The organism is Pseudomonas sp. FGI182, from assembly GCF_000511325.1.
Lineage (GTDB): Bacteria > Pseudomonadota > Gammaproteobacteria > Pseudomonadales > Pseudomonadaceae > Aquipseudomonas > Aquipseudomonas putida_Z.
In genome coordinates, this window is the sequence record NZ_CP007012.1 from 3,389,111 (window position 1) to 4,311,856 (window position 922,746).

The window sequence follows — 922,746 nt, forward strand, 5'->3', positions numbered from 1 at the left end:
TGGCACTGACGGTAGCGCTGCTGACATTCCTCGTGGCGCGGGCGACCATCAGTTTCATGCTGCATCGGGTCAGGCGCTGGTCCGAGCATGACGGCGCGCTCAGCCAGGTGCTGGCCAAGGTGCTCGCCGGAACCAGCAATTTTCTGCTGTTCCTTGCCTCGCTGCTGGTGGGCCTGAGCATGCTCGACCTGCCCGAGCGCTGGCTGACCCGGGTCGGTAGCCTGTGGTTCGTGGTGGCGGCATTGCAGATCGGGCTGTGGGCCAACCGCGCCATCGGCCTGGGCCTGAGTCGCTACTTCGCCCGGCATCGCACCGACGGCTTGAACCAGGGCAGCGCGCTGGCCACGCTGTCGGCATGGGGCGCGCGGGTGCTGTTGTGGTCAGTGGTGCTGCTGGCAATGCTGTCCAACCTGGGCGTGAACATCACCGCCTTCGTCGCCAGCCTGGGGGTAGGCGGTATCGCCGTTGCACTGGCCGTGCAGAACATCCTCGGCGACCTGTTCGCCTCGCTATCCATCGCCGTCGACAAGCCGTTCGAAGTGGGCGACTTCATCGTCATCGGCCCGCTGGCCGGCACGGTGGAGCACGTGGGGCTGAAGACCACACGCATCCGCAGCCTGGGCGGCGAGCAGATCGTCATGGCCAACGCCAGCATGATCAGCAGCACCATCCAGAACTACAAGCGCCTGCAGGAACGACGGATCGTGTTCGAGTTCGGCCTGTCCTACGACACGCCAACCGAGGCCGTGAAGAAAGCACCCGCCATTGTCGAGGAAGCGATCAAGGCACAGCAGCAGGTGCGCTTCGACCGTGCCCACCTGCGCGGCTTCGGCAAGGAGGCGCTGGAATTCGAGTGCGTGTATATCGTCAAGGACCCCGGCTACAACCTGTACATGGACATCCAGCAAGCGATCAATTTCCACCTGCTCGAGCGCTTCTCGAAGGTGGGTGCAAAATTCGCCGTACCGGTACGCGCGATCAAGGTCACGGCCTTGCCAGAGGAATCGAAGCGCGGTCCTCAAAGTATTCACGTGGGGTAACCCGCCCCCGTGCATGTCAGCGCTCCAAGCATTCCGTCGCTTTCACGGCACGGCCGTGGGTGATGCAGGCCGAACAGAAGGTGACCAACCCGCAACGGAGTATCGCCATGAAGATCATGAAGCCTCATTCGTTACTGCTCGCGCTGTACCTGGGGGTCAGCGCACCTGTGGTGCTGGCAGCCACCGACATGAACGATCAGCGTGCTCCTGGCACGCAGCCGCACGACAGTGGGCACATGAACGGCCAAGGCGGAGCGACCGGCTCCGGCACGCCTGCGGATGCCATGGGGACGGGCTCTGGCGGCACCGATAGCAATGATACTGACAATACCGGTGGCGATGGCACTACCGACCGATCGGGTAGTGACAGCAATGGATCGGAACGCGGCAACGGAACCGGAGGCTCCGGTGGTTCGGGCTCCAGCGGTAGTTCCGGTAGTTGAAGGTTCGCTCGAACTGCCTACGGCCGACGACGCGTGCTCAGCTCGATCCAGACTGGTGCATGGTCGCTGGCCTTGGGTTCGTTACGCACCCAGGCATCGACACCAGCCCGCTTCAGGTAAGGCGCGAGCTCGGGGTTGAGCAGCAGGTGGTCGATACGCAACCCGGCGTTGCGGGCCCAGTGGTTGCGGAAATAATCCCAAAAGGTATAGATGCGTTCGTCCGGATACAGATGACGAATGGCATCGACCCAGCCTTGATTCAGCAGTTTCTGGTAGCACGCGCGTGATTCGGGCTGCAGCAGCGCGTCCTTCATCCAGGAGCGCGTGTTGTAGATATCCATGTCGGTAGGCACCACATTGAAATCACCCGCCAGCACCGCGGGATGACCACTGTCATGCAGCCCTTTCACATGGGCGATCAAGCTTTCGAACCAGCGGAGCTTGTAATCGAATTTCGGCCCCGGTTGCGGGTTGCCGTTCGGCAGATACAGGCATGCCACCAGCACGCCCTGCACCGCTGCCTCGAGGTAGCGGCTCTGGTTGTCGTCCTCCATGCCAGGCAGGCCACGACGTACTTCCAGCGGTTCGCTGCCCCGCGCCAGAATGGCCACGCCATTCCACGAAGGCTGCCCTTGGTAGAGGCAACCATAACCCGCCGCTTCGAGCGCCTGGCGAGGAAACTGCTGATCCGCCGCCTTGAGTTCCTGCAGGCAGGCGATGTCGGGCTTTTCCCGCTCCAGCCAGGCCAGCAGTGCCGGCAGCCGGCTACGAATGCCGTTGATGTTGAACGTGGCAATCTTCAGCGCTTTCATGCGTCTGGGTCGCTGACGTGGGCCTGCACGGCATCTTCCAGAGCACGCACATGGGCGTCATCGGCCAATGCCTTGAGTGCCAGCCAGTCGTCCCAATCGATGGCGCCATCGTCACGCAAAGCCTCGGCTGTGCGCAGCAGTTCATGGTGGTAGGCATCCGGCGACTCACGCCGGTAACTGATGTCGTCATACTGGGCGTACCAGGCCTCAAGCTCAGGGATGCTGCGTTCAATGCTCATAAGGGAGCCCTCACGGTGTCCTTTGCATTAAGAGCCTCAACCATGCAACGACGTTCAAATCCAACGCTGATCGCTACGTTCTATGATCAAGCGGATCGATATCCTGGATCACTGAGCATCGTTTTTCATTGAATCACCGCGCCGTCACCATTAGCTCCACAAGCAACATCTGGAGCGGGTACATGGCCTCCCCCATTTTCAACTCAATGAGACAAGGCGCTGATGCAGCGGACCTTGGCGATAGCGTTTCCATCGTTTCTTGCGCAGCCATCGACGCCCTGGGGCTTGCACCATGAACTGCGGCCCATTCTGGGTGATCGTTTTCTTCGTGCTCATCAACAACGGCTGCTCGCTGCTGGGCTTCGGTGAAGGCTCGGTGGGAGGTGTGGCGCGGAGTATCGAGTCGCGAACGGAAATCACCATCGCCACCACGCTGCAACGAGCGCAAAAAACCAATGCAGGCGGCCTGCCGCCTGACGATGGGCAACTGCTACCGGCGATATTTCTATTGGTTCGCGCCTGAGCCGTCAGCGGATGGGGAGAACAGCACATAACTCATTGAATCAACGGGGACTCTGTGGGAGCGGCTTTAGCCGCGAACACCGGCGCAGCCGGTGCCATGCACCGCGTTGGATTCTTCGCGGCTAAAGCCGCTCCCACAGGGTACGCGCACTGTTTGCGGATTCAGTTCTCTACGCGACAGCGCAGCCCAAAGGACCGGGCGATATCCCACAGAACTGCGCGGGACCTTGTGGGAGCGGGCGCGCCCGCGAAGAGGCCAGATCAGGCGACACATCACTTCGGGCCTTTACCAACCGCCAGCCGAACCGCCCAGTGGCTGCGCATGAAACGAGCTCGCCGCGAACCAGGTTTCCCGGTTCGCGGCGTAATTGAAGCGTTACTCAGGCAATCAGGTAGGAATGCCTGCCAGTCGCCAGACAGGCGCCGGAACCGGTTCGGCCTGGCTACGGTTGCGTGCCCACTGGGTCAGGGCAGCCATCATGGCAAAGCCAAGCAGGATCAGTACCGGATAAGCCAGCAGCAACTCGGTCAGCGAGTATTTCCAGGCCAGTGGCCGGCCAACACCCAGCATGGCTGCATACAACCAGGACACACCCGACAGTGCGCCGGAGAACAGTGCGAACATCCGCACGCCAAAATTAAGGTCCAGCAAGTTGCCCGCTTTGAGCAGGGCAGGCAATACATAACGATGCAACAACATGCCATTGAAGGTCAGCAACATGACAATAATGACCTTCGCTTGAAGTTTCGGATTGGCAAAATAGTTCATACCTTTATCCAGGTAGTCAATTCCAATCACTGCGGCGCCCGTGAGCCACAAGAATATCAGGGCATTGGCCACGGACTTCTGCAAGCTCGTCATATGCTTACTGTCATGCCCGGCCTCTTTATTACCTTTCAACAAGTTCCTGACCATCTCGGCGTCACTGGCGAATACCAGGCCGATGGCAATGCAACAGGCCAGTAAATGAACGTAAATCACCGACAACCGCACCAGCTCCATGGATTCTTTCTGCCCGAACAGGCTAATAATTGTATTAATCTCCACGACGTTTTCTCCACGTAATGCGTTAGCGCTAGATGACCTTGCAATAGGCGTGCGAACGATTTAATCGCAGCGGCAAAGCCAAATTCGACTCGTTAAATGAAAAAGCAGATCATTATTCAATACACACGGTGGCTCACCCGAAGAGCCTCGGTTGGGCATGGCATTGCTCCACTATTCAGGAAAAAAAAAGCCCCATGAGCATCCCTGCGATGCCGATGAGGTTGAACGTCCATAAGTTCTGGGGGAAAGGCGCGAGGTGCAATCACATTGAAGGCACCTGCTGGCAAATAGGAGTCAGCGTCGCCCAAATCGTTCATTTCTCAAGCAAAACGACCGACAGGCGGTACACTAAATCAAGTTAGTTAGTTTGCTAAGTTGTTGTAATTTGACCGAGTGGAAAGTTTTATCGGCAACTGGATCCAAACTTCGCAAGTGACTTTGAATGCTCTATTCCGCAGTTTCGCAGATCTCGTTTTGCAGGTGGCCGTGGCTGAAGTGCCATCAGTCAGGCCAAGGCCAGCCCCATTCCGATCGCCTCGCGCTGCCAGCAGCCCGTCTGTCGCCTCCAGCCTGCCAACACCCTCAAATTTGTCCTGGGTGATGGCAGGCAGCGCAAATACCCTCAATGACTGCCCAATGCCGCAGACGCCACGCGCCCCGGCACCTCCTCATCGATCTGCGCCATGCTCAATCGCGATGTCTCGCGCAGCATGAGCGAACACACCGCAACCAGTGCAAGTGCCCCCGCGCCATACAGCGCCACGCCCAACGGGTCATGGTTGGTGAGGATCAGGATGGCCGTGGCGATGCTCGATGCGGTGCCGCCGCCCAGCGCGGCGCCGATCTGGTAGCTGGCCGAGATACCCGAGTAGCGCATGCTGCGCGGGAACTGCTCGCCGAGGAAGGCCGGGATAGGCCCTTGGGTCGCGCCCATCAGCAGGCCGGTCAGGCTGTAGGCGCACAAGGCGATGGCGAAGCTCTTCATGCCCACCAGGGAAAAGAACACGAACAGCCCCACGGCCATTGCCACTGCGCCAAAGCACATCACCGTGCGCCGCCCCAAACGGTCCGACAGGTAGCCGAACAACGGTGCCGACAGCACGATGGCGACCGACATCGCCAGGTCGAACATCAACGCCTCGGTGCTGCCAAAGCCCACCTGCGTGGCGTAAGTCAGGAAGAAGGTGCTGCCGATGTAGGCGATGGTGCAGTAACCGAAGGCGATCCCGGTGCACAGCAACAGCTGCCGCGGACGTTGGCGCAGGGCCGCGGCCAACGGTGCATGTTCAGGTTTGGTCACGGGCGTGGTGGCCGCTGCCGGTGCCTTCAGGCGCGCGTACAGGCCGATCAGCACCAAGCTGCCGCCCAGCCAGAACGGGATGCGCCAGGCGAAATCGACCAGGTTGTCGTCAAAGGCCGCGCTGACGATGGCGAACACCCCAGCCCCGAGGATGCCTCCCACGCCAATCCCCATGCTTGTGAAGCTACCCCACAGCCCGCGCCGCCCCGGTGGCGCAGACTCGATGCCGAACAGCGCGGCACCACCCCACTCCCCGCCAGCCGCAAAGCCCTGGACCAGGCGCAGCAGCACCAGCAGGATCGGCGCGGCCACGCCGACGCTGGCATGGCCGGGCAGGCAGCCGATGAGGAAGGTGCTCATGCCCATCAACAGCAAGGTGGCAACCAGCACCTTCTGCCGACCGATGCGGTCACCGAAGTGGCCGAACACCAGGCCACCCAACGGTCGGGCAAGAAAGCCCGCACCGAAAGCGCTGAAGGCCACCAACGTGGCTGTCAGGTGGTCCATCTGCGGGAAGAACACCTGGGGAAACACCAGTGCGGCGGCGGTGCCGTAGATGATGAAGTCATAGAATTCCAGCGCCGTCCCCAGTCCGGAGACGCAGAAGGTTCGCAAGGCGGAACGGGATGACGCAGGGTAGGAATGTTGCGCATGCATTGTTGTTGTTCTCGTTCAGCGGCGCCGCCTTGAGCTGGCGGCACCGGGTTGGCTCAGAAAGTGTCGAAGCCGGCCTTGGCCAGTTGCACAGGCGTGCCGGCCACGTACTGCAGGGCACAGCGTTCGGTGTCGATGCCGACGCTGAGCAAGGTTTCCCAGCGTTCGGTATCGGGCATGGCCATGTCCGGGTGGAAGCAGATTGGCGCCCTGTCGCCCTCGGCGCCGCACATGGCCTCGGCCCGGGCACGCAGGTCAGCGCTGGCCATCTGGCCGACCACCTGCTCGAGGTGGCCCAGACGGCATTGGGTATCGGCACGGTCGGCGACCTGCTCGCCCAGGCTCAGCTGTGGGTCGAGGAAGTGATTGGTGTGCAGCAGCCAGCCGTCTTCCCGTGGCAAAACCAAGGCGGTGCGCGCGGGGCTCAATTCGATGCTGGCCGCGCGCGGGCTGCGGTCCTGGCGGGAGAACACTGTCAGCACGGTGGAGGCACTGACCCGCGCCGAACGGGCAAGCTCGATGGCCTCCTCGACACTGCTGGCCTCCTCCAGCAGACGCCGGGCGATGGCGTGTACCGGCACACCACCACTGTCGTTGTCACTGGTGTGGTGGAGGATATTGAAGTGCAGGCCGAGGCCCGCGCTGTTCACACCAAGCTTGGCGAGCATGCCGAACTCGCAGAACAGCTTGACGTTCATACCGCGCTCGGTGTGCAGCGCCAGCATCAGGCCATGGGGGCACAGGCTGTCATGCCAATCCCAGGTCTGCAGGGTCTGCGGCGCACGTGCGCCACGGGGTGCATGCACGGTGGTGGAGCATTCGCTGTGGCGGGTTCGGGCCGCCAGTACTTCAGTGCGGGCGTTCAGGCTCGCCAGCTGCCACAGCGGCAGCTCGGCACCGCTGGCCATGCCGGCCACTTCAGCGGCCAGGCCCGGGCTCCAGGCTTCCAGGGCTGCCAAGCTGTTTTCGCCGATACGCTGCGCCTCACTCAAGGGCACGCCAACCCGCGGGAAAAAGCCCAGGTACAGTGCAGTGGTGGTACGGATCAGCTCGGCGAAGCGCGCACCTATCTGGTGGCCACGCTCGAGGGGGTTGCGGATGTCGCTGACATGGGTGTGGATCTTCAAGGCGGAGAACTCCTGGTACAGGCCGCGGTGGTCAGGCAAGCACCGCTAGCCTAACGAGGCCTCCCCCAATCGATCATCGCCACAACCCGCACAACTTTTGTGCCCCGATGGAAAAACTCAGCCCCGTGCCAGCGCCTGCGCGCCCTGCCCGTGCAGGTGCTCATGCAGCAAGGCAATGAACGCCTGCACCTTGCGGGTATTGCGCCGGTGCGGCAGGTAAAGCACGTGCACCCAGGGGCCGAATGCGCTCAGCGCCCGCCAGTAGTCGGGCATCACCTCCACCAGCTGCCCGTTGGCCAGGTAGGGGGCGGCACACCAAGTGGGTACGAACTGCAAGCCCTGCCCATCGAGCAGGCAGGCCAGCAGGAAGTCGAAGTTGTCGCTCACCAGTCGAGGGGTGGGCTGACGCACACGCAGCGTCTGGCCGCCGTGTTCGATCCACCAGAAGCTGCGATTGAGCAGCGGGTGGCGCAACAGCAGCCAGTCGTGTTGGGCATAGTTCTCCAGAGTGATCGCCTCGCCTTTTTGGGCCAGGTAGGCAGGGCTGGCGCAAAGGATCACGCGGTTCTCGATCAGCGGCTGGGCGATCAGCTCCGGCTGGTCGGTGGGGCCGTCGCGCAGCGACAGGTCGTAGCCGCCATCGATCAGGTCTTCGTTGGCATCGTTGAGGTTGACATCCAGGCGCACCTGCGGGTGCTCGCGCATGAAGCGGCAACACACCTGGTTGAGAAACGCGGGGCCGAACGACGGTGGCGCGGTAATGCGCAGGGTACCGCGCAGCGCGTGCTGCAACTGCTCCACTTCCTCGGTCACCCGTTGCAGGTGCATCAACGCCTGGCGCGCGCCTTCCAGGTACAAGGTACCGGCCTCGGTCAGCGCCATGCGCCGGGTGGTGCGTTCGAACAGGCGCACGCCCAGTTCGCTCTCCAGGTGCGCAACAGCCTTGGTGATGGCAGACGGCGTCTTGCCAAGTTGCTCGGCCGCACGGCTGAAGCTGCCGTGCTCGGCGGCAGCGACGAAGATGGTCAGGGCCATCATCTTGTCCATGGTTTCTTCCTGTTCGGCACAAACGGCGGGAGTGATGCGAGGGTGGCGAGTATCTGCCCCTCCTATCAAACCCGCAAATGCCGTCGATTTGAATAGGCACGGCAAGGTCCGCTGCTTGCACCCTGGCAAATACGGGCTCGGGATTCTTTCCCCATCACGAAAAAAGTTGTGCCTGCCCTCGCCTTTATCCGCCCTGGCCCCCTGGCTAGGCTGCGGCGCCATCACGACAAGAACGAGGCACAGCATGAAGCAGCTCCTGAAGATGGCAATCAGCGCCGGCCTGGCCTGCACCTGCATGCCGGGTTTCGCGGCAGTGGACCTGATCCTGCACAACGCCAAGGTCTACACCGCCGAGCCCGGCCAGCCCTTGCAGCAGGCCGTGGCTGTCGAGGGCGAGAAAATCGTCGCGGTAGGTTCAGATCAGGCCGTGCTACGCCTTAGGGCCGAAGGCAGCCGGGTCATCGACCTGGGCGGCAAGGTGCTGATGCCGGGCATGCTTGATGCCCACTCGCATGCCATAAAGGGTGGCCTGCAACTGGTGCTGGCCGACCTCGCCGGCGAGCAGGTTGCCCTGGACGAACTGGAACGGCGCCTGCGCCAGTGGCGCAGCGACGGCAAGGCCGTGCGCGGCGAGTTCCTTGTCGTCGGTGGTGTACCGGGCACCTACTGGAATGACATTCCGGCGCTGGAACAGCGCTTCAACCACGGCGAATGGGCCGAGCAACCGATCCTGTTCGCCGCCAACGACATGCACACCGGCTGGGCCAACCAGGCCATGCTCAAGCGCGCCGCAATCGATGCCGACACCATCGCTGCCCTGCCTGCCGAGGCACGCAACACCATCGGCCAACACCCGGACGGAACCCCAAACGGTTTCCTCGCCGATGCCAGCTACTACCCGGTGACCGACCTGCTGCCCGCGCTGCCCCATGCCACCCTGCTGAGCGCAGGGCGCATGGCCCTTGACCACTACAAGCAACTGGGCATCACCGGCTGGATGGACCCGCTGGCCAACGAGCTGCCGGGGGCCGATGTGAACAACCATTCGCTGGGCGTGCTGCCGGTATACAAGGACCTCTCCGCGCGCGGCGAGCTGACCGCCCACGTCGCCGCCCTGCTGATGGCCGATTCCAGGGCACGCCCTGCCGACCTGGACGAACTGGACAAGGTACGCCGGCAATTTCTCGGCGTGCATAACCTCACCCTGCCAGGCATCAAGGTGTTTGCCGACGGCGTTGCCGAAGCGCCAGCGCAAACGGCGGCGATGCTCGAGCCCTACAGCAACTCCGGCAAGCATGGCGAACTGCTGCTGGACCCTAAGCACTTTGGCGAGCTGGTCAGTGCCGCCGACGCCCGTGGCTGGCTGGTGCACGTGCATGCCATCGGCGACCGCGCCGTGCGCGAGGCGCTCAATGGCATCGAGCAGGCACGGCGTGATCGCCACAGCGGCATCCCCCATTCCATCACCCACTTGCAGATGGTCAACCCCACGGAATACGCCCGTTTCAAGCAGCTCGACGTGATTGCAGCAATGCAGCTGTACTGGGCCAGCGCCGACCAATCGAACATGGAGCTGGTCAAGCCGTACGTGAACGCCATGGCCTTCATGCACACCTTCCCGGCCCGTTCGCTGCTCAAGCATGGCGCCACCCTTGCCGGCGCCAGCGACTGGCCGATCACCACCCCGGATCCTTGGCAGGCGATCTACCAGGCCATCAGCCGCAAGGGGCCCAAAGGTGTGCTCAACGCTGCTGAAGCCATCGACCGTCAGGTGATGTTCCAGGCCTATACACTCAACGCCGCCCGCACCATGCGCCTGGAGCAGCAGATCGGTTCGCTCAAGGTCGGCAAGCAGGCCGACATGATCGTGGTCGACCGCGACGTGCTCGACGTCGATGCCGAAACGCTGCGCGATACCCAAGTGCTGCAGACCTGGTTTGCCGGGAAGCTGATCTACGCGCGCTGACCTGCGGGCCTCATCGACGCGGTCTATCAGCTCATCCATTCCATCGATTTGACCGCGTCAAATTGCCTCATGTAGCTTGCCGCCCTCTTCGCAGCTGGCCCAAAGGTGCGCGTTACACCTTTGCGCCAGCTGCGCAGCCTACCCCGTACTGATCAAGCCCCACCACGGCGTGCCTGCCAGTTGCGTCGCCGTCACTGTGTTCGAGTTTGCGAAATGTCCGTCAACAGCCCCACCCGTATCACCGAGCTCGTCATCGAGAGCGGCGTCAAAAAAGCCCATCTATCCACCCATGCGACACTGGTCCTGGGGTTTCTCGCAGGTGCATTCATTTCGCTGGGGTTTCTCCTGGCTATCCACGTCAGCACCATGATCCCGGTACAGTGGGCCTCGTTCGGCACACTGCTGGGCGCCGCGGTATTTCCCATCGGCCTGATCCTGGTGATCCTGGCCGGTGGCGAACTGCTCACCGGCAACATGATGAGCCTGCCCTTGGCGATGTTCGCCCGGCGTATCGGCCCAGGCGCCGTGGCGCGCAACTGGCTGCTGGTGACCGTTGCCAACCTGTTGGGTGCACTGTTCGTTGCCGGGTGCTTCGGTCACCTGCTGGGCCTGACCGAGGGGGCCTACCTGAACAAGATGTTGGCGGCTGCGACCAGCAAGACCAACGCCGACTTCCTCCACGCCTTCGTGTCCGGAATCGGCTGCAACTGGCTGGTGTGCCTGGCAGTGTGGCTGTCGTATGCCAGCCGTGAAATGAGCGGCAAGATTCTCGGCATCTGGTTCCCGATCATGGCGTTCGTCGCCATCGGTTTCCAGCACGTGGTAGCCAACATGTTCCTGATTCCGGCAGCGATCTTTGCCGGCTACCTGAGCTGGGGGCAGTTGGTGGAGAACCTGGTGGCCGTGTTCCTGGGGAATGCGGTGGGTGGGGCGATCTTCGTGGGGTTGGCGTACTACGTGTCCTACGGTGTGCCTTCGCAGGAAGCGTGCGAGGTGCAGTGAAGCATTGCGGTCAGGCACGCTTGTGCAGGTGATGTGCCCTGCACAAGCCTGCTTGACCGTTCGTCACTATCCTTGGGCCACGCTAGGCGACACGATGTTCGGCCGGATGCTGACGGCGGTCATGTCATCGCCGACTCAATGGGGACCGGACGGCGATCAAGGCATCCGCCATCAACCTTGGGCCAGCGACTTGCGCTCCAACCACTCCAGCATCAACTCCCCCCATGCAATATCCGCTTGCAGGGCCGCCTTGGCCTTTGCCGAATCGCGCTTGCGCAAGGCTTCGAGTACTTCGAAGTGCTTGTGCTTGGCGCTGGCCAGTTCCGCTTTGGGCACTTCGGCATGGAAGGTGCTGAGCAGCGGCCCCATCATCACCCACATGTTCTCCAGGGTCTTGAAGATCACCGGCATGCGTGCGGCGGCAATCAAGCCGAAGTGGAACTCGCGGTTGAGCAGCGAAGCCTGCTTGTAGTCGGTGCTGACAGCCGCCTGGAAGGCCGTTTGCACCTCTTCCAGATGCCCCAGCTCGGCGGCGGAAATTCGCTCGGCCGCCATGCCCGCCGCCTCGCCTTCCAGCAAGTGGCGGATCAGCTGGATTTCCCGCAGTTGGCTGACGGTCAGCTCCGGCACATAGATGGAGGTGGCGGCCTTCATGTCCAGTGCATGATCACTGACAAGGCGGAAGATCGCCTCGCGCACCGGTGTGATCGACACCCCGAACTCCTCGGCCAAGGCACTGATGCGCAGGCGGTCACCCGGTTGATACTGGCCGTCCATCAATGCCGTACGGATGATGCTGTAGACCCGCTCGCTCAGGTTGCCTTTATCCAGTGGCTTGTGAACTGTCACGCTTGTTCTCTCTTGTCTGATGAATAGCACAGGGCCGACCGCTGGCGGGAAGCGCCGGGCGACATGGCGAAGACGCATGATACATCATCGCCCATGCCGCGCCATCTCGCCCGAACGGTTCAGATCCGTGCGTCGCGTCGGCCCACCCCCTGCAGCAGCACCGCCACCACGATGATCGCGCCCTTGATGATCTGTTGCGGGTACGCCGGGACGCTGAGCAGGTTCATGATGTTGCCGATCAGCCCAAGCACCAGCACCCCGACCACGGTGTAGAACAAACTGCCCTTGCCGCCGGACAACAGCGCACCGCCGATCACGCAGGCGGCAATGGCATCCAGTTCCAGGGCCATGCCGGCACTGGGCGTGGCGACCCCGGAACGCGAGGCAATGACCACCCCCGCAAGGGCGCTGAGCCCGCCGCAAATCGCATAGGCCGCCAGCTTGTAGCGCTCCACCGCAATCCCCGCCAGGCGCACGGCAGTCTCGTTGCTGCCACTGGCGATGATCAACCGGCCAAAAGCGTTGTAGCGCAGGATCAGGGCGAACGCGCCGATCACCAGCACCGCCAGCCACACCGGCCAAGGCACCCCGAACACTCCATCGGCCTGGCGACCGAAGTCACGTAACAGGCCGGCAGCCGACTGGCTGTCGGCCAGCCGCTGTGGCTGGCCGTTGGAGAGGATGAACGCCAGGCCACGGGCAATGGTCATCATCGCCAGGGTGGAAATGAACGGGGCCATGCGAAAGTAGGCCACGAAGCTGCCGGTGACCAGGCCCATCAATACCCCCGCCCCCACCGCGATGGCCACCGCCAGCAACAACCCGAGGCTGTCCTCCAGCGGCAGCAGATTCAGGCTCATCGCCACGACCACCCCGCCCACTGCTGCTACCGAGGCAACCGACAGGTCGATACCGGCGGTGAGGATGACGATCAGCATGCCGATGCTGACCAGTATCAGCGGCGTCAGTTGCCGCAGCAGGTTGCCCAGGTTCTGCCAAGTGAAAAAGTCCGCCGACAGGCTGCTGGCCACGGCCACCAGCACCAGCAGCATCACCAGTGCGTTGTGTTGCAGGAACAGCCGGCGCACAACACGCCCCAGCGGCTGCCCAGACTCGCCCGGCAGCGAGGTGGCGGCCAGCTTGCTCAAGTTGTTATCCATGGTGTTCGACTCCCATCGCCAGACAGATCATTGCGTGTTCTTCGATTGCATCACCGCCAAGCTCGCCGGCGATGGCACCATCGCGCATCACCAGCACCCGGTCGCACATGCCGATCAGTTCGGTCATTTCCGAGGACACCAGGATGATCGCCACCCCGGCCTCGGCCAGTTCGTTGATGACCCGGTAGATCTCGGTCTTGGCACCGACATCTACACCACGGGTCGGCTCGTCGAGGATCAGCACCCGGCAGCCGGCGTCGACCCACTTCATCAGCGCCACCTTCTGCTGATTACCCCCGGACAGATCGCCCACCGCCTGCTCTATCGAGCCGGTCTTCAGGCGCAACTGCTGACGTAGCGCCTCGACCCCGGCGCGCTCGCGGGCACCATCGATCCAGCCGAAACGACTGGTGTAGGGCGAGCCGGGCCGCAAAGCGGCGTTGACGCGGATCGACATCTCCAGCAGCACGCCCTGCTGCTTGCGGTCTTCGGGCAGCAGGCCGATGCCATTGCCGATCGCCTCGCGCGGGCTGCGGTTGCGCAGTTGGCGGCCGTCCAGGTGAACAGTGCCGGCGCTGCTGCGCTCGGCGCCGAACAGCGCGCGCATGGTTTCGGTGCGCCCCGAGCCGACCAGGCCGCTGAAGCCCAGCACCTCACCGGCGTGAGCCTGGAAACTGACATTGCGTACCAGTGGCCCGGCGCTCAGCCCCTCGACCCGCAGGCGGGCCTCGCCGATGCTTGCCTGGCGTGGCGGGAACAGGTCGCTCAGCTCACGGCCGATCATCATCTGCACCAGCCCGCGCTCGTCGATGGCTGACAGCGGCAGGGTGCCGACGGTACGGCCATCCTTGAGCACCGTGGCGCGGTCGCAGATGCGGAAGATCTCGTCCATACGGTGCGAGACGTAGATGATGCACACGCCCTTGCGCCGCAATTCCCCCAGGATGCGAAACAACTGCTCGGTCTCGTGTGTGGTGAGCACCGCGGTCGGTTCGTCGAACACCAGCACCGAGGCGTTGCGCGACAGGGCCTTGGCGATTTCCACCGCCTGTTGATGGGCCACCGGCAACTCGCCCACTGCCCGGCGTTCGTCGATGTTGGCAAACCCCAGCTCATCGAGTATGCGCCGCGCCTTGTCACGCAGCATCGGCCACTGCACCCGCCACCTGTTCGCGCCCAGGTCGTCGATGCAGATGTTCTCCGCCACCGACAGGTGCGGCGCCAGGGCGAACTCCTGGTAGATCACCGATACGCCAAGGCGCAACGCATCGGCCGGTTTGCCGATACTCACCGGCTGCTCGTGCAACAGCACCTCTCCAGCATCGCGCACGTAGGCGCCGGCGAGGATCTTCATCAGGGTCGATTTGCCCGCGCCGTTCTCACCCATCAGCGCATGCACTTCACCCACGTTGGCACTGAAGCTCGCACCACTGAGCGCACTGATGCCGCCGAACGCCTTGTGGATGTCGCGCAGCTCGACGGCGGTCTTGTGTATTGCATTCATCGGTCTTACCTCTGCAAGCGGCGCGTTGCCCAGGCAGGCGCCGCAACCGTCGGATCAGCGCATGGCTGCCTTGAGCTGGTCGATTGAGCGGAAAGCCGGTAGCCGCTCGACCGTGGCCGGGCCCTTTTCGAGCTGGATGAACTGGTCGACGTTGCCGGGGGTTATCAGCTCCACTGGAAAGTACGACGCCAACGGCAGGTTGTTGGCCTGCAGCCGGCCATCAAGGATCTGGTGGATCAGCTCGATGGCCGCCACGCCGGTCTGCGAACCACTGTTACTGGCACTGACCAACAGCTTGCCCTGCTTGATCAGATCCAGCGCAACCTTGAAGCTGCCAGCTGCCGCAGCAACCCGTACCTGCCCGGCCTTGCCGGCGTTGTCCACGGCGTTGATGGCGCCGATGGCGATGAAGTCGTTCTCCGCCAGGATCAGGTTCAGGCGCTCGCCATGGGCACTGAGGATGTCCTCGCTGGCGGCCAGGCCGCCCTCCTCGGTCCATTCGCCTCGGCCCCAGGCCAACACGTTGAAGCCCCCTTCAGGCCAGCTGAAACTGCCCTTGGTCTTCACTTGCTGGAACAGCTCGAACCCCTTGAGCAGCGCATCCTCCTTCGACAGGCCGAGCTTGCGCTGCTCGGCACGGGCCTGGACGATCCCCGAGATCATGCCGTTGAGGCGGCTCTCGGAGGTCGAGTTGCCCATTACACCGATGACCATGGCAGCGTTGATCTCGCTGCCCGGGTCAGTCTGCTGAACCACATAGCGCCCGGCCTCGACACCACTGCCGTAGGGGTTTCCGGTGCTGGTGGTGATCACCGGTGCACGCGCGTCGGGTGCAGTGCCGACGGTGATTACCGGGATCCCGGCCGCCACCGCCCGTTCGACATCGGCAACGGAACCGAGGATGTCGGTGGGGTCGATGACGATCACATCCACCCCCAGGGTGATGAAGTTGTCGACCTGGGCGCTCTGGCGGGCCACATCGCCGTCGGCCACCTGCACCTGCATGTCATAGCCGTAACGCTCGGCCAGGCTGCGCGCGTCGTCGATCATCGAGACGAACCAGGGGTTGCCCAGGGTGATGTCGGTCCAGCCAATGCGTAACCGATCCCCCTTCTGCTTCAAGGGCAAACCCTTGTCGATGCCGGTACGATCGGCCATTTGCGGGTCCACCAGGCCGGACAACGCCGTGTTGGGTATCAGCTGGTACAGCGGGTGGCGCGCCTCGGCGGCGGCCGGCCCGGCGAGCAGCGTGGCAAGGCCGAAGGTGGCCAGGGTACGGGCAACTGTGCTTTTCATATTTTTGTTCTCCAGGGTTGCCAGGCAAAAGGTCACAACTCGATCCACGTGGACTTGAGCTCCGAATACTTGTCCAGGGCATGCAACGAGCGGTCGCGACCGTTGCCGGACTGCTTGAAGCCACCGAACGGCATGCTGATGTCGCCCCCATCGAAGCAGTTGACCCACACGCTGCCTGCACGCAGGCCCCGGGCCATCTGGTGGGCCCGCGAAAGGTCGCGGGTCCACAGGCTTGCGGCCAGGCCATACGGGGTATCGTTGGCGATGCGCAGGGCATCGAGGTGGTCACGGGCGGTGATGACCGAAAGTACCGGGCCGAAGATCTCCTCTCGGGCGATGGTCATGTCGTTGCTGACGTTGTCGAAAATGGTCGGCGGGATGTAGAAGCCCTCGGCGCCCAGGCCTTGCTTGATCCGTTCACCACCGAGGATCAGCTGTGCGCCCTCCTGCACGCCTTTGTCGATATAGCCCAACACCCGTTGCAGCTGGCTGGCATCGACGATGGCGCCAAGCTGGGTGGTTGGGTCCAGTGGATCTCCGACGGCGATGGTGCGTGCCACCTTGAGCACCTCGGCAACGAACTCGGCGCGGATGCCAGCTTCGACAATCAGCCGCGAGGGCGCCACGCAGACTTCGCCCTGGTTGAAGAACATCGAGCGGGCCGCAGTGGTCGCGGCCTTCTCCAGGTCACGGCAGTCATCGAGAATGATGTTCGGGGTCTTCCCGCCGCACTCCAGCCACACCCGCTTCATGTTCGACTGCCCCGCGTACTGCAGGAACAGCTTGCCGACCTCGCCGGAGCCGGTGAACACCAGGGTATCAACGTCCATGTGCAGGCCCAGCGCCTTGCCCGCGGTGGGGCCAAAGCCCGGCAACACGTTGAACACACCGGCCGGGATACCGGCTTCGGCGGCCAACTGGGCAATACGCAGGGCAGTCAGCGGTGACTGCTCGGCGGGCTTGAGGACCACCGAGTTGCCCATGGCCAGGGCGGGTGCGACCTTCCACATGGCCATCAGCATCGGGAAGTTCCAGGGGGTGACCGCCGCCACCACGCCGATCGCTTCGCGGGTCACCAAGCCCAGGGCCGAGGGCCCCGACGGCGCGACTTCGTCATACAGCTTGTCGCAGCTTTCGGCGTACCACTGCAGGCAATCGAGCACCGCGTGCACATCGAACCCGGCGCTCTCGCTGATGGGCTTGCCCATGTCGAGGGTTTCCAGTAACGCCAACTCTTCCATGTGCTGCTCGAACAAGGCAGCGAAGCTTAGCATGACGCGCTTGCGCTCCTTGGGTGTGCGCTGCGACCACACACCGCTGTCGAAGGCACGCCGCGCGGCCTTCACGGCCATCTCCACATCCTCGGCCTGGCATGAGGCAACCTGGTTGAGCACACGCCCGTCGCGCGGCGAAATGTTGGCGAAGGTCTCGCCACTCAAGGCATCGACAAAACGGCCGTCGATGAAGGCCTGGCCGAGCAGCTGGAGTTCACTGGCACGCTGCTGCACGGTGGTGAGGTCAATGAAACTGGCAAGGCTCATGCAATTCTCCATTGGATACATGATGCATCATAAAAACAGCGAGACGTCGGCCTGACGCCGGCACTGCACTAGAAGCTGATTTCGGTCTTCAGGCCCCAGACCACGACACTGCGGTCATGCTCGAAGCCGCCGGGGTTGCGTACGTACTGCAGGTTGGGGCGCAGGGTCAGTGCCGGTGTCAGCTGCAACCCGTAATAGAGTTCGACCGGGTACTCGACATCGGCCCGCCGGGGCAGGCCGCTGGCCTGCTGCACACGCCGCGCCGAACGCGGGTTAACCTCCAGGCGGCCCAACGCCAGCCCGATCTCGTCCTGCGGGCGCTGGGCCAGGGGCCCACGGATGAACGCGCCCAGGTGCCAGAGCCGCTCGACACTGGAAACGTCCCGGTCGGACTGGATGAAGTTGGTGAAAAGCGTCAGGCCACGCGCAGCATTGTCCGGGTTGCGGTAGACCTGCTGTTCGGCCATGGCGTAGTAGCCGCTGGCCTGGTCGTGCTGCGCGGGTGCCGCGCCGGTCAAGCCGATGGGTTGCCCATCGATGTCCCGGTACAGGTCATCAAAGTCGCCAGTATTGCGCCACACGCCAACCCGGTAGCTGCCAGGCAGGCCACCAAGCACCGGCTTCCAGGCCAGTTCGCCAACCGCCAGGTAACCGGTGGTGCCCGAGGGGCTGCCGAAGTTCAACCCTTGGCTGTTCTCGGTAAAGTGCGGGTTGACCTGGTACACCGAGGTGTTCAGCCACCAGTCATCGGCCAACTGCGCCGCCAGGCTCGCGCCCCATTGGCTGACCGGCCAGGTGAACCAGTTGGGGGTGATGTAGCCAGGCACCGTGCCACAGAAGGTCAGGTTCTGGAACGTGCAGGAAAACGGAAATACATCGCCACTCATGGGCAGCCGGCCGATCTTGAACAGCAAACGCTCATCGAGCAGTGCCTGCTGGTAATAGAACTGCACCAGCCGGGTAACACTGCCATAGCCGTAGATTTCCTGGGCGGCCAGCAGGGTGCCGGTGTCGGCTTCGCGGGTCAGGCTTTCACCGTTGCGGTTGGTGAAGGTGATGCGAAACGCGGCCCCCTGCCAACCCAACAGGCGCTGCAGGTCGAAGCGGGCGTCGGCCATCAGCTGGTCGCTGTAGGTGCCCTTGTGCTGCGCCCCGCCCTGGGTGTTGTAGGCCAGTTCATTGACATAGGTGAACTGCAGGTCCACCCCCTGCTCATGCAGACGGGTGCGCTGCCCCTGCCAGTCACCGAACAGGAAATTGCCGGGTGAGTAGTTGTCGGCCTGGGCCTGCTGCAAGGCGCACACGCCCAGCAACCCGACCCCGATCAAGGTGGTTCTTGTCATTGCGATCTGTTCCCGAAACTGTTTTCTTGTGGTTTTTGTTCAGCTTTGCGAGCGTGCAACGAGGGCGCCTGGCGTCACTGACCTGGCCGCGCGCAAGGCGGCCAGGGCTGGGTGACGCCAACTACAGGCATTGGCGGACGATTTCGGCCACCTCCTGCTGGTCACGAATGGGTTTGGGGTGGCAGGCCAGGTCCTGGTTGAAGCTGGTCCACACCACCTGAGCGAACTCATCCACCTGCTCGGGCTTGAGGCCATAGCTGCCGAACGTGTCCCGTACGCCCAGGCGGGTGAAGTGGGCGCTGACGATGTCAGGCAGGCGCGCGGCGCGCTCGCTTATCGGCAAGGTATGAGTGCCCGGGTCGAGGATCTCGGCCACCCGGGCAAACTTGTCCTCGGCCACCGGTAGGGTCCAGCGGATCACCTGCGGCGTACTGGCTGCCACCGTGCCGCCATGGGGCGCATCGGTCATGGCGCCCAATGGCTGGCCCAGCGCATGGGATACGGTGACCCCGGCGCTGGCAATGGCCATGCCACCGAGGGTCGACGCAAAGGCCATGCGCGCCCTCGCCTCCAGATCGTCCCCATGCTCCACGCAGCGCAGGGCATTGGCGGCAAACAGGCGGATCGACTCCAGCGCGACCATTTCCACCCAGGGTGTGGCATGGATGCTGATGAATGCTTCCAGTGCGTGGCAGAAAGTATCCACGGCAGTCAGCGCCGTCAGCCGTGGCGGTTTGGAAACCAGGATTTGCGGGTCGATCAACGCCACATCCGGGTAGATGTTCGGGTTGACAATGGCACACTTGAGGCCCAGCTCAGGATTGTTGATCACCGCGAATGGTGTCGCCTCGGTCCCGGTCCCAGAGGTGGTCGGCACCACCAGCAGCGGCAGACCACGGGACTGCGGCCTCGTCACCGGCTCACCAAGACGCTCGGTGTAGTCCCAACAGCGGCCGCCATGTACAGCGACGAACGCCACGGCCTTGGCCGAGTCGATGGCGCTGCCGCCGCCGATCGCCACCACAGCCTGGCAGCCGCTGTCACGCACCAGCGCCACTGCGCGGTCAATGGTGGTATGGCGCGGGTTGGGCACGATGTCGTAGAACTCGAGGAAACTGATGCCACGCTCGGCGAAACTGCCGAGCACCTGGGCGACCAGCTCGCTACCTTCAAGGAACGGGTCGACCATCAACAGCACCTTGTTGCCGAACGGCGCTACCTTTTCACCCATGCGGCGGATTGCACCGGCCTCGAAGTCCAGTTTGACCGGCAGGCTTGCCTGAAATGCTTTCATCTACTTACCTCTGCTCGTGGCGAATGACTGATGGCAAACGCGGGCTGGCCGAACTTGCCAGAACCGATCCGCCTTTCTTGTAGAACTCCCCCAGGTCGCTGGCGGCAAGCAGCGCCGCGCGCATCTCCCACTCAGTGACGTCGAAGGGCTCGACGCGGCTGGTCTGCTGCGGCGAGGCCGCCACCTGCACCACCCGTTGCAACTCCTGCTCGCTGAGGTCCGCCAGGCCCAGGTCGGCGAAACACACCGGCAGGCCAACCGCCAGGCACAGTCGCAGCAGGCCATCCAGCTCGCTGGCCGGCGCACCCTCGAGCACCAGCATCACCAGGGTGCCGAAGGCCACGTATTCGCCGTGGTAGGCCGTGGCCCGTGGACCCAGCTCACTGAAGCCGCAATACACGGCATGAGCGGTGGCCACCCCGTTGCTCTCGAAACCGATGCCGCTCATCAGTGCGTTGGCCTCGATCACCCGGTTCAGCGCCTTGGTCACCTGCTGCTGCGCACAGGCCCGCACGGCTTGCACCGCATCGGCCTGCAACACCTGGTGGCACAGTTGGGCGATGGCCATCGATGTGAGGGTCGGCTTGCCGCCGCCCGCGCTCGATTGCAGGCCACCGCCGGCCAGACCAAGGAAGTTGTCGTGATCGCCCTGCACGCAGGTGCGTGCCTCGTAGTAGGTCGCCAGAGCATCGCCGATGCCAGCCACCAACAGGCGAACCGGCGCCTGGGCGATGATCCAGGTGTCCACCACCACCACGTCCGGGTTGCGCTCGTGGAACAGCACATCGTCGAAGGCACCGTCCGGGTGGTAGAGCACCGACAAGGCGCTGGTGGGGGCATCGTTGGAGACCACCGTGGGCACGATGCACAGCGGCAGCCGGCCCTGCTGGGCAACCGCCTTGGCGGCGTCGAGCACCTTGCCACCACCCACCCCGACCACCCCGTCACAGCCCAGTCGCTTGCGCAACGCACACAGCCGCTGCACCTCGGCTCGGGTGACTTCGCCTTCGAATACGGCGTAATGCAGGGCATGTTCAGGTTTGTCGAAGCTGATGGCCAGAGTCTGCTGCAGGCTATCCAGACGGCCCTGGCTGGTGATGATCAGGAAGCGCTGGCCAAACCAGGCGATATGCCGGTAAAGGCGTTCAAGTTCCTTGTAGCCCTGAATGTAGCGACCGGGCGCGGCGAATATCTGGGTCATTCGCACCTCCCGTCACGCAGGGCCGGCAATGCATGAAGCATTCCGTGCATGAGGTCATCCTCGCCTTTCGTAGAAGGCCTTGTTGTTTTTGATATCAGGACGTTCAGCGGCCGCAGCCGACTGGAGGCATGATATATCATGTTTGATTTTCAAATCGCAAGATCAAGTCTTTTGACTTTCATGCAAAAGACTTTTGCGGCACGGATGGGGATTGACTAATGATATATGATGCATTTATGAATCTAATAACGAACGCGGCGCTGGCCCGCGCTCTGCCTTTCCACGCCAGCTTTCAAGGAAATAGCCATGCCTGTCACCGGCACTACCCGGGTGGTGGTACATCTCACCTACCCAGCCAAGCACCTGCGAACACCGTCCTTGTTCAACCCGCTTCTTGAACGCCTGGGGCATGACGGGGTGCTGGTGCCCTGGGAGGTTTCGCCCGACAACCTGGCCTCGGCCTGGGCTGGCCTGCGTGGTATCGAAAACCTCGCCGGGGTGATCGTGACCGTGCCGCACAAGATCGAGGTGGCCCACCTGTGCGACGAGCTGCTGGGCATCGCCGAAGTGCTCAAGGTGTGCAACGTCGCGCGTCGTCTGCCCGATGGCCGCTTCGTCGGGCGCATGTTCGATGGCGAAGGCTTCGTACGTGGCCTGAAGAACCAGGGCCATGACCTGGGCGGCCGGCGTGTGCTGCTGCTCGGCGCCGGTGGTGCCGCCACCGGTATCGCCCATGCCCTGCTCAATGAGCCGATCACCCGGCTGGTGGTCGCCAACCGTTCGCTGGCCAAGGCTGAAGCACTCGCCGCGCAGTTGCGCACGCTGATGCCTGGTCGAGATATCGCTGCGGGTGCGGCCGATGCACGCGGCTTCGATGTGGTGATCAACGCCACCGCACTGGGCCTGAAGGCGGACGATCCGCTGCCGCTGGCGGCCGATACCCTGCAGCCAGGCACGCTGGTGGGCGAGGTGGTGATGAATCCTGATGTCACCCCGTTGCTCGAAGCGGCCCAGGCCCGTGGCTGCCCCATCCACAAGGGCGTGCACATGCTCACCGGGCAGCTCGAGCTGCTGGCCGATTACCTGTTTGGCGCAGCGCCCGGTCGCTGACGCGCCCTGTGCCTTTGTCGGCCTGTTCGCGGGGCGTCTGGGTCAGGCCCCACCCATGTACACATCCCGAAAGGAGCTACACCCATGAGCAAGATTGCAATCATCACCGGCGGCGGCTCGGGCATCGGCCTGGCAACCGCGCAGCGCCTGCTTGCCGATGGCTATCAGGTGCACACCCTGGGTCTGGGCGAACCTGAGGCACGGGTCGAAGGCATCCACTATCAGGTGCTGGACGTGACCAGCGATGCCGAGGTCAACGGCTTCTTCAGCCGCTTCGAGCGGGTCGATGCCCTGGTCAATGCCGCCGGCGTGATCGACCACAACCGGGAATGGCAAATCGACGGTTTCAACCGCGTGCTCGACGTTAACCTGACCGCCGTCCTGCGCATCAGCAATGCCGCCTTGCCGGGCCTGAAAGTGGCGCGCGGCGCGGTGATCAACTTCGCTTCGATGTGGGGCATCTTCGGCTCGGCCAAGACCCCCGCCTACGCCTCGAGCAAGGCCGCGATCAGCGAGCTGACCCGTTGCCAGGCGGTGGCCTGGGCCGCCGACGGTGTGCGCGCCAATGCCGTGGCCCCGGGCTGGATCCTCACCCAGCTGTCGCGCCGAGCCTATGAAGACCCGACCCGCTCGGCCGGCATTCTGTCACGCATCCCGATGAACGCCTGGGGCCAACCCGAGGACGTGGCCAATGCCATCGCCTTCCTGGCGTCTGACAGCGCCCGCTATATCACCGGCACCACGCTGGCCGTCGATGGCGGCTACTCCATCGCCTGATATCCCATTCGACAGACAGATGGCTACCACTGCCCCCGAAGACGCTTGACGGCCATAACGCATGATATATGATGCATCACAAATGACGCAGACCCCTGAGGTCTCGCATAACAACAAGCAGTCATAAAGAGGTGCCGTATGAATCTGGTATTCGGCTCACCCGGGCGCTATGTGCAAGGCCCCGGTGTTCTTGACGAGGCAGGCCAGTACCTGGCCCATTGCGGCCGCCGAGCCGTCGTGGTCATAGACAGCTTCGTGATCGGCCTGGTCAAGGAGCGCCTCGACGCCACCTGCGCCCGCGCCGACGTGCAACTGCACTACATCACCTTCGATGGCGAAATCACCGCCAAGGGCATCGCCGGCCTGCGCCAATCGGCCGCGCGCTTTGACTTCGACGTGGTCCTGGCGGTCGGTGGCGGCAAATCGATCGATGCCGGCAAGGCGCTGGCCCACACCTGCGGTGCGGCGCTGGTGAGCATGCCAACGGTCGCCTCCAACGATGCGCCTACTTCGAAAAACTTCGTGGTCTACGACGAGCATCACCAACTCAGCGAAGTCGGCCACCTGCTCAGCAGCCCACGCTATGTCCTGGTCGACACCCGCCTGATAGCCCAGGCCCCGCGCCCCTTCCTGCTGGCCGGCATCGCCGACGCACTGACCAAGAAGTTCGAAGCCGAGCAGTGCCTCAAAGCCGGTGGCGTGAACATGTTTGGCGCTCGCCCGTCGATTGCCGGGGTCACCCTGGCCCGCGAATGCTATAGCGTGCTGCGCGCCCATGCCGAAGAGGGCCTGGCGCTGGCCGGCAGCGGCCAGGTCAACGAAGCGTTCGAGCGCCTGATCGAAGCCGTGCTGCTGATGAGCGGCCTGGGCTTCGAGAGTGGCGGCCTGTCCATCGCCCACGCGATGACCCGTGGCCTGTCGAAGATCCCCGGTGCCCGCGACCAGGTGCATGGCTGGCAGGTTGCCTATGGTCTGTTGGTGCAACTGGTACTTGAAGACCGCGAAGCGGCGTTCATGGCCGAATTGCTGGCCTTCTACCGACGCATCGGACTGCCCTGCAACCTGGCCGAACTGGGTGTGACGGGCGTCGATGACGCCACCTTGCTCAAGGTCGCCGAACCCACCCTGCAAGCCCCCCACGCACGCAACTTCGTGCGTGGCAACGGCCAACCCCTACACAGCGGTGAACTGATCGAAGCCATGCGCGCGCTCGAATCCCTGACCCGCTGATTTCCCCCGGCAACACCCACCCTGCTATGCCTGCATTTGGAGGTAGAGATGGCTACACCCCGTAAAACCCTCGAGGCCTGGAAAGCCAGCGATTTCGTGCCCAGCGCCGAGACCGTCGCCCACCTGCGCGAACGGGCGAAATTCGTCCGCCTGGAAACCATCCGCCTGATCGAGATCGCCAAGACCGGTCACTACACCTCGGTGTTCTCCGCTGCCGAACTGTTCTCGGCGCTGTACTACGACGTGATGAACCTGCGCCCCGAGGAGCCGGACTGGGCCGGGCGCGACCGCTTCCTGATGGGCAAGGGCCACGCAGCCGTTGGCCAGTTCCCGATACTTGCCGACCTCGGCATGTTCCCCAAGGCGTGGCTGGATGACTACACGCGACTGGGTAGCCCTCTGGGCGATCACCCTGATATGCGCAAGGTACCCGGCATCGACTTCTCTTCCGGCTCCATCGGCCACGCCCTTTCCGGCGGCCTGGGCATGTGCCTGGCCCAGCGTTTCACTGGCGAAAGCTACGACGTGTTCGTCATGCTCGGTGACGGCGAAATGCAGGAAGGCCAGGTCTGGGAAGCTGCCATGGGTGCCGCCCACCACAAGGCCAACCGGTTGATCGCGATCGTCGACCGCAACGGCTTCCAGCTCGACGGCAGCGTCGACGACGTGATCGGCGTCGAGCCACTGGACGAGAAATGGCGCGCCTTCGGCTGGGAGGTGCACGTCATCGACGGCCACGACATCCGCGCGGTTGCCACCACTCTGCGCAAGGTCAAGGCCGACGAAAACCGCGACAAGCCGGTGTGCATCATCGCCAAGACCGTCAAGGGCAAAGGCGTTTCCTATATGGAAACCGAACCGGGCTGGCACCTGGGCTACCTGGACCCTGAAGACGCCAAACGCGCGATCGCTGAAATCGAAGCCAAGGAGATCTGAAACATGAACGCCCCCCTGTCCCCCAACTCCTGGCAATACCGTGGTCTGAATGCCATGAACCCAGGGCTGTCCTACCTCTCCGATGCCCTGATCGAGCTGGCCCGCGAAGGCCACCCGGTGATGGCAGGCTCGGCAGACCTGCAGTATTCCAATGGCCTGAACAAGTTTGCCACTGCATTCCCGGACCGCTACATCCAGTTCGGCATCTCCGAGCAGAACATGGTCACCGCTGCCGCCGGCCTGGCCACCTGCGGGGTGATGCCGTTCGTGGCGACCTTCGCCTCGTTCCTGGGCCTGCTGTGCTGCGAACAGATCCGCATGGACGTGGCCTACTCGGCCCAGCCGGTGCGCCTGATCGGCCACCATACCGGGATCTCGCTGGGCTTCTACGGCACCTCGCACCATGCCACCGAGGATATCGCCACCATGCGCTCGATCGCCGACCTGGCAGTGGTCTCGCCCTCCGACGGCCCGCAATTGGCGGCAGCGATCAAGGCCTCGGCCAGCTACGACAAGCCGGTGTACTTCCGCATCGGCCGCGGCCGCGACCCGATCATCTACGAGCACGGCACAACCTTCGAGTTCGGCAAGGCCACCGAGCACTTGCAGGGTGAGGAGCTGACCATCATCGCCTGTGGCATCACCGTGCACCCGGCGCTTGCCGCGGCCCGAAAGCTCAATGCCGAAGGCCGTTCGGTGGGGGTGATCGACATGGCCTCGATCAAGCCGATCGACCGCGAGACGATCCTCCAGGCCGCTGCGCGCAGCAAGCGGATGATGACCGTCGAGGAGCATAACGTGCTCGGTGGCCTGGGCGCCGCGGTGGCCGAGGTGCTGGCCGACGAAGGCGTCGGGGTCAAGCTCAAGCGTCATGGCATCTACGACGAATACAGCCTGATCGCGCCGCCGACCCACCTGTATCAGCACTACAAGCTCGATGCCGCCGGTATCGAGGAAGTGGCCCTGGCCCACATGGCGAGCTGACCCGTCCCGCAGTACGGGCAGCGCCAGCCTGGGTGCTGCCCGCCCCATTCGCTCGGAGACTACAATGAACAACATGACCGAGACCCTGCCAGGCAGCGTTGCCTACGCCGCGCCTGACGCCACACGCCTGCGTCGCAAGTCCTTGCTTGCTACCGGCGTCGGCAACCTGCTGGAGTGGTTCGACTGGACCCTTTACACCGTTGCCTCCGTCTACATTGCCAGTGCCTTGTTCGACAAGAGCAACCCCACCTCGGCGCTGCTCGCCACCCTGGCGGTGTTCGCCGCAGGTTTCCTGTTGCGGCCATTGGGCGGCATCGTCTTCGGTATCCTCGCCGACCGCCTCGGCCGACGCACCGTGCTGCTCAGCACCATGCTGCTGATGGCCGGCGCCAGCCTGCTGATCGCGTTCATCCCTTCCTATGAATCGATCGGCAGCTGGGCTTCCGGGTTGCTGCTCTGTGCGCGCTTGATCCAGGGCTTCGCCCACGGTGGCGAGACCACCACGTCCTACGCCTACATCGCCGAGATCGCCCCGCCAAAACGCCGGGGGTTGTGGTCGAGCACGGTGTTCTTCGCGGTGGGCAGCGGCTCGCTGCTGGCAACCTTCTACATGGCCCTGCTGACCTCGATGCTGAGCACCGAGCAGATGCAGGACTGGGGCTGGCGCATCCCCTTCGCCACCGGCGGCCTGCTGGCGGTGGTTGCCCTGTGGCTACGCCGCAACATGATGGAAAGCGACCACAGCCCTAGCACCGGCAGCGCAACGCAGCACACTACTTGCTGGAGCCGCGGGCAGGTGCTGCAACACGGTGTGCGGTTGTTCCTGTATGAAGCAGGCGCCACCCTGACCTACTACACCTGGGTCACGTCGGCATCGATCTATGCCATGAGCGTGAAGGGCATGGACCCGCACAACGCCTTCATGATGAGCTGCGTCGCCCAGGTCATCTACCTCGCCTTCCTGCCGGTCTGCGGCTGGGTCTCGGACCAGGTGGGGCGCAAGGTCTGTGCACTGATTTCGCTGCTGGGTATCGCGGCAACCCTGTTCCCTCTGTGGGGCATGATCTCCAGCGAGCCTTGGACCCTGATGGTGGCGCAGACTGCCGGCCTGATGCTGGTGGCCTTCATTACCGGCTGCAAGCCCGCATCGATTTCCGAGCAAGTCCCTACCCGTTATCGCACGCGGATGTTCGGTGTGTGCATTTCGTTGGGTGTGGCGGTGTTCGGGGGTACCGCGTCGTACGTGACGACCTGGCTTCACTCGGAGCAGATTGGCTGGGTGTTCAATGTCTACCTGATCGTCGTGGCACTGATTGCCAGTGGCGTGGTACTGATGTGGAAGAACAACCACGGAATTCCGATCGATCAGGTTTGAGTCGTAAACGCCGGGGCTGCCAGGCAGCCCCCATTACGCTTACCCGCCTAACGCACTGACCAGCGCCGCCTGGTTCTGCCACTGGACAGTGCGTACCGTGGCCAGGGCATCCAGGGCACTGAGCTGGCTGCGCTGGGCCTCCAGCACATCGAGGAACGGCGCCTCGCCAGCCTGCCATGAACGGCGGATCTGCTCGAAGGCCGAGGTTGACTGCTCGCTGGCACGGGCCAGCAGTACCTGGCGTTCCGCATTGCGCTGGGCCGCCGCGAGTGCCGATTCCACCTCCGACACCGCCACCAGCACCGTGCGCCGGTAATTCAGCAACGCCTCCCGCGCCTCGGCATCCCGGACCTGCACCTGCGCCTTGCGCCGGCCACCATCGAACAATGGCGCGCTGGCATTGACGCCGGCCAGCCAGAAGGTCGAGTTGGCCAGCGTGGCCGCGCTCATGCCATTGATCAACGAACCCAACGCCGCCGACAGGCTCAGACGTGGCATCAGCTCTGCCTTGGCCACGCCAACCCGCGCATAGGCGGCAACCACCCGTGCCTCGGCAGCCTTCACGTCAGGACGCCGACGCAGCAGGTCCGCAGGCGTGCCAGCATCCTGCAAGGCCACCTCACGCGCACTCGCCGGGCTGGCATGCATCTGCCCGTACAACTCGGCACTGGGCATGGCCAGCAGCACCGAAAGCCGGTGCACGGTGCGCTGCCACTCCAGGCGCAGCGCCGGCACCCGGGCCGCAGTGCGATCGGCCTGGGCGCGGGCCCGCAGCAGGTCGGCTTCCGGGCTGCTGCCCGCCGCGTACAACTGCTCGCTCAACTGCAAGGTCTCGGCCTGGCTCTGGGCACTCTGGCGGACGATCTCCAGGCGCTGCTCCAGGCCGCGCGCCTGGGCATAGGCCTGGACCACTTCACCCACCAGCGCAACCCGTACTGCACGGGCTTGCTCTTCACTGGCCGTCACCTCTGCGTCAGCCGCGCGGACGCCTTCACGGATGCGGCCAAACAGGTCGAGCTCCCAGCTGGCGCCCAGGCCCAGCGATACCGGCGCATCGATCAGTGCCTCGCTGTAGCCGGTCTGGTAGGCCGAGGTGCGCTGGCGTGCGGCACTGGCGTCGAGGTCCAGGGCCGGGCTGCCGACCGCAGCGCTGACTGTCCTCAGGGCCCGGGCCGCATCGATGCGCGCCAGGGCAACCTGCAGATCGAGGTTATCGTCCAGCGCCCGCTGCACCAGGCGGTCGAGCAGCGGATCCTGATAGCCGCGCCACCACTGCTCGGTCACAGCCAGCGGTGCTTCGGAGCGGGCATTGAGGTAATGCTGCACAGGTGCAGCGCTGGGCGGCGGCAAGCTTGGGGCGGCGCATGCGGCCAGCAGCGCCGCAGTAAAACCCAGTACGGGGAAACGAAGACGCATGTTCATCGCTGGAAGTCCTGTTCGACAGCCCCAGGCTGTGACGATACCTGCCGTTCGCCGCCGGCAAGGCGGCGAACCAGCACATAGAAAATCGGTGTGAACATCAGGCCGAACAGGGTTACCCCGATCATCCCGAAGAACACTGCAGCCCCCACCGCCAGGCGCATCTCTGAGCCGGCACCCTCGGACAGCACCAGCGGCAAGACGCCGAGGATGAACGCCAGCGAGGTCATCAGGATCGGCCGCAGGCGCAGGCGACAGGCCTCCACCACCGCCTCGACGATACCCTGCCCTTCCTTCTCCAGCTGCCGGGCCACTTCGACGATGAGAATGGCGTTCTTCGCCGCCAGGCCCACCAGTACGATGAAGCCGATCTGGGTGAGGATGTTGATGTCCTGGCCCATCAGGCGCACGCCGCCGGCCGCGGCCAGCAGGCACATCGGCACGATCAGCAGGATCGCCAGCGGCAGGCTCCAGCTGCCGTACTGCGCCGCCAGCACCAGGTAGACGAACACCACACAGAGCGGGAAGACCAGCAGGCCCATGTTGCCGGCGGTGGTCTGCTGGTAGCTCAGGTCGGTCCACTGGTAGCTGATGCCCGCCGGCAGATTCGCCTTGGCCAGGCGTTCCATGGTCTCGATGGCATAGGTCGAGCCCAGGCCAGGCAAGGTGTCACCGTTGATCTCGGCGGTCGGGAACAGGTTGTAACGCGGGAAGCGCTCTACCCCCAGGGCCTCGTGCAGCTGCGTCACGCTGGCCAGCGGGACCATCTGCCCGGCCTGGTTGCGCACCTTGACCCGCGCCAGGTCTTCTGGCGTGACCCGGTAGGGCAGGTCGGCCTGGGCAGTGACACGGTACGTGCGGCCGACTAGGTTGAAGTCGTTGATATAGGTCGAGCCGAAGTAGGTCTCGATGGCCTGGTTGATCTGGCTGCTTGGCACGCCCAGCATCTCGGCGCGCTCACGGTCGAGCTCGACGAACACCTGCGGAGTGCTGGCCGAAAACGGCGAGTACACGCCCGTCATGCCCGGTGTGGCGTTGGCGGCGGCAATCAGCTGCGCCGAGGCCTTGGCCAGCGCGTCACTGCCTAGCCCGGCACGGTCCTGCAGACGCAGGGAGAAACCACCGGTACTGCCCAGCCCCTGCACCGGCGGCGGCGTGGCGACGATCACCGACGCACCGCTGACCGCTTTCAGGCGCTCGCGCAGGTCGGCCGCGATCACATCCGATGTCCGGCCCTTCAGCTTGCGCTTGGACCAAGGTTCGAACACCGGGGCCAGGCCCGCCGAGTTGGACGAGTTGGTCCCGGTGACCATCGAGAAGCCCGAGAAGGTCGGCACCCTGTCCACACCCGGCACCTGCAGGGCGATGGCTTCGATCTGCTGGGAAATTGCGTTGGTACGCTCCAGCGATGCACCATCGGGCAGTTGCACGATCACCACCAGGTAGCCACGGTCCTGGGCCGGGATGAAGCCCTTCGGCGTGGACACCATCAGGTAAGCGGTGGCGGCGATCAGTACGGCATATACGGCCAGCATCAGCGGCGTCCTGGCAACCAGGCCGCGGACGCTGCCGGCATAGCCGTCGGAAAGCCGGGCAAAGCCCCGGTTGAACGCTTCGGCAGCGCGCCGCGGCAGGCCTGACAGGCCGGTACGCAGCGGCGCATGGCCACCGTGACGGCGCAGGATCATCGCCGCCAGCGCCGGCGACAGGGTCAGCGAGTTGAACAGCGAAATGGCCGTGGCCACCGCGATGGTCACGCCGAACTGGCGGAAGAACTCGCCGGAAATCCCCGGGATGAACGCCGTGGGAATGAACACCGCACAGAGCACCAGGGTGATCGCCACCAGCGCACCGCCAATCTCCTGCATGGTGACGATGGTCGCCTGTACCGGGCTCTTGCCCTCGCCCAGGTGGCGCTCGACGTTCTCCACCACGACGATGGCGTTGTCGACCACGATCCCTACCGCCAGCACCAGGCCGAACAGGGTCAGGTTGTTGATCGAGTAACCCAGCAGCGCCATCACCGCGAAGGTACCCACCAGTGACACCGGAATGGCCAGGATCGGAATGATCGACGGCCGCCAGCCCTGGAGGAACAACAGCACCACCAGCACCACGAGGATTACCGCCTCGTAGATGGTCTTGCCCAGCTCACCGATACTGTCGGCGATGAACGCCGTGGGGTTGTAGCCGATGCTGTATTCGATGCCCTCCGGGAAGTCCTTGCTCAGTTGCTGCATGGTCTGCTCCACCACCTGCATGGTCGCCAGGGCGTTGGCGCCCGGACGCTGCAGCACCTGCAGGCCGATGGCCGGGTTGCGCAGGTAATAGGTGTTGTTGACGTAGGCCAGCCCGGCGATCTCGGTACGCGCCACGTCCTTCAGGCGCACCAGGCGGCCCGCCTCGCCGGACTTGAGCACGATGTTGTCGAAGTCAGCCGGCTCCTTGAGCCGCCCTTCGAAGATCAGGTTCGGCTGAAACGCCTGGGAGGCCACCGGTGGTTGGGCGATGACACCGCCGGCCACCTGGGTGTTCTGCGCACGCACGGCGGCGATGATGTCGCCCGGGGTCAGGTCGAAGGCGGCGACGCGCTCCGGGTCCAGCCAGATGCGCATCGAATACTCTCGCGCGCCCAGCGGGTTTATGTCGCCAACGCCGTCGATGCGCTTGAGGGTATCGGCAACGGTGCGAATGGCGAAGTTCGACACGTACAGCTGGTCATAGGTGCCCTTGGGCGAGGAAATGAAAATGGTCGACAGCTGGGTCGGCGAGGACTTGCGCACCGACACACCGCTGCGCTGCACCGGTTCGGGCAGACGTGGCGTGGCCAGGGCGACGCGGTTCTGCACCAGCACCTGGGCCTTGTCGACGTCGGTGCCGCCCTTGAAGGTCACTGTCAGGTTCAGGCTACCATCGGAGGTGGCCTGGCTGTACATGTAGAGCATGTCCTCGACGCCGTTGACCTCCTGCTCCAGCGGGATCGCCAGGGTCTCGGCGACGGTCTGTGCCGAGGCCCCCGGGTAGGTGGCCTGGACCACCACCGTGGGTGGCGCGATGTCGGGGTACTCGGAAGTCGGCAGCACCAGGTAGGCCAGGCCGCCGACGATCATCAGCACCACCGAGAGGACGATCGCCAGCACCGGCTGGTCGATCGAGGTGCGTCCCAGGTTCATAGCGGCGCCTCCTGGGCCGGGTTGGCGGCGGCCACCGGGGGCAGGCTACGCTGCTCACCGATCGCGGTATCGCCGGCGCGCACCCGTTGCAGGCCATCGACGATGACCCGGTCGTCGGCCTGCAGGCCGCTGACCACTTCGCGCAGGCCGTCATGCAGCTTGCCCAGCTGTACCGGGCGCAGTTCGACGCGGTTCTGTGCATCGAGCACATACAGCACCTTGCGCGTGGCATCGATGCCTACGGCCGTATCCGGCACCAGCAAGGCCTCGTAGGCCGGGCGCGCGGAAAACTGCACGCGGCCGAACTGGCCCGGGCTCAACGCCAGATCCGGGTTGCTGACCCGCGCGCGCTGGCGCAGGGTGCCGGTGGATGGGTCCAGGCGGTTGTCGATGAAATCCATGCGCCCGCTCAGCGATGGCTGGAGCTCGCCTGGCAGGGCGATGCGCACCTGGCTGCCGGCAATGTTGCCGGCCGACTGGCGGCGGTACTTCAGGTAGCTTTGCTCGTCGATGTCGAAGTAGATGTCGATGGGGTCGAGCGAGACGATGGTGGTCAGCAGCGTGGCATCGTTGCTGCCGCCGTTGACCAGGTTGCCTTCGCTGATCAGCTTGCGGCTGATACGCCCGCTCATGGGCGCGGTGATACGGGTGAACTCGAGGTCCAGGCGAGCGCTGGCCAGCGCGCCTTCGGCGCTGAGCACTTCGGCACGGGCCGCCTCGCGCGCTTGCAGGCGCTGGTCGTACAGGCTCTGCGCAATGGTCCTGGAATCGATCAGCACCTTGGCGCGGGCATACTCCTGTTCGGCCAGGGCCTGTTGCGAACGGGCCTGGGCCAGTTTGCCCTGGGCCTGGGTCACCGCCGCCAGGAAGCTGCGCGAGTCGATAACGAACAGCAGATCGCCCTTCTTCACGATTGCACCGTCCCGGAAGGCCACCTTCTCCAGGTAGCCGCTGACGCGTGAGCGTACCTCCACCGAATCGGTAGCCTCGAACCGGCCGGTAAAGCTGTCCCAGTCACTGATGGTCGACTTCAACGGTTGGCTCACCACCACACTCGGCGCCGCCGGCGCACTCTCTTGCGCCTGCGGGCCACAGCCGACCAGCAATGCCGCCAGCGACAAGGCGAACAGCGCCCTTTTGCCCGTTACGGGCAGTTTCACGTTCATGAACTCCATAACCGGCGTCATTTCCTGAAGGCGTGGGCGTTGAGGGAATGGTTGCGCTCGACGAATGCCGACGACTCCTCGGCGTGAACAGCCAGGGTGGACGACAGGGTGACCAGAGTGGCGAACGCGAGCAGGGCATGCTTGATGGCGGTCATGGTGAAAGCCTCAGTATTTGAAAGTGAGGCGAATTCTTGGGAATTGCGGGTGCAAGAGAAATAGCGCCGCGAACAAATCAATATTGTGCGCTGTTCACGAATATAAACTTTTGAAGATGATGCAGGCCTGGACTTTTGCCCGGAAGGCAAAGGTGATTGTCACCTGAGTTGAATATCATTTTATAGCGGGCGCAGTCGGGCTAATAACCTGACCCGACTGCGTCTGGGTGCACTGCTACTTGCCCGTATATCGGAACGCCAGGATAGCCCCTGGGTTATCGAACTTCGCCGCGGCACTTCCCTGATCGTTCGTGCCCAGGCTGCTTTCAATATCCGTGGCAACGTAGATCACTTCACCCGTGGGATCAACAGCAATGTCCCGGTAGCGATTCAACGACCTGAACAAAGGTACCGCCTCCCCCACCGGCTTGGCTTTCGCCGCATCCAGCTGAACCCGATACACCACCCCACGCTTGAGGCTGGTTATCAGCAGCGAGTTGTCCCACGCTTTGTCACCTGCCGTCGAGCCCGAATAATATGTAACTCCGGACGGCGCAATGGTCGGCCAGCAGATATAGAACAGGTTGTTTTCCTTACAAACCGGCTGATTGTAGACGTAGTCGTTACCGACAGTGAAAAAGGTCTTCAGTGGCTCCACAAACGCTTTGGAGGACCACTCACTTTCCTTTTTGACCGGTATGTTCTCGGCCACTTTCAAACCATTCTGGTACTGATCCTCATCGCCTTTGCAGCCGCCCTTCGCGGCGCTGAAGTTGGCGTAGGCGTAGCCTTTGTCATCCTGATAGCCCGCGACATAGGGCCAACCGTAGTTGCCACCCTTGACCACCACGTTGAGTTCATCATCACTGTTCGGCCCCTGGTCGGTCGCAAACAGCTTGTCGCCGACAAACACCATGCCCTGGGTGTTGCGAATGCCATAGGCGTAGACGTGGCTTTTCACCCCATTGATGACCGGGTTGTCTTCGGGGATGGAACCGTCCAGGTTCAGCCGCAGGATCTTGCCGGCGTAATGCAGCCAATCGCGCTTGCCGACCTCGGCAGCGGTTGGTAGCACCTGTGCCTTGTTTTGCTCGCACAGATAGGTGAGCTGGTTCGCCCCTTGGTCGCCGACGGAATAATAAAGCTTGCTGTCCGGGCCGAAGAGCAGGCGTGCACTCTGGTGATCGCGGGCCGAGGGCAACCCCTTGATCAGGTCGGTACCGTTGCCGAGCGTGTGGGTCTTGGCATCGAAGGTGTACCGGCGAATCAGCGTGCGATTGGGGAATGCCTTCGAATCTCCGCCAGCGTAGGTCAGGGAAACATAGACATAGTCATGCCCTTTGTTCTTCAGCAGGTCCGGATGAAGCGCAATGCCGAGCAGGCCGTCCTGCTCATGATGCCCATTGGCACTCTGGGTGTGCACGGCGTCCGGTATGCTGAGGGCAACTTGCATTTCGCCGGTCTTGGGGTTTACCCGGGTGACTTTCCTGCTGACTTGCTCGGTCAACCACAAGTAGCCATCTGGCCCCATAAGCATGTTATGGGGGTTTGCCAACCCGCTAACCACCACGCTTTTTTCAAAGCCGGGCGTGACGGGAATTGCCGCACCCGGGGCAGGTGGACTATCGGCCACGGCGGTCATCGACATACCCGCCAGGTTGGCAACCAGCAGCAATGCCCACGGCCTGGTCAGTGGATGGCCTTCACCGAGTTGTTTTTCAAGTTTCCGATGTTTGATTTTCATACTGCACCCTCAGCGTCTCGTGCAAGAAACGACAACGCCCCGTTCCCCTTGACTCGCGTGGCCCAGGCGTTTGCGTTCTGGCGGCTCGAACATAAAAAAGCCCCGGCAAAGCGGGGCTCGGTTCTTTAACGGTTGGCGAAGTAAAGGGTTACTTCAAAACCAAGACGCAGATCTGTAAAGCTGGGTTTAGTCCACATCGTTCATCTCCTATACAGGACTTACGGACAATACATGCATCGCTGACTTATCCAACGTAATCGGCCTATGCCGATTCTGCCAGCGCGGAAAACAACACTCAGTGTTCCATTTCAGCAACGATTCATTCGGGCGAACCAGTGCCGATCTAGAAGGGCAACAGATAGCGCAACGTCAGCTGATTGCCCTCGGACCGGTTCCTTGCACCTTGCTCTACATAGAAGTTGGCGTAGAACGCCTGCTTGCCTCTGCTGTACATCACGCCAGGCCCCAGGGCCAGCACGCGCTCCTTGGACGCTGACTGCCGGTGGCCGTCGATCCGGTCGGCCGATACCTGCTCCAGGTGATAACCGGCAAGGCCCACCCGCCAGGCATCGGAGATTGCGTAAGACACCGAGAAGTTGCTGTGCACCGCCTCGCCGGGCTGAATGTCGTCGGCCTGCAAACGCCTGGCCGGGTCTTCGTTGCGGCTCGACCAGGCGTAATGAAGGCGCCCACTGACCTCGAGCCGGTCGGTCAGCTCCCAGGTAAAGGCGTAGTGCGGGCTGACCACCCACAGGTTGCTGCCGACGTTGATGCTGGCATCACGGTCGTAATCCCCGGTGGGCGCGGTGATTACCAGGTTCAAACGCTGCCAGTACGGGCGCCCGAACAGTTGCACCGGCGCCCATTGCAGGAGCAACGGGCTGAAGATCAGGTCGCCCTGACGCGTGCGTGAACCGTCCGGGCCGTTATCGATATCGACTTCCAGGTGCACCAGCGGCAACAGCACTTCCATACCGTAGTTGGCGCCCAGCAGCTTGTGCTCGGTGATGTAGGCCAGGTGCGGCAGCACCGTGGTGCTGTGCACTTTCTGACGCCCCGGCACCGCACTGCCGTGGCTGTCCGTGGCGTCCTGAGCGCGATAGTGCTGGATCGGCAGTTCGAACAGCATGCCTGGCCGTACGACCCCATCCAGGAAGCTGGTGTTGCCCAGCGGCAACGGCGGCAGGCTGACAGCATCGGCCACGACTTCTGCGCTGCCCAGTGCCGTCGCCAGCGACAACAGTGCAGCGGACTTTCTATAAGGCCTCATCCAGGTCTCCTGTGGGCATTCATGTTTCAACGCCAATCTGGAAACGTTAGTGCCCTCACGCTGCATGCGCTAGAGCTGATAGATTGGTCACAGAGTTCCATCTGGTGAACGATCGAACATGGAAGACCTGAACGACCTGTATTACTTCGCCCAAGTCGTCGAGCACGGCGGTTTCGCACCGGCCGGGCGGGCACTGAACATTCCGAAATCAACACTCAGCCGGCGCATCCTGCAGCTGGAGGAGCGCCTGGGCGTACGCCTGCTCCAGCGTTCCACCCGACATTTTTCGGTGACCGAGACGGGCCAGGAGTTCTTCCAGCATTGCAGGGCCATGCTGGTGGAAGCGGAAGCGGCCCGATGGGTGGTCGAACGCACCCGTGCCGAGCCCCAGGGCACCGTCCGCATGAGCTGCCCGACAACCCTGCTGCATTACCGGGTTGGCGGGCTGGTCAGTCGATTCATGGCCGAAAACCCGAAAGTGAAGGTGCATCTGGAACCCACCAACCGCCGTGTGGATGTATTGGGCGAAGGCCTCGACCTGGCGCTGCGGGTGCGCTTCCCGCCGCTGGAGGACAGCGACCTGGTCATGCGCACACTGGCCAGGAGCCCGCAGCGGCTGGTCGCGAGCCCCTCGCTGGTGGAGCGGCTGGCGCTGCAACTGCCCGTCGAACCAGAGCACCTGGGTGAGCAGCCGAGCCTGGATTGGGGGCCACCCAGGGACCACATCTGGCAACTTGAAGGGCCCGACGGCGCGCATGCCGAAATCCGCCACACGCCGCGCTACATCACCGATGACATGAGCGCACTGCGGCAGGCGGCGCTTGACGGTGTAGGCATCGTGCAATTGCCGTTCATGGTGGTTGACCAGGACCTGGAAAACGGCCGCTTGGTGGAGCTCAACCCGCAATGGGAACCGCGCTGCGGCATCGTCCATGCGGTGTTCCCTTCCCGCCGCGGCCTGTTGCCCTCAGTGCGCAGCCTGATCGACTTTCTGGCCGAACATATCTGGGAATGACCGGCGCTATGCCGGCGCCTGGCCGATGTCAGGCCGGGGCCGCCTTGCGGCCCTTCGCGGGCACGCCCGCTCCCACAAGTACGGCTGCGCTGTCGCGTAGAGAACTGAATTCGCAGCAATCCGCGTCACTCTGTGGGAGCGGCTTTAGCCGCGAAGAATCCAACGCGGTGCATGGCACCGGCTACGCCGGTGTTCGCGGCTAAAGCCGCTCCCACAGGGGCCCTGCTAATTCAACGAGTTATGTGCAGTTCTAGGAGAGCTGGCTTGCATGACCAAGCATCATCCCTTCAGCGGGCCTGTGCGTCGTGGCCAACGCACATCACGCGATCAGAACAGGCTGATCGGGTAATCGACGATCAGGCGGTACTCATCGGCACTGGAGTTGCCGCGGGTATTGCCGGGCGCGGTATAGCCATCACCCTCGCGGTGCGTTGCCCAGCGCAGGGTCAGCGACAGGTCCTTCGCCGGGCCGGCTGGCACCTGGTACTTGAGGGCAAGGTCGCGTTCCCAGTGCTTGGCGTGCTTGCCGTCCGGGTTGTAGATATAGCCATAACCGACGCTTGCTGGGTCGACCCGGGTGAGGTCGGCCTCGCCACGGGTGTAGGCCGCGATGAACTGCAGCGAGGGCGCCCCCAGCGGCGCCAGGCTGGTTTCGTACTGCAGGCGCCAGGACTTTTCACCGGGGCCGTTGAAATCGGCAAATTGCTGAGAGTTGCTCAGGTAAAGGAAGACACGGTCGTTCTGCGTGATGTAGTCGAAGGGCGTTCGGCCGTCGACCTTCTGCAAGCCCAGGGTCAGGGTCTGGCCATAGGCTGTCGCGGAGATGCCGGCGCTGTAGGTGTCGTTATCGATGTCACCCAGCTGGCTGCGCCCTTGGTCCCGGGTCTTGAAGTAGTGCAGGTAGGGTTTGAGCAGCAGCGCATCATTGACCCGAAACACCTGCGAAACCCCCAGGTAATACTGATTCCAGATGTCTTCCAGCTGGCCGCCATAAACTGTCAGCTGCAGCCCTTGCGGCCGGCCATACACCGCGCCAAGCCAGCCGATATGAGGGCTTTCGCGGTCCGCCGCCACACCCGCGCTGTTGCGCGCGCCATAGGCGGTGACCAGGTGGGAGTGGCCGCTCTGGTTGCGCAGCCGGGTAGATTCCACGAACCCGGCATCCAGCCACAGGTCGTCGATGCCATGGTTCTTCAGGGTGACGCCACGATACGTCTGCGGGAACAGGCGGCTTGTGCCGCTCGCCACCACCGGGTTCTCGACCAATTGGTCGCCGGCCTTCACCAAGGTGTCGAGGTACCTCAGCTTGAGCGCCGCGCCGGCACTGGAAAACGTGTCACCCGGCTTGAGCGATGAGTCCAGCGGGAGCAAGCCAGCGCCGCCACTTCCACCGCCGCCATCGAGCTTGATGCCGAGGAAGGCGTGCGCATCCACGCCCAACCCGACAGGCGTATCGGTGAAGCCCGAGCGGAACGAAAACAGAAAACCCTGGGCCCATTCGGTCGGGTCGCGGGGTACCAGGTCAGAGTGGTTATCGCGCTGGAAATAGTAGTTCCTCACCAGCGCATCCAGGCGCGCGCCTTCGACCAGACCGGGCGGGATGCCCAGTTCCACGGCCTGCCGGTCATTGACACCGGTGAAGATGTTGTCCTTCTGCCCCAGGGCGTTGTCGGCCTGGGCAGGCGCCGTAAGCACCAGGCCGAGCCCCAACGGGCAAAGCAGCAGGCGCCGTTTCGCGTCGAGGGTCGCCATCGTCGTGCACCTAATGCCCGCCAAGGGATAGATGGCGCATGTACTCATGTGCTGCTCCTCTACCGGCAGCCGGCAGGCGCAACGCTGCGCCTGGCCTCATCCAACCAGCTTGCTGGCGATGATGATTTCGCCGCTCAACACCTTGTGAATGGGGCAGGCATTGGCAACTTCCAGCAAGCGCGTGCGTTGCTCTTCGCTCAGCGGCCCGCTCAAGCGAATGTCACGAGCGATCTGGATCCGAGGTTCGCGCCCCAGTTGTTCCTGCTCGATGCGGATATCCACATCGATGGCTTGCAGCGGCATTTCCTTGCGCTGTGCGTACATGGCAACCGTGATGGAAGTGCAGGCGCCAAGGGATGACAGCAACAGCCCATGGGGTGACGGCCCGACATCCCCGCCGCCTGCCGCCGCATCAACATCGCTGGCCCACTGGTGCTGGCCATCTGTCACGTTCACCTGGTACGCCACGCCTGCAAACGAAGCGCGGATTGCTCGCTCTGACATTGAAACTCCTGATTGACGATTGCCTGTGGCCACCCTGCTGCACAGGCTGCAAAGCTTGAATGATAGGTGCACGACGCAACGGACGGTAGGTGATGAAATGCGCCGCAGCGTTCTGCCTGGTGAACGCTGCGCCCGGTCAAAGGCGCTACGCCGACCGCTCGAACGCCACCGCAAGAAAGTCGATCAACTCCCGCACCGCTGGCGTCAGCCCCCGCCGCGAAGGAAACAGGGCGATTACCTCGCCCATCCTGGGCACCCAGCTCTCCAGCACGTTCAGCAAACGCCCGGCGGCCAGGTCATCCTTCACCATATCCGCTGGCAGCAGCACCACGCCCACGCCCGCGAGCGCGCCCTGGTACAGCACCGCGATATCATCGGAGACCAACCGTGGGCGGAAGCGAATGGACGCCACCCCGCCTTCGGGGCCGTCCAGGTCCCAGACGTACTCCTGAACATTCGCCCCCCAGCCAAGGCTTGGCAGTTCAAACAGGTCGGCAGGCTGCAGAGGGCGGTCGTACTGCGCCAGCAAGCCGGGCGAAGCCACCAGGCACTGGCGGCTCTGCGCCAGTTTGCGCATCACCAGCTCGCTGCTTTCCAGCGGTTGATGGCGCACGCTCAGGACCAGGTCGAAGCCCTCGCCGATCACATCGACCCGCCGGTTGTAGCTCTTCACCAGCAACTCCACCGCCGGGCATTGCACCATGAACTGCCCAAGCATCGGCGCCAGGCGTGCATCCAGCAGCGAGGTGCTGCAGGCCAGCCGGACAATGCCGCTGGGCACGGCGCGACTGCGCTGGATCGCGTCCTCGGCAGCAAATGCCCGATCGACCATCGACATACAGTGATGGTAGTACTCCAACCCCACTTCGGTGACCGCGAACTGCCGGGTGGAGCGCTGGATCAGGCGCACCCCCAGGCGGTCCTCCAGATTGGCGACTCGCCGGCTCAGCCGCGACTTGGGCAAGCCGAGCGCACGCCCGGCCGATGCGAAACCGCCACACTCGACCACCTTGGTATACAGGTACAGCTCATTCAAATCGAACATCATGCTCATCGCCCACCCCCAGCTATTCGAGAATGGTCACGGTGGCAGTGGTCCCCGCACGCAAGGGTGGCGCATCGGCACTGCGCTCCAGGCGCAGCCGTACCGGGATCCGCTGGGCAAGCTTGACCCAGGTGTAGCTTGGGTTGACGTTGGCCAGCAGGCGGTTGCCCGGCTGGTTCTCGCGGTCGGTGATGGCATAGGCGATGCTCTCTACCGTGCCCTCCAGCACCTCGCCACTCATCAGGGCGATGCGCGCACGGCTGCCCACCTTGATTTTCGGCAACTTGGTTTCCTCGAAATAGCCACTGACGTGGAATGACGAACTGTCGACCAGCGCCAGCAGCGGCATGCCCGGCTGGGCATAGTCGCCCTGGCGGGTCAGCAGGTTGGTCACGTAACCGCTGACCGGGGCGCTGACCCGGGTGCGTTCGAGGTCGAGCCGGGCCTGCTGCAGCGTGGCCTCGGCGAGTTGCACGTTGGCCTGTGCCAGGCCGAGGTTGGACTGTTCGCGCAGCAGGTCGGCCTGGGCCACGGCCACGTCGGTGCCGGCCTTTTCCCATTCTTCGGCAGAGATTGCCGACATCGATTGCAGCTTGCGCCGACGTTGCTCTTCGCTGCGCCGCTGCTTGAGCTGCGCCTCGTTGGCGACGATGGCGGCCTGCGATTGCCCCAGCGCCGCACGCGCGACTTCGACGGCTCGCACGGCATGCAGCACGGCCAGCTCGTAGCGCGCCGGGTCGATCTGCAGCAGCAGGTCGCCCTGCCTGACGAACTGGTTGTCCTGCACCGGCAGCTCGATGATGCGCCCTGCCACCTCGGCCGACAGGGTCACCACATCGGCCCGCACACGGGCATCACGGGTCCAGGGCGCACGGGTGTAGTAGTCCCAGGCAAACCAGCCCAGCACCACCGCAAGCGCCAGCACCGCCAGGGTCACGGCTTTGGCAAGAACAGGTTTCAACACAGGCATATTCAGGCACTCGCTCCCATCGACAACACCAGCGCCGCGCAGATCGCGGCATACAAGGCGCCCTGCAACAGCGCCGGGTGCCACACACGCGCCAGCACGCCACTGCGCCGCAACAGGGCGTCCAGCACCAGGAACAACGGCAACCCCAGCAACAACGCCTGGGCAATCGGCGGCAGGTAGACCCCGCCAAACTCGAAATCAACGGGCATAGGCGCCCTCCTCCTCAGGCAACGTCTGCGCTGCCAGCACCAGTCGATAGCGCTGCAGCAACTGGCCGGCAACCGATAGCGCGACCCGCAGGATGAACAACTGCCGCAGCGTCTCGCGGCCCGCCTCGGCGTGTGCCTGGTGCAGCGCATCCAGGGTTTCGGCAAGCTCGGCCAGCTCGCGCAACAGCCCGTCCACATCCACCCGCCGGCGTGCGCCGATCAGATCCGCCATCTCCTGCAACCCTAGGCGCAAACGCGCCCTCGTGCCTTCAGGCAACACCGTGAGGTTGACGCACTGGGCATGCGCCTGGCCCAGCGCAATGGCCAGCGCCGGGCACACCAGGCTGCAATCGAACAGCTCCCGGGAGCGCGCATCAGTGACGGCGGGCAACAGGCCGATCATCGCCGACAGGCGGTCCAGCATGCGGCTCTCGAAATCGAACTGACGCGCCACGCTGGCAGGTGCCGTCACGTACTCATGCACATCCTCGCGGGTCTGGCGGAACAGCCGGGCCATGCGCTTTTGCGGGTTGAACGGGAACACCAGGGCGAACACCGCCATCGCCAGCCCGCCAGCCGCCGCATAGCCACCGGCAAACTCGAACCACTGCATGGCACTGTTGTGGTAGGCGCCGACATTCTGCGGCCCGATCATCAACAGGCTGATCAACCCGATGCCCATGCCGATGCCCGCGGTCATGGGGCTGGCCAGGCCGACGGCCGCCAGGTACAGCAACGGCACCAGGCACACGGCAAGCATTTCGAAATCGGTGAACATCGGCAGCAGGGCAAACTGGTACACGGCGGACAACAGCAGCGCGACCAGCAGACCACGGTTGTAGTTCTGGCTGGCCAGCAACGGCCGCGGCAGCGTCGCCATCAGCGAGCACATGACGCCGATCAGGATCACCCCGGAACGCGCGCCGTCCCAGGCCGTTTCGATCCACAACCAACCGGCGAGAAACAGCGCCAGAAAGGCCCGCACGGCGTTCATGCCGGCCAGGCGGAAGTCCAGATGCAGCGCGCTGGCCTGCCCTTGGGCATGGGGGCAACTGGCGCCCCTGCCCTGCTGGATCGCCTCGTTGAGCTCGATCAGTTCGTTCAGCTGCTGCAGCAGGCGCGCCTGCTCCCAGCGCAGGGCCCAGGCCAGCGAGCGCATGCGCGGGGGCAAGGGCTCGTCGAGAAACTCGACCCGGTCAGCGGCGGCGTCGAAGCGCTGGTACAGGTGGTGGATCGCTTCGCGGCGCTGCGCCGACAACTTCACGCCGTCACGGGCCAGTGCCTCCAGGTTGTCCAGCTCGTCCTGGCGCAACAGCTGGATTTCTTCTGGCAACGGCCCTTGCCAGTGCTGCTTGATCAACTGCCGCTGTTGGCGCAATACCAGCAGGCGCGACACCAGCAGCACCAGTTGGTTGGCCAGCAGCTGCACCAGCCCATCGGCATTGCGCAGGTGCGGCGCGTCGAAATAGAGATGGCGGCGCAGGCCTTCCAGCACACTGATCTCGCTGATCAATTGCGCCTGCCGCTGGTGCAGCGCGGCTTCGTCCTCTTCGCTGCGCACCACCTCGGCGGCGTGCCGGGCGATCAGCTTGACCAGGCTATCGACCTTGCTGAAGTAGCCCTGCGCCACTGCCTGTGGGCGCGCGCTCAACAAACTGACCACGGCCACGCAGGCCACCGCCAGCAGGGTTTCGGTCAACCGAGTGATGGCCAGCAGGAGGATGCCGTCCGGTTCCGGCACGGCCAGCATCGCGACCACCACAGCGGTAAACCCGCTGAGGACGAAGGCATGCGAGTCGGTATAGCGCAGCAGCGTGCCGCCCGCCGTGCAGAACGCCAGCCACAGGGCCAGGCAGACGATGAAAGGCATTGGTGCCTGGGGGAACAAGGCCATGATCACCACCGCCATGGCCGCCCCCGCTGCGGTGCCCAGTACCTGGGCGAAACTGCGTTTGAGGGTCATGCCGGCCAACGGCAGGCTGATGATGATCACGGTCATCAGCGCCCACTTCGGTTGTTCCAGGTCGAAGATGAACGCCAGGTAGAGGCACAACAGGCCTGCAACGATGGTACGCAGCGCAAAGAACAGCACCCCACGGCCAGGGTTCAAGGCCATCTTGAAATAGGAAATCAGTGGAGCCATCCGGCACCTCGGGACACGGCCAGGGAGCCGCGCATGGGCATGGCATTCCGGGCCGGGTTGATTCATGAGCTGGAGGCGTCTCTACGCATCCGCGAGCACACTCACATTACCGTTCAAGTGCGCGAGTCGAGCAACCGTAAGATATATAAGCAGATTAACTGACGACAGGTTGGATTCCGGGACACTGTGTCCCATCTCGCGAACAACGAACCAGGCATGCCATTGGGGCGCCCCTTGCGCAGGGCATGCTAAATACTATGTGCATGCACCTTATCAAGGAGCCTGCAATGATTGCGGTACGCGAAGCCTGGAAAGCCGGCCTGTTCAAGCGTGAACACTGGATGCGCAACCTTGTATCCGGCCTCATCGTCGGGGTTGTCGCGCTGCCCCTCGCCATGGCCTTCGCCATCGCTTCCGGGGTCAAGCCGGAGCAAGGCATCTACACCGCAATCATAGGCGGGCTGCTGGTTTCCTTGCTGGGCGGCTGTCGATTGCAGATCGCCGGACCGACCGGGGCCTTCATCGTGATCCTCGCTGGGGTGACGGCGAAGTACGGAGTGGACGGCCTTCAACTGGCCACGATGATGGCTGGCGCCATACTGCTGGTACTTGGCGTTACCCGCCTGGGCGCAGTCATCAAGTTCATTCCCGACCCGGTGATCGTCGGTTTCACCGCCGGCATCGGCATCATCATCTGGGTGGGGCAATGGCGTGATTTCTTCGGCCTGCCCGAAATCGAAGGCGGGCACTTCCACGAAAAACTGTGGCATCTGTTGCAAGCCCTGCCAGACCTCCACATTGCCACGACGCTGCTTGCAACATGCAGCCTTGCTTTGCTGATCCTGACGCCAAGGTTGCCCGTGCTGAAACGCCTGCCCGGGCCACTGGTCGCCATGGTGTTCGCGACGCTGGTCCAATCCCTGTTCCATTTCGACGGCGTGGCTACCATCGGCACCGCCTTCGGGGCGATCCCACAAGGTTTGCCGTCACTCACCTGGCCCGAGGTCTCCCTGGCGCGGGTGATCGAACTGATCGGGCCAGCGTTTGCGATCGCCATGCTGGGGGCCATTGAATCGTTGCTCTCGGCTGTCGTCGCCGACGGCATGGCAGGGACCAGGCACGACTCGAACCAGGAACTGATCGGCCAAGGGGTCGCCAACCTGGTAGTGCCACTGTTCGGGGGCTTTGCCGCCACAGGTGCGATTGCCCGGACAGCGACCAACATCCGCAATGGTGCTACCGGGCCACTGGCCGGCATCATCCATGCGCTGACACTGGTACTGATCATTCTGTTCCTGGCGCCACTGGCATCGAACATTCCACTCTGCGCACTGGCGGCGATTCTGTTCGTCGTCGCCTACAACATGAGCGAGCTGAAGCATTTCAAGCGCATGCTGCAACGCGCACCGCGAGCCGACATCGCCATCCTGCTCGTCACCTTCACCCTGACGGTGTTCAGCGACCTGGTGATCGCCGTGAACATCGGCGTCATCCTCGCCATGCTTCAGTTCATGCGCCGCATGGCATCGTCCGTCGAAGTCCAGCAGGTGGTCGAAGAGGAACTGGCCAATGAACTGCACAGCAACGGCCAGGCATCGCTACCCCCCGGCGTGATGGTGTACACCATCGAGGGCCCGCTGTTCTTCGGCGCCGCTGAAACCTTCGAGCGCGCGCTGTCACAAACGCATACCGACCCTGAACTGCTGGTGATCTGCCTGAAGCGGGTGCCCTTCATGGATATCACCGGGCTGCAGACCCTGGAGGAAGTGATCCAGCAACTGCATGAACGCCAGATCGTGGTGAAACTGTGCGAAGCCAACGGCAAGGTGCTTGGCAAGCTGGAAAGGACCGGTATCCTGCGGCTGCTTGGTCCCGGGCACTATCACCAAACGCTCGGTACCGCCCTGCTCGAGGCGCAGGCACCGGCGGCACAAAACTGACTTGTGGCACAAGCGATCGGGGAGCCATGCACGCGCATGGCTCCCCGGCCGGATTACTTCGGCAGCTTGCTGAAGCTGGTCATCAGGTTGCGGTAGTCCGGGATGTGGTTGGAGAACAGCGTGCCCAGGCCTTCGATGTCGTTGCGCCAGTCGCGGTGCAGCTCGCAGGCCACGCCGAACCAGGTCATCAGCTGGGCGCCGGCGGCTTCCATCCGGCGCCAGGCCGAATCACGGGTCAGTTCGTTGAAGGTACCGGAGGCATCGGTGACCACGAACACATCGAAGCCTTCTTCCAGGGCCGACAGTGCCGGGAAGGCCACGCAAACCTCGGTCACCACACCGGCGATGATCAGCTGCTTCTTGCCGGTGGCCTTGACCGCCTTGACGAAGTCTTCGTTGTCCCAGGCATTGATGTTGCCCGGGCGCGCGATGTACGGCGCGTCAGGGAACTGCTCCTTGAGTTCGGGCACCAGCGGGCCATTCGGGCCGTTCTCGAAGCTGGTGGTGAGGATGGTCGGCAACTTGAAGTACTTGGCCAGGTCCGACAGGGCCAGCACATTGTTCTTGAAACGGTCGGGTTCGATATCCCTTACCAAAGAGAGCAAACCCGTCTGGTGATCCACCAGCAGTACGGCGGCGTTATTCTTGTCCAGTCGCTTGTATTGAAAGGCCATGATGTTTTCCTTACTCGGGTTGGATGCGTTTGGTATGACTTCGCCCAAACAATGGCGCCCCGGTAAGATAACCAGCCAGGCAGAGCCGTGACAGGCTGGCATCCGCAACACAGAGTCCCATTTCAGGAACAGCCACCTGGCACTGCGCGAACCCCTGTAGGAGCGGCCTTGTGTCGCGATAGGGCTGCGAAGCAGCCCCGGCAATTTGTGCGTTTGCGCTGAAATCCTGGGGCTGCTTCGCAGCCCTATCGCGACACAAGGCCGCTCCTACAAGGGGCCGCGCAAGGCCATGGGATTGAGGCTTCAGCCCAGCAACTGGCTCAACACCGCACGCAACTTCCCCGGTTTGACGGGCTTGTTCAGCAACGGCGCACCGAGCTTGTTCAAGGAGCGTCGGCACTGATCGCTGCGGTCGGCAGTGATGATCACCGCGGGAATGGCGACGCCGAAATGTTCACGCAAGTGCCTGACCACCTCGCAGCCGACAACACCGTGGTCCAGGTGAAAGTCCGCCAGGATCAATTCCGGTGCCCGCCCCTGCAAGGCCAGCAAGGCCCCGGCCTGGTCGGTAGCGGTAACCACTTCGCAGCCCCACTGCCCGAGCAGCGCGCCCATGCTCTCGAGGATGCTCACTTCGTTGTCCAGTACCAGCAGGCGGCGGCCTGGCAACGGGTTGCCGGCGCCCGGCTGCGGCGCGGCCTGGTGGATAGGCAGCGGCATGGCTTCGCCGATCGGCACGTCGATGCTGAACATCGAGCCACGCCCCGGCCACGAACGCACCTCGATGCGGTAGCCGAGAATCTTGGCGATCCGCTCGACGATGGCCAGCCCCAGGCCCACGCCCTTGCGATCGGCGGCGCGGCCTACGTCCAGTTGGTTGAACTCGAGGAAGATGGCCTGCAGCCGATCCGCCGCGATGCCCCGCCCGGTATCCCACACCTCCAGGCGCAAGTGGTCGCCGCGGCGCCTGGCCCCCAGCAGGATCCTGCCCTCGTCGGTATAACGGCAGGCGTTGCTGAGAAAGTTGCGCAGGATACGCGTCATCAGCCGCAGGTCGGTACTGATGGCGTAGTCGCCAATGCGCGCGCGCAGCTTCAGGCCTGCCGCATCGGCCACCGTGCGAAACTCCGAGACCAGTGGCCCGAACAGTTCGTCGAGGCGGTACAGCGCCACGTCCGGCTTGACCGCCGCCTGGTCGAGCCGGGAAATGTCCAGCAGGTCGGTCAGCAGGTCTTCGGCACCCTCCAGGGCCTGGTGGGTACGCTCAACCAGCACCTTTTCCGCGTCTGGCAATGGCCTTTCGCGCAAGGTCGAGATCAGCAGCCGCGCGGCATTCAGCGGTTGCAGCAGGTCATGGCTGGCGGCAGCGAGGTACTTGTCCTTGCTGCGGTTGGCGGTTTCCGCGGCGTCGCGGGCATCGCGCAGGGCGCGGGCGATCTGTTTGCGCTCGGCGATCTGCTGTTGCAGGTTGCGGTTGGCCTCAAGCAGTTCATCGGTGCGGGCGGCCACCCGTTGCTCGAGCTCGTCATTCAGTTGCTGCAGGCGCTGCTGGGCCAGCTTGCGTTCGGTGATGTCGGCGACAAACCCTTCCACCAGCCCTTCCTGGCCGGGCTTGAGCAACAGGTTCATCAGCACATCGAGGTGGCTGCCATCCTTGCGCCGCAAGCGGGTTTCATAGCCGTGCAGGCTGCGTTCACGGGCGAGGGTCGCGGTGATGGCGTGCAACTCTTCGGCCCCGCCGACAAACAGGTTGGCGGCAAGGTCCGTCAGCGGAAACAGCAACGCTTGCGGGTTGTCGTAACCGAGCATGCGTGCCAACGCCGGGTTGGCGGCACGCATGCCGTCTTGCAGGCTGGCCTGGAAAATCCCGTGCACGGCGTTTTCGAACAGCCACTTGTAGCGGTTGCGTTCGGCCTCCAGTTCGTCCAGGCGCGCCGCCAGCTCCGGGTAATGGCTCTTGCGCGCCGAGTGGTCGCCCAGCCCCAGCAGCCCGGCCAGCGCCCGTTGCTGCTCGTCAGAGGGCCTCGCCATAGACCACCTCGACATCACGCTGGCTCGACGCACGCGGGTTGGTGAGGATGCACGGGTCATCCATCGCATGTTGCGACAGGAACGGGATATCGGCCGTGCGCACCCCATGCAGGCCCAGGGTTTCGTGGAAGCCGATGGCATGCTTCAGGGCGATCAGGTGCTCCACCAGGCGCGCGCAGATCTGCCGGTGGTTGAGGCCGCGACAGTCGATACCCAGCACTTCGGCAATCACCTTGAAACGCTCCGGTGCCGAGCTGTAGTTGAACGCCACCACGTGCTCCACCAGCACCGCATTGCACAGGCCATGCGGCAGGTCGAGGAACCCGCCGAGGCTGTGCGACATGGCGTGGACCGCACCCAGGATCGCATTGGAAAACGCCAGCCCCGCCTGCATGCTGCCCAGCATGATCTTCTCGCGCAGGGCGATATCGGTGGGGTTGGCGATCATTTCCACCAGGTTGCCGTTGATCAGGCGCATGGCCTCCAGCGCATGGGGGTCGGTCAGCGGGCCGTGGCCGGTGGAAACGAAGGCTTCGATGGCATGCACCAGCGCATCGATACCGGTGCAGGCCGACAGGAACGGGTCCATGCTCAGGGTGGTTTGCGGGTCGATCAGCGACACGTCCGGCACCACCGCCTTGCTGACGATGGAGAACTTCATGCGCTCCTGCTGGTTGGAAATGATCACGAACTGCGACACATCCGCCGAAGTGCCGGCCGTGGTCGGGATCAGGATCAGCGGCGGGCTGGGCACGCGGATCATGTCCACGCCTTCGAACTCGAGGATGCTGCGCCCATGGGCGACCACGATGCCGATGGCCTTGCCGCAATCCATCGGGCTGCCGCCGCCGACCGCGACGATCACATCACAGTGGTTCTGCCGGTAGATCTCGGCACCGAGCATCACCTCTTCGACCCGTGGGTTGGGTGATACGGCGCTGTACAGGCAGTAGTCGATGCCCTGGGCCTGCAGGCTGGCCTCCACGTCCGCCACCCAACCGGCGGCAATCACACCGGGGTCGCTGACCACCAGCACCTTGCGCGCACCGAAGGTCTTGGCGTAATTGGCGACATTGTGCCGGCAGCCGGCACCAAAGATGATCTCGGGCGAAACGAACTTGCGAAGCGGGCTGAAACTCTGGCTCATCGGTAAGCCTGTTCTTATTGTTCTGGAAGGTAACCGCCAGCGTAAAGCATCCCGTAGCGAAAGCAACCAGACCAAAGCGTGACCACGGCTCATTCGATCCAGTACTTGGCACGGGCCACCTCCAGGAACGCCAGGATGTCCTCGTCGAGCCCCGGCACACCAGGGAAGCGCTGAGCCAGGCGGTCGATGACAGCCGCCACGCTGCGCTGGCCGTCCAGCAACTCGAGCACCCAGCCGGCACTGGCATTGAGCTCGATGATGCCCTCGGGGTACAGCAGCACATGGCACGCCTGACGCGGCTCCCAGCGCAGGCGAAAGCCCTTGCGCAAGGCCAGGGCTTGTTCGCGATCGATCAGGTTCACAACAGGCTTGCTCAGTGAAGAACCGGCCATCGCGCTGATGGCCGGACAGGCATCAACGATTGGCGAAGTACATCGTCACTTCGAAGCCGATGCGCAGGTCGGTAAAGGCGGGTTTAGTCCACATGGGGCATTCCTCTTCTTGGTGCCGGGCGATTCCGGTAGAGGCATTAATGCACGAGGGGCGGCGGGGCCGAATGCTACTTTGGGACAGGTTTGCGGGGTGCGTTGGTAGGGGTAACACGGAGCTGCTGTGGATTTGTGCATGGCAGTGCCGGCCTCTTCGCGGGCTCGCCCGCTCCCACAGGGACTGCACAAGTTTCAAGACCAGTGCAATACCTGTGGGAGCGGGCGAGCCCGCGAAGGCCGCGACGCGGTTTAGAAGAAGCCCAGCGGGTTGATGTCGTAGCTCACCAGCAGGTTCTTGGTCTGCTGGTAGTGATCGAGCATCATCTTGTGCGTCTCGCGGCCCACCCCGGACTTCTTGTAGCCACCGAACGCGGCATGCGCCGGGTACAGGTGGTAGCAGTTGGTCCACACACGCCCGGCCTTGATCCCACGGCCCATGCGATAGGCACGGTTGATGTCACGGGTCCACAGCCCCGCGCCCAGGCCAAACTCGCTGTCGTTGGCGATCGCCAGGGCTTCGGCTTCGTCCTTGAAGGTGGTCACGCCCACCACCGGGCCGAAGATCTCCTCCTGGAACACGCGCATCTTGTTGTTGCCCTTGAGCAAGGTCGGCTGGATGTAGTAACCGCTGGCCAGGTCGCCGTCGAGCCGTTCGGCAGCGCCACCGGTGAGCAGCTGCGCGCCCTCCTCCCGGGCAACCTGCAGGTAGGAAAGGATCTTGTCGTATTGCTGCTCCGAGGCCTGGGCACCGACCATGGTCGCGGTGTCCAGCGGGTTGCCACGGGTAATCCTGGCAATCTTCTTCATCACCTCGGCCATGAACGGCTCGTAGATCGATTCCTGGATCAGCGCCCGCGACGGGCAGGTGCACACCTCGCCCTGGTTGAAGAACGCCAGCACCAGGCCTTCGGCTGCCTTTTCGATGAACGCGGGCTCGGCCTGCATGATGTCTTCGAAGAAGATGTTCGGCGACTTGCCGCCCAGTTCGACGGTGGACGGGATGATGTTCTCGGCCGCGCACTTCATGATGTGCGAGCCCACCGGGGTGGAACCGGTGAAGGCGATCTTGGCGATGCGCTTGCTGGTGGCCAGGGCTTCGCCGGCTTCACGGCCAAAGCCCTGGACGATGTTCAGCACGCCTGCCGGCAGCAGGTCGGCGATCAGCTCGGCGAAAATGGTGATGGACAGTGGCGTCTGTTCCGCCGGCTTGAGCACCACGCAGTTGCCGGCGGCCAGGGCCGGGGCGAGCTTCCAGGCGGCCATCAGCAGCGGGAAGTTCCACGGGATGATCTGCCCGACCACGCCCAGCGGCTCGTGGATATGGTAGGCCACGGTGCCTTCGTTGATCTCGGCGGCGCCGCCTTCCTGGGCACGGATGCAGCCGGCGAAGTAGCGGAAGTGGTCCGCCGCCAGCGGCACATCGGCGTTGAGGGTTTCGCGCACGGCCTTGCCGTTGTCCCAGCTTTCGGTAACGGCCAGTACTTCGAGGTTCTGTTCGATGCGGTCGGCAATCTTCAGCAGCACCAGGGCGCGGTCCTGCACCGAGGTCTTGCCCCAGGCCTCGGCAGCGGCATGCGCGGCGTCCAGGGCCTGCTCGATGTCCTGGGCGCCGGAGCGCGGGAACTCGGCAATCGGCTGGCCGTTGACCGGCGAGCTGTTGGTGAAATACTGGCCGCCCAGCGGCGGCACGAATTCACCGTTGATGAAGTTGCCGTAGCGTGGCTTGAAGGACACGATGGCGCCTGGGGTTCCGGGTTGTGCGTAGATCATGCTGAGCCTCTGCGGGTCGATGCCTGTCCGGCGACAGGCGATGGGCCGATGGTAAAAAGCCCCGCCTGCCGGGCGAATGCATCGTTGGCAGCGGGGCTCTCGTCATTTGGTAGTAGGGCCGCCTGCCGCAGGGTCTGCTGCAGCAAGCGGCGGGTTATCGGCTTAGCGACTGGCGCTTGCCGTTTGCAGCTGCTTGGGCAGCTTGAAGGTCCAGAGCATGCCGCCCTGGTTGAAGTCCTTGACCCGCTTGGCCACTTCGCCGCCCCACAGCGGCACCGCGCCGCCCCAGCCGGAAACCACCGACACGTACTGTTCGCCGTCCATTTCCCAGGTCACTGGCGAGCCGAGCACGCCGGAGCCGGTCTGGAACTCCCAGACCTTGTCGCCGGTCTTGGCATTGAATGCCTGCAGGAAGCCTTCCGGCGTGCCGGTGAACACCAGGTTGCCCTTGGTGGTCAGCACCCCGCCCCACAGCGGCGCGAAGTTCTTGTGGCGCCACACTTCCTTGCCGCTGACCGGGTCGATGGCGCGCAGCACGCCGATGTAGTCTTCGTTGAGCGGCTTGATGGTGAAGCCGGCGCCAAGGAACGCCGCGCCCTTCTTGTAGGCGATGCCTTCGTTCCAGATGTCCATGCCCCACTCGTTGGACGGCACGTAGAACAGCCCGGTGTCCTTGTTGTAGGCCATCGGCATCCAGTTCTTGGCACCGAGGAACGCCGGCGCCACGAACACCGAGCTGCCCTTGGCCTCGCTACCCGGCGCCCCCGGCCGGCTGGCCTCGTTGTAGATCGGCCGGCCGTCCTTGTCCAGGCCGGTGGCCCAGGTGATCTTGTCGACGAAGGGGAAGCCGCGGATGAACTTGCCGTTGGTGCGGTCCAGCACGTAGAAGAAGCCGTTGCGGTCAGCGGTGGCGGCGGCCTTGACCTCCTTGCCGCCGTCCTTGTAGTTGAACGAGATCAGCTCGTTGACGCCGTCGAAGTCCCAGCCGTCATGCGGCGTGCTCTGGAAGTGCCACTTGATGGTGCCATCGTCGGGGTTCAGGGCCAGGCGCGACGAGGAATACAGGTTGTCGCCCGGGCGCAGGTGCGAGTTCCACGGTGCCGGGTTGCCGGTGCCGAACAGGATCAGGTTGGTTTCCGGGTCGTAGTAGCCGCCCAGCCAAGGCGCCGCACCACCGGTCTTCCACAGGTCGCCGGGCCAGGTCTTGCCCGCCTCGCCGCCGGAAATGCCATTCTCGATCGCCTTGCCGTCCTTGTACACGTAGCCCATGTGCCCTTCCACGGTCGGGCGCATCCACAGCAGCTCGCCGTTTTCCGGGTTGTAGGCCTGGATCTTGCCCACCACGCCAAACTCGCCGCCGGCAACGCCGGTGATCAGCTTGCCGTTGACGATCATTGGCGCGGCGCTGATGGAGTAGCCTTCCTTGTGGTCGGCCACCTTCTTGCTCCATACCACCTTGCCAGTGTCCTTGTTCAGCGCCACCAGCTTGGCATCGAGGGTGCCGAAGAACACCAGGTTGCCGTACAGCGCCACGCCGCGGTTGATCACGTCGCAGCACGGGCGGATGTCATCGGGCAGGCGCGCATCGTATTGCCACAGCTTCTTGCCGGTACGGGCGTCCACGGCGAACACCCGCGAGTAGGAGCCGGTCAGGTACATCACCCCGTCCTTGACCAGCGGCTGGGCCTGCTGGCCGCGCTGCTTCTCACCACCGAAGGAAAACGCCCAGACCGGCCGCAGGTCCTTGACGTTGTCGGTATTGAGCAGGTTCAGCGGGCTGTAGCGCTGGCCCTGCACGCCCAGGCCATTGGTCACGATCTGCTGCGGGTTCTTCGGGTCCTGGAGAATTTCTTCATTGCTGACAGCGGCGTGGGCTGCACCGGCAAGCAGCATGGCGCTGAGCACCAGGCTCAAGGCGAACACGGGACGACGTGTGGATCGGGTCATGACGGCTACCTTTGGTTTTTTTGTTGTATCCGGGAAAACTTCCCGGTGTGTCGGGAATTCTTGGTCCCGACCTGCTTGCCAACAATTGCCCGCAGTGCGGAGTTTTCTAGTTCCTTGGTATCAGTGAACTTGCGCGCCCCCCCCCCCTGTGGGAGCGGCCTTGTGTCGCGAAAGGGGCGCGAAGCGGCCCCAGGATTTGTGCCCATGGCTGAAATTGCCGGGGCTGCCTTGCAGCCCTTTCGCGACACAAGGCCGCTCCTACAAGGACCGTGTCAGCCCTTGCTGTCCACGCGCCGCAGCTGCTGGCGTTCGTAGCGGGGGTACAGGTGGCTGACACTGCGAATCAGCTCGTAACGGGTCAGGCTGATACCGGCAAACCGCTCGGGTATCGGGCTGCGGATCATCTCGGCCATGTCATCGCCACGCGCCGCGCCGTCACGCATCACCCCATCCAGCCAACCCAGGTAATCACGCATCTGCGCAAACGGCCGGGCATCGCTGGCCAGCGGGCCGTGACCGGGTACCAGCTGCTTCCAGGGCAGCGCTTGCAAGGTGTCCAGGTCCTTCAGCCACACCTCCAGCCCCGGGCTGTTGGGCGTGGTCAATGCGCGCTCGTGGAACACCAGGTCGCCGGCGAACAGCACGCCGGTGCTTTCATCCAGAATCGCCAGGTCGGCACCGGTATGCCCGCCCAGCGCCAGCAGCCGCAGGCGGTGGCCACCCACCTCGTGAATACCCGGCTCCAGCACCCGGGTCGGCAGCACCACCTCGGTACCGCGCATCCAGTCGCCGACCAGGCGGTACATGTTCTCGGCCATGGCCTCGCCCTGCTGGCGCAACAGCTCGCCGGTACCGGCCAGGGCGCCGATGGGCACATCGGCAAAGGCCTGGTTGCCCAGCACATGGTCGGGGTGATGATGGGTCAGCAGCACTTCGACCACCGGCTTGTCGGTGGTGGCGGCAATGGCCTGGCGCAAGGCTTCGCCGTAGCGTTTCGACGGCCCGCTGTCGATCACCACCACCCCGCTGTCGGTGACGATGAACGCGGTGTTGACGATATTGCCGCCGTTGTCCTTGGCGAAATTGTCGGTGCTGCCCTCCAGCAGCCAGGTGCCCTCGGCGATCTGCCGGGGCTTGAGCCGATAGTCCAGGTCTGCCCAGGCCGGCAGGCCCAGGCACAGCAGCAACAGCAGAATGCAACGCATGACGGGCGCCTCTGGTCAGGGATGGAGTCGGGCAACGCGTTCAGGGCACTGCCGCCTCGAACTGGTTGCCGCTGTTGTCCTGCAACACCAACCGGGTCGGCCCAGGGCCCTGGATGTCGAAGCCCAGGTTGGGGTTTTCGCTGACCGCCGGGTACAGTTCCAGGCTGGCCAGGCGCTGGCCGTCCGCGCCTTGCAGCTCGGCATGGTTGAGGAAGAATTCGGGAATGCCGCTGACCAGGCCGTTGTCCATCGGGTGGGCCACCTGCAGGCGCAAGCGGCTGCTGTCGCCGCGCGGGTAGCGCCCGCCCAGGACTTCACCGAGGTGCTCCTCCCAGCCAGGCTGGGTACGTACCACGCTGGGCGCGGTACAACCGCCGCCAGCGGCATCGATCAGGGCCGAGCCGACGTGCCACAGGCCGTCGCGCGTCAGCACCGCAGCGCGCAGCGGTGTGGCCTGTTCGATGCGGATGCGGATCGACAACCAGGGCAGCACGCGCTCGCCGGGCTGGAAGTCGACAATGCGCGGCAGCGGGTTGAGTTCGGCCCAGGCGAGAATCCGCACCACCTCGCCGCTGAACGCCCGGGCGTCGATCTCCAGCGGCACCTGGCGGGCGTCCTCGGCAAACGGCGGCGCCAGCAGCTTGACCCGGTCATCGAACACGAATGCGGCCTGGCCCAGCAGCTGCTTGTGGTAGAAGTCCCACATCACCGACGGCACCGGGTCCTTGTGGTTACTCGGCTCGCTGGCCTGGGCCTGTGCGGCCAAGGCCATCCAGCAGGCCAGCAGCAAAGTTGCTCGCCAGTTCATCGCCCACTCCTTTTGATCAACGCAAACCTGGCTGACAGTGCACGGTCCTTGTGGGAGCGGGTTCACCCGCGAACACCGGCGAAGCCGGTGCCATATACCGCGTCGCATTCTTCGCGGGTGAACCCGCTCCCACAGGGGGATGTGTTGCTTTTACAAACTCACAAGCCTGCGAAGCTTGTTACTGATACATTTCCGGCACCTGGTAACGCAGGCCGTAACTGGCATAAATCGCCTTCATCCGCCCATCACGAATCAGCGTCTCAAGCGCTTCCTCCAGCGCATAGGCCAACTGCCGGTTGCTTTCATGCACCGCCATGCCGATCTCCCAGGCCTGCTTGCCAAGGTTCGGGTAGGCGTTTTCCGCCAGGGCCAGTTGCGGGTCGACGGCCTGGTGCAGTTGCCAGTCAACCTCGCCGCGCATCGCCATCACCGCGTCCACCTGGCCGGCCTGCATGGCACCGAAGGCCTGCTGCACATTGGGGTAATGATGGGTCCTGGCGCTGAGCATGCCGTTGAACACGGAAGTCAGGTAGAACGACGGCACGCTGTCCACCTCGACCCCGATCGGGTGCTGCTGGAACACCGCGACACTGGCCACCGAGGCCAGGCGGCGGCGATCGTAGGCGACCTGCCAGCGCTCCTCCTGATAGGGGCCGAACATCACCACCTGGGCGTTTTCCAGCTCGCCCACCTCATTGCGCCGCTGCGCGTAGGCATGGTCGTACGGCACCCGCATCATCAGGTCGGCCAGCTGTTGGTGGCGCAGCGGGCTGCCACGCCAGATGTAGTCGCGCAGATCGTCGTCGAGCTTCTCCCCGGGTGGCGCCCAGATCAGCTGCAAGCGCACCCCCAACGCCGTGGCCAGGGCCTGCGCCAGTTCCACATCGACACCGCGCGGCTGGCCGTGGTCCTCGAAGCTGTAGGGCGCAAAGTCCTTGTACACCGCCACCTTCAATTCGCCAGCGGCGATGATCGCGTCGTAGCTGCGCACCTGCGCCTGCGCCGCTGCGCAACACAGCAGCAGGCCGCTCAACAGCACCGCCAACAGACGCATGGCCGTCACTCCTCGACGTGCACGCTGTCCAGGTAGGTGCGAACCGCCCACAGGGCCTCCTGGCTCAGGTAGTCGGCCATTTTCGGCATGTACACCCGGCCGTCGCGGACCGCACCATGGCGTACACGCTCGACGAACCATTCATCCCCGGCCTCGCCGGCATCAAGCATGCGCAAATCCGGGGCGATGCCCCCGGACTTGGCCTCCAGGCCATGGCAGGCGGCGCAGTTCTGGTTGTAGGCCGAGGCACCGATTTCCACGGCCTTGTCGTGCTCGGGAGAGCTGCGGTACGGGTTGACCGCCGCCCAGCCATCGCCGTCCAGGGTTACGCCAGCGTCCTTGATCGGGGTCAGGCCCTGGGTTTCCACGGCCTGGGGCACCACATTGCCATGTGCCCAGGCCGTGCCGGTCAGCACCGCACTGGCAAGCAGCCCGGTAGCCAGCAAGACGTTGCGTTTAGTTGTCATTTTTATGCCCTCACGATTGCACGCAAGGCCTCAACCACAGAGGCCGTGTCGCCATCTTAGAAACAGCCCGCAAGCGGCCGAATGCTGCTTTGGTGGCCGCGCCTTACTCCCTTGGTAGTAGGGCTTGTGGCGAAGGGCCAAATGAGGTGCCCTGCGGGAACTATTCCCGGCAAGGGCGGGACATTTTCCGTATCCGGCGACGCCCGCCCCGTCCCACCCTGTGCAGGCCAAAACCTCCACTGGGAACTGCAACCATGACAACAAGAACGCTACCTGCCCTTTCCCCTCTGGCCCTGAGCGTGCGGGCCTTGCTGCTGGCCGGTAGCCTGGCCCTGAGCAACGCGGCCATAGCCGCCACCGCCCCAGCCGCACCTGCCGGCAAGAACGTGACCTGGGAAGACATCGCCAACGACCACCTGACCACCCAGGACGTGCTGCAGTACGGCATGGGCACCAACGCCCAGCGCTGGAGCCCGCTCGCCCAGGTCAATGACCAGAACGTGTTCAAACTGACCCCGGCCTGGTCCTATTCCTTCGGCGACGAAAAGCAGCGCGGCCAGGAATCCCAGGCCATCGTCAGTGACGGTGTGGTCTACGTCACCGGCTCCTATTCGCGGGTGTTCGCCCTCGATGCGAAAACCGGCAAACGCCTGTGGACCTACAACCACCGCCTGCCGGACAACATTCGCCCCTGCTGCGATGTGGTCAACCGCGGCGCAGCGATCTACGGCGACAAGATCTACTTCGGCACCCTCGACGCGCGGGTCATCGCCCTCGACAAGCGCACCGGCAAAGTGGTGTGGAACAAGAAGTTCGGCGACCACGCCGCCGGCTACACCATGACCGGTGCCCCGGTGCTGATCAAGGACAAGACCAGCGGCAAGGTACTGCTGATCCACGGCAGCTCCGGCGATGAATTCGGCGTGGTCGGCCAACTGTTCGCCCGCGACCCGGACACCGGCGAAGAGGTGTGGATGCGGCCCTTCGTCGAGGGCCACATGGGCCGCCTGAACGGCAAGGACAGCACGCCGACCGGTGACGTCAAGGCACCGTCCTGGCCGGACGACCCCACCACCGAAACCGGCAAGGTCGAAGCCTGGAGCCACGGCGGCGGCGCGCCTTGGCAAAGCGCCAGCTTCGACCCCGAGACCAACACCATCATTGTCGGCGCTGGCAACCCCGGCCCCTGGAACACCTGGGCGCGCACCTCGAAGGACGGCAACCCGCATGACTACGACAGCCTGTATACCTCAGGGCAGGTCGGCGTCGACCCGAGCACCGGTGAGGTGAAGTGGTTCTACCAGCACACGCCCAACGATGCCTGGGATTTCTCCGGCAACAACGAACTGGTGCTGTTCGACTACAAGGGCAAGGACGGCAAGCTGGTCAAGGCCACAGGCCACGCCGACCGCAACGGTTTCTTCTACGTGGTGGACCGCAGCAACGGCAAACTGCAGAACGCCTTCCCCTTCGTCGATAACATCACCTGGGCCAGCCACATCGACCTCAAGACCGGGCGCCCGGTGGAAAACCCTGGGCAGCGCCCGGCCAAACCGCTGCCGGGAGAGACCAAGGGCAAGCCGGTGGAGGTCTCGCCACCCTTCCTTGGCGGCAAGAACTGGAACCCCATGGCCTACAGCCAGGACACCGGCCTGTTCTACATCCCCGGCAACCAGTGGAAGGAGGAGTACTGGACCGAGGAAGTGAACTACAAGAAGGGCTCGGCCTACCTGGGCATGGGCTTTCGCATCAAGCGCATGTATGACGACCACGTCGGCACCCTGCGCGCCATGGACCCGAGCACCGGCAAGCTGGTGTGGGAGCACAAGGAGCAGTTGCCGCTGTGGGCCGGCGTGCTGGCGACCAAGGGCAACCTGGTGTTCACCGGCACCGGCGACGGCTTCTTCAAGGCCTTCGACGCCAAGACGGGCAAGGAGCTGTGGAAGTTCCAGACCGGCAGCGGCATCGTCTCGCCGCCAATCACCTGGGAACAGGACGGCGAGCAGTACATCGGCGTGACCGTGGGCTACGGCGGCGCGGTGCCGCTATGGGGCGGCGACATGGCCGAACTGACCAAGCCGGTGGCCCAGGGCGGTTCGTTCTGGGTGTTCAAGATCCCCAGCTGGGACAACAAGACTGCACAGCGTTGACTGCATGAGTTGACGCATCACTGGGGCTGCGATGCAGCCCCAGGGTGCATACCCGACTTCACATTGAGAGCCTTTCGCCATGAACTACCTGCCACTTGCCTTGCTGATCGTGCTGGCCCCTGCCATGGCCGAGAATGCCGACGACGCTGGCAACGATACCCCCCTGACCATCAACGGCTGCGTGATTGCCGAAGCCAGCCAGTGCCCGGGGGCCGACCTGCGGGGCGCCAACCTGGCCAACCAGGACCTGCGCAAGATGAACCTGGCCGGCGCCGACCTGCGCAATGCCGACCTGCGCCATGCCCGGCTGGACCTGGCCAACCTGGAAAAGGCCAGACTGCAAGGCGCCAACCTGACCCGCGCCAGCCTGCAGCAGAGCAACCTGCGCCTGGCCGACCTGAGCCATGGCCGGCTCGTGGCCATTCAGGGCTGGGGCCTGTTTGCCCAGGGTGCGCAATTTGCCAAGGCCGACCTCAGCGCGGCCTACCTGCAGTTCGCCAGGTTGTCAGGGGCAAAGATGCAGCAGGCCAACCTGCGCGCGGCGGACCTGGAAATGGCCTGGCTGAGCAAGGCTGACCTGCAAGAGGCCGACCTCGGCGATGCCAACCTGCAGGAGGCCAAGTTTGGCCAGAGCAACCTGGCCCGCGCCGACTTGCGCGGGGCGCGGCAGCATTACGGGAATTTTCAGGAGGCCAACATGGAGGGGTGCAAGGGGTGCCCCGAGACCTGGGACAAATGAGCCCGATATCCTGCCTTGCGCAGGCCCCCCCTGTAGGAGCGGCCTTGTGTCGCGATGGGCTGCAAAGCAGCCCCGACGATTGCTGCGTTGACGCTGAAGCGCCTGGGGGCCGCTTTGCGGCCCATCGCGACACAAGGCCGCTCCTACAAGGCTCTGCGCAGAGTCCAGATAGCAGAACACCTCACCCCGCCACCCGCACCACCCCCAGATCAATCCCCAGATGCACCAGCTCGGCATGGGAGCTGACCTGCAACTTGCTCTTGAGCAAGGTCAGGTGGTTGGACACGGTCTTGGCGCTGATGCACAGCTGCTCGGCAATCCCCCGCACCGGTGTGCCCTTGGCCAGCATCATGAAAATCTCCAGCTCACGCTGGGTCATGCGCTGCAGGCGCGGGTCGCTGGCATTGTGCTGTGAGGTGCAGGCCAGCTGGGTGGCCAGGGGCTGTTCGATATAGGCATGCCCGGCCAACACCCGCTGCACCGCCTCGATCAGCACTTCGGGCGCCGAGTTCTTGGTCAGGTAGCCCGAGGCACCGGCATCCAGCGCCTGGCGCACCAGCGGCAGTTCGTCATGCATGCTGAAGAACAGCACCCGCAATTGCGGCAGGCGCTGGCGCAGGCGCCGGGTGGTTTCCAGGCCGCTGATGCCAGGCAGGCCGAAGTCCATGATCACCAGGTTGGGCACCTGCTCCTGAACCCGGGCCAGCGCCTCTTCGCCACTGGCAGCCTCACGCACCTGTACTGTCGGCAGCACTGCCCGCAACAGGCTGGCATAGCCCTGGCGGACCACGGCGTGGTCATCGACCAACACGATATTCATCACACCTCCATGGGAATGTTCAGGTCCAGCGCCCAGCCGGCACCCGGTCGGCTGAGGATGCGCAGTTCACCGCCCAGGCTGCGGGCGCGCTCGGCCATCGAGTGCAGGCCTACCCCGGGGCGCTGGGGCTGGCTGGCACCGCAACCGTTGTCGCGAACCAGCAGGCGCAAGCCCTTGGCGCTGCGTTGCAGGCGCACCCGCACCTGGCTGGCGCCGGCGTGCCGGGCGACGTTGGTCAATGCCTCCTGCAGCAAGCGATACAGATGCGTCCTGCTCGGCCCGGGCAGCGCCGGCAACTGCTCGCCAACCCGCAGGCGGCAATCGATACCCTGGCTGGCCTGCCATTGGCTCACCAGCAGGCCAAAGGCTTCGGCCAGCGGCATGTGCTGCAACGCCAGCGGGTACAGGTCGTGTACCAGGGCGCGGAAACCTTGCTGCAGGCGTTCGCAATCGAGCTCCAGGGTGCGTGTCGTCTGCGCCACCACGGCGGGCTGGTCGGCGACCATGCGCAGCAGGCAGAGCTGGGCCCGAATACCCGCCAGGTATTGCCCGAGGTCGTCGTGCAGCGTCTGCGCCAGCTGGGTGCGCTCCTGCTCCTGCACCGCCAGCAGGGCCTGGGTGAGTTGGGTATTGTCGGCCCGGGCCTGTTGCAGAGACGCGGTCATGCGGTTGAAGTGTTCGGCCAGCTGGCGCGCCTCCGGCAGGCCGGCCTCGCGCAGGCGTGCGGTCAATTGCCCACCCGAGACCTGGCGCAAGGCCTGCAGCAGCTCGTCCAGCAGGCCCATGCCCCGCCGCACCGCCCAGCGGATGGTCAACAAGCTCAGCAACAACGCCAGGCCGCACAGGACCAACAGCTGCTGCAGGGAGTCACGGACTTCGTCGATTTCATCCCGCGCATCCACGGCAATCATTACCCGGCGGCCGTCACCCAGCTCCAGCAGCCGGCTGCTGTCATGGCGCTGGCCAAGCAGCTGGCGGCCCAGCCAGCCATCCAGGCCGGCCTCCTGTGGCAGCTGCGCAGGTTCATCCGCCGCCAGCCAGTGCACCCGCACATGGCGCAGGCTTTGCGTCAGCCGTGGTTGCAGGCTCTGCGGGGCGCGTTCGGCGGTGTCCCCGAGGTACGCCACCACGGCTTGCGCCGATTGCAACTCCCGCTCCACATCAGCCACCGCCTGGCGCAGCAGCACCCCGGCACAGGCCAGCGTCACCAGCGCGAAGCAACAGGTGACCCAGAGGTTGATTCGCCACAGGGCCGACAGGTTGACAAGGCGCATGGGCAATTCTCCTCCAGGGGCTGCGGCTCATCGTAAAACCCGGGCCCTTGTGGTGAATTACTACCTTGGTACCGGCCGAGCGCTACTTTCTGCATATTTCCCCCTCCCGGCGGGCTTCCTATGCTGGCGCCATCTGCCGTGGAGTTGCCTTATGCGCCAGCCTGCCCACCTTGCCCTGACCTGCCTGCTGGCCCTGGCCGCGACGCTTTCTGCGAGCCCGGCGCCCGCTGCGCAGGCGCAGGCCGCGGAACCGTTGCAGGTGCGCATCGGCTACCTCGGCTATCGCCCCGATCCCGGCCCGCTGCTGTCCAATATCCTGCCCGAGCCCACCGATGCCGGGCTGCAGGGCGCCGAACTGGCGATTGTCGACAGCAACAGCAGCGGGCGTTTTCTCAAGCAGGAATTCCACCTGGCCAATGCCAGCGTCGACAGCCCCGAAGCCCTGCTGCAAGCTGCCAAGGCCCAGCATGACCAGGGCCTGCGGCTGTTCGTGGTGAATGCCCCCGCCGCCAGCCTGCGCGCGCTGTCTGCCGCCCTGCCCGACAGCCTGCTGTTCAACGCCGGCAGCCCGGACGACAGCCTGCGCAGCAGCCAGTGCCTGGGCAATGTGCTGCACAGCCTGCCCAGCCGCGCCATGCTGGCCGATGCCTTGGCGCAATTCCTGGTACTGCGCAAATGGCAGCGAGCGCTGTTGATCGTCGGCCAGACCGACGACGACCGCGCCTACGCGGCGGCCCTGCGCCGGTCCATGAAGCGCTTTGGCATGCAGCTGGTCGCGGAGAAAGCCTGGACATTCGACAACGACCAGCGCCGCAGCGCCCAGGCCGACATGCCGCTGTTCACCCAAACCGCCGAGTACGACGTGGTGCTGGTGGCCGACGAGCGCGGCGACTTCGGCGAGTACCTGCCCTACCAGACCTGGTACCCGCGCCCGGTGGCCGGCACCCAGGGCCTGACCCCCACCGGCTGGCACAAGACCGTGGAAACCTTCGGCGCGGCGCAGTTGCAAAAGCGCTTCGAAGCCCAGGCCGGGCGCTGGATGAACGACCGCGACTTCGCCGCCTGGATGGCCGTGCGCAGCATCGCAAGCGCAGTGAGCAAACTGCGCCAGGCCGAGCCCCGCGCCCTGCAGCAACTGCTGCTCAGCGAGCAATTGCCGCTGGACGGTTTCAAGGGCCGCAAGCTCAGCTACCGCCCGTGGAACGGCGAGCTGCGCCAGCCAATCCCGCTGGTGCAGCCGCGGGCCCTGGTCAGCACCTCGCCGCAGGAGGGCTTCCTGCACCCGTTCAACGAAATGGACAGCCTGGGCTACGACAAGCCCGAAGTGACCTGCGGCTACCCCTGACCCGATAACCACAACAAAAAGGATTTCGCCATGCGCCGCTCCCCGTTTCACCGGGCACTGCTTTACCCCAGCCTGCTGTCGGGCGCCCTGGCGCTTGCCGGCGGGCATGCCGTGGCCGCCACCGCCTGGGTGTCGAACGAGAAGGACAACAGCCTCAGCCTGATCGACATGCACACCCTGCAAGTCACCGAGACCCTGCCGGTGGGCCAGCGCCCGCGCGGCCTGCTGCTGTCCCACGACAACACGCTGCTGTACATCTGCGCCAGCGATTCGGACCGAGTGCAAGTGATGGATGTGGCCACCCGCAAGATCATCAAGGAACTGCCCTCCGGCAAGGACCCCGAGCAGTTCGCCCTGCACCCCAACGACCGCTGGTTGTACGTGTCCAACGAGGACGACGCGCTGGTGACGGTAATCGATACCCAGACCGACAAGGTGCTCGGGCAGATCGACGTCGGCATCGAGCCCGAAGGCATGGCAGTGAGCCCGGATGGCAAATGGGCGGTCAACACCAGCGAAACCACCAACATGCTGCACTGGATCGACACCAGCACCCAGACCCTGGCGGACAGCACCCCGGTGGACCAGCGGCCGCGCTTCGTCGAGTTCAGCCAGGACGGCTCGCGGCTGTGGGCCTCGGCAGAAATCGGCGGCACGGTGACCATCCTTGACGTGGCCAGCCGCCAGGTGCTGAAAACCCTGAACTTCCAGATCAAGGGCGTGCACCCGGACAAGGTCCAGCCGGTAGGCATCAAGCTCAGCGCCGATGGCAAGTACGCGTTCGTCGCCCTGGGCCCGGCCAACCATGTGGCGGTGGTCGATGCCAAGACCTACGAAGTACTCGACTACCTGCTGGTGGGCCGGCGGGTCTGGCAATTGGCGTTCACCCCGGACCAGAGCCAGTTGCTGGCCACCAACGGGGTCAGCGGCGACGTTTCGGTGATCGATGCAAAAAACCTCAAGGTGCTCAAGTCGGTGAAGGTCGGCCGCTACCCCTGGGGCGTGGTGGTGACGCCATGAATACCCTCGAAGTCAGTGACGTGAGCTTTGCCTACGGCCAGCGCGAGGCGCTCAGGCAGGTCGGCTTCAGCCTGGCGCCCGGGCGTTTCGCCGCCTTGCTGGGCCCCAACGGCGCCGGCAAGTCGACCTTGATCGCCCTGCTCACCCGGTTGTACGACCTGCAGCATGGCGACATCCGCGTGTGCGGCTGCTCGCTGCGCAACGCCACACGCCCGGCCTTGCGCCAGCTGGGCGTGGTGTTCCAGCAAAGCACCCTGGACCTTGACCTGAGCGTGGAGCAAAACCTGCGCTACCATGCCTCGCTGCACGGCCTGTCGCGGCGCCAGGGCAATGTTCGGGTCGATGCCGAACTGGCCCGCCAGGGCCTCGAAGAGCGGCGTCGTGAGCCGGTCCGGGCACTGAACATCGGCCATCGGCGCCGGGTGGAGATTGCCCGCGCGCTGCTGCATGAGCCGCGTTTGCTGTTGCTCGACGAGGCCAGCGTCGGCCTCGACCCGGCCAGCCGCCTGGCGCTCAACCAGCACCTGCGGCTGCTGTGCCGCGAGCAGCGCCTCAGTGTGCTGTGGACCACCCATCTGCTGGACGAAGTGCAGCCCAGCGATGACCTGCTGATCCTGCATCAAGGGCGCCTGGTGGCCAGCGGCACGGCCGACGCCCTGAGCCTGGAGCACGGCGGTGACCTCGACCATGCCTTTGCCCGCCTGACCAGCACCCCCACAGGAGCCAATGCCCGATGAACGCTTACTGGCAGTGCTTCAACGGCATTCTCCTGCGCGAATGCCTGCGTTTCGTCCTGCAACGCACCCGTTTTCTCAGCGCCCTGGTGCGCCCGCTGCTGTGGCTGCTGGTGTTCGCCGCCGGCTTTCGCGCGGCCCTGGGCATTGCGATCATCGAGCCCTACGACACCTACATCCCCTACGAGGTGTACATCATTCCGGGCCTCGCCTGCATGATCCTGCTGTTCAACGGCATGCAGGGCTCGCTGTCGATGGTCTATGACCGGGAGATGGGCAGCATGCGCGTGTTGCTGACCAGCCCGTTGCCGCGGCCCTTCCTGCTCGGCAGCAAGCTGCTGGCGACCTCGTTGATCTCCCTGCTGCAGGTATACGCCTTCCTTGCCATCGCCTGGTTGTATGGCGTGCAGCCACCGGCTGCGGGCCTGTTGCTGGCGCTGCCAGCGTTGTTGCTGGTGGCGCTGATGCTCAGCGCCCTGGGCCTGTTGCTATCGAATGCGATTCGCCAGCTGGAGAACTTTGCCGGGGTGATGAACTTCGTGATATTCCCGCTGTTCTTCCTGTCCTCGGCGCTGTACCCGTTGTGGAAGATGCGCGAGGCCAGCCAGTGGCTTTACTGGCTGTGTGCAGTGAACCCGTTCACCCATGCCGTGGAGCTGGTGCGCTTTGCCTTGTATGAGCGCTTCAACCCGCTGGCGCTGGCGGTATGCCTGGGGCTGACCGTGCTGTTCACCCTGCTGGCGATCCTCACCTTCAACCCCCAGCATGCGGCGCTGCGTAAGCCGCGCTGATTGGCAGCGATCCATTGCTTAGCGCGAACCCTGTGGGAGCAGGCGCGCCCGCGAACACCGGCGAAGCCGGTGCCATGCACCGCATCGTCTGTTTCGCGGGCACGCCCGCTCCCACAGGGGTTGCATGTGCGTTGCTGCAGGCGCCCGGCTTTCTACTACTTTGGTACTGCCTTTGCTGTCTGATCGTCGCATTCACAATGCACCGCCACTGGCATGTAATGGGCCTATAACAAAAAGGACAAACCCCATGCCACGTGCCCTGCCCCGGCTGCCACGCCCATTGCTGGCGGCGCTTGCCCTGAGCCTGACGCTGGGCATCGCCCACGCCGACACCACGCCGCTATTCTCCGCCGACGGCTACCGCACCACCCTCTACCGCAGCCCGACCCCACAGCAGGTCGAGGGCGGCAAGGTCATCGACACCGCCACCCTGCAAGCCCTGCTGGGGCACACCCCAAGGCCGGTACTGATCGACGTCTACCGCCGCCAATGGCTGCAAGGCCGCTTCATCGAAGATGAACCCCACGCCAACATCCCCGGCAGCCGCTGGCTGGCCAACACCGGCGACGGCGAGCTGAGCCCGGCGTGGCACGATTACTTCGTGCGCAACCTGCAACAAGCCACCGCCGGGCGCACGGAGCAACCGCTGGTCTTTTACTGCCGCTCCGATTGCTGGTTAAGCTGGAACGCGGTAAAACGCGCGAAAGCCCTGGGCTATAAGAATCTGTATTGGTACCGCGACGGCCTGGACGCCTGGCAGCAGGCCAACCTGCCGCTGCAGCCGGCGCAGCCAGAACCCTTCCCCTGAACTCATCGCCTGCAAACGCGTGCCCGCTCCATCCAATAAAAACGAGGTGAAAAGGCCATGTACAAAATTCTGATTGCCGACGATCACCCCCTGTTTCGCGAAGCTATCCACAACGTTATCAGCGATGGCTTCCAGGGCAGCGAAGTCATGGAAACTGCCGACCTGGACAGCGCCCTGGCGCTGACCCACGAGCACGACGACCTCGACCTGATCCTGCTCGACCTGAACATGCCCGGCATGCATGGCCTCAATGGCCTGATCACCCTGCGCAACGAGGCACCGACCACGCCGGTGGTGATCGTCTCGGCCGAGCAGGAAAAGCAGATCGTGCTGCAGGCCATCACTTATGGCGCGGTGGGTTTCATCACCAAGTCCTCGCCCCGCTCACAGATGATCGAGGCGATCGAGCAGATCCTCAATGGCAACGTCTACCTGCCGCCCGACATCATCCGTGCCCAGAAAAGCAGCACCAGCCGGCGCCTTAACGATGCCCCGAGCTTCCCGCCGGAGATGCTCCAGGCCCTGACCCGCAAGCAGCTGCTGGTGCTCGAGCGCATGACCAAGGGCGAGTCGAACAAGCAGATCGCCTACACCCTGGATATCGCCGAGACCACGGTCAAGGCCCATGTTTCGGCGATCCTGCGCAAACTCAACGTGCACAACCGGGTGCAGGCCATCCTCAGTGCCGGTGATATCGATTTCGGTGATTACCTGCGGCGTTGACCTGTTCCGGCCTCTTCGCGGGCTTGCCCGCTCCCACAGGTATTGCGCAACACTGAAACCTGCGGGAATCCTGTGGGAGCGGGCAAGCCCGCGAAGAGGCCGGCGGCTATGCCACGCTGCTGCCCAGCAAATGGCTCATCGCCGCCTTCAGCTTCATCGGCCGCACCGGCTTGTGCATCAGGGTGTGGCCCAGCTCGCGGATCTGTTGCTTGAGCTCGTTGCTGTAGTTGGCGGTGATCATCATCGCCGGCAAGGGCTGGGCGCGGCGGGCATTGATCCGCGCCACGGCGTCGACGCCATTGCAGTCGTTGTCCAGGTGGTAGTCGGCGATCAGCAGGTCGGCCTCGGCATGGTAGTTGTCCACCTGGCGCGCCAGGTCCTCCTCCGACAGCGCGGTGACCACCCGGCAACCCCACCCCTCCAGCAGGGTGCGCATGCCGGCGCAAATCGCCGCATCGTTATCCAGCACCCACACCCGCGCCCCGCGCAGGCGCTCGAGCATCGGTTCGCTGATCGCCAGGCTCGGCTGGGCCTTTGGCGCAGTGGCGCTCAGCGGCACTTCGACCGCGAATACCGAGCCTTTGCCAAGCCATGACCGCACCCGAATCCGGTGGCCGAGGATGCCGGCGATCTTTTCCACGATCGCCAGGCCCAGGCCCAAGCCACGGTCCTGGTCCGGGCGCTGCACATCACCGCGCCTGAACTCCTGGAACATTTCCTCCAGGTGCTCTTCGGCGATACCGATCCCGCTGTCCCATACCTCGATCCGCAAGCCGCCACGCTGGCGCCGGCAGCCCAGCACCACGCGGCCGCTGCGGGTGTAGCGAATGGCATTGCTGAGCAGGTTGCGCAGGATCCGCGCCAGCAGCTGAATGTCACTGCGCACCACGGCGGAACAGCCCACGAAATGCAGCTCAAGCCCTTCGCTGCGCGCCACCTGGGCGTATTCGGCAGCGAGGTTGTCCATCAGTTCGCGCAGGGCGAACGGGGCGACATCGGCCTTGATCACGCCGGCATCGAGCTTGGAAATATCCACCAGGGTACCTAGCAGGTTCTCCACATCCTCCAGCGAGTTGCTGACATTACGCACCAGGTGAGCACTGTTGTGCGGCTCGCGGTGTTCGAGCAAGGCACTGGTGAACAGCCGCGCCGCGTTCAGTGGCTGCAGCAGGTCATGGCTGACGGCGGCCAGGAACTTGGTTTTCGACAGGTTGGCCTGCTCGGCCTCGCGCTTGGCCTCGCGCAGGCGCGATTCTACCCGGCTGCGCTCCTCGATTTCGCGCAGCAGCTGTTCGTTCAGGCTGGTCAGTTCGGCAGTGCGCTCGCGTACCCGTTGTTCCAGGTGCTGATACGCCTGGTGCAGCGCCTGTGCGGTATTGCGCCGCTCGGTGATGTCGCGGATCAACACGAAGATGCCCACCACTTCGCCATTGGCCAGGCGGTTCGGCACGTAGGAGCGCAGCATGTAGCGTTCCTGGCCGTTGATGTTGGTTTCGGCAAACTCGAAGGTTACGCTCTCCCCCGCCAGCGCCCGCGCCACGTAGGCCTCCAGGCGCTGGTAATGCTGCTCGCTGTGGGCCTCGCGCAGGCTCTGGCCCAGCATCACGCCGCGAGGCCAGCAGTACCATTCTTCATAGACCTTGTTGGTGAATTCGTAGACCAGGTCGGCATTCAGGTAGGCGATCAGCGCCGGCACATGGTCGGTGATCAGGCGAATCTGGTGCTGGTGTGCCGTCTCGGCCCGCTGCCGGGCCTCGCTGAGCAGGTGGTTGACGGCCTTGAGCTCGGCCATGGCCTGGTTCAGCGCTTCGGTGCGTTCGCGCACCTGTTCGGCCAGCACCACCGAATGCTGGAACGCGGCATAAGGGTCGTTGCCACGCGTGACGCCAGACTCGATACGCTCGATCAGTGCGCCGTTGATACGCTGCAGCTTGTGGTTCTGGTGCTGCAGCCGGGCGACCTCGGCCTGCAGTTCAGCGACCGACAGGAGGCCGGTTGCGGGCAATGGCGACCCCGGTGAAGGTCTGGTTGATGTGCATGCCATTGAACTGTTCTCCGTAGGTGTTGAAGCCGATCACCCGCTGCTCGCGCAGGAACGCGCCGATCGGCTCCAGGCCGTGCCGGGCTTCGAGCTCCAGCCGCCGCAGGAAGCAATCGCAACCGATGGTCAGCAGCAGCGGGCCGAGGCGCTGCTGCAAGCCGTCGAACAACTGGTGCAGGTTCGGCAACAGCGGGCCCGGGGTCATGGCGGTGAGCACGATGCCGTTCTCCACCGCGCAGTAGAAACTCAGGCTCAGGTCCGGGTGCACTTGCTGGATCGCCCGCACGTAATATTGGTCATGGATGCGCACGGCCAGCGGATGGGCGGCGAACACTTGATGATCGAGCTCGGCCACCGGCACGCCGATGTGCCTGGCGTATTCCTCGGCAGCAGGCTCGGCATTCAGTTCGAAGACCCGGCGCTGTGCACTGTCGGCACCGGTGACCACCAGCTTTTCCTGGCGCGGCAGGATGTGGTGGGTGGTGAACACTTCGAAGTCGAGCCAGGTATTGACCAGCACCACCACCGCGGCGCCGTGGTGGAACGCGCCGCCGAAATACACGTGGGTGCGGGTCAGGTAGTTGTCGTCGCCGGCCGAACCACCGAAATGCGGGATGTCGCCCAGGGCTGCACTGAGGGCGGCGAGCACCATTTCCTCGCGGCTGGACAAGCCGTCGAGCAGGGTCAGGGCAAAGCTGTGGCCCTTGATCGGCGCCAGGGTATTGCTGCGGCAGGTGCCGACCAGGCGCTCGACCATCTGCTGGGCGTCGATCAGGCTGAAGCGCTCCATTTCATCGATCAGCTCGGTGGCGATGGAAAAGTGCCGATGATCGAACCCGACTGCCGTTATGCAATTGCGGCCGTAGCCCAGTGGGGTGATTTCGCCGGCGCTGGTGCAACCGACCAGGCGGATGCCGCCAAAACCCTGCTCCAGGGCTTCGCCCAAGGCTTGCAGGTCGTATTCGGCGGAGCAGAAGAACAGCACGAAGCCCAGGTGCGGGTGCAGCAACTGCGCCGCCAGCTCCTGGGCTGCCTGCCGGGCGTCGGTTGCCTGGGACATGGCGCTGACCACACCGTCGTTGTGAGCCTGCTGCATCGTGGTCTCCGGCGCGGGGTGGCTGAGTGATGAGTGTACGAAGGCGATCATCGACGACGAATGCTACTTGGGTAGCGGGTGGGCGGTTCCATGGACGTAATATCACCGGCATGCGCGAGACCTTGTAGGAGCGGCCTTGTGTCGCGAAAGGGCTGCAAAGCAGCCCCAGCAATTTGTGCATCGCTGCTGAAATCCTGGGGCCGCTATGCGGCCCTTTCGCGACACAAGGCCGCTCCTACAATTGACCGTGTTGCCCGGTCTGGCAAGGCTTACCAGGTGAGCACCGCCCCCACCGCAAAGGTATCGGTGTCTTCGTTCTGGTCACTGGTTTCATGGCCGTCGATGGAAAACTGGTTGTACTCGGCAACCAGCTTGAGGTTGTCGTTGACGTCATGGAACAGCGCCACGCCACGGGTCTCGTAATCCGCACCACTGCCCACCGCGCCGTTGCCATCGTCCTTGGTCTTGCCATAGGACAGCGCCACCCGGTTCTTGCCGACCTTGTAGGAACCCTGCAGCAGGTAGCCATCGCTGTCGACATTGCGCAAGGTCGGTTCGCCAGCGTTGTTGGTGAAGAACGGGTTGATGCCCTTGGCCTGGAACCCCGAGCCGGTCAGCGACAGCCCCCCCATCTTCGCCTGCACACCGTAGCCGACACCTTTGGAGGTGACCGACTGCACCGCCGGGTCGGTGTTGTCGGAGGTCTGGTAGCTGCCGTTGAGCCAGCTGTAGATCTGCGCCCCACCCAGGTCGAACTGGTAGGTGATCTCGCTTTCGGTACGCGGGTTTTCCTGGTAGGCCTTGCCGGTCGGGCTGCTGTCGTTGGTGTCCACCGGGTCCATGATGCCCACCGCCACCCGCAGGCCGTCCATCACTGGCGTGCGGTAGGTGATCTGCGAGGTGGGGAACGGGTACGGGTAGCCGCTACCGATGTTGCCGAACGATACCCCGCCGCCGTCCACCAGCCCCAGGGTGTCACTGACCTGGCCATAACCGGCCAGCAGTTCGTCGAGCAGGATATTGGAACGGGCGAACAGCCCGAAGTCCTTGCCGATCAGCACCTCACCCCACTCGGGGTTGGCCACGGTGCCGTAGAACTGGCGCACATCGATGGCGGTGTCGGTGCCGTTGGTTTCGCTGTCGTTGATGGTCACCCAGAACGAGGCACGCGCGCCGAGCTTCAGGTCATCCACTTGCTTGCCCATGTTGAAGCCCAGGTAGTTGGGCAGAAAGCCCATCTTCACCCGTGACTGGCGGCGATCGAACTGCTCGCCCTGCCGGTCGACATCGCTGTTGACGTAGAAGGCGTTGATATAGCCGTCGGTGGAAAACGTCGTCTGGTCCTTGTCGTACAGCATGATCTCGGCCCGGGCGAGGCTGCTCAGGCAAAGGGTCGAGAGGCTGACGGTAACAGCCGCCAGCAAGCGTGGGGACAGTTTCTTATTGTTGTACATGGCGCGCTCCGAAACGGGGACGGGATGTCGGAGGCGATTATCAGAAGCTGGCAAACAGCCAGAAACGCTGCCTTGGAGGGGGCTGCCAGGTGCTTTGGGCCTGCGCGCGGGGCGTGATGATTCCGGCCCAGGACCGGGTTACGCCCAGAGGCAAGACTTCTGGCGTAACCCGTAGTAGGCCTCAAGCCTACTACCGCCCTTCAGCTGAACACCCAGAGTACGCGGGTGGGCTTGTCGGTGAGGTTGGCGTAACGAAAACTTGCGTGGGGTTGCAGCTGAAAACTGTCACTGGCGCGCAGCGTTACCGGCTCGCCACCATCCAGCCATACGGTCAGTTCGCCTTCGAGCACGAAGCAGCCCTGCTCCGAGCTGTCGTCCAGGTACTCCTCGCCACTGCTGGCCCCAGGCTCCAGGTGGCTGTCGAGCATGGAGAACGCGCCCGTTATCGTGGGGGATGCCAGCACATCGGTGATGCCACCGGCCAGGTGAAGGGTACGACGCTCGTGAGGGCGGGTGACCCACTCGAGCTCGCGCGGCTGGTCCAGCTTGTAGAAATAGGCCGTGGAGACGCCGAGCTCTTCGCTGATAGCCGTGAGGTCGGCCACGGTTGGGCGGGATACGCCCCGTTCGACCTGGGACAGAAAGCCCACCGAACGGCCGATGCGCTGCGCCAGCTCGCCCAGTGTCAGGCCCTTGAACTTGCGCAGGTCGCGAATCAGTACGGCCAGGCCTTCGATCTCTTCGTGCACTTTCATGGTTGAATCGCGACTTTCGGATGGGAAAATTGATGCCCTGAAAAGTACATGATTCATTTCACAAAGCAAGATTCTTCGCGGAATTGCACGAGCCGGCGAAGATATGCCTGGTCGGTTGACGCGGGCCCTTGTAGGAGCGGCCTTGTGTCGCGATGGGCTGCAAAGCAGCCCCAGGGTTTCAGCGCAGATGCACAAATTGCCGGGGCTGCTTTGCAGCCCATCGCGACACAAGGCCGCTCCTACACCTGACCGCGCAACCGGTCAGGTGGGGGCAACTGTCTCGCCCAGACGCTCAGCGAACAGCCTCGTACGTCAAGTCCAGGCACTTGCGGGCTTTTTCCACCAGTTCGTCGATCTCCTCGATGCTGATCACCAGCGGCGGCGCGATGATCATGGTGTCGCCCACGGCGCGCATGATCAGCCCGTTGTCGAAGCAATGCTGGCGACAGATCATGCCGACACCTTTGCCTTCATGACGCGCACGGGTGGCCTTGTCCTTCACCAGCTCGATCGCCCCGAGCATGCCCAGGCCGCGTACCTCGCCTACCAGCGGGTGGTCGGCCAGCTCGCGCAGGCGTTGTTGCAAGTACGGAGCGGTCTTGTCGTGCACCTGCTCGATGATCTTTTCATCACGCAGTATCCGCAGGTTCTCCAGGCCCACCGCAGCCGCCACCGGGTGGCCGGAATAGGTGAAGCCGTGGTTGAAGTCGCCGCCTTCGCTGATGACCTTGGCCACTTCATCTCGCACGATCACGCCGCCCATGGGGATATAGCCGGAGGTGAGGCCCTTGGCGATGGTCATCAGGTCAGGCTTGAGGTCGTAGTAGTCGCTACCGAACCACTCGCCTGTACGGCCGAAGCCGCAGATCACTTCGTCAGCGACGAAGAGGATGTCGTACCTGGCCAGAATCTCCTTCACCTTCGGCCAGTAGGTCTGCGGTGGAATGATCACCCCGCCAGCGCCCTGGATCGGTTCGGCGATGAAGGCGGCAACGTTGTCCACGCCAACTTCGAGGATCTTTTTCTCCAGCTGTTCGGCCGCCCACACGCCGAAGTCGGCCTCGGTCATGTCGCCGCCTTCGCCATACCAGTATGGCTGCGGGATGTGCACGATATCCGGAATCAGCCCGCCCTGCTGGTGCATGCCGCTCATGCCGCCCAGGCCCGCGCCGGCCACGGTGGAGCCGTGGTAACCGTTGATGCGGCCGATGATGACCTTCTTGTTCTTCTGGCCCTTGAGCGCCCAGTAATGGCGGACCATGCGCAGCACGGTGTCGTTGCCTTCGGAGCCGGAGCCGGTGAAGAACACATGGGTCATGCCTTGCGGGGCCACATCGGCGATCGCCTTGGCCAGTTCCAGCGCGGGCGGGTGCGCGGTCTGGAAGAACAGGTTGTAGTACGGCAGCTGCTTCATCTGCTGGCTGGCGACGTCGGCCAGCTCATCGCGCCCATAGCCCACCGCCACGCACCACAGCCCCGCCATGCCATCGAGAATCTTGTGGCCTTCGCTGTCCCAGAGGTACACACCCTTGGCCGAGGTGATGATGCGCGGGCCTTTCTCGGCCAGTTGCCGAACATCGCTGAACGGGGCCAGGTGGTGGTCGCGGCTCATGGCTTGCCAGGCGAGGGTCTGGGAATTCTGCTCACTCATTGACTTCACTCCATCAAGCTGCGCAGCCGTGCCACGCAGGTACTTTTTTGTAATTGGGAAAGATCGCTGTCAGGCGGACTTCAACAGCATCTGGCGCAATACCGAGCGATGCCGGCAGGCCTTGCCAAAGGACTGGAAGATGGTCAGGTAATGCGGGTTGTCCATGACCTGGTACTCGGGGTGCCATTGCACGGCCAGGGCAAAACCCTTGCTGTTCTCGACCGAAATCGCTTCCACCAGGCCATCGGGTGCCAGCGCCTCCACCCTCAGCCCGGGGGCCAGTACATCGATGCCCTGGCCGTGGATGGAATTGACATCGATGACCGCCGGCAAGCCCATGCGGTCGAGCATGCCGCCGGGCTCTATATGCAGGGCGTGACGCGGGCCGTATTGCTTTTCGATGGGCTCACCCTTGCTTTCGCGGTGGTCCATGAACATGCCGGTCTCATGCACCTTCTGGTGCAGGGTGCCACCCAGCGCCACGTTCATTTCCTGGAAGCCACGGCAGATGCCGAGCACCGGCACACCGGCGGCGATGGCCGCACGCATCAGCGGCAAGGTGGTGGCATCACGCAGCGGGTCGTGATGGGTGCCCGCTGCACTGGCCGGGCCGTTGTAGTGCAACGGTTCGATGTTGGACGGCGAACCGGTGAAGATCAGCCCATCCACCACGTCGAGAATATCGGCGCTGTCCATCAGGTCTGCGAGGCTGGGTATCACGATGGGCAGCCCGCACGCTGCCTTGGCCGCCGCGCGCGCGTACTTCTCGCTGATGGTCTGGGTTGCATGCAGCTCGATCATGCTGGTGCATGCGGTAATGCCGATAACGGGCACACGTGGCATATCTTCCTCCGGCAAATCCATATTGCGCGTTGTATTGAAACGGTAGAAAGGCAGGGTGCAGCGGCGCTGCACCAACCCCGGCAGCTACAGGAACCAGCGGTATTCGCGGGCATCGATGTGGCGCATGAAGTCCAGTTGCTCCTGGTATTTGTTTTCGCAGTAGACCATCACGAATTCACTGCCCAGGCCCTCGTTCACCTCCGGGTGGTGACGCATGGCCGCCAGGGCACTGAAGGCATCCTTGGGGAACTCGATGCCGCTCTGGCGGTTGTCGTTCAGCGGGGCAATGGGCTCGACGCCACGTTCCAGGCCATGCTCCATCCCGGTCAGGATGGCCGCCAGCACCAGGTACGGGTTGGCGTCGGCACCGGCGAGGCGGTGTTCGATACGCAGGTTGCGCGGGTCGGACTCGGGGATGCGAATACACGCATCGCGATCTTCGAAACCCCAGCTGGCCTTGCTCGCCGCGTTGACCATGGCGCCGTAACGGCGGTAGGCATTGTGGTTGGGGGCGAAAATCGGCATGCAGTGCGGCAGCAGCTCCAGGCACCCTGCCACCGCATGGCGCAGCTTGCGCTGGTCATCGCCGGCCAGGATGTTGTTGCCGGCGTTGTCGTACAGGCTGACGTGCACATGCATGCCGCTGCCCGGCGCGTCGAGGTACGGCTTGCTCATGAAGCTGGCTCGGTAGCCGTGCTTCATCGCGATACCGCGGGTACTGCGGCAGAACAGCGCCGACCAGTCCGCAGCGCTCATGGCATCGTCGCTGTGCGAGAAGTTGATCTCGAACTGGCCTGGGCCCAGCTCCGCGGTGATGACGTTCGCCGGCACGCCCTGCTCGTTGGCGCCATCGACCATCTCGTGCAGCACCGGTGCGAAGCGCGACAGCCGCTCGATGTGCATGTTCGGCTGGTCGTCGTGGTCGTCGGTCGCCTTGTCGCGTGGGTACTGTGGCAGGCCGTTGTCGAGCTTGCGGTCGAACAGGTAGAACTCCAGCTCGAAGGCTACCACCGGGCGAATGCCGCGACTGGCCAGGCGCTGGACCACCCGGGCCAGCACTTCACGGGGCTCGAACTCGATGGGCTTGGCGGTGCCGTCGGAGGTGATGAGCATCTGCGCGATCGGTTCCTTTTCCCAGCGCACCGGCTTGAGGGTACCCGGCACCAGGCGGCGGGCGGCATCCGGGTCGCCGTCGGCGAAGCAGTAGTCACCGATCGGGTAGAGGCCACCCTGGGTGCCCAGCAGCACGCAGTTCTGCGGCAACTTCAGCGGCGCGCCGGCTGCGACTTTTTCCAGCATGTCCATGGGGTAGCGCTTGCCGTAGAAGTGCCCGGGAATATCCAGTGCAATCAGGTCGACATAACGTATTTCTGGGTGCTGCGCTCGGAACGAGCGCACTTCAGTCAGCAGATCCGGAAAGACGACACTCATCTTCTTGTCCTTGTGAGGTGAACGAATTCAGTTGAAGACCCAGAGCACGCGGGTGGCTTTTTCCGTCAGGTTGGCGTAACGGAACTGCGCGTGGGGGTGCAGCTGGAAGCAGTCGTTGGCCTGCAGGGTCACGGCGTCGCCGTGGTCCAGCCAGACCGTGAGTTCGCCTTCGAGCACGAAACAGCCCTGCTCGGAACGGTCAGTCAGGTACAGCTCGCCACTGCTGGCGCCTGGCTCGAGATGGCTGTCGAGCATGGAGAACGCGCCGCCGATGGTGGGCGAAGCCAGCACATCGGTAATGCCCGACTCGAGGTACAGCGTGCGCCGCTCGTGGGGGCGCGTGACCCAGCTGACGCTGCGCGGCTTGCTCAGGTTGTAGAAGTACGCGGTGGATACGCCGAGCGCTTCACTGATGGCGGTGAGGTCGGCCACGGTAGGGCGCGAAACACCACGCTCGACCTGGGACAGGAAGCCGACCGAGCGGTTGATGCGCTCGGCCAGTTCGCCCAGGGTCAGGTTCTTGAATTTGCGCAGGTCGTGAATAAGGATCGCGAGGGCTTCAACCTCTTCGTGCATCTTCATCGTTTGAGACTGCCGTGAAATTTTTAGAGTTATTTTTCATGAAAAATTACATGAAAAATTTCACGAGTCAAGCCGAAGCTGAAAATGGGAAGCCGCGAATGGAGATGTGGGGGGCAACAAGTAGCGAAGAGGCGTAACGAGAAAAGTACCTTGAAGCCCTCAGGAAGCGAGGGCCTGCGAACGCTGCCGTACCGGCATTTCATAGCGGTGCGGTTGCTGCCAGGCCAGCTGTGCCTGGACATCGACCGCCGCATCCATCACTTTCTGCGCCCAGTTCTCATCCTTGGGGCACACCACCACCACGCGAAAACCGTGGTCGACGCCTTCCAGCCGCACGCCCTCGGAATCATCGACATGCAGGTCGATATCGAAGGCCGACGGCAACTTCGAGGGCGCATTCTCAAGCCCGTTCACGGCCAGGATATGCTGGTGCCGGTCACTGTTGACCACGCCATCGACGCGTATACCGTAGAGCATCAGCCAACGGCGGATGTAAGACGGCGTGCGCCCCGACGAGGTGTAGATCCAGATGCTGCAACCCTGGCGGCGCAGGTCGCGGATCAGCGAGCGCGTGCCACTGCGCAGGGGTTCACCCAACCAGCGGTGGACGAACGCCGGCAGCTTGCTGTGCTCGGCGGCGGCGTGGTCGGCCTGGCAGGCGAGCGTGTCGTCGATATCGAACGAAATGCGTACCTGCGGGCGATTGAACGTGCGCTCGATGGCTTGCCGCCCGCGCTGGAACAGAGAAGGGCTTTGCATCAGCGGCACCTCTCGCGCGCAGGCATGGATGTGCCGCCGAGGAAGAACTTGCCGGGCTCGGGCGCGTGCGCTTCAAGGAAAGCTGCATACTTTTTCTTGATCTTGGGTAGTTCGTACAAAGCCTTGACCCCATGCTTGGCGGAGTTGCGTATGACCGAGGACGGGTTGAAGTAACCCTCGGCGTTGTCCAGCGACAGCACGAATGGTGGTAGCCCCGCGCGCATCAGCAAGTAGCTGACAATGAGCGACCCTGTGCGGTTGTTGCCTTCGATGAACAGCTGCGGCTTGCTGAGAATTCGAACGTAGACACCCGCCGCACGCTTCCAGATCGAGTCGCTGCCATACGAGCAATACCAGTTGTAGAGGTCCTTGATGCCGCCCTCCACATTATTGAAAAAGTGCGCCTCGGTCGCCGCCAGGTGCGGGGCAAATTCCAGCCTGCGTGCCGGGTCGCTGCCGCACAGCACGGTGGCGTTGATCTCCAGCATCAGGTTCAGTTGCTGAAGGTCGAAAAGGTCGACACCCCGGGCGACATAGTCGTCAATCAGGGCATAGCCTTCAACCACATTCAGCAGCACCTCGTCGGTGAATGGATCCCGTGGTTCGGTGAAATGCTGGCTGAGTTCGGTAAAGCGGGCCTGCACCTCACGCAGTGCGCGCTCTACCGCTGGCAGATCAAGACGACGTGTCGCTGGCATTGGAAATCCCTGGTAACACTTGGCGGAAGGTAATGCGGCCGGGTGTTGCAGCCTTCCTGGCTGCAACACCCGGCCCCCTTGGCAGGTACGGCCTCAGCTGAACTTGCCGCTGATGTAGTCGGCGGTCAGCTGCTCACGCGGGTTCTGGAAAATCTGCGTGGTCGGGCCCATCTCGACCAGGTAACCGGTGCGGGTGCCCTTGGAGATGTCGACCGAGAAGAACGCGGTGGTGTCGGCCACACGAATCGCCTGCTGCATGTTGTGGGTCACCAGGGCGATGGTGTAGTCCTTCTTCAACTCGACCATCAGCTCCTCCACCCGGCGGGTGGCAATCGGGTCGAGTGCCGAGCAGGGTTCGTCCAGCAGCAGCACTTCCGGCTCGGTGGCGATGGCGCGGGCGATGCACAGGCGCTGTTGCTGGCCACCGGACAGGGCCAGGCCGCTGACCTTGAGCTTGTCCTTCACTTCGTCCCACAGCGCGGCGCCCTGCAGCGCGTGCTTGACGCGGTCGCCGATGTCGCCCTTGTAGCGGTTCAGGCGCAGGCCGAAGGCGACGTTGTCGAAGATGCTCATCGAGAACGGGTTGGGCTGCTGGAACACCATGCCGATGTAGCGGCGCACCACCACAGGGTCGACGCCCTTGCCGTAGACATCCTGGCCCAGGAAGTGCACATGGCCTTCGAAGCGGAAGCCCTTCACCAGGTCGTTCATGCGGTTGAGGCTACGCAGCACGGTACTCTTGCCGCAGCCGGACGGCCCGATGAAACCGGTGATCTCGTTCTTGCGGATCGGCACATGGCTGTCGCGAACGGCCATGAAATTGCCGTAGAAGATCTTGTCCAGCTTGCAGTCCATGACGATGGGGGCTTCGCTGACCACGGGAGCGGCTTTTGGCGCAGTGGATACGTTCAAGGTCGGATGCTCCCTTTCTCAATACTTGGGCTTGCCGAATACTCGGCTCAGAATGTTGATTACCAGCACGATCATCACCAGCACCAGCGAGGCCGCCCAGGCGAGCTCGAGCTGGTTGTCGAATGGCATGCCGGAGAAGTTGTAGATCAGTACGGCCAGCGAGGCCGTCGGGTTCATGACTGCCAGGTCGCCGTCATGCAGGATCCAGTAGTTGCTGAACAGCGCGGTGAACAGCAGCGGCGCGGTCTCGCCGGCGGCACGGGCCACGGCCAGCATGACGCCGGTCAGGATGGCCGGCAGGCCGGTGGGCAGGACGATTTTCCAGATCACCTGGGCACGGGTGCAGCCCATGCCGTAGGCGGCATCCTTCATGATCTTGGGCACCATCTTCATCGACTCTTCAGCGGTCAGCACGACGATGGGCAGCATCAGTACCGCCAGGGCCACACCACCTGCCGGGGCGGAGTAGGTGCCGGTGGTCATCACCACCAGGGCGTAGGCGAACACGCCGGCCAGGATCGACGGCAGGCCGGTGAGCATCTTGGCGGCAAAGCGCGCGGCGTTGGCCAGCTTGCTGTCCGGGCCGAGTTCGGCCAGGAACACCGCGGCCAGGATACCGACCGGTACGGCGATGGCGGCAGCAATGCCGACCATGACGAAAGTACCGGCCATGGCGTTGCCAAAGCCCCCGCCCATCTCGAAGCCGGTGGGCGGCAACTCGGTGAACACCTCCAGGTTGAGGCGTGCGCCGCCGCGGGTGATCAGCATGTACAGCACGGAAATCAGCGGCACGCTGGCCACCAGTGCCGCGAACCATGCCAGCGTGGTCAACACCAGGCTGCGCAGGGAACGGCCTTCCAGCTTGCGCTGCAGGCTGGGCAACGCGTTTGCAGGGGTGGTGAGGTTGGTCATCATTTGTTACCCCGCTGGGCGTAGAGCATGATCATCGAGCCGAGTACGTTCACCGCCAGGGTGATGAACATCAGTACCAGTGCCGCGTACATCAGCACCTCGATCTCGTTCGGGCCGGCCTCCGGGAAGTTCAGCGCCAGCAAGGCCGCCAGCGTGTTGGCCGGGGCGAACAAGGACAGGGAAATGTTGTTGGCGTTACCCACCAGCATGGCCAGCGCCATGGTTTCACCCAGCGCACGGCCCAGGCCGAGCACCAGCGAACCGAAGATGCCGGTGGCTGCCGATGGCACCATTACCTTGAGGATGGCCTCCCAATGGGTGGCGCCCAGGCCGTAGGCGGCCTGCTTGGTCTTCATCGGCACGCTGGTCAGGGCGTCCTGCGAAACGGCGGCGATGGTCGGCAGAATCATGATCGCCAGTACCAGCGCGGCAGGCAGCAGCCCTGGGCCGCTCAGGGAAGTACCGAAAAAGGGAATCCAGCCCAGCTCGCTGTTCAGCCAGGTGGTCAGCGGGCGAATGGCCGGGATGACCACATAGATCCCCCACAGGCCGTAAACGACGCTGGGGATGGCAGCGAGCAGCTCGACGATGGTGCGGAACACCGCCGCCAGCCGGGCCGGGAGGAAGTCCTGGGTCAGGAAAATGGCCATGCTGACGCCGAAGAAACCGGCGATCAACAGGGCGATCAGGGCGCTGTAAAGCGTGCCCCAGATCGCTGGCAGAATACCGTACTTGCCTTGGTTGACGTCCCAGACACTGCCGAACAGCACGTCAAAGCCGTGCTTCTCGATGCCTGGCAGTGCCTTGCGGCCTACTTCGTAGACCAGCGCGAAGACCAGCGCCAGCACCAGCACCACACCGATGCGTGCAAGCGCACGGAAGGTGCGATCAACCAGGAAGTCTTTCGCAGACGGTGGCTGGCACGCGGAGTCGGGGTTAGCCGGGATGGCAAAAGGAGTGTTCATTGGCAAGTTCCGGGACAGAGGGCAAACACACCCGGCATGGCCGCCAGACCACACCGGGAGCGCCTGGGCGTGTTACTGGATGTTGGCGGACGCTTTGCGTACCTGATCGACAACCGACGCTGGCAGCGGGATGTAGCCCATCGAGTCGGCGATCTTCTGGCCTTCGGTCAGGCTGTATTCGACCATTTCGCGCATGGCCTTGGCCTTGGCCGGGTTACCGTTGTCCTTGCGGAAGATCATCCAGGTGTAGGAAGTGATCGGGTAGGACTTGGCACCGTCCGGGTCAGGCAGCCAGGCCACCAGGTTCTCCGGCATCTGCACCGCAGCCAGCGCCTCGGCACCGCTCTCGGCGTTCGGCACGACATACTGGCCGGCCTTGTTCTGCAGCTGGGCGAAGTCGACCTTGGCCAGCTTGGCGAAGCCGTATTCGATGTAGCCGATGGCGCCTGGGGTCTGGCGGACGGTAGCGGTTACGCCGTCGTTCTTCGGCGATTTGATGAACTTGTCGCTGGCCGGCCAGTTGACGGTGTTGCCTTCACCCAGCGCTTGCTTGAAGTCAGCGTTGATGGCCGACAGGTGCTTGGTGAATACCGCAGTGGTACCGCTGGAGTCGGCACGCACGACCACGGTGATCGGGGTGGCTGGCAGTTTCAGCTCAGGGTTGGCTGCGACGATCTGCGGGTCGTTCCACTGGGTGATCTTGCCGAGGAAGATGTTGGAGTACACATCGCGCGGCAGCTTCAGCCCTTTAGGGTTGCCCGGCAGGTTGTAAGCCAGGACGATTTCACCGGCGGTCATTGGCAGCAACTGCACGCCCTCGCCGACCTTGGCGATTTCTTCGGCTTTCATTGCCGAGTCGCTGGCGGCGAAGTCGACGGTCTTGTTCAGAAAGTCCTGAACACCCGCCCCGCTCCCCTTGGACTGGTAGTCAACGGTGACACCGTCGGTTTCCTTGCTGAAGGCCTTGAACCAGGTCAGATAGATCGGTGCCGGGAAGCTGGCGCCGGAACCGGTCAGGCGGACGTTCTCTGCGGCGAAGGATGCCGAAGTGGCGCAAAGAGAAACGGCAACGGCGAGTGCAGCAGACTTCATCAGGCGTATCATCGAAAAGCGCTCCGTGTGATGGCCGGCACACTTTGCAGCAGCAATGTTACAGCTTTGTGACCAATGAATGGCAAGCCGCACGGTAGAGCCGTCTGGCGGCGCCATCACGGCAACATCAGTGAGCAGAGCCCTGGACGGGTTCCTGTCTCAACCCTAAGGCCTCTATGTGTCGGTTGAATGACTGTTTCGAGTGGGCGACAGGTTTCCTGGCACCGCTGGTCGATTACCGGGCACTCGGGCGTTGCCGCGGCATTCAACCGCTCATGCAAACCAGACGGGAGTGAATGCCATGCCACGCGGCGACAAGGACAAGTACACCGACAAGCAGAAGCGCAAGGCCGAACATATCGAGGAAAGCTACGAGCACAAAGGCGTGCCGAAAGACCAGGCCGAAGCGCGCGCCTGGGCCACCGTCAACAAACAGTCCGGGGGTGGCGAGAAGAAAGGCGGCTCGGGCAAGGCCACCTCTTCCAGCGAGAAGAAAACTGCCCGCTCGGACTCGGCCAAACGGGCGGCGAAGTCACGCCAGGGTCATTCCCGCACATCGGGCAGTTCCCTGGAAACCCAGAGCAAGCAAAGCCTGATGAAGGAAGCGCGCAGCAAAGACATCAAGGGGCGCTCCACCATGACCAAGGCGCAATTGGTGGAAGCGCTCAAACACGCATGACACAAGCCCCCGGCCCGGCGAATGCAACGCGGTGCATGGCACCGGCTACGCCGGTGTTCGCGGGCAAGCCCGCTCCCACACCGACCCGTGCAGGCTTCAAGATCCTTGGGCAAGGCCATGGCCTCTACTGGAATGGCGCCAACCCTGGGCCAGGCGCGATTCCTGTGGGAGCGGGCGAGCCCGCGAAGAATGCAACGCGGTGCATGGCACCGGCTACGCCGGTGTTCGCGGGCACGCCCGCTCCCACAGGGACCACATCGCACTCAAGGTCCGCGAAGCTTCAACTGCATCAACCAATCCCGGCGATATCCGCCGCGTCGGCATCCCGGCAACTGTTGCGGGACGCGCATACGAATTCCGCCTCGGCGCGTGTCGGGTAGTTGAGGGTCAGGCGCAGCTTTTCTTGTGTGTCATAAAGGTCATAACCCTCCCCTAACGTCGCGGGAAAGCCAAGACTACGCGGGTAAATCTCTTTCTTGAGCGGCACAGCGGGAACCACAACAAAGCGCGTCTGCATGTTCATCCCCCTCCCGGCAGTCTCTTAGTATTAGTACCGCTAAGGGAAAGCATCAAGGTGACTCATACAAACAATCGCAACGCCGTGGTTACCCGCGAAAAGGCTGGGGCATCGCTACAGCGTAAACAACAGCTCCTGGCCAAGATACCTGGCGCTAACCTGATGCCCTGTTTCGTTCAGGTCGAATGGCTGGCACATGGCCCCTGTAGTCACCACATCGCCTCCCTTCAGGGTCTGACCACGTTCGGCGGCATGCGCATAAAGGTGGGCCAGCGATGCCAACGGGTCGGTCGCCGCATCGCCAGACAAGCCCCGCGCCCGCAACTGACCGTCTACGTATACCTCGGTGGTTTCGGCCAGGTCAGCCAGCAACGGCACATCGATGCCTGCTGCCAGGCTGTTGCCAATCACCAGCGCTTCAAACCCAACGTTGTCCGCCACGAAGCTTGGCCACCCAACAATCTTGCGATCGACGAAGCGCGAGCGCACCACTTCGAAGGTGACACAGGTAGCGCGAATATCTTCGCTGGCCGGCACCCGCCCAACCTGGGGTGGAATATCGCGATCCAGCACGAAGGCGACCTCGCATTCGATGGTTACCGGCGTAACGGCCGGCAACCGAATGTGCACACCACCAGCATGACAGCGCCCCGCCTCCAACTGGCCAATCAAGGGCCGGGACAAATTGGCCGCCCGCATGGCTGCGGGGCTGCCGACACCCAGCTTCCACCCGGCACGCTGGCCTGCGGCGGCCGCAAACAACTCGTCCTGGCTGTCATAGCCCTGTTTCAACGTCTCGGGTTTGAGGCTGGCGGGCAGTTCCGCCAGCAGCTCACCGCTAAGCCAGTGCTGCAGCAACAATGCCGCGGTACGCTGGGGAATGAAGAGCGAATTGTTCATCAAGACCTCGTGATTGATGGGCGATGGCGGGCAACAGATGCTAGAGCGTGGCATTGATAAGGATAAATATATTGTCATGATGCCTGGCATCACAAACCGTTATGACCCTGCCTGACGCAATCCCGTGTAGGAGCGGCCTTGTGTCGCGATGGGCCGCAAAGCGGCCCCGGCAATGTGTCCATTTGCGCTGAAACCCGGGGCCGCGTTGCGGCCCATCGCGACACAAGGCCGCTCCTACAGGATTACCTGTCAGCAGCAATACGTAGGCCATCGCCGCCACCGCCGCGACCGCCGCACTGATCAGGAACGCCGAGGCAAACGACCCGGTCTGCGGTGGAGCTGGCCATGTTCACGCTGAACAACGCGCAGCACAGCAGGGCCACGCTGAGCATGAAGCCGCTGCCGAACAGCGCGGGGTCGTGATGCGAGCGGCCCTGGCTACTAAACCGGCAGCTCGGTGGTCAGCTTGATCTTCTCCATCGGCACTTCGGTCTTGACGTTCTGCACCACGCTCAGGCTGGTCAGGTGCGCGATCTGAAAGCGCCGATAGGCCTCCAGGTCCGCCGCCACCACCCGCAACAGCAAGTCGCAGTCACCCGCCATCACATGGCACTCCACCACTTCGGGCAACTGGCGCACCGCCTCGACGAACTCGTCGGTGGTTTCCTGGTCCTGGCGCTTGAGCCACACCCGCACGAACAGGGTCAGACCCAGCGCCACCTTGGCCGGGTCCACCAGCGCCACGTAGCGCTCGATCACCCCGGCCTCTTCCAGCAGGCGCACCCGCCTGAGGCACGGCGAGGCAGACAGCCCAACCTGTTTGGCCAGTTCCTGGTTCTGTAGCCTGCCATCGCGCTGCAGTGCTCGCAGGATACGTCGATCGATAGCGTCGAGCTTGATTGGCATTGAAGAACCTCAAATTGCCAGTTGCCAGTAGCAGATGCCAAATCTTCCAAGCTCCGGTGCAACTACGCAAGCCAATTCCAGCAATACATTGGAATAATTTACCTCCACTGGAGGTGCCCATGAATACCCTTGAACCTGTACTGAACGATCCCCCCGCCGCCACGCCGGAAAGCGAACTGCGTCGTGGCGCCACGGCCGCCCTGCCGGTGCTGCTGGGTTTCATCCCCTTCGCCCTGGTGCTCGGCGCCCAGGCTTCCCGGCAGCAGCTCGCGGCAGGCGAAGTGGCGCTGATGACCGGGCTCAACTTCGGCGGTGGCTCGGAGTTCGCCGCCATCGAGCTATGGACCTCGCCGCCGGTGGTCCTGGTGATTGTCGCCATGACCCTGCTGGTCAACAGCCGCCACCTGCTGATGGGCGCGACCCTGGCGCCGTACCTGCGCCACCTGCCGTTGCCAAAAGCGCTCGGTGCCTTGTTCTTCATGTGCGATGAGAGCTGGGCCATGGGGCTGGCCGATGCGCGCCAGCGCGGTAGTTTCAGCCTGCGCTACTTCATGGGGGTGTCGCTGTGCCTGTGGGTGACCTGGGTCGGTTTCACCAGTCTTGGTGCGCAGGTCGGGCCGTTGCTTGGCGACTTGCGCAGCTATGGCTTCGACATGGCCTTCGCCGCCGTCTTCCTGGTGCTGCTGAAAGGCATGTGGAAAGGCGTGCACGCCGCCCTGCCCTGGCTGTTCAGCCTGGTCACCGCGGCGCTGTTCTACCTGCTGATCCCCGGCGGATGGTACGTGCTCGCGGGCACCGTGGCTGGCCTGGTCAGCGCTTACCTGTGGGCCAAGCCATGATCGACGTCGCTACGCTGGTCACCATTGTGGGCATGGCGGTGGCCACCTACCTCACCCGTGCGCTGGGCTTTCTGCTGTTGCGCAACCGAACGCCAGGGCCGCAACTGACCCAGGTGCTGAACGCCGCGCCCGGCTGCGTACTGATCGCCGTGATCGCGCCCAAGTTCGTTTCCGGCCATCCGGCCGACCTGATTGCGCTGGGGCTTACCGTGTATGCGGCTTCGCGGTATTCCATCCTGCCGGTGGTGGTGTTTGCCATTGTCGTGACGGGGGTGTTGCGGGGGCTGTTGCCAGGGTGACTCACCTGGACATGGAAGCGGTCAACTCAAGAGCGGTGACGGTACTCACCTCGTCACCCTCACTCCATTGACGCAAATCAAGCCGCCGGCCCCGGTTCGCGCGACGATGGCTGTCAGCAAGGAACGAATCGAAAACCGCCATGCGCATTGTGCTCAAGGCCATCGCCATCGATCACCGTGCGCGGCTTTGGACAAGGAGCCCCACATGAGCCCGCTGAACCACGTACTGGTAGCCACCGACCTGTCCACGTCTGCCCGCAACGCGGCAGAACGCGCTGCGTACCTGAGCAAGGAGCAACAGGCATCGCTGGACCTGCTGTACGTTGCCAACCCGGCCCCCTTCGAGCGCCTGAAACAGCTGGTGGCACCGGGTGACGACCTGCTTAAGCGCGTGCTGGATACCGCAGGCGAAAAAATTCGCGCACTGGCTGCAATGCTGTTCCAGCGCCATGACATCGCCGCTGGCGTGCAGGTCGCGCACGGCTCGGTGACCACGGAGATCACCCGTGTGGTGCAGGATAAACGCAGCGACCTGCTGGTGTGCGGGGCGAAGGGCCAGAGCATGGCGCGGCGCCTGCTGCTGGGCTCCACTGTGCAGAAGATGCTGAACCGCATGCCCTGCCCTTTGCTGGTGGTCAAGCAGGCGCCACGCGATGCGTACCGGACCTTGCTGGTTGCAGTTGATTTTTCGCCTTCGTCACTGCGCTCCATCGAACTGGCAAAAGCCATTGCCCCACAGGCCGAGATCATTCTGTTGCATGTGTACGAAGCGCCGTTCGAAGGCAGCATGCGCTTCGCCCACATCGACCATGACACGCTTGCACACTACCGCAATGTCATCCGCAAAGATGCGGTGAAGCAGCTCGCGGCCTTGAGCGAAACCGCCGGAGTGGCAGATGCTCGGCAGATCGTGGTGCATGGCGACCCTGGCTGGCGGATTGCCGAGCAGGAACAACAGCTGGAATGCGACCTGATCGTGGTTGGCAAGCAAGGGGAAAGCGCGCTTGAAGAGCTGCTGATAGGCAGCGTCACCAAGCATGTGCTGAACGAATCCCAGTGCGATGTGCTGGTGTCGCCATAGGATGCAGGTGATGTGGAGGACGCTTGCGTGTCCTCCACCGAAGCCCGCGCCATCTACCGCGGCGCCTGCTTCGCGGGCTCGCCCGCTCCCACATGGATCGCGCTGGCCTTCAGGTTGTGGGCACGACTGTTGCGCCCTCAGTTTTTTTCTGGCTTCAAGCGCCACGCAAAACCTGTGGGAGCGGGTTCACCCGCGAACACGGGCGAAGCCCGTGCCATCCACCACGGCGCCTGCTTCGCGGGTCAGACCGGAACAGACAACCCGACCTTGACCTTGTCCAGGACAATCAGCGTCCGATAGGTCAGGATGTCCTCGTTATCCGCAAAATGCAGCCTGACCAGCTTTTCGAAATGCGCCACATCACGGGCAAGCATGACGATGATGAACGAAACCCCGCCGTTGACGAAGTAACACTGCTGTATCTCCTCGACATTGGCGAAGTACCGTTTGGCGCGGTCCATCACCAGGGATCGGTCGTCCCGCAAGCGCGATTCGACAATGGCGGTAATCATCTGGCCGACACTCTCCGGGGCGATCACCGCAGCGTTGGCGACGATCACCTCGCTTGCCTCCATCTGGGCGATACGCCGCTGTACAGCAGGCGTGGACAGACCGATTTCCTCGGCAATCGCTCGCTGGGAGGTTTTGTTGTCGCGCTGAAGCAGCCGCAGAATCGCATGATCGAAGCCGTCAAGCGGGCGGCTGGTGGAGTCACTCATTTTCGGGTTCCAAAGAAAGCAGTTCGCTCATCGGGGGGCTATTTTCACAGCAATTCCTTCGAACGCCGAGCCCTAAAATTGCGTCTCGTATGTCGCTGGAGACGAGCGTGGACTCAAAAAGTGTTGGAGCATTCGCTCCTGTCGGCGCTGCCATCGCCGGCCTGGTGTCTGTGCAGACCGGTGCTGCCTTGGCCAAGACCCTGTTCCCACTGGTCGGCCCAGAGGGCGTGGCCGCGCTGCGGCTAGGCCTGTCAGCCGTGATCCTGCTGGCCGTGTTGCGGCCCTGGCGCATCTGGCAGCAGGCGAACATGCTTCACCTGCTGGGCTATGGCGTAATGATGGGGCTGATGAATCTGCTGATTTATCGGGCATTCCTCTACATCCCGGTTGGTATCGCGGTGTCCATCGAGGTGATCGGCCCTCTGGGGGCTGCCTTGTTGTCTTCCCGACGCCGAATCGACCTGCTCTGGATCGCCTTGTCGGTCGCCGGCCTCACCTTGCTGCCCTGGGGTACGGATAGCCATGGCCTGGACCCGCGCGGGGTGTTGTACTCGCTCGCCGCTGCGCTGGCCTGGGGGCTGTATGTGATGCTCGGCAGCAAAGTGGCGGTTCACGGCAAGCAGGCGGTCGCCACCGGGATGCTGTTCGCAGCGCTGCTGGGGGTACCACTTGGCGTTGATCAGGCAGGTACCGACCTGCTGGCGCCCTGGGTGCTCACGGTAGGCCTGGGCGTCGCCCTGCTCTCCAGCACCGTGCCCTTCCTGCTTGACATGTATGCGATGCGGCACCTGCCGCCTAGCATCTTTGGCGTGCTGCTCAGCGCTTCACCCGCAGCCGGGGCCATAGCCGGCTGGCTGATCCTCAATGAGGTGCTGACGCTGCTCCAGTGGCTGGGCATTGCAGCGATTGCCCTGGCCTGCGCAGGCGCTGCGCTGGTTGGCCAGCGCCGCTGAAAGCTTGCTTGCGGAACCTGCAGCATTACTCTCCCTCCAACAGCGGGCGCTCTGCGCAAGGCGTTTCATCGATTGCGCTGATGATTACTATCGAGCGACCCGCATGTTGGCCTGGCAAAAGCGCCCCCTATAATCGCCAGCAAATTTCCCCCGCTCCTTGCGCCTGCTTCAGGCGACATCCCTCTCTTGGAATCCAATACCATGCCAAGTGCCAGCCAGGCCCCTAGCGGCCTCCCCGAACATGATCAACAAAGCGTCAGCCAGCAGTGGCTGGCAATCCTTTCGGTCGCCGTCGGCGCCTTCGCCCTGGTGACCAGCGAATTCCTGCCGGTGGGTGTACTCAACGATGTCGCCAGCGACCTCGGCATCAGTGCAGGCCACGCCGGCCTGATGGTTACCCTGCCCGGCATCATGGCCGCCCTCGCCGCCCCGCTACTGTCGGTGGGCATTGGCGCCCTGGACCGTCGCTACCTGCTGATCGGCCTGACGCTGATCATGATCATCGCCAACGCGGTGGTGGCCTACGCTAGTGACTTCAACCTGCTGCTGTTCGGCCGCGTGCTGCTGGGCGTGAGTATCGGCGGCTTCTGGGCGACGGCCATTGCCCTCAGCGGCCGCCTGGCGCCCAAGGGCGTGGGCGTAGCCCAGGCCACCTCGATCATCATGGTCGGTGTAACCCTGGCCACCGTGCTCGGCGTGCCGGTAGGCACCTGGTTGAGCGGCCTGATGGGCTGGCGCATGACCTTCCTGATAACCGCGCTACTGGGCGTACCGGTGCTGCTGGCGCAGATCCTGTTGCTCCCGCGGCTCAACCCGGACAAGGCCATTCGCATCAGCGACCTGCCGGCCCTGTTCATCAACCCACAGGCGCGGGTTGGCCTGATCGCCGTGTTGCTGATCGGCCTGGCGCACTTTGCCGCGTACACCTATGTCGCGCCCTTCTTCAAACAAAGCTCCGGCTTCGATGGGCCGACCATTGGCTCGTTGCTGCTGCTTTATGGCGTGGCCGGGGTATTCGGCAATATTTTCGCCGGTTTCGCCGCCAACCGCAGCGTACGTCACACCCTGCTGCTGGTAGCGTTGATGATCGGCACCAGCACTGCCCTGTTCCCTCACTTCGCCACCGGCATGACCGGTGCAGCGATGCTGATCGGGTTGTGGGGCTTCGCCTTCGGTGCGTTCCCGGCCTGCGCCAGTATCTGGATGTTCGTCGTCGCGCCCAAGGATGTCGAACGCGGCATGCCGCTGTTCGTCGCCATGTTCCAGGTGATCATTGCGCTGGGTTCGTTCTTCGGCGGTCGGATCGTCGACCAGCTGGGCAGCTCGGTGCTGCTGAGCCTGGCCACGGCCCTGGTGGGCTGCGGTTTCGCTACGGTGCTGGTGCTGGGGCGTAACGTCAGCAACAGCCTGGCGGCGCAACCTGGCTGAGCAGCCCATCGCCGGCCAGCCAGCTCCTACAAGGACCGTGTAACTCTTGAAGTCTGCGCTGTACCTGTGGGAGCTGGCTTGCCGGCGATGGACCGCAAAGCGGCCCCGAATTGCCTAACTGACAGGCAGTGGGGCGCTGGCTGATTTTTTACGCTCTTTTTACGGCTGAGCCGACAGACAGAAGGAATACTGGGCGCGCGATGCTCAGGGATGGCATGCATTTCTACCCGCCAGTCCAGAGAAGCCCTTCGTGAGCCAGTCCACCGTCATCGCAAATCAATCCGTTCCCGGCAAGTCCAACCCCATCGGCATGCTCGTCGCCGCTGTCGGCGTGGTGTATGGCGACATCGGCACCAGCCCGCTGTACACCCTCAAGGAAGTGTTCGCCGGGCACTACGGCGTGCAGGCCAACACCGCCGGCGTACTGGGTGTGCTGTCACTGGTGTTCTGGTCGTTGCTCTGGGTGGTGTCGCTCAAGTACGTACTGTTCATCCTGCGTGCCGACAACCAGGGCGAAGGTGGCATCATGGCCCTGACCGCCTTGGCGCATCGGGCGGCGGCGCCCTACCAGCGCCTGGGCAGGATACTGGTGCTGCTCGGCCTGTTCGGCGCCGCGCTGTTCTACGGCGACAGCATGATCACCCCGGCGATTTCCGTGCTATCGGCCGTCGAGGGCCTGCAACTGGCCTTCGACGGTATCGAACATTGGGTCGTGCCGCTGTCGGTGGTGGTGCTGGTGGCGCTGTTCCTGATCCAGAAGCACGGCACCGCGCGCATCGGCATCCTCTTCGGGCCGATCATGGTGCTGTGGTTCGTCGTACTGGGTGCGCTGGGCTTGCACGGCATCGTCCAGCGCCCGGAAGTGCTGCAGGCACTCAACCCGCTCTGGGCGGTGAAGTTCTTCGTGCTGCACCCGGGCATGGGGGTGGCGATTCTGGGCGCGGTGGTGCTGGCGCTGACCGGCGCCGAAGCACTCTACGCCGACATGGGGCACTTCGGCCGCAAACCCATTGCCCGGGCCTGGTTCCTGCTGGTGCTGCCCGGCCTGGTGCTGAACTACTTCGGCCAGGGCGCGCTGATCCTCGGCGACCCGCAGGCAGTGCGCAACCCGTTTTATCTGCTGGCGCCCGAATGGGCCCTGCTGCCCATGGTCGGGCTTGCCACGCTGGCCACCATCATCGCGTCCCAGGCCGTGATCTCCGGTGCGTTCTCGTTGACGCGCCAGGCCATCCAGTTGGGTTACGTACCGCGCATGTTCATCCAGCACACCTCCAGCGAGGAACAGGGGCAGATCTACATCGGCATGGTGAACTGGGCACTGATGGTTGGCGTGGTGCTGTTGGTGGTCGGCTTCGAGTCGTCCGGGGCGCTTGCGGCAGCCTACGGCGTAGCCGTGACCGGGACCATGCTGATCACCACGCTGCTGGCTTCGGCAGTGGTGCTGTTGCTGTGGAAGGCACCACGCTGGCTGGCGGTGCCGATGCTGCTGGCGTTTCTGCTGGTCGACAGCCTGTATTTCGCCGCCAACGCGCCGAAGATCCTCCAGGGTGGTGCATTTCCGGTGATTGCCGGCCTGGCGCTGTTCACCCTGATGACTACCTGGAAGCGCGGGCGACGGATGATCGTCGAGCGGCTGGACGAAAGTTCGCTGCCGCTGGACCTGTTCATTACCAGCCTCAAGGCGCAGCCACCTCACCGCGTGGGCGGTACTGCCGTATTCCTGTCCGCCAGACCCGAGGCGGTGCCTCACGCCTTGCTGCACAACCTGCTGCATAACCAGGTACTGCATGAACAGGTGGTGCTGTTGACCGTCGTGTTCGAGGACGAGCCACGGGTCAGCGCTGGCAAGCGCTTTGAGGTCGAGACGTTTGGTGAGGGTTTCTTCCGCGTGAGCCTGCATTTCGGCTTCATGGAGGAACCCGACGTGCCGTTGGCGCTAAGCCGCTGCCAACGTGCGGACCTTGAGTTCGGCCCCATGCGCACCACTTATTTCCTCAGCCGGGAGACGGTCATTGCAGGCAGGCAGATGGGCATGGCCCGCTGGCGGGAGCACCTGTTTGCCTTCCTGCTGAAGAATGCCAACAGCAACCTGAAGTACTTCAAGCTGCCGCTGAACCGGGTGATCGAGCTTGGCACCCAGGTCGAGATCTGAGCAGTCATGGACCACGATCCTTTTGTCAGGACGACAGAACTTGCAAGGCCGCTGCATGTCTTACCAGCACCTGAGCTCTACCTGCGCCGTTGGAGGCGAAACAACATGAGAAAAACCCTGGTGGCCGTCTTTGCGTGTGCTCTGGCATTCGGCGCAACGGCAATGTTACCTGCCGATATCTCGCCGATGGGTTCCGCGTATGCCAAAGGCGGTGGTGGCGGCGGTGGCGGTGGCGGTGGCGGCCACGGTGGTGGTGGTGGTGGCCACGGCGGCGGCAATGGCGGTGGACGTGGCGCCGGCATGGGTGGGCACAATGGCACTGGCAATGGTGCGGGCCTCGCGGGTGATCATGCCGGCAAGGCTACGCGCGATCATGGTGTGAGCGGCAATCATTATGGAAGCTCACGTAACCAGGACAACGGCCATGGGACCACCACCTCAGGCATTGCCCAGTCCAAGGATACTCGCGGCTTGACGAAATCTACCGCTATCTCGGGGACTACGCCCGGTGATCATAATGCCAAGGGGCTGAGCGGCGCGGTACAAAACTCCTCCAAGAATGATCGATGAGCTTAAGGCTGCCAGGTACTGAAAGGGCCTGGCAGCCGCTTCGTCGAAAGGCTGCGCACTGCGGAACTTAAAAGGCAACCTTATGTCGTATCCGCACTCAAATTCCCCCCCCTGCGCCTTTTGGAGGCGAACAAACATGAAAAAAACCCTGGTAGCCGTCTTTACCTGCGCCCTGGCGCTCGGCGCAACTGCATTGTTGCCTGCCGATGTCTCGCCGATTGGTTCCGCATATGCCAAAGGTAATGGCAATGGCGGCGGCAAAGGTGGGTTCAACGGTAATGGCGCCGGCTACGAGAGTGATCATGCAGGCAAGGCCACCCGCAACCATGGCGAGAGCGGCAATCACTATGGAAGCCTGCGCAATGATGACAACGGCCGTGGCACTACCCGATCCGGCATTGCCCATTCCAAGGAACACAACAAGGCCGGGCGCTCCTCTTCGAAGCATGATCGATAACTGAAAGCGCACATGGCGTGCCCTCGAACCGGGCGATGCGGTTGATGGCACCGGCTACGCCGGTGTTCGCGGGCGCGCCCGCTCCCACAGGTACGGCGCATTCCTTCAGCTGGCGGGGTCCCTGTGGGAGCGGGTTTACCCGCGAAGCAGGCGACGCGGTTGATGGCACCGGCTGCGCCGGTGATCGCGGGCGCGCCCGCTGCCACAGTCTGGTGCCCGCCAGACCTCAAACCCTGAACCGCCCTACCAACGCCGTCATCTCCCCCACCAACCCCGACAACGCCTTGCTCGCCTCACTGGTCTGCTGCGCCCCCGCTGCCGAGGATGTCGACAGCTCGCGGATGTTCAGCAGGTTGCGGTCCACCTCTCGCGCCACCTGGGCCTGCTCTTCGGCTGCGCTGGCAATCACCAGGTTACGCTCGTTGATCTCGCCAATCGCACTGTAGATACCCTCCAGCACCTGCCCCGAAGCCAGGGTCACGTCCAGCGTCGATTGGGCGCGGCTGGTACTGGCCTGCATCGAGGCCACGGCCGCTTCGGTTCCCGCCTGCACGCGCCCGATCATCTGCTCGATTTCCTGGGTCGACTGTTGCGTGCGGTACGCCAGCGTACGCACCTCATCCGCGACCACCGCAAAGCCGCGCCCGGCCTCGCCCGCACGGGCGGCCTCGATGGCGGCATTGAGCGCCAGCAGGTTGGTTTGCTCGGACACCGAGCGAATCACTTCCAGCACCTTGCCGATGTCCCGTACCTGCCCGACCAGTTGCTGCAGATGCGCGCTGCTGGCCTGGATCTCCCGAGTCATGGCCTCGGTGCCGTCGATGTTGTCGCTGACTTGCCGGCGGCTTTGCGCTGCCAGCTGGTTGGATTCGCTGGTGGTCTGCGAGGTGGTGATGGCATTGCGCGCAACCTCCTCCACGGCCGTGGTCATTTCGGTGACGGCGGTGGCGGCCTGCTCCAGCTCCTGGCCCTGCTGGCGCAGGTTGTTGGCACTTTCCTCGGTGACGGTATTCAGCGCCGTGGCGGCTGCGTCCAGTTGCCTGGCACAGCTGCTGATCTGCCCCAGGGTGTCGCGCTGGCTCTGCTGCATGCGTTCAAGTTCATGGAACAGCTGGCCAATCTCGTTACCGCCCTGCCCCTGCACCGGCACGCTCAGGTCGCCACCGGCAATGCGCTGAAAGTGCCGGCCAGCTTCGCGCAGCGGGTGCAGCACGCGCTGGGCAACAAAGGCCCAGCACAGCGCCGCCAACAACAGCGTCACGCCCAGAAGCCCCAGGCTCAGCAACTGGGCGCGCGCCAGGCGCCGATCGGATTCCAGCATGATCTGTTGGCCGCGCTCACTCAATGCGCCGACCAGTTGCTGGCGCAGTGCCTGCAGCCGGCCCATGGCGTTGCCGGCGTCGGTGTTGACCTTGAAATACTGCTCGGGCGAACGTTGACGGGTTGCCTCACGCTGCCCGGCGACCGCCTTGGCATACTCGCCATAGGTGGCCTGCAGCGCGGTTGCCAGTGCGTGCAGCGCAGGCTCGCGGGCGTTTTCGACAAACTCGTCCACCAGCTTCTGGCTCTTGTCGTTCAGCTCGACCGACAGCGCCATGCGCTTGTTGGCGCTTTCCTCATGACCACCCAGCTGCTCGATGAAGCCCGAGGACACATTGGCACTGGCGCGAATCGCCATCAGCAACGCATTGTTCAACCGGTCCGACTGGTGCGCAGTCTGGTCCAGTTCGGTGATCTGCTGGTCACTGCCCACCGCCGCCCGCCAGGCACTGACGGTGGAAAACAGCAGGGTCACGCTGAACAGCGACAGCACCCAGAACATTCCGGTGCGGATCTTCAGGTTGGCAAGCATGCGGGCAGTACTCCTTGTTGGCACCACTTCTGATCGATAATTCGACGGTGGGTGTGCTGCTATCGGAGGTACTGCCTCAGGCTTGAGGCGCCGGAGTGCGGTTATGGGCGGTAACCGAACAGATGTTGTCGAGGCAAAGACCGGACAACAGGCAACAAGCCGACCAGGCGGGAACTTCAACGCTCCAATTCGGTCGATAGCATCCCTCGCCCTCCAACCGGGCCTGCCCAAGCCCTGCCGAGTCTACCGCCGATGCCCAGCACACCTGTTCTGTCAGCCCTGCTCCTGTTGTTCAGCGCAATCACGGCACAGGGCGCACTGGCCGGCGAACGCTACGCGCCCGCACGCAGCAACAATGCCTCGACGGTGCTGATCGAAACCGCCTCGCAACAATATGCCGACGGCCAACTGGACCAGGCGGCGGCCACCCTGGAGCGTGCGCTGCACATTCAGCCGAACAACCCGGCAACGCTGCACTACCTTGGCGTTTTGCGCCTTCAGCAAGGGCAGTATGAACAGGCCGAAACCCTGGCGCTTCGCTCCAACCTGCGTGTTGGCAACAATCACGCACTGCGCAGCCGCAACCTGCAGCTGATAGAAGCCGCGCACAAGGCCCAGGGCTCGGGCATGCTGCCGACGGCTGCACACTGACGACGATCAGACGCTGCGCGTCAGGCCACCATCGACCTGCTTTGCCACCGGCTGCGCCGGTGATCACCCGCAAGTCAGCTCTCATGGAACTACCCCTAACTCATTGCATCAGCAGGGACCCTGTGGGAGCGGCTTTAGCCGCGAACACCGGCGCAGCCGGTGCCATGCACCGCGTTGGATTCTTCGCGGCTAAAGCCGCTCCCACAGGGTACGCGGACCGCTTGCGAATTCAGTTTTCTAATCGACAGCGCAGCCCAAAGGGCTGGGTGATCGCCCACAGGGATTGCGCTGGACCGATGTTGCAATCGCCTTCGCCGCTTGCGCCAAACGTTGTGTAGCCAGCCGGATTTCATCCATGTCCAGCGAGGCGAAACCGAGGCGCAGGGCATTTTCCGCATGACCAAACGGCGAAAACTGCCGGCCACTGCGTACCACCAGGTCCAACTCCAACGCCTTGCCAACCAACTGATCCACATCGATCCCGTCAGCAAACCTCACCCACAGCGCCAGCCCACCTTCCGGCTCGCGCACGGTTACCTGCTCGCCAAAGGCATCGTGCAAGCAAGCCAACAGGGTCTCTCGACGCCGGCGATACTCCCGGGTAACCCGACGCAAGTGCTTCTTCAGCTCGCCATCATTGATCAAGTCCGCCAGCATCTGCTGCATCACCGCATCGCCCTGCCCCAGGGTCAGCGTCGCCCTGCGTTCGAGCGCCGCAGCCACCTCCGCCGGCGCCACGATGAAACTGCAACGGAACGTGCTGCCCAGGGACTTGGACAATGAGCCAATGTAGATCACGTGCCGCTGCTGACGGTCGCTGGCCAGCGGCAGGTAAGGCCGACCGGCGAAGTGGTACTCATGGTCGTAGTCTTCCTCGACCACGCAAAAGTCATGCTGCCGCGCCAGCTCCAGCAGCTGCTGTCGGCGCCCGGCAGGCAGGCTGACCGTGGTCGGGAACTGGTGATGGGGAGTGATGTACAGCATGCGCACCTGGTGCAGCCGGCAAAGTGCATCGATCTGCTCGACCCGGCAGCCCTCGTCATCCAGGTCCACGGTGACCAGCCGGGCGCCCAGCTGGCGGAAGATCTCCCACGCAGGCGGATAGCTCAGGCGTTCGACCAGCACAACGTCACCGGGCTTGAGCAGCACGCTGGCCACCAGGTACAGCGACATCTGCACACCCTGGGTCAGGCAGATATGCTCGGCGCCAACGTTCAGGCTGCGATTGTGCCGCAGCATGTCGGCCAAGGCGCTGCGCAGGGAGTGGCTGCTGCACGCGCTGCCATGGCGCACGGTGTTGGCGGCAAAGCTCTTGCGCAAGGCATTACGGTAATAACGGTGCAGAACGGTCTGCGGCAGCAGGCGGTGGTCACAGGCGCCGTTGTCGAAGAACAGCGCACCCGGCCGATCCTGCTGCGCGGCAGCCTGTTCGTTGGCCGCGAAGTAGGCAACGGCAGGCTCCTCCTGTAGCACCAGGGCAAAGGGCTGCGCTGCGTCGGGCTCGGCCAGGGTGCCAGCCGCCAGCTGCCGACTGACGAAGGTGCCACGGCGCTGCACGCTTTCCAGCCAGCCCTTGGTCTCGGCTTCCTCGTAGGCGAGGATCACCGTCTTGCGATTGACGTTCAGCAGTTGCGCCATTTCCCGCGTGCCAGGCAACGGCGTGCCGGGGCGCAGGCGGCCCTCGGAGATCGCGGCTACCAGGCCCTCGACGATCTGCCTGTACGAAGCCTGTGGCTGCGCCCTGTCGAGCTTGAGCAGCGGCTGCCATTTGCGAAGCTGGACCATGTGAATTAACCGAAACTGGAGGTTCTACTGGTCCTGGACTATAGCAACAATCGAACCTCCACTTGCCCCGAGGTGCCCATGCAGAACCGCCACGTGATCGAATTGTCGCCCTCGGGCAAAACCTTCGACGCCAGCCAGGAGCTGCTGCTCGATGCCATGCTCGCCAGCGGCCTGCCGGTGCCCTTCTCCTGCCGCCGCGGCGCCTGCGGGTCGTGCAAGGTCAAGGTGGTGTCGGGGCAGTATCGGGACAAGCAGCGGACGGCAGAAATGCCCGCGCCCTGCTACCCCCTCGCCGCCGACGAAATGTTGCTGTGCCAGAGCCACGCCTGCAGCGACATGCGCCTGGAAATCCCCGGCTGGTCCCTGGAAACCCAGGCGCTGGAAATCCACGCGCAGGTTCATGGCAAACGCGAACTGAGCGCCGATATCATCGAACTGGTGCTGCAGCCTGCACAGCCGTTGGCGGTACGGGCTGGCCAGTACGTACGCTTTCGGCTCGCCAACGGCGACAGCCGCTGTTTTTCCATCGCCAACCTGCCCGCCCAGGACCAGGGGCAACTGGTGTTTCACATCCGCAAGGTAAGCGGCGGCCTGTTTACCGAACGTATGCTGCCAACCCTGCAAGCAGGTGACAGCTTGAAACTTGAAGGGCCGGTGGGTGCCTGCACCTGGCAGCACGAGGACCAGCGGCCCCTGGTGCTGTTCGCCACTGGCACAGGTTACGCCGGCATCAAGCCATTGCTGCTGACCGCCCTGGCAGGTGATGCCGAGGTCACGTTGTACTGGGGCGGCAGATCGGACGCCGACTTCTATGACCGTGAGTTTCTCGACCAGGCCAGCCGTGCACACGCTCACTTTCGCTGGCACCCGGTGCTGTCGGACCAGGCGCGCGTGCAGCAGGTGGCGCTGGCCCAGGCCCATCGCTGGGCCGACACCCAGGTCTATGCCTGCGGCAATGTCACGATGATCAGCCAGGTTCGCGAGCAGTGCCTCGCGGCAGGCCTGCAGCCCCATCGTTTTGTCGCGGAGGCTTTCGTTGCCAGCGGCGCACTGGCGCCCGAGGCTTCAACAGCCAACCCATTGCACCCGGAGCTGGAAAAAGTCGGCCCGCGCTACTCGCTGGACGGCATGCTCGCTGCCCGCGAGCAGTCGGTACGGGCCGTGACAGCGATCGCCAGCCAGCTGAAAGTCGGCATGACCACCGCCCAGGCGCTGGAGATGGCTGCGCAAACCTTGCAGGCGATGGGCGCATCGCACACCTGGCACCCGACCTACATCCGCTTTGGCGACGACACCGTGCGCACGCCGCGCCAAGGCATTGATCTGCAACGTGTATTACGTAACACGGATATCGTCGTGGTCGATGTCGGCCCGGTATGGGATGGCTATGAGGGCGACTATGGCGACACCTTCGTGTTCGGCCAGCACGATCTGCACCACGCCTGCGTCAAGGCACTGCATGAAGTGTTCGACGAAACCCGCCAGGCCTGGGGCCGTGGCCTGACCGGGCGCGAACTGTACGACTTCGCCGAGCGCAGTGCCCAGGCAAAAGGCTGGCAGCTGGAGCGCAATCTGGCCGGGCATCGCATCGCCGACTTCCCGCATGTGCTGTATGGGCAGGACAAACTGGCCGAGGTGGAAATCGTCCCGAGCGAAGTGGTGTGGGTGCTGGAGATCCAGTTGTGCCACCCTACCGAGCCGGTCGGGGCGTTTTTCGAAGACATCCTGATTGGCGAGGCCAGGCCGCTTTCATAGATTCAGAAGCAAGCGATCCGCGTACCCTGTGGGAGCGGCTTTAGCCGCGAAGAATCCAACACGCTGCATGGCACCGGCTGCGCCGGTGTTCGCGGCTAAAGCCGCTCCCACAGGGGCCCTGCTGATTCAATGAGTTATGTGCCGTTCTATCTCAAGCACCGAGCGAATCCAGCACGCCTTGCAGCTTGCCCCGGGTCATCTCGGTGCACGGCTGCATGGGCTCTCGCAGTTCGTCGCTCATCAGCCCCTGCAGCTGCAAGGCCGCCTTGACCACAGCCGGGTTGGGCTCGGCAAAGGCCATCTTCATCCACGGCAGCAACTGGTAGAACGTGCCGCGCGCAGCTACCCAGTCGCCATGGTCGACCTGCTGCAGCATGCGCACGTACAGGTCGGCGCGTACATGCGCCGAAGCCGAAATGGCCCCTGCGCCACCCAGGCACAGGTTGTTGAAGATCTGCACGTCCTCACCGGCCAGCACCTGGGCGTGGCCGTCCTGGATCAGGGCCATGGTGGTCTCGCTGTCGCCGCCGCAGTCCTTCACCGCCGCGATGCGCGGGTGGCGCACGATGCGGCGCAGGGTTTCACGCTCGATGCGTACCCCGGTGCGGTAGGGGATGTCGTAGACGATCACCGGCACGCTGGCGGCATCCGCAACGGTGCTGAAGAACGCCTCGATGCCGGCCTGCGAAGGCCGGATGTAGCACGGTGCAGGGACCAGTAGTCCGCCAATGTCACGCCGCTGGATTTCAGCCTGGAAGGCCAACAGCTCGCGCAGGTTGTAGCCCGACAGGCCCATCACCACCCTGCCCGGTTCCACCAAGGCCAGCACAGCGTCCAGCACGGCCAGTTGCTCGGCCTTGGACAGCGCCGCTGCCTCGCCCGTGGTACCGCATACCACAAAACCGGCCACACCCTCTTCGAGCAGCTTCTTCACCAGTTTTTCCAGGGCGGCGAAGTCGATTTCATTGGCGCGCATGGGCGTGACGAGGGCGATCCAGATACCACGGAAATTCGACATGCAAAAACTCCTGATGTTGACCGAAAGTCAGCGTCAGCAGGGCGAAGAGTCGAAGTGGTCTGGCAGGGATACCTGGCGCCTTCTGTCTCGTCAGCCCACCTGACGAGACAGCGCGCCTCGGTCAGATGAGCGGCTGTTTCTTGGATTTCTTGGCAACGGCAACGCACGCGCCTGCCTGGGCGATGAAGCCCGAAGCGAAAATGGCGTGGTTGGAAATGGACATGCTGGCAAGCCCGTTGCGTGGATATGGCTGGATAATGGTGGCGCGGCGCACTCGGTGTCAACACCGAGATAGCAAACCCATCCGGCTGCGCTGGTGTTCACTGCCAAAGCCGCACACAGATCTGTGGGCCCGATCTTGTACAAGAGGTATTTGATCAATCCAGCATCCACCCTGCATCACCCTCCTCCAGCACACCACCGTGATCCGTCCGGTCACCTTTACGCGCCACGGCCGCGCCCTCGACCAGGAAATGCTCAGCCCCACTCTCGATCACGGCGCCGCACGTGGTCCGATCCCCCACCCTGGCAACCGCCCTGCCATTGAAGGTGTACGTGGCACTGCCGCTTTCTACCTGGTTGATGCCATGCAGCGGGCAGACATGTCGATGGCCTACCAGTACGACAGGGTTCATTGGGCTTCTCCTTCTGATGGTCCGGTACGAGATTCACGGTCCATGTCCTCCGGCCAATGAACCTTGGGTGCCAGGCAATGCATGTGGCTCAGGCCATCGTCATCGTTCCAGTCACGGGGTGGGTGCACGAACTTCGGCAGGGCTTCGGGGCCTTGCTGCATGAATAGCCGGGCGATAGCCCAGTAGGCTTCTCCGTGGTAGAGGTCGTGGGTGAATAACACGCGGTCGATGACTTCGTCGGTGTCCGGGTTGCGAACCGACAGCATGACGTTTTCGATCAGCCCACCGTAGCCGGAGGCGTAGACTCGGTAGACTTCGGCGGTTACGTCGTCCCAATTGTAGGCGACAGGTTTGACGCCCCAGTGTTTGCGGCTGAACAGGAAGAGGTAGTTGCATCTGAATTGATAAACATAGATCTTTCGACGCAAGCGATTAAAACGTATTGGTTCGTCTCGTGGAAGTGCCAAGTCTAGCCGGACAAATGAAAAGACGACCCATATGCAGATTAGAGGCCCGAGTATCAAGATTAGCTTCATAATCCAATCGAAGGCCTGACTGTAATCAATGAGGCCCCAATACACTTGTACAGCTACAAAAAACAAGAACAGCAGCGTCGGAATGCCAAGCAAGGCCAATACACCTCGTAGACGGACTGTAGATCGAGGCAACTCCATGTATACATCATCAGCATGGTTTGGTGGCGGATTAATATCGTTCAAACTCAAGAGAGATGTGGGTGCTTCGTGGGCGCTCGGTAGATCGTAGCGCCAGGCTGGCGCACGTCTCATTAGCACTCTTGGCTCATGCGTCGTCATTTGCCCTCCGGTTACATACCTCAATATACGCACTTTCAATTTCTCGGTCCGGCCAGTACATTACCAGCAATGTTGCTGCGACAATGGAGTGCGCTCCAATTGTCGGCATGAGTTCTATAAGGCCTGAGATAGCCAATTGGGACCGGTCATTACCCTCCGAAAAAGAAGAGTACTTTTTATCAATATTAAAGTCGCTTTTATAGTCGGGCAGCCTAGGCGGAGAAAAGCCAGGGAAGCTGGCCGACTTGGAAGAGCCAGTTGAGCGACGTGCATGAAACTCATCCACAACCAGCGTCTCTCCTCCCGTGTAGTCCGGGAACTGGCCATCACCTCGACGATGGACTGTCAGGCACCACCGATATGCCGACATTCCGTCTTTATACTGAGGTAGGATTATCTTGAATTTTATTTTTTGTTTCCGTTCAAGACCGGTCAACCCTCCGATCCTTGGAGTGGCCGGGTCGCTTACCAGATTCGCTTCGAAGTGGAATTCTGCCTGTACACCTAGCGTGGCGGCGTTGAGCTCCGCAAATGCGATGTCTGCGTATTCCGGGCTTCTCCAGTGAATGACTGGCGTCTCATCTGCCTTTCCAAAACAGCACCGTCGGGCCCACCGTTCCAGAGCGGATGACTCATTCTCTTCAGCGCTTTTGCTAAGCGTATAGGCAGTCAACGCCAGCACTACAGCGAGGCCTACGGGTCCCCATACAGTGGAACTTAATGCTGTTCCAGCGACGGCAATGGCGCTGGCCCCGTAAAAACCTGCAGCCAACCAGTATCGTATCGCTGCTGCACCATCTCCTGCTGCCGATGCACGTTTAGCAGCAGAAACTGCCTGTGCTGCCTCAACAAACCCGACGACAGCGCCTATTACAGCACCGATCTTTATCAAGGTCTCGCCTGTGGCAGTAGCACCTTTGGCCCATGGCATACCCTTATAGGCACTTGCCCGCAACATGAGCCCAACCAGTTCGATATGCCCTCCCAACACTCCCAAGTACGATCCTTGCAACGCCAACTTGGCCTCATACGCCTTCGGCCCAATCTCCGCTTCCGCCTTTTCCTGATTCCTGCCAAGGCTGTCCTGCTGCAAATACAAACCGCCTATCGCCAGCAGAACCTCCCAGCTGCCAGCAATCCCGCGCAACCCGGAAAAACCGGTTTTTACCAATCGGGCCGCCTGCTGCGACGTGATCTTCATCCCCTGCAATAATTTGCGTGCATCGGCTTCCAACGTCCCTGCCGCCACCGAGATATCCACTAGGGCAAGCTGCGCCGCACTGCTCGCCTGCGTTACGCCAATGTTGGCTTCCTGGAACAATCGCCCATGCACCTCTTCCGCCTTGCCCTCGACCCACACCGTCACGCTGATCATCGAATTGGTGAACCGTGGATCGAGTACGGCCAGGCTCATCAGCCCGTGCTGGATGATCGGCCGCACCTTACGCATGGCCTTCATCGAGCCAAACTCGAAGTCATCGATATTACGGCGCATCCGGTCCCGCGCCTCGGCGATCGACGCGTTGGCCTTGTGCTGCAAATCCCGGAGGTGGGCGCTCTGCAAGGCGTAGTACTCGCCCAGCTTCATCTGCACTTCCAGCTCGATCAGGTGCACGCCGTTGTAAAGAAACTGCGTGGCGCTGTTCAGATGCCGCACGGCTTTCTGAATGCCAGGCGACAGACATGGCGCCAGCCGCTGACTGGCTGCATTGAGCGCACCCTGCGTTTCAGCAATGGCCTGCTTTAGGGTATTGCGCATGCGCAAGCCGGCGTCATCGCTGGCGATGATCTTGCTCAGCATGCCGTAGAGCTTGTCGCTGTCGTTCCAGTTGATCGCTTCTGTGGCGGAGAAACTGGGCAGCAGCCCGGCCAGCAGAGAGCGATCCCGCATCAACAACGCGCGGTAGGGCGGGCTGTCAGGGTCCTGCAGCCATTTCAACCAGAGCAGTTCGCTGGTGCCGGAAGCGGGAACATGCGGTTCAAGGCGGGGGACGACAGCTTCCGTAATGCCGCCACCCAGGCACAGGGCCATGGTCTTGGCGTAGGCCACCCCGGACTCACGATCGTTGCCGTCGTAGTCGTACGCCTCGGCCACCTTGAACATGGGTGTATCGAACAAGGCAACGTACGCCCTTGTGTCCTTGTCGATGTAACGCTGAAACTCGCGCTCCTGCTGCTCGTATTCAGCCTGGAACGCGGCCCGCTGCGGTTCGTGGTAGCGCTCTTCAAGCCGCTCGTCACTCTCCTGCTGCGCACGCTCGACCAATAGCTGCCGCTCGACTGCCGGGGCGGTGAACACCGGCGGCCCATCGCCCGTCATCGGCTCCAACGACGGCACCTTCTGCGCCGCCCACTCCCTGTGCGTGGCACGAATGATCTGCAGGATCTGCGAGGTCTGCAGCTGATAGGCCCGCATCGGTTCCTCACGCCAGGCCTGACGCTTCAGTACCCAGTTCAGGCGCTGATGGTTGTACTCCTGAATCAGCCCGACGGTGTCGTCGAGCACCACTGCCAGCACGCCGTTTTCCAGCTGGTGCCGGTTGATCGCATTAACCAGATAGCCGCGCAGGGCGAACCGGCGCAACCAGCGGCTGTGGAAGCCATGCGCACTGTCGAAGGGGGCGCAGCCATGCTGGGCATACTCGAACACCTGCTGGTCGACCCCAAGCTTATCGGGCGTCATGGCGATGCCCAGCAGTTCGGGATTGCTGCGTGCCTGAATCAGATCCAGGCCCTCGAAGCGATGTGCAGGCGACGCGCCGCTCTTGTAGGCGTTCAGCACGCTCACCGGCCAGGGATCGCTGGAGAAGGCCAGCCAGGCGCTGGCGTACCTGCTGGTATCGATGTTGAGAAAGGCCGAAGGAATGTCGTGATCTGCGTTCACGCATTTTTCGGGCAGCGGCGAAGGCGGGCCGTCTGGCGGCTCATAAGGATTAAAGCGGCGCAGATGACCTTGCTCGCTGACGGCATAGGCGTGCCAGACCTGCTGGTCGAGCAGGACATACAGGTAGCCCATGCGCAAGGTGCGCAAGCCGATCTTCGCCGTGATATGCCGGTTATCCGCCACGGTGGAGACACACTCGGGGCGGGTATCCGGCACCAGGGCGCGGCGCAGCGGCAGGATCGGCAGGCCCTGGCGTTCACAGGACATGCACTGGTCGTGTGGCAGCCCGGCTTCGGCGATCGCGAGGGCAATACGTTGGCTGATGGTCATAAGCGACTCTCGGATTTCGGCAGGCATTCGATCAGTTGGCGCCATTGCGCCTCGGAGTAGCGGGCGAGCAATGCGGCAAGAGGCGCCTGACCTCTGGCCGCTGTGTCGATCATTTCGCCCACCGCAGGTACGGTGTGCAGCCTGGGGTGAATGCACAGGTGATGGAGAGCGAAGGCCACGATGTCCTCCATCTCGCTCAGGCCCAACCTGCGTGCATCATCGACATGGTTCGAAGCACGCACCGCAGCAAACGGTGGAATCTGACACTGATTGGTGTGCTGCGAACCCGCTCGCAACACTCTCCAGGTAGCCAGCACACGTTCGATCAGCCCCACATCATCCTGAATTCGCCGCGCAGGGGTCGGCAAAGGGTGTCGCTGCCCGCTCTGCCCTTTCAGGCTTGCCAACCTCCCACCGCTACTCAGGAACAACCAGTCACTGATCGGCCACCATGGGCCTTGTTCAAGCCGCTCGAACGTCGCCGCCAGCAACTCCAGACGGATGGGTTCGTAGACCGGGTAGCAGCCAAATTCCCGATTGGAATCGGGCAACCGACACAAGGCCGTGAGATGGGACGCGACAGCGGCCGAAGGCGCCTCACTGAACAGCCAGCCACACAGGTAACGCCGTTGCTGAAACAACGCCCTCTGCGCTGCCCGGGCGGTCAGCTCCAGCAGACGGCGACTGGGGACAGTGCCGGGCGAAGCCAGGCAGACCAGTACGGGATGCAGTTGGGGGGCATGGGCCAGGTCGGCCCGGTGCACACGGGTCAATGCCTGCTCACCCAGGGCATTGCGCAGCGGGGCAAGCACGGCGTGGTCGCCATCGTGAGCAGTCGCAAGCGGGTCTATCAGCACATGGCAGTACAAGTGCGCCCCATGATGGCTTTCGATGAGCCTGGCCAGGTTATCGGTGCGCATCAGACCTTGGCCTCGCACTTTTTGCTGGCGTCAGGCGTAAGCGAGAGTGGCTGGCTGTTTCCAGCCCCTGACGCAGCCGCACTGGTTTGCCCCAGCAGGTCGAGTTTCAGCCCGTTGATGGTGATGCCCTGCCCGTCCAGCACAATGCTGCCGCCCGCGGTTCTGAACTCGATGCGCTCACTGGCGCGCAGCTGATAGATCGTCGTATGTTGCTCCATGCCCTGCCCGACGGTGACCTTTTGCGCACCTTTGACGACAAGCTCGGCGTCCTTTCCGACAAAGGCCTGGTGATTGGCCCCTGTTGATTCGCTACGGTCGTTGCCTACTTTCTCGAACAGGTCATGCTTGATATCTACACGGCAGTTTTGCCCAATGAGCTGGGTATGGTCGCCCCCGGTTTCCTGGCGGAAGTCATGGCCGATATTCAAGTGCTCATCATTACCGACCTGCTCGACACGATTACGCCCCACACGCGTGGTCTCGTCATTGCCGACTACATTGTTCTGGTCCCGCTGGGCATGGATGAACACTTCTTCCTTGCCGAGTTCGTCCTCGAAGCGCAGCTCGTTGAAACCATCGCCCTTGTGGGTCTGGCTCTTGATGGTCATGCGCGTCTTGTGCTCGGGCAGGTCGTACGGCGGCAGCTGGTCGCCGCAATAGGTACGCCCGGTGATCATCGGCTGGTCGGGGTCGGCGTTGACGTACTGGACGATCACGTCCTGGCCGATGCGCGGGATGGCCATCGAGCCCCAGCTGCCGCCTGCCCAACCTTGTGATACGCGTACCCAGCAGGAGCTGAACTCGTTGCTCTCGCTCTCCCGGTCCCAGGGGAAGCTCACCTTGACCCGGCCCCACTCGTCGCAGTAGATCTCTTCCCCGGGTGGCCCGACGACCGTGGCCATGTGCGGGCCGTCGATGCGTGGCTTGGGCAATGGCGCCGGACGCCATTCGATCCGGCCGGGCACAAGGACGGCTTCCTGCGAGTAGCGTGTTCCTTGTTCGGCCCCGGCAGCTTCTTCTTGCAGGCTGGTGAACTGGCTGCCCTCGTGATGTACACGCATCACACGCCAATGGGCGTTGAGGTCTTTGCGCGGGTGCTCGACGAGGGTGAAGCTCAGCCCCGGTTGCAGGCGTACATCGTCACCCTCGACTTCGGCAATACGGGCGTCATGGCGCAGGGCCGTCAGGCGGGTAGCGGTGAAAGGCACTCCGACCGCATCACGCTTGTAGCGGCCGGGGTAGTCGAAGCGCTCATAGTCCCGGGACTGATGGGTGATGCTACTGTCACCTGCGCGGTGTTCCTGCCGGTACTGCGGGTTGGTGAAGGTGTAGTCCCGCTGCACCTGGCGGGCGGTGCGCACCTGTTCGCTGTAACGCAGGCGGCGCAGGCAAGGCCTGGCCTGGTCGCCACCGCTGTTGGCGCGATACAGCACCTGGTCGGGGCCGATGTCGTCTTCGTCGAAGAAGTCATCACCTTCGTCGTCGGCCTTGAGCGCGCTTCGGCTGATCTGCCCCAGCGCCAGCAGTCGGTCGGTGATGACCAACAGGTGGTGTTTCGGCGTGTGCTCGAAGCGATAGACGAAACCCTCTTCACCCGCCAGGCGGGCGATGAAGTCGAGGTCCGTTTCACCGGCCTGTACGCAGAACTCGCGCACCTGATGCTCGCCCATGCTCTTGATTTCGAAACGGGCAATGCCCTGGCGCTTGAGCATCAATTCGAGAATCTGCGGCACGGTCTTCTGCTGGAAGATGCGCCAGTTCGAACGCAAGCCGGCACGGGCCAGCACGGGCTCGACCAATGCGCGGTAACGGGTGCGATAGAACACCGTTTCACCCTGGCTGAAACCGCTGACCAGGCCGTGCACATAGCGCAGGGGGCGCTCACCGCGCCAGATCGTGAACAGCACTGGTTTGTCGAGCAACTGGCCGAAGTCGACCTCGTCTTCAAAACTGATCAGTTCCAGTTTCAGCTGGAACGGTGAGCTGATCATTTCGTCGAGTTCGAACGAAACCACTTCGAAGTCAAGCTGGCCAGCCAGCGGCTGGAAGGTGAAACGCAAGTCGGATTGGCTAGGCATGCGGATCCCCCTGCTACTGCTGCAAGATGCCGTTAAGCGATTCCAGCACCTCGGCGGTGATCAAGCTCAGGCGGTAGCTGTAGTAGCAGTAGGCGCAGACCATGGCGATGGCGGAGATCACCAACGGGCTCCACCAGGGCCATTCCCGGCGCAGCATGCGGTGGGGGCGATGGACCACGTTGGTATACGGGTCGCCCACGAATTCCGGCGTGGGACCGCGCAGTTCACGAATGACCTTGTGCATCCGCGAAATCAGGGCGTTGATGATTTCATCGCACTTCGGGTCCAGGGCGTACTTGCCCTTCAGGCCCAGGCAAAAGCAGAAGTACAGGAACTCCAGCACATCCTGGAACTCCTTGGGCGACTGCATCAACCGCTCCAGCAACACGAAGATCTTCTCGCCACCCTGGGTTTCGTCATGGAAGATGCTGAGCAGCGGTTCGTGGCTCCAGCACGAATTGTTCCCCCAGGGGCGGCTCATCACGGCCTCGTCCAGGTAAAGGCACAAGGCATAGGAATAGACTTCGAGGTGCACGGCGGAATAACCGTGCTGCTGTATTTCCTCGCGGATGGCGCTGACCTGGGTCTGCAGGGCCTTGTGCACCTGTTCGATGTTGGGCAGGTCATCCAGCGTACGCAGACGTATGACCAGGCCGAACAGCGGGTTGGCCGCGTCGAGCATCAGGTTGGCGAAGCCGCCGCGTAGCTGGAAGTCCGGGTCGGCCGGATAACCCTGATGATCTGCGCGCCTGCCCTGGCCGGGTGGATAGGGTGAATCGGTGCCCCCCGGGACATCGAGCATGGCATGCAGGCTGCTTTCGGTTACGTCATGAGCAGCGTTGGCGGCCTGGGATTTTCCAGGACGAACAGCAGATGGGCCGGGCATGAAGAGGTCCTTGTCTTCCAGTAGGCTGAAGACATGAACACTATCGGGGAATCAATTCTTCGAGGAGCGTAGGGCTTCCCAAAACACTGTAGGAATTTTCGCCTTTTGGCTTGTCTGGACGCTGCAATGCCGGAATTCCGGGGCCGCTCTGCGGCCCTTTCGCGACACAAGGCCGCTCCTGCAACGACTGCGCCAGCCCTTGTGTGGGCGGCGCAGCGTTGCAACCGATCAATCAGCCAAACAATCTGGCCAGGCAACCCAGCTTCTTCTTGTACGAGCGCCGAGCCTCCAGTGCGTCCTCCAGGCTGACTTCCAGGAACCGCGCCTGCTGGTTGGGCTGCATCTGCCCGATCAGGTCCAGGTCAGCGCTGATCACCGTGCCGATCATGGCGTAGCCGCCACCCGACACCGCATCACGGTGCAGGATGATCGGCTCCAGCCCCGCAGGTACCTGGATCGAACCGATCGGGTAGCAGCTGTCAACGATGTTCGATGGATCCGAGCCGGCCCCGAACGGCTGCTCCCGTGGCTGGAAGCTCAAGGCACTGCCGCCCTTGTAGCGGTAGCCGATACGGTCTGCCTCGGAGCCTACCGTCCAGGCTTCGGTGAAAAAGCTTTGCGCCGCAGCCTTGGTCAGGCGATGAAAATAGAGCCCCGGCACCACCCGAAGCACCACCTCGCCACCCAAGGCCTGGCGCAAGGCCATTGGCAGGCTCGCACCGGCGCGGGTCTTGCCGCTGGGTACGCCGACCGGCAACAGGTCACCCGCCATCAGCTTGCGCCCATGGAAGCCACCCAATGCACCCAACGCATAGGTGGAGCGGCTGCCGAGTACCTCGGGTACATCGATACCGCCGGCCACCGCCAGGTAGGCCCGGGCGCCTGCGGTAGGGAAGCCGAAACCCAACACCTGCCCGGCACGTACGGCAAACGCCGTATCCGGGCGTTGCTCGCGGCCATCGAGCAAGGCCGGCATCTGCGCGCCACAAACCGCCACCAGGGCATCCTGCTGGAACTCCAGCTCCGGCCCCACCAGCGCACACTCGAGGCCCGCGGCGCCGGCCGGGTTGCCCACCAGGTGGTTGGCCGCCCTCAGGGCGTACTGATCGAGGGCGCCGGACGGCGGGATGCCCAGGTGGTAGTAGCCTTCGCGGCCCAGGTCCTGCACCGAGGTAGCCAGCCCGGGTTTGAGTACCTTGATCATGCCAGCACCTCCTGCAGGGTCCGTGGATAGCCGACCGGGTCGGCGAGGAACGCGTCCAGGGAGAATTCCACCGGGCGAATGCGCAGGTCGAAGCGGCCTTCTTCGACATCCGCCACCGCCTGGTCGTAGGTGCGGCGGTCGATGGGTTTGAACTGCACGATGTCTCCCGGGCGGAAGAACACCATGTGCTCCTTCAGGTAGTTCAGTGTCTGCTGCGGGTCGTAGATCGGCGCCGGGGTGACGCCGAACATCTGGTAGCCGCCTGCCCCGCGCACCGAATAGATGCAGCCGAAGCAGCCGCCATGGCCAAGGGTGAGTTTGGGGGTGTCCGTACGCGGGCGCAGGTACTTGGGCACCTGCAATTGCCGCTCGCGCTCGACCATCTGGAACATGAACGGCAGGCCGGCAACGAACCCGACCATCGACACGAACCACGGCGCGCCGCTGTGCGCGGCAATGAACGCCTCGACATCGGCCAGGCCGTTGATCCGCGCGGCGTACTCCAGGTCGGTGCTGCCCGGGTCCTGGTGGCGGTCACGAAAACGCATCAGCGTTTCATGGGTCCAGGGGTCGTTGTACAGCACTGGAATCTCGATGATCCGCGTCTGCAACGAGCGCTCGGCCACTGCCTGTGCTTCGGCACCGCGCACCGCCTCCAGCAGTGCCTGCGGCGCGATACGGTCCGGGTCGAAGCGGATCTGGAACGAGGCGTTGGCCAGGCACACATCCAGCACGCCATCCAGGACCAGCCGCTCCACCGCACGGGTGACGGCCATGCCCTTGAAAAAAGCCTCCAGCGACATGCTCTCGCTGACTTCGGCAAACAGGTGCTCGTCGGCGCCAAAGCTGTAGCGGATCGGGGTTGTAGCAAGCGGTTCGGCCATGACTGTTCCTTTTCTTGGAATCTTTATAGAAAGGCAGGCGAAAGCAAATTGCACGGGCTCCGGCGTATACCTGCCGGATGCCCCACGGATTCAGCGTGGCGCACGCACCACGATCCCGGCAGCGTCCAGCGCCTGGCGCGTGGCCTCGACCAGGTCGAGCGCACCCGGGGTGTCACTGTGCAAGCAGATGGAATCGAATTCGATGGCCAGGTCCTGCCCCTCGACCGTGCGCACCACGCCTTGCTGACAAGCCCGCAACACCCGTTCGGCGACCGCCCCGGGCTCATGGCCCCGCACGTTGCGGGTGAACACGATCGACCCGCTCAGGTCGTACTCGCGGTCGGCGTAGAACTCGCGAATTACCGGCTGGCCAAGCTCCTGGGCAATGCGGCAGATCACTGAACCGGGCATGCAGTACAGCAGCAGCTCTGGCTCGATCACCCGCAGGTTTTCCACCAGCAGCCGTGCAGCTTCTTCGTCACGTGCCAGATGCATGTACAGGGCACCGTGCGGCTTGATGTGCTGCAGGTGCACGCCCTGGGCGCGGGCAATTTCACGCAGGGCGCCGAGCTGGTAGAGCATGTCGTCGACCAGTTCCTGGGCCGGGGCATTGATGTGTCGGCGGCCGAAGCCGACCAGGTCACGGAACCCGGGGTGCGCCCCCACTGCGACGCCCAGGGCCTTGGCCCGCTCGACGGTACGGCGCATGGTGCCGGGGTCACCGGCATGGAAGCCGGTGGCAATGTTGGCCGTGCTGATGTAGCCCATCAGCTCGTTGTCGACGCCGTCGCCAATGGTCCACGGGCCAAAGCCCTCACCCATGTCCGAGTTGAAATCCACCACCTGCATGACTGTCTCTCCTGGCGCTTGTGACTGCATGCAAGCCACGTTAGATTCTCTGCACCCCCTTGGGAAGATCTATAAACAGATAGGGTGTCTTCTGAAAATCAGATACCCCAGGAGCCTACCGTGTCACTGACCCTGCGCCAGGTCCGCTATTTCGTCGCCACCGCCGAGATCGGCCAGATTTCCCAGGCAGCAATCCACCTGAACATTTCCCAGTCTGCAGTCACCACGGCGATCAAGGAGCTGGAGGCGATGCTTGGCGTGCTGCTGTTCCAGCGCTCGGCCCAGGGCATGAGCCTGACCGAAGCCGGCCGGCACTTTCTGAACCGCGCCTACGTGATCCTGCGCAGCGTGGACGATGCGCTGAACAGCCCGCTGCCGGACGTGCGCGCCAGCGGCCTGCTGCGCCTGGCGGCAAGTTATACGGTGATCGGCTACTTCCTGCCGCATCACCTGCAGCGGCTGGAGCACTGGCACCCGGACGTGACCCTGGAGCTGTACGAACAGGAGCGCAGCGCCATCGAGCAAGGCTTGCTGGAGGGGCGTTTCGACATGGCAGTGGTGCTCACCGCCAACCTCACCCACCCGGACATCGTCTCGGAAACCCTGTTCAACTCCGAACGCCGCCTGTGGCTGCCCGGCCACCATCCGCTGTGCGAGCGCTCGGCGGTAAGCCTGGCCGATGTGGCCTGCGAGCCGTTCATCCTGCTGACCGTGGATGAGGCCGAGCAAAGCGCCATGCGCTATTGGGAACAGGCCGGGCAGCGGCCGCAAGTGCGGGTGCGGACCAGTTCGGTGGAGGCCGTGCGCAGCATGGTCGCCAATGGCAGCGGTGTGGCGATCCTGTCGGACCTGGTGCACCGGCCCTGGTCGCTGGAGGGCAAGCGAATCGAGACGGTGACCATCAGCGACCCGGTGACACCGATGAGCGTCGGGTTGGCCTGGCACCGGGAACGGGCGTTCAGCCCGGCGATGCAGGCTGTGCGCAATTACTTCCATGATGCTTTTTTGGCACCGCAGCAGTTGTCGGCACGGCGCTGACCGTTCCCTGCAGGCCCGACTCTTCACGGGTAAATCCGCACACAGCGTCTGCATTCGGAATCAACGCCACTCGCTATAGGGCTCCAGCGGCGTCACCGGCAGCGCCAGGTTGCCTCGCCACGGCTCGAACAGGTAGCGCAGGTAGAGCATGCCATGGCTAGGCGCATAGTCATCGCTGTGCTGCCAGTCGAAGCCGCCGCCCAACACCCACTGGTCGCTCAGGCGCCGCTCGAACAGCCCGCGCAGGCGGTAGCCCAGACCGCTACTGTCGCTGGCATCGCGCATCGCATCGTTGTTCGAATCGTCGATATCAAATCGATCCATCAACTTGCGGTTGAGGTGCGTGTCCGGATACAGACGGCTGCGGCCGCTGTGGGCCTGGGACCAGCTTACAGAGCCCTCCAGCAGCACCGACCAGTCGTAGTTGCGCCAGGCATAACTGACCGGCACGCCAACCGATGTGTAACGCTGAGGGCTGTAATAGCCGCCCTGCCCCAAGCTGTAGCCGCCCAGGTCCTTGTCGTGACGCCAGTGCATCAGCGTAAGGCCCACGCGCACACGTTCATCGGCTTTTTCCACCACGCGGTGGTACCAGCCGGCCATGGCCCGGGTGCGCTGGTTGTCGGCGACGTTTTCGCCATACAGCCAGTGGTGCCCGAGGCTGGCCCAGACGCCATTGTCACCGCCCTGGTCCCAGCTCAGGCCGAGCGTGGCGCCATTGGCCGTGACCCCGCCCCAGTGCACGCCTGTCCACGGGTCACGTGCCCCGGCAAAGGACAACAGCGAGTTGCTCATCGGCCGCCGCGAAGCGGTCAGCGACCAGCCAAACTGGCCGAGGTCACCGTTGAACGTGGCGCCACCCAACCAGTTGTTGATCGCATATCCTTGGGTGGTGCCCAGGTCGAAGGCCCAGCGGCTACCCTGCCAGCCCAGCGCCAGCACACTGCCGTCAGCAGTTTGCGAGCCCCCCTTGCACTCGCCAACAACCTGGCAGCTACCGAAATCTGTGGTATAGCGCCCATCATCGTCTTGCTTGAACGACCCCGCATCCATGCCGATGCGCTCCACCCGCGCAAAGGCGGTGCCGTCCTGCCAAGGGGTATCGACATGCAGCAAGGTCGACTGGGTACTCAGTTCGGACGTGCCCGGCGTGCCGTCGTCCTCGCGCCAACCGTAGTCGTGCATCAACGTCACATGGGTATTGCGCTGGCGATACAGCGCATCGACGTCGCTGCGCAGGCTGCGTGCCAGCCAGTCGTCGTCATCCTGCTCACGGCTGGCCAGCGTCAGTGCACGGTCGTCCCGTGGCGACACGGCAGCACGCTCGAGCATCTGCGCATCGGCCATCGCTGCGGCGTAAAGGTCCAGCGCCCGTTGCGGGTCATCCTGCGCCACCAGGCGGGCAGCGTCGCGCCGCAACAAGGGGTCGGGGCGAGCCTGCTGCGCTGCGATCTGGTCGAGCATTCTGGCCGCCTGGTCGTGTTCGCCCAAGGCGACCCAGACAGCCGCCAGGCGCCGCTGGGCGTTGCTGTCATCGGCAGCCAGTTGCGGTACCTGCACAGCCAGCATGTGCCGGGCCTGTGCCAGGTTACCTTCGGCCACCGCGCTTTCGATCACGCCAAGGCGCGCCTGGGGTTGCCCAGGCTGCACGGCAAGCACGCGCTGGTAATAACCGCGCGCCTTGCCAGGCTCACCATTGGCCGCCGCCCAGTCAGCCAGCAGCATCAGGTCGTCGGTGCTGCCTTCGCCACGCGCCAGGCTGGCCTCGAGCAGGCGGGTCGCTTCAGCCGTACGGCCTTGCGCCTGCAGCTGCTGCGCCGAGGCCAGGGTCATGCGGCGGCGGATACGCTGCTCCAGCGCATGCATGTCAGCGTTCCATGCCCCCTGCGGCACCGCGCCCAGGCTGTCCAGGGCCAGCGCATCGCGGTCGCTGGACTCCAGGAACAGGCCATGGGCATAGCGGGTAGATGGGTCGCCCGGCTGGCGCTGCACAATGCTGGCGAATGCCGCGTCGGCTTCGGCGGTGCGCCCCAGGTGGCGCAGGCTGCTGGCCAGCTGGTAGACCAGCCAGGGCTCATCGGGGGCCAAGGCCGTGGCCTGGCCCAGCGCCTGGCTGGCCGCCGCCCAGTCCTCACGCTGCATGGCCTGCTCACCTTGCTGGCGCAGGCGTGCGAGTTCCAGGCTGCGGCGCAGGCTGGCGAACTGCGCTTGCTGCCGAGGCGACAGGCTGTCGAGGTACGCCCGCGCCTTGTCGGGCGATTGCGCCTGGTACACACGCACCAGGCCGCGCACGGCACTTTCGTTATCCGGCGCCATGCGCCGAACCTGCAGGAATTGCCGCTCGGCGGCGGCTGTATCGCCTTCGGCCAGCGAGACATCCGCCAGGCCCAGCAAGGCGTATTCCTCCTTCGGGCGCTGCTGGCGTGCCTGCTGGTAGAAGGCACGGGCAGCGCGCAGGTCTTTCGCCTGCAGTGCCCGCTCGCCTTTGCTGAGCAACGCCCAATACTGGCTGGACGACTCCAGGTCCTTCCACTGGCTGATCCAGTAGGTGTCCTGCTCCTTGGCACTTGCCGCCCGGAACGCCGCATTGGCATCTTCGTAGCGGCTCTGGCGCATCAGCGCATAGCCCAGTGCACCCTGCAGGCTGGCATCATCCGGATACTGGCGCAGCGCCCGGCGCAGTTGTGCTTCGGCTTCAGCGTTGCGGCCCTTGTCGAGCAATGCCAAGCCCCGCTGGCCAGCCTGCCAGGACGGGTCGGCCAGCAGTTTGCGCTGCTGTTGCAGGGTCTCGCTGGCCTGCGCCTGCAACGGTGAGGCCGGGTAACGCTGGAGAAACGCTTGCCAGGCCGCCGCGCTGGCGGCGCTCACCGCTTGCCCGGACAGGTAGTCGAACTCACGCTGGGCAGCGGCATCCCGTGCGCCAGGGTCGCGCGACAGCTGGTCGAGCAAGGCCAAGGCTTCGCGGTCGCGATTTTCGGCGAACAGCCAACCGGCCAAAGTCTGGCGCAGCCCGGCACTGCCCGGGTACTGCTGGTCCAGTTGCTGCAGCTGCCTGATCGCTTCAGGGCGCTGGCCTGGGAGGTTGCCGCGCACGCGCCAGTAGTCCAGGGCCAATTCCAGGCTTGGCGGTTCACCAGCGAACAACTGTTCATAGGCCGCCAGCGCCTCTTCATTGCGCCCGGTGACCGCCAGCAGGCGGGCCTGCTGCAATTGCCGCACGCGCTCCGGCTGCTGTAGCTCGAGCAGGCGCCTGGCCTGGCGTGCCTGCAAGCTGCCAGGCGCGATGGCACTGATCCGCGCACTCAACTGCTCGGCCTCGGTGCTGTTCTTTTCGCGCAATGCCAGGCTCAGGGCCGCCAGCAACACATCCGGGTTGCGCGGCTCGAGCAATTGCAGCCGCCCCAGTGCATCGCGCACCAGGTCGTCACGATGCAGCGCCTCGCCGCGACGCACCTGGTCCAGCAGCCATTGGCGCTGTTCGCCGGCATCCTTGGGTTGTGCCGTGGCCTGGCAGGTCACTGCCGCCAGCATCAGCACGCCGATCATTCGCTGCATGGCGCGCTCCAGGCCGGCAACAGGCGGCCGTGCGGGTCAAAACGGTAACGGCCTTGGTCCCAGCCCTGGCCAAACAGCGCCAGCACCTGGCTGTAATAGGCCTTGGCTTCGACTGGCTGTTCGCGCAGGCGCTGACGCTGGGCCGCCAGGCCCGCGACGTGCTCCGGCAATGCTGCCAGCAACGGCAGCAACGCCGCAGAGAAACCCGCCGGGCCATGGCCACTGGCAACACCGCTGTGCGCATCCACATGTTCTGGCGGCAGCCCCTGGCGCGCGGTCAATGCCGCCATCGGGGCATAGTGGGCCACCAGTTCGGCACGCTGCGCCGCGTCCTTGGCCAGCATGCCGACCCACAGGTAGACGCGGATGGCATCGTAGTCACCCTCACTGCCATGTTGCGGGTCCGCTGCCAGTTCACCGGCTGGCGTCCACAGCAGCCAGTCCGGGGCAAAGCCCTTTGGCGACGAAGCCAGCCACAAACGCCGCGTGTTGGCCGCCAGCTCGCCCCACAACGGGTCGACCAGGCTGAAGCGATCGAACAACTGCAGCGGCAAATAGCTGGGGTTCAAGCGGGCGCCGCGAGCATCCTCGAAGCCGTAGTCCCCCGGCAGCAGCATCACCCCCAGGCCCGGCAGCTTGCGCACGGTCTGCGCGGCGATACGCCACAGCAGGCGCTGGCCCAGCTGCGTGTAGGCCGGCTCGTCCCACAGCCGACCGGCTTCCAGCAGGCTGTAGGCAATCCACAGGTCGGCATCGCTGGCGTTGTTGGCATCCAGCACCTGCCACTGCTGCTGGCCGTTACGGCCCCACAGCCAGGCGGGCAGATGCCGGGCCAGGTCGCCCTCCGCCAGGTTGTTGCCGGTCCAGCGCAGCAACTGTGCGAAGGCTTGCCGGTCATTGCCTACCAGGGCGAAGAACAGCGCATAGCTCTGCCCTTCCGAGGTGGTGATCAGGCGCTCGTCGCTCGGGTCGATGACCCGACCGTCGACACTCACCAGTTCGGCCTTGAAGCGGTCCCAGGCCGGCCATTTGCAAGCCGGTGCGGCACTCGTGACGACGGGCAGGCCCAAGGCGACCAGCCCCACCAGCAACTGACGCATCATCACCCCGCCTCACCCAGGCGGCGCTTGCCTGCCCAGCGCAGTGCCCGCCACAACAGGAAGGCAAACAGCACCACGCAAATGGCCGCGATCGCCGCCAGCAGTACCGGGTGCTCGGACAGGTGGAACCACAGCAGCAGCCACCACGGCAGCGCGCCTACAAAGTAGTGCTCGCCGACGAACTGGCTGGTGACACCGCTGCTGCGCACCAGCGTCACCGAGCCGGCCACCGCATCGAGCTTGCCCACATCGCCGAGCACATCGCGCAGCAACGCTTGGTCGCTATCGCTGTTGGCCAGCAGGGCGACGACGCTGCGCTGCTCATGGAAGGGCGACTTCAGCCCGGTGATGGCCGCAATCGGCGCCTGCGCGCTGACTGCCACTCGGCTGCTCGCGGCCACCGGCGCGGTATCGAAGCGCTGGCTGCCCGGCAGCCCTGTGCTACGGCCTTGCAGCAGCCAGTCCCGCTGGGCACTGAGCAGCAGGCCAAGGTTGGGCGCATCCCCCAGCGCCTCAGGCAGGCTGCCGAGCAGCAGCAAGTCGGCATCGGCCGCTGCGGCCTGCTTCCAGTCATCGACCAGCCGCAGGCCAAGCGCCGGGTAGCCGATCTGCCCGGCCAACCCGCCGACCGCATCGAGCAAGGTGCCCACCTGCATCGCCGTGGGCTTGGCCGGCATGACGACCAGCGTTTCGGAAAGGTCGGCCATGCGGCTGAACGGGAAGCCGCTGCGGGCGAATGCGCGCAGGTCGGGCATGGCGATGTAGTGGTGGTAACCGGACAGGTCGATGGTCGAGTTGTCGTCGATCGCCGCGCGCACATCCACCGGCAACGAGGTCTGGCAGCGGTCGCGCTGGGCGCTGCCCAGGGTGCTGGCAAAGCTGAAATCGAAGCGCAGGCGGTTGCGGTCGCCGATCTTCAACGCCGGTACCAGCGACTTCTCGGTCAATGCGCTGTTGTCGCCGGACAGCACCGCCAGGCGCATTTCCTCGAGCGTACCGCCGCGCCGGTCATTGCCCACCAGCGGCATGCTGGTGATGTACTGGTCGTTGACGCTGATGCTCAGGCGCGATTCGTCGCTCACTGCCGGGGCCGTGTAGCGGTACAGCGTACGCAGCGGAATGCCCTGGTTGCGCCAGACGAACAAGTCCGGCGGCAGGTTCAGCTCCAGCGTTACCGGCCGTGGTTGCAGGCCACTGACCTGCAACTGCTCGGGGTAATCGAGCAGCTCAGCGAAGCGTACCGGGCGGTCGGTGCGTGTCCAGTTCGGCGCATCGTAAGGCTGGCGCGGCTGCAGTGTCGTCATCTGCTCGACCTTCACCCGGGCACCACGGAACAGGTTGTTGCCAACCGCCAGCGCCGAGGCGGCCTTGACCAGGTCATCGTCGTTGCGGCCCAGCACCAGCAGCACCTTGCTGAAACGGTCGTCCGGGTGGTCGATCATCTGCAGTACCGGGCCGTCGACCGGCGGGAATTGCTGCAGGTCGGCAAGGAAGGCCGGGCGACGGTCGTTGCTGGCAAACACGATACTCGGCGTGGGTTTGTCGCCACGGGCCGGCAGGCTGCCGTACAGCACCGGGAAGGTCGCCTTGCGCCAACCGGCCTGGCTGCCGAAGTAGGACGCCAGGATCGCCGCCGCACGCTGCTCGCCCAGGCTCGGCACGCCGCTGAACACCACCGGCAGCGTTACCTTGCCGGTGTCGCGCACATCAAAGAACGGCAGCGGGAAGTACGCCAGGTCGTTGTCCAGGGCCAGGGCCTGTTCGTGCAGCTGCACCTGGCTCTTGCGGTTCAGGTTCAGCCACAGGCCACTGTGCGCTGGGTCTTCGCAGATGTCGGTGTAATGCCCGACGAACTCCAGGCGTACCCGGTTGAAATCGCTGAGCAGCTTCGGGTCCAGCGGCAGCTGACGGCGCACGCGCTGGCCAAGCTGATCCTTTTCCACCGGCACCACGCCCATCAGTTCGTCATTCAGGTACACGCGCAGGTGCGACAGGTTCGGCAACAGCGCGGGCGATGGCGTGTAGTCCAGCTGCAGGCTGGCGTCGGTGGCCAGGCGGTCGCGCCGCAGGCCGAATTCGATATGCTCGCTGTTGCGCACCCCCAGCAACAGGCTGTCGGAGGCATGCCCGAGCTGCTCGAAGGTTTTCGCAACCGGCCAGTTCGGTACCGTGGGTACGGCTGGCTCGGCAAGCGGGGCTACGGAGGCGGCAGCGGCGCTTTGCGACAAGGCAGCAAGCAGCGCCATCGCCAGGCCCCAGGTACGCGCGGGATAACCAGTCATCATGCGTCTCGATCAACAGGGTTCAAGGAAGGGACAGGCTGCGGTGTGCGGGGCCTGTAGCTGGCCAGCCAGTTCGCCAGCGCGTGCAGTGGGCGCAGCCACGCCCGCACCCATGGCGGCAAGTGTTCGACCAGCCGCAGGTAACCGACACCGCCCAGCTTCAGCACGTCGACCAGGCTGCGCAGCGGGCGATCGACCTCGTGCTGCTCGTTCCAGCCAAGCCAGGCATCGGCACGGGCAAAGGTGCAGTGGACCAGGTCGATACGCTGTTGCTGGCCGAGGTCATGGAACACCAGGCCCACGTGTTGCCCGATGGTGCGGGTGACACAGGCCTGGAAGGCGAACTCGCGCTGGCCGCGGTTGAGCAGCAGGCGCACCCGCTCCCCCGCTTGCAACTCGAGGCCCCGGTGCAATTGCAGGCCGACACCGCCGTCGGAGTAGTCGACCAGGGTACAGGGGTAGGCGTGACCGCTGGCCAGCACCAGCCCCGCCGGCAAGCGCATCTGCACCCGGTGGGCGCGGCGCACCTGGCGCACTTCGGCAGCCACGGCGACGGCGGCGCCGATGATCAGCAGGTTGTAGATCACCCACAGCGAGCTGACGATCACCGTGCCGATTTCCGCCGCCGGGCCGGTGAACAGGCGCCACACGGCGAAGCCCAGGCCGGCCACGTTGAGCGCCGCCAGCCACAGGTAGGGTTGGGCGATGCGCCAGTCGAACTGCTCCTGCTCCATCAGGCCGCCCTTGGCGGTGACGTTGAACTTGCCCTTCTTCGGCGCGAACAGCGCGACCGTGGTCGGGCGGGCGATGTACCAGGCCAGCACGGTCTCGTAGACCTCGCCCCAGAAGGTCTGCCGGTACTTGCCCTGCATGCGCGAGTTGGTCAGGCTGGCGTGGATCATGTGCGGCAGCACGTACAGCAGGATCATCAACGCCGGTGCGTAGATGATGTAGGCATGCAGCAGCAGGAACGCCAGCGGCGCGGTCAGGAACACCAGCCGTGGCAGGCCGGCCAGAAAGTGCAGCATGGCGTTGGCATAGCACACCCGCTGGAACAGGCTCAGCCCACGGCCGAACAGCGGGTTGTCGGTACGGAAGATCTGCACCATGCCCCGGGCCCAGCGAATGCGCTGGCCGATGTGCGCCGACAGGCTCTCGGTGGCCAGGCCGGCCGCCTGCGGAATGCTCAGGTAGGCCGATGACCAACCCTGGCGGTGCATGCGCAAGGCGGTATGGGCATCTTCGGTCACGGTTTCGACGGCGAAACCGCCGATGCTCTCCAGCGCGGTACGGCGCAGCACGGCACACGAGCCGCAGAAGAACGCCGCGTTCCACATGTCATTGCCATCCTGGATCAGGCCGTAGAACAGCTCGCCTTCATTGGGGCGACGGCGGAACGAGCCCAGGTTGCGCTCGAACGGGTCGGGCGAGAAGAAATGGTGCGGCGTCTGCACCAGCGCCAGCTTCGGGTCCTTGAGGAACCAGCCCACTGTCATTTGCAGGAAGGAGCGCACCGGCACGTGGTCGCAGTCGAAAATGGCGATCAGCTCGCTGTCGGTCACGCCCAGCGCATGGTTGAGGTTGCCGGCCTTGGCGTGCTTGTTGTCCGGCCGCACGATGTAGCCCACCCCCACTTCGTCGGCGAACGCACGGAACGCCTCGCGCCGGCCGTCGTCGAGGATGTAGATGCGCAGGCACTCGCGCGGCCAGTCCAGGCCCAGGGCGGCCAGCACCGTGGTGCGCACCACCGACAAGTCTTCGTTGTAGGTGGGGATCATCAGGTCGACGGTCGGCCAGTGCGCCGGGTTTGCCGGCAGGTTCGCCGGCTTGCGCTGCAACGGCCAGCAGGTCTGGATGTAGCCCAGGATCAGCACGAACCACGAATAGGTTTCTGCCGCCAGCAGGATCACCCCGCACACAAGGCCCGTGGTGTCGTTCCAGTTCAGGGTCGAGGTGTAGCGCCACCACAGGTAGCGGCAGGAGATGAGCGTCGACAGCACGATCAGCATCAGGGTCGGGAAGCGGCCCGGCATGTGCCGCACCAGCAGGGCAATGCCCAGCAGCAGGCAAATGAACACCAGCTGCGCCAGGTAGCCGAACGGTTCGGTCACGCACAGCACGGCCAGGCCGATGGCGCCCAGGGTCAGCACGCTGTAGAAAACCCACCGGGCGAACACGCTCAAGCCGCGCAGGTGTGCCGAGGCTTGCTGCTTGAAAGCGCTGGCGCGGTAGCGCGCAGGCAGCTGCTGCAGGCGGTCGATCAGCAGGCCATGGTAGCGGCGCAGCACCTGGCGCATACCGCGCAGCTGCGCACGCACTGCCCCCCAGGCACGGCGGGCAAACCCCGGTTCGCGAGGCAGCGGTTGACGCCGGACCAGCAGCCACAGGCTCTGGATCAGCAGGCGCAGCGGGTCGCCCAGGCTTGGGCGCTTGCCCGCCAGTTGCGGGTACAGCCGCTGCCGCTCGGCCAACAGGGCTTGCCAGGCAGGCGACTCCAGGCGCAGGAACAGGAAGGCCAGCCACACGCCAAGGGTAAACAGCCAGGCGACCGGCTGCCGCGCGCCACGTGTGCGGAACCAGGCGTAGGCCGACAGAGGGGTCAGGGTCACGACTGGCGCCTCGTCAGGCAGCGCACCGCCAGGCTCTGCACGTCCCGGCAAGCCAGGCTCTGCGGCGCGTAGTGGCCAAGCGGTGCCTTGCACGCCAGGGCCTCGAGGAAGGCCTCGTCGCGGTGCACCACCTGGATCGGCAGGCGATCACGGAACAGGTCGCGCCACACCATCAGCAAGTCGCTCTGCAAGCGGCTGGCGGGGTCGTAGCGGTTGACCAGCAACAGGTCGTAGTGCTCGACCTGCCGGCGCCCGAGCAGCAAGTGGCTGGCCATTTCGGCCTCGGCCACCAACACCCGCACGTCAGTCTCGACGCTTTGGCCAGCGGCATCGGCCGGCAGTTGCGGCAGGTCGAACAGCAACCAGTCGAAGTGTTCGGCCAGCTCGGCCTGGCGCGCGCGCCAGGCTTCAGCGTCGGGCAACGGCGGCCGCGTGCCGGCAGGCAGATTGCCGAACGGCATCAGGCACAGGCCATCGAGCACCTCGTACATGGCATCGCTGTATGGCCGCCCTTCCCGCTCGGCAAGCGCCCAGCCCTCGTGCGTGTCGAGGGGCAGATTGAAGTGCAGGCCGAGCAGGTTGCTTGGGCACAGGTCGACCAGCAGCACCCGCTCACCTACGCTCTGCAACGCATGCCCCAGCGCGGCCAGCAAGGCACTGCGCCCCAGGCCACCACGAACACCGTGCAACGCCAGGCTGGTCATGGCGACAGCACCTGGCGCCGCGGCGCCGCCGTGTACAAGGTGCCCTGGGCGCTGCTCCGGCAGCTTTCACCCAGCAGTGGCCAGCGCTGCAAGGCCTGCTGGACACCCACCAGCAATGAGATGTCCTGGTAGTTCAGGTCCGGCATGTCCAGGTGCTGGCGCAACTGGGCGATATCGTCGCTGCGGTCGGCAGGGTCTGCCTTGCCAGTGATCATGGGCGCTCCTTCGGGACAGGCTGCCAGTCGGGCTGGCCTTGCAGGCGCATGTAGGCGCGCCCCTGGTAGTTCAGTACTTGTGCACCTGCGGTTTCCGCGACCTGTTCGGTGGTCGGCAGGTCGCTCAGCAGGCTGGGCACATCCAGCACCTGCTGCTGGCCCAGGCCCGCATACACGCGCGAGATCAGCTCGGACAGCGCCAGGTAGCTGGTGGGTGCCGAGACATGCAGCGGCTCGCTGCGGGCAGGCTGGCCCATGCCGATGAACTTCAGGCCCACCGGCACATGGGTAATCGATGGAGTGGGGATTTCACGCATGCCCGACAGCTGCATGCGGTCGCCATGCAGCGCGGCGCCATGTTCCGGGACAATGGCCACGACCACGCGGCGGCCGCTGCGCTCCAGTTCATCGAGGAAGCTGCCAAGCTCGCCGAACAGCCGGGTGGCGCGGGTGGCGTAATCGGCCACACGGGTACCGCCGTCGGCGGTGACGATACGGTTGCCGTCATGCAGGCTGATGCTGTTGTAGAACAGCGACACATGCTCGGCCGGCGCGCCTTTGCGCTGCCCCCACCAGCGGCGCAGCACCTCCAGGTCGCTGGCGATCGGCGAGCCGTCGAAGCCGACCAGTGCCCGCGGGAAGTCGGTGTTGCGCAGGCCGGGTTGAGGCATGTGCTGCTGGGTGATATCGCCGATGAAGTTGTCGAAGCGGCCACTGTGGTTGAGCAAGGTGTTGCTCTGGAAACCGAGCCTGGCCAGGTTCTGAAACAACAGGCACTGCTCCGGGGCCGGCTGATACAGCCCGGCGTGGGACGACTGCCCGCAGCTGGCACGCAGCACGCGGATGGCGGCCGGCCCGCTGTAGGACGTGGCCGAGTTGAACTGGTCGAAGATCACGTCCAGGCGCGAGAACAGCGGGTTGTCACGCAGCCCGACAGCGGAAAGGTCATCCCAGGCCAGCGAGCAGATGTTGATCACCAGCAGGTCGAACGGCTGCTCATCGGCCTTCATGGCCGGGAATGCTGTCACCCGTTCACGCTCACTGGCGAAGAACCGCTCGAGCCAGCTGTCGAGCGTGGCATTGTCGGCAACCGCAGTGGCCTGCGCCTGCTCGGTGGGGCTGGTAGCCGCGGCGCCAGGCGCCTGGCCCGCATTTAGCCCCAGCGCTGGCAGGCCGCCGACCGCCAGCCACGCCAGCCCCAGCAGGCTCAAGGTACTCAGCCGCAGCCAGTGGCGCAGGTACAGGTAACCCACCAACAATAGCGCCAGCGCGCCCAGCAGGTTCCAGTTGATGAAGCGGCCGAGCAGTTCGAGCAGGTAGTCCCACGAGAAATCGAACACCCCCGGCTGCGCCAGCAGGCGGCTGAAGGGCGGCAGCCAGGTGTCCTGGTAGAACAACGCGATGCCGACCGGTACGGCCACCATCTGCCGCGCGATTCGCAGCCACTTGCCCGGCAACGGCACCAGCAGAAACGCGGCGAACAACAGGTTCGGCAGCGCCTGGAAGTCGAGCATGCCAAGGGCGACCAACAGGAACTTGGCCAGGAAATAGAGGTTCCACCCTCCCAGTCCAGGCCAGCGGGCCGGTACCGGGAGGGTGGCGGATGTATTAGTCATTACGGGGTTCCTGGCGTGCAGCGCGGTGGCGTACGCCCAGCGGTTTCAGGTAACGGGGTGGAAGGCGGCGGCGCAACCAGCCGCGCAGCGTGGCGCGCAGGCGCAACAACAGCAGGGCCAGCGCCAAGGTGACCAGCGCCGTGATGCCGACCAATTGCAGCAGCTGCACGAAGTTCATGCCGTACCCCGCTTGCCCAGGGCCACCCGGCGCGGCGCCAGGGCCGGCCTTGCCTGGGCGGGTAGCTGCGCCGCCGCGTCGAGCCGGGGTGGCTGTGGCACGCTGTCGTCGAGGAAGGCCGGGGTGGCCAGGCTGTCGACACCGGCAAGCACCTCCTGGCTGATGAACAACTCTTTCCACGACAACTGGAAGATGTGGTCAAGGGCTTGCTCGACGCCTTCGGAGCGGCAGGCGAACAGGAACAGGAACAGCACATCGCCCACCACGCAGGCGATATCGCCGTCGCGGCGGAACACCGTGCGCGAGCAGGCTTGCAGCGGGGTCAGGCCAGGGGCCGGGCGCAACACCAGCAACTGGTGGGCGATTTCGCCGTTGCGCACCCCGTGCCACATGGTCTGCACCGCTTCGGCGAACGCGCGCGGCGCCACCAGCCCGCAAATGGCCTGCGGCCGCAGGCGTGCGAGCAAGGCATCGAAATCGCTTGGCAGGCGCCGGCGCCAGAGGTAACCCTGGATGCTCTCGACCATGGTCAGGAAGCGCGACAGGCTGGCACCGAACGGCACGATCTGGCTGGCCCCGCAGGCCAGCAGCAGTTGTTCATCCTGATAGCGCAGGGTTGGTGCCATCTCGCGCACCACCAGCTTCAGGGCACTGCCACGCAACTGGCGCAAGCGGTGCAACTGGCGCGCCAGGCTATCCAGGCGCTGCCCGCCGTCCATGGCAAAGATGACCGTGGCGGAAACCGCCCTGCCAGCTTTGGCACCCAATTCCTCGAGGCTCTCGCAGACCTGCCAGTGCTCGGAGAAGGCTGGCGCACCTTCCAGTACCGGGCGCTGAGCCAGGCACAACAGCTCGTCGCCACCGGTGTCGCTGGGGGCCTGCGGCGCCCCGGCGGCGGCGAAGCCCGCTTCAAGCCGCGCCAGTTCCACATCGCGCGTACCGGTCTTGCCGAGCGGGTTGCTCCAGAAATGCTGCAGGTAGCGCACCCCGCCTTTGCCGCGGTACACCTGGGCCAGGCCATCGACGCCCTGGTTGAACGCACGCAGGCGCTCTACCAGCCCGGCACTCTGGCCGCTGCTGATGACCAGCAATAGCGTGGCCTCGGCCAACAGGACCGGGCGCAGCGCGTTGCACCAGCTTTCGACGTTGCCGGCACCCCAGACGTCGGCGGGTGTCAACAGCACCAGCACCCGCCCGGCGGCGTCAATACGCGGCAGGTCATCGACCAGGTGCCGGGCGGCTTGCAGGTCGGCTTCGTACAGCGCCAGTTCGGCGGGGCCCTGCGCGGCATCGAGCGCACCCAGCACATCACCGATGGCTTGCGCATCGGCGACTAGGGCTGCGCGAACGTGCTCGGGCAGCCCCCCGACCACCTGGCGGCATAGCACGGTGGCGTCTTCTGCGTTGTCACAGGTCAACCAATACAGTCCTTGTACATGAAGCTGGCTGCTTTCGGCGCCTAAGCCGGAAATAGCCAACCACGGCATTCCATTCGTCAAAACACTGGCTCTGAAAAGTAGATTGAAACGGCTATGAGAGGTGGCTGCAGGCACATGCGCCGCTGAGGCTCGATGATAAGCGTCAAAAAAACAACAAAATGACTGACGAACAACCGAACCCGTCAATTCTACAGCAGGGAGGCAAAATGAAATCAAGCAGAAATGTAATGAATTGCAAAAAATTGTTAGCAGCAGGTGCAGGTCTGGAAATGTTTGGCGCCTGTGAGATCGAGCGCCGTCCACGCGGCGCTTCGCAGCACAAGGTTGCCTCAGGTACACCGTGAACCCGAAGCCTGCGGAGTACCTGTGGGAGCGGGCATGCCCGCGAAGCAGGCGACGCGGTGGATGGCACCGGCTGCGCCGGTGTTCGCGGCCACGGCCGCTCCCACAGGTACAGCGTGAGCCCGAAGCCTGCGCCGTACCTGTGGGAGCGGGCAAGCCCGCGAAGCAGGCGACGCGGTGGATGGCACCGGCTTTGCCGGTGTTCGCGGCTAAAGCCGCTCCTACAGGTACAGCGCGAGCCCGAAGCCTGCGCCGTACCTGTGGGAGCGGGCATGCCCGCGAAGCAGGTGACGCGGTGCTCAATCTCACAGGCACCATGAGATTTGGTTATCAAAGCGCCCCACTAAAAATTGATTTCGCTGTCATGACCTGCTCTCTAGACTGAATAAAGGCAACGATAAAACTCAACGTTTTCAGCGCATGTTCAACCGCCCCGGTAGTTCATTCGCTGGCGTGCTCGTGCGCGTCGTAGATAAGGTTTGTTGCAAAGCGTTGTTGTTTAAGGAGTACATATAAAAATGCACAATCACACCGCTGGATTAGACTTGATCAAACAACGCAAGCCGCAACACGGTTTGCCGGGCGCCGCCTATATGGACCCGGTGCTCTATCAGCAGGACCTCGAGCACATCTGGTACAAGGAATGGATCTTCGCCGGCCACACTTTCGAAATGGAAAAAACGGGCGAATACCTGACGCTGCAAATCGGTGAATACCCGGTTGTCGTAGTGCGCGGCAAGGACGGCGTAATACGTGCCTTCCATAACGCCTGCCGCCACCGGGGCTCCAAAGTCTGTACCGAAGCCAAGGGCAAAGTGGCCAAGCTGGTATGCCCGTACCATAAATGGACATTCGAACTGGACGGCAAGTTGCTGTATGCCGGCAACATGGGTACCGACTTCGACCCGTCCGAGCATGAGCTTGCTCCTGTGCACTGCGAGATCGTGCACAGTTACATCTATGTCTGCGTCGCCAGGCAAGCACCGGACTTCGAGAAGTTCCGCAGTGCCGTTTCACCGTTCATTGGCCCTCACTACCTTGAAGACTGCAAGGTCGCGTTCGAATCCCACCTGGTGGAAAAGGGCAACTGGAAGCTGGTCTTCGAAAACAACCGCGAGTGTTATCACTGCGACGGCACCCACCCCGAACTGCTGTGCAGCTATACGGAGCTGGCCTCCGTACGCGGCGACGGCAATGCAGAAGACCCGGTATTTGCCGAGTACTGCAATACGCTCGAGGCAGCCGGCCTCGCCAGCCGCCTGGTCATGGACCCCAATGGCCAGTTCCGCATGACCCGCATCCCGCTCAACCCAGGTGCCAGCAGCTACACCATGGACGGCAAGCCGGCCGTGGCCCGGCGCCTGGACCGCAGTGGCGTGGAGAATATTGGCGCCCTGCTCTACTTCAACTACCCCTCTACCTGGAACCACTTCCTCGGCGACCACGCCTTGAGTTTCCGCGTGCTGCCGGTAGGCCCAGGTGAAACCGTCGTCACCACCAAATGGCTGGTGCCGAAGGACGCACAGGAAGGTGTCGACTACGACATTGACCGGTTGACCAAGGTCTGGATGGCGACCAACGACCAGGACCGGCGGTTGGTCGAAGGTACCCAGGTGGGCGTGACCTCCCCCGCCTACATCCCCGGCCCGTTCTCTTCGATCATCGAAAGTGGCGTGTGCCAGTTCGTCGACTGGTACTGCGACCTGATGACCAGGCGGCTGACCGAAGCGGCGTCGAACAGGATCCTCTGACGCCCACGGCGGAGGGTGCTGCCCTCCGCCGGCCCCAGCCGGTCTACCGGATCGACGGTAGCTTCCTGGCGCATCCCCTCGGCACTGGCCGCCAACCATTTCAGAAGTTGGCTACGAAATTTGACGCCGTAATGGCGCAACGGCCGTTGCCCACACTTCGCCCCCACTTTTCAACTTGACCCGCTGTATGGGAGCCAAGCCTTTTCCCCGGGCAAGACAGAAACAAGACCACAACATCTGTCGCGTGCAACCCGGGCACCCCGAACATTGCAACTGCCATGAATTTCAAAGGAGACAAGAATGATAAGTCCTGTACTCACGGTTGAAGATGTACCCCTCAACAAGTTTCACAAGTCGCTGACTGTCCGTTCAGGCGGTGGCGGTTTTGCCGACGGTTATGTGCTGTGCGTGATTGGCGTCGCCCTGGCGCATATATCGGCGACGTTGCAGTTGAGTACGTTCTGGGAAGGCCTGATCGCCGCTGCGTCCCTGATTGGCGTGTTCTTCGGCGGGTTTCTCGGTGGCTGGCTCACCAACCACCTGGGCCGGCGCAAGGTGTATTTCATCGGTCCGCTGCTGTTCATCGGTGCCTCGCTCGCCCACTTGTGGGTCGATACGGCAATGGGCATGTTCCTGCTGCGGTTGCTGATCGGCATTGGCGTAGGCATCGAATACCCGGTGGCCACGTCCATGCTCGTCGAATTCATGCCGCGCAAGTACCGCGGCTCACGCCTGGCCATGCTGACCCTGTTATGGTTCGCCGGGGCTGCGTCGGCCTACCTGTTCGGGGAGTTGCTGCTGCGCACTCTGGGTGCCGATGCCTGGCCGTTGGTGCTGGCCAGCTCCGCGCTGGTGGGGGTGTTCCTGTTCGTGGTGCGCCTGGGCACCCCGGAATCACCTCGCTGGCTGCTGAGCAAAGGCCGCGATGCCGAAGCCGAGGCCGTGATCAAGGCGGTGTATGGCAGCGATTTCGGCCTGCACAACCTGCCCGAGGAGCAAAACACCCGCAGCCTGACCTTCGCCAACCTGCTGCACTCGGGCTACGGCAAGCGGATGCTGTTCATCGTCAGCTTCTGGACATGCTCCATCATTCCGGTCTTTGCGGTGTACTCGTTCGCCCCCAAGGTACTCGGCGCACTCAACCTGAAAGGTGATATCGCCTCCCTGGGCTCGGCACTGATCACCCTGTTCTTCGTCTTCGGCTGCATGATAGCCACACGCATCATCAACCTGATCGACCGTCGCACCATGCTCAACTGCAGCTTCCTGCTCTCAGGCCTGGCCCTGCTGTGCCTGGGCATTTTCCATGCGAGCCCAGGCCTGGTCATTCTCATGCTGTTTGCCGCCTACGCGCTGTTCATCGGCGGCGCCCAGGTACTGGTGCTGGTCTACCCCAACGAAATCTTCCCGACCGAAATCCGTACTTTCGCCGTGGGCGTCGGTACCTCCGTGTCACGCATCGGTGCGGCAGTCGGCACCTACCTTGTGCCCCTGTCGCTGGATTCGCTGGGGATCGCGCAAACCATGTACATCGCCGCACTGGTCTCGTTCGTCGGCCTGTTCATGTCCTGGGCCCTGGCACCGGAAACACGCTCGCTGAACTTGCAGCAGGCGGCATCGCTGGGCTGATCTGAAACAACACTGTCAAAGGGAACACACAATGGCTGATTTGCTGAGCAAGCAACAATACGCGGCCCTCGCCGCCGAACTGCAACTGCGTACCCAGGCGTTCATCGACGGTGAGTTCCGCGATGCCATCTCGGGCAACACCTTCGTCACCACCAACCCGGCCACCGGCAAGCAGCTGGCCGAAGTCGCCGCCTGCGACGTCAACGACGTGAACGTGGCCGTGGCCGCCGCCAAGCGCGTGTTCGAACAGGGCACCTGGTCGAAGATGCAGCCGAACGACCGCAAGCACGTGCTGCTGAAGTTCGCCCAGCTGCTGGAAGACAACGCCCACGAGCTGGCCGTGCTGGAAGCGCTGGACAGCGGCAAGCCGGTCAGCGAGTGCCAGAACGTCGACGTGCCGGAAACCATCCACACCATCCGCTGGCACGCCGAGCTGATCGACAAGATCTACGACGCCACGGCGCCGACCGGCAATGCCGCCGTGACCATGGTGGTGCGCGAGGCCATCGGCGTGGTCGGCCTGGTGCTGCCGTGGAACTTCCCGCTGCTGATGCTGGCCTGGAAGATTGCCCCGTCGCTGGCCGCCGGTTGCTCGATCGTGGTCAAGCCGGCCAAGGAAACCACCCTCAGCGCCCTGCGCGTGGCCGAACTGGCCCATGAGGCGGGTATTCCTGCAGGCGTGTTCAACCTGGTACCTGGCGGTGGCCGTGAAGTGGGCGAGGCCATTGGCCGCCACATGGACATCCCGATGGTCAGCTTCACCGGCTCCACCGACACCGGCCGCCTGTTCCTCAAGTACGCCGCCGAGTCCAACCTCAAGCGCATCGTCCTGGAGCTGGGTGGCAAGAACCCGGCCGTGGTCATGAACGACTGCGAGGACCTGGACGAAGTGGCCCAGTTCGTCACCGCCGGTGCGTTCTGGAACATGGGCGAAAACTGCTCCGCTTCCTCGCGCCTGATCGTGCACAAGGACGTGAAGGACCAGCTGCTGGGCCTGATCGCCAAGCACCTGAAGGACTGGAAGCTGGGCGACCCGCTGGACCCGGACAACCGCCTGGGCGCCATGGTCAGCAAGTCGCACTTCGAGAAGGTCAAGTCGTACCTGGAATACGCCGCCGAGCACAAGCTCAGTATCGTCCAGGGTGGCGAGACCGAGGACGGCGTGTTCGTGCAGCCGACCATCGTCGACAACGTTGGCCGCGACAACAAGTTGTTCGTCGAGGAGATCTTCGGCCCGGTGCTGAGCGTGACCAGCTTCGAGACCATCGACGAGGCGATCGAGCTGGCCAACGACACCGTCTACGGCCTGGCGGCCTCGGCCTACACCGGCAGCCTGCGCAATGCGCTGCGCCTGTCGCGTGAAATCCGCGCGGGCGTGGTTACGGTCAACTGCTTCGGCGAAGGGGATGTCACCACGCCGTTCGGTGGCTACAAGGAGTCCGGCTTCGGTGGGCGCGACAAGTCCATCTGGGCCCATGACCAGTACACGGAGTTGAAGACCATCTGGATCAACGCTTCGTGACCTGAGCAAGACTGGTGCTGTTCTGACGGAGTTCGGCACCTGGCCGCTTTTGTGGTGGCTTTGCTGGCCCTATCGCCGGCAAGCCAGCTCCCACAGGGACCCCACAGTCTTCACGGCCTGTGCAGTACCTGTAGGAGCGGCCTTGTGTCGCGAAAGGGCTGCGAAGCAGCCCCAGGATTTTAATGCAGATGCACGAATTGCCGGGGCCTGCTCAGAACTTCGACAAGATCCAGTCCCGCATGCGGCAACACGCGCTGTCGTCCTTCTTCTGCTCGTTGAAGGTCAGGAAGTGCTGGCTGTCCTTGTGCACCAACTCCTGCGCCACCGGCCGTACCAGCACCCCCTCCTCGATCAGCGGCTCGATCAGGTAATGCCAGCCCAAGGCGACCCCCTGGCCCTTGATCGCCAACTGAACCAGCGAGCCGTAATCGTTGGAATGCAGCAATTGCGCACCTGCCGCCACCCGCGCACTCAAGTCGACATTGTGGTACTCGAACCACATGTACCAGTCGATGTGCTCGGCAATCTGCGAACGGCCGTAAGGGCTGAGGTTCAGCAGTGAGCCCTGGCTGATACCGTCCAGCGTGGCCACTTCGGGGTGCTGTGCCAGGTAGCCCGGGCTGCAGATCGGGTAGATCACGTCATAGGCCAAAGGGTGGCTGCTGTAGCCTTCCCTGATCTTCGACAGCTTGTTGATGAACATGTCAGGCTGGACCCCAGGTTCCATGTTCACGAAATTCTGGGTGATGACCAGGTTCAGGTCGATGTCCGGGTTCGCTGCCAGAAACTCCGGCAACCGAGGCGTCAACCACAAGCCGGAAAACGCCGGTGTACAGCACAGTGTCACCACCCGCTTGCCCTTGTTCTGCCGACGTATGCGGCTCGAGACCTGGGCGATGTTGCTGAGCGACAGCTGTACGGCATCGAAAAAGATCGCGCCTTCGGGCGTAAGCGCCACCGCCCGCCCGTTGCGGATGAACAGTTCGGCGCCCATGAAACCTTCCAGCTCACGTATCTGTTTGCTGATGGCCGCCTGGGTGACGCACAGCGACTCCGCCGCGCGGGTGAAATTGAGGTACTTAGCCGCCGCGACGAACGCCTTTACGGCGCGCAGCGAAGGCATTTGTATAAGCGCCTGATCGGGCTCTGTGTGCTTGACCATTGACCTCTACCAGTTATCAGGAAACAGGGGGCAGTCGCCGCTGGCCCATCATACAAAAAAAGGGCCTCGATCGAGGCCCTTCGGTACTTCATCGACACGACTGGCGCGCGCTATTCATCGCCTGCACGCAGCTCCTTGAACTTCATGTTGGCCTTGGCGCCGATGGTCAGGAACGGCTGTGGCGGCAACGGCTTGGGCTTGTCATAGGCGCTGAGTATCTGCACCAGTTCACTGTCGATGCCCACTGCCAGGTCCGCCGCAGCGATGCCTGCCGCACTCGACTTGGAAGCACCCAGCCCGTTGCAACCACAGGCAGCGATCACTCCGGTATCGACTTCACCGAACGCTGGCACGCTGTTCCAGGTCAGTGCCATGGGGCCGCCCCAGCGGTACTCCATGCGCAACCCCTTGAGCGTGGGGAAACGCGTCGCGAACTTGCCGTCATGCACACGGCCGGCACTGTTCACCTGGCCATCGCCAATGGTCAGGCTCGGGTTGTAGCTGTAGCGCCAGCGCACCAGAATCCGGTCACTGTCACCATCGCTGATCCGCCGCACCGTGGTGCCCATGGGCAACGCCGGGGTGGCGGCCCAGGTACGCTGGCCCGGTAGAAGTCTGGGGTCGAAGCGCTCGGTCAACGAAGCGTAGGTGAACACATGCAGCAGCTTGCCCTTGAAGAAGCCGAAGCTCTGCGCATGGCCGTTGTTGGCAAGGATGATCTTGCCCGCGGAGACCATGCCGTTTGGCGTCTTGATCACCCACGCGCCACCCACCTGCTTGAAGGACAGGGCCGGCGTCTGTTCATACACCTGCACCGGGTCAGCCAGGGCATCGGCAAAACGCCTGACGTAGGCCGCCGGCTGGATCATCACCGTGCCCGGCATGAACATGCCCGAGGTGTAGGCCGGGCTGCCCGTTACCTCGCCAATCTGCCGGGTGTCCAGCAACTCATACCGCTCACCCAGCGCGTCGAGTTGCTTGCCGTAGGACAGGATGTGCTCGTCCCCCTGCGTGCCCCGGGCCACGCTGAAGCGCCCACAGGGGTCGAAGACTTCCTTGCCCCAGCCATGCAGGTCGGCCAGCTCCCTGCCCAGGTCGATGGCCGTGCGGTACAGCTTGATGTCACGCCGGGCGCGCTCGAGCGAACCACCACCCAAGCCCTCGGCGGACACTTCATGCGGCAGGTCGATGATGAAGCCGGAGTTGCGCCCGGAGGCCCCCTCGCCGACCAGCCCGGCCTCGAGCACCACGACCTTCAGCGTCGGGTCACGCCGGACCAGTTGGCGGGCCGCCGACAAACCGGCAAAGCCACCCCCGATGATGGCAACATCCGCCGTGACCGCACGGTTGAGCACGGCCTTGGCCTGGCGGCGTGGCAGCATCTCCACCCAACCCGAGCTGCCATTGTTGCTGGGCAATTTCGAAGCAGTGTACATAGTGAGCGCCCCTGCGAAATCAGGAAGCCGATGCTTCGCGTTCGATCAACGGAGCCAGTGCCTCACGCAACGCACCCAGCTTGCTTTCGGCCAGGCGGGCCAACGGACGGCGCGGGTTGCCTGCGTCATACCCCATGATCTGCGCGCCGGCGTACACCGACTGCACATAGTCACCCTGCCAGATCAGCGACATCACCGGGGCCAGGCTCTTCCAGATCTGCTGCACCTGGGCCCAATTGCCTTCGCTGGCAGCATTGGCCACGGCAACGCAGGTCTTCGGCGCCATGTTCGCGCCACCCCAGATCAGCCCTGCCGCGCCGGCGAACAGCGCGTAGGGCACCAGCGGGTCCGCGCCGTTCATGGTCGGCAGGCCGGTGCGCGACAACGACGCCTGGGCTGCCAGATCGCCGCTGCTGTCCTTGACCGAGACAAAGTTGGGGATCTGGCTCAGTTGCTTGAACAGCGACGGTGTCACTTCGACACCGACGGCCTGTGGCACGTTGTAGCCGATGATCGGCAGGCCGGCCTCGGACACGCTCGAGTAGAAGTCGACAATGCCCTGGTCGTCGGTGGGGCCTTCGAAGAAGGGCGGCAGCACCATCACACCGTCGGCACCGCAGTCCTTGGCGTGGCGGGTGCGCTCGACCACTTCCTCGACCAGCAGCGCCGAAGTCTGCGCGATGACGCGGGCGCGGCCGTTGATGACCTTGGCACCAAAGGCCACCAGCTCCTTCGATTCATCCTTGCTCAGGTAAACGTGCATCCCGGTTCCGGAGCTGAGTACGAAACCATGCACACCTGCAGCGATGTAGCGCTCGATCAGGCTCTCGAAACGCGCGTAGTCGATCTTGCCCTGTGCATCGAACGGGGTGGTGATGGCCAGGTTTACGCCGGAAAACTTGAATGCGGACATTGGGGTAACTCCTTATTGTTTTGAGCTGGACGGTCCAGCCAAGGCATTGAGCGTGCTGCGGCTCCATGCAAAAGGCTAAAGTCTCATCCACTGTGCATACAGCGACATTTCGGGCGACGACTTGATGAGAAAAGGTTATGCCGCACACTGCACGAACCCCCGCAGGCCTGAGTGATCTGTATGGTTAGCGCCAGGCAAAAGCTGATTTTCGGAGACAAGCATGCTGCGTATTTTTGAACGATGGCTCGACCCCTTCCCCCCTGACGAGATACCACCGCCACCGGTTGGTCTGTTGCGCTTCATGTGGGCCTGCACCCGGGGCGCGCGCGGCTACATCCTGGCGCTTGCGCTGTTCAGTGCCGGCGTATCGATCTACGAAGCCTGGCTGTTCGCCTTCCTCGGCCAGGTCGTGGACCTGCTCTCGGACTGGCAGGCCGGCGGTGCCGTCGGCCCCGAAGAAACCCGGGTGCTGTGGGGCATCGGCATCGTCCTGCTGGTCAGCATCGGGTTGGTGGCGCTGCGCACCATGCTTCAGCACCAGGTACTGGCGATCAATTTGCCGCTGCGCCTTCGTTGGGACTTTCACCGGCTGATGCTGCGCCAGAGCCTGTCGTTCTTTTCTGACGAGTTTTCCGGCCGGGTCACCACCAAGGTGATGCAGACGGCGCTGGCGGTACGCGATGTGTTGTTCACCCTCATCGAGATTCTGCCCGGGATCGGCGTGTACTTCATCGCGATCATTGCCCTGGCCGGTGGCTTTGCCCTGAAACTGATGCTGCCATTCATTGCCTGGGTCGTGCTGTTCGGCCTGGCCATGCTGTATTTCGTGCCACGCCTGGGCAAGGTCGGCCAGGAGCAGGCCAACGCCCGATCATCGATGACCGGGCGGGTTTCTGACGCCTACACCAACATCACCACGGTGAAACTGTTCTCGCACGCCAACCGCGAAGCGCACTTCGCGCGCGCAGCCATGGAGGACTTCAAGCAGACCGGTTTTCGCCAGATGCGTCTGGTCAGCCAGTTCGAAATCGTCAACCAGGCGCTGGTGGTGGGCTTGATCATTGCTGCCGGTGGCTATGCGCTGTGGCTGTGGCACCAGGGCCAGGTCGGCACCGGGGCGGTGGCGGCGATCACCGCCATGGCCTTGCGTATCAACGGCATGTCGCACTGGATCATGTGGGAGATAACCTCGCTGTTCGAAAACATCGGCACCGTGCAGGACGGCATGGCCACCCTCACTCGCGGCCCCAAGGTAACGGATGCGCCCGGCGCTGCCGAGCTGGTAACCAAGGGGGGCGCGGTGAGTTTCGACAAGGTCGGCTTCAACTACAACGGCGAGCGTCAGGTACTCGACGACCTGAGCCTGCACATCCGCCCAGGCGAAAAAGTCGGTTTGGTCGGCCGCTCCGGCGCCGGCAAATCCACCTTGATCAACCTGTTGCTGCGCTTCTACGACGTGGACCGTGGGGAAATCCGCATCGACGGGCAGAACGTGGCCAAGGTCACCCAGGACAGCCTGCGCAGCGCCATCGGCATGGTTACCCAGGACACCTCTCTGCTGCACCGCTCGATTCGCGACAACATCGCCTATGGCCGCCCCGATGCCACCGAAGCGCAGATCCGCGCCGCTGCGGCCAATGCCCAGGCCGATGGTTTCATCAGCCAGCTCAGTGACCGCCAGGGCAACACCGGTTACGACACCTTGGTGGGAGAACGCGGCATCAAGCTGTCTGGTGGCCAGCGCCAGCGCATCGCCATTGCCCGGGTGATGCTGAAGAACGCGCCGATCCTGCTGCTGGACGAAGCCACCAGTGCGCTGGACTCGGAAGTGGAGGTGGCCATTCAGGAGAGCCTGGATGAAATGATGCAAGGCAAGACCGTCATCGCCATCGCCCACCGGTTGTCGACGATTGCGGCCATGGACCGGCTGATCGTGATGGATGAAGGGCACATCATCGAGCAAGGCACCCATGCGCAACTGCTGGCGAAGAAGGGTACTTATGCACGGTTGTGGCAGCACCAGAGCGGCGGGTTCCTGGGTGAGGACCAGGGCGTGGCCGAGGCGATGGAATAGGCAGGAGGTGGGATCAGGTACCGCGTCGCCTGCTTCGCGGGCACGCCCGCTCTCATAGAACAACACATAACTCATTGATTTAGCGGGGCTCTGTGGGAGCGGGCGCGCCCGCTCCCACACGGTACGCGGACCGCTTGCGCACTGAGTTCTCTGCGCGACAGCGCAGCCCAAAGGGCTGGGCAATCTCCCACAGGGATGGCGCCACGCTCAAGCCTCGAAAGCATGCGCGTGCCATCCACCTGTTGCCGGGCCTGCAGCTCAACCAAACACATGCGAAGGCCGGCGCAGCACCGGGTCGAACGGGTTGACCCGCTCGCCAATCGCCGCCGCCTCGCGCTTGAGCAGCGCCACCACGGTTGGCATGCGGTTGGGCCCCAGGCGGTCGCTGATGGTCGCCACGCTCAGGGCCGCCACCGCATGGCCGTTACGATCGAGGATCGGCACCGCCAGGCCGGCCATGCCATCGAGCACTCCGGTATTGCGCCCGGCATAGCCGAGGCTGCGCACATTGTCGATTTCTGCGCGCAGCATGACTTCGTCGTAATGGTGGAAATCCTTCAGCCGCGGCAGGTTGTAGCGGATCACCTCGTCGCGCTCCTCCTCCGGCAGGAAGGCCAGGATTGCCAGGCTGCCCTGCCCCACCCCCAAGGCCACACGGCCGCCAATATCGCCGGTGAAGGTACGGATCGGGTATGGCCCTTCGCTGCGGTCCAGGCACACCGCATCGAACCCCGAGCGCGCCAGCAGGAACAGCGAATCGCCCAACGAGGCCGACAGCCGCAGCAGGCTGGGGCGCACCACATCACGCAGGTTGCCGGCTTGCCCGGCCTTGGCCGCCAGGGCAAAAAAATCCAGGCTCAGCCGGTAGCGCTTGCTGGTCGCGCACTGGTCGACCATGCCTTCTTCAATCAGGCTGCGCAGCAGGCGGTGGGTGGTGGGCTGCGCCAGGCCAACCCGCTGCGCCAGTTGGCTGACCTTCTCGCCCTCGCCGCCGCATTCTCCCAGCGCACGCAACACGGCGAACAAACGCGACACCGCACTGACACCTACTTCCTTGGCCTGCCCATTTCGTTTATCGGAATCCATTTTTCGTCAAACCCTTAAAAATTCCATTCAGTGGAATAATTTCAAAATAGATGTCACCCAGTGAAATTACCCTTTGTCGCCATCCTAATCATTGCCCTACTCTCCGGTCCATAGGGCGATATCACAACATCGGCCGCCGCCACAGAAGCGAGCGCCAACGTCCGTAAAAGCATTGCTTTTCGCCGCTGGCGCTCTGCCCACCCTGAAACTGCCGGTTGACCCCGGTTCCGTTTGCGATGGAGCACAGCCATGACCTTTCTGTTGATCGACAAGCTTTGCAAGCGCTATGGCGCCACGGAGGCAGTGGCCAGCTCGTCACTGGCCATCGAGAAAGGCGAGTTCGTCTCCCTGCTTGGCCCTTCGGGCTGCGGCAAGACCACCACCCTGCAAATGATTGCCGGCTTCGTCGAGGTCACCAGCGGCCGCATTGTCCTCGACGGCCGCGACATCACCCACGCCAAGCCGGCCAGCCGAGGCCTGGGCGTGGTGTTCCAGAGCTACGCGCTGTTCCCGCACATGACCGTGCGCGACAACGTCGCCTTTGGCCTGCGCATGCGCAAGGTGGCCAACGCCGACATCACCCGCAGGGTCGACCAGGCCCTGGCGCTGGTGCGTCTGGACAAGCATGCCGAGCGCTACCCGCGCGAACTCTCCGGCGGCCAGCGTCAGCGGGTGGCCCTGGCCCGCGCACTGGTGATCGAACCGCCGGTACTGCTACTGGACGAACCGCTGTCCAACCTGGACGCCCACCTGCGTGAAGAAATGCAGTTCGAGATCTGTCGCATCCAGAACGAGGTCGGCATTACCACCTTGATGGTCACCCACGACCAGGCCGAGGCCTTGTCGATCAGCGACCGGGTGGTGGTGATGGAGGCCGGGCGCATTACCCAGGTAGATGACCCCTACCGCCTCTACGAACACCCGGGTACGCCCTTCATTTCCGACTTTGTCGGCAAGGCCAACCGCCTGCGCGGCATAACCGGCCCCGGCGGGCAACCGCAGGCGAATGCCCAGGGCCCGCTGACCCTCAGCCTGCGCCCGGAAAAAATCAGCCTCGGCCCGGCCGGCAGCGGCAAGCTCGCAGGCCGCATCAGCTGCCGCTACTTCCTCGGCAGCCAGTGGCTGTATCGGGTCGACACCGCTCTGGGCAACCTGGCCGTGGTGCGTGCCAACGACGGCAACACACCGCTGGATGAAGGCACACAGGTCGGCCTGGACTGGAACGATGCCCTGCTGCGGGTACTGAACGCTGGCGAGGTGGCGGCATGAGCGCGGCAAAGCTGCGCAGCAGCGCCTGGGGCTACGGCCTCAGCAGCCCGGCGCTGCTGTTGTTCCTGGCCTTGCTGGTGGTGCCACTGGGGCTGACCGTGCTGCTGTCGTTCAACGCATTCGACTACAGCAGCGGCATCCAGGCCGGCCAGTACACCCTCGGCCATTACCTGAGCCTGGTGACCGACACCTACTACTACGAGATCTTCTTCCGCACCTTCTGGATCAGCGCCCTGGTCACCCTGCTTTGCGTGCTGATCGGCATCCCCGAGGCCTTGGTGCTCAGCCGCATGGGCGCGCCGTGGCGCTCGATCTTCCTGATCCTGGTGCTGACCCCGCTGCTGATTTCGGTGGTAGTGCGGGCCTTCGGCTGGAGCCTGCTGCTGGGCGCCGACGGCCTGGTCAACCAGGGCATCACTGCCCTCGGCGGGCAGCCGGTGAAGCTGCTGTATACGCCCTTTGCGGTGATCATCGGCCTGGTCCACGTGATGCTGCCGTTCATGATCATCCCGGTGTGGACCTCGCTGCAGAAGCTCGACCCGGCTGCCGAGCAAGCCGCGCTGTCACTGGGTGCCTGCCAGTGGACGGTGTTCCGCCGCATCGTGCTGCCACAGATCATGCCCGGCGTGCTGTCGGGCACGCTGATCGTGTTCGGCCTGGCCGCCAGTTCGTTCGCCATCCCCGGCCTGCTGGGCGGGCGCCGGCTGAAGATGGTCGCCACCATGATCTACGACCAGTACCTGGCCGAACTGAACTGGCCGATGGGTGCCACCATCGCCGTGGCCCTGCTGCTGATCAACCTGCTGGTGATGCTCAGTTGGAACCGGCTGGTCGAACGCCGCTACAAACGCGCACTTGGAGTCTGAACCGATGACCCGTAACGGCCCGCTGGCCCTGTCCTTTCACGCCCTGGTGATGCTGTTCATGCTCGCCCCGCTGGTGGTGGTGTGCCTGGTGGCATTCACCCCGGAAAACACCCTGAGCCTGCCCACCGCCGGCTTCTCGCTGCGCTGGTTCAGCGCCGTTTTCGAGCGTGCCGATTTCCTCGATGCGTTCTACAACAGCCTGAAACTCGCGGCCCTGGCTGCCTCGCTGGCCACTTTGATCGCCGTGCCGGCGGGCCTGGCGATCACCCGCTACAGCTTCCCCGGCCAAGGCTTTCTCAACGGCCTGCTGCTGTCGCCGATCATCATCCCGCACCTGGTGCTGGGTGTGGCCTTGCTGCGGCTGTTCGCCTTGCTGGGGGTCAATGGCAGCTTCGCCTGGCTGGTGTTCGCCCATGTCGTGGTGATCACCCCTTACGTGCTGCGCCTGGTACTGGCTGCAGCCATCGGTATCGATCGCAGCGCCGAGCAGGCCGCGCAAAGCCTGGGTGCTGGCCGGGTCACGCTGTTCTGCAAGGTCACCCTGCCGATGATCCTGCCCGGTGTGGCCGGCGGCTGGCTGCTGGCGTTCATCAACAGCTTCGACGAAGTGACCCTGTCGATCTTCGTCACCTCGCCTGCCACCCAGACCCTGCCAGTGCGCATGTACGTATACGCCACCGAATCCATCGACCCGATGATGGCCGCCGTCTCGGCGCTGGTGATCGCCGTCACCGCCCTGACCATGGTCGCCCTGGACCGCGTATATGGCTTGGACCGCGTGCTGGTGGGCAAGCAATGACAAGGAATGCCCCCATGCCTCTGTTCAAGCGCGTGGCCGAACACGACCGCGAGCCTGTGCCCTTCCTGCTCGACGGCCAACCGGCCAGAGGCATGAGCGGCGATACCCTGCTGACTGCCATCCTGACCAATGCCGGGCACCTGCGCGGCAGCGACTTCAGCGCCGAACCACGCGCCGGCTTCTGCCTGATGGGCGCCTGCCAGGACTGCTGGGTACGCCTGCAGGATGGCCGCCGGGTACGCGCCTGCTCGACCTTTCTGGAACCGGGCCAGTGCGTGACCCGCGACCCGGGGCGTCAGCCATGAGTGCGATCGTGATCATCGGTGCCGGCCCGGCCGGCATCCGCGCCGCGCAAACCCTGGTAGCCCACGGCCTGCGCCCGGTGCTGCTGGACGAAGCCAGCCGCGGCGGCGGGCAGATCTACCGCCAGCAGCCGGCCAACTTTCGCCGCTCGGCCAAAGCGTTGTACGGCTTCGAGGCAGGAAAGGCGCAAGCCGTGCACGCCACCCTCGAGCAACTGCGCGGGCAGGTCGACTACCGCCCGGACACCCTGGTATGGAACGCCGAGCAGCAAGTGCTGGACACCTTGCAACAGGGCCAACTGGCCGACCGCCTGGCGTTCGACCGGGTGATCGTCGCCACCGGTGCCACCGACCGGGTGTTGCCGATACCCGGCTGGACCCTGCCTGGGGTCTATACCTTGGGCGCTGCGCAAATCGCCCTGAAGTTCCAGGGCTGCGCGATCGGTGAACGGGTGGTGCTGGCCGGCAGCGGGCCGCTGCTGTACCTGGTGGCCTACCAGTACGCCAAGGCCGGTGCCACGGTCAGCGCGGTGCTCGACACCTCACCGTTCAGCGCCCAGGTGCGTGCCCTGCCACGCCTGCTTCTGCAACCGGGCACCTTTGCCAAGGGCCTGTACTACCGAGCCTGGCTGGCCCGCAAGGGTGTGCCGGTGCACCAGGGCGTGACCCTGCTGGGTATCGACGGCGAGCAACGCGCCAGCGGTGTGCGCTGGCTGCACAATGGCCAGCAACACGACCTGCCATGCGACGCCGTGGCATTCGCCCACGCCCTGCGCAGTGAAACCCAACTGGCCGACCTGCTGGGTTGCCAGTTCGCCTGGAGCGCGCTCAACCGCGCCTGGCTACCGGTACGTGACGCCCAGGGCCGGGCCACCAGCCCCGGCGTGTACCTGGCAGGCGACGGTGCCGGCATCCTCGGTGCCGACGGTGCCGAGATGAGCGGTGAACTGGCCGCCCTGACACTGCTGGCCGACCTCGGCAAGCCCGGCAACCCGCAGCGCCACCAGCAACTGGAAAGGCGCCTGGCCACCTTGCAGCGCTTCCGCCAAGGGCTGGAGCAGGCCTTTCCATTTCCCGAGCAGTGGGCCCGGCAAGCCCCGGACCATCTCACCGTGTGCCGCTGCGAACAGATCAGCGCCGGGGAAATCCGCGCCACCGTGCGTGCCGGGCACTGGGAAATCAACCGGGTCAAGGCCATGTGCCGAGTCGGCATGGGCCGCTGCCAGGGCCGCGTGTGCGGTGCTGCTGCCGCCGAGTTGATCGCCTGCGAAAGCGGTCGGGCCATTGACCAGGTAGGGCGCCTGCGTGGCCAGGCACCGGTCAAGCCCCTGCCCTTTGGCCTGGAGATAAAACCATGAAGTTGATCGAAGTGGACGCCATCATCGTCGGCGGCGGCATCATCGGCAGCAGCGCGGCCTTGACCCTGGCCCGCGCTGGTCGGCAAGTGGCATTGCTGGAACGCGACTTCTGCGGCTCGCACTCCAGCGGGGTGAACTACGGCGGTGTGCGCCGCCAGGGCCGCTCGTTGGACCAGCTGCCGTTGTCGATGCGCGCCCATGCCATCTGGGGGAATCTGCGCGATTGGATCGGCATCGATGGCGAATACGCCCGCAGCGGCCACCTGAAGCTGGCCCGCAGCGAAACCGACTTCGATGCCTTGAAGGCCTATGCCCGGCGTACCCAGGCTTTTGACCTTCGCCTGCAACTGCTTGAACGACGCGAACTGCGCCAGCGCTTCCCGTGGGTGGGCGATATCGCTGTCGGCGCCTCGTACTGCCCCGAGGACGGCCATGCCAACCCACGGCTGGTGTCACCGGCCTTCGCCCAGGCGGCCAGACGCAGCGGCGCCCAGGTGCATGAGCAGTGCAAGGTGCTGGAGGTGGGGCACGACGGCCACCGTTTCAGCGTAAGCACCAGCAGCGGCCAAGGCTTCAAGGCGCCCTGGCTGTTGAATTGCGCCGGCGCCTGGTCGGCGCAACTGGCCGAGCAGTTCGGCGAGCCGGTGCCGCTGACCGCGGCCCACCCCGCCATGCTGGTGACCGAGCCGCTGCCGCTGTTCATGACCGCCAGCACCGGGGTCGAAGGCGGCGGCATCTACGCCCGCCAGGTGGCGCGTGGCAACTGCGTGCTGGGCGGCGGGCGCGGTTTTGCCCTTACCCCGACCACCGCCCGCCCGGGCCAGGCCGCAGTGCTCGACATCCTGCGCAACGCCACCGAGCTGTACCCGGCACTGGCCGGCGCCCAGGCCATTCGTACCTGGAGCGGCACCGAAGGCTACCTGCCCGATGACGAACCGGTGCTCGGCCCCAGCCTGCACCAGCCCGGCCTGCTGCATGGTTTCGGCTTTGCCGGTGCCGGCTTCCAGATAGGCCCGGCTGCCGGTGAAGCGTTGGCGCAATGCATCCTGCACGGCGCGCCGGCACTCAGCCTGGCGGCTTTTTCCATCAACCGCTTTCAGCCCAACCACCACAAGGAAAACCTGTCATGACGCACAAGCAACGTTTGCTCGCCCTGTTCTGCACCGTGCCCGGCCTGTTCGCCTGCCTGCCCGCCATGGCCCAACCCACGCTTTACCTGGGCATGAACGGCGGCACCATGGAACGGCTGTTCAGCGACAATATCCTGCCAAAGTTCGAGCAGGCCAACGGGGTGAAAGTGGTGATTGTCCCCGGCACCTCGGCCGACATCCTGGCCAAGGTCCAGGCCACGCCTAACAAGCCGTCGATCCATGTGATGGTGCTGGATGACGGCATCATGTACCGCGCCATCGGCATGGGCCTGTGCAGCACGCTCAAACCCAACCCGACCTTGGCCCAGTTGCCGGAAAAAGCCCTGATCAAGGACAAGGCCGCCGCAGTCAGCCTGGGCGTGACCGGGCTTGCCTACAACAGCCGCCTGTTCAAGGCCAATGGCTGGGCAGCGCCCACCTCGTGGAACGACCTGGCCGACCCGCGCTTCAAGGACAAGGTGGTGTTCCAGTCGATGGCATCGTCCACCTTCGGCCTGCATGGTTTCCTGATGTACAACCGCCTGCACGGCGGCAGCGATACCGATGTCAACCCGGGCTTCACGGCCTGGCAGAAGAACGTGGGCCCGAACGTGCTGGAGTACATCCCCAACTCGGCCAAGCTCTCGGAAATGGTGCAAACCGACGAAGCCGCGCTGTTCCCGCTCACCCCCACCCAGGTGACGGCGCTGAAGCTCAAAGGCATCCCGGTGGAGTACGCCGCGCCCAAGGAAGGTGCCGTGGTGCTCAACCAGGCCGAATGCGTCACGGCCAACAACGACCAGCCGGAGCTTGCGCAGAAGCTCGCCGAGTTCCTGCTCAGCCCCGAGGCGCAGTCGCCGGCCCTGGAGCTGGGTGACCAGATCCCGTCCAACCCCAACACACCTACCAGTGACAAGACCCGTGGCCAGGTCGAAGCCATGCAGACCTACCTGCAGACTGCCGTGACCATCGACTGGGACCAGGTCAACACCCAGCGCCCCGAATGGAACGCGCGCTGGAACCGCCAGATCGAGCGATAAGCCGAGGGCCTGGGCCGCTCCCGCCCCTTTGGGCTGCGCTGTCGGTCCGCGTACCCTGTGGGAGCGGCTTTAGCCGCGAAGAATCCAGCGCGGTGCATGGCACCGGCTGCGCCGGTCTTCGCGGCTGAAGCCGCTCCCACAGGGTCCCGGCTAGCTCAATGAATCATGTTCAGTTCTATGAGATCGAGTTTCCCGCGAAGAAGGCAACACACCTCCAAACCCTGACACCTCAATCCAGCACCGGCCGCAACAACGCCTGGGCCTCGTACAGGGTCGGCAGATACCGCAAGCGTATTTCATCCACACTCAACCGCGAAGCATGGGTGGTGATGGTCAACGTCGCTTTCAGCCGGCCAGCCCGGTCCAGCAGTGGCACACCCAGCACGCGCATGCCGATTTCATACTCCTGGTCCACGATACAGAACCCCTGCTCCTTCACCCGCAGCAACTCCGCCTCCAGCTGTAACCGGTCCGTCTGCGTATAAGGCGTCAACCCTCGCAGCGGGTTACGCGCAAAGTAGGCATCCCGCTCCCCCTCATCCAGCCAGGCCAGCCAGACGCGCCCGCCGGCGGTGCAATACATCGGCACCCGCGAACCCGGCCGGATCGACAACGAGGCAACATGGCTGTAGCGGCTGCGCACCAGGTGGATGATCTCGTCACCATCACGGGTACCCACCGACACATGCTCCTGCGTCTGCCGCGCCACCTGCTCGACGATCGGCCGCAGCATGCGCGGCAGTTGCGCCGAGTCCACATACGCCTGGCCAAGGCGCAGCGCCTTGGGCGTAAGCCAGTACTCACGGCTGTCGGTTTCGGCAAACCCTTCGTGCACCAAGGTCAACAGAAACCGCCGCGCGGCACTGGGGGTAAGGCCGGACAACCTGGCCGCCTGGGGCACGCTAAGGCGCGGCTGCTCGGCGCTGAACAGCTGCATGAGCGCCAGGCCCTTCTGCAAGCCGGCGATCAGATCACGGGGGTGGATAGCGGGGGTGTTCATCTATTCGACTCGCAAGCAGGGCAAATACAGCCGGTTACCGCGATAACCGGATCAGTGATGCGATTATCGCATTAAACGCCCGATCAACGCATTGTTGCCCACGCCCCCTTGCCTCACCCTTGGCCTGCATAACAACGCCAATAAGGAGGTCAGCATGATTCGTGGTTCCACTGAACTGGTCGCCATCGTCGGTTCGCCCATTGCCCAGGTGAAGTCCCCCGAAAACTTCAACACCTGGTTCGCCAACAACAACTGCAACCTCGCCATGCTGCCCATCGACCTGCATGAGGCCGCGCTGGATACCTTCGCCGGCACCCTGCGCGGCTGGCAGAACCTGCGCGGTTGCGTGGTCACCGTGCCGTACAAGCAGGCTCTGGCCAGCCGCCTTGACGGCCTGAGCGAGCGCGCAGCCGCGCTGGGCTCGGTCAATGTAGTTCGCCGTGAGCAAGACGGTCGCCTGCTGGGCGACAACGTGGACGGCGCCGGCTTCCTCGGTGCTGCGCGCAAACATGGCTTCGAGCCGGCGGGCAAGCGTGCGTTGGTGATCGGTTGTGGCGGGGTCGGCAGTGCCATTGCCTATGCGCTGGGCGAGGCCGGCATCGCCAGCATCACCCTCAGCGACCCCAGCACCGCGCGCATGGTCGCTGTGTGCGAGCTGCTCGGCAATGCCTTCCCCGCGGTCGAACTCGCCACCCGGGTCGTCGGGTTGGAAGGCTTCGACCTGCTGGTCAACGCCTCCCCTGTCGGCATGGGCGGCAGCGCGGAACTGCCACTGCCTGCCGCCCTGCTCGCCACCTTGCAAGCCGAAACCCTGGTCGCCGACGTGGTCACCTCGCCCGAGATCACCCCGTTGCTGAACCGGGCACGCCAGGTTGGCTGCGCGGTCCAGACCGGCCCGGAAATGGCCTTCGCCCAACTCGGCCACCTGGGCGCCTTCATGGGCGTCACGCCGCTGGAGATCTGAAGCCATGCCGACGCATGAACATGCGCAACACAACTTTGACCTGGTCGTGCTGGGCAGCGGCGCCGGTGGCTTTACCGCTGCCGCCACGGCCGCGCGCCATGGGTTGAAAGTGCTGGTGGTGGAAAAGGCCGAACACTTTGGCGGCACCTCGGCGATTTCCGGCGGGGCGGTGTGGCTCTACGGTACCGATCAAGCCCGCGCCGCTGGTGCGGTGGACTCCCCCGAGGCCATTCGCACCTACCTCAGGCAGGTCATCGGCGACGGCTATGACCCCGCCCTGGTCGACGCCTTCATCGAGCATGGCCACCAGGCACTGCGCTGGCTGGAGCAGAACACCGAACTGCGCTACGCCCTGCGCCCGCACTCGCCGGACTACTACCCGGATGCCCCCGGTGCCACCCAGTTTGGCCGGGCGCTGGAGATGGTCGAGTACGATGGCAAGCAGCTCGGCCCGTACTTCAAGGACCTGCAGATGCCGCCGCCCGGCATGTTGCTGTTCGGCGGCATGATGGTCAACCGCGTGGATATCCAGCATTTCCTCAGTATCCGCCGCTCGCCCCGGTCGCTGTGGCATTGCCTCAAGCTGATGGCGCGTTATGCGCGGGACCGTCTGCATCACCCGCGCGGCACGCGGCTTACCACCGGCAACGCCTTGATCGCCCGCCTGGCCAGCAGCGCCTTCGCCCATGGCACGCAGCTGTGGTTACGCAGCGAAGCCCAGGAGCTGATCGTCGAACGCGGCGTGGTCACCGGCGTGGTGGTGCAACGCGAAGGGCGCCGTGAACGGGTGCTGGCCCGGGGCGGTGTGGTGTGCGCCATGGGCGGGTTCGCTGCAGGCGCGCTGGCCGACAGCTACCGGCCGGCCCGGCAAGCGCCGCACCTGACCATGTCACCGCCCAGCAATGACGGCGCTGCCCTGCGCCTTGGCCAAGCCGTGGCCGCAGCCCAGGGTGAGGGCCTGGTGGCCAACTTCTTCTGGGCACCGGTTTCCGAACTGCGCCATGCCAGTGGCGAGCATGAGCGCTTCCCGCACCTGGTCACCGACCGCGCCAAACCGGGTGTGATCGCGGTGGGCCCGGACGGGCGACGCTTCGTCAACGAGTCCGATTCCTACCACCACTTCGTGCAGACCATGTTCGCCAAAGGCATTGCCAGCTGCTGGCTGGTCTGCGATGCCGAGGCGATGAACCGCTACGGCCTGGGCCTGGCGCGGCCAAAGCCGGTGGACAACCAGGCATTGATCGATGCCGGCTACCTGCACCGCGCCGCAACAGCGCAGGCCCTGGCCGAGGCCATTGGCGTCGACCCACAGGTGTTCATGCAGACCCTGGAGCAGTTCAACGTCGACGCCCGCAACGGCATCGACCGTGCGTTCGGCAAAGGCGGCAACAGCTACAACCGCTACATGGGCGACCCGCAACACACGCCCAACCCATGCCTGGCGCCACTGACCAGCGGCCCGTTCTACGCCATCCGCATCCACACCGGCGACCTCGGCTCGGCCCGCGGCCTGGTGACCGACGCCCAGGCCAACGTGCTGAACCGCGATGGCCAGCCGATTGCCGGGCTGTATGCAGTCGGCAACGACATGAACTCGCTGATGAAAGGCACCTACCCCGGCCCCGGTATCACCCTGGGCCCTGCCCTCACCTTCGGCTGGCTCGCTGCCAACCACATCGCCGCGCGCCTGCAGGCGCCAACCACCCACATGGAGAATCCAGCATGTACTACGAACTGAGAACCTACACCCTCGACCCACTGAAAATGGCCGACTGGCTGAGCCTGTACCAAAGCCACGCGCTGGAGGTGCAAAGCGAGCATCTCGGTAACCTGGTCGGCTTTTTCACCAGCGAGTTCGGCGAGGTCAACCAGGTGGTGCATATCTGGGGCTATGCCAGCCTCGACGAGCGCATGGCGCGCCGCGCAGCCATGGCAGCGGACCCGCGTTGGGCCGAGTTCTCACGGCGCAACCGCGAGCTGGGCGCGGTACTGCACTTGCAGTCGCGAATGCTGCGGCCCACCGGTTTTTCGCCGCTGCAGTAAAACCTTCCTCCAACGCCTGAGCGGAACCCCACGATGCAACCCCTCGAATGTGACGTACTCGTCATCGGCTCCGGTGCCTCTGGCCTGGCTGCCGCCGTTACTGCCGCCCATCACGGCCTGCAGGTGATCGTCGCGGAAAAAGCCAGCCAACTGGGCGGCACCAGCGCCTGGTCGGGGGGCTGGCTGTGGATACCGCGCAACCCGCTGGCCATTGCCGAAGGCATCGTCGAAACCGACGATGCCCCGGAGCGCTACCTGCGCGGGCAAACCCATGTCAGCGAACTGGACCCGCGCCAGCGCGCCTTCCTGCACCATGGCCCGGAGATGGTGGCGTTCTTCCAGCAACACACTGCCGTACAGTTCCAGTGCGGCAGCCGCATGCCCGACATGCGCGAAGGCGACGGCAGCGCGCGCGGTGGCCGTTCGTTGTGCGCACTGCCATACGACGGGCGCCTGCTCGGGCCCTGGCTGCACAAGCTGCGCCCACCGCTGGACATCGTCAGCCTGGCCGGCATGGGCATTGCCGGCGGCGCCGACATGGCCGCCTTCTTCAACGCCACGCGCTCGCCCACGGCAGCGCTGCATGTGGGCAAACGCCTGCTGCGCCATGGCCGCGACCTGCTGCTGCACCGGCGCGGCCTGCACCTGGTCAATGGCAACGCCCTGGTGGCACGGCTGCTGCGCAGCGCCCTGAACCTTGGCGTGACGCTACTGACCGACAAGCCGGCCAGTCGCCTGCTGGGCGAAGGCCGGGTCAGCGGCGCACAGTTTGCCGACGGCCAGCTGATCCACGCGCGCCGCGGTGTGGTTTTGGCCTGCGGTGGCTTTGCGCATGATCGCCAGCGCATCGCGCAATTGATGCCGCATGCGCCGGACGGTGACCAGCACTACTCCGCCGCGCCATGGGAAAACAGCGGCGACGGCCTGCGCCTGGGCGAACAGGCCGGTGGCCTGGTCCAGGCGACTGCGACCCATGCGGGGGCCTGGGCACCCGTGTCGCGGGTGCCGCGCAGCGATGGCAGTTTCGGCCATTTCCCGCACTTGATCGATCGCGCCAAACCCGGTTTCCTCGCCGTGCGCCGCGATGGCCGGCGCTTCGTCAATGAGGCCGATTGCTACCACGACTTCATGAACGCGCTGTTCGCCGCCACGCCGCAGGGTGAAGCGCCGGAAGCCTGGCTGATCTGCGACCATGCTGCGCAACGGCGCTATGGCATCGGCTGGGCCAAGCCCTTCCCTTTCCCCACTCGCCACTATCAACGCTGCGGTTACCTGCACAGCGGTCGCACGCTGGCGCAACTGGCACTGCGCTGCGGAATCGACGCCGCGCAGTTGCAGCGCACGGTGCACGACTTCAACCGCCATGCAGCCCAGGGTGAAGATCCGCTTTTCCGGCGCGGTGTATCGGCCTACAACCGGGCGCAGGGCGAGCCGTTGCAAGCCCCCAATCCGTCGCTGCGGCCACTGCTGCACGGGCCGTTCCACGCTGTGAAACTGTTGCCGGGCAGCCTGGGTACCTTCGCCGGCCTGGGCACGGATGCCTCGGCCCGGGTGCTGGACCGAGAGGCGCGGCCGATCCCCGGGTTGTATGCGGTGGGCAACGATATGGACAGTGTGATGGGCGGGTATTACCCGAGTGGCGGTATTACCTTGGGGCCGGGAATGACCTTTGGTTATCTAGTTGGTAGGGTGTTGAGCAGCCTATCCGGAACACCACCAGCCTAAGCTCCCTCCAGCACCTCACCGGCCTGCGGTATCGAGCAACGAAGGGCCACGCCGTCTACCCTGAATATACGTTGCCCTTTGCCTCGCCCGCAGGCCCAACGCAACCGTTCGGTAACCGAACACTAGCCCTTCCCTTCAATTGACGCTGCCGCCTTCACTGCTCACCATGCACCGGCCTTGCGTGCCCCCCTGCCTGGGAACCGGTCACGTACTCGTAGCACCGCAGCTGAATACAATTTCAAGAATCGAGCAGTTTATGAACCACTCCAAGATCACCCCCGCCGCCCCCCGGATGCCCCAGGGTTCGATCGGCGACAAGCTTCGCGGCGCCTTCGGCGTCGGCAAGACCCGTTGGGGCATGCTCGCCCTGGTGTTCTTCGCCACCACCCTGAACTACATCGACCGTGCCGCGCTCGGCATCATGCAGCCCGTCCTGGCCAAGGAAATGAGCTGGACGGCCATGGACTACGCCAACATCAACTTCTGGTTCCAGGTCGGCTATGCGGTCGGCTTCCTGCTGCAGGGCCGGCTGATCGACAAGGTCGGGGTAAAACGCGCGTTCTTCTTCGCCGTGCTGCTGTGGAGCCTGGCCACCGGCGCTCACGGCCTGGCCACCTCGGCCGCTGGCTTCATGGTCTGCCGCTTCATCCTCGGCCTGACCGAGGCCGCCAACTACCCGGCCTGCGTGAAGACCGTGCGCCTGTGGTTCCCGGCTGGCGAACGGGCCATCGCCACCGGCCTGTTCAACGCCGGCACCAACGTCGGCGCCATGGTCACGCCGGCCCTGCTGCCGCTGATTCTGGCCGTGTGGGGCTGGCAGGCCGCGTTCATCGCCATGGGCAGCCTGGGCCTGGTGTGGGTGGTGCTGTGGGTGCTGAAGTACTACAACCCTGAAGATCACCCGCGCGTGCGCCAGAGCGAGGTGGAGTACATCCAGCAGGATGACGAGCCCGAGCCGACCCGCGTGCCGTTCAGCCGCATCCTGCGCCTGCGTGGCACCTGGGCCTTCGCGGTGGCCTACGCGATTACCGCACCGGTGTTCTGGTTCTATCTGTACTGGCTGCCACCGTTCCTCAACCAGCAATACAGCCTGGGCATCAACGTGACCCAGATGGGTATCCCGCTGATCATCATCTGGCTGACGGCAGACTTCGGCAGCATTGGCGGCGGCATCCTGTCTTCCTGGCTGATCGGCCGTGGCGTGCGCGCTACCACGGCGCGGCTGGTGTCGATGCTGATCTTCGCCTGCACCATGGTCAGCGTCACCTTTGCCGCCAACGCCAGTGGCCTGTGGGTCGCGGTGGCGGCCATCTCGCTGGCGGTGGGCGCACACCAGGCGTGGACAGCGAATATCTGGAGCCTGGTGATGGACTACACGCCCAAGCACCTGGTGAGCACGGTGTTCGGTTTCGGCAGCATGTGCGCTGCGATTGGTGGGATGTTCATGACGCAGATCGTCGGTAGCGTGCTGACCGCTACCAATAACAACTATGCCGTGTTGTTCACCATGATCCCGGCGATGTACTTCCTGGCGCTGGTGTGGATGTACTTCATGGCGCCCCGCAAGATCGAGAGCGCCTGAACGCGCTAGCCACTTACCTCTACGGGGCCCTTGCGGGCCCTTTTTTTGGCCAGTCAGCAATCAGTAATTCTTGCCTGCCCGGCCTCATCGCCGGCAAGCCAGCTCCCACAGGTACAGCGTTGCTCTCGAGTTTGTCGCTGTACCTGTGGGAGCGGGCGTGCCCGCGAACACGGGCGATAGCCCGTGCCATGCGCCGCGTTCTATCAATCAGACTCTGGCCAGTACTGCCATGGCCTTCTCCAGCGCCATGCGCGCACGCTGTTCGCCGCTTATGCCCTGTTCCAGCAACTGCCGCGTGGGGATCTCCAGGCTCAACGGCACACTTCTCTGCGGGGCCCTTGCGGGCCTTTCTTTGATCAATCTGATACACGCACTATATGGGGTCGCGCCTGAGTCAAGACATGCGCTGTACCTGTGGTAGCGGCTTCAGCCGTGAAGAATCCAACGCGGTGCCTGGCACCGGCTGCGCCGGTGTTCGCGGCTAAAGCCGCTCCCACAAGGGCTCCACGGGGCTCAAGCCACGCGCTGTACCTGTGGGAGCTGGCTTGCCGGCGATAGGGCCATCAGCCTCACCGCAAATCTGCAGCTCCCACAAGGCCCCTGCCAGGTCAGTGAATCATGTGCAGCTCTGTGGGAGCGGGCGTGCCCGCGAACACGGGCGATAGCCCGTGCCATGCGCCGCGTTCTATCAATCAGACTCTGGCCAGTACTGCCATGGCCTTCTCCAGCGCCATGCGCGCACGCTGTTCGCCGCTTATGCCCTGTTCCAGCAACTGCCGCGTGGGGATCTCCAGGCTCAACGGCACACTTCTCTGCGGGGCCCTTGCGGGCCTTTCTTTGATCAATCTGATACACGCACTATATGGGGTCGCGCCTGAGTCAAGACATGCGCTGTACCTGTGGGAGCGGCTTCAGCCGTGAAGAATCCAACGCGGTGCCTGGCACCGGCTGCGCCGGTGTTCGCGGCTAAAGCCGCTCCCACAAGGGCTCCACGGGGCTCAAGCCACGCGCTGTACCTGTGGGAGCTGGCTTGCCGGCGATAGGGCCATCAGCCTCACCGCAAATCTGCAGCTCCCACAAGGCCCCTGCCAGGTCAGTGAATCATGTGCAGCTCTGTGGGAGCGGGCGTGCCCGCGAACACGGGCGATAGCCCGTGCCATGCGCCGCGTTCTATCAATCAGACTCTGGCCAACACTGCCATGGCCTTCTCCAGCGCCATGCGCGCACGCTGTTCGCCGCTTATGCCCTGTTCCAGCAACTGCCGCGTGGGGATCTCCAGGCTCAACGGCACACTTGGCGGCAAACCGCGCAGCAGGCCGACCAGATCGGCATCGCCCTCGCCCGGGAAGCGCCGCTCGTTGCGTGCCTGGCGCAGGATCTCGTCCATGTCGGCCGGCACCGGGCCGGCAACGTCGCACAGCTGGGCATAACGCATGCGCTGCGGCGCCAGTTGTGCCAGATCGTCCAGCGAAGAGCCGGAGCGGTTGAAGTGGAAGGCATCCACCAGCACACAGCCATTGGCGCGGTCGGCGTTGGCCACCACCCGCATGGCCTGGCGCAGGTCACGCACATCAGTCCAAGGCATGAACTCCAGATGCGGATGAATGCCATACCCCGCCGCCAGGTCACACAACGCAGCAAAGCGCTCGGTCAGCCGCGCTTCATCCGGATCGTTGCCAGCCACCAGCAGCTCCGTGCCGCCCAGCTCGGCGCCCACCGCCAGGATCGGCTCGAAATCGGCTACACAGGTTTCCGGCTTCAGCCTCAGGATCTCGAGGTCGAGCACCTTGATGCCCGTGTCGCGCAGGCGCGCCTGGGTCTGCCGGCGCAGGCCGGCGTCGGCCACCAGCGGGAAGTGCTGTTCCTGCTCGGTGGCGGGCACCAGGCGCAGGCCAACGTGGCTGTAACCGGCGCGGGCTGCTGCCTCGACCATGTCCGGCGGGGACAGCTCGAGTACCGTCAGGGCCGCCAGGGAGAAAATTCGTTCAGTCATTATCGTCACCAGACAAGTCAAGCAATGTGCTCGGGCGCACAGGCCCGGCCAGTTTCCGCGGCCTGGCGGATCGCCTCGATCAGCGCCAGGGTACGGCCACCATCGGCGGCATTGATCAGCGGCGCCTGTTCACCCCGGGCAACCCGCACGAAGTGTTGCAGCTGCAAGGTCAATGCCTCGCCGGCGGGGATGTTTTCCACGCTCTGCAACAACGGCGTGTGCCAGCCCGACCCGACCTCGGCGTAGTGCCAGCGCTTGAGTTGCGGAATGCTCAGGGCCCCTTGGGTGCCGGCCAGCAAGTAGCAAGGCTGGCCATCCTGGCGCGGGTAGACCGGGCTTTCGCCGGAGTCAAGCTCCCAACTCCATGGCGCGGCCACCGCGTCGGAGCCAGTCAGGCTGCCCAATGCCCCATTGGCGAACTGCAGTAGCACCGCGGCGCTGTCTTCGTTGGCAAAACCGCGCACATCGTTGCGGGTGAATGCCTGCACCTGCACCACCTCGCCGCACAGGTGGCGCAGCAGGTCGAGGTCATGGATCAGGTTGGTCAGCAAGAAGCCAGCGCCCGGCTCGCGGCGCCAGGGGGTTTCGAAATAGCTGTCGGGCTTTTGCAATTGCCACAGTGCGGTGACGTTGATCAGCCGGCCCAGCTTGCCGTCGGCAATCACCTGGTGAGCCTTGGCGATCAGCGGGTTGTGCCGGCGGTGATGGCCGACCAGCACCGGCACATTGTGGCGGCGCGAGGCTTCCACCAGCGCGCGGACTTCATCCAGGTGCACGCCCACCGGTTTTTCGACCAGCACCGGTACACCGGCCTCGACGCAGTCCAGGGCCGTGGCGACATGCAGGTTGTTCGGGTTGGCGACGATCACTGCCTCGGGGCACGCGTGCTCCAGCATCTGGCGGTGGTCGGCAAAACAGGGCACGCCGCATTCGGCAGCAAAGGCCTCGGCCTGCGGGCCCGGGTCGGCCACAGCGCACAGCTGGGCCTGCGGCAAATTTAGCAAATGCTGGTAATGCTGGCGGCCCATGCTGCCGGCGCCGATCAAGGCAATACGAAGGGGTGCGTTCAACAGCCTGTCCTCTTGTCATTGTTGTGATGCAGATTCCGGAATCAGATTCCACAATCGACATTGAACAATCTAGAACCAGGTTCAGCTTTTCAGAAGCAGCCGCAGAACAGAGTGTGCGGTAATCGACCGGAAATGCACCTTCAGGCGAACAACTCACTGGCCCGGCTGGCCGCCGACAGCTCCTCCGCCGCCGCCAGCAACAGCGGCGCCAGTTCTGCCAGGCGGCTTTGCGCCAGGCGCGCACTGGGCCCGGCGATACTCAACACACCGATCACCTCGTCACTTTGCGGGCGGCGCACTACCGCAGCCAGGGCCGAGGTGCCAATGGCCGAGGTTTCCTCGACCCAGGCATAACCGCGCTCGCGGGCGCGGCGCAGGTAGGTGAGCAAATCGTCGGTGGAGCGCGGCGCATTCGGGCCGAACTGCGCCGGGTCGGCAATGCCCTGGCGCAATACCATCTGCAGCGCCTGCTCATCGTCCAGGCTGGCCAGCCAGGCATGCCCGGACGCGGTATAGAACAGCGGTGCGTCGCGGCCCATGTCCGGGTCGTAGCGCAGCCCGGAGCGGGCGCCCTGGGACTTGGCGATCCAGGTCTGGCGGGCACCGTCGATCACGCCAAGGCGCACCAGTTCGCCGCTGTCCTGGGCCAGGCGGTCAAGAATCGGCTGAATGATGTCGGCACCGCTGCTGGCCAGGTAACGGAAGCCCAGCGCCACCAGCTTGGCCGACAGCTGGTAGCGGCTGTTGTCCCGGTTCTGCCGCACATAGCCCAGCCGCACCAGCTCGGTGAGCATGCGATGGGTGGCGCTCTTGGGGATGTCCAGGCGCTCGGCCAGGGTTTGCAACGGAAGCCCCTGCGGTTCACCGGTAAGGCTTTCTACAAGACTGAAGGCGCGTTCGATCTGACTACCAGCCATGACACAGGTCCCTGAAATTTTTGCGAATTCTAGAAGATGATTCCATACCGCCGATAGCCGCTGCAGCCAGGGCGGCACGAACTGTCCGGTTATCGCCCATTACTTGCCCGACAGGGCCGCCACACCCTTGCGGGCCGGTTCGCTGCCAATAAGAATGTGGAACCTTGTTCCAATAACAATACAGGAATCCCGCAATGCCTTCCGCTCCCTACGAAACCGAATGCGATGTACTGGTCATAGGTTCTGGTGCCGCCGGGCTGGCTGCGGCCGTGACGGCTGCCTGGCACGGGCAGAAGGTGATCGTGGTGGAAAAGGAGCCAGTGTTCGGCGGCGCCACCGCCTGGTCCGGCGGCTGGGCCTGGGTGCCGCGCAACCCGCTGGCACGCCGGGCCGGTATCGAGGAAGACATCGAGCAGCCGCGTACCTACCTGCGCAATGAACTGGGGGCGTATTACAACGCCGAATGCGTCGACGCCTTCCTCGAAGCCTGCCCGCACATGGTGGCGTTTTTCGAAAAGCACACGGCGCTGCAGTTTGCCGACGGCAACGGCATCCCCGACATGCATGGCGACACACCGGGCGCGGCCCAGGGCGGGCACCAGGTGATTGCCGCGCCCTATGACGCCCGCGAGGTCGGTGCGCTGCTACCACGCCTGCGCAAGACCATGCGCGAAACCTCGTTCATGGGCATGCCGATAATGGCGGGTGCCGACCTTGCCGCGTTCCTCAACATGACCCGCTCGCCCAAGGCCTTGCTGCACGTGTGCAAACGCTTTGGCCGCCACCTTTACCACCTGGCCCGGTATGGCCGGGCGATGCACCTGGTCAACGGCGTGGCGCTGGTGGCCCGCCTGGCCAGGTCGGCGCAGGACCTGGGCGTGCGCCTGCAGGAGTCGGCACCGGCCAAACGCCTGCTGGTCGAGGATGGCCAGGTGCGGGGGGCGCTGGTGGCTACACCGCAGGGCGAGCAACTGATCCGTGCCAAGGCCGTGGTGCTCGCGGCGGGTGGATTCCCCAACGACAACGCCCGCCGCCGGCAACTGTTCCCGCGCGATGCCAGCGGCCACGACAACCTGGCCCTGCCCCCCAAGGGTTGTTCGGGCGACGGCCTGCGCCTGGGCGAATCGGCCGGCGGTGTGGTCGCCACCGACCTGAAGTCGCCGGTGGCCTGGGCGCCGGTTTCGCGAGTGCCGCACCGCGACGGCAGTGTCGGCCACTTCCCGCACATCATCGAACGCGGCAAACCGGGCATCATCGGCGTGCTGGCCGACGGCAAACGTTTCGTCAACGAAGCGCATGGCTATTACGACTATGTGTCAGCGATGATCGCGGCGGTGCCGCAGGGCGAAGAGGTGTGTTCGTGGCTGGTTTGCGACCACCGCTTCCTGCGCCGCTACGGCCTGGGCCATGCCCGCCCGGCGCCACTGCCGGTGTGGCCGCACGTGCGCAGCGGCTATCTCAAGCGGGGTGTCACCCTCGAGCAGCTGGCCGAGGCCTGCGGCATCGACCCGGTAGGGTTGCGCGCCACGGTCAGCGATTTCAACAACCATGCCCGCAACGGCCAGGACCCGGCGTTCGGTCGTGGCTCCACACCGTTCAACCGCAAACAGGGTGACCCGCAGCACAAGGGGCCAAACCCTTGCGTGGCGCCCATCGAGCAGGGGCCGTTCTATGCGGTGAAGGTGCAGCCCGGCTGCTTTGGCACCTTTGCCGGGCTGCGCACCGACGGCAATGCCCGGGTGCTGGATGAGGCTGGGCAGCCGATTGCTGGCCTGTATGCGGCGGGTACCGATATGGCCAGCGTGTTTGGCGGCTGGTATCCGTCGGGTGGCATCAACCTGGGCCCGGCGTTGACCTTTGGCTATGTGGCCGGGCGGCATATTGCCGGGGCGCAGGGGTATGAGTGAGGTGAGATCAGGCCGGCGGTTTTGCAGCGTCTGTGAGACCGGGCGGCGCTTAGCGGCAGGGAATGCCGGGCTCGATGCGGAACTTTACCCGCGAAGATGCCCACTCGATACCGTAGGTCAGAGCTGCACCAACCGCTCGCGCAGGAAGTTCACAAAACCCTGCACCGGCCGCGCCACCTGTCGGTGCTGCGGGTACACCGCCGACAGCTGCAGCGCCGGCGGCCGCCACTCATCCAGCACCGTCACCAGCCGCCCATCCGCCAGTGCCCGGCCCACGATGAAGGTTGGCAGATAAGTCACCCCCATCCCGGCAATCGCCGCATCCCTTAGCAGCTCGCCATTGTTCGCCCGCATCCGCCCGGCCACCTGGATCGCCTGTGCCTTGCCGCCCTGGCTGAACTGCCACTGCACCTGCCGCGAATGCCCATATGGCAGACAATCATGCCCAGCCAACTGCTCCGGTCTGGCCGGCACGCCCCGCGCTTCCAGATACGCCGGGCTCGCGCAATACACCCGCTCGACACTGGCAATGCGCCGCGCAATCAGGCTGGAGTCCTCCAGCGCACCAATCCGTAGCGCCAGGTCATAGCCCTCGCCGATCAGGTCAACGGCGCGGTCGCTCAAATCCACTTCCACATCCACCTGCGGGTGCAACTGCAGAAACTCGGTCAGCAGGCAGCCCAGGTGCGCCATGGCGAACGACAGCGGCGCACTCAGGCGCAAGGTGCCACGCAAGGCCTGGGCCTGGCCGCTGATGTCGTGCTCCACCTGCTGCACTTCGCCGAGCAGGCGCAGCGCCGACTGGTAGTAGTGCTGGCCCAGCGGCGTGGCGTCCAGGCGCCGGGTGGAGCGATTGAGCAGGCGCACGCCCAGGCGCTCCTCCAGCTGCATCAGGCGCCGGCTGACCGATTGCTTGGACATTCCCAGGCGGTCGGCCGCAGCGGTGAAACTGCCGGCCTCCATGACCTGGGCAAAGATGCGCATGTCTTCGTAAGGGTTCATTGTCTCGCTCTTGGTGACAGTCAAACGCTTTATAGCGGCTTTTTCCCATCAGCGCATCTCCCTAATCTACGCACAAGTCGCAGCGATGGCCCTGAAGGCCAGGCAAAACGCCCATTACCAACATTCAACAGAAATGGATTCGCTCATGAACATTGTCCACAAAACCCTTACCGCTTCCCTTCTGGCCCTGTCCGTTTCCAGCGCCTTCGCTGCTGGCAGCCCGGGTATCGAACAGCACACCCAGGCCTTCCTCGAAGCCCTGGAACAAGGCGGCGGCAAGCCACTGGAGCAGCTCAGCCCGAAAGACGCCCGCGCGGTGCTGACCGGTGCCCAGGCCTCGGTAAAGGTCGATCTCTCGGGTATCGAGGTGAAGGAACGCACCATCCAGGCCAACGGCGAGTCGATCAAACTGCAAGTGGTGCGCCCGGCCAACGTGAAGGGTGACCTGCCGGTGTTCATGTTCTTCCACGGTGGCGGCTGGGTGCTCGGCGATTTCCCGACCCACCAGCGGCTGATCCGCGACCTGGTGGTTGGCTCTGGCGCAGTGGCGGTCTACGTCGACTACACCCCATCGCCGGAAGCGCACTACCCGACGGCGATCAACCAGGCCTACGCCGCCACCCGCTGGGTGGCCGAGCATGGCAAGGAAATTGGCGTGGACGGCAAGCGCCTGGCCGTGGCCGGCAACAGCGTCGGCGGCAACATGGCGGCAGTAGTGGCCTTGAAAGCCAAAGAGGCCGGCACCCCGGCCCTGCGTTTCCAGTTGCTGCTGTGGCCGGTGACCGATGCCAGCTTCGAAACTGCGTCGTACAAGCAGTTTGCCGAGGGACACTTCCTCACCACCGGCATGATGAAATGGTTCTGGGACAACTACACCACCGATGCCAAGGCACGGGAACAGATTTACGCCTCGCCGCTGCGCGCCAGCAGTGAACAGTTGAAAGGCTTGCCGCCAGCGCTGGTGCAAACGGCAGAGTTCGACGTGCTGCGCGATGAAGGTGAGGCGTATGCCCGCAAGTTGAATGCGGCAGGTGTGACGGTGACCTCGGTGCGCTACAACGGAATGATTCATGACTATGGGCTGCTCAACCCGCTGAGCCAGGTGCCGGCTGTAAGGGCGGCAATGCGTCAGGCGGGCACCGAACTTAAAGTGCACCTGCAGTAATTCGATGACCAGAAGACCCGCCTAGGCGTAATACCAGTCAGTTAAGCAATTTGGGGCCGCGTTGCGGCCCATCGCCGGCAAGCCAGGCTCCCACAGATAAGACGCATGGCTTGAATTCGATGCGGTCTGGGTGGGAGCTGGCTTGCCGGCGATGGGCTGCGCAGCAGCCCCAGTAGCCTTAACTGACTGGCATTGCGTAGGCGTGCTTTTGCTTCTATTGCGGAAATGGCCCGCAGGCTTCAATGAATCTGCCATCGGTGCGGCTATCGATGGCACCGTCCGCCCCAATGTAGATATCGATCCTGGGCCACTTGGGTTTGGCCCGAATACAGTGCCACTTTCCACGGTTGCTCCAATCGAGTTGCATGAAAAATTGGTCGTTCGGGAAAATATGCCCGCCGCCGCCTGTGGTTTCGCCTGGGTAGATTTCACCTTTTGATATGTCGTGCTGAACATTCAAGATATAACCAAGACGCCCCTGCCCTTTGTCAGAAAAATGAAAACTTACCCGGGGTGTGGCAACATACCAAAAGATAATAGGCGCAAGCATTATCATCACTACCCAGCGCCAGATATGCCGATTCGGTTTATTTGCAGACGTGATCACGTTTGCTATCTCCCGGTTTGAACGTAGCATCGGTGAAGACAAAGCCTGCGTGAGCGGGCTTTGTCGTGTGGCCTTACAACTTGAAGCAGTTCATTACTTCAAATAAGAGGCCGACGGGTCTCTTTATGGCTATTATTTGCCGAGTTCAATGATGGTCCAGGCTGCAATTACCCATGTGCATGCAACAGCATTACACCAAAAGGAGATTTGCAAGCGACGCTTGAGAGGGATAGGACAGTTCCGACAGTCTTCAGCATTCAACAGCCCTCTGCGAACAACCAGCACAGGGAAAACTGCTCCCAGCATAACGCCTGAAACAATCATTGCCCTCGTTCGGATCGATATCGTGGTCCAATATTTCAGATCTTCTTTCAGGCCCGGGCTGTTCTGAAACGCCGAGCAAAGCTCCTCAAAGCGCCTCCCCATCGTTAAACGGTAGTGAACTCCAAGTCCGACAGCCCCGATGACAAAGGGCGCCAATAGAAATGCAAGCCGCAAGTTGATAGGCCACGCTGTGAACTCAGTCATAGAGTTTCTCGAACAGTAACTCACCTGTCGTCTCTCCAAGACCTTCGCCCATTTTGCTCAAAGCAAATGAAGCACTGCCAACCAACAAAACTCCGCAAGCCACTTTGCCATATATGCCAAATGCACAAACCAGTTGGGATGCATCAGCCGCCAGTTTTGCGCCTGCCATTCCCCCGGCTAACCCACCCGAGAAGCTCCCGGTCTCTGTGAATCGGATTTTCTTGCATTCTTCGGTCTCGCCTGCGCGGCAAGCTTCATGAACCTTCAGATAAGAGGAGCCACCGCCAAGCCCGATCCCGATCCAGCCGCCATACTTGAGATACTGTGAAGTCTTCGCCACTTCATCCAGATGTGTTGCATACCCGGGTATCTGCCCCGGCGCACCTGCCTTCTTCCAGTGATGTACAACGCTTTTCGTGGAGATGCCGAGATCTCGGCGCAAGGTGTCATGACTGCCCAGATTTAATGCCTTGTTCAAAAAACCCACCCGCAGTTGCGCCCCGAGTTGCTGATAAAGCTCCCTACGCGCAGCAAAGAAACTCGGACTGTTCAAATGGCCATATACCGCGAACTCTCGTTGATGCAGAGCCTCGATTCCCTTCAACGTATCCTTGACCTGCCCCAACCCTCGTTCGAGCATGTCCTTGCCCACGCCCATCGACTGGCTCGCCCCATTGAGCACTCCAGCAATCTCGCCGATGTGTTCCATCATGAAGTTGGCTTCTTCATGGGAGAGAATCGATAGCGACTCCCGCGCCCTCTCTGCCACCATGATCAGCTGGTTCTCCTCAAAGCTGCAGGCATAGCCACTACTCGGGCTGCCGAGGACAAAAATCTCGCCCGCCTTGAACCCTTCGGGAAAGGTCGGATTCAGGCGTTGCAGCAGCGAGACAGGCAGCAGGCTATTTGTTGCGCCCAGGCTTTGCAGCACCTGCTCGAATGACATGCTGCGCTGCACGATATGGAACCCCGGCTCCAATATTGCCATTGAGTCGCGTTCAAAAGCGCTGAAAGCCTGGGCTGGGGTCTGCTCCGGTGAGGAAGGCGAACTCCGGGTGGTAGGCGACGATGGCGCTGTCTGAGTTGCACGGCCACCCGCAGAGTGAACCGCAGACCTTGCAATGACCCGGTTATTGCCCTCTGGACAGCCACACTTGACCAGCGCCCCGTCTACCACAGCTGGTTTTCCTTCAATGTTGAAGAAAGGCAGTCCTTCAACGATTACACCGGGCTTCTTGCATTCCGGGCACTCTGTCGTGGTGTCCCCCAGGCGCAGAGCACGCTGGTCGTTCCCCCGATAGTTGGTACTGCTGGCTATGCAGACCGCCCCGGTGGTGGTGAGGTCTCCATCGAGTGCCTGTCCTTTGCCATGTATCGATATGCGTGTCATGAGCAACTCCCTGTATGGAAATCCCGACGCTATCACCGGCAAAACAGAAAGAGACCGAGCGGCGTAAAACTCAGAATTGCCCTACAAAAACCTGGGGCAACTGTCACGCATCACAAGACAGTAATTCCTTCCAGACACTATTTTTTAAAGAAAAAGGTGACAGTAAAGTTATCTCCATAGACAGCACGGCAGCCCTTCCGGCCCCGGCATTCAAGGAGAATCACCATGCTCACCGTCCGTAACGCCAAAGACCGCGGCCTGGCCTTTCATGGCTGGCTGAAATCGTTCCACACCTTCTCCTTCGGCCACTACCGCAACCCGGACGAGCAAGGGTTCTCGGACCTGCTGGTGATCAACGACGACCGCGTCATCCCCGGCAAGGGCTTTGGCCAGCACCCGCACCGCGACATGGAGATTTTCTCCTACGTGCTGGAAGGCGCGCTGGAGCACAAGGACACGCTGGGCACCGGTTCGGTGATCCGCCCGGGCGATGTGCAACTGATGAGCGCTGGCCACGGCGTGGCCCACAGCGAGTTCAACCACAGCCAGGTGCAGCCGGTGCACTTCCTGCAGATCTGGATCGTACCGAACGTGCAAGGCGCAACGCCGCGTTACCAGCAACAGCATTTCAGTGCCGAGGAAAAGCGCGGCAAGCTGCGCCTGATCATCTCGCCGGATGGCGCCGAGGGGTCATTGCAGGTACGGCAGAATACGCGGGTGTATGCCGGCCTGTTCGACGGTGACGAGCGTGCCACCCTGACCTTGCCGGAAAACCGCCATGCCTATGTGCATGTGGCCCGGGGCAGCATCGAGCTCAATGGGCAAGTGCTGGATGAAGGGGATGGGGTGCGGGTGAGGCAGGAACAGGTGCTGGAGCTGGGCAATGGGGTGGATGCCGAGGTGCTGGTGTTCGACCTGCGGCCGCATGAATTGCCTGGCATGCCTTGAGTTTCTGCTTCGACAGTAATGGCCCTATCGCCGGCAAGCCAGCTCCCACCTCGACCACATCGACCGAAGCCATGCGCAGTCCCTGTAGGAGCCTGGCTTGCCAGCGAAGAGGTACTGACAGACAACACAAGACAGTTGCTCCCACAGGTACTGCACAGTATTTGAAACCTGTGCAGTACCTGTGGGAGCTGGCTTGCCGGCGATAGGACCATCAGCCATCACTCAGGGCTCGAACCCTTCGACGATGATCACCTCAGCCTTCGCCACCCCCTGGCGATGGCTGCAAGCCTCCTGGTACAGCTCGGACCGGTAACACGCCAGCGCCTGCTCGTACGAATCGAACTCGATCACCACGCTACGCTGAGGGGTAGGCCGCCCTTCCATTGCCTCGCTACGCCCGCCACGGGCCAGGAAACGGCCGCCGAATGCCTTGAAGGCAGCCGGGGCGCGCTGGGTGTACTGCTGGTATTGCTCGGGGTCGGTCACGTCCACATGGGCAATCCAATAGGCCTTCATGCGTTGCTCTCCTGTTACGGCGATATTTGTGTATGATGGTATACCATAATAATCACCCCACCACAGTGAGCGTGCAACATGGCTTTCAACACCATCGAAGAACTTCTCGAGGACTACCGGCAAGGCAAGATGGTCCTGCTGGTGGATGACGAGGACCGGGAAAACGAAGGCGACCTGCTGATCGCCGCCGAGCGTTGCGACGCCCAGGCCATCAACTTCATGGCCCGTGAAGCGCGCGGGCTGATCTGCCTGACCCTGACCGACGATCACTGCCAACGCCTGGGCCTGGAGCAGATGGTGCCGGCCAACGGCAGCGTGTTCAGCACCGCCTTCACCGTGTCGATCGAGGCGGCCACGGGCGTTACCACCGGTATTTCCGCTGCCGACCGGGCGCGTACCGTGGCGGCGGCCATGGCCCCCAACGCCCGCCCCGAAGACCTGGTGCAACCCGGCCACATCTTCCCCTTGCGCGCCCGCGAAGGCGGGGTGCTGACCCGCGCCGGCCACACCGAAGCCGGCTGCGACCTCGCGCGCCTGGCCGGATTCACCCCGGCGTCGGTGATCGTCGAAGTGCTCAACGACGACGGCACCATGGCCCGTCGCCCGGACCTGGAGGTGTTCGCTACCCGGCATGGCATCAAGATCGGCACCATCGCCGACCTCATCCACTACCGCCTGAGCACCGAGCAGACCATCAAGCGCATCGGCGAACGCGAACTGCCGACCGTGCACGGCACCTTCCGCCTGGTCACCTACGAAGACCGCATCGAAGGTGGCGTACACATGGCCATGGTCATGGGCGATATCCGCCGCGAGCAGCCGACCCTGGTGCGGGTGCACGTGATCGACCCGCTGCGCGACCTGGTCGGCGCCGAATACGCCGGCCCTGCCAACTGGACGCTGTGGGCGGCGCTGCAGAAAGTGGCCGAGGAAGGCGCTGGCGTGGTGGTGATCCTGGCCAACCATGAGTCCTCGCAGGCGCTGCTGGAGCGCGTGCCGCAGCTGACCCAGCCGGTGCGGCCTTACCAGCGTGGGCAATCGAAGGTGTATTCGGAGGTGGGTACAGGCGCGCAGATCCTGCAGGACCTGGGCGTGGGCAAGCTGCGCCACCTGGGCCCGCCGCTGAAATACGCGGGGCTGGCGGGGTATGAGCTGGAGGTGGTGCAGAGCATCCCCTTCGAGCCCGGACTGGTGAGCTGATACAGGCCCCTGTAGGAGCGGCCTTGTGTCGCGAAAGGGCCGCGAAGCGGCCCCGACAATTCATGTGTCGACGCTGAAATCCGGGGGCCGCTTTGCGGCCCTTTCGCGACACAAGGCCGCTCCTACAAAGGTTCGCGGCAAATTGCAGAGGACGGAGTGATGGCCGGTAGCCTCATACCTCTTGCCAAAAGTTTGGAATACCATAATATGATATCCCGTAGACCTTGAATCTGCAGGCCGGCACCTACAATCAAAAACGGCCACAAGACACTTTGTTTTAGCTGCTCCCCGAACACTGTTGGCGGGCGCACCACAAGCCCCGCCTCGAATAACAAAAGCAACGAGGGCGTAACCATGCTGTTGAGCAAACGTGTAACCGCAGTGCTGTCCGCCAGCCTGCTGACCCTGGCATGTCAGGCCGCCCAGGCCGCCGACAGCCTGAACTTCGTCAGCTGGGGCGGTACCACCCAGGACGCCCAGAAAGAAGCGTGGGCCGCACCCTTCACCAAAGCCACCGATATCAAGGTCGTCCAGGACGGCCCTACCGACTACGGCAAGCTCAAGGCCATGGTCGAGAGCGGCAACGTGCAGTGGGACGTGGTCGACGTCGAAGCCGACTTCGCCCTGCGTGCCGCCAGCGAAGGCCTGCTCGAACCCCTCGATTTCACCCAGATCAAGCGCGACAAGATCGACCCGCGCTTCGTCTCCGACCATGGCGTCGGCTCGTTCTTCTTCTCCTTTGTGCTCGGCTACAACGAAGGCAAGCTCGGTGCCAACAAACCGGTGGACTGGACCGCACTGTTCGACACCAAGACCTACCCCGGCAAGCGCGCCCTGTACAAATGGCCCAGCCCAGGCGTACTGGAATTGGCCCTGCTGGCTGACGGCGTAGCCCCCGACAAGCTGTACCCGCTGGACCTGGACCGCGCCTTCAAGAAGCTCGACACCATCAAGAAAGACATCGTCTGGTGGGGCGGTGGCGCCCAGTCGCAGCAACTGCTGGCCTCGGGTGAAGCCTCGCTCGGCCAGTTCTGGAACGGCCGCGTCTATGCCCTGCAGCAAGACGGTGCACCGGTGGGCGTGAGCTGGAAGCAGAACCTGGTCATGGCCGACTTCCTGGTCATCCCCAAAGGTGCCAAGAACAAGGACGCCGCCATGAAGTTCCTGGCCAACGCCAGCAGCGCCGAAGGCCAGGCCGAGTTCGCCAACAAGACTGCCTACGCGCCGGTGAACGTCGACAGCGTGGCCAAGCTGGACAAAGACCTCGCGCAGAACCTGCCGACCGCCTACGCCCAGGATCAGGTCACCCTCGACTTCGCCTACTGGGCCAAGAACGGCCAGGCCATCGCAGCCCGCTGGAATGAGTGGTTGGTCAAATGAAAGTCGCCATCAACGCCCTGCATAACGCGCAAGGTGCCCCCACGGGCACCGGCGCCCCGGGAACGGCCCCCCGCCGCGTCAGCCTGAGCCAGCGCTGGAAAGGCAGCCGCAATTTGCTCCCGGCGCTGCTGTTCCTTGGCCTGTTCTTCTTTGCCCCGCTGGCCGGCCTGTTGCTGCGCGGGGTGCTGGAGCCAACACCGGGCCTGGGCAACTACGAGCAGCTGTTCGCCAACTCGGCTTATGCGCGGGTACTGTTCAACACCTTCTCGGTGGCCGGCGTGGTCACCCTGATCAGCGTGCTGCTGGGCTTCCCCCTGGCCTGGGCAATTACCCTGGTGCCCAAGGGCTGGGGCCGCTGGTTGCTGAACATCGTGCTGCTGTCGATGTGGACCAGCCTGCTTGCGCGCACCTACTCGTGGCTGGTGCTGCTGCAGAGCTCGGGGGTGATCAACAAGGCGTTGATGGCCATGGGTATCATCGATGCCCCGCTGGAAATGGTGCACAACCTGACCGGCGTGGTAATCGGCATGAGCTACATCATGATCCCGTTCATCGTGCTGCCGCTGCAGGCGACCATGCACGCCATCGACCCGATGGTGCTGCAGGCCGGCTCGATCTGCGGCGCCAGCCCGTGGACCAATTTCTGGAAGGTGTTCCTGCCGCTGTGCCGCTCGGGGCTGTTCTCCGGGGCACTGATGGTGTTCGTGATGTCGCTCGGTTACTACGTCACCCCGGCCCTGCTGGGTGGTGCGCAAAACATGATGCTGCCCGAATTCATCATCCAGCAGGTGCAGTCGTTCCTCAACTGGGGCCTGGCCAGCGCCGCCGCCGCACTGCTGGTGGTGATCACCCTGGTGCTCTTCTACCTGTACCTGAAGCTGCAGCCGGAATCCCCGGTCGGCAACGCGAGGTAAACCGCCATGCTCCTGTCTCCCAATGCCATGGGCCGCCCGCTGCGTACGGGCCTGTACCTGACCACCGGGGTCATCGCGGCCTTCCTGCTGCTGCCGGTGGTGTTCATCGTGTTGCTGTCGTTCGGCTCGTCGCAGTGGCTGGTGTTCCCGCCACCGGGCTGGACCTTCAAGTGGTACGGCCAGTTCTTCTCCAACCCGGAGTGGATGGACGCCGCGCTGGCCAGCCTGAAGGTGGCCGTGCTGACCACCATCGCCGCCGTGCTGCTCGGCCTGCCCACCGCGTTTGCCCTGGTGCGTGGCCGCTTCCCCGGCCGCGAGCTGCTGTACGGGCTGTTCACCATGCCGATGATCGTGCCGCTGGTGATCATTGCCGTGGCGGTGTACGCGCTGTTCCTCAAGCTCGGCTACACCGGCACGCTGTTCGCCTTCGTGGTCAGCCACGTGATCGTCGCCCTGCCCTTCACCATCATCTCGATCATCAACTCGCTGAAGCTGTTCGACCAGTCGATCGAGGATGCCGCGGTGATCTGCGGCGCCTCGCGCCTGCAGGCGATCTTCAAGGTGACCTTCCCGGCGATTCGCCCGGGGATGATCGCCGGCGGCCTGTTCGCCTTCCTGGTGTCGTGGGATGAAGTGGTGCTGAGCGTGATGATGGCCAGCCCCGATCTGCAGACCCTGCCGGTGAAGATGTGGACCACCCTGCGCCAGGACCTCAGCCCGGTCATCGCCGTGGCCTCGACCCTGCTGATCGGCCTGTCGCTGCTTGTCATGTTCATTGCCGCCGCCTTGCGCCGGCGCACCGAAGCCAACGCCTGAGCGCGCGGAGAAAACAACAATGAGTGCAGTGATCAAAGACAACGCGCACGGCAAGACCCTGGTCAGCCTGCGCGGCCTGAACAAGCACTACGGCGACTTCACTGCCGTGGACAACCTCGACCTGGAAATCCAGGACGGCGAGTTCCTGACCTTCCTCGGCTCCAGCGGCTCGGGCAAGTCCACCACCCTGTCGATGCTGGCCGGCTTCGAAACACCGAGCAGCGGCGAGATCCTGGTCGATGGCCAGTCACTGGTCAACGTGCCACCGCACAAGCGTGACATCGGCATGGTGTTCCAGCGCTATTCGCTGTTCCCGCACCTGAACGTGCGCGACAACATCGGCTTTCCGCTGGCCATTCGCAAGCTCGGCGCCAGCGAAACCAGCAAGCGCGTCGACGCCATGCTCAAGCTGGTGCAGCTGGAGAAGTTCGCCCACCGCAAGCCGTCGCAGATGTCTGGTGGCCAGCAGCAGCGCGTGGCGATCGCCCGGGCGCTGGTGTACGAACCGCGCATCCTGCTGATGGACGAACCGCTCGGCGCGCTGGACAAGAAGCTGCGCGAAGACCTGCAGGATGAACTGCGCCAGTTGCACCGGCGCCTGGGCATCACCATCGTCTACGTCACCCACGACCAGGAGGAAGCCATGCGCCTGTCCCAGCGCATCGCCATCTTCAGCCATGGCAAGATCGTCGGCCTGGGCACCGGTTACGACCTGTACCAGAACCCGCCGAATGCCTTCGTCGCGTCGTTCCTGGGCAACTCCAACTTCCTGCGGATCAAGGCCAGCAGCAATGGCGCGGGCAGCTTCGAGGGCCAGCCGGTAGCCATCCGCCTGACCCCGGGCCTGGCCGCCTCGCAGGATGCACTGATCATGGTGCGCCCGGAAAAGGCCCTGGCCCTGACCGCCGAACAGGCCGCGCGCGAGCCGCTGCCGGCGGGGTGGAACGAGGTCAGCGCCAAGGTTGGCGAAGTGCTGTTCCTGGGCGAGAGCCAGACCTGCCATGTGGTGACCGCGGGCGGTACCGAGCTGACGGTCAAGGCTTTGTCGGCGGCGGGCATGCCGATGCAGCCGGGGGATACCGTGAAGGTGCGCTGGGCGGTGGCGGATGCGTGCATCTATACCGAGTGGGCAGAGAGTGACCTGAGCAAGTCTGCCGGGGCGCATTAGCATCTTGAGTGCTGCGACGCCTGGCAGATCGAGCGCCGCCCGCGCGGCGCTTCGCGGGACAAGCCCGCTCCCACATTTGTTGCAACGTGGCCATGCCCGTAAGAGAGGCGTCGCCCGCCTTGGTGCATTGTTTGAGACAGGTGAGACGGCGGTAGCGCCAGCCGGGAAACCGCGTCAAGGCAACAAGGCTGACAACCATGGGCTGACAGGTTCGGCACGTTGCAACAAATGTGGGAGCGGGCTTGCCCCGCGAAGCGCCGCGCGGGCGGCGCTCGATCTATCAGGCGCCGCACAACCCAAGATGTGAACAACACCGTCACATTATCATCACGCCACTGTCGTAATCTGCCGGCCATCTCTATGCCATAGGCCTTCCGGCATGCCCCGCCTGCTTGTCTTGCTGCTCACCCTGCTGCCGCTGGCGACTCTGGCCGAGCCCGCAAACCTGCGCGTGCAAGGCTCCAACACCATCGGCGCGACCTTGCTGCCAGCGCTGGTGCAAGGGCAATTGCGCGCGCAGCAAGCTACCGCCATCGAACAATACCCAGGCAAGCTGGCCAACGAGACTGTCATCACCGCTCGCGATACGCGTGGCCAGCCTTTGCGCATCGACATCGCCGCACACGGTTCCAGCACCGGCTTCGTCGCCCTGGGCCATGGCGAGGCCGACCTGGCCGCCGCATCGCGGCCGATCAACGACAACGAAGCAAGCCAACTGCAGGCTTTGGGCGACCTGCGCTCCGCTGCCGCCGAACAGGTCATCGGCCTGGATGGCGTCGCCGTCATCGTTCACCCCGACAACCCGCTGCCACAGCTCACCACGGAGCAACTGGCACAGATTTTTGCCGGGCAGATCCAGCGCTGGGAGCAATTGGGCGTTTCCGGCGGGGCCATCCACCTGTACGCCCGTGACGACCGCTCCGGTACCTTTGAGACCTTCAAGGCACTGGTGCTGGAACCTCAGCACGGCGAGCTTTCGCCCAAGGCCCAACGCTTCGAGTCCAGCGACGAGTTGGCCGCGCGAGTGAGCACCGACCGCCAGGCCATCGGTTTCAGCAGCCTGGCGGCGGTGCATGGGGCCAAGGTGCTGGCGGTGGCCGAAGGTGACGCGCCGGCCATGCTGCCGGAGCGTGCACTGGTGGCGAGCGAGGATTACCCGCTATCGCGGCGCCTGTACTTCTACCTGCCGGCCAACCCCAAGCCCCAGGCCAAGGCCCTGGCCGATTTCGCTCAGAGCCCGGCGGGCCAGGCGATCGTCGCCCAGCAGGGTTTCGTTGCGCAGCAGATCGAGGCCCAACCTGTAGCCCCCCAGGCCGACATGCCGCCGCGCTATCGCACCCTGGCCCAGCAGGCGCAGCGGTTGAGCGTGAACTTCCGCTTCCAGGAAGGCAGCGCCAGCCTCGACAACAAGGCCCTGCGCGATGTGCAGCGGGTGGCCGACTACCTGCGCCAAGCGGGCAAGTTGCGGCGCAAGGCGGTGCTGGTGGGCTTTGGCGACCCCAAGGAGACACCCGGTCGCGCCGCCCTGCTCTCCCGCCTGCGGGCCCAGGCGGTGCGCCGCGAGCTGGCGCGCGATGGCGTGGAGGTGCTGGAGGTGACGGGGATGGGAGATGAACTGCCAGTGGCAGGGAACGAACTGGAGCAAGGGCGACTGCGTAATCGCCGGGTGGAAGTGTGGGTTTATTGAACGGTAGGCCTGCTCTGGCCTGACTGGTGTAGGAGCGGCCTTGTGTCGCGAAAGGGCCGCAAAGCGGCCCCGGCAATTCTGTGGCGATGCCAAGACCGTGGGGGCGCTGCGCACCCCGTTCGCGACACAAGGCCGCTCCTACACGGCGCCCTGGCAAAGAAATGTAACAGCTCCCATTCGGCATCACCGGCAAACGGGTCTAGGCTCAAGCCCATGTGATACCGGGCCCCTCTGACGGCTGCCAGGCCGCCATGTCGGATCACTGTTGCCATGCAACGTCGACATTGAAGGAGGGGCTCATGACAGCTCTACAGACATTCCTCACCACCCCGTTCCTCGGTACCAGCACCTGGTTGTGGCTGGTGTTCATGGCCATCGTCATCGGTTTGCTGGTACTTGACCTGGGCGTGCTGCACCGCCACGACCGGGAAATCGAAATGCGCGAGAGCCTGCTGCTGTATTCGGGCTATTTCAGCGTCGGCGTGCTGTTCGGCGCCGGGGTCTGGTACCAGTTGGGCGCGCAGTCGGCGCTGGAGTTCTACACCGGCTTCCTGGTCGAGCAGTCGCTGTCGATGGACAATGTGTTCGTCATGGCGATGATCTTCAGCTATTTCGCCATCCCCCGCCGCTACCAGCACCGCGTGCTGTTCTGGGGCATCCTCGGGGTGGTATTCCTGCGGGCGATCATGATCGGCGTGGGCGCGGCGCTGGTGCAGAACTTCGCCTGGGTATTGTATATCTTCGGTGCCTTCCTGCTGTTTACCGGGGTGAAGATGGCGCTGTCGAAGGAGGACAGCCGCCCCGACCTGGCCAACAACCCGATCCTGAAGTTCGTGCGCCGGCACATGCGGGTCACCGAGCAGATCCACGGCTCGCACTTCTTCGTGCAGCAGACCCCGCCCGGGCAGCACAAGGCGCTACGCCATGCCACCCCGCTGTTCATGGCGCTGGTGCTGATCGAACTGGCCGACCTGGTATTCGCCGTCGACAGCGTCCCGGCAATCTTCGCCATCACCCAGGACCCGTTCATCGTCTATACCTCGAACATCTTCGCCATCCTCGGCTTGCGCTCGCTGTATTTTGCGCTGGCGGCGCTGATGCACCGGTTCGTTTACCTCAAGTACGCGCTGGCGCTGGTGCTGATCTTCATTGGCTGCAAGATCTTCTACCACGGCATGGTGGGCAAGGTGCCAGCGTTGCTGTCGTTGGGGGTGACGTTCGGGTTGTTGCTGGGTGGGGTGGTGGTTTCGCTGGTCAAGACGCGGGGGGAGAAGCCGGAAATCAAGGGTGCTCAATCCAGACAGCCTTCAAATGCCGATCGCACAGTCAGCGAGAAGGAGGAAGACCCGCAGATGCGGGTCTGACCATCCAGAGTGAGCCTTCAAGGGCCTCTTCGCGGGCTTGCCCGCTCCCACAGGTATTGCGCACAGCTTAGGCGGCACAGTACCTGTAGGAGCGGGCAAGCCCGCGAAGAGGCCGGAACAGGCGGGCAAAATCACCGCCCGCTACGCATCATCTCCGCCGGCACGTACTTGCCAATCTCATACTTGCCAATCGCCGCCCGGTGCACTTCATCAGGTCCGTCGGCCAGGCGCAAGGTGCGCTGCATGGCGTACATGTAAGCCAGCGGGAAATCGCCACTTACCCCTGCCCCGCCATGAATCTGGATCGCCCGGTCGATCACCTTCAGTGCCACGTTCGGCGCCACTACCTTGATTTGCGCAATCTCGCTGCGGGCGACCTTGTTGCCGACCGTGTCCATCATGTACGCCGCTTTCAACGTCAGCAGCCGGGCCATGTCGATCTCCATGCGCGAGTCGGCGATCTTGTCGACGTTGCCGCCCAGACGCGCCAATGGCCGGCCGAAGGCGGTACGCTCCACCGAGCGCTTGCACATCAGTTCCAGCGCGCGCTCGGCCATGCCGATCGATCGCATGCAGTGGTGGATACGGCCGGGGCCAAGGCGCCCCTGGGCAATCTCGAAGCCACGGCCCTCACCCAGGATCACGTTCTCATACGGCACCCGCACGTTCTCGAAGAGCACCTCGGCGTGGCCATGGGGAGCATCGTCATAGCCGAACACCGGCAGCGGGCGGACGATCTTCACCCCAGGCGCATCGGTGGGCACCAGCACCATCGAGTGCTGCTGGTGGCGTGGCCCTTCAGGGTCGGATAGGCCCATGAAGATCATTACCTTGCAGCGCGGGTCGCAAGCGCCGGAGGTCCACCACTTGCGGCCGTTGATTACCCATTGGTCACCGTCACGCACTGCGGTGGCGGCCATGTTGGTGGCATCCGAGGAGGCCACGTCCGGTTCGGTCATGGCGAACGCCGATCGGATCTCGCCACGCAGCAGCGGCTCCAGCCACTGGCGCTTCTGCGCTTCGCTGCCATAGCGCACCAGCACTTCCATGTTGCCGGTGTCTGGCGCCGAACAGTTGAACGGCTCCGGACCGAGCAACGAACGGCCCATGATTTCTGCCAGCGGGGCGTATTCCAGGTTGCTCAGGCCGGCACCATATTCCGATTCGGGCAGAAACAGGTTCCACAGCCCTTCAGCGCGGGCCTTGGCCTTGAGTTCTTCCATGATTGCGGTGGGCTGCCAGCGGTCACCCTCGGCGACCTGGCGCTCGAACACCGCCTCGGCGGGGTAGACATAGGCGTCCATGAACGCGCTGACGCGCTCACGCAGTGCCTGGACCTTGGGCGAATAGGCGAAATCCATCTGGGCTACCTTCACGGTTCGGAGTACATGGGCCAGAGCCTAGAGCAGCATGGCCCCATCCACCTAGTCTATTTTCAGCGTGTATAAACATTCATAACCGATATATGATCGACCCATAATTCCAACAAAGAGCGGCGCCCATGAACCTCAGCAAGGTCGACCTCAACCTGTTCATCGTGTTCGATGCGATCTACACCGAAGCCAACCTGACCCGCGCCGGGCAGATCGTCGGCATCACCCAGCCGGCAGTGTCCAACGCCCTTTCGCGGCTGCGCGAAACCTTCAACGACCCGCTGTTCGTGCGTACCGCGCAAGGCATGGTGCCCACGCCCATGGCGCAGAACATCATCGGCCCGGTGCGCAACGCCCTGGCACTGCTGCGCACCTCGGTGCAGGAAAGCCGCATCTTCAACCCGCAACAGGCCAACAAGACCTTCCGCATCAGCATGACCGACCTGACCGAAGCGGTGATCTTGCCGCCGCTGTTCCAGCGCTTGCGCCGCCTGGCGCCGGCGGTGCTGATCGAAAGCTTTTTGTGCAAGCGCCGCGAGACCACCAAGGAACTCGCCGCCGGCCGCCTGGACTTCGCCATCGACGCACCGTTGAACACCGACCCGCAGGTACGCCACGTCAAACTGATGCAAGACCGCTATGTCTGCGCCCTGCGCCAGGGCCACCCGCTGGCCGACAGCAAGCTGACCCTCGACAACTACCTGGGCATGACCCACATCCATATTTCCAGCCGACGCAACGGCCTGGGCTATGTCGACCTGGCCCTGGGCAAGATGGGCGTGCAGCGCAAGGTTGCCTTGCGCTCGCAGCACTACCTGATGGCCTCGCAGGTGTTGCAGCAGACCGACATGGCGATGACCGTCCCCGAGCGCTTCGCCCGCCGTCATCAGTTGCGTTACCAGCCACTGCCGGTGGAGGTGCCTGCGCTGGAAACGCATCTGTACTGGCATGAAAGCACCGATCAGGACCCGGCCAACCGCTGGATGCGCGAGCAGATCACCGAGTTGTGCGAACGTGTGGTGGCCGAGGAAGAGAGGGCCTTGGCACCAGCCTGAAGAGGCTGACGAGGGGGCTTTGCTGAGCCCTTAGCGATGCGGAGAAAAATTTTCCATGAAAACCTCAGTAGAGAGAATTTTTTCTTGAACATCCTGAGAATAGAGCCACTGGAAGCGAAAAATATCTCTCCAGCAGCGGGTACGCTTGCCCCAACGATCGCCGATTTCACGGCGACAGAAACGGACCCGCCCCAATGCCCAGCGCCCCGCTCTACTTCGATTACGCCGCCACCACTCCGGTCGACGACCGGGTCATCGAAACCATGCTCGCCTGCCTTGGCAGCCAGGCCAACTTCGGCAACCCGGCGTCCAGTGGCCATGCCTTCGGCCAGGCCGCCCGCCACGCCGTGGAGCAGGCCCGCCAGCAAGTGGCCGAACGCGTCGGCGCACAGGCCGATGCACTGGTCTGGACCTCAGGTGCGACCGAGTCCAACAACCTGGCGCTCAAGGGCATTGCCCAGGGCCTCGGCCAACCCGGGCACCTGATCACCAGCCAACTGGAACACAAGGCCGTGCTCGACACGGTGGCCGAACTGGAGCGCCAGGGCTGGGCCGTTACCCGCCTGGCACCGGATGCCGCCGGCCTGATTCAGCCTGCGGCGGTGCAGGCAGCGTTGCGCGCCGACACCCGCCTGGTATCGCTGATGGCGGTGAACAATGAACTGGGCACGATCACCGACTTTGCCGCGATTGGCGAACAGGTACGTGCCCACGGTGCCCTGCTGCACGTGGATGCGGCGCAGGCGGTGGGCAAACTGGCCATCGACCTGAGCGCCATGGCCGTGGACCTGATGTCGTTCTCGGCGCACAAGGTGTATGGGCCCAAGGGCATCGGTGCGCTCTACGTGGGGCCACGCGCCCGCACGCTGATGCGTGCGCAGATGCACGGTGGCGGCCATGAGCAAGGCCTGCGCTCCGGCACCCTGGCGACCCACCAGATTGCCGGCATGGGCAGCGCCTTTGCCCTGGCCGGCCAGCCCGGCGACAGCGAACACCAGCGCCTCGAGCAACTGGCCAGGCGCCTGCGCGAAGGCCTGCTGGCCCTGCCCGGCGTCACCCTCAACGGCTGCGCCAACCAGCGCATTCCCCATACGCTGAACCTGTGTATCGACAGCAAGGGTTTCAACAGCGCGGCGCTGGCCAGCGAGCTGGCGTTGTCGACCACCTCGGCCTGCAACTCGGCGAGCAATGCGGCCTCGCATGTGCTGCTCGCGCTGGGGCTGGATGAACGCCAGGCACGCAACAGTGTGCGGCTGAGCATCGGGCGTTTCAGCAACGACGCTGAAGTGGACAAGGCGCTCGAAGTGTTTGGCCGGGTGCTGACAGCGGCATCAGCGGCACTTTGGTGAAGCGGCCCTAGAACAGCCGGCTGTCCGGGGTGAAGTCCTCGACCTTGAGCCTGGCGCTGTTTGCCTGCGGATGGCGCGGGTTGAACAGGTAATTGGTGGTGCTGGGCATGATCGCGCTCGGCACCGGCAACAGCAATGCCGAGCACTCATCCAGAAAGCGGTTGCCCAGGCCCCGGGTCAGTTCGGTCTGGCTCGACCAGCCAGGCTGCAAGGCGGGCAACTGCGCTTGCGAAACGGTATCGGGCAACTCGATACGCAGCAGCCGCATGGTGGTGGGGAAATCCTCAGGGTCGATCTCCAGGTGCACCAGCACCTCCAGCATTGCCCCGGCTGGGCTGGTGGCGGCATACACCACTGGCCGGCCCGCCTGGTGCCAGCGGCCGCTGACACGCAAACCGCCCGTTCCGCTCAAGTCTGCATAGGCGCTGATACGCCACAGAATCACAGGCCGAAGCCCTCGGCGATCTGCAGCAACATCTCTTCGACCTGGGTGGTGCCCTGCTGGGTGGTGAGCATCTGCATCGGCGTCAGCCCCGAGAAGCGCTCCTTGGGCTTGGACAGCCAGCGCTTGGCCTTGCCCGCCTCACCGAACACGGCTTCGGCCATGGCGGTGATATGGGCCGAACGGAACAGCCGGTCGCTTTCTTCCACGGTCAGTGGCTGGTCGCGTTCAATGCGGGTTTTCAGCGTGCGCAGGGGAATGATCTGGTCACGCTCCACAGGGGTGAACACGCCGAGCTCGGTCAGTTTCACCAGCCAGGTGGCAGCGAAGCCATGGGTGATGCGGGTGTGGATTTCGAAGTCACTGGCGAGTTCGGGGATTTCCAGCAGTGCATGCAGGCGCGCCCGGTACTCGTGGTAACCGTTGTCGCGAAGCACTTCGGCAAGCATGGCGCTCTCCTTTCCGGCGTTTGCCGACAAGTATGCGGCATATGCCGGACATATGCCAGTTCATGAGGCCTGTGAAAGCCTTGAAGGCGATGCCATCCTGTGGGAGCGGCCTTGCGTCGCGAAAGGGCCGCAGGGCGGCCCCGGGCAATCTCACAGGAAGGTGAACACCTGCGAAGCCGGCAACCGCGACTTGTTCAAGCCAGCGTTGAAGTCCGTCTCGCTGCGATAGCCCAGGCTGAGAATGACCACACTGGTGAACCCACGCTCGCGCAAGCCCAGCTCGGCATCGAGAATCTTGCTGTCGAAGCCTTCGATCGGCGTGGCATCCAGCCCATGTGCCGCAGCCCCCAGCAAGGCAGTACCCAGCGCCAGGTAGGTCTGCTTTTCCATCCAGTGCTGCACGTCCTTCTGGTCAAAGCGGTGCAGGTCGACGTAATGCCGGCGGCTCTGGTTCTGCCCGGCACGCGCCTGATCATCGCGGAAGCGGCTATCGGCAGCTTCCTGGTCGAGCACGGCATTCAGGTGCGCTTCGGTCATTTCGGTGCGGGTGCAGAACACGATCACATGCGAGGCATCGAGGATCTTCGGCGAATTGTAGGCATAACGCTCTGTGGTGCTCTTGGCCAGGCGGGCCTTGCCTTCAGCGCTGTCGGCAACGATGAAATGCCACGGCTGCGAGTTGACCGAGGACGGGCTGTGACGCAGTTGTTCGAGCAAGGCATCGACAGTGGCCTGGGGAATACGGCGCGAGGCATCGTAGGCTTTGGTGGTGTAGCGGCGCTTGGCCAGCGAGACGGTATCCATGCAACAACTCCGGGAATGAACAGGGGATTTGCCGGGCATCTTATCTTTCCTGCAGAAAAGAAAAACCGGCACAATGCAGCAACACTTTCATCCCAGGAGTGAAAATGCTGCGCATCGCCGACCTCGAACTGTTCGTCCGCAGCAGCGTGCTGGGCAGCTTCACCGCCGCCGCCCACGAAGCCGAACTGCTACCGGGCCAGGTGGCCGCCGCGATCAAGCGCCTGGAGCGCGACCTGGATGTGCGCCTGTTCGCCCGCACCACCCGCAGCTTGCGCCTGACCGCCGAAGGCGAGTTGTACCTGCCGACTGCCCTGAATGTGCTGGAGAGCCTGCGCCAGGGGCGTGAAGACCTGCATGGCAACGCCAACACCCTGCGCGGTACCCTGCAGGTGTCGGCACCGTCCGACCTGGGCCGCAACATGCTGCTGCCGTGGCTGAGCGCCTTCCGCCGCGAGCACCCGGCCCTGCACCTGCGCTTCCTGCTGTCCGACCAGATCGCCGACCTCAACCGCGACCCGGTAGATGTGGCGATCCGCTATGGCCTCAACCAGGACGCCAATTACATTGCCCTGCCGCTGGCCGACTGGAACCGCCGGGTGCTGGTCGCCGCGCCCAACTACCTGGCTCGTCACGGCCGCCCGCTCACCCCCGACGCCCTGCAGCAGCATGCCTGCCTGCTGTACATGCAGCACAACCGGGTCTACGACAAGTGGCGGGTGGGCAACCGCACCGTGCAGGTGCGCGGGCCACTGGTCAGCGACGATGCCGACGTGATCCGCCGCCTTGCCTTGCAGGGCGAAGGCATCGTCTACAAGTCGTGGCTGGACGTAAGCGCCAACATCGCGGCCGGCGAGCTGGAAATCATCCTCCCCGAGCACCTCGGTGAGCCCGCCCCGGTCACCCTGGTGTGCCCGCACCGCAAGCAGCTCACGCCCGCGGTGGCGCAACTGCACCTGTGGCTGCGCGAACGCTTCGAGGCCTTGCGTAACCGGGCGCTGACCAACGGCTGCACAATCGTTCCAGACTGAGCCTGGCCGTTGCGCTAAGGTAGCGATTTCTGCCACGGCACGCCCCCATGAGCAACTGGATCGACCTTAAACAAGACGCCGACACCGGCATCGAGTCGGTCCGTGCGCATTTCGTCGGGCATGCCTACGACCCGCACTGGCATGACAGCTTCCTGGTTGGCGTTACCGAGCAGGGCGTGCAGCAATTCGATTGCCGGCGAGTACGCCATCGCAGCACGCCGGGACACGTGTTCCTGCTGGAGCCCGGTGAAATCCATGACGGCCATGCGCCCACCGAGGACGGCTTCACCTATTCGACCCTGTACCTGGAACCCACCTGGGTGGACAGCCAACTGCGGGCACTGTTCGAACACGCGCCGGGCGACAGCCTGCCCAGCTTCGCCGATACCTTGTGCCACGATGAGCGCCTGGCGCGTGCCACTGCCCTCGCCTTCCAGGCCGTGCATACCCAGGACTTGCGCATTGTCCGGCAGACGGCCATGGACGACCTGCTGGCCTGCCTGACCCGCCACCTGCACTGGCGCCGGCGCCTGAACCCGGACCCGCGCCTGCCGCTGACCGCGCAGCGCGCGCGGGATTACCTGCACGCCAACCTGGAGCGCGACATCGGCCTGGAAGACCTGGCCCAGGCCTGTGGCATCGACCGCTTCCGCCTGACCCGTGCGTTCAAGGCCGCATTCGGCCTGGCGCCACATGCCTATCTGATCCAGCTGCGCCTGGCCCGGGCGCGGCGCCTGCTCGCCCGAGGCCAGACACCCACCGAAGTGGCCATGGCCCTGGGCTTTGCCGACCAGAGCCACCTGGGGCGCTGGTTCCGCCGTGCCTACCAGCTGACCCCGGCCGACTACCGCAGGCGCTGCTCAAACCTTCCAGACTGAAAGGCGGCAGGCAGCGAGCATGGTGCTTCGTTTATCCGGAGCCCTTGATCATGTCGCAGTCGTTGTTGCCCTTCATCCTGTTTGCCCTGGTGTCCAGCATCAGCCCGGGGCCGACCAACCTGTTGATACTCGCCCATGGCGCCCGCGTTGGCCTGCGCGCGAGCCTGGCGCCGATCGTGGCGGCTTGCGGTGCAGCAGCGGCGATCGTGCTGATGGTGGGCCTGGGGCTGGGTGAACTGCTGCTGCGCCACCCGCTGGCCCAGCAGTTGATGAGCTGGGCCGGGGTTTTGTGGTTGAGCTGGCTGGCGTGGAAGATGCTGCGCAGTGCTGCCGCCCCGCTGCAGGCGGCCACGGCGCAAGGCTTCAGTGCACTCAGTGCGGCCTCGTTGCAGGTGGTGAACCCCAAGGTGTGGTTGATGGCCGTGGCGGTGGTCGGGGTGTTTGCCGCGCCGTCGTTGCCGGTATGGCAACTGGCACTGGTGTTCTTGCTGATTGCCCTGCCATGCATGGCGGCGTGGGCGCTGCTGGGGGTGGGCAGCGCGCGATGGTTGCAGGCACCGCGGCGGTTGCGGGTGTTCAACCAGGTGTTGGCGGGGGTGTTGTTGATTTCTGCGTGGGCTGCCGTACTGGCTTGAGCCTGCAACAGGTGTTCCTACAGGCCTGCAGAGGACCTGTAGGAGCGGCCTTGTGTCGCGATGGGGCGCGCAGCGGCCCCGGATTTCAGCGTTACAGCGGATATCGCCGGGGGCCGCTGCGCGCCCCATCGCGACACAAGGCCGCTCCTACAAAGAACGCGCCAGCCCCAGATCAGTGCATCAGCGCCTCGCGGAACCGCCGGGTGCTGGCCACAGCCAGCAGCAACCCGGCCACCGCCACGCTACCGCCCACCAGGCCGATATCCGCCACGTCCAGCTGGCTGCTGACGATACTGCCCAGCAACGCGCCACCGCCAATACCGATGTTGTAGATACCCGAGAACAGCGCCATGGCCACATCGGTGGCATCCGACGCCAGTTTCAGGGTCTTGGACTGCAGCGACAAGCTGAAGCTGAGGATCGCCACACCCCAGAACATGCTCAACGCGGCAAACATGTAGAAGTTGCCCGACAGCGGCAACAGCAGCAACAGGCACGCCGCCAGCAGGCCGATCGACCCTACCAGGAAGCCATGCGGGAAGCGGTCGCTGTAACGGCTGAACAGCAATGAGCCGAACACCCCGGCACCGCCGAACAGCAGCAGCAACAGCGTGGTGCGCTCACCGCCTATCTGCGCCACGTGCAGGGCGAACGGTTCGATGTAGCTGTAGGCAGTGAACTGCGCGGTAATCACCAGCGTCACCAGCACATAGGTGATCACCAGCGCCGGGCGCTTGAACAGGATCGGCAGGCTGCGCAGCGAGCCCGAGTTCTGGCTGGGCAGCAGCGGCAGCGACTTCATCAGGCACAGCATGGTCGCCAGCGCCACCCCGGCAATGCTCAGGAAGGTGATGCGCCAGCCCAGCGCCTCACCCACCACGCGGCCCAGCGGAATGCCCAGGACCATGGCCAGGGTGGTGCCAGTGGCCAAAAGGCCCAGCGCCTTGGCCTGCTGCCCTGGCGGCGCCACGCGCACCGCCAGGGAAGCCGTGATGGCCCAGAACACCGCATGCGCCAGGGCAATACCGATGCGGCTGACCAGCAACATGGCAAAGCTCTGTGACAGCCACGACAGCAGGTGGCTGACGATGAACACAAGGAACACGAACAGCAACAGGCGCCGCCGCTCGATGTTGCGGGTCAGCAGCATCATCGGCAGCGAGGCCAGCGCCACCACCCAGGCGTAGATGGTCAGCATCAGGCCGACCTGCGCGGTGCTCATGTCGAAGCTGCGGCCAATGTCGCTGAGCAGAGCCACCGGGACGAACTCGGTGGTGTTGAAGATGAAGGCCGCCAGGGCCAGGGCAATGACGCTCAGCCAGCTGCCGCTACCCGCCGTGGGTGGCATGTTGGTGGGTGTGGGTCCGTTCATGGGTGCAAACCGCTTCTCCGCAGGCAAGGCAACAGGACGCACGCCAGCCACCCGCTTGCCGGGGTGTGGACGCACGCTTTGTTATTGGAAGGAATGCCCGGCATGGTACGCGTCAAGCCGGGGGCTCACAACCGCGAGGCGGGCAGAAGGAGTAACATGCGCGCTTTGTGCGAACGCGTATGCAACAAGGAGCCCGATCCGCTCATGGACCAGCAGCACTCCCAGCAGCAACAGTGGCAGCAGGCGGTCACCGCCTATGCCCAGGCCGTCAACGACTATGTCGCGCAGGGCCGCGCGCAAGGCTGGGATGACCTCGAAGAGCCCCTGCCGCAAGCCACCGAGCATTTGCTCGATGCCTGGCTGCAAGCCCTGCAAGCAGCCAACCGGCCTGGCGTAGAAGCCTTCGAGCAGCAAGCCTTCCGCGAAGCCTGGCCACCCGCCCACCACCCATTGCTGCCGCTGATCAAGGAGCACGGGCAAGGCATCGGCAACGTCCTGCTGCTGGAGGATGGCAGCCTGCTGGCACGTATCGGCATGCCGCATGACAAAGGCCAGGTGGTGCGCATCGACCCTCTCGGGGTGACCCCGGTGATCGGCGTCGATCACTTCGGCCGCTGCCCGGCCCGCCGCTATTTCGCCCTGGCCAATGCCGAGGGCATACGCGTGACCGATGGCTGGGGCGGCCCGCAGGTGCTGCGCCTGGCCTGGCCCACGGGGTTGGAGGGGTTGCCGCCGGGTTACCCGTTCGAGCCATTCGACCTGCCGCCCACGCCGACCGCGCTGATCCCCTTCCCGGATGGCCAGCGGGTGCTGCTGGTGAGTGCCGAGGGTATCTTCCTGCTGACGCGCCACGGCGCGACCCGCCTGCTGCCGCACCAGGCGCGGGTGCTCGACGAGCTGGACGAAGGCACCGACCCGGACGACATCAGTCTCGGGCTGAGCATGGAGCACGGTGCGGTATCGGCGGATGGCCGGTTGATCGTGGTCGGCGAGCAAGGCAGCCGTCACCTGGTACTGGACGACCAGCTCAGGCCCGTGGCGGCAATCGGCCCGGCCAGCGAGTATCCGCACTTTGCGCTGTTCAACCGCGCGGGTGACCAGTTGATAGTCAATGCCTGCCATTTCTACAGCGGCGCCACGCTGGCTGTCAGGGTGGCCGACTTGCCGGGGCTGGATACCGACTACTACAGCCAGGACCCGCGTACCCCGCTGGTACAGGATGGTGCACGGGTGTATGCCGGCGTGGCGCGCGACGGGGAGTACATCGTGGGGGATGCCTATGGTTACCTGCGGGCGTTTGGCGAAGATGGCATGGAGCATTGGCAGCATTACCTGGGGTCGACCATCAGTGCGCTGGATATCAGTGCGGACGGGCGTACGCTGGTAGCGGCGAGCCATGCCGGGTTCATTTCGGTGATTGCCCTGGACAACGGGCGGCCGGCCTGGCAGATCGGTACCGGGGCGCATGGCGAGGTACGGCGGTGGTTGTTCTGGAAAGGCTGGGACAGGGCATTGGCCTGGTAACAGATCCAGCATTTTCATTGCCTGTCCCGGCCTCTTCGCGGGCTTGCCCGCTCCCACAGGTAAATCACAGCTTACGAAAGCTGTGCAATACCTGTGGGAGCGGGCAAGCCCGCGAAGAGGCCGGGACAGGCAACCAATCAGCCCTGCAAAGTAGCCATATCGATCACGAACCGGTACTTCACGTCCCCGGCAATCATCCGCTCATACGCCTGGTTGATGTTGCGGATATCCAGCAACTCGATATCACAACGAATGGCGTGCTCGGCACAGAAATCCAGCACTTCCTGGGTCTCGGCAATACCACCGATCAACGACCCCGCCAGCACCCGGCGCTTCATCACCAGATTGGCCGCATGCACCGCCGGGTCGATCGGCTCAATCAGGCCGACCAGGATGTGTACGCCATCGAATTTCAGGGTTTCCAGGTACGGGTTGAGGTCGTGCTGCACCGGGATGGTGTCGAGCAGGAAGTCGAAACGGCCCGCCGCGGCCTGCATCTGCTCGGCATCGGTGGACACGATCACATGGTCGGCACCCTGGCGACGGGCTTCCTCGGCCTTGGCCTGGGAACGGGTGAACAGGGTCACTTCCGCGCCCAGAGCCTTGGCCAGCTTGATGGCCATGTGGCCCAGGCCGCCCATGCCGAGGATGCCGATCTTGTGACCGGGGCCGACACCGTGGTGCTTGAGCGGCGAATAGGTGGTGATGCCAGCGCAGAGGATTGGCGCGGCGCTGGGCAGGTCCATGCCGGCCGGGATACGCACCACGAAGTGCTCGCTGACCACGATGCTGCTGGAGTAACCGCCCATGGTGTTGCTACCGTCGACCCGGTCCGGGGTGGCGTAGGTCATGGTCGGGCCTTCCAGGCAATATTGCTCCAGGTCCTTGGCACAGGCTTCGCAGTGACGGCACGAGTCGACCATGCAGCCAACGCCGACCAGGTCGCCGACCTTGTGCGCGGTCACTTTGTCGCCCACCGCGGTGACGCGGCCGATGATCTCGTGGCCCGGCATCAGCGGGTACACGGCAATGCCCCATTCGTTGCGCGCCTGGTGAATGTCGGAGTGGCACACGCCGCAGTACAGGATATCGATGGCGACGTCGTCAGGGCGCGGGCTGCGACGCTCGAAGGTCATGGGAGCCAGAGGGCTGGTGGGGGTCTGGGCGGCGTAACCGATGGCGGTGTACATGCAGGGCCTCGCTATGAAGTGAAACGATTCAGGCGGCGCATTCTGCGCGCCATGCGCCGCCTCGCCCACGGCTGATTCTCCGGCATCGATGCCTGATTCTCCGAAGATGCCATGCAGCACCTGGCGCCGAGCGTTCATTCTGCGATGATCAGACTGTCTGATCCTCTGCCCAGGTCCATCATGCAACTGACCCGCCACGTCGACGCCAATGCGCCGCTTTGCACACTGATCCGCAGCCTCGCCACGCGCCCGGGCTTCGTGCCCACGCACCTGCCCCAGGTGCAGGTGCTGAGCTGGGACCACTATGTGGCCAGCAGCCCGCAGATCTACGAACCCAGCCTGATGATCCTGGCCCAGGGCAGCAAACTGGCACACCTGGGGCCGCGTACCCTGGAGTACGGCGCCGGGCATTACCTGGTGCAGGCACTGTCGGTGCCGTTCATGTGCGAAACCTTCGCCACCCCCGAAGCACCGTTGCTGGGCGTGGCGGTGGACATCGACCGCGGCGTGCTGGGTGAACTGGTGCAAAGCATGGCCCTGGCGCCGGATGCCGCGGTGCAGGCGCAAACCCCGCAGTCGATGACCTCGGCGGCACTCGATGCGCCGATGCGCGAATGCGTGGAACGGCTGCTGCGCTGCCTGCAGGACCCAGTGGACGCCAAGGTGCTGGGCCCGGCGCGGGTACGCGAGGTGCTGTACACCGCCTTGCGCGGCCCACAGGCAGGCGTATTGCGGGCGCTGGTGGAGCAACAAGGGCACTTCGCGCGCATCGGCGCCGCCCTTGCCCACCTGCGCGAACACTATACCGAGCCGCTGAGCGTGGAAGCACTGGCCGCGCGCGCCAACATGAGCGTTTCGACCTTCCACGAGCACTTCAAGCGCTGCACCGACATGGCACCAATGCAGTACCTCAAGCGCCTGCGGCTGCTGAAGGCGCAGCAGATGCTGATCGGCGAAGGCCTGGGAGTGGCGCAGACCGCGCACCGGGTGGGGTACCAGAGCACCTCGCAGTTCAGCCGCGAGTACAAGCGCCAGTTCGACCGCAGCCCGGGGGATGAATTGCCGTACCAGAGCCTGCCAGTGTAGTGGCCTTCACTGGCTCATCGCCAGCAAGCCATGCGTAAACCCTGTGGGAGATCACCCAGCCCTTTGGGCTGCGCTGTCGCGTAGATAACTGAAATTGCAAGCGATCCGCGTACCCTGTGGGAGCAACTGTCTTGCTCAATTTCAAAAAGCTGGCGCGATCCCTGTGGGAGCGGGCTTGCCCGCGAACACGGGCGAAGCCCGTGCCATCCACCACGGTGTTGGCTTCGCGGGCAAGCCCGCTTCCAGGCGGCTCACGCTGCGTTCTGGATTTACGTTGTACCTTCAGGCTGCGGTAGCACTAGATCGAGCCATGATGTACCCGTTCTGAGCATGGCATTTAACCGCACGATGAACGTTCTCATGCAGGCCACGATAGCGACTTTGGGAAGTTTTCCGCGCTCCCGCAGTGACTGATAACGAGCCTTGAGTGCTGGGTTGTATTTCATCGCCACAAGGCATGCCATGTACAGCGATCGCCTGACCGCAAATCGCCCGCCAGAGATAGAGCGCTTGCCCATGAATTTCCCGCTGTCGTGGTTGAAGGGCGCCACCCCAACCAGGGAGGCAATTTCTCTGGACTCAACCCGACCTAGCTCCGGCAGCAGCGCTATTAGTTTGCCCGCTGTCACCATCCCAATGCCTTTCACTTTGATCAGCTGGGCAACCCGTTCGTCGTTCAGCATCGCGATTTGCTGTTCGATCTCACACTCAACCCGTTTGATCTGCGCCTTGAAGTGTTTCAGGTTGGCATTCAGGTAGTTAGCAACTGCAGTCGATTGCACCTGCTTCAGGCGCCGCAGGTCGTCATCTCGCTGTTGAACCATCCGATCACGTTGCTGAAGCAACTCTCGCAGAAGCGCTCGTTCGGGGCTGACTCGCAGAGAGGGTTGATCTGGAATGACTTCGGCATAGTGCGCCAGAACCTCGGCGTCGATGGCGTCAGTCTTGGCCTTGATGCCTAAAGAGTCAGCGAATGACCTGGCTCGCCTGGGATTGACGCGTATGACCTTGTAGCCAGCGTCCTGTAGAAAACACATGACATCTCGCTCGTAGCCACCCGTCGCCTCTAACAGGACGCGCTTGATACTGAGCTTGCGAAGGCTCTCCAGTAGCGCCTCAAACCCTGTTGGATCATTGCTTAAATGCATTTTGATGCCCTGTGGCCGCACCGCAGCATCAAGGGAGAGACTGGAAACATCGATACCCAAGAAGGAAGCCATCACCAAAACCTCCTAAACTCAACACAGTGAGAGGACTTTGGCTTGGCCCACGCTTGTGATTCGAGATCAGAGCCGCATCCAACTGTTCGGGCTCTCGCCAAAGTGGAACGGTGAATGGCAGCTTTTGCTCCCACACGTGCTCAAGGCACCTACGGCATTCAGCTTGCCATTCACCGCTCTCACTCCAAATTCTAATCCCCCATCAAGACACAAGCGGCTTTAGCCGCGAAGAATCCAACGCGGTGCATGGCACCGGCTGCGCCGGTGTTCGCGGCTAAAGCCGCTCCCACAGGGCCCCTGCTAATTCAATGAGTTATGTGCAGTGCCGCTCGACCATCGCCACTATCGCTGCCTGCGATTCGGCCTTGGCCTGCCCGGCCTCCAACTCCCCCGCCGCAGCCGCCTGGCACAAGGCATCCACCGCCCCCACCAGCAGGCGCCTACCAGCAACACCCACAATGCCGGCCGCAGCCTGGATCAGCTCGAAAGCGGCCACTGCGCCAATGGCCAGTAAGCGCCCTTGCGCGACTCGTACAGTGTGAAATGGCGGGCGGCGAGGTAGAAATCCGGCGCGCTGCTGGCCTCTGGCGGCTGGCCGCGGTAGTCCCTGGCCAGCGTTAGGTGCGGGCGATACTCACGGTCGGCCGCTTCCACCCCCAACGGCAGCAGCGCCTGCTGCAAGCTGTACACCAGTTGCAACAGGGCCGGTGGGGTCTGCTGCGCCTCCAGCACCAGGGCGCTGGCCCGCTGCCACACCTGCAAACGGTCCAGTAACAGCCGTGGTGACGTGGCCGGTAGGGCCAGCTGGTCGACCGCCGCACAAATTGCCGGCACCTGGGCGGTATCCACATCGCCAAGGAACAGCATTGTTACATGGAAGTTGGCAGCCGGCACTGGCCTGCCGCTGCGCAGGTTCAAGCCACGCCGCCACTGAGCCAGGGCGCGGCGCTGGGCATCGCTGACCGGCAAGGCAAAGAACAGCCGCTTGAAGGGGGTACCGCTGGGGCGTACGTCCTGAATCATACGAACTCCTGAACATGAAACGTTTGCGCAAGGCTACCGGGCATTAAACCTAAGTCGCCCCGTCGTTTCGTAACAATAAGTACAAACTACCCCCATGATTGTTTATGCTGGCGGGCTAATGCCATGGCGCATGGCCATTTTTCGACAAGTAAACGTCCATGAAAATTGCACTCGTACTCATCTTCGCCCTCTCGATCGCCTATGTTCACCTGCGCGGTCGCGTTCGCCACAAGCTGACCCGTCAGTTGGGCGACCACTCCAGCTTCCTGGCCCCGGTCAACAGCTTCCTGTACCTGTTTTCCAGGCACCCGGCCAAGCCATACCTGCCGGTAGAGGCCTTCCCCGAACTGCAGACGCTGCAGGACCACTGGCAGGAGATCCGCGAGGAAGCCCAACAGCTGCTGCATGTGGGCGAAATCAAGAAGTCCGACAATTACGATGATGTCGGTTTCAACTCATTCTTCAAGACCGGCTGGAAGCGCTTCTACCTGAAGTGGTACGGCGAAAGCCACCCGTCGGCGATGACCCTGTGCCCGCGCACCACCGAGTTGCTCAAAGGCATCGGCACGGTCAAGGCCGCCATGTTCGCCACCCTGCCGCCGGGCGCCAAGCTGGTGCGCCACCGTGACCCGTATGCCGGTTCGTACCGCTACCACCTGGGCCTGGACACGCCGAACGACGACGGTTGCTACATCGACGTGGACGGTGAGAAGTATTCCTGGCGCGATGGCGAGGGCGTGGTCTTCGACGAGACCTACATCCACTACGCGGCCAATACCACCGAGCACAACCGCATCATCCTGTTCTGCGACGTTGAACGCCCGCTCAAGTACCGCTGGGCGACCGCGTTCAACCGCTGGTTCAGCCGCAACGTCATGGCCGCGGCCGCCGCACCCAATGATGCCGGCGACAAGACCGGTGGCATCAACCGGCTGTTCACCCGCATCTACAAGATCCGCGAACGTGGCAAGGCGATGAAGAAGCGCAACCGCACGCGTTACTACCTGGAGAAGTGGGCGTTCGTCGCGGCGTTGGTGCTGGTGTTCATCTACATCTGATCGGTGTGGTTGCGCGCAGCCAAAAGGCCTGCGCGCAACCAACCAAAGTACAAGCCTCACACTTTCCACTCTTCGACTAGCCTGAAAGCTCCACTCGCAACCTCCCCAAGGTGAAGACGATGAGCATGATGGACTGGGACGCCTACCGTAAGCAGTTGATGGCCGGCATCGGCGATCTCAAGCAGCTTTCCCCTGACACCGTGGCCGGCTACATGACCGCCAGCGGCGCAGGGGCCAAGACCAACCACCTGGACGCCAAGACCCGCGAGCTGATCTCCCTCGCCGTGGCCGTGACCACACGCTGCGATGGCTGCATCGCGGTGCATTCGCAGCAGGCCGTCAAGCACGGCGCCAGCCGCGAGGAAATCGCCGAGGCCCTCGGCGTGGCCGTGGCGATGAACGCCGGTGCCGCGCTGGTCTACTCTGCACGTGCCATGGATGCGGTGGGCAAGGCCAACGGCTGAGCGCAAATGGCGTCGCCGCCCTTGCGCGACGGCGCCGCGCCACCCAGACTTGGCGGCCCAGCCCTTGCAGGAACCCGCATGATCCACATCCGCCCCATGACACCGGAAGACTTCGAACGCTTCTGGCCCACCTTCCAGGCCGTCGTACAGGCCCGTGAAACCTACGCATTCGACCCGGCCCTCAGCTTCGATCAGGCCCGCCAACTGTGGCTGGAACTGCCCGTGCGCACATTCGTGACCGAGGAAGACGGCGCGATGCTGGGTTCGTATTACCTCAAGGCCAATGCCGCCGGGCCTGGTGGGCACGTGGGCAATTGCGGCTACATGGTCTGTGAAGCGGCACGCGGCCGCGGCGTCGCGCGCTTGATGTGCGAGCACTCACAGAAACAGGCACGCCAGGAGGGCTTTCTGGCCCTGCAGTTCAACTCGGTGGTGGCCACCAATGAGGTGGCAGTGGCGCTGTGGCACAAGCTGGGCTTCGAAACCGTTGGCCGCCTGCCCAAGGCCTATCGCCATGCTCGCCTGGGGCTGGTGGACTGCCTGGTGATGTACAAGTGGCTGGCGGACGAGCCGGTAGTGGAAAAGCCGCCGCTGCTAATCGGGCGCAAGAACATCGAGGCGCGGGTGTCGCGGCGGCGCGGGCGCTGACTTCTTCAGGCCGCCCTGCTCGACGAAGGTCTATGGTAAAGTCGCGCCCTTTTTGAACATGCTGGGATATCGCTGCACATGACCCCCGTCCTCCGCTTCCTCAACCGCACCAGCCTGGTGACGCAGATCGTCATCGGCCTGATCGCCGGCATCGCCCTGGCCCTGCTCGCGCCCGCCATCGCCCGCGACATGGCCTTCCTCGGGAAGGTGTTCGTCAGCGCCCTCAAGGCGGTGGCACCCGTGCTGGTGTTCATCCTGGTCATGGCCTCGATCGCCAACCACCGCCACGGCCAGGAAACCCATATCCGCCCGATCCTCTGGCTGTACCTGCTGGGTACCTTCGGCGCCGCGGTAGTCGCGGTGGTCGCCAGCATGCTGTTCCCGTCGAACCTGGTGCTGAGCACCGGCGACGCTACGCTGAGCGCGCCGGGCGGCATCACCGAGGTGCTGCAGAACCTGCTGCTGAGCGCGGTCGACAACCCGATCAACGCCCTGCTCAACGCCAACTTCATCGGTGTGCTGACCTGGGCCATCGGCCTGGGCGTGGCCCTGCGCCATGCCGGCGAAACCACCCGCACCGTGGTCGAGGACTTGTCCAATGGCGTGACCCTGATCGTGCGCGTGGTCATCCGCTTCGCCCCGCTGGGCATCTTCGGCCTGGTCAGCGCCACGCTGGCCCAGTCCGGCCTGAACGCCCTGCTCGGCTACCTGCACCTGCTGGCGGTGCTGATCGGCTGCATGCTGTTCGTGGCGCTGGTGATGAACCCGCTGATCGTGTATTGGAAAATCCGGCGCAACCCCTACCCGCTGACCCTGCTGTGCCTGCGCGAAAGTGGTATCACCGCGTTCTTCACCCGTAGCTCGGCGGCCAACATCCCGGTCAACCTGGCCCTGTCGGAGCGCCTTGGCCTGCATGAAGACACCTACTCGGTGTCGATCCCGCTGGGTGCGACCATCAACATGGCCGGTGCCGCCATCACCATTACCGTGCTGACGCTGGCGGCTGTACATACCCTGGGTATTCCGGTGGACCTGCCGACCGCCGTGCTGCTCAGCGTGGTGGCGGCGGTCTGTGCCTGCGGCGCCTCGGGTGTGGCCGGTGGCTCGCTGCTGCTGATTCCGCTGGCGTGCAGCCTGTTTGGCATCCCTAGCGAAATTGCCATGCAGGTGGTGGCGGTGGGCTTCATCATCGGCGTGCTGCAGGATTCGGCCGAGACGGCGCTGAATTCTTCGACCGATGTGCTGTTTACCGCGGCGGCGTGCCAGGCTGAAGAGCGGCGCAACGTTTGAGTTTGCCGGGGCCGCTTTGCGGCCCTTTCGCAGGCAAGCCAGCTCCCACAGGGATAGCGCCGGCCTTACGGCTTGTGCTGTACCTGTGGGAGCTGGCTTGCCGGCGATGATCCCAGTGATTGCTTAAGCCTGGCGCTTTACCTAGGCTAGTGGCCTTTCCCCAGCAATGAGACAGGGCCATGTCAGAACACGAAACCGCCGGCGAAGGCCGCTTCAACAGCATCGAGATCCGTATTCTCGGCTCGCTGATCGAGAAGCAGGCCACCAGCCCGGAAAGCTACCCGCTGACCCTCAACGCCCTGGTCCTGGCCTGCAACCAGAAGACCAGTCGCGAGCCGGTGATGAACCTCACCCAAGGCCAGGTCGGCCAGGCCCTGCGCGCCCTCGAAGGGCAAGACATGACCCGCCTGCAGATGGGCAGCCGCGCCGACCGTTGGGAACAACGGGTGGACAAGGCGCTGGAGCTGGTGCCGGCGCAACTGGTGCTGATGGGCCTGATGTTCCTGCGCGGGCCGCAAACCCTCAACGAACTGCTGACCCGCAGCAACCGCCTGCACGACTTTGACGACACCGAGCAGATCCAGCACCAGCTGGAGCGCCTGATCTCGCGCGGCCTGGCCTTGCACCTGCCACGCCAGGCCGGCCAGCGCGAAGACCGTTACACCCATGCCTTGGGCGACCCGGCGGAAATCGAGGCGATCCTGGCTGCACGGCAGCAGGAAGGCGGGGCACGCAGCAGCGGTGGCAATGTGTCGGAAGAGCGCATCGAAGCCCTCGAAGCGCGCATCGCGGCGCTGGAGGCACGCCTGGCCGAACTGGAAGGCTGAGCCGTCACGGCTCGGGGTCGGGGAAGTTGCGGCAGCTCTTGCGCTCGGCCAGTTCCCGGTCACTGGGGCGCTGGTCGACGAACACGGTGCGGCCGTCGGCGTAGATTTCCAGGTAGCCCCAGTGCAGGTCCTGCTCTTGCTGCCCGGGTTTTGGGGGGACTAGCCACCAGGGTTCGCGGCTGATCAGGGTCATGGGTGTGGTTCCTGAGGGTGTCTGCAGTAATCATAGACATCCTCGGTTATTGCTTTGCTTGTACCGGCCCTTTCGCGGCTAAAGCCGCTCCTACAGGGATCTGCACAGTTTGCAAAATCTGCGCAGTACCTGTGGGAGCGGCTTTAGCCGCGAAGAGGCCGGTACGGGCTTACGCCGGTGCCGAAGTGCGGATCAGGTGGTCAAAGGCCGCCAGCGATGCCTTGGCCCCCTCACCCACCGCAATCACGATCTGCTTGTACGGCACAGTCGTCACGTCACCCGCCGCAAACACACCCGGGATGCTGGTCTGGCCCTTGGCATCAACGATGATCTCGCCTCGCGGCGACAACTCGACGGTGCCTTTCAGCCAGTCGGTGTTCGGCAGCAGGCCAATCTGCACGAAGATGCCTTCCAGCGCCACTTCATGCTGCTGGTCGGTGGTGCGGTCCTTGTAACGCAGGCCGGTCACCTTTTCGCCATTGCCCAGCACTTCGGTGGTCAGCGCACTGGTGATCACCTTCACGTTCGGCAGGCTGTGCAACTTGCGCTGCAGTACCGCATCGGCACGCAGCTGGCTGTCGAACTCGATCAACGTTACCTGGGCGACGATACCCGCCAGGTCGATGGCCGCTTCCACGCCCGAGTTGCCACCACCGATCACCGCCACGCGCTTGCCCTTGAACAGCGGGCCGTCGCAGTGCGGGCAGTAAGCCACGCCACGGGCGCGGTATTCCTGCTCGCCCGGCACGTTCATTTCACGCCAGCGGGCACCGGTTGCCAGGATCACGGTCTTGGCCTTGAGCGAGGCGCCGCCAGCCAGGCGTACTTCGTGCAGGCCGCCATCGGTGGCCGGGATCAGCGCTTCACCGCGCTGCAGGTTCATGATGTCCACGTCGTACTGCTTGACGTGTTCTTCCAGCGCCGTGGCCAGCTTCGGCCCTTCGGTTTCCTGTACCGAGATGAAGTTCTCGATGGCCAGGGTATCGAGCACCTGGCCGCCGAAACGCTCGGCCGCAATACCGGTGCGGATGCCTTTACGCGCGGCATAGATGGCTGCCGAAGCGCCGGCTGGGCCACCACCGACCACCAACACGTCGAAGGCGTCCTTGGCGTTGATCTTCTCGGCCTGGCGGCTGCCCGCGTTGGTGTCGATCTTGCCGAGGATTTCTTCCAGGCCCATGCGGCCCTGGCCGAACACTTCGCCGTTCAGGTAGATGCTCGGCACGGCCATGATCTTGCGCGATTCCACTTCCGCCTGGAACAGCGCGCCGTCGATGGCCACGTGGCGCACGTTGGGGTTGAGCACCGCCATCAGGTTCAGCGCCTGGACCACGTCCGGGCAGTTCTGGCACGACAGCGAGAAGTAGGTTTCGAAGGTGAACTCGCCTTCCAGCGCCTGGATCTGCTCGATCACTTCGGCACTGGCCTTGGACGGGTGGCCGCCGACTTGCAGCAATGCCAGCACCAGCGAGGTGAATTCGTGGCCCATGGGGATGCCGGCGAAGCGCAGGCTTATATCGGCTCCCGGGCGGTTCAGCGAGAACGATGGACGACGGGCATCGCTGCCGTCCGCGCTGAAGGTAATAAGGTTCGACAGGCTGGCAATTTCCACCAGCAGATCGTGCAATTCGCGGGATTTCGCGCCGTCGTCGAGGGAGGCAACGATCTCGATCGGCTGGGTGACCCGCTCCAGGTAGGTTTTCAGTTGCGATTTAAGCGTGGCGTCCAACATACGGGCGATTCCTTTTTCAAAACTCGGATACAAAAACGCCCAGGCGAGGTCGCCCGGGCGCTTTTACGGGGCGGTAGGTACTTCAGCTTTGGCGGCTGGCTACCGCCCGCGTTAAGCGCATGATCGGATTTTCGTTCGAGAAGTGCCTGCGCGGCGATCAGGCAAGGCGAAAACAGGCGAGGAAGCGGAGTTGACAGGTTGTCAATGAGCATTCCGAGCCTGTTTTCAACGCAGCATGGTCGTCGCGCAGGCGCTTATCGGGCGAAAATTAGATCTTGCCGACCAGGTCCAGCGACGGCGCCAGGGTGGCTTCGCCTTCTTTCCACTTGGCCGGGCAAACTTCGCCTGGGTGAGCGGCAACGTACTGGGCAGCCTTCACCTTGCGCAGCAGTTCGGCAGCATCGCGGCCTACACCACCGTCGTTCAGTTCGACGATCTTGATCTGGCCTTCCGGGTTGATCACGAAGGTACCGCGATCGGCCAGGCCGGCTTCTTCGATCAGCACGTCGAAGTTGCGCGAGATGACGTGGGTCGGGTCACCGATCAGCGGGTACTGGATCTTGCCGATGGTGTCCGAAGTGTCGTGCCAGGCTTTGTGGGTGAAGTGGGTGTCGGTGGACACGCCGTAGATTTCCACGCCCAGCTTCTGGAACTCGGCGTAGTTGTCAGCAAGGTCACCCAGCTCGGTCGGGCAGACGAAGGTGAAGTCGGCCGGGTAGAAGAACACGACAGACCACTTGCCTTTCAGGTCGGCTTCGCTGACCTGGACGAACTCGCCCTTGTGGTAGGCAGTGGCGTTGAACGGTTTGACCTGGCTGTTGATGATTGGCATGAGAGACGCTCCTTCATGGGGTTGGAATCAGTTGATGGAGAGAATCCTAACCGCTGGTCCCGATAAAGGCTCATTGGCAAAGCTCATGCTTGTGATTGGTTTTGGCTATAACCAAGGATAATTAATAGAAGGGAATGGGCTGAGCAAAGGATTGCGGGGTCGTACCTCCTGACTCCATGGTCGGATCACTCCTGTAGGAGCGGCCTTGTGTCGCGATGGGCTGCGAAGCAGCCCCTGTGTATCTCACGATTGCAGAAATACTGGGGCTGCTTCGCAGCCCATCGCGACACAAGGCCGCTCCTACAACGGTATGCGTTCCGTTGGGATCAGCGTGTCGCTGTGCGCATGGTCACGAACTCTTCGGCCGCGGTCGGGTGCACGCCAATGGTTTCGTCGAACTGCTGCTTGGTCGCACCGGCCTTCAGGGCAACGCCCAGGCCCTGGATGATCTCGCCGGCGTCGGGGCCAACCATGTGGCAGCCCAGCACCTTGTCGGTCTCGGCATCGACCACCAGCTTCATCAGGGTCTTTTCCTGGATGTCGGTCAGGGTCAGTTTCATCGCACGGAAGCGGCTCTCGAATACCTGCACCTTGTGCCCGGCCTCCAGCGCCTGCTCCTCGGTCAGGCCCACGGTGCCGATGGGCGGCTGGCTGAATACTGCGGTGGGGATGTTCTGGTAGTCCACAGGGCGGTATTGCTCGGGCTTGAACAGGCGCCGGGCCACGGCCATGCCCTCGGCCAGAGCCACCGGAGTCAATTGCACGCGGCCAATCACGTCGCCAATGGCCAGGATCGACGGCGCGGTGGTCTGGTACTGCTGGTCAACCCGAATGTAACCGCGTGCATCCAGCTCGACGCCGGTATTTTCCAGGCCCAGGTTGTCCAGCATCGGGCGCCGGCCGGTGGCATAGAACACGCAATCGATGACCAATTCGCGGCCATCCTTGAGGGTGGCCTTCAGGCTACCGTCCTCGAGCTTGTCGATGCGCTGGATGTCGGCGTTGAACTGCAGGTCGAGGCCGCGCTTTTCCAGTTCTTCCTTCAGGTGCGTGCGCACCGAACCGTCGAAGCCACGCAGGAACAGGTCGCCACGGTACAGCAGCGTGGTAGCCGCCCCCAGGCCCTGGAAGATGCCGGCGAACTCGACGGCGATGTAGCCACCGCCCACCACCAGCACCCGGCGTGGCAGGTCCTTGAGGTAGAAGGCTTCGTTGGAGGTGATGGCCAGTTCCTTTCCCGGAATGTCCGGCACCTGTGGCCAGCCACCGGTGGCGATGAGGATGTGCTCGGCGGTGTAGCGCTGGCCATCCACTTCCACTTCATTGGCACCGGTCAGGCGCGCATGCCCCTGCAGCAGGGTGACCCCGCTGTTGACCAGCAGGTTGCGGTAGATACCGTTGAGGCGCTCGATTTCCCGGTTCTTGTTGGCAATCAGGGTGCCCCAGTCGAAATGCCCTTCTTCCAGGGTCCAGCCGAAGCCTGCGGCCTGCTCCAGTTCGTCGGCGACGTGTGCGCCGTACACCAGCAGTTTTTTCGGCACGCAACCCACGTTGACGCAGGTACCGCCCAGGTAGCGGCTCTCGGCCACTGCCACCTTTGCGCCGAAGCCGGCGGCAAACCGCGCCGCGCGCACACCGCCGGACCCGGCACCAATCACGAACAGATCAAAATCGTAGGCCATGTATTCACTCCCCTAGGCAGGCGCCCAGCATAACGCACTGGGGCCGCTTTGCGACCCTTCGCAGGCCCGCCCGCTCCCACAGTACCGGCGCAACCTTGAAGGCCTGCACAGTACCTGTAGGAGCGGGCGTGCCCGCGAAGGGCTGCAAAGCAGCCCCAGTTATCAGCTTTGATACAAGTAGCGGCTTATCAGTAAGCCTTGCCAGTCTTGTAGTAGTTCTCGAAGCAGAAGTTGGTCGCGTCGATGTAGCCCTCGGCGCCACCGCAGTCGAAACGCTTGCCTTTGAACTTGTAGGCGATCACGCAGCCGTTCTGCGCCTGTTGCATCAGGGCGTCGGTGATCTGGATCTCGCCACCTTTGCCCGGCTCGGTGTTGGCGATGATGTCGAAGATGTCCGGGGTCAGGATGTAGCGACCGATGATCGCCAGGTTCGACGGGGCATCTTCCGGCTTTGGCTTCTCGACCATGTTGGTGACGCGGAAAATGTCGTCACGGATCATGTCGCCGGCGATCACGCCGTACTTGTTGGTTTCCTGCGGATCGACTTCCTGGATGGCGACGATCGAGCAACGGAACTGGTTGTACAGCTTGACCATCTGGGTCAGTACGCCGTCACCTTCCGGGTTCACGCACAGGTCGTCCGCCAGCACCACGGCGAACGGCTCGTCGCCGATCAGCGGGCGGCCAGTCAGGATGGCGTGGCCCAGGCCTTTCATTTCGGTCTGGCGGGTGTAGGAGAACGAGCACTCGTCGAGCAGGCGACGGATACCAACCAGGTATTTTTCCTTGTCGGTGCCCTTGATCTGGTTTTCCAGCTCGTAGCTGATGTCGAAGTGGTCTTCCAAAGCACGCTTGCCGCGCCCGGTGACGATGGAGATCTCGTTCAGACCGGCATCCAGTGCCTCTTCAACGCCATACTGGATCAGTGGCTTGTTGACCACCGGCAGCATTTCCTTGGGCATGGCTTTGGTAGCGGGCAGGAAGCGGGTGCCGTAACCGGCTGCCGGGAACAAGCATTTTTTGATCATATACGTCCTTACAAAAGGCTAGGCCTGTGGAATTCGGCGCAGTCTAATCAGGCGGCAGTCACCTTACAATGCCCTACCTGTGGCCGATCGATGGGAAGATAGAGATAACCCAGTGTAGATAGTTCCGAGGGATCGTAAATATTGCTGTCATCCATGACCGTTGGATGACAGGAAATCGGGGTTGCCTGTACTGGCCTCTTCGCGGGTAAACCCGCTCCCACAAGGATCACCACAGGCTCTGAATGCTGTGCAGTACCTGTGGGAGCGGGTTTACCCGCGAAGAGGCCGGCACAGGCAATACATCAGCTACCCGTGCCCTGCCCGATCAACACCCCATCGACCTTCTGCCCATACAGGTTCACCCCGTCATTGGCGTGGAACTTTACCCGCGTCTTCTCGATGGAGCCTTCCACCAGCCGCGGATCCTGCGGCCGTTCATGGCGGTTGACCCAGGCCGCCACGTCCCAGGCCTGCTGGTCACTCAGGCTGCCCGGCTTGCCCAGCGGCATGTTGTACTTGATGAACGACGCTGCGGTGTTGATGCGGTGCATGCCGGCCCCCCAATTGTAGGAGTCCTTGCCCCACAGCGGCGGCATCACATACTCGCCCGCTACCTTCTGCCCCTCGCCGTTGTCGCCGTGGCAGATCGCACACTGCTCGCGGTAAACCTGCTGGCCGCGCTTGAAGTCGTACCCGCCCTTGGGTTGCGGCACCTCCGGGTAGCCTCGCCCGGCAATCTCCACGCCAGTCGGCGCCTTGGTCGACAGCCAATACGAATACACCGACAGCGCTGTCATCTCCGGGCTGTCTGCCGCAGGCGGCTTGCCGTTCATGCTGAACTGGAAGCAGCCCTGGATACGCTCGGCGTAGGTGTTGACCTTGTCGTTTTTCTTGCGGTACGCGGGGTACATCGGGTACGCCCCCCACATCGGCGCGGAATGCGCCAGCCGCCCCTGGTCAAGGTGGCAGTTGCTGCAGTTCATGCCATTGCCCACGGCCTCAGGCATCAACCTGCGGGTGTCGACGAACAAGGCATGCCCCTCGCGCACCATCTTGCCAAAGGCATTGGCAGGCAACTCGCTTTCCGCTGGCGGCACGAACTGCGGCGCAGCCTGCACGCCAGGCACTTTCAACTGCGACTGGTCTTCCATGGCGATCTGGGCGGCCTGGGCGCTGCCCATGGCCAGCAGCAGCAGGGCTGGAATCATCGGTTTCATGGCTTGACCTCCTGGCTGGCGGGGCGGGCGAAGAACTCGGCAACGGCCTTGATCTCGTCATCGGTCATGGCCTTGGCCACACCGACCATCAGCTGGTTGGGGTCATTGCTGCGGGTGCCGTCACGCCAGGCATTGAGCTGCGCCACCAGGTAACTGGCGGGCTGGCCGGCCAAGGGCGGGAAGTGTTCGCCAACCCCGCCACCGCCCGGGCCATGGCATTGCACGCAACCAGGAATCTGCCGGCTCCAGTCACCGTACAGGGCCATGCGGGTGGTGGGGTCATCGGCAATCTGCTGGCGACGCAGGTCGCCTGCAGGGTCTGCCGGCAGGCTGGCCAGATAGGTGCTGACCGCCTTGATCTCATCCTCGCTCAGGGCCTTGGCAAGCGGCTCCATCACCGGCTGCTTGCGGCTGCCGTTGCGCCAATCATGCAATTGCTTGCTGAGGTAAGTGGCCGGCAGCCCGGCCAGGCGTGGGAAGCCGGCAGCGGCAATGCCCTTGCCGTCCGGGCCATGGCAACCCAGGCAAGCCATGGCGGCGGGGTTGGCCCCGCCCTGGGTGAAGACTTTCTGGCCATCGGCGGCATGCGCCGCGGGCCAGGCCAGGATCAGCAGGCTGCCGATCACGACGCGACTCAACGGTGTCATCACGAATCTCCTTTTCTATTGTTATATGCTTAGGCCTAAAACATATAAGCAAAAGGAGCGTGATCAGTTGCCCTGGATCAACTACCGGAGATGCATTGGGTGGCTGCGGTGCGCACGTCGCCCAGGCGCAGCGGGAAGTTGTTCAGCCGCTCGTGCAGCTTGATGCTGCTGCCGCTGCCACGCTTGTCGATATCCACCAGCGCCGCCGGGCCCACGCCCGAGCTGATCTTCTGCGGCACGATCAGCCGCAGGCCATCGCCGCGCTGCTCTTCCACCAGCGGGTCGCGGGTATCGGCCAGCTTCTGCTTGACGCAATCGGCATACGCGCGCGGGGACTTGCCGGAGATCACATCCAGCGTTTCACGCGACTGTTCCAGTTCCGTAACACTCACACAGCCACCCAGCGTCACCGCCAACGCCGCCACCATCCACTTCATTTGCAGCACCTCTGCCTTCAAGAATCCGCTTCGACCACAGCCAGGCTGTTTTGCTCCCTGCTTTGGCAGATTTATCTACGCCTGGCGGAACAGCGCGGCAGTGTAACCCGACATCGTGGTATCTTTCGCCTTTGCAGAACCAATCCTTGCGGAGCATCACATGAAATTCGTACACCAGCGCGAGCACCTGAACGAGGATGACATCGTCGTCATCGAGTGCTCCCAGCGCTGCAACATCCGCCTGATGAACGACGCCAACTTCCGCAGCTTCAAGAACGGCGGCCGTCACACCTACCACGGTGGCCATTTCGAAAAGTTCCCGGCGAAGATCACCGTGCCCAGCACCGGTTTCTGGAACATCACCATCGATACCGTGACAACCCGCCCGATCTCGGTCACCCGCAAGCCAACCTTGACCCACAAGATCAAGATCGTCCGTCGTTCATCGTCGAAACTCAGATAAGGCCACCATGACCCAGACCACCAAGTACGTCATCAAGTACAAGCTCGACGGCCAGCGCCGTTGGGACTTCGCACTGATGCCCGACGCCTCCCTCGAACAAGCCCTGGAAGCCCTGCGCAAGATTCACGGCGAAGACGCCGAGAAGATCAGCGACATCCAGGTCAGCAAAGCCTTGTAAGCCCCCGCCGCACCGCTCGCCCGCCCGCGCAAGGAGAACCGCATGAGCCACTGGCCCGACCGCCGCATCCTCGACCTGCTGGGCATCGAGTTGCCCATTCTGCAGGCCCCCATGGCCGGTGCGACGGGCTCGGGCATGGCCATTGCCGTGGGCCTGGCGGGCGGTTTGGGCGCCCTGCCCTGCGCCATGCTCACGGGCGACCAGGTGCGCGCCGAGATCGCCGCCTTCCGCGCCGGCTGCCCGGGCCGCCCGTTGAACCTGAACTTCTTCTGCCACCAGCCGCCAGCGCCCGATGCCGAGCGCGATGCACGCTGGAAGCAGGTGCTCGAGCCCTATTACAGCGAAGTGGGCGCAGACTTCGCGGCGCCCACGCCGGTGTCCAACCGCGCGCCTTTCGACGAACAGAGCTGCCAGCTGGTCGAGCAACTGCGCCCGGAGGTGGTGAGTTTCCACTTCGGCCTGCCCCAGGCCGACCTGCTGCAACGGGTAAAGGCCAGCGGTGCCAAGGTGCTGTCCAGCGCCACCACCGTAGAGGAAGCCGTGTGGCTGGAGCACCACGGCTGTGATGCGATCATTGCCATGGGCTATGAAGCGGGCGGCCATCGCGGCATGTTCCTCAGCGACGATATCACCAGCCAGATCGGCACCTTCGCCCTGGTGCCACAGGTGGCCGATGCGGTCAGCGTGCCGGTGATTGCCGCCGGCGGCATTGCTGACCACCGCGGCCTGTTGGCGGCACTGGCCTTGGGTGCTTCGGCAGTGCAGATCGGAACAGCGTACCTGTTCTGCCCCGAGGCCAAGGTCTCGCCGGCGCATCGCCAGGCCCTGGACAGCGCACCCGCCAGCGACACGGCGCTGACCAACCTGTTCACCGGCCGAGCGGCGCGCGGCATCAACAACCGCATCATGCGAGAGCTGGGGCCGATGAGCGACCTTGCGCCACGCTTCCCACTGGCCGGCGGAGCGCTGATGCCTTTGCGGGCGATTACGGATCCGCAGGGCAATAGCGATTTCAGCAACCTGTGGTCGGGGCAGGCGTTGCGGCTGGGCAGGCATACGCCGGCGGGCGAGCTGACCCGGGAGATTGCCGAAAAGGCGCTGGCCGTGGTCGGCCGCCAGGCGTCTGCATAAGCAGGTCTGACCTCTTCGCGGGTGAACCCGCTCCCACAATTCGAATATTGGGGCGACCCTGTGGGAGCGGGTTTACCCGCGAAAGGGCCTGGCCTGCTTACGCATGACCTTGCCCCTTCCCGGCCCATGGCCTATCGCTATATAGTTCAGGCTATAACGATAACCCCCAAGGAACTGTCTTCATGCGTATCCGCCCGTCCCACCTGGCTGCCACCGCCCTGGCCAGCCTGCTCGCCTTCAACACTGCCTGGGCCGATGAAGTCCAGGTCGCGGTCGCAGCGAACTTCACAGCCCCCATCCAGGCCATTGCCAAAGACTTCGAAAAAGACACCGGCCACAAGCTGGTCGCCGCCTATGGCGCCACCGGCCAGTTCTACACGCAAATCAAGAACGGGGCGCCGTTCGAGGTATTCCTGGCTGCCGACGACAGCACCCCGGCCAAGCTCGAGCAGGAAAAGGCCATTGTCCCGGGCTCGCGCTTCACCTACGCCATCGGCACCCTGGCCCTGTGGTCGGCCACGCCCGGCTATGTCGACGCCAACGGCGAAGTGCTGAAGAAGAACCAGTTCAAGCACCTCTCCATCGCCAACCCGAAAACCGCTCCCTACGGCCTGGCCGCCACCCAGGTGCTGGGCAAGCTGAAGCTGACCGAAGCCACCAAGCCCAAGCTGGTCGAAGGTCAGAACATCACCCAGGCGTTCCAATTCGTCTCCACCGGCAACGCCGAGCTGGGCTTTGTCGCCCTGTCGCAAATCTACAAGGACGGCAAGGTCGAAAGCGGTTCGGCCTGGATCGTTCCCTCCTCCCTGCACGAGCCCATCCGCCAGGACGCGGTAATCCTCGAAAAAGGCAAGGACAACCCCGCCGCCAGGGCCCTGGTCGACTACCTGAAAGGCCCGAAAGCCGCGGCTGTGATCAAATCCTACGGTTATGAAATCTGATGCCACTGGACGCCAGTGACCTGGGTGCCATCTGGCTGACCGTGAAACTGGCCAGCCTGACCACCCTGATCCTGCTGATCGTCGGCACGCCCATCGCCTGGTGGCTGGCGCGCACGCGCTCGTGGCTGCGCGGGCCGGTGGGCGCGGTAGTGGCCTTGCCGCTGGTGCTGCCACCCACGGTGATCGGCTTCTACCTGCTGATCGCCCTCGGCCCGCATGGCTGGCTGGGCCAGGCGACCCAGGCGCTGGGCCTGGGCAGCGTGGTGTTCAGCTTCACCGGCCTGGTGATCGGCTCGGTGATCTACTCCATGCCGTTCGTGGTCCAGCCGCTGCAGAATGCCTTCGGCGCCATTGGCCAGCGCCCGCTGGAAGTGGCCGCCACACTGCGCGCCAGCCCCTGGGACACCTTCGTCCACGTGGTGCTGCCGCTGGCCCGCCCGGGCTTCATCACCGCCAGCATCCTCGGTTTCGCCCACACGGTGGGCGAGTTCGGCGTGGTGTTGATGATTGGCGGCAATATCCCCGACAAGACACGCGTGGTCTCGGTGCAGATTTTCGACCATGTCGAGGCCATGGCCTATTCGCAAGCACACTGGCTGGCAGGTGCCATGCTGGTGTTCTCGTTCCTGGTGCTGCTCCTGCTGTACGCTGGGCGCCGCGGCAAGGCTGGCTGGAGCTGATATGAGCGCATCGATTGTGGCGCGCCTGAAACTGGCGCGCGACCACTTCACCCTGGACGTCGACCTGCACCTGCCCGGGCGCGGCATCAGCGCGCTGTTCGGCCACTCCGGCTCTGGCAAGACCAGCTGCCTGCGTTGCCTGGCCGGGCTGGAACGGGCCGCCAGCGCCTACATCGAGGTCAACGGCGAAGTCTGGGAAGACAGCGCCCGTGGCTACTTCCAGGCACCACACCTGCGCCCGGTGGGCTACGTGTTCCAGGAGGCCAGCCTGTTCCCGCACCTGTCGGTACGCGGCAACCTGGAGTTCGGCTGGCGCCGGGTGGCCGCTGCCGAGCGCAAGGTCAGCCTCGACCAGGCCTGCCAGCTGCTGGGTATCGGCCACTTGCTGGCACGCCGGCCGGCAACCTTGTCCGGTGGCGAGGCGCAGCGGGTGGGCATTGCCCGCGCCCTGCTCAGCAGCCCGCGCCTGCTGTTGATGGACGAGCCGCTGGCTGCCCTCGACGGGCCGCGCAAGCGCGAAATCCTGCCCTACCTGGAACGCCTGCACGACGAACTGGACATCCCGCTGGTGTATGTCAGCCATGCCCAGGAGGAAGTGGCGCGGCTGGCCGACCACCTGGTGTTGCTGGAGCAAGGCCAGGCAGTGGCCAGCGGCCCGATCGGCGAAACCCTGGCCCGTCTCGACCTGTCGCTGGCCGAGGGCGAGGATGCTGGCGTGGTGTTCGAGGGCCGGGTGGTGGGGCACGACCCGCACTACGACCTGCTCGAACTGCGCCTGCCCGGCAACGATGGGCCACTGTTGCGCATCGCCCACCCGGCCCAGGCGATGGGCAGCACCTTGCGGGTCAAGGTGCAGGCTCGTGACGTCAGCCTGGCCCTGGCAGCCGACAGTACTTCGAGCATTCTCAACCGCCTGCCGGTGCGCGTGCGCGAAAGCCGCCCGGCCGCCAACCCGGCGCATGTGCTGGTCAGCCTGGATGCCGGCGGCAACGCCTTGCTCGCGCGCATCACCCGCTTCTCGGCAGACCAGCTCGGCCTGCACCCGGGCCAGGTGCTGTTCGCCCAGATCAAGTCGGTGGCGTTGCTGGGCTGAGCATCGGCGCCGTGGCTGGTGTCCATTGATCAGTGACCTGATCGAGGCCTGCCAGCCATGCTTGACTGCCCCCTGCCGCGCACCCTGCACTACGTCGACGACAGCCAGCCGGGCCTGACCCGGCGGCGCTGGCGGGGCCGCTTCATCTACCTGGATGCCGACGGCCAGCGGGTGCGCGACAGCGATACCCTCGCCCGCATCGCTGCACTGGTAATCCCCCCGGCCTATACCGAGGTGTGGATCTGCGCCGACCCGCAGGGCCACCTGCAGGCGACAGGTCGCGATGCCCGTGGCCGCAAGCAATATCGCTACCATGCGCAGTGGCGCGAAGTACGCGATCAGCACAAGTACGGGCGCATGCTGGCGTTTGCCCAGGCCCTGCCGAAACTGCGTGCACAACTGCACGCCCACCTTGCCCGGCCAGGCCTGGACCGGGAAAAGGTAATGGCGCTGGTGGTCAGCCTGCTGGACCACACCCTGATCCGCATCGGCAACCAGCGCTACCTGCGTGAAAACCAGTCCTATGGCCTGACCACCCTGCGCAACCGCCATGTCGAGGTGAAGGGCAGCAGCATCCGCTTCCAGTTCCGCGGCAAGCGTGGCGTCGAGCATAACGTCAGCCTCAACGATCGGCGCCTGGCCAACCTGCTCAAGCGCTGCATGGAGCTGCCCGGGCAAGCGCTGTTCCAGTACCTGGACGACGACGGCCAGCGCCACAGTGTCGGCTCCAGCGAGGTCAACCAGTTTCTGCAGCAGCTGACCGGCGCCGACTTCACCGCCAAGGACTACCGCACCTGGGCCGGCAGCAGCCTGGCCCTGGACCTGCTCAGGCCCTTGGCCTGGGAACCCGAGAGCGAAGCCAAGCGCCAGGTCGCCGCCATCGTTCGCCAGGTAGCATCACGCCTGGGCAACACGCCGGCGGTGTGCAGGCGCTGCTACATCCACCCGGCTGTACTTGAACACTATGCCCTGGGGCGCCTGGCCAACTTGCCGAAGAACCGTGTACGCAAAGGCCTGGGCCGTGAAGAAGTAGCCTTGCTGTTATTTCTTCAGGCACTCGAGGAACAGGATGACCATTAACCCGGTCTATTCAGACCATGATGCGAAGAAATTTCCCATTGGCCGCCAAGCCCCCTATTCTTGCCACCGAGCACCTTGGCCGACAAACCGCTGGCGGTTTGCTTCGGCACCTGCGACTGAAGACACGCAACAGAATTTGTCTGTCGGGGAATTACTATCCGCCGAAAGCGTCTTTAATGAGAAGGAAGAGGGACAAGCTCCCGCCGCCGTGGCAACTAGCCCGACGGACTTTTACATCACCAAGGAGAACTACATGCTGATACTCACCCGCAAGGTTGGCGAAAGCATCGTCATCAACGATGACATCAAAGTCACCATTCTGGGCGTCAAAGGGATGCAGGTGAGGATCGGTATCGATGCACCGAAAGACGTCCAAGTCCATCGCGAAGAGATCTTCAAGCGTATCCAGGCCGGCAGCCCGGCCCCGGAAAAGCACGACGACTCGCACTGAGCGACCTGCCTCAAGCCGCACGGACGCGCTTGATCGCCCCGCGCCTCAGGTGCCCAGCAGTTCGTGCACCTTGGCGATCATACAGTCCATGTCGAACGGTTTGTCGAACACCGCGGCGAACAGTTCCGGGCATCCCTGGTTGGCCTGCGCGCCACTCATGAGGATGACCGGCAACTCGCTCAAGGCCGGGTCTTCACGCATCGAGCGCACCAGCTCTTCACCGTTGAGCAGTGGCATCATGTAGTCGGTGATGACCAGCTGAACGCGCTTTTCCTTCAGTGCCTCCAGCGCCTTGCTGCCGTTGCTCGCCTTTTCCACCAGAAAACCTTCGTCCTCCAGAGCAAAACCGAGGATGTCGGCAATCAGGTACTCGTCATCGACGATCAGGATGGTGTTCATCGCCCGCCCCGTCACCCGCTCCCCTGCGGCACCGGCGTTCCCGAAAGCACACCGCAGGCGCCTTCGAACGCCTTGCGCAGGGTAATGCCTTGCGGCCCGATCAGCAGCTCGTGCAAGGCAGGGTCATGGTGGCTGTCACGCACCTTGAGGATCGACAGCATGCGCCGCAGCTGCGAATCCAACTCGACGAAGCGCATCAGCATCAGGTTGTCGACGATACTCGACAGGTCCGGGGCCGGGGCGCTGATTTCCGCGCCGAAGATGTCGCGCATTTCCCAGGTAAGCATCACGCTGACATCGCGCGCGCGCAGCTCGCCGGCCAGGGCGCGGAAAAACGCATTGAGCCGCGCCGGGTCGATGGCCAGGCGGCTGAACGCCCCCAGGCTGTCGATCAGCACGCGCTTGCTGCCTTGTGCTTCGACTCGCTCGAGCAGGCGCGCACCGACCTGGTCCAGCAGGCCCTCGGTGGTCGGCTGCCAGCACAGCTGCAGGCTGCCGCCCTGCTCCATGGCTGCAAAATCGTAACCCAGCGACGCGGCCTTGATTCGCAGGCGCTCCGGCGTTTCGTAGAAGCCGAAATGCAGCCCCGGCGCCTGCGGGCTGCTGGCACCGAGAAAAGCCAGGCCCAATGACGTCTTGCCAATACCCGAGGGCCCGATCAGCAGGCTGACCGAGCCGGTGGCCAGGCCGCCACCGAGCATTTCATCCAAGGTCGCCACCCCGCTGCTGACGCGCTCCAAGGTGGCGCTGCCCGCCTGGCTGGGGTGGCTGAACAGCGACTCCAGGCGCGGGTATACATGCATGCCGGCTCCATCGATGAGGCATTCATGGCGCCCCGACAACGCCGCACTGCCCCGTGTCTTGCGCAGCTGGATATGGCGCACGGCGCGGCTGCCGAACAGTTGCTCGCCCAGTTCGATCACGCCGTCGACCATGGTGTGCTCCGGGCTGCCTTCTTCCAGCCGGGCGCTGGTCAGCAGCAGCACGGTGCAACCGGCAAAGGCCGCATGGCCCTGTAGTTCGGAGACGAATTTCTTGGTGTCCAGCGCTGTTTCCGCACGCACCCGGGCATTGAGCACACCATCGACGATCAGCAGGCTGGCCTGCTGGCGGGCGATTTCCTGGCGCAGCAGCCGTACCACGGCGTCCAGGCCTTCCTGCTCCAGGGTGTCGAAAGCACTGACGAACTGGATCGGGTCGCCGACCAGCGCCGGGTCAAAGAACTCCAAGGTCGCCAGGTACTGGAACAGCCGCTCGTGCGACTCGCTCAGCAAGGTAGCCACCAGCACCCTGCCACCGCCGCGCACATGCCCGCAGGCCAGCTGGTTGGCGAGGATGGTCTTGCCCGCGCCCGGCGGGCCCTGAATGATGTAGGACGCGCCAGCCACCAGGCCACCCTGGAGCAACGCATCGAGCCCATCGATCCCCGTCACCAGCCGCCTGAGTGCCTGTGCCATGGTGTTCTACCTGTCGAGTTGGCTGTCCGCCTGCTGATAGATTGGCAAGTAAAGTTGCATGCAAGTTCCCCGGCCGGGCTCACTGTCAACGCAAATGGCACCACCGCTCTGCCTGGCAAAACCATACACCTGGCTAAGGCCCAGGCCAGTCCCCTTGCCAAAGGGTTTGGTAGTGAAAAAAGGTTCGAAGATCCGCGGCAGTACCGCTGGCGCGATGCCCTCGCCGCTGTCTTCCACCTCGAAACGCACAAACCCGCCGTGCAGGCCTTCCACCTCGCCGGCCAGTTCGACCACATCGACGGTCAAGCCGATCCGGCCCTGCCCCGTGATGGCATCGCGGGCATTGAACAACAGATTGAGCAGCACCATCTGCAATTGCCCGGCATCCACCTCGATCAGGGGCAGGTCCGGTTGCAGCACAACCTCCAGGTCAATCGAACCGGGCAGCGCATGCTCCAGTAGACCACGGGTGGCGGCAATAAGGTTCGCCGGGGCGACGCAAGCCACATCAAGCTTGCGGTGGCGGGCAAAGCTGAGCAACTGCTGGGTCAGTTCGGTGCCCCGCTGCCCGGCATCCAGAATATGCTGCAGCATGCGCTGGGCGCGTGCCGGGTCCTGTGTGGCCAGTGCCAGGCGCGCCGAGCTGATGATGATGGTAAGCATGTTGTTGAAGTCATGCGCCAGGCCACCGGTCAACTGGCCGAGGGCCTCCAGCTTCTGTGCCTGGAACAGCTGGGCGCGCACCGCGTCCAGTTGCAGCGCCGACTCGCGGCGGTCGGTGATGTCCCGGGTCACCTTGGCCAGGCCGACGACCTGGCCCTGGTCATCGCGAATCACATCCAGCGCGGCCAGCGCCCAGAACTGCGTGCCATCCTTGCGTACGCGCCAGCCTTCATCCTGCGCCACGCCCTGCTCCAGCGCCTGGCGCAGCAAGCGCTCCGGGCGGCCTTCGGTGCAATCCTGCGGGGTGAAGAACAACGAGAAATGCTGGCCGATCACTTCATCGGCACGGTACCCCTTGATGCGTTGCGCGCCTGCGTTCCACGACACCACATGGCCGGACGGGTCGAGCATGTAGATGGCGTAATCCACCACCGACTGAACCAGCTGTTCATAGCGGTGGGCAGGCATGACAGGGTGGTCGAGGCAGTCAGCTGAAACCATGCGAGCTCCACCGGTACGGCAGGAGGGAAGATAGGGCGAGGTTCAACGCTCTGGCTCAACCAGCACCGGGCTGATGCGCCGCGGCATCGCCACTTTCAGCAGCCACAACCCGACCAGCAGGATAAGCCCGCCACCGGCCAGGGCCATCAGGCGCTGCGGTTGAGGGTGTTCGGCATCGAACCCCAGCATCAGCAGGTAACCGCCCAGGCTGATCAGGCTGAGGTAGAGAAACGCCCCCAACACGACTACCAGCACGAACAACAGTCGCCAGAACAGCCGTGGGCGTACGATACGCTCGGAAGTACCGGACTGATTCATCACCGCACTCTTGGATCCAATAAAGGGGCAACAGTGGCGTAATGACAGCAAGGTGTCAATTGCCCATTCGATCGACCCTTCACTCTGTTGATCATAGGTGCTGTGGTTGACTCAACTATAACAATGGGTTATAAAGCGCGCTTGATTGCGAAGCCCTTCTGCTTAGAAGCGAGCTGGTCGTCACGACCCCTTCAAGCGTGCGAGTGTGGTGGAATTGGTATACACAGCAGACTTAAAATCTGTCGGCGTAAGCCTTGCGGGTTCGAGTCCCGCCACTCGCACCAAATTCTTTGCGAAGGCGCCCTTGCGGCGCCTTTTTGCTGCCCGCCAGCAATCCATTGCGCAGCTGCTAGAGTGGAGCTTGTACCCGTCCACTGGAACGCCGCCATGCGCTACTCCCTGTTCGATGGTCAACGCGACATCATTATCCTGATTGCCCGTGTGCTGCTGATGATCCTGTTCGTCTTGTCTGGCTGGGGCAAGCTGACCGGGTTCGAAGGCACGGTCGGCTACATGACCTCACTGGGCGCCCCTGCCCCCATGCTGGCAGCGGCAGTTGCCGTGCTCATGGAGTTCGTTGTCGGCATCCTGCTGATCCTCGGTTTCTACACCCGGCCGCTGGCCTTCCTGCTGGCGCTGTTCGTGCTGGGCACGGCGCTGCTGGGCCACCCGTTCTGGAGCATGGTCGACCCTGAGCGCAGCGCCAACATGACCCAGTTCCTGAAAAACCTCAGCATCATGGGCGGCCTGCTGATGCTGGCAGTGAGCGGCCCGGGGCGTTTCTCGGTAGACGGGCGCTGAGTCAGTCGTCTTCGCAGTCGTCGAACCAGGCTGGGTGATCGCGCTCCTCGTCATCGAGGTCATCCAGCGTTTCCTCGTCTTCCTCAACCTCGTCCTCGGCGCCCTGGGCATCCGCTTCAGGCTCGATATCGTCGTAGAGGAATTCGTGGTCAAGCAGGTGATCGTGCTCGGGTTCGTGCAGGTCGTCTTCGTCGTGCATGCTGGCTCCTGGGCTGGTGGCAGGCCTGTATAGGCTGATCGGCTGCGCAGGTCAATGCGTTACCGCTTAATGCTCGGTTAACCGGCCGGGTCCACTCTGCAGGCTCTCCCTTCAAACGTTGCTTGCCCGCCTCCCATGGCGGGCTTTTTTATCCCCTGGGTTTTCCCTTCGTCCAGCCTTGGCAAATCACAGTGAACTGCGCCCATGCTGGCCAGGCTCGCAAATGATGCAGGACCTGTCGTTTTTCAAGGAGAAAGCCCATGGCTGTGTATATCGACAACCTCATCATCACCACTCCCGTGCCGAAGTCCGCGACCAACCCGGTGGCGCTGGAGTTGACCGGCGCCCAGGCGCTGGCGACCCTGCCCGAAGTCATCGCCCGCCTGAGCGACGGCTCGATCCGCATGACCGCCCCCACCAAGGGCGCCTCCAGCAAAAGCACCCACCGCACCCGCTGCGAGTGGAAGGAGCCCGCGTACTGGGCACTGAACAGCGGCGCCCGGCACCGCAATCACCAGACCATGACACTGCAGAAAGTGAACTTTGCGCAAAAAGTGGTGATTGCCCAGATGCACGTCAAAGACGACGACAACCCGCCCATCAAGGTGTTCTGGAACAAGGGCAAGATCACCGTGGGCTTTCGGACCGATTTCAACCAGACGGCCACGAGCAGCAGCACGGTGCTGGCCGACGTACCGCTCGGAGCCCGTTTCGATGTGAGCATCGACGTGACGAACAACGGCGCCTGCACGGTCAGTGCAAGCTGCAACGGCCGTGTTGGCAGCACATCGCCCCTGCAACTGGGTGCGACCTGGGCGACGCGCACGCTCAAATTCCATGGCGGGGTATACAACCAGGTGGACTACACCGACGACACGCCTGCCGAGGACGGCTCGGTGTGCGTCATCAGCCAACTGGAACTGAGCCATGGATGACATGCTCATGACCTGACCTTCACGAAATACTGACATCCGGGTGGGCACACTGGCCCTGCTCCGTATGTTCTTGCAGCCCGCCGCATTATTGCCGCGGGCTTTTCTTTTTGTGCCGAGCCTTACGCACAACCCTGTAGGAGCGGCCTTGTGTTGCGATGGGCTGCAAAGCAGCCCCAACAACTTATGCGGCATCGCTGAAATCCCGGGGCCGCTATGCGGCCCTTTCGCGACACAAGGCCGCTCCTGCAAGTGCCCGCGCAGGGCAGCTACCTGCTGCGTACAAACCTCCCACCCCAGACCATGACCTGAAGCAGTTTTGCCCCACCCGGCAAGGGCTATGCTAACCCCGGCGATAACCCAAGCTCATTCGGATAGACACGGAGGCTCCTATGAAAGCTGCTGTTGTTGCACCAGGCCGTCGCGTGGATGTGGTGGAGAAAACCCTGCGCCCCCTCGAGCACGGTGAAGCGCTGCTGAAGATGCAATGCTGCGGTGTGTGCCACACCGACCTGCATGTGAAAAATGGCGACTTCGGTGACAAGACCGGTGTGGTGCTAGGCCACGAAGGCATCGGCGTGGTCCAGGCAGTAGGGCCAGGCGTCACCTCGCTCAAACCGGGCGACCGCGCCAGCGTGGCCTGGTTCTACCAGGGCTGCGGGCATTGCGAGTATTGCAACAGCGGCAACGAAACCCTGTGCCGCGAAGTGAAGAACTCCGGCTACACCGTGGACGGCGGCATGGCCGAAGCCTGCATCGTCAAGGCCGACTACTCGGTAAAAGTGCCCGACGGGCTCGACTCCGCTGCCGCCAGCAGCATTACCTGCGCCGGCGTGACCACCTACAAGGCGGTGAAGATCTCCAACATCCGCCCCGGCCAATGGATCGCCATCTACGGCCTTGGCGGCCTGGGCAACCTTGCCTTGCAATACGCCAAGAACGTCTTCAATGCCAAAGTGATCGCCATCGACGTCAACGAAGAGCAACTGCGCTTCGCCAGCGAGATGGGCGCCGACCTGGTCATCAACTCACGCACCGAGGATGCCGCCAAGGTCATCCAGGCCAAGACCGGTGGCGCCCATGCCGCCGTGGTTACCGCCGTTGCCAAGGCTGCCTTCAACTCGGCCGTTGATGCCCTGCGTGCGGGTGGCCGCCTGGTTGCGGTCGGCCTGCCTTCGGAAGCGATGAACCTGAATATCCCTCGTTTGGTGCTGGACGGTATCGAGGTGATCGGCTCGCTGGTCGGTACCCGCCAGGACCTGCAGGAAGCTTTCCAGTTTGCGGCGGAAGGGAAAGTGGTGCCGAAGGTGACCTTGCGGCCGATCGAGGATATCAACCAGATCTTCGATGAGATGCTGGAGGGCAAGATCAAAGGGCGGATGGTGATTCAGTTCGAGGGGTAAAAGCGAACCAATGGTCGCGCCTTGGGCTCTGGTTTCGAGTAAGCGCTATGCTTCATATACGTTTTTGTCCAAGTCGTGGTTTGTAGTTGCTTCGCAAGCCGCAAACTGGCTAGCACATCGGGGTCAATGTATGGGCATCCGCAGCTTGGCGAAAAACCTGCCACCCGATCCGGACAATGACGGCTGGGTGCTTGGATGGGGCGTACTGAGAGACCGGCATCCCTGGCATTTCGTCGATGTTTATGCCGACCAGAAGACTGCCAGGGCCGAGGCGGAGCGCCGCGGGGTTGGCTATGTTGTGGAGTTCGGCTCGCACCGCCTGGGATCGGATGAATTCGTTTGCGGGATATCCCCGCCTGAAGGCTAGCGTTTGAATGGACGGAGCGGCGGGCGATGGATCCTGCGGCCGTAGGCGACAGACAGCTATCGACCCAAAGCGGACGCTAAAAGATAACTGGTTTCGTAAGCGCGACGCGTACTCTGTGGGAGCGGGTTTACCCGCGAAGCAGGCGCCGCGGTGGATGGCACCGGCGGTGCCGGTGTTCGCGGGTAAACCCGCTCCCACAATGATTGCTGTTGGGCAAAATGACAGCCAAGGGTCGAAAGCAGCCTTGCAGCAAAGCCATGAAACCAACAACTTTGATAGTTCTGACTAGTCGACGAAGCCGACATGCCCTGGCCGGCGTTACCCCTTGGTCAGATCAACCAATGGCGTCTGCCGCACCTCGGTTTCGCGCCCTCCTTGTATCTCGCCAACCTGCTTCAAGGCCTTGTCCACTGCCACCTTGTCCGCCAACAAGCTGTAGCTGATGTGGAACTGCCTGTGTTCCTTCGGTCCGATTGTCGGCACCAGGTTCAGTGGCCGCTGGTAACGGCGGTTGTAGGAAAAACTCGTCCCCGGCTCGAGCCCGGTCACATAACCCTGGCCTTGGGTATCGGTATTTTTCCACAGTGAAAATACAGGCAGTGTCCGAGTATTGAAACCGACCGAAACGCCCAGACTGCCAGCCTTGTCATGCAACACGGCCAACGTATTGCCCTGGGCATCGGCATACGGCACCACGTTATAAACCGTTTCGTCATAGTCCTTGGTGGGCGCTCGGTAGGTTTGCCAATCGGCCAGATCTTCCCTTGCCTTGTCGTTGAACGGCGACACCTGTTTCACTGGCGCGGCGAACCGAGCGCCCTGCTCCAGAAACGGGGTGCTGAAGTTACTGTGATACAGCGCCTGGTATTCCTTCGGATAATCGCCGTTGTTGGTCAGGGTATCGTTGAGGGCGAACATCACGCTGCCCGGTTCGGTGACCAATTCGGTCACGACCGAGAAGTCGACCTTCTTGAACGCCTGCTCTTTCAGTTCGCCACGCAGGCTGATGGCGTATGGTGGTTTCTCATCGATGTGCAGCGTGACTTTGTTCGCAGGTATGTTGGCGGCCCGACCGTGCAGGGTCAGCAGCTCGCCATTGTCGACGCCGGGGTGGCCGACCCATTCGTAACCGCAGCGGGCGACCAGTTCGTTGAAGCCCTCCAGCCAGCCCAGACCATTGCGCCCATTGAGCTCGATGAAGGACGGGTTGACCACTTCCTGGACCGGCGAATCCCAGCCCATGCGCACATTGCCGACCGACGCCTGCAAAACGTTCATTCCGCGGGTCGGCACTACCGAAAGTTTCAACGTACCGTTATCGATGTCAACGATGCTGACACCCTCTTGCCGGCCTCCGTGCAAAGTGCGCAAGGTAACGCTGAAGGGCTTGTCGGTTTTTATGCCAAGTTGCTGGCTGGTGATCTGCCAGTTCTGGGCGGCTTTATCGGTGTCGAGAAGAACGTAATCCCAGGCCATGGTGTGGGAGGCTGCGAACAGGGCGCCGAGAGCAACGAAGAATTTGAGGAGGGGCATGACAGGTTGCCTTTCTTGGAGTTGTTCCCCTTTATAGACACGAAGAAACGTTTCAGCAAGCTAGCCTAGCGATGCTTTCGATTGGCACAGGTTTCTTTAGCTAGTTTCAGGGAGTAGCCTCGGCACAGTGAATCTTTCGAGCCCGATCAGGTTATCAACCTTGTGAAAGCATCAGAGAGACAGAACAATTGCCGAACTCGATAGAATCTTCATTGCCATGCCAGACGGTTTCCCTGATTTGCCCTCGCTGAACGCGTTGCGTGTTTTTGAAGTGGTGGCTCGCCGCTTGAACTTCCGTGTGGCTGCCGAGGAGCTGGGTGTGACCCAGGCGGCAGTTGCCCAGCAGATACGCGGGTTGGAGGCGAGCCTGGATCTGCGTTTGTTTGAACGCCTGCCCCGTGGCTTGGCGTTGACTGATGCGGGCCTGGGCTACAGCGGAAGCATTCGCAGTGCACTGGCCATGATAGACGAGGCAACACGCCTGCTTCGGCCACAGACCTCTCACCTGACAGTCAGCGTTACACCTACCTTCGCCTCGAAATGGCTGATTCCCAGGCTCGGCAATTTTGCGCAGAGCCACCCAGACATCGACTTGCGTGTGCTGGCAACCGACCGGCTGTCGCACTTCAGCACCGATGGTGTGGATATCGCTGTCCGCTATGGCAAGCCCGAGTTCGGAGCGGGTTTGAATAGCGAGCTGCTGATGGAGCAGCGAATCGTTGCGGTGGCCAGCCCAAGGCTGTTCGAAGGCAGCGAAATACCTGCCAGCTTTGCGCAGTTGCAGGACTTCGTCATGTTGCACGATGCCCATAATTTCTGGCCTCAGTTCCTTGCAGAGCTGTTCCCGCATCACCTGCAACCCACAGCCAGAAATCTGCGCTTCAATCAGACCTCATTGGCCATTGAAGCGGCAATCAGCGGCCAGGGCATCGCCTTGGCCAGCCCTGCGTTCGTCGGTGATGACATTGCCGCAGGCCGACTGATGCAGGTTTTTACCCAGCAACTCAGGGTCGACAAGTCGTTTTATCTGGTCTGGCCACGCAAGATGAAACAGCCGGACTCATTGAGCGTGGTCCAACACTGGCTCAAGCAACAAGCTGTCGATAGTTAATCTATCGCAATAGTGAAGTTTAGCTGTCTCCCTCGCCAATGGGACTGCTGCTAAGGTGAATGCACCTGAAAAATCAGCATTGAGGGATTGGAGGCAGCATGTCAGTAGAAAAAGTTGCGATTATCACGGCGGGTGGCAGCGGCATGGGCGCAGCGGCAGCACGGCGCCTGGCCGCCGACAGCTTCAAGGTTGGGATTCTCTCCTCTTCGGGCAAGGGCGAAGCGTTGGCTGCCGAACTCGGCGGTATTGGTGTAACCGGTAGCAATCAGTCGGTTGAAGACCTGCAACGCCTGGTCGACGCTGTCGTGGAGAAGTGGGGCCGTATCGATGTGCTGGTCAATAGCGCCGGCCATGGTCCGCGCGCGCCAATCCTGGAAATCAGCGACGAGGATTGGCACAAGGGCATGGATACTTACCTGCTCAATGTCATTCGCCCGACTCGCCTGGTGACGCCTTACATGCAGCGTCAGAAGAACGGAGTGATCATCAACATCTCCACTGCCTGGGCGTTCGAACCCAGCGAGCTGTTCCCGACTTCTGCTGTATTCCGCTCGGGCCTTGCCGCGTTCACCAAGATCTTCGCCGACAATTTCGCCGGCGATAACGTGCGCATCAACAACGTCCTCCCGGGCTGGATCGACAGCTTGCCGAGCACCGAGCAACGCCGCGACAGCGTGCCGCTCAAGCGCTACGGCACCAGCGAAGAAATCGCTGCGACCATTGCGTTCCTTGCTAGCGAAGGCGCGGCCTACATCACCGGGCAGAACATCAGGGTCGATGGCGGCGTAACACGCAGCATTTGATCGTCCGTGGCCGCAGCACTGCTGTGGCCCTCGTTTCATGCAACATGGTTTTTTTCATGCTGGACGATCTGTTTCAGACCATATGGGCGCGGCTGATCAAGGGTTCGCTGATAGGGATGCCATGGGACGATAGCGTCCGGCATCGTTCCCCTCCTCCATCGTAATACTGAACAGCTCTGCGAAAAGAAAAGGCACCCAAAGGTGCCCTCTCGATACCGTTTACGGAATGAATCGAGTGCCACAAGCGTGGCACATCCAAGTGCGGCGCCACTCTTCCAATTTGTCGTACTGTGCGACGTTGAATTTCCAGTGGCGAACGAATCCAATTACACCGACGGTGATAAATATCGCGCCTATGAAGAACCTAGTCCAATCAACGCCCCAGAAGGTGTTCATAAGCTTGAGGCCATCGTACAAGATGATTGCGCCAACCCCTGTAAGGATGACCGGGCCAAGCAAGCGCTTACCTGGTGGTGGACCGACGCTTGCCGCCAAATTGGTCTGATGACGACCTGAAGTTTCAACGGTCACGCTTGGTCCGAATCCGGATTGGGATTGCGCTTGGTGGGTTGCTTGTATGTGAGAAGTGCCAGCAGCATGGATGATAGACAGAAGCTGGACGTTTTGACCTTGGCATTGCGGGCAGCAGATTGCGTTATTGCTCACCACGTATTCATTCCTTTGAGGGGTGAAAGGCGAGTATTCTAAGGCAATTGCATACATCAGCGCACTACGCGACTTTATCCGAACGCTATTCACGACCTACCAGGCCCACAACCAACCCGACCCTCCATCCCATCTGTGTGCCTGCAGTTTCGGAACTCGTAGTTTTTTTCGACCCACAAAGAAAAACCCCGCAGACGTTAATCTGCGGGGCTTTCGAATGGTGGAGGCCGAGGTCGGAATCGAACCGGCGTAGACGGATGTGCAATCCGCGAATTATTTCCTTTAATTTCAATAGCTTACAAGATTTTTATTTCCGCACTGACCTGATTCTAGATGGCCTGCGCCCCTTTAAAATCAAGGGACATGTATCGAGTTGCGGAACTGATTTTGTCCCCTCGTCAGTGGTTTTAAAGCCCACGAATTTTACGTTATAAATCAGATATTTATCTCAATACAATTTCCACTAACCTTCCCCAGAATTTTGGCTGGAGGCCGCATTGTCCGCTGGCCCATTTCGCAATTGCGGACCTGATTTCGCCGTGTTGCGCCCGCTCACTGGCGCCCTCGAGATTAGCTGCCTCGGCCAACATAGAGATTGAAGCCTGTATGACATACTCATCAATCCATTCTGATTCAATAAACGCGGTTATTCTCACTTTAGCTAAGGGCTTTCCAGGGCTTCAGCATCCCCGCAAACTGCCCTATGATTGCCCTAATAATCTATGATAACTGGAAACAGCTATGGACGAGAAAGCCGCGATCACTGCGGACACGATAGAGCTGCTGCTATTGAATCAAACTGCCATCAGAGCAGCCTTGGAAGAGCTGTCGCTCTGGGTATGTCAACGTGGTTCGACTCACGTTCATGAAAACGTCATGGTGGTTTTGACGGCACTGGACACTCATGCAGAGGCAATCTCGATTGGGATAGAGCGCTTACGGTCCTGAATCAGCCGCTGATGACATCTAATGTGCCTCGTCGAACGAGGTAAGCCGAGGCCACCCGAATTTCAGGGCTAGGTGGCCATGATCGTACCGGCTGGCTTCGTCCTTCAACTTCGCTCTTCAAAATCGCTGGCAATCAGCCCGCATGCTCTTACAGTCAGCAGAAAGGAGCGCTCAAATGCCCTCGCTGCAAGTCGCGCATTGCATCGAATATGTCCGACTTCAAACTCAAATCATCTAAATCAATCTGATCCTGTAAGCCTGACAAAACGCTTTCGACTGCACTTGCCCCCCCCTTCACAACACCCGAGATTACTGGTTCAATTATCATAGCGCTTCGCCACTGCTTAGCTAGGTCAGTTTTAGCAGAGCCCATGAAGCCATATAGCGAATTCGCCGTGTCGTGACTGATAATTCCTTGAGCCACCGCAATAACAGCCGCATACCCCTTACTCTCGTCATCCTCGTAAAGTTCCGGTGTAATCCAGCTTGAGAGCACAGTCGGCTTATAGCCTTGAATACAGCAACAACTCATCAACTTAAGAGCCTCTTCGCTCCCCCTATTTGCAGACAAGTATTTTTCAACAGAGCTACACATTTGCTCACTAATATGATTAGCAGATTTATATTTTTTCCCTTTTAAAGACCTTAACACATCATCAATAATCGGCATACCCCATGCTTCAGTTGGAAGCGCCTCAAGCACGGTGATTTGCACCCACGCTTCGTCAGCAGCTTGAATATTAGCAGGCAAGTCTAATAGCTCTCGAGACCCAGTTTTTAGACTTGACGTCCCGGAGCATGTGAGAGTAAATAAATATTTACCAATCAGCGCCTTTTTATTTACAGGGTTACTAGTACTACCAATCAGGCTGAACAGTGTTCCTGATAATGTATCTTTGCTCTCAACATGAAAAATCGAAGCACCTCTCCCTCTGAGCGGTATACCGATTTTATTGACATTAAAATCATAAGGTAAACCTTCCTCAGGGCAATAATTTAAATCCTCAAGTGTGACTTGTTCCTGAGACCACCGAATATTAGCCTCCGCCCAAATCCTATTATCACCCAACCTACCCGCGAGTGCCTGCTCACTATAAAACTCCAATGTATAGTATTCATTCAAACTACAGAGGCAGGAGGCTATCGGCCACGGGAGATGCCACATCCACTCGCTAAACGCCGATCGATGGAAGCTTGGATATATATCCTTCAGGCTTGAGAATATACCTGAGAACTCCAGGAGGCTAAAGTTATCGGATAAAGTGAAACACTTAAAAAACCATTCCCAGAGCGGATGAGCTGTAACTGGCACCTTGGGTACGACATCTCCTGAACGATCTCTATCCATGATTAGCCTGAAACGTTCAGGTATATTCTCTATCGTGACTTCAAGCCTATCAGCCCTTCGCGAACAAGTACTTTCTAAAAACTCAATCCATTTCGGCACAGGAACAGATAACAGCTTAGCCTTATTTACCAACCCCTCAATATCTTTAACAGTAACATCGCTTGGGCTCGACCCCGCAATCGCCTGAGAGAATTTATCAAAAATAAATTTGCTAGGCGAACTTTCTCGCATAGATCGAATAATACGAAGCGCAAGATCAAAATCATTTGGCCAGAACTTATCTGCGGCGTCTTCCGCCCAAGCTACCTTCTTAGATACAAGCTCCAAGATTACGTGCCAAGAGTTGTAATACTTTAGACTTCCACGTTCTTTTATGGAAGGCAGTATAATTTCCTTATACATGTCTTCAAGGCAATCCTCGTAGAGTGCTGCAACCCTGTCATGGTTTAAATTCGGGGGTAATTCGAGAACCCTCAAGGCAAGGCGTAGGAAGACTCTCCGCTGCCCAGGCTGATTTGTGATCGCTCCGTCCTCTAAGATATCTATCGCAAGTTGACTTCCAGCGAGAATCCTGCTTGGCAGTCTACTTTCGTTCAGATTAGCAGAGGCCTCATTCAAATTCATACATATAGCGAGGATGTTATCCCTAAGATGCTGCCTCTCGTAGAAACATCTTCCAGCAGCAAATAAAAACACATTACGCCAATGCGAAGCATGCGCTATTGATTTCAACCTCCTCACTACCACTTCATCTTTACCGTTCATGAGCGCTTGTGCGGCCATAAACTCTTGGAGCGACCGTATTTCGAAGCCCACTCTGTTTTCTTGGGGGGCAACCAAGAACACAAGACGTTCAAGCGCGGCATCAAGAATCTCAGTCCCTAAGCGAATGCGCTCACTTTCAGAGTGCCCTTCAGCATAAAGTCGTGCTTCAATAATCTCTGAAAATTGCTCAATAGTGAGCAAAGCATCTGTAGTTCCACTGAACTCCGATTGCACCTGCAGATTCTTACCAACCTCTTGATGAATCGCATCAATATCAGCTTGATAAGTATTCAACAGTTTCGCAGCAGGAATCTCACGTTCCTTTTCTCTTCTATTGATAACCTGGTAATATTCATTGAATAGCCTCCACCGCTCCTTTGGAGGCTCCCCAAGACTTTCCACTAACAACGTCATAATTGTTACTTGAAGTGGACTCCTCATCAACCTAACAGTCGAAGACTCTTCACTTGCACGATTTATTCGCTGCGAAAAAAGAGCCGTCTTTTCTACGTCACTCCCCCACCGGCGAGCAATGAGTCTACTTGCATAGTGGAGAGCATTCTGACGAGAAAGCGGGGCAAGAACTAAATGACAGTAATACTGCTCGGCGAAATCATCATTATAACCCTGCGGCCGACTTGTAGCGATAATAAAGAGATCCGCATTACACTCTTGGGCATCTATTAGAAAATCGTCAATTTTCTGAAGAACATCAGTTCTATTTGAGGAAGCGGGAACTTCGTCTAATCCATCTAACGCTATCAGCCAAGGATATGATGACAACCACCCTCTCAAGTCGTCTGATAAAATCTCTCTATCGCAGCGACGCTTCATCAAGGCTACGATGTAAGAAAGTAGTGAGGTGGTTTCTCGTTTAGCTAGGGCTGAAGCAAAACGGTTCAGCTCAATCCTGACCGGAAACCTTGGTACTAGCGGCGGAGAAAGGCTTTCTATTCTGCATTGCTCGAGTATAAGCTCATGAGCGCTCTTGACTTCTGGCGTCATTCCACCATTACCGTTCTGCGCTAACAGAGCGGCACGGTGCATTTGGCAGAAAAACTGTGAGAGTGTGCTCTTACCTTGACCTGGCCCACCAATAAATACTACTCGCCCTGGTATTTGACTCGTACCTGCAGTTTCAAAAGAAGGACGCTGCAAGTGCGAACGAGGATCTAATTTTTGATTTGATATGTATAGCAGATTTTTTATTGCACTATAAGCACGAGGAGCTTTACTTCCCGCCATAGGTGCCAGGAGCTTTGCGCTAGCATGATTTTTATGTACCGAGGATATACTAGCCTTCAAAGGCATATGCTCGCCATTAATTGGCACATCTACAAAGACACAGGCCAAAGGCACTTTATCCTCAGTGATACTTCCGGCCTGCCCTAGATTGACATACTGCTCTGAAATGAGCTCTTTTCTTACAAAGTTAAGCATTACACTTTTGAAATCAGGGCGTGACGGCGCCATTCGAGTCAAGACTTCTGCCAATACGTCTCCTGGCGTTATCCAAGCCGTATACGAAACCCTGATATCCGCGTATATGTCTAAGAATGCACATATTTGATCACGATCCCAAACTCGGAAATCTTTAATCCCGATTTTTTCGCTATATTCCTTTAGAAGCTCATGAACTCTATCTTTCCCGCCAACTTCAGCCGCCGGCGTTAATGTCACATTAGTAACAAAAACATAATATTCCGGCCTTCTTAAATTTCGCTCCTTATCCAAGAACTTTTCTAGATCTTTTTTTAGTTCTGCAACCGCCCAATCCCCATCTTTAGGACCCGGTTTCTGTCGAAATTTTGCTTGAATTACACCATATCCGCTCCAAGGATCCGCCACGCTTGGGTACGCCACCTTACCCTCAAAGGTTGCTTCTCTTCCTCCATCTGGCCCGTCTCCAAAAATGCAAACTCCTGGGCCAATAGCCGCCAAAGCGATTGCCTGCGTAAGCTGCTCAAATGAGCGAGTTGAAAGTCTCGAAAAATCATAATCCATTACATTATCTCTTCTATTTAAGGTACGCTTCCGCTGTCTTGAGACGCTAGCTTTGGCACTAGCCTTCTCTAAAATCTGATGCGGGCAGCTCAAGCATCTTGGGAAAATGCAATCATATTGCCATCCCTTCGTCGCCGCCAGTCGATACTTCGATTTCACACGCGCATCCGGCGTTCACTGTTACCCAAAATCACTCGGTCACTTCACGCATGAAATCTTGACAAGCCTGCAGTGCAATCAGCCCCCGGTCGCCGTCGTCGGTGATGGCGACAATTCGTTGAGCATGCGCTCGGTCAAGTCGGGCACGTACGGCGCCATGTACCAGGCCTCCGGCGCTGGCAGTTTCTCGCAACCACCGTCACAACCCGGGGCGGCAAAGGCTCGGGCATCGACAATGACTGACAGCCGCAAGTCAGCAGTAGCCAGCCTGTCACGCAGGCGAGCTTGAATCTGTTGTGCATCGTTCATCTCCTTCCAATGTGTTTTGCCCTGCTCCTGCAGGCGATCCTCCAGGTCTTTGCGCTGACTTTTCGGTTCAGCCAACTGCTGCAGAGCTGTAGCTGCAGCTTCCTCACGCTCATGACCGTAAGCCCGATCCTTATCCGCCAGCTGCTGGACATAATCTGCAGCCTGGTCAGCCAACCGCTTCTCGTAATCGCTGGCTTGCCACACCCAGGCTCCACGCCCGCCGGCACAGAGCCCGACCGCAACGGCCAGAAGTGCGATACGCCAATTCAGCGGCATTACTGCAGCACCTCGAGCGCACGCTTGTAGAGCGCCTGGCGATCCTTCAAGCCATTCAGGCCACCATTGATACGGCGGGTGATCAGCTCGAACACCGAGTCATCGGCCTGCAGCACCTTGTCAGCGAGGCTATTGAGCCCCGCCCGCTGCCAGCCGTGCGAACTAGCCCAAGACATTGTTCACTTTTACATGCGCGCCAAAGGCTTGATAGCGATGATTGAGATGAACAACCGGGACTACGAACAGGCACTTCAACATGCTCGCCAACTGCTGGATTCGCATCTAGCGCAAGACCAAAGTATGCCTCAGCAGTTGCAGCAGGAACTCTTCCAGGACGGTGTCAAATACATGGCTGCCATGCTGGGAATGGGTGATTGCGCGGAAGGAATACGCGGTCTCGCCCGTGAGTTAGCTCCAGTGGTTAAACGCATAACGACTGCCGTCGACGAGCTACTGGTTCCGCACACCAACTGCATGGACTAGGTGCCCACCCCGCTCCTGTAGTTCCGTCAGGGCGACAGCGAGGCCCTGGCCTAAACCTTCAAGCAGGAAGCCGACGCAAAGGGGAATGTAAATAGCACCCGCTTTTGTAGATGCTCTCCTCACCTGAGCAAATGGCCCTTTCGAGCCTCAAGCGTCCCAGATCCTGCCCTAAAGTATCTACGGTACTAGGAGACCATCATGGACGAGAAAGCCGCTGCAATTACAGCAGACACCTTGGAGCTGCTGCTACTCAATCAAACTGCGATCAGAGCAGCACTGGAAGAGCTGTCCCTCTGGGTTAGCCAACGTGGCTCGACCCACATTCACGACAACGTCATGGCGGCCCTGATGACGCTGGACACCAATACGGAAGCAATCTCCATTGGGATCGAGCGCCTACGGGCCTGAATCAGCAAACTGCTTGCGCCTATCTGCCAATACTGCCGTCCAAGGTTTTCGGAACCCCAGAGCGGCAGCAGCCGTAGCAGTTCGTAGCGCTACCAAGATATTAATCAGAAATAGCCCGATAGATCATGGGCTTCACTGAGGTTTAGTGCGCTCATACTCTTCAATCTCCAAAATTCGATTAAAAACCAAGTTAAAATTCGAGAAATCAAAATCCTTAGAAAACTCTGATTCGCCTTCGACTAAGTCTGCAAACCGTGCTTTTGAATGTGCCCCAGACAGTTCAGAAACATTCGTATCGAAAATCTTTTTTATTGATTCATCGGCGCTTTCAGGCTGAGTTCTTAGTTGCGGTACTGGTTTCCCCCTATTCGCAGATGCAGACTGGAAGTAGCATACCTCATTATCAAAGTGCAGACGCTTTCCATCATGCGGCTTTTTCAATTCATCATCCGCATAGTAAAATTCTATGGAGATATTCGAGTAGAACTCCCTTCCGGGCGGTACTGGCAAGCACATTCCGTACACATTATTTCCGTAATTTTTGAAAAGCCTACCATCCCTTTCCACATCTGAAACAATTCTGTCGACATCTCGGTCAAACACCCCAACAACTGTACAACTCTGTTTTAGCTTCGAAAGCTGTTCAAGTAGCTTCTCAAGCTTAGAATCACCCCAGTCTGCAGGGACGTCGAAAAAGCTCAACGAATCATTTCGAGCCAAAGCCTTAGCCGCCGCCTTTAAGTGCTGAATATCAGTCTTACCTTCAGTCACAATCAAAGTTTTGCTGCTCTTTTCGGTCGCTGCCTTAAGTTGATGATATTGCTGCCTGAAATTAACGCTGTCGGCGGTCATCATCTCATAAACCTCGGCGTACAGATCGCTATTATATGGATCCTTAGAAATCCCGAAGTTATCTAAATCTATAATTTTCGAGCGTGCGAGAGCTTCATCTGCCAAACCCATGGCCATAAACGGAGAATGTGAACTCATGATAAATTGCACATTTGGAAATAGAGATAGCAGTTTTGGAAGAACCTCTTTTTGCAACCGTATATGGAGATGCTTGTCAACCTCATCAACGAGAACTATTCCAGTAACCTCACTAACCGGACTATCTCTCACGATATTGTCTGCTTGGCGGATTAGCTCACCAACGAAACATAAAGCCGCAGCTTCGCCTGAGGACATATGAAATATTGAAGGATAAACCCCATCATTTGTCGTACTATTTATTACCTGAATTCTTGTTGCACCAAACCCTCGCGGACCTATCCCAAATCGCAAACTTGATGACTCTTTGCCTTGAAGTATCAATGTAATAACCTGATCCAACAATTGCTTAATGCCCACTACGTTAGATCCTGAATACTGCATATCCAGCACAATATCCATCAACCAATTAGCGAAAGTTCTTAGCCCGGAGATCACCTCAAGTGGATTGGGCAGAGTTCCAGCGAAGCTCGCCTCATTTCGAAACGATAGATTAATATCATAAGGCTTATTAATATAACCAGGAGTCTCAAATCGATAGGCTGGGAAATACGTTACAATATTTGATTTAAATATCGACTCAGCCTTAGCCTTGTCTATCCGCCAGTGTTTAACAGTCTTGGAATCATTGAGACCGTGAGAGAATTCATTATAGCTTATTTTATTTTCAATCATTAAAGCTTGATATTCACCCTCGCTCATATCACCAATCACATCCACGTAATCGACCAAATCCCCACCGACACTTAACCGCAAGTAAAACACTGATGGCAATGAGGGATTCAGCTTATTCAAACCAGAGGTCACACGATAAAATTTATCCTCTTTACCTTCAAAAGATCGGGGAAACCAATTTTTAGCCATCTCATGAAAAGCATCTACTATATGAGATAAAATGGTGGTTTTCCCCCTTCCATTAACTGCTGTTAGAACAGCTATTTCGTTTTCGGAAAAGTTAACCTCAAGCTCGTCAAATGGGGAGCGATTCTGAAAATACAAGCTTTCAATGAAAACCTTCATTAATTCCTCCTACATTTCTTCTTAAACACTGCCTGCAGATTTTTTATGACTGAAGACGGTTGAGCACCATCATTCCTAAAGCGTTGTTCTTACGCGGCTTGCTCAGCGCGTAAGCTACATGCGCTCGGCCTTGGGCGTTCTGATTTGGAACAACGGCCAAGAGCATCCAACCTTCCTGCAACCTTGCATGGGCCTGAGTCTGACCAGCCACCTGCACTACTTCACCTGTATCACTCTTTTGCACCAGACTTGCTCCCTGCGTAGGTGATGGGTAAGTGTAATCATTTCCTGGGTCGAGGTGGCTACGATCTTGCGATAGAATGGTTCGGTTAAATACAGGTGTTTCCAATCAGCGGTTTAGAACAAGCCCCCCAGCGATGATGGTTGCCAGTTCATGCTCACCAACTCACCAGTCACCTCTGCCTTGCACTGCCGCTGGTTTGTGTTGCTGTAGCGAATATCTAGAGACTCGAAATGGAACTCATCGAAGGCCCGCCGGGTACCTGCGTGGTCATTAATGCTAACCATTACCCTAACCTTGCACCGACGCATGAAGTCGGCCATACGTTTGTACTCCTCAAACGCGAAGTCCACGCCATATCCGGCGGTCTGCCAATACGGGGGGGGGCCATGCAGAAGAATGTGTGCGCGCGATCGTAGCGCTCGGCACAGTCGAGCCAGGATAAGTTCTCCTCGATACGCAGTAGGTTGATAGCCGGCCCAGTGGTGGCGGTACCGAACGTCTGCCCGGTGATCTTGCCGCCAAAGGCGCGCTGCTGCAGGTAGAAGAACTGGGCCATACGCTGGATATCTGTCAGCGTCTCGGGAAGGGTTATCTTCTGCCACTCGAAGATCTGGCGAGAGCTGAACGCCCACTAGAACTGGCGAACGAACTCCTCAAGGTGGTTCTGCACAACTCGGTAGAGCGTCACCAAGTCGCCGTTCAGGTCATTGACCACCTCCACCGGCGCGGACTGGGGACGCATAAAGTACAATGCGGCTCCGCCGGCGAAGACTGCGACATAGCATTCATGGGGGGGGAAAGAGAGGGATCAAGCGGTCGGCCAGGCGGCGTTTGCCACCCATCCAGGGGATGATTGGAGAGGTCATAGTATGCAAGTCTTTACTGTATGAATATTGGGCTCGCCGCGCTTTGTGCACAATGCAGAGGGCGTACAGCAGCATGTTGGTCGAAAGACCGCAGGTCACGCAGGCACCAGAGCGCAACGCCAACCGGCGAATCAGCCCCCAACCGCGAGCGCCCGCCATATCCTCCCGCCACATCTCTCCCGAAACACCGCCGACCAGGGACAGCACGATCACCATCCAGATCGGCAGTTCGGCTAACGTTTGTTGCTCGCTGTTCATGTAAGCCTCATTGGCAAAGCACGGCGCCGGAAAAAGAAAACCCCGCCAGTTGGCAGGGTTCTCAATGCGCCGACATATCGGAGCGGGTCGCACAGCACAGTGCTTGTGGGGGAAGCGCCTAAGCGCACTTTTCATATCGTGGCGTCTTTTTACATGCCATCGGAAAAACCGAAAAGAGGCCATTTTCGGTACTCCGTCTTGACGCTACTTCGACGCATCCTCGGCGCACACTCGGCGCATTGTGAACCGACGAACGGTATGTCGTCTGTTTGGCCCAGATCGAGCCATCAGAATGGCCAGCACCTGTAGGTGCAGTGACTTGATCCAGTTCCGGTAGGTCCGGTCGGCACTCTCCGCCAGCCCGACCTCGCGCATTTGCTCACGGATGGTTGCCCCATGCAGATACCTGTAAGTGGCCAGTTTCGCCAGGATTGCCCCGCGCTCGTCACGGCGGTCTAACTCCGCAACTGCTGCATCAATCTCCGCTGCTGAATGATCCAGACCCGCTCCACCAATAAGTACCCTCGCCCCGGCAACTCCGCCACGAGGAGCTGCGCCCTTCCACTCCATGATGCTGCCCATCTGACTACCCAATCCGGCCTGATGCCCGAGAAGTGCCCGCTGCTCCCTCCAGTGCTGCATCAGTCCCTCAACCATTTGTAGGCGCTCGGCTTCGTCATTCATGAGTCTGCTCTCCCAAGATCCCCAACCCAACACAAAAAACCGCAACCCCACACAAACCCAACACAGTTAAAACTCAATAAATTCAGTGCCTTATCAGTTGGTGTGTTGAGTGTGTTGGGTTTGTTGGGTTTGTTGGGTTTTTTAGTCCTCGCATAGGTTTTTTTATAGAGCCGTTGCGCCGAGAGAAATATTTCACGCGCACGCGTGCGCGTGCGCAAACCCAACACACCCAACACAGAGGTACGGGAAGCCTTGATATTCGGGGGTTCAACCTGTGTTGGGTTACACAAACCTACCCAACACAAACCCAACACACCCAACACAGGGGCTTTTGGCTTCATGCAGCCACCCCCTTCACGTGCTCCCAAGCATCTACGTTCCACCCTGCAAGTTTCGCCTTGCTGCGCCAGGTGATAACGGCTTGCCCCAGCTCGGCCGCATTGAACGACGGGGGTAGGGAAGCATCGGGATCAGAGGGGAAGAAGAACGCGGCAAATCGACGGTTGTTTCCGTCCGTCCACGGAATTGAACGCGTCTTCTCCACCGTTGCGCTGAGCATCAGTGAGAACTTCGTCTGACTCATTGAGTGCTCTTTGTTACGCGAACACCATTCAACGAACAACGCGTACAAATCTGTAGCGAGGCAGCAACCCCAAAGACCTTGTCCAAGCTCTCCAGTTTGCCAGAGATTCAGGAAAGTTTGCCATGCCGTTCGGCTTAGCGCGACCAGGCGTTGTCTCGCCTCCGTCTTCGGAGGGCGAGTACGCTGATTGAAATCGCCGAGGTCGTGCGCGAGCAGCCAGCCGTAAAGCGCCGCTACACCGCCGTTGGCCAACTCCCGGCCAATGGCCTTTTGGCGCTCTACCGGCAGCGTTTGCAACGGCCACATCACCAGCATACGACGATCATCATCACTGATAGGCCAAGGCATGATCTCGTTGCTCAGGAAGACCGCATTCATGTGGTTGGCTTCTTCCCATCCATTGATGAACTTAGACTCCATGCGCACGGTCTTGCCAGTGATCATGTGCTTGATCTTACCCACTTGGTTGTAACGCTGGTCGCGGCTGACGACCTCCTCGAATACGGCCCACAGTTTGCGGCTCTGCCAGGCGTTGAAGCTACCTTCCAACTGCGTCTGCCCAACAGTCGCAGAGTACTGGCCGTACAACTGGCCGAAAACATCCGCAAACAGCAGGCTCTTGCCCGATCCCTCCATGATGGAGTGCATTAGCACTGCTGTATCCATCTTGGCCCCCATATTCTGGAGCGGATACGCCAACCACTTCGTCAGCCAGCCCAGCGCTTCCTCGTCATGGTTGCAGAGGAACGAGATCAACCAGCGGAGATTCTCGCAGGCTGCATCATCACGCACCGGCTCCAGTGGCAGCCCTTCGAAGGTGTTGATGTAGATGTTGGGATCCTTGGAGCACAAGACAGCACCTAAGGTGATGGCAACGATGGGTGAGCTATTCGACCGGTACGAGCGTGACATCATCCCGGCAAAAGCGCCACGTACCCAGAAAGACAACAAATACGAACTGGAGCGCCTGCGCACGGCGTTTGCCGACGCTCCCATCGAGGCCATCACGCCGCCGGTCGTCGCGCAGTATCGGGATGCCCGCACCGCGAAGACCCGGGCAAACCGGGAAATTGCCCTGCTCTCGCATGTATTCACCATGGCCATGGAGTGGGGGTTCGCAGATCGAAATCCGTGCCTGGCGGTTCGTCGCAATAAGGAGAAGGTACGCGACTTCTACGCCGCCGACGAAGTCTGGGACGCAGTGTATGCGGAGGCCGACCAGGGCTTGAAGGACGCCATGGACTTGGCCTACCTAGCCGGCCAGCGCCCCGCCGACACATTGAAGTTCAGCACTGTCGACCTCGACGAGGACTACCTGTGGGTCGACCAGAACAAGACCGACAAGAAACTTCGCATCCGCCGGCACGTCAACGGCGAACTCACAGGCCTGGGCCAATTCATCGAGTCGCTCCTGGAGCGGCGCAAGCTGCAAGGTGTGCGCAACTCACGCCTCATCACCAACGACTCAGGCCTGCGCATGAGCTGGGAAATGCTGAGGAACCGCTTCAGCGAGGCGCGGGAGAAGGCAGCACGCAAGCTGATCGCCGATGGCAACAAAGACTTGGCCGCCAAAGTTCGCCAGTTCCAGTTCCGCGATATACGACCGAAGGCCGCGTCGGAGATTGAGGATATCAGCCACGCGAGCCGACTGCTTGGGCACTCCAAGGAGGAAATTACCAAGCGCGTTTATCGCCGGGTCGGTGAGGTAGTCAGCCCGACCAAATAGGGGACTGATGCGGAAACGATGCCCAATGATGCGGAAACGATTGTTGTTTTCTGCGCACAAAGAAAAACCCCGCAGACGTTAATCTGCGGGGCTTTCGAATGGTGGAGGCCGAGGTCGGAATCGAACCGGCGTAGACGGATTTGCAATCCGGAGCATAACCACTTTGCTACTCGGCCTCAAAGGTCGGATCTAGCAGCTTGCGCTTCGCTATCTCCTTGAAACGCTGAACCTTTTTCAAAGTTTGCTGCGTTTCGATGGGCGCCATTATGTCTTCATTCCTTTAACCTTGCAACCCCCTGAACGAAAAAAAATTTCAACGGGTTCAAGGTGTTAGCGCAGGCGGCCGAGTTTACTCCACAAGCCCACCACTGTGTTCTCCACGGTGCCACTGGCAGCCATGCCGATTCGCTCCTGCAGGCTCTTGCGTTCGGCGTAGTGCAGGTGGAACAGGTTGGCGTTGCGCGCGCGTTCGCTGAGGTACTCGTCGCTGGTCTGCAACTCATCCACCAGCTTGCGGTTGAGTGCCGCGACGCCCAGCCAGACTTCGCCGGTGGCCACTTCGTCGATGTGCAGCTGCGGGCGATAGCGGGCAACGAAGTCCTTGAACAGCTGGTGGGTGATGTCCAGGTCTTCCTGGAACTTCTCCCGGCCCTTCTCGGTGTTCTCGCCGAACACGGTCAGGGTGCGCTTGTATTCACCGGCGGTCAGCACTTCGAAATCGATGTCGTGCTTCTTCAGCAGGCGGTTGACGTTGGGCAGCTGCGCCACCACGCCGATGGAACCCAGCACGGCGAACGGTGCGCTGACGATCTTCTCGCCGATGCAGGCCATCATGTAGCCGCCGCTGGCGGCCACCTTGTCGATGCACACGGTCAACGGGATGCCGGCCTGGCGAATGCGCGCCAGCTGCGATGCGGCCAGGCCGTAGCTGTGCACCAGGCCGCCACCGCTTTCCAGGCGCAGCACCACTTCGTCACGCGGGGTGGCGAGGGTCAGCAGCGCAGTGATTTCGTTGCGCAGGCTTTCGGTGGCAGAAGCTTTGATGTCGCCATCGAAATCCAGCACGAAGACCCGGCCCTTTTCCTCGGCCTTGCCCTTCTTCTGCCGCTTTTCCGCCTTGGCCTGCTGCTTGCGCAAGGCCTTGAGCTGGGCCTTGTCGAGCAGGCCGGATTCCAGGCGCTCGCGCAGGTCCTTGTAGAACTCGTTCAGGCGAGTGACCTGCAATTGCCCACCCGATTTGCGCCGCCCCTTGCCGCGCAGCCCGGCGATGGCCGACAGCACTATCAGGATGGCGATGACCAGGGTGGCGGTTTTGGCGAGAAAGCTTGCGTATTCAGCAAGAAACTCCACGTTGACTCCTTAAAGACTTGCGCCACTACGGCGCGTAACTGTAGCAAGCATACCGTTGCGCCTGAGGTGCTGCCAGCCGTGGCAAACGCTGGCAACACCTTTCAAACAACCTTTTCAAACGCTTGTATGTTTTTTCGTTGACAGCCCGTGTGCCGCATCCTAACCTCGCAGCAACCTCCAACAGGCCGGAACCTTTCGTGGGCAACCTCTACCTGATCCGACATGGCCAAGCCTCCTTCGGCGCCGATGACTACGATGTCCTCTCGCCCGTGGGCGTGCGCCAGAGCCAGGCCCTGGGTGAGCACCTGGCCCAGCTCGGTGTAAGGCTGGACCGCTGCGTGGCAGGCGACCTGCGCCGCCAGCAGGATACCGCGCGCCTGGCCCTGGATGCATTGCACGCCAATGGCTGCCCGGTGCCGGCTGTTGAGACCGATGCAGCATTCAATGAGTTCGATGCCGATGGTGTGATCCGCGCCTTGTTGCCCGGGCTGCTGCCGCAGGAGCCCAACGCCCTGCACATCCTGCGCAATGGCGCGCAGCACCGCAGCGAGTTCCAGCGCCTGTTCGCACTGATGGTGCAGCGCTGGCACGATGGCGAACATGCCGACAATGGCCTGGAGACCTGGCAGGCGTTCACCACCCGCGTGCAAGGCGGCCTCCAGCGCGTACTGGATGCCGCCGGTAGCGGCGACAATATCGCTATCTTCACCTCGGGCGGCACCATTGCCGCCCTGCTCCACCTGGTTACCCGTATTACCCCCGGCCAGGCGTTCGCGCTGAACTGGCAGATCATCAACACGTCGCTCAGCCAGCTGAAGTTCCGCGGCCGCGACGTGGCACTGGCTTCCTTCAACAGCCAGGCCCATGTGCAGCTGTTGAGGGCGCCGGAGCTTGTCACCTATCGATGAGCCCGGCTTGTTGTGTCCCTGCGGGGACGTGTAAATCACTCTATAAGGAATGCGCCATGACCTCCGTAGCTGATGCCGTCAAAAAGATGCAAGAGAAGTTCAACCCATCCGCTGCCGCCGGCCTGGACCTGGTGTTCGGCTTCAACATCACCGACGAAGACAAGCACTACGCGCTGATCGTCAAGGACGGCACCTGCGATCTGCAGGAAGGCGAAAACCCGGATGCCAACTGCACCCTGGTAATGGACAGCGAAACCCTGAAGGGTATCGTCAGCGGCGAAACCGACGGCATGCAGGCATTCATGGGCGGCAAGCTGCGCGTTGAAGGCGACATGATGCTGTCGATGAAGCTCAGCGAGCTGTTCCCGTCCTGAGGGCTGGAAATAGCGGATGATCGAAAAACCGAAGCCTGACCGGCTTCGGTTTTTTTTTGCCCGCCTGTTCGGGCCCTATCGCCGGCAAGCCAGCTCCCACAGGTACAGCGTTGCTCTCGAGGTTGCCGCTGTACCTGTGGGAGCTGGCTTGCCGGCGATAGGGCCAGTCGCTTCATCAAGGCAGTTGATCAGGCAGCAACACCCTCACCTATATGGCATCTGGCACGCTTGTCCCATCCCCGGCGGACCATTAGATTAGCCAATAGTCCTTGCGATCGAGAATAAGGAAAACGCATGACGCTCACCGACCAGTCCACCCAGGTACGCCCCGGCGAAGAACTCGACGCGGCTGTCATCGACCCTTACCTCAAAGCCAACATCCCCGGCCTGGATGGCCTGCCGAGCATCAGCCAGTTCCCTGGCGGCGCCTCCAACCTTACCTACCTAGTCAGCTACCCGGGCCGCGACTTCGTGCTGCGCCGTCCACCGTTCGGGCAGAAGGCCAAGTCGGCCCACGACATGGGCCGCGAGTTTCGCATCCTCAACCAGCTGAACAGCGGCTTCCCCTACTGCCCCAAGGCCTTTGTGCATTGCACCGACAGCAGCCTGATCGGCGGCGAGTTCTACGTGATGGAGCGGGTCAAGGGCATCATCCTGCGCTCGGACATCCCGGCCGAGCTGGACCTTGACGCCAACCGCACCGAGGCCCTGTGCAAGAGCTTCATCGACCGCCTGGTGGAACTGCACCAGGTGGACTACAACGCCTGCGGCCTGGCCGACCTGGGCAAACCGGAAGGCTATGTGCAGCGCCAGATCGAGGGCTGGACCAGCCGCTATGAAAAGGCCCTGACCCCTGACGCCCCGCGCTGGGAACAGGTGACCGCGTGGCTGCACGAGAAAATGCCCGCCGACCACCCGCGGCCCGGCATCGTGCACAACGACTACCGTTTCGACAACGTAATCCTCGATGCCGACAACCCCATGCGCATCATCGGTGTGCTGGACTGGGAAATGGCCACCCTCGGCGACCCGCTGATGGACCTGGGCAACAGCCTGGCCTACTGGATCGAGGCCGACGACCCGGCGCCGGTGCAGCTGATGCGTCGCCAGCCGAGCAACGCGCCGGGCATGCTCACCCGCCGCCAGTTCGTCGATTACTACGCCGAGCGCGCCGGCATCCGCCTGGACAACTTCGATTACTACTACTGCTATGGCCTGTTCCGCCTGGCCGGCATCGTCCAGCAGATCTACTACCGCTATTACCACGGCCAGACCCAGGACAAGCGCTTCGCCCAGTTCATCCACATGAACCGCTTGCTGGAGCAGATGACCTTGCAGGTCATCGCCAAGTCCAGCCTCTGAGCCCCGACCTCGACGACGGATAACAAGGAAAACAGCATGTCCAAGACCCACCTGTTCGACCTCGACGGCAAGATTGCCTTCGTTTCCGGCGCCAGCCGTGGCATCGGCGAGGCCATCGCCCACCTGTTGGCCCAGCAAGGTGCCCATGTGATCGTGTCCAGCCGCAAGCTCGACGGTTGCCAGCAGGTGGCCGATGCCATCATCGCCGCCGGTGGCAAGGCATCGGCGGTGGCCTGCCACATCGGTGAACTGGAGCAGATCCAGCAAGTGTTCGCCGGCATCCGCGAACAATTCGGGCGGCTGGACATCCTGGTCAACAACGCCGCTACCAACCCGCAGTTCTGCAACGTGCTGGATACCGACCCAGGAGCTTTCCAGAAGACCGTGGACGTGAACATCCGTGGCTACTTCTTCATGTCGGTCGAGGCCGGCAAGCTGATGCGCGAGCATGGTGGCGGCAGCATCATCAACGTGGCTTCGATCAACGGGGTTTCGCCCGGCCTGTTCCAGGGCATCTATTCGGTGACCAAGGCGGCGGTCATCAACATGACCAAGGTCTTCGCCAAGGAATGCGCGCCGTTCGGGATCCGCTGCAACGCCCTGCTACCGGGCCTGACCGACACCAAGTTCGCCTCGGCACTGGTGAAGAACGACGCCATCCTCAATGCCGCGCTGCAGCAGATCCCGCTCAAGCGCGTGGCCGACCCCAAGGAAATGGCCGGCGCCGTGTTGTACCTGGCCAGCGATGCTTCCAGCTACACCACCGGTACCGCACTCAATGTCGACGGTGGCTACCTGTCCTGATCAGGCTTTTACTGCAACCAGGGTGTAGCTCAGGGGCAGGCGTGCGGGCTGCTCGCGCAGGCGATATTCACCGTCGTCGCCCTTGACCATCTGCCCCGGCAGCGCTTCCCAGGGGATGCTCTGGTGCTCGACCAGGGCGGTCAACTGCAGGCCGTGGGCCAGCAAGGCGCTGATCACCTCGCCCAGGCCGTGGTTCCACTCGTGGGTTTCGGTGTGGGAAAGGCGCTGCTCGGTTTCGACGTAGGTCTGGTCGTTGTGCCATACCGTCGGTTCTTCGTGCTCGAAATAGGGGTATTCGAGTTGCAGGCGGTCCTGGTGGTCTTCGTTGACTGCCATCAGCATCGGGTGCCCATCGCGCAGGAACAACCGCCCGCCCGGCTTCAGCAGGGCCGCGACTGTACGCGCCCACGGCTCGATGCGAGGCAGCCAGCAGAGCGCGCCGATGCCGGTGTAGACCAGGTCGAACGTGCCGGCCGGCAACACCTTGTCGGCGTCGTAAACATCGGCCTCGACATACGCGATGGGTGCCGCACAGCGCTGGGCCAGCGCCCGCGCCTCGGCCAGCGAAGCCGCGGAATAGTCCAGGCCACAGACCTTGGCGCCAAGGCGCGCCAGCGAGAGGGTATCGGTACCGATGTGGCACTGCAGGTGGACGGCGTTGAGCCCGTCGATATTGCCAAGCAACGGCAGGTCGAAGCGTACGGTCTCGGAAAGGTGTTCGGGATGCTGGACGAGCCGTTCGACTTCGTAGTCGTTGGAAGCAGCGTGCAGCGGGGCACGTTCATCCCAGCTGGCGCGGTTGAGTTGCAGTGAGCGGTCCATGGTGTCTTCCTTGATTCGTGGGGGCTCATGCTAGCCTCCACCAATCTCCCTGCGACACAAAAGCCTTGCTAAAAATTGTAATGCTGGTGCGGTGCCTGTGGGAGCGGGCGTGCCCGCGAAGAAACAACGCGGTGGCTGGCACCGGCTACGCCGGTGTTCGCGGGCGCGCCCGCTCCCACCCGACCCCACAGAGCCCCTGCCAAGTCGCCAGCCGTTACAGGCAGGTCGCCGCCGCCGCCCGGCGCTGCAGGGCCAAACCGTCGTTCTTCTGCGCGTAGTAATCCACCCGCGCCCCACCCGCCTGCGGGTACACATCCACGAACGCCTCGGCTTCACGGGTATACACCGTGAACCCACCCTGCTTGCGTGGTTCCAGATAACCACTGGCGTCGTCGCCGAACACCTTCTCCTCCTGCCAGCTGAACTGGATGCACTGGGCCACCAGTTCCGGCGCCTTGTGCGAGTCGAGCTGCGCGGTCGGCTTGCCGCCGCGGGCCGTTTCCATGGTCGCAGAAGCACAACCGACCAGCATCAGCGCCGCGGCCATCGGCAGAATCGCACGCATGTTCCATCCTCAGGGTAAAAAGAAGGCGACTCTAGCACTGGCAAGCATCGCGAGTGAATTGTCACGCGCAGGTGGCTGTCGCAGATAAGGCATTCCGCCACAAGGAGAACGTCATGAAATTGCACTACCTGCTGTTCGCCGCCCTTCCCTGCCTGCCCCTCGCTGCCACCGCAGCCCCCTCCGGCGAAGAAAGCATCACCGCGCCAGAAACCCACAACCGCGAGCTCAAGGTCGGCGACAAGGCACCCGACCAGTACAAACGCGATGACCAGGCAATCAAGGACTGGAAAACCAAGGGCCTGCCAGCGCCGGAAAAGGAAAGCCACTGGGTAAACATGGGGGGGCGCTACGTGCTGGTGCAGATCACCAACGGTGTGGTGCTGGCAATTCAGCCAACCCACTGATTCCACATTTTCCCCGCCGCTCATCGCTGGCACGACAAATTTTTGCCTGCCAGCGAAACCAAATGGATCCTTTCCAGTCTCAGAGGGTGTGCCGTAAACCTTTGCGGATCAAGGACCTATATCGTGATTACCCGTCTTGCAAGCCTTTCGCTGATTGCCGTTGTCCTGCTGACCGCAGGGTGCCATAGCCATCGCTACCATGACGACGACGATGGCTGGCGTGACCGTGATCGCGATCGTGGCCATCGCCACCACCATCGGCATGACCGCGACGACGATGATGACGATCGTCAATACCGTGGTGACCGCTACTACCGCTGAAGCGTCTTTTTCAACCCTGGCCCGCCGCCCGTTGCGCGGCACCTTAACCTGATGATTCCTTTGAGGTTCGTATCATGCGTCTGACTCTGCCTTCCCTTGCCCTCGGCCTGCTGCTGTGCCAGGGCGCTTTCGCCGGTGACGGTACCGCCGCCATTGGCGGTGGCCTGGGTGGTGTTCTGGGTAACGTGGTCGGTCAACAGATCGGCGGCAAAACGGGGGCGGCCATCGGCGCCGGCCTCGGCGGCGCAGCCGGCAGTGCGGTAGGTGCACGCAAGGGCAACCGTACCGAAGCCGCCATCGGCGGTGGCTTGGGCTCGGCCGGCGGTTCGCTGCTGGGCGGCGCGGTAGGCGGCAAGACCGGCTCCACCGTGGGCGCTGGCCTGGGTGGCGCAGCCGGTGGTGCCATCGGCAACCACCTGGGCGACAACAACGGCAAGCACCGCCGTCACCGTCACTGATCCGGTGACCTGAGGGGCTGCTGCGCAGCCCATCGCCGGCAAGCCAGCTCCCACCTCGACCGCATTGACCTCAAGCCATGCGCAGTCATTGTGGGAGCCTGGCTTGCCAGCGATGGGCCGCCTAGCGGCCCTTTTTGTTGCAGCACATCAACACCCCCTTCACCACGATCCTGCACACTGGCTGCTACTGTCTATCGTGCCCCCGTGTGAAGGAACACCCCCTCCCCATGAACCAAGAGCTGCTCTGGGTCCTCGGCCTGCTGGCCATCGTCATCACCCTGTTCGTCATCAACCGCCCGCGCATGGACGTGGTCGCGCTGCTGGTGATCCTCGCCCTGCCGCTATCGGGCATCCTCACCGTGGAGCAGGCGCTGGCCGGCTTCAGTGACCCCAACGTGGTGTTGATCGCCGCCCTGTTCGTGATCGGTGAAGGCCTGGTGCGCACCGGTATTGCCTACCGTATCGGCGAATGGATGAGCGAGCGGGCCGGCAACAGCGAGGCGCGCCTGCTGGTGTTGCTGATGGTGGCCGTGGCGGGGCTGGGTTCGATGATGAGCTCCACCGGCGTGGTGGCCATTTTCATTCCGGTGGTGTTGAGCATCGCCGCACGCCTGCAGCTTTCACCCGCCCGCCTGATGATGCCGTTGGCTTTCGCAGGCCTGATCAGCGGCATGCTCAGCCTGGTGGCCACACCGCCCAACGTGGTGGTGCACAGCGAACTGGTGCGCCATGGCGAAGCGGGCTTCAGCTTCTTCAGCTTCACCCCGTTCGGCCTGGTGGTGCTGGTGCTGGGCATCGGCTACATGCTGCTGACCCGGCATTGGCTGAATGGCGAAGTGCGCAAGGACGGCCGCGTCGAAAGCCGCCGCACCCTGCTGGACCTGGTGCTGGATTACAAGCTCAACGGCCGCGAACGGCGCCTGCGCATCCGCCCCCACTCGCCGCTGATCGGTCATACCCTGGGCGAGTTGGAGCTGCGCACCCGGCATGGCGCCAACGTGATCGGTATCGAACGCCAGCACAAGTTCACCACGCGGGTGATCGCCGCCGACTCCAGCACCGTGCTGCACCAGGGCGATGTGCTGCTGCTCGACCTGTTCGCCAACCGCGACGACCTGCGCAGCCTGTGCCAGACCATGCAACTGGAGCCACTGCACTTCAAGGCCGCCTACTTCATCGACCAGTCCCAGGAGCTGGGCATGGCCGAAGTATTGCTGCCACCAGGTTCGAAACTGCTCGGCAAGAGCATCCTCGAACTGGCTTTCCGCACTCGCTTCGACCTCAACGTGGTGGGCTTGCGCCGCGAGCAGGTGGCGATCGAAGAACAGCTGGTGGAAGAAAAGCTGCGCCTGGGCGACACCTTGCTGGTAGTCGGCCCGTGGAAGGCCGTGCGCCAGTTGCAAGGCAAGCCCAAGGACTTCCTGGTACTGAGCCTGCCCGCGGAAATCGACCTGGTCGCGCCCGCCCGCACCCGCGCACCACAGGCGCTGCTGAGCCTGGCGGTGATGGTCGGGCTGATGGTCAGCGGCGCGGTACCCAATGTGATTGCCGCGCTGATCGGCTGCCTGCTGATGGGCGCAGGCCGCTGCATCGACATGAACAGCGCCTACCGGGCCATCCACTGGCAAAGCCTGGTGCTGATCGTCGGCATGCTGCCCTTTGCCCAGGCACTGCAGAAAACCGGCGGCATCGACCTGGCAGTGGGCGGCCTGGTCAGCGTGCTGGGCGGTGCCGGCCCCGGCGCCATCCTCGCCTGCCTGTTCGCGGTCACGGCGGTGATCGGCCTGTTCATCTCCAACACGGCCACTGCAGTACTGATGGCCCCCGTGGCCGTCAGCACCGCCACGCAGCTGGGCATGTCGCCCTACCCGTTTGCCATGACCGTGGCGCTGGCCGCCTCGGCGGCGTTCATGACGCCGGTGTCATCGCCGGTCAACACGCTGGTACTGGGCCCGGGACAATACCGCTTCGTCGACTTCGTCAAAGTCGGCGTGCCGTTCACCGTACTGGTGATGCTGGTGACCGTGTTGATGGTGCCGTGGCTCTTCGGGCTGTGAGGTAACTCGTCTCGAATGAAGGCAATTTGGCATTATCTCGACCAATCGCGGCAGATTGACATCAAGTCCCCTGACGAAACACACTTATGCGCAATTGCCCCAGGTGCTTCAAGCCGTTGTCCTGGATTTCGTTTCCGCTTTGCCGGTCGAGCCCATGGTTTTTCCAGCCCAATCGCGCTTGTTGCACTACGTCGTTCTACTCGGCCTGACCTTCGCCCTGACGCTGGGCGGCATCCTGGCCCGCCCGATCGAATCCCTGTCGCTGTTCTGGCCGGTCAATGCGGTATTGGCCGGTTTGCTGCTGCGCTACCCCCGCCAGGCCACGCTGACGGGCTTTGCCCTGATCTGGCTGGCCATGGTCGGCGCCGACCTGCTGTGTGGCAGCGCCTGGGTACCGGCCCTGTGGTTCAACCTGTGCAACCTGGGCGTGGTGGTCACACTCTGGCTGCTGCTCTCGCGCTTGCCGCGCCTGCACCGGCGCATGCGTACCCCCCACGGCGTGCTCAGCGTGTTCGGCGCCTGTGCCGCCGGGGCGATTGTGGCGGCCAGCATGGCGGCGGCAATGGCCGCGCCGTGGTTCGAACAGTCCTTGCGCGCCACTTGGCTGGCCTGGTTCAGTGAACAGTTCTCGACCAGCGTGCTGGTGCTGCCAGTGCTGCTGACGGCGCCCTCGGCGCGAGCCCTGGTGCGCGGTGGCGCCCAGGCCATCCGCCTGGCGCCGTTGTTGATGCTGCTGGCCTCGCTGGCGTCCAGCATTGCCTTCGGCGGCCCCGGGGCCATTGCCTTCCCGATTGCCGCGCTGCTGTGGTGCGCCTGGACTTATTCACCGTTCCTGGTCTCACTGCTGACACTCACCGCCGGCAGCACGCTGATCGTGGCGGTGGCGCAAAACCTCATGCATTTCAGCGTGCCGCAAAGCGAGCCCGGGGTAACCACGCTGATGTCAGCGCGCCTGGGCATCGCCATGCTGGTGCTCGGGCCGCTGGTGGTGGCCTGTGTCAGCCAGGCCAACCGCAGCCTGATGGCCCGCCTGGCGCATCAGGCCACCATCGACCACCTCACCGGCGTGCTCACCCGCAGCGCCTTCACCCGCCGCGCCAACGCGCTGCTGGAAAGCCGCCAGCAACACGCCCAGGCGCTGCCGCTGACCCTGATGATGCTGGATATCGACCACTTCAAGTCGATCAATGATGCCCACGGCCATGCGGTCGGTGACCAGGTGCTGCGCCAGTTCGCCGGCACCCTGCAGGACCAGCTGCACGATGGCGAACTGTTCGCCCGCCTGGGCGGCGAGGAATTTGTCGTGATCCTCCCAGGCCTGGCACCAGACCGGGCCAAGTTCACTGCCGAACGCCTGCGCCGCGCCGTGCAGGACCTGCATGTGGTGCAGGCCGACCAACACCTGCAAATTACCGTGAGTATCGGCCTGGCCGGTTGTGCCGCCGACATGCCGGCCCCCACCCTCGACGAACTGCTGGCGCGCGCCGACCAGGCGCTGTACCGAGCCAAGGCCCATGGCCGCAACCGCGTCGAGCAGGCCGAGCCGCAACGCCAGGTGATGTGAGCTAGCCGGCCAGCAAGTCCCACGTCAACTTGGCGATCAGCACGCACAACAGCACCAGGAACAGCCCGCGTACAAAGCCCGCGCCCTTGCGCACCGCCAGCCAGGTACCGGTCAGCGCACCGAGGATATTGCACGCCGCCATGGGCAAGGCGATGGCGTACAGCACGTTGCCCGATGGCACGAAGAACACCAGTGCCGCCAGGTTGGTGGCGATGTTCACCACCTTGGCCGACGCCGAGGCATGCAGGAAGTCCAAAGCGAAGAAGCGGATGAACAGGAAGATCAGGAAGCTGCCGGTGCCCGGCCCGAACAGGCCATCGTAAAAGCCGATCGCGCCACCGATCAGCACCGCCAGGCACTGCTCCTTGCGGCCGATCCTTGTGGGTTTGTGCAGCGTGCCGAAGTCCTTCTTGCAGAAGGTGTAGATGGCCATCAGCACGATCAGTACCAGCACCGCCGGGCGCATCACGCTGGGCGGCACCAGCGACACCGTGGCGGCACCGGCGAATGACATGACGAAGGCACTGAGCGCAGCCGGCACGATCAACCCCCAGTCCAGCGTCACCCTGCGGATGAACGAACGCGCAGCGAAGGCCGTGCCACACACCGACGCCAGCTTGTTGCTACCGAGCAATGCCGCCGGTTGCGCGGTGGGCAGCACGTTGAACAAGGCCGGGATCTGGATCAGCCCACCGCCACCCACGGCGGCGTCGATCAGCCCAGCGGCGAAGGCGAACACGGAAAGCACAGCGATATCCATCATGACGCGGTTCCAGGCAGTGAAGACGCCTGCAAGGCTAATCAAAGTGCCGCGCTTGTGTTGAAATGCCATATTGCAAAAACTGCAACGAGGAGCAGGCAATGGCATTGGACATGCTGCGGGAAATCCAGGCGTTCGTCAGCGTGGCGCACAAGCGCAGCTTCGTCGCCGCCGCACGCGCCCTGGGGCGCTCACCCAGCGCGGTCACCCGCGCGGTACAAACCCTGGAAGACAACGCCGGGAGCAAACTGCTCAACCGCAACGCCAATGCCGTGACCCTGACCGAAGCCGGGGAGCGCCTGCTGCCACACGCCGAACGCTTGCTGGATGTGCAACGTGATGCCGCCGACGAACTGGCCGCGCTCAGCGGCAGTGCACAAGGCTGGATCCGCTTCGCCGTGCCGCAGGTACTGGGCGAACATGTCCTGCCCCAGGTGCTTGCCGATTTTTCCCGCTGCCACCCCCAGGTAACCCTGGACGTGCAGTACAGCGACGGGGCCCTGGACCCGCTGCAAGGCAAGTTCGACTTCGTGGTGCGCGGTGCCTTTCCGCAGTCGAGCGAACTGATCGGCTACCCGCTGTGGGATTACCAGCGCCACCTGTATGCAAGCCCTGAATACCTGGCCCTGGCCGGCACGCCACAACAACCCGAGGACCTCGAAGGCCACGCGCTGATCCTGCACACTGCACCGCGCATCCTCAAGGCCTGGCACTTCTGCCGCGACGGCCAGATCACCAGCCTGCGCCCCAGGCCCAGGCTGCGCCTGGACTCAGGTGACGCGGTGTACCACAGCACCCTGGCCGGCGCCGGTATCGCCCGCCTGGCCGCCTGGGTCGGCGAAGCGCAGGTCAAGGCCGGGCGACTGGTGCGGGTATGCCCGCAGTACCGCCTGACCTCCAGCAACGGCCAGGACCCGCAGATGCATGCCGTGTACCCCGCCGGCGAGCTGCCGGCGCGGGTACGCGACCTGCTGGTTGCCCTGCGCCGCGCCGGCCTGGCCTACTGAAACAACGCCCTGAAACGGCTGTTCAAATTCTGCTCAATTTAACAGAGCCCGCCGCAGGCCTGGCTTGCAGCACTTTATCCACAGACCTACCCACGTTTTTTGTGGACAGTTTTCCCAGTGCAAAGAACGACTTATCGTACAAATCGGTAGGGTGAATCGGCCAACAATGAAGAGGAATGGGCCCGCCCGAAGGACAGGCAGGCCGCGAGGGGATATAGGTGGTTAACGTCAGCTTGGCGGAATGGTGCCAAGAATACCGATCAGAATGGTCAGCAGCAGAAAACCACCCAGGAATAGCGCGAGCTTGCCCATTGGAACCTCTACAAGTGTGATGCGGGAATGGGCATATTGTCGGGCTTGGGCTGATACCGTTACAGATTCAGGTTTATGGAAAAAAAGCGGATCAGATGCGAAGACTGGCACGCTCTCCAATTGAACCGGGTCACGTGTAGGAGCGGCCTTGTGTCGCGATGGGCTGCGCAGCAGTCCCCCCAAGGATCTCAATGTTCAAGCACAAATTACTGGGGCTGCTGCGCAGCCCATCGCGACACAAGGCCGCTCCTACACAAAGCCGTGCCCGGTTGCAGGCCGAGTTTGCGGCATATCAGGTCAGCTGCTGAAGCTTCTGCGCAGGCAACCAGCCGAACTCATCGCTGCCGTGGCGCCTGCACCAGACCCAGCCATTGAGCGGGCGCACCATCTGCACCAACTGCCCCGGGTCGGCATCCAGTTCATGCGCCGAGTAGTGGTCCAGCGCCCTGCCCTGGCACACGCTGAGCCGCTCGATCAATTGGGCCGGCACCCAGCCGGGCTCCTGGCCGGTGCAGGTGCACAGGTACCAGTCCTGCCAACCTGCCTCGCCCTCGTAGCGTGGGCCAATGTTCAGCAAGGTGCCCTTGGCGAAGCGGATGGGCCGCGGGTACTCACTGCGGTGAGGTTCAATCACAACGTAATGCATGGGCCTCTCCTTGGCCGGAAAACTTATCGATCGTAGCAGAAGCGGCAAAACCCGCTGCCAGCCGGTGTTTGTATCTTCATGTGTACAAATTGAGACCTGATACACAAGAACGTTTCCTGCGGGCCGAGCGGACACATCCGCGATACAGCCGTCATCTTTACTGGCACCCATCAACCCGCACCGATGGCTTCGCCAAGGAGATGCCCGATGTCTGCCCGCCACTCGACCACCGCCCTGCCACGCCGCTTCAGCCGTACGCTGCTCGCCTGTGCCCTGCTGCCACTTGGCCTGCTGGCGACCAACATGGCCACGGCTGCACCACAGCAGCCCCAGCCAGCCGCCGCAGCGGCGGATGACTTTGGCCCGCTGAAACACGTCAACGCTGGCGTGCTCGATGTGGCTTACGTAGAGCAAGGCCCGGCCGAGGGCCCGGTGGTGGTCCTGCTGCATGGCTGGCCGTATGACATTCACAGCTTCGAGCAAGTTGCACCCGCCTTGGCGGCAAAAGGCTACCGGGTGTTGGTGCCCTACGTACGTGGTTACGGGCAGACCCGCTTCCTGTCTGCGGCAACCCCACGCAATGCCCAGCCCTCGGCACTGGCCAGCGACGTGATCGCCTTCATGGATGCGCTGCATATCCAGCGTGCCGTGCTCGCCGGCTTCGACTGGGGCGCACGCACCGCCGATATTGTCTCGGCGCTGTGGCCAGAGCGGGTAAAGGCACTGGTATCGGTCAGCGGCTACCTGATCAGCAGCCAGGAAGCCGCCAAAGCCCCCCTGCCCCCCAGTGCCGAGTTGCAGTGGTGGTACCAGTACTACTTCGCCACCGCGCGCGGCCAGGCCGGCTATGAAAAGAACCGCCATGCCTTCGCCAAGCTGATCTGGCAAACCGCCTCGCCCAAGTGGGCCTTCGACGACGCCACCTTCGAGCGCAGCGCCAAGGCCCTGGACAACCCCGACCAGGTGGCGATCACCGTGCACAACTACCGCTGGCGGCTGGGGCTGGCCCAGGGCGAAACACGCTACGACCCGCTCGAGGCCAAACTGGCCAGCTTCCCCAGCATCGGCGTACCGACCATCACCCTGGAGGGCGACGCCAACGGCGCCCCGCACCCACCGGCCGAAGCCTATGCGCAGCGCTTTACCGGCAAGTACGAGTACCGGCTGATCAGCGGCGGCATCGGCCACAACCTGCCGCAGGAAGCGCCGCAGGCGTTCACCCAGGCGGTGGTGGATGCGGACCACCTGTAGCTTGCGGGTCGGCAATTGCTACATAAGGTTTCGAAAGGAACGGCAGGCCCTGGTTTGAGCCGCATCGAGGGCCTGCATTGTCGAAAACCGGTTGTGCCCAGCTACCGCGCGGTGTTGAGGCGAATTTGAAAGACACGATTTGAAATGCGGCTTGTAGGATCTTTTACCTCGCAATGTAGGAAGAATCGAAGCAGTGAGATTTGCCTGTATGAAACATCAGTTTCTCCAGCAAATTCGAGCTGCTACGGTCCAGTTTTCCTACAACGGCACGGAAGCCTACAGCGTGAGAAAAGCATGGATCCGTTCAATACCTCGGCCCTGAAGCTGCAGAAGAATTTGCTTAACCTACGCCTTGAGCGTGATCGCCTGAGAAGGGAGGGCAAGGACAAGGAAGCGGACGAACTCGCGGCACCGATCGCGCGGATGGAGGCAGCTATTCAAAAGCTGCCGGATGGCATGAAGCCGGTAACCCTGCAATAAAACCTGTGGGCGATCACCCTGCCCTTTGGGCTGCGCGTCGCGTAGAGAACTGGATTCGCAAGCGGTCCGCGTACCCTGGGGCTGCGTTGCAGCCCTTTCGCGACACAAGGCCGCTCCCAAAGGGGATCGCGCCAACTTTTAGAATTTGAGCAAGACAGTTGCTCCCACAGGGTCCCTGCCAATTCAATGAGTTACGGGCAGTTCTATTGTCGACGGCGTCAGGTGCAGGGTTTCTGCCTGAAGCCCACCGCCAGGCGATTCCAGCTGCTGATGACATTGATCGCCATGGTCAGGTCGACCCTTTCGGTTTCGCTGAAGTACGCTTCAAGCTGCTGGTAGACCTCGTCGGAAACCTCGCCGTCAGTCAGCGAGGTCAACGCCTCGGTCCAGGCCAGGGCCGCCTTTTCCCGGGGGGTGAAGAAGCCGCTGCTGCGCCAGACCACGATCGAGTACAGCCTGCGGTCGGTTTCCCCTAACCGTCTTGCGTCGATCGAGTGCATGTCGGTACAGAAGGCACAACCATTGAGCTGCGATGCGCGGATCTTGATCAGGTGCAGCAGTGGCTGCTCGATGGTCAAGTTACCGGTCATAGCTTCCAGTATGAGCATCGCCTTCATTGCCCCGGGGGACGCCGCGTAGTAATCGAGACGAGGCTCCATTGTAGGCTCCTGAGTATTTTTTCTGCTGACTGTAGGGTACGGTGCCGGGGCAGACCACCACCAATCCGCGGGAAAAACCGCAGACCAGTGCCGCCCCGGCGCCACCTGTGTCCAGCCGTCAGCACACAGCCAAGGCTTGCGGTGCGGCCAAGGTCAGGCGGCTATCGGCAGGTTTCAGGCTTTTCATGCGTCAACCCTCCACAGAAGCGGCGCGAGCGTCGCGCTGGGCAGCTGGCGCGCCGGCACCACGGGTAAAACGGACCGAGAACTGGCGCAGTAGCACGTAGAACAGCGGCGTGAGGAACAGGCCGAACAGGGTCACCCCGATCATCCCGGTGAACACGGCAATACCCATGGCATGACGCATCTCGGCGCCGGCACCGGTGGCCAGGATCAACGGCACCACGCCGGCGATGAAGGCGATCGAAGTCATCAGGATTGGCCGCAGGCGCAAGCGCGCGGCCTCGATTGCAGCCTGTCGGATCGAACGGCCCTGATGCTCAAGCTCATGGGCGAACTCGACAATGAGAATGGCGTTCTTGCACGCCAGCCCCACCAGCACCACAAAGCTGATCTGGGTGAACAGGTTGTTGTCGCCGCCGGTCATCCATACCCCCGCAATCGCCGAGAGGATGCCCATCGGCACAATCAGCAGCACAGCGATCGGCAACGTCAGGCTTTCGTACTGCGCAGCGAGGACGAAGAACACCAGCAGCATCGCCAGCGGCAGGATGATGACCAAGGTGTTGCCGGCAATCTTGTCCTGGTAGGTGATCTCGGTCCATTCGTAGCCGATACCGCGCGGCAGGGTCTGCGCGGCGATGCGCTCCACCGCCTGCAAGGCCTGACCGCTGCTGTAGCCGGCAGCTGGCGCACCGCTGACATCGGCCGAGGGGAAGCCGTTGTAGCGCATCGCCTGGTCGGGGCCATAGCGCTGCTCGATCTTCAGCACCGAAGCCAACGGCACCATCTGACCCTTGTCGTTGCGAGTCTTGAGCAGGGCGATATCTTCGGCATGGGCACGGAATTGCGCATCTGCCTGGACCTTGACCTGGAAGGTACGGCCGAAGGCGTTGAAGTCGTTCACGTACAACGAGCCCAGGTAGACCTGCAGCGCTTCGAACACCGACGGGATCGACAGGCCCAACTGCTGGGCACGGGTACGGTCGACATCGGCGTACAGCTGCGGCACGTTCATCTGAAAACTGGAGAACATGCCCGCCAGCTCCGGCGCCTTGCGGGCCTCGGCCATGAACGCCTGCAAAGCGTCGTTGAGCGCTGCGTTGCCCAAGGCCGCGCGGTCCTGCAGCTGCAGCTTGAAGCCGCCCACGCTACCCAGGCCCGATACCGGTGGCGGTGGGAACACCGCTGTGTAGGCACCCTTGATATCGGCGAACTTGGCATTGAGCTGCGCGGCGATGGCGTTGCCTGTCATGTCCGCGCCCTTGCGTTCGGCGAAGTCTTTGAGCACGAAGAATGCCACCCCCGAGTTCGGGCTGCTGACGAAACCGTTGATCGACCAGCCCGCATAGCCGGTCACCGCCTCCACTCCCGGCTGGGCCAGGGCGGTGGCGGTCATCTCGCGCAGCACCGCTTCGGTACGGTCCAGCGACGACGCGTCGGGCAGTTGCACGAAGCCCACCAGGTATTGCTTGTCCTGGGGCGGGACGAAGCCGGCCGGTACACGGTTGAACAGCAGCACCGCAGCCATCGCCAGCAGGCCGTATACCAGCAGCGCAGCGGTCTTGCGCTTGAGGATGCGCGAAACCCCAACGCCGTAGCGGTCAGAAGCGCGGCCGAAGAGGCGGTTGAAACGCACGAAGAACCCGCCGAACAGCTTGTCGAAAGCCCGTTGGAAGGCGTCCTTGGGTGCGTCGTGGCCCTTCAGCAATAGCGCCGCCAGCGCTGGCGACAGGGTCAGTGAGTTGAACGCCGAGATCACCGTGGAAATCGCGATGGTCAGGGCGAACTGCTTGAAGAACTGGCCCGACAGGCCACTGACGAAGGCCAGCGGCACGAATACCGCACACAGCGTGAGGGCGATCGCCACGATCGGCCCCGACACCTCGCGCATGGCCTGGTAGGTGGCTTCACGGGCGCTCAGCCCGAGGCCGATGTTGCGCTCGACGTTCTCCACCACCACGATCGCGTCGTCCACCACCACGCCGATCGCCAACACCAAACCGAACAGGCTCAGCGCGTTGATCGAGAAGCCCATCGCCAGCATCACCGCAAAGGTGCCCACCACCGAAACCGGCACGGCCAGCAGCGGGATGATCGAGGCGCGCCAGGTCTGCAGGAACACGATCACTACCACGACCACCAGCAGGATGGCCTCGAACAGAGTGTGGATCACCGCATCGATGGACGAACGCACGAACTCGGTCGGGTCGTACACCACCTGGTAGTCGACACCCTCGGGCATGGCCTGCTTGAGCTCGGCCATGCGCTGGCGAACATCCTTGGAAATCTGCAAGGCGTTGGAGCCGGGCAGCTGATAGATCAGGATCGCAGTGGCCTGCTTGTTGTTGACCAGCGTGCGCAGCGCATACTCGCCCGCTGCCAGTTCCACCCGAGCGACATCGCGCAGGCGAGTGACCAAGCCATCGGCAGACGTGCGCACGATCACATCGCGGAACTCCTCCTCGGTCTTCAGGCGCCCCTTGGCGTTGACCGAGATCTGGTAGTCCACGCCGGGCACCGATGGCGAGGCACCAATCACGCCGGCCGCGGCATCGACATTCTGCTCGCGCAGCGCCTGGACCACGTCGCCCGGCGACAGGTTGCGCGCAGCCAGCTTGCGCGGATCAAGCCAGATGCGCATGGCGTAATCGCCCGAGCCTGCCACCTGGACCTGGCCCATGCCGTTGATGCGAGCCAACTGGTCCTTGATGTTGAGCACTGCGTAGTTGCGCAGGTACTGCATGTCGTAGCGCTCGTTGGGCGAGCGCAGGTGCACCACCATGGTCAGGTCCGGCGAGCTCTTGATGGTGGTAACGCCCAGGCGCTGCACCGGTTCGGGCAGGCGTGGCAAAGCCTGGTTCACGCGGTTCTGCACCATTTGCTGGGCCAGGTCGGGGTTGGTACCCAGGCGGAAGGTCACGGTCAGGGTCAACTGGCCGTCCGGCGTGGCCTGGGAGTTCATGTAGAGCATGCCCTCCACGCCGTTGACCTGCTCCTCGATGGGGGTGGCCACGGTTTCAGCAATGGTCTGCGGGTGCGCGCCAGGGTACTGTGCCCTGACCACCACCGACGGCGGCGCCACATCCGGGTACTCGGACACCGGCAGGTTGAAGATGGCAATCAGCCCGGCGAGAAAGATGGTCGCCGACAGCACGCCGGCAAATATTGGACGGTCGATGAAGAAGCGGGAAATGTTCATGAACTTGTTCCTCGTGACGCGTCAGGACCGACCAGGCCGGGCCGGATCTTGAACGGCAACGGAGGCCTGGACGGGGTGCGGATCGACGCGGTCGTTGGGGTGGATCTTCTGCAGGCCCTGCACCACGATCCGCTCCCCGTTGGCCAGCCCGGCGCGTACTACACGCCAGCCGTCGACCACCGGGCCCAGTTGCACTTCGCGGTACTCCACGCGGTTGTCTGCCGACACCACGAACACGTATTTCCTGGCCTGGTCGGTGCCGACGGCCTGGTCATTGATCAGCAGCGCAGCGCGGGGAGCGCCGTCGCCGATGCGCACGCGGGCATACATGCCGGGCGTCAGCACACCGCTGGCGTTATCGAACACCGCACGCACGCGCAAGGTGCCCGAGTGCTGGTCGAGCTGGTTGTCCAGCGACTTGATGCGGCCGCTGTAGGGGTAGTCGGCCTCGCTGGCCAGGCCCATCAGCACCGGCAGCTCGGCGACCCCGGTGCTGCCTCGGGCGCCATTGCGCGCGTAACGGATGAAACTGGCCTCGTCGAGTTCGAAGTTCACATACACCGGCGAAACCGAGACGATACGGGTAAGCACGGGGGCCGTGGGGCCTGCGCCGACCAGGTTGCCGACTGTAAGTTCGGCGCGCGAAACCCGGCCCGCCACTGGCGCGATGACAGTGGTGTACTGCAGGTTCAACTGCGCCGCCTGTACGTCCGCCTGGGCTGCAGCCAGTGCCGCCTGCGCTTCAAGCTGCTCATTGACATGCTGGTCGTGCTCGCGCTGGGAGATCGCCCGGACCAGGATCAGCTTGCTCGCCCGCTCCAACTCGGTGCGCGCCAGGGACAGCCGCGCCACGGCGCTTTCCCGGGTGGCTTGGGCCTTGGCCAAGGCCGTCTGGTAGGGCCGCGGGTCGATGGTGAAGAGCGCGGCGCCCTTGGCGACCATCTGGCCCTCCTGGAAATGCACCGCGTCAATGGTGCCGGTGACCCGTGGCCGGATCTCGACGCTCTCGACGGCTTCGACGCGTCCGGAAAAGTCGTTCCATTCGATGATCGGTTTTTCGATAACGCTGGCGACATCGACCGGGGTCGTCACGGGCGTCGCCGGGGTCGCCGAGGTCGGGGGCGCCGCCGTCGGCGCCGGGCCAGCGAAGTAGTAGCCGGCGACGCCCAAGACAAGGAGCGTGCCGAGCCCAAGTGCTCGCCTGCCAATGTTTCTGGTCAGCGCTGAAGTATTCATCTTGGTTCTCGTCAAAGGGGCTGTTAGTGTGTTCCGGCCGCCACCTTATGAGCTTGTCAGGCTGTCAGGAACAGCCAATCACTGGTTAAAGCGATATACCAAATGGGTGATTCGCCCATGAATCTTGGTCATATGGTTTTTTCCGTAATTGGATATTCAGCAACCCCCTTCCGGTTTTTAACCTGTTGCCATGGCACACACTTTCCGTGTCCCTTTCAAAACAGGTGAACCCATGAAGAAGTTAATGACCGGCCTCGCCCTGATAGGTGCGATGATGAGCAGTGTCGCCTTCGCCGAAGGTGGCAGTGATCGCTTGGTGGAACGCATGCAAGCACGCGCCCAGGCGCAAGCCCAGGCCAAGGAATTGGCGCAGGAAAAGGCCCGCAAGGAAACCCGCGACACCGCCAAGTCCGAGGGCGGCAGCCAGTCCCGGGGCAGCTGAACTGCTCCTGTCGATGACACGCATAGCCCTTCGCGGGCAGTCGCAGCACCTAGGTGCGCTGCGATCTGCCCGCGAAGGGCTGCCTGCGTCACAGGGCTTTGACCGATAAAAAAAAGGCTCGCCACTGGGGCGAGCCTAAAATCAGACATTGCACTACGCGGCGCACGACACACCGGTTGACTGCAATCCAAGGGAGATGCGCGCGATACCGTCGAACGATAATGTTCAGTTAATCATTCAACACTAAGGTACCGAGCACCAGGCAACTGAATCGTGCAACGCGTGCCTCACTCGCTGCACTTCTCAATCACCCGCGACCACTGTATTGAACAGCCCGATAGCTGTCCAAGACCAATCCAGTCTTTTCTCGCAAGACCAATCGCCGCCCGCAGCAATTGCAAAGTGCAGGGGCAGCCAACACGTTCAGCGCCTTGAACTTGCCAGTTTTGCCCTTGGGCCTTGCCATATGCCACGGCGCGCATTTCTACCTTCCATAAAGAGCCTTGCACAATGGAACTTCATGTTGTCATCAATGGCCGCAAGGACCTCGCCGGCCAGTTGTACAAGCAACTGCGTGGCGCGATCGAGAGCGGTCGTTTGACAGCCGGCACCCAGCTACCACCCTCGCGACTGCTCGCAGAACAACTCGGCATTTCGCGTAAAACGATCTCCGATATCTATGCGCAGCTGACCTACGAAAACATCCTCATCGGCCGTGTCGGCAAGGGTACCTTCGTCAACGCCCGGCCCGTGGCGCAAGCCCGCCGCGCAACGGCCCCGGAGCTGGCCTGCGCCGAGCAGCTCGAGCATTGGCGCAACCTGCCGGCACCGATACCGACGCCGATCCGGGAGGGCACGCTGCGTTTCGAGTTCGTTGGCGGCGCGACCAGCAAGGGCTTGTTCCCCCAGGACGAGTGGCGCCGCTGCGTCCAGCACGCCATGCGCCAGATGCAACGCGACGGTGGGCTCTACTGCCATCCGGCAGGTTTGCCGGCGCTGCGCAGCGCCATAGCCCAGCACATATCGTTCTCACGCGGAGTGGTCTGCAAGGATGATGACGTGGTGGTGTGCAACGGCGCGCAACAGGCGCTGGACCTGATCGCCAGGGTCGTCCTGCAGCCGGGCAGCATCGTCGCAGTGGAGGACCCCGGCTATCCGCCGGCCAGGCTGCTGTTCGCCTCCCAGGGTGCAACCGTCGTCGGTATTCCGGTCGACGACGAGGGCATCAGAGTCGACCTCATTCCTGACCAGACACGGCTGATCTACGTCACCCCGGCGCACCAGTTCCCTCTTGGCATGCCTATGAGCAGCGCACGACGGCAGGCCTTGCTGGCGCGGGCCAGGGCGCTGGGCGCGGTGATCGTCGAGGACGACTACGACAGCGAGTTCCGCTACGAGGGACGCCCCACCGACTGCCTGCAGAGCATGGACGACAGCGGACTGGTGGCGTTCGTCGGCACCTTCTCCAAGACCACCTTCCCCGACCTGCGCCTGGGCTATGCAATTCTCCCGGAAGCGATCCTTTCGGCAGTGATCAAGGCCAAGCAGGTCACCGACTGGAACACGGCATCCCTGGGCCAGTGGGCGCTGGCCAAGTTCATCGCCGATGGCGAGCTGCTCAAGCATATTCGCCGCTGCCACGCGATCTATACCAGCCGTCGCGCACGCCTGCTTTACCGCCTGGGCAGTGACCTCGCCCCTTGGCTGCAGGCCGTCCCCAGCACGGCAGGGTCCCATGTTGGCGCATTGTTCAAGGTGCCCGTCGATACCCGCCTGCTCACCGAGCTTGCGCGCAAGGTCGAGGTCGGCATCTACCCGATCGACGACTACTACTACCAGGCGCCTGTGCGCCCGGGCCTGCTGCTGGGCTTCGGCACAATCGAAACGCTGGACATCGACCCGGCCCTGGACCGTGTGCTGGATATCCTGCGGCAGATCGCCTGAGTTGACCGCATGCAGGCCGGACATTGGTCTTGTGGTTTTCCCTTGCATTGGCTGTCGCCTGCCAGTCGCAGCGCCCTTAGCCTGAGCGCATGCCCTGCGCTACCTGACAAAAGCGCTCGCCAAACGAGGACCAAACCATGAGCAGCGTGAACCCAATCCATCGCCCCTTCACTACGGGCATTCGTTTCCTGGCCAGCCTGCTTGCCGCTGCTGCTCTGTCGGGCTGCGCTCACAACCCGGACATCGGCGCCAGCCACGACCAGGTGAGCGGGCAGACGGCGCGCAGCGAAGCGGCCTTCGTCGGCTGCCTGCAAAGCAACCTTGCCCCGGGCACGCAGGTATTCACCTCGGAAACCGACAGCGGCAGCCGTTTGCTGTTCGGCGCCGCCGACCCCGCCAGGGCCTCGGCAATGCTGGTGTTGTCGAAGACGGGCAGCTACACGGCCTACCAACGCGATGCCTGGTACGACAAGGGCCGCTTCCTCGGATTGGCGAGCGATTGCGCCAGGCTGCCCGGCTGAACCCCATCGACGGATTCGGCCTTCGTAGCGGTGCTCGCGGGTGAACCCCCACAGGTTGGGCTGCCAAATCAATAGTTCAGGGGGACCCCGCAGCGGCCTGGCCGCCGCCGCGGGGCGTGGCTCATTGCCCGGAGTGGTCGATCTTGATGGTTGGATCGCCACCACTGACCAGCGAACTGACCGTGGTGTTCGACCAGTTCACACCTTCGAGCTTGATCGACACGTCAGCGCTGCTGGTGTCACCGCCGGGTGTGAACTTGCCCTGGGTGCTGACCTGCAAGGTCGACTCGCCATCGACCGTGGTGATCTTAAGGTAGCTGTCGATGGCCGACAGCGATTCGCCCTGCAGCAGGGCACTCAGGTCCAGGCGGTCGCCTTCTTCAGCATTGAAGTTCCTGACCACGTCATGGCCGGTATCACCTGCCGTCCACACGAAGGACTCGGCGATGCCGCTGCTGCCGGTGACGGTGCTGTCCCCTGCCCCCACGAACACGATGTGGTCCTCGCTGCCAAGCAGGGACGTGGAGGCGCTGTCCGATGTGTCGCTCGCCATCAGCGACATCGTGCTCATCGACGCCGACGAGGCTGCATCACCATGGGATGTCACCACGAACGAGCTGCTTGCCGAATCACCATCGTGGTCGGTGCCGATGACATGGACCGTGAAGTTCAGGTCGCTGGCAGGTTTCTCCTCTACATAGGTCAGTTTGGTGAAGGTGGTGTCAAGCGTACTCTTGCTCGGTGCAGCCAGGGTAATCGTGTCGAAGGCGTGCCCGGCAAGGCCCGCGAAATCACTGGCCAGAATCTTTATGGACTCGGAGCCAGAGGTGATGGTGTACGTCTTCGTTGCTTCATGCACAACACCATTGGCGTCCTTGTAGGAGGCGATGATATTGACGTCACCGCTGACCTGAAGCCGCGCAATGCCTAGCGTGACCTCTTTCATCGAGACGGCGTGCTGCAGGGCATCGGTGAACGCCACGGAGAACTTTTCGTTGGCAGAGAAGTGGTTGTTACCCACCCCCAGCCCATTGCCGACGTTGATCGTCGGCTTCCCTGTAGCACTGGCCAAGGCTTCGAAGGTGGCCGTTATGCCACTGTTGAAAGTGACGGGCAGGGTTGAGGTATTCCCGGATTTCAAACTTTCCAGGTTGAACGTATCTCGGCTACCTTCGCGCACGGCGTTCTGGGTGACGGTGTAGTGCCCATCCGCTCCCAAGGCAAGCGTGAACACCTTCGTGGTACCGTCGAAGATTTCCACCGTGGTGCCGCTTGCATCCGTTGCCTTGCTGCTCCAGCCCGAAGGCAGGCCAACGATGGTGCCGAACTTCAGCGTGCCCACGCCATCACCGCCCGCCAGGAAATGCGTGTCGCCAACCGCCGTGTACCCGACAGTGTTCCACATGCCGGCATTGTCACTGGTGGCGAAGGTCGGGCTGTCGTCTTCGACGCTGATCGTCAGCGTGCCGGTCGATGAGGTGCTGCCGTCGGAAACGCTGACACCAACGTTGAGGGACAGTACATCCTCGGCCGCCTGGTTCGGATGGTCGAGCGGCCCCTTCAGTTCCACGATGTAGTTGCCGGCGTTGTCGATCCTGATTTCGATCACATCCTTGCCACCGGCCGTGCCGGTCAGGGTCTTGCCGCCATTGGACAACGCCCATTGCACACTCTGGCCAGAGGACGTCAGCGCTGTCGATGGTGCTGCCAGGCTGACCGAGAGGTTGGCCGACGGCGTATCGATATCGCTGACCGTCAGCTTGCCAGCGTACAACTTGCTGTCGCTTTGGTCGGCTGGTGAACCGACGGTATCTTTGTTCCCGCCGATCAGCCCCTCCTCGGACACCAGCGCGGCCCCCGAAGTGATGGTTGGCGTGGCATTGGTCATGCCCACCGCAACGCTGGCGCCCGGGACCAGGTTCTCGAACACCTTGCTACCCGCGCCAGTCTGCGTGATCTGGTCGATGCCCACGGACACACTGCCACCACCCACGAAGACACCGTCGGGAATGGCACCTTTCACCGTGCCGGTGGTGCTGCCCGCCGCCACCATGATGGTCAGGCCATTGTCCAGCTTGATGGTCAGGCCGCCATGGTTGCTTGCGCTCATGCCAGCCGGCGCTTCCAGATTGACCGTGTAGGTCACCTCCTGGCCCTTGGCTGCCGGGTTGGGCGAAGCGCTCAGCACGACCGTCACGGTGTTGATGGTATCGGTGACCGTGAGGGTCGTGGTGGCGCTGGTGTTCAGGTTCTCGAAGTTGTGGGTACCTGCATTCGTCACGCTGATGGTCTGGGTTTCGCCGTCACGGAATACGTCATCGCTCTGGGCCACGAACGGCGCGGTGGTGGCGGTGGTGGCATCCTTGGCGAAGGTCAGGGTCTGGCCGTTGCTCAGGGTGATGGTGAAGGCCTGGCCTGCCGGGTGGCTCAGGGTGCCGGTGATGGTCGTGGTGTGGCCTTCCTGCACGGTATTACCGGTGAGGGTCAGCGTCACTTCATCGCCGCCATTCGGCGTGCCCGGGGTACCAGGGTTGCCTGGGGTACCCGGCTCGTCGGTGATCTGCAGAGTGACCGGGTCGCCTTTGACCAGGTTTTCAAAGACCTGTTTGCCGGTGCCTTGCTCGGTGATCCCAGAGATGGCGATGCTCGGAGCACTGCTGCCGACATAGACGTTATCCGCCAGGTTAGCGGTTTGCGAAGCGCTGACCTGGCCCGCAGGGATGTTGATCACCTCGCCGTTGCTCAGCGCGATGGACAGACCACCGTGCTGACTCAGGTCGGCACCGGCTGGTCCGGTCAGGGTAATGGTGTATGTCACCGCCTGGCCTTCCACCGCCGGGTTCGGCGAAATGCTCAGCTCGGCCTTCACGGTGTCGACGGTGTCGCTCACCGCAACGGTCGTGGTGGCGCTGGTGTTCAAGTTCTCGAAGTTATGGCTACCGGCGTCGATCACGCTGACGTTCTGGGTTTCACCATCCTTGAACACGTCATCGCTCTGCGCCACGAACGGTGCAGTGGTCGCGGTGGTGGCGTCCTTGGCGAAGGTCAGGGTCTGGCCGTTGCTCAGGGTGACGGTGAACGCCTGGCCCGCAGGGTGACTCAGGGTGCCGGTGATGGTCGTGGTGTGGCCTTCCTGCACGGTATTACCGGTGAGGGTCAGCGTCACTTCATCGCCGCCATTCGGCGTGCCTGGGGTGCCAGGGTTGCCTGGCGTGCCCGGCTCATCGGTGATCTGCAGAGTCACCGGGTCGCCTTTGACCAGGTTCTCAAAGACCTGTTTGCCGGTGCCTTGCTCGGTGATCTCGGAGATTGCGATGCTCGGGGCACTGCTGCCGACATAGACGTTATCCGCCAGGTTGGCGGTTTGCGAAGCGCTGACCTGGCCCGCAGGGATGTTGATCACCTCGCCGTTGCTCAGCGCGATGGACAGACCTCCGTGCTGACTCAGGTCGGCACCGGCCGGCCCGGTCAGGGTAATGGTGTAAGTCACCGCCTGCCCTTCCACGGCCGGGTTCGGCGAAATGCTCAGCTCGGCCTTCACGGTGTCGACGGTGTCACTCACCGTAACGGTCGTGGTCGCGCTGGTGTTCAGGTTTTCGAAGTTATGGTTGCCCGCATTCGTCACGCTGATGGTCTGGGTTTCGCCGTCACGGTACACATCATCGCTCTGCGCCACGAACGGTGCAGTGGTCGCAGTGGTGGCGTCCTTGGCAAAGGTCAGGGTCTGGCCGTTGCTCAGGGTGACGGTGAAGGCCTGGCCTGCCGGGTGGCTCAGGGTGCCGGTGATGGTCGTGGTGTTGCCTTCCTGCACGGCATTGCCGGTGAGGGTCAGCGTCACTTCATCGCCGCCATTCGGCGTGCCTGGAGTGCCAGGGTTACCTGGCGTGCCTGGTTCGTCGGTGATCTGCAGGGTCACCGGGTCGCCTTTGACCAGGTTCTCAAAGACCTGTTTGCCCGTGCCTTGCTCGGTGATTCCGTTGATGGCGATGCTTGGAGCACTGCTGCCGACATAGACGTCATCCGCCAGGTTAGCGGTTTGCGAAGCGCTGACCTGGCCCGCAGGGATGTTGATCACCTCGCCGTTGCTCAGCGCGATGGACAGACCACCGTGCTGACTCAGGTCGGCACCGGCAGGACCGGTCAGTGTGATGGTGTAAGTCACCGCCTGGCCTTCCACTGCCGGGTTTGGCGAAATGCTCAGCTCGGCCTTCACGGTGTTGATGGTATCGGTGACCGTGAGGGTCGTGGTGGCACTGGTGTTCAGGTTTTCGAAGTTGTGGGTGCCTGCATTTGTCACGCTGATGGTCTGGGTTTCACCGTCACGGAATACGTCATCGCTCTGTGCCACGAACGGCGCGGTGGTCGCGGTGGTGGCGTCCTTGGCGAAGGTCAGGGTCTGGCCGTTGCTCAGGGTGACGGTGAACGCCTGGCCTGCCGGGTGGCTCAGGGTGCCGGTGATGGTTGTGGTATTGCCTTCCTGCACGGTATTACCGGTGAGGGTCAGCGTCACTTCATCGCCGCCATTCGGCGTGCCTGGAGTGCCAGGGTTGCCTGGGGTGCCAGGCTCGTCGGTGATCTGCAGGGTCACCGGGTCGCCTTTGACCAGGTTTTCAAAGACCTGTTTGCCCGTGCCTTGCTCGGTGATTCCGTTGATGGCGATGCTTGGAGCACTGCTGCCGACATAGACGTCATCCGCCAGGTTAGCGGTTTGCGAAGCGCTGACCTGGCCCGCAGGGATGTTGATCACCTCGCCGTTGCTCAGGGTGATGGACAGACCACCGTGCTGACTCAGGTCGGCACCGGCTGGTCCGGTCAGGGTAATGGTGTATGTCACCGCCTGGCCTTCCACCGCCGGATTCGGCGAGATGCTCAGCTCAGCCTTCACGGTGTCGACGGTGTCGCTCACCGCAACGGTCGTGGTGGCGCTGGTGTTCAAGTTCTCGAAGTTATGGCTACCGGCGTCGATCACGCTGACGTTCTGGGTTTCACCATCCTTGAACACGTCATCGCTCTGCGCCACGAACGGATTGGTGGTCGCGGTAAGCGCACCCTCGGCAAAGGTCAGGGTCTGGCCGTTGCTCAGGGTGACGGTGAAGGCCTGGCCTGCCGGGTGGCTCAGGGTGCCGGTGATGGTCGTGGTATTGCCTTCCTGCACGGCATTGCCGGTGAGGGTCAGCGTCACTTCATCGCCGCCATTCGGCGTGCCTGGAGTGCCAGGGTTGCCTGGAGTACCCGGCTCGTCGGTGATCTGCAGGGTCACCGGATCGCCTTTGACCAGATTCTCAAAGACCAGTTTGCCGGTGCCTTGCTCGGTGATCCCGTTGATGGCGATGCTCGGAGCACTGCTGCCGACATAGACGTCATCCGCCAAGTTAGCGGTTTGCGAAGCGCTGACCTGGCCCGCAGGGATGTTGATCACCTCGCCGTTGCTCAGGGTGATGGACAGACCACCGTGCTGACTCAGGTCGGCACCGGCTGGTCCGGTCAGGGTAATGGTGTATGTCACCGCCTGGCCTTCCACCGCCGGATTCGGCGAGATGCTCAGCTCAGCCTTCACGGTGTCGACGGTGTCGCTCACCGCAACGGTCGTGGTGGCGCTGGTGTTCAAGTTCTCGAAGTTATGGCTACCGGCGTCGATCACGCTGACGTTCTGGGTTTCACCATCCTTGAACACGTCATCGCTCTGCGCCACGAACGGATTGGTGGTCGCGGTAAGCGCACCCTCGGCAAAGGTCAGGGTCTGGCCGTTGCTCAGGGTGACGGTGAAGGCCTGGCCTGCCGGGTGGCTCAGGGTGCCGGTGATGGTCGTGGTATTGCCTTCCTGCACGGCATTGCCGGTGAGGGTCAGCGTCACTTCATCGCCGCCATTCGGCGTGCCTGGAGTGCCAGGGTTGCCTGGAGTACCCGGCTCGTCGGTGATCTGCAGGGTCACCGGATCGCCTTTGACCAGATTCTCAAAGACCTGTTTGCCGGTGCCTTGCTCGGTGATCCCGTTGATGGCGATGCTCGGAGCACTGCTGCCGACATAGACGTCATCCGCCAAGTTAGCGGTTTGCGAAGCGCTGACCTGGCCCGCAGGGATGTTGATCACCTCGCCGTTGCTCAGCGCGATGGACAGACCACCGTGCTGACTCAGGTCGGCACCGGCCGGGCCGGTCAGGGTGATGGTGTAAGTCACCGCCTGGCCTTCGACGGCCGGGTTCGGCGAGATGCTCAGCTCGGCCTTCACGGTGTCGACGGTATCGCTCACGGTGACGGTCGTGGTGGCACTGGTGTTCAGGTTTTCGAAGTTGTGGTTGCCCGCATTTGTCACGCTGACGGTCTGGGTTTCACCGTCACGGAATACGTCATCGCTCTGTGCCACGAACGGCGCGGTGGTCGCGATGGTGGCGTCCTTGGCGAAGGTCAGGGTCTGGCCGTTGCTCAGGATAACGGTGAACGCTTGGCCTGCCGGGTGGCTCAGGGTGCCGGTGATGGTCGTGGTGTTGCCTTCCTGCACGGCATTGCCGGTGAGGGTCAGCGTCACTGCATCGCCGCCATTCGGCGTGCCCGGGGTGCCAGGGTTACCTGGAGTGCCCGGCTCGTCGGTGATCTGCAGGGTCACCGGGTCGCCTTTGACCAGGTTTTCAAAGACCTGTTTGCCCGTGCCTTGCTCGGTGATCCCGTTGATGGCGATGCTCGGAGCACTGCTGCCGACATAGACGTCATCCGCCAGGTTAGCGGTTTGCGAAGCGCTGACCTGGCCCGCAGGGATGTTGATTACCTCGCCGTTGCTCAGTGCGATGGACAGGCCACCGTGCTGACTCAGGTCGGCACCGGCCGGGCCGGTCAGGGTGATGGTGTAAGTCACCGCCTGGCCTTCGACGGCCGGGTTCGGCGAGATGCTCAGCTCGGCCTTCACGGTGTCGACGGTATCGCTCACGGTGACGGTCGTGGTGGCACTGGTGTTCAGGTTTTCGAAGTTGTGGTTGCCCGCATTTGTCACGCTGACGGTCTGGGTTTCACCGTCACGGAATACGTCATCGCTCTGTGCCACGAACGGTGCGGTGGTTGCGGTGGTCGCGTCCTTGGCGAAGGTCAGGGTCTGGCCGTTGCTCAGGGTGACGGTGAAGGCCTGGCCTGCCGGGTGGCTCAGGGTGCCGGTGATGGTTGTGGTGTGGCCTTCCTGCACGGCATTGCCGGTGAGGGTCAGCGTCACTGCATCGCCGCCATTCGGCGTGCCCGGGGTGCCAGGGTTACCTGGCGTGCCTGGTTCGTCGGTGATCTGCAGGGTCACCGGGTCGCCTTTGACCAGGTTCTCAAAGACCTGTTTGCCAGTGCCTTGCTCGGTGATTCCGTTGATGGCGATGCTTGGAGCACTGCTGCCGACATAGACGTCATCCGCCAGGTTAGCGGTTTGCGAAGCGCTGACCTGGCCCGCAGGGATGTTGATTACCTCGCCGTTGCTCAGTGCGATGGACAGGCCACCGTGCTGACTCAGGTCGGCACCGGCCGGGCCGGTCAGGGTGATGGTGTAAGTCACCGCCTGCCCTTCCACGGCCGGGTTCGGCGAAATGCTCAGCTCGGCCTTCACGGTGTCGACGGTATCGCTCACGGTGACTGTCGTGGTCGCGCTGGTGTTCAGGTTTTCGAAGTTGTGGGTGCCTGCATTTGTCACGCTGATGGTCTGGGTTTCACCGTCACGGAATACGTCATCGCTCTGTGCCACGAACGGCGCGGTGGTCGCGGTGGTGGCGTCCTTGGCGAAGGTCAGGGTCTGGCCGTTGCTCAGGGTGACGGTGAACGCCTGGCCCGCTGGGTGACTCAGGGTGCCGGTGATGGTCGTGGCCTGGCCTTCCTGCACGGTATTACCGGTGAGGGTCAGCGTCACTTCATCGCCGCCATTCGGCGTGCCTGGAGTGCCAGGGTTGCCTGGGGTGCCTGGTTCGTCGGTGATCTGCAGGGTGACCGGATCGCCTTTGACCAGGTTCTCAAAGACCTGTTTGCCCGTGCCTTGCTCGGTGATCCCGTTGATGGCGATGCTCGGAGCACTGCTGCCCACATAGATGTCATCCGCCAGGTTAGCGGTTTGCGAAGCGCTGATCTGGCCCGCAGGGATGTTGATCACTTCCCCGTTGCTCAGGGTGATGGACAGACCACCGTGCTGGGTCAAATCGGCACCGGCCGGCCCGGTCAGGGTAATGGTGTAAGTCACCCCCTGCCCTTCCACCGCGGGGTTCGGCGAGATGCTCAACTCGGCCCTCACGGTGTCGACGGTATCGCTCACGATGACGGTCGTGGTCGCGCTGGTGTTCAGGTTTTCAAAGTTGTGGCTACCGGCATCGGTCACGCTGATGGTCTGGGCTTCGCCATCCTTGAACACATCATCGCTCTGGGCCACGAACGGTGCGGTGGTCGCAGTAGTGGCGTCCTTGGCGAAGCTCAGGGTCTGGCCGTTGCTCAAGGTGACGGTGAAGGCCTGGCCCGCTGGGTGGCTCAGGGTACCGGTGATGGTCGTGGTGTTGCCTTCCTGCACGGCATTGCCGGTGAGGGTCAGCGTCACTTCATCGCCGCCATTCGGCGTACCTGGAGTGCCAGGGTTACCTGGAGTGCCCGGCTCGTCGGTGATCTGCAGGGTCACTGGGTCGCCTTTGACCAAGTTTTCAAAGACCTGTTTGCCCGTGCCTTGCTCGGTGATCCCAGAGATGGCGATGCTGGGGGCACTGTTGCCGACATAGACGTCGTTCGCCAGGTTAGCGGTTTGCGAAGCGCTGACCTGGCCCGCAGGGATGTTGATCACCTCGCCATTGCTCAGCGCGATGGACAGGCCACCGTGCTGACTCAGATCGGCACCGGCCGGGCCGGTCAGGGTAATGGTGTAAGTCACCGCCTGGCCTTCCACGGCCGGGTTCGGCGAGATGCTCAGCTCGGCCCTCACGGTATCGACGGTGTCGCTCACAGTGAGGGTAGAAGTTGCACCGGTATTGAGGCTGCTAAAGCCATGGTCGCCCGCATTGGTGACGGTGATGTTCTGGATTTCACCGTCTTGGAACACATCATCGCTCTGGGCAGCGAACTCACCGGTCGTTGCGACCGTTTCACCGGCTTTGAACGACAAAGTCTGGCCGTTGCTCAGGGTCACCGTGAAATCCCTGCCTGCCGGCTGGCTCAGGGTACCGGTGATGCTGGTCAGCCCCCCTTCCTGCACATTGCTGCTGCTCAGGGTCAGCGTGGCCGCAATCGGCTGAGGCTCGGGTGGTACTTCAGGTACTAGCACCGCTGCCTGCTGTGCCGGAGTTGCATTGCCCACGAACTCTCGCGCTTGCTCAACAGCAACGCCAAGTGGCCCGGTGGGGAAACCAATGGTAGGGGCGACCGACCCGCCCACTGCTTCAAGCATCACAAACGAGTGGCCGCCCCCGATGCCACCAGGGTTCGCACCTGCCCCGGTTGGGCCTGCCGCGGTCGCTTCGAGTGCGGTTGTCGGGTCAACACCGGCGGCGATGGCTTGTTGCAGTTCGTCAACGGATGGTGCGGCCTGCGCAGTGGCTGCGCTCAGGTCGGCCACGCTATCTGGGGCATCGGCGCTCCACTGGGTGTCGCGCCCCAGGTCGAGGATGCGTCCATCGGCCAGCTCCAGGCTCACCGCGCCACCAGGGCCGGTCTGGATCTGTTCACCCGCGAACACTCGATCCCCTTCCACAAGCACACGCTGGGTGCCCTCTGGGGAAATGGCGATTACCTGGCCAACAATACTTTTGACTATGGCGATGCTCAAGGCGGCTCTCCCGGGTAACGTGTGCGATTGGCTTCCATGTTCGGCCATGCTTCGAGTGTTGTCGGCTGGCTACAAGGATGGTTTATTTTTATTGGTGCTTGTTTTTTGGCGTCAACTATCAGTCTTTTTAATTCAACCTTTATATAACGCCGCTATTGATCCCAGTTACTCAATAATAAGCAACAAAACAAATAATGGCCTAATGACATTTTGATATTAAAGGCAATATTTTTTGCTCCTACCTGCAAGCTTCGGCCACCCTGCTCGCAATCTGGAACATTGGTACCAGCGCCAATAGAGGAAAGATAAGTGCGAGCGCTACTCGCTTCCTTTATTCCGGTTGTCCTCGCCCCTTCCCTACCTGCACGAAGCCTGCCCGAACTGTCAGGTCTTGAAACAGTTCCATACCTGCCCCGGTAAGCCGACGACCTCAACACACCAGGCGCTCAGCATTGGGCCCTTTGTTTTTCAAAGTCATTGCGAGGCTGCCCTGTCATCTGTAGAAGGTATTTAACCTTCGTGATGCGACAAGATATTGGCTTGTTCCGAGCACAGAATATTGGCGCATGCGAACTGGCACGCCGACTTTACGAAAGCCATCAACAATCCCGAGGAAACTGACGCGTGTAGTTATCGTAAATAGCTCAACGGCAGGTCACCCAAATAGACAATCAATCGCCTACAGATCGATTTACTGGACGATGAGTCTATGCGGGTCTATGAGGGAGCAACGTGTCAGGCTCTTTACATGCAGACACGAAAGGCGAGCAAACGTGAACGAACGGCAAGCTTATCGGCCTGAACCATTCTGCGATTGGAACGCTGATCGTGTGCTCAACCCGATTCGCCCTGCTCGTCCACCTGCCTCGCAAGGGAGGCCAGGGGCTTGCTCCCGGGTGAAGGGGCAAGGGCACAGGAAACAAAAAAGCCCTGAATAATCAGGGCTTTAATGAGGAATGATGGCGGAAGCGTAGAGATTCGAACTCAACGAGATTGCGGCAGGCAGGCTGGAGGTCTTGATTTCTGTGGCCAAGAGAGTGCGTTTGTGAGCGTTTTTGTTCCCAGAGTGTTCCCAAGGTGGTTGTGCAGGTCACCCTGCCAGCGTGCTTCACCATAGGGAACCGCCGTTTAAGGTTGACCCCTCAAAAAAAGGTAATTTTGGTAATTGAGATCTGAAAATGGTCTGGAGGCCACGTAAATCAAAGGCTACAGGGATTTTGGAAAAGGTAATTTTTTGGTAATTGAAAGGTAATTGGATTACCTCCATGACTGGTTGTGTGAGGGAAAAGCCATACCCTTTAAAATCAATCACTTACGGGAAAATTACCTTTCTCCTTACCTTTAATTACCTTTTTTGGTAATCGCTCAAACCCTTGCCCCATAAGGCTTCCAGGGGTGTCACACCCCCCTCCTAACCGAAATTACCTTTTTTTGATGGGTCTCCCTAAAAATGGAAGGAAACGAGCCCTGTGCCCGCAAAAATAGGCCTTGCTGCAGGGATTCGCAGAAGCGCGCCCTCCCCTCTACCTACCCGGTCCCCCAGTAATTGCGCTGAGCGGGCGGTCGTGCAGGTGCGCAGAAAACCCGACACGTTTAGCCCGCAGGCGTGGCGTGGGGACGATTGCGCGCGCCGGGAGCCAGCATAGCAATCTAACCCCGAGAACTACTCATGAGGGCGGATGTACCAACTTTTCTTGCGTGCGATCTGGCGGTTGATATGGCAGTGTTCTGTATTGGCTTGCAGATTCGTCGGAGATCGACTGATGGAAAAGACAACGATTCTCATTGATAACTGCGCATGGGACGAACTTATGCGAAGGGGCGTAGACCTGGTGCATGAACAAAAAGCAGATCTCCGATTCACCATCAGTACCTATGGTCTGCAAGAAGTGCCTTCTGGAGACCATGAACGAGACGAGGCCCGGGCAACCTCCGCTTACGTTGGTAGGCAGATTGAGGCCTTGGAGCTGGAGCCTGTCCAATGGCTGGTGTTAGGAGACCTTGAGTCGAAGGCTAACGAAGGCGCGGGGCTAGGTGACTTGCAGCCAGGCGGCATCGTATCCGGAGGCGGCTACATGACTAGCGTTGAAGGCCGCGAATTCGCTCAAGACAACACAATGCACAAAAAAGTGGGCGGGGAATCTGGTTCCAAACTCATGGGTAGCGGACTGTTGAAAAACCAGACTGATGTAGACTACGGAGAATGGTCGATGGGGCTACCCCTGGTCACGCTGAACGTCAAAGACTTTAGGCACGCAGGCAAGATTATCGACCTAAATCGATGGAAGATCGGGTCTTTCGGCGAATTCATACGTCGAGAGCTAGAAAATCTCTAGTCACTCAAATCCCCGATAGGTCTCCACCGGGGGCGATCATTTTCTAAGCCATAACTCTAATTAGGCTTTAATGAACGATAGGAGACTGGGACCGCTGAACTCGAGATTGGAAACAATGTAGTGGACTGAAGCGCTCAGATTAACTTGGCAAACTGAACCGGATAAGTCCCGCAGAGATGACGTTAGCTCAAGCAAACCAACCTGCTCAATGCCCTTGACTGTCGACAGGCCCTAATGGATATAAACAAACAGGATATAGATCTCTCGGGTAGCTCAACCACAACCTCAATTACCTTTGGGTGGTGGAATACAAGCCTAGCCCCAAAAGGAATAAGCCGAAAGTGCAAGAAAACAAGGGCACATGCAAAAGATATTTTGTCGTACTTGCTTTTTGCAAATCGCGCAGACTTCATAGCCCTGGGTGAAACATCAGAAGAGGACTTTGAGTTTCTTCGCTCAGCAAGCGACTTCGAAGGTTACTCATTCGCAAGCGGGACAAGCAATAATTCAACCCTAAAATTCGATACCTGTTACATCTACAACCCTGAGCGACTATCAGTTAGTGACCCTGAGAACATAATATCCATCAAAGGAACAAAAAAACTCAAAATTGCCCAAAGGCTTGAAGTACGAATAGCCGGGTGCAACAGCATTATCAATATTTTTGCTTCTCACTGGCCAAGCAGGCTTTGGTGCGAGCAGAACCATGCTGACAGAGATGTATTGGGTATTCGCCTAAGAGATGAGATAGATGCACTAATAGAAGATAGCCAAAGACCGCCTCACATAATTTTACTGGGAGACTATAACGACGAGCCCTTTAGTGACTCATTAAGTGAGCAGCTTATGGCATCCCGAGATATCTCACTTGTCAGGTCCAGGCCTCACCTGTTGTACAACCCCTACTGGAACATCCTAGGCAACGGACGCTGTGGCAGCCTTCCTCATGGCGGAAGTTATTTTTATAACAAGGGCCGCCACACAAGGTGGCACACCTTTGACCAGATAATATATTCTCACGCTTTCATTACGGCAAACACATGGAAGCTTTCACAAACATCCGCACACCTTGCAGAAGTCCCAGGACTAAGCGAGCTCATTCTCAGCTCAAAATCAAAAATTGATCACATTCCGGTAATCGGCACGATAGAGAGAGCAATCAAATCATGAACTTCAAAGAGTCTTTTGGAAAAGGCTTGGACGCAGCTGCAAAAGCCCAAGAGCTAACTAACGAGATAGATTCTATTTTTGAGGAGCTTGACCAGCAAATTCAAGAGGCAAGCGATGGAAAAATCTCTATCTTCCGAAAATCCACTTACGAGTCTTTGGATTCAACAGCCAGTGTTGGCTTGGGCACAATTGGCGCAGCTACCGCTGCTGCAACCTTGGCAGCGTCTGGATTGCTTAACCGCAAAAAGGTAACTGGTATATTTGCCAACAGACCAGGATCCAAGAAAGACTCAATACAGCTAGGTACATTTAAAATACATAAAAAGGGCTATCCATGCGAAATTCAGTTCGGAGATGACCGTCTCATCTGTGAAGACAAAAAGTCACTAGAAAAGGCTCTGAACTACCTACTCTCAGACGTCGAAATAGGAAAGTCCCTCGCTAAAATTATGAACAGGATCGAAGAGACTGACCTATAGCTAAATCGGACACCAGATAAAGCCCTCTACGCGGCGTGGGGTTACCCTCGCGCCGTGATGTCAAAGGGCGCGAATCGCACTACTTCATCGCCTATCCAGTCATTGACCTGGGCCAGACGCGTCTGGACCGGCTCAAGTTCGTTCATCACCCAGATCTCCGTCGCTTCCTTGATCGACCCGAACCCGCCCGCGTTCTGGGGTACGATGCCCATCAGTTGCGGCGGAATACGCAAGGCCGCGAGCAGGTCATCCCGGCTGATGTTCTTGATCGCCCCGAAGTCATCTTTGGCCGCTACCTCGCTGATCGGCAGCAACTGAATGCCGTCCTTCTTTCCGTTCGGCGCGTACATGAACAGGTTGCGGAAGTTGCCCGGTCCTTTGCTGTTCTTCATGGCATCCCGCAGGTCGTCGACAAACTTCTCGCTGTGGGCCGGATCGGTCATGTAAAGGATGAAGCCTGCGTGACTGCCGTTCTGGTAGTACCTACGCCGGAACAGGGTGGCGCTCTCGTTCAAAAGGGCACTCTGCAGAGCTGGCAGCCACTCGGGCAACCCGTAAATTTCCTGGTTGATGTCGGCCTCGCGGAGGTGGCAGATGCTGCGGGCCTTGAACGCATGCTCATCCTTCCAGCCTCGCACCTGGTAGTAGGTCTCCAGGTCGGTCCCGCGGCGCATGTATTTGGCCAGGCAGGGCTGCAGCCCCATGGCCTGGCCGAGCATGTTGTCGCGCTTCTCCAGGTACAGGTTCCCGCACCACCCCCAGTCCATTACGATCTGCTCGAACGCCGGCCGGCTCAGCAGTCGGTGGGGGATAAAGCTGCGCATCAGCATGTTGCGCTTGAATGTCAGTCCCGACTGCAGGTAGACGCTGGCCTTGGTCGACCTTGCAAGCCCGTCCAGATTCACCGGAGGTTCATACCACCGGCCGTTGGACCAGCACTCCAGGTAATCGAGGATTTCGCGGCCATCCAGCACCGGAACCGGCTCGCCGAACGTAAACGCCATTGATTCCCCGCCGGCCCCTTTGACCAGCAACTCGCCCTCGCGGGCCGGCTGCGCCAGCGCGTCACCGCGCTGGCGGCGCTTGTTCGGCTTGCTCATGAGTAGATCTCCATGAAGCCGGTGTTAGCCGTGGTCTGGCCCTCCAGCGGCTCGTTTTGCAGTGCGTGAAAGAGCGCCCACGCCAGGTCGGCATGGCCGGTGGTCTCGTTGCGGCCGGCGGTGTAGGTGAACTGCCGCCCGCCAGCGGTTATGGTCTTGCGGATAGCCATGAGCGACTGGGCGACGTCCGTCCAGCCGGCGTCGAACTCCAATCTGCCCTTGCTGATAACGTCCACGGCCTTCATCACCAGGCGTGTCTTGACCTCGGGGCTGTAGGAGAACGTCCGTAGGCCCGGGAAGAACTGGCGCACCAGCTGGGCCACGGCCGCACCCATGCCTGTGGTATCGATGCCGATGTAAGTCACCCAGTAGCGCTGGGTCACCTTGCGGATGGTCTCGGCCTGGGCGTTGAAGTCCATCCCACGGAACTGGTGGCGTTCGAGGATGCGGAACTTGCCGCCCGGCACCAGCGGTGGCGCCACCACGACCAGGCCTGCGCTGTCGGTGGTCTCAGCCGGGTCATACCCGACCCAGACCTGCCGGTCGGCGAACGGCCTTGCCGCAAAGGGCTTGTAGTCGTCCCACACCGTCCAGCTGTCCACCATGCAAGGCTGCAGCATGGCCAATGGGAAAATGCTCGCGCCGTCGTCGACGAACTCACACATCAGCAGGTTCTGGAACGCCGCGGCGTCGTACTCGATGCGCAGGTCGTCCAGGTCGAACAGGTCACAGCCCCGCGCTTCAGCGTCGAGGATCGTCACAATCTGGCGCCAAATCTTGTCCTCGCACAGCCGCCCCTGCTGCAGCGCCTCATGGCTCACATCCAGCTTGATGTGCTGGGCGGTCGGCTTGCCCTTGTTCAGGCGTTCGCCCGTCCACCAGGTGTATGCCGGGTGCGCCATGCTGCTGGGCGTGGAAAAGTAGGTCTTGCGCCATTTCTTGTGCAGGGCCATGCCCGAGGCGACCTTGTTGATCTCCTTGAAGCCATGCACCCAGAAGAATTCGTCAAAGTAGAAGTTGCCGGAGCGCCCCTGTGCCGTGCGGAAGTTGGTCCCCAGGAAATGCAGCTCGGCGTTGTTCCAAAGCACGATTGGGTCACCGGTCAGCTTCACGCCCAGGACTTCGTTGAGGAAGGCCTGCATGTAGGTCTTGAACTGGTGAGCCTGGGCCTTGCTCGCCGACAGGAAGATCTGATTGCGGCCGGTGGTGATCGCATCGATCAGGGCCTCGCGGGCAAAGTAGAACGTCGCGCCGATCTGCCGGCTCTTGAGCACCATGCGGGTGCGCTGATTGCCGGCCCGGTACCAGTCCAGCTGGTAATCGAAGCAGCTGTCGCGGAACGCCTCGACCAGAGTCTCGATTTGCTGCTCGTCCAGCTCGTTGCGCACTGCCTGTTTTTTCGGCCCCTCATTGCGCTTGGCGATGTTGGGGTTGAGGTCGGTTTCGGTGCCGCCGCCCTGGTACCGCTGAATCCGCGCTTGGCGCTCCAGTTGCCGGTGCAGCAGGTCGATCTCCTTGAAGTCCCCGCCGGTCTTGCCTTCCTTCAGGATCAGCTGCACCAAGCGCGCCTCCAGCGCACCGCCGATGCGCTCGACGTTGTCCGCCCGATCCCACTCGTCGCGGGCCTTCCAGCTGTGGACGGTTTTCTCCTTCTCGCCGAGGAAATCGGCGATATCGGTGATGCGCCACCCGGTCCAGTACAAGAACTTGGCTTGGCGGCGTGCGTCGGTGGTTGGTTGGGCGATAGCGTTCATGGCGCAGATGCTGCCAATCGCGCGCGCGAACCCCTACTGGCATCGCCTGTAACCGCCGGGCTTACAACCCCAGTGCATTGCTGCCGACCGGCGCGCTGCGGACCATGCCCTCATCGCAAGGCACACCGCCACCGCAACGAGGATTACCGGCATGGCCGAAAAGACCGACACCCCAGCAAAAAAACTTCGCTCCAAGTGGTTCCGAGTTGCCGTAGAAGGCGGCACCACCGATGGCCGGACCATTGAACGCTCCTGGATCGAGGAGATGGCCGCGCAATACAGCCCGAACACCTACGGTGCGCGCATCAACTGCGAGCACATCAAATGGGCTTGGCCGGGCGGGGAATTCGGCGCCTATGGCGATGTGCTGGCCTGTAAGGCGGAGGAGGTCGAAATCAATGGCGAGACCAAACTGGCGCTGTTCGCTCAGCTGCAGCCCAACGATGCGTTACTCGCCCTGAACGCCATGAACCAGAAAATCTATACGTCGGTCGAGATCGATCCCAAGTTCGCCAAGACCGGTAAAGCGTACCTGGTTGGGCTGGCGATTACCGACACCCCGGCCAGCCTGGGTACCGAAGCCCTGCAGTTCAGCGCTCAGCACGGCACCCTGACCGGCCGCAAGCAGAACAAAGACAACCTCTTCACTGCGGCAGAAGAGGTGCAACTCGAATTCGAGGAAGTGACCGACGGCCCCAGCATGTTCGCGGCCCTGCGCGACAGGGTCGGTGGCCTACTCAACAAGAGCAAGGAAAAGGAAGGCAAGGACGCCGCCAACTTCGCCGCCCTGGGCGAGCTGATCGAACAGCTCGCTAACCACGGCGGCGAGCAAGCCGAGGCGATGACCAAAAGCCTGGCTGCTTTCACCGAGCTGGAGACCAAGTTCGCCAAGCTCAGCAATGACCATGAAGCCCTGGTCACGCGCCTGGGTAATACCCAGGACCATACCCAGAAGGATCGCCCATCGGTTCCCGGTGGCAACGGTCGCGAACTCACCGACTGCTGATCCACGAACGATCAAGGAACACCGGAGACCACCATGCGTAACGATACCCGCCTGCTCTTCAACGAATACCTGGCCCAGTTGGCCAAGCTTCATGGCGTGCCTGACGTCACCACCAAATTCACTGCCAGCCCGGCCGTGGCGCAAAAACTCGAAAGCCGTATCCAGGAGTCCAGCCAGTTCCTGAGCATGATCAACATCTACGGCGTCCCCGAACAGATGGGTGAAAAGATCGGCCTGGGCGTGACCGGCAACATCGCCGGCACCACCGACACCGACGTCAAAGCCCGCGAAACCCGCGACCCGACCGGCCTCGACAACCGCGGCTACGTCTGCACCCAGACCAACTACGACACCCACCTCAAGTACCAGAAGCTCGATGCCTGGGCCAAGTTCCCGGACTTCCAGGCCCGTATCCGTGATGCGATCATCAAACTGATGGCGCTCAACCGCATCTGCATCGGCTGGAACGGCACCAGCCGCGCCGCCTCCTCCAACCCAGCGACCAACCCGCTGCTGCAGGATGTGAACGTCGGCTGGCTGGAGAAAATGCGCCTGGAGAACGCGGCGCGCGTCATGAAGGAAGTAGTCGACGGCAGCGGCAAGATCTCCATCGGCGCCGGCAAGGACTTCGAGAACATCGACGCCCTGGTGTTCGCCATGGTCAACGAGCTGATTGAGCCTTGGTACCAGGAGGACACCGAGCTGGTGGTGGTCTGCGGTCGCAAGATCCTGGCCGACAAATACTTCCCGATCATCAACAAGGCCAATGCCCCGACCGAGATGCTCGCGGCCGACATCGTCACCAGCCAAAAGCGCATCGGCAACCTGCCGGCCGTGCGTGTACCGCACTTCCCGGCCAACGGCCTGTTCGTGACTCGCCTGGACAACCTGTCGTACTACTGGCAGGAAAACAGCCGCCGAAAGACCGTTGTCGACAACGCCGCCCGAGACCGTATCGAGAACTTCGAATCGGTCAACGAAGCCTACGTCATCGAGGACTTGGGCTGCACCGCGTTCGCCGAAAACATCGAGATCGTGTGAGGGATATCGCCATGACCAATCCCTGCCGGCGGCACTTCCAGCGTGTCACTGCGGCCCAAGCCGCGGCGGCCACTGCTCCTGAGCAGACCATGGAGGGGGCCACTCAGTACGAGCTGCAGCTCGCCCAGCTCCACCAGGACCGCCAGCGCCTCTCCGCCATCCAGTCGCGGGAAGGCAAAGGCAAGCTCAAGGTCGAACTGCTGCCCGCCTATGAGCCCTATGTGGCGGGCGTGATTGAGGCCGGCTGTGGCGCCCAGGACGAGGTTCTGACCACCGTGATGGTCTGGCGCTTCGACGCGGGCGAATGGGCCGGTGGCCTCGATGTTGCGGCCTACGTGCTGCAGCATGGGCTGAAGATGCCAGATCGCTTCGAGCGCTCCACCGGCTGCATCGTGGCCGAAGAGATCGCCGAAGCCGCGCTCAAGGCGCAAAAGACCGGTGAAAACTTCCCTATCGATATTCTGACCCGCACCGCCGAACTGACCTCCGAAGAAGACATGCCTGACGAGGCGCGCGCCAAGCTGATGTTGGCCCTCGGCAAAGCCACCCTCACCGGCCTGGACGACGCCAACCACGGCCAGCCAGGCCAGATTCAGGCGGGAGTCGACCTACTGCGCCGCGCCATCGAGTTGCATGACAACTGCGGCGGCAAGAAAGACCTGGAGCGCGCCGAGCGCCTCCTCAAAAAAATCGCCGGCCCTGCCGGCTAACCGAGCGTCCCACGCAACCCGGCGGCTCGGGGTGGATCAGCGGCTTTCTCCTTGGCCCAGCTGTGAAGCCCCGACCACCGCCGACCTATTCAGAGCACCGCGATCATGAGTGGATTCATTCCTGGCGGCCTGGCGCCCAGTCCTTCCGTACCCGGCGTGCACATCAACAGCGAGGCCTTTTGGCCCTCGATCGATCTGGACAAGCTGCGCGAGACCCTGCGCATCGATTCCAGCGTCACCGCTGCCCGGCTTGAGACCGCCGTGATTGCCGCTGTCATCAGCGTAAATCGCGAGCTGTCGGCATGGCGTGAGGCCAAACAGGCGGCGGGCTACGCCTCGCTTGAGGCAGTCCCAAGCGAGAGGGTGAAGGGCCAATCCCAGCTGGTTTACCTGTATCAACGTGCGGTCGAGTGCGCGGCCGGTGCCGAGGTTTGTGAGCGGTACCGCAGCTACGACACCACTCGCAGCGGTGCCGAAGAGGCCGACAGAACCGAGCCGACGATCGACGACTACCGCCGCGATCAGCGCTGGGCTATTCGGGACATCCTTGGGACCTCCCGCACCACCGTGGAGCTGCTGTGATGTCCACTCAACTCCGCACCCAGCAAAACGATACCGTCGACGCGCTGTGCTGGCGTCACTACGGCCGAACTGCGGGTGTCGTTGAGACTGTCCTCGACGCCAACCCTGGCCTGGCCGCCCTCGGCCCGGTGCTCAAGGCCGGCGTGCTGGTCGACCTACCTGATATCCAAACCTCTGCGCCTGAGCGCCAGATGGTGAACCTGTGGGAGTGACTGCCCATGACCAAACCAATCCGAAACCATGGAAGGACTCCCATGCCTGACCGTCCTGAAACCTGGGCCTTTCTCGCAACATGGCTCGAAAACAACTGGCCCGGGCTGTATGCCGGCCTGCTGGCGGCCCTGATTGCCGCCCTGCGGGTTGTCTATGGCGGCGGGAAGCTCCGCCAACTGGTCATCGAGGCACCGCTGTGCGGATTCGTTGCCCTATCGGCCAGCCATGGGCTGTCGTTGATCGGCATCCCACTGACCGCCGCACCTTTCTTCGGGGGCCTGATCGGCCTGCTGGGCATCGAGTTCGTTCGGGCGGCAGCGAAGAAAACTTTCACTCGTAAGGAGGGAACCCTATGACCCTTCGCCACGGCGACCGCTCCCAGGCGGTGCGCGACCTGCAGCGCAAACTCATTGACCGCGGCGCCAAGATCGGCGTCGACGGCGTGTACGGTGACGCCACCGAGGCCGCTGTCCGCACCTACCAGCATCGGGCAGGCCTGGTCGCGGACGGTATCGCAGGCCCGAAAACCTTGGCCAGCCTACAGGGCGCTGATTGCGCCCATCTGCTGAAAAATGTCGACATGGTCCTGGCCGCCGACCGCCTGGGCGTGCCCCTGGCGGCCGTGTACGCGCTGAACGAGGTCGAGTCCAATGGGCGTGGCTTCTTGGATAACGGCAAGCCGGTGATCCTGTACGAGCGACACATCATGTACGCCCGCCTGCAGAAGATCCGCCGGCCCGGTGACGACCAGGACGAGCTGGAGCAGCTGACCGATCAACTTCGCCAGCGTGCCGACGAGCTGGCCAAGCAGTTCCCGGCCTTGGTCAATCCGAAGTTTGGCGGCTATGTCGGCGGTACCGCAGAACACCAGCGCTTGGCCCAGGCCCGGATGATCGACGAGCAGGCCGCCCCGGAATCCTGCAGCTGGGGCGCCTTCCAGGTGATGGGCTTCCACTGGGAGCGACTGGGCTATCCCAGCGTCCAGGCCTTCGTCGATGCTATGAGCCGCAGCGAGTCGGACCAGTTGGAGGCCTTCGTCCGCTACATCGAGGCCGACCCTACCCTGCTGAAGGCCCTCAAGTCGCTCAAATGGGCCAAGGTGGCCGAGCTGTACAACGGCCCGGACTACAAGCGGAACCTATACGACGTGAAGCTGCAACGCGCCTTTGAGCGGCACCAGGACTGCGGCTGCGGACAGGAGGCAGCCTGATGGAACTGCGCGACGGGGTGCTGGCCGGTGCTCTGTTCGCCGCGGTGTCGGCCGGGCTGTGGGGTTGGGGTCAACAGCTCCTGCTCGGGACTGAGAAGGCCAAGACCAAGGGGCTGGAAGGCCAGCTCACAACCGCCCAGGACGATGCCCGCCGCAACCTGGCCACCGCCACCGAGCTGAAATCCACCCTGGAGCGCGAGCGCAACGGCCAGGCCCAACTCCTGAAGACCCAGGGTGAACTGCGCCAGGGCTTGGCCACCCGCCAACGCACAATCGAGGCACTCAAGCATGAAAATGACCAACTCCGGGACTGGGCTCGCCAGCTTCTGCCTGATGCTGCTCGCCGGCTGCGGGAGCGTCCCGCCCTCACCGGCGCCGACGCTTACCGTCAATGGCTGTCCGGTGGTGGTCCCGTGCGTCCTGCCGGCGTCGGCGCCGACGGCCAACGGGGACCTTCTCAATGACCAGGACATTGTTGAACAGGCCTGGGCCGAATGTGCCGCCCAAGTCGACCGTGTCTATCAGCACCAGGTGAACCCATGAACAAGCCCAATAGCCTCCGCGACCATCTGCTCGCGGCCGTCCCTGGCCTCAAGCCAAACCCCGATGCGCTGCTGATGTTCATTGACGCCGGTAAGGTCCGCTGCACTGCGGCTCCAACCCTGTCGTTCGAATACAGCTACACGCTGCAAATCATCCTGACCGACTTCGCGGGCCACCCCGACAGCGTGATGCTGCCGATTCTGGGCTGGCTCCGGGTCAACCAGTCGGAACTGTTGGTCAACCTCGAAAAGTCCGCCAACAGCGTCAAGTTCGAGGTCGACCTTATCGACCGGAGCAAGGTGGACATGAGCATTACCCTGCCGCTGACCGAACGTGTCGTGGTCAAGCGCCAGGCGGACGGGACCTATGACGTCACCCACCCCGGCGAACCGCAGTACGAGCCATACCAGGACTATGGCGAGGTGACCATCTACGCGGATGGCCAGCCGCTGGCCTCTTGGCTGCCGCCGTCGGCGCCGGAAGGCATGGCGTTGTCGGTACCGCATCCAAGGCGACCAGACCATGGCTGATCTTGAAGCCCTGGAGGACTGGGTAAGTCCGCTCCTACAGCGCATCGAGCCGGCGGAGCGCTCCAAGCTGGCCCGCTCAATAGCCCAACAACTCAGGCGCAGCCAGCAGCGGCGCATCACAGCGCAACAGAACCCGGACGGTTCGGCGTATGTGCCCCGCAAACCACGACAAATGCGCGGCAAAAAAGGGCGAATCCGCGCCAAAGTGAAGATGTTCCAGAAGCTGCGCTCCGCGACCTTCATGAAAGCCCGTGGTGACGGCAACGCGGCCACCGTGGGTTTCACCGGGCGGATCGCCAGGATTGCGCGGGTGCACCAGGAAGGCCTACGGGATCGTGCAGCCCGCAATGCCCCCGCAGTCCAATACGATCAGCGGGAACTCCTCGGCCTCACGGACACCGAACTCGACCAGGTTCGCGACACCTTGCTCGCTCATCTGACCCTGTAACAGCCCTCCCTACAAGGCCCTGGTGATGCGCGCACGCGTAGGCGGCGCGACCATCACCAGCATGAACAGCCTCGCCGAACTTGCCCGCCTCATAGAAAACCTTGTCCGCTTTGGCACCATTGCCGAGGTGCAGCACAAGCCGCCTCGCGTGCGGGTGCGAACTGGCGAGTTGCTGACCACCTGGTTGCCGTGGCTCGCCCTCCGCACCGGCGCCGACCGAGAGTGGGACCCACCCACCGTCAACGAGCAGGTCATCCTTCTTTCACCGAGCGGCCAACTCGCCAACGGCGTGGCAATCACCGGGCTCTTCAGCGATCTCATTCCAGCGAATGGAGACCGCCCAGGCCTGCACCGCCGTACCTATGCAGACGGCGCCGTCATCGAATACGACAGCGAAGCTCACCACCTGAGCGCTGCACTTCCGTCGGGTGGAACTACCGAGCTCATCAGTGACGGCGGAATTCGCATCGTCGGCGACATAGTCCATCAAGGGGACTACACCCAAAAAGGCAACCAGAACGTCACCGGCACGGTGATCGTCTCGGAAGACGTCGTGGCCCAGGAAATCAGCCTGGTCAACCACCTGCACGGCGGCGTCATGAGCGGCCCAGGCAAAACAGGGGTCCCCGTGAAATGAACCGACACACCGGAGAAGCCATCGGGGAAGAAGACCACATCATTCAATCGATCGTGGACATCCTCACTACCCGTATCGGGACCAGATTGATGCGCCGCGACTACGGCAGCCTGATCCCCGAACTGATTGACCAACCCCAGAATTCAGCAACGCGGCTGCGCCTTTACGCCGCCTCAGCCATGGCCATCATGAAGTGGGAGCCCAGGATCACCCTCACCAAGGTTCGTCTCGATGTCGATGCCATGTCGGGATCAGCCACCCTTGAAATCGAAGCCAGGCAAATTGACACCAACGCGCCGCTCAGCATTCGCACGCCTCTGCAACTGGGGGCCACCGGATGACCGGCACACGAATGATCGACCTGAGCCAGCTGCCAGCGCCCGACCTGGTCGAGACGCTGGATTACGAGGCCATCCTCGACGCACGCAAGGCACGCCTAGTGAGTCTGTATCCCGTCGATGAGCAGGCTGCCGTGGCGGCACGCCTGGCGCTCGATTCAGATCCAATGGTCAAACTGCTGCAGGAAAGCGCGTATCGCGAACTGGTGTTGCGCCAACGCATCAACGATGCGGCAAAGGCCAGCCTTCTGGCCTATGCCAAAGGCGCTGACCTGGACAACCGCGCCGCCGACTACGGCGTGCAGCGCCTGGTCATCACGCCTGCCGACCTGACAGCCGCTCCACCGGTTGCGGCCGTCATGGAAGGCGATGAGGCCCTGCGCTATCGCACCAGGTTGTCGCTGGAAGCCTTGTCGGTCGCTGGCAGCCGCGGTGCCTATGAGTTCCACGGGCTGAGCGCTTCGGCAAGCATCGCGAGCGTTTCGGTCGATTCGCCGACATTCATTGCCGCCCAGATCTCCCCAGCGCTTCAGGCACAGTTACCGGCCGGGGCCATTGTTCTGGTTTGCGACTACCCGGCGGGCTTGTCCAACCCACTTCCAGGTGATGTTTCGCTGGCTGTGTTGCCCCATCTCAACAGCCAGATTCCCTCTGCTGACCTGGTCCAGCTGGTGCAGCAGGCGCTCATCGCCGAAGACGTGCGCCCCATCACCGATCGCCCGCGTGCCATTGCCGGACAGGCAACAGACTACGCCGTGAATGCTGTGCTCGAACTCGAAAACGGACCCGACCCGGTGGTGGTTAAAGCAGCCTCGCGAGCCAACCTGGACGCCTTGATCGCCAGTTCGCGACAGCTGGAGGGTGAGCTACCGATGTCCGCGATTTATGCCGCGCTGCACGTACCAGGCGTTCGCCGGGTGCGTTTGACCAACCCCACAGCTGATGTCGTTTGCGACAAGCGGCATTTCCCTAACTGCACCAGCATCACGCTCACCACTGAGGTGGCCGCATGAGCCTGCTGCCGAGCAATGCCACCCTTCTGGAAAGGGTCCTGGAGGCAGCCCGAGACTTTGGCATAGAGCCCGAGGAAATCCGGGGGGTTGCCGACTCTGCCAGATGCCCGCCCAACTTCCTGCCCTGGCTTGCCTGGGCGATGAAGGTCGAGGGCTGGGAAGCTGCAGAGACTGAAGCCCAGCAACGTGACCTGGCCAACCAGGCGATCCCGATCCACAAGACCAAGGGCACCGTGGGCGCCGTCAAGCGGGTACTGCGCGCCGTCAACGTCAACTGCGAGTTCAAGGAATGGCAGCAGATCCCAGGTGCAGTGCCATTCACGTTCCAGCTCACCGCCTGGGCGAACAACAACCGCCCAGGTGAAGGCTCGATCATTTCGCCGCAGCTGTATCAGCGCCTACGCGCGCTGGTCGATGCAGCTAAAAACGAACGAAGCCACTACGAATTCCGGCTGGGTGCGCGCTTCGATGGCGGCTTTGTCCTGGCCAATGCCGTGCAAGCACGCTCACTGCAGCGCCGAACGATGGAGCCGGCGCCGGTACCTGCCGATCCATCGGCGCAAACGCTGCAGTTTGCCAATGCCGCCAACATGCTCGGTGTTCACCGGCGTACTGCCGAGGCACAGGGCGTTCCAATCAACGCTGAATCGGGCCTTATCGCCGCCAACGCGGCACAAGGTTACGTCGTCGTGCGCGGCACGATGGAGGCTGTTCTATGAGTACTGCTTTACAACCTGTCATTACCAAGGCCGGCCTGGCAGCGATCTTCAACGCGACCAATTCAGGCTTTTCGGCTGAGATCACCCACATTGTGGTTGGTACCGGAAATTACACCCCGAGCAACGAGCAGAAAACCCTGCGCAACCAGGTGGCCAAGTACCCGATTGCGGGCGGCGAGAAGCTGACCAGCACGTTGCTGCACTTGACCGCCGTTGCGGATGGCCCTTTGGCCTTTTGGGTGCGTGAAATCGGCTATCTGCTGAGCGACGGCACGCTTCTGGCGGTTTGGTCGCACCCCACCGAGGCGCTGAACTACAAGCCCGCTGGTGACCAGTTGCTGCTGGCTTACGACCTGTCGCTGTCGGCCCTGCCGGCCAATAGCGTGACGATCAACACCACGGCGGCCGGGCTGAATCTGTCCTTGGCCGAGCCGATGGCGGCGCTGGCGGCCTCGCTCATGGGCGAGCAGTTGCGCAACTTCCAGCAGCAAGAACAAATCACTGAGCTGACGCGGCTGCAGCGCATCACCAGCGAGCAGCTGGGGCGGCTGCAGGTACGCATGACTGAGGCCGAACGCGTACATGCCGTTGATCATGAGGGCCTGCTGAGCATGGGTATTAGCGCGGCCGATTCGATCCTCTCCACCCAAAACCAACTGACCCAACATATTTACGGAGCATGAGAACCCTATGAGTCTCGAAACCGAAATTGCTGCGCTGACTTCGACAGGCAAGGCCCTGATTGACACGTTCAACGGTAAAAAGGCAGGCATCGATGCGGCGCTGGCCGCTGCTGTAGCCGCCGCTCCGGCCATCAGCCGAACATTCTACGTCGATCAGGACCTGGGCGTGGATACCGCAGCGGGCACCGTTGATGCCCCGCTGAAAACCATCAACCAAGCGTTTGCCAACACCCCCGGCGGCGGGACGGTGGACATCATTCTGGTCAAGGACTACGTGCTTGATTCGGTAATCTCCGCTAGCAACCGGGGTATCGTAATTCGTGGCGATACCGTTGGGGGTAATGTGCGCAAGCTGACACTGAGAGACTTCCCGACGGGTACCGGCACCAAGCGCATGGGGGGCTTCCAAGTGGGGCGCCGGGTTTCCATTACCTTTGCTGATTTGACCTTGGCACTGCCAGACACGGCCGGACTGGCGCTGCCGCTCGACAACTTCTACGCCTTGCTTTATGCCGGCGGTAATAGCATTCCGCCCTTCCTGCCGTTCAACCTGTACAACGTCGCGTTCACCTTGGCCGGCACCTTCGCCGGCAAGCTTGTCGGCCCTGGCATCAACTCCCTCGCTTTTGTGGCGATTGCCAGCACTATCCCGACTGCTCTTGAGGGTTCGCTGATTACCGGCGTGGCTGCCGGCAAGGATCCAAACACCGTCCCTTGGCTGATTACCAACGTCACTAAGCTGTGAGGCACCCATGCGCAAAGAATCCCTGAACATCACGTTTGACGGCTCCAACTACAACGGCTTCGACTACGCCCGTCTGCCGATCGGCGCTGCCCGCCTGGCGGCTGCCCAGCAGATTGACGAAGCGGCGGACTCGGCCCGCACTGCGGTCGTGGGCAATAACCTGCGCGTGATCGAGTACCAGCTGACCGAGCAAGAGGCGACGGCTTTCAAGGCTGCCGGCTTTGAGGGTGAGGTGCCGGCCACTGTCCAGGCCTGGGTCGATGCGGCCGGGTTGACTCCGCAGGCGGCGACCGAGAACATTCTGGCCGAGGCGGCTGAATGGAAAGGCGCGCTCTACACCATTCGCGCGGCGCGCCTCAAAGGGAAGGTTGATGCGCTCAAGGCGGCCACCCATGACGAGGCCGAGGCTATCGCGGATCACGCCATTGCGGCGATCAATGCCAGCGTCGTAGGCGTCGGCAAATCCTGACAAACCTGTGAGAAGGCAGCTTACACCCCCCCGTAATCGTTTCAAACCGTCGCGCGCGGCAGTCTGTGCAGTGTCATCCAACCACTGCACAGGCACTCAACCATGGCCGACGAATACCATCACGGCGTCCGGGTCCTCGAAATCAGCGAGGGCACCCGCCCAATCCGAACCGTTTCCACTGCCGTCGTCGGCTTAGTCTGCACCGCAGACGACGCCGACGCCACGGCTTTCCCGCTCGATACCCCTGTCCTGCTGACCAACGTACAGTCCGCCATCGGCAAAGCTGGTACCACAGGTACCCTGGCCGCCAGCCTTCAGGCGATTGCAGACCAAACCAAGCCTGCGACCGTCGTCGTACGAGTGGCAACCGGTGCGACTCCAGAAGAAACCACCAGCAACCTGATCGGCACCACCACCGAAACCGGCAAATACACCGGTATGAAGGCGCTGCTGGCCTCCAAGACCCGTCTCAAGGTCACCCCGCGCATCCTGGGTGTGCCAGGCCTCGACTCCCTGCCAGTGGCCACCGCCCTGGTATCGATCGCCCAGCAGCTACGCGCGTTCGCGTACGTCGCTGCCTCGGGCTGCAAGACCAAGGAGGAGGCTGTCGCCTACCGGGAGAACTTTGGCGCTCGTGAAGTCATGGTCATCTGGCCGGACTTCGAACAGTGGAGCACGGCCAGCAATGGCACCATCCCTGCACCGGCGGTAGCCCGAGCCTTGGGCCTGCGCGCCAAGATCGACCAGGAGATTGGCTGGCACAAGACCCTCTCCAACGTTCCGGTCAATGGTGTAACCGGCATCACCGCCGATGTGTTCTGGGACCTGCAGAACCCGGCAACCGATGCGAATTACCTCAACAGCAACGAGGTGACCACCCTTATCAACGAGGACGGCTTCCGTTTCTGGGGCTCGCGCACCTGCACCGAAGACCCGCTGTTCGCGTTCGAGAACTATACCCGCACCGCGCAAGTCCTGGCCGACACCATGGCCGAGGCGCACCTGTGGGCAGTCGACAAGCCAATGCACCCATCCCTGGTCCGGGACATGCTGGAAGGCATCAATGCCAAGTTCCGCGAGCTGGTCGCCGGCGGCTACCTGATCGGCGGCAGTGCCTGGTACGACGAGCAGGTCAACACCGAGGCAACCCTCAAGGCCGGCAAGCTCGCCATCGACTACGACTACACGCCTGTGCCGCCGCTTGAGGACCTCTCGCTGCGCCAGCGCATTACCGACCGCTACCTGGCTGACTTCGCCAGCCGCGTCAACAGCTGACGGAGACCATACCCATGGCCATGCCACGCAAGCTCAAGAACCTCAACCTGTTCAACGATGGCGGCAGCTATCTCGGCGTTTGTAAGACCGTCACCCTGCCCCCGCTCAGCCGCAAGATGGAGGGCTACCGCGGCGGCGGTATGAATGGCCCCGTCAAGGCTGACCTCGGCTGGAGCGATGACGGCATCCAGCTGGAGTGGAAGCTCGGCGGTTTCGACGACCAGGTCATTCGCCAGTTCGGTGCCATCAAGGCTGATGCCGTGCTGCTGCGTTACACCGGCGCTTATCAGCAAGACGATACCGGCGAGCACACCGCCGTCGAGATCGTTGTTCGCGGTCGTCACGAAACCATCGGGGCAGGCGAGGCCCAGGCCGGTGAGGACACCGAGAAGAGCATCACCACCACCTGCAGCTACTACAAGCTGACCATCGACGGCGAAGTCCTGGTCGAGGTCGACCTCCTCAACTTCATCGAGATCATCGACGGCGTCGACATGCTCGCCGAACAACGCAAAAACCTGGGCATTTGATCCCACCCCCTGACAGAACACTGGAGCCAACATGGAAATTACCGAAGCCACCACCGCCGCAGCCACTGCCGAAGCCAGACAGCTGAACGACAACCAGGTCGAGCTGGACACCCCGATCCAGCGTGGCAAAACCGAAATTGCCGTCATCACGCTGCGCAAGCCGACCGCAGGCGAGCTGCGCGGTATCCACCTGTCCGAGTTGCTGCAGATGGATGTGGCGAGCCTGATCAAGCTGATCCCGCGCATCAGCGAGCTCAATGAGTACGAGGCCGGCCGCCTGGACCCTGCCGACCTGGTCGCTGTGGGCGTGAAAGTCTCCGGTTTTTTGCTGCAGAAGCGGATGAAGACGGACGCGTCCCTCGTTGCGTAGAAGATGCCATGGCCGATGTGGCCGTGGTTTTCCACTGGACGCCGAGCGACATGGACGGGCTCGGCGTGAAGGAACTGATGGACTGGCGCGAGCGGGCGCGGTTGAGGAGTAGCAACAATGGCCAATGACCTGCGCCTAGAAGTGGTGTTGAGCGCGATCAACAAAGCCACCGCACCGCTGCGCCAGATCAGCCAAGGCAGCCAAGAGACTGCCAAAGCCCTCAAGGCTGCCCGGGACAGCCTCAAGGAACTGAACGCCCAGCAGAAGGATGTGAGTGCTTGGCGTTCCCAGCTCACCGAAGCCCGCAAGACCGCCGATGCCCTGAACGCGACCAAGAGCCGCGTCCAGGAGCTGGCCGGCGCGCTGCGCGACCAGGAGCGTGCAGTCCAACCACTCCAGGCAAGCTATGACAAGCTCCAGGGCGAAACCTCTGCCCTGAACGATCGCCACAAATCCCTTACCACGCAGCTGAAGCAAACCCGCGAGCAGGCGCGAGCGGCCAACCAGGTATGGCAAGAAAACCGCAAGCGCATCAGGGACCTGGGCGAGCAGATTGGCAGGACCAACCAGCCCACAGAGCAACTGCGCAACGAATATGCGGCCCTTGTTACCCAGCAGCAGGCGCAATTGACGCTGGTGCGCCAGCTCAGCGGTAGCCAGAAGGAATTACAGCAGCAACACCGTGCCAGCGCGGCCGAAGCCCGTGAGCATCGCGAGCGCCTGTCGGCGCTTGGCAACGAACTGCAAGAAGCCCGTGCACCAATGCAGGGGCTCAACCAGGAGTTCCGCACCGCCCTGCGCGAGGCGCGGGCCCTGAAATCCCAGCATTCCTCACAAGAGCAGGGCCTCCAGGCTCTGCGCGCCAAGCTGTCGGCCGCGGGGATCAGTACTCGCGACCTGGCAAGCCATGAGCGCAAGCTGCGCGACCAGATCAGCGCCACCAACGAAGCCATCAGCGCCCAGACCAAGCGCATGGACCAGCTGGCGGCCAAGCAGGCGAAGCTGGCCAAGGCCCGTAGCGAGCTGGAAAAAGCACAACGCCTGGGAGCGAGCATGGCCGGTACCGGCGCGGCCGCCCTGGCCACCGGTTACGCCGCAGCACAGCCGGTGAAGGCTGCGATTCAAGCCTTTGCGCCCAACGAGGATTCGGCCACACAGCTGAAGGTCTCGATGATGGGCAGCAACGGCCAGGTGGCCGAAGACTTCCAGAAGATCACCGACCTCGCCACTCGCCTGGGCGATCGTCTGCCCGGTACCACGGCCGACTTCCAGAACATGATGACCATGTTGCGTCGGCAGGGCCTGAGCGCACAGAGCATTCTTGGCGGTACCGGTGAAGCGGCCGCCTACCTGGGCGTGCAGTTGAAGATGCCGGTGGAAGAATCCGCTGAGTTCGCAGCGAAAATGCAGGACGCTACACGCACATCTGAAAAAGACATGATGGCGTTGATGGACACCATTCAGCGCGGGTTCTATGCCGGCGTTGACCCAGGCAACATGCTGCAAGGCTTCAGCAAAATCGCGCCGGTGATGGACGTCATCAAGAAAACCGGCATTGAAGCGGCCAAAGAGCTTGGGCCTTTGCTGATCATGATGGACCAGGCCGGCATGGAGGGTGGCGCTGCCGGTAACGCCTACCGCAAGATTTTCCAGGCTGGCCTGGACAAGGGCGGGGTCGAGGATGTCAACGACTCGACCGCGTTGAAAAGCCGAGGAATCAAGCTCAACTTCACAAACGACGATGGCAACTTCGCGGGCCTGGAGAACCTCTACAAGCAGATCGAGAAGCTCAAGGTACTCAACGACGAAGACCGTACAGCGACGATCAAGTCGCTGTTTGGCGACGACGCTGAGACCGTGGCCGTCCTCAACACCATGATGAACAAAGGCCTGGCCGGGTATCAGGAGGTGCAGCAAAAGCTCCAGGACCAGGCCGACTTGCGTACTCGCGTCAACGAGCAACTGGGAACGCTGAGCAACATCATGGAAGCGGCCGAGGGCAGCTTCACCAACGCCATGGCCGAGTTTGGTGCGGCAGTCGCCCCGGAACTCAAGGGTCTGATTTCCTCGCTGGGCGAAATGGCAGCCAGCGTCGGCGCTTGGGCCCGGGAGAACCCTGGGCTGGCGGGCGGCCTGGTGAAGGTTGTTGCGGCCGTCGCAGTGCTCGCCGCTGGTTTCGGGGCCCTGGCAATCACCATGGCCAGTTTGCTCGGCCCCTTCGCCATGGTGCGCTATGGCATGACGCTGTTCAGCGTGAAGGGCGCCGGCGTGCTGCCGGTGGTCGCGAAGCTGGCCAGCGTGTTCAGCGGTGGACTGCTGACGGCAATTCGCGCTGTCAGCATCGCCTTGTGGGGCTTGGCCACGAACCCTGTAGCGATGGCCATTGCTGCTGTCCTCGCCGTGCTGGCTGGCGGGGCGTACCTGCTCTACCAGAACTGGGACCAGGTCAAAGCGTATTTCGCGAACTCCTGGGCCGAAATTCGCGCGGGCTTCGGTGCTGGAATCGGCGGCATTCTCACCGTTTTGGCCAACTTCAACCCGATCGGACTGATCTATCAGGCCTTCGCGGGGGTGCTGAATTACCTAGGCATCGAGCTGCCGACCCGCTTCACCGAGTTCGGCAGCATGATCGTCAACGGCCTGGTCAATGGACTGCTGGCAGGGCTGGGACAGATCAAGAGCGCCATTGGCAATCTCGGCGATTCAGCAATCGGCTGGTTCAAGGAGAAGCTCGGCATCCACAGCCCATCACGGGTATTTGCCGAGCTGGGTGGTTTTACGACCGAGGGCCTGGCCGTCGGTGTCAATGCCGGCGCAAAAGCTCCGCTGGATGCCGTCGCTCGCATGGGGCAAGACCTGACGAAAGCCGGTCAGTTCGACCTGCAGGCCAACGCGCCAGAAGTCGCGGCGAGTAAGGGTCTGGTTACGAGCGCAAGCAGTTTAGGCGCGCAGTTGGCCCAAGCCGGGACGCTGGACAAAAACTTTGCGGTGGCCGGCGCTGATCAGGCGATTCCAGCGAACGTTGCCGAACTGAATAGCCAGTTGGCCAAGGTCGGTCGCCTGGACATCCAAGGTGCAGTGCCACCGGCCGGATCGGACCAGCAGCGCCCTGCCGAAGTACTCAGCCTGAGCAAGCAACTGGCCAACGTCGCATCACCTGACGTCCAGGTATTGGTGCCCAAGGTCGACACCAGCCGACCAGTTGCCGAGGTCGTCAGCCTGAGCAAGCAGTTTGCCAACATGGGCCAACGGGATCTGCAGGCTGTTGCTCCCCAGGTCGGTACCAGCCAATCCCTAGCAGCGAACGCTGCACCTGGTATCACCCTCGACAGCCGGCCACCTATTGCGGGCGCAGCGCCCAGCATCAGCGACAGCCACGACGTCATCACCATCAACATTCACCCGGAACCTGGTATGGACCCACAAGCCATTGCCCGTGCTGTCAGCGCAGAACTGGATCGCCGCAACAGCGAGAAATCTGCCCGTCAGCGCAGCCGCCTTTCTGACCAGGAGTAACCCACCATGATGCTCGCCCTGGGCATGTTCGTATTCAGCCTGCACACCCTGGCCTACCAGGAAATGCAGCGACAAACCGATTGGCGACACGCTGCGAACAACCGTGTCGGAGCGCAGCCGGCACGGCAGTTCCTCGGCCGCGGCGAAGATGCCATTACGCTCCCAGGATTGCTGCTGCCCGAGCTGGCGGGCACCACCGTCAGCCTTGATGCCTTGCGCCAGATGGCCGATACGGGCAAGGCCTGGCCGCTGGTTGAAGGAACGGGCCGATTGCTTGGTCTCTGGGTGATCGAAAGCCTGAGCGATAACCGAACTATCTTCTTCCGAGATGGCGCTGCCCGGCGCATCGACTTCACCATCAGCCTCAAGCGCATCGATGACGGTCGCATCGACCTGCTCGGTTCCGGATTGAGCGGCGGCCTGAACATTCTGCGAGGCCTGATGTGATTGACGCGGCTATTTCGAAGGTCACCGGCTACCTACGCGATGCAATTGATGGATTGCAGCGAGACGCTGCCTATCCGGTACCGGCGTTTCGCATCACCGTGGACGGGAACGATATCGCCATGCGAATCGCGCCACGCCTCATGAGCCTGCAATTGACCGACAACCGGGGGCTCGAAGCGGATCAGCTGAGCATTACGCTCAGCGACCACGACGGCCTGCTGACGATCCCGCCCCGTGGAGCCGTGATACGCCTCTGGCTCGGCTGGAGCGACACAGGGCTTGTCGACAAGGGCAGCTACATCGTCGATGAAACAGAGCACAGTGGCGCACCGGACGTCCTGAGCATCCGAGCCCGATCGGCGGATCTGCGCAAGGGCCTCAAGACCAAGCGCGAGCGCAGCTGGAGCACCACAACGCTCGGCAAGGTCCTACGCGACGTTGCCCTGGGTAACGGACTCACCGCAAAGATAGCCGGCACGCTGGCCGACCAAACGATCCACCAGCTGGACCAGGCCAACGAGTCCGATGCCAACCTGCTGACCCGTCTCGGCGAGGACTTCGATGCGGTGGCCACCGTGAAAGCGGGTTGCCTGGTGTGCCTGCCGGCAGGTGGAGGCAAGACCGTCAGCGGCCTGAGCCTGCCACACATCACCCTCACCCGCCGTGACGGCGACCAGCACCGCTTCCTCCAGGCAGATCGCAACAGCTACGACGGTGTGCGCGCCTACTTCTACGACGTCAACAGCACGAAAAAGCAGGAAGCGATCGCCGGGGGCGGCGAAAACCTTAAGGACCTGCGGCACACTTATAGCGACCGTCAGTCCGCGTTGCGGGCCGCCAGGGCAGAGCTGAACCGCTTGCAGCGGGGTAGCGCAACGCTCAGCTATACGCTGGCCAAAGGCCTGCCAGACCTGATCCCCGAACTGACGTACACGCTCCAGGGGGTAAAGGCCGAAATCGACGAAATCATCTGGTACGGCGGCAACGTGCAACACAGCCTGACGGACAGTTCCGGTTACACAGTCAGCCTGGAGCTAGAAAGCAAGTTGCCGGAGGACAGCGTTGATGGCCTCTTCGAGGACGGCGTGAAAGGCAAAATCGAATACACCGGCATTATCGCGTTCTACCGAGACACGGCCACCGGGCAACAGAAGTCGGTCAGAGCTGGCGACCAGACGAGGCCGAGGCGACTGCGCCATGTATATGTGAGTGAAAAGAACGCTCGGCGGGCTGCCGAGCGCGAATTGACACGTCTACAACAAGGTTGATTAGCTAATTTTGCTTTATAGATTTGAGCACTAGCTCAATAGGTGTCGAGAAAGCGGCCTCTGCAGCAGCTACGTTGGGATTAGACGCCCTGAATATCCCTTCAAGAACCAAACGCCGATCCTCTGCCGAATCCAATTTATTTTCACCCAGCAAAGCCAGATAAGTCTTTGTAAGAGTGATTTTCTCTGCGGCATCCAACTCCATTTGAGAATGGATATTAAATTGTCGCAACCCCAACCTAATCAGAGTACCGAAAATTGTTAGCAGCAGCACAGCACCCACCATATCAATTACGAAGGTAGCCATAGCCGGAACCGCCGCGTCCTGAGCCAATTTTTCGACAGCACTGCTAGCCTCCTTGCTCTTGGGCACGTTTGTTTCTGGCATATCTGACACAGTAGCCTGCGAAGTCTTGACAGGTTCATTCATATGGAACTGTTTCGAAATCCCACTCATCCCATAATAGAATGCCACCACGACAAACATGAAGAACATTCCAAAAACAACGCCCAAGAAAGCATTCTTCTTGGCTTCCTTATGATACGTTTCCCTAGAAGCCCAGTATGTTACTGAAGCTGCCAAATCAACATTATCATGGTACGCCGCTTTAGCTGCGGCTACATCCTCAACCGCACCTGTAAACTCTCGACGGGCTCCTGCTGTAACACGCGCCAACAATCCTTTATATCGATACAGTCGGCGTTCAAATCTCCGCGCTTGCCTCACGTGTTGATTATTCGACGCCACCCTAGAACTCGCAGCATCGTTTTCAGCTTCCTCAATCATCCGCCTTATGGAACCGACCGAAAGCTGATACTCTTCCTGGAACTTTTCATACAAAGAGAACGCAGCGTCCTTTGCAGCGCTATTTTTCATTCCTTTAACGTCAATCAAGCTATGAGCGATGGTCGCGCCCAATGCACGCTCCCGCTCAAAGCCCAACATCGCTTGAAAGCTAACAGCGTCGCCAGCGGATATTTTTACCAAGCGATTTTCTGACAAATAATAAAGAGCAAAAGCAGCAACTATCGCCCCATGCTCTTTTCGAGCTCTATCAATTAGCTTACCTTCCGGGCTAGACGCTTCAATATAGAAAAAATCATTGCCACCCAACTCATCTTCGAAGGATTCGCCCTCAGGAAGAGCAGAGGCTCTCGAACGCACAGATTCGAGCGGCTTCGTGTAACTAAACCTATAAAGATCCTGCAGCATACTAAATCTAACGTTAGAAGTACTCAGCCACGACCAGTATTCTTTCTCTTCATTCAAAAAGGAAAAAATCCCATTTAGATCGCGAAACTTCTTCGCTTTATTATTAATTTTTACCACATACGTAGGCTGACCCATAGTCTCACCAAATAATTATCACGCCAAAATTTAACCAACTTACCGAAAATGCGCCCCAGCACTTATACAAACATCACCACACTTTCCGCGCTATATCATCGACACCAATTCATCATGTCACTAAACTTTAACTCAGCAACCCACCACTTTCCCCTACTCACTAAAAAGCCCGACTCATGCCGGGCTCTCCTTTTATCTAGCTGCGAGCAACGCATCCAAAAAGCGAATTATATCCTTACGCCCCTGCTCATCTAACTGCCTGAACATTTTAATTACTAGCCACTCGCACTGAGTAAGCTGAAATGCCTCACGCGTTTTAGACTGGTTGCATTGCACCTCATTTTTCACCGACATGTTTCACTCCACTCCACACGTTCGAATGCCCGGTACCAACCTCGGCACCGACCGAAGCATTCGGGGAATGTGAGATGTCCAGCACGTTTCGGTGTGCCACTAGTCAATCTCTCGATCAGGACAGAAAAAATCTAGGACTGGGGGCAAAGCTCAATGGCTTGCTGCGAAATAGTCAGGTAGTCCGCTGGAACGCCCTCGATCCAGCGACTTGGCTTCAAAACCCTCTTGACCTCAAGCCAGCCGCGTTGCTGAGCGAAACGCTTTGCACTAGCGTTTAACGCATAAAAGCTACCATCAGGTGCTTTCATAAATGCTTTCGGGGGATTTGGCTCACAAAATAACTGCACACTGGAAACGGTGAACGGCCAATCATCACCAAAGTCCTTAGCACTTACCTCTTTGCCTTCGTCCTGGCCGCTGCACCCAACCAATGCGAAGGCTGCTAACAATAGGCCCGTGCCCACCATTTCCTTGAGCATTTTTCACTCCTTGTTACTTGCGACTGAATGCGGCGAGTAGCCGTCCAACGGCGCCTCGATCTTCCGCACCGAGAGCACGAATCTGCCGCAGCGTCTCCATCTCGTCAGCTGCGATTGACTCCTCTGGGGAGGGGACTCGCTGCCCTGTAACCACGTAGAGGACGTCAACGCCCTGTTGAGCAGCAGCTGCCAGATAATTTGCGTCCGGGCTCCGCTCGCCTTTCTCATAGTTGTATTGAGTATTTTTTGATGCCCCTGCCAGGGCAGCAAACTCGGTCTGATTGAGACCCAAGCGCTCTCGTTCTTCTTTAAGGCGTTCGCCAATTCCCACAAACGTCTCCATAGACGATTGACTTTCCCTCATTTGAGGGAAATAATCATCACGCCATCACACGAAATCACACGAAACGAGACTATGCCGAACACCTACCCCACCGAGCAAGCATGCCGGGAAGCGCGCGCTCGCCTCGCGCAACAAGGAATTTCAGCGAAAGAGTGGGCTGAGAAGCATGACCTCAACCCATCCACCGTGTACGCGGTCCTGAACGGCCAGAAAAAGTGCCTCCGGGGTGAAGCGCACCGTGCAGCAGTACTGCTCGGCATCAAACCCGGTCCTGAAAATTAAGCCCCCTGGCTCAAGGAGGAAACCAGAACATGAAGCGCCCAGTTCTAGAAACCCTTCGCCAGGTGGTGAGCGCAGTGGTGTGCGCCTACCCCGGCGGTCGTGAATGCGCAGCTCCCCGTCTCGGTTACGAACTCAAGCAATTCGATAACCGCGTTTACGAGAACGCCGGTAGCCGCCCACTAACCTACGACCAGATCCACCTACTGGAAACCGATGCCGGTACCACACACCTGCCCGAGTTCATCGCCAAGATGTACGGCGGCATGTTCGTGCCGCTCATCCAGCCCGAAGACCTGGACAACGTCGAGCTGTACCAGCGCTCAGTGCGGGCTGCCGCCAAGCGTGGGGTAGTCGACCAGATCATCGCCAAGTCCCTGGAAGACGGCGTCATCGAGGAAGACGAAGCCAAATTCATCATGGATGCGCACCACCAGTACCTCTCCGCACGCACGGCCGAGGTCACAGCGACCATCCAGTTGCACACGAAGGGGGATTCGAATTGAGCACCTACAAGCTCGTTTGCCCCCACTGCTCCAGCCGCATGCGCATCCGCACAAGCGAAGGCAAACACATCTTCCTGCGGATCGCTTACCTGCAATGCGCGAACGAGGGTTGTGGCTGGTCCGTACGGGCGCAGTTCGAAATGACCCACGAAATGAGCCCGAGCGGCATGCCGAACCCCACGGTTCGCCTGCCGGTCGCTCCGGTGGCCATGCGCCGCCAAGCGATGAAAACCGCTGCTGCTGACGATCACCCCGACCTGCTGGACCAGCTGGACATGGAGGAAGCTACCGCATGAACGCCATCGCCCTGACCACCAACCCCGAAACCGATTACCGCGCTGCCATGCAGCAGGCCGCCGTGGCCTTCCTGTTCCGCCGGGAGGGCCTTCACCTTGCTGGCGACCACCAGGTGCTGGAGAACTGCAGCCGCTACTTGGCGCAGTCGCTGGAAGTGCCAGCACACCTCGTGCAGCGCATCGCTGAGCTGGCCGTCGCTGAGTTCGAGAGCAAGACCACGGGGCGCTTGAAGCTCCTGGGAGTATGCCCGACCAGCGGGATCTTTCGCGCGCAGTTGATCTTGCTGGATACCACGACCCAGCAACGGCACCTGGTGCCGGCACGCTACCTGCCGCGGCGTATGCGGCAGACCTGCAACATCTCGAAGTAACCCGAACAACCCCCTTCCCGATGCCCCGTTCTGCGTGGGTAAGGGGAAACTGCATTCCATTGGTGGCATATGAGCAAGATCAACCTCCAAATTGAGCTGGACGAGCAGCAGGCCAAGCACTACCTGCAATGGCTCACCAGCCAGTTCAACCTGACCATGGCCGACGTCTGGTATTCCGACCGCTACCGCAATGTACCGGTCGGTAAGCGTGGCCCGAAGGTTCTGGCGGATGTACCCCACCTCTCCGGCATCTGCCGCACCCGCAAAGCGCTTGAGCAACAGCTCGCAGCTACTGGCCCGGAGCGTGCGCAGTGAACCGCAAGCCCATGGAACACAGCCTGCGCGCCGAAGTACTTCGGCGCCTGCAGGATCAGTACGGCCTCAAGCCCATGGCCGGTACTCAATACCTGCGCAAGGGGACCTGCCCCAACTGCGGCAAAAAAGAGCTGTACTCGCGCCAGGACGAGCCCTGGTTCATCAAGTGCGGCCGTGAGAGCAAATGTGGCGAGCAGTGGCATGTCAAAGAGCTGTTCGATGACCTATTCGATGACTACAGCAAGCGCTACCCCGCCACCCAGGAATCTCCTCGAGCATCGGCAAACGCCTATTTGCAGAACGCCCGCGGCTTTGACCTGGACCTCGTCAAAGGCTGGTACACCCAGGAAAACTACTGGGATCGCAATCTCGGGATTGGCAGCGCCACAGTTCGTTTCAACCTGGAGCACGGCGGCTATTGGGAGCGCCTGATCGACCAGCCGCACCGGTTTGGCAAGAAAAAAGCACGTTTTGCGCCCGGCCAATCACCTAAAGGCTACTGGTGGTGCCCGCCAACGGTTGATCTGCTGGAATTGGACGAGTTGTGGATCGTCGAGGGTATTTTCGATGCCATCGGCCTGCTGCATCACGACATGGACGCCGTATCGGCCATGAGTTCGGGCGCGTTCCCGTTCGAATCGCTCAAGGCGCTGGCCGAGCTGCGTCGCGGCCATGGCAAGAAGCTCCCGCGCCTGGTATGGGCCTTGGACAATGAACCAGGCGCCCATCGTTTCACACGCAAGCATGCAGCACTGGCCCGCGAGCTGGGATTCACCTGCGAGGCAGCCCAGATTCCACAGAATGGCCGAAAGGTGGACTGGAACGACCTGCACCAGCGCTGGAACTTCATCGACGCTGACAAGCGCCAAGAGCGGATTGATCGAGACCTGCGCGAGGCGCGTTATCACGGCAGCTTGCTGCTGGCCGACAGCGCAGCCGAGAAAGGCGTACTGATGTACGACTGGCGCGAGCGCCAGGAATTTCACTTCTCCTACGAGAACCGCCTCTACTGGTTCAAGATGGATGTGGAGAAGTTCAACAAGGCGCTCCAGCAGCTGGACGAGTCCGAGCGGCAGGAAGACTTGGTCCTGACTGATCGCCAGCGCCGCGACAAGGCGTTGCGCCAGTGCGGTGCGGTGATCGAGATCGCCAACTGCTACCCGCAAGCGTTGTATTTCCAGCGCAATGAGGTAACGGACGAGTCCTGGTACTACTTCCGCGTCGATTTCCCGCACGACGAGCCGAGCGTGCTGAACACCTTCACCGGTGGGCAGGTCACCACCCCCAGCGAATTCAAGAAGCGTCTGGTCGGCATGGCAGCCGGCGCTTACTTCACCGGCAGCGCCTCCCAGCTCGATCGGATCATGCAGCAGCAGCTGTTCGCCCTGAAGACCGTCAAGACCATCGACTACGTCGGTTACAGCAAGGAATACGGCTGCTATGTGTTCGGCGACCTGGCTGTGCGCGGTGGTGTGCTCGAGCAGGCCAATGCCGAGGACTACTTCGAATTCAAAGGCCTACGCCTCAAGTCGCTGCAGAAGTCGATCAAGCTCGAAATAAACCGGGACGTCTCGGCCTACCGCCCCGAGTGGTTCAAGTGGTTATGGACCTGTTTCAACACCCAAGGCGTTATCGCCCTCGCCTTCTGGTTCGGTTCGTTGTTCGCTGAGCAGATCCGCGCCGAGTTCCAGTCGTTCCCGTTTCTGGAGGTGACCGGCGAGGCCGGCGCCGGTAAGTCCACCCTTCTGATGTTCCTGTGGAAGCTCATGGGGCGCCAGGATGAGGAAGGCGACGACCCTATCAAGATGACCAAGGCGGGCCTGCGTCGTTGGCTGAGCCAAACCTCGGGCATGCCTGTGGTAATGCTGGAGGCCGACCGCAGTGACGCCGAGACAGGGGCGGCCAAGTCCTTCGACTTTGACCAGTTCAAGCCGTTGTTCAACGGCCGCGGCCTGGGCCTGACCGGGGTGAAGAACGGTGGCAACGACACCAACGCCCCGCCCTTCCGCGCAACGCTGGTATTCAGCCAGAACGCCTCGGTCGTTGCGTCCGAGGCCATCCTTACTCGTATCGTCAAGCTGCACTTCGTGCGCCCGGAGGTCACCAGCGACAGCCGTGCGGCCGCTGACAACCTGAACCACCTGCAGGCCAGCGAAGTGAGCCACTTCCTGCTGATGGCAGCCAAGGCTGAGCAGAAGGTGATGGAAATCTTCCGTGCCCAGGTAAAGGTGCATGAGCAGGCACTGCGCGAAATGCGCGAGATCCGCATCGAGCGGATCATCAAGAACCACGCCCAGATGATGGCTCTGGTAGACGCGCTGCGAGTGGTCGTACCGATGACCGACAGCCAGCACGAAGGCACCCTTCGCGAGCTGCGCGCCATGGCTGTTGGCCGCCAGTTGGCCGTCAACTCTGACCCGAAGGAAGTGGCCGAATTCTGGGAAGTGTTCGACTACCTCGAGTCGCTCAGCGACGAGCCAGTGGTCGACCACAGCAAGAACGCGGAACTGATCGCAGTTCACCTGAACGAGTTTTGCGAACGGGCCGCCGAACACAAACAGAAGCTCGCCGACGCAACCACCCTGCGCAACCTACTGCGCAACAGCAAATCGCGCCCCTTTATCGACGCTAACCGAGCAGTCGATAGCGCCGTGCGTGCGGCGTTCAACAGCCGTACCACCAGTGCGAACACACGACCCACCACCGTCAAGTGCTGGACCTTCAAGGCCGGCTGAACAGCTCTGGCGCTGCAACGCCGAGCAAAAACCCAAGGAGAAACGACATGTACCTAAGCAAAATCGAAGGCCCAGCTGGCTCTGGCAAAACCACGAAACTGCGCAAGCTGGCAGAGGAAAAGCGGCTCGAAAATCACATTCTCGTGGCTCCGCAGATGAGCGCGGAGGCGCTCAAGCGAGCTGTGCGCCAGCTGGTGTGGCGCGGGGCAAAGGACCTGTTCATCGATGAGTGCCCGAAAAGCTTACTGGACGAAATCGTTGAGATCGTGGTGGATCTGCCGGGCTCTATGCACATCACTTTGCACGTAGTCGTCGATCCGACTCCACCAGCCCCAAGCAGCCGAATCGTTTTCGATGAGTTTTTCGCCTACCAGGACGAGCGGCCCGGCATTCGCGAAGCGGGCACTCAAGCGCTTGCCCGCCTTGTTCCGGTGGCACTGCGTGACACGGGCCAGAGCCGCACGGTAGGCCGCTTCCTGCTCGGGTTGTACAACGGGCATGAGTTCCCGTTCACCCTCACCGACCTGCGCAGCCTGGATGCAGGCCTGTTCGACGACTGTATCGCCGTACTGCGCCTCGACAACGTCCCCGAGCTTGAAGTCCACGAGTACCTACCGAAGGGCCGGATGATCTTCAACCAGCTGCGCGAGTACTGGGGATGAAGTGGCAGGCGAAGCGCAACCAGGACGGCCAGGTCATCCCGCGTTGCTGGGTAACCGACAGCGGCTACACCGTGGCCGAGTGCCGGCTTCCGCACTCGCGGTACCCGGTGACCCGTCCAGGCTCCTCCCTGCCATTCGCCTATGCCGACAGCCGAGAAGAGGTTGTCCAGGTCATCACGACAGACATGCAGGCCTGCGCGGCCAGCGAATAACCAGAACGCCGGCCAGCTGCAACTGGTCGGCGATCTCCCCAAGGAGAAACGACATGCACCACTACTACAAATCCGAGGCTCCCGAGGTGGTGGCCACAGTCCAGGAGTTCTACCAGGCGAAAGACCAGCTGAATGAGCGCCTGGCCGAGTTGGGCAAAATATTCGGGGGTGCTATCGCCCCGATGCACGACGTTACCTCGCACTTCGCCGGTGGCGTGAAACTCTCCGCCAGTCCTGAACTGGACGTCCACTGGCGCCGCCCTGACGAGTATGGCTACCGGAGCCTGCGTCATAAGGCAGTACCGCCAAAGGGCATTACAAAGGAGCAGCGCGCTGCGATCCGGGGTGAGCACGATCGTCTGTGCGAGCAGTGGAAAGCGAATTGCCCGCCTCCTCTGGACCGCCTTGATTACTGGGACCGACTGAGCGTGAACACCGGCAACCTCTTGCTCTACGGCGGCGCCTTCTTTGTGCACCGGAACATCGCCTATTTCGCCCTTGGCTTCGAGATCAATAAGGCCGACCACGAAGAGAAGGTCGCTGCGGGCAAACCCACATCTGGCTGGATCAGTGGGGCCATCGAGCTCCTGCCCAGCGAGTATGAGGCAGCCCGCTTGGCGAAAGTCGGGGGTGCAGCATGAGCTCGCTGGACAAGCTGAACTTAATGCTGGGGTTCACGGTGTGGGCCGAAGAGCACGGCTATGACCTGAGCGCTGATGCCAATGGAAACCCGACCAACGTGGAAACCCGTGCGGCCTGGCTCGGGTTCGAGGCGGCACATGGCCCCGCCGGCTGCCGCTCCCCTGGCCAGCAGCTCTATGCGCGGATCAAAAGAACCAGCGAATACGCGCACCAGAGCGACAAGTTGTTCCCTGTTCGAGTAGGCAAACCACCCTACGGAAACTTTGCTGTCCACGGCGGACCCGGCGGCGTTTACCCGATCCGTGACGTCGAGTTCTACATCATCGATGACGGTAAGCAGTACCGCCTCAAGTAACCAGGTGGCGCCGAGGAGCTGCAACTCCCCGGCGCCGACCAACCCCAAGGAGAAACGACATGCAAGTAGAAACCCCCGAAGTTGGCGCTGAGCAGGCTACCACACCCGCTTTCAAGCCAGGCGACAAGGTTACCTTCACTGAGATCCGGCGTGGTGCAAAGACAATCCGTATGACCTCCAAGGAGGCCACCATCGTACGCATCCTCGGCACCACAGCCATCGTCAAGTACCGCAACGGCCACAACGTAGCCATCCAGGTATCGGAGCTGACCCCGGCAGGGCAGCGCAATGCGCTGACCCGCGCCTTGCTCGGGGAGGCCTCGGCGTGAACCAACAAATCCGTCCTCGCCTGGCCAGCCACTCGCTGGACCTGCCCAACCACTGCGATATCTGCAAAAAAGCTCGCTCGACCAGGAAGCATCAGCGCTGCAGCAAGATCCGCCAGCAACGTATGTCGGTGGAGTGGGAGGCCTATATGGCCAATGTCGAGGCCAAGAAGGCACAAAAGGGGCGCCGCTATGCTCGCTAAGCGAAAGCTGTATCACTTCCACTTCTGCTGCGGCCTGGGTGGCGGAGCGAAGGGCTTCAACAGGGCCAAGCCCATTGTCGGCAACATGCAGGCCGAGTGGGAATGCATCGGCGGTGTGGACGTTGACCCAGCCGGCCTGGCCGATTTCGAACGACTGAGCGGCGTGAAAGGTACGCTGATTGATCTGTTTACCCGCGACCAGTACATCCGCTTCCACGGCAAAGAGCCACCACCAGGTTGGCGCGAAGCAACGCCGGAAGATATCCGGCGTGCCGCCGGCGGCCGACGCCCCGACGCGGTGTTCATCAGCTCCCCATGCAAAGGTGCCAGCGGCCTGCTGTCCGAAACCATGAGCATGACCCCGAAGTACCAGGCCCTTAACGAACTGACACTGCGGTGCATCTGGCTTTTCGGCGAGGCCTGGCGGGATGACCCGGTACCGTTGCTGGTGTTCGAGAACGTGCCGCGACTGGCCAGCCGTGGCCGGCACCTGCTGGACCAGATCGGAGCGCTGCTCAGCCACTTCGGCTACGCGGTTGCCGAAACTACCCACGACTGTGGCGTTATCGGCGGTCTGGCCCAGAGCCGCAAGCGCTTCCTGCTGGTGGCGCGCAACGTAGAGAAGGTGCCACCGTTCCTGTACGAGCCAGAAAAGAAGAGCCTGCGGGCCGTGGGAGACATCCTCGGCCGCATGCCGCTGGCTGGGGATATCGAGCAGGCCGGCCCCATGCACCGGGTGCCAGCCCTGCAGTGGAAGACCTGGGTTCGTCTGGCCCTGGTCGAGGCAGGCAAGGACTGGCGCAGCTTGAACGACTTGGCGATCGAGGATGGCTACCTGCGCGACCTGATCATCGTTCCCCAGTTCCGTGACGGCTTCCTCGGCGTGAACGATTGGGCCGAGTCTGCCGGTACCGTGGCGGCCCGCAGCGGGCCAACCAATGGCAAGTTCTCCGTCGCCGACCCGCGTGCCAAAGCTGGTGCACTGCAGTACCAGCAGTACGGCGTGCGGCGCTGGCAGGACACCAGCGGCGCGGTGATCGGCGTCAAGAGCCCAGGGCAAGGCACATTCAGCGTTGCGGACCCGCGCCGAGGTGGAGAAGGCTTCGGCAAATACCAGGTGACGCCGTTCGCTGGTACCGCCAACACGGTGATTGCTGGCAGCACCACAGGCCAAGGGGCATATGCCGTGCAGGACCCGCGCTATCACAACTGGCACCCAGGCGCGTCGAGCCGCAAGCTCAATGTGGTAGCCATGAACCAGACCGCTGGCACCGTGACCGGCTCGCAGCAGGTGGCCAGTGGCGCACTGTCGATCGCTGACCCGCGCCCGGGCATGCGCCGCAGCAAGGGCGATGCCTACCTTACTGGTGGCCACTACGGTGTTGTCCCATGGAATGGCCAGGCCGGCGCCGTTTCTGCCAGCGCAATGCACGACAACGGACGGTGGAGCATTGCAGATCCGCGCCTGCCCGAGGCCAACGACCGACTCACCTGCGTCATCGAATCACTCGACGGAACCTGGCACCGCCCCTTCACCACCCTGGAGCTGGCCGCGCTGCAAAGCCTGGTCGAGCCCGAGGAGCAGCTGGAGCTAGATGGCTTGAGCGATCAGGCCTGGCGAGAGCGTATCGGCAATGCGGTACCGCCAGCAGCGGCGGAAGCAATCGCCCATGTAATGGGCACCACCCTGCTCCTGGCCGCCCAGGGCGAAACCTTCATGCTCAGCAGCATGCCGATATGGGTACGCCCTGTGGCAGTTGGCCTGAGCGTTGCGCATAGAGAAATCGCCGGGTGAGTGCGATGAACTTGCATACCAAGAACTGACGCCCCGGACTTCTAGGCCTGGAAACAGGCCTTGATGTCATCACGGCCCATACACTGGGCCGTATCTTCGTTTTCGAGTGAAAAAATAATGGCAGCTGGAGTCGAAGTACGCGGCAATCATGTCCGCGTGTATTTCCGTTACCAGGGCGAGCTTTGCCGGGAGACCATTCCTGGGGACGCCTCGCCCGCAAACCTGGCTAATGCCGAGCGTCTGGTCGGGATTATCAATTACGAGATTGAGGCCGGCACGTTCAACTATGCCCGGCACTTTCCTGACTCGCCGCGAGTCAAGACCAACACCCTCGGCCACTACATCGACCTGTGGCTAGAGATAAAGGGCAACCAGATGGCAGCCAGCGGCTTCGCCATGTACCGCAGCCGCACCGAGAAGCACATTCGCCCACGCTGGGGCGATCAGCAGGCAGATCGCATCGATCATTTGGACATTCAACACTGGGTGCAAAGCGTGCTGATGCCCAAGCTGCACAACAAGACCGTACGCGAGATCGTCAGCCACCTGCGCCAGATCTTCCAGCTGTACCGTACCCGGAACCGCTTCGCGTTCGACCCGACTGATGGGATCACTATCTCGCTGCCAGACGCTGACGACCCAGACCCATTCACCCGGGAAGAAATCAACGCGATCCTGGAGCAGCAGACTGAACGGCAACAAGAAATCAACCTGACGGAATTCATGATCTGGACTGGCCCGCGGGTCAGCGAAGCGATTGCCCTGGCCTGGGAAGACGTCGACCTAGTGGCGGGTACCGTGGAGATTCGCCGCGCGAGGGTGGCCGGTCAGTACAAAGTGACCAAAACCCGGCGCTCTACGCGCAAGGTCAAACTGCTCGCTCCAGCCCTGCGCGCTTTGCAGGCGCAAGCCAAGTTCACCCAGCACATTGCGCCGGAACTGATCGAGGTCGTCGACCGCGACAATCGGACGGTGCGGGAACAGCGCGTGCGCTTTGTATTCCACAACAGTGCCACTGGTGAGCCGTACCGCTCTTCTGATGTTCTGCGGCATGGGTGGTGGATCACGCACCTGGAGAAAGCTGGCGTACGCCAGCGTGGGCCGAACACCTGCCGGCACACCTTCGCCAGCCAGATGCTGAGCAGTGGTATCGCCACGCCGGAGTGGATCGCGGATCAGATGGGGCACACATCGACGGCGATGATCTTCAAGCACTACGCGAAGTGGATCAGCGAGGACGGCCCTGATGTGGTGGGGTTGTTGAATCAGGCGCTCAGGTTGACCTGAACGCACAAAAAAAGGGGCCGCAAGGGCCCCTTTCTTCTGCCTGTCATTCCCAAAGTGTTCCCAAAACGCTCCCATTTGCGGGTTCAGCGGTGGCGAACATCAATGAAATCAAGCACTTGTATGGCGGAAGCGTAGAGATTCGAACTCTAGGATAGTTGCCCATCGACGGTTTTCAAGACCGTTGCCTTAAACCACTCGGCCACGCTTCCAGCTCGTTTTGCGGCCGCCATAATACCGTAATGAAACAAGCTGTCAAACTCTCTGTGTCGCGGGTTGCGGGAGCTCTGATAGACTCCTAGCATCTGAACGTCTGAAAACCACAGGTTTACCAAGGAGTGTCGCCATGCGCGAACAGGATTACGCCGTACACCACGGCCAGCAGGTCGAGCAGCAGGAGATCAGCAAGGTCCTGCGCAACACATACAGCCTGCTGGCGCTCACCCTCGCCTTCAGCGGTGTCATGGCCTTCGTGGCCCAGCAGATGCGCGTCGGCTACCCGAACGTGTTCGTGGTGCTGATCGGCTTCTACGGGCTGTTCTTCCTTACCAACAAACTGCGTGATTCGGCCTGGGGCCTGGTGTCCACCTTCGCCCTCACCGGCTTCATGGGCTTTATCCTCGGCCCTATCCTCAACCGCTACCTGGGCATGGCCGGTGGCGCTGAGGTGGTCAGCTCGGCATTTGCCATGACAGCCCTGGTGTTCGGCGGCCTGTCGGCTTATGTGCTGATTACCCGCAAGGACATGAGCTTCCTCAGCGGCTTCATCACTGCGGGCTTCTTTGTCCTGCTGGGTGCTGTCGTGGCCAGCTTCTTCTTCCAGATCAGCGGCCTGCAACTGGCGATCAGCGCTGGCTTCGTGCTGTTCTCGTCGGTCTGCATCCTGTTCCAGACCAGCGCGATCATTCACGGTGGCGAGCGTAACTACATCATGGCGACCATCAGCCTGTATGTGTCGATCTACAACCTGTTTGTGAGCCTGCTGCAGCTGTTTGGCATCATGGGTCGTGATGACTGATTGATTGCTGCAAGAGAAAGCCCGCTTCGGCGGGCTTTTTTTGTGGGCGCTCAACTCATCGATTTAGCTGGAGCCTTGTGGGAGCGGGCGAGCCCGCGAACACCGGCGAAGCCGGTGCCATACACCGAGTCGCATTCTTCGCGGGCACGCCCGCTCCCACAGGTTCGACACCTGGGAAAAAGCGCCCAATAACTGACCATAAAGTCAGATAACCAGGCAAATGGTCGTCGATCATGCCGCCATCGTGCTTTTCTCTACCCCAATTCGCCATCACCCCGTAGAATGCGCTCCTTTTTTCTTCCGGGGCAGCTTTTCGCAATGAGCTCACACGAACACAGCCCAGGCGCGGCGGCGCCTGCCAATGAACTGGTGCTTGGTCTTGAGGACAAGCCACGGCTGTTGATCGGCCTGCTGGCAGCACTGCAGCACCTGCTGGCGATCATCGTGCCGATCGTCACCCCTGGCCTGCTGATTTGCCAGGCGCTGGGGGTTTCCGCACGTGATACCAACCTGATCGTCTCCATGTCGCTGGTCATCTCGGGTATCGCCACCTTCGTCCAGTGCAAACGCTTCGGGCCGTTCGGTGCCGGGCTGCTGATCGTCCAGGGCACCAGCTTCAACTTCGTCGGCCCGCTGATTGCCGGCGGGGCGCTGATGGTCAAGCAAGGTACGCCGGTAGAAGGTGTGATGGCGGCCATTTTTGGCGTGGTAATCGCCGGCTCGTTCGTCGAGATGGGCGTGTCGCGCATCCTGCCCTTCGTCAAACGCCTGATCACCCCGCTGGTAACCGGCATCGTGGTGCTGATGATCGGCCTGACCCTGATCAAGGTCGGCCTGATCAGCATGGGTGGTGGCTTCGGCGCCATGGCCAATGGCACCTTCGCCAATGGCGAGAACCTGCTGCTGTCGGGCGTGGTGCTGGCGATCATCGTCATCCTCAACCGCATTCCGGTGGTGTGGATGCGCAGCTGCGCCATCGTTATCGCCCTGGCAGTCGGCTATGCGCTGGCCGGTTACCTGGGCCGCCTGGATTTCACCGGCATGCACGAAGCCGCGCTGTTCCAGGTGCCGACGCCGCTGCACTTCGGCCTGGGCTTCTCCTGGGCACTGTTCATCCCGATGCTGGTGATCTACCTGGTGACTTCGCTGGAGGCCATCGGTGACGTCACCGCCACCAGCAAGGTGTCGCGCCAGCCGGTCGAAGGGCCGGTGTGGATGCAGCGGATCAAGGGCGGTGTGCTGGTGAACGGGGCCAACTCGCTGCTGGCCGGTTTGTTCAACACCTTCCCGAGCTCGATCTTTGCCCAGAACAATGGCGTGATTCAGCTGACCGGGATCGCCAGCCGCCATATCGGTATGTGGATTGCCGTGATGCTGGTGCTGCTGGGGCTGTTCCCGAGCGTTGCCGGGGTGATCCAGGCGGTGCCGGAGCCGGTGCTGGGTGGTGCGGCCATGGTCATGTTCGGGGCGGTTGCGGCTTCGGGGATCAATATCCTGGCCAGCACTCGCCTGGACCGTCGTGCCCTGCTGATCATTGCTGTATCGCTGGCCCTGGGCCTGGGTGTGGCGCAGGTGCCGGAGTTCCTGGCGCACATGCCTGCAGCGATTCGCAATGTGCTGGAGTCGGGCGTGGCTACCGGGGGTATCTGTGCCCTGGTGTTGAACTGGTTCTTGCCGGAGAGCAAGGAACAGGCTTGAGCCTGGAGTCCTTCTGTCAGGGCCATGGGGCTGCTTTGCAGCCCGTCGCGACGCAAGGCCGCTCCTACACGAGGCCGCGTAGACCTGAAGATTGGTGCAAGACAGAAAGCCCGCCCCGCCATGCACAAGCGGGCGCGGGCTTTTTTGCTTTATCATGGCACCATTCCTTTTGCATGAGTTATCCATGAAATTCGCTATCGCGGTGTTCTCCCCGGCCCATGCGCCCTCCTCGCGGCGCGCCCTGCGCTACGCCGAGGCGGTGCTGGCCGGCGGGCATGAGATTGCCCGGCTGTTCTTCTACCAGGACGGGGTACACAGTGCCTCGGCCAACGTGGTCGCCCCCCAGGATGAGCTGGATGTTGCCAGCCAATGGCGCGCCTTCATTGCAGCCCACCAGCTGGACGCAGTGGTGTGCATCGCCGCCGCCCTGCGCCGTGGCGTGCTCGACGAGGCCGAGGCCAACCGCTACCAGCGCCCGGCCGTGAACCTGCCCAAGCCTTGGGAGCTGTCGGGGCTTGGCCAACTGCATGAGGCAGCGCAAGTTGCCGATCGCCTTGTCTGCTTCGGAGGCGACTGAAATGGCCAAATCCTTGTTGATCATCAGCCGCCAGGCGCCGTGGAACGGCCCATCGGCCCGTGAAGCACTGGACATCGCCCTGGCTGGCGGCGCGTTCGATCTGCCACTGGGCATGCTGTTCCTCGATGACGGCGTGTTCCAGCTCGCTGCGGACCAGCAGCCCACCGCCGTGCAACAGAAGAACCTGGCCGCCAACTTGCAGGCGCTGCCAATGTTCGGCGTCGAGGAACTGTTCGCCTGCAGCCACAGCCTCACTCGCCGCGGCCTGGCAGCCGACACTCTGACACTGCCGGTGCAAGTGCTGGACGACGCGGCCCTGACCGCACTGATCGCCCGTTTCGACCAGGTGGTAACGCTCTGATGACGACCCTGCATGTAATTGCCCACTCCCCGTTTGGCGACGAGCGCCTGGCCAGCTGCCTGCGCCTGCTCGGCACCGACGACGCCCTGCTGCTGTGCGGCGATGCTGTATATACCCTGCGCAGCGGCAGCGAACCGCACCGCCAGCTGCAAGCCGCCGGCCTGGCCCAGCGCCTGTTCGCCCTGGAAGAAGACGTGCAGGCCCGCGCGGTCGGCAACGAGCTGGCCAAGGCCGTGGCCTACGCCGAGTTCGTCGAGCTGTCGCTGCATTACGACAAGGTCAACAGCTGGCTATGAATACCCTCAACGTTGGCGATCAGGCGATCGCCCTGGACAAGGACGGCTTCCTGGTCGACCTGCAAGACTGGTCGCATGCCGCCGCCGAGGCTTTGGCCGCGCGCGAGGGCATCCCGTTGACGGCGGACCACTGGGAAATCCTCGAACTGCTGCGCCAGTTCTATCAGGAATACCAGCTGTCCCCGGCCACGCGCCCGCTGATCAAGTACACGGCCCTCAAACTGGGCCCGGACAAGGGCAACAGCCCGCACCTCAACCGCCTGTTCAACGGCACTCCCGCCAAACTGGCCGCCAAGCTGGCGGGCCTGCCCAAGCCGACCAACTGCATATGACAGAACCTCGCCCGCTTACCCTGGAAACCCCTGCCGAACACCCGTTCGCCGAGTTCGTGCGCATTCTTGGCAAAGGCAAGCGCGGCGCGCGTGGCCTGACCCTTGAAGAGGCCCGCACGGCCATGACCCTGCTGCTGGAAGGCAAGGTCGAAGATGCCCAGCTCGGTGCCTTTCTCATGCTGCTGCGGCACAAGGAAGAAAGCGCCGAAGAACTGGCCGGCTTCACCGAGGCCCTGCGCGCCCACCTGCAGGCGCCGCGCATCGCCGTTGACCTTGACTGGCCCACCTACGCCGGCAAGAAGCGCCACCTGCCCTGGTACCTGCTGGCTGCCAAATGCCTGGCCAACAATGGCGTGCGCATCCTGATGCACGGTGGCGGTGCGCATACCGCCGGGCGCATGTACACCGAGCAACTGCTGTCCTTGCTGGAAATTCCACTGTGCCGTGACTGGGCTGCGGTCAGCCGGGCCCTGGACCAGCAGCGCCTGGCCTTCTTCCCGCTGCAGGACTGGGCCCCGCAGTTGCAGCGCATGATCGACCTACGCAACACCCTGGGCCTGCGTTCGCCCATCCATTCGCTGGCCCGGGTGCTCAACCCGCTGGCTGCGCGTTGTGGCCTGCAGAGCATCTTCCACCCCGGTTACCAGGCGGTGCACCGCGAGGCCAGCCGCCTGCTGGGCGACCATGCCGTGGTAATCAAGGGTGATGGCGGCGAGATCGAGGTCAACCCCGATGTCATCAGCCATCTGTACGGCACCACCGCCGGCGAAGCCTGGGACGAGGAGTGGCCAGCGCTGAGCGAACGCCGCCATGTGAAGCCGCCAAGCCTGCAGCCCGAGCAATTGCTGGCGGTCTGGCGCGGCGAGGCCGAGGACAGCTACGGTGAATTGGCCGTGGTCGCGACCATCGCCCTGGCCTTGCGCGGCCTGGGCCAGGACCGCGAGCAGGCTTTCGCCACGGCACGTGGTTACTGGGGCGCACGCATCCAATCGAATAACTAGATAGTAAGAGTGCAGTCTTTGCGCTAGTTATTCGAACGTTTTCCCCTAGACTGGGCTCCAACGACAAACAACTTTGTTCCGAGGAGCTCACCATGGGCCTTTTGATCGACGGCCGCTGGCATGACCAGTGGTATGAAAACGGCAAGGACGGCACGTTCAAACGCGAAAACGCCCAACGCCGCAACCAGCTGCCCGCTCCCGAAGCTGGCCGTTACCACCTGTACGTCTCGCTGGCCTGCCCATGGGCACACCGCACCCTGATCTTCCGTGCCCTCAAGGGCCTGGAGCCGTTGATCGATGTGTCGGTGGTCAGCTGGCTGATGCAGGACCATGGCTGGACTTTCGACCAGCAGCAAGGTTCCAGCGGCGACCACCTCGACGCGCTGCAGTACCTGCACCAGCGCTACACCCAGGATGACCCGCACTACACTGGCCGCGTGACTGTACCGGTGCTGTGGGACAAGAAAGAGAAACGCATCGTCAACAACGAGTCGTCGGAGATCATTCGCATCTTCAACAGCGCGTTCAACGAACTGACCGGCAATACACTGGACCTGTACCCAGAGCCGCTGCGCCCGACCATCGAGGCGCTGAACGAGCGCATCTACCCGGCAGTGAACAACGGCGTGTATCGCGCAGGCTTTGCCACTACGCAGGAAGCCTATGAGGCCGCGTTTGACGAAGTGTTCAACGAACTGGACTACCTGGAAGACTTGCTCAGCCGCAACCGCTACCTGGCCGGGGAATACCTGACCGAGGCCGATGTGCGCCTGTTCACCACCCTGGTGCGCTTCGATGCGGTGTACCACGGGCACTTCAAGTGCAACCTGCGCCGCCTGAGCGATTATCACAACCTGTCGAACTGGCTGCGTGAACTGTACCAGTGGCCGGGGGTGGCGGGCACAGTGGACATGGAGCATATCCAGAAGCACTACTACATGAGCCACAAGACCATCAACCCGAACGGGATCGTGCCCAAAGGGCCGCTGCAGGACTTCAACCTGGCGCATGATCGGGAGCGGTTGGCAGGCAAGGGGATCTGGCAGGCTTGAGATTGTCGGGGCTGCTTTGCAGCCCATTCGCAGCACAAGGCTGCTCCTACAGGAAACAGCGATCTCCTGTAGGAGCAGCCTTGTGCTGCGAATGGGCCGCAAAGCGGCCCCAACGGTTTCAGCTGTTCTGCGAGCCTTCGAACCAGGCCAGCTTGTCACGCAACTGCACCACTTCCCCGACAATCACCAGGGTCGGCGCATGCACTTCATGCTGGGCCACCAGGTCCGGCAAGTCCGCCAAGGTGCCGGTGAACACCCGCTGATTACGCGTAGTCCCCTGCTGCACCAGCGCCGCCGGGGTACTGGCCGCGCGGCCATGGCGAATCAGCTCGGCGCAGATGGTCGGCAAGCCCACCAAGCCCATGTAGAACACCAGGGTCTGTGCCGGCGCCACCAGGTCATGCCAAGGCAGGTTGCTGGTGCCATCCTTCAGGTGCCCGGTCACGAAACGTACCGACTGGGCATAGTCGCGGTGAGTCAGCGGAATTCCACCATAGGCGGAACACCCACTGGCCGCGGTAATGCCCGGCACCACCTGGAACGGGATGCCATGCTCGGCCAGTTCTTCGATCTCTTCGCCGCCCCGGCCGAAGATGAACGGGTCGCCGCCCTTCAGGCGCAGCACACGCTTGCCCTGCCGGGCCAGGTCGACCAGCAGGCGGTTGATCTGGTCCTGAGGCACGGCATGGTCGGCGCGACGCTTGCCCACGTAGATACGCTCGGCATCGCGGCGGCACATCTCGATGATCGCCGGTGCCACCAGGCGGTCGTACAGCACCACGTCGGCCTGCTGCATCAGGCGCAAGGCACGGAAGGTCAACAAGTCCGGATCGCCCGGGCCCGCACCCACCAGGTACACCTCACCGCCCTGCTGCACCGGCGCACCGTCGACCATCGCCTGCAACAGGCGCTCGGCCTCGGCGCCCTGCCCGGCCAGCTGGCGCTCGGCAATCTGCCCCTGAAACACGGTTTCCCAGAAGCCACGGCGCTGGTTGACGTCCGGGTACAAGGCCTTGACCTTGTCGCGGAAGCGCGCGGCCAAGCCGGCCAGCTCGCCATAGGCGGACGGGATCCAGGCCTCCAGCTTGGCGCGAATCAAACGCGCCAGTACCGGGGCATCACCGCCACTGGACACCGCAACCACCAACGGCGAACGGTCGACGATCGCCGGGAAGATCACCGTGCACAGGGCCGGCGCATCCACCACGTTGACCGGCAGGCTGAGGGCCTGCGCATCCGCCGACACCTGGGCATTGAGCCCTGGGTCGTCGGTGGCGGCGATCACCAGCCGGCAACCGACCAGGTCGGCTGCCTGATAGCCGCGCACCAGCACCTCGCCGCCACCTTCCCGGGCCAGCGCGGCCAACTGGCCGTCGACATCCGGTGCCACCACGCGCAGCGCGGCGCCAGCATCGGCCAGCAGGCGCGCCTTGCGCAAGGCGATCTCACCGCCGCCAACGACCAGCACGCGGCCGCCCTGCAGCTTGTGGAACAGCGGCAGGTAATCCATTTAGCGGATAACCTCGACGCCACCCATGTAAGGCTTCAGCACTTCCGGCACACGGATCGAACCGTCGGCCTGCTGGTAGTTTTCCAGCACGGCAACCAGGGTACGGCCTACGGCCAGGCCGGAGCCGTTGAGGGTGTGCACCAGCTCTGGCTTGCCGGTTTCCGGGTTGCGCCAGCGGGCCTGCATGCGGCGCGCCTGGAAGTCACCGCAGTTGGAGCACGAGCTGATTTCGCGGTACTTGTCCTGGCTTGGTACCCACACTTCCAGGTCGTAGGTCTTCACTGCGCCAAAACCCATGTCGCCGGTGCACAGGGCCAGCACGCGGTACGGCAGCTCCAGCAGCTGCAGCACGCGCTCGGCGTTGGCAGTCAGGCCTTCCAGGGCTTCCATAGACTTGGACGGCTCGACCACCTGCACCATCTCGACCTTGTCGAACTGGTGCTGGCGGATCATGCCGCGGGTGTCACGGCCGGAAGCACCGGCTTCGCTGCGGAAGCAAGGGGTGTGGGCAACCAGCTTCAGTGGCAGCTGCTTGGCGTCGAGGATTTCACCGGCCACCAGGTTGGTCAGCGACACTTCGGCAGTCGGGATCAGATAGAAGTCGGCCTCGCCTTCGCGGCTGATCTTGAACAGGTCTTCCTCGAACTTCGGCAGCTGGCCAGTGCCCTGCAGGGCCGGGGCCTGGACCAGGTACGGGGTGTAGTGCTCCTCGTAGCCGTGCTCGCCGGTGTGCAGGTTGATCATGAACTGCGCCAGGGCGCGGTGCAGGCGGGCGATCGGACCACGCAGCACAGCAAAGCGCGCGCCAGACAGCTTGGCGGCGGCTTCGAAATCCAGGCCACCGCTGACTTCGCCAAGGGCGACGTGGTCCTTGATTTCGAAGTCGAAGGCCTTCGGCGTGCCCCAACGACGCACTTCGACGTTGTCGTCTTCGCTGGCACCGACCGGTACGCTGGCGTCCGGCAGGTTGGGGATGGTCAGCAGGATGCCGTCCAGTTCAGCCTGGATGCCGTCCAGTTCGGTCTTGCCGGCAGCCAGTTCGTTGGCCATGCGCTCGACATCGGCCATCAGCGGCGCAATGTCTTCGCCCTTGGCCTTGGCCTGGCCGATGGACTTGGAGCGGGCGTTACGCTCGGCCTGCAGCTGCTCGGTGCGGGTCTGCACCGCCTTGCGGCGCTCTTCCAGTGATTCGATGCGCGCGACATCCAGGCTGAAGCCACGGGAGGCCAGGCGATCCGCCACTTCCTGAAGTTGGCCGCGTAACAGTTTGGAATCGAGCATATCGTTCTCTCGTTATGTGTAGGTGTTGGTTCAGAATCGGGTCAGGGACAGGCCGGCCCAGGTAGCGAGCAGCCCGCCCACCACGCTGATACCGGTATAGCCCAGAGCCAGCGGCACTTGCCCGCTTTCCAGCAGGCGTACGGTATCCAGCGAAAAGGAGGAAAAAGTCGTCAGGCCACCGAGGAAGCCGACGATCAGCCCGGCGCGCAGCTCGACCGGCACGATCGGCTTGTGCAAGAACAGACCATAAAGCAGGCCGATCAGCAGGCAGCCAACCAGGTTGACCGCCAGCGTACCGAGATAGAAGTGCCGTGGCCAGTGGGCAGCCACCCAGTTGGTGGTAGCAAAGCGCAACAAGGTACCGGCAATACCGCCAGCGCTGACGGCGGCAATCAGTGCAATCACGGTTTTCTCCGCTGGCGGGGGCTGTTGCGGTCAAGGTCGGCCAAGTGGCGCAGCTTCTCGCCAATCTTCAGTTCCAGGCCACGGGGCACCGGCTGGTAGTACTGGCGAGGCTCGAGCTCCTCGGGGAAGTAGTCTTCGCCGGCGGCATAGGCGTCGGGTTCATCGTGGGCATAGCGGTACTCGTCGCCGTAGCCCAGTTGCTTCATCAGCTTGGTCGGGGCGTTGCGCAGGTGCAGCGGCACTTCCAGCGAACCATGCTCGGCAGCCTCGCGCAGGGCGGTCTTGAAGCCCATGTACACCGCGTTGCTCTTCGGCGCACAGGCAAGGTAGGTGATGGCCTGGGCCACCGCCAGTTCGCCCTCGGGACTGCCCAGGCGCTCTTGCACATCCCAGGCCGCCAGGCACAGGCTGAGCGCGCGCGGGTCGGCGTTGCCGATGTCCTCGCTGGCCATGCGCACCACGCGGCGGGCGATGTACAGCGGGTCGCAGCCGCCGTCGAGCATGCGCGCGAACCAGTACAGGGCGCCATCGGGGTTGGAGCCGCGCACCGACTTGTGCAGCGCGGAAATCTGGTCGTAGAACGCCTCGCCACCCTTGTCGAAGCGGCGGCGGCTGTCGCCGAGCAGGCTCTGCAGCATCTCGACGTCGATCTCGCTGCCGTCTTCAGCCAGGTCCGAGGCGTTTTCCAGGAAGTTGAGCATGCGCCGGCCATCGCCATCGGCGGCGGCCATCAGCATCTTGAAGGCGTCGTCACCAACCCGCAGGTTGCGCTTGCCCAGGCCGCGCTCTTCAGTCAGCGCGCGGTTGACCAGCTTGCGCAGTGCCGCCTCGTCCAGGCTCTTGAGCACATACACCCGCGCCCGCGACAGCAATGCGTTGTTCAGCTCGAACGACGGGTTTTCGGTGGTGGCGCCAATGAACAGCAGGGTGCCGTCTTCCACATAGGGCAGGAAGGCATCCTGCTGCGACTTGTTGAAGCGGTGCACTTCGTCGACGAACAGGATGGTACGGCGGCCGTACTGGCCAGCCTGCTGCTTGGCCACTTCGACCGCCTGGCGAATCTCCTTCACCCCGGCCAGTACCGCCGACACCGTTTCGAAGTGCGCGTCGCAGAACTGCGCCAGCAGCCGCGCGAGGGTGGTCTTGCCCACCCCTGGCGGCCCCCAGAAGATCATCGAGTGCAGCGCACCCTGCTCCAGCGCCTCGCGCAGCGGTTTGCCGCGCGCCAGCAGGTGCTCCTGGCCGACGTACTCGTCCAGGTTGGACGGGCGCAGGCGAGCGGCCAGGGGCTGGGCGACGGGTTCGCTTCGAAACAGGTCCATGGCGAGCTCTGGTTACTCCTTGATGACGTCCGCGCCTTTGGGGATGTCGAACTTGAACTTGCTGTCCGGCACCGCCTGGTTGGCTTTCACGCCATTGAACAGGATGTTGGTGCGCTGGCCGACGCTGTCGATCAGCTGCATGTCGTTGATCAGGCCCTTGCGGAACGACACGCGCAGCGAGTCGAACAGGGTGTCCTTGGTCTTCGGCTTGAGGGTGAAGTCCATCACTTCGCCCTGCTCCTTCGAGCTGATGTCGAAGCTCTGGCTGATCTTCGACACGTCACCGGACAGCAGCAGCGCCGGGGTCTGGTTCAGGCGCTGGTCAAGCTTCTTGATGGTGGCCTGCTCCAGGTCCGGGTCCCACAGGGTGACGTTCTTGCCGTCGGATACCACCACCTGCTCCTGCGGCGCATCGGTGTGCCAGTAGAACAGGCCCGGGCGCTTGACGGTCATCTTGCCGGAGGTTTCCTGCAGGCTGGTGCCGCCGGCGTCCAGGGTCAGCTGGGAAAAGTTGGCCTCGATGGTCTGCGACTTTTCCAGCAATTGGGTCAGGCGTTGTACGTCTTGCTCACCGGCAAAAGCCGATACGGTGGCCGACACAGAAGCCGCGGCCAGGGCAGAAACCAACAGCATGCGAATCGCGCGCATGGGAGTCCTCATCGAGCATTGAAAAGGCCGGGCGCCACCGTTGGCGCCCGGCAAGGTGTTCGTCAGTCGCGCGGGCCGCCCGGGGCTATCACTTCCCGCGAGCCGTTGCTGTTCATGGGGGTGACCACGCCGGCCATTTCCATGGCTTCGATCATGCGGGCGGCGCGGTTGTAGCCGATCTTCAGTTTGCGCTGCACGGCCGAGATGGACGCGCGGCGGCTTTCCAGCACGAACTGCACGGCCTCATCATACAGGGCGTCGCTTTCCGAATCTTCGCCATCGCCACCACCGCCGCCGCCTTCGAAGCCGCTGCCGGCCTCCTCGACGCCGTTGAGGATGTCGTCGTTGTAGTCCGGGGCGCCGCGCAGCTTCCACGCTTCCACCACGCGGTGCACCTCGTCGTCGGAGACGAACGCGCCGTGCACACGAATCGGCAGGCTGGTGCCCGGCGGCATGTACAGCATGTCACCGTGGCCCAGCAGCTGTTCGGCACCACCCTGGTCGATGATGGTCCGCGAGTCGATCTTGCTCGACACCTGGAACGCCATGCGGGTCGGAATGTTGGCCTTGATCAGGCCGGTAATCACGTCCACCGACGGGCGCTGGGTAGCGAGGATCAGGTGGATACCGGCCGCACGTGCCTTCTGGGCAATACGGGCGATCAGCTCTTCGACCTTCTTGCCGACGATCATCATCATGTCGGCGAACTCGTCGACCACCACCACGATGGTCGGCAGGGTTTTCAGCGCAGGCGGCTCGTCGTCCATGCTCTCGCGGCGGTACAGCGGGTCATGGATGATTTCGCCGGCTTCCTGGGCGTCCTTGATCTTGCGGTTGAAGCCGGCCAGGTTACGCACGCCCATGGCCGCCATCAGCTTGTAGCGCCGCTCCATCTCGGCCACGCTCCAGCGCAGGGCGTTGGCGGCGTCCTTCATGTCGGTGACCACCGGGCACAGCAGGTGCGGGATGCCCTCGTAGATCGACAGTTCGAGCATTTTCGGGTCGATCATGATCAGCCGCGCGTCTTCCGGGCTGGACTTGAACAGGATCGACAGGATCATCGCGTTCACACCCACCGACTTACCGGAACCGGTGGTACCGGCCACTAGCAGGTGCGGCATCTTGGCCAGGTCGGTGATCACCGGCTTGCCGCCGATGTCGTGGCCCAGGGCCAGGGTGACCGGCGACTTCTGCTCGTCGTACTGCGGTGTGGCCAGCACTTCGGAGAAACGCACCATCTGCCGGTTCTCGTTGGGGATCTCGATACCCACGGTGGTCTTGCCGGGGATGACCTCGACCACACGCACACTGGTCACTGCCAGCGAACGCGCCAGGTCCTTGGCCAGGTTGGCGATACGGCTGACTTTCACACCGGCGGCCGGCTGGATTTCGTAACGGGTAATCACCGGGCCCGGGTGGATCGAGTCCACCGCCACTTCCACGCCGAATTCCTTGAGTTTGATTTCCAGCAACTGGCCGACACCGGCCAGGGATTCCGGCGAGTACTCGATCTTCTTCTGTTCGGCCGGGTCGAGGATGGAGATCGACGGCAAGGTGCCTTCCACCGCGCTGTCGACGAACAGCGGCGCCTGCTTCTCCTTCATCACCCGCTTGCTCGGCTCCGGCGCCCTGGCGGGTGTCGGCGGCACGATCATCGGGGCCGCGGCAGGTTGTTCGCGGGAGATTACCGGCTCACGTGGTGCCGGCGACTCGCGTGGCACCACAGGCTCGCGCGACAGGGTTGGCTCACGTGGTTCGACCGGCTGGGCAGGTGCTTCTTCACGCTTGAAAATGCGCTCGCGCAGCGCCGGCTTGGCCGGTTCGCGCTTGTCGGCGGCCATTGGCGCGGCCTTGACCACCGGTTCATCCTCGCGCAGCTGCGCCTCCAGGCGCTTGCGTTCGTTGCGTGCTTCCCACCAACGGTTGGCGGCGCCCTGCACCAGCTCGAACAGGTCGAGGGTGATCTTGCCGGTCAGGTCCATCACCTTGAACCACGACAGGTCGGTGAACACGGTCAGGCCGAACAGGAACAGGGCAATGAACATCAGCGTGCTGCCCTGCACGTTCAGCAGGTTGCGCGCCAGGTCGCCCAGGCTCTCGCCCAGCGCACCACCGGCGGAGAACGGCATGCTCGCAGGCGGGTGGAAATGGATATGCGCCAGCGCCGCACCAGACAGCACCAGGAACACCAGGCCGATCAGCCGCCAGGAGAACAGCCAGCCGCTCCAGTCCCAGGGCTGGTGGCGTTCGCGGAAGATCTGCCAGGTCTTTATCGCCAGCAGCAGCGGGAAGATGTAGGCGAAGTACCCCAGCACCATGAACAGGATGTCGGCGAAGTAGGCACCAGCACGCCCGGCGGCGTTCTGCACCTGGTCGACGTTGCTGGTGTGGCTGAAGCCCGGGTCGGACGTATCGTAGGTCAGCAGCGCCATCCACAGGTACAGGCACAGGGCGCCGACAGCGATCAACGCACCTTCCTTGAGGCGATAATGCAGCTGCTGCCGCCACAGGGGGACGGGCAAGGGAGCTGGAGTTGCGGTGGATTTCTTCAAAACGCGTCTATTCCTGCGCGTGCTGCGCGTCCAATAGTGATCGGCCGACGGTGCGGCCAATGAACCACTACTTTTAACATTACTGCCCGCCAGCCGCCATGGCGGCACGCCAGATGGGGGTATGGCCGGGGGCGACTTTCATATAGCTGCAATTTGAGCATGCATTTTCTTTTGTGACAAAGGCTTATGCTGTGTTTTTGCACAGGTGTGACAGCAAATGTAGCGGATGGTGCCTGCTGTCTCATGAATGTGTAGGAAATTGCCTATTTTCATCGCCTGTGCCGGCCTCTTCGCGGGCTTGCCCGCTCCCACAGTTACCCCCGCAGGCTTCAGGGCCTGCACATGGCCTGTGGGAACGGGCGCGCCCGCGAAGAAGCCAAAGAGATTGACCCTGCTTTTCACCCGCGCCATGCTGCCCTCTCCCCTCCCCCACCGCACGATAGACCATGCTCACCTGGCTGACCCGCGACTCGCTGACCTTCCCGCCCCTGGAAAAGGCCCTGCACGACCCCAACGGCCTGCTCGCTGCCGGCGGCGACCTGAGCCCCGAGCGCCTGGTGCAGGCCTATCGCCATGGCTGCTTCCCGTGGTACCAGGACGGCCAGCCGATCCTCTGGTGGTCACCCGACCCGCGCACAGTGCTGCTCCCGCACCAGCTGCACGTATCGCGCTCGCTGGCCAAGCTGATGCGCCAGGGTCGTTACCAAGTCAGCTTCGACACCAACTTCCCGGCGGTGATCGCCGCCTGCGCCGCGCCACGCGACTACGCCGACGGTACCTGGATCACCGACACCATGCGCGCCGCCTACTGCGAGCTGCACCGGCGCGGTATCGCCCATTCGGTGGAGGTGCGCCAGGATGGCGAGCTGGTCGGCGGCCTGTATGGCCTGGCCATGGGCCAGCTGTTCTTCGGCGAATCGATGTTCAGCCGCGCCGACAACGCCTCCAAGGTCGGCTTCGTGACCCTGGTCAACCACCTGCGTCAGGCCGGCTTCGTCCTCATCGACTGCCAGATGCCGACCACCCACCTGCACAGCCTGGGCGCCCACGCCATCAGCCGCGCCGAGTTCGCCGGCTACCTGGCACGCCACCTCGACCAGCCCAACAGCGCCACATGGCTTCCCTAGGCGAGTTCTCATAGCTGGCTTACACTTAAAGCAAAGTCTCACCGAGGGGGTTGATCATGACAGAGTTGGCGCGGTTGAAGTTCTATGCCACTCAGCCCCACTCCTGCAGCTACCTGCCCGACGAACAGGCAACCACGCTGTTCCTCGACCCCAGCCAGCCGATGGATGTGCACGTGTACGCCGATTTGTCGGAAATGGGCTTCCGCCGCAGTGGCGACCACCTGTACCGCCCGCATTGCCAGAACTGCAATGCCTGCGTGCCGGCACGCATCCCGGCGGCGCGCTTCATCCCCAACCGCCAGCAACGGCGCATCCTCAAGCGCAACGCCGACCTGACCGTGACCGCCGCGCGCCCGGCATTCAAGGAAGAGTACTTCGAGCTGTACCGGCGCTATATCGAAACGCGCCACGCCGACGGTGACATGTACCCGCCCAGCCGCGACCAGTTCTCCACCTTCCTGGTGCGCGACCTGCCGTTCTGCTGGTTCTACGAGTTCCGTCTGGAAGGCCGCTTGATGGCGGTAGCGGTGTGCGACCTGCTGCCCAACGGCCTGTCAGCGGTGTACACCTTCTACGAGCCGGACGAAGAACGCCGCAGCCTGGGCCGCTTCGCCATCCTCTGGCAGATCACCGAAGCCCTGCGCCAGGACCTGGAGGCGGTTTACCTGGGTTACTGGATCAAGAACTGCAAGAAAATGAACTACAAGACGCAGTATCGGCCTATCGAACTGTTGATAAATCAGCGCTGGGTCACCCTCAACTGAAAGGCATTGGCTTGACACACAGTTTTCGGGCATAATCCACGCCACTTTTTTGCCCGGTGCGGTTATGCGTCGGGCCAACACTGGATCCGAGGGCTCTACTGCATGTCGAAAGAAGACAGCTTCGAAATGGAAGGTACTGTCGTCGACACCCTGCCCAACACCATGTTCCGCGTGGAGTTGGAAAACGGGCACGTCGTAACCGCGCACATCTCCGGAAAGATGCGCAAGAACTACATCCGTATTCTCACTGGCGACAAGGTCCGCGTCGAACTGACGCCCTACGACCTGAGCAAGGGCCGCATCACCTACCGTGCGCGCTAAGCTCAAGCCATGAAAAAGCCCGGCCATGTGCCGGGCTTTTTTGTGCCTTCAGGATTGTAGGGGCTGCTTTGCAGTCCATTCGCAGCACAAGGCTGCTCCTACAAGGGCAACGCGCATTCCCTGTAGGAGCAGCCTTGTGCTGCGAATGGGCCGCAACGCGGCCCCCGCTATCACGCAACCTCAGCCGTGGTCTCGAAGTCGAACACCAGTTCGCCATCGCGCAGGTCGACGTGCACCACGCCACCATGCTCGGCCAGTTCGCCAAACAGGATCTCCTCGGCCAGCGGCCGCTTGATCTTGTCCTGGATCAGCCTCGCCATCGGCCGCGCACCCATCTGCACATCGTAGCCCGAGGCCGCCAGCCAGCCGCGTGCATCATCGCTGACTTCCAGCAGTACACGCTTGTCTTCCAGCTGCGCCTGCAGTTCGATAAGGAACTTGTCGACGATGCTCTTGATCGTCTCGTGGCTCAGGCGACCAAACTGGATGATGGTGTCCAGGCGGTTGCGGAACTCCGGCGTGAAGCTCTTGCGGATGACTTCCATGGCATCGGACGCATGGTCCTGATGAGTAAAGCCGATCGAGGCCCGCGCGGCGGTTTCTGCGCCAGCGTTGGTGGTCATGATCAGGATCACGTTGCGGAAGTCGGCCTTGCGCCCGTTGTTGTCGGTCAGGGTGCCGTGGTCCATCACCTGCAGCAGCAGGTTGAAGACTTCCGGGTGAGCCTTCTCGATTTCGTCGAGCAGCAATACGCAGTGCGGTTGCTTGGTGATCGCCTCGGTCAGCAAACCACCCTGGTCGAAGCCAACATAGCCAGGAGGCGCACCGATCAGGCGCGACACGGTGTGGCGCTCCATGTACTCGGACATGTCGAAGCGCACCAGCTCCACGCCCAGCGCCTTGGCCAGCTGCCGTGCCGCTTCGGTCTTGCCGACGCCGGTCGGGCCGGCGAACAGGAACGAACCGACAGGCTTGTCCGGCGACTTGAGGCCGGCGCGGGACAGCTTGATGGCGGTGGCCAGCGAATCGATCGCCTGGTCCTGACCAAATACGGTCAACTTCAGGTCACGCTCGAGGTTGCGCAGCAGTTCCTTGTCGGAACTGGTGACGTGCTTCGGCGGAATCCGCGCGATCTTGGCGACGATGTCTTCGACCTGCGGCACGTCGATGCGCTTGACGCGGTTGGCCTCCGGCTGCAGGCGCTGGTAGGCACCGGCTTCGTCGATCACGTCGATGGCCTTGTCCGGCATGTGCCGGTCATTGATATAGCGCGAGGCCAGTTCAGCGGCGGCGCGCAAGGCTTCGTCGCTGTACTCGATGTTGTGGTGGCTTTCGAAGCGGCCTTTCAGGCCACGCAGGATGCCCACGGTGTCTTCGACCGACGGCTCGCTGACATCGACCTTCTGGAAGCGCCGCGCCAGGGCACGGTCCTTCTCGAAGATGCCGCGGAATTCCTGGAAGGTGGTCGAACCGATGCAACGGATCTCACCGGACGACAGCAGTGGTTTGAGCAGGTTGGACGCATCCATCACCCCGCCCGACGCCGCACCGGCACCAATGATGGTGTGGATTTCGTCGATGAACAGGATCGCCTGCGGGCGCTTGCGCAGCTCGCCGAGCAGCGCCTTGAAGCGCTTCTCGAAATCGCCACGGTATTTGGTACCCGCCAGCAGTGCGCCGAGGTCGAGGGAATACACCACGCTCTGCGCCAGCAGGTCGGGCACCTGGCCATCGACGATGCGCTTGGCCAGGCCTTCAGCGATGGCGGTCTTGCCCACGCCTGCCTCACCCACCAGCAGCGGGTTGTTCTTGCGCCGACGGGCAAGGATTTGCGCCACGCGCTCAACTTCCTGCTCGCGGCCTACCAGCGGGTCGATACGGCCGGCACGGGCCAGTTCGTTCAGGTTGCTGGCATAGGCATCCAGCGGGTTGCTCGAAGAGGCGGTATCGCCGCCCTCTTCATCCTGCATTTCCTGGTCGTTTTCGGAATGCGGACCATGGCCCGGCACCTTGGAGATGCCATGGGCGATGTAGTTGACCACGTCGATGCGGGCCACGCTCTGCTGCTTGAGCAGGAACACGGCCTGGCTTTCCTGTTCGCTGAAGATCGCCACCAGCACGTTGGCGCCAGTGACTTCACGCTTGCCGGAGCTTTGCACGTGGAACACGGCACGCTGCAGTACACGCTGGAAGCCCAGGGTCGGCTGGGTTTCGCGATCTTCATCGTTGACCGGGATCAGGGGTGTAGTGGAATCGATGAACTCTTGCAGGTCGTGCTTGAGTTTGTCGAGATTGGCGCCACAGGCGCGCAGAACGGTCGCGGCAGCCTCATTGTCAAGGAGTGCCAGCAGCAAATGTTCGACGGTCATGAACTCATGACGCTTCGAACGAGCCTCCTTGAAGGCAAGATTGAGGGTGACTTCGAGCTCGCGGTTTAACATAGCTTCACCTCATACCCAAGTGGTCGGCGATTAACCGTCCTTCTCGATTTCACAGAGTAGCGGATGCTGGCTTTCCCTGGCGTATTGGTTGACCTGCATAGCCTTTGTTTCGGCGATGTCACGGGTAAACAATCCGCACACTGCCCGCCCTTCGGTATGGACGGTCAGCATGATCTTGGTCGCCAGCTCGCGGTTCAGATTGAAGAACGTCTCGAGCACTTCGACGACGAAATCCATCGGCGTGTAGTCATCGTTGAACAAAACCACCTTGTACATCGGTGGCGCCTGCAGGATCGGCTTGGCTTCCTGAACTGCAAGACCCGAGCCGTCGTCCTCATTCGATTGCGGGCGATCCTGATTGAATGTTAGTCGAATCTCACTAGGTGCATGCATGGAAAGAATTTCATCATGAGCGACAGGTTAAGGTTGTGGGTTGACTGCGAAGGGCACGGCCAGCGCAGGCGCCGGGCGACCTTGACTATCGGCAAAACGGTGTTACAACCAATAAGAACCCACCGTGGTCGATAAAGATCCGCGCAGTCAACCAGATTTTTCGCATGGTTCGTATGCGGATGAAGTGGATGATACTCCAGTGATGGAGTCCTTTGCAGAGGGACATAGGGATGGCAAGCGGTAAAGTCAAGTGGTTCAACAATGCCAAGGGCTACGGATTCATCAATGAAGAGGGCAAGACTGACGACTTGTTCGCTCATTATTCAGCCATCCAGATGGACGGGTACAAGACGCTCAAGGCCGGCCAGGCCGTGAGCTTCGACATCGTCCAGGGCCCCAAAGGCCTGCACGCGGTGAATATCAGCAGCGCCACTGCCGCTGCGGCCGCCAGGGCTCCGCACACCAGCAGCACTGCCGACGCCTGAACTGCCGCGCCGCCTGCCGGTACACGAAAAAACCGGCCGCCTGGAAGCGGCCGGTTTTCCGTTGCCTTACATATGCTTGATCATTTCATCGCCAAAACCTGAACTGCTCACCAGCCTGGCGCCGTCCATCAGGCGTTCGAAGTCATAGGTCACGGTCTTGGCAGCAATCGCGCCATTGGTACCCTTGATGATCAGGTCCGCTGCCTCGGTCCAGCCCATGTGCCGCAGCATCATCTCCGCCGAGAGGATCACCGAACCCGGGTTGACCTTGTCCTGCCCGGCATACTTGGGCGCGGTGCCGTGGGTGGCCTCGAACATGGCCACGGTGTCGGACAGGTTGGCACCCGGCGCAATGCCGATACCGCCCACTTCCGCCGCCAGGGCATCGGACAGGTAGTCACCGTTGAGGTTGAGGGTGGCGATCACGTCGTACTCGGCCGGGCGCAGCAGGATCTGCTGCAGCATGGCGTCGGCGATGGCATCCTTGACGATGACCTCGCGGCCGCTCTTGGGGTTCTTGAACTTCATCCATGGGCCACCATCGAGCAGCTCGGCCCCGAATTCGTCGCGCGCCACTTCATAGCCCCAGTCCTTGAAGGCACCCTCGGTGAACTTCATGATGTTGCCCTTGTGCACCAGGGTCAGCGACTCGCGGTCGTTGTCCACCACGTACTGCAGCGCCTTGCGCACCAGGCGCTTGGTGCCTTCCTTCGACACCGGCTTGACGCCAATGCCACAGTCCTGGTCGAAGCGGATCTTGGTAACGCCCATTTCCTCCTTGAGGAACTTGATCACCTTGTTCGCCTCGGGCGAACCGGCCTTCCACTCGATGCCGGCATAGATGTCTTCGGAGTTCTCGCGGAAGATCACCATGTCCACATCGCCTGGCTTCTTCACCGGGCTGGGCACGCCCTGGAACCACAGCACCGGGCGCAGGCACACGTACAGGTCCAGCTGCTGGCGCAGGGCCACGTTGAGCGAACGGATACCGCCGCCCACCGGGGTGGTCAGCGGCCCCTTGATCGACACCACGTAATCACGCACGGCATCGAGGGTTTCCTGGGGCAGCCAGGTGTCCTGGTCGTACACCTGGGTGGCTTTTTCGCCGGCGTATACCTCCATCCAGGCGATCTTGCGTTTGCCGCCGTAGGCCTTCTGCACGGCGGCGTCGACCACTTTGATCATTACCGGCGAGACATCGACGCCAATCCCGTCGCCCTCGATGTAAGGAATGATCGGGTTGTCAGGAACGTTGAGCGAATGGTCTGCATTGACGGTGATCTTCGCGCCGTCGGTCGGAACCTTGATTTTCTGGTATCCCATGCTTGCACTACTCCGCTGTCGGGTGTGATTGGACATCATGCGATCCACTGAGCCTAAACCACATCTGCCGACCTGCAAGGCATGCGACAACCCGCCACATTGCCGCTTAGTCTTTGGTCTTATAAATGGGCCGATATCACTTGGCCTTGCTGATTAGCCCGAATGGTTTGGTATACTCCGCCGCGACCGAAGGGTCATCGGGGCGATCCCTTGGAAAAATGCGGACCGCCCTTGGCCATGAATGGACACAAAGCCTGGCCACGAAGCCTGGACTGTTACCGCAGCCCAGCACTTGACGCTCGACTGATGCATCCACCATCACCGCTCGCAGCCTCTCGACTTTCCGCTCATGGCGTTGCCAGGGCGATGCGCCTACCCTGCGCACCACGAGACTCGAGCACGCTCAGCACACAGAGAGTTAACCCGCATGCCCACCCGTTCCAAGATCATCTATACCTTCACCGACGAAGCCCCCGCCCTCGCCACTTACTCGCTGCTGCCGATCATCGAAGCCTTCACCGCTTCGGCTGACATCGCCGTCGAAACCCGCGACATCTCCCTGGCTGGCCGCATCCTCGCCGCCTTCCCGGAGCAACTGGGCGCAGAGAAGCAAGTAGGCGATCACCTGGCGGAACTGGGCCAGCTGGCTACCACCCCTGAAGCCAACATCATCAAGCTGCCGAACATCAGCGCCTCGGTACCGCAGCTGAAAGCCGCGATCAAGGAACTGCAAGGCAAGGGCTTCAACATCCCTGACTACGCCGACGAGCCGGCCACCGCGGAAGAGAAAGAATCCCGCGCCCGCTACGACCGCATCAAAGGTTCCGCCGTGAACCCGGTCCTGCGCGAAGGCAACTCCGACCGCCGCGCGCCGCTGTCGGTCAAGAACTACGCCCGCAAGCACCCGCACAAGATGGGCGCCTGGGCTGCCGACTCCAAGTCGCACGTTGCCCACATGACCCAGGGCGACTTCTACGGCAGCGAGAAAGCCGCACTGATCGAGGCTGACGACAGCCTGCGCATCGAGCTGGTCGGCAAAGACGGCAACACCACCGTACTGAAAGAAAAGACTGCGGTAAAAGCTGCCGAAGTCATCGACTGCGCCACCATGAGCCGCAAGGCCCTGAAAGCCTTCATCGCCGAGCAGATCGCCGATGCCAAGGCTTCCGGCGTGCTGCTGTCGGTACACCTGAAAGCCACCATGATGAAGGTCTCCGACCCGATCATGTTCGGCGTCATCGTCGAAGAGTTCTACAACGACGTGCTGGCCAAGCACGCCGCCGCCCTGGCTGAAGTAGGCTTCAACGCCAACAACGGCATCGGCGACCTGTACGCCCGCATCAAGGACCTGCCAGCCGAGAAGCAGGCCGAGATCGAAGCCGACATCCAGGCCCTGTACGCCCAGCGTCCGGCCCTGGCCATGGTCAACTCCGACAAAGGCATCACCAACCTGCACGTGCCGAGCGACGTCATCGTCGACGCCTCGATGCCGGCCATGATCCGTGACTCGGGCAAGATGTGGAACGCCGCCGGCGAACTGCAGGATGCCAAGGCGATCATCCCGGACCGCTGCTACGCCGGCATCTACCAGGCCACCATCGAAGATTGCAAGGCCAACGGCGCCTTCGACCCGACCACCATGGGCAGCGTACCGAACGTCGGCCTGATGGCACAGAAGGCCGAAGAATACGGCTCCCACGACAAGACCTTCCAGATCAAGGCCGACGGCGTCGTGCGCGTGGTCGACAGCAAAGGCCAGGTCGTTCTCGAGCAGAACGTCGAAGCCGGCGACATCTTCCGCATGTGCCAGGTCAAGGACGCGCCGATCCAGGACTGGGTCAAGCTGGCCGTCAACCGTGCCCGCCTGAGCAACACCCCTGCAGTGTTCTGGCTGGACCCGGCCCGCGCCCACGACGGCGTGATGATCGAGAAGGTGCAGAAGTACCTGAAGGATCACGACACCTCCGGCCTGGACATCCGCATCCTGGCACCGGTCGACGCCATCAAGTTCTCCCTGGCCCGCATCCGCGAAGGCAAGGACACCATCTCGGTGACCGGCAACGTGCTGCGCGACTACCTGACCGACCTGTTCCCGATCATGGAACTGGGCACCAGCGCCAAGATGCTGTCGATCGTGCCGCTGATGAGCGGTGGCGGCCTGTTCGAAACCGGCGCCGGCGGTTCGGCACCGAAGCACGTGCAGCAGCTGGTGGAAGAGAACTTCCTGCGTTGGGACTCGCTGGGTGAATTCCTGGCCCTGGCCGCTTCCCTGGAGCACCTGGGCAACACCTACGACAACCCGCGCGCCAAAGTGCTGGCCAACACCCTGGACCAGGCCACCGGCAAGTTCCTCGACACCAACAAGTCGCCTTCGCGCAAAGTCGGTGGTATCGACAACCGCGGCAGCCACTTCTACCTGACCCTGTACTGGGCCCAGGCCCTGGCTGCGCAGAACGACGACGCTGCCCTGCAGGCACGCTTCGCACCACTGGCCAAGACCCTGACCGAGAACGAGGAGACCATCGTCGCCGAGCTCAACTCCGTCCAGGGCAAGCCGGCCGACATCGGTGGCTACTACGCCCCGGATGCCGAGCTGACCGCCAAGGTGATGCGCCCAAGCCAGACCCTGAACAGCGCCATTGCCGCCCTGTAAGGTCCGCTTGAAGTAACAGCACAAACCCCGGCCACGCACCGGGGTTTGTGCTTTCTGGTCCCCGGGGCTGCTTTGCAGCCCTTTCGCGACACAAGGCCGCTCCTACAGGAGACCGCGCTCCGTTGTAGGAGCGGCCTTGTGTCGCGAAAGGACCGCGCAGCGGTCCCAAAATCTGGAAGGACACCACCTATGACCTGGCAACCCCACATCACCGTCGCCACCATCGTCGAACACGAAGGCAAGTTCCTCTTCGTCGAAGAATTCAAAGCCAACCAGCACGTCTTCAACCAGCCCGCCGGCCACCTCGAACCCAACGAGACCCTGCCCCAGGCCGCCCTGCGCGAAACCCTCGAAGAAACCGCCTGGGAAGTCGAGCTCACCGGCGTGGTCGGCATCTACCTGTACACCGCCCCAAGCAACGGCGTGACCTACCAGCGCATCTGCTTCGCCGCCCGCCCCGTGCGCCATCACGCCGACCTGGCACTGGACAGCGACATCGTCCGCGCCGTGTGGCTGACCCGCGACGAACTGCTGGCCGACCCCGCCCGCTGGCGCAGCGAGCTGGTGCCACGCTGCCTCGACGACTACCTGAAAGGCCCCTTGCACAGCCTCGACCTGCTGCGCGACTGACGCGCCGCCGCAGGTTTGATAGAATCGGCGTTTTTCCCCCTTGATACACACCGGTAACCATGACCAGCCCAGCACTCAAAGACCCCGCCAAGACCCGCGTTATCGTCGGCATGTCCGGCGGCGTGGACTCTTCCGTCTCCGCCCTTCTGCTCATGGAGCAGGGCTACCAGGTGGAAGGGCTGTTCATGAAGAACTGGGAAGAAGACGACGGCACCGAATACTGCACCGCCCGTGAAGACCTGGCCGACGCCCAGGCCGTGTGCGACCGCATCGGTATCAAGTTGCACACCGCCAACTTCGCCGCCGAATACTGGGACAACGTGTTCGAGCACTTCCTCGAAGAGTACAAGGCCGGCCGCACGCCCAACCCGGACATCCTCTGCAACCGCGAAATCAAGTTCAAGGCGTTCCTTGACTACGCCCTGTCGCTGGGTGCCGACCTGATCGCCACCGGCCACTACGTGCGCCGCCGCGACACCGGCGAGCTCACCGAACTGCTCAAGGGCCTGGACCCGAACAAGGACCAGAGCTACTTCCTGCACGCGGTCGGCGGCAAGGAAATCGCCCGCACCCTGTTCCCGGTTGGCGAGCTGGAAAAGCCCGAAGTACGCGCCATTGCCGAAAAGCACGGCCTGGCCACCGCCAAGAAGAAGGACTCCACCGGCATCTGCTTCATCGGCGAGCGCCGCTTCAGCGACTTCCTCAAGCAATACCTGCCGGCCCAGCCGGGCAACATCGAGACCACCGACGGTGAAGTGATCGGCCGCCACCACGGCCTGATGTACCACACCATCGGCCAGCGCCAGGGCCTGGGCATTGGCGGCCTGAAGGACGCCGGTGACGAGCCGTGGTACGTGCTGCACAAGGACCTGACCCGCAACGTGCTGGTGGTCGGCCAGGGGAATGAACACCCGTGGTTGTTCTCCCGCGCCCTGCTCGCTTCGGAAATTTTCTGGGTCAACCCGGTCGACCTCAGCAGCCCGCGCCAGCTCACCGCCAAGGTGCGCTACCGCCAGAGCGACCAGCAGTGCACCCTGGAACTGACCGAAAGCGGTTACCGTGCGGTGTTCGACGAACCGCAACGTGCCGTTACCCCGGGCCAGTCGGTGGTGTTCTACGACGGCGAAGTGTGCCTGGGCGGCGGCGTGATCGAAGCCGCCGAGCCGTGGAGCCCGCGCGCATGAGCAACCTGCAGGAGCAGCTGATTGCGTTGGGCGGTGTGTTCCAGGCCGCCGTACTGGTCGACCGCATTGCCCGCACCGGCCAGGCCAGCGAGGCCAACATCGGCTGCATGCTGGGCAGCCTGCTGGTCCGCGACCCCAAGGACACCCTGGAGGTGTTCGGCGGTGACGACCTGAACCTGCGCGACGGCTATCGCGCGCTGGTCGGCGCGCTGGAGCGCGACCCCAGCAGCCTGCAGCGCGAGCCACTGCGCTACGCCCTGTCGATGCTGGGCCTGGAGCGCCAGCTGAACAAGCGCGGCGACCTGCTCGACACCATCGGCAACCGCCTGCCGCAAATCCAGTCCCAGGCCGAGCATTTCGGCCTGGTTCATGAAAACGTCATCGCTTCCAGTGGAGCCTTGTACCAGGACACCCTGAGCACCTTGCGCCAGCGCATCCAGGTACATGGCGACATGCGCTTCCTGCAGCAGGCCAGCAACGCCTCGAAGATTCGCGCCCTGCTGCTGGCCGGCATCCGCGCCGCACGCCTGTGGCGCCAGCTGGGCGGGCACCGCTGGCAGCTGGTATTCAGCCGGCGCAAGCTGTTGAACGAACTGTACGACATGATGCGTTCGCCTTCCTGACAGGCGCACGCTGAACCCTGTGTAGGAGCAGCCTTGTGCTGCGAATGGGCTGCGCAGCAGCCCCAGGATTTCGGCCCCGGCACACTTTGTCGGGGCTGCTGCGCAGCCCATTCGCAGCACAAGGCTGCTCCTACACAGAGACCGCGACATGCTTTTCATGGGCCGACCTTTGGTCAGCCACCCGACCTGAGCGCATTTTTCATGTATGATATGCGCCCTTCCAAAAGCCTGACTGTCCGAGAACACCCCATGCAGCTTTCTTCGCTCACTGCGGTTTCCCCTGTAGACGGCCGTTATGCCGGCAAAACCCAGGCCTTGCGCCCCATTTTCAGCGAATTCGGCCTGATCCGTTTCCGCGCCCTGGTCGAAGTGCGCTGGCTGCAGCGCCTGGCCGCCCACCCGCAGATCGGCGAAGTACCGGCGTTCTCCGCCGAAGCCAACGCCCTGCTGGACAGCCTGGCCACCGACTTCAAGCTCGAGCACGCCGAACGCGTCAAGGAAATCGAGCGCACCACCAACCACGACGTCAAGGCGATCGAATACCTCCTCAAGGAGCAGGCCGCCAAGCTGCCTGAGCTGGCCAAGGTCAGCGAGTTCATCCACTTCGCCTGCACCAGCGAGGACATCAACAACCTGTCCCACGCCCTGATGCTGCGCGCCGGCCGTGACGAAGTGCTGCTGCCGCTGATGCGCCAGATCGCCGATGCCATCCGCGCCCTGGCCCACGCCCACGCCGACGTGCCGATGCTGTCGCGCACCCACGGCCAGCCGGCTTCGCCGACCACCCTGGGCAAGGAACTGGCCAACGTCGTGTACCGCCTGGAGCGCCAGATCGCCCAGGTTGCCGCCGTACCGCTGCTGGGCAAGATCAACGGTGCCGTGGGCAACTACAACGCCCACCTGTCGGCCTACTCGCAGATCGACTGGGAGCAGAACGCCCGCGCCTTCATCGAAGACGAGCTGGGCCTGCAGTTCAACCCGTACACCACCCAGATCGAGCCGCACGACTACATCGCCGAGCTGTTCGACGCCATCGCCCGCTTCAACACCATCCTGATCGACTTCGACCGCGATGTGTGGGGCTACATTTCGCTGGGCTACTTCAAGCAGAAGACCGTTGCCGGTGAAATCGGCTCGTCGACCATGCCGCACAAGGTCAACCCGATCGACTTCGAAAACTCCGAAGGCAACTTGGGTATCGCCAACGCGCTGTTCCAGCACCTGGCCAGCAAGCTGCCGATCTCGCGCTGGCAGCGTGACCTGACCGACTCCACCGTGCTGCGCAACCTGGGCGTGGGCTTTGCCCACAGCGTCATCGCCTACGAAGCCAGCCTGAAAGGCATCGGCAAGCTGGAAGTCAACGAAGCCCGCATCGCCGCCGACCTGGACGCCTGCTGGGAAGTGCTGGCCGAGCCGATCCAGACCGTGATGCGCCGCTTCAACATCGAAAACCCCTACGAGAAGCTCAAAGAGCTGACCCGTGGCAAGGGCATCACCCCGGAAGCGCTGCTGACCTTCATCGACGGCCTGGACATGCCAGCCGAAGCCAAGGCCGAGCTCAAGCAGCTGACCCCTGCTACTTACATCGGCAACGCGGCAGCACAGGCCAAACGCATCTAAGCTGACCGTCGCGTTCAACGCCCGGCCTGGCCGGGCGTTTTTATTCCCGAACGAAAATTACATTTTTTCAATAGGTTGAACATGAATCCTGATACTCCACTGCAGCTGCTGGGCGGCATCTCGGCCCGCGAATTCATGCGCGACTACTGGCAGAAGAAGCCGCTGCTGGTGCGCCAGGCCTTCCCGGACTTCATCAGCCCGATCGACCCCGACGAGCTGGCCGGCCTGGCCCTGGAAGAGGAAGTAGAGTCGCGTATCGTGCTCGAGCACGGCGCGCACCCGTGGGAGCTGCGCCGCGGCCCGTTCACCGAAGATACCTTCGCCGAGCTGCCGGAAAAGGACTGGACCCTGCTGGTGCAGGCCGTGGACCAGTTCGTCCCGGAAGTGGCCGAACTGCTGGAAAACTTCCGCTTCCTGCCCAGCTGGCGCATCGATGACGTGATGATCAGCTTCGCTGCCCCCGGTGGCAGCGTCGGCCCGCACTTCGACAACTACGACGTGTTCCTGCTGCAGGGCCACGGCCAGCGCAACTGGAAAATCGGCCAGATGTGCAGCAGCGACAGCTCGCTGCTGGAGCACGCCGACCTGCGCATCCTCGCCGACTTCGAGCAGAGCGATGAGTGGACCCTGGAGCCGGGCGACATGCTCTACCTGCCACCGCGCCTGGCCCACTACGGCGTGGCCGTGGACGACTGCCTGACCTACTCGGTAGGCTTCCGCGCGCCAAGCGCCGCTGAAGTACTGACCCACTTCACCGATTTCCTCGGCCAGTTCCTGCCCGACGAAGAACGCTACAGCGACGCCGATGCCCAGCCGGTCAGCGACCCGCACCAGATCCAGCACGACGCCCTCGACCGCCTCAAGGCGCTGCTCGACAAGCACATGGGCGACAAGGACCTGCTGCTGACCTGGTTCGGCCAGTTCATGACCGAGCCACGCTACCCCGAGCAGATCGTCGGTGAAGAGCTGTCCGAGGAAGAGCTGATCGATGCCCTGGAACAAGGCGCCATCTTGATCCGCAACCCGAGCGCGCGCCTGGCCTGGTCGGAGTTCGAAGAAGACCTGCTGCTGTTCGCCAGCGGCCGCAGCTGCCCGCTGCCGGGCAAACTGCGCGAGCTGCTGAAGCTGGTTTGCGCGGCCGACGCCCTGCACATCGACAACCTGGGCGAATGGCTGCAGGATGAAGATGGCCTTATGCTGGTACAGCAGCTGGTCAAACAAGGAAGCCTGGGATTCGCCAATGAATAAGATTCGTGTGCGCCTCGCCGACTGGCACAAGGACAACGCCGACATCCGCCGCATCCGCGAAGCGGTGTTCATTGCCGAACAGCACGTGCCCCCGGAGCTGGAGTGGGACTCGGACGACCCGACCGCCGCGCACTTCCTGGCCCTGGAAGGCGACTACCCGATCGGCACGGCGCGCCTGCTGCCTGACGGCACCATTGGCCGGGTCTCGGTGCTTAAGGACTGGCGCGGGCTGAAGGTGGGTGACGCGCTGATGAACGCGGTGATTGTCGAAGCACAGAACCGCGACCTGAAGCAGCAGATGCTCAGCGCCCAGGTGCACGCCACGCCGTTCTACGAGCGGCTGGGCTTTCGCGTAGTCAGCGAAGAGTTCCTCGAAGCCGGCATCCCGCACGTGGATATGGTGCGCGACTCGCGCGCCTGATCCCTGTACCGGCCTCTTCGCGGGCTTGCCCGCTCCCACAAGGACCCCACAGATATTGAATGCTGTGCAGTGCCTGTGGGAGCGGGCAAGCCCGCGAAGAGGCCGGCACAGCAAAATACATCTTCCCTGACAAAAACCTGTACATCCATCCAGATAAAACTTGCCTCCGCGCCTTCGCTTGCGCATCCTATCGCCCATCACCCCCGATGAAGCGTCCCCGGCCATGCGCCTGTTCCTCTGCGAAAAACCCTCCCAGGCAAAAGACATCGCCAAAGTGCTCGGCGCCAACCGCAAGGGCGATGGCTGCTGGCAAGGCACCGACGTCTGCGTGACCTGGTGCATCGGCCACCTGCTGGAAACCGCCCCGCCCGACAGCTACGACGAACGCTACAAGCGCTGGAACCTGGCCGACCTGCCGATCATCCCGGAAAAGTGGAAGATGCTGGTCAAGCCCAAGACCGCCAGCCAGTTCAAGGCAGTCAAGCGCCTGCTCGGCGAAGCGCGCGAACTGGTGATCGCCACCGACGCCGACCGCGAAGGCGAAATGATCGCCCGCGAACTGGTCGAGCATTGCCGCTACCGGGGCCCGGTGCAGCGCCTGTGGCTGTCGGCACTGGACGACGCGTCCATTCGCAAGGCCCTGGCGCGGCTGCTGCCGGGCCACGAAACCTTCAACCTGTACCACTCGGCGCTGGGCCGTTCGCGCGCAGACTGGCTGATCGGCATGAACATGAGCCGGCTGTTCACCCTGCTGGGCCGCCAGTCGGGCTATCAGGGCGTGCTGCCGGTGGGCCGGGTGCAAACGCCCACCTTGCGCCTGGTGGTCGACCGCGACCGCAACATCGCCGACTTCGTGCCGGTACCGTTCTGGGCCATCGACGTGCAGCTCGAACACGCAGGCTTTGGCTTCAACGCCCAGTGGCGCGCCCCCGAGGACGCCTGCGACGACCAGGGCCGCTGCCTGAACCAGGCCCTGGCGCAGCAGGCTGCCGCCGACATCGGCAATGCGGGTACTGCCCGGGCCGTGAAGGTGACCACCGAGCGCGTGCGTGAAGCGGCACCCCTGCCCTTCGACCTTGGCACCCTGCAGGAGCTGTGCTCGAAAAAGTTCGGCCTCGGCGCCCAGGAAACCCTCGACATCGCCCAGGCCCTGTACGAAACCCACAAGCTGATCACCTACCCGCGCAGCGACTGCGGCTACCTGCCGCAAAGCCAGCACGCCGAAGCGCCAGCCATCCTCGCCGCCCTGCAACGGGCCGATGCCAGCCTGGCGCCGCTGCAGCCCTACCTGGAGCCGCAACGCCGTTCACGGGCGTGGAACGACGTCAAGGTCAGCGCCCACCACGGCATCATCCCCACTGCCGCCGCCAGCGACCCGTCGCGCCTGCCGGCCAAGCACAAGGCGGTGTACACCCTGATCCGCGCCCGCTACCTGGCGCAGTTCCTGCCCAACCACGAGTACGACCGTACCCAGGCCGACTTCGACTGCGCCGGCCATGCCCTGCGTGCCGTAGGCAAGCAGATCGTCGAACCAGGCTGGCGCCGTGCGCTGCCCGAGGCGCTGACCCCGTCCAAGGGCCGCGAGGCACCACCGGCCCAGGTGCTGCCGGCGCTGCGCGAAGGCCAGGACTGCACAGTGCAGGGCCTGCAACTGAAAGACCTGTGGACCCAGCCGCCCAAGCCGTTTACCGAAGGCGACCTGATCAAGGCAATGAAGAACGTGGCCAAGCTGGTGGATGACCCGCGGTTGAAGCAGAAGCTGAAGGAAACCACCGGTATCGGCACCGAAGCCACCCGCGCCAGCATCATCCAGGGCCTGCTTGACCGCGGCTACCTGGTGAAGAACGGCAAGGCGCTGTCCGCCACCCCTGCGGCCTTCAGCCTGATCGACGCCGTGCCACGCGCCATTGCCGACCCAGGCACCACGGCTATCTGGGAGCAGGCGCTGGACATGGTGCAGAGTGGCGAGATGACGCTGGAGGAGTTCGTCGCCCGGCAGTCGGCATGGATGGGCAAGCTGGTCGAACGGTGCAGCGGCATGCGCATGACCATCAGCGGGCCGGCAGCCGGGGCTGCGCCGCCGTGGAAGAAGAAGCGTCGGGGTGGCGGGAAGGGCAAAGCGGCCGCAGGCAAGCCAAGACAGCCTCGAAAAAAGGCGACAACCTGAAGATTTTGCACTTTCAGGTCAGGCCCCTTCGCGGGTGAACCCGCTCCCACATTTACAGCGCCGACCTCGAGACCGGTGATGACTCTGTGGGAGCGGGTTTACCCGGGAAAGGGCCAGGACAGGCAACACAATAACCCGAGGTAAACCACAAACCCGGCCAATGCATTGGCGACATGAAATTTACCTGCTAAATTTTCATGAAAATAAACACAATAATTTTCATGAGACCCCTGCATGTTCAAACAATCCGCCCAGCACGTCGCCAGCTACTACGCCCAGACCTACCCCGCCAGCATTCCCCTGCACCCTACCCTGCAAGGCAGCCACGACACCGAAGTCCTGATCATTGGCGCCGGCTTCAGCGGCCTGCACACCGCCTTGCGCCTGACCCAGGCCGGCAAGCGCGTAACGCTGCTGGAAGCCAGCCGCGTGGCCTGGGCCGCGTCCGGCCGCAACGGCGGCCAGGCACTGCTCGGGTGGTCATGCGACATGCCGCCGCTGGAAAAGGCCCTGGGCGTCGAACGCACCCGACGCCTGTGGGCCAGCATGTGCTGGGCCGCCGATGAAATGCGCGAACTGCCCGAGCGCCATGGCTTCGACATCGACTATCGGCTGGGCAGCCTGTGGACCGCCGTGCTGCCGCGCCGGGTGAAGATGCTGGAAGAAGCCCTGCACGAGGCCGAAAACAAATGGGGCTACGACGCCCTGCGCCTGATCGGCCGCGACGAGCTGCCGCAATGGATCGACAGCCCGCGCTACCAGGCCGCGCTATACGACGCCAAAGGCGCCCACCTCAACCCGCTGAAGCTGGCCCAGGGCCTGGCCAGCACCATCGAGGCGGCTGGCGGGCGGATCTACGAACAGAGCCAGGTGCTCGACTACCAGAAAGCCGGCGACGGCTATGTGGCCCGTACCGACCGCGGCGAAGTCCGCTGCCAGGTGCTGGTGCTGGCCTGCAACGCCTACATCGACCGCCTCGACCGCAACCTGTCGCGCCGCCTGTTGCCGGTTGGCTCCTATCAGGTAGCCACCGCACCGCTGGATGCCGACTTCGCCCAGTCGCTACTGCCGCGCAACAGTTGCGTGATCGACAACCAGTTCGTGCCCGACTATTTCCGCCTCACCCCGGACCATCGCCTGCTGTTCGGCGGCGGCTGCACCTACCTGGGCGGTATTCCCAAAGATGTCGCCAGCGCTACCCGCCCCTACCTGGAGCGGGTGTTCCCGCAGCTGGCCGGGGTGGCCATCGACTATGCCTGGGGCGGCCATATCGACTGCAGCATCCAGCGCACCCCGGATGTCGGTCGCGAGGGCCAGCGCTACTGGCTGCAGGGTTTCTCTGGCCATGGCGTGCTGCCTACACTGGCGGCGGCGCGGGCGGTCAGCGATGCCATTCTTGGCGACGACGACCTGCTGGCGCTGTACCAAGGCCTCGACAACGGCCGCTTCCCCGGCGGCGATCTGCTGGCGGCACCGCTGGAAGCTGCAGCCAAGGCCTGGTACCGGATGCGCGACCGCGTCTGATCGGTTGACACAACCCGTTGTAGGAGCGGCCTTGTGTCGCGAAAGGGCTGCAAAGCAGCCCCAGGGTTTCAGCACAGATGCACACATTGCCGGGGCTGCCTTGCAGCCCTTTCGCGACACAAGGCCGCTCCTACAGGGGACCGAGCAGGGCCGGGAGTGCCCCACAAATTCCAGTACCAGGCAAAATACCTCCTATTCTCAATAGCTCCCTTCGCTTCCTGCACACAGGAGACCCGACCATGAGCTATGTAACCACGAAGGACGGCGTACAGATCTTCTACAAGGACTGGGGCCCGCGTGACGCGCCGGTCATTCACTTCCACCACGGCTGGCCGCTCAGCGCCGACGACTGGGATGCCCAGTTGCTGTTCTTCCTCGCCCACGGTTACCGCGTGGTCGCCCACGACCGCCGCGGCCATGGCCGTTCCAGCCAGGTATGGGACGGCCACGACATGGACCACTACGCCGACGATGTGGCGGCGGTCGTCGCTCACCTGGGCATCCAGGGCGCCGTACATGTCGGCCACTCGACCGGTGGCGGTGAAGTGGTGCGCTACATGGCCCGGCACCCAGAAGACAAGGTGGCCAAGGCCGTGCTGATCGCCGCCGTACCTCCACTGATGGTGCAGACGCCCGATAATCCCGGTGGCCTGCCCAAATCGGTGTTCGACGGCTTCCAGGCCCAGGTCGCCAGCAACCGTGCGCAGTTCTACCGGGATGTGCCGGCCGGGCCGTTCTACGGCTACAACCGCCCCGGTGCAGAAGCCAGCGAAGGCATCATCGGCAACTGGTGGCGCCAAGGCATGATTGGCAGTGCCAAGGCCCATTACGATGGCATCGTGGCGTTTTCCCAGACCGACTTCACCGAAGACCTGAAGGGCATCATCCAGCCGGTGCTGGTGATGCACGGCGACGATGACCAGATCGTACCGTATGAAAATTCCGGGATGCTGTCGGCGAAGCTACTGCCTAACGGCACACTCAAGACCTACAAAGGCTACCCGCATGGCATGCCGACCACCCATGCCGATGTGATCAATGCGGATTTGCTGGCGTTTATCCGTAGCTGATGTGATGGCCTGTACCGCCCCTTTCGCGGACGCGCCCGCTCCCACAGGTACTGCACAGGTATCGAAATGTGCAGGTAACCTGTGGGAGCGGGCATGCCCGCGAAAGGGCCGGCACTGGCAACACACCTCCCCCAGGATTACCATGTCACCCTTCTAGTGCGGCCCTCTGCCGCCCCTTGCCTCCCTGCCTGCCAAAACCCCATGCCCTTCGAACTCACCGTAGAACCCCTCACCCTGCTGATCCTGGCCCTGGTCGCCTTCGTCGCCGGCTTCATCGATGCCATCGCCGGCGGTGGCGGCCTGCTCACCACCCCGGCGCTACTCACCGCCGGCATGCCGCCGCACCTGGTACTGGGCACCAACAAGCTCAGCTCTACCTTCGGCTCGGCTACCGCCGGCTTCACCTACTACAGGCGCAAGCTGTTCCACCCGGCACAATGGCGCCCGGCATTGTTCGCCACCTTGGTCGGTGCTTTGCTCGGTGCAGTGATCGCCCACTACATGCCGGCCGAATGGCTGAACAAGATGTTGCCGGTGATCGTCTTCGCCTGTGGCGTCTACCTGCTGTTCGGCGGCACGCCCAAGGCGCCGCTGGATGCCGATGCGCCGATCAGGAAAAAGTGGCAAGTGCCGCAAGGCTTCACCCTGGGCTTCTATGACGGCGTGGCCGGCCCGGGTACCGGGGCGTTCTGGACGGTCAGCACCCTGCTGCTCTACCCCATCGACCTGGTCCGTGCCAGCGGCGTGGCGCGCAGCATGAACTTCGTCAGCAACATCGCAGCGCTGACGGTGTTCATCATTTCCGGGCAGGTGGACTACATCGTCGGCCTGTGCATGGGCCTGTCGGTGATGGTTGGCGCCTTCTTCGGCGCACGCACGGCGATCAGTGGCGGCAGCAAGTTCATCCGCCCAGTGTTCATCACCGTGGTGCTGGCATTGACCGTGCGCCTAGCGTGGCAGCACTGGTTCGGCCAAGCCTGATGGGCTGTGATACCCCTGCTTTCCCGCCCTATCTGCGCGAGAAATGTCCTCCGCCGTCGTTGCAGGACTTGGCAATGGAATGACCATTGCCTGCGCCCTGCGCCTAGTCGGAGAACATTTCTCACTGCAGCTAGGACGGGAAAGCAGGGATATCACAGCCCAGCCGCCGCGCAACGTACAGATCGATCAGGTAGCGGGCAATCGACCGCCCGGCCGGCAGCGGCGGCAGGTCGTGGACGCTGAACCATTTGGCGTCCTCGATCTCGTCCGGCTGCATGACGATATCGCCGCCGGCATACTCGGCATGGAAGCCCAGCATCATCGAATGCGGGAACGGCCAGCACTGGCTGCCGACGTACTGGATGTTCCTTACTTCCACCGCCACCTCTTCACGCACTTCGCGCACCAGGCAGTCCTCGGCCGACTCGCCCGGCTCGGCAAAGCCTGCCAGGGTGCTGTACACCCCGGTGACAAAGCGTGGCGAACGCGCCAGCAGGATTTCGTCGCCACGGGTCACCAGCACGATCATGCTCGGCGAAATGCGCGGGTAGCTGCGCAAGTCGCAAGGCTGGCAGTACATCGCCCGCTCCCAGCGGATCTGCGTCATTGCCTGGCCGCAGCTGCCGCAGAAACGGTGCTCGCGGGCCCAGGTGCCGATCTGCGCGGCATAGCCCAGCACTTTGTAGGTGTCGAAGTCACCCTCGAGCATGAACGCGCGCAGGCCGCGCCAGGCGCAGCCGGGCATGTCGGTGGCGCTGCGCAGTTCCAGCAGGAACACCGGCTGGCCGTCGAAGTGGCCGATACCGTGCTCGCACAGCACGTCGAGGTCTTGGCGCTTGAGCCAGTCGCGAGGGAACAGCGCGCCGTTGTCGTCCACCAGGAACCCTTCCGGGCTGCGGGCCACGGCCAGCCCCCCGGTGATCTGCGGGTCGAGTACTGCGGTAGTCCAGCGTGCTGACATGTCGGGGGTTCCCTTACTGCGCGTCCCCCGGCCTGATCAGTCGGCGAACGTCGGTTTCTGTTTGCTCATGTGCGCCGCCACCGCCACGCGCAGGTCTTCGGACTGCAGCATCGCGGCGTTCCAGGTGGCGATGTACTCCAGGCCATCGTCGATGCGATGGTCACGCATGTAGCTGAGCATTTCCTTGGTGCCGGCCACGGCGATCGGCGATTTTGCGGCAATCTCGCCGGCGATGGCAAAGACCCCGTCCATCAGCGCGGCCTGATCATCATAGACCCGGTTGACCAGGCCGATGCGCAGCGCCTCTTCGGCCTCGACATTGCGCCCGGTGAAAGCCAGCTCACGCATCATGCCGTCACCGATGATACGAGGCAAACGTTGCAGTGTGCCGACATCGGCGGCCATGCCCATGTCGATTTCCTTGATCGAGAACTGCGCGTCGCTGCTGCAGTAGCGCATGTCGCAGGCCGAGATCAGATCGATGGCGCCGCCAATGCAGTAACCCTGCACCGCGGCCAGTACCGGCTTGCGGCATTTGTCCACGGCGTTGAACGACGCCTGCAGGCGCAGGATGGTGCTGCGCAGGAAGCGTGCGTTACGGCCCACGTCCTTGCCCATCTGCCCGGCCAGCGAAGCCAGCATCATCAGGTCGATACCGGCGGAAAAATGCTTGCCGGCACCGCTGATCACCACCGCCCGCACCGCGTCGGTGTCGTCGACCCACTGGAAGATGTCGATGATCTCCTCCCAGAAGGCGGCGTTCATCGCGTTGACCTTTTCCGGACGGTTGATCTGAACGTGGGCGATGCTGTTGGTCAGTTCGACCTTGAACGCGCTGTAATCGGTCACGGGCGGCACTCCTGAGGGCAATGGTTCATCGCCGGACTATAACCCACTACAGTGACGGTTCTTGCGCCAAAAGCAGGACCGAGTCGCCACTCACCTGATATTTTTACCAGTAGCTGTCGCGCGCCAATGCACCGGATACTGGCTCTCCCCCAATGGATTGTACCAATATGAAAGAGACATTAGAAACGATCACGTATACACCGTACGGATATACGCCCTCGATTCCACTTGGACCGGGTTTTAACGGGGAGTACCGCAGCATCTTTGGTCTATACGCTTTGGGCAAAGGCTATCGGTATTATTCACCTTTCCTGGGGCGATTCATGGCCCCGGATACATTCAGCCCTTTTTTCGAAGGCGGCTTGAACCCGTATGCCTATTGTCAAAACGACCCAATTAACCATTTAGACCCATCAGGCCATGTTATCAAAAAGATCTATAACCATGTCTCAGGAAAATATAGCGCCTCTACATTAAAACGCAAACTCGAATCCATGGAAAATCTTACGCCTACCGACCGTCCACTATCGAAGGCGATTACCTTCAGCAAGAACGAATTTAAAACCCTGGAAAACCACCTCACCGACACAGTTTCCTTCTCAGAAAGACTAAAGGGCAGCATACAGTCGAAAAAGCGAAGAGATGAACTTAAGTCGCAAAGCCCTTTTAGTAAAAAAGACCGGCAAGCCGCGATCTTGAAACACGACTCAGATATTTACGCACTTGACCTACGCATAGCCAGCGCGAATGAATACCTGCAACATCTCCGGCAGCTTCAGCATGTAAACATTGATGGCAAACAGCGATTCGCCTCACCTAAACTCATACGCGACCCCTCTAGTCAGAGTGACTGATTGTTGGCAATGAATGCGCTTTAGGTGACTTGCCTTATATGCGCCGATCCGGCACCGTGCGCCATCGTTGAATCATAAGGATACATATTCATGTCGCGCTCCTTGCCTGGCCCCCTCGCCCATGGTTTCCTGGGCCAGTCGCCGCTTTGGTACAAGGCGGTCATCTGCCTGTTCCTGGCGCTCAATCCGCTGCTGCTGGTAACCGTTGGCCCGGCCGCTGCTGGCTGGGCACTGGTGATCGAGTTCATCTTCACCTTGGGCATGGCCCTGAAATGCTACCCGCTGATGCCCGGCGGGCTGTTGCTGATCGAAGCCATGTTGTTGCAGATGACCACCCCGCAAGCCCTGTACGAAGAGCTGCAGCACAACTTCCCGGTGATCCTGCTGCTGATGTTCATGGTCGCGGGCATCCACTTCATGAAGGAACTGCTGCTGTTCCTGTTTTCGCGCATCCTGCTGGGGGTGCGTTCGAAGGCGATCCTGGCGTTGCTGTTCTGCGTGCTGTCGGCATTCCTCTCGGCGTTTCTCGATGCGCTGACCGTGACCGCCGTGATCATCAGCGCCGCGGTCGGTTTCTATGCGGTGTACCACCGCGTCGCCTCCGGGGCCAACCCGCGCGAAGACAGTGCGCTGGACAGCGACCAGCAGGTCGCACAGTTGCACCGTGAAGACCTCGACCAGTTCCGCGCCTTCCTGCGCAGCCTGCTGATGCATGGCGCGGTGGGTACCGCCCTGGGCGGCGTATGCACGCTGGTAGGCGAGCCGCAGAACCTGCTGATCGGCCATGAGATGGGCTGGCACTTTGCCGATTTCTTCCTGAAGGTGGCACCGGTGTCACTGCCGGTGCTGGGCGCCGGCTTGCTGACCTGCGTGCTGCTGGAGAAGTTGCGCCTGTTCGGCTACGGCACGTTGATGCCCGAGCCGGTGCGTCAGGTGCTGGCCGCCTACGCCGCCGAGGACGATGCAGCACGCACCACTGCCCAGCGCATCGCGCTGTGGGTGCAAGGGTTCGCCGCACTGATCCTGATCGTCTGCCTGGGGCTGCACGTTGCCGAGGTCGGCCTGATCGGCCTGATGGTGATCGTGCTGATCACGGCGTTCACCGGCATTACCGACGAACACCGCCTGGGCCGTGCCTTCCAGGACGCCATGCCGTTCACCGCATTGCTGGTGGTGTTCTTCGCCGTGGTGGCGGTGATTCATCAGCAGCAACTGTTCAGCCCGTTGATTGCCTGGGTGCTGGCGCTGCCGGCCGAGCAGCAACCGGGCATGCTGTACCTGGCCAACGGCCTGCTGTCGGCGATCAGCGACAACGTGTTCGTTGCCACCATCTACATCACCGAGGTGAAGCAGGCGTTCCTCAATGGCGGCATGAGCCGCGAGCATTTCGAGACGCTGGCGGTGGCGATCAACACCGGCACCAACCTGCCGAGCGTGGCGACGCCGAATGGGCAGGCGGCGTTCCTGTTCCTGTTGACTTCGGCAATCGCGCCGCTGATCCGGCTGTCGTATGGGCGAATGGTTTGGATGGCCTTGCCCTATACCGTAGTGATGGGTGGGCTGGGGTGGTGGGCGGTGACCTACTGGCTTTGAGGTAGCCTGCACCGGCCTCTTCGCAGCACAAGGCTGCTCCTACAGGCACAGCAGCGCTTTCTGGAGCGGTGGTGATCCTGTGGGAGCGGGCATGCCCGCGAAAGGGCCGGCACAGGTTTGCGCTGTCGATTCTGCTGCCAGCCATTCGACTATCCCATGCCCCCAGCCACCCCGGCTGCCAACAGGAGAGTCCCATGCGCAAACTCATCGTAGCCGCCTTCATCAGCCTCGACGGTGTCATGCAGGCCCCCGGCGGACCGCAGGAAGACACCAGCGGCGGCTTCACCTACGGCGGCTGGATTGTGCCCTACGCCGAGGAAGTCTTCGGCCAGGCCATGCAGGCCCTGTTCAGCCAGCCCTTCGAGTTGCTGCTGGGCCGGCGCACCTACGACATCTTCGCCGGCTACTGGCCAAAGGTAGAAGGCAGCTCGGAAGACTTCTCCATCGCCAACCTGTTCAACAGCGTGCCCAAGCACGTGGCCACCCACACCCCCGCAACCCTCGACTGGCACAACAGCCATGCCCTTGGCGTGGACATCACCGCAGCGGTCCGCGCGCTGAAACAACAGGACGGCGCCAACCTGCTGACCCAGGGCAGCAGCGATCTGGTGCAGCAACTGCTGGCGGCGGGCCTGGTCGATGAACTGCAACTGCTGATCCACCCGTTGCTGCTCGGCCACGGCAAGCGCCTGTTCGCTGACGATGCGGCAGCGGCGGCCTTCACCCTGCAGCACTCGCAGGTTTCGCCCAAGGGCGTGGTCATCGCCCGTTACGTGCGTGCCGGCGAAGTGCAGACCGGTTCGTTCTGAAAGGCACGATTCCGTACAACTTTTGCCTCTCGCTCGCATCGAAACACAGGTAAGCCCCGTCCGTATCAAGGAGGTTCACCATGGCGCTACGCACCACGTTGCTGTTTTGCTGCATGACCCTGGCCCTGCTCGGCTGTGCCGGCAACGACCACCCGGCGCCGCCGCGCACCCAGCAGGTCGACCTGCAACGTTACCAGGGCACCTGGTACGAACTCGCGCGGTTGCCGATGTTCTTCCAGCGCAACTGCGTGCAGTCCGAAGCGCACTATGGCCTGCGAGAGGACGGCCGCCTCGACGTGACCAACCGCTGCCAGGAAAAGGACGGCCAGTGGAACCAGGCCAAGGGCATCGCCGAAGCCCAGCAACCGGGCAGCACCGACAAGCTCTGGGTGCGCTTCGACAACTGGTTCAGCCGCCTCGCGCCCGGCCTGACCAAGGGCGAGTACTGGGTGCTGTACCACGACCAGGACTACCGCGTAGCCTTGGTCGGCCACCCGAACCGCGAATACCTGTGGCTGCTCTCGCGCACCCCCGCGGTCACCGACCAGCTGCGCGAGCAACTGCTGACGATCGCCCGGGAGCAAGGCTATGACACCAGCAAGCTGATCTGGCGACAGGCCGAGTAGGCAAGACCTGGCGGGCCATCGACGACATGCGGCAATCCGGCTAAGGTGTGCGCCCTTACCACCTCGAAGGAACGAGCCCGTTGAGTACCACGCCGCTACCTGCACCCCGTATCCGTTTTCTCGCACTGTGCGTGTTCCATCACCAGGGCAAGATCCTGGTCAACGTCTTCGACGACCCGGCCACCGGCCAGACCCTGTGCCGGCCGCTGGGTGGCGGCATCGAGTTCGGTGAATTGGGCCGCGATGCCATCGCCCGGGAAATCACCGAAGAACTAGGCCAGCCGATCAGCGACGTGCACCTGCTCGGCACGCTGGAAAGCCTGTTCACCTATGCCGGCAAGCCAGGGCATGAGATCGTGCAGGTGTACGATGCACGCTTCGACGACGCCAGCCTGTACCGGCAAGCCTGGCTGGCCGGCCAGGAGACCGACGGCAGCGCATTCCGCGCCCGCTGGTGCGACAGCGCCGACCTGGCGGGCATCGGCCCGTTGGTACCACAAGGGTTGCAAGCGTTGCTGCGCGACCTGTCGCTGCTGGGCTGAAACAAGGAGCCAGACCATGGATTTGCTGTTCCTGGGCACCTCCGCCGGCGTGCCGACCAAGGCACGCAACGTCAGCGCCACCGCAGTGATCGAAGCCAGTGGCAGCCACTGGTATCTGGTCGACTGCGGCGAAGGCACCCAGCACCGGCTGCTGCATACGCCGCTGTCGATCCGCGACTTGCGGGCCATCTTCATCACCCACGTGCACGGCGACCATTGCTTCGGCCTGCCGGGCCTGCTGGCCAGCGCCGGCATGAGCGGGCGCACCCAGCCACTGGACCTTGTCCTGCCCGCCGCCCTGCACGACTGGGTGCGCCAGGGGCTGGTTGCCAGCGATACTTTCCTGCCGTTCGAACTGCGCCTGCTGGCCGTGGAAGAGCTGGTGGAATGGCGCAGTGACGCCCTGCAGGTGACCAGCGTGCAGCTTTCGCACCGGGTACCGAGCGTCGGCTTCGTGTTCACCGAGCTCAACCCCGAACCGCGCCTGGACATACCGCGCCTGGAAGCCGACGGCATCCCCCGCGGCCCGCTGTGGGGCGAGCTGGCCAAGGGCTTGACGGTGCAGCATGGCGGGCAGTTGCTGCACGGCTGTGATTACTTGCGCCCTTCGCGTCCGCCGCGGCGGGTGATCGTGTGCGGCGACAACGACAACCCCGAGCTGTTGGCCGACGTCGCAAAGGGCGCGGACGTGCTGGTGCACGAAGCCACGTTCACCCAGGCGGTGGTAGAGCGCACGGGGGTAACCTTCGGCCACAGCACCGCGGCTGCGGTGGCGCGCTTTGCCGAAACTGCGGGCGTTCGCAACCTGGTGCTGACGCATTTCAGCGCCCGCTACCAGAACGACCCACGGCGCAGCCCGAGCATCGACAACGTGCGCGACGAAGCCCTCGCCCACTACAGCGGGCAGCTGACCCTGGCGCAGGACCTGCAGCGCTATCACATCGGGCGCGATGGCTGTCTCGAACCGGCCGGATGATTTAGCATGGCCGGTTTTCCAAAAGGACTTGGCCATGCAACGTATCGTGATTCTGGGCAACGCCGGCAGTGGCAAATCGACCCTGGCCCGGCAGATAGGCGCATGCTTGGGCGTGCCGGTGGTGCACCTCGATACGTTGTTCTGGGAGACCGGCTGGGTCGAGCCGGATGCCGAGACCTTCCGTACCCGCGTGCGCGATGCGGTGGCTGGGGAAGCTTGGGTATGCGAAGGCAATTATGCCCGCCGCACGTTCGACCTGCGTCTGCCGCGGGCCGACCTGGTCATCTGGCTGGATACGCCGAGACCGACCTGCCTCAAGCGGGTGATCCTGCGCAGTGTGCTGAACAAGCCCCGACCGGACCTGCCGGCGGGATGTACCGAGCGGCTGGACCGGGCGTTTCTGACCTTTTTGAAGTTCGTATGGACGTTCGACCGGGGGTATCGGCCGGGGATCGAGGCGAGCCGCCAGGCCACAGGGCCGCAGGTGCCGGTGGTGCATTTGCGAGGTGAACGGCAGATTGCGGCGTTTCTGGCAGATCTTACCCAACCCGCCCCGGCAGCGCGGCCCCTGTAGGAGCGGCCTTGTGTCGCGAAAAGGCCGCAAAGCGGCCCCGGCGATGCCTGCGTCTACTTCAAGATCCTGGGGCTGCTGCGCAGCCCGATCGCGACACAAGGCCGCTCCTACAAGAAACGCGTACTCCTGATACTGACGGCGCTAGGCCGCCAATCGCCCACTGGCAATCGCCTCCGACGCTGCCAGCATCGCGCGCAGCAACACCGCGCAGCCCGCAGCCAGGTCCTCGGGCGTGGCGTTCTCGATCTCGTTATGGCTGATACCGTTCTCGCACGGCACGAAAATCATCCCCGCCGGCCCCAGTTCGGCCAGGAAGATCGCGTCGTGCCCCGCGCCGCTGACGATGTCCATGTGCGGCAGGCCCAGCGCCTGCGCCGATTGGCGCACGGCTTCGACACAGGCCTTGTCGAAGTACAACGCCGGGAAATCGGCCGTGGGTACCAGTTCGTGGCTCAGGCCATGCCGGGCACAGGTCGCCTCGATCACTGCGCGCACATCGGCAATCATGGCATTCAGCTGCTCACCCTCCAGATGACGGAAATCCAGGGTCATGCGCACCTCGCCCGGGATCACGTTGCGCGAGCCCGGGTAGGCCTGCAGGCAACCCACCGTGCCACAGGCATGGGGCTGGTGGCCGAGGGCGGTGCGGTTGACTGCCTCCACCACCGCCGCCGCGCCGACCAGGGCGTCCTTGCGCAGGTGCATGGGCGTAGGGCCGGCGTGGGCCTCGACACCGCGCAGGGTCAGGTCGAACCACTTCTGGCCCAGCGCGCCCAGCACCACGCCGATGGTCTTGCGCTGATCTTCGAGGATCGGGCCCTGCTCGATATGCGCTTCGAAATAGGCCCCCACCGGGTGGCCTGATACGGCGCGCGGGCCGGCGTAGCCGATGGCGTTCAACGCCTCGCCAACGCTGACACCCTGGGCGTCGCGCTTGGCCAGGGTTTCCTCCAGGGTGAACTTGCTGGCGAACACCCCGGAACCCATCATGCACGGAGCAAAGCGCGAACCCTCCTCGTTGGTCCACACCACCACTTCCAGCGGTGCTTCGGTTTCCACGCCCAGGTCGTTGAGGGTGCGGAGCACCTCCAGCCCAGCCATCACCCCGAAGCAGCCGTCGAACTTGCCACCGGTGGGCTGGGTGTCGATATGGCTGCCGGTCATCACCGGGGGCAGCTTGGGGTTACGCCCCGGGCGGCGGGCAAAGATGTTGCCGACGGCGTCGATGCTGACCGTGCAACCAGCGGCCTCGCACCACTGCACGAACAGGTCGCGGGCCTGGCGGTCGAGGTCGGTCAGGGCCAGGCGGCACACGCCGCCCTTGGCGGTGGCACCGAGGCGGGCCAGGTCCATCAGGGACTGCCACAGGCGGGTGCTGTCGATGTGGTGCTGGGTGGATTGCAGTACTTGTTGGGCTGGGGTCATGGGATTTTCCTCAGGCATTTTTGTTGTCTGTGCCGGCCTCTTCGCGGGTAAACCCGCTCCCACAGGTACAGCGTTGGCCTCAGGACCTGCGCTGTACCTGTGGGAGCGGGTTTACCCGCGAAGAAGCCAGCGCGGTCTCACGGCAAGGGCTTGGCCACCCGCGCCGGGCTGCGCGCGACCACGCCGGCGAAGAGGTAATACAGCGCCCCGCCCAGCAGCGAACCGGTGAACCAGCCGTAGTCGTAGAACCAGCTGAAACTGCTGTTGCCAATGGCCATCACGGTCAGCGCGACCGGCAACGCAAAGGCGGCAAAACCGGCCCAGTTCCACGCCGGGTACACGTCGTCGCGGTAAAGCCCGGCCAGGTCCAGCTTCTGCCGGCGGATCAGGAAGTAGTCCACCACCATGATCCCGGCGATCGGCCCCAGCAGGCTGGAATAGCCCAGCAGCCAGTTGGAGTACACGCTCTCCAGGCTCAGGTCGGAGACGATCCAGCCCAGCTTCTTCAGCAGCTCATGGCCCATCAGCGCCAAGCCGATGAAGCCGGTCAGCCACACCGCGCGGCTGCGCCCGATCAGGCGTGGGGCGATGTTCTGGAAGTCGTTGGTCGGCGACACGATGTTAGCCGCGGTGTTGGTCGACAGCGTGGCGATGACGATCAACGCCATGGCCAGGGCCACCCAGAACGGGCTGTGGATCTTGCCGATCAGGCTGACCGGGTCGGACACGGTCTCGCCAACCAGCGACGCCGAAGCAGCGGTGAGTACCACTCCCAGCGCGGCGAACAGGAACATGGTCAGCGGCAAGCCGAAGATCTGCCCGAGAATCTGGTCCTTCTGGCTGCGGGCGTAGCGGCTGAAGTCGGGGATGTTCAGCGACAGCGTGGCCCAGAAACCGACCATGGCGGTAAGCCCGGCGCAGAAGTAGCCGAGCATGTTCGCCCCTTCCGGGCGCTTGGGCGGCTGGGCCAGCAGTTCGGTCATCGACATGTGCGGTAAGGCCCAGAACAGCAGGCCGACGCCGACCGCCACCAGCAGCGGTGCCGAAAGCGTTTCGAGCCACTTGATCGACTCGGCGCCGCGCAGCACCACCCACAGGTTCAGGCACCAGAAGATCATGAAGCCGATCACCTCGCCGGTGCCGCCCAAAGCTTTCCAGCCGTCGAACACCGAGCCGAGGAACAGGTGGATGGCCAGGCCGCCGAACATGGTCTGGATGCCGAACCAGCCACAGGCGACCACTGCCCGGATCAGGCATGGCACGTTGGAGCCGAGGATGCCGAACGACGAACGCAGCAGCACCGGGAAAGGAATGCCGTACTTGGTGCCAGGGAAGGCGTTGAGGGTGAGCGGGATCAGCACGATCAGGTTGGCCAGCAAAATCGCCAGCAAGGCCTCGCCCACGCTGAGGCCGAAGTAGGCGGTGAGCACGCCGCCGAGCGTGTAGGTGGGCACGCAGATGGACATGCCTACCCACAGGGCGGTGATATGCCATTTGTTCCAGGTGCGCTGGTGCACCTTGGTCGGGGCGATGTCGTGGTTGTAGCGCGGGCTGTCGAGGACATCGCTGCCCTCGGACAGCTCGAACAGGCCATCCTGCTCGACCACTTCCGATCTGCTCTGCTGCATGGGGCCTTCTCCAGATTTTCTTGTAGTTGTTTGCCCATCGGGTTGATGCGATGGCCGGAGTACACACGCTTTATGTGCTTGAAAATCTCGACCAGATTTTCATCTTGTCAAGTCAGTCAAAGTTTCAAAAAGCCCCGTAGTCAGCACTGCAAAATAAATAATTTCCTTAATTTCAATGAGTTAAAAACCACAAAATTAATGGGAAAATTTTCTTGCTGAATGCCGTATCTGCATCTAGCCTCCAATCTTGTCAGGCCTGACAGGATTAACCGCCCTGCACGCCCTGCACCCAGACAATTCCAAGAACCGGCCCAGACCGGTCAGCCTGCGAGGAAAACGGCATGTCCCTGTTGATCCGTGGCGCCACCGTGGTCACCCACGAAGAGAGTTACCCCGCCGATGTCCTGTGTGCCGATGGCCTGATCCGCGCCATCGGGCAAAACCTCGAACCGCCCACCGACTGCGAGATCCTCGACGGCAGCGGCCAGTACCTGATGCCCGGCGGCATCGACCCGCACACCCACATGCAGCTGCCGTTCATGGGCACGGTGGCCAGCGAGGACTTCTTCAGCGGCACCGCCGCGGGCCTGGCCGGTGGCACCACCTCGATCATCGACTTCGTCATCCCCAACCCGCAGCAGTCATTGCTGGAGGCCTTCCACACCTGGCGCGGCTGGGCGCAGAAAAGCGCCAGCGACTACGGCTTCCATGTCGCCATCACCTGGTGGAGCGAGCAGGTGGCCGAAGAAATGGGCGAACTGGTGGCCAAACATGGGGTGAACAGCTTCAAGCACTTCATGGCCTACAAGAATGCGATCATGGCCGCCGACGACACCCTGGTGGCCAGCTTCGAGCGCTGCCTGCAACTCGGTGCGGTGCCCACCGTGCATGCCGAGAACGGCGAACTGGTGTACCACCTGCAGAAAAAACTGCTGGCCCAGGGCCTGACCGGGCCGGAAGCCCACCCGCTGTCACGCCCGTCCCAGGTCGAGGGCGAGGCGGCCAGCCGCGCCATCCGCATTGCCGAGACCCTGGGCACGCCACTTTACCTGGTGCATGTTTCCAGCCGCGAAGCGCTGGACGAAATCGCCTATGCCAGGGGCAAGGGCCAGCCGGTGTACGGCGAAGTGCTGCCAGGCCATCTGCTGCTGGATGACAGCGTCTACCGTGACCCGGACTGGGCCACCGCCGCAGGCTACGTGATGAGCCCACCGTTCCGCCCGCGCGAACACCAGGAGGCGCTGTGGCGCGGGCTGCAGTCGGGCAACCTGCACACCACCGCCACCGACCATTGCTGCTTCTGCGCCGAGCAGAAAGCCATGGGCCGCGACGACTTCAGCCGTATCCCCAACGGCACTGCTGGCATCGAGGACCGCATGGCGGTGCTGTGGGATGCCGGGGTGAACAGCGGGCGCCTGTCGATGCATGAGTTCGTCGCGCTGACCTCCACCAACACCGCGAAAATCTTCAACCTGTTCCCGCGCAAGGGTGCCATTCGTGTTGGCGCCGACGCCGACCTGGTGCTGTGGGACCCGCAAGGCACCCGCACCATCTCGGCCAAGACCCACCACCAGAAGGTGGACTTCAACATCTTCGAAGGTCGTACCGTGCGCGGCATCCCCAGCCATACCATCAGCCAGGGCAAGGTGCTCTGGGCCGATGGCGACCTGCGTGCGGAAAAAGGCGCGGGCCGGTATGTGGAACGGCCGGCGTATCCGTCGGTGTACGAGGTGCTGGGGCGCAGGGCCGAAGTGCAGCGGCCGACGCCCGTCCAGCGCTGAAGCCATTGGGGCTGCTGCGCAGCCCATCGCGACACAAGGCCGCTCCTACAGGAGTGCGCGGTTCCTTGTAGGAGCGGCCTTGTGTCGCGATGGCGCGCGCAGCGGCCCCAGAAACCACCGCAATGCTTGTCGCCTGCATCCATAAAAATAGAGAGGCTACAACCGTGATCGACGCCCTGAACCACTTGCCGCGCCCCCGGGCCGGCGCCGACCAGCTGGCCGAGCGCTTCAGCGACCTGGCCCCACCCCTCACCGCCCGCCAGGCTGCCGTCGAAAGCGCACGCTGCCTGTATTGCTATGACGCCCCCTGCGTCAACGCTTGCCCCAGCGACATCGACATCCCGTCGTTCATCCACCGCATCAGCGACGAAAACCTGCAAGGCGCCGCCGAGCGCATCCTCTCGGCCAACATCCTCGGCGGCAGTTGCGCCCGCGTCTGCCCCACCGAAATCCTTTGCCAGCAAGCCTGCGTGCGCAACAACGCGCAGGAATGCGCACCGGTGCTGATCGGCCAGCTGCAGCGCTATGCCCTGGACAACGCCCAGTTCACCGAGCACCCGTTCCAGCGTTCGCCGGCCACTGGCAAGCGCATCGCCGTAGTGGGTGCCGGCCCCGCCGGGCTGTCGTGCGCCCACCGCCTGGCCATGCACGGGCATGATGTGGTGGTGTTCGAGGCCAGCGACAAGGCCGGTGGCCTCAACGAGTACGGCATCGCCCGCTACAAGCTGGTGGACGACTACGCCCAGCGTGAAGTGGAATTCCTGCTCGGCATAGGCGGCATCGAGATCCGCCATGGCCAGCGCCTGGGCAGCAACCTCGGCCTGGGCGAACTGCGCGATCAGTACGACGCAGTGTTCCTCGGCCTGGGCCTGAATGCCGTGCGCCAGCTCGGCCTGCCGGATGAAGAGGCCCCCGGCCTGCTCGCCGCCACCGCATACATCCGCGAACTGCGCCAGGTCGGCGACCTGAGCCTGCTGCCCCTGGCCGACCGCTGCCTGGTAATCGGCGCCGGCAACACCGCCATCGACATGGCCGTGCAGATGAGCCGCCTGGGTGCCCGTGACGTCAACCTGGTGTACCGCCGTGGCCATGCCGACATGGGTGCCACCGGCCACGAGCAGGACATCGCCAAGGCCAACCAGGTGCGCCTGCATACCTGGGCCCGCCCCGATGCCGTGCTGCTGGACGACAGCGGCCAGGTGCGCGGCATGCGCTTTGCCCGCACCGAGCTGGCAGACGGCCGCCTGCGCGACACCGGCGAAACCTTCGAACTGGCCGCCGATGCCATCTTCAAGGCCATCGGCCAACGCTTCGACGACGCCAGCCTCGGCGACCCGGTGGCCGCACAACTGGCTCGCGACGGCGAGCGCATCCGCGTCGACGAAAGGATGCAAACCAGCCTGCCGGGCGTATATGCCGGCGGCGACTGCACCGCCCTGGGCCAGGACCTTACCGTCCAGGCGGTGCAACACGGCAAGCTGGCCGCCGAAGCCATCCATGCCCAACTCATGCTCAACGTGGAGGCTGCGTAAATGGCCGACCTGTCCATCGAATTTGCCGGCATCAAGGCACCCAACCCCTTCTGGCTGGCCTCCGCACCGCCAACCGACAAGGCCTACAACGTGGTCCGCGCCTTCGAGGCCGGCTGGGGTGGCGTAGTGTGGAAAACCCTGGGCGAAGACCCGGCGGCAGTCAACGTGTCGTCGCGCTACTCGGCGCATTACGGCCCCAACCGCCAGGTGCAGGGCATCAACAACATCGAGCTGATCACCGACCGCTCGCTGGACATCAACCTGCGCGAAATTACCCAGGTGAAGAAGGACTGGCCCGACCGCGCGCTGATCGTGTCGCTGATGGTGCCGTGCGTGGAAGACTCGTGGAAGTTCATCCTGCCGCTGGTGGAAGCCACCGGGGCCGATGGCATCGAACTGAACTTCGGCTGCCCGCACGGCATGCCGGAGCGCGGCATGGGTGCTGCGGTCGGCCAGGTGCCGGAGTACGTGGAAATGGTCACCCGCTGGTGCAAGACGTACTGCTCGCTGCCGGTGATCGTCAAACTCACGCCGAACATCACCGACATCCGCCAGTCGGCGCGCGCCGCGCACCGTGGTGGGGCCGATGCAGTGTCGTTGATCAATACCATCAACTCGATCACCAGCGTCGACCTCGACCGCATGGTCGCCCACCCCATCGTCGGCGACCAGAGCACCCATGGCGGCTACTGCGGTTCGGCGGTGAAACCGATTGCCCTGAACATGGTGGCGGAAATCGCCCGCGACCCGCAAACGCGCGGCTTGCCGATCTGCGGCATTGGCGGCATCGGCAGCTGGCGTGACGCAGCCGAGTTCATGGCCCTGGGCAGTGGCGCCGTGCAAGTGTGCACGGCAGCGATGCTGCACGGCTTCCGCATCGTCGAGGACATGAAGGACGGCCTGGCGCGCTGGATGGACCAGCACGGGCACCGCAACATCGAGGCGTTCCGCGGCCAGGCGGTGGGGCATACCACCGACTGGAAGTACCTGGACATGAACTACAAGTCGGTGGCGCACATCGACCAGCAAGCATGCATTGGCTGCGGGCGCTGCCACATTGCCTGCGAGGATACTTCGCACCAGGCGATTGCCAGTACGCTGAAGGCAGATGGCACGCATGCCTACAGCGTGATCGAGGAGGAATGCGTGGGCTGCAACCTGTGCCAGATCACCTGCCCGGTGGAGAACTGCATCGAGATGGTGGCTCAGGATACCGGCAAGCCGTACCTGAACTGGACGCAGGACCCGCGTAATCCCTACCGCGAGGCCAGTTGAGGCAGATTGCTGCCCGGCCCATCTGGTGCGGTTCGTGTAGGAGCGGCCTTGTGTCCGATCGGGCCGCAAAGCGGCCCCGGCAATTTGCGCTTTGATGCAGAAAACCGGGGGCCGCCTTGCGGCCCGATCGCGACACAAGGCCGCTCCTACAAAAGCCGCGTCAGCCTGGCTCTCGGTTCAAGGCTCCAGCCCGATCCCCCGCAAGATCACGCTGGTCACCGTCTGCACGGCATTTTCAAAGGCCATGTCCGACAACGCCTCCCCGCCATTGAGCAACGTCACCTGGTAACCAAAGTCGGCATAGTGCTGGGTCGAGGCCCAGATCATGTACAAAAGCGCCGACGGTTCCACCGGCAGGATGCGCCCCTCCTCCACCCAGCGGCGGATCTTGGCTTCCTTCAGCTTGGCCCAGGGCACCAGGCTTTCATCCAGGTTCACTCCCAGCACCGGCGCCCCATGCAGCATCTCTTCGGCCCAGATCTTCGAGCCCAGCGGTCGCGAGCGCGAGTGGCCCATCTTCGCCCGGATGTAACTGGTCAGCACCACGCGCGGGTCGTCGAAGTTCTCGAAGCACAGCGCGTCCTGCTTCCACACATCCAGCAGGTCCTGCAGCACCGCGCGGAACAGGTCGTCCTTGGTGCTGAAGTAATAATGCAGGTTGGAACGCGGCAACTCGGCGTGCTCGGCGATATCACCCATCGAGGTGGCGCCGTAGCCCTTCTCGGCGAACACCTTTTCCGCCGCCTGCAGGATCTTCTCGATATTGCGCCGGCGGATTTCGATCTTGTGGTTGGCCATCAGGCTTGGGCCGTCCACACCGCAAGCTCATAACCGTCTGGGTAGATGAAATTGAACTCGATGTTGTCGATCTGCCGATCAGTACCGCGAATGCCCATGTGTGCTCCGTGCCGAAGGGGTTTGCCCTAGTCTACCCCGGTCGTTTCACACTTTTACATCAGGCGGCCTGAAACAACCGGGTAATCACAGGTTGCTGTCGGTGACGCGCCTGCCAGATATCGTAATCAGCCTGAATGGCCAACCACAACCGGGCGGTGCTGATTCCAGCCATCTCCAGGCGTATTGCCAAGTCTGGAGACATCGCCGCGCGACCATGCAATACCCGCGAAAGCGCTTCTCGAGAGAACCCAAGATGCGATGCGAAGGCTTTCACCGTCAGACCTAACGCGGGCAGAACATCTTCACGCAAGGTTTCGCCTGGATGTGGCGGATTGTGCAAAGGCATGCTCAGCTCTCCTATTCAGTGGTAATCAAGGTAATCGACCAGTTCGACATCCGAACCCACGAAGCGAAAGATCAGCCGCCAGTTACCAGAGACACTGACTGACCAGAAGTCCGATAACTCCCCTTTGAGCGGATGCAACTGCCAGCCTGGAACGCTCAAATCTTGCGCAGACATGGCGCAATCAAGAAACTGGAGTTGCCGCTTCAAGCGCTTTGCGTGAGAGACCTGGATCCCTCGGGTGTTGCCCGTTTCATGAAAAATTCGCAGTCCCTTGTGTCGAAAACTGATGATCATGGGTAGCTCGCCGTGTCCATTTGGGAGACGAGCCAAGTGTGACCCCATGCATCACACGAAGCAAAGTATCATGTGTGACGCAATGCGTCACACATTAATTACCGAAGGATGCGACTCTATCCACAACTCGCCCGATCACGCACCGGGCACTGTGCGCGGTGCAGGTTCAGTGCGGTGTTGATGATGCCGATATGGCTGAACGCCTGGGGGAAGTTGCCGAGCATGCGCTGGCCCGCCGGGTCGTACTGTTCGGCCAGCAGGCCAAGGTCGTTGCACAGGCCGGTCAGGCGTTCGTACAGTGCCTGCGCTTGTGCCTGGCGGCCCAGCAATACATACACATCGGCCAGCCAGAACGAACACACCAGGAAGGTGCCCTCCCCGGGTGTCAGGCCGTCGCTGCAGCGGTCACTGTCATAGCGCAGCAGCAGGCCGTTTTTCAGCAGGCGCTGCTCGACCTGTTCGAGCGTGCGCAAGAAGCGTGGGTCATCCGCCGGCAGGAAGCCGGTCAGGGCGATGTGCAACAAACTGGCATCCATCTCGGTCGAGCCATAGGCCTGGACGAAAAAGCGGCCGCTGGGGTCCAGGCCCTGCGCGCACACTTCACGACGAATCTCGTCAGCCACCTGGCGGTAATGCCGCCCGCGCTCGCGGCCTTCCTCGGTGGTGTCGGCCAGCCCCGCGGCACGGTCGAAGGCCACCCAGGCCATGACCTTGGAGTGCACGAACTGCTGCCGACCGCCGCGCACTTCCCAGATGCCCTCGTCCGGCTGGCGCCAGATGCGCTCTACGTAAGGCAGGATCGAGCGGGCGATGGCGGCGCTGCGCGGGTGGCGGGGCAAGCCGCCCTTGATTGCCTGGGTCATGGCATCGGCAAGTTCGCCGTAGATGTCCAGCTGCATCTGCGCTGACGCTGCATTGCCCACCCGCACCGGTTGCGAGTGTTCGTAACCGGCCAGCCACGGTAAGGTGTATTCCTGCAGGTCACGTTCGCCGGCCAGGCCGTACATGATCTGCATCTGCTCGGGGTTGCCGGCCACCGAGCGCAACAGCCACTCGCGCCAGGCCTGGGCTTCGTCGAAGTAGCCGAGGTTCATGAAGGCCAGCAGGGTCATGGTCGCGTCGCGCAGCCAACAGAAGCGGTAGTCCCAGTTGCGCTCGTGGCCGATGCGCTCGGGCAGTGAGGTGGTGACGGCGGCAACGATGCCGCCGGTGGGCGCGTAGGTCATGGCCTTGAGGGTCAGCAGCGAGCGGCGCACCAGGGTGGAATATGGGCCCACCTGTGGGCAGCGGGCGGCGAAGGCCTGCCATTGGTCGATGGTCTGCGTCAGCGCTTCGTCGATATCACAGCCGGGCTGCACCGGCAGGTGCGAGGGCTGGTGGCGCAGGCTGAACACCTGGCGTTCGCCCGCGCCAACGCGAAAGCGCGCGACGGTGTGCTGGTCACGGGCATGCGGGGGGACGGTGCTGCACAGGATCAGCCGGTCGGGGCCGGCGACGGCGCTGAGGGTCAGCGGGTCGAGCCGTTCCACCCAGGGCACGCTGCGGCCGTAGTCGAAGCGCATGACCAGGTCCATTTCGAAGTTGGTTTCGCCAGCGAGGCCCTCGACGATGCGCACCAGCGCGTTGGCCTCGCCCAGCGGCATGAAGTCGAGCACACGGGCGCGGCCGGTGGCGGTGACCCAGGTGGTTTCCAGCACCAGGGTGTCGTCCAGGTATTGGCGGCTGCTGTGTTCGACCGGGTCGCAGGGGGCCAGGCGCCAGCGGCCGTTTTCCTCGTTGCCCAGCAGTGCGGCGAATACCGCGGGGGCGTCGAAGCGTGGCAGGCACAGCCAGTCGAGCGAGCCATCGCGGCTGACCAGGGCGGCGCTGCGGCAGTTGCCCAGCAGGGCATAGTCTTCGATGTGGGCAGGCATTGGGGCTCCTTTATGTGGTTGCCTGTGACGGCCTCTTCGCGGGCATGCCCGCTCCCACAGGTGCACCACAGCCCGTGAAGGCGGTGCAATACCTGTGGGAGCGGGCGGGCCCGCGAAAGGGCCGGCACAGGCTCTACAAAAAACTCACCCCAAGCGATGCCACTCGCGCTTGTCCCGCGCCAGCAATTCATTGCCGGCCTCGGGCCCGTCTTCACCGGCCGGGTATTCGTGCACCTCGCCGCCCTGGGCCCAGGCATCGAGGAACGGCTGCACCGCGCGCCAGCCGTTCTCGATGTTGTCAGCCCGCTGGAACAGGGTCTGGTCACCGGTCAGGCAGTCGTAGATCAGCGTCTCGTAGCCGGTCGCCGGGGTCATCTTGAAGAAGTCCTTGTAGGCAAAGCCCAGCTCGACGTTCTCCATCACCAGCTCCGGCCCGGGGCGTTTGGCCTGCAGGTCGAACCACATGCCTTCGTTGGGCTGGATCTGGATCTTCAGGTAATTGGGCTTGGGCCGCTCCAGCTCCGACTCGCGGAACTGCGCATAAGGCGCCGGCTTGAAGCAGATGGCGATTTCGGTATCACGCACGCTCATGCGCTTGCCAGTGCGCAGGTAGAACGGCACGCCAGCCCAGCGCCAGTTGTCGATCATCACCTTCAGCGCCACATAGGTCTCGGTCTGGCTATCCGCCGCGACATTGACCTCGTGGCGGTAGCCGGGCAACTGCTTGCGCCCCTGCTTGCCGGCGCTGTACTGGCCACGCACGGAGTTTTTCAGGGCCATCTTCGCCGACCATGGGCGGATGGCGCCGACCACCTTGGCCTTTTCGCTGCGCACGGCATCGGCGGCGAACGCGGCCGGGGGTTCCATGGCCACCATCGCCAGCAACTGGAACAGGTGGTTGGGCACCATGTCGCGCAGCGCCCCGGTGCTGTCGTAGAACGCACCACGGGTCTCGACGCCGACGGTTTCCGCGGCGGTGATCTGCACATGGTCGATGTAGTGGTTGTTCCAGAACGATTCGAACAAGCCGTTGGAGAACCGGCTGACCAGGATGTTCTGCACCGTCTCTTTGCCCAGGTAATGGTCGATGCGGTAGATCTGCCGCTCGCCCATCACCTTCAGCAGGCAGGCGTTGAGCGCCTCGGCGCTGGCCAGGTCGGTGCCAAAGGGCTTTTCCACCACGACGCGGCGAAAGCCGCCGGCCGATTCGTCGAGCAGCCCGGCCTGCCCCAGGCGCTGCGCCACTTCGGGGAAGAAGCGCGGCGAGGTCGCCAGGTAGAAGATGGCGTTGCCGTGGCGGGTTGTGTCGATGCGCCTGGCGAGGGCCTGGTAGGTGGCCGGGTCGAGGAAATCGCCGGTCTGGTAATCCAGGCGCTTGGCCAGGCGTGCCCAGAGCTTCTCATCCAGGCACTTGGCCGTGCCCTCGCCACCTTTGTCACGCTCGACCATGAACGCATGCAGGCGCCCGGCAAATTCCTCGGCAGTGGCCGGGTTGTGGTCGACACCGACGATACGCAGGTTACGGTCCAGCAGACCGTCACGGCTGAGGTTGTAAAGCGCCGGCATCAGCAGGCGCTTGACCAGGTCACCATTGGCGCCGAACAGGAACAGAGTACATGGCGGAGCGGCCGGAATGCTCTGTTTGGTCATTCGGCTTTTTTCTCGACGTGGCCACCGAAGCCCAGGCGCATGGCCGAGAGAATCTTGTCACCATAGGTGCCTTGCTGCTGGCGCGAGCGGAAGCGGGCGAACAGCGCGCTGGACAGCACCGGTACCGGCACTGCCTGCTCGACGGCGGCGTCGATGGTCCAGCGGCCTTCACCACTGTCGGACACCGAGCCACTGAACTGCGACAGCTGCGGGTCGGCCACCAGCGCATCGGCGGTGAGGTCGAGCAGCCACGAGGTGACCACGCTGCCACGCCGCCACACTTCGGCGATTTCGGCCACGTTCAGGTCGAAACGCTGGTCTTCCGGCAGTTCGTTGCCGCCCTTGCTGCGCAGCAGGTCGAAACCTTCGGCATAGGCCTGCATCAGGCCGTATTCGATGCCGTTGTGCACCATTTTCACGTAGTGCCCGGCACCGGGTGGGCCGGCGTGGATGTAGCCGTGTTCGGCACGCTGGTGCTCGCCGCTGCGGCCATGGGTACGCGGGATGTCACCCACGCCCGGGGCCAGCGCCTTGAACAGAGGCTCCAGGCGCTCGAACACGTCCTTTTCGCCACCGATCATCATGCAGTAGCCACGGTCCAGGCCCCACACACCGCCCGAGGTGCCGACATCCAGGTAATGCAGCCCGCGCTTGGCCAGCTCGGCGGCGCGGCGCACGTCGTCCTTGTAGAAGGTATTGCCGCCGTCGATGATCGCATCGCCCGGCTCCAGCAGTTCGGCCAGTTGGGCGATGGTCTGCTCGGTGGGCTCGCCAGCGGGCAGCATGACCCACACCGCGCGCGGTGCTTTCAGCTTCTGCACCAGTGCGCCGAGGTCGTGCGCACCCTGGGCACCCTCGCCCTCCAGGCCAACGATGGCCTCACGGTTGCGATCGTGTACCACGGTGCGGTGGCCGGCGCGCATCAGGCGCCTTGCGATATTGCCGCCCATGCGGCCCAGCCCGATGATTCCCAGTTGCATGAGCCGATGCTCCCCTTTCGAAATAAATGACAACACAAATTAGCTTTTCAGCTTAGTCCAGCGAACCGCTCGAGGGTTCGGCGACGAACGGCGAGACCACGATAAACAAAAAAGTTCCCAAGACTTGCAAAAGAATTCAGAATGCGCCCGCGTGAAGCGTCTACGCTTTAACTTGTCACCAGCCAAAACCGCGAGGTGTGCTCATGGGTACCTTGATGCCTGCAACCCCAACCCAGACCCTCTATGTCTCCGTGCGCCGTGATGAGCTGCGTAAACTGAAGGACGAACGTGACCAGCTGCGCCAGCAGGTCGCTCAACTGAACCTGCTGCTGGCGCAGGCGCGCACAGACGGCAAAGCCGTTACCCTCTGAGTTTGCCCCTCCCCTGTGGGAGCCGAACTGCTCCCACATCGCTTAATCGAGCAGCCAGCTATTATCGCCATTTTCCAAAGTACCGCCATGACTGGTGGCATCGCCGACCCTGGCAAGCGGCTGCCCATCATCCATCATCAGTGCCGAGCCGCTGGTAATCACCGCCCCACACCCGAGCCTGTCGCCAACCCTGGCGGCTGCCCTGCCGTTGACGAAGAACAGACTGGAGCCGCTGCTGATGTTGGTCGGGCCGCACAATGGGCAGTGGTGAGGGTGACCCAGCAGAACGATGGCAGGCATTGTTGCCACTCCCGAATCATGTGAGGCGCCAGGCACGCATGCCGGCAGCGCCAATCAGAATGTTCTCGACAGCCGCCAGTGCACGACCTGGCCATCGATCTCAGGGAATGGTACCTGGTGCATGAACACCTGCTCGCCCACCATGCGCTCGACGCAGTCGTAGTACCCGGGCCATGGGCAAGGCGTGCCGGAAGGCCAGCCTGGGGCATCCTCGCGCCTGGCGGTTTCCGGGTCGCGGAACTGCTTGCCCAGGCGTCGGTAATGCGCCCTTTCGACGAGCGCCTGCGGGTAAAAGTGGGGAGCGCTTTCCAGGGCATCACCCTGCACAGACCATAAAAACGCCACCAGTGCCGCCTCGAAGGCCCAATAACCCAAGTGGTCACTCCGTGCCCGGGTGTGGCGCTCGTGCCAGTAGCAACCGTGCGCATTGGCGTACCACTGCCCGAGATAGTGCATGAGCGCGTCATGCTGCGCGGGGCCTTTCAGGTCGAGGCTCTCCAACAAGGCGCCGTAAGGTTCGGGGTGAAGCAATGAGGTGCCTGGGTAGGCCTTGCCCAGCCGCTGGAACAGGCGATGCAGCAGCAGGTCGGGGCTGCGCTCGTCGTCCTGGTTCAGCCAGCCCAGTACCTGGTCGACACGCTCGGGGTAACCGCACAGCACCGCCAGCGACAGCAGCCACAAGGCAAGCCGGTATTCATCCGACACCCAGGGGCGCAACTGCTCGCTGGTTGCCGGGTACGCCGAAAAATGCCGGGCGAACTGGGCAAACGCATAGTCTGCATAGGCCTCCACCAGCTCCATCGGCTCGCCACCGGAATACCGCTGCACTGCCAGCTCCAGTGCCATGTGTGCCCAGTCGCGGCTAAGGCCACGGTAGTGATGCCTGTGCTCGGCTGTCCCGATCAGCAATGCCTGGGCGTCAGGGTCGGCGAATTCCTGCTCTTTTTCACGCGTCGAAGCCAGGTAATGCTGCTCGACCATCCACGGGTCGCGCTTGATGCTGTCGAACTGGCCCATTGGCCCTCCTGCACGCTATAAGCCTTTCACCAAGCGCCAAACCAGAGAGCGCCCATTTTCGCTCGGCATCTCTACGCCTTGCATGAATGTCTGAGGCCCCACCGCCCATTCATCACATACCCACACGCCGGTGCGCGGGCAAATTTCGCCCGACCTGGCAAGCGCATCCGAATACGGCGCGCTTTGCAGTTGTTCAGGGAAGCTTTTTATAACTTGACGCTTGCGAGCATCGTCTACCAAATCCTTCGGGTAGAAAGGAAGATCTCTATAGGGCGTATCGTCGACGCCCCACAACACAGTGACCAATCCTGCCTCAAAGGCCCAATAGCCAAAGAAACCCGCATCGCTTCGTGCCTTGTGCCGGTCATGCCAATAACAGTTGCGCATGCCGCGATACCACTGCTTCAGGTAACTACGCACTGCCTGTTGCTGCTCATCCTTCTCAGTAGTTACGGCATTGAGCAATTCATGGTAGGGGCGTTCATGAATCAACGTACTCCCGGGGATCGTCACCCCCACACGGGAAAACAGTTGCCGCAACAGGATGTCCTCACCGTCATCTGGGGCTTCACTCAAAAAACCTGCGATTTGCCTGATGCGCCCGGGCTTGTTGAACAGCACTGCAAACGATAGAAGCCAGAGTGTGTATTGATATGCATCAGGCTCCCACAGCTTCAAGCTGAAAGCCGGATAAGCTTGCTTGTGACGTTGAAACTGGGAAAACATGTGATCCGCGTAAAACTCAAGCGCTTCAACGGGCTCTCCCCCCGAATAAAGTGCTACCAGCAACTCCAGAGATTCAAAGCACCAATCCCAACTCAACCCTTCCACATTTACGTAATCTGGGCGTTCCAACACCAGGAAATCTTCAGCCTTTAGCTCCACATAGTATTTCTTCCAAAAATCAACAGAGTCGAGATAGGCTGCCTCCTGCAGCAAAGGCTCACGTTTGATTTCATCAAATTTTTTCATTTTCAGACCCTACTGAATTACATCACCTATAGATCTCGTTGGCGAACTCCCGCTCTTTTTCACAGATCGAGGCCAGGTAACGCTGCTCGTCCATCCACGGGTCGCGCTTGATGCTGTCGAATTGGCCCATCGCCCCCCACACGCTATAAGCCTTTCACCAAGCGCCAAACCAGAGAGCGCCCATTTTCGCTCGGCATCTCTACGCCTTGCATGAATGTCTGGGGCCCCACCGCCCATTCATCACATACCCACACGCCGGTGCGCGGGCAAATTTCGCCCGACCTGGCAAGCGCATCCGAATACGGCGCGCTTTGCAGTTGTTCAGGGAAGCTTTTGATAACTTGACGCTTGCGAGCATCGTCTACCAAATCCTTCGGGTAGAAAGGAAGATCTCTATAAGGCGTATCGTCGACGCCCCACAACACAGTGACCAATCCTGCCTCAAAGGCCCAATAGCCAAAGAAACCCGCATCGCTTCGTGCCTTGTGCCGGTCATGCCAATAACAGTTGCGCATGCCGCGATACCACTGCTTCAGGTAACTACGCACTGCCTGTTGCTGCTCATCCTTCTCAGTAGTTACGGCATTGAGCAATTCATGGTAGGGGCGTTCATGAATCAACGTACTCCCGGGGATCGTCACCCCCACACGGGAAAACAGTTGCCGCAACAGGATGTCCTCACCGTCATCTGGGGCTTCACTCAAAAAACCTGCGATTTGCCTGATGCGCCCGGGCTTGTTGAACAGCACTGCAAACGATAGAAGCCAGAGTGTGTATTGATATGCATCAGGCTCCCACAGCTTCAAGCTGAAAGCCGGATAAGCTTGCTTGTGACGTTGAAACTGGGAAAACATGTGATCCGCGTAAAACTCAAGCGCTTCAACGGGCTCGCCCCCCGAATAAAGAGCAATGAGTAACTCCATAGACTGAAAGCACCACCTCCAGCTCAACATCTTGACATTTACATACTCGGGACGCTCAATCTTGAGAAAAGATTCAGCTTGGCGCTCTACATAATTCTCCTTCCAAAAAGAAACACTATCGAGATAGGCTGCCTCTTGCAAAAAAGGCTCACGCTTGACCCGATCAAATCCAGTCATTACACACCCCTATTTGATCACTTCACCGATAAATTTAGCATTTTCGTCGAGCTTGACTATTTTCGTTACCGCACCACTTTCATCTACGATCATTAACCAGCGTTCATATCCGGCGAATGCAACTTCTTCCGCCTGTTTTTTCCCAAGATTCAAGTCAAGTCTCGGCTCAATCCACGCATCACTCATCTGCCTGGCACTCGGAAACCCCTTACTCCCCTTTGTAACCGGCAAACTACCCGGCGAAAACGCGCCCCCCGTTCGATACTTGGTCTCGGTAATGATGAACGGCGGCGGTGGATGGGCATTACGATAGACGCCATCCAGCCCGCGCCCGGTGGGTTTCATTTGCAGGCTGCGAGGCCCACGAGCGGCCGACAGCAGGTTCTCATGGCCTTTGCCGAGCATGTACTGATCACTGACCACCTCCCCATAAATGCCCTTCTGCGCCCGGGTCGCCGTGGAATGATCGAACACGTGCACATTGGCGCCATGCGTGGCAGCTGCTGCAGAGGTGGGCACTGGCGGGCCGAGCGCACCTTCGGGGCGCTCGAGGTAACGCGGACGCATGCCAATGCCGGAAGTCACCCGCCCACCACTCATCGCCATGGGCACCGGCTTAGGCGCATGCACCCCGGCCTGCGCAACCTGCGCGGGCAGATCGCTGGCCTGTTCCAGCACCTTGGCCAGCCTGGCGTCAAGTTGCATCAGCGCCCGTGGGATTTCCCGTACTGCATGCACCTGCACCGCGTAGAACTGGGCTTCCATGGCCTGCAGCCGCACCAACAGGTGCGCGGCCGCCTGGTTGAAGGGCCAGTTGCCCAGGTAGCTGCGAAGCTTTGCCGTTGCCGCGATGACCTTGGTCAAGAATTGGTTCAGATAGGCCAGCAAATCCTTTTCATAGCTCGTGAACCTGACCTGGCGCAGCCAGAACTCCACGCTGCCGCGGGTGAACTTGCCAAGAAACGCAACCACGGTCCGCAAGATGATCTGGCTTTCACGAATAAGCAGCAGGCACAAACCTCGCAGAAACGCTGCCGCTTCCTGGCCGACCAATGCACCTGCCACCGAGCCCACGGGGGTACCCACCGCCCCCACCACGGCACCGATGATCGGCGCGATCAAGGTAATCAGGCAGGCAACCAGCAGCACCCACTCCTGCCACTGTGGCGGCTGCGCCGTTGCCTGGCTGTCATCCGCCGTGTAGCGCTTGCCCAAGCGCAGGCACACTGCGGCCAGGTCACGGGCGCTGAGCACGATCACCACCCCAGGCACCAACGACAGCAGCATGTCGGCAATGACCACGCTCAGTGGCCGTTCCTCGGCAAACTCGCCCAGCACCAGGTCACGCAGCCAGCCAAAGCCGCCTGCCACCCTTTCCACCGCTTCATCCAGCCAGTCAGCAGCGGAGTTCATGACTGGCCACCTGCCGAGGTGCAGCCGGCAAGCAATGCCTGCAAGGCAGCATCCGGCTCGATTGCGGTCGTCAGCTGCAGCGAGCCTTGGCCAACCTCGTAGCGCACCTGGGCGCTGCAACCGGGGGTAACGCCAGCCAGGCGGGCATAGCCGTTCTGGTCGACCATACCCTGGCGCTGGGTGCCATCGGACAACGTCGCCACGTAGGCCGTGCCCGCAATCGGCGTACCGTCGGCATGCACCAGGCGAAACTCGATTTCCTCCTGCGACGGTGCAGGCGGCTCACCGTAACGTGAAGGCGCCTTTACCTGGGCGATGGCATGCAACAGCAGAGGCTCGGGGCAACCGATTTCGATGCGGCCATCACCCAGCTTGATGAAGGCCCCGCCGCAACTCAGGGTCAGCGACGTTCGGCTATCGATGTGCACATGGCCGTGATGGCTGGTGATCGACACATCGTCATTGGCATCGACCCGCAGTTGCCCGCCGACCTGCACACGCTTGTCCTGCGTGACCTGCTCGCTGGCCTCGAGGCCAACCATCACGCTCAACGCCCCGCCAACGGCCAACGACTTGCCCAGGCCTATGCTTTCGACTTTGCCAAGGGCGACCGTTTCGCTCTTGCTGGCGCCGACCTTGACACTGCGGTTTCCACCTATGTGCACCACTTCGTCATGCTCGACGCGCTCGCTTCGATCATTGCCGATGAGCGTGGTTTCGTTGTGTTTCACGACGTTGTTCTGGTCGCGCTCGGCATGAATGAATACTTCCTGCCGCCCCAGTTCGTCCTCGAAGCGCAACTCGTTGAAGCCATCGCCTTTATGGGTCTGGCTCTTGATGGTCATGCGGGTCTTGTGTTCGGGCAGGTCGTAAGGCGGCAGCTGGTCACCGCAGTAGGTGCGCCCGGTGATCATCGGCTGGTCAGGGTCGCCATTGACGTACTGGACAATCACATCCTGGCCAATACGCGGAATGGCCATCGAACCCCAACTGCCACCGGCCCAGCCTTGCGACACCCGCACCCAGCAGGAACTGAATTCGTTGTTGCTGCTTTCACGGTCCCAGGGGAAGCTGACCTTGACCCGCCCCCACTGGTCGCAAAAAATCTCTTCGCCCGGCGGGCCGACCACGGTGGCCATGTGCGGGCCATCGATGCGCGGCTTGGCCAAGGGTGCCGGGCGCCATTCGGCCATGCCTTGCACCAGCAGCGCATCGTTCACATAGCGGGTACCTTGTTCGGCGCCGGCGGCTTCTTCCTGCAGGCTGGTGAACTGCGTACCTTCGTGGCACAGGCTGATCACGCGCCAGTGCACATTGAGGTCTTCGCGCGGGTGGCCGACGAGGGTGAAGCTCAGGCCTGGCTGCAGGCGCACGTCATCGCCCTGCACTTCGGCCAGGCGGGCGTCATGGCGCAGCGCCGTCAGCCGCGTTTCGGTGAAGGGCTTGCCGACCGCATCGCGCTTGTAGCGGCCCGGGTAATCAAAAAACTCGTAGTCCAGCGACTGGTGCGTGATTCCGCTGGCCTGAGCCTTGTGCTCCTGGCGATAGGCCGGGTTGGTGAAGGTGTAGTCGCGCTGCACCTGCTGCGCAGTACGCACCTGCTCGCAGTAGCGCAAACGCCGCAGGCAGGCACGGGCCTGGTCGCCACCGCTACTGGCGTGGTACAGCACCTTGTCGGGGCCGAGATCATCTTCATCCAGCCAAAGCGCCTCATCATCTACGGGCTTGAGCGTGCCCCGGCTGAGCAGCCCAAGCGATAGCAGGCGATCGGTAACGATCAGCGTGTGGTACCTGGCGCAGTGAGCAAAGCGGTAGACGAAGCCCTCTTCAGCGGCAAGGCGATGGATGAAGTCGAGGTCGGTTTCCCCCGCCTGGACACAAAACTCACGCACCTGGTGCTCGGCGCTGCTATTGAGCTCAAACCGGGCAATGCCCTGACGCTTGAACATCAGTTCAAGAATCTGCGGCACGGTTTTCTGCTGGAAGATGCGCCAGTTCGAACGCAAGCGGGCGCGGGCCAGTTGCGGCTCGACCACAGCGTGGTAGCGCGTGCGACAGAAGCCGGTTTCACCTTGGCTGAAGGCACTGACCAAGCCATGCACATGACGCAGTGGCTGGTCTGCGCAATAAAGGGTGAATAGCGCAGGCTTGTCGAGCACCTGGCCGAAGTCGACATCACTGTCGTAGCTGACAAGTTCAAGGCTCAGCACAAATGGCTGGCTGATAGCCTCTTCCAGCTTGAATGAAACCACTTCGAACTCCGTGCGCCCGGCGAGCGCCTGAAATCCGAAACGAAAGTCCGACTGTTTCATGAGTTGCTCTACCCGCCATCATGTTTACCGGCGAAAAAACAACCACATCCTGGCTTTCTTCAAGATGAGTACGTCGAATGAAAATTGCCCGTCGCCAACGTTCAAGCCGGCTAGATCCGTGGCATTGGCGGACTTGACCGATGACGACAGTGAGGATGAGGCTGTGACTGAAGAGCAACTTAAACCGTACCGCCCCGCCATGACAGGAACGATGGGTTTCATGCATTGACGATTTCGTAGGAAATTTCCTAAAGCATCAACTTACAAACTTTTGCGCGCGCGAGTCCGCTCACTGAAACACCAGAAATTCAAGCCAGAAAAATAATAAAGACAGTTACTGAAAAGTTCGCGAAACAGCCACTTTCATTCTTCCTGAAATCACTCGGATTCCGAAATGCACCATTCTGTTGGAGGGCGATGACCTTGGCACCCCTCAAGCGCACCAAAAAGGTGCATGACTGACAGGAATTGGGGCATGCCGTCTGCCCCCCATCCACCGCTCCAGCCCCTGCATTCACATCCGGTCACAACCGCCAACGTTTGCGTCTATTCCGCGGCGTGACAATAGTGACCAGCGGGTCACCTTTTTATCTCTTTCTCTCCTACACTCGGGTTTCGGCCCGCCATTTGCTCAACGGAAGAGTGACGAAAAAAAGTCGAACTTTCCGGAACGCGGGCAGGTCAGGAACTAAGTAGGCCAAACGCAAAGGGACTACCCAGCAACGGCCCACACACCCCAACCAGCCCAATCGCCTTCGGCCGGAATGCCGATCGCGCCGTGCCTGCGCGCACGACCCTGGGGCATGGAACGCACTACGCAGAATCCAGAATCAGAGAGAACCAACACGAAACATCGCCACGGGTGCCAGCACCCGGCCAAGCATAGGGACGGAGAGAAGTATGATCAGTGCCGCTGTCGAGCCTCACGTAGATTCATTCAACCCGGACAACCGCGAACCGCTCACCCCGGACTTCGCCACGACAGGCAAGGCACCCGGCGCCCAGCGCCAGCACAACCGCAACAAGCGCAAGATATTGTTCGTGACCTCGGAAATCGCCGACCTGGTGAAAACCGGTGGCCTGGGTGACGTGTCTGCAGCCCTGCCCCGTGCCCTGGCGCACCTGCACGATGTGCGGGTGCTGATCCCCGGCTACCGCCAGGTGATGGAAAGCGACAACCCCATCCACATCGTCGGTGAACTGGGTGGCCACGCCGCCCTGCCGCCGTGCAAGATCGGCCGCATGGACATGGCCGACGGGCTGGTAATCTATGTGCTGATCTGCCCCGAGCTTTACCAGCGCGACGGTACTCCCTATGGTGCCAACAACGGCCGCGACTGGCCCGACAACCACATCCGCTTCGCCCGCCTGGGCCTGGCCGCCGCCGAAATCGCCGCCGGCGAAGGCAAGATCCACTGGCAGCCCGAAGTGGTGCACGCCCACGACTGGCCCGCCGGCCTGGCACCGGCCTACATGCACTGGCGCGGGCTGAGTACGCCCACCCTGTTCACCATCCACAACCTGGCCTACCAGGGCGTGTACAGCCGCGGCTGCAGCCCGGAACTGGCGATCCCCGAGCACGCCATGCAGCAGGAAGGCATGGAGTTCTACGGCAAGCTGTCGTTCCTCAAGGCCGGCCTGGCCTACGCCAGCCACATCACCACGGTCAGCGCCACCTATGCCCGGGAAATCACCACCCCGGAATTCGGCTGCGGCCTGGACGGCTTCCTCGCCAGCAAGGCCCAGCAAGGCCTGCTCGGGGGCATTCCCAATGGCATCGACGAAAGCTGGGACTCGGCCACCGACAAGCACCTGCAGCACAACTTCAGCATCAACGACTGGGAAGGCAAGGCGCGCAATGCCCAGGAAGTGCGCGACCTGTTCAAACTGCAGCCCTCCGAAGGCCCGCTGTTCGCCGTGGTTTCGCGCCTGGTCTACCAGAAAGGCCTGGACCTGACCCTGGGTGTGGCCGACTACATCGTCGAGCAAGGCGGGCAGATCGCGATCATCGGCCGCGGCGAGCCGGAAGAAGAGCAGGCCATGCGCGAACTGGCGCTACGCCACCCGGGCCGTATCGGCGTGCGCATCGGCTTCAACGAAACCGATGCCCGGCGCATGTTCGCCGGCAGCGACTTCCTGCTGATGCCGTCACGCTACGAGCCATGCGGCCTCAGCCAGATGTACGCGCAGCGTTTCGGCTCGCTGCCGGTGGCGCGCAACACTGGCGGCCTGGCCGACACCATCGAGTGCGGCGTCACCGGCTTCCTGTTCAACGAGTCCACCGTCGAGAGCTATCGCCAGGCACTCAGCCGCGCCTTCTATGTATATGGCAAGAAGGACCTGCTGAACGCCATGCGCTGCCTGTCGATGACCCAACCGTTCAACTGGTGCCAGGCCGTGGAACCCTACGCACGCTTGTACGAAGACCTGGTCAAGCAGGCACAGCACAGCCACTACTGAACGGGGAATCGAAGATGCACAGACATGGCGCACACCTGCTGGACGCCACGTCGGCGCGCTTCGCCCTCTGGGCCCCGGATGCGCGCAGCGTGAGCGTGGAACTGGAGCAGCAGCCGGCCATCGAGCTGTTGCCCGACGATGATGGCTGGTTCACCGGCGTGGCCCCGTGCCAGGCCGGTGACCGTTACCACTACCGTATCGATGGTGCACTGCAGGTGGCCGACCCGGCCTCGCGCTACCAGCCCGATGGCGTGCAGGGGCCGAGCCAGGTGGTGGATGTGGCCAGCTATGCCTGGCAACACCCCTGGCAAGGCCGGCCCTGGCACGAAGCGGTCATCCAGGAGCTGCATGTCGGCCTGCTCGATGGCTACGCCGGGGTCGCCCGGCAACTGCCGCGCCTGGCCGAGCTGGGCATCAGCGCCGTCGAGCTGATGCCGCTGGGGCAGTTCCCTGGCGAGCGCAACTGGGGTTACGACGGCGTGCTGCCCTATGCGCCGCAAAACACCTATGGCAGCCCCGAGCAGCTGTGTGCGCTGGTCGACCAGGCACATGGCCACGGGCTGATGGTGCTGGTCGATGTGGTGTACAACCACTTCGGCCCCGACGGCAATTACCTGCACCAGTACGCCAGCCCGTTCTTCCGCGAAGACCGGCAGACCCCCTGGGGCGCAGCCATCGACTTCCGTCGCCCGCAGGTGCGCGAGTACTTCATCCAGAACGCCCTGATGTGGTTGTGCGACTACCGCTTTGACGGCCTGCGCCTGGATGCCGTGCACGCCATCGACCAGCCCGACTTCCTGGTCGAGCTGGCGCAAAGGGTACGTGCTGCGGTGGAACCCGGCCGCCACGTATGGCTGGTACTGGAGAACGAGCACAACCAGGCTTTCCTGCTGGAGCAAGGCTTCGACGCCCAGTGGAACGACGACGGCCACAATGCCCTGCATGTGCTGCTCACCGGCGAAACCGAAGGCTACTACGCCGACTACCAGCAGCGCCCCATCGACCAGCTGGCCCGCTGCCTTGCCGAAGGTTTCGTGTTCCAGGGCCAGGCCAACCGCCATGGCACGCCCCGCGGCGAGCCCAGCGCGCACTTGCCACCCAGCGCCTTCGTGCTGTTTCTGCAGAACCATGACCAGGTCGGCAACCGTGCCCTGGGCGAGCGCCTGACCCGCCTGTGCCCACCGCAGGCGCTGCGGGCGGCCACCGGGCTGTTGCTGCTGGCACCGATGATCCCGCTGCTGTTCATGGGCGACGACGATGGCAGCTGCCGGCCGTTCCTGTTCTTCACCGACTTCCATGACCAGCTGGCCGACGCCGTGCGCGAAGGCCGGCGCGGCGAGTTCGCCCATTTCACCGCCTTCGCCGACCCCGAGGAGCGCCAACGCATCCCCGACCCCAACGCCGAACAGACCTTCGAGGCCTCCCGCCCGCAAGGCAAGGAAGTGATCGCCGGCTGGCACGGCCTGTACCAGCACCTGCTCGAACTGCGCCGCCGCCATGTGATCCCGCACCTGCCCGGCAGCCGCGCGCTGGGCGCCGAAGTACACGGCGACAAGGCCCTGACCGCACGCTGGTGCCTGGGCAATGGCACCACCCTGCGCATCGACCTGAACCTGGCCGCCACCCCGCAGGGGGTCGAGTTGCCCGCGCCGGCCAACCGCCTGTTCGACAGCAGCGACACCCGGCACCCCGATACCCACCTGGCCGCCTACAGCTGCGTGGTCAGCCTGCTTCCCCCTGCCCTGGAGCGCCCATGAGCGAAACCGCCCTGCACCGCCTGGCGACCCGCGTCGGGCTGAGCCGCGACTGGATCGACGCCAATGCCCGGCCCCAGCGTGTCAGCGACGAGGTACTGCGCAACATCCTTGAAGGCCTTGGCCACCCGGCCAGCGATGACGCCGCCATTGCCGCCAGCCTGCGCGCCGTGGCCGCTGCCGAAGACAGTGAGCACCTGCCGCCGCTGCTGACCGCCGACCTCGGCCAGCCACTGGCACTGGCGCGCTACTTCAGCGCCGCCAGCGTCGCGCACTGCACCTTGGAGGACCACAGCGCCCTCACCCTCAGCCTTGACGACCAGGCCCGCCTGCCCGGAGCGCTGCCCATCGGCTACCACCAGGTGGAAATCGACAGCCGCCGCTTCACCGTGGCCGTGGCCCCGCCACGCTGCCACAGCCTTGAAGACCGCGTGCAGCAGCCGCCACCGCGCTGCTGGGGCCTGGCGGTGCAGTTGTACAGCTTGCGCCGCCCCGGCGATGGCGGCTACGGCGACTGCCTGGCCCTGGAACAACTGGCCCGCGCGGCCGCCGAGCGCGGTGCCGATGCCTTGGCCATCAGCCCGATCCACGCCTTGTCGGCCATCGACCAGACGCACTACAGCCCCTACTCGCCCTCCAGCCGCCTGTTGCTCAACACCCTTTACGCCAGCCCTGCCGCGCTGCTGGGCGAGCGGGAGGTGCGCGTGGCCATCGAAGCCTGCGGCCTGGAGCAACAACTGGAAGACCTGGAGCAAGGCCCGCTGGTCGACTGGCCGCGTGCCGCCAGCGCCCGCCTGCGCCTGCTCGAAGCCCTGTACCAGGGCTTCAGCCAGGGCGACCACCCGTTGCGCAAGGATTTTGACAGCTTCCGCGAAGCCGGTGGCCAGGCCCTGGAGCACCATTGCCGCTTCGAGGTGCTGCAGGCCCAGGCCGTGGAGCATGGCCTGGGCGCCGACTGGCGCCACTGGCCCAAGGCCTGGCACGACCCGTACCACCCGGAAGTGGAGGCCTTCGCCAACGCCTACCCGGCCAAGGTCGAGTTCCATGCCTTTTGCCAATGGCTGACCGAACGGGGCCTGCAACGCGCCCAGGAAGCAGCGCGCGGCAACGGCATGGCGGTGGGCCTGATCGCTGACCTGGCGGTGGGCGCCGACGGTGCCGGCAGCCAGGCCTGGAGCCGCCAGGACGAGCTGCTGGCAGGCCTGAAGGTAGGCGCACCGCCCGACATCCTCAACCGTGCCGGCCAGGACTGGGGCATCTGCGCCTTCTCGCCCGAAGGCCTCAAACGCAACGGCTACCGCGCCTTCATCGAAATGCTGCGGGCCAACCTCGCCCACGCCGGCGGCCTGCGCATCGACCATGTCATGGGCCTGCGCCGGCTGTGGCTGATCCCGCAGGGGGCCAAGCCCAGCGAAGGCGCCTACCTCAACTACCCGCTGGACGACCTGCTGCGCCTGCTGGCGCTGGAGTCGGTGCGCCACCAGGCAATCATCCTCGGCGAAGACCTGGGCACCGTGCCGGACGGCCTGCGCGAGCAACTGGCGGCCAAGGCCGTGCTGGGCATGCGCGTGCTGCCCTTCGAGCAGACCCAGCCCGGCCATTTCAAGCCGATTCTCGACTGGCCGGACAACGCCCTGGCCACCACCGGCACCCATGACCTGGCACCGCTGGCCGGCTGGCTGGAAAACCGCGACATCGACTGGAGCCACCGCCTGCAACTGATCGATGCTGCCACCGAACTGCACTGGCGCCACGAGCGGCAGAAGGAGCACGACGGCCTGCGCCGCACCCTGGAGGCCAACTACGGCACGCTGCCGGACAACGACGCGCTGATCGACGCCGCCATCCGCTACGTTGGCCACACCCGCGCACCGCTGGTGCTGGTGCCGCTGGAAGACCTGCTGGGTTGCGACGAGCAACCCAACCTGCCGGGCACCACCGCCGGCCACCCCAACTGGCGCCGACGCTTCGCCCGGCCGGTACGTGAACTGCTCGACGACGAAGACGCCGCGCGGCGCCTGGAACTGCTGGCCCAGGCCCGCGAACAGGCCTGGGAGCGTGACCGATGAAAGCGCTGACCGCGACCCTGCGCCTGCAGTTTCACAGTGACTTCACCCTCGATCACGCCGTGCCGCTGGTGCCGTACTTCGCCCAGTTGGGTGTCAGCCACCTGTATGCCTCGCCCATCCTCAAGGCCCGCGCCGGTTCGCGCCACGGCTACGACGTGGTCGACCCGACCTGCGTCAACCCCGAGCTGGGCGGCGAAGCGGCGCTGCAACGGCTGGTCGCCGCCCTGCGCCAGCACGGCATGGGGCTGATCCTCGACACGGTGTCCAACCACATGGCCGTGGGCGGTGCCGACAACCCCTGGTGGCAGAGCCTGCTGGCCTGGGGCCGGCGCAGCCCCTATGCAGAATTCTTCGACATCCAGTGGCACTCCAGCGACCCGCTGCTGGCCGGTCAGCTGCTGCTGCCGTTCCTCGCCAGCGACTATGGCGTGGCGCTGAAAAATGGCGAGATACCGCTTGAGTTCGACAAGCACCATGGGCTGCTGCAAATCGCTCATTACCAACACCGCTTCCCGATCTGCCCGGTCGACTATGGCTGGATTCTCGCCCTCAGCCCGGAGCCGGCGCTCAAGGCCCTGGCCGAACGCTTCACCGCGTTGAACGCATCGGCCACGCCGCTGGCCGACGCCCTGCCCCTGCAAGCCGAACTGGCGCGCCTGGCAGGCGAAGGCGCCGACCTCGAATCGGCCCTGGTGGCGTTTGACAGCCGTAGCGAGAATGGCTTCAAGCGCCTGCACCTGCTGCTGGAGCGCCAGACCTACCGCCTGGCCAGCTGGCGTACCGCCGCCGACGACATCAACTGGCGGCGCTTCTTCGACATCAACGAGCTGGGCGGCCTGCGGGTGGAACGCGCGGTGGTGTTCGAGGCCACCCACGCCAAGCTGTTCGAGCTGATCGAGCGCGGCCTGGTGGACGGCCTGCGCATCGACCATATCGACGGCCTGGCCGACCCGCGCGGTTACTGCCGCAAGCTGCGCCGACGGGTCGATGGCCTGCTGGCACGGCGGCCGTTGAACGCCGCCCTGGAGCATTTCCCGATCTACGTGGAGAAGATCCTCGGCGCCAACGAGCACCTGCACCGCGACTGGCTTACCGACGGCACTACCGGCTATGAATTCATGAACCAGGTTTCGCTGCTGCAGCACGACCCGGCGGGCGAAGCAACCCTGACCGAGCTGTGGGCCAATGTGAGCGAACGCCCCGACTTCCCCGAAGAAGTGCGTCAGGCCCGCCACCTGGTGCTCAATGCCAGCCTGGCCGGCGACTGCGAGTCGGTGGCCCAGGCGCTGTTGCAGGTGGCGCGCAACGACCTGATGACCCGCGACCTGACCCTTGGCGCGATCCGCCGCGCCTTGCAGGCACTGGTGGCGCATTACCCGGTGTACCGCACCTACTTCAATGCCTGCGGGCGCCCGGCAGAAGACGAAGGGTTTTTCCAGCAGGCCCTGGCCAATGCCCGGCAGGACCTGGGCGAAGCCGACTGGCCGCTGCTCGAGCACCTGCAACAATGGCTGGGCGGGCAAGCCTGGCGCCGCCTGCCAGCAGGCCGGGCGCGCAAGCAGCTGCGCCACGCCTGCGTGCGCTTCCAGCAACTGACCGCGCCCAGTGCCGCCAAGGCCGTGGAAGATACCGCGTTCTACCGCAGCGCCCGGCTGCTGTCGCGCAACGATGTGGGCTTCGACGCCGAGCGTTTCAGCGCCCCGCTCGAGCACTTCCACAACGAGGCCCAGCGGCGCCTGCGTGACTTCCCCGACAACCTGCTGGCCAGCGCCACCCATGACCACAAGCGCGGCGAAGACACCCGTGCGCGCCTGGCCGTGCTCAGCGAGCGCGGCCCGTGGCTGGCCAGCCGCATGGAACACTGGCGCGAACTGGCCACGCCGTTGCGCACGCAACTGGATGACGGCCCGGCGCCCAGCCCCGGCGACGAGCTGATGCTGTTGCAGACCTTGCTGGGCAGTTGGCCGCTGGACCTCGACCTGCACGATGACAACGCCCTGCACCAGTACGCCGAACGCATCCGCCAGTGGCAGCAGAAGGCCCTGCGCGAGGCCAAGCTGCGCAGCAGCTGGAGCGCGCCGAACGAAGCATATGAAAACGCCTGTGCCGGCTACATCGACGGCCTGCTGCTGGACGGCGAGAACCAGCAGCTGCGCAAATCGCTGGCCGATGCCGCCCACCTGCTGGCCTGCCCCGGTGCCCTCAACGGCCTGGTCCAGGCCCTGCTGCGCATGACCACGCCGGGCGTGCCGGACCTGTACCAGGGCAACGAATACTGGGATTTCAGCCTGGTCGACCCGGATAACCGCCGCGCCGTGGACTACGCTTGCCGGCGTCGCACCCTGGACGATGCAACGCCGGTAGCCGAGCTGCTGGAACACTGGCGCGACGGCCGCCTCAAGCAGGCGCTGATCGCCCGGGTGCTGGACTGCCGCCAGGCCCATGCCGAGCTGTTCCGCCGTGGCGCCTACCTGCCGCTGACCGTGCATGGCCGGCATGCCGACAAGGTGGTGGCGTTCGCCCGCCTTGGCGAAGGCGAACGGGCCGTCATCATCGCGCCACGCCTGGCCAGTACCCTGCTGGCAGGTGCACCGACACCCCTGATCCCGGCACAGAACTGGGACGACACCCGGGTAAGCCTGCCGTTTGCCTTGTCGCCTGCCAACTCGACGGGACTTTTCCCCAGTGCTGCTGTCAGCTCTTCCAAGGAGCTGATGTTGAGCGCCGTGCTGGCGGAGTTTCCGGTCAACCTGCTGATACAACAATCTTGAGCATCAGGAGCGTCATGATGAGTGTTGATGAAAAGCGTATCCGCGAATTTGCCTACCAGATCTGGGAATCTGAGGGTAAGCCCGCCGGCCAGGAAGAACGCCATTGGGACATGGCGCGCAAGCTGGCCGAAGCCGAGGCGCTGGCACCCAAGGCGGCGCCGCGCAAGCGGGCGCCGGCCAAGCCTAAGGTAGCCGCTGAACCGGTTGAGAAGGCCGTGGCTGTGAAGAAACCCCGGGCGGTGAAAAAGCCGGCTGCCGGTTGAGCCTGCACCGGCCTCTTCGCGGGTAAACCCGCTCCCACAGGGATAGCGCCAGGCCTGAGGATGACGGTGTACCTGTGGGAGCGGGTTCACCCGCGAAGAGGCCGGTACAGGCCTACGCAGCTCCCTCCACCACCACGGCCACAGAGGACCGCCATGAGCCCCCGCACCCCGAAGAAAACCCGCTCTGTCGCCCCGTCGCGTATCCGCGAGGGCCTGCCCTTCCCCCTCGGCGCCACCTGGGATGGCCTTGGGGTCAACTTTGCCCTGTTCTCGGCCAACGCCACCAAGGTCGAGCTGTGCCTGTTCGACTCCACCGGCGAGCACGAAATCGAACGCATCGAGCTACCCGAATACACCGACGAGATCTACCACGGCTACCTGCCCGACGCGCACCCAGGGCTGGTCTACGGCTACCGCGTGCACGGGCCGTACGAGCCGGAGAACGGCCACCGCTTCAACCCCAACAAACTGCTGATCGACCCGTATGCCAAGCAACTGGTCGGCAGCCTGCAGTGGTCCGAAGCACTGTTCGGCTACACCATCGGCCACCCCGACGGCGACCTGTCGTTCGACGAGCGCGACAGCGCGCCGTTCGTGCCCAAGTGCAAGGTGATCGACCCTGCCTTCACCTGGGGCCGCGACCAGCGCGTGCTGATCCCCTGGGAGCGCACGATCATCTACGAGGCCCACACCCGTGGCATCAGCATGCGCCACCCGGCGGTACCGGAAGAACTGCGCGGCACCTTCGCCGGCCTGGCCAATGACGAGTTGCTCAAGCACATCAAGGAGCTGGGCGTTTCCAGCATCGAGCTGCTGCCGATTCACGCCTTCGTCAACGACCAGCACCTGCTGGACAAGGGCTTGAACAACTACTGGGGCTACAACAGCATCGCCTTCTTCGCCCCCCACCCGCGCTACCTGGCCAGCGGCAAGATCGCCGAATTCAAGGAAATGGTCGCGCACCTGCACGACGCCGGGCTGGAGGTGATCCTCGACGTGGTCTACAACCACACCGCCGAAGGCAACGAGCGCGGCCCGACGCTGTCGATGCGCGGTATCGACAACGCCTCCTACTACCGCCTGATGCCGGATGACAAGCGTTACTACATCAACGATTCCGGCACCGGCAACACCCTGGACCTGAGCCACCCCTGCGTGCTGCAGCTGGTCACCGACTCGCTGCGCTACTGGGCCGGCGAAATGCACGTGGACGGCTTCCGCTTCGACCTGGCGACCATCCTTGGCCGCTACCACGACGGCTACAGCGAACGCCACGGTTTCCTCGTCGCCTGCCGCCAGGACCCGATGCTGAGCCAGGTGAAGCTGATTGCCGAGCCCTGGGACTGCGGCCCGGGCGGCTACCAGGTGGGCAACTTCGCCCCGGGCTGGGCAGAGTGGAACGACCGCTTCCGCGACACCGTGCGCGCCTTCTGGAAAGGCGACGAAGGCCAACTGGCCGACTTTGCCTCGCGCATGACCGCCTCGGGGGACATGTTCAACAACCGTGGCCGGCGCCCCTATGCCTCGGTCAACTTCGTCACCGCCCACGACGGTTTCACCTTGCGCGACCTGGTGTCGTACAACCACAAGCACAACGAAGACAACGACGAGAACAACCAGGACGGCACCGATAACAACCTGTCGTGGAACTGCGGTGTCGAGGGGCCAACCGACGACCCGGCCGTGAATGCCCTGCGCATGCGCCAGATGCGCAACTATTTCGCAACCCTGCTGCTGGCCCAGGGCACGCCGATGATCGTCGCTGGTGACGAGTTCAGCCGCACCCAGCACGGCAACAACAATGCCTATTGCCAGGACAGCGAGATCGGCTGGGTGAACTGGGACCTGGACCAGGAGGGCAAAGAGCTGCTGGCTTTCGTCAAGCGCCTGACCCGCCTGCGCCTGGCCTACCCGGTACTGCGCCGCTCGCGCTTTCTGGTGGGCGACTACAATGAGGCGATCGGCGTCAAGGACGTGACCTGGCTGGCACCGGATGGCAACGAGATGAGCGTGGAGCAATGGGAAGACCCGCACGGGCGTTGCCTGGGCATGCTGATCGATGGCCGTGCCCAGGTCAGCGGCATTGCCCGGCCAGGCGCCGAGGCCACCGTGTTGCTGATCGTCAATGCCCACCATGACATCGTTCCGTTCGAGTTGCCGACGGTGCCCGAAGGGGATTACTGGAGCTGCCTGGTCGATACCGACCGGCCAGAGCTGCGCAAGGGGCAGCATCTGCAGTTCGACAGCACGTTCGAGGTGAAGGGGCGATCGTTGCTGCTGATGGTGTTGCAGCGTGATGAGGAGTGAACCTGAACCCGCTGGTATGTGTCCCTTGTGTAGGAGCGGCCTTGTGTCGCGATCGGGCCGCACAGCGGCCCCAGCTATTCTTGCCTTGGTGCTGACAAACGGGGCCGCTGCGCGGCCCGATCGCGACACAAGGCCGCTCCTACAAGGATCCGCGCAAACCCGTTGACCGAGGAGTAACCGTGAACCCCGAAGCCGGCAGTAAAGGTTTCGCCAGTGTCAATCAGGCCCCGGCCGTGAAGCGGCTGCAGGTGCTGACGGTGAATACCCACAAGGGCTTCACCGCCTTCAACCGGCGCTTCATCCTGCCGGAACTGCGCGAGGCGGTGCGCAGCACCCAGGCCGACATCGTCTTCCTCCAGGAAGTGCTCGGCAGCCACGACCGCCACGCCGCGCGCTACCCCGGCTGGCCGCAGACTTCTCAGTACGAGTTCCTCGCCGACAGCATGTGGAGCGACTTCGCCTACGGCCGCAACGCGGTCTACCCCGACGGCCACCACGGCAACGCGCTACTGTCCAAATACCCGATCATCGAACATCGCAACCTCGACGTGTCGATCACCGGCCCCGAACGACGTGGCCTGCTGCACTGCATCCTCGACGTGCCCGGCCAGCACCAGGTGCATGCCATCTGCGTGCACCTGTCGTTACTGGAAAGCCATCGCCAGAAACAACTGCAACTGCTGCGCAAGCTGCTCGAGTCCTTGCCCGCCGAGGCCCCGGTGATTATCGCCGGCGATTTCAACGACTGGAAATCCCACGGCAACCGCACCCTGGGCCTGCAGCGTGACCTGCACGAGGCCTTCGAGCGCCACCATGGGCACCTGGCCCGCACCTATCCTGCGCGGCTGCCGCTGTTGCGCCTGGACCGTGTCTACCTGCGCAACGCCGAAAGCCATGGGCCGCGGATTCTGGGGCACAAACCTTGGTCGCACCTGTCGGACCACCTGCCGTTGTCGGTCGAAGTCAGGCTTAGCAATCATTCTTCATAGCCACGCCACGACAAATAGCGAACCCCGCTATACCTCGCAGATTTATCAAAAGAATCAACACGTTGAACAAAACCACGGATCCTGAACACTTCCTTCACACTTTCTTGACGCAAGCGGCGGCCTCTCCTTAGCTGAACATATCAAGCAGTAAAGATCTCGCGCCGGGCCTCTAGCTCGCGCCTTCGTGCGCGCTGGCGAAAGCCTGGCGTGCTGGTTTGGGTCGCCCACTGTTTTTGCCGTACAGCTCGTGACAACAGGCCAGGTCCTAGGGCTGTAACACAAAAACAAAGGAGATCCGCCATGAAAAGCACCTCGAACCTCTTGCGCTTCGACAGCATTTTCTACGCGGTTTCCACGTCGCTGCTTCTGGCAACCCCGGTGGAAACTATCGCGTATGAACTGCAGGACGACCCGGCCTCGCCCGGTTTCCTGCACCAACCGGCAGTACCACAGCTGTCGCTCGACCCGGTCAGCGCCAGTGGCTTGAGTATCGGTACCTTGAATGCGTTCTCGCAGAAGATGAGCGAGCGCCATGGGCAGGCTGCACCGGACCTGGTCGCCAGCCAGTGGGCGCAGTTCTTCCCCACCACCGCGCGTGGTGGCGCGCAGCCCCCGGACCAGCTGGAGGCACCCAGCCAGCAACTGACGATCGGCCCGGACCTGTTCGTGCGTGAAACGGCAGCGGGCAATGTGCACCGCGCGGGGATCTTCGTGGGGCAAAACAACCTGCAGACCAGCTTCAACGGCATGCGCCGGCTGTTGGGCGACAAGCAACGCAACGCCGTGAACCTCAGCGGTGAAAGCCTGGGGGTTTACTGGAGCATGACCCATGAACAGGGCTGGCACCTGGATGCCGTGGCCATGGGTTCGCGCATCGACGTCAATGGCCGTGGCGAGAACGGCCAGCGACTGGACGACAGCGGCCACGCGATGACCTTCTCGCTGGAAGGCGGCATCCCCATCGGCCTGGGTGGCGGCTGGGTGATCGAACCGCAGGCGCAGTTGATCAACCAGCAGTTCTTCCCCGGCAGCCGGGCGCAGGAAGAGACCTTGCAGGCCTTCGACAGCCAGCCAAGCTGGAGCGGTCGGGTCGGCGCCAGGCTGTCCGGGCGTTATGAAGTACGCGGCATGCCGATCGAACCCTATGTGCGGACCAACGTGTGGTATGACTTCAGCAATGCCGATGAGGTGAAGCTGGACCAGGTCGACAAGATCTCCAGCTCGCGCTACTCGACCACGGTGGAACTGGGGTTGGGGCTGGTGGCGCGGGTGACGCCTTCGGTGGCGCTGTTTGTCAGTGCCGATTACAGCAGTGACGTGGACGACAATGATCTGAATGGGTTGATTGGCAGCCTTGGGGTGCGGATGCGGTGGTAGGCAGGGTCGGCCCTTTCGCGGGTGAACCCGCTCCCACAAGGACCGCACAGGGTCTGAAGCTTGTGCAATACCTGTGGGAGCGGGTTTACCCGCGAAGAGGCCAGTACAAGCAACACATCAGGCTGGTTTCATTATCAGAACCCCAAGCGGCGGCAGGTTCAGGGCCAGCGACTGCGGCTGCCCATGGCTGGCTATCTGGTCACTCTCCACCACCCCCAGGTTGCCGACATTGGACCCGGCATACAGCTCTGCGTCACTGTTCAACAGCTCCTGCCAGCGTTCGCCGAACGGCACGCCAATGCGATACCCCTCGCGCGGCACCGGGGTGAAGTTGGCCACCACCAGCACCGGCTCGCCACTGCTGCTCCAGCGCAGCCAGGCATACACGCTGTTCTGCGCATCGTCACCAATCAGCCACTGGAACCCCTGCGGCTGGCAATCCTGCTCATGCAACGCCGGCACCTCGCGGTACAGGCGGTTGAGGTCGCCGACCAGGCGCTGTACGCCCTGGTGCTCAGGGTACTGCAGCAGGTACCAGTCCAGCTCGCCATCGTGGTCCCACTCGCGCCACTGGCCGAATTCGCAGCCCATGAACAGCAGCTTCTTGCCCGGATGCGCCCACATGAAGGTGAGGTAGGCACGCAGGTTGGCGAACTTCTGCCAACGGTCGCCGGGCATCTTGTCGATCAGCGAATGCTTGCCGTGCACCACTTCGTCGTGGGAGATGGGCAGGATGAAGTGCTCGGAATAGGCATAGATCAGCCCGAAGCTCATCTCGTTGTGGTGATAGGTGCGGTGCACCGGGTCGTTCTGGATGTAATGCAAGGTGTCGTGCATCCAGCCCATGTTCCACTTGTAGGCAAAGCCCAGGCCGCCCTGCTGGGTCGGCTGGCTGACGCCGGGCCAGGCGGTGGACTCCTCGGCGATGATCAGCGCGCCCGGGGCCTCATGGGCCGCCACGCCGTTGAGGTGGCGGATGAAGTCGATGGCCTCCAGGTTCTCGCGCCCGCCGTGGCGGTTGGGCACCCATTCGCCGGCCTTGCGCGAATAGTCGCGGTACAACATCGAGGCCACTGCATCGACACGCAGGCCATCGATGTGAAAGTGCTTCAGCCAGTGCAGCGCCGAGGCCATCATGAAGCCGCGCACTTCGTTGCGGCCAAGGTTGTAGATCAGCGTGTTCCAGTCCTGGTGGTAGCCCTCCAGGGGGTTGTCGTATTCGTACAGGGCGGTGCCGTCGAAACGCGCCAGGCCGTGTTCATCGGTGGGGAAATGCGCTGGCACCCAGTCGAGCAGCACGCCAATGCCGCCCTGGTGGCAGGCGTCGATGAAGGCGGCGAAGTCCTCGGCGCTGCCGTAGCGCGAGGTGGGCGCGAACAGCGACAGCGGCTGGTAGCCCCAGGAACCACCGAACGGGTGCTCCATGATCGGCAGCAGTTCGATATGGGTGAAGCCCAGCTCCTGAACGTACGGCACCAGGCGCTCGGCCAACTCGCGCCAGTTGTAATAGCGCCCCACCTCGCCCGCCTCGTCCAGCTCGCAGCGCCACGACCCCGGGTGCAGCTCGTAGATCGACAGCGGCGCGCTGTAGGCATGGCGCTGCGCGCGTTGCGCCATCCAGTCGTGGTCTTGCCAGTCGTGGCTGAGCGCCCCCGCTACCTTGGAGGCGGTGCTTGGCGGCAGTTCGGTCGCACGCGCCAGCGGGTCGGCCTTCAGGGGCAGTATGCCGTCCTTGCCCAGCACCTCGAACTTGTAGGTTTCGCCCACGCCCAGGCGCGGCACGAACAGCTCCCACACCCCGGCGCTGTGGCGCAGGCGCATGGGGTGGCGGCGGCCATCCCAGTTGTTGAAGTCACCCACCACCGACACCCGCCGCGCATTCGGCGCCCACACCGAGAAACACACGCCGTCGACACCATCGACCTGGATAGGCTGGGCGCCGAAGCGCCCGGACAGGTCGCGGTGGTTGCCTTCGGCAAACAGGTACAGGTCCATGTCGCCCAGTTGCGGGCCAAAGCTGTAGGGGTCTTCGGTGACCTGCTCGCCACCGGCCCAGCCGATCTGCAGCAGGTACGGGTGTGCCTCATCGAGGTGCGCGGTGAACAGCCCCGGTAGGCTGCCCTGCTCCATTTCGGCGAGGATGCGCCCGTCATGCCGGGCAAGGATGCGCACATTCAGGGCAGTGGGCAGGAAAGCGCGGACCACCTGCCCACCCGCGCCGTCGCCATGGGGGCCGAGTACCGCAAATGGATCGGCGTGCTCGGCGCGGGCCAGGGCGTCGAGGTCCCGTTGCCGAAGGCCGCCGTTTTCACGCGTGGTTGCATTCATCTATGACTCTCCCCAGGTACTGATCAGTCCATGCAGGCCATGCAAAGGCACGGCCAGCCAGCTCGGACGGTTCTCGGCTTCGTATGTGATTTCGTAGGCAGCTTTTTCCAGGCAGAACAGCTCCAGTGCGGCGCGCTCGCCCTCGGCCTGTTGCCAGGCGTGAGGCATGGCCGCGGTGGCCAGGCCATAGGCTTCGACAAAGGCATGCCGCGATTGGTGCAGGTACTGCCTGGCAACCCGTTGCCGGGCTTGGCGCGCCGGGTCGGAAAGGTCGACCGCAGACGCGCTGCGCAAGATCATGGCAGCAGCATAGTCGAAGGATCGCAGCACGCCGCTGACATCTTTGTACGGGCTGTGTTTTGCCCGACGCTCTTGCAGCGGCCGGGCCGGTTCACCTTCGAAATCGATGAGGTAGGCGTCGCCCTGCACCACCAGCACCTGGCCCAGGTGCAGGTCGCCGTGCACGCGCATCAGCAGGCCGCCCTGGGCCTGGCGGGTCAGGTTGGCGATGTGCTGGGCCAGACCGTCGCGCTGTTGCTGCAAGTCGTCGACCAGCGCCTGGCTTTCGCTGTCGAGGCTGTCGCGGTGCTGGGCCAGCAGGTCGAGGGCATGGGTGAGTTCGGCGCTGATCTGCACACTCCAGCGTTCGCTGTCGTCGGCATCGCTCGGGCGCGGCTGGAAGGCCTCGTCATTGGTCGGTGCAGCCAGCAGCAGGTGCATCTCGCCCAGGCGCTGGCCGAGCAAGGCGGCAAAGCCGGTGAGTTCGGCCAGTGCATCGGTATGCGCATCGGCGTCGAGGCTGGAAGGCTCCATCTGGTCGCGGATGGCCCGCTCCAGCGTGTTCTGGGTCCAGGCCCAAGCGTCGCCCTGGTTGCTCAGGTAGCCCTGGGCGATCATCAGCAGGTGTGGCGCACCCTGCTCATCCACCCGGCTGACCCAGGCCAGCAGCGGCGAAATGTTGGCAAAGCCTGCGGCGGTCAGGTAGGCACTCATTTCCAGCTCGGGGTGCACACCCGGGTTGACCCGGCGAATCAGCTTGAGCACCACCTGGTCGCCGATCACCACCGAGCTGTTGGACTGCTCGGCGCTGAGGTAGCGCACGCTGCTTTCATCGTTCAACGCCAGGCTCGCCAACTGCTGCGTGCTTTCGAAGCGCAGCTCGCCCTCGCCGTTGCCACAAGGCAGATGCATACCGCCCTCACAGGCACGCAACACCGCGCGGATGAATGGCTCGAGGACGAAGGCATCGGTGATCAGCCCAACCTGATGGGCACGGCGCACCCGTGACAGGGCCAGCTGTTGTGGCAGCGCGCTGTTGATCTGCTCTTCGGGCAGCAGGCCGAACGGCAGTTGGTAGCGGTTGGCCACACCGTCGCTGAGCACTTCGATTTCACTAAGCAGCACCGGTGTGGTCGACGTGCCGAAACGCACGCCGTAGCACAGGCGCACCTGGTCAATCGGCCCTTCCTTGCCGGCGAACCAGCGCCGCTTGGGCAGGTACTGCGGCAGGATGGCGCTTTGCAGGGTATCGCTGGAGGGGGCCTCCAGCAGTTCCTCCAGGCGTTTGCGCAATACCAGTGTGGTCAATTCGGGTAACCCCTCGGTGGCCTGGATGTGCCAGCTGGGCATGCGATCGTGGCTGGCCAGCAGGAACCAGTAGAAGGCGTAGGGTGGCAAGGTCAGCAGGAACGGCAGTTGCCCGATTGGCGGGAAAGCGCTGCCGCCGAGCATCTCCACCGGTACTTTGTCGGCGTATTGTGACAATTCCAGTTCAGCCGCCTGGGCGGCGCGGGAAACGTTGGCCACGCACAGGATGACTTCGGTATTGCCATCAGCGTCGGTGTACTCGCGCAAGTAGGCGAGGATGCGCCGGTTGTTCGGCGTGAGGGTACGCAGGCTGCCGCGGCCGAAGGCCTTTTGCTGCTTGCGCACCGCCAGCATGCGCCGGGTCCAGTTCAGCAGCGAGTGCGGGTCGTTGGCCTGGGCTTCGACGTTGACGGTCTGGTAGCCGTACAGCGGGTCCATGATCGGCGGCAGCACCAGGCGCTGCGGGTCGGCGCGGGAGAAACCACCGTTGCGGTCCGGCGACCATTGCATGGGCGTGCGCACACCATCGCGGTCGCCCAGGTAGATGTTGTCGCCCATGCCCAGTTCGTCGCCGTAGTACAGGGTGGGCGTGCCGGGCATCGACAGCAGCAGGCTGGTGAGCAATTCGATGCGCCGCCGGTCACGCTGCAGCAACGGCGCCAGGCGGCGGCGGATGCCCAGGTTGATGCGGGCGCGGCGGTCTTCGGCGTAGTAGTTCCACAGGTAGTCGCGCTCGCGGTCGGTGACCATTTCCAGGGTCAGCTCATCGTGGTTGCGCAGGAAGATCGCCCATTGGCAGTTGGCGGGGATTTCCGGGGTCTGGCGCAGGATGTCGGTGATCGGGAAGCGGTCTTCCATGGCCAGGGCCATGTACATGCGCGGCATCAACGGGAAGTGGAAGGCCATGTGGCATTCGTCGCCCTCGCCTTCGCCAAAGTACGGGCGGGTGTCCTCGGGCCATTGGTTGGCCTCGGCCAGCAGCATGCGGTCGGGGTAGTTGGCGTCGATTTCGGCGCGGATCGCCTTGAGCACGTCGTGGGTTTCGGCAAGGTTCTCGTTGTTGGTGCCATCGCGCTCGATCAGGTAGGGGATGGCGTCCAGGCGCAGGCCATCGACACCCAGGTCCAGCCAGAAGCGCATCACCCCGATCACTGCCTTGAGCACTTGCGGGTTGTCGAAGTTGAGGTCGGGCTGGTGCGAGTAGAAGCGGTGCCAGAAGTACTGGCCGGCGACCGGGTCCCAGGTCCAGTTGGACTTCTCGGTGTCGAGGAAGATGATGCGCGTGCCGTCGTACTTCTGGTCGTCATCCGACCACACGTAGAAATCCCGTGCCTTGCTGCCGCGCTTGGCATGGCGGGCGCGCTGGAACCAGGGATGCTGGTCGCTGGTGTGGTTGATGACCAGCTCGGTGATCACCCGCAGGCCGCGTTTGTGCGCCTCGGCGATAAAGCGGCGGGCATCGGCCAGGTTGCCGTAGTCGGGGTGCACGGCCTTGTATTCGGCGATGTCGTAGCCGTCGTCGCGGCGTGGCGAGGGATAGAACGGCAGCAGCCACAGGGTGTTGACGCCCAGCTCGGCAATGTAGTCGAGCTTGCTGATCAGGCCGGCGAAATCGCCGATGCCGTCGTTGTTCGAATCGAAGAACGACTTGATGTGCAGCTGGTAGATGACGGCGTCCTTGTACCACAGCGGGTCGTCGATGAAGGCTGCCGGGCGGGAACGCTTGGCCATGTGCGACTCCTTTCAATTCCTGGTTGCTCTGGCCCTGATGCACAAGCAACTGACTTGACACGATCCCTGTGGGAGCGGGTTTACCCGCGAACACCGGCGAAGCCGGTGCCATGCTCCGCGGCGCCTGCTTCGCGGGTAAACCCGCTCCCACAGGGGATGGCGTGTACCTGGCTAACGGGCCTTTTCGATGCGCCAGATACCGAACGGCAGATGCCAGGGTTCGATGCGCATCCATTGGGTCTTGCCGTACCACGACCAGCGATGCCCATTCATCAGGTCTTCACCCAGGGTTTCGGCGTTGTCATCCAGCCCCAGCTCCCACAGCGGCAGCTCGAAATGCGCCTCCTGGGCGTTGTGCGGGTCGAGGCTGATTGCCACCAGGATGTAGTTGTCGCGCTCGGGCGTGCGCTTGGCGAAGTACAGGATGTTGTCGTTCCAGCAGTTGAAGAACGCCACGCCCAGGTGGGTCTGCAAGGCGCGGTTCTGCCGGCGGACACGGTTGAGCTGGGCGATCTCGGCAATGATGTTGCCGGGTTGGCTGAAATCGCGTGGGCGGATTTCGTACTTCTCCGAATCCAGGTACTCCTCCTTGCCCGGCAGCGGTGTGCCTTCGCACAGTTCGAAGCCCGAGTACATGCCCCACAGCCCCGAACCCATGGTGGCCAGCGCCGCGCGGATGAGGAAGCCGGCACGGCCGGAGGTGTGCAGGAAGTACGGGTTGATGTCGGGGGTATTGACGAAGAAGTTGGGCCGGTAGCACTGGCTCCATGGCGGCTGGTTGAGCTGCTCGAAGTACTCGCGCAGTTCCTGTTTGTGGTTGCGCCAGGTGAAGTAGGTATAGCTCTGCGCGTATCCGACCTTGCCCAGGCGGGCCATCATCGCCGGCTTGGTGAAGGCTTCGGCGAGGAAGATGACCTCGGGGTGCCGGCTGCGCACATTGGCGATCAGCCATTGCCAGAACGGCAGTGGCTTGGTGTGCGGGTTGTCGACGCGGAAGGTCTTCACCCCCTCCTCGACCCAACCGACCACAACGTCGCGCAGGGCCAGCCACAACGACGGCACGGCCTCGGGTGCATAGAAATCGACATTGACGATGTCCTGGTACTTCTTCGGTGGGTTCTCGGCATAGCGGATGGTGCCGTCCGGTCGCCAGCTGAACCAGCCGGGGTGCTCCTTGAGCCAGGGGTGGTCCTGGGAGCACTGGATGGCGAAGTCGAGGGCGATTTCCAGGCCATGCTCGGCCGCCGCGGCCACCAGGCGGCGGAAGTCCTCGCGGCTGCCCAGCTGCGGGTGAATCGCCTCGTGGCCGCCTTCTGCGCTGCCGATGGCATACGGGCTGCCCGGGTCGCCGGGCTCCGCCGTGAGGGCGTTGTTGCGGCCCTTGCGGTGCTGCATGCCGATGGGATGGATGGGCGGGAAGTACAGCACGTCGAAGCCCATGTCGCGGATCATCGGCAGGCGCTCGTGCACATCATTGAAGGTGCCGTGGCGCTCGGGGCTGTCGGTGATCGAGCGCGGGAACAGCTCGTACCAACTGGCGAACTGCGCGGCCGGGCGGTCGACATTGACGGGGAATTCGCGGCTGCGGGCCAGGTAGCTGCGGTGCTCGGCGTCGCTCATCAGGCGGGCGGTGGCGGGGTCGAGAAACAGCGCCACCTGGTCGTCGGCATTCAGCGTGGGCAGGCGCTGCTGCAAGGCCTGGAGCTCCTCGCGCAGGGCACCGTTGCACAGCTCGATGCCCTTGCCCAGCATCAATCGGCCTTCCTCCAGCTCCAGCCGAACCTCGACACCGGCGTGGTACTTCTTCTCCAGGTCGTGGCAATAGGTGGCGAACGGGTCGATCCAGGCCTCGATGCTGAACAGGTGCGGGCCCAGTTCGGTGGGGGTGAACTCGGCCAGCCACAGGTCGTTGCCCGGCGAGTGCATGGGCACGCAATGCCAGCGCCGGCTGTGGGCCTGGCGCCAGTTGAGCATCACGGCCAGGCGGTCGTGGCCGTCGCTGTAGACCTTGCTGCTGACCGCCACCGGTTGGCCGCTGATGGCCTTGGCGGCGAAGGTGCCGGCTTCGAGCACGGGTTGGGTGTCTTCGATCACGATGCGCGGCGCCAGCAGCGCCTGGGACAGGCTGATGGCCTGGTCCGGGTGATCGTTGGCCATGGGCACGCTTTCGAAGGGCTCGTTTCGTGACATCGGACCTTGCTCCCTCAGGCTGGTGGCGGTAAGGGTTCAGAGCCGGGCACAGGCGTGGGGTTCAAAAAAATTGAGCGAACGGCAGCTGCCAGGGGTCGAAGCCTGCAGCACCTCTTCAATTACCCAAGCGAGGTCAGGCCATGAACATTCCCATTCCACCGGAGACTCCCGATCCCAACATCGACGACCCGAGCCTGCCGCCGCCCGTGCCGGAGGAAGACCCGGACGAGCTGCCGATCAAGCCGACCGTGCCGCCGACGGTGGGCGACCCGCCGAGCCAGGAACCACCGGTGAAGGCTTAAGGGTAGACCAGGATCTTGTGCTGGCAGGGCCGGCCTCTTCGCGGGCACGCCCGCTCCCACAGGTATTCCACAGAGCCCGAGGGCACTGAAGTACCTGTGGGAGCGGGCGTGCCCGCGAAAGGGCCGGAACAGCCAATGCATCAACCAGCAGTAACCACCGAGATCTCCGCCACACTGATCTCCCGCATGCGGAACTTCTGCACCTTGCCGGTCACCGTCATCGGGTACTCGTCGACAAAGCGGATATGCCGCGGCACCTTGAAGTGTGCAATGCGCGCCTTGCACCAGCCCTGCAGTTCCTCGACCGTGGCACTGTGCCCCGGGTGCAGCTTGATCCAGGCGACGATCTCCTCGCCATAACGGCTGCACGGGATACCGATCACCTGCGCATCAGCCACGGCCGGGTGGGTGTAGAAGAACTCTTCCAGTTCACGCGGGTAGATGTTCTCGCCGCCGCGAATGATCATGTCCTTGTTGCGCCCGACAATGCGCACGTAGCCGTGCTCGTCCATCACCGCCAGGTCGCCCGAATGCATCCAGCCGGCCGGGTCGATGGCATCTGCCGTGGCCTGGGGGTTGTCCCAGTAGCCGAGCATCACGCTGTAGCCGCGGGTGCACAGCTCGCCGATCTCGCCGCGCGGGACGATGCAGCCGTCGGTATCAACGAGCTTGTTCTCCAGCTGCGGCTGGGTGCGGCCGACGGTGGTCACGCGCAGCTCCAGGTCGTCGTCCGGGCCGGTCTGCAGCGACACCGGGCTGGTTTCGGTCATGCCGTAGGCAATCTGCACTTCGGCCATGTGCATCTGGTCGATGACCCGGCGCATCACCTCGATCGGGCAAGTGGCGCCGGCCATGATGCCGCTGCGCAGGGTCGACAGGTCCATTTGCGCGCGCGCGGGGTGGTCGAGCATGGCGATGAACATGGTTGGCACGCCATAGAGAATGCTCGCGCGCTCTTCGGCCACGGCGCGCAGGGTGAGCTCGGCGTCGAAGGCGTCGTTGGGGTAGATCATGGTGCTGCCGTGGGTGATGCAGCCGAGGTTGGCCATGACCATGCCAAAGCAGTGGTACAGCGGCACCGGGATCACCATGCGGTCGCGTGCGGTCAGGCCCAGGCTTTCGCCGACCATGAAGCCGTTGTTGAGGATGTTGTAGTGGCTGAGCGTGGCGCCCTTCGGTGCGCCAGTGGTGCCGGAGGTGTACTGGATGTTCACCGGCTGGTCGAACTGCAGGCTTTGCTGGCGCTTCGCGTAAGCCTCGACGGAGGTCTGCCCTGCCAGCTCGGCCAGCGCTTGCCAAGGCAGGAAGCCTGCCGGCGGGTTGGCGGCCAGGCTGACCACACCGCGCAGGTCGGGCAGGTGTTCACTGGCGATTTCACCCGGGGTGGCGCTGGCCAGCTCCGGCGCCAGTTCCTGGACCATGGCGTGGTAGTCGGACGTCTTGAAGGCATCGGCACACACCAGCCAGCGGCAACCGGACTGGCGCAGCACGTATTCCAGCTCGCCCACGCGGTAGGCCGGGTTGATGTTGACCAGAATCGCGCCGACCTTGGCACTGGCCAACTGCAGGATGCACCACTGGGCGCAGTTGGGCGACCAGATGCCGACCCGATCGCCGGTGTTCACGCCCAGGGCCATCAGGGCACGAGCATGCACCTCGACCTGCTCGGCCAACTGCCGCCAGCTGTAGCGCAGGCCCTGATGGCGCGACACCAGGGCCTCGCCGTCGGCACAACGGGCCACGGTGGCGTCGAAGGCCTGGCCGATGGTCTGGGTCAGCAAGGCTTGGTCCTGGCGACCGCGGGTATAGCTTGGTTGACTCATGGGTGTCCCTTCTTGTGGTTGTTCTGGGCACGACTGAAGCAAGCGGGAATACTCTGGCGCAGATTTACGTTTACGTAAAGGTGATGAGTCGATTGACAGTGAGCGTATGCAGGTTTACGTTAACGTAAAGGTGATGAACGACACCATCCCTCAGGCATGACGCCGAACCCTGTGGGAGCGGGCGTGCCCGCGAATGCGATCACTCAGGCAATGACGGTGGTCCTGCTGACGCATTCGCGGGCAAGCCCGCTCCCACAGGGTCCGGCGCCAGATCCTTGAGCCAGGGTGTTTCCCATATTTCAAGAACAAGAAGGTGCTCCCAGCATGCATTACCCCACCCTGAACTTCGCCCTGGGCGAAACCATCGACATGCTCCGCGACCAGGTGCGCACCTTCGTCGCCGCCGAACTGGCCCCGCGCGCCGCGCAAATCGACCACGACAACCTGTTCCCGGCCGACATGTGGCGCAAGTTCGGCGACATGGGCCTGCTGGGCATCACCGTGCCGGAAGAATACGGCGGTGCCGGCCTGGGCTACCTGGCCCACGTGGTGTCGATGGAAGAAATCAGCCGTGGCTCGGCCTCGGTGGCCCTGTCCTACGGTGCCCACTCCAATCTCTGCGTCAACCAGATCAACCGCAACGGCAGCCACGAGCAGAAGCTCAAGTACCTGCCCAAGCTGATCAGCGGCGAGCACATCGGCGCCCTGGCCATGAGCGAGCCCAACGCCGGTTCCGACGTGGTGTCGATGAAGCTGCGCGCGGAAAAGCGCGGCGACCACTACGTGCTCAACGGCAGCAAGACCTGGATCACCAACGGCCCGGACGCCAACACCTACGTGATCTACGCCAAGACCGACCTGGACAAGGGCGCGCACGGCATCACCGCGTTCATCGTCGAGCGTGACTGGAAAGGCTTCAGCCGCAGCAACAAGTTCGACAAGCTGGGCATGCGTGGCTCCAACACCTGCGAGCTGTTCTTCGACGGCGTCGAAGTACCGGAAGAAAACATCCTTGGCCAGCTCAATGGTGGCGTGCGCGTGCTGATGAGCGGCCTGGACTACGAGCGCGTGGTGCTGTCCGGCGGCCCGACCGGCATCATGCAAAGCTGCATGGACCTGGTGGTTCCCTACATTCACGACCGCAAGCAGTTCGGCCAGAGCATCGGCGAGTTCCAGCTGATCCAGGGCAAGATCGCCGACATGTACACCCAGCTCAACGCCAGCCGCGCCTACCTGTATGCCGTGGCCCAGGCCTGCGACCGTGGCGAGACCACCCGCAAGGACGCCGCCGGGGTGATCCTGTACACCGCCGAGCGCGCCACGCAAATGGCCCTGGAGGCGATCCAGATTCTCGGCGGCAATGGCTATATCAACGAATTCCCGGCAGGCCGCCTGCTGCGCGACGCCAAGCTGTACGAGATCGGTGCCGGCACCAGCGAAATCCGCCGGATGCTGATCGGCCGCGAACTGTTCAACGAAACCCGCTGAGCACAAGGGACGGGCGCACATGGCTACCTTGCACACCCAGATCAACCCGCGTTCGGCGGAGTTCGCCGGCAACAGCGCGGCCATGCTCGAACAGGTCCAGGCCCTGCGCGGCCTGCTCGCCCAAGTGGCCCAGGGCGGTGGGCCCAAGGCTCAGGAGCGGCACACTTCGCGTGGCAAGCTGCTGCCGCGCGAGCGTATCGACCGCCTGCTGGACCCAGGCTCGCCGTTCCTCGAAATCGGCCAACTGGCTGCCCATGAGGTATATGGCGAAGACGTACCCGCTGCGGGCGTGATCGCCGGCATCGGCCGCGTCGAAGGCGTGGAATGCATGATCGTGGCCAACGACGCCACGGTCAAAGGCGGTTCCTACTACCCGCTGACGGTGAAGAAACACCTGCGTGCGCAGACCATCGCCCTGCAGAACCGCCTGCCGTGCATCTACCTGGTGGACTCCGGCGGCGCCAACCTGCCACGCCAGGACGAAGTGTTCCCCGACCGCGAGCACTTCGGGCGGATCTTCTTCAACCAGGCCAACATGAGCGCACTGGGCATTCCGCAGATTGCCGTGGTGATGGGCTCGTGCACCGCCGGCGGTGCATACGTGCCCGCGATGGCCGACGAAGCGATCATGGTGCGCCAGCAAGCGACCATCTTCCTCGCCGGCCCCCCACTGGTAAAGGCCGCCACCGGTGAGGTGGTGAGCGCCGAAGACCTCGGCGGCGCCGATGTGCACTGCCGCACCAGCGGCGTGGCCGATCACTATGCCGACAACGACGAACACGCCCTGGCCCTGGCCCGACGCAGCGTGGCCAACCTCAACTGGCACAAGCTGGGCAAGCTGCAGCGCCTGGCCCCGGTGGCACCGCTGTATGCCGCCGAGGAGCTGTATGGCGTGGTGCCGGCCGATGCCAAGCAACCGTTCGACGTGCGCGAGGTGATCGCGCGCCTGGTCGACGGCTCGGTGTTCGACGAGTTCAAGGCGCTGTTCGGTACCACCCTGGTGTGCGGCTTCGCCCACCTGCACGGCTACCCGGTGGCGATCCTCGCCAACAACGGCATCCTGTTCGCCGAGGCCGCGCAAAAAGGCGCGCACTTCATCGAACTGGCCTGCCAGCGCGGCATCCCGCTGCTGTTCCTGCAGAACATCACCGGCTTCATGGTCGGCAAGAAGTACGAAGAAGGCGGCATCGCCAAGCACGGCGCCAAGCTGGTCACTGCCGTGGCCTGCGCCCAGGTGCCGAAGTTCACGGTGATCATCGGCGGCAGCTTTGGCGCCGGCAACTACGGCATGTGCGGCCGTGCCTACGACCCGCGCTTCCTGTGGATGTGGCCCAACGCGCGGATTGGCGTGATGGGGGCCGAACAGGCCGCCGGCGTGCTGGCCCAGGTCAAGCGCGAACAGAGCGAGCGCAGTGGCCACCCGTTCAGCGCCGAAGACGAAGCCCGGCTCAAGCAGCCGATCCTTGACCAGTACGAGCACCAGGGCCACCCCTACTACTCCAGCGCCCGCCTGTGGGACGACGGTGTCATCGACCCGGCACAGACCCGCGACGTGCTCGGCCTGGCGTTGTCCGCCGCGCTGAACGCACCGATCGAACAGAGCCGCTTCGGCATTTTCCGGATGTGACCCATGAGCGATTTCAGCACCCTCGAAGTGATCCGCGACCCGCGCGGCTTCGCCACCCTGTGGCTGAGCCGCGAGGACAAGAACAACGCCTTCAACGCCTTGATGATCCGCGAGCTGATCGTCGCCCTCGACCAGTTGGCCGAGGACACCAGCCTGCGCTTCGTGCTGCTGCGCGGCCGCGGCCGGCACTTCAGCGCCGGCGCCGACCTGGCCTGGATGCAGCAGTCGGCGCAGCTGGACTTCAACACCAACCTGGATGATGCCCGCGAGCTGGGCGAGCTGATGTACGCCCTGCACCGCCTCAAGGCGCCGACCCTGGCCGTGGTGCAAGGCGCGGCCTTTGGCGGCGCGCTGGGCCTGATCAGCTGCTGCGACATGGCCATCGGCGCCGAAGACGCCCAGCTTTGCCTGTCGGAAGTACGCATCGGCCTGGCCCCGGCAGTGATCAGCCCGTTCGTGGTCAAGGCCATCGGCGAGCGTGCCGCACGCCGCTATGCCCTCACCGCCGAGCGTTTCAGCGGCGTGCGGGCCCGCGAGCTGGGCCTGCTGGCCGAGGTCTACCCGGCCAGCGAACTGGACGCCCAGGTCGAAACCTGGGTGAGCAACCTGCTGCAGAACAGCCCGCAAGCGCTGCGCGCCACCAAGGACCTGCTGCGTGAAGTGGACGACGGTGAGCTCAGCCCGGCCCTGCGCCGCTACTGCGAAAACACCATCGCCCGCATCCGCGTCAGCGCCGAAGGCCAGGAGGGCCTGCGCGCCTTCCTGGAAAAACGCCGCCCCGCCTGGCAAACCGACGACAAGAAGGAGCCGCGCCCATGAGCCGCCCCGCTTTGACCACCCTGCTGGTCGCCAACCGCGGCGAAATCGCCTGCCGGGTGATGCGCACCGCCAAGGCCATGGGCCTGACCACCGTGGCCGTGCACAGCGCCACCGACCGTGATGCCCGGCACAGCCGCGAAGCCGATATCCGCGTCGACCTCGGCGGCACCAAGGCTGCCGAAAGCTACCTGCTGGTCGACAAGCTGCTGGCCGCAGCCAAGGCCAGCGGCGCCCAGGCCATCCACCCGGGCTATGGCTTCCTGTCCGAGAACGCAGGCTTCGCCCGTGCCATCGAAGAGGCCGGGCTGATCTTCCTCGGCCCACCGGCCAGCGCCATCGACGCCATGGGCAGCAAGTCGGCGGCCAAGGCACTGATGGAAGCCGCTGGCGTGCCACTGGTGCCGGGCTACCACGGCGAAGCCCAGGACCTGGACACCTTCCGCGCCGCCGCCGAACGCATCGGCTACCCGGTGCTGCTCAAGGCCAGCGCCGGCGGCGGTGGCAAGGGCATGAAAGTGGTCGAGGAAGAAAGCCAGCTGGCCGACGCCCTGGCCTCGGCCCAGCGTGAGGCGCAGTCGTCGTTCGGCGATGCGCGCATGCTGGTGGAAAAGTACGTGCTCAAGCCGCGCCATGTGGAAATCCAGGTATTCGCCGACCAGCACGGCAACTGCCTGTACCTCAACGAGCGTGACTGCTCGATACAGCGCCGCCACCAGAAGGTGGTGGAAGAAGCCCCTGCGCCAGGCCTGTCGGCCGAATTGCGCCGGGCCATGGGTGAGGCGGCGGTACGCGCGGCCCAGGCCATCGGCTACGTGGGTGCCGGCACCGTGGAGTTCCTGCTCGATGCCCGTGGCGAGTTCTTCTTCATGGAGATGAACACCCGCCTGCAGGTGGAGCACCCGGTCACCGAGGCCATTACCGGGCTCGACCTGGTGGCCTGGCAGATTCGCGTGGCCTGCGGCGAGGCCCTGCCGATCACCCAGGAACAGGTGCCGCTGATCGGCCATGCCATCGAAGTGCGCCTGTATGCCGAGGACCCGGCCAACGAATTCCTGCCCGCGACCGGCAAGCTGGCGCTGTACCGCGAGTCGGCGGCCGGCGAAGGGCGACGGGTGGACAGCGGGGTCAGCGAAGGTGACGTGGTGTCGCCGTTCTACGACCCGATGCTGGGCAAGCTGATCGCCTGGGGCGAAGACCGCGAACAGGCGCGCCTGCGCTTGCTGGCCATGCTCGACGAGTTTGCCATTGGCGGGTTGAAGACCAACATCGCCTTCCTGCGGCGCATTCTCGCCCACCCGGCGTTTGCTGCTGCGGAACTGGATACTGGCTTCATTCCGCGTCACCAGGAGGTTTTGCTGCCTGCGCCTCAAGCGCTGCCGGCAGGCTTCTGGAAAGCCGCGGCCGAGGCCTGGTTGCAGGGCCAGGCCGCACACCAGCGGGACGACGACCGCAGTTCGCCGTGGGCCGAGCGCAACGGCCTGCGCCTGGGCCTGCCGGCGCGCAGCAGCCTGCACCTGGCGAGTGGCGGGCAGGACCAGGCAGTTGCCTTGGAGCGCAGCGCAGCGTCTACCTGGCAACTGGTGGGCGAGCAGTTGGTGCATGACCAGGCGGGTGTGCGTCGCCAGCATCTGGCGATCCGCCGCGGTGGCACGCTCTACTTGCAGTGGGATGGCGAGATGCATGCCATCGAAGCCTTCGACCCGATTGCCGAGGCCGAGGCCAGCCACAGCCACCAGGGCGGCCTGGGCGCGCCCATGAACGGCAGCATCGTGCGGGTGCTGGTGGAGCCTGGGCAGGTGGTGGAAGCAGGTACGGCGCTGGTAGTGCTGGAGGCCATGAAGATGGAGCACAGCATTCGCGCGCCGCATGGCGGCACGGTGAAGGCGTTGTTCTGCCAGGAAGGGGATATGGTCAGCGAAGGGACGGTGCTGGTCGAACTGGCGGAGTGAGTTTGGGGCGCTTGGCTTGGTTCTTTTTGCGCCTGTGAGATCGAGCGCCGCCCGCGCGGCGCTTCGCGGGACAAGCCCGCTCCCACATTTGTTGCAACGTGGCCATGCTTGTGGGAAAGGCGTTGCCAGCCTTGGTGCAAGGCTTGAGACAAGTGGAGCTGCAGTAGTGCCAACAAGAACTACAGCCATGCCACCAAGGCTGACAACCATGGCCTGTCAGGTTCGGCACGTTGCAACAAATGTGGGAGCGGGCTTGTCCCGCGAAGCGCCGCGCGGGCGGCGCTCGATCGACAGGGCGCCGCAACACCCATGCCTTGCACCCGCCACCCCGATCAAAAGACCCCATTCACTCGCACGACCACACCCAGAAACTCGCAGCCTTCCTCACACAACAGCGCCGGGTAGTTGCTGTTGAGTGCCTTCAGATAACGTTGCCCACCTTCCTCCGCCAACTCACGGAAAATCGCCGGTTTGCCCGGCTGACGAGCGATAACCAGACGCCCTGGCTCGGCATCTACCCCAGGGTCCACCAACATCCGCATGCCCTGCGGCACACTGCGGCCACTGGCGGCACTCATCGCATCATTCTCGACAGTCAGCCAGAACGCCTTGCCTTGGGCCAGGTAATCCGTCTGCTCGAACACACCTGGCTCCGCCCCATCTGCGATACCTAGCTCATCCCAGCCCAGCACCGGGTAGCGGAAGCACACGATGTATTGCATGAGGTCCAGGTCGTCATCGGAGTCATCGACCTCGTAAACGCTCCGCTCCCCGTCAACCTGCCCCTGAATGCGCAGCTGCAAGCTGACGATATAGTGCGGCATGCCAATTTCGATGAGGGTGCGGTTCATCGACTCGATCTTCGGCTGCCGCCGCTTGTTCACCCAATGCCCCACGCTGCCTTGAGACACACCAACGCGTTCGGCAAGCTGCTCTTGAGTGAGCCCTAGCTCCTCCATCCGGTCACGGACCAGGGCAATCCATCTATCCATATTCATCGCTGCCATCAGCCTCCTGCAAAGGCGCGCCTATCGATCGAACCCGCTGCGGCCGCTGTAGGAGCGGCCTTGTGTCGCGACAGGGCTGCACAGCAGCCCCGGCAAGCTAGAAGACCCCATGCCCCCGCACGACCACACCCAGAAATTCGCAGCCGTCTTCACACAGGACTGTCGGATAGCGGGTATTCAGCGGTTTGAGCATCCTGTCTCCGCCCTCCTCGACCAACTGCCGCAACACTGCCGGCCGCCCGGGCTGCCGCGCAATCACCAACCGGCCTGGCTCTGCCGGCAGGCCAGTATCCACCAGCACACGCATACCCTCAGGTATGCTCCTGCCACTGGCGGCATTCATCGAGTCGTTTTCCACCACCAGCCAGAACGCATTGCCAGCGGGCATGTAGTCAGTCTGTTCGTGGGCCTTGCTTGTTTCTGGCAAGGCCCCCTGCAAGTCAGCCCAACTCAGCACCGGGAAGCGAAAGCTCGCGTAAAGCAGTGCTTCTGCCGAAACCGGCTGCTCGGCCGCATAGTGACCAGGCGATTCGCGCACGATATCGCGCTCCACCACCATGACTTGGGCTTCCAGAAACACCAGCCCAAGTTTTTCGAGCTTTTCGTTGATGGTTTCCAGCGTCGGCCGCCGCGTGCCACGCAGCCAATGCCCCACGCCCCCCTGAGTCATGCCCAGGCGCTCGGCCAGCTTCAGTTGGCTGAGATTGTGTTCGCGCTTGTAGCGCTTGAGAAATGCGTTCCAGTTTTCCATGAGCGGCAACAATACGGACTGTATTACTCGCAGCAATACACAATCTGAATTATTTATTTTGAGATAGATAGTACAGACTGACCTATCCTCTGATTCCTGTGTGTTTGAAGGGAAATCAGAAGGTATCGCGATGAAACCACCGAAAAACGACGAAACAGATCTCGACAGCGAAGCCGCCCGCCGCGCCCTCGACTACTACCTCAACCCCAACCCGCCGCGCCCCACCCTGGACAACAGGATCTGGACCCTGCACGAGGGAGTAACCGGCGACCAGGCTCAGGAACACGCCATCGCCCTGCTGCGCTGCGCCGCCGCCACCGCACAGGAAACCGCCACCCACCAGCACGGCAGCCAGCGCGAACTGACCTTTGCCCTGATGCACATGATGGACATGGCACGCGCACTGCTCGAGCACAAACGCACCGTGGAATCGGGTTTGTAAACAAGAAAGAAGGGAGAGAACGTGATGGCCGGGTAACGGCGAAGGCCCCGATTGCCGGGACAAGGAAGCGCACCGGTAAAACTTTTTTACCGGATTAGCGAAAATTCATTTGACTGGCAAATGATAACGATTATTATTGCACTCAGCTGATCGCGAGATCTGCTGGATAACCTGGAGCTTAGGTCGCTCTCAGATTATCTCCTCATCAGGCTAATCACGGTTTTTGACCCAGCTTTTTGCTGGGTCTTTTTTTTTGGCTCTTCAGGCTAATGAAGATCGTGATGGCGCGCATGATAGCAAAGGTGTTTCAGGGCGTGAACGCTCATTACAAAACTTTGCGGAATCAGCACTTGAGAATCAATCTCGTTTCGCCTACGCTGATCACGCATCACGGAAGATGCCCCCATCCCTCCCCCTCCATAGAGCAAGGAGCTGTCCATGACCCGTCTGCTGCTGCCCCTTGAGCACCCAAACCCTGCTGCCGAACATCATGCCGACGACGCCCTGCTGTACGCCCTGAAACGCCTGCCACGGCGTGTGCAACAAGTATTCCTGCTCAACCGCCTCGACCAACTGGACTTCGCCAGCATCGCCGCCCGCCTGGACCTGCCATTGGCGAGCATCGAGCGGCACATGGACCAGGCACTGCAGGCCGGTCGCTCGCGCCGGGATGTGCTGGCGAGTGTTGCCGGGCAATGGTATGTGCGCTTGCAAAGCCCTCAGGTAACGGCGTGCGAGCGGATCGACTTTCGCCGTTGGCTGGATGCGGACATGGCGAATCTTCAAGCGTTTCATGACACGGAACTGCACTGGCGCAGCCTGTTGGCACCGGCACGGCAGCTTGGCCATGATGGCTGGTACCGGCAAGGCCGGGCCGCGCTGTCACTGGGCGGCTGCTCGGTTGCGCTCGGGCTTGGTGTAGCAGCGTTGGTTCTGTTCGGGTTGTGGGCCTGATCACCACTCGACGGAAAGCGGGCCGCCAACCTCAGAGTCTCAGGTTTTCACGTGAAACCTAATTGGCGAACCAAAGCGCAGCGCTATGCTCGTGCGGCAGGTGCCAGTGCCTTTTAGTTGGGCTGGGTTACCACACTGCCGTCGAAGTGCTCGAGGGCACTCTCGTCTACACAGGGCAAAACATCAGGACAGAAGGAACGCTGCCTCAATCACAACGAGATTCCGCCCACGTGTTCGGGCATGGCGCCGCCGGCTAACTACGCCGCTGTTTTCCCGACGCGTTGTTCCCGACTCGGGTTCAACAGCACGGTATCGATCGCCCCCTGTGACATATCCAATCCAACCGCTGTGCCAACCTCTTCTCCCTGGTTCGTACACATCGTGACTTCGGGTCAAGACCTTACTCCCCCTTGAAGTGTCACAAAATAGGATGGGCGCATTTTGCAAGCGCGACCGCCCCCTTCAAGACAGGATGTGAAGCTCACTTCCGATAAGAAAAATTCTCATGTTTATTTGCAGATCCGGCGCATCTTTGAATGCCATCTTTGGCATGGACTCCCAAGGCAAACCGGAAAGCGTGGCCAAGAGCAGCCCGCAAGCCGTGACCTTATCAGATGCGCAAAAGCAAGCGATTAGCAACAGCAAGTTCTTTGAGGCGGGCGCCAGCATGTCTTTGCTGGGCCATCCGGGCAAGGTAGCGATGTGTTCGACCAGCAAGCCCTGATGCTCGCCACCTTGTTGCGGCATGGTTTTAGCGAGCAGAGCCAAGCTGGAGGAACGCTCGTCTATTACCAGGGACGGAAGCAGCTTCTGCGCGACGTATTGCAGGCCTCTATCGCGCCCTTGTCGGCGCAGTCCGATCAGATCGGCCGAATGATGAGCTCCGACCAAGCGCTGCAGCCATGGCTGCTGGACACTTTGAGCACGCCACTACAGGGCCTGCTCGATGGAACCGGCAAACAGAGTCATGTCGAGTTTCTGACGAAGATCCGCTCCCTGAGCGCTTTTGGCACTACCGTCTGGCAGTTGATGAACCCAGTAGAACACCTTAAGCAGCCTGAACTTCATGCGCAGCATAAGGCAGCCAATAGCGCGGCGTGCGCGGCCCTGCTGCGGGAAGCAGGCTTTGATGCCCAGGCAAACGACTTCGCCGATCGGTTTAAGGAGTTTTCAAGCAAGACCCGTACACCAGCCTTCGACAGCCCGCTTAGTCGAGCCCGCAGCGAACGGATGCCGATGGTGGAAATAGGCGGAGTGCGACGCCCGGTGAATGGGGTATATGAGGATGCGGCCAAATTGGGCTTGGGTTTTGGTCTGGTAGTGCAAAATACCGCCGATCCTGATGGCGTCGAGCAAGCTGCCTTGCGTGCAGTGCTAGGCGAGCGCAATCAGAATATTAATGCCATAGCTCGTGAAGGGGCGCCGACTGCCGACCTGACCCGTCCCTTCACAATGTCGGAGACAGATATGGAAAATGTGCCTGAAGCCTATACACAATTAGGCCTGACCGACATGTTGGACCAATACGCGATGCTACATGGCACCGGCATTAATCGCTGGCAGGTCTTTGGCACGTTCGCGATGGACAGTAATCTTCAAGGGCTACCCTCTGCGGGGGCACAATCAGGAGGTACCTGCGACATTCTGCTGGCGCTCAATACGCTGAACCCGGAATCCATTTACGGCAATGCGGCACTGGCACTGCCTGCCGGCTTGGGTATTGCCGCTTTCATGAACTTTGGCGGGTACCACACTTTTGCGGAAACCTTCCCTATTGCCGAGGCTGCCGCAGCCAACACCCCCTATGTCCCCAGCAATCTCGTCGCGACGCATCAGCCTGACCTGTACCAACGGATGAAGAAGGTAGCGGAGCGCTGCAGCCCAGAGGGTTCTGAGAAGCTCGCGCAGTTCCGTCAGAGCCATGCGCAGGTTCTTGAGACGCTACGCCAGCAACATCCCGATGTGGAATCGCCTGCACCTAGCGTCGAGTTCCACGCCTCTGCGCAACAGATAGCGGATTGGCGCACTCGCAATTAAACCTCGGATCAAGCCATCGGCATTGGCCAAAGCATGTCAAATGCCGACCTGTGCACGATGCTGAGTTATTGCTTAGGCTCTGTACGAAAAGAGATGTCGCAAACACCGCATGGAACAAGCCAGTGAGACCATTACTGCATAGCTTTTCGCGAGCTTGTCGAAGCGTGTCACGATGCGGCGGTTCTCTTTCAGCCAGCCAAACATGCGCTCAATGATGTTGTGCTGTCGGTATTTGGGCCGATCAAACAGTCTGGGTAAGCCAGGGGTGGGTTTGCCCTTCATTGAGCGCATCGGGATGACGGGTTGTCCGTAGATGGCCAGGAACCTTACAGAATTTCAGCTTCCGGAGGGCGCCAATTGGGTTTCTTTGGTTTTCGTACAGAGCCTAGATAGCTATACCCACACAATAATATTGGAGTCTACCCTTGCAAAGCATGCTCAATACCATAACTACTCAACGCTCTGCCTCGCTCACAGAAGCGACAACAAGGAGCAAGACGCCTATCAGCGTATTCGCCAATACCACGATGGTATCGGATCAAGAAAAAACTAATCTGAATGACATTACTACACTAATTGTATTTGGAGAAAAAGGAGATCTGAGCACAAACCTAAAACACCACAACATCGCTGAGAGTCGCCCAGCCTTTTATATAAATCATACGGTGGCGAACACGTTAATTCGCAAAAATATCTCCCCGCCTCCCCCCAAAAAATATCAAGGGTATGACCGTTTAAACCAAGCATTGCGGCAAATATCACTCGCAGTGAACACTGCGATGAACCTGAAACTGAACAGCAACCCGCTTGAAGTTCAGGCAAGTGTATTCTGCAATTTACTGCATCTCTCATCCAATTTCCACACAGACAAGATTCAAGAAGCGCTCCGCATTGCCTTGACAGACAGCGGCCTATTTAAATCTGCCCAGGAACGCGTTCAACCTCATGAAAGGGAAGACTGGGATAAAGTGTTAAGCGCCAGACGTGCCAGACACCATAGGAAGCTTATGGAGACCTTCGCCTCCCTCGACTCTGTGCTCACGACAATAAGCAAGGCTCATACGGAAATTATTCACGACAGAGGTATCCGCCCTGGCACCAATTTGACCAAGTCAACCATCGCATTACAATGCAAAGCCGGCTTCTTGACGATTTTCAAGGTTTTCGAAGACATCAAACGCTTCGGCGCCTCTAGCCACATCATGGTCCATTCTCCTCCCCAGAACATGGAATCGAAGCCCTACCTACCAGAAGGTGTAACCGAGACGATGCATGCAGAACAGACTATTGAAGAATACTTAGCCAAATCTGCCGACATCATCTACGACGAAGCTATTGCTAAATTAGACTTGCAAGCAGGACAACACATAATTGTAAATATGGCAGGAAGATTTGTGCCCTGCGCCGTATGCAAAGAAGTTGAACACAGCAGTACCAACGGTGGCGTTTTCGACCCCAAAAATAACAAATTTGTATTATGGCGTAGTTCCGAGCGGATTGGGATGGCATTCAAACACGAAGTACAACACCTGGCACTGCATGCCTTACACAGTCGCGACGCTCATGAAGCATTGAAAAAGGCGTTAAAAATCAGAGATGGTTTTATACTACACCAAGAAACACTTCAGTCTTATGGAGCACCGGTAGTAACCTGCTTTTCGCTTGACACAGACAGCGAAAGCTCAGACGACCAAGGGAACGATTAAAATCTCCACCCGCAGAAAACCCATCATATTTTACAAGTCCGGGACTGGCATGACTCCGGTCACGCCAGCGCCCCTTTAACTATACAGCACTACTTCAAGACACTGGCTAAAATTTCACTACCGATGGATGTTGACTTCAGGTCATCGTAGTTTAACTTATTGCTATACCCCAATGCTGCCTCACCATCAAAGACACCGACAGAAGCGAGCATGATTTCATGGTAAGAGTGATGATTCTTCGGAGGAAGTAGATTGCCCAACATCACCAGTCGAGCCTCTTCAAGTGTGGGAATCTGACTGATATCAATATCCTTGTCATAGCTCAACAGTTCACGACACATGGCGTAGTGATTCAAATACCGTAGGGTATGCCCGCTAGGACCAGAGAGAACAGGCTTGCCGTGTGCGACTGCATCAAGCACCCATTGGTTGACACTTTTGTCCTCTGTATCTGACCACCTAACCACATTGGACAACCCCCCTGTAGTATGTTGACGAAACTGACTTCCCAAGGGGTTACTGTCCCTAGAGTTGGCCTCGTCATCGGTGAATGTCTCTGTGCTCCAACTAATATTCAGGGTTTCAAACAAGGCCTTGCGCGCGGAGGGTTCCATGCCCTGTAAAATGTGCAGAATCCCGTCACGATGATCAGCAATTCCGAATGTGTCTTTAAAGTAATTTGGTTCATCGCCTTTGCTGGCAACTAAGTCATTCCATCTATCCGCTATCAAGTTGGCCACACCTGCCGGATACTGAATGGGATTGTTGACCTTCCATATTTCCAAATCAAACCGATGCGAGTTCCAGGGAAAGATTGGATTATCTGGAGTTCGCACATGATTAAACATGCACTGCCGCCTTTCCATCCCTGGGACATTATAGATCTCGTCTTCAGCCTTTATCAGTGTCGCTAGCACGTGGGCGTCCAAATTGTCTTTATCAGCAATGAGTTCCTTTGCCCCACCAATATTCTTACTTTCATGCCGAATCCTTTCTTGCTGTTCAGGCGTAAAATCCCCAAACCTCATAGGCGCACCAGAATTCAACCTAATCGCCTTGGCTATCGCGTTAAGCCTGTCACTGGTCGCCAACCCCTTGCCAATGGCCACCTCAATAATTCTATTTTTTTCTGCCGTTGTTCTATAGGGATCTTGGTCAAAAACATTCGCCTCCACGTTAACCTGACCACGCCCAACTATCGCCTCCATACTTTTAGACGGCAATACGCTGGCGAACGAAACAGGTTGTAAAAATACAGGCTTTCCCTCACGCGGACTTGAGGTATGTAAATTCAACCTATCCATCACCTGCCTCAGTTCTTTGGCTTGAGCAGATGTTATTACGCTAGCATTTCTCAGAACGCCTCTGTCTTCCGCCTCGGAACTCTTAGCGGAGAGCGCACACATAACAACTGCAGCTCTATTGATACTATACACAGACATCAACCTCTACTTTAATCCCAACGTTAACGACGACCAAGACAAGCATTTAAACTTATATACCCCTTCAACAAGCCCATAAACACCTCACCCAGCAGACCAGTACAAATATCGCTTGAATTAATGATTCTGTAATACACCAGAACATTATCTTCAAGAGACAGTACATCACCACTTGAATTTATTTTGAAGTAACAAGGTAGCTCAGCCAGTTCGCCCAACTCCTTATCAGTAAGAGGCATCGGCATTACTATTTTAAAAAAAAGCACTAGCTTCTCTAGATCACACTCATACTTCAGATAAAAAAAATCCCCACTTTCCAAGCGCAGAGCAACTTCACTGAGATCATAGAAATGAACATTACTCAATTGATGCTGCTCTTTTAGAACATCCAACAGCTTACTGATTTCGCACTCTACTTCCACCCGCACAGGGTCATACACGCCATTTAAATGTTCCATTACCCACCCACCATTACATTTATATTCACATAGATAACGAGTATCAGCCCCACCGCACGAACCTGTTACCTTCCGTTAGGTATTGAGTACCATCCCCCAAGCCAGGTCAGGTAGCTAGCGAGGACTTGCGACTCACTCCATCTTTACTCGAAGTCGGAAACGCTCATCTGGCTCGTGGGCGACCCGGATCAGGTGGTCAGGCGTTTTTTAACTGCAACTTGTTCGAAGAATCCTTAAACGGCTGATCACTCACTTAACATACGAACCTATCATTACCAACCGATATTCTCGCGACTGTCGTCATCCTCAGAAGGCTTGAACACCTCCTGCATAAACTCTTTGACGAACATACCGGTTGAGGCAACCGACACCAGCGCAACTCTTATTTCCTTGTAAGTCGCACTTTCTTCCAAGCCCTGCTCTTTCATCCGCACCATCACCTGCGCCAATACATCCATCTGCTTTTGCGTAGTTTTATAAGGCAACTCCCCACCGGCATTCGCGTATTGTTTCAAGTAACCCTGAATACCGCCCGGCGAGGGTGTCGTGGACGCTATCCACTTCATGAACTCATCGTAGAACTGAGCAAACTCAGGATCCGGATCAGCGCTGGTTTCCGCGCTTTGAAGCCCCATACGCCGATCCAGGGGCACAATCGTCTCGGTGCCTCGGCGCGGGGCCTGGCCGGCGCCTGTGGGCGAGGCGTTATCAATGATCATTGCCGTTATCCAACTCCGAAACATGAAGCGGGCTAGAACCTTCCTTGTCGAGGGCGGCAGCCCAACTGATAAACAAGCTTCTCGACGATTCGTCGAGCTGGCGCACGCTCTCCGGCAACTGCTTGAGCTGGGCGATCAGGCGCGGCGACAGGCGTTCCTGTGTGGCGCCGATGTCGAGCTCGACCACCTGATCCGCCAGGCGAAACAGGTAACGTTCCTGGGCATGGAAACGGATGTCCACACACTCGACTGCCAAGTCCTTCAACGTGCTTTTCAGCGCCACCTGTCGGGCCTTGCACCGCAGCGGCAGGAGAATCTGCAACGGCTCCTGGCCCTGACCTGCCCAGCTATCCTGCCAACGTTGCAGCAGGGCATCGAGCAATTGTTCATCCATCAGCAAATCCCCCAACAGTGACCGGGCGGCCTGCGCGAGCTCGGCTTGCAGCGCGCTCGCCATCAGCCGCGACCGCAGCAGAAGCGCGCTCAGGTCAGCAGCGGCTTGTAGCACCCCCTGGGAATACCCGTCCTGAAAGGCGCTCGCACGAACCTGGTCTGCCTCTTGTTGCGCTTCTGCCACACAGGCCTTGGCGCGTTCGCGGGCTTGCTGCATCAACAAGCGGCGATCGCGCGCAGCCGCCCGCTCTTCATGCCTCAGCAGCAGGGCATCCGCTGCCGGAATATCAACAAGCGTTCTGATGGATTCGAGCATGTTGTACCGCCAGGATGAAAAGTGACGAATTCGGCGCCAGGATCGGCAAGGTTTGCTGCAACTCGACCACTCGCGGCGAGAACTGCAAGAACAGACGCTGCATGAGCGCATCCGGGATGTGTTGATGCCAGGCTGCCAAGGCAGCGAGGCCCAGGGCGCCGAGCGATGGTTCAAGTTCTTCTGCTTCGTTGATCGCGACCGCTGGTCGAGTGCCCAGATTGATACGGGCGAAGGCTCTTGTCGGCACATTGAGCTCACGCATCCGCGCCCCGCGAGCCAGTTGCGGCCACATCAGGTGCGCCCCCATGAGGCGGGCGACTGCGGGCAAATGCTGCCAATGTGCGACCCAGCAATCAGTCCATGGATTGCGCTCGATCTGCTGCGGGTCGGGGCAACTGAGTTTCAAGCCTTTTAGCAACGATTGATTGAGCAACGCCCGGGCTGCCGGCTCGCCAAACAGCGCTGGCATAACACCCCGGTGAGGATGCAGATAGTCCAGCGGCTGCTGGAGGACGGCGCGCAGCGCTTCAGTTCCGCGAAGCATGCTCGATCTCTTTCGACTGTCGATACCGCATGACCCAGTACCCTAGCGCAGCCAGAATGCCTAAGACGAAAACGCCATAGAGCCAGGTAAACGCGTAGGCGCGAGGCTCCGGAAAGGGGGCGGTATGCTGAATTAAAGCCCGCTTGGACAAGACCACCGAGATATGGTCGTAGTCCACGGCCGAGAAACTGTTCTTGAGAAAACGCTTGATATCGCTGATCAGTAGCTGTGGCTCGCTGTCACGCTCATACACCACCAACGCCGAGACATGGATGGGCGCTACCTTGCGACCGCTTTCTCCGGTCTCCAGGTCATAACTCACATGTACCCGTGCTGAAACCACACCCTCCAGGGTATTCAACGACTGCTCCAGGCGCTGCTCCAGCGCACTGTACAGACGCGCCTTCTCGGCTCGCGGCGAAGCGACCAGAGAGTCCGCAGGAAACATCTGGGCGATTTCGACACGCGGCTTGGAGGGCAGCGAATACAGGGCCAACAGGTCGACCGCCGCCGCGAAATCCGCTTGCGCGATTTGCACCGAGTATCCGGTCTTACCGTTATCCACTTTGGTCGCAGTGATGTTATTGCGCTGCAGTACCGAAATCACTTCATTGACCTGCTGCTGGTCAAGCCTTTCGAGCAAACTCGGTTGTCGACAGCCAACCAGCATCAGGCTGAGCAGCGCAAGCCAGGCAAAAACCCTCATGACGAACGCAACAAGGTTTCGGCCGTAGTCACCGCTTTACGGACCAGGACGTTGAGTAGAGAGACATCGATGTTGTACTGCGCAGTGAGCAGCTGCAATTCGCTCAACACTTCCGGGTTGGTGATATCCGGGCGTTTGAGCATGGCATTGATCCTTGCATGATCACGCTCGGTGCCCACAGCGGAGCTGGCGAAACTCTCGATCAAACGACCCTCCAGGGAAACCACTGAGCCAGGCTCGGGACGCGCCAATTCGGCCATCCGAAGCGGACTCAGGTTCACTGACGTCAGGGAAGAAACAAACATAGGAACCCCACAAGAACAGTGCCGGCTGGCATACGAAATACCTGCCAGCCGAGCGGAAACGCGAGACTTAACGCGCGGCGGAAACTATCGCCGTGTCAATTTCCTTGAAGCCCTTGATCGTATTGGTCGCAGCGTTACGGAACACGTTGTAGGAAGAGAATGCAGCCTGATAGGCCGCCAATAGCGTGGGGTCCGACGCATCTTCATGCAATGCGGCCAGTGCCTCATCGAGTTTGGTTTTGAGACCGGTAGCGCCGTCCTCGAAGCTCTGAGCCTGTCGGCCCAGGAAATCATCATGAAACTCAATGGGATTTGAAACCGTACTCATATATCAACCGTTATTATCAAAGGGATTTAGGAAAGTACCAGGATGACGGCGTCATCTTGATGTAGCCCTGGGGGCCATACTGGAACGACTTGCCCTTGAGCCAGTCATCTTTGAGCTCGATCGCGAAATGAACGTACCGCTCACCCCATTGCCGATGGAACGCTGCGATAAAGTCACCCAGGGCCTGTAACTCAGCGTCCTCAAGACTGCCCTCGACTGTAAAGGTCACACCGTCAGCATGTTTGTGCCGAGTAAAGGGCAATGCCAAGCGTTGCAAGCCTTGCTCGGCCAGATGCAGGAGTTCGTCATCGTCACTTTGTACGATCATTATTTCGCGAGCGTAGGGTGCGACTGCGATCAAAGCGCTCTCCAGGCGACGCTGCAATCCGGGTGCCAGCAGGCTGCGTTGACGACTGATCAACAATCGCGGAACAACCGGATCACTGAGATCCATACGGTGATAGGCGAGTTGCGGAGCAAGGTTGGACACCAGACTCTCCAAACGGCGGCGCTCGTCGTATGTGGTCATCACCTGTGTCGCCGAGTACCCATTGCGCACCAATACCTGCCTGCCCCACGCGGCATCACGCTCGGAGTCGGCGAAGACGTAAATCGCCCGGTCGCGGCCGTAAATGACGACCATGCTGCTGTTGCCCCCGGCAATCAGCGCCTCAACATTCGACACAGGTGTGTGCCGAGAAGCGTACCCACCGAAAATCGCCAACCCGACCATTATCACCAGCACCGCTCCAACAACCACTCGCCGCGAGACGAAAATGGACGTTCGAGCCTGCTCGGGCTCTGCGAGCACAAACGGTTTCTGTTCCAGCAACTCGCCACGCCACACTTCACCGAATGGGCGCACGGCGATTGGCAGCCCCGATATGTTTTCCATTGACTGGAATGGAATGAGGCGCTCAACCGCACCTTCGTCGCCCAAGATGCGAACGACACACCCCGAGCAGTCATTATCGTCAAGCAAAACCTCAAAGTTGCGGCCATCGCACTCCAGCGGAATGTAGATCGCATCTTCCGGAACACTCAACGGATGCTCGGCTGTGCAAAACCTTGCCTCGGGACCCACGACAAAAAGAGTACGCCGCTGCGCCAGAACAAATTCACAACCCTGCAGCGGGCCACTGAACACCCTCAGGACGCATTGCGTTGCAGGAGAGTCCTGCATGCTGTTCACCACCCGGTCTATCAAAATAAAAAGTGCCTAACGCTTCTACTTGCAAGCGATCATAGGGAGTAGCATATAGACAATCCTGATCAGATTATGAGGAAAGCCTGATACAGACAATCAGAACCCGGCTATATAAAAGTCGCGGACCAGCCTCGATCCCGCAATCCACGGGAAAAACTGTCGTCCCTGATCAACTAAACGACAAATTCAAAGGTCAAGACCAAGATGAGTTACACCACTTCCACGGACATCCATGATCGCGACCACGAACCAACTCGACCAACAACGCCCTGCGGTCGGCCCCGTCAATACAACGAACACTGAGATAACAATCAGGCGTCATTCGCTCGACTATGGCCTGGCAATCATCTGAAGCTTGCGCATTAGCTGTCTGTCCCGTCGGCATCACACTAAGGCTTTCGCCGAATGCGGCGGCCAGTCGGCGAACCAGTTCGCACTGCATTTCCAGGCCACGCTCATCATCCTGCACCTGCAACGGCAAGGCCAATGACGCGGGCACCGATGACGGGGAGGATGGCAAGACCGTTCGTTCGACCACCTCCCCTACAAACCGATAACCCTTGCCATAGACCGTCTTGATGTAGCCATTCTCACGCCCCAGCAACTTGCGCAGTGCATAAATGCAGCGGGTAAGGGACTCTTGGGCCACGTTGCAGCTGGGCCACACCTGGTCGAGCAACCAGTCCTTGAGCACCAGCGAACCCGCCGTACTCAGCAATAGCCGTAGTACATGCAACTCCTTGGGTGGAATATGCAGCCCGGTACCGTCACGCAGAAGCAACCCATCTTCCTGCAGGATGCATTGGCCAAAAGCAAACGAACGCTTTGGCCATTGATCAGTTACCCCTTCCATAACGTAGCTCCCCCAATGCGTTGGATATACCGTGACATTGGCAAATCAAACCCGCGCCCCGGCGTGAGTGATCAACTATAGGGAAACTGATCCCAACGATATTTACGATTTTTCTACAATTCACTGGAGAATAACCAGCAATACCCAAGCAAACGCTCTGCTCATCATTGAGTCGGCAGCGCATGCCATACGGTAATGTTGCCGAGCAATAACTACGCGCCCTTACCGGTACGTACTTACAGAGCGGGATTAGACGGATGCCTGAGCGATTGCCTGATGAACCAAGCGATAAAGATCCTCCACCTTACGAATACCGGTTAAGCCCTCTGGAGACAGCTCAACATCCAGAAAGTGGTTGATCTCCAGAACAATTTCCAGAAAATTCAACGAATCCGCACCAAGGTCCTCCACCAAGCGAGCGTTTGAGGTAACGGTCTCGACATCGACCACGAGTGTATCGGCGAGTATCGCGATGATGAGGGCGTCCATTTCAAGCTTCATCATTCGCTTCATTTCGCATTGCCATAGCCAAGGTCACCTTTACGTCGTTGTCAACCAATTCCGCTCGCGATCGCCTTGAGCATCTCTGCATACTGGCTCAATTGTGACGAGAGAATCTTATTGAAATTCTCGTGGTACGAGTTGGCGCTACCATACTTGGTAGTGAATAACTGTAGCTGGTTCTTCAAATCGCCTTCCTAGCTATTAAACCCGGTTTGCCAAGCCTGGAATTTCGCGGTATCCCACTTCACGGTACCGTTGGGGGCTGCTGCGATCATTGCATCCAGCGGTGACAAGTCCATCATCACTCGATAACCACCCTGGCCATCAGGCTGCACACATGAATCGGGCAACCCCAAGGCCTTGGCCCACTTCTGTGCCTGTTCCTGTGTCGCAGCCCCCGAAACAGGATAGAGGACGCCATCCGGGGCTTGCTGATACTTATTACGCAACGCTTCTAACGCAGCGCGCAATTCCCCGCTGATTTCGACCTCCTTACCGTCCGACTTGCCCGTTATCCAGTCCCCCATCTTCGCCATGATGGTTTCGTTGAATGCCTTGTAGAAGTCCGAGTATTTGGTCAGCAGCGCTTCGTAAATCTCCAGGTATTCGCCCTTGATAAAACCGATCATCGCCAGCAACTGCTCAAAGAAATCGGCGCTGCCACTGAACGGGCTCAACGTATTCCGAACAGCTTCTGGCGCCAACGGCAAATCGCCTATTTTTTTGAGCGTTTCATCCTTCCACTGTTGGATGTTGGGGCTAGCAGGGTGCGCAAGAGCTGCCCACTTGCGTAACTCGGCTTCCAGCAAATGCCCCTGAACCTGACTGGGCTTTACTTTCCCGAGCACCGTTCCACCTAACCGAGACACCAACGACTGCGTAAAACGTTCAGCCGCCGACGGCAGCGGACGATGATCGACCTCATGACCGCCAACCTTTTCATCCGCAGGTTGATCGATACGCAGCGCAATGGCAGGGCAGGACCTAGTGACAATTTCCATGATTCATCTCCTGCTCAGGCGCGTAAAGAGGCGATTGCGCTCAGGGTAGAGCCACGGCTGTCGACCAACTGCTGGATGGCGTCGAGTATCTTGCTGAGCAGCGCCGTATTTTCATTGACACTCTGGTTGGCAACATCACTGACCGCCTTGTTCAGGCCCTGCTCGGACTGATGCAGCACTTCGCGCTGACGCTCTGAATACTCTTGCAAACGCAGGATGGCGGACAACCCGGAGCTGATGATCATCGCCATGGAACTGGTGGCACCGCCAACAGTCAGGTTGCGCTCGTATGTTTTTGCCTGCAGAGCACTTTTCATGCGCGCTTCCGTGGCCTGGTCCACAGCCTCACGAATCTTCGACTCAAGGACTGCCCGCTTGCTCGGGTCAATTTCCAAGTCAACACGCATCTGTTGGGCCTGCGCATCGAACTTCGCCGCAGCCGACTGTTTGATCTTGATATCAGTATGCTTCTGGCTCTGCCCGCGCAAGGACAACCCGGCACCTGCGACGGCCATGGTGGTGGCAACGACCGCACCACTGACCGCAGCCCACATCGCGGCCTCACCACCGGCCATGATTGCAACACCTTGTGCTGTGGCGGCCTCATAAGCCATCTGCGTGAACTTGCCGCTCATTTCCGCGCTCGATTTGCGTGCGACATTGAGCGCGACAATCGACGCCACCAACACACCGATATGTTTTTCCCACGCGGCGGGATCGAACGACAACAGGTCCGCCACCGGATCTTTCACCGCACCTTCGGCCCCCTCTTTCTCCTGCTGGAGCACAGTGGCAAAAAACAACCCCATCATCGCCTGGCTTTCGCTCTCGCTGAACCCCGAGGTAGCCAGGTGCTGATTCAACTGCTGAGCCGTCATTGCTTCGACAGCCTGAGTGTGCCGAGACATCAACACCTGCGCATCAAGCCGTCCACTGATACTGCTGATCGACAACGGCTGCTTTTGATTGACGACCTTACCTGCGAGCTCTGCAACCTCAAGGCTGCTTACCGATGTGGAACGACTACTGATTGAAAAATCCATGAGTGCTGACCCTGTTGAATCAAATGTTGCGTGCCATGTTCAAGCTGCTGCTGTTGATACTGTCCTGGATGCTGAAGGCTTGCTTGATGGCGTTATCCTTGGCCTTCATGGACTGTTCGAAGAGCTGGACCATGTCGTTCAGATAGTTCTTCAGCTCTTCGGAGATAACCTTGGCGAACTGGAAGTCGGCCAGGTGCTGCGCCGCGTTGCGCTGGTGAATACCCGACTTGGTTTCCAACGCGGACTGGGCAGCGACACCACCCGCCTCTACGACTGCCACTGAAGCAGCCAGACGCGATGCATACATATCCAGGGAGATTGCATCCGACTTGAGGCCTATGCTGGAACGGGCCTTGGTCATGACACTGGAAAAACCATTGCTCACCGCCCGTGCTGCCTGCTTGAGCATTTGTGGCGTCATCTTGTTGGCCAATTTGCCGAACATGTTGCCCATCGCACTGGCGACCCGGCCCGCAGCGGACTTGCCAACGACCGCGACAACCACCAGTACCGCGACCATGGCCACGGCACCAACGATTGCGCCCATGATCATCCCCGCCATATCGGCCGACGCCGCATCGACGCCGGCCTTCTTCAGAAGATCGGCAATCCCCTTACCGATGCCCTGAATCATCGGGCCGAGGATATTGTCCATCAGAGGCTTCATGGCCTTCTCCATGAACGACACCCCGGTCAACTCCTTGACTACCATGTCCGCTGCCATCAATCCCACACCGACCGCTGCCAGCGCCAGACTGGCTCCGCCCGTAAAGGCAGCCCCGACAACACTGACCACGGTCAGCACAGCGCCCAGAATCTTGCCGATACACCCCGCCGCCTTGCTGGCAGCTTCGGCTTTACGCACTTGCTCCAGGTACTCTTCAGACTTTTTCTCCAGGTACTCCTGACGTGCCGCCTGCATGCTGCGGAACAACTCCAGTTCCGCTTCAATCTTGTTTTCAGCGCTTTCGCCCATCAACTCTGCAAAACGTGTCATCAGCAACACCATGGTCGCAGCCGCGTTCAGCTGACGCTTCATGCCATCGAGCACCGGCTTGTCGCCCAGCCCCGCGTTTTCCACCGACCTGGCCAGGGCCTCAGCCTTTTTGCCCGCCTCTCCAGCCACCTTGACTGCGGCCAGATACTTCAGCTCGGCCTTGCTCAGTAATTGTTGGGTGGCGGTCAAGTTGCCTTGCGCCAGATCACGGGCCGCCAAGGCTTTTGCATGCTCGGGCGTACCCGGCTCGGTTTTCGACAGCGCCGTTTCAGCATCGGCCAGCGCCCTTTGCGCGCTGTCGACTTTAGCCTTGGCTGCGGAGAGCTCTTCCTCGGATGCGCTCGCAGAGGCGACAGCCGCGTTCAATTCCGCCAGCGCACTCAGATAATCGTCTGATAATGCCTTGTTGCCCTCAGCGCTGGCCTTGGCTGCCGACCTGAGGATTTCCATGCGCGACTTGAGTGACTCCAGGCTGACGTCACCCAGCAGGTTGATGAGCGAGGCCATCAACAAGGTGAACCTGTCTTCAGACCCCTTTTTCGCACGCTCAGCACTTGGCAGTGGCGAAGCCAGAAGCGGCCTCCCTGGCGCAGCAGTGTTGCCACCTTGCGACTGAGCGGCGTAGCTCACACCTTGCAGGTTGGCCAATGCCGTATCGGCAGCGCGCTGCCAGGCCTTGGTGTTGGCCGCTTTACTCGCCGCTTCGGCATAACGTTCCCTGCCGGCCTGACGGGCCAGCGTTTCTGGGGATAGGCGTGAGTACAAAGCCCTGATATCCATTACAACTCTTTCTCCGCATGATCAGCGTCGATAGTGGTCAACGCATTCAGGTAAGCCTGAGCCTGCTCGCGCATACCCGGCTCCTGAACATGCTCGATGACATACTCAAAACACAACTTGGCCTTACCGGCTTTACCCAGCGCCAGCTGGCATTGGCCGGTATAGAGCATCGGGCGGTAATCATTTTTACCTTGGGCAAAAGCCACGGCATACAGATCGACCGCTTTCTGATAGTTCTGCTTGAGCTGATGCACCGCCGCCAGCCCCATCCAGTACTGCGCGTTATAGAAGTCGTAGATACAGAGAAAATGGAAAAACTTTTCCGCATCGTCCAGACGCCCCTGCTCATAGAACTCATAGGCAAAGGCGTAGAGGCCATCCATCTGCTCGGTACTGACGCCGCGCAGCTCTTTGAGCGATGCACCATCAAGTACGGCCTGCATCACATGCTCGGCAATCCGGTCCTCTTCCTGCTCTGTATGTTTTCGACTACTCATGACTACTTACTCCTGAATGTTTCTTCAGCGGTGCTGACAGGGCTATTGAGCCAGCTGAAGGCAAGGGGCGCCGTCACAAACCGCTCATCGTGGTGTACGTGAGTCACTCATGCCTGCATTCGGCTTCGCAGGAGCCCCTCAGGCCTGCTCGACCTGCTCGAGCCAGACCAGCAGTCGCAGGACGTTTTCGATTTCCTGCATCTGTATGAAGGTGTAGCGCTGATGGGTCTTGAAGATGCGTCTGGCCAGGGCAATGTCACTGATCACCGGCACGCCTACTTCAGCCGCGTACTTGCGCACGGCCAATGCCCGCTGGTTGGTTTCCATCAGTGAGATAAACGGCATCACCGTGACTTCCGGACGGAAGTAAATACCCACGGCGATGTGTGTGGGATTGGCGACAATTACTCGCGAACCACGAATGTCGGATTTGATTTGCTCGGATAGCAGTTCCTGGTGCAGCGCGTGCCGCCGCCCCTTGATTTCCGGATTGCCTTCCTGTTCCTTGTGCTCGCGCTTGACCGACTGCTTGTCCATCTTCAGATCCTTGATGTACAGCCAGTACTCACACAGCGCATCGAGCAAGACGACCAGCACTATGCAGCCCAGAAAAGCCAGCGCCAGCACCAGCAACAAATGCCCCCAGATCGGGAACAGGTCGACAGGTTTCGCATGGAGTTGTGCAAACAGTAAATGCCGCTGAGTCAGCCAGACCATCCAGAAGGCAATGACAAAACTACCCAGATATAACAGGGATTTAATGGAATCCTTTACTGTTCTGAGGCTGAACAGCTTTTTGAAACCGTTAACCGGGTTCAGTGCTCCGAAGTTAAGTTTCAGGGCCTCGCTGGCAATAGCCAGACCGGTCTGTAGCAACGTGGGCAAGGCGCTGGCGAGAAAGCACACAACGATCAGCGGGGCCACGACCTTGAGCAACAGCCCCCCGAGTTCAGCGGCATAACGCTGCTGATCGGCAGCAAAACCCGAAGCGATGATGCGCCGATAAACCTCTATAAGCTCCAGCAAGATGCCATTGCTCGTCAGGTAGATGATCGCGCATAGCATCAGGCAGGAACTGGAGAGATCCTTGGCCTTGAAGGTCTGGCCCTTTTTCGCCGCGTCGCGACGCTTCTTGGCCGTGGGTTTTTCAGTTTTCGAGGCGCTGGACATATCAGCGGGCCTGCGGTGGTACGATCCAGTCCACCAGCTGATCCAGCTTGGAGGCCAAGCGCAGTATTTCGTCAGGCAGGTGTGCACTGAAATACAGAAGCAACACTAGTAACGCGATGGCTCCCTTGACAGTGAGCGACACCGAAAACGCGTTCATTTGCGGCGCAAAACGCGCCAGCAGACCAAGCAGCGCCTCGGTGAGCAACAAGGTCGCCACCACCGGCGCGCTGATAATCAGCATTTTGCTGATTAACGGATCGATCAGGCCGAGCAACGGCTCAATCCGCAGTTCGCATCCGAATACCGGCGAGCAGAGTTGGTAGCTGTGGCTCAGGGTCTCCACCAGCAAGGCCATTCCCCCACCCTCCAGGTAAATCACTGCCGCGAACAGCTGGAGAAAATTGGCCAACTCCGAGGTGTCGTCGCCGTTAGCCGGATCGATCGTGTTCCCTAACATCGCTCCGCGCTGGTTATCGATCAGGTTGCCCATGCCGTGCAACACCCAGAACGGCCAGGACAACAGGCAGCCGAGAATCACGCCTACGCCGGCCTCTCGCAATAACAACCCGTAGAAGCCAAGCGAGTCCAGGCGCGGCAACGTGCCAGCGGTATAAGGCCAGAGCGCCATGCCAACCAGCACGATCACGGCATTTCGCGGTGCTCCGGTCAGCGCGCGACTGTTGAGAAACGGCAACATGAAAAAAACCGGTGCCAGGCGAGCGAAGCAAACCATTGCACCGGCCAGCCAGCCATGCAGGTCAAAAAAAAGGCTTACTTTCATCGCGATTCACTTCAGGGCCAGGCGCATGACTTCCCGACTGAAACCCAGCAACGTCTCACCGTACCAGCCAGAAAGCAGAAACAGACAGACCGACACCGCCAGCAGTTTGAAGCCAAAGGGCAAGGTTTGCTCTTGAAGCTGGGTCACGGTCTGAAACAGGCCGATGAGCAACCCCACCAGCGTGGCGACGATGATCGGCCAGGCCACCAGAACCAATATCAGGTACAGGGTTTTGTTGCCGGCAAACACCAGATCATTCATCGCGGATCCTCACTGAGCCAGGGACAGGTACTGCCCAACCAGTCCGGTAGAAAGCAGGGCCCAGCCATCCAGCGCAACGAACAGCACCAGCTTGATAGGTACCGAGATGATCACCGGGCTCATCATCATCATGCCCAGGGCAAGCAAGATACTGGAGACCACCAGGTCGACGATGACGAAGGGCAGATACAGATAGAAACCGATCTTGAAGGCGGCTTCGATTTCGCTCAGTGCATAGGCTGGCAGCAGCGCAAACAACGAGGGTTCCAGCTTTTCATCGAACGCGCCATCGACGGCATTCGGGTTCTCGCGCGCGATCTGCGCCCGCTCGAAGAACTGTGCCAGGTCTGGGTCGGTGTACTTGGTCAGGTATTCGCGGTAACTGCCCAGGCCGTTATCGAGGAACGCCACCACCGCATCGATATTGGTGAACTCAACCCGGTTTTCCTTGTAATAGTCATAACCTTGTTGCACCACTGGGCTCATGACGAACATCGCCAGTAATAGTGCAACGGCGTTGAGGGTCATGTTCGATGGCACCTGCTGCAAGCCCAGAGCGTTGCGTACGATAACGAAGACAATCGAGAACTTGATATAGCAGGTGCCCGCGGCAATCAGGAATGGCAACAACGAAGCCACTGCCAACAGCCCGATCATTGAAACGTCATTCATTACCCGTGCCCCGCCCCACCTCACGCAGCTCGACGCCCAGGCGATCGCCTAGCTGGACCAGCTCACCCACAGCAATGCACTTGCCAGCGACACGAACTTCAACGTTGCTCAAGGCCGTGGATTCCAGGGGCAGCACCTGGCCCTCGATGAATGCGTTGAGCGCAGCCAGGCTCAGGGTGAGTTCGCCCAGTACGAATTCAAGTTTGACCGGCAGCTCCGATAGCACGCTGGGAGCGGCCGGCGAAAGGTTATCCGGAGGGGGGAGTTGCATGTGCAGACCTTCCTTGACAAAGGTGAACTGGCCGATACACAGGTCGGCCATGAAGAGTTGTCGGGTTTGCTCGGCGATGACCAGCACATCGCCCATCGCCAGTTGCCGATAGGGCAACCGAGCCAGCTCGCTGTTACCGAGCACGACTCGCAGGACCTGCGGCACGGCCTGCAACCAGGCTTGCAGCGGGCGCGAAGCCTCCTTGCGCTGGCTCGGCCCTTCCACGACCCACACGTCGCTCTGGGGCGTTGCAATGCAGGGCAGACAAGCCCCTTGCAGCGCCTCTCCCTGAATGAGCTCGAACGCGAACAGGCGCTGGTAGTCCAGCAGCTCGGGCGCAACTTCGACGGGCCGGCTGACCGCCGAGAACAGTTCCAGAGCCTCCTGGCCTGTGCCCTCTTGAAGCAGCCATTGCGACCACTGCGGAGCCACGGCGTGCAACCACTCGCGAGCCCCGATCATGCCTTGCCAGAGGCCGTGGCAACCTTGGGCCCAGAAGGCTAGATAACGTGTCTGTGGCGAGGGTTGGCTCAACCGCACAGGGTGCCCCTCACGCTGCCAGCGGGCCACGGCATGGCGCCGCTCATAATCAAGTGGCGCAACGCAGCGCAACAACAGGGTGGAGGTCACGCCTGCTGCCCTCCCTGCTCCCCTGTATCTCCAAGCGTTTGACGGCTCTCCTCTTCGAACTCCTCCTCCGCTCGCTCCTGCTGATGACGGTCACGGTGTTCATGCCTCTGCTGATCAGCCAAACGCCAACGCGGATCCGGCACCTGCGCCAGGTTGTCGCTCAAATAGCTGGAAACCAACGAGCTGTCTGGATTGAGCAACAACTGCTCGGGGCGTTCGCCGCCCGCCTTGCTGACCGTGATCAGACCCACAGCATTACCTTTGCTGAAGGGCACCTGAAGATAGCCCCTACCCTCCTGGGCAGTGCTGGCTTCAGGCGCCGGCTTCGGTTCAGATGTCGGGTTGGCAGCCACCGCCGAGTGCGTTACGCGGTGCAAATGCAGTGACTTTTCCAGCAAAGGCAGTGGTTGCGCCGGTAAGGCTTGAGGCGTTTCCTGCTTGACCGGTCTGTCGGCGACAGCTCGATCACAGGCCCAGAGCGCACTGACAACAGTGGTCCGATCAAGCTCCTGTGTCCGCATGACGACCGGCAAGCGGGTAGACGACGATGGAACTTTCTGCTGGGCCGACGCATCGATGGCAGCCTGAACGGGTGTGGCGAGCGCAGTGGCAACGGACGCCTGAACAAGCACCTGCGCAGCGATCGGTAAACGCGTAGCCTTCAACGCAGGTCGAGCATCAACCCGTGCCGGCGATGAAGGCACGGAAGGCTGCTTCATTGACACATGTATCGTCTGATCCACCGATACTTTGGCCGACCTGGACTCAGTCTCGGCCTCTGGGCGCAGCGCTGCCAGCGATGGCTTTAGCGGGAGCTCGCGCAGTGGCTGCAACTGCGCCAACATTACAAGCGCGCCCTGCGGCAAGTCGTCCAGTGCCTTACGGTCTTCAGAGACGTGCGGTTGAACTTCATGGCCGAGCTCATCGGAGGGTAAAAAATCTTTGACCGGGCGGACTGCCACTACAAGAGGGCGCACTACGCTCATTTCCAATTCACCAATAGTTCATCAATGTCACGTTCTTCCTGGCGCCACAGACGTGAACGACGCTCGCCCAGCAAACGTTGCTCCAGACTCTGGTACTTCATATGCTTTCTCTGCAGCGCCTTGATATGCCGTTGCAAACGCTCGACCCCTTGAACCGCCTCTTGGTGCTGGTCCATCACGCGGATGCGCTCCAGCGCCAGGTTACCGATCTGCCGCCGAATGACAGCCTGACGCCGCAACAGGGCCAGCAACTGCGCATGGCTCAACCGCAGGTCCTCGGGACGTTGACTTGTCATGAGCTCATCGAGCCCCAGAGCCTGCTGCTCGATCGCCTGCAACTCACGCTGAAGCGAAGCCAATGCGCGCAAGGCCTGATCGAGCCCTCGCTCACACGCCTGCTGCTGGTAGTCGCTGAATTCCAGCAGCCGCCGGACACTAGCCAAGCAGACCATGCAGGCTCTCCAGCGCGGCCTGAGGCGCACATCTCTCGCTCAAATCCTGGCAAAGCCACGCCATCAACGCTTCGCGACAGGCCATGGCCTGATCGTTAGCCGCATTTTCCCCGGATCGGTATTCCCCCAAATCGAGCAATACCTGCAGCTGCTCGATGCGGCGCAACACCTTGCGGGTGTTGGCCGCCAGTTGCTGAACATCGTGTCCGGTGACTTGATGCGCCACCCGACTGGCACTACGGAGCACATCGATTGCCGGGAAATGACCGCTGGCGGCCAGCTGGCGGCTCAGGTAGATATGCCCATCGAGAATGGAGCGAATCTCCTCGGCAACAGGGTCAGGTTCATCGTCGCTTTCCAGCAGTACGGTGTAGAACGCGGTGATGCTCCCGTTGACGGTCACGCCCGGACGTTCGAGCAAACGCGGCAGGGAGTCGAACACCGAAGCGGGATAACCGCGCCGCGCCGGCGCCTCACCCGCCGCCAACGCGAGGTCGCGGCGAGCACGGGCATACCGGCTCATCGAATCAAGCATCAAAACCACCTGCCGGCCTTGATCACGGAAATACTCGGCGATTGCCGTTGCCTGTAATGCTGCATTGCAGCGGTCGATCGAGGAGAAGTCCGAGGTCGCGTACACCACCACACACCGCGTGCATTTATCCGAATGACGCAACGTCTCGACAAACTCGGTGACCTCCCGCCCCCGCTCTCCGATCAGCCCGATGACGAACACATCGGCTTCGCTGTGGGCGATCAACATGTTCATCAACGACGTCTTGCCTGATCCCGCCGCGGCAAAGATGCCGATGCGTTGACCAATGCCGCACGTCAACAGGCCATCGATCGCCCGTACGCCGGTGGCCATCGGCTGGCTTACCGGGCGACGCTCGTGGTAGGCCGGAGGAGCGGCATCCACTGCACAATCGCGACCATCGAATGCATCGCCGGGGGCCAAACGTTCGACTATCCGCCCCTGGGGGTCGATCACACTACCGAGCATGGCAGCGCTGCAATACAGGCTGAGCAATGAACCGGTAGGCACGATCAGCGATTCACGGGACAACCCTCGCGCATCACCCAGCAAACTGAGCAATACCGCATCGGGGCTGAAGCCGATCACTTGCGCGCGAGCGCTCACCGCAGTGTCCCGCCAGTTTCCGCGCACCTCGCATACTTCGCCGATCACCACATCGTGCAGTGCCGCTTCGAGAAGGGGACCATTCAAACGCAACGGGTGGGCAGCACGGCGCTCCAGCGATGGCCGACTGATTGGCAGTTGCATAGTGCATTCTCCTAAAGGGTCTTGAGCACAGTCACTGAAATGGCGTCGGAAATCTCGCCAAACGACACCACGTCCAGTTCCCGATAACGGCCCTCGATCAGTTTCTTGATATAGCGCCGCACATCCACCGAGGCCAGGATGACCATGTCTTTCTGAGGGATGTGCAGGCTATCGAGCCCGACTGCCAATCGGTCCATAAGCTCTTCGCTGGCGGAAGGCTCCAGGTTGAGGAAGCTTCCACTAGAGGTGTGGCGGATACCCTTGCGCACCACGTCCTCGAACTCCGGCGAGAGCAGCAGAACGCGCAGGTCATTGCCGTTGGCAAATTTGTTACTGATGTAGCGCGCCAGGCCGCCGCGCACATGCTCGACCAACACAATCACGTCTTTCTCGCGCGAGCCCCAGTGAGCAAGCGTTTCAAGAATCAGTTTCATGTTGCGCACCGAGATACGCTCGGCGACCAAGCGTTGCAGGAGCTCAGCGACTTTCTGTACCGGGGCATGGCGATAGACCTCTTTGACCAGGTCCGGGTAGCGCGCTTCCATCTCGTCGAGCAGGACCTTGCTCTCCTGCACCCCGAAAAACTCCGAAATATTGCGAGCCAGCAGGGTTACCAGGCAGCGATAGAATTCGTCATGAGCCGTACGCAAATGATGCCCTAGGTTCTGCAGTTTTTCGCGCTCGCTGCTGCGCACCCATATGCTGGTTTGCTTATTGCTGTCGACGCCCCTGGTCAAGTCCAGGCCGAGATGCTCAAGCTCTGGCTTGTAATCGACAACACGTAGCAGGTCGAAGTGGATATCGAACTGGTCTGCACGAACCTCGTTGATCAACACCGCGACTTGCCCAATCGGCAGTGAGTCGGCACCGCGCAATCGGGGTTCGGGGATCCGGATACCGTAATCGATGAAGAACTGGCTGCGAAAACGCTCACATAATCGAGCCTCGCGTAGCGCTTCGACGCGAGCGCTTGGCACCAGCAGCATCAAGGCGACGGTTTCGGTGGCCATGTCATCGACGTTCTCGATCAGGCCCAACTCGCTTTCGGGTTCCCCCTCTTCACCCGCCAAAGACACAACGGGGGCAGTACCCGAGTTTTTCTTCTCCAGCCGGTAGCGAAAGAACAGCAATGCCACCAGCGCACTGGCGATGATCAGAAACACCGCAACCGGGAACCCTGGCAGCATCGCCACACCGACCGCCAGCAAGGCAGTGATACCCAGCACAAAAGGATGCCCCAGCAGTTGGGTCATCATGTTGCGCCCCAGGTTGGCCTCGTCTCCGTTGACACGGGTCACGATGAAACCTGCACCAATGGCGATCAACAGCGCGGGAATCTGCGCTACCAGGCCGTCACCGATAGTCAGCAACGTGTAGGTCGACAGCGCCTCGGACATGTCCATTCCCAGTTGCCCGACACCGATTGCGATCCCCCCCAGAAAGTTGACGAAGATGATGATGATCCCGGCGATCGCATCGCCCTTGATGAACTTCATGGCGCCATCGAAGGACCCGTACAACTGGCTTTCGCGCTCTAGCGTACTGCGCCGCTCACGCGCCTCCTTGGCATCGATGACACCGGCCTTGAGGTCGCCATCGATGCTCATTTGCTTACCCGGCATGCCGTCGAGGGAAAACCGCGCCGCCACTTCCGCCACGCGTTCGGAACCCTTGGTAATGACGATGAACTGCACGATGGTGACAATCGCGAAGATCACGAAGCCCACCACCAGGCTGTCGCCAATCACAAACTCGCCGAAAGACGCGATGATTTCACCGGCATCGGCCTGCACCAGGATCAGCCGGCTGGTACTGATCGATAACGCCAGACGGAACAACGTGGTGATCAGCAACAGCGCGGGAAAGGTGGAAAAACTCAGGATCCGCTCGATGTAGAACGACCCCATGAAGACGAGGATCGCAATGACGATGTTCAGACCGATCAGAAAATCCACCAGCGGCGTCGGCAATGGAATGATCAGCATGGCGATGATCATCACCATCAGGGCCAGGATCAGCAGCTCGGGGCGAGAAGTGACATTGCGCAGGAATTTATCGAGCATGATAAGTACCGACCTTCAAGATCAGGAGGCGAAACGAGCCGTCAATGCGGCATGTCGCTCGATGGTTTCATGGGCAAACACCAGGTCGGCCAAATGCGTGAATTGCGCTGCGATGCGCGCCAGTGCCTCGTCATCGCCAAACAGCTCCAGCGGCAGCGCCAGGCAGGCCAGTCGCAACAGTTGCAGCAGTTGCGCGCGCTCGTGGTGTTCAACCAACAACAAGCGCTCCCCAAAGAGACCTGACAGCAACGAGTCGAGCTCGTCGGGAAACTGCAACAGCCCCAACAAGAACACCAACCAGTCCGGCTCGCTGGCGTTATGCTGGCAAACCAGCTCGTGTACAAGCAGCCCGTGGATGAACACGACATCAACCGAACGCAGACGCTTGAGGTCACCCAGTTTTTTCAGCAACTGGCCAAACTCGTCGCGTGAACAACTGGGGTCCTGGGCATCGATGTCCGTCAGTAACGCAGCCTCGATGAACTCCAGGACAGAGCCACGGTGCTGATAACCGTAGAGGGCTATCCAGTCCTCATAGGACTCGACCGGGCCGCCTTCGGACTCCAGGAACGCGCGATAGGTGTCACGCAACAAGGCCGCCCGCAACGCCAGCACCTTGCCAAACATCTTGGCTTTGAGTGCCGAATTGATACCAGCCTTCAAACGCCTGGGTGGCGACTGAACGAGCACCTGTTGCAGTAGCGCCTCCAGACGCCGGCGAGTCGCCTCGGCCATCACTTTTTCCCGCAACAGTTGGCGCAGTACCAGCACCAGATCGCTGTCATCGGGAAACAGCCCCCGGGCCTGTGCCAGCAGCCATTCGATGCTGCGCTCGGCAAGCTTGGCCAGCGACTGTATTTGCCGAGCCTTGGGAATCACATCTTCATCCAGAACCCGCTCGAAGCTATCTGCCAAGCCTTCGAACTTGTCGCCGAAATCGCCTCTACGGCGAAACTGCGAACGCAGGGACGCCGCCATCTCATCGCTGTTTTCAACGAATCGCTGGACGCTGGCTGCTGGAGAAGCATCGTCGTCTGCCGCTTCAACGACCTTTGCCTGGGGCTCGCTGCCCTGATGCGTGCGCGGCATCTGTATGCGCGGCAGCACTGCGCCAATAGCAGCCATATCAGCGCTCCAGCGCGCGCAGCACCGCGCGGTCGGCCGGGTCACGCGCCACCTTGCCGATCACCTGCGAACCAATCTGCATAGCGCCTGGTGCCAACGGACTGTCGAGCTCTTTAGGTTGAATCAGAAACACCCGAACCGTGTTGGATTCACGGGCCTGGCGATAGCTGAAAATCCTCCCCAGATAAGGAATATGCCCCAGCACCGGAATACGCTTGATCACCTCTCCACTCTCGTCACGGGTGAAGCCGCCTACCAGCAGACTTTTGCCTCGAGGCACCCGGGCAACTGTGCTGATACGCGTTCGGCCAACCGTCGGCAACGCGTCGATCGCGGACGACTCCGTGGTCGAGTCGACCACGCTGCCGTCCTCGATATTGAGCGCCATTTCAACCTCTCCGGAAGCTGATATCCGTGGCAAGACGCTGATCAAGGTGCCGTAAGTGACGTGTTCGAGCTCAACACTGCGCTCACCGATCAGCCGCGCATAGAACGTACGGTTATTGTCGAAAATCGCCGGAACGTTTTCTTGGGTCAGCACGACTGGCCGCGAAACCACCCGGGCGCGTTTGTCGGTTTCCAACGCCGAAATGGCAGCCATGAACGAAGTGCTATCCAGCGTGCTCAGCGAGCCGCCGTTGAGCGATGCTGCCACCTTCGAGCCAACCTTGAACGACCCCTTCCAGTCGACGCCCAACTCATTCAGATCGTCCTTCTGCAGGTCGATGATCCACAGGGAGAGCTCGACATGGCGCTTTGGCTCATCGAGCGCAGCAACCAGATTCTCGATAAAAAGCACCTGTTCCGGGAGCCCCTTGACCAACAGGCTATTGGTATCGGGATAGGCCACTACGCGGATATTCCCGACAGCCAGATCACGAGCGATGATCCGCGGTGTAGTCGTGTCGGAAGATACGGACTCGGGAACACCCAACCCCTCCAATGGAAAGCTCGGCATGCCACCCGGACGCCCTTCTCCGTCCTTGTTGATCACCGCGTCGACACCACGTTTCTCCCCCTTGAGCAGCGTCTCGATAGCCGTCGCAATGCCTGGTACCGTGATGCTTTGGTCACGCAACTCGTAATTGCGATCTGCAACGAAGGTATTGCGCAAATTGATAACGCCAATGCGCTGCTGTCCGAGTTGCAAGCCGGCACTTTGGTTGTCCATGAATTGCGCAGCCTGCGCCACCAGGTCGACATAGATCGGCGGGCCGGAAATGTAAAAGGTCCGCAATCCATCGTGGCGCAAAGGGTATCGGGCATCGCGCAAACCAGAGTTGCGCAGGAAGGCCTCCAGCTTCTGGACAGTGATGGTATTCAACGAGATGACGGTACTCTTCGCTTCGGCCGCCTCATAGACATACAACGTCTGACCATCGCTGTACCAGATCAGCGCCATTTGACGAACAATACGCTCCAGCGTCTGCTGCGGTGCGGCGAGCGAAAAATCGCCACTGATGGTGCGCCGAGCGGCTGCTTTGCTGAGGATGACCGGTTTACCCAAGGACGCTGACAGTGCATCGAAGAACGTGCGCAGGCCTTCCTGACGAGCCACATAACCCTCTCCAGCACGAACAGAGGCAACCGATGAAGCCATAGGCAACATGCAACAAAGCACGAGCGTGACAGCTCGCGGACACATACTTTTAAACTTCATGAGTTCATTCGCCAGACAGGCCGGTTATATCGATCAAACTACTCGGCGCAATTCCGACCAGCTCTCGAATCTCTTTAGAAAAATGCGAGGAAGAGGCATAGCCAAACTCCAAGGCAACGTCGGTCAGAGAGGTCGCGCCTTCAGCCATACTCAAAAGCGCTCGTGCCGTACGCCACCCCCGCAACTCGGACTTGGCTGCACCACCCAGGGCTTGACGGCAAAGTCTTCTAAAGTGTGAGACCGATACGCCATAGCGACCAGCAAGGTCCTGGAGCTTTTCACCGCCGGAACTTTGCTCCAGCAAAAAACCAAGCAACTGATAATGCTCACTGCTGCGCAGATGACGGGCAAAAGCCCGATAGGCAGCGTCATCCTGCAACGCAAGGGTGAGATACCAGGACTCCAGCGCCGGCGCCGCTCGCCGTTGGCCACGACCTTCGCTCAACGCGGCCCAGGGCTCGCCTGGAGCAGGTCGCACCTCAGGCACGCCTCCCTGGTCGATGAACAGCTGCAATTTGAAAAGATTCGTTTGCGACAACGGCAGCACCCAGGCACTGCCACTGAGCACTTGCAACCCCGGGCGTAGAACCAGCAAGCCCTGCCACCCTGGCGCCAGGCACAAGAAAGCCGAACCCTTTCGATGCGCCAGACACAGAACGTCAGAGCCATTGCTAATACGAATAACTTGCTCACCAGACTGCACAAGGGCACACCAATCCCTCAGGGGTAAAATCGAGTCTGGTTTTTCGCCCGCCCCCACTTCAGCTACCACTATCACAATCACCCGGAATAGATTCTCAGTCACTATGCTGAAGACCCACCGAACAATCTTGATGAGAAACTGATGACAACTGCCAATTCGATGCGCACGAGCGCCCATCAAACTGAATCACCCCTGGTTTCGTAGACACCTCCAAGCCTCATAATGAGACCCAAAGAGGAGGTGCCATGAGTCGTCAGCGTTACCCTGAAGAATTCAAGATCGAAGCGGTCAAGCAAGGACCGAGAAAGGCAAGCCTGTCGCCGATGTTGCCCAGCGCCTGGGCATGTCTGTTCACAGCCTCTACGCCTGGATCGAGCTTCTACAGCAAACCCCAAGAGCAGCGTCAGTACGGAGGAATTCAAGCTGTATACAGCGACATTTCCGGAAAAGACTTGATGAGAAATTGTTATACGGCTGGCGCGCTTTACGTTGGGCAGCTGTTCGGTTGCGGTCGGGCTAGGCGTGGCGGCGTTGGTGCTGTTTGGTTTCTGGGCCTGATCAACACCTGCGCTACACCGTTATCGTTTTCACCGCGGATGGCTCGTTTGTTATCAAGTTCGAGTGCTGGTCAGCGTTTCCGTCAGGCATGCAAGCAGTAGCCATCCGCATAAACTGACACCCAGGAACAGAAGCCCCAGGCTCATCGGCAGCTCGCTTTCGACGCCAGCAACCAGACTGCCGGCCAAACCACCACCTGCAAACATCAATGTCGTATTCAGCGACGCTGCCGCACCGGCCTGCTGCGGGTAACGCGCCAAGGCTTGGGTCGTCGCAGCAGGACGCACCAGCGTTGTCCCCGTCGTGCAGATGATCATCGGCAGCATAAGACTCGCCACCGTCAACCCTGCCACCTGCTCCCAGATCAACAGCGTGATGCCCCCGGCAGCTATGAGCAGGAATCCTATCTTGGTCTGAACCTGCGGGCTTATACGATTGTTCTAATAGGTCGCGGCTGCTCCGCCGCCGGCGAACAGCGCGGTTGTCCGTTGTGCGGACTACTCTCAGTAATTGAAATCATGACCCAGCTGGCCCTGCACCCATTCAAGGAATTGTCGAACCCTGGGGGTTTCAGCATGGCCTCGCGGAAATACCAGGTGGTGGGCACTGACGGGCGTCGCCAAGTCTTCCGCAAATACCGGTACCAACTCGCCCCGGGCGATATAGTCCTGCGCCAGCAGGGAACTCTCCAAGGCCAACCCATACCCATGGCTGGCGGCCTCCAGGCTCATGTAGGAGCGATCGAAGCTCAGGGCGTAGGGGGTTTGTGGCAACGCCACGCCTTGCTGGGCGAACCATTGGGGCCATTGCACCAATGCGGCTTCCGACAGGATCAGGTTCTGCCCCAGCAGATCACCCGGCTGCTTGATAGGCGTACGCTCCAGAAGCTGTGGCGAGGCCAGCACAGTTGCACGCTCATGCCGGATGGTGCGCACTTCCAGGCTGGGCCAGTTGGGGTAGCCATGACGGATATCCAGATCGATCTGATGGCGGCCGAAGTGCAGCGACTCGTAGGAGCACGACAGGTTGATCTGGATCTGCGGATGACTGTTACGAAAATGGTCCAGGCGCGGCAGCAACCAGAGCAGGCCGAAGCTAGGCGCGGAATGAAGCCGCAAGCAATCGAAGCCCACCGAGTTGCCGGCGCGCTCGGTGGCCGTAGCCAGGCTTTGCAATATGCCTGACACCTCGCGCAGGTACTGCTCTCCGGCCGGGGTCAATGCAACACCGCGCGCCTCGCGAATGAATAATGGACGACCGATCAAGGCTTCCAGATTAGCGATCTGGTGGCTCACCGCAGAGGGCGTGAGGTTCAACTGCTCTGCGGCCCGTGCAACGTTGCCGAAGCGAGCAACTTGCTCGAAGGCCTGAATTGCTTTCAGGGAAGGGATCTGAGGCGATTTTCTGAGGATGTCCAGGCTCATGACCATTTCCTGAAAGATTCGAAGCGATACCAAGGCTTTTACCTTCCTGTAAGCCCCAGGCACAAGTCGAGGGCTGAATTTTTTTCAGCACCGGGTGAAGGAGGCAGCGTTGCTCGGGGTGCTGTCCCGGACGAAGCTGTGCCTATCGGTTCTGCCGGAACCGCCGCTCACAACAACAACCATCTGGAGCACCTTCGATGCTGTTAACAGGAAAATTTGCCGTGATCACTGGCGCGGCCTCTGCCCGCGGCATCGGCCGCGCAACAGCCCAGGCGTTTGCCGCTCAGGGCGCCAAAGTCGCGATTCTGGACCTGGACGCCTCTGCCGCAACCGAGGCTGCCGCTTCACTGGGCGAAGGCCACCTCGGCGTGGCTGCCAACGTTGCCGATGAAGCACAAGTGCGTGATGCCATCGCTCAAGTGCTCGCGCAATTCGGTCGGATCGACGTGCTGGTAAACAATGCCGGCATCACTCAACCGGTGAAAACCCTGGAAATCACAGGGGCGGACTATGACCGGATTCTCAACGTGAACCTTCGTGGCACCTTGCTTATGTCCCAGGCGGTGATCCCAACCATGCGGGCGCAACGCGCTGGCAGCATCATCTGCATGTCTTCTGTGTCTGCCCAGCGTGGTGGCGGCATCTTCGGTGGCCCTCACTACAGCGCGGCGAAGGCTGGCGTGCTTGGATTGGGCAAGGCGATGGCCCGTGAACTGGGACCGGACAATATTCGCGTCAACTCGATCACGCCAGGCCTGATTCACACTGACATCACCGGCGGCCTCATGCAGGATGAGCGCCGTCACGCCATCATCGAAGGCATCCCCTTGGGCCGCCTGGGCGAGGCGCGCGATGTCGCCAATGCGGCTTTGTTCCTGGCCAGTGACCTGTCCAGCTACCTGACAGGCATTACCCTGGATGTCAACGGCGGGATGCTGATCCACTGAGCACCCGGTGCATCGTGACCTGCACCCGAGCCCGGCGCAGGCCACGCGTTCGATAACAACAAGAGATCAGAACGAATGACCACATTAGCGCTCGATGCGGTATCCGCCGCACGCAGCAGTGCCTACCGTAAAACGGCCTGGCGACTGATGCCTTTTCTCATGCTCTGCTACCTGTGCGCCTATCTGGACAGGGTCAATGTCGGCTTTGCGAAGCTGCAGATGATGGACGACCTGGCCCTTTCCGAAGCGGTCTACGGACTGGGCGCCGGCATGTTCTTCATTGGCTATTTTCTCTGCGAGGTGCCCAGCAACATCATTCTGCACAAAGTGGGCGCTCGACGCTGGATCGCTCGCATCATGATCACCTGGGGCATCATCTCGGCGATGTTCGCCCTGGTGGAGACAGCCTGGCAATTCTATACCCTGCGGTTTTTGCTGGGGATCGCCGAAGCAGGCCTGGCACCAGGGCTTCTGCTGTACCTGACCTATTGGTTCCCGTCTTACCGCCGGGCAAAGATGACCGCGCTGTGGTTCATCGCGATTCCGCTCTCGGGCATGGTCGGTGGCCCCTTGTCGGGTTGGATCATGGAGCGCTTTGCCGGCGTTCACGGCTGGGCGGGCTGGCAGTGGATGTTCCTGCTCGAAGCCATCCCAACGGTACTGGTGGGCGTTCTGGTGCTGAGCTACCTGAAGGATGGCGTCGATCAGGCTCACTGGTTGAGCGACGAAGAAAAAGCCCTGGTGCGCAAGGAACTGGCTGAAGACGAGCAACACAAGGTAAACCATGGCTCGGTGGCCGACTTCATCCGCGACCGTCGGCTCTGGTTGCTGGCGGGCATCTACTTCTGCGTAGTGATGGGCCAGTACGCAATCACGTTCTGGCTACCCACACTGGTACGTAATGCCGGCGTCAGCGAACCTTTGCACATCGGCCTGCTGACCAGCCTGCCGTACCTGTGTGCCATCGTCGCGATGCTGTGGGCCGGGCGCAGCGGCGACCGTCACCGTGAACGCCGCTGGCATCTGGCGATCCCCATGCTGATCGGCGCACTGGGCCTGAGCCTCGCCGCAGCACTGGGCAGCAGCCTGACGCTTTCGATCCTCAGCCTGTGCCTCGCAGCGGCTGGAGTGCTATCCGCCTCTTCACTGTTCTGGATGCTGCCCACCACGCTGCTGGGAGGTGTATCGGCGGCGGCAGGCATCGCGGCGGTGAACAGTTTCGCCAACCTTGCCGGCTTCTGCTCGCCGTACCTGATCGGCTGGGTCACTACCACCTTGGGCAGCAATGCCATCGGCATGTATCTCATCACGGCCGTACTCATGTTTGGCGCCTTCCTGGTGTCACGAGTACCGGCTCATCTGGTCAATCGTTGATTCGATAAAGGAGTCACTTCAATGACTGCTGTGCCTACCTACACCGAGGCGCTGCCGCTGGCTGTGCGCGCTCGCAATATTCGCCGCCACGCATTGCGCATGGGGCAAGTCCAGGGCCAGGGCTATGTCGGCCAGGCGCTGGGCGCCGCCGACCTGCTGGCGGTCGCGTATTTCCATGCGCTGCGCCTCGACCCCGGCAACCCCGAATGGGAGCAGCGCGACCGTTTCTACCTGTCCATCGGGCACTACGCGATTGCCCTCTATGCCGCACTGATCGAGGCCAGCGTAATCCCAGAGGATGAGCTTGAAACCTACGGTAGCGACGATAGCCGCTTGCCCATGTCTGGTATGGCTGCCTATACCCCAGGCATGGAGATCACCGGTGGCTCGCTCGGCCACGGCTTGGGCATCGCCGTCGGCGCTTGCCTCGGGCTCAAACGCAAGGGTTCGGACAGCTGGGTCTACAACCTGCTGTCCGATGGCGAGCTCAACGAGGGCTCGACCTGGGAGGCCGCCATGTCGGCCAGCCATTGGCGCCTGGACAACCTGATCGCCATCATCGATGTGAACAACCAGCAGGCGGATGGCCATTCCAGCGAGGTACTGGCCTTCGAGCCAATCGTCGACCGTTGGCAAGCCTTTGGCTGGTTCGTCCAACGCGTGGACGGCAATGACCTGGATGCGCTGGTCGGCGCCTTCGACCAGGCCCGCACCCACACCGGGGCGCAACCGCGCGTGATCATATGCGATACCCGCATGGGCAAAGGCGTGCCTTTCCTGGAAAACCGCGACAAGACGCACTTCATTCGCGTCGATGAAAACGAATGGGACCTCGCCCTCAAGGCGCTGGACGCCGGGAGCCAAGCATGAGCACTGTGAACTCACCCAAGAAACGCCTGACCACCTCGGCCATGATCGCTTCGATTGCCGCCGACGGCCAGCCGACCCGCCCTGCCCCGTTTGGCCATGCCCTGGCAAGCCTTGCCGAGCAACGTCAGGATATAGTTGGGCTAAGTGCCGACCTGTCCAAGTACACCGACCTGCACATCTTCGCCAAAGCCCACCCCGAGCGCTTCTATCAAATGGGCATGGCCGAACAATTGCTGATGAGCGCCGCTGCTGGCATGGCACGGGAAGGCATGACCCCCTTTGCCACCACCTATGCGGTATTCGCTTCCCGTCGGGCCTATGACTTCATCTGCATGGCAATCGCAGAAGAGAACCTCAACGTCAAGATCGTCTGCGGGCTGCCTGGCCTGACCACCGGTTATGGTCCTAGCCACCAGGCCACGGATGACCTGGCCATCTTCCGGGCGATGCCCAACCTGATGATCGTCGACCCCTGCGATGCGCTTGAGATCGAACAGGCTGTGCCAGCGATCGCTACCCATCAAGGGCCGGTCTACATGAGGCTGCTGCGCGGCAACGTACCCGTGGTGCTCGATCGCTACGATTACCAGTTCCAGCTGGGCAAGGCACAGGTGCTGCGCGGTGGTCGGGATGTGCTGTTGATTGCCAGCGGCCTCATGACCATGCGTGCGCTGGAGGCTGCCGAGCAGCTGCAAAAGGACGGTGTGGATGTATCGGTGCTGCATGTACCCACCATCAAACCGCTCGATGAGCAGACCATCCTCGCCGAGGCACGCAAGCCTGGTCGCCTGGTGGTCACTGCGGAAAACCACTCGATCATAGGGGGCCTGGGAGAGGCAGTTGCGGGCGTGCTGTTGCGCAATGGGGTCACTCCAACCTTCCGCCAGATCGCGCTACCGGATGCATTTCTCGACGCGGGTGCACTTCCGACCTTGCATGACCGTTACGGGATCTCCACTGACGCTGTGTCCAGGCAAATCAAGGCGTGGCTTTAACCGTAGCTATGGGTAAAACCTCAAGCGCGGCGGAGACGGACCGCAGCCCCTGAGATACAGGCCATGATGAAAAATGCTCCGTACCTTTCGATACGGAGCATTTTCTGAAGCAACGAAGATAGCGTTAACGGGGCTGCTACGCAGCCCATCGCCGGCAAGCCAGCTCCCACAGGTACTGCGCAGAACTCAGGAGTTGCGCGATCTCTGTGGGAGCTGGCTTGCCGGCGATGGGCCGCAAAGCGGCCCCCAATTACTTAGCTGACAGGCTTTAGCCTTCCAGCCCTTTCTTCAGCGCCGCCAGGCCGTCTTCATAGATACCAGCGAACAACGCAGTTGCTTCAGCATCGCTGATACCCACCGGCAGGAACGAACCGGACCATTCCACGCGAGACCCACTCACGCCTTGTCCAGTTTTCTACAATACATCCCCAGAACCGCTGGCTAACGTGACCGCTCCTGATACAACCTGAGGATGCAACGTGATGCCCGCAAAACTGGTCATAGGCGACTTCGCCAAATCTTCATGGTCGTTCCGCGCCTGGCTGGTGCTGGTGAGCGCGGAAGTTTCGTTCCAGACGCTGCAAATCCCGCTCGAACAGCCCGACACCCACCAGCGCATTCTCGAGCATTCGCCCTCGGGCAAAGTCCCGGCCTTGCTGGTCGACGGCATCGTCATCAACGACAGCCTGGCCATCTGCGAGTACCTCGCGGAAACCCATCCCCACGCCCGGCTCTGGCCCGAAGACGCACGCCTGCGCGCCCAAGCCCGCGCAGCCGCGGCGGAGATGCACGCCGGATTCACTCATCTGCGCACCCAGATGTCGTTCGGGCTGAACACCGGGGACCATGTCGATGAACTGCAGGAACAAACCCGGGAAGAGATCCGGCGCATCTTCTCGATCTGGAGCCACCTGCTCGCAGCCAGCGGCTCGCACACTTTCCTCTGTGGCAGCTTCGGCATCGTCGATGCCATGTTCGTACCCGTGGTCTTTCGCTTCCGTCGCTACGGTATCGAAGTGCCGGCCCCTCTGCAGGGCTACGTCAGCAATGTACTAGCCCACCCCGCGGTTCAGCAGTGGGTGATGCTGGCCGCCAAGCAAGCCTGAGCCCATGAGGACAACCCAAGCATCAGTTTCTTCAAAGCCCCGAGAGAGGAAAGGACAACAACCGTGGAGCCTATAGCGTGACGACTTACCTCATATGGCTACTTCCCCCCGTGGTCATCGCAGTAGCCATCGCCAGCGGTCGCCTGAACACCACCTTCGCCGCACTGCTGGGGTTGATCGTGGCCATCCCGGTCGCCTCGCTCACCGGCCCTGCCCCATTTGCAGGCAGCAACCTGCTTCAGGCGCTGGCGCGCGGGCTTTGGATTGGCAGCACGATTGCGCCCTACATTGTTGGCGGGCTGTTGTTCTGGCAGGTAGCGATACGTGAGACCTCGCCTGGCGCCTTGGGGGCTCTGCCAGCTGGCAGCCGGCCCCCGGTCGATGGCCCGGAGGCCATGCGCGCACGCCGCAGACTGCTGTTTTTTGCCTGCTTCCTGATCGGGCCATTCGCAGAGTCTGCCACCGGCTTTGGCGTGGGCATGCTGGGTACGGTCGCCCTGTTGCGCAACTTCAAGCTGGCCCCGCACCAGCTGATGGTATTTGCGCTATTGAGCCAGACGCTGATCCCGTGGGGCGCCATGGGCAGCGGTACGATGCTTGCCGCCGCCTACGCGCGAATTCCCGCGGCTGATCTTGGCCTCTATGCGACCATCCCTGTCGCCTTGCTCATGCTGATATGGCTGCCGTTGTTCTGGCGCACGGCGCGCCAGGCGCAAATGCCAGCATCCTTTGCCGAGTGTGCCGGCGAAGCCTGCTGGATCGTGAGCGGCCTTGCACTGCTGGCAGTCGCCACAGCCTGTCTCGGCCCGGAAACCGCGTTGCTCGCGGCCTTCGGCCCGTTGATCGTGCTCCGTTACATACGCGACACCCAACCCGATAGACAGCAACTCATCGCCACAACTCGCCGGGTACTGCCGTTCATGGCACTGATTGGCGGGCTGGTGCTGACCCGGCTGGTACCTGGCCTGAAGGAAGGCCTGACCACCCTTGGCAAAGTGGCACCATTCGGCGATCTCCCGGCGTGGTCACCTTTGTTCCATGCCGGGAGCTGGTTGATCGTAGGCAGTGTCCTGACCAGCGCATGGCGAGGTCATGCGCAACGCCTGCCGCTGGAGTTGCGCTGCGCCTGGGCTACCGGAAAGAACGCGGTACTGACGGTCTTGCTGTTTGCCATGATGGCCGAAGTCCTCTCCATGGCAGGTATCTCACAGGCGTTTGCCGAGGGCATGTTCACCACGCTGAATGCGGGGGCGGTCCTGCTGACCCCGCTGGTCGCCGGTGCGTTTGGCATCCTGGCCAATAGTGGAAATGCCCCGAACAGCCTGTTCATGCCGTCTCAGGTTGCGCTCGCGGTCCAGGCCGGCCTCAGCATTCCGGCCATTGCCGCGCTGCTGCACGTTTCAGGCACATCCATGAGCCTTTTTTCTCCAGTGCGCATGTCGATAGCCGCCAGCCTGGCCACCGCAACCGGCCAGGAGCGCAAGGCGTATGGGGTGGTGCTGCCCTACGCGATAGCCGGTTTTGCCCTGCTGATGGCCATGGCCGTCGGCGTCGTGCTGGTGCGCTAGGCGCATCCGGCTCAACGCCTGCGCAACAGCACCGCGGCACGCACACGCTTGCCGCCAAAGGCACTCATGCGCTGGAACTCGGCGTGGCTTACCGGCAGGTGCTGGCAATCCAGGCTGCGCCGTTGGCGGCTGTGGTCCACATCAGGGTCATGCAGGTACACGAACTCGTCGTCGCAGCCCGTCACCAGGATCCAGTGCGGCGCCTTGAGACGGGTGAAGCGGTAACTGCTGATCAGCACCAGCGGCCTGAACCCCGCCCGCAGCGCCGCGCGCACATCAAGCCCGGGCGCCACAACCTGTTGCACATCGGTCTGGCTCAGCCCCTCGACAAAACCGTCCTCCACCAGTTGCATGACGTCTTTTTTCTGCGCACTGCGCACGCCATCGAGAAACAGCGAGCCGGCCTGGCTGAGCACCATGCGCACCTCGAACCCTCTGCGCCAGGCCGCCAGGGCAAGCCCTTGCGGGCTGCAACCGCCGTGTCCGGCGGTCATGAAGATGGTGGTTGCCTCACGCCATAGCTGGATTTCTTCGCTGCGCAGCAGTGCACGCCCGCGCTCGATGGCGGCCATGGCCATCAGCAGGCAGGCCGCTCCGCAGGTGAACTCGGTGGTTTGCGCGTAGTACGGCACTTGCCGGGCAGGTGCCGGCGCATTGCGCAGGATGCGCTTTTCATAGCGCAGCGCCTGGCCGTGGTCTTCGTAGTAATCGTCGACCACGGCAAAGCGTCGATAGCCATTGCGTTCGTACAGGCTGATGGCCGCCGGGTTATCGGTACGTACCTCAAGGCGCAGCCAGGCGCAATTGCGCTCCAGCGCGCTGGCCTGTGCGCGTTCCAGCAACCGCTGGCCCAGGCCATGCCCGCGCCACGCCGGGCTTACCGCAATCGAATACAGGCGTGCCAGTGACGTGCCACGATGGAACAGTAGCAACGCGTAGCCGGCCAGTTGGCCCGCCCGCTCGGCAACCACCAGGCAGGCATTGGCGCGTCGCACCATCCAGTTGAAATTGCGTGGGCTCAGGCGATCGAGGGTGAAACAGCCCTGCTCCAGGGCAACCAGCGCATCGATATCAGCCACCGATGCAAAGCGGAAATCAAAAGCCATGGCAACACCGTAATGTTTGAGTAACGAACCGGGACAGGTCGGAAAACCCGTGATTTATTGAAGCGGCATGTTCTTCAACACGGATCGAATACTCATGTCAGCGGTGCAAGCCAACGTGGCCGAAGTATTGGCCAAAAGCGAAAATTCCACAATCACCCTCAATGAGGAACCACCCAGCCCAAGGCGCGCCGGCAACCGCCTGCTGATCCTGGTGGAGCGCAAGGAGGATTGGGCCAGCTACCTGCCCAGCGAAAGCCTGATGCTCGCCCAGGACTACCTCGAACACGGCGACGACATGGCCGGGCGCACGCAGGTGATCAACCTGTGCCGCAACTACAAGTACCTGGGCCAAGGCTACTACTGCTCGTTGCTAGCCGAAGCGCGCGGCCACAAGGTGTTCCCGTCGGTGCGCACCATCAGCGAGCTGACCCGCAAGGCGCTCTATGGCGTAGGCCTGGATGACTTGAACCGCATACTGGAACGGGCCCTCGCGGACCACCCCTATGGCAGCACCGAGCGCTTCACCCTGACCCTGTACTTTGGCCGCACAGCCATCGAGCCGCTGCAGGAGATCGGCCGCCAGCTGTTCGAGTCGTTCCCCTGCCCCATCCTGCAGGTGGAATTCCGCCGCGCAGAGGCTTGGCAGATCGCCGGCATCCGCGCCGGTGCCCTGCACAAGCTGCGCAATGAGCAACAGCACTTCTTCGCCGACGCCCTGGACACCTTCAACCGCCGCACCTGGCGCCAACCCGCCTCCAAGCGCCTGGCCCGCTTCGACCTGGCGATCCTGCATGACCCGGCAGAAGCGTTGCCACCCTCCAACGCCCAGGCACTGGCGCACTTCATTGAAAACGGCAAGCAGCTCGGCATCGACGTCGAGCTGATCGAGAAGAAGGACTACGCACGCCTGGCCGAGTTCGACGCGCTGTTCATTCGCGAAACCACGCGCGTGGACGACCACACCTACCGGTTCGCCAAGAAGGCTGAAAGCGAAGGCCTGGTAGTGATCGATGACCCATCTTCAATTTTGCGCTGCACCAACAAGGTGTACCTGGCTGACTTGCTCAAGCGCCACCACCTGGGTGCGCCGGCTACCGAGATCCTGTACAAGGACCGCCCACAAGAGCTCGAAGCGGTGGGCCGCCGCCTGGGTTTCCCGCTGGTGCTGAAGATTCCGGACGGCTGCTTCTCGCAGGGGGTGATCAAAGTCAGCGATGCCCAGGCCCTGGCCTCGGCGGCGCAGAAGCTGTTCGAGCACTCGGTGCTGTTGCTGGCGCAGGAATACTGCTACACCGAATACGACTGGCGTATCGGCGTGTTGAACGGTGAAGCCCTGTATGCCTGCCAGTACTTCATGTCCAAGGGGCACTGGCAAATCTACAACCACAAGGCCCAGGCCGGCGAGGTCAATGGCCAGTGCCGTGGGGTGCCGGTGGAGCAGGCGCCGCCAGAAGTGGTGAAGGCAGCCATCGATACCGCACGGCTGATCGGCCACGGCCTGTATGGGGTCGATCTGAAGCAGGCTGGCGACCGTGTGCTGGTCATCGAAGTCAATGACAACCCCAACCTCGATGCCGGCATCGAAGATGCCGTGCTGGGCGAGCAACTGTACCAGCGCGTGCTCCAGGCCTTCGTCCAGCGGCTCGAGCTCAAGCACCTTGGCCAGGCGTGGTAGGCGATGATCGAATGCTATCGCACCGAAAACGGTGCGCTCCATGCCGCCCCCGAGGAACAGGCCAGCGTGTGGTTGTGCATTGCCCCGGACACCGTCGAGCAGTCGCTGCTATGCAGCCGCCTCGGGGTTGGCGCGCAAGTGCTGGAATCCTCGCTGGACCCGGATGAAGTGGCCCGCATAGAGATCAAGCCCGAGCATTTGTTCCTGATCTGGAAACGCCCGGAAAGCTTCGATGGCCGGGTATTCAACGTCTCGTCGTTTGGCGTGGTGCTGAGTGAAAAACGCCTGGTGGTGGTCTGCGCCAGCAACTCGCTGCTCGCCGGGGTGCAGCACCAGGGCGGCATGAACACCCCGCTGGAAGTGCTGATGGCGCTGCTGGCCGAAAGCGTGCATCACTACCTGGGCCACCTGCGCGTGGTCAAGCAGGTCGCCCGTGAGATCCAGCAACAGTTCGAACGCCCCATGGACAACCAGCACCTGGTGCAGATGTACAGCCTGAGCGAGAGCCTGGTCTATTACGTCAACGCGATCCAGAGCAACGGCAGCGTGCTCGCTCTGCTGCGCAGCCATGGCCAGCGACACGGTTTCGGCCCCGACCAGTTGGAGGTGTTGAACGACCTGATCATCGAGAACGAGCAGAGTTGCCAGCAAGCGAAAATCCATGCCCAGGTCTTTGCCAACCTCATCGAGGCCCGGGGCAACATGGCCAACAACAGCATGAACAATGCCTTGCGCAACCTCACGCTGATCAATGTGGTGTTCCTGCCCTTGAACCTGCTTGCCAGCATCGGTGGCATGTCGGAGTTCAGCACGATGACCGCCGGCACGCCGTGGTGGGTATCGTTTCCCGCACTGCTGCTGGGCATGCTGGTACTTGGCGGGGCCATGGCCGTGGCGTTACGCCGGATGGCGTAAGCCAGGCCAATGTGCCGATGCTCAGCGGTTCCAGGGTGCCTCGGCGTTTGCGTCAATGCCATAACGCAGCCGCGCTTCGGCGTGCTTGCCAGGGTCGATGCCTGCCAATGCCGCCAGGGCAATGTGCTGACGATCAACCTCGAAGAAGCGACGCAGTGCAGAGCGCGTGTCACTCCGGCCAAAGCCATCGGTACCCAGGGCGGTGAACGGCGCGCATACATGGGCAGCAATCAACTGGGCATAGGCGCGCACGTAGTCACTGGCCGCTACCACCGGCACAAGCCCGGGCAGGCAGCGCTGCAAGTGGCTCTGCCCTTCGAACTGGCTGCCGAACAGGCGCTGGCGTTCTACCTCGCGGGCATCGCGCGCCAGTTCCGCGAAACTGGTGACACTCCAGACCTGGCTGCTGATACCCCAGTCCTGCAGCAGCAGTTCGGCAGCGGCGATCACCTCCCGCATGATCGCGCCGGAACCCAGCAGGCGTACCGCAGGCTCATCCGTGCCGCGCGTACCGTACAGGCGCATGCCGCGGATGACATCGTCGTGCTCGCAGTCCTGCAGCGGGGCCTGGGTGTAGTTCTCGTTGGTCACCGTCAGGTAGTAGAACTCATCGCACTGCTGTTCGAGCATGCGTCGGCTGCCATGGTCGATGATCACGGCCGCCTCGCTGGCGAACGCCGGGTCGTAGGCGCGGCAGTTAGGCACCGTCGAGGCGATGAGCTGGCTGCTACCGTCCTGGTGTTGCAGGCCCTCGCCCGCCAGGGTGGTGCGGCCAGCGGTGGCGCCGATCAGGAAGCCACGGGCGCGCTGGTCGGCAGCCGCCCAGATCAGGTCGCCGATGCGCTGGAAACCGAACATCGAATAGTAGATATAGAACGGCAGCATCGGCTCGCCGTTGACGCTGTAGGAGGTCGCCGCGGCGACCCAGGAAGAGACCGCGCCGGCTTCGGTAATGCCCTCTTCCAGCAACTGGCCGTCGGTGGACTCCTTGTAGTACAGCAATGCACCAGCATCTTCCGGTTCGTAGAGCTGGCCCACGGGTGAATAGATACCGACCTGGCGGAACAGATTGGCCATGCCGAAGGTACGCGCCTCGTCCGCCACGATAGGCACTATGCGTGGGCCGAGCTGCTTGTCCTTGAGCAGGTTGGTGAAGAGCCGTACCACAGCCATCGTGGTGGAGATTTCCCGATCGTCAGGGGCCAGGGCGAACCGTGCATAGTCAGCGAGTGGCGGTATGGCGATGCTGGGGGCCAGGCTGCTGCGTCGAGGCAGGTAACCACCCAGCGACTGCCGGCGTGCATGCAGGTAGCGCAGCTCGGGGCTGTCGTCGTGCGGTCGATAAAAGCGCATCTCCTCCACTGCCTGGTCATCCAGCGGCAGCGCAAATCGATCGCGAAACACCTTGAGGGCCTCGATGTCCAGTTTCTTCTGTTGGTGCGCGGTGTTGCGAGATTCGCCGGCCTGGCCCATGCCAAAGCCTTTCTTGGTCTTCGCCAGGATGACCGTCGGGTGCCCCTTGTGGCGCTTCGCTGCGTCGAATGCAGCATGCAACTTGCGCAAGTCATGGCCGCCGCGACGCAAGCCATCGATTTCGGCCGGGCTCATGTGAGCGACCAGCGCGTGCAGCTCCGGGTCCAGGTCAAAGAAATGCGCAAGGTTGTAGGCAGCATCGTTGGCACCCAGGGTCTGGTACTGGCCATCGACGGTGCTGGCCAGGCGCCGCAGCAGGACATGGTGCTGGTCCCGCGCGAACAGGGCATCCCAGCCCGACCCCCAGACCACTTTGATGACATTCCAGCCAGCGCCCTTGAACAGCGATTCCAGCTCCTGGATGATTTGCCCGTTGCCACGTACAGGCCCGTCAAGCCGCTGCAGGTTGCAGTTGATCACGAAGGTGACGTTGTCCAGTTTCTCCCGTGCGGCAAGCGACAGTGCAGCGACCGATTCCGGCTCGTCCATCTCGCCGTCGCCGAATACACCCCAGACATGGCGCCCTTCGGTCGAGGCAATGCCACGGTGTTGCAGGTAACGCAGGAAACGCGCCTGATAGATCGAGCTGATCGGGCCGATGCCCATGGAGCCGGTCGGAAACTGCCAGAAATCCGGCATGAGCCAGGGGTGGGGATAAGAGCACAGTCCGCCGCCGTCCACCTCCTGCCGATAACGCTCGAGTTGCTGCTGTTCCAGCCGGCCCTCCAGGAAAGCGCGCGCATAGACACCTGGCGCGGAATGCGGCTGGAAATAAACCAGGTCGCCTTTGCCTTGTTCAGTATCGGCACGGAAGAAATGGTTGAAGCCGACTTCGAAGATCTCCGCGGCTGAGGCGTAGCTGGCAATGTGGCCACCCAGCTCGCCATAGGCCTTGTTCGCCTTGGCCACCATGGCCAGCGCGTTCCAGCGAATGATCGAGGTAATGCGCTCTTCCATCGCCAGATCACCGGGGTACTCCGGCTGCTGTTCCAGTGCGATGGTGTTCTGGTACAGCGAGTAAGGGTTGGCCGCAATTCGCGCCCCCAGGTGGCCGGCATGCTCGGCCAGGCGTTGCAGCAGGAACTCCACCCTCGCACTTCCCTCGGCGCGAGCGACGCCCTCCAGGGCATCCAGCCACTCGTTCGTCTCGACGGTATCAATATCTTCAGTACCTTGATCTGCGATCCTGGGCACTTGAATCGAGTTACTCATTTCACACGACCTCAGGTAATTGAAACGACAGCCGCGGGTGCGCTTACTCAAGGTAGACCCCACATTCATCATGCGCAGGCATGGAGATCCGGCACACTCGAACCTATGCGCCCTGCAGGGCCGACCGATAAGCGAAGATCCCCGGTGCCCCACCGGTCATGAGCAGCAAGATGTTGTCGCCCTGTGCGTACAAGCCGCTTTCGAGATCGGCGACCAGGCCGGCGAACGCTTTTCCGGAGTAGACCGGATCAAGCAACAGCCCCTCGGAACGGGCCATGAGTTGCAACGCCGACAACATGGCCTTCGTCGGTACACCATAGCCCGCGCCGCGATGTGCACCATCGACGACAATCATTGACGGCTCGATAACCTGCTCGCTGCCAAGCAGCTCCAAGGTCTGCCGGGTAAGCTCAAGCGTGCGACGGTGCGACTCAGGCGCTTCGGCCAGTACCGCGAAGGACTTGATGAAGCCGGGAGCTCGCCCCATCGCAGCAAGCCCGGCGGCCATGCCCGCATGTGTACCGGAACTGCCATTGGCCATGACCATTTGCGTGAACTGCAGGCCCAGGCTGGCTTCTTGCCGGGCAATTTCCAGCGCGGCCTTGGCGTAGCCCAGGCAACCCACGGCTGTGGAGCCGCCGGTAGGAATAACCTTGACCTTGCAACCCTCCATTTGCAGCTCTTGCGCACGGATGTCGGCCCAATGTGCCGTGGTAAAGCCTTCAGGCACCACATGCACAGCCGCCCCGAACAGCTCATCCAAAAGCACATTGCCGTTGCGCTCGTACTCTTCATCGTCCCGGGGTACGGCGCGGCCTAGAACCAGTTCGCAACGCATGGCCAGCTTTGCGCAGGCTGCCGCAGTCAATCGCGCATGATTGGATTGCAGCCCACCCACTGTCATGACCACATCCACCTTGTCACGAAGTGCCTCACCCAGGTGAAACTCAAGCTTTCGCAGCTTGTTGCCGCCGCCGCCAAGGGCCATGTAATCGTCACGCTTGGCGAACAGCTTGATGCCGCGCTTCACCAGCCCCAGCGAACGCTCAAGGCCTTCAAGGCGCTGGATAGGTGTTGGCCGGTCAACCAGGCTGATTTGTGGGAAATGATCGAGCAGGGATTGCAAGGGCGCCACGGGCGTACCTCATTGATGACTTGACAGTCATCACGTTAAGAAAAAACAATTTGTTAATAAATAAAGGTACCGTTCAATTATTTTTAACCTGGAGTTAAAAGATGGACCGCCTGCGCGCCATGGAGGTATTTGTCAACGTCACCGAACAGGGCAGTTTCAGCCAGGCGGCCGAGCATCTGGAACTGTCAGTCGTGATGGTGAGCAGGTATATCCGCCAGCTTGAAGATGCGATGCAGGTCGAACTGATCCAGCGCAGTACCCGGCGCATGCACATCACCGAAGCAGGACGCATGTTCTACGAAGAGTCCAAGCAGGCCCTGGATCAGGTTCGCAGGGCATATGAGCGCGTCGAAAGCTTGCAACAGGCCCCCAGCGGATTACTGCGTGTCAGCGCCCCCATGACCCTGGGCTCGTCCTTGGTTGCGCCGCTGGTTGCCGGCTTCCTCGCCGAGCACCCGGACGTGCGCATTGACCTGGTGCTCAGCAACAGTGTCGTCGACCTGATGGCGGAGGGCTTCGATGCGGCTTTTCGCATTGGCAACCTGGGCGATGTCGATCTGGTGGCGAAAGGGCTACGCCCCTACCGCATGGTGATCTGCGCCGCTCCCGGGTACCTGGCCAGGCACGGGCGCCCAGACGTACCGGCAGACCTGGCCGGGCACAGGTTGCTGGCGCATTCCACATGGACCAACCGTTTCACCTGGCCCTTGCTGGACGCAGGCAAGGAATACCCCTGGCCAGAACACTGGGTGCTGAAAAGCAACGATGGCCAGGCACTGCGGTTGGCGGCGCTGGCAGGCAACGGGATCCTGCTGCAACCCGAGTTCCTGGTGGCCGAGGACCTTCGTGCGGGGCGCCTGGTCACGTTGCTTGAGGACTTCCTGCCGGCAACTCGCCCGGTCAACCTGGTTTACCTGCGTCAGCGCAGCGCACTACCCAAACTGGATGCCTTCATTCGCTACACCCTGCAGCATGCGGGGTAAGGGACCGAGCCGAATCGGCAGTTTCAACGGCGACCGCGGCCCTTGTGGGCTTGCCGAAGTTGCGCCACGTTGTCGTCGATACGGCACTGGATCATGCGTAACGTGTCACGAGTGACAACCCCCGGGTACATTCTCTCGGCGATGGCCGAGAACTGGCTGGCCACCTCGCAAATGTCGTCAATCATCATGCCTGCAACGCTCTGGGGGACCTCGGCTTCCTCTGCAAGCCGAAGCATGTGCTCGCGGGAAATCGCCAGAGCTTCTCCCATCACGTCCATCTGATGATACCCATTGGGGCCTTCGCAGAAAGTCACGTCGTATGCCGGCGCCAGTGTCCACTGACCATCTGGCGACATGATGTACGCGAAGTTCTTGGGATGGTCGTCTCGGTTGTTGAATGCAACGTTGAAGACAGCGCGCTTGAAGGCCACCGCCATTTGTCGCACATCGTTGGTACACATCTGCGTCGCCCGCAAGAAACTGACGTATTCCAACGCCCCCGGCGTCCGGTAATCGGCGCCCGTGAAGGCAGCAAGACTCTGCATGGGGACGCGCAATCCACCGTGCCGGTCGAAACGCTTGCTGGCAAATGCTGCCAACCCGTTCGGCAGGCTGAAATACTGGGTTTCCGGGGTCTCGATAGCGCACATGCGCAGGCACTCGGCGTAGACCATTTCAATGGCACACACCTCGGCGTGCTCTTCCTTCGCCGGGAACTTGACCAGCCAGGCTTCGAAACCCGGCGTGATAGCCGTGGTGAAGCCGCCGGATCGAGGGTCGCGATAGACCAGGGCCTTGGGCCTTGCACCTTGGGGCGAGCCACCCACCAACAGCAGCGTCTGCAGGAACTCGCCACCTTCTCCCTGGAGCACGTCCTTGACTTCAGCAGCAAGCTGTTCAAGCGGGATGTGGACGTCCGGTGTCTCTCCTTCGGGCACCACGGGTTCAAACGTCATGGCACCCATCGCGTTGTTACCGATATAGGCCAAGCGCTGGAGAGGACCGATGCGAGCCGTGGTGAGCCCACGGCTCCGGAACATACGGTCCATCAGCAACATGCCCCACCCGTCAGGCAGCGCGTCATAGACAGGGCCCGGCAATTGCAATTGGTAGTCCGGGAAGTCTCTGCGCAACCGGGGCCCCGCCAACGGCAGCCTGTAGGAGGAAAGCTCCAGCCCCTTGCTCTTGGCTTCATTGCTGTACTCGAACACTATCAGTGGGCGACCGGTCAGGGCGGTGGTAGAGGCCAGCGTGCCCCACTGCCACCGCTCACCCCAGCCCTCGTAGAAGACGTTCACTTCTTCAAGCATTGCTGGGTTTCCTCTTTTTTGTACGCAGACGATTGGCACTGCTTTCGTAGCGTCGAATGTCTTCGATGCTGTCCAGCTTTGGCAGGAACAGAGCTTCGAGTTCCTTGACCCGGCCAAGAGCCATCGCCACACGAACCACGTTCTCGAACCCGACATTGCGCCCGGCTTCCAGATTGGACACGGTGTTGGTGCCAAGGCCGGCACGCCCAGCCAGATCAGCTTGAGTCATCTGCAAAGCCAGACGCTCTGTGCGCAAACGGTCACAGAGACGCTTGACGACCTCACTTGGCTTGCTGAAGCTTAAATCCAACATATTGTGGCTTACCCGATGCAATTACAGATAACACCCAAAATTATAGAATTATCGCCAGTTTTGACCAAGAGTCGTAACGCCTCGATTCGGTGTTTTATTGGCAATTTGCATGCGGGTCAGGGAATGGCCCGAATCAGCAGTCAGGGCACCCTCAAGCCTTGGCGGTAACGTGCATCTAAACCCGCGAGCCTGCTGCGCGAAAACTGCCCGGGGTCATCCCGACGACCTTCTTGAATGCCCGCGTCATGTGGCTCTGATCGAAGAAGCCGCACGCGAAGGCAGCATCGGCAATGCTCGCGCCAGCGCGCAGCTGGCGCTGGACCTGGGCGACCCTGACCTGGATCTGGTAACTGTGGGGCGACACGCCAACGGCCTTCTTGAACATTCGAATCAGGTACAGCGGCTCAAGGCCGACCATGTTGGCCAGCTGCTCCAGGGATGCCGGCTTGTCGTAGTCATCCTCGAGCTTGCAGCGCACCTGCTGCACCGCGCGCTTCTCGCATCGCGAGACAGACTCATCGTGCGTACCCTTGCACTCGAAAAGTTGGGGTAGCAATTCCAGCAGCAGGCTTTCCCGCTCCAGCCCGCACTGCGAAGCCTCGATCGCCTGGTGGTGGTGCAGGAAGGTCCGGGCAAGTGCCGGCATCTGGCGGAAAGCCGTGTGGAACAGGTGTATGTAATCGCTCGCCTGCTCGGGCATCAAGGTGCGACCGAGCCACTGCGGGTCGAGGTACAGCATGCGGTACTGCCAGCCTTGATCGTGGGCGGGCAACCCGTCGTGGATCTCCCCTGGCGTGATGGTGACCACACTGCCAGTGCCGCCCAGGGTATGGCGGCCACGGTAGTACATGCGCTCCACGCCGCCGCTGATGACGCCAATGGCATAGCGGTCATGGGAGTGCCGCCCAAACGTCTGGCTGTTGAAATGCGCCGAGAGCAGCTCGCAATCGCCCTCGGGTATACGCCAGAATTTGACGAAGTCCTTGCTCAAAACAACCTTCCCCCTGCTCCGCTGCCCGGCTCATTTTTTCAGTACAACCCACAACCGCTGACCCACGTTACCACTCCTGCATAACCTGGGGCAGCAAGTGTGATGGATAGCAGGCCCAAGGTTGTCGCTGTACCTGTGGGAGCGCGCCACCTTTGGGAATTTGAGCAAGACAGTTGCTCCCAAGTACTGCGCAGAACTCAGGAGTTGCGCGATCTCTGTGGGAGCTGGCTTGCCGGCGATGGGCCGCAAAGCGGCCCCCAATTACTTAGCTGACAGGTATTAGCCTTCCAGCCCTTTCTTCAGCGCCGCCAGGCCATCTTCATAGATGCCAGCGAACAGCGCAGTTGCTTCAGCATCGCTGATACCCACCGGCACGAACGACCCGGACCATTCCACACGAGAGCCGCTACCTTCAGCCACCACGCGCAGGGTCGACTGGTAGTCACGCACCGGCGCCGGCCCCGTGAGGATGGTGTAGCTGTAGCTGCGGCCGGCTTCGTTGAAGTCCAGCAGGCGCTCGATGATGGTGTCGCCAGCCACGCTCTTCAGGGTGCGGACGCGGCCGCCTTCGCTCAGGGCGCTTTCGGGGATGAACGGCAGCCAGTCGGGCAGCGCGTCGAAACCGCCAATCAGTTGCCAAACGCGGTTGGCATCGGTTGCCAGGGTAATGGAAGCTTGTGCAGTTGCCATGATGATTCTCCTGGGGCGTGGCCCCATTGATTCCGGGGTAGGCAGGGCCGCGATGCGGCCCTGCAACATTGGTTTAAACAGCAGGTACCGGGGCTTGGGCGTTGATCAGCCCTTGCTGGCGCAGGTCGTTCCAGAAGGCCATCGGGATCACCTTGCTCAGGGCGGCGAGGTCTTCGTTGGCGTGTACCGGACGGGTGGAGCCCGGGATCACCGAGACCACGGCCGGGTGGGCCAGGGCGAACTGCAGGGCGGCCGCCTTCACATCCACACCATGGGCACGGGCCACGGCGCGGATGCGCTCGAGTTTGGCCAGCACGGTCGCGTTGGCCTTCTGGTATTCGAAGTGCTCGCCGCCGGCGGTGACACCCGAGCTGTACGGGCCACCCACGACGATGCCTACACCCTGTTCCACCGCTTGCGGCATGACGCGTTGCAGTGCGCGGTCATGGTCCAGCAGCGAGTAGCGGCCGGCGAGCAGGAAGCCATCCGGACGGGCTTCGTCCAGGTCGAGGGTCAACTCGATCGGCTCGACGCGGTTCACACCCAGGCCCCAGGCCTTGATCACGCCCTCTTCCCGCAGACGGGTCAGTACGCGGAAGGCACCGGTACGGGCGGTTTCGAACTGGCTCAGCCATTCGTCACCGTAGAAGTCCTGGGCGATGTCGTGAATCCAGACGATGTCCAGGCGGTCGGTCTTCAGGCGGCGCAGGCTATCCTCGATGGAGCGCAGGGTGGCGTCGGCGCTGTAGTCGTTGACGATGCGGTTGCGGTTGCCGTGTTCGAACAGGCCGCTTTTTTCGCCCAGTTCACGGGCTGCCGGGTCTTCCAGTTCGTCGAGGATGATGCGGCCGACCTTGGTGCTGAGCACGTACTCGTCACGTGGGCGACCAACCAGGGCATTGCCCAGGCGAGTTTCGGACAGGCCGGCGCCGTAGAACGGGGCGCTGTCGAAGTAGCGCACGCCGTTGTTCCAGGCGGCATCGACGGTAGCTTGTACTTCGTCTTCAGGCACGTTGCGGAACATGTTGCCCAGCGGTGCGGTACCGAAGCCCAGTGGGTTGGCGATAAGGGATTTGAGGTTCATGTGCGTTTTCCTGGTAAGGGGAGTTGGTTGTGAACTCCAGTGGCTGCAATCCTATGCCCCACCCACCAAGACCGTCCAAGTCATATTTCGAACAACTTGAGACCTTTTATGCAACACCCAGCAACCCCCGGAATGGACTGATGCATGCCCCGCCCAATGACTAGTCCGCCAAACGCCGGAACACCAAACCGGAAATTCCACACATGGCAGCGCACAGCAACATCACCGTGGCGATATCTGCCACCGAGGTTTCGCTGCGCCCATCCAACCCGGCCAGCATCCCCAACAGCCCACCTGCCAGGCTCACCGACATGGCCATGGTCAACTGCACGGACATCGCCGACAACGAACTGGCCGCCGCCGAACGCTCACCGGGCACGTCCTGATAGCTGGCAGCCCCCAACGTCGAGAACTGCAGTGAACGCACCAGGCCTGCGGCGAACAGCACCGCAGCCATCAGCCACACAGCGGTATCACGATCGAAACTGGCGCACAGGGCAATCCCCACACCACTGAGCACGGCATTGCAACTGAGCACCCGTCGATAGCCGTAGCGCCGTACCAATGGCACTGCCAGCAGCTTCATCAGCAGTGCGCCGGCGCCACCACTGACCACCAGCCCCCCCGCCGCCAACGGGCTCAAGCCCAGGCAGTTCTGCAGCAGCAGCACGATCAGGAACGGCTGGGCCGCCGAACCCAGGCGGAACAGCCCGCCACCCGCCTGGGCCACGCCAAAGCTGCGCAGGCGCAGCAGCGACAGGTCCACCAATGGACTGGGGTGTCGCCGCGCGTGCAGCAGATACCCCAACGCACAGGCTGCTCCACAGGCCACCAGCACCATGGCCCAAGCCTGCGGCAACTGCCCCAGCCCCAGCGCTTCCAGGCCGAACACCAGCATGGCCAGGGCCCCGCCGCTGAGCAGCAAGCCACGCATGTCCAACGGTGGCACCGGCCGTGCCGGATAATCCGGCACATGGCGCAGGATCAACCAGCAACCGAGCAGGCAGATTGGCAGGTTGATCAGGAAGATCCAGTGCCACGACAGCACCGTCACCAGCAAACCGCCGAGCAACGGCCCCACCAGCGGCCCCACCAGCGCCGGCAGGGCCAGCCACGACATGGCCTGCAGCAGCTGCTCGCGGCTCGACCAACGCAGGATGATCACCTGCCCCACCGGTGTCATCAATGCCCCGGCCGCCCCCTGCAGCATGCGCCCCAGGCACAGTTGCCAGAGCGTATCGGCCAGGGCGCAGGCCAGCGACGCGCAGGTGAACAAGCCCATCGCCGACAACATGACCTGGCGCGGGCGAAAGCGCTCGGCGGCCCAACCGCTGACCGGCACGCACAGGGCCAGGGCAAGCATGTACAGCGACACCACCAGATTCATGCGCAGCCCCGGCTCGCCGAAATCGGCGGCCATCTGCGGCAAGGCGGTCATCACCGCTGTGCTGTCGAGCAGCTCCATGAACAAGGCGGCACCGATGATCACCGGCACCTTGGGGCTTTGCACATGGCCGGCCAGCAAGGCCGGCTGGGCAGTCAAAACAGCCCCGAGACAGGTGGGCGAGTGCCCTTGAGCTGCCAGGCACCGACCACCGCCGCCTTCCATTGGCGCGGGTTATGATTGGCCACGGTGCGAGCGTTGCGCCAGTGACGGTCGAGGTTGTGCTGGCGGCCGGTGGTGGAGGCACCGCCAACGTCGAACAGTGTTTGCGCAGCCTTGAGCGCCAGCTCGGCGACCAGGTACTGGGTCTGAGCCACCTCGATCGCAGCTTGCTCCACGGCGGCTTCATCCAGTTGCGTGGCCCAGGCCTTGTCGATGGTTGCAGCGGCCTTGAGGACCATGGCCTCAGCGCCATAGGCACGGGCGGCGATATCACCTACCGACAGCTCTACGTAGGGGTCGTCCACCGAGCGGCTGGCCGTGCTGTGCTTGATCGGGCGGGCATGCTCGCGGGCGAAGCGGGTGGCGTCGTCCAGCGCATTGCGGGCGATACCGGCCAGCACGGTGGCAAGGAACAGCTGCAGGAACGGCGTGACGATGGTGCGCTTGCCTTCCTCCACGGTACGCGTGCGGATATCGCTGGCCTCGACGCGCACATTGCGCAAGTGGGTGGTGCCGCTGGCGGTCAGGCGCTGGCCCATGGCGTCAAAGTCATCGACCAGCTCCAGGCCCTCGCGGTCGCGCGGCAGGATGAACGAAACCGGTTGCTCGTCCTCATCCAGGGCAACGGCGCTGACGTAATCGGCGAACAGCGCACCCGTGCTGTAGAACTTGCTGCCATTGGCGCGAAAATGCTCGCCCTCGCGCACCAGGCGCGCGGCGATGGCGCCGTTGGCACCGCCCAGTTCCCAGCCGGCATTGCCGATTACCGCACCCTGCAGATAGCGCGCGAACCAACGCTCGCGCTCCTGCTCGGCGCCTTCGGCCTGTGAAGCCAGCAGGCCTTCGACGAAGGCAAAACCCGGGCGCAGGGCCTGGGCCACGTTGGAGTCGACCGAGGCGATTTGCAGCAGCAGTTCGATCACATCGCTGACACTGCCGCCGGGGCCACCGTACTGCCCGGGGATACGCACGGTGTACAGCCCGGCTGCCGCAAGCTGGGCAATGGCCTCATGGGGCAGCTGGCGTTCGCGTTCGCGCTGTGCGGCGCCTGCGCCGATGGCGGGCAGCAGGGCCGCGATGCGGGTTTTCAGCTCCGCGACGCTGGTGGCCGGAGCCTGGGTTGGGAAACGTTGAAATGTGGTCATGGTTCAGTCCTTTAAGTACATCTTTCGTTTAGGCGACCCGAGCCCTGTGGAAGCAGCGCTCTTGCCAATTTCCTGAAGCTGGCGCTATCCCTGTGGGAGATTACCCAGCCCTTTGGGCTGCGCTGTCGCGCAGAGAACTCAGTGCGCAAGCGATCCGCGTGTGGGAGCGGGCGTGCCCGCGAAGAATCCAACACGGTGCCTGGCACCGGCTCCGCCGGTGTTCGCGGGCACGCCCGCTCCCACAAGTTCGGCGCAGGGCTTGGCGTCTCAGTTCAAATCGCGATCTTCCACAGGCGGGTTTCGTCGAACAGGTCGAAGGCTTCGTGTTCCAGGTCCAGCGGCGGCACCACCAGTTCGGCGCCGCTGCCGGGCAGGCGCGGCACCGCGCCGAGCAAGCGCTGGGTGTATTCGTGGGCCGGGTTATCGAACAACTGCTCGACCGGTGCCTGCTCCACCACCTGACCGTGGCGCATCACCAGCACGTCGTCGCTGACATGGCGGATCACCCCCAGGTCGTGGGAGATGAACAGGTAGGCCAGGCCCAGTTCGTCCTGCAGGTCGGCCAGCAGGTCGAGCACCTGGGCCTGCACCGACACGTCCAGGGCGGACACCGGCTCGTCGCAGATGATCACCTTGGGTTCGCTGGCGATCGCCCGGGCGATTGCCACCCGCTGGCGCTGGCCGCCCGACAGTTGCAACGGCCTGCGCTGGCCGAGATCTGCCGGCAAGCGCACCTGGTTGAGCAGCACAGCGATACGTGCGGGCCTGGCTGGTGCCTCGATACCGGCTACCTGCAAGGCGTCATCAAGAATTTGCGCCACGCTCCAGCGCGGGTCGAACGAGCCCAGCGGGTCCTGGTAGATCACGCTGATCTCGCGACGCAACGGCCTGCGCACTGCCTCGCTCACGGCGTTGGCCGGGCGGTTCCAGGGTTGCCCGCGATAAAGCACTTCGCCCTCATCGGGCTGCAGCAGGCCGAGGGCGATGCGTGCCACGGTGGTCTTGCCCGAGCCGGACTCGCCGACAATGCCCAGGGTGCGCCCGGCACGCAGGGTAAAGTCGACGCCCTGCACCACCTGCCGCACCAGCCCGTCCGGGCCGAGGTAGCGCTTGCCCAGGCCACGGCCTTCGAGCAAAACGTCGCTGTGCGAACGTGCCCGCGGCTCATTGCGCACGCCAACCCGCTCGGGTGACAGCCGGCTGCCGCGCGGGTGCTCGGCCGGTACTGCCGCCAGCAAGGCCTGGGTGTAGGCGTGACGCGGCTGGCGCAGCACCTGCTGCATCGGCCCCTGCTCCACCACTTCGCCATGGCGCAGCACCACCACCTCATCGGCCAGTTGGGCGACCACTGCCAGGTCGTGGCTGATGATCAGCAGCGAGGCGCCACGGGCCTTGATCTGCTGGAACACTTCAAGAATCTGCGCCTGCACGGTGGCGTCCAGCGCGGTGGTCGGCTCGTCGGCGATGACCAGCGCGGGGTCCATGGCCAGGGCACTGGCAATCAGTGCACGCTGGCGCAGGCCACCGGACAACTGCCCGGGCCGCTGGCGAGCACGCAGTTCGACATCCGGCACGCCTACCCGCTCGAGCAACTCATGCATGCGCGCAGTACGGGTGTGGCGGTCACCGTATCCGTGGGTCTGCAGCACTTCGAGAATTTCCTTGCCCACCGGCCGCAATGGGTCCAGCGACACCAGCGCATCCTGCAGCACGAAGCCGATATCCTTGCCACGCACGGCGCGCCACTGGCGCTCGCTGAGGTCGAGCAGGTCGTGGCCGCCGAAACTCAAGCGACGGGCACTCACCTGCGCTCGCCCTCCGGCCAGCCCGACCAGGCAGCGGACACTGACGCTCTTGCCCGAGCCAGACTCGCCGACCAAGGCCAGGCAGCGGCCAGGCGGTAAGGTGAAGGACAGATCACGGACCACGCTGGCGCCATCAAAGGCCACGTTCAGCCCTTCGACGATCAAGGTCTTGTCGCTCATGGCAGGCGCCCCTCCAGGCGTTGTTGGATGTAGCGGCCCGTCACGGTGGTCGCCAGGGTGGTGAGGACGATGAACAGGCCAGGGAAGAAGGTGAGCCACCAGGCATTGGCGATGAAGTCACGCCCCATGGACAACATGGTCCCCCACTCCGGCGCCGGCGGCCGCGCGCCCAGGCCGAGGAAGCTCAGCGCCGAGGCCCAGACGATGGCCTGGCCAACGCCCATGGTCAGCGTCACCACCAGTGGGCGCATGGCGTTGGGCAGCAATTGGCGCAGCACGATGCGCGAGGTCGGGTGCCCCAACGCCCGCGCCGCTTCGATGTAGCCGGCGTTGCGTACCGCCAGCACCTGGCCACGGACCATGCGCGCGTACCCCGGCGCACCGCCCAGCCCGGTGGCGACGATCAACGGGCCGACACCGCTGCCGAACACCGCCACGAACAGCAGCGCCAGCACCAGGCTGGGGAAGGCGAACAGCACTTCCAGCAACCAGCCCACCGCACGGTCCACGCGTGCGCCGCCAAGGCCACCGAGCAGGCCGAGGGCGATGGCGATGGCCATGGAAATGGCCGTAGCCGCAAGGCCGATCAGCAGGCTCTGGCGGGCGCCGTGGATGATCCGCGCGAAGATGTCGCGGCCTGACTGGTCGGTGCCCAGCCAGTGCGCCCAGCTGGGTGGCTGGAAAGCCTCTCGCGGCACGATGGCCAGTGGGTCGATGCGGGTGAACAGCCCCGGCGCCAACGCGGCCAGAAGCAATGCGAACAGGAACAGGATCGCCAGGCTTGCGCCCAACGGCGGCAGTTTCACTTGGCGCTGCCGGCGCAATGGCGCGAGCACTTGGCCATGGGTCAGGTCTGTCATGCTACAGCCTCCTGCTGCCGAGGGTCGATCCACTGGTACAGCAGGTCGACCAGAATGTTCGCCAGCACATAGCCGGCCGCCACTACCAGGCTGATGCCGATCACCAGCGGCAGGTCCTGGGCCTGCACCGCCTGGTACAGCTGGCGGCCCACCCCCTTGCGGGAAAAGATCACCTCGCACACCACCGCACCACTGATCAGCGCGCCGATGGCCCAGCCCGACAGCGACACACCTGGCAGCAAGGCATGGCGCAAGGCGTGCCGAAAGCGCACGGCCAGGTCACTGAGGCCACGTGTGCGGGCGGTGAGCACGAAGGGTTGATCGAGGGTCAGTTCCAGCGACTCCCGGGTGACCTGGGCAATGAAACCGGCCAACGGAATCGCCAGGGAAAACGCCGGAAGTATCAGGCTGGCAAAGCTGTCGCTACCGGCCGGCGGGAACCAGCGCAGGCCGAAGGCGAATACCGCCAGCAGCACCACCCCGAGCCAGAAGTGCGGCAGCGCCGCGCTGAGGGTTTCCGCCAGCGAGGCGATGCCGCCGACCAGCCTGCCGCGCCCGGCGGTGACCACTGTCAGCAGCAGCACCAGCATCCAGGCCAGCAGCAGGGCGGCGATGGTCAGTTCCAAGGTCGCCCCGCCCTGCTCGGCCAGCACACGGGTAACCGGCAGGTGCTGCGAGTAGGACACCCCCAAGTCACCTTGCAGCAGGCGCCCGAGGTAGAACACGTACTGCACGGCCAACGGCTTGTCGAGGTCGTACTCCACGCGCGCGGCTTCAATCGCTTCCGGCGTCGGGTTGCCACTGGGGCCACCGAGAATCGCCAGCACCGGGTCACCCGGCATCAGCCGCAGTGCGAAGAAGGTCAGGGTCGCCACCGCCCACAGCACCAGCACGCCACCGGCCAGGCGGATGGCGGCGCGCCGGCCCAGGGCGGCAAGGCGTTCGCGACGCGGGTCGGTCACCGCGAGTGTCGTCGTAGTCATTTGTTCACCCATGCGTCGTAGAGGTAGGTCACCGCCAGCGAAGGTTCCAGTCGCACGCCATGGGCGGTCTTGTAGATACCCAGGCGCGTGCTTTGTGGGTACGTGGTGAGTTGCAGGTACTGCGCGGCGGCTTGTTGCTGTGCCTGGAAGTAGCGCTGGCGGCGCAGGTCCGCGTCCTGGGTGGCCAGGGCACTGTCGAGCAGTGCGTCGTAGCCCGGGTCGGCGTAGCCGGAGGAGTTCTGGTGATAGCCGCCAACCCCGGCAGGCTGCACGAACGCGGTGGTGAAGATGATGCGCAGCACGTCAGGGGTGTTGGTGTTCCAGTAGCCGGTGCGGATGTCATAGTCCCAGGCGGCCTGGCGGGCGGTGACCTGGGCATCGCTCATCTGGTCCAGCACCAGTTCCAGGCCGGCCTGCCGGGTAGTGGCCTGTACCTGCTCCCACAGGGTCAGTTCCGACGGCGGCGTGCGCGCACCGATCAGCACGACGGCGCGCAGCCGCTGGCCGTTCCTGGTGCGGTAGCCTTCGCTGTCGCGGCCGGTCCAGCCAGCCTCGTCGAGCAGCCTGGCGGCGCGGGCCGGGTCGTAGTCCTGGCTGCGCTCGAAGTCACCGCTGTAGAACGGCGTGGCCAAGCTCAGCGGGCCACCGGCGCGGGGGAACTCGCCGAAGTACACACTCTTCAGTGCACCCTCGACATCGGCGCTGCGAACGAAGGCCTCGCGTACACGGATGTCGTCGAACGGTGCGCGGCGCAGGTTGAAGGTGCCATTGGTGGGGTTGCCCGGGCGCTGGGCGATGATCAGTTCCAGGTCCGGGTTGCGCCGTGCTGCTTCGTGCGACTCTGGTGGCAATGCTTCGATCACATCGACCTCACCGGCCTGCAGCGAGGCGAAGCGCACCGACGGTTCCTGGATGAACTTCCAGACGATGCGTTCCAGGTACGCCGGGCCTTGGTGGCGTGCGGTAGGCGGCGCCCAGTTGTAGGCCGGGTTGCGCACCAGTTCCACCTGGTTCTGCCGGTCCCAGCGCACCACCTTGAACGGCCCGCTGCCGACCGGGCTTTCGCAGTTCTGGTCACGGCTGCGTTGCAATGCGGTGGGCGACTGGATGCCGAGAAAGCCCTGGGCCAACACTTCGAGGAAAGCCGCATAGGGCGTCGCCAGACTGACTTCGGCCGTGTAGGTGTCGAGCACCTTGGTGCCGCGGTACTGGCGGATGTAGCCACCGGCGGTACTGGATTGGGTCTTGGGGTTGGCCATGTGGTCGAGGTTGGCCTTGACCGCTTCGGCATTGAACGGTGTGCCGTCGGTGAATTGCACGTCGCGGCGCAGGTGGAAGGTGTAGCGCAGGCCATCTGGCGAAACCTCCCAGCTTGTCGCCAGCCAGGGGCCGATCTGGCCGTTGCTGTCCATCGACACCAGCGAATCGAGGTACTGCTGGGCAATGAAAACCTGCGGCATGTCGCCGGCCACATGCGGGTCCAGGCAGGTGGGCTCGCGGTCGGTGGCATAGACCAAAGTGCCGCCCTGCTGCGGCTGGGTACTTTGCGCCGTGTGCTGCTCGTTCGGCTTGCAGCCGAGCAAGGCCAGTACGGTGCAGAGCGGAATCAGGGGGAGGATGGGTGTGTTCAAGGGCGCTCCTGCGGTGACTGGGCTTCGATAGGCCTGTTGCAGGAGTTGTGCCGGGTTCAAGAGGTTGATTTTGTTGGGGTTTGCCGAGGGTGAGGTGCTGTTGCGAGGGCAAAGTGTGTGAGGGCTGTTCGAATGGCAACAGTGCTGTTCCGGCCTGTCGCCAGCCAGCTGGCGACGGGCCGCGCTCGGGCGCCCGTTGCGGGGCTCAGGCCGCCTCCCCTTGCCGGCTCCACAGCCGATGGTAATACCCCCGCCGCGCCAGCAGCTGCGCATGGCTGCCATCCTCGACAATGCGCCCGTCCTCGAACACCACGATCCGGTCAAGGTGCGCCACGGTCGACAGCCGGTGTGCCACCACGATCACCGTCTTGTCGTCCATGATCTCGTCGAGCTTGTCCTGGATATAGCGCTCGGTGATCGAGTCGAGGCTTGACGTGGCTTCGTCCATCACCAGGATCGGCGCGTTCTTCAACAGCACCCGGGCGATGGCGATACGCTGACGCTGCCCGCCGGACAGCTTCACACCGCGCTCGCCCACCAGCGATTCGAAGCCCTGCTCCATGGCTTCGATGAAATCCCGGGCACCGGCCCGGTCGATGGCAGCGGCCAACGCATCGTCGCCAGCTTCCAGGCAGCCATAGTGGATGTTCTCGCGAATGCTGCGGTGGAACAGCCCCGGCTCCTGCGGAATCAGCCCGACCTGCTGGTGCAGCGAATGCTGGGTCACCGTGCGCACGTCCTGCCCGTCGATCAGCACCTGGCCCTCATCCACGTCGTACAACCGTAGCAACAACCCGAGCAAGGTCGATTTGCCCGAGCCGGACGCCCCCACCAGGCCGACCCGTTGGCCCGCCGGAATATGCAGGTTCAGGTGCTGAAAGATCGGCCGCCCGGGGTGATAGCCAAAGGTCACGTCGGCAAAATGCACCTCGCCCCGCTCCACTTTCAACGACGTTGCGCCGACCGTGTCGCGTACCTCGTGTGGCCGCACCAGGGTGCGCACGCCATTGGCGATATTGCCCATGGCCTCGAAGAACTCCAGCAAGCGCCGCGACAGCCCGGCCACATCCGTGATGATCATCAGCGACAGGCTGGTAGCGGTAACGAAGGTGGCGATGTCGATGCTGCCGCGCTGCCACAACCACAGCGCCAGCAGCAGGATGCCAAGCTTGAGCAGCACCCCGCAGCTGTTCTGCAACCAGCGAATCTTCTCCATGTAACCAAGCGATCGGTCTGCCGCTACCACCTCGTGGTCGAGGAATTTGCCCAGGTAGCCATGCTCGTAGGGGTGGCGGGCGAACAGCCGGATATTGGTGAGGTTGGTCACCGCGTCCACCACCTTGCCGGTGCTAACGCTGCGCGCTGCGGCAAAGTCGCGGGCCAGCGGGTGGCTGCGCCTGGCCAGGAACCAGCACAGAATGAGAAAACCGACCGCCCACAGGCCCATGAATGCCGCCAGCCAGGCGTTTGCGGTGGCCAGCAGGATGACTGCCAGGGCCAGGGTCACAAGCAGCGGGATGAGATCGAAGATCAGGATCGCCAGGGTCTGCGTAGTGCCGATCGAGACCTCGCTGATACGGTGCGCCAATGCCCCGGCGAACTCGCTGGTGATGTAGCGATGCGAATGGCGTTGCAGGTAGGCGAACAAGGCCTGGGTCACCGCGCGCCGCTGACGGGGCACGGTGTAGATATGCAAGCCACTGGCGGCACGCGTGCTGACCATCTCGAGCACCAGCATCAAGGCAAAACCCGCCAGCGGCCAGCGCAATGCCGTGACGACCTGGCTCGCGTCCAGGCCCTGGCTGACCAGGCGGGTGATCTGGCCAAGTTGCCAAGGGACCAGCACGGCGCAGACCATGGCGAAGGTCTGCAAGGCGAGCATACCGGAGTAGGCCACCGGGTGGCGCAGGATGAATGCGCGAAGGAAGGCCTGCGGGGTGTCTGGCAGGTGACGGATATCCCAACCATCGGGCAGGCGGCGGGTAGATGTCACAGTGTTCTCCTTGTGTCTTGCCTACACGGCGATACGGCTGAACCAGCTTGGCTGCGCCGCCGGAAGATGAGGCACGGCGTCGAGCAAGGCGCGGGTATAGGCCTGACGCGGCTGGCCGAGCACCTGGGCTGCCGCCCCTTGTTCCACCACCCTTCCCCCTTGCATCACCAACACGTGGTCACTGACCTGCTCCACCACCCCAAGGTCGTGGGAGATGAACAGGCAAGCCAGGTTCAGCTCCGCCTTGAGTTCGGCCAGCAATGCCAGGATTCGCGCCTGCACCGACACATCCAGTGCCGATACCGGTTCGTCCAGCACCAGCACCCTGGGCTTCATGGCCAGTGCCCGGGCAATCGCGATGCGCTGCCGCTGCCCGCCCGACAACTCCAGCGGGCGGCGGTCGAGCAACCCCACCGGCAACTGCACCCGCTCAAGCAACGCCGCCGCCTCGGTGCGCTGCAACGCACGCGGTACACCCGCATGCGCCAGCGCCTCGGCCAATACCCGCAGCACGGTGTAGCGTGGGTCGAACGAGGCCTGCGGGTCCTGGAACACCACCTGGATCCCCTGCCGTGCTTGGCGCTGCTGCGCGGCAGACAACGCAAGCCAATCCTGCCCGGCCAATTGCAGGCTGCCTTGCTCCGGCCGCTCCAGCCCCAGCAGGATGCGCCCCAGCGTGCTCTTGCCGGAGCCGGACTCGCCCACCACGCCAAGGGTTTGCCCGGCGCGCAACTGCAGCGACACATCGTCCAGCACCTGACGCAGCCGGCCGTCCGGCCCGACAAAGGCCTTGCTCAGGCCACGCGCCTCCAGCACCACGGGTTGTTCGTCCACGTCATTCTCCACCAGCGCCAGGGCCGGCGCCGCCGGACGTTTGAAATGTACCGCCCGAGCCGCACTCAGCAGGCGCTGGGTGTAGGGGTCCTGCGGGTCCTGCAGAATCTGTTCGACACTGCCCTGCTCCACCACCACCCCATGGCGCATCACCGCCACCCAGTCGGCCAGGCGCGCGACTACGGCCAGGTCATGGCTGACCATCAACAGGCTGTTGTCGCGCTCGCGCAGGTGTTCCAGCAGGTCGAGAATCTGAGCCTGCACGGTCGCGTCCAGCGCGGTGGTGGGCTCGTCAGCGATCAACAGGCGTGGCTGACAGGCAATGGCCGAGGCGATCAGGGCGCGCTGCCTGAGGCCTCCGGAAAGCTGCCACGGGTATTGCCGGGCACGGACTTCGGGTTCAGGCACTCCGACCTGGCGCAACAGCTCAAGTACCCGCAGACGGCGCTGCTCCGCGGCCAGGTCGGTGTGCAACAGCAATGGCTCTTCGATCTCTGCACCCACGCGTCGCAGTGGGTCGAGCGAACCCAGCGCATCCTGCATGACAAAGCCGATGTGCTCGCCACGCAAGCGCTGCCACGCGCGCTCATCGAACTGGCGCAGGTCCTGCCCGGCAAAGGCCAGGCGCTGCGCCTGCACATGGGCACCGGCCCCGGTCAGGCCGACCAGGGTACGGGCCGTGACGCTCTTGCCCGAGCCCGATTCGCCCACCAGTGCCAGGCACTGCCCTGCGCGCAACTGCAGGTCGACGCCGTGCACCACTGGCACACCATTGAAGCTCACGTGCAGGCCGCGGATGTCCACCAGCGGTGCCTGGTTCTTCTCGAAGATGTTCATGCGCGTCTGCCCTCGCTACGGCGCAGCCAGTCTCGGCCGATGACGGTGATGGAAATGACGGTCAGGGTGATCGCCAGCGCAGGCCAGGCCATCAGCCAGGGCGCGTTGGCCATGAAGTTGCGCGCCACTGCCATCATCGCGCCCCACTCCGGCGCGGGAGGTGGTGCGCCGAAGCCGAGGAAGCTCAGCGCAGCGGCGGCGGTGATGGCGCCACCCAGGCCGATGCAGGCCAGGATCAGCACGGGTTGGACTGCGTTGGGTAGCACATGCCAGAACACCACAGCCAAGGGCCTGCGGCCCAGCGTGACGGCTGCTTCGACGAAGCCGGCACGCCGGATGGTCAGGGTCTGGGCGCGTACCAGGCGCGCATAGCGCGGCACCGAGGCGATGCCGACGGCAAGGATCAGGTTGCTGGCGCCTTGGCCGAACAGGGTGATGATGACCAGCGCCAGTAGCAGGTCCGGGAACGCCAGCAGCACATCGACAGCGCGCATCAGCAGGTTGTCCAGCCAGGCTGGGGCCAGGCCGGCGAGCAAGCCGAGCAGCGTGCCCAGGCCAAGCCCGACCAGGGTGGCGGCCAGGCCGATGAAGAGCGATGGGCGGGCGCCATGGATCAGGCGGCTGAGGACGTCGCGGCCGTTCTCGTCACTGCCCAGCCACAAGGCGGGGCTTGGCGGGTGGTAAGCCAGGCGGGCGTCGGCGGCCAACGGGTCGGTTGGCGAGAGCCAGTCGGGGAAGGTTACTGCCAGCAGTATCAAGCCCAATGTGATCCAGGCCAGCACCAGGCCAGGGCGAACCTGCCAGCTGCTGGTCACTGTGTTTGGTATGGATACGATCGCGTTCATGTCTGTCCTTCTTGTGTCGCCTGTACTGGCCTCTTCGCGGGTAAACCCGCTCCCACAGGACCACCGAAAAGGCTGAATCCGTGCGGTCCCTGTGGGAGGCCAGGGCGAACCTGCCAGCTGCTGGTCACTGTGTTTGGTATGGATACGATCGCGTTCATGTCTGTCCTTCTTGTGTCGCCTATACTGGCCTCTTCCCGGGTAAACCCGCTCCCACAGGATCACCGCAAAGGCTGAATCCGTGCGGTCCCTGTGGGAGGCCAGGGCGAACCTGCCAGCTGCTGGGCACTGTGTTTGGTATGGATACGATCGCGTTCATGTCTGCCCTTCTTGTGTCGCCTGTACTGGCCTCTTCGCGGGTAAACCCGCTCCCACAGGATCACCGCAAAGGCTGAATCCGTGCGGTCCCTGTGGGAGCGGCTTCAGCCGCGAACAAGGGCGAAGCCCTTGCCATGTGGGCTACGGTGCCGGGTTGGGAATACGGCGGTGCACGGCCTGGATCTCGGCCAGTACTTCATCGCTCAGTTGCACATCCAGTGCACTCAGGTTTTCCTGCAGCTGCAGCAAGGTGGTCTGCCCGGTAATGGCACTGGCCACGAACGGCTGGCGTATGACGAAAGCCAGGGCCAGTTGCGCCGGTGTCAGCCCATGCTCCCGCGCAATCCGCACGTAGCTGGCAATCGCGTCGTTGGCCTCCTCGCTGCCGTAGCGATTGAACGTGCGATACACCGACGACAATCGCGAGCCCTCCGGCCTTGCCCCGTTCAGGTACTTGCCGGTCAACGCCCCGAACGCCAGCGGCGAATAGGCCAGCAGGCTCACCCCTTCGCGATGGCTGAACTCCGACAGGCCGTTTTCGTACAAGCGATTGAGCAGGCTGTACGGGTTCTGAATGCTGGCAATGCGCGCCAGGCCCTTGTCCTCGCTGTGCCGCAGAAACTGCGCCACACCCCACGGTGTTTCGTTGGAGACACCGATATGGCGCACCTTGCCGGCCTTTACCTGTTCATCCAGCACCGCAAGGGTTTCTTCGATGGCTGCCGTCTGCGGATGGTCGTCGACGTAGGGGTATTCACGGATGCCGAAGAAGTTGCTGGTGCGGTCGGGCCAGTGCAGTTGGTAAAGGTCCAGGTAGTCGGTGTGCAGGCGGCGCAGGCTGCCCTCAAGGGCCGCGACGATGTTCTTGCGGTCGTGGTGCGACAGGCCATCGCGAATGTGCACCTGGCCGCCTGGGTCACGGGCCGGGCCGGCGATCTTGCTGGCCAACAGGACCTTGTCGCGGTTGCCGCGGGCCGCCAGCCAGGTGCCGATGTAGCGCTCGGTGGTGGTCCAGGTTTCAGCGCGGGTGGGCGTGGGGTACATCTCGGCGGTGTCGATGAAGTTGATGCCTGCAGCAAGGGCAGCGTCCAGTTGCTGGTGAGCATCCTGTTCGCTGTTCTGGTGCCCCCAGGTCATGGTGCCGAGGCTGAGCAGGCTGACTTGCAGGTTGGTGTGGCCGAGTGGGCGGTAGCGCATGGGTGCATCCTTTTGAATGTGTGTCGGGTTTCAAATCCTGGGGCTGCCTTGCAGCCCATCGCCGGCAAGCCAGCTCCTACAGGATCACCACAGGTTTCAGGTTTGCCCGGCACCTGTGGGAGCTGGCTTGCCGGCGATTGGGGCGCAAAGCGCCCCTAAGCAGCGAACTGGTTGTGTGCCTTGGGCAACCCCAGGTGCTCACGCAGGGTGGTGCCGGTGTATTCGGTGCGGAACAACCCACGTTTCTGCAGCAGCGGCACCACCTCTTCGACGAACACCCGAGCACCCGACGGGAACATGTCGGGCATGATGTTGAAACCATCCCCCGCCCCCGCCAGGAACCACTCGGCCAGGGTATCGGCAACCTGTTCCGGGGTACCGACGGCCAACCGGTGCCCGACCAGAATCCGCCGCGACAGCTGGCGAATGGTCAGGTTCTCGCTGCGCGCCAGGTTCAACTGGGCCTCCAGAAAACCATGCGACCCCCGCTCGAAATCTGCCACCGCGCCAATTCGCGCCCAGGGCAATGGCGCATCCGGATCCAGCTCGCTGGCATCGATACCGATACGCCCCGCCACCTGCTGCAACAGGCCGTGCTCGCCATGCCAGGCATTGAGTTCGTCGAAACGTGCATGGGCCTCGGCCTCGGTGCTGCCGATCACGGTCGACAGGCCGGGCATGATCTTCAGGTGCTGCGGGTCACGGCCCCAGGCTTTGGCCCGTGCCTTCATCTCCCGATAGAACGCCTGCCCGTCGGCCAGGGTGGTCTGGGTGGTGAAGATCGCATCGGCATAGCGTGAACCCAGTGCCTTGCCACCTTCGGAAGAGCCAGCCTGCACCAGCACCGGCCTGCCCTGCGGCGAACGCGGCAGGTTCAGCGGCCCCTTGACCTGAAAGTGCTTGCCCTTGAAATCCAGGGTGTGGACCTTGCCCGGGTCGGCAAAACGGCCGGCGCCGCGGTCACCGATGATCGCGTCGTCCTCCCAGCTGTCCCAAAGCTTCAGGGTCACGTCGACGAACTCCTCGGCCCGCCCGTAGCGGTCCACATGCAACGGCGCGCCAGCCAGGCCGAAGTTGTGTGCTGCCGCGTCACCGGCATTGGTCACCACATTCCAGGCTGCGCGGCCGCCGCTGATGTGGTCCAGCGAGGCAATTCGCCGGGCCAGGTTGAAAGGTTCGTTGTAAGTGCTGGAGCAGGTCGCGATCACGCCGATGCGCTCGGTGGCGGCCGCCACTGCGGTAAGCAGCACGGTCGGCTCCAGGCGCCCGCCAGGCTGGGCGGACACATCCGGCGGCAACGCCGGGCCATCGGCAAGGAAGATCGCATCCAGGCAACCGCGCTCGGAAATACGCGCGATATCGCGGTAATAGTTGACGTCGATATAGGCGTCGATTGCCGCCTCACCCTGGCGCCAGGCGCCGGAATGCGAGCCGAAGCCGAGGATGTTCATGCCCAGGCTCATCTGTTTCGTGGTCATGCCGGTTCTCCTGATCAGACTGCGCTGGCTTCGTCGCCGCTGCCCTGCCCTTCGCTGGCGCTGGCATGAAGGGCACGCCACGCCTGGGCCGGGCTGATGCCATTGAGGTAGTAGTTGCCCAACGCCTGCTCGCGGTAGATCGCCGGGTTGTGCGAAGCCAGGGTGCGGGCATTGCGCCAGTGGCGGTCGAGGCGCCGGGCATTGCTGGTGGCCGATGCGCCGCCGACTTCGAACAGCAAGGTGCTCGCTTCCAGCACTTGCGGCAGGACGATCTGCTGCGCCTGAAAGGCATGGATCTCGGCGTCGGTGTAAAGCTGCTCGGCTACCTCCCCTTGCTGGCCGGCTTCGTACACCGCCTGCAGGCTCTGGCCCACGGCGGTGACTTGCGCATCGGCGGCGAAGGCCAGGCTCGACAGGCGACCGATCACCGCCTGCACCCGCGGGTCTGCGGCCGGCTGCGACTGCCCCGGCACACCGAAGGCGCGGGTGCGGCCCTGGACGAACGCTACGGCATCGGCCAGTACCGCCTGGCCGATACCCGCCAGGGTGGCCAGATGCACCGCTTGGTAGAACGCGGTGAGGTACGACTCGGCACGCAACTCGCCCTTGGCGAAACGGCGCAGCAAATGCTGCGGCTGCACGCTGACCCGGGTGAAACGGGTGGTGCCACTGCCAGTCAACCGCTGGCCGAAGCCGTCCCAGTCGTCGACCCGCTCCACGCCCGGCGCACGGGTCGGCACCACGAGGCTGACAAAGTCGTCGCCATGGTTGGCCACTGCCGCCACCCAATCGGCGTACAACGTGCCGGTGCAGTAGTACTTTTCGCCGTCCAGGCGGTAACCGCCTTCGTCTTCGCTCAACTGCACGCTATTGCCGGTACTGTCGGTGCGCTCGGCCATGGCCGCGCCCCACAGTTCACCGGCGACCACGCGGGCAAACCAGTAGTCCTGGGAGGCGGCGTCGCCGGACGACAGCCGCCCTTCGACGAAGCCGAAGTGGGCGCGGAAGATTTGCGGCAGGTTGGAGTCGGCCTGCCCCAGGCGCACCAGCTGGCGCAGCAACTGCGGCAAGGTTGCGCCTGAGCCGCCGTGGCTGCGTGGCACGCGCAGGGCACCGAAGCGGGCCTCGCGCAACCAGGCCACCGGCTCATGGGCCAGGGTGCGCTGCTGCTCGCGGGCCACCGCGCCTTCGGCAATACGCGCATAGATCGGCGCAAAACGCGCATCCAGTTCGGCATCGGTAATCGTTGTTTGGCTCATGATGGTTCCTTTCTCGTGAATTCAGACGCGTGCGGTGCGCGGGTCGATGGCCTGGGTCGCCAGGTCCACCAGCAGGTTGACCAGCACGTAGATCGCTGCCGCCAGCAGGGTTACGCCGAGTACCAGTGGCACGTCCTTGCTGGCGGTAGCGTCGAGCATCAAACGGCCAATGCCTTGGCGGCCGAACAGCAGTTCCAGCACCACGGCGCCGCCGAGCAGGCTGGCGAACACGTAGCCGGCCAGGGTCACCAGCGGCACCAGGGCATGACGCAGGGCGTGGCGCAGACGCACAGCGATATCACCCATGCCACGTGCACGGGCCTGGGTGATGAAGGGTTGTTCCAGCACCTGCTCCAGCGACTGGCGCAACACCTGGGCAAGCACCGCCGCGATCGGCAGCGCCAGGGCCAGGCTCGGGAGCACCAGCGAGCGCCAACCGCTGGACCCGGACGGCGGCAGCCAATGGAAGTGAAACGCGAAGGCCAGCAGCAGCACCGTGCCGATCACGAAGTTGGGGGCCGAGGACAGCAACAGCTCGATGCCCGACACCACCGCGCGCAAACGCCGCCCGCGGTTGGCGGTGAGCAGCGCCGAGGCCACTGCCAGCAGCACCGCCAGCACAGCCGCGCTGCTGGCCAGCGCCAAGGTCGCGGCGGCCTGCTCGCCAATCGCCTGGCCGACCGGTATGCGCAACCGGTACGACTCGCCCAGGTCGCCCTTGGCCAGGCGCGCCAGGTAGTGGCCGTATTGCACCCACAGCGGTTGATCGAGGCCGTACTCGGCGCGCACCTGGGCCAGCAGCGCTTCGCTCGGCATGGCATCCGGGCCGCCGAGGATCGCCAGGGCGGTGTCGCCACCGCTGTGTTGCATGCCAAGGAAGGTCAGGCTGGCCGCCGCCCATAGCACGATCACACCGTCACGCAGGCGGCGCAGCAAGATGATCAGCAGTTTCATGGTTGCTCCTTTGCCAGCCACACGCTGGTGAACAGGGGAACGTTGTGCGAACCATCGAACAGCACGCCGCCGACCGCGTTGCGGTACGCCAGCAGCATCTGGCTTTCCACCGAGGGCACGGCCGGCACGGTCTCGCCCAGGCGTTGCTGGGCCTGGCGATACAGCTCGCGGCGTTGCGTCGGGTCGGTGCTGCGCCGGGCGGCACCGAGCAACTGGTCGAGGGTGGTATCACGGAAGTGGCCAACGTTCTGGCCGATCATTCGTGCGCTGGGGATGGATTGGCTGTGGTAGAGGATGTACAGGCCATCGGCCGTGTTGGTGTGCCAGTAGCCACCGCCGATGGCGTCGAAGTTGCCGAGGTAACGCAGCTCCATGACCTTGCTGAGCGGCAGCAGCTCGATGCGCAGGTCGAATCCGACCTTGCGCAGGTCTGCCTGGGCAGCCACCGGGACATTGGCCGGGAACGCCGGGTTGTCATAGGTCAGCAAGGTCGCCCCGAGGCGCCGGCCATCACGGCTGCGATAGCCTTCGCCGTCACGCCCGGTCCAGCCGGCGGCGTCGAGCAAGCGCCCTGCTTCGACCGGGTCGAAGGCCAGGGCATCGCGGGCCACCGGGTCATAGCCGGGGGTATTCACGGCGAGGAAATCCCCCTTGGCCAGGTACTCGCCGAAGCCGGAGATCCACGCCAGGCCATCACGGTCGATGGCCTTGGCCACGGCCTGGCGCACCCGCACGTCATCGAACGGCGCACGGTCGACATTGAAGGTGATGCTGCGCGACGGGTTGCCCTTGCGAATGCGGTTGCGCAGGGTCAGCTTCGGGTTGGCGCGGATCGCCGCGGCATTCTGCGCCGGTGCGTCCAGGGCCATGTCGTTGTCGGCAGCCTCCAGGGAGGTGTAGCGGATCATCGCTTCGGGCACGTAGCTCAGCTCGATGCCGTCCAGGTAGGCCTCGCCCTGGTGGTTGATTGCCGGCGGTGCCCAGTCGTACCCCGGGCGACGGACAAAGCTGGCACGCTGGTCGCGCACCCAGCCGGTCAGCACGAAAGGCCCGGTGCCGATGGGCTGGCTGGCGATGGTCTTCGGCGCCTCGAGGATCTGCCGTGGCGAGATCATCCCCAGCCAGGCCTGCGACAGCACATCGAGAAACGGCGCATAGGGCGCACGCAGGGTCGCCTCGAATGTGTACTCGTCCACCACCCGCCCTTGCAGGTACGGCGCGATATAGGCGGCGGCGAGTGGCGACTTGGTCACGGGGTCACGCATGTGTTCGAGGTTGACCCGCACCGCCTCGGCGTTGAAGCGCTCGCCATCGCTGAAAGTGACGTCGTCACGCAGGTGGAAGGTGTAGGTCAGGCCGTCGGCGCTGATGTCCCAGCTTTTCGCCAGCCACGGCGTGAGGGTGCCGTCCTCGGCCTGGTACACCAGGCAGTCGAACAGGATGCGGCCCATCCACTGCATGTTGCCGTTGGACAGCGCGTGTATATCGAAGCTGCCAGCGTCGCTCGCCGCTGACACGCGCAGGGTGCCACCGCGCTTGCCGGGCTGCTGCTCGACGAAGTCGCTGGCCGGGTAGCGCATCACGCCGTTCACTTCGCTGAGCGCTTCGCCCTTGAGCAGCGCCTGGCTCTGCGCGGACATGGCGGGTGAGCAGACGGCAACCATCAGCGCACTGGCCACCAGGCATATATTGAATAATCGGGAATTCGGCTGCACAACGGGCCCTTTATATAGACGGCTACATAAAGGGCTATTGCAGTTGTCGTGCCAGCGCTAACACTGCGCATTCATTGAGGTTAGTTCAAACCGCCTGACGCATTAACCATACAAACTGTTTCATCCCTGTTGCGCTGACAACATCCAACCCTTTTGGCTGCGCTGTCGCGTAGATAACTGAAATTGCAAGCAATCCGCACCCCCTGTGGGAGCGGCTTCAGCCGCGAAGAATCCAACGCGGTGCATGGCACCGGCTGCGCCGGTGTTCGCGGCTAAAGCCGCCCCCACAGGTTGCGCCATAGCATTCGGATATTTGGATATAACCTGCACTGTTCCGCAAACAACAGGGGCGCAACAAAATTTGCTGTTTTATTCAGCACTTCACACTAAAACTTTGGCCACACCCCCAAACTTCCGGCCTTTCGCCAGCTGGCACAGAAACTGCTCTTACACATTTCGACAGGCCTGACTATTCCCATAGAACGCCGAGGACCTACGATGACTTGCAAGGAATTGAACGATGCGTGCGATTCAACCCCAACCACTGCGCCTGGCCATCCGCCACGCCGCCCTGGCCACCGCGGCCACGGCCCTGCTGGCCCCGGTCACGGTACTGGCCGCTGAGCAAACCCTGGGCACGGTGACCGTGCAGGCCGCCAAGCAATCCGAAGTACAACAGGCCGCCAGCGCCCTGGCCGAGGTGCCCGGCGGCACCAGCGTGGTCGACAGCGAAGAGGTCGCCAAAGGCCGCACTGCCACACTGCAGGACACCCTCGGCTACCAGCCCGGGGTATTCGTGCAGTCCACCGGCGGCAACGACGCGGCGAAGATCTCGATCCGCGGCTCCGGTGCCAATACCTCGCCCGGCTATTTCCGTGAGGGCATCAAGTTCCTGTTCGACGGCCTGCCGCTGACCGGCCCTGGCGGCACACCCTACGAATTTCTCAACGCCAGCGGCGTGAACTACACCGAGATCCTGCGCGGCGCCAACGCCTTTCAATATGGCGCGCTGACCCTCGGCGGCGCGGTCAACTTCGTCAACCACAGCGGCTACAGCGCCCCCGGCCTGCGCGTGCGCGCCGAAGCCGGCAGCTACCACTACCAGAAGCAGAGCATCAGCTACGGTGGGGTCGAGGGCGACCTGGACTACTACCTGCAGGCCGACAACTACCGCAACGAGGGTTTCCGCGACTACAGCCTGTCGAAGAGCTCGGGCATCGTCGCCAATGCCGGCTACCGCTTCAGCCCCAAGCTGGAAACCCGCCTGCTGCTGCGCTACCGCGACGAAACCCACAACGACCCCAGCGCCACCACCCTCGACGCCGCGCTGCACCACCCGCGCCGCGCCAGCGCTACCGCCGAGAGCAGCGGTGCCGGTGCACGCCGCCCGGGCAGCATCTGGGTGGGCAGCAAGACCACTTATACCTTTGACGACGATGCACGGCTGACCTTCGGCCTGTCGTATCACGACTATCGCCACACCAACAGCCCGCGCAGCCCGAGCAATCCCAGTTACTGGGACTGGCACGACCTCGGCCTGCTGCTGGGCTACGACCGGGTCGACTACCTGTTCGGCCACGAAAGCCGCAGCAGCATCGCCTTCACCTCCACCCAGCACCTGCGTGGCGGGGTGAACTCGGCCAACGACGACAAGCTGTCGCTCAAGCAGGTCAACTACAAGGATTCGTTCGACCGGGTGATCGCCCTGGGCAACGATATCAACCTGGTCGACAACCTCTGGCTCACCAGCGGCGTGTCGTTCATCAACGTGCGGCGCAAGATCAACATCGACCACGCGGTGAACCCCAACACCACCAACTTCCCGCAGCATGTGGACTACGACAACTGGAGCGTCGCCCCGCGCATCGGCCTGCGCTACGAGTTCAGCCCGAACCTGCAGGTATTCACCAACTTCAGCCGCAGCATCGACCCGCCTGCTTCCTGGGAATACTCGGGCTCCGGGCCGACCCTGCCTTACATCCGCCCGTTGGTGGAGCAGAAGGCCAACACCTTCGAGGTCGGTATCAAGGGCTCACACGGCATCTTCGATGGCAGCCTGGCACTGTACCGCTCGTGGATCCACGACGAGCTGCTGAATGTGCAGATCATCCCCGCCACGTCATCGTCGGCAGCGGTCACCGGTGCCTTCAACGCCTCACCGACCATCCACCAGGGTGTCGAAGCCGGGCTCAACACCCGCCTCTGGGAAAACCCTCAGGGCGACCTGGTACGCTGGCGTCAGGTGTACACCTACAACGACTTCTACTACCGGCATGACGACACCTTCGGCGACAACCAGTTGCCGGGCGTGCCCAAGCACATCTACCAGGGTGAGCTGCAGTACCAGGACCACAGCGGCTGGTACACCGGAATCAACGTGCAGTCGGCCTCGCGCACGGCAGTGGACTATGCCAATACCCTGTATGCGCCGTCGTACACCATCTGGGGGGCGAACCTGGGGTATGAGGCACCGAAGGGCAACTGGAAGGTGTCGCTGGACCTGAAGAACCTGGCAAACAAGGCGTACGTGACGGCCGTGACGCCGGTGTACAACGCGCGCGGGCAGGATACTGCATCGTTCTGGCCGGGGGATGGGATTGGCGCGTACGTGGGGGTCGAGTTCAGGTACTGACCACGCAGCAACGTGGTTGATAGCGCGTCCATTACGCATTCGAAATCGAGCGCCGCCCCACGGCGCTCGGTTTCCAGGAGCGCTGTTCGCACCGAAGGGCTTCACGGTGCAAGTGGAAGGTTTCAGCATTGACCTGAATCAATCAAACGCCATAGGCGGTGTTGTAAACAGCACACCAAACATATGGGAATGCAGTTTGATGAGCGAGTCCAACCCGGCAACCAGAATTATCTGCAACAATCTTGAACTGGCCGATCAATTGCGCCAGCTGTTGGCACCTATAGCACCTGATTGCGAGGTACTGAGTACGCCTGGCAATTGCAGCGCCGTGCCGCTTTGCCGCTGGCTCGGTGAAGCAAAGTTGGGCTCGGCTGGGCAGGTACAGGCCGCTTTGCTGGATGCCACCGAGGTTCTCGAACAGACCCGACACGCCTTCAAATCCCGCGAACTGGGGCTGCTGCGGCGACGCTTGGTTGCATTGCTGGATAAATTGTCGGAAGATCCCCAATGATGTGAATGTGCCATCACCAGGTTCCGCCCTGCGGGAACCGGCTTTGCCGAGCAGGATAATAGGCCTGAAAGACGAAGCGCCGTGGCAACAAGTTCTTGAGCAGAACTTGTTGCCACGGCGCTTTTTTTTGGTTCAGCGGAAAGGAATCTTCACCAATACCAGGGGATGCGAATGAAGGTGACAAAAGACCTCGAGGAATTACTCAAGCGTATCCGTCTCGATCACGCAGAGATTGCCGAACGTTTTCGCTTTCTCGACTGGAGCGCCGAAGACGCCAGGCGACTAGGCGCGGCAGCTCAGTATATGGCCCCGTCCCAGCAGGCTTTCGTCGACCATTTGTACCGTCACCTGGCGGAATTCTCCACGCCGTCTGCATTGCTTCGCACGCCGGAGGTCACCGCCCGTTTGAAGCAGAGCCAGGCCGAGTACTACCAGTGCCTGTGGGGCGGCCCCTACGATGAAACCTACGTCAACGGCCGCCTGCGTATCGGCGTGATCCACCAGCAGATCGGCCTGGAGTTGAAGTGGTACCTCGGCAGCTATCGGCTGTACCTCGACGACATGCTGGAAAGCGTGTTCGGCGACAGCCCGGATGCCACGCTCTATTCAAGCCTGTTGAAGGCGGTGTTCTTCGACATGACGTTGGCCATCGATACCTACAGTGCGGCCCAGCACAAGGCGCTGGAAGACAGCGAGGCTCGCTTTGCCCGCGCGCTACGCGGTGCCAACGACGGGCTGTGGGACTGGCACGTCGACCAGGATCGGCTTTACGTTTCGGAGCGCTGGGCCAGCATGCTCGGCCTCAGCCGGGATAGCATCGGCGAGAGCAGTTCCAGTTGGTTCGGTCGCGTGCACCCGGATGACCTGCCAGATTTTCGCCATGCCATCGATGCCCATCTACAAGGGCAGACATCGTCCGTTCACCATGAGTACCGTATCCGCAAGCACAACGGTGACTACATCTGGGTCCTCGTGCGGGGGGTCGCCGAAATGACCACCCCTGGCGAGCTACGCATGGCTGGTTCCCAGTCCGATATCAGTGCACGCAAGGATGCCGAGCAGCGCCTCCAACATACCGCCCAGCACGACCCGTTGACCGGCCTGGCGAACCGCATCCGGCTTGACGAGCAGATGCAGAAGACCTTCAGGAAGCAGCGCAAGGGCGGTGACTACGAGGCGCTGCTGTTCATCGATCTGGACCGCTTCAAGCTGATCAACGATAGCCTCGGCCACAACGTCGGTGACCGCGTGCTGGTGGAAGTGGCTGTGCGCTTGAAAGAGTCCCTGCGCCCCACTGACCAACTGTTCCGCTTCGGCGGTGACGAATTCATCGTCCTGCTCCACGACCTCACCTGCGACCGCGACGCCGAGCAGATATCCCAACGCATCCTCGACAACCTGCATCAACCGCTGCACATGGATGGTCGTACCCTGGTGGTCAGCGCCAGCATCGGTATCGCGCCATTGCACGACAATGGCAAAGCCCTGGATGTGCTGCAGGCTGCCGACCTTGCCCTCTACCGAGCCAAGTCTGCCGGCAAGGCGCGCTTCGCCCACTACGACGAAACATTGCAGGACACCGCACAGCAGCATCTGGAACTGGAGTCCGCGCTAGGCCAGGCACTGCAACAGAATGAATTCGAACTGTACTACCAACCGATCTATCGCCTGGACCAAGGGACACCGCTGGTGACCGGGGTCGAAGCGCTGCTGCGGTGGCGCCATGGCGAACGCTTGATCTCGCCACTGGAGTTCATCCCTGCGCTGGAAGAGTCGGGAGAGATCATCCGCGTCGGCGAATGGGTACTGCGCCAGGCTTGCCAGCAAACCCGAGCCTGGCAACTGGCCGGGCATGAGCGCCTGCGCTGTTCGGTGAACATTTCCAGCACCCAATTGCAACAAGCCGACTTCACCCTCCGGCTGATCGATATCCTGCAAGAAAGCGGCCTGCCTCCCGCCAGCCTGATCCTGGAGATCACCGAAAGCCAACTGATGCATGACGACATGGACACATTGGCCTGCCTGCATGAGTTGACCAGCCTTGGTGTTCTGCTGGCGCTGGACGACTTCGGCACGGGTTACTCCTCGCTTGGCTACCTCACGCGCTTTCCGCTGCACATCCTCAAGCTCGACAAGAGCTTCATCACCGGCGTTCCTTACGAGAACAAACAGCGCGCGATCAGCCAGGCGATCATCGTTCTCGGCCGTAGCCTTGGCCTGGAAGTAGTGGCCGAAGGCATCGAGAGTTCGGCACAACTCGAATTCGTGGTGGGTGAAGGCTGCCATTACGCCCAAGGCTACTGGTTCAGTCGGCCACAACCTGCCGCCCAGATACAACATCTGCTCAGCACAGAAGACCGTTTCGAGGGGCGCGCAGTTACCCGGCGGGTACCCATCAGTTCAGGAGAAAAACAATGAAAACCAATCTTCCGGTCAGTGGTCGTGCCGTCGAATTCAGCGCAAACGCGAACATTCTTTCAACAACCAACCCCAAGGGCGCCATCACCTACGTCAATTCCGACTTCATCAACATCAGCGGGTTCAGTGAAGCCGAACTGCTCGGCGTCAATCACAACATCGTGCGCCACCCGGACATGCCGCCAGAAGCTTTTGCGCATATGTGGCAGACACTCAAGGATGGGCGCTCGTGGATGGGGCTGGTAAAGAATCGCTGCAAGAACGGTGACCACTACTGGGTCAGCGCCTACGTCACGCCGATGCAGCGCAATGGCGAAACAGTGGAATACCAATCGGTTCGCACGCTACCGGCCAAAGCGCTGGTGGAGGCTGCTGAACATCTCTATGCACAGTTGCGTAGTGGTAGAAAGACCAACTGCCTGCGTATGTCACGGCTGTCCGTCGGCATGCGCCTGGCACTTGTCAGCACTGGCGTGAACCTGCTGTGCTTTGCGGCCTTGGGCTTGCTGGGCGCGTTGTCCTGGAGCCATGCTGCCCTCTCCATGCTGCTATCGAGCTTGCTGCTCGGCGGCCTGTTGCGCTTCAGCCTGCGCCCCCTCGACGCCCTTGCCCGAAAAGCCAGGAATATCGCCGACAACCCTCTGAGCCAGATACTCTACAGTGGCCGCCGCGACCAATTTGGCCAGATCGATTTCACTTTGCAAATGCTCGAAGCCGAGACCCGGGCAATAGTCGGACGCATTGCCGATTCGTCCCGCCAGTTGAGCAAGGAAGCCGAAGAGCTAGTGTCTGCAGTGGACAACAACAATTGCGCGACCCTCCGCCAGCAGGGGGAAACTGCCCAGGTAGCCAGCGCCATAACCCAGATGGCCAGCAGTGTGCAGGAGGTGGCGCGCAACGCTCAGCTCACCGCCAGCGCCGCGAACCTGGCCAACCAGGAATCCGACCGCGGCCACCAACTGGTCGAGCAGACCCGCCAGCACATTGATAGCCTCGCCAACGAGGTGCAACAGACCAGCATGGTGATTCATCAACTGGAACAGCATGGCAATGAAATTGACCGCGTACTCGAGGTGATTCAAAGCATCGCCGAACAGACCAACCTGCTTGCCCTCAATGCCGCCATCGAGGCTGCCCGCGCCGGCGAGGCCGGCCGCGGTTTTGCAGTGGTCGCCGACGAGGTGCGCGGGCTGGCTTCGCGAACCCAGCAATCTACCGCGCACATCCAGGGCACCATCGATACCTTGCGACGCTCCACCGGGGATGCCGTACTTGCGATGCAGCGCAGCCACAGCAAGGCCGGCGTCAGCGTCGAGCAGGCACTGCTGGCCGCCCGGGCGCTGGACGGGATCACCCAGCGCGTCGATGAGATAAGCGGCATGAGTGTGCAGATCGCTGCCGCCGTAGAGGAGCAGAGCGCGGTGGGTGACAGCATCCAGTGCAACCTGGCCGGTATCAGTCAAACCACCCAGAAAAGCGTGCTTGCCAGCAACCAGAGTCGCGCCACTGCCGCCCACGTCGCCAAGCTGGCCGAACGCCTTCAACTGCTGTCGACGCAACTTTGGCGGCGTCAGCGCAATGGGTGACGGGTTCGCACCGTACTCCCAAGCCAACCCTCACAAGCCGGCCTGCGTGGTCGGCCCCAACTTGGGCGACTTCTGCAACAACCCTCGTGGCAACTGGAAACCTTTGAAAGGCTCCTGCGTTATAGGGTTGAAGGCTTTCTGCGCGTTAAGCCTGTAGCGCATCACGCCATCGCCGGTCCTGAAGCTCAGGTCCACGCTGGTCGCCGTGCGCCCATTGAGCGAGCCACGGCTGAGCAAGCGGAACATCGACCAGGGGCCACGGTACTCAAGGCTGCTGCTGTTCCCGTTCTGCCGGAGCAAGGTCAGGTTACTGCGCACCTGCTGCCCCAAGGTATTGGGCCAGACGATACCGGTGATCTGGCTCGGGCCATGGGTGTAGGGAATCAATTGACCGTCCAGGTCCAGCAAGCTTGTACGCTGGTTGGCACTCAGGCCCAACGGCTCGATGCTGAACTGCACACTGAGGTTGCCGCGCTGATCGAAGAAGGTCTCACGGATACGATCTGCCCGCTCCAGCTGTTCGAGCACATCACTGCGGATCAGCGACTGCCCCTGCTGGCCGGCCTGCAGGGCTTCGAGGTTATCCCTCAGGAAGACCTTCAGGTATTGATCATGGAACTGCTGCAGCCGCCCCTTCGGCCCGAAGAAGGCTTCAAAGTCGTCCAGCGAAGCGTCGGGAGCTTTCACGACGAAGGGGTAGCGCCCTGCCAGGCGCTGCTGGAAGAAGCTGTACACCTCGGCGTCCCAGCGTCGCTCCAACTCGCGCAGGGCTTCGACATTCAGCACTTGTGCTGTTTGATCGGCCATTTTTCTGACCTGGTGGTTGATCGGTTCCGGTAAGCCGGTGGCCACCCGCTGCAGGGTGCCGATGGGGTCTTGCCCTGTCATCGAGAATCGCTGATGCACGGCCTGCAGCGCGGCCTTGCCTCGGTCGGGGCTGTCCTGCACCGCCTTGGCGTAGTCGTGCACGGCCGCGATGGCAGCAAGGGTCTCGTCGTAGTAGCTGGGTTTCTCACCGGTTGCCTGCAGCATGGCACTCAGCCCGGCAAAGGCCCGCTGAATGGCCCAGGCCTGTTGTTGATCAGGCCTGCCACTTGTCGGCTGCAACGCTGCGACCTCCCCGGCTGCCTCAGCGACAACGGCTGATGAAAGCGAAGTGTTGTCCCTCACTGTGTCCAGCAACCGATGCAGGGGTGCTGCTGGCCCGGTCAACTGCTGCATGATCGCGACACCATGATCCAGGTCGCGGAAGTCGGCCACCGAGAAGGCGTTCAAGGCACGGCGCCAACTGTCAATGAAATCGGCGCTGTACAGGTTACGTAGCCGTTCGCCCAGCGCCTCCCGGTCGGCATCCGAGTAATCGAGCTGGTCGCGCTCGCCCAGTGCCCACTGGTCGATCATCGCCATCTCTGCAAACCGCTGGCTACGTGGCTCGAAGTACTCTCTGAAGCCCTTGGCGGTGAGCATTGGCGCTATCAGGACACCCTCCCCCTGCCTGAAGCCGGGTGAGGACTGATACACCACATCGAACGCTGGCCCCACCTGATGACGCAGGTCCAGGCCGGCATTCAACTGCTCGCCAGCCTGCTGTTTCAGGCTCGCGTAGACCCGCTCTGGCAGTGGTACCTTGCGCAGCACCTGCTGCACCTGTGCCATACGCTGGCTGTACTGCGGAAGTTCGGTATCGGCATAGGCCAAGGCATACTTCAAGTGCCGCATGAGGTCGCGTTGCAATTGCCCCTGCCCGGGGAACTTCTGTTGCCACTGGCGGGCCATCCAGACCTCGACCCATTCGGGGCGGCGGCTCTGGCGGTCCTCGAGCATTCGATAAACCCGAAGAGCAGCCATCTGCTGTTCGCTGCCCGGCGGCGCGGCGTCCATGGCATCGATCACACCGCTGGCCAAAGCTGGCAGAAAGCGCCTGGAGAGCAGGCTCAGGTAGGCCTCGTCGACGCGTGGGCCAATGGCGCGCCCCTGATACAAGCCAAGGTCGGAAACACCCGGCCACGCGGCACGATAGTCGCCAAACACCGACACGGCATCGCGTATCTGGTCCAGCGGCTCCAGCAGGTTGCGCCCGGTGGGGTCCAGACGCTGGTCCACTTCGTGATGACTGTACTCTCTGCTCTTGGCGAGCACATTGGCGGCCTTGGCGCCATTGATGTCAAAGTAGCGTTGCCAACTGGCGATGGCGACACTGAAGGCCAGCACGCCTACTGCAGAACCCACCCAGAGCAACCGACGTTTGCTGCGCGCTACCTTGATGTTGTCCCCGGCAAGGCCGGCCTCCTGGTAGATGACTCGCCGGAAGGCGTGCTGAATGAAGTAGACCAGCGCCTGCCCCTGCGCCTTGCCTTCACGCAGCGGAAACTCGGTCTTGTACGGCTGTGCCGCCTCACGCACGAACGCATTGAGCATGTCGCCCTGCTGCAAGACCGAAGACCAGTACACGCCACGTACCAAGGCAGGCGTGGTGAAGCGGTCACTTGCGAGGGTTTCTTTCAGGAAGGCCAACAGTATCGGACGCAGCCCGATCAACTGGGCATGCAACGAGAACAAGCGAATTCGCAATGGCGCACCGCCCAATACATCGAGCCGGTCCACTACCTGTTCAAACAATTGCCTGATCAACCGATCGTAATGATCGCCATATTCATCCAGCCAGGCATCGAACGTGCCGACCGCATCCAGTTTGAAGGTGAAGCCCAGCATGTTTTCCCGCATGGCGGCGGGAAGCCCAGCGTACAGCTGGTCGAAACCGTCCAGCAGATCGAATTTGGCCAGTACCACATACAGCGGCAAGCGCGAGCCCGACTGACTGCTCACTTCATACAGCCGCGTGCGTAGCACATGCGCCAAGGCGACACGTTGCTCAGGCGTGCCATGCAATAGCGCAGGCAGGTCAACGACCAACAGCAAGCCGTTGAGTGCTCTCTGGCTTCGGTTACGCACCAGCCAGCCCAGCATGTGTTCCCACAACCTGGCCGAGGTGGCGGGTGGTGCTTTCGACGTGTCCGACTCCTCGGCTGATGAGCCTGCCAACGATTCCTGACGGACGAAAGCGCCCGGCGGGTCGATGATCACCGCATCGTTGCTGACCCACCAGCCTATCGGATAAGCCAGCACTTGCGCTTGCCTGCCTCGCGCTTGTGCCTTGTCGATGCGGGTCAGGGAGAAACTCTGTTCGGTACGGTCGATGAAGCTGGTCTTGCCGGCCTGTTGGTCGCCCACCACCAGATACCACGGCAGCCGGTACAAGGCACGCCTGCCACCCGCATTGTCCAGATAGCGTGCCAGCCCTTGGTCCAAGGCTTTCTCCTGTGCCTGGACGAAAGGCAACACGTTGTCCAGTTCAGCGTCCACCGCCTGCTTGCGTTCGGCCTGCAAACGGCGAAAACGCCTGCGCAGCACCACAAGCCAGCAGAGTAGCGGCACCAACACAAGCGCCAGGCTGGCCAAACCGCGATGCGCCACGCTAGCCAGCGGCTGCTGCTCGCGCCAGACCCATTGCGGGCCGAGCCACCAGATTGCAACCAGCATCAATGCGGCACCTAGCCCGAGCAGCAGCGGCATGGCCAGGCCGATGCGGGCCAGCAGGGGCAAGCCCCAACGTTTAAGATGCTTCCACAGTTGATTCATCCTGACTCCCGTTCCTTGTTCCAATCAGCCCGTGATGGACCGTGCACGCGTATTGCTGAAGGCGTTGAAACACCTCAGGCTCCCAGGCGCTGGCGGTGGTTTCCTGCATCGTTCGGGCAACGCCTGCGCACAAGTCCTGGGCCAACCAGGACACGCCCCGAGCAGCCAGCAGGTCAGCCGCGATCACCGTGGTATGGCAGCGCTCACGCAGGCTGCGGAAGTCCGCCTGCATGCCCTGTAGCCTGAGCAACACCGCTTCCACGCCGCTGGTTTCCAGTTGGCAGGCCAGCTCCTCTCGCAACGTGGCGAATTCCTGAGAGGCTGCGTCCGAATCGGATTGCCCTTGTGCCCCCCTGAGCCACGCCAGACATTGGTCATCGACAAATACCTTGCCGTCGCTGAAGCACAACTGCTGCAGCGCGGGCATGCGCTGCACGAACCGCGCGGTCGCAGCGCGAATGGCCTCAGCCACCTCGCCCATCGCCAGCCGCGTGGCAGCGCTCGCTGCCAGAAAGCTGCCGCGAATCCAGTAGGGGCAGGCCGTCACGCTCTTTTCGATCCGCTGCAGCAGGGCCGCGTCGATTGCAGTAGCGGCAATGGCATCTTCATAGTCCCCGGCAATGTCCTGCGGCACCGCCATCAGCTCCGTGCGGTTGCCCTGCCTGGTTTGAGGCGGCGTCTGGATGTGCGCCCACAAGCCGAACCGACGCAACTGGTAGCCAGCAGGATCGTACGGGTCCTGTTGGTTGATCAGCTCGGCCATGGTCAGCATGGCCCTTCGTGATTCCCGCTCGTTGCCCAACGACACACGGGGCATTGGCGTGGCGATGACCTCGGCCAGTGGCGCAGCCTTGATGCCTTTTGCAGGGGGCTTGTCCGTGGTGGGCTCGGCAAGGCCGTTTGAAAGTTCCGTGTGCTTGCGTAGCAGGCACTCCAGTTCGCCAAGGGCCGCTTCATCGAGCTGCGCTGCTTCCCGCTGCTGTTGCAGGCGTTGCAACGCGCCCTGAGCTGCCGCGGCGTGCGCGGGGCTGAACGTGAAGCGGTCCAGGCGCGGCAACGCCACGAGCAAACGGTTGAGCATCAGGCCAACCAGCTTGCGCTTGCCGAGGAACCCTTTGGGGCCCGGTTTCGGGTATGCGCTTTCCCAATAGGCTTCGACCATGCCGGCCAGCAGTGCGAGGGTAAAACCCCAGCGCTCCCAGCATTGGCTGCGCAGCCAAACGACACCCAGGTGGGCGACGATGCGCAGGTGCTTGCACTCCTGGCCCAGGTACTGGCGGGACGCTTCTTCGATGTACGCCCAGTCGATGGAAGGCTCCTGCAACCCACCCAGCTTGACCATTTCCTGGTCGATGGCCTGGTAGGTTTCGTTCTCCACGTCGAACAGGCCGGCAGGGTTCTGCGCGTCGATGGGGGCAAGCAACCGGGCAATTTCCTGTGCGGTGACCTCTGCTACCAGCGACATGCCTTGCGCGCCTCATCGATGAGTGGGTCCAGCCCCTGAGCGTCGAAAACCAGCCCATCAACGGCTGGGTGGTCGCTCTCGACCTGAATGCGATGGGCCCCGATCAGTGGCTTGATCTGCTCGATGCCCGGCAAGCCCCTGCCAGCGTCAAGCACCTGGCCGTTCTCCGTCACCTGCCAGGGGGTAGCGAGAGTGGAGCCACGCTCCCCCTGCAATCGCACCATCACCCGGCCGGCATCGATGGGTTGTGCGGTAACCAGTTGCAACCTGGAAATGTTCTGCACACAACTGATCACCAGGTAGGGGTACGGTGCGACCGAAGCGATTGCGGGCGCCGAGATCATCAGCCCGTCATCCCCTTTTTCGAGGCGAAACGTCAGCTCCTCCGGCGGCCGCCCCGCCTCATGGGTCATCACACGACGCAGCGTGGGCGAATCCTGCTCCGGCGCGGACCATTGCAGTTTCGTCACATGCGCCGGGGTGCCAGCGGCCTGGTCGAAACAAGCCAGACGTTCGACGTTGGAGACTATCTGCGGGCAGTCCCTGGTCTGGCTCGCCAAACTTGGCGCCAGGGAGAGCAACATCGAAAGCCCAACGCCATATGCATAGCGGACAATCATTGGTTTCACTCACTCATCAAATACGGCAACAGCGCTACCCGACTGGCCAGTCACGCCTCAACAGTAGTCATTAAATACAATTACTGGATAGTGGAGCATCGAAACGAAACAAAGGCTAGTACAGACAAAACAATATTCACAACCAAATATTTCCTTACACTTTCACGCTCGACGCACAATATTTTTTCGGTGCATGGTTTTTTACACGCACATAGCGAGAAGCCAATTACGTTTAAATTTAAACATAACTTTGTAGGACGCTTCCTACATATATTCAAACTTCACGAAGGCTGAAACTCATGAGTAAAAGCTCAGGCTCCGTTGCACCCAAAGAACGCATAAACATCAAGTACGTACCGGCCACCGACGGCGAACAAGCCGAGGTAGAGCTGCCGCACAAGATGTTGGTCCTAGGCGATTTCGGCCTGGATGATGCCCGCGCGCTGGAAGACCGTTCGATCATGCGAATCGACAAACACAGTTTCAACAATGTGTTGAACGACGCCGATGTCAGCCTCGCCATGTCCGTGCCATCCATGCTCAGCACTGCCCCCGACGCAGAGCTGGCGGTCAACCTGCAGTTCAAGTCCATCAACGATTTCGGGCCAGACAGCATCGCCCGCCAGGTACCGGAGCTGAACAAGCTGCTGGAGCTTCGCGAGGCATTGGTCGCACTGAAAGGCCCACTGGGCAACGTGCCCACGTTCCGCAAGCAACTGCAGCACCTGCTGAACAACGAACAGGCACGCAAACAACTGGCAGAAGAACTTGACCTGGTGCTCGAGGCGCCAAAAGAAGACTGAGACAACGGAGCGTCCCCATGCCAAAGCAAAACAGCACGACCGTCGCGGTTGAAACAACAACCGAAACACTGAGCAACGCCACCCTGCTCGACCAGATCATGGCAGAAACCAAGTTGGTACCTACTCAAGAGGGCTATCAAGTCGCTCGCCAGGGTGTATCTGCTTTTATCGCCGAAATCCTTAAAAGCCATGACCCTGATCAACTCATCAACAAACATCGCGTCGACCAGATGATCGCTGAACTGGATCGGGTGCTCAGCAGGCAGATGGATGCCATCCTGCATCAGCCCGAGTTCCAGCAACTTGAATCCGCGTGGCGCAGCCTCAAACTTTTGGTCGACCGAACCGACTTCCGCGAGAACATCAAGCTCGAAGTCTTGCATGTCAGCAAAGATGACTTGCTCGATGACTTCGAGAATGCCGCCGATATCACTTGCAGCGGCATCTACAAGCATGTTTACACCGCAGGTTATGGCCAATTTGGTGGTGAACCCGTTGCAGCGATGGTTGGCAACTACAGCTTCGGCCCCTCTTCTCCCGATATAAAACTGCTGAGTTACATGGCCTCGGTCGGTGCCATGGCACACGCCCCTTTTCTCGCGGCGCCCTCTCCTGAGTTCTTCAACCTGAGCAGCTTTGAAGAGCTGCCCAATCTGAAGGAGATCAAGGACATTTTCGCCGGCCCCCGGCATGCCAAGTGGCGTGCGTTCCGCGAAAGCGAGGATGCCCGTCATACCGGGCTGACCGGGCCGCGATTCATGCTCCGCTCTGCCTATCACCCGCAAGAAAACCCGGTCCAGAGCTTCACCTACGACGAGGACATCGCCGGGCGGCACGACAACTATCTGTGGGGCAACTCCGCCTTCCTGCTGGCCAGCTGCATCAATGACAGCTTTGCCCGCTACCGCTGGTGCCCGAACATCATCGGCCCGCAGTCGGGTGGTGCCGTCGAAGACCTGCCGGTGCACCTGTACGAGTCACTGGGTCAGCTGCAGGCCAAGATTCCGACCGAAGTCCTGATCTCCGACCGCAAGGAGTTCGAGCTGGCCGAAGAGGGCTTCATCGCCCTGACCATGCGCAAGGACAGCGACAACGCCGCGTTCTTCTCGGCCAACTCGGTACAGAAGCCGAAGAACTTCCCCAAGACCCCGGAAGGCCTGCAAGCGCAAACCAACTACAAGCTCGGCACCCAGCTGCCCTACCTGTTCATCGTCAACCGGTTGGCCCACTACATCAAAGTGCTGCAGCGCGAGCAGATCGGTAGCTGGAAAGAGCGCAAGGACCTTGAGTCCGAACTGAACAAATGGATCAGGCAGTACGTCGCCGACCAGGAGAACCCGTCAGCCGATGTGCGCAGCCGTCGCCCGTTGCGTGCTGCAAGGGTCGAGGTGTCGGACGTTGCCGGTGACCCGGGCTGGTATCAGGTCTCGCTCGCCGTGCGCCCGCACTTCAAGTACATGGGGGCGAATTTCGAGATCTCCCTGGTCGGTCGGCTTGATACCCAATGAGTGGATTTTTCGACCGTTTGGTGACGGATCAACTCGCAAGCCGGGTGCCCTCCAGGCAAGAGAACGCTACCCAGAAGTTCGCCGCCATCAAGCGCCACCTGGAAACGCTGCTCAATGCTCGCCAGGGTTGCTCGCAAAGCAGCCCTGAGCTGGGCCTGAGTGACTTCAACGGGCACGACGCAAGCAGTGGCGACCTGCTGAAACAGGTGAGCGCGGACATCCGCCGCACCATTCAGCGCTTTGAGCCGCGTGTGCATGTGCGCGCGCTCAAGGCCGTCCCCGATTGCCATGCCCCGCTGGAACTGCATTTCAGGCTGGACTGCCACGTGCAGGTCAACAACCACACGGAGCAGCTGCAACTGGAGCTGCTGGTCAATGGCCATAACCGCCACACCCGAGTGAGGTGACCTATGTCACTCAAGGACCGATTCAGCGAAGAGTTGCGTTACCTCCATGAACTGGGGAACGACTTCGCCCAGGACAACCCACAACTTGCCCGCCTGCTCGGCAAGGGTGGCAGCGACCCGGATGTCGAACGCCTGATGGAAGCCTTTGCATTCCTCACGGCCAAACTGCGGCTCAAGCTGGAGGACGACCTGCCCGAGCTGACGCACCCCATGCTGCAGTTGCTGTGGCCCAACTACCTGCGGCCCCTGCCGAGCGCCACGATCATCCAGTTCACGCCGCGCAAGCAAGCGCTCAGCCAGTCGCAACCCATCGCCAAAGGCTCGCGGTTGTTCTCCAGCCCCGTGGATGGGGTGCCCTGCGAATTCCGCACCTGCACGGCGGTGGACATTCACCCGTTCGAGATCGAGTCGGTGAACGCAACCCAGACACTCGACAGTTCGGTGGTTCACATCGGCCTGCAAACCTTGGTCGAGCGGCCGCTGAATACCCTGGGCTGCGCCAGCCTCGACTTTCACCTGAGCGGTGACACCCAAACTGCCCGCACGCTGTACCTGTGGATAGCTCAATACCTCAAGCATGTCTGCGTGACAGTCAATGGTGGGGTACGCCGGCTGCCGGCCAGCAGCATCGTGTTCCCAGGCTTCAGCCCGGACGAAGCGCTGCTGCCTTACCCACAGAACGTCTTTGACGGTTACCGGATCCTGCAGGAGTACTTCGTATTTCCCGAGCGTTTCCACTTCGTCAGCGTCACCGGCCTGGAGAAAATCTGGCCTGATCAAGCGACTCAGCGGGTCGGCCTCGAATTTCACTTCACCCGACAGTTACCGGATTCGCTGCGTATCGGCAAAGCAGACTTCAGCCTGTTCTGCACCCCGGCAGTGAACCTGCTCAGCCACAGCGCCGAGCCCATCGACCTGTCCAACCGGCCCGCCCAGGTCGAGCTTGTGCCCAGAGGCAAGGAGCGGCACGCCTATGAAATCTTCAGTGTCGATCGGGTCATCAGCACCCGCACCACGACTGACGGAAGTACCGGCGAGCACCTGAGAACCTTCCGCCCCTTCGAGTCGTTCGCCCATGAGATCGAACATGTGCAAGGGCGCACGGCGCTGTACTACCGCTACACACTCGAGGACTCCCTGCGCGGCGATGGCGTCACCCATCGCATCGCTTTCGTGCGCGCCGATGCCAACGCCTACATCGGCGAGCTGGAAACAGCGTCCATCGACCTGACCTGCACCAACCGCGACCTGCCGCTGGCGTTGGGCATCGATGACATCAACGTGCTCACCGAGATCACGCCGCCCCTGGCCACCTATACCAACATCCGCGCCCCCACCCGCCCCTACCGGCCGGTGCTGGATGGCCAGTTGCAGTGGGCCCTGATCTCCAACATGTCGCTCAACTACCTATCGCTGCTCTCGGCCGAGCCGCTGAAAGCGGTCATCCGCGCTTACGACTTCGCGGCCTTGCACGACATCCAGCAGACACGCACCACCCGCAAACGCCTCGATGGCATCCGTGACGTGCAAACAGAGCCGCTGGACTGGCTGATCAAGGGCCAGCCCATTCGTGGGCTGCGCACGCAGCTGAAGCTGGATCAAAGCGCATTCCTCTGCGAAGGCGACCTGTACCTGTTCGGTTGCGTGCTCGCGCACTTCTTCGCCCTGTACGCCAGCATCAACTCCTTCCACCAACTGGAAGTGATCAACACCACCAACAACGAGCACTACACATGGCCAATCCAGACCGGCAAACAACCGCTGATCTAGCCGACAAGCTGTTCGCCGAGGCGCACCAGTACAACTTCTTCCAGTTGCTGGAACGCCTGCACGGCTTGCACGGGGATGACCTGGAACCACGCTGGCCAGATCAGGCCACCCGGCTGAGGGTGCGGCTTGCCAGTGACCCGCGGCTGAGTTTTCCGGTTTCCGACATATCCAAGGTCGAACGCATGCCCGGGGAAGCTGACCGCTATCGCGTGTGCACCACCTTCATGGGTTTGCATGGCACCGACTCGCCGCTGCCCACCTATTACCTGGAGCAGGTGGCATACGAGCATGCACAGGGCATCGGTGTGCGGCCGGCGTTCTTCGATTTCTTCAACCACTACCTGCTCAGCCTGCTGCATCGTATCTGGCGTAAATATCGCTACTACATCCGCTTTCAGCCGGGAGCTACCGATGGGTTCTCCCAGTACATCTTTGCCCTGCTCGGGTTGAATGACAGACAGTTGCGCGGGGACACGGCACTGCCGTGGAGCCGGCTGCTCAGTTTCGCCGGCGTCATTGCCAGCCGCAGCCGTGCGCCGGGCACGGTCGCCGGCATCATCGCCCACTGCTTCGACTTGAAGCAGGTACAGATCCGCGAGTTCGAAACCCGCTCGGTCCCCACTGCCGCCAGGCAACTGGTCAGCCTTGGCCGCAGCAACGGCGAACTGGGCAGCACTTTCATGGTGGGCAGCCGCACGCGAACACGCAGCAGCAAGTTCACCATCGTGATCAGCGAACTCGACCCAGCGCAATTGCGTGACCTGCTGCCCAGCGGCATCAACTTCGGCCGGTTACGGGCATTGATCGACTTCCTGCTGCGTGATGGCCTGGCCTACGACCTGGAGCTGCGCCTGAAGCAGAACGCACTGCCGCCCTTCTGCCTGCACCGTAGCCTGGGTGCCTACCTGGGCTGGACCAGCTTCGTCGATGACCGTCACGGCCTGAGCAGCCCTGTGGTGCGGTTCCGGGGGCGCTCATGAGCATTTTGACCTTGAGCATCACCAACCTGGATCAGTTGCAACACAACGTCACTGCCCGACATCAGTTCGATTGCACAGGCGGCACCATCGGTAGCGCGAAGGCCACCTGGCAAATCAACGACCGTGACCAGACCGTTGCACCGATCCATTGCGAGATCCGCTGGATCGAGGGCAGCTTCTGCGTCATCGATCGCTGTCAGCGTACCTACCTGAACGACAGCCTCCACAGCCTGGGGTCGCTTACCGCCAGGCGGCTGCTCGAGGGTGACCAGTTGCGCATTGGCGCCTATCGGCTGCAGGCCCAGCTTGCGCAGGCCGATGCACGCTCACTGGAGGACCTGTTCAGCCCTGAACAGACAACCCTTGATCACTGGTTGCTGGATGTTCCACCCGAGGCTTGTCATGCCGCTGCAACCGCCCCCAAGACTGTCGCGGACATCTGCTCGGCATTCGAACCGGGCATGGGCAACGACCCCTTGGCGGCACTGGACACAGAGGCAGCGCCAGCGCAGCAGAGCCCACTGGAACGCCTGATTGCAGGAGAACGCCCATGATGCGTCCAACATGCGTGGCCGGCCTGCTGACGGCGCTGATCGGGCTCTCGGGTTGCACGTCCCTGAGCAAGATTGGCCAGGTGGTGATGGACCCGTCATTGCCCGTCGGACCGCCCGGGGAACACCCCACCCAGGTCGCGTTCAGCATCAACGCCAGCCCAACGCTCAATGGCAACCCGAACAGCCTTGAGGTGGCGCCCGAGCCCGGGCCGGTTGTGGAGCCCAGCCCTTACGCGGTCAGCCTGAGTGCAGGCGACCCCTACGTGCTGACCGAGAAAGTCGGGACCCTGTTCGAGTACCTGCAGGAACAATTCCCGGCCATGTCACCCGTCGATTCGCCAGTTGACGATGGCGAGGATCCGGCGCGCTCCCCCATGGAAGAAAGTACCCCGGGCAGCTACGACGACCCGACCGTGGTGCTGACCTTGCCGCGCACCACCACCGTGGCCGCCGAGCCCGTCGCTACGCCCATGGCCGTGAAGATTCTGCAACTGCGCGACGACTCTCTCTTGCGCAACAGCGTTTACGAACTGCTGGACAAGGACCCTGCCGAGGCACTGCGCAGCACCTACATACGCGATGACGATTACCTGCTGCGCCCTGGCCAGTTCAAGTTCATCCCCTTTGCGCCCATCGAGGCCGAAACGCGCTTCGTCGCGGTGATCGCCGACTACCGGAACCAGGAAAACGCCACCTGGAGCCAGGTGCTGCGCATTCCGCCCCGCGGGCACCAGATCATCCTGTCGGTGTTGCTCAACGACACGCAGCTCCTGCTCAAGGAGGAAGACTGATGGCGCCTGTAACCCTGCCCTTCTCGCTTACTCACGCTGACATGGAGCGCTCATGAGTTCACGTAACCCTGTGCTGTGGCCGGAAGGCCTGTTCGTCAAACCGCAGCATTTCCAACAGGCCGCCCGTGCCGCCGAAGCGGCCCTGCATCAACGTCTTGGCAGCCTGAACGCAGCCTTCTATGGCTTCAGCGAGCTGCAGTTGAACGACGAGTATCTGAGCCTGGGCAAGGTCGCCATCACCCGTGCACGGGGCATCATGCCGGACGGCACGGTGTTCGATATCCCTGCAGACCTGCCACCACCGCCACCGCTGGAAATCGAAGACGACGGCGCGAAGGACAGCGAGATCTACCTGTGCCTGCCGCTGCGCACCGAAGGTGGCCGTGAAGTAAGCTGGCCCGATAACCCCGCCAACTTCCGTTACAGCGCCCAGGCCCTGGAAATCAAGGACACGCACAGCGCCGACGGTGACCTGGTGCAGGTTGACCTGGCGGTGCCCAACCTGCAGCTCAAACGCAAGGCCGACGACAGCAGCGCCTACACCCGCCTGGCCGTGACGCGCATTCTGGAACGGCGCCCCGATGGCAGCCTGCAACTGGATGAAGGCTTCTATCCCACCAGCGTCTCAGTGCGCGCCGTACCCGCGCTGCAACGGTATCTGGAAGAAATCACCAACTCCCTGCGCGAACGTGCGCGCAACCTCGCCGCCCGTATTGGCGCCTCAGGGCAGTCCGGCATCGCCGACATTCGCGACTTCAATCTGCTGCAGGCCATGAACCGCTGGTGGCCATGCTTCCAGCATCTGGCCAGACAGGGGCAGACCCACCCCGAACAGTTGTACCTGTGCATGAGCCAGGCCTGTGGCGAGTTCGTGACGTTTACCGACGAGAGCCGGCTGCCACAGGAATACCCCGCCTATCACCATACCGCGCTGCGCACCTCCTTCAAGCCGCTGGAGGACACGCTACGCCGAGCACTGAGCACGGTGCTGCAACCCCGCGCCGTTTCGCTGCCGCTGGAGACGCTGGAGTACGGCTTGCTGACAACCACGCTGGAGGATCGGCGCCTGATCGACGAGGCCGACTTCATTCTGGCAGTGCGAGCCCACATGCCGCCTCAGACATTGCGTCGGATGTTCGTGCAGAAGGCAAAGGTCGTCTCGCTGGAGTCGTTGAACGAAGTAGTGCCGCTGCAGCTTCCGGGGATTCCACTGGTGCCGCTGCCCGTGGCGCCTCGGGATCTGCCCTTCCATGCAGGCTTCACCTACTTCGAGCTGGACCGTCGCTCCCCGGCTTGGGCGGGCATGGAGGCATCCAGTGGCTTCGGTATCCACGTCGCGGGGGAGTTCCCGGGGCTGGAACTGCAGTTCTGGGCGATCAGGAGTGAATGAGATGAAACAAGAAAACAGCCCCCCAACTGATGCCGAACAGGTCGAAAGCGAGCAACTGCACGCGATGCTCGAGGCGTCGTTGTCCAACGACTCACCCGCACCAGCAGCGGCTGATGACGCTGAGCGAACGCCAAAGGCAGAGCCGGTGTATGAAGGCTACCCGGCAGACCCAGATTTCCAGCTACGTGGCGGCTACGACAACCTGATGCTGGATGCAGCCGCGCCACTGTTCGGCCTGGTGATACGCCTGCGCACACTGGATGCCTTGCCCAACATCAAGGAGGTGCACCAGCAGGTGCGCAACCAGATCGAAAACGTACGGGAAGAGATGCGCCAGCACGGCTACGAGCCCGCTCAGTTGCTGGCGTACTCATACGGTCTTTGCCTTTTCATCGATGAAGCTGTCATGGACAGGCCTTGGGGTAAAACCAGCTGCTGGAGCCAGGAGCCCCTGCTCAGCATCTTCCACGACGAAACCTGGGGTGGAGAGAAAGTCTTCACCGTACTGTCGCGCCTCATGCAGGAACCCAAACGTTACCAGGACGTGCTGGAGTTCATGTACTTCGCGCTTTGCCTCGGTTTGAAGGGCAAGTACGCCATCGCGCCGAAGGGCGAAGAATCCCTAAACGCATTGATACACCAACTCCACGGGATTATCCGAGAACTACGCGGCCCGACTCCGGAGACCGTCTGCGACCCGTACACCAACGTCGCCCCAAGCAACTTCCGCATGAACCGGCAATGGCCGTGGTGGAGCCCGTTGGTCATTTCCGCCCTCGCCATGGCGGTGGCCTACGGCATCTACAGCTACCGGCTGCACCTCATCACCACCGAGGTGCTGGAGTCGCTGAACGGCATCTTGCAGCAGTAGCGAGCCCACACACGGCTCAACTGATTTCAAGGAATTAGCGAAGCGTTTGCTTCGTTGACAAGCCCATCGCTCCCGATGGCCACGCCACCCTGAGTGCGCGTGTTTATATCCACATGGACGCAGGAGAAACTGCCATGCCAACACCCGCTTACATCAAGATCATTGGTCAAACTCAAGGCAACATCACTGCTGGCGCATTTACCGCTGAATCCGTCGGCAATGTTTACCAGGAAGGCCATGAAGATGAAATCCTGGTTCAGGAAATCCAGCATGAGGTGACCACGCCTACTGACCCGCAGAACGGCCAACCCACCGGTCAGCGCGTGCACAAGCCGCTCAAGTTCACCAGTTCGCTGAACAAGGCCACGCCTCTGATGTATCAAGCGCTGGCCACTGGCGAAATGCTGCCGACCGTTGAAGTCAACTGGTACCGCACTTCGATGGAAGGCAAACAGGAGCACTTCTTCACGACCAAACTCGAAGACGCCACCATCGTCAGCATCAACACCGTGTTACCCCACGCTCAAGACAAGGAGAACGAAAACTACACGCAGCTGATCGAGGTTGCGCTGACCTATCGAAAGATCACTTGGGCGCACGATGTGGCCAATACCGAAGGGTCTGACGACTGGCGCGCACCCGCCGCCTGATATTTACGAATGCTCCGGGTGGGTATATCTGCCCGGACTTTGTATTACTTCAGACTGCGGACAAGGATTGCTTATGCCTAGCCAATCTGATTTGCGTTACAGCTTCCAGCCTTTAGTTGGAAAAGCTGAATTCGAAGTGGTGTCGTTCGAACTCCGAGAGGGGATCAGCATGCCCTTCGAGTTGGAGCTGAAACTCATCAGCTTCGAAAACGATATCGACTTCGGCCACCTGCTCGACAAGCCCGTACTTTTTACCATCTGGAACGGCGAACGCCCGGTGCGTTACGTGCATGGCCTGGTCAGCCGATTCAGCCAGGCTGAAAGCGGCTTCTACCGCACCTACTATCACGCGCTGGTCGAGCCCCAGCTGGCCCGGGCCGACCTGCGCTCGAACTGGCGCATCTTCCAGCAGAAGACCGTCCCGCAAATTCTCGAGCTGATGCTCCAGCGCCAGGGCATCAACCAGTACGAACTGCGCGCCAGCATGGACCATCAGGTCCGCGAGTTCTGCGTTCAGGCCGGTGAGACGGACCTGGCGTTCATCACCCGCCTGGCTGCTGAAGAAGGCTTCGTCTACCGCTTTGCGCACAGTGAAAAGCTGCACAAGCTGATCATTGCCGATCGGCTGCAATCATTCGGCTTGATCAGCCATGGGACCATCAAGGCCGAGGATGACGACGAGGGCTTCTTTGATGCCGACGAGCCTGTAGACCCTGACAGCGTGCTGTACCAAGCCAACAGCGGTGGCGATCAAGCCATGCCGTGCCTTCGCCGCTTGCGCTACAGCGAACAGGTGCGCACCGCTCGCCAGGTTCAGCGCGACTACACCTTTACCAACCCGGCCTACCGCCAGGAACACAGAGCTGCCGGGCCCTTCCTGGAGCATCAGTCCACAGAGTACGAATTCTTCGATTACCCAGGCCGTTACAAACGCGATGCGGTAGGCAAGCCGTTCACTGAAAACCGCATCACTGCGTTGCGCCACGATGTGCGTATTGCAGAGGTTGAGGGTGACGATGTTCGCCTGCAACCGGGCCTGAGCTTCACCTTGACAGGTCACCCACGTGACGACCTCAACACGCATTGGCGGGTGAACACGGTTACCCACAAAGGAATCCAGTTCACCAGCCTGCAGGAAGAAGCCGCAGGTGTGGAACAAGGCACGCGCTACGAGCAGACCGCAGTGCTGGTCCCCGGTCGGACCGAATGGCGCCCTGCCCCACTGGAAAAACCGCGAATCGACGGCCCGCACATGGCTACCGTAGTCGGCCCGAAGGGAGAAGAGATCTATTGCGATGAGTGGGGCCGGGTGAAGGTCAGCTTTCCCTGGGACCGTGAAAGCCAGAACAACGAGTTCAGCTCCTGCTGGGTGCGTGTGTCGCAAGGCTGGGCCGGTGGCAGCTGGGGCTCGATGGCGATCCCGCGCATCGGCCAGGACGTGATCATCCAGTACGTCAACGGTGACCCCGACCAGCCGATGATTACCGGGCGTACCTACTGTGGTGATCAGCTCCCGCCCTACGACCTGCCCGACCACAAGACCCGCATGACCATCAAGAGCCAGACCCACAAAGGCGATGGTTTCAATGAGCTGCGCTTTGAGGACGAACTGGGCAAGGAAGAGGTGTTCATCCATGCCCAGAAGGACCAGAACACCCAGGTCAACAACAACCAGTCTCTCACCGTCGGTGTTGATCGCACCCAGAGCATTGGCCAGGACGAGTCCGTTGCCATCGGACGCAATCGCCTGCGCGTCGTCAAGGCCAACGACACGCTGAAAGTCGGCGGCGGCAAAAACGACCTCATCGCCGGCGACTACGAGATCGAAGCAGGCAACACCCTGCGCCTCAAGTGCGGCAAGACACTGATCGAGATGCAGGCCAACGGCACGCTCAATATCACCTGCGAGACCTTCAACCTCACCGGGCAACAGACCGGACAGATCAACACGCCCGCAGCGAAGCTCGACCTCAACCCTGAGGGCGGAGCGGCAGGTGCCGCAGCGGATGGACGCGATAGCAGTGCACTGAAAGCTGATGTGGATGGGCATTTCAAGTAGCTGCTTGCACTTGCCCGTACGTAAAGACCTCCTGAAAGGACTCCCGCAATGACGGAATACCTGACTCACGACCTGATCCTCAATCTAGGCGAGGAAGCACCTGAAGACCTCACGCTCAACATGCTGCGCTTTCGTGCCCGAGACACCACGTTGGTAATGGCGCGCAGCCCCGTCGCCAACGACAAGACCCTGGACCAAGCCATCGATGACCAACTGCGGATGCTGCGAAAAAAGTCCGGGGCAATGACCATCACACCCACGAAGATCGCGCGTTTGGGGGGCGGTGAACACTCCGTCGAAGCCCGCGAAATGGCCATTGAATTCAAGGTGGGGGACAAGCCCAATTTCCAGCTCCAGGCCGCCTGCATGATTCCAGGTCAGCACCGGTTGCTGGTGATCAACTACAGCAAGCCAAGCCCTTTGAGCAGCGACGACATCGAGCACTGGCGCGCAATCAAACAACAGCTCCGGTTCACCTGACCCCTTCACCACCCAGGTCAACCTCATTCAGAACTTTTGGAGTTTGCAAGCCATGGCGCAGATCGTTCACGCCGCCCGCATGGGCGATGAAATCCTGCATCCGTCCCTGATCGCCGAAATGGTCAGTGCAGTTGCAGAGGCCGTCATTTATGCCGCAGCCACCGCCGCCGTGGCTGCCGCTATCAGCCTGGCCGTTGTCGGTACTGTCGCGACGGGGGGCGCAGCTGGCATCGCCATCGCCGCCGTTGCGGGGGTGGCGGTCGGTGCGATGAGCACCCTTTCGGTCGGTGAAGACCAGACTGTCGGCGATGCCATCTCCCGCTTTTGCGACAGCCTTGGCAACAGCGTGGATGCACCCGACCCCTATGGAAAGATCGAAAGCGGGTCACACAACGTGTTCGTCAACAGCAAGCCCGCCGCTCGCGCAGCCGGTATCACAGGGCCGCCAGGAGGGGGAGCGGCCGACGCAGAGCAAGCAGAGCCTTCGATTCTGGAGAACGTGGGTTCCATGGCCATGGCGGCGGTGCCCTACCTGTTCCCGGTGGTGGGGCTGGGCATGGCGATACGCGACATCTTCAACCCGCCCGTCACTACACCAAAGGACCCTGGCGCGGAATCCAAAGAGCAGGACAAGATTTCATGCAGCCGCCACCCGCCTTTGCCCGAAAACCATATTGCGCAAGGGTCGGACAAAGTCTTCATCAACGGCCAGCCTGCAGCGCGATCGGGTGACAAGACCACCTGCGACGCCACGATCGATGTGAATGAGAAGGTATCGCCGAATGTACGCATTGGCGGCGGGACGGCGACGGTTCGGGATATTCGCAATGGCAAGAGCAAGGTTGCGATGTTTACCGGGATCATTGCGGGGATACTCATTTCACGACGTTTTGGGCGCATCAAAGGTTGTAAATTGGGCAACCCCGTTGCGGTCGCCACGGGTAGCAAGTTCCAGGACGGTCCGGAGGATGTTGATTTCAACTTACCTGGCTTGCTGGGAATCCAATGGGCTCGTAGTTACGACAGTAGAGACTTACGCACCGGCGGCCTGTTCGGAAAGGGCTGGAGTGTTCCTTATGAGGTTGAACTGGTCCGCGTCCCGCATCCTGAAGGCGGCGAGTTGTGGATTTACGTCGATGAAGAAGGCAATCGCCTGGAACTCGGGCGCCTGCGCGCCGGCGATGCCTTTGTCAGTGTTGTGGACGGCTTGGCTTTCTTCCAGTTGGAGGATGGCCAAACAGTTGTCGAGGACATTCATGAGGGGCGCTACAAGGTTTTTGATGTCGACCCGCACGAGCCCAGTCGTTCAAGACTCATCAGGCTGAGCGACCGCAATCTCAATTACATAGATGTGCTTTACGACAAACAAGGTCGCCTTCAAGCACTCTATGACAAGTACGGCCAGACGGTTGTCCAGCTTCATTATGATGCTGCGCATGCAAGGCGCGTATGCAAGGTGTCGCGGCTCTTCCTGTCAAACAACGGTGAGCCCGCTATCGAGCGGAACGAGCTGCTGGTCAGCTACAGCTATACCGACAGTGGGCAGTTGCAGGAAGTCCTGGATGCGACAGGTCAGGTGGTGCGTAACTTCGGTTATACCGAAGAGGGCTATCTGAAGCGTCACCAACTGGCCAGCGGCGCCGTCCGCGAGTACGAATGGGCACGCTACACCATTCCTGAAAAACGTCCTACACCAAGACGGGCGGACGGAACACCCTATCGCCTGCCGCCTTTGCTTGAGCCGCAACCTGATCACGAATGGCGGGTGGTTCGTCACTGGGGCAGCGATGGGGAGGAGTACAAGTTCGAGTACAACCTCGAAGAAGGCGAAACCCTCGTAACAGACGGACTGGGACGTATAGACCGCTATTTCTGGGGCCCGCTGTACGACGTTTACAAGCATGTCGATGCACTTGGGAACTGCTGGCAAGCAGAGATCGTCGCCGGCCAGTTGGTCAAACGAACTGATCCACAGGGCGGCGAGTGGGGATACAGCTATGACGATATCGGGCGTCTGATCGAGACACGTGACCCGCTTGGGCGAAGCGAACGCATAAGCTATCTGCGCCACTGGGCTTTGCCCGTTCAGGTCACAGGCGGAGCAGGACGTACCCGGCGCTACGGCTACGATGCTCATGGCAATTTGCTGTGGGAGCAGGACCCACTGGGCCGGAGCACGCAGTATCAATACAACCCGGAAGGTCGTGTTACCCGCGTCACCGATGCCCTCGAAAAGACCAAGCACCTGGGTTGGAACACCCGTGGCCAGCTGCTCAGCTATCGCGACTGCAGTAACAACCAGACGCTGTACCACTACGACTTGCATGGCCGCCTGAGCGAAAGCATCAATGCCCGCGGAGAGCAGACCCACTTCCGCTATGACGCTCGCGGCTATCTCATAGAAAGCGAACGACCCGATGGTCGTATCGACCGCTACGAAGTTGATACCGCCGGCCAGCTGACGCGCTACATCGATCCCGCGCAAAAGATCTTGCAGTTTCGCTATGACCGCAGCGGCCGCCTGGTCAAACGCACCGATGCCATGGGGTACAGCGTGAAGTTTCGCTACGACGCCTATGGTCGCCTGCTGCAACTCACCAACGAGAATGAAGAGTCCTACACGTTTGGCTGGGACAAACTTGACCGCCTGGTGGCACAACAAGATCTGGATGGAAGTGGCCGGATATACGAGTACGACACACTCGACGGTGTCACCAGCCTAACCCATGTCCCCTCTTCATACGAACAGCCACCCCTCTCCGACAACGCCCCGCCGACACGGGCCACTTCGATTCGCCATGATTTCCAACGTGATGCCGTTGGCCGCCTGCTGAGCAAACGCACCGAGGATGGCATCACCGACTACAGCTACGACACCGCCGACAACCTGTTGTCCATCACGTTCACGGACAACGAGGGTGAGCAACAGCAGCTTGATTACACCTATGACGCGAACGGGCAGTTGCTCAGCGAAACCAACAGTGCCGGGCTGCTGCAATACCGCTATGACGAACTGGGCAATCTGCAGACGTTGACACTGCCTGACCAGCGACAACTGAACTACCTGCACTACGGCAGTGGGCACCTTCATCAGATCAACCTGAACGGCCGGGTCATCAGTGACTTCGAGCGCGATGCGGTGCACGACGAAGTGCTACGTACTCAGGGAAGTCTCATCACTCGCACCCGCTATGACCAGAGCGGCCGTCTGGGTAGCAAGACCATCCACTATCGCGATGCCCCGGTTGAAATGCTGCCGTTACTTGAGAAGAGCTACCGCTACGATGCTAGTGACAACCTGATTGCTGAGATTCTGACCCAAACCCAGCGTCGTGGTGTTGCCGACGTTGCAACTGAAGACGCCGCACACCTTGAACAGATCATCGGCCATTTTCATCGCTCCCCACACACCGGCAAGAGTTACACCGGTAGCAACCGGTATGGCTACGATCCGAACGAGCAGTTGCAGAGTACTCAGCAGTCTCGCCCCAACTGGCAAGCGACACAGGTTGAGGATTTCAAATATGACAAGGCCGGCAACCTGTTCGACGGGCCGAAGCTCAACGGCCTGATCAAACACAACCGTGTACTGGTCTATCAGGACAAACGCTATCGCTATGATCGATTTGGGCGATTGTGCGAGAAAAGGATTGGGAGTAACTGGGTACAGTACTTCGAGTACGACGCTGAACAACGTCTGATTTGCGTAGACCAGTATCGCAGCGGTGAGCGCGAACGTGTTGTGTTTCGTTACGATCCTCTGGGAAGACGAATCAGCAAGAAGGTTTACCAAGGCGAACACTCAGAACCACGCCAACAGGTAGTGTTCTACTGGCAAGGGTTCCGCCTGCTGCAGGAGATACAGAGTGGTATGTACAGTCTTTTCATCTATGCCAACACGAACGGCTATGAGCCATTGGCGCGAATAGATGGAAGTCCTAGCCAAGAGGATATCCACTATTTTCACACCAACTTGGCAGGACTTCCTGAACAACTAACCGATAGCAATGGGGATATCACGTGGCGAAGTGACTATCATGGCTGGGGCAAGACACATGGCGAGTGGCACCGCTTAGCAGAAAGACGACAACAAAATCTTCGACATCAAGGCCAGTACGCAGATATTGAAATATCTTTTTATTACAATGTTTTCAGACTCTACGACCCAGATCTTGGTCGCTTCACACAGCCGGATCCTATCGGGCTCATGGGTAACACCAATCTTTATCCATACCCACCGAATCCGACTACCTATACCGACCCACTTGGTCTGGACTGGAACTACGTCCTAGTCGACAGTAGTGGCCCATATTACCATGGGCGCGCATCTGATAAAGAAACCCTAAAGACCGTAGCGCGGCGCCATAGTAAGAACAAAGGTATCGATGGATACCGCTTCCAAGCTGGAGATACAATTCACCAGGTCACACCAGTCGGCACGAGAAGAGACATTGTCCGGGGGATAGAAGATATTGGTAGTCGCGAGAATGGCGTACTTGGCCGTGGAACAGGTAGAGTTAGAGGAAACGTGGATCCTGGCATCTCAGACAAAAACCGTAACCGTCCAGCATATCTTGCTCAAGCAGGGGCTTATTTAGAAAGTAAAGGGGTCACATCACCAACCAAACTTCCCTCTCTTAACAACATGGCTCACCCACACACCCCACCCACTCAGAAAATCCCAAGTATTTGCAAATAGCAGAGCACTCCATCATGAAAATCCCAGCCAGAACCAAAAAAGCGTTAAAGAATTACTCTATAGGTATAGACAGCCATGACGAAGATATCAGCATCTTGATTGAATCAGAGCTATACATCCCCCCAAAAAAAATGTCTCACGACGAGTGCCTGAGGTGGCTTGACCATTCACTCAAATCAACATCCAAAAAACTTGTTACAGATCACTTCCTCTACGGGGTTCAAAACTTCAAACCTGAATACAGAGCCGCTTTTTCGGCCTTTTCAGTTGCATCAAAGTTACCACGCCACACTTACCAAGGACTCGACGTTTACTGCAAAACTTGCGGAGCCTTCGAGACTCAAACCATAGACCTGACACTTATCAACTGTTCCAGATATCTCTACGGCTCATTAAGAAGCATGACTCCTGCAGATCTAGCTCTCTATTTACAACTAGACACTAATCTACCAGCACCAAAAAAATTCACAAACGAGAGATTCATAGTTCTTTTAAGCGAACTAGCCATCTCTCCAATAAACGAGACCCCCACATCGCTGCTTAAAAGACTAAGCAACAATAAGCACTTAAATTTTCCAAAAGAAGAAATCAGAGGCCTACTAGAAACTCTCGGATTTACCGGAATCTTGCAATCCCCTTTGCACCCAGGCTATATCTATGAATACACACCTCCCTTTTCAAAATCCGCAAAAACATCAAAATCTGATTGGCGATACCCCATTGACTTCTGGACAGGCACAAACGGAATTAATGACTCAGCTATAAAATTTTGGTTTTCCGAACAGCAAGATATCATGGACAAAATATAAAAACTCACAGCAATTGGAGTGAGTGAACAATAGAAACCAATATAGATGTATATCTATTACTGCCGCTCCTGCCCTAGGGACTCTCCGATCAAGTCAGCACAACCAGAGCCATGGAACGCGGTGAAGGCATGGATATGATGAATGTCGAGCTGACCATTCACTAAGCGAAAAGGGCGATCAACAGACATCCAGCAGTATGTCTGTTGCCACCAAATAAAACCACTTGCCCACAGGAGAAAAACATGGAACTCCCTTTCGCAAAATTCCAAGCCCAATACACCAACATGCAAAGTGGTGCCATTAATAAAAATCCACTTTACGCAAAGGTTAAGACAAATGGACAAGAAAAAGCCATTTACCCATAATGACATCATGCTCAACGACTCACTGCCAGGATTGAGCATTAACTCATTAAAACAGATATTCCCTAACAATTTCCCTGGAAGAGACAGCCTAATATCATTTTACTCCACCTATAATGGAGGATACTTTGATGGCGGCGCCTATATCTACAGAGAAGACATTAACACCTTAAAGCCAGACGACTACAACCTCCTAGAAATCGAAGCGTTCAACTTTATACCCGCGCACCCAAACCAGACACACTCAAGATTAATGTCGACAATAGAAAAACTAGACTTAAGAATAATTCATCACAAAGCTAACTCCTGCTTTCTTTCAAAAAACATCCCTTTCGCGGGTGACGCTGGCGACAACAACTTCTGGATTGACACAGCAACCGGAGTTATTAGATACACGAGATCAGAGCAACTATCCGATCCCTCGCGCGCAATACTTGTCGCTCCCAATTTTCGCACTTTCCTCGACGCCATAAGAGGACCGAGAAAACCATAATTATATAAATATCACCATCTGCGTGGCGTTATAAACACTGACGGCGATTGCAGATAGATCTGCAACCACCCTCAAATCAATACTACTTTATGGTCAACCAAAGCAGGCGAACAACAGACATCTCAGCAGTATCTGTTGCCGCCGCTTCCGACCTAGGCGAGGAAGCACCTGAAGACCTGACGCTCAACATGCTGCAAACTTTCGTGCTCGAGACACCACGTTGGTAATGGCGCGCAGCCCCGTCGCCAACGACAAGACTCTGGACCAAGCCATCGATGACCAACTGCGGATGCTGCGAAAAAAGTCCGGGGCATTGACCATCACACCCACGAAGATCGCGCGTTTGGGGGGAGGTGAGCACTCCGTCAAAGCTCGCGAAATGGCCATTGAATTCAAGGTGGGGGACAAGCCCAACTTCCAGCTCCAGGCCGCCTGCATGATTCCAGGTCAGCACCGGCTGCTGGTGATCAACTACAGCAAGCCAAGTCCTTTGAGTAGCGACGACATCGAGCACTGGCGCGCAATCAAACAAGAGCTCCGATTCACCTGACTCCTTCACCACCCAGGTCAACCCCATTCAGAACTTTTGGAGCTTGCAAGCCATGGCGCAGATCGTTCACGCCGCCCGCATGGGCATCGCCCGACACTTGGATGTTGACGAGCTAATCGTCGACAATAACGGCAAGATAGTAAAATTCAGCAAAGGACAGCTGAACAAAATCAAGAATGGCGGCAAGGGCTGGAAATGTCCTTGCTAGAACAACAAAGGAAACATTATGAAAGTTAAAGCCACAGACATTGATTATGCAATAAGTGATGACGACGAACTATCCTACGTATACATAAAATGGGGAGAGCAAGGCTGTTACATTGACATCACCAAAGAAGAAAACGAAGATGACATATACTGCGAACTGTTCGACCAGTCCAACGGAAGACCATTTGATACCATAGCTTATGAACTAAAAGATAAAATACTAAAAATTTCAGTACAACCCCCAGAATCACTAACACGACAAGGTCTATTAAATACGATCCTACTTGACATCTCCTCAGTAAGCTTCAACAACGACGACCTCAATAGAACATTGCTCCACATTTTCTCAAGAAACCTATAATTTGCCATCACCCTTTCGACCCAAACAACAAAAGAAGAGTTTAATCCATACCTTCTGGAGGCGCGGAGCCCCCTCCAGAACCAAACAAATTTTCTCACCTAGGCTCTGTACGAAAAAAGATGTCGCAGACACCGCATGGAACAAGCCAGTGAGACCATGGCGGCATAGCTTTTCGCGAGCTTATCGAAGCGTGTCACGATGCGGCGGTTCTCTTTCAGCCAGCCAAACATGCGCTCGATGATGTTGCGCTGCCGATATTTGGGCCGATCAAACAGTCTGTGTAAGCCAGGCTTGGGTTTGCGCTTCATTGAGCCCATCGGGATGACGGGTTGCATGCGGTACTGGTCGCAGTAGCGGCGCAGCGCTTCGGCGTCGTAGCCTTTGTCGGCAAGCAGCCATTTGCAGCGCTTGCGCGGACGACCTCGTTGGCTTGATGGAATGCTGACTTCGTCCAGCAGTGGCTGGGCGTAGCTGATGTCACTGGCTTGACCGCCAGAGAGAAGGAAGCGCAACGGTGTTCCGTTGGCGTCGCAGAGCATGTGGATCTTGGTTGTCAGGCCGCCGCGATGCGGCCTAGAGCGTGATCGGCAGGCTCGTCAGGCCCCCTTTTTTCCCGGCGCCAGAAGAGGCTCGGGTTGCGCGTACAGCAGTTGAGTCTATCATCCAGGTTTGCAAATCGATCAAGCCTTGCTCATTCAATTTCAGGTGCAAGCGTTTGAGCATCTGATCGAACGTCCCCTGGTTTCGCCAGCCCCGGAACCGTTGATACACCGTTGACCACGGGCCAAATCGCTCCGGCATATCTCGCCACGCAGCACCCGAGCAGAGCACCCAGAGCATGCCATCGAGCATCAGCCGATCACTCAGGCGGGGCCGCCCCCCGACCATGGGTTTCAGTGAAGAGATCGGCAACCACAGTCCAAGCCTCATCCGAGAGTTCGTAACGCTTTGCCATCACAGAATTCCTTTCCGTAGATGGCCAGGAACCCTACAGAATTTCAGCTTCCGAAGGGCGTCGATTGGGTTTCTCGGGATTTCGTACAGAGCCTAGTTCGTGGATGCTGCAGGCGCCCCCACCCTCAGCCGGTAACTGCTGGGCTTGATGAAGAAGATCGGAGACCACACCCCACACCTCGTCCGAGTATTCGTAACGCTTAGCCATCACAGAATGCCTTTCCGTCGATGCGGGGGGACTCTGCAAAGTTTCAGCGTTCGAGGGGCGGTGATTGGGTTTCTTGGGATTTCGTACAAAGCCTGGAAAGGCCCGAATGCCCATGGATCCTGATGGATCTGACTGAAACGAAAAAAGACGCCGAAGCGTCTTTTTTCAATGATTTACAGATTTCCATGGAACCCTGTAAATCTATATTTGGAGCGGGAAACGAGACTCGAACTCGCGACCCCGACCTTGGCAAGGTCGTGCTCTACCAACTGAGCTATTCCCGCGTCGTGATGGGTGCCATTCTAGCGATTTCTAAAACAGCGTCAACCCCTTGATTCAAAAAAACTTTTATTTCTGCTCAGAGCCTTCGCGCAGGTGCGGCCAGGCGGCCAGCAGGTAGTGCACCATCGACCACAGGGTCAGCCCCGCCGCCACCAGCAGCAGCGCGTAGCCGAGGATTACCCAGAAGGTCACCGCCGGCGGGTTGCCCAGCAGGATCACCAGCGCCAGCATCTGCGCCGCGGTTTTCCACTTGCCGAGGTTGGACACCGCCACATGCGCCCGCGCGCCCAGCTCGGCCATCCACTCGCGCAGCGCCGAAACCACGATCTCGCGGCCGATGATCACCGCGGCCGGCAGGGTCAGCCAGAAGTTGGCGTGGGTCTGCACCAGCAGCACCAGGGCCACCGCCACCATCAGCTTGTCGGCCACAGGGTCGAGGAAGGCACCGAACGGCGTGCTCTGCTGCAGGCGGCGCGCCAGGTAGCCGTCCAGCCAGTCGGTGGCGGCAGCAACGGCGAACACGCTGCTGGCAGCCATGTAGCTCCAGTGATAGGGCACATAGAACAGCAGGATGAAGATCGGGATGAGCAGGACGCGTAGAACGGTGAGCAGGTTTGGAATATTCATCGGTACGACTGGCCGCAAGTTGAGCCCGCATTCTACTCGCTATGCAGGCTGGCATAAATCGACTCGGCAAGCTTTTTACTGATGCCGGGTGCTTTGGCGATTTCATCGACACTGGCGCGGTTGAGCTCCTGCAGGCCGCCGAAATGTTTCAGCAGGTCGCGCCGGCGCTTGGGCCCTACCCCGGCCACATCCTCCAGGCTGGACACCCGGCGGGCCTTACCGCGGCGGGCGCGGTGGCCGGTGATGGCGAAACGGTGGGCCTCGTCGCGGATCTGCTGGATCAGGTGCAAGGCCGGTGAGTCGCCCTTGAGGGTGAACTCATGGTGCACGTCGTTCAGGTACAGGGTTTCGAAACCGGCCTTGCGCGTCACGCCCTTGGCCACGCCAAGCAGGGTCAAGTCGCTGAAGCCCAGCTCCTGCATCACGTCACGGGCCATGTTCAGCTGGCCTTTGCCGCCGTCCACCAGCAGCACATCGGGCAGCTTGCCCTCGCCATCCTTGATGCGACCGTAACGGCGGGTCAGGGCCTGGTGCATGGCGGCGTAGTCGTCACCAGCGGTGACGCCTTCGATGTTGAAGCGGCGGTAGTCGGACTTGAGCGGGCCTTCGGGGCCGAACACCACGCAGCTGGCCACGGTGGCTTCGCCGCTGGAATGGCTGATGTCGTAACACTCCAGGCGCTGCGGCACCTCGTCCAGGCCCAGCACCTCGGCCAGGGCCTCGAAACGTGCGGCCATGTGCTGGCGGTTGGCCAGGCGGGCATTGAGCGCCTGCTCGGCGTTGGTCACCGCCAGCTGCTGCCAGCGGGCGCGGGTACCGCGTACCCGGTGGCTGATGGTCAACTCGCGGCCGCGCAGGGTCTGCAGGGCTTCGCTGATGGCTGCGAAGTCTTCGTGCACCACGTTGACGATCAGTTCACCCGGCAATTCGCGCTCGGCATTGCCCAGGTAGTACTGGGAAAGGAACGCGGCCATCACTTCGGCCACCTCCTCCTCGATGCCCACCTGCGGGAAGAAGTTCTTGCTACCCAGCACCCGCCCGCCGCGCACGCTGATCAGGTGCACGCAGGCGCCACCGGGGTTGACGAAGGCGGCGATAACGTCGACGTCGCCGCTGCCGCCTTCGATGTACTGCTGGTCCTGGACGCGCCGCAGCAAGGCGATCTGGTCGCGCAACTCGGCGGCCTTCTCGAAATTGAGGGCCATGGCGGCCTTCTCCATCTCGGCATTGAGTTCGTTGCCCAGTTGCTGGCTACGCCCTTCGAGGAACATCACCGAGTGGCGCACGTCCTCGGCATATTCCTCAGCGGTCACCAGGCCCGTGCAGGGCCCTTTGCAGCGTTTGATCTGGTACTGCAGGCATGGCCGGGTGCGGTTGGCGTAGTAGCTGTCTTCGCACTGGCGCACCGAAAATGCCTTTTGCAGCAGGCTGAGGCTTTCGCGAATGGCGCCGGCGCTGGGGTACGGGCCAAAGTAGCGGCCCTTGGCCTTCTTCGCCCCACGGTGAATGCCCAGCCGCGGAAACTCGCCGTCGGAAAGGAACACGTAGGGGTAGGATTTGTCATCGCGCAGCAGGATGTTGTACGGCGGCCGCCACTCCTTGATCAGGTTCTGCTCCAGCAGCAGCGCCTCGGTTTCGTTGGCGGTGATGGTGGTTTCGACCTGGGCGATGCGGGCCACCAGCGCGGCGGTCTTGGGCGCCAGGCCGGTCTTGCGGAAATAGCTGGCCAGGCGCTTCTTGAGGTTCTTGGCCTTGCCCACGTAAAGCAGCCGGGCTTCGCCGTCGAACATCCGGTAGACGCCCGGGCGACCACTGCAGGTAGCCAGGAATGCGCTGGCATCGAAAACTTGGGACATGAGGTTTTACAGGCTTGCGTCGACCATACCGTGGCGAACGGCCAGCAAGGTCAGTTCGACGTCGCTGGTGACCGAGAGTTTTTCAAAGATCCGATAACGGTAAGTATTGACGGTCTTGGGCGAGAGGCACAACTTGTCGGAGATGATCTGCACTTTCTGGCAGCCGACGATCATCAGGGCAATCTGGATTTCCCGCTCCGACAAGGCATCGAACGGCGAACCCTGTGGCTGGAATGGCTTCAGCGCCATCTGCTGGGCAATCTGGGGGCTGATGTAGCGCTGGCCGGCGAAGGCCAGGCGGATGGCCTGGACCATTTCGTCAAGGCCGGCACCCTTGGTCAGGTAGCCAGCAGCGCCGGCCTGCAGCAGGCGCGTGGGGAACGGGTCTTCCTCGCACACGGTCACGGCAACCACCTTGATGTCCGGGTGGCTGCGCAGCAGCTTGCGGGTGGCCTCCAGACCGCCGATGCCGGGCATTTTCACGTCCATCAGCACCACATCCGGCTTCAGTTCACGGGCCAGCCTGAGCGCCGACTCGCCCGAATCGCCTTCACCCACCACCTGCAGGCCATCGATGTCGGCCAGCATGCGTGTAATACCGGTTCGTACCAGATCGTGATCGTCGACCACTAAGACCCTAATCAAGCACACACCTCGTCAGCAGGGCGATTGGATCCCGCCACCTTAACAAAATTTTTCACGGCGGACCTAACGCATTCCTTCTGTCAGAAACACCTGACGTTCAACCGTAAGCGGCCTCACTGTCTGCCGGGATTTGTCGTTGTTGGTCAAACGCCGCAACAAGTGCCAGAGTGCCGCCTGATCGTCGCACGACAACTGCCGGAAAGCCCCCAGCAAACCGGACTCATCGGCGCTCAGCCCCTCGAGCGGTGCCGGGGTGCGGATACCGCTGAGCACATAGAGTGCATCCACGCCCCGGGTTGCCAATGCCGCCAGGTAATCGACCCGCGGCGAGCGTTCACCACTCTCGTATTTGCCCTGGGCATTGGGTTCGACCCCGCCGATATCGCCAAACACGCGCTGGGTCATCCCCAGACGCTCACGCTCTTCCCGCAGCCGCGGACCGATTCCATTCATGGGGGGCTCCTTATCCCTGATCACACTCATGTACGGCCTACCCACCTGCAGGCGGCCGTGAACGCCTGGGTTCACTATGCCGATGCTCACCAGTCGCGACAAGCCATCATTGAGCTATTAGTCGATCGTGCGCTGCATGCGCACAAAGCATTCGTCCTCACCCATTTCGACGAAGCCGTGGCGCTGGTAGAGCACGCGCGCCGGGTTGCTGCGAAACACCATCAGCCGCAGCAGCGGCAGGTGCCGCTGGCGGGCCCACAGTGCCAACTGCTCCAGCACCCAGCTGCCGACCCCACGCCCACGGTGTTCGGGTAGCAGGTGCAACTCGCGGATGAACAGCGCCTGGCGGTCCTGGCTGAGGCTGCAGAAGCCGAGTACCGCGTCGCCTTCGGTCACCAGCCACTGCTCGCGCCAGCCCCAGGCTTCGTCGAAGGCTTCCTCTAGCCACAGCAGGTCGTATTCGCGGTAGTACGGCAGCATGGCGCGGCGCGTGAGGTCGCGGGCGAAGGTGCGGTGGGAGTCGTTGGCGGGGGTCAGTTGTAGAGGCATGGGTTCTCTGGTCTGGCAGCTCTTGCACTGTCGTTTGTAGGAGCGGCCTTGTGTCGCGAAAGGGGTGCGAAGCGCCCCCAGGGTCTTCGCATTCCTGCAAAATTGCTGGGGCCGCTTTGCGGCCCTTTCGCGACACAAGGCCGCTCCTACAGGGGTCAGCACAGTCCCGATAAATCATTATCGCTCATTGGGCGTAGCACACGGGCGAACTGCCGGGCCCACGGCGATCCAGTTCGTCCTCCAGCCATTCAGCCAACACCCGGGCATTGTTGTGCTCGGTATCCTTGCCCGCATAAAGCAATGTCAGCGTGCCCTTTCCGGCCAGGTCCAGCAGCGGGTACCAGTGCTCGGGGTGGGCTGCCAGCTCCTGCTGGTAACGCTGGGTGAAGCCGGCGAAATCCACTTCACCCTGGTGAAACGCCTTGCGCAACTCATCCGAGGGTGCAACTTCGCGCAACCACTGCCCGTGCAGGTCTTCCTTGCGCTTGTTACGCGGCCAAAGGCGATCGACCAGCACGCGCTGACCGTCGTCTTGCTCAACCGCATCGTAGACACGCTTGCAGCGAATCATGGGTTTCTCCTGCTACTACCGTCCGTCTTGAGCCTAGATAAATCATTGATCGAGGTCACGGCCGGGTTACGAATTGTTTCTATGCTCAAGGCCTTCGGCACCCTTGCCCCCCGACCGGAGCCACCATGGCAACCCCTTCACTGGCCAGCCTGCCGCAACTGGCCCAACGCGATGCCCGCCCGCAACTTGCCCACAAGCCCGGGCGAGCCACCCTGGTGTTGTTCTTCGGCCTGCTGCTGGCCGGTATCGCCTACACCGCCTGGAGCCTGAAGCAGGATGTGACGGCCAGCGGCACGGTAATCACCACGGTCACGCCATTCCTGCTGCTGGGCCTGGCGTTGCTGATTGCCCTGGGCTTCGAGTTCGTCAATGGCTTCCATGACACCGCCAACGCAGTGGCCACCGTCATCTACACCCACTCGTTGCCTGCCCCCGTCGCCGTGGTCTGGTCCGGGCTGTGCAACTTCCTCGGGGTGTTGCTTTCCAGCGGCGCGGTGGCGTTCGGCATCATCGCCCTGCTGCCGGTGGAGCTGATTCTGCAGGTCGGCTCCTCGGCCGGTTTCGCCATGGTCTTCGCCCTGCTGCTGGCGGCGATCATCTGGAACCTCGGCACCTGGTGGCTGGGCCTGCCGGCCTCATCCTCGCACACCCTGATCGGTTCGATCATTGGCGTGGGCGTGGCCAATGCGCTGATGCACGGGCGCGACGGTACCAGCGGCGTGGACTGGGCCCAGGCCAGCAAGGTCGGTTATGCCGTGCTGTTCTCGCCACTGATCGGCTTTGCCTGTGCTGCCCTGTTGCTGCTGGCACTGCGCGCGCTGGTCAAGCGCAAGGCGCTGTACCAGGCGCCGGAAGGCCAGACACCACCACCGTGGTGGATTCGCGGCGTACTGATCCTGACCTGCACCGGGGTGTCCTTTGCCCACGGCTCCAACGACGGCCAGAAAGGCATGGGCCTGATCATGCTGATTCTGGTTGGCACCCTGCCGATGGCTTACGCATTGAACAAGACCATGCCCAATGAACAGGCCATGCAGTTTTCCGCGGTCGCCGAGGTAACCCGCCAGGCACTGGTGCGCGGCGCCCCACAAGCGGCACCGGCCGACCCACGCCAGGTGCTGACCACGTTCATTGCCGAGCCCAGGGCCAACCCGCAACTGATACCGGCGCTGGCGGCACTGACCGGCATGATCGGCGAAGAGGTCAAAGGTTATGGCTCGCTCAAGCGGGTACCGGCCGAAGCCATGGCCAACGTGCGCAACGACATGTACCTGACCAGCGAAGCCATCCGCCTGATCGAGAAGAATCAGCTGGTGGTGTTCGACGCAGGCACGCGCAGCCAGGTGCTGTTGTTCAAGACCCAGCTGGACGACGCCACCCGCTACATCCCGCTGTGGGTGAAAGTGGCCGTGGCCATCGCACTGGGGCTGGGCACCATGGTCGGCTGGCGGCGCATCGTGGTGACGGTAGGCGAGAAGATCGGCAAGACCCATCTCAGCTATGCCCAGGGGGCTTCGGCCGAAGTGGTGGCAATGTGCACCATTGGTGCGGCGGACATGTTCGGGTTGCCGGTGTCGACCACCCACGTGCTGAGTTCCGGGGTGGCCGGGACCATGGTGGCCAACGGGTCGGGGATACAGAAGCGCACGCTGGTCAACCTGCTGATGGCCTGGGTGCTGACCTTGCCGGCAGCGATGCTGTTGGCCGGCAGCCTGTACTGGCTGCTGCACCACATCTTCTGAAAAGCTGGGATACGCCCCTTGTAGGAGCGGCCTTGTGTCGCGAAAGGGCTGCAAGGCAGCCCCGTCGATTTATGCATCAGCGCTGAAATCCCGGGGCCGCCTTGCGGCCCTTTCGCGACACAAGGCCGCTCCTACAATGGCCGGTGCATGCACATAAGGCCAGTGTTGCCTGATCAGCCTGGGATTCTCAGGCCCCGCTGCACGGCCGGCCGCTCGAGGAACGCCGCCAGCACCCGCTGCACTTCCTTGAACTGATCGAAGCCGACCAAATCTCGGGCGTTGTAACGCTCAACCAGGTTACGCACCCACGGGAAGATCGCGATATCGGCGATGCTGTACTCGTCGACTATCCATTCCCGGCCTTTCAGATGCCGGTCCAGAACACCGAGCAGGCGCTTGGACTCGTTGACATAACGGTCCCGCGGGCGCTTGTCCTCGTATTCCTTGCCAGCAAAGAAATGGAAGAACCCGACCTGGCCGAACATCGGCCCGATGCCACCCATCTGGAACATCAGCCACTGCAAGGTCTGGTAACGCTGGGCCGGGTCCTGGCTGAGCAACTGGCCGCTCTTCTCCGCCAGGTACTGCAGGATCGCCCCCGACTCGAACAGCGGCAGCGGCCGGCCGCCAGGGCCATTGGGGTCGAGGATGGCGGGGATCTTGTTGTTGGCGCTGAGCGAGATGAACTCGGGGCTCAGCTGGTCATCGTTGTCGAAGCTGACCTTGTGCGGCTCATAGGCCAGGCCGATCTCTTCGAGCATGATCGACACCTTAACGCCGTTGGGCGTCGGCAGCGAATACAGCTGCAGGCGCTCGGGGTGTCTGGCGGGCCACTTGCGGGTAATGGGGAAAGCACTGAGATCGGTCATGATCAACCTTGCCTGGGGAATGAACCTCTCACTCTAGAGACATCCCCGGCCGCTGACCATCACCGACCACTCATCAGCACCGGCGGCTCAGGCCTGGCCGTGGGCCTTGAGCTTGAGCTTTTCGGTATCGACGCGAACGAACACCGAGTCGGCAGTCACTGTCAGCACATCGTCGGCCCAGACTTCGCAGAGCACCCGGGTCTTGCGCCCTACTTCACCTTCCACACGCGCCTTGAGCAACAATTCGACGCCCATGGGCGTTGGCTTGAGGTAGTTCAGGCCAAGGCTGCCAGTGACACAGTCGATGCGCGGCAGGCTGCCCGCTTCGCGACCTTCGTTGCGGTAGTGGTAAGCCATTGCCGTCCAGTTGGAGTGGCAGTCGACCAGCATCGCCAGCAGCCCGCCGTAGACCAGGCCGGGCCAGCCGATGAAGGTGCTGTCGGGCGCGTGCCGGCACACCAGGTGGATGCCGTCGGTGTCCCAGTGGCTTTGCAGGTGCAGGCCGCTGGGGTGGGAGCAACCGCAGCCGTAGCAAGTGCCGTCGGGGGCGGCGAGGGCCTGGAGGGAAAGGGAGTGGTCGTTCATACGCTTCCTGTGCTTATTGATATGGGGGGCGCGCAACGCCCCCACATTAAAGCAGAAACATCAGGCCGTCTGGGCGACCACCCTGGCGCGCCGCTGGGTCAGCGAAACCAGCAGGATGAACGCGGTCACCCCGGCGGTCATCAGCGTCTCGTAGCGGTAGGCATCGCTGAACAGCATGTAGCCCAGCACCATGACGATGGTGCCGATCACCAGCCAGGTCAGCCACGGGAACAGCCACATCTTCAGCTCCAGCGGCCGCCCTTCACGCTCGGCACGGGCCCGCATGCGCAGCTGCGACACGGCAATCACCAGGTACACCAGCAAGGCGATGGCGCCGGTGGTGGACAGCAGGAAGCCGAATACCTTGCCCGGGAACACATAGTTGACGAAGCACCCGGCAAAGCCGGCCAGGGTCGAGAAGATGACCGCCACGGTCGGTACGCCAGAGCCGGAAATACGCTTGGTAACGCTCAGCGCCTGGCCGCGGGCACCCAGCGAATAGAGCATGCGCGACGCGGTGTACAGGCCCGAGTTCATGCAGCTGGTCACGGCCACCAGCACCACGATATCCACCAGCAGCTTGGCGCCCGGCACGTTCAGCACTTCCAGCACGCGCTGGAACGAACCCACTGCTTTCAGGCCCGGGTCGTTCCATGCCACCAGCGATACCACCAGGAAGATCGACGCCAGGTAGAAGATGGCGATGCGGTACACCACCAGGTTGGTAGCGCGGCGGATCTTGTCTTTCGGGTTGGCGGTTTCGTCAGCGGCAATGGTGACGATTTCGGCACCGAAGAACGAGAAGATGGTGATCAGCACGCCACCGAGCACGGTGCCGAAACCGTTGGGCATGAAGCCGCCGTTATCCCACAACCGGCTGACCCCGGACACCTCGGCCAGCGGCCAGACGCCAAACACCGCCAGGCTGCAGACCACGATGAAGGCGATGATCGCCACCACCTTGACCAGCGCGAACCAGTACTCGAAGGCACCGAAGTTCTTCACGCTGATCAGGTTGGTACCCGACAGCACCAGCATGATCAGGAAGGCGAACAGCCACGACGGCACGCCAGGGAAGTAGGCATGCAGGATGTCGGCGCCGGCAATGGCCTCGACCGGAATGATCAGCACCCAGAACCACCAGTACAGCCAGCCGATGGTAAAGCCCGCCCATGGGCCGATGGCTTCGGAGGCATAGGTGGAAAACGAGCCGCTGTTGGGGTTGGCGATGGCCATTTCGCCGAGCATGCGCATCACCAGCAAGACCAGCAGCCCGGTCATGGCGTAGGAGATGAGGATGGCCGGGCCGGCGGTGGCAATGGCGTTGGAGGAACCGATGAACAGGCCAGCACCGATGATGCCGGCGATGGAGATCATGGATACCTGACGGGACGTCAGACCGTGCTGCAGGGAGCGCTGTTTGTTGTTGTGTAGCGAAGCCATGAAGAACCCTCGAATGGGTCGGCCGCAGCGGGGCGGCTGAAGACTGGAGCAGAATTCTTATAAATTTCTGATGTTCGTTGTTGTTGTTTTGCAGATGCCGGAAGCGGGTACTGACCTCCTCTTCGCACGACCGGTTGTAATCGTTGATCCAGGTCAGTATTAATCTATAGGCCGGGGTCAACAAACGACCTTTTCGAAACACATGATTCCGTTATGGAATGAACTCCTTCCTTTTTTGCTCGGTATTTGCCCGTCATGTCCAAACGCCTGATGCCTTCGACCACCGCCCTTCAGTGCTTCGAAGCGGCCGCCCGCCACCTCAGCTTCACCCGCGCGGCCCAGGAACTGCACCTGACCCAGAGCGCCGTCAGCAAGCAGGTGGCGCAGCTCGAGGACATGCTGTCGCACTCGCTGTTCCAGCGCATTCGCCGGCGCCTGCACCTGACCCCGGCAGGCGCGCTGTACCTCACCGAAGTGAACAAGATCCTCACCCAGATCGACATTTCCAGCCGCTACATCCTCAGCTACGGCGACGAGACCGAAGTGCTGCGCATCGCCACCCAGCCCACCTTTGGCGCGCGCTGGCTGGTACCCCGGCTGAAGGGTTTTGGCGACCGCTACCCGCGCATTCACCTGGATATCCGCAACGAACTGGAGCCGTTCGACCTGGTGCAGGCCAAGGCCGACATTGCGTTTTTCTTCGGCCAGGGCACCTGGCCCGGGGCAACCTGCATCGAACTGTTCAGCGAGGAAGTGGTGCCGGTATGCAGCCCGCAGCTGCTGGCCAACCACCGGTTCGACAGCGCCCAGGCGCTGACCGAACACCGCCTGCTGCAGTGCGTGTCGCGCCCGGAGGCCTGGCACGAATGGTTCCTGGGGCTAGGGCTGCATAGCCAGAACAGCTACCACGGGCCCCGCTTCGACACGTTCTACCTGTGCATCCGCGCGGCCATTGCCGGCTGCGGCATCGCCCTGATTCCGCGCTACCTGGTGGCCGAAGAGTTGAGCGAGGGCAAGCTGGTGGTGGCCTGGGACCACCCGGTGGCGAGCAATGGCCGGCACTTCATCGCCCATGCCGAGCATGCGGCCGAAGTGCCCAAGGTCAGGGCCTTCGTGCAGTGGATTCGGGAGCGGGTGGCAGAGGGGGATTGATTTGACCTGTACCGGCCTCTTCGCGGGCTTGCCCGCTCCCACAGAGGCTGCACTGTGCTCGAACCTGCAGTGATCCTGTGGGAGCGGGCAAGCCCGCGAAGAGGCCGGCACAGGCAAAAAAAAACGGCTAGATCAAGAATCCATGGAATGACCGCAATCGAATAATTCGTTTGCGGAATAACCTGCCGACACGCTTGGATAATAAGAAACTCGAACAAAGGTCCGCGTGCCCATGAACCAGGAAAGTATCAGCCAATCCATTGCCATCGTTCACCCGATCACACTTTCCCATGGCCGCAATGCCGAAGTCTGGGACACCGACGGCAAACGCTACATCGACTTCGTCGGCGGTATCGGTGTACTCAACCTGGGCCACTGCAACCCGGCTGTGGTCGAGGCGATCCAGGCCCAGGCCGCTCGCCTGACCCACTACGCCTTCAACGCAGCCCCCCATGGCCCATACCTGGCGCTGATGGAGCAACTGAGCCAATTCGTACCGGTCAGCTACCCATTGGCCGGCATGCTCACCAACAGCGGCGCGGAAGCTGCAGAAAACGCCCTGAAAGTGGCCCGTGGTGCCACCGGCAAACGCGCCATCATCGCCTTCGACGGCGGCTTCCACGGTCGCACCCTGGCCACCCTGAACCTCAACGGCAAGGTCGCCCCGTACAAGCAGCGGGTCGGTGAACTGCCGGGGCCGGTGTACCACCTGCCCTACCCCAGCGCCGACACCGGGGTTACCTGCGAACAGGCCCTCAAGGCCATGGACCGCCTGTTCAGCGTCGAGCTGGCAGTGGAGGACGTGGCGGCGTTCATCTTCGAGCCGGTGCAGGGCGAAGGCGGTTTCCTCGCCCTTGACCCAGCCTTCGCCCAGGCCCTGCGCCGCTTCTGCGACGAGCGCGGCATCCTGATCATCATCGACGAGATCCAGTCGGGCTTCGGCCGCACCGGCCAGCGCTTCGCCTTCCCGCGTCTGGGCATCGAGCCCGACCTGCTGCTGTTGGCCAAGAGCATTGCCGGCGGCATGCCGCTGGGAGCGGTGGTCGGGCGCAAGGAGTTGATGGCAGCACTGCCCAAAGGTGGCCTGGGTGGCACCTATTCAGGCAACCCGATCGCCTGCGCAGCGGCCCTGGCCAGCCTGGCGCAGATGACCGACGAGAACGTCGCTAACTGGGGTGAGCGCCAGGAGCAGGCAATCGTGCGCCGCTTCGAGCGTTGGAAGGCCTCGGGCCTGAGCCCGTTCATCGGCCGCCTGACCGGCGTCGGCGCAATGCGCGGGATCGAGTTCGTCAATGCCGACGGCAGCCCGGCACCGGCGCAACTGGCCAAGGTGATGGAAGCGGCGCGGGCCAAGGGCCTGTTGCTGATGCCCAGCGGCAAGGCGCGGCACATCATCCGCCTGCTGGCACCGCTGACCATCGAGGCCGAAGTGCTCGAGGAGGGCCTGGATATCCTCGAGCAGTGCCTGGCGGAACTGAACTGATACTTACAAGCCCAGTTCTGCCGGAGTGAGCATGTCGGACTCGAAGGCAATCCAGCCGCCTTCGAGTTCGGCGTGACCGTTGACGATCGGGCCGTAGTAGGTCAGGCCGTTCTCCAGGGTCACGCAGATGTGCGTGGCGTTCTTTTCGGGGGCTGCGAGCGTACCGACGAAATGCACCTTCTTCAGCGTTTCGGTCACCGCTTCCAGGCCAACGCGCATGTTGGGGTTTTCCGAGGCCTCGGCGTCGCCGCCACGGTCTTCGGCGCTGACGGTGATGGTGGCGATGTACGGGTACTTGGTGCTCAAGCGGGTTACCTCTGTGGGTGTGTAGGCGTATGGGCGCGTAGAGTACGGCAGGTGATCTCCATTGTCTCTACCGGCCTATTCGCGGGTAAACCCGCTCCTACAGTGACCGCACATTGCCCAAGGCCTGCGCAGTACTTGTGGGAGCGGGTTTACCCGCGAAGAGGCCGGGCCTGCAAAAGGTGATCTGAAGGGCCCGATCTGTTAGGGTGCCCGCCGATGCACGCCACACCACACGAGGATCCCGAGTGAGCGCCGAAGAACCCCTGATCGCCGACCTGTTCGAGGTCGACAAACGCCTGTCCCTCAAGCCCGTGGTGGACTTCAACAGCTACCTGCGCAACGCCTTCGGCGAAGGCCCGTGCCGTTGCCATCGCTGCACCGAAGGTGGCGACCAAGGCACCTACAGCCACGCCCACACCTTCACCTTCGACGGCCGCCAATGGCACCGCCGCTTTGCCAGCACCTCCGGCAGCGACGTCGCCCAGGCCCTGAAAAAGGCCTGGCTTTCGTACACCAAGGCCGATCTCAACCTGGTCGGCGCACTGGACCTGGCCACCCTCAAGACCTTCACCGAAGCCGCCCTGCACACGCGCCTGCTGGCCCTGCTGCCTGCCAGCGGCCTGGCCCGCGAAGTGGATGGCCAGTGGCTGCTGCAAGCCCAGGCCGACTGACGGCCCGGCGGTAAAGCAGGATTCTCCCGTTCTGCTACCGTGGGAGAATCCGCTCATCCGCAGGTAGTCCGCCATGGCCCGTACAACGCCCATCGAGCTGTACCGCAATATCGGTATCGTCGCCCACGTGGACGCCGGCAAGACCACGACCACCGAGCGGATCCTGTTCTACACCGGGGTCAACCACAAGATGGGCGAAGTGCACGATGGTGCCGCGACCATGGACTGGATGGCCCAGGAGCAGGAGCGCGGCATCACCATCACCTCGGCGGCGACCACTGCTTTCTGGCAGGGCTCGACCAAGCAGTTCGCCCACAAGTACCGCTTCAACATCATCGACACCCCGGGCCACGTCGACTTCACCATCGAGGTGGAGCGCTCGCTGCGCGTGCTCGATGGCGCGGTAGTGGTGTTCAGCGGCGCGGACGGGGTCGAACCGCAGTCCGAGACCGTATGGCGCCAGGCCAACAAGTACCATGTGCCGCGCCTGGCCTACATCAACAAGATGGACCGCCAGGGCGCCGACTTCCTGCGCGTGGTCAAGCAGATCGACCAGCGCCTGGGCCACCACCCGGTGCCGATCCAGCTGGCCATCGGCAGCGAAGAGAACTTCATCGGCCAGATCGATCTGGTGAAGATGAAGGCCATCTACTGGAACGATGCCGACCAGGGCACCAGCTACCGCGAAGAAGACATCCCTGCCGAGCTGCAGGCGCTGGCCGACGAGTGGCGCGCGCACATGGTCGAGGCAGCGGCCGAGGCCAATGACGAGCTCACCATGAAGTTTCTCGATGGCGAGGAACTGAGCGTCGATGAAATCAAGGCTGCCTTGCGCCAGCGCACCATCGCCAATGAAATCGTGCCGACCATCCTCGGCTCGTCGTTCAAGAACAAGGGCGTGCCGCTGATGCTCGACGCGGTCATCGACTACCTCCCCGCCCCGTCGGAGATCCCGGCGATCAAGGGCACCGACCCGGATGACGAAGAAAAGCACCTGGAGCGCCACGCCGACGACAGCGAGCCGTTCTCGGCCCTCGCATTCAAGATCGCCACCGACCCGTTCGTCGGCACCCTGACCTTCGCCCGGGTCTACTCCGGCGTGCTCAGCTCCGGCAACGCGGTACTCAACTCGGTAAAGGGCAAGAAGGAACGCATCGGCCGCATGGTGCAGATGCATGCCAACCAGCGGGCTGAAATCAAGGATGTGTGCGCCGGCGACATCGCCGCGCTGATCGGCATGAAGGACGTGACCACCGGCGACACCCTGTGCGACATGGACAAGCCGATCATCCTCGAACGCATGGACTTCCCCGACCCGGTTATTTCCGTGGCAGTGGAGCCCAAGACCAAGGCCGACCAGGAAAAAATGGGCATCGCCCTGGGCAAGCTGGCCCAGGAAGACCCGTCATTCCGCGTGCGCACCGACGAGGAGACCGGCCAGACCATTATCTCGGGCATGGGCGAGTTGCACCTGGACATCATCGTCGACCGCATGCGCCGCGAGTTCAACGTCGAGGCCAACATCGGCAAGCCGCAGGTGGCCTACCGCGAGAAAATCCGCAACACCTGCGAGATCGAGGGCCGCTTCGTCCGCCAGTCCGGCGGCCGAGGCCAGTACGGCCACTGCTGGATCCGCTTCGCCCCCGGCGACGAGGGCAAGGAAGGCCTGGAGTTCATCAACGAGATCGTTGGCGGCGTGGTACCACGCGAATACATCCCGGCTATCCAGAAAGGCATCGAGGAGCAGATGAAGAACGGCGTGCTGGCTGGCTACCCGCTGATCAACCTGAAGGCGGCGGTGTTCGACGGCTCGTACCACGATGTCGACTCGAACGAAATGGCCTACAAGATCGCCGCCTCGATGGCCACCAAGCAACTGTCGCAGAAAGGTGGGGCGGTGTTGCTGGAGCCGGTGATGAAGGTGGAAGTGGTGACCCCGGAGGAGTACCAGGGTGACATCCTCGGCGACCTGAGCCGGCGCCGCGGGATGATCCAGGATGGTGATGAAACGCCGGCCGGCAAGGTGATCCGTGCCGAGGTGCCGCTGGGCGAGATGTTCGGCTATGCCACCTCGATGCGCTCCATGACCCAGGGCCGGGCCAGCTTCTCGATGGAATTTACCCGTTATGCCGAGGCACCGGCGAGCATTGCCGATGCCATCGTCAAGAAGAACCGCGGGGAGTGATTCGTTCGCCTGTGCTGGCCTCTTCGCGGCTAAAGCCGCTCCCACCTCGACCGCATCGGCCTCGAGCCAGGCGCTATCGCTGTGGGAGCTGGCTTGCCGGCGATGAGGCCAGTACAGGCAACACAAGACAGTTGCTCCCACAGGGAATGCATACCCCCTGTAGGAGCGGCTTTAGCCGCGAAGAGGCCGGCACAGCCAACAACCCTTCTCAGTGCTGCTCCCCAGCCCGCTTCAGCAGCTTCTTGCAGCGCTCGGACAGATGCACCACCCGCAACTGCTTGCCCGCCCTCGCATACCGCTCCCGCAAGGTCTTCAACGCCGCAATCGCCGAATAATCGACAAAGCTCAGATGCTGGCAATCCAGGGTCACCTTGGCCGGGTCGTTAGCCGGGTCGAACTGGTTCAGGAACACCGTAGTCGAAGCAAAGAACAGCGTGCCATGCACCTGGTAATGCTTGCCCTCCTCTGCATCCTCATGGCTGTCGGCATACAGCTCCCGCGCATGCTGCCAGGCAAAGTTCACCGCCGCGATGACGATGCCGAACAGCACCGCCACCGCCAGGTCGGTGAGCACCGTTACCACGGTCACGGCAATGATCGCCAGCACATCGCTCAGCGGCACCTTGTGCAGCACCCGCAACGACGCCCAGGCGAAGGTCTGCTGCGCCACCACGAACATCACCCCGACCAGCGCCGCCAGCGGAATACGCTCGATCAGCGGCGACAGGAACAGCACGAACAGCAGGACCATCACCCCGGCCACCACACCTGACAGCCGGCCACGGCCATTGGAGCTGAGGTTGATCACCGTCTGGCCGATCATCGCGCAACCACCCATGCCACCGCACAGGCCGGAAACCATGTTGGCCGCGCCCAGTGCCACGCACTCGCGGTCCGGGTAGCCACGGCTCTCGGTGATTTCATCGGTCAGGTTGAGCGTGAGCAGGGTTTCCAGCAGGCCGACCATGGCCATCAGTACCGCGTAGGGGGCGATGATCTTCAGGGTCTCGAGGTTCCACGGCACATCCGGCAGGGCCAGCTGCGGCAGGCCACCGGCGATGCGCGCCATGTCGCCCAGGGTGCGTGTGGGCAGGCCGAGCAGGTACACCAGCAAACCAACGCCAAGGATCGCCACCAGCGCTGGCGGCACCGCACGGGTCAACTTCGGCAGCACGTAGACCACCGCCATGGTCAGCGCCACCAGGCCGATCATCAGGTACAGCGGCGTACCGCCGAGCCAGTGCCCGCCCTCTTTGAAGTGCTCCAGCTGGGCCATGGCAATGACGATCGCCAGGCCGTTGACGAAGCCGAGCATCACCGGGTACGGCACCAACCGCACCAGCTTGCCCAGGCGCAGCAAACCGAACAGGATCATCACCACGCCGCCCAGCAAAACCGTGGCCAGCAGGTACTGCGCACCGTGCTGCACCACCAGCGCAACGATCACCACCGCCATCGAGCCGGCGGCACCGGAAATCATCCCCGGCCGACCACCGAACAGCGCCGTCAGGGTGCAGATGATAAAGGCGCCATACAGGCCCATCAGCGGGTTGAGGTGAGCCACCAGGGCAAAGGCGATGCACTCGGGCACCAGGGCGAATGAGGTGGTCAGGCCGGCGAGCACGTCGGCGCGAAGTCGGGCGGGTTTCATGGGCATCCTGTGGTGCAGTCCGGATGGACGGATCGAAAACAAGCGGGCGCGATGTTACGGAATTTGTCCGGCAGCGGCCACCGTTCAGCGCACCCGCTCCCGGCTTTGCACGGCCAGGTCCAGAGCGCGCTGCATGTCCAGGCGCGCCGAACGCCCCAGGTCGGGGTGGTTCAGTTGGCCGCCACGCTCAGACGGCAGGATCGGCGCCGTCAGGTCCTCGGCGTCCATCGCTTCGAAATCCTGCTCGGCGCCCAGGGTCAAGGCGCTGCGCCGCAACAGCATGCGCACCTGTTCGGGGGTCAGCGCCGGGTTGATCGACAGCATCGTCGCCACGGTTGCAGTCACCAGCGGCGTTGCGTACGACGTGCCACAATGCGCAGCGCCCGCACCCGGGCGAATGCAGGCCGCCGCACTGACATCCACACGCATGTCGATGTTGGAGCTATGGCGCTTGCGCACATGGCCAGGGTGTTCGACCGCCACTGACTTGTCACTGCGCTGGTGCCCGCCCACCACCAGCAATTGTTCGGTGATGAACGACGATGGCAGGCGATATTCATCGGTACCCGACCAGGACGCACCATTACCCGCCGAGTTGACCACCACCACATCAGGGTGCTCGGCGCGCAGCCACAGGAAGAACTCCTCGAGCAGTTCCTCATAGCCACTCATGGCCAGCCCGGAACGCACCAGCGAATCGACTTCGTCACCTTTGACATCGCGCGCGCCTACCCGATGGATGCCCCAGCTCCAGTTCAACACCCGCACCCCATCCTCGACCAGGTTCACCGATGCAGCGATGTTGGCGGTGATACCGGCATCCGAGTTGCGCTCGACAATCACCTCGAAGCCAGGACTGTGCTTGCCAAGCCTTGGCAAAAAGCCTTCATCCGGGTTCGCCAGGATACCGGCCACATGGCTACCGTGACTGCCTGGGCGGTCACCGTCGCGCGCATACAGGCACGTCTGCGCCTGGTCGCAGCGCCCTCGATAATGGCTGAAGCCTGGCGCGTCGAAGTCCAACTCTCGCTCGATCACACCGACCCGCACCGGTTGCACCGGCAAGCTGGAAGCGGCAATTCGCCGCTGGTAGTAGTACAGCGCGTCCATGAAGCGGTTGGCGGCCCACTCATCCGCCTGATCGATGGCCAGGGCGTCACGCCCGCTACCTTCCTCGCCACGCTCCGGGGCAGACTCCTCGACAATCACTGCATCCACGCTGACTTCACTGCCCATGCGCAGGATCATCGCGTCGCGCTGCACCAGGTCGCCCACCGGCAAGCGCAACTGGTAGATATTCAGCGGCGGTATGGCACCCACGACCTGGGCGCCGTACTTCCCGGCGATCCGTCGGGCTTCGCCGAGGCCATCATGTTTTTCCTCGATCAAAAGGCTTACCAGGTCCACATAGGTGGTGAGGCCATCCATGTTCTTCGCCACTTCATCAGGCCCGGCGGCCACAACATGGCTGCGCTGGCGGGTCAGCCAAACCGGGTTGCTGGTGCGCTCGCCGTCCTCCAGCCACAGCGGAGCACTGCGCAGGGCTTGTTCGGCCAATTTCAGCGTAAGCCGGTCACCTTGCCGCTCGAAATCGGCTGTCGGCAGCCGCACACCACCGAGCCAGACCGTCGGCAGCTGCGCCCCGAGGCCCTCGGCGCGCAGGCACCATTGCTGCTGGCCATCGCCAAACAGGTCGCCGCAACGCTGCAGCTGTTTGATGCGCAACGAATCAGCAGCAGCCTCGGCACAAAGGCTGCACAGGCACAACAACAAGATCAGAACACGCTTCATGCACTCAGCCCCATTCAATCCCTGTGCGTGCGACTGGTGGGGTAGATCAAAGGTTCAGCTGCGGCCCGCCGCCTTGTCCCGCGCAAGCCATTCAGCCATGGATGCATCCTCAAGCGCGTACTCTCCGCGATTGGCCTTCCATACCAGCTCCTTGTCACGCAGGGCATCGAGGGCCTTCTGGACGCTGGTCGTGCTGGCGTTGATTTCCGCCCGGGCCTGCTCCAGCTTACGGTTCACATCCCCTAAGGTTTGCTCGGTAAATGGCGAAAACGGCTGCCGGCCCAACGTGCGCTCGGCCATTACCTCAAGCACTGCCTGTTGCAAGGCTGACAGGTCGTTCCAGGCGCTTTCGTAGTCACTCCAAACGCCCGCCTGATGATTGAGCGCCCCTGTGCGCAGTAATTCACCCAGGTTGCCCGCCTCACCCAGGCCCACGCTCACTTCGGCCAACAGCTTGTTGAGCATTTCAGGGCGGCGCCCGACCAACTCGAAAGCATACACAAGGTCCTCGACCTTGAACTGGTTGCTGGCGGCCAGGCGCCGGTTCCACAAATCAGTGATGAACTCGACATACTCACGCCCCAGCAAGGGGAATGGCGTGATGCTGGCCCCAAAGAAGGGTTGCTTGCTCTTGAGCACCAGGTTGGCCAGCTTGTCGCGGCTGGAGCCAGTGAACACCAGACGCAAGCCGTCCGGGCGGTCGCCACGGTTGAGATGGTCACGCGCGGCTTTCAGCGCAAACATCGCATTCAGGCCATCTTCGCTGTTGAGGGCATGCTGGGCCTCGTCGATGATCAGTACCACCATCTGCCCCGACACTTGATGCAACACGGCAAGTGCCTGAGCCAAGGTAGTCCCCTCAGGCAGCTGCGGGCGAGTAAAATCCCAGCTGAGGGTACGCAGCAGGTTTATCTTGTCGATACCGGCCTTTTTCGCAGCCTTGGCCAGCGCACCTTCGAAGCTGCCCAGCGCAGCACCGATGGCGCCACTGATGAGTTCTGCCGGCGCGGCGTCGCGGTCCGACCACAGGTCGACGTAAACCGGTAGCCAGCCGCGCTGTACGCATTCCGGAATGAAGTCGTTGTTGAGGAAGGTGCTCTTGCCCGTACGTCGGGGCGCGGCGAGGAACATGCCCGAGCTGTAATCGACCAGCGACTCGCCGGCCAGGTCTTGGCCCAGAGCCTTGGCCAACTGATCACGACGTAGAAGCGGGCGGATGGGTGACATGCAATTACCCTCAATTATCTTGATGACTATAATTTATAGCCTACAAGATAAAACCCGATAAATCACCCACTCAGCCACATCACCGACGTGATCCAGATCCGGCAGCCAGCCGCTAAATTTGCCATCATGTTGATTCCACCTGCGGAGATCATGGACATGCCGCTACGCCCCCTGTTTGCCGCCTTGCTGCTGGCCGCCAGCCTCACTGCCCAAGCCGCCACCGAGGTATTGCCGCTACAACACCGCAGCAGCGCCGAACTGCTGCCCGCCGCCCAGGCATTCATCGGCAAGGACGGCACGGTCAGCGCCTTCGAGAACAAGCTGATCGTCAACGCCAGCCCCGAGCGCATCGACGACCTGCGCACCCTGCTGCAACAGCTGGACACCGCCCCCAAGCGCCTGCTGATCAGCGTCGACAACAACGACAGCAACTTCCAGGACAACCGTGGCAACGCACGTGTCATCCACTACGGCACCAGCAACCGTGATGGCGGCATGCAGCAGATTCAGGCCAGCGAAGGCCAGCCGGCGCTGATCCAGGTTGGCCAGAGCATCCCGATCACCAGCACCAGCACCGACGGCTACGGGCGCATCCAGAGCAATACCGAATACCGCAACGTGACCCAGGGTTTCTACGTCACCCCCAGCTTGAGTGGTGATACGGTTCGTCTGCAAATAAGCACCAATAATGACCGCATCAGCCAGGAACGTGCTGATGTAGTGAAAGTGCAAAGCACCGACACGACAATCACCGGCAAGCTCGGAGAATGGATCACCCTGGCCGGCTACAACCAGCAGAGCCAAGCCGACCGTAGCGCGTCAAGCCACAGTTACAGCACCCAACGGGGTGAAAACATGACTTTGCGTGTCAAAGTCGACCTTCTCGACTGATCCCAGGCAATTCAAGGCCTCGACCAAAGGCCTTGAAACTGACTGCCAAGTCGCATTAGACCAAAGATGTAGTAAGTGAAAAAAACCACTACAAAACATTTGACAGGGTCTTTTTCCCAAGGGCATGATGGCCTCGCTCCCGCTAATCAGGGGCCCTGGCAAGGGCCTTCGAGGCGCACTCCTCCCACCCCTGGAGGCGTCTCGTGTCTATACGGCCCACAAGGCGGTTCGACGGGATTGCGACTGCAACGAAGAAGTTGTCCCGAGGGACGGAAGCGCATCACCGCAGTACTGGCAATCGCGTAGCACCGCAGCAAGGCAACCACGAGCCAACCTGCCGGAGCACCCTTTCGCCTGGCCTGCACACCCTTCCCCTTCGAGCCTTCGCGTTCGCCGCCGCACTCCTGCGAACAGGACAGCCGCCAGCTCCTGATCTGCTCCGAGCATCAGCACAATTACCCCAAGATCGATGCGACGAGGTTTATTTCCATGGCACTGACACGCGAACAGCAAATTGCAGCCCTCGAGAAAGACTGGGCCGAGAACCCGCGCTGGAAAGGCGTGACCCGTACCTACACCGCCGCTGATGTCGTTCGCCTGCGTGGCTCCCTGCAGCCGGAGCACACCCTGGCCCGCCTGGGTGCAGAAAAACTGTGGAAGCTGGTCACCGAAGGTGCCCACCCGTCCTTCCGCCCAGAAAAAGATTTCGTCAACTGCATGGGCGCCCTGACCGGTGGCCAGGCAGTGCAGCAGGTCAAGGCCGGCATCCAGGCCATATACCTGTCCGGCTGGCAGGTTGCCGCCGACAACAACTCCGCCGAGTCCATGTACCCTGACCAGTCGCTGTACCCGGTCGACTCGGTACCGACCGTGGTCAAGCGCATCAACAACGCCTTCCGCCGCGCCGACCAGATCCAGTGGAAAGCTGGCAAGAACCCAGGCGACGATGGCTACATCGACTACTTCGCACCGATCGTGGCCGACGCCGAAGCCGGTTTCGGTGGCGTACTGAACGCCTACGAGCTGATGAAGAACATGATCGAAGCAGGCGCCGCCGGCGTGCACTTCGAAGACCAGCTGGCCTCGGTGAAAAAATGCGGCCACATGGGTGGCAAGGTGCTGGTACCGACCCAGGAAGCCGTGCAAAAGCTGGTGGCCGCGCGCCTGGCAGCTGACGTATCGGGCGTGCCGACCATCATCTTGGCCCGTACCGACGCCAACGCCGCCGACCTGCTGACCAGCGACTGCGACCCGTACGACCAGCCGTTCGTGATTGGCGAGCGCACCCGTGAAGGCTTCTACAAGGTACGCGCCGGCCTCGACCAGGCCATCGCCCGCGGCCTGGCCTACGCGCCGTACGCCGACCTGATCTGGTGCGAAACCGCCAAGCCGGACCTGGACGAAGCCCGCCGCTTCGCCGAAGCGATCAAGAAGGAGTACCCGGACCAGATCCTGTCGTACAACTGCTCGCCTTCCTTCAACTGGAAGAAGAACCTGGACGACGCGACCATCGCCAAGTTCCAGCGCGAGCTGTCGGCAATGGGCTACAAGCACCAGTTCATCACCCTGGCCGGCATCCACAACATGTGGCACGGCATGTTCAACCTGGCGCACGACTACGCCCGCAACGACATGACCGCCTACGTGAAGCTGCAGGAGCAGGAATTCGCTGACGCCAACAAAGGCTACACCTTCGTGGCGCACCAGCAGGAAGTGGGCACTGGCTACTTCGACGACATGACCACCGTGATCCAGGGTGGCGCATCGTCGGTGACGGCACTGACCGGTTCGACCGAGGAAGAGCAGTTCCACTGATAGTGGGTTGCTGTTGAAGAAAGGCCCGAGGCTTGTTGAAGCCCCGGGCCTTTCTTTTTGGTCTGTACCCAGGAACACACGGACCCTGTAGGAGCGGCCTTGTGTCGCGAAAGGGCTGCAAAGCAGCCCCAGCATTTTTTGCCTCGATGCTTAAATCCCGGGGCCGCTCTGCGGCCCTTTCGCGACACAAGGCCGCTCCTACAAAGCAATCGCGAAGCCCTGCACTACCTCAGTGCTTCATGCCCAGTTCCGCATCATCCATCAGGCCGGTGATGGTCAGTTCGCGCACGTAACCCATCAATTCCGAAGACTGCTCGCGGGCGTCGCGACAGGGAATGCCTGGCTCGATGCGGAACAGTGGGTGAGTGCCGTTTTCGCCTTGGTAGAAGGTGGTCATTGTTTTATCCCTGAAAATTCTCGACTGCCTGGGCTGACCTCTTCGCGGGCACGCCCGCTCCCACAAGTACCGTGCAAGTCTTGATGACTGCGGTGATCCTGTGGGAGCGGGCATGCCCGCGAAAGGGCCGGTACAGGAGGAAGCAAAACCCACGATCAGGTCTATGCTTGAGGCAGCACAGCCGCAAGGACCGCCCATGCTTCGTCCAAGCCACCTGATGATTCTCGCCCTGGTCGCCGCCGCCCTCTATATATATGCACTGGCCAGCGACAACACCCTGCTCGCCCTGCTGGCGAAACCGTTCCCGGTACTGGCCCTGATCGCCTGGCTGCGCAGTGCTCCCGCCACACCTTACCGCCGCTGGATCACCCTCGGCCTGGCATTCTCGGTACTCGGCGACATCCTGCTGGCCACCCCCGCCGACCTGTTCGTGTTCGGCCTGGCCGCCTTCCTCTGCGCCCACCTGGCCTACCTGCGCGCATATTGCAGCCAGACCCTGCGCCCAGCCCTGCCCGCACTGCTGCTGAGCGCCATCACCGGTATCACTCTGCTCGGCGTACTGGCCAGCCACGGCCTCGGCCCGCTACTGATCCCGGTCGTGCTCTATGCCTTGGCCATCAGCGCCATGCTCTGGCGCGCCCTGGCCTGCGGCGGGCTCGCCGCGCTCGGCGCCTGCCTGTTCGTGCTCTCCGACAGCCTGATCGGTATCGACCGCTTCGTCAGCCCGTTCGCCTCCGCGCCGTACCTGATCATCCTCACCTACTGGCTCGGCCAGTGGGCGATCGCTTCATCAGCCAGTCATCGCTCAATCGATAAAGTATTGACCCAGAGCGGGGCAAGCGGTGTCGAAAGCTGCTAGAACAGGCGTTTTTCGCATTTGCAAGTAGGGGGAATCGCCAGATGAACTTTACAAGACGCAGAACAGGGGAAATATCAGGCATCAGGTCAAATGATATCAATTATCATTTCGAAACTTGCAATTCGTTACCCGTCGCAAGAAACATAATTAACAAAACCGCACGCAATGCCCGAATCTCAAGGCTTTCAGCCAGTTACAAGCGGCTTTTGTACTTAATCCTACGAATAAATTTGCGACAGAAATTTTACTTGCACGGGGTTTACCCATAAAATCAGCGCGATTGATTCAGCTGCGACATTTGGTCACTGCATGTGCGACACCAAGTCGCCGCTCTACACTTATTTCAGACTGCAGAGCTGGGTCTCTGTATAAGGATCTCTAGCATGTCCGATTCGGCAGGACTCATCGCCCACAACTGGGGCTTTGCCATCTTCCTCCTGGGTGTCGTCGGCCTGTGCGCCTTCATGCTCGGCCTGTCCAGCCTGCTCGGTAGCAAGGCCTGGGGCCGCGCCAAGAACGAACCCTTCGAATCCGGCATGCTGCCCGTCGGCAGCGCCCGCCTGCGCCTGTCCGCCAAATTCTATCTGGTCGCGATGCTGTTCGTGATCTTCGATATCGAAGCCCTCTTTCTCTTTGCATGGTCTGTGTCCGTCCGCGAAAGCGGCTGGACCGGATTCGTCGAAGCACTCGTTTTCATAGCAATTCTGTTGGCTGGTCTTGTCTACCTATGGCGCGTCGGGGCACTTGATTGGGCTCCCGAAGGTCGCCGCAAGCGGCAAGCGAAGCTGAAACAATGAGGCTTTGGCATGCAATACAATCTCACCAGAATCGATCCGGATGCGCCCAACGAGCAGTACCCGGTCGGTGAACGGGAAACCGTCACCGATCAACTGCTGGAGGACCAGGTCCACAAGAACATCTTCATGGGCAAGCTTGAAGATGTGCTGCGTGGCGCGGTCAACTGGGGCCGCAAGAACTCCCTCTGGCCGTACAACTTCGGCCTGTCCTGCTGCTACGTGGAAATGACCACGGCCTTCACGGCACCCCACGACATCGCCCGCTTCGGCGCCGAAGTCATCCGGGCATCGCCGCGTCAGGCCGACTTCATGGTCATCGCCGGTACCTGCTTCGTGAAGATGGCGCCGATCATCCAGCGCCTGTACGAGCAGATGCTCGAGCCGAAATGGGTCATCTCCATGGGTTCGTGCGCCAACTCCGGCGGCATGTACGACATCTACTCGGTCGTTCAGGGGGTCGACAAGTTCCTCCCCGTGGACGTCTATGTGCCTGGCTGCCCGCCACGCCCTGAGGCTTTCCTGCAAGGCTTGATGCTGCTGCAGGAGTCGATCGGCCAAGAACGACGCCCGCTTTCCTGGGTTGTTGGTGATCAAGGTATTTACCGTGCCGAGATGCCAGCCCAGAAAGACCTGCGTCGTGAGCAGCGCATTGCAGTAACCAACCTGCGCAGCCCCGACGAAGTCTGATCCAGCGACCTGCCGCCCGCTCCCCTGGAGCCGGCGGCCTGGCTTCATTCTTAACGTTGACCCAAAGCGACCGAGACCATGACAGCGGACAACGCTATTTTCATTCCGCCCTACAAGGCTGACGACCAGGATGTGGTCGTCGAACTGCACAACCGTTTTGGCGCCGAAGCATTCGTCGCCCAGGAAACCCGCACCGGCATGCCCGTGCTGTGGGTCAAGCGCGAGCAGCTCAAGGAAGTGCTCAGCTTCCTGCGCGGCGTGGCCAAACCGTACAGCATGCTGTACGACCTGCACGGCGTCGACGAGCGCCTGCGCACCCAGCGCCGCGGCCTGCCAGCTGCCGACTTCAGCGTGTTCTACCACCTGCTGTCGATCGAGCGTAACAGCGATGTGATGATCAAGGTGTCGCTCAGCGAAGGCGACCTGAACCTGCCGACCGTGACCGGTATCTGGCCGAACGCCAACTGGTACGAGCGCGAAGTCTGGGACATGTTCGGCATCGACTTTGCCGGCCACCCGCACCTCAGCCGCATCATGATGCCGCCCACCTGGGAAGGCCACCCGCTGCGCAAGGACTACCCGGCCCGCGCCACCGAGTTCGATCCCTACAGCCTGACCCTGGCCAAGCAGCAGCTTGAAGAGGAATCGGCACGCTTCAACCCGGAAGCCTGGGGCATGAAGCGCCAGGGCGCCAACGAGGACTACATGTTCCTCAACCTCGGCCCCAACCACCCTTCCGCGCACGGTGCCTTCCGTATCGTCCTGCAGCTGGACGGTGAAGAGATCGTCGACTGCGTACCGGACATCGGCTACCACCACCGTGGCGCCGAGAAAATGGCCGAGCGCCAGTCCTGGCACAGCTTCATCCCCTACACCGACCGCATCGACTACCTCGGCGGGGTAATGAACAACCTGCCGTACGTGCTCGCGGTCGAGAAGCTGGCCGGCATCAAGGTGCCACAGAAGGTCGACACCATCCGCGTGATGCTGGCCGAGTTCTTCCGTATCACCAGCCACCTGCTGTTCCTGGGTACCTACATCCAGGACGTCGGCGCCATGACCCCGGTGTTCTTCACCTTCACCGACCGCCAGCGCGCCTACACCGTGATCGAAGCGATCACCGGCTTCCGCCTGCACCCGGCCTGGTACCGCATCGGTGGCGTCGCCCACGACCTGCCGCGCGGCTGGGACAAGCTGGTCAAGGACTTCGTCGAATGGCTGCCCAAGCGCCTCGACGAGTACGAAAAGGCTGCCCTGCAGAACAGCATCCTCAAGGGCCGTACCATCGGCGTTGCCGCGTACAACACCAAGGAAGCCCTGGCCTGGGGTACCACCGGTGCCGGCCTGCGTGCCACCGGTTGCGACTTCGACCTGCGTAAAGCCCGCCCCTACTCCGGCTACGAGAACTTCGAGTTCGAAGTACCGCTGGCCCACAACGGCGATGCCTACGATCGCTGCATGGTCCGTGTCGAGGAGATGCGCCAGAGTATCCGCATCATCGACCAGTGCCTGCGCAACATGCCGGAAGGCCCGTACAAGGCGGATCACCCGCTGACCACGCCGCCGCCGAAAGAGCGCACCCTGCAGCACATCGAAACCCTGATCACGCACTTCCTGCAAGTCTCGTGGGGCCCGGTCATGCCGGCCAACGAGTCGTTCCAGATGATCGAGGCGACCAAGGGCATCAACAGTTACTACCTGACGAGCGATGGCGGCACCATGAGCTACCGCACCCGGATCCGTACCCCGAGCTACCCGCACCTGCAGCAGATCCCTTCGGTGATCAAAGGCAGCATGGTCGCCGACCTCATTGCGTACCTGGGCAGTATCGACTTCGTTATGGCTGACGTGGACCGCTAAGCATGAACAGCACGCTTATCCAGACAGACCGTTTCGCCCTGAGCGAAACCGAGCGCTCGGCCATCGAGCACGAAATGCATCACTACGAGGACCCGCGCGCGGCGTCCATCGAAGCCCTGAAGATCGTCCAGAAGGAACGTGGCTGGGTGCCGGACGGCGCCATCCACGCCATCGGCGAAGTACTGGGCATCCCGGCCAGCGACGTCGAAGGTGTCGCCACCTTCTACAGCCAGATCTTCCGTCAGCCGGTCGGCCGCCACATCATCCGCGTGTGCGACAGCATGGTCTGCTACATCGGCGGCCATGAATCCGTGGTCAGCCAGATTCAAAGCGAACTGGGCATCGGCCTGGGCCAGACCACCGCCGACGGGCGCTTCACCCTGCTGCCGGTATGCTGCCTGGGCAACTGCGACAAGGCCCCGGCGCTGATGATCGACGACGACACCTTCGGTGACGTGCAGCCGGCTGGCGTTTCCAAACTGCTGGAGGGTTACGTATGACCATTACTTCCTTCGGCCCGGCCAACCGCATCGCGCGCACGGCCGAAACCCACCCGCTGACCTGGCGCCTGCGTGACGACGGCGAGCCGGTATGGCTTGCCGAGTACGAATCGAAGAACGGCTACGCTGCCGCCCGCAAGGCGCTGGCGCAGATGTCGGCCGACGACATCGTGCAAAGCGTCAAGGACTCCGGCCTCAAGGGCCGCGGTGGTGCAGGCTTCCCCACTGGCGTGAAGTGGGGCCTGATGCCCAAAGACGAATCCATGAACATCCGCTACCTGCTGTGCAACGCGGACGAAATGGAGCCGAACACCTGGAAGGACCGCATGCTGATGGAGCAACAGCCCCATCTGCTGGTCGAGGGCATGCTGATCAGCGCCCGCGCCCTGAAGGCCTACCGTGGTTACATCTTCCTGCGTGGCGAATACACCACCGCAGCGAAAAACCTCAACCGCGCCATCGAGGAAGCCAAGGCCGCCGGCCTGCTGGGCAAGAACATCCTCGGCAGCGGTTTCGATTTCGAGCTGTTCGTGCACACCGGTGCCGGCCGCTACATCTGTGGTGAAGAAACCGCACTGATCAACTCGCTGGAAGGCCGCCGCGCCAACCCGCGCTCCAAGCCGCCCTTCCCTGCCGCCGTTGGCGTGTGGGGCAAGCCGACTTGCGTGAACAACGTCGAAACACTGTGCAACGTCCCGGCCATCGTCGCCAACGGCAACGACTGGTACAAGTCGCTGGCCCGCGAAGGCAGCGAAGACCACGGCACCAAGCTGATGGGCTTCTCCGGCAAGGTGAAGAACCCGGGCCTGTGGGAACTGCCGTTCGGCGTCACCGCCCGCGAACTGTTCGAAGACTATGCCGGCGGCATGCGCGACGGCTTCAAGCTCAAGTGCTGGCAGCCAGGCGGCGCCGGTACCGGCTTCCTGCTGCCCGAGCACCTCGACGCGCAGATGTACGCCGGCGGCATCGCCAAGGTCGGCACCCGTATGGGGACCGGTCTGGCCATGGCGGTGGACGACAGCATCAACATGGTTTCGCTGCTGCGCAACATGGAAGAGTTCTTCGCCCGCGAGTCGTGCGGCTGGTGCACACCATGCCGTGACGGCCTGCCGTGGAGCGTGAAGATGCTGCGCGCACTGGAAAAAGGCCAGGGCCGCGCCGAAGACATCGAGACGCTGCTGGGCCTGGTCAACTTCCTCGGCCCTGGCCGCACCTTCTGTGCTCACGCACCAGGTGCCGTCGAGCCGCTGGGCAGTGCCATCAAATACTTCCGCTCGGAATTCGAGGCAGGTGTCGCTCCAGCTGGTGCTGGCGATGCGCTGCGTCCGAACCTGGCGAAGCCGATCGTGGTCGGCGCATAACAAGATGATTAGGCGGGTGGTCCGTGCCACTCGCCAGCTTGCCGGCAGGCCCGAGAAATCGTGGCGTGTCGCAAGCTCACCGATTTCCATTAGCCACGCCCGCTCACGCGGGCCAACGAAGAACTTTGAACAATGGCCACTATCCACGTAGACGGCAAAGCGCTCGAAGTCAACGGTGCAGACAACCTGTTACAGGCCTGTCTGTCGCTCGGCCTCGACATCCCTTATTTCTGCTGGCACCCGGCGCTTGGTAGCGTTGGCGCCTGCCGGCAGTGCGCGGTCAAGCAGTACACCGACGAGAACGACACCCGCGGTCGTATCGTCATGTCCTGCATGACCCCTGCCTCCGACGGCACCTGGATCTCCATCGACGATGAAGAGTCCAAGGCGTTCCGCGCCAGCGTCGTCGAATGGCTGATGACCAACCACCCGCACGACTGCCCGGTGTGCGAGGAAGGCGGTCACTGCCACCTGCAGGACATGACGGTAATGACCGGCCACAACGAGCGCCGCTACCGTTTCACCAAGCGTACCCACCAGAACCAGGACCTCGGCCCGTTCATCGCCCATGAGATGAACCGCTGCATCGCCTGCTACCGCTGCGTGCGCTACTACAAGGACTATGCCGGTGGTACCGACCTGGGCGTTTACGGCGCCCACGACAACGTGTACTTCGGCCGCGTCGAAGACGGCGTGCTGGAAAGCGAATTCTCCGGCAACCTGACCGAGGTCTGCCCGACCGGCGTGTTCACCGACAAGACCCACTCCGAGCGCTACAACCGCAAGTGGGACATGCAGTTTGCCCCGAGCATCTGCCACGGCTGCTCCAGCGGCTGCAACATCAGCCCGGGCGAGCGCTACGGCGAACTGCGTCGGGTGGAAAACCGCTTCAACGGTTCGGTCAACCAGTACTTCCTGTGCGACCGCGGCCGCTTCGGCTATGGCTACGTCAACCGCAAGGATCGCCCACGCCAGCCACACCTGGCCGACGGCACCAAGCTGGGCCTGGACGCCGCCCTGGACAAGGCCGCCGACCTGCTGCGCGGCCGTACCATCGTCGGTATCGGCTCGCCACGCGCCAGCCTGGAAAGCAACTACGGCCTGCGTGAGCTGGTCGGTGCCGAGTACTTCTACTCGGGTATGGAAGCCGGCGAACTGGCCCGCGTACGCCTGGCCCTGAACGTGCTGAACAACAGCCCGCTGCCGGTGCCGACCCTGCGCGACATCGAAGACCACGACGCCGTGTTCGTGCTCGGTGAAGACCTGACCCAGACCGCTGCCCGCGTCGCCCTGGCCGTGCGTCAGGCCACCAAGGGCAAGGCCGAGGCCATGGCCGAAGCGATGAAGGTGCAGCCGTGGCTCGACGCCGCCGTGAAGAACATCGGCCAGCACGCGCTGTACCCGCTGTTCATCGCTTCGCTGGCTGAAACCAAGCTGGACGACGTTGCCGAAGAATGCGTGCACGCCGCCCCGGCCGACCTGGCCCGCATCGGTTTCGCCGTGGCCCACGCCATCGACCCGAGCGCCCCTGCCGTAGAAGGCCTGGACGCCGAAGCGAAAGCCCTGGCCCAGCGCGTCGCCGACGCCCTGGTCGCAGCCAAGCGCCCACTGGTCGTAGCCGGTACCTCGCTGGCCGACCCGGCGCTGATCGAAGCCGCCGCCAACATCGCCAAGGCGCTGAAGCTGCGCGAGAAGAACGGCTCGCTGAGCCTGGTGGTGCCTGAGGCCAACAGCCTCGGCCTGGCCATGCTCGGTGGCGAGTCGGTCGATGCCGCGCTGGACGCGGTCATCAGCGGCAAGGCCGACGCCATCGTCGTGCTGGAAAACGACCTGTACGCCCGCGTACCGGCCGCCAAGGTTGATGCAGCCCTGGCCGCGGCCAAGGTAGTGATCGTTGCCGACCACTCGAAAACCCCGACTGTCGACCGCGCCCACCTGGTGCTGCCGGCCGCCTCGTTCGCCGAAGGCGACGGTACTCTGGTCAGCCAGGAAGGCCGCGCCCAGCGCTTCTTCCAGGTCTTCGACCCGCAATACCTGGACAGCAGCATCCAGATCCACGAAGGCTGGCGCTGGATGCACGCCCTGCGTGCCACCCTGCTGAACAAGCCGGTCGACTGGACCCAGCTGGACCACGTCACCAGCGCCTGCGCCGAAGCCGCCCCGCAACTGGCCGGCATCGTCAACGCCGCGCCAAGCGCCGCGTTCCGCATCAAGGGCATGAAACTGGCCCGTGAGCCGCTGCGCTACTCCGGCCGTACCGCCATGCGCGCCAACATCAGCGTGCACGAGCCGCGTACCCCGCAAGACAAGGACACCGCGTTCGCCTTCTCGATGGAAGGCTATTCGGGTTCGGCCGAACCGCGCCAGCAGGTGCCGTTCGCCTGGTCGCCGGGCTGGAACTCGCCGCAAGCCTGGAACAAGTTCCAGGACGAGGTCGGTGGCCACCTGCGTGCCGGTGACCCGGGCGTACGCCTGATCGAATCGCAAGGCGACCGCCTGCACTGGTTCAACGCCATTCCGGGCGCCTTCAACCCGGCCCGTGGCACCTGGACTGCCGTGCCGTTCTTCCACCTGTTCGGCAGCGAAGAAAGCTCCTCGCGCGCCGCCCCGGTGCAAGAGCGCATCCCGGCAGCCTACGTGGCCCTGGCCAAGTCCGAAGCCGACCGCCTGGGCGTCAACGACGGTGCCCTGCTGAGCCTGAACGTTGCCGGTGTGGCCCTGCGCCTGCCGCTGCGTATCAATGAAGAGCTGGGCGCTGGCCTGGTCGCGTTGCCGAAAGGCCTGGCCGGCATTCCGCCTGCCATCTTCGGTGCATCCGTCGAAGGTCTGCAGGAGGCAGCACAATGAGCTGGTTCACCCCCGAAGTGATCGATGTGATCCTGACCGTGCTGCGGGCCATCGTGGTCCTGCTGGCGGTGGTGGTCTGCGGCGCGCTGCTCAGCTTCGTCGAGCGCCGCCTGCTGGGCTGGTGGCAGGACCGTTACGGTCCGAACCGCGTCGGCCCGTTCGGCATGTTCCAGATCGCTGCCGACATGCTGAAGATGTTCTTCAAGGAAGACTGGAACCCGCCCTTCGTCGACCGCGTGATCTTCACCCTGGCACCGGTAGTGGCCATGAGCGCCCTGCTGATCGCCTTCGTGGTCATCCCGATCACCCCGACCTGGGGCGTCGCCGACCTCAACATCGGCCTGCTGTTCTTCTTCGCCATGGCCGGCCTGTCGGTCTACGCGGTGCTGTTCGCCGGCTGGTCGTCGAACAACAAGTACGCCCTGCTGGGCAGCTTGCGTGCCTCGGCACAGACCGTGTCGTACGAAGTGTTCCTGGGCCTGGCGTTGATGGGCGTGGTGGTGCAGGTGGGTTCGTTCAACATGCGCGACATCGTTGAATACCAGGCCCAGAACCTGTGGTTCATCATTCCGCAGTTCTTCGGCTTCTGCACCTTCTTCATTGCTGGCGTCGCCGTGACTCACCGTCACCCGTTCGACCAGCCAGAAGCGGAACAGGAACTGGCCGACGGCTACCACATCGAGTATGCCGGCATGAAATGGGGCATGTTCTTCGTCGGTGAGTACATCGGCATCATCCTCATCTCGGCGCTGCTGGTAACCCTGTTCTTCGGCGGCTGGCACGGCCCGTTCGGCATCCTGCCGCAACTGTCGTTCCTGTGGTTCGCGCTGAAGACCGCGTTCTTCATCATGCTGTTCATCCTGCTGCGCGCCTCGATCCCGCGCCCACGCTATGACCAGGTGATGGACTTCAGCTGGAAGTTCTGCCTGCCGCTGACCCTGATCAATTTGCTGGTGACCGCTGCGATCGTGCTCTACAACACGCCAGCCGTCGCGGCCCAGTGAGGATTTGACCCATGTTCAAGTATATCGGCGACATCGTTAAGGGCACCGGCACCCAGCTGCGCAGCCTGGCAATGGTGTTCTCCCACGGGTTCCGCAAGCGCGACACCCTGCAATACCCCGAAGAGCCCGTGTACCTGCCGCCGCGCTACCGCGGCCGCATCGTCCTCACCCGCGACCCCGATGGCGAGGAGCGCTGCGTAGCGTGCAACCTCTGCGCGGTGGCCTGCCCGGTCGGCTGCATCTCGCTGCAGAAGGCCGAGACCGAGGACGGCCGCTGGTACCCGGAGTTCTTCCGCATCAACTTCTCGCGCTGCATCTTCTGCGGCCTGTGTGAAGAAGCGTGCCCGACCACCGCGATCCAGCTGACTCCGGATTTCGAAATGGCCGAGTTCAAGCGTCAGGACCTGGTGTACGAGAAAGAAGATCTGCTGATCTCCGGCCCCGGCAAGAACCCTGACTACAACTTCTACCGTGTTGCCGGCATGGCAATCGCTGGCAAGCCGAAGGGCTCTGCACAGAACGAAGCCGAGCCGATCAACGTGAAGAGCTTGCTCCCATAAGGACAGAAAGATGGAATTCGCTTTCTACTTCGCATCCGGGATCGCCGTGGTCTCCACCCTTCGGGTGGTGACCGGCACCAACCCCGTGCACGCCTTGCTTTACCTGATCATTTCGCTGATTTCCGTGGCCATGATCTTCTTCGCCCTGGGTGCGCCGTTCGCCGGCGCCCTGGAAGTGATCGCCTACGCCGGCGCCATCATGGTGCTGTTCGTGTTCGTGGTGATGATGCTCAACCTCGGGCCGGCTTCGGTCGCCCAGGAACGGGGCTGGCTCAAGCCCGGTATCTGGGCCGGGCCGGTGATCCTCGCCGCCCTGCTGCTGCTGGAGCTGCTGTACGTGCTGTTCGTCACCCCGAGCGGCGCCGGCATCAGCGGTACCACCGTGGGCCCGAAAGAAGTCGGCATCAGCCTGTTCGGCCCCTACCTGCTGGTGGTCGAACTGGCTTCGATGCTGCTGCTGGCCGCGGCCGTCACCGCCTTCCACCTGGGCCGCAACGAGGCGAAGGAGTAAATCATGGGTGCTATCCCTCTCGAGCATGGTCTGGCGGTCGCCGGCATCCTGTTCTGCTTAGGTCTGGTTGGCCTGATGGTCCGCCGCAACATCCTCTTCGTGCTCATGAGCCTGGAAGTCATGATGAACGCCTCTGCCCTGGCGTTCGTCGTCGCCGGTGCCCGTTGGGTCCAGCCCGACGGCCAGGTGATGTTCATTCTGGTGATCAGCCTGGCAGCCGCCGAGGCCAGTATTGGCCTGGCCATCCTGCTGCAGCTGTATCGCCGCTTCCACACTCTCGACATCGATGCTGCCAGTGAGATGCGCGGATGAACCTTCTCTTCCTGACTTTCGTCTTCCCCCTCGTCGGCTTCCTGCTGCTGTCGTTCTCGCGCGGGCGGTTCTCGGAGAACCTGTCCGCCCTGATCGGCGTCGGCTCGGTAGGCCTTTCGGCCGCCACCGCCGCCTACGTCATCTGGCAATTCAACGTCGCCCCGCCTGAGGGCGGCGCGTACAGCCAGCTGCTGTGGCAGTGGATGTCGGTGGACGGCTTCGCGCCGAACTTCACCCTGTACCTGGACGGCCTGTCGGTCACCATGCTCGGCGTGGTCACCGGTGTCGGCTTCCTGATCCACCTGTTCGCCTCCTGGTACATGCGTGGCGAAGCCGGCTACTCGCGCTTCTTCGCGTACACCAACCTGTTCATCGCCAGCATGCTGTTCCTGGTGCTGGGCGACAACCTGCTGTTCATCTACTTCGGCTGGGAAGGCGTGGGCCTGTGCTCGTACCTGTTGATCGGTTTCTACTACAGCAACCGCAACAACGGTAACGCGGCACTCAAGGCATTCATCGTCACCCGTATCGGCGACGTGTTCATGGCCATCGGCCTGTTCATCCTGTTCGTCCAGCTGGGTACCCTGAACGTGCAGGAGCTGCTGGTGCTGGCCCCGCAGAAGTTCCAGGCTGGCGACACCTGGATGGTGCTGGCAACCCTGATGCTGCTGGGTGGTGCGGTCGGTAAATCGGCCCAGCTGCCACTGCAGACCTGGCTGGCCGACGCGATGGCCGGCCCTACTCCGGTCTCCGCGCTGATCCACGCGGCAACCATGGTGACCGCGGGCGTGTACCTGATCGCCCGTACCAACGGCCTGTTCCTGCTGGCGCCGGACATCCTGCACCTGGTAGGCGTGGTCGGTGGCGTGACCTTGGTACTGGCCGGCTTCGCCGCGCTGGTGCAGACCGACATCAAGCGTATCCTCGCCTACTCGACCATGAGCCAGATCGGCTACATGTTCCTGGCCCTGGGCGTTGGTGCCTGGGACGCGGCGATCTTCCACCTGATGACCCACGCCTTCTTCAAGGCCCTGCTGTTCCTTGCCTCCGGTGCGGTGATCGTTGCCTGCCACCACGAGCAGGACATCTTCAAGATGGGCGGCCTGTGGAAGAAACTGCCGCTGGCCTACGCCAGCTTCGTGGTCGGTGGCGCTGCCCTGGCTGCCCTGCCGATCGTGACCGTGGGCTTCTACTCCAAGGACGAAATCCTCTGGGAAGCCTTCGCCAGCGGCAACACCGGCCTGCTGTACGCCGGCCTGGTCGGTGCGTTCATGACTTCGCTGTACACCTTCCGCCTGATCTTCATCGCCTTCCACGGCGAAGCCAAGACCGAAGCCCACGCTGGCCACGGCATCAGCCACTGGCTGCCGCTGGGCGTGCTGATCGTGCTGTCGACCTTCGTCGGCGCCTGGATCACCCCGCCGCTGGCAGGCGTGCTGCCTGAAAGCGCCGGCCACGCCGGTGGCGAAGCCAAGCATGCGCTGGAGCTCACTTCGGGCGCCATCGCCATCGCCGGTATCCTGCTGTCGGCCCTGCTGTTCCTAGGCAAGCGCCGCTTCGTCAGCGCCGTCGCCAACAGCGGTATCGGTCGTGTCCTGTCGGCCTGGTGGTTCGCCGCCTGGGGCTTCGACTGGATCTACGACAAGCTGTTCGTCAAACCTTACCTGCTGATCAGCCACATCCTGCGCAAGGACCCGGTTGACCGCAGCATCGGCCTGATCCCTCGCCTGGCTCGCGGCGGCCACGTCGCCATGAGCAAGACCGAGACCGGCCAGCTGCGCTGGTACACCGCTTCGATCGCCGTTGGCGCAGTGCTGGTACTCGGCGCTGTGGTAGTGGCCGCGGTATGACCATGAACCTTGCGAACCTTGCGACCCTGCAAAAGGAAACGAACCCGTCATGATTTTGCCTTGGCTGATCCTGATCCCCTTCATCGGCGGCTTCCTGTGCTGGCTGGGTGAGCGCTTCGGCGCCACCCTGCCGCGCTGGATCGCGCTGCTGACCATGTCCCTGCTGCTCGGCATCGGCCTGTGGCTGTGGGGTAACGGCGACTACACCCTGGCCCCCGCTCCGGGCGCCGAGCCTGCCTGGGCCCTGGAATACAAAGTCCAGTGGATCCAGCGCTTCGGCATCAGCATCCACCTGGCCCTCGACGGCCTGTCGCTGCTGATGATCCTGCTCACCGGCCTGCTCGGTGTGCTGTCGGTACTGTGCTCCTGGAAAGAGATCCAGCGTCACGTCGGCTTCTTCCACCTCAACCTGATGTGGATCCTCGGCGGCGTGGTCGGTGTGTTCCTGGCCCTGGACCTGTTCCTGTTCTTCTTCTTCTGGGAAATGATGCTGGTGCCGATGTACTTCCTCATCGCGCTCTGGGGTCACAGCTCGTCGGACGGCAAGAAGACCCGGATCTACGCGGCGACCAAGTTCTTCATCTTCACCCAGGCCAGCGGCCTGATCATGCTGGTGGCGATCCTCGGCCTGGTGCTGGTCAACTACACCAACACCGGCGTGATCACCTTCAACTACAGCGACCTGCTCAAGGCCGAACTGCCAGCCGGTACCGAGTACCTGCTGATGCTGGGCTTCTTCATCGCCTTCGCGGTGAAGCTGCCGGTGGTGCCGTTCCACTCCTGGCTGCCTGACGCTCACGCCCAGGCACCGACCGCAGGCTCCGTGGACCTGGCCGGTATCTTGCTGAAGACTGCGGCCTACGGCCTGCTGCGCTTCGCCCTGCCGCTGTTCCCGAACGCCTCGGCCGAGTTCGCGCCAATCGCCATGACCCTGGGCCTGATCGGTATCTTCTACGGTGCCTTCCTGGCCTTCGCGCAAACCGACATCAAGCGCCTGGTCGCCTTCTCCAGCGTCTCGCACATGGGCTTCGTACTGATCGGTATCTACTCCGGCAGCCAGCAGGCCCTGCAAGGCGCGGTGATCCAGATGCTGGCCCACGGCCTGTCCGCTGCCGCGCTGTTCATCCTGGCCGGCCAGCTGTACGAGCGCCTGCACACCCGTGACATGCGCCAGATGGGTGGCCTGTGGCACCGCATCGCCTACCTGCCAGCCATCAGCCTGTTCTTCGCCGCCGCCTCCCTGGGCCTGCCCGGTACCGGCAACTTCGTCGGCGAGTTCCTGATCCTGATCGGCAGCTTCGCCAGCGTGCCGTGGATCACCGTGATCGCCACCACTGGCCTGGTGTTCGGTTCGGTGTACTCGCTGATCATGATCCACCGCGCCTACTTCGGCCCGGCCAAGACCGACACCGTGCTGGCCGGCATGGACGGTCGCGAGCTGATCATGGTCCTGGGTCTGGCGGTACTGCTGATCCTGCTGGGCGTGTATCCGCAGCCGTTCCTCGACACCTCTGCCGCCACCATGAGTGGTGTGCAGCAGTGGCTCGGTTCCGCTTTCACTCAACTCGCTTCGGCCCGGTAAGAGCGCTATGGAATTCACCACTCAACACTTCATCGCATTGGCGCCGATGCTGATCACCACCATCACCACGGTGGTGGTGATGCTGGCGATCGCCTGGAAGCGCAACCACTCGCAGACCTTCCTGCTGTCCACCGTGGGCCTCAACCTGGCCCTGCTGTCGATCCTGCCGGCGCTGAAGGTTGCGCCGCTGGCGGTCACCCCGCTGATCACCATCGACAAGTTCGCCTGCCTGTACATGGCGATCATCCTGGTGGCGACGCTGGCCTGCGTCACCCTCGCCCACGCCTACCTCGGCGAAGGCTCGAAGGGCTTCCCGGGCAACCGTGAAGAACTGTACCTGCTGCTGCTGATGTCGGCCCTCGGTGGCCTGGTGCTGGTCAGCGCCAACCACCTGGCCGGCCTGTTCATCGGCCTGGAGCTGCTGTCGGTACCGGTCTACGGCCTGGTGGCGTATGCCTTCTTCAACAAGCGCTCGCTGGAAGCCGGCATCAAGTACATGGTGCTTTCGGCCGCTGGCTCGGCCTTCCTGCTGTTCGGCATGGCCCTGCTGTACGCCGACGCCGGCAGCCTGAGCTTCGACCAGATCGGCAAGGCCCTGGCCGCCACCAGCATGCCAAGCCTGGTGGCCCAGCTGGGCCTGGGCATGATGCTGGTCGGCCTGGCCTTCAAGCTGTCGCTGGTACCGTTCCACCTGTGGACCCCGGACGTGTACGAAGGCGCCCCGGCACCGGTCGCCGCCTTCCTGGCCACCGCCAGCAAGGTTGCGGTGTTCGCCGTGGTCGTGCGCCTGTTCATGCTCTCCCCTGCTGCCAGCAGCGGCGTGCTGAGCACGGTACTGGCGGTGATTGCCGTGGCCTCGATCCTGATCGGTAACCTGCTGGCACTGACCCAAAGCAACCTCAAGCGCCTGCTCGGTTACTCGTCCATCGCCCACTTCGGTTACCTGGTCATCGCCCTGGTCGCCAGCAAGGGCCTGGCCCTGGAAGCCATGGGCGTGTACCTGGTCACCTACGTGATCACCAGCCTGGGCGCCTTCGGCGTCATCACCCTGATGTCCTCGCCTTACGGCGGCCGTGACGCCGATGCACTGTACGAGTACCGCGGCCTGTTCTGGCGCCGTCCGTACCTGACTGCGGTACTGACCGTGATGATGCTGTCGCTGGCGGGCATCCCGCTGACCGCCGGCTTCATCGGCAAGTTCTACATCATTGCCACTGGCGTCGAGTCGCACCTGTGGTGGCTGGTCGGTGCGCTGGTGATCGGTAGCGCCATCGGTGTCTACTACTACCTGCGCGTCATGGTCACCCTGTACCTGGTCGAGCCGAACCTGCGTCGCCACGACGCCCCGCTGAAGTGGGAACAGCGCACCGGCGGCGTCATGCTGCTGGCCATCGCCATTCTCGCCTTCGTGCTGGGTGTGTACCCGCAACCGCTGCTGGAAATGGTCCAGCAAGCCGGCCTGCAACTGATCGGCTGATCGCCCCGGCAAAACAAGACACCCCGCTCATGCGGGGTGTTTTTTTATCTGCGCGCTTTTTATCCGTGAGCATGAAGGCTCATTTACCGGGATTGTCCTGCGCGGACCCCGGCAGCGCTGCCTTGCGTAAATCACCATTGGCCGAAGGCAGGTACACTTCCGGGTTGGGCATGCCGCTGGGCGAGAGTTCATGGGTCATTTCGAACTCGGCGCGCACCGACCAGCCACATGCCTCGGTGGTGCATTGCAAATAGGCGATCCGCAGGAAAATATGACGCCCTTCACTGGTGCGTATGCGCATCCGGCTGTGGCAATGCGGGCAAACCAGCTTGTATGTACTCACGGCAAGTACCTGCAAGCATTGTTCAGGCTTACCTTCTGTGAGAATAGTCGTCCGATTTTATCAGTATTGGCTGCATATATAGGTGTATTCTTCAGTTTGATGCTTCTCATTGCAGGAACGCTCCTTAAAACGCAGGGCTGTATTCATAACGAGTAGTTTAAGCCCATGGAATATCATTAAACCAGTCATGGATATTTGTTATGAGTACCCACGTACTTGCTTCGGTGCTGACACGGCTGAAGCTTCTGACCGCTACGGAATCCGACGCCGAGCTGTCCAGAGCGCTTTCGATCAGCCCGCAGACATTGAGCAGCTGGAAGGTGCGCGACAGCATTCCTTATTCACTTTGCATAGACATCGCCAGGCAATACGCATGCTCATTGGACTGGCTTCTGCTGGGTGAACCCGAACGACATCGCGCAGGCCTGGACGAAGACGGCTGGGAACACGACATGCTCGCGCGCCTGCGCACCTTGTCGCTTGCCGATCGCCAGGCCGTTCTCCTGCTGGTCCAGGACAAGCAACGCATCCAGCAGCTGGAACGGCAATTGAGCGCGCTGACCAGTCGCCCGCCCAATGCCGCCAGCGGCTAACCCCGGCGGCGCCAGCGCTGGATGAGTTCGCGCGGGTCCAGGGTATCCAGCCAGACCATCACCTTGAGGCTGATGGGGATCACCACCACGGCAGCCACGAACGCCGCCATGCCACGGCTCAGCAGGGGCACCAGTGACGAGACCAGCGGCTCGAACAGGTGGCCCACCCCCACGGTCACGAACACCAGCAACAGTTTCTTGCCCAGCGTCAGGCGCCTGGCCGTGTTGGTGATCAAGCGGTCGCGCGCCGCGCTCACCAGCAAAGCCCCCAGCAATGCGGCGAACAGTACATTGCCATCCACGCCCAGTAACTCCACCAGTGCCGGGGCCAGGCTGTCGAAAACAGATTCTTCAGTCATGGGCAGCCCCTCGGTGTGCGGCGGGCAGGTAGGCGGTCGAGCCCAGGCTATGCATGACCGCGGCTTCGACAAAGCGGATATAGCACACCCGCAATGCACGCCCCTGGTCATGCCCGGTCACATCCTCGAGGCGCTTGTAGCCCCGTTCTCGCAACACCGCGCGCCAGCGCGCGAATTCGCGTGCCGCGTCGATGGCCGCGCAGCGTGCGGCCACTTCCAGCGCAGCCTCACTGACAGGCCGCTGCAGGTTCAGGCGCTCACGCAACCTGCCCAGGTCCACCCGTGGCCAGAACGGGTCATGGCAGTCGGCAAAACGCGGTAACCGAGGATCGTTGCCCATGCTTCACCCCCTCACTGCTCGGCCAGCATGCCGTAGCGAATGGCCTTGATCACCGCAGCCACCCGCGTGGGCACATCGAACTTGCGCAGGATGTTCGACACATGGAAGTTCACCGTCGATTCCTTGCACTCCAGGATCTGGCCAATCTCCCACGAGCTCTTGCCGTAGGCGCACCACAACAGCACTTGCCGTTCACGTGGCGTCAGGCGAACCGGGGCGTCCGCCAGGGGTTGCTGCGAGTGTCGTGCGTTGTCAGTCATGTTTGAACTCCACGGGTGATTGAGCGAGGCATCGCTGCCGGTCTGCAATCACCTTACGAAGCGCAGGTCGCCCTGCTCCATCGCTACGGCTTGTAAAGAACTTTCGTACAAAACCGTCTGACGAAGGTTGCGCGATATTTGTCGACTTTCCTCGTGCTCCAAGCGGCATTTCGCTCGTCTCAACGCCGTTGTCCATTCGCCTTTCGCCTGGAGTCGTACAATGCGTTGCGTTTTGCCCCCACCATCCTGCCTCGGCCTGCTGGCTGCTTTCGCTGCCTCCCAGCCCGCCCTGGCGGCACCTTCGGTCGAGTTGGGCCAGGTGCTGATCACCAATGAGGAGCAGAACGACCTGACCGCCGCCAGCGAACGCCTGCACGAAGTGCCGGGCGCCAGCAACCTGGTGGACATGCAGCGTGTAGGGCAAGGCCGGGTTGCCAGCAACCAGGATGTACTTGCCTACCAGCCCGGGGTGTTCGCGCAATCGGCGGGCAACGATGGCATCAAGCTGTCGATCCGCGGTTCGGGCATCAACCGCGCACCGGGTGCCCACGGTTCCGGGGTGTACACGATGTTCGACGGCCTGCCCCTGACCGGCCCGGGCGGTACGCCCTACGAGCTGTTCGAGCCGCTGTGGCTGAGCCGTGCCGAAGTGCTGCGCGGCGCCAACGGCTTCGACCAGGGTTCCCTCGCCCTTGGCGGTGCGATCAACTACGTCACCCACAACGGCTACGACGCCGCGCCGCTGCAGGTGCGCTACGAAGTCGGCAGCCGCGGCTACCAGCACCGGCACATCAGCTCGGGGCAGGTGCTGGGCAACCTCGACTACTACGTGGCCCTGACCGATTCGGAATATGACGGCTACCAGGCGCACAGCAGCGGCAGCGCCAAGGGGGTTGCCGCCAACGTCGGCTACCGCTTCAACCCGAACCTGGAAACCCGCTTCTACCTGCGCTACCGGGAAACCGAGAACGAGTTGGCCGGGCGCCTGACCAAGGAGCAGATCAAGCACCACCCGCGCGCGGCCAACCCGGCCTACCTGGCCCGCGACGACAGCCGCCCGCAACCGGGCAGTACCTGGGTGGGCAACAAGACCACCTTCTACCTCGACGACGATGCGCGCCTGGAAGCTGGCCTGGTCTACCACGACTACCCGATGGACCTGCGCGAAGGCCCGATGCGCCTGAAGGTGGCCTATACCGATGTGAGCGGCACCTTGAACTACTTCCGCCGCGACACCCTGTTCGGCCACGAGAGCAAGACCACCGTCGGCTGGCGCACCACCAAGCACCTGCCCAACAGCGGTGCTTCGCAGTTCACCCGCAATGGCGACGTGTTCGGTGAGCGCACCCGCGACTTCACCTACCAGGGCTCGGACACCGTGCTGCATGTGGGCAATGACCTGGAGCTGGTACCGAACCTGTGGCTGACCACAGGCCTGGCGATGATCTATACCCGCCGTGAAAGTGATGTCACCTACCACCCTGCCGGGGGCGGAAAAGTGAGCCAGCATGACTGGGACTATGCACCACGCCTGGGGCTGCGCTATGACATCAGCCCGGACCTGCAGGTGTACGGCAACCTGAGCCGCTCGGTCGAACCTCCCCATCCCTGGGCCCTGATCTGGAGTGCGCCCACAGCCAACCAACCGATCGAGATGCAAAACCAGACGGCCACCACACTGGAATTGGGCACACGCGGCGAATCGGCATTGGGGCATTGGGACCTGGCGTGGTACTACTCGCAGGTTCGCCATGAATTGCTGGCGGTGGAGATCGTGCAAGGCGCTCCGGCCAAGGAATTCAACGCCAGCGCCACCGTGCACCAAGGCGTGGAAGCCGGCCTCGACAGTACTCTGTGGGAACGTGCCGGTACTGGCAGGCTGAGCCTGCGCCAGGCCTACACCTTCAGTGACTTCCACTACCGCGATGACGACAAGTTCGGCGACAACCGCCTGCCGGGCATCCCGATGCACTACTACCAGGCCGAGCTGCGCTATGACTGGCCGAGCGGTTTCTACGCCGGGGTGAACACGCAGATGGCGTCGAAGGTGCAGGTGGACTACGCCAACAGCTACCACGCCGATGAATATGCCTTGCTCGGCGCACGCCTGGGCTGGGATTCACCGAAGCAGGACTGGCAGACCTGGCTGGACCTGCGCAACCTCACCAACAAGCGCTATGCGGCGACGGTGACACCTGGCTACAACGATGCAGGAAAGGATGAGGCCCGTTCGACGCCGGGCGAAGGCTTTGGCGTGTATGCCGGGGTTTCCTACAGCTTCCGCTAATCCGCTGCGCACAGCTTTTTGTAGGAGCGGCCTTGTGTCGCGAAAGGGCTGCGCAGCAGCCCCGGCAATTTATGTTGCGAAGCTGAAATCCTGGGGCTGCTGCGCAGCCCTTTCGCGACACAAGGCCGCTCCTACAGGGTTCGTGCGCTCAGCGATAATTGCTCAAGGCAGGTCAAACCACCCTGTTCAACTTCACCCAGGAAGCGAACTTGTCGATAAACGCCTGCAAGAACGGTCGGGTCTTGTCACTGAGCTTGCCCGCATCGTCGAACAGGCTAGCCGCGCCGCCAATGTAGGCCTCGGGCATCTGCATGCACGGCATGTCCAGAAACACCAGCGACTGGCGCACGGCATGGTTGGCGCCAAAGCCACCAATGGCCCCCGGCGACACACTGACCACCGCCGCCGGCTTGCCACTCCAGGCGCTTTGCCCGTAAGGCCGCGAGCCCACATCGATGGCATTCTTCAGGCCGCCAGGTACCGAGCGGTTGTACTCCGGGGTAACGAACAGCACCGCATCACTGCGGCGGATCTCGTCGCGAAAACGCTTCCACGCTTCCGGCGGTGCTTCGGCCTCGACATCCTCGTTGTACAGCGGCAAATCGCCAATCTCGACGATTTTCAGGGCAAGGCTGGACGGCGCCAGCTCCGAGAGTGCGCGGGCGATCTTGCGGTTGTAGGAGTCCTTGCGCAAGCTACCGACGACCACTGCTACCGAATACACCTGGCTCATGGCAATTTCCAACCTCTGCTGGGTAAAGGGACGTTGTAGTTATAGATGACCGTTCCTCGGCGCTTTGGTTTTTTTTCCGCGGGGCGAAAACTTCCGACGCTGTTCCACGGTCTATGCCTGCAGACATTTCCCACGTAATTCAGAGGTTTCCACCCAAATGGCAGCAGTAATGGTCGGCCAATTCCACGCCCGTGACGCCGAAGGCCGCATCTACCCCGTGCACGAGTTCCAGGAATCGACCCTGCAAACCGACGGCAGCACGCTGGGCGCCCCCATCACCACCTATCGCCTGGCCATCGGCGACAAGGTCAACCACCTGGGTGAAAACCGCTTCGAGCTGGCGCGCAGCGGCGTCGAGATCATTCGCATTCCTTGATGCAATCCACCGTGTAGCGGCCGCTTTCGTTCTGCAGGCCGTGCACGTCGGCGACGAAACCTGGGAAGCCCTGGTTAAACGCCCGGGCGAAGGCCAGGTAATCGACTATCGAGCGGGTCGCCTCGGTGAACCGCTCCCCCGGCATGATCAACGGAATACCAGGCGGGTACGGCACCAGCATCACCGCCGCCACCCGCCCCAGCAGCGCCTCGATCGGCACCGCCTCCACCTCACCGCGTACCATCTGGTCATAGGCCCGGGCCGGGCTCACGGCCACCTCCGGCAAGCGCGTGAACAGCCGCTTCAATTGCTTGGCCGTGGCATTGGCGCGGTAGCAGCCATGCAACTGGTCGCACAGGTCGCGCAGGCCCATGCCCTGATAGCGTGAGGCATCGGCAGCCACCACGCTCGGCAGGCAGTTGCTCAGGGCGGTATTGCCGTCATAGTGGCGCTTGAACTCCAGCAACTCGGTGAGCAAGGTGCTCCACTTGCCCTTGGTGATGCCCATGGAGAACAGCACCAGGAAGCTGTACAGGCCGGTTTTCTCCACCACCAGCCCCCGCTCCCAGAGAAACTTGCTGACCACCGCCGCCGGGATGCCATGCTCGCCCAGCGCACCGCCCGCGCTCAGGCCCGGCATCACCAGGGTCACCTTCAGCGGGTCGAGCAGCACATAGTCGTCCGCCACTTCGCCAAAGCCATGCCACTCCGCCCCGGGCTGCAGCAGCCAGTCCTGCGCGGCCAGGCGGTGGATGCCTTCGGCGCTCGGCGGCTGCCAGATGCTGAACCACCAGTCGTCGGCGGCGATGTGCTCGCGCAGGTTGGCCAGGGCACGGCGAAAGCTCAGCGCCTCGTCGAACATTTCTTGCAGCAGCGAACGCCCGGCCGGCCCTTCCATCATGGTCGAGGCCACGTCCAGCGAAGCGAGAATGCTGTACTGCGGCGAGGTCGAGATGTGCATCATGAACGCTTCGTTGAAGCGGTCACGGTCCAGCTGGCGCCTGGCCCCGTCCTGCACATGAATCATCGAGGCCTGGCTGAACGCGGCCAACAGCTTGTGGGTGGAATGGGTGCTGAACACCAGCGGGCTGTCTGCCGCGCAGGCCGTGCCCATGGCATAGCGCCCGGTGAAGAACTCGTGGAACGCCGCATAGGCGAACCAGGCCTCGTCGAAGTGCAGCACCTCGACACTGGCGCCCAGGGTCTGCTTGATCAAGCCGGCGTGGTAGCACAGGCCGTCGTAGGTGGAGTTGGTCACCACCGCCAGCTTGATGCGCTGCCCGCGATCACGGGCGAGAGGGTTGGCCTGGATCTTCGCCTGGATCGCCTCGGGGCTGAACTCGCTGAGCGGGATCGGGCCGATGATCCCGAGTTCGTTGCGCTCCGGGCACAGATAGAGGGGAATGGCACCGGTCATGATGATCGCGTGCACCACCGACTTGTGGCAGTTGCGGTCCACCAGCACCAGGTCGTCGCGGCCGACCATGGCGTGCCAGACGATCTTGTTGGCCGTGGAGGTGCCATTGATGACGAAGAAGGTGTGGTCGGCGCCAAAGTTGCGCGCGGCCCTGGCTTCGGCTTCGGCCAAGGGGCCGGTGTGATCGAGCAGCGAGCCCAGCTCCGGCACGGAAACGGACAGGTCCGAGCGCAAGGTGTTTTCCCCGAAGAACTGGTGAAAGGCCTGGCCCACCGGGCTTTTGCGATAGGCCACGCCGCCACCGTGGCCCGGGGTGTGCCAGGAATAGTTGGACTGCGCGGTGTGCTGCACCAGGGCCTTGAAGAACGGCGGCAGCAGGCCGTCGAGGTAGATATGTGCGGCACGCGCCACTTGGCGCGCAAGAAACGGCACGGTGTCTTCGAACAGGTAAAGGATGCCGCGCAGCTGGTTGAGCTCGCTCATGGCTTCGGCGGGGGCGTTTTCCAGGGTCACCTGTTCGCCCAAGGCGAAAATCGGCAGGTTGGGGGCACGCAGGCGGGCCAGGCGGATCAGCTCGGCCATGTTCTGCAGCAGGTGGGTATTCTCGCCGACGCCCTCGGCGGCAATCAGCATGCAGGCCAGGCCGTGGTGGGTGGCGGCGACCAGGCAGGCCTCGGCATGGTCGGCGGCAGCGAGGATGGCAAAGCCGTCCTGGCGCAGTTCCTCGGCGATGCCCCGCACACGCTCGCCAGCGACGCTGTCGGCCTTGATGGCGCGGTGCACGATGAGGATGGGGAACTTGAGGTCCTTGTACATCAGGTGGCTACCTCCGAAGGACATGGCGTCCATTTCAGGGTAGTTGAGGTGTTTGTCTTGAGTGTTGAGGTGGCACGTAAATCGAGCGCCGCCCGCGCGGCGCTTCGCGGGACAAGCCCGCTCCCACATCTGTTTCGGGCCAGTTAATCCTGTACCAGGTGGGTTGCAGCCTTGGTGCATGGCTGGAAATTGATGAGGTGGCCGCGGCGTGCCCTTCGATATCGAATGGAACAAACAAGGCGGACAGAGGTGAGCTCACAGGAGTGACTGGCCCGAAACAGATGTGGGAGCAACTGTCTTGCTCAATTTCAAAAAGCTGGCGCGATCCCTGTGGGAGCGGGCTTGCCCGCGAACACGGGCGAAGCCCGTGCCATCCACCACGGTGTTGGCTTCGCGGGCAAGCCCGCTTCCAGGCGGCTCACGCTGCGTTCTGGATTTACGTTGTACCTTCAGGCTGCGGTAGCACTAGATCGAGCCATGATGTACCCGTTCTGAGCATGGCATTTAACCGCACGATGAACGTTCTCATGCAGGCCACGATAGCGACTTTGGGAAGTTTTCCGCGCTCCCGCAGTGACTGATAACGAGCCTTGAGTGCTGGGTTGTATTTCATCGCCACAAGGCATGCCATGTACAGCGATCGCCTGACCGCAAATCGCCCGCCAGAGATAGAGCGCTTGCCCATGAATTTCCCGCTGTCGTGGTTGAAGGGCGCCACCCCAACCAGGGAGGCAATTTCTCTGGACTCAACCCGACCTAGCTCCGGCAGCAGCGCTATTAGTTTGCCCGCTGTCACCATCCCAATGCCTTTCACTTTGATCAGCTGGGCAACCCGTTCGTCGTTCAGCATCGCGATTTGCTGTTCGATCTCACACTCAACCCGTTTGATCTGCGCCTTGAAGTGTTTCAGGTTGGCATTCAGGTAGTTAGCAACTGCAGTCGATTGCACCTGCTTCAGGCGCCGCAGGTCGTCATCTCGCTGTTGAACCATCCGATCACGTTGCTGAAGCAACTCTCGCAGAAGCGCTCGTTCGGGGCTGACTCGCAGAGAGGGTTGATCTGGAATGACTTCGGCATAGTGCGCCAGAACCTCGGCGTCGATGGCGTCAGTCTTGGCCTTGATGCCTAAAGAGTCAGCGAATGACCTGGCTCGCCTGGGATTGACGCGTATGACCTTGTAGCCAGCGTCCTGTAGAAAACACATGACATCTCGCTCGTAGCCACCCGTCGCCTCTAACAGGACGCGCTTGATACTGAGCTTGCGAAGGCTCTCCAGTAGCGCCTCAAACCCTGTTGGATCATTGCTTAAATGCATTTTGATGCCCTGTGGCCGCACCGCAGCATCAAGGGAGAGACTGGAAACATCGATACCCAAGAAGGAAGCCATCACCAAAACCTCCTAAACTCAACACAGTGAGAGGACTTTGGCTTGGCCCACGCTTGTGATTCGAGATCAGAGCCGCATCCAACTGTTCGGGCTCTCGCCAAAGTGGAACGGTGAATGGCAGCTTTTGCTCCCACACGTGCTCAAGGCACCTACGGCATTCAGCTTGCCATTCACCGCTCTCACTCCAAATTCTAATCCCCCATCAAGACACAAGCGGGCTTGTCCCGCGAAGCGCCGCGCGGGCGGCGCTCGATCTCACAGGCACCACACAACCCAAGGCAAGCAAAGAAATCAGCCAGCAGGTGTCTCGGTCAGAGCCTGCCACATGGATGGCCCACCCGCCGACTTGGCAATGGCCGCCAGGCGCTCGGCATGCGCCTCCAGCTCCTCGGCACTGGCCATGATCACCCGGCCGGGCACACGCCCGGTAATACGGCGAATCTCGCTGCCACCAGCACCCGTCCCTTCATCCCCGGCTTCTGCCCCATGCCCGGCCAGCGACAGGCTGGTCTGGCCACCGGTCATCGCCAGGTAGACGTCAGCCAGCAGTTCCGAGTCGAGCAATGCGCCGTGCAGCTCACGGCCCGAGTTGTCGATGTCGTAGCGTTTGCACAGCGCATCCAGGCTGTTGCGCTGCCCCGGGTGGCGCGAGCGCGCCAGCAGCAGGGTGTCGAGGATGGTGCAATGCTGCGAAATGTCCGCGCGGTCCTGCTGGCCCAGCAAGGCAAATTCGTTGTTGATGAAGCCAACGTCGAACGCCGCGTTGTGGATGACCAGCGTGGCACCCTGGATGAACTCGAAGAACTCCTCGGCAACATCGCCAAAGCGTGGCTTGCCGACCAGGAAGGCATCGGTGATGCCGTGGACGTTGATGGCGCCCTCGTCGCTCTCGCGGTCCGGCTGCAGGTAGACGTGGAAGTGCCGCCCGGTCAGGCGCCGGCCGATGACCTCGACACAGCCGATCTCGATGATCCGGTGGCCTTCGCTGACCGGCATACCCGTGGTTTCGGTATCGAGAATGACGAACCGTTTATCTTGCTGCTGCTCCACGCGGGGCGCTCCAACTTGCATCAGTTACAAAGGCCGGAATTGTACCCCAGCTCAACGCTTGGCGCGCACCTCATCGACCCCGCGGTTGGCCAGCTGGTCGGCGCGTTCGTTGCCGGGGTGGCCGATATGCCCGCGCACCCACTTCCAGGTCACCTTGTGGCGGTTGACCTGCTCATCCAGCTGCTGCCACAGGTCGGCATTCTTCACCGGCTCCTTGGCCGCGGTTTTCCAGCCGCGCTTCTTCCAGTTGGTCATCCATTCGTTGATGCCCTTCATCACGTACTGCGAGTCGGTGGTCAGCACCACTTCGCATTCGCGCTTCAGCGCCATCAAGCCCTGGATCGCGGCCATCAGCTCCATGCGGTTGTTGGTGGTTTCGCGTTCGCCGCCCCACAGTTCCTTCTCGACGCCCTTGTAGATCATAAGGACGCCCCAGCCGCCAGGGCCAGGGTTGCCCTTGCAGGCACCATCGGTAAACATCTCGACGCTTTCGCTCATGTACCACTCATGTTCAGTGCTTTTCAGTATCCGGGTTGGCCGCCGTGCGGTTGACCTTGGCCAGTGGCAGCGGCAGCAGCTTGCCCATCGGCTCGCGACGCTCCTGGCGCAACGGCCGCAGGCCCACCACCATCTTGCGCGCTACCAGCAGGTATACCCCGCCACCGGAGCTCTGCCAGCCGCCGGCCACCCGTTCCCAGCCCGCCAGGCGCTGCTGCCAGGCCGGTGAGGCAAGCGGCGGACGATAGCACCCGAAGCGGCGTTTCTCCAGCGCGAAGCCCAGCAGGTTGAGCCAGTCGCCCACCCGCGACGGCGAGATGCAACGGGCCTTGCGCAAGGCGCCGTGGCTGAAGAAATGGCGCATGCCCCAGCTGCTCCAGGGGTTGATCCCGACGATCAGCAGGTGCCCGCCAGGGCGCACCGCGCTGGCCGCCTCGCGCAGCAGGCCGTGGGGCGAAAGGCAGAAATCCAGGCCATGCTGCAGCACCACCACGTCGGCGGCGTGCTCGCTCAGCGGCCAGGCCTGCTCCTCGCAGACAATCTCCACCCCCGGCAGCGGCGCGCCGAGGCGCACGTTGCGCTGCACCTGGGGCGCGCTGGGCGGTGGCTCGGCGCAGGGCCCGTAGTGCACAAGGTAACCCCCGAAGAAGCGCCCGAGCTCTTCTTCCAGCAGTTTTTCCTCCTCCTTGAGCATCAGTTGGCCGAGTGGGCCGTTGAACCACTCACGGGCCAGGCTGATCAGCTTGACCCAGTCCGGGTCGGCCTGGGCAAAGGCTTGGTCGGTCATTGCGCTCTCCCTCGAAGGTTCTCGCACCGCGCCATCGCGGATAAGATGCCTTCATGTGCCACGCTAGGCGAATCGGATCCGCACCATGATACAGATCGATGCTCTCCCCGCTTTCTCCGACAACTACATCTGGTTGTTACAGGATACTGCCAAACGCCGCTGCGCGGTGGTCGATCCGGGTGACGCCGGCCCAGTGGAACGCTGGCTGTCGGCCAACCCCGGCTGGGTACTGAGTGACATCCTGGTCACCCACCACCACAACGACCACGTCGGCGGCGTGGAACGGCTCAAGCAACTGACCGGCGCGCGGGTCTGCGGCCCGGCCCACGAGCGCATTCCCTGCCGTGACCTGGCGCTGGACGAAGGTGACCAGGTGACCGTGCTGGGCGTGACCTTCCAGGTGCTGGCCGTGCCCGGCCATACCCTGGGGCATATCGCCTTGTTCAGCGACCAGCCGGCAACGCCGGTGCTGTTCAGTGGCGACACGCTGTTCGCCGCCGGTTGCGGGCGCATGTTCGAAGGCACCCCCGAACAGATGCAGCCAGCCCTCGCCCGCCTGGCAGCCCTGCCAGAGCAGACCGAGGTGTACTGCGCCCACGAATACACCCTGAGCAACCTGCGTTTCGCCAAGGCGGTGGAACCCGACAACCCGCACGTTCAGCAGCGGTTCGAGGACGTTACCCGTTTGCGTGCCGACAATCGCATCACATTGCCATCAACAATCGGTTTGGAGCGCCTGACCAACCCCTTCCTGCGCACCTCTGAAACATTAGTTAAACAAAAAGCAGACGAATGGAAGGGACATTCAAACCCCTCGCATGTCGCTGTTTTTGCTGCCTTGAGGTCTTGGAAGGACACCTTCTGATAACCTCAAGATATATCGCAAGCGATGGTCAAAGGTTGACCAGGCCCGGAGCGGTTTCTAGAATCGCCGAAATTTTTCGCCCGGAAACCTGTGTCAGCCGATGTCTTCACGTAGCCGCAGAACCTCTCATTCCGTCGCCCTGACGCGCCTGGCCCAAATCAGTGCGCTGGCCCTGGCCGCCACTTTGGTGGGCTGCCAGAGCACCCGTCAGCTCGACGAATCCGATAGCGTTCGCGCGCACAACTACCAGGCGCGGATCAAGCACAAGCCTTCACCGCTGCTGGTCAAGCCGGCCGAGCAGGCACCACAGGACGTGTGGGAACGCATGCGCCAGGGCTTTGCCCTGCAGGACAACATCGACGTCAACCCGCGCATCGAGCAGCAGCGCCTGTGGTTCGCCAGCAACCCAAGCTACATCGAAAGCGCCGGCGAGCGTGGCAGCCTCTACCTGCACTACATCGTCGAGCGCCTCGAAGAACGCGACATGCCGCTGGAGCTGGCCCTGCTGCCAGCCATCGAAAGCGCCTACAACCCGATGGCCTACTCGCGCGCCCATGCCGCGGGGATGTGGCAGTTCATTCCGTCCACCGGCCGCCACTTCAACCTGCGCCAGACCAACTTCTACGATGGCCGTCGCGACGTGACCGCCTCGACCAACGCCGCGCTCGACTACCTCAGCCGCCTGCACGACATGTTCAACGGTGACTGGCTGCTGGCCCTGGCTGCCTACAACGCCGGCGAAGGCACGGTCAGCCGCGCCATCGAGCGCAACGAACGGCTCGGCCTGCCCACCGACTACTGGAACCTGCCGCTGCCGCAGGAAACCCGCGACTACGTGCCCAAGCTGCTGGCCCTGTCGCAGGTGGTACTCACGCCGGAAGCCTATGGCGTGAACCTGAACCCGATCGCCAACGAACCCTACTTCGAGGCGGTGGCCATCAACGACCGCCTCGACCTGTCACGGGTAGCGGCCTTCGCCAACATCGACGAAGACGAGCTGATCCAGCTCAACCCGGCATTCAAGAAGCGCATGACCGTGGATGGCCCGCAGCAGCTGCTGGTACCCACCGCCAAGGCGCAGCTGCTGAGCGACAGCCTGTCCAACCTCAAGCCCGAGCAACTGGTCAGCCTGCAGCCGAACAAGGCGGTGTTCGCCCGCGCCGTGGCCGAAGCCAAGGCCCCGGTGGCGGCGCGCAGCTACCGGGTCAAGCGCGGCGACAACCTGGGCGCCATCGCCAAGGCCAACCGCGTTTCGGTCAAGGACATCAAGCGCTGGAACCGCCTCTCCGGCAACAGCGTGCGCGCTGGCCAGGTCCTGGCCCTGCGCGGTGGCAGCGCGCCGAGCGCTGCTGGCAATCGGGTAGCCGCCTCCGGGCAGCGCTCCACGCAGTACAAGGTACGCAAAGGCGATTCGCTGTATCTGGTGGCCAAGCGCTTCAACGTGGAAATGAAGCACCTCAAACGCTGGAACCCGCGCAGCGGCCATGCCCTGAAGCCAGGCCAGACCCTCACCGTCTACCTCTCGCATTGATCCCCGCCTGCCGCATGACGCGGTGGCTGTAGGAGCGGCCTTGTGTCGCGATCGGGCTGCGCAGCAGCCCCAGATTATTGAAGGTGATGCCGATATCGCTGGGGCTGCTGCGCAGCCCGATCGCGACACAAGGCCGCTCCTACAGCTACCGCGTCATTCCCATTGGACAGAAGCAGGCACGCCCGCCAACCCCACCTTCAAAACCTCTCTTTTTCCAACCCCACCAAGCTGTTACTGTACCCCGATCAAAGCCCAACGCCTCTGGATCGGATGCCGACTTGATACGTCCCCTCCTGCTGTCACTCAGCCTGGCCTTGAGCTTTCCCGCAGCCGCGATGGTGAGCGAAAGCCACGGATACGCGCAGTTCGGCACGCTCAAGTACCCAGCCACATTCACCCATTTCGACTGGGTCAACCCGCAAGCGCCCAAGGGCGGCACCTTGCGGGCCATGGCTTTCGGTACCTTCGACACCCTCAACCCCTACACCTTCAAGGGGTCGAGCCCGATTACCACGCCCAATTTCCAGCAATACGGCATCAGCGAGCTGAACGAGCCGCTGATGGTCGGCACCGGCCAGTACGACCCGTCCGGCGACGAGCCGACCTCCAGCTACGGCCTGATCGCCCGCTCGGTGGAGTACAGCGAGGACCGCAGCTGGGTGGTGTTCAACCTGCGCCCGGAAGCCCACTGGCATGACGGCAAGCCGATCACCTCGGCAGACGTGGCCTTCTCCTATCGCACGCTGCTCAAGGATGGCCACCCGATCTACCGCACCAACCTGCAGGAAGTGCAGCGGGTGGACATCCTCGGCCCGCTGCGCATCCGCTTCGTGTTCAAGCGCGCCGGCAACCCGCTGCTGATCCTGCGCCTGGGCGAAATGCCGGTGCTGCCCAAGCACTACTGGCAAAAGCGCGACTTCAAGGCCACCACCTTCGAGCCCCCGCTGGGCAGCGGCCCCTACCGCATCACCCAGGTCCAGCCTGGGCGCCGGCTGGTGTTCGAACGGGTGAAGAACTACTGGGGCAAGGACCTGGCGGTGAACCGTGGCAAATACAACTTCAACCGCGTGGAATACGAGTTCTACCGCGACGCCACGGTCGCGTTCGAAGCGTTCAAGGCCGGCGAGTTCGACATCTATATCGAGCACCAGGCGAAGAACTGGGCCAACGGCTACAACTTCCCGGCCGTGCGCCGGGGCGAGGTGATCAAGGCGCAGATCCCGCACCGCATCCCCACGCAAACCCAAGGCCTGTTCATGAACAGCCGCCGGGCCACCTTCAGCGACCCACGGGTACGCCAGGCGCTGGGGCTGATGCTCGACTTCGAGTGGACCAACCGCGCGCTGTTCAGCGGCGCCTACCGCCGCTCGACCAGCTACTACCCCAACAGCGAGTCCGCCGCCACCGGCCTGCCCACCGGCAAGGAATGGCTGCTGCTGGCGCCGTTCCGTGACCAGTTGCCGGCCGCCTTGTTCAGCGAACCCTACAAGGTCAGCCAGACCGAAGGCCGTGGCATCAACCGCCAGACCTTGCGCCAGGCCCTCGGCCTGCTCGCCGAGGCCGGCTGGAAGCTGAACGGCCAGCGCCTGGTCGACAGCAAGGGCCAGCAGCTGCGCATGGAGCTGCTGCTGGTAAACCCCAACCTTGAACGCATCCTGCAACCGTATGTCGAAAACCTGGCCAGCATCGGCATCGATGCGCGCTTGCGTACCGTGGACCGCGCCCAGTACAAACAACGCCTGGACCAGTTCGATTTCGACATGATCCTGATGACCCTGAACCAGACCCTGAGCCCCGGCCTCGAACAGTGGCTGTACTTCCACTCCAGCCAGGCCACGACCAAGGGCAGCAAGAACTATGCTGGGGTCAAGGACCCGGTGGTCGACCATCTGCTCGACACCCTGCTCGCCGCCCGTACCCGCGATGACCAGGTCGCCGCCGCCCGCGCCCTGGACCGCGTGCTCTCATGGCAGTACTACATGATCCCCAACTGGTACCTCGACAATCATCGCCTGGCCTACCGCAACCGGTTCGCCTTCGTCACCACGCCGCCCTACACCCTTGGGCTGAACAGCTGGTGGATCAAGACTTCGGAGAAAGCCCAATGACGCCAACGCACCGACTGCGCCGGCTGGCCGGCAGCCTGTTGCTTGCCTGCCTGAGCCTTCCCGCCCTGGCCGCACCGCAACATGCGCTCACCCTGTACGACGAGCCACCCAAGTACCCCGCCGACTTCAAGCACTTCGCCTACGTCAACCCTGACGCACCCAAGGGTGGCACCTTCCGCCAGTCCAGCTTCGGCGGTTTCGACAGCCTCAACCCGTTCATCAACAAGGGCGTGCCGGCCGAGAACATCAGCAGCATCTACGACACCCTGATGCGCCAGAGCCAGGACGAGCCGTTCACCGAGTACGGCCTGGTGGCCGGCAAGATCGAAAAGGCCCCGGACAACAGCTGGGTGCGCTTCTACCTGCGCCCCGAGGCACGCTTCCACGACGGCCACCCGATGCGCGCCGACGACGTGGTGTTCACCTTCAATGCCCTGATCAAGGACGGCGCGCCGCTGTACCGCCAGTACTACGCCGACGTCGCCGAAGTGGTCGCCGAAGACCCGCTGACGGTGCTGTTCACCTTCAAGCACAAGAACAACCGCGAGCTGCCGCTGATTCTCGGCCAGCTGCCGGTACTGCCCAAGCACTGGTACGAAAGCCGCGATTTCAACCGCGGCAACCTGGAAATCCCGCTGGGCAGCGGCCCGTACAAGGTCGCCGAGGTCAAGGCCGGGCGCTCGGTGCGCTACGAGCGGGTCAAGGACTACTGGGCCAAGGACCTGCCGATCAACCGCGGCTTCTACAACTTCGACGTCATGACCTTCGACTCCTACCGCGACACCACCGTCGCCCTGGAAGCACTCAAGGCCGGGGCGTTCGACTATGCGCTGGAAGTCAGCGCGAAGAACTGGGCCACCGCCTACGACGTACCCGCCGTGCGCGATGGTCGCCTGATCAAGGAGGAGTTGCCCAACGGCAACCCCACGGGCATGCAGGGCTTCATCTTCAACATCCGCCGCCCGGTGTTCCAGGACGTGCGCGTGCGCCAGGCGCTGAGCCTGCTGCTGGACTACGAGTGGACCAACAAGCAGCTGTTCAACGGCGCCTACACCCGTACCGGCAGCTACTTCGACAATTCGGAAATGGCCGCCCGCGGCCTGCCCGGCCCCAGCGAGCTGAAAATCCTCGAACCGCTGCGTGGCAAGGTCCCCGAGCAGGTATTCAGCGAAGCCTTTCACAACCCGGTCAGTGACGGCAGCGGCATGATCCGCGAACAGCAGCGCCAGGCCTACAAGCTGCTGCAGGAAGCCGGCTGGAAAATCGTCGACGACAAGATGGTCGACGCCCAGGGCAAGCCGGTGAGCATCGAGTTCCTGCTGGCACAGACCGAGTTCGAACGCATCCTGCTGCCGTTCAAGCGCAACCTCGCCGACCTCGGCATCGACCTGAACATCCGCCGGGTCGACGTGTCCCAGTACATCACCCGCCTGCGCTCGCGCGACTACGACATGATCGTCGGTGGCTACCCGCAGTCCAACTCGCCGGGCAACGAGCAGCGCGAGTTCTGGTCCAGTGCCGCCGCCGACAACCCCGGCAGCCGCAACTTCATCGGCCTGCGCGACCCGGCCATCGACCAGCTGGTGGAACAGCTGATCAATGCCGATTCGCGGCAGAGCCTGATCGACCACTGCCGGGCTCTCGACCGCGTACTGCTGTGGGGCTACTACGTGATCCCCAACTGGCACATCAAGACCTGGCGCGTGGCCTACTGGAACCACATCGGCCACCCGGACGTATCGCCCAAGTACGACATCGGCATCGACACCTGGTGGATCAAGCCCGGCGTAACCCCGGCCGTCAGCGAAACCACTGCGGACGAGGCCGAATAACATGCTGGCCTACATCCTGCGCCGCCTGCTGCTGATCATCCCGACCCTGTTCGGCATCCTGATCATCAACTTCATCATCGTCCAGGCCGCCCCCGGCGGCCCGGTCGAGCAGATGATCGCCAAGCTCGAAGGTTTCGAAGGCGCCACCAGCCGCATTGCCGGTGGCGGTGCCGAAGTGTCCGTGGCCGGCTCCAACTACCGTGGCGCCCAGGGCCTGGACCCGGCACTGATCGCCGAGATCGAACGCATGTACGGCTTCGACAAGTCGCCGCCCGAGCGCCTGTGGATCATGATCAAGAACTACGCCCGGCTGGACTTCGGCGACAGCTTCTTCCGCGATGCCAAGGTCATCGACCTGATCATCGAGAAGATGCCGGTGTCGATTTCGCTGGGGCTGTGGAGCACGCTGATCATGTACCTGGTGTCGATCCCGCTGGGCATTGCCAAGGCCGTGCGCCACGGCAGCCATTTCGACGTGTGGACCAGTTCGGCGATCATCGTCGGCTACGCCATCCCGGCGTTCCTGTTCGCCATCCTGCTGATCGTGCTGTTCGCCGGCGGAAGCTACTTCGACTGGTTCCCGCTGCGCGGCCTTACCTCCAACAACTTCGACGAGCTGAGCACCACCGGCAAGGTGCTGGACTACTTCTGGCACCTGGTGCTGCCGATCACCGCGCTGGTCATCGGCAACTTCGCCACCATGACCTTGCTGACCAAGAACAGCTTCCTCGACGAGATCAACAAGCAATACGTGGTCACCGCCAAGGCCAAGGGCCTGAGCCGGCCACGGGTGCTGTACGGCCATGTGTTCCGCAACGCCATGCTGCTGGTGATTGCCGGTTTCCCTTCGGCGTTCATCGGCATCTTCTTCACCGGTTCCTTGCTGATCGAGGTGATCTTCAGCCTCGACGGCCTCGGCCTGATGAGTTTCGAGGCAGCCATCAACCGTGACTACCCGGTGGTCTTCGGCACCCTGTTCATCTTCACCCTGCTGGGGCTGGTGGTGAAACTGATCGGCGACCTGACCTACACCCTGGTCGATCCACGCATCGACTTCGCCAGCCGGGAGCACTGACATGGCCTTGTCCCCCCTCAACCGCCGGCGCTTCGAGCGCTTCAAGGCCAACCGCCGTGGCTGGTGGTCGCTGTGGCTGTTCCTGATCCTGTTCGGGCTGAGCCTGGGCGCCGAGCTGATCGCTAACGACAAGCCGATTGCCGTGCGCTACGACGGCGAATGGTACTTCCCGGCGTTCAAGCGCTACCCGGAAACCACCTTTGGCGGCGAATTCCCGCTGGAAGCGAACTACAAGAGCCCGTACATCCGCGAACTGCTGGAGAAGAAAGACAGCTTCGTGCTGTGGGCACCGATCCCGTTCAGCTACCAGAGCATCAACTACGACCTGCGCGTACCCGCCCCGGCCCCACCGTCGGCGGACAACTGGCTGGGCACCGACGACCAGGGCCGCGACGTGCTGGCGCGGGTGATCTACGGCTTCCGCATTTCGGTGCTGTTCGCCCTGACGCTGACCCTGCTCAGTTCCATCGTCGGTGTGATCGCCGGCGCCTTGCAGGGCTTCTATGGCGGCTGGGTCGACCTGGCCGGGCAACGCTTCCTGGAAGTCTGGTCGGGCTTGCCGGTGCTGTACCTGCTGATCATCCTCGCCAGCTTCGTGCAGCCCAACTTCTGGTGGTTGCTGGGCATCATGCTGCTGTTCTCGTGGATGAGCCTGGTGGACGTGGTGCGCGCCGAGTTCCTGCGCGGGCGCAACCTGGAATACGTGCGCGCTGCTCGCGCGTTGGGGATGCGCAACGGCGCGATCATGTACCGGCACATCCTGCCGAACGCCATGATCTCGACCATGACCTTCATGCCGTTCATTCTCACCGGTGCCATCGGCACCCTCACCGCCCTGGACTTCCTCGGCTTCGGCTTGCCGCCGGGCGCACCATCGCTGGGCGAACTGGTGGCCCAGGGCAAGTCCAACCTGCAGGCCCCATGGCTGGGCATCAGCGCCTTCGCCGTGCTGGCGCTGATGCTGAGCCTGCTGGTGTTCATCGGCGAATCCGCCCGCGATGCCTTCGACCCGAGGAAGTGACATGAGTGAACAGAACCTGATCGAAGTGCGCGACCTGGCGGTGGAGTTCGTCACCGGTGACCAGGCCCACCGCGTTGTGAACGGCATCAGCTTCGACATCCGCAAGGGTGAGACGCTGGCACTCGTGGGCGAGAGTGGCTCGGGCAAATCGGTTACCGCGCACTCGCTCCTGCGCCTGCTGCCCTACCCCCTGGCCCGCCACCCCAGCGGCAGCATCCGCTACGAGGGCAAGGACCTGCTGCAGCAGAACGAGAAGACCATGCAGCGCATTCGCGGCAACCGCATTGCGATGATCTTCCAGGAGCCGATGACCTCGCTGAACCCGTTGCACTGCATCGAGAAGCAGATCAACGAAATCCTCCTGCTGCACAAGGGCCTGACCGGCAAGGAGGCCACGGCGCGCACCCTGGAGCTGCTGGAGATGGTCGGCATTCCCGAGCCACGCAAGCGCCTGAAGGCCCTGCCCCATGAATTGTCTGGCGGGCAGCGCCAGCGGGTGATGATCGCCATGGCCCTGGCCAACGAGCCGGAACTGCTGATTGCGGATGAGCCGACCACGGCGCTGGACGTGACCGTGCAGTTGAAGATTCTCGAACTGCTCAAGGAACTGCAGGCGCGTCTGGGCATGGCCCTGCTGCTGATCAGCCATGACCTGAACCTGGTGCGGCGCATCGCCCACCGTGTGTGCGTGATGCAGCACGGGCAGATTGTCGAGCAGGCCGAATGCGCCAGGCTGTTCAGCGCACCGCAGCACCACTACACGCAGATGCTGATCAATGCCGAGCCCAGCGGGCTGCCGGCGCACAACCCGGTGGGCGCGCCATTGCTGGAGGTGGATGACCTCAAGGTGTGGTTCCCGATCAAGAAGGGCCTGCTGCGGCGCACGGTCGACCATGTGAAGGCGGTGGACGGGATCAACTTCAGCTTGCCGCAAGGGCAGACGCTGGGGATTGTCGGCGAGTCCGGGTCGGGCAAGTCGACTTTGGGTCTGGCGATCTTGCGGCTGATCTCCAGCCAGGGCGGCATTCGCTTCCATGGGCAAGATCTGGCTGGTCTGAACCAGAAGGCCGTGCGCCCGTTACGCCGGGAAATGCAGGTGGTGTTCCAGGACCCGTTCGGCAGTCTGAGCCCACGCATGTGCGTAGAGGACATCGTCGGTGAAGGGTTGCGCATCCACCGCATCGGCACGGCGCAGGAACAGGAAGCGGCGATTATTGCGGCCCTGGAGGAAGTGGGGCTGGACCCACGCACGCGGCATCGCTATCCGCATGAGTTTTCCGGTGGGCAGCGCCAGCGCATTGCCATTGCCCGGGCGTTGGTATTGAAGCCGGCGCTGATCCTGCTGGATGAACCTACCTCGGCGCTGGACCGCACGGTGCAGCGGCAGGTGGTGGAGTTGCTGCGCAATCTGCAGCAGAAATACAACCTGACCTACCTGTTCATCAGCCATGACCTGGCGGTGGTCAAGGCGTTGAGCCACCAGTTGATGGTGATCAAGCATGGGCATGTGGTGGAACAAGGGGATGCGCAGGCGATCTTCCATGCGCCGCAGCATCCGTATACCCGGCAGTTGCTGGAGGCGGCGTTTTTGGAAGTTGAGGCAGGTTCGCCTTAAGTTTTGTAGAGTCCTCAAGATCGAGCGCCGCCCGCGCGGCGCTTCGCGGGTGTTCGTCTTGACACTTTCTGCGCCTGTGAGACCGAGCGCCGCCCGCGCGGCGCTTCGCGGGACAAGCCCGCTCCCACATTTGTTGCAACGTGGCCATGCCTGTGAAAGAGGCGTTGTCAGCCTTGGTGCAAGGTTTGAGGTAAGTGGGGCGGCAGCAGTGCCAACTCAGAAATCCAGCCAGCCCACCAAAGTTGGCCACCATGGCCTGACAGGTTCGGCACGTTGCAACAGATGTGGGAGCGGGCTTGTCCCGCGAAGCGCCGCGCGGGCGGCGCTCGATTTTCGCGCCACCACAGAAATCAAACCGGTCACCTCCCGCCCTGACGCAATCGGGCGCAGAACACCTGCCATGTCAGATTTAACCCCTTCCCTGTAGTCCATTTCCCAAACATACTCCTGCCGCGTGTTTTCCGTTGCGGCTGCTCTGGCTGAGCTCTAGTCTCGGTTGGTCGCTGAAGATCAGCGATACAGCTTTGACAGGCTGTGACGGTTAATTCACGCAGGCAGTCTCCGCTTCATGGTGGCTGTGCGTGTGGGCACGCTTGCGTGCGCCGGAACTTTTGCGTGATTTACCGCCGGTCTGTCAACCCACGTACAGCTGCCACCCGACTGTTTGACAGCAGACAGGTGGCCGCACAGCCAATGGTTAATCACGATGCTGAACATTGTCCCCGATCCACCCCACACCCCCCATTCCCTCGAAGACACCCTGATCCAGGCCACCGACTACGCGCTATGCGCGGCCACCGTGGTGCATCAGGCCTTGCTACTGCAGCCCAAATCGCCGGCTTCGATCCTGATGATGACCTCGATGCATGAGCTGGAGGCGCTTCGGACTTTGCTTGAGTCGGCACTGGTTCAGGTGCAGATGCCCGCTGAGCCTCGGACTTTGCACTGAGGCTTTAGTGTTGCGTTGTCTGGGCTGGCCTCTTCGCGGGTAAACCCGCTCCCACAGGATCTCCACAGGCCTTGAGGTAGATGCAGTACCTGTGGGAGCGGGTTCACCCGCGAAAGGGCCCGTCCGGGCAGTCGAGAATTTTGAGGGGATTCAAAAATGACCAAAGAAGACACCCAATTCACTGTCGGTAAAACCACGTTCTACCAAGGCGAACACGGCACCCACCCACTGTTCCGCATCGAACCCGGCATTCCCTGCCGCGATGCCCGCGAGCAATCTTCGGAGCTGATGGGCTATGTACGCGAACTGACCATCACCGGCCTGATGGATGAAAAGCCGATGATGATCTGGGCTGCCCACTACCTGAGTGCGATGGCCAAGGCGCTGATGGATGATGCGGAACTGGGCATGAAGCACTGAGGTATTGCAGGGCTTCGCGATTGCTTTGTAGGAGCGGCCTTGTGTCGCGAAAGGGCCGCAGAGCGGCCCCGGGATTTAAGCATCGAGGCAAAAAATGCTGGGGCTGCTTTGCGGCCGTTTCGCGACACAAGGCCGTCCCCACGGGAGATTGCATACCCAGGGAGACCGGCGCCAGCTGGCCTAGGCTGATGCAACTCAGAGCCGGCCCAACAACTCCTGCCGCTCGCGCCAGATCTCCTGTACAAAGGGGTCGGTCACCCCATACAGCCCATGCCCCCGACGCAGGATCAGGTTAGCGGCCAGCAGTTCGTTGGCAACCGGCTGTATCTCTTCGACACGCACTTCACGCCCCACAGACTTCGAATATTCGGCCGCCGCTTCGTTGGAGAACACCCCACGCGCATCGCCTTCGACCGATGCGATCCGGGCAAAAATCGCCTCAGCCAGGACGCCCAGCTCCTCTACTTTCATCAGCTCCAGGTCAGCAGCCGCCGACCGCAGCGTTGATGCGATTACCGATAGTCCCTGTCCGGCACGTTTGTGGCACCGGCAAAAGCCTGGTTACAGGACAGGGACCAAGTCGTTCTTAAAAAGAGGTTTTGCCAGTCCTGCGCAGCCCGTAGAAAAACAGCCCTGATTTCAGGCCGATATCCAGGGCGGACGGTTTCAACAGCTGCCTGGCCAAGTCGGCAGCCAATTCACGGCGAGATGTCGATCATGGCTTTATTGGAAATTATTGAATACCAATAATTATTGGCAGCGAATAATTTAATGAAACGGTGTACAGGCAGGTCGGCTCGAAAGCCATCATCAAATTTTCTGACAACAATCGTCTTCCATCATCAGCCAGATCGGGCATAAATTCTCCACCGTCAACCCCAGCAGCAACGGTAGAGCCCCATGTCCAGCCCACAACACCAGCCCGCCTCCCCTGCCCTGACCACGCTGATCCAGCGCTCCGGCCTGCCCAGCCCTGCACTCGGCGAAGCCCAGGCACATGCCGTGCTGCAAACGCACTACGGCATTGCCGGCAACCTTTCGGCACTGGGCAGCCAACAGGACCTGAACTTCCGTGTAGACGCACCGCAAGGCCGTTTCGTGCTCAAGGCCTGCCACGGCAGCTACGCCCAGCTGGAGCTCGAGGCCCAGCACGCGGCCCTGGCCTACCTGCGCGAACAGGGCTTGCCAGTGCCCGCCGTGCGCCCGGCCAGCGATGGCCAGATGCTGCTGGCGTTGGAAATAGACGGGCAACCGCTGCGCATGCGCCTGCTCGACTACATCGACGGCCAGCCACTGACCCGCCTCAAGCACATGGAACCACGCCTGATGGCCGAGCTCGGCGGGCTCTGCGCGCGGCTGGACAAGGCCTTGGCCACTTTCGACCACCCGGGCCTGACGCGCACCCTGCAATGGGACCCGCAACATGCCCAGGCACTGATCCAGCACCTGCTGCCCGTGCTGGGCAACGCCGAGCAACGCGCCCGCATCGAACAGGCCACCCAGCTGGCCGCCGAGCACCTGGCGCCGCTGGTCGACCAGCTGCCAAGCCAGGCCGTGCACCTGGACATCACCGACGACAACGCCGTCTGGGCCCGCGATGGCGAGCGCCAGTGGCAGCTGCAAGGGGTGATCGATTTCGGTGACCTGTTGCGCACCTGGCGCATCGCCGACCTGTCGGTGACCTGCGCGGCGCTGTTGCATCACGCCGAGGGCGACCCGCTGCGCATCCTGCCGGCCGTGCGTGCCTACCAGGCGCTCAACCCTCTGAGCGAAGCCGAACTGCGGGCGCTGTGGCCACTGGTGCTCAACCGCGCCGCCGTGCTGGTGCTGAGCAGCGAGCAGCAGCTCACCGTCGACCCCGGCAACCAGTACACCCGCGACAACATCGCCCATGAGTGGGAAATCTTCGACACGGCCACCGCCGTACCTTTCGCATTGATGGAAGCGGCCATCCTGCAGGCTGCGGGCTTGCAGCCTGCCACGCCGGACCTGAGCGGCTGCGTCCCCCTGCTCCCGGAACTGGATGGGCAGGTTGTGACGCGCGTCGACCTGGGCGTGCTCAGCGTGCATTGCGAGGCGGGCAACTGGGAGCAACCGGGCTTCGACCAGCACCTGCTGACCACGCAACCGGCCCCGGCCTGCAGCCTGCACGGGCAGTATCGCCTGTCGCAAACCCATATCGACCGCCCCGAGGAGCCCGCCACCTGTGCCCTGGGCGTCGAGCTGCATGTACCCAACGGCAGCCTGGTGCAGGCGCCAGATGCCGGCACCTGGCAGCGCCATGGCGACGGCCGTGGCTGCCTGCGCAGCGCGCACTGGGCGTTGTGGCTGCAAGGCCTGGAAGACGCGCCTGCAGATGGCCAGGCCGTGGAAAAAGGCCAGTCGCTGGGCAGCAGTTGTGGCTTCCTCAGCGTGCAGCTGTGCCTGGATAGCGGCATTCAGCCGCCGTTCTTCGCCACCCCATCCCAGGCGGCCGCCTGGCTGGCCCTGTGCCCGTCGCCAGCTGCGTTGCTGGGCTTCGGCTGCAATGCCGAGCCGCTGCCCGACCCACAGGCCCTGCTGGCCCGCCGCGATGCCAGCTTCGCCCGCTCGCAGAAGCACTACTACGCGCAACCGCCTCACATCGAACGCGGCTGGCGCAACTACCTGATCGACATGCAGGGCCGCTCGTACCTGGACATGCTCAACAACGTTGCTGTACTGGGCCACGGCCACCCGCGCATGGTCGCCGAGTCGGCACGGCAGTGGTCGCTGCTGAACACCAACTCGCGCTTCCACTACGCAGCCATCACCGAGTTCTCCGAACGCCTGCTGGAGTTGGCCCCCGAAGGCTTCGACCGGGTGTTCATGGTCAACAGCGGTACCGAAGCCAACGACCTGGCGATTCGCCTGGCCTGGGCCTACAGCGGCGGGCGCGACCTGCTCAGCGTGCTGGAGGCCTACCACGGCTGGTCGGTGGCCACCGATGCCATTTCCACTTCCATCGCCGACAACCCGCAGGCCCTGGAAACCCGCCCGGACTGGGTGCACCCGGTCGAGGCGCCGAACACCTTCCGCGGCCGCTTCCGTGGCGCCGACAGCGCCACCGACTACCTGCGCGACGTCGACGCCAAGCTGGCCGACCTCGACGCCCGTGGCCGCCAGTTGGCGGGCATCATCTGCGAGCCGGTGTACGGCAATGCCGGTGGTATTTCGTTGCCGGCGGGTTACCTGCGCGAGGCCTATGCCAAGGTTCGCGCCCGGGGCGGCGTGTGCATCGCCGACGAAGTGCAGGTCGGCTATGGCCGCCTGGGCGAGTACTTCTGGGGCTTCGAGGAACAGGGCGTGGTGCCCGACATCATCACCATGGCCAAGGGCATGGGCAACGGCCAGCCACTGGGCGTAGTCATCACCCGCCGCGAGATCGCCGAAGCGCTGGAGGCCGAGGGCTACTTCTTCTCCTCGGCCGGCGGCAGCCCGGTCAGTTGCCGCATCGGCATGGCGGTGCTGGATGTGATGCAGAAGGAAGGCCTGTGGGACAACGCCCGCGACACCGGGCGCTATTTCAAGGCGCGCCTGCAGGCACTGGTGGACAAGTACCCGCTGGCCGGCGCGGCGCATGGTTCGGGCTTCTACCTGGGGCTGGAACTGGTGCGCGACCGCGCAACGCTGGAACCGGCAACCGAGGAAACCATGGCCCTGTGCAACCGCCTGCGTGACCTGGGCATCTTCATGCAGCCGACCGGTGATTACCTGAACATCCTCAAGATCAAGCCGCCGATGTGCACCACCCGGGCGAGCGTGGACTACTTTGTCGACAGCATTGATCGGGTGCTCTCCGAAGACCTGTAAAGAATTGCGAAGCTGGCCGAGGAGTGTTCATACTTTTCGGCCACAACGCTTCCTCGTCATCAGGTTTACTGACAATGGCCTTTACCAGCGACTCCCTGGCAATCTTCCTCGCGGTGCTGGAGGCAGGCTCGTTCTCTGCCGCCGCGCGCAAGCTGGGGCGTGTGCCTTCGGCCGTGAGCATGGCCATCGCCCAACTGGAGGCGGAGCTGGACCTGGTGCTGTTCGACCGGGCCACGCGCAAAGCCTTGCCCACCAGCGCCGCCCTGGCCCTGGAGCCCCAGGCCAGGCAGGTGATCTGCCAGCTCAACCTGCTCGACGCCCAGGCCCTGCAACTGCACAAGGGCCTGGAAAAGCGCCTGACCATCGCCATGGCCCCCGAGCTGCAGACCGGCCGCTGGAGCCAGCCGCTGGAAACCCTCGCCCAGGAATTTCCCAGCCTGGAAATCGAAGTGCGCTCGGCCACCCAGGCCGAAGCCATCCGCCTGCTGCATGACGGCAGCGTGCAACTGGCACTGGTCTTCGAACGGCCTGGCATCGACGAGCGCGAGTCATTCCTGGAGGCCGGCAGCCAATTGCTGGTGGCCGTCGCCTCCCCCCGCCATCCAGCTGGGCAGAACAACGGCATGCCGTTGCCGGAAGAGGCTTTCGCCGAACAGCGGCAGATCATCGTGGCCTCGGGCAAGGCCACCGGGTCGGACCCGCGCATGGTGCTGTCGCGGCGCATCTGGCTGACCGACAGCTACCTGGCCACGCTGGACCTGGTGCAATCGGGCCTTGGTTGGGCCTACCTGCCGCAGCCTTTGGTCGAGCCGTTGATTGCTTCGGGCGCGCTGGCGGAGGTGCGCTTCGACAACATGGCAAGCCGGTTGCGCTTGTGGGTGGACATCATCTGGGTCAAGTCGCGCCCTTTGGGCCTGGGCGCGCGGCGTTACCTTGACGTGATGCGCCAATGCTTTGAAACAGAATCCCCGAGGTCCTGAGCGATACGACTGCCTCGTCAGAAAGCGAAAAATCCTACAACTGGTTAGGAAGCCAATAACTATCTGCGGCATTGATTCCCCGTTAGGTTTCTGCTCGCCATCAAGAAGAAAAGGAACTTCTCATGTCGAGCCAGTCCGCGCAGGGCTACGTGCAGTCGGTCGATCACTTCGCCAACCAGCAGCGCCAACCAGAAGAGGCCCTCTACCTTTTACTGGACCCATTCGCCGGCTGCCCGCCTGAGCACCCGCTGGCCATCGCTGCCCTCAGCGAAGCGCTGGGTAGTGATGCCGTAACGCGCGTCGACTGCAGCGGGCTGGTGCAGGATCCTGAATGCTGGCCAGCTCTGGTGCGGCTCGCCAAACCCGGCGATGCGCCCACAGCCCTTGCCCCATTAAGCGCGACCTGCGCCGCTCGTGAATCAGCAGCTACCTGGCACTACGTGTGTGGCTGGCTGATCAGCGATCAACCCGCCGACCTCATCGCCCAGCACATCAGCCAGCAGTGTCTGGTGCTGCACCAACCAGAACCGCACGGTATCACCGCCTGGTTCGAGCCCGTGCGGCTGGCGCTGCTACGCGCGACCCTGAAAAACGCAGGCGAAGTCCTCGGGCCTGTTCGCAGCTGGCTACATCCCGATGGTTGTGGCAGTCGCGAGGTATTCGAGCGAGACCCCATGGCTGGCGAACTGGCCGTCCCCGAGGCCGTAAGGGCGACCCAGCACGTCGCACCACAGATCATTCAACTGCTCGGCGCCTGGCATCGCCTGAGTGCCGTGCAGCATCCCCATGCACCCTGGCACTTCGCAGGTTCCTCAGGCTTGCCGGAAAACGCCCCCACCCATGCCATGAACCTGATCCTCAAGGCGTTCAAGCAGGGCCTGCGCGATCGCGCCGATATCCAGTGCATGAGCCTGCACATGCTCATGATCCACCCACTGCTCCTTCAGCACCCGACCATCCAGCACGAGGTGGAAAAGGCAGCGGCCGGCGAGCAGCGCCTGGCGGACCGCTTCGCCAGCTACAACGACTGCACCTGGTCGCACATCGTCGCCGGCCTGCCGAAGGCAAGGAGTTACTCATGAGCATCAGCAAAGCCATCCACATCGCCATGCAGGAAGAGATCCCCAACACCTACGGCACCTGTAATGCCTGCGAACGCTCCGGCCTGCCGATTCTGCTGCTGCGCGAGGCCTACGCCCCGCGCCCGGATACAGGGCGCCCCTATCGCCTGGCAGACGATAGCGAAATCATTTTCCACCCGATGCACACCGACCAGTTGCGCCTCCTGCGCCAGGGTTATGTCTACGTACTGCTCGACCAGGAAATCTGGCAGGCCTACGAGGTAGCGGCGGAAGGTACCTTGCAGCGCTTTCCGGTATCGCAGATGCCCTTCGGGCCACCCAGGTCGTTACCCAAGGCATGCGCCACCGAAGGCCACGATGTGATTGCCTCGTTCATCAACATCGATACCCTGCTCTACCGCAAGGCCTGGATCGCCTTCGCCAACGACCCCTGGCCTCGTGCGGTACTCGACCGCTATCGGCAAGGCATCGCCGACAGTGACCCGGATACCCTCGCCCGCTTCGTCGAGGTGGACCTGAACACCGCACGCAACGACCCTGCCAGCCTCGGCATCGCCATGACCGACAGCTTCCGCTTCGGCCTGGAACAGGTGCTGGAGTTCTCTACCTTTTCCTCTGCCAGGTTTACCAGCGCTCATGGCTTTTACAGCCGCCTGGGCCGCTGGCATGAAACCCGCACGCATGTGCGCAATGTCATCCAGCAGGAACAACTGCCCAATGGCCTGCTGGCGCTGACGCTGCCCGACCCGGTCGGCATGGTCATGGAGCTCAACGCGCAACGCACTGGCTGGGTGCAAGCCCTGCAGGAATGGCGGGCACAGCCGCAGCGGCACTTCGAGTACTTCACCTCGCAAGCACTACTGGGCATCCGCGAATTGCACGCTGCCATGGCGGCCGTGCAGGGTGCCGAGGACGCGCAGCGGGAAGCCCGGCAGGTCGAGCAGTGGAACGACAGCCCGATCGCGGCCAAGGCGTATCTGCCGCCGGTGGACATCGACGCGCAGACCGAACGCAACACCGCGCGCAAGCAGCAGGACGCCCGCGAGCGGCTGGAAGAGCGTTACGACGAAAGCGCCCGCGCCGCGTTCCAGGCCGATTACGACCGCGAACTGAAAAACTGGCAGTCGATGATCGACCAGGTTGGCGATCTGTATGCGCGGCACTATGCCAAGCGGGCGTTTCAGCAGATCGGCTACTACGACTATGACGCGACCTCCCCCGTTTCGGTGGAGTACTTCATCCAGATGATGGCCGCCTGCCTGGCCGGCGGGCCCACTGAAACCCTGCCGCAGGAGGGTCAGCCGCTCGGGATCACCCAGCATATCTGGCAGCAGCTGCTGGAAGACGACCGCAGCCTGCTTTACCAGGCACTGCTGGCCAAGAACCAGAAGCTGATGCAGCAGGTGGCCAGCGCGCTGTCCGGGGACGACTTCGGCAAGGTGTACGACATCATCAAGGGCATCGCCGGTACCGCCGACGGCCAGCTGTTGATGATCAAGCCGATACAGGATGCCGTTGGCCAGTTGCTGGCCGCGACCAACAGCGCAGGGAATGCGCTCAGCCAGCACCTGAGTGAACGGACCAAGACCCTGATCGGCCATGTGCATCGTTCGGCGTTTGCACTCTTCGCCGGGCAGCAAGTGACGCCGCTGCGGGTGTCGCTGACAGTGGGCGAATACATGAGCCTGCTCAATGAAGCCCTGGAGGCGCGGACCGATGCGTTTCTGCAGCAGGTAGACAAGCAGTTCCGTGACCCACTGGGCCGCAAGGTGCGGGCCATGGTGCTGAGTGGCGCGATCAATATTGCGGCAGCGGGTAACCGTAAGCAGATGATCGAAGTGATGCTCTGGACGCTCGAAAGCGCCGAGAGCCTGCAGGCGCGGTTGGTGCAGTTGCGCGAGGGTGCAGCCGGCGGCGTCGGGGCGCTGGTACGCAATGTCGTGATTGGTGCGGGTACGCTGCGTGCGCAGGTTACGGGTGGTTTGAAGATCAGCTCTACGGCCGCGCAAAGCGTGGCAAGCGATGCGATGCGCAGCCTGCGGGATGCTGCAGCGAGTAGCGGAAGCGTCGGGCTGCTATTTGCCTTGGGCAGCATGTGGTTCCATCAGGACAGCCTGGGCAAGAACTATCGAGCGTTGCAAGAGACGCATCAGGACAACCCGGAGGCGCTTGCGGCGATCTGGTCTTCCTCCCTGGGTTTGTTGGGGGCGAGTGTGGAGGCGGCAGGACTGGCTGTTGCAGTCATACGCCCGAAGATACCGTGGCCCGGAACAGTGACGACAACGTCTTTGGGAACCGGTATTGCTCGATACGGCGCCGGCATTGCGGGAATAGCTGGAATGATGGATGGGGCACAGTACCTGTTCGCCAGCCTGCGTACTCATAAGCGCGGAGATTTAACGTCCGCAGATGGATACAGGACTGCGGGCATAATGGCTGGCGCTTCCGCCATTGCAGGTGTACTTGGAGCTTTCGGCCCCGCCACATTATTTGGCCCAATCGGTATAGCTATCATTCTAGGACTGGCCGCCTATGCAATAGCTTCCGAGGCAAAGCAAAACGAATCCTCTCCAACAGAGCTTTGGGCTCGTCAAAGCAGATGGGGATTATCTGAAGACAACCGTCTCTGGACCGAAGCGAAGCATCTTGACACTGCAATTGGTGCTTTGAATGCGGCAGCAATTGGCGTTCAAGCCGAGATTTCCATAAGAACCCAACTCACCAATCATACGAACATGCAGACTTCCGAACCAAAAGGGATGATCATCGGCAACGAGCCTGCAATACCCGCAGAATACACGCTTAACTATTACTTCCTCTTGCCTAATTACGCCGAGGGCACATCTCGCCATGAGTGGCATTTAAGCATTCATCGTACTGGCGCTCAAAGAGAAATCATTACCGTATCGGGTGATAGTACTCCGACGAACCAATTGCAGATCAGCCTACCAAAGGGAAAAGGAGTCTTCGGCCACATTGACAACCCACAGCCTTTGGTGCGTTTCAACAGCAAGAACAGTACGTTGACCATACAGGGAGTTCTGCCTTTGCTGGTAGATCATCATATCAACGCCATTGAATTTAGCCTGCGTTACTGGCCAGACAAGCAGGACGAACTTGGGCATGCCCATGTAACAATAACAGAAAACTACATGCACAGCTTGGAGCCCCTGACAAAATGGCCCGCCCCTTATTAAATCCTGCCTGCCCGGGCTGGAAGGAAGACCTCCCCGACCCTTACACAGTCAATTCAATAGAAAAATACATGGGTAATCAAATACCTAACCATCAGTGCATGACGTACTTAGAAATTCCGCGACAAAGCGTATCATCACGAGGGGTGATTTCAGCCTTCGCCTTCCTCCTGTGCATATTTTTCGCCTTTAGCCTTTACATGATGACACTTACGCTCGACCCCCGAAATTTTGAATCGCTGCTGCGCTCAATATCTGAAATCTTCCTGATTACCTGGCTGGTTACTACAGGCCTTCGCATGGATATTTCTCCACCTCGCGACGAACCCATCAGATTCAACCGTGCCCGCCAGAGAATCTACGCCTACAACTTCAAACGCCAATGGTGGAACCCCTTCGACAAAGGCAAGGTTGTGCCGGTCAGTTACGACTGGTCCCAAGTCCGCGCCGAGCGCTGGTCACAAACCGGCGCCCTGCCAAACGGTGGGGTCATTTTCAAATGGGGTGTCATGTTGTCCATCGTCGCGCCGGGCACGAACAACGTCATCGACCGTTTTCACCTGAGCACCATGGGGGCTGACCAGCATGCCTGGGCCTACATCTGCACCTACATGCAGGAAGGCCCCTCAGCCCTGCCACCACCCGGGGAACCCAAGGATCACAACGATGTGCTCTGGTGTGAGTTCGCCCTGCGCCTGGCACCCCGAGTAGTGTGGCCAGCGGAAATGGATCTGGAGTCGAGAACCGCCCCCTGAGCTTACTGTCTTACGCTGCTTGGCCCCACAGTTACTAAGCATGACTTGAAGACGATGCGGTCAATGTGGGAGCGGGCATGCCCGCGAACACCGGCGCAGCCGGTGCCATGCATCGCGCTGGATTCTTCGCGGGCACGCCCGCTCCCACAGGGGTTACATGGTCGGCGCAACCAGCCTGTACCCCACCCCTGGCTCGGTGATGATGAACCGCGGCGCCGTGGGGTCATCGCCCAGCTTCTGCCGCAGATGCCCGACCACGATCCGCAGGTAATGGGTGTCGTCCACATGGGTAGGCCCCCAGATATCCTTGAGCAGTTGCTGCTGGGTAATCACCCGCCCCGGGTGCCCGGCCAGTTGCGCCAGCAGCGCATACTCCTTGCGGGTCAGCGCCACTTCCACGCCATCCAGGGTCACCCGGCGAAAGGCAAAGTCCACCATCAACGGCCCAAAACTGGCCGCCACTTCCGAGCCACCGGCCTGCGGCACCTGCCGCAGCAAGGCGCGCACCCGCGCCAGAAACTCCTGGATGCCGAACGGCTTGGTCACATAGTCGTTGGCGCCGCCATCCAGCGCATCGACCTTCTGCACTTCGCTGGCGCGCACCGACAACACCAGCACCGGCACCGCGCTCCATTCGCGCAGGTCACGCAGCACCTGCTGGCCGTCCATGTCCGGAAGGCCCAGGTCAAGCACCACCAGGTCCGGCTTGCCCAAGGCCGCCTGGGCCAGCCCTTCCGTGCCGGTGGCGGCCTCGAGCACCTTGTAGCCTTGCGAGGCCAGGCTGATACGCAGGAACTTGCGGATCTGCGGTTCATCGTCGATGACCAGAAGGGTGGCGGACTGACTCATGGGGTTTCGCTTTCGGTTTCAGGTTGAGGAGGCAGCGGCAAGCATAAAGTGATGCTGGTGCCCTGGCCATCGATGCCTTCACCCACCAGGATCTGCCCGCCATGGGCGCCGATCATGCCTTGGCAGATCGCCAGGCCCAGGCCGGTGCCCTGCCCGCCGCGGTCGCCGCGAGCGGCGGTGTAGAACATGTCGAAGATCTTCTCGCGATCATCCACGGGAATGCCGGGGCCCTGGTCGCTGACGGCAAAGCACAACAGGGCATCCTGCACCGACACCTGCAGCTCCAGCCGGCCATTGGCTGGCGAGAAGCGCGCGGCGTTTTCCAGCACGTTGACCAGGGCCTGCTCGATCAACGCCGCATGCACGAACAGCAACGGCAGCTCGGCCGGCACATCAGTGTGTACCCGCAGCGGCGCCAGCACCGCGCGCAGGCGGTTGAGCGCGCTGCCGACGATGTCCGCCGGGGCCACCCAGTCGCGGGCCAGCTTGAGGCCGCCGTGGCCCAGGCGGGTCATGTCGAGCAGGTTCTGGATGTAGCGGTCGAGGCGTTCGGCTTCGTTGCGGGTACCCTCCAGCAGTTCGCGGCGGTCGGCGGTGGGGATCGCCTCGCCCAGCGCCAGCAGGCTGTCGATGCTGCCGCGCATGGCGGTCAGCGGGGTGCGCAAGTCATGGGAAACGGACGCGAGCAAGGCGCTGCGCAGCTGCTCGGTTTCACCATGCAGGCGCGCGGCCTCCAGCTGTTCGGCCAGGCGCGCGCGGGCCAGGGCCTGGGCCAGTGGCTGACCAAGGGCGGTGAGCAGGCGCCGGCGCGGGTCGCTGAGTGGCTGGCCGGAACGTGGGCGCACCCCGAGCAATGCCAGGGGCTGTTCATCCACCGCCAACGGCCACCACCACCAGCGGCCATTGGGCAGGGTGTCGCTGCCATGTCCGGCGGCCTGGCCGTGCTGCCAGGCCCATTCTGCGGCGGCGCGTTCGTTATCGCTGAAGGCATGAGCTTCGCCGCTGGCCACCTGCAACTGGCCTTCGACATTGCGCTCCAGCAGGCACACCTGCATGTCCTGCCAACCGTCCAGGTGCTGGCCGGCGGCGTTGAACACCGCCTGGCGGTCGGTGGCCACGGTCAGCCGGCGCGACAGGTCGAGCAACTGGCTGGTCTGCGCCTGGGTCTCGCGCAGCGCCTGCAACTGGCGGCGCTGGCGGGCAGCCAGGTTGCCGGTGAGTGCAGCCATCAACAGGAAGAACACCAAAGTCAGCACGTCTTCTTCGCGCTGGATCCTGAACGACAGGTTGGGCGGGATGAACAGGAAGTCGTAGGTCAGGAACGACATCACCGCGCAGGCCAGCGCAGGCCCCAGGCTGCTGCGCACCGCCACCAGCAACACCGCGGCCAAAAACACCAGCGATATGTTGGGCAGGGCCAGCACACTCGACACCGCCCAGGCCAGGCCTGCAGCCATGAACGTGGCCAGCAGCGCCAGCAGGTAATGGCGCCAGACCCACACCCGCCGCACCGCCGAACGCGGCGCTTGCGGCTGCGCGTCGCGGTCCAGCACGTTGATTTCCAGGCCGTGGCTTTCGCGCAGCAGCCGCGCGGCCACACCGGCACCGAACAGGCGACGGCGCAGGCGGTCGCGGGACTGCCCGACCAGCACCAGGCTGGCCCGCCGTTCGGCGGCATGCTGGATCAGCGTGCGCACCACTTCGCCGGCACGCAGCAGTACCACCTCCCCGCCCAGGCGTTCGGCCAGTTGCTGGGCAGCTTGCAGGCGCTGGCGCGCGGTTTCGTCGCGCAGGCGGCCGTTGTCCACGTGCACCAGGCTCCAGGGCAGGTGGCGGCGTTGCGCCACGCGGCTGGCATGGCGCACCAAACGTTCCGCCTGGTCGTCGCCATCCACGCCCACCAGCAAGCGCCCACGCAGGGCCGGGGCTTCCTGGCCGCGTTGGCGATAACCGTGGGCCAGGTCGGCATCCACCTGGGCAGCGGCGGTCTGCATGGCCAGTTCGCGCAGGGCGGTAAGGTTGGTTTGCGAGAAGAACGCATCGATGGCGGCCCGCGCCTGCTCGGGCACGTACACCTTGCCTTCGCGCAGGCGTTCGAGCAGCTCCCGGGGTGGCAGGTCGATCAGCACCAGCTCGAAGGCTTCCTGCAGTACCCAGTCCGGCAGGGTTTCGCGCACTTGCACGCCGGTAATGTCGCGGACCTTGTCGTTGAGGCTTTCCAGGTGCTGGACGTTGACCGTGGTGTACACATCGATGCCGGCGGCCAGCAGTTCCTGTACGTCCTGCCAGCGTTTGGCGTGGCGGCTGCCGGGCGCATTGGTGTGGGCCAGTTCGTCGACCAGCACCAGGGCCGGCGCGGCCTTGAGCAGGCCGTCGAGGTCCATTTCCTCAAGGGTGACGCCGCGGTACTGGCTGCGCAGCAGGGGTTGCTGCTGAAGGCCTGCGAGCAATACCTCGGTTTCGGCACGGCCATGGGTTTCGACCACACCGGCCAGCACTTGCACGCCCTGGCGTTGCTGGGCGTGGGCGGCCTGGAGCATGGCGAAGGTCTTGCCGACGCCGGGGGCGGCGCCAAGGAACACCTTCAACCGCCCCCGGCCGCTTCGCGGGAGGGTAGCCAACAGCGCGTCTGCGCGGGCGGAGTCACTCATCTTTCATCCTTTGTTCACACGCCTTGTAGGAGCGGCCTTGTGTCGCGAAAGGGCCGCAACGCGGCCCCAGGATTTCAGCACAGATGCACATATTGCCGGGGCTGCTTTGCAGCCCTTTCGCGACACAAGGCCGCTCCTACAGGGATCGTGGGCTGCTCTGTATCAGTGGCTCAAACGCTCAAGTGCCTGGTTCAAGGCCAGCACATTGACCACCGGCGGGCCGATCAATGGGTGGAGGGTGGCCTCTTCCAGCAAGCCTTGCAAGCGCTCCACCGGCAACTGCCGTGCCGCCGCCACCCGCGGGATCTGGTAGGCCACGGCCTCCGGCGGCAGGTGCGGGTCGAGGCCGCTGCCCGAGGTGGTGAGCAGCGCCTGGGGCACCGGCCCCTGCTGCGCCTGGTACAACGCAGCCGCATCGCCCTTGACCCGCTCGGCCAGCGCCGGGTTGCTCGGCGACAGGTTGCTGGCGCCGCTGGCCACGGTGGCGTAGGCGCCTGCCGATGGCCGCGCGTGGAACCAGCCATCGCCCTGGAAATCCTGGGCAATCAGCGCCGAACCGCGCACCTGGCCCCGGTCATCGCGCACCAGGCTGCCATTGGCCTGGCTGGGGAAAACCACCTGGGCAATACCGGTCACCGCCAGCGGATACAGCGCGCCGGTCATCAGGGTCATCAACAGGGCCAGGCTCAATGCCGGGCGTACATAAGCATTCATGGTGGCCTCCTCAGACCAGGTGCAGGGCATTGAGCAGCAGGTCGATCAGCTTGATCCCGGCAAACGGCACGACAATGCCACCCAGCCCATAGATCAGCAGGTTGCGCCGCAGCAGGTGCGCCGCGCTGGCCGCCTGCACCCGCACGCCGCGCAGCGCCAGCGGGATCAGCACGATGATGATCAGCGCGTTGAACACGATGGCCGACAGAATCGCACTCTGCGGGCTGGCCAAATGCATCAGGTTGAGCACGCCCAACTGCGGGTAGATGGCGGCGAACAGCGCCGGCAGGATGGCGAAGTACTTGGCCACATCGTTGGCGATGGAGAAGGTGGTCAACGCGCCGCGGGTCACCAGCAGCTCCTTGCCGACCTGCACCACATCCAGCAACTTGGTCGGGTCGCTGTCCAAGTCGACCATGTTGGCCGCCTCGCGCGCGGCCTGGGTGCCGTCGTTCATGGCCATGCCCACGTCCGCCTGGGCCAGGGCCGGGGCGTCGTTGGCGCCGTCGCCGCACATGGCCACCAGGCGGCCGTCGTTCTGCTCCTGGCGGATGCGCGCCAGCTTCTTCTCTGGCGTGGCCTCGGCCAGCACATCATCCACGCCGGCCTCGGCAGCGATGGCGGCGGCGGTCAGCGGGTTGTCGCCGGTCACCATCACCGTGCGGATGCCCAGCTTGCGCAGCTCGGCAAAGCGCTCGCGGATGCCGGGCTTGACCACGTCCTTGAGGTGGATCACGCCGAGCAGGCGCTTGTCGATGCACACCAGCAGCGGTGTACCGCCGCTCTGGGCAATGCGCTCCACTTCACGGGCCAGCGCCGGGGGCATTTCCAGGCGTTGCATGCCAACGAACGCCAGCACGGCGTCGACGGCGCCCTTGCGGTAGCGGTGCTGCTGCAGGTCGATGCCCGACAGGCGCGTCTCGGCGCTGAACGCCACCGCCTCGAACTGCCCGGCGGCCGGTTCGACGAAGTCATGCAACTGGCGCAGGTACTCGACGATCGACTTGCCCTCGGCGGTGTCGTCTGCCAGCGAGGCCAGCAAGGCGCCCTCCCCCAGCTCGCGGGCGTTGATGCCCGGGGCGGCGTGCAGGGCGCTGCAGCGGCGGTTGCCGAAGGTGATGGTGCCGGTCTTGTCGAGCATCAGCGTATGCACGTCACCGGCCGCCTCCACCGCGCGGCCGGAACGGGCGATGACGTTCAGCCGCACCAGCCGGTCCATGCCGGCGATGCCGATGGCCGACAGCAGGCCGCCGATCGTGGTGGGAATCAGCGTTACCAGCAATGCGGCGAGAAAGATCAGCGGCAGGCTGCCACCGACAAAGTGGGCGAACGGCTGCAGGGTCACCACCACGATCAGGAAGATCAGGGTCAGGCCGATCAGCAGGATGTCGAGGGCGATCTCGTTCGGGGTCTTCTGCCGCTTGGCGCCTTCGACCAGGGCAATCATGCGGTCGAGGGTCGATTCGCCCGGGTTGCTGGTGATGCGGATCAACAACCAGTCGGAGACCAGCCGGGTATTGCCGGTCACCGCCGAGCGATCGCCGCCGGACTCGCGGATCACCGGCGCGGACTCGCCAGTAATGGCGGCCTCGTTGACCGCAGCGATACCTTCGAGCACCTCGCCGTCACCGGGGATCATTTCGCCGGCCACCACGCGCACCACATCGTCCTTGCGCAGCGCGCTGGCCGCGACGGTCTCGTAGCTGCCATCGCGCTTGCGACGCTGGGCGGTCAGGCCCTGGCTGCCGGCCTTGAGGCTGTCGGCGCGGGCCTTGCCACGGCCTTCGGCAAGGGCCTCGGCGAAGTTGGCGAACAGCACGGTGAACCACAGCCACAGGGCGATCTGCACGGCAACACCGGTGCTCACGCCACTGCCGGGGGCGAAGCACAGGACGGTGGTCAACACCGCAGTCAGGGCGACTACCAGCATCACCGGCGAGCGCTTGAGCTGGCGCGGGTCGAGCTTGACGAATGCCTGCACCAGCGCCGGGCGCCACAACGCGGCGAAGCGGGTCTGGTCCTTGGCACTATGCCGAGCTTGTACTTCAGGAATGGGCATGTTCATGGTCGGTCCTCAAAAACCCAGGCTCAAGTGTTCGGCGATCGGCCCAAGGGCCAGGGTCGGCAGAAAGGTCAGGCCACCGACCAGCAGGATGGTGACCAGCAGCAGGCCGGTGAACAGCGGGCCATGGGTGGGGAAGCTGTTCAGCCCTTGGGGCGCGCTTTTCTTCGCCGCCAGGCAGCCGGCCAACGCCAGTACCGGCAGGATGTAGCCGAAGCGGCCGACAAGCATGGCCAGGCCGATCATCAGGTTGTGGAACACCGTGTTGGCACCGAAGCCGGCAAAGGCCGAGCCGTTGTTGGCCGTGCCAGAGGTGTAGGCGTACAACAGCTGGCTGAAGCCATGCGCACCCGGGTTGCTGACCGCACCCGCCGGGCCCGGCAGGCTGGCGGCGATAGCGCCGAGCACCAGCACGCCGACCGGCATCACCAGCAGGGTCGCCACCAGCAACTGCACCTCGCGGGCCTGCAGTTTCTTGCCCAGGTATTCCGGGGTGCGGCCGATCATCAGCCCGGCCAGGAACACCGCGATCAGCACGAACAGCAGCATGCCGTACAGCCCTGCACCGACGCCGCCAAAGATCACCTCACCGACCATCATGTTGACCATCGCCACCATGCCGGTCAGCGGGTTGAGGCTGTCGTGCATGGCATTGACCGAACCGTTGGAGGCAGAGGTGGTAGTCACTGTCCACAGCACCGAACCGGTGGTGCCGAAGCGGCTTTCCTTGCCCTCCATGGGGGCGCTTTGCTGTACCTGCGCGCTCTCGAGGGCCGGGTTGGGCTGGTACTCGGACCACAACGCCGTGCTGCCGCCGATCAGGAACAGGGCGAGCATGCAGGCGAGGATGGCGCGGCTCTGGCGCAGGTCCTTCACGTAGTGGCCAAAGGTGAACACCAGCGCCACCGGAATGAGGATGATCGAAGCCACCTCGAACAGGTTGCTCCAGGCCGTGGGGTTTTCGAACGGGTGCGCCGAGTTGACCCCGAAGAAGCCACCGCCATTGGTACCCAGCTGCTTGATGGCGATCTGGCTGGCGGCCGGCCCCAGCGGGATGGTCTGCTCGGTGCCTTGCAGGGTGACCGCGTGGGCGTAGTCGGCCAAGGTTTGCGGTACGCCCTGCCATACCAGCAGCAACGCCAACAGCAGGCACAGCGGCAGCAGGCCGTAGAGGGTGGCGCGGGTCATGTCGACCCAGCAGTTGCCCAGCGTCGTGGCGCTGCGCCGGGCGATGCCGCGGCACAGGGCGACCAGCACGGCCAGGCCGGTGGCGGCGCTGACGAAGTTCTGCACGGTCAGGCCGAGCATCTGGCTCAGGTAGCTGACCGACGCCTCACCACTGTAGGCCTGCCAGTTGGTGTTGGTGACGAAGCTGACCGCGGTGTTGAACGCCAGCGACCATTCCTGGCCTGGCAGATGCTGCGGGTTGAATGGCAGGTAGCCCTGCAACAGCAGCACGGCGAACAACAGCAGGAACCCGGCCAGGTTGAAGGCCAGCAGGGCCAGGGTGTACTGCTGCCAGTTCTGTTCCTGGCTGGCGCGCACGCCTGCCAGCCGGTAGCAGGCTTGCTCGACCGGGCCCAGCAGGGGCGACAGCCAGGTGCGCTGGCCTTCCATGACCTTGAAGTAGAACCGCCCGAGCCAGGGTGCCGGCAGCAGCACGATGGCGAAAAATGCCAACAGCAAGGCGAAGTCGTAACTGTGCATGGCCGCTCCCTAGCTGCGATCGGCGCGCAGCAGCGCCACCAGCAGATAAAACGCCAATGCCACTGCCAGCAGCAGTGACAGCCCGTCGAGCATGTTCATGTGTGGTTCTCCCCGTGGTGCGGCTTGGGCCGCTTTGGGGAAATTGTCCGAGCGAGGGGCGTAAAGGGGCGAGATTGGGGGGTGGGGATGGGAATAAAGAAGGTGTAAAGATCAGGCTTTTCGGTTGTCGGTACCGGCCTCTTCGCGGGCTCGCCCGCTCCCACAGGGACCGCACAGTGTTTGAGTCCTGTGCAGTACCTAATGAAATGGTCCTCCCAGGACTCCCCAGTGAAAGCCTAAGCTTTCACTGGGGGATCTAACTGGAGATCGCCGTTATGAATACTCAGAATCTTGCTCTTACCAGCTTGGATCTAGGCAAAAATTGTTTCCATTTCCACGGCCAGGATAGCCGTGGCCAGTACCTGTTCCGTAGCAAAATTTCTCGCAGCAAGGTTTTTTCCTACATCGCTCAACTACCACCCTGCACCTTGGCCATGGAGGCCTGTGGAGGCGCTCATTTCATGGCTCGATTCGCAGCCAGCTGTGGTCATCAACCCAAATTGATTGCCGCGCAGCATGTACGACCTTATGTCAAAAGTAACAAAAACGACTACACCGACGCCGAGGCCATTGGTGAAGCAGCCAGTCGTTCGGCAATGCGATTTGTTGCAATCAAAAGCGAAGCCCAGCAAGCGCTGAGCATGCTCAACATGACCCGTGAAGCTTTCATTCGGGACCGCACAGCGACGGTCAATCGAATCCATGCTTTCCTGCTTGAGTGGGGCGTTAGCCTGGCGCCAACCTTCAAGTCGGTCAGAGAGTTACCGGAAACGTTGGAAAAACTTCATGCTCCTGGCTCGGTAATTCGCCTTTTCCAACAGTTTCATGCGCACTTCAACTACCTTGACGAACAGGTCAAGGTACTCACCAAAGAGCTGGAGAGCCAGGTCGCTGGAGATGATCTGGCAACCCGTTTGATGACCATACCGTGTATTGGACCGATCACCTCCAGCGCCCTGGCTGCAGAATTAGGTGACGGTAAGCAGTTCAAACGAGGACGTGACTATTCGGCCTCGATAGGCCTGGTGCCCAAGCAGCTGACCACCGGCGGGAAACCGCGCTTGCTGGGTATCAGCAAACGCGGTGATCGCAATCAGCGACGGCTACTGGTGCAGTGCAGCCATACCTTCATCAACCACCTGGATAAGCAATCTGGGCGATTGGCTGATTGGGTGAGAGTGTTGCTGACTCGCCATCACCCGAATGTGGTTGTGTGCGCCTTGGCGAACCGGCTAGCACGGATAGCTTGGGCAATCGCACACAGCCATGGCATTTATGAAGCAGGGCCAAGCGCACAGAACGCTTGACCCTGCGCTACCAAGCACCACCCAACGGTTTTTGCGATGCTGGATAACAGATGACGTAAACGGCCAACCGACCTGACGAAAAACCTGGGCTCCCACGCGGCTCTAAAGCCGATTTACCTAATCAGGATCGTCAGGCGCGACTTTCATCAAGGCGCGAACCTTAACCCTTCGACGCCGAATAGATTGCGGCAAGCCAACTACGCATCCAGATTCAGTATTGCAGAAACTGGGAGGACCATAGATGTGGGAGCGGGCAAGCCCGCGAAGAGGCCGGCACAGACTTACCGCTGGGGCGGCTGCGGCACCGCGTTGCGGCTCCAGTCCAGCAGCAGGCTGTAGCCGACCGCCAGCAAGGTCGGCCCGATGAACAGGCCAATGAAGCCAAAGGCGATCAAACCGCCGAATACCCCCAGCAGCACGATCACCAGCGGCAGGTTGCCGCCACGGCTGATCAGGTACGGTTTGAGCACGTTGTCCACGCCACTGATGATGAAGGTACCCCAAACCCCCAGGAACACCGCCATGCCGTATTCGCCCTTCCATACCAGCCAGCCCGTGGCCGGGATCCAGGCCAGTGGCGGGCCCATGGGGATCAGGCTGAGCATGAAGGTCACCAGCCCCAGCACGATGGCCCCGGGCACACCGGCAATCAGGAAGCCGATCAACGCCAGCACGCCCTGCGCGGCGGCCGTACCGATCACCCCGTTGACCACCCGCTGCACCGTACCGGCCACCAGCTCCAGGTAGTACTCGGCTCGGTCGCCCATCAGGCGGTGCAGCAAGCGCAGGACGAACGCCGACAAGCGCGGGCCGTCGCGATAGAAGAAGAACACGAATACCAGGCTGAGGGTCAGCTCCAGCACGCCGCTGCCGATCTGCGCGCTGCGCGCCAGCAACCAGTTGCCCACCTGCCCCAGGTGCGGCTTGACCGACGCCAGCAAGGCCGCGCCCTGCTGGTCCAGCGATTGCCACCAGCTGACCAGGCGCTCGCCAACCAACGGGATGCCACCCAGCCACGCCGGAGCATCGGGCAGGCCGTCCACCTGCACGTCACGCACGAACGCCGTCGCATCGCGAATGTGGTCGGCCAGGTTGAACCCCAGCCACACCAGCGGCAGCGCCACGATCAGGATCCAGGCAGTGGTCAGCAGGCTGGCCGCCAGGGTTTCGCGCCCGCCCAGCGCACGCGTCAGCAAGCGCATCAACGGCCAGCTGGCAAAGGCCAGGATGGCCCCCCACAACAGCGCTGAAATGAAAGGTGCCATCACCCACAGGCCGGCACCCAGCAGCGCCAGCAGCAGAATCTGGACCAGCAAGCGGTCATTGTTAGCCATGGTGGTGCCCGTTCAACGGATCAGTTCAAGGTGCAGGCCATCGGTAGGCGCGCTACCGACTTCGAGGCGGCCATTGCGCACCCCCGCCTTGACCAGCGCCTCGCGCCAGGCTTCAGCCTGGGCGCCACTGAGGCTGGCACGCAGGGTGCTGTCGAGGTTCAGGCTGCGGGCCAGCAGGTTCGCCCAGGCGTCTTGCGGTGCGGCCAGGTCAGGGTAGTCGAGCTTGCCGGTGTCGCGCATTTCGCGCAGCACCGTGGCGGCGGTCGGCAGCAGTTCGCCCAGCGGGCTGCCGGCGACGAACTCTTCCACGTGCAGGTAGGCGCGGCGGTTGCCGCGGGTGACGCTGTACAGCGCAACCAGGGTGTCGGCCTGCTCCGCCGAGCGGCGCAGCAGGATGAACGCCTGCTGCTCGTCGCCGCCGTTGAGGCGGGCATTGGCGAACACATCATTGGCCCACAGGCTGGCCTCGCCGCAATCGCGGCCCTGGCACCAGAACAGCGGGTAGCCGCCGTCGCGCTGCAGTGCTTCGCGAGCGCTGGTGAAGGCTTCGCGGGCGGTACGCTCGACCGGCAGTTCGTAGGTTACCGAGCTGACCTGGCCACGGCTTTCGACCTTGTCCTCGACCCGCAGGCGGCCGCTGATCTTGCGCAGCGGGCCCATGGGGTAGACACGCTCCTGCTCCACGGCCGGGCGCTGGTCGACTACCTTGGCGTCCACCGGTACCGGCAGGCTGCCGGCCCACAAAACGGGGCTGGCGAACACCAGGCAGGCAGCGAAGGCATTACGGATGGCAACAGGCGCGCTCATTGGCGGACCAGGCGGCGCTCAGCGCCGAGGTGAAGCTCCAGGATGTCTGGCAGTTGCATGGTTGTCTCCCTGTTCAACCCGCCAAGCCTCGACACTTGTCCGGTGCAAGTCAAGCAAAGCCAAAGAAGCGATTGAAACAGTCTGCGACAAGGGCCGCGCCCTGCTCATCGTTCAGGTGCAGGTGATGGCCACCGGGCAGCGTCACCTGCTCGAAGGGTAGCTGCTCCAGCAACCCTGTGTGGCGCGCCAGCATGCCGTCGGCAGCCACCACCAGGCGCGCCGGGCAACTCACCCGGCGCACGTAGGCCATGGCCTGGGCCTCGCTCAGGCGCACTGGCGAAGGCAGGGTCAGGCGGCTGTCGCTGCGCCAGCTGTAACCGCCGGGCACCGGCATCAGGCCACGCTGGGCCAGCAGCTCGGCTGCCTCGCGGCTGACCGCGACCATGCCTTTCATGCGCGCCTGCACGCCCTGCTCCAGTGTGGTGTACACCGACTTGCGCTTGCCATCCAGGCGCAACTGGGCCTGCAGTGCCATGCCCAACCGCTCGCCGGCGTCCTGCTCGGCGCCGGTCGGCGGGATGACGCCGTCAATCAGGGCCAGATGGCTGACCCGCTCCGGCAGCGCGCCAGCCAGTTGCACGGAAATGATTGCCCCCAGCGAATGGCCCAGCAGGGCGAACCGTTGCCAACCCAGCTGCTCGGCCACCCGCAGCACGTCATGGGCGTAGTCGGCCAGGGCATAGCCAGCGCCGAGCGGCCGGTGCTCGGAGTAACCATGCCCGGCCAGGTCCAGGGCGACGATGCGCAGGCCTTTCAGCTGCGGCGCCAGGCGGGCGAAACTGTTGGCGTTGTCCAGCCAGCCATGCAGGGCGATTACCGGCAGCCCGTCCTCGGGGCCGAACAGGTGCGCTGCCAGTTCGATATGGCCCAGGCTCAGGCGGATCTCCTCGACCTGCGCGCTCATGCCTGGCTCCAGCGGTCGAACAGGCCCTTGATCAGGCTGGCGGTGTCGGTTGGTCGCTCCAGCGGGAACATGTGCCCACCCGGCACGCTATGGAACTCGCCCCTGGGCATGCCGCGCACGGCCAGTGTGTGGTGGCGGCGAATGACGTTGCTGCGCTCGCCGCGGACCATGGCCAGCGGCACCTGCAATTGCCGCGCGGGCGCAGGGCTGGTATGCGGGATGCTGCGGTAGATGCTGATTTCCGTGGCCGGGTCGAAGCGCAACTGCAGCCCCTGCTCCATCGCCTGCAGGCCGTGCTCTATGTAGGCATCGAGGCAGTCGGGGTCGAAATGGCGAAACAGTGACTTGCCGGCGAAATAGTCCCGGGCACTGTCGCGGTCATTGAAGGTTTCGCGGCGCCCCAGGGTGCGGCCAGCCGGGGTGATACGGTCAATGAAGCCGAAGCGCTTGGCGGTGCGCAGCAGCCACTGGTCGGCGCGGGTGAGCACCGGCGAGTCGAGCATCACCACGCCGCGGTAGTACTCGGGGCAGCGCAAGGCTGCGTGCAGGTGCAACACCCCGCCCAGCGAATGACCGACGCCCCATACCGGCTGGTCCTGCCGGGCCAGGTGGTGCAGCAGTTCATCGACCAGGCTCTGCCAGTTGTCGTCCACCGGAAAGCGCGGATCGTGGCCGTGCTGGGCCAGGTGCTGCACCTGGTAGTCCGGTGCCAGGGCGGCGAACAGCTTGCCGTAGGTGGCCGAGGGGAAACCGTTGGCATGGGCGAAGAAGATCTGCTGCGACATGGCGCCGGGTCCGGATGGGGGATGATGGCCCATTGTCGGTATCGCGGGGCAGTTCGGCAACGTCCGGAAAGGTCATCGGCGAGGGCTATCAGGTCAGGCTTGCCGGAGATCGCCCAGCCCTTTGGGCTGCGCTGTCGCGTAGATAACTGAGTTCGCAAGCAATCCGCAAACACTGTGGGAGCGGCTTTAGCCGCGAAGAATCCAACACGGTGCATGGCACCGGCTGCGCCGGTGTTCGCGGCTAAAGCCGCTCCCACAGCTCAAGGCGGGGGCGGTACCTGTCCGCGCAGCGCCCCCCTGGGTTTCAGGCCGGCGAGTTGATCGCCCGAAGGGTCATCAACCCAGCCAGCGGCCAGTCCCCTTCCAGCTCCGCCAGGCTTGCAGTGCTCATGCCTGCCGGTTGCTGCTGGTGGCCATGCTGCAACGCCCCGACCAGGGTACCCACCAGCGGCTGGTGGCTGACCAGCAGCACATGCTCCAGGCCCAGGCGCTCGATTTCGCCGATAACCTGCTGCACATCACTGTCAGGCGTCAGCCAGGGCACGGTGCGCACCGGCTCGGCGAAGCCCAGGGTGTCATGCACCAGGGCGGCCGTTTGCTGGGCGCGTACGTAAGGGCTGGCGATGATCGCCTGCAGCGGCTGGCCCAGCAGGCGGGCGGCGCTGTGCAGCACCTGCTCGCGACCATGGGCGGTCAGTCGGCGCTCGGCATCGCTGTTGGCCCGCGGCTCCGCTTCACCGTGGCGCAGCACCCACAGCTTCACAGCTTGGGCTCCTCGTCACGCACCGGGTGCGGGGCCGGGGCCACCGCGTGCGGCGCCTCGCCTTCCGGGGCACGCGGTGCCGGCCAGTCGGCGAATGGCCACGGTTTCTGGTCGCTGTGGAAGCTGCCGAAGCGGCCGATCTGCGCCAGGTACTGGCTCAGGCTGTCGCCGAAGTTCATCAGGCTGGCGCTGGGGGCGCCGTACACCAGGCGGTAGATCAGTTGTACCAGCACCAGGCCACCGAGCAGCAGCTCGGCCAGCTGCCAGACCACCAGGAACACCACCATCCACAGGACCCGCAGGATGATCGACTCGCGCTGGGCGCGTTCGGGCGTATCGTTCATGTGTTGCTCCTTGCTGTTGTCAGAGCCGCTGAAGGCTCAGTTGAAACCGCTGATGGAAATGAAATCGACATCGGTCTTCGGCTCGGCACGCATCAGGTGCTCGATCACCTGGTTCAGCGTGCGGCCTTCGAACAGGATGGCATGCAGACCAGCCACCAGCGGCATGTACACCTGCACTTCCTGCGCCTTGGCCTTGAGCACCTTGAGGGTGTTGACGCCTTCGGCCACTTCGCCCAGGCGGTTGACCGCCTGCTCCAGGCTCAGGCCCTGGCCCAGCGCGTGGCCGACCTGGTAGTTGCGGCTCTTGGGCGAGGAGCAGGTGACGATCAGGTCACCGACACCGGCCAGGCCGAGGAAGGTCATGGGGTTGGCGCCCTGGCTGACAGCGAAGCGGGTCATCTCGGCCAGGGCGCGGGTAATCAGCATGCTCTTGGTGTTCTCGCCCATGCCCAGGGCCACCGCCATGCCGGCGATGATGGCGTAGACGTTCTTCAGCGCCCCGCCCAGCTCGACGCCAAAGCGGTCGGCACTGGCGTAGACGCGGAAGGTACGCCCATGCAGCACGGCCTGCACCTGCTGGCACAGTTTTTCGTCCTCGCTGGCAACCACCGTGGCGGTCAGCGCATGTTCGGCGATTTCACGGGCCAGGTTGGGGCCGGACAGCACGCCGATGCGCGCCTCGGGGGCGATTTCCTCGAGGATCTGGCTCATCAGCTTGAAGCTTTGCGCTTCGATGCCCTTGGTCAGGCTGACCAGGCCCTTGCCGCGCAGCAGCTCGGCATGCGGGGCCAGCACGCTGCGCAAGGCGCTCGATGGCAGGGCGACGAAAATCAGCTCGCTGGCCTGCAGGGTGGCCAGCAGGTCGCTGACCGGCTCGACGCCGTCGTGCAGGCGGATGCCCTTGAGGTAGCGCGGATTCTCGCGATTGACGCGCATGGCCTCGGCCTGTTCCGGGTCGCGCATCCATTGGCGCACCGGCACACCGTTTTCTGCCAGCAGGTTCGCCACGGCGGTGCCGAAGCTGCCGCCTCCCAGAACTGCAACAGGTTGCTGTTCAGTCATATCCAATCCGTTAAAGCCAAAAGTTAAGTGGCGACCCGGGCATTATACGGCAGTGCATGACATGCGTTCATCTGCGCGCTTGAAATCGAGCGCCGCCCGCGCGGCGCTTCGCGGGACAAGCCCGCTCCCACATTTGTTGCAACGTGGCCATGCCTGTGGGAGAGGCGTTGTCAGCTTTGGTACAAGGCTTGAGACAAGTGGGTCGGCAGCAATGCCAACTCAGGAATCCAGCCAGCCCAACAAGGCTGGCAACCATGGCCTGTCAGGTTCGGCACGTTGCAACAAATGTGGGAGCGGGCTTGTCCCGCGAAGCGCCGCGCGGGCGGCGCTCGATTTTCGCCACACTGCACATTTCAAGAAGTACGCCCAACACTCACTGGCAAATACGTCAAGGTCAGTTACCATGCCTGTTTCAATCCTGATACAAGGCCGCTTTGTGTTCCCTGGCACGCCCCCGTACCCGCGCCTGCTCATACTGACTGCCCTGCTCGGTGGCCCGGCCGTGGCCGATGACCTGTTCATCGACAACACGGACCTGCCGCAGGTTCTGACCGCCACGCGCCTGAAACAATCCCCCGCCGCAGTCCCGGGCAGCATGACCGTGCTCGACAGCGAGCTGATCCGCGCCAGCGGTGCCCGCGACATCCCCGAGCTGCTGCGCCTGGTGCCGGGCATGATGGTGGGCTACAACGCTGGCAACCAACCCACGGTCAACTACCACGGCAGCAACGTCAACGATGCCCGGCGCATGCAGGTGCTGATCGATGGCCGTTCGGTGTACCGCGCCGGCCTGGCCACGGTGGACTGGAGCGACATCCCCCTGGCCATGGAGGATATCGAGCGCATCGAGGTGTTCCGCGGCCCCAACACGGTCAGCTACGGCGCCAACGCGCTGATGGCGGTGGTCAACATCCTTACCCGCAACCCCGCCGACAGCCATGGCACGCGGCTGAAGATGACCCGCGGCCAGGACGGCATCAACGATTTCTACGCCAGCCACGGCTTCGGTTGGGATGGCGGCGACATGCGCCTGTCGCTGTCCGGCCAGCAGGACGATGGCTTCGACGAGAACCAGTTCGGCCAGGACTACCGCGACAGCCGCCGGCTGACCCGCTTCAATATCAACGCCAGCCACAGCCTGGCACACGACCAGACCCTGGAATGGCAACTGGCGGCGAAGGAAGGCAGCAACCAGCGGCCTTATACCTATCAGCCGGTGTTCGCCAAATACGAAGCCGGTAACAACGCTGACGTCAATGCCAAGGACTACGCCGGCTCATTGCGCTGGACCAAGGACTTCAGCTCCGAGCACAGCCTGTATATCCAGGGCTCTGCCCAGCATTTCGACCGCCAGCAGGTGTGGCGTGCCTGTGACGCCTTGCAGTCGTTCAGCCCGGAATTGACCCAGCTCTGGCAAATGAACCCTGACTTCGCCGAAAAAGTGGCGCGCGGCATTGCTACCGGCGCACCACTTTCGACCAACGATCCCGTCATGAAAGCGCTTCTGGAGAAGGTCCAGCAGCAATGGGCGAACGGTGGCAAGCAGCAGGTCTGCGGCGACGTCGACCAGAGCACCCGCGAAACCCGCTACGACCTGGAAATCCAGGACACCCTGAGCCTGACCGACAGCCTGCGCCTGCTCAGCGGCATGAACTACCGCTATGATCGTGCCGACTCGCAGACCTACTTCAATGGCAGCATCGACGACCAGACCTGGCGCCTGTTCGGCCAGCTGGAGTGGCGCGCCGACGAGCACTGGATCCTGCAGGGCGGTGCCATGTTCGAGGACTCGCGCCTGTCCGGCAGCTCGCTGACCCCACGCGTGGCGGTCAACTACCTGATCACCCCGCGCCATGGCCTGCGTGCGGTGTATTCCGAGGCAGTGCGCTCGCCAGACATGTTCGAGAACAACATCAACTGGAGCTACACGGTCAAGAACCTGACCCCCAACGCTTTCGGCCTGCAAAACGGCGAATACTTCGTCAAGACCCGCGGCCCGGGCGACCTCGACCAGGAACGCATGCGCTCGCGCGAACTGGGCTACAACGGCTACTTCAGCGACATCGACCTGAACATGGATGTGAAGCTGTTCTACGACGAGATCACCGGAATGATCAGCGAGCCCCTGAAGAACAACCAGTACATCGCCAGCAACGCCAACAAGGCCCGTTTCAGCGGCAGCGAGGCGCAACTGGACTGGCGCCCGACCCTGCGCGACCGCCTGCGCCTTACCTACGCCTACGTGGATGCCTGGGCCAGCAACCCCGCCGACCGCCGCCTCAGCGCGCGCAACAGCGGCTCGGCCGGGTGGATGCGCGAGTGGGGCGACGGCTGGTCCAGTGCGCTGTTCTATTACGGCGACGATGCGCTCAACCAGTACCGCTACGAGCGCCTGGACCTGCGCCTGGCCAAGCGCTTCCGGGTGCATGGCAGCAACCTGGAGCTGGCGGCGCTGTGGCAACAGCGCCTGGACGATGAGCCGACCACGGCAATCCAGAACCGCTACGACAGCCGCCACCGCCTGAGCGTCAGCGCGGAGCTGGAGTTCTGATGGCCCTGCTGCTGCGCCTGTTGCTGTTGTGCCTGTGGCCGATGGGGCCGCTGTCCGCCAGCGAAATCGTGTTGGTAGGCGCGGAAGACCAGCCCGGCATTCGCAGTTTCGTCGCTGCGCTGGAAAGCCGCCGGCCGCACGATCACGTGCATTTCCAGACCACCGCCGACCTGCCACCCCCGGGCAAGCTCAAGGCTGACCAGCGCCTGATCTTGCTGGACAACGCCGCACTGGAATGGCGCCTTGGGGAAACCGCCGGCCCGCCGGCCCTGGCCATGAGGGTCAGCCGGGTACAGGCTGAACAGCGCCTGGGAAAGTCGCGGCCCGCGTTCCTCACGCTGCTGTGGAGCGACCCGCCGCTGGGCCGGCAGCTGCGCCTGGCGCGCTACCTGCTGCCGCAGGCCCAGCGCATTGGTGTGCTGTACGGTGAGCACAGCAGCTTTCTGCTCGAAGAGCTGCGCCATGCCGCCCGCGCGCTGGGCCTGGAGATCATTGCCCAGGACTGGCCCGACCCGCGCGACAGCCGCCCTCTGCAACATTTGTTGGCCAACAGTGACGTGCTGCTGGGCCTGGACGACGCCGACCTGTTCAACTCCAAGACTGCGAAGAACCTGCTGTTGAGCAGCTATGGCCGGCAGATGGCGCTGATCGGCCCGAACGCCGGGTTCGTCCGCGCCGGCGCCCTGGCCAGCACCTTCAGTGACCAGGACGATTGGCTGGCGGTACTCGACCAGTTGCTCGACCAGCCACCGGCGCGCTGGCCGCGCAGCCTGTACCCGGTACGCTTCGGCGTCAGCGGCAACCAGCAGGTGGCGCGCGCCCTGGGCCTTGAACCGATCGATCCGAACGCCGCCGCCAAGGCCCTGGCCGAAGGAGAACCCACCCCATGAGCAAGCGCCTGAGCTGGGACATCCACACCCGCACCCAGATCATCAGCCTCGGCCCTGCCCTGCTGCTGACCTTGCTGCTGATCAGCTTCTTCACCTTCGTGCGTATCCAGGACCTGCGCCAGGAACTGAACCACACCGGGCAACTGATCGCCAACCAGCTGGCGCCAGCCTCGGAATACGGGGTGATCTCGGGCAACAACGAAGTGCTCGAAGGCCTGATGCGCGCCACGCTCAGCATCCCCCACGTGCGCTTCCTCGAGGTGCAGGACAGCCGCAACCACATCCTGGTGTACGTGGAGCAGTCCGACGAAAGCGCCAACCGCGCGCAGCGCGTCGAAGTGTTCCAGGCGCCCATCCGCCTGCAGCAGATCCGCCTGGACAGCGACTTCCTGCAACAGGGCAAGGCCACCACCCCGGCCATCGGCGACGATTACCTGGGCCGGGTCATCGTCGGCATGTCCGATGACGCCTTCAGCCAGCGCCAGCAGGAAATCGTGATCAAGGCCGGTATCCTCGCGCTGTTCGCCCTGCTGTTCACCTTCCTGCTGGCGCGCCGCCTGGCCCTGAGCCTGGCCAAGCCGATCAGCGACATGGGCCATGCGGTCAAGGCCATCCAGCAGGGCGAGTACCACACCCTGTTGCCGGTGGTCGATGACAGCGAACTGGGCCACCTGGCGCGCCACATCAACAACCTGGCCCACGCCCTGGAGCAGGCCAGCAATGAACAGAAGCAGGCCATTGCCGAGCTGATCCAGGCCCGCGAGGAGGCCGAACAGGCCAACCGCGCCAAATCGGACTTCCTGGCGATGATGAGCCACGAGCTGCGCACGCCGATGAATGGCGTGCTGGGCATGCTGCAGTTGCTGGAAACCACCCAGCTGAACAGCGAACAGGCCGAATACACCGCGGTGGCCAGCGAGTCTACCGGGCACCTGCTCAAGGTCATCAACGACATCCTCGACTTCTCGCGCATCGAACGCGCCGCGCTGCAACTGGAACACATCGACTTCAACTTGGGCGAGCTGATCACCAGCAGCGTCCAGTCGTTCCAGCACAGCGCCCAGCAGCGCGGCCTTGCCCTGCACCTGCAACTGCCGGCGGGTATCGAGCAGCTGCAGGTGAACGGCGACCCCACGCGCATCCGCCAGATCCTGCTGAACCTGGTCGGCAATGCGCTGAAATTCACCGAACGCGGCCAGGTACAGGTCGAGGCGCGCTGGCAGGTGCTCGACCGCCAGCTGATCTGGCTGACCTGCAGCGTGCGCGACACCGGTATCGGCATCGACAACGAGCGCCTGGAAATGATGTTCGTCGCCTTCCAGCAGGCCGACAGCTCGATTTCCCGCCGCTATGGCGGCACCGGGCTGGGGCTGTCGATCGCCCGCACCCTGGCCGAACGCATGGGCGGCAAGCTGCGCGGCGAAAGCCGTGAAGGCCTGGGCTCGACCTTTACCCTGGAGATGCCACTGGCCCTGGCCAGCCCTGCCCCGGTATCGCTGACGCTGCCAAGCGCTGCGCCGCCGGCGGTGGCCGACAATGATCAGGTGCTGCTGGTAGAGGACAATCCGGTCAACCAAAGTGTCATCGAGGCCATGCTGCGTAGCCTGGGGCTGGCGGTATGCACTGCCGAGGACGGCCTGGAGGCGGTCGAACGGGTCAGCCGGCAGCGTTTTGCCGCCGTGCTGATGGACTGCCGCCTGCCGCACCTGGACGGCTATGAAGCCACCCGGCGTATCCGCCAGCTGCCCAACGGCGCCAGGCTACCGATCATCGCCCTGACCGCCAACGCCTTGCAGGGCGACCGCGAGCGTTGCATGGCGGCCGGCATGGACGACTACCTGAGCAAACCCTTGCGCCGCACCGAACTGCAGCGTGTGCTGCAGCGCTGGCTACCTGGTCAGACAACCGCGACTGGCGATAAATGCTAAAGTGCGGCAGTCTTAAACACTGGACAGGACCTTCATCGGACCTGAAAATAGACGTTTCAGTGCACACCTGTACTTCTTTCACCGGGTGCACTGTGACTTTCACCACAACGCAATAGTCTACCTGTAGGCTGCCGTCTCGGACGCGATGCGTATCGGGCCGGCCGGGAAGATTCATCCCCTGCCGCAGGGGGTTATTGAGGAGCTCGCATGACCAAACAACACGCCTTTACTCGGGAAGACCTGCTGCGCTGCAGTCGCGGTGAGCTGTTCGGCCCAGGTAATGCGCAACTGCCCGCGCCGAACATGCTGATGGTCGATCGCATCACCCATATCAGCGAAGAAGGCGGCAAGTACGGCAAAGGTGAATTGGTCGCCGAGCTGGATATCAATCCGGACCTGTGGTTCTTCGCCTGCCACTTCGAAGGCGACCCGGTAATGCCGGGCTGCCTGGGCCTCGACGCCATGTGGCAGCTGGTAGGTTTCTTCCTCGGCTGGCAGGGCCTGCCGGGCCGCGGTCGCGCCCTGGGTTCGGGCGAGGTGAAGTTCTTTGGCCAGGTACTGCCGGAAGCCAAGAAAGTCACTTACAACATTCACATCAAGCGCGTCCTGAAGGGCAAGCTGAACATGGCCATCGCCGATGGCTCGGTCAGCGTCGACGGCCGCGAGATCTACACTGCCGAAGGCCTGCGGGTCGGCGTGTTCACCTCCACTGACAATTTCTAAGGGTTATTCGCATGCGCCGCGTCGTTATCACTGGTCTGGGCATCGTATCGTGCCTGGGCAATGACAAAGCTACCGTCACCGAAAACCTGCGCAACAGCCGTCCGGGTATCCGTTACAACCCGGAATACAAGGAAATGGGGCTGCGTAGCCAGGTTTCCGGGTCCATCGACCTCAACCTCGAAGAACTGATCGACCGCAAGGTCTACCGCTTCGTCGGCCACGCTGCTGCCTACGCCTACCTGGCGATGCAGGACGCGATCAAGGACGCCGGCCTGACCGAAGAGCAGGTTTCCAACCCGCGTACCGGCCTGGTGGCTGGCTCCGGCGGCGCCTCGACCCTGAACCAGATGGAAGCGCTGGACACCCTGCGCGAGAAAGGCGTCAAGCGCGTCGGCCCGTACCGCGTTACCCGCACCATGGGCAGCACCGTTTCGGCGTGCCTGGCCACCCCGTTCAAGATCAAGGGCATCAACTACTCGATCTCGTCGGCCTGCGCCACTTCGGCACACTGCATCGGCACCGCCCTGGAGCAGATCCAGTGGGGCAAGCAGGACATCGTCTTCGCCGGTGGCGGTGAAGAAGAGCACTGGAGCCAGTCGTTCCTGTTCGATGCCATGGGCGCCCTGTCGACCAAGCGCAACGAAACCCCGGAGCAGGCCTCGCGCGCCTACGACGCCGACCGTGATGGCTTCGTCATCGCTGGCGGTGGCGGCATGGTGGTGGTCGAGGAGCTGGAACACGCCCTGGCCCGTGGCGCCAAGATCTACGCGGAAATCGTCGGCTACGGCGCCACTTCCGACGGCTACGACATGGTTGCCCCGAGCGGCGAAGGTGCCATCCGCTGCATGCAGCAGGCGCTGTCGACCGTCGACACCCCGATCGACTACCTGAACACCCACGGCACCTCGACCCCGGTCGGTGACGTTGCCGAGATCAAGGGCGTTCGCGCCGTGTTCGGCGACAAGGCACCGAAGATCAGCTCGACCAAGAGCCTGTCGGGCCACTCGCTGGGCGCTGCCGGCGTACACGAGGCGATCTACTGCCTGCTGATGATGGAAAACAACTTCATCGCCGGCTCCGCCAACATCGACGAGCTGGACCCGGAGGTCGCCGACCTGCCGATCCTGCGCAAGACCGAAGAAAACGCCAAGATCGACACGGTCATGAGCAACAGCTTCGGCTTCGGCGGCACCAACGCCACCCTGGTTCTCAAGCGCTGGGAAGGCAAGTAAGACGCTGCTGCGGTAAACGAAAACGCCCCGACTGGTTCGGGGCGTTTTCATTTGTGTTGCCTGTACCGGCCCTTTCGCGGGTAAACCCGCTCCCACAGGGACCGCGCTGCTCTTGAAACTGGCGCTGTACCTGTGGGAGCGGGTTTACCCGCGAAAGGGCCGGCACAGGCGAGATACTATTGCTTAGGCAACACAGCCAGAAAATTCTCCCTGGCCACCTTTTTGGCAACTTGTTCCGGCAATGCATCCAGAAACGGTCTGAACCCATGCATCTGCTCCCCAAGGCTGCCAAACTGCCCCACCACATCCGAACCCAGCATGAACCGCTCCGGGAACCTTTCGACCAGTGCCAGCCACTCCTTGCGCGGCACACCCCGGTCATCCAGCAGATAAGGCTCCAGCACGCTCCACGACAAATCGACATACAGGTTCGGGTAATCCTCCAGTAACCGCGTCAGCACCGGCAGCAGAAAGTCCATCTGTGTCTGGTGCCGGTGAATCTCCATGCTGCTGCCGGCGTGCGCCCAGATGAACCGCGTGTGCGGGTGATTGCGCAGCGGCTCTTCGATCTCCGCCAGGTACAAGGGGTTGCGCTCACGCTTGGAGGTGATGTTGGAATGCAGCAGCACCGGCAGGTCGCGCTCGGCCGCCAGGTGGTAGATACGCGTCATGGCTTCGTTGTTGGCGCGCGGCGTGTCACCGCTGGTCAGTGCCGTCAGGTCATCGTGGCGGGTGAAGACCTCGCCAATGCCCTGCCACAGCCCCGGATGCAGATCGAGCATGCGCTCGATATGGCTGGCGGCGTTCTTGTCCACCGGATTGAAACCGGCCAGGAACGGATGAAAGCGCTTGCGCTGCTCGTCGGGCAGTTGCTGCAGCGCCGCGGCCACGTAGGTGTCGGTGGCGCTGTACCAGTAGGCTTCGGCGTCATCCCCAGCGTAATAGCGCGGGCGCTTGGGCTCGTCTTCGTGCCACTTCTTGGCTACCGGGATGCCGGAAATCATCGACTGCTCGATACCGGCGGCGTCCATGGCCTTGATCAGCGCAGGCATGCCTTCGCTTTCCTGGAAGAAGTCGACGTAGTGCAGGTGGGCATCACTGTAGCGGTAGTCGCGCGCCTGCGCCGCTTGGCACAGCCAGATGGATAACAGCACGCAGGCCAGCGCTCTGACGATCATGATGAAGCTTCCTTTTCCGGGTACCACACCTCTAGACCGGCCAGCCAACGAGACGGTTCAGCCGCAGCGGGCAAACCGCTATGCTTGGGGCATTTCCACCTTGCCTGGAGCCTTCCCATGAGCAGCCCCCTGGTCATCCGCCCACGTGCCGAATCGGTCGAGGGCCAGCCGATCCTGCGCCCGCTGCCGTCGGCCCAGTGCCGCAGCGTCGGCCCGTTCGTGTTTTTCGACCACATGCTCGAAACCGACTATGCCCCTGGGCATGGCATGGACATCCGCCAGCACCCGCATATCGGCCTGTCGACCCTTACCTACCTGTTCGAAGGGGCAATACTGCACAAGGACAGCCTCGGCTCGGCGCAACGGGTGCTGCCGGGCGATGTCAGCTGGATGACCGCAGGCAGCGGCGTGGCCCATGTCGAGCGCACGCCTGAAGATGTCCTGGCCCATGGTTCACGCCTGCACGGGTTGCAGGTATGGCTGGCGTCGCCACGCGAGCATGAACAAGGCCCGGCAAGTTACAGCCACCACCCGGCGGCAAGCCTGCCGGTCAGCGAGAGCCTGGGGGTGCGCATCTGCATGATTGCCGGCAGCGGGTTCTGCCTGGAATCGCCGGTGCCGGTGCTCTCCCCTACCCTTTACGCACATGTACAGATGCAACCGGCAACCACGCTACTGGTGCCGAACGAGCATGTGCAGCGGGCGCTGTACCTGCTCGATGGTGAGCTGCTGATGAACGATGAGGAGGTGGAACCGTGCAGCCTGGTGGTTCTGCAGGAGGGCGAAGAGGTGACGCTGTATGCGGAGAGCGAGTGCCAGCTGGTGCTGATTGGTGGCGCGCCACTGGATGGGCCGCGGCGGATGAACTGGAACTTTGTCTCCAGTGACCCGGATCTGATCGAGCGGGCCAGGGCGCGATGGGCAGCGGGGGATTGGCCGGTGGTTTCGGGGGAGACCTCCAGGATCGAGTTGCCGCGCTGATTTTGGGGCTGCTTTGCAGCCCATCGCGACACAAGGCCGCTCCTACAGGGACCGCGCATGCCATGAGTCATGCTATCCCTGTAGGAGCGGCCTTGTGTCGCGATGGGCCGCAAAGCGGCCCCCTGCATTGTCAGCGCTGGAACACTTCGGTCAGCAGGTTATGCATCGAGCGGAACGCCCGCTCCGAGGTACGCCGGTCATATTGCATCTTGCCCGGCACATTGGCACTCGGGTCGGTAAACGAGTGCACCGCGCCGCCATAGCTGAGCAATTGCCAGTCAACCTTGGCCGCGTTCATCTCCTCCTCGAAGGCCGGCAGCTGCTCCTTCGGCACCAGTGGGTCGGAAGCGCCGTGCAGCACCAGCACCGAGCCCTTGATGCGCTTGGCATCTTCCGGGTTCGGCGTGTCCAGCGTGCCATGGAACGACACCGCCGCACGCAAATCGGCACCGGTACGGGCCAGCTCAAGTGCACAGCAGCCACCAAAGCAGAAACCAAACGTGCCGACCTTGCCCGGCTCCAGCAGCGCCTTCGACTGCCCCAACAGTTGCGCCAGGGCTTCCTGCATACGCTTGCGCAGCTCGCCACGGTCGTTCTTCAACGGCATCATCGCCGCGCCGGCCTCGTCGGCGTTGGACGGACGCACCGATTGCCCGTACAGGTCGGCAATCAGCACCACATAGCCCTTCTCGGCCACTTCCTTGGCGATGCGCTCGGCACCTTCGCCGATACCCATCCAGTTCGGCGCCATCACCAGGCCTGGCCGCCCCAGCGCGCCCGGCTCGTAGACCAGGCGGCTTTCATACGCCTTGCCGGACAGGTGATAGACCAGCGATTCGACGATTACTTTGCTCATCAAGCACTCCTTTGGCACTCGTCATCAATATGCTCGCCATGAAAAAAGCCCGCCGAAGCGGGCTTTCCTATGCATCAACTCAAGCAGACAGCTCGACCAGCAGCTTGTTCAGGCGACGAACGTAAGCCGCCGGGTCCTTCAAGCTGTCACCGGCCGCCAGGGCCGCCTGATCGAACAGGATGTGCGACAGCTCGGCAAAGCGGTCTTCGCTCTGCTCGTTGTCCAGCTTCTCGATCAGCGGGTGGGTCGGGTTGAACTCAAAGATCGGCTTGGACTCCGGCACCTTCTGCCCGCTGGCTTCGAGGATCTGGCGCATCTGCAGGCCCAGGTCCTGCTCACCGATGGCCAGGATCGCCGGCGAGTCGGTCAGGCGGTGCGACACGCGCACTTCGGCCACGCTGTCACCCAGCGCGCCCTTCAGGCGCTCGACCAGGCCTTCCTTGTCCTTGGCGACTTCTTCCTGGGCCTTCTTGTCTTCTTCCGAATCCAGCTTGCCCAGGTCCAGATCGCCACGGGCGACGTCGACGAAGGCCTTGCCGTCGAACTCGTTGAGGTAGCTCATCAGCCACTCGTCGATACGGTCGGTCAGCAGCAGCACTTCGATGCCTTTCTTGCGGAAGACTTCCAGGTGCGGGCTGTTCTTGACCTGCGCGTACGACTCGCCGGTGAGGTAGTAGATCTTGTCCTGGCCTTCCTTGGCGCGTGCCAGGTAGTCGGCCAGGGCAACGCTCTGCTCGCCGCTGTCGTCCTGGGTGGAAGCGAAGCGCAGCAGGCCGGCGATCTTTTCCTTGTTGGCGAAGTCTTCGGCCGGGCCTTCCTTCAGCACCTGGCCGAAGTTCTTCCAGAAGCCCTTGTACTGCTCGGGCTCGTTCTTCGCCAGCTTCTCCAGCATGTCCAGCACGCGCTTGGTCAGCGCGGTCTTCATCGAGTCGATGATCGGGTCTTTCTGCAGGATTTCACGCGACACGTTCAGCGACAGGTCGTTGGAATCGACCACACCCTTGATGAAGCGCAGGTACAGCGGCAGGAACGACTCGGCCTGGTCCATGATGAACACGCGCTGCACGTACAGCTTCAGGCCGCGTGGCGCTTCGCGCTGGTACAGGTCGAACGGCGCGCGGGCCGGCACGTACAGCAGCGAGTTGTATTCGAGCTTGCCTTCGACCTTGTTGTGGCTCCAGGCCAGCGGGTTTTCGAAGTCATGGCCGATGTGCTTGTAGAACTCCTGGTACTCCTCGTCCTTGATCTCGGTACGCGGACGGGTCCACAGGGCGCTGGCACGGTTGACGGTTTCCCACTCTTCGGCCGGCTGTTCTTCGCCTTCGGCGGCAGCTTGCTCCTTCGGTAGCTGGATCGGCATGGCGATGTGGTCGGAGTACTTCTTGACCACGTTGCGCAGGCGCCAGCCATCAGCGAACTCCTGCTCGTCCTTCTTCAGGTGCAGGACGATGCGGGTGCCGCGCTGTGGCTTGTCGATGGTGGCGACTTCGAACTCGCCCTCGCCTTTCGACGACCAGTGCACGCCTTCGGCGGCCGGCTGGCCGGCACGACGGCTGTACACATCGACCTTGTCGGCAACAATGAACGCGGAGTAGAAGCCCACACCGAACTGACCGATCAGGTGCGAGTCCTTCTTCTGGTCACCGGTGAGGTTCTTCATGAAGTCGGCGGTGCCGGACTTGGCGATGGTACCCAGGTGGGCGATGACGTCTTCGCGGCTCATGCCGATGCCGTTGTCCTCGAGGGTCACGGTACCGGCGTCCTTGTCGAAGCTCAGGCGAATCTTCAGGTCGGCGTCGCCTTCGAACAGCTCTGGCTTGGCCAGGGCCTCGAAACGCAGCTTGTCGGCGGCGTCGGAGGCGTTGGAGATCAATTCACGCAGGAAGATCTCCTTGTTCGAATACAAGGAATGGATCATGAGGTGCAGCAGCTGCTTTACCTCGGTCTGGAAGCCCAGCGTTTCTTTTTGAGTCTCCACACTCATGGTCTTCAAAACTCCGATCTGATGGCAGTTGACGCCTGGCGGCCGGGTTGGCCTGCGTTAGCGGCGGATGTCATGCAGATGGGGGCTGCCCGGATGATTTCAAGGGCTTTTCCGGTTCGATCTTGAAATGCGCGCGAGCCGTGGCGATCGGCGACTGCCTGTCACCCTGCCAGGCGGTGATGGCCACATTGGTCACCCGCCGGCCCTGGCGCCACAGTTGGCACTGGGCGTAGGTATCGCGAAAGTGCCCGGCGCGCAGGTAATCGATGGAAAAGTCGATGATCTTCGGAATGCTCGCGCTCTCGCTGAAGATCAGCAGGTACAGCGCTGCCGACAGCTCCATGAAGCCCGCGATCACCCCGCCGTGGATGGCCGGCAGCAGCGGGTTGCCGATGTTGTCCTGGCTGGCCGGCAGGCGGAACAGCAGGTCATCGCCCTCGCGCTCGCATTCGATGCCGATCAGGCCGGCATAGGGGATCAGTGCCAGCAAAGGCCGATAGTCTCCCACTGCGTGGGCGGCGTTGAGCTGTTGGCGAACCTCGTGCGGAATCATGCCCCGCCCTCCTTCAGGCTGTTGCCGAAACGGATGCCACCCTTGATCTCCTGGCCCAGGCGCATGAACGTGCCCACCACCTGGCAGATCGGCTGGGCGGGGTCGTCCTGGTAGGCCGTGCCACGGGTGAAGATCACATCGCGGGTGACCCGGTAGCACTGGGCATGGCCGTAGATGTCCTTGCCGGCCTCTGCCGGGTGCATGTAGTCGATGCGCAGGTCCAGTGTCGGGCACACCTCGAAGCGCGGCAGCACGCACAACGTGGCCATGCCGCAGGTGGTGTCCATCAGCGTGGTCAGCGCGCCGCCATGCACGGCGCCGGTCTGCGGGTTGCCGACGATGGTCGGTGACCAGGGCAGCACCAGGGTCATGCCATCGGCATTGGTTTGCGCCACGCGCATTTGCAACAACTGACAATGTTTCAACGCCGAGAGAAAACGCTCGGCCATGGCCATCAAGGTTGAATCGCTCATTGGCTGTTTCCCTGCCATCGCCGCAGCGGCATAAAATCGTTAAAAAGTCTATATAGAACGGGGCGTTATATATGTGTAATCTTCGCGGAACTTATTCCGCGTAGTTGCACTCGAAGGAACAAGTCACTTATTCCACCAAGGAGAAACACCCCCATGCGTAAACCTTTTGCTTTTGCTCTGATGCTGGCCGCTGCCATGGGCCTGGCCGCTTGCGATAAAGCGAGCGAAGACAAAGCCCAGGACGCACAGCAACACGCCGAGCAAGCCCAGGAAAAAGCGGGCGAAGCTCAGGATAAAATGAACGAGGCTGCCAAGGAAAACGCCGAAGCCGCCAAAGATCAGGCCGAAGCCGAGCAGAAGGCCGCCGAAGAAGCCGCTCCGGCTACTCCGGCTCCGGAAGCCGCTCCAGCTACCCCAGCTGCTCCAGCCGAACCTGCCAAGCAGTAATCGGCTAAAACAAGAAAACCCGACATTGTCGGGTTTTTTTGTGCCTGAAACTTATGGATTAAACGTTTCAGGTTCCAGAAACGGTGTTTTCCTTGGCGGGTTCGATCGAAACACTTTCGGTAGGTGTGAACACCATCACATCCAACACATCCGAATGGAACTCGCGGCGGTACAGAATCAGCACTACCCCGACACTCATGACCATGAACAACCATGGGCTGATGAACCAGCTCAACATGGCCATGCCGAAGTAATAGGAACGCAGGCCCAGGTTGAACTGGTTGGCGGCAAGCGACAGCACCCGCGCCGCCCGCGAGGCGAATGCCTTGCGTTCAAGTTCATTGACCAGCCGTTCACCGATCATCGGCGCCGAACCCACCAGCACTGCGGCGAAGTTGTATTGGCGCATGCACCAGCTGAAGGTGAAAAAGGCGTAGACGAAGACCATGGCCAGGCACAGCAGCTTGATCTCCGACATGCCTTGGGACGTCTGCTGCACCAGCGGCAGGTCGGCCAGCAGCGACAGCGCCCGGTCGGAGGCCCCTAGCACGGTGAGGATACCGGCGAGGATGATCAGGGTGCTGGAGGCGAAGAACGAGGCGTTGCGCTCGAGATTGCCGATCACGCTGGCATCGGCAATGCGGTTGTCGCGCAGCAGCATGCGGCGCATCCAGTCTTCGCGGTACAGGTGCAGCACGCTGGCCAGGCACGCGGTGTCGCGGCCCTTCCAGATGGCATAACGGGTGTAACCGCCCCAGCACAGGGCGAACCAGGCGATGGCCAACAGGTTGTTGAAGTTGCTTTGGATGAAGTTCATGCAGGGTTCCCGGGAGGGCCAGATACCTGAAGGATAGGGACCGGATTTCGACGCTGGCAAGCGGCAAAAGGCACACCTGAACAGTGAAACCAGACGCGATCAGTTGTAGGAGCGGCCTTGTGTCGCGATGGGCTGCGAAGCAGCCCCCATGATTTCAGCTTCGCAGCATGTATTGCCAGGGCTGCTTCGCAGCCCATCGCGACACAAGGCCGCTCCTACAACTGATCGCGCAGCCGAGAAGCTTGTGCCAGGTGGCTGAACATGCAAAGAAAAAGCCCCGCATCCTCTCGGATGCGGGGCTCTTGAGTTTCCACCCTTGGCGAGCACCCTTCGGCTTGTGGCCGGTGCCGCCCTCAGGCTTCGACTATCAGGCCAGCGCTTCGCGCGGCTTGCCGAGCATGCGGTCGCAGGCCACGGCGCCAACCAGGGTCACCACCGAAGGCACCAGCCAGGCCAGGCCCTGGTCGCTCAACGGCAGGTGGGCCATGAAGTCCGGCAGCACGTGGGCAATGCCGCTGCCTTTGATCGCATCGACCATGCCGAACAGCAGCGACACCAGCATCACTGGCGCCAGGATGCGGGTAGGCGAGTTCCACAGGTCCTTCACGAAGCTGAGCCCGACCACCACGATGCACGGCGGGTAGATCGCGGTGAGCACCGGGATCGAGAACATGATCAGCTTGGTCAGGCCGAGGTTGGAGATCAGCAGCGAGAAGCCCGCCAGGATCACCACCAGTGCGCGGTACGACAGCGGCAGCATCTGGCTGAAGTACTCGGCGCAGGCACAAGTCAGGCCAACCGCGGTCACCAGGCAGGCCAGCGCGATCAGCACGGCGAGGAAGCCGCTGCCCAGCGAACCGAAGGTGTGCTGCACGTAGGCATGCAGTACCGCCGCGCCGTTGGTGGCGTCAGCCGCGATATCGTGGCTGGTTGCACCCAGGCGGAACAGGCTGATGTACACCAGGGCCAGGCCGACACCGGCGATCAGGCCGGCGATGATGGCATAGCGGGTGATCAGCTTCGGCGACTCGACACCGCGCGAGCGGATGGCGTTGACGATGACGATACCGAACACCAGGGCACCCAGGGTGTCCATGGTCAGGTAACCATCGGAGAAGCCCTTGGAGAACGCTGCGGCGGCATAGGCCGGCTGCGCTTCACCAATGGTGCCGGCAGGCAGCGCGAAGGCGGCGATGCCCAGCACCGCCAGGGCGATGATCTTCAACGGCGCCAGGAAGCGGCCCACGGTGTCGAGCAGCTTGCCTGGGTACATGGACACGGCCAGTACCACGAGGAAGTACACCAGGCTGTAGATGAACAGCGCCAGCGGGCTTTCACCGGTCAGCGGCGCAACGCCCACTTCGAACGATACGGTCGCGGTGCGCGGGGTGGCGAACAGCGGGCCGACCGACAGGTAGCACACGGCCGCCAGCAGGCCACCGAAGAACTTGCCTATCGGGCTGCTCAGGGCATCCATGCCGCCGCCGACCTTGGCCAGGGCGACCACGGTGATGACCGGCAGGCCCACGGCGGTAACCAGGAAGCCCAAGGCCGCCATCCATACGTGCGGGCCAGACTGCAGACCGACGATAGGCGGGAAGATGATGTTGCCAGCGCCCACGAAAAGCGCAAACGTCATAAAGCCAAGCGCCAGGATATCCTGGCCTTTGAGAACTTTCATTTAAGGTAGTACCACACTGCTGAAATCGGGATTCGAGAGGGGATTTCCCTTTGGATGAGGGGAAATGCTGCCCGGCTTGATAGGCCAGACCCGTTTAGCGTGTCGTTCCCTTTTGGGGTACGGGCACAGAGTGAACGCGTAATGTAACTGTTTTGTCAGTCAAACGCACTGGCACAGTGCTGCTTGTCCGATGTGCGTACATGTTTGTCGTCTGTGCGACCGAGGACAGCGAGAATTATCCTCGGATTGAAATATTCGTCTGCGTGAAAATTCCTATCAAACCCATCGAAAAATCCCTGTTGTCTGTGCCGGCCTCTTCGCGGGTAAACCCGCTCCCACAGTGCTTCACAATTCTCAAGGTTAGTGATTTCCTGTGGGAGCGGGTTTACCCGCGAAGAGGTCGGCACAGGAATACCCAACCCCCAGAAACGACAAAGGCCACCCGAAGGTGGCCTCTGTGCGCGTGGGGGGTGTAGCAGTATTACTTCTTGACTTCCCAGCCAGTCAGCTCGGCCAGGGCCTTGCCGATGTCAGCCAGGGAACGCACGGTCTTCACACCAGCGTCCTGCAGGGCGGCGAACTTCTCGTCCGCAGTGCCCTTGCCGCCGGAGATGATGGCGCCAGCGTGGCCCATGCGCTTGCCCGCAGGTGCGGTAACACCAGCGATGTAGGAAACGACAGGCTTGGTGACGTTGGCCTTGATGTAGGCCGCAGCTTCTTCTTCAGCCGAACCGCCGATCTCGCCGATCATGACGATCGCTTCGGTCTTCGGGTCTTCCTGGAACAGCTTCAGGATGTCGATGAAGTTGGAGCCCGGGATCGGGTCACCGCCGATGCCGACGCAGGTCGACTGGCCGAAGCCGGCGTCGGTGGTCTGCTTCACAGCTTCGTAGGTCAGGGTGCCGGAACGCGAAACGATACCGACCTTGCCTGGCAGGTGGATGTGGCCTGGCATGATGCCGATCTTGCACTCGCCCGGGGTGATGACACCTGGGCAGTTAGGGCCGATCAGGGTCACGCCCAGCTCGTCGCACTTGACCTTGGCATCCAGCATGTCCAGGGTAGGAATGCCTTCGGTGATGCACACGATCAGCTTGATGCCGCCGAAGGCAGCTTCCAGGATCGAGTCCTTGCAGAAAGGAGCCGGAACGTAGATGACCGAAGCGTCAGCGCCGGTAGCTTCCACAGCTTCTTTCACAGTGTTGAACACTGGCAGGCCCAGGTGGGTGGTGCCACCCTTGCCTGGGGTTACGCCGCCGACCATCTTGGTGCCGTAGGCGATGGCCTGTTCGGAGTGGAAAGTACCCTGCGAGCCGGTGAAGCCCTGGCAGATGACTTTGGTGTCTTTATTGATCAGGACGCTCATTACTTGCCCTCCGCAGCTTTGACAACTTGTTGAGCAGCGTCGGTCAGGCTGGTTGCCGCAATGATGTTCAAACCGCTTTCTGCCAGTACTTTAGCGCCCAGTTCGGCATTGTTGCCTTCAAGGCGAACGACGACCGGAACTTTCACGCCGACTTCTTTCACTGCACCGATGATGCCTTCGGCAATCATGTCGCAGCGAACGATGCCGCCGAAGATGTTGACCAGAACGGCCGCGACATTGCTGTCGGACAGAATGATCTTGAACGCTTCGGTAACGCGCTCTTTGGTAGCACCACCGCCAACGTCGAGGAAGTTGGCCGGCTTGCCGCCGTGCAGGTTGACGATGTCCATGGTACCCATGGCCAGGCCGGCACCGTTGACCATGCAGCCGATGTTGCCTTCGAGGGCAACGTAGTTCAGTTCGAACTTGGCAGCGTGGGCTTCACGGGCGTCGTCCTGCGACGGGTCGTGGAAGGTTTTCAGCTTAGGCTGACGGTACATGGCGTTGGCGTCGATGTTGATCTTGGCATCGAGGCAGTGCAGGTCGCCGTCGGCCTTGATCACCAGCGGGTTCACTTCCAGCAGGGCCAGGTCGTGATCCTTGAACAGCTTGGCCAGACCAACGAAGATCTTGGCGAACTGTTGAACTTGCTTGCCTTCCAGACCCAGCTGGAATGCCAGCTCGCGACCCTGGAACGGCTGAGCGCCGACCAGCGGGTCGATGGTGGCCTTGAGGATCTTCTCAGGCGTTTCGTGAGCGACTTTCTCGATGTCCACGCCACCTTCGGTGGAAGCCATGAACACGATACGGCGGCTCGAACGATCGACTACAGCGCCCAGGTACAGCTCTTTGGCGATGTCAGTGCAGGATTCGACCAGAATCTTGGAGACGGGTTGACCGTTGGCATCGGTCTGGTAGGTAACCAGATTCTTGCCCAACCACTGTGCAGCGAACGCCTTGGCGTCTTCTTTGCTGCGAACCAGCTTGACGCCGCCCGCTTTACCGCGACCACCCGCGTGAACCTGGGCTTTTACCACCCACTCGTTCCCGCCGATCTTGTCGCAGGCTTCTGCAGCTTGCTCAGGGGTATCGACAGCGAAACCCTTGGAAACTGGCAGGCCGTATTCAGCGAACAGCTGCTTACCCTGATACTCGTGAAGATTCATGCTTTTTACCGTCTTCGTTAGGTACTGCGCTTCGGCGCTGCGCCATCACTGGCGCCGCACCACCTGTGACCGTTGACCCCGGGTTTTCCCGTGTGATCCGGTCCGGCGGACTTTCCGCGGTGAGTCATGCACGCAAGACTCACGACGGGCAGCCCGCCGTGGTTTCTTATAATTAACGCTTCTTACGGTTGGCCACGTGAATGGCGCCGCCATTCACTGCCAGCGCTGCTTCATGCAACGCTTCGGACAGGGTCGGATGGCTGAAGACCATCATGCCCAGATCCTCGGCACTGGTGCCGAATTCCATTGCGATTGCGCCCTGCTGCACCAGTTCGGCAGCCGATGGGCCAATCACGTGTACACCCAGGACGCGGTCGGTCTTGGCATCGGCGATGACCTTGACGAAACCACCGGTGTCGTTGGCAGCCATCGCACGGCCGCTGGCCGCGAACGGGAAGGTGCCCACGTTAACCTCAACGCCCTCGGCCTTCAAGGCCTGTTCGGTCTTGCCGACCCACGCGATTTCCGGGTGGGTGTAGATGACCGACGGGATCAGGTCGTAGTTCATCTGGGCCTTGTGGCCCTTGATGCGCTCGACCACCATGATGCCCTCTTCCGAGGCCTTGTGGGCCAGCATCATGCCGCGCACCACGTCACCGATGGCGTACACGCCAGGCACGCTGGTAGCGCAGTAGTCGTCGACGAAGATGTAGCCACGCTCGTCGATGGTCACGCCGCTGTCGGCAGCCAGCAGGTCGGTGGTCACCGGGCGACGGCCGACCGCGACGATCAGCTTGTCGAAGGTGATCTTCTGCTCGCCGTTGGCGTCGGTGTAGGTCACTTCGACTTCATTGCCGTTGACTTTCGAGCCGGTGACGCGCGCGCCCAGCTTGATGTCCAGGCCTTGCTTGGTCAGGGTCTTCTGGGCTTCTTTCGACACGGCGGTGTCGGCAGCCATCAGGAAGGTGTCCAGGGCTTCCAGGACGGTGACTTCAGCACCCAGGCGAGCCCATACCGAGCCCAGCTCCAGGCCGATCACGCCAGCACCGATAACGCCCAGGCGCTTCGGCACGGCCTGGAATTCCAGGGCGCCGGTGGAGTCGACGATGACGTTCTGGTCGACCGGAGCCGGCGGAATGTCGATCGGGCGCGAGCCGGAAGCCAGGATCACGTTCTCGGCTTCGATGACTTCGGTGGTGCCGTCAGCCTTGGTGACTTCGACTTTCTTGCCGGCCAGCAGCTTGCCGTGGCCCTGGATCGAAGTAACGCCGTTGGCCTTGAACAGGGTGGCAACGCCACCGGTCAGGTTCTTGACGATGCCAGCCTTGCGGCCAACCATCGCGGCGACGTCCATCTTCACTTCACCAGTGGAGATACCGTGGACGTTGAAGCTCTCTTTGGCTTCCTTGTACTTCCAGGAGCTGTCCAGCAGCGCCTTGGAAGGAATGCAACCTACGTTCAGGCAGGTGCCGCCCAGGGCCAGCTTGCCCTCGGCGTCGGTGTACTTCTCGATACAGGCAGTCTTCAGACCAAGTTGTGCGGCCTTGATGGCAGCCACATAGCCGCCAGGACCTGCACCAATCACCACTACGTCGAATTTCTGGGTCATAAAAGATTCCTTATCAGCTACAAGCTACAAGCCGCGGACCGCGCGGCATGGCTTCCTGCGAAGCCAGGGCCGGCACGGTACGCAGCCAGAGGGTTAGATGTCCAGCAGCAGGCGAGACGGATCTTCCAGCAGGTTCTTGATGGTGACCAGGAAGGTTACCGCTTCCTTGCCGTCGATCAAGCGGTGATCGTACGACAGCGCCAGGTACATCATCGGGCGAATCACCACCTGGCCATTGATGGCCATAGGGCGCTGGATGATGTTGTGCATGCCGAGAATGGCGGCCTGCGGCGGGTTGACGATCGGGGTCGACATCATCGAACCGAAGGTACCACCGTTGGTGATGGTGAAGGTGCCGCCGGTCATCTCTTCGATGGCCAGCTTGCCGTCACGGGCCTTCTTGCCGAAGGTGGCGATGCCGTTCTCGATTTCCGCCAGGCTCATCGACTCGGCGTTACGCAGTACCGGTACCACCAGGCCACGGTCGCTGGACACGGCAACGCCGACGTCGGCGTAGCCGTGGTAGACGATGTCGTTGCCGTCGATCGAGGCGTTGACAGCCGGGAAGCGCTTCAGGGCTTCGGTGGCGGCCTTGACGAAGAACGACATGAAGCCCAGGCGTACGCCATTGTGGGTCTTCTCGAACAGGTCCTTGTACTTCGAACGCAGGGCCATGACTTCGGTCATGTCGACTTCGTTGAAGGTGGTCAGCATGGCCATGCTCGACTGGGCTTCGACCAGACGCTCGGCGATCTTGGCGCGCAGGCGGGTCATCGGCACGCGCTTCTCGGTGCGGTCGCCAGCGGCAACGACAACCGGGGCAGCAGCGGCAGCGGCGGCAGGCTTGGCAGCTGCAGCAGGCGCCGACTTCTTGTTGGCGACGGCAGCGACGACGTCTTCCTTGGTGATGCGACCACCTTTGCCGGTGCCGGCAACGGTAGCCAGGTCGATGCCGTTCTCTTCAGCCAGCTTGCGCGCGGCCGGGGCGGCAACCGGGTCTTCTTCGCCAGCGTCGGCAGCAGCGGCAGCCGGGGCAGCAGCGGCCGGGGCGGCAGCTGGTGCAGCGGCGGCAGCACCGCCTTCAACGATCGAACCCAGTACTTCGTCGGACAGGACGGTGTCGCCCTCGCCCTTGACGATGGCGCCCAGCACGCCGTCGGCGGTGGCCAGTACTTCCAGGACGACCTTGTCGGTCTCGATGTCGACGATCAGCTCGTCACGCTTGACGGCATCGCCCGGCTGCTTGTGCCAGGTGGCAACGGTGCCATCGGCAACCGATTCCGGGAAGGTTGGGGCTTTGATCTCGATAGCCATTATCTGTGTTTCCTTAAATTCGGTTTCAGGTGCGCGAAGGCATTAAACAGTGAAGGCGTCTTGCAGCAGTTTTTCCTGCTGTTCGGCGTGCTTCGATGCGTAACCACAGGCTGGCGCGGCGGAAGCGTCGCGGCCGGCGTATTCCAGGACCAGTGCCTTGTTGTGGCGGCCCAGGATACGGCGCATGTGGTGCTGGCTGCTGTACCAGGCACCCTGGTTCATCGGCTCTTCCTGACACCAGACCGCATGCTTGAGGTTGGTGTAAGGCGCCAGGATTTCGACCAGGTCGTCCTCAGGGAACGGATACAGCTGCTCGATACGCACGATGGCGATGTCTTCGCGGCCTTCGGCACGGCGTTTTTCCAGCAGGTCGTAGTAAACCTTGCCGCCGCACAGGACCAGGCGTTCGACCTTGGCCGGATCGAGGCTGTCGATTTCCGGGATCACGGTCTGGAACGAGCCTTCTGCCAGGTCTTCCAGGGTCGAGATGGCCAGCTTGTGGCGCAGCAGCGACTTCGGCGTCAGCACGATCAGCGGCTTGCGCAGCGGACGGATGACCTGGCGACGCAGCAGGTGGTAGATCTGGGCCGGGGTGGTCGGTACGCAGACCTGGATGTTGTGCTCGGCGCACAGCTGCAGGTAACGCTCCAGGCGCGCGGAGGAGTGCTCCGGGCCCTGCCCTTCATAACCGTGTGGCAGCAGCATGGTCAGACCGCACAGACGGCCCCACTTGTGCTCGCCGCTGGTGATGAACTGGTCGATCACCACTTGCGCACCGTTGGCGAAGTCACCGAACTGGGCTTCCCAGATCACCAGCGCGTTCGGCGTGGTGGTCGAGTAGCCGTATTCGAAGGCCAGTACCGCTTCTTCCGACAGGAAGGAGTCGTACAGTTCGAACTGAGGCTGGCCCGGGAACAGGTTCTTCAGCGGTACGTAGGTGCTGGCGTCCTTCTGGTTGTGCAGCACCGCGTGACGGTGCGAGAAGGTGCCACGGCCGATGTCCTGGCCGGTCATGCGGATCGGGTGACCTTCGAACTGCAGGGTGGCGTAGGCCATGGTCTCTGCATAACCCCAGTTGATCGGCAAGCCACCGGCCTGCATCTTCTGACGGTCTTCGTAGATCTTGGCGACCTGGCGCTGGACGACGAAACCTTCCGGGATCTCCAGCAGCTTGGCCGACAGTTCCTGCAGGGTCTTGAGGTCGAAGCGGGTGTCGTGACGCGCGGTCCAGGCATGGCCCAGGTACGGACGCCAGTCGACGAACAGCTCGCGGTTCGGCTCCTTGACCAGGCTCTTCACCACGTGCAGGCCGTTGTCCAGCGCGTTGCGGTACTCGTCGATCTTGGCCTGGGCGCGCTCGGAATCGATGCGGCCGGCCTGGATCAGTGCCTCAGCGTACAGTTCACGCGTGGTGCGCTGCTTGCTGATCTGCTGGTACATCAAAGGCTGGGTGCCGTTCGGCTCGTCGGCCTCGTTGTGGCCGCGACGGCGGTAGCAGACCAGGTCGATGACCACGTCACGCTTGAACTGCATGCGGTAGTCGATGGCCAGCTGGGTCACGAAAAGCACGGCTTCCGGGTCGTCGCCGTTCACGTGCAGGATCGGCGCCTGGATCATCTTGGCAACGTCGGTGGCGTACTCGGTGGAGCGCGCGTCCAGCGGGTTGCTGATGGTGAAACCAACCTGGTTGTTGATCACGATGTGCACGGTACCGCCGGTCTTGAAACCGCGGGTCTGCGACATCTGGAAGGTTTCCATGACCACGCCCTGGCCGGCGAATGCTGCGTCGCCGTGGATCGAGATCGGCAGTACCTTGTCGCCAACGGTGTCGTTGCGGCGGTCCTGACGGGCGCGCACCGAACCCTCGACCACTGGCGAGACGATTTCCAGGTGGGACGGGTTGAACGCCATGGCCAGGTGCACTTCGCCACCCGGGGTCATCACGTTCGAGGAGAAGCCCTGGTGATACTTCACGTCACCGGAGCCCAGCTCGTTCATCTTCTTGCCTTCGAACTCGTCGAACAGCTCGCGCGGGTTCTTGCCGAAGGTGTTGACCAGAACGTTCAGGCGGCCACGGTGGGCCATGCCGATCACGACTTCCTTGGTGCCGTAGGAACCGGAACGCTGGATCATCTCGTCCAGCATCGGGATCAGGCTTTCGCCGCCCTCGAGGCCGAAACGCTTGGTGCCCGGGTACTTGGTGCCCAGGTATTTCTCAAGGCCTTCACCGGCGGTCACGCGCTCGAGCAGGTGGGCCTGCACGTCAGCGGAAAACTCCGGACGGCCGCGCACGCTTTCCAGGCGCTGCTGGAACCAGCTGCGCTGCTCGGAATCGACGATGTGGGTGAACTCGGCGCCAATGGTGCGACAATATGTCTTCTGGAGCGCCTCGAAGATCTCGCGTAGGCTCGCCTCCTCTTTGCCGATGAACAGGTCGCCGGCACGGAAGGTCGTATCAAGATCGGCATTGGTCAAGCCGTAGTGATTGATCGACAGGTCTACGGGCGCAGGACGCTGCCACAACCCCAACGGGTCGAGCTTGGCAGCCTGATGGCCGCGCATACGATAGGCCTGGATCAGTCGCAGAACTTCAACCTGCTTCTTCTCGTGTTCACTGCTCACGCTCCCGGCGGATACCGGTTGGGCGCGGCGCTGGTTCTTTGCCAGCAGTACGAAATGGTCGCGGATTGTCGAGTGCGATACATCGGTAGCGGTGCTGCCGTCGGCGGGCAACTTCTGGAAGTAGGTGCGCCACTCTTCTGGCACAGCGTTAGGGTCGTGCAGGTAGAGCTCATAAAGCTCTTCCACATATGCAGCGTTACCACCTGAAAGGTGGGCGCTTTCCCACATGCGCTGCATCACGCTTTCTTGCATGCTTGGTCACCCTCGGTTAGGGGACTGATCGGCGAGAGCCACAGCAAACCTGGAAAAGTCCGAATACAGCGACTGAACCACGCCACTTGGATCCTGCTGATTTTCCGGGTACCAGCCCGGAAAGCCCCTGCTGGTCTCATATCTTCATAGGTAATGAACGCGGGCTTTGTGGGCCCTTGTTCGGGTTTTACCTCAGTGCGGGCTCACCACCCGCACCTCGGCTTACTGCAGGTACAACACTTTGTATCAGGTGCCGCTTTGCAGCAGCATGTTACGTACGTGGCCGATTGCCTTGGTCGGGTTCAGACCTTTCGGGCAAACGTTGACGCAGTTCATGATCCCGCGGCAGCGGAATACGCTGAACGGGTCATCCAGGGACGCCAGGCGCTCCTGGGTCTTGGTGTCACGGCTGTCGGCCAGGAAGCGATAGGCTTGCAGCAGTGCGGCCGGGCCCAGGAACTTGTCCGGGTTCCACCAGAACGATGGGCAGGAAGTCGAGCAGCAAGCGCACAGGATGCACTCGTACAGGCCGTCCAGCTTGTCGCGGTCTTCCGGCGACTGCAGGCGCTCGATGGCCGGCGCAGGAGTGTCGTTCTGCAGGAACGGCTTCACCTTCTCGTACTGCTTGTAGAAGATGCTCATGTCGACGACCAGGTCACGAATGACCGGCAGGCCCGGCAGCGGGCGCAGAACCAGCTTGTTGCCCTTCACCACCGCCGACAGCGGGGTGATGCAGGCCAGGCCGTTCTTGCCGTTCATGTTCATGCCGTCGGAACCGCAAACGCCTTCACGGCAGGAGCGACGGTACGAGAAACCTTCGTCCTTTTCCTTGATCAGCGCCAATACATCGAGAACCATCAGGTCCTTGCCGCCGGTATCGACGTCGAACGACTCCATTTTGGGCGCCGAGTCGGTGTCCGGGTTGTAACGATAAACTTCGACTTTCAACATAGCAGCCACCCTTAGTAAGTCCGGACTTTTGGTTCGAAGGCTGGAACAGTCTTCGGCGCAAAGTTGACGCCGCGCTTGGCAACGCGCTTCTCACCCGGGTAGTACAGGGTGTGGCACAGCCAGTTTTCGTCGTCACGGTCTTCGAAGTCTTCACGGGCGTGGGCGCCGCGGGACTCTTTACGGGCTTCGGCCGCGATGGCGGTAGCTTCGGCGACTTCCAGCAGGTTCTGCAGCTCCAGCGCTTCGATACGCGCGGTGTTGAAGGCCTGGGACTTGTCGTTGATCTTGACGTTGGCAATACGGTCACGCAGGCCGGCCAGCTGCTCGATACCCTTCTGCATGTATTCGCCAGTACGGAATACACCGAAGTAGTTCTGCATGCAGCTCTGCAGCTCGCGCTTGAGGCTGGCAACGTCTTCGCCAGCGGTACGCTCGTTGAGCTTGTTCAGGCGGTTCAGGGCAACATCGATATCGGTGTCGCTGGCGTCGCGGTATTCCACGCCGTCGGACAGCGATTTTTCCAGGTGCAGGCCAGCGGCACGACCGAATACCACCAGGTCGAGCAGCGAGTTGCCGCCCAGGCGGTTGGCACCGTGGACCGATACGCACGCCACTTCACCCACTGCGAACAGACCCGGGATGATTTGGTCCTTGCCTTCGGCGTCCATGGTGATGGCCTGGCCATGAATATTGGTGGCAACGCCGCCCATCATGTAGTGGCAGGTCGGTACGACCGGAACCGGCGCGACGACTGGGTCGACGTGGGCGAAGGTCTTGGACAGCTCGCAGATACCTGGCAGGCGGCTGTGCAGCACTTCCTCGCCCAGGTGGTCCAGCTTCAGCAGCACGTGGTCCTTGTTCGGGCCCACGCCGTTGCCGGCGATGATTTCCTTGACCATGGAACGGGCAACCACGTCGCGGCCGGCCAGGTCTTTCGCGTTCGGCGCGTAACGCTCCATGAAGCGCTCGCCGTGGGCGTTGATCAGGTAGCCACCTTCACCGCGGCAACCTTCGGTAACCAGTACACCGGCGCCGGCGATGCCGGTCGGGTGGAACTGCCACATCTCGATGTCCTGCACCGGCACGCCTGCACGCAGCGCCATGCCGATACCGTCACCGGTGTTGATCAGGGCGTTGGTGGTGGAGGCGTAGATACGACCGGCACCGCCAGTGGCCAGAACGGTGGCCTTGGACTTGATGTACATGGTTTCGCCGGTTTCGATGCAGATTGCGATCACACCGACGAACGCGCCGTCCTGGTTCTTCACCAGGTCAACAGCGTAGTACTCGTTGAGGAAGGTAGTGCCTGCCTTCAGGTTGCCCTGGTACAGGGTGTGCAGCAGCGCGTGACCGGTACGGTCGGAAGCAGCACAGGTACGGGCGGCCTGGCCACCTTTACCGAAGTCCTTGGACTGGCCACCGAACGGACGCTGGTAGATGCGGCCGGTTTCGGTACGCGAGAACGGCAGGCCCATGTGGTCCAGCTCGAAGACCGCAGCCGGGCCTTCCTGACACATGTATTCGATAGCGTCCTGGTCACCGATGTAGTCGGAGCCCTTGACGGTATCGTACATGTGCCAGCGCCAGTCGTCGTTCGGGTCGGCCGAAGCGATGGCGCAGGTGATGCCGCCCTGGGCGGATACAGTGTGCGAACGGGTCGGGAAGACCTTGGTGACCACGGCAGTCTTGTGGCCGCCTTGAGCCAGCTGCAGCGCTGCGCGCATGCCGGCGCCGCCGCCACCGATGATGATGGCGTCGAAGGAAATGGTTGGAATGCTAGCCATGGATCAGATACCCCAGAGAATCTGCACACCCCAGACGAAGTAAGCGAACATCGCAACGCCGCATACCGCCTGGAACAGGAAACGAATCGCAGTTGCCGACTTGCCGAACGACATTGGCGTCAGGTAGTCGGTCGCAATGGTCCACATGCCGACCCAGGCGTGAGCGCCCAGGGCAACGAGGGCCAGCAGACTGAAGATCCGCATCGCGTTGTTGGAGAACAGACCATGCCACTGGGTGTAGTCGATGCCTGGGTGGGCGACCACGTAGCCGATCAGGAAGAGGAAGTAAGCCGCGAGAACGACCGCAGAAACGCGCTGCGCCATCCAGTCATAGAGGCCCGAACGCGACAGGTTCGTGACATTGGTTACCATACCCAAACTCCCACCAGAACGATCAGCACCACGGAGATGACGATCACGATTTTCGAGCCCAGCTTGCCGCCTTCCAGCGTCTCACCGATGCCCATGTCCATGATCAGGTGACGTACACCTGCCACGAGGTGATAAAGCAGGGCGGATAGCAGGCCCCAGGTCACGAATTTGGCCAGCGGGCTGGTCAGACACGCCTTCACCTCACCAAAGCCTTCCTCGGAACCCAGCGACTTGCCCAGTGCATAAAGCATGATGGCAAGGCCAAGGAACAGGATGACGCCGGAGATACGATGCAGGATGGACGTGTACGCAGTGACGGGGAGCTTGATGGTCCTTAGGTCTAGGTTTACAGGTCGTTGGCTTTTCACGGCTTTTTTCACACTGAAGAGCCCCTAGCGAATCAGGGCAAAGTTGTTGGTAAGTGTACTGGTCAGGTACCCACCACCCAGGGAACGGCGACCCCCAGCAGTTCGGGCTTGCAAGCCCCTGGCGGTCGGGTTGCGAGTATAGACAGTTAGGCTGCTTATGACAACGTGACGGGGTAGCCCAAATAGCGCATTGCCTTTAACGCACAAAAGGCGTAAATGGGCGAGAATTTCGCGAAAAATCAGGCCTCAATGCCTGTTTCAACAAGCCTTTAGGCAAATTGACATCTGAATTTATCCCTCTATAGTGGTGCGGGCCCTGCGTGGGGGGTCTGTCTGATGATTTCAAGCATTAATAGGAGGCCACATGGCTGACAAAAAAGCGCAGTTGGTCATCGAGGGCGCTGCCCCCGTCGAGCTGCCCATTTTAACCGGCACCGTTGGTCCTGATGTAATCGACGTCCGCGGGTTGGGGGCCACTGGTCACTTCACCTTCGACCCTGGTTTCATGGCGACTGCCTCGTGCGAGTCGAAGATCACCTACATTGACGGCGACAAAGGTATCCTGCTGCACCGCGGCTACCCGATCGAGCAGCTCGCCGAAAAGTCCGACTACCTCGAAACCTGCTACCTGCTGCTCAACGGCGAACTGCCGAATGCCGAGCAGAAGGCCCAGTTCGTCAGCACCGTGAAAAACCACACCATGGTTCACGAGCAGCTGAAGTCCTTCTTCAACGGCTTCCGCCGCGACGCCCACCCGATGGCGGTGATGTGCGGCGTGGTCGGCGCCCTGTCGGCGTTCTATCATGACTCCCTGGACATCAATAACCCGCAACACCGCGAAATTTCCGCGGTGCGCCTGGTCGCCAAGATGCCGACCCTGGCCGCGATGGTTTACAAGTACTCCATGGGCCAGCCGATGATGTACCCGCGCAACGACCTGTCGTACGCGGAAAACTTCCTGCACATGATGTTCAACACCCCGTGCGAGATCAAACCGATCAGCCCGGTGCTGGCCAAGGCGATGGACCGGATCTTCATCCTCCACGCCGACCACGAGCAGAACGCCTCCACCTCTACCGTTCGTCTGGCCGGTTCGTCGGGTGCCAACCCGTTCGCCTGTATCGCCGCCGGTATCGCCGCACTGTGGGGCCCGGCCCACGGCGGTGCGAACGAAGCGGTACTGACCATGCTCGATGAAATCGGCGATGTCTCGAACATCGACAAGTTCATCGCCAAGGCCAAGGACAAGAACGACCCGTTCAAGCTCATGGGCTTCGGTCACCGCGTGTACAAGAACCGCGACCCGCGCGCCACCGTGATGAAGCAGACCTGCGACGAAGTCCTGCGCGAGCTGGGCATCAAGAACGACCCGCAGCTGGAACTGGCCATGCGCCTGGAAGAGATCGCCCTGACCGATCCGTACTTCATTGAGCGCTCGCTGTACCCGAACGTCGACTTCTACTCGGGGATCATCCTCAAGGCGATCGGCATTCCGACCAGCATGTTCACCGTGATCTTCGCCCTGGCACGTACCGTGGGCTGGATCTCGCACTGGAAAGAAATGCTCTCCAGCCCGTACAAGATCGGCCGCCCGCGCCAGCTGTACACCGGCGAGCAGAAGCGCGACATCGTTGCGCTGCAGGACCGCAAGTAAGCTTCCATAGCCGAACGCAAAAAGGCTGCCCTCGGGCAGCCTTTTTTATTCGTCCTGTGCTGGCCTCTTCGCGGGTAAACCCGCTCCCACAGGGACCCCACAGGCCCGAAAGTTTGCGGGATACCTGTGGGAGCGGGTTTACCCGCGAAGAGGCCGGCACAAGTGACACAATGCCTCAGTTTTTCTCAGCCCGCTCTCGCAACCCTTTCAGGGTATTGAACGGCGCATCCACCACGAACTTGTTGGCCACCATCGCCGGCACGCTACCACCCGGCTCGGTGTGCACCTGATAGGTCACTTCCGTGCTGTCACCCTTGGGCACCAGCTTCCAGAAGCCTTCGACCTTCGCCACCCGCACAAAGCCCTTCTCTTCCGGGACGTAGGTCGGCTCTTCCTTCAGGTTGCGCACCAGGCTGCCATCAGCCCCCTTGACCGTGGTCACATGCAACACCGAGTCACGCGGCGTCACCGGCCATGGCGTATTGAACTGGGTGTAGGTCCAGCTCTGGTCACCATCGTGCTTGAGCAGCTTCTGCGACTTGCATTCGTGAATCCACGCACAAGCCCCGACCACGTCCTCCTGCAACGCCTGCACCTTGGCCAGCGGCGCCTTGATCACGGTGACGCCTTGATAGGCCTTGTACTTGGAACCGGCCACTTCACTGAGGGAGACCTTGATCCCTTCCTCGTCCTTGGCCACCTGCCAGTTTTCGGCCCAGGCCGCGGGCGACAGCAGAACACCCATGCCACACAGCAGAGCAATACGCTTGAACGATCTCATCATGTTTATCCTTGTTGTCGAAGATCCAGCCTGTCACGCCGCCGTCATCTGCTCCCACCAGCCAAGAATCCTGATGGCCTCGTCACGGTCACTGCCGCACACCTCCACATCCGCCTTGAAACCGCCACACACTGCCGGCCGCTCGGGCTTGCCGAACAGGTCGCAGAGGTTGTCGACGGTAAGGTGCAGGCAGCGCTCGCCAGCCGGCTTGCCATTGGGCATGCGCGGCATCGCAGAGGTGATGGACGGGGCAATGCAGCAGGCACCACAGCCCTCACGGCAATTCATGGCTATTCACCAAAATCAGGACTCCCTGGAACAAAACGGGACGAACGTCCCTGGATAGTAACCGCTCAAACAGGCGTTTGAAATTGCTGGCATGATGAAATCTGCCGTGACCCGGTAGTCAGCTCACTAGCTACTGGCGGTACTCGAAATCGATGGCCGCCCCTTCCACGTCGCGACGGCTGTCATTGCGCAGCTGCAGCTGCATTTCGTTGCTGATCAACCGGCCATTGAGCTGGAACGGGCTGTCGCTGGTCTCCGGCTTTTCAGTGAACATGGGTGGCAGCAAAGGCTTGCGTCGCTGTATCGGCGAAGGGCTGCCCACATTCGGCTCAAGGTCATCGACCATATCGGCCGGCAGGCTGAGGTCCAGCTTCGCCTTGGGTAGCGGCTTGGCAACCTCCTTGCTCACCTGCTTGCGCGCAGGCCTGGCCTTGCTGTTACCGGCTTTTTTTGCAGGCTGCTTGTGCGCTGGCCTGGCTGCGGCTTTCTGCACCGACTTGGCTTTCTGCACCGGCGCCGCCTGCGCCTGGCCTGTCGGCTGCGCAGCCTGGGCAACACCAGCCAGGCTGCCGAGCGGTACAAGGCACAAGATCAGGGCAAAACGGCGCAAAGCATTCATGGCAAATAGACAGACTGGCAGGAAAAGTGCGTATGCTCCCTGTTCCACGGGCGCGTGGCAAGCCTACAAAAGTGCCGCTGCTGGCTCCCGGCACAATTGCTGAGCCAGCAAACCGAGCGTGATCACCGCGCGCTCGGCTTCCTTGTTCCAGGGTATACCGCAATTAAGCCGGATACAGTGGTTGAACTGCTCGGTGTTACTGAAGATCAGCCCCGGCGCAATACTGATGCCCTGCTCCAGCGCGCGCACATGCAGCTCCTGGGTATTGACCCGCCCCGGCAGGCTCACCCACAGGATGAAACCGCCCGTCGGCCGGGTCATCTGGGTACCCTCGGGGAAGTGCTGCTGCACCGCCAGCTGGTAGGCACTGAGGTTCTTGCGGTACTCCTGGCGGATGTAACGCAGGTGCCGGTCGTAGCCGCCATTTTCCAGGTAGGCCGCCACGCCCATCTGCGTCACGCTGCAGGCTGAGTGGGTGGTGAAGGTTTGCAGGCGCTGGATTTCGTCCTGATAGCGCCCGGCGATCATCCAGCCAACGCGCACGCCGGGGGACAGGGTCTTGGAAAAACTCGAGCAATAGATCACCCGGTCCAGCCGGTCGAATGCCTTGAGCGCCTTGGTCTTGCCCTGCTCGAACATCAGCTCGCCATAGATGTCATCCTCGACGATCTGGATGTCGAAGTCCGACGCCAGGCGCAGCAACTGCTTCTGCCGCTCTTCCGGGACAGTGCCACCCAGCGGGTTGCTGAGGCGCGCAGTCAGGACCAGGGCCTTGATCGACCACTGGTTGGCGGCCAGTTGCAGCGCCTCGAGGCTGATGCCGGTGGACGGGTCGCTGGGGATCTCGATCACCTTCAGGCCCAGCAGGTCGGCCAGTTGCAGCAGCCCGTAATAGGTGGGCGATTCGGCGGCGATCAGGTCGCCGGGGCGGGTCAGCACGCGCAGCGACATCTGCAGCGCATCGACACAGCCATGGGTCACGATCACTTCACGCGGGTCGACCAGCACACCGGCATCACGCATGCGAATGGCGATCTGCCGGCGCAGCGGCTCGAAACCGGGGCTGAACATGTAGCTGAAGGCACGCGGGCTGTGGAAGCGCGTGACCTTGGCAATCTGCTGGTGCAAGGCACGGACCGGCAGGTAGTCGACGTGCGGCACCGCGGCGCCGAACGGGAACACGCCATCACGGCGAGCCTCGGTCAGTACCTGCTGGATGATACTGGCGCGGGTGACCAGGCCGGGGCGCTCAACCCGGGCGATGTCCGGGGTCTGCGCGGTCAGGGCCGGGGTCTGGTGCACGTAGTAGCCGGACTGCGGCCGCGCACGGATCAGCCCCTGGTCCTCGAGATTGGCATAGGCCTGCAGCACCGTGGCATGGCTGACATTGAGCTGGGCGCTCATCTTGCGCACGGAGGGTACCCGCTCGCCTGGCTGGTAGACACCACGACGGATGTCATCGGCCAGTTGCTGGGCGATACGCTGGTACAACAGCAGGTTGGTCATGGCTGGCTCTCGACGCGCGGACGGGCTCGTTGTTCTTGTGTCGCTCACTGACGGTAGAGGATACCGTAACAGTTGCAAAGTGTACTGGGACAGATCGCAGGATAGTCAACAATACAGTTGCGTGACAGCCATGGAAACGATCAAGCCTGGGTATGCCGACGAAAAGCCGGGGGCGCTTTGCGCCCCTTTCGCGACACAAGGCCGCTCCTACAGGTACTGTGCATACCTTGAAGTTAACACTGTACCTGTGGGAGCGGCTTTAGCCGCGAACACCGGCAAAGCCGGTGCCATCCACCGCGCCGCCAAGCGGTCAGCGTGCTGGCGCCAGCTTGCCCTTGTCATCGGAGAACACGATCTCCACCCGACGGTTCTGCGCCCTGCCCCGCTCCGAGGCATTGGCCTCGATCGGGTACTGGTCGCCATAGCCCTCGACCTGCAGGCGCTTCTCGTCGATGCCCAGGTCTACCAGCATGTCGGCCACGGCCTGCGCCCGGTCACGCGACAGCTTCAGGTTGTCCTCCGCCGGGCCGGTGCTGTCGGTATAGCCCTCGATCCGCACCACCCGGCGCGGGTTGAGCTGGAGGAACTGCACCAGCTTGAGCACGGTACGGCTGGCCGAGTTCTTCAGGTCGGCCCGGCCGGTGTCGAACAGCACGTCCCCCAGGGTCATCACCAGACCACGATCGGTCTGCTCCGAGGCCAGCGCGGCGATCTGCGACTCGACCCACTTGCCCTGCTGCTGAACACTGGCCAGCTTGGCCTCGCGCAGGGCCAGCTGCAGGCGCTGGCGCTCCAGGTCGAGCTTGGCCTGGCGTTCCTGGTTCAGCGCCAGCTTGGCATGCTCGCTGGCAATTTCGCTGTAGCGCTGGCTCAGGTAGGCGTAATGGCGCACGTCGGCACCGGTGCCGATGTAGCTGGACAGGCGCTCGGCACGGGCCAGCGACTCGCCTGCGCGAATCACGTCACGCGGCGCACTGCGCAACACATTGGAATCATCCTTGACCTTCTGGAAAGCTGCAGTGGCATCATCCAGCGCTGCGCTGCTGCGCTGGCTGGCGCAGCCTTGCAAACCGGCCGCCAGCGCCAGCACTGCCAGCGCGGCCATTGGCACACGACGGATCATGGCTGCACCTCCAACTGCTTGCGCAGGCGCTGAACCCGCGACTGCAGCAGTTGCAGCTGCTCTTCGCTCTTCTGGTTCAGTACCTGGGCCTCGGCCAGGCGCGCATCCAGTTCGGCCTGCTCGGCACGCATGCGCGCATCGCGGTAGTCTTCGGTGAGCATGTTGGCCTTGGCCCGGGCCAGCTTGTCTTCAGCCAGCTTGAGCGCATCGACCTGCTCGGTGGCACCGACGGCCCTGGCCTGCTCCAGTGCCTGTTCGGAAATGCGCATCTGCTCGTTAGGGGCCGGATCGTTGGCGCAGCCAGCCAGGCCGAGCACGGCCAGGGCAAGGATTAGTGGTTGGGTTCTCACGCAATCTTCCTAGTGTTTGGGGTCGTCCGACGGCACCTGCAGCTGCGCTTTCCAGCGCTCGACATTACGTTGCAGCACGGCCTCGGATGCTCCGGAGATCGGCAATTCTGTCAGTTTTTTCGCCAATTGCCCACGCAACCAGCTGTCATTGCAGGCCGAATTGTGCGACAGGGCCAGGTACAGGCCCGGCCGATCCACCGGCAGGCCGCGGGCGATCAGGTCATTGCTCATGCCCAGGCTCTGGGCCATGGCCATGCCCGAATAGCGGCCAGCGAGCACATAATCCACCTGGCCGAGCACCAGCTTCTGGAACGCCTGGGTCAGGTTCTGTGCCGGCACCAGCTTCAGCTGGGCCTTGGCGAAAGCGGTAAAGGCCGGGGTCAGCCGCGCACGCTCGGACAAACTGCCCTGGTACTGGGCCAGGTCCGCCGGGCCCTCGAAGGCCAGTGTGGCGTCGTGACGCGTCCACACCAGATATTCGTTGAGCTGCAGGGGCGGATGGATGTAGTCCAGCGCGGTCAGTTGCTCCACCTGCATGGGGGTGTCGAGCAGCAGGTCCATGCGCCCGCTACGTACTTCTTCCAGCGCCTGGTCACGACGACCGGCGCTCAGCACCTCCACCTTCACGCCCAGTTCGCCAGCCACCTGGCGCAGCAGGTCGACGTTGGCGCCGATCAGGTGTTTCGGGTCGTTCGGGTCCTGCCACGAATAGGGCGGCGCATCAGGGCTGCCGGTTGCCACCAGGCGTTCGCACTTGCCTGCCGCCATGGCCAGCGGCGAAACCAGCACCGCCATGCAAGCCAGCACCCTGCCTGCTTTACGCAGCACCATTGCTCACTCCTTGTATTGCTTTCGGCAAGCCAGCTCCCACCGTTACAGCAACGCCCTTGAGAACTGCGCTGTACCTGTGGGAGCTGGCTTGCCGGCGATTGGGTCGGAACTGACCACAAAAAAACCCGGCCCCCTGTACGAGGGCCGGGTTCTTTATAAGTGAAGCAGGCGGATCAGACCAGCTTTTCCAGCTCCGGAACCGCTTCGAACAGGTCAGCGACCAGGCCGTAGTCGGCTACCTGGAAGATCGGCGCTTCTTCGTCCTTGTTGATCGCCACGATCACCTTGGAGTCCTTCATGCCGGCCAGGTGCTGGATCGCGCCGGAGATACCGACGGCGATGTACAGCTGTGGCGCAACGATCTTGCCGGTCTGGCCGACCTGCATGTCGTTCGGCACGAAGCCGGCGTCGACCGCGGCGCGCGAGGCACCGACGGCAGCGCCGAGCTTGTCGGCCAGGCTGTACAGGTGCTTGAAGTTGTCACCGTTGCCCATGCCACGGCCGCCGGAAACGACGATCTTGGCAGCGGTCAGCTCTGGGCGGTCGGACTTGGCCAGCTCTTCACCAACGAAGGCCGAGATGCCGGCGTTGTGCGCAGCGCCAACGGCTTCGATGGCAGCCGAACCACCTTCGGCGGCCACGGCGTCGAAGCCGGTGGTACGCACGGTGATGACCTTGATGGCAGCGCTCGATTGCACGGTGGCAATGGCGTTACCGGCATAGATCGGGCGCTTGAAGGTGTCGGCGGACTCGACCGAGATGATCTCGGAGATCTGGTCCACGTCCAGCAGCGCGGCAACGCGCGGCAGGATGTTCTTGCCGTTGGTGGTGGCCGGGGCCAGCACGTGGCTGTAGCCCTGGGCCAGCTCGACGATCAGCGGCGCAACGTTTTCTGGCAGGGCGTGGGCGTAGGCAGCGTTATCGGCAACCAGCACCTTGGCAACGCCAGCGATCTTGGCTGCGGACTCGGCAACGCCGCCCACGTTCTGGCCTGCGACCAGCACGTGCACATCACCACCGATCTTGGCGGCAGCGGCAACAGTGTTCAGGGTGGCCGGGGCTACGGCACCGTTCTCGTATTCAGCGACAACCAGGATAGTCATTTAGATTACCTTCGCTTCGTTCTTCAGCTTCTCGACCAGTTCGGCCACCGATTTGACCTTGATGCCAGCGCTGCGGGCAGCCGGGGCTTCAACCTTCAGGGTCTTGTTGGTGGAGGCGAGGGAAACGCCCAGCGCGTCTGGAGTAACGGTCTCCAGCGGCTTCTTCTTGGCCTTCATGATGTTCGGCAGCGACGCGTAGCGTGGCTCGTTCAGGCGCAGGTCGGTGGTGACGATGGCCGGCAGGTTCAGTGCAACGGTCTGCAGGCCGCCGTCGATTTCACGGGTGACGTTCAGCTTGTCGCCAGCCACTTCCACCTTGGAGGCGAAGGTGCCTTGGGCGAAGCCGGTCAGCGCAGCCAGCATCTGGCCGGTCTGGTTGTTGTCGCTGTCGATGGCCTGCTTGCCGAGGATGACCAGCTGAGGCTGCTCTTTGTCGACAACGGCTTTCAGCGCCTTGGCCACAGCCAGGGAATTCAGTTCGTCAGCGGCTTCGACCAGGATGGCACGGTCGGCACCCAGGGCCAGGGCAGTACGCAGTTGCTCCTGGGCAGTAGTCGGGCCGACGGAAACGACGACGATCTCGGACGCGACGCCCTTTTCCTTCAGGCGTACGGCTTCTTCCACGGCGATTTCGCAGAAGGGGTTCATGGACATCTTGACGTTAGCAAGGTCGACGCCGGAGTTGTCCGCCTTGACGCGAACCTTGACGTTGTAGTCGACCACTCGTTTGACAGCTACAAGAACCTTCATGGATTCCTCGTTACTCTCCGGTGAATAGATAGTCGCCAGGGGCAGAGCCCTGCGATGCGCGTGGGTACAAGGGCACCTCTAAAAACGTACCGGGAGGCGGTAACTTCACAGTGACCGAACAGTCTTGTCCGGACTCTTGCGACAAATACTCACGGGTCATTTTCTGTCGTGGCGTGTAAACTCCACTACAAACCGGCCAAAGGCCGCAAAACCCTGCTCCACACCTGGTCTTTAGAGGTGTACCTGCGCCCGGCTGCAAGCCTACGGCGAACGTAAAACCGCTCGTATCTTGACCGTAACACCCAATCCGGTCAATACGGCAAATCGGTCACCCTCCAGCCGCGTTCCTGTGATTTTACTGGCCTGCGGCAAATTCAAACAAACGTTTGTATTGGACCCGCCAAGTGGTGTAGATATAATGCGCGGCCAAGACAAAACGGTGTAGTCCGTCATTTGCCCAGCTACAGTTCCGCCGTTGCGTAGAACCGCTGCGAATGCCCCGCGCACCCATAAGACAAAGCAACAGCACGAGCCTTGATGAGTAGGAGAGAACCAGTGGAACGCGAATACATGGAATTCGACGTGGTCATCGTCGGCGCCGGCCCGGCGGGCCTGTCCGCCGCCTGCCGCCTGAAGCAGAAGGCCGCCGAAGCCGGTAGCGAAATCAGCGTCTGCGTGGTGGAAAAAGGCTCTGAAGTCGGCGCCCACATCCTCTCCGGCGCGGTGTTCGAACCCCGTGCCCTGAACGAGCTGTTCCCAGACTGGAAAGAGCTCGGCGCGCCGCTGAACACCGAAGTGAAGCGTGACGACATCTACGTGCTCAAGGATGCCGGCAGTTCGACCAAGGTGCCTGACCTGTTCGTGCCCAAGACCATGCACAACCAGGGCAACTACATCATCTCGCTGGGCAACCTGTGCCGCTGGCTGGCCCAGCAGGCAGAGAACCTGGGAGTGGAAGTCTACCCGGGCTTCGCCGCCCAGGAAGCGCTGTTCGATGAAAACGGCGTGGTGCGCGGCATTGTCACCGGCGACATGGGCGTCGACCGCGAAGGCAACCCGAAAGACGGCATGTACACCCCTGGCATGGAGCTGCGTGGCAAGTACACCCTGTTCGCCGAAGGCTGCCGTGGCCACATCGGCAAGCAGCTGATCAAGCGCTTCAACCTGGATAGCGAATCCGATGTGCAGCACTACGGCATCGGCCTGAAGGAAATCTGGGAAATCGACCCGGCCAAGCACGAGCAGGGCCTGGTGGTGCACACCGCCGGCTGGCCGCTGGACGTGATGGCCAAGGACAACACCGGTGGTTCGTTCCTCTATCACCTGGAAAACAACCAGGTGGTGGTCGGCCTGATCGTCGACCTGTCCTATGCCAACCCGTACCTGTCGCCGTTCGACGAGTTCCAGCGCCTCAAGCACCACCCGGTGATGGCGCAATATCTCGAAGGCGGCAAGCGCATCAGCTACGGTGCCCGTGCCATCTGCAAGGGCGGCTTCAACTCGCTGCCGAAGATGGTCTTCAACGGCGGCGCGCTGATCGGCTGCGACCTGGGCACCCTGAACTTCGCCAAGATCAAGGGCAGCCACACCGCGATGAAGTCCGGCATGCTGGCCGCCGAAGCGGTGGCTGACGCACTGCTCGCCGGCAGCGAAGGCGGTGACCAGCTCAACGGCTACGTCAGCGCCTTCAAGGCCAGCTGGCTGTACGAGGAGCTGTTCGCCAGCCGCAACTTCGGCCCGGCCATGCACAAGTTCGGCCCGCTGCTGGGCGCGGCGTTCAACTATGTGGACCAGAACTGGTTCGGCGGCAAGCTGCCGTTCACCCTGCACGACACCAAGCCGGACTACGCCTGCCTGAAGCTGGCGGCCGAGTCGCAGAAGATCGACTACCCGAAACCGGACGGCAAGCTCAGCTTCGACAAGCTCAGTTCGGTATTCCTCTCCAGCACCAACCACGAAGAGGAACAACCCTGCCACCTGAAACTTACCGACCCGAACGTGCCGATCGCCAGCAACCTGCCGCTGTACGACGAGCCGGCCCAGCGCTACTGCCCGGCGGGCGTGTACGAAGTGGTCACTCAGGAGGATGGCAACAAGCGCTTCCAGATCAACGCGCAGAACTGCGTGCACTGCAAGACCTGCGACATCAAGGACCCGGCCCAGAACATCACCTGGGTCACCCCTGAAGGCGCTGGCGGGCCGAACTACCCGAACATGTAAGGCCCCTGCCCTGCGCTAACGAAAAGCCCCCGGTTCTCACGAGCCGGGGGCTTTTTGTTTTACCTGTTCTGGCTGTACTGGCCCGTGTAGGAGCAGCCTTGTGTCGCGATGGGCTGCGCAGCAGCCCCGATGGTTTGCGCTGGAGCATAGGTCCTGGGGCTGCTGCGCAGCCCATCGCGACACAAGGCCGCTCCTACAAAGTCCGCGTGCCATCCCACTGTGGTGCCGGCTCAGGAAGTCTGTCTCAGCCCCCCCCAAGACCATTACACGCTCATTTGTCACCACACATGATGGGCATCGGTTCCGCGGCAAACGCCAATGGCTCCCGACGCCCGAAATACAAGGCCGTCAGCAACCCCACCGTACCCATGACCAGACAAAAGCCGACACACACCCACGGGCTCCACGGCATCAGCGCAATCAGCGCCAGCGGTGTGGTGCTGGCCCAAAGCGCGTAGGCCACGTTATAGGTAAAGGAGATGCCCGACACGCGGATCTCGGCCGGGAACAACCCGACCATCACTGACGGCACCACGCCCACCACGCCGCAGGACAGGCCCGCCAGCGCATAGGCCAGCCAGGTCATGCCCCACTGCCCCACCAGGCTGGCATACAACGCGCCGATGCCCACCGGCAGCAACAGGCTGTAGAACATCAGTGCGCGCCAGGCGCCTGCACGGTCGACCAGCAGCCCGGCGAGCACGCAGCCGATGTTGAGGAAGACGATGCCCACGCTGCTAAGGGCAAAGGTGTGCCCGGCACTCATGCCGAAGCGCTGCTGCATCACTGTCGGGGTAATCACCACCAGCACCACCACGGCGGAAGTCAGCACGCAGGTCAGCAGCGCCGCCGGGATCAACGCCCGGCGGTGTTCGCCCAGCACCCGCCGCAGCGGAAAGCTCACCGGCTGCTCCTGGCGCGCGCGCAAGGCAAGGAACACCGGTGTTTCGCTGAGCCAACGACGCAGCCACACGCCGATCACGCCGAATACCCCGCCGAGCAGGAACGGGTAGCGCCAGGCGTAGTCGAGGATTTCCTGCGGGGTGAACACTTGCGCCAGCAAGGTCGCGGTCAGTGCCCCCAGCAGATAGCCAAAGGTCAGGCCGGCCTGCAGGAAGCCCAGGGCATAACCGCGCCGCCCGGCTGGCGCGTGCTCGGCGACGAAAGTCCAGGCGCTCGGCACCTCGCCGCCCACCGCCGCGCCCTGCAGGATACGCAGTGCCAGCAGGATCAGCGGCGCGGCATAGCCGATATCGGCGTAGGTCGGCATCACCCCGATCAACAGGCACGGCAGGGCCATCATCAGGATGCTCAGGCTGAAGACCCGCTTGCGTCCCAGGTGGTCGGCGAAGTGCGCCATCAGGATGCCGCCCAGCGGCCGCGCCAGGTAGCCGGTGACGAAGATTCCGAAGCTTTGCAGCAGGCGCAGCCATTCGGGCATCTCGGGCGGGAAGAACAGCTGGCTGAGGGTCAGCGCAAAGAATACGAAGATGATGAAGTCGTAGATTTCCAGCGCGCCGCCCAACGCCGCCAGGCCCAGGGTCCGGTGGTCGCCGCGGCTGAACCGGGGCGGGCGAGCGGTATCGATGGCAGTCATGGCAGGGTCCGCAAATCGGCAAAGGGCAAGAGGATAGCAAATAGCTGCCCCCTTGCCCTGCCCACTGCGGCTTTAGCGGTTGAACATGGTGTTGACGAAATTGGCCTTCGGCCGTCGCCGCACCGTGGCAGCCGGCATGGCACCCGGCAGCGGCAGCTTGCCGACCAGCAGCGGCGTATCGATGATCGCCATGAACGCCTCCAGTGCCTCGTTGTCCGGCACCTGGGGCAGGCTCAGGCTGACGGCCTGGCGCTCGGTCTGCGGCACCAAGGGCACTTGCAACTGGGTAGAGTGATAAAGCAGGGCGTGCTGGATCTGCGTGCTGACGCGGCAGAAGCGCGCCAGGTCGACCCCGACATGGCTGGCCAGCTCGATATTGCCCAACAGCAGGTGGAAAGGCTGCAAGGCACTCAGCACCAGGCGCTGCAGCTCCTCGAAGCTGTCCACTGGCGCTATCCGGTAGTAACCCAGGCCGTTGAGCAGCCGCTCCAGTTGCAGGCGCTGGCAGGGGTGTGCGTCGGCGATGAGGATGCGCAGGGTCTTGTTGGCCATGGCGGGACCTGGGCAGTTGGGTAATGGGTAGGCTCCATGACCATACTGCGCCAGTAACGGCTGCTGCCAAGGCTACGCCTGGCAGGGGTCTTATTTGATAGAAGTCTGGAAAACCGTGGAAATCAAGTGATCGACTGACGGAATTTTCATCTGCATTCAACCCGGCGATCAGGATTCCCACTCGCGCATGCGCACCCGGCAGTGCTTCATGGCATTGACGATGTGCTTCTCCACCAGGCTGCGGGAAATACCCAGGTGTTCGGCAATCTGCTGGTGTGACAGGCCTTCGAGCTTGCGCAGCAGGAAGCAGTCGCGGCAGACCTTGCTCAGCTCATCCAGCGCGCGCTGCATCAGTGCCAGGCGCTGGTCGAGCTGCATGTCGTGGGTCGGCGCCGGGGTATGCCAGCGCTCGTCGCTGTCCAGCACCTCCAGCGGCTCGGCCTGGCGTACCTGATGCCGCCGGTGGCGGTCGACCACCAGGTTGAGCGCGGTGCGGTAAAGGAAGGCACGCGGGTGCTCGATGCGCTCGGCGTCGGTGCGTTCCAGCACCCGCAGGTAGGCATCGTGCGCCACGTCTTCGGCGGCCTGACGATTGCCCAGGCGCGCGGAAAGGAAGCCCACCAGTTCGCGATAGTAATGTTCCACGACGTTACCTGAGATCGTCCTGCCAGCCTATGCCAGAAAGCCCTTTCAGGCAGCAACGCGGGACCGAGTGATGTCAGCGTGCGATCTTACAAATTATAATTATTCTCAGCAACAAGGTGCATGGAGCAACACCGCCACCACCCCAAGTGTATGCGCCCGTCTGTGGGAGCGGCCTTGTGTCGCGAAAGGGCCGCAAAGCGGCCCCGGCAATCTGCAGTGATGCGAAGATCCTGGGGGCGCTTCGCACCCCTTTCGCGACACAAGGCCGCTCCTGCACAGACCGCGCCAAACTCACTGCGCTAAATCCCCTTCTGCCGCTTTCGTCTATCTGGCACCCCCTCGGCTGGATGTCTGCATGAGACCTTTAACCAACACCCGTCGCCGGCTCCTGCTCAGCAGCCTGGGCCTGCTCGGCCTGGGCTGCCTGCTGGCCTGGAAGGCCCTGCCCTACGGCGCACAGCCGCTCAGCACGGTTGCCGTGACCCGCGCCGACATCGAAAGCAGCGTCACCGCACTGGGCACCCTGCAACCAAGGCGCTACGTGGACGTCGGTGCCCAGGCGTCGGGGCAGATCCACACCCTGCATGTGGAGGTCGGCGACACGGTACGCAAAGGCCAGCTGCTGGTCGAGATCGACCCTTCGACCCAGCAGGCCCGGCTGGATGCCGGCCGCTACTCGATCGACAACCTCAAGGCCCAGCTGGCAGAACAACGCGCGCAGTTCCAACTGGCCCGGCAGCAGCTCAAACGCCAACGGGACCTGGCCGCCGCCGGTGCCACCCGCGACGAGGACGTGCAAACGGCCGCCGCACAGCTGAAGGTCACCCAGGCGCGCATCGACATGTTCCAGGCGCAGATCCACCAGGCCCAGGCCAGCCTGCGCAGCGACGAGGCCGAGCTGGGCTACACGCGCATCTACGCGCCGATGGACGGCACGGTAGTGGCGGTGGATGCCCGTGAGGGGCAAACCCTCAATGCCCAACAGCAAACCCCGTTGATCCTGCGCATCGCCAAGCTCTCGCCGATGACCGTGTGGGCCCAGGTGTCGGAGGCCGACATCGGCAAGGTCACCCCGGGCATGACCGCCTACTTCACCACCCTGGCCGGCGGCAAGCGCCGCTGGACCAGCACCGTGCGGCAAGTGCTGCCGATCCCGCCCAAGCCTCTGGAGCAGGCCAGCCAGGGTGGCGGCAGCCCGGCCAGCGTCAGCAATGGCAGTGCCGGCAGCCAGGTGGTGCAGTACAGCGTGCTGCTGGATGTCGACAACCCGGACGGCGCGCTGATGGCCGAGATGACCACGCAGGTGTTCTTTGTCGCAGGCAAAGCCAGCCAGGTGCTGACCGTACCACTGGCCGCGCTGGACGACGGCGATGGCCTGCGCCTGGCGCATGTGCTGACCCGCGACGGCAAGGTGGAACAGCGCCAGGTACGCACCGGCCTCAGCGACCGCCTGCGCGTGCAGGTGCTGGACGGCCTCAACGAAGGCGAACGCCTGGTGATCGGCGCCCCCGGCGTCAGCGGAGGTTGAATGAGCACACCCCTGATCGAGCTGGTCGACATCCGTAAATCCTACGGCGGCGTCGAAACGCCCAAGGTCGATATCCTCCATGGCATCAGCCTGCGCATCCATCCCGGCGAGTTCGTCGCCATCGTCGGCGCCTCCGGCTCCGGCAAGTCGACCTTGATGAATATCCTCGGCTGCCTCGACCGCCCCACTTCCGGCAGCTACCGCTTCGCCGGCAAGGATGTGGCCGAACTGGGCAGCGACGAACTGGCCTGGCTGCGCCGCGAGGCGTTCGGCTTCGTGTTCCAGGGCTACCACCTGATCCCCTCGGGCTCGGCCCAGGAAAACGTCGAAATGCCGGCCATCTATGCCGGCCTTGCCGCCAGCGAACGCCACGCCCGTGCCAGCGCCCTGCTCGGCCGCCTGGGCCTGGCCAGCCGCACCGGCAACCGCCCGCACCAGTTGTCCGGCGGCCAGCAACAACGAGTGTCGATTGCCCGGGCGTTGATGAATGGCGGCCATATCATCCTCGCCGACGAACCCACCGGCGCCCTCGACAGCCACAGCGGCACCGAAGTGATGGCGTTGCTCGACGAGCTGGCCAGCCAGGGCCACGTGATCATCCTGATCACCCATGACCGCAACGTCGCGGCGCGGGCGCAGCGCGTGATCGAAATTCGCGACGGCCTGATCATCAGCGATTCGGCCGCCGAAAAGCCCACGGTCGACAACGGCCGCGGGCTGCAGGCCGACCAGCTGCGCCAGCGCCTGGACCGTGGCGCGACCTTGCACGGGGCGTGGAAAGGCGAATTGCTCGAAGCCCTGCAGGCGGCCTGGCGGGTGATGTGGGTCAACCGCTTCCGCACCGCCCTGACCCTGCTGGGCATCGTCATCGGCGTGGCCTCGGTGGTGGTGATGCTGGCAGTGGGCGAAGGCAGCAAGCGCCAGGTCATGGCGCAGATGGCAGCCTTCGGCTCGAACATTCTCTACCTGAACGGCAAGCCGGCGAGCCTGGGCGAGCAGGCCGGCACCATCACCCTCGACGATGTCGCTGCCATCGGCCAACTGCCGCAGGTCAAGCACGTGATGCCGGTGATCGGCGAAAAGATGATGGTGCGCCACGGCAACAACAGCCAGCGGTTCTATGTGGGTGGCAACAACACCGGGTTCCCCGAGATTTTCAACTGGCCGGCGGTGCAAGGCAGCTTCTACACCGATGCCGATGAAGCCAACGCTGCCGCGGTGGCGGTGATCGGCCAGAAAGTGCGGGAAAAGATGCTCGACCCTGGGCGCGACCCTCTGGGGCAGTACCTGCTGATCGGCAATGTGCCGTTCCAGGTGGTCGGCATCCTGGCCGGCAAGGGTGCCAGCTCTGGCGACCAGGACAGCGACGGGCGCATCGTGGTGCCCTACTCCGCCGCAGCCATCCGCCTGTTCGGCCAGCGCGACCCGGACTACATCGCCGTTGCCGCCCTGGACTCCACGCGGGTCAACGAGGCCGAAGCGGCCATCGACAAGCTGCTGCGCCAGCGTCACAACGGCCGCCAGGACTTCGAGCTGACCAATGACGCGGCGCTGATCCAGGCCGAGGCGCGCACGCAGAACAGCCTGTCGCTGATGCTGGGGGCGATCGCCGCGATCTCGCTGCTGGTGGGCGGCATCGGCGTGATGAACATCATGTTGATGACGGTGCGCGAGCGCACCCGTGAAATCGGCATCCGCATGGCCACTGGTGCGCGCCAGCGCGACATCCTGCGGCAATTCCTCAGCGAGGCGGTGATGCTGTCGATGGTCGGCGGCCTGGCCGGCATCGTCCTGGCCCTGGCCATCGGTGGCGGCCTGATGCTGGCCGAAGTGGCGGTGGCCTTTGCCCTGCCCGCCATGCTCGGCGCCTTCGCCTGCGCCGTCGTCACCGGCATCGTGTTCGGCTTCATGCCAGCGCGCAAGGCCGCCCGCCTCGACCCGGTCAAAGCCCTTACCAGCGAATAACCCATGACTCTGCCTAGCCGCATCAGCCTGTTGACCTTATGCGTATGCCTCGCCGCCTGCAGCACGCCGCGAACACCCGCCAGCGGCATCGCTGCGCCATCCGCCTGGCAAGGCGAGGCCGCATCACCCTCGGTACAACTGCCAACGACACAGTGGTGGCAAGCCTTCGCCAGCAGCGAGCTCGACCGCCTGGTACAGCACGCCCTGCACAATGCCCATGACCTGGCTGCCGCCACGGCGCGGGTACGCCAGGCCCAGGCCCGCGCGGTCATTGCCGGCGCGCCGCTGTTGCCGGAGTTGAAGCTGGGCCTGGACGGCAGCCGCCAACGCCTGCTGCACGGTGACGGCTATGACCAGCTGGATGTCAGCCGCAGCGAGCCTACCAGCACCTCGTTCGACATGCAGCTCAGCGCCAGCTACGAAATCGACTTCTGGGGCGGCCTGCGGGCGACCCGTGACAGCGCCCTGCGCAGCCTGGATGCCAGCCGCTTCGACCGCCAGACCGTGGCGCTGACCCTGGTCAGCGCGGTGGCCGACAGTTACCTGCAGGGCCTGGCTTTGCAGGAACAGTTGCGCATTGCCCGCCTCAACCTGCGCAATGCCCAGGACGTGCTGGGCCTGGTCGAGGCACGCCAGCGCAGCGGGTCCGCCACGCGCCTGGAACTGGCCCAGCAGCGCAGCCTGGTGGCCGCGCAGCAACGCCAGCTGCCGTTACTGGAACAGAAGTGGCAAGACAGCCGGGTCACCCTGGCGACCCTGCTCGGCGACCCGGTGCAGGCGCTACCCACCAGCCAGGACGCGATCAACACCCTGCAATGGCCCGCCATTGGCAGCGGCGTGCCCAGCGAGCTGCTCACCCGCCGCCCGGACATTGCCGCGGCGGAAGCACGGCTGGCCGCTGCCAGCGCCAACGTGCAGGTCGCCCGCGCCGCCATGCTGCCCAAGCTCACCCTCGGGGCCAACCTGGGGGCTGGCGCCAATACCTTTGCCCATTTGTTCGACAGCTCCTACTACACCCTCACCAGCGGCCTGGTCGCGCCGATCTTCAACAACGGCCGGCTGCGTGCCGCGCGTGAACTGGCCGAGGCTGAACAGATGGAGTTGCTGGAGACCTACCGCAGCAGCATCCTGGCCGCTTTTGCCGATGTCGAGAAAGCGCTCAATGCGATCCAGGGCGTGGACCGCCAGCGGCAGTGGCAGGATGAAGAGGTGGTGCAGGCGCGGTTGGCGTTCGACCTGGCGCAGCAGCGTTATGGCGCGGGAGCGGAGACGCTGTTGAGCGTGCTGGAGACCCAGCGCACCTTGTATGTGGCGCAGGACCAGCAGGCACAACTGCGCCTGGCCCGGTTGCAGGGTAGCGTGGCGTTGTACAAGGCATTGGGGGGTGGGTGGCAACTAGAACACCTGCGCGCCCCGTTGTAGGAGCGGCCTTGTGTCGCGATGGGCCGCAAGGCGGCCCCGGCATTATCCGCATCAACGCTGAAATCCGGAGGCTGCTGCGCAGCCTATCGCGACACAAGGCCGCTCCTACAAAAAGGCGGCGCATGCCTCGGGGGCTTCAACGCGAGCGCTGCGCCACCTTCAGGTTGCGCGCATACCACGGCCGCTGCGGTACCTTGGGCCGCAGTTTGTCGAGCAGGTCTTCATCGCTGTAGATGATGCGCAACGCCAGCTTCATGGTCTCCGGGTCCATCTCTACACTGCGCCCGGGCCGCAAACCCGGCACCGTCGAGCAGCCATGGGTATCCGGCCCCAGCCACGGGTCGGCCACCTCCACCCAGCGCCCTGGCGCAAACCATGGCACGCCATTGACTTCCAGGCGCCGTACCTCGCCCGGGTGCAGCCGCTCGTGAGCGTGGAACCAGTCCTCGATGCGGTCGTCGATCCAGCCATGAAAGTGCCAGAACACCGGGTTCACATGCGATGAAAACGGGTCACCGAGAAAATCGTTCTGTTCGGCGAACCAGCGTTCGGCAAAATCATCCGGCGTGCGCGCCGTCGGCACCGGCATGCCGTTGGAGGGGTCGCGCGGCACCGATGCCCAGCGCATGTGCAGCCAGTCGTGCAGGCCCAGCTCCACTTCCGAACCGAACTGGCCCAGGGTCAAGGTGCTCAGGTACTCCGGGTCGGTGTAGCGTGACTCCCAGACCAGGAAGTTGCCATGGAAGGTATCCGGCGTCTTGATGTCGCGCACCCACTGGGTGTAATCCGCATCACCGCTGGCCAGCCAGGTGGGCGGCAAGGCATTGCCGTCATGGTTGTCGAAGTAGCGGGCGAATCCGGCCCGGTCGCGCTCCAGTTCCGGCTGCGGCAGCGGGAAGCGCGTCCATGACGGCAGGTCCTGCAAGGCACGCGCCCTGCCAAGCATGTGCCGGTGCATGAAGAAAAAGTCTTCGCCCGAGCCGTTGCGGTCCTTGTGCCGGCCGCGCGCGTCACGCTCGCGATCACGTGGCCCGGGCTGCCAGCCCAGGCCACGCAGAGCGCCCTGCTTGTCCTTGCCCAGTTTGTGCCATTTGTCCCGTGACGAGTGCCACAGCTGGTGGAACAGGCGATGCTCCGGGGCGGTCAGCCAGGCCAGCAGTTGCGGGTTCAGCGGGGTACGCTCGCGCGCTTCGGGGAAGGTGCGCTTCAAGGCCAGGAACTGGTTGTCCTCCACGGGCAATGTCAGCGCGCGGTCCAGGCGTGCAATGCGCCCGTTGAGGGTGGCCGGCCCGGCGTTGCCGAACCGGCCCCAGACCTCGTCGAGCACGATATGGCATTCATAGCGGGCCTGGGCCGAAAACAGACGCCAGCGCAGGGTGCCCGGCTTGTCCGCCAACAGGTCGCCTACCACGCGGTAGCGCGGTTCCTCCTGCCCTCGCAGGCGCTCGGGGGTATCCAGGTAGCCGCGCAGGGCACGCCCGCTGGTTGCCACATCCAGGAACAGCTCCAGTTCACCCGTGGGTAGGCCGTCCAGGCCCGCATCCTTGCCCAGCAGGGTCCAGCGCCAGATGCCGCGCAGGGTATCGCCCAACTGCTGCAGGCGGGTATCGGCCAACTCGACGACGGCCTCGCCAGGGGTTTCAGGGAACTCCTCGGCGGCACGCTGGCGCTGCACATACAGCGCCCCCAGCGCACCGGGCACCACCACACCCGTCAATGCCACACCGGCGATGAAACCGCGTCGGGAAATCGTCATTGCATACCTGTGCATTCATTGCGGCCATGGAGCACGGCCCGTCCAAGGCTAGAACGTTGCGCGGCAGGCGAAATTTAGCGGCTTGCCACCCCCGCCCTGAGGGCAACTCGGTCAATGTAGGAGCGGCCTTGTGTCGCGAAAGGGCCGCAAGGCGGCCCCGGCAATTTTGCAGAGGTGCGAAGATCCTGGGGGCGCTGCGCACCCCTATCGCGACACAAGGCCGCTCCTACAGAGCCCTGCGCCAGCGACCTGATAGCGGCTAAATTTCCCGGCTGCGAGCTCGTTCACTGCAGGTAGCGGCGGCCTCTGTGCCCATCCCTCGACGGTGAACCTACTGAGACCAAGATGACGACTCCACGCTGGAAGAAAGCCCTGTTTATCAGCCTGGCCGCGGCGGTTGCCGCTGGCGCCGGGTTTGCCGCCTGGCATTACTTCGCCACACCCGCCGGCTATCCCAGGGAGGTGACCCGCCAGGCCAACGACCTGCAGGAACGCATCATCTCGTTCGACAGCCATGTCACCCTGCCGCTGACCTTCGGCACCGAAGGCAGCGAGGCCGACAAGGATGGCGGCGGCCGCTTCGACCTGGCCAAGGCCGCACGCGGGCGTTTGTCTGGCGCGGCCCTGACCATCTTCGCCTGGCCAGAGTCCTGGACCGGTGACGGTGGCCCGCACCGCCCTACCCCAGGCTTCGTCGAAGCCGCCCGCCACACCCAGGAGGTGCGCTACAACGCCATCACCGCCATGGTCCGCGACTTCCCGCAGCAGGTGGGTATTGCCTATACCCCGCAAGACATGCGGCGCCTGCACGGTGAAGGCAAGTTCGCGGTGTTCCTCAGCATGCTCAACGCCTATGCGCTGGGCGATGACATCGACCAGCTCGACCGCTGGGCCGCGCGCGGCGTGCGCATGTTCGGCTTCAGCTACGTGGGCAACAACAGTTGGGCCGACTCTTCGCGCCCGCTGCCGTTCTTCAATGACACCGCCGATGCACTGGACGGCCTGTCGCCGGTCGGCAAGCGCGCCGTGCAGCGGCTGAACGACCTGGGCGTGATCATCGATGTGTCGCAAATGTCCAGCAAGGCACTGGCCCAGGCCGTTGCCCTCAGCCGCGCGCCGGTGGTGGCCTCGCACTCGGCGCCGCGGGCGATGGTCGACATCAAGCGCAACCTCTCCGACAAGGAGCTGCAGCTGATCAAGGACAGCGGCGGCGTGGTCCAGCTGGTGGCCTTCTCCACCTACCTCAAGCCCTTGAGCAGCAAGACCCAGGACAAACTCAACGCCCTGCGCGCCCGCTACGACCTGCCGCCACTGGCCAACCTCGACTACGCACTGATGCCCGGTGACCCGGTGATCGCCGGCTGGCCCGAGCAGAAGGTCGGCCAGTACGCCAACGCGCTGTACGGCATTCTCGAGGAGGAACCGCCGGCCACGCTCAAGGACTATGGCGACGCCATCGACTACACCGTGCGCAAGGTCGGCATCGACCATGTCGGCCTGAGTTCGGACTTCAACGAAGGCGGCGGCATCGACGGTTGGCAGAACGCCAGTGAAGCACGCAACGTCACCGCCGAACTGATCAGCCGCGGCTACTCCGAAGCGGATATCGCCAAGCTCTGGGGCGGCAACTTCCTGCGGGTGTGGGAGCAGGTGCAGCGCGCCGCGCAACCTGTCGCCACCTCATCCCCCTGACCCTTGCGAGCCATTTGATGAACGATCGTCGCACCTTTCTCAAGCAGGCCGGCCTGCTTGCGGCCGCCCTGCCCCTCACAGGCCCACTGCTGCCTGCCGCCCGAGCGGCAGCTGCGCAGCCTGCCACCCCCAGCGACTGGGCCGGGTTTCGCAACCTGTTCGAGCTGGACCCGGCGTACGCGCACTTTGCCAACTTCCTGATCACCTCGCACCCACGGCCCGTGCGCGAAGCCATCGAGGCGCTGCGCGCCCGCTTCGACCGCCACCCGGCCCGCATGGTCGACTGGGACAGCCAGTCGGAATGGAAGCACGAAGCCGCCGTGCGTGAATGGGCGGCCCGCTACCTCGAAGTGACGCCCCGGCAAATCGCCCTGACCGGCAGCACCACCGAAGGCCTGGGGCTGATCTATGGCGGGCTGAAGATTGCCCCGGGGCAGGAAATTCTCACCACCGTGCACGAGCATTCGGCCGCCCGCCATACCATGGGCTTTCGCACCACGCGCGATGGCACACCGGTGCACCGGTTGCGCCTGTTCGACGACCCCGCCAAGGTCAACAGCGACCAGGTACTGACTACCATCGCGGCGGCCATCGGGCCGAAAACACGGGTACTGGGCATGACCTGGGTGCACTCGGGCAGTGGCGTGAAACTGCCCGTGGGCGAGATCGGCGCGCTGGTACGCGAGGTCAATCGCCAGCGTGACGAGCAGGACCAGATCATCTACGTGATCGACGGTGTGCATGGCTTCGGCGTCGAAGACATGCGTTTTGCCGATTTCAACTGCGACTACTTCATCGCCGGCACGCACAAGTGGATGTTCGGGCCGCGGGGTACCGGGATCATCTGTGCGGCGTCCACCGAACTGAAGCAGCTGAACCCGAGCATTGCCACGTTTTCCGAGAACGAGGATTTTGCCACGGTGATGACGCCCGGGGGTTACCACGCCTTCGAGCACCGCTGGGCATTGGGCAAGGCGTTCGAGCTGCACCTGCAGTTGGGCAAGGCTGCGGTGCAGGCGCGGATTCATGGGCTTAATGGCTATCTCAGGCAGCGGCTTGAGGCGCTGCCGGGGGTCGAACTGGTGACACCGCGCAGCACGCAGTATTCGGCGGGGTTCACCTTCTTCCGGGTCACGGGGCAGGATGCTGACGAGGTGGCCCGGTATCTCAACAGCCAGCGCATCGTGGTCGATGCGGTTTCGCGGGATGTCGGGCCGGTGGTGCGGACGGCGCCTGGGCTGTTGAATACCGAGGCGGAGATCGAGCGATTGGTCGATGTGTTGAAGACGCACCTTCGCGGGTGAGGCCTGGGGCCGGTTTGCGGCCCATCGCGACACAAGGCCGCTCCTACAGGTACAGCGCCAAGTTCGAATAGACGCGGTCTACTGTAGGAGCGGCCTTGTGTCGCGAAAGGGGCGCGCAGCGCCCCCGGCGATCTCGGCCCATCACCGGCCAATGACCCGCTTCAACCACTCCCCGACATCCCGGTAAATCCCCTCCACCTGCCCCACGATCCCCGACATGCGCAAGAAGTCATGGGTCAACCCCTCCACCCGGGCAAAGGTCACCGCCGTCCCACCCGCCACCAGCCAGTCACGATAGGCCATGCCCTCATCATGCAACGGGTCATACTCGGCCACGAACAGGCAAGCCGGCGCCGATGGCTCGCACAGCGTCGACAGCAACGGCGACACCCGCCAGTCCAGGCGCTGCTCGCGCTGCGGCGCATAGTGCCGGTAGAACCACTCCAGGGTAGGCGTCTCCAGCAGGTAACCCTCGGCATGCTCGCGATGGGACTCACGCCAGCAGGAGATATCGGTCACCGGGTAGAACAGCAACTGTGCCAGCGGCTTGAACGCCAGCGCCTCGGGCTGCTCCACCGCCGTAATGGCCAGCACCGCCGCCAGGCTGGCGCCCACGCTGTCCCCTGCCAGCACCACCCGGCGGTTGTCCAGGCCCAGCGAGGCCGCCTGCTCAGCCAGCCAGTTGGCGGCGTCCAGCACATCGTGCAGGGCTTTCGGGAACTGCTGCTCCGGCGCCAGCCGGTAGTCCGCCGCCAGCACCGCGAACTCGCCCAGGGCCGCCAGGCGACGGCACACCGAGTCATGCGAATCGAGGCTGCCGACCACATAGCCACCGCCATGCAGGTACAGGATCACTGGCTGCAAGGCAGCACCAGCATCGCCCTGGCGGTACAGACGAGCAGCCAGGCGGGCACCATCGCGCGCGGTAATCTGCAACTCGCTGGCCGTGACGTTGCCGGGCGGGCTCGGGTCGAGTACCTGCGAGCTGCCTTCGAACTCGGCACGGGCCTGGGCCACGTCCATCGCGTGCATGGGCAGGCTCCTGCCCGTCAGCCGGCCAAATTCGACCAGTTCCAGAAATGCCGCCAGATCAGGGTGCAGTGCCATGTGGGTTCCTTGGGTGAACAATGTGACTCGAGCCTCCCTACGGGACGTAGCAGCACACCGAAAAATTACCCGCCCACACGGCTAAATCGTTGGTGCAGGCACTCGTTATCCCAGCACAACGAAAGACCGCCAGAGGCATACCGTGGACCTTCAGAGCATCCTCAGCAAACTGTTCGCCAACGCCCATGCCGTCGGCATCGAAGGCGTTTTCCAGTTCGTCTTCGGCCAGGACCGGGCCTTCTGGTCGGAGGTGCGCGACAGCAGCCGCACCGGTGCCGGCCGGCACAGCGCCCCGGACGTCACCATCGAGATGGCCGAGCGTGACTTCATGGGCATCATGGGCGGCACCGCCAACGTCGAAGAACTGTTCGCCAGCGCCCGCCTGAAGATCAGCGGCAACATGGGTTTGGCCACCCTGCTGCCGCAGATCATCAGCAACGCCCGGCGCGGCGCGCCGGCGACCAAGGTGTCGATGAACCAACGCTACCCGACACCGGCACGCCTCAGCGAACGGGTGTCGGCCGCGCAACCGGTGCAGCGCGAGGTGGCACGCATTGCCCGCGCCGACATGCCGCTGGCGCGCTTCCAGGGCGAATACCTGGCGCACGGGACGCCGGTGGTCATCAGCGATGCCCTGCAGGACTGGCCGCTGTTCACCATGGGCCGCGAAGCTTCGCTGGAGCATTTCGCCGAACTGCAGGGCATCACCCGGCACGGCGACTACGTGAAGAAGACCTTCTCCACCGACCGCGACTTCCGTTCCACTTCCATGGCCGACTTCATCGCCTCGCTGGACACCCCTGCCAAACCCGGCGAAACCCCGGCCTACATGGGCAACAACATCGTGCCGGAAAAGCTGTTGACGCTGATTCGCTACCCGCAGTACTTCGCCCGCGAGAAGTTCATTGCGCCGCGCATCTGGATCGGCCCCAAGGGCACACTGACGCCACTGCACCGCGACGACACCGACAACCTGTTCGCACAGGTATGGGGGCAGAAGTCGTTCATCCTTGCCGCGCCGCACCATCGCCCGGCCCTGGGTACCTGGTCGACCAGCCCCAAGGGCGGCCTGGACGGCTGCGACTTCAACCCCGACGCCCCGGACTACCAGCGCTTCCCGGCGGCGCGCGAGGTGCCGTTCCTGCGCGTGGTGCTGCAGGCCGGTGACCTGTTGTTCCTGCCTGAAGGGTGGTTCCACCAGGTGGAGTCTGTGACCACCTCGCTGTCGGTGAACTTCTGGGTGAATTCCGGGCGCGGTTGGTAGCCGGGATTATCAGGGGGCGCTTTGCGCCCCAATCGCCGGCAAGCCAGCTCCCACAGGGACTGCGCCGACCGGAAGGCTTGCGCTGTACCTGTGGGAGCTGGCTTGCCGGCGATAGGGCCGCGCAGCGGCCCCGGCAATCGATCAGACCGCCGCGATCAGCGCCTCGGCAAAGCGCTGCGCGACCTCATCGATCTGCTCGCCACTGATGATCAACGGCGGCAGGAAGCGCACCACCGCCCCATGCCGCCCACCGAGTTCCAGGATCAGCCCGCGCTTGAGGCACTCGCGCTGCACCTTCGCCGCCAATTCACGGTTGGCCGCCGGATGCCCAAGCGCATCCCGCTGGCCTTGCGGGTCCACCAGCTCCACCCCAAGCATCAGGCCACGCCCGCGAATATCACCCAACTGCGGATAATCCCGCTGCAACTGCTGCAGGTGCTGGCGCAGGCGCTGGCCCATGACCTCGGCATGCTCTGCCAGGCGATGCTCGACCAGGTAATCGATCACTGCCGAACCCGCCGCCATGGCCATCTGGTTACCACGGAAAGTGCCGGCGTGGGCGCCCGGTTTCCAGGTGTCCAGCCAGTCGCGGTACACCACCACCGCCAGCGGCAGGCTGCCGCCAATGGCCTTGGACAGGGTGACCACGTCCGGGATGATGCCGGCATGCTCGAAGGCGAACATGCGCCCGGTACGGGCGAAACCGCTCTGGATCTCATCGACGATCAACGCCACGCCGGCCTGCTCGGTGATACGGCGTACACCCTTGAGCCACTCGATATCGGCCGGAATCACCCCGCCCTCGCCCTGCACCACCTCGAGGATCACCGCCGCCGGCAACGGCACGCCGCTTTCCGGGTCGAGCAGCAGGGTTTCCAGGTAATGCAGGTTGGCCCTGACCCCGGCTTCGCCGCCCAAGCCGAACGGGCAACGGTAGTCGTAGGGGTACGGCATGAACTGCACACCGTTGCCGAGCAAGGCACCCAGCGGCTGCTTCGGGCCATGGCTTCCCATCAGGCTCAGCGCCCCCTGGCTCATGCCATGGTAGGCGCCATGGAAGGCCAGCACGGTGCTGCGGCCGGTGGCGCTGCGCACCAGTTTCAGCGCGGCTTCCACTGCATCGGTACCGGTCGGGCCGCAGAACTGGACCTTGGCCTCACGGCGCAACGCCTCGGGCAGCACACCGAACAGGTCCTGGACGAAGCGGTCCTTGACCGGCGTGGTCAGGTCCAGGGTGTGCAACGGCAGCTCATCGGCCAGTACCCGCTGGATCGCCTCGACCACCACCGGGTGGTTGTGGCCCAGCGCCAGAGTGCCGGCGCCGGCCAGGCAGTCGATGAACTGGCGGCCTTCGACATCCTCCACATGGATGCCACGGGCGCGCTTGAGTGCCAGCGGGATGCGCCGCGGGTAGCTGCGGGCGTTGGACTCCTGTTGTTGCTGGCGTTGCAGCAAGGGTGAATCGGTGAACTCGTACAAGGCACGCGGCGCGCTGGCCGGCGGGACCTGGGCAAGGCAGGAAGCGGTGGACATGGGTGAATCCTCGCAAGCAAGCGAAAGTGCGGGTGTTCGTCGCTTGGAGAACGCTTGAGTGCGGGGAGGATTTAGCGGTTGCTGTGGGATTTTTGAAAGCAGGCCCGGCCTCTTCGCGGGTAAACCCGCTCCCACAGGATTGGCACAGATCTCAGGGTCGATGCAGTACCTGTGGGAGCGGGTTTACCCACGAAGAGGCCGGCACAGGCAATAAAAATCAATGCCCCGAGCGCGCCGGCACTTGCAACAACACCCGCAACCCATCACTGCGGCTGTCGAACTTCAGGCTACCGGCACAACGCTGCACGATCGCCTGCACGATCGCCAGCCCCAGCCCGCATCCACCACTCTGCCCGTTACGCCAGAAGCGCTCGGTCAGGTGTTCCAGGTCCGCCTCGGCAATCCCCGGCCCATGGTCCCGCACCATGAAGCCCACCTGGCCGTCAGCCATCTGCACCTCAAGCTCCACCGCCTCGTCGCCGCCATGGCGCAAGGCGTTGTCCAGCAGGTTGCGCAGCGCCGCCACCGCCAACGGCGCAGGCATGCCCAGGTAGATCTGCGTAGCGGCTTCAGGCAAGCGCAGCACGATGCGCCGGTTGTCACCGCCGCCGGCATCCTGCACCGCCTGCCGGGCCACCTGCTCGGCGCTGCATTGCACGCCATCCTCGAACGACAGGCTGCCCTCCACCCGCGCCAGCATCAACAACTGCTCCAGCGTGCGGTGCATGCGGTCGGCGCCCTGCTCGGCATGTTCCAGCGCCTGCTCGCGCACGGCGCCATCGGTCATCCGTGCCACCTGCAGGTGGGTCTTGATCGCCGTCAGCGGGCTGCGCAGTTCATGCGCGGCATCGTCTGTCAGGCGCCGCTCACGCTCGATGGTCTGGGCAATACGCAGGAACAGCTGGTTCTGGGTTTCCAGCAACGGTTGCAGTTCGCTGGGCATGCCCGCCACCTGCAGCGGCTCGACGCTGTCCGCGCGCCGGCGGCGCAGGGCATCGCGCATGCGGTTGAGCGGCTCCAGGCCCTTGCCCAGGCCGATCCACAACAACCCCAGGCTGCCAAGCAGGGCCATCAGCACCGGCGCCGAGGCTGCCAGCAGGATCGACTGGTTCAGCGCCTCGCGCTCCATGTGCCGGTCGGCGGTGGTGATACGCACATCACCATGGTTGTAGGTGAAGGTGCGCCACAGCGCGTCGTCGATGGTCTGGTCACGGAAACCGCTGCGTTCATCGTCCATGACGCCATCGTGCTTGTGGTTGCTGGCGAGAATCTCGCCACGCAGCGAGCTGACCTGGCAGGCCATGCCGTCCGGCACGCTGAACTGGTCGGCGGAAAAGTGCGCCTCCCCGCCCTTGGCGGTCAGCGGCTGCGGCAGCTGGTCGATCAGCCCGGCAACCATGCGCGCCGAAGCCACCAGGCGCTGGTCGAGGGAGAACATCATCTGCTGGCGCAGGTCGCGCAGCATCCACGCGGCGGCCAGCGCCCAGATGATCACGAAGGCGCTGCCCAGGATCAGGCTCAGGCGTACCCGCAGGCTCATGATGCGGCCTCCTCCGGCGCCTGCGCCGGGCCAAGGCGGTAGCCCAGGCCGCGCACGGTCTCGACGATGCCGTTGCCCAGCTTGCGCCGCAGATGGTGGATATGCACGTTCAGGGCATTGCTCTCGACTTCGTCGCTGAAGCCGTACACGCAGTCTTTGAGCTGCTCGCCGGACAGCACCCGCCCGGGGTTCTGCAGCAGCGCCTGGAGCAATGCCTGTTCACGCCGGGACAGGTCGACCGGCTGGCCGGCCAGGGTTGCCTCGCAGCTGCTCGGGTCGTAGCGCAGCGGGCCGTGTTCGATCACATTCACCGCCCGCCCGGCCACCCGTCGCAGCAGGGTGTGCAGGCGAGCAGCCAGCTCGCGCAGGTCGAACGGCTTGAGCAGGTAATCGTCGGCACCGGCCTGCAGGCCATCGACCCGGTCGGTGACCGCATCACGGGCAGTGAGTACCAGCACTGGCAGCGTCTCGCCTTTCTCGCGCAGGCGGCGCAACAGCTTCAGGCCGTCTTCGTCGGGCAGGCCAAGGTCGAGGATCATCACGTCGAACTGCGCGGCCTGCAGCATCGCCCGTGCATCGGCGGCGTTGCCCACACGGTCCACGGTCAGGCCCTGGGCGGTAAGGCCGGCGCAGATGCCGGCGGCGATCAGGTCGTCGTCCTCACAGAGCAGAACGTGCATGGCGGGGCTCCCGGAATGGTGTGGCTGGCATTGCACCTTGGGCAGATTAAGGGGGGATTATGGACCTTTTGTGGGGTGGAGGGGTGTTCACCTTGCCCCTTGCAGCGCCTGTGAGATCGAGCGCCGCCCGCGCGGCGCTTCGCAGCACAAGGCTGCTCCTACATCTGTTTCGGGCCAATTATTCCTGCACCCATGGCGCGCGGCCCCTTGGGGTCCACCTCGATATCATGTCGGACAAACAAGGCGGTCGCGTGCACTGGCACAGGCGTTACTGGCCCGAAACAGATGTAGGAGCAGCCTTGTGCTGCGAAGCGCCGCGCGGGCGGCGCTCGATCTGATAGGCGCTGAAGATGTTGTGGCGAACACCAGTGCCTAAAGCAACCCCTGCGGCGTATCTACATCCAGCAACACCCCAGCATCCTCCACTTCAACCACCACGCAACGATCCCGATGCGCTTGCACCACCGACCGGGCCCCTTCATCCCCGGCAAGCTCCCCCAGCGCCGGCCAGAAGTCGCGGCCGAAGACTACCGGGTGCCCCTGCTGCCCCGCATGGCGCGGCAACACGATGGTCGAGGCGGTGGCCGCCTCGGCCAACCGACGCAAGGTTACCGATTCGATCCAAGGCATATCACCCAGCAAGATCGCCACCGCCTGCGCCTGGCTGTCACCCAACGACCTGGCGCCGGCAGCCAGGCTATGCCCCATTCCCGACGCCGAATCCGGGCTGGCGATAACCCGGCAATCGGCAGGCAAGGCAAAATCCTCGCTCCACTCGCCCGCGCGCAACACCACGCGCACATCATCGAACACCGCTTGGGCCCGTTCCACACTATGCGCCAGCAGGCTGCGACCATCAGCCAAGGTCGCCCGGCGCTTGTCTGAACCGAAACGCGTGCCGCGGCCTGCCGCCAGCACCAGCGCAACCACGCTCATAGCGCGCCCCGCTCGATGCCGTTGCGCACCCGCAGAATGTCGGCCAGCACTGCCAAAGCGATCTCGGCCGGGGTCTTGCTGCCCAGGTTGAGGCCGATCGGGGCGTGGATGCGGCCCAGTTCGACCTCGCCCAGGCCACCGATCCGCCGCAGGCGTTCGCGGCGCTTGTCGGAGGTCACCCGGGAGCCCATCACACCGATATAGAACGCCTCGGTGCGCACCGCTTCGAGCATCGCCAGGTCATCGATCTTCGGGTCGTGGGTCAGCGCCACCACCGCAGTGTCGGCATGGCAACCGCCATGGGTGATGAACTCTGATGGCAGCTCGCGGCGCACTTCGATGCCATCCAGCCGCACGCCGTCGAGCACTTCGTCACGGGGCTCGCAGAGGATGACCTCGAAGCCCATGCCCTTGCCGAACTCGGCACAGAAATGCGCGACGCTGGAGTACCCGGCCAGCAGCAGACGCTGGGCGGCCCCCACACGCAAGCGTACACAAGCACTTTCACGCTGCACACGCGGCCCCTGGCTGTGGTCATCGGCAAGCAGGCGCCTGCCCTCGGGCAGGCTCACTTCACGCAGCACGCGGCGCTGGCCCTGCAATGCGCTTTCCAGCTCACGCAGGTGCGCTTGCACGTCACAATCGGCCGGCAGGTTCTCCACCAGCACTTCCAGCACGCCGCCACAGGGCAGGCGGATGCTCGAACGCGAGTCGCTGCCATCGCCATAACGCACGATGGCCACTGGCTCGGGAAACTCCCCCCGGCCCACGCGTTCGAGAAAGTCGTCTTCCACGCAGCCACCGGACAGCGAACCCAGCCACTGCCCGCTGGCGTTCACCGCCAGCAGCGAGCCCGGCGCACGGGGCGCCGAGCCATAGGTGGCGAGCACCGTGCACAACCACACCCGCTGGCCTCCGCACGACCACTGCAACGCCTGGCGGACCACCTGTAGATCGAGATGCTGCACCCTTTACTCCGCCTTCAGCTCGGCGAGCTGCTGTACGCTCAGGTCACCGGGCAATCCACCCCAGGCCTGGCGCAGGTAGTTGACCATATCCGCCACCTGCTGGTCATCGAGCTTGTCGGCAAAGCCCGGCATCGGCTGCATGCGCTCGAAGCCGGTGAACTGCTGCTCACGGATGCCTTCGAGGACCACCTTGACCAGGTTGCGCGAGTCGGCCTGGCGCAGCACCGTGTTGCCGCGCATGGCCACGGCGATGTGCGGCTTGCCCTCGCCGTCCACCCCATGGCAGCCGGCGCAGACATTCAGGTACTGCTGGCGGCCGCGCCTGGCGCTGTCGCTCATCTGCTCCAGCGCCACCGCCTGGATGGCCTTGGCCGGCGGTGGCTGGTCGCCCAGCAGGTAGGTGGCCATGGCCGCCAGGTCGGTATCCTCCAGGTGCTGGGTGCTGTGGTGCACCACCGGGAACATTTCGTTGAACATGCTGCCCTGGGCGCTGATGCCGTGCTTGAGGAAGGTGGTCAGGTCCGGCTGGGTCCAGCCGCGCTCGGCCAGGTCCTGGGCCAGCAGGCTCGGGGCCAGGTAGCCACCCAGCAGGCCGCCGCTCAGGCGCTGGTCCTGCTGCAACGCACCGATCGGGTTGCGCGGGGTATGGCACTCGCCGCAATGGCCCATGACTTCGACCATGTACTGCCCACGCTGCCAGGCCGGGCTTTTGCCCTCGGTCGGCTGCAGCTGCACGCTTTTACCGTACAGCATGTTCCAGCCGCTCAGCCCCTGGCGCACGTTGAACGGAAAGCGCAACGCAGTCTGCGGTGCCGGGCGGTTGATTGGCGGCACGGTCATCAGGTAGGCGAGGATCGCGTCCGAATCTTCGCGCTTGATCAGGTGGTACGAGGTGTACGGCATCGCCGGGTAGAGGTTGGCGCCGTCCTTGCGCTTGCCCTCGGTTACCGCGGCAAAGAATTCGTCGGCGCTGTAGTTGCCGATGCCGTACTGCTTGTCCGGGGTGATGTTGCTGCCGTAAATGGTGCCGAACGGCGAATGGATCGGCAGGCCGCCGGCGTACGGCGCGCCGCCTTCGGCGGTGTGGCAGGCCATGCAGTCGGCCGCGCGGGCCAGGTATTCACCGCGCTTGACCTGCGCCTGGTCGGCTGCCTGGGCAAGCGAGGTAATGGCAAGGCCGAGAGCCAGCGCCAGTGCGCTACGAACAAGACCCATGCTCAACCCTCCTTGACCAGACCGAGGTCGTTGAGCACCGTGCGGGTGGCGTCGTAGTAACGCACGTAGCCGGTGCAACGGCAGATGTGGTGGCCCAGGCTCGCCTCGATGCGGTCTTCCACCTCGCTCTTCTTCAACGGCTGGCGCTGGGCGGTTTCCACCAGCACCGTGGCGGCATTGACGAAGCCCGGCGCGCAGTAGCTGCACTGGAAGGCGAACAGGTCGACGAACTTCTGCTGGATCGGGTTCAGCGTGAGGTTGCCGGCCTCGTCCTGTCTGGCATGGCCCTCGATGGTGCGGACCTTCTTGCCCTCGAAGTAATGCGCGCCGGTAATGCAGGTGCGCACCTCCTCGCTGGTGCCGTCGGGGTTGTCGACGATCACCACGCAGGCGTGGCAGATGCCCTGGCCGCAGCCCAGGCGCGAGCCGGTGAGGTTCTGGTGTTCGTGCAGGTAGTCGATCATCGCCAGGTCGTCGGGGACCTCGACCGGGCCGACCGGTTGACCATTGAGGGTCAGTTGCAGTGGACGGTTAGCCATTGAGGGCCTCCTTGATACGGGCTGGGGTGATGGGGAGATCGCGAACGCGCTTGCCGATGGCATGCGCGACGGCATTGCCGATGGCACCGACGACCGGGATCATCACCACTTCGGCGATGCCCTTGGACGGGTCGGTCGGTGACAGCGGCGGGAGGATTTCGCTGGTCTGCTGCCACACCGCCACGTCGCGCGCGTGCGGCAGGCGGTAGCGGTTGAAGTTCCAGTCGCCCTCCCCGGGCCCGCCCTCGTACAACGGCATTTCTTCGGTCAAGGCATGGCCGATGCCCATGGCGATACCGCCCTCGAGCTGGCCCTTGACCAGTTCCGGCACCAGCACCCGGCCGCACTCGACCCAGCTGTGGTGGTTGAGCACCTGTACTTCGTGAGTGCCCTTGTTCACCTTGACTTCGACAATGGTCGCCACCGGGCTGTAGTAGGTGACCATGGCGTTGTTCAGCTGGGTGTCGGGGTAGGCGGCGTTCTGCCGGTCGAGCAGGTGGTAGCCGTGGCTGCTCATCTGCGCCTTCTTGGCGTTCACCGCGCCATCGCCGTACTTCACCGCCACCGCGTCGAGCGGGAAGCGTTCGCGCACGCCGTCGATGACGAAGTCGGCCTCGGCCCAGCTCCAGCGGTTGAAACCGTGCACGCTGACGCCGGTGACCAGGCCCATGTCATGGGCCTTTTGTGCCAGCTGGGCGAATGGGATCGGTGACAGGCCGTTGCCGGTCAGCTCGCCGTTGACCCATACCGCATTCTCGCGGCGCACCACCAGCGGGTTGGCCTGGCCGCCGTACGGGCCCTGGCGCCAGATGGCCATGGCCGCCGGCCACAGACCGTGGTTGAACAGCACGCGTGCCGCTTCGCGGGTGGCATGGCTGAAGTAGAAGGCCGAGTTGGTCGCCGACGACGGCGAAGCAAGCTTGCCGACCCAGCGCGGGTTGCGCAGCGCGGCGTCCTGCTCGGGCTGGCTGATCAGGTACGGGTTGCCGCTGGTGGTCAGCTGCAACTCCGGCCATTCGGTGACCGCGGTCTTCACCTCGTCGGCCGAGCGGCCGAGGAAATCGCTGACCACCAGGGCCTGGGAGGTGGACATGCCGGTACCCAGCTCGGTGCCGATGTGGCGCAGGCTGATGCGCCCATCGCGGCTGAATTCGATGCTGGCCATGGGGGCTTCGGAGCCGGTGCCGAAGTCTTTCTGGCAGATGGCAAAGCCCACGCCATACCAATGGTCCGGGTCCTTGGCGTCCATCTGCTGCTTGCGCGCGTCGCGGTTACGCCACCAGTCGTGCACGGCGGCCTTGTCGAGAATCTCGTACAGGCGCAGGGCGCCGGCCGGGACCGCGCCCTGGGTGTTCTTCATGCCCGATTTCAGCGCGTTGGCGCGGCGCAGGTCGATGGCATCGACGCCCAGGCGCCCGGCGATCTCATCCACCATCATTTCGGTGGCGGCCATGGTCTGCAGGGTGCCGTAGCCGCGCATGGAGCCGGCCTCGACGCCACGGGAATGATAGGCAGTGACCGACAGGTCGTTCTGCGGCATGTAGTAGATCGACTGCGCCGCCGTGGCACCCACCGCTGCCACCGACGGGCTGTAGTTGATACGCCCGCCGCCGTCGCAGCTCATGTCGGCTCGGAAGATCTTGAAGCTGTTGTCCTTCTTGTCCACCGCCAACTGGTAGCGGATATCGAAGGCATGGCGCTTGATGCCGCTCTGGAACTGCTCGTAGCGGTCGTTGGCCAGGCGGATCGGCACACCGGCGCCATACAGCGCGGCCACGGCGGCGTAGAAGACGAAGATGTTGTTGTCTTTCGAGCCGTAGCCCACGGTATAGCCCGGGTGCATGTTCAGCGTGTTCAGGGCGAAGCGCGACGGCTTGATCATGTGCACGCATTCCTGCGCCACTTCGAACGGGCACTGGGTTGCGACCACGAAGTGCAGCGTGCCGCTGGCCGGGTCGTACCAGCCGTTGCCGTTGTCCGGCTCCAGGGCGGCCGGCTCGATGGACGGCGTCTTGTAGCGCTCGTCGAACACCAGCCAGTCCTCTGGCGGGTTTTCCAGCTGCTCGGCCATGCGCTTGGCGTAGAACAGGCCCTGCTCGGTCAGATCGCCATGCTGGTTGGGCTGCTTCGACCACACCGGCTTGCGGTTGAGGATGGTGGGGAACAGCATGGAATTCTTCAGGCTGGAAAATTCATCGTCGTCGAACTGCGTGGCACCGCCCACGCGCACGAAACGGAAGCTGCCGTAAGGGTCGCGCTGGTAAAGCGGCGCCTGGGCGCCATAGCGGATCGCCTGGTCGTTGAACTGCAGCTTGCGCTTGGCCTGGCGGAAGCGCTCGAAGTCGTGCCAGATCAGGATCGCCACCGGGTGGCCGATGAACATCGGCACCTTGCCGGGCGGCAGCAGCGGGTCGGGCGAGTGGGCCTCGGGCCAGACGATGCCGTCCTTTTCCAGGTCGGCCGCGGTGACGATGCGGTCCGGCTGCAGGTCGGCGCCAAGCAGGCTGAGGTCATGGCCGGCATAGATACGGTCGGCCTTGGTCGCCTTGAGCAGCAGCGCATGCCCCTGCTGCGCGGGCCAGCCGGGCATGTCCTTGGCACGGATGTCGCGGGCGAACACCTTGTCGCCGCACACCTTGGACAAGGCATCGTTACGGAAACGTGCCTTGCCATCATGGTTCATCCACTTCTGCGGCGAGGTGGTGACGCGTTCCTCCATCAGCGCGGCGAATGCCTGGCTGCCGAGCGGCGCCATGGTCACGCCGACACCAGCGATCAGGCCGCCTTGCAGGAAGGCGCGCCGGGAAATATCACGGTTGGACATGCTTGATCCTCTGGGCAGCAGGGGGACTGCCCTTTTTTTGATTCTGGTACTAGCCTAAAAAGCTGACCTGTACGTCAACTTTACAGCAATTGTGTTGGCGCAGGCAAAGTCAAGTCGACAATATGTCGCGACATGTCTGGGATCTGGGGCGGAATTTGTTCTGGGGCTGGTAGGTGTTGGTCTTAGGATCTTCGGCGCCTGGGAGATCGAGCGCCGCCCGCGCGGCGCTTCGCGGGGCAAGTCGGATCGCCGCACCGCCGCTCCCACATTTGTTTCGGGCCAATTATTCCTGTGCCAGATGGGTTGCAGGCTTGGTGTATGGCTGGAGATGGATGAAGAGCAATCGCACCCCCTTCGATATCGAATTGAACAAACAAGGCGGACAAAGGTGAGTTAACAGGAGTGACTGGCCCGAAACAAATGTGGGAGCGGCGGTGCGGCGATCCGACTTGCCCCGCGAAGCGCCGCGCGGGCGGCGCTCGATCTCCCAGGCGCAAACAATCCCACGGCATACACCTCCAAGCCCTGATGCGCCCCCCTGACCAAAAACCAGAGTTAACCTTGGGTTAATCGACCCAAGCCAGCATGACCCCTTTCAACGTACTGCCAAGGCGAAGACATGCGCGTCCTCCTGCTCTTCCTGACACTGCTGCTGGCCGGCCCGTTGCAGGCCAACCCGTTCGATGTCAAACCGGACTTCCTGCCGGTCAACCAGGCCTTCGTGCTTACCCACGACCGCCAGGCCGACGGCCAGATGCGCCTGTTCTTCCAGATCCAGCCTGGCTACTACCTGTATCAGAAACGCCTGAAGTTCGACGGCCTGCCTGCCGAACAGCACCCGCAACTGCCGGCCGCGATCAACCATCACGACGAGTTCTTCGGCGACAGTGCGGTGTACCGCGACCAGCTCGAACTGCTGCTACCGGCCGATGCCCGGGGCCAACTGCGCCTGGGCTGGCAGGGCTGTGCCGACGCCGGCCTGTGCTACCCGCCGCAAACCACGTTGGTCGACCTGGGTGGCAGTATGGCGCCGGCGACCGAACAAGCCAGTGACCAGGCCCTGGCCAGCGACCTGCAACAAGGCCACCTGGCCTGGAGCCTGCTGGCGTTCTTCGGCCTGGGCCTGTTGCTGGCCTTTACCCCCTGCTCGCTGCCGATGCTGCCGATCCTCGCCGGGCTGGTAATGGGCAATGGCGCCAGTGCCCGGCGCGGCTGGATACTGGCCGGGGTCTATGTACTGAGCATGGCCCTGGTGTATGCCGCCCTGGGCGTGGTCGCCGCGCTGCTGGGTGCCAGCCTGCAGGCCTGGCTGCAGCAACCCTGGCTGCTGGGCAGCCTGGCGGGGCTTTTCGTGCTGCTGGCCCTGCCGATGTTCGGCGCCTTCGAACTGCAACTGCCCGCCGCCGTGCGTGACCGCCTCGACCGCGCCGGGCAAGGTACCCGTGGCGGCAACCTGTATGGCGCGGCGCTGCTCGGCGCGCTGTCCGGCCTGCTGATGGGCCCGTGCATGACCGCGCCGTTGGCCGGCGCGCTGCTGTACATCGCCCAGAGCGGCGACGTGCTGCAGGGGGCGCTGGTGCTGTTCAGCCTCGGCCTGGGCATGGGCGTGCCGCTGCTGTTGCTGGTAACCCTCGGCAACCGCTTCCTGCCCCGCCCGGGCGCCTGGATGAACCGGGTCAAGGGCGTGTTCGGCTTCGTGTTCCTGGGCATGGCGCTATACACCTTGCGCAGCCTGCTGCCCGCAGCATTGCTGCTGGCCCTGAGCGGCGCCTTGCTGATCGCCCTGGCCTGGGCTGCCTGGCCGGCCCTGCAGCGGTTGCCGGCGTTGCGCGCGTTGCCGCTGCTGGGTGCCCTGTGGGGCGGCCTGCTGCTGGTGGGGGCGGCGGCCGGTGGCGACGACCTCTGGCAGCCGCTGCGCCCGTTCGCCGGTAGCAGCGCTGCGTCGGCCACCGGCCAGCACACCGAGGACGCCTTCGTCACCGTCAGCCGCCCCGAAGACCTGCAACGCGAACTGGATGCAGCCAAGGCCCGTGGCCAGTGGGTGATGCTCGACTACTATGCCGATTGGTGCGTGTCGTGCAAGGTCATGGAAAAACAGGTGTTCGCCCGCAGCGACGTGCAGGCCGGCCTGGCCGGTGTGCACCTGCTGCGCCTGGACGTGACCGCCGACACCCCGGCCAGCCAGGCCCTGCTGCAGCGCTACCAGGTACCTGGCCCGCCCAGCATCATCTGGGTCGGCCCGGAAGGCGACGAACGCCGCGCGCGGCGCATCACTGGTGAGGTGGATGCAGCCGTCTTCCTGCAACACTGGACCCAGACCAGGAGCCAAGGCTGATGCTGACCGTAACCCTCGGGCCACTGACCATGGCTCTCAACCACCTGCTGATGCTCACCGCCCTGGTGATCGCCAGCATGGTCGGCTGGTGGGTCGCCCGGCGTGGCGGCGAGAGCCCGGAATCGGCACTGTTCAACCTGTTCCTGATCGGCCTGCTGTGCGCACGCGCCGGCTTCGTGCTGGCCTATTGGCCGATGTACCAGGACGACCCGCTGCAGATCATCGATATCCGTGATGGCGGCTTCCTGTTCTGGTCGGGCCTTGCCGGCATCGTGCTCGGCGCCTTGTGGCAGGGCTGGCGCCATCCGGGCCTGCGCCGCCCGCTGGGCTGGGCGCTGTTCAGCGGCGCGCTGTTCTGGGGCCTGGCCAGCCTCGGTGGCCACCTGTACAGCAAGGGCACCGAACTGCCCGAGCTGAGCCTGCGCAAGGCCAACGGCCAATCCGTAGCGTTGCACAGCTACCGCGGCAAACCGCTGGTCATCAACATCTGGGCCACCTGGTGCCCACCCTGCCGACGCGAAATGCCGGTGCTGCAACAGGCGCAAAGCGCTTACCCGCACGTGACCTTCCTGTTCGTCAACCAGGGCGAGACCCCGGAAAACGTCAGCACCTTCCTCGCCACCACCGGCCTGAGCCTGACCCACGTGCTGTTTGACGGCACCGGTCTGCTGGCCCAGCGCGTAGGTTCCATGGCCCTGCCCACCACCCTGTTCTACGACGCCGACGGGCGCCTGGTCGGCAGCCATCTGGGCGAGCTGTCCCGGGCCAGCCTGCGCCACGCCCTGGAGCCTTTCGACCGGGCCACCGCGCCCGCCCCTGCCGCACAAGGAAACTGACATGCGACTGACTGCACTGCTGCCCCTGTCCCTGGCCCTGCTGGCTGCCCCCACCCTGCAGGCCGAAGAGCTGCCCAAGGCGATTGCGCAACTGCAAGCCAAGGGCGCCGTGATCAAAGGCAGCTTCGACGCCCCCAACGGCCTGCGCGGGTATGCCGCCGAGTACCAGAACAACGGCCTGGCGCTGTACCTCACCCCTGACGGCAAGCATGTACTGGTCGGCAGCCTGTTCGACGAACAGGGCAACGACCTCAGTGCCGAGCCGCTGAAAAAGCTGGTGTATGCGCCGATGAGCAAGGAAATCTGGGCGAAGATGGAGAAAACCTCCTGGATCGCCGACGGCAAGGACGATGCACCGCGCAAGGTGTACCTGTTCAGCGACCCCAACTGCCCGTACTGCAACATGTTCTGGGAGCAGGCGCGGCCGTGGGTGGAGTCGGGCAAGGTGCAGTTGCGCCATATCATGGTCGGCATCATCCGCGAGGACAGCCCGGGCAAGTCGGCGGCGCTGCTGGCGGCGAAAGACCCGGCCAAGGCACTGCATGAACATGAAAAGGCCGGCAAGGCCAGCACACTGAAACCATTGGCACAGGTGCCAGAGGCGGTGCAGCAGAAGCTGGCGGCGAACATGGCGCTGATGGAAGAAATGGGCTTGCAGGCGACCCCGGCGATCTTCTATCAGGATGACCAGGGCAACCTGCAGAGCCAGCAAGGCGCACCGCGGCCGGAGTTGCTTGGGAAGATTCTCGGCAAGCGCTGATGTGAGATTGCCGGGGCTGCCTTGCAGCCCATTTCCTACAGGATAGTGCACCTGCCATGAAGGCTGTGGCGGCCCTGTGGGAGATTCTATGGTTTTTGGCAAGCCTGTTCTTGTCGTGACATCTTTGTTGCCAGTGAGATCGAGCGCCGCCCGCGCGGCGCTTCGCGGGACAAGCCCGCTCCCACATTTGTTGCAACGTGGCCATGTCTGTTAGGCCATGGTTGTCAGCCTTGTTGGTCTGACTCAACTTCTCGACTGGCGCTGCTGCCGCCTCACCAATCTCAAGACATGCACCAAGGCAGGCAACCATGGCCTGACAGGTTCGGTACGTTGCAACAAATGTGGGAGCGGCGGTGCGGCGATCCGACTTGTCCCGCGAAGCGCCGCGCGGGCGGCGCTCGATCTCACTGGCGCAGAAAGAATCAAGGCATGCACTATGCACCACCTCAAACCCCAGTCATGCACTGGGCAGCTATGTGCAGCACCTGTGAGCAGCCCGCGAAGAACTCAACGCGGTGTTTATGGCACCGGCTGCGCCGGTGTTCGCGGGCATGCCCGCTCCCACAGGTACAGCGCCAAACCTCGAGAACAACGCCGTATCTGTAGGAGCGGCCTTGTGTCGCGAAAGGGCCGCATAGCGGCCCCAGCAATTTCAACTTTTGTGCACCAATCCAGGGGCGGTGCAGGCCTCACCTGCTCAGGTCACAAGCCCTCCAGCTCGGCCATCAGGTCACTGAGCCGGTCGACCTTGTCGTCATCCAGCACACTGCCCTGCAACCCCTGCACATACACCGCCAGTTCCTCCACCGTGCTGCACTCGAACATCGCCCGCAACGGCACGTTCAACTGCAGCTGCTTCTGCACCCGCGAGGCGATCTGTGTGGCCAGCAGCGAATGCCCGCCCAGTTCGAAGAAGTTGTCGTGCACCCCGACCCGCTCGGCCTTGAGCACATCGGCCCAGATACCGGCCAGTACCTCTTCCAGCTCGTTGCGCGGCGCCTGGTAGGCCTGGCTGTGCTGGCAACCGATGTCGATGGCCGGCAAGGCCTTGCGGTCGAGCTTGCCGTTGGCGTTGTGCGGCAGGCTGTCGAACCAGCCCCAGTGCAGTGGGACCATGTACTCCGGCAACTCGGCACGCAGGCGCTGCTTGAGCTGTTCCAGCAACGCAGCGTCGGCTGCAACGCCCTGATGCGCCACCAGGTAACCCACCAGGTGCTTGCCATTGACGCCCTCCTGCACGCCAACGGCAGCGTCGCGGAGCTCCGGCTGTTCGTGCAGGCGGGCTTCGATTTCGCCCAGTTCGATGCGGTAGCCGCGAATCTTCACTTGATGGTCGATGCGCCCGACATACTCCAGCACCCCGTCCGGGCGCTGCCGCGCCAGGTCGCCGGTGCGGTACAGGCGTTCGCCCGGCGCACCATATGGATGGGGGATGAACGCCAACGCAGTGCGCACCGGGTCGCCGACATAGCCACGGCCCACACCGGTACCGGCCACGCACAGCTCACCTGTCGCACCCAGTGGCACCAGCGCCTGGTCCTCGCCGAACAGGTACAGGCGGTTGTTGTCGGTCGGCGTGCCGATCGGCAGGTAGCTGCCACGGGTCGAGGCGGCATCGACGCGGAAGAACGCCACGTCATCGGAGCACTCCGCCGGGCCGTAGGCGTTGACCAGGCCGATCTGCGGGTAGCGCTGCAGCCACTGCGCCGCCAGCTCCGGTGGCATGGCTTCGCCGGTCGGCAGCATCCAGCGCAGGCCATCGAGGGCCTGGTGGTCGTTGGCCAGCATGCCCTGGATCAGCGACGGCACGCTCTCCAGCACGCTGATGCCGGTGGCCTGCACATGCGCCAGCAGGCCCTGCGGGTCATGGGCGATGGCATTCGGCACGATCTCCACCCTGGCGCCGAACAGCGGCGCGGCAAGGAACTGCCACACCGAAATGTCGAAGCTCTGCGAGGCCGTCTGGGCGATCACGTCCTGCTCGCCGAGCGCCAGGTAAGGCACCTTGCTCAGCTGGTTGTTGAGCATGCCGCGCTGCTCGACCATCACCCCCTTCGGCAGGCCGGTGGAGCCTGAGGTGTAGATCACATAGGCGAGGTTATCCGGCCCGCTGTGAATGCCGGGGTTGTGGCTGGCCACCGGGCTGGCCTGGATGTCTTCCCAGACCAGCAACTGCGGCCGTGCCGCTACTGCAAGCTGGTCCAGCAACTGCCGCCCTTGCCCGGCACAGGCCGCGCTGCACACCAGCACGGGTGTACGGCTGAGCTGGATGATGCTTTGCAGGCGCGCCGCCGGCAGGCCCGGGTCCAGTGGCAGGTAGCCGGCGCCGGCCTTGAAGCTGCCGACGATCATGCCCAGCAGCGGTAGCCCACGCTCGGCCAGCAGTGCCACCGGCTGGTCCACCTTCACACCCGCCGCGATCAAGGCATGGCCCAGGCGGTTGGCCGCCAGGTTCAAGCCGGCGTAGTCGTAGGACGCGTCCAGGCAGCGGGCCACGGTACGTTGCGGATGTGCGGCCACCTGCGCCTCGAACTGCACGATGTAGCTGTCTTCCAGCGGATAGGCGCGCGCGGTACGGTTGCAGTCCTCCAGCAGGAAGCGCTGCTCTTCGGCACCCAGCAACGGCAGTGCGCTCATCTCCCCTTCAAAGCTTTGCACCAGCGCCAGCAGCAGGCGCTTGAACTCGGCCAGCAGGCGCTCGACGGTCGGGTAGTCGAAGTAGCGCTGGTCGAACGACAGGTGCAGGCCAAGGTCATCGCCCGGGTAGCACACCGCTGTCAGCGGGAAGTTGGTGTGGGTACGGCCCGAGTCGGAGCTGGCATTCAGGTGCTGGGCGTGGTCGAGCACGGCAGTTTCCACCGGCGCGTTCTCGAACACGAACAGGCTGTCGAACAGCGGCTGGCCCTTGGGCAGTTCGCTGCATTCCTGGATCGCCACCAGCGGCAGGTATTCATATTCGCGCAGCTCCATATTGCGCTCCAGCAGGCCTTGCAACCACTGGCGCACACTGCAGCGCTCACCCGCCACCGGCAATTGCACGCGCAGGGCGACGCTGTTGATGAACAGGCCAACGGTACGCTGCATCTGCGGCATGCTCACCGGGCGCCCGGCCACGGTCACGCCAAAGGCCACGTCGCGGTCGCCACTGTAGCGCGCCAGTACCAGGGCCCAGGCCGCCTGGGCGAAGGTGTTGACGGTGAGCTGGTGGGCCTGGGCCAGCTCGCGCAGGCGCACGCCGTCGCTCACCGCCAGGCGCGTATAGCAGTCGCCGACGATCATGCCGCTACCGGCATGGTCGTGGCGCAGCGGGCGGTCGCTGGGGATGGGGGTGGCACGTTCGAAGCCGGCCAGGTTGGCCTGCCACCAGGCTCGCGCGTCGTCCAGGCCCTGGCGTTGCAGCCAGCCGATGTAGTCACGGTAGCGCGGTGGCACCGGCAAGCGGGCCTGGCGCCCCTCGCCGAGGGCCTGGTAGATCTCGAAGAAATCGTTCATCAGCAGCGAGCGGCACCAGGCATCGATGAGGATGTGGTGGTTGCTCATCATGAACCAGTAGCGCTCGTCGGCCACACGCACCAGGCGCAGGTGGAACGGCGCCTCGCTGAGCAGGGCGAAACCAGCCTCGCGTTCCTGCTTGTGCAGGGCCTGCAGGCGCTGCTCCTGGGCGTCGTCGTCGAGGCCACGCCAGTCCTGGTAGTCCACCGGCGTGTTGCCCGGCTTGTGGATGATCTGCAGCATCGCTTCGCCGGTGTTCCAGCTGAACGATGCGCGTAGCGCTTCGTGGCGCGCCACCACAGCCTGCCACGCCTGGGCGAAGCGTTCGGGGTCGAGCGCGCTGTTGATGCGGTAGCGGTCCTGCATGTAGTAGAGGCCGGTGCCCGGCTCCAGCAGGGTGTGCAGCAGCATGCCCTCCTGCATCGGCGTCAGCGGGTAGACGTCCTCGATTTGCGCTGCCGGTACCGGCAGTGCATCGATCTGCGCCTGAGTCAGGTGCGCCAGCGGGAAGTCCGATGGCGTGAAACTGCCGTTGCCATCCGTCAGGCAATGCTCGACCAGCGCCAGCAGCTCCTGGCGATAGGCTTCGGCCAGGCTGGCGATGGTCCGCTCGTCGTAGCGTTCGGCACTGAAGGTCCAGCGCAGTTGCAGGGCGCCGCCATACACCTGGCCATCGACACTCAGCCAGTTGGGCAGCGGCGCATCAAGGTCGTGGGCCAGGCCGGCCGGGGCGTCCAGCGGCTGGAACAGGGCTGTGCTGTCGAACTGCTGGTCGAACTGGCCCAGGTAGTTGAAGGTGATGCGTGCCTGCGGCAGGGCCGCCATCTGCTCGCGCCCTGCCGTATCGGCCAGGTAGCGCAGCACGCCGTAGCCCAGCCCTTTGTGCGGCACCTGGCGCAACTGCTCCTTGATGCGCTTGATCGAGCCTGCCCGCGCCGCATCGTCCTCGCCTGGCAGCGGGCGCAGGCTCAGCGGGTAGGCGTTGGTGAACCAGCCGACGCTGCGGGTCAGGTCCATGTCTTCGAACAGCCCGTCACGGCCATGGCCCTCAAGCTGTACCAGCACTTCTTCATCGCCGCTCCAGCGGCACAGGGCACGCGCCAGCGCGGTCAGCAGCAGGTCGTTGACCTGGGTGTGATAGGCCGCCGGGGCCTGCTGCAGCAACTGCCGGGTCTGCACCACATCCAGGCCGATGGCCAGGGTACGGGCGTGGCGGTGCAGGTTGCCTCCCTGCGGGTGATCACATGGCAGTTCACGGCGCACACCACCCAACTGGCCTTGCCACCAGCCCAGCTCGTCGCGCAGCGAATCACTGCCGGCATAGCTGGCCAGGCGTGCGGCCCAGTCGCCCATGGCGTGGGTCTTGGCCGGCAGCGGTTGGCCACGGTACAGCGCTTGCAGGTCTTCCAGCAGCACGCGCCACGACACGCCATCGACCACCAGGTGATGGATCGCCAGCAACAGGCGCTGGCCGCCCTGGCCGTCATTAACCAGCAAGGCGCGCAACAGTGGGCCCTGTTCCAGGTCGAGGCTGCGTTGCAGGTCGGTGTACAGCGGTTGGCAATCGGCGAAGTCGGCGACCGTGGCTGTCCACAGCAATTGCCCGGTGGCAGGCGAAGCATATTCGGCCTGCCAGCGGCCCTGGGCCTGGCCAAAGCGCAGGCGCAGGCTGTCGTGGTGCTGCACCAGGTCGGCCAAGGCTCGCTCCAGTACCCCCTCATCCAGCGGCTTGCGCGCCTCCAGCAGAACAGCCTGGTTCCAGTGCTGCGGCTGTGGCACTTCACTGTCGAAGAACCAGTGCTGGATCGGCGTGAGGCCGGCCTGGCCCTGGCGCTGGCCCTGTTCGATGCTGCTGGCGGCTTCGCTGCGCTGAACGATGGCGGCCAGGGTCTGGATGGTCTGATGCTGGAACAGGTCGCGCGGGGTGAACTGCAAGCCGGCCTGACGAGCCCGGCTGACTACCTGGATCGACAGGATCGAGTCGCCGCCCAGTTCGAAGAAGTTGTCCTGCACGCCGACCTGGGCAACGTTGAGCACGTCACGCCAGATCTGCGCCAGTTGCGCTTCCACCTCGTTGCCAGGCGCCTGGTACTGCTGGCGTGCCTGTTCCAGGTCCGGCAGCGGCAGCGCACGGCGGTCGAGCTTGCCGTTGCCCATCAGCGGCAGGCTGTCGAGCAGCACCAGGTGCGCCGGCACCATGTAGTCCGGCAGGTGCTGGCGGGCATCGGCTTTCACCGCGTCGCGCAGCAGGCCCTGGGCCTCGCTGTCGGCAGCGGCCTGCCCGCACACCAGGTAACCCACCAGTTGCTTGCCGCCCGGCAGGTCGAGGGCCAGCACCACAGCTTCGTCGACATCGGCATGCGCCTGCAGGCGGCTTTCGATTTCGCCCAGCTCGATACGGAAACCGCGAATCTTCACCTGCTGGTCGGCGCGGCCGACGTACTCGACCAGGCCATCGCTGCCCAGGCGCACCAGGTCTCCGGTGCGATACAGGCGCCCGCCTTCGCTGCCGAACGGGTCGGCGACGAAGCGCTCGGCGCTGAGGCCCGGGCGGTCGTGGTAACCCTGGGCCAGGCCGGCACCGCCGACATACAGCTCGCCAATAGCGCCTTGCGGCAACAGGGCAAGGTCTTCGTCGAGGATGTAGGCCGTGCGGCTACCGATGACGCGGCCGATCGGTACGCTGCCCAGTTCTGCCGGCAGCGTCTGTGGTGCCAGGCAGGCCAGCGGCATGACCACGGTTTCGGTCGGCCCGTAGGCGTTGAAGAACTGCTGCGGCGCGAAGGCCTGGCGGATGCGCTGCAGGTGTTCGCCGGTCAGCGCTTCACCACCGGTAATGACCAGGCGCACTGGCAACTGCTCGCCCTGCCCGGCCAGGTACTGCGCCAACTGGCTGCCGTAGCTTGGCGTGAAGCCGAGGATGCTCACCTGCTGCTCGCGCACCAGCTGGCAGATGTCTTCGGCGCCCCACTGCCCCTGGGCGCGCAGCACCACGCGGGCGCCACACAGCAGCGGCACCCACAGGCGTTCGCTGGCGGCGTCGAAATTGATCGAATAGAAGTGCAGCTCGCAGTCATCGCTGCGCATGCCGAACGCGTCGATCACCGCCTGGCAATGCATGGCGAACTCGCCGTGGCTGACTACCACGCCCTTGGGCTTGCCGGTGGAACCGGAGGTGTAGATCAGGTAGGCCTGGTGCTGCGGCAGGTTGAGGTTGTCCAGCGGCGCATCGCTGTAGGCCGACAGGCTGGCGCTGTCGTCCTCCAGGCTCCAGCGCGCCACGCCTTCGGGCAACTGCCCCAGGGTTTGCAGCAGCGTGCGCTGGCTGAGCAGCAGGCCGATGCGGCTGTCTTCGATCATGTAGCGCAGGCGGTCGAGCGGGTATTCGGGGTCGAGCGGCACGTAGGCGCCACCGGCCTTGAGGATGGCCAGCAGGCCGATGACCATTTCCAGCGAACGCTCCAGCGCCAGGCCCACACGCACCTGCGGGCCGACGCCACGCTCGCGCAGGGCGCGGGCCAGGCGGTTGGCCTGCTGGTCGAGTTCGGCATAGGTCATGTGCCGGCCGGCGAAGGTCAACGCGCCAGCGTGTGGCGTGCGCGCAGCCTGGGCGGCAAACAGGCCGTGCACGGTCTGGTCGAGAGCGAGATCCTGCTCGCCTTGCAACTGGCCCGCCAGCACCTGCTGCTCGGCGCTGCTCAGCATCGGCAGCTCGCACAGGCGCTGTTGCGGGTTGTCGAGCAGGCCGGCCAGCAATTGCTGCCAGTGCTCGGCCATGCGTGCGATGCGTGGTTCGTCGAACAGATCACGGCTGTAGGTCAGGCAGCAACCCAGGCGGCCATCGAGGTCGGTCACCTCCAGGTACAGGTCGAACTTGGTGGCGCTGGCGTCGTTGACCAGGTAATCCACCTGCATGCCAGCAAGCTGGCGGCTTTGCTGGAAGGCCCAGCGCTGCACGTTGCACATCACCTGGAACAGCGGGTTGTAGGCGCTGCTGCGCGGTGGCTGCAGGGCTTCCACCAGCTGGTCGAACGGCAGGTCCTGGTGCGACTGGCCTTCGATGGCAACCTGGCGTACCTGCTCCAGCAACTGTGCGGCGCTCATCTGGCCGTCCAGCTCGCAACGCAGCACCTGGGTGTTGAGGAACGCGCCGATCAGCCCTTCGCTTTCCGGGCGGATGCGGTTGGCCACCGGCGCGCCAATGCGCAGGTCACGCTGGCCGCTGTAGCGGTGCAGCAAGGCGGCCAGGGTGGCAGTCATGGTCATGAACAGGGTCAGGCCGCGCTGGCTGTTGAAGGCATGCACGCGGGCGACCAGCGCCGGGTCGAGCTCGAAGCGGTACAGCTCGCCACGGTGGCTCTGCACTGCCGGGCGCGGGCGGTCGGCAGGCAGCGCCAGTACCGGGTGTTCATCGCCCAGGCGGGCCTGCCAGTAGGCCAGCTGGCGGGCGCCCTCGCCGCTCTCCAGCCATTGCCGTTGCCACACGCTGTAGTCCAGGTACTGCACCGGCAGCGGCGCCAGCGGCGATTCGCGGTCATCGACGAAGGCCTCGTACAGCTCGCCCAGTTCGCGGGCGAAGATGTCCATGGCCCAGCCTTCGGTGACGATATGGTGCAGGGTCAGCACGAAGAAGTGCTCGCGCTCTTGGGCTTTGACCAGACAGGCACGCAGCAGCGGGCCGCGCTCCAGATCGAACGGCTGGTGCGCCTGGTCGTCGGCCAGTTGTTGCAGGCGTTGTTGGCGGGCATCGGCGGGCAAAGCGCTGAAGTCCTGCCAGTCGAGGTGCAGGCTGCTGTCTTCGGCCACGCACTGATACGGCACGCCATCGATGCTGGGGAAGGTGGTGCGCAGGGTTTCGTGGCGCACCACCAGCGCCTGCAACGCGCGCTCGAAGGCATCCACATGCAGGGTGCCACGCAGGCGCGCCATGCCGCCAACGTTGTACGCCGGGCTGCCCGGCTCCATTTGCCAGAGGAACCACATGCGCTGCTGCGAGTACGACAGCGGCACCGCCTGGCGGCGGTCGACGCGGGTGATTGCGCCTTGCAGGTTGCGCTCACCGGCGGCACGGATACGCGTGATCTCGGCACAGAAGGCGCCCAGCTCACTGGCGTCGAACAGGGCCTTGAGCGGCAGCTCGACATCGCAGGCCTGACGCGTGCGCGAGACAATTTGAGTGGCCAGCAGCGAATGGCCGCCAAGGGCGAAGAAGTCATCCTGCAGGCCAACGCGCGGCAGGTTCAGCACTTCACGCCAGATGGCAGCGACCTGCTGCTGCAACTCGGTTTGCGGCTCGATGTGCTCCCGCTGCTGCCACACCGGGGCCGGCAACGCCTTGCGGTCGACCTTGCCGCTGGGGCCCAGCGGCATCTGCGCCAGCGGGATGAGTTGTGCCGGCACCATGTAGGCCGGTAGTTGTTCAGCCAGCACCGTCAGCAATGCATCAGGCTGGGCGCTGCCACTGTAGTAGCCGACCAGTTGCGCGCCTACGGCATCCTTGTGAATCAGCACCAGCGCCTGTTCGACCCCCGCTTGCGCCAGCAGGCAGGCCTGGACTTCCTCGGGTTCGACACGGAAGCCACGCACCTTGACCTGCTGGTCGAGGCGGCCAAGGTATTCCAGCGCCTCGGTCTGCACCTGCCAGCGGGCGCGGTCGCCACTGCGGTACAGGCGCTCGCCATTGCCGTCGGCCCGGGGCACGAAGCGCTCGGCGGTGAGGCCCGGGCGGCCCAGGTAACCACGGGCCAGGCCTGCACCGCCAAGGTACAGCTCGCCCGGCACACCGGGGGCGGTCAGTTCCAGTTCGTCGTCCAGCACACGGCACAGCACATTGCCCAGCGGGCGGCCGATTGGCGAGCGTTCGCCATCGGTGGCCTGGCAGTGCCAGTGGGTGACGTTGATGGCGGTTTCGGTCGGGCCATAGCGGTTGTGCAACTGCACCTGTGGCAGCACCTGCAGCACGCGGTCACGCAGTGCCGCGGACAGCGCTTCGCCACCGGAGAACAGCCGGCGCAGGCTGCTGCAGGCACCCGCCTGCGGCTCCTGGACGAACACCTGCAACAGCGGCGGCACGAAGTGCAGCGTGGTCACGCCATGGGCCTGCACCAACGCGGCGATGCGCTGCGGGTCGCGGTGCTCGCCAGGGCCGGCGAGCACCAGCTTGCAACCGGTCACCAGTGGCCAGAAGCATTCCCACACCGAAACGTCGAAGCTGATCGGCGCCTTCTGCATCAGCACGTCGCTGTCGTCCAGCACATAGCTGGCCTGCATCCATTGCAGGCGCTCGGCCAGTGCCGCGTGGGTATTGCCCACGCCCTTGGGCTGGCCGGTGGAGCCGGAGGTGTAGATCACATAGGCCAGGTTGTCGCCATGCAGGTGCAGGCCGGGGGCATGGCTTGGCCAGCTGTCCAGGTGCAGCTGGTCGAGGGCGATGGCGCTGACGCCGTCCACCTGTGGCAGCTTGCCCAGCAGGTTGCTGTGGCTCAGCAACAGGCCAGCGTTGCAGTCGGCGAGCATGTAGGCCAGGCGCTCGGCCGGGTAATCGACGTCCAGCGGCACATAGGCACCACCGGCCTTGAGAATGGCCAGCAGGCCCACCAGCAGCTGCGGCGAACGCTCGACGGCGATGGCCACGCAGGTGTCGGGGCCGACGCCTTTGTCACGCAGGTAGTGGGCCAGACGGTTGGCTTGCTGGTGCAACTCGGCGTAATCCAGGCTGCCACCGTCCCACACCAGGGCGGTGCGCTGCGGGGTCAGGCGTGCCTGCTCATTGAGCTGCTCGACCAGCAGGCGCTGCGGCGCCGCAGCAGGTGCCTCGCCCCAGCTCAGCAGTTGCGCGCGGCCAGGCTCGTCGAGCAATTGCACCTCGCCCAGCGCCCGCTGCGGCCCGGCACACACCTGCTCGAGCAGGGCCAGCAGGTGCTGGGCCAGGCGCTTGACGGTGCTGGCATCGAACAATTCGGCGGCATAGTCGAAGGCCAGGCTCAGGCGGCCCTGGTGGTCTTCTTCACTGTGCAGCTGCAAGTCGAACTTGGCTTCGCGACTGTGCCACGGCAGCTCTTCGGCCAGCAGGCCCGGCAGGCGGCGCAGGGCAGACAGGTCACGTTGCTGGTGGTTGAACATGACCTGGAACAGGCCTTGCTCGCGAGCCTCGGGCAAGGCTTCGAGCAGTTGCTCGAACGGCAGGTCCTGGTTGGCTTGGGCATCCAGGGTGGCTTGGCGCAGCTGGGCCAGCAACTGGTCGAACGGCAGGCGGCCATCGAGTTGCGCACGCAGCACCTGGGTGTTGATGAAGAAGCCGACCATGCCTTGGGTTTCCAGGCGCGGGCGGTTGGCGTTGGGCACGCCGACACGGATATCGGCCTGGCCACTGTAGCGGTGCAGCAGCGCCTGCCAGCCGGCCAGCAGTACCATGAACAGGCTGGCCTGCTGTTCGCGGGCCAGGCCCTTGAGCGCTTCGGTGAGCCTGGCCGGTACCTTGAGGTTGAAGCGGGCGGCGCGGTGGTCGCGCTGGCTGGTGCGCGGGTGGTCGGTGCATAGGTCGAGCACCGGCAGTTCATCCCCCAGATGCGCCTGCCAGTACTGCAGCTGACGCTCGGCTTCGCCTGCGGCCAGCCACTGTCGCTGCCAGGTGCCGTAGTCGGCATAACCCAGGGTCAGCGGTGCCAGGTTGGCCTCGAGGCCCTGGCAATGGGCGGCATACAGTTTGGCGAATTCGTCGAGCAGGATGTTCAGCGACCAGCCGTCGGCGACGATATGGTGCAGGGTCACCCATAGTTGATGGTGTTCATCGTCCAGGCGCACCAGGGTCACCCGCAGCAACGGCCCCCGGGTCAGGTCGAACGGCTGGCGAGCTTCGGTTTCACGCTGGGCGGCGACCTGTTCGGCGGCCTGGCCTTCGAGGTCCAGGCGGCGAAGGTCGAACGGCTGCTGCGCCTGGATGCGCTGCAGGGCCTGGCCGTTCTCTTCGGCAAACAGGGTACGCAGTGATTCATGGCGCGCCACCAGCGCCTGGAAGGCCGCTTCCAGTGCGTTTTCGTCCAGCTCACCGCGCAACTGCAGGCCGGCCGGAATGTTGTAGGCCGCCGACTGCGGGTCCAACTGCCACAGCAGCCACAGGCGGTTTTGCGCCAGCGACTGGGGCAGCGCCTGGGTGCGTTCCAGAGTAGCGATGGCGCCGACCCGGCCACCGCCTTCGGCAATGATCGCGGCCACGGCCTTGGCGTAGTCAGCCAGTATCGGCGCCTCGAACAGGGTGCGCAGACCCAGCTCGATACCCAATTCATCGGCCAGGCGTGCGGTGGCGTGGGTGGCGGCGATGGAGTTGCCACCCAGCAGCAGGAAGTGGTCGTCTGCCGCCACCGCCTCGACCTTGAGGATGTCGCGCCACACACCGGCGATGCGTGCCTGCAGTTCATTGCCGGCGGCATCCGTGGCAACGGGCTCGCTCACCTCAGGGAAACGGGCGTAGCAGTCCAGGCTGCCATCGTCCATGCGCAGGCGGCAGGCCGAACGCTGCAGCTTGCCGCTGGAGGTCTTGGGCAGCGCACCCGGGTTCAGCAGCAGGACCACGGCCGGGGCCTGGCGGCAGGCGTCGGCGATCACCTGGCGTAGGGTCTTGATCAGCGCCTGAGGCTTGATTGCCTTCTGCACGTTGCGGCTGATTTCCACCGCCACGCCAATACCCTCCTCGCCTTGCTGCTCGACGGCGAACACTGCCACCCGGCCTTTGCGCAGCACATCCACTTCGCGCTCGAGGGTCTTTTCCAGGTCTTGCGGGTACAGGTTCTGCCCGCGCACGATCAGCATGTCCTTCAGGCGCCCGGTGACGAACACTTCGCCTTCGCGCATGAAGCCCAGGTCGCCGGTACGCAGCCAGGTCTGGCCGTCCATCTCGACGAAGGTGCGGGCGCTGGCCTCCGGGTTGCGCCAGTAGCCCAGGGCGATGCTCGGGCCACCGGCCCAGATCTCGCCCACCTGGTTGTCGCCCAGCACCTGCAGACGTTGTGGTTCGACAATGCGCACGGCATGCCCGGGCTGCGGGTAGCCACAGCTCATCAGCACACTGCCCTTGCCAGGCTCCGCACGGTTGGCGGCGAAGGCTTCGGCGTCCAGCTCCAGCGCGGCGATGCCCTGGCCACGGCGGCTGCCGCTGACGAACAGGGTCGCCTCGGCCAGGCCGTAGCTGGCGAAGAAGCTCTGCGGGTCGAAGCCGCAGGCCTGGAACTTGTCGGCAAAGGCCGCCAGGCTGTCCTGGCGGATTGGCTCGGAGCCGGAATAGGCCACCCGCCAGCGGCTGAGGTCGAGCCCGGCCAGGGAGGCCTCGCTGACCCGCTCGCTGCACAGCCGGTAGGCGAAGTCGGGGCCGCCGCTGATGGTGCCGCCGTACTCGCTGATGGCCTGCAACCAGCGCAGCGGCCGGGCCAGGAAGTAGCCCGGCGACATCAGCACACAGGGCACGCCGCTGAAGATCGGCTGCAGCAGGCCGCCGATCAGGCCCATGTCGTGGTACAGCGGCAGCCAGCTGACGATCACATCGTCGGGGTTGAGGTCGATGCCAAAGCCTTGGCGGATCAGCTGTTCGTTGGCCACCAGGTTGCCATGGCTGACCTGCACGCCCTTGGGCAGTGCGGTGGAGCCGGAGGTGTACTGCAGGAAGGCGATGTCATCACCCTTGAGCGCGGGCTCGCGCCAGTTCGCAGCCAGTGCCGGGGCCAGGCCATCCACCGCCAGCAGTTCGGGGGCGTTGGCCGCCGCCAGGGCCTCCAGGCCCTGCAGGCTGTCGTGCAGGGCCGCGACGGTCAGCAGCAGGCGCGGCTCGGCGTCGTCGATGATCGACAGCAAGCGCTGCTGGTGGTGCTGGCGCGCGGACTCCGGCGGGTAGGCCGGCACCGCAATCACGCCGGCATACAGGCAGCCGAAAAACGCCGCTACATAGTCTGGCCCGCTGGGGAACAACAGCACCGCGCGGTCGCCGAAGCTGGCCCGGGTTTGCAAGGCAGCGGCGATGGTGCGCGCACGCTGATCGAGGTCCCGGTAGCTGAGCACGGCCTGTTCGCCGGGAGCGTCGGCCAGAAAGCGCAAGGCGACTTTGTCCGGGGTCTGCGCGGCGCGTTGCGCCAGGGCCTGGACCAGCGAGAGCGGGAGTTCGAAGGCGTCCGTCATGGGGTGTTCCTGCCAGTGTCTGGTTGGGTCGGGCCGGCTGCTGCGCGAACGTGGGCGCAGCGGCATGTGGCGGCCTGAGGTGTACACAGGGGAACGGATGGGCGGGGGGAGAAATTAGCGGCGGTGAGGCTTTGGGGGGCGCGGGTATTCGTCTTGACACTTTCTGCGCCTGTGAGATCGAGCGCCGCCCGCGCGGCGCTTCGCGAGTATTCACCTTGACACTTTCTGCGCCTGTGAGATCGAGCGCCGCCCGCGCGGCGCTTCGCGGGACAAGCCCGCTCCCACATTTGTTGCAACGTGGCCATGCCTGTGGGAGAGGCGTTGTCAGCTTTGGTACAAGGCTTGAGACAAGTGGGGCGGCAGCAATGCCAACTCAGGAATCCAGCCAGCCCAACAAGGCTGGCAACCATGGCCTGACAGGTTCGGCACGTTGCAACAAATGTGGGAGCGGGCTTGTCCCGCGAAGCGCCGCGCGGGCGGCGCTCGATCTCACAGGCGCTAAAAATGCCCCGACATGCACCCAGCCACCCTCACACCTTAGAACTGAAATCACATGAAACCAATTACATTTCGCATTTGACAATCATTATCATTCTGAATAGCTTGTCGCCCGTCGTAGGAAGCTTCCCAAATTTGGGTGCGTCCTTTCCCCTCTGTGACAAGGTGATTTCCATGGCGGAACAACTATCCACAAGTAAGTGCGATTCACCATTACTACAGGCCTTCGTCGACAACCGCAGCATCCTGGTCAAGATCGCTGCCCGCATCACCGGCTGCCGGTCGCGCGCCGAAGATGTGGTGCAGGACGCCTTTTTCCGGCTCAGCGCCGCCCCGCAGATCACATCGTCGTTCAAGGCGCAGCTGAGCTACCTGTTCCAGATCGTGCGCAACCTGGCCATCGACCACTATCGCAAGCAGGCGATGGAGTTGAAGTACTCCGGCAGCGAGGAGGAAGGCCTGAACGTGGTCGTGCAAAACGCCTCCCCCGAAGCCACCCACATCAACCTTGCCGCGCTGGATGACATTGCCGAGGCGCTGAACGAACTGCCCCAGCGCACCCGCTATGCCTTCGAGATGTACCGCCTGCATGGCGTGCCGCAGAAGGACATTGCCAAGGAGCTGGGAGTGTCGCCGACACTGGTCAACTTCATGATCCGCGATGCGCTGGTGCATTGCCGCAAGACGGCCAGTCGGCAGGCCTGATCAGGCAGAGCCTGCTTCTTCGCGGGCACGCCCGCTCCCACAGGATAAGCACAGACCTCAAAGACTGAGGGGGACCTGTGGGAGCGGGCGCGCCCGCGAAGAAGCCACCTCGATATCAAGCCAGTTTGCAGCGATCGAAAAACCGTTCCCGCCCCAGAATCATCAACGCCGCGCGCTTGTGCGGGAAGTCGAACTCCTTGTCGCAATGGAAGCACTGGTCGTGCATGTAGCCGATCATCTTGCCGTTGTCGGCACGCGGCTCGGCCACCACCCGCTGGGTGCGCGGGTCATCCAGGAACAGGTAGTGCACCAGCGCCGATAGCCAGCTGGCCACCTTGTGCGGCCCGCGGTGGCTCTCCTCCCCCACCAGCATGTGGATGCCACGGTCGTAATCATCGGCCGGGTAGAACGGCGCAATGCGGTCTTCCTTGGCCCAGTACGCCTCGAAGTAGGCAAACGGCTGGTCATCGAAGCAGCCGATCAGCGTCAGGGCATGCGGGTCGGCCTCGAGCTTGCCCAGGTACTCGCGATGCTGCGCAAGGGTGCCAGCCTCCTGCCAGAACGCCTCCACCCGCGGGTTGTTCTGCCAGCGGTTGAAGCGCTCCAGGTCATGTTCGATTTCCAAGGTACGCAGCGACACCCAGCTGCCCAGGCGCGTATCGAAGCGCCGGTACACCTCGCCACGAGGCTTGGGCGCGCGGCGTGGGTGGCGCTTGCCGTTGCTGATCTGCATTTGCTGCGGGTATGCCGCGCTTCCCGACTCGCCCAGCCACGGCTGTGGCAGCTGCCAGAACAGCGCTCGCTCGCACAGGTATTGGCCAGGCTGCTCGCCGGCCAGCAGCAGGCCACTGGTCAATGCCTGAGGCAACGCCTCGGGCAGGTACCAGGCCAGGCGCTGGCAGGCGGTGTCGCGGGCCAGCAGCCAATAACAGGCGGCCCACAAGGCCTGATAGGGGCGCTCGGGGCACAGCCGCTCCAGGTGAACATTCAGGGTGGCGCCCACCTCCAGGCGCAACTGGATCAGCGGGCGGCCTTCGAGGGACAGGCTCAGCCAGCTGTCGCCCTCCTCGGCACTGAGGCTGCGCCAGCGTGGCGCTGACTGGGGCTGCGAAGCGGCATCGAACGGCATGGGCTTGACTCACGGCAATGAAGAAAAGGCTCACTGCTGAGAACGTTGCCGCACCACGGGAATTTAGTCGTGTGGGGCCGACACCGTGATGCGGTAGGGCTCGAAGATGCGCGCCAGCTCGCCACTGTCGCGCAGGGCCCGCAGCAGCGCCGCGAACGACTGCTCGCCGATCGGAGCCCCCGGGCGCAGCAAGGCGTAGTGGTGGTAGACCTGGTCAATGCGCTGCGAGGACACCAACTGGTCCCGGCTGGCCGGGTTGCGCTCCAGGAAATCGCTGAGATAGGAACGCGTGACCAGGGCGATGTCGGCGCGGTCGGCCTGCACCATCAGCAAGTTGCTGTCGTGGGAATAGGTCAGGGTCGCTTTGTAGGCGGTGCGCAGGTAGTCCGGGTCGGAGTTGAAGCCGGCGAACGCATAGTGGTAGCCGTTGATCAGCGCCAGGCGCTTGCCGTGCAGGTCGTCGAAGTAATGCGGGTCACGGCCATTGGCCTTGCGGGCGACGAACACCTCGGCGTCTTCCAGGCCCAGGTCCACGCTCTGGTGGGCAATCTGCTGCCAGCCCCACTCCGGGTTCTCGAAAATGGCCATGTCGGTGCGGCCTTGCTGGAGGTCACCAAAACGCCGCTGGATGGAGGTGGGCACCACGACGAAGTGGTAGCGCTGCTGCGTGCGGTTGAGCGCGTCGACCAGTTGCGGCAGCAGGCCGCTGTCGGCGCCCTGCTCGGGGCGTACCGTATACGGTGGGAAATGCGCCGCGCCAATCCTCACTTCGACGGCATCGGCGGCCCATACCGGCGCCGCCAGCCAGAACACGGCCAGCAGCATCAGGGAAGACAGGGCCTTTAGGCCGGGCGCTGGAGTCAAGACGGATGCTCATCACGGTTCATGCCTGGGTCCACCTAAGCTAGGCGTTTTCCGGGCCGGACACAACTGCCGGATAGTGGCCCTTTGTGCCAAAGCCGCAGGCAAATTGCCAGGGGATGCCGGATGCCCTGAGTTTGGCTACGCTCTAGCAGGATCTGCAAGGGAGCCTGGTATGGGCCACTGGTTGGTGATCGACCTGGAAGCCACCACCGACGATGGTGGGTGGCCGGTCACAGAGATGGAAGTCATTGAAATCGGCGCAAGCCTGGTTACCCGCGAAGGCCGCGAGGTCGACCACTTCCAGCGCTTCGTGAAGCCCCGGCGGCGGCCGCAGCTGACCCCGTTCTGCCGTGAGCTGACCCACATCAGCCAGGCCAGCGTGGACAGTGCCGCACCGTTCCGCGAAGTATGGTCAAGCTTCGAGCGCTGGCTCGGGTACCACCGCGGGCAGCTTCAGGCCTGGGTCAGCTGGGGCGACTACGACCGCCAGCAGTTGCACCAGGAGTGGCAGCAGCATGGGCTGGACAGCCTGCTGCGGACCCTGCCGCACATCAACCTCAAGCAACGCTTCGCCAAGGCCCGCCACCTGCAGCGCCCTGCTGGGCTGAATGGTGCACTGCAGCTGGCCGGCATGCACTTTTGCGGGCAGCAGCACCGGGCCCTGGAAGATGCGCGCAATACCGCGCGGCTGCTGCCGTTGAGCCTGCCGGTGGACGCTACCTGAAAGCAGATGACGGGGCCCGTGGGCTTGGGCATACTGGCCAGCCCTTTTTCATCCCCCCTTTTCAGGAGTCGCCCCATGTTCAAGGTCAACGAATACTTCGATGGTACTGTCAAGTCGATCGCCTTCGAAGGCACTGAAGGCCCGGCCACCGTCGGCGTCATGGCCCCGGGCGAGTACGAGTTCGGCACTGCCAAGCGCGAAATCATGCACGTGGTTTCCGGCGCCCTGACCGTGAAGCTGCCGGGTAGCGACAACTGGGAAACCTTCAACGCCGGTGACAAGTTCAATGTGGCCGCCGACAGCAAGTTCCAGCTGAAGGTGGCGGTGGATACTGCCTACCTGTGCGAGTACCGTGACTAAGCGGTAGCCTGTACCGGCCTCTTCGCGGGCTCGCCCGCTCCCACAGATACCACACAAGCTTCCAGGCCTGTGCAGTACCTGTGGGAGCGGGCAAGCCCGCGAAGAATCCAGCACTAATCTTTTAGGAATGCCGCAACCTTCTCAGCCGCCGCCTGCAAGTGCTGCTCATGGCTGAACCCCGAGGCCTTCAGCGGCTTCAGGTCATGGTCCCCCGCCACCAGCCAGCTCACCTCGATCGCCGGCGATAACGCATACCCTGCCACCGCCTCGCGGTTACCCAGCGCATCCCGCTCGCCCTGCACGATCAACGTCGGCGTCTTCAATTCGGCCAGGTGCTCGACCCGTGGCTTCTCCGGCTTGCCCACCGCATAGAACGGATAGCCCAGGCACACCAGTGCATCCGCTTCCAGTTCATCGGCCAGCAGGCTGGCCATGCGCCCGCCCATGGACTTGCCACCTACCGCCAGCTTGCCCGCGACCAAAGGTCGCACCTGCCGGTACACCTCGCGCCAGCATTCCAGCAACACCTTCTGCGGGTTCGGCGGCCGCTTGCCGCCGGCAACCCTGCGCTCGGCCATGTACGGGAACTCGAAGCGCACTACCGCTACCCCAAGCGCCGCAAGCCTTTGCGCCATTTCGTCCATGAACCCGCTGTCCATCGGCGCACCTGCGCCATGGGCCAGGATCAGGCAGCCCTTGTAGCCGTCCTTGCCCCGAACGTGCGGGGGATCGCAGCGCAAGCCTGGGACATTTCCGACCTTCGCCCATTGATCCCCGTCAATACCGGCACTTTGCCCATTAATCATGCTTGCCTCGCTGTAAAGCCTGCCAAATAACCGTGGATGGGAACCCATACATGAACACAACCAGCAGTACCGCCTATAACTACAAGGTGGTCCGCCAATTCGCCATCATGACGGTGGTGTGGGGAATCGTCGGGATGGGGCTCGGCGTCTTCATCGCCGCCCAGCTCGCCTGGCCTTCCCTCAACTTCGACCTCCCCTGGACCAGCTTCGGCCGCCTGCGCCCCCTGCATACCAATGCGGTGATCTTCGCCTTCGGCGGCTGTGCGCTGTTCGCCACCTCCTATTATTCGGTGCAACGCACCTGCCAGACCACCCTGTTCGCACCGGGCCTGGCCGCGTTCACCTTCTGGGGCTGGCAACTGGTGATCCTGCTGGCGGCCATCAGCCTGCCGCTGGGCTACACCAGCTCCAAGGAATACGCCGAACTGGAATGGCCGATCGACATCCTGATCACCATCGTCTGGGTGAGCTACGCCATCGTGTTCTTCGGCACGCTGATGAAGCGCAACACCAAGCACATCTACGTCGGTAACTGGTTCTTCGGCGGCTTCATCCTCACCGTGGCGATGCTGCACGTCGTCAACAACCTGGAACTGCCGGTCAGCCTGACCAAGTCCTACTCGGTCTATGCCGGCGCCACCGATGCCATGGTGCAGTGGTGGTACGGCCACAACGCCGTGGGCTTCTTCCTGACTGCGGGCTTCCTGGGGATGATGTACTACTACGTGCCCAAGCAAGCCGAACGCCCGGTGTATTCCTATCGCCTGTCGATCGTGCACTTCTGGGCGCTGATCACCCTGTACATCTGGGCCGGCCCGCACCACCTGCACTACACCGCCCTGCCCGACTGGGCACAGTCGCTGGGCATGGTGATGTCGCTGATCCTGCTGGCACCAAGCTGGGGCGGCATGATCAACGGCATGATGACCCTGTCCGGCGCCTGGCACAAACTGCGCAGCGACCCGATCCTGCGCTTCCTGGTGGTGTCGCTGGCGTTCTACGGCATGTCCACCTTCGAAGGCCCGATGATGGCCATCAAGACGGTCAACGCCCTGTCCCACTACACCGACTGGACCATCGGCCACGTGCACGCCGGCGCCCTCGGCTGGGTGGCGATGATCTCGATCGGCGCGCTGTACCACACCATCCCGAAAGTGTTCGGCAAGGAGCGCATGTACAGCATCGGCCTGATCAACGCGCACTTCTGGCTGGCCACCATCGGCACCGTGCTGTACATCGCCTCGATGTGGGTCAACGGCATCGCCCAGGGCCTGATGTGGCGCGCGGTCAACAGCGACGGCACGCTCACCTACTCGTTCGTGGAAACCCTGGTGGCCAGCCACCCAGGCTTCATCGTGCGCTTCGTCGGCGGTGCGATCTTCCTCAGCGGCATGTTCCTGATGGCCTGGAACACCTGGCGCACCGTGCGTTCGCCGGCGCTCGATGTCGCCCCTGCGAACGCCCAGCTGGCTTGAGGAGACCTGCCTGATGAAACATGAAGTCATCGAGAAAAACGTCGGCCTGCTGGCCCTGCTGATGGTGTTTGCCGTCAGCATCGGCGGCCTGACCCAGATCGTCCCGTTGTTCTTCCAGGACGTCACCAACAAGCCGGTGGAAGGCATGAAGCCGTACACCGCGCTGCAGCTGGAAGGCCGCGATATCTACATCCGCGAAGGCTGCGTGGGCTGCCACTCGCAGATGATCCGCCCGTTCCGCGCCGAAACCGAGCGCTATGGCCACTACTCGGTGGCTGGTGAAAGCGTGTGGGACCACCCGTTCCTGTGGGGTTCCAAGCGCACCGGGCCGGACCTGGCCCGGGTCGGTGGCCGCTACTCGGACGACTGGCACCGTGCGCACCTGTACAACCCGCGCAACGTGGTACCGGAGTCGAAGATGCCGTCGTACCCATGGCTGGTCGCCCAGCAGGTCGACAACAGCCATACCGACACCAAGATGCGCACCCTGCGCACCTTGGGCGTGCCGTACACCGACGATGACATCGCCGGGGCCCGCGACGCGGTCAAGGGCAAGACCGAGATGGACGCCCTGGTCGCCTACCTGCAGGTGCTCGGCACCGCGATCAAGAACAAGAGGTGAATGCGATGGGAATGGACATCGGCATGATCCGCGGCCTGGGCACCCTGGTGGTGATGATCGCTTTCATCGGCCTCACCCTGTGGGTATTCAACCGCCGCCGCGACCGTGATTTCGCCGAAGCGCGCCTGCTGCCCTTCGTCGACGACCGCCTGCCCTCTGCCGGACAGGCACCTGCTGCAAAAAGGAGTAACGGGCAATGACCACCTTCTGGAGTACGTACATCTGCGTACTGACCATCGGTAGCCTGATTGGCCTGACCTGGCTGCTGCTCGCCACCCGCAAGGGCCAGAGCAACAACACCACCGACCAGACCATGGGCCACAGCTTCGACGGCATCGAGGAATACGACAACCCGCTGCCCAAGTGGTGGTTCTGGCTGTTCGTCGGCACCCTGGTGTTCTCGGTCGGCTACCTGATCCTCTACCCGGGCCTGGGCAACTGGAAGGGCATCCTGCCGGGCTATGAAAATGGCTGGACCGGCGCCAACGAATGGCAGAAGGAAATGGACAAGGCCGACGCAAGATTCGGCCCGATCTTCGCCAAGTATGCTGCCATGCCCGTGGAAGAAGTGGCCAAGGACCCGCAGGCGCTGAAAATGGGCAGCCGCCTGTTCGCCTCGAACTGCTCGGTGTGCCATGGCTCGGATGCCAAGGGTGCCTATGGCTTCCCCAACCTCACCGACAAGGACTGGCGCTGGGGCGGCGAGGCGGAAACCATCAAGGCCTCGATCATGAATGGTCGCCACGGCGTGATGCCGGCCTGGGCCGAAGTGATCGGCGAGCAGGGCGTGGCGGATGTGGCCGCGTTCGTGCTCACCAACCTCGATGGCCGCAGCCTGCCGGAAGGGATCAAGGCCGACGCCGCCAAGGGCAAGGAAATCTTCGCCGGCAACTGCGTGGCCTGCCACGGGCCTGAAGGCAAGGGCACCCCGGCCATGGGCGCGCCAGACCTGACCCACCCGCAGGCGTTCATCTACGGTTCAAGCTTTGCCCAGCTGCAGCAGACCATTCGCTATGGTCGCCAGGGTCAGATGCCGGCGCAGGCGGAGATCCAGGGCAACGACAAGGTGCACCTGCTGGCGGCGTATGTGTATAGCCTGTCGCAGGATGGTGCTGCTGAAACCGTGACTGCCAAGTAATACCGCCCAGGGGCCGCCTTGCGGCCCATTCGCAGCACAAGGCTGCTCCTACAAGGGTACCGCGCAAGATTACGCCCCCTGTAGGAGCAGCCTTGTGCTGCGAATGGGCTGCAAAGCAGCCCCTCTCCCCGCTCTACCCTCCCTTGCACCCCCTCCGAACACAACTAAGCTTGTTGCCTCAGTGGGCCTCGCTCCGAAAGGAGCGAAGCAGACGCGGCGCGTAGCCTGTCGCCGTCCCGATAAAAAGCTTGACCGATCGATCAGAAAAAGGCGAAAAACGGTACACATTACAAATATTTATTTGTGTACAATCGTCCAGACCCGATCGCTGCGGGACATCAGTGAACGGGCTCGGGCACGGGTCGGCGTACCAAAGTTGCGTTGCGGTAACCCCGGTGGTTATCAATACTGGCGCCGATTTTTTCGACCAACAAGAACATCAAAACCGTGGAACCTTAGCAATGAGCACAGCAATCAGTCCGACTGCTTATAACTATAAGGTCGTCCGCCAGTTCGCCATCATGACGGTGGTCTGGGGGATCCTTGGCATGGGCCTCGGCGTCTTCATCGCCTCGCAGCTGGTATGGCCGCAACTGAACCTGGACCTGCCCTGGACCAGCTTCGGCCGCCTGCGCCCGCTGCACACCAACCTGGTGATCTTCGCCTTCGGGGGCTGTGCGCTGTTCGGCACCAGCTACTACGTGGTGCAGCGCACCTGCCAGACCCGGCTGATCTCCGACAGCATGGCCGCCTTCACCTTCTGGGGTTGGCAGGCGGTGATCGTCGGGGCGCTGATCACCCTGCCGATGGGCTACACCACCACCAAGGAATACGCCGAGCTCGAGTGGCCGCTGGCGATCCTGCTGGCCATCGTCTGGGTCACCTACGGGCTGGTGTTCTTCGGCACCATCGTCAAGCGCAAGACCAAGCACATCTATGTCGGCAACTGGTTCTACGGCGCCTTCATCGTGGTTACCGCGATGCTGCACATCGTCAACCACATCTCGCTGCCGGTAAGCCTGTTCAAGTCGTACTCGGCCTACTCCGGCGCCACCGACGCGATGATCCAGTGGTGGTACGGCCACAACGCCGTGGGCTTCTTCCTCACCACCGGCTTCCTGGGGATGATGTACTACTTCGTACCCAAGCAGGCCGAACGCCCGATCTACTCGTATCGCCTGTCGATCGTGCACTTCTGGGCACTGATCACCCTGTACATCTGGGCCGGCCCGCACCACCTGCACTACACCGCCCTGCCTGACTGGGCACAGTCGCTGGGCATGGTCATGTCGATCATCCTGCTGGCGCCAAGCTGGGGCGGCATGATCAACGGCATGATGACCCTGTCCGGTGCCTGGCACAAACTGCGCACCGACCCGATCCTGCGCTTCCTGGTGGTGTCGCTGGCGTTCTACGGCATGTCCACCTTCGAAGGCCCGATGATGGCCATCAAGACCGTGAACTCGCTGTCGCACTACACCGACTGGACCATCGGCCACGTACACGCCGGCGCCCTCGGCTGGGTGGCGATGATCTCGATCGGCGCCGTGTACCACATGATCCCGCGCCTGTATGGCCGCGAGCAGATGCACAGCGTCGGCCTGATCAACGCGCACTTCTGGCTGGCTACCATCGGTACCGTGCTGTACATCGCCTCGATGTGGGTAAACGGCATCACCCAGGGCCTGATGTGGCGCGCCATCAACGATGACGGCACCCTCACCTACTCCTTCGTCGAAGCCCTGCAGGCCAGCCACCCTGGCTATATCGTCCGCGCCCTGGGCGGTGCGTTCTTCGCCACCGGCATGCTGCTGATGGCCTACAACGTGTTCCGTACCGTACGTGCCGCCAACCCGGCACAGGCTGAGGAAGCCGCCAAGATCGTCGTCGTGGGAGCGCACTGATGAAGCATGAAGCCGTCGAGAAGAACATAGGCCTGCTGGCCTTCTTCATGGTCATCGCCGTGAGCGTCGGTGGCCTGACCCAGATCGTCCCGCTGTTTTTCCAGGACGTCACCAACAAACCCGTGGAAGGCATGAAGCCGCGCACCGCGCTGGAACTTGAAGGCCGCGATATCTACATCCGCGAAGGCTGCGTGGGCTGCCACTCGCAGATGATCCGCCCGTTCCGTGCCGAAACCGAGCGCTACGGCCACTACTCGGTAGCCGGCGAGAGCGTGTGGGACCACCCGTTCCTGTGGGGCTCCAAGCGTACCGGGCCGGACCTGGCGCGGGTCGGTGGCCGTTACTCCGATGACTGGCACCGTGCGCACCTGTACAACCCGCGCAACGTGGTACCGGAATCGAAGATGCCGTCGTACCCGTGGCTGGTCGAGCACAAGCTCGACGGCAAGGACACCGCGAAGAAGATGGAAGTGCTGCGCACCCTCGGCGTGCCGTACACCGACGCCGACATCGCCGGGGCCCGCGACGCGGTCAAGGGCAAGACCGAAATGGACGCCATCGTCGCGTACCTGCAGGGTCTTGGCACCATCATCAAGAGCAAACGGTGACGCTGATGGATATCGGGATGATTCGCGGCCTGGGCACCGTCGTGGTGATGGTGGCCTTCGTGGGCCTGGCGCTGTGGGTGTTCAACCCACGGCGCAAGAAGGACTTCGACGAAGCGACCCAACTGCCCTTCGCGGATGACCCCGAAGCCAGCCGGCACGTCGAGCAAGCAAAAGCTTCTGGGAGCAAAAAACAATGACAACCTTCTGGAGTCTGTACGTTACCGTCCTGACCCTGGGCACCATCTTCTCGTTGACCTGGCTGCTGCTGTCGACCCGCAAGGGCCAGCGCGAAGAGGTCACCGACGAAACCGTCGGGCATGCCTTCGATGGCATCGAGGAGTACGACAACCCGCTGCCGAAATGGTGGTTCTGGCTGTTCGTCGGCACCATCGTCTTCGCCCTCGGCTACCTGGTGCTGTACCCGGGCCTGGGCAACTGGAAAGGCGTCCTGCCGGGCTACTCGTACCTGGATAACGACAAGCAGACCGAGTTTTCCAACGGTCAGCCGGGCTGGACCGGCGTGCACGAGTGGGAAAAGGAAATGGCCAAGGCCGACGCCCGCTTCGGGCCGATCTTCGCCAAGTTCGCCGCCATGCCCATCACCGAGGTGGCCAAGGACCCGCAGGCCCTGAAGATGGGCGCGCGGCTGTTCGCTTCCAACTGCTCGGTGTGCCACGGCTCCGACGCCAAGGGTGCCTTCGGCTTCCCTAACCTCACCGACAACGACTGGCGCTGGGGCGGCGAGCCAGACACCATCAAGACCACCATCATGGGCGGTCGCCACGGCGTGATGCCGGCCTGGGCCGAGGTGATCGGTGACCAGGGCGTGGCCGATGTGGCCGCGTTCGTGGTCAGCAAGCTCGATGGCCGCACCCTGCCAGAGGGCGTGAAGGCCGATGCCGAGAACGGGCAGAAGATCTTCGCCGCCAACTGCGTGGCCTGCCACGGGCCGGAGGGCAAGGGTACGCCAGCCATGGGCGCGCCGAACCTGACCCATCCGCAGGCGTTCATCTACGGTTCGAGCTTTGCCCAGTTGCAACAGACCATCCGCTACGGTCGCCAGGGGCAGATGCCGGCCCAGGAGCAGATGCAAGGTAATGACAAGGTGCACTTGCTGGCGGCTTATGTGTACAGCCTGTCGCAGCAGGCCGAACCGGCCAAGGCCGAGTAAGGCAGGCCTGGCCTCTTCGCGGGCTTGCCCGCTCCCACAGGTTCGCCACCAGTCTTGAGGTTGGTGTTGTCCCTGTGGGAGCGGGCAAGCCCGCGAAGGGGCCGGTAAAGGCACAGCATTTCTTGCAGGCTGATGACCTGGATCAATTGACACCTGCCATAACACGATTCATACCACGAACCCAACGCGACTAAAGGTCGCAGTGCAGCCCCATACTGCCATCAGCGGCGTATCATGGGCCGCAGAGCGCTAGCAGATTGCGCGAGACTGCGGCCGGCACGCACTGGCTGCGGCGTTTCTCCACTGCCGTGGGACTTGATGATGAGCAAGCAAATTCCGGTACATGACGTCACCCCGCCTGCCAACAAAGGGAAGGATTCCGTCGACCTCTACGCCTCCCGGGAAAAGATCTACACCCGTGCCTTCACCGGCCTGTTCCGACGCCTGCGGATGGTCGGCGGGGCAGTACTGTTCCTGCTGTACTTCGGCACCGTGTGGCTGAACTGGGGTGGGCACCAGGCCGTGTGGTGGAACCTGCCCGAGCGCAAGTTCTACATCTTCGGCGCCACCATCTGGCCGCAAGACTTCATTCTGCTTTCGGGCATCCTCATCGTTGCCGCCTTCGGCCTGTTCTTCATCACCGTGTTCGCCGGCCGGGTGTGGTGCGGCTACACCTGCCCGCAAAGCGTGTGGACATGGATTTTCATGTGGTGTGAAAAGGTCACCGAGGGCGACCGCAACCAGCGCATGAAGCTCGACAAAGCCCCCATGAGCGGCAACAAGTTCCTGCGCAAGTTCGCCAAGCACAGCCTGTGGCTGCTGATCGGTTTCGTCACCGGCATGACCTTCGTCGGCTATTTCTCGCCGATCCGTGAACTGGCCACCGAATTCTTCACAGGCGGAGCCGACGGCTGGGCCTACTTCTGGGTCGGCTTCTTCACCCTCGCCACCTACGGCAACGCCGGCTGGCTGCGTGAGCAGGTGTGCGTGTACATGTGCCCCTACGCGCGCTTCCAGAGCGTGATGTTCGACAAGGATACGCTGATCGTTTCCTACGACCCGCGCCGTGGCGAAACCCGCGGCCCGCGCAAAAAGGACATGGACTACAAGGCCAAGGGCCTGGGCGACTGCATCGACTGCACCATGTGCGTGCAGGTCTGCCCCACCGGCATCGACATCCGTGATGGCCTGCAGATCGAGTGCATCGGCTGCGCCGCGTGCATCGACGCCTGCGACAACATCATGGACAAGATGAACTACCCCAAAGGGCTGATCAGCTACACCACCGAGCACAACTTGTCCGGGCAGAAAACCCACATGCTGCGCCCGCGCCTGATCGGCTATGCCGTGGTCCTGCTGGTGATGATGGTCGGCCTGGCCACCGCCTTCGCCACCCGTTCGCTGGTCGGTTTCGACGTGAGCAAGGACCGCGTGCTGTACCGCGAGAACGCCCAGGGCCGGATCGAGAACGTGTACAGCCTGAAAGTGATGAACAAGGACCAGCGTGACCACGTCTACGTGCTGGACGCCACCGGCCTGCCGGACCTGAAGCTTGAAGGCCAGCGCGAGATCCGCGTGGACGCTGGTGACATCGTCAGCCTGCCGGTGCAGCTGTCGATCGCACCCGAGAAACTGCCATCGACCACCAACGAAATCACCTTCATCCTCAAGAGCGCCGATGACAGCGACGCCCAGGTTGAAGCCAAGAGCCGCTTCATCGGCCCACAGATCCGCTGAGAGAGATAACCCACAATGCCTGCCACCGCCGCCAGCCCCTGGTACAAGCACCTCTGGCCCTGGATCATCATCGGCATCCTCGCCACCTCGGTGTGCCTGAGCCTGACCATGGTCAGCATCGCCGTGCACAACCCGGACAACCTGGTGAACGACAACTACTACGAGGCTGGCAAGGGCATCAACCGCTCGCTGGACCGAGAACTGCTGGCGCAGACGCTGGGCCTGAAGGCCGGCGTGCACCTGGACGAGCTGACCGGCGAAGTGGACGTGCGCCTGGCCGGCAACAGCGACCCGCAGAGCCTGGAGCTGAACCTGATTTCGCCAACCCAGCCGGAGAAAGACCGCAAGGTGCTGCTGAGCAGGGTCGAGGCTGGGCGCTATGTGGGGCAGCTGGAGGACAAGGTTGACGGGCGGCGCTTCGTTGAGCTGCTGGGTAGCGAAGGTGGCCAGGTTTGGCGCTTGTTCGAGGAAGAAAAAGTGGAGCATGGTGTCACTTTGCAACTGGGTGACGAAGCCATTCAAGGCGCCGAGCACATGTAGGAGCGGCCTTGTGTCGCGAAAGGGCTGCAGCGCAGCCCCAGCGATTCATGCACCGCTGCTGAAGTCCCGGGGCCGCTTCGCGGCCCTTTCGCGACACAAGGCCGCTCCTACAGGGATGCGCGCCAGCCGGCCGATTTGTGTAAGGCAATGATGTGATGACCCAGCCCACCCCCTGCTACCACTGCGCCCTGCCCGTCCCCGCCGGCAGCCGCTTCAACGCCGTGGTCCTCGGCCAGCCTCGGCAGTTCTGCTGCCCCGGCTGCCAGGCGGTGGCCGAGTCGATCGTCGCCGGTGGCCTGGAGCACTACTACCAGCACCGCAGCGACAACAGCGCCAACCCCGAGGCCCTGCCCAAGCAGCTACAGGACGAACTGGCCCTCTACGACCGCAGCGACGTTCAGCAAACCTTCGTTCGCCATGCTGGCGACCTGGCCGAAACCACCCTGCTGGTCGAAGGCATCAGCTGCGCCGCCTGCGGCTGGCTGATCGAAAAGCACCTGCGCAACCTGCCCGGCGTCGCCGAGGCGCGCCTGAACCTGTCCAACCACCGCCTGCTGCTGAACTGGCATGACCAGCAACTGCCGCTCTCGCGCCTGCTCGCCGAGCTGCGCCAGATCGGCTACGCCGCCCACCCCTACCAGCCCGACCAGGCCGCCGAGCAACTGGCCCGCGAGAACCGCAGCGCCCTGCGCCGCCTGGGCGTGGCCGGGCTGCTGTGGTTCCAGGCGATGATGGCAACCATGGCCACCTGGCCGGAATTCAACATCGACCTGTCGCCCGAACTGCACACCATCCTGCGCTGGGTGGCGCTGTTCCTCACCATCCCCATCGTGTTCTACAGCTGCGCACCGTTCTTCAAGGGCGCGGCACGCGACCTGCGTACCCGCCACCTGACCATGGACGTTTCGGTGTCGCTGGCCATTGGCCTGGCCTTCGGCGCCGGCATCTGGACCGCCATCACCGGCAGCGGCGAGCTGTATTTCGACACCGTGGGCATGTTCGCGCTGTTCCTGCTCACCGGCCGCTACCTGGAGCGCCGCGCCCGCGAACGCACCGCCGCGGCCACTGCGCAGCTGGTCAACCTGCTGCCGGCCTCGTGCCTGCGCCTGGACGCCGTCGGCCGCAGCGAGCGCATCCTGCTCAGCGAACTGCAGCGCGGTGACACGGTGCAGGTGCTGCCAGGCGCGGTAATCCCCGCCGACGGGCGCATCGTCGAAGGCCGCTCCAGCGTCGATGAATCGTTGCTGACCGGTGAATACCTGCCGCAACCACGGCGGGTCGGCGAGCGGGTCACCGGCGGTACCCTGAACGTCGAAAGCACCCTGAACGTGGAAGTCGAAGCCCTCGGCCACGACTCGCGGTTGTCGGCCATCGTCCGCCTGCTTGAACGCGCCCAGACCGAAAAACCACGCCTGGCCGAAATCGCCGACCGGGCATCGCAGTGGTTCCTGCTGTTCTCGCTGCTGGCCGCCGCGGCCATCGGCCTGTGGTGGTGGCACCTGGACCCGGCGCGGGCGTTCTGGATCGTACTGGCCATGCTGGTAGCGACCTGCCCTTGCGCGCTGTCCCTGGCCACGCCAACGGCGCTTACTGCGGCCACCGGCACCTTGCACAAGCTCGGCCTGCTGGTCACCCGTGGCCATGTGCTGGAAGGCCTGAACCAGATCGACACGGTGATTTTCGACAAGACCGGCACGCTGACCGAAGGCCGCCTGACCTTGCGCAGCATTCGCCCGCTCGGCAGCCTGCCCGCCGACCGCTGCCTGGCCCTGGCCGCGGCGCTGGAGAACCGCTCCGAACACCCCATCGCCCGTGCCTTCGGCCGCACCGCCACGCCTGCTGACGACGTGCAGACCGTGCCGGGCCTGGGCCTGGAGGGGCTGGTCGAAGGCCAGCGCCTGCGCATTGGCCAGGCCACCTTCGTCTGCGCCCTGAGCGGCGCGGAAATCCCCGGCGTGCCAGAGCCGCGCGGCCAATGGCTGCTGCTGGGCGACCGGCAGGGCCCGCTGGCCTGGTTCGGCCTGGACGACCGCCTGCGCGACGATGCCCCTGCCCTGCTGGCGGCCTGCAAGGCCCGTGGCTGGCGCACGCTGCTGCTGTCGGGCGACAGCTCGCCGATGGTTGCCGAAGTGGCCGCGCAGCTGGGCATCGACCAGGCCATCGGCGGCCTGCGCCCGGACGACAAACTGGACCGGCTGAAGGCACTGCAGGCGGCCGGGCGCAAGGTGCTGATGCTGGGTGACGGGGTCAACGACGTGCCGGTACTGGCCGCCGCCGACATCAGCATCGCCATGGGCAGCGCCACCGACCTGGCCAAGACCAGCGCCGACGCCGTGCTGCTGTCCAACCGCCTGCAGGCGCTGGTACAGGCCTTCGAGCTGGCCCGCCGCACCCGCCGCAACATCCTCGAGAACCTGCTGTGGGCAACCTTGTATAATGGCCTGATGTTACCGTTCGCCGCGCTTGGCTGGATCACCCCGGTGTGGGCAGCCATCGGCATGTCGGTCAGTTCACTGATCGTGGTACTCAACGCCCTGCGCCTGACCCGCCTGCCCCTGGCATCGGGCCTGCCAGCGAACGAAGCGCCCTTGCCCGGGAGGAAGTCGTCATGCCCGCACTCTATGTCATGATCCCCGCAGCCCTGCTGCTGGTCGGCGTGGCCGTGTACATCTTCTTCTGGGCGGTGGACAGCGGCCAGTACGACGACCTGGAAAGCCCTGCCCACAGCATCCTGTTCGACGACCAGGACCCGCGCCACCAGGCGGCGGTGAAGCCTGACGACAACCAGGCCGACACCGACAAGGAACCCCCACCCCGTGCCTGACCTGCTGCCCCTGCTGGGCTCGGCGTTGGTCCTCGGCCTGCTCGGCGGCGGCCACTGCCTGGGCATGTGCGGCGGCCTGATGGGCGCGCTGACCCTTGCCATACCACCCGAACAACGTGGCCGGCGCTTGCGCCTGCTGCTGGCGTACAACCTTGGGCGCATTCTCAGTTATGCCTGTGCCGGCCTGCTGCTGGGCCTGGCTGGCTGGGCCGTGGCCAGCAGCCCGGCGGCGCTGGCACTGCGGGTGGTGGCGGCGCTGCTGTTGATCGCCATGGGGTTGTACCTGGCCGGCTGGTGGAGCGGGCTGACCCGCATCGAGGCGCTGGGCCGGGGGCTGTGGCGACATATACAGCCAGTGGCGTCGCGCTTGCTGCCGGTGTCCAGCGTGCCTCGGGCGTTGTTGCTGGGGGCCCTGTGGGGGTGGTTGCCGTGCGGGTTGGTGTACAGCACCTTGCTGTGGGCGGCCAGCCAAGGCAATGCCGGGTACAGCGCGGCGCTGATGCTGGCTTTCGGCGTGGGGACCTGGCCGGTATTGCTGGCTACCGGATTAGCCGCGGAGCGGGTAAACATTTTGTTGAAAAGACGCAGTGTGCGGGTGGCTGGCGGGGTGCTGGTGATGCTGTTTGGTATCTGGACCATGCCTGGACCGCACCAGCATTGGTTGATGGGGCATTGATGGGGGCCGCTTTGCGACCCTTCGCGGGCATGCCCGCTCCCACAGGATCATGTGTACCCCTGTGGGAGCGGGCAAGCCCGCGAAGGGCTGCAGAGCAGCCCCAATGCCCTTGATACAAATCAACACAGATTCCTACAGACGGCCATAGACTCCGGGGCACTGCTGCTCTTTCCGGGGACCGCCCTCATGCTCGACGACCTTCGTTGGGATACCGACCTGATCCGCCGTTACGACCTGGCCGGACCACGCTACACCTCTTACCCGACCGCCGTGCAACTGCACAGCGAAGTGGGCTCGTTCGACCTGCTCCACGCCCTGCGCGAAAGCCGTCGGGCCGCGCGCCCGCTGTCGCTGTACGTGCATGTGCCGTTCTGCGCCAACATCTGCTACTACTGCGCCTGCAACAAGGTCATCACCAAGGACCGCGGCCGCGCTGCGCCCTACCTGCAGCGCCTGGAGCAGGAAATCCAGCTGATCGCCTGCCACCTCGACCCTAAACAGCGTGTCGAGCAGCTGCATTTCGGCGGCGGCACGCCAACGTTCCTCAGCCATGTGGAACTGCGCCAGCTGATGGCCACCCTGCGCCAGCACTTCCACCTGCTGGACGACGACTCCGGCGACTACGGCATCGAGATCGACCCGCGCGAAGCCGACTGGTCGACCATGGGCCTGCTCCGCGAACTGGGCTTCAACCGCGTCAGCCTGGGCGTGCAGGACCTCGACCCGGCCGTGCAGCGCGCGGTAAACCGCCTGCAGAGCCTGGAGCAGACCCGCACCCTGATCGAAGCCGCGCGCACCTTGCAGTTCCGCTCGATCAACCTCGACCTGATCTACGGCCTGCCCAAGCAAACCCCGGAAGGCTTTGCCCGCACCGTCGAAGAAGTGATCCGCCTGCAACCCGACCGCCTGTCGGTGTTCAACTACGCCCACCTGCCCGAGCGCTTCATGCCGCAACGGCGCATCGACAGCAATGACCTGCCCAGCGCGGCCGCCAAGCTGGAGATGCTGCACGCCACCATCGACCAGCTGACCGCAGCCGGCTACCGCTACATCGGCATGGACCACTTCGCCCTGCCCGACGACGAGCTGGCCATCGCCCAGGAAGAAGGCACCCTGCAGCGCAACTTCCAGGGTTACACCACCCATGGGCACTGCGACCTGATTGGCCTGGGCGTATCGGCCATCAGCCAGATCGGCGACCTGTACTGCCAGAACAGCAGCGACCTCAATACCTACCAGGACAGCCTGTCCAACGCCCAGCTGGCCACCCAGCGCGGCCTGCTGTGCAACCACGACGACCGCATCCGCCGGGCGGTGATCCAGCAACTGATCTGCCATTTCGAGCTGGATTTCGAGCCGATCGAACAGGCCTTCACCATCGATTTTCGCGGCTACTTCAACGACCTCTGGCCAGAACTGCTGACCTTGCAGCGCGACGGCCTGATCCGCCTGGACGACAAAGGCATCCGCATCCTGCCGGCCGGCCGCCTGCTGGCGCGTTCGGTATGCATGGTGTTCGACGCCTACCTGGCGATGCACAACCGCCAGCGCTTCTCGCGGGTGATCTGAACCGAGTCGTTCAACCGCATGGACAAAGTTCCTTGCCAGGCACACCATGGGCACAGCGAAGGCCCCGGCGCACACCCGCCGGGGCCCGGCCAGTTCGCACCACAACAGCGCACGCTGGCCTACAACCTACGCCGTGAGTTACCCTTACGTCTTATGTGTGCTTTCCCACAAGGATCGAATGAAAATGTCCGAGCCAGTCAAACTGCGCCCACACAACCAGGCCCATTGCAAGGACTGCAGCCTGGCCCCCCTGTGCCTGCCTCTGTCGCTCAACCTGGAAGACATGGATGCACTGGATGAAATCGTCAAGCGTGGGCGGCCGTTGAAAAAAGGCGAGTTCCTGTTCCGCCAGGGCGACAATTTCGGCTCGGTCTACGCAGTACGTTCCGGCGCGCTGAAAACCTTCAGCCTCAGCGACAGCGGCGAAGAGCAGATCACCGGCTTCCACCTGCCCAGCGAGCTGGTCGGCCTGTCGGGCATGGATACCGAAGCCTACCCGGTGTCGGCCCAGGCCCAGGAAACCACCTCGGTGTGCGAAATCCCGTTCGAACGCCTCGACGAGCTGTCGGTGCAGCTGCCGCAGCTACGCCGCCAGCTGATGCGGGTAATGAGCCGGGAAATCCGCGACGACCAGCAGATGATGCTGCTGCTGTCGAAAAAGACCGCTGACGAGCGTATTGCCACCTTCCTGGTCAACCTGTCGGCGCGCTTCCGCGCCCGCGGCTATTCGGCCAACCAGTTCCGCCTGAGCATGTCGCGCAACGAAATCGGCAACTACCTGGGCCTGGCAGTGGAAACCGTGTCGCGGGTGTTCACCCGCTTCCAGCAGAATGGCCTGATCCGTGCCGAAGGCAAGGAAGTGCACATTCTCGACCCGATCCAGCTGTGCGCGCTGGCCGGTGGCGCAATGGAGGCCTGAGGCCGGCGTTTAGCGGGTATACTTGGGCATTCGTTTTCCCAGGATACCCGCAACAATGCACAGCGACGCCTTCGACCTCAAAGCCCTGATCCGCCCGGTAGTGGACTTCCCCAAACCGGGCGTGATCTTCCGCGATATCACCCCGCTGTTCCAGTCGCCGCGCGGGCTGCGCTATGTGGCCGACCAGTTCATCGAACGCTATGTCGAAGCCGAGTTCAGCCACATCGGCGCCATGGACGCGCGGGGCTTCCTGATCGGCTCGATCATCGCCCACCAGCTGAACAAGCCACTGATCCTGTTCCGCAAGCAGGGCAAGCTGCCGGCTGACGTGCTGAGCGAGGGTTACCAGACCGAGTATGGCGAAGCCTTCCTGGAAGTGCATGCCGACAGCCTGTGCGAAGGGGATTCGGTGTTGATCTTCGATGACTTGATTGCTACTGGCGGTACGCTGCTGGCAGCGGCCAACCTGGTGCGCCGGACCGGTGCGCAGGTGTTCGAGGCGGCGGCGATCATCGATCTGCCGGAGCTGGACGGGTCGCGCCGGCTGCAGGCGGCCGGGGTGCCGACTTTCTGCCTGACCGAGTTTTCTCTTAGCGAGTACTGAGTTGGGTTTTGGGGCTGCTTTGCAGCCCATCGCGACACAAGGCCGCTCCTACAGGGACCGCGCAATATTCAGGTATTCGCGGTCCCTGTAGGAGCGGCCTTGTGTCGCGATGGGCCGCAAAGCGGCCCCAACAATTCTCAATTAGAGCGAAATCGGCCGACGCCCCGCAAACGCATGGGCCAAGGTCCCACCATCCACCAGCTCCAGCTCGCCGCCCAGCGGCACGCCATGGGCAATCCGCGACGCCACCAGGCCCTTTTCGCTCAGCAACTGGGCGATGTAATGCGCCGTCGCCTCCCCTTCCACCGTCGGGTTGGTCGCCAGGATCACCTCGGTGAAGGTGCCCTGCTCCTCGATCCGCGCCATCAGCTGCGGAATCCCGATCGCCTCAGGCCCCAACCCGTCCAGCGGCGACAAGTGGCCCTTGAGCACGAAGTAGCGGCCACGGTAGCCGGTCTGCTCCACTGCATACACATCGGTCGGCCCTTCGACCACACACAACTGGGTATCGTCACGGCGCGTGTCGGCGCATTGCGGGCACAGCTCCTGTTCGGTCAGGGTGCGGCACTGACGGCAATGCCCAACCCCCTCCATGGCCTGGGTCAAGGCCTGGGCCAGGCGCAGGCCGCCGCTGCGGTCACGCTCGAGCAGTTGCAGGGCCATGCGCTGGGCGGTTTTCTGGCCGACACCCGGGAGAATACGCAGGGCATCGATCAGTTGGCGGATGAGAGGGCTGAAGCTCATGGGAAAGGCCTGACAAATCAATAAGAGGCGGTTTATACCCAGCGGGGGCAGTGGCGTCAAATCAGCCAAGGCTTGCGCAGTCCCTGTAGGAGCGGCCTTGTGTCGCGATGGGGCGCGAAGCGGCCCCAGGTTGCCAGCTTCGCAGCATGAATTGCCGGGGCTGCTGCGCAGCCCTTTCGCGACACAAGGCCGCTCCTACAAAGACCGCGCAGGCTGCAGGAACGCACAAAAAAACCGCCGCTGTCATCAGCGGCGGTTTTCGGTAACGCAAATGCCCTTAGAACGGCATCTTGAAGCCCGGCGGCAGCTGCATGCCGGCGGTCATGCTGCCCATCTTGTCCTGGCTGTTCTGCTCAACCTTGCGCACGGCGTCGTTCAGCGCGGCGGCGATCAGGTCTTCCAGCACTTCCTTGTCGTCTTCATCAGTCGACATCAGGCTCTGGTCGATGCTGACACGCTTGACGTCGTGACGACCGGTCATCACCACGCTCACCAGACCACCACCGGACTGGCCGGTGACTTCGGCGTTGGCCAGCTCTTCCTGCATCTTCTGCATCTTTTCCTGCATCTGCTGGGCCTGCTTCATCAGGCCGGCCATGCCACCTTTCATCATGGGGGTATACCTCGATTGGGTCATGTGATGCGGCCCGGCACCGGGCCGGCCGCATGGTTATCCGTTACTGGCCCTGATTAACCAGGGCTTCTACAGGCTCAATAGTATCCTGCCGCACCTTGGCGCCGAACAACTTGATCATCTGCTGGATCAACGGATCCTGCTCGATCGAGGTGACTGCATCCTGCTGGCGCTCGGCGCGTTTGCGCGCCGCTGCCTGGGCCGGGGTTTCCTGCTCGGGCAGGATCAGCTCGATGCGCAGGTTCAGCGTGCGCCCCAGGTGCTGGTTGAGCGCTTCGTTAAGGCGCCGCTGCTGGGTGGCGTTGAACAGCGCACCCTGGCCAGGGTCCAGGTGCAGCAGCCAGTCGTCGCCATCGGCGGCAATCAACGTACAGTTTGCCGCGATGTTGCCTGTCATCCCGGATACAGGCAACTGTGGGAATAATTCCAGCCATTGCAGGGCCAGGCCGGTGGCCGGCTTGGCTGCGGGCAGCGGTTCGGCTGCCGGTTTGGGTGCTTCTTCCTGGACGTGTTCGGCCAGTTCGTCCAGGTAGCTGAAGCCGACCGGGTCGCTTTCGCCGCCGTAATAGTCTTCGTCCAACGGCGGTTCATCGTCGCGGTCCATGCCCACGGCGGCATAGGCGGACGGGTCGAAGGGTGGCTCGTCGTCGTGTGCCGGGGCGGCAGGTGCCGGCGTGGGTGCAGCGGCCGGTGCAGGAGCAGGAGCAGGAGCCGGCGCAGGCTCGGCCACTACCGGTGCGGGCGCTGGCGCGGGCTCTTCCCATGGCAGGTCAACCACCTCTGCCACGGGTTCTGGTGCTGGCTCAGGTTCGCTGACCGGTGCAGGTTCAGCCGCCACCACAGGCTCGACAACTGGCTGTGGCGCTGGCTCGACCGGTGCGGGCGCCTGCACTTGTTGCGCGGCAACCGGTGCAACAGGCTCCACGACAGCAGCGGCCGGCGGTGCCACGGCAACCGTCGGCGCTGCCACCGGTGTTGCAGGATCAGCTGTGGCCTGGCTGATCCCCACTGGCTTTAGTACCGGCTTCGGCGCGTCGTCGGTGTCGGCCGGGCGGAACGCCAGCATGCGCAGCAGGACCATTTCGAAACCACCGCGCGGGTCCGGCGCCAGGGGCAGGTCACGGCGGCCGATCAGGCCCATCTGGTAATAGAACTGCACGTCCTCGGCTGGCAATGCCGAGGCCAGCGCCAGCACCCGCTCTCGGTCGCCCTGGCCGTTGTCCACCGCTTCCGGCAGCGCCTGGGCAATGGCCACGCGGTGCAGCACATTGAGCATCTCGGCCAGCACACCAGCCCAGTCCGGCCCCTGCTCGGCCAGGTTGCGCACGGCCTCGAGCAAGGCCCGGGCATCGCCTTCGAGCAGCGCCTGCAGCACCCCGTAAACCTGGCCATGATCGAGGCTGCCGAGCATGGCCCGCACATCGGCGGCCAATACCTTGCCTTCGCCAAAGGCGATGGCCTGGTCGGTCAGGCTCATGGCGTCACGCATCGAACCATCGGCCGCGCGCCCCAGCAGCCACAGGGCATCCGGCTCGAACGGCACGTTCTCGGCAGCCAGAACATGGCTGAGGTGCTCGACCACCCGCTCCGGGCTCATGTTCTTCAGCGAGAACTGCAGGCAGCGCGACAGAATGGTGGCCGGCAGTTTCTGCGGGTCGGTAGTGGCGAGGATGAACTTGACGTAGGGCGGCGGCTCTTCCAGCGTCTTGAGCAAGGCGTTGAACGAGTGGGTCGAGAGCATGTGCACTTCGTCGATCAGGTAGACCTTGAAGCGCCCACGGCTCGGGGCGTACTGCACGTTATCGAGCAGTTCGCGGGTGTCCTCGACCTTGGTGCGGCTGGCGGCGTCGATCTCGATCAGGTCGACGAAACGGCCTTCGTCGATCTCCCGGCACACCGAGCAGGTGCCGCAGGGCGTGGAGGTGATGCCGGTTTCGCAGTTCAGGCACTTGGCGATGATACGGGCAATGGTGGTCTTGCCCACACCCCGGGTACCGGTGAACAGATAGGCATGGTGCAGGCGCTGGTTGTCCAAGGCATTGATCAAGGCCTTGAGCACATGGGTCTGGCCGACCATTTCGCGGAACGAGCGCGGACGCCATTTACGTGCAAGAACCTGATAACTCATCGAAAAACCATCGTAGCCTGATCGAGCGGAAGATCGCTAATGCTAGCGGAGCGGGGGCAAAATTGCACCCTGCGCAAGTCGTCTAAGCTTTGAAACTGGCGCGCCATCCAGGGAGGATTGCCTTTGCGAAGACTGCTGGCCCTGTTGCTGCTGTGGAGCACCTACAGCCAGGCTGAACAGCCCGTGTTGCGTTTTTCTGTCGCTGAGAGCTGGAGCATGCCGCTGGTGCGCATCGAAAACGACCAGCCGGTGGAAGGTTTGCTGTACGACCTGATGCAGGCCTTGGCCAAAGAGGTGGGCGTACGCCCCGAATACCACGTCATGGCCCGCCTGCGCCTGCAGGAGGCGATGAACAGCGGTGATATAGATGTGCGCTGCTATGTCAGCACCCAGTGGTTCAATGACCGGCCGGGGGATTTTGTCTGGAGCATCCCGCTGCTGCACCAGCGAGACCTGCTGGTAGGCCGCGCTGGCGACAGTACTCCGCTGCCCCCGGAGCAACTGCCTGCCCAGGCCATCGGCACAGTGCTTGGCTACACCTATTCGACCTTGCAACCGCTGCTCGACCAGGGCCGCCTGCACCGCGAGGACAGCCGCAGCCAGTTGCTGGTACTGCAGAAGCTGCAAGCCGGGCGCTATCGGCATGCGGTAAGCAACCAGCTGTCGTTGCAGTGGTTCAACCAGGGGCTACCCGCCGAGCAGCAATTGCAGGCGCTGGCAGTGCTGGAGGACCAGGACCTGGGGTGCATGGTACGCAATGACCCGGCGATACCGACCCAAGGGCTGCTGCGGGCACTGGTGCGGATGAAGCAGTCGGGGGAGATCGAGCGGATTGTGCAGCGGTATGGGGGGATGGGCTATCCAACCCCTATGTCTGTGGCTCGCCCCTGATCTCTTGGAGTATCGGCAGCAATCTCTGACTCAAAATCTCAAAGTCGGCGCGGTCGCTGTGGGAGCGGGCGAGCCCGCGAACACCGGCAAGGCCGGTGCCAGCCACCGAGCTGCATTCTTCGCGGGCATGCCCGCTCCCACAGGATTGTGCGGTGCAGACACAGTTTCTATTGCAGGCTCAAGCCTGGTGGTGCTGTCAGCAGGCTGATTGCGCGCTCGCCAGCAAACCCGCACTCAAGAACATCCCCACGCCAAACACAAAATGCGTGGCCAGGCTCTTCAGGCAGTTGCGCAAAGGCGTCGGCGTCCTCGACGCAAAGAACCCCGCGCCCATCGCCGGCTGCATGAAGCACAAAGGTGCCACCACCGTCACCACACCGACAACCAGCGCGGGCAACAAAGTCGGTGCCAGCAACCAGCCCTCCCCCACGATCATGACCAGCAGCATCGCGAACAGCACGCCGATGGCGTAATGAATCCCCCACCCCAACGCCAGCTCATGCCGCACCGGTTCCGCCTTGGCAATCGCCTGGTGCCGCACACGCCCGTGCAGTAAATGCCCCGCCCAACGCCCGACCATGGCGAAGTTCAGCGTGGCGACACCCATCCGCCTCAGCAGCAGCCCCCACAAGTCCATCACCATCGTGGCACCGATACCAATTGGCAAAGCAGCGGAAAACATCGCAGTAAACGTCATTGAACAAGCCCTCGAAGATTGACGGTCATCACCATGCCGCGCAGCATAGAAGTTGAAGTCAACTTCAAGTCAAGGGCCCGAAATGGACATTGCCGACGTCGCCAAACGCACAGGCGTACCCGCCTCGACGCTGCGCTACTACGAGAAGAAAGGCCTGCTAAAGTCACTCGCAGGGCCTGGCCAGCGGCGGCAGTTCGCAGCCGATGTTGCAGACCGGCTGGCGCTGATCGCCCTGGGCCAGGCTGCGGGGTTTTCGCTGGATGAAGTGGGGACGATGCTGGTGGACCTGCAGGTCGACCGGCAGATGCTGATCGCCAAGGCCGACGAACTGGATGCACGAATCAGGCGCTTGCAGGCAATGAGCAAGGGCTTGCGGCATGCGGCGCAGTGCCCTGAGGAAGATCACCTGGAATGCCCGAAATTCCAGCGACTGATGAAGCTGTCGGCGGCGGGGCATGGGAAAAATGCGCAGGCTAGATAGCGGAAGCATTGAATTCGCTGTGCTTGGACGCTCATTACTCATCAAGATCGATGATAGGTAACATCGACATTTGCATGTTTTCTATCAGCCAAATGAAATGGAGAATGGCGCCTGAACTCAAATCTGGAACTGTCTGATGCGCTTTCTGCCTCTTGCTGCTGCCTCCTTCACTTTCACGCTGCTGGCGGGGTGCGCATCCGCGCCTAACCAGCCGACGAAGGAGTTGCTGACCGCGAAATCCCCAGAAGCTTTTTCCGCCTGCGTCATGCAGAAGTTGCAAGAGAATCAGCAATCGCCGAACGTCACCCATACGAGCCGAAGCTATCGCGTGATCCTGAGCAGCCCTGTTGCGGCGGACAATGTGATCGAGACGTTCAAAGGGGACACGGGCGGGAAAGTCTACGTTTATCAGCGAGGGCTCTTTTCTGAAAACCTCGTTCGCGTAGCTTCTCAATGCGCTTGAGGAGAAGTCGAGTAGGGTAATGCGAGGAATCCTTGAAAATTCAAGGACCTGAAATGGAGGCGGCCCCACCAGCCACACCCCGGCACTCGATGTTCCCGCTATGGCTGCTCCCTTCCGGGCCTGACCAGGTTAACGGGTAATCAATGCGGGGGGACCGATGGGGCCACCACTACAAGGCTCGCTGAACAGCGAGTGGCGCCATTGTACCGGTCTTGGGGGCAGATACAACCTCTGGAGGAGAAAAAGTCATCATTTCTCAATGACTTGTCCGGGTCGGCGTGGCCTGGAGCTGCCAAATAGCGGGTGAACCCGCTCCTTCAGGGTTAGCGCTGACAGCAAGACCAGCGCAGGACCTGTGGGAGCGGGTTCACCCGCGAAGCAGGCGCCGCGGTGGATGGCACGGGCTTCGCCCGTGTTCGCGGGCATGCCCGCTCCCACAAGGGCCGCGCAAGCCACAGGGGATTGCGCAGGGCGTTAGACAGCGATGCCCTGCTCGCCCAGGAAGGTGACGAAGGCATCTTCATCAAGCACCTTCACCCCCAACTCACTGGCCTTGGCCAGCTTGGACCCCGCCCCCGGCCCCGCCACCACGCAGTGGGTCTTGCCGGAAACCGAGCCCGCCACCTTGGCCCCCAGGCTTTCCAGTTTTTCCTTGGCAATATCGCGGCTCATGCGCTCCAGGGTACCGGTCAGCACCCAGGTCTGGCCGGCCAGCGGCAAGCCTTCGGCCACTTTCTTCTCGCTGCTCCAGTGCATGCCGAACGCCAGCAACTGTGCCTCGATGTCCCGGGCCAGCTTCTGGTTGGCTTCATCCTTGAAGAACTCGCGCACGGCTTCGGCCTGCTTGGCCGCCAGGGCCTGGCGCAGGTCGATACCGTCGGCGGCGATGATCTTGTCCAGGCTGTCGAGCTTGGCCACCAGCTTTTCGGCACCGGTAGGGCCAACCGAGGCGATGTCGAGCTTGGCGATCATCCCGGCCAGGGTGGTGCTGGCGGCGAATTCGGCAGCCAGCTCGCCTTCGTCCTGCAGTTGCATGCCGCTGTCCAGCAACTGCTTGATGACCTTGCGGTTGTGCTCGTCCTCGAAGAAGTTGTGGATCTCGTAGGCCACCTCCAGGCCGATGTCCGGCAGGTAGGTGAGCACCTGGGGCAGCGCCTGTTGCACGCGCGCCAGGCTGCCCAGCGAGCGGGCCAGCACCTTGGCGGTCTCCTCGCCTACGTCGGGGATGCCCAAGGCGTAGATGAAGCGCGCCAGGCCCGGGCGCTTGCTGGCTTCGATGGCATCCAGCAGCTTCTTGCTGGACACTTCGGCAAAACCTTCCAGGCCGACGATCTGGTCGAATTCCAGCTTGTACAGGTCGGCCGGCGAGCCGATCAGGCCTTCGTCCACCAGTTGCTCGACGCTCTTCTCGCCCAGGCCGTCGATGTCCATGGCGCGGCGTGACACGTAGTGGATGATCGCCTGCTTGAGCTGGGCGCCACAGGCCAGGCGACCGACGCAGCGGTACACCGCGCCCTCGCTGGTGGTTTCCTTGCCCTTGCTACGCTTGACCAGCTGGGTACGCTCGACCTGCGAGCCGCATACCGGGCATTCGCTCGGCACCTGCACCGGGCGCGCATCTTCCGGGCGGCGCTCCAGCACCACCTGCATCACCTGCGGAATCACGTCACCGGCGCGGCGGATGATCACCGTGTCACCAATGCGCAGGCCCAGGCGGGCGATTTCGTCCATGTTGTGCAGGGTGGCGTTGGACACGGTCACACCGGCGACCTTGACCGGCTTCAGGCGTGCCACGGGCGTTACCGCGCCGGTGCGGCCGACCTGGAACTCGACATCCAGCACCTCGGTCAGCTCTTCCATGGCCGGGAACTTGTGGGCGATCGCCCAGCGCGGCTCACGGGCGCGGAAGCCCAGTTCACGCTGGGCGGCCAGGCTGTTGACCTTGAACACCACGCCGTCGATTTCGTAGGGCAGGCTGTTGCGTCGCTCGCCGATGTCGCGGTAGTAGGCCAGGCATTCTTCAATGCCAGCGGCATGCTTGAGTTCGCGGCTGATCGGCAGGCCCCAGGCCTTGAGCTGCTCGAGGATGCCGATGTGGCTGTCGCCGATGCTCGCGGACACCTGGCCGACGCCATAGCAGCAGAATTCCAGCGGGCGGCTGGCGGTGATTTTCGAGTCCAGCTGACGCAGGCTGCCGGCGGCAGCGTTGCGCGGGTTGGCGAAGGTCTTGCCACCGGCTTCGGCCTGGGCGGCGTTGAGCCGGTCGAAACCGGCCTTGCTCATGTACACCTCGCCGCGCACCTCCAGCACCGCCGGCCACCCCTCGCCTTGCAGCTTGAGCGGGATGTTGCGCACGGTACGCACGTTGGCACTGATGTCTTCGCCAGTGGTGCCGTCGCCACGGGTGGCGCCCTGCACCAGCTGGCCGTCGCGGTACAACAAGCTCACGGCCAGGCCGTCGAGCTTGGGCTCGCAACTGTAGTCGACCGCACCGGGCTGGTCGAGGCCGTCTACCACGCGGCGGCCGAACTCACGCAGGTCGGCTTCTTCGAAGGCGTTGCCCAGGCTGAGCATGGGCACTTCGTGGCGTACCTGGCTGAATGCGGCCAGGGCTTCGCCACCCACGCGCTGGGTGGGCGAGTCGGGGGTTACCAGGTGCGGGTGTTCGGCTTCAAGCGCCTTGAGCTCGTTGAACAGGCGGTCGTATTCGGCATCGGGCACGCTTGGCTCATCGAGCACGTAATAGCGGTAGTTGTGCTGGTCGAGCTCGGCACGCAGTTCGTGGATACGGGTTTCGGCGGTCATGGGATTTGTCTTCTCTTGCAAAGCAAAAGAGCAGCCTGGGGGGTGGTGCCGGGGCCTTGAGGTATTTATTGCCTGTGCTGGCCTCTTCGCGGGCTTGCCCGCTCCCACAGGGACACCACGAGCCTCAAGGGCAGCGATGTACCTGTGGGAGCGGGCAAGCCCGCGAAGAGGCCGGCACAGGCGATAACAACACCCGAACCGACCAGCACGCCCTCAGGCTGCTCTTTCGTCTGGATCTGTCAGCGCTTCTGGGTCAGCGCACGGCGCTCGAACTCGACGATGCGCTGGCGGTAGTGCTCGATGGTCTGGGCGGTCAGCACGCTGCGCTGGTCGTCCTTGAGCTCACCGTTCAGTTCGTGCGCCAGCTTGCGCGCCGCAGCCACCATCACGTCGAAGGCCTGCTTCGGATGACGTGGGCCCGGCAGGCCGAGGAAGAAGCTCACCGCGCGGGTGCTGAAGTGGTCGATGTCGTCCAGGTCGAACACGCCGGGCTTGACGGCGTTGGCCATGGAGAACAGCACCTCGCCGTGACCGGCCATGCTCTCGTGACGGTGGAAGATGTCCATTTCGCCGAAGCGCAGGCCGCTTTCCAGAATGTTCTGCAGCAGCGCCGGGCCCTTGAAGCCACCCTCGTCGCGGGAGATGACGCTGATCACCAGCACTTCCTCGGCCGGCGGCAGCTCCTTGACACTGTTGCTGGCAGGCGCCGCACCGTTGCTGCGGGTGTTTTCCGCGGCAAAGTCGTCATCGCTGTCGGCAAACAGGTCGGGCTCGCGTGGCTCGGCGCTGAGGTTCAGGTCGCCCTGCTGTGCATCCGCAGCAGCGGTGGCGCGCTTGCCGCGCTTGGCAGCCTTGGCCGGCTTGGGCTCGCGCTCGCGATCACGCGCAGAAGCACTGAGCGACGGCAGGTCGCTTTCGTCCAGCTCAGGCTCCTTGTGGGTATCCAGCACCCGCGAAGGGCCAAGCACTTCGGCATTGCCCTCTTCGTCCGGCAGGTTGGAATAACTGCGATCCAGACGGAATTTCAACTTGCCTTTCCCGCCGCGCATGCGGCGCCAGCCGTCGAAAAGAATCCCGGCAATGACAATGATGCCGATGACGATCAGCCACTCGCGCAGACCGATTTCCATGTAATCCCGTGCCTCTATAAAAATATGCTTGAAAACAAAGGGTTCAAAGCCCTTTAACACGTGGCGCCAACTCTATGTTCTGACAGGCGTTTTACCCACGCAAAAAACGAGTGACATTAAGCTAGCACGACCAAAGACAACTTTACACCGTCTGTCGCACATGGCGGGGGCATTTCGCTACGGAATATGCCCTTATCGTCGAGCATCAGGCATCGACCATGGCCATGGCCTCCTCCACATCGACGGCAACCAGACGTGAACAGCCTGGTTCATGCATGGTCACCCCCATCAATTGATCCGCCATCTCCATGGCAATCTTGTTATGGGTGATGTAGATGAACTGCACGCTTTCACTCATTTCCTTGACCAGACGGGCGTAGCGCCCGACGTTGGCATCGTCCAGCGGCGCGTCGACTTCGTCGAGCATGCAGAACGGTGCGGGGTTCAACTTGAAGATGGCAAACACCAGCGCCAATGCGGTCAGTGCCTTCTCGCCGCCGGACAGCAGATGGATGGTGCTGTTCTTCTTGCCCGGTGGCCGCGCCATGATCGTTACCCCTGTATCGAGTAGATCTTCGCCCGTCAGTTCCAGATAAGCGCTGCCACCACCGAAAACTTTTGGGAAAAGTGCCTGTAATCCGGCATTTATCTGATCAAAGGTATCCTTGAAGCGGTTGCGGGTTTCCTTGTCGATCTTGCGAATGACGTTTTCCAGGGTCTCCAGGGCTTCGACCAGGTCGGCGTCCTGGGCGTCCAGGTAGCGCTTGCGCTCGGACTGCTGCTCGTACTCTTCGATGGCCGCCAGGTTGATCGCCCCCAGGCGCTGGATACGCGCCTCGAGCTGCTCCAACTCCTGTTCGGTGCCCTGCTCGCTGGCCTCGGCCTCCAGGGTGGCGAGCACGCCTTGCAGGTCGTAGCCATCGGCCAGCAACTGCTCCTGCAAGGTCTTGCGCCGCACATCCAGGCCCTGGCACTCCAGGCGCAGCTGCTCCAGCTGGCCACGCAGCAACTGGGCCTGCTGCTCGGCCTGGGTACGGCGCTTTTCGGCGTCGCGCAGTTCGCGGTCGGCTTCGTCCATGTGCAGGCGGGCCTGGCGCATTTCCTCGTCGACGCTCATGCGCCGCTCCAGCAGCTCTTCCAGCTTCAGGCGCAGTTCTTCCTGTGGGGCCTCGCCCTCTTCCAGGTTCAGGCTCAGTTGCTCCTGGCGCTCGGTCAGGCGCGCGGCCTGCTGCTCCAGGCGCTCCAGGGCCTGCCGGGTGGAATCATGCTGCGCGCGCAGCGAGCCCAGGCGCACAGCCAGCTGGTGGGCGTGATCCTTGTGCTGGCGGGCCTCCTGGCGCACGCGATCGAGGCTTTCGCGCAGGGTGTCGCGGCGAGCCATCAACTGCTCGCGCTGCTCGGTGTCCTGGGCCATCAGCTCCAGGGCCTCCTGCAGCAGCAGGCGGGCTTCGCCCAGCTGCTCATGCTCCAGGGCGCGCTGTTCTTCCAGTTCGGCCAGCTCTTCCTGCAGGCGCCGGCGGCGCAGCTCGACCTGCTCGGCACGTGCGCGGCCAGCCGACAGGTTGGCCTTCAGCTCGCCATGCAGGCGGTTTTCTTCCTGGGTGCGACGGCGCAGTTGTTCACGCTGTTCTTCAAGGTCCAGCTGCTGCTCGCGCAGGGCCTGCAGTTGCTGTTCCAACTGCTCCAGCGCCGCTTCCTGCTCCAGTTGCTCCTGGCCCAGGCGCTCGATCTCCTGGCCGCGTGCCAGCACGCCGCCTTCGGCTTCGCCGCCACGGCGCACCCGCAGGAAGTGTCGGCCAACCCAGTAGCCATCGCGGCTGACCAGGCTCTGGCCTTCGCCGAGCGACGCGCGCTGCGCCAGCGCCTGGGCAAGGTCTGCCACGGGCTTGACCTGGCCCAGCCAAGGCGCCAGGTCGACACGGCCTTCGACCTTTTCCAGCAGGCTGCCGGGCAGCGACGAGCCGGTACCGCTCGCCAGCAGCAAGCGCAACTCGCCCTGCTCCAGGCCGGCAAAATCCAGGTTACTGAAGTCGTCCACCAGCACAGCCTGCAGGTCGGCGCCAAGCACGGTTTCTACTGCAAGCTCCCAGCCCGGCTCAACCCGCAACCCTTCAGCCAGCCGCGGCTGTTGCTCCAGGCCTTGGCCCTGCAGCCAGTCCGCAGCACCTGCACCCGGCTCCAGGGCGGCCTGCTGCAAGGCTTCGAGCGAGGCCAGGCGGCCACCCAGGCGTTGCAGGTCGCCCTGCGCCTGCTGTTGGGCCTGGGTGGCCTGCTGCAGTTGCTCACGCGCGCCTTCCAGGCGCTCGACCACCTGCTCTTCCGACAACTGCAACTCTTCCAGCACCATTTCGCTGCTGGCCAGCTGCTCGGCCAGTTCGAGCATGGCCGCATCCTGTGGGTCGCTGCCCAGCAGCTCACGCTCCTCGCCCAGCTTGCGCTGGCGCTCGGCCTGGCGTTCCAGGCTGGCCTCCAGCTGTTGCAGGCGCGCCTGCTGCACTTCGGCCTGGCGGCGCGGCTCGGCAGAACGGCTGTTGAAGCTGTCCCACTGTTCCTGCCAGCCGTGCATGCCCAGCTCGGCCTCTTCAAGGGCGGCAGTGGCTTCTTCGGCAGCGGCCAGGGTCATTTCCTGCTCGGGTTCGAGCATGGCCAGCTCTTCGCCCAAGGTAGCCAGCAGGGTACGGTCGTGGCCCAGGTGCGACTCGGTTTCCAGGCGCGTGCGCTCGGCTTCCTTGAAGTCATCCTGCAACTGGCGCAGGCGCTGCTGGCCGTGCTGGATGCTCTGCTCGACCCGGGCGATGTCACCGGCCACCGAGTAGAAACGGCCCTGCACCTGGTTGAAGCGTTCGGACAATTCGTGATGGCCATCGCGCAGGCGCTCGATGCTGGCATCGGCATTGCGCTGCTCGGCCACCAGCGCCTCATGGGACACATCCTGGTCGCCGATCACCGCCTCGCGCTGGCGCACCCGTTCGTCCAGGTCACGCCAGCGCAAGGCCGACAGGCGCGCCTTCAGCTGGCGCTCCTGGGCCTTGTATTCGCGGTACTTCTCGGCCGCCTGGGCCTGACGGTGCAGGCGCTCCAGCTGGCGCTCCAGCTCTTCGCGCAGGTCGGTCAGGCGCGCCAGGTTTTCCTGGGTGCGGCGGATGCGGCTCTCGGTTTCACGGCGGCGTTCCTTGTACTTGGAAATGCCGGCGGCTTCCTCGATGAAGTTGCGCAGCTCCTCGGGCTTGGCCTCGATCAGCTTGGAGATCATGCCCTGTTCGATGATCGAGTAGCTGCGCGGCCCCAGCCCGGTACCGAGGAAGATGTCGGTGATATCGCGCCGGCGGCACTTGGTGCCGTTGAGGTAGTAGCTGTTCTGCCCGTCGCGGGTGACCTTGCGGCGGATCGAGATCTCGGCGTAGGCGGCATATTCGCCGACCAGGGTGGTTTCGCTGTTGTCGAACACCAGCTCGATGCTGGCCTGGCTGACCGGCTTGCGGCCACTGGAGCCGTTGAAGATGACATCGGTCATCGACTCGCCGCGCAGGTTCTTCGCCGAACTCTCGCCCATCACCCAGCGCACGGCATCGATGATGTTGGACTTGCCACAGCCGTTGGGGCCGACCACGGCCGCCATGTTGCTGGGAAAGTTGACCGTGGTCGGGTCGACGAACGACTTGAACCCGGCCAGGCGAATGCACTTCAGGCGCATCGGTCAGCCTCGGGCCAACGCCGCCAGCACCAGTTCGCAGCTGCGCTGGCCATAGGCGGTGAGCACCTCGCGAATGCGCGGCAGGTCACGGGCGATCACGGCGTCGAGCAGGCGGGCGAACAGGTCCAGGTAATCGATCATGTTGGCCTGGCGCTGGTCCAGCGACAGGTAGTAGGCACGGCTCATCGCCGGCTGCAGGTTTTCCACGGTTTCCTGCAGGAACGGGTTGTCGGCGAACGGATAGGCCGCCCGCATGACCGCGAAGCTGTCGGCGACGAAGGCCTTGATGTCCAGCTGGTCATGGGCCCGCTGCAGGCGCTGCTGGATCTCCAGGAACGGGCGCAGGTCGGCATCGGTGCGCCATTTTTGCGCAACCGCGTTACCCAGCAGGATGTAGAACTCGCCCATCAGTGCGCACAGGCTGCGCACACTGCGCTCGTCGAGCTCGGTCACATGGGCACCCCGGCGCGGCAGGATCGCCACCAGGTGACGGCGTTCGAGGATCAGCAGCGCTTCGCGCACCGAGCCGCGGCTGACGTTGAGTGCCTGGGTGACCTTCTGCTCCTGGATACGCTCGCCTGGCGCCAGCTCGCCGCGGATGATGCGTTCGGCCAGGTAATCGGCAATCTGCTCGGAGAGGCTGTCCGGGGCCTTGAACGTCATGGTTTTCCTTCAAAATCATTGAACTGGGCACAAGGAGCGGATTGTAGCGTACTTGGCCGGTAATCGCGCAGAGGGGCCTGGCGGTTTATTTGACCTGCAAGGCATCCAGGCGCCCGGCGCGATCTATGCTTGGGATATGGGCAATGTGTGCGGCCGGGCTTGGACATGAGCAATTTCTTGACCTTTGAGTCAGAAAAATATTGACCAGCTGGACAGCTCTTGCTTAGAGTCCGCCCAACAACAATAAAACCATTGCGAGGCCATCCCCGTGATCCAGTTTCTCGTCAACCAGGAGCTGCGTAGTGAGCATGCCCTGGACCCGAACATGACGGTGCTGCAGTACCTGCGCGAGCACCTGGGCAAACCTGGCACCAAGGAGGGCTGCGCCAGTGGTGACTGCGGCGCCTGCACCGTGGTGGTCGGCGAACTGACCCAGGACGACCAGGGCAACGACAGCCTGCGCTACCGCAGCCTCAACTCGTGCCTGACCTTCGTTTCGTCGCTGCACGGCAAGCAACTGATCAGCGTCGAAGGCCTCAAGCACCAGGGCCAGCTGCACAGCGTGCAACAGGCCATGGCCGATTGCCATGGCTCGCAGTGCGGCTTCTGCACCCCCGGCTTCGTCATGTCGCTGTTCGCCCTGCAGAAGAACAGCAGCGGCCCCGACCTGCACCAGGCCCAGGAAGCCCTGGCCGGCAACCTGTGCCGCTGCACCGGCTACCGGCCGATCCTCGACGCCGCCGAGCAGAGCTGCCGCCAGCCTTGCCGCGACCAGTTCGATGCCCAGCAGGCACAGACTATCAGCCGCCTCAAGGCCATTGCGCCGACCCAGACCGGCGAGCTGAACAGCGGCGACAAGCGCTGCCTGGTACCACTGACCGTGGCCGACCTGGCCGACCTGTACAGCTCACACCCCGAGGCGCGGCTGCTGGCCGGCGGCACCGACCTGGCCCTGGAGGTCACCCAGTTCCACAAGACCTTGCCGGTGATGATCTACGTCGGCCATGTGGCCGAGCTCAAGCGCATCGAGAAAACCGCCAGCCACCTGGAAATCGGCGCCGCCACCCCGCTCACCGACTGCTACGGCGCGCTGAACGAGGAATACCCGGACTTCGGCGCCCTGCTGCACCGCTTCGCTTCGCTGCAGATCCGCAACCAGGGCACCCTGGGCGGCAATATCGGCAACGCTTCGCCAATCGGCGACTCGCCACCCCTGCTGATTGCCCTGGATGCGCAGATTGTCCTGCGCCAGGGCGAGCGCCAGCGGGTAATGCCACTGGAAGACTACTTCATCGACTACCGCATCACTGCACGCCAGGACAGCGAGTTCATCGAGAAGATCATCGTGCCGCGCGCCACCAGCGACTGGGCGTTCCGCGCCTATAAAGTGTCCAAGCGCCTGGACGATGACATTTCCGCCGTGTGCGGCGCCTTCAACCTGAGCATCGAAGACGGCGTGGTCAGCGGTGTGCGCATCGCCTTCGGCGGCATGGCGGCAATCCCCAAACGGGCCCGTGCCTGCGAAGCGGCGTTGCGCGGCAAGCCGTGGAACCAGGCCGCCATCGAGCGCGCCTGCCAGGCCCTGGCAGAGGACTTCACCCCGCTCAGCGACTTCCGCGCCAGCAAGGAATACCGCCTGCTGACCGCGCAGAACCTGTTGCGCAAGTACTTCATCGAACAGCAAACGCCGTACATCGAAACCCGGGTGACCGCTTATGTCTAACCATCACGTAGCCAAGAGCCAGGCCGAGATGGCCGAACTGTTCAGCCAGGACCTGACCACCGGGGTCGGCCGCAGCGTCAAGCACGACAGCGCCGACAAGCATGTGTCCGGCGAGGCGGTGTACATCGACGACCGCCTGGAATTCCCCAACCAGCTGCACGTCTATGCGCGCACCGCCGACCGCGCCCACGCGCGCATCCTGCGCATCGACACCACGCCGTGCTATGCCTTCGAGGGTGTGCGTATCGCCATCACCCACGAAGACATCCCCGGCCTCAAGGACATCGGCCCGGTGGTAGCCGGCGACCCGCTGCTGGCCATCGACAAGGTCGAGTTCTTCGGCCAGCCGGTGCTGGCCGTGGCCGCCCGCGACCTCGACACCGCACGCCGTGCGGCCATGGCCGCCATCGTCGAGTATGAAGACCTGGAGCCGGTGCTGGATGTGGTCGAAGCATTGCGCAAGAAGCACTTCGTGCTCGACAGCCACACCCACCAGCGTGGCGATTCCGCTGCTGCCCTGGCCAGTGCCCCGCACCGCATCCAGGGCACCCTGCACATCGGTGGCCAGGAGCACTTCTACCTGGAAACGCAGGTTTCCTCGGTGATGCCCACCGAAGACGGCGGCATGATCGTCTATTGCTCCACGCAAAACCCCACCGAAGTGCAGAAACTGGTCGCCGAAGTACTCGACGTGCCAATGAACAAGGTGGTGCTGGACATGCGCCGCATGGGTGGCGGTTTTGGTGGCAAGGAAACCCAGGCCGCCAGCCCGGCGTGCCTGTGCGCCGTGGTGGCGCGCCTGACCGGCCAGCCGACCAAGATGCGCCTGCCACGGGTCGAAGACATGACCATGACCGGCAAGCGCCACCCGTTCTACGTCGAGTACGACGTGGGCTTCGACGACGACGGGCGCCTGCACGGCATCAACTTCGACCTGGCCGGCAACTGCGGCTACTCGCCCGACCTGTCCGGTTCGATCGTCGACCGCGCCATGTTCCACTCCGACAACGCCTACTACCTGGGCGATGCCATCGTGCACGGCCACCGCTGCAAGACCAACACCGCCTCCAACACCGCCTACCGCGGCTTCGGCGGCCCGCAGGGGATGGTCGCCATCGAGCAGGTGATGGACCACATCGCCCGCCACCTGGGCCGCGACCCGCTGGCGGTGCGCAAGGCCAACTACTACGGCAAGACCGAGCGCAACGTCACCCACTACTACCAGACCGTCGAGCACAACATGCTCGAAGAGATGACCGCCGAACTGGAAGCCAGCAGTGACTATGCCGAGCGCCGCGAGTCGATCCGCCGCTTCAACGCCAACAGCCCGATCCTGAAGAAGGGCCTGGCGCTGACCCCGGTCAAGTTCGGTATTTCGTTCACCGCCACCTTCCTCAACCAGGCCGGTGCGCTGATCCATATCTACACCGACGGCAGCATCCACCTGAACCACGGTGGCACCGAGATGGGCCAGGGCCTGAACACCAAGGTGGCACAGGTGGTGGCACAGATCTTCCAGGTCGATTTCAGCCGCATCCAGATCACTGCCACCAATACCGACAAGGTGCCCAACACCTCGCCGACCGCGGCCTCCAGTGGTGCCGACCTGAACGGCAAGGCGGCGCAGAACGCTGCCGAAATCCTCAAGAAGCGCCTGACCGAGTTCGCCGCGCGGCACTACCAGGTGACCGAGGAAGACGTCGAGTTCCGCAACGGCCATGTGCGCGTGCGCGACCAGATCGTCAGCTTCGAGCAGCTGGTGCAGCAGGCCTACTTCGCCCAGGTGTCGCTGTCCAGCACCGGCTTCTACCGCACGCCGAAGATCTACTACGACCGCAGCCAGGCACGTGGCCGGCCGTTCTACTACTTCGCCTTCGGCGCCGCCTGCGTGGAAGTGGTGGTCGACACCCTGACCGGCGAATACAAGATGCTGCGTGCCGACATCCTGCACGATGTGGGTGATTCGCTGAACCCGGCCATCGACATCGGCCAGGTGGAAGGCGGCTTCATCCAGGGCATGGGCTGGCTGACTACCGAAGAACTGGTGTGGAACGCCAAGGGCAAGCTGATGACCAACGGCCCGGCCAGCTACAAGATCCCGGCAGTGGCCGACATGCCGCTGGATCTGCGGGTAAAGCTGGTGGAGAACCGCAAGAACCCGGAAGACACCGTGTTCCACTCCAAGGCCGTGGGCGAGCCGCCGTTCATGCTCGGCATCGCTGCCTGGTGCGCGATCAAGGACGCCGTGGCCAGCATCGCCGACTACCGCGTGCAGCCACAGGTGGATGCGCCGGCAACGCCGGAGCGGGTGTTGTGGGGTTGCGAGCAGATGCGCAAGGCAGTGGCTGCAGCGCAACCTGCCGAGCCGGAGCTGGAAGCCGTCACCCAGTAACGCCGCCGCTCCGCTTTTTTTGTGGGAGCGGCCTTGTGTCGCGAAAGGGCCGCGCAGCGGCCCCAAAACTTGTACAGCAACATGGATTTCTGGGGCTGCTGCGCAGCCCTTTCGCGACACAAGGCCGCTCCTACACAAAGCGGACCGCGTTGTCCTGAAGAGGAATTGCATCATGCACCAATGGATCAACGCCCTCGCCGACCACCAGTCCCGTGGCGAAGCCTGCGTGCTGGTTACCATCATCGAGGAACGCGGCTCGACCCCGCGCAATGCCGGCTCGAAAATGGTCGTCAGCGCCAGCGGCCTGTTCGACACCATCGGCGGCGGCCACCTGGAATACAAGGCCCTGCACATCGCCCGGCAGATGCTCGAAGAGCACCGCACTACCCCGCACCTGGAGCGCTTCAGCCTCGGTGCCAGCCTTGGCCAGTGCTGCGGCGGCGTCACTGTGCTGCTGTTCGAACCCATGGCCGCGGTGCAGGCGCAGATCGCGGTGTTCGGCGCGGGCCATGTCGGCCGGGCTCTGGTACCCTTGCTCGCCGCGCTGCCCTGCCGGGTGCGCTGGATCGATTCGCGCGAGCAGGAATTCCCTGCCCTGATCCCCGACGGGGTGACCAAGGTGGTCAGCGAGGAGCCGGTCGACGAAGTGGCAGACCTGCCGCCAGGCTGCTACTGCATCGTCATGACCCACAACCACCAGCTCGACCTGGAACTGACCGCCGCCATTCTCAAGCGCAACGACTTCACCTGGTTCGGCCTGATCGGCTCGAAGACCAAACGGGTCAAGTTCGAGCACCGCCTGCGCGAGCGCGGCTACGACGATGCCGTGATGGCGCGCATGCGCTGCCCGATGGGCCTGGCCGAGGTCAAGGGCAAGCTGCCCATCGAGATCGCCGTATCCATCGCCGGTGAAATCATCGCCACCTACAACGCCTGCTTCGGCCAGCACGATGCTGCCGCCAATGCCGGCCCCATTGCCCAGTTGCTGCCGCCCTCCCGGCGCAGCCAAGCCATTTGACGAGTGTGTTATGACCGTTACCCGCAAAGCCTACCGTGCCGCCATCCTGCACAGCATCGCCGACCCGGCCGAGGTGGGCCTGGAGGCTTCCCATGAATACTTCGAGGACGGCCTGCTGGTAGTCGACGACGGCCGCATCCGCGCCGTTGGCCACGCCGCCGAACTGTTGCCGACCCTGGACGCCGATATCCCGGTCGAGCACTACCAGGACGCGCTGATCACCCCGGGCTTCATCGACACCCACATCCACTTCCCGCAGACCGGCATGATCGGCTCCTACGGCGAACAGCTGCTGGACTGGCTGAACACCTACACCTTCCCCTGCGAAAAGCAGTTCGCCGACAAGGGCCACGCCGACCAGGTGGCGAAGATCTTCCTCAAGGAACTGCTGCGCAACGGCACCACCACCGCCCTGGTGTTCGGCAGCGTGCACCCGGAATCGGTCAATGCCCTGTTCGAGGAAGCCGAGCGCCTGGACCTGCGCCTGATCGCCGGCAAGGTGATGATGGACCGCAATGCCCCGGACTACCTGACCGACACCGCCGAGTCCGGCTATGCCGAAAGCAAGGCACTGATCGAGCGCTGGCACGGCAAGGGCCGCCTGCATTATGCAGTCACCCCGCGCTTCGCCCCGACCAGTACGCCTGAGCAACTGGCGCTGGCAGGCCAACTGCTCAAGGAGCACCCGGGCGTGTACATGCACACGCACCTGTCGGAAAACCTCAAGGAAATCGATTGGGTCAAGTCGCTGTTCCCCGAGCAGAAGGGTTACCTGGACGTATACGACCACTTCGAGTTGCTGGGCGAACGCTCGGTATTCGCCCATGGCGTGCACCTGTGCGATGACGAATGCCAGCGCCTGGCCGAAACCGGCTCGGCCGTGGCCTTCTGCCCCACCTCCAACCTGTTCCTCGGCAGCGGCCTGTTCAACCTGCCCCAGGCCGAGCGCTTCAAGGTCAATGTGGGCCTGGGCACCGACGTTGGCGCCGGCACCAGCTTCTCGCTGCTCAACACCCTCAACGAAGCGTACAAGGTGATGCAGCTGCAGGGCGCGCGCCTGCACCCGTACAAGTCACTGTACCTGGCCACCCTCGGCGGCGCCCGCGCGCTGCGCCTGGACGACCGCATCGGCAGCCTGCGCCCGGGCAACGATGCCGACTTCGTGGTACTGGACTACAAGGCCACGCCACTGCTGGACTACCGCATCCAGCAGTCCAACAGCATCGAGGAAACCCTGTTCGTGCTCACCACCCTCGGCGACGACCGCACCGTGCGTGAAACCTACGCCGCAGGGCGTTGCGTGCACCAGCGCTAAGGTTCTTTTGCCAGGCCCCGGTACAGTGCGCCGCCGATCGCAGCACCAATCAGCGGCGCCACCCAGAACAGCCACAGCTGTTGCAGGGCCCAGCCACCGACGAACAAGGCCGGCCCCGTGCTACGCGCGGGGTTGACCGAGGTATTGGTCACCGGGATCGAGATCAGGTGGATCAGGGTCAGGGCCAGGCCGATGGCGATCGGTGCAAAACCCGCTGGCGCCCGGGCGTCGGTGGCGCCCATGATCACCACCAGGAACATCGCCGTCATCACCACTTCACTGACAAAGCCCGCCCCGAGCGTGTAGCCGCCGGGCGAGTGGTCGGCGTAGCCGTTCGAAGCCAATCCCGCAGACAGCTCGAAACCTGCCTTGCCGCTGGCAATGAGGTAGATCACACCTGCCGCCAGGATGGCGCCGATCACCTGGGCGATCACGTAGGGCAACAGCTCTTTGGCCGGGAAGCGCCCGCCCACCACCAGCCCGAACGACACGGCGGGGTTGAGGTGGCAGCCGGAGATATGGCCGATGGCGAAGGCCATGGTCAGCACGGTGAGGCCGAAAGCGAAGGCGACGCCGAGTACACCGATGCCGATGGGGGAACTGGCGGCGAGTACCGCACTGCCACAGCCGCCAAGCACCAGCCAGAAGGTGCCGAGCAGCTCGGCGCCCATGCGTTTACCGAGGGACATGCTCATGAGTCCATTCCTCAAGAAGTTGAACGCAACGAATGCGCAAGCCCAACTGCTTGATGAAGGTTTGCTCACAAGAATTTAGCAGACCTTTGATCAATGACCAGAAATGGCTGGGGGCCGCTTCGCGCCCCATTCGCAGCACAAGGCTGCTCCTACAGAGGTTATGCAATCCTTGTAGGAGCAGCCTTGTGCTGCGAATGGGCTGCAAAGCAGCCCCCTTCAGTCAACCAGGCAAACGATCAACCCTTGACCGACACCTTGGGCTTTTTCAGCAGATGCGAAAACACCGCATGCAGATCGTCCGAGGCACTCTCCTCGTCCAGGTTCAGCTTGCTGTCGATGTGGTCCATGTGGTGCATCATCAGGCTCACCGCCTGCTCGGCATCGCGCGCCTCGATGGCATCGATCAGCTGCATGTGTTCGTCATACGAGCAATGCGAGCGGTTGCCGCTTTCGTACTGGGCAATGATCAGCGAGGTCTGCGACACCAGGCTGCGCTGGAAGCTGACCAACGGCGCATTACCCGCGGCCTCGGCCAGCTTGAGGTGAAATTCGCCGGAAAGACGAATGCCGGCACCGCGGTCACCACGGGAGAAGCTGTCGCGCTCCTCACGCACCATCTGCCGCAGCTCGTTGAGCTGCTCGAGGGTAGCGTGCTGCACGGCCAGTTCGGTGATGGCCCGTTCGACCATGCGCCGGGAGAAGAACACCTGGCGGGCCTCTTCCACCGTGGGGCTGGCCACCACCGCGCCGCGGTTCGGCCGCAACAGCACCACGCTTTCGTGGGCCAGGCGCGACAAGGCGCGGCGGATGATGGTGCGGCTGACGCCGAAGATCTCGCCCAGCGCTTCCTCGCTCAACTTGGTGCCCGGTGCCAGACGCTGCTCGAGGATCGCCTCGAAAATATGCGCGTAGACGATGTCGTCCTGGGTACCACTGCGGCCAGCCTTGCCGGTACGCGCAGGTTTCTTCAGAGGTTGCAGCTGTTCGTTCATGGGCTCTCGAGGCACGAAGGAAAGTATGGCGCCATTGTACACAGGCTGAGCCGTTTCTGCAGGTGGCCTTTTACCTATATAGCCGTTGTACGACGCATTGCGCACACAAAACATAAAACATTATTTGCATTCTTTGTACACAAAAGCATAATCCACCGAGCAACTTCTTGACCCGCAAGTCAACAAACCGGTCAGACGTCTGCCTTCCCTCGCGGAGCCGCCAAGTGCATTGCGCAGGCCCCTGGCTCCATAACAACAAGAAAGACTTGAGGAGTACTCGCTGTGGAAAGCCGCAAATCCGAAGCCCCTACGCTGGATCTTGCCCCACCGCTCGAAACGAGCTGGCTGGAGCGGATTTTCAAACTCAAGCAACACGGCAGCACCGTCAGAACCGAAATGATCGCCGGGGTGACCACCTTCATCACCATGGCCTACATCATCTTCGTCAACCCCAACATCATGGCCGACGCCGGTATCGACCACGGTGCCGCCTTTGTCGCCACCTGCATCGCCGCCGCGCTGGGTTGCCTGCTGATGGGCCTGTACGCCAACTGGCCGGTGGGCCTGGCACCGGGCATGGGGCTTAACGCCTTCTTCACCTACACCGTGGTCGGCACCATGGGTTACAACTGGGAAACGGCACTGGGCGCAGTATTCGTCTCGGGTGTGCTGTTCATGTTCCTGACCTTGTCGAAAGTGCGCGAATGGTTGCTCAACAGCATCCCGGTCAGCCTGCGCCATGCCATGGGGGCCGGCGTCGGATTGTTTCTCGGGCTGATCGGCCTGAAGACGGCAGGCATCATCGTCGACAGCCCGGCCACGCTGATCAAGCTGGGCTCGCTGCATGAACCGGGGCCGCTGCTGGCCGCGGTGTGCTTCCTGCTGATCGCCATCCTCAGCTACAAGCGGGTGTTCGGTGCGATCCTGATCAGCATCATCGGTGTCACCCTGGCCGGCTGGGGTCTGGGCCTGGTGAAATTCGGCGGGGTGATGTCGATGCCGCCAAGCCTGGCACCGACCTGGATGGCCATGGATGTGGCCGGCGTGTTCAACGTCAGCATGATCAGCGTGGTGCTGGCGTTCCTGTTCGTGCACATGTTCGACACCGCCGGCACCCTGATGGGCGTGGCGCAGCGGGCCAACCTGGTGGCACCGGACGGGCGTATCGAGAACCTGTCGAAGGCGCTGAAGGCTGACAGTGCCTCAAGTGTGTTCGGCGCCGTGGTCGGCGTGCCGCCGGTGACCAGCTATGTGGAAAGTGCTGCCGGCGTGGCCGCTGGTGGTCGTACCGGCCTGACTGCCGTGGTGGTCGGCCTGCTGTTCATCGCGGCGATGTTCTTCGCCCCGCTGGCCGGGATGATTCCGGCCTATGCCACCGCCGGTGCGCTGATCTACGTGGCGATGCTGATGATGGGCAGCATGGCGCATATCCACTGGGACGAGGCCACCGACAGCATTCCGGCGATCGTCACGGTGATCATGATGCCGCTGACTTTCTCGGTCGCCGACGGTATTGCCCTGGGCTTCATCAGCTATGTGGCGCTGAAGGCAGGTACCGGCAAGTACAAGGAAATCTCCGCCAGCCTGTGGGTGCTGTGCGCGATCTTCATTGCCAAGTTCGTGTTCCTCTGAACCCTGCTGCACCAACCAAGGGCGCCTCGGCGCCCTTTCTTTATTTGGCCGGCATCAATCTGCTGACCTGCACTGGCCTTTGTAGGAGCGGCCTTGTGTCGCGAAAGGGCTGCAAAGCAGCCCCAGGGTTTCAGCGCAGATGCACAAATTGCCGGGGCTGCTCCGCAGCCCTTTCGCGACACAAGGCCGCTCCTACAAGGGCCCGCGCTACCGATCAGATGGCAGCTGGCTTGCCGGCGACAAACAGCAGACGAAAAAAAGCCCGCCAGTGTGAGAGCGGGCCAAAGGACCTACGAAGATTCTTCTAGCGACCAACTAGCTTCCACGATAGGTCGAATAGCTGTACGGCGAGATCAGCAGCGGCACGTGGTAGTGCTCCTGCTGCTCGTCGATGCCAAAGCGCAGCACGACAACATCCAGGAACGCCTGGGCCGGCAGCTGTACACCGCGAGCGCGGTAGTAGTCGCCAGCGCTGAACTGCAGCTGGTAGACGCCGGTACGGTAGTCGTCACCCTGCAGCAGCGGCGCGTCGACACGGCCATCGCTGTTGGTCAGGGCAGTGTTCACCAGCTCCAGCTGCTGGCCTTCGACACGGTACAGCTCGACCTTGATCGAGCTGCCCGGGCAGCCATGCGCGGCATCCAGTACGTGTGTGGTCAAACGTCCCATTGCTTGTCGCCTCTTGTTCAATCTGTGGGCAAAAAATACACGGCCATCATCACGCCAAAGGGCCTGAGATGTGCGGGAATGACGCCATTAAGACATTCCATCGCCAAATTGTACACAATTTTTTGAGCCCTTCTGTCGCACCCGCCGTTTCTTGCCCATAAACGACCCATCGGTCGCAAATACAGGCGCCGTAAAGACGCCAACGTCATTAGCTGACCAATCAGGCAGGTTTCTTGCACTGTTTTTCCAGGGCGCTGCGAGGCGACAAAAGGGAAGAAATGCGGAAAAACAGGCTTACAAAAGATTTCAGAAGTTGTATACAATCAGCCCATCCGGTGGTGCGACATCCCGACGCGGTCCGCCCACCCCCGCACAAACGCACAAGAAGGAAGACTGCAGTGAGCGCTGACTACCCTCGCGACCTGATCGGTTACGGCAACAACCCTCCTCACCCGCAATGGCCGGGCAACGCTCGCATCGCGCTGTCTTTCGTCCTCAACTACGAGGAAGGTGGCGAACGCAACATCCTGCACGGTGACAAGGAGTCCGAAGCATTCCTCTCGGAAATGGTCGCCGCCCAGCCACTGCAGGGCGTACGCAACATGAGCATGGAATCGCTGTACGAATATGGCAGCCGCGCCGGCGTGTGGCGCCTGCTGAAGCTGTTCAAGGACAGCGGCGTGCCACTGACCATCTTCGCCGTGGCCATGGCCGCCCAGCGCCACCCCGACGTGATCCGCGCCATGGCCGAGGCCGGCCATGAAATCTGCAGCCACGGCTACCGCTGGATCGACTACCAGTACATGGACGAGGCCCAGGAGCGCGAGCACATGCTCGAAGCCATCCGCATCCTCACCGAAATCACTGGCGAGCGCCCGCTGGGCTGGTACACCGGCCGCACCGGCCCGAACACCCGTCGCCTGGTGATGGAGGAAGGTGGCTTCCTGTACGACAGCGACACCTATGACGACGACCTGCCCTACTGGGAGCCGAACAACTCTACCGGCAAGCCGCACCTGGTGATCCCCTACACCCTCGATACCAACGACATGCGCTTCACCCAGGTACAGGGCTTCAACTGCGGCGAGCAGTTCTTCCAGTACCTGAAGGACGCCTTCGATGTGCTGTACGCCGAAGGCGCCGAAGCACCGAAAATGCTGTCCATCGGCCTGCACTGCCGCCTGGTCGGCCGCCCGGCACGCCTTGCCGCACTGAAGCGCTTCGTCGACTACGCAAAAAGCCATGACCAGGTCTGGTTCGCCCGTCGCGTGGACATCGCCCGCCACTGGCACGCCACCCACCCGTACAAGAAAGAGAACGCCTGATGACCGCCTTCAACACCCTCAAGCCATCCGCCCTGGGCCGTGACGCCTTCGTCAAGGCATTCGCCGACATCTACGAGCATTCGCCGTGGGTAGCCGAAAAAGCCTATGACCTGGGCCAACTGGGCGAGCTGGACGAGATCGAGGCGCTGCACCAGCGCATGAGCGACATCCTGCTCAGCGCCAACCACGCCGACCAGCTGGCGCTGATCAACGCTCACCCGGACCTGGCCGGCAAGGCCGCCATCCAGGGCGAGCTGACCGAATCGAGCACCAACGAGCAGGCCGGCGCCGGTATTCACCAGTGCACCGCCGAAGAGTTCGCCCGTTTCACCGAGCTGAACGACGCCTACAAGGCCAAGTTCCAGTTCCCGTTCATCATGGCGGTTAAAGGCAGCAACCGGCACCAGATCCTCGCCTCCTTCGAAAAACGCATCCACAACGATGCCGATGCCGAATTCAAGGAAGCCCTGGCGCAGATCAACCTGATCGCCCTGTTCCGCCTGCTGCAGCTGTAAAGCCGCCGCAACGCTTGAGCCTTATCCAGAACAACGAACATAGAAGAGATATCCGCATGCGCACCCTGATGATCGAGCCCCTGACCAAAGAAGCCTTCGCCCCTTTCGGAGACGTGATCGAAACCGACGGCAGCGACCACTTCATGATCAACAACGGCTCGACCATGCGCTTCCACAAGCTCGCCACGGTCGAAACCGCCGAGCCTGAAGACAAGGCGATCATCAGCATCTTCCGCGCCGACGCGCTGGACATGCCGCTGACCGTGCGCATGCTGGAACGCCATCCGCTGGGCAGCCAGGCTTTCATCCCGCTGCTCGGCAACCCCTTTCTGATCGTGGTCGCGCCAGTTGGCGATGCACCTGTATCAGGTTTGGTCCGAGCCTTCCGCAGTAATGGCAGGCAGGGCGTCAATTACCATCGCGGCGTCTGGCACCACCCGGTGCTGACGATCGAAAAGCGGGATGACTTCCTGGTGGTTGATCGCAGTGGTTCCGGCAACAACTGCGACGAGCATTACTTCACCGAGGAACAGATGCTGGTCCTCAATCCCCACCAATAAGAAAAGGTCGGTCATTCAAGGGCATTGCCCGAGCGGGTGACCGGCAAGAGGTACATACTGTGGAAGCACACCTTCACGAATGGCTGAACCTGAGCATTCGCTGGGTTCACATGATCACCGGTGTCGCCTGGATCGGTGCATCGTTCTACTTCGTCTGGCTGGAGAACCACCTGAACCGAAGCAACCCGCGCGATGGGTTGTCGGGTGATCTCTGGGCAATTCACGGCGGTGGTATCTACCACCTGGAGAAATACAAGCTCGCACCCCCGAAAATGCCCGAGAACCTGCACTGGTTCAAATGGGAAGCCTACTTCACCTGGATGTCCGGTATCGCCCTGCTGTGCGTGGTGTTCTACTGGAACCCGACCCTGTACCTGCTGGCCCCTGGCAGCACCCTTAGCGGTGCCGAAGGCGTGGCCATCGGTATCGGCTCGCTGATCGCCGGCTGGTTCATCTACGACTTCCTGTGCGACTCGCCCCTGGGCAAGAAACCAGCGCTGCTCGGTGCTGTACTGTTCGTGCTGATCATCGCCGCGTGCTGGGGCTTCAGCCTGGTGTTCAGCGGCCGTGGTGCGTACCTGCACACCGGCGCGATCATCGGCACCATCATGGTCGGCAACGTGTTCCGCATCATCATGCCGGCCCAGCGCCAGCTGGTGGCTGCGATCGAGAACAACCAGACCCCCGACCCGGTACTGCCGGCCAAGGGCCTGCTGCGCTCGCGCCACAACAACTACTTCACCCTGCCGGTGCTGTTCATCATGATCAGCAACCACTTCCCGAGCACCTACGGTAGCCAGTACAACTGGCTGATCCTGGCCGGTATCGCAGTAGCCGCGGTCCTGATCCGCCACTACTTCAACACCCGCCACGACAGCAACAAGTACGCCTGGACCCTGCCGGTCGGCGCCCTGGCGATGATCTGCCTGGCCTACGTCACCGGTCCGAAACCGATGGCCGTCAGCCCTGAGCAAGCCGCGGCGAAGGTCGAGTACCAGCCACTGCCTGCGACCGCTGTAGGTGGCAAGACCGCTGCCGAGCAACGCGCCGAGGACGCCGCCAAGGCTGCCGCAGCGCCTGCCGCGCCGGCCGAAGCCCCTGCCCAGGCCACCGCCCAGGCTGGCGGCGAGAGCTTCGACAAGATCCACAATGTCATCCAGGAACGCTGCACCGTGTGCCACTCGTCCAAGCCGACCAGCCCACTGTTCAGCGCCGCCCCTGCCGGCGTGATGTTCGACACCCCGCAGCAGATCCAGGCCCAGGCCGCGCGCATCCAGGCGCAAGCGGTCGCCAGCCAGATCATGCCGCTGGGCAACATCACCCAGATGACCACCGAAGAGCGCAAGCTGGTCGGTGACTGGATCGCCAAAGGCGCCCCGGTCAACTGAAACACAATTGTCGGGATAACACCGCCCCCTGTGGGAGCGGGTTCACCCGCGAAGAGGCCGGCACTCCCGGCCTCTGTTTCAAGACATACGCAACAAGCAAGCATCGAGCGTTCAGCCTCAAGCGGGAACCTCAGGCTCTCTTAACCGGAAGCCTGCCGCCTGAGGCCGGCGCTTGGATCCGAGAATAAAAACAAAACTCGAGGTGCTGCATGTCCGAGTCACGCAAGGCGTACATCCCTGTTGCGCCGCCGCGCGAGCCCTTGCCCCTGTTCCAACTGATCCTGGTTGGCCTGCAACACGTTCTGCTGATGTACGGTGGCGCCATCGCCGTGCCATTGATCATCGGCCAGGCCGCCGGGTTGTCCCGTGAAGAAGTCGCTTTCCTGATCAACGCCGACCTGCTGGTCGCTGGCGTCGCTACCATCATCCAGTCCTTCGGTATCGGCCCGGTGGGCATCCGCATGCCGGTAATGATGGGTGCCAGTTTCGCTGCCGTCGGCAGCATGGTCGCCATGGCCGGCATGCCTGGCGTGGGCCTGCAGGGGATCTTCGGCGCGACCATCGCCGCCGGGTTCTTCGGCATGCTGATCGCGCCGTTCATGTCCAAGGTCGTACGCTTCTTCCCGCCACTGGTCACCGGCACGGTGATCACCTCGATTGGCCTGTCGCTGTTCCCGGTGGCGGTCAACTGGGCTGGCGGAGGTCAGGACGCAGGAACCTTCGGTTCGCCGATCTACCTGCTGGTGGCCGGCCTGGTGCTGGCGGTAATCCTGCTGATCAACCGTTTCATGCGCGGTTTCTGGGTCAACGTGTCGGTGCTGGTGGGCATGGGCCTGGGCTACATCCTGGCCGGCTCCATCGGCATGGTCGACCTGTCGGGCCTGAACGACGCACCGTGGCTGCAAGTGGTGACCCCACTGCACTTCGGCATGCCGACCTTCAGTCTGGCGCCGATCCTGTCCATGTGCCTGGTGGTGGTGATCATCTTCGTCGAGTCCACCGGCATGTTCCTGGCCCTGGGCAAGGTGACCGATCGTGAAGTTACCCCAGGGATGCTGCGCCGCGGCCTGCTGTGCGATGCCGGCGCGTCGTTCATCGCCGGCTTCTTCAACACCTTCACCCACTCCTCGTTCGCCCAGAACATCGGCCTGGTGCAGATGACCGGGGTGCGCTGCCGCTATGTCACCATCGTGGCCGGTGCACTGCTGATCCTGCTCAGCCTGCTGCCCAAGGCGGCCTTCCTGATTGCCTCGATCCCGCCTGCGGTACTGGGCGGCGCGTCCATCGCCATGTTCGGCATGGTCACCGCCACCGGGATCAAGATTCTCCAGGAGGCGGACATCGGCGACCGTCGCAACCAGCTGCTGGTTGCGGTGAGCGTCGGCTTCGGGTTGATCCCCGTGGTGCGTCCGGAGTTCTTCGCCCAGATGCCCCAGTGGATGGAACCCATCACCCACAGTGGCATCGCCATGGCCACGGTCAGTGCCCTGGTGTTGAACGTGCTGTTCAACATCCTTGGTGGTGCCGACCGCGCGGTGCACAACGAAGCCTGTCACCAGCATTGAGCAAGGGGGGCGGCGCACTGCCGCCCCGCCTCGAATTTGCCGTAAACGCTACACCGTCGGCCCGCCGGAATGGGCCGTCCGGGGCGCCTGCGCGCCAAAAAAACCCAACAAAAACAATAAGTCCGGGAACCACAACATGAAACGCATCACCTCGTCCCTCTTGCTGGGCAGCAGCCTGCTGGCCACCCTCCCCGCCCACGCTGGCGAATGGCTGCAGTGGCATGGCGAAAGCCTGACCTACCTGTACGGCAAGGATTTCAAGGTCAACCCACGCATCCAGCAGACGGTGACCTTCGAGCACGCCAACAAATGGAAGTACGGCGATACCTTCATGTTCGTCGACAAGGTCTTCTATAACGGCAAGCCCGACCCGGGCAAAGGCGTGACCAGTTACTACGGTGAGTTCAGCCCGCGCCTGTCGTTCGGCAAGATCTTCGACCAGAAGCTGGCGTTCGGCCCGATCAAGGATGTGCTGCTGGCCATGACCTACGAGCGTGGCGAGGGCGACAACGAGGCCTACCTGATCGGCCCCGGCTTCGACCTGGACATCCCCGGCTTCAACTACTTCACCCTCAACTTCTACCTGCGCAACACCGAAGGCAGCCGCCCCGGTGACAACGTCTGGCAGATCACCCCGGCCTTCTCGTACACCGTTCCGGTGGGCAAATCCGACATTCTGATCGACGGTTACATGGACTGGGTGGTCGACAACGACCAGACCCGCCGTGGCACCTACCACGCCAACCTGCAGTTCAATCCACAGGTCAAGTACGACCTGGGCAAAGCCCTGAACCTGGGCGCCAAGCAGCTGTACGTGGGCATCGAGTACAGCTACTGGAAGGACAAGTACGGCATCGACAGCCAAGGCAATATCGACAGTAACCAGAGCGTCACCAGTGCCCTGATCAAGGTGCACTTCTAGAAAACTGACCAAACGCACAAGTTTGTACCACACTGCTCCAGGACGGAGCACTTGAGGCAAGGCGCGCAAGCCAGTAATCTGCGCGCCCCCTCGATCAGGGCAGAAGGGATTCTGCCTGCGTTTACTGACCGCTCAGTCAATGAATTCGGGCGGTTGGCCAACGTGTTGCCAGCCTGAAAGACCCTTTTCATCCGTTCAGAACGAAGTCGAGCAGGAAGGTTTTGCCAGCCCAGGAAAGTTGGCTCAACCCTTGCCAAACAGCTGTGGCCTATCGAAAAAAGCTGACTCAAAAGACAAAAAAGCGCCAACAACGAGCGCTGACAATAGATCAATCAAGGGAGCGACACTCGCAATGCGTACCATCAACAGCCTGATCCTCGCCGGCGGCCTGCTGGCCTGTGGCACCACCTTCGGCGGCGACCTGCTGCAATGGCAGAACAACAGCCTGACCTACCTGTGGGGCAAGAACTTCAAGGTCAACCCGTCGATCCAGCAAACCGTGACCTTCGAGCACGCTGATGGCTGGAAGTACGGCGATAACTTCATCTTTGTCGACAAGATCTTCTACCAGGGCCAGAAAGATGAGGGCAATGGCCCGAACACCTACTACGGCGAAATCAGCCCGCGCCTGTCGTTCGGCAAGATCTTCGACCAGAAGCTGGCCTTCGGCCCGGTCAAGGACGTGCTGCTGGCGATGACCTACGAGTTCGGCGAAGGTGATACCGAGTCGTACCTGATCGGCCCTGGTTTCGACCTGGACATCCCTGGCTTCGACTACTTCCAGCTGAACTTCTACAACCGCACCACCGACGGCAGCCGCGCCGGCGACAACGTGTGGCAGATCACCCCGGTGTGGTCGTATACCATTCCGGTCGGTTCGTCCGATGTGCTGATCGACGGTTTCATGGACTGGGTGGTGGACAACGACGAGAACCGCCGCGGCACCTACCAGGCCAACCTGCACTTCAACCCGCAGATCAAGTATGACCTGGGCAAGGCCTTGCACCTGGGCGAGAAGCAGCTGTATGTGGGTGTGGAGTACGACTACTGGAAGAACAAGTACGGCATCAAGGATTCCGATGCCTTCACCACCGACCAGAACACCATGAGCTTCCTGCTCAAGGTTCACTTCTGATCTGAGTACAGGGGCCGCCTTGCGGCCCATTCGCGGGTAAACCCGCTCCCACAGGGTCCGCACCGGATTCATGGCAGACGCTATACATGTGGGAGCGGGTTCACCCGCGAACCGGGGCAACGCCCCGGCCATGCAACTCAGGTGGCCGGCCGAACCGCCCGCCACAGTTTCCCCGCAATGCCCACCACCGCCAGCACCACGGCACCGGCCACAACCCCGACACCGCCGTTCAGCAGCGCCACGGTCAACGCCCCGCCACGCCCTGCACTGAACGCCTCGATGGCATGATGCAGCGGCCCGATGCCATGCACCAGGATCCCGCCACCGACCAGGAACATGGCCGCCGTGCCGATCACCGACAGGCTCTTCATCATGTATGGCGCGGCACGCAGAATGCCGTTACCCACCGCCCTGGCCAGGCGTGATGCCTTGCGGGTCATCCACAGCCCCAGGTCATCGAGCTTGACGATACCGCCCACCAGCCCGTACACGCCGATGGTCATGACCACCGCGATACCCGACAGCACGACGATCTGCTGGGTCAACGGCGAGTCGGCAACGATGCCCAGGGTGATGGCGATGATTTCCGCCGAAAGGATGAAGTCGGTACGTACCGCGCCCTTGATCTTGGCTTTCTCGAACGCCACCAGGTCGACATTGGCATCGGCCACCGCCTCCTTGAGCGCTTCATGCTCGGCGTCAGTCTCGGCCTTGCTGTGCAGGAACTTGTGCGCCAGCTTCTCGAAACCCTCGAAGCACAGGTAGGCGCCGCCCAGCATCAGCAACGGCGTCACCGCCCAGGGGATGAACGCACTGATCAGCAGCGCCGCCGGCACCAGGATGGCCTTGTTCACCATCGAGCCCTTGGCCACAGCCCACACCACCGGGATCTCGCGCTCGGCACGCACCCCGGTGACCTGCTGGGCATTCAGTGCCAGGTCATCGCCCAGCACGCCTGCGGTCTTTTTCGCCGCCACCTTGGTCATCACCGAGACGTCATCAAGCACCGTGGCGATGTCGTCAATCAGTACCAGTAGACTGCTTCCTGCCATGTTTGCCTGTATCCAGAAGAGTGAGTGCCCAGGATTCTAGCCCAAAGCCGCTGCCTTGAGCGCCCGTCGAGCCCGGTGCTACCATGCCCGATCCCTCTTAGAGGTGGCCAGACACGAGGAAGATCCCTGACCATGAGCACCATTCGCGAGCGCAACAAGGAACTGATCCTGCGCGCGGCCAGCGAGGAATTCGCCGACAAGGGCTTCGCCGCCACCAAGACCAGCGATATCGCGGCCAAGGCCGGCCTGCCCAAGCCGAACGTGTATTACTACTTCAAATCCAAGGACAACCTCTACCGCGAGGTCCTGGAAAGCATCATCGCGCCGATCATGCAGGCGTCGACCCCGTTCAATGCCGACGGTGACCCGAAGGAAGTGCTGAGTGCGTACATTCGCTCGAAGATCCGCATTTCCCGCGACCTGCCGCATGCGTCCAAGGTGTTCGCCAGCGAGATCATGCACGGCGCCCCGCACCTGTCGCCGAACCAGGTAGCGCAACTGAACGAGCAGGCGCGGCATAATATCGAGTGCATCCAGCGCTGGATCGACCGCGGGCAGATCGCCCATGTGGATGCGCATCACCTGATGTTCAGCATCTGGGCAGCGACCCAGACCTATGCCGATTTCGACTGGCAGATCTCTGCGGTGACCGGCAAGGCCAAGCTGGCCGACAGCGATTATGACGCGGCGGCGGAGACCATCATCCGCATGGTGCTCAAGGGCTGTGAGCCCGAGATAGCCTGACAGGGCCAGTGGGGCTGCCTTGCAGCCCATCGCGACACAAGGCCGCTCCTACAAGGGATCGCGTACTACCTGCGATCCCTTGTAGGAGCGGCCTTGTGTCGCGAAAGGGCCGCAAAGCGGCCCCAGCCATCTTCAGCCTTACGCCGCTACCCCGGCATCCGCCTTCAACCCCACCTCCTCGATCGCACTGATCGCGCACTGCTCGTCGATATCCGACGTATCCCCGCTGATCCCTACCGCACCCAGCACCTTGCCGTCCTGATCACGCACCAGCACGCCACCCGGCGCCGGCACCACCGGCCGCTCGCCCAACCCGTTCAGCGCGGCAAAAAATGCCGGCCGCTGCTGCGCGTCCAGCGCCAGCAGGCGCGAGCCCTTGCCCAGGGCAATCGCGCCCCAGGCCTTGCCGGTGGCCACCTCCGGCCGGATCAGGCTGGCGCCATCCTCGCGTTGCAGCGCCAGCAAGTGGCCGCCGGCATCCAGCACCGCCACGGTCAGTGGCGCGGCATTGATCTTGCGGCCCGCCGCCAGCGCGGCATTCACCAGGCTGACCGCGACTTTCAGGTTCAAAGCGTTCATGGAAAGGTCCTCTTCTTGTTGTGAGAAGCCCTGAGGGCAGTTGAAAACCGATAGAACAAATAGAACACAACGAAAGATATTTTTGTATACAATATTTTGAAACGATCGTATGCGATGGCGCAAACCTCCGTTTTCACGGGCGCTCGAACGAAAGCGACGTCCGCCGACGAAAACCCGTTGACCTAAGCGGCCAGCCGTGAATACACTCTGGCACAAAGCAAGTTGTATACAATTACAAAATCGATGAGGCACAAACCATGAGCAAAATGAGAGCAATCGATGCAGCCGTTCTGGTCATGCGCCGTGAAGGTGTAGATACCGCGTTCGGCATCCCGGGGGCTGCCATCAACCCGTTGTACTCGGCCCTGAAGAAAGTCGGTGGCATCGATCACGTCCTCGCTCGTCACGTCGAAGGCGCCTCGCACATGGCCGAGGGTTACACCCGTGCCAACCCGGGCAACATCGGCGTGTGCATCGGCACCTCCGGCCCAGCCGGCACCGACATGGTCACCGGCCTGTACAGTGCCTCCGCCGACTCCATCCCGATCCTCTGCATCACCGGCCAGGCCCCACGTGCCCGCCTGCACAAGGAAGACTTCCAGGCTGTCGACATCACCAACATCGTCAAGCCGGTCACCAAGTGGGCCACCACCGTTCTGGAGCCAGGCCAGGTGCCTTACGCCTTCCAGAAGGCCTTCTATGAAATGCGCACCGGCCGCCCAGGCCCGGTACTGATCGACCTGCCGTTCGACGTGCAGATGGCCGAAATCGAATTCGACATCGACGCCTACGAGCCGCTGCCAGTGCACAAGCCGTCCGCCACCCGCGTACAGGCCGAAAAAGCCCTGGCCCTGCTCAATGACGCCGAGCGCCCGCTGCTGGTAGCCGGTGGCGGCATCATCAACGCCGACGCCAGCGACAAGCTGGTCGAGTTCGCCGAACTGACCGGTGTACCGGTAATCCCGACCCTGATGGGCTGGGGCACCATCCCGGACGACCACGCACAGATGGTCGGCATGGTCGGCCTGCAGACTTCGCACCGCTACGGCAACGCCACCCTGCTGAAATCCGACCTGGTGTTCGGTATCGGTAACCGCTGGGCCAACCGCCACACCGGTTCCGTCGACGTCTACACCGAAGGCCGCAAGTTCGTGCACGTGGACATCGAGCCGACCCAGATCGGCCGCGTGTTCACCCCGGACCTGGGTATCGTTTCCGACGCCGGCAAGGCACTGGACGTGTTCCTCGAAGTGGCCCGCGAGTGGAAAGCCGCCGGCAAGCTGAAGTGCCGCAAGGCCTGGCTGGAAGACTGCCAGGAGCGCAAGGCAACCCTGCAGCGCAAGACCCACTTCGACAACGTGCCGGTCAAGCCGCAGCGCGTCTACGAAGAAATGAACCAGGTATTCGGCAAGGACACCTGCTACGTCAGCACCATCGGTCTGTCGCAGATCGCCGGCGCGCAGTTCCTGCACGTGTACAAGCCACGCCACTGGATCAACTGCGGCCAGGCCGGCCCGCTGGGCTGGACCATCCCTGCCGCCCTCGGTGTGGTCAAGGCCGATCCGAAACGCAAGGTGGTCGCGCTGTCGGGTGACTACGACTTCCAGTTCATGATCGAAGAGCTGGCGGTGGGCGCACAGTTCAACCTGCCGTACGTGCACGTACTGGTGAACAACGCCTACCTGGGCCTGATCCGTCAGGCGCAACGTGGCTTCGACATGGATTACTGTGTACAACTGGCGTTCGAGAACATCAACTCGACCGACGCCGCCACCTACGGTGTCGACCATGTCGCCGTGGTCGAAGGCCTGGGCTGCAAGGCCATCCGTGTATTCGAGCCGGCCGAGATCGCCCCTGCCCTGCTCAAGGCACAGAAGATGGCCGAAGAGTTCCGCGTACCGGTGGTGGTCGAAGTGATTCTCGAACGTGTGACCAACATTTCCATGGGCACCGAGATCAACGCGGTCAACGAGTTCGAAGACCTGGCCCTGGTCGGCAACGACGCGCCAACCGCCATCTCGCTGCTGGACTGATCGCCTGACGCCCCCGTGCCGGCCCCTACCTGAGGGCGCCGGGGGCCTTCATCGCAAGGAGACACAACATGCCTCGCTTCGCTGCCAACCTGTCCATGCTGTTCACCGAACAGGACTTCCTGGCCCGCTTCAAGGCTGCCGCCGATGCTGGTTTCAGCGGCGTCGAATACCTCTTCCCGTACGACTTCAGCGCTGCCGAGATCAAGCAGCAGCTGGACGCCAACGGCCTGACCCAGGTGCTGTTCAACCTGCCGGCGGGCGATTGGGCCAAGGGTGAGCGCGGTATCACCTGCCACCCTGACCGCGTCGAGGAATTCCGCGCCGGTGTCGACAAGGCCATCGAATACGCCAAGGTGCTGGGCAACACCCAGGTCAACGCCCTGGCCGGCATTCGCCCACAAGGCCCGGACTGCGCCACCGTGCGCAATACCTTCGTGGAAAACCTGCGCTACGCCGCCGACAAGCTGAAAGCCGCCGGGATCCGCCTGGTCATGGAAATGATCAACACCCGCGACATCCCCGGCTTCTACCTGAACACCACCAAGCAGGCCCTGGAAATCCAGGCCGAGGTTGGCAGCGACAACCTGTTCCTGCAGTACGACATCTACCACATGCAGATCATGGAAGGTGACCTGGCTCGCACCATGGAAGCCAACCTGAAACTGATCAACCACATCCAGCTGGCCGACAACCCCGGCCGCAACGAGCCAGGCACCGGCGAGATCAACTATCGCTTCCTGTTCGAGCACCTGGACCGCATCGGCTACCAGGGCTGGGTGGGCGCGGAGTACAAGCCGCTGACCACCACCGAAGCGGGCCTGGGCTGGCTGAAGACCCATAACGCTATTTAAGGACCACACGCACCTTGTAGGAGCGGCCTTGTGTCGCGAAAGGGGTGCGCAGCGCCCCCAGGATTTCAGCTACGGCATAGATTGCCGGGGCTGCTGCGCAGCCCATCGCGACGCAAGGCCGCTCCTACACGGGGCCGCGTTGTCTGCTCCATCGAGATTCAACAAATACAACGAGGTAATCTCTCATGGCTAAAATCGGTTTCATCGGCACCGGCATCATGGGCAAGCCCATGGCTCAGAACCTGCAGAAAGCAGGTCACAGCATCTTCGTTTCCACTCACCACGACGCTGCCCCGGCCGACCTGATCGCCGCCGGTGCCGTGGCCCTGGCCAACCCGAAGGAAGTTGCCCAGGAAGCCGAGTTCATCATCGTCATGGTCCCCGACACCCCGCAGGTCGAGAGCGTCCTGTTCGGTGACAACGGCGTGGCCGAAGGCGTGGGCCCGAACAAGGTCGTGATCGACATGAGCTCGATCTCCCCTACCGCTACCAAAGCCTTCGCCGAGAAGATCAAGGCCACCGGCGCTGCCTACCTGGACGCACCTGTGTCCGGCGGCGAAGTCGGTGCCAAGGCCGCGACCCTGAGCATCATGGTCGGTGGCTGCCCGAAAGCCTTCGAGCGCACCCTGCCGCTGTTCGAAGCCATGGGCAAGAACATCACCCGCGTCGGTGGCAATGGCGACGGCCAGACCGCCAAGGTGGCCAACCAGATCATCGTTGCCCTGAACATCCAGGCCGTTGCCGAAGCCCTGCTGTTCGCCGCCAAGAACGGCGCCGACCCGGCCAAGGTACGTGAAGCACTGATGGGCGGCTTCGCCTCGTCGAAGATCCTCGAAGTGCACGCCGAGCGCATGATCAAGGGCACCTTCGACCCAGGCTTCCGCATCAACCTGCACCAGAAGGACCTGAACCTGGCCCTGCAGGGTGCCAAGGAACTGGGCATCAACCTGCCCAACACCTCCAATGCCCAGCAAGTGTTCAACACCTGCCAGGCCCTGGGCGGCGGCAACTGGGACCACTCGGCGCTGATCAAAGGCCTGGAGCACATGGCCAACTTCTCGATCCGCGACGACAAATGATTTAGATCCGGGGGCTGCTGCGCAGCCCTTTCGCGACGCAAGGCCGCTCCTACAACGGATCGCGGTCCCCTGTAGGAGCGGCCTTGTGTCGCGAAAGGGGCGCAAAGCGCCCCCAAAATCTCAGATCCAACACCTTTGAACCTGCGACCACAGGTTCAAAAGTGGCACCGAGCAACACCCGCCCCTGGTTCGGCCTGCACGGAGGCAGTTCCAGGGGCGTTTTTGATTCTGCAGAACAACAATAATTGGGAGCCTGCCATGTCGGTCGATCCGCAAAAACTTCTCCGCGAGCTGTTCGACACAGCCATCGCCGCCGCCCACCCCCGTCAAGTCCTCGAACCCTACCTGCCCGCCGACCGCAGCGGCCGGGTCATCGTCATCGGTGCCGGCAAGGCCGCAGCCGCCATGGCCGAAGTGGTCGAGAAAAGCTGGCAGGGCGAAGTCTCCGGGCTTGTTGTCACACGGTACGGTCACGGCGCCAACTGCCAGAAGATCGAGGTGGTCGAAGCTGCTCACCCGGTCCCCGATGCCGCCGGCCTGGCCGTGGCAAAACGCGTGCTGGAACTGGTCAGCAACCTCAGTGAAGACGACCGCGTCATCTTCCTGCTGTCCGGCGGTGGCTCGGCGCTGCTGGCCCTGCCCGCCGAAGGCCTGACCCTGGCCGACAAGCAGCAGATCAACAAGGCGCTGCTGAAATCCGGCGCCACCATCGGCGAGATGAACTGCGTGCGCAAGCACCTCTCGGCGATCAAGGGCGGCCGCCTGGCCAAGGCCTGCTGGCCGGCCACGGTGTACACCTATGCCATTTCCGATGTCCCGGGCGACCTCGCCACGGTGATCGCCTCCGGCCCGACCGTGGCCGACCCGAGCACCTCGGCCGATGCCCTGGCCATCCTCAAGCGCTACAACATCGAAGCGCCCAAGGCCGTTATCGACTGGCTCAACAACCCAGCCTCGGAAACCGTCAAGGCCGATGACCCGGCCCTGGCCCGCAGCCACTTCCAGCTGATCGCCAAACCCCAGCAGTCGCTCGAAGCCGCCGCGGTCAAAGCCCGCCAGGCCGGGTTCAGCCCGCTGATCCTCGGCGACCTGGAAGGCGAATCACGCGAAGTGGCCAAGGTGCACGCCGGTATCGCCCGGCAGATCGTCCAGCACGGCCAGCCGCTGAAGGCACCCTGCGTGATCCTGTCCGGCGGCGAAACCACCGTGACCGTGCGCGGCAATGGCCGTGGCGGGCGCAACGCCGAATTCCTGCTCAGCCTCACCGAAAGCCTGAAAGGCCTGCCGGGCGTGTACGCCCTGGCCGGTGACACCGACGGTATCGATGGCTCGGAAGAAAACGCCGGCGCCTTCATGACCCCGGCCAGCTACGCCCGTGCCGAAGCCCTGGGCCTGTCGGCCAGCGACGAGCTGGACAACAACAACGGCTACGGCTATTTCGCCGCCCTGGATGCGCTGATCGTCACCGAGCCGACCCGCACCAACGTCAACGACTTCCGCGCCATCCTGATCCTCGAGACTGCCCAATCATGACGCCTGATAAAAAAGTCAAAATCCTCGCCACCCTTGGCCCTGCGATCAAAGGCATCGACGACATCCGCCAACTGGTAGAAGCCGGGGTGAACATCTTCCGCCTCAACTTCAGCCACGGCGAGCACGCCGACCACGCCCTGCGCTACCAGTGGATCCGCGAAGTCGAGCAGCAACTGAACTACCCACTGGGTATCCTCATGGACCTGCAAGGGCCGAAGCTGCGCGTCGGCCGCTTTGCCGACGGCAAGGTGCAGCTGCAACGCGGCCAGGCCCTGCGCCTGGACCTGGACAACACCCCGGGCGACAGCCGCCGGGTCAACCTGCCGCACCCCGAGATCATCGCCGCCCTCGAGCCGGGCATGGACCTGCTGCTGGACGACGGCAAGCTGCGCCTGCGTGTCACCGCCAAGCACAGCGACGCCATCGACACCGAAGTGCTGGCCGGTGGCGAGCTGTCCGATCGCAAGGGTGTCAACGTGCCGCAAGCGGTGCTCGACCTCTCCCCGCTCACCGAAAAAGACCGCCGCGACCTGGCCTTTGGCCTTGAACTGGGCGTGGACTGGGTGGCCCTGTCGTTCGTGCAGCGCCCCGAAGACATCACCGAAGCACGCCAGCTAATCGGTGACCGTGCCTACCTGATGGCGAAGATCGAAAAGCCATCGGCAGTCGAACAGCTGCAAGCCATCGCGGAGCTTGCGGATGCGATCATGGTGGCCCGTGGCGACCTGGGCGTGGAAGTGCCGGCCGAAAGCGTGCCGCAGATCCAGAAACGCATCATCGGCACCTGCCGCCAACTGGGCAAACCGGTGGTGGTGGCCACGCAGATGCTCGAATCCATGCGCTTCTCGCCAGCGCCGACCCGCGCCGAAGTCACCGACGTTGCCAACGCCGTGGCCGAAGGTGCCGATGCGGTGATGCTGTCGGCCGAGACTGCGTCGGGCGAGTACCCGCTGGAAGCCGTGCAGATGATGAGCAAGATCATCCGCCAGGTGGAGAACGGCCCGGACTACCAGGCCCAGCTCGACGTTGGCCGGCCGAAGGCCGAGGCCACCGTGTCGGACGCCATCAGCTGCGCCATCCGCCGTATCAGCGGCATCCTGCCGGTGGCGGTGCTGGTCAACTACAGCGAGTCGGGTGCCTCGACCCTGCGCGCGGCCCGCGAGCGGCCACGGGCCCCGATCCTCAACCTGACCCCGAACCTGACCACCGCGCGCCGCCTGAGCGTAGCGTGGGGCGTGCACTCGGTGGTCAACGACCGCCTGCGCCAGGTGGACGAGGTTGTTTCCACTGCCCTGGAGATTGCCCAGGCACAAGGCATGGCCAGCCGTGGCGACACGCTGCTGATCACTGCCGGTGTGCCTTTTGGCAAGCCAGGGTCGACTAACACGCTGCGGATCGAGACCTTGATCTAAAGCACCGCATCTCTCCTGTGGGAGCGGGCGTGCCCGCGAAGAGGCCAGCAGGGACAACGATGTTGCCTGAGCTGACGCATTCGCGGGCACGCCCGCTCCCACAGGGTCGGTGGTGTCGCACACAACTGCGGAAAACCCGAGGCCCAAAGAGGCCCACCGCTCCCCATCAACCTCACTGACTGCCCCGATGTACACCAAAAATTTCGTCAACCCGTGCCCCGACTGGGCCACGGCGTTACTCAACGGCTTCAGCCAGGTGCTGCTGCTGCGCACCCCCCTGTGCGGCCTGTGCTGCCTGCTGGCCATCCTGCTGACCGCCCCCGGCCTGGTCGGTGGCGCCCTGCTCGGCGCCCTGGCCGGCCTGCTCACCGCCCAGGCACGCAGCTACGACCGTGCCGACCGCCAGGCCGGGCTGTACTGCTACAACGGCGTGCTGATCGGCATCCTGATCAGCGCCGTGCTGCCCTGGTCGGTCATCCTGCCGCCACTGATCATCGCCGCTGGCGGCCTGTCCAGCATCATCACCCACCAGTGGCGCAAGCGCGGCGGCAAACTGCTGATCGCCTACACCGCACCCTTCGTGCTGCTGGGCTGGGCCGTGTTGCTGATAGCCACCCCCTCGCCCAGCGGCTTCGTCGAAGCCGACCCGCTGTACGCGTTGGCGCGTGGCGTGGGCCAGATCTTCCTGCTCGATCAGCCCCTGGCCGGTCTGCTGATCATCATCGGCATGTTCATCGCCAACCCCTATGCCGCAATGTGGGCGGTGATCGGCTCGGCTATCGGCGGCGGCGTGGCACTGTTCGCCGACCAGGCGCAAGCCGCCTGGCTGGGCCTGTACGGTTTCAACGCCGCGTTGGCGGCACTGGCGTTCAGCAGGCAAGGTGAAAAGCCGTGGGTGACACTGCTGGCCATTGCCCTGGCCCTGCTGCTGCAACCGCTGTTCAAGCTGCTACCGGTGCCCGGCCTGACCGCGCCCTTCGTCGCCGCCTGCTGGCTGATGCACCTGGGCAACCACCTGGCCCAGCCCAGGCAGCGTGACGCCAGCCGCTTGCACAGCTGAAATGCAGCCCCTAGGCTCAGCCCATCACTTTTGTGGAACGAGCCAATGAACAACCCTGCGAGCCTGCGCGAGCAGCTCTACATCATCGTCTTCCAGACCGATACCGTGGCTGGAAGACGCTTCGACAAGATCCTCCTCCTGATCATCCTGGCCAGCCTGGTTACCGTCATCCTCGACAGCATCGACGAAGTGCATCAGGGCTACGCCGGCCTGCTGGCCGGCATCGAGTGGGGCTTTACCGCGATCTTCCTGGCCGAGTACCTCACCCGCCTGTACTGCTCGCCCAAGCCTTTGCGCTATGCCTTCAGCTTTTATGGCCTGGTCGATCTGCTGGCGATCGTGCCGGGGATCATCGCGCTGTACTACAGCGACGCCCAGTACCTGCTGATCATCCGCGTGATACGCATGCTGCGGATCTTCCGTGTGCTCAAGCTCAGCCCGTACCTCAAGCAGGCCCATTACCTTATGGAGGCGCTGCGCGGCAGCAAGCAGAAGATCATCGTGTTTCTGGTGACGGTATCGACCCTGGTGACGGTGTTCGGCACCTTGATGTATGTGATCGAAGGGCCTGAGCATGGCTTTACCAGCATTCCCAAGGGCATCTACTGGGCCATCGTTACCCTGACCACGGTAGGCTTTGGCGACATCGTGCCGAAGACCCCACTGGGGCAGGTGCTGTCGTCGCTGGTGATGATTACCGGTTATTCGATCATCGCCGTACCGACCGGGATCTTTACCGCCGAGCTGGCCAATGCCATGCGCGGGGAGCAGCTGCAGCATGATTGCCCGACCTGCAGCAAGAAGAGCCATGAGCATGGCGCGGCGTTCTGTTCGCGGTGCGGGAATGTGCTGTTTCCCAAGCAATGATTCCGCCTGTTCCGGCCCTTTCGCGGGTAAACCCGCTCCCACAGGATCACCACATACCCGAACCGTGCGCGGTCCCTGTGGGAGCGGGTTTACCCGCGAAAGGGCCAGAACAGGCGGAAGCATAACCAAAGTGTTTTTTGTTCTTTAACCCCCACAAACCCACCCGCTATAGTCGCAGGCAAACTGCCAACACCTTCTCGATAACAAGGAAGCAACGTGAAAAAACTCTTCACCGCCTCGCTGCTCGCCGCAGGCCTTGCCCTGGGCAATTTCGCCCAGGCTGCCCCCACCCTGCTCAACGTTTCCTACGACGTGATGCGCGACTTCTACAAGGACTACAACCCGGCCTTCCAGAAGCACTGGGAAGCCGAGCACAACGAGAAGGTCAACGTGCAGATGTCCTTCGGCGGCTCGAGCAAGCAGGCGCGAGCGGTGATCGATGGCCTGCCGGCCGATGTCATCACCATGAACATGGCCACCGACATCAACGCCCTGGCCGACAACGGCAAGCTGGTGCCGGACAACTGGGTAACCCGCCTGCCGAACAACAGCGCGCCGTTCACCTCGGCCACTGTGTTCATCGTGCGCAAGGGTAACCCCAAGGCGTTGAAAGACTGGCCTGACCTGCTCAAGGATGGCGTTCAGGTGATCGTGCCAAACCCCAAGACCTCGGGTAACGGCCGCTACACCTACCTGTCGGCCTGGGGCTATGTGCTCAAGCAAGGCGGTGATGAAAACAAGGCCAAGGACTTTGTCGGCAAGCTGTTCAAGCAGGCGCCGGTATTGGACACCGGTGGCCGCGCCGCCACCACCACCTTCATGACCAACCAGATCGGCGACGTGCTGGTGACCTTCGAGAACGAAGCCGAAATGATCGCCCGCGAGTTCGGCCGCGACCAGTTCGAAGTGGTCTACCCGAGCGTGTCGGCCGAAGCCGAGCCGCCGGTCAGCGTGGTCGACAAGGTGGTGGCGAAGAAAGGCACCCAAGCCGCGGCCGAGGAATACCTGAAGTACCTGTGGTCGCCAGCCGCTCAGGAAATCGCCGCACAGAACTACCTGCGCCCGCGTGATGCGACGGTACTGGCCAAGTACACCGACCGCTTCCCGAAAGTGGACTTCCTGTCGGTAGAGAAGACCTTTGGTGACTGGCGCACCGTGCAGAAGACCCACTTCAATGATGGTGGGGTGTTTGACCAGATCTACACCAACAATCAGTAATTGATGTAAGCCTTACCGGCCTCTTCGCGGCTAAAGCCGCTCCCACAGGAACCCCACAGCCCTCAGGTTTTGCACTGTACTTGTGGGAGCGGGTTTACCCGCGAAGAGGCCAGCAAGGGCAACATCAGACCTGACGGAATACCAGAGCCTTCAAGCCCCCCGCCGGGTCCACATCAGGAAACTCCGGCGGGTTCTCCAGCCGCTCGATGAATGCCAGCGACGGCGCCTGCTCCGCCATCCCCTCGATCAGAAACTCTGGCCCGATGCCCGGGTCGTTCACGCACGCCAGCACCGTCCCGCCCTCGCTCAACAACTCCGGCAAGCGCCGCAGGATCTTCGCGTAATCCTGGGTCAGCACAAAGCTGCCGCGCTGGAAGGTCGGCGGGTCGATGATGATCAGGTCATAAGGCCCGTACTTGCGCACCTTGCCCCACGACTTGAACAGCTCGTGCCCCAGGTACGCCACCCGCGACGCATCGTGGCCATTGAGGCGATGGTTGTCGCGGCCCCGGGACAACGCCGACTTGGCCATGTCCAGGTTCACCACCTGCTCGGCGCCACCGGCAATCGCCGCCACCGAGAAACCGCAGGTGTAGGCGAACAGGTTCAGCACGCGCTTGCCCGCCGCCTGCTCGCGCACCCAGCGCCGACCATAGCGCATGTCGAGGAACAGGCCATTGTTCTGCCGCACGCCCAGGTCCAGCAGGTAGGTCAGCCCGTCCTCGACCACCTCGCGCTGCTGGCACGCTTCGCCCAGCAGCCACTGGCCCGGGCTGTCGGGCAGGTAGCGATGCTGGAGAAGGATGGCTTGACCAGTCCACTGCGGGCGCTCGGCGAGAGTACGCAGCATGGCCTCCAGTTCGGCCAGCTGGCCTTGCGCCGGCTCGCGGAACAGGGCGACCGACAGCACGCCTTGCAGCCAGTCCACGGTGACCTGCTCCAGGCCCGCCCAGCAGCGGCCGCGGCCGTGGAACAGGCGGCGGGTTTCCTGCGGGGCAGGGTCGAGGGCGGCGAGCAGGTGTTGCTCCAGAGTCTGGATCGGCGAAGTCATCATGGGTCGCAAACTGGCAAAAGCGGCATTCTACCTTGCGGGCCCTTTCGCGGGTAAACCCGCTCCCACAGGATCACCACAGGCCCGAACCGTGTGCAGCACCTGTGGGAGCGGGTTTACCCGCGAAAGGGCCCGCAAGACCACCTCATTCCTCTGCCACAACCCGCACTGGCCTGAACCACCACCCCTGCTGCATCCCTGCCGCCGCCAGCAGGATCAACGCCACCCCCAGCCACTGCAACGGTGCCAGCCGGTGCCCGAACGCCACCCAGTCCACCAGAATCGCCGCAATCGGGTAGATGAACGACAGTGCCCCGGTCAGCGCCGTGGGCAGGCGCTGGATGGCGCTGTACAGCAACACATACATCAAGCCGGTGTGCACCATGCCCAAGGTCACCAGGCTGGCCAGCGCCGGCACTTCACCCGGCAACCCGCCAAGCTTGACCCACGGCGCCAGCAACAGCACACCCGTGGCCACCTGGATCAGCGCGATCAGGTGCGGTGGCGTGCCACTCAGGCGCTTGATGATCAACGCCGCGATGGCATACAGGAAGGCCGCCCCCAGCGCCAGCGCAATGCCCAGCAAATAGTCCTCACCGCCACCCTGCCCCGCGCCATGGGCACTGACGATGGCCAGCATGCCGAGGAACGCCACGCTCAGCCAGGTGACCTTGGCCAGGGTAATCTTCTCGCCCAGGAATACTGCCGCCAGCCCCACCAGCATGAACGGCTGCACGTTGTACACCGCCGTGCCGATGGCAATCGACGCCCGCGAGTAGGAGGCGAACAGCAGCACCCAGTTGCCGACGATGGCCACACCGCTGGCAATCGCCAGCAGGAACGCCGTGCGGCTGATCACGCCCGGCCGCAGGAAGCCGAACCCCGCGCAGATCGCCAGCAAGGTCACGGCACCGAACACGCAGCGCCAGAACACCACCTCGAGCACCGGCTGGCCGGACACCAGCACGAACCAACCGATGGTCCCGGAAATCAGCATGGCAGCGACCATTTCCAGCGAGCCACGACGCAATGAACTGTCCATCTCACACCTCCTGTTGAAGACGGCAACAGTATGCAAAGGTTGCTGGCCGGCCTTCCAGCGGATAACGAAGGAAGATTGGCATGTTTGCCTTTACTATCAAGGCAAATCACGCGAACTACCTGCTTGAGGTGACCATGACCGATGCCATCGACCAACTGCTGATCAACGCGCTCATGGAAGACTCGCGCCGCTCGCTCAAGGCCCTGGCGCAAATCAGCGGGCTGTCGGCGCCCAGCGTCAGCGAACGCCTGCGCCGCCTGGAGGAACGCGGCGTGTTGCGCGGTTACACCGTAGAGGTCGACCCGCGCGCCTTCGGCTACCAGCTGCAGGCCATCGTGCGCATCCGCCCGCTACCCGGGCAGCTGCAGGAGGTGGAACGGCAGATCGTCGCCATTGCGGAGTTCACCGAGTGCGACAAGGTTACTGGCGAGGACTGCTTCATCGCCCGGCTGCATGTGCGCTCGATGGAGCAGCTGGATACCCTGCTCGACCGCATCAATGTGCTGGCCGAGACCAACACCGCCATCATCAAGAAAAGCCCGGTGAAGCGGCGGTTGCCGCCGATGGATTGAGTTTTGCCTGTACGGGCCTCTTCGCGGGTAAACCCGCTCCCACAGGATCTCGACGGGCCTGAATGCTGTGGGGTACTTGTGGGAGCGGGTTCACCCGCGAAGAGGCCGGCACAGGAAAAAGCTGACTAATTTTTGTACACAAGAATGTCACCATAAGTGCCGTTTTTGTGTGCACTTTCCAGAATCACGCCCCAATACGTTACACACTTCCCACAACTTATTCTGACCAAATGATCAACTAAATCATCCTCGAAAAATTTAAACCTGTTCATTTGGTCAACTTATATCTCCTTCATTTCATCAACTTATATTTCAACAAGATAGATTCGAAATGATGGTCAGCTGCAAGTTGCTTTTTCCTTGGCATGGAACTCGCTTTTGTGTGTTCGTGTTTTGTATACAAATCAAGCAAAACATAAATACACAAGAACCCGCGACGCCGACCCAACATCGGCCGCCGCGCCCCAAACCCTGAGATGCCAACGCTGCACCGACGAGATGGCGAGCCCGTGCGCATGCCCGCTCATCGCAGTCCACGTGCATCAGGAGCCCGCCGGAATGAGTACCAGCCTCGACCTTGCCCCTGAACTATCCGTCGCCAGCACCCACCCCGCTTCCCCTCTCGCCGGCAGCCAGCCGGAACTTGCCCTGAGCCCTCGCCTGCATAACCGCGACCTCGCCCCGACGCGCATCGAAGGCCGCCGCTGGGGCGGCTACAGCATCTTCGCGCTGTGGACCAACGATGTGCACAACATCGCCAACTACTCGTTCGCCATGGGCTTGTTCGCCCTCGGCCTGGGTGGCTGGCAGATCCTGCTGTCGCTGGCCATCGGCGCGGCGCTGGTGTACTTCTTCATGAACCTGTCCGGCTACATGGGGCAGAAGACCGGCGTGCCGTTCCCGGTCATCAGCCGCATCGCCTTCGGCATCCACGGCGCGCAGATCCCGGCGCTGATCCGCGCGGTCATCGCCATCGCCTGGTTCGGCATCCAGACCTACCTGGCTTCGGTGGTGCTGCGCGTGCTGCTCACCGCCGTATGGCCGCACATGGCGGCCTATGACCATGACAGCATCCTCGGCCTGTCGAGCCTGGGCTGGGCATGCTTCGTGTCGATCTGGCTGGTGCAGCTGGTGATCCTGGCCTACGGCATGGAGATGGTGCGCCGCTACGAGGCCTTTGCCGGCCCGGTGATCCTGCTGACCGTCGCCGCCCTGGCGGTGTTCATGTACATCAAGGCCGACGCCCGCATCGCCTGGTCGGTGGCCGAACCGCTGACCGGCTACGAGATGTGGCGCAACATCTTTGCCGGCGGCGCGCTGTGGCTGGCGATCTACGGCACCCTGGTGCTGAACTTCTGTGACTTCGCCCGCTCCTCGCCATGCCGCAAGACCATCCGCGTCGGCAACTTCTGGGGCCTGCCGGTGAACATCCTGGTGTTCGCCGTGATCACCGTGGTGCTGTGCGGCGCGCAGTTCCAGATCAACGGCCAGATCATCGACAGCCCTACCCAGATCGTCGCCGCCATCCCCAACACAGCGTTCCTGGTGCTGGGCTGCCTGGCCTTCCTGATCGTCACCGTGGCGGTGAACATCATGGCCAACTTCGTCGCCCCGGCCTTCGTCCTCAGCAACCTGGCACCGCGTCACCTGAACTTCCGCCGCGCCGGGCTGATCAGCGCCACTCTGGCAGTGCTGATCCTGCCGTGGAACCTGTACAACAGCCCGCTGGTGATCGTGTATTTCCTGTCCGGCCTGGGTGCCCTGCTCGGCCCGCTGTACGGGGTGATCATGTCCGACTACTGGTTGCTGCGCAAAGGCTGCATCAACGTGCCGCAGCTTTACAGCGAAGACCCGGCCGGCGCCTACCACTACACCAAGGGCATCAACCTGCGCGCGGTGGCCGCCTTCGTGCCGGCCGCACTGCTGGCCATCGTCCTGGCCCTGGTGCCCAACTTCCATGGCGTGGCGCCGTTCTCCTGGCTGATCGGTGCCGGCATCGCCGCCGCCCTGTACCTGCTGATCGCCCCACGCAAACGCCAATACCACGACGTCAGCGGCGAATGCATCGCCGTTGACCACAGCAGCCATTGACCAGGGAGGACTACCCATGCGCATTCTGATCGCCAACGTCAACACCACCGAAGCCATCACCGAAGCCATTGCCGAACAGGCCCGTACGGTGGCCGCACCCGGCACCGAAATCATCGGCCTCACCCCATGGTTCGGTGCCGAGTCGGTGGAAGGCAACTTCGAAAGTTACCTGGCCGCCATCGCGGTGATGGACCGGGTGCTGGCCTACGAAGGCCCTTACGACGCCGTGATCCAGGCGGGTTACGGCGAACATGGCCGCGAAGGCCTGCAGGAACTGCTGAACGTGCCGGTGGTGGACATCACCGATGCCGCCGCCAGCACGGCGATGTACCTGGGCCATGCCTACTCGGTGGTGACCACCCTGGACCGCACCGTGCCGCTGATCGAGGACCGCCTGAAGCTCTCCGGCCTGTATGACCGCTGCGCATCGGTACGCGCCAGCGGGCTGGCGGTGCTGGAGCTGGAAGCCGACCCGCAGCGCGCGGTGGAGGCGATTGTCGAGCAGGCAGAACGCGCCGTGCGCGACGACAAGGCCGAGGTGATCTGCCTGGGTTGCGGCGGCATGGCCGGGCTGGACGAGCAGATCCGCCAGCGCACCGGCGTGCCGGTGGTGGATGGTGTGAGTGCGGCGGTGACCATAGCCGAATCGCTGGTGCGCATGGGCTTGAGTACCTCCAAGGTACGTACCTATGCCACGCCACGGGCGAAGAAAGTGGTGGGTTGGCCGATGCGGTTCGGGCGCTAACCCTCTATTTGCCTGTGCCGGCCCCTTCGCGGGCTTGCCCGCTCCCACAGGCCCCCACCGCTCTCAAGGGCTGTGCTGTACCTGTGGGAGCGGGCAAGCCCGCGAAGAGGCCGGTACAGGCAAACCATCACCAGTGGATCAGGTCGGGCAGCTATGCGCACCATCATTCAGGCCCTGACGCACGTTGCGGCTGAGCAGGCTGGCCTTGCCGTCGTGCCAGGTCAGGGTCAGGACGTAGAGGGTGTCGAAGTCGTCGCCGCTCCAGTCCTCGGTGATCACCCGCTCCTCACCGAGGGCCTTGCCAGCCACGGCATTGATCAGGTCAGGGAGGTAGCCATGCGACCAGGCGGTGTACACGGTCGCGTTACGGTACTTGTCGCGCAGCAGCTCTTCGGCCAGCGCGTCGGTGTCGTTGGCGCCATAGTCGATGTTTACCGGCAGGCCCAGGCGAATGGCGCTGGGGCTGATGGTCATCAGCGGGCGAATGTAGCTGTAGCTTTCGTCCTTGCTGCCTTCCTCGACATGCCGCGAGGGGTTGGCAGCGAACACGTAGTCGGCCTTGCCAAAGCGCTCGGGCAGCACGGTAGCCAGGTCCAGCGCACGGTTGAGGCCCTGGCAGTTCAACTGGCCCAGCCCCTCGCCCGGCTTCTCGGCGTGGCGCAGGAACACAAGGGTCTGGGTGCCATCCACCGGTTGCGCCCGGCTTTCGACAGCTTCCAGCGCCAGCGGTACGGCTATGGCTGTAAGCGTCAGGCTCAGCAACCAGTGACGACGACGGCGGAAGAATGTTGGCAACTTCATCAAGACAGGCCCATGTGGCAGAAAGAATCGGGTAGACCCGCCACATCACCCCGCCAACAGCACCGCGGGGCATCCTTGTAGTGAATGCCGTCCATGGCAACGAGTGAGGGTGAGAGTGCCCTGAACCCGTTTGGTTCCTCCCTGGAGGTGGATGCCGTTCCCTAGGCAAGGCTTAGATTAGAGGATGGGTGTTGCTGAAATGTGTAGGGCGCAAGAACATCGGGTTGCAGTACGGCCACTCAATCATCCCGCGTCAGCACTTCCAGCAATTCGATCTCGAAGGTCAAATCCGAGTTCGGCGGAATCGCCCCCACGCTGCGTTCGCCATAGCCCAGGTGGGCCGGTACCAGGAGCTTGCGCTTGCCGCCAACGCGCATGCCCATCAGGCCTTGATCCCACCCCTTGATTACCCGACCCGTGCCGATCACGCACTGGAACGGCTTGCCGCGCGACCAGGACGAATCGAACTCGCTGCCGTCGGCCAGCCAGCCGGTGTACTGGGTGGTGATCAGGGCGCCTTTGACGGCGGCTTTGCCATCCCCCTCCACAAGGTCGATGATCTGCAGTTCTTGGCTCACGGGGCACACTCCAACGCTGGAAACAAAGCCGCCCTTTTCTCAGGAATGCACCGGTTTGGCAAGTTCGCGTGGCGTTTCGTGCTGGCGCATCGATCACAGCACGCCGCCTGAATCAGCCGAGCTGCTCGAAGGCTTCCTGGCCGGTCAGTTCCTTGGTCTGGTTGGCGAAGCAATACCAGGCGGGTTTCTCTTCGACGAAAATCTGCAGGTCGAAATCCCATTCCTGGTCGCCGTCCAGCAGGCCGACCGGGACGGCATGGAAGTCATTGGCCTTCAGCCGGTAGTACAAGTGCGTGCCGCACTGGCCGCAGAAACCGCGCTGGGCCCAGTCGGAAGACTCATAGACGCTGGGGGCGCGCCCTTCGATCACTGGTGGCTTGCTGCAATGCACCACCAGCAATGGGCCGCCGGTCCATTTACGGCACATGCTGCAGTGGCAGGCGCTGATATGGGTGTTGTCGACGGTGACCTTTAGCTTGGTGGCGCCGCACAGGCAGGTGCCGTGTTTTTCCAGGGCCATGGCTGGCTCCTTCAGCGAGGGATGGGCAGACCAGTATAGGTGCACGATTCCTGTAGGAGCGGCCTTGTGTCGCGATGGGCTGCAAAGCAGCCCCCCGGGTCTATGCAGCGTTACCAACATCGAGGGGCCGCGTTGCGGCCCATCGCGACACAAGGCCGCTCCTACAGGGCATCGCGTAAGCTTCTAGATGTAAATGGTACCGCGCAGGTACAACGCCGCCCGCCCGCTGATGATCACCCGGCCATTACCCGGCACTTCGCACTGCAGCTGCCCTTTGCGCGTCCCACCCTGCTCACAGCTCAGCACGTTCCTACCCAGACGCTCTGCCCATATCGGCGCCAGCGAGGTGTGCGCCGAGCCAGTCACCGGGTCTTCGTTCACGCCGACCCGTGGGCCGAACCAGCGGGTGACGAAATCAAAGCCACGGCCTGCTGCGGTAACGGCGATACCGCGCACATCGAAAGCCGACAGGGCAACGAAATCCGGCTTCAGGGTGTCGAGCAACAGGGCGTCATCAATCACCACCACATAGTCGTCACTGCGGTACAGCGCCCGTGCCTGGCCAAGGCCCAGCGCCTGCAACAGGCCCGGCAGCATGTCCACGGCGACCGGCTGCTTGGCCGGGAAGTCCATGGCCAGCAGCCCGTCGGCGTTACGGCTGACCCGCAGCTCGCCACTGCGGGTGTTGAAACGCAGCACCTGCACCTGCTCGCCCAGCTGTTCGAACAGCACATAGGCCGAGGCCAGGGTGGCATGGCCGCACAGGTCGACTTCCACGGTCGGGGTGAACCAGCGCAGGTCGAAGGTTTCGCCGTTGCGCACGAAGTAGGCGGTTTCCGACAGGTTGTTCTCTTCGGCGATGCGCTGCAGCACATCGTCCGGCAGCCAGCTTTGCAGCGGGATCACTGCCGCCGGGTTGCCCCCGAACGGTTCGGCGGAAAACGCATCGACCTGGAAGATTTCAAGTTGCATGCACACACTCCTTGTTGCCCGATCGCTGCCAGGCAGATGTATGAAAAGGGTTACTGGCGTACCGGGGTCAACACGGCTTCGCCGGCAAAGAACGCCTGCAGGTTGCGCAGCACCAGGGCCACCGTGTCGCGCGCCGCCTCCGGCGACTGGCCGGCCACGTGGGGGGTGAGCACGGTGTTGCCAAGGGCCTTGAGGGCATCGGGTACAGCCGGCTCGTCGTCGAACACATCCAGTGCCGCACCAGCCAGTTGGCCATGCTGCAGCGCGGCCACCAGGGCCTGGGTGTCGACCACGCTGGCACGGGCGATGTTCACGAGGTAGCCCTCGGCCCCCAGGGCCTCGAGCACCTGTGCATCGACCAGATGGCGAGTGTCGGCACCGCCGGGGGTGGCCACCACCAGGATGTCGACGGCATCGGCCAGGTGCTGCGGGCTGTCGTACCAGGTGTAGGGCACATTTTGGCGCGGCGTGCGGCTGTGGTAGCTGACGGGCATGGCGAAGCCCAGATGGGCGCGCCTGGCGATGGCCAGGCCTACCGCACCAAGGCCGAGAATGCCCAGGCGCTTGCCACTCACCGAGGGGCTGATCACCCGGTTCCATTCGCCCCGGCGGGTACTGGCATCGGCGCGGGGAATGTCGCGCAACAGCGCCAGCAGCAAGGCAAGGGTGTGGTCGGCGACCGCCTCGGCATTGGCCCCGGCGCCGTTGGTAACCGTGATGCCGCGCGCAGCGGCGGCGGCCAGGTCGACCTGCTCGTAGCCGGCACCGATCACGCAGATGATCTGCAGTTTGGACAGCTTGTCGATTTCGCTGGCAGTCAGGCCCAGCGGGCCGCGGGTGAGCACTGCATCGATTTCATGGGCATGGCGCTGGATGGCCTCGGCCCGCAGTTGCGGCGAAGGGGCACGGATCAGACGGTAGCCGGCCTGCTCCAGCATGGGCAGGTAATCATCGACGGTTTCCACCAGCACCAGGACTGTCTTGTGCATGCCACCTCCGGGTCAGTTCGAGGCGACATTATGCGGAGTCACCGGCCAGTACAGTCAACCGAAATAAAGAGGTGAAACTGCACTGTTCTGCTTAGCGCTGCTCTTGCTCTTGCTCTTGCTCTTGCTCTTGCTCTTGCTCTTGCTCTTGCTCTTGCTCTTGCTCTTGCTCTTGCTCTTGCTCTTGCTCTTGCTCTTGCTCTTGATCTTGATCTTGATCTTGATCTTGATCTTGATCTTGATCTTGATCTTGATCTTCGCGACTTCAGGAGGCCGAGCAGAGGGCTTGCGGAGGGAGGTGACGGGCATGGATGCCCGTCAAGCGCTGAGGCCCCATGGATGGGGCCTGCAGCGCGTACTCCCGGGAGCAAGACCGGCGCGAGGGAACCCCGTAGCGTAGCGGAGGGGCCGGATGATGGGAGCGCAGCGTTTTTTGGTTACTTTTTGTCGCGTTTGACAAAAAGTGACTCGCCGTAAGGGCGAAAAGGTGAGTAAGCGTCGCCATCGTAAATGGACTATGCGCGAGATCAAGACCGGTACTTTTCCGCTCTTCGCTCTTCGCTCTTCGCTCTTCGCTCTTCGCTCTTCGCTCTTCGCTTTCAAGCGTGGGCATCAACAACAAGGTCAACATTCATTTTCGAAGGTGGCGCTTAATCACCTTTCCGCCCTTACGGCGGGTCACTTTTTGTCAAACGCGACAAAAAGTAACCAAAAAACGCTGGGGGGTATGACTCACCCAGATGGGTTACAAATCAGTTCACGCACATAGGTAACAGTCTTTAACTGGCAAGGTCGGTTTTCGAGGATCTGACCATGCCGTGGCGAGAGCTAACACCTATGGACCTGAAAATGCTTTTCATCGCGGACTACCTGCAGGGGCCGCCTAGCTTCAGCGCCCTGTGTGAGGCCTACGAGATCAGTCGAAAGACCGGCTACAAATGGGTCGAGCGATACGAGAAAGAGGGCCCGGCAGGCTTGGAGGAGCGCAGCCGACGCCGGTTGACCCAGGACTGGGTTGTACCTGTCGCGGTCCGCGAGGCCATTGTGGAACTGCGCGGTCAGGGGGAAACGGTGCCTGGGCCCAAAAAAATCCAGGCAGCGTTGCAGGAGCGCTTTCCTGATCAGGCGCCACCCTCAAAGACTGCGATCTACAACATCCTCAAGAAGGCCGAACTGATCAAGCCGCGGCGTCTACGTCAGCGTGTGGCCATCTATCCCAAGCCACTGGAAAAAGCGGAGTCGCCCAATCAGCTGTTCAGTGCAGACTACAAGGGCCAGTTCCTCACAGGGGCCGGCGTCTGGTGCTATCCGTTGACGATCATGGATCACGCCAGTCGCTTCTTGCTTGCCTGTCACAGCATGGCAAACACGAACTTTTTGGAAACGCAGGCGGTATTCACTGATGTATTCCGTGAAAATGGGCTGCCTGAGCGTATCCGAACCGACAACGGCGTACCGTTCGCCAGCAAAGGACGCGCAGGTCTTTCCCAACTGTCGATCTGGTGGCTGCGTCTGGGCATCATTCCCGAGCGCATCGCACCTGGCAGACCTGAGCAGAATGGCCGGCATGAACGCATGCATCGGACACTCAAGAGCACGCTCCCATCGCCACCGGCAATGGCATGGGAGGCTCAACAACGGCACTTTGATCGGTTTCGGCAGCATTACAATTACGAACGGTTGCACGAAGCCTTGGAACAAAGAACGCCGGCGTCCTGTTATCAACCTTCGCCGCGCCCATTCCCTGAAAAGCTGCCTGAAATGATTTATCCCAGCCATATCGAGAGCTTGCCAATTGACGGTTGCGGCATCGTCAGCCGCCGAGGTTTGAGGATCTACGTAGGTTACGTACTGAAGCACCAGACCATTGGGCTGGAGCAAGTTGGAGACGGGCTCTGGGATGTTATTTTCGGTCCAATCGTCCTCGGTAGGATCGATGTGCGTGATGCCATTGAGGGCTATGTGACGCTCAAGGTGTCACCTATGTGAGTGAACTTTTATGTAACCCATGTGGGGGACCCGTACATGCGCTCCCATCATCCGGCCCCTGCGCTGCGCTCCGGGGTTCCCTCGCTACGGGCCTGCTCCCGGGAGTACGCGCTGCAGGCCCCATCCATGGGGCCTCAGCGCTTGACGGGCATCCATGCCCGTCACCTCCCTCCGCAGTCCCTTCGCTCGGCCTCCTGAAGTCGCAATCGGCGGCGCCTGGACTACCGCGCGCTTAAAAGCAAAAGCAACGGCAACGGCAACGGCAACGGCAACGTTGCAATTATTGGGCGAACGCACGCCCCAGACCACCCGGCACACCGCTGCTGTCAGTCTCCTGCCACGGCCCATCCGGGCTCAGCGACCAGCTCCAGCCGTTGTCGAAGCGGTAGTAGGTCCGCTGGCGGTAGAAGGTATTGGGTTTCTTCTCCAGCACATACACACCCAGCTTCGGGTCCCAATGGCTCGCCCCGCCAGGTGGCGGCGCGAAGCTGGCCGAGGTGCGTGGCATCGGCTTGGGCGTGGCCGCAGGCTTGCTCGGCGCGGGGGCCGGTTGCCTGTCCGGCAAGGGCTTGACCGCCGGCCCCGGCGGCGGCAGGCGCTCGATCGGTGGTTCGGGCTGCTCGTACGGCTCATGCACCGTACACGCAGACAAACCCAGGGCCAGGGTAATCAGGGTCAGGCGGACGATGCTGTGCATGGCATTGCTCTCTTACGGGTCGGGGCTGTCGATGGTCAGGTGCTGGATGGCCTGGGTGGCGCTGGGCAGTGGCGTGCCCTGGCCAATCCACTCGCCATGGGTTGGCTGGCCAGCGCGTGATACACGTGCAACGAGTTGGACTTCGGCAAAGTCCGACAGTTTCATCTGCGGCATCATGGCGTCAGCATCGGACAACTCCACCTCGATCGGCAACTGCGCCACGGTCACCCGCTTGGCCGCCAGCGGCATCGGTGGGCCATTGCTGGCGCGGGCGAAGATGAATACCGTGTCGTCCGGCTTGACCTTGTCCTTCAACGCCGCCGCCAGTTCCACGCGCACCTTCAAGCGAGCCGCCACGGGCGCCGCAGCCTGCCCCGGCGAACCACCCAGGCGCTCGGCGGCGCGGTCGATACCGCCCTGCAGCGCCGCACGCGAGGTATCACCTTCCGGCAGCTGCGCCAGCAGGCGCTTCCAGTAATCGATAGCTTCCTGGTAACGCTCGCCCTCGAAGGCAGCGATACCACGCAGGCCCAGGCTGGTCACTTCGTTGGGGTCGGCTTTCAGCGCCTCGTCAGTCAGCGCCTGCAGCTGCGGGCTCCATTTCTTGTCGGCAGCGAAGTACAGCGCCTGTGCCCACTGCCCGAGCAATTCGGGCTGGCGACCGGCCAGGGCCACGGCGCGCTCGAAGGTACGCGCGGCATCGGCGGGGCGCTGCTCGGCCATGTAGGCTCGGCCCAGGAAGTACACGGCCTCGGCCGAATCCGGCTGGGCCTGCACCACCCGTTCCAGGCGGGCAGTCATTTCTTCCATCGACTTGGGCGCCTCGGCAAACTCCTGGGTCAACTCCACCTTGTCGGCCGCGCCGAAATGCAGGTACAGCCCCAATGCCAGCAGCGGCACCAGCAGCGCCGCCAGCAACGGCAGGGCCTTGCCCAGGTGCCCCTGGCGCGGGGCCTCGGCACCTTCGGTATCCGCCAGCAGCTCACGGGCGGCCTCGTCACGGCCCTTGGCCATCTGCGCCTCGTCGAGCACGCCAGCGGCCTGCTGGGCAGCCAGTTCGGCGACGCGCTCCTGGTACAGGGCCACGTTCAGGGCGGTGCGGTCTTCTTCCTGCTGGCGGCCACGGCCACGCAGGATCGGGATCAGCAGGAAGCTGAGGGCAGCGAGCAGCAGCAGGCCCGCGCTAAGCCAGAATTCAATCATGGGTCTGTTCTTTTTCCAGCAATTTGGCGAGACGCTCGCGTTCTTCGGCGGACAACTCATTGGCGCCCTGCACGGCCGCACCGCGGCGCCGGCGCACGATCAGCGCCAGCACCACGAAACCACCGGCCAGCAAAATCCCCGGGCCGAACCACAACAGCCAGGTACGCCCGCTGAGCGCCGGCTTGTAGCGCACGAAGTCGCCATAGCGGTCGACCATGAAGTCGACGATCTGCTGGTTGCTCTTGCCCTCGCCGAGCATGCGGAAGATTTCCCGACGCAGGTCGGCGGCAATCGGCGCGTTGGAGTCGGCGATGTCCTGGTTCTGGCACTTGGGGCAGCGCAGCTCCTTGGTCAGCTGCTGGTAGCGTTCACGCTCGGCATCGTCGCGGAACTGGTAGGTGTCGATGGCCGCCTTGGCCACGCCTGCCAGGCTCAACCCCATGAAGAGCCCCAGCACGGCAGCTGCCAGCCCCCGCTTCATGGCTTGGCCTCGTCGACCAGGCCCTGGTACAGCGGCGCCAGCTGCTCACGCCAGACCGTGGCATCGACCACGCCCACGTGCTTGTAGCGGATGATGCCCTTGGCATCGATCAGGAAGGTTTCCGGCGCGCCGTACACGCCCAAGTCCAGGCCCAGGCTGCCCTGCTCGTCACGAATGTCCAGCTGGTACGGGTTGTGGAACTCGGCCAGCCACTTCAGGGCCGCCGCATTGTCGTCCTTGTAGTTGACGCCGTGGATCACCACGCCCTGCTGGGCCAGCTGGTTCAGGTAGGGGTGCTCGACCTTGCACGACGGGCACCAGGTGGCCCACACGTTGACCAGTGCCGGGCGGCCCCGCAAGTCGGCCTCGGTCAGGGTACGGTCGCCCTGGGTCGAGGCCAGGGAAAACGCCGGGAACGGCTTGCCGATCATTGCCGAGGGCAGCTCGTCGGGCTTGAGGAACAGCCCTTTGTAGAGGAACACCGCCACCAGCAGGAATACCGCCAGGGGGACTACCATGATCCAACGCTTCATGCAGCTGCTCCAGACACGCCCAGGGCATCACGCACCCGGGTCTTGACCTTGACGCGATAGCGCCGGTCGAGGGCCGCCAGCAACCCGCCCAGGCCGGTCAGCAGACCGCCCAGCCAGATCCAGCGGACGTAAGGCTTGATATGTACGCGTACCGCCCAGGCACCGTTCTCCAGCGGCTCGCCAAGGGCGACGTACAAGTCGCGGGTAAAACCGGCGTCGATGCCGGCTTCGGTCATCATCGACTGCTGCACGGTGTACAGGCGTTTCTCCGGGTGCAGGGTGGTCACTTCACGGCCATCGCGGCTGACCACCACGGTGCCTTTGTCGGAGATGAAATTCGGCCCTTCGAAATGCCGGGCACCCTGGAACAGGAAGTGGTAACCGCCCAGTTCCACGCTCTCGCCCGGCGCCATGCGCAGGTCGCGTTCGGCGCTGTTGTTGCTCGACAGCACCACGCCCAGCGCGCACACCGCCAGGCCCAGGTGCGCCAGCTGCATGCCCCAGTAGCTGCGACCCAGCCCGGGCAGGCCCTTGAGCAGGCCTTTGTGGCGGGTCTTGTCGAGAATGTCGCGCAACCCGCCAAGCACCACCCAGGCGGCCAGGGCGAAGGCGGTCAGGGTCGGCCAGTCGAAGTCGTCGACGATAAAGCCCGCCACCGGCGCGAGGATGGCGCTGCCGAGCAGCACCGGGGTCATCATGCTGGCCAGCCATTTGCCGGGGGTGTCTTTCCAGCGCACCACCACGCCCACGCCCAGCACCACCATCAGCAGTGCCATCAGCGGCAGGAACAAGGCGTCGAAATACGGTGGGCCAACCGACAGCTTGGCCCCGGTCAGCGCATCGAGCACCAGCGGGTACAGGGTACCGAGCAGAATCATCGAGGCCGCCACTACCAGCACCAGGTTGTTGGCCAGCAGCAGCGTCTCGCGCGACCACAGGGCAAAGCCGACCTGGCTCTTGACCACCGGTGCGCGCAGGGCGAACAGGGTGAGCGATCCACCGACCACGAACAGCAGGAAGATCAGGATGAAAATGCCCCGCGACGGGTCGGCGGCAAACGCGTGCACCGAGGTCAGCACACCGGAACGCACCAGGAAGGTACCCAGCAGGCTCAGCGAGAACGCGGCAATCGCCAGCAGCACTGTCCAGCTCTTGAACACCCCGCGCTTCTCGGTCACCGCCAGCGAGTGGATCAGCGCCGTACCCACCAGCCAAGGCATGAACGAGGCGTTTTCCACCGGGTCCCAGAACCACCAGCCACCCCAGCCCAGTTCATAGTAGGCCCACCACGAGCCCAGGGTGATGCCGACCCCGAGGAAGGCCCAGGCAACGATGGTCCAGGGCCGCGACCAGCGCGCCCAGGCGGCGTCCAGGCGGCCACCGAGCAAGGCGGCGATGGCGAAGGCGAAGGCCACCGAGAACCCGACGTAGCCCATGTACAGCATCGGCGGGTGGACAATCAGGCCAAAGTCCTGCAACAGCGGGTTAAGGTCGCGGCCATCGGTCGGCACCTGCGGCAGCAGGCGCTGGAACGGGTTGGAGGTGATGATCAGGAAGCTCAGGAAGCCCACGCTGATCATGCCCATTACCGCCAGCACGCGGGCCAGCATCACCTGCGGCAATTGCCGCGAGAACACCGATACGGCGAAGGTCCAGCCGCCGAGGATCAGCGCCCACAGCAGCAGCGAACCTTCGTGGGCGCCCCACACGGCACTGAACTTGTAATACCAGGGCAAGGCGCTGTTGGAGTTGCTGGCCACATAGGCGACCGAGAAGTTGTCGGTCATGAAGGCATGGGTCAGGCAGGCGAAGGCAAAGGCCAGGAAGGCGAACTGCCCCCAGGCCGCCGGCCGCGCCAGGCTCATCCACAGGCTGTCGCCACGCCAGGCGCCGAGCAGCGGCACGCTGGCCTGCACGGCGGCAAAGCAGATGGCCAGGATCATCGCCAGCTGGCCGAGTTCGGGGATCACCAGCGCCGCGTTCATGGCTTGGCCTCCCCGCCGGTGGCGGCCTGGCCGCTTTCCTTCAGGGCCTTGGTGACCTCGGGCGGCATGTACTTCTCGTCGTGCTTGGCCAGTACTTCATCGGCCACCACCACGCCATCGGCGTTGAGCTTGCCGAGGGCGACGATGCCCTGCCCTTCGCGGAACAGGTCGGGGAGGATGCCACGGTAGGTGATCGGCACCGACTTGTTGAAGTCGGTGACCACGAAGCGCACGTCCAGCGAATCGGACGAGCGCTGTACCGAACCTTTCTCGACCATGCCGCCCGCGCGGATGCGGGTGTCCAGCGGCGCTTCGCCGTTGGCGATCTGGGTCGGGGTGTAGAACAGGTTGATGTTCTGCTGCAATGCGCTCAAGGCAAAGCCGACGGCAACCCCTACGCCGACCAGCAGGCCGACGATGAGCAACAGGCGTTTCTTGCGCTGCGGATTCACTGGTTGTTCTCCCGGCGCAAACGGCGCGCCTCATCTTGCAGGTAGCGACGGCGGGCCAGCACAGGCGCGGCGACATTCAGCGCCAGCACCGCCAGGCAGATGCCATAGGCCGTCCACACGTACAGGCCGTGGTGGCCCATGGCGAGAAAGTCACCGAAGGTGGCGAAACTCATTGTGCGGCCCTCCGCCCCAGGCTGTTCAATACTTCATCCTTGACCCAACTGGCGCGCGCCTCGCGCTTGAGCACCTCAAGGCGCATGCGCAGCAACAGCACCGCGCCAAAGAAGCAGTAGAAGCCCAGCGCCGTGCACAGCAGCGGCAACCACATTTCTGCGGGCATCGCCGGCTTTTCGGTGAGGGTGAAGGTGGCGCCCTGGTGCAGGGTGTTCCACCACTCCACCGAGTACTTGATGATCGGGATGTTCACCACGCCGACGATCGCCAGTACCGCACAGGCCTTGGCTGCACTGTCACGATTACTGATTGCCTGGCCCAGCGCAATAATGCCGAAGTACAGGAACAGCAGGATGAGCATGGACGTCAGCCGGGCATCCCAGACCCACCAGCTTCCCCAGGTGGGCTTGCCCCAGATGGCACCGGTGACCAGCGCCACGGCGGTCATCCAGGCACCGATGGGGGCGGCGCACTGCAAGGCAACGTCGGCCAGTTTCATCTTCCACACCAGCCCCACCACCCCGGCCACTGCCAGCAGCACGTAGCAGGACTGCGCCAGCATCGCCGCCGGCACGTGGATGTAGATGATGCGGAAGCTGTTGCCTTGCTGGTAGTCCTGGGGGGCGAAGGCCAGGCCCCAGGTGATGCCGACCAGCAGCAGGAGCACGGCAGCGCCGGCAAGCCACGGCAGCATGCGGCCGCTGATGGCATAGAACCATTTGGGGGAGCCCAGCTTGTGGAACCACGTCCAGCTTATTTTCATCAGGGTACATCCAGGGTATTGGCCGGGCTTGAAAGCCCGGGACTCGTTATTCGCCGACGCTGATTTTCAGGCCGGCCGCTATCGCAAAGGGTGCCAGGGTCACGGCCAGGGCCGTCAGGCTGGCGAGCCAGAGCAGGTGGCCGGTTGCCGGCATATTCTGCAACGCCGCTTGCAACGCACCACTGCCCAGGATCAATACAGGGATATACAACGGCAGAATCAGCAATGCCAGCAGCAAACCGCCGCGTTTCAGACCGACTGTCAGCGCCGCGCCCACCGCGCCCAGCAGGCTCAGCACCGGCGTGCCCAGCAGCAGGGAACCGAGCAGCACCGGCAGGCAATGGCTCGGCAGCCCCAGCATCAGTGCCAGCAGCGGCGCCAACAATACCAGCGCCAGCCCGGAAAAGATCCAGTGCGCCAGCACCTTGGCCAGCACCAGCAGCGCCAACGGGTGCGGCGACAGCACCCACTGTTCCAGCGAGCCGTCCTCGAAATCGCTGCGGAACAAGCCGTCCAGCGACAACAGCACCGCCAGCAGTGCCGCCACCCAGACCAGGCCTGGCGACAAGGTTTGCAACAATTGGCTTTCCGGGCCGACTGCCAGCGGGAACAGCGCAACCACGATGGCGAAGAATACCAACGGGTTGGCCAGCTCGGCCGGGCGGCGGAACAGCAGGCGCGCTTCGCGGCGCAACAACAGGATGAATACGCTCATGCCGCCCATTGCCCCAGGTTCAGTTCACGGTAACCGGAGGGCTTGCGTTCCAGCGTGTGGTGGGTGGTCAGCACTACCGTGCCGCCCTGCTCGCAGTGGGCCGCCAGGTGCGCCTCGAGCTGCGCCACGCCCTGCTTGTCGAGGGCGGTGAAGGGTTCGTCGAGGATCCACAGCGGCGGGCTGGCCAGGTACAGCCGGGCCAGGGCCACGCGGCGCTGCTGGCCGGCAGACAGGGTGTGGCAGGGCACATCTTCGAAACCACGCAGGCCGACGGCCGCCAGTGCCGCCCAGATCGCCTCGCGGCTGGCAGGCTGGTGCAGGGCGCACAACCAGGTGAGGTTCTCCTCGGCGGTGAGCAGGTCCTTGATGCCGGCGGCGTGGCCGATCCATAACAGGATGCTGGCCAGGGCGTGGCGCTGCTCGGCCAGTGGCTTGCCGCCCAGCAGGATCTGCCCGGCCGTCGGCTGCATCAGGCCGGCCAGCAGGCGCAGCAGGCTGGTCTTGCCGCTGCCGTTGGGGCCGCTGATCTGCAGCATGTCGCCGGGCCGCAGCTCGAAAGCGAGGTGCTCGAACAGCAGGCGCCAGTCGCGCTCGCAGGCCAGGCCCGCGGCTTGGAGGTGAAGGGTCACGGTTTCGCCTTATCTTTGTAGGGCTAGAGGTCGGCGTCGTCTGCTTCGCGGGTAAACCCGCTCCCACAGGTTCAGCGCAGGGTTTGAAAGCTGCGCAAACCTTTGTAGGAGCGGGTTCACCCGCGAAGCAGGCGACGCCGACCTCTAGCCCTGTATCTCAAGTCGCCCCCCTCGCTGCCGTTATACTGGCAACGACGGACGGTCGGCATTATTACACGCGCCGCCGCGCTGCCAAGAGGGCGGGCTCGACAGGTTGTATACAATCATGACTGAAATCAATAGTCTCGGCGCACAAACCGCGATCAGCCCCCAGGCCATCAAGGCGGGCATGACCGGCGAACTGCTGCGCCTGACGCAACCGCAGCCCGGCTTGATGGCCCCCGGCGAGACCGCGCAAGCCGAGGTCATGTCTTTGCGCCAGGTGGGCCAGGACTTCCAGCTGGTGCTGCGGCTGATGCTGGCCAACGGCACCCAGACCCAGCTGCAAGCCAGCGCCAGCCAGCCCCTGCCCCAGGGTAGCCAGGTCACGGTCAGCCAGACCGAAAGCAACCGCCTGGCGATCATGCTGCAGCAGGCCAGCGCCAGCCAGGTCGCCACCCTCACCCAGCTGGACACCAGCAAGGTGCCGGTCGGCACCCTGCTGCAGGGCAAGGTCCTGACCAACCAGGCACTGGTCCAGGCGCCCGGCCAGCCCGCCGTCTACCGGGCGCTGGTCAGCCTGCTGAACAGTGCCCAGGCCGGCGCAACCCTGAGCGTGGATAGCCCGCGACCGCTGGCCGTCGGCAGCCTGCTCAGCGCGCTGGTGCAGGGCGACCAGTCGCTGCGTTTCGTACCGCTCAGCGGCCGCCAGGACCAGCTCAGCATTGCCCAGCAGCTGCTGACCCAGCAAAACCGCCAGGCTTCGCTGCCCGGCCTGCTCAATGCCCTGCAACAGGTGGCCCGCGACCCGGGCGCCGATGGCGAACTGCGAGCCAGCGCCGAACGCCTGCTGGCGGGCCTGCCGGAAGCCCGGCAACTGGGTGATGCCAAGGCAGTGGCACAAGCCCTGAACAACAGCGGTGCCTTTCTCGAAGCCAAACTGCTGGGCGGCCTCCCGGCCAGCGTCGCCACCGACCTCAAGGCGCACTTGCTGCGGCTGATCACCGTCGCGCCGGCCAGCATACCCGGGGCGCCCAACCTGGCGCCCGCCAGCTTGGCCGTAACCATGCCGGCCCTGGCCCGCAGCGCGCTGGGCATGCTCGAACGGGTCAGCCCCAAGCCGCAGCCGGGCGCATTCCCGCTGCCGTCGCGCCTGCTCAAGGCCATGGAAGACGAAGGCGACCTGCAACAACTGCTGCGCCTGGCTGCCGCTGCCGTATCGCGCCTGCAAAGCCACGCCATGAGCAGCCTGCAACAAACCGGTACCCTGGAAAACGGCAACCTGCAGACCACCTGGCAAACCGAAGTGCCGATCCGTCACGGCCAGGAGTTCATCCCGTTGCAGGTCAAGCTGCAACGCGAGGAAACGCCACAACAGCAGGCCGACCGCCAGCAGGAGTCAGCCGACCCGCTGCAAGCCCTGTGGCGTATCGAGCTGGCTTTCGACCTCTCGCCCCTTGGCCCGGTGCAGGTCCAGGCACAACTGAGCCAAGGCCGCCTGGGTGGCCAGCTTTGGGCGGAACGCGAGGCGACAGCCCGGCTGATCGACAGCCAGCTCGGTAGCTTGCGCGAACGCCTGTTGGCGCGGGGCCTGGATGTGGGTGATCTGGAATGCCATCCTGGTATCCCGCCACAAGGCCCGCGTACGCGGGTAGAACAACGTTGGGTGGATGAGAACGCATGACGAACCAACCTGCACGGCAGGCGATTGCCCTGTTCTACGACGGGCAGCAAGCCCCTACCCTCACCGCCAAGGGCGACGATGCGCTGGCCGAGGCCATCCTAGCTCTGGCCCGCGAGCACGAAGTGCCGATCTACGAAAATGCCGAGCTGGTGCGTCTGCTGGCGCGCCTGGAGCTGGGGGACCAGATACCGGAGGCGCTGTACCTGACCATTGCCGAAATCATCGCCTTTGCCTGGCACCTGCGGGGCAAAGTGCCTGCGGGCTTCGATGACGAGCCTGCCGCCCCAGGGACAACCCCACCCCTGCTAGGAAGGCTGCTGCCCGGAGGCGAAGGCGCCTGACCGCCATGGTATCCATGCAAATTGCCTTTTTGCGCCATATTGGTAACGTGCCGTTCAAGGTCAGGCGCTTGGCGATGTAAGGAATACTGTAATGCGTACCATCTGGTTCTTGCTGCTCCCGGGCACCCACATCCTTGATCTCGGTGGCCCGTTACAAATTATGGCGAGCCTCGAAGAACTCCAGCTGGCACCGGTGAACGTACGTTGCATAGCCGCCAGACAACAGGTCACCAGTTTCCAGGGCGTGACACTGAGTGGCCTGCACCAGTTGCCTGAGCGGCTCGCGCCGCAGGACTTGCTCTTCGTGGTGGGCAACAAGCTCTCTGCGACACCCGCCGAAACAGCGATATTGACCGCCACCGCCCTGTGGCTGGCGAAGGTGATCAGGCAAACGCCGGATATAAAGCTGTGCTCCATATGCACCGGTGCGTTCCTGCTGGGCGAAGCTGGCTTGCTGGATGGCCGACAGTGCACCACGCACCACCGTTACGTCGACTTGCTTCGAACGCGCTACCCAGCAGCCAAAGTGCTGGAGAACCGCCTGTTCGTCGAGGACGATGGCGTGTTCACCTCCGCAGGCGTGTCCAGCGGAACTGACCTGGCGTTGCACATCGTCAGCCTGGAGTTTGGCAAGGTAGTGGCCAACCAGGTGGCGCAGGAGCTGGTCATCTACCGTCGCCGCGCTGGCGAAGATGTGCAGCTGCGCGCTGCAGACCTGGCGCGCAATCACATCCACCCGTTGGTGCATGCGGCCCAAGACTACATCGATGCACACCTGGGTACCCACTTGAGCTTCGAACAACTGGCCAGCCAGTTCAATGTCAGCTACCGGCACCTGGCGCGACTGTTCCGCGACAATACCGGTCAAACGCTGCAGAGCTACCTGCGCACCCAACGCATCGACCTGGCCCGTGAGCTTTTGCGCAGCAGCCACCTCAACGTGGAACAGATTGCCGAACGTTGCGGCTACGGCAGCAGCCATGCCTTTCGCCTGGCATGGCGCCAGGAAATGCCGCAACCGCCCCTGCAGTTTCGCCATGCTCTCGCCCACGAGGACGCCTAGATTTCGACTGCTACCGCTCGCTTATCGCAGTCGGGGCGAAGCTTTCGGTGAAGAACTCCACCACGGCCTGGCGCGAAGCGTCGCGCGCCGCCGGGTCAGGTGCCGAATGCCCCACGCCGCCCTTGCCACGGTGCAGGAACGGGTCCTGGTACTCCTGGGCGGCCTCCAGCCCATTGAAACCGTGCTCTGCGCCGGGGTATACCAGCACCTGCGCACGCGCCTGATCTTCGCTGGGCAGGTTTGAAATCAGCGACGGGCAGGCACGCGGGTCGTCATCGTACTGGTCATTTTCGCCTACCAGCACCAACAAGCGCGCCGGGGCCAGATGCTTGAAGGTATAACCTGGCACATGGTTGTAACCCCAGCACACGGGGTAGAACGCTGCCATCGAGATGGGGCGAACACCTGAGGCTTGCTCCAGCTCGTCGTTGATGGGCGCAGAGGCGGCGAGCATGGCCTGTACGCCCCCCCAGGAAAACCCGAGCACTCCCACGCGCTGGCCGTCGACGCCAGGCTGCTTGGCCAGGTAAGCCAGGGCGCCTGCCAGGTCCGGCAGGGTATCGTGCACGCGTGGCGGGCGCCCTTGTGCACCGCCAGTGAGCCTGCGCGCGCCCCACATATCCAATTCCAGCGTTGCGATACCGCGGGCATTGAGGTCACCGCCATGCAAGGGACCACGCGAATCCATACCCGCCGAGCCATGCAGGATGATCACAGCCGGTACCGGGCCCGCGGCCTTGGCCGGCAACGACAACACCGCCGGAACCCGAATCGGTATCGCCTTGCCGGCGGATGGCAGTGGCTGACTATAGAAAGAGACGAGCCGTTTGCTGACCGTGGCAACGTTGCCGCTATTGGTGGCAGCGACCTCAGCCCGAGCCGTTGCGAACTGAAGGGCACAGCCCAGCACCAAGCTGATGGCCATTACTTTGAACATCTGGTTACCCCTGAACGTCATGAGCGGGTGTTGAACCGGCACCCGTTATAGAAAATTGGCGGTGCCCGGCATCAGCCACACATCGCCATTGCTGCCAGGCCGTCGACATGCCATTGGGTGAATGCCAACGGGTCGAGCATCGCCATGCCCGCCATCACGCAACTCGCCAGCACGAAAGCCACGGCATAGAAACGCACTTCCTTCGCGCAGGACGTGCCATACACCGCGATCAATGCAAGGATCTGCACACCCACGGCGAACACGCCAATGCCGAATCCTGAAGCGAGCAGTTCAGCCATTGAACACCGCGTTCCGGTTATGGCCGACCGGCGCTGCCATGGATGTTTGCAAGGACACGGCGTGGAAAGCCTGTTGCAGGTCGGCCTTGATATCGTCCACACGCTCCAGGCCGACGCACAACCTGATCAAACCATCCGAGATACCCGCCTGATACCGCGCCTGTGCGTCCAGCCGCCCGTGTGTGGTTGTGGCTGGATGCGTGACCATGCTGCGGGTGTCGCCAATGTTGGTGCAGCGCGCCACGCAACGCAGTTGGTCAATCCATTGCCAGGCTGCGGCCTGGCCCCCGACGATCTCGAAAGCCAACAGCCCCCCATGGCCGTCCTGCTGGCGGCATGCCAATGCATGCTGGGGGTGGTGCTCCAGGCCGGTGTAATGCACCGCGGTCACCAGCTCCTGGTGGGTAAGCCAGCGGGCCAGCTCGAAGGCGCTCTCCTGCGCCCGCATCATCCTGACTTCGAGGGTTTCCAGGCTTTTGAGCAGCAGCCAGGCGTTGAACGGGCTGCAAGAAATACCCAAGGTACGCAGAACACCCCGCAACACCTGCATCAGGCTTTGCGACCCCGTCACGACGCCCGCCAATGCACGCCCTTGGCCATCCATGTACTTGCCAGCGGAGTGGATGACCAAATCCGCTCCCAGTGTGTGTGGCCGCTGAAAAACCGGGGTCAGCAAGGTGTTGTCCACCACCAGCAACGCCCCTTTTTCATGTGCCAGCACGCTTACGGCGCGGATATCACCGATTTTCAGCAGCGGATTGGAGGGCGACTCCAACACCACCAGGCGGGTCCTGCCGTCGATTGCTGCCTCCCACTGCGCCAGGTCTGTCAAATCGACGAACCGGGCCTCGATCCCGAAACGGGCCATGTAGTAGCTGAAGGCATTGACGGTAGTGCCGAACACGTCACGGCTGCAGACGATGTTGTCGCCTTGCTGGAGAAAGGCGTGACAAAGCGCGGTGAAAGCGCCCATCCCGGAAGCGAACGCCACTGCGCTTTCAGCGTTTTCCAACGCTGCCACACGGCTTTCAAACGCTTGCACGGTCGGGTTGGTGAACCGGCTGTATACATTGCCCTGCTGTTGCCCGCTGAAGCGCTCGCAAGCCTCTTTCGCTGAAGCGAAGGTATAAGCGGACGTCATGGCCAACGGCTCGCAGAACACATCGGACAGGTCGCTGACCCGGTGAGCATGCAGTGCCCCAGTTGCATTGAAATCAGTTGCGTTGAAACCATCCAGGCCAATCACGGTCGATTGCATGGTTTTGCGCCTCCTTGTTTGTATTGAACAATGCGCAATTGATCGGTGGACTATTCAGGTTCGGCGAGTTGAGTGGCCAGGGTTTCGCTTGATGGGCGAACCGCTATCAGCCACAACGATGCCAGGGCAGCCACCGCCGTGGCCGTGGCCAGGCCGGCCAAGGTCAGCTGGTAGCTTTGATGCCGGTCGAAATCCAGTGCGCCCAACTGCGTGGCCACCAACGCGCCAAGTTGATGTACCAGGAACAGCATCCCGAACACCTTGCCTTTGATTTCGGCGCCATACAGCGCGAAGCAGAAGGCAGATGTGAGCACCACCGTTCCGAGGTAACTGGCGCCAAACAGCACAGCGAACACGTACGTTCCGAGGGGCCCGGGCGTGGTCAGCAGCACGATGACCGCAGCGGTTCGCAGCAGGTAGAACATCATCAGCAGCAGGCCCTTGTTGTAGCGGGTAGCCAACCAACCCGCGAGCAGGCCGCTGACCAGCTCCAGCACACCTAACAGGCTCAGGCCGCTGGCCTGCACCGAACTGGGCAGCGCCTCACCCTGCCAGAACGACACCAGATGAACATCGATGAACGCCATGGTGGCACCACAACTGGCGAAACTGAGGGCCAGCACGAAGAAGCGCGGGTCACGCAGCAGAAACATCACCGGATGCCTGACCTTTGCCGCCTGCGGGTCGGGCTTCAACGGCACGGTGCGGGATACCCAATACAGCGCCAGGCTCAAAGGCACCAGAAAGATCAGGCCAACCCAGGAGAACACCGACTGCCAAGGCACGCTCTGCTGCAGCATGATCCACAACGGCGACAGCACGATGAAGCCAATGGAGGTGCCGTTGGTGACGAATGCGAAAGCGAAGGCCTTGAACCGTTCGGCAACCAGGCGATCGACCAGAATACCCATGGGTACATAGGTCATCGCCGCAAGGGCAAAGGCTCCAAGCAGGCCATACACCAGGGTGAACACCAGCAGGTGCGTGCCGGCGAAGGTCACGCCCAGCAGCACCACCCCGCCGCTGAGACTGCCAAGGGCCACCGTGCTCAAGGGGCCAACCCGGTCGCTCAGCCACCCCACCACGGGCGACACCAGGCCAATGGTCAGGACGAACAGCGATCCTGCGGTGGCCAAGGCTGCGCGCCCCTCGCCAAAGTGCGAGGCCAGATCGACGAAGTACACTTGGTACAACCCCTTCAAGGCGCTGGACAGGAACATCACCACAAAGCCGACTACCAGCACCGAGACGATCAAGGTAGAGCTGAATTTCTGTTTCATGGCCAATCCTTATCGTGTGGGCATTACACCGCCTCGGCCTGCGGAGCTCGGCAATACGCCTGGTACATGTTTTCGTACATCGCGTAGAACAGCTCGCAGGTGTGGTCTACAGCCTGCAACGCCTCTTCTTGCATCTGCGCCGTGGTGCACAACTGCGAGACAAGGTCCAAGCCTTCATTGACGTGGCCCACGTCTTCCTTCTGGTGCACCGAGAAGAACAGCAAGTCTTGTTCGGCCAGGCCATAGGCACGCCCCAGCAACACATGCCGTGCATCTCCAGCGACGGTCTCGAGGTTTTGCCCTTCGCTGGCGATCATCACTGCTGCCGCACCAATGTGATAACGCGCCGGGTCACGTACCGCCTGCAGGCGGAAATCGATCAGTTCCCAGGTGGCTGGCAGCGGCTGCTCGGCATCACGCTCGGCATCGCTGATGCCGAGCGCCCTCAGGAAATTCTGCATGAGCACGACATGGTTGTCGGTGCGGGAAAGCCGGCCGGTTTCTTCTTCGAAACAATTGGTGATCAGTGCCCGCTTGTGGGCGGGCAGCGGGCAATGAAAGAACAAGTGCTCGACATAGGTCAGGAAATACTTGGTGAGCTGATAGCCTTGCAGCGCGACCTTGCGCAGCAGCGGCCTGTTGCCCTCAGGCGCAAGCAGCTCCTTGAATATCGGGTGGGACAGGGTCAGATGGTGGTGCAGTTTCTGCTCCAGCTGATCGCGAAAGGCTGCAGTAGATAAGGCCATTGGGGGTGTTCCTTGGGTGAGAGAGGCAGGTGCCGTTGACCGCGATGGCCGCAGGCAGAGTCGACGAAGGGCAACTCAGTTCAGGTTGAGTCGCAGCGCAAGGCTTTCTACGGACTGGGCCATGTAATGGCCGCGATGCTTCACGCCATCGACCCGTGCGTAGTCGTCAAGCACGCCGTAGGTCTGGAAGCCGAAGGATTGCCATAACCGGTGTGCACGAGTGCCTTCGCGTACATCCAGGGTCAACAGCTCGATCCCTTGGGCCTGGCACAGGTGCACGACTTCGGTGAAGGCCCGTGCCACCAGGCCGGTCCCGCGATAGGCCGGATGCACCACGCCCTTGCTCAGGTCGGCAATATGCCGGCAGTTCGGCATGCTGCTGCGCGAAACAATGACCAGGCAGGCCGGCCCCGCCATTGCCTGGCCGAGCAGGACATGGGTATTGCCGCCATGGATGCGCTCTTGCAACGAGGCCGTGAAGTCGACGCTCTGCCCGGCAGACATCTCGTGCTCGTAACCCAGAACACCGCCATCGCCAACCGTGCTGTTGATCAGTTGCATGATGGCTTGCGCGGTATCGCTGTCGGCCTGACGCAACCACTGCAACTGTGGCTCGCCAGGGGCCACCTGCTTTGAAGAGAGGGTGTTCATTGCGTAAATCCCTTGTGCGTACAAGCAGGGATTTAAACGTTTAAGTGCGATGCCGGGTAAGAAGGGAACCGGACAGGAAGCGGAAGGATAGTGACATCCACGACCAAAATGCCATCAGCGCCCGAGGGCCAGGGGGTGACGAGATCGGCCAGGCGCCGTACCGACATATCTACCACCGTCTTTTCGTGCCCCTGCTTCAACCTTGCCGGCTTCATCTCAGCGCAAGGTACCCCCATGCATTCGACTCGCATCAACGTGATGGGCACGCATTACGTTATAGACCACCTCGGCCATGTGCCTCGCCCCGATCGTGAAGCCAACCGCGCCATCCGCCAATGGCTCGCGCAGCAAGGCCATGACCTGGATCCTGACCAGCTCGACGTCGTTACCCTCCACTACTGCCCGGACGGTGCAGGTGGCCAGCTGGCCGCGATCAGCCAGCGCACCAGCCTGCCCCAGGCACTGCTGGGCAACTGGCAGGGCGAGTCGGCCAGTGACATGTTCGGCAAGCTGCTGCAAGCACCCTGGGCCGGTGCATTACCCGCAGGCCCGCTACGATTGGTGGAAACCCTGCCGGCACCCGGCTTCAATCACTACGGGGCCTCCTTCGAGGTATTCAACGGCCTGTTCCGGCGCACTGCCCCGCAACGCTACGACGCTTCCACCCATCTGCCGGTAAGCGCCGAAGCCTTCCAGCAGTTCATCAGCAACCTGGACTTCCAGCAGCCTTTCAAGGCGGCGCTGGAGGTGTACTGGCGTGACCATCTGCACAGTCACAGGCTGGCGCTGAAGCTCAACTTCATCGCAGCCTGCAACAGACAGGTCAGCGAGGGCAGCCTCAGCGAGCCTGCACGGCAACTGGTATGGCAAGCGGCCGGGCTGATGCCACCGCGCAACAGGCTGCGGCGCAGCACCTTGAGCATCTACGGCTATGCAGCGACCGACCTGCTGTACCTGAACGACCCCGCCACAGACCTGACGGTGCTGTACGTACCTGGCAACAGCTCACCGTTGCTGACGTTCAGCAGTGAACGAGAATTGAAGGCCTGGGTCGGCGAACAATGCAAAGACCCGACCAAACGCCAGGCCCTGAAACAGCACTTTCGCCTGGCCGATTGCCCGCAAGGCCTCGATTTCAGCGGCCTGGACACTGCCATGGAGGGGCTGGGCGCCTACCCTGAACGTCACCTGCTGCCGCCCGAACACGGCTATTTCAACGACGACGGCACCTGGCCGCCGCAGACCTATGTCAATTATCGACCTACCAAGTACAACCCAAGGATCAAGGGCGACCTTTTCCAGGCGTTGGCCGAGCGCCAGCGTCAGCGCAGCTACGACGATGCCGCGTTTCTGATCACGGCTGACAGCGAAGTCATCAAGGCCAGGTGGCGTGGCTACCTGGCCACTACGCTCAACCTGCTGGCGCCACTGTGCCTGGTGGTACCCGGCCTGGGGCCGCTGCTGGCCATCGGTGGCATCGCCCAGCTTGGCCTGGGGCTCGACCAGGCAATCAACGGCAAGTCTCTGCAGCAGCAGCAAGAAGGTATCGGCAACATCACCTGGGGCCTGTTCAATGCCTTGCCCCTGGCGGTGGGCGCTGCCGCAAGGGGCAAGGCACTGTTCGAATTCAAGGTCGAGGGTTTCGCGCCGCCGACGCGGCTGAATGAGCAGATCGGCTACCCCCTGAGCCCGCTCTCGCCACCGCGCTTCCCCGAGCCCGAGGGCGCACGCTACTTCCACATCACCGACCCGATAGAGCCACTGCCTGACTGTGACCAGGCGGTTGCCGACGCAGTCATTCGTACGCCCCAGTACGATGGTGAACCAGACACCCTGGCAGCGAACATCGATGGCTACAACGCCAGGATGATCTACGACATGGAGCGGGACGTATTCATTCGGGCCGAAGACCTGAACCAGGTCGACCCTGTCGGCTTCGTCGCGGTACCCGGCAACCGTAACCTGAGCCCCGCGCCACAAGGGCGCGTGGTTACCCATGCGATGCGCAGTCGTACACTGCGGGCGCTGGGCGTGGACCTGCCATTGCCGCTACAGGTGCCGGCCAGAGCGCCGGGAAGTTGGCCAATACCCAAGCACATCTCCTGCCTGTGGGTCGGTGACCAGATCATCGGCCCGGAGCTGCTGGCCAACCTGGGCCAGAACGCAGCGCGGTTGCAAGGCAGCGAATACAGCATGCGGTTGTTCCTTTCCAGCTCTGCCCGGCAGGCCTACGCCGAAAACCTGGAGCTGCTGGCCAGTCATGCCCCGGGCTTGCAGGTGCTGCCGCTGGAAGAGCAGGCCTTCTTCAGGGCTTTCCGCCAAAGCAGGTACTACGCGCAGTACGACGCTGCCCTGGATGGCAACGGCGGCGTTGCCCGCAACTATGCATCGGCATGCGATGTGCTGCGCTACCCGATGCTGCACCACGAAGGTGGCTTGTACATGGATGTCGATGACACCTTGCTCGCGCCAGGCGAATACTCATTGATCATCGACGGCCAACCGGTAGGTGCCGCCGGTGAACCCATCGATCAGGTCGAGTTGAGCACGGACGCCAATGGGCTGCTGCTGGTACCGCCCATGTCCAATGAAAAGATGAGCATGAACAGCCTCTACAACTCCAGCCTTATCGGCAGCCACCCCGGCAACCCCACCCTGGAGGCTATTTCCGAAGAGATGTGCGCACGCTACCAGCTCAATCGCGACTTCTACGACAGCAAGCCCAGCCTGGCTGAAGACCCGGGGAACTTCTATGAGTATGCCAGCCGCCTGAGCTACCTCACCGGCCCTGCCCTGCTCAGCGACGTGGTCGACAGGCAGCTGCCGAGCCTGCGTATCCTGCGACAGCTCACCAACCTCTATGGGATGCCGCGCATCAATGCCTACCGGTTCGTCGATCTGCCACGCATGCGCGATTCGGTGCGTACGCTCCTGCCCCTGAACCGGTTTGCCACTGTCGGTGGCAACCATTCCTGGAGCCGAACATGAACCCGCGCCAACCTGTGGTCGGCGCAGCCGGCCAAGACTACGTCAAGGCAATGCTGGGTTCCGTGCCTCGCCCTGACCGCAGTGCCAGTGCAGCCATCCGCGAATGGGCCAGCCAGCAGCGGTTGGACGTGGAACCCGACAACACGCTTGCAGTGACCTTGCATTGCAAGTTCGTTCCCAAGCGGGGCTGGCTGGCCAAGGTCGTCCAACAAATGAGCCTGACCGAAGCGCTGCTTGGCAACTGGCAGCAAAGCGGCTACTCCAAGGTTGCCGAGCAAACCGCACAGCTGCTGCTAAGAGGCGGGACGGCCACCGTCGACCTGCTAGGTGTACTGCCGGAGCTGTCCCTGCCACACGGTCGAGCGCCCTGGGCCCAGGCCTTCAGCAATGGTCAGGTGACGATCGTCGATGAATTGCCAGGAAGCGGCCTGGACCACGACATCGATGTGCACACCGAATTCCATGGCCTTTTCCGCCAGACCGCACCCATGCGCTACGACGCCAGCACTTATGTGCAGTTCGACGCCACGACCTTCCAGTCCTTCATCTGGCAACTCGACTTCCAGGGCGTATTCAAACGCCAGCTAGATGACTTCTGGGCCCATGCCGCCAGCCAGTACAGCGTCAGCGCGTGCATCGCATTCCTCGCTGCCTGCAACCGGCAGGCATTGCGGGGCAACCTCAGTGAACAGGGACGCAGCCTGGCGTGGCGGGCGGCAGGCGTGGAACGCTGGCACCACGGCGCCAGCCTCAGTGCCAACGGGGTAGACGCCAGGTTGCTGAACATCAATAGCTACCCATCAAGCGACATCCTCTGCCTGCGCGATACGCGCAGCCGCCTGACCTTGCTGTACATACCGGGCAATGCGGCGCCGTTGCATGAGTTCGCCACCCCGGGCGCCATGCGTGCGTGGCTTGCCAGGCAGTGCCGCGACGCCGACAAACGGGCAGCCCTGCTTGCCCACTTCAGGGCCTGCGATATTCCGGACAGGATTGGCCGGTCGGGATTGCGTCGGGTACTTCAAGGCATGGGCGATTTCCCGCCCCGCCGGATCATCCTGCCTGCAACCAGCGTGTATCGCCTGGCCAGGGTATGGAACCCGCATACCCTGATCAACTACAAGGCAGACACCTCCAGCCCGCGCATCGAATACAACCTGTTCGAGGCATTGACGGTGGCACAACGTCAACGCAGCCAATCCGACGCCGACTTCCTGATCACGCGCGACAGTGAAGTGACCAAGGCCGCATGGCGCAGCTATTTCTACCTGACCATGAACCTGGCCACACCGTTTCTGCTGGTGGTTCCCGGACTGCTACCCCTGGCTGCCGTGGCCGGGGTGGCCCAATTTACAGTGGGCCTGGACCAGGCGCTGCACGGCAAGGATGTGAACCAACAGCTCGAAGGCGCGGAGCAGGCCGTGTTCGGCCTGCTGAACGCAGCCCCGGGGCTGGCGCGTGGAGTCAAGGCAAGCAAGGCGCTGTTCGGCCAACGCCCCATTGGCTTCATCAAACCGGTGAGGCTCAATGGCCGCATAGGCTACCCGCTGAGCCCGGTCTCGCCGCCACGCTGGCCCGGGCCTGCGATGACACCCTATTTCCAGGAACTGGCAGTAGCGGGCGACGAGGTAGCCGCCAGCTGGTCCGGCGCCGATTCACACATTGCCCGCTGCGTAACGCGGCGCAGGGCATTCGGCACTGGTGACGAACTGATCGGCGATGTGGGCAATGGCCCGCACCCGCTCTACTACGACGCCCGACAGGACAGCTTCGTGCTCAAGTACCCCAACGGCACACGCGGCGCCCAGCACTATGTGGCCAGCGCCGATCCGCTGCAGCCCTCGATCAGCCGGCTGCTGCCCGATACGGACCCGTTGCGGGAAATCAGCCCGGCATCGCGCTCGCGTACGCTGCGGGCACTGGGTATCGATCTGCAGCTGCCCGTCGACCTCGATGCCCTGGGGACTGCACCAGGCATACCCGTCCCCAGGCAGGTATTTCACATCTGGCTGGGTGACAGGACGATCGCCGGTGATTACCTGGCTGCGCTCGACAACAACGTGCAGGCACTGCGAAACAGCGATTTCACGCTCAAGCTCTACCTCTCCAACGCAAACCCTCAGGCATTCGAACGCAACATGACCCTGCTACAGGCCCGCATCGACGAGGGGTTGAAGGTTGCAGTGCTGGAGCAGCAGACCTTCTATCATCAATTCGCGGCAAGTGAATACTTCGGCCAGTACCAGGCTGCGCTGGAAGGGAATGGCGGTGTGGCGAGCAACTTCTCCTCGGCCTCGGACATCTTGCGCTACCGCGTCCTGCACAGCGAAGGGGGCATCTACCTGGATATCGACGACCATCTGCTGGTCGAGCCGGACGCAACCGGGCAGCTGCGGGCAAAGATCGACAGCGTACCGCTCACCACGCCCCTCGACGGGCTGCTGCTGAGGAGCCCGGTGTGCAATGCGCAATTGGGCATGTATACCAGCTACAACACCAGCATGATTGGTAGCCGCGCTGGCAATCCGGTGCTGAACGCCATTTCCGACGAGATCCTGGCCCGCTACCGCACCCCGGAGGGCCAGGCGTTCTACGAGGCCCCCAAACCGCCGCGACAGCATGCGGCGGCATTCCAGGCCTATACCGAAAGGCTCAACACGCTGACCGGGCCTGCGGTGCTCAACCATGTGATCGACCAACGTCTACCTGAGCTGTACACCTTCAGGCAGGTGGCGGACCTGGCAAACATGCACACCCTGAACTACGACGCGCTGCTGGATGAAGCAGCACAACGGCGTGCAGAGCTGCGGCTTCTACCACTGGAAGAGGTCGCAATGGCGGGGAACGCACAGGGCTACTGACTGCCGGGCGAGCTTGCGCGGCCACTGTATCAGGGGCCGCGCAATGCTCATGGCAATCAGTTGCTGCGATGCAGCTTGCTCATCAGCTCCGCCTCGGCCTGGGTCAGGCCGCAGCTTTCGGTCAGCTCGGCCACGCTGGCGCCCATGCCCACCAGCTTGGCCGCCTGGGTAAAGGTGACGTTGTGCGGGTCGCGCTGCTCCAGCTGCTGGATCTTGTCTGGCAGCGGGGCAACCGCCACGCGCAGGTCGTGCAGCGCCTCGCCCATGCGCACGGTACCGTTCTGGTAGTCGTCCAGGCGCTTGGCGAGGTCCTTGATGCGCTGGTCACGCAGGGCATCACCCTCGGCCTGTTGCGCGGCCAGCTCGCGCTGGCGCTTGCTGTAGTTGAGGAAGAACCACAGGCTCAGCGCCCAGACCAGCGCCAGGAAGATGACAGCAACCTGTAGGATCAACTCAGATGTTCTCCAGCTCGGACCACTCTTCCTCGGTCATCATCTTGTCCAGCTCGACCAGGATCAGCAGTTCGCCATTCTTGTTGCACACGCCCTGGATGAACTTGGCCGATTCTTCGTTACCCACGTTCGGCGCGGTCTCGATCTCGGACTGGCGCAGGTACACCACCTCGGCCACGCTGTCGACAAGGATACCGACCACTTGCTTGTCGGCCTCGATGATGACGATACGGGTGTTGTCGGTGACTTCGGTCGGCATCAGGCCAAAGCGCTGGCGGGTGTCGATCACGGTCACCACGTTGCCGCGCAGGTTGATGATGCCCAGCACGTAGCTTGGCGCACCCGGCACCGGGGCGATCTCGGTGTAGCGCAACACTTCCTGCACCTGCATCACGTTGATGCCGTAGGACTCATTGTCCAGACGGAAGGTAACCCACTGCAGGATCGGATCTTCGGAACCTTGTGCAGACGACTTTTTCATTCCCCTACCCTCAAAATCCGCCATCGGCGGTGTATTCGGTGTCATTTCTGTTTGGCATGCATCTGCTTGACCGCACCGCTGGCGATCAGCTCGGCCAGTGCAGCGACGTCGAGCAGTGCACACATGTGTTCAATCACCGTGCCGGCCAGCCACGGGCGCTGGCCACGCTGGCTGCGCCACTTGATCTCGGACGGGTCCAGGCGCAGCGAGCGGCTGACCTGGTGCACGGCCAGCCCCCATTCGTAGCCCTGCACGGAAATCACGTATTGCAGGCCCTGGCGAAAATCATCGCGGTAGCGGTCGGGCATCACCCAACGCGCGGTATCCAGCACCTTCAGGTTGCCGGCCTGGCAGGTCAGGATGCCGAGGAACCAGTCGGGCTGGCCGAACAGCGGTGTCAGTTCCTGGCCGGCCAGGGTGTAGATCGAACCCAGGCACACCAGCGGCACCGCCAGGGTCAGGCCCGCGACGTCGAACAGCAGGCATTCGAACGGCTCGGCGGCCCAGGCCGGGCGGCCATCGACCGTGGCCGGGGGCACGGGCACCTGCGGCGCCGGCAGGTGCACATCCACCAGCGGCACTGCCGGTTCCACGGTTTGCTCTTCGACCAGCACCGGGATGCTGGCTTCGGCCACCACTTCGCGCTCGACCACCGTCACCACCGGTGCTTCCACCGGCATCACGCGGGGCAGCACCGCCAGCCTGGGCTCGGCGAACGGCCGTGGTGCGGGGCTGACGGTCGCTTCGGCTGACGCCGGCCTGGCTTGCTGCAAGGCATCACGCGCCTGTTCTTCGCGCACCGCTTCGGCGAACTCGTCCGCCGCCGCTGGCGCCTCGAACAGGTCTTCGGCTTCGGTGGCCTCCTGCAACAGGCCGTCGAGGTATGACTGTAGGGCCATCTGTGGCCGGGTATTGGTTTGCCGGGTCTGGGTCATCAGGCCACCTGCGCTGCAGTCTTGTAGGTCAGCAGGTGCTTGAGCAGCGCCCGATAGGCAATCAGCCCGCGGCTCTTGCTGTCGAATTGCGAGGGCGTGACGCCCTTGCGGCTGGCATCGCGCAGGCGCGTATCCACCGGGATGTAGCCCTGCCATACATGCTGGTCGTAGGTGTCACGCAGCAGCTTGAGCGTGGCCAGCGAGGCCTGGGTGCGGCGGTCGAACAAGGTCGGCACGATCTGGTACGGCAGCGCTTGCTTGCGCGAGCGGTTGACCATGGCCAGGGTACCGACCATGCGCTCCAGGCCCTTGACTGCGAGGAACTCGGTTTGCACCGGGATCACCAGCTGCTGGCTGGCTGCCAGGGCATTGACCATCAGCACACCGAGCAAGGGTGGGCTGTCGATCAGGGCAAAGTCGAAATCCTGCCACAGCTGCGCCAGACTCTTGGCGATCACCAGGCCCAGGCCGTTCTGCCCCGGTGACTGGCGCTCCAGCACCGCCAGCGCAGTACTCGACGGCAACAGCGAGATGCGTTCGTCACTGGTGGGCAGCAGCAGTTGCCCGGGCAGGCCCTCGGGCACCGCGCCCTTGTGCAGGAACAGGTCGTAGCAGCTGTGCTCCAGGGCATCGGGGTTGTGCCCGAAATAGCTGGTCATCGAGCCGTGCGGGTCGAGGTCGACAACGACCACGCGCTTGCCGGCCTCGGCCAGCAGGCCGGCCAGGGCGATGGTAGTGGTGGTCTTGCCGACGCCACCTTTTTGATTGGCTACTGCCCAGACTCTCATCAAGCAAACTCTATCTATTGATTTGGCAGGGACACTGCTGGGGCAACTGTCTTGCTCAACATCGAAAAGCTGGCGCGATCAGTCTGGGAGCGGGTTTACCCGCGAACACCGGCGCAGCCGGTGCCATGCACCGTGTCACCTTCTTCGCGGGTGAACCCGCTCCCACAGAGGACCGCGTTACATTCAACTACTTGGCAACGTCGGGGAATTGACGGATCACTGCCCCGCCACCGTTGCTGGCGTAGCCGGTGCACTTTGTGTGCCAGCCCGGCGCAATGCGGCATCCGGCGTGGCATTGGCACTGCCCGAGCCCGTCAGGCTGCGGCGCACTTCGAGGTTGCGCGAAATCACCAGCACCACGCGGCGGTTGCGCGCACGGCCTTCGGCAGTGTCGTTGCTGGCCACCGGCTGGTACTCGCCATAGCCGACCGAGGCCATGCGTGCCGGGTTGACCCCTTCCATGGCCAGCAGGCGCACGATGCTTGCCGCCCGCGCCGATGACAGCTCCCAGTTGGTCGGGTACTGCGCGGTGCGGATCGGCAGGTTGTCGGTAAAGCCTTCGACATGCACCGGGTTGGCGAACGGCTTGAGAATGCCGGCCACCTTCTCGATGATGGCAAATGCCTTGTCGCTGGGCATGGCATCGCCACTGCCGAACAGCAACGAGGAATTGAGCTCGATCTCGATCCACAGCTCATTGCCGCGCACCGTCATCTGGTCGCTCTTGATCAGGTCGCCAAAGGCATCGCGCACGTCATTGCTGATGGTTTTCAGCGGGTCGACACTGGTCGCCCCAAGGCCTGCATCGGTCTGCTCGCTGTCCTTCACCAACGGCTCGGCCGGGCGCACGCTCAGCGGCCGCTCTTCACCGATGGGGATCGGCTTCATGCTGCGCTCAGGGTCGTTGAATACCCCGAGCAAGGCCTGGGAAATGACCTTGTACTTGCCCTCGTTGATCGAGGAAATCGAGTACATCACCACGAAAAAGGCGAACAGCAAGGTGATGAAGTCGGCGTACGACACCAGCCAGCGTTCGTGGTTTTCGTGTTCCTCGGTATGACGACGGCGACGCATGGGTTACTCCATGAAGCCTTGCAGCTTCAGCTCGATCGAGCGCGGGTTCTCACCCTCGGCAATCGACAGCAGGCCCTCGAGCAGCATCTCGCGGTAGCGCGACTGGCGCATGACGATGGCCTTGAGCTTGTTGGCGACCGGCAGCAGCACCAGGTTGGCGCTGGCCACGCCGTAGATGGTCGCGACGAAGGCCACGGCAATGCCGTTGCCCAGCTGCGACGGGTCGGCCAGGTTGCCCATCACGTGGATCAGGCCCATCACCGCACCGATGATGCCGATGGTCGGCGCGTAGCCGCCCATGCTCTCGAACACCTTGGCGGCCTGGATATCACGGCTTTCCTGGGTCAGGAAATCGACTTCGAGGATGCTGCGGATGGCCTCTGGCTCGGCGCCATCCACCAGCAGCTGCAGGCCCTTGCGCGCATACGGGTCAGGCTCGCTGTCGGCCACCCCTTCCAGGCCCAGCAGGCCTTCCTTGCGCGCGGTCAGGCTCCAGTTGACGACGCGGTCGATCCCGCCCGCCAGGTCGACCCGTGGCGGAAACAGGATCCAGCGCAGAATCTGCAAGGCACGCTTGAACGACGACAGTGGCGACTGCAGCAAGGCCGCCGCCAGGGTACCGCCCAGCACGATCAGTGCCGCCGGGCCATTGATCAGGGCGCCGACATGGCCGCCTTCGAGGAAGTTGCCACCGACGATGGCGACAAAGGCGAGGATCAGGCCGATCAGGCTGAGCACGTCCATCAGACGCACGCCTCCACCAGGTGCTTGCCGATTTCGTCCAGGCTGTACACCGCGTCGGCCAGGTTGGCCTTGACGATGGCCATGGGCATGCCATAGATCACGCAGCTGGCTTCATCCTGGGCCCACACCGTACTGCCGCCCTGCTTGAGCAGGCGCGCACCTTCACGGCCATCGGCGCCCATGCCGGTAAGCACCACCGACAGCACCTTGTCGCCATACGACTTGGCCGCCGAGCCGAAGGTGATGTCCACACACGGCTTGTAGTTCAGGCGTTCGTCACCGGGCAGGATCTTCACCGCGCCACGGCCGTCGATCATCATCTGCTTGCCACCTGGGGCCAGCAGGGCCAAGCCCGGGCGCAGCATGTCGCCGTCCTCGGCTTCCTTGACGCTGATGCGGCACAGCTTGTCCAGGCGCTCGGCAAAGGCCTTGGTGAACGCCGCCGGCATGTGCTGGATCAGCACGATCGGCGCCGGGAAGTTGGCCGGCAACTGGGTCAGCACCCGCTGCAGGGCGACCGGGCCACCCGTGGAGGTGCCGATGGCCACCAGCTTGTAAGGCTTGCGCTTGGGTGCCGGCGAGTGTGCTGGCGCCGCAGCCGGGGCCGCCGCACGGGCAGGCGCAGGCGTGCGCGCCGCTGCCGGGCTGGCGAAACTGCTGGTGGGTGCATGGCTGCTGCCTGCCGGCGCAGGTGCGGCAACCGGCGCATGGCTGGCGTAGCTGCCAAAACGGCGGTTGCTGCGGGAAATGGTATGCACCTTCTCGCACAGCAGTTGCTTGACCTTGTCGGGGTTGCGCGAGATGTCCTCGAAGTTCTTCGGCAGGTAATCCACCGCACCGGCATCCAGCGCATCGAGGGTGACACGGGCGCCTTCATGGGTCAGCGACGAGAACATCAACACCGGCGTCGGGCAGCGCTGCATGATGTGCCGCACCGCGGTGATGCCGTCCATCATGGGCATTTCGTAGTCCATGGTGATGACATCGGGCTTCAGCGCCAGCGCCTGGTCGATTGCTTCCTTGCCATTGGTCGCGGTACCCACTACCTGGATCGTCGGATCCGCCGAGAGGATTTCCGAGACGCGGCGGCGGAAGAAACCGGAATCATCCACCACCAGGACCTTGACTGCCATAAACACTCCATTAGGCGGCGCAACCCGCCAGGGTGCGCCACCGAAATCAAATACGCCGCGCGGCGTAACGCTTGAGCATGCTCGGGACGTCGAGAATCAACGCGATGCGACCGTCGCCGGTGATGGTGGCCCCGGACATGCCCGGGGTACCCTGCAGCATCTTGCCCAGCGGCTTGATTACCACTTCTTCCTGGCCAACCAGTTGATCGACGACAAAGCCGATGCGCTGGGTACCGACCGACAGGATCACCACGTGGCCCTCGTGCTGCTCTTCGTGCACCTGGCCCTGGACCAGCCAGCGCTTGAGGTAGAACAGCGGCAGCGCCTTGTCGCGCACGATCACCACTTCCTGGCCGTCGACCACGTTGGTGCGCGACAGGTCGAGGTGGAAGATCTCGTTGACGTTGACCAGCGGGAAGGCGAACGCCTGGTTGCCCAGCATCACCATCAGGGTGGGCATGATCGCCAGGGTCAGCGGCACCTTGATGACGATCTTCGAGCCCTGGCCCTTGGCCGAGAAGATGTTGATCGAGCCGTTGAGCTGGGAGATCTTGGTCTTCACCACGTCCATGCCCACACCGCGGCCGGACACGTCGGAAATCTCGGTCTTGGTCGAGAAGCCCGGGGCGAAGATCAGGTTGTAGCAGTCCGACTCGCTCAGGCGATCGGCGGCATCCTTGTCCATCAGGCCCTTTTCCACGGCCTTGGCGCGCAGGATGTTTGGGTCCATGCCCTTGCCGTCGTCAGAGATCGACAGCAGGATGTGGTCGCCTTCCTGCTCGGCCGACAGCACCACGCGGCCGGTGCGCGCCTTGCCGGAGGCTTCACGCTCTTCGGGCATTTCCACGCCATGGTCGACAGCGTTGCGCACCAAGTGCACCAACGGGTCGGCCAGGGCCTCGACCAGGTTCTTGTCGAGGTCGGTCTCTTCGCCGACCAGCTCCAGGTTGATCTCTTTCTTGAGCTGGCGGGCCAGGTCGCGCACCAGGCGCGGGAAGCGGCCGAAGACTTTCTTGATCGGCTGCATGCGGGTTTTCATCACCGCGGTCTGCAGGTCGGCGGTGACCACGTCGAGGTTGGACACGGCCTTGGACATGGCCTCGTCGCCGCTGTTCAGGCCCAGGCGCACCAGGCGGTTACGCACCAGCACCAGTTCGCCGACCATGTTCATGATCTCGTCCAGGCGCGCGGTATCGACCCGCACGGTGGTTTCCGCTTCGCTGCCATGCTTCTCGGCAGCCGGCGCCGGGGCGCGGGGTGCTGCGGCAGGTTTGCTGGCAGGTGCCGGTGCCGGCGCAGCAACTGCGGCTGGCTTGGCCACGGGCTGGCTGTCGGCCTTGGCCGCGACCGGCGCTTGCACCTTGGCCGCAGCCGGGGCTTCGACGGCGGCAACGTCGCCACCGAACTTGCCCTTGCCGTGCAACTGGTCCAGCAGCGCCTCGAACTCGTGCTCGCTGATTTCGTCGCTGGCTGCGCTGGTGTCGGTTGCGGCAGGCGTCTGCGCCTTGGCAGCGGGCAAGGCATCGGCCTGGAAGGTGCCCTTGCCATGCAACTGGTCCAGCAGCGATTCGAACTCGGCGTCGGTAATTTCGTCGCTGGCCACTTCCGGCGCGCTGGCAACCGGCTGCGCGGCAACCTCGGCGCTGAACTGGCCTTTGCCGTGCAACTGGTCGAGCAGCGACTCGAACTCGGCGTCGCTGATTTCGTCACCTTCACCGCTGACGGTCTCGCCCTGCATCTGCTCGTCGGCCGCAGCTTGTGCCTTGACCGCATCGAGCGAATCGAGCAGCTGCTCGAACTCGCTGTCGGTAATGTCCTGCTCCTCGGCAGGCGCTTCGGCAACCGGTGCCGGGGCCGCAGCGGCAGGCACTTCGACGGCTTCGGCGCCACCCGGCTCGGCCAGGCGCGACAGCGCCGCCAGCAGCTCGGGGGTGGCCGCGGTTACTTCGGTGCGCTCGCGCACCTGGCCAAACATGCTGTTGACCGTGTCCAGTGCCTCGAGCACCACATCCATCAGTTCCGCGTCGACCCGGCGCTCACCTTTGCGCAGGACGTCGAACACGTTCTCGGCGATATGGCAGCACTCCACCAGCTCGTTCAGCTGAAGGAAGCCGGCGCCCCCTTTTACAGTGTGGAAACCGCGAAAGATCGCATTGAGCAGGTCGGCATCGTCGGGCCGGCTTTCCAGCTCGACCAGTTGCTCGGACAGTTGCTCAAGAATTTCGCCGGCTTCTACCAGGAAATCCTGGAGGATTTCTTCATCGGCGCCGAAGCTCATCAAACGTGCTCCTTAAAAACCCAGGCTGGACAGCAAATCATCGACATCGTCCTGACCGGACACGACGTCTTCACGCTTATCGGCATGAATCTGCGGACCTTCACCCCGAGTCGGATGTTTTTCTCGATCTTTTTCTGCGCGCAGTTGATCGTGGTCATGCTGGATGCCCGCAAAGCGGTCGACCTGGCTGGCCATCAACACCAGTTTGAGCAGGTTGCTTTCCACCTCGGTGACCAACGTGGTGACGCGCTTGATCACCTGGCCGGTCAGGTCCTGATAGTCCTGGGCCAGCAGAATGTCGTTGAGGTGGCCGGCGACCTTGCGGTTACCTTCGGCGCTGTGCGTCAGGAAACTGTCGACGCGCTTGACCAGCTCACGGAACTCCGGCGCAGCCACTTCGCGGCGCATGAAACGCTGCCAGTCGGTGCTCAGGGCCTGGGCCTCGCTGGCCAGGTCGTTGAGCACCGGGGTGCTTTCCTCGACCAGGTCCATGGTGCGGTTGGCCGCGCCCTCGGTGAGCCTGACCACGTACGACAGGCGCTCGGTGGCGTCGGTTATCTGCGACACCTCCTCGGCCTGCGGCATGGTCGGGTCGATCTGGAAACTGACGATGGCACTGTGCAGCTCGCGGGTCAGCTTGCCGACTTCCTGGTACAGGCCGCGGTCGCGGGTCTGGTTCAGCTCGTGAATCAGCTGCACCGCCTCGCCGAAACGGCCCCGCTCCAGGCTTTCGACCAGCTCCTGGGCATGCTTCTTCAGGGTCGATTCGAACTCGCCCAAAGACGTTTGTGATGAATCCATGGCGCGCCCCCTGACGTGACTCAGCCGTTGACGCGTTCGAAGATCTTCTCGATCTTTTCTTTGAGCACCTGGGCGGTGAACGGCTTGACCACGTAGCCATTGACGCCGGCCTGGGCCGCTTCGATGATCTGGTCGCGCTTGGCTTCGGCGGTCACCATCAGCACCGGCATGGTTTTCAGGCGATCATGGGCACGCACCTTGCGCAGCAGGTCGATGCCGGACATGCCAGGCATGTTCCAGTCGGTCACCAGGAAGTCGTAGTGGCCGTTCTCCAGCATCGGCAGCGCCGTGGTGCCGTCGTCGGCTTCTTCGGTGTTGGTGAAGCCCAGGTCACGCAACAGGTTCTTGATGATCCGCCGCATCGTCGAAAAGTCGTCAACGATGAGGATTTTCATGTCTTTGTTCAAGTAGACCTCCAAGCAGTCTCAAACGCGCTCGGCCCCGAGCGCGCATTCACAATTCGGTACAACGTAGAAAACGACTGCAACGACAGCGGGCTCAACGCGCCCGCCATTCCCCCAGGCGGCTGCGCAGGCGCGCGGCACACTGGCTGTGCAACTGGCTGACCCGCGACTCGCTGACCCCCAGCACCTCACCGATTTCCTTGAGGTTCAGCTCTTCGTCGTAGTACAGCGCCAGCACCAGGCGCTCACGCTCCGGCAGGTTGGCGATGGCCTCGGTCAGGGCGACCTGGAAGCGCTCGTCCTCCAGGCCACGCGCAGGTTCTACCTGGCCACTGGCGCCATCCTCATGCAGCCCTTCGTGCTCGCCGTCCTGCAACAGGTCGTCGAAGCTGAACAGGCGGCTACCCAGGGTATCGTTCAAGATCCCGTAGTAATCATCGAGACTCAATTGGAGTTCGGCAGCAACTTCATGATCTTTAGCGTCACGACCGGTTCTGGCTTCAACCGCACGCATCGCGTCGCTGACCATGCGGGTGTTGCGGTGCACCGAACGCGGTGCCCAGTCGCCCTTGCGCACTTCGTCCAGCATGGCCCCGCGAATGCGGATGCCGGCGTAGGTTTCAAAGCTGGCGCCCTTGCTGGCGTCGTACTTGTTGGCCACTTCCAGCAGGCCGATCATGCCGGCCTGAATCAGATCCTCGACCTGCACGTTGGCCGGCAGCCGCGCCAGCAGGTGGTAGGCGATGCGCTTGACCAGCGGGGCGTAGCGCTCGATCAGCTCGTACTGGGCGTCTTTCGACGCGCGGCTGTACATCTTGAAGCCGCTGGCGTTCATAGCACAGGTCCCGCGCTGGTGGGCTGCACCAGACGCTCGACAAAGAACTCCAGATGGCCGCGCGGGTTGGCCGGCAGCGGCCAGCTGTCGACCTTCTGGGCAATCGCCTTGAAGGCCAGCGCGCATTTGGAGCGTGGGAAGGCTTCGTACACGGCACGCTGCTTCTGCACCGCCTTGCGCACGCACTCGTCATACGGCACGGCGCCCACGTACTGCAGGGCAACGTCAAGGAAGCGGTCGGTGACCTTGGTCAGCTTGGCGAACAGGTTGCGGCCTTCCTGCGGGCTCTGCGCCATGTTGGCCAGCACCCGGAAACGGTTCATGCCGTAGTCGCGGTTGAGCAGCTTGATCAAGGCGTAGGCATCGGTAATCGAGGTGGGTTCGTCGCATACCACCAGCAGCACTTCCTGGGCGGCGCGGACGAAGCTGACCACCGAATCACCGATACCGGCCGCGGTGTCGATCACCAGCACGTCGAGGTTGTCGCCGATTTCGCTGAACGCCTGGATCAACCCGGCATGCTGGGCCGGGGCCAGGTGCACCATGCTCTGCGTGCCCGAGGCCGCCGGCACGATGCGCACACCACCGGGGCCCTGCAACATCACATCGCGCAGCTCGCAGCGCCCTTCGATGACATCGGCCAGGGTCCGCTTGGGGGTAAGGCCCAGCAGCACGTCGACATTGGCCAGGCCCAGGTCGGCGTCGAGCAGCATGACCCTGCGGCCAAGCTCGGCCAGCGCCAGGGACAGGTTCACTGAAACGTTAGTCTTGCCGACGCCACCTTTGCCACCGGTCACGGCGATCACCTGTACGGGATGCATGCTACCCATGTCTGTTCTTTACCTTGTCTCGCTGGGACTCAGGCCACACGTAGGGCAATTCTGCGTACCCCTTGGCATAGCTACCTTGCACACATTTCATCATCAACCCGCTCGCCGTGGGTTGTGATAGAGATCAGCGAACATATCGGCCATTGCCTCTTCGCTGGGCTCGTCCTGCTGCTGCACATTGACCGCGCGGGTGACCAACTGGTGCCCCCGTGGCAGGTGCAGGTCGTCAGGAATGCGCGGCCCGTCGGTCAGGTAGGCCACTGGCAGTTCATGACTGATGGCAAGGCTCAGCACGTCGCCAAGGCTCGCCGTTTCATCGAGTTTGGTCAGGATGCAACCGGCCAGGCCGCAGCGCTTGTAGCTGTGGTAGGCGGCGGTCAGCACCTGCTTCTGGCTGGTGGTGGCCAGCACCAGGTAGTTCTTCGCAGCAATGCCACGCCCGGCCAGGGTTTCCAGTTGCATGCGCAGGGCCGGGTCGCTGGCCTGCAGGCCGGCGGTATCGATCAGCACCACGCGCTTGCGCAGCAGCGGCTCCAGCGCCGCGGCCAGCGACTGGCCCGGGTCGACGTAGGTCACCGGCACGTTGAGGATGCGGCCCAGGGTCTTGAGCTGCTCCTGGGCGCCGATGCGGAAGCTGTCCATGCTCACCAGAGCCAGGTTCTGCGCGCCGTACTTGAGCACGTAGCGGGCGGCCAGCTTGGCCAGGGTGGTGGTCTTGCCCATGCCGGCCGGGCCGACCATGGCGATCACCCCGCCCTCTTCGATCGGCTCGACCTCGGGGATCTCGATCATCCGCGCCAGGTGCGCCAGCAACATGCGCCAGGCCTGGCGTGGCTCGTCGATCTCGGCAGTCAGGTCCAGCAGCTCACGGGCGATCGGCCCGGACAGGCCGATGCGTTGCAGCCGGCGCCAGACGGTGGCCTGCTGCGGCTTGCTGCCCTGCAGCTGGTTCCAGGCCAACGAGCCGAGCTGCACTTCCAGCAGCTCGCGCAGGCCCGACAGCTCGGAGCGCATGGCATCGAACAGGCGCGGGTCGACCGGCGCCGACGCAGGCGCTGCAGCAGCCTCGGGAACATCGACGTGCGGTTCGACCAACGGCTCGGCGGCGGTCAGCGACTGCCCGGCGAACAATTGGCGGTTGTTGTCGCTGCTGTCCTGGCGGTGGCCCAGCTCGGCCTGGGCGGTGGCGATGCGCGTATGGGTCTTGCGCAGCTCTTCTTCCAGTTCGGCGTTGGGCACACGCGGGGCCAGGGCGGACAGCTTGTAGTCCAGCGCGGCCGTCAGCTCGACACCGCCGGCGATGCGACGGTTGCCGATGATGGCGGCATCGGCGCCCAGCTCATCACGGACCAGCTTCATGGCCTGACGCATATCGGCGGCGAAAAATCGCTTAACTTGCATTATCCCCTACCTCAGCCGTTAGGGCCCACGGTGGCAACGATGGTGACTTGCTTGTTGTCCGGTATTTCCTGATACGCCAGAACATGCAAATTCGGTACAGCCAGGCGACCGAAACGCGACAGCATGGCGCGGATCGGGCCGGCGACCAGGAGGATGGCCGGCTGGCCCTGCATTTCCTGGCGCTGGGCCGCCTCGATCAGCGAACGCTGCAGCTTCTCGGCCATGCTCGGCTCCAGAAGAACACCGTCTTCCTGACCTTGCCCGGCCCTTTGCAGACTATTGAGCAAAATCTGTTCCAACCTTGGCTCCAGGGTAATCACTGGCAGCTCCGACTCAACGCCGACAATGCTTTGCACGATGGCGCGACACAATCCGACGCGCACTGCCGCCACCAGCGCGGCGGTATCTTGACTCTTGCCGGCGTTGTTCGCGATCGCCTCGGCGATACTGCGAATATCGCGCACTGGCACTTGTTCAGACAACAGCGCTTGCAGCACCTTGAGCAGGCCCGACAAGGAAATGACACCCGGCACCAGCTCTTCTGCAAGTTTAGGCGATGCCTTGGCCAACACCTGCAGCAGTTGCTGGACCTCTTCATGGCCGATCAGCTCGTGGCAGTGCTTCTGCAGGATCTGGTTCAGGTGGGTGGCCACCACGGTACTGGCGTCGACCACGGTGTAGCCCAGCGACTGCGCCTGGGAGCGCTGGCCGACATCGATCCACACGGCTTCAAGGCCAAACGCCGGGTCGCGCGCGGCAATGCCGTTGAGGGTACCGAACACCTGCCCCGGGTTGATTGCCAGTTCGCGGTCCGGGTAGATCTCGGCCTCGGCCAGGATCACCCCCATCAGGGTCAGGCGATAGGCGCTGGGCTGCAGGTCGAGGTTGTCGCGGATGTGCACGGTGGGCATGAGGAAGCCCAGGTCTTGCGACAGCTTCTTGCGCACACCCTTGATCCGCGCCAGCAACTGGCCACCCTGGTTGCGATCGACCAGCGGAATCAGCCGGTAGCCGACCTCCAGGCCAATCATGTCGATCGGCGTGACGTCGTCCCAGCCCAGCTCCTTGGTTTCCAGCGCACGCTGTGGCGAGGGCAGCAGGTCCTGCTGGCGCTGCGCCTCCTGCAGCGCCTGCGCCTTGGCCTTCTGTTGCTTCTTCCATACCAGGTAGGCGCCACCACCGGCCAGCAGGCCGAGGCTGAGGAAGGCCACGTGCGGCATGCCCGGCACCAGGCCCATGACGATCATCAGCGCGGCGGACACCGCCAGGGCCTTGGGCGAATCGAACATCTGCCGGTTGATCAGCTTGCCCATGTCCTCGGAGCCCGAAGCACGGGTAACCATGATCGCGGCAGCGGTGGACAGCAACAGTGATGGCAATTGCGCCACCAAACCGTCACCGATGGTCAGCAAGGCGTACACCTTGCCGGCATCGCCAAAGCTCATGCCGTGCTGCAGCATGCCGATCAGCATGCCGCCGATCAGGTTGATGAACAGGATCAGCAGGCCGGCGATGGCGTCACCGCGGACGAACTTGCTGGCACCGTCCATCGAACCGTAGAACTCGGCCTCCTGCGCCACTTCGGCACGACGGTGCTTGGCCTGGGCCTGGTCGATCAGGCCGGCGTTGAGGTCGGCGTCGATGGCCATCTGCTTGCCGGGCATGGCGTCGAGGGTGAAACGCGCGCTCACTTCCGAGATACGCCCGGCGCCCTTGGTCACCACCACGAAGTTGATGATCATGAGGATGGCGAACACCACGGCACCGACCACGTAGTTACCGCCGATCACCACCTCGCCGAAGGCCTGGATCACCTTGCCGGCGGCGCCGTGGCCCTCCTGGCCATGCAGCATCACCACCCGGGTGGAAGCCACGTTCAGGGCCAGGCGCAACAGCGTGGCCACCAGCAGGATGGTGGGGAACGCGGCGAAGTCGAGCGGGCGCAGGGCGTAGACGCAGACCAGCAGGACCACGATCGACAGGGCGATGTTGAAAGTGAAGAACACGTCGAGCAGGAACGGCGGTATCGGCAACATCATCATTGCCAACATCACCAGCAGCAACAGCGGCACACCCAGGTTGCCCCGGCCGAGCCCGGCCAGGTTGTTACGGGCGTTGCTGATTAACTGAGTGCGATCCACCGCGAGTCCTCTTGATGCAAAACTTTGACGCACAGGGCGCGCCTGGCGCTGGCTTTGCAAGAAGCTTTCCAACTTTGCTCGACGGTGTTCACCCTGAGGGTTTTATCGCCTGCGAGATCGAGCGCCGCCCGCGCGGCGCTTCGCGGGTGTTCGCCTTGACGCTTTCTGCGCCTGTGAAATCGAGCGCCGCCCGCGCGGCGCATCGCGGGACAAGCCCGCTCCCACATTTGTTGCAACGTGGCCATGCCTGCGGGAGAGGTGTTGTCAGCCGGGGTGCAGGGCTTGAGACAGGTGATGCAGCAGCAATGCAACTCAGAAATCCAGTCATCCCACCAAGGCAGGCAACCATGGCCTGACAGGTTTGGCACGTTGCAACAAATGTGGGAGCGGGCTTGTCCCGCGATGCGCCGCGCGGGCGGCGCTCGATCTCACAGGCGCCGAAAAACCACCGACAAACACATCAACTGTCGCGGCGCAGGTCCGGCGGAATCGGCAGGTCGTCCTTCAGCGGCTCTGGCCGCTTGCCCTTGCCTGCCCGGTACTGGCGGATCTGGAACACATAGGCCAGCACCTGCGCCACCGCCAGGTAAAGCCCGGCAGGGATTTCCTGCTCGAGTTCGGTGGAGTAGTAGATCGCCCGCGCCAACGCCGGCGATTCGAGGATCTGGACCTTGTGCTCCACGCCGATCTCGCGAATCTTCAGGGCAATGAAATCCGTCCCCTTGGCCAGCAACAACGGCGCCGCCCCGCCTTTCTCCGGGTCGTATTGCAAGGCCACCGCATAATGCGTCGGGTTGGTGATGATCACATCGGCCTGCGGGACCGCCGCCATCATGCGCCGCTGCGACACCTCACGCTGCAGCTGGCGAATACGCTGCTTGACCTCGGGCTTGCCTTCGCTGTCCTTGTACTCGTCGCGCACTTCCTGCTTGGTCATCTTCATTTTCTTGTGGGTCTGCCACAGCTGGAACGGCACATCCGCCGCCGCAATCAGCAACAGCCCGGCCGACATCCACAACGCACTCCAGCCCACCACCTGCAGGCTGTGGATGATCGCCTGCTCCAGCGGCTCGTTGGCGATCGACAGCAAGGCCTGACGATCGCTGACCAGCACCACCACCGCCACCACCAAAATCACGAAGAACTTGGCCAGCGCCTTGAGCAGCTCGGTCAGGGCATGCATCGAGAACATGCGCTTGATCCCCGACAGCGGGTTCATGCGGCTGAACTTGGGCTGCAGCAGGCTGCCGGAGAACAGGAAACCGCTCAGCGCGATAGGTGCCACGAAGGAGATCACGAACAGCAGGATCAGTACCGGCTGCGTCGCCCATATCGCCATCTTGCCCGAGGCCAGCAGGAAGGCGCCCATGGCCCGCTCGTCGACGATGATGTCGCGGGTCAGGCTGAAGTTCATGCGCATCATCTCCAGCAGCGTCTCGGCCAGGTGGCCGCCGAACGCCAGCAGGCCACCGGCGCCGGCCAGGGTCACCGCCACCGTGTTCAGCTCCTTGGAGCGCGCGATCTCGCCTTTCTCGCGGGCATCGCGCTTGCGCTTTTCGGTGGGGTCTTCTGTCTTGTCCTGACCGCTCTCGCTTTCCGCCATGCTCAGCGCGCCCTCGCCAGTTCACGCAGCCATTGCAGCGCTTCGCTGGCCAATGCCTGGTAGTGGGACAGCACATCGGCCAGGCCGACCCAGAAAATGAACATGCCCATGACCAGGGTCAGCGGAAAACCGATGGAGAAAATGTTCAGTTGCGGCGCGGCGCGGGTCATCACACCAAAGGCAATGTTCACCACCAACAGGGCGGCGATCACCGGCAGAATCAGCAGCAGGCCCGCGGCAAACACCCAGCCCAGGCGCCCGGCCAGCTCCCAGAAATGATTGACCACCAGCGCGTTGCCCACCGGCAAGGTGGTGAAGCTTTCGGTCAGCACCTCGAACACCACCAGGTGGCCATTCATAAGCAGGAACAACACACTTACCAGCATGGTCATGAACTGGCTGATCACCGTGACGTTGACCCCGTTGGCTGGGTCGACCATCGAAGCGAAGGCCATACCCATCTGCACCGCGACGATCTGCCCGGCAATCACAAAGACCTGGAACAGCAACTGCAACGCCAGGCCGAACAACGCGCCGACAATGATCTGCTCGGCACACAGCAGCAAACCGCGCAGGCTCAGCGGGTCGAACTCAGGCAGGGGTGGCAGTGCCGGGACGATTACCACGGTAATCGCCACCGCCACGTACAGGCGCACCCGCGCCGGCAACATGCGGGTGCCGAAGATGGGCATGGTCATCAGCACCGCTGTCACCCGAAACAACGGCAGGATGAAGGTGGCGACCCAGGTGCCGATTTGCGTGTCGGTCAGCTCCAGCATCGGCGCGTCAACCGATCAGCTGCGGGATATTGGTGTACAGACTGGTGATGTACTCCATGAACTTCTGCACCAGCCACGGCCCGGCGATGATCAGCGTGACCAGCATCACCAACAGGCGCGGCAGAAAACTCAGGGTCTGTTCGTTGATCTGCGTGGCGGCCTGGAACATGGCCACCACCAGGCCAACCAGCAGGCTCGGCACCACCAGCACGGCGACCATCAGGGTGGTCAGCCACAGGGCATCACGGAACAGGTCGACTGCGACTTCAGGTGTCATCGGCGGCTCTCCTTGACGGCTTCAGACGCCGCCGAAACTGCTGGCCAAGGTGCCCATGATCAGCGCCCAGCCATCGACCAGCACGAACAGCATGATCTTGAAGGGCAGCGAGATGATCAGCGGCGACAGCATCATCATACCCATGGCCATCAGCACGCTGGCTACCACCATGTCGATGATCAGGAACGGGATGAAGATCATGAAACCGATCTGGAACGCGGTCTTCAGCTCGGAGGTGACGAACGCTGGCACCAAAATCGTCAGCGGCACCTGGTCCGGGCCGGCGATGTCGGTACGCTTGGACAGGCGCATGAACAGGTCGAGGTCGCTTTGCCGGGTTTGTGCCAGCATGAAGTCCTTGAGCGGCCCCTGGGCCTTGTCGATGGCCTGCTGGGCAGTCATCTGCTCCTTCAGGTACGGCTGCAGTGCGTCCTGGTTCACCCGGTCGAACACCGGCGCCATGATGAACATGGTCAGGAACAGCGCCATGCCCGTCAGCAGCTGGTTCGACGGCGTCTGCTGCAGGCCCAGGGCCTGACGCAGGATCGAGAACACGATGATGATGCGGGTGAAGCTGGTCATCAGGATGACGAACGCCGGGATGAAGCTGAGCGCCGTCATGATCAGCAGGATCTGCAGGCTGACCGAATACTCCTGCTGCCCGTCCGCGGTATTGGACAGGGTAATGGCCGGGATCGACAGCGGGTCGGCCCCCAGGGCCAGCGGCGCAGCCAGCAGCAGCGCCAGAGTCAACAACACACGCAGCGCGCCACTCATCACTTCTTGTCCTTAGGGTCCTTGCCCATCAGCTCCATCAGCCGCTGGGCAAACTCCGGCGTCGCCTGGCGGGCGTTTTCCGGCACTTCCACGGGTTCGGCCAGCACATGCAGGGCCTCGATGCTGCCAGGGGTATGGCCGATCAGGATCTGCTCCTTGCCCACCTGCACCAGCAGCAGGCGGTCACGCGGGCCTATGGCCCGGCTGCCGACGATCTCGATCACCTGCCCGCCCTTCACCGCCGTGCTTTGCATGCGCCGCAGCAACCAGGCCAGGAAGAAGATCAGACCGACCACCAGCAGCAGGCCGAAGACCATCTGCGCCAGCTGCCCACCGAGGTTGCCAGGCGCGGTTGCCGGGGTTGCCGCCGGTGTGGCCGCGGCCAGGCAAGCCTGGCTGGCGAGCAGCGCGGCGAGCGCTGCGATGGCGCGCATCGTGCCCTTCACTCAGCGCAGCTTCTTGATACGTTCGCTGGGGCTGATCACGTCGGTCAGGCGGATGCCGAACTTCTCGTTGACCACCACCACCTCGCCATGGGCAATCAGCGTGCCGTTGACCAGCACATCGAGCGGCTCGCCGGCCAGGCGGTCGAGCTCGATCACCGAGCCCTGGTTGAGCTGCAGCAGGTTGCGGATGTTGATCTCGGTACTGCCCACTTCCATGGAAATGTTCACCGGGATATCCAGGATCACGTCCAGGTTAGGGCCTTCGAGGCTGACGTTTTCGTTCGGCTTCGGCGAGCTGGCGAACTCCTCCATCGGCAGGCGGCCCGTGCCGCCGGTGCTGCTACCGGTGTCACCACCCAGCAGTGCATCGATATCGGCCTGGCCGGCCGCACCGGTTTCTTCCAGTGCCGCAGCCCATTCATCGGCCAGTGCCTGGTCCTCTGCGGAGGTGATCTCGTTTTCGTTAGCCATGGTTTCCTCGACAGGCATTCAATTCGTTATGAGCGACCGGCACGCCGTCAGCGGCGTTCGATCGGGTCGATGATCTGCAGCGCCAGGTTGCCCTTGTGCGAACCCAGGCGCGCCTTGAACGACGGCACGCCGTTGGCGCGCAGCACCAGGTGCTCGGGCAGCTCCACCGGGATCACGTCGCCAGGTTGCATGTGCAGGATGTCGCGCAGCTTCAGCTGGCGCCGGGCTACGGTGGCGGTCAGCGGCACGGCCACGTCCAGCACGTCCTCGCGCAGGGCCTTGACCCAGCGCTCGTCCTGGTCGTCCAGGTCGGACTGGAAACCGGCGTCGAGCATTTCCCGCACCGGCTCGATCATCGAGTACGGCATGGTCACGTGCAGGTCGCCGCCACCGCCGTCCAGCTCGATATGGAAGGTGGACACCACCACCGCCTCGCTGGGGCCGACAATGTTGGCCATGGCCGGGTTTACCTCGGAGTTCATGTACTCGAAGGTGACCGGCATGATTGCCTGCCAGGCTTCCTTGAGGTCGACGAAGCACTGGTCCAGCACCATGCGCACCACGCGCAACTCGGTGGGGGTGAACTCGCGGCCTTCGATCTTGGCGTGGCGGCCGTCGCCGCCGAAGAAGTTGTCCACCAGCTTGAACACCAGCTTGGCGTCGAGGATGAACAGCGAGGTACCGCGCAGCGGCTTGATCTTGACCAGGTTGAGGCTGGTCGGCACGTACAGCGAGTGCACGTATTCGCCGAACTTCATCACCTGCACGCCGCCCACTGCCACGTCGGCGGAGCGGCGCAGCAGGTTGAACATGCTGATACGGGTGTAACGGGCGAAACGCTCGTTGATCATTTCCAGGGTCGGCATGCGACCCCGCACGATACGGTCCTGACTGGTCAGGTCGTAGCTTTTGATGCTGCCAGGCTCGGATGCACTCTCGGTCTGCACCAGCCCGTCGTCGACGCCATGCAACAGGGCATCGATTTCATCCTGGGACAGCAGGTCCTGTACGGCCATTGCGGACTCCTACTGCAATACGAAATTGGTGAACAGCAACTGGTCGACGACCGGCTTGCCGACTTCCTTCTGCGCCACTTCCTGAACCACTGCGGTGGCCTTCTGGCGCAGCATTTCCTGCCCCACCGGGCTGCCAGCCAGGGTGTCGAAGCCTTGCCCGGAGAACATCATCACCAGGTTGTTGCGGATCACCGGCATGTGCACCTTGAGGGCGTCCAGGTCAGCCTGGCTGCGCGCTTGCAGGGTGATGCTCACCTGCATGTAGCGCTGGCGGCCGTTCTGGTTGAAGTTGACCACGAAGGCCGGGGCCAGCGCTTCGTAGATAGCCGCTGGCTTGACGTTGCTGGCTGCAGGATCGGCGGCCGGGGCCGGCTCGCTCTTGTGCATGATGAACCAGGTAGCGCCCACCGAAAGGCCGATCGCCAGCAACAGGCCCACTACCGCCAGCAGGATCAGCTTAAGTTTGCCTTTAGTGGCGGGGTCTTTGACTGCTTCGCTCTTCGCCATGCCAATAATCCGTCGTCCATCGGGGGTTCAAGGGAGGATGGCTTGGCTTGAGCAAGTGTTATGCCAGTTTTTGGCTGGAGGGATGGGATGGGGCTTAGAGGGGTTCGCCGGTAGATGTGTTGCGCTTGTGAGATCGAGCGCCGCCCGCGCGGCGCTTCGCAGCACAAGGCTGCTCCTACATCTGTTTCGGACCAGTCACTCCTGTGAGTTCACCTCTGTCCGCCTTGTTTGTTCCATTCAATATCGAGGGAGGGCGCGGCTGCTTTTCATCAATCCTCAGCCATGCACCAAGGCTGCAACCCACCTGGCACAGGAGATATTGGCCCGAAACAGATGTAGGAGCAGCCTTGTGCTGCGAAGCGCCGCGCGGGCGGCGCTCGATCTAACAGGCGCAAAAAACCTTAAGGCATGCACCCCGCATCACGCGTAATAATCGACCGCACTGTCGCCAACAACCACCTGCTGCTCCACAGGCCGGGCGCTATCGACTGCCTCTGCCCCGCCCTGCTCGGCCCGGCGCGCCGCCACCCCGGACAGGTTGCTGCCCTGCGCCTGCCCCTGCTGCTGTTGTTGCTGCCCACGCGACTGGTCGGCCACGTTGACATCCGGCTGTGCCAGCCCCTGCTGGGCGAACAGCTCGCGCAGGCGGTGCACCTGGCTGTCGAGGGCGTCACGCACGCCGGCGTGGCCGCTGATGAAGGTGACTTGTGTCGACTGGTCCGTCGCAACATTGACGCGAATGTCCAGGCGGCCCAGTTCCGCCGGCTCCAGCTGGATATCCGCCGATTTGAGGTTCTGGCTGGACAGGTACATGACCCGGTTGACCAGGCCCTCGGCCCAGGCGTTCTGGTTCATCGGCAGCGGTTGGTGCAATGGGCTGGCATTGGCCGGCACGGCATTGGCGGTCTTGGCCGTGGCGGCCTGGGTCAGGTTGGCCAGGCGGTTGGCGAAATCGTCTACGCGTGTATCGCTGCCAGCGCTCTTGGTGTCTTTCAGGCCATCTTCGAGCAAGCCAGCAAAGGCCTTGTCGCCAGGCTCGCCCGTTTCACCCTCGGCATTCTCGACCAGATTCGCCAAGGTATTGACGGCCATCTGCCCCTCTTCGCCCTGAGCCTGCGAAGGGTCCAGGGCATGCGCCGAGGTCGCTCCCTTGGCCTGGGCGCTTTGTTCCAGCGCCAGGCGCAGGGTCGGCAGGTTGGCCAAAGGGTCGGCGTCAGGGTCGAAAGCTTCCTCGGCGGCCGCCTCCTCGGGCAGCTCGGCGGTGACCTGCGCCTGCGCCGCGGCGGCCTGCAACACCGGCGCCACCGCTTCGGCCTGGGCCTGGATCAGTTGTGCGCCAGGCTGGGCGTCGGTGACCTGGCCGGCAACCAGGCTGGCATCGCGCAAGCCGGTGTCGGCCTGGGCCTGATCGTCGGCTGGCAATTGTTTGCCGTCATCGGCAACCGCGGGTTTGTCGGCAGCGGCTTTCTTGCCGCCCTGCGCCGCCTCGGGCTTGTCCTTGGGCTTGGCCTCGGCGACCTTGTCGTCCTGCCCGGCGGCCTTGTCGCGGCCCTGCCGGGCCATCACCTGGCCGAAGCCGTCGCCCTTGTCGCCCGGCGCCTGCAGCGGCTTGTCGGCCTGTGCGGTGGCCGAACGCGAGGTGTTGGCAATGGCGTTGCCTTGCAACAATGGGTTGGGTGCGACAGGCATCGAGCGGTCTCCGCGCCAGAAACAAAAAAATCATCCAGCCAGAGACAGGCAAGACTCGCGCCAAGTCGTGTTTCAACCCGCCGAAATACGCTGCTGCTCACCCCGGTAGAAGCGCTGCACCTCGACGAACTCCAGGTCGATGCGGTTGATCAGGTCCTCGATGCCATACAGCGGGGGCCGCCGCGCGCGCTCCTCCAGCTGCTGGCACAGGCTGGCCAATGCAACCGCGCCCATGTTGCTGCTGCTGCCCTTGAAACTGTGGGCTGCAGAACCGAGCTCTTCGGCACTTTTGGCCGCGTGCAGCTGGCCCAGGCGCCGTTCGGAGTCGTCGAGAAAGGTTTGCACCAACTGCAGGTAGCCATCTTCCATGACCTCACGCAGGTCACTGAGTACCTTGTGGTCAATATGCATGTCAGTCACTTGTTCACTCCTTGATCAAGCCAGATTATGCCCGAGCCAACCCGTGGCTCACCAGACGAACTCCACATGCGCGCAACGCCCGCCCTCACTCCAGTGCGCGCTGCTGGCCAGCCGCTGCACCAGGTTCAGGCCTCGCCCGCTCAGCCCCTGCTCCAGCGAGGGCCGCGACAGCACCCGTTGCACATCGAACCCCGCACCACTGTCACGGACCTCGATCATCAGACGCCCGCCGTCGGCTTGCGGTTCAACCTTGAAATCGATGCGCACGTAACCGTCGGTCAGTACCCCAAGGCGCCGGGCGCGCTCCTGATAATAGTCGGCAAAGCCCTGTACATCGCGCTTGAGTTGAGAGTCCAGGCCCAGCACGCCGTGCTCCAGGGCGTTGGAATACAGCTCGCTGAGCACGCTGTGCAGGTTGCCGGTACGCGCGCGCAGGCCATGAATCTCCTGCAACAACTGCACCAGGTACGGCACCGGGTTGAAGCGCTTCAGGCTCTGGCCACGCACCTCGAACCCCAGCGACCAGTCCAGCGGGCTGGAGCGGCCACTATCAGAGTAGATCATCGGCGCCGGCACCCGCTCCTCGGCGCTGAACATGCGAATGTCGCACAGGCTGATGTCATCGCGCGGGCGCCCGCCAAAGCGCTCCAGGGCCTGCATCACTTCGTCGAACAACCGCACCGGGTCCCGGTTGTCGGCCAGCACCCTGCGCAGGCGCTGCACACCAAACAGGCGTTCCTGGTCGTCGGCGGTGTCCAGCACGCCGTCCGACAGCAGCAGCAGGCGCTCGCCCGGCGCCAGCGGCAACACTTCGGTACTGTCATCGAAACGCTCGGCGTCCAGGATGCCCAGCGGCAGGTGTCGCGAAGTCAGCGCCGACAGCACCTGGCCATCCACTGCCAGGCGATAGCCATCAGGCATGCCGCCGTTCCACACTTCCACCGAACCGCGCTGCATGCTGAGGTTGAGCAGCAGCGCACAACAGAACATGTCCACCGGCAGGATACGTTTGAGCTTGGCATTCATCTCGCGCAGGATCTGCGCCATGCCGTAACCCTTGGCAGTCATGCCGTAGAACACTTCGGCCAGCGGCATGGCGCCTACCGCCGCCGGCAGGCCGTGGCCGGTGAAATCGCCAAGCAGCACGCGCATGTCGCCGGACGGGGTGAACGCGGCCAGCATCAGGTCGCCATTGAACAGCGCATAGGGCGATTGCAGGTAGCGGATGTTGGGCGCGGCCAGGCAGCCGGAGTGGGCCACCTTGTCGAACACCGCCTTGGCCACCCGCTGCTCGTTGAGCAGGTGGTGGTGGTGCCGGGCAATCTGGTCGCGCTGCTCCAGCACGGTGGCCTGCAGCCGGCGCAGGCGGTCCATGGCGCGGATCTTGGCGCCGAGAATTACCGCACTGTAGGGCTTGGCCATGAAGTCGTCGCCCCCGGCCTCCAGGCAGCGCACCAGGCCTTCCTCCTCGTTCAATGACGTCAGGAAAATGATCGGCACCAGCGCTTCGCCGGCCAGCGCCTTGATCTGCCGCGCCGCCTCGAAGCCATCCATCACCGGCATCAGCGCATCCAGCAGCACCAGTTGCGGGCGCCGCTCGACGAACAGCGCCACCGCCTGCTCGCCGTTTTCCGCGGTGAATACCTGATGGCCCTGACGGCGCACGATCTGCGCCAGCAGCAGGCGGTCGGCGGCACCGTCTTCGGCGACCAGCACGGTCAACGCCTGTTCGGCCGGCATGTCGGCGCTCAACTGATATCGAAGAGTTTTTCGAAATTGGAGATGGCGAGGATCTTGCGCACATCGGAGCTGGCATGCACCACACGCACATCCGACTCATCGCCGCCCGCATGGTCACGCAGCAACAGCAGCATGCCGAGTGCGGAACTGTCGAGGTAGGTGGTGTCCTTCAGGTCGACGACCACCGAATCTGGCCGGCCGGGATGGCGTTCGTAGGCGTCACGAAATTCCTGGTGCTTGCCGAAATCGAAGCGCCCCTTGATCTTTATCGTCAGCTTTTTCCCGTCCTGCGAAAAATCAGTCTCGACTGCCATGCTAGCGATTCCTTCGATGATGGCGGATGCAACTCCTTAAAGGTTTAGCAGGCGATGGCGGGGGTGGCAAGCATGCCATTCCCACAGGCGGTGCACCCAGTGTAGGAGCGGCCTTGTGTCGCGAAAGGGCCGCAGAGCGGCCCCGGCGATATTTGCTGCGAAGCTGAAATCCTGGGGCCGCTGCGCGCCCCTTTCGCGACACAAGGCCGCTCCTACAGGGTACCGCGCAAGCCCAATGGGCAGCTTAAAGGTGATTCTGCCGCGGCAGACGTTGTGACAGCTCGTCGAGCAAGCGCTGCTCGCGCTTGTCTTCGGCGCGCCGGGCTTCGTCCAGGTAGCGCTGCACCAGCTTGCGCAAGCCTTCCACCCGGGCATAGGCCTGCTGCCAGGTGCCGCGTGCGTTGTCGAGGTTGTTCTGGTGCCAGACCAGGCTCTGGCGCTGCTGGGTCATGGCCGTTTCCAGTTGCCCGAGGAAGCGCTGGTAATTGACCAGCCAGCTGCCATTGACCCCCTGCCCGCCACGGTTGATCCACTGCAGTTGGTAATCCTCGCGAAACCGCTCGAGTTCGGCCAGCTTGGCCTGGGCCGTGGCCACCTGCTGCTGGAAATGCCCAAGGCGCTGGGCAGCCTTGCGCTCGGCCTCCTCGGCCATGTCCACCACCGGCGCCAGGCGCGCGGCGCGTCCGGGCAGCGCCATGATCTATCAGCCGGCCGGGGGCGTGAAGATCGCCCCCAACTGGTCGCGGCTTTGCGCCATCCCCACGTTCTCGCGCAGGCCCTGACGCAGAAACTCCACCAGCTTCGATTGCAGGGCAATGGCCAGGTCGGTTTCCGGGTCGCCACCGGCCACATAGGCACCCACGCTGATCAAGTCGCGGCTCTGCGACAGGCGCGACCACAACTGCTTGAACTTCTGCGCCTGGCGCAAATGGTCGGCATCGACCACCTGGGGCATGACTCGGCTGATCGAGGCTTCGATGTCGATGGCCGGGTAATGGCCTTCCTCGGCCAGCCGCCGCGACAGCACGAAGTGGCCATCGAGTACACCACGCGCCGAGTCGGCAATCGGGTCCTGTTGGTCGTCGCCCTCGGACAACACGGTGTAGAACGCGGTGATCGAACCACCACCTGGCTCGCCGTTGCCGGCCCGCTCCACCAGTTTGGGCAGCTTGGCGAACACCGACGGCGGGTAACCCCGGGTGGCCGGCGGCTCGCCGATGGCCAGGGCAATTTCACGCTGGGCCTGGGCAAAACGGGTCAACGAGTCCATCAGCAACAGCACGTTCTTGCCCTTGTCGCGGAAGTACTCGGCAATACGTGTGCAGTACATGGCGGCCCGCAGGCGCATCAGCGGCGCATCGTCGGCGGGCGAAGCGACCACCACCGAGCGCTTGAGGCCTTCCTCACCAAGGATATGCTCGATGAATTCCTTGACCTCGCGGCCCCGCTCGCCGATCAGGCCGACGACGATGATCTCGGCTTCGGTGAAGCGGGTCATCATGCCCAGCAACACCGACTTGCCCACACCGGTACCGGCGAACAGGCCCAGGCGCTGGCCGCGACCGACGGTGAGCAGGCCATTGATGCTGCGAATGCCCACATCCAGTGGCTTGCTGATGGGGTCGCGGTTCAACGGGTTGATCACCGGGCCGTCCATCGGCACCCAGTCCTCGGCCTTCATCCCGCCCTTGCCATCCAGCGCGCGGCCGGCGCCGTCGAGCACCCGGCCGAGCATGCTCATGCCCATGGGCAGGCGGCCGCCGTCATCCAGCGGCACCACCCGGGCGCCGGGGGCGATGCCGACGATGCTGCCGACCGGCATGAGGAATACCTTGGGCCCGGCAAAGCCCATGACTTCGGCCTCCACCTGCACCGGGTGGTAGCTGTCGTCGTTGATTACCAGGCAGCGACTGCCGACTGCAGCGCGCAGGCCTTCGGCTTCCAGGGTGAGGCCGACCATACGCAGCAGGCGGCCTTCGACGATGGGCTGGGCCGGCAGCTCGATGGCCTCGGCATAACTGCCCAGGCGCTTGCCGAAACTGGTGCGCTTAAGGTGCATCGGGGGTATCCACCGGGCGGTCCAGGTCAACGGACATATCCGCTGCCGCCGGGTGCAGCGAATGGTCGTGCAACTGGTCGAACAGTTGTGCCACGGTTTTCTCGATGCGGGTTTCCATGGTTGCGTCAATGCGGCTGTGCGCGGTCTCGATACGGCAGCCGCCTGGTAGCAGTGCGCTGTCCTCGAGCAGCCGCCAGCTTTCCTCATGGCGCTCGCGCAGGGCCTTGGCCAGCTCGAAATCCTGCGGGTTGAGGTGGATGCGGATATTGTCCGCGCCCATGGGCAGCAGCTTGAGCGCTTCGCGCAGTACCTGGGTGATCTGGCTGGAATCGCCCCGCAGTTCGCGACCGATTACCTGGCGGGTCATGTGAGCCACTAGGTGGACCAGGGTTTTCTCGATCTGCGTGTCCTGCTCGGCGATCGGCTCCATCAGGTTGGTCATCAGCCGGTCGAGGCTTTCCAGCTTGGTCTTCAGGGCCTCTTCGGCCTCCTGGCGGACCTTGAGCTGGGTGCTATGGAAGCCCTCGCGCTCACCGGTGGCGAAGCCTTCGTTGTAGGCCTCCTGGCGGATGGCCTCGAGTTCTTCCAGGGTCAGCGGCTGGACTTCTTCCAGCGGCACTTCCTCGACTTCTTCCTCGATTACCTCGGGTTCCGGCTCCGGTTCGGGCTCAGGCTCCGGTTCCGGGTCGAAGCTGGGCAGCGCCCATACGTCCACGCCCTCGAGGTCGCGGGCGCGGATCAGGTCGCTGGGGTGATGTTCTTTGGTGGACATGTTTTCAGGTACTCAACGCATGTTCGACCAACGCGGGTCTCTGTGGGAGCGGGCATGTCGAGGCGTCGAACCGCCGCGAACACGGGCAACGCCCGTGCCATCCACCGCGGCGCCTGCTTCGCGGGCACGCCCGCTCCCACAAGGTCAACGGTGGGTTCACCATCAGTGTCAGATCATTTCCTCGGCACCCTTGCCGCCGAGCACGATCTCGCCGGCCTCGGCCATGCGGCGGGCGATGGTGAGGATTTCCTTCTGCGCCGTTTCCACGTCGCTGACCCGCACCGGCCCCTTGGCTTCCAGGTCGTCGCGCAACAGCTCCGAGGCACGCTTGGACATGTTCTTGAAGATCTTGTCCTTGACCCGCTCGTCGGCGCCCTTGAGCGACACCACCAGCACGTCGGACGAGACTTCGCGCAGCAGCGCCTGGATGCCTCGGTCGTCGACGTCGGCCAGGTTGTTGAAGACGAACATCAGGTCTTCGATCTGCTCCGACAGGTCGCTGTCGATCTCGCGGATCGCGTCCATCAGTGCACCTTCCACCGAGCTGTCGAGGAAGTTCATGATGTCGGCGGCGCGCTTGATGCCGCCCAAGGTGGTACGCGCTGCGTTGGAGTTGCCCGAGAACTGCTTCTCGAGGATCTGGTTCAGCTCCTTCAGCGCCGCTGGCTGCACGGTGTTCAGCGACGACACGCGCAGGACGATGTCCAGGCGCACCTTGTGGTCGAAGTTGCTCAGCACTTCGCCGGCCTGGTCGGGGTCGAGGTAGGCAACCACGATGGCCTGGATCTGCGGGTGCTCGTAGCGGATCACGTCGGCAACGGCGCGCGGCTCCATCCACTTCAGGCTGTCCAGGCCGCTGGTGTTGCCACCGAGCAGGATGCGGTCGACCAGGCCGTTGGCCTTGTCCTCGCCCAGGGCCTGGTTGAGCATCTTGCGGATATAGGCATCGGAGCCCACGCCCAGGCTGGTCTGGTCGCCGACGATTTCGACGAACTCGCTCATCACCTGCTCGACCTGTTCACGGTGCACATTGCCCATCTGCGCCATGGCCACACCCACCCGCTGCACTTCCTTGGGCCCCATGTGTCGCAGCACCTGGGCGGCATCGGTCTCGCCCAGCGAAAGCAGGAGGATCGCCGCCTTGTCGACGCGGCTCAGCTTGGCGGTAACGGCTCGGTTATCACTCATCGGCGTTGATCCACTCTTTCACGACCTGGGCAACGCGGCCCGGGTCTTCGGCCACCAGGCCTTTGATTGCGTTGAGCTGTGCCTCGTAACCCTCGTTCGGGCTAGGCAGCAGAATGCTTGTCGGGCCACCCAGACTGACGCGGTCGTTGGCCAGTTCGCCATCCAGACCCATCATGCCGCCCAGCTCCATGTCGCTATCCGGGGCAGCCTGCTTGCCGCCCCCTGTAATGTTGTTCAGCACCGGGCGCAGCACACCGAACACCAGCACCAGGATGAACACCACGCCCAGCACTTGCTTGACGATGTCCCAGAACCACGGCTGCTGGTAGAAGGCGATGTCGGTGATCTCTTCGCCGCGGTCGGCGGCGAACGGCACGTTGATCACCGTCACGCTGTCGCCACGGCTGGCGTCGAAGCCGACCGCGTCCTGTACCAGGCGAGTGAAGCGTGCCAGGTCCTCGGCACCCCATGGCGCACGGGTGGCGTCGCCGGTGGCCGGGTCGATCTTGACCTGGTCGTCCACCACCACCGCCACCGACAGGCGGGTCATGCGCCCCTGCTGCTGGCGGGTGTGGCTGATGGAACGGTCCAGCTCGAAGTTCTTGGTGCTTTGCTGGCGCTTGTCCGACGGGTACGGCGCGAGCATCGGCTGGCCGGTGGCCGGGTCCATGATCTGCTGGCCGTTGGCATCCACCAGCGGCTGGCCAGGCTGGATGGCCGCGGCCGGGGTAGCGGCACCACCGGTGGTCTGCGGTGCCGAGGCCGGGCCTGGCGGCTGGTTGCTCAGCGCACCGGGCACACCTTGCGGGCCCTGGCTGCTGGCACGTTGTTCATCGACCGACTGCTCGCTGCGCAGCGCCGGCTGGTCTGGGTTGAATTGCTCGGAGGTGGACTCGACCGCACTGAAGTCCAGGTCGGCGGACACTTCGGCCTTGTAGCGGTCATTGCCCAGCACCGGCTGCAGGATGTTGTGCACCCGCTGGGTGAGCATGCTTTCCACCCGGCGGCTGTAGTCGAACTGTTTGCCTGCCTGGGTCAGGGCGGTGTCCTGGATCTGCTCGGACAGCAGGTTGCCCTTCTGGTCGACCACGGTGACCTGGGACTTGTCCAGTTCCGGCACGCTGGTGGCCACCAGGTTGACGATGGCCATCACCTGCCCGGCTTCCAGGGCACGGCCCGGGTACAGCTCGACCAGTACCGAGGCGCTGGGCTTGCGTTCGTCACGCACGAACACCGAGCTTTTCGGGATGGCCAGGTGCACGCGCGCACCCTTGACGTTGTTCAGGCTGGACACGGTACGCGCCAGCTCGCCTTCCAGGCTGCGACGGTAACGGGTGGCTTCCATGAACTGGCTGGTGCCCAGGCCCTGCTCCTTGTCGAGCAACTCGAAGCCGACGTTGCCATCGCTTGGTGCCACGCCGGCGGCCGCCAGTTTCAGGCGCGCACGGGAGAGGTCGTCGGCCTTGACCAGCAGAGCACCGGAATTGGGCTCGACGTTGTAGGGGATGTCGGCGGCGGCCAGGGTGTCCATGACCTGCTTGGTGTCCATGCCCGCCAGGCTGCCGTACAGCGGACGGTAATCGGGTTGTTGCGACCACAGCACCACGGCAAAGCCGATCGCCACGCTGGCGGCCAGGCCGACCAGAAGGCCGATCTGACGCAGCATGGGCATCTGCGCGATGTTTTCCAGAAACGCCATGCCGAACAGCGGCGGCTTGGCCGCTGGCGGGCCGCTTTTGGCAGGGGGGTTGTCGACGACTGCTTCAGCCATGGTTTACGTCCGTCCTCAAACCGGCATCTGCATGATGTCCTGGTACGCCTGGACCAGCTTGTTGCGTACCTGGGTCAGGGCCTGCATCGACACGCTGGCCTTTTGCGAAGCGATCATCACGTCGGTCAGGTCGACGCCACTCTTGCCGATCTCGAAAGCGTTGGCCAACTGGGTCGAAGCCTGCTGCGTCTCATGCACCTTGCCGATGGCCTGGCCGAGCATGTCGGCAAAGGTACTTTGCCCGGGTGCCAACTCGGGGGCAGCGGCCACCTTGGGCAGCGACATGGCATCGGCCTGCATGGCCCGCATGTCCAGCATCAGACGATTGAATTCAACACCTTGGCTCATGACCCTTCTCTCTCCTGCGGCCGCATTTTTTTTGACAGTGATGCGGCGAATAGCCAACCTAAAGCAACAAAGGTGCCAGCCTTGGGAATCACCGCCCCGTGCGCTTGCGCGATCTTTGTAGGAGCGGCCTTGTGTCGCGACAGGGGCGCGGAGCGGCCCCACATCTGCGCTTCGCCGCCGATATCGCCGGGGCCGCCTTGCGGCCCTATCGCGACACAAGGCCGCTCCTACAGGGGGCGCATCTGCAGCGGCTGCAGTGTCAATCAGCCGAACAGGCTGGCCTCGACGTCAAACCCGGCATCGCGCATCTGCGCCAGCTTGTAGCGCAGGGTACGCGGGCTTATCCCCAGGCGTTCGGCGGCCTCTTTGCGGCGGCCGCGCTCGGCGCGCAGGGTGTCGATGATCATCTGGTACTCATGGCGACGCATGTCATCGCCCAGCCCGCCGGGCTCGGCCACCACCTCGGATGATGGCTCTATGCCAGCTGACAATGGAATGGCGCCCGCCAGACAAAAATCCGCCGCCTCGATCACCCCGCCCTGCTGCAGGATCAGCGCCCGCTGCAGGGCGTTGTCCAGTTCGCGTACGTTGCCCGGCCAGGCATACGCCTGCAGGCAGACTCGGGCCTGGGGCGACAGGTGCACCGGGCCGTGCTTCATCTTCGCCACGTGACGCGCCAACAGGCGCTCGGCCAGTTGCAGGATGTCACCCGGGCGTTCGCGCAGCGGGCACCAGGCCAGGGGGAACACCGACAGGCGGTAGTACAAATCTTCACGGAAACGCCCGGCCGCCACTTCGCCAGCCAGGTCACGGTTGGTAGTGGCCAGCACGCGAATATCCAGGCTTATGGGCTTGCGCCCGCCCACCCGTTCCACCTCGCGCTCCTGCAGCACGCGCAGCAGCTTGGCCTGCAAGGCCATTGGCATTTCCGAGATTTCATCGAGCAGCAAGGTGCCACCTTCAGCCTGCTCGAACTTGCCTGCCTGGGCAGCGATGGCACCGGTGAAGGCACCCTTCTCGTGGCCGAACAGGGTGGCCTCGAGCATGTTGTCGGGGATGGCAGCACAATTGATCGCCACGAAGGGCTGCGCCGCCCGCGGCGACTGCTGGTGAATGAAGCGCGCCAGCACTTCCTTGCCGGTACCGGATTCGCCGGAAATCAGCACGGTCGAGTCACTGCGCGCCACCCGCGCGGCCAGCTCCAGCAACTGTCGACTGGCCGGCTCGCAGGCCACCGGGCCTTCCTCTTCAGCCACGCGCCCGGCGGCATGCCGCTCGACCAGGCTGAGCAAGGCCTTGGGTTCGAATGGCTTGACCAGATAGTCGACAGCCCCTTGGCGCATTGCCTCGACGGCACGCTCCACCGCGGCATGCGCGGTCATCAGCAACACGGGCAGTTGCGGTTGCTGGCGGCGCAGCTGGGCCAGCAGTTGGTGCCCATCCATGCCAGGCATGTTCACATCGCTGACCACCAGGCTGAAGGCCTCCTCCAGCACCGCTTCCAGCGCTTCTTCGGCACTGCCCACCGCCTGGTAGGCGAAGCCGCCGATTTCCAGGGTATCGCCCAGCGCCTGGCGCAATACGCGGTCGTCCTCGACCAGCAGCACCTTGATCGCCATTACATGCCCTCCGCCAGTTGCCCGTCGATCAACGGCAGCTCCACCCGCACACAGGTACCACGGCCAACCTTCGAGCGCAGGCGCAGCGTACCCTGGTGCGCGCGCACCACGGCCTTGACCACGGCCAGGCCCAGGCCGGTGCCGGTAGTCTTGGTGGTCAGGAACGGTTCGCCCAGGCGGCCGAGCAGCTCGGCATCGATGCCACTGCCGGCGTCGCTTACACACAGCTGCAGGCTGCGCTCGCGGCGGAACAGGTGCACCTTCAGTCGCGCCGGGCCGTCGCTGGCTTGCAGCGCATTTTCGATCAGGTTGAGCAATGCACCAACCAGGGTGTCCCGGTTGCACAGCAGCTCACCCAGGTGGCTGTCACACTGCCAGCGCACGGCGTGCCCTTGCACATGCGCCTGGGCAGCCTGCTGTAGGGCCTGGAACAAGGCTTTTGGCGTGACTCGGTCATTCAGCGGCAGTTCGCCACGGGCGAATACCAGCATGTCGCGCACCTGGTGTTCCAGCTCATGCAGGCGCTCCTTCAGGGTGCCGGCAAAGCGCTGGCGGGTTTCCGCGCCCAGCTCTTGTTCGGGATCAGCCAGGTGGCTGGCGTAGAGCATTGCCGCGGACAGTGGCGTGCGGATCTGGTGAGCCAGCGAGGCGACCATGCGCCCCAGCGAAGACAGGCGCTCGTGGCGAGCCAGCTGGTCTTGCAGGCGACGGGTTTCGGTCAGGTCGTTGAGCAACACCAATTGACCAGGCTCGGCATCCAGCGAACGGGTGGCGATGGACAAACGGCGGCCGTCGCGCAGCGAGACTTCGTGACCGTCATCCTTGCGCGGGGCAAAGCTGCGGGCGATCACCTGGCGCCACAGCTGGCCGACCAGCGGCTCGCCGAACAGTTCGCAGGCGGCCGGGTTGGCTTCGCGTACCAGGCCCTGGCCATCGATCACGATCACCCCGCCGGGCAGCAGGTCCAGCAGGTTCTGCAGGCGGTTGGCCAGGCGTTCCTTTTCGCTCAGTTCATCGATGCGCTGGGCGCTGACCACCGCCAGCTCGCCCTTGAGTTCGCTGACCCGGGCTTCGAGCAGGCTGTAGGACTGGCTCAGTTGGCTGGACACCTGGTTGAACAGCGCGAAGGCTTGTTCGACACCCTGGCGGCTGTCCTGCTCGACCGGGGTTTGCCCCTGCGGATCGGGGGCTAGGGATACGTGGGCGGCCTGGGGCATCGTGCTCTCTCGCGTGGCTGACCGTCATAAAAACGGTGTGTTGCCAGCGGTGTAGCAATAGCCGTGCCGGAGATGGGGTTTAATGCAGGGCTTGAGATTTGTGGTGGGGCGCAAATCGAGCGCCCCGCGGGTATATGCCTTGACACTTTCTGCGCCTGTGAGACCGAGCGCCGCCCGCGCGGCGCTTCGCGGGTATTCGCCTTGACACTTTCTGCGCCTGTGAGATCGAGCGCCGCCCGCGCGGCGCTTCGCGGGTATTCGCCTTGACACTTTCTGCGCCTGTGAGACCGAGCGCCGCCCGCGCGGCGCTTCGCGGGACAAGCCCGCTCCCACATTTGTTGCAACGTGGCCATGCCTGTGGGAGAGGCGTTGCCCGCTTTGGCGGAGTGTTTGAGACCGGCGAGACGGCGTAGCGCCAGCCGGGGAAACCGAGCCAAGGCAACAAGGCTGACAACCATGGCCTGACAGGTTCGGCACGTTGCAACAAATGTGGGAGCGGGCTTGCCCCGCGAAGCGCCGCGCGGGCGGCGCTCGATCTCACAGGCGCAGAAAGTACAACGGCAAACACCCGCGAAGCGCCGCGCGGGCAGCGCTCGTTCTAACAGGCACCATCAAGGCCAAGCCAAACACTCCGCCCCAGCCGTCAATCCTCCGCCTGCTCCTCGCCGCCCTGGCGGCTCATGCCGTACTTGCGCATCTTCTCGACCAGGGTGGTACGACGTATACGCAAACGTTCAGCCGCGCGCGCAACGATACCGTTGGCATCGTCCAGCGCCTGCTGGATCAGGCCCTGCTCCAGGCTACCCAGGTAGTCCTTCAGGTCCAGGCCTTCAGGTGGCAGCATGGCGTGGTTGCTGAAGTTCGGCGTATGGCCGTTGATCGCCACGCGCTCTTCCAGGTCGCTACGCAGGCTGTCGACCATCTGCTCGTCTTCGTCATCGACGTAACGGAATTTCTTCGGCAGCTCGGACACGCCAATCACCCCGTACGGGTGCATGATCGCCATGCGCTCGACCAGGTTGGCCAGCTCGCGAACGTTGCCCGGCCAGCCGTGGCGACACAGCGACATGATCGACGCGGAGTTGAAGCGGATGGACCCGCGCTTCTCGTGCTCCATGCGCGAGATCAGCTCGTTCATCAGCAGCGGGATGTCTTCCACCCGCTCACGTAGTGGCGCCATCTCGATGGGGAACACGTTCAGGCGGTAGTACAGGTCTTCGCGGAACGTGCCCTCCTCGATCATGGTCTCGAGATTCTTGTGGGTCGCGGCAATGATGCGCACATCGATGCTCTGGGTCTTGTTGCTGCCCACGCGCTCGAAGGTACGCTCCTGCAGCACGCGCAACAGCTTGACCTGCATCGGCAACGGCATGTCGCCGATTTCGTCGAGGAACAGGGTACCGCCGTTGGCCAGCTCGAAACGCCCGGCACGGCTGGTGATCGCCCCGGTGAAAGCGCCCTTCTCGTGGCCGAACAGTTCGCTTTCCAGCAACTCGGCCGGGATCGCGCCGCAGTTGACCGGCACGAATGGCGCCTCGCGGCGCTTGGAATGGTAGTGCAGGTTGCGCGCGACCACTTCCTTGCCGGTGCCGGACTCACCCAGGATCAGCACGCTGGCATCGGTATCGGCCACCTGCTGCATCATCTGCCGCACGTGCTGGATGGCACGGCTGGTGCCGACCAGGCTGCGGAACAGGTTGGGTTCGCGCTGGCGGCCACGCTCGCGCGCCTGGTCGTACATCTCGCGATAGACCTGGGCACGGTGCAGCGAATCCAGCAGCTGGCTGTAGCTTGGCGGCATTTCCAGGTTGGAAAGCACCCGGCGGCGAAGGTCTTCCGGGAACTCAGCAGAAGAAATTTCACCTAAAAGCAGAACCGGAAGGAACTCATCCCACCCAGTCACTGTCTTAACGAGCCCAAGCACACTGCCCGGGGCATTTACAGTGCCGATAAGCACGCACAGCACTTCGCGACTCGAAGACAACGGCTCGACCACTTGCTGCCAGTCCTGGCTGGAGCAAGCGAGGTTTTCTTCGCCGAGGAAGTTAAGCACCACCGCCAGGTCGCGGCGGCGTGCGCTGTCGTCGTCGATCAGCAGAATCTTGGTTTCACGCCACATGCAATAGCAACTTCCCTAGTCATATCGGCGCCCGAGGGCGTGCTCGACATCATTCCGACTGAATGGTCAGTGTTCGGACGTCTGAAATTCGAAAACAGCCACTAGTAAAGTCAAAAACTTAAAGGCAGTCAAATTTATGGCGCCGAAGCGTTGCATTCTGGCCAGCTTCAGCTGAACAGATGGTATACCTTTGTGGCGTGTTTCGCTTGGTTGATATTCGACATTTGTGTGACCAAGGATTGACGCTCGTCACTTGCAACGTCGATTAGCTGACGATAAACCGCCATCAACGCTTCCAGATTTGCCCGCACTGCGGCTTCATCCCCCTGCCCTTCCTGCAGCACTTCATCCATCAGCGCCCGACACGCCAGGTCGAGCTCACCAATGGCCGCCCAGTCGCGCGCTTGCAGGGCCTGGCTCAGGGCCAGACGGGTATCTTCAATTTGCTGCAACGCGCTCATAGGGGTGTCCTCAGGGTGTTATTGCTCGGCGGTGGCGATGGCGTCCCAGCCGCTTTTCACAGTGATCATCAGCTGTGCGACTTCATCGATCATTGCCGGGTCACTGTGCAGGTTGGCCTGGGTCAGGCGACGGGCCATGTAGTCGTACAGGCTGTCCAGGCGGTCCAGTTCGTCCGGGTTGTCGGTCTTTTCCTTGTCCAGGCCTTCACGCAGGCCGCCGATGATGTCGATGGCCTTGCCCAGCATCAGGCCCTTCTGCGCCACGTCGCCGCGCGCGATAGCACCCTTGGCCTGGGCCATGCGATCGAGCGAGCCTTCCATCAACATCTGCACCAGGCGGTGCGGAGTGGCTTCGGAAATCTGGGCGTGGGAATTGACCTTCTGGTACTGGCGAAGGGCTCTCATCGGGTGCATGGGGGATCCTCAGTGAACGGGGCTGCTGGACAGGGGCCGCATACTTACTACATCGGCCCTGCCCCGATTTTCTTTAGTGCGGTCAGTCGTCGCTGTTGGCTTTGTTCAGTGCATTCAGCGTGGTCATGACGCTGTCACTGGTAGCCTTGAGCTGAGCAACCATGGTGTCCATGGCGTTGTATTTCTTGGTCAGGGTTTCGGTCAGCGACTCGATACGGCGGTCCAGTGCGGTTTGCGCCTCCTCCAGCTCTTTAAGCTGGTTGGTCAGGCTGGTCTGGCGCGAGGCGAGGATACCACCGGTTTTGGTGTACTCCTCCGTGGTGCTCGTCATCCGGCTCAGCAGACCATCCTTGCCAGTAAAGAGGCTGCCAATGTCAGCACCGTAACTCTTGACTGCACTATCCCACTTGGTGTCATTGAACTCGAGCAAACCGGTCTTCTGCACGGTGTTGATACCGAGCTGCGACAAAGTACGCAGGCCGCCACTTCCCATACTGCGACTGATTTCGCTACGCATTGCATTGACCAGCGAACGCATGGTGGCATCACCGGTCAGCGCCGCAGAGCCTGTGGCAGCGCCATCGGCGCCTGTGGTGACCTTGGTCTGGGTATTGATGGCAGTCATCAGTGCGTTGTAAGCGGTGACGAACGATTGCACGGAACTCTTTAGCGTGTCGTTGTTGCTGATAACCGAAAGACTGGCCTTACCTTCCTTGACCAAGGTGATGTCGACACCACTGACGGCGCCAGTAACAGTATTAGAGGCGGACTCCAGCTCCAGCCCATCAAGGGTGTACTTGGCATTTTGCGGCTTGGCGATAGTAGTCACGCCGGTGGCCATGCTGGCGTCGCCGCCCAGTGTCAACTCGGTGCCCTCGCCCATCTTGGTCGAAGAAAAAATGAGCCGCGAACCACTGGCGTCGGTAACGATGTTCGCGGTTATGCCCTTGGACTGCAGCTGCCCATTGATCGTGTCGCGAGCCTGTTGCAAGGTCGCGCCGTTGGCGATGGTCACGCTATGAGTGGCGCTGCCCTGACTGATGGTCAGGGTTTGCGACTCACCCGAATCGTTAACGATGGTCGACGTTTTGTCGTAGACCTGGGTAGAAATTTTCGAAGCCGTTGCCAACTGGGTAACTTCCAGCGCGTAGCTACCCGACGAAGCCCCATCCCCCAGCTTGATCTTGGCGATAGCTTCATCAGACGATGAAGATGCCAAACCAGAGAAACTCGAAGCCGTGTTCAGCTTGGTGATGGCGGCACGGAAAGTGTCCAGTGCACTTTTGATGGTACCGATGGCCGACAGCGAGGTAGTAGCCGTGGTGGTTTGGGTGTTGATCTGCTTCTGCTTTGGCGCCTTTTCGGCATTGGCCAACGCCGCCACGATCTCATCGATCTTAAGACCCGAACCCAGGCCGGTAATAGTTGAACTCGCCATCTTCACTCTCCATTTCGGTGACCGTCGAAAATCCGACGAAAACGCGTCCGTGCGGCTTTACAACAAAAGCCGTGCCAATCAGGCCTGAGTATCAAACAACAGGCTATTGGCATCCCTCAGGTTTTCCGCCAGTTTCAGCGCTACTTCGGAGGGCAGCTGACGGATGACTTCGCCGCTTTGGCGGGCTATGACCTTGACCACCACCTGACCGGTGGAGTCATCGATCGAAAAGTCGAGTTGTCGCTCTGAAGCCTTGACGAAGTCCTGGATGGCGCTGACGGCGCTTTCCAGGTCTTGCCCGGCTGCAGGCTTGGAATCTTTGTCGACCGGCTCGTTGGCTGCCGGGTCGCTTGCTTGCCGCTTGCTCGTCGTAGTGTCGTGCGCAGCGGAGGCGGGATAGGACAGGCCCAGTTTCACGCTCATATCCATGTCTTACACCTCTTTTTACTGGAAAGACGAAAGGGTACGTCACCGTACCCTTCGTCAAACTACTCAGCTTTTGGTATTAGCCCAGCAGTTTCAGTACCGACGACGGCAGCTGGTTGGCCTGGGACAGGATCGCGGTGGAAGCCTGTTGCAGGGTTTGCTGCTTGGTCAGCTCGGCGGTTTCCGAAGCGAAGTCGGCGTCCTGTACACGGCTGCGGGCAGCGGTGGAGTTTTCCGAGATGCTGTTCAGGTTGGCTACGGTGCTGTCGAAGCGGTTTTGAACGGCACCCAGCTGGGCGCGCTGGCTGTCGATCTGGGCGATGGCAGCGTCCAGAGCCTGGATCGCTTTCTGCGAGTTATCAGCAGAAGTGATGCTCAGGTTGGAAACAGTGGTTTCCTGAGTGATTGCAGTGGTGCTGTTAGTAGTAGCCAGCCCCAGAGCGGCCAGACCAGTACCTTGGCTACCGTCAGCGACAGTGATGTCCTTGTCGGAGAAGAGCTTCAGGGTGTTGTCAGCGTTCTTGCTGGCGGTTACGCCAGTGCTCGCGGTGTTGATGGACGTAATAATAGCGTCCAGAGTGTCGCCCTTCTTGAACTTAACTTCAGTACCGTTCAGAGAAATGGAGGTATCCGCAGTCAGCTTAGCCTCGGTGGTACCAGCGGACAAACCCACTTTGGCCAATGCGCCTTGACCAGCAGTACCTGTGCCATTAGTGAGATTGATGGCTTTGCCATCGATGGAACTCAGCTGCAGGCGGCCTTCGCTGCTCAAGGTAGCGGAGACGCCAGTATTGGTGGTTTCGTTATTGATGGCGGCGAGAACGTCATCCATATCTTGGCCAGCGGTCGCGCCGATGTTAGTGCCATTGATATTGAAAGAAATGTCAGCAGGGAAGCCGGTACCCTGGGTGACAGTCGCGTTCGCAGCAAAACCACCAGTTGCGGCCGGAGTCACGCTACCAACTGCGGTTGCAGTAAAGGTGGAAGCCGAGCTCATTACGATTTTGCCGGTACCATCGTCAGCAGCGCTTACACCAGTGGTGCCAGTTTGAGCATTGATTTTGCCAATTACACTAGCGGTGTCGTCGTTTTCGTCGAGAGTGATCGGAGTTGCAGCACCGTTAAGAGTCAGCGCTACAGTTTCACCAGCTGCTGGTGCGGTGAAGGTCACCGCTGCAGCCGAATAGTTAGTGGCGGCAGGGGCAACAGCACCAGTTACTACAGCCGAAAGGTCCGTAGCAAGACCATCAGTTTTAGCTTCGCTGAACGAACCTTTCAGGCCAGTAGCGCTGATGTCGGTCATACCGAACGAAATGGTTTCGTTGGCGCTGGAACCAATCTGGAAGCCAACGTTCTGGAACGAACCGTCCAGAATGTTACGGCCACCGAAGGTGGTGGTGTTGGCGATACGAGTCAGTTCGCCGGTCAGAGCAGTGAATTCCTGCTGCAGGGAAGTACGGTCGTCATCGCTGTTCGAACCGTTAGCCGACTGCAGGGCCAGTTCGCGCATACGCTGCAGAATGCTGGTCGATTCCTGCATCGCGCCTTCAGCGGTCTGGGCGATGGAGATGCCGTCGTTGGCGTTCTTCACGGCAACGCTCAGGCCTTTGATCTGGCTGGTCAGACGGTTGGCGATCTGCAGGCCAGCGGCGTCGTCTTTGGCGCTGTTGATTTTCAGGCCAGAGGACAGGCGGGACATCGAGGTACCCAGCGCGTCGGAAGCACGGTTCAGGTTCTTCTGAACGCCCAAGGAGGTGATGTTGGTGTTAACGGTCAAAGCCATGACGAATTCCTCGTTGTATGGATACTGCGGCTTCCGGCCCTGGCGACAGCCGGGTGTGGCCTAGAGAACCTTCGTAATAGTTATCGTCGGGTGCGCGGGTTGCTTGAGGGCGTTTTTGAAAAAAAAATGCTGGCATGGGGCCAGCCCTGAGAAATCAAGGGGTTAGGGGCGGTTTATTGGCGTCAAAAACCGTGTAAGAGCAGGCTAAATGCCATACCCCAGTAGCACCACCGCTCCCACAGGGAGTGGCGCAGGCTTTCAGGTTTTTGAGCTGGACAGTTACCCCACAGAGCCTGAAGTGAGGCCAGACATTTTTTCAGGTATGAAAAAAGCGCCGGGCGGTGGCCGCCGGGCGCTTTTTTTGGACTGCTGGGGGATCAGTCGCGGTACAGGATGGCCGAACCCCACGACAGGCCCACGCCAAAGCCGCTGATCGCCACGCGCTTCCAGCTGCCGTCGAGCATGTGCTTCTGCAGCAGCAGCGGCACGCTGGACGACACGGTGTTGCCGGTTTCCAGCATGTCCTTGACGAACTTTTCCGGATGGTCCTCTTCGAAACGCCGGGCCACGGCATCGACAATCGCCGCACTGCCCTGGTGGATGCAGAAGGCATCGATATCCGAAGACTTCAGGCCGCTGGCATCCAGCAGCTCGTGCAGATGCGCCGGCACCTTGACCAGGGCGAAGTTGAACACCTGGCGGCCGTTCATGAAGAACTTGCCGTCACTCACCTTGAGGTGCTCGGCACCGGAACCGTCGGTACCGAAGCGCGCCTGGCCCAGGTTCCAGACCGCGTTTTCACCCATCCAGGTGGCCGTGGCGGCATCACCGAACAACATGGTGGTGTTGCGGTCTTCCGGGTCGACGATCTTCGAATACGGGTCGGCGGTGATCAGCAGGCCGTTCTTGAGCCCTGCCGCTTCCATGAAGCCCTTGATGGCGTACAAGCCGTACACGTAGCCCGAGCAGCCCAGCGACACGTCGAACGCCGCCACGCGGGTGGACAGGCCGAGCTTGCTCTGGACGATGGCGGCGGTGTGAGGCAGGCCTTCTTCGTCACCGTTCTGGGTGACCACGATCAGCGCATCGATCGATTGCGGGTCGAGGTCGGGATTGCTGGCGAACAGCGCCTGGGCGGCTTCCACGCACAGGTCGGAGGTTTCCTGCTCGGCGGCCTTGCGCGGCAGGAACGAGGCGCCGATCTTGCCGAACATGAACTCTTCGTCCTTGCCGAACTTCGCACCCTGGACGTAGTTGTCCAGACCAGCGGTGGGCACGTAACTCGCGATGCTTTTGATGCCAATCATTCTGGCTTCCCAATGAAAACAGCCAAAGACCACCACTCGATGAATTGAGGGCGCCAAATACCGGAGCGTCACCGCTGGGGGTTGAAGGCAGTGCTCGCCTGCGCACCGGTAACAAAATGCTGCAACAGCTGTTGCATAGAATACAGGGAAGATGACCGTTTTGACTCATTGGTCACATTGAAATGCTACGAAAGCCGTGCGGAAGGTGTGGGGACTGTGGAATTCGGGAGTGACCGGGCGGATACAACACCTGCGGGGTAGGCCTTCTGTCGCGTAAATCGGCAAAAAGCATCCCACAGGTAAGTGGGATCCTGAAACCTGCTCGACACCTGTGGGAGCGGGTTCACCCGCGAAGCAGGCGACGCGGTGGATGGCACCGGCTGCGCCGGTGTTCGCGGGTAAACCCGCTCCCACAGGGATCGCGCCAGCTTCCAGAAATTGAGCAGGGCAGCAGCGCCCACCAGGGCGAGCGCTCCAGCCTGCCAGGTGACCGATCAGATCTTGTCGAAGAGGCTCAGCTGCGAAATGCGCGCAAAGGCCAGCTGCGAGGCTTCGAGCATGGCTTGCTGCAGGGTCAGCTGGATGGTCGCCGAGGCCATGTCGGTGTCACCAATGGCACTTTGCGTGCTTTTGTTGGCCAAGCCCAGGCTTTCGTTCTCCTGTGCCTGAATTTCCAGCGAGTTGGCCCGCGCACCGATGGAGCCACGGGTAATGTCGATGCGGTCACGGGCACTGGCCAGGTTGGAGATCGCCGAGTCGGTGGCAGTTTTCAGCGCAGCCTGCGCCTCTGGTGAGTCCAGGGGCTTTTCCAGGGCACTGCGCAGCTGGCCCAGGGTGTCCAGCACGTTTTGCGAACGGTGGGTATTGGCATTGACCGAGAACTGGTCACCCTGTTCCGGTGCACTGTCGAACTGGTAGGTAACGCCGGCCACCGTGACCGCATTGCCCGCCCCTACCGTACCGGTAGCAATCGGCTTGCTATCGGCAGTGTACGGCTGCGCATACAGCGAATACTCCGTATCACTGGTGAAGCGGATCACCGCACCGTTGCTGGGGAAGGTGCTGCGGTAGGCATCAGGGTCGGTGATGCTGGTACCGGTCACCTGCGCAGTCGATGGGTTGCCAGCGCTGCGGGTGGCAGTCAAGGTGTCTGGCTTGGCTTCGAGGGTGAAAACGTGGCCAGCCACCACGGCGTCGGCATCATCGCCCTCTGCCAGGTTCAGGTTGATTTCGAAGTCGACACCCCGCAGCGAAATCATCTTGCCGCCTTCGGCGTTGACGTCGAACTTGCCCTTGCCCGCCGTTTCGGTGGTGATGTCGTTGCCGGCTGCGTCCTTCACGCTGTACTCGGTGGCACTGGTGAATGTGACGGTATAAGGCTGGCCAGCAGCAAACTGGTTGCTGTAGGTGGTGGCCGACGTCAGCAGGCCGCCAGAGAGCAGCACCTTGCCATCATCCGGCGACGGTGCCACCAGGTTCGACTGGGTGCGGCTGTTGTTGGTGGCCTGGTCGAAAATGCTGTAGCCGGTGTCGTTGGTCGCCAGGCGCAGGGTGTCGGACACCTGCAGGCTCAGCTGGGTCTGGTCGCCCTGGTAGCTGTAGGTGCCGTCGGCGTTGCGCACATAGGGTGGAGTCGACGACTTGGAGCCGCCGAACATGTAGTCGCCGTTGGCGTCGCGCGAGTTCAGCAGACCGAAGACGTTGGCTTCGATTTCCTTGATCTCACTGGCAATCGAGGTACGGTCGGCATCGCTCAGGCCACCGTTGCCGGCCTGAAGCGCCAGCTCGCTGGCGCGCTGCAGGGCATCGTTGATGGTCGACAGCACGCTCTCTTCCTGCAGCAGGGCGTTCTTGACCGTGGTCATGTTGCCGCTGTACTGGTCCAGCAAGGCGCTCTGTTGCTGCAACACCAGCAGGCGCGCAGCGCCGACCGGGTCGTCGCCGGCCGACTGGATGCGAGACTTGGAGGTAACCTGTTCGGTGATCTTGGCCAGGTTGGAGTAGTTCTGCGAGTAGCTGGTGGCGCTGGTCTCGTAGAACTGAGCAGTGGAAATGCGCACGGTAGTCTACTCCTTACAAGGCGTTGATCAGGGTGCTGAAGGTTTCTTGCGCCGCCTTGATGATCTGCGACGACGCCGTGTAGTAGTGCTGGAACTTCACCAGGCTGGCCGCCTCGTCATCGAGGTTGACGCCCGACACCGCACTTCTGCTTTCGGCGGCGGACTTGAACACCGCTTGGGTCGCCGTGGTATCGATGGCGGCCTGGCTGGCCTTGGCCCCTACCCGCTCGACCAGCGAGGCGTAGGCCGAGGTGAAGCTGGTGCCGGTGCCGGAGTTGGTGCCCACGGTCGACTTGGTCTGCAGGTCCAGCAGTGCGTTGGCGTTGCGGTTGTCGGCCTTGCCGTCGGCATTGAACGACAGGGTGAAGCTGTCGTTGGTAGCCGGGCTGCCGCCAATGGTGGTTTCGACGGCAAAGGTACGCGGATTGCCGCTGCCATCGAGAATCGGGTTACCGGACGCATCACGCATCGGCACGGCGATCGACAGCTTGTTGTCCTGCCCTGGCACCACGCTGCCGGTACCAATCTGGGTCCCCTTGGCATCGTAAAGCTTGTAGCCTTGCGAACCCCCGCTGGCGGCGTCGAACACCACGCGTACCGGCATCGAATCCCGTATCGCCTGCTGCACCAGCGCGGTATCGGCACCGCCATAGATGTCCAGCGATTCGCCCAGCGTTGGCTGGGTGATGGTGCCGGTGCCGCTGTTGCCGCTGCCCGCCGTGGCACTGATCGGCCCGGCGAAGGCCAGCTTGTTGGCATCGGTGAGGGTGGTGGTGATGCTGCCGGCTGCCGCACGGGTGGGGATCACCTTGAAGCTGTCCCCTGCCGCCAGGCCGCCGCCATTCAGCGACAGGCTGAAGCCATCGATCACCGGTGCCGGGTCGGCGCTGAGGTCGAAGGTGCCCATGTCGGTACCGTCCGAGCGACGCACGCTGTACTGGTTGGCGCTGGTGAACTTCACCTCGTAGTCGTAGGTGGTCAGCTTGCCACTGTCGGCAATGGTCACGTTGAGGTTGCCAGAGCCGGAGCTGTTGTTCGACGAGGCCAGGCTGCGCTGGGCAATGGCAGTGGCGCTGTTGATGCTGGAGAACAGCGAGCTGCCGAACTGGCCGTTGGCATCCAGGCCCTGGCCCAGTTGGCTGTTGATGCTGTCGGCGACCACCAGGGCAACGCGGCCCAACTCGTTCATCGACGGCATCAGGACGTCCTGGCGATAGCGCAACAGGCCGCCGATCGCGCCACCGCTCACCACCGAGGTCACGTCCGAGCTGAAAGAATCGTAGTTGATGCGCAGGCTGGCTTGGCTCTTGTCGGCAACACCAGGCTCGACCGACAGCGTGTTGGCCTTGTTACCGGTGACAAGCGACTGGCCACTGCCCAGGTACACGTCATAGTTGCCGTCACGCTCCTGCACGGTCACGCCGACCAGGTCGTTGAGCTGGCGCACTGCTTCGCTGCGTGCATCCAGCAGGCTGTTGGGAGTGCTGCCCGTGCCGCTGGCGGCAGCGATCTGCTTGTTGTACTCGGCAATGCTGGCGGTCAGCTTGTTGACCTGGCCGGCCATGGTGTCGAGCTGGGTGTTGATCGTGGCGTTCTGCTGGGTCAGCTGGCTGCTTACCGCGTTGAAACGGTTGCTCAGGGTTTGCGCCTGAGTCAGCAGCAGCTGGCGCGAGGCGACGTCACCAGGCTTGGCCGCTGCGGTCTGCAGCGCCGAGAAGAATGCGGTTAGAACCGAGCTGATGCCGGTGTCACGGTCGGCCAGCAGCTTATCGACGCTGGTGATCTGGTCCTGAAAGGCAACTGCGTCTGCCTGCAACGAGGTAGCCGTCTGCAGCTGGTTGTCCAGGTACGAGCTGTAGATACGGCGCACATCCGCCAGGGTGGTCCCAGTACCGAGGAACCCTGCGCCGATGTTGTGCGAAGGCCCCGCCGCCTGGATCGTCTGCTGCCGCGAATAGCCACTGGTAGCGGCGTTGGCGATGTTGTTACTGGTTACCGACAATGCCGCCTGGCTGGCACTCAGGCCACTCAGGCCGATGGAAATCAGGCTCGACATGATTTAGTCCTTTTATAGATTCGTGGTTCTGCCAGCCATGGCGTATTGCGGGGTTGCTTGCATTTGCCGGGCGATGCTGATGATTTTTTTCGCATAGCCCGGGTCGGTCGCATAACCTGCCTTTTGCAGCTCTCTTGCAAACTGCTCAGGGTTATCGGCCGAATCCAGGGCATCTTGATAGCGGGAATTGCTCTGCAACAGGCTTACCAGGTCGTGGAAGCTGTCCTGATACGAGTCGTAGCTGCGGAATGCCGCCGTTTCCTTGACGAACTGGCCGTCACGGAACTCGCTGGTGATCGCCCGCGCCTGCTCGCCCTGCCAGTTGCCGGTGGCCTTGATGCCGAACAGGTTGTGGCTGCTGCTGCCATCGGTATTGCGCATTACCGATTTGCCCCAGCCGGTTTCCAGGGCGGCCTGGGCCACCAGGTAGCGCGGGTCGATACCAATGCGTTTGGCAGCCTGCTCGGCCATCGGCAGCATGGTGGCGACGAATTCGTCACTGTCGGCAAAGGCCTTGTTCGGGGCCAGTGGCGGTTGGGCCACGGCGCGGCCAAGTATGCGCAGGCCGTTGTCCGGCACGGCGAAGGCCTTGGCCACTTGCTGGTCGTCACGGGCCGGTACGGCAGCGCTATTGGTAGTCGCCGCCGACGGCACGATACCAGCCAGCAGGCGGTCGGTGAGCTTGCTCGGCAGCGCCAATCGTCGCGCATTGAGCGCGGCAACATCGTTGCGGCCAGACGCCGAATCAGCGGCATGCACCGGCTCCGCCACCTTGCTGCCCCACAATGCCGGGCCACCGGCCTCGGCCCGTGGGAACGGGCTGGTGTTGATGGACGCACTGCGGCCCTTGGTCAGCTGGCGCACCAGCACGTCCTGCAGGCCGATACCCCCACCTTCGCGGGACATGCTCACGGCCAGCTGCTGGTCGTACATGTCGCGGTACTGTTTCACCGTTTCGGTGTTCATCGGGTTGTCGTCGGCCAGCACGTCACTGGCCTTGCGCGAGGCCTTGAGCATTTCGCTGATAAACAGCGACTCGAACTCCTGTGCCACCTTGCGCACGTTGGCTTCGCTGTCGCGGTCGCCAACCTTCAGCGAGCTGAGGCGGTTGAGGTCGGTGTAGGCGCCGCTGTCGACGCTGCCGGAAACCAGGCTTTTGCTGTTCATCCGCGCCGTCCTCAGATCACAATCAGGTCGGCCTGCAAGGCGCCGGCCTGTTTCAGGGCTTCGAGAATGGCCATCAGGTCGCTGGGCGCTGCGCCCACCTGGTTCACCGCACGGACGATTTCATCCAGCGTGGTGCCCGGGCCGAACTTGAACATCGGCTTGGCTTCCTGCTCGGCGTTCACCCGCGAGCGCGGCACCACGGCGGTCTGACCATTGGAGAACGGCCCCGGCTGGCTGACGATCGGGTCTTCGGTAATGGTCACGGTCAGGCTGCCGTGGGTCACTGCGGCCGGCGACACCTTGACGTTCTGGCCGATGACGATGGTGCCGGTACGCGAGTTGATGATGACCTTGGCGACTGCCTGGCCCGGGTCGATCTCGAGGTTCTCGAGGATCGACAGGTAGTCCACGCGCTGGCTCGGGTCCATCGGCGCAGTGACCCGCACCGAACCGCCGTCCACGGCCTGAGCCACGCCTGGGCCGAGCAGGTCGTTGACCTTGTCGACGATGCGTTTGGCGGTAGTGAAGTCGGGGCGGTTGAGGTTCAGGGTCAGGCTGTTGCCTTGGTTGAAGCCGCTCGGCACCGCACGCTCGACGGTAGCACCGCCAGGGATACGACCGGCCGACGGAACGTTGACGGTAATCTTGGAACCGTCACGACCCTCGGCATCGAAGCCGCCCACCACCAGGTTACCCTGGGCCACGGCATAGACGTTGCCATCGATACCCTTGAGCGGGGTCATCAGCAGGCTGCCGCCGCGCAGGCTCTTGGAGTTGCCGATCGAGGACACGGTAATGTCCACCACCTGGCCTGGCTTGGCGAACGCCGGCAGGTCGGCATGCACCGACACTGCCGCAACGTTTTTCAACTGCACGTTGCCGGAGCCGGCCGGCACCTTGATGCCGAACTGCGACAGCATGTTGTTGAAGGTCTGCAGGGTGAACGGCGTCTGGGTGGTCTGGTCACCCGTGCCATTGAGCCCCACCACCAGGCCGTAACCGATCAGCTGGTTGGAGCGCACGCCAGAAATGCTGGCGATGTCCTTCAGGCGCTCGGCCTGAGCGCCGAAGGCACAGGACAGGAGCAGGGTTGCGGCAATCAGCTGCCTCACGTTGAACATGGTCATCCGTACTCAGAAAGGCCAAAGCGGGCTGATGAAGAAGCGGTCCAGCCACCCGGGCTGGCTGGCATCGGCGAACGAGCCGGTACCGGAATAGGTGATGCGCGCGTCGGCCACGCGAGTGGACGGCACGGTGTTGTCGGTGGCGATGTCGTCGGCGCGGATCATGCCGGCAATGCGCACCAGCTCTTCGCCGGTGTTCAGGGTCAGCCACTTCTCGCCGCGCACGGCGATGATGCCGTTGGGCAGCACTTCGGCCACGGTCACGGTGATGGAACCGGTCAGGGTGTTGCCCTGAGTGGCCTTGCTGTCGCCCTTGGTGGCGCGCTCGCCGCTGTAGCCGGCCTCCAGCGACAGGTCACCGCTGCCGAACGGGTTGTTGGTGTTCGGCGTAGTGCCGAACAACGATGTCAGGCCGATGTTGGCGTTGCTGTTTTTCTGGATCTGCGAGCCGGCGTTCTTGCTGGCCGATGTGCGCTCGTTGAGGGTGATGGTGATGATGTCACCCACCCGGAACGCCTTGCGGTCGCTGTACAGGTTCTGCTCGAAGCCGGCCTGGTAGATCGAACCGTTGTTGGCCGCTGCCGGCAACGGGGTGCGCGGCAGTACCGGCGCGTAGTACGGGTCGTTGGGCTTGGGCGTCGGCGCGACGCAACCTGCCAGCAACACCGCCCCCCCCAGGGCGAAAACGGACAACAGACGATTCATGACGCTTACCTCACGGGTGCAACGGAGTGACGGGGTTAGAGCTGCCTGCTTCAGAGCTGTTGAGTAACGAACGACAGCATCTGGTCAGCGGTGGAAATGACCTTGGAGTTCATCTCGTAGGCACGCTGGGTGGTGATCATGTTCACCAGCTCTTCCACGGTGCTGACGTTGGAGTTTTCCAGGGTCTGCTGCAGGGTGGTGCCGAAACCGTTCAGGCCCGGGGTGCCGACTTGCGGCGCGCCACTGGCGGCGGTTTCGAGGAACAGGTTGTCGCCAATCGCCTGCAGGCCGGCCGGGTTGATGAAGTCGGCGGTCTGGATGTTGCCGATCACCTGCGCAGCCGGGTTGCCGGCGGTGGTGATCGACACGGTGCCGTCCTGGCCAACGGTGAAGGTCTGCGCGTCGTTCGGCACGACGATGGCAGGCTCCAGCGCGTAACCGTTGGCGGTGACGATCTGGCCGTCGGAGTTCAGGTGGAAGGTACCGTCACGGGTGTACGAAACCGTGCCGTCCGGCTGCAGGATCTGGAAGAAGCCACGGCCGTTGACCGCCATGTCCAGCGGGTTTTCGGTGGTCTGCAGGCTGCCGGCGACGAAGCTTTTCTGGGTGCCGACGATACGCACACCGGTACCGACCTGCAGGCCCGAGGGCAGTTCGCTGTCCTGGGTCGACTGGGCGCCGGGCTGACGGCGGATCTGGTACAGCAGGTCCTGGAACTCGGCGCGGTCACGTTTGAAACCGGTGGTCGAGACGTTGGCCAGGTTGTTGGAAATGACCGTCAGGTTGGTGTCCTGGGCGGACAGGCCGGTTTTAGCGACCCAAAGAGCCGGAAGCATGTTGATTCTCCTCGTGCGCCTGTTTTACGGCACCCGTTCAAAAGTGATTAGCCGATTTGCAAAACCCGAGCCATGGCTTCATCGCCTTCCTTGGCCGTGTTCATCATCTTGACGTGCAGCTCGAACTGACGGGACAGCGCCAGCACCGAGGTCATTTCCTCGACGGCATTGACGTTGCTGCCTTCCAGGAAGCCCGACACCACCCGCACGTTGACGTCGGCGTCGGCCGGCTGGCCGTCGCGGGTATGGATCAACCCATCCAGCCCCTTGGTCATGCCTTTGGTGTCCGGGTTGACCAGCTTGATGCGGTCGACCTCGGCCATCACCCGCGGGTCTTCACCCATGGAGCGAATGCTGATGGTGCCGTCGGCGCCCACTTCCACCTTCTGCTCCGGCGGAATGGCGATCGGGCCGCCGTTGCCGATTACCGGCATGCCGTTGCCGGCACGCAGTACGCCAAGAGCGTCGATGTTCAGGCTGCCGGTACGCACGTAGGCTTCGCTGCCATCGGGCGCCTGCACGGCAATGAAGCCTTTGCCGGTCACCGCCACATCCAGGTCGCGGCCGGTCTCGACCATCGGGCCCTCACTGAAGTCGGTGGCCGGGCGCTCGGTCATGGCAAAGGCGCGCGACGGAAAGCTGTCGCCGAACACGGGCATCGAACGTGCCTGCTCCAGGTCACGCTGAAAACCGTTGGTGGAAATGTTCGCCAGGTTGTTGGCGTGGGCCTTCTGCGCAAGCGCGTTCTGGCTGGCGCCGGTCATGGCCACATAAAGCAGTTTGTCCACAGCATCTCCTCTGCGCGTAGCTGCCGCGCTGTCACTGGGCAGGTTCAAAGCAATAATCGAACCAAGTCTGAAAGCCCTTGTTTACGGGGGTTTCAGCGTGGTGACGGGCATAAAACGTCAGTTTGTCGGCGGATGTTTGCCGCCTGCGGCAAGGGTTTGCTCAGAAGGTGCGGCAAGCGGCGTTGTTGTAGGGGCCGGAATGGCGCACCCAGCCCTCGCCCGGGCTGCTGGCCGAGCACATGTAGCGACCGGTGGCCAGGCTTTGCCATTGGTAGAACGGGGCGGGAGCGGCCGCGAGCGGCAGGGCCATGGCCAGCAGGGCTGTGAGCATTAGCCGTTTCATGAGCGTGAACCTTCAAGATTTCAGGGCCGCCTTTGGGCCCATCGCAGGCAAGTCAGCGCAGAGAACAAATATCGCTCGTCTGACGCGCCCTTTGTAGGAGCAGCCTTGTGCTGCGAAGAGGCCGGTACAAGCAACAGACAGGCTTTGTCAGTACCGGCCTCTTCGCAGCACAAGGCTGCTCCTACAGAACCTCGCCGAACCAATGAGCCATGTGTTGTTCTATGAGAGCTGGCTTGCCTGCGATGGGCTGCAAAGCAGCCCCGATTACAGAAAACACCACACCATCAAACAACCATCAGGTCATCTGGATGATGGTCTGCATGATGGTGCTTTCGGTGGAGATGGTCTTGGCGTTGGCCTGGTAGTTGCTCTGCGCCTTGATCAGGTTGACCAGCTCGCCGGTCAGGTCGACGTTGGAATCTTCCAGCGCACCGCCGGTGATCTGGCCCAGGGTACCGGTGTCCGGGGCGCCGATCACCGGCACGCCCGAGGCGTAAGACTCTTTCCAGCTGGTACCGCCAATCGGGGTCAGGCCCTGCAGGTTGGCGAAGTTGGCGATGGCCACCTGGCCGATGATCTTGTCCTGGCCGTTGGTGAAGTTGGCGAACATGTTGCCGCTTTGGTCGATGGTCAGGCCCGACAGCTCACCGGTAGCGAAGCCGTCCTGGCTCTTGGCGGTGGTGGCGCTTGCCGCGTTGTACTGAGTGGTGCCGAGCATGTCCAGGTTCACCCCGGCCAGGTTGGCAGTGGCGCCGTTCGGGCTCCATACGCCGGCAGCGTTCTTCTGCGCCGGGATCCAGTTGCCCAGGGTGAAGGTCTTGTCGGCAGCGATGGTCATGCCACCGGCTACCGGGCCTGCGGTCATGGCCGCAGTGTCCAGGGTGCCGTCAGACTTGAACGGCAGCTTGTTGGACAGAGGCGTGGTCGAGGTCGGGTCGGCCGGGTTGCGCCCATCGATGGTGGTGTACATGGTCCAGGAGTTGCTGCTGGCATCCTTGACGAAGTACTGGTTCAACTGGTGCGCATTACCCTGGCTGTCGTACACGTCGGTGTTGAACGTGTAGTTGTAGCTGCCGGTATTGGCGGGATCGAACGGCGTCACGGCCGGTGCGGTGGCACTGGAGTTCAGGTTGACGTTCTCGGAGATTTTTCCGGTCGGATTGGGCGTCAGGTTCGAGGTGTCGATCTGCAGGTTGGTCAACACGCCCTGGATGATCTTGCCATTGGCGTCCACGGCATAACCTTGCAGGTTGGCGCCCGAGGAGTTGACCACGTAACCGTCCTTGTCGCTGTAGAACGCACCGGCACGGGTGTAGATCTTCGAACCGTTGTCGCTCATCACGAAGAAGCCGTTGCCATCGATGGCCATGTCCAAGGCCTGGCCGGTGCCGTTGATATTGCCCGGGGAGAACATCTGCGACACCGCAGCAGTCTTCACACCAGTGCCTACCACGTTCTTGCCGGCACTGGTGCCGCGAATGGAGTTGGAGTACTGGTCGGCGAATTCTGCACGCGACGACTTGAAGCCAGTGGTGGCAACGTTGGCAATGTTGTTGCCGGTAACGTTCAGGGCCTTGTTTGCTGCATAGAGGCCGCTAAGGCCGATATTGAAAGACATGTGTAACTCCTGTCGTTTTGCTCAGGCCCTAGATGCCGATGCTTTGGATTTTGGAAAGCGCAACACTGCCCAGCCCAGCGAGGTTGAGCGTCATCTCCGAACCGTTGGTGCCCATGGTCACACTAGTGACCGAGGCCGGCAGGTTGGTGGTCATGGTGGTGGCCTTGCCATCGATCGAGGCGGTGGCCTTGAAGGTGTAGGTACCTGCTGCCACGGCTTCGCCGTCGTCATCCAGGCCATTCCAGGTAAAGTCGATCTTGCCGGCTTTCTGAGTACCCAGGTCGATGGTGCGCACCAGCTTGTCGTCCTTGTCGTAGATGCCCACCGAGGTGGCAGTACTGGACGACGTCAGATTGATCGTGCCTTTCATTTCCTTGCTGGTGTCGACCACAGCCTTGTTGGTCTCGACAATTACGTTGCGCCCGACCAGTGACGACGCCTGCAAGGCCTGGGATGACTGCAGGCCCGCCGCGATATAGGTCACCGAATCATTCAGCGACTGCATGCTTTCGAGGCTGCTGAACTGCGCCAGCTGCGCCACGAACTCGCCGTTCTCCTGCGGGTCGAGCGGGTTCTGGTTCTTCATCTGGGTAACCAGCAGCTGCAGGAATGCATCCTTGCCCAGGGCGCTGCCGGCAGCGCCGGTGCTGCTGTCGGTCTTCGACGTCTGCTTCTGCAGCGAGGTCAGGTACGCGCTACCGACCTCGGTGGTGGAATTGGTGGTGGTCATGTCGGCTTCCTATCACTGCCCCAGGGTCAGGACTTTCTGCATCATGCTCTTGGCCGTATTCATCAGCTCGGCGTTGGTCTGGAACGCGCGGCTGGCGGAGATCATGTCAGCCATCTCCTCGACCACGTTGACGTTCGGGTAGTAGACGTAGCCGTCCTTGTTCGCCGCCGGATGGTTGGGCTCGTAACGGGCCTCCAGGTTGCTCTGGTCCTCGACGATGCCTTTTACCTGCACGCCCTGCCCTGCCTCGCCCTGATCTTCGAACAGCGACTGGCTGCCGCCGGCCTGTGCGTCCTGGAAGGTGGTGGCGAACACCGGGTGGCGGGCGCGGTAGGTCTGGTCGATGCTCGAGGACACGGTCTCGGCGTTGGCGATGTTGGAAGCAACGGTGTTCAGGCGCGTGTTCTGCGCACTCATGCCGCTACCGGCAATGTTGAAGACACTGGAAAGGGACATGGTCATTCTCCCCGCAGGGCCGAAACCAGCCCTTTGAATTTACTGTTGAGCAAGGTGAAGCTGGCCTGGAAGCCGATGGCGTTTTCGGTGTAGTTCGATTGCTCGATCTGCGCGTCCACGGTGTTCTGGTCGATCGACGGCTGCGTTGGCGTGCGGTACTTGAGGGTATCGTCGGCCATGGCCAGGCCCTCGGCCTCGATATGGCGGCTGTTGGTACGATCGAGGCTGAAACGGCCGCCACTCTGCTGCTTGTCGCTTTCGGCAGCGAGCACCGAGGCGAAGTCCATGTCGCGCGCCTTGTAGTTGGGCGTGTCGGCGTTGGCGATGTTGTTGGCCAGCACTTCGGCACGCTGGGCGCGGAAGCCCAGGGCCTTTTCGTGAATACCAAGCGCCTTGTCGAAACTGATGCTCATGTCGGGGAAACCTTCGGAGGTTGGCCGGAATATCGTTGGGCAAGGTATAGCAAGGGCTGTGCCAACCAACATAAAGCCCGGAAATACGGGCTTGCAGGGCAAGGTGCTGTCAGAGTGATGCCAGAAAAGCGGCAAAGGCCTTCCGCCTTCGGGCACGAAAGCGGCAATTGCCGGGCGGCAAAAGCGGCAAAACAAAAAATTGACGTCAGGGTTCGGCGATAGAAGTGTTTCGCCTGGAAGATCGAGCGCCGCCCGCGCGGCGCTTCGCGGGTCAAGCCCGCTCCCACATTTGTTGCAACGTGGCCATGTCTGTGGGAGAGGCGCTGTCAGCCTTGGTGCATGGCTCGAGACAGATGAGGCGGCAGCAGTGCCAACCCAGAAATCCAGTCAGCCCACCAAGGCTGACAACCATGGCCTGTCAGGTTCGGCACGTTGCAACAAATGTGGGAGCGGGCTTGCCCCGCGAAGCGCCGCGCGGGCGGCACTCGATCTTCCAGGCACCACAACCATTAAGCCTAACCCTGCTCGGCATCTAGCCCTACTTCGCCTGGTAGATGATCCCCGGGCTGCACTGCACCATCTGGTAATGGTCCGGCAGCCCGTTCAGCGCCTCCGAAGCCCCGAGGAACAGATACCCACCCGGCTTCAAGGTACTGTGGATACGCAACAGGATGTCCTTCTTCACCTGTGCCGAGAAATAGATCAGCACGTTACGGCAAAACACCACATCGAACTTGCCCAGGCTGGCATAGCTGTCGAGCAGGTTGAACGAGCGGAACTCGACACGGCTGCGAATCGCCGGCTTGACCGCCCAACGCCCCGGCCCCTTGGTGTCGAAGTAGCGCTGCAGGCGCTCCTGGGACAAGCCACGGGCAATCGCCAGGCTGTCGTACTCGCCGGTCTTGCAGTTGGTCAGCATGGTGCCGGACAGGTCAGTGGCAACGATCTGCGCGCCCATCTTCAACTGGCCGAGGTTGCTGCGCTCGAATTCGTCGATGGCCATCGAGATGGAATACGGCTCCTGCCCCGACGAACAGGCCGCCGACCACATGCGCAGGCGCTGGCCGGGGTTGTTGCGGATGAACTCGGGGATGACCTTGTTCTTCAGCACCTCGAACGGGTAGGTATCGCGAAACCACAGGGTCTCGTTGGTGGTCATGGCATCGACCACCTGCTCGCGCAAGCCGCCACGCGGCTGGGCCTGGATGCGCTGCACCAGCTCGCCCAGGCTCTTGATGCCCTGTTGCTCCATCAGCTTGTTGAGACGGCTGGAGACCAGGTACTGCTTATTCTCGCCCAGCAGGATGCCACAGGCTTTCTCCAGGAAGACCCGGAACTGTTCGAAATCCAAATTACCCGTAGACACTACTGCCGCCTCTTTTAAATCACTGGTGCCGGGGGCCTGCCCCCGGCTGCTTCAATGCGCTGCCTTGATCCGGTCGACCACCCGCTGGGCCAGGTCGTCCGGCTTGAACTTGGCCAGGAAGTCATCGGCACCGACCTTCTTGACCATCGCCTGGTTGAACACCCCGGAAAGCGAAGTATGCAGGCAGATGTGCAATTTTTGCATGCGCGGATCGCTGCGGATCTCCGCCGTTAGCGTATAGCCGTCCATTTCCGGCATTTCAATGTCCGAGATCATCATCAGGAACTCTTCTTCCGGCTTCTTGCCCTCATCCACCAGCTGGCGCAGGTAGTTCAGGGCCTGACGGCCATCATTAAGCGCCACCACCTCGACCCCCACGGTCTGCAGGCAGCGGCTGACCTGCTTGCGCGCCACCGACGAATCGTCGACGGTGAGCACCCGCAGCAGCACGGCCTTGTCCTGCACCTCGGCATCGATCACCCCGGCCGACACCGACTCGGACGACGGCGCCACTTCGGCCAGCACCTTCTCCACATCGATGATCTCGACCATGCGGTTGTCCACCCGAGTGACTGCGGTCAGGTAGTGGTCGCGGCCGGTGCCCTTGGGTGGCGGATGGATTTCTTCCCAGTTCATGTTGACGATGCGCTCCACCGAATGCACCAGGAAGCCTTGGGTCTTGGTGTTGTACTCGGTGATGATCACGAAACTGTTGCGCGTGTCTTCCTGCAGCGGCCGCAACCCGGTGGCCATCGACAGGTCGAGGATCGGGATGGTCGCCCCGCGTATATTGGCAACACCGCGCACCACCGGGTGCGCCTTGGGCAGCAGGGTCAGCGCAGGGCATTGCAGCACTTCCCTGACCTTGAATACGTTGATGCCGTAAAGCTGCTCGCCATTGAGGCGGAACAGCAGCAATTCCAGGCGATTCTGCCCCACCAGCTGCGTGCGCTGGTTGACCGAATCCATAACACCTGCCATGCCAGACTCCTTTATGTTTCAGCCTTTCGTTGCAACTCAGATAGCGAGTCGGCACGGGCTTTGCTTTTTTGAGCGCCATGTACACGAAAACGACATTTTTCCGACGATTGACGCGCCTGCTGACTGGCTCGCTGGCCATGCTGTGCCTTCTGGTGCCCGGCGTTCGCACGGTAGCGGACGCGTTTACCTTGCCTGAACAGCTTATCGGTGTCACTCAAGGGTTTCTTGAATTCAGCGTCGAAGATTATCTGGCAACCACCCAGACCGCCGGCCGTTACGAGATCCAGGTCAACCCGCTGGACCCGCGCCTGCGCATGCCGCTGTGCAGCCAGCAACTGGACGCCTCGCTGGAAAGCCCGGCCCAGCCGCTGGGCCGCGTCACGGTAAAGGTGCGCTGCGAAGGCACGGCGCCTTGGACCGTATTCGTGCCGGCCACCGTGCGGCTGTTCCGCGACGTGGTGGTGGTGACCCGGCCGCTCAAGCGCGACAACGTGGTGGGCGAAGGCGACGTGGCCCTGCGCGAGCGCGATGTCGGCACCCTGGGCCAAGGCTTCTTGACCGAACTGGAGCAGGCGGTGGGCATGAAGATGCTGCGCCCCACGGTGATCGACCAGGTACTCACCCCGCAACACCTGGAACAGGCCGAGGTAGTGCGCAAGGGCGACCACGTGGTGATCATCGCCCGCAGTGGCAGCCTGAGTGTGCGCATGCCCGGAGAAGCCCTGAGCAAGGGCGGCCTGAGCGAACAGATCCGGGTGCGCAACCTCAATTCCAAACGGGTGATCAAGGCCAGGGTGACCGGCCCCGGCCAGGTCGAAGTAAGTATGTAGCCAGCCCATTGATTTGCGCTGGCGGTGAGGAACCGCTTTTCCTAAACTGTGTCAGAAAACGGGTTCGCGAGCTTGCTGACAGGCGGCTATGCATTTGTGCCTAAAGTTTCTTTCGGGTTGGCCGAAAACAAGGCAAGCGTCCAAATACCCAGAGGTTTCTGATCATGGTCATCGACTTCAGTCGTTTGAATAACTCTCCGTCCGTCACGGGCGGCGTGCGCGGCAACACCGCGAACGGCAGCGCCGAAAAACCGGCAGCCAGCCAGGAAGCGGCAACCGCCACCAGCGCCAGCGGAGAAGCGGTACACCTCAGCCAAGAGGCCCAGCAGTTGCAGAAGATCAGCGACAAGCTGCGCGATGAGCCAGTGGTCAACAGTGCCCGTGTGGCCCAGTTGAAACAGGCGATCGCCGACGGCAGCTACCAGGTCGATGCCGGCCGGGTCGCCAGCAAACTGCTCGATTTCGAAGCCCAGCGCTGACCGTTCGGCGCGCTGACTTCACGGACGCTAGAAAAGCCAAGAGTTAGCCATGCACGACACCACCTTGCTGCAACTGATCGAAGATGACATTGCCCCCATGCAGGAACTGCTTGACCTTCTGCAAAAGGAAGCGATCGCCCTGCATGGCCGCGACATGCCGCTGCTGGAACAGATCCTGGCGCGCAAGCAGTCGTTGATCATCTTGCTCGAGCAGCACGGCCAGCGCCGCAGCCAGTTGCTCGGCAGCCTGGGCCTGAGCGCCGATCGGGCCGGTGTGCAGGTGGTGGCTGCGCAATCGCCCCATGGCGAAGCGATGCTGCAGCGGCTCGACATGCTCTCGCAGCTGATGGACAACTGCCAGCAGGTCAACCAGACCAATGGCCGGATCATCCAGGTGCAGCAACACGTCACCAACAACCAGATCCGGATCCTCATGGGCGGCGATTCTCCGTCGCTCTACGACAGCCGCGGCAGCACCTCGCCGTTGGCCAAGCCACGGGCGCTCAGCCAAGTGTGATTTTTTCTATCAAGGCACGGAACATACTGGCAAAATGCCGTTAATTGCGTGTGTCGCTTTTGCCTGGAGAACGATAAGCCGTGTTCAATGAATCCGATGCCCCGCAGCCGCCAAAGGTGCTGAACACCCCTTTGGAGATTGCGGCCAACTTGCGGCAGCTGCAGGAAAGCCACGACCCCCTGATCATCACCTTCCACGACCGCAGCCAGCGCTTCCAGAGCTACGTGGTGCACGTGGACCGTGAAAGCAACACCCTGGCGCTGGACGAGATGATCCCGCGCGACGGTGAAAAGTTCATCGAGAACGGCGAACACTTCCGCGTCGAAGGCTTCCACGATGGCGTGCGCATCGCCTGGGACTGCAACCACGAGCTGAAGATCAGCGAAGTCGACGGCCACCGCTGCTACCGCGGCGCCATGCCATTGGAGATGACCTACCACCAGCGCCGCAATGCGTTCCGCGCCGCACTGAAGCTGTCGCAGCTGGTCGATGTCATCCTCGATGGCGCCCACCTCAAGGGCAACGGCGCCCTGCGTGGCAAGCTGCTGGACATCTCCGCCACCGGCTGCAAACTGCGCTTCGAAGGCAATGTCGAGGATCGCCTGCAACTGGGCCAGGTGTACGAGCGTTTCAAGGCGGGCAACCCGCTGGGCCTGGTCGACACCATGGTCGAGCTGCGCCACCTGCACTATGAAGAGCGGATCAACACCACCTTTGCCGGCGTGCGCTTCCATAACCTTACCGGGCAGGCGCAGCGCAAGGTCGAGAGCTTCGTGTACCAGTTGCAGCGTGAAGCGCGGCGGTTCGACAAGGACGACTATTGATCGTCGGCCGAGTACAAAAACGCCACCTATCAAGGTGGCGTTTTCATTTGTGCTTCTCCTGTGCCGGCCTCTTCGCGGGCACGCCCGCTCCCATAAAACTGCACATAACTCATTGAATTAGCAGGGACTCTGTGGGAGCGGCTTTAGCCGCGAACACCGGCGCAGCCGGTGCCATGCACCGCGTTGGATTCTTCGCGGCTAAAGCCGCTCCCACAGGGTACGCGTACTGCTTGCGGATCCAGCTATCTACGCGACAGCTCTCCCACAGGTACAACGCATGCCTTGAACGCTGCGCGGTCGCTGTGGGAGCGGGCGTGCCCGCGAAGAGGCCGGCACAGGCCTACACCGACTTGCTGACCTCACCTTCTGGCTCAGGCTCCTTGTCAGTCCCCTTCTCTTCCGCCTCGGTATCCTCCGCCGCCACCGGTGCCTGCATCACCTCCTGTACCGTCTGCTCATCCACCCGTGGGTCCAGCGCCGCCGACAGCGGCGAACCGGCAGCCGGCATGGCAACGTGGCCCAAAGGCGCATCCTGCACCTGGTGCAGCCCAGTGACCGCCTTCGGCCGAATGCGCCACACCAGCACCAGGGCAAAGAACACGAAGAAGGCATACAGCATCTGCGGGCCCAGCACCTTCATCAGCACGCCTGCCGCCAGCGGCCCGATACACGCGCCCACGCCGTAGGTCACCAGCAGCATCGCGGTCAGCGACACCCGCCGTTCGCTTTCCACATGGTCGTTGGAAAACGCCACCGCCAGCGGGTACAGGCAGAACTGCAGCAACGAAATCACGAAACCTATGCCGAACAGCAACTCCAGCGGCACGCTGGGCAACATCGCCAGCGGCGCCGAGGCCAGCGCCAACCCCACCGCCACGCTGCGGATGAGCACTGCCCGATCGTAGCGGTCAGACAACCAGCCCAGCGGCCACTGCACCAGCAGGCCGGCAAAGATGCAGCTACCCATGAACAGACCGACCTGCTCGGTAGTCATGCCCTGGCTGGAGGCATACAAGGGCGCCAGGCCATAGAACGAGCCGACGATCAGCCCCGAACCCAGCACCGTGCTGAGCGACTGCGGCACGCGCTTGATGAAGAACTTCGGCTCCATCGGTGCCGGGCGCAACGGCGCCGGGTGAATGCGCCGGGTCATGGCGACCGGTACCAGGCACAGGGTGAAACACATGGCCACCAGCATCAGCAGCTCCAGGCCAAGCTGTGGGTGCACCACCAGGATCAGCTGGCCGAGCACCAGGCCCAGGTACGAGGCGATCATGTAGCCGCTGAACACCGCGCCGCGATGCTTCACGTCGGCCTGCTCGTTCAGCCAGCTCTCGATGACCATGTACTGGCACATCATCCCCAGGCCGACGATCATTCGCAAACCGACCCAGGCCGGCAGCCAACTGGTCAAGCCATGGCCGAGCACCGCCGCGCCGACGATGCCGGCGCAAGTGGCATAGGCGCGAATGTGCCCTACCCGGCCAATCAACCGGTGGCCGACCTTGCCGCCTACCGCCAGGCCAAAGTAGTTGGCCGCCATCAAGGCACCCACCCACAGGCTGTCGACATGATCGGCTGCCAGGCGCAGGGCCAGGTAGGTACTGAGCAGGCCCGAGCCGATCAACATCATCAGCGCGGCGAAATACAACGACTGAAACGGCTTCCAGATATTTCGCATAAGTCCCTTGCGGCTCCCGGGTCAGGTGGCGATGGGTTGCAGCCAAGCATAAAAGCAAAATTGCTGCGGCGCAGTCCCCTGCCTGACAAATCGTGAATCAAGGGCGCGTCCAGTGTCGGTCATGTCGTGATCATGCACTTGCATCATGGGACCAAGCTGCGCTCCAAGCGTTTCCATCTCATTGTTCACCAGCCGAAGGTTTAGCTTGCCTCTTCCCATCCCGGGAGCAACTGAGACTGGAGGTTACATGATCAAAGCTGACTTCACCGCCGAACTGCATACCCATGCAGGCCGAGTGGTAGTTGCAGAATCATCCGTCGGGCAACACCCATTCACATGGCTGGATGAGGACGGCTGGTTGTGTGTCGATAATCACCGAAAGGCGCATGCGCGGGACGAGATCGTACGTATCGCATTCGATTTCAAGTACATCACATCGGAGAAGGGACGGGACCTCTACTACATCTCGTGCAACAACCACTGGAAATTCGCAGGCGCGAGGCTTGAGCAAAATTCCAGAGGCTGGCTCGGCCTGTATGGGACAGGCGTAATCGGCAGAGTCACGGATGCCGTGGCGAACTTCAAGCCGCAACTGGCAGGCCTTGGCGACTACTGGAAAATCGATACACAAGATTATTGGAATGGCAACCTGAACAGCGCCGATAGCGTTCCGTTCTACCTGCGCGACAAACACGGCCATCGTGTTGCATCGACAAGGCCTGAAGATGCATCCACAGACCTGTCCCTCACCTTTGACAGTTTTCTGAATGCAAGCGCAACGCCGGGAGAGATACTCACGTTCTACCTGGAGAACATCCGGCTAGCCTGACACCCGGCATCACACCTGCGAAGGCCCTGCCTCTCGGAATCAAAGAGGCATTGCCAAGGCCAATCATCAGTCAGACCACACTTATTCCCGCAAGGTCATGCCATTGGCCGGCAGCGGCAAGGCCGTCTTGTAGCGCACCTGCTTCAAGGCGAAACTGGAACGGATGTTGGCCACCCCTGGCAACCGCGTCAGGTAATCCAGAAACCGTTCCAGCGCCTGGATGCTGGGCAGCAGTACCCGCAACAGGTAGTCCGGATCGCCCGTCATCAGGTAGCACTCCATTACTTCGGGCCGTTCGGCAATTTCCTCCTCGAAACGATGCAACGACTGCTCGACCTGTTTTTCCAGGCTCACATGGATGAACACGTTAACGTCCAGCCCTAACGCCTCGGGCGACAGCAAGGTCACCTGCTGGCGGATCACCCCCAGTTCTTCCATGGCCCGCACCCGGTTGAAGCAGGGTGTGGGGGACAGGTTCACCGAGCGGGCCAGCTCGGCGTTGGTGATGCGGGCATTTTCCTGCAGGCTGTTGAGAATGCCGATATCGGTACGATCGAGTTTGCGCATGAGACAAAATCACCGGTTTTTTGTGTTTATACGGAATGTTTATCTGCCCTGCTCGGCAAAGGCAATCAACTTGAGAGAAAAATTCTCCTGCCGGCCCACTAAGATGTAGGGGACGCTGACCTACCAGTCACAAGCCGGTACTCAGCGGCGGCCGCTTCAGAGCTCACAAAAACAAATACCCGAGCGAGCGTAAAAAGCATGAACGAGTACGCCCCCCTGCGTTTGCATGTGCCCGAGCCTACCGGCCGGCCAGGCTGCCAGACCGATTTCTCCTACCTGCGCCTGAACGATGCAGGTCAAGCCCGTAAACCCCCAGTCGATGTCGACGCTGCCGACACCGCGGACCTGTCCTACAGCCTGATCCGCGTGCTCGACGAGCAAGGCGACGCGCAAGGCCCGTGGGCCGAAGACATCGACCCGCAAATTCTCCGTCAGGGCATGCGCGCCATGCTCAAGACACGGATTTTCGACAGCCGCATGGTGGTCGCCCAGCGCCAGAAGAAGATGTCCTTCTACATGCAGAGCCTGGGTGAAGAAGCCATCGGCAGCGGCCAGGCCCTGGCGCTGAACCGCACCGACATGTGCTTCCCCACCTACCGCCAGCAAAGCATCCTGATGGCCCGCGACGTGTCGCTGGTCGAGATGATCTGCCAGCTGCTGTCCAACGAGCGTGACCCGCTCAAGGGCCGCCAGCTGCCGATCATGTATTCGGTACGCGACGCCGGTTTCTTCACCATCAGCGGCAACCTGGCGACCCAGTTCGTGCAGGCGGTCGGCTGGGCCATGGCCTCGGCGATCAAGGGCGATACCAAGATCGCCTCGGCGTGGATCGGCGACGGCGCAACCGCCGAGTCGGACTTCCACACCGCCCTCACCTTCGCCCACGTGTACCGCGCCCCGGTGATCCTCAACGTGGTCAACAACCAGTGGGCGATCTCCACCTTCCAGGCCATCGCCGGTGGCGAGTCGACTACCTTCGCCGGCCGTGGCGTGGGTTGCGGCATTGCCTCGCTGCGGGTTGACGGCAACGACTTCGTCGCCGTGTACGCCGCCTCGCGCTGGGCCGCAGAACGCGCCCGTCGCGGCCTGGGCCCATGCCTGATCGAGTGGGTCACCTACCGTGCCGGCCCGCACTCGACCTCGGACGACCCGTCCAAGTACCGCCCGGCCGATGACTGGAGCCACTTCCCGCTCGGCGACCCGATCGCCCGCCTGAAGCAGCACCTGATCAAGATCGGCCACTGGTCCGAGGAAGAACACCAGGCCACCACTGCCGAGCTGGAAGCAGCGGTGATTGCCGCGCAGAAGGAAGCCGAGCAGTACGGCACCCTAGCCAACGGTCACATCCCGAGTGCCGCCTCGATGTTCGAGGACGTGTACAAGGAAATGCCCGACCACCTGCGCCGTCAACGCCAGGAACTGGGGGTTTGACATGAACGACCACAACAACAGCATCAACCCGGAAACCGCCATGGCCACCACTACCATGACCATGATCCAGGCCCTGCGCTCGGCCATGGATGTCATGCTCGAGCGCGACGACAATGTGGTGATCTACGGCCAGGACGTCGGTTACTTCGGCGGCGTGTTCCGCTGCACCGAAGGCCTGCAGAACAAGTACGGCAAGTCCCGTGTGTTCGACGCGCCGATCTCCGAGAGCGGCATCGTCGGCACCGCCGTGGGCATGGGTGCCTACGGCCTGCGCCCGGTGGTGGAAATCCAGTTCGCCGACTACTTCTACCCGGCCTCCGACCAGATCGTTTCCGAGATGGCGCGCCTGCGTTACCGTTCGGCCGGCGAATTCATCGCCCCGCTGACCCTGCGCATGCCCTGCGGTGGCGGGATCTATGGCGGCCAGACCCACAGCCAGAGCCCGGAAGCGATGTTCACCCAGGTGTGCGGCCTGCGCACTGTCATGCCGTCCAACCCGTATGACGCCAAGGGCCTGCTGATCGCCTCGATCGAATGCGATGACCCGGTGATCTTCCTGGAACCCAAGCGCCTGTACAACGGCCCGTTCGACGGCCACCACGACCGCCCTGTCACGCCGTGGTCGAAGCACCCGCAAAGCGCCGTGCCCGATGGCTACTACAGCGTGCCGCTGGACAAGGCGGCCATTACCCGCCCCGGCAATGACGTGACCGTGCTGACCTACGGCACCACGGTGTACGTGGCCCAGGTGGCCGCCGAAGAAACCGGCGTCGACGCCGAGGTGATCGACCTGCGCAGCCTGTGGCCGCTGGACCTGGACACCATCGTCGAGTCGGTGAAAAAGACCGGCCGCTGCGTGGTGGTACACGAGGCCACCCGCACCTGCGGCTTCGGCGCCGAACTGGTGTCGCTGGTGCAGGAACACTGCTTCCACCACCTGGAGGCGCCGATCGAGCGCGTCACCGGCTGGGACACCCCCTACCCCCACGCACAGGAATGGGCTTACTTCCCAGGGCCTTCGCGGGTAGGTGCGGCATTGAAAAAGGTCATGGAGGTCTGAATGGGCACGCACGTCATCAAGATGCCGGACATTGGCGAAGGCATCGCGCAGGTCGAGTTGGTCGAGTGGTTCGTCAAGGTCGGCGACATGATCGCCGAAGACCAGGTAGTGGCCGACGTCATGACCGACAAGGCTACCGTGGAAATCCCTTCGCCGGTCAGCGGCAAGGTGCTGGCCCTGGGTGGGCAGCCCGGTGAAGTGATGGCGGTCGGCAGCGAGCTGATCCGCATCGAAGTGGAAGGCAGCGGCAACCATGTGGATGTGCCCACCAAGGATGTGCCAAAGCCCGAACAGGTCGAGGCTCCCGCTGCCCCGGTAGCCGCCAAGCCAGAGCCGCAGAAGGAAGCAAGACCGGCCGCGTGCCAGGCGCCCGTCAACCACGAGGCAGCCCCGATCGTGCCGCGCCAGCCAGGCGACAAGCCGCTGGCCTCGCCGGCGGTGCGCAAGCGTGCCCTGGATGCCGGTATCGAACTGCGTTACGTGCATGGCAGCGGCCCGGCCGGGCGCATCCTGCACGAAGACCTCGACGCCTTCATGAGCAAGCCGCACAGCACTGGCGGACAAGCGCCGAGCGGCTATGCCAAGCGCACCGACAGCGAGCAGGTGCCGGTGATCGGCCTGCGTCGCAAGATCGCCCAGCGCATGCAGGACGCCAAGCGCCGGGTCGCGCACTTCAGTTATGTGGAAGAAATCGACGTCACCGCCCTGGAAGCCCTGCGCCAGCAACTCAACAGCAAGCACGGCGACAGCCGCGGCAAGCTGACCCTGCTGCCGTTCCTGGTGCGTGCCCTGGTCGTGGCACTGCGCGACTTCCCGCAGATCAACGCCACCTATGACGACGAAGCCCAGGTCATCACCCGCCATGGCGCGGTGCATGTGGGCATCGCCACCCAGGGTGACAACGGCCTGATGGTGCCGGTGCTGCGCCATGCCGAAGCTGGCAGCCTGTGGAGCAATGCCGGCGAGATCTCACGCTTGGCCAACGCTGCCCGCAACAACAAGGCCAGCCGCGACGAGCTGTCCGGTTCGACCATCACCCTGACCAGCCTGGGCGCCCTGGGCGGTATCGTCAGCACGCCGGTGGTCAACACCCCGGAAGTGGCGATCGTCGGCGTCAACCGCATGGTCGAGCGGCCTGTGGTGATCGACGGCCAGATCGTCGTGCGCAAGATGATGAACCTGTCCAGCTCGTTCGACCACCGCGTGGTCGATGGCATGGACGCCGCGCTGTTCATCCAGGCCGTGCGCGGCCTGCTCGAACAACCCGCCTGCCTGTTCGTGGAGTGAGCATGCAACAGACTATCCAGACTACCCTGTTGATTATCGGCGGCGGCCCTGGCGGCTACGTGGCTGCCATCCGCGCCGGGCAACTGGGCATACCCACCGTGCTGGTGGAAGGCCAGGCACTGGGCGGTACCTGCCTGAACATCGGCTGCATCCCGTCCAAGGCGCTGATCCACGTGGCCGAGCAGTTCCACCAGACCTCGCGCTTTGCCGGCCCGTCGGAGCTGGGCATCAGCGTCTCCTCGCCGCGCCTCGACATCGGCCAGAGCGTGGCCTGGAAGGACGGCATCGTCGACCGCCTGACCACCGGCGTCGCCGCCCTGCTGAAAAAGCACGGGGTCAAGGTGATCCATGGCTGGGCGAAGGTGCTCGACGGCAAGCAGGTCGAGGTCGATGGCCAGCGTATCCAGTGCGAGCACCTGTTGCTGGCCACTGGCTCCAGCAGTGTCGAACTGCCGATGCTGCCGCTGGGCGGGCCGATCATTTCCTCGACCGAAGCCCTGGCGCCGAAAACCCTGCCGCAGCACCTGGTGGTGGTGGGCGGCGGCTACATTGGCCTGGAGCTGGGCATCGCCTACCGCAAGCTGGGCGCACGGGTCAGCGTGGTGGAAGCGCGCGAGCGCATCCTGCCGACCTACGACAGCGAGCTGACCGCACCGGTGGCCGAATCGCTGAAGAAACTGGGCATCACCCTGCACCTGGGCCACAGCGTCGAGGGTTACGAAGGCGGCTGCCTGCTGGCCCGTGATGGCCAGGGTGGGCAATTGCGCCTGGAAGCCGACCAGGTGCTGGTGGCCGTGGGCCGTCGGCCGCGCACGCAAGGTTTCAACCTGGAGTGCCTGGACCTGAAGATGAACGGCGCCGCCGTCGCCATCGACGAGCGCTGCCAGACCAGCATGCGCAACGTCTGGGCCATCGGCGACGTGGCCGGCGAACCGATGCTGGCGCACCGGGCCATGGCCCAGGGCGAGATGGTCGCCGAGATCATCGCGGGCAAGGCACGCCGTTTCGAACCCAGCGCGATCGCCGCGGTGTGTTTCACCGACCCGGAAGTGGTGGTGGTCGGCAAGACCCCGGAACAAGCCAGCCAGCAAGGGCTGGACTGCATCGTCGCGCAGTTCCCGTTTGCTGCCAATGGCCGGGCCATGAGTCTGGAATCGAAAAGCGGTTTCGTGCGGGTGGTGGCGCGCCGTGACAACCACCTGATCCTGGGTTGGCAGGCGGTTGGCGTGGCGGTTTCCGAGTTGTCGACGGCGTTTGCCCAGTCGCTGGAGATGGGCGCGTGCCTGGAGGATGTGGCCGGCACCATCCATGCCCACCCGACACTGGGTGAGGCGGTACAGGAAGCGGCACTGCGCGCCCTGGGCCACGCCCTGCATATCTGACACTGAAGCGGCCCAGGCCGATTTGGCCCGCAGCGCTCCAGGCGTTGCGGGTCTTTTTTCATTCAGGCCTTACGGCGGTCCAAGACGCTGAAGCTAGCGCGACCGCTGTAGGAGCGGCCTTGTGTCGCGAAAGGGCTGCGTAGCAGCCCCGGCAATTTGTGCATCCTCGCTGAAACCCTGGGGCTGCTTCGCAGCCCTTTCGCGACACAAGGCCGCTCCTACAGGGGATCTGCGCCAGGCGGCCTATTCGGCTATCGCGTTCTTGCCAGCATCTTTGGCCCGGTACAGCGCCGTGTCGGCACGCGCCAGCAGTGCATGCTGGTCCTCTCCTTCCTGCCATTGCACCACGCCGTAGCTCATGGTCAGCCGGCAATCGCCCACCGGCTCCACCTGCACCATCGCCTGGCGCAAGCGTGCTGCCACCTCCAGCGCCTCGCCCAGCGAGGCCTGCGGCAATACGATGACGAACTCGTCCCCACCCCAGCGCGCCAGCAGGTCCTGCTGCCGCAGACAGGTACGCAGGACGTCGACCACCCGCACCAGCGCCGCATCGCCACGGGCATGGCCATAGCGGTCATTAATCGGCTTGAAATCGTCCACGTCCATGGCTATCAGCGACAACGGCTGGCGAAAGCGCTTGGCACGCTCGCACTCCAGTTGCAGCGCCTTCTCCAGCCGATAGCGGTTGGCAACGCGGGTCAACGCGTCGCGCTCGGCCAGCTCGCGGTTTTCATCCAGCTGCCGCTGCAACTGCTGGTTCACCCAGGACAGCTCGCGGGTGCGTTCGGCCACCTGGCTTTCCAGCGACTGGTTCCTCTGCTCCAGTTGCGCCACCAGGCGCTTGTTGGCGTCGATGTTGCGGTGGGCACCGAGCATGCGCGCCACCGAGCCGTCCTCGTTATGGGCGATGATGTAGCCGCTGTCTTCGATCCACAGGTAGCTGCCATCGTGGCAACGGCAGCGGTATTCGACCAGGTAGTGCTCGTTGCGCTGGTTGATGTACGCCTCGAAATGCGCCATCACCCGCGAGTAGTCCTCCGGGTGGATCACGCTTTCCCAGGTGAGCACCGAGTTGGCCATGGAGTGACTGGGGTAGCCGAGCATGGCGTACCAGCCCGGGTTGCGATAGACGTAGCCGGTATTGGCATTCCAGTCCCAGATACCATCGCTGATCAGATCGAACAACGTATGCAACTGCTGTTCACTGAAGCCGGCGGGTACCGGCCGGGTTTCCTGACTCATGGACGCTCTCCCTGGCTTCTGGCGCACCCGAACAGAATAGCCCCGACGCCCTGTTTTTGCGGCGCTGAGGACAGGCATGGATCGAGGACGCTCAAGCCAACTGCAACAGCGCCTCCTCCACTGCGGCAACCACCTGGTTGCCCTTGGCACCCGGCAGCCGCCATGCGGCGATGGTCATGCCCAGTGGCACCGCGCGGTCGATGGGGGCGACCAGTTCGCCGCTGTCGAGGTAGCGTTGCACCAGGCTTCTGCGCCCTATCAGCACCCCGGCGGCCAGCAAGGCTTGCTGCAGGGCGATCGAGTACAGGGAAAAACCCGGCCCACGGGCAACGAACTTGTGCCCGGGCATCACCGCCCCCGTCCACACCGCCCAGTCGTTCCAGCCCACGTCGGCGATGCAACGGGCGTCGGCAAGGTCCTCGGGCTTGGCGATGCTGGCGGCCAGGGCCGGCACGCACACGGGCAGGACTTCTTCCGTGGCTATCCTGCGTTGCCAGCGCTCGGGCTTTTCGGTGTAGAACAGGCACAGGTCGAACGGGCTGCGCTTCAGGTTGGGCGGCTCATCCACCGCCGTCACCGAGATCTCTATGGGTGCCAGCAGCCGGGTCAGTTCCGGCAGGCGTGGCCCGATCCACAACTGCGCCAAGGCAGGGGATGTGACGATATGCACTCGCTGCGGTGCGGCCAGGCGGCGCAGTGTGCGTGCAGCGGCTTCCACGGCGTCGAACGCCTCGGTGAACTGGCCTTTCACGCTTTCGCCCAAGGGCGTCAGGCGCACGCCTTTGGCATGGCGCTCGAACAAGGCTGCGCCATATTCGCTTTCCAGGGTCTTGACCAGGGCGGCGATGGCCCCCGGGGTCACCTTCAGCTCGAGTGCGGCACGGGCAAAACCGCCCAGGCGGGCTGACGCTTCGAAGGCACGCAGGGCATTGAGCTGCAGCGAGTGCCGGGTAGGAGTATCGAGGTACACGGTTTCAGGCCTATTTTTTTTAGGCCTACTATTCCAGAAATCTGACGTTGAGGCCAATTGTCGCGCGCATTAACGTGGACGTACCGCCCTTGCACCGTCTGCACACTTTCAAGGATTTCAAATGCCGTATCCAAACGGGACCCAAGCGTTCAGGCAAGGTGCCCACAGCGCCCTGCCATTGACCTCCGGCATCGTGCCCTTCGGCCTGATCACCGGGGTCACGGCGATCGGCATGGGCCTGTCGCCAACCGATGCCATCGGCATGACCTTGCTGTTCTACTCCGGTTCGGCGCAAATGGTGGTGATGCAGTTGATGCAAAGCGCCGCCCTGCCGGTGACCATGGTAGTCACCGCGCTGGTGATCAACCTGCGCTTCCTGATGTACAGCGCCAGCCTGGCCCCGCACCTGGGCCAGCTGCCGCGCCGCCAAAAGTGGCCGTTGGCGTACATGCTGTCAGATCAGTCCTTCGCCCTGTGCACGCTGAAGATGGGCTCGGGCGGGCTCGGGCAGCATGCCTACCCCTACTATGCCGGTACGGCAATCACCATGTTCTTCGGCTGGAACCTCTCGGTGCTGGCGGGCATGTACCTGGGCGCGAGCATTCCTGAAGACTGGTCGCTGGGCTTTGCCATTCCATTGTCATTCCTGGCCCTGTTGATACCCGGCATTCGCAATGCGGCCACGCTTGGCGCAGCGCTGACCGGCGGCGTGCTCGCCGTGCTGGCCGCCAACCTGCCCTACAACCTCGGCCTGCTGACTGGCGCGCTGGGCGGCATCATCGCCGGGCTGGCCATCGAGAGCTGGCAAAAACAGCAAACCGTGACAGACGCCAATACCGAGCAGGAAGCATCATGAGCGAAACGACCCAGTGGATAACCTTCATTCTGATCGGCCTGGGCACCTTCGCCATCCGCCTGTCGTTCATCGAGTTGCACACGGTGTTGCGCATCCCGCCACTGTTTCGCCGCGCCCTGGCGTATGTGCCGGCCAGTGTGCTGGCGGCATTGGTACTGCCGGCTGTGGTATTCCCTGACAGGCAGGCGGGGTTCGACTGGATGAACCCGCAGATACCAGCGGCGATACTGGCCGCGCTGGTGGCGTGGCGTACGCGCAGCACGATGCTGACGCTGATTGTGGGCATGGGAGTGCTGTGGGCCTTGAAGCATTTGGGGATGTAGGATGCGTCAGCGCTGATATTCCTGCTCTACACGGCCCCTGTAGGAGCGGCCTTGTGTCGCGAAAGGGCCGCAAGGCGGCCCCAGGATTTTGGCTTCACAGCTGATATGGCCGGGGCTGCTGCGCAGCCCTTTCGCGACACAAGGCCGCTCCTACACGGCCAGCGTCAGCTCGGCGGCTTCTCGCAGTATCAGACCGCGCTGGCCTTGGCCAGGTCCAGCGAGCGTGTCTCGGGCGCCATCAGCCAGGTGCAGAGCAGCCCGACCATTGAAATGCCAAACGCCACGATCATGGTGTTGGCAATGCCGAGCGACTACAGCGACATGGGCACCAGGTAGGTGCCGATGGCGGCACCGATACGCGACAGGGAAGTTGTCGGACCCTCTCCGAGCACGGACTGTTGTAGCGACTGGCTGAGTTGCACCAGGACCACGCCATAGTTGCTGGCCAACGCTGGGTGAGGGGGTATGGGAGATAGGAAATGGCGTCCCAGGCAGGAATTGAACCTGCAACCTTCCCCTTAGGAGGGGGATGCTCTATCCAATTGAGCTACTGAGACGCAAGTACCGGCAGCGGACGCTGCACAGCAGGACGGCCAGCATGTTAACCAGCATGCTGGCGTTTGTCATGCCTCAAGCGGGCTTTTTCGCGTAATCCTTTTCTGCCAATGCTACACCTGCGGCAGCACGCCTTCATCACGCAACAGCGCGAACAATGCGGCGACCGCGGTTTCCAGGGTGGTGGAGTTGTCCAGCACATGCAGCGACGGATCGGCCAGCGCCTGCAAGCGAGCATTACGTGCCAGGCGCTGCTCGACTTCCTCTGCGCTTTCCCGGCCGCGGGCCACCAAGCGCTCGCGCAGCACCTCGTGCCGGACCTCGACCAGCACTGCCAACAGGTTCGGGTAGCGCCGACGCGCCTCGGCCAGATAAGCCCGCGAACCATTCACCAGCACCGCCCTGCCCTCCGCCAGCCAATGGTCCACCTGCAGTGGAATGCCGTAATCCAGGCCATTGGCTCGCCAATGCATGGCGAACGCGCCTTGCGCGCGCAGTGCTTCGAACTGTTCGGCCGTGACTCCATGGGCGGCTTCGCCCTTGGCTTCGGCCGACCGGGTAATGACGCGACGGGCGATTTCCACCCCGGCGGCTGCCAATCGCTCACGAGAAGCATCGATCAGGGAATCTTTCCCGGAACCCGACGGTCCTACCAGATATATCAACCGACCTGTCCCTGATTGGCGGTCGCTTGCGTCATGTTGCATAGCCACTATGCTCTATGGAGGGAAACCGGCACATTCTAGGGGCTTTCCCAGCCTTTTGCTGCTTTTTACCAGTTTTTGACGGCAAAAGTCTGACGATTGGACAAGTCGGAACATGTAAAACTTTTCAAACCAGTACTCATTTCTGATAATTGGTACTGGCACAAAGCCTTTATCCGGCTCACTATTTGTCACAGAATTGACGCCAAGGAAACGGCGACCATGAGGCAAGATGAGCATCCATTTTTCACAGACGGTTGAACATTTCGTCGTCGCCACGGTCGTACTACCACCCCGTGCGGCCAATTTGAGAACCGCTTCCCCTGAACCAAAATCCGGTCAATTTATATGCGCCCAATGAAACAGGCTATTTATTCGAGCCGCACCGCTGACAAGTTCGTCGTCCGCCTGCCAGACGGGATGCGTGAGCGCATTGCCGAGGTAGCGCGCAACCATCACCGCAGCATGAACTCCGAAATCATCGCGCGCCTGGAACAGAGCCTTATCCAGGAAGGTGCGCTGGGTGACGAGTTGAGCATGCGCCTGGACAGCCCTGAACTGTCCCTGCATGAACGCGAGTTGCTGCAACGCTTCCGCCAACTGTCGCACCGCCAGCAGAACGCGCTGGTCGCCCTCATCGCTCACGATGTGGAAATGGCTACCGACGCCTCCTGAGGTTTGCAGCCGAACATGAAAAAGCCAGCGTAAGCTGGCTTTTTTGTGGATGGTGATCCTGCAAGAGACGCGATCCGTTTGTTTGGGGACCGCGGGCTACAGCAGGAACAGCGTGGCCAGCCCGAGGAAGATGAAGAACCCGCCGCTGTCGGTCACCGCGGTAATCATCACGCTGGAGCCCATCGCCGGGTCGCGCCCCAGGCGCGTCAGGGTCATCGGGATCAACACTCCCATCAAGGCCGCCAACAGCAGGTTCAAGGTCATCGCCGCAGTCATCACCAGGCCCAACGACCAGCTGCCATACAGCCAGAACGCCACCGCACCGATCACCCCGCCCCAGATCAGGCCGTTGAGCAGCGATACCGCCAGCTCCTTGCGCATCAGGCGGCTGGTGTTGCCCGGCGACACCTGGTCCAGCGCCATGGCGCGCACGATCATGGTGATGGTCTGGTTACCGGAGTTGCCACCAATACCCGCCACGATCGGCATCAGCGCAGCCAGGGCCACCAGCTTCTCGATCGAACCTTCGAACAGGCCAATCACTCGCGACGCAACGAAAGCGGTAATCAGGTTGATGGCCAACCAGGCCCAGCGGTTGCGCAGCGAACGCCAGACCGAGGCGAAGATGTCTTCTTCCTCGCGCAAACCGGCCATGTTCAGCACTTCGCTTTCGCTTTCTTCACGAATCAGGTCGACCATTTCGTCGATGGTCAAGCGGCCGATCAGGCGTTCGTTCTTGTCCACGACCGGTGCAGATACCAGGTCATAACGCTCGAAGGCCTGCGCCGCATCATAGGCATCTTCCTCGGGGTGGAAGGAGACCGGGTCGGTCGCCATGACCTCCGCCACCTTCTTTTCCGGGTCATTGACCAGCAGGCGCTTGATCGGCAATACGCCCTTGAGAATGCCGTCATAGTCGACCACGAACAGTTTGTCGGTGTGGTTCGGCAGCTCTTTCAGGCGGCGCAGGTAGCGCAACACCACTTCCAGGCTGACGTCTTCGCGGATGGTGACCATCTCGAAGTCCATCAGCGCACCAACCTGCTCCTCGTCGTAGCTCAGCGCCGAACGCACGCGCTCGCGTTGCTGGGCATCGAGGGTTTCCATCAGCTCGTGAACAACGTCACGCGGCAGCTCAGGAGCCAGGTCGGCCAGCTCGTCGGCGTCCATTTCCTTGGCGGCGGCGAGCAGTTCGTGATCGTCCATGTCGGCGATCAGCGATTGCCGCACGGCGTCGGACACTTCCAGCAGGATGTCGCCATCGCGATCCGAGCGCACCAGCTGCCAGACCGTCAGGCGGTCTTCCAGGGGCAAGGCTTCGAGGATGTAGGCGATGTCGGCGGGGTGCAGGTCATCGAGCTTGCGCTGCAGCTCGACGAGGTTCTGGCGGTGGACCAGGTTTTCCACCAGGTCGTTGTGGGCGCCTTCCTGACGGTGGGTCAGGTCTTCGACCACGCGCTGGCGTTGCAGCAGTTCGACCACCTGGGCCAGGCGGTCCTGCAGGCTTTCCTGCGCTTTTTTTACTTCTACTTCAGTCATAGGCGAACTCCACTCCCAGCAACGGAGCACGCCGGGAGAATCAATCGGACAGATCTTTCTGTATGAATCTTGTTAGCGAGTAACTACTGGGTAAGTCCATGGTGGTTTTCCACAAGCCCCGGCGGGGCTGACGGGCGCAATCATACACTGCTAAAGCTGTCAGATCGCTTAAAATTTTGGCCAGAACAATCGTTTGCGTGATAAAGCTGGGACAACGCTCGAAGCTATCAGTGCGACGGTGGGTCTGGCGGTCAAGTTACATTTGTTGTGTGCCCGGATGTGTATGCGGCGCCTGATCGATCTCGGGGCTGCTTTGCAGCCCATCGCGACACAAGGCCGCTCCTACAAGGGATCGCGTACTTCTGTAGGAGCGGCCTTGTGTCGCGAAAGGGTCGCGCAGCGACCCCAAAGGCACACGCTCAATCTACAGAAGAGCTTAGATCGACATCACCAACAATTCATTGGCACAGAAAAACAAAAAGCCCGCTCAATTGAGCGGGCTTCTTGATTTGGTGTGGCGCCACATTTGTTGTGTGCCCGGATGTGCATGCGGTGCCTGATCGATCTTGGGGCTGCTTTGCAGCCCATCGCGACACAAGGCCGCTCCTACAAGGGATCGCGTACTTCTGTAGGAGCGGCCTTGTGTCGCGAAAGGGTCGCGCAGCGGCCCCAAAGGCACACGCTCAATCTACAGAAGAGCTTAGATCGACATCACCAACAATTCATTGGCACAGAAAAACAAAAAGCCCGCTCAATTGAGCGGGCTTCTTGATTTGGTGTGGCGCCACATTTGTTGTGTGCCCGGATGTGCATGCGGTGCCTGATCGATCTTGGGGCTGCTTTGCAGCCCATCGCGACACAAGGCCGCTCCTACAAGGGATCGCGTACTTCTGTAGGAGCGGCCTTGTGTCGCGAAAGGGTCGCGCAGCGGCCCCAAAGGCACAGGCTCAATCTACAGAAGAGCTTAGATCGACATCACCAACAATTCATTGGCGCAGAAAAACAAAAAGCCCGCTCATTTGAGCGGGCTTCTTGATTTGGTGTGGCGGACTCAGGAGGATTCGAACCTCCGACCGCTCGGTTCGTAGCCGAGTACTCTATCCAGCTGAGCTATGAGTCCGTGGTGGTATTTTTTAGACCAGGTTACCACTGGTTGGTTGAAGTGCCTTTGCAAGCAGAGCCACTTCAAAAAGTGGCGGACTCAGCAGGATTCGAACCTGCGACCGCTCGGTTCGTAGCCGAGTACTCTATCCAGCTGAGCTATGAGTCCGCGATGGTAGTTTTAGACCAGATTACCACTGGTTGTTTGAAGCAGCCTTGCAAACAAAGCCACTTCAAAAGTGGCGGACTCAGGAGGATTCGAACCTCCGACCGCTCGGTTCGTAGCCGAGTACTCTATCCAGCTGAGCTATGAGTCCGTGTCTTGCCGCGCATTATAGGTCGCTGAAACATTTTTGCAAGAACTTTTTCGTTTAAAATCAACTACTTAGCGTTCTTACTGTTTACAGCGCCCTAAGCGAATAATGGCGGTGAAGGGGGGATTCGAACCCCCGATACCCTTATGAGGTATACTCCCTTAGCAGGGGAGCGCCTTCGGCCACTCGGCCACCTCACCGCAACACGAGGCGAATATTAAACAGGCTCTTCCTCGTTTGCAACCCTTTTTTTGAAAAAAACTTCAAAAAAATTAAAGGCTTGGCTCCTCGTCCTTCTCTTTCTTGATCCGCAGGTAGATTTCCTCGCGGTGCACAGCCACTTCTTTCGGGGCGCTGACGCCAATACGCACCTGGTTGCCTTTGACGCCGAGCACCGTCACGGTGATCTCGCCGTCTCCAATGATCAGGCTCTCGGCGCACCGACGAGTCAGAATCAACATAGCTTTCTCCTTACGTAAAACATTCAGGGGTAACAGTCTTGGGTGTCGCGGCCTGGTCGTGGACGACGACCAGGGCCCGATTACTCGCCACACAGGGCAGGACAGGCCTGTGTGGCGAGCAGAAACGCGAAGGGCGCGGCAAGCCGCGCCCTTCCAGGCAGCGTATTACTCGCTCTGTCGTGCCGGAGCGTCGAGCTCGAACGCGGTGTGCAGCGCGCGTACGGCCAGCTCCAGGTACTTCTCTTCGATCACGACCGAAACCTTGATCTCGGAGGTGGAGATCATCTGGATGTTGATGCTCTCCTTGGCCAGGGCTTCGAACATGCGGCTGGCAACACCGGCGTGCGAACGCATGCCGACGCCAACGATCGAGACCTTGGCGATCTTGGTGTCGCCGATCACTTCACGGGCACCGATTTCGCGGGCAGTGTTTTCCAGCACGCTCTGCGCCTTCTCGTACTCGTTGCGGTGTACGGTGAAGGTGAAGTCGGTGGTGTTATCGTGGGCAACGTTCTGCACGATCATGTCGACCTCGATGTTCGAGGCGCTGATCGGGCCGAGGATCTTGAAGGCCACGCCCGGGGTGTCCGGCACGCCGCGAATGGTCAGCTTGGCTTCATCACGGTTGAAGGCGATACCGGAAATGATCGGCTGTTCCATGGATTCCTCTTCATCAATGGTAATGAGGGTACCCGGACCCTCCTTGAAGCTGTGCAGCACGCGCAGCGGAACGTTGTACTTGCCGGCGAACTCCACCGAACGGATCTGCAGCACCTTGGAACCGAGGCTGGCCATTTCCAGCATCTCTTCGAAGGTGATCTTCTCCAGGCGCTGGGCCTGCGGCACAACGCGCGGGTCGGTGGTGTAGACGCCATCGACGTCGGTGTAGATCTGGCACTCGTCAGCCTTCAGCGCAGCCGCCAGGGCCACGCCCGTGGTGTCGGAGCCGCCACGGCCCAGGGTGGTAATGCTGCCGTGCTCGTCGACGCCCTGGAAGCCCGCTACCACGACCACGCGGCCTTCCTTGAGGTCGGCACGAATCTTCTGGTCGTCGATCTGCAGGATGCGCGCCTTGTTGTGCGCGCTGTCGGTGAGAATGCGCACCTGGTTGCCGGTGTAGGACACCGCTGGCACACCACGCTTGATCAAGGCCATGGTCAGCAAGGCAATGGTGACCTGCTCACCGGTCGACACGATCACATCCAGTTCACGCGGAACCGGCTGATCGGTGATCTGCTTGGCCAGGTCGATCAGGCGATTGGTTTCACCGCTCATGGCCGACAACACAACCACCAGGTCGTCGCCCGCCTCACGGTGTTTCTTGACCTTATCGGCTACCTGCTCGATCCGCTCGATGGAACCGACAGAGGTGCCGCCAAATTTCTGTACGATCAACGCCATTTCAATGGTGCCTCAGCCCATACAGGGCCCCAAAAAACAATCCAACATGAAGAGGCCGGATGGGAGTGGCCTGTGTGGCTAATTCTTGCACCCAAATTCGAGTGCCAGGATTCGCCTCGCTGCGTTGCCACTCCTCGCCGTAGCCCGGCTACGACTCGTCGCGGCGCCTTGCGCGGCAAACCCTGGCACTCGAATTTGAGCGCAAGAATTAGCCGTACAGGCCACTAGACCGCCGGCCCCCTCATCTCAAAGTCCCTGCTCTGCGAATGGCACAGCCAGCGCCAGGGCCTGGTCCAGTGCAGCGACGTCGACGCCGCCACCCTGGGCCATGTCCGGACGGCCACCGCCCTTGCCACCCACCGCCGCAGCGGCTTGTTTCATCAGATCGCCAGCCTTGAGTTGGCTGGAGAGGTCCTTGGTCACGCCGGCCACCAGCACGACCTTGCCCTCATGCTCGCTGCCCAGCAGGATCACTGCGTGGCCGAGCTTGTTCTTCAGCTGATCGACCAGCGCCAGCAGGGCCTTGCCGTCCTGCCCATCCAGGCGGGCGGCGAGCACCTTGGCGCCCTTGACCTCAACGGCCGCATTGGAGAGATCATCCCCGGCGGCGCTGGCGGCCTTGGCCTGCAGCTGTTCCAGCTGCTTCTCCAGCTGGCGGTTGCGCTCGAGCACAGCCGACAGCTTGTCGATCAGGTTGTCGCGGTTACCCTTCACCAGCTGCGCGGCTTCCTTGACCTGCTCTTCGGCAGCGTTCAGGTAGGCCAGCGCAGCAGCGCCGGTGACCGCTTCGATACGGCGCACGCCAGAGGCCACGCCGCCTTCGCTGATGATCTTGAACAGGCTGATGTCACCGGTGCGCTTGGCGTGGATACCGCCGCACAGCTCCACCGAGAAATCGCCGCCCATGCTCAGCACACGCACGGTGTCGCCGTACTTCTCGCCGAACAGCGCCATGGCACCCTTGGCCTTGGCGGTTTCGATGTCGGTCAGTTCGGTTTCCACCGCAGTGTTCTTGCGCACTTCGCGGTTGACGATGTCTTCCAGGGCCTTGATCTGCTCCGGTTTCACCGCCTCGAAGTGGCTGAAGTCGAAACGCAGGCGCTGGCTGTCGACCAGCGAGCCTTTCTGCTGCACATGCTCGCCCAGTACCTGGCGCAGCGCTTCGTGCAGCAGGTGGGTGGCGGAGTGGTTCAGCGAGGTGGCGTGCTGCACGTCGGCATCGACCTTGGCCTGGACCGGCGAACCGATCACCAGCGCACCGCTGGCAACCACGCCGTGGTGCAGGAAAGCACCACCGGTCTTGGTGGTGTCGCGCACGTCGAAGCGCGCAGCGCCAGCCTGCAGGTAGCCGGTGTCACCCACCTGGCCACCGGATTCGGCGTAGAACGGCGTGCGGTCGAGCACGACCACGCCCTGCTCGCCTTCACCCAGCTGGTCGACGGCCTGGCCGTCCTTGTACAGGGCGATGATCTTGCCCTGGCCTTCGGTGGCCTCGTAGCCGAGGAACTCGGTGGCGCTGTCGACCTTGACCAGGCTGTTGTAGTCCATGCCGAAGGCGCTGGCAGAACGGGCGCGCTCACGCTGGGCGTCCATCTCGCGCTCGAAGCCGGCTTCGTCGATGGTCAGCTCGCGCTCGCGGGCGATGTCGGCGGTCAGGTCCATCGGGAAGCCGTAGGTGTCGTACAGCTTGAACACCACGTCGCCCGGCACCACCTCGCCCTTCAGCTGGGCCAGGTCCTGCTCGAGGATGCGCAGGCCCTGCTCCAGGGTCTTGGCGAACTGTTCTTCTTCAGCCTTGAGCACGCGTTCGATGTGCGCCTGCTGGCTGTTCAGTTCCGGGAAGGCCTCGCCCATTTCGGCGACCAGCGCGGCGACGATCTGGTAGAAGAAGCTGCCTTTGGCGCCCAGCTTGTTACCGTGGCGGCAGGCACGACGAATGATGCGGCGCAGCACGTAGCCACGGCCTTCGTTGGACGGCAGCACGCCGTCGGCAATCAGGAAGCCGCACGAACGGATGTGGTCGGCGACCACTTTCAGCGAGGCCTGGCCCTCATTGCCGCAACCGATGGCCTTGGCCGCGGCCGACAGCAGGTTCTGGAACAGGTCGATCTCGTAGTTCGAGTGCACGTGCTGCAGCACGGCGCTGACGCGCTCCAGGCCCATGCCGGTGTCTACCGACGGCGCTGGCAGCGGGTGCAGCACGCCGTCGGCGGTGCGGTTGAACTGCATGAAGACGTTGTTCCAGATCTCGATGTAGCGATCGCCGTCTTCTTCCGGCGAGCCGGGTGGGCCGCCCCAGATGTCCGGGCCGTGGTCGTAGAAGATCTCGGTGCACGGGCCGCACGGGCCGGTGTCGCCCATGGTCCAGAAGTTGTCGGAGGCGTACGGGGCGCCCTTGTTGTCGCCGATGCGCACCATGCGCTCGGCCGGCACGCCGACTTCCTTGGTCCAGATATCGTAGGCTTCGTCGTCAGTGGCGTAGACGGTGACCCAGAGCTTTTCCTTGGGCAGGTTCAGCCATTTTTCCGAAGTCAGGAAGGTCCAGGCGAAGGTGATCGCGTCGCGCTTGAAATAGTCACCGAAGCTGAAGTTGCCCAGCATTTCGAAGAAGGTGTGGTGACGCGCGGTGTAACCGACGTTTTCCAGGTCGTTGTGCTTGCCGCCGGCGCGCACGCACTTCTGGCTGCTGACGGCACGCGTGTAGGCACGCTTCTCCGCACCGAGGAAGCAGTCCTTGAACTGGTTCATGCCGGCATTGGTGAACAGCAGGGTCGGGTCGTTGTTCGGGATCAGCGAACTGGAGGCGACTCGGGTATGTCCCTGCTCTTCGAAGAAGCGAAGGAAGGCTTCACGGATTTCTGCGCTTTTCATAGGTTCTTCCACGGAAACGGCGGCCGTTTGGGCTAATACGTCGAATCGACGAAACGACGGCAAAGGGCGCCATTATATCCAGCCTGAACGGGAGATACAGTGTGTTTGTACACCAGAACAGCAATCGGCGGATGAAAAGCCGTTCATGAGCACGGCCAGGGCGGAAAAGCAGACCTGCAGGCCCACCCATGCGGTACATAAGCAACACCTGACCCGCGCAGTGGAACGGGATCCTGCCGGCCCACCCTCACTGCCGGAGCACTCCATGCCTGAGCTGAACATCTCCAAACTCCACTCGGACCCACACCCGCTGCCTCACGAGGCTACCCTGGCCAATCCGAACCCGATCTACTACATAGATGCTCGCGAACCTGGTTACGCCCAGACCGCCTTTCACAATGACGACAACCTTCAGCAGCAGACCGAGGTCAAGTACATCCAGGCCGACGAAAATGTGCGAATCACCCTCGAACGTGCCTATCCATTGGGGCGGCGTTATCGCCGCAGCACCCAGAACAGCGAGCTGCTGGTCTTCAACGTGGCCCCGCGTGCGCTGCGCGCGAATGAGCAGCAAAAGCGCATACGTATCGCCCCGCGCGAATGCCTGCTGGAAGTGACCATCAACGATGCGGTATTCATGGTCGCCGCGCATACCGCCCAAGCCATCGCCATTCGCCTCACCGATGGCAATCACCACGTCGTCATCGCCCCGGAGGTGAAGAAGACGGTGCTGATCGACATGATAGGGAGCGGCAACAGGATCGAGACCGGCGCAGGTATCGTCCACATCGATGCCCATACCGGCACGCACCAGATTGTGGTCGGTAGCGGACCGGTACTCATCGACAAGGGCGACGCGGTTGTCAACGTCACGGGGCACCGCCTGCTTGGCCGCGAATCCTCCAGGGTCGAGCTCTACCGCGATACCGAAAACGATGCACGACTGGCCCGGCCCGTGACGGTCGAACATCAGGCCCTGGGCAATATCGGTGTGCGAGTGACGGGTAGCGACCCGTTCAGGCAAGCGGCACAGGATGCGCTGGAGCTCCTGCGCAAACTACCCTGCGGCCAGGCGCTGCTGGCGGCCCTGGATAAAAAGGCCGGGCAGTCCGGGACACCGATCAGCCTGATCGAAGCATCCAGACACCAATTCACGACCTATACACCCAGCGACCACGAAGAAGATGAAGACGAAGGCCACTTCATCATCGACGAAAACCAGAGTAGCTGGGGCTACAGCGGCGGCACCCTGGCATACAACCCAGGCTGGTCGACCGCAGCGCAACTGCCACTACTCGACCTGTATCGTTGCTTGTGCCAAGGCTGGAACTCGATGTCAGGCACCGTCTTTCCGGGCCAGACCGAGGTTCAAGGCAAAAACGGCGCTTATCCGGTGGACAACCTGCTGCTGCAGAGCATCGGCTTACCCACCGATTGCAGGTTCACATTCGGCGGCAGCACCGCCCTGAACACCAACCCACCCGCCTTCACTGAAAACGGGCTGCGCCAGGCGCTGCAACTGGAGCTGCGCACACAGCCGTGAGCCCAGTGTATCGGGGCCAGCTCAGCCTAGTCGCTGGCCGGAGTCAGGAACGATCAGAATCCCCGCCCTGAGGCCATTCTTGACCTTGGGGTTGGGGAAGATGATGCGCGCGCCCTCCTCCTCGACTACCCAGCGCGTCTCGGCCAGGTCTTCGGCCAGCAGGTAACCCTTGCTCAGCTCGGAGAAATTCTCGATGTCCGCCGGCAGGTGCAGGTGGAAGCTGTCGCTGTGCTTGATGATCTCGCGGGACACGCTGAACAGCTGCAGGCCATCCAGAGAGCCTTCGCCCTGTGGCTCGGTGTCTTCGATGATGTGGATCAGCCTCGCTTCCAGCTTGTCGAGGTTGACCAGCTCGTTCTGACCGAACGGGCGGGCCTTGCCCAGCTCCAGGGTGAAGGCTTCGGCCTCCAGCTGCTCGTAGGTGAAGGCGCTGAAGGTGATGGAGGATTTGCTCTGCAGCAACACCGCCTCCATGCCCGCCGCCGCCAGGCGTACCAGCTCGCGACGGGAATGCTTGCGCCCCTCTTTATAAGGGTACAAGGCGAACTGCTCGATCTTCGAGCCGCGGATGGCGGTATGCAGGTCGTAGTGCAGGCGGTTGCGCCCCGGCTTGCTGAAGAACACCCGGGCGAACTGTTCCAGCTCGGCGGCACGCAATGCCTCGAAGCCACTGGACAGCTCGTGGCGGCCGTTGAACAGGCGGTTGATGTCCTGCTCGATGAAGCGCTCGCCCTTGCGGATCGCTGCCGGGTTGCCGAACAGGAACAGCACCCGGGCCTTGGGTTTGATCTTGCCGTTGGCCACGCCATGCAGCAGCCGCTCGAGCAACTCGATCGGTGCCGTTTCGTTGCCGTGGATGCCGGCGGACAACAGCAAGTCCAGCCCGCAATCCTCGCTTTCGGCCGGGCGCACTTCGAGCGCGCCCTCCCCCAGCCAACGCAAACGCGCGCCCTTGGGTGTCACTTGGGTCTTCTCGGCCGGTTCGTGATCGGTGAGGGTCAGCTCAAGCAATTTGCCAAGGGCGAGCATAGGTACTTCCTTAGTGGTGGTGGCCGCAGTCGGGGCCATGGACGTGATCGTCGTCTTCGCCGACCTCCGCCGGTTCCATTTCCAGCTGCAGGCTGACCAGGTTGGTGGCCATCGGGCGTAGCAGCAGATTGGCGTACTCGGTGTCGTCTTCCTCGACATCCACGCCGATCAGCAGCTGGCCACGACCATCCTGCTGAATCCACACTTCCTTGCCTTGCCAGACCACGGCAAAGCGGGTGCAGGAAGTTTCCAGCTGGGTGCCGTCTTCATCTTCCAGGATAAGGCGCAGGGCGTCGGTCATTGCAAAGTCTCTCTTCAAGGTTGGCGTTGGAACGGATACACCGAGCCCAACTTCAGGATCTGGGTCAATTCGTCCAGTGCCGTACGGCATTCCACCAGCAACTGCGGATCGGCCAAGTCCGCCTCGCCAAGGCGATCGCGGTAATGCTTGTCGACCCACAGCAGCAGGGTGTCGTACAGCGAGGCGGTCATGATAACGCCTTGGTTGACCGCTGCCAGTTCCGTTTCCTTCAACGCCACGCGCAAACGCAGGCAAGCCGGCCCACCGCCGTTCTGCATGCTCTGCTTGAGGTCAAATACCTTGACCTCTTTCACCGCGCCGCCCTGGCTGGTCAACTGGCCCAGGTAGGCCCAGACCCGCTCGTTGTTGCGGCACTCTTCCGGCACCACCAACAGCATGGAGCCGTCGTCGCGGCTGAGCAGCTGGCTGTTGAACAGGTAGGAACGCACCGCGTCCTCCACCGTCACCGCTGCCCGCGGCACGCAGATGGCCTGGAAGTTGCCACCCTTGCTGGCCAGTTTAGCTCGCAGCTGGCCAAGTACCGCGTCGGTGTCGAGGAAAGCGTCCTCGTGATAGAACAGCACCTCGCCGTTACCCACCGCAATTACATCGTTATGGAACACGCCCTGGTCGATCACGGCCGGGTTCTGTTGAGCGTAGACCACGCCGTCTTCGCTCAGGCCATGCAGCCGGGCCACAGCCTGGGAAGCCTCCAGGGTTTGCCGGGCCGGGTACTTCTGCGGCGCCGGGTAGCGACTGTCGAAGGCGCTGCGGCCGTAGACGAAGAACTCCACACCGGCCTCGCCATATGCACGGCAGAAGCGCGTGTGGTTGGCCGCCCCCTCGTCACCGAACTGCGCCACGGCAGGCAGTGCCTCGTGGTGGGCAAAGTGCTTGTCGTTGTTGAACATGGCACCCAGCACTCGGCTGGTGGTCGGGTGCTCGATACTGCGGTGGTACTTGCAGTTGAGGTTGGCAGCAGTGAAGTGCACGCGGCCATCGGCAGTGTCGGCACTGGGGCTGACCGTGGCGGCGTTGGCCACCCACATGCTCGAGGCCGAGCAGCTGGCCACCAGCAATGGCATGGCCTCCTTGGCGGCGCGCTGGATCACTTCGGCATCGCTGCCGCTGAAGCCCAGGCGGCGCAGTGCGGCCACGTCGGGGCGCTCCTGCGGCGCCAGCACGCCCTGCTTGAAGCCCATGTCGGCCAGCGCTTTCATCTTCGCCAGGCCCTGGCGCGCGGCTTCGCGCGGGTTGGAACCCTGCTGGCTGTTGCTCTGCGAAGCCACGTTGCCGTAGGACAGGCCGCCATAGTTGTGGGTAGGCCCCACCAGGCCATCAAAATTCACTTCATAGGATTTCATCGGCTAGGCTCCGTGACCTGTTGTTATAGGGTGACGCCCGGCGTCAGGGTTGCCGGCAAGGCAAGGCTGGCGGTCTCCAGCGAAGCCACGGGGTAAGCGCAGTAGTCCGCCGCGTAATAGGCGCTGGCGCGATGGTTGCCACTGGCTCCCACGCCGCCGAACGGTGCACTGCTGGCGGCACCGGTCAGTTGCTTGTTCCAGTTGACGATGCCAGCGCGGCTGCGCAGCCAGAAGTACTGGTAACGGGCGCGGGAGTCGGACAGCAAACCGGCAGCCAGGCCGTACTGGGTGTTGTTGGCCTCATCGATGGCGGCATCGAAGTCGGCATAGCGGATCACCTGCAGCAGCGGGCCGAAGAACTCTTCGTCCGGGCGTTCGGCCACCGCGGTGACATCGACAATGCCCGGGGTCAGCAGTGCGGCATCGGCCTGTGGCTGGGTCATTTCCAGCAGCTTCACGGCGCCCTTGGCGACCAGTTCGGCCTGGGCTGCAATCAGCGCCCGCGCTGCCTGCAGCGAAATCACCGAACCCATGAACGGCGCCGGCTGCTGGTCGAACGCACCGACCGTGATGGATTTGCTCACCTCGACCAGGCGCGCGATCAGAGCATCGCCCCAGGCGCCTTGCGGCACCAGCAGACGGCGGGCGCAGGTGCAGCGCTGGCCGGCGGAAATGAACGCCGACTGGATAATGGTGTACACCGCCGCATCGAGGTCCTTGACCTCGTCCACCACCAGCGGGTTGTTGCCGCCCATCTCCAGGGCCAAAATCTTGTCCGGGCGGCCGGCGAACTGCTGGTGCAACAGGTTGCCGGTGCGGCTGGAGCCGGTGAAGAACAGGCCATCGATACCCGGGTTGGCGGCCAGCGCCACACCGGTTTCACGCGCGCCCTGCACCAGGTTGAGCACACCCGCCGGCAGCCCGGCGGCAATCCAGCAATTGACGGTCAGCTCGGCGACCTTGGGCGTCAGCTCACTGGGCTTGAACACCACGCAGTTGCCCGCCAGCAGCGCCGGCACGATATGCCCGTTGGGCAGGTGGCCGGGGAAGTTGTACGGGCCGAACACCGCCACCACACCGTGGGGCTTGTGCCGCAGCACGGCCGTGGCATCGGCCAGCGGGCCGCTCTTTTCGCCGGTGCGCTCGCGGTAGCTCTGCACCGAGATCGCCACCTTGTTGATCATGCTGGTAACTTCGGTCGCCGACTCCCACAGGGGCTTGCCGGTTTCCTCGCCAATGCACTGGGCCATCGCTTCGGCATGCGCTTTCAGCTGCAAGGCGAACTTCTCCAGCACATCGATGCGCGCTTCCAGGCTCAGTTGCGCCCAGGCCGGGAAGGCATGGCGCGCAGCCTGCACGGCAGCCTCCACCTGGCTGGCGTCGGCGCCCTGCCCCTGCCAGACGACAGCCTGCGTCACCGGGTTGAGCGACTGCAGGGTTTCACCCTGGCCGACCTGCCAATTGCCTGCGATGTAATGCGTGGTCATTTATTTGGCCTCCCGGCTTGCCGACAGCGGCACCGCGCGCACGTTGTCGCCGGCACCCATGCGCAGGCGCTTGGCCGTCAAGGGGTCGACCACCAGGGTACCGGCGGCCAACCGCGCAGGTGCAGCCGTGATGCGGCAGTCGTCGCGCTTGCGGTTGTGAATGATGTAAGGAGTGGCGTCATCGCCCGGTGTGCCCACGGCCAGCACCAGGGTCTGGCTTTCGCGTACGGCGCGGATCTTGTCGGTGTCGCACTCGATGGCGGGGCCGGCGTCAAAAATGTCGACGTAACCCTGGTAGTTGAAGCCTTCCTGCTTGAGCATGGCCAGCGCCGGCTCGGTGTCTTTGTGCACGCGGCCGATCACGTTGCGCGCTGCCTCAGACAGGAAGCAGGTGTACAGCGGGAACTTCGGCATCAGCTCGGCAATGAACGACTTGTTGCCCACGCCGGTGAGGTAGTCGGCCTGGCTGAACTCCATCTTGAAGAAGTGCCGGCCCAGGCTTTCCCAGAACGGCGAGCGGCCCTGCTCGTCGGACATGCCGCGCATTTCGGCGATGATCTTCTTGCCGAACAGCTCGGGGAACTCGGCGATGAACAGCATGCGCGCCCGCGACAGCAGGCGGCCGTTGAGGCCGGAGCGGTAGTCGCTGCGCAGGAACAGCGAGCACAGCTCGGAGTTGCCGGTCAGGTCGTTGGCCAGGAACAGGGTGGGGATTTCGCGGTAGATCTTCAGCTCCTGCGAGGCGCTGACGGTCAGGCCGACCCGGTAGTTGTACCAGGGCTCGCGCAGGCCGACGGCACCGGCGATGGCACTGATGCCCACCACCATGCCTTCGTCGTTTTCCAGCACGAACAGGTAGTCGGTGTCGCCACGCTCGGCTTCGCCCCGGAAGCTCTTCTCCGCCCAGCCAACGCGATGCCCCAGGCGCTCTTCGTTGGCCGGCAGCGTGGTCAGCCCGGTGGTACCGGTGCTGCGTGCCAATTCGATCAACGCAGGCAAATCGCTGCTGCGTACAGGACGAACGATCATGCTATCTCCTTTTGCGGCGGCGGCGGCCGGCGCGAAACTCTTCTAACGCATCAATCCCGAAACGTCTGTTGCCAGACCTCAGACCGCAACCAGACGCACGCTGGCACCCTCGCCCACCCCCAGCGCCTCGGCGGCGGCCGGGCTCAGGCTGACCGGTTTACCTGGCACCCAGTCCAGGTCCAGCAGTACCGCGCGGTAGTCCTGCAACTGGCCGTTGCACACCAGGTACGGGCGCCCGCCCTTGACCGGGGCGTCCTCGAGCTTCACCGGCACCACCCGGCTCTGGGCGATCGAGCGGATACCCGAGGTACGCGCATGCAGGGTCGGGCCACCATCGAAGATGTCGATGTAGTGCTCGGTCTCGAAGCCTTCGCGCATGAGGATGTCGAAGGTAATCTGCGCCCGCGGGTGCACCTGGCCCATGGCTTCCTGAGCCAGGTCAGGCAGCAGCGGCACGTAGATCGGGTAGTGCGGCATCAGTTCGGCGAGGAAGGTACGGCTCTTCAGGCCGCACAGGCGCTCGGCGTGGGCATAGTTGAGGTCGAAGAAGTTGCGGCCGATGGCATCCCAGAACGGCGATTCACCCTGCTCGTCGCTGTAGCCGACGATCTCGGTCACCACCGAGTCGGCGAAACGCTCCGGGTGAGCGGCCATGAACAGCAGGCGGCCACGCGAATTGAGCTCGGCCCAGCCACTGTTCACCAGTTCCGGCAGCACATAGAAGCTGGTCAGCAGGCTGTTGCCGGTCAGGTCATGGCACAGCGACAACACGTGGATCTTGTTATGGATCTTCAGCTCGCGCGAGGCGTGCACGAAGGTCTCGTTACGAAAACTGTAGAACGGCTCGGAGTAGCCGGCCGAAGCGACGATGGCCGAGCAACCGGCCAGCTTGCCGGTTTCGCTGTCCTCGAGCACGAAGAAGTAGCTTTCTTCACCGTTGAAGCTGACCTCGGCGGCGAAGGAAGTCTCGGATGCGGCGATCTTGTCGCCCAGGCGAGCGGTGTCGTCCGGCAGCGAGGTGACACCAATGGGGCTGTCTGCAGCCATGCGCTGCACTTCGTTCAGATCAGCCATTTGCGCGGGGCGCATCACCAGCATGGTGTCACTCCTTTGGAATACGGGCCGCTCACGGCGGCACGGAAAAACGGCAGGTGCACTGGCACCTGCACTGGAATCGGGTATCACCGGCCCGGTGCAGACTCGGGCTGAGCCTGCACCGGGGCCGGCGAAGGAACCGCAGGCGGATCAGCCCTTGGTCAGGGTGGCCACGGCGCGCTCGAAGCGGTCCAGGCCTTCGTCGATGTCGGCGTCTTCAACCACCAGGCTTGGCGCGAAGCGGACCACGTCCGGGCCGGCCTGCAGCACCATCACGCCTTCTTTCTCGGCGGCGTTGAGCACATCCTTGGCCTTGCCTTTCCAGGCCTCGGTCAACACACAGCCCAGCAGCAGGCCAACGCCACGCACCTGGCTGAACAGGTTGTACTTCTGGCCGATCTGCTCCAGGCGGACCTTGAAGCGCTCATGCTTGGCCTTGATGCCGGCCAGGGTTTCCGGGGTGTTGACCACGTCCAGCACCGCGCAGGCGACGGCGCAGCCCAGCGGGTTGCCGCCGTAGGTGGTGCCGTGGGTGCCGACAGCCAGGTGCTTGGCCAGCTCGGTGGTGGTCAGCATGGCACCGATCGGGAAACCGCCGCCCAGGCTCTTGGCGCTGGTCAGGATGTCCGGGGTAACGCCGTAGTGCTGGTAGGCATACAGCGAACCGGTACGGCCAACGCCGGTCTGCACTTCGTCGAAGATCAGCAGGGCGTTGTGTTCGTCACACAGTTTGCGCGCGCCTTCCAGGTAGGCCTTGTCGGCCGGCACCACGCCGCTCTCGCCCTGGATCGGCTCGATCACCACGGCGCAGGTCTTGTCGGAAATCTGTGCCTTCAGCGCTTCCAGGTCGTTGTACGGCACATGGCTGATGCCGGTGATCTTCGGGCCGAAGCCATCGGAGTACTTCGGCTGGCCACCGACGCTGACGGTGAACAGGGTACGGCCGTGGAAGCTGTTCACGGTGGCGATGATTTCGTGCTTTTCCGGGCCGAAGCGGTCGTGGGCAACGCGACGGGCCAGCTTGAAGGCGGCCTCGTTGGACTCGGCGCCGGAGTTGCAGAAGAACGCACGGTCGGCAAAGGTGGCGTCCACCAGCTTGTGGGCCAGGCGCAGGGCCGGCTCGTTGGTGAACACGTTGGATACGTGCCAGAGGGTGTTGGCCTGCTCGGTCAGGGCCTTGACCAGTGCCGGGTGGCAGTGGCCCAGGGCGTTGACCGCGATGCCACCGGCAAAGTCGATCAATTCGCGACCCGACTGGTCCCAGACGCGGGAACCCTCGCCTCGCACAGGAATGAAGGCCGCCGGAGAATAGTTGGGGACCATGACCTGGTCGAAATCGGCACGTTGCACCGGGGCTTGCTCAACGGACATCTGAGTCTCCTGAAGAGGAACGCTGGCCTGGAAGTGGCGAGCGATGGGGGGATTGTAAGGACTGATCCGCGCCTGTCCTTGCGGCCAAGCGACAACTTGTTACAGCGCAAAACCCAGTTTTGACAAGGCTTTCGGCAATGCGACAAACACTGTCGCAATCGCGCAGTGTACGGGAGAGAGGGGGCTGGGTGAACGGGTGTTCACACAGGTTTGTGAGGGGCCAGGGATGTTCGGCGAAACGGGGGCGGCGCCTGTGAGACCGAGCGCCGCCCGCGCGGCGCTTCGCGGGGCAAGCCCGCTCCCACATTTGTTGCAACGTGGCCATGCCTGTGGGAAAGGCGTTGCCAGCTTTGGCGGAGAGTTTGAGACTGGCGAGACGGCGGTAGCGCCAGCCGGGAAACCGCGTCAAGGCAACAAGGCTGACAACAATGGCCTGACAGGTTCGGCACGTTGCAACAAATGTGGGAGCGGGCTTGTCCCGCGAAGCGCCGCGCGGGCGGCGCTCGATTTCCGCCGCACCATCAAACCCAAGGCATACGCCCCGAACCCACCCGAAATATCAGCCTTTTTCGGCAGGCGCCGAGCTCAGTTCGAACGGGCTGCTGCTACGCCGCTGGTTGCGATCCTCCCGCGGCGTTGCGCCAAAGAAGTTGCGGTAGGCACTGGAAAAATGCGGCCCCGAGGAGAAGCCGCAGGACAGCCCGATCTGGATGATCGACTTGCTGGTCTGCATCAGCATCTGCCGCGCCTTGTTCAGCCGCAGCTCCAGGTAGTACTGGCTCGGCACGCGGTTCAGGTACTGCTTGAAGATACGCTCCAGCTGCCGGCGCGAAACGCACACGTGCTGGGCAATTTCGTCGGTGGTCAGCGGCTCTTCGATGTTGGCCTCCATCAGCAGCACCGCCTGGGTCAGCTTGGGGTGGCTGGAGCCCAGGCGGTTCTGCAGCGGAATGCGCTGGCGCTCGCCACCCTCGCGGATGCGCTCGACCACCAGTTCCTCCGACACTGCCCCGGCCAGCTCCGCCCCGTGGTCACGGGCCAGCACCGCCAGCAGCAGGTCGGTAACGGCCATGCCGCCACAAGCGGTCAGGCGATCGCGGTCCCAGTCGAACAGGTGGCTGGTGGCGATGACCTTGGGGAAACGCTCGGCAAAATCATCCTGCCAGCGCCAGTGCACCGCAGCCCGGTAACCGTCGAGCAGGCCCAGCATCGCCAAGGGGTAGACCCCGGCCGACAGGCCGCCGATCATGCAGCCACTGCGCGCCAGTTGCTTGAGCGCCGCCGACAACGCAGCTCCCACCGCCGGCGGCTGCTCGTCAGCCAACAGGAACAGCTTGTGGCACCCCTCAAGGCGGCCGCTCCACGGCTCGCCCGGCAGGCGCCAACTGCCCTCTTGCGCCGGCTCCGCCTGCAGGAAGACCAGCTCGTAGACCACCTCCGGGTGCACCCGCTGCGCCACCTGCAACACTTCCTCGGCCAGCGCCAGGGTCAAGGGCCGGGTGCTGGGCCAGATGAGAAAACCGATTCGCTGGGTGGTCATAGGGTGCGGTCCGAAACCTGAGGTCGTTCGAGTCTGTGCGCCGGGTCAGGCTGCGCTCGCCGCGCAGCATGCCCTATTCTGGTGCAAAAATGCAGTTTTTACTTCAGGCTGCCGGAGAGGAACTGCTTCAGGCGCTCCGACTGCGGGTTGGCCAGCACTTCGCGCGGGCAGCCGGTTTCTTCCACCAGGCCCTTGTGCAGGAACACCAGCTGGTTGGACACCTCACGGGCAAAGCCCATTTCGTGGGTCACCACCACCATGGTGCGGCCTTCCTGGGCCAGCGCCTGCATCACCTTGAGCACATCGCCCACCAGCTCCGGGTCCAGTGCCGAGGTCGGCTCGTCGAACAGCATGACCTCCGGCTCCATGGCCAGCGCCCGGGCAATTGCCACACGCTGCTGCTCGCCGCCGGACATGTGCCCCGGGAAGGCGTCCTTGCGATGAGCGACACCCACCTTGGCCAGATAGTGCTCGGCCTTTTCCAGGGCTTCCTTGCGGTTCACGCCCAGCACGTGCACCGGCGCTTCGATGATGTTTTCCAGCGCGGTCATATGCGACCACAGGTTGAAGTGCTGGAAAACCATCGACAGGCGCGAGCGCATGCGCTGCAGCTGACGCGGGTCGGCGGCCTTGAGCGCGCCGTCCTTGCCCGGCACCAGCTTCAACTCTTCGTTGTTGAGCAGGATCTTGCCGGCGTGCGGCTGCTCCAGCAGGTTGATGCAGCGCAGGAAGGTCGACTTGCCCGAACCGCTGGAGCCGATGATGCTGATGACATCGCCTGCCTTGGCCGACAGGGACACGCCCTTGAGCACTTCATGGCTGCCGTAGCGCTTGTGCAGGTCTTGGACTTCGAGTTTGTACATGCTGTCGATTCTCACAAAGCGGTCAGTGCTTGCGCGGCGCCAGGTAGCCGAGCCAGCGGCGTTCGGCCATCTTGAACAGGCGCACCAGGATGAAGGTCAGGCACAGGTAGAACACGCCCGCCGTGATATAGGCCTCGAAAGGCAGGTAGTACTGGGCATTGACCGTGCGCGCAGCGCCAGTGATGTCGATCAGGGTGACGATCGACGCCAGGCTGGTGGTCTGCAGCATCATGATCACTTCGTTGCTGTACTGCGGCAGCGCCCGGCGCAGGGCCGACGGCAGCAGGATGCGCCGGTACATCTTCATGCGCGACATGCCCATGGCCTTGGCCGCCTCGATTTCGCCATGGGGCGTGGCCTTGAGGCTGCCGGCGATGATTTCGGCGGTGTAGGCACTGGTGTTGATGCCGAACGCCAGGCAGGCGCAGAAGGTAGCGCTGGACAGCAGCGGCCACAGGAAGCTTTCGCGCACCGCCTCGAACTGCGCCAGGCCGTAGTAGATCAGGAACAGCTGCACCAGCATCGGCGTGCCGCGGATCACGTAGGTGTACAGCCACGCCACGAGATTGACCGCTGGCTGCTTGGACACCCGCATCAGGCCCAGCGGAATGGCCGCCAGCAGCCCGAAGAACAGCGAAATCGCCAGCAGCTTGAGGGTGGTCAGCAGGCCGCCGAAGTACATCGGCAGTGCCTCCCAGACGACGTTGTAGTCGAAGATCATAGTTCAGCCACCTTGACGCCCACCGAGTAGCGGCGCTCGAGATACTTCAGGGCCAGCAGCGAGATGCTGGTCAGCACCAGGTACAGGGCCGCCACCGCCAGGAAGAAGGTGAAAGGCTCGCGGGTGGCGTCGGCCGCCTGCTTGGCCTTGAACATCATGTCCTGCAGGCCCACTACCGAAATCAGCGCGGTGGCCTTGGTCAGCACCAGCCAGTTGTTGGTGAAACCCGGGATCGCCAGGCGAATCATTTGCGGCACCTGGATGCGGAAGAACACCTGGCGGTTGCTCATGCCATACGCCACGCCCGCTTCGGCCTGGCCTTTCGGAATACCGAGGAACGCACCGCGGAAGGTTTCCGACAGGTAGGCACCAAAGATGAAGCCCAGGGTACCAATACCCGCGATCAGCGGATTCAGGTCGATGTAGTCTTCATAACCGAGCAGCGGCGCAACGCGGTTGATGATGTCCTGCCCGCCGTAGAAGATCAGCAGGATCAGGACCAGGTCCGGAATACCACGAATCACCGTGGAATACAGATCGCCCAGCCAGGCCAGCCAGCGCACCGGCGACAAGCGCAGCGCCACACCGATCAGGCCGAGCACGATGGCCAGGGCCATCGACGACAGGGCGAGCTGAAGCGTCAGCCACGCCCCGTCGAGGATGACTGCCCCGTAGCCTTTCAACATGATGAGGTCCTCGACCTAGAGAATGAAAAATGGTGCAAACCTCAGAGCCTCTGCTGTTTGCACCATTGCACAGGTGAAACCCGACGTCTTAGTTCGAGTCTGGACCGTAGATGTCGAAGTTGAAGTACTTCTTCTCGATTTCTTTGTACTTGCCGTTGGCACGGATGGCGTCGATGGCAGCGTTGATGCGCTCGACGTTGGCCTTGTCACCCTTGCGCACGGCAATACCGATGCCGTCACCGAAGTACTTGGCGTCGGTGAAGGACGGGCCTACGAAGGCGAAGCCCTTGCCGGCGTCGGTCTTGAGGAAGCCGTCTTCCAGCAGGGTGGCGTCAGCCACCGTGCCATCGAGGCGGCCAGCTGCCACGTCCAGGTAGATTTCGTTCTGGGTGCCGTAAGGAACCACGGTGGCACCTTTGGCGCCCAGCACTTCCTTGGCGAAGCGGTCATGGATCGAACCGCGCTGCACACCAATCTTCTTGCCCTTGAGCTCATCCAGGCTGTCTCTGACGGCGGTACCTTCCTTCATCACCAGGCGCGCCGGGGTCAGGTAGTAGCGCTTGGTGAAGTCGACCGATTTCTTGCGGTCTTCGGTGATCGACATGGACGACAGGATGGCGTCGATCTTGCGCACTTTCAGCGCCGGGATCAGGCCGTCGAACTCCTGCTCGACCCAGGTGCACTTGGCTTTCATCTCTTCGCACAGGGCGTTGCCGATGTCGTAGTCAAAACCGGCAATGCTGCCGTCTGGCTGCTTGAAGGCGAACGGTGGGTAAGCGGCTTCGATGCCGATTTTCAGCGGTTTTTCATCGGCCTGCGACACCAGGGAAAACACGGACAGCGCCAGGGCGCCAAGCAGTGCGAGCTTCTTCATCAGGTAACTCCATCGGTACGAAGCAATACAAGGCAGGTAACGGCTGCCCGATATGCGAATGGGTACAACGCGAGCCGCGCAGGGTTCGACCAAGGTCGCAGACCACGAGCGAGTGATTGGCATTTTAACGACAGCCCGGTAGTCGATATTTCTTCAAAGCGACAACTACTTACAGAAGCGCTTGAAACGGCAGCGGGCGATGTTGACAGCCATTGCAAAATATGCAAGAGCGCAAGAAATAGAACCTATAGTACTAGCAATTCCCGGGCCTATTATTGGCAAAGCCTTGTATTACGGCAAGTGCAGCGTGCCGTGTCGCAAAAAAGGCTGCGAAAACGCACTGAAACAGGCCGGATTTGTTTCCTGGCGCCCCGATATTGTGCGGCGCCGGTGACAGAACAGTTACCGATGAATGTCGGGTAACAGTAAAGCAAAAAACCCCGCCGGTTGCCCGGACGGGGTTTTGTTGGCGGCATACGCCCCTGTAGGAGCGGCCTTGTGTCGCGATGGGTCGCAAAGCGACCCCGGCAATTCAGGCTGTGAAGCCGAAATCCTGGGGCCGCTTCGCGACCCATCGCGACGCAAGGCCGCTCCTACAACGGATCGCGTCCAGCCCCACTATCAGGCCGAAGCCAGGCTCATGGCCTTGTGGGTATCGATCAGGTGCTGCACCACACCCGGGTCGGCCAGGGTCGAGATATCGCCCAGGGCATCGTACTCACCCGTGGCAATCTTGCGCAGGATGCGGCGCATGATCTTGCCCGACCGGGTCTTCGGCAGCCCCGGCGCCCACTGGATCACATCCGGCGAGGCGATCGGGCCGATTTCCTTGCGCACCCAGTTCTTCAGCTCCAGGCGCAGCTGCTCGCTGGCCTCGATACCGGCGTTGAGGGTGACATACACATAGATGCCCTGCCCCTTGATGTCGTGCGGCACACCCACCACCGCGGCCTCGGCCACTTTCGCATGCGCCACCATGGCACTTTCGATCTCGGCAGTACCCATGCGGTGACCGGACACGTTCAGCACGTCATCCACGCGGCCGGTGATCCAGTAGTAGCCATCCTCGTCGCGGCGCGCACCGTCACCGGTGAAGTACATGCCACGGAAGGTCTTGAAGTAGGTATCGACGAAACGGTCGTGGTCGCCGTACAGCGAACGCGACTGGCCCGGCCAGGAATCGAGGATCACCAGGTTGCCTTCGGCAGCGCCCTCGATCAGGTTGCCCAGGTTGTCCACCAGCGCCGGCACCACGCCGAAGAACGGGCGGGTTGCCGAGCCCGGCTTGAGGCCGGTAGCGCCCGGCAGCGGGCTGATCAGGATGCCGCCGGTCTCGGTCTGCCACCAGGTGTCGACGATCGGGCAACGCTCCTTGCCCACGGTCTTGTAATACCAGTTCCAGGCTTCGGGGTTGATCGGCTCACCCACCGAGCCCAGCAGGCGCAGGCTGGAGCCATCGGCACCTTCAACAGCAGCCTGCCCTTCGGCCATCATCGCGCGGATGGCGGTTGGCGCGGTGTACAGGATGTTGACCTTGTGCTTGTCGACGATCTTCGACACGCGGGTGATGTCGGGGTAGTTCGGCACGCCTTCGAACAGCAGGGTGGTGGCGCCGTTGGCCAGCGGGCCGTAGACGATGTAGCTGTGGCCGGTGACCCAACCCACGTCGGCGGTGCACCAGTACACCTCGCCCGGGCGATAGTCGAACACGCGCTCATGGGTCAGCGCGGCGTATACCAGGTAGCCGCCAGTGGTGTGCAGCACGCCCTTCGGCTTGCCGGTGGAACCAGAGGTATAAAGGATGAACAGCGCTTCCTCGGCACCCATCTCTTTTGGCGCGCAGTGGCTGGAGGCGACTTTCATCAGGTCTTCGTACCAGATGTCGCGGTGCTGGTGCCAGGCAATGTCGCCACCGGTGCGCTTGCACACGATGATCTTCTGCACGCTGTTGGTTTCAGGGTTGGTCAGCGCCAGGTCGACGTTGGCCTTGAGCGGGGTACGCCGGCCACCGCGCACGCCTTCGTCGGCGGTAATCACAACCTTGGACTTGCAGTCGATGATACGGCCGGCCAGCGCCTCGGGCGAGAAGCCGCCGAACACCACCGAATGGATCGCACCGATACGGGCACAGGCCAGCATGGCGACCACGGCCTCGGGGATCATCGGCATATAGATGGTGACCACGTCACCCCGGTGCACATCCTGGCCACGCAGGGCGTTGGCGAACTTGCAGACCTGCTCGTGCAGTTCGCGGTAGGTGATGTTGCGGTGCTCGGAAGGGTCGTCGCCTTCCCAGATGATGGCCAGCTGGTCGCCGCGCTCTTCAAGGTGGCGGTCCAGGCAGTTGGAGGAAACGTTCAGAGTGCCGTCGGCGAACCATTTGATATCGACGTGGTGGTCGTCGAAGGAGGTCTGCTTGACCTTGGTGAACGGCTTGATCCAGTCGATGCGCTGGGCCTGCTCGCGCCAGAAGCCGTCCGGGTTGATCACCGATTGCTGGTACATGGCCTTGTAGGTGGCCTCGTCGGTCAGGGTGGTGGCCGCAACCTCGGGACGAACGGGATACAGTGGAGCCGCACTCATCTGTGTTACCTCGGTGTAATAGTTGTTTTTGTATGGAACCGTTTGTAACTGTACCAGAGCGACAAAAGCCATTCGACGTTGGTAGTAATTTGGTACGCCCGTCCCGACAAAGCGCTCTGGCACGCACCTTACAGCCATGGCGAGGAAAAAATGGGGCCCTTTACCAGACGATTGTTACAGATTCTGTCAAAACACTTTATCAAAAGACCCACTGTTTCGGCCTTGGCCCCAGCCATAAAATTCACCTCGCCAGCAACGGCAAGGCGATTAACAACTGGTAACAGCCCCCACGAAGGCAACCGTTAATCCCCATCCAAACCCGATAGTTAAAACTAGCAATACTCGCGGCGCCATAAGCGCCGCGTGCCCCCTCACGACCTTAGACAGGTAAATTGAAAATGAAAGCTTTACTGGTATTGGTACTTGGCAGTCTTTGCGGCGCGGCGATGGCCGGCGAAGCAAAAGATGCCGAGCAGATTCCGGTTGAACAGTACAGTTACTCGCAGCACTTGGACATTGCCCGCGTCATTTCCATGAGCGAAGTGCCCAATGTGTGCGAAGTCGTGCCAGCCCGTATGACCTACGAGGACTCCAAGGGCCAGAAGCACATTCTCGAATACCGCGTGATGGGGAACGGCTGCTCGAACGGCTGACACCTTGTGAATTGGGGGCCCTACGGGCCCCTTTCGCGACACAAGGCCGCTCCTACAATGATAGGCGTACGCAGGCCTTTGTAGGAGTGGCCTTGTGTCGCGAAAGGACTGCGCAGCAGTCCCGCCTTTTATAAAGGCGGATTAATCTGCAGACTTGCCAAGTGAATAATCCCTCAACTTGTTGGCAATGGTCGTATGCGAAACACCCAGTCTTTTACCTAAAGCCCGACTACTCGGGAATTCCCCCATTAAACTTTCCAGCACCGCTTTTTCAAAGCGCCCGACAATCTGCGAAAGATCCCCGTCCAGCGAAAACTCACCCAGCGGTTGGCGCACACCGTAATCCGGCAAACGTATATGTTCACTTTTGACCACGCCGCCTTCGCATAACGAAACCGCCTGGAACAACACGTTTTCCAACTGCCTTACATTACCCGGCCAATGATACTGGCCAAGTTTGTCCATCGCCGCCGGCGCCAGGCGCGGCATGGCGCAGCCGATCTGTCGGCTGGCCTGGTCGAGAAAGTGCTGCACCAGCCCTTCCAGGCCATCCATGCATTCGCGCAATGGCGGAATGTGCAGCGACAACACATTGAGCCGGTGATACAGGTCCTGACGAAACTCGCCACGGGCACACAATTCGGACAAATCCACCTGGGTCGCGCAGATCACCCGTACATCCAGGTACACCTCTTCATCGCTGCCGACACGACGGAAGCAGCCATCCTGCAGAAAACGCAGCAGCTTCACCTGCAGGCGCGGGCTCATCTCCCCTACCCCGTCAAGGAAAAGCGTGCCACCGGCGGTCAGCTCCAGCAGCCCCAGCTTGCCCTCGGCCCGCGCCCCTTCGAATGCCCCGGGCCCGTAACCGAACAGTTCGGTCTCGGCCATCGACTCGGGCAACCCGGCGCAGTTCAGCGCCATCAGCGGCGACTGGCCGCGCGGGCTGGCCAAGTGGCAGGCACGCGCCAGCAACTCCTTGCCGGTGCCGGTCTCGCCCTCGATCAGCAATGGTGCGTCCAGCGGCGCCATGCGCCGCGCCTCGCGTACCACCGCAGCCATCACCCGCGAGCTCTGGAAGATACTGTCGAAACCGCGCAGCTCCTGCTTACGCACGTTGTAGATGCGCTCACCGATACGGTCGGCACGGTGCAGGGTCAGCACCGCGCCGGCCAGTGCCTCGCTGTCGTCGTGCTCGGACTGCAGCGGCGCGATATCGGCCAGGAACACATCACCCTTGACCTTGATGCGCAGGCCATTGATGCGCGACTTGTTGGCGCGCACCAGCTCTGGCAGGTCGAAGTCCTCCACATAGCGCGCCAGCGGCATGCCCGGCACCTCGTCCACCCGCACCCCCAGCAGCTGCGCAGCGGCCCGGTTGGCGGCGACGATGCTGCCACCCATGTCGATCGACAGCACCGGGAAGTCCAGCGCCCCCAGCAGCGCATTCAGCTCCATGTGCCGGCGCTCGCTGGGCATCAGCCCCACGCGCTTGACACCGAATACCCCGGCAATCGCCTCGAACTTCGGCCGCAGCGCCTGGAACTGCAGATTGATCAGGTTCGGGCAATGCAGGTAGATGGCGTTGCCATGGTCACCGCCCACCTCGCCGCGCAGCACGTTGATGCCGTACTCCACCAGCAGGTTGAGGATGTCGCGCAGGATGCCAATACGGTTCTGGCAATGCACTTTGATACGCATGAGGGCTCTCGAAGCGCCAATGTTTTTCAACACCGCGCGGAAAAGTCGTAAAGATAAGCTGACAAAAACAGCCGAAGCTTCAGCCAGATGCCTCGGATTTTCCGACACCTGCGCCTTTTTGTAAAATTATCGTTACGAAAACGTCGCCCAAAGCCAACCCCGCCCACTGGCCAACCCCGTGCAAAGCGGCCAGTGAAGGGATATTCCTAAGGCATGTCCTGCACATAACAAGAAAAGCCCTCACCAGGAGAGCCACATGAAACAGACGCAATACGTGGCACGCGAGCCCGATGCGCATGGTTTTATCGATTACCCGCAGCAAGAACATGCGGTATGGAACACCCTGATCACCCGTCAGCTGAAAGTGATCGAAGGCCGCGCGTGCCAGGAATACCTGGACGGCATCGACCAGCTCAAGCTGCCTCATGACCGTATTCCGCAACTGGGCGAGATCAACAAGGTGCTGGGCGCCACCACCGGTTGGCAGGTTGCCCGGGTCCCTGCGCTGATCCCCTTCCAGACCTTTTTCGAACTGCTGGCCAGCAAGCGCTTCCCGGTGGCCACCTTCATCCGTACCCCGGAAGAGCTGGACTACCTGCAAGAGCCCGATATCTTCCACGAGATCTTCGGCCACTGCCCGCTGCTGACCAACCCCTGGTTCGCCGAATTCACCCACACCTACGGCAAGCTCGGCCTGGCCGCGACCAAGGAACAACGCGTGTACCTGGCGCGCCTGTACTGGATGACCATCGAGTTCGGCCTGATGGAAACCGCGCAGGGCCGCAAGATCTATGGCGGCGGCATCCTCTCGTCACCAAAGGAGACCGTCTACAGTCTGTCTGGCGAGCCCGAGCACCAGGCCTTCGACCCGATCGAGGCCATGCGCACACCGTATCGCATCGACATCCTGCAGCCACTGTATTTCGTGCTGCCGAACATGAAGTGCCTGTTCGACCTGGCCCACGAAGACATCATGGGCATGGTTCACAAAGCCATGCAGCTGGGCCTGCACGCACCGAAGTTTCCACCCAAGGTCGCTGCCTGAGCGACCTTGCCGATAACAACTCGAACCGGAAAACACCACATGAATGCCTTGAACCAAGCCCATTGCGAAGCCTGCCGCGCCGACGCACCAAAGGTCACCGACGAAGAGCTGGCCGAGCTGATTCGCGAAATCCCGGACTGGAACATCGAAGTACGTGACGGCCACATGGAGCTGGAGCGCGTGTTCCTGTTCAAGAACTTCAAGCACGCCCTGGCGTTCACCAATGCCGTGGGCGAGATCGCCGAGGCCGAAGGCCACCACCCGGGCCTGCTGACCGAGTGGGGCAAGGTTACCGTGACCTGGTGGAGCCACTCGATCAAAGGCCTGCACCGCAATGACTTCATCATGTGCGCACGCACCGACAAGGTGGCGGAGACGGCTGAAGGCCGCAAGTAAGCACTGAGTACTGGGGCCGCTTCGCGCCCCTTCGCGGGCACGCCCGCTCCCACAGGGACTGCGTCGCCCCTGGCTTTCGCGACTTCCTGTGGGAGCGGGCGTGCCCGCGAAGGGGCGCGAAGCGGCCCCATTTTTTATGGGAAAAATGTCCGCTGTTCGCCCGCAAAACCGACAAGCGACCGCCAAAAAAACCCAAACTGTCATCCAGACTTGTGTATCCTGCCCCAGCTTTGCGAAGCTTCAAACGCGCCTGGCGCAGACTTTTCACTCACACTTGCGAGGAACGACGAGATGCATGAAATCCCGAATCTTCCCTTCCCAAGCCTGAACCCAGAAGAGCCAACCGTTACCGTTCATGCCGAACCGGCAGCTGCCGTCGAGCAGGATGGTGACGATCAATCCAGCGCTGACCAGGAATAACCGCGCATCCCCGACTGTGTGAAAACGGCTGACCTGCGGGCTACCCCCGTCATCACGTTTTCACACCGTCCAGAACCCACGTAGGCCCTCATGCCCCACTCACCGCGCCCCCTTGCGGTCACCCTGCAAGTCGTCTCCATCGTCCTCTTCACCTTCATCGGCTACCTGAACATCGGCATCCCGCTGGCCGTCTTGCCCGGCTATGTGCACAACGATCTGGGCTTCAGTGCCGTGGTCGCGGGCCTGGTGATCAGCGTGCAGTACCTGGCCACCCTGCTCAGCCGGCCCACCGCCAGCCGCATCATCGACAACCACGGCAGCAAGAAGGCGGTCATGTATGGCTTGGTCGGCTGCGGGCTCAGCGGGGTGTTCATGCTGGCCTGCGCCTTCCTCACCCACCTGCCCTGGCTGAGCCTGGCCTGCCTGCTGGTCGGCCGCCTGGTACTTGGCAGTGCGGAAAGCCTGGTGGGCTCCGGTGCCATTGGCTGGGGCATCGGCCGCGTAGGTGCCGAAAACACGGCCAAGGTCATTTCCTGGAATGGCATCGCCAGCTATGGTGCGCTGGCCATCGGTGCTCCGCTGGGCGTGCTGATGGTCAAGAGCCTGGGCCTGTGGAGCATGGGCGTGAGCATCATCCTGCTGTGTGCGCTCGGGTTGCTGCTGGCCTGGCCCAAACAGGCCGCACCGATCGTCAGTGGCGTGCGCCTGCCGTTTCTGCGGGTGCTGGGCAAAGTGTTCCCGCACGGCTCGGGGCTTGCCCTGGGCTCGATCGGCTTTGGCACCATCGCCACCTTCATCACCTTGTATTACGCCAGCCGTGGCTGGGCCAATGCGGCACTGACCCTGAGCCTGTTCGGTGCCAGCTTCATCAGTGCGCGACTGCTGTTCGGCAACCTGATCAACCGGCTTGGCGGGTTCCGGGTGGCGATTGCCTGCCTGTCGGTGGAAACGCTCGGGCTGCTGATGCTGTGGCTGGCGCCCAGCGCCGAACTGGCGTTGGCGGGGGCCGCGCTGAGCGGGTTCGGCTTCTCGCTGGTGTTCCCGGCACTGGGTGTGGAGGCGGTGAACCAGGTGTCGGCGGCCAACCGCGGGGCGGCGGTGGGGGCTTATTCGCTGTTCATCGATTTGTCGCTGGGGGTGACCGGGCCGCTGGTGGGCGCGGTGGCGGCGGGGTTCGGGTTTGCTTCGATGTTTCTGTTTGCGGCAGCGGCGGCGGCTTGCGGGTTGGTGCTGAGCCTGTATCTGTACAGGCAGGTGCGGCGTCAGCGGGGTCTTTAAAAACAGGGGGGGCGCTTTGCGCCCCTTTCGCGACACAAGGCCGCTCCTACAAGAAAAACGCGATCTCTTGTAGGAGCGGCCTTGTGTCGCGATGGGGCTGCAAGGCAGCCCCCGGGGCCCTGAAGCTCAGCGCTGAGCGTACTGCAGCACTACTTCCAGCGGGTGGCGCATCTGCCGCTCGGTCATGCGCTTGACCTGGCTGCGGCACGAGTAACCGGTCGCCAGCGGCTCGCCTTCCTTGTCCAGCTTGGTCGCCCACGACTGCTCGAAGATGGTCCGCGAGGTGTCCTGGTTACGCGCCTCGTGCCCATAGGTACCGGACATACCGCAGCAGCCAGTCGCCTCGGTCACCAGCTTCAGGCCAAGGCGGGCGAACACCTGCTCCCACTGCCTGGTGCTGGCCGGCACGTTGGTCTTCTCGGTGCAGTGCGCCATCAGGCGGAAATTGCCCGGCGCGGTCGGTGCCTGCTCCGGCAGCACATCCATCAACCACTCCTGCGGCAACAGCACCTGCGGGCAGCCATCCAGGCCCGGCACTTTCTGGTACTCCTGGCGATACACCAGGGTCATCGCCGGGTCCAGGCCCACCAGCGGCACGCCGCACTCGGCCAGGGCCTTGAGCTGGGTGGCATTGCGGATCGCCGCCTTGGCGAACGCACCGAGGAAGCCCTGAACGTGCAGTGGCTTGCCGTTGGCACTGTACGGCGCCAGGAACACCCGGTGGCCCAGGCGGTGCGCCAGGTCGATGAAGGCCGACAGCAGCGGTGTCTCGAAGTAACGGGTAAAGGCATCCTGCACCAGCACGATGCTGCGCTCGCGCTGGGCCGGGGTCAGTTCACGCAGGGCCGGCACGCTGGCCACGCCGACGCGGCAGCGGGTCAGGGTGGCCTGGAAGTTGAAGCGGCTGATCAGCGGGCTGTCGACCATGCCGACCTTGTCGGCCAGCAGCCTGCTCACCCACTTCGAGCCCATCACCGCGTTGTACAGCCCTGGCGCGTGAGCCAGGTACGGGATGGTGAACTCGAGCGAACCGATCAGGTAGTCACGCAGCGGGCGCTGGTAGCGGCCGTGGTACAGCTCGAGGAAGCGCGAGCGGAAGTCCGGCACGTTGACCTTGATCGGGCACTGCCCGGCGCACGACTTGCACGCCAGGCAGCCGGCCATGGCGTCATACACCTCATGGGAGAAGTCTTCCTGGCCCTGGCTGCGCGCACGGTTGTTACGCAGGCGTGCCGGCAGGCCCTTGAGCCACGACACCTTGTTGCGCGCCGCCGCCAGCACGTCGATGTTGGCCTCGCCCTGCAGGCGCAGCCATTCGCGCATCAGCGAAGCACGGCCCTTGGGCGAATGCTGGCGTTCACGGGTGGCCTTCCACGACGGGCACATGGCGTCGTTGGGGTCGTAGTTGTAGCAAGCGCCGTTGCCGTTGCAGTGCACGGCGCTAGGGAAGTCCTGCCACACGCGTTCGTCGATGGTGCGGTCGAGGTCGCCGCGCAGGGTCACGCCATCGACCTTGGTCAGGCCCTCGGCGCTGCCTGGCGGGGTGCAGATCTTGCCGGGGTTGAGCTGGTTGCGTGGGTCGAAGGCGCCCTTCAGGCGCTGCAGCGCCGGGTACAGCTCGCCGAAGTACTCCGGCACGTATTCCGAACGCAGGCCCTTGCCGTGCTCGCCCCACAGCAAGCCACCATAGCTTTTGGTCAGCGCCGCCACGGCGTCGGAAATCGGCTTGACCAGTGCGGCCTGGGCCGGGTCCTTCATGTCCAGTGCCGGGCGCACGTGCAGCACGCCGGCATCGACATGGCCGAACATGCCGTAGGCCAGGCCGTAGCCATCGAGCAGTGCACGGAAGTCGGCGATGTAGTCGGCCAGTTGCTCCGGCGGTACCGCGGTGTCTTCCACGAACGGTTGCGGGCGTACTTCGCCCTCGACGTTGCCCAGCAGGCCCACCGAACGTTTACGCATGGTGTAGACGCGGGTCACCGCCTCGGCACCTTCGGCCAGGGTGTGGCCCAGGCGCTCGACGCTGGTGTCGCTCTGCAGGTGCTGGATGAACGCTTGCACCTTGGCATTGACCTCGGCCGGCTCGTCGCCGCAGAACTCCACCAGGTTGATGCCCAGGGTCGGGCGCTCGGGGTCGGCCGGGAAGTATTCGGCAACGCTGTGCCAGACGATGTCCTTCATCGCCAGCATCAGCACCTTGGAGTCGACGGTCTCGATCGACAGCGGCTTGTGCGCCATCAGCGCGTTGGCGTCACGCAGGGCATCCATGAAGCTGGTGTAGCGCACGTTGACCAGCACGGCGTACTTGGGGATCGGCAGCACATTGAGCTTGGCTTCGACCACATAGCCCAGCGAGCCCTCGGCACCGCACAGCACGCTGTTGAGGTTGAAGCGGCCCTGCTCGTCGCGCAGGTGCGCCAGGTCGTAGCCGGTCAGGCAACGGTTGAGCTTGGGGAAGGTGGTTTCGATGAGGTCGGCCTGGGTTTCCTGGATCTCCCGCGCCATGCGGTACACCTCGCCGACCCGGCCGGGCGCGGCACAGGCCTGTTCCAGCGCGGCATCGTCGATCGGCAGGCTGTGCAGGCGCTCGCCCCCGAGCAGCACGCTGTGCAGCTCCAGTACGTGGTCGCGGGTCTTGCCATAGGTGCAGCTGCCCTGGCCGCTGGCATCGGTGTTGATCATGCCGCCGACAGTGGCACGGTTGGAGGTGGACAGCTCGGGGGCGAAGAACAGCCCGTGCGGCTTGAGCGCGGCGTTGAGCTGGTCCTTGACGGTACCGGCCTGCACCCGCACCCAGCGTTCCTCGACGTTGATTTCGAGGATCTTGTTCATGTGCCGCGACAGGTCGACGACGATCCCGTCGGTCAGCGACTGCCCGTTGGTGCCGGTACCACCGCCGCGCGGGGTCAGCTTGACCTGCTGGAAGCGCTCCTCGGCCATCAGCGTGGCGACCCGCGCCACATCGTCGGCGTCCAGCGGGAACACCGCCGCCTGTGGCAAGCGTTGGTAGATCGAGTTGTCGGTGGCCAGCACCGTGCGGGTACCGTAGTCGGCACTGATCTGGCCACGGAAGCCGCTGTTGCGCAGGGCTTCGAGGAATTCGGGGTAGTTGGCGCTCGGGGCAACGGTCGGCAGCTGGGCGATCATCGAAGGATGGCCTCTTGATATTGGCTAATTCACGGGATTCCTGTCGTTCCGGCATGGGTGATGGCATGCGGAGGTGACGTGCAGGCCAATGTTCCTGTAGTTTCGCTTTAGGGGCAAACGGATAATCCTGCCGCTATTAATGACTTTCATGAATGAATTACCGCCATCTCACCCCGTCCATGTCGCTGCTACTGGCTTTCGAGGCTGCCGCCCGGCATGAAAGCTACACCCGCGCCGCCGCCGAGCTGTCGCTCACCCAGAGCGCGGTCAGCCGCCAGGTGCAGGCGCTGGAGCAGCAACTGGGCCTGACCCTGTTCCGCCGCGAAGGGCGCCAGGTGCAGCTGACCGATGTCGGCCGCCTGTACCAGCGCGAGCTCAGCGAGGCACTTGGGCGCATTCGCAGCGCCACCTTGCAGGCACTGGCCTACCAGTCGGGGGTGGGCACCTTGCGCCTGGCCACCTTGCCCACCTTCGGCTCGAAATGGCTGCTGCCAAGGCTGCACGCCTTCTACAGCGCCCACCCGGGCATGCTGGTGCACATACATTCACGCATCGAAGCCATCAACTTCGACACCAGCGAGATCGATGCCGCCATCGGCGTGGCCAGTCACGACCTGCCGGGGTTGATCTGCCATCGCCTGCATGCCGAGGAACTGGTGGTGATATTGCCGCCGGAGGCTGGCGCGGACAGCCAGGGCTGGAGCCCTGCACGCATCAGTGAAGAAGTGCTGCTGAATGTGGCCAACAACCCGCATGCCTGGGGCGAGTGGTTTTCGCACCATGGCCTGGCGCACCGGGCGATGCGCCTGGGGCCGAGCTTCGAGCTGACCTCGCACCTGATCCAGGCGGTACGCGCCGGGATCGGCATCGGCCTGGTGCCGCGCATACTGGTGGAGGAAGAACTGGCCAAGGGTGAGCTGTACAGCCCCGGGGTGGCATTTGCCAGCCAGCGCAGTTATTACCTGATCTACCCGCCGCGCAATGAGGCGTTGCCGTCGCTGCGGGCGTTTCGCAGTTGGTTGCTGGAGCAGATCTGAATGTCTGGGCTGCCTGTACCGGCCCTTTCGCGGGCACGCCCGCTCCCACAGGGACCGCGCTGAACTGGAACCTGTGGTGATCCTGTGGGAGCGGGCGTGCCCGCGAAAGGGGCGGCACAGGCAACAAAAAACCCGAAGCCAGTCACCCGGCTTCGGGTTTTTCTATCGCCGCAGCGCCTTACTTGGCCACGCTACCAGCAGCCCCAAGCGCCTGCGCCTTGCGACGCGGCTTGACCATGTAGACCACGAACATGGCGAACAGCCACACCGGGATCGCATACACGGAAACCTGGATACCCGGGATCATCGCCATGATGCCCAGAATCAGCACCACGAACGCCAGGCAGATGTAGTTGCCATAGGGGTACCACAGCGCCTTGAACAGCGGCTTCTGGCCAGTGCGGTCCAGGTGCTGGCGGAACTTCAGGTGCGAGTAGCTGATCATCGCCCAGTTGATCACCAGGGTGGCCACCACCAGCGACATCAGCAGCTCCAGCGCGTTTTGCGGCATCAGGTAGTTGAGCAGCACCGCGATCAGCGTCACGCCTGCCGACGCCAGGATCGAGCGCACCGGCACACCGCGGCTGTCGACCTTGGCCAACGACGCCGGGGCGTCACCTTGTTCGGCCATGCCCAGCAGCATGCGGGCGTTGCAGTAGGTGCCGCTGTTGTACACCGACAGCGCTGCAGTCAGGACCACGAAGTTCAGCAGGTGCGCAGCCACGTCACTGCCCAGCAGCGAGAACACCTGCACGAACGGGCTGCTGCCATAGCTGCCGCCGGACGCATCGATGCTGGCGACCAGGTTGTCCCATGGGGTCAGCGACAGCAGCACCACCAGGGCACCGACATAGAAGATCAGGATACGGTAGATGACCTGGTTGATCGCCTTGGGGATCACGGTCTTCGGCTTGTCGGCCTCGGCGGCGGTGAAGCCGAGCATTTCCAGGCCACCGAAGGAGAACATGATGAAGGCCAGGGCCATCACCAGCCCGCTTACACCGTTCGGGAAGAAGCCGCCGTGCGACCACAGGTTGGCCACGGTGGCTTCAGGGCCGCCGCTGCCGCTGGTCAGCAGGTAGGCACCCAGGCCGATCATGCTGACGATGGCCACCACCTTGATGATGGCAAACCAGAATTCGGCCTCACCGAAGAACTTCACGTTCATCAGGTTGATGGCGTTGATCAGCACGAAGAACGCTGCCGCCGTGACCCAGGTAGGGATCTCCGGCCACCAGTAGTGGACATACTTGCCGACCGCCGAAAGCTCCGACATGCCCACCAGGATGTATAGCACCCAGCAGTTCCAGCCCGACAGGAAGCCGGCGAAACCACCCCAGTAGGTGTGGGCGAAATGGCTGAACGAGCCGGCCACCGGCTCTTCCACGATCATTTCGCCGAGCTGGCGCATGATCATGAAGGCGATGAAGCCGCAGATGGCGTAGCCAAGGATCATCGACGGGCCAGCGGATTTCATCACGCCTGCCGAGCCGAGGAACAGGCCGGTACCAATCGCACCGCCGAGGGCGATCAACTGGATATGGCGGTTCTTCAGGCCCCGCTTGAGCTCGCCTGAATGCATGTTTTGTCCACTCATGAACGAAGTCACCTGCATTGTTTTTATCTGTGACGGAATCGGACCCACCGCGCTCGTGGCGCAGCGGAATGGGCAAGGTGGTTACCTTGGGTTTCCTGACCTCAGGTGCCGCCGGGGCGGGTCAACCAGGCGTGATCAAGAGTGCGCGGTACGCAAGGGAGTCACAGGTAAAACGCGGCGCACTGTATACCCCTGCAAACGCGCAGGCGTCAACGCGTTGCATCGTTTCCTCGGGAAAAAACGCAGCGATCCTGTGGTGTGGGCCTTGAAAGGCGAAGTGATCGGCGTACATGGCGCCTCCATTTGTTGTTTTGTCAGCCTGGCTCTGTGGACAGGCTTTTGCACACGGCAATGGCGGCTATAACACCGTGGGGCGGGGCTTTGAGCAAGGGTGGGTGGGGCTTGGTCGGCGGTTTTGACGGGGAGTCAGCGGCAAGGTTTGTTTACACGATTCGACCTAATCTGAAATCCGGGCTGAAACCGACCACATTCGTACAATTTTCTTTACAGGGTGGTTCGGGAACTTGCCAGTCGTCCGAAAATTCTTTTTGTTCAATGTCTTGGGGCCGCTTTGCGGCCCATCGCGACACAAGGCCGCTCCTACAGGGACCGCGTCAATTTCAGTAGGAGCGGCCTTGTGTCGCGATGGGCTGCGCAGCAGCCCCAAATTCTCACAGGCATAAAAAACCAGCCCGAAGGCTGGTTCTCTTTCAACGCAAAGGCCAATCAGCCACGCGGTTTGCCGCGGCCACGCCCTGCCGGCTTGTCACCTTCAGGCTTGGCCGGACGCTTGCGCATCTCGCTAGGGCGTTCGGCCACGGTGCTGCCACGGCCGGTCTTGCGCGGGGCCTCTTCACGCGGCTGGCGCGCCGGGCGTTCGCCGGCAGCAGCACCTTCGTGGGCCGGGCGCAGGCTGCGCACGCGCTCGCCACGGCCCAGCGGGCGGGTCGACTTGCGCTGCAGGCGCTCCATCTTGTCCTTGGCCTTGAGCTTCATGGCTGGCAGCGCCACCGGCTGCAGGCCCACTTCAGCAGCGAGGATGTCGATTTCGCCCTGGCTCATTTCACGCCAGCGGCCCATCGGCAGGTCGGAGTTGAGGAACACCGGGCCGAAACGCACGCGCTTCAGGCGGCTGACCACCATGCCCTGAGACTCCCACAGGCGACGCACTTCACGGTTGCGGCCTTCCATCACCACGCAGTGGTACCAGTGGTTGAAACCTTCGCCACCTGGTGCCTTCTGGATGTCGGTGAACTTGGCCGGGCCATCTTCCAGCATCACGCCGGCCTTCAGGCGCTCGATCATCTCGTCGTCGACCTCACCACGCACACGTACCGCGTATTCACGGTCCATCTCGTAGGACGGGTGCATCAGGCGGTTGGCCAGTTCACCGTCGGTGGTGAACAGCAGCAGGCCGGTGGTGTTGATGTCGAGGCGGCCAATGTTGATCCAGCGGCCTTCTTTCGGCCGTGGCAGGCGGTCGAACACGGTCGGGCGGCCTTCCGGGTCGTCACGGGTGCAGATTTCGCCATCGGGCTTGTTGTACATGATCACCCGGCGGGTGGCCTCGGCGGCCTCTTCGCGCTTGATCAGCTTGCCATCCACGGCAATGGCGTCGTGCAGGTCGACGCGCTGGCCGAGGGTGGCCTCGACGCCGTTGACCTTGATGCGGCCCTGGCTGATCCAGGCCTCGACGTCACGGCGCGAGCCAACGCCAATGCGCGCCAGCACTTTCTGCAGCTTTTCGCCGGATGGAGGGGTGATTTCGGTATCTTGCAGGTCTTGCTCACTCATCTGGGCACCTCCCGGTGTAGGAATGAAATAAGGGTTCTGGCGACGAACGCGCCAAAAGGTCGCGCATCATACGCGGTTCGGTGCGGGAACGCACTGGAGGGTAGAGGGTTTTGTGGGCATTGCGAGGGGTTTCTGCCTAATGGTTATGTATTGGCATGGCCGGCCCATTCGCGGGCACGCCCGCTCCCACAGGTACTGCGCGCCCTCAGGACCTGTGATATCCCTGTGGGAGCGGGCGAGCCCGCGAATGGGCCGGTACAGGCAACAAAGGAATCAGGGCAGTGACTTGCCCTCTTCTTCCACCGAGGCCTCAGCCTCTTCCTCGCGCAAGTCATCGAAATCGGTCTTCAGCCCCTCTTCCATGGCATCCAGCTCCACCAGCAGGCTACGGAAGCTGGTCTCCTCCTTCGGCTCGGCAACCTCTTCCTCTTCCCCAAGGCTGGCATCCGCCAATGCCTGCAGGTGCGCCGGCACTGGCGCATCATCCGGGTCGAGCAGCGGCTCGGGCTCCATCTCCCGCAGCTCGGCCAAGGCTGGCAGCTCGTCCAGGCTCTTGAGGTTGAAATGGTCGAGAAACGCCTTGGTAGTGGCAAACATCGCCGGCCGCCCGGGCACTTCGCGGTAGCCGACCACGCGGATCCACTCGCGCTCCATCAGGGTCTTGATGATGTTGCTGTTAACCGCCACGCCACGCACATCCTCGATTTCGCCACGGGTGATGGGCTGGCGGTAGGCGATCAGGGCCAGGGTTTCCAGCAGCGCGCGCGAGTAGCGCTGCGGGCGCTCTTCCCACAGGCGCCCGACCCACGGCGCAAAGTCCTCGCGAATCTGCAGGCGGTAACCGCTGGCCACCTCCTTGAGCTCGAAGGCGCGGCCATTGCACGACTTGCCCAGCAGCTCCAGAGCCTGCCTGAAGACCTTGGGCTCCGGTCGCTCGGCTTCCTCGAACAGTTCGTACAGGCGCTCCAGGGATTGCGGCTTGCCCGAAGCCAGCAGGAAGGCTTCGATCAGCGACGCCAGGTCGCGGGGTTCATTCAGGTTCATCAGGTTCTTCAACAAGCGCGGGGCGAAGCCGCACGTGGATGGCGGCGAAGGGTTCATTCTGCACCAGTTCGATCAGCGATTCCTTCACCAGCTCGAGAATCGCCATGAACGTCACCACCACACCCAGCTTGCCCTCCTCGGCGGCGAACAGCTCGACGAACGGCACGAAACCGCCGCCCTTCAGGCGTTCCAGCACCTGGCTCATGCGTTCGCGGGTGGACAAGGTCTCGCGGGTGATCTGATGGCTTTCGAACAGGTCGTTGCGGCGCATCACCTCGGCCATCGACACCAGCAGCTCCTCCAGGCTGACCTGGGGCAACAGCTTGCGCACCTTGGCCTGCGGCGCCTCCAGCCGCGGCACCACCACCTCGCGGCCAACCCGTGGCAATTCATCGATACCTTCGGCGGCGGCCTTGAACCGCTCGTACTCCTGCAGCCGGCGGATCAGTTCGGCGCGCGGGTCGCCCTCCTCCTCCTCGACGTCGGCCGAGCGCGGCAGCAACATGCGCGACTTGATCTCGGCGAGCATGGCAGCCATCACCAGGTATTCGGCGGCCAGCTCCAGGCGCACGCTCTTCATCAGCTCCACGTAGCCCATGTACTGGCGGGTGATTTCCGCCACCGGGATGTCGAGGATGTCGATGTTCTGCTTGCGGATCAGGTACAGCAACAGGTCCAGCGGGCCTTCGAAGGCTTCGAGGATGACTTCCAGGGCGTCCGGCGGGATGTACAGGTCCAGCGGCAGCTCGGTCAGGGCTTCGCCATAGACCAGGGCCAATTGCAGTTGGCGAGGCACCTCGGCCTGTTCGGCCGGCGCCTCGGGCGCTTCCACCTGGCTCACGCGTTGACCAGGAACGGCGTGGGGTCGCCGCAGCCTTCACGGACCAGTTCGGGTTCATCACCGGACAGGTCGATGATGGTCGATGCCTTGAGGTCACCGAAACCGCCGTCGATCACAAGGTCGACATGGTGCTCCAGGCGCTCACGGATCTCGTAAGGGTCGGTCATTGGCTCGGTGTCGCCCGGCAGGATCAGGCTCACACTCATCAACGGCTCGCCCAGTTCCGCCAGCAACGCCAGGGTGATGGCATGGGCCGGCACCCGTAGCCCGATGGTGCGGCGTTTATCGTGCAACAGCAGGCGCGGCACTTCGCGCGTACCGTTGAGGATGAATGTGTAAGGCCCCGGCACATGTGCCTTGAGCAGGCGGAAGGTGCCGGTATCGACCTTGGCGTACAACCCCAGCTGCGACATGTCGCAGCACATCAGGGTGAAGTTGTGGGTCTTGTCCAGCCCGCGCAGGCGCCGCACCCGTTCGATGGCCGCCTTGTCACCCATCTGGCAACCCAGCGCATAGGCCGAATCCGTCGGGTACACCACTACACCGCCCTTGCGGATAATCTCGACGGCCTGCTTGATCAGGCGCTGCTGCGGGTTCTCCGGATGAATCTGGAAAAATTGGCTCACGTAGTCGTCCTGTTCATACCGCCAAAGGCTGTTCATGGCTGAATCGGCGCCACAGAGGTGGCAGGTCCTCGGGCAAAGGCCGGTAGGCACCGATCTCGCCCCAGGTGCCGGGGCCGTGGAAGTCACTGCCAGCGCTTGCCAGCAGGCCGAACTCACGGGTGAGGATGGACATGGTGCCCACCTGCTCGGCAGGCATCATCCCGTTGACCACTTCAAGCGCCTGCCCGCCTGCCTGAATATAGTCGGCAATCAGCCTTCTGCGCTTGCTGCGGGTCAGATCGTAGTGCATGGGATGCGCCAGGCTCACCCAAGCGTTGGACTGGCGCAGGGTGGCGACGGTTTCATCGAGGGTAGGCCAGTGCTGCTTGACGTCCCCCAGCTTGCCGGCGCCCAGCCATTTGCGAAACGCCTCGCCGCGGTCCTTGACGTGCCCGGCACGCACCAGGTACTCGGCAAAATGCGGGCGCGCCGGGGCGTTGCCGCTATCGCCCAGTTCGTGCTGCACGGCGCGAGCGCCGTCGAGGGTACCGGGCATGCCCTTGGCCGCCAGCCGTTTGTCGATTTCTTCGGCGCGTAGCCAGCGGCCACGGTGCAGCGCTTCGATCGCCGCCAGCAGGGGCGGTGCGTCGAGCGGGAAGTCATAGCCCAGCACATGGATGGTCGCGCCACCCCAGGTGCACGACAGCTCCACCCCGCTGACCCAATGCATGCCCTTGTCGCGGCACGCCTGGCGCGCCTCGGGCAGGCCTTCGATGGTGTCATGGTCGGTCAGTGCCAGCGTTTGCACCCCATGCTCATGGGCCCGGGCGACCAGTATCGAGGGCGACAGGGCGCCGTCGGAGGCCGTGCTGTGACAGTGCAGATCAACATTCATGGAGGAGCGCTTTCGCTGGAATCGATGTTTGTTATTATGCCGTCACATCCCGATTCTGGCTGCCATTGTGAAACAATTCATCGATTTCATCCCGCTGCTGCTGTTCTTCATCGTCTACAAGCTCGACCCGCGCCCCATGGAAGTCGCCGGCCACAGCTTCGAATTCGGCGGCATCTACAGTGCCACGGCCATGCTGATCATCAGCTCGCTGGTGGTCTACGGCGCGCTGTTCCTGCGCCAGCGCAAGCTGGAAAAGGGCCAGTGGCTGACCCTGGTGGCCTGCCTGGTGTTCGGCGGCCTGACCCTGACCTTCCACAGCGAAACCTTCCTGAAGTGGAAGGCGCCGGTGGTGAACTGGCTGTTCGCCCTGGGCTTCGCCGGCAGCCACTTCATCGGCGACCGGGTGCTGATCAAGCGCATCATGGGCCACGCCCTGAGCCTGCCCGATGCCATCTGGACCCGCCTGAACCTGGCCTGGATCGGCTTCTTCCTGTTCTGTGGCGCAGCCAACCTGTTCGTCGCCTTCACCTTCCAGGACTTCTGGGTCGACTTCAAGGTGTTCGGCAGCCTGGGCATGACCGTGATGTTCCTGGTAGCGCAGGGCGTGTACCTGTCGCGCCACCTGCACGACGACCCTTCTACCTCCAAACCCAAGGATTGACATGCTCTACGCCATCATCGCCAGCGACGTCGCAAACTCCCTGGAAAAGCGCCTGGCCGCCCGCCCGGCGCACATCGAACGCCTGCAGCAGCTGAAGGCCGAGGGCCGCGTGGTACTGGCCGGCCCGCACCCGGCCATCGACAGCAACGACCCGGGCGAAGCGGGTTTCAGCGGCAGCCTGATCGTTGCCGAGTTCGACTCCCTGGCCGCGGCGCAGGCCTGGGCCGATGCCGACCCTTACATTGCCGCGGGCGTGTACGACAAGGTGGTGGTCAAGCCGTTCAAGCAAGTGCTGCCTTGATCTGAGACCGCGTGGGCTTCTTCGCGGGCTTGCCCGCTCCCACAGGGACACCACGGGATCTGAGGTTTGTGGGTTACCTGTGGGAGCGGGCAAGCCCGCGAAGAAGCCCACGCGGTACCGGCAGTTATACTGTTGCCATCAGTCTGCGGTATCTTTGCCACTGGCGGGCCGAATAGCCGCCGTCAATGGTTGAATTGAGTGAGTCATGAGCGAGCTGTTACTGATAGATGATGACCAGGAGCTGTGCGAGCTGCTCGGCAGCTGGCTGACCCAGGAAGGGTTTACCGTGCGCGCCTGCCACGATGGCCAGAGCGCACGCCAGGCCCTGGCCACACATGCCCCGGCGGCCGTGGTGCTGGACGTGATGCTGCCCGACGGCAGTGGCCTGGAACTGCTCAAGCAGTTGCGCAGCGAGCATGCCGAACTGCCGGTGCTGATGCTCTCGGCCCGCGGCGAGCCGCTGGACCGCATCCTCGGCCTGGAACTGGGCGCCGACGACTACCTGGCCAAACCCTGCGACCCGCGTGAACTCACCGCTCGCCTGCGTGCCGTGCTACGCCGCAGCCACCCCACCGCCACCACCAGCCAGGTGGAGCTGGGCGACCTGGTCTACAGCCCTGCCCGTGGCGTGGCCAGCATCGATGGCCGCGAAATGACCCTGACCCTGTCCGAAAGCCGCATTCTCGAAGCCCTGCTGCGCCAACCCGGCGAGCCCCTGGACAAGCAGGAACTGGCGCAGATCGGCCTGGGCCGCAAGCTGACCCTGTACGACCGCAGCCTGGACATGCACGTCAGCAACCTGCGCAAGAAGATCGGCCCCCACGCCGATGGCCGGCCGCGCATCGTCGCCCTGCGCAGCCGTGGTTATTACTACTGCCTCTGAACATCTTTACCGAGCCTTTACCATCCACTGACCGCGCTTGACGGTGATCTCCCTAGACTGTGCTCATCCGGTAACCACCGGCCCATGAAAGGAGAGACACCATGCGCAAGACCCTTATCGCCCTGATGTTCGCCGCCGCCCTGCCGACCGTGGCCATGGCCATGCCTGAAGGCGGCCCGCGCCACGACGGCCCACATCATCGCGGTGATGCGCCTTTCCACCAACTGGACCTGAGCCGTGACCAGCGCCAGCAGATCGGCAAACTGATGGGCGAGCAAATGAAACAGCGCCGCGACATCACCGAGCGCTACCTGTCCAAACTGCCGGCCGCCGACCAGAAGGCAATGAAGGACGAACTGCAGGCCAACCGCGACAAGACCGACAGCGCGGTCCGTGCCCTGCTCAAGCCTGAGCAGCAGAAGAAGTTCGACGAACTGCAGAAGGAACGCGCCGCACAGAAAGCCGAGTGGCAGGAGTTCCAGGCCTGGAAAGCTGAAAAAGGCAACAAGGCCCAGTAAGCTGTCCGCCCGATGCCCGGCCCGCCTAAGTGCGAGCCGGGCTTTTCTTGTTTGCAGGAGGTGCACTTGCGTTCACTGTTCTGGCGCATCCTGGCCAGTTTCTGGCTGGCCATCACCCTGGTCGCGGGCCTGTCGATCCTGCTGGGCCATATGCTCAACCAGGACGCCTGGATCCTCAGCCGCCACCCGGGCCTGAATACCCTGGCCAGCAAGTGGGCCAAGCATTACGAACAGGAAGGCCTGGCTTCGGCACAGCACTTCCTGGAACGGCGCAAGGACCGCTACAAGATCGACGTGCAGGTGCTCGACGACAGTGGCGAAGCCGTGGTGCCCGGCACCTTCCCGCGCCGTGCGGCGGCCTTCGAGGCACGCCAGCACAATGACCAGCGGCGCCTGCCGTGGCGCCGGTTGACCGAGGAATACACCAGCCCCGACACCGGCGAGACGTACCTGCTGATCTACCGCATCCCCCACCCGGCGCTGGATGCCTGGCACCGCGAAAGCCTGTTGTGGCCGCTCAGTGCGCTGGGCATTGCCCTGGTGGTGCTGACCCTGTTCAGCCTGCTGGTGACCCTGTCCATCACCCGCCCGCTCAGCCGCCTGCGCAGCGCCGTGCATGACCTGGGCCAGACCACCTACCAGCAGAACAGCCTGGCGCAGCTGGCGGCGCGGCGTGACGAGTTCGGCGTGCTGGCCAAGGACTTCAACAGGATGGGGGCGCGCCTGCAAAGCACCATCGGCAGCCAGCGCCAGTTGCTGCGCGATGTGTCCCATGAACTGCGCTCGCCGCTGGCCAGGCTGCGTATCGCCCTGGCCTTGGCCGAGCGCGCCGAGCCTGAGCAGCGTGAGGCGCTGTGGCCACGCCTGACCCGCGAATGCGACCGCCTGGAAGACCTGATCAGCGAAATTCTCGCCTTGGCGCGGGTCGATGCCGAACAGGCCCATGCCGAGCCGGTCGACCTCAACGCCCTGCTCGGCAGCGTGCGCAAGGACGCCCAGCTCAGCGCACCAGAGCAGGACGTGCGCCTGGAGGCACAACCGGGGTTGACCTTGCAGGGTTGGCCAACGCTGATCGAGCGTGCCGTGGACAATCTGCTGCGCAACGCCCTGCGCTTCAACCCGCAAGGGCAGCCGATCGAAGTCAGCGCCGTGCGCGAGCAAGACCGTATCGTGATCAGCGTGCGTGACCATGGGCCGGGAGCGGCGGCGGAACACCTGGCGCAGCTGGGGGAACCGTTCTTCCGTGCGCCGGGGCAGGAAGCGCCGGGGCATGGGCTGGGGCTGGCGATTGCACGCAAGGCGGCAGAGCGGCATGGCGGCAGCCTGGTGCTGGAGAACCATCCACAAGGGGGCTTTGTGGCGCGGCTGGAGTTGCCTGTGACTGAAGCGACAGGCAGTTGATTTGATGTAAATGCTCCCGGCCCTTTCGCGGGCTTGTCGGGTCGCCGCACCGCCGCTCCCACAAGTACAACACTGCCTTCAAGGCCTGTGTAGTACCTGTGGGAGCGGGCGAGCCCGCGAAGAGGCCATCTGCCCCTATGGAGCAATCAGCCCAAGGCCGCGTTACTCGCCCCAGGCACTGACGAAATCAGCGGTTTCCAGAATCGGCGCGGTGCGCGGCTCGGTCAGCGGCGTACCCACATACAGATACCCGATCAGCTCCTCGTTCGCGGCCAGCCCCAGGCCCTTGTGCACATGGGCATCGAAAGCCATATCCCCGGTGCGCCACACCGCACCGATACCTTGCGCATGCGCCGCAATCAGGATGCCGTGCGCCGCACAGCCTGCCGCCAGCCGCTGCTCGGACTTGGGCACCTTGAAGTGGTCCTGCAGCTTGGCAACCACCACGATCAGCAACGGCGCCCGCAGGGGCATGGCGCGGGCCTTGTCCAGGGCAGCCTGGCTGGCATCCCCCTTGTGCTGCAGCGCTTCGGCGAACAGCTCACCCAGCTTCTCGCGGCCCTGGCCTTCGATGGTGAGAAAGCGCCACGGCCGCAGCTGGCCGTGGTCCGGGGCGCGCAGGGCGGCCTGGAACAGCGCCTCGCGCTGGGCGGCATTGGGCGCCGGGTCGGTCAGGCGTGGCACGGAAACACGGTTGAGCAATGCGTCGAGAGCCTCCATCGGCTACCCTCCTGGCAGGTAAATGTGCCGCCATTCTAGCGTTTACATCACCAGACCCATAGGTAGAATGGCGCCCTTCCGTTTCGAGTCAGAGCAGATCACATGGCGTTGCCGACCTTAAGGATCATTGGTTTCATCATCGGCATCTTCCTGATTACCCTCGCCGTCAGCATGGCCGTGCCCATGGCGACCCTGGTGATCTTCGAACGCACCCGTGACATGCCGTCGTTCCTCTGGTCGAGCCTGATCACCTTCATCGCCGGCCTGGCCCTGGTGCTCCAGGGCCGCCCCGAACATGTGCACCTGCGCCCGCGCGACATGTACCTGCTGACCGTCAGCAGCTGGCTGGTGGTGTGCGTGTTCGCCGCCCTGCCGTTCCTGCTGACCCAGCACATCAGCTACACCGACGCCTTCTTCGAAAGCATGTCGGGCATCACCGCCACCGGCGCCACGGTGCTCAGCGGGCTGGACAACATGTCACCGGGCATCCTCATGTGGCGCTCGATGCTGCACTGGCTCGGCGGCATCGGCTTCATCGGCATGGCGGTAGCGATCCTGCCGCTGCTGCGCATCGGTGGCATGCGCCTGTTCCAGACCGAATCGTCCGACCGCTCGGAGAAGGTCATGCCGCGCTCGCACATGGTCGCCAAGTCGATCGTGGGGGTATACGTCGGCTTCTCGATCCTGGGCGCGCTGGGCTTCTGGTGGGCCGGCATGAGCCCGTTCGATGCGATCAACCACGCCATGTCGGCGATTTCCACTGGCGGTTTTTCCACCTCCGACCAGTCGCTGGCCAAGTGGGATATCCCGGCCGTGCACTGGGTCGCGGTGGTGGTGATGATCCTCGGCAGCCTGCCCTTCACCCTTTACGTGGCGACCCTGCGCGGCAACCGCAAGGCACTGATCCGCGACCAGCAGGTGCAGGGTTTGCTGGGCATGCTGGTGGTCACCTGGCTGGTGCTTGGCACCTGGTACTGGGCCACCACCAACCTGCACTGGCTCGACGCCCTGCGCCACGTGGCGCTGAACGTGACTTCGGTGGTCACCACCACCGGCTTCGCCCTGGGTGACTACAGCCTGTGGGGCAACTTCTCGCTGATGCTGTTCTTCTACCTGGGCTTCGTCGGCGGCTGCTCCGGCTCGACGGCAGGTGGCATCAAGATCTTCCGCTTCCAGGTCGCCTACATCCTGCTCAAGGCCAGCCTCAACCAGCTGATCCACCCACGCGCGGTGATCAAGCAGAAGTACAACGGCCACCGCCTCGACGAAGAAATCGTGCGTTCGATCCTGACTTTCTCGTTCTTCTTCGCCATCACCATCTGCGTCATGGCGCTGCTGCTGTCGTTGCTTGGCGTGGACTGGATGACCGCCCTGACCGGCGCTGCAGGCACGGTCTCGGGTGTGGGCCCGGGCCTGGGTGAAGTGATCGGCCCGTCGGGCAACTACGCCACGCTGCCGGACGCTGCCAAGTGGATTCTCGCCAGCGGCATGCTGCTCGGCCGATTGGAAATCATCACCGTGCTAGTGTTGTGCATGCCGGCGTTCTGGCGTCACTGACCACCTCAGGCTCGGCACCCAGGCGGGCGCGGTACTCACTGGGTGTGGCATGGAACCAGCGGCGGAACGCCCGGTAGAAGTTGCTGGGGTCGGCAAAACCCAGCAGGTAGGCGGTTTCCAGCAGGGTCATGCCTGGCTGCGCCAGGTACTGTTCGGCCAGTTCGCGGCGGGTATCGTCGAGCAGGGTCTGGAAGCTGGTGCCCTCTTCCTGCAGCCGCCGCTGCAAGGTGCGCTGCGACAGGTGCAGGGCCTGGGCCAGGGTTTCGCGCTTGGGCTCGCCCTGCGGCAGGATGCGGCACAGTACCTGGCGCACGCGGTGGGTGACCCGGCTTTCCGAGAAACGCGCCAGGTATTCGCCGGCAAAGCGGTCATGCAGGATGGCCATGGCTTCGTTGGCGGTGGGCAGCGGCGCCTCCATGTCGGCGCGCTCGAACACCAGCGCATCGTGCGGCGCCCCGAACACCAGCGGCGAATGGAACGCCACCTTGTACGGCTCGATATTCTTTGGCTGCGGCCCCTGCACCAGCACCCGGCGCGGTTGCACCGGCCGACCGCTGAGCCAGCTGCACAGCGCCAGCGCGCAGGCCAGCGATGCCTCGGCACTGTGCCGGGTCGGTGGCAGATGGTCGCCGTGTACGGTCAGGATCAGCGAATAGCCCTCGGGGCCGAGGACGAAGCTGAGGTCGGAGCTTTCGGCGATGATGCGCTGGTAACGCACCAGGCGCTCGAAGCCTTCGGCCAGGGTGCGGCTGGACATCAACGCATAGCCCACCACATGGAACGACGCCGGGCGTACCACCCGCGCCATGTTCAGGCCTATGGCCTCGTTGCCCGACAGTTCCACTGCCAGTTGCCACAGCCGGGTCATGGAGTCCTGGGGAAAGCGCGCGTCGGGGTCGTCGAGGGCAGCGAAATCCAGCCCCAGCTGCTTGAACATGGCCCGGCAGTCCAGCCCTTCCAGCTCGAGTGCCTTCACGATCCCTGATGCCCAGCTGGCTGACGTGGTTCTTTCGCTCATGACAGGCATTTATGCTGACCGCTCCTGCGGTGAACCCCAAGGATATTCAATTGGCGCCTATTGTCACTGATAGGCCTCGCCAGTCACTCTAGACTCGATTCAGGCTCCACGCCGTGCATCTTGTCCAGAAGTATTAATCCCGGAGCACTGTCATGAACCGCACAGCGCAGTTTCGCAGTTTTGCCGAGTTCTACCCTTACTACCTGGGGGAGCACAGCAACCCCACCTGCCGCCGCCTGCACTTTGTCGGCACCAGCCTGGTGATAGCCCTGCTGGCCTATATCATCGGCAGTGGCAAATGGTTGTTGCTGCTGGCCTTGCCCGTGTTCGGCTACGGCTTTGCCTGGGTCGGGCATTTCTTTTTCGAAAAGAACCGGCCTGCGACCTTTACCCATCCGCTGTATAGCCTGATCGGGGATTTCGTGATGTTCAGGGATATCCTGCTGGGCAAGATCAGCCTGTAGATTTTTTTGGGGCCGCTTTGCGGCCCATCGCGACACAAGGCCGCTCCTACAAGGTCCGCGTAAATTCCGGGCTTACACGGTCGTTGTAGGAGCGGCCTTGTGTCGCGATGGGCTGCAAGGCAGCCCCCTTGGCCCTCAACCCCTACGCCGGTTCGCGCACCGCCGCCGCTGCCTGCGCTTCACGCGCCTGCGCCTCCGCCAGCCGATAAAGCTCGATCGTGCCATCCCAATGCTCGATCAGCGCCGTGCACGACTCCACCCAATCCCCGCAATTGAGGTACTCCACCTCCCCCACCTGGCGAATCTCGGCATGGTGGATATGCCCACACACCACCCCATGAAAACCGCGGCGGGTGCACTCGTGGGCAATGGCATCCTCAAAGTCGCTGATGAAGTTCACCGCGCCTTTGACCTTGTGCTTCAGGTATGCCGACAGCGACCAATAGCCGTATCCATAGCGGGCACGCCAGTGGTTGAGCCAGCGGTTGAGCACCAGGGTGAACTCGTAGGCACGGTCACCGAGGAACGCCAGCCAGCGGTGGTAACGGGTAATCACATCGAACTGGTCGCCATGGATCACCAGCAGGCGGCGGCCATCGGCGGTCAGGTGCTCGGCCTCGTCCACCAGCTGGATGTTGCCGAGCATCAGCTTGGAGTAACGGCGCAGGAATTCGTCATGGTTGCCGGTGACGTAGATCACCTCGGTGCCGCGCTTGCTCATGGTCAGCAGGCGGCGGATCACGTTGGTATGGGCTTGAGGCCAGTAGATCCCGCCGCGCAGCTTCCAGCCATCGATGATATCGCCCACCAGGTAGATGCGGTCGGCCTGGCAGCCCTTGAGGAACTGCGACAGGTGTTCGGCCTGGCAGTCGCGGGTGCCCAGATGCACATCGGAAATCCACAGGGTACGCACGCGTTGCTTGCGCGAGGGACGGGACAGTTCGGCATGGGTCATGGGCAGGCTCCGGCGCAGTTTGCTGGAGACTGGCAGGCGCGGATGACAGCGCAGTGGCAAAACCGTTACGAGTGATGGACTGCAGGGAATGAGGCACAATGCGGTTCTGCCCTGCGAGGACGACTCTCCCCATGACCGCCGGCCCGATCCTCTCGCTGCGCCATTACCGCGACAGCCTGATCGCCCACAGCCACGAACACCCGCAACTGGTGTTCGGCCTGCGCGGGCGCCTGGAGTTCGAGGTGCAGGGACATGGCGCCGGGATCGATCGACAGGGGCTGATCGTGGTACCGGCGGGCGCCCATCACACCTGCGCCAGCGATGGCGGCAGCGATTGCCTGGTGCTGGATGTACCAGGGGACTACTGGTTGCGCGAGCAACTGGGCGAACATGCCGACGCCAGCCGCCGCCTGCTCGACCGCCCCGCCGCTCTGGGCCTGGACGAGCGTCAGCAGCAATTGGTGGACTGGCTGGCGACCAGCCCCATGCACGACCCGCTGATTGCCCGGCAAGGGGCAGCGCTGCTGCTGGCCAGCCTCAACCCCACGGCAGCAGCCAGCGTCGCAGCCAGCCAGCGCCTGCCCTATGCCGCCTTCGATGCGCATATCGAGCGGCATGCCGCCTACCCGCTGCAAGTAGCTGACCTAGCGCGCATCGCCGGGTTGTCCAGTGCCCGCCTGCATGCGCGCTTTACCGCGGAATGCGGGATGACGCCGATGGACTACATTCGCCAGCGGCGCTTGCTCAAGGCGCGGCGGCTGGTGATGCAGACCTTGCTACCGATGGGGGAGATTGCGGCGCAGGTGGGGTACAGCTCGCAAAGTGCGTTTTCGGCGGCGATGTTGCGGGCGTTCGGGTGTACGCCGTTGGCTTTGCGGCGAGAGTCTGGCGACAACTCACACTAGCCTTGCGACAGAATGCATTCTTCTGAGCCTATACACTGAGCCTGTACCGGCCCTTTCGCGGGCGCGCCCGCTCCCACAGGTGTTGCACCGTTTTCAACACCTGTGCAGTACCTGTGGGAGCGGGCATGCCCGCGAAAAGGCCGGCACAGCCAGTAGAGATCTTGAGCAAGGACCACCCATGAACCACCGCACCGCCCTCGGCGCCCTGCACATCGGCGCGCTGTTCTTCGGCCTCACCGGCGTCTTCGGCAAACTGGCCGCCAGCGCCAGCCCGGCGATCATCGTCTTCGGCCGCGCCGCCTTCGCCGTGCTCGCCCTGGCCCTGTTCGCCAGCCTGGCCGGGCCGGGCTGGCAACGCCTGAGCGGCCAGGACGCCCGTCGCCTGCTGCTCGGCGGCGTGCTGCTGGCCGGGCACTGGGTCAGTTTCTTCATCGCGGTAAAGGTCGCCGGCGTGGCCATCGCCACCCTCGGCTTCGCCAGCTTCCCGGCCTTTACCGTGATCCTCGAAGGCCTGCTGTTCCGCGAACGCATCCGCCGCAACGAGGCTTTGCTGGTGTTGCTGGTCAGCATCGGCCTGGTATTGGTCACGCCAGCATTCGACCTGGCCAGTGAAGCCACCGGCGGCCTGCTCTGGTCATTGCTGTCGGGGCTGCTGTTCTCCCTGCTGTCACTCACCAACCGCGCCGGCTCCGGCCGTCTGCCTGCAGTGCAGGCGGCGCTGTGGCAGAACCTGGTGGTGGGCTTGTGCCTGCTGCCGTTCGCGGCACCGGACCTGGCCGGCGTAGCCACCATGGACTGGCTGTGGATCGCCCTGCTCGGCATCTTCTGCACCGGCGTGGCGCACAGCCTGTTCGTCGCCAGCCTGTCGGTGATCAAGGCGCGCACCGCCGCCGTGGTGTTCGGCATGGAACCGGTCTACGGCATTGCCGTGGCCTGGGTGGTGTTCGCCGAAACCCCGACCCTGCGCATGCTGCTGGGCGGCGCGCTGATCATCTTCGCCATCGTGCTGTCCAGCCGCCTGGCCGCCGAGCAACCGCCCAGGCAGCGGCCACTGGCCGAGGGCGCCTGATTCAGCGGTCGTTGTGGCCCAGGTCACGCTGCGGGTCGATCTGGTCGCGCACCCGCTGCTTCAGCACCTTGGCCTCGGGGAAACCACCGTCGGCCTTGCGCTCCCAGATCTGCACGCCATTGCAGGTGATGCGGAAGATACCGCCGGTGCCAGGCTCCAGGGCCACCCGGCCAAGGTCGTCGGTGAAGGTGCTGAGCAGTTCCTGGGCCAGCCAGGCGGCACGCAGCAGCCATTGGCACTGCGTGCAATACGTGATGACGATTTCCGGTTTGCTGTCGGCCATGGTGAGGCATCTCCAGGTGAGGGGCCGCTTATACTAGCGGTCTTTAGCCCACGGTTTGAGACTCACGATGCGCCGTTTGCTGTTCTGTTTCCTGCTCACCCTCACCTCCCTCACGGTATTTGCCGCCGAACCGGCCAGGCCCAAGGTTGGCCTGGTGCTGTCGGGGGGCGCGGCCCGTGGTCTGGCCCACATCGGTGTGCTCAAGGCCCTGGAGGAACAGGGCGTGCGCATCGACGCCATCGCCGGCACCAGCATGGGCGCGGTGGTCGGCGGCCTGTATGCCTCGGGCTACAGTGTCGAAGAGCTGGAAAAACTCGCCACCACCCTCGACTGGCAACAGGCGCTGTCCGACGCCCCGCCGCGCAAGGATGTGCCGTTCCGGCGCAAGCAGGATGACCGCGACTTCCTGGTCAAGCAGAAGCTCAGCTTTCGCGACGACGGCAGCCTGGGCCTGCCGCTGGGGGTGATCCAGGGCCAGAACCTGGCGCTGCTGCTGGAAAGCAAGCTGGCGCATACCGCCGACACCCGGGACTTCGACAAGCTGCCCATTCCCTTCCGCGCAGTGGCCACCGACATTGCCAGTGGCGAAAAGGTGGTGTTCCGCCGTGGCCACCTGCCCCAGGTGATCCGCGCCAGCATGTCGATCCCGGCGGTGTTCGCCCCGGTCGAACTGGACGGCCGGCTGCTGGTGGACGGCGGCATGGTCGACAACATCCCGGTGGACGTCGCCCGCGAAATGGGTGTGGACCTGGCCATCGTGGTCGACATCGGCACCCCGCTGCGTGACCGCAAGCAGCTGGCCACGGTGGTCGATGTGCTCAACCAGTCGATCACCCTGATGACCCGGCGCAACTCGGAAGAACAACTGGCCAGCCTGCACAGCGACGACATCCTCATCCAGCCACCGCTGACCGCCTTTGGCGTCACCGATTTTGGCCGCGCCCGGGAAATGATCGAGGCCGGCTACCGCGCCACCCGCCTGCTTGACCCGCGCCTTGCCGCCCTGCGCCAGCCCGAAGGTGACAGCAGCCTGGCCGTGGCTCGCTCGCCGCGCCAGCGCACGCCGACGATCACCGCGATCAGGATCGAAAACGACTCCAAGGTCAGCGACGAGGTCATCCGCTCGTACATCCGCCAACCGATCGATGCGCCGCTGGAGCTAGGCCGCCTGCAGACCGACATGGGCACGCTGTACGGCCTGGACTACTTCGACCGGGTGCAGTACCGCGTGGTGCACAAGGGCGACGACAACACCCTGGTGATCAACGCCCGCGGCCGACGCGGTGGCACCGACTACCTGCGCCTGGGCCTGAACCTGTCGGACGACCTGCGCGGCGACAGCGCCTTCAACCTGGGCGCCAGCTACCGGGTCAACGGCATCAACAGCCTCGGCGCCGAATGGCTGACCCGTGGCCAGATCGGCGACCAGCAGGAGTTGTACAGCGAGTTCTACCAGCCGCTGGACGTGGGCTCGCGCTACTTCATCGCGCCGTACCTGGACTTCAGCTCGCAGAACATCGAAGCCACCCTGGACAACGACCCGGTGGCCGAGTACCGCCTGGAGCGTTACGGCTTTGGCCTTAACGTGGGGCGACAGATCGGTACCAACGGCGAAGTGCGCCTGGGCGTGGGCAAGGCCTGGGGCGAGGCCGAGGTACGCATCGGCGACCAAGACCTGCCCAAGGTCAGTTTCAACGAAGGTTTCTACGAGCTGAAGTACTCGTTCGACACCCTCGACAACGTGTACTTCCCGCACAGCGGCGAGGATATCGGCCTGACCTTGCGCAAGTATGACCAGTCGCTGGATTCCGACCAGGATTACCGGCAGTGGATGTTCAACCTGGACAAGGCCCTCAGCAGCGGGCCGAACACCTTCGTGCTGGGCGGGCGCTACGGGCGCACGCTGGATGATACCGAAGTGGTGACCTCGAGCTTCGTGCTGGGTGGCGCGCGGGAGCTGTCAGGCTTCCGCCAGGACTCGGTGTCGGGGCAGAACGTGAGCCTGATGCGCATGGTCTACTACCGCCGCCTGACACCACGGGCCTACGTGCCGCTGGACTTCCCGCTGTACATCGGCGGGTCGCTGGAGCGAGGGCGGGCGTGGAACAACGACAACGAGTTCGACAGTGGCTACATCAATGCGGCGAGCATCTTCCTGGGGCTGGAGACGCCGTTGGGGCCGTTGAACCTGAGCTACGGGGCCAACAGTGCGCATGAGCAGGCGGTGTACCTGAACCTTGGGCATACCTTCTGAACCGTCGGGGCTGCCTTGCAGCCCATCGCGACACAAGGCCGCTCCTACAGGAGTACGCGATCCCCTGTAGGAGCGGCCTTGTGTCGCGATGGGCCGCAAAGCGGCCCCAGGCCCCTCAGGATTTCTCCAGGTTGGCCAGGATCTTGGCATGCACCCGCATGCACACCTGCAGCTCCGCCTCGTCAACCCCGGTGAACAGCTCTACCCGCAGTTGATTGGCAATGGTCTCGATCTGGTCGATCAGCGGTTTGGCCGGCGGGCACAGCACAATCTTCTTCGCCCGCCGGTCTTCCAGCACCGCTTGCCGGCGTACCAGCCCCTGCGCCTCCAGGCTGTCGAGCAGGCGCGCCAGGGTCGGGCCTTCGACGCCCACGCTCTGGGCCAGCTCACGCTGGGTCGGGGCCTCTTCGAAACGGGCCAGGTGCAGCAACACCAGCCAGCGCGCCTGGGACAGGTTGAGCCCGGCCAGGCGGCGGTCCAGCTCGGCACGCCAACCCCGGGACATCTGGGCCAGCTGCATGCCGAAGCGGTGTTGGTTGTCGGTCAGGGGCATAAGCAACTCATTGAACAGATCTAATTATTAGGCAGCTAACCATGGCCCGTCCCACGAGGCAAGGCTCGGGCACCCTGGAATGTTCGATAATCGTCAAAAAACATGACAAAGGTCAGCAGATGGCAGTTCTGCCTTCGATCCTGTCGTCACTTACAGCTCGAACTCGGCCGCCAGCGCAGCCCGCACGCAGTACAGCACGCCCTCCGGTACCCGCGCCCCGAACAGTGGCGCAATCGCCGATACCGGTGGAAGCTCGCCCTCGCCATCGAGGAAGGCATCCTGCACTTCCATCAACAGGTCTTCCGGCAGGTCCAGGGCCTGTTCCAGGCTCAGTTCCTGGCGGCCCAACGCCTCGGCCAACAGGCTGTAGACGTTCTTCTCGCTGCAGTTGAGCTGCCCGGCGATCTGCGCCGGAGTCATGCCGGCACGGGCCAGGCTGACCAGTTCGTGGCGCAGGTCGAGTACCACTTTCGGCGCTTCGTCGGTGCCGCCGCTGTTGTTCAGCACCTCGAGGAAGGCCTGGCCATAACGCTCCAGCTTGCGCGCGCCCACGCCGCTGACCTGGGCCATGTCGCTGAGGCTGGCCGGCTGGCTGCGCAGCATCTCCAGCAGCGTCGAGTCGGGGAAGATGACGTAGGGCGGCACGCTGTGCTCCTCGGCCAGCTTGCGCCGCAGGGTACGCAGCGCTTCCCACAGTTCGCGCTCTTCGGCACGCACCAGCTGGCTGGCCGGGCTGCCGCCACTGGACGACGAAGTCCTGGCGGTGGTCTGCGGCTTGAGGTCACGGCGCAGCTGCAAGGTCACTTCGCCACGCAGCAGCGGCCGGCAGCTGTCGGACAGGCGCAGGCCGCCGTAGCCTTCCAGATCGATGTCGACCAGGCCGCGCGCCACCAGCTGACGGAACAGCGAACGCCACTCGACTTCGGCCAGCCCCTTGCCGACGCCAAACACCGAGAGCTTCTCGTGGCCGAAATTGCGCACCTTCTCGGTGTCCTTGCCCAACAGCACATCGACCAGGTGACCGACGCCATAGCGCTGGCCGGTGCGGAACACCGCCGACAGCGCCTGACGGGCCGGCTCGGTGGCGTCCCAGGTCTGCACCTGGTCGACACAGTTGTCACAGTGCCCGCACGGTTGCTCGAGGGTTTCGTCGAAATAGGCCAGCAGCGACTGGCGGCGGCAGCGGGTTTCTTCGCACAGGGCCAGCATGGCGTCGAGCTTGTGCTGCTCGATGCGCTTGTGGCGCTCGTCACCTTCGGAGTTCTGCAGCATCTGCTTGAGCATCACCATGTCCTGCAGCCCGTAGGCCATCCAGGCATCGGACGGCAACCCGTCACGGCCGGCACGGCCGGTCTCCTGGTAGTACGCCTCGAGCGACTTGGGCAGGTCAAGGTGGGCGACAAAGCGCACGTTGGGCTTGTCGATACCCATGCCGAAGGCGATGGTGGCGACCATGATCAGCCCTTCCTCGTTGAGGAAGCGGTGCTGGTTGGCTGCACGCGTCTCGGCAGCCAGGCCGGCGTGATACGGCAGCGCGGGGAAGCCCTGGTCACAGAGGAAGGCGGCGGTTTCGTCGACTTTCTTGCGCGACAGGCAATAGACGATACCGGCGTTGCCGCGGCGCTCGCCGAGGAACGCCATCAGCTGCTTGCGCGGCGCCTCCTTGGGCACGATGCGGTAGAAGATGTTGGGCCGGTCGAAACTCGACAGGAAGCGCTCTGCGCCTTGCAGGTGCAGGCGCTGGACAATCTCCTCGCGGGTGCGCATGTCGGCGGTGGCGGTCAGCGCGATGCGCGGCACATGGGGGAACAGCTCGGCCAGCTGGCCCAGTTGCAGGTATTCGGGGCGGAAATCGTGGCCCCATTGCGACACGCAGTGGGCCTCGTCGATGGCGAACAGCGAGATATCCAGATCGCGCAGGAAGTCGAGCATGCGCGGCTGCACCAGGCGCTCGGGCGCCAGGTACAGCATCTTCACTTCGCCACGGCGCAGGCGCCCGGCCAGATCACGCTGCTGCTCCGGGGTCAGCGTGGAGTTCAGCGCAGCGGCCGGCACACCCAGTTCGTCGAGCGTGGCGACCTGGTCGTCCATCAGCGCGATCAGTGGCGAGACCACCACCGTCAGGCCCGGGCGCAGCAGCCCCGGCACCTGGAAACACAATGACTTGCCGCCGCCGGTGGGCATCAGCACCAGGGCATCGCCGCCATTGGCCACGCAGTCGATGATCGCTGCCTGGCGCCCGCGGAAACTGTCGTAGCCGAAGACGTCCTTGAGAACGCGCTGAGCCTGTTCGAGCATGTGCAACTCCACAAATCGCCGTACCATCCCGGATACAGGCTGGACGAAAAACCCGCCCCGCACACGCCAAATGCGTAAGCGGTTTTTGCCAGGTAGCCGGCAAACCCTGCCCCTGGATGAAAAATCGCGGAGTATACCGCAGCACCGCCCCGCGCAGGACACCACGGCGATAGACGTTCCCTTTACCCCGCCGCCGTCGCAAGGTGCTAGAATTCGTTATCGTTTATTCCCCAAGGTAGCCCTGTAATGTCCTTCGCCGAGCAACTGACCCGCCTGCAAGCCTTCCTCGACGCCGACGAGCTGCACGAGGAAGCGCTGGACTATGTCGCCGCCCACGGCTACCTCACCGCCCTCTCGATCAATGCCGAGGAAGTGCCCGAGCGCGAGTGGATCGACGCCCTGTTCGCTGAAGAGCCGCACTACGCCAGCGATGCTCAGCGTACCGAGATCGAGGCCACCCTGGTGGCGCTGAAAGCGCACATCGCCCGCCAGCTGGCCAGCGACGACGAGTTCGAGCTGCCATGCGACCTCGACCTGACCGACGAGCCGGACGATTCCGACCTGCGCGGCTGGTGCATCGGCTTCATGGAAGGCGTATTCCTGCGTGAAGAGGCCTGGTTCGAGAACGCCGAGGAAGAAGTCAGCGAGATGCTGCTGCCGATCATGGTCGGCTCGGGCCTGTTCGACGAGCAGCCGGAGTTCGCCGACATCGCCAGCAACGCCAACCTGCAGGACGACATGATCGTACAGATCCCCGAAGCGCTGACGGCGCTGTTCCTGCTGCTGCATGCCCCAGACGAAAAACCGGCGCTGCTCAAGCCACGCCACCACTGAGTCGCCTGTGCGCTACCTGCTGCTGGCCACTGGCTGGCTCAGCGTCGCGTTGGGGGTGTTGGGGATATTCCTGCCGGTATTGCCCACCACCCCGTTCCTGCTATTGGCGGCCGCCTGCTTTGCCCGCAGCTCGCCGCGCTTTCACCACTGGCTGGTCCATCACCCCAAGCTCGGGCCATGGATCCGCGACTACCTCAGTGGTGAAGGCATCCCCCTCAAGGGCAAGGTCTACGCCATCGGCCTGATGTGGGCCAGCATCGGCCTGTCGTGCTATCTGGTGCCCCTGTTCTGGGCGCGCACCTTCATGTTGACCAGCGCCGTACTGGTAAGCCTGTACATCCTCAGCCAGAAAACTTTGCACAAGCCAAAGTGACAATATTCTGTCGCCAAATATCAATTTCGCCTAACGATTATTTTCCTTATCCGAAATGATTCTGGAACTCCGTTAAACCCCCGTATTGATTGGCTTTCATGGACTTTTCCGCTGCCATTCCCTGGGTTCTTCTGCGAGCCTATTAGACAATTTATATATGATATGGCAATTTGATATGAATAAATCTTCTTATCTATCGCGTTGAATGTACTTAGCTGTGTTATTAAAAACCTGCAACACTATATGCAATAACTTTATCGTCATTTTTTTGGCGAGCAGCAGGATAAATTCCAGGATCAGGGAGATGTACCATGCGCGTTTTGAACCCCATCACCAGTGCATTACTGTTGGCCCTGGCGAGTGCCAACGTACAGGCGATGTCGATCACCGAGGCTGTCCAGAGCGCCGTGGACTACCACCCGCAGGTCAGCTCCAACCGCAACAGCAAGCTGTCGGCCGATGAAGATGTGAAGTTCGCGCGTGGTGGCTACTACCCTTCCGTGGATCTGGTCGCCGGCTATGGCCGCCAGCGTTCGGACAACACCACGACGCGTGCCGAGGGCAACCACAACAAGGAAACCCTCAACTACACCCAGTCCGAACTGCGCCTGCGGCAGATGATCTTCGACGGCTTCAACACCTCGAATGAAGTGGGCCGCACCGAAGCAGTCTCCACCTCCCGCGCCTACTACACCCAGGCCGTTGCCCAGGATGTCGCCCTGCGTGCAGTCGAGGTGTACCTGGAAGTGCTCAAGCGCCGTGAACTGGTGACCCTGGCCAGGAACAACCTGCAAGCCCACCTGCGAGTCAACGACCAGATCGGCCTGCGCAACGAGCGTGGCGTCGGCAGCACCGCCGACCTTGACCAGTCCCGCGCACGTCGCGCCCTGGCGGAAAACAACCTGGACACCGCCGAAGTCGACCTGGCCGATGCCGAGGCCAACTTCTACAGCGTCGTCGGCCGCATGCCGGACGAGCTGGAAAGCCCGCAGACCATCAAGGGCGAGGTGCCTGGCACCCTCGACGAAGCCCGCGACGGCATGCGCCAGAACAACCCGTACATCAAGTCTGCCCAGGCTGACGTGAATGCTGCCGAGCAGCAATACGAAGTGGCCAAGTCGACCTTCTACCCTCGCTTCGACGCCATTCTGGCTACCGGTGCCAACAACAACACCAGCGGCGAGAAAGGCCACAACAACAACGACTGGCAAGCTGGCGTGGAGATGAACTACAACCTGTTCCGCGGCGGCAGCGACAAGGCCCGCCTGCAGTCCGACGCGCACAAGATCAACCAGGCCCTGGACATCCGCAACAACGCCCTGCGTGAGCTGACCGAAAACCTGAGCCTGGCGTGGAACGCCATGAACAACGCCAGCAAGCAGCTGCCGACCGCGCGTGAATACGCCGAGACCACCAAGCGCGTGCGTGCCGCCTACCAGGACCAGTTCGGCCTGGGCCAACGTACCCTGCTCGACGTGCTCGACAGTGAAAACGAGCTGTACAACGCCGACCGCCGCTACACCGAGGTGCGCTATACCGAGGAGTTCTCGCGCTACCGCGTGCTGGCGACCATGGGCGAGCTGCTGAGCAAGCAGCGTATTTCGCTGCCGCCGGAAGCGCTGGCTACCACCGAAGTACGCACCGAGGCACGTTTGCCTGATATGCGTTGATCGGGTTCGAGATAGCCGGGGCCGCTTTGCGGCCCATTCGCAGCACAAGGCTGCTCCTACAGATGTTGCGCGCTTTCCTGTAGGAGCAGCCTTGTGCTGCGAATGGGCTGCAAAGCAGCCCCCTGCCCTCACTCGCTACCATGGTTACGCTGGAACGTCTCCAAACCCATGGCCCTGATCTGCCCCTCGATCAACGCCTCGAACGGTGCCAGCAGCGCATCGAAACAGGCAGGCTGCTCCAACGCGTTCAGCGCTCTCACCACCGCCTCGATAGTCGATAACGCCCCCGCCTCCGGCGCCTTGCGCAAGCGGTAGCGTGAAGGCGCGACAGCCCCCAGCGTCACCCGCGGCAACGCCTCCAGCAACGGGTTCAGGTACAACAACTTGCGCGCCTTGCGCCAGGTGCCGTCGGGCACGATCAACAGCAAGGGTTGGTCGTCCGTCTCGCCATAGGCCAGCAATTCCTGGGCGTCGTCACCCGGGAACAGCAGGGCTGGCCGGTAACCAGGGGTCGCCAGCAATTCATTCAGGTCATCGAATACCTCGCCTACCCGCAACTCGGCATTGTTCAGGCCAAGGGCGGCCAGGCGGGCGGTATTCAGGGCATGGGTGGTTTCACTGGGGTGCTGCAGCAGGATGACGCGGGTGCGGCTGTCGAGTGCGGGGATCAGTGGGCAGAGGCAATGGTCGAGCGGGCGCTGGCAGCGCTCGCAGCGGGGTCTGGGCATGGGGTTCTCCTTGGCGGGAACAGTTTGCCACAGAACCGGGGCCCGCTTTGCGGGCCATTCGCCGGCAAGCCAGCTCCCACAGAATCACCACAGGCCTGAGCCTTGTGCAATACCTGTGGGAGCTGGCTTGCCGGCGAAAGGGCCGCAAGGCGGCCCCGGCAATCTCAACGATTGAACCGCTCCGCCAGGCTATGCAGGTACTCCGCCATGCGCTCCAGGTCCTGGCTGATTTCCGCGCCCTGCCTGGCCTGCCCGGCACTCTGATCGCACAGGTGGGCTATGCGCACGATCTGCTGGTTGATGTCCTCGGCCACATGGCTCTGCTGCTCCGACGCCGTCGCCATCTGCTGGCTCATGCCGGTGATGCGGCTGACCGCCTGGGCAATCCCGCTCAACGCTGCCTGCACCGCCTCGACACTGTGCACGCTGTCCCGAGAGATCTGCTCGCCACGGCTGGCGGTGCTCACCGCGCGCTCTGCCCCGGCACGCAACGAGGCGATGATCTGGTGGATCTCCTCGGTCGAGGCACGGGTGCGCTGGGCCAGCGATCGCACCTCATCCGCCACCACGGCAAACCCGCGCCCCTGTTCGCCGGCACGCGCCGCCTCGATGGCTGCGTTGAGCGCCAGCAGGTTGGTCTGCTCGGCGATCGAGGTAATCACATCGACCACGCTGCCGATCGACTGGGTCTGCTCGGCCAGGGCATTGACCGCCTGGCCGATGTCGTTGACCGCATTGCTCATGCTGCCCATGGCCTGCAGGCTCTGCATCGCCAGCTCGCTGCCCTGCTGCGCCAGCTGGTCGGCATCGCCCGCTGCGTGCGCCGTGCTCTGCACGTTATGGGTAACCTGCTGAATGGTCGCCGCCATCTGCGCGATGGCGGCGGCGGACTGATCGGTCTCGCTGCGCTGGCGGTCGAGCATCTGTGCCTGGGCATCGGACAAGTCGGACGACTGCGCCGCCCGCGACTTCACCCCGACCCCGGCATCCACCAGGCGGGTCAAGGCCGTTTGCAGGCGTGCTTCCTCGCTGATGATGGCAAGATCCAGCTGGCCTTGCAGGCCTGGGTTATCGCTGTAGGTCAGTGCCACCAGCGGGCTGGTGAAGGCCTTGGGGTGCTCGGCCAGCGTGCGGCGGATGGCCTGGTTCTGCCGGTGCTCGACCAGATACCAGGCCAGCAGCAGGCTGGCCATCAGCACCCCGAGCGCCGCGTAGGGCGGTAGCCACAGGTAGCCCGCCGCCGACAGCAGGCCCGCACCGATCAATGGCCAACCGTGACCCAGGCCATACCCCAGACGGGCCGCCCACGGCACCGGCGCGCGGCCAGCCCGCAAGCGCGCGTACAACGCCTCGGCGCGGCGGATCTGCTCACGGGTGGGCACCGAGCGCACCGACTCGTAGCCACTGATGCGGCCCTGCTCGTAGACGGCCGTGACATAGGCGCTGACCCAGTAGTAATCACCGTTCTTCGCCCGGTTCTTGACTACGCCCATCCACGGTTTGCCTTGTTTGATGGTTTCCCACATGTGGCCGAACACGGCCGGAGGCATGTCCGGATGGCGCACCAGGTTGTGGGGTTGGCCGACCAGCTCGTCGTAGGTGAACCCGCTGATCGCCACGAAAGCGTCGTTGCAGTAGGTGATGCGGCTGTTGAGGTCAGTGGTGGAAATCAGGCGCTGATCGTTGGGAAAGGTTCTTTCGTGCTCAGTGACGGGCAAATTCATGCGCATCTTGGGCAATCCTTGCAGGATTAAAGGGAGGAAGTCAGCAGCACACACTGATTTGATATATAGCAGGGCGCCATTATGTTGTCGGTCAGCGGCACCAACAATTTAACGGGGGCCGACGAAATACAGCATGTGCCGGACTTCAACCCACGTTGAGCTGGCTTTTCAGCAGGTCGCGGAAAGTCTGGATCAACGGTTCGCGGCTGCGCCCGCGGCGAATGATCAGCGAGAACGGTGCCTGGTAGCCAAAGGTGGACGGCGACAGCACGCGCAAGTCGCCCTTGTCGACCCAGGCCTGGGCATAGTGCTCGGGCAGGTAGCCGATGTAGGCCCCGGAGAGAATCAGGATCAACTGCGCCTCCATGCTCTCCACCGTCGCCGCGCTGTGCTTGAAGCCATGCCGGGCCAGTTCGGCCTGGCTCCAGTAGCCACGCCCGACCATGCGCTGCTGGGTCACCACCTGCTCGGGGATGCGCCGTTCGGCATACAACGGGTGGCGGCTGCTGCAGTACAGCCAGTGCTGCTCACGGTACAGCGGCTGGTAGAGCAGCCCGCTCATGCGCGAGGAAAACGCCCCGATCGCCAGGTCCAGGCGGTTGTCCTGCACGCCCAGTTGCAGCTCGTAAGGGCTGGACACCGACAGGTGCAGGTGCACCGCCGGGTGTTCCTGGCTGTAGGCGCCGATGGCTTCGGCCAGCGGCAAGGCCTGGTCACCGACCGTGGAGTCGATCACCCCCAGGTTGAGGGTGCCGCGCAACTCACCCTTGAGGGCGGCGGCGTACTGTTCGAAACCGTCCAGCTCGGCCAGCAGGCGCAGGGTTTCCTGGTGGAACAGCTCGCCCTTGCTGGTCAGGCTGAAGCCGCCACGGCCGCGGTGGCACAGTACGATCCCCAGGGCACCTTCCAGCTGGCTCATGTAGGTGCTGATGGCCGAAGTCGACAGGTTCAGCTCGCGCTGGGCATTGGCAAAGCCCTGGTGGCGCACCACGCTGACGAAGATGCGCAGCAGTTTCAGGTCGGGCAAGGTCGAGGCCATGGTGCAACGGTTCCGCAAGGGTGTTTGCGCGCAGTCTAACCGCTCTGCCGGCCTTTAGTTCAGAAATTCCTGAACTAAGTATTTGCCGGTAGCGATTTTTCCCCGGCACTACCTTCAGCAGACTTGGCCGAAATGTCCCTGCCCGCCGGCAAGACCACACCTGGAAGGCGCGCGGCGGCACAGGTTCGAACAAACAGAACAATCGACCGACTGATGAGGCCCACCGTGGACAAGATCCTCCACCAACCACTGGGCGGCAACGAAATGCCGCGTTTCGGCGGCATCGCCACCATGCTCCGTCTCCCCCACCTGCAAAGTGCCCAAGGCCTGGACGCCGCCTTCATCGGCGTGCCACTGGACATCGGTACCTCGCTGCGCTCCGGCACCCGCTTCGGCCCGCGTCAGATCCGCGCCGAATCGGTGATGATCCGCCCGTACAACATGGCCACCGGGGCTGCACCGTTCGACTCGCTGTCGGTGGCCGATATCGGTGACGTGGCGATCAACACCTTCAACCTGCTGGACGCCGTGCGCATCATCGAAGAAGCGTATGACGAGGTCCTCGAGCACAACATCATCCCGCTGACCCTGGGTGGCGACCACACCATCACCCTGCCGATCCTGCGCGCGCTGCACAAGAAACACGGCAAGATCGGCCTGGTGCACATCGATGCCCATGCCGACGTCAACGACCACATGTTCGGCGAGAAGATCGCCCACGGCACCACCTTCCGCCGCGCCGTGGAAGAAGGCCTGCTCGATTGCGAGCGCGTGGTGCAGATCGGCCTGCGCGCCCAGGGCTACACCGCCGATGACTTCAACTGGAGCCGCCGTCAGGGCTTCCGTGTAGTCCAGGCCGAAGAGTGCTGGCACAAGTCGCTGGAACCGCTGATGGCCGAAGTGCGCGAAAAGGTCGGCGGTGGCCCGGTGTACCTGTCGTTCGACATCGACGGTATCGACCCGGCCTGGGCGCCTGGTACCGGCACCCCGGAAATCGGCGGCTTGACCACCATCCAGGCGATGGAGATCATTCGCGGCTGCCACGGCCTGGACCTGATCGGCTGTGACCTCGTCGAAGTCTCCCCGCCTTACGACACCACCGGCAACACCTCGCTGCTCGGTGCCAACCTGCTGTTCGAGATGCTCTGCGTGCTTCCGGGCGTTGTCCGCCGGTAAACGACGGCCCTTTGTAGGAGCGGCCTTGTGTCGCGACCGGGCCGCAAGGCGCCCCCCGGACTGTTGCGGTGTCGCATAGGCTGCCGGGGCCGCTCTGCGGCCCGATCGCGACACAAGGCCGCTCCTACAGAAAGCGCCCGCAGTACTTGCTACACCCCGGCAGGAGCCATATGGGAGGGCCATTGAGGCCCGCCAACAACACGACAAGACCGCCGGGCGCCGTGAACCCGCCCGCGTGGTCGATCTCGCCATAATAAAGATAATCGGGAGACCCCCAATGGCCTTGGACATCATTGTTGTAATGATCTATACCGCCGGCATGCTCGGGCTTGGCTGGTATGGCATGCGGCGCGCGAAAACCCACGAGGACTACCTGGTGGCCGGGCGCAACCTCGGCCCGGTCCTGTACATGGGCACCATGGCCACCACTGTGCTCGGTGGCGCTTCCACCGTCGGCACCGTGCGCCTGGGCTACGTCCACGGCATCTCCGGCTTCTGGCTGTGCGCAGCCCTGGGCCTGGGCATCATCGCCCTCAACCTGTTCCTCGCCAAACCCTTGCTGCGCCTGCGCATCTTCACCGTGACCCAGGTGCTGGAGCAGCGCTACAACCCGGCCGCACGCCAGGCCAGCGCCGTGATCATGCTGGCCTACGCACTGATGATCGGCGTCACCTCGACCCTGGCCATGGCCACCGTATTGCAGGTGCTGCTCGACCTGCCGTTCTGGGCCTCGCTGCTGCTGGGCGGTGGTGTGGTGGTGCTGTACTCGACCATTGGCGGCATGTGGTCGCTCACCCTGACCGACATCGTCCAGTTCGTGATCAAGACCGTCGGCCTGATGTTCATCCTGCTGCCAGTGTGCCTGTACAAGGCCGGTGGCTGGGACACCTTGGTGGCCAAGCTGCCGGCGGCCAGCTTCCAGCTGACCACCATCGGCTGGGACACCATCATCACCTACTTCCTGATCTACTTCTTCGGCATCCTCATCGGCCAGGACATCTGGCAGCGGGTGTTCACTGCCCGTGACGAGAAGGTCTGCCAGCGCGCCGGCACCACCGCCGGTGTGTACTGCGTACTGTACGGCCTGGCCTGCGCCGCGATCGGCATGGCCGCGCATGTGCTGATGCCCGACCTGGCCAACCCAAACAATGCCTTTGCCGAGATGATCAAGACCACCCTGCCCGATGGCATCCGTGGCCTGCTGATGGCAGCGGCGCTGGCCGCCATGATGTCCACCGCCAGCGCCGGCCTGCTGGCTGCGTCGACCACCCTGACCGAAGACCTGCTGCCCAAGCTGCGTGGCGGCAAGGCGTCGAGCCTGGGCGTCAGCCGCCTGTTCACCCTGCTCACCGGCCTGGTGGTGCTGGGCATCGCCCTGGTGGTGAACGATGTGATCAATGCCCTGACCCTGGCCTACAACCTGCTGGTCGGCGGCATGCTGATCCCGCTGATCGGCGCGATCTTCTGGAAGCGCGCTACCACCGCCGGGGCTATCGCCAGCATGTCGCTGGGCTTTGCCACCGCGCTGCTGTTCATGTTCAAGGATGGGCTGGAGGCCAATACGCCGATCTACTACAGCCTGGCGGTTGGTCTGGTGAGCTTTGTGGTGGTCAGCCTGATGTCGCGTAAATCGGTGGCGGCGGTGAAGCTGGCCTGATAGATCGCGGCTGCCTGTACTGGCCCTTTCGCGGGTAAACCCGCTCCCACAGGAATATCACAGGCCTCGAGTGCTGTGGGGTACCTGTGGGAGCGGGTTTACCCGCGAAGAGGCCGGTACAGGCAACACACAACTGGCAGACACAAAAAGGCCGCTGCACCCACCCAGGTGCAGCGGCCTTTGTCTGTATCAGCGACGACGCGGTTGGCGTTTGCGCTGCTCTTCATCAGTCGGGATCGGCACCGGCTGCAAGGGTGGTGGAATCAGCCCCAAGGCGACAGCCAGGTCGTGGAGCCAGTTGGACAGTGGTTTATTCATAATGCCCCCTTGACGGGTCAGCCTCACGGCAATTCAATCCTGCGATGTTTCATACAGATCATAGCCCTATGTCCTGTATTACGCATGCCTCTAAACCTACAGATACGGGCCATTTTGATACGGATCAAGCCGTAATGGCGCATTCCGACGACTGGTTAATCGTTTCGCTTTGTTGCAGGTCGATCCAGGCCTGCAAATTTGCCCCGCGCATGCCCTGGCGCCACATCAACCAGGTGACCGCCTGATCGAACGGCGCCTGCAACTGGTGCACCCGCACCTGGTCGCGCCCGGGCAGGCTGTCCAGCATCGACCTGGCCATCATCGCCACACCCGCGCCGGCGATCACGCAGGCCAGCATGCTCTGGTACGACTCGATTTCCATCACCCGGCCCATGGGCGTATGGGCATGGGCATACCAGGCCTCCAGGCGCATGCGGTACGAGCAGCCCTGGCGGAAGGTGAACACCGCCTTGCCCGCCACGTCCTTGGCAGTGTGTACCGCCGGGTGCTCGGGGCTGGTGATCAGCACCAGTTGCTCATCGCAAAGCGGCACGCCATCGAGCCCGGCCAGGCTCGGTGGCCCGTCCACCAGGGCCGCGTCCAAGGTGTGGTTGAGCAGGCCTTCCAGCAGCTCGCCACTGGGCGCCGCACGCACCTGCAGGTTAACCGCCGGGTAGGCCTGGTGATAACGCGCCAGCAACCCCGGCAAATGGGTGGCCGCCGTGCTGTACATGGTCCCCAGCACGAAGTCCCCCGCCGGTTGGCCGCCCCGCACGGCGGCCAGTGCCTCGTCGCGCAAGGCTGACATGCGGTTGGCGTAATCCAGCAGCACCTTGCCCGCCGGCGACAGCTGCAGGCGCTGGCGTTCGCGCAGGAACAGCTCGACACCCAGTTGCTCCTCGAGCTGGCGCAAGCGCGTCGACAGGTTCGACGGCACCCGATGCAGGCGCTCTGCGGCACGGGTGACCGAACCTTCCTCGGCCACGGCCTGGAAGATACGCAGTTGGCTGAATTCCACGGCATTCTCCAAAACAGAACAACTTGATCATCATTATTCAATTTTATTGAAAAAGAAACCGCCCTAACCTGCCAGCCATCGCTTACATCCGTGCAGGAGACTCGTCATGTCGCCACTCATTCAACTGCTGGCCAGCGCCGTGGCGCTGATGATGGCCATGGGCATCGGCCGTTTCGCCCTGACCCCGCAGCTGCCGCAACTGATCGCCGAAGGCCAGTTCGACCTGACGGTCGCCGGGCTGGTGGCCGCGGCCAACTACCTGGGTTACTTCATCGGCGCGGTCGATGCCATGTTCGCCCGCTCGCCGGGCCAGGTGCGCCTGCGCCTGCACGGTGGGCTGTGGTTGTGCGTGCTGTTGACCCTGGCCTCATGGGCCGCAGACGGGTTCTGGAGCCACCTGCTGCTGCGCTTCGGCACCGGCGTGGCCAGCGCCTGGGTGCTGGTGATGATCACCAGCCTCAGCCAACAGGTGGCCAATGCAAACAACCGCCAGCGCCTGGGTGCCCTGGTGTTCGCGGGGCCCGGCCTGGGCATTGCGCTGACGGGTTTGCTGGCGCTGGTGGCGCATTTGTGGGGGCTGGGCTCGGCAGCACTGTGGCTGATCTATGCCGTGGCCGCGCTGGTGATGCTGCTGGCGGTCCGGCCTTGGCTGCCAAGGGCGCTGCAAGCGGCGCCGGTGCCGTCGGCTGCACGCCAGGGCCCGACGCGCAGTGTCGGCATCGGCCGCCTGGGGCTGGTGTATGCGCTGTATGGCGTGGGTTACATCCTGCCGGCCACCTTCCTGTCGCAAATGGCCAACCAGCAGTTCCACGGGCAGTGGCTGGCCGACCTGTTCTGGCCGGCGTTCGGCCTGGCGGCGGCGCTGGGGGTGCTGCTGGTGAGCCTGCGGCGTGGCGGCCGCACCTCGGCCTGGCTCACTGCCACCCTGTGGCTGCAGGGGCTGGGTGTACTGGCCTGCCTGATGGGCGGGGGTGTCGGGCTGGCGTTGGGCGTGGTGCTGTGTGGCGGGCCGTTCCTGGCCTGCATGCAGCTGGTGATGCAACGTTCGCGGGAGCTGGCGCCGCATGCCACGCAGCGCAATGCCGGGCTGCTGACAGCCTGCTTTGCCCTGGGGCAGTTGAGTGGGCCATTGCTGGCGGCGGTCAGCAGCCATTACAGCGGCGGGCTGCAGCCGGCGCTGATGGTGGCTGCGGGTGGGTTGGTGGTGGCTGGGGGGCTGGTGCTGTTTGGTAGCTCTGCACAGCAGGGCAGCGCCTGTCAGGCCAAGGCAGCATCCTGAATCGTGGCTGCCTGTGCCGGCCTCTTCGCGGGTAAACCCGCTCCCACAGGTACTGCACAGGCCTTGAAGATTGTGCGGCCCCTGTGGGAGCGGGTTTACCCGCGAAGAGGCCGTAACAGGCTAAAACTCACCCCACAAACTTACGCAACTGCTGCTTAACCCAAGGCTCGGCACTCACCAGGACTACCCCCAGCAGCACCATCAACGCGCCAACCACAAAGTTCAGGCTCAGCGGCTCATCCAGCAACAACACGCCGAAGGTCACCCCGAACAGCGGGGTGATGAACGAGAACACTGCCAGGTTCGACGCCAGGTATTTGCGCAGCAACCAGAACCAGGTCAGGTAGCTGATGAACGACACCACAATCCCCTGGAACAGCACGCTGCCCATCGCCAGCGGCGTCAGCGTCACCGCGCCGATCTGGCCGCTGAGCAAGGCAATCAGCAGCAACCCGGCAAAGCCCACCGCCAGCTGATAGAACAGGGTCAGGGTCGCCGGTGCTTCCGACAGCCGCGAGCAACGCACCACCACCGTGGTCGCTCCCCAGGCCAGCCCGGCGATCACGCCAAAGGCATCCCCCAGCAGGGTGCGGCCATCCATGTGCTCGAACGACATGCCGCCGGCAAACGCCATGGCAATGCCGCCGAAGGCCAGCAGGATCCCCAGCCATTGCAGCAGCCGCAGGCGTTCGCTGGGCAACCTGAAATGCAGGCCTAACGCGGTAAACACCGGCGCGGTATAGAGGAACACCGACATGTGCGCCGCCGAGGTCAGCTTCAGCCCCTCGGCAATGAACAGGAACTCCAGGCCGAACAGCCCGCCCGCCACCACCCCGGCACGCCAGGTGCTGCCGACCTGCTCCCAGCCCCCGCGCCAGCACAGCAACAGGCCCACCAGCACGGCGGCGATACCGTTGCGCAGGGCCGCCTGCATCACCGGCGCGATATCGATGGCGGCAGTCTTGATCAACACCTGCTGGCAACCCCAGATCAGGCACAGCCCCAGCATCACCTGGAATGCAAAGGCATCGGGGTTCTTGCGGACCGCGCTCATAGGCGGGCCTCTGTGGTGGTCATTGGCATGGGCAAGGGCTCGGCAGTGTTCAGGAACTACCGATTATCGGGTTTCCATGGCCGCCCTTGCCAGCCTCAAAACGACCTCAGGCAATCTGTGCCTTCGCCGACACCTGCTCGAAGGTGGTTTCGTCCAGCGCATCCTCCTGCTCGTCCAGCACCTGGCGCGGGTGCTCGAAGCCGGGAATGCTGCTGTCGATCAGGCTCATCAGCCGCGAACCGCGCTCGGTCAGCACGAAGTTCTCGCCATTGCCGCCATCCTCTTCGGGCCGGGTTTCGATGAAACCACGCTCGAACAACAACCTTTCGTACTCGCAGGCACAAGTTTTCAGGTGGTCCAGGTCGCCCACCGGCTCCCCCTTGGCAGCCAGTGCCGCAGCGTGCTGCTCGGCATAGGGGCGTGGCGTGAAGCTGTGACCGGCGCCGTTCTGCACCTCGTGCAGCAAACGCTCGATCAGGTCCCAGTCGTAGGCGATGCTCATGGCTACGGGCTCCTGCTGTGGACGGAAGGGGTACACAGGTTGGGACCTTTCGGTGAGCCGTGGTGTTCCGAAAGATCTTGCACGGTGATACGCCACGCTCTGAAGCCGCTGGTACCGCAACAGGCAGAAACCATTTGCTGTCTAGCCACCTGTAGTTTATAAACTACATTCACTCGATGAAAAAAATCGAATCCAGCAGTTTCAGACATTGGGTGACCGGTCTCCGAGACGTTAGTGCCAGAGCCCGAATCATTTCTCGGATCAACCGGTTGATGGAGGGCCTGCCTGGCGACGTATCACCGGTTGGCCACGGCGTCAGTGAGCTCAGGGTTCACTATGGGCCTGGCTACCGGGTGTACTTCCATCAGGCTGGCAGCACATTTGTCATTCTGCTTTGCGGCGGCGACAAAGGCAGCCAACAGCGCGACATCAAGGCAGCCCACCAGATTCTGCGTTCGTGGAGGATGCAAAATGACTGAAACCTTCTCTGATTTCGACCCCGCCCAGTACCTCACTACCCCTGAAGCGATCGCGCAGTTCATGACCGACGCACTCGAAACCGGGGATGCCGGCTATGTCGCCAAGGCTGTAGGCGTGGTAGCGCGTGCAAAAGGCATGAGCGAGCTGGCTAAAGAAACCGGTCTGTCGCGCGAGCAGCTCTATCGGTCTTTCAGTGAGCATGGCAACCCGACTCTGAAGTCGTTCCTGACCGTGATGAAGGCGCTGGGAATAGACATGACGGCGCGGCCTCACCTCGCTGGCTGATAAACGAACGCGTCGGCTCTCAGCTGATCGGTTAACGCGCTCAGGTGTAGGAGCGGCCTTGTGTCGCGAAAGGGCTGCGAAGCAGCCCCGGGGTTTCAGCGCAAATGCAAAAATTGCTGGGGCTGCTTTGCAGCCCTTTCGCGACACAAGGCCGCTCCTACAAGGGCCCGCACAGGCCGGGAGAAAAGATGTTAGCGCTGGCGCCCAGGCAACCGGCCTGCGCGGCTCGGTTACTGCTTGACCAGATAGTTGATGAACAATCGAAACAGCTCCGCATTCCCGGCAATCCCCAGCCGCTGCCAGATGTTGTGCCGGTGTACTTTCACTGTGCCCTCCGAGATGCCCAGCTCACGTGAGATCGACTGGCTGCTGTGCCCTTGCAGGATCAGCTTGGCCACATGCCGCTGGGTTTCGGTCAGCTGGCCCTGGAGGATATCGACGAAAGCATCTTCCAACTGGCTGTCGGACTCCTGCGGGTCGGCCAGGTCATCGGCATGTGCCAGGCGCAGGTGCTGGCTGAAAATGGCATCGATGACTGGCGTCAACGCTGCCAGCCGCTGCGCCTCCTCGGCCTCGAACGCGCCCTTGTCCAGGCCACGCATCAACGAATACACCAATGCGGTCCGTGGCCTTACCGGCACGATGAAACCGATCTCTTCGATCAGGCTGCCGTGGTGCGACGAGACGCAGGGGTGGATGTCGTGGGAGATGGAAAAGCCCGAGGCGAAGAAGCTGTCCGGGGCCAGTTCGCGCATCCGCCACAGGCCACCCGGGTGGTTGTTGGTACAGGCGACGTAGAACGGGTCGAGCAGATAGCCGCCGCGCAGGTAGGCTTTCAGAGTACGTTCGGCGACTCGCTGGTTGTAGCCGTCATGAATCAGCAGCGCGGGTTGGTTGAAGCGAAACAGGTAGGCGCAGCTCATGTCGAAATCGACCACGCCCTTGAGCGCGGTGTCGAGGGCCGGGCCCAGTGCATCGCTGCCGATGCTGCGAATGACCGCACCCAGGCGGTTGGCGTTGTCGCTGTTCATTGCGGAGGCCCGTGCGGTGTGGGAGAAGGCGCAAATGCCGCCCGGCTGTGCAAGCCCGAACGGCATTGAACGATGCCTGGCCCTGTCAGTGCAACGGTGCACTGGCGGGCAGCAGGCCGGCCTCTTCTTCCTGGCGACCCAGTTCCAGTGCCTTGGGCACCGCCAGCCAGTAGGCCAGCAGCATGCCCAGCAGGCCACCGGCGAGCTTGCCGATGATCAGCGGCCCGATCAGCGTGGGCTGGAAGTTGGCCGAGTAGGCCAGGTGATCACCAAAGGTGAAGGCGGCGCACACGGCAAAGGCAATCACCAGCACCTTGTCTTTCGGCGGCATGTCAGCCACCAGGCGGAACATCGCGAGGATGTTGGCCGAGGCCGCGAGGATACCGGCCGCGCCCACCGGCGACAGGCCGAGTTTCGACGCCACCTTTTCGATCGGCTGCGACAGGAAACGCTTGATCAGGTAAACCATCGGGAACGCACCGCACAGCATGATGCCTACGTAGCCGGCAATCTCCAGCGCCCGGAATTGGTCGTCCTTGTCGGCGATGATCGGGGCGAAGCCCCAGCCACCGAACAGCGAAGTGAACGCACCGGTGAAGTACTCGACGATCGAAGCCACCAGCACCAGCGTCACGGCGGCGTACATCAATTGGCCCAGCTTGAGGAACAGGCTGACCATGAGGTTGGGGAAGTAGCGCAGCGCCGCCGCCAGTGCCACGCAGAACAGGATCAGCGGCGACAGGTTGCGCAGCAGGGTCGGCAGGGTGAAGTGCAGCGCCTGGGTCGCAGCGCCTGCCGTGGCGATGTCCGGGCGCACGCCCAGGCCCATGGCCTGCATGCCCATGGCGATCAACACGATGCTGATCGGGATGCTCAGCAGCCCGGCCATGATGCCCAGCGCCATGTACTTGTGGTCGGCCTTGTTGAGCATGGCCAGGCCCACCGGGATGACAAAGATCACCGTCGAACCGCACTGGAAGCCAGTGATAAGGCCGAGGATCCAGCCTTCGGGGCTATGCGACAGCGCCTGGGCCAGTTGGTAACCGCCCAGGTCCGAGGCGATGAAGATCGGCCCGGCAATGCCGGCATCGGCGCCCATGGCCAGGAACAGCGGGCCGATGAACTGGCTGATGAAACTGGAAATGAACGGGATGGCGGCCATGATCCCGGCCACCGGGATGAAGATCGGGCCAATGCTGTGCAGGCCGGCGGTGAACTCCTTGGCCAGCTCGGATTCCGCATTGACGATCGATGCGATCGCGCCGATCACGGCGCACACCATGATCACGTAGATGACGTAAGTGCCTATGTTTTCCATCTGCTGCCTCTGTCTTGTTGGAATTGGCTTTGTGGGCAGAATTGAAGGGTGCTGCGTATTGTTCTTGTTGGTGCCGGCAGGGTACTGCCGGCCGGGCATTACATGGCGGTGTAGGCGTTGTCGACGAACAGGTGCGAGCCGCTGACGAAGCTCGACTCGTCACTGGCCAGGAACAACGCGGCGTTGGCCACTTCGGCCGGGTCGCACAGGCGCCCCTGCATGGTCTTGATCGCTTCGTCGGAAGCATCCACGCCAAAACCACGCAGCAGGTCGAGTTCGCGGCGGCCATGGGCGGTGCCGATGAAGCCTGGGCAAATGGCGTTGCTGCGGATGTTCTGGTCACGGTATTCCACGGCCAGGGCGCGAGCGAACATGTGGCAGGCGCCCTTGGTGGTGCAATACAGCACCTCCATTGGCGTGCCGACCACCGCCGAGATCGACGAGGTGCAGATCACGCTGCCGCCGCCGGCGGCGAGCATGCCAGGCAACACCGCCTTGGTGACCAGGAACATGCTTTTTACGTTGACGCTCATCAGCCGGTCCCATTCCGCTTCGCTGGTTTCGAGGAACGGGCCGGCGGCGATGATCCCGGCGTGGTTCATCAGCACGGTGATCGGGCCGAAGTGCACCTGGGCCTGGGTTACGGCGCCGTGCACCTGGTCGGCCTGCGACACATCGGCGGCGACAAACAGCGCCTGGCCGCCGTCCGCATTGATGCGCGCCGCCATGGCTTCGCCCTGGCTGGTCGGCAAGTCGAGGATCACCACCTTGGCGCCCTCGGCGGCGAACAGTTCCGACGCGGCCAGGCCACAACCGCCTGCGCCGCCGGTAATCAGTGCCACCTTGCCTTTCAATCGATCCATGGGTGTGTTCCTCGGTTGTCATGTTTGTGGCTTCAAACTAGAGCCGAGGAAGAGCGCGGTAAATATACCCAGGGGTATAGCCACCGGTCGAAGGCGCTGAACTAACGGCCAGGCACATGCCTCCACCGGGCATCACCACCGCCGGAGGTAGGAAGGATGAAACTGCTGCTGCCCATTGCCTGCGCCACTGCCCTGTTCTGCGCCCTGCCCGCCTGGGCCTGCACACCGGAAGAAGCGACGCAGAAACGCGAAGAGCTGGCCGGGTTGGTCACCCAGTTGACCGAGCAGAACCCGCAGAAGGCCAAGGAGATCAATGACGAGCTTCAAGGGATGGAGCTGGGGACGGCGAGCAAGGATTTGCCCGACAAGTGTCAGCTGATCGACAAGCGGATCAAGGAGTTGAAAGAGGCGGAGAAAAAGGCTGAATGATCAATGGCCGCGTGACGCGCGCCCTGTAGGAGCGGCCTTGTGTCGCGAAAGGGCCGCAAAGCGGCCCCCGGATAGATGCGTCACTCACGAAATCGAGGGGGCTGCTTCGCAGCCCTTTCGCGACACAAGGCCGCTCCTACAAAGGACGCACCAACCTGACAGAGTGCTGATTACTCAGCCGCAGGCTTGCGCTTTTTCAGCGGCGCCAGGCCGTCAGCGCTGGCCAGCGGTGCATTGGCCTTCGGCTTGGCGGTTGGCTTGCGCTTGGCGGCCGCCTTCTTGTCACCGGTCTTCTTCTCGACCTTTTTCTTCTTGCTGCCAGCTGCCTTGCCCGAGGCCTTGACCTTCTTAGGCCCGTTGTAGGTGCCCTTCACCTCCTTGATCACCCGGCGCTCGAACTGCTGCTTGAGGTAGCGCTCGATGCTCGACATCAGGTTCCAGTCGTTGTGGGTGATCAGCGAGATCGCCAGGCCTTCGCCACCGGCACGGCCGGTACGGCCCACGCGGTGCACGTACTCGTCACCGCTGCGCGGCATGTCGAAGTTGATCACCAGGTCCAGGCCGTCGATGTCCAGGCCACGGGCCGCAACGTCGGTAGCCACCAGTACCTTGGAGCTGCCCTGCTTGAAGCGGTCCAGGGCCAGCTTGCGGTCCTTCTGGTCCTTCTCGCCGTGCAGCACGAAGGCCTTCACGTCCTTGGCCACCAGGTGGCCGTAGATGCGGTCGGCCAGGGCGCGGGTGTTGGTGAAGATGATCGCCTTGTCGAAGGTTTCGTTGGCCAGCAGCCACTGCACGATCTGCTCTTTGTGCTGGTCGTGGTCAGCGGTGATGATCTGCTGGCGGGTGCCTTCGGCCAGCTGCGAGACGCTGTTGAGCATCAGGTGCTCTGGGTCTTTCAGCACCTTGCCGATGATGTCGCGCAGGGCCGCACCACCGGTGGTGGCGGAGAACAGCAGGGTCTGCTGGCGGTTCTCGCACTCCTTGCACAGGCGCTCCATGTCTTCGGCAAAGCCCATGTCGAGCATGCGGTCGGCTTCGTCGAGGATCAGCACCTGCACGTGGGACAGGTCGAGGTTGCCGGCATTGAGCTGCTCGAGCAGGCGGCCCGGGGTGCCGATCAGCACATCCGGCACCTTGCGCAGCATGGCGGCCTGTTCCTTGAAGTCTTCACCGCCGGTAACCAGGCCCGACTTGATGTAGGTGAACTGCGAGAACAGCTGTATCTGCTTGAGGGTCTGCTGGGCCAGTTCACGGGTCGGCAGCAGGATCAGCGCACGGATCTCGACGCGGCGCTCGCGCAGGTCGACCAGGCGGTTGAGCAGCGGCAGCACAAAGGCCGCGGTCTTGCCGCTGCCGGTCTGCGCGGTCACGCGCAGGTCACGCCCTTGCAGGGCCAGGGGGATGGCCGCGGCCTGCACCGGGGTTGGCTCGACAAAGTTAAGCTCGGCCACGGCTTTAAGCAGGCGTTCGTGCAGGGCGAATTGGGAGAACACGGAGGTAACCTCAGGCAAGTGCGGAAAATTCAGTTGCATAGGGTAACGTTTTCTGCCGCCTTAGCCGAATTTCTTTTGGCAACTTTGTCGCCATCCGCGCTCTAATGGCGCTTCGTTTGGCGACAAGACTGTACGCAAGCCCATGGATATCCAACGAATCTGGCGTGACTCCCTCGACCTGTGGGGCACCCTTGACCAACATCCGATGCTGCACGCGGCCATTGGCCTGGCGGTGCTGCTGCTCATTTCCCTGGTCATCGGCCGCCTGGCACGCTTCCTGGTGCTGCATGGCGCCCGCCTGCTGGCCCGCCAGCCAGCGCTGAAATGGCTGGACGACCTGCGCAACAACAAGGTGTTCCACCGCCTGGCACAGACCACGCCGTCACTGGTGCTGCAGTTCGGCCTGAAACTGGTGCCCGAGCTGTCCGACACCGCCCAGCACTTCCTCGGCAATGTCGCCCTGGCCTTTACCCTGCTGTTCATGACCATGGCGCTGTCGTGCCTGCTGGATGCCCTGCTCGACATCTATGCCCGCACCGAACACGCCCGCACCCGCTCGATCAAGGGTTACGTGCAACTGGCCAAGATGATGCTGTGGATCTTCGCCTCCATCGTCATCGTCGCCACCCTGATCGACCGCTCGCCGCTGTTGCTACTGTCGGGCCTGGGTGCCATGTCGGCGGTGCTGCTGTTGGTGTACAAGGACACCCTGCTGTCGTTCGTCGCCAGCGTGCAGCTGACCAGCAACGACATGCTGCACGTGGGCGACTGGATCGAAATGCCCCAGGTGGGCGCCGATGGCGATGTGGTGGACATCACCCTGCACACGGTGAAGGTGCAGAATTTCGACAAGACCATCGTCTCCATCCCCACCTGGCGCCTGATGAGCGAGTCGTTCCGCAACTACCGCGGCATGCAGCAGTCCGGTGGACGACGCATCAAGCGCAGCCTGTTCATCGATGCAGCCGGCGTGCGGTTCCTGACTCGCGAGGAAGAACAGCGGCTGAGCCAGGTGCACTTGCTGGCCGACTACCTGGCCGGCAAGCGCCAGGAGCTGCAGCGCTGGAACGAGGCCATGGGGCCAGTGGCCGAGCTGTCGGCCAATCGCCGCAAGCTGACCAACATCGGCACCTTCCGGGCGTTTGCCCTGGCCTACCTGAAAAACCACCCCAACGTGCACCCGAACATGACTTGCATGGTGCGGCAGATGCAGACCACCGCCGAGGGTGTACCGCTGGAGATCTACTGCTTTACCACCACCACGGCCTGGGCTGAGTACGAGCGGATTCAGGGGGATATCTTCGATTATCTGCTGGCGGTGTTGCCGGAGTTTGGGCTGAGCCTGTACCAGCAACCGAGTGGCAACGACATGCGGGTGGGGTTGAGCGGGCGTGTATCGCAAGAGCCTGTGCCGCGTCGGCTGGAAGACATGAACGAGGCTTGATATTGCCGGGGCTGCTTCGCAGCCCATCGCCGGCAAGCCAGCTCCCACAGAGGTCACGCAGATCGTGAGATCTTCGTTGTACCTGTGGGAGATGGCCCAACCCTTTGCGCTGCGCTGTCGCGTAGATAACTGAAACTGCAAGCAATCCGCGTATCCTGTGGGAGCGGCTTTAGCCGCGAAGAATCCAACGCGGTGCATGGCACCGGCTGCGCCGGTGTTCGCGGCTGAAGCCGCTCCCACAGGGCCCCTGCTAATTCAATGAGTTATGTGCAGTTCAATGAGAGCTGGCTTACCGGCGATGGGCCGCAAAGCGGCCCAAAATTGTTTGACTGACAGGCATGACGCCTTAAGGTTGTGTTTAAGTAGCCCCTTTCTGTGTCAGGACCGAGTCAGGGGTGCGCATTCATGGTTGTCGAAAGCCGGTTGCTCTCGCGCCCATGGACCATGCAATACAGCGCACCGGCCAGGATCAACCCCATCGCCCAACTGATGTCTGCCCCCAGCCACTCGGCCACGAACCCCGTGTAGAACGACAGTTTCATGAACGGGATGGTACCGATGATCGACACGGCGTACACCGCCAGGCTTCGACGATTGAAGCATCCATAACGCCCCTTGGAGTCATACAGCGCCCCCACATCATAGTGGCCTCGGCATACCCAGTAGTAATCCACCAGGTTGATCGCGCTCCATGGGATCAACAGGTACAGCTGGCCGATCAGGATGTCGGCAAAGAACGTATCGAAATTGTATTGGGTAGCGATGGCGATCACCGTTGCCGCTGCGGTCAGCCCAGCCATCACCATGGCCTTGGCCGTCGCGGTCACGCGCCGGATGGTCTTGAAGGCGCCAAAGATCGTGACCGACGACATGTAGGCACTGTACAGACACAGGACGTTGTACTGGATCACCCCCAGCGCGATCACTGCCAGCGCCAGCGGCGCCCACGGGCCAAACAACGCGGCAATGGCTGTGGCCGGGTCGTGCCCCAGTGCCGAGGGCAACTCCACTGCCACCAGCGCGCCCAGTGCCATCATGGCGAAGGAGCCCAACGCACAACCGCAATAGGTGGCCCAGAAGGTGGCGCGTGGGTTGACGTTGGCCGGGAGGTAGCGCGAGTAATCGGCTACATAGGGGCCATACCCCAGCGTCCAGGAAGCCGACTGGGCCACGATCAGGTTGAAGGCGGTGAACGAGAAGCCGGTACTCACTGCCGTTGTGGTTGCCATGTCGCCGGGGTGCAGCAGGATCAGCACCAGGGCGCCAGCAAAAACCAGTGTGGACAAGAGGCTCATCCACGCGCCCAGGCGATGGATCAGCTCGTAGCCGACAAAGCCGATGACAAAAGTCAGCAAGCCGACCACCACGATCGCCTGGTCATCGCTCATGGGCATCAGCGCCTGCAGGGCATTGCGCATCAGCACGCCGCTGGCGGCGAGGAACAGGACTGCGGCCGTGACCATCACCAGCAGAGGGAGCGCGGCACCATGGACACCGAACTGGGCCCGGCTCTGGATCATCTGTGGCACGCCCAGGTGAGGCCCCTGGGCAGAATGCGCGGCCATGAACACGGTGCCGATCAGGTTGCCGACCAACAGGCCCAGCAAGGTCCAACTTAGACTTAGCCCCGACGCAGCGCCCAGGGTGCCGACCATCAGGGCGGTTATCTGGAAATTGGAGCTGAACCAGATGGTGAACAATCGTTTAGGCGTGCCATAACGCTCGGCGTGTGGGACAAATTCGATACTTCGCGTTTCTAGCTTCACGCCGGTCTCCCGATTTGGTTTTCCGGAT

At 62.9% G+C, this 922,746-nt stretch carries 817 protein-coding genes, 9 tRNA genes, 1 other RNA gene and 16 pseudogenes (1 of these 843 running past the window's edge); 382 read left to right on the forward strand and 461 right to left on the reverse strand.

The genetic code is table 11. The annotated features are described in order from the left end of the window. Nucleotides 1–1,040, forward strand: partial view of a mechanosensitive ion channel family protein gene (locus C163_RS14960; protein ID WP_025339514.1) — the 3' portion only. Its footprint begins 70 nt before the window's first position; the window shows 1,040 of its 1,110 coding nt (coding positions 71–1,110); the start codon falls outside the window, past its left edge; the stop codon is at nt 1,038–1,040. Nucleotides 1,041–1,147: 107 nt separating this feature from the next. Then, nucleotides 1,148–1,483, forward strand: coding sequence for a hypothetical protein (locus C163_RS14965; protein ID WP_025339515.1), 336 nt, complete (start codon nt 1,148–1,150; stop codon nt 1,481–1,483). 17 nt (nt 1,484–1,500) lie between these two features. On the opposite strand, the gene xth is transcribed toward C163_RS14965, so the two are convergent. Continuing rightward, nucleotides 1,501–2,295 carry an exodeoxyribonuclease III gene (xth, locus tag C163_RS14970; protein ID WP_025339516.1) on the reverse strand — a complete coding sequence of 265 codons (795 nt, stop codon included), beginning with the start codon at nt 2,293–2,295 and terminating at the stop codon, nt 1,501–1,503. Next, entirely contained in the window at nt 2,292–2,534 is a 243-nt protein-coding gene (locus tag C163_RS14975) for a hypothetical protein (protein ID WP_003257678.1), read from the reverse strand. Before C163_RS14975 ends, xth begins: the two co-directional genes overlap by 4 nt. Before the next feature lie 292 nt (nt 2,535–2,826). Between C163_RS14975 and C163_RS14980 the strand changes: the two genes are divergently transcribed. Beyond that, on the forward strand, nt 2,827–3,057 hold the full coding sequence (locus C163_RS14980) for a hypothetical protein (RefSeq protein WP_003257675.1): 231 nt from the start codon (nt 2,827–2,829) through the stop codon (nt 3,055–3,057). 387 nt (nt 3,058–3,444) lie between these two features. Here C163_RS14980 and C163_RS14985 read toward each other — a convergent pair whose 3' ends face one another. The 4 genes from C163_RS14985 to C163_RS15000 all read right to left on the reverse strand — a co-directional run bounded on the left by C163_RS14985 (nt 3,445) and on the right by C163_RS15000 (nt 8,232). Then, nucleotides 3,445–4,059 (reverse strand): hypothetical protein, encoded by a 615-nt coding sequence (locus tag C163_RS14985; RefSeq protein WP_025339517.1) that lies wholly within the window; start codon nt 4,057–4,059, stop codon nt 3,445–3,447. 667 nt (nt 4,060–4,726) lie between these two features. Next, nucleotides 4,727–6,061 carry an MFS transporter gene (locus tag C163_RS14990; RefSeq protein ID WP_025339518.1) on the reverse strand — a complete coding sequence of 445 codons (1,335 nt, stop codon included), beginning with the start codon at nt 6,059–6,061 and terminating at the stop codon, nt 4,727–4,729. 53 nt (nt 6,062–6,114) lie between these two features. Next, on the reverse strand, nt 6,115–7,185 hold the full coding sequence (locus C163_RS14995; protein WP_025339519.1) for a C45 family peptidase: 1,071 nt from the start codon (nt 7,183–7,185) through the stop codon (nt 6,115–6,117). 117 nt (nt 7,186–7,302) lie between these two features. After that, on the reverse strand, nt 7,303–8,232 hold the full coding sequence (locus C163_RS15000) for a LysR family transcriptional regulator (protein WP_025339520.1): 930 nt from the start codon (nt 8,230–8,232) through the stop codon (nt 7,303–7,305). A 244-nt stretch (nt 8,233–8,476) separates the two neighbouring features. Between C163_RS15000 and C163_RS15005 the strand changes: the two genes are divergently transcribed. Then, nucleotides 8,477–10,198, forward strand: coding sequence for an amidohydrolase (locus C163_RS15005; RefSeq protein ID WP_025339521.1), 1,722 nt, complete (start codon nt 8,477–8,479; stop codon nt 10,196–10,198). A gap of 213 nt (nt 10,199–10,411) precedes the next feature. Further along, entirely contained in the window at nt 10,412–11,200 is a 789-nt protein-coding gene (locus C163_RS15010; protein WP_025339522.1) for a formate/nitrite transporter family protein, read from the forward strand. A gap of 171 nt (nt 11,201–11,371) precedes the next feature. Here the strand turns inward: C163_RS15010 and C163_RS15015 are convergent, their stop codons facing one another. The 8 genes from C163_RS15015 to C163_RS15050 form a co-directional block, all read right to left on the reverse strand. Continuing rightward, entirely contained in the window at nt 11,372–12,049 is a 678-nt protein-coding gene (locus tag C163_RS15015; protein WP_025339523.1) for a GntR family transcriptional regulator, read from the reverse strand. A 119-nt stretch (nt 12,050–12,168) separates the two neighbouring features. Further along, a complete protein-coding gene (locus tag C163_RS15020) occupies nt 12,169–13,209 on the reverse strand; it encodes an ABC transporter permease (protein WP_025339524.1) in 1,041 nt (346 codons plus the stop codon). After that, nucleotides 13,202–14,713 (reverse strand): sugar ABC transporter ATP-binding protein, encoded by a 1,512-nt coding sequence (locus tag C163_RS15025; RefSeq protein WP_025339525.1) that lies wholly within the window; start codon nt 14,711–14,713, stop codon nt 13,202–13,204. Before C163_RS15025 ends, C163_RS15020 begins: the two co-directional genes overlap by 8 nt. A 54-nt stretch (nt 14,714–14,767) precedes the next feature. Continuing rightward, entirely contained in the window at nt 14,768–16,009 is a 1,242-nt protein-coding gene (locus tag C163_RS15030) for a sugar ABC transporter substrate-binding protein (RefSeq protein WP_025339526.1), read from the reverse strand. 32 nt (nt 16,010–16,041) lie between these two features. After that, on the reverse strand, nt 16,042–17,550 hold the full coding sequence (locus tag C163_RS15035) for an aldehyde dehydrogenase (RefSeq protein WP_256220361.1): 1,509 nt from the start codon (nt 17,548–17,550) through the stop codon (nt 16,042–16,044). Nucleotides 17,551–17,618: 68 nt separating this feature from the next. Continuing rightward, entirely contained in the window at nt 17,619–18,893 is a 1,275-nt protein-coding gene (locus C163_RS15040) for a carbohydrate porin (RefSeq protein WP_025339528.1), read from the reverse strand. A 121-nt stretch (nt 18,894–19,014) separates the two neighbouring features. Further along, nucleotides 19,015–20,187 (reverse strand): iron-containing alcohol dehydrogenase, encoded by a 1,173-nt coding sequence (locus tag C163_RS15045; protein ID WP_025339529.1) that lies wholly within the window; start codon nt 20,185–20,187, stop codon nt 19,015–19,017. A gap of 4 nt (nt 20,188–20,191) precedes the next feature. Continuing rightward, nucleotides 20,192–21,388 carry a glycerol dehydrogenase gene (locus C163_RS15050; protein ID WP_025339530.1) on the reverse strand — a complete coding sequence of 399 codons (1,197 nt, stop codon included), beginning with the start codon at nt 21,386–21,388 and terminating at the stop codon, nt 20,192–20,194. Nucleotides 21,389–21,694: 306 nt separating this feature from the next. On the opposite strand from C163_RS15050, the gene C163_RS15055 reads away from it, so the two are divergent. From C163_RS15055 to C163_RS15080, 6 genes are all read left to right on the forward strand, one after another. Beyond that, complete coding sequence (locus C163_RS15055; protein WP_025339531.1) at nt 21,695–22,498, forward strand: shikimate dehydrogenase; 804 nt, start codon at nt 21,695–21,697, stop codon at nt 22,496–22,498. Between the two features lie 84 nt (nt 22,499–22,582). Beyond that, nucleotides 22,583–23,275 (forward strand): SDR family NAD(P)-dependent oxidoreductase, encoded by a 693-nt coding sequence (locus C163_RS15060; protein ID WP_013972190.1) that lies wholly within the window; start codon nt 22,583–22,585, stop codon nt 23,273–23,275. 138 nt (nt 23,276–23,413) lie between these two features. After that, the gene (locus tag C163_RS15065; RefSeq protein ID WP_025339532.1) at nt 23,414–24,505 is read left to right on the forward strand and encodes a glycerol dehydrogenase; all 1,092 of its coding nucleotides are present in this window, start codon (nt 23,414–23,416) and stop codon (nt 24,503–24,505) included. A 48-nt stretch (nt 24,506–24,553) separates the two neighbouring features. Further along, the gene (locus tag C163_RS15070; RefSeq protein WP_025339533.1) at nt 24,554–25,441 is read left to right on the forward strand and encodes a transketolase; all 888 of its coding nucleotides are present in this window, start codon (nt 24,554–24,556) and stop codon (nt 25,439–25,441) included. A gap of 3 nt (nt 25,442–25,444) precedes the next feature. Beyond that, nucleotides 25,445–26,425 (forward strand): transketolase family protein, encoded by a 981-nt coding sequence (locus tag C163_RS15075; protein ID WP_003257656.1) that lies wholly within the window; start codon nt 25,445–25,447, stop codon nt 26,423–26,425. Nucleotides 26,426–26,489: 64 nt separating this feature from the next. Further along, complete coding sequence (locus C163_RS15080; RefSeq protein ID WP_025339534.1) at nt 26,490–27,800, forward strand: MFS transporter; 1,311 nt, start codon at nt 26,490–26,492, stop codon at nt 27,798–27,800. A gap of 39 nt (nt 27,801–27,839) precedes the next feature. Here the strand turns inward: C163_RS15080 and C163_RS15085 are convergent, their stop codons facing one another. From C163_RS15085 to C163_RS15105, 7 genes are all read right to left on the reverse strand, one after another. Then, the gene (locus tag C163_RS15085; RefSeq protein WP_025339535.1) at nt 27,840–29,222 is read right to left on the reverse strand and encodes an efflux transporter outer membrane subunit; all 1,383 of its coding nucleotides are present in this window, start codon (nt 29,220–29,222) and stop codon (nt 27,840–27,842) included. Then, nucleotides 29,219–32,392 (reverse strand): efflux RND transporter permease subunit, encoded by a 3,174-nt coding sequence (locus tag C163_RS15090; RefSeq protein ID WP_025339536.1) that lies wholly within the window; start codon nt 32,390–32,392, stop codon nt 29,219–29,221. Before C163_RS15090 ends, C163_RS15085 begins: the two co-directional genes overlap by 4 nt. Further along, nucleotides 32,389–33,558 carry an efflux RND transporter periplasmic adaptor subunit gene (locus C163_RS15095; RefSeq protein ID WP_025339537.1) on the reverse strand — a complete coding sequence of 390 codons (1,170 nt, stop codon included), beginning with the start codon at nt 33,556–33,558 and terminating at the stop codon, nt 32,389–32,391. The genes C163_RS15090 and C163_RS15095 overlap by 4 nt, the downstream gene beginning before the upstream one ends. A 17-nt stretch (nt 33,559–33,575) precedes the next feature. Beyond that, entirely contained in the window at nt 33,576–33,713 is a 138-nt protein-coding gene (locus tag C163_RS27325; RefSeq protein ID WP_023662445.1) for a hypothetical protein, read from the reverse strand. Nucleotides 33,714–33,948: 235 nt separating this feature from the next. After that, nucleotides 33,949–35,457: a glucose/sorbosone family PQQ-dependent dehydrogenase gene (locus C163_RS15100; protein WP_177325762.1), complete on the reverse strand. Its 1,509-nt coding sequence runs from the start codon at nt 35,455–35,457 to the stop codon at nt 33,949–33,951. 125 nt (nt 35,458–35,582) lie between these two features. Beyond that, nucleotides 35,583–35,654: a pyrroloquinoline quinone precursor peptide PqqA gene (pqqA, locus tag C163_RS26540; RefSeq protein WP_003106462.1), complete on the reverse strand. Its 72-nt coding sequence runs from the start codon at nt 35,652–35,654 to the stop codon at nt 35,583–35,585. Between the two features lie 146 nt (nt 35,655–35,800). Further along, entirely contained in the window at nt 35,801–36,727 is a 927-nt protein-coding gene (locus C163_RS15105) for a transporter (protein WP_038408178.1), read from the reverse strand. Nucleotides 36,728–36,845: 118 nt separating this feature from the next. Between C163_RS15105 and C163_RS15110 the strand changes: the two genes are divergently transcribed. After that, the gene (locus tag C163_RS15110) at nt 36,846–37,742 is read left to right on the forward strand and encodes a LysR family transcriptional regulator (RefSeq protein WP_025339540.1); all 897 of its coding nucleotides are present in this window, start codon (nt 36,846–36,848) and stop codon (nt 37,740–37,742) included. 327 nt (nt 37,743–38,069) lie between these two features. Here the strand turns inward: C163_RS15110 and C163_RS15115 are convergent, their stop codons facing one another. The 6 genes from C163_RS15115 to C163_RS15140 all read right to left on the reverse strand — a co-directional run bounded on the left by C163_RS15115 (nt 38,070) and on the right by C163_RS15140 (nt 44,365). Further along, a complete protein-coding gene (locus C163_RS15115; protein ID WP_025339541.1) occupies nt 38,070–39,494 on the reverse strand; it encodes an OprD family outer membrane porin in 1,425 nt (474 codons plus the stop codon). A gap of 96 nt (nt 39,495–39,590) precedes the next feature. Beyond that, complete coding sequence (locus C163_RS15120) at nt 39,591–39,998, reverse strand: OsmC family protein (protein ID WP_025339542.1); 408 nt, start codon at nt 39,996–39,998, stop codon at nt 39,591–39,593. A 145-nt stretch (nt 39,999–40,143) separates the two neighbouring features. Beyond that, nucleotides 40,144–41,043 carry a LysR substrate-binding domain-containing protein gene (locus tag C163_RS15125; protein WP_025339543.1) on the reverse strand — a complete coding sequence of 300 codons (900 nt, stop codon included), beginning with the start codon at nt 41,041–41,043 and terminating at the stop codon, nt 40,144–40,146. A gap of 22 nt (nt 41,044–41,065) precedes the next feature. Next, nucleotides 41,066–42,004 carry an HlyD family secretion protein gene (locus C163_RS15130; RefSeq protein ID WP_025339544.1) on the reverse strand — a complete coding sequence of 313 codons (939 nt, stop codon included), beginning with the start codon at nt 42,002–42,004 and terminating at the stop codon, nt 41,066–41,068. An 11-nt stretch (nt 42,005–42,015) separates the two neighbouring features. Continuing rightward, entirely contained in the window at nt 42,016–42,222 is a 207-nt protein-coding gene (locus C163_RS15135) for a DUF1656 domain-containing protein (RefSeq protein WP_025339545.1), read from the reverse strand. Next, nucleotides 42,212–44,365 carry an FUSC family protein gene (locus C163_RS15140; RefSeq protein ID WP_025339546.1) on the reverse strand — a complete coding sequence of 718 codons (2,154 nt, stop codon included), beginning with the start codon at nt 44,363–44,365 and terminating at the stop codon, nt 42,212–42,214. Before C163_RS15140 ends, C163_RS15135 begins: the two co-directional genes overlap by 11 nt. A gap of 287 nt (nt 44,366–44,652) precedes the next feature. Here C163_RS15140 and C163_RS15145 point away from each other — a divergent pair, with 287 nt between their 5' ends. Beyond that, a complete protein-coding gene (locus tag C163_RS15145; protein WP_025339547.1) occupies nt 44,653–46,305 on the forward strand; it encodes a SulP family inorganic anion transporter in 1,653 nt (550 codons plus the stop codon). A gap of 53 nt (nt 46,306–46,358) precedes the next feature. Here C163_RS15145 and ycaC read toward each other — a convergent pair whose 3' ends face one another. From ycaC to pedF, 11 genes are all read right to left on the reverse strand, one after another. Next, a complete protein-coding gene (gene ycaC / locus C163_RS15150) occupies nt 46,359–46,979 on the reverse strand; it encodes an isochorismate family cysteine hydrolase YcaC (protein ID WP_025339548.1) in 621 nt (206 codons plus the stop codon). A 303-nt stretch (nt 46,980–47,282) separates the two neighbouring features. Beyond that, nucleotides 47,283–49,010, reverse strand: a complete 1,728-nt coding sequence (locus tag C163_RS15155) for a NahK/ErcS family hybrid sensor histidine kinase/response regulator (protein WP_025339549.1) — start codon at nt 49,008–49,010, stop codon at nt 47,283–47,285. Beyond that, nucleotides 48,994–50,157 carry an alcohol dehydrogenase-like regulatory protein ErcA gene (gene ercA, locus C163_RS15160; protein WP_025339550.1) on the reverse strand — a complete coding sequence of 388 codons (1,164 nt, stop codon included), beginning with the start codon at nt 50,155–50,157 and terminating at the stop codon, nt 48,994–48,996. Before ercA ends, C163_RS15155 begins: the two co-directional genes overlap by 17 nt. A gap of 89 nt (nt 50,158–50,246) precedes the next feature. After that, the gene (pqqD, locus tag C163_RS15165) at nt 50,247–50,519 is read right to left on the reverse strand and encodes a pyrroloquinoline quinone biosynthesis peptide chaperone PqqD (protein WP_025339551.1); all 273 of its coding nucleotides are present in this window, start codon (nt 50,517–50,519) and stop codon (nt 50,247–50,249) included. Between the two features lie 52 nt (nt 50,520–50,571). After that, on the reverse strand, nt 50,572–50,643 hold the full coding sequence (gene pqqA, locus C163_RS26545) for a pyrroloquinoline quinone precursor peptide PqqA (RefSeq protein WP_003253598.1): 72 nt from the start codon (nt 50,641–50,643) through the stop codon (nt 50,572–50,574). A 251-nt stretch (nt 50,644–50,894) separates the two neighbouring features. Further along, nucleotides 50,895–52,415: an aldehyde dehydrogenase family protein gene (locus tag C163_RS15170; RefSeq protein WP_025339552.1), complete on the reverse strand. Its 1,521-nt coding sequence runs from the start codon at nt 52,413–52,415 to the stop codon at nt 50,895–50,897. A gap of 162 nt (nt 52,416–52,577) precedes the next feature. Then, complete coding sequence (pedH, locus tag C163_RS15175) at nt 52,578–54,362, reverse strand: PQQ-dependent alcohol dehydrogenase PedH (RefSeq protein WP_025339553.1); 1,785 nt, start codon at nt 54,360–54,362, stop codon at nt 52,578–52,580. Nucleotides 54,363–54,634: 272 nt separating this feature from the next. Next, on the reverse strand, nt 54,635–55,567 hold the full coding sequence (locus C163_RS15180) for a quinoprotein relay system zinc metallohydrolase 1 (RefSeq protein WP_025339554.1): 933 nt from the start codon (nt 55,565–55,567) through the stop codon (nt 54,635–54,637). A gap of 40 nt (nt 55,568–55,607) precedes the next feature. Next, nucleotides 55,608–56,375: a quinoprotein dehydrogenase-associated SoxYZ-like carrier gene (locus C163_RS15185; RefSeq protein WP_025339555.1), complete on the reverse strand. Its 768-nt coding sequence runs from the start codon at nt 56,373–56,375 to the stop codon at nt 55,608–55,610. A 178-nt stretch (nt 56,376–56,553) separates the two neighbouring features. Then, nucleotides 56,554–57,429 carry an ABC transporter substrate-binding protein gene (locus C163_RS15190; protein ID WP_025339556.1) on the reverse strand — a complete coding sequence of 292 codons (876 nt, stop codon included), beginning with the start codon at nt 57,427–57,429 and terminating at the stop codon, nt 56,554–56,556. A gap of 5 nt (nt 57,430–57,434) precedes the next feature. Then, entirely contained in the window at nt 57,435–57,896 is a 462-nt protein-coding gene (gene pedF / locus C163_RS15195; protein WP_025339557.1) for a cytochrome c-550 PedF, read from the reverse strand. A 254-nt stretch (nt 57,897–58,150) separates the two neighbouring features. Between pedF and exaA the strand changes: the two genes are divergently transcribed. Both exaA and C163_RS15205 read left to right on the forward strand, forming a co-directional pair. Continuing rightward, nucleotides 58,151–60,046, forward strand: a complete 1,896-nt coding sequence (exaA, locus tag C163_RS15200; protein ID WP_025339558.1) for a quinoprotein ethanol dehydrogenase — start codon at nt 58,151–58,153, stop codon at nt 60,044–60,046. Between the two features lie 79 nt (nt 60,047–60,125). Then, on the forward strand, nt 60,126–60,785 hold the full coding sequence (locus C163_RS15205) for a pentapeptide repeat-containing protein (RefSeq protein WP_025339559.1): 660 nt from the start codon (nt 60,126–60,128) through the stop codon (nt 60,783–60,785). 181 nt (nt 60,786–60,966) lie between these two features. Here the strand turns inward: C163_RS15205 and C163_RS15210 are convergent, their stop codons facing one another. Next, a complete protein-coding gene (locus C163_RS15210) occupies nt 60,967–61,605 on the reverse strand; it encodes a response regulator transcription factor (protein ID WP_025339560.1) in 639 nt (212 codons plus the stop codon). Further along, nucleotides 61,605–62,879, reverse strand: a complete 1,275-nt coding sequence (locus C163_RS15215) for a histidine kinase (RefSeq protein ID WP_025339561.1) — start codon at nt 62,877–62,879, stop codon at nt 61,605–61,607. Before C163_RS15215 ends, C163_RS15210 begins: the two co-directional genes overlap by 1 nt. Nucleotides 62,880–63,030: 151 nt before the next feature. Here C163_RS15215 and C163_RS15220 point away from each other — a divergent pair, with 151 nt between their 5' ends. The 6 genes from C163_RS15220 to C163_RS15245 all read left to right on the forward strand — a co-directional run bounded on the left by C163_RS15220 (nt 63,031) and on the right by C163_RS15245 (nt 68,300). Then, nucleotides 63,031–64,224, forward strand: coding sequence for an ABC transporter substrate-binding protein (locus C163_RS15220; protein WP_025339562.1), 1,194 nt, complete (start codon nt 63,031–63,033; stop codon nt 64,222–64,224). A gap of 30 nt (nt 64,225–64,254) precedes the next feature. Beyond that, the gene (locus tag C163_RS15225; RefSeq protein ID WP_025339563.1) at nt 64,255–65,244 is read left to right on the forward strand and encodes a YVTN family beta-propeller repeat protein; all 990 of its coding nucleotides are present in this window, start codon (nt 64,255–64,257) and stop codon (nt 65,242–65,244) included. Continuing rightward, nucleotides 65,241–65,981, forward strand: coding sequence for an ABC transporter ATP-binding protein (locus C163_RS15230; protein WP_025339564.1), 741 nt, complete (start codon nt 65,241–65,243; stop codon nt 65,979–65,981). Before C163_RS15225 ends, C163_RS15230 begins: the two co-directional genes overlap by 4 nt. Then, nucleotides 65,978–66,769 carry an ABC transporter permease gene (locus C163_RS15235; RefSeq protein WP_013972167.1) on the forward strand — a complete coding sequence of 264 codons (792 nt, stop codon included), beginning with the start codon at nt 65,978–65,980 and terminating at the stop codon, nt 66,767–66,769. The genes C163_RS15230 and C163_RS15235 overlap by 4 nt, the downstream gene beginning before the upstream one ends. Before the next feature lie 247 nt (nt 66,770–67,016). Beyond that, nucleotides 67,017–67,577: a PQQ-dependent catabolism-associated CXXCW motif protein gene (locus C163_RS15240; RefSeq protein WP_025339565.1), complete on the forward strand. Its 561-nt coding sequence runs from the start codon at nt 67,017–67,019 to the stop codon at nt 67,575–67,577. A gap of 57 nt (nt 67,578–67,634) precedes the next feature. Beyond that, complete coding sequence (locus C163_RS15245; protein WP_013972165.1) at nt 67,635–68,300, forward strand: response regulator transcription factor; 666 nt, start codon at nt 67,635–67,637, stop codon at nt 68,298–68,300. Between the two features lie 106 nt (nt 68,301–68,406). Here the strand turns inward: C163_RS15245 and C163_RS15250 are convergent, their stop codons facing one another. The 14 genes from C163_RS15250 to pstS form a co-directional block, all read right to left on the reverse strand. Further along, complete coding sequence (locus C163_RS15250; RefSeq protein ID WP_025339566.1) at nt 68,407–70,305, reverse strand: NahK/ErcS family hybrid sensor histidine kinase/response regulator; 1,899 nt, start codon at nt 70,303–70,305, stop codon at nt 68,407–68,409. Next, complete coding sequence (nosP, locus tag C163_RS15255) at nt 70,274–71,437, reverse strand: nitric oxide-sensing protein NosP (protein WP_025339567.1); 1,164 nt, start codon at nt 71,435–71,437, stop codon at nt 70,274–70,276. The genes C163_RS15250 and nosP overlap by 32 nt, the downstream gene beginning before the upstream one ends. Before the next feature lie 269 nt (nt 71,438–71,706). Further along, a complete protein-coding gene (locus tag C163_RS15260; RefSeq protein WP_025339568.1) occupies nt 71,707–72,891 on the reverse strand; it encodes a porin in 1,185 nt (394 codons plus the stop codon). Nucleotides 72,892–73,091: 200 nt separating this feature from the next. Next, nucleotides 73,092–73,646 (reverse strand): helix-turn-helix domain-containing protein, encoded by a 555-nt coding sequence (locus C163_RS15265; protein ID WP_025339569.1) that lies wholly within the window; start codon nt 73,644–73,646, stop codon nt 73,092–73,094. 292 nt (nt 73,647–73,938) lie between these two features. Beyond that, nucleotides 73,939–75,297 (reverse strand): aspartate aminotransferase family protein, encoded by a 1,359-nt coding sequence (locus C163_RS15270; RefSeq protein ID WP_025339570.1) that lies wholly within the window; start codon nt 75,295–75,297, stop codon nt 73,939–73,941. 69 nt (nt 75,298–75,366) lie between these two features. Continuing rightward, nucleotides 75,367–76,140: a gamma-glutamyl-gamma-aminobutyrate hydrolase family protein gene (locus C163_RS15275; RefSeq protein ID WP_025339571.1), complete on the reverse strand. Its 774-nt coding sequence runs from the start codon at nt 76,138–76,140 to the stop codon at nt 75,367–75,369. 84 nt (nt 76,141–76,224) lie between these two features. Beyond that, entirely contained in the window at nt 76,225–77,571 is a 1,347-nt protein-coding gene (locus tag C163_RS15280; protein ID WP_025339572.1) for a glutamine synthetase family protein, read from the reverse strand. Nucleotides 77,572–77,598: 27 nt separating this feature from the next. Further along, the gene (locus C163_RS15285; RefSeq protein ID WP_015270026.1) at nt 77,599–78,153 is read right to left on the reverse strand and encodes a helix-turn-helix domain-containing protein; all 555 of its coding nucleotides are present in this window, start codon (nt 78,151–78,153) and stop codon (nt 77,599–77,601) included. Nucleotides 78,154–78,312: 159 nt separating this feature from the next. Continuing rightward, nucleotides 78,313–78,912, reverse strand: coding sequence for a hypothetical protein (locus C163_RS15290; RefSeq protein ID WP_025339573.1), 600 nt, complete (start codon nt 78,910–78,912; stop codon nt 78,313–78,315). Then, nucleotides 78,912–79,610 (reverse strand): hypothetical protein, encoded by a 699-nt coding sequence (locus tag C163_RS15295; protein WP_025339574.1) that lies wholly within the window; start codon nt 79,608–79,610, stop codon nt 78,912–78,914. Before C163_RS15295 ends, C163_RS15290 begins: the two co-directional genes overlap by 1 nt. Before the next feature lie 93 nt (nt 79,611–79,703). Next, nucleotides 79,704–80,465 carry a phosphate ABC transporter ATP-binding protein PstB gene (gene pstB, locus C163_RS15300; RefSeq protein ID WP_031324478.1) on the reverse strand — a complete coding sequence of 254 codons (762 nt, stop codon included), beginning with the start codon at nt 80,463–80,465 and terminating at the stop codon, nt 79,704–79,706. Between the two features lie 75 nt (nt 80,466–80,540). Continuing rightward, complete coding sequence (pstA, locus tag C163_RS15305; RefSeq protein WP_024086822.1) at nt 80,541–81,434, reverse strand: phosphate ABC transporter permease PstA; 894 nt, start codon at nt 81,432–81,434, stop codon at nt 80,541–80,543. Continuing rightward, entirely contained in the window at nt 81,434–82,399 is a 966-nt protein-coding gene (gene pstC, locus C163_RS15310; RefSeq protein ID WP_023661148.1) for a phosphate ABC transporter permease subunit PstC, read from the reverse strand. The genes pstA and pstC overlap by 1 nt, the downstream gene beginning before the upstream one ends. Before the next feature lie 72 nt (nt 82,400–82,471). Continuing rightward, nucleotides 82,472–83,503 (reverse strand): phosphate ABC transporter substrate-binding protein PstS, encoded by a 1,032-nt coding sequence (pstS, locus tag C163_RS15315; protein WP_025339575.1) that lies wholly within the window; start codon nt 83,501–83,503, stop codon nt 82,472–82,474. Nucleotides 83,504–83,792: 289 nt separating this feature from the next. On the opposite strand from pstS, the gene C163_RS15320 reads away from it, so the two are divergent. After that, entirely contained in the window at nt 83,793–84,170 is a 378-nt protein-coding gene (locus C163_RS15320) for a hypothetical protein (protein ID WP_025339576.1), read from the forward strand. Between the two features lie 289 nt (nt 84,171–84,459). On the opposite strand, the gene C163_RS15325 is transcribed toward C163_RS15320, so the two are convergent. From C163_RS15325 to C163_RS15335, 4 genes and pseudogenes are all read right to left on the reverse strand, one after another. Then, complete coding sequence (locus C163_RS15325) at nt 84,460–84,693, reverse strand: hypothetical protein (protein ID WP_025339577.1); 234 nt, start codon at nt 84,691–84,693, stop codon at nt 84,460–84,462. A 108-nt stretch (nt 84,694–84,801) separates the two neighbouring features. Continuing rightward, entirely contained in the window at nt 84,802–85,587 is a 786-nt protein-coding gene (locus C163_RS15330) for a 2-keto-4-pentenoate hydratase (protein WP_025339578.1), read from the reverse strand. 250 nt (nt 85,588–85,837) lie between these two features. After that, nucleotides 85,838–86,003, reverse strand: a pseudogene (locus tag C163_RS27740) (MFS transporter); the annotation flags it as partial. Between the two features lie 25 nt (nt 86,004–86,028). Further along, the gene (locus C163_RS15335) at nt 86,029–86,493 is read right to left on the reverse strand and encodes an Lrp/AsnC family transcriptional regulator (RefSeq protein WP_081742284.1); all 465 of its coding nucleotides are present in this window, start codon (nt 86,491–86,493) and stop codon (nt 86,029–86,031) included. Between the two features lie 119 nt (nt 86,494–86,612). Between C163_RS15335 and C163_RS15340 the strand changes: the two genes are divergently transcribed. The 3 genes from C163_RS15340 to C163_RS15350 all read left to right on the forward strand — a co-directional run bounded on the left by C163_RS15340 (nt 86,613) and on the right by C163_RS15350 (nt 88,712). Then, nucleotides 86,613–87,332, forward strand: a complete 720-nt coding sequence (locus C163_RS15340) for an AzlC family ABC transporter permease (protein ID WP_025339580.1) — start codon at nt 86,613–86,615, stop codon at nt 87,330–87,332. Further along, complete coding sequence (locus C163_RS15345; protein ID WP_025339581.1) at nt 87,329–87,631, forward strand: AzlD family protein; 303 nt, start codon at nt 87,329–87,331, stop codon at nt 87,629–87,631. The genes C163_RS15340 and C163_RS15345 overlap by 4 nt, the downstream gene beginning before the upstream one ends. Before the next feature lie 205 nt (nt 87,632–87,836). Beyond that, complete coding sequence (locus tag C163_RS15350) at nt 87,837–88,712, forward strand: universal stress protein (protein ID WP_025339582.1); 876 nt, start codon at nt 87,837–87,839, stop codon at nt 88,710–88,712. Between the two features lie 242 nt (nt 88,713–88,954). Here C163_RS15350 and C163_RS15355 read toward each other — a convergent pair whose 3' ends face one another. Further along, nucleotides 88,955–89,431: an Lrp/AsnC family transcriptional regulator gene (locus C163_RS15355; RefSeq protein WP_025339583.1), complete on the reverse strand. Its 477-nt coding sequence runs from the start codon at nt 89,429–89,431 to the stop codon at nt 88,955–88,957. Between the two features lie 107 nt (nt 89,432–89,538). Here C163_RS15355 and C163_RS15360 point away from each other — a divergent pair, with 107 nt between their 5' ends. The 5 genes from C163_RS15360 to C163_RS15385 all read left to right on the forward strand — a co-directional run bounded on the left by C163_RS15360 (nt 89,539) and on the right by C163_RS15385 (nt 94,991). Beyond that, a complete protein-coding gene (locus tag C163_RS15360) occupies nt 89,539–90,384 on the forward strand; it encodes a DMT family transporter (protein ID WP_025339584.1) in 846 nt (281 codons plus the stop codon). 201 nt (nt 90,385–90,585) lie between these two features. Beyond that, nucleotides 90,586–91,812 carry an MFS transporter gene (locus C163_RS15365; protein WP_025339585.1) on the forward strand — a complete coding sequence of 409 codons (1,227 nt, stop codon included), beginning with the start codon at nt 90,586–90,588 and terminating at the stop codon, nt 91,810–91,812. Nucleotides 91,813–92,122: 310 nt separating this feature from the next. Then, nucleotides 92,123–93,964, forward strand: a complete 1,842-nt coding sequence (locus C163_RS15370) for a potassium transporter Kup (protein WP_049866797.1) — start codon at nt 92,123–92,125, stop codon at nt 93,962–93,964. Between the two features lie 105 nt (nt 93,965–94,069). Continuing rightward, nucleotides 94,070–94,534, forward strand: a complete 465-nt coding sequence (locus tag C163_RS27515) for a hypothetical protein (RefSeq protein WP_081742285.1) — start codon at nt 94,070–94,072, stop codon at nt 94,532–94,534. Between the two features lie 136 nt (nt 94,535–94,670). Next, nucleotides 94,671–94,991, forward strand: coding sequence for a hypothetical protein (locus C163_RS15385; protein ID WP_015270018.1), 321 nt, complete (start codon nt 94,671–94,673; stop codon nt 94,989–94,991). Nucleotides 94,992–95,217: 226 nt separating this feature from the next. Here the strand turns inward: C163_RS15385 and C163_RS15390 are convergent, their stop codons facing one another. Further along, entirely contained in the window at nt 95,218–96,843 is a 1,626-nt protein-coding gene (locus C163_RS15390; protein WP_025339588.1) for a methyl-accepting chemotaxis protein, read from the reverse strand. Between the two features lie 252 nt (nt 96,844–97,095). Between C163_RS15390 and C163_RS15395 the strand changes: the two genes are divergently transcribed. Beyond that, nucleotides 97,096–97,494, forward strand: a complete 399-nt coding sequence (locus C163_RS15395) for a tetratricopeptide repeat protein (protein WP_025339589.1) — start codon at nt 97,096–97,098, stop codon at nt 97,492–97,494. Between the two features lie 237 nt (nt 97,495–97,731). Here C163_RS15395 and C163_RS15400 read toward each other — a convergent pair whose 3' ends face one another. Continuing rightward, nucleotides 97,732–99,279, reverse strand: a complete 1,548-nt coding sequence (locus tag C163_RS15400; protein ID WP_025339590.1) for a PLP-dependent aminotransferase family protein — start codon at nt 99,277–99,279, stop codon at nt 97,732–97,734. Between the two features lie 78 nt (nt 99,280–99,357). Here C163_RS15400 and C163_RS15405 point away from each other — a divergent pair, with 78 nt between their 5' ends. Beyond that, nucleotides 99,358–101,034: an NAD(P)H dependent flavin oxidoreductase family protein gene (locus C163_RS15405; RefSeq protein ID WP_025339591.1), complete on the forward strand. Its 1,677-nt coding sequence runs from the start codon at nt 99,358–99,360 to the stop codon at nt 101,032–101,034. A 151-nt stretch (nt 101,035–101,185) separates the two neighbouring features. Here C163_RS15405 and dapA read toward each other — a convergent pair whose 3' ends face one another. The 11 genes from dapA to C163_RS15455 all read right to left on the reverse strand — a co-directional run bounded on the left by dapA (nt 101,186) and on the right by C163_RS15455 (nt 113,537). Next, a complete protein-coding gene (gene dapA, locus C163_RS15410) occupies nt 101,186–102,052 on the reverse strand; it encodes a 4-hydroxy-tetrahydrodipicolinate synthase (protein WP_025339592.1) in 867 nt (288 codons plus the stop codon). Between the two features lie 121 nt (nt 102,053–102,173). Next, on the reverse strand, nt 102,174–102,326 hold the full coding sequence (locus C163_RS27160; RefSeq protein ID WP_155951624.1) for a hypothetical protein: 153 nt from the start codon (nt 102,324–102,326) through the stop codon (nt 102,174–102,176). A 103-nt stretch (nt 102,327–102,429) separates the two neighbouring features. After that, nucleotides 102,430–102,687: a PAAR domain-containing protein gene (locus C163_RS15415; protein ID WP_025339593.1), complete on the reverse strand. Its 258-nt coding sequence runs from the start codon at nt 102,685–102,687 to the stop codon at nt 102,430–102,432. Continuing rightward, nucleotides 102,684–103,316, reverse strand: a complete 633-nt coding sequence (locus C163_RS15420; protein WP_256220362.1) for a DUF6708 domain-containing protein — start codon at nt 103,314–103,316, stop codon at nt 102,684–102,686. Before C163_RS15420 ends, C163_RS15415 begins: the two co-directional genes overlap by 4 nt. Nucleotides 103,317–103,488: 172 nt before the next feature. Further along, nucleotides 103,489–106,716 (reverse strand): T6SS effector BTH_I2691 family protein, encoded by a 3,228-nt coding sequence (locus tag C163_RS15425; protein WP_025339595.1) that lies wholly within the window; start codon nt 106,714–106,716, stop codon nt 103,489–103,491. Then, on the reverse strand, nt 106,713–107,636 hold the full coding sequence (locus tag C163_RS15430) for a hypothetical protein (protein WP_025339596.1): 924 nt from the start codon (nt 107,634–107,636) through the stop codon (nt 106,713–106,715). Before C163_RS15430 ends, C163_RS15425 begins: the two co-directional genes overlap by 4 nt. After that, entirely contained in the window at nt 107,636–109,714 is a 2,079-nt protein-coding gene (locus C163_RS15435) for a type VI secretion system Vgr family protein (RefSeq protein ID WP_025339597.1), read from the reverse strand. The genes C163_RS15430 and C163_RS15435 overlap by 1 nt, the downstream gene beginning before the upstream one ends. Nucleotides 109,715–109,727: 13 nt before the next feature. Next, nucleotides 109,728–110,600 carry a type IVB secretion system protein IcmH/DotU gene (gene icmH, locus C163_RS15440; RefSeq protein ID WP_025339598.1) on the reverse strand — a complete coding sequence of 291 codons (873 nt, stop codon included), beginning with the start codon at nt 110,598–110,600 and terminating at the stop codon, nt 109,728–109,730. 232 nt (nt 110,601–110,832) lie between these two features. Further along, nucleotides 110,833–111,804, reverse strand: a complete 972-nt coding sequence (locus C163_RS15445) for a biotin-dependent carboxyltransferase family protein (RefSeq protein WP_025339599.1) — start codon at nt 111,802–111,804, stop codon at nt 110,833–110,835. Next, nucleotides 111,801–112,688: an allophanate hydrolase subunit 1 gene (locus C163_RS15450; protein WP_025339600.1), complete on the reverse strand. Its 888-nt coding sequence runs from the start codon at nt 112,686–112,688 to the stop codon at nt 111,801–111,803. The genes C163_RS15445 and C163_RS15450 overlap by 4 nt, the downstream gene beginning before the upstream one ends. A gap of 90 nt (nt 112,689–112,778) precedes the next feature. Beyond that, nucleotides 112,779–113,537, reverse strand: coding sequence for a 5-oxoprolinase subunit PxpA (locus C163_RS15455; RefSeq protein ID WP_025339601.1), 759 nt, complete (start codon nt 113,535–113,537; stop codon nt 112,779–112,781). Between the two features lie 120 nt (nt 113,538–113,657). Here C163_RS15455 and C163_RS15460 point away from each other — a divergent pair, with 120 nt between their 5' ends. Next, a complete protein-coding gene (locus tag C163_RS15460; protein ID WP_025339602.1) occupies nt 113,658–114,575 on the forward strand; it encodes a LysR family transcriptional regulator in 918 nt (305 codons plus the stop codon). A gap of 60 nt (nt 114,576–114,635) precedes the next feature. On the opposite strand, the gene bcsC is transcribed toward C163_RS15460, so the two are convergent. The 9 genes from bcsC to C163_RS15505 are packed head-to-tail and all read right to left on the reverse strand — an operon-like array spanning nt 114,636 to nt 128,321. Further along, nucleotides 114,636–118,130: a cellulose synthase complex outer membrane protein BcsC gene (gene bcsC, locus C163_RS15465; RefSeq protein ID WP_025339603.1), complete on the reverse strand. Its 3,495-nt coding sequence runs from the start codon at nt 118,128–118,130 to the stop codon at nt 114,636–114,638. Further along, nucleotides 118,118–119,233, reverse strand: a complete 1,116-nt coding sequence (gene bcsZ, locus C163_RS15470; protein WP_025339604.1) for a cellulose synthase complex periplasmic endoglucanase BcsZ — start codon at nt 119,231–119,233, stop codon at nt 118,118–118,120. Before bcsZ ends, bcsC begins: the two co-directional genes overlap by 13 nt. Then, nucleotides 119,233–121,512, reverse strand: coding sequence for a cellulose biosynthesis cyclic di-GMP-binding regulatory protein BcsB (gene bcsB, locus C163_RS15475; RefSeq protein ID WP_025339605.1), 2,280 nt, complete (start codon nt 121,510–121,512; stop codon nt 119,233–119,235). The genes bcsZ and bcsB overlap by 1 nt, the downstream gene beginning before the upstream one ends. Further along, nucleotides 121,512–124,121 (reverse strand): UDP-forming cellulose synthase catalytic subunit, encoded by a 2,610-nt coding sequence (bcsA, locus tag C163_RS15480; RefSeq protein ID WP_025339606.1) that lies wholly within the window; start codon nt 124,119–124,121, stop codon nt 121,512–121,514. The genes bcsB and bcsA overlap by 1 nt, the downstream gene beginning before the upstream one ends. After that, nucleotides 124,118–124,825 (reverse strand): cellulose biosynthesis protein BcsQ, encoded by a 708-nt coding sequence (gene bcsQ / locus C163_RS15485; protein WP_025339607.1) that lies wholly within the window; start codon nt 124,823–124,825, stop codon nt 124,118–124,120. Before bcsQ ends, bcsA begins: the two co-directional genes overlap by 4 nt. Then, complete coding sequence (gene bcsR, locus C163_RS15490) at nt 124,822–125,040, reverse strand: cellulose biosynthesis protein BcsR (protein ID WP_025339608.1); 219 nt, start codon at nt 125,038–125,040, stop codon at nt 124,822–124,824. The genes bcsQ and bcsR overlap by 4 nt, the downstream gene beginning before the upstream one ends. Beyond that, nucleotides 125,037–126,656, reverse strand: coding sequence for a cellulose biosynthesis protein BcsG (gene bcsG / locus C163_RS15495; protein ID WP_025339609.1), 1,620 nt, complete (start codon nt 126,654–126,656; stop codon nt 125,037–125,039). Before bcsG ends, bcsR begins: the two co-directional genes overlap by 4 nt. Beyond that, complete coding sequence (gene bcsF / locus C163_RS15500) at nt 126,649–126,834, reverse strand: cellulose biosynthesis protein BcsF (RefSeq protein ID WP_025339610.1); 186 nt, start codon at nt 126,832–126,834, stop codon at nt 126,649–126,651. The genes bcsG and bcsF overlap by 8 nt, the downstream gene beginning before the upstream one ends. Continuing rightward, nucleotides 126,831–128,321, reverse strand: a complete 1,491-nt coding sequence (locus C163_RS15505) for a BcsE family c-di-GMP-binding protein (RefSeq protein ID WP_025339611.1) — start codon at nt 128,319–128,321, stop codon at nt 126,831–126,833. The genes bcsF and C163_RS15505 overlap by 4 nt, the downstream gene beginning before the upstream one ends. A gap of 110 nt (nt 128,322–128,431) precedes the next feature. Between C163_RS15505 and C163_RS27165 the strand changes: the two genes are divergently transcribed. From C163_RS27165 to C163_RS15520, 4 genes are all read left to right on the forward strand, one after another. Then, the gene (locus C163_RS27165) at nt 128,432–128,617 is read left to right on the forward strand and encodes a hypothetical protein (RefSeq protein WP_155951625.1); all 186 of its coding nucleotides are present in this window, start codon (nt 128,432–128,434) and stop codon (nt 128,615–128,617) included. 516 nt (nt 128,618–129,133) lie between these two features. Then, a complete protein-coding gene (locus tag C163_RS15510) occupies nt 129,134–130,366 on the forward strand; it encodes an SRPBCC family protein (protein WP_025339612.1) in 1,233 nt (410 codons plus the stop codon). A gap of 300 nt (nt 130,367–130,666) precedes the next feature. Continuing rightward, the gene (locus tag C163_RS15515; RefSeq protein WP_025339613.1) at nt 130,667–131,995 is read left to right on the forward strand and encodes an MFS transporter; all 1,329 of its coding nucleotides are present in this window, start codon (nt 130,667–130,669) and stop codon (nt 131,993–131,995) included. 31 nt (nt 131,996–132,026) lie between these two features. Then, on the forward strand, nt 132,027–133,517 hold the full coding sequence (locus C163_RS15520) for an aldehyde dehydrogenase (RefSeq protein ID WP_025339614.1): 1,491 nt from the start codon (nt 132,027–132,029) through the stop codon (nt 133,515–133,517). Between the two features lie 211 nt (nt 133,518–133,728). Here C163_RS15520 and C163_RS15525 read toward each other — a convergent pair whose 3' ends face one another. The 3 genes from C163_RS15525 to C163_RS15535 all read right to left on the reverse strand — a co-directional run bounded on the left by C163_RS15525 (nt 133,729) and on the right by C163_RS15535 (nt 137,028). Beyond that, on the reverse strand, nt 133,729–134,679 hold the full coding sequence (locus tag C163_RS15525; RefSeq protein WP_025339615.1) for a LysR family transcriptional regulator: 951 nt from the start codon (nt 134,677–134,679) through the stop codon (nt 133,729–133,731). Between the two features lie 110 nt (nt 134,680–134,789). Then, nucleotides 134,790–136,115 (reverse strand): FAD-binding oxidoreductase, encoded by a 1,326-nt coding sequence (locus tag C163_RS15530; RefSeq protein ID WP_025339616.1) that lies wholly within the window; start codon nt 136,113–136,115, stop codon nt 134,790–134,792. Nucleotides 136,116–136,134: 19 nt separating this feature from the next. After that, complete coding sequence (locus C163_RS15535) at nt 136,135–137,028, reverse strand: dihydrodipicolinate synthase family protein (RefSeq protein WP_025339617.1); 894 nt, start codon at nt 137,026–137,028, stop codon at nt 136,135–136,137. A 220-nt stretch (nt 137,029–137,248) separates the two neighbouring features. Here C163_RS15535 and C163_RS15540 point away from each other — a divergent pair, with 220 nt between their 5' ends. Continuing rightward, nucleotides 137,249–139,102 carry an ABC transporter ATP-binding protein gene (locus C163_RS15540; protein ID WP_025339618.1) on the forward strand — a complete coding sequence of 618 codons (1,854 nt, stop codon included), beginning with the start codon at nt 137,249–137,251 and terminating at the stop codon, nt 139,100–139,102. 258 nt (nt 139,103–139,360) lie between these two features. Here C163_RS15540 and C163_RS15545 read toward each other — a convergent pair whose 3' ends face one another. After that, nucleotides 139,361–140,188 carry an IclR family transcriptional regulator gene (locus C163_RS15545; RefSeq protein ID WP_025339619.1) on the reverse strand — a complete coding sequence of 276 codons (828 nt, stop codon included), beginning with the start codon at nt 140,186–140,188 and terminating at the stop codon, nt 139,361–139,363. A 249-nt stretch (nt 140,189–140,437) separates the two neighbouring features. Here C163_RS15545 and C163_RS15550 point away from each other — a divergent pair, with 249 nt between their 5' ends. From C163_RS15550 to C163_RS15580, 7 genes are read left to right on the forward strand one after another with little or no spacing between them, the layout of a single operon-like run. Further along, nucleotides 140,438–141,457, forward strand: coding sequence for an ABC transporter ATP-binding protein (locus C163_RS15550; RefSeq protein WP_025339620.1), 1,020 nt, complete (start codon nt 140,438–140,440; stop codon nt 141,455–141,457). Continuing rightward, nucleotides 141,454–142,323: an ABC transporter permease gene (locus C163_RS15555; RefSeq protein ID WP_025339621.1), complete on the forward strand. Its 870-nt coding sequence runs from the start codon at nt 141,454–141,456 to the stop codon at nt 142,321–142,323. The genes C163_RS15550 and C163_RS15555 overlap by 4 nt, the downstream gene beginning before the upstream one ends. 4 nt (nt 142,324–142,327) lie before the next feature. Further along, entirely contained in the window at nt 142,328–143,122 is a 795-nt protein-coding gene (locus C163_RS15560) for an ABC transporter permease (RefSeq protein WP_025339622.1), read from the forward strand. Between the two features lie 14 nt (nt 143,123–143,136). Continuing rightward, nucleotides 143,137–143,427 (forward strand): (2Fe-2S)-binding protein, encoded by a 291-nt coding sequence (locus tag C163_RS15565; protein WP_025339623.1) that lies wholly within the window; start codon nt 143,137–143,139, stop codon nt 143,425–143,427. Continuing rightward, nucleotides 143,424–144,782, forward strand: coding sequence for an NAD(P)/FAD-dependent oxidoreductase (locus C163_RS15570; protein WP_025339624.1), 1,359 nt, complete (start codon nt 143,424–143,426; stop codon nt 144,780–144,782). The genes C163_RS15565 and C163_RS15570 overlap by 4 nt, the downstream gene beginning before the upstream one ends. Then, complete coding sequence (locus C163_RS15575) at nt 144,779–145,912, forward strand: FAD-binding oxidoreductase (RefSeq protein WP_025339625.1); 1,134 nt, start codon at nt 144,779–144,781, stop codon at nt 145,910–145,912. Before C163_RS15570 ends, C163_RS15575 begins: the two co-directional genes overlap by 4 nt. After that, nucleotides 145,909–146,952, forward strand: a complete 1,044-nt coding sequence (locus tag C163_RS15580; protein WP_013972112.1) for an ABC transporter substrate-binding protein — start codon at nt 145,909–145,911, stop codon at nt 146,950–146,952. Before C163_RS15575 ends, C163_RS15580 begins: the two co-directional genes overlap by 4 nt. A gap of 229 nt (nt 146,953–147,181) precedes the next feature. Here C163_RS15580 and C163_RS15585 read toward each other — a convergent pair whose 3' ends face one another. After that, entirely contained in the window at nt 147,182–147,952 is a 771-nt protein-coding gene (locus C163_RS15585) for an IclR family transcriptional regulator (protein ID WP_025339626.1), read from the reverse strand. A gap of 154 nt (nt 147,953–148,106) precedes the next feature. Here C163_RS15585 and C163_RS15590 point away from each other — a divergent pair, with 154 nt between their 5' ends. The 5 genes from C163_RS15590 to C163_RS15610 all read left to right on the forward strand — a co-directional run bounded on the left by C163_RS15590 (nt 148,107) and on the right by C163_RS15610 (nt 154,266). After that, nucleotides 148,107–148,916, forward strand: coding sequence for a shikimate dehydrogenase (locus C163_RS15590; RefSeq protein ID WP_025339627.1), 810 nt, complete (start codon nt 148,107–148,109; stop codon nt 148,914–148,916). 4 nt (nt 148,917–148,920) lie between these two features. Next, on the forward strand, nt 148,921–150,654 hold the full coding sequence (locus C163_RS15595; RefSeq protein WP_025339628.1) for an FAD-dependent oxidoreductase: 1,734 nt from the start codon (nt 148,921–148,923) through the stop codon (nt 150,652–150,654). Then, nucleotides 150,639–150,959, forward strand: coding sequence for an NIPSNAP family protein (locus C163_RS15600; RefSeq protein WP_025339629.1), 321 nt, complete (start codon nt 150,639–150,641; stop codon nt 150,957–150,959). Before C163_RS15595 ends, C163_RS15600 begins: the two co-directional genes overlap by 16 nt. Before the next feature lie 33 nt (nt 150,960–150,992). Next, nucleotides 150,993–152,684: an FAD-dependent oxidoreductase gene (locus C163_RS15605; protein ID WP_025339630.1), complete on the forward strand. Its 1,692-nt coding sequence runs from the start codon at nt 150,993–150,995 to the stop codon at nt 152,682–152,684. Between the two features lie 256 nt (nt 152,685–152,940). Beyond that, nucleotides 152,941–154,266: an MFS transporter gene (locus tag C163_RS15610; RefSeq protein ID WP_025339631.1), complete on the forward strand. Its 1,326-nt coding sequence runs from the start codon at nt 152,941–152,943 to the stop codon at nt 154,264–154,266. Nucleotides 154,267–154,473: 207 nt separating this feature from the next. Here the strand turns inward: C163_RS15610 and C163_RS27170 are convergent. The 5 genes and pseudogenes from C163_RS27170 to C163_RS15625 form a co-directional block, all read right to left on the reverse strand. Continuing rightward, nucleotides 154,474–154,605: pseudogene (locus C163_RS27170) on the reverse strand (sugar phosphate isomerase/epimerase); the annotation flags it as partial. A 353-nt stretch (nt 154,606–154,958) separates the two neighbouring features. Next, nucleotides 154,959–155,090: pseudogene (locus tag C163_RS27175) on the reverse strand (sugar phosphate isomerase/epimerase); the annotation flags it as partial. Nucleotides 155,091–155,443: 353 nt separating this feature from the next. Beyond that, the gene (locus tag C163_RS15615; protein WP_025339632.1) at nt 155,444–156,259 is read right to left on the reverse strand and encodes a sugar phosphate isomerase/epimerase; all 816 of its coding nucleotides are present in this window, start codon (nt 156,257–156,259) and stop codon (nt 155,444–155,446) included. A gap of 17 nt (nt 156,260–156,276) precedes the next feature. After that, a complete protein-coding gene (locus tag C163_RS15620) occupies nt 156,277–157,329 on the reverse strand; it encodes a Gfo/Idh/MocA family protein (RefSeq protein WP_025339633.1) in 1,053 nt (350 codons plus the stop codon). Between the two features lie 140 nt (nt 157,330–157,469). Next, nucleotides 157,470–158,246 (reverse strand): IclR family transcriptional regulator, encoded by a 777-nt coding sequence (locus C163_RS15625; protein WP_025339634.1) that lies wholly within the window; start codon nt 158,244–158,246, stop codon nt 157,470–157,472. A gap of 194 nt (nt 158,247–158,440) precedes the next feature. Here C163_RS15625 and C163_RS15630 point away from each other — a divergent pair, with 194 nt between their 5' ends. Continuing rightward, a complete protein-coding gene (locus C163_RS15630) occupies nt 158,441–160,153 on the forward strand; it encodes an FAD-dependent oxidoreductase (protein ID WP_025339635.1) in 1,713 nt (570 codons plus the stop codon). Nucleotides 160,154–160,270: 117 nt separating this feature from the next. On the opposite strand, the gene C163_RS15635 is transcribed toward C163_RS15630, so the two are convergent. Next, nucleotides 160,271–161,155, reverse strand: a complete 885-nt coding sequence (locus C163_RS15635; RefSeq protein ID WP_025339636.1) for a LysR family transcriptional regulator — start codon at nt 161,153–161,155, stop codon at nt 160,271–160,273. 145 nt (nt 161,156–161,300) lie between these two features. On the opposite strand from C163_RS15635, the gene C163_RS15640 reads away from it, so the two are divergent. Next, nucleotides 161,301–162,320, forward strand: a complete 1,020-nt coding sequence (locus C163_RS15640; protein ID WP_025339637.1) for an alpha/beta hydrolase — start codon at nt 161,301–161,303, stop codon at nt 162,318–162,320. Between the two features lie 214 nt (nt 162,321–162,534). On the opposite strand, the gene C163_RS15645 is transcribed toward C163_RS15640, so the two are convergent. Together C163_RS15645 and C163_RS15650 are read right to left on the reverse strand one after the other, a co-directional pair. Next, a complete protein-coding gene (locus C163_RS15645) occupies nt 162,535–162,927 on the reverse strand; it encodes a hypothetical protein (RefSeq protein WP_256220363.1) in 393 nt (130 codons plus the stop codon). A gap of 520 nt (nt 162,928–163,447) precedes the next feature. After that, nucleotides 163,448–164,845: a PAAR domain-containing protein gene (locus C163_RS15650; RefSeq protein WP_038408194.1), complete on the reverse strand. Its 1,398-nt coding sequence runs from the start codon at nt 164,843–164,845 to the stop codon at nt 163,448–163,450. Nucleotides 164,846–165,070: 225 nt separating this feature from the next. Between C163_RS15650 and C163_RS15655 the strand changes: the two genes are divergently transcribed. After that, complete coding sequence (locus C163_RS15655; RefSeq protein ID WP_025339640.1) at nt 165,071–165,793, forward strand: pirin family protein; 723 nt, start codon at nt 165,071–165,073, stop codon at nt 165,791–165,793. 222 nt (nt 165,794–166,015) lie between these two features. Here the strand turns inward: C163_RS15655 and C163_RS15660 are convergent, their stop codons facing one another. Beyond that, nucleotides 166,016–166,309 (reverse strand): DUF1330 domain-containing protein, encoded by a 294-nt coding sequence (locus C163_RS15660; RefSeq protein WP_025339641.1) that lies wholly within the window; start codon nt 166,307–166,309, stop codon nt 166,016–166,018. Between the two features lie 78 nt (nt 166,310–166,387). On the opposite strand from C163_RS15660, the gene ribBA reads away from it, so the two are divergent. From ribBA to C163_RS15695, 7 genes are all read left to right on the forward strand, one after another. Then, nucleotides 166,388–167,509 carry a bifunctional 3,4-dihydroxy-2-butanone-4-phosphate synthase/GTP cyclohydrolase II gene (ribBA, locus tag C163_RS15665; RefSeq protein WP_025339642.1) on the forward strand — a complete coding sequence of 374 codons (1,122 nt, stop codon included), beginning with the start codon at nt 166,388–166,390 and terminating at the stop codon, nt 167,507–167,509. 354 nt (nt 167,510–167,863) lie between these two features. Next, a complete protein-coding gene (locus tag C163_RS15670; RefSeq protein ID WP_025339643.1) occupies nt 167,864–168,889 on the forward strand; it encodes an ABC transporter substrate-binding protein in 1,026 nt (341 codons plus the stop codon). Further along, nucleotides 168,886–169,803, forward strand: a complete 918-nt coding sequence (locus tag C163_RS15675) for an ABC transporter permease (RefSeq protein ID WP_015270844.1) — start codon at nt 168,886–168,888, stop codon at nt 169,801–169,803. The genes C163_RS15670 and C163_RS15675 overlap by 4 nt, the downstream gene beginning before the upstream one ends. A 6-nt stretch (nt 169,804–169,809) precedes the next feature. Continuing rightward, entirely contained in the window at nt 169,810–170,619 is an 810-nt protein-coding gene (locus C163_RS15680) for an ABC transporter permease (RefSeq protein WP_015270845.1), read from the forward strand. A gap of 19 nt (nt 170,620–170,638) precedes the next feature. Further along, nucleotides 170,639–171,787: an ABC transporter ATP-binding protein gene (locus C163_RS15685; protein WP_025339644.1), complete on the forward strand. Its 1,149-nt coding sequence runs from the start codon at nt 170,639–170,641 to the stop codon at nt 171,785–171,787. A gap of 379 nt (nt 171,788–172,166) precedes the next feature. After that, nucleotides 172,167–173,474 (forward strand): substrate-binding domain-containing protein, encoded by a 1,308-nt coding sequence (locus C163_RS15690; RefSeq protein ID WP_025339645.1) that lies wholly within the window; start codon nt 172,167–172,169, stop codon nt 173,472–173,474. A 299-nt stretch (nt 173,475–173,773) separates the two neighbouring features. Beyond that, nucleotides 173,774–174,838 (forward strand): TerC family protein, encoded by a 1,065-nt coding sequence (locus C163_RS15695; protein WP_025339646.1) that lies wholly within the window; start codon nt 173,774–173,776, stop codon nt 174,836–174,838. A gap of 131 nt (nt 174,839–174,969) precedes the next feature. On the opposite strand, the gene C163_RS15700 is transcribed toward C163_RS15695, so the two are convergent. After that, nucleotides 174,970–176,199 carry an acyl-CoA dehydrogenase gene (locus tag C163_RS15700; RefSeq protein ID WP_013973159.1) on the reverse strand — a complete coding sequence of 410 codons (1,230 nt, stop codon included), beginning with the start codon at nt 176,197–176,199 and terminating at the stop codon, nt 174,970–174,972. Between the two features lie 140 nt (nt 176,200–176,339). On the opposite strand from C163_RS15700, the gene C163_RS15705 reads away from it, so the two are divergent. Together C163_RS15705 and C163_RS15710 are read left to right on the forward strand one after the other, a co-directional pair. After that, nucleotides 176,340–177,266 carry a LysR family transcriptional regulator gene (locus C163_RS15705; protein WP_025339647.1) on the forward strand — a complete coding sequence of 309 codons (927 nt, stop codon included), beginning with the start codon at nt 176,340–176,342 and terminating at the stop codon, nt 177,264–177,266. Nucleotides 177,267–177,460: 194 nt separating this feature from the next. Next, a complete protein-coding gene (locus C163_RS15710; protein WP_025339648.1) occupies nt 177,461–178,615 on the forward strand; it encodes a cysteine desulfurase family protein in 1,155 nt (384 codons plus the stop codon). 7 nt (nt 178,616–178,622) lie between these two features. Here C163_RS15710 and C163_RS15715 read toward each other — a convergent pair whose 3' ends face one another. The 3 genes from C163_RS15715 to C163_RS15725 form a co-directional block, all read right to left on the reverse strand. Then, on the reverse strand, nt 178,623–179,060 hold the full coding sequence (locus tag C163_RS15715) for an RES family NAD+ phosphorylase (RefSeq protein WP_025339649.1): 438 nt from the start codon (nt 179,058–179,060) through the stop codon (nt 178,623–178,625). Then, nucleotides 179,057–179,506, reverse strand: coding sequence for an antitoxin Xre/MbcA/ParS toxin-binding domain-containing protein (locus tag C163_RS15720; protein WP_013973163.1), 450 nt, complete (start codon nt 179,504–179,506; stop codon nt 179,057–179,059). The genes C163_RS15715 and C163_RS15720 overlap by 4 nt, the downstream gene beginning before the upstream one ends. A 150-nt stretch (nt 179,507–179,656) precedes the next feature. Then, nucleotides 179,657–180,310 carry an oxygen-insensitive NAD(P)H-dependent nitroreductase NfsB gene (locus C163_RS15725; protein ID WP_025339650.1) on the reverse strand — a complete coding sequence of 218 codons (654 nt, stop codon included), beginning with the start codon at nt 180,308–180,310 and terminating at the stop codon, nt 179,657–179,659. Between the two features lie 104 nt (nt 180,311–180,414). On the opposite strand from C163_RS15725, the gene C163_RS15730 reads away from it, so the two are divergent. Genes C163_RS15730 through C163_RS15740 form a run of 3 tightly spaced genes read left to right on the forward strand, consistent with a single transcriptional unit; the run spans nt 180,415 to nt 182,851 of the window. Further along, entirely contained in the window at nt 180,415–181,338 is a 924-nt protein-coding gene (locus C163_RS15730) for a LysR family transcriptional regulator (protein ID WP_025339651.1), read from the forward strand. 47 nt (nt 181,339–181,385) lie between these two features. Continuing rightward, nucleotides 181,386–182,216, forward strand: a complete 831-nt coding sequence (locus C163_RS15735) for an AraC family transcriptional regulator (protein ID WP_025339652.1) — start codon at nt 181,386–181,388, stop codon at nt 182,214–182,216. Nucleotides 182,217–182,266: 50 nt separating this feature from the next. After that, entirely contained in the window at nt 182,267–182,851 is a 585-nt protein-coding gene (locus C163_RS15740) for a LysE family translocator (RefSeq protein WP_025339653.1), read from the forward strand. A 172-nt stretch (nt 182,852–183,023) separates the two neighbouring features. Here C163_RS15740 and C163_RS15745 read toward each other — a convergent pair whose 3' ends face one another. Beyond that, nucleotides 183,024–184,223, reverse strand: coding sequence for a sugar transporter (locus C163_RS15745; RefSeq protein ID WP_025339654.1), 1,200 nt, complete (start codon nt 184,221–184,223; stop codon nt 183,024–183,026). Between the two features lie 204 nt (nt 184,224–184,427). Here C163_RS15745 and C163_RS15750 point away from each other — a divergent pair, with 204 nt between their 5' ends. After that, on the forward strand, nt 184,428–185,747 hold the full coding sequence (locus C163_RS15750; RefSeq protein ID WP_025339655.1) for a hypothetical protein: 1,320 nt from the start codon (nt 184,428–184,430) through the stop codon (nt 185,745–185,747). A gap of 137 nt (nt 185,748–185,884) precedes the next feature. Here the strand turns inward: C163_RS15750 and calA are convergent, their stop codons facing one another. After that, nucleotides 185,885–186,937: a vanillin reductase gene (calA, locus tag C163_RS15755; RefSeq protein WP_025339656.1), complete on the reverse strand. Its 1,053-nt coding sequence runs from the start codon at nt 186,935–186,937 to the stop codon at nt 185,885–185,887. A gap of 180 nt (nt 186,938–187,117) precedes the next feature. Between calA and C163_RS15760 the strand changes: the two genes are divergently transcribed. Further along, a complete protein-coding gene (locus tag C163_RS15760; RefSeq protein WP_025339657.1) occupies nt 187,118–188,023 on the forward strand; it encodes an AraC family transcriptional regulator in 906 nt (301 codons plus the stop codon). A gap of 269 nt (nt 188,024–188,292) precedes the next feature. On the opposite strand, the gene C163_RS15765 is transcribed toward C163_RS15760, so the two are convergent. The 3 genes from C163_RS15765 to thpR all read right to left on the reverse strand — a co-directional run bounded on the left by C163_RS15765 (nt 188,293) and on the right by thpR (nt 190,266). Then, the gene (locus tag C163_RS15765; RefSeq protein WP_025337292.1) at nt 188,293–189,243 is read right to left on the reverse strand and encodes an IS110 family transposase; all 951 of its coding nucleotides are present in this window, start codon (nt 189,241–189,243) and stop codon (nt 188,293–188,295) included. Nucleotides 189,244–189,556: 313 nt separating this feature from the next. Next, the gene (locus C163_RS26580) at nt 189,557–189,739 is read right to left on the reverse strand and encodes a hypothetical protein (RefSeq protein WP_249352848.1); all 183 of its coding nucleotides are present in this window, start codon (nt 189,737–189,739) and stop codon (nt 189,557–189,559) included. Further along, nucleotides 189,721–190,266, reverse strand: a complete 546-nt coding sequence (thpR, locus tag C163_RS15775) for an RNA 2',3'-cyclic phosphodiesterase (RefSeq protein ID WP_025339659.1) — start codon at nt 190,264–190,266, stop codon at nt 189,721–189,723. Before thpR ends, C163_RS26580 begins: the two co-directional genes overlap by 19 nt. Before the next feature lie 158 nt (nt 190,267–190,424). Between thpR and lpxO the strand changes: the two genes are divergently transcribed. From lpxO to C163_RS15800, 5 genes are all read left to right on the forward strand, one after another. Next, the gene (lpxO, locus tag C163_RS15780; RefSeq protein WP_025339660.1) at nt 190,425–191,324 is read left to right on the forward strand and encodes a lipid A hydroxylase LpxO; all 900 of its coding nucleotides are present in this window, start codon (nt 190,425–190,427) and stop codon (nt 191,322–191,324) included. A 119-nt stretch (nt 191,325–191,443) separates the two neighbouring features. Next, nucleotides 191,444–191,788, forward strand: coding sequence for a carboxymuconolactone decarboxylase family protein (locus C163_RS15785; RefSeq protein WP_013973174.1), 345 nt, complete (start codon nt 191,444–191,446; stop codon nt 191,786–191,788). Nucleotides 191,789–191,866: 78 nt separating this feature from the next. After that, nucleotides 191,867–192,436 carry a GNAT family N-acetyltransferase gene (locus C163_RS15790; RefSeq protein ID WP_025339661.1) on the forward strand — a complete coding sequence of 190 codons (570 nt, stop codon included), beginning with the start codon at nt 191,867–191,869 and terminating at the stop codon, nt 192,434–192,436. A 78-nt stretch (nt 192,437–192,514) separates the two neighbouring features. Further along, on the forward strand, nt 192,515–193,726 hold the full coding sequence (gene sstT / locus C163_RS15795; RefSeq protein ID WP_025339662.1) for a serine/threonine transporter SstT: 1,212 nt from the start codon (nt 192,515–192,517) through the stop codon (nt 193,724–193,726). Between the two features lie 179 nt (nt 193,727–193,905). Beyond that, a complete protein-coding gene (locus tag C163_RS15800; RefSeq protein WP_025339663.1) occupies nt 193,906–194,553 on the forward strand; it encodes a YceH family protein in 648 nt (215 codons plus the stop codon). 4 nt (nt 194,554–194,557) lie between these two features. Here C163_RS15800 and C163_RS15805 read toward each other — a convergent pair whose 3' ends face one another. From C163_RS15805 to C163_RS15840, 8 genes are all read right to left on the reverse strand, one after another. Beyond that, nucleotides 194,558–194,746 carry a hypothetical protein gene (locus tag C163_RS15805; RefSeq protein WP_013973178.1) on the reverse strand — a complete coding sequence of 63 codons (189 nt, stop codon included), beginning with the start codon at nt 194,744–194,746 and terminating at the stop codon, nt 194,558–194,560. A gap of 169 nt (nt 194,747–194,915) precedes the next feature. Beyond that, nucleotides 194,916–196,478, reverse strand: coding sequence for an alkyl hydroperoxide reductase subunit F (gene ahpF / locus C163_RS15810; protein WP_025339664.1), 1,563 nt, complete (start codon nt 196,476–196,478; stop codon nt 194,916–194,918). A gap of 268 nt (nt 196,479–196,746) precedes the next feature. Further along, on the reverse strand, nt 196,747–197,310 hold the full coding sequence (ahpC, locus tag C163_RS15815; RefSeq protein ID WP_004375926.1) for an alkyl hydroperoxide reductase subunit C: 564 nt from the start codon (nt 197,308–197,310) through the stop codon (nt 196,747–196,749). Between the two features lie 326 nt (nt 197,311–197,636). After that, nucleotides 197,637–198,992 (reverse strand): glutathione-disulfide reductase, encoded by a 1,356-nt coding sequence (gene gorA / locus C163_RS15820; RefSeq protein WP_025339665.1) that lies wholly within the window; start codon nt 198,990–198,992, stop codon nt 197,637–197,639. A gap of 188 nt (nt 198,993–199,180) precedes the next feature. Beyond that, nucleotides 199,181–200,020: a UTP--glucose-1-phosphate uridylyltransferase GalU gene (galU, locus tag C163_RS15825; RefSeq protein WP_013973181.1), complete on the reverse strand. Its 840-nt coding sequence runs from the start codon at nt 200,018–200,020 to the stop codon at nt 199,181–199,183. Between the two features lie 302 nt (nt 200,021–200,322). Further along, nucleotides 200,323–201,237, reverse strand: coding sequence for a c-type cytochrome (locus C163_RS15830; RefSeq protein WP_025339666.1), 915 nt, complete (start codon nt 201,235–201,237; stop codon nt 200,323–200,325). Beyond that, nucleotides 201,234–201,884 carry a cytochrome c gene (locus C163_RS15835; protein WP_025339667.1) on the reverse strand — a complete coding sequence of 217 codons (651 nt, stop codon included), beginning with the start codon at nt 201,882–201,884 and terminating at the stop codon, nt 201,234–201,236. Before C163_RS15835 ends, C163_RS15830 begins: the two co-directional genes overlap by 4 nt. Nucleotides 201,885–201,961: 77 nt before the next feature. Further along, nucleotides 201,962–202,321: a hypothetical protein gene (locus C163_RS15840; protein WP_025339668.1), complete on the reverse strand. Its 360-nt coding sequence runs from the start codon at nt 202,319–202,321 to the stop codon at nt 201,962–201,964. Nucleotides 202,322–202,481: 160 nt separating this feature from the next. On the opposite strand from C163_RS15840, the gene C163_RS15845 reads away from it, so the two are divergent. The 8 genes from C163_RS15845 (at nt 202,482) to csrA (C163_RS15875) (ending at nt 208,338) form a co-directional block, all read left to right on the forward strand. Continuing rightward, nucleotides 202,482–202,784 carry a DUF1883 domain-containing protein gene (locus tag C163_RS15845; RefSeq protein ID WP_025339669.1) on the forward strand — a complete coding sequence of 101 codons (303 nt, stop codon included), beginning with the start codon at nt 202,482–202,484 and terminating at the stop codon, nt 202,782–202,784. Between the two features lie 7 nt (nt 202,785–202,791). Beyond that, a complete protein-coding gene (locus C163_RS27335; protein WP_013973186.1) occupies nt 202,792–202,962 on the forward strand; it encodes a hypothetical protein in 171 nt (56 codons plus the stop codon). A gap of 42 nt (nt 202,963–203,004) precedes the next feature. Continuing rightward, the gene (locus tag C163_RS15850; RefSeq protein ID WP_025339670.1) at nt 203,005–204,093 is read left to right on the forward strand and encodes a nitronate monooxygenase family protein; all 1,089 of its coding nucleotides are present in this window, start codon (nt 203,005–203,007) and stop codon (nt 204,091–204,093) included. 182 nt (nt 204,094–204,275) lie between these two features. Further along, nucleotides 204,276–205,034, forward strand: a complete 759-nt coding sequence (gene modA, locus C163_RS15855; protein WP_025339671.1) for a molybdate ABC transporter substrate-binding protein — start codon at nt 204,276–204,278, stop codon at nt 205,032–205,034. Continuing rightward, nucleotides 205,034–205,714: a molybdate ABC transporter permease subunit gene (gene modB, locus C163_RS15860; protein ID WP_025339672.1), complete on the forward strand. Its 681-nt coding sequence runs from the start codon at nt 205,034–205,036 to the stop codon at nt 205,712–205,714. The genes modA and modB overlap by 1 nt, the downstream gene beginning before the upstream one ends. Before the next feature lies 1 nt (nt 205,715). Beyond that, complete coding sequence (gene modC / locus C163_RS15865) at nt 205,716–206,807, forward strand: molybdenum ABC transporter ATP-binding protein (protein WP_025339673.1); 1,092 nt, start codon at nt 205,716–205,718, stop codon at nt 206,805–206,807. A 57-nt stretch (nt 206,808–206,864) separates the two neighbouring features. Next, nucleotides 206,865–207,887, forward strand: a complete 1,023-nt coding sequence (locus tag C163_RS15870; RefSeq protein ID WP_025339674.1) for a DNA topoisomerase IB — start codon at nt 206,865–206,867, stop codon at nt 207,885–207,887. A 253-nt stretch (nt 207,888–208,140) separates the two neighbouring features. Further along, a complete protein-coding gene (gene csrA / locus C163_RS15875; protein WP_004375914.1) occupies nt 208,141–208,338 on the forward strand; it encodes a carbon storage regulator CsrA in 198 nt (65 codons plus the stop codon). A 45-nt stretch (nt 208,339–208,383) separates the two neighbouring features. Here csrA (C163_RS15875) and C163_RS15880 read toward each other — a convergent pair whose 3' ends face one another. Genes C163_RS15880 through C163_RS15895 form a run of 4 tightly spaced genes read right to left on the reverse strand, consistent with a single transcriptional unit; the run spans nt 208,384 to nt 211,676 of the window. Continuing rightward, nucleotides 208,384–208,737, reverse strand: coding sequence for a response regulator (locus tag C163_RS15880; RefSeq protein ID WP_025339675.1), 354 nt, complete (start codon nt 208,735–208,737; stop codon nt 208,384–208,386). 11 nt (nt 208,738–208,748) lie between these two features. Beyond that, the gene (locus C163_RS15885) at nt 208,749–210,194 is read right to left on the reverse strand and encodes an ATPase domain-containing protein (RefSeq protein ID WP_025339676.1); all 1,446 of its coding nucleotides are present in this window, start codon (nt 210,192–210,194) and stop codon (nt 208,749–208,751) included. A 6-nt stretch (nt 210,195–210,200) separates the two neighbouring features. Then, entirely contained in the window at nt 210,201–211,358 is a 1,158-nt protein-coding gene (locus C163_RS15890; protein WP_025339677.1) for a nitrogen regulation protein NR(II), read from the reverse strand. 42 nt (nt 211,359–211,400) lie between these two features. Further along, on the reverse strand, nt 211,401–211,676 hold the full coding sequence (locus C163_RS15895) for a hypothetical protein (RefSeq protein WP_025339678.1): 276 nt from the start codon (nt 211,674–211,676) through the stop codon (nt 211,401–211,403). A gap of 199 nt (nt 211,677–211,875) precedes the next feature. On the opposite strand from C163_RS15895, the gene C163_RS15900 reads away from it, so the two are divergent. Both C163_RS15900 and C163_RS15905 read left to right on the forward strand, forming a co-directional pair. Next, nucleotides 211,876–211,960: transfer RNA gene (locus C163_RS15900), tRNA-Leu, on the forward strand. A 103-nt stretch (nt 211,961–212,063) separates the two neighbouring features. After that, the gene (locus C163_RS15905) at nt 212,064–212,477 is read left to right on the forward strand and encodes a DoxX family protein (protein WP_025339679.1); all 414 of its coding nucleotides are present in this window, start codon (nt 212,064–212,066) and stop codon (nt 212,475–212,477) included. 1 nt (nt 212,478) lies between these two features. On the opposite strand, the gene C163_RS15910 is transcribed toward C163_RS15905, so the two are convergent. After that, nucleotides 212,479–212,676, reverse strand: coding sequence for a hypothetical protein (locus C163_RS15910; RefSeq protein ID WP_025339680.1), 198 nt, complete (start codon nt 212,674–212,676; stop codon nt 212,479–212,481). Between the two features lie 260 nt (nt 212,677–212,936). On the opposite strand from C163_RS15910, the gene C163_RS15915 reads away from it, so the two are divergent. The 3 genes from C163_RS15915 to C163_RS26585 all read left to right on the forward strand — a co-directional run bounded on the left by C163_RS15915 (nt 212,937) and on the right by C163_RS26585 (nt 215,378). Further along, nucleotides 212,937–213,611 carry a polysaccharide lyase family 7 protein gene (locus C163_RS15915; RefSeq protein ID WP_025339681.1) on the forward strand — a complete coding sequence of 225 codons (675 nt, stop codon included), beginning with the start codon at nt 212,937–212,939 and terminating at the stop codon, nt 213,609–213,611. A 389-nt stretch (nt 213,612–214,000) separates the two neighbouring features. After that, nucleotides 214,001–215,011, forward strand: a complete 1,011-nt coding sequence (gene adhP / locus C163_RS15920; protein ID WP_025339682.1) for an alcohol dehydrogenase AdhP — start codon at nt 214,001–214,003, stop codon at nt 215,009–215,011. 130 nt (nt 215,012–215,141) lie between these two features. Continuing rightward, on the forward strand, nt 215,142–215,378 hold the full coding sequence (locus C163_RS26585; protein ID WP_075045625.1) for a hypothetical protein: 237 nt from the start codon (nt 215,142–215,144) through the stop codon (nt 215,376–215,378). Nucleotides 215,379–215,696: 318 nt separating this feature from the next. Here C163_RS26585 and C163_RS15925 read toward each other — a convergent pair whose 3' ends face one another. Further along, nucleotides 215,697–216,911, reverse strand: coding sequence for an aldose 1-epimerase family protein (locus C163_RS15925; RefSeq protein ID WP_025339683.1), 1,215 nt, complete (start codon nt 216,909–216,911; stop codon nt 215,697–215,699). 217 nt (nt 216,912–217,128) lie between these two features. Here C163_RS15925 and C163_RS15930 point away from each other — a divergent pair, with 217 nt between their 5' ends. Together C163_RS15930 and C163_RS15935 are read left to right on the forward strand one after the other, a co-directional pair. Further along, the gene (locus C163_RS15930) at nt 217,129–218,022 is read left to right on the forward strand and encodes a LysR substrate-binding domain-containing protein (protein ID WP_025339684.1); all 894 of its coding nucleotides are present in this window, start codon (nt 217,129–217,131) and stop codon (nt 218,020–218,022) included. A gap of 98 nt (nt 218,023–218,120) precedes the next feature. Then, nucleotides 218,121–218,825 (forward strand): SDR family oxidoreductase, encoded by a 705-nt coding sequence (locus C163_RS15935; RefSeq protein WP_025339685.1) that lies wholly within the window; start codon nt 218,121–218,123, stop codon nt 218,823–218,825. A 219-nt stretch (nt 218,826–219,044) separates the two neighbouring features. Here the strand turns inward: C163_RS15935 and C163_RS27180 are convergent, their stop codons facing one another. Then, the gene (locus C163_RS27180) at nt 219,045–219,491 is read right to left on the reverse strand and encodes a hypothetical protein (RefSeq protein ID WP_155951626.1); all 447 of its coding nucleotides are present in this window, start codon (nt 219,489–219,491) and stop codon (nt 219,045–219,047) included. A 741-nt stretch (nt 219,492–220,232) separates the two neighbouring features. Here C163_RS27180 and C163_RS15945 point away from each other — a divergent pair. Next, nucleotides 220,233–220,439 (forward strand): hypothetical protein, encoded by a 207-nt coding sequence (locus tag C163_RS15945; RefSeq protein ID WP_025339687.1) that lies wholly within the window; start codon nt 220,233–220,235, stop codon nt 220,437–220,439. Nucleotides 220,440–220,593: 154 nt separating this feature from the next. Here C163_RS15945 and C163_RS27185 read toward each other — a convergent pair whose 3' ends face one another. From C163_RS27185 to C163_RS27340, 3 genes and pseudogenes are all read right to left on the reverse strand, one after another. Continuing rightward, nucleotides 220,594–224,556, reverse strand: a complete 3,963-nt coding sequence (locus tag C163_RS27185; RefSeq protein WP_155951627.1) for an NACHT domain-containing NTPase — start codon at nt 224,554–224,556, stop codon at nt 220,594–220,596. A 190-nt stretch (nt 224,557–224,746) separates the two neighbouring features. Further along, nucleotides 224,747–225,300: pseudogene (locus tag C163_RS15960) on the reverse strand (lysis protein). After that, a pseudogene (locus C163_RS27340) lies at nt 225,300–225,452 on the reverse strand (glycoside hydrolase family 19 protein); the annotation flags it as partial. The pseudogenes C163_RS15960 and C163_RS27340, both read right to left, overlap by 1 nt. A 61-nt stretch (nt 225,453–225,513) precedes the next feature. Here C163_RS27340 and C163_RS15965 point away from each other — a divergent pair. Together C163_RS15965 and C163_RS15970 are read left to right on the forward strand one after the other, a co-directional pair. Further along, nucleotides 225,514–225,783: a hypothetical protein gene (locus C163_RS15965; protein ID WP_025339690.1), complete on the forward strand. Its 270-nt coding sequence runs from the start codon at nt 225,514–225,516 to the stop codon at nt 225,781–225,783. Between the two features lie 198 nt (nt 225,784–225,981). Further along, nucleotides 225,982–226,191 (forward strand): hypothetical protein, encoded by a 210-nt coding sequence (locus tag C163_RS15970; protein ID WP_025339691.1) that lies wholly within the window; start codon nt 225,982–225,984, stop codon nt 226,189–226,191. Nucleotides 226,192–226,323: 132 nt separating this feature from the next. Here the strand turns inward: C163_RS15970 and C163_RS26595 are convergent, their stop codons facing one another. The 5 genes and pseudogenes from C163_RS26595 to C163_RS15995 form a co-directional block, all read right to left on the reverse strand. Beyond that, the gene (locus C163_RS26595; RefSeq protein ID WP_081742290.1) at nt 226,324–228,201 is read right to left on the reverse strand and encodes an AAA family ATPase; all 1,878 of its coding nucleotides are present in this window, start codon (nt 228,199–228,201) and stop codon (nt 226,324–226,326) included. Nucleotides 228,202–229,076: 875 nt separating this feature from the next. Next, complete coding sequence (locus tag C163_RS27520; RefSeq protein WP_256220367.1) at nt 229,077–229,187, reverse strand: hypothetical protein; 111 nt, start codon at nt 229,185–229,187, stop codon at nt 229,077–229,079. A gap of 43 nt (nt 229,188–229,230) precedes the next feature. After that, complete coding sequence (locus C163_RS27525; RefSeq protein ID WP_025339694.1) at nt 229,231–229,569, reverse strand: phage holin family protein; 339 nt, start codon at nt 229,567–229,569, stop codon at nt 229,231–229,233. 204 nt (nt 229,570–229,773) lie between these two features. Continuing rightward, complete coding sequence (locus C163_RS15990; protein ID WP_256220368.1) at nt 229,774–230,253, reverse strand: hypothetical protein; 480 nt, start codon at nt 230,251–230,253, stop codon at nt 229,774–229,776. Between the two features lie 337 nt (nt 230,254–230,590). After that, nucleotides 230,591–231,682, reverse strand: a pseudogene (locus C163_RS15995) (primase-helicase family protein); the annotation flags it as partial. On the opposite strand from C163_RS15995, the pseudogene C163_RS16000 reads away from it, so the two are divergent. Next, nucleotides 231,678–232,562, forward strand: a pseudogene (locus C163_RS16000) (tyrosine-type recombinase/integrase); the annotation flags it as partial. The pseudogenes C163_RS15995 and C163_RS16000 overlap by 5 nt on opposite strands. A 102-nt stretch (nt 232,563–232,664) precedes the next feature. On the opposite strand, the gene C163_RS16005 reads toward C163_RS16000, so the two are convergent. Both C163_RS16005 and sohB read right to left on the reverse strand, forming a co-directional pair. Further along, a tRNA-Cys gene (locus tag C163_RS16005) sits at nt 232,665–232,738 on the reverse strand. Between the two features lie 154 nt (nt 232,739–232,892). After that, a complete protein-coding gene (gene sohB / locus C163_RS16010) occupies nt 232,893–233,912 on the reverse strand; it encodes a protease SohB (protein WP_023662815.1) in 1,020 nt (339 codons plus the stop codon). 197 nt (nt 233,913–234,109) lie between these two features. Between sohB and C163_RS16015 the strand changes: the two genes are divergently transcribed. The 4 genes from C163_RS16015 to C163_RS16030 all read left to right on the forward strand — a co-directional run bounded on the left by C163_RS16015 (nt 234,110) and on the right by C163_RS16030 (nt 237,360). Beyond that, nucleotides 234,110–234,820: a histidine phosphatase family protein gene (locus C163_RS16015; protein WP_025339697.1), complete on the forward strand. Its 711-nt coding sequence runs from the start codon at nt 234,110–234,112 to the stop codon at nt 234,818–234,820. Nucleotides 234,821–234,876: 56 nt separating this feature from the next. Continuing rightward, nucleotides 234,877–235,194 (forward strand): SCP2 sterol-binding domain-containing protein, encoded by a 318-nt coding sequence (locus C163_RS16020; protein WP_003257405.1) that lies wholly within the window; start codon nt 234,877–234,879, stop codon nt 235,192–235,194. Between the two features lie 294 nt (nt 235,195–235,488). Then, nucleotides 235,489–236,556, forward strand: coding sequence for a phosphotransferase family protein (locus tag C163_RS16025; protein ID WP_025339698.1), 1,068 nt, complete (start codon nt 235,489–235,491; stop codon nt 236,554–236,556). Nucleotides 236,557–236,592: 36 nt separating this feature from the next. Beyond that, the gene (locus tag C163_RS16030; protein WP_025339699.1) at nt 236,593–237,360 is read left to right on the forward strand and encodes an SDR family oxidoreductase; all 768 of its coding nucleotides are present in this window, start codon (nt 236,593–236,595) and stop codon (nt 237,358–237,360) included. Here C163_RS16030 and C163_RS16035 read toward each other — a convergent pair whose 3' ends face one another. Together C163_RS16035 and C163_RS16040 are read right to left on the reverse strand one after the other, a co-directional pair. Next, complete coding sequence (locus C163_RS16035; protein WP_025339700.1) at nt 237,361–238,182, reverse strand: bifunctional 2-polyprenyl-6-hydroxyphenol methylase/3-demethylubiquinol 3-O-methyltransferase UbiG; 822 nt, start codon at nt 238,180–238,182, stop codon at nt 237,361–237,363. A gap of 214 nt (nt 238,183–238,396) precedes the next feature. Next, nucleotides 238,397–238,747 (reverse strand): hypothetical protein, encoded by a 351-nt coding sequence (locus tag C163_RS16040; RefSeq protein WP_025339701.1) that lies wholly within the window; start codon nt 238,745–238,747, stop codon nt 238,397–238,399. 113 nt (nt 238,748–238,860) lie between these two features. Here C163_RS16040 and C163_RS16045 point away from each other — a divergent pair, with 113 nt between their 5' ends. The 5 genes from C163_RS16045 to C163_RS16065 all read left to right on the forward strand — a co-directional run bounded on the left by C163_RS16045 (nt 238,861) and on the right by C163_RS16065 (nt 243,551). Beyond that, nucleotides 238,861–239,151, forward strand: coding sequence for an RcnB family protein (locus C163_RS16045; protein ID WP_025339702.1), 291 nt, complete (start codon nt 238,861–238,863; stop codon nt 239,149–239,151). 126 nt (nt 239,152–239,277) lie between these two features. Then, nucleotides 239,278–239,472, forward strand: a complete 195-nt coding sequence (locus C163_RS26600; RefSeq protein ID WP_081742349.1) for a hypothetical protein — start codon at nt 239,278–239,280, stop codon at nt 239,470–239,472. A 74-nt stretch (nt 239,473–239,546) separates the two neighbouring features. After that, entirely contained in the window at nt 239,547–239,930 is a 384-nt protein-coding gene (locus tag C163_RS16055; RefSeq protein ID WP_025339704.1) for a glycine zipper domain-containing protein, read from the forward strand. Nucleotides 239,931–240,157: 227 nt separating this feature from the next. Continuing rightward, nucleotides 240,158–241,987: an SLC13 family permease gene (locus C163_RS16060; protein ID WP_025339705.1), complete on the forward strand. Its 1,830-nt coding sequence runs from the start codon at nt 240,158–240,160 to the stop codon at nt 241,985–241,987. 139 nt (nt 241,988–242,126) lie between these two features. Next, on the forward strand, nt 242,127–243,551 hold the full coding sequence (locus C163_RS16065; protein WP_025339706.1) for a GGDEF domain-containing protein: 1,425 nt from the start codon (nt 242,127–242,129) through the stop codon (nt 243,549–243,551). A 1-nt stretch (nt 243,552) separates the two neighbouring features. On the opposite strand, the gene C163_RS16070 is transcribed toward C163_RS16065, so the two are convergent. Then, nucleotides 243,553–244,314 carry a TSUP family transporter gene (locus C163_RS16070; protein WP_025339707.1) on the reverse strand — a complete coding sequence of 254 codons (762 nt, stop codon included), beginning with the start codon at nt 244,312–244,314 and terminating at the stop codon, nt 243,553–243,555. 98 nt (nt 244,315–244,412) lie between these two features. Here C163_RS16070 and C163_RS16075 point away from each other — a divergent pair, with 98 nt between their 5' ends. Further along, nucleotides 244,413–245,318: a LysR family transcriptional regulator gene (locus tag C163_RS16075; protein WP_025339708.1), complete on the forward strand. Its 906-nt coding sequence runs from the start codon at nt 244,413–244,415 to the stop codon at nt 245,316–245,318. A 228-nt stretch (nt 245,319–245,546) separates the two neighbouring features. Here C163_RS16075 and C163_RS27195 read toward each other — a convergent pair whose 3' ends face one another. Both C163_RS27195 and C163_RS16080 read right to left on the reverse strand, forming a co-directional pair. Continuing rightward, a complete protein-coding gene (locus C163_RS27195) occupies nt 245,547–245,741 on the reverse strand; it encodes a hypothetical protein (RefSeq protein ID WP_155951628.1) in 195 nt (64 codons plus the stop codon). A gap of 181 nt (nt 245,742–245,922) precedes the next feature. Beyond that, complete coding sequence (locus C163_RS16080; protein ID WP_025339709.1) at nt 245,923–246,276, reverse strand: SH3 domain-containing protein; 354 nt, start codon at nt 246,274–246,276, stop codon at nt 245,923–245,925. A gap of 207 nt (nt 246,277–246,483) precedes the next feature. Between C163_RS16080 and C163_RS16085 the strand changes: the two genes are divergently transcribed. Both C163_RS16085 and C163_RS16090 read left to right on the forward strand, forming a co-directional pair. Then, nucleotides 246,484–247,527: an alpha/beta fold hydrolase gene (locus tag C163_RS16085; RefSeq protein WP_025339710.1), complete on the forward strand. Its 1,044-nt coding sequence runs from the start codon at nt 246,484–246,486 to the stop codon at nt 247,525–247,527. A gap of 294 nt (nt 247,528–247,821) precedes the next feature. Beyond that, the gene (locus C163_RS16090; RefSeq protein ID WP_025339711.1) at nt 247,822–248,007 is read left to right on the forward strand and encodes a hypothetical protein; all 186 of its coding nucleotides are present in this window, start codon (nt 247,822–247,824) and stop codon (nt 248,005–248,007) included. Nucleotides 248,008–248,225: 218 nt separating this feature from the next. On the opposite strand, the gene C163_RS16095 is transcribed toward C163_RS16090, so the two are convergent. The 3 genes from C163_RS16095 to C163_RS16105 all read right to left on the reverse strand — a co-directional run bounded on the left by C163_RS16095 (nt 248,226) and on the right by C163_RS16105 (nt 253,140). Beyond that, nucleotides 248,226–248,666, reverse strand: a complete 441-nt coding sequence (locus C163_RS16095) for a carboxymuconolactone decarboxylase family protein (protein ID WP_025339712.1) — start codon at nt 248,664–248,666, stop codon at nt 248,226–248,228. Nucleotides 248,667–248,856: 190 nt separating this feature from the next. Then, nucleotides 248,857–252,048: an efflux RND transporter permease subunit gene (locus tag C163_RS16100; RefSeq protein ID WP_025339713.1), complete on the reverse strand. Its 3,192-nt coding sequence runs from the start codon at nt 252,046–252,048 to the stop codon at nt 248,857–248,859. A 21-nt stretch (nt 252,049–252,069) separates the two neighbouring features. Beyond that, the gene (locus tag C163_RS16105; protein ID WP_256220369.1) at nt 252,070–253,140 is read right to left on the reverse strand and encodes an efflux RND transporter periplasmic adaptor subunit; all 1,071 of its coding nucleotides are present in this window, start codon (nt 253,138–253,140) and stop codon (nt 252,070–252,072) included. Between the two features lie 376 nt (nt 253,141–253,516). On the opposite strand from C163_RS16105, the gene C163_RS16110 reads away from it, so the two are divergent. From C163_RS16110 to C163_RS16120, 3 genes are all read left to right on the forward strand, one after another. After that, the gene (locus tag C163_RS16110) at nt 253,517–253,726 is read left to right on the forward strand and encodes a co-regulatory protein PtrA N-terminal domain-containing protein (RefSeq protein ID WP_025339715.1); all 210 of its coding nucleotides are present in this window, start codon (nt 253,517–253,519) and stop codon (nt 253,724–253,726) included. A 510-nt stretch (nt 253,727–254,236) separates the two neighbouring features. After that, the gene (locus tag C163_RS16115) at nt 254,237–255,670 is read left to right on the forward strand and encodes a PLP-dependent aminotransferase family protein (RefSeq protein ID WP_025339716.1); all 1,434 of its coding nucleotides are present in this window, start codon (nt 254,237–254,239) and stop codon (nt 255,668–255,670) included. Between the two features lie 137 nt (nt 255,671–255,807). Next, the gene (locus C163_RS16120; protein ID WP_025339717.1) at nt 255,808–256,191 is read left to right on the forward strand and encodes a hypothetical protein; all 384 of its coding nucleotides are present in this window, start codon (nt 255,808–255,810) and stop codon (nt 256,189–256,191) included. Between the two features lie 121 nt (nt 256,192–256,312). On the opposite strand, the gene C163_RS16125 is transcribed toward C163_RS16120, so the two are convergent. Then, entirely contained in the window at nt 256,313–265,948 is a 9,636-nt protein-coding gene (locus tag C163_RS16125; RefSeq protein WP_025339718.1) for a retention module-containing protein, read from the reverse strand. A 1,763-nt stretch (nt 265,949–267,711) separates the two neighbouring features. Here C163_RS16125 and C163_RS16130 point away from each other — a divergent pair. The 3 genes from C163_RS16130 (at nt 267,712) to C163_RS16135 (ending at nt 269,933) form a co-directional block, all read left to right on the forward strand. Further along, nucleotides 267,712–268,284: a hypothetical protein gene (locus tag C163_RS16130; RefSeq protein WP_155951630.1), complete on the forward strand. Its 573-nt coding sequence runs from the start codon at nt 267,712–267,714 to the stop codon at nt 268,282–268,284. 234 nt (nt 268,285–268,518) lie between these two features. Continuing rightward, nucleotides 268,519–269,454, forward strand: a complete 936-nt coding sequence (locus C163_RS27200) for an endonuclease/exonuclease/phosphatase family protein (protein ID WP_155951631.1) — start codon at nt 268,519–268,521, stop codon at nt 269,452–269,454. Then, nucleotides 269,451–269,933, forward strand: coding sequence for a hypothetical protein (locus C163_RS16135; RefSeq protein ID WP_025339720.1), 483 nt, complete (start codon nt 269,451–269,453; stop codon nt 269,931–269,933). The genes C163_RS27200 and C163_RS16135 overlap by 4 nt, the downstream gene beginning before the upstream one ends. Nucleotides 269,934–269,974: 41 nt before the next feature. On the opposite strand, the gene C163_RS16140 is transcribed toward C163_RS16135, so the two are convergent. Together C163_RS16140 and C163_RS16145 are read right to left on the reverse strand one after the other, a co-directional pair. Beyond that, the gene (locus C163_RS16140) at nt 269,975–271,033 is read right to left on the reverse strand and encodes a phage portal protein (RefSeq protein WP_025339721.1); all 1,059 of its coding nucleotides are present in this window, start codon (nt 271,031–271,033) and stop codon (nt 269,975–269,977) included. Then, nucleotides 271,030–272,787 (reverse strand): terminase ATPase subunit family protein, encoded by a 1,758-nt coding sequence (locus C163_RS16145; protein WP_025339722.1) that lies wholly within the window; start codon nt 272,785–272,787, stop codon nt 271,030–271,032. The genes C163_RS16140 and C163_RS16145 overlap by 4 nt, the downstream gene beginning before the upstream one ends. Before the next feature lie 151 nt (nt 272,788–272,938). Between C163_RS16145 and C163_RS16150 the strand changes: the two genes are divergently transcribed. The 25 genes and pseudogenes from C163_RS16150 to C163_RS16265 all read left to right on the forward strand — a co-directional run bounded on the left by C163_RS16150 (nt 272,939) and on the right by C163_RS16265 (nt 291,080). Then, nucleotides 272,939–273,793: a GPO family capsid scaffolding protein gene (locus tag C163_RS16150; protein ID WP_025339723.1), complete on the forward strand. Its 855-nt coding sequence runs from the start codon at nt 272,939–272,941 to the stop codon at nt 273,791–273,793. Between the two features lie 33 nt (nt 273,794–273,826). Continuing rightward, a complete protein-coding gene (locus C163_RS16155; RefSeq protein ID WP_025339724.1) occupies nt 273,827–274,834 on the forward strand; it encodes a phage major capsid protein, P2 family in 1,008 nt (335 codons plus the stop codon). An 11-nt stretch (nt 274,835–274,845) separates the two neighbouring features. Beyond that, nucleotides 274,846–275,544: a terminase endonuclease subunit gene (locus C163_RS16160; RefSeq protein ID WP_038408207.1), complete on the forward strand. Its 699-nt coding sequence runs from the start codon at nt 274,846–274,848 to the stop codon at nt 275,542–275,544. A 105-nt stretch (nt 275,545–275,649) separates the two neighbouring features. Beyond that, nucleotides 275,650–276,126 carry a head completion/stabilization protein gene (locus tag C163_RS16165; protein WP_025339726.1) on the forward strand — a complete coding sequence of 159 codons (477 nt, stop codon included), beginning with the start codon at nt 275,650–275,652 and terminating at the stop codon, nt 276,124–276,126. Then, nucleotides 276,126–276,338 carry a tail protein X gene (locus tag C163_RS16170; protein WP_025339727.1) on the forward strand — a complete coding sequence of 71 codons (213 nt, stop codon included), beginning with the start codon at nt 276,126–276,128 and terminating at the stop codon, nt 276,336–276,338. Before C163_RS16165 ends, C163_RS16170 begins: the two co-directional genes overlap by 1 nt. A gap of 42 nt (nt 276,339–276,380) precedes the next feature. After that, nucleotides 276,381–276,695 carry a phage holin, lambda family gene (locus C163_RS16175; protein ID WP_025339728.1) on the forward strand — a complete coding sequence of 105 codons (315 nt, stop codon included), beginning with the start codon at nt 276,381–276,383 and terminating at the stop codon, nt 276,693–276,695. Further along, nucleotides 276,692–277,549, forward strand: coding sequence for an N-acetylmuramidase family protein (locus C163_RS16180; RefSeq protein WP_025339729.1), 858 nt, complete (start codon nt 276,692–276,694; stop codon nt 277,547–277,549). The genes C163_RS16175 and C163_RS16180 overlap by 4 nt, the downstream gene beginning before the upstream one ends. Beyond that, a pseudogene (locus tag C163_RS27530) lies at nt 277,549–277,917 on the forward strand (LysB family phage lysis regulatory protein); the annotation flags it as partial. The gene C163_RS16180 and the pseudogene C163_RS27530, both read left to right, overlap by 1 nt. After that, nucleotides 277,883–278,092 (forward strand): Rz1-like lysis system protein LysC, encoded by a 210-nt coding sequence (gene lysC / locus C163_RS27405; RefSeq protein WP_256220370.1) that lies wholly within the window; start codon nt 277,883–277,885, stop codon nt 278,090–278,092. The pseudogene C163_RS27530 and the gene lysC, both read left to right, overlap by 35 nt. Beyond that, nucleotides 278,089–278,622, forward strand: coding sequence for a phage tail protein (locus C163_RS16190; RefSeq protein ID WP_025339731.1), 534 nt, complete (start codon nt 278,089–278,091; stop codon nt 278,620–278,622). The genes lysC and C163_RS16190 overlap by 4 nt, the downstream gene beginning before the upstream one ends. After that, nucleotides 278,615–279,070, forward strand: coding sequence for a phage virion morphogenesis protein (locus C163_RS16195; RefSeq protein WP_025339732.1), 456 nt, complete (start codon nt 278,615–278,617; stop codon nt 279,068–279,070). The genes C163_RS16190 and C163_RS16195 overlap by 8 nt, the downstream gene beginning before the upstream one ends. Before the next feature lie 61 nt (nt 279,071–279,131). After that, on the forward strand, nt 279,132–279,707 hold the full coding sequence (locus C163_RS16200; RefSeq protein WP_025339733.1) for a phage baseplate assembly protein V: 576 nt from the start codon (nt 279,132–279,134) through the stop codon (nt 279,705–279,707). Then, nucleotides 279,704–280,048, forward strand: coding sequence for a GPW/gp25 family protein (locus tag C163_RS16205; RefSeq protein WP_025339734.1), 345 nt, complete (start codon nt 279,704–279,706; stop codon nt 280,046–280,048). The genes C163_RS16200 and C163_RS16205 overlap by 4 nt, the downstream gene beginning before the upstream one ends. An 11-nt stretch (nt 280,049–280,059) precedes the next feature. Beyond that, complete coding sequence (locus tag C163_RS16210) at nt 280,060–281,058, forward strand: baseplate J/gp47 family protein (protein ID WP_025339735.1); 999 nt, start codon at nt 280,060–280,062, stop codon at nt 281,056–281,058. Continuing rightward, nucleotides 281,055–281,777 carry a phage tail protein I gene (locus tag C163_RS16215; protein WP_025339736.1) on the forward strand — a complete coding sequence of 241 codons (723 nt, stop codon included), beginning with the start codon at nt 281,055–281,057 and terminating at the stop codon, nt 281,775–281,777. The genes C163_RS16210 and C163_RS16215 overlap by 4 nt, the downstream gene beginning before the upstream one ends. Then, entirely contained in the window at nt 281,774–282,460 is a 687-nt protein-coding gene (locus C163_RS16220; RefSeq protein ID WP_025339737.1) for a phage tail protein, read from the forward strand. Before C163_RS16215 ends, C163_RS16220 begins: the two co-directional genes overlap by 4 nt. Before the next feature lie 7 nt (nt 282,461–282,467). Continuing rightward, nucleotides 282,468–283,205 (forward strand): hypothetical protein, encoded by a 738-nt coding sequence (locus C163_RS16225; RefSeq protein ID WP_025339738.1) that lies wholly within the window; start codon nt 282,468–282,470, stop codon nt 283,203–283,205. A gap of 7 nt (nt 283,206–283,212) precedes the next feature. Continuing rightward, nucleotides 283,213–283,674 (forward strand): hypothetical protein, encoded by a 462-nt coding sequence (locus C163_RS16230; protein ID WP_025339739.1) that lies wholly within the window; start codon nt 283,213–283,215, stop codon nt 283,672–283,674. A gap of 102 nt (nt 283,675–283,776) precedes the next feature. Next, nucleotides 283,777–284,949: a phage tail sheath protein gene (locus C163_RS16235; protein WP_025339740.1), complete on the forward strand. Its 1,173-nt coding sequence runs from the start codon at nt 283,777–283,779 to the stop codon at nt 284,947–284,949. Nucleotides 284,950–284,963: 14 nt separating this feature from the next. Next, nucleotides 284,964–285,479 carry a phage major tail tube protein gene (locus C163_RS16240; RefSeq protein ID WP_025339741.1) on the forward strand — a complete coding sequence of 172 codons (516 nt, stop codon included), beginning with the start codon at nt 284,964–284,966 and terminating at the stop codon, nt 285,477–285,479. 31 nt (nt 285,480–285,510) lie between these two features. Then, the gene (locus tag C163_RS16245) at nt 285,511–285,849 is read left to right on the forward strand and encodes a phage tail assembly protein (protein ID WP_025339742.1); all 339 of its coding nucleotides are present in this window, start codon (nt 285,511–285,513) and stop codon (nt 285,847–285,849) included. An 8-nt stretch (nt 285,850–285,857) separates the two neighbouring features. Continuing rightward, nucleotides 285,858–285,977: a GpE family phage tail protein gene (locus tag C163_RS26605; protein ID WP_025339743.1), complete on the forward strand. Its 120-nt coding sequence runs from the start codon at nt 285,858–285,860 to the stop codon at nt 285,975–285,977. Then, nucleotides 285,967–289,365: a phage tail tape measure protein gene (locus C163_RS16255; RefSeq protein WP_025339744.1), complete on the forward strand. Its 3,399-nt coding sequence runs from the start codon at nt 285,967–285,969 to the stop codon at nt 289,363–289,365. Before C163_RS26605 ends, C163_RS16255 begins: the two co-directional genes overlap by 11 nt. Before the next feature lie 6 nt (nt 289,366–289,371). Continuing rightward, complete coding sequence (locus tag C163_RS16260; protein WP_025339745.1) at nt 289,372–289,812, forward strand: phage tail protein; 441 nt, start codon at nt 289,372–289,374, stop codon at nt 289,810–289,812. Continuing rightward, nucleotides 289,809–291,080 carry a phage late control D family protein gene (locus C163_RS16265; RefSeq protein WP_025339746.1) on the forward strand — a complete coding sequence of 424 codons (1,272 nt, stop codon included), beginning with the start codon at nt 289,809–289,811 and terminating at the stop codon, nt 291,078–291,080. Before C163_RS16260 ends, C163_RS16265 begins: the two co-directional genes overlap by 4 nt. A 4-nt stretch (nt 291,081–291,084) precedes the next feature. On the opposite strand, the gene C163_RS16270 is transcribed toward C163_RS16265, so the two are convergent. The 3 genes from C163_RS16270 to C163_RS16280 form a co-directional block, all read right to left on the reverse strand. After that, nucleotides 291,085–292,428, reverse strand: a complete 1,344-nt coding sequence (locus tag C163_RS16270; protein WP_155951632.1) for a hypothetical protein — start codon at nt 292,426–292,428, stop codon at nt 291,085–291,087. Nucleotides 292,429–292,913: 485 nt separating this feature from the next. Then, nucleotides 292,914–293,261 carry a DUF2511 domain-containing protein gene (locus C163_RS16275; protein ID WP_025339748.1) on the reverse strand — a complete coding sequence of 116 codons (348 nt, stop codon included), beginning with the start codon at nt 293,259–293,261 and terminating at the stop codon, nt 292,914–292,916. A gap of 13 nt (nt 293,262–293,274) precedes the next feature. Continuing rightward, complete coding sequence (locus C163_RS16280) at nt 293,275–293,604, reverse strand: helix-turn-helix domain-containing protein (RefSeq protein ID WP_256220371.1); 330 nt, start codon at nt 293,602–293,604, stop codon at nt 293,275–293,277. 72 nt (nt 293,605–293,676) lie between these two features. Between C163_RS16280 and C163_RS26610 the strand changes: the two genes are divergently transcribed. From C163_RS26610 to C163_RS16345, 14 genes are all read left to right on the forward strand, one after another. Then, nucleotides 293,677–293,886 carry a DNA-binding protein gene (locus C163_RS26610; RefSeq protein ID WP_061551190.1) on the forward strand — a complete coding sequence of 70 codons (210 nt, stop codon included), beginning with the start codon at nt 293,677–293,679 and terminating at the stop codon, nt 293,884–293,886. 29 nt (nt 293,887–293,915) lie between these two features. After that, the gene (locus C163_RS16285; protein ID WP_025339750.1) at nt 293,916–294,389 is read left to right on the forward strand and encodes a YmfL family putative regulatory protein; all 474 of its coding nucleotides are present in this window, start codon (nt 293,916–293,918) and stop codon (nt 294,387–294,389) included. Beyond that, on the forward strand, nt 294,386–294,685 hold the full coding sequence (locus C163_RS16290; RefSeq protein ID WP_025339751.1) for an ogr/Delta-like zinc finger family protein: 300 nt from the start codon (nt 294,386–294,388) through the stop codon (nt 294,683–294,685). The genes C163_RS16285 and C163_RS16290 overlap by 4 nt, the downstream gene beginning before the upstream one ends. Then, nucleotides 294,682–295,056 (forward strand): hypothetical protein, encoded by a 375-nt coding sequence (locus C163_RS16295; protein ID WP_025339752.1) that lies wholly within the window; start codon nt 294,682–294,684, stop codon nt 295,054–295,056. The genes C163_RS16290 and C163_RS16295 overlap by 4 nt, the downstream gene beginning before the upstream one ends. Nucleotides 295,057–295,125: 69 nt before the next feature. Continuing rightward, nucleotides 295,126–295,371 carry a hypothetical protein gene (locus C163_RS16300; RefSeq protein ID WP_025339753.1) on the forward strand — a complete coding sequence of 82 codons (246 nt, stop codon included), beginning with the start codon at nt 295,126–295,128 and terminating at the stop codon, nt 295,369–295,371. Between the two features lie 11 nt (nt 295,372–295,382). After that, complete coding sequence (locus C163_RS16305; RefSeq protein WP_025339754.1) at nt 295,383–298,106, forward strand: toprim domain-containing protein; 2,724 nt, start codon at nt 295,383–295,385, stop codon at nt 298,104–298,106. Between the two features lie 47 nt (nt 298,107–298,153). Next, the gene (locus C163_RS27745; protein WP_025339755.1) at nt 298,154–298,768 is read left to right on the forward strand and encodes a hypothetical protein; all 615 of its coding nucleotides are present in this window, start codon (nt 298,154–298,156) and stop codon (nt 298,766–298,768) included. After that, complete coding sequence (locus C163_RS16315) at nt 298,765–298,980, forward strand: hypothetical protein (protein ID WP_025339756.1); 216 nt, start codon at nt 298,765–298,767, stop codon at nt 298,978–298,980. The genes C163_RS27745 and C163_RS16315 overlap by 4 nt, the downstream gene beginning before the upstream one ends. 53 nt (nt 298,981–299,033) lie before the next feature. Beyond that, nucleotides 299,034–299,621, forward strand: coding sequence for a hypothetical protein (locus C163_RS16320; RefSeq protein ID WP_025339757.1), 588 nt, complete (start codon nt 299,034–299,036; stop codon nt 299,619–299,621). Further along, nucleotides 299,618–299,977, forward strand: coding sequence for a hypothetical protein (locus tag C163_RS16325; protein ID WP_025339758.1), 360 nt, complete (start codon nt 299,618–299,620; stop codon nt 299,975–299,977). The genes C163_RS16320 and C163_RS16325 overlap by 4 nt, the downstream gene beginning before the upstream one ends. 59 nt (nt 299,978–300,036) lie before the next feature. Beyond that, complete coding sequence (locus tag C163_RS16330) at nt 300,037–300,306, forward strand: hypothetical protein (protein ID WP_025339759.1); 270 nt, start codon at nt 300,037–300,039, stop codon at nt 300,304–300,306. Then, nucleotides 300,303–300,506, forward strand: coding sequence for a hypothetical protein (locus tag C163_RS16335; RefSeq protein WP_025339760.1), 204 nt, complete (start codon nt 300,303–300,305; stop codon nt 300,504–300,506). Before C163_RS16330 ends, C163_RS16335 begins: the two co-directional genes overlap by 4 nt. Further along, on the forward strand, nt 300,496–302,301 hold the full coding sequence (locus C163_RS16340) for a DNA cytosine methyltransferase (protein WP_025339761.1): 1,806 nt from the start codon (nt 300,496–300,498) through the stop codon (nt 302,299–302,301). Before C163_RS16335 ends, C163_RS16340 begins: the two co-directional genes overlap by 11 nt. Before the next feature lie 117 nt (nt 302,302–302,418). After that, complete coding sequence (locus C163_RS16345; RefSeq protein ID WP_025339762.1) at nt 302,419–303,588, forward strand: site-specific integrase; 1,170 nt, start codon at nt 302,419–302,421, stop codon at nt 303,586–303,588. A gap of 121 nt (nt 303,589–303,709) precedes the next feature. Here the strand turns inward: C163_RS16345 and C163_RS16350 are convergent. Further along, nucleotides 303,710–303,797 (reverse strand) — tRNA-Ser (locus C163_RS16350). Between the two features lie 134 nt (nt 303,798–303,931). Between C163_RS16350 and C163_RS16355 the strand changes: the two genes are divergently transcribed. The 8 genes from C163_RS16355 to C163_RS16390 all read left to right on the forward strand — a co-directional run bounded on the left by C163_RS16355 (nt 303,932) and on the right by C163_RS16390 (nt 309,920). After that, the gene (locus C163_RS16355) at nt 303,932–304,603 is read left to right on the forward strand and encodes a Bax inhibitor-1/YccA family protein (RefSeq protein WP_003251184.1); all 672 of its coding nucleotides are present in this window, start codon (nt 303,932–303,934) and stop codon (nt 304,601–304,603) included. A 318-nt stretch (nt 304,604–304,921) separates the two neighbouring features. Next, a complete protein-coding gene (locus C163_RS16360) occupies nt 304,922–306,301 on the forward strand; it encodes a nucleobase:cation symporter-2 family protein (RefSeq protein ID WP_013973275.1) in 1,380 nt (459 codons plus the stop codon). A gap of 184 nt (nt 306,302–306,485) precedes the next feature. Further along, complete coding sequence (gene tusD, locus C163_RS16365; RefSeq protein WP_025339763.1) at nt 306,486–306,878, forward strand: sulfurtransferase complex subunit TusD; 393 nt, start codon at nt 306,486–306,488, stop codon at nt 306,876–306,878. 1 nt (nt 306,879) lies between these two features. Beyond that, on the forward strand, nt 306,880–307,239 hold the full coding sequence (gene tusC / locus C163_RS16370) for a sulfurtransferase complex subunit TusC (protein WP_025339764.1): 360 nt from the start codon (nt 306,880–306,882) through the stop codon (nt 307,237–307,239). After that, the gene (tusB, locus tag C163_RS16375; protein WP_025339765.1) at nt 307,239–307,535 is read left to right on the forward strand and encodes a sulfurtransferase complex subunit TusB; all 297 of its coding nucleotides are present in this window, start codon (nt 307,239–307,241) and stop codon (nt 307,533–307,535) included. The genes tusC and tusB overlap by 1 nt, the downstream gene beginning before the upstream one ends. Then, nucleotides 307,532–307,867: a TusE/DsrC/DsvC family sulfur relay protein gene (locus C163_RS16380; RefSeq protein ID WP_025339766.1), complete on the forward strand. Its 336-nt coding sequence runs from the start codon at nt 307,532–307,534 to the stop codon at nt 307,865–307,867. Before tusB ends, C163_RS16380 begins: the two co-directional genes overlap by 4 nt. Continuing rightward, entirely contained in the window at nt 307,864–308,868 is a 1,005-nt protein-coding gene (locus C163_RS16385; protein WP_025339767.1) for a glycosyl transferase family protein, read from the forward strand. The genes C163_RS16380 and C163_RS16385 overlap by 4 nt, the downstream gene beginning before the upstream one ends. Before the next feature lie 92 nt (nt 308,869–308,960). Further along, complete coding sequence (locus C163_RS16390) at nt 308,961–309,920, forward strand: glutathione S-transferase family protein (RefSeq protein WP_025339768.1); 960 nt, start codon at nt 308,961–308,963, stop codon at nt 309,918–309,920. Nucleotides 309,921–310,038: 118 nt separating this feature from the next. Here the strand turns inward: C163_RS16390 and cysG are convergent, their stop codons facing one another. The 7 genes from cysG to C163_RS27205 form a co-directional block, all read right to left on the reverse strand. After that, nucleotides 310,039–311,430 (reverse strand): siroheme synthase CysG, encoded by a 1,392-nt coding sequence (gene cysG / locus C163_RS16395; RefSeq protein WP_025339769.1) that lies wholly within the window; start codon nt 311,428–311,430, stop codon nt 310,039–310,041. Then, complete coding sequence (gene serS, locus C163_RS16400; protein WP_025339770.1) at nt 311,431–312,711, reverse strand: serine--tRNA ligase; 1,281 nt, start codon at nt 312,709–312,711, stop codon at nt 311,431–311,433. A 30-nt stretch (nt 312,712–312,741) separates the two neighbouring features. Continuing rightward, entirely contained in the window at nt 312,742–313,116 is a 375-nt protein-coding gene (gene crcB, locus C163_RS16405; protein ID WP_025339771.1) for a fluoride efflux transporter CrcB, read from the reverse strand. Next, a complete protein-coding gene (locus C163_RS16410) occupies nt 313,113–314,438 on the reverse strand; it encodes a replication-associated recombination protein A (RefSeq protein ID WP_013973284.1) in 1,326 nt (441 codons plus the stop codon). Before C163_RS16410 ends, crcB begins: the two co-directional genes overlap by 4 nt. A 12-nt stretch (nt 314,439–314,450) precedes the next feature. Further along, complete coding sequence (gene lolA, locus C163_RS16415; RefSeq protein WP_003258873.1) at nt 314,451–315,086, reverse strand: outer membrane lipoprotein chaperone LolA; 636 nt, start codon at nt 315,084–315,086, stop codon at nt 314,451–314,453. Between the two features lie 62 nt (nt 315,087–315,148). Continuing rightward, nucleotides 315,149–317,698: a DNA translocase FtsK 4TM domain-containing protein gene (locus tag C163_RS16420; RefSeq protein ID WP_371257947.1), complete on the reverse strand. Its 2,550-nt coding sequence runs from the start codon at nt 317,696–317,698 to the stop codon at nt 315,149–315,151. A gap of 78 nt (nt 317,699–317,776) precedes the next feature. Beyond that, nucleotides 317,777–318,049, reverse strand: coding sequence for a hypothetical protein (locus tag C163_RS27205; protein WP_155951633.1), 273 nt, complete (start codon nt 318,047–318,049; stop codon nt 317,777–317,779). Nucleotides 318,050–318,084: 35 nt separating this feature from the next. On the opposite strand from C163_RS27205, the gene aat reads away from it, so the two are divergent. The 3 genes from aat to infA all read left to right on the forward strand — a co-directional run bounded on the left by aat (nt 318,085) and on the right by infA (nt 319,850). Continuing rightward, nucleotides 318,085–318,765 (forward strand): leucyl/phenylalanyl-tRNA--protein transferase, encoded by a 681-nt coding sequence (gene aat, locus C163_RS16425; protein ID WP_025339773.1) that lies wholly within the window; start codon nt 318,085–318,087, stop codon nt 318,763–318,765. A 56-nt stretch (nt 318,766–318,821) separates the two neighbouring features. Beyond that, nucleotides 318,822–319,529 (forward strand): arginyltransferase, encoded by a 708-nt coding sequence (locus C163_RS16430; protein WP_013973288.1) that lies wholly within the window; start codon nt 318,822–318,824, stop codon nt 319,527–319,529. A gap of 102 nt (nt 319,530–319,631) precedes the next feature. Continuing rightward, nucleotides 319,632–319,850 carry a translation initiation factor IF-1 gene (gene infA, locus C163_RS16435; protein WP_002553999.1) on the forward strand — a complete coding sequence of 73 codons (219 nt, stop codon included), beginning with the start codon at nt 319,632–319,634 and terminating at the stop codon, nt 319,848–319,850. A 170-nt stretch (nt 319,851–320,020) separates the two neighbouring features. Here the strand turns inward: infA and clpA are convergent, their stop codons facing one another. Both clpA and clpS read right to left on the reverse strand, forming a co-directional pair. Further along, nucleotides 320,021–322,291, reverse strand: coding sequence for an ATP-dependent Clp protease ATP-binding subunit ClpA (clpA, locus tag C163_RS16440; protein ID WP_025339774.1), 2,271 nt, complete (start codon nt 322,289–322,291; stop codon nt 320,021–320,023). 30 nt (nt 322,292–322,321) lie between these two features. Then, nucleotides 322,322–322,684, reverse strand: coding sequence for an ATP-dependent Clp protease adapter ClpS (clpS, locus tag C163_RS16445; protein ID WP_013973290.1), 363 nt, complete (start codon nt 322,682–322,684; stop codon nt 322,322–322,324). A 230-nt stretch (nt 322,685–322,914) separates the two neighbouring features. Here clpS and cspD point away from each other — a divergent pair, with 230 nt between their 5' ends. Continuing rightward, nucleotides 322,915–323,169, forward strand: coding sequence for a cold shock domain-containing protein CspD (gene cspD / locus C163_RS16450; RefSeq protein WP_025339775.1), 255 nt, complete (start codon nt 322,915–322,917; stop codon nt 323,167–323,169). A gap of 66 nt (nt 323,170–323,235) precedes the next feature. On the opposite strand, the gene icd is transcribed toward cspD, so the two are convergent. After that, entirely contained in the window at nt 323,236–324,492 is a 1,257-nt protein-coding gene (icd, locus tag C163_RS16455) for an NADP-dependent isocitrate dehydrogenase (RefSeq protein WP_025339776.1), read from the reverse strand. Nucleotides 324,493–324,919: 427 nt separating this feature from the next. Between icd and C163_RS16460 the strand changes: the two genes are divergently transcribed. From C163_RS16460 to C163_RS16510, 11 genes are all read left to right on the forward strand, one after another. Beyond that, the gene (locus tag C163_RS16460; RefSeq protein ID WP_025339777.1) at nt 324,920–327,145 is read left to right on the forward strand and encodes an NADP-dependent isocitrate dehydrogenase; all 2,226 of its coding nucleotides are present in this window, start codon (nt 324,920–324,922) and stop codon (nt 327,143–327,145) included. Between the two features lie 189 nt (nt 327,146–327,334). After that, on the forward strand, nt 327,335–327,775 hold the full coding sequence (locus tag C163_RS16465; RefSeq protein WP_025339778.1) for an NUDIX hydrolase: 441 nt from the start codon (nt 327,335–327,337) through the stop codon (nt 327,773–327,775). 59 nt (nt 327,776–327,834) lie between these two features. Further along, nucleotides 327,835–328,959: a tRNA 2-thiouridine(34) synthase MnmA gene (gene mnmA / locus C163_RS16470; protein WP_025339779.1), complete on the forward strand. Its 1,125-nt coding sequence runs from the start codon at nt 327,835–327,837 to the stop codon at nt 328,957–328,959. Further along, on the forward strand, nt 328,956–329,582 hold the full coding sequence (gene hflD, locus C163_RS16475) for a high frequency lysogenization protein HflD (RefSeq protein ID WP_015270973.1): 627 nt from the start codon (nt 328,956–328,958) through the stop codon (nt 329,580–329,582). The genes mnmA and hflD overlap by 4 nt, the downstream gene beginning before the upstream one ends. A 249-nt stretch (nt 329,583–329,831) precedes the next feature. Then, complete coding sequence (gene purB, locus C163_RS16480) at nt 329,832–331,202, forward strand: adenylosuccinate lyase (protein WP_013973297.1); 1,371 nt, start codon at nt 329,832–329,834, stop codon at nt 331,200–331,202. A gap of 81 nt (nt 331,203–331,283) precedes the next feature. Continuing rightward, on the forward strand, nt 331,284–332,450 hold the full coding sequence (locus tag C163_RS16485) for a cupin domain-containing protein (RefSeq protein WP_013973298.1): 1,167 nt from the start codon (nt 331,284–331,286) through the stop codon (nt 332,448–332,450). Next, complete coding sequence (locus tag C163_RS16490) at nt 332,443–332,871, forward strand: GNAT family N-acetyltransferase (RefSeq protein ID WP_003258855.1); 429 nt, start codon at nt 332,443–332,445, stop codon at nt 332,869–332,871. The genes C163_RS16485 and C163_RS16490 overlap by 8 nt, the downstream gene beginning before the upstream one ends. 223 nt (nt 332,872–333,094) lie before the next feature. Then, nucleotides 333,095–335,038, forward strand: a complete 1,944-nt coding sequence (locus C163_RS16495) for a DNA topoisomerase III (RefSeq protein ID WP_025339781.1) — start codon at nt 333,095–333,097, stop codon at nt 335,036–335,038. A 234-nt stretch (nt 335,039–335,272) separates the two neighbouring features. Further along, a complete protein-coding gene (locus C163_RS16500; protein WP_025339782.1) occupies nt 335,273–336,562 on the forward strand; it encodes an FAD-binding oxidoreductase in 1,290 nt (429 codons plus the stop codon). 239 nt (nt 336,563–336,801) lie between these two features. Then, nucleotides 336,802–337,632: an alpha/beta fold hydrolase gene (locus C163_RS16505; protein WP_025339783.1), complete on the forward strand. Its 831-nt coding sequence runs from the start codon at nt 336,802–336,804 to the stop codon at nt 337,630–337,632. Nucleotides 337,633–337,833: 201 nt separating this feature from the next. Further along, entirely contained in the window at nt 337,834–338,613 is a 780-nt protein-coding gene (locus C163_RS16510) for a TSUP family transporter (protein ID WP_013973303.1), read from the forward strand. A 130-nt stretch (nt 338,614–338,743) separates the two neighbouring features. On the opposite strand, the gene nudC is transcribed toward C163_RS16510, so the two are convergent. Together nudC and C163_RS16520 are read right to left on the reverse strand one after the other, a co-directional pair. Next, the gene (gene nudC, locus C163_RS16515; RefSeq protein ID WP_025339784.1) at nt 338,744–339,574 is read right to left on the reverse strand and encodes an NAD(+) diphosphatase; all 831 of its coding nucleotides are present in this window, start codon (nt 339,572–339,574) and stop codon (nt 338,744–338,746) included. A gap of 36 nt (nt 339,575–339,610) precedes the next feature. After that, entirely contained in the window at nt 339,611–340,423 is an 813-nt protein-coding gene (locus C163_RS16520) for a crotonase/enoyl-CoA hydratase family protein (RefSeq protein WP_025339785.1), read from the reverse strand. Between the two features lie 167 nt (nt 340,424–340,590). On the opposite strand from C163_RS16520, the gene C163_RS26615 reads away from it, so the two are divergent. From C163_RS26615 to C163_RS16550, 7 genes are all read left to right on the forward strand, one after another. Beyond that, on the forward strand, nt 340,591–341,277 hold the full coding sequence (locus tag C163_RS26615) for an RHS repeat-associated core domain-containing protein (protein ID WP_256220372.1): 687 nt from the start codon (nt 340,591–340,593) through the stop codon (nt 341,275–341,277). A 90-nt stretch (nt 341,278–341,367) separates the two neighbouring features. Beyond that, on the forward strand, nt 341,368–342,870 hold the full coding sequence (gene nhaB, locus C163_RS16525) for a sodium/proton antiporter NhaB (RefSeq protein ID WP_025339786.1): 1,503 nt from the start codon (nt 341,368–341,370) through the stop codon (nt 342,868–342,870). A gap of 194 nt (nt 342,871–343,064) precedes the next feature. After that, nucleotides 343,065–343,679, forward strand: coding sequence for a dihydrofolate reductase family protein (locus C163_RS16530; RefSeq protein WP_025339787.1), 615 nt, complete (start codon nt 343,065–343,067; stop codon nt 343,677–343,679). 80 nt (nt 343,680–343,759) lie between these two features. Next, the gene (locus C163_RS16535; protein ID WP_025339788.1) at nt 343,760–344,305 is read left to right on the forward strand and encodes a lipocalin family protein; all 546 of its coding nucleotides are present in this window, start codon (nt 343,760–343,762) and stop codon (nt 344,303–344,305) included. Nucleotides 344,306–344,385: 80 nt separating this feature from the next. Then, nucleotides 344,386–344,847: an NUDIX hydrolase gene (locus C163_RS16540; RefSeq protein WP_025339789.1), complete on the forward strand. Its 462-nt coding sequence runs from the start codon at nt 344,386–344,388 to the stop codon at nt 344,845–344,847. A gap of 16 nt (nt 344,848–344,863) precedes the next feature. After that, nucleotides 344,864–345,823, forward strand: a complete 960-nt coding sequence (locus C163_RS16545; RefSeq protein ID WP_025339790.1) for a ribonuclease Z — start codon at nt 344,864–344,866, stop codon at nt 345,821–345,823. A 34-nt stretch (nt 345,824–345,857) separates the two neighbouring features. Further along, nucleotides 345,858–346,397, forward strand: coding sequence for an ATPase AAA (locus tag C163_RS16550; RefSeq protein WP_025339791.1), 540 nt, complete (start codon nt 345,858–345,860; stop codon nt 346,395–346,397). 141 nt (nt 346,398–346,538) lie between these two features. Here C163_RS16550 and C163_RS16555 read toward each other — a convergent pair whose 3' ends face one another. Further along, nucleotides 346,539–347,822, reverse strand: coding sequence for a Zn-dependent hydrolase (locus C163_RS16555; RefSeq protein WP_025339792.1), 1,284 nt, complete (start codon nt 347,820–347,822; stop codon nt 346,539–346,541). Nucleotides 347,823–347,959: 137 nt separating this feature from the next. Then, entirely contained in the window at nt 347,960–349,450 is a 1,491-nt protein-coding gene (locus C163_RS16560) for an NCS1 family nucleobase:cation symporter-1 (RefSeq protein ID WP_025339793.1), read from the reverse strand. Between the two features lie 341 nt (nt 349,451–349,791). Here C163_RS16560 and hydA point away from each other — a divergent pair, with 341 nt between their 5' ends. The 3 genes from hydA (at nt 349,792) to preA (ending at nt 354,038) form a co-directional block, all read left to right on the forward strand. After that, nucleotides 349,792–351,231, forward strand: coding sequence for a dihydropyrimidinase (gene hydA, locus C163_RS16565; protein ID WP_025339794.1), 1,440 nt, complete (start codon nt 349,792–349,794; stop codon nt 351,229–351,231). 164 nt (nt 351,232–351,395) lie between these two features. After that, nucleotides 351,396–352,763: an NAD(P)-dependent oxidoreductase gene (locus tag C163_RS16570; RefSeq protein WP_025339795.1), complete on the forward strand. Its 1,368-nt coding sequence runs from the start codon at nt 351,396–351,398 to the stop codon at nt 352,761–352,763. Continuing rightward, the gene (gene preA / locus C163_RS16575; RefSeq protein ID WP_025339796.1) at nt 352,764–354,038 is read left to right on the forward strand and encodes an NAD-dependent dihydropyrimidine dehydrogenase subunit PreA; all 1,275 of its coding nucleotides are present in this window, start codon (nt 352,764–352,766) and stop codon (nt 354,036–354,038) included. 177 nt (nt 354,039–354,215) lie between these two features. On the opposite strand, the gene C163_RS16580 is transcribed toward preA, so the two are convergent. The 6 genes from C163_RS16580 to gnd form a co-directional block, all read right to left on the reverse strand. Next, nucleotides 354,216–354,836 (reverse strand): TetR/AcrR family transcriptional regulator, encoded by a 621-nt coding sequence (locus C163_RS16580; RefSeq protein ID WP_025339797.1) that lies wholly within the window; start codon nt 354,834–354,836, stop codon nt 354,216–354,218. A gap of 157 nt (nt 354,837–354,993) precedes the next feature. Further along, on the reverse strand, nt 354,994–355,281 hold the full coding sequence (locus C163_RS16585; RefSeq protein ID WP_025339798.1) for a HigA family addiction module antitoxin: 288 nt from the start codon (nt 355,279–355,281) through the stop codon (nt 354,994–354,996). Between the two features lie 15 nt (nt 355,282–355,296). Further along, the gene (locus C163_RS16590; RefSeq protein ID WP_025339799.1) at nt 355,297–355,575 is read right to left on the reverse strand and encodes a type II toxin-antitoxin system RelE/ParE family toxin; all 279 of its coding nucleotides are present in this window, start codon (nt 355,573–355,575) and stop codon (nt 355,297–355,299) included. 116 nt (nt 355,576–355,691) lie between these two features. Continuing rightward, the gene (locus tag C163_RS16595; protein ID WP_025339800.1) at nt 355,692–357,488 is read right to left on the reverse strand and encodes a glycoside hydrolase family 15 protein; all 1,797 of its coding nucleotides are present in this window, start codon (nt 357,486–357,488) and stop codon (nt 355,692–355,694) included. A gap of 144 nt (nt 357,489–357,632) precedes the next feature. Further along, nucleotides 357,633–359,138: a glucose-6-phosphate dehydrogenase gene (gene zwf / locus C163_RS16600; protein WP_025339801.1), complete on the reverse strand. Its 1,506-nt coding sequence runs from the start codon at nt 359,136–359,138 to the stop codon at nt 357,633–357,635. Beyond that, nucleotides 359,135–360,118 carry a phosphogluconate dehydrogenase (NAD(+)-dependent, decarboxylating) gene (gnd, locus tag C163_RS16605; protein WP_025339802.1) on the reverse strand — a complete coding sequence of 328 codons (984 nt, stop codon included), beginning with the start codon at nt 360,116–360,118 and terminating at the stop codon, nt 359,135–359,137. Before gnd ends, zwf begins: the two co-directional genes overlap by 4 nt. 203 nt (nt 360,119–360,321) lie before the next feature. Between gnd and C163_RS27350 the strand changes: the two genes are divergently transcribed. After that, entirely contained in the window at nt 360,322–360,489 is a 168-nt protein-coding gene (locus C163_RS27350) for a DUF6026 family protein (protein WP_003258397.1), read from the forward strand. Between the two features lie 42 nt (nt 360,490–360,531). Here C163_RS27350 and C163_RS26620 read toward each other — a convergent pair whose 3' ends face one another. The 6 genes from C163_RS26620 to C163_RS16630 all read right to left on the reverse strand — a co-directional run bounded on the left by C163_RS26620 (nt 360,532) and on the right by C163_RS16630 (nt 367,603). After that, nucleotides 360,532–360,789 (reverse strand): PAAR domain-containing protein, encoded by a 258-nt coding sequence (locus C163_RS26620; RefSeq protein WP_025339803.1) that lies wholly within the window; start codon nt 360,787–360,789, stop codon nt 360,532–360,534. A 54-nt stretch (nt 360,790–360,843) separates the two neighbouring features. Next, a complete protein-coding gene (locus C163_RS16610) occupies nt 360,844–361,806 on the reverse strand; it encodes a PoNi-like cognate immunity protein (RefSeq protein ID WP_025339804.1) in 963 nt (320 codons plus the stop codon). Between the two features lie 15 nt (nt 361,807–361,821). Beyond that, on the reverse strand, nt 361,822–362,778 hold the full coding sequence (locus tag C163_RS16615) for a PoNi-like cognate immunity protein (RefSeq protein ID WP_025339805.1): 957 nt from the start codon (nt 362,776–362,778) through the stop codon (nt 361,822–361,824). A 143-nt stretch (nt 362,779–362,921) separates the two neighbouring features. Further along, nucleotides 362,922–363,878 (reverse strand): PoNi-like cognate immunity protein, encoded by a 957-nt coding sequence (locus C163_RS16620; protein WP_025339806.1) that lies wholly within the window; start codon nt 363,876–363,878, stop codon nt 362,922–362,924. A gap of 9 nt (nt 363,879–363,887) precedes the next feature. Continuing rightward, entirely contained in the window at nt 363,888–365,291 is a 1,404-nt protein-coding gene (locus C163_RS16625; protein WP_025339807.1) for a hypothetical protein, read from the reverse strand. Beyond that, on the reverse strand, nt 365,288–367,603 hold the full coding sequence (locus C163_RS16630) for a type VI secretion system Vgr family protein (protein ID WP_025339808.1): 2,316 nt from the start codon (nt 367,601–367,603) through the stop codon (nt 365,288–365,290). The genes C163_RS16625 and C163_RS16630 overlap by 4 nt, the downstream gene beginning before the upstream one ends. Nucleotides 367,604–368,503: 900 nt before the next feature. Here C163_RS16630 and glgA point away from each other — a divergent pair. From glgA to C163_RS16670, 8 genes are all read left to right on the forward strand, one after another. Next, on the forward strand, nt 368,504–370,063 hold the full coding sequence (glgA, locus tag C163_RS16635) for a glycogen synthase GlgA (RefSeq protein ID WP_025339809.1): 1,560 nt from the start codon (nt 368,504–368,506) through the stop codon (nt 370,061–370,063). 14 nt (nt 370,064–370,077) lie between these two features. After that, entirely contained in the window at nt 370,078–371,820 is a 1,743-nt protein-coding gene (treZ, locus tag C163_RS16640) for a malto-oligosyltrehalose trehalohydrolase (RefSeq protein WP_025339810.1), read from the forward strand. Next, nucleotides 371,817–373,886 (forward strand): 4-alpha-glucanotransferase, encoded by a 2,070-nt coding sequence (gene malQ / locus C163_RS16645; RefSeq protein WP_025339811.1) that lies wholly within the window; start codon nt 371,817–371,819, stop codon nt 373,884–373,886. Before treZ ends, malQ begins: the two co-directional genes overlap by 4 nt. Further along, nucleotides 373,883–376,657 (forward strand): malto-oligosyltrehalose synthase, encoded by a 2,775-nt coding sequence (locus C163_RS16650; RefSeq protein WP_025339812.1) that lies wholly within the window; start codon nt 373,883–373,885, stop codon nt 376,655–376,657. Before malQ ends, C163_RS16650 begins: the two co-directional genes overlap by 4 nt. 14 nt (nt 376,658–376,671) lie before the next feature. After that, on the forward strand, nt 376,672–376,920 hold the full coding sequence (locus tag C163_RS16655; protein ID WP_025339813.1) for a DUF2934 domain-containing protein: 249 nt from the start codon (nt 376,672–376,674) through the stop codon (nt 376,918–376,920). Between the two features lie 153 nt (nt 376,921–377,073). Further along, the gene (gene glgX, locus C163_RS16660) at nt 377,074–379,227 is read left to right on the forward strand and encodes a glycogen debranching protein GlgX (protein WP_025339814.1); all 2,154 of its coding nucleotides are present in this window, start codon (nt 377,074–377,076) and stop codon (nt 379,225–379,227) included. Between the two features lie 179 nt (nt 379,228–379,406). After that, nucleotides 379,407–380,216, forward strand: a complete 810-nt coding sequence (locus C163_RS16665; RefSeq protein WP_025339815.1) for an endonuclease/exonuclease/phosphatase family protein — start codon at nt 379,407–379,409, stop codon at nt 380,214–380,216. A 300-nt stretch (nt 380,217–380,516) separates the two neighbouring features. After that, complete coding sequence (locus tag C163_RS16670; protein ID WP_025339816.1) at nt 380,517–381,593, forward strand: autotransporter outer membrane beta-barrel domain-containing protein; 1,077 nt, start codon at nt 380,517–380,519, stop codon at nt 381,591–381,593. 117 nt (nt 381,594–381,710) lie between these two features. Here C163_RS16670 and glgB read toward each other — a convergent pair whose 3' ends face one another. From glgB to C163_RS16685, 3 genes are all read right to left on the reverse strand, one after another. Continuing rightward, nucleotides 381,711–383,921: a 1,4-alpha-glucan branching protein GlgB gene (gene glgB, locus C163_RS16675; protein WP_025339817.1), complete on the reverse strand. Its 2,211-nt coding sequence runs from the start codon at nt 383,919–383,921 to the stop codon at nt 381,711–381,713. Beyond that, nucleotides 383,922–387,239 carry a maltose alpha-D-glucosyltransferase gene (treS, locus tag C163_RS16680; protein WP_025339818.1) on the reverse strand — a complete coding sequence of 1,106 codons (3,318 nt, stop codon included), beginning with the start codon at nt 387,237–387,239 and terminating at the stop codon, nt 383,922–383,924. Nucleotides 387,240–387,410: 171 nt separating this feature from the next. Then, complete coding sequence (locus C163_RS16685; protein WP_025339819.1) at nt 387,411–389,429, reverse strand: alpha-1,4-glucan--maltose-1-phosphate maltosyltransferase; 2,019 nt, start codon at nt 389,427–389,429, stop codon at nt 387,411–387,413. A gap of 140 nt (nt 389,430–389,569) precedes the next feature. On the opposite strand from C163_RS16685, the gene C163_RS27355 reads away from it, so the two are divergent. Continuing rightward, entirely contained in the window at nt 389,570–389,731 is a 162-nt protein-coding gene (locus C163_RS27355; protein WP_003251307.1) for a hypothetical protein, read from the forward strand. Nucleotides 389,732–389,871: 140 nt separating this feature from the next. Here the strand turns inward: C163_RS27355 and C163_RS16690 are convergent, their stop codons facing one another. Continuing rightward, nucleotides 389,872–391,554 carry an AMP-binding protein gene (locus C163_RS16690; protein ID WP_025339820.1) on the reverse strand — a complete coding sequence of 561 codons (1,683 nt, stop codon included), beginning with the start codon at nt 391,552–391,554 and terminating at the stop codon, nt 389,872–389,874. A 324-nt stretch (nt 391,555–391,878) separates the two neighbouring features. On the opposite strand from C163_RS16690, the gene C163_RS16695 reads away from it, so the two are divergent. From C163_RS16695 to C163_RS16710, 4 genes are read left to right on the forward strand one after another with little or no spacing between them, the layout of a single operon-like run. Then, nucleotides 391,879–393,042: an isovaleryl-CoA dehydrogenase gene (locus tag C163_RS16695; RefSeq protein WP_025339821.1), complete on the forward strand. Its 1,164-nt coding sequence runs from the start codon at nt 391,879–391,881 to the stop codon at nt 393,040–393,042. Nucleotides 393,043–393,061: 19 nt separating this feature from the next. Next, entirely contained in the window at nt 393,062–394,669 is a 1,608-nt protein-coding gene (locus C163_RS16700) for a carboxyl transferase domain-containing protein (protein ID WP_025339822.1), read from the forward strand. Nucleotides 394,670–394,672: 3 nt separating this feature from the next. Beyond that, nucleotides 394,673–395,488 (forward strand): gamma-carboxygeranoyl-CoA hydratase, encoded by an 816-nt coding sequence (locus C163_RS16705; protein WP_025339823.1) that lies wholly within the window; start codon nt 394,673–394,675, stop codon nt 395,486–395,488. Further along, nucleotides 395,485–397,437, forward strand: a complete 1,953-nt coding sequence (locus C163_RS16710) for an acetyl/propionyl/methylcrotonyl-CoA carboxylase subunit alpha (RefSeq protein ID WP_025339824.1) — start codon at nt 395,485–395,487, stop codon at nt 397,435–397,437. Before C163_RS16705 ends, C163_RS16710 begins: the two co-directional genes overlap by 4 nt. A gap of 332 nt (nt 397,438–397,769) precedes the next feature. Here C163_RS16710 and C163_RS16715 read toward each other — a convergent pair whose 3' ends face one another. Both C163_RS16715 and C163_RS16720 read right to left on the reverse strand, forming a co-directional pair. Next, a complete protein-coding gene (locus C163_RS16715; protein ID WP_025339825.1) occupies nt 397,770–398,435 on the reverse strand; it encodes a LexA family transcriptional regulator in 666 nt (221 codons plus the stop codon). A 106-nt stretch (nt 398,436–398,541) separates the two neighbouring features. Continuing rightward, complete coding sequence (locus tag C163_RS16720) at nt 398,542–399,195, reverse strand: LexA family transcriptional regulator (protein WP_025339826.1); 654 nt, start codon at nt 399,193–399,195, stop codon at nt 398,542–398,544. Nucleotides 399,196–399,325: 130 nt separating this feature from the next. On the opposite strand from C163_RS16720, the gene C163_RS16725 reads away from it, so the two are divergent. The 4 genes from C163_RS16725 (at nt 399,326) to C163_RS16735 (ending at nt 402,628) form a co-directional block, all read left to right on the forward strand. Further along, the gene (locus C163_RS16725; protein WP_025339827.1) at nt 399,326–399,637 is read left to right on the forward strand and encodes a DUF6124 family protein; all 312 of its coding nucleotides are present in this window, start codon (nt 399,326–399,328) and stop codon (nt 399,635–399,637) included. Between the two features lie 438 nt (nt 399,638–400,075). Beyond that, complete coding sequence (locus C163_RS16730; protein WP_025339828.1) at nt 400,076–400,591, forward strand: DUF4880 domain-containing protein; 516 nt, start codon at nt 400,076–400,078, stop codon at nt 400,589–400,591. A gap of 532 nt (nt 400,592–401,123) precedes the next feature. Next, on the forward strand, nt 401,124–401,315 hold the full coding sequence (locus C163_RS27410) for a hypothetical protein (protein WP_218187082.1): 192 nt from the start codon (nt 401,124–401,126) through the stop codon (nt 401,313–401,315). Continuing rightward, on the forward strand, nt 401,294–402,628 hold the full coding sequence (locus tag C163_RS16735) for a hypothetical protein (protein ID WP_218187083.1): 1,335 nt from the start codon (nt 401,294–401,296) through the stop codon (nt 402,626–402,628). The genes C163_RS27410 and C163_RS16735 overlap by 22 nt, the downstream gene beginning before the upstream one ends. A gap of 72 nt (nt 402,629–402,700) precedes the next feature. Here C163_RS16735 and C163_RS26635 read toward each other — a convergent pair. Continuing rightward, nucleotides 402,701–402,934, reverse strand: a pseudogene (locus tag C163_RS26635) (IS5/IS1182 family transposase); the annotation flags it as partial. Nucleotides 402,935–403,053: 119 nt separating this feature from the next. On the opposite strand from C163_RS26635, the gene C163_RS27210 reads away from it, so the two are divergent. Next, on the forward strand, nt 403,054–404,334 hold the full coding sequence (locus C163_RS27210) for a hypothetical protein (RefSeq protein ID WP_155951634.1): 1,281 nt from the start codon (nt 403,054–403,056) through the stop codon (nt 404,332–404,334). Nucleotides 404,335–404,423: 89 nt separating this feature from the next. On the opposite strand, the gene C163_RS16745 is transcribed toward C163_RS27210, so the two are convergent. The 27 genes and pseudogenes from C163_RS16745 to C163_RS16875 form a co-directional block, all read right to left on the reverse strand. Continuing rightward, nucleotides 404,424–405,638 carry a hypothetical protein gene (locus C163_RS16745; protein WP_256220373.1) on the reverse strand — a complete coding sequence of 405 codons (1,215 nt, stop codon included), beginning with the start codon at nt 405,636–405,638 and terminating at the stop codon, nt 404,424–404,426. Nucleotides 405,639–405,799: 161 nt separating this feature from the next. After that, complete coding sequence (locus tag C163_RS16750) at nt 405,800–406,234, reverse strand: hypothetical protein (protein ID WP_025339831.1); 435 nt, start codon at nt 406,232–406,234, stop codon at nt 405,800–405,802. 272 nt (nt 406,235–406,506) lie between these two features. After that, nucleotides 406,507–406,953: a hypothetical protein gene (locus C163_RS16755; protein ID WP_025339832.1), complete on the reverse strand. Its 447-nt coding sequence runs from the start codon at nt 406,951–406,953 to the stop codon at nt 406,507–406,509. Further along, the gene (locus C163_RS16760; RefSeq protein ID WP_025339833.1) at nt 406,943–407,662 is read right to left on the reverse strand and encodes a hypothetical protein; all 720 of its coding nucleotides are present in this window, start codon (nt 407,660–407,662) and stop codon (nt 406,943–406,945) included. The genes C163_RS16755 and C163_RS16760 overlap by 11 nt, the downstream gene beginning before the upstream one ends. Further along, nucleotides 407,634–408,206 (reverse strand): hypothetical protein, encoded by a 573-nt coding sequence (locus C163_RS16765; protein WP_025339834.1) that lies wholly within the window; start codon nt 408,204–408,206, stop codon nt 407,634–407,636. Before C163_RS16765 ends, C163_RS16760 begins: the two co-directional genes overlap by 29 nt. Continuing rightward, a complete protein-coding gene (locus C163_RS16770) occupies nt 408,190–408,912 on the reverse strand; it encodes an EscJ/YscJ/HrcJ family type III secretion inner membrane ring protein (protein WP_025339835.1) in 723 nt (240 codons plus the stop codon). The genes C163_RS16765 and C163_RS16770 overlap by 17 nt, the downstream gene beginning before the upstream one ends. After that, a complete protein-coding gene (sctI, locus tag C163_RS16775; protein WP_025339836.1) occupies nt 408,909–409,217 on the reverse strand; it encodes a type III secretion system inner rod subunit SctI in 309 nt (102 codons plus the stop codon). The genes C163_RS16770 and sctI overlap by 4 nt, the downstream gene beginning before the upstream one ends. Before the next feature lie 67 nt (nt 409,218–409,284). Next, complete coding sequence (locus C163_RS16780) at nt 409,285–409,545, reverse strand: EscF/YscF/HrpA family type III secretion system needle major subunit (protein ID WP_025339837.1); 261 nt, start codon at nt 409,543–409,545, stop codon at nt 409,285–409,287. A 16-nt stretch (nt 409,546–409,561) separates the two neighbouring features. Beyond that, nucleotides 409,562–410,728 carry a PrgH/EprH family type III secretion apparatus protein gene (locus C163_RS16785; protein ID WP_025339838.1) on the reverse strand — a complete coding sequence of 389 codons (1,167 nt, stop codon included), beginning with the start codon at nt 410,726–410,728 and terminating at the stop codon, nt 409,562–409,564. Nucleotides 410,729–410,945: 217 nt separating this feature from the next. Further along, a complete protein-coding gene (locus tag C163_RS16790) occupies nt 410,946–411,605 on the reverse strand; it encodes a winged helix-turn-helix domain-containing protein (protein ID WP_025339839.1) in 660 nt (219 codons plus the stop codon). A 249-nt stretch (nt 411,606–411,854) separates the two neighbouring features. Continuing rightward, on the reverse strand, nt 411,855–412,118 hold the full coding sequence (locus tag C163_RS16795; protein WP_049866768.1) for an acyl carrier protein: 264 nt from the start codon (nt 412,116–412,118) through the stop codon (nt 411,855–411,857). Nucleotides 412,119–412,156: 38 nt separating this feature from the next. Further along, nucleotides 412,157–413,110, reverse strand: a pseudogene (locus C163_RS16800) (IpaD/SipD/SspD family type III secretion system needle tip protein). Between the two features lie 14 nt (nt 413,111–413,124). Next, nucleotides 413,125–414,153: a hypothetical protein gene (locus tag C163_RS16805; RefSeq protein ID WP_025339841.1), complete on the reverse strand. Its 1,029-nt coding sequence runs from the start codon at nt 414,151–414,153 to the stop codon at nt 413,125–413,127. Between the two features lie 19 nt (nt 414,154–414,172). Beyond that, nucleotides 414,173–415,930, reverse strand: a complete 1,758-nt coding sequence (sctE, locus tag C163_RS16810) for a type III secretion system translocon subunit SctE (RefSeq protein WP_025339842.1) — start codon at nt 415,928–415,930, stop codon at nt 414,173–414,175. Beyond that, entirely contained in the window at nt 415,930–416,427 is a 498-nt protein-coding gene (sicA, locus tag C163_RS16815) for a type III secretion system translocator chaperone SicA (protein WP_025339843.1), read from the reverse strand. Before sicA ends, sctE begins: the two co-directional genes overlap by 1 nt. Before the next feature lie 138 nt (nt 416,428–416,565). Beyond that, entirely contained in the window at nt 416,566–417,597 is a 1,032-nt protein-coding gene (locus tag C163_RS16820; protein WP_025339844.1) for an EscU/YscU/HrcU family type III secretion system export apparatus switch protein, read from the reverse strand. Nucleotide 417,598: 1 nt separating this feature from the next. Continuing rightward, a complete protein-coding gene (gene sctT, locus C163_RS16825; protein ID WP_025339845.1) occupies nt 417,599–418,378 on the reverse strand; it encodes a type III secretion system export apparatus subunit SctT in 780 nt (259 codons plus the stop codon). Nucleotides 418,379–418,384: 6 nt separating this feature from the next. Beyond that, nucleotides 418,385–418,639 (reverse strand): EscS/YscS/HrcS family type III secretion system export apparatus protein, encoded by a 255-nt coding sequence (locus tag C163_RS16830; RefSeq protein ID WP_025339846.1) that lies wholly within the window; start codon nt 418,637–418,639, stop codon nt 418,385–418,387. Between the two features lie 9 nt (nt 418,640–418,648). Beyond that, the gene (locus C163_RS16835; RefSeq protein ID WP_025339847.1) at nt 418,649–419,311 is read right to left on the reverse strand and encodes an EscR/YscR/HrcR family type III secretion system export apparatus protein; all 663 of its coding nucleotides are present in this window, start codon (nt 419,309–419,311) and stop codon (nt 418,649–418,651) included. Next, nucleotides 419,304–420,212 (reverse strand): FliM/FliN family flagellar motor switch protein, encoded by a 909-nt coding sequence (locus C163_RS16840; protein WP_025339848.1) that lies wholly within the window; start codon nt 420,210–420,212, stop codon nt 419,304–419,306. Before C163_RS16840 ends, C163_RS16835 begins: the two co-directional genes overlap by 8 nt. Continuing rightward, on the reverse strand, nt 420,209–421,198 hold the full coding sequence (locus C163_RS16845) for a hypothetical protein (RefSeq protein ID WP_025339849.1): 990 nt from the start codon (nt 421,196–421,198) through the stop codon (nt 420,209–420,211). Before C163_RS16845 ends, C163_RS16840 begins: the two co-directional genes overlap by 4 nt. Then, nucleotides 421,195–421,650 (reverse strand): hypothetical protein, encoded by a 456-nt coding sequence (locus C163_RS16850; RefSeq protein WP_025339850.1) that lies wholly within the window; start codon nt 421,648–421,650, stop codon nt 421,195–421,197. The genes C163_RS16845 and C163_RS16850 overlap by 4 nt, the downstream gene beginning before the upstream one ends. Beyond that, on the reverse strand, nt 421,634–422,935 hold the full coding sequence (sctN, locus tag C163_RS16855) for a type III secretion system ATPase SctN (RefSeq protein ID WP_038408217.1): 1,302 nt from the start codon (nt 422,933–422,935) through the stop codon (nt 421,634–421,636). Before sctN ends, C163_RS16850 begins: the two co-directional genes overlap by 17 nt. Nucleotides 422,936–422,946: 11 nt before the next feature. Then, a complete protein-coding gene (locus C163_RS16860) occupies nt 422,947–424,998 on the reverse strand; it encodes an EscV/YscV/HrcV family type III secretion system export apparatus protein (protein WP_025339852.1) in 2,052 nt (683 codons plus the stop codon). Between the two features lie 21 nt (nt 424,999–425,019). After that, complete coding sequence (gene sctW, locus C163_RS16865; protein WP_025339853.1) at nt 425,020–426,123, reverse strand: type III secretion system gatekeeper subunit SctW; 1,104 nt, start codon at nt 426,121–426,123, stop codon at nt 425,020–425,022. A 1-nt stretch (nt 426,124) separates the two neighbouring features. Next, nucleotides 426,125–427,681 (reverse strand): type III secretion system outer membrane ring subunit SctC, encoded by a 1,557-nt coding sequence (sctC, locus tag C163_RS16870; protein ID WP_025339854.1) that lies wholly within the window; start codon nt 427,679–427,681, stop codon nt 426,125–426,127. Nucleotides 427,682–427,787: 106 nt separating this feature from the next. After that, nucleotides 427,788–428,378 carry a helix-turn-helix domain-containing protein gene (locus tag C163_RS16875; RefSeq protein ID WP_256220374.1) on the reverse strand — a complete coding sequence of 197 codons (591 nt, stop codon included), beginning with the start codon at nt 428,376–428,378 and terminating at the stop codon, nt 427,788–427,790. A 353-nt stretch (nt 428,379–428,731) separates the two neighbouring features. Between C163_RS16875 and C163_RS26640 the strand changes: the two are divergent. Continuing rightward, a pseudogene (locus tag C163_RS26640) lies at nt 428,732–428,893 on the forward strand (transposase); the annotation flags it as partial. A 204-nt stretch (nt 428,894–429,097) separates the two neighbouring features. Here C163_RS26640 and C163_RS16880 read toward each other — a convergent pair. Both C163_RS16880 and C163_RS16885 read right to left on the reverse strand, forming a co-directional pair. Then, nucleotides 429,098–429,508, reverse strand: a pseudogene (locus C163_RS16880) (multidrug transporter CflA); the annotation flags it as partial. Between the two features lie 39 nt (nt 429,509–429,547). Further along, complete coding sequence (locus C163_RS16885; RefSeq protein ID WP_025339857.1) at nt 429,548–430,468, reverse strand: LysR substrate-binding domain-containing protein; 921 nt, start codon at nt 430,466–430,468, stop codon at nt 429,548–429,550. Between the two features lie 197 nt (nt 430,469–430,665). Between C163_RS16885 and C163_RS16890 the strand changes: the two genes are divergently transcribed. The 4 genes from C163_RS16890 to C163_RS16905 all read left to right on the forward strand — a co-directional run bounded on the left by C163_RS16890 (nt 430,666) and on the right by C163_RS16905 (nt 434,654). Further along, nucleotides 430,666–431,415, forward strand: a complete 750-nt coding sequence (locus C163_RS16890) for an SDR family NAD(P)-dependent oxidoreductase (protein ID WP_013973349.1) — start codon at nt 430,666–430,668, stop codon at nt 431,413–431,415. Nucleotides 431,416–431,490: 75 nt separating this feature from the next. Beyond that, nucleotides 431,491–432,789: an MFS transporter gene (locus tag C163_RS16895; protein ID WP_025339858.1), complete on the forward strand. Its 1,299-nt coding sequence runs from the start codon at nt 431,491–431,493 to the stop codon at nt 432,787–432,789. A gap of 21 nt (nt 432,790–432,810) precedes the next feature. Then, nucleotides 432,811–433,659 (forward strand): transketolase, encoded by an 849-nt coding sequence (locus C163_RS16900; RefSeq protein WP_025339859.1) that lies wholly within the window; start codon nt 432,811–432,813, stop codon nt 433,657–433,659. Further along, entirely contained in the window at nt 433,656–434,654 is a 999-nt protein-coding gene (locus C163_RS16905) for a transketolase family protein (RefSeq protein WP_025339860.1), read from the forward strand. The genes C163_RS16900 and C163_RS16905 overlap by 4 nt, the downstream gene beginning before the upstream one ends. A gap of 268 nt (nt 434,655–434,922) precedes the next feature. Here C163_RS16905 and C163_RS27535 read toward each other — a convergent pair whose 3' ends face one another. Further along, complete coding sequence (locus tag C163_RS27535) at nt 434,923–435,054, reverse strand: hypothetical protein (RefSeq protein ID WP_371257948.1); 132 nt, start codon at nt 435,052–435,054, stop codon at nt 434,923–434,925. An 82-nt stretch (nt 435,055–435,136) separates the two neighbouring features. Here C163_RS27535 and C163_RS16910 point away from each other — a divergent pair, with 82 nt between their 5' ends. Next, nucleotides 435,137–435,760 (forward strand): glutathione S-transferase family protein, encoded by a 624-nt coding sequence (locus C163_RS16910; RefSeq protein WP_025339861.1) that lies wholly within the window; start codon nt 435,137–435,139, stop codon nt 435,758–435,760. 77 nt (nt 435,761–435,837) lie between these two features. Beyond that, on the forward strand, nt 435,838–437,328 hold the full coding sequence (locus C163_RS16915) for a hypothetical protein (RefSeq protein ID WP_025339862.1): 1,491 nt from the start codon (nt 435,838–435,840) through the stop codon (nt 437,326–437,328). 11 nt (nt 437,329–437,339) lie between these two features. On the opposite strand, the gene C163_RS16920 is transcribed toward C163_RS16915, so the two are convergent. Continuing rightward, entirely contained in the window at nt 437,340–438,434 is a 1,095-nt protein-coding gene (locus C163_RS16920; RefSeq protein ID WP_025339863.1) for a GNAT family N-acetyltransferase/peptidase C39 family protein, read from the reverse strand. Nucleotides 438,435–438,528: 94 nt separating this feature from the next. Here C163_RS16920 and C163_RS16925 point away from each other — a divergent pair, with 94 nt between their 5' ends. Both C163_RS16925 and C163_RS16930 read left to right on the forward strand, forming a co-directional pair. Next, nucleotides 438,529–440,109, forward strand: coding sequence for a RimK family protein (locus tag C163_RS16925; protein WP_025339864.1), 1,581 nt, complete (start codon nt 438,529–438,531; stop codon nt 440,107–440,109). 3 nt (nt 440,110–440,112) lie between these two features. Then, the gene (locus C163_RS16930) at nt 440,113–441,024 is read left to right on the forward strand and encodes a magnesium transporter CorA family protein (RefSeq protein WP_025339865.1); all 912 of its coding nucleotides are present in this window, start codon (nt 440,113–440,115) and stop codon (nt 441,022–441,024) included. 21 nt (nt 441,025–441,045) lie between these two features. Here C163_RS16930 and mdeB read toward each other — a convergent pair whose 3' ends face one another. Beyond that, nucleotides 441,046–443,709 (reverse strand): alpha-ketoglutarate dehydrogenase, encoded by a 2,664-nt coding sequence (gene mdeB, locus C163_RS16935; RefSeq protein WP_025339866.1) that lies wholly within the window; start codon nt 443,707–443,709, stop codon nt 441,046–441,048. Between the two features lie 103 nt (nt 443,710–443,812). Next, the gene (locus tag C163_RS16940; protein WP_025339867.1) at nt 443,813–444,835 is read right to left on the reverse strand and encodes a D-cysteine desulfhydrase family protein; all 1,023 of its coding nucleotides are present in this window, start codon (nt 444,833–444,835) and stop codon (nt 443,813–443,815) included. A gap of 110 nt (nt 444,836–444,945) precedes the next feature. Here C163_RS16940 and C163_RS16945 point away from each other — a divergent pair, with 110 nt between their 5' ends. Further along, nucleotides 444,946–445,827, forward strand: coding sequence for a LysR family transcriptional regulator (locus C163_RS16945; RefSeq protein WP_025339868.1), 882 nt, complete (start codon nt 444,946–444,948; stop codon nt 445,825–445,827). A 23-nt stretch (nt 445,828–445,850) separates the two neighbouring features. On the opposite strand, the gene C163_RS16950 is transcribed toward C163_RS16945, so the two are convergent. From C163_RS16950 to C163_RS17040, 19 genes are all read right to left on the reverse strand, one after another. Next, nucleotides 445,851–447,137, reverse strand: a complete 1,287-nt coding sequence (locus tag C163_RS16950; protein ID WP_025339869.1) for a type II toxin-antitoxin system HipA family toxin — start codon at nt 447,135–447,137, stop codon at nt 445,851–445,853. Continuing rightward, nucleotides 447,130–447,450 (reverse strand): helix-turn-helix domain-containing protein, encoded by a 321-nt coding sequence (locus C163_RS16955; RefSeq protein ID WP_025339870.1) that lies wholly within the window; start codon nt 447,448–447,450, stop codon nt 447,130–447,132. The genes C163_RS16950 and C163_RS16955 overlap by 8 nt, the downstream gene beginning before the upstream one ends. Nucleotides 447,451–447,625: 175 nt before the next feature. Continuing rightward, complete coding sequence (locus C163_RS16960; protein ID WP_025339871.1) at nt 447,626–448,441, reverse strand: AraC family transcriptional regulator; 816 nt, start codon at nt 448,439–448,441, stop codon at nt 447,626–447,628. Between the two features lie 279 nt (nt 448,442–448,720). Further along, entirely contained in the window at nt 448,721–449,131 is a 411-nt protein-coding gene (locus C163_RS16965; RefSeq protein ID WP_025339872.1) for an SRPBCC family protein, read from the reverse strand. 73 nt (nt 449,132–449,204) lie between these two features. Further along, nucleotides 449,205–450,215, reverse strand: coding sequence for an aldo/keto reductase (locus C163_RS16970; RefSeq protein WP_025339873.1), 1,011 nt, complete (start codon nt 450,213–450,215; stop codon nt 449,205–449,207). 160 nt (nt 450,216–450,375) lie between these two features. After that, nucleotides 450,376–451,758, reverse strand: coding sequence for an MFS transporter (locus tag C163_RS16975; protein ID WP_049866769.1), 1,383 nt, complete (start codon nt 451,756–451,758; stop codon nt 450,376–450,378). Next, nucleotides 451,755–452,966: an acyl-CoA dehydrogenase family protein gene (locus C163_RS16980; RefSeq protein ID WP_025339875.1), complete on the reverse strand. Its 1,212-nt coding sequence runs from the start codon at nt 452,964–452,966 to the stop codon at nt 451,755–451,757. Before C163_RS16980 ends, C163_RS16975 begins: the two co-directional genes overlap by 4 nt. Nucleotides 452,967–453,238: 272 nt before the next feature. Next, nucleotides 453,239–454,951 carry an ABC transporter ATP-binding protein gene (locus C163_RS16985; RefSeq protein ID WP_025339876.1) on the reverse strand — a complete coding sequence of 571 codons (1,713 nt, stop codon included), beginning with the start codon at nt 454,949–454,951 and terminating at the stop codon, nt 453,239–453,241. Next, on the reverse strand, nt 454,948–455,811 hold the full coding sequence (locus C163_RS16990; protein WP_025339877.1) for an ABC transporter permease: 864 nt from the start codon (nt 455,809–455,811) through the stop codon (nt 454,948–454,950). The genes C163_RS16985 and C163_RS16990 overlap by 4 nt, the downstream gene beginning before the upstream one ends. Then, nucleotides 455,808–456,794 (reverse strand): ABC transporter permease, encoded by a 987-nt coding sequence (locus C163_RS16995; RefSeq protein WP_025339878.1) that lies wholly within the window; start codon nt 456,792–456,794, stop codon nt 455,808–455,810. The genes C163_RS16990 and C163_RS16995 overlap by 4 nt, the downstream gene beginning before the upstream one ends. Beyond that, the gene (locus C163_RS17000; RefSeq protein ID WP_025339879.1) at nt 456,791–458,425 is read right to left on the reverse strand and encodes an ABC transporter substrate-binding protein; all 1,635 of its coding nucleotides are present in this window, start codon (nt 458,423–458,425) and stop codon (nt 456,791–456,793) included. Before C163_RS17000 ends, C163_RS16995 begins: the two co-directional genes overlap by 4 nt. 205 nt (nt 458,426–458,630) lie before the next feature. Further along, on the reverse strand, nt 458,631–460,418 hold the full coding sequence (locus tag C163_RS17005; protein ID WP_025339880.1) for an ABC transporter ATP-binding protein: 1,788 nt from the start codon (nt 460,416–460,418) through the stop codon (nt 458,631–458,633). Nucleotides 460,419–460,439: 21 nt separating this feature from the next. Continuing rightward, nucleotides 460,440–462,089 (reverse strand): ABC transporter ATP-binding protein, encoded by a 1,650-nt coding sequence (locus C163_RS17010; RefSeq protein ID WP_025339881.1) that lies wholly within the window; start codon nt 462,087–462,089, stop codon nt 460,440–460,442. Continuing rightward, nucleotides 462,086–462,934, reverse strand: a complete 849-nt coding sequence (locus tag C163_RS17015; RefSeq protein WP_025339882.1) for an ABC transporter permease — start codon at nt 462,932–462,934, stop codon at nt 462,086–462,088. The genes C163_RS17010 and C163_RS17015 overlap by 4 nt, the downstream gene beginning before the upstream one ends. A gap of 456 nt (nt 462,935–463,390) precedes the next feature. Further along, nucleotides 463,391–464,446, reverse strand: coding sequence for an NADP(H)-dependent aldo-keto reductase (locus tag C163_RS17020; protein ID WP_025339883.1), 1,056 nt, complete (start codon nt 464,444–464,446; stop codon nt 463,391–463,393). A gap of 155 nt (nt 464,447–464,601) precedes the next feature. Then, nucleotides 464,602–465,924 (reverse strand): LLM class flavin-dependent oxidoreductase, encoded by a 1,323-nt coding sequence (locus C163_RS17025; RefSeq protein ID WP_038408220.1) that lies wholly within the window; start codon nt 465,922–465,924, stop codon nt 464,602–464,604. A gap of 14 nt (nt 465,925–465,938) precedes the next feature. After that, complete coding sequence (locus tag C163_RS17030) at nt 465,939–467,183, reverse strand: acyl-CoA dehydrogenase family protein (protein ID WP_025339884.1); 1,245 nt, start codon at nt 467,181–467,183, stop codon at nt 465,939–465,941. Between the two features lie 21 nt (nt 467,184–467,204). Then, nucleotides 467,205–468,137, reverse strand: a complete 933-nt coding sequence (locus C163_RS17035) for an ABC transporter permease (RefSeq protein WP_025339885.1) — start codon at nt 468,135–468,137, stop codon at nt 467,205–467,207. Beyond that, nucleotides 468,134–469,801 carry an ABC transporter substrate-binding protein gene (locus C163_RS17040; protein ID WP_049866770.1) on the reverse strand — a complete coding sequence of 556 codons (1,668 nt, stop codon included), beginning with the start codon at nt 469,799–469,801 and terminating at the stop codon, nt 468,134–468,136. The genes C163_RS17035 and C163_RS17040 overlap by 4 nt, the downstream gene beginning before the upstream one ends. 571 nt (nt 469,802–470,372) lie before the next feature. Between C163_RS17040 and C163_RS17045 the strand changes: the two genes are divergently transcribed. The 5 genes and pseudogenes from C163_RS17045 to C163_RS17060 all read left to right on the forward strand — a co-directional run bounded on the left by C163_RS17045 (nt 470,373) and on the right by C163_RS17060 (nt 476,999). After that, nucleotides 470,373–472,484 (forward strand): TonB-dependent receptor domain-containing protein, encoded by a 2,112-nt coding sequence (locus tag C163_RS17045; RefSeq protein WP_025339887.1) that lies wholly within the window; start codon nt 470,373–470,375, stop codon nt 472,482–472,484. A gap of 199 nt (nt 472,485–472,683) precedes the next feature. Continuing rightward, nucleotides 472,684–472,995, forward strand: coding sequence for a hypothetical protein (locus tag C163_RS17050; protein ID WP_025339888.1), 312 nt, complete (start codon nt 472,684–472,686; stop codon nt 472,993–472,995). Between the two features lie 171 nt (nt 472,996–473,166). Further along, complete coding sequence (locus C163_RS17055; RefSeq protein ID WP_025339889.1) at nt 473,167–475,413, forward strand: bifunctional diguanylate cyclase/phosphodiesterase; 2,247 nt, start codon at nt 473,167–473,169, stop codon at nt 475,411–475,413. Then, nucleotides 475,410–475,739, forward strand: a pseudogene (locus C163_RS27750) (PAS domain-containing protein); the annotation flags it as partial. The gene C163_RS17055 and the pseudogene C163_RS27750, both read left to right, overlap by 4 nt. A gap of 120 nt (nt 475,740–475,859) precedes the next feature. Continuing rightward, entirely contained in the window at nt 475,860–476,999 is a 1,140-nt protein-coding gene (locus C163_RS17060; RefSeq protein WP_371257962.1) for a methyl-accepting chemotaxis protein, read from the forward strand. Between the two features lie 30 nt (nt 477,000–477,029). Here the strand turns inward: C163_RS17060 and tssM are convergent, their stop codons facing one another. From tssM to vasI, 3 genes are read right to left on the reverse strand one after another with little or no spacing between them, the layout of a single operon-like run. Then, entirely contained in the window at nt 477,030–480,638 is a 3,609-nt protein-coding gene (gene tssM / locus C163_RS17065) for a type VI secretion system membrane subunit TssM (RefSeq protein ID WP_025339891.1), read from the reverse strand. After that, nucleotides 480,613–482,103: a type VI secretion system protein TssA gene (tssA, locus tag C163_RS17070; RefSeq protein WP_038408227.1), complete on the reverse strand. Its 1,491-nt coding sequence runs from the start codon at nt 482,101–482,103 to the stop codon at nt 480,613–480,615. The genes tssM and tssA overlap by 26 nt, the downstream gene beginning before the upstream one ends. Further along, on the reverse strand, nt 482,091–482,723 hold the full coding sequence (gene vasI, locus C163_RS17075) for a type VI secretion system-associated protein VasI (RefSeq protein ID WP_025339892.1): 633 nt from the start codon (nt 482,721–482,723) through the stop codon (nt 482,091–482,093). Before vasI ends, tssA begins: the two co-directional genes overlap by 13 nt. Nucleotides 482,724–483,022: 299 nt before the next feature. Between vasI and tssB the strand changes: the two genes are divergently transcribed. The 19 genes from tssB to C163_RS27360 all read left to right on the forward strand — a co-directional run bounded on the left by tssB (nt 483,023) and on the right by C163_RS27360 (nt 502,467). Next, a complete protein-coding gene (tssB, locus tag C163_RS17080; RefSeq protein ID WP_025339893.1) occupies nt 483,023–483,526 on the forward strand; it encodes a type VI secretion system contractile sheath small subunit in 504 nt (167 codons plus the stop codon). A gap of 17 nt (nt 483,527–483,543) precedes the next feature. Continuing rightward, complete coding sequence (tssC, locus tag C163_RS17085) at nt 483,544–485,034, forward strand: type VI secretion system contractile sheath large subunit (RefSeq protein WP_025339894.1); 1,491 nt, start codon at nt 483,544–483,546, stop codon at nt 485,032–485,034. Continuing rightward, nucleotides 485,031–485,441, forward strand: coding sequence for a type VI secretion system baseplate subunit TssE (tssE, locus tag C163_RS17090; protein WP_025339895.1), 411 nt, complete (start codon nt 485,031–485,033; stop codon nt 485,439–485,441). The genes tssC and tssE overlap by 4 nt, the downstream gene beginning before the upstream one ends. Before the next feature lie 3 nt (nt 485,442–485,444). After that, entirely contained in the window at nt 485,445–487,211 is a 1,767-nt protein-coding gene (tssF, locus tag C163_RS17095; RefSeq protein ID WP_025339896.1) for a type VI secretion system baseplate subunit TssF, read from the forward strand. Then, nucleotides 487,175–488,191: a type VI secretion system baseplate subunit TssG gene (gene tssG, locus C163_RS17100; protein WP_025339897.1), complete on the forward strand. Its 1,017-nt coding sequence runs from the start codon at nt 487,175–487,177 to the stop codon at nt 488,189–488,191. The genes tssF and tssG overlap by 37 nt, the downstream gene beginning before the upstream one ends. Further along, a complete protein-coding gene (locus C163_RS17105) occupies nt 488,188–488,745 on the forward strand; it encodes an FHA domain-containing protein (RefSeq protein WP_025339898.1) in 558 nt (185 codons plus the stop codon). The genes tssG and C163_RS17105 overlap by 4 nt, the downstream gene beginning before the upstream one ends. Beyond that, nucleotides 488,742–489,536, forward strand: coding sequence for a type VI secretion system lipoprotein TssJ (gene tssJ, locus C163_RS17110; RefSeq protein WP_025339899.1), 795 nt, complete (start codon nt 488,742–488,744; stop codon nt 489,534–489,536). Before C163_RS17105 ends, tssJ begins: the two co-directional genes overlap by 4 nt. A gap of 52 nt (nt 489,537–489,588) precedes the next feature. Next, nucleotides 489,589–490,926, forward strand: coding sequence for a type VI secretion system baseplate subunit TssK (tssK, locus tag C163_RS17115; RefSeq protein WP_025339900.1), 1,338 nt, complete (start codon nt 489,589–489,591; stop codon nt 490,924–490,926). Nucleotide 490,927: 1 nt separating this feature from the next. Next, entirely contained in the window at nt 490,928–491,797 is an 870-nt protein-coding gene (icmH, locus tag C163_RS17120; protein ID WP_025339901.1) for a type IVB secretion system protein IcmH/DotU, read from the forward strand. 134 nt (nt 491,798–491,931) lie between these two features. Then, entirely contained in the window at nt 491,932–492,447 is a 516-nt protein-coding gene (locus tag C163_RS17125) for an Hcp family type VI secretion system effector (protein ID WP_025339902.1), read from the forward strand. 73 nt (nt 492,448–492,520) lie between these two features. After that, nucleotides 492,521–494,506 (forward strand): type VI secretion system Vgr family protein, encoded by a 1,986-nt coding sequence (locus tag C163_RS17130; protein WP_025339903.1) that lies wholly within the window; start codon nt 492,521–492,523, stop codon nt 494,504–494,506. A gap of 48 nt (nt 494,507–494,554) precedes the next feature. Then, a complete protein-coding gene (locus C163_RS17135) occupies nt 494,555–494,986 on the forward strand; it encodes a DcrB-related protein (protein ID WP_025339904.1) in 432 nt (143 codons plus the stop codon). A 52-nt stretch (nt 494,987–495,038) separates the two neighbouring features. After that, nucleotides 495,039–499,685, forward strand: coding sequence for an RHS repeat-associated core domain-containing protein (locus C163_RS17140; protein ID WP_025339905.1), 4,647 nt, complete (start codon nt 495,039–495,041; stop codon nt 499,683–499,685). A 14-nt stretch (nt 499,686–499,699) separates the two neighbouring features. Then, on the forward strand, nt 499,700–500,494 hold the full coding sequence (locus tag C163_RS27220) for a hypothetical protein (protein ID WP_155951635.1): 795 nt from the start codon (nt 499,700–499,702) through the stop codon (nt 500,492–500,494). 242 nt (nt 500,495–500,736) lie between these two features. Beyond that, a complete protein-coding gene (locus tag C163_RS27540; protein ID WP_256220376.1) occupies nt 500,737–500,859 on the forward strand; it encodes a hypothetical protein in 123 nt (40 codons plus the stop codon). A gap of 7 nt (nt 500,860–500,866) precedes the next feature. Continuing rightward, the gene (locus C163_RS27755) at nt 500,867–501,349 is read left to right on the forward strand and encodes an SMI1/KNR4 family protein (protein WP_371257963.1); all 483 of its coding nucleotides are present in this window, start codon (nt 500,867–500,869) and stop codon (nt 501,347–501,349) included. Nucleotides 501,350–501,569: 220 nt separating this feature from the next. Next, a complete protein-coding gene (locus tag C163_RS17150; RefSeq protein WP_371257949.1) occupies nt 501,570–501,899 on the forward strand; it encodes a DcrB-related protein in 330 nt (109 codons plus the stop codon). 52 nt (nt 501,900–501,951) lie between these two features. Further along, entirely contained in the window at nt 501,952–502,107 is a 156-nt protein-coding gene (locus tag C163_RS27225; protein WP_155951636.1) for a hypothetical protein, read from the forward strand. Between the two features lie 18 nt (nt 502,108–502,125). Then, the gene (locus C163_RS27360) at nt 502,126–502,467 is read left to right on the forward strand and encodes a hypothetical protein (protein ID WP_177325765.1); all 342 of its coding nucleotides are present in this window, start codon (nt 502,126–502,128) and stop codon (nt 502,465–502,467) included. A 98-nt stretch (nt 502,468–502,565) separates the two neighbouring features. Here C163_RS27360 and C163_RS26645 read toward each other — a convergent pair. The 8 genes and pseudogenes from C163_RS26645 to C163_RS17195 form a co-directional block, all read right to left on the reverse strand. After that, nucleotides 502,566–503,422, reverse strand: a pseudogene (locus C163_RS26645) (IS5 family transposase). A gap of 415 nt (nt 503,423–503,837) precedes the next feature. Continuing rightward, a tRNA-Gly gene (locus C163_RS17165) sits at nt 503,838–503,913 on the reverse strand. 64 nt (nt 503,914–503,977) lie between these two features. Further along, nucleotides 503,978–504,538, reverse strand: a complete 561-nt coding sequence (gene pgsA, locus C163_RS17170) for a CDP-diacylglycerol--glycerol-3-phosphate 3-phosphatidyltransferase (RefSeq protein WP_025339908.1) — start codon at nt 504,536–504,538, stop codon at nt 503,978–503,980. 32 nt (nt 504,539–504,570) lie between these two features. Next, on the reverse strand, nt 504,571–506,394 hold the full coding sequence (uvrC, locus tag C163_RS17175) for an excinuclease ABC subunit UvrC (RefSeq protein WP_013973365.1): 1,824 nt from the start codon (nt 506,392–506,394) through the stop codon (nt 504,571–504,573). A gap of 6 nt (nt 506,395–506,400) precedes the next feature. Continuing rightward, a complete protein-coding gene (gene uvrY, locus C163_RS17180; protein ID WP_015271036.1) occupies nt 506,401–507,039 on the reverse strand; it encodes a UvrY/SirA/GacA family response regulator transcription factor in 639 nt (212 codons plus the stop codon). 63 nt (nt 507,040–507,102) lie between these two features. Next, nucleotides 507,103–507,492 (reverse strand): helix-turn-helix domain-containing protein, encoded by a 390-nt coding sequence (locus C163_RS17185; protein ID WP_025339909.1) that lies wholly within the window; start codon nt 507,490–507,492, stop codon nt 507,103–507,105. 117 nt (nt 507,493–507,609) lie between these two features. Beyond that, nucleotides 507,610–508,041: a GNAT family N-acetyltransferase gene (locus tag C163_RS17190; protein ID WP_025339910.1), complete on the reverse strand. Its 432-nt coding sequence runs from the start codon at nt 508,039–508,041 to the stop codon at nt 507,610–507,612. A gap of 184 nt (nt 508,042–508,225) precedes the next feature. Continuing rightward, nucleotides 508,226–508,612, reverse strand: coding sequence for a DUF488 domain-containing protein (locus C163_RS17195; protein ID WP_015271039.1), 387 nt, complete (start codon nt 508,610–508,612; stop codon nt 508,226–508,228). Nucleotides 508,613–508,737: 125 nt separating this feature from the next. Here C163_RS17195 and C163_RS17200 point away from each other — a divergent pair, with 125 nt between their 5' ends. Then, nucleotides 508,738–510,354, forward strand: coding sequence for an inorganic phosphate transporter (locus C163_RS17200; RefSeq protein WP_025339911.1), 1,617 nt, complete (start codon nt 508,738–508,740; stop codon nt 510,352–510,354). A gap of 173 nt (nt 510,355–510,527) precedes the next feature. Here the strand turns inward: C163_RS17200 and C163_RS17205 are convergent, their stop codons facing one another. The 3 genes from C163_RS17205 to C163_RS17215 form a co-directional block, all read right to left on the reverse strand. After that, a complete protein-coding gene (locus tag C163_RS17205; protein WP_025339912.1) occupies nt 510,528–511,223 on the reverse strand; it encodes a glutathione S-transferase N-terminal domain-containing protein in 696 nt (231 codons plus the stop codon). A gap of 87 nt (nt 511,224–511,310) precedes the next feature. Continuing rightward, nucleotides 511,311–511,808 (reverse strand): PaaI family thioesterase, encoded by a 498-nt coding sequence (locus C163_RS17210; protein ID WP_025339913.1) that lies wholly within the window; start codon nt 511,806–511,808, stop codon nt 511,311–511,313. A gap of 60 nt (nt 511,809–511,868) precedes the next feature. Next, complete coding sequence (locus C163_RS17215; protein WP_025339914.1) at nt 511,869–513,251, reverse strand: amino acid permease; 1,383 nt, start codon at nt 513,249–513,251, stop codon at nt 511,869–511,871. A gap of 255 nt (nt 513,252–513,506) precedes the next feature. On the opposite strand from C163_RS17215, the gene gcvA reads away from it, so the two are divergent. Then, nucleotides 513,507–514,403: a transcriptional regulator GcvA gene (gene gcvA / locus C163_RS17220; protein WP_015271044.1), complete on the forward strand. Its 897-nt coding sequence runs from the start codon at nt 513,507–513,509 to the stop codon at nt 514,401–514,403. Nucleotides 514,404–514,635: 232 nt separating this feature from the next. Continuing rightward, nucleotides 514,636–515,886 (forward strand): aspartate aminotransferase family protein, encoded by a 1,251-nt coding sequence (locus tag C163_RS17225; RefSeq protein ID WP_025339915.1) that lies wholly within the window; start codon nt 514,636–514,638, stop codon nt 515,884–515,886. Between the two features lie 3 nt (nt 515,887–515,889). Here the strand turns inward: C163_RS17225 and C163_RS17230 are convergent, their stop codons facing one another. Then, nucleotides 515,890–516,192, reverse strand: a complete 303-nt coding sequence (locus C163_RS17230) for a hypothetical protein (RefSeq protein ID WP_015271046.1) — start codon at nt 516,190–516,192, stop codon at nt 515,890–515,892. A 245-nt stretch (nt 516,193–516,437) separates the two neighbouring features. Here C163_RS17230 and C163_RS17235 point away from each other — a divergent pair, with 245 nt between their 5' ends. Together C163_RS17235 and fusA are read left to right on the forward strand one after the other, a co-directional pair. Beyond that, complete coding sequence (locus tag C163_RS17235) at nt 516,438–516,863, forward strand: hypothetical protein (RefSeq protein WP_025339916.1); 426 nt, start codon at nt 516,438–516,440, stop codon at nt 516,861–516,863. A 73-nt stretch (nt 516,864–516,936) separates the two neighbouring features. Next, a complete protein-coding gene (gene fusA, locus C163_RS17240) occupies nt 516,937–519,048 on the forward strand; it encodes an elongation factor G (RefSeq protein ID WP_025339917.1) in 2,112 nt (703 codons plus the stop codon). Nucleotides 519,049–519,256: 208 nt separating this feature from the next. Here fusA and C163_RS17245 read toward each other — a convergent pair whose 3' ends face one another. From C163_RS17245 to C163_RS17255, 3 genes are all read right to left on the reverse strand, one after another. Continuing rightward, nucleotides 519,257–520,699: a SulP family inorganic anion transporter gene (locus tag C163_RS17245; RefSeq protein ID WP_025339918.1), complete on the reverse strand. Its 1,443-nt coding sequence runs from the start codon at nt 520,697–520,699 to the stop codon at nt 519,257–519,259. An 84-nt stretch (nt 520,700–520,783) separates the two neighbouring features. Beyond that, complete coding sequence (locus C163_RS17250) at nt 520,784–522,490, reverse strand: S8/S53 family peptidase (RefSeq protein ID WP_025339919.1); 1,707 nt, start codon at nt 522,488–522,490, stop codon at nt 520,784–520,786. A 54-nt stretch (nt 522,491–522,544) separates the two neighbouring features. Then, a complete protein-coding gene (locus tag C163_RS17255; protein ID WP_025339920.1) occupies nt 522,545–523,717 on the reverse strand; it encodes a hypothetical protein in 1,173 nt (390 codons plus the stop codon). 126 nt (nt 523,718–523,843) lie between these two features. Between C163_RS17255 and C163_RS17260 the strand changes: the two genes are divergently transcribed. Then, nucleotides 523,844–524,608: a secretin N-terminal domain-containing protein gene (locus C163_RS17260; RefSeq protein ID WP_177325766.1), complete on the forward strand. Its 765-nt coding sequence runs from the start codon at nt 523,844–523,846 to the stop codon at nt 524,606–524,608. A 489-nt stretch (nt 524,609–525,097) separates the two neighbouring features. Then, on the forward strand, nt 525,098–526,423 hold the full coding sequence (gene aceA / locus C163_RS17265; RefSeq protein ID WP_013973380.1) for an isocitrate lyase: 1,326 nt from the start codon (nt 525,098–525,100) through the stop codon (nt 526,421–526,423). 229 nt (nt 526,424–526,652) lie between these two features. Here aceA and C163_RS26650 read toward each other — a convergent pair whose 3' ends face one another. After that, complete coding sequence (locus C163_RS26650; RefSeq protein WP_081742296.1) at nt 526,653–526,820, reverse strand: DUF3077 domain-containing protein; 168 nt, start codon at nt 526,818–526,820, stop codon at nt 526,653–526,655. A 196-nt stretch (nt 526,821–527,016) separates the two neighbouring features. On the opposite strand from C163_RS26650, the gene C163_RS17270 reads away from it, so the two are divergent. From C163_RS17270 to nuoN, 14 genes are all read left to right on the forward strand, one after another. Then, on the forward strand, nt 527,017–527,679 hold the full coding sequence (locus tag C163_RS17270; RefSeq protein ID WP_025339922.1) for a lysoplasmalogenase: 663 nt from the start codon (nt 527,017–527,019) through the stop codon (nt 527,677–527,679). Between the two features lie 383 nt (nt 527,680–528,062). Then, nucleotides 528,063–528,476, forward strand: coding sequence for an NADH-quinone oxidoreductase subunit A (locus C163_RS17275; RefSeq protein WP_003251427.1), 414 nt, complete (start codon nt 528,063–528,065; stop codon nt 528,474–528,476). A 9-nt stretch (nt 528,477–528,485) separates the two neighbouring features. Beyond that, the gene (locus tag C163_RS17280; RefSeq protein WP_003251429.1) at nt 528,486–529,163 is read left to right on the forward strand and encodes an NADH-quinone oxidoreductase subunit B family protein; all 678 of its coding nucleotides are present in this window, start codon (nt 528,486–528,488) and stop codon (nt 529,161–529,163) included. A gap of 78 nt (nt 529,164–529,241) precedes the next feature. Beyond that, nucleotides 529,242–531,023: an NADH-quinone oxidoreductase subunit C/D gene (gene nuoC, locus C163_RS17285; protein WP_013973384.1), complete on the forward strand. Its 1,782-nt coding sequence runs from the start codon at nt 529,242–529,244 to the stop codon at nt 531,021–531,023. 2 nt (nt 531,024–531,025) lie between these two features. Then, complete coding sequence (gene nuoE / locus C163_RS17290; RefSeq protein ID WP_003251433.1) at nt 531,026–531,523, forward strand: NADH-quinone oxidoreductase subunit NuoE; 498 nt, start codon at nt 531,026–531,028, stop codon at nt 531,521–531,523. After that, nucleotides 531,520–532,884 (forward strand): NADH-quinone oxidoreductase subunit NuoF, encoded by a 1,365-nt coding sequence (gene nuoF / locus C163_RS17295; protein ID WP_025339923.1) that lies wholly within the window; start codon nt 531,520–531,522, stop codon nt 532,882–532,884. The genes nuoE and nuoF overlap by 4 nt, the downstream gene beginning before the upstream one ends. 132 nt (nt 532,885–533,016) lie before the next feature. Then, on the forward strand, nt 533,017–535,731 hold the full coding sequence (gene nuoG / locus C163_RS17300) for an NADH-quinone oxidoreductase subunit NuoG (RefSeq protein WP_025339924.1): 2,715 nt from the start codon (nt 533,017–533,019) through the stop codon (nt 535,729–535,731). Continuing rightward, on the forward strand, nt 535,728–536,735 hold the full coding sequence (gene nuoH, locus C163_RS17305) for an NADH-quinone oxidoreductase subunit NuoH (protein WP_003251440.1): 1,008 nt from the start codon (nt 535,728–535,730) through the stop codon (nt 536,733–536,735). Before nuoG ends, nuoH begins: the two co-directional genes overlap by 4 nt. 11 nt (nt 536,736–536,746) lie before the next feature. Next, nucleotides 536,747–537,295, forward strand: coding sequence for an NADH-quinone oxidoreductase subunit NuoI (gene nuoI, locus C163_RS17310; protein WP_003251442.1), 549 nt, complete (start codon nt 536,747–536,749; stop codon nt 537,293–537,295). Between the two features lie 10 nt (nt 537,296–537,305). Then, nucleotides 537,306–537,806, forward strand: coding sequence for an NADH-quinone oxidoreductase subunit J (gene nuoJ, locus C163_RS17315; protein WP_003261007.1), 501 nt, complete (start codon nt 537,306–537,308; stop codon nt 537,804–537,806). A gap of 3 nt (nt 537,807–537,809) precedes the next feature. Beyond that, nucleotides 537,810–538,118, forward strand: coding sequence for an NADH-quinone oxidoreductase subunit NuoK (gene nuoK, locus C163_RS17320; protein WP_003251446.1), 309 nt, complete (start codon nt 537,810–537,812; stop codon nt 538,116–538,118). Next, entirely contained in the window at nt 538,115–539,968 is a 1,854-nt protein-coding gene (gene nuoL, locus C163_RS17325) for an NADH-quinone oxidoreductase subunit L (RefSeq protein WP_025339925.1), read from the forward strand. The genes nuoK and nuoL overlap by 4 nt, the downstream gene beginning before the upstream one ends. Nucleotides 539,969–540,017: 49 nt before the next feature. Continuing rightward, entirely contained in the window at nt 540,018–541,550 is a 1,533-nt protein-coding gene (gene nuoM, locus C163_RS17330) for an NADH-quinone oxidoreductase subunit M (protein ID WP_015271056.1), read from the forward strand. 7 nt (nt 541,551–541,557) lie between these two features. Next, nucleotides 541,558–543,027 carry an NADH-quinone oxidoreductase subunit NuoN gene (gene nuoN / locus C163_RS17335; RefSeq protein WP_025339926.1) on the forward strand — a complete coding sequence of 490 codons (1,470 nt, stop codon included), beginning with the start codon at nt 541,558–541,560 and terminating at the stop codon, nt 543,025–543,027. A 79-nt stretch (nt 543,028–543,106) separates the two neighbouring features. Here the strand turns inward: nuoN and C163_RS17340 are convergent, their stop codons facing one another. Further along, complete coding sequence (locus tag C163_RS17340) at nt 543,107–543,370, reverse strand: ogr/Delta-like zinc finger family protein (RefSeq protein ID WP_025339927.1); 264 nt, start codon at nt 543,368–543,370, stop codon at nt 543,107–543,109. A 200-nt stretch (nt 543,371–543,570) separates the two neighbouring features. Here C163_RS17340 and C163_RS17345 point away from each other — a divergent pair, with 200 nt between their 5' ends. After that, nucleotides 543,571–543,963 (forward strand): helix-turn-helix domain-containing protein, encoded by a 393-nt coding sequence (locus C163_RS17345; RefSeq protein WP_025339928.1) that lies wholly within the window; start codon nt 543,571–543,573, stop codon nt 543,961–543,963. Here C163_RS17345 and C163_RS17350 read toward each other — a convergent pair. The 3 genes from C163_RS17350 to C163_RS17360 are packed head-to-tail and all read right to left on the reverse strand — an operon-like array spanning nt 543,960 to nt 544,922. Further along, nucleotides 543,960–544,322 (reverse strand): hypothetical protein, encoded by a 363-nt coding sequence (locus C163_RS17350; RefSeq protein ID WP_025339929.1) that lies wholly within the window; start codon nt 544,320–544,322, stop codon nt 543,960–543,962. The two genes, C163_RS17345 and C163_RS17350, sit on opposite strands and share 4 nt — an antisense overlap. Then, nucleotides 544,315–544,662, reverse strand: a complete 348-nt coding sequence (locus C163_RS17355; RefSeq protein WP_025339930.1) for a head completion/stabilization protein — start codon at nt 544,660–544,662, stop codon at nt 544,315–544,317. Before C163_RS17355 ends, C163_RS17350 begins: the two co-directional genes overlap by 8 nt. Nucleotides 544,663–544,673: 11 nt before the next feature. Further along, a complete protein-coding gene (locus C163_RS17360) occupies nt 544,674–544,922 on the reverse strand; it encodes a helix-turn-helix domain-containing protein (RefSeq protein WP_003261017.1) in 249 nt (82 codons plus the stop codon). A gap of 220 nt (nt 544,923–545,142) precedes the next feature. Here C163_RS17360 and C163_RS17365 point away from each other — a divergent pair, with 220 nt between their 5' ends. Further along, on the forward strand, nt 545,143–547,209 hold the full coding sequence (locus C163_RS17365) for a TonB-dependent receptor domain-containing protein (protein ID WP_025339931.1): 2,067 nt from the start codon (nt 545,143–545,145) through the stop codon (nt 547,207–547,209). A gap of 172 nt (nt 547,210–547,381) precedes the next feature. Here C163_RS17365 and C163_RS17370 read toward each other — a convergent pair whose 3' ends face one another. Beyond that, entirely contained in the window at nt 547,382–547,942 is a 561-nt protein-coding gene (locus tag C163_RS17370) for an NADPH-dependent FMN reductase (RefSeq protein ID WP_025339932.1), read from the reverse strand. Between the two features lie 157 nt (nt 547,943–548,099). Between C163_RS17370 and C163_RS17375 the strand changes: the two genes are divergently transcribed. Further along, a complete protein-coding gene (locus C163_RS17375; RefSeq protein WP_003261019.1) occupies nt 548,100–548,318 on the forward strand; it encodes a hypothetical protein in 219 nt (72 codons plus the stop codon). On the opposite strand, the gene C163_RS17380 is transcribed toward C163_RS17375, so the two are convergent. The 5 genes from C163_RS17380 to C163_RS17400 all read right to left on the reverse strand — a co-directional run bounded on the left by C163_RS17380 (nt 548,302) and on the right by C163_RS17400 (nt 554,273). Then, on the reverse strand, nt 548,302–550,551 hold the full coding sequence (locus C163_RS17380; protein ID WP_025339933.1) for an Orn/Lys/Arg decarboxylase N-terminal domain-containing protein: 2,250 nt from the start codon (nt 550,549–550,551) through the stop codon (nt 548,302–548,304). The two genes, C163_RS17375 and C163_RS17380, sit on opposite strands and share 17 nt — an antisense overlap. A 436-nt stretch (nt 550,552–550,987) precedes the next feature. Further along, nucleotides 550,988–551,938 (reverse strand): IS110 family transposase, encoded by a 951-nt coding sequence (locus tag C163_RS17385; RefSeq protein ID WP_025337292.1) that lies wholly within the window; start codon nt 551,936–551,938, stop codon nt 550,988–550,990. Nucleotides 551,939–552,229: 291 nt separating this feature from the next. After that, nucleotides 552,230–552,988, reverse strand: coding sequence for a DNA polymerase III subunit epsilon (gene dnaQ / locus C163_RS17390; RefSeq protein ID WP_025339934.1), 759 nt, complete (start codon nt 552,986–552,988; stop codon nt 552,230–552,232). A 51-nt stretch (nt 552,989–553,039) separates the two neighbouring features. Next, nucleotides 553,040–553,486, reverse strand: coding sequence for a ribonuclease HI (gene rnhA, locus C163_RS17395; RefSeq protein ID WP_003261021.1), 447 nt, complete (start codon nt 553,484–553,486; stop codon nt 553,040–553,042). A 13-nt stretch (nt 553,487–553,499) separates the two neighbouring features. Continuing rightward, nucleotides 553,500–554,273, reverse strand: a complete 774-nt coding sequence (locus C163_RS17400; protein ID WP_025339935.1) for a class I SAM-dependent methyltransferase — start codon at nt 554,271–554,273, stop codon at nt 553,500–553,502. Between the two features lie 85 nt (nt 554,274–554,358). Between C163_RS17400 and gloB the strand changes: the two genes are divergently transcribed. From gloB to C163_RS17445, 9 genes are all read left to right on the forward strand, one after another. Then, a complete protein-coding gene (gloB, locus tag C163_RS17405) occupies nt 554,359–555,138 on the forward strand; it encodes a hydroxyacylglutathione hydrolase (RefSeq protein WP_025339936.1) in 780 nt (259 codons plus the stop codon). A 100-nt stretch (nt 555,139–555,238) separates the two neighbouring features. Then, the gene (locus tag C163_RS17410) at nt 555,239–556,669 is read left to right on the forward strand and encodes a lytic transglycosylase domain-containing protein (RefSeq protein WP_025339937.1); all 1,431 of its coding nucleotides are present in this window, start codon (nt 555,239–555,241) and stop codon (nt 556,667–556,669) included. Nucleotides 556,670–556,947: 278 nt separating this feature from the next. Next, nucleotides 556,948–558,777 (forward strand): extracellular solute-binding protein, encoded by a 1,830-nt coding sequence (locus tag C163_RS17415; protein ID WP_218187084.1) that lies wholly within the window; start codon nt 556,948–556,950, stop codon nt 558,775–558,777. Then, on the forward strand, nt 558,774–560,609 hold the full coding sequence (locus C163_RS17420) for an extracellular solute-binding protein (protein WP_025339939.1): 1,836 nt from the start codon (nt 558,774–558,776) through the stop codon (nt 560,607–560,609). The genes C163_RS17415 and C163_RS17420 overlap by 4 nt, the downstream gene beginning before the upstream one ends. A 1-nt stretch (nt 560,610) precedes the next feature. Then, entirely contained in the window at nt 560,611–561,684 is a 1,074-nt protein-coding gene (locus tag C163_RS17425) for a microcin C ABC transporter permease YejB (RefSeq protein WP_009686399.1), read from the forward strand. A gap of 1 nt (nt 561,685) precedes the next feature. Further along, a complete protein-coding gene (locus C163_RS17430; RefSeq protein WP_013973404.1) occupies nt 561,686–562,705 on the forward strand; it encodes an ABC transporter permease in 1,020 nt (339 codons plus the stop codon). Nucleotide 562,706: 1 nt separating this feature from the next. Then, nucleotides 562,707–564,320 (forward strand): ABC transporter ATP-binding protein, encoded by a 1,614-nt coding sequence (locus C163_RS17435; RefSeq protein ID WP_025339940.1) that lies wholly within the window; start codon nt 562,707–562,709, stop codon nt 564,318–564,320. Between the two features lie 706 nt (nt 564,321–565,026). Next, nucleotides 565,027–565,269: a hypothetical protein gene (locus C163_RS17440; RefSeq protein WP_025339941.1), complete on the forward strand. Its 243-nt coding sequence runs from the start codon at nt 565,027–565,029 to the stop codon at nt 565,267–565,269. Nucleotides 565,270–565,425: 156 nt separating this feature from the next. Next, the gene (locus C163_RS17445; RefSeq protein ID WP_025339942.1) at nt 565,426–565,689 is read left to right on the forward strand and encodes a DUF3077 domain-containing protein; all 264 of its coding nucleotides are present in this window, start codon (nt 565,426–565,428) and stop codon (nt 565,687–565,689) included. Nucleotides 565,690–565,884: 195 nt separating this feature from the next. Here C163_RS17445 and C163_RS17450 read toward each other — a convergent pair. Continuing rightward, nucleotides 565,885–566,211 (reverse strand): annotated as a pseudogene (locus C163_RS17450) (ATP-binding protein); the annotation flags it as partial. A gap of 378 nt (nt 566,212–566,589) precedes the next feature. On the opposite strand from C163_RS17450, the gene C163_RS17455 reads away from it, so the two are divergent. The 5 genes from C163_RS17455 to C163_RS27545 all read left to right on the forward strand — a co-directional run bounded on the left by C163_RS17455 (nt 566,590) and on the right by C163_RS27545 (nt 575,531). Further along, the gene (locus C163_RS17455; protein ID WP_025339944.1) at nt 566,590–569,520 is read left to right on the forward strand and encodes an aminotransferase; all 2,931 of its coding nucleotides are present in this window, start codon (nt 566,590–566,592) and stop codon (nt 569,518–569,520) included. Nucleotides 569,521–569,594: 74 nt separating this feature from the next. After that, on the forward strand, nt 569,595–570,500 hold the full coding sequence (locus C163_RS17460) for a LysR family transcriptional regulator (protein WP_025339945.1): 906 nt from the start codon (nt 569,595–569,597) through the stop codon (nt 570,498–570,500). A 122-nt stretch (nt 570,501–570,622) separates the two neighbouring features. Then, on the forward strand, nt 570,623–571,582 hold the full coding sequence (locus C163_RS17465) for a hypothetical protein (RefSeq protein WP_025339946.1): 960 nt from the start codon (nt 570,623–570,625) through the stop codon (nt 571,580–571,582). Next, nucleotides 571,579–574,779, forward strand: a complete 3,201-nt coding sequence (locus C163_RS17470; protein ID WP_025339947.1) for a T6SS effector BTH_I2691 family protein — start codon at nt 571,579–571,581, stop codon at nt 574,777–574,779. The genes C163_RS17465 and C163_RS17470 overlap by 4 nt, the downstream gene beginning before the upstream one ends. Beyond that, nucleotides 574,761–575,531: a DUF6708 domain-containing protein gene (locus tag C163_RS27545; protein WP_256220377.1), complete on the forward strand. Its 771-nt coding sequence runs from the start codon at nt 574,761–574,763 to the stop codon at nt 575,529–575,531. The genes C163_RS17470 and C163_RS27545 overlap by 19 nt, the downstream gene beginning before the upstream one ends. 153 nt (nt 575,532–575,684) lie before the next feature. Here the strand turns inward: C163_RS27545 and C163_RS17480 are convergent, their stop codons facing one another. From C163_RS17480 to kdpF, 6 genes are all read right to left on the reverse strand, one after another. Beyond that, nucleotides 575,685–576,380 (reverse strand): response regulator, encoded by a 696-nt coding sequence (locus C163_RS17480; RefSeq protein WP_025339949.1) that lies wholly within the window; start codon nt 576,378–576,380, stop codon nt 575,685–575,687. Next, nucleotides 576,377–579,031 (reverse strand): sensor histidine kinase KdpD, encoded by a 2,655-nt coding sequence (locus C163_RS17485; protein ID WP_025339950.1) that lies wholly within the window; start codon nt 579,029–579,031, stop codon nt 576,377–576,379. Before C163_RS17485 ends, C163_RS17480 begins: the two co-directional genes overlap by 4 nt. 162 nt (nt 579,032–579,193) lie before the next feature. Beyond that, a complete protein-coding gene (gene kdpC, locus C163_RS17490; RefSeq protein WP_025339951.1) occupies nt 579,194–579,745 on the reverse strand; it encodes a potassium-transporting ATPase subunit KdpC in 552 nt (183 codons plus the stop codon). 10 nt (nt 579,746–579,755) lie between these two features. Then, a complete protein-coding gene (gene kdpB, locus C163_RS17495; RefSeq protein ID WP_025339952.1) occupies nt 579,756–581,810 on the reverse strand; it encodes a potassium-transporting ATPase subunit KdpB in 2,055 nt (684 codons plus the stop codon). Nucleotides 581,811–581,819: 9 nt separating this feature from the next. Beyond that, nucleotides 581,820–583,514 carry a potassium-transporting ATPase subunit KdpA gene (gene kdpA / locus C163_RS17500; protein ID WP_025339953.1) on the reverse strand — a complete coding sequence of 565 codons (1,695 nt, stop codon included), beginning with the start codon at nt 583,512–583,514 and terminating at the stop codon, nt 581,820–581,822. Between the two features lie 9 nt (nt 583,515–583,523). Then, a complete protein-coding gene (gene kdpF, locus C163_RS17505) occupies nt 583,524–583,613 on the reverse strand; it encodes a K(+)-transporting ATPase subunit F (protein ID WP_003251485.1) in 90 nt (29 codons plus the stop codon). Between the two features lie 275 nt (nt 583,614–583,888). Between kdpF and C163_RS17510 the strand changes: the two genes are divergently transcribed. Further along, entirely contained in the window at nt 583,889–584,920 is a 1,032-nt protein-coding gene (locus tag C163_RS17510) for an IS110 family transposase (RefSeq protein WP_025337750.1), read from the forward strand. A gap of 281 nt (nt 584,921–585,201) precedes the next feature. Here the strand turns inward: C163_RS17510 and C163_RS17515 are convergent, their stop codons facing one another. The 7 genes from C163_RS17515 to C163_RS17545 all read right to left on the reverse strand — a co-directional run bounded on the left by C163_RS17515 (nt 585,202) and on the right by C163_RS17545 (nt 590,979). Further along, nucleotides 585,202–586,254 carry an AI-2E family transporter gene (locus C163_RS17515; protein WP_038408239.1) on the reverse strand — a complete coding sequence of 351 codons (1,053 nt, stop codon included), beginning with the start codon at nt 586,252–586,254 and terminating at the stop codon, nt 585,202–585,204. Between the two features lie 12 nt (nt 586,255–586,266). Continuing rightward, nucleotides 586,267–587,061, reverse strand: coding sequence for a DUF4892 domain-containing protein (locus tag C163_RS17520; RefSeq protein ID WP_025339954.1), 795 nt, complete (start codon nt 587,059–587,061; stop codon nt 586,267–586,269). Nucleotides 587,062–587,170: 109 nt separating this feature from the next. Continuing rightward, on the reverse strand, nt 587,171–588,025 hold the full coding sequence (locus C163_RS17525) for an alpha/beta hydrolase (protein WP_025339955.1): 855 nt from the start codon (nt 588,023–588,025) through the stop codon (nt 587,171–587,173). Next, entirely contained in the window at nt 588,022–588,810 is a 789-nt protein-coding gene (locus tag C163_RS17530) for an alpha/beta fold hydrolase (protein WP_025339956.1), read from the reverse strand. Before C163_RS17530 ends, C163_RS17525 begins: the two co-directional genes overlap by 4 nt. A 304-nt stretch (nt 588,811–589,114) precedes the next feature. Next, nucleotides 589,115–589,573: a phosphohistidine phosphatase SixA gene (gene sixA, locus C163_RS17535; protein ID WP_015271084.1), complete on the reverse strand. Its 459-nt coding sequence runs from the start codon at nt 589,571–589,573 to the stop codon at nt 589,115–589,117. Beyond that, a complete protein-coding gene (locus C163_RS17540; protein WP_025339957.1) occupies nt 589,570–589,917 on the reverse strand; it encodes a DUF4389 domain-containing protein in 348 nt (115 codons plus the stop codon). The genes sixA and C163_RS17540 overlap by 4 nt, the downstream gene beginning before the upstream one ends. A gap of 36 nt (nt 589,918–589,953) precedes the next feature. Next, entirely contained in the window at nt 589,954–590,979 is a 1,026-nt protein-coding gene (locus tag C163_RS17545) for an NAD(P)H-dependent glycerol-3-phosphate dehydrogenase (RefSeq protein ID WP_025339958.1), read from the reverse strand. Between the two features lie 403 nt (nt 590,980–591,382). Between C163_RS17545 and C163_RS17550 the strand changes: the two genes are divergently transcribed. The 5 genes from C163_RS17550 to fabB all read left to right on the forward strand — a co-directional run bounded on the left by C163_RS17550 (nt 591,383) and on the right by fabB (nt 598,303). Next, complete coding sequence (locus C163_RS17550) at nt 591,383–593,530, forward strand: TonB-dependent siderophore receptor (RefSeq protein ID WP_177325767.1); 2,148 nt, start codon at nt 591,383–591,385, stop codon at nt 593,528–593,530. After that, complete coding sequence (locus C163_RS17555) at nt 593,530–594,420, forward strand: ABC transporter substrate-binding protein (RefSeq protein WP_025339960.1); 891 nt, start codon at nt 593,530–593,532, stop codon at nt 594,418–594,420. The genes C163_RS17550 and C163_RS17555 overlap by 1 nt, the downstream gene beginning before the upstream one ends. Next, on the forward strand, nt 594,417–596,348 hold the full coding sequence (locus C163_RS17560; RefSeq protein WP_025339961.1) for an ATP-binding protein: 1,932 nt from the start codon (nt 594,417–594,419) through the stop codon (nt 596,346–596,348). Before C163_RS17555 ends, C163_RS17560 begins: the two co-directional genes overlap by 4 nt. Before the next feature lie 207 nt (nt 596,349–596,555). Next, complete coding sequence (gene fabA / locus C163_RS17565) at nt 596,556–597,071, forward strand: 3-hydroxyacyl-[acyl-carrier-protein] dehydratase FabA (RefSeq protein WP_003251509.1); 516 nt, start codon at nt 596,556–596,558, stop codon at nt 597,069–597,071. A gap of 11 nt (nt 597,072–597,082) precedes the next feature. Then, nucleotides 597,083–598,303, forward strand: a complete 1,221-nt coding sequence (gene fabB / locus C163_RS17570) for a beta-ketoacyl-ACP synthase I (protein WP_013973429.1) — start codon at nt 597,083–597,085, stop codon at nt 598,301–598,303. Between the two features lie 176 nt (nt 598,304–598,479). Here the strand turns inward: fabB and C163_RS17575 are convergent, their stop codons facing one another. Beyond that, the gene (locus C163_RS17575; protein ID WP_025339962.1) at nt 598,480–599,481 is read right to left on the reverse strand and encodes an amidohydrolase family protein; all 1,002 of its coding nucleotides are present in this window, start codon (nt 599,479–599,481) and stop codon (nt 598,480–598,482) included. 117 nt (nt 599,482–599,598) lie between these two features. Between C163_RS17575 and C163_RS17580 the strand changes: the two genes are divergently transcribed. Continuing rightward, the gene (locus C163_RS17580) at nt 599,599–600,462 is read left to right on the forward strand and encodes a pirin family protein (RefSeq protein ID WP_025339963.1); all 864 of its coding nucleotides are present in this window, start codon (nt 599,599–599,601) and stop codon (nt 600,460–600,462) included. Nucleotides 600,463–600,592: 130 nt separating this feature from the next. Here the strand turns inward: C163_RS17580 and C163_RS17585 are convergent, their stop codons facing one another. The 4 genes from C163_RS17585 to C163_RS17600 all read right to left on the reverse strand — a co-directional run bounded on the left by C163_RS17585 (nt 600,593) and on the right by C163_RS17600 (nt 604,328). Next, nucleotides 600,593–601,318, reverse strand: coding sequence for a dienelactone hydrolase family protein (locus C163_RS17585; RefSeq protein ID WP_015271090.1), 726 nt, complete (start codon nt 601,316–601,318; stop codon nt 600,593–600,595). A gap of 79 nt (nt 601,319–601,397) precedes the next feature. Then, entirely contained in the window at nt 601,398–603,302 is a 1,905-nt protein-coding gene (gene htpG, locus C163_RS17590) for a molecular chaperone HtpG (protein ID WP_025339964.1), read from the reverse strand. Nucleotides 603,303–603,372: 70 nt separating this feature from the next. After that, nucleotides 603,373–603,855, reverse strand: coding sequence for a PaaI family thioesterase (locus C163_RS17595; protein ID WP_025339965.1), 483 nt, complete (start codon nt 603,853–603,855; stop codon nt 603,373–603,375). Further along, nucleotides 603,852–604,328, reverse strand: a complete 477-nt coding sequence (locus C163_RS17600) for a PaaI family thioesterase (protein ID WP_025339966.1) — start codon at nt 604,326–604,328, stop codon at nt 603,852–603,854. The genes C163_RS17595 and C163_RS17600 overlap by 4 nt, the downstream gene beginning before the upstream one ends. A gap of 153 nt (nt 604,329–604,481) precedes the next feature. On the opposite strand from C163_RS17600, the gene C163_RS17605 reads away from it, so the two are divergent. Continuing rightward, a complete protein-coding gene (locus tag C163_RS17605; RefSeq protein WP_015271093.1) occupies nt 604,482–604,775 on the forward strand; it encodes a hypothetical protein in 294 nt (97 codons plus the stop codon). Between the two features lie 67 nt (nt 604,776–604,842). Here the strand turns inward: C163_RS17605 and C163_RS17610 are convergent, their stop codons facing one another. The 11 genes from C163_RS17610 to sdhC form a co-directional block, all read right to left on the reverse strand. Beyond that, entirely contained in the window at nt 604,843–605,592 is a 750-nt protein-coding gene (locus C163_RS17610) for a DUF599 domain-containing protein (RefSeq protein ID WP_025339967.1), read from the reverse strand. A 367-nt stretch (nt 605,593–605,959) separates the two neighbouring features. After that, complete coding sequence (brnQ, locus tag C163_RS17615; protein ID WP_025339968.1) at nt 605,960–607,273, reverse strand: branched-chain amino acid transport system II carrier protein; 1,314 nt, start codon at nt 607,271–607,273, stop codon at nt 605,960–605,962. A 481-nt stretch (nt 607,274–607,754) separates the two neighbouring features. Further along, nucleotides 607,755–608,639 (reverse strand): succinate--CoA ligase subunit alpha, encoded by an 885-nt coding sequence (gene sucD, locus C163_RS17620; protein WP_004376004.1) that lies wholly within the window; start codon nt 608,637–608,639, stop codon nt 607,755–607,757. Beyond that, nucleotides 608,639–609,805, reverse strand: a complete 1,167-nt coding sequence (gene sucC, locus C163_RS17625) for an ADP-forming succinate--CoA ligase subunit beta (RefSeq protein WP_003254205.1) — start codon at nt 609,803–609,805, stop codon at nt 608,639–608,641. The genes sucD and sucC overlap by 1 nt, the downstream gene beginning before the upstream one ends. A 172-nt stretch (nt 609,806–609,977) precedes the next feature. After that, entirely contained in the window at nt 609,978–611,414 is a 1,437-nt protein-coding gene (lpdA, locus tag C163_RS17630) for a dihydrolipoyl dehydrogenase (protein ID WP_013973439.1), read from the reverse strand. Nucleotides 611,415–611,507: 93 nt separating this feature from the next. Further along, nucleotides 611,508–612,728 (reverse strand): 2-oxoglutarate dehydrogenase complex dihydrolipoyllysine-residue succinyltransferase, encoded by a 1,221-nt coding sequence (gene odhB / locus C163_RS17635; protein WP_025339969.1) that lies wholly within the window; start codon nt 612,726–612,728, stop codon nt 611,508–611,510. Nucleotides 612,729–612,770: 42 nt separating this feature from the next. Continuing rightward, on the reverse strand, nt 612,771–615,602 hold the full coding sequence (locus C163_RS17640) for a 2-oxoglutarate dehydrogenase E1 component (protein ID WP_025339970.1): 2,832 nt from the start codon (nt 615,600–615,602) through the stop codon (nt 612,771–612,773). A gap of 246 nt (nt 615,603–615,848) precedes the next feature. After that, on the reverse strand, nt 615,849–616,553 hold the full coding sequence (locus C163_RS17645; protein ID WP_016711649.1) for a succinate dehydrogenase iron-sulfur subunit: 705 nt from the start codon (nt 616,551–616,553) through the stop codon (nt 615,849–615,851). A gap of 11 nt (nt 616,554–616,564) precedes the next feature. Further along, the gene (gene sdhA / locus C163_RS17650) at nt 616,565–618,337 is read right to left on the reverse strand and encodes a succinate dehydrogenase flavoprotein subunit (protein ID WP_025339971.1); all 1,773 of its coding nucleotides are present in this window, start codon (nt 618,335–618,337) and stop codon (nt 616,565–616,567) included. A gap of 3 nt (nt 618,338–618,340) precedes the next feature. Beyond that, on the reverse strand, nt 618,341–618,709 hold the full coding sequence (gene sdhD / locus C163_RS17655; protein ID WP_003254214.1) for a succinate dehydrogenase, hydrophobic membrane anchor protein: 369 nt from the start codon (nt 618,707–618,709) through the stop codon (nt 618,341–618,343). Next, nucleotides 618,703–619,089 carry a succinate dehydrogenase, cytochrome b556 subunit gene (sdhC, locus tag C163_RS17660; RefSeq protein WP_012315350.1) on the reverse strand — a complete coding sequence of 129 codons (387 nt, stop codon included), beginning with the start codon at nt 619,087–619,089 and terminating at the stop codon, nt 618,703–618,705. The genes sdhD and sdhC overlap by 7 nt, the downstream gene beginning before the upstream one ends. Nucleotides 619,090–619,441: 352 nt before the next feature. Between sdhC and gltA the strand changes: the two genes are divergently transcribed. Then, on the forward strand, nt 619,442–620,731 hold the full coding sequence (gene gltA / locus C163_RS17665) for a citrate synthase (RefSeq protein ID WP_013973445.1): 1,290 nt from the start codon (nt 619,442–619,444) through the stop codon (nt 620,729–620,731). Nucleotides 620,732–620,906: 175 nt separating this feature from the next. On the opposite strand, the gene C163_RS17670 is transcribed toward gltA, so the two are convergent. The 9 genes from C163_RS17670 to C163_RS17710 form a co-directional block, all read right to left on the reverse strand. Then, entirely contained in the window at nt 620,907–621,512 is a 606-nt protein-coding gene (locus tag C163_RS17670; RefSeq protein WP_025339972.1) for an START domain-containing protein, read from the reverse strand. 33 nt (nt 621,513–621,545) lie between these two features. Continuing rightward, the gene (locus C163_RS17675) at nt 621,546–621,800 is read right to left on the reverse strand and encodes a YkgJ family cysteine cluster protein (protein ID WP_025339973.1); all 255 of its coding nucleotides are present in this window, start codon (nt 621,798–621,800) and stop codon (nt 621,546–621,548) included. A 130-nt stretch (nt 621,801–621,930) separates the two neighbouring features. Further along, nucleotides 621,931–622,419, reverse strand: coding sequence for a hypothetical protein (locus tag C163_RS17680; RefSeq protein ID WP_025339974.1), 489 nt, complete (start codon nt 622,417–622,419; stop codon nt 621,931–621,933). A gap of 63 nt (nt 622,420–622,482) precedes the next feature. Next, nucleotides 622,483–623,925 (reverse strand): PLP-dependent aminotransferase family protein, encoded by a 1,443-nt coding sequence (locus tag C163_RS17685; RefSeq protein ID WP_025339975.1) that lies wholly within the window; start codon nt 623,923–623,925, stop codon nt 622,483–622,485. A 310-nt stretch (nt 623,926–624,235) separates the two neighbouring features. Then, the gene (locus tag C163_RS17690; RefSeq protein WP_025339976.1) at nt 624,236–625,048 is read right to left on the reverse strand and encodes an OmpA family protein; all 813 of its coding nucleotides are present in this window, start codon (nt 625,046–625,048) and stop codon (nt 624,236–624,238) included. Next, the gene (locus C163_RS17695; protein ID WP_023661849.1) at nt 625,045–625,398 is read right to left on the reverse strand and encodes a DUF4398 domain-containing protein; all 354 of its coding nucleotides are present in this window, start codon (nt 625,396–625,398) and stop codon (nt 625,045–625,047) included. Before C163_RS17695 ends, C163_RS17690 begins: the two co-directional genes overlap by 4 nt. Before the next feature lie 9 nt (nt 625,399–625,407). After that, nucleotides 625,408–626,229 (reverse strand): ABC transporter substrate-binding protein, encoded by an 822-nt coding sequence (locus C163_RS17700; protein ID WP_025339977.1) that lies wholly within the window; start codon nt 626,227–626,229, stop codon nt 625,408–625,410. Between the two features lie 173 nt (nt 626,230–626,402). After that, nucleotides 626,403–627,332 (reverse strand): electron transfer flavoprotein subunit alpha/FixB family protein, encoded by a 930-nt coding sequence (locus C163_RS17705; protein WP_025339978.1) that lies wholly within the window; start codon nt 627,330–627,332, stop codon nt 626,403–626,405. Further along, nucleotides 627,333–628,082 (reverse strand): electron transfer flavoprotein subunit beta/FixA family protein, encoded by a 750-nt coding sequence (locus C163_RS17710; RefSeq protein WP_025339979.1) that lies wholly within the window; start codon nt 628,080–628,082, stop codon nt 627,333–627,335. A gap of 537 nt (nt 628,083–628,619) precedes the next feature. Between C163_RS17710 and C163_RS17715 the strand changes: the two genes are divergently transcribed. Beyond that, nucleotides 628,620–630,302, forward strand: a complete 1,683-nt coding sequence (locus C163_RS17715; RefSeq protein WP_081742297.1) for an electron transfer flavoprotein-ubiquinone oxidoreductase — start codon at nt 628,620–628,622, stop codon at nt 630,300–630,302. A 271-nt stretch (nt 630,303–630,573) separates the two neighbouring features. Here C163_RS17715 and C163_RS17720 read toward each other — a convergent pair whose 3' ends face one another. The 3 genes from C163_RS17720 to C163_RS17730 form a co-directional block, all read right to left on the reverse strand. Then, nucleotides 630,574–631,899: an MFS transporter gene (locus C163_RS17720; protein ID WP_025339981.1), complete on the reverse strand. Its 1,326-nt coding sequence runs from the start codon at nt 631,897–631,899 to the stop codon at nt 630,574–630,576. Nucleotides 631,900–631,971: 72 nt separating this feature from the next. Continuing rightward, a complete protein-coding gene (locus C163_RS17725; protein ID WP_025339982.1) occupies nt 631,972–632,451 on the reverse strand; it encodes a response regulator in 480 nt (159 codons plus the stop codon). Nucleotides 632,452–632,619: 168 nt separating this feature from the next. Further along, on the reverse strand, nt 632,620–633,096 hold the full coding sequence (locus tag C163_RS17730) for a sigma-70 family RNA polymerase sigma factor (protein WP_025339983.1): 477 nt from the start codon (nt 633,094–633,096) through the stop codon (nt 632,620–632,622). A 355-nt stretch (nt 633,097–633,451) separates the two neighbouring features. Between C163_RS17730 and C163_RS17735 the strand changes: the two genes are divergently transcribed. The 3 genes from C163_RS17735 to C163_RS17745 are packed head-to-tail and all read left to right on the forward strand — an operon-like array spanning nt 633,452 to nt 638,011. Further along, entirely contained in the window at nt 633,452–634,624 is a 1,173-nt protein-coding gene (locus tag C163_RS17735; RefSeq protein ID WP_025339984.1) for an efflux RND transporter periplasmic adaptor subunit, read from the forward strand. Further along, a complete protein-coding gene (locus C163_RS17740; RefSeq protein WP_025339985.1) occupies nt 634,625–636,589 on the forward strand; it encodes a MacB family efflux pump subunit in 1,965 nt (654 codons plus the stop codon). Between the two features lie 3 nt (nt 636,590–636,592). Beyond that, the gene (locus C163_RS17745) at nt 636,593–638,011 is read left to right on the forward strand and encodes an efflux transporter outer membrane subunit (RefSeq protein ID WP_025339986.1); all 1,419 of its coding nucleotides are present in this window, start codon (nt 636,593–636,595) and stop codon (nt 638,009–638,011) included. A gap of 136 nt (nt 638,012–638,147) precedes the next feature. On the opposite strand, the gene C163_RS17750 is transcribed toward C163_RS17745, so the two are convergent. Continuing rightward, on the reverse strand, nt 638,148–639,767 hold the full coding sequence (locus tag C163_RS17750; protein ID WP_025339987.1) for a hypothetical protein: 1,620 nt from the start codon (nt 639,765–639,767) through the stop codon (nt 638,148–638,150). 345 nt (nt 639,768–640,112) lie between these two features. On the opposite strand from C163_RS17750, the gene pvdM reads away from it, so the two are divergent. Beyond that, nucleotides 640,113–641,459, forward strand: a complete 1,347-nt coding sequence (pvdM, locus tag C163_RS17755; protein WP_025339988.1) for a pyoverdine-tailoring dipeptidase-like protein PvdM — start codon at nt 640,113–640,115, stop codon at nt 641,457–641,459. 17 nt (nt 641,460–641,476) lie between these two features. Beyond that, entirely contained in the window at nt 641,477–642,763 is a 1,287-nt protein-coding gene (locus tag C163_RS17760; protein ID WP_025339989.1) for an aminotransferase class V-fold PLP-dependent enzyme, read from the forward strand. 141 nt (nt 642,764–642,904) lie between these two features. Here C163_RS17760 and C163_RS17765 read toward each other — a convergent pair whose 3' ends face one another. Then, on the reverse strand, nt 642,905–643,870 hold the full coding sequence (locus tag C163_RS17765) for an alpha/beta hydrolase (protein WP_025339990.1): 966 nt from the start codon (nt 643,868–643,870) through the stop codon (nt 642,905–642,907). Nucleotides 643,871–644,012: 142 nt separating this feature from the next. Between C163_RS17765 and C163_RS17770 the strand changes: the two genes are divergently transcribed. Continuing rightward, nucleotides 644,013–645,134 (forward strand): cupin-like domain-containing protein, encoded by a 1,122-nt coding sequence (locus C163_RS17770; RefSeq protein WP_025339991.1) that lies wholly within the window; start codon nt 644,013–644,015, stop codon nt 645,132–645,134. Between the two features lie 141 nt (nt 645,135–645,275). On the opposite strand, the gene C163_RS17775 is transcribed toward C163_RS17770, so the two are convergent. The 8 genes from C163_RS17775 to C163_RS17810 form a co-directional block, all read right to left on the reverse strand. Further along, a complete protein-coding gene (locus C163_RS17775) occupies nt 645,276–646,667 on the reverse strand; it encodes an aspartate aminotransferase family protein (RefSeq protein WP_025339992.1) in 1,392 nt (463 codons plus the stop codon). 217 nt (nt 646,668–646,884) lie between these two features. Beyond that, entirely contained in the window at nt 646,885–648,207 is a 1,323-nt protein-coding gene (locus tag C163_RS17780) for an ATP-binding protein (RefSeq protein ID WP_025339993.1), read from the reverse strand. Further along, a complete protein-coding gene (locus C163_RS17785; protein WP_025339994.1) occupies nt 648,204–648,887 on the reverse strand; it encodes a response regulator transcription factor in 684 nt (227 codons plus the stop codon). The genes C163_RS17780 and C163_RS17785 overlap by 4 nt, the downstream gene beginning before the upstream one ends. A 372-nt stretch (nt 648,888–649,259) precedes the next feature. Next, nucleotides 649,260–649,823, reverse strand: a complete 564-nt coding sequence (locus C163_RS17790) for an NTP transferase domain-containing protein (protein ID WP_025339995.1) — start codon at nt 649,821–649,823, stop codon at nt 649,260–649,262. Next, nucleotides 649,820–650,791, reverse strand: coding sequence for an XdhC family protein (locus tag C163_RS17795; RefSeq protein ID WP_025339996.1), 972 nt, complete (start codon nt 650,789–650,791; stop codon nt 649,820–649,822). Before C163_RS17795 ends, C163_RS17790 begins: the two co-directional genes overlap by 4 nt. A 3-nt stretch (nt 650,792–650,794) precedes the next feature. Next, nucleotides 650,795–652,006, reverse strand: coding sequence for a cytochrome c (locus C163_RS17800; protein ID WP_025339997.1), 1,212 nt, complete (start codon nt 652,004–652,006; stop codon nt 650,795–650,797). A gap of 2 nt (nt 652,007–652,008) precedes the next feature. Further along, nucleotides 652,009–652,545: a (2Fe-2S)-binding protein gene (locus C163_RS17805; RefSeq protein ID WP_025339998.1), complete on the reverse strand. Its 537-nt coding sequence runs from the start codon at nt 652,543–652,545 to the stop codon at nt 652,009–652,011. After that, the gene (locus C163_RS17810; protein ID WP_025339999.1) at nt 652,538–655,369 is read right to left on the reverse strand and encodes a xanthine dehydrogenase family protein molybdopterin-binding subunit; all 2,832 of its coding nucleotides are present in this window, start codon (nt 655,367–655,369) and stop codon (nt 652,538–652,540) included. The genes C163_RS17805 and C163_RS17810 overlap by 8 nt, the downstream gene beginning before the upstream one ends. Nucleotides 655,370–655,988: 619 nt before the next feature. On the opposite strand from C163_RS17810, the gene dsbD reads away from it, so the two are divergent. The 3 genes from dsbD to dsbG are packed head-to-tail and all read left to right on the forward strand — an operon-like array spanning nt 655,989 to nt 659,300. Continuing rightward, complete coding sequence (dsbD, locus tag C163_RS17815) at nt 655,989–657,704, forward strand: protein-disulfide reductase DsbD (protein ID WP_025340000.1); 1,716 nt, start codon at nt 655,989–655,991, stop codon at nt 657,702–657,704. Continuing rightward, entirely contained in the window at nt 657,704–658,540 is an 837-nt protein-coding gene (locus C163_RS17820) for a TlpA disulfide reductase family protein (RefSeq protein WP_025340001.1), read from the forward strand. Before dsbD ends, C163_RS17820 begins: the two co-directional genes overlap by 1 nt. A gap of 1 nt (nt 658,541) precedes the next feature. Then, nucleotides 658,542–659,300 carry a thiol:disulfide interchange protein DsbG gene (dsbG, locus tag C163_RS17825; RefSeq protein ID WP_025340002.1) on the forward strand — a complete coding sequence of 253 codons (759 nt, stop codon included), beginning with the start codon at nt 658,542–658,544 and terminating at the stop codon, nt 659,298–659,300. Nucleotides 659,301–660,002: 702 nt separating this feature from the next. Here dsbG and C163_RS17830 read toward each other — a convergent pair. Continuing rightward, complete coding sequence (locus C163_RS17830) at nt 660,003–672,956, reverse strand: non-ribosomal peptide synthetase (protein WP_025340003.1); 12,954 nt, start codon at nt 672,954–672,956, stop codon at nt 660,003–660,005. A 672-nt stretch (nt 672,957–673,628) separates the two neighbouring features. On the opposite strand from C163_RS17830, the gene C163_RS17835 reads away from it, so the two are divergent. Beyond that, a complete protein-coding gene (locus C163_RS17835) occupies nt 673,629–674,159 on the forward strand; it encodes an RNA polymerase factor sigma-70 (RefSeq protein WP_015271130.1) in 531 nt (176 codons plus the stop codon). Between the two features lie 115 nt (nt 674,160–674,274). Here the strand turns inward: C163_RS17835 and C163_RS17840 are convergent, their stop codons facing one another. Both C163_RS17840 and C163_RS17845 read right to left on the reverse strand, forming a co-directional pair. Then, nucleotides 674,275–675,288, reverse strand: a complete 1,014-nt coding sequence (locus tag C163_RS17840; RefSeq protein WP_025340004.1) for a GNAT family N-acetyltransferase — start codon at nt 675,286–675,288, stop codon at nt 674,275–674,277. A 63-nt stretch (nt 675,289–675,351) separates the two neighbouring features. Beyond that, nucleotides 675,352–676,152 (reverse strand): ABC transporter substrate-binding protein, encoded by an 801-nt coding sequence (locus C163_RS17845; RefSeq protein ID WP_025340005.1) that lies wholly within the window; start codon nt 676,150–676,152, stop codon nt 675,352–675,354. Nucleotides 676,153–676,324: 172 nt separating this feature from the next. On the opposite strand from C163_RS17845, the gene C163_RS17850 reads away from it, so the two are divergent. Beyond that, a complete protein-coding gene (locus tag C163_RS17850) occupies nt 676,325–676,876 on the forward strand; it encodes an exonuclease domain-containing protein (protein WP_025340006.1) in 552 nt (183 codons plus the stop codon). A 75-nt stretch (nt 676,877–676,951) separates the two neighbouring features. Beyond that, nucleotides 676,952–677,236, forward strand: coding sequence for a pyrimidine/purine nucleoside phosphorylase (locus tag C163_RS17855; protein ID WP_012315400.1), 285 nt, complete (start codon nt 676,952–676,954; stop codon nt 677,234–677,236). Between the two features lie 113 nt (nt 677,237–677,349). Here C163_RS17855 and C163_RS17860 read toward each other — a convergent pair whose 3' ends face one another. Beyond that, nucleotides 677,350–678,042: an alpha/beta family hydrolase gene (locus C163_RS17860; RefSeq protein ID WP_025340007.1), complete on the reverse strand. Its 693-nt coding sequence runs from the start codon at nt 678,040–678,042 to the stop codon at nt 677,350–677,352. 50 nt (nt 678,043–678,092) lie between these two features. Here C163_RS17860 and ccoN (C163_RS17865) point away from each other — a divergent pair, with 50 nt between their 5' ends. The 16 genes from ccoN (C163_RS17865) (at nt 678,093) to C163_RS17940 (ending at nt 693,829) form a co-directional block, all read left to right on the forward strand. Next, nucleotides 678,093–679,517 carry a cytochrome-c oxidase, cbb3-type subunit I gene (gene ccoN, locus C163_RS17865; protein ID WP_013973491.1) on the forward strand — a complete coding sequence of 475 codons (1,425 nt, stop codon included), beginning with the start codon at nt 678,093–678,095 and terminating at the stop codon, nt 679,515–679,517. A gap of 13 nt (nt 679,518–679,530) precedes the next feature. Further along, complete coding sequence (ccoO, locus tag C163_RS17870; RefSeq protein ID WP_013973492.1) at nt 679,531–680,139, forward strand: cytochrome-c oxidase, cbb3-type subunit II; 609 nt, start codon at nt 679,531–679,533, stop codon at nt 680,137–680,139. Nucleotides 680,140–680,144: 5 nt separating this feature from the next. After that, nucleotides 680,145–680,339 (forward strand): cbb3-type cytochrome c oxidase subunit 3, encoded by a 195-nt coding sequence (locus C163_RS17875; RefSeq protein ID WP_025340008.1) that lies wholly within the window; start codon nt 680,145–680,147, stop codon nt 680,337–680,339. Then, nucleotides 680,336–681,277: a cytochrome-c oxidase, cbb3-type subunit III gene (gene ccoP, locus C163_RS17880; protein ID WP_025340009.1), complete on the forward strand. Its 942-nt coding sequence runs from the start codon at nt 680,336–680,338 to the stop codon at nt 681,275–681,277. The genes C163_RS17875 and ccoP (C163_RS17880) overlap by 4 nt, the downstream gene beginning before the upstream one ends. A 461-nt stretch (nt 681,278–681,738) precedes the next feature. Beyond that, nucleotides 681,739–683,181 (forward strand): cytochrome-c oxidase, cbb3-type subunit I, encoded by a 1,443-nt coding sequence (gene ccoN, locus C163_RS17885; RefSeq protein ID WP_015271137.1) that lies wholly within the window; start codon nt 681,739–681,741, stop codon nt 683,179–683,181. Beyond that, nucleotides 683,181–683,789 carry a cytochrome-c oxidase, cbb3-type subunit II gene (gene ccoO / locus C163_RS17890; protein WP_013973496.1) on the forward strand — a complete coding sequence of 203 codons (609 nt, stop codon included), beginning with the start codon at nt 683,181–683,183 and terminating at the stop codon, nt 683,787–683,789. The genes ccoN (C163_RS17885) and ccoO (C163_RS17890) overlap by 1 nt, the downstream gene beginning before the upstream one ends. Nucleotides 683,790–683,794: 5 nt before the next feature. Then, complete coding sequence (locus C163_RS17895) at nt 683,795–683,986, forward strand: CcoQ/FixQ family Cbb3-type cytochrome c oxidase assembly chaperone (RefSeq protein ID WP_003259925.1); 192 nt, start codon at nt 683,795–683,797, stop codon at nt 683,984–683,986. Beyond that, a complete protein-coding gene (gene ccoP, locus C163_RS17900; protein ID WP_025340010.1) occupies nt 683,983–684,960 on the forward strand; it encodes a cytochrome-c oxidase, cbb3-type subunit III in 978 nt (325 codons plus the stop codon). The genes C163_RS17895 and ccoP (C163_RS17900) overlap by 4 nt, the downstream gene beginning before the upstream one ends. A 321-nt stretch (nt 684,961–685,281) precedes the next feature. Next, entirely contained in the window at nt 685,282–686,697 is a 1,416-nt protein-coding gene (gene ccoG / locus C163_RS17905) for a cytochrome c oxidase accessory protein CcoG (RefSeq protein WP_025340011.1), read from the forward strand. Between the two features lie 15 nt (nt 686,698–686,712). Continuing rightward, nucleotides 686,713–687,237, forward strand: a complete 525-nt coding sequence (locus C163_RS17910) for a FixH family protein (RefSeq protein WP_025340012.1) — start codon at nt 686,713–686,715, stop codon at nt 687,235–687,237. A gap of 155 nt (nt 687,238–687,392) precedes the next feature. Then, nucleotides 687,393–689,867: a heavy metal translocating P-type ATPase gene (locus tag C163_RS17915; RefSeq protein WP_025340013.1), complete on the forward strand. Its 2,475-nt coding sequence runs from the start codon at nt 687,393–687,395 to the stop codon at nt 689,865–689,867. Continuing rightward, a complete protein-coding gene (gene ccoS, locus C163_RS17920; protein WP_025340014.1) occupies nt 689,846–690,061 on the forward strand; it encodes a cbb3-type cytochrome oxidase assembly protein CcoS in 216 nt (71 codons plus the stop codon). The genes C163_RS17915 and ccoS overlap by 22 nt, the downstream gene beginning before the upstream one ends. Then, nucleotides 690,054–690,737 (forward strand): sulfite exporter TauE/SafE family protein, encoded by a 684-nt coding sequence (locus C163_RS17925; protein ID WP_025340015.1) that lies wholly within the window; start codon nt 690,054–690,056, stop codon nt 690,735–690,737. The genes ccoS and C163_RS17925 overlap by 8 nt, the downstream gene beginning before the upstream one ends. A gap of 186 nt (nt 690,738–690,923) precedes the next feature. Then, entirely contained in the window at nt 690,924–692,306 is a 1,383-nt protein-coding gene (hemN, locus tag C163_RS17930; protein WP_025340016.1) for an oxygen-independent coproporphyrinogen III oxidase, read from the forward strand. A gap of 184 nt (nt 692,307–692,490) precedes the next feature. Further along, the gene (gene fnrA / locus C163_RS17935) at nt 692,491–693,225 is read left to right on the forward strand and encodes a Crp/Fnr family transcriptional regulator FnrA (protein ID WP_015271145.1); all 735 of its coding nucleotides are present in this window, start codon (nt 692,491–692,493) and stop codon (nt 693,223–693,225) included. A gap of 55 nt (nt 693,226–693,280) precedes the next feature. Beyond that, nucleotides 693,281–693,829 carry an adenine phosphoribosyltransferase gene (locus tag C163_RS17940; RefSeq protein WP_009683910.1) on the forward strand — a complete coding sequence of 183 codons (549 nt, stop codon included), beginning with the start codon at nt 693,281–693,283 and terminating at the stop codon, nt 693,827–693,829. 141 nt (nt 693,830–693,970) lie between these two features. Here the strand turns inward: C163_RS17940 and recR are convergent, their stop codons facing one another. The 3 genes from recR to dnaX form a co-directional block, all read right to left on the reverse strand. Next, nucleotides 693,971–694,573, reverse strand: a complete 603-nt coding sequence (recR, locus tag C163_RS17945; RefSeq protein ID WP_003259670.1) for a recombination mediator RecR — start codon at nt 694,571–694,573, stop codon at nt 693,971–693,973. A gap of 277 nt (nt 694,574–694,850) precedes the next feature. Next, nucleotides 694,851–695,186: a YbaB/EbfC family nucleoid-associated protein gene (locus C163_RS17950; RefSeq protein ID WP_003259671.1), complete on the reverse strand. Its 336-nt coding sequence runs from the start codon at nt 695,184–695,186 to the stop codon at nt 694,851–694,853. 64 nt (nt 695,187–695,250) lie between these two features. Continuing rightward, a complete protein-coding gene (gene dnaX / locus C163_RS17955; RefSeq protein ID WP_025340017.1) occupies nt 695,251–697,335 on the reverse strand; it encodes a DNA polymerase III subunit gamma/tau in 2,085 nt (694 codons plus the stop codon). Nucleotides 697,336–697,458: 123 nt separating this feature from the next. Between dnaX and C163_RS17960 the strand changes: the two genes are divergently transcribed. Beyond that, nucleotides 697,459–698,226 (forward strand): ABC transporter substrate-binding protein, encoded by a 768-nt coding sequence (locus C163_RS17960; protein WP_025340018.1) that lies wholly within the window; start codon nt 697,459–697,461, stop codon nt 698,224–698,226. Nucleotides 698,227–698,422: 196 nt separating this feature from the next. Here C163_RS17960 and C163_RS17965 read toward each other — a convergent pair whose 3' ends face one another. Then, nucleotides 698,423–698,923 (reverse strand): DUF2938 domain-containing protein, encoded by a 501-nt coding sequence (locus C163_RS17965; RefSeq protein ID WP_025340019.1) that lies wholly within the window; start codon nt 698,921–698,923, stop codon nt 698,423–698,425. An 82-nt stretch (nt 698,924–699,005) separates the two neighbouring features. Between C163_RS17965 and C163_RS17970 the strand changes: the two genes are divergently transcribed. Beyond that, complete coding sequence (locus C163_RS17970) at nt 699,006–699,404, forward strand: helix-turn-helix domain-containing protein (RefSeq protein WP_038408245.1); 399 nt, start codon at nt 699,006–699,008, stop codon at nt 699,402–699,404. Nucleotides 699,405–699,540: 136 nt separating this feature from the next. After that, complete coding sequence (locus C163_RS17975; protein ID WP_025340020.1) at nt 699,541–699,867, forward strand: hypothetical protein; 327 nt, start codon at nt 699,541–699,543, stop codon at nt 699,865–699,867. Between the two features lie 63 nt (nt 699,868–699,930). Here C163_RS17975 and ffs read toward each other — a convergent pair. The 5 genes from ffs to C163_RS17995 form a co-directional block, all read right to left on the reverse strand. Beyond that, nucleotides 699,931–700,027: signal recognition particle sRNA small type (gene ffs, locus C163_RS26660), an RNA gene on the reverse strand. A 314-nt stretch (nt 700,028–700,341) separates the two neighbouring features. After that, nucleotides 700,342–702,672, reverse strand: a complete 2,331-nt coding sequence (gene ligA / locus C163_RS17980; protein ID WP_025340021.1) for an NAD-dependent DNA ligase LigA — start codon at nt 702,670–702,672, stop codon at nt 700,342–700,344. 239 nt (nt 702,673–702,911) lie between these two features. Next, nucleotides 702,912–703,802, reverse strand: coding sequence for a cell division protein ZipA (zipA, locus tag C163_RS17985; RefSeq protein WP_025340022.1), 891 nt, complete (start codon nt 703,800–703,802; stop codon nt 702,912–702,914). A gap of 205 nt (nt 703,803–704,007) precedes the next feature. After that, a complete protein-coding gene (gene smc / locus C163_RS17990; protein ID WP_025340023.1) occupies nt 704,008–707,496 on the reverse strand; it encodes a chromosome segregation protein SMC in 3,489 nt (1,162 codons plus the stop codon). 3 nt (nt 707,497–707,499) lie between these two features. Next, nucleotides 707,500–708,159 (reverse strand): GntR family transcriptional regulator, encoded by a 660-nt coding sequence (locus tag C163_RS17995; protein ID WP_015271155.1) that lies wholly within the window; start codon nt 708,157–708,159, stop codon nt 707,500–707,502. A 268-nt stretch (nt 708,160–708,427) separates the two neighbouring features. Here C163_RS17995 and xdhA point away from each other — a divergent pair, with 268 nt between their 5' ends. The 4 genes from xdhA (at nt 708,428) to guaD (ending at nt 714,607) form a co-directional block, all read left to right on the forward strand. Next, nucleotides 708,428–709,882, forward strand: coding sequence for a xanthine dehydrogenase small subunit (gene xdhA / locus C163_RS18000; RefSeq protein ID WP_025340024.1), 1,455 nt, complete (start codon nt 708,428–708,430; stop codon nt 709,880–709,882). Then, a complete protein-coding gene (gene xdhB, locus C163_RS18005) occupies nt 709,875–712,274 on the forward strand; it encodes a xanthine dehydrogenase molybdopterin binding subunit (RefSeq protein WP_025340025.1) in 2,400 nt (799 codons plus the stop codon). The genes xdhA and xdhB overlap by 8 nt, the downstream gene beginning before the upstream one ends. Before the next feature lie 172 nt (nt 712,275–712,446). Further along, the gene (gene xdhC / locus C163_RS18010; protein WP_025340026.1) at nt 712,447–713,292 is read left to right on the forward strand and encodes a xanthine dehydrogenase accessory protein XdhC; all 846 of its coding nucleotides are present in this window, start codon (nt 712,447–712,449) and stop codon (nt 713,290–713,292) included. 10 nt (nt 713,293–713,302) lie between these two features. Then, on the forward strand, nt 713,303–714,607 hold the full coding sequence (gene guaD / locus C163_RS18015) for a guanine deaminase (RefSeq protein WP_025340027.1): 1,305 nt from the start codon (nt 713,303–713,305) through the stop codon (nt 714,605–714,607). Here the strand turns inward: guaD and aqpZ are convergent. Beyond that, entirely contained in the window at nt 714,604–715,302 is a 699-nt protein-coding gene (aqpZ, locus tag C163_RS18020) for an aquaporin Z (RefSeq protein WP_025340028.1), read from the reverse strand. The genes guaD and aqpZ overlap by 4 nt on opposite strands. A 236-nt stretch (nt 715,303–715,538) precedes the next feature. Beyond that, nucleotides 715,539–716,294: a GntR family transcriptional regulator gene (locus C163_RS18025; RefSeq protein WP_003259493.1), complete on the reverse strand. Its 756-nt coding sequence runs from the start codon at nt 716,292–716,294 to the stop codon at nt 715,539–715,541. 282 nt (nt 716,295–716,576) lie between these two features. Here C163_RS18025 and C163_RS18030 point away from each other — a divergent pair, with 282 nt between their 5' ends. Continuing rightward, the gene (locus C163_RS18030; RefSeq protein ID WP_013973528.1) at nt 716,577–717,926 is read left to right on the forward strand and encodes an NCS2 family permease; all 1,350 of its coding nucleotides are present in this window, start codon (nt 716,577–716,579) and stop codon (nt 717,924–717,926) included. Between the two features lie 315 nt (nt 717,927–718,241). Here the strand turns inward: C163_RS18030 and uraH are convergent, their stop codons facing one another. Beyond that, nucleotides 718,242–718,595, reverse strand: a complete 354-nt coding sequence (uraH, locus tag C163_RS18035; protein WP_003259496.1) for a hydroxyisourate hydrolase — start codon at nt 718,593–718,595, stop codon at nt 718,242–718,244. Nucleotides 718,596–718,993: 398 nt separating this feature from the next. Between uraH and puuE the strand changes: the two genes are divergently transcribed. From puuE to C163_RS18070, 7 genes are all read left to right on the forward strand, one after another. After that, the gene (gene puuE, locus C163_RS18040; RefSeq protein WP_025340029.1) at nt 718,994–719,920 is read left to right on the forward strand and encodes an allantoinase PuuE; all 927 of its coding nucleotides are present in this window, start codon (nt 718,994–718,996) and stop codon (nt 719,918–719,920) included. After that, complete coding sequence (uraD, locus tag C163_RS18045; RefSeq protein WP_025340030.1) at nt 719,920–720,435, forward strand: 2-oxo-4-hydroxy-4-carboxy-5-ureidoimidazoline decarboxylase; 516 nt, start codon at nt 719,920–719,922, stop codon at nt 720,433–720,435. Before puuE ends, uraD begins: the two co-directional genes overlap by 1 nt. Nucleotides 720,436–720,491: 56 nt before the next feature. Beyond that, nucleotides 720,492–720,995 carry an ureidoglycolate lyase gene (locus C163_RS18050; protein WP_003259500.1) on the forward strand — a complete coding sequence of 168 codons (504 nt, stop codon included), beginning with the start codon at nt 720,492–720,494 and terminating at the stop codon, nt 720,993–720,995. 59 nt (nt 720,996–721,054) lie between these two features. Next, a complete protein-coding gene (locus C163_RS18055) occupies nt 721,055–722,383 on the forward strand; it encodes a urate hydroxylase PuuD (RefSeq protein ID WP_013973534.1) in 1,329 nt (442 codons plus the stop codon). 209 nt (nt 722,384–722,592) lie between these two features. Further along, nucleotides 722,593–723,948: a nucleobase:cation symporter-2 family protein gene (locus C163_RS18060; protein WP_025340031.1), complete on the forward strand. Its 1,356-nt coding sequence runs from the start codon at nt 722,593–722,595 to the stop codon at nt 723,946–723,948. A gap of 136 nt (nt 723,949–724,084) precedes the next feature. Then, complete coding sequence (locus C163_RS18065; RefSeq protein ID WP_025340032.1) at nt 724,085–724,870, forward strand: outer membrane protein OmpK; 786 nt, start codon at nt 724,085–724,087, stop codon at nt 724,868–724,870. A 352-nt stretch (nt 724,871–725,222) separates the two neighbouring features. Continuing rightward, nucleotides 725,223–726,005 (forward strand): outer membrane protein OmpK, encoded by a 783-nt coding sequence (locus tag C163_RS18070; RefSeq protein WP_025340033.1) that lies wholly within the window; start codon nt 725,223–725,225, stop codon nt 726,003–726,005. Between the two features lie 137 nt (nt 726,006–726,142). On the opposite strand, the gene C163_RS18075 is transcribed toward C163_RS18070, so the two are convergent. Further along, nucleotides 726,143–727,057, reverse strand: coding sequence for a DUF808 domain-containing protein (locus C163_RS18075; RefSeq protein WP_025340034.1), 915 nt, complete (start codon nt 727,055–727,057; stop codon nt 726,143–726,145). A 132-nt stretch (nt 727,058–727,189) separates the two neighbouring features. On the opposite strand from C163_RS18075, the gene C163_RS18080 reads away from it, so the two are divergent. After that, a complete protein-coding gene (locus tag C163_RS18080; protein ID WP_025340035.1) occupies nt 727,190–727,801 on the forward strand; it encodes a TetR/AcrR family transcriptional regulator in 612 nt (203 codons plus the stop codon). Nucleotides 727,802–727,939: 138 nt separating this feature from the next. On the opposite strand, the gene C163_RS18085 is transcribed toward C163_RS18080, so the two are convergent. Then, the gene (locus C163_RS18085) at nt 727,940–728,380 is read right to left on the reverse strand and encodes a heme-binding protein (protein WP_013973539.1); all 441 of its coding nucleotides are present in this window, start codon (nt 728,378–728,380) and stop codon (nt 727,940–727,942) included. 257 nt (nt 728,381–728,637) lie between these two features. On the opposite strand from C163_RS18085, the gene gcl reads away from it, so the two are divergent. The 8 genes from gcl (at nt 728,638) to C163_RS18125 (ending at nt 738,433) form a co-directional block, all read left to right on the forward strand. Further along, nucleotides 728,638–730,413: a glyoxylate carboligase gene (gene gcl, locus C163_RS18090; protein WP_015271168.1), complete on the forward strand. Its 1,776-nt coding sequence runs from the start codon at nt 728,638–728,640 to the stop codon at nt 730,411–730,413. Nucleotides 730,414–730,481: 68 nt separating this feature from the next. Beyond that, nucleotides 730,482–731,264 carry a hydroxypyruvate isomerase gene (gene hyi, locus C163_RS18095; protein WP_025340036.1) on the forward strand — a complete coding sequence of 261 codons (783 nt, stop codon included), beginning with the start codon at nt 730,482–730,484 and terminating at the stop codon, nt 731,262–731,264. Nucleotides 731,265–731,449: 185 nt separating this feature from the next. Next, the gene (locus tag C163_RS18100; protein ID WP_025340037.1) at nt 731,450–732,343 is read left to right on the forward strand and encodes a 2-hydroxy-3-oxopropionate reductase; all 894 of its coding nucleotides are present in this window, start codon (nt 731,450–731,452) and stop codon (nt 732,341–732,343) included. Between the two features lie 258 nt (nt 732,344–732,601). Beyond that, on the forward strand, nt 732,602–733,876 hold the full coding sequence (locus C163_RS18105) for a glycerate kinase (RefSeq protein WP_025340038.1): 1,275 nt from the start codon (nt 732,602–732,604) through the stop codon (nt 733,874–733,876). Next, nucleotides 733,873–735,288, forward strand: a complete 1,416-nt coding sequence (pyk, locus tag C163_RS18110; RefSeq protein ID WP_025340039.1) for a pyruvate kinase — start codon at nt 733,873–733,875, stop codon at nt 735,286–735,288. The genes C163_RS18105 and pyk overlap by 4 nt, the downstream gene beginning before the upstream one ends. Before the next feature lie 187 nt (nt 735,289–735,475). Further along, nucleotides 735,476–736,348 (forward strand): urea transporter, encoded by an 873-nt coding sequence (locus tag C163_RS18115; RefSeq protein WP_025340040.1) that lies wholly within the window; start codon nt 735,476–735,478, stop codon nt 736,346–736,348. A 45-nt stretch (nt 736,349–736,393) separates the two neighbouring features. Beyond that, nucleotides 736,394–737,215 carry an ion transporter gene (locus C163_RS18120; protein ID WP_013973544.1) on the forward strand — a complete coding sequence of 274 codons (822 nt, stop codon included), beginning with the start codon at nt 736,394–736,396 and terminating at the stop codon, nt 737,213–737,215. A gap of 216 nt (nt 737,216–737,431) precedes the next feature. Beyond that, nucleotides 737,432–738,433, forward strand: a complete 1,002-nt coding sequence (locus tag C163_RS18125; protein WP_015271174.1) for a sulfate ABC transporter substrate-binding protein — start codon at nt 737,432–737,434, stop codon at nt 738,431–738,433. Between the two features lie 124 nt (nt 738,434–738,557). Here the strand turns inward: C163_RS18125 and C163_RS18130 are convergent, their stop codons facing one another. Together C163_RS18130 and C163_RS18135 are read right to left on the reverse strand one after the other, a co-directional pair. Continuing rightward, nucleotides 738,558–739,484, reverse strand: a complete 927-nt coding sequence (locus C163_RS18130; protein ID WP_025340041.1) for a class I SAM-dependent methyltransferase — start codon at nt 739,482–739,484, stop codon at nt 738,558–738,560. A 145-nt stretch (nt 739,485–739,629) separates the two neighbouring features. Next, nucleotides 739,630–740,526 (reverse strand): DMT family transporter, encoded by an 897-nt coding sequence (locus tag C163_RS18135; protein WP_025340042.1) that lies wholly within the window; start codon nt 740,524–740,526, stop codon nt 739,630–739,632. Nucleotides 740,527–740,660: 134 nt separating this feature from the next. Between C163_RS18135 and C163_RS18140 the strand changes: the two genes are divergently transcribed. The 3 genes from C163_RS18140 (at nt 740,661) to C163_RS18150 (ending at nt 743,934) form a co-directional block, all read left to right on the forward strand. Continuing rightward, nucleotides 740,661–741,098 carry an Lrp/AsnC family transcriptional regulator gene (locus C163_RS18140; RefSeq protein ID WP_025340043.1) on the forward strand — a complete coding sequence of 146 codons (438 nt, stop codon included), beginning with the start codon at nt 740,661–740,663 and terminating at the stop codon, nt 741,096–741,098. 558 nt (nt 741,099–741,656) lie between these two features. Next, a complete protein-coding gene (locus C163_RS18145) occupies nt 741,657–743,189 on the forward strand; it encodes an NCS1 family nucleobase:cation symporter-1 (protein WP_025340044.1) in 1,533 nt (510 codons plus the stop codon). Nucleotides 743,190–743,205: 16 nt separating this feature from the next. Continuing rightward, nucleotides 743,206–743,934: an aspartate/glutamate racemase family protein gene (locus tag C163_RS18150; protein ID WP_025340045.1), complete on the forward strand. Its 729-nt coding sequence runs from the start codon at nt 743,206–743,208 to the stop codon at nt 743,932–743,934. A gap of 138 nt (nt 743,935–744,072) precedes the next feature. On the opposite strand, the gene C163_RS18155 is transcribed toward C163_RS18150, so the two are convergent. The 6 genes from C163_RS18155 to C163_RS27230 all read right to left on the reverse strand — a co-directional run bounded on the left by C163_RS18155 (nt 744,073) and on the right by C163_RS27230 (nt 748,100). Then, entirely contained in the window at nt 744,073–744,735 is a 663-nt protein-coding gene (locus C163_RS18155) for a hypothetical protein (RefSeq protein ID WP_025340046.1), read from the reverse strand. A 239-nt stretch (nt 744,736–744,974) separates the two neighbouring features. Beyond that, nucleotides 744,975–745,313 carry an FKBP-type peptidyl-prolyl cis-trans isomerase gene (locus tag C163_RS18160; protein WP_003254365.1) on the reverse strand — a complete coding sequence of 113 codons (339 nt, stop codon included), beginning with the start codon at nt 745,311–745,313 and terminating at the stop codon, nt 744,975–744,977. A gap of 112 nt (nt 745,314–745,425) precedes the next feature. Further along, the gene (locus tag C163_RS18165; RefSeq protein WP_025340047.1) at nt 745,426–745,833 is read right to left on the reverse strand and encodes a GFA family protein; all 408 of its coding nucleotides are present in this window, start codon (nt 745,831–745,833) and stop codon (nt 745,426–745,428) included. 183 nt (nt 745,834–746,016) lie between these two features. Beyond that, nucleotides 746,017–746,805: a PhzF family phenazine biosynthesis protein gene (locus C163_RS18170; protein ID WP_025340048.1), complete on the reverse strand. Its 789-nt coding sequence runs from the start codon at nt 746,803–746,805 to the stop codon at nt 746,017–746,019. A gap of 50 nt (nt 746,806–746,855) precedes the next feature. Continuing rightward, nucleotides 746,856–747,794, reverse strand: a complete 939-nt coding sequence (locus C163_RS18175) for a 2-hydroxyacid dehydrogenase (protein WP_025340049.1) — start codon at nt 747,792–747,794, stop codon at nt 746,856–746,858. 54 nt (nt 747,795–747,848) lie between these two features. Then, nucleotides 747,849–748,100, reverse strand: a complete 252-nt coding sequence (locus C163_RS27230; RefSeq protein WP_025340050.1) for a hypothetical protein — start codon at nt 748,098–748,100, stop codon at nt 747,849–747,851. A 504-nt stretch (nt 748,101–748,604) separates the two neighbouring features. On the opposite strand from C163_RS27230, the gene C163_RS18185 reads away from it, so the two are divergent. Continuing rightward, nucleotides 748,605–749,780 (forward strand): integrase core domain-containing protein, encoded by a 1,176-nt coding sequence (locus C163_RS18185; protein ID WP_025338036.1) that lies wholly within the window; start codon nt 748,605–748,607, stop codon nt 749,778–749,780. Nucleotides 749,781–750,060: 280 nt separating this feature from the next. Here the strand turns inward: C163_RS18185 and C163_RS18190 are convergent, their stop codons facing one another. From C163_RS18190 to ccmA, 10 genes are read right to left on the reverse strand one after another with little or no spacing between them, the layout of a single operon-like run. Continuing rightward, on the reverse strand, nt 750,061–750,477 hold the full coding sequence (locus C163_RS18190) for a hypothetical protein (protein WP_025340051.1): 417 nt from the start codon (nt 750,475–750,477) through the stop codon (nt 750,061–750,063). Nucleotides 750,478–750,489: 12 nt separating this feature from the next. Beyond that, entirely contained in the window at nt 750,490–751,680 is a 1,191-nt protein-coding gene (gene ccmI, locus C163_RS18195; RefSeq protein WP_015271184.1) for a c-type cytochrome biogenesis protein CcmI, read from the reverse strand. Next, nucleotides 751,673–752,161, reverse strand: coding sequence for a cytochrome c-type biogenesis protein (locus tag C163_RS18200; RefSeq protein WP_025340052.1), 489 nt, complete (start codon nt 752,159–752,161; stop codon nt 751,673–751,675). Before C163_RS18200 ends, ccmI begins: the two co-directional genes overlap by 8 nt. Beyond that, complete coding sequence (locus C163_RS18205) at nt 752,158–752,694, reverse strand: DsbE family thiol:disulfide interchange protein (RefSeq protein WP_023663391.1); 537 nt, start codon at nt 752,692–752,694, stop codon at nt 752,158–752,160. The genes C163_RS18200 and C163_RS18205 overlap by 4 nt, the downstream gene beginning before the upstream one ends. After that, nucleotides 752,691–754,664, reverse strand: coding sequence for a heme lyase CcmF/NrfE family subunit (locus C163_RS18210; protein ID WP_015271186.1), 1,974 nt, complete (start codon nt 754,662–754,664; stop codon nt 752,691–752,693). Before C163_RS18210 ends, C163_RS18205 begins: the two co-directional genes overlap by 4 nt. 11 nt (nt 754,665–754,675) lie before the next feature. After that, nucleotides 754,676–755,131: a cytochrome c maturation protein CcmE gene (ccmE, locus tag C163_RS18215; protein WP_019096399.1), complete on the reverse strand. Its 456-nt coding sequence runs from the start codon at nt 755,129–755,131 to the stop codon at nt 754,676–754,678. Further along, the gene (gene ccmD, locus C163_RS18220) at nt 755,128–755,304 is read right to left on the reverse strand and encodes a heme exporter protein CcmD (protein ID WP_013973562.1); all 177 of its coding nucleotides are present in this window, start codon (nt 755,302–755,304) and stop codon (nt 755,128–755,130) included. Before ccmD ends, ccmE begins: the two co-directional genes overlap by 4 nt. Continuing rightward, nucleotides 755,301–756,068 carry a heme ABC transporter permease gene (locus C163_RS18225; RefSeq protein ID WP_012273476.1) on the reverse strand — a complete coding sequence of 256 codons (768 nt, stop codon included), beginning with the start codon at nt 756,066–756,068 and terminating at the stop codon, nt 755,301–755,303. The genes ccmD and C163_RS18225 overlap by 4 nt, the downstream gene beginning before the upstream one ends. 46 nt (nt 756,069–756,114) lie before the next feature. Then, entirely contained in the window at nt 756,115–756,792 is a 678-nt protein-coding gene (gene ccmB / locus C163_RS18230) for a heme exporter protein CcmB (protein WP_013973563.1), read from the reverse strand. Then, nucleotides 756,780–757,412: a cytochrome c biogenesis heme-transporting ATPase CcmA gene (gene ccmA / locus C163_RS18235; RefSeq protein ID WP_013973564.1), complete on the reverse strand. Its 633-nt coding sequence runs from the start codon at nt 757,410–757,412 to the stop codon at nt 756,780–756,782. The genes ccmB and ccmA overlap by 13 nt, the downstream gene beginning before the upstream one ends. A gap of 265 nt (nt 757,413–757,677) precedes the next feature. Here ccmA and C163_RS18240 point away from each other — a divergent pair, with 265 nt between their 5' ends. The 3 genes from C163_RS18240 to C163_RS18250 all read left to right on the forward strand — a co-directional run bounded on the left by C163_RS18240 (nt 757,678) and on the right by C163_RS18250 (nt 760,638). After that, entirely contained in the window at nt 757,678–759,234 is a 1,557-nt protein-coding gene (locus tag C163_RS18240) for a flagellar hook-length control protein FliK (protein ID WP_025340053.1), read from the forward strand. Next, entirely contained in the window at nt 759,231–759,575 is a 345-nt protein-coding gene (locus C163_RS18245; RefSeq protein ID WP_025340054.1) for an EscU/YscU/HrcU family type III secretion system export apparatus switch protein, read from the forward strand. Before C163_RS18240 ends, C163_RS18245 begins: the two co-directional genes overlap by 4 nt. A gap of 91 nt (nt 759,576–759,666) precedes the next feature. Beyond that, on the forward strand, nt 759,667–760,638 hold the full coding sequence (locus C163_RS18250; RefSeq protein WP_025340055.1) for a GlxA family transcriptional regulator: 972 nt from the start codon (nt 759,667–759,669) through the stop codon (nt 760,636–760,638). A gap of 10 nt (nt 760,639–760,648) precedes the next feature. Here C163_RS18250 and C163_RS18255 read toward each other — a convergent pair whose 3' ends face one another. The 6 genes from C163_RS18255 to C163_RS18280 form a co-directional block, all read right to left on the reverse strand. Further along, nucleotides 760,649–761,575, reverse strand: coding sequence for a dienelactone hydrolase family protein (locus C163_RS18255; RefSeq protein ID WP_025340056.1), 927 nt, complete (start codon nt 761,573–761,575; stop codon nt 760,649–760,651). Between the two features lie 71 nt (nt 761,576–761,646). After that, nucleotides 761,647–761,874, reverse strand: coding sequence for a hypothetical protein (locus C163_RS18260; RefSeq protein WP_025340057.1), 228 nt, complete (start codon nt 761,872–761,874; stop codon nt 761,647–761,649). Beyond that, on the reverse strand, nt 761,867–763,120 hold the full coding sequence (locus C163_RS18265; protein WP_256220378.1) for an aminotransferase class I/II-fold pyridoxal phosphate-dependent enzyme: 1,254 nt from the start codon (nt 763,118–763,120) through the stop codon (nt 761,867–761,869). Before C163_RS18265 ends, C163_RS18260 begins: the two co-directional genes overlap by 8 nt. 62 nt (nt 763,121–763,182) lie before the next feature. Further along, a complete protein-coding gene (locus C163_RS18270) occupies nt 763,183–764,412 on the reverse strand; it encodes an MFS transporter (protein ID WP_025340059.1) in 1,230 nt (409 codons plus the stop codon). 23 nt (nt 764,413–764,435) lie between these two features. Next, the gene (locus tag C163_RS18275) at nt 764,436–765,158 is read right to left on the reverse strand and encodes a TenA family transcriptional regulator (protein WP_025340060.1); all 723 of its coding nucleotides are present in this window, start codon (nt 765,156–765,158) and stop codon (nt 764,436–764,438) included. A 75-nt stretch (nt 765,159–765,233) separates the two neighbouring features. Next, on the reverse strand, nt 765,234–765,809 hold the full coding sequence (locus tag C163_RS18280) for an N-acetyltransferase (protein WP_025340061.1): 576 nt from the start codon (nt 765,807–765,809) through the stop codon (nt 765,234–765,236). Between the two features lie 234 nt (nt 765,810–766,043). On the opposite strand from C163_RS18280, the gene C163_RS18285 reads away from it, so the two are divergent. Together C163_RS18285 and C163_RS18290 are read left to right on the forward strand one after the other, a co-directional pair. Continuing rightward, complete coding sequence (locus tag C163_RS18285) at nt 766,044–768,797, forward strand: dermonecrotic toxin domain-containing protein (RefSeq protein WP_025340062.1); 2,754 nt, start codon at nt 766,044–766,046, stop codon at nt 768,795–768,797. Beyond that, nucleotides 768,794–771,658, forward strand: coding sequence for a dermonecrotic toxin domain-containing protein (locus C163_RS18290; RefSeq protein WP_025340063.1), 2,865 nt, complete (start codon nt 768,794–768,796; stop codon nt 771,656–771,658). The genes C163_RS18285 and C163_RS18290 overlap by 4 nt, the downstream gene beginning before the upstream one ends. A gap of 56 nt (nt 771,659–771,714) precedes the next feature. On the opposite strand, the gene C163_RS18295 is transcribed toward C163_RS18290, so the two are convergent. The 55 genes from C163_RS18295 to C163_RS18570 form a co-directional block, all read right to left on the reverse strand. After that, entirely contained in the window at nt 771,715–772,110 is a 396-nt protein-coding gene (locus C163_RS18295; RefSeq protein ID WP_025340064.1) for a DUF2802 domain-containing protein, read from the reverse strand. Nucleotide 772,111: 1 nt separating this feature from the next. Beyond that, nucleotides 772,112–772,591, reverse strand: coding sequence for a chemotaxis protein CheW (locus tag C163_RS18300; RefSeq protein WP_003254393.1), 480 nt, complete (start codon nt 772,589–772,591; stop codon nt 772,112–772,114). Nucleotides 772,592–772,632: 41 nt separating this feature from the next. Then, nucleotides 772,633–773,526: a CheW domain-containing protein gene (locus C163_RS18305; protein WP_025340065.1), complete on the reverse strand. Its 894-nt coding sequence runs from the start codon at nt 773,524–773,526 to the stop codon at nt 772,633–772,635. Next, the gene (locus C163_RS18310) at nt 773,526–774,314 is read right to left on the reverse strand and encodes a ParA family protein (protein WP_025340066.1); all 789 of its coding nucleotides are present in this window, start codon (nt 774,312–774,314) and stop codon (nt 773,526–773,528) included. The genes C163_RS18305 and C163_RS18310 overlap by 1 nt, the downstream gene beginning before the upstream one ends. 216 nt (nt 774,315–774,530) lie before the next feature. Beyond that, a complete protein-coding gene (gene motD / locus C163_RS18315) occupies nt 774,531–775,388 on the reverse strand; it encodes a flagellar motor protein MotD (protein WP_025340067.1) in 858 nt (285 codons plus the stop codon). 3 nt (nt 775,389–775,391) lie between these two features. Continuing rightward, the gene (locus tag C163_RS18320) at nt 775,392–776,132 is read right to left on the reverse strand and encodes a flagellar motor protein (protein ID WP_025340068.1); all 741 of its coding nucleotides are present in this window, start codon (nt 776,130–776,132) and stop codon (nt 775,392–775,394) included. Further along, nucleotides 776,132–777,265 (reverse strand): chemotaxis response regulator protein-glutamate methylesterase, encoded by a 1,134-nt coding sequence (locus tag C163_RS18325; protein WP_025340069.1) that lies wholly within the window; start codon nt 777,263–777,265, stop codon nt 776,132–776,134. Before C163_RS18325 ends, C163_RS18320 begins: the two co-directional genes overlap by 1 nt. A 46-nt stretch (nt 777,266–777,311) precedes the next feature. Further along, a complete protein-coding gene (locus tag C163_RS18330; RefSeq protein WP_025340070.1) occupies nt 777,312–779,543 on the reverse strand; it encodes a chemotaxis protein CheA in 2,232 nt (743 codons plus the stop codon). Between the two features lie 12 nt (nt 779,544–779,555). Beyond that, nucleotides 779,556–780,344 carry a protein phosphatase CheZ gene (locus C163_RS18335; protein ID WP_025340071.1) on the reverse strand — a complete coding sequence of 263 codons (789 nt, stop codon included), beginning with the start codon at nt 780,342–780,344 and terminating at the stop codon, nt 779,556–779,558. A gap of 20 nt (nt 780,345–780,364) precedes the next feature. Continuing rightward, a complete protein-coding gene (locus C163_RS18340) occupies nt 780,365–780,739 on the reverse strand; it encodes a chemotaxis response regulator CheY (protein WP_161551427.1) in 375 nt (124 codons plus the stop codon). A 103-nt stretch (nt 780,740–780,842) separates the two neighbouring features. Then, on the reverse strand, nt 780,843–781,583 hold the full coding sequence (fliA, locus tag C163_RS18345) for an RNA polymerase sigma factor FliA (RefSeq protein ID WP_013973585.1): 741 nt from the start codon (nt 781,581–781,583) through the stop codon (nt 780,843–780,845). Next, nucleotides 781,580–782,413 (reverse strand): flagellar synthesis regulator FleN, encoded by an 834-nt coding sequence (gene fleN, locus C163_RS18350; protein WP_003254408.1) that lies wholly within the window; start codon nt 782,411–782,413, stop codon nt 781,580–781,582. The genes fliA and fleN overlap by 4 nt, the downstream gene beginning before the upstream one ends. A 93-nt stretch (nt 782,414–782,506) precedes the next feature. Next, nucleotides 782,507–783,814 (reverse strand): flagellar biosynthesis protein FlhF, encoded by a 1,308-nt coding sequence (gene flhF, locus C163_RS18355; RefSeq protein WP_025340072.1) that lies wholly within the window; start codon nt 783,812–783,814, stop codon nt 782,507–782,509. Nucleotides 783,815–783,825: 11 nt separating this feature from the next. Further along, nucleotides 783,826–785,955 (reverse strand): flagellar biosynthesis protein FlhA, encoded by a 2,130-nt coding sequence (gene flhA / locus C163_RS18360; RefSeq protein ID WP_025340073.1) that lies wholly within the window; start codon nt 785,953–785,955, stop codon nt 783,826–783,828. 460 nt (nt 785,956–786,415) lie between these two features. Further along, nucleotides 786,416–787,558 (reverse strand): flagellar biosynthesis protein FlhB, encoded by a 1,143-nt coding sequence (gene flhB / locus C163_RS18365; protein WP_025340074.1) that lies wholly within the window; start codon nt 787,556–787,558, stop codon nt 786,416–786,418. A 2-nt stretch (nt 787,559–787,560) separates the two neighbouring features. After that, the gene (gene fliR / locus C163_RS18370; RefSeq protein WP_025340075.1) at nt 787,561–788,337 is read right to left on the reverse strand and encodes a flagellar biosynthetic protein FliR; all 777 of its coding nucleotides are present in this window, start codon (nt 788,335–788,337) and stop codon (nt 787,561–787,563) included. Nucleotides 788,338–788,344: 7 nt separating this feature from the next. Continuing rightward, a complete protein-coding gene (gene fliQ / locus C163_RS18375) occupies nt 788,345–788,614 on the reverse strand; it encodes a flagellar biosynthesis protein FliQ (protein WP_013973591.1) in 270 nt (89 codons plus the stop codon). A gap of 21 nt (nt 788,615–788,635) precedes the next feature. Further along, a complete protein-coding gene (gene fliP, locus C163_RS18380; RefSeq protein WP_003257293.1) occupies nt 788,636–789,391 on the reverse strand; it encodes a flagellar type III secretion system pore protein FliP in 756 nt (251 codons plus the stop codon). After that, nucleotides 789,391–789,825 carry a flagellar biosynthetic protein FliO gene (gene fliO, locus C163_RS18385; protein ID WP_038408375.1) on the reverse strand — a complete coding sequence of 145 codons (435 nt, stop codon included), beginning with the start codon at nt 789,823–789,825 and terminating at the stop codon, nt 789,391–789,393. The genes fliP and fliO overlap by 1 nt, the downstream gene beginning before the upstream one ends. 12 nt (nt 789,826–789,837) lie before the next feature. Further along, on the reverse strand, nt 789,838–790,308 hold the full coding sequence (gene fliN / locus C163_RS18390) for a flagellar motor switch protein FliN (protein ID WP_025340077.1): 471 nt from the start codon (nt 790,306–790,308) through the stop codon (nt 789,838–789,840). A gap of 47 nt (nt 790,309–790,355) precedes the next feature. After that, nucleotides 790,356–791,324 (reverse strand): flagellar motor switch protein FliM, encoded by a 969-nt coding sequence (fliM, locus tag C163_RS18395; RefSeq protein ID WP_013973595.1) that lies wholly within the window; start codon nt 791,322–791,324, stop codon nt 790,356–790,358. Between the two features lie 9 nt (nt 791,325–791,333). Then, entirely contained in the window at nt 791,334–791,831 is a 498-nt protein-coding gene (fliL, locus tag C163_RS18400; RefSeq protein WP_025340078.1) for a flagellar basal body-associated protein FliL, read from the reverse strand. 420 nt (nt 791,832–792,251) lie between these two features. Further along, nucleotides 792,252–793,520 carry a flagellar hook-length control protein FliK gene (locus tag C163_RS18405; RefSeq protein ID WP_025340079.1) on the reverse strand — a complete coding sequence of 423 codons (1,269 nt, stop codon included), beginning with the start codon at nt 793,518–793,520 and terminating at the stop codon, nt 792,252–792,254. A 72-nt stretch (nt 793,521–793,592) separates the two neighbouring features. Then, nucleotides 793,593–793,940: an Hpt domain-containing protein gene (locus tag C163_RS18410; protein WP_025340080.1), complete on the reverse strand. Its 348-nt coding sequence runs from the start codon at nt 793,938–793,940 to the stop codon at nt 793,593–793,595. 48 nt (nt 793,941–793,988) lie between these two features. Continuing rightward, entirely contained in the window at nt 793,989–795,680 is a 1,692-nt protein-coding gene (locus C163_RS18415; protein ID WP_025340081.1) for a fused response regulator/phosphatase, read from the reverse strand. An 8-nt stretch (nt 795,681–795,688) separates the two neighbouring features. Further along, nucleotides 795,689–795,994, reverse strand: a complete 306-nt coding sequence (locus C163_RS18420) for an STAS domain-containing protein (protein ID WP_025340082.1) — start codon at nt 795,992–795,994, stop codon at nt 795,689–795,691. Between the two features lie 244 nt (nt 795,995–796,238). Beyond that, entirely contained in the window at nt 796,239–796,691 is a 453-nt protein-coding gene (gene fliJ, locus C163_RS18425; protein WP_025340083.1) for a flagellar export protein FliJ, read from the reverse strand. A 6-nt stretch (nt 796,692–796,697) separates the two neighbouring features. Further along, nucleotides 796,698–798,053 carry a flagellar protein export ATPase FliI gene (gene fliI, locus C163_RS18430; protein WP_025340084.1) on the reverse strand — a complete coding sequence of 452 codons (1,356 nt, stop codon included), beginning with the start codon at nt 798,051–798,053 and terminating at the stop codon, nt 796,698–796,700. Next, nucleotides 798,043–798,825, reverse strand: a complete 783-nt coding sequence (gene fliH, locus C163_RS18435; RefSeq protein WP_025340085.1) for a flagellar assembly protein FliH — start codon at nt 798,823–798,825, stop codon at nt 798,043–798,045. The genes fliI and fliH overlap by 11 nt, the downstream gene beginning before the upstream one ends. 168 nt (nt 798,826–798,993) lie before the next feature. After that, the gene (fliG, locus tag C163_RS18440; protein WP_003257289.1) at nt 798,994–800,013 is read right to left on the reverse strand and encodes a flagellar motor switch protein FliG; all 1,020 of its coding nucleotides are present in this window, start codon (nt 800,011–800,013) and stop codon (nt 798,994–798,996) included. After that, on the reverse strand, nt 800,006–801,784 hold the full coding sequence (gene fliF, locus C163_RS18445) for a flagellar basal-body MS-ring/collar protein FliF (RefSeq protein ID WP_025340086.1): 1,779 nt from the start codon (nt 801,782–801,784) through the stop codon (nt 800,006–800,008). Before fliF ends, fliG begins: the two co-directional genes overlap by 8 nt. 15 nt (nt 801,785–801,799) lie before the next feature. Then, nucleotides 801,800–802,132: a flagellar hook-basal body complex protein FliE gene (fliE, locus tag C163_RS18450; protein WP_013973606.1), complete on the reverse strand. Its 333-nt coding sequence runs from the start codon at nt 802,130–802,132 to the stop codon at nt 801,800–801,802. Nucleotides 802,133–802,395: 263 nt separating this feature from the next. Further along, entirely contained in the window at nt 802,396–803,751 is a 1,356-nt protein-coding gene (locus C163_RS18455) for a sigma-54 dependent transcriptional regulator (protein WP_025340087.1), read from the reverse strand. Then, nucleotides 803,751–804,968 carry a PAS domain-containing sensor histidine kinase gene (locus tag C163_RS18460; RefSeq protein WP_025340088.1) on the reverse strand — a complete coding sequence of 406 codons (1,218 nt, stop codon included), beginning with the start codon at nt 804,966–804,968 and terminating at the stop codon, nt 803,751–803,753. The genes C163_RS18455 and C163_RS18460 overlap by 1 nt, the downstream gene beginning before the upstream one ends. Before the next feature lie 643 nt (nt 804,969–805,611). Continuing rightward, nucleotides 805,612–807,087 (reverse strand): transcriptional regulator FleQ, encoded by a 1,476-nt coding sequence (fleQ, locus tag C163_RS18470; protein WP_015271222.1) that lies wholly within the window; start codon nt 807,085–807,087, stop codon nt 805,612–805,614. 167 nt (nt 807,088–807,254) lie between these two features. Continuing rightward, on the reverse strand, nt 807,255–807,548 hold the full coding sequence (locus tag C163_RS18475; protein ID WP_023661008.1) for a hypothetical protein: 294 nt from the start codon (nt 807,546–807,548) through the stop codon (nt 807,255–807,257). An 18-nt stretch (nt 807,549–807,566) separates the two neighbouring features. Then, nucleotides 807,567–807,962, reverse strand: coding sequence for a flagellar export chaperone FliS (fliS, locus tag C163_RS18480; protein WP_025340089.1), 396 nt, complete (start codon nt 807,960–807,962; stop codon nt 807,567–807,569). An 82-nt stretch (nt 807,963–808,044) separates the two neighbouring features. Next, nucleotides 808,045–809,400, reverse strand: coding sequence for a flagellar filament capping protein FliD (gene fliD, locus C163_RS18485; RefSeq protein ID WP_025340090.1), 1,356 nt, complete (start codon nt 809,398–809,400; stop codon nt 808,045–808,047). 78 nt (nt 809,401–809,478) lie between these two features. Then, complete coding sequence (locus C163_RS18490) at nt 809,479–809,829, reverse strand: flagellar protein FlaG (protein WP_025340091.1); 351 nt, start codon at nt 809,827–809,829, stop codon at nt 809,479–809,481. 76 nt (nt 809,830–809,905) lie between these two features. After that, nucleotides 809,906–811,609 (reverse strand): flagellin, encoded by a 1,704-nt coding sequence (locus tag C163_RS18495; protein ID WP_025340092.1) that lies wholly within the window; start codon nt 811,607–811,609, stop codon nt 809,906–809,908. Nucleotides 811,610–811,986: 377 nt separating this feature from the next. Further along, entirely contained in the window at nt 811,987–812,916 is a 930-nt protein-coding gene (locus tag C163_RS18500) for a ketoacyl-ACP synthase III (RefSeq protein WP_025340093.1), read from the reverse strand. A 494-nt stretch (nt 812,917–813,410) separates the two neighbouring features. After that, complete coding sequence (locus tag C163_RS18505) at nt 813,411–814,976, reverse strand: flagellar hook-associated protein 3 (protein ID WP_025340094.1); 1,566 nt, start codon at nt 814,974–814,976, stop codon at nt 813,411–813,413. 13 nt (nt 814,977–814,989) lie between these two features. Next, complete coding sequence (gene flgK, locus C163_RS18510; protein ID WP_025340095.1) at nt 814,990–817,032, reverse strand: flagellar hook-associated protein FlgK; 2,043 nt, start codon at nt 817,030–817,032, stop codon at nt 814,990–814,992. Nucleotides 817,033–817,044: 12 nt separating this feature from the next. Beyond that, nucleotides 817,045–818,199 carry a flagellar assembly peptidoglycan hydrolase FlgJ gene (gene flgJ / locus C163_RS18515; RefSeq protein ID WP_025340096.1) on the reverse strand — a complete coding sequence of 385 codons (1,155 nt, stop codon included), beginning with the start codon at nt 818,197–818,199 and terminating at the stop codon, nt 817,045–817,047. 11 nt (nt 818,200–818,210) lie between these two features. Then, a complete protein-coding gene (locus C163_RS18520; protein ID WP_015271237.1) occupies nt 818,211–819,320 on the reverse strand; it encodes a flagellar basal body P-ring protein FlgI in 1,110 nt (369 codons plus the stop codon). A gap of 12 nt (nt 819,321–819,332) precedes the next feature. Next, a complete protein-coding gene (gene flgH / locus C163_RS18525) occupies nt 819,333–820,028 on the reverse strand; it encodes a flagellar basal body L-ring protein FlgH (protein ID WP_015271238.1) in 696 nt (231 codons plus the stop codon). A 50-nt stretch (nt 820,029–820,078) separates the two neighbouring features. Then, nucleotides 820,079–820,864 carry a flagellar basal-body rod protein FlgG gene (gene flgG, locus C163_RS18530; protein WP_013973621.1) on the reverse strand — a complete coding sequence of 262 codons (786 nt, stop codon included), beginning with the start codon at nt 820,862–820,864 and terminating at the stop codon, nt 820,079–820,081. Nucleotides 820,865–820,911: 47 nt separating this feature from the next. Beyond that, the gene (gene flgF, locus C163_RS18535) at nt 820,912–821,652 is read right to left on the reverse strand and encodes a flagellar basal-body rod protein FlgF (protein ID WP_025340097.1); all 741 of its coding nucleotides are present in this window, start codon (nt 821,650–821,652) and stop codon (nt 820,912–820,914) included. Between the two features lie 160 nt (nt 821,653–821,812). Next, a complete protein-coding gene (locus C163_RS18540) occupies nt 821,813–821,995 on the reverse strand; it encodes a hypothetical protein (RefSeq protein ID WP_025340098.1) in 183 nt (60 codons plus the stop codon). A 295-nt stretch (nt 821,996–822,290) separates the two neighbouring features. After that, the gene (gene flgE / locus C163_RS18545) at nt 822,291–823,613 is read right to left on the reverse strand and encodes a flagellar hook protein FlgE (RefSeq protein ID WP_025340099.1); all 1,323 of its coding nucleotides are present in this window, start codon (nt 823,611–823,613) and stop codon (nt 822,291–822,293) included. A 28-nt stretch (nt 823,614–823,641) separates the two neighbouring features. Then, nucleotides 823,642–824,343, reverse strand: coding sequence for a flagellar hook assembly protein FlgD (flgD, locus tag C163_RS18550; protein ID WP_025340100.1), 702 nt, complete (start codon nt 824,341–824,343; stop codon nt 823,642–823,644). Nucleotides 824,344–824,355: 12 nt separating this feature from the next. After that, nucleotides 824,356–824,799: a flagellar basal body rod protein FlgC gene (flgC, locus tag C163_RS18555; protein ID WP_025340101.1), complete on the reverse strand. Its 444-nt coding sequence runs from the start codon at nt 824,797–824,799 to the stop codon at nt 824,356–824,358. Nucleotides 824,800–824,801: 2 nt separating this feature from the next. After that, a complete protein-coding gene (gene flgB / locus C163_RS18560; RefSeq protein WP_025340102.1) occupies nt 824,802–825,212 on the reverse strand; it encodes a flagellar basal body rod protein FlgB in 411 nt (136 codons plus the stop codon). Between the two features lie 538 nt (nt 825,213–825,750). Then, nucleotides 825,751–826,578 carry a protein-glutamate O-methyltransferase CheR gene (gene cheR / locus C163_RS18565; protein ID WP_015271244.1) on the reverse strand — a complete coding sequence of 276 codons (828 nt, stop codon included), beginning with the start codon at nt 826,576–826,578 and terminating at the stop codon, nt 825,751–825,753. Between the two features lie 51 nt (nt 826,579–826,629). Next, nucleotides 826,630–827,559 carry a chemotaxis protein CheV gene (locus C163_RS18570; protein ID WP_013973629.1) on the reverse strand — a complete coding sequence of 310 codons (930 nt, stop codon included), beginning with the start codon at nt 827,557–827,559 and terminating at the stop codon, nt 826,630–826,632. Between the two features lie 77 nt (nt 827,560–827,636). Between C163_RS18570 and flgA the strand changes: the two genes are divergently transcribed. The 4 genes from flgA (at nt 827,637) to C163_RS18590 (ending at nt 830,209) form a co-directional block, all read left to right on the forward strand. Beyond that, nucleotides 827,637–828,389: a flagellar basal body P-ring formation chaperone FlgA gene (flgA, locus tag C163_RS18575; protein ID WP_025340103.1), complete on the forward strand. Its 753-nt coding sequence runs from the start codon at nt 827,637–827,639 to the stop codon at nt 828,387–828,389. Nucleotides 828,390–828,553: 164 nt separating this feature from the next. Continuing rightward, a complete protein-coding gene (gene flgM, locus C163_RS18580; protein ID WP_025340104.1) occupies nt 828,554–828,868 on the forward strand; it encodes a flagellar biosynthesis anti-sigma factor FlgM in 315 nt (104 codons plus the stop codon). 49 nt (nt 828,869–828,917) lie between these two features. Beyond that, on the forward strand, nt 828,918–829,385 hold the full coding sequence (locus tag C163_RS18585) for a flagella synthesis protein FlgN (RefSeq protein ID WP_025340105.1): 468 nt from the start codon (nt 828,918–828,920) through the stop codon (nt 829,383–829,385). A gap of 80 nt (nt 829,386–829,465) precedes the next feature. Then, nucleotides 829,466–830,209: a flagellar brake protein gene (locus C163_RS18590; RefSeq protein ID WP_025340106.1), complete on the forward strand. Its 744-nt coding sequence runs from the start codon at nt 829,466–829,468 to the stop codon at nt 830,207–830,209. A 340-nt stretch (nt 830,210–830,549) separates the two neighbouring features. On the opposite strand, the gene C163_RS18595 is transcribed toward C163_RS18590, so the two are convergent. Further along, nucleotides 830,550–831,890: an MFS transporter gene (locus C163_RS18595; RefSeq protein ID WP_025340107.1), complete on the reverse strand. Its 1,341-nt coding sequence runs from the start codon at nt 831,888–831,890 to the stop codon at nt 830,550–830,552. A gap of 247 nt (nt 831,891–832,137) precedes the next feature. On the opposite strand from C163_RS18595, the gene C163_RS18600 reads away from it, so the two are divergent. Beyond that, complete coding sequence (locus tag C163_RS18600; protein ID WP_025340108.1) at nt 832,138–832,719, forward strand: hypothetical protein; 582 nt, start codon at nt 832,138–832,140, stop codon at nt 832,717–832,719. 81 nt (nt 832,720–832,800) lie between these two features. Here C163_RS18600 and bkdR read toward each other — a convergent pair whose 3' ends face one another. Further along, a complete protein-coding gene (gene bkdR, locus C163_RS18605; protein ID WP_012273540.1) occupies nt 832,801–833,286 on the reverse strand; it encodes a Bkd operon transcriptional regulator BkdR in 486 nt (161 codons plus the stop codon). Nucleotides 833,287–833,484: 198 nt separating this feature from the next. Between bkdR and C163_RS18610 the strand changes: the two genes are divergently transcribed. The 4 genes from C163_RS18610 to lpdA (C163_RS18625) are packed head-to-tail and all read left to right on the forward strand — an operon-like array spanning nt 833,485 to nt 838,446. Continuing rightward, nucleotides 833,485–834,717: a 3-methyl-2-oxobutanoate dehydrogenase (2-methylpropanoyl-transferring) subunit alpha gene (locus tag C163_RS18610; RefSeq protein WP_025340109.1), complete on the forward strand. Its 1,233-nt coding sequence runs from the start codon at nt 833,485–833,487 to the stop codon at nt 834,715–834,717. A gap of 1 nt (nt 834,718) precedes the next feature. Beyond that, nucleotides 834,719–835,777 carry an alpha-ketoacid dehydrogenase subunit beta gene (locus C163_RS18615; RefSeq protein ID WP_013973637.1) on the forward strand — a complete coding sequence of 353 codons (1,059 nt, stop codon included), beginning with the start codon at nt 834,719–834,721 and terminating at the stop codon, nt 835,775–835,777. After that, nucleotides 835,778–837,064: a dihydrolipoamide acetyltransferase family protein gene (locus C163_RS18620; RefSeq protein ID WP_025340110.1), complete on the forward strand. Its 1,287-nt coding sequence runs from the start codon at nt 835,778–835,780 to the stop codon at nt 837,062–837,064. Between the two features lie 2 nt (nt 837,065–837,066). After that, nucleotides 837,067–838,446 carry a dihydrolipoyl dehydrogenase gene (gene lpdA, locus C163_RS18625; protein ID WP_025340111.1) on the forward strand — a complete coding sequence of 460 codons (1,380 nt, stop codon included), beginning with the start codon at nt 837,067–837,069 and terminating at the stop codon, nt 838,444–838,446. A 243-nt stretch (nt 838,447–838,689) separates the two neighbouring features. Here lpdA (C163_RS18625) and C163_RS18630 read toward each other — a convergent pair whose 3' ends face one another. Further along, the gene (locus C163_RS18630; protein WP_025340112.1) at nt 838,690–839,688 is read right to left on the reverse strand and encodes a diguanylate cyclase; all 999 of its coding nucleotides are present in this window, start codon (nt 839,686–839,688) and stop codon (nt 838,690–838,692) included. 91 nt (nt 839,689–839,779) lie between these two features. Continuing rightward, nucleotides 839,780–840,658 carry a LysR family transcriptional regulator gene (locus C163_RS18635; RefSeq protein ID WP_025340113.1) on the reverse strand — a complete coding sequence of 293 codons (879 nt, stop codon included), beginning with the start codon at nt 840,656–840,658 and terminating at the stop codon, nt 839,780–839,782. A 121-nt stretch (nt 840,659–840,779) separates the two neighbouring features. Between C163_RS18635 and C163_RS18640 the strand changes: the two genes are divergently transcribed. After that, nucleotides 840,780–841,514, forward strand: a complete 735-nt coding sequence (locus tag C163_RS18640; RefSeq protein WP_025340114.1) for an AzlC family ABC transporter permease — start codon at nt 840,780–840,782, stop codon at nt 841,512–841,514. Further along, the gene (locus C163_RS18645) at nt 841,511–841,837 is read left to right on the forward strand and encodes an AzlD domain-containing protein (RefSeq protein WP_025340115.1); all 327 of its coding nucleotides are present in this window, start codon (nt 841,511–841,513) and stop codon (nt 841,835–841,837) included. The genes C163_RS18640 and C163_RS18645 overlap by 4 nt, the downstream gene beginning before the upstream one ends. Nucleotides 841,838–842,025: 188 nt before the next feature. Here the strand turns inward: C163_RS18645 and C163_RS27550 are convergent. The 3 genes and pseudogenes from C163_RS27550 to phnN all read right to left on the reverse strand — a co-directional run. Next, a pseudogene (locus C163_RS27550) lies at nt 842,026–842,217 on the reverse strand (MFS transporter); the annotation flags it as partial. Nucleotides 842,218–842,317: 100 nt separating this feature from the next. Beyond that, nucleotides 842,318–842,394: transfer RNA gene (locus C163_RS18655), tRNA-Arg, on the reverse strand. Nucleotides 842,395–842,505: 111 nt separating this feature from the next. Next, a complete protein-coding gene (gene phnN / locus C163_RS18660; RefSeq protein ID WP_025340117.1) occupies nt 842,506–843,099 on the reverse strand; it encodes a phosphonate metabolism protein/1,5-bisphosphokinase (PRPP-forming) PhnN in 594 nt (197 codons plus the stop codon). 345 nt (nt 843,100–843,444) lie between these two features. On the opposite strand from phnN, the gene C163_RS18665 reads away from it, so the two are divergent. Further along, on the forward strand, nt 843,445–843,771 hold the full coding sequence (locus tag C163_RS18665) for an Arc family DNA-binding protein (RefSeq protein WP_012273554.1): 327 nt from the start codon (nt 843,445–843,447) through the stop codon (nt 843,769–843,771). A gap of 96 nt (nt 843,772–843,867) precedes the next feature. On the opposite strand, the gene mgtE is transcribed toward C163_RS18665, so the two are convergent. From mgtE to alaS, 8 genes are all read right to left on the reverse strand, one after another. Next, nucleotides 843,868–845,310 (reverse strand): magnesium transporter, encoded by a 1,443-nt coding sequence (gene mgtE / locus C163_RS18670; RefSeq protein WP_025340118.1) that lies wholly within the window; start codon nt 845,308–845,310, stop codon nt 843,868–843,870. A gap of 1,043 nt (nt 845,311–846,353) precedes the next feature. Then, nucleotides 846,354–846,430, reverse strand: a tRNA-Arg gene (locus C163_RS18675). A 73-nt stretch (nt 846,431–846,503) separates the two neighbouring features. Further along, nucleotides 846,504–846,580, reverse strand: a tRNA-Arg gene (locus C163_RS18680). A gap of 71 nt (nt 846,581–846,651) precedes the next feature. Further along, nucleotides 846,652–846,728 (reverse strand) — tRNA-Arg (locus C163_RS18685). A 106-nt stretch (nt 846,729–846,834) separates the two neighbouring features. Beyond that, nucleotides 846,835–846,925 (reverse strand) — tRNA-Ser (locus tag C163_RS18690). A 72-nt stretch (nt 846,926–846,997) separates the two neighbouring features. Beyond that, nucleotides 846,998–847,186 carry a carbon storage regulator CsrA gene (gene csrA / locus C163_RS18695; protein ID WP_003254503.1) on the reverse strand — a complete coding sequence of 63 codons (189 nt, stop codon included), beginning with the start codon at nt 847,184–847,186 and terminating at the stop codon, nt 846,998–847,000. 165 nt (nt 847,187–847,351) lie between these two features. Continuing rightward, nucleotides 847,352–848,587, reverse strand: a complete 1,236-nt coding sequence (locus C163_RS18700) for an aspartate kinase (protein ID WP_013973645.1) — start codon at nt 848,585–848,587, stop codon at nt 847,352–847,354. A 246-nt stretch (nt 848,588–848,833) separates the two neighbouring features. Then, the gene (alaS, locus tag C163_RS18705; RefSeq protein WP_025340119.1) at nt 848,834–851,458 is read right to left on the reverse strand and encodes an alanine--tRNA ligase; all 2,625 of its coding nucleotides are present in this window, start codon (nt 851,456–851,458) and stop codon (nt 848,834–848,836) included. Nucleotides 851,459–851,723: 265 nt separating this feature from the next. On the opposite strand from alaS, the gene C163_RS18710 reads away from it, so the two are divergent. Further along, on the forward strand, nt 851,724–853,001 hold the full coding sequence (locus C163_RS18710; protein WP_025340120.1) for a M91 family zinc metallopeptidase: 1,278 nt from the start codon (nt 851,724–851,726) through the stop codon (nt 852,999–853,001). Nucleotides 853,002–853,022: 21 nt separating this feature from the next. Here the strand turns inward: C163_RS18710 and astE are convergent, their stop codons facing one another. The 13 genes from astE to acs all read right to left on the reverse strand — a co-directional run bounded on the left by astE (nt 853,023) and on the right by acs (nt 867,944). Continuing rightward, the gene (astE, locus tag C163_RS18715; RefSeq protein ID WP_025340121.1) at nt 853,023–854,030 is read right to left on the reverse strand and encodes a succinylglutamate desuccinylase; all 1,008 of its coding nucleotides are present in this window, start codon (nt 854,028–854,030) and stop codon (nt 853,023–853,025) included. 10 nt (nt 854,031–854,040) lie between these two features. Further along, a complete protein-coding gene (locus C163_RS18720; protein ID WP_003256592.1) occupies nt 854,041–854,331 on the reverse strand; it encodes a topoisomerase II in 291 nt (96 codons plus the stop codon). A gap of 14 nt (nt 854,332–854,345) precedes the next feature. Next, nucleotides 854,346–855,695 (reverse strand): N-succinylarginine dihydrolase, encoded by a 1,350-nt coding sequence (gene astB / locus C163_RS18725; protein ID WP_025340122.1) that lies wholly within the window; start codon nt 855,693–855,695, stop codon nt 854,346–854,348. Between the two features lie 23 nt (nt 855,696–855,718). Then, complete coding sequence (astD, locus tag C163_RS18730; RefSeq protein ID WP_025340123.1) at nt 855,719–857,182, reverse strand: succinylglutamate-semialdehyde dehydrogenase; 1,464 nt, start codon at nt 857,180–857,182, stop codon at nt 855,719–855,721. Continuing rightward, nucleotides 857,183–858,211: an arginine N-succinyltransferase gene (gene astA / locus C163_RS18735; RefSeq protein WP_025340124.1), complete on the reverse strand. Its 1,029-nt coding sequence runs from the start codon at nt 858,209–858,211 to the stop codon at nt 857,183–857,185. A 78-nt stretch (nt 858,212–858,289) separates the two neighbouring features. After that, a complete protein-coding gene (gene aruF / locus C163_RS18740; RefSeq protein ID WP_025340125.1) occupies nt 858,290–859,309 on the reverse strand; it encodes an arginine/ornithine succinyltransferase subunit alpha in 1,020 nt (339 codons plus the stop codon). Nucleotides 859,310–859,456: 147 nt separating this feature from the next. After that, entirely contained in the window at nt 859,457–860,677 is a 1,221-nt protein-coding gene (locus C163_RS18745) for an aspartate aminotransferase family protein (RefSeq protein WP_013973653.1), read from the reverse strand. Nucleotides 860,678–861,236: 559 nt separating this feature from the next. Further along, complete coding sequence (gene argR, locus C163_RS18750) at nt 861,237–862,217, reverse strand: transcriptional regulator ArgR (RefSeq protein WP_025340126.1); 981 nt, start codon at nt 862,215–862,217, stop codon at nt 861,237–861,239. Nucleotides 862,218–862,315: 98 nt separating this feature from the next. Beyond that, complete coding sequence (locus C163_RS18755; protein WP_025340127.1) at nt 862,316–863,080, reverse strand: ABC transporter ATP-binding protein; 765 nt, start codon at nt 863,078–863,080, stop codon at nt 862,316–862,318. Between the two features lie 22 nt (nt 863,081–863,102). Further along, complete coding sequence (locus C163_RS18760) at nt 863,103–863,801, reverse strand: ABC transporter permease (RefSeq protein ID WP_003260115.1); 699 nt, start codon at nt 863,799–863,801, stop codon at nt 863,103–863,105. Continuing rightward, nucleotides 863,798–864,487 carry an ABC transporter permease gene (locus tag C163_RS18765; RefSeq protein WP_003260113.1) on the reverse strand — a complete coding sequence of 230 codons (690 nt, stop codon included), beginning with the start codon at nt 864,485–864,487 and terminating at the stop codon, nt 863,798–863,800. Before C163_RS18765 ends, C163_RS18760 begins: the two co-directional genes overlap by 4 nt. 88 nt (nt 864,488–864,575) lie before the next feature. Further along, entirely contained in the window at nt 864,576–865,361 is a 786-nt protein-coding gene (locus C163_RS18770) for an ABC transporter substrate-binding protein (RefSeq protein WP_025340128.1), read from the reverse strand. Nucleotides 865,362–865,982: 621 nt separating this feature from the next. Beyond that, nucleotides 865,983–867,944: an acetate--CoA ligase gene (gene acs / locus C163_RS18775; RefSeq protein ID WP_015271271.1), complete on the reverse strand. Its 1,962-nt coding sequence runs from the start codon at nt 867,942–867,944 to the stop codon at nt 865,983–865,985. A 398-nt stretch (nt 867,945–868,342) separates the two neighbouring features. Here acs and C163_RS18780 point away from each other — a divergent pair, with 398 nt between their 5' ends. Continuing rightward, entirely contained in the window at nt 868,343–868,597 is a 255-nt protein-coding gene (locus C163_RS18780; protein ID WP_003260110.1) for a DUF2790 domain-containing protein, read from the forward strand. A 141-nt stretch (nt 868,598–868,738) separates the two neighbouring features. Here C163_RS18780 and C163_RS18785 read toward each other — a convergent pair whose 3' ends face one another. After that, nucleotides 868,739–870,298, reverse strand: a complete 1,560-nt coding sequence (locus C163_RS18785) for a sigma-54-dependent phenylalanine hydroxylase transcriptional regulator PhhR (RefSeq protein WP_025340129.1) — start codon at nt 870,296–870,298, stop codon at nt 868,739–868,741. A 256-nt stretch (nt 870,299–870,554) separates the two neighbouring features. On the opposite strand from C163_RS18785, the gene phhA reads away from it, so the two are divergent. From phhA to C163_RS18800, 4 genes are all read left to right on the forward strand, one after another. Further along, on the forward strand, nt 870,555–871,343 hold the full coding sequence (gene phhA, locus C163_RS18790; protein ID WP_025340130.1) for a phenylalanine 4-monooxygenase: 789 nt from the start codon (nt 870,555–870,557) through the stop codon (nt 871,341–871,343). Between the two features lie 39 nt (nt 871,344–871,382). Continuing rightward, nucleotides 871,383–871,739 carry a 4a-hydroxytetrahydrobiopterin dehydratase gene (locus C163_RS18795; protein ID WP_003254532.1) on the forward strand — a complete coding sequence of 119 codons (357 nt, stop codon included), beginning with the start codon at nt 871,383–871,385 and terminating at the stop codon, nt 871,737–871,739. A gap of 291 nt (nt 871,740–872,030) precedes the next feature. Continuing rightward, nucleotides 872,031–872,159 (forward strand): hypothetical protein, encoded by a 129-nt coding sequence (locus C163_RS27555; protein ID WP_015271274.1) that lies wholly within the window; start codon nt 872,031–872,033, stop codon nt 872,157–872,159. Between the two features lie 90 nt (nt 872,160–872,249). After that, the gene (locus C163_RS18800) at nt 872,250–873,437 is read left to right on the forward strand and encodes an MFS transporter (RefSeq protein ID WP_025340131.1); all 1,188 of its coding nucleotides are present in this window, start codon (nt 872,250–872,252) and stop codon (nt 873,435–873,437) included. Between the two features lie 126 nt (nt 873,438–873,563). Here C163_RS18800 and C163_RS18805 read toward each other — a convergent pair whose 3' ends face one another. Then, nucleotides 873,564–876,584 (reverse strand): FAD-binding and (Fe-S)-binding domain-containing protein, encoded by a 3,021-nt coding sequence (locus C163_RS18805; RefSeq protein WP_025340132.1) that lies wholly within the window; start codon nt 876,582–876,584, stop codon nt 873,564–873,566. Between the two features lie 152 nt (nt 876,585–876,736). Here C163_RS18805 and C163_RS18810 point away from each other — a divergent pair, with 152 nt between their 5' ends. Then, on the forward strand, nt 876,737–877,621 hold the full coding sequence (locus C163_RS18810) for a LysR substrate-binding domain-containing protein (RefSeq protein WP_013973663.1): 885 nt from the start codon (nt 876,737–876,739) through the stop codon (nt 877,619–877,621). 178 nt (nt 877,622–877,799) lie between these two features. On the opposite strand, the gene C163_RS18815 is transcribed toward C163_RS18810, so the two are convergent. The 6 genes from C163_RS18815 to C163_RS18840 form a co-directional block, all read right to left on the reverse strand. Continuing rightward, complete coding sequence (locus C163_RS18815) at nt 877,800–879,218, reverse strand: amino acid permease (protein WP_161551429.1); 1,419 nt, start codon at nt 879,216–879,218, stop codon at nt 877,800–877,802. A 726-nt stretch (nt 879,219–879,944) separates the two neighbouring features. Next, the gene (gene rluB, locus C163_RS18820; RefSeq protein WP_025340133.1) at nt 879,945–881,012 is read right to left on the reverse strand and encodes a 23S rRNA pseudouridine(2605) synthase RluB; all 1,068 of its coding nucleotides are present in this window, start codon (nt 881,010–881,012) and stop codon (nt 879,945–879,947) included. 273 nt (nt 881,013–881,285) lie between these two features. Beyond that, complete coding sequence (gene scpB, locus C163_RS18825; RefSeq protein WP_025340134.1) at nt 881,286–882,056, reverse strand: SMC-Scp complex subunit ScpB; 771 nt, start codon at nt 882,054–882,056, stop codon at nt 881,286–881,288. Continuing rightward, nucleotides 882,043–882,768, reverse strand: coding sequence for a ScpA family protein (locus tag C163_RS18830; RefSeq protein ID WP_162276787.1), 726 nt, complete (start codon nt 882,766–882,768; stop codon nt 882,043–882,045). The genes scpB and C163_RS18830 overlap by 14 nt, the downstream gene beginning before the upstream one ends. Before the next feature lie 125 nt (nt 882,769–882,893). After that, on the reverse strand, nt 882,894–883,523 hold the full coding sequence (locus tag C163_RS18835) for an L-threonylcarbamoyladenylate synthase (RefSeq protein ID WP_038408376.1): 630 nt from the start codon (nt 883,521–883,523) through the stop codon (nt 882,894–882,896). 13 nt (nt 883,524–883,536) lie between these two features. Further along, a complete protein-coding gene (locus tag C163_RS18840; RefSeq protein WP_023661025.1) occupies nt 883,537–884,397 on the reverse strand; it encodes a PHP domain-containing protein in 861 nt (286 codons plus the stop codon). 67 nt (nt 884,398–884,464) lie between these two features. Between C163_RS18840 and C163_RS18845 the strand changes: the two genes are divergently transcribed. From C163_RS18845 to C163_RS18865, 5 genes are all read left to right on the forward strand, one after another. Further along, nucleotides 884,465–885,058 carry a septation protein A gene (locus tag C163_RS18845; RefSeq protein ID WP_003259096.1) on the forward strand — a complete coding sequence of 198 codons (594 nt, stop codon included), beginning with the start codon at nt 884,465–884,467 and terminating at the stop codon, nt 885,056–885,058. Between the two features lies 1 nt (nt 885,059). After that, complete coding sequence (locus C163_RS18850) at nt 885,060–885,359, forward strand: YciI family protein (RefSeq protein WP_015271283.1); 300 nt, start codon at nt 885,060–885,062, stop codon at nt 885,357–885,359. A gap of 205 nt (nt 885,360–885,564) precedes the next feature. Beyond that, nucleotides 885,565–886,242, forward strand: coding sequence for a response regulator transcription factor (locus C163_RS18855; protein WP_025340136.1), 678 nt, complete (start codon nt 885,565–885,567; stop codon nt 886,240–886,242). Nucleotides 886,243–886,343: 101 nt separating this feature from the next. After that, nucleotides 886,344–886,760 (forward strand): Spy/CpxP family protein refolding chaperone, encoded by a 417-nt coding sequence (locus tag C163_RS18860; protein WP_025340137.1) that lies wholly within the window; start codon nt 886,344–886,346, stop codon nt 886,758–886,760. A 60-nt stretch (nt 886,761–886,820) separates the two neighbouring features. Then, complete coding sequence (locus C163_RS18865; protein ID WP_025340138.1) at nt 886,821–888,161, forward strand: HAMP domain-containing sensor histidine kinase; 1,341 nt, start codon at nt 886,821–886,823, stop codon at nt 888,159–888,161. A gap of 162 nt (nt 888,162–888,323) precedes the next feature. Here C163_RS18865 and C163_RS18870 read toward each other — a convergent pair whose 3' ends face one another. After that, nucleotides 888,324–888,881: a nitroreductase family protein gene (locus C163_RS18870; protein WP_025340139.1), complete on the reverse strand. Its 558-nt coding sequence runs from the start codon at nt 888,879–888,881 to the stop codon at nt 888,324–888,326. Between the two features lie 102 nt (nt 888,882–888,983). On the opposite strand from C163_RS18870, the gene C163_RS18875 reads away from it, so the two are divergent. Beyond that, a complete protein-coding gene (locus C163_RS18875) occupies nt 888,984–890,438 on the forward strand; it encodes a TrkH family potassium uptake protein (RefSeq protein WP_013973677.1) in 1,455 nt (484 codons plus the stop codon). Here C163_RS18875 and C163_RS18880 read toward each other — a convergent pair. Continuing rightward, nucleotides 890,395–891,456, reverse strand: a complete 1,062-nt coding sequence (locus C163_RS18880) for an AraC family transcriptional regulator (protein WP_025340140.1) — start codon at nt 891,454–891,456, stop codon at nt 890,395–890,397. The two genes, C163_RS18875 and C163_RS18880, sit on opposite strands and share 44 nt — an antisense overlap. 152 nt (nt 891,457–891,608) lie before the next feature. Between C163_RS18880 and C163_RS18885 the strand changes: the two genes are divergently transcribed. Beyond that, entirely contained in the window at nt 891,609–891,920 is a 312-nt protein-coding gene (locus C163_RS18885) for a DUF962 domain-containing protein (protein ID WP_025340141.1), read from the forward strand. 142 nt (nt 891,921–892,062) lie between these two features. Here C163_RS18885 and C163_RS18890 read toward each other — a convergent pair whose 3' ends face one another. Beyond that, the gene (locus tag C163_RS18890) at nt 892,063–892,875 is read right to left on the reverse strand and encodes a UDP-2,3-diacylglucosamine diphosphatase (protein ID WP_025340142.1); all 813 of its coding nucleotides are present in this window, start codon (nt 892,873–892,875) and stop codon (nt 892,063–892,065) included. Nucleotides 892,876–893,006: 131 nt separating this feature from the next. On the opposite strand from C163_RS18890, the gene C163_RS18895 reads away from it, so the two are divergent. Together C163_RS18895 and C163_RS18900 are read left to right on the forward strand one after the other, a co-directional pair. Further along, on the forward strand, nt 893,007–893,780 hold the full coding sequence (locus C163_RS18895) for an AraC family transcriptional regulator (RefSeq protein WP_025340143.1): 774 nt from the start codon (nt 893,007–893,009) through the stop codon (nt 893,778–893,780). A gap of 178 nt (nt 893,781–893,958) precedes the next feature. Next, complete coding sequence (locus tag C163_RS18900) at nt 893,959–894,849, forward strand: DMT family transporter (protein ID WP_025340144.1); 891 nt, start codon at nt 893,959–893,961, stop codon at nt 894,847–894,849. A gap of 1 nt (nt 894,850) precedes the next feature. Here the strand turns inward: C163_RS18900 and C163_RS18905 are convergent, their stop codons facing one another. Continuing rightward, entirely contained in the window at nt 894,851–895,132 is a 282-nt protein-coding gene (locus tag C163_RS18905; RefSeq protein WP_025340145.1) for a SelT/SelW/SelH family protein, read from the reverse strand. 67 nt (nt 895,133–895,199) lie between these two features. Here C163_RS18905 and C163_RS18910 point away from each other — a divergent pair, with 67 nt between their 5' ends. Then, nucleotides 895,200–897,386 carry a patatin-like phospholipase family protein gene (locus C163_RS18910; RefSeq protein ID WP_025340146.1) on the forward strand — a complete coding sequence of 729 codons (2,187 nt, stop codon included), beginning with the start codon at nt 895,200–895,202 and terminating at the stop codon, nt 897,384–897,386. Nucleotides 897,387–897,501: 115 nt separating this feature from the next. On the opposite strand, the gene C163_RS18915 is transcribed toward C163_RS18910, so the two are convergent. Further along, entirely contained in the window at nt 897,502–897,939 is a 438-nt protein-coding gene (locus C163_RS18915) for a MarR family transcriptional regulator (RefSeq protein WP_013973685.1), read from the reverse strand. 150 nt (nt 897,940–898,089) lie between these two features. Then, nucleotides 898,090–900,237, reverse strand: a complete 2,148-nt coding sequence (recQ, locus tag C163_RS18920; protein WP_025340147.1) for a DNA helicase RecQ — start codon at nt 900,235–900,237, stop codon at nt 898,090–898,092. Between the two features lie 246 nt (nt 900,238–900,483). Between recQ and C163_RS18925 the strand changes: the two genes are divergently transcribed. The 3 genes from C163_RS18925 to C163_RS18935 all read left to right on the forward strand — a co-directional run bounded on the left by C163_RS18925 (nt 900,484) and on the right by C163_RS18935 (nt 903,114). Further along, nucleotides 900,484–901,071: a YecA family protein gene (locus C163_RS18925; protein WP_025340148.1), complete on the forward strand. Its 588-nt coding sequence runs from the start codon at nt 900,484–900,486 to the stop codon at nt 901,069–901,071. Further along, nucleotides 901,025–901,444, forward strand: coding sequence for a YbaN family protein (locus C163_RS18930; RefSeq protein ID WP_177325768.1), 420 nt, complete (start codon nt 901,025–901,027; stop codon nt 901,442–901,444). Before C163_RS18925 ends, C163_RS18930 begins: the two co-directional genes overlap by 47 nt. Nucleotides 901,445–901,755: 311 nt before the next feature. Further along, on the forward strand, nt 901,756–903,114 hold the full coding sequence (locus tag C163_RS18935; protein ID WP_025340150.1) for a TolC family outer membrane protein: 1,359 nt from the start codon (nt 901,756–901,758) through the stop codon (nt 903,112–903,114). A gap of 128 nt (nt 903,115–903,242) precedes the next feature. On the opposite strand, the gene C163_RS18940 is transcribed toward C163_RS18935, so the two are convergent. From C163_RS18940 to C163_RS18950, 3 genes are all read right to left on the reverse strand, one after another. Next, on the reverse strand, nt 903,243–903,842 hold the full coding sequence (locus tag C163_RS18940; RefSeq protein ID WP_025340151.1) for a tRNA-uridine aminocarboxypropyltransferase: 600 nt from the start codon (nt 903,840–903,842) through the stop codon (nt 903,243–903,245). A gap of 164 nt (nt 903,843–904,006) precedes the next feature. Continuing rightward, nucleotides 904,007–905,572 carry a PAS domain-containing methyl-accepting chemotaxis protein gene (locus C163_RS18945; protein WP_025340152.1) on the reverse strand — a complete coding sequence of 522 codons (1,566 nt, stop codon included), beginning with the start codon at nt 905,570–905,572 and terminating at the stop codon, nt 904,007–904,009. Between the two features lie 139 nt (nt 905,573–905,711). Then, complete coding sequence (locus C163_RS18950; protein WP_025340153.1) at nt 905,712–906,605, reverse strand: LysR family transcriptional regulator; 894 nt, start codon at nt 906,603–906,605, stop codon at nt 905,712–905,714. A gap of 225 nt (nt 906,606–906,830) precedes the next feature. Between C163_RS18950 and speB the strand changes: the two genes are divergently transcribed. Continuing rightward, a complete protein-coding gene (gene speB, locus C163_RS18955) occupies nt 906,831–907,781 on the forward strand; it encodes an agmatinase (protein ID WP_025340154.1) in 951 nt (316 codons plus the stop codon). A gap of 277 nt (nt 907,782–908,058) precedes the next feature. After that, the gene (locus tag C163_RS18960) at nt 908,059–909,438 is read left to right on the forward strand and encodes a sodium:solute symporter (RefSeq protein WP_025340155.1); all 1,380 of its coding nucleotides are present in this window, start codon (nt 908,059–908,061) and stop codon (nt 909,436–909,438) included. Between the two features lie 189 nt (nt 909,439–909,627). On the opposite strand, the gene C163_RS27560 is transcribed toward C163_RS18960, so the two are convergent. Together C163_RS27560 and C163_RS18965 are read right to left on the reverse strand one after the other, a co-directional pair. Beyond that, nucleotides 909,628–909,756 (reverse strand): PA1414 family protein, encoded by a 129-nt coding sequence (locus C163_RS27560; protein ID WP_009683677.1) that lies wholly within the window; start codon nt 909,754–909,756, stop codon nt 909,628–909,630. Nucleotides 909,757–909,880: 124 nt separating this feature from the next. Then, the gene (locus C163_RS18965) at nt 909,881–910,774 is read right to left on the reverse strand and encodes a LysR family transcriptional regulator (RefSeq protein WP_025340156.1); all 894 of its coding nucleotides are present in this window, start codon (nt 910,772–910,774) and stop codon (nt 909,881–909,883) included. 106 nt (nt 910,775–910,880) lie between these two features. Here C163_RS18965 and C163_RS18970 point away from each other — a divergent pair, with 106 nt between their 5' ends. Beyond that, nucleotides 910,881–912,053 carry an MFS transporter gene (locus C163_RS18970; protein ID WP_025340157.1) on the forward strand — a complete coding sequence of 391 codons (1,173 nt, stop codon included), beginning with the start codon at nt 910,881–910,883 and terminating at the stop codon, nt 912,051–912,053. A 127-nt stretch (nt 912,054–912,180) separates the two neighbouring features. Here the strand turns inward: C163_RS18970 and C163_RS18975 are convergent, their stop codons facing one another. Together C163_RS18975 and C163_RS18980 are read right to left on the reverse strand one after the other, a co-directional pair. Beyond that, nucleotides 912,181–913,107 carry a DMT family transporter gene (locus tag C163_RS18975; RefSeq protein ID WP_025340158.1) on the reverse strand — a complete coding sequence of 309 codons (927 nt, stop codon included), beginning with the start codon at nt 913,105–913,107 and terminating at the stop codon, nt 912,181–912,183. A gap of 106 nt (nt 913,108–913,213) precedes the next feature. Beyond that, a complete protein-coding gene (locus C163_RS18980; protein WP_025340159.1) occupies nt 913,214–913,609 on the reverse strand; it encodes a hypothetical protein in 396 nt (131 codons plus the stop codon). A gap of 176 nt (nt 913,610–913,785) precedes the next feature. Between C163_RS18980 and C163_RS18985 the strand changes: the two genes are divergently transcribed. Then, nucleotides 913,786–914,088, forward strand: a complete 303-nt coding sequence (locus C163_RS18985; RefSeq protein WP_025340160.1) for a type II toxin-antitoxin system RelE/ParE family toxin — start codon at nt 913,786–913,788, stop codon at nt 914,086–914,088. Continuing rightward, nucleotides 914,081–914,374, forward strand: coding sequence for an addiction module antidote protein (locus C163_RS18990; RefSeq protein ID WP_025340161.1), 294 nt, complete (start codon nt 914,081–914,083; stop codon nt 914,372–914,374). The genes C163_RS18985 and C163_RS18990 overlap by 8 nt, the downstream gene beginning before the upstream one ends. Nucleotides 914,375–914,604: 230 nt before the next feature. Here C163_RS18990 and C163_RS18995 read toward each other — a convergent pair whose 3' ends face one another. From C163_RS18995 to C163_RS19005, 3 genes are all read right to left on the reverse strand, one after another. Further along, nucleotides 914,605–915,405, reverse strand: coding sequence for a LuxR family transcriptional regulator (locus C163_RS18995; RefSeq protein WP_025340162.1), 801 nt, complete (start codon nt 915,403–915,405; stop codon nt 914,605–914,607). 85 nt (nt 915,406–915,490) lie between these two features. Then, nucleotides 915,491–916,723 (reverse strand): ethanolamine utilization protein EutH, encoded by a 1,233-nt coding sequence (eutH, locus tag C163_RS19000; protein ID WP_025340163.1) that lies wholly within the window; start codon nt 916,721–916,723, stop codon nt 915,491–915,493. Nucleotides 916,724–916,821: 98 nt separating this feature from the next. Next, nucleotides 916,822–917,586 (reverse strand): SDR family NAD(P)-dependent oxidoreductase, encoded by a 765-nt coding sequence (locus C163_RS19005; protein WP_025340164.1) that lies wholly within the window; start codon nt 917,584–917,586, stop codon nt 916,822–916,824. 156 nt (nt 917,587–917,742) lie between these two features. On the opposite strand from C163_RS19005, the gene C163_RS19010 reads away from it, so the two are divergent. After that, the gene (locus C163_RS19010; RefSeq protein WP_025340165.1) at nt 917,743–918,015 is read left to right on the forward strand and encodes a hypothetical protein; all 273 of its coding nucleotides are present in this window, start codon (nt 917,743–917,745) and stop codon (nt 918,013–918,015) included. Between the two features lie 170 nt (nt 918,016–918,185). Here the strand turns inward: C163_RS19010 and C163_RS19015 are convergent, their stop codons facing one another. Beyond that, nucleotides 918,186–919,547 (reverse strand): DEAD/DEAH box helicase, encoded by a 1,362-nt coding sequence (locus C163_RS19015; protein ID WP_025340166.1) that lies wholly within the window; start codon nt 919,545–919,547, stop codon nt 918,186–918,188. 103 nt (nt 919,548–919,650) lie between these two features. On the opposite strand from C163_RS19015, the gene C163_RS19020 reads away from it, so the two are divergent. Beyond that, nucleotides 919,651–920,952 (forward strand): mechanosensitive ion channel family protein, encoded by a 1,302-nt coding sequence (locus C163_RS19020; RefSeq protein ID WP_025340167.1) that lies wholly within the window; start codon nt 919,651–919,653, stop codon nt 920,950–920,952. Nucleotides 920,953–921,341: 389 nt separating this feature from the next. Here C163_RS19020 and C163_RS19025 read toward each other — a convergent pair whose 3' ends face one another. Next, on the reverse strand, nt 921,342–922,718 hold the full coding sequence (locus tag C163_RS19025) for a cytosine permease (RefSeq protein ID WP_025340168.1): 1,377 nt from the start codon (nt 922,716–922,718) through the stop codon (nt 921,342–921,344). Nucleotides 922,719–922,746: the final 28 nt, after the last annotated feature.

What these genes read in the sequence shown, in the direction of transcription:
- C163_RS14965 (WP_025339515.1), top strand. Translation starts at nt 1,148, where the DNA reads ATGAAGATCATGAAGCCTCATTCGTTACTGCTCGCGCTGTACCTGGGG.
- xth (WP_025339516.1), bottom strand. Translation starts at nt 2,295, where the DNA reads ATGAAAGCGCTGAAGATTGCCACGTTCAACATCAACGGCATTCGTAGC.
- C163_RS14975 (WP_003257678.1), bottom strand. Translation starts at nt 2,534, where the DNA reads ATGAGCATTGAACGCAGCATCCCTGAGCTTGAGGCCTGGTACGCCCAG.
- C163_RS14980 (WP_003257675.1), top strand. Translation starts at nt 2,827, where the DNA reads ATGAACTGCGGCCCATTCTGGGTGATCGTTTTCTTCGTGCTCATCAAC.
- C163_RS14985 (WP_025339517.1), bottom strand. Translation starts at nt 4,059, where the DNA reads ATGGAGCTGGTGCGGTTGTCGGTGATTTACGTTCATTTACTGGCCTGT.
- C163_RS14990 (WP_025339518.1), bottom strand. Translation starts at nt 6,061, where the DNA reads ATGCATGCGCAACATTCCTACCCTGCGTCATCCCGTTCCGCCTTGCGA.
- C163_RS15000 (WP_025339520.1), bottom strand. Translation starts at nt 8,232, where the DNA reads ATGGACAAGATGATGGCCCTGACCATCTTCGTCGCTGCCGCCGAGCAC.
- C163_RS15005 (WP_025339521.1), top strand. Translation starts at nt 8,477, where the DNA reads ATGAAGCAGCTCCTGAAGATGGCAATCAGCGCCGGCCTGGCCTGCACC.
- C163_RS15010 (WP_025339522.1), top strand. Translation starts at nt 10,412, where the DNA reads ATGTCCGTCAACAGCCCCACCCGTATCACCGAGCTCGTCATCGAGAGC.
- C163_RS15020 (WP_025339524.1), bottom strand. Translation starts at nt 13,209, where the DNA reads ATGGATAACAACTTGAGCAAGCTGGCCGCCACCTCGCTGCCGGGCGAG.
- C163_RS15025 (WP_025339525.1), bottom strand. Translation starts at nt 14,713, where the DNA reads ATGAATGCAATACACAAGACCGCCGTCGAGCTGCGCGACATCCACAAG.
- C163_RS15030 (WP_025339526.1), bottom strand. Translation starts at nt 16,009, where the DNA reads ATGAAAAGCACAGTTGCCCGTACCCTGGCCACCTTCGGCCTTGCCACG.
- C163_RS15035 (WP_256220361.1), bottom strand. Translation starts at nt 17,550, where the DNA reads ATGAGCCTTGCCAGTTTCATTGACCTCACCACCGTGCAGCAGCGTGCC.
- C163_RS15040 (WP_025339528.1), bottom strand. Translation starts at nt 18,893, where the DNA reads ATGACAAGAACCACCTTGATCGGGGTCGGGTTGCTGGGCGTGTGCGCC.
- C163_RS15045 (WP_025339529.1), bottom strand. Translation starts at nt 20,187, where the DNA reads ATGAAAGCATTTCAGGCAAGCCTGCCGGTCAAACTGGACTTCGAGGCC.
- C163_RS15050 (WP_025339530.1), bottom strand. Translation starts at nt 21,388, where the DNA reads ATGACCCAGATATTCGCCGCGCCCGGTCGCTACATTCAGGGCTACAAG.
- C163_RS15055 (WP_025339531.1), top strand. Translation starts at nt 21,695, where the DNA reads ATGCCTGTCACCGGCACTACCCGGGTGGTGGTACATCTCACCTACCCA.
- C163_RS15060 (WP_013972190.1), top strand. Translation starts at nt 22,583, where the DNA reads ATGAGCAAGATTGCAATCATCACCGGCGGCGGCTCGGGCATCGGCCTG.
- C163_RS15065 (WP_025339532.1), top strand. Translation starts at nt 23,414, where the DNA reads ATGAATCTGGTATTCGGCTCACCCGGGCGCTATGTGCAAGGCCCCGGT.
- C163_RS15070 (WP_025339533.1), top strand. Translation starts at nt 24,554, where the DNA reads ATGGCTACACCCCGTAAAACCCTCGAGGCCTGGAAAGCCAGCGATTTC.
- C163_RS15075 (WP_003257656.1), top strand. Translation starts at nt 25,445, where the DNA reads ATGAACGCCCCCCTGTCCCCCAACTCCTGGCAATACCGTGGTCTGAAT.
- C163_RS15080 (WP_025339534.1), top strand. Translation starts at nt 26,490, where the DNA reads ATGAACAACATGACCGAGACCCTGCCAGGCAGCGTTGCCTACGCCGCG.
- C163_RS15085 (WP_025339535.1), bottom strand. Translation starts at nt 29,222, where the DNA reads ATGAACATGCGTCTTCGTTTCCCCGTACTGGGTTTTACTGCGGCGCTG.
- C163_RS15090 (WP_025339536.1), bottom strand. Translation starts at nt 32,392, where the DNA reads ATGAACCTGGGACGCACCTCGATCGACCAGCCGGTGCTGGCGATCGTC.
- C163_RS15095 (WP_025339537.1), bottom strand. Translation starts at nt 33,558, where the DNA reads ATGAACGTGAAACTGCCCGTAACGGGCAAAAGGGCGCTGTTCGCCTTG.
- C163_RS27325 (WP_023662445.1), bottom strand. Translation starts at nt 33,713, where the DNA reads ATGACCGCCATCAAGCATGCCCTGCTCGCGTTCGCCACTCTGGTCACC.
- C163_RS15100 (WP_177325762.1), bottom strand. Translation starts at nt 35,457, where the DNA reads ATGAAAATCAAACATCGGAAACTTGAAAAACAACTCGGTGAAGGCCAT.
- C163_RS15105 (WP_038408178.1), bottom strand. Translation starts at nt 36,727, where the DNA reads ATGAGGCCTTATAGAAAGTCCGCTGCACTGTTGTCGCTGGCGACGGCA.
- C163_RS15110 (WP_025339540.1), top strand. Translation starts at nt 36,846, where the DNA reads ATGGAAGACCTGAACGACCTGTATTACTTCGCCCAAGTCGTCGAGCAC.
- C163_RS15115 (WP_025339541.1), bottom strand. Translation starts at nt 39,494, where the DNA reads ATGGCGACCCTCGACGCGAAACGGCGCCTGCTGCTTTGCCCGTTGGGG.
- C163_RS15120 (WP_025339542.1), bottom strand. Translation starts at nt 39,998, where the DNA reads ATGTCAGAGCGAGCAATCCGCGCTTCGTTTGCAGGCGTGGCGTACCAG.
- C163_RS15125 (WP_025339543.1), bottom strand. Translation starts at nt 41,043, where the DNA reads ATGTTCGATTTGAATGAGCTGTACCTGTATACCAAGGTGGTCGAGTGT.
- C163_RS15135 (WP_025339545.1), bottom strand. Translation starts at nt 42,222, where the DNA reads ATGCCCGTTGATTTCGAGTTTGGCGGGGTCTACCTGCCGCCGATTGCC.
- C163_RS15140 (WP_025339546.1), bottom strand. Translation starts at nt 44,365, where the DNA reads ATGGCTCCACTGATTTCCTATTTCAAGATGGCCTTGAACCCTGGCCGT.
- C163_RS15145 (WP_025339547.1), top strand. Translation starts at nt 44,653, where the DNA reads ATGATTGCGGTACGCGAAGCCTGGAAAGCCGGCCTGTTCAAGCGTGAA.
- ycaC (WP_025339548.1), bottom strand. Translation starts at nt 46,979, where the DNA reads ATGGCCTTTCAATACAAGCGACTGGACAAGAATAACGCCGCCGTACTG.
- C163_RS15155 (WP_025339549.1), bottom strand. Translation starts at nt 49,010, where the DNA reads ATGGCGAGGCCCTCTGACGAGCAGCAACGGGCGCTGGCCGGGCTGCTG.
- ercA (WP_025339550.1), bottom strand. Translation starts at nt 50,157, where the DNA reads ATGAGCCAGAGTTTCAGCCCGCTTCGCAAGTTCGTTTCGCCCGAGATC.
- C163_RS15170 (WP_025339552.1), bottom strand. Translation starts at nt 52,415, where the DNA reads ATGATCTACGCACAACCCGGAACCCCAGGCGCCATCGTGTCCTTCAAG.
- pedH (WP_025339553.1), bottom strand. Translation starts at nt 54,362, where the DNA reads ATGACCCGATCCACACGTCGTCCCGTGTTCGCCTTGAGCCTGGTGCTC.
- C163_RS15180 (WP_025339554.1), bottom strand. Translation starts at nt 55,567, where the DNA reads ATGCGTTGCATTCTGCTGTTGCTGCTGTGCCTGGGCCTGCCGGCCTGG.
- C163_RS15185 (WP_025339555.1), bottom strand. Translation starts at nt 56,375, where the DNA reads ATGAACTGGCGAGCAACTTTGCTGCTGGCCTGCTGGATGGCCTTGGCC.
- C163_RS15190 (WP_025339556.1), bottom strand. Translation starts at nt 57,429, where the DNA reads ATGCGTCTGTTGGCGGTGCTGTTGAGCGGCCTGCTGCTGTGTTGCGCA.
- pedF (WP_025339557.1), bottom strand. Translation starts at nt 57,896, where the DNA reads ATGACAACTAAACGCAACGTCTTGCTGGCTACCGGGCTGCTTGCCAGT.
- exaA (WP_025339558.1), top strand. Translation starts at nt 58,151, where the DNA reads ATGACAACAAGAACGCTACCTGCCCTTTCCCCTCTGGCCCTGAGCGTG.
- C163_RS15205 (WP_025339559.1), top strand. Translation starts at nt 60,126, where the DNA reads ATGAACTACCTGCCACTTGCCTTGCTGATCGTGCTGGCCCCTGCCATG.
- C163_RS15210 (WP_025339560.1), bottom strand. Translation starts at nt 61,605, where the DNA reads ATGAATATCGTGTTGGTCGATGACCACGCCGTGGTCCGCCAGGGCTAT.
- C163_RS15215 (WP_025339561.1), bottom strand. Translation starts at nt 62,879, where the DNA reads ATGCGCCTTGTCAACCTGTCGGCCCTGTGGCGAATCAACCTCTGGGTC.
- C163_RS15220 (WP_025339562.1), top strand. Translation starts at nt 63,031, where the DNA reads ATGCGCCAGCCTGCCCACCTTGCCCTGACCTGCCTGCTGGCCCTGGCC.
- C163_RS15225 (WP_025339563.1), top strand. Translation starts at nt 64,255, where the DNA reads ATGCGCCGCTCCCCGTTTCACCGGGCACTGCTTTACCCCAGCCTGCTG.
- C163_RS15230 (WP_025339564.1), top strand. Translation starts at nt 65,241, where the DNA reads ATGAATACCCTCGAAGTCAGTGACGTGAGCTTTGCCTACGGCCAGCGC.
- C163_RS15235 (WP_013972167.1), top strand. Translation starts at nt 65,978, where the DNA reads ATGAACGCTTACTGGCAGTGCTTCAACGGCATTCTCCTGCGCGAATGC.
- C163_RS15240 (WP_025339565.1), top strand. Translation starts at nt 67,017, where the DNA reads ATGCCACGTGCCCTGCCCCGGCTGCCACGCCCATTGCTGGCGGCGCTT.
- C163_RS15245 (WP_013972165.1), top strand. Translation starts at nt 67,635, where the DNA reads ATGTACAAAATTCTGATTGCCGACGATCACCCCCTGTTTCGCGAAGCT.
- nosP (WP_025339567.1), bottom strand. Translation starts at nt 71,437, where the DNA reads ATGCAGCAGGCTCACAACGACGGTGTGGTCAGCGCCATGTCCCAGGCA.
- C163_RS15260 (WP_025339568.1), bottom strand. Translation starts at nt 72,891, where the DNA reads ATGTACAACAATAAGAAACTGTCCCCACGCTTGCTGGCGGCTGTTACC.
- C163_RS15265 (WP_025339569.1), bottom strand. Translation starts at nt 73,646, where the DNA reads ATGAAAGTGCACGAAGAGATCGAAGGCCTGGCCGTACTGATTCGCGAC.
- C163_RS15270 (WP_025339570.1), bottom strand. Translation starts at nt 75,297, where the DNA reads ATGAGTGAGCAGAATTCCCAGACCCTCGCCTGGCAAGCCATGAGCCGC.
- C163_RS15275 (WP_025339571.1), bottom strand. Translation starts at nt 76,140, where the DNA reads ATGCCACGTGTGCCCGTTATCGGCATTACCGCATGCACCAGCATGATC.
- C163_RS15280 (WP_025339572.1), bottom strand. Translation starts at nt 77,571, where the DNA reads ATGAGTGTCGTCTTTCCGGATCTGCTGACTGAAGTGCGCTCGTTCCGA.
- C163_RS15285 (WP_015270026.1), bottom strand. Translation starts at nt 78,153, where the DNA reads ATGAAGATGCACGAAGAGGTTGAAGCCCTCGCGATCCTTATTCACGAC.
- C163_RS15290 (WP_025339573.1), bottom strand. Translation starts at nt 78,912, where the DNA reads ATGCAAAGCCCTTCTCTGTTCCAGCGCGGGCGGCAAGCCATCGAGCGC.
- C163_RS15295 (WP_025339574.1), bottom strand. Translation starts at nt 79,610, where the DNA reads ATGCCAGCGACACGTCGTCTTGATCTGCCAGCGGTAGAGCGCGCACTG.
- pstB (WP_031324478.1), bottom strand. Translation starts at nt 80,465, where the DNA reads ATGGACTGCAAGCTGGACAAGATCTTCTACGGCAATTTCATGGCCGTT.
- pstA (WP_024086822.1), bottom strand. Translation starts at nt 81,434, where the DNA reads ATGACCAACCTCACCACCCCTGCAAACGCGTTGCCCAGCCTGCAGCGC.
- pstC (WP_023661148.1), bottom strand. Translation starts at nt 82,399, where the DNA reads ATGAACACTCCTTTTGCCATCCCGGCTAACCCCGACTCCGCGTGCCAG.
- pstS (WP_025339575.1), bottom strand. Translation starts at nt 83,503, where the DNA reads ATGATACGCCTGATGAAGTCTGCTGCACTCGCCGTTGCCGTTTCTCTT.
- C163_RS15320 (WP_025339576.1), top strand. Translation starts at nt 83,793, where the DNA reads ATGCCACGCGGCGACAAGGACAAGTACACCGACAAGCAGAAGCGCAAG.
- C163_RS15325 (WP_025339577.1), bottom strand. Translation starts at nt 84,693, where the DNA reads ATGAACATGCAGACGCGCTTTGTTGTGGTTCCCGCTGTGCCGCTCAAG.
- C163_RS15330 (WP_025339578.1), bottom strand. Translation starts at nt 85,587, where the DNA reads ATGAACAATTCGCTCTTCATTCCCCAGCGTACCGCGGCATTGTTGCTG.
- C163_RS15335 (WP_081742284.1), bottom strand. Translation starts at nt 86,493, where the DNA reads ATGCCAATCAAGCTCGACGCTATCGATCGACGTATCCTGCGAGCACTG.
- C163_RS15340 (WP_025339580.1), top strand. Translation starts at nt 86,613, where the DNA reads ATGAATACCCTTGAACCTGTACTGAACGATCCCCCCGCCGCCACGCCG.
- C163_RS15345 (WP_025339581.1), top strand. Translation starts at nt 87,329, where the DNA reads ATGATCGACGTCGCTACGCTGGTCACCATTGTGGGCATGGCGGTGGCC.
- C163_RS15350 (WP_025339582.1), top strand. Translation starts at nt 87,837, where the DNA reads ATGAGCCCGCTGAACCACGTACTGGTAGCCACCGACCTGTCCACGTCT.
- C163_RS15355 (WP_025339583.1), bottom strand. Translation starts at nt 89,431, where the DNA reads ATGAGTGACTCCACCAGCCGCCCGCTTGACGGCTTCGATCATGCGATT.
- C163_RS15365 (WP_025339585.1), top strand. Translation starts at nt 90,586, where the DNA reads ATGCCAAGTGCCAGCCAGGCCCCTAGCGGCCTCCCCGAACATGATCAA.
- C163_RS15370 (WP_049866797.1), top strand. Translation starts at nt 92,123, where the DNA reads ATGCTCGTCGCCGCTGTCGGCGTGGTGTATGGCGACATCGGCACCAGC.
- C163_RS27515 (WP_081742285.1), top strand. Translation starts at nt 94,070, where the DNA reads ATGAGAAAAACCCTGGTGGCCGTCTTTGCGTGTGCTCTGGCATTCGGC.
- C163_RS15385 (WP_015270018.1), top strand. Translation starts at nt 94,671, where the DNA reads ATGAAAAAAACCCTGGTAGCCGTCTTTACCTGCGCCCTGGCGCTCGGC.
- C163_RS15390 (WP_025339588.1), bottom strand. Translation starts at nt 96,843, where the DNA reads ATGCTTGCCAACCTGAAGATCCGCACCGGAATGTTCTGGGTGCTGTCG.
- C163_RS15395 (WP_025339589.1), top strand. Translation starts at nt 97,096, where the DNA reads ATGCCCAGCACACCTGTTCTGTCAGCCCTGCTCCTGTTGTTCAGCGCA.
- C163_RS15400 (WP_025339590.1), bottom strand. Translation starts at nt 99,279, where the DNA reads ATGGTCCAGCTTCGCAAATGGCAGCCGCTGCTCAAGCTCGACAGGGCG.
- C163_RS15405 (WP_025339591.1), top strand. Translation starts at nt 99,358, where the DNA reads ATGCAGAACCGCCACGTGATCGAATTGTCGCCCTCGGGCAAAACCTTC.
- dapA (WP_025339592.1), bottom strand. Translation starts at nt 102,052, where the DNA reads ATGTCGAATTTCCGTGGTATCTGGATCGCCCTCGTCACGCCCATGCGC.
- C163_RS15415 (WP_025339593.1), bottom strand. Translation starts at nt 102,687, where the DNA reads ATGAACCCTGTCGTACTGGTAGGCCATCGACATGTCTGCCCGCTGCAT.
- C163_RS15425 (WP_025339595.1), bottom strand. Translation starts at nt 106,716, where the DNA reads ATGACCATCAGCCAACGTATTGCCCTCGCGATCGCCGAAGCCGGGCTG.
- C163_RS15430 (WP_025339596.1), bottom strand. Translation starts at nt 107,636, where the DNA reads ATGCGCACCGATAACCTGGCCAGGCTCATCGAAAGCCATCATGGGGCG.
- C163_RS15435 (WP_025339597.1), bottom strand. Translation starts at nt 109,714, where the DNA reads ATGCCTAGCCAATCCGACTTGCGTTTCACCTTCCAGCCGCTGGCTGGC.
- icmH (WP_025339598.1), bottom strand. Translation starts at nt 110,600, where the DNA reads ATGCCCGGCCCATCTGCTGTTCGTCCTGGAAAATCCCAGGCCGCCAAC.
- C163_RS15445 (WP_025339599.1), bottom strand. Translation starts at nt 111,804, where the DNA reads ATGATCAAGGTACTCAAACCCGGGCTGGCTACCTCGGTGCAGGACCTG.
- C163_RS15450 (WP_025339600.1), bottom strand. Translation starts at nt 112,688, where the DNA reads ATGGCCGAACCGCTTGCTACAACCCCGATCCGCTACAGCTTTGGCGCC.
- C163_RS15455 (WP_025339601.1), bottom strand. Translation starts at nt 113,537, where the DNA reads ATGCAGGTGGTGGATTTCAACTCGGACATGGGTGAGGGCTTTGGCCCG.
- bcsC (WP_025339603.1), bottom strand. Translation starts at nt 118,130, where the DNA reads ATGCAGCGAATGATCGGCGTGCTGATGCTGGCGGCAGTGACCTGCCAG.
- bcsZ (WP_025339604.1), bottom strand. Translation starts at nt 119,233, where the DNA reads ATGATGCGTCAGTTGCTGGTGGGGCTGGTCGCCTTGGGCCTGCCCGTC.
- bcsB (WP_025339605.1), bottom strand. Translation starts at nt 121,512, where the DNA reads ATGACTGGTTATCCCGCGCGTACCTGGGGCCTGGCGATGGCGCTGCTT.
- bcsQ (WP_025339607.1), bottom strand. Translation starts at nt 124,825, where the DNA reads ATGACCAGCCTGGCGTTGCACGGTGTTCGTGGTGGCCTGGGGCGCAGT.
- bcsR (WP_025339608.1), bottom strand. Translation starts at nt 125,040, where the DNA reads ATGATCACTGGCAAGGCAGACCCTGCCGACCGCAGCGACGATATCGCC.
- bcsG (WP_025339609.1), bottom strand. Translation starts at nt 126,656, where the DNA reads ATGACTAATACATCCGCCACCCTCCCGGTACCGGCCCGCTGGCCTGGA.
- bcsF (WP_025339610.1), bottom strand. Translation starts at nt 126,834, where the DNA reads ATGAACTTCGTGCAGCTGCTGCAATTGGTCGGCATCACGGCGCTGGTC.
- C163_RS15505 (WP_025339611.1), bottom strand. Translation starts at nt 128,321, where the DNA reads ATGCCGTGGTTGGCTATTTCCGGCTTAGGCGCCGAAAGCAGCCAGCTT.
- C163_RS27165 (WP_155951625.1), top strand. Translation starts at nt 128,432, where the DNA reads ATGACTGACGAACAACCGAACCCGTCAATTCTACAGCAGGGAGGCAAA.
- C163_RS15510 (WP_025339612.1), top strand. Translation starts at nt 129,134, where the DNA reads ATGCACAATCACACCGCTGGATTAGACTTGATCAAACAACGCAAGCCG.
- C163_RS15515 (WP_025339613.1), top strand. Translation starts at nt 130,667, where the DNA reads ATGATAAGTCCTGTACTCACGGTTGAAGATGTACCCCTCAACAAGTTT.
- C163_RS15520 (WP_025339614.1), top strand. Translation starts at nt 132,027, where the DNA reads ATGGCTGATTTGCTGAGCAAGCAACAATACGCGGCCCTCGCCGCCGAA.
- C163_RS15525 (WP_025339615.1), bottom strand. Translation starts at nt 134,679, where the DNA reads ATGGTCAAGCACACAGAGCCCGATCAGGCGCTTATACAAATGCCTTCG.
- C163_RS15530 (WP_025339616.1), bottom strand. Translation starts at nt 136,115, where the DNA reads ATGTACACTGCTTCGAAATTGCCCAGCAACAATGGCAGCTCGGGTTGG.
- C163_RS15535 (WP_025339617.1), bottom strand. Translation starts at nt 137,028, where the DNA reads ATGTCCGCATTCAAGTTTTCCGGCGTAAACCTGGCCATCACCACCCCG.
- C163_RS15540 (WP_025339618.1), top strand. Translation starts at nt 137,249, where the DNA reads ATGCTGCGTATTTTTGAACGATGGCTCGACCCCTTCCCCCCTGACGAG.
- C163_RS15545 (WP_025339619.1), bottom strand. Translation starts at nt 140,188, where the DNA reads ATGGATTCCGATAAACGAAATGGGCAGGCCAAGGAAGTAGGTGTCAGT.
- C163_RS15550 (WP_025339620.1), top strand. Translation starts at nt 140,438, where the DNA reads ATGACCTTTCTGTTGATCGACAAGCTTTGCAAGCGCTATGGCGCCACG.
- C163_RS15555 (WP_025339621.1), top strand. Translation starts at nt 141,454, where the DNA reads ATGAGCGCGGCAAAGCTGCGCAGCAGCGCCTGGGGCTACGGCCTCAGC.
- C163_RS15560 (WP_025339622.1), top strand. Translation starts at nt 142,328, where the DNA reads ATGACCCGTAACGGCCCGCTGGCCCTGTCCTTTCACGCCCTGGTGATG.
- C163_RS15565 (WP_025339623.1), top strand. Translation starts at nt 143,137, where the DNA reads ATGCCTCTGTTCAAGCGCGTGGCCGAACACGACCGCGAGCCTGTGCCC.
- C163_RS15570 (WP_025339624.1), top strand. Translation starts at nt 143,424, where the DNA reads ATGAGTGCGATCGTGATCATCGGTGCCGGCCCGGCCGGCATCCGCGCC.
- C163_RS15575 (WP_025339625.1), top strand. Translation starts at nt 144,779, where the DNA reads ATGAAGTTGATCGAAGTGGACGCCATCATCGTCGGCGGCGGCATCATC.
- C163_RS15580 (WP_013972112.1), top strand. Translation starts at nt 145,909, where the DNA reads ATGACGCACAAGCAACGTTTGCTCGCCCTGTTCTGCACCGTGCCCGGC.
- C163_RS15585 (WP_025339626.1), bottom strand. Translation starts at nt 147,952, where the DNA reads ATGAACACCCCCGCTATCCACCCCCGTGATCTGATCGCCGGCTTGCAG.
- C163_RS15590 (WP_025339627.1), top strand. Translation starts at nt 148,107, where the DNA reads ATGATTCGTGGTTCCACTGAACTGGTCGCCATCGTCGGTTCGCCCATT.
- C163_RS15595 (WP_025339628.1), top strand. Translation starts at nt 148,921, where the DNA reads ATGCCGACGCATGAACATGCGCAACACAACTTTGACCTGGTCGTGCTG.
- C163_RS15600 (WP_025339629.1), top strand. Translation starts at nt 150,639, where the DNA reads ATGTACTACGAACTGAGAACCTACACCCTCGACCCACTGAAAATGGCC.
- C163_RS15605 (WP_025339630.1), top strand. Translation starts at nt 150,993, where the DNA reads ATGCAACCCCTCGAATGTGACGTACTCGTCATCGGCTCCGGTGCCTCT.
- C163_RS15610 (WP_025339631.1), top strand. Translation starts at nt 152,941, where the DNA reads ATGAACCACTCCAAGATCACCCCCGCCGCCCCCCGGATGCCCCAGGGT.
- C163_RS15615 (WP_025339632.1), bottom strand. Translation starts at nt 156,259, where the DNA reads ATGACTGAACGAATTTTCTCCCTGGCGGCCCTGACGGTACTCGAGCTG.
- C163_RS15625 (WP_025339634.1), bottom strand. Translation starts at nt 158,246, where the DNA reads ATGGCTGGTAGTCAGATCGAACGCGCCTTCAGTCTTGTAGAAAGCCTT.
- C163_RS15630 (WP_025339635.1), top strand. Translation starts at nt 158,441, where the DNA reads ATGCCTTCCGCTCCCTACGAAACCGAATGCGATGTACTGGTCATAGGT.
- C163_RS15635 (WP_025339636.1), bottom strand. Translation starts at nt 161,155, where the DNA reads ATGAACCCTTACGAAGACATGCGCATCTTTGCCCAGGTCATGGAGGCC.
- C163_RS15640 (WP_025339637.1), top strand. Translation starts at nt 161,301, where the DNA reads ATGAACATTGTCCACAAAACCCTTACCGCTTCCCTTCTGGCCCTGTCC.
- C163_RS15650 (WP_038408194.1), bottom strand. Translation starts at nt 164,845, where the DNA reads ATGACACGCATATCGATACATGGCAAAGGACAGGCACTCGATGGAGAC.
- C163_RS15655 (WP_025339640.1), top strand. Translation starts at nt 165,071, where the DNA reads ATGCTCACCGTCCGTAACGCCAAAGACCGCGGCCTGGCCTTTCATGGC.
- C163_RS15660 (WP_025339641.1), bottom strand. Translation starts at nt 166,309, where the DNA reads ATGAAGGCCTATTGGATTGCCCATGTGGACGTGACCGACCCCGAGCAA.
- ribBA (WP_025339642.1), top strand. Translation starts at nt 166,388, where the DNA reads ATGGCTTTCAACACCATCGAAGAACTTCTCGAGGACTACCGGCAAGGC.
- C163_RS15670 (WP_025339643.1), top strand. Translation starts at nt 167,864, where the DNA reads ATGCTGTTGAGCAAACGTGTAACCGCAGTGCTGTCCGCCAGCCTGCTG.
- C163_RS15675 (WP_015270844.1), top strand. Translation starts at nt 168,886, where the DNA reads ATGAAAGTCGCCATCAACGCCCTGCATAACGCGCAAGGTGCCCCCACG.
- C163_RS15680 (WP_015270845.1), top strand. Translation starts at nt 169,810, where the DNA reads ATGCTCCTGTCTCCCAATGCCATGGGCCGCCCGCTGCGTACGGGCCTG.
- C163_RS15685 (WP_025339644.1), top strand. Translation starts at nt 170,639, where the DNA reads ATGAGTGCAGTGATCAAAGACAACGCGCACGGCAAGACCCTGGTCAGC.
- C163_RS15690 (WP_025339645.1), top strand. Translation starts at nt 172,167, where the DNA reads ATGCCCCGCCTGCTTGTCTTGCTGCTCACCCTGCTGCCGCTGGCGACT.
- C163_RS15695 (WP_025339646.1), top strand. Translation starts at nt 173,774, where the DNA reads ATGACAGCTCTACAGACATTCCTCACCACCCCGTTCCTCGGTACCAGC.
- C163_RS15700 (WP_013973159.1), bottom strand. Translation starts at nt 176,199, where the DNA reads ATGGATTTCGCCTATTCGCCCAAGGTCCAGGCACTGCGTGAGCGCGTC.
- C163_RS15705 (WP_025339647.1), top strand. Translation starts at nt 176,340, where the DNA reads ATGAACCTCAGCAAGGTCGACCTCAACCTGTTCATCGTGTTCGATGCG.
- C163_RS15710 (WP_025339648.1), top strand. Translation starts at nt 177,461, where the DNA reads ATGCCCAGCGCCCCGCTCTACTTCGATTACGCCGCCACCACTCCGGTC.
- C163_RS15720 (WP_013973163.1), bottom strand. Translation starts at nt 179,506, where the DNA reads ATGCTTGCCGAAGTGCTTCGCGACAACGGTTACCACGAGTACCGGGCG.
- C163_RS15725 (WP_025339650.1), bottom strand. Translation starts at nt 180,310, where the DNA reads ATGGATACCGTCTCGCTGGCCAAGCGCCGCTACACCACCAAAGCCTAC.
- C163_RS15730 (WP_025339651.1), top strand. Translation starts at nt 180,415, where the DNA reads ATGCTGCGCATCGCCGACCTCGAACTGTTCGTCCGCAGCAGCGTGCTG.
- C163_RS15735 (WP_025339652.1), top strand. Translation starts at nt 181,386, where the DNA reads ATGAGCAACTGGATCGACCTTAAACAAGACGCCGACACCGGCATCGAG.
- C163_RS15740 (WP_025339653.1), top strand. Translation starts at nt 182,267, where the DNA reads ATGTCGCAGTCGTTGTTGCCCTTCATCCTGTTTGCCCTGGTGTCCAGC.
- C163_RS15745 (WP_025339654.1), bottom strand. Translation starts at nt 184,223, where the DNA reads ATGAACGGACCCACACCCACCAACATGCCACCCACGGCGGGTAGCGGC.
- C163_RS15750 (WP_025339655.1), top strand. Translation starts at nt 184,428, where the DNA reads ATGGACCAGCAGCACTCCCAGCAGCAACAGTGGCAGCAGGCGGTCACC.
- calA (WP_025339656.1), bottom strand. Translation starts at nt 186,937, where the DNA reads ATGTACACCGCCATCGGTTACGCCGCCCAGACCCCCACCAGCCCTCTG.
- C163_RS15760 (WP_025339657.1), top strand. Translation starts at nt 187,118, where the DNA reads ATGCAACTGACCCGCCACGTCGACGCCAATGCGCCGCTTTGCACACTG.
- C163_RS15765 (WP_025337292.1), bottom strand. Translation starts at nt 189,243, where the DNA reads ATGGCTTCCTTCTTGGGTATCGATGTTTCCAGTCTCTCCCTTGATGCT.
- thpR (WP_025339659.1), bottom strand. Translation starts at nt 190,266, where the DNA reads ATGATTCAGGACGTACGCCCCAGCGGTACCCCCTTCAAGCGGCTGTTC.
- lpxO (WP_025339660.1), top strand. Translation starts at nt 190,425, where the DNA reads ATGAAAATTGCACTCGTACTCATCTTCGCCCTCTCGATCGCCTATGTT.
- C163_RS15785 (WP_013973174.1), top strand. Translation starts at nt 191,444, where the DNA reads ATGAGCATGATGGACTGGGACGCCTACCGTAAGCAGTTGATGGCCGGC.
- C163_RS15790 (WP_025339661.1), top strand. Translation starts at nt 191,867, where the DNA reads ATGATCCACATCCGCCCCATGACACCGGAAGACTTCGAACGCTTCTGG.
- sstT (WP_025339662.1), top strand. Translation starts at nt 192,515, where the DNA reads ATGACCCCCGTCCTCCGCTTCCTCAACCGCACCAGCCTGGTGACGCAG.
- C163_RS15800 (WP_025339663.1), top strand. Translation starts at nt 193,906, where the DNA reads ATGTCAGAACACGAAACCGCCGGCGAAGGCCGCTTCAACAGCATCGAG.
- C163_RS15805 (WP_013973178.1), bottom strand. Translation starts at nt 194,746, where the DNA reads ATGACCCTGATCAGCCGCGAACCCTGGTGGCTAGTCCCCCCAAAACCC.
- ahpF (WP_025339664.1), bottom strand. Translation starts at nt 196,478, where the DNA reads ATGTTGGACGCCACGCTTAAATCGCAACTGAAAACCTACCTGGAGCGG.
- ahpC (WP_004375926.1), bottom strand. Translation starts at nt 197,310, where the DNA reads ATGCCAATCATCAACAGCCAGGTCAAACCGTTCAACGCCACTGCCTAC.
- gorA (WP_025339665.1), bottom strand. Translation starts at nt 198,992, where the DNA reads ATGGCCTACGATTTTGATCTGTTCGTGATTGGTGCCGGGTCCGGCGGT.
- galU (WP_013973181.1), bottom strand. Translation starts at nt 200,020, where the DNA reads ATGATCAAAAAATGCTTGTTCCCGGCAGCCGGTTACGGCACCCGCTTC.
- C163_RS15830 (WP_025339666.1), bottom strand. Translation starts at nt 201,237, where the DNA reads ATGAAACCGATGATTCCAGCCCTGCTGCTGCTGGCCATGGGCAGCGCC.
- C163_RS15835 (WP_025339667.1), bottom strand. Translation starts at nt 201,884, where the DNA reads ATGACACCGTTGAGTCGCGTCGTGATCGGCAGCCTGCTGATCCTGGCC.
- C163_RS15840 (WP_025339668.1), bottom strand. Translation starts at nt 202,321, where the DNA reads ATGAAGTGGATGGTGGCGGCGTTGGCGGTGACGCTGGGTGGCTGTGTG.
- C163_RS15845 (WP_025339669.1), top strand. Translation starts at nt 202,482, where the DNA reads ATGAAATTCGTACACCAGCGCGAGCACCTGAACGAGGATGACATCGTC.
- C163_RS27335 (WP_013973186.1), top strand. Translation starts at nt 202,792, where the DNA reads ATGACCCAGACCACCAAGTACGTCATCAAGTACAAGCTCGACGGCCAG.
- C163_RS15850 (WP_025339670.1), top strand. Translation starts at nt 203,005, where the DNA reads ATGAGCCACTGGCCCGACCGCCGCATCCTCGACCTGCTGGGCATCGAG.
- modA (WP_025339671.1), top strand. Translation starts at nt 204,276, where the DNA reads ATGCGTATCCGCCCGTCCCACCTGGCTGCCACCGCCCTGGCCAGCCTG.
- modB (WP_025339672.1), top strand. Translation starts at nt 205,034, where the DNA reads ATGCCACTGGACGCCAGTGACCTGGGTGCCATCTGGCTGACCGTGAAA.
- modC (WP_025339673.1), top strand. Translation starts at nt 205,716, where the DNA reads ATGAGCGCATCGATTGTGGCGCGCCTGAAACTGGCGCGCGACCACTTC.
- C163_RS15870 (WP_025339674.1), top strand. Translation starts at nt 206,865, where the DNA reads ATGCTTGACTGCCCCCTGCCGCGCACCCTGCACTACGTCGACGACAGC.
- csrA (WP_004375914.1), top strand. Translation starts at nt 208,141, where the DNA reads ATGCTGATACTCACCCGCAAGGTTGGCGAAAGCATCGTCATCAACGAT.
- C163_RS15880 (WP_025339675.1), bottom strand. Translation starts at nt 208,737, where the DNA reads ATGAACACCATCCTGATCGTCGATGACGAGTACCTGATTGCCGACATC.
- C163_RS15885 (WP_025339676.1), bottom strand. Translation starts at nt 210,194, where the DNA reads ATGGCACAGGCACTCAGGCGGCTGGTGACGGGGATCGATGGGCTCGAT.
- C163_RS15890 (WP_025339677.1), bottom strand. Translation starts at nt 211,358, where the DNA reads ATGGTTTCAGCTGACTGCCTCGACCACCCTGTCATGCCTGCCCACCGC.
- C163_RS15895 (WP_025339678.1), bottom strand. Translation starts at nt 211,676, where the DNA reads ATGAATCAGTCCGGTACTTCCGAGCGTATCGTACGCCCACGGCTGTTC.
- C163_RS15905 (WP_025339679.1), top strand. Translation starts at nt 212,064, where the DNA reads ATGCGCTACTCCCTGTTCGATGGTCAACGCGACATCATTATCCTGATT.
- C163_RS15910 (WP_025339680.1), bottom strand. Translation starts at nt 212,676, where the DNA reads ATGCACGACGAAGACGACCTGCACGAACCCGAGCACGATCACCTGCTT.
- C163_RS15915 (WP_025339681.1), top strand. Translation starts at nt 212,937, where the DNA reads ATGGCTGTGTATATCGACAACCTCATCATCACCACTCCCGTGCCGAAG.
- adhP (WP_025339682.1), top strand. Translation starts at nt 214,001, where the DNA reads ATGAAAGCTGCTGTTGTTGCACCAGGCCGTCGCGTGGATGTGGTGGAG.
- C163_RS26585 (WP_075045625.1), top strand. Translation starts at nt 215,142, where the DNA reads ATGGGCATCCGCAGCTTGGCGAAAAACCTGCCACCCGATCCGGACAAT.
- C163_RS15925 (WP_025339683.1), bottom strand. Translation starts at nt 216,911, where the DNA reads ATGCCCCTCCTCAAATTCTTCGTTGCTCTCGGCGCCCTGTTCGCAGCC.
- C163_RS15930 (WP_025339684.1), top strand. Translation starts at nt 217,129, where the DNA reads ATGCCAGACGGTTTCCCTGATTTGCCCTCGCTGAACGCGTTGCGTGTT.
- C163_RS15935 (WP_025339685.1), top strand. Translation starts at nt 218,121, where the DNA reads ATGTCAGTAGAAAAAGTTGCGATTATCACGGCGGGTGGCAGCGGCATG.
- C163_RS15945 (WP_025339687.1), top strand. Translation starts at nt 220,233, where the DNA reads ATGGACGAGAAAGCCGCGATCACTGCGGACACGATAGAGCTGCTGCTA.
- C163_RS27185 (WP_155951627.1), bottom strand. Translation starts at nt 224,556, where the DNA reads ATGGATTATGATTTTTCGAGACTTTCAACTCGCTCATTTGAGCAGCTT.
- C163_RS15965 (WP_025339690.1), top strand. Translation starts at nt 225,514, where the DNA reads ATGATTGAGATGAACAACCGGGACTACGAACAGGCACTTCAACATGCT.
- C163_RS15970 (WP_025339691.1), top strand. Translation starts at nt 225,982, where the DNA reads ATGGACGAGAAAGCCGCTGCAATTACAGCAGACACCTTGGAGCTGCTG.
- C163_RS26595 (WP_081742290.1), bottom strand. Translation starts at nt 228,201, where the DNA reads ATGAAGGTTTTCATTGAAAGCTTGTATTTTCAGAATCGCTCCCCATTT.
- C163_RS27520 (WP_256220367.1), bottom strand. Translation starts at nt 229,187, where the DNA reads ATGCGTCCCCAGTCCGCGCCGGTGGAGGTGGTCAATGACCTGAACGGC.
- C163_RS27525 (WP_025339694.1), bottom strand. Translation starts at nt 229,569, where the DNA reads ATGAACAGCGAGCAACAAACGTTAGCCGAACTGCCGATCTGGATGGTG.
- C163_RS15990 (WP_256220368.1), bottom strand. Translation starts at nt 230,253, where the DNA reads ATGAATGACGAAGCCGAGCGCCTACAAATGGTTGAGGGACTGATGCAG.
- C163_RS16020 (WP_003257405.1), top strand. Translation starts at nt 234,877, where the DNA reads ATGACCTCCGTAGCTGATGCCGTCAAAAAGATGCAAGAGAAGTTCAAC.
- C163_RS16025 (WP_025339698.1), top strand. Translation starts at nt 235,489, where the DNA reads ATGACGCTCACCGACCAGTCCACCCAGGTACGCCCCGGCGAAGAACTC.
- C163_RS16030 (WP_025339699.1), top strand. Translation starts at nt 236,593, where the DNA reads ATGTCCAAGACCCACCTGTTCGACCTCGACGGCAAGATTGCCTTCGTT.
- C163_RS16035 (WP_025339700.1), bottom strand. Translation starts at nt 238,182, where the DNA reads ATGGACCGCTCACTGCAACTCAACCGCGCCAGCTGGGATGAACGTGCC.
- C163_RS16040 (WP_025339701.1), bottom strand. Translation starts at nt 238,747, where the DNA reads ATGCGTGCGATTCTGCCGATGGCCGCGGCGCTGATGCTGGTCGGTTGT.
- C163_RS16045 (WP_025339702.1), top strand. Translation starts at nt 238,861, where the DNA reads ATGAAATTGCACTACCTGCTGTTCGCCGCCCTTCCCTGCCTGCCCCTC.
- C163_RS16055 (WP_025339704.1), top strand. Translation starts at nt 239,547, where the DNA reads ATGCGTCTGACTCTGCCTTCCCTTGCCCTCGGCCTGCTGCTGTGCCAG.
- C163_RS16060 (WP_025339705.1), top strand. Translation starts at nt 240,158, where the DNA reads ATGAACCAAGAGCTGCTCTGGGTCCTCGGCCTGCTGGCCATCGTCATC.
- C163_RS16070 (WP_025339707.1), bottom strand. Translation starts at nt 244,314, where the DNA reads ATGATGGATATCGCTGTGCTTTCCGTGTTCGCCTTCGCCGCTGGGCTG.
- C163_RS16075 (WP_025339708.1), top strand. Translation starts at nt 244,413, where the DNA reads ATGGCATTGGACATGCTGCGGGAAATCCAGGCGTTCGTCAGCGTGGCG.
- C163_RS16080 (WP_025339709.1), bottom strand. Translation starts at nt 246,276, where the DNA reads ATGCATTACGTTGTGATTGAACCTCACCGCAGTGAGTACCCGCGGCCC.
- C163_RS16085 (WP_025339710.1), top strand. Translation starts at nt 246,484, where the DNA reads ATGTCTGCCCGCCACTCGACCACCGCCCTGCCACGCCGCTTCAGCCGT.
- C163_RS16090 (WP_025339711.1), top strand. Translation starts at nt 247,822, where the DNA reads ATGGATCCGTTCAATACCTCGGCCCTGAAGCTGCAGAAGAATTTGCTT.
- C163_RS16095 (WP_025339712.1), bottom strand. Translation starts at nt 248,666, where the DNA reads ATGGAGCCTCGTCTCGATTACTACGCGGCGTCCCCCGGGGCAATGAAG.
- C163_RS16100 (WP_025339713.1), bottom strand. Translation starts at nt 252,048, where the DNA reads ATGAACATTTCCCGCTTCTTCATCGACCGTCCAATATTTGCCGGCGTG.
- C163_RS16110 (WP_025339715.1), top strand. Translation starts at nt 253,517, where the DNA reads ATGAAGAAGTTAATGACCGGCCTCGCCCTGATAGGTGCGATGATGAGC.
- C163_RS16115 (WP_025339716.1), top strand. Translation starts at nt 254,237, where the DNA reads ATGGAACTTCATGTTGTCATCAATGGCCGCAAGGACCTCGCCGGCCAG.
- C163_RS16120 (WP_025339717.1), top strand. Translation starts at nt 255,808, where the DNA reads ATGAGCAGCGTGAACCCAATCCATCGCCCCTTCACTACGGGCATTCGT.
- C163_RS16130 (WP_155951630.1), top strand. Translation starts at nt 267,712, where the DNA reads ATGGAAAAGACAACGATTCTCATTGATAACTGCGCATGGGACGAACTT.
- C163_RS27200 (WP_155951631.1), top strand. Translation starts at nt 268,519, where the DNA reads ATGGATATAAACAAACAGGATATAGATCTCTCGGGTAGCTCAACCACA.
- C163_RS16135 (WP_025339720.1), top strand. Translation starts at nt 269,451, where the DNA reads ATGAACTTCAAAGAGTCTTTTGGAAAAGGCTTGGACGCAGCTGCAAAA.
- C163_RS16140 (WP_025339721.1), bottom strand. Translation starts at nt 271,033, where the DNA reads ATGAGCAAGCCGAACAAGCGCCGCCAGCGCGGTGACGCGCTGGCGCAG.
- C163_RS16145 (WP_025339722.1), bottom strand. Translation starts at nt 272,787, where the DNA reads ATGAACGCTATCGCCCAACCAACCACCGACGCACGCCGCCAAGCCAAG.
- C163_RS16150 (WP_025339723.1), top strand. Translation starts at nt 272,939, where the DNA reads ATGGCCGAAAAGACCGACACCCCAGCAAAAAAACTTCGCTCCAAGTGG.
- C163_RS16155 (WP_025339724.1), top strand. Translation starts at nt 273,827, where the DNA reads ATGCGTAACGATACCCGCCTGCTCTTCAACGAATACCTGGCCCAGTTG.
- C163_RS16160 (WP_038408207.1), top strand. Translation starts at nt 274,846, where the DNA reads ATGACCAATCCCTGCCGGCGGCACTTCCAGCGTGTCACTGCGGCCCAA.
- C163_RS16165 (WP_025339726.1), top strand. Translation starts at nt 275,650, where the DNA reads ATGAGTGGATTCATTCCTGGCGGCCTGGCGCCCAGTCCTTCCGTACCC.
- C163_RS16170 (WP_025339727.1), top strand. Translation starts at nt 276,126, where the DNA reads ATGTCCACTCAACTCCGCACCCAGCAAAACGATACCGTCGACGCGCTG.
- C163_RS16175 (WP_025339728.1), top strand. Translation starts at nt 276,381, where the DNA reads ATGCCTGACCGTCCTGAAACCTGGGCCTTTCTCGCAACATGGCTCGAA.
- C163_RS16180 (WP_025339729.1), top strand. Translation starts at nt 276,692, where the DNA reads ATGACCCTTCGCCACGGCGACCGCTCCCAGGCGGTGCGCGACCTGCAG.
- lysC (WP_256220370.1), top strand. Translation starts at nt 277,883, where the DNA reads ATGCTGCTCGCCGGCTGCGGGAGCGTCCCGCCCTCACCGGCGCCGACG.
- C163_RS16190 (WP_025339731.1), top strand. Translation starts at nt 278,089, where the DNA reads ATGAACAAGCCCAATAGCCTCCGCGACCATCTGCTCGCGGCCGTCCCT.
- C163_RS16195 (WP_025339732.1), top strand. Translation starts at nt 278,615, where the DNA reads ATGGCTGATCTTGAAGCCCTGGAGGACTGGGTAAGTCCGCTCCTACAG.
- C163_RS16200 (WP_025339733.1), top strand. Translation starts at nt 279,132, where the DNA reads ATGAACAGCCTCGCCGAACTTGCCCGCCTCATAGAAAACCTTGTCCGC.
- C163_RS16205 (WP_025339734.1), top strand. Translation starts at nt 279,704, where the DNA reads ATGAACCGACACACCGGAGAAGCCATCGGGGAAGAAGACCACATCATT.
- C163_RS16210 (WP_025339735.1), top strand. Translation starts at nt 280,060, where the DNA reads ATGATCGACCTGAGCCAGCTGCCAGCGCCCGACCTGGTCGAGACGCTG.
- C163_RS16215 (WP_025339736.1), top strand. Translation starts at nt 281,055, where the DNA reads ATGAGCCTGCTGCCGAGCAATGCCACCCTTCTGGAAAGGGTCCTGGAG.
- C163_RS16220 (WP_025339737.1), top strand. Translation starts at nt 281,774, where the DNA reads ATGAGTACTGCTTTACAACCTGTCATTACCAAGGCCGGCCTGGCAGCG.
- C163_RS16225 (WP_025339738.1), top strand. Translation starts at nt 282,468, where the DNA reads ATGAGTCTCGAAACCGAAATTGCTGCGCTGACTTCGACAGGCAAGGCC.
- C163_RS16230 (WP_025339739.1), top strand. Translation starts at nt 283,213, where the DNA reads ATGCGCAAAGAATCCCTGAACATCACGTTTGACGGCTCCAACTACAAC.
- C163_RS16235 (WP_025339740.1), top strand. Translation starts at nt 283,777, where the DNA reads ATGGCCGACGAATACCATCACGGCGTCCGGGTCCTCGAAATCAGCGAG.
- C163_RS16240 (WP_025339741.1), top strand. Translation starts at nt 284,964, where the DNA reads ATGGCCATGCCACGCAAGCTCAAGAACCTCAACCTGTTCAACGATGGC.
- C163_RS16245 (WP_025339742.1), top strand. Translation starts at nt 285,511, where the DNA reads ATGGAAATTACCGAAGCCACCACCGCCGCAGCCACTGCCGAAGCCAGA.
- C163_RS26605 (WP_025339743.1), top strand. Translation starts at nt 285,858, where the DNA reads ATGGCCGATGTGGCCGTGGTTTTCCACTGGACGCCGAGCGACATGGAC.
- C163_RS16255 (WP_025339744.1), top strand. Translation starts at nt 285,967, where the DNA reads ATGGCCAATGACCTGCGCCTAGAAGTGGTGTTGAGCGCGATCAACAAA.
- C163_RS16260 (WP_025339745.1), top strand. Translation starts at nt 289,372, where the DNA reads ATGATGCTCGCCCTGGGCATGTTCGTATTCAGCCTGCACACCCTGGCC.
- C163_RS16270 (WP_155951632.1), bottom strand. Translation starts at nt 292,428, where the DNA reads ATGGGTCAGCCTACGTATGTGGTAAAAATTAATAATAAAGCGAAGAAG.
- C163_RS16275 (WP_025339748.1), bottom strand. Translation starts at nt 293,261, where the DNA reads ATGCTCAAGGAAATGGTGGGCACGGGCCTATTGTTAGCAGCCTTCGCA.
- C163_RS16280 (WP_256220371.1), bottom strand. Translation starts at nt 293,604, where the DNA reads ATGGAGACGTTTGTGGGAATTGGCGAACGCCTTAAAGAAGAACGAGAG.
- C163_RS26610 (WP_061551190.1), top strand. Translation starts at nt 293,677, where the DNA reads ATGCCGAACACCTACCCCACCGAGCAAGCATGCCGGGAAGCGCGCGCT.
- C163_RS16285 (WP_025339750.1), top strand. Translation starts at nt 293,916, where the DNA reads ATGAAGCGCCCAGTTCTAGAAACCCTTCGCCAGGTGGTGAGCGCAGTG.
- C163_RS16295 (WP_025339752.1), top strand. Translation starts at nt 294,682, where the DNA reads ATGAACGCCATCGCCCTGACCACCAACCCCGAAACCGATTACCGCGCT.
- C163_RS16300 (WP_025339753.1), top strand. Translation starts at nt 295,126, where the DNA reads ATGAGCAAGATCAACCTCCAAATTGAGCTGGACGAGCAGCAGGCCAAG.
- C163_RS16305 (WP_025339754.1), top strand. Translation starts at nt 295,383, where the DNA reads ATGGAACACAGCCTGCGCGCCGAAGTACTTCGGCGCCTGCAGGATCAG.
- C163_RS27745 (WP_025339755.1), top strand. Translation starts at nt 298,154, where the DNA reads ATGTACCTAAGCAAAATCGAAGGCCCAGCTGGCTCTGGCAAAACCACG.
- C163_RS16315 (WP_025339756.1), top strand. Translation starts at nt 298,765, where the DNA reads ATGAAGTGGCAGGCGAAGCGCAACCAGGACGGCCAGGTCATCCCGCGT.
- C163_RS16320 (WP_025339757.1), top strand. Translation starts at nt 299,034, where the DNA reads ATGCACCACTACTACAAATCCGAGGCTCCCGAGGTGGTGGCCACAGTC.
- C163_RS16325 (WP_025339758.1), top strand. Translation starts at nt 299,618, where the DNA reads ATGAGCTCGCTGGACAAGCTGAACTTAATGCTGGGGTTCACGGTGTGG.
- C163_RS16330 (WP_025339759.1), top strand. Translation starts at nt 300,037, where the DNA reads ATGCAAGTAGAAACCCCCGAAGTTGGCGCTGAGCAGGCTACCACACCC.
- C163_RS16340 (WP_025339761.1), top strand. Translation starts at nt 300,496, where the DNA reads ATGCTCGCTAAGCGAAAGCTGTATCACTTCCACTTCTGCTGCGGCCTG.
- C163_RS16345 (WP_025339762.1), top strand. Translation starts at nt 302,419, where the DNA reads ATGGCAGCTGGAGTCGAAGTACGCGGCAATCATGTCCGCGTGTATTTC.
- C163_RS16355 (WP_003251184.1), top strand. Translation starts at nt 303,932, where the DNA reads ATGCGCGAACAGGATTACGCCGTACACCACGGCCAGCAGGTCGAGCAG.
- C163_RS16360 (WP_013973275.1), top strand. Translation starts at nt 304,922, where the DNA reads ATGAGCTCACACGAACACAGCCCAGGCGCGGCGGCGCCTGCCAATGAA.
- tusD (WP_025339763.1), top strand. Translation starts at nt 306,486, where the DNA reads ATGAAATTCGCTATCGCGGTGTTCTCCCCGGCCCATGCGCCCTCCTCG.
- tusC (WP_025339764.1), top strand. Translation starts at nt 306,880, where the DNA reads ATGGCCAAATCCTTGTTGATCATCAGCCGCCAGGCGCCGTGGAACGGC.
- tusB (WP_025339765.1), top strand. Translation starts at nt 307,239, where the DNA reads ATGACGACCCTGCATGTAATTGCCCACTCCCCGTTTGGCGACGAGCGC.
- C163_RS16380 (WP_025339766.1), top strand. Translation starts at nt 307,532, where the DNA reads ATGAATACCCTCAACGTTGGCGATCAGGCGATCGCCCTGGACAAGGAC.
- C163_RS16385 (WP_025339767.1), top strand. Translation starts at nt 307,864, where the DNA reads ATGACAGAACCTCGCCCGCTTACCCTGGAAACCCCTGCCGAACACCCG.
- C163_RS16390 (WP_025339768.1), top strand. Translation starts at nt 308,961, where the DNA reads ATGGGCCTTTTGATCGACGGCCGCTGGCATGACCAGTGGTATGAAAAC.
- cysG (WP_025339769.1), bottom strand. Translation starts at nt 311,430, where the DNA reads ATGGATTACCTGCCGCTGTTCCACAAGCTGCAGGGCGGCCGCGTGCTG.
- serS (WP_025339770.1), bottom strand. Translation starts at nt 312,711, where the DNA reads ATGCTCGATTCCAAACTGTTACGCGGCCAACTTCAGGAAGTGGCGGAT.
- C163_RS16410 (WP_013973284.1), bottom strand. Translation starts at nt 314,438, where the DNA reads ATGGACCTGTTTCGAAGCGAACCCGTCGCCCAGCCCCTGGCCGCTCGC.
- lolA (WP_003258873.1), bottom strand. Translation starts at nt 315,086, where the DNA reads ATGCGCGCGATTCGCATGCTGTTGGTTTCTGCCCTGGCCGCGGCTTCT.
- C163_RS27205 (WP_155951633.1), bottom strand. Translation starts at nt 318,049, where the DNA reads ATGGCGCGGGTGAAAAGCAGGGTCAATCTCTTTGGCTTCTTCGCGGGC.
- aat (WP_025339773.1), top strand. Translation starts at nt 318,085, where the DNA reads ATGCTCACCTGGCTGACCCGCGACTCGCTGACCTTCCCGCCCCTGGAA.
- C163_RS16430 (WP_013973288.1), top strand. Translation starts at nt 318,822, where the DNA reads ATGACAGAGTTGGCGCGGTTGAAGTTCTATGCCACTCAGCCCCACTCC.
- infA (WP_002553999.1), top strand. Translation starts at nt 319,632, where the DNA reads ATGTCGAAAGAAGACAGCTTCGAAATGGAAGGTACTGTCGTCGACACC.
- clpA (WP_025339774.1), bottom strand. Translation starts at nt 322,291, where the DNA reads ATGTTAAACCGCGAGCTCGAAGTCACCCTCAATCTTGCCTTCAAGGAG.
- clpS (WP_013973290.1), bottom strand. Translation starts at nt 322,684, where the DNA reads ATGCATGCACCTAGTGAGATTCGACTAACATTCAATCAGGATCGCCCG.
- cspD (WP_025339775.1), top strand. Translation starts at nt 322,915, where the DNA reads ATGGCAAGCGGTAAAGTCAAGTGGTTCAACAATGCCAAGGGCTACGGA.
- icd (WP_025339776.1), bottom strand. Translation starts at nt 324,492, where the DNA reads ATGGGATACCAGAAAATCAAGGTTCCGACCGACGGCGCGAAGATCACC.
- C163_RS16460 (WP_025339777.1), top strand. Translation starts at nt 324,920, where the DNA reads ATGCCCACCCGTTCCAAGATCATCTATACCTTCACCGACGAAGCCCCC.
- C163_RS16465 (WP_025339778.1), top strand. Translation starts at nt 327,335, where the DNA reads ATGACCTGGCAACCCCACATCACCGTCGCCACCATCGTCGAACACGAA.
- mnmA (WP_025339779.1), top strand. Translation starts at nt 327,835, where the DNA reads ATGACCAGCCCAGCACTCAAAGACCCCGCCAAGACCCGCGTTATCGTC.
- hflD (WP_015270973.1), top strand. Translation starts at nt 328,956, where the DNA reads ATGAGCAACCTGCAGGAGCAGCTGATTGCGTTGGGCGGTGTGTTCCAG.
- purB (WP_013973297.1), top strand. Translation starts at nt 329,832, where the DNA reads ATGCAGCTTTCTTCGCTCACTGCGGTTTCCCCTGTAGACGGCCGTTAT.
- C163_RS16485 (WP_013973298.1), top strand. Translation starts at nt 331,284, where the DNA reads ATGAATCCTGATACTCCACTGCAGCTGCTGGGCGGCATCTCGGCCCGC.
- C163_RS16490 (WP_003258855.1), top strand. Translation starts at nt 332,443, where the DNA reads ATGAATAAGATTCGTGTGCGCCTCGCCGACTGGCACAAGGACAACGCC.
- C163_RS16495 (WP_025339781.1), top strand. Translation starts at nt 333,095, where the DNA reads ATGCGCCTGTTCCTCTGCGAAAAACCCTCCCAGGCAAAAGACATCGCC.
- C163_RS16500 (WP_025339782.1), top strand. Translation starts at nt 335,273, where the DNA reads ATGTTCAAACAATCCGCCCAGCACGTCGCCAGCTACTACGCCCAGACC.
- C163_RS16505 (WP_025339783.1), top strand. Translation starts at nt 336,802, where the DNA reads ATGAGCTATGTAACCACGAAGGACGGCGTACAGATCTTCTACAAGGAC.
- C163_RS16510 (WP_013973303.1), top strand. Translation starts at nt 337,834, where the DNA reads ATGCCCTTCGAACTCACCGTAGAACCCCTCACCCTGCTGATCCTGGCC.
- nudC (WP_025339784.1), bottom strand. Translation starts at nt 339,574, where the DNA reads ATGTCAGCACGCTGGACTACCGCAGTACTCGACCCGCAGATCACCGGG.
- C163_RS26615 (WP_256220372.1), top strand. Translation starts at nt 340,591, where the DNA reads ATGAAAGAGACATTAGAAACGATCACGTATACACCGTACGGATATACG.
- nhaB (WP_025339786.1), top strand. Translation starts at nt 341,368, where the DNA reads ATGTCGCGCTCCTTGCCTGGCCCCCTCGCCCATGGTTTCCTGGGCCAG.
- C163_RS16530 (WP_025339787.1), top strand. Translation starts at nt 343,065, where the DNA reads ATGCGCAAACTCATCGTAGCCGCCTTCATCAGCCTCGACGGTGTCATG.
- C163_RS16535 (WP_025339788.1), top strand. Translation starts at nt 343,760, where the DNA reads ATGGCGCTACGCACCACGTTGCTGTTTTGCTGCATGACCCTGGCCCTG.
- C163_RS16545 (WP_025339790.1), top strand. Translation starts at nt 344,864, where the DNA reads ATGGATTTGCTGTTCCTGGGCACCTCCGCCGGCGTGCCGACCAAGGCA.
- C163_RS16550 (WP_025339791.1), top strand. Translation starts at nt 345,858, where the DNA reads ATGCAACGTATCGTGATTCTGGGCAACGCCGGCAGTGGCAAATCGACC.
- C163_RS16555 (WP_025339792.1), bottom strand. Translation starts at nt 347,822, where the DNA reads ATGACCCCAGCCCAACAAGTACTGCAATCCACCCAGCACCACATCGAC.
- C163_RS16560 (WP_025339793.1), bottom strand. Translation starts at nt 349,450, where the DNA reads ATGCAGCAGAGCAGATCGGAAGTGGTCGAGCAGGATGGCCTGTTCGAG.
- hydA (WP_025339794.1), top strand. Translation starts at nt 349,792, where the DNA reads ATGTCCCTGTTGATCCGTGGCGCCACCGTGGTCACCCACGAAGAGAGT.
- preA (WP_025339796.1), top strand. Translation starts at nt 352,764, where the DNA reads ATGGCCGACCTGTCCATCGAATTTGCCGGCATCAAGGCACCCAACCCC.
- C163_RS16580 (WP_025339797.1), bottom strand. Translation starts at nt 354,836, where the DNA reads ATGGCCAACCACAAGATCGAAATCCGCCGGCGCAATATCGAGAAGATC.
- C163_RS16585 (WP_025339798.1), bottom strand. Translation starts at nt 355,281, where the DNA reads ATGCCTTTGCACAATCCGCCACATCCAGGCGAAACCTTGCGTGAAGAT.
- C163_RS16590 (WP_025339799.1), bottom strand. Translation starts at nt 355,575, where the DNA reads ATGATCATCAGTTTTCGACACAAGGGACTGCGAATTTTTCATGAAACG.
- C163_RS16595 (WP_025339800.1), bottom strand. Translation starts at nt 357,488, where the DNA reads ATGCCTGCCCACATCGAAGACTATGCCCTGCTGGGCAACTGCCGCAGC.
- zwf (WP_025339801.1), bottom strand. Translation starts at nt 359,138, where the DNA reads ATGACCAAACAGAGCATTCCGGCCGCTCCGCCATGTACTCTGTTCCTG.
- gnd (WP_025339802.1), bottom strand. Translation starts at nt 360,118, where the DNA reads ATGCAACTGGGAATCATCGGGCTGGGCCGCATGGGCGGCAATATCGCA.
- C163_RS27350 (WP_003258397.1), top strand. Translation starts at nt 360,322, where the DNA reads ATGGGTACCTTGATGCCTGCAACCCCAACCCAGACCCTCTATGTCTCC.
- C163_RS26620 (WP_025339803.1), bottom strand. Translation starts at nt 360,789, where the DNA reads ATGCCTGCCATCGTTCTGCTGGGTCACCCTCACCACTGCCCATTGTGC.
- C163_RS16610 (WP_025339804.1), bottom strand. Translation starts at nt 361,806, where the DNA reads ATGGGCCAGTTCGACAGCATCAAGCGCGACCCGTGGATGGTCGAGCAG.
- C163_RS16615 (WP_025339805.1), bottom strand. Translation starts at nt 362,778, where the DNA reads ATGAAAAAATTTGATGAAATCAAACGTGAGCCTTTGCTGCAGGAGGCA.
- C163_RS16620 (WP_025339806.1), bottom strand. Translation starts at nt 363,878, where the DNA reads ATGACTGGATTTGATCGGGTCAAGCGTGAGCCTTTTTTGCAAGAGGCA.
- C163_RS16625 (WP_025339807.1), bottom strand. Translation starts at nt 365,291, where the DNA reads ATGAACTCCGCTGCTGACTGGCTGGATGAAGCGGTGGAAAGGGTGGCA.
- C163_RS16630 (WP_025339808.1), bottom strand. Translation starts at nt 367,603, where the DNA reads ATGAAACAGTCGGACTTTCGTTTCGGATTTCAGGCGCTCGCCGGGCGC.
- glgA (WP_025339809.1), top strand. Translation starts at nt 368,504, where the DNA reads ATGATCAGTGCCGCTGTCGAGCCTCACGTAGATTCATTCAACCCGGAC.
- treZ (WP_025339810.1), top strand. Translation starts at nt 370,078, where the DNA reads ATGCACAGACATGGCGCACACCTGCTGGACGCCACGTCGGCGCGCTTC.
- malQ (WP_025339811.1), top strand. Translation starts at nt 371,817, where the DNA reads ATGAGCGAAACCGCCCTGCACCGCCTGGCGACCCGCGTCGGGCTGAGC.
- C163_RS16650 (WP_025339812.1), top strand. Translation starts at nt 373,883, where the DNA reads ATGAAAGCGCTGACCGCGACCCTGCGCCTGCAGTTTCACAGTGACTTC.
- C163_RS16655 (WP_025339813.1), top strand. Translation starts at nt 376,672, where the DNA reads ATGATGAGTGTTGATGAAAAGCGTATCCGCGAATTTGCCTACCAGATC.
- glgX (WP_025339814.1), top strand. Translation starts at nt 377,074, where the DNA reads ATGAGCCCCCGCACCCCGAAGAAAACCCGCTCTGTCGCCCCGTCGCGT.
- C163_RS16670 (WP_025339816.1), top strand. Translation starts at nt 380,517, where the DNA reads ATGAAAAGCACCTCGAACCTCTTGCGCTTCGACAGCATTTTCTACGCG.
- glgB (WP_025339817.1), bottom strand. Translation starts at nt 383,921, where the DNA reads ATGAATGCAACCACGCGTGAAAACGGCGGCCTTCGGCAACGGGACCTC.
- treS (WP_025339818.1), bottom strand. Translation starts at nt 387,239, where the DNA reads ATGGCCAAGCGTTCCCGCCCGGCAGCCTTCATCGACGACCCGCTGTGG.
- C163_RS16685 (WP_025339819.1), bottom strand. Translation starts at nt 389,429, where the DNA reads ATGTCACGAAACGAGCCCTTCGAAAGCGTGCCCATGGCCAACGATCAC.
- C163_RS27355 (WP_003251307.1), top strand. Translation starts at nt 389,570, where the DNA reads ATGAACATTCCCATTCCACCGGAGACTCCCGATCCCAACATCGACGAC.
- C163_RS16690 (WP_025339820.1), bottom strand. Translation starts at nt 391,554, where the DNA reads ATGAGTCAACCAAGCTATACCCGCGGTCGCCAGGACCAAGCCTTGCTG.
- C163_RS16695 (WP_025339821.1), top strand. Translation starts at nt 391,879, where the DNA reads ATGCATTACCCCACCCTGAACTTCGCCCTGGGCGAAACCATCGACATG.
- C163_RS16700 (WP_025339822.1), top strand. Translation starts at nt 393,062, where the DNA reads ATGGCTACCTTGCACACCCAGATCAACCCGCGTTCGGCGGAGTTCGCC.
- C163_RS16705 (WP_025339823.1), top strand. Translation starts at nt 394,673, where the DNA reads ATGAGCGATTTCAGCACCCTCGAAGTGATCCGCGACCCGCGCGGCTTC.
- C163_RS16710 (WP_025339824.1), top strand. Translation starts at nt 395,485, where the DNA reads ATGAGCCGCCCCGCTTTGACCACCCTGCTGGTCGCCAACCGCGGCGAA.
- C163_RS16715 (WP_025339825.1), bottom strand. Translation starts at nt 398,435, where the DNA reads ATGAATATGGATAGATGGATTGCCCTGGTCCGTGACCGGATGGAGGAG.
- C163_RS16720 (WP_025339826.1), bottom strand. Translation starts at nt 399,195, where the DNA reads ATGGAAAACTGGAACGCATTTCTCAAGCGCTACAAGCGCGAACACAAT.
- C163_RS16725 (WP_025339827.1), top strand. Translation starts at nt 399,326, where the DNA reads ATGAAACCACCGAAAAACGACGAAACAGATCTCGACAGCGAAGCCGCC.
- C163_RS16730 (WP_025339828.1), top strand. Translation starts at nt 400,076, where the DNA reads ATGACCCGTCTGCTGCTGCCCCTTGAGCACCCAAACCCTGCTGCCGAA.
- C163_RS16745 (WP_256220373.1), bottom strand. Translation starts at nt 405,638, where the DNA reads ATGGATAGGTTGAATTTACATACCTCAAGTCCGCGTGAGGGAAAGCCT.
- C163_RS16750 (WP_025339831.1), bottom strand. Translation starts at nt 406,234, where the DNA reads ATGGAACATTTAAATGGCGTGTATGACCCTGTGCGGGTGGAAGTAGAG.
- C163_RS16755 (WP_025339832.1), bottom strand. Translation starts at nt 406,953, where the DNA reads ATGATCATTGATAACGCCTCGCCCACAGGCGCCGGCCAGGCCCCGCGC.
- C163_RS16760 (WP_025339833.1), bottom strand. Translation starts at nt 407,662, where the DNA reads ATGCTCGAATCCATCAGAACGCTTGTTGATATTCCGGCAGCGGATGCC.
- C163_RS16765 (WP_025339834.1), bottom strand. Translation starts at nt 408,206, where the DNA reads ATGCTTCGCGGAACTGAAGCGCTGCGCGCCGTCCTCCAGCAGCCGCTG.
- C163_RS16770 (WP_025339835.1), bottom strand. Translation starts at nt 408,912, where the DNA reads ATGAGGGTTTTTGCCTGGCTTGCGCTGCTCAGCCTGATGCTGGTTGGC.
- sctI (WP_025339836.1), bottom strand. Translation starts at nt 409,217, where the DNA reads ATGTTTGTTTCTTCCCTGACGTCAGTGAACCTGAGTCCGCTTCGGATG.
- C163_RS16780 (WP_025339837.1), bottom strand. Translation starts at nt 409,545, where the DNA reads ATGAGTACGGTTTCAAATCCCATTGAGTTTCATGATGATTTCCTGGGC.
- C163_RS16785 (WP_025339838.1), bottom strand. Translation starts at nt 410,728, where the DNA reads ATGCAGGACTCTCCTGCAACGCAATGCGTCCTGAGGGTGTTCAGTGGC.
- C163_RS16790 (WP_025339839.1), bottom strand. Translation starts at nt 411,605, where the DNA reads ATGGAAGGGGTAACTGATCAATGGCCAAAGCGTTCGTTTGCTTTTGGC.
- C163_RS16795 (WP_049866768.1), bottom strand. Translation starts at nt 412,118, where the DNA reads ATGAAGCGAATGATGAAGCTTGAAATGGACGCCCTCATCATCGCGATA.
- C163_RS16805 (WP_025339841.1), bottom strand. Translation starts at nt 414,153, where the DNA reads ATGGATTTTTCAATCAGTAGTCGTTCCACATCGGTAAGCAGCCTTGAG.
- sctE (WP_025339842.1), bottom strand. Translation starts at nt 415,930, where the DNA reads ATGGATATCAGGGCTTTGTACTCACGCCTATCCCCAGAAACGCTGGCC.
- sicA (WP_025339843.1), bottom strand. Translation starts at nt 416,427, where the DNA reads ATGAGTAGTCGAAAACATACAGAGCAGGAAGAGGACCGGATTGCCGAG.
- C163_RS16820 (WP_025339844.1), bottom strand. Translation starts at nt 417,597, where the DNA reads ATGTCCAGCGCCTCGAAAACTGAAAAACCCACGGCCAAGAAGCGTCGC.
- sctT (WP_025339845.1), bottom strand. Translation starts at nt 418,378, where the DNA reads ATGAAAGTAAGCCTTTTTTTTGACCTGCATGGCTGGCTGGCCGGTGCA.
- C163_RS16830 (WP_025339846.1), bottom strand. Translation starts at nt 418,639, where the DNA reads ATGAATGATCTGGTGTTTGCCGGCAACAAAACCCTGTACCTGATATTG.
- C163_RS16835 (WP_025339847.1), bottom strand. Translation starts at nt 419,311, where the DNA reads ATGAATGACGTTTCAATGATCGGGCTGTTGGCAGTGGCTTCGTTGTTG.
- C163_RS16845 (WP_025339849.1), bottom strand. Translation starts at nt 421,198, where the DNA reads ATGAGCGTAGTGCGCCCTCTTGTAGTGGCAGTCCGCCCGGTCAAAGAT.
- C163_RS16850 (WP_025339850.1), bottom strand. Translation starts at nt 421,650, where the DNA reads ATGGTCTGCTTGGCTAGTGTCCGGCGGCTGCTGGAATTCAGCGACTAC.
- sctN (WP_038408217.1), bottom strand. Translation starts at nt 422,935, where the DNA reads ATGCAACTGCCAATCAGTCGGCCATCGCTGGAGCGCCGTGCTGCCCAC.
- C163_RS16860 (WP_025339852.1), bottom strand. Translation starts at nt 424,998, where the DNA reads ATGCTCGATAAATTCCTGCGCAATGTCACTTCTCGCCCCGAGCTGCTG.
- sctW (WP_025339853.1), bottom strand. Translation starts at nt 426,123, where the DNA reads ATGGCTGCTATTGGCGCAGTGCTGCCGCGCATACAGATGCCGCGCACG.
- C163_RS16885 (WP_025339857.1), bottom strand. Translation starts at nt 430,468, where the DNA reads ATGAGCCTGGACATCCTCAGAAAATCGCCTCAGATCCCTTCCCTGAAA.
- C163_RS16890 (WP_013973349.1), top strand. Translation starts at nt 430,666, where the DNA reads ATGCTGTTAACAGGAAAATTTGCCGTGATCACTGGCGCGGCCTCTGCC.
- C163_RS16895 (WP_025339858.1), top strand. Translation starts at nt 431,491, where the DNA reads ATGACCACATTAGCGCTCGATGCGGTATCCGCCGCACGCAGCAGTGCC.
- C163_RS16900 (WP_025339859.1), top strand. Translation starts at nt 432,811, where the DNA reads ATGACTGCTGTGCCTACCTACACCGAGGCGCTGCCGCTGGCTGTGCGC.
- C163_RS16905 (WP_025339860.1), top strand. Translation starts at nt 433,656, where the DNA reads ATGAGCACTGTGAACTCACCCAAGAAACGCCTGACCACCTCGGCCATG.
- C163_RS16910 (WP_025339861.1), top strand. Translation starts at nt 435,137, where the DNA reads ATGCCCGCAAAACTGGTCATAGGCGACTTCGCCAAATCTTCATGGTCG.
- C163_RS16920 (WP_025339863.1), bottom strand. Translation starts at nt 438,434, where the DNA reads ATGGCTTTTGATTTCCGCTTTGCATCGGTGGCTGATATCGATGCGCTG.
- C163_RS16925 (WP_025339864.1), top strand. Translation starts at nt 438,529, where the DNA reads ATGTCAGCGGTGCAAGCCAACGTGGCCGAAGTATTGGCCAAAAGCGAA.
- C163_RS16930 (WP_025339865.1), top strand. Translation starts at nt 440,113, where the DNA reads ATGATCGAATGCTATCGCACCGAAAACGGTGCGCTCCATGCCGCCCCC.
- mdeB (WP_025339866.1), bottom strand. Translation starts at nt 443,709, where the DNA reads ATGAGTAACTCGATTCAAGTGCCCAGGATCGCAGATCAAGGTACTGAA.
- C163_RS16945 (WP_025339868.1), top strand. Translation starts at nt 444,946, where the DNA reads ATGGACCGCCTGCGCGCCATGGAGGTATTTGTCAACGTCACCGAACAG.
- C163_RS16950 (WP_025339869.1), bottom strand. Translation starts at nt 447,137, where the DNA reads ATGCTTGAAGAAGTGAACGTCTTCTACGAGGGCTGGGGTGAGCGGTGG.
- C163_RS16955 (WP_025339870.1), bottom strand. Translation starts at nt 447,450, where the DNA reads ATGTTGGATTTAAGCTTCAGCAAGCCAAGTGAGGTCGTCAAGCGTCTC.
- C163_RS16965 (WP_025339872.1), bottom strand. Translation starts at nt 449,131, where the DNA reads ATGGCAACTGCACAAGCTTCCATTACCCTGGCAACCGATGCCAACCGC.
- C163_RS16970 (WP_025339873.1), bottom strand. Translation starts at nt 450,215, where the DNA reads ATGAACCTCAAATCCCTTATCGCCAACCCACTGGGCTTCGGTACCGCA.
- C163_RS16980 (WP_025339875.1), bottom strand. Translation starts at nt 452,966, where the DNA reads ATGACCACATTTCAACGTTTCCCAACCCAGGCTCCGGCCACCAGCGTC.
- C163_RS16985 (WP_025339876.1), bottom strand. Translation starts at nt 454,951, where the DNA reads ATGAGCGACAAGACCTTGATCGTCGAAGGGCTGAACGTGGCCTTTGAT.
- C163_RS16990 (WP_025339877.1), bottom strand. Translation starts at nt 455,811, where the DNA reads ATGACAGACCTGACCCATGGCCAAGTGCTCGCGCCATTGCGCCGGCAG.
- C163_RS16995 (WP_025339878.1), bottom strand. Translation starts at nt 456,794, where the DNA reads ATGACTACGACGACACTCGCGGTGACCGACCCGCGTCGCGAACGCCTT.
- C163_RS17010 (WP_025339881.1), bottom strand. Translation starts at nt 462,089, where the DNA reads ATGAACATCTTCGAGAAGAACCAGGCACCGCTGGTGGACATCCGCGGC.
- C163_RS17015 (WP_025339882.1), bottom strand. Translation starts at nt 462,934, where the DNA reads ATGAACGCGATCGTATCCATACCAAACACAGTGACCAGCAGCTGGCAG.
- C163_RS17020 (WP_025339883.1), bottom strand. Translation starts at nt 464,446, where the DNA reads ATGCGCTACCGCCCACTCGGCCACACCAACCTGCAAGTCAGCCTGCTC.
- C163_RS17025 (WP_038408220.1), bottom strand. Translation starts at nt 465,924, where the DNA reads ATGACCACGAAACAGATGAGCCTGGGCATGAACATCCTCGGCTTCGGC.
- C163_RS17030 (WP_025339884.1), bottom strand. Translation starts at nt 467,183, where the DNA reads ATGAGCCAAACAACGATTACCGATGCCGAACTGGATGCGCGTTTTGCG.
- C163_RS17035 (WP_025339885.1), bottom strand. Translation starts at nt 468,137, where the DNA reads ATGAAACTGCTGATCATCTTGCTGCGCCGCCTGCGTGACGGTGTGATC.
- C163_RS17040 (WP_049866770.1), bottom strand. Translation starts at nt 469,801, where the DNA reads ATGGTTGCCGTCTGCTCACCCGCCATGTCCGCGCAGAGCCAGGCGCTG.
- C163_RS17045 (WP_025339887.1), top strand. Translation starts at nt 470,373, where the DNA reads ATGCGTGCGATTCAACCCCAACCACTGCGCCTGGCCATCCGCCACGCC.
- C163_RS17050 (WP_025339888.1), top strand. Translation starts at nt 472,684, where the DNA reads ATGAGCGAGTCCAACCCGGCAACCAGAATTATCTGCAACAATCTTGAA.
- C163_RS17055 (WP_025339889.1), top strand. Translation starts at nt 473,167, where the DNA reads ATGAAGGTGACAAAAGACCTCGAGGAATTACTCAAGCGTATCCGTCTC.
- C163_RS17060 (WP_371257962.1), top strand. Translation starts at nt 475,860, where the DNA reads ATGCGCCTGGCACTTGTCAGCACTGGCGTGAACCTGCTGTGCTTTGCG.
- tssM (WP_025339891.1), bottom strand. Translation starts at nt 480,638, where the DNA reads ATGAATCAACTGTGGAAGCATCTTAAACGTTGGGGCTTGCCCCTGCTG.
- tssA (WP_038408227.1), bottom strand. Translation starts at nt 482,103, where the DNA reads ATGTCGCTGGTAGCAGAGGTCACCGCACAGGAAATTGCCCGGTTGCTT.
- vasI (WP_025339892.1), bottom strand. Translation starts at nt 482,723, where the DNA reads ATGATTGTCCGCTATGCATATGGCGTTGGGCTTTCGATGTTGCTCTCC.
- tssB (WP_025339893.1), top strand. Translation starts at nt 483,023, where the DNA reads ATGAGTAAAAGCTCAGGCTCCGTTGCACCCAAAGAACGCATAAACATC.
- tssC (WP_025339894.1), top strand. Translation starts at nt 483,544, where the DNA reads ATGCCAAAGCAAAACAGCACGACCGTCGCGGTTGAAACAACAACCGAA.
- tssE (WP_025339895.1), top strand. Translation starts at nt 485,031, where the DNA reads ATGAGTGGATTTTTCGACCGTTTGGTGACGGATCAACTCGCAAGCCGG.
- tssF (WP_025339896.1), top strand. Translation starts at nt 485,445, where the DNA reads ATGTCACTCAAGGACCGATTCAGCGAAGAGTTGCGTTACCTCCATGAA.
- tssG (WP_025339897.1), top strand. Translation starts at nt 487,175, where the DNA reads ATGGCCAATCCAGACCGGCAAACAACCGCTGATCTAGCCGACAAGCTG.
- C163_RS17105 (WP_025339898.1), top strand. Translation starts at nt 488,188, where the DNA reads ATGAGCATTTTGACCTTGAGCATCACCAACCTGGATCAGTTGCAACAC.
- tssJ (WP_025339899.1), top strand. Translation starts at nt 488,742, where the DNA reads ATGATGCGTCCAACATGCGTGGCCGGCCTGCTGACGGCGCTGATCGGG.
- tssK (WP_025339900.1), top strand. Translation starts at nt 489,589, where the DNA reads ATGAGTTCACGTAACCCTGTGCTGTGGCCGGAAGGCCTGTTCGTCAAA.
- icmH (WP_025339901.1), top strand. Translation starts at nt 490,928, where the DNA reads ATGAAACAAGAAAACAGCCCCCCAACTGATGCCGAACAGGTCGAAAGC.
- C163_RS17125 (WP_025339902.1), top strand. Translation starts at nt 491,932, where the DNA reads ATGCCAACACCCGCTTACATCAAGATCATTGGTCAAACTCAAGGCAAC.
- C163_RS17130 (WP_025339903.1), top strand. Translation starts at nt 492,521, where the DNA reads ATGCCTAGCCAATCTGATTTGCGTTACAGCTTCCAGCCTTTAGTTGGA.
- C163_RS17135 (WP_025339904.1), top strand. Translation starts at nt 494,555, where the DNA reads ATGACGGAATACCTGACTCACGACCTGATCCTCAATCTAGGCGAGGAA.
- C163_RS17140 (WP_025339905.1), top strand. Translation starts at nt 495,039, where the DNA reads ATGGCGCAGATCGTTCACGCCGCCCGCATGGGCGATGAAATCCTGCAT.
- C163_RS27220 (WP_155951635.1), top strand. Translation starts at nt 499,700, where the DNA reads ATGAAAATCCCAGCCAGAACCAAAAAAGCGTTAAAGAATTACTCTATA.
- C163_RS27540 (WP_256220376.1), top strand. Translation starts at nt 500,737, where the DNA reads ATGGAACTCCCTTTCGCAAAATTCCAAGCCCAATACACCAACATGCAA.
- C163_RS27755 (WP_371257963.1), top strand. Translation starts at nt 500,867, where the DNA reads ATGCTCAACGACTCACTGCCAGGATTGAGCATTAACTCATTAAAACAG.
- C163_RS27225 (WP_155951636.1), top strand. Translation starts at nt 501,952, where the DNA reads ATGGCGCAGATCGTTCACGCCGCCCGCATGGGCATCGCCCGACACTTG.
- C163_RS27360 (WP_177325765.1), top strand. Translation starts at nt 502,126, where the DNA reads ATGAAAGTTAAAGCCACAGACATTGATTATGCAATAAGTGATGACGAC.
- pgsA (WP_025339908.1), bottom strand. Translation starts at nt 504,538, where the DNA reads ATGAATATTCCAAACCTGCTCACCGTTCTACGCGTCCTGCTCATCCCG.
- uvrC (WP_013973365.1), bottom strand. Translation starts at nt 506,394, where the DNA reads ATGTCCCAAGTTTTCGATGCCAGCGCATTCCTGGCTACCTGCAGTGGT.
- C163_RS17185 (WP_025339909.1), bottom strand. Translation starts at nt 507,492, where the DNA reads ATGAATGGAATCGGTCCGCGGCTGCGGGAAGAGCGTGAGCGTCTGGGG.
- C163_RS17190 (WP_025339910.1), bottom strand. Translation starts at nt 508,041, where the DNA reads ATGCCTCTACAACTGACCCCCGCCAACGACTCCCACCGCACCTTCGCC.
- C163_RS17195 (WP_015271039.1), bottom strand. Translation starts at nt 508,612, where the DNA reads ATGATTCGCTGCAAGCGTGTCTACGATGCGGTTGAGCAAGACGACGGT.
- C163_RS17200 (WP_025339911.1), top strand. Translation starts at nt 508,738, where the DNA reads ATGGCAACCCCTTCACTGGCCAGCCTGCCGCAACTGGCCCAACGCGAT.
- C163_RS17205 (WP_025339912.1), bottom strand. Translation starts at nt 511,223, where the DNA reads ATGACCGATCTCAGTGCTTTCCCCATTACCCGCAAGTGGCCCGCCAGA.
- C163_RS17210 (WP_025339913.1), bottom strand. Translation starts at nt 511,808, where the DNA reads ATGAACGACCACTCCCTTTCCCTCCAGGCCCTCGCCGCCCCCGACGGC.
- C163_RS17215 (WP_025339914.1), bottom strand. Translation starts at nt 513,251, where the DNA reads ATGGCTTCGCTACACAACAACAAACAGCGCTCCCTGCAGCACGGTCTG.
- gcvA (WP_015271044.1), top strand. Translation starts at nt 513,507, where the DNA reads ATGTCCAAACGCCTGATGCCTTCGACCACCGCCCTTCAGTGCTTCGAA.
- C163_RS17225 (WP_025339915.1), top strand. Translation starts at nt 514,636, where the DNA reads ATGAACCAGGAAAGTATCAGCCAATCCATTGCCATCGTTCACCCGATC.
- fusA (WP_025339917.1), top strand. Translation starts at nt 516,937, where the DNA reads ATGGCCCGTACAACGCCCATCGAGCTGTACCGCAATATCGGTATCGTC.
- C163_RS17245 (WP_025339918.1), bottom strand. Translation starts at nt 520,699, where the DNA reads ATGAAACCCGCCCGACTTCGCGCCGACGTGCTCGCCGGCCTGACCACC.
- C163_RS17250 (WP_025339919.1), bottom strand. Translation starts at nt 522,490, where the DNA reads ATGAAGCGTGTTCTGATCTTGTTGTTGTGCCTGTGCAGCCTTTGTGCC.
- C163_RS17255 (WP_025339920.1), bottom strand. Translation starts at nt 523,717, where the DNA reads ATGTCACCCATCCGCCCGCTTCTACGTCGTGATCAGTTGGCCAAGGCT.
- C163_RS17260 (WP_177325766.1), top strand. Translation starts at nt 523,844, where the DNA reads ATGTTGATTCCACCTGCGGAGATCATGGACATGCCGCTACGCCCCCTG.
- aceA (WP_013973380.1), top strand. Translation starts at nt 525,098, where the DNA reads ATGGCACTGACACGCGAACAGCAAATTGCAGCCCTCGAGAAAGACTGG.
- C163_RS26650 (WP_081742296.1), bottom strand. Translation starts at nt 526,820, where the DNA reads ATGACCACCTTCTACCAAGGCGAAAACGGCACTCACCCACTGTTCCGC.
- C163_RS17270 (WP_025339922.1), top strand. Translation starts at nt 527,017, where the DNA reads ATGCTTCGTCCAAGCCACCTGATGATTCTCGCCCTGGTCGCCGCCGCC.
- C163_RS17275 (WP_003251427.1), top strand. Translation starts at nt 528,063, where the DNA reads ATGTCCGATTCGGCAGGACTCATCGCCCACAACTGGGGCTTTGCCATC.
- C163_RS17280 (WP_003251429.1), top strand. Translation starts at nt 528,486, where the DNA reads ATGCAATACAATCTCACCAGAATCGATCCGGATGCGCCCAACGAGCAG.
- nuoC (WP_013973384.1), top strand. Translation starts at nt 529,242, where the DNA reads ATGACAGCGGACAACGCTATTTTCATTCCGCCCTACAAGGCTGACGAC.
- nuoE (WP_003251433.1), top strand. Translation starts at nt 531,026, where the DNA reads ATGAACAGCACGCTTATCCAGACAGACCGTTTCGCCCTGAGCGAAACC.
- nuoF (WP_025339923.1), top strand. Translation starts at nt 531,520, where the DNA reads ATGACCATTACTTCCTTCGGCCCGGCCAACCGCATCGCGCGCACGGCC.
- nuoG (WP_025339924.1), top strand. Translation starts at nt 533,017, where the DNA reads ATGGCCACTATCCACGTAGACGGCAAAGCGCTCGAAGTCAACGGTGCA.
- nuoH (WP_003251440.1), top strand. Translation starts at nt 535,728, where the DNA reads ATGAGCTGGTTCACCCCCGAAGTGATCGATGTGATCCTGACCGTGCTG.
- nuoI (WP_003251442.1), top strand. Translation starts at nt 536,747, where the DNA reads ATGTTCAAGTATATCGGCGACATCGTTAAGGGCACCGGCACCCAGCTG.
- nuoJ (WP_003261007.1), top strand. Translation starts at nt 537,306, where the DNA reads ATGGAATTCGCTTTCTACTTCGCATCCGGGATCGCCGTGGTCTCCACC.
- nuoK (WP_003251446.1), top strand. Translation starts at nt 537,810, where the DNA reads ATGGGTGCTATCCCTCTCGAGCATGGTCTGGCGGTCGCCGGCATCCTG.
- nuoL (WP_025339925.1), top strand. Translation starts at nt 538,115, where the DNA reads ATGAACCTTCTCTTCCTGACTTTCGTCTTCCCCCTCGTCGGCTTCCTG.
- nuoM (WP_015271056.1), top strand. Translation starts at nt 540,018, where the DNA reads ATGATTTTGCCTTGGCTGATCCTGATCCCCTTCATCGGCGGCTTCCTG.
- nuoN (WP_025339926.1), top strand. Translation starts at nt 541,558, where the DNA reads ATGGAATTCACCACTCAACACTTCATCGCATTGGCGCCGATGCTGATC.
- C163_RS17345 (WP_025339928.1), top strand. Translation starts at nt 543,571, where the DNA reads ATGAGTACCCACGTACTTGCTTCGGTGCTGACACGGCTGAAGCTTCTG.
- C163_RS17350 (WP_025339929.1), bottom strand. Translation starts at nt 544,322, where the DNA reads ATGACTGAAGAATCTGTTTTCGACAGCCTGGCCCCGGCACTGGTGGAG.
- C163_RS17355 (WP_025339930.1), bottom strand. Translation starts at nt 544,662, where the DNA reads ATGGGCAACGATCCTCGGTTACCGCGTTTTGCCGACTGCCATGACCCG.
- C163_RS17360 (WP_003261017.1), bottom strand. Translation starts at nt 544,922, where the DNA reads ATGACTGACAACGCACGACACTCGCAGCAACCCCTGGCGGACGCCCCG.
- C163_RS17365 (WP_025339931.1), top strand. Translation starts at nt 545,143, where the DNA reads ATGCGTTGCGTTTTGCCCCCACCATCCTGCCTCGGCCTGCTGGCTGCT.
- C163_RS17370 (WP_025339932.1), bottom strand. Translation starts at nt 547,942, where the DNA reads ATGAGCCAGGTGTATTCGGTAGCAGTGGTCGTCGGTAGCTTGCGCAAG.
- C163_RS17375 (WP_003261019.1), top strand. Translation starts at nt 548,100, where the DNA reads ATGGCAGCAGTAATGGTCGGCCAATTCCACGCCCGTGACGCCGAAGGC.
- C163_RS17380 (WP_025339933.1), bottom strand. Translation starts at nt 550,551, where the DNA reads ATGTACAAGGACCTCAAGTTCCCCATCCTCATCGTGCACCGCGCCATC.
- C163_RS17385 (WP_025337292.1), bottom strand. Translation starts at nt 551,938, where the DNA reads ATGGCTTCCTTCTTGGGTATCGATGTTTCCAGTCTCTCCCTTGATGCT.
- rnhA (WP_003261021.1), bottom strand. Translation starts at nt 553,486, where the DNA reads ATGAGCGAAAGCGTCGAGATGTTTACCGATGGTGCCTGCAAGGGCAAC.
- C163_RS17400 (WP_025339935.1), bottom strand. Translation starts at nt 554,273, where the DNA reads ATGACCGACCAAGCCTTTGCCCAGGCCGACCCGGACTGGGTCAAGCTG.
- gloB (WP_025339936.1), top strand. Translation starts at nt 554,359, where the DNA reads ATGATACAGATCGATGCTCTCCCCGCTTTCTCCGACAACTACATCTGG.
- C163_RS17410 (WP_025339937.1), top strand. Translation starts at nt 555,239, where the DNA reads ATGTCTTCACGTAGCCGCAGAACCTCTCATTCCGTCGCCCTGACGCGC.
- C163_RS17420 (WP_025339939.1), top strand. Translation starts at nt 558,774, where the DNA reads ATGACGCCAACGCACCGACTGCGCCGGCTGGCCGGCAGCCTGTTGCTT.
- C163_RS17425 (WP_009686399.1), top strand. Translation starts at nt 560,611, where the DNA reads ATGCTGGCCTACATCCTGCGCCGCCTGCTGCTGATCATCCCGACCCTG.
- C163_RS17430 (WP_013973404.1), top strand. Translation starts at nt 561,686, where the DNA reads ATGGCCTTGTCCCCCCTCAACCGCCGGCGCTTCGAGCGCTTCAAGGCC.
- C163_RS17435 (WP_025339940.1), top strand. Translation starts at nt 562,707, where the DNA reads ATGAGTGAACAGAACCTGATCGAAGTGCGCGACCTGGCGGTGGAGTTC.
- C163_RS17440 (WP_025339941.1), top strand. Translation starts at nt 565,027, where the DNA reads ATGCTGAACATTGTCCCCGATCCACCCCACACCCCCCATTCCCTCGAA.
- C163_RS17445 (WP_025339942.1), top strand. Translation starts at nt 565,426, where the DNA reads ATGACCAAAGAAGACACCCAATTCACTGTCGGTAAAACCACGTTCTAC.
- C163_RS17455 (WP_025339944.1), top strand. Translation starts at nt 566,590, where the DNA reads ATGTCCAGCCCACAACACCAGCCCGCCTCCCCTGCCCTGACCACGCTG.
- C163_RS17460 (WP_025339945.1), top strand. Translation starts at nt 569,595, where the DNA reads ATGGCCTTTACCAGCGACTCCCTGGCAATCTTCCTCGCGGTGCTGGAG.
- C163_RS17465 (WP_025339946.1), top strand. Translation starts at nt 570,623, where the DNA reads ATGTCGAGCCAGTCCGCGCAGGGCTACGTGCAGTCGGTCGATCACTTC.
- C163_RS17470 (WP_025339947.1), top strand. Translation starts at nt 571,579, where the DNA reads ATGAGCATCAGCAAAGCCATCCACATCGCCATGCAGGAAGAGATCCCC.
- C163_RS27545 (WP_256220377.1), top strand. Translation starts at nt 574,761, where the DNA reads ATGGCCCGCCCCTTATTAAATCCTGCCTGCCCGGGCTGGAAGGAAGAC.
- C163_RS17480 (WP_025339949.1), bottom strand. Translation starts at nt 576,380, where the DNA reads ATGAGTCAGTCCGCCACCCTTCTGGTCATCGACGATGAACCGCAGATC.
- C163_RS17485 (WP_025339950.1), bottom strand. Translation starts at nt 579,031, where the DNA reads ATGAGTGACTCCGCCCGCGCAGACGCGCTGTTGGCTACCCTCCCGCGA.
- kdpC (WP_025339951.1), bottom strand. Translation starts at nt 579,745, where the DNA reads ATGAATGCTTATGTACGCCCGGCATTGAGCCTGGCCCTGTTGATGACC.
- kdpB (WP_025339952.1), bottom strand. Translation starts at nt 581,810, where the DNA reads ATGAACATGCCCATTCCTGAAGTACAAGCTCGGCATAGTGCCAAGGAC.
- kdpA (WP_025339953.1), bottom strand. Translation starts at nt 583,514, where the DNA reads ATGCACAGTTACGACTTCGCCTTGCTGTTGGCATTTTTCGCCATCGTG.
- kdpF (WP_003251485.1), bottom strand. Translation starts at nt 583,613, where the DNA reads ATGAACATGCTCGACGGGCTGTCACTGCTGCTGGCAGTGGCATTGGCG.
- C163_RS17510 (WP_025337750.1), top strand. Translation starts at nt 583,889, where the DNA reads ATGAATACTCAGAATCTTGCTCTTACCAGCTTGGATCTAGGCAAAAAT.
- C163_RS17515 (WP_038408239.1), bottom strand. Translation starts at nt 586,254, where the DNA reads ATGGCTAACAATGACCGCTTGCTGGTCCAGATTCTGCTGCTGGCGCTG.
- C163_RS17520 (WP_025339954.1), bottom strand. Translation starts at nt 587,061, where the DNA reads ATGAGCGCGCCTGTTGCCATCCGTAATGCCTTCGCTGCCTGCCTGGTG.
- C163_RS17525 (WP_025339955.1), bottom strand. Translation starts at nt 588,025, where the DNA reads ATGAGCGCGCAGGTCGAGGAGATCCGCCTGAGCCTGGGCCATATCGAA.
- C163_RS17530 (WP_025339956.1), bottom strand. Translation starts at nt 588,810, where the DNA reads ATGTCGCAGCAGATCTTCTTCGCCCATGCCAACGGTTTCCCCTCGGCC.
- C163_RS17540 (WP_025339957.1), bottom strand. Translation starts at nt 589,917, where the DNA reads ATGAACGATACGCCCGAACGCGCCCAGCGCGAGTCGATCATCCTGCGG.
- C163_RS17545 (WP_025339958.1), bottom strand. Translation starts at nt 590,979, where the DNA reads ATGACTGAACAGCAACCTGTTGCAGTTCTGGGAGGCGGCAGCTTCGGC.
- C163_RS17550 (WP_177325767.1), top strand. Translation starts at nt 591,383, where the DNA reads ATGCCTGTTTCAATCCTGATACAAGGCCGCTTTGTGTTCCCTGGCACG.
- C163_RS17555 (WP_025339960.1), top strand. Translation starts at nt 593,530, where the DNA reads ATGGCCCTGCTGCTGCGCCTGTTGCTGTTGTGCCTGTGGCCGATGGGG.
- C163_RS17560 (WP_025339961.1), top strand. Translation starts at nt 594,417, where the DNA reads ATGAGCAAGCGCCTGAGCTGGGACATCCACACCCGCACCCAGATCATC.
- fabA (WP_003251509.1), top strand. Translation starts at nt 596,556, where the DNA reads ATGACCAAACAACACGCCTTTACTCGGGAAGACCTGCTGCGCTGCAGT.
- fabB (WP_013973429.1), top strand. Translation starts at nt 597,083, where the DNA reads ATGCGCCGCGTCGTTATCACTGGTCTGGGCATCGTATCGTGCCTGGGC.
- C163_RS17575 (WP_025339962.1), bottom strand. Translation starts at nt 599,481, where the DNA reads ATGATCGTCAGAGCGCTGGCCTGCGTGCTGTTATCCATCTGGCTGTGC.
- C163_RS17580 (WP_025339963.1), top strand. Translation starts at nt 599,599, where the DNA reads ATGAGCAGCCCCCTGGTCATCCGCCCACGTGCCGAATCGGTCGAGGGC.
- C163_RS17585 (WP_015271090.1), bottom strand. Translation starts at nt 601,318, where the DNA reads ATGAGCAAAGTAATCGTCGAATCGCTGGTCTATCACCTGTCCGGCAAG.
- htpG (WP_025339964.1), bottom strand. Translation starts at nt 603,302, where the DNA reads ATGAGTGTGGAGACTCAAAAAGAAACGCTGGGCTTCCAGACCGAGGTA.
- C163_RS17595 (WP_025339965.1), bottom strand. Translation starts at nt 603,855, where the DNA reads ATGATTCCGCACGAGGTTCGCCAACAGCTCAACGCCGCCCACGCAGTG.
- C163_RS17600 (WP_025339966.1), bottom strand. Translation starts at nt 604,328, where the DNA reads ATGAGCGATTCAACCTTGATGGCCATGGCCGAGCGTTTTCTCTCGGCG.
- C163_RS17605 (WP_015271093.1), top strand. Translation starts at nt 604,482, where the DNA reads ATGCGTAAACCTTTTGCTTTTGCTCTGATGCTGGCCGCTGCCATGGGC.
- C163_RS17610 (WP_025339967.1), bottom strand. Translation starts at nt 605,592, where the DNA reads ATGAACTTCATCCAAAGCAACTTCAACAACCTGTTGGCCATCGCCTGG.
- brnQ (WP_025339968.1), bottom strand. Translation starts at nt 607,273, where the DNA reads ATGAAAGTTCTCAAAGGCCAGGATATCCTGGCGCTTGGCTTTATGACG.
- sucD (WP_004376004.1), bottom strand. Translation starts at nt 608,639, where the DNA reads ATGAGCGTCCTGATCAATAAAGACACCAAAGTCATCTGCCAGGGCTTC.
- sucC (WP_003254205.1), bottom strand. Translation starts at nt 609,805, where the DNA reads ATGAATCTTCACGAGTATCAGGGTAAGCAGCTGTTCGCTGAATACGGC.
- lpdA (WP_013973439.1), bottom strand. Translation starts at nt 611,414, where the DNA reads ATGACCCAGAAATTCGACGTAGTGGTGATTGGTGCAGGTCCTGGCGGC.
- odhB (WP_025339969.1), bottom strand. Translation starts at nt 612,728, where the DNA reads ATGGCTATCGAGATCAAAGCCCCAACCTTCCCGGAATCGGTTGCCGAT.
- C163_RS17640 (WP_025339970.1), bottom strand. Translation starts at nt 615,602, where the DNA reads ATGCAAGAAAGCGTGATGCAGCGCATGTGGGAAAGCGCCCACCTTTCA.
- C163_RS17645 (WP_016711649.1), bottom strand. Translation starts at nt 616,553, where the DNA reads ATGTTGAAAGTCGAAGTTTATCGTTACAACCCGGACACCGACTCGGCG.
- sdhA (WP_025339971.1), bottom strand. Translation starts at nt 618,337, where the DNA reads ATGGCTAGCATTCCAACCATTTCCTTCGACGCCATCATCATCGGTGGC.
- sdhD (WP_003254214.1), bottom strand. Translation starts at nt 618,709, where the DNA reads ATGGTAACCAATGTCACGAACCTGTCGCGTTCGGGCCTCTATGACTGG.
- gltA (WP_013973445.1), top strand. Translation starts at nt 619,442, where the DNA reads ATGGCTGACAAAAAAGCGCAGTTGGTCATCGAGGGCGCTGCCCCCGTC.
- C163_RS17670 (WP_025339972.1), bottom strand. Translation starts at nt 621,512, where the DNA reads ATGAGATCGTTCAAGCGTATTGCTCTGCTGTGTGGCATGGGTGTTCTG.
- C163_RS17675 (WP_025339973.1), bottom strand. Translation starts at nt 621,800, where the DNA reads ATGAATTGCCGTGAGGGCTGTGGTGCCTGCTGCATTGCCCCGTCCATC.
- C163_RS17680 (WP_025339974.1), bottom strand. Translation starts at nt 622,419, where the DNA reads ATGAATGCTTTGCGCCGTTTTGCCCTGATCTTGTGCCTTGTACCGCTC.
- C163_RS17685 (WP_025339975.1), bottom strand. Translation starts at nt 623,925, where the DNA reads ATGACCAACCTGCTGTTGTACCAGCGTATCGCCCAGCAACTGGCCGAT.
- C163_RS17690 (WP_025339976.1), bottom strand. Translation starts at nt 625,048, where the DNA reads ATGATCCGTCGTGTGCCAATGGCCGCGCTGGCAGTGCTGGCGCTGGCG.
- C163_RS17700 (WP_025339977.1), bottom strand. Translation starts at nt 626,229, where the DNA reads ATGGTGCTGCGTAAAGCAGGCAGGGTGCTGGCTTGCATGGCGGTGCTG.
- C163_RS17705 (WP_025339978.1), bottom strand. Translation starts at nt 627,332, where the DNA reads ATGACTATCCTGGTTGTCGCTGAATACGAGAACGGTGCCGTAGCCCCG.
- C163_RS17710 (WP_025339979.1), bottom strand. Translation starts at nt 628,082, where the DNA reads ATGAAGGTTCTTGTAGCTGTCAAACGAGTGGTCGACTACAACGTCAAG.
- C163_RS17715 (WP_081742297.1), top strand. Translation starts at nt 628,620, where the DNA reads ATGAGTAGGAGAGAACCAGTGGAACGCGAATACATGGAATTCGACGTG.
- C163_RS17720 (WP_025339981.1), bottom strand. Translation starts at nt 631,899, where the DNA reads ATGACTGCCATCGATACCGCTCGCCCGCCCCGGTTCAGCCGCGGCGAC.
- C163_RS17725 (WP_025339982.1), bottom strand. Translation starts at nt 632,451, where the DNA reads ATGGCCAACAAGACCCTGCGCATCCTCATCGCCGACGCACACCCCTGC.
- C163_RS17735 (WP_025339984.1), top strand. Translation starts at nt 633,452, where the DNA reads ATGAGACCTTTAACCAACACCCGTCGCCGGCTCCTGCTCAGCAGCCTG.
- C163_RS17740 (WP_025339985.1), top strand. Translation starts at nt 634,625, where the DNA reads ATGAGCACACCCCTGATCGAGCTGGTCGACATCCGTAAATCCTACGGC.
- C163_RS17745 (WP_025339986.1), top strand. Translation starts at nt 636,593, where the DNA reads ATGACTCTGCCTAGCCGCATCAGCCTGTTGACCTTATGCGTATGCCTC.
- C163_RS17750 (WP_025339987.1), bottom strand. Translation starts at nt 639,767, where the DNA reads ATGACGATTTCCCGACGCGGTTTCATCGCCGGTGTGGCATTGACGGGT.
- pvdM (WP_025339988.1), top strand. Translation starts at nt 640,113, where the DNA reads ATGACGACTCCACGCTGGAAGAAAGCCCTGTTTATCAGCCTGGCCGCG.
- C163_RS17760 (WP_025339989.1), top strand. Translation starts at nt 641,477, where the DNA reads ATGAACGATCGTCGCACCTTTCTCAAGCAGGCCGGCCTGCTTGCGGCC.
- C163_RS17765 (WP_025339990.1), bottom strand. Translation starts at nt 643,870, where the DNA reads ATGGCACTGCACCCTGATCTGGCGGCATTTCTGGAACTGGTCGAATTT.
- C163_RS17775 (WP_025339992.1), bottom strand. Translation starts at nt 646,667, where the DNA reads ATGTCCACCGCTTCCTGCCTTGCCCAGGTCCCGCCGGCCAGCGCGCCG.
- C163_RS17780 (WP_025339993.1), bottom strand. Translation starts at nt 648,207, where the DNA reads ATGAGCCTGCGGGTACGCCTGAGCCTGATCCTGGGCAGCGCCTTCGTG.
- C163_RS17785 (WP_025339994.1), bottom strand. Translation starts at nt 648,887, where the DNA reads ATGCACGTTCTGCTCTGTGAGGACGACGACCTGATCGCCGCCGGCATC.
- C163_RS17790 (WP_025339995.1), bottom strand. Translation starts at nt 649,823, where the DNA reads ATGAGCGTGGTTGCGCTGGTGCTGGCGGCAGGCCGCGGCACGCGTTTC.
- C163_RS17800 (WP_025339997.1), bottom strand. Translation starts at nt 652,006, where the DNA reads ATGGGTCTTGTTCGTAGCGCACTGGCGCTGGCTCTCGGCCTTGCCATT.
- C163_RS17805 (WP_025339998.1), bottom strand. Translation starts at nt 652,545, where the DNA reads ATGGCTAACCGTCCACTGCAACTGACCCTCAATGGTCAACCGGTCGGC.
- C163_RS17810 (WP_025339999.1), bottom strand. Translation starts at nt 655,369, where the DNA reads ATGTCCAACCGTGATATTTCCCGGCGCGCCTTCCTGCAAGGCGGCCTG.
- dsbD (WP_025340000.1), top strand. Translation starts at nt 655,989, where the DNA reads ATGCGCGTCCTCCTGCTCTTCCTGACACTGCTGCTGGCCGGCCCGTTG.
- C163_RS17820 (WP_025340001.1), top strand. Translation starts at nt 657,704, where the DNA reads ATGCTGACCGTAACCCTCGGGCCACTGACCATGGCTCTCAACCACCTG.
- dsbG (WP_025340002.1), top strand. Translation starts at nt 658,542, where the DNA reads ATGCGACTGACTGCACTGCTGCCCCTGTCCCTGGCCCTGCTGGCTGCC.
- C163_RS17830 (WP_025340003.1), bottom strand. Translation starts at nt 672,956, where the DNA reads ATGACGGACGCCTTCGAACTCCCGCTCTCGCTGGTCCAGGCCCTGGCG.
- C163_RS17835 (WP_015271130.1), top strand. Translation starts at nt 673,629, where the DNA reads ATGGCGGAACAACTATCCACAAGTAAGTGCGATTCACCATTACTACAG.
- C163_RS17840 (WP_025340004.1), bottom strand. Translation starts at nt 675,288, where the DNA reads ATGCCGTTCGATGCCGCTTCGCAGCCCCAGTCAGCGCCACGCTGGCGC.
- C163_RS17850 (WP_025340006.1), top strand. Translation starts at nt 676,325, where the DNA reads ATGGGCCACTGGTTGGTGATCGACCTGGAAGCCACCACCGACGATGGT.
- C163_RS17855 (WP_012315400.1), top strand. Translation starts at nt 676,952, where the DNA reads ATGTTCAAGGTCAACGAATACTTCGATGGTACTGTCAAGTCGATCGCC.
- C163_RS17860 (WP_025340007.1), bottom strand. Translation starts at nt 678,042, where the DNA reads ATGATTAATGGGCAAAGTGCCGGTATTGACGGGGATCAATGGGCGAAG.
- ccoN (WP_013973491.1), top strand. Translation starts at nt 678,093, where the DNA reads ATGAACACAACCAGCAGTACCGCCTATAACTACAAGGTGGTCCGCCAA.
- ccoO (WP_013973492.1), top strand. Translation starts at nt 679,531, where the DNA reads ATGAAACATGAAGTCATCGAGAAAAACGTCGGCCTGCTGGCCCTGCTG.
- C163_RS17875 (WP_025340008.1), top strand. Translation starts at nt 680,145, where the DNA reads ATGGGAATGGACATCGGCATGATCCGCGGCCTGGGCACCCTGGTGGTG.
- ccoP (WP_025340009.1), top strand. Translation starts at nt 680,336, where the DNA reads ATGACCACCTTCTGGAGTACGTACATCTGCGTACTGACCATCGGTAGC.
- ccoN (WP_015271137.1), top strand. Translation starts at nt 681,739, where the DNA reads ATGAGCACAGCAATCAGTCCGACTGCTTATAACTATAAGGTCGTCCGC.
- ccoO (WP_013973496.1), top strand. Translation starts at nt 683,181, where the DNA reads ATGAAGCATGAAGCCGTCGAGAAGAACATAGGCCTGCTGGCCTTCTTC.
- C163_RS17895 (WP_003259925.1), top strand. Translation starts at nt 683,795, where the DNA reads ATGGATATCGGGATGATTCGCGGCCTGGGCACCGTCGTGGTGATGGTG.
- ccoP (WP_025340010.1), top strand. Translation starts at nt 683,983, where the DNA reads ATGACAACCTTCTGGAGTCTGTACGTTACCGTCCTGACCCTGGGCACC.
- ccoG (WP_025340011.1), top strand. Translation starts at nt 685,282, where the DNA reads ATGAGCAAGCAAATTCCGGTACATGACGTCACCCCGCCTGCCAACAAA.
- C163_RS17910 (WP_025340012.1), top strand. Translation starts at nt 686,713, where the DNA reads ATGCCTGCCACCGCCGCCAGCCCCTGGTACAAGCACCTCTGGCCCTGG.
- C163_RS17915 (WP_025340013.1), top strand. Translation starts at nt 687,393, where the DNA reads ATGACCCAGCCCACCCCCTGCTACCACTGCGCCCTGCCCGTCCCCGCC.
- ccoS (WP_025340014.1), top strand. Translation starts at nt 689,846, where the DNA reads ATGCCCGCACTCTATGTCATGATCCCCGCAGCCCTGCTGCTGGTCGGC.
- hemN (WP_025340016.1), top strand. Translation starts at nt 690,924, where the DNA reads ATGCTCGACGACCTTCGTTGGGATACCGACCTGATCCGCCGTTACGAC.
- fnrA (WP_015271145.1), top strand. Translation starts at nt 692,491, where the DNA reads ATGTCCGAGCCAGTCAAACTGCGCCCACACAACCAGGCCCATTGCAAG.
- C163_RS17940 (WP_009683910.1), top strand. Translation starts at nt 693,281, where the DNA reads ATGCACAGCGACGCCTTCGACCTCAAAGCCCTGATCCGCCCGGTAGTG.
- recR (WP_003259670.1), bottom strand. Translation starts at nt 694,573, where the DNA reads ATGAGCTTCAGCCCTCTCATCCGCCAACTGATCGATGCCCTGCGTATT.
- C163_RS17950 (WP_003259671.1), bottom strand. Translation starts at nt 695,186, where the DNA reads ATGATGAAAGGTGGCATGGCCGGCCTGATGAAGCAGGCCCAGCAGATG.
- dnaX (WP_025340017.1), bottom strand. Translation starts at nt 697,335, where the DNA reads ATGAGTTATCAGGTTCTTGCACGTAAATGGCGTCCGCGCTCGTTCCGC.
- C163_RS17965 (WP_025340019.1), bottom strand. Translation starts at nt 698,923, where the DNA reads ATGACGTTTACTGCGATGTTTTCCGCTGCTTTGCCAATTGGTATCGGT.
- C163_RS17970 (WP_038408245.1), top strand. Translation starts at nt 699,006, where the DNA reads ATGGACATTGCCGACGTCGCCAAACGCACAGGCGTACCCGCCTCGACG.
- C163_RS17975 (WP_025340020.1), top strand. Translation starts at nt 699,541, where the DNA reads ATGCGCTTTCTGCCTCTTGCTGCTGCCTCCTTCACTTTCACGCTGCTG.
- ligA (WP_025340021.1), bottom strand. Translation starts at nt 702,672, where the DNA reads ATGACCGCCGAAACCCGTATCCACGAACTGCGTGCCGAGCTCGACCAG.
- zipA (WP_025340022.1), bottom strand. Translation starts at nt 703,802, where the DNA reads ATGGAAATCGGTCTGCGCGAGTGGCTGATCGTCATCGGCATCATTGTC.
- smc (WP_025340023.1), bottom strand. Translation starts at nt 707,496, where the DNA reads ATGCGCCTGAAGTGCATTCGCCTGGCCGGGTTCAAGTCGTTCGTCGAC.
- C163_RS17995 (WP_015271155.1), bottom strand. Translation starts at nt 708,159, where the DNA reads ATGACGTTCAAGGCCCCGGACAGCCTCTCCGAGCAGATTGCCGATTAC.
- xdhB (WP_025340025.1), top strand. Translation starts at nt 709,875, where the DNA reads ATGTCTAACCATCACGTAGCCAAGAGCCAGGCCGAGATGGCCGAACTG.
- xdhC (WP_025340026.1), top strand. Translation starts at nt 712,447, where the DNA reads ATGCACCAATGGATCAACGCCCTCGCCGACCACCAGTCCCGTGGCGAA.
- guaD (WP_025340027.1), top strand. Translation starts at nt 713,303, where the DNA reads ATGACCGTTACCCGCAAAGCCTACCGTGCCGCCATCCTGCACAGCATC.
- aqpZ (WP_025340028.1), bottom strand. Translation starts at nt 715,302, where the DNA reads ATGAGCATGTCCCTCGGTAAACGCATGGGCGCCGAGCTGCTCGGCACC.
- C163_RS18025 (WP_003259493.1), bottom strand. Translation starts at nt 716,294, where the DNA reads ATGAACGAACAGCTGCAACCTCTGAAGAAACCTGCGCGTACCGGCAAG.
- uraH (WP_003259496.1), bottom strand. Translation starts at nt 718,595, where the DNA reads ATGGGACGTTTGACCACACACGTACTGGATGCCGCGCATGGCTGCCCG.
- uraD (WP_025340030.1), top strand. Translation starts at nt 719,920, where the DNA reads ATGACCGCCTTCAACACCCTCAAGCCATCCGCCCTGGGCCGTGACGCC.
- C163_RS18050 (WP_003259500.1), top strand. Translation starts at nt 720,492, where the DNA reads ATGCGCACCCTGATGATCGAGCCCCTGACCAAAGAAGCCTTCGCCCCT.
- C163_RS18060 (WP_025340031.1), top strand. Translation starts at nt 722,593, where the DNA reads ATGTCCGAGTCACGCAAGGCGTACATCCCTGTTGCGCCGCCGCGCGAG.
- C163_RS18065 (WP_025340032.1), top strand. Translation starts at nt 724,085, where the DNA reads ATGAAACGCATCACCTCGTCCCTCTTGCTGGGCAGCAGCCTGCTGGCC.
- C163_RS18070 (WP_025340033.1), top strand. Translation starts at nt 725,223, where the DNA reads ATGCGTACCATCAACAGCCTGATCCTCGCCGGCGGCCTGCTGGCCTGT.
- C163_RS18075 (WP_025340034.1), bottom strand. Translation starts at nt 727,057, where the DNA reads ATGGCAGGAAGCAGTCTACTGGTACTGATTGACGACATCGCCACGGTG.
- C163_RS18080 (WP_025340035.1), top strand. Translation starts at nt 727,190, where the DNA reads ATGAGCACCATTCGCGAGCGCAACAAGGAACTGATCCTGCGCGCGGCC.
- C163_RS18085 (WP_013973539.1), bottom strand. Translation starts at nt 728,380, where the DNA reads ATGAACGCTTTGAACCTGAAAGTCGCGGTCAGCCTGGTGAATGCCGCG.
- gcl (WP_015271168.1), top strand. Translation starts at nt 728,638, where the DNA reads ATGAGCAAAATGAGAGCAATCGATGCAGCCGTTCTGGTCATGCGCCGT.
- hyi (WP_025340036.1), top strand. Translation starts at nt 730,482, where the DNA reads ATGCCTCGCTTCGCTGCCAACCTGTCCATGCTGTTCACCGAACAGGAC.
- C163_RS18100 (WP_025340037.1), top strand. Translation starts at nt 731,450, where the DNA reads ATGGCTAAAATCGGTTTCATCGGCACCGGCATCATGGGCAAGCCCATG.
- C163_RS18105 (WP_025340038.1), top strand. Translation starts at nt 732,602, where the DNA reads ATGTCGGTCGATCCGCAAAAACTTCTCCGCGAGCTGTTCGACACAGCC.
- pyk (WP_025340039.1), top strand. Translation starts at nt 733,873, where the DNA reads ATGACGCCTGATAAAAAAGTCAAAATCCTCGCCACCCTTGGCCCTGCG.
- C163_RS18115 (WP_025340040.1), top strand. Translation starts at nt 735,476, where the DNA reads ATGTACACCAAAAATTTCGTCAACCCGTGCCCCGACTGGGCCACGGCG.
- C163_RS18120 (WP_013973544.1), top strand. Translation starts at nt 736,394, where the DNA reads ATGAACAACCCTGCGAGCCTGCGCGAGCAGCTCTACATCATCGTCTTC.
- C163_RS18130 (WP_025340041.1), bottom strand. Translation starts at nt 739,484, where the DNA reads ATGACTTCGCCGATCCAGACTCTGGAGCAACACCTGCTCGCCGCCCTC.
- C163_RS18135 (WP_025340042.1), bottom strand. Translation starts at nt 740,526, where the DNA reads ATGGACAGTTCATTGCGTCGTGGCTCGCTGGAAATGGTCGCTGCCATG.
- C163_RS18140 (WP_025340043.1), top strand. Translation starts at nt 740,661, where the DNA reads ATGACCGATGCCATCGACCAACTGCTGATCAACGCGCTCATGGAAGAC.
- C163_RS18145 (WP_025340044.1), top strand. Translation starts at nt 741,657, where the DNA reads ATGAGTACCAGCCTCGACCTTGCCCCTGAACTATCCGTCGCCAGCACC.
- C163_RS18150 (WP_025340045.1), top strand. Translation starts at nt 743,206, where the DNA reads ATGCGCATTCTGATCGCCAACGTCAACACCACCGAAGCCATCACCGAA.
- C163_RS18155 (WP_025340046.1), bottom strand. Translation starts at nt 744,735, where the DNA reads ATGAAGTTGCCAACATTCTTCCGCCGTCGTCGTCACTGGTTGCTGAGC.
- C163_RS18165 (WP_025340047.1), bottom strand. Translation starts at nt 745,833, where the DNA reads ATGGCCCTGGAAAAACACGGCACCTGCCTGTGCGGCGCCACCAAGCTA.
- C163_RS18170 (WP_025340048.1), bottom strand. Translation starts at nt 746,805, where the DNA reads ATGCAACTTGAAATCTTCCAGGTCGATGCGTTTTCCGCCGAACCGTTC.
- C163_RS18175 (WP_025340049.1), bottom strand. Translation starts at nt 747,794, where the DNA reads ATGCACAAGACAGTCCTGGTGCTGGTGGAAACCGTCGATGATTACCTG.
- C163_RS27230 (WP_025340050.1), bottom strand. Translation starts at nt 748,100, where the DNA reads ATGCCCGTCACCTCCCTCCGCAAGCCCTCTGCTCGGCCTCCTGAAGTC.
- C163_RS18185 (WP_025338036.1), top strand. Translation starts at nt 748,605, where the DNA reads ATGCCGTGGCGAGAGCTAACACCTATGGACCTGAAAATGCTTTTCATC.
- C163_RS18190 (WP_025340051.1), bottom strand. Translation starts at nt 750,477, where the DNA reads ATGCACAGCATCGTCCGCCTGACCCTGATTACCCTGGCCCTGGGTTTG.
- ccmI (WP_015271184.1), bottom strand. Translation starts at nt 751,680, where the DNA reads ATGATTGAATTCTGGCTTAGCGCGGGCCTGCTGCTGCTCGCTGCCCTC.
- C163_RS18200 (WP_025340052.1), bottom strand. Translation starts at nt 752,161, where the DNA reads ATGAAGCGGGGGCTGGCAGCTGCCGTGCTGGGGCTCTTCATGGGGTTG.
- C163_RS18205 (WP_023663391.1), bottom strand. Translation starts at nt 752,694, where the DNA reads ATGAAGCGTTGGATCATGGTAGTCCCCCTGGCGGTATTCCTGCTGGTG.
- ccmD (WP_013973562.1), bottom strand. Translation starts at nt 755,304, where the DNA reads ATGAGTTTCGCCACCTTCGGTGACTTTCTCGCCATGGGCCACCACGGC.
- C163_RS18225 (WP_012273476.1), bottom strand. Translation starts at nt 756,068, where the DNA reads ATGAAAATAAGCTGGACGTGGTTCCACAAGCTGGGCTCCCCCAAATGG.
- ccmB (WP_013973563.1), bottom strand. Translation starts at nt 756,792, where the DNA reads ATGGGCGGCATGAGCGTATTCATCCTGTTGTTGCGCCGCGAAGCGCGC.
- C163_RS18240 (WP_025340053.1), top strand. Translation starts at nt 757,678, where the DNA reads ATGACTGAAATCAATAGTCTCGGCGCACAAACCGCGATCAGCCCCCAG.
- C163_RS18245 (WP_025340054.1), top strand. Translation starts at nt 759,231, where the DNA reads ATGACGAACCAACCTGCACGGCAGGCGATTGCCCTGTTCTACGACGGG.
- C163_RS18250 (WP_025340055.1), top strand. Translation starts at nt 759,667, where the DNA reads ATGCGTACCATCTGGTTCTTGCTGCTCCCGGGCACCCACATCCTTGAT.
- C163_RS18255 (WP_025340056.1), bottom strand. Translation starts at nt 761,575, where the DNA reads ATGTTCAAAGTAATGGCCATCAGCTTGGTGCTGGGCTGTGCCCTTCAG.
- C163_RS18260 (WP_025340057.1), bottom strand. Translation starts at nt 761,874, where the DNA reads ATGGCTGAACTGCTCGCTTCAGGATTCGGCATTGGCGTGTTCGCCGTG.
- C163_RS18270 (WP_025340059.1), bottom strand. Translation starts at nt 764,412, where the DNA reads ATGAAACAGAAATTCAGCTCTACCTTGATCGTCTCGGTGCTGGTAGTC.
- C163_RS18275 (WP_025340060.1), bottom strand. Translation starts at nt 765,158, where the DNA reads ATGGCCTTATCTACTGCAGCCTTTCGCGATCAGCTGGAGCAGAAACTG.
- C163_RS18280 (WP_025340061.1), bottom strand. Translation starts at nt 765,809, where the DNA reads ATGAACACCCTCTCTTCAAAGCAGGTGGCCCCTGGCGAGCCACAGTTG.
- C163_RS18285 (WP_025340062.1), top strand. Translation starts at nt 766,044, where the DNA reads ATGCATTCGACTCGCATCAACGTGATGGGCACGCATTACGTTATAGAC.
- C163_RS18290 (WP_025340063.1), top strand. Translation starts at nt 768,794, where the DNA reads ATGAACCCGCGCCAACCTGTGGTCGGCGCAGCCGGCCAAGACTACGTC.
- C163_RS18300 (WP_003254393.1), bottom strand. Translation starts at nt 772,591, where the DNA reads ATGAAAAAGTCGTCTGCACAAGGTTCCGAAGATCCGATCCTGCAGTGG.
- C163_RS18305 (WP_025340065.1), bottom strand. Translation starts at nt 773,526, where the DNA reads ATGACCCAGACCCGGCAAACCAATACCCGGCCACAGATGGCCCTACAG.
- C163_RS18310 (WP_025340066.1), bottom strand. Translation starts at nt 774,314, where the DNA reads ATGAGAGTCTGGGCAGTAGCCAATCAAAAAGGTGGCGTCGGCAAGACC.
- motD (WP_025340067.1), bottom strand. Translation starts at nt 775,388, where the DNA reads ATGCGTCGCCGTCGTCATACCGAGGAACACGAAAACCACGAACGCTGG.
- C163_RS18320 (WP_025340068.1), bottom strand. Translation starts at nt 776,132, where the DNA reads ATGGACGTGCTCAGCCTGATCGGCCTGATCCTCGCCTTTGTCGCCATC.
- C163_RS18325 (WP_025340069.1), bottom strand. Translation starts at nt 777,265, where the DNA reads ATGGCAGTCAAGGTCCTGGTGGTGGATGATTCCGGTTTCTTCCGCCGC.
- C163_RS18330 (WP_025340070.1), bottom strand. Translation starts at nt 779,543, where the DNA reads ATGAGCTTCGGCGCCGATGAAGAAATCCTCCAGGATTTCCTGGTAGAA.
- C163_RS18335 (WP_025340071.1), bottom strand. Translation starts at nt 780,344, where the DNA reads ATGGATTCATCACAAACGTCTTTGGGCGAGTTCGAATCGACCCTGAAG.
- C163_RS18340 (WP_161551427.1), bottom strand. Translation starts at nt 780,739, where the DNA reads ATGAAAATCCTCATCGTTGACGACTTTTCGACGATGCGGCGGATCATC.
- fliA (WP_013973585.1), bottom strand. Translation starts at nt 781,583, where the DNA reads ATGAACGCCAGCGGCTTCAAGATGTACAGCCGCGCGTCGAAAGACGCC.
- fleN (WP_003254408.1), bottom strand. Translation starts at nt 782,413, where the DNA reads ATGGGTAGCATGCATCCCGTACAGGTGATCGCCGTGACCGGTGGCAAA.
- flhF (WP_025340072.1), bottom strand. Translation starts at nt 783,814, where the DNA reads ATGCAAGTTAAGCGATTTTTCGCCGCCGATATGCGTCAGGCCATGAAG.
- flhB (WP_025340074.1), bottom strand. Translation starts at nt 787,558, where the DNA reads ATGGCGGAAAGCGAGAGCGGTCAGGACAAGACAGAAGACCCCACCGAA.
- fliR (WP_025340075.1), bottom strand. Translation starts at nt 788,337, where the DNA reads ATGCTGGAGCTGACCGACACGCAAATCGGCACCTGGGTCGCCACCTTC.
- fliQ (WP_013973591.1), bottom strand. Translation starts at nt 788,614, where the DNA reads ATGACACCTGAAGTCGCAGTCGACCTGTTCCGTGATGCCCTGTGGCTG.
- fliP (WP_003257293.1), bottom strand. Translation starts at nt 789,391, where the DNA reads ATGAGTGGCGCGCTGCGTGTGTTGTTGACTCTGGCGCTGCTGCTGGCT.
- fliO (WP_038408375.1), bottom strand. Translation starts at nt 789,825, where the DNA reads ATGCGCGCCATCGCAGCGCTCGCCGCGCTGCTCGCCAGCCAGGCTTGC.
- fliN (WP_025340077.1), bottom strand. Translation starts at nt 790,308, where the DNA reads ATGGCTAACGAAAACGAGATCACCTCCGCAGAGGACCAGGCACTGGCC.
- fliM (WP_013973595.1), bottom strand. Translation starts at nt 791,324, where the DNA reads ATGGCCGTACAGGACCTGCTGTCCCAGGATGAAATCGATGCCCTGTTG.
- fliL (WP_025340078.1), bottom strand. Translation starts at nt 791,831, where the DNA reads ATGGCGAAGAGCGAAGCAGTCAAAGACCCCGCCACTAAAGGCAAACTT.
- C163_RS18405 (WP_025340079.1), bottom strand. Translation starts at nt 793,520, where the DNA reads ATGCCTGTCGCACCCAACCCATTGTTGCAAGGCAACGCCATTGCCAAC.
- C163_RS18415 (WP_025340081.1), bottom strand. Translation starts at nt 795,680, where the DNA reads ATGCCGGCCGAACAGGCGTTGACCGTGCTGGTCGCCGAAGACGGTGCC.
- C163_RS18420 (WP_025340082.1), bottom strand. Translation starts at nt 795,994, where the DNA reads ATGGCAGTCGAGACTGATTTTTCGCAGGACGGGAAAAAGCTGACGATA.
- fliJ (WP_025340083.1), bottom strand. Translation starts at nt 796,691, where the DNA reads ATGGCGCTGCCCGGACGCGCCGCGCGCCTGGCGCCGGTGGTGGACATG.
- fliI (WP_025340084.1), bottom strand. Translation starts at nt 798,053, where the DNA reads ATGCACCTTAAGCGCACCAGTTTCGGCAAGCGCCTGGGCAGTTATGCC.
- fliH (WP_025340085.1), bottom strand. Translation starts at nt 798,825, where the DNA reads ATGTCCACCAAAGAACATCACCCCAGCGACCTGATCCGCGCCCGCGAC.
- fliG (WP_003257289.1), bottom strand. Translation starts at nt 800,013, where the DNA reads ATGAGTGATAACCGAGCCGTTACCGCCAAGCTGAGCCGCGTCGACAAG.
- fliF (WP_025340086.1), bottom strand. Translation starts at nt 801,784, where the DNA reads ATGGCTGAAGCAGTCGTCGACAACCCCCCTGCCAAAAGCGGCCCGCCA.
- fliE (WP_013973606.1), bottom strand. Translation starts at nt 802,132, where the DNA reads ATGAGCCAAGGTGTTGAATTCAATCGTCTGATGCTGGACATGCGGGCC.
- C163_RS18455 (WP_025340087.1), bottom strand. Translation starts at nt 803,751, where the DNA reads ATGGCGATCAAGGTGCTGCTGGTCGAGGACGACCGCGTATTGCGCCAG.
- C163_RS18460 (WP_025340088.1), bottom strand. Translation starts at nt 804,968, where the DNA reads ATGCCCCAGGCCGCCCACGTATCCCTAGCCCCCGATCCGCAGGGGCAA.
- fleQ (WP_015271222.1), bottom strand. Translation starts at nt 807,087, where the DNA reads ATGTGGCGTGAAACCAAGATTCTGCTGATCGACGACGACAGCGCACGC.
- C163_RS18475 (WP_023661008.1), bottom strand. Translation starts at nt 807,548, where the DNA reads ATGAGCGCGTTGCAGCAAATTGAAGATACCCGTCTGGCCCTGAGCCAG.
- fliS (WP_025340089.1), bottom strand. Translation starts at nt 807,962, where the DNA reads ATGCACCCGATGAGAGCCCTTCGCCAGTACCAGAAGGTCAATTCCCAC.
- fliD (WP_025340090.1), bottom strand. Translation starts at nt 809,400, where the DNA reads ATGGCGAGTTCAACTATTACCGGCCTGGGTTCGGGTCTTAAGATCGAT.
- C163_RS18490 (WP_025340091.1), bottom strand. Translation starts at nt 809,829, where the DNA reads ATGGATATGAGCGTGAAACTGGGCCTGTCCTATCCCGCCTCCGCTGCG.
- C163_RS18495 (WP_025340092.1), bottom strand. Translation starts at nt 811,609, where the DNA reads ATGGCTTTGACCGTTAACACCAACATCACCTCCTTGGGCGTTCAGAAG.
- C163_RS18500 (WP_025340093.1), bottom strand. Translation starts at nt 812,916, where the DNA reads ATGATTGGCATCAAAAGCATCGCGAGTTACGTGCCCACCGCTGGTCTG.
- flgK (WP_025340095.1), bottom strand. Translation starts at nt 817,032, where the DNA reads ATGTCGAGCCTGATTTCCATCGGCCTGAGTGGCCTGAGTGCCAGCCAG.
- flgJ (WP_025340096.1), bottom strand. Translation starts at nt 818,199, where the DNA reads ATGAACAGCAAAAGCCTGGTTTCCGGCAGCGTCGACAGCGGCGCCTAC.
- C163_RS18520 (WP_015271237.1), bottom strand. Translation starts at nt 819,320, where the DNA reads ATGTTCAACGTGAGGCAGCTGATTGCCGCAACCCTGCTCCTGTCCTGT.
- flgH (WP_015271238.1), bottom strand. Translation starts at nt 820,028, where the DNA reads ATGAATCGTCTGTTGTCCGTTTTCGCCCTGGGGGGGGCGGTGTTGCTG.
- flgG (WP_013973621.1), bottom strand. Translation starts at nt 820,864, where the DNA reads ATGCTTCCGGCTCTTTGGGTCGCTAAAACCGGCCTGTCCGCCCAGGAC.
- C163_RS18540 (WP_025340098.1), bottom strand. Translation starts at nt 821,995, where the DNA reads ATGAAACGGCTAATGCTCACAGCCCTGCTGGCCATGGCCCTGCCGCTC.
- flgE (WP_025340099.1), bottom strand. Translation starts at nt 823,613, where the DNA reads ATGTCTTTCAATATCGGCCTTAGCGGCCTCTATGCAGCAAACAAGGCC.
- flgD (WP_025340100.1), bottom strand. Translation starts at nt 824,343, where the DNA reads ATGACCACCACCAATTCCACCACCGAGGTCGGTAGCGCGTACCTGACC.
- flgC (WP_025340101.1), bottom strand. Translation starts at nt 824,799, where the DNA reads ATGTCCCTTTCCAGTGTCTTCAACATTGCCGGTAGCGGCATGAGTGCG.
- flgB (WP_025340102.1), bottom strand. Translation starts at nt 825,212, where the DNA reads ATGAGCATCAGTTTCGACAAGGCGCTTGGTATTCACGAAAAGGCCCTG.
- C163_RS18570 (WP_013973629.1), bottom strand. Translation starts at nt 827,559, where the DNA reads ATGGCAGGTGTTATGGATTCGGTCAACCAGCGCACGCAGCTGGTGGGG.
- flgA (WP_025340103.1), top strand. Translation starts at nt 827,637, where the DNA reads ATGTACACGAAAACGACATTTTTCCGACGATTGACGCGCCTGCTGACT.
- flgM (WP_025340104.1), top strand. Translation starts at nt 828,554, where the DNA reads ATGGTCATCGACTTCAGTCGTTTGAATAACTCTCCGTCCGTCACGGGC.
- C163_RS18585 (WP_025340105.1), top strand. Translation starts at nt 828,918, where the DNA reads ATGCACGACACCACCTTGCTGCAACTGATCGAAGATGACATTGCCCCC.
- C163_RS18595 (WP_025340107.1), bottom strand. Translation starts at nt 831,890, where the DNA reads ATGCGAAATATCTGGAAGCCGTTTCAGTCGTTGTATTTCGCCGCGCTG.
- C163_RS18600 (WP_025340108.1), top strand. Translation starts at nt 832,138, where the DNA reads ATGATCAAAGCTGACTTCACCGCCGAACTGCATACCCATGCAGGCCGA.
- bkdR (WP_012273540.1), bottom strand. Translation starts at nt 833,286, where the DNA reads ATGCGCAAACTCGATCGTACCGATATCGGCATTCTCAACAGCCTGCAG.
- C163_RS18610 (WP_025340109.1), top strand. Translation starts at nt 833,485, where the DNA reads ATGAACGAGTACGCCCCCCTGCGTTTGCATGTGCCCGAGCCTACCGGC.
- C163_RS18615 (WP_013973637.1), top strand. Translation starts at nt 834,719, where the DNA reads ATGAACGACCACAACAACAGCATCAACCCGGAAACCGCCATGGCCACC.
- C163_RS18620 (WP_025340110.1), top strand. Translation starts at nt 835,778, where the DNA reads ATGGGCACGCACGTCATCAAGATGCCGGACATTGGCGAAGGCATCGCG.
- lpdA (WP_025340111.1), top strand. Translation starts at nt 837,067, where the DNA reads ATGCAACAGACTATCCAGACTACCCTGTTGATTATCGGCGGCGGCCCT.
- C163_RS18630 (WP_025340112.1), bottom strand. Translation starts at nt 839,688, where the DNA reads ATGAGTCAGGAAACCCGGCCGGTACCCGCCGGCTTCAGTGAACAGCAG.
- C163_RS18640 (WP_025340114.1), top strand. Translation starts at nt 840,780, where the DNA reads ATGCCGTATCCAAACGGGACCCAAGCGTTCAGGCAAGGTGCCCACAGC.
- C163_RS18645 (WP_025340115.1), top strand. Translation starts at nt 841,511, where the DNA reads ATGAGCGAAACGACCCAGTGGATAACCTTCATTCTGATCGGCCTGGGC.
- phnN (WP_025340117.1), bottom strand. Translation starts at nt 843,099, where the DNA reads ATGCAACATGACGCAAGCGACCGCCAATCAGGGACAGGTCGGTTGATA.
- C163_RS18665 (WP_012273554.1), top strand. Translation starts at nt 843,445, where the DNA reads ATGCGCCCAATGAAACAGGCTATTTATTCGAGCCGCACCGCTGACAAG.
- mgtE (WP_025340118.1), bottom strand. Translation starts at nt 845,310, where the DNA reads ATGACTGAAGTAGAAGTAAAAAAAGCGCAGGAAAGCCTGCAGGACCGC.
- csrA (WP_003254503.1), bottom strand. Translation starts at nt 847,186, where the DNA reads ATGTTGATTCTGACTCGTCGGTGCGCCGAGAGCCTGATCATTGGAGAC.
- C163_RS18700 (WP_013973645.1), bottom strand. Translation starts at nt 848,587, where the DNA reads ATGGCGTTGATCGTACAGAAATTTGGCGGCACCTCTGTCGGTTCCATC.
- alaS (WP_025340119.1), bottom strand. Translation starts at nt 851,458, where the DNA reads ATGAAAAGCGCAGAAATCCGTGAAGCCTTCCTTCGCTTCTTCGAAGAG.
- C163_RS18710 (WP_025340120.1), top strand. Translation starts at nt 851,724, where the DNA reads ATGCCTGAGCTGAACATCTCCAAACTCCACTCGGACCCACACCCGCTG.
- astE (WP_025340121.1), bottom strand. Translation starts at nt 854,030, where the DNA reads ATGCTCGCCCTTGGCAAATTGCTTGAGCTGACCCTCACCGATCACGAA.
- C163_RS18720 (WP_003256592.1), bottom strand. Translation starts at nt 854,331, where the DNA reads ATGACCGACGCCCTGCGCCTTATCCTGGAAGATGAAGACGGCACCCAG.
- astB (WP_025340122.1), bottom strand. Translation starts at nt 855,695, where the DNA reads ATGAAATCCTATGAAGTGAATTTTGATGGCCTGGTGGGGCCTACCCAC.
- astD (WP_025340123.1), bottom strand. Translation starts at nt 857,182, where the DNA reads ATGACCACGCATTACATCGCAGGCAATTGGCAGGTCGGCCAGGGTGAA.
- astA (WP_025340124.1), bottom strand. Translation starts at nt 858,211, where the DNA reads ATGATCGTTCGTCCTGTACGCAGCAGCGATTTGCCTGCGTTGATCGAA.
- aruF (WP_025340125.1), bottom strand. Translation starts at nt 859,309, where the DNA reads ATGCTGGTGATGCGCCCCGCGCAAATGGCTGATCTGAACGAAGTGCAG.
- C163_RS18745 (WP_013973653.1), bottom strand. Translation starts at nt 860,677, where the DNA reads ATGTCCGTTGAGCAAGCCCCGGTGCAACGTGCCGATTTCGACCAGGTC.
- argR (WP_025340126.1), bottom strand. Translation starts at nt 862,217, where the DNA reads ATGACCACCCAGCGAATCGGTTTTCTCATCTGGCCCAGCACCCGGCCC.
- C163_RS18755 (WP_025340127.1), bottom strand. Translation starts at nt 863,080, where the DNA reads ATGTACAAACTCGAAGTCCAAGACCTGCACAAGCGCTACGGCAGCCAT.
- C163_RS18760 (WP_003260115.1), bottom strand. Translation starts at nt 863,801, where the DNA reads ATGATCTTCGACTACAACGTCGTCTGGGAGGCACTGCCGATGTACTTC.
- C163_RS18765 (WP_003260113.1), bottom strand. Translation starts at nt 864,487, where the DNA reads ATGTTGAAAGGCTACGGGGCAGTCATCCTCGACGGGGCGTGGCTGACG.
- C163_RS18770 (WP_025340128.1), bottom strand. Translation starts at nt 865,361, where the DNA reads ATGAAGAAGCTCGCACTGCTTGGCGCCCTGGCGCTGTCCGTGTTTTCC.
- acs (WP_015271271.1), bottom strand. Translation starts at nt 867,944, where the DNA reads ATGAGTGCGGCTCCACTGTATCCCGTTCGTCCCGAGGTTGCGGCCACC.
- C163_RS18780 (WP_003260110.1), top strand. Translation starts at nt 868,343, where the DNA reads ATGAAAGCTTTACTGGTATTGGTACTTGGCAGTCTTTGCGGCGCGGCG.
- C163_RS18785 (WP_025340129.1), bottom strand. Translation starts at nt 870,298, where the DNA reads ATGCGTATCAAAGTGCATTGCCAGAACCGTATTGGCATCCTGCGCGAC.
- phhA (WP_025340130.1), top strand. Translation starts at nt 870,555, where the DNA reads ATGAAACAGACGCAATACGTGGCACGCGAGCCCGATGCGCATGGTTTT.
- C163_RS18795 (WP_003254532.1), top strand. Translation starts at nt 871,383, where the DNA reads ATGAATGCCTTGAACCAAGCCCATTGCGAAGCCTGCCGCGCCGACGCA.
- C163_RS27555 (WP_015271274.1), top strand. Translation starts at nt 872,031, where the DNA reads ATGCATGAAATCCCGAATCTTCCCTTCCCAAGCCTGAACCCAGAAGAG.
- C163_RS18800 (WP_025340131.1), top strand. Translation starts at nt 872,250, where the DNA reads ATGCCCCACTCACCGCGCCCCCTTGCGGTCACCCTGCAAGTCGTCTCC.
- C163_RS18805 (WP_025340132.1), bottom strand. Translation starts at nt 876,584, where the DNA reads ATGATCGCCCAGCTGCCGACCGTTGCCCCGAGCGCCAACTACCCCGAA.
- C163_RS18810 (WP_013973663.1), top strand. Translation starts at nt 876,737, where the DNA reads ATGAATTACCGCCATCTCACCCCGTCCATGTCGCTGCTACTGGCTTTC.
- C163_RS18815 (WP_161551429.1), bottom strand. Translation starts at nt 879,218, where the DNA reads ATGAGTGGACAAAACATGCATTCAGGCGAGCTCAAGCGGGGCCTGAAG.
- rluB (WP_025340133.1), bottom strand. Translation starts at nt 881,012, where the DNA reads ATGAGTGAGCAAGACCTGCAAGATACCGAAATCACCCCTCCATCCGGC.
- scpB (WP_025340134.1), bottom strand. Translation starts at nt 882,056, where the DNA reads ATGAACCTGAATGAACCCCGCGACCTGGCGTCGCTGATCGAAGCCTTC.
- C163_RS18840 (WP_023661025.1), bottom strand. Translation starts at nt 884,397, where the DNA reads ATGAATGTTGATCTGCACTGTCACAGCACGGCCTCCGACGGCGCCCTG.
- C163_RS18850 (WP_015271283.1), top strand. Translation starts at nt 885,060, where the DNA reads ATGCTCTACGCCATCATCGCCAGCGACGTCGCAAACTCCCTGGAAAAG.
- C163_RS18855 (WP_025340136.1), top strand. Translation starts at nt 885,565, where the DNA reads ATGAGCGAGCTGTTACTGATAGATGATGACCAGGAGCTGTGCGAGCTG.
- C163_RS18860 (WP_025340137.1), top strand. Translation starts at nt 886,344, where the DNA reads ATGCGCAAGACCCTTATCGCCCTGATGTTCGCCGCCGCCCTGCCGACC.
- C163_RS18870 (WP_025340139.1), bottom strand. Translation starts at nt 888,881, where the DNA reads ATGGAGGCTCTCGACGCATTGCTCAACCGTGTTTCCGTGCCACGCCTG.
- C163_RS18875 (WP_013973677.1), top strand. Translation starts at nt 888,984, where the DNA reads ATGGCGTTGCCGACCTTAAGGATCATTGGTTTCATCATCGGCATCTTC.
- C163_RS18880 (WP_025340140.1), bottom strand. Translation starts at nt 891,456, where the DNA reads ATGAGCGAAAGAACCACGTCAGCCAGCTGGGCATCAGGGATCGTGAAG.
- C163_RS18885 (WP_025340141.1), top strand. Translation starts at nt 891,609, where the DNA reads ATGAACCGCACAGCGCAGTTTCGCAGTTTTGCCGAGTTCTACCCTTAC.
- C163_RS18890 (WP_025340142.1), bottom strand. Translation starts at nt 892,875, where the DNA reads ATGACCCATGCCGAACTGTCCCGTCCCTCGCGCAAGCAACGCGTGCGT.
- C163_RS18895 (WP_025340143.1), top strand. Translation starts at nt 893,007, where the DNA reads ATGACCGCCGGCCCGATCCTCTCGCTGCGCCATTACCGCGACAGCCTG.
- C163_RS18900 (WP_025340144.1), top strand. Translation starts at nt 893,959, where the DNA reads ATGAACCACCGCACCGCCCTCGGCGCCCTGCACATCGGCGCGCTGTTC.
- C163_RS18905 (WP_025340145.1), bottom strand. Translation starts at nt 895,132, where the DNA reads ATGGCCGACAGCAAACCGGAAATCGTCATCACGTATTGCACGCAGTGC.
- C163_RS18910 (WP_025340146.1), top strand. Translation starts at nt 895,200, where the DNA reads ATGCGCCGTTTGCTGTTCTGTTTCCTGCTCACCCTCACCTCCCTCACG.
- C163_RS18915 (WP_013973685.1), bottom strand. Translation starts at nt 897,939, where the DNA reads ATGCCCCTGACCGACAACCAACACCGCTTCGGCATGCAGCTGGCCCAG.
- recQ (WP_025340147.1), bottom strand. Translation starts at nt 900,237, where the DNA reads ATGCTCGAACAGGCTCAGCGCGTTCTCAAGGACGTCTTCGGCTACGAC.
- C163_RS18925 (WP_025340148.1), top strand. Translation starts at nt 900,484, where the DNA reads ATGTCCTTCGCCGAGCAACTGACCCGCCTGCAAGCCTTCCTCGACGCC.
- C163_RS18930 (WP_177325768.1), top strand. Translation starts at nt 901,025, where the DNA reads ATGCCCCAGACGAAAAACCGGCGCTGCTCAAGCCACGCCACCACTGAG.
- C163_RS18935 (WP_025340150.1), top strand. Translation starts at nt 901,756, where the DNA reads ATGCGCGTTTTGAACCCCATCACCAGTGCATTACTGTTGGCCCTGGCG.
- C163_RS18940 (WP_025340151.1), bottom strand. Translation starts at nt 903,842, where the DNA reads ATGCCCAGACCCCGCTGCGAGCGCTGCCAGCGCCCGCTCGACCATTGC.
- C163_RS18945 (WP_025340152.1), bottom strand. Translation starts at nt 905,572, where the DNA reads ATGCGCATGAATTTGCCCGTCACTGAGCACGAAAGAACCTTTCCCAAC.
- C163_RS18950 (WP_025340153.1), bottom strand. Translation starts at nt 906,605, where the DNA reads ATGGCCTCGACCTTGCCCGACCTGAAACTGCTGCGCATCTTCGTCAGC.
- C163_RS18960 (WP_025340155.1), top strand. Translation starts at nt 908,059, where the DNA reads ATGGCCTTGGACATCATTGTTGTAATGATCTATACCGCCGGCATGCTC.
- C163_RS27560 (WP_009683677.1), bottom strand. Translation starts at nt 909,756, where the DNA reads ATGAATAAACCACTGTCCAACTGGCTCCACGACCTGGCTGTCGCCTTG.
- C163_RS18970 (WP_025340157.1), top strand. Translation starts at nt 910,881, where the DNA reads ATGTCGCCACTCATTCAACTGCTGGCCAGCGCCGTGGCGCTGATGATG.
- C163_RS18975 (WP_025340158.1), bottom strand. Translation starts at nt 913,107, where the DNA reads ATGAGCGCGGTCCGCAAGAACCCCGATGCCTTTGCATTCCAGGTGATG.
- C163_RS18980 (WP_025340159.1), bottom strand. Translation starts at nt 913,609, where the DNA reads ATGAGCATCGCCTACGACTGGGACCTGATCGAGCGTTTGCTGCACGAG.
- C163_RS18985 (WP_025340160.1), top strand. Translation starts at nt 913,786, where the DNA reads ATGAAAAAAATCGAATCCAGCAGTTTCAGACATTGGGTGACCGGTCTC.
- C163_RS18990 (WP_025340161.1), top strand. Translation starts at nt 914,081, where the DNA reads ATGACTGAAACCTTCTCTGATTTCGACCCCGCCCAGTACCTCACTACC.
- C163_RS18995 (WP_025340162.1), bottom strand. Translation starts at nt 915,405, where the DNA reads ATGAACAGCGACAACGCCAACCGCCTGGGTGCGGTCATTCGCAGCATC.
- eutH (WP_025340163.1), bottom strand. Translation starts at nt 916,723, where the DNA reads ATGGAAAACATAGGCACTTACGTCATCTACGTGATCATGGTGTGCGCC.
- C163_RS19005 (WP_025340164.1), bottom strand. Translation starts at nt 917,586, where the DNA reads ATGGATCGATTGAAAGGCAAGGTGGCACTGATTACCGGCGGCGCAGGC.
- C163_RS19010 (WP_025340165.1), top strand. Translation starts at nt 917,743, where the DNA reads ATGAAACTGCTGCTGCCCATTGCCTGCGCCACTGCCCTGTTCTGCGCC.
- C163_RS19015 (WP_025340166.1), bottom strand. Translation starts at nt 919,547, where the DNA reads ATGCAACTGAATTTTCCGCACTTGCCTGAGGTTACCTCCGTGTTCTCC.
- C163_RS19020 (WP_025340167.1), top strand. Translation starts at nt 919,651, where the DNA reads ATGGATATCCAACGAATCTGGCGTGACTCCCTCGACCTGTGGGGCACC.